Source organism: Thioalkalivibrio sp. ALE31 (assembly GCF_000377405.1).
Classification (GTDB): domain Bacteria; phylum Pseudomonadota; class Gammaproteobacteria; order Ectothiorhodospirales; family Ectothiorhodospiraceae; genus Thioalkalivibrio.
The window spans coordinates 55,533-743,179 of sequence record NZ_KB905020.1 but is presented as its reverse complement, the minus strand read 5'-3'; the positions used below and the strand labels follow the sequence as shown (position 1 = coordinate 743,179).

The 687,647-nt window shown below is 67.5% G+C and carries 612 protein-coding genes, 11 tRNA genes, 3 other RNA genes, 10 pseudogenes and 5 riboswitches; of the genes and pseudogenes, 356 read left to right on the top strand and 280 right to left on the bottom strand.

All coding sequences use genetic code 11. The features are described from left to right. The first annotated feature begins 56 nt into the window (after window positions 1-56). A non-coding RNA gene (locus D103_RS13720) (RtT sRNA) lies at window positions 57-202 on the top strand. 463 nt (window positions 203-665) lie between these two features. Here D103_RS13720 and D103_RS14265 read toward each other — a convergent pair. The 3 genes from D103_RS14265 to D103_RS0103425 form a co-directional block, all read right to left on the bottom strand. Further along, the gene (locus tag D103_RS14265; protein ID WP_081618353.1) at window positions 666-872 is read right to left on the bottom strand and encodes a hypothetical protein; all 207 of its coding nucleotides are present in this window, start codon (window positions 870-872) and stop codon (window positions 666-668) included. Between the two features lie 467 nt (window positions 873-1,339). Continuing rightward, window positions 1,340-2,248 carry a carboxylating nicotinate-nucleotide diphosphorylase gene (nadC, locus tag D103_RS0103430; RefSeq protein ID WP_018875835.1) on the bottom strand — a complete coding sequence of 303 codons (909 nt, stop codon included), beginning with the start codon at window positions 2,246-2,248 and terminating at the stop codon, window positions 1,340-1,342. Beyond that, on the bottom strand, window positions 2,238-3,629 hold the full coding sequence (locus tag D103_RS0103425; protein WP_018875834.1) for a sodium:alanine symporter family protein: 1,392 nt from the start codon (window positions 3,627-3,629) through the stop codon (window positions 2,238-2,240). Before D103_RS0103425 ends, nadC begins: the two co-directional genes overlap by 11 nt. 181 nt (window positions 3,630-3,810) lie before the next feature. Here D103_RS0103425 and D103_RS0103420 point away from each other — a divergent pair, with 181 nt between their 5' ends. From D103_RS0103420 to D103_RS0103380, 9 genes are all read left to right on the top strand, one after another. Further along, window positions 3,811-4,731, top strand: a complete 921-nt coding sequence (locus D103_RS0103420) for a ZIP family metal transporter (protein WP_018875833.1) — start codon at window positions 3,811-3,813, stop codon at window positions 4,729-4,731. A 232-nt stretch (window positions 4,732-4,963) separates the two neighbouring features. Beyond that, window positions 4,964-5,065, top strand: a riboswitch (glycine riboswitch). Between the two features lies 1 nt (window position 5,066). Then, a riboswitch (glycine riboswitch) is annotated at window positions 5,067-5,178 on the top strand. 120 nt (window positions 5,179-5,298) lie between these two features. Continuing rightward, window positions 5,299-6,399 carry a glycine cleavage system aminomethyltransferase GcvT gene (gene gcvT / locus D103_RS0103415; protein WP_018875832.1) on the top strand — a complete coding sequence of 367 codons (1,101 nt, stop codon included), beginning with the start codon at window positions 5,299-5,301 and terminating at the stop codon, window positions 6,397-6,399. A 73-nt stretch (window positions 6,400-6,472) separates the two neighbouring features. Beyond that, window positions 6,473-6,865, top strand: coding sequence for a glycine cleavage system protein GcvH (gene gcvH / locus D103_RS0103410; protein WP_018867861.1), 393 nt, complete (start codon window positions 6,473-6,475; stop codon window positions 6,863-6,865). A gap of 84 nt (window positions 6,866-6,949) precedes the next feature. Further along, window positions 6,950-8,302 (top strand): aminomethyl-transferring glycine dehydrogenase subunit GcvPA, encoded by a 1,353-nt coding sequence (gene gcvPA / locus D103_RS0103405; protein WP_018867860.1) that lies wholly within the window; start codon window positions 6,950-6,952, stop codon window positions 8,300-8,302. Between the two features lie 59 nt (window positions 8,303-8,361). Further along, window positions 8,362-8,889: a thiol peroxidase gene (tpx, locus tag D103_RS0103400; protein WP_018867859.1), complete on the top strand. Its 528-nt coding sequence runs from the start codon at window positions 8,362-8,364 to the stop codon at window positions 8,887-8,889. A gap of 82 nt (window positions 8,890-8,971) precedes the next feature. After that, window positions 8,972-10,480, top strand: coding sequence for an aminomethyl-transferring glycine dehydrogenase subunit GcvPB (gcvPB, locus tag D103_RS0103395; protein WP_018875831.1), 1,509 nt, complete (start codon window positions 8,972-8,974; stop codon window positions 10,478-10,480). A gap of 244 nt (window positions 10,481-10,724) precedes the next feature. Beyond that, a complete protein-coding gene (locus D103_RS0103390; protein ID WP_018875830.1) occupies window positions 10,725-13,097 on the top strand; it encodes a PAS domain-containing protein in 2,373 nt (790 codons plus the stop codon). Further along, window positions 13,094-16,705, top strand: coding sequence for a PAS domain S-box protein (locus tag D103_RS0103385; protein WP_018875829.1), 3,612 nt, complete (start codon window positions 13,094-13,096; stop codon window positions 16,703-16,705). Before D103_RS0103390 ends, D103_RS0103385 begins: the two co-directional genes overlap by 4 nt. Continuing rightward, the gene (locus D103_RS0103380; RefSeq protein ID WP_028484892.1) at window positions 16,695-17,054 is read left to right on the top strand and encodes a diacylglycerol kinase; all 360 of its coding nucleotides are present in this window, start codon (window positions 16,695-16,697) and stop codon (window positions 17,052-17,054) included. Before D103_RS0103385 ends, D103_RS0103380 begins: the two co-directional genes overlap by 11 nt. A 151-nt stretch (window positions 17,055-17,205) precedes the next feature. Here the strand turns inward: D103_RS0103380 and znuA are convergent, their stop codons facing one another. After that, window positions 17,206-18,381 carry a zinc ABC transporter substrate-binding protein ZnuA gene (gene znuA / locus D103_RS0103375; protein WP_018875827.1) on the bottom strand — a complete coding sequence of 392 codons (1,176 nt, stop codon included), beginning with the start codon at window positions 18,379-18,381 and terminating at the stop codon, window positions 17,206-17,208. A gap of 98 nt (window positions 18,382-18,479) precedes the next feature. Between znuA and D103_RS0103370 the strand changes: the two genes are divergently transcribed. Together D103_RS0103370 and znuB are read left to right on the top strand one after the other, a co-directional pair. Continuing rightward, entirely contained in the window at window positions 18,480-19,262 is a 783-nt protein-coding gene (locus D103_RS0103370) for an ATP-binding cassette domain-containing protein (protein ID WP_018875826.1), read from the top strand. Beyond that, on the top strand, window positions 19,259-20,080 hold the full coding sequence (gene znuB, locus D103_RS0103365) for a zinc ABC transporter permease subunit ZnuB (protein ID WP_018875825.1): 822 nt from the start codon (window positions 19,259-19,261) through the stop codon (window positions 20,078-20,080). The genes D103_RS0103370 and znuB overlap by 4 nt, the downstream gene beginning before the upstream one ends. Window positions 20,081-20,338: 258 nt before the next feature. Here the strand turns inward: znuB and D103_RS0103360 are convergent, their stop codons facing one another. From D103_RS0103360 to lgt, 5 genes are read right to left on the bottom strand one after another with little or no spacing between them, the layout of a single operon-like run. Then, the gene (locus D103_RS0103360; RefSeq protein WP_018875824.1) at window positions 20,339-20,833 is read right to left on the bottom strand and encodes a dihydrofolate reductase; all 495 of its coding nucleotides are present in this window, start codon (window positions 20,831-20,833) and stop codon (window positions 20,339-20,341) included. Between the two features lie 26 nt (window positions 20,834-20,859). After that, complete coding sequence (locus D103_RS0103355; RefSeq protein ID WP_018867850.1) at window positions 20,860-21,075, bottom strand: type II toxin-antitoxin system HicB family antitoxin; 216 nt, start codon at window positions 21,073-21,075, stop codon at window positions 20,860-20,862. Next, window positions 21,075-21,281, bottom strand: a complete 207-nt coding sequence (locus D103_RS13705) for a type II toxin-antitoxin system HicA family toxin (RefSeq protein WP_018867849.1) — start codon at window positions 21,279-21,281, stop codon at window positions 21,075-21,077. The genes D103_RS0103355 and D103_RS13705 overlap by 1 nt, the downstream gene beginning before the upstream one ends. Before the next feature lie 40 nt (window positions 21,282-21,321). After that, window positions 21,322-22,140, bottom strand: coding sequence for a thymidylate synthase (locus D103_RS0103350; protein ID WP_018875823.1), 819 nt, complete (start codon window positions 22,138-22,140; stop codon window positions 21,322-21,324). Between the two features lies 1 nt (window position 22,141). After that, window positions 22,142-22,957, bottom strand: a complete 816-nt coding sequence (lgt, locus tag D103_RS0103345; protein WP_018867847.1) for a prolipoprotein diacylglyceryl transferase — start codon at window positions 22,955-22,957, stop codon at window positions 22,142-22,144. Between the two features lie 101 nt (window positions 22,958-23,058). Between lgt and D103_RS0103340 the strand changes: the two genes are divergently transcribed. The 6 genes from D103_RS0103340 to D103_RS0103315 all read left to right on the top strand — a co-directional run bounded on the left by D103_RS0103340 (window position 23,059) and on the right by D103_RS0103315 (window position 29,146). After that, window positions 23,059-25,092 carry a thioredoxin domain-containing protein gene (locus D103_RS0103340; protein WP_018875822.1) on the top strand — a complete coding sequence of 678 codons (2,034 nt, stop codon included), beginning with the start codon at window positions 23,059-23,061 and terminating at the stop codon, window positions 25,090-25,092. Between the two features lie 152 nt (window positions 25,093-25,244). After that, window positions 25,245-25,658 carry a rhodanese-like domain-containing protein gene (locus D103_RS0103335; RefSeq protein WP_018867845.1) on the top strand — a complete coding sequence of 138 codons (414 nt, stop codon included), beginning with the start codon at window positions 25,245-25,247 and terminating at the stop codon, window positions 25,656-25,658. Between the two features lie 157 nt (window positions 25,659-25,815). Further along, a complete protein-coding gene (locus D103_RS0103330) occupies window positions 25,816-26,631 on the top strand; it encodes a GNAT family N-acetyltransferase (protein ID WP_018875821.1) in 816 nt (271 codons plus the stop codon). Window positions 26,632-26,635: 4 nt separating this feature from the next. Continuing rightward, on the top strand, window positions 26,636-27,379 hold the full coding sequence (locus D103_RS0103325) for a 1-acyl-sn-glycerol-3-phosphate acyltransferase (protein WP_018875820.1): 744 nt from the start codon (window positions 26,636-26,638) through the stop codon (window positions 27,377-27,379). A gap of 26 nt (window positions 27,380-27,405) precedes the next feature. Beyond that, window positions 27,406-28,641, top strand: a complete 1,236-nt coding sequence (locus D103_RS0103320; RefSeq protein WP_018875819.1) for a glycosyltransferase family 1 protein — start codon at window positions 27,406-27,408, stop codon at window positions 28,639-28,641. After that, window positions 28,616-29,146: a phosphatase PAP2 family protein gene (locus D103_RS0103315; protein ID WP_026280251.1), complete on the top strand. Its 531-nt coding sequence runs from the start codon at window positions 28,616-28,618 to the stop codon at window positions 29,144-29,146. Before D103_RS0103320 ends, D103_RS0103315 begins: the two co-directional genes overlap by 26 nt. Window positions 29,147-29,293: 147 nt before the next feature. On the opposite strand, the gene D103_RS0103310 is transcribed toward D103_RS0103315, so the two are convergent. The 7 genes from D103_RS0103310 to D103_RS0103280 all read right to left on the bottom strand — a co-directional run bounded on the left by D103_RS0103310 (window position 29,294) and on the right by D103_RS0103280 (window position 37,730). Then, on the bottom strand, window positions 29,294-29,623 hold the full coding sequence (locus tag D103_RS0103310; RefSeq protein WP_018867840.1) for a hypothetical protein: 330 nt from the start codon (window positions 29,621-29,623) through the stop codon (window positions 29,294-29,296). Window positions 29,624-29,698: 75 nt separating this feature from the next. Continuing rightward, on the bottom strand, window positions 29,699-30,883 hold the full coding sequence (locus tag D103_RS0103305; RefSeq protein ID WP_026280250.1) for an alanine--glyoxylate aminotransferase family protein: 1,185 nt from the start codon (window positions 30,881-30,883) through the stop codon (window positions 29,699-29,701). A gap of 64 nt (window positions 30,884-30,947) precedes the next feature. After that, window positions 30,948-32,213 (bottom strand): glycolate oxidase subunit GlcF, encoded by a 1,266-nt coding sequence (gene glcF / locus D103_RS0103300; RefSeq protein ID WP_018875816.1) that lies wholly within the window; start codon window positions 32,211-32,213, stop codon window positions 30,948-30,950. A gap of 4 nt (window positions 32,214-32,217) precedes the next feature. After that, on the bottom strand, window positions 32,218-33,327 hold the full coding sequence (glcE, locus tag D103_RS0103295; protein WP_026280249.1) for a glycolate oxidase subunit GlcE: 1,110 nt from the start codon (window positions 33,325-33,327) through the stop codon (window positions 32,218-32,220). A 181-nt stretch (window positions 33,328-33,508) separates the two neighbouring features. Next, a complete protein-coding gene (locus D103_RS0103290) occupies window positions 33,509-33,913 on the bottom strand; it encodes a DUF302 domain-containing protein (RefSeq protein ID WP_018867836.1) in 405 nt (134 codons plus the stop codon). A 30-nt stretch (window positions 33,914-33,943) separates the two neighbouring features. After that, complete coding sequence (locus tag D103_RS0103285; protein WP_018875814.1) at window positions 33,944-36,727, bottom strand: TRAP transporter permease; 2,784 nt, start codon at window positions 36,725-36,727, stop codon at window positions 33,944-33,946. Then, entirely contained in the window at window positions 36,720-37,730 is a 1,011-nt protein-coding gene (locus tag D103_RS0103280) for a TAXI family TRAP transporter solute-binding subunit (protein ID WP_018875813.1), read from the bottom strand. Before D103_RS0103280 ends, D103_RS0103285 begins: the two co-directional genes overlap by 8 nt. Before the next feature lie 151 nt (window positions 37,731-37,881). Here D103_RS0103280 and D103_RS0103275 point away from each other — a divergent pair, with 151 nt between their 5' ends. The 11 genes from D103_RS0103275 to D103_RS0103220 all read left to right on the top strand — a co-directional run bounded on the left by D103_RS0103275 (window position 37,882) and on the right by D103_RS0103220 (window position 48,537). Continuing rightward, window positions 37,882-38,676 (top strand): transglutaminase family protein, encoded by a 795-nt coding sequence (locus tag D103_RS0103275; RefSeq protein WP_018875812.1) that lies wholly within the window; start codon window positions 37,882-37,884, stop codon window positions 38,674-38,676. A 272-nt stretch (window positions 38,677-38,948) separates the two neighbouring features. Beyond that, window positions 38,949-40,208 carry a serine hydroxymethyltransferase gene (gene glyA / locus D103_RS0103270; RefSeq protein ID WP_018867832.1) on the top strand — a complete coding sequence of 420 codons (1,260 nt, stop codon included), beginning with the start codon at window positions 38,949-38,951 and terminating at the stop codon, window positions 40,206-40,208. Window positions 40,209-40,238: 30 nt separating this feature from the next. Beyond that, on the top strand, window positions 40,239-40,820 hold the full coding sequence (gene nrdR, locus D103_RS0103265) for a transcriptional regulator NrdR (protein ID WP_018881512.1): 582 nt from the start codon (window positions 40,239-40,241) through the stop codon (window positions 40,818-40,820). After that, window positions 40,820-41,995, top strand: coding sequence for a bifunctional diaminohydroxyphosphoribosylaminopyrimidine deaminase/5-amino-6-(5-phosphoribosylamino)uracil reductase RibD (gene ribD, locus D103_RS0103260; RefSeq protein ID WP_018875810.1), 1,176 nt, complete (start codon window positions 40,820-40,822; stop codon window positions 41,993-41,995). Before nrdR ends, ribD begins: the two co-directional genes overlap by 1 nt. A 365-nt stretch (window positions 41,996-42,360) precedes the next feature. Beyond that, window positions 42,361-43,044, top strand: coding sequence for a riboflavin synthase (locus D103_RS0103255; RefSeq protein WP_018875809.1), 684 nt, complete (start codon window positions 42,361-42,363; stop codon window positions 43,042-43,044). 27 nt (window positions 43,045-43,071) lie between these two features. Then, window positions 43,072-44,178, top strand: a complete 1,107-nt coding sequence (ribBA, locus tag D103_RS0103250) for a bifunctional 3,4-dihydroxy-2-butanone-4-phosphate synthase/GTP cyclohydrolase II (protein WP_018875808.1) — start codon at window positions 43,072-43,074, stop codon at window positions 44,176-44,178. A gap of 1,046 nt (window positions 44,179-45,224) precedes the next feature. Continuing rightward, window positions 45,225-45,710 (top strand): 6,7-dimethyl-8-ribityllumazine synthase, encoded by a 486-nt coding sequence (gene ribE, locus D103_RS0103245; RefSeq protein ID WP_018875807.1) that lies wholly within the window; start codon window positions 45,225-45,227, stop codon window positions 45,708-45,710. A gap of 17 nt (window positions 45,711-45,727) precedes the next feature. Beyond that, on the top strand, window positions 45,728-46,255 hold the full coding sequence (gene nusB / locus D103_RS0103240; protein ID WP_018875806.1) for a transcription antitermination factor NusB: 528 nt from the start codon (window positions 45,728-45,730) through the stop codon (window positions 46,253-46,255). 25 nt (window positions 46,256-46,280) lie between these two features. Then, on the top strand, window positions 46,281-47,294 hold the full coding sequence (thiL, locus tag D103_RS0103235; RefSeq protein WP_018875805.1) for a thiamine-phosphate kinase: 1,014 nt from the start codon (window positions 46,281-46,283) through the stop codon (window positions 47,292-47,294). Window positions 47,295-47,570: 276 nt separating this feature from the next. Further along, window positions 47,571-48,092, top strand: coding sequence for a phosphatidylglycerophosphatase A (locus tag D103_RS0103225; RefSeq protein WP_018875804.1), 522 nt, complete (start codon window positions 47,571-47,573; stop codon window positions 48,090-48,092). Window positions 48,093-48,207: 115 nt separating this feature from the next. Then, window positions 48,208-48,537, top strand: a complete 330-nt coding sequence (locus D103_RS0103220; RefSeq protein ID WP_018875803.1) for a hypothetical protein — start codon at window positions 48,208-48,210, stop codon at window positions 48,535-48,537. A gap of 185 nt (window positions 48,538-48,722) precedes the next feature. Here the strand turns inward: D103_RS0103220 and D103_RS0103215 are convergent, their stop codons facing one another. Beyond that, complete coding sequence (locus tag D103_RS0103215) at window positions 48,723-49,301, bottom strand: NAD(P)H-dependent oxidoreductase (RefSeq protein ID WP_018875802.1); 579 nt, start codon at window positions 49,299-49,301, stop codon at window positions 48,723-48,725. 204 nt (window positions 49,302-49,505) lie between these two features. Between D103_RS0103215 and D103_RS0103210 the strand changes: the two genes are divergently transcribed. The 3 genes and pseudogenes from D103_RS0103210 (at window position 49,506) to D103_RS13350 (ending at window position 51,457) form a co-directional block, all read left to right on the top strand. Further along, the gene (locus D103_RS0103210; RefSeq protein ID WP_018866937.1) at window positions 49,506-50,453 is read left to right on the top strand and encodes a sodium-dependent bicarbonate transport family permease; all 948 of its coding nucleotides are present in this window, start codon (window positions 49,506-49,508) and stop codon (window positions 50,451-50,453) included. Window positions 50,454-50,457: 4 nt separating this feature from the next. After that, window positions 50,458-50,748 (top strand): hypothetical protein, encoded by a 291-nt coding sequence (locus D103_RS0103205; protein ID WP_018878581.1) that lies wholly within the window; start codon window positions 50,458-50,460, stop codon window positions 50,746-50,748. Window positions 50,749-50,894: 146 nt separating this feature from the next. Beyond that, window positions 50,895-51,457 (top strand): annotated as a pseudogene (locus D103_RS13350) (hypothetical protein). Between the two features lie 55 nt (window positions 51,458-51,512). On the opposite strand, the gene thpR reads toward D103_RS13350, so the two are convergent. The 6 genes from thpR to dksA all read right to left on the bottom strand — a co-directional run bounded on the left by thpR (window position 51,513) and on the right by dksA (window position 58,002). Beyond that, window positions 51,513-52,034 (bottom strand): RNA 2',3'-cyclic phosphodiesterase, encoded by a 522-nt coding sequence (gene thpR, locus D103_RS0103195; protein ID WP_018875800.1) that lies wholly within the window; start codon window positions 52,032-52,034, stop codon window positions 51,513-51,515. A 10-nt stretch (window positions 52,035-52,044) separates the two neighbouring features. Further along, the gene (locus D103_RS0103190) at window positions 52,045-53,409 is read right to left on the bottom strand and encodes a sigma-54 dependent transcriptional regulator (protein ID WP_018875799.1); all 1,365 of its coding nucleotides are present in this window, start codon (window positions 53,407-53,409) and stop codon (window positions 52,045-52,047) included. After that, window positions 53,406-56,333, bottom strand: coding sequence for a sensor histidine kinase (locus D103_RS0103185; protein ID WP_018875798.1), 2,928 nt, complete (start codon window positions 56,331-56,333; stop codon window positions 53,406-53,408). The genes D103_RS0103190 and D103_RS0103185 overlap by 4 nt, the downstream gene beginning before the upstream one ends. Beyond that, complete coding sequence (locus D103_RS14220) at window positions 56,323-56,496, bottom strand: hypothetical protein (protein WP_018866931.1); 174 nt, start codon at window positions 56,494-56,496, stop codon at window positions 56,323-56,325. Before D103_RS14220 ends, D103_RS0103185 begins: the two co-directional genes overlap by 11 nt. Before the next feature lie 92 nt (window positions 56,497-56,588). Then, on the bottom strand, window positions 56,589-57,536 hold the full coding sequence (gene gluQRS / locus D103_RS0103175) for a tRNA glutamyl-Q(34) synthetase GluQRS (RefSeq protein ID WP_018875797.1): 948 nt from the start codon (window positions 57,534-57,536) through the stop codon (window positions 56,589-56,591). Between the two features lie 13 nt (window positions 57,537-57,549). Beyond that, entirely contained in the window at window positions 57,550-58,002 is a 453-nt protein-coding gene (gene dksA, locus D103_RS0103170) for an RNA polymerase-binding protein DksA (protein WP_018866929.1), read from the bottom strand. Between the two features lie 168 nt (window positions 58,003-58,170). Between dksA and D103_RS0103165 the strand changes: the two genes are divergently transcribed. Continuing rightward, the gene (locus tag D103_RS0103165) at window positions 58,171-58,941 is read left to right on the top strand and encodes an HAD family hydrolase (protein ID WP_018875796.1); all 771 of its coding nucleotides are present in this window, start codon (window positions 58,171-58,173) and stop codon (window positions 58,939-58,941) included. Window positions 58,942-58,954: 13 nt separating this feature from the next. On the opposite strand, the gene D103_RS0103160 is transcribed toward D103_RS0103165, so the two are convergent. Next, on the bottom strand, window positions 58,955-59,662 hold the full coding sequence (locus D103_RS0103160; RefSeq protein ID WP_018875795.1) for a MarC family protein: 708 nt from the start codon (window positions 59,660-59,662) through the stop codon (window positions 58,955-58,957). Between the two features lie 219 nt (window positions 59,663-59,881). Here D103_RS0103160 and cysM point away from each other — a divergent pair, with 219 nt between their 5' ends. Genes cysM through kdsB form a run of 10 tightly spaced genes read left to right on the top strand, consistent with a single transcriptional unit; the run spans window position 59,882 to window position 68,928 of the window. Then, window positions 59,882-60,793, top strand: coding sequence for a cysteine synthase CysM (gene cysM / locus D103_RS0103155; RefSeq protein ID WP_018875794.1), 912 nt, complete (start codon window positions 59,882-59,884; stop codon window positions 60,791-60,793). Then, a complete protein-coding gene (locus D103_RS0103150; RefSeq protein ID WP_018875793.1) occupies window positions 60,790-61,596 on the top strand; it encodes a 3'-5' exonuclease in 807 nt (268 codons plus the stop codon). The genes cysM and D103_RS0103150 overlap by 4 nt, the downstream gene beginning before the upstream one ends. Beyond that, window positions 61,596-62,936: a 23S rRNA (uracil(1939)-C(5))-methyltransferase RlmD gene (gene rlmD, locus D103_RS0103145; protein WP_018875792.1), complete on the top strand. Its 1,341-nt coding sequence runs from the start codon at window positions 61,596-61,598 to the stop codon at window positions 62,934-62,936. Before D103_RS0103150 ends, rlmD begins: the two co-directional genes overlap by 1 nt. 35 nt (window positions 62,937-62,971) lie before the next feature. Beyond that, window positions 62,972-63,610, top strand: a complete 639-nt coding sequence (locus D103_RS0103140) for a MotA/TolQ/ExbB proton channel family protein (protein WP_018875791.1) — start codon at window positions 62,972-62,974, stop codon at window positions 63,608-63,610. After that, a complete protein-coding gene (locus D103_RS0103135) occupies window positions 63,607-64,035 on the top strand; it encodes a biopolymer transporter ExbD (protein ID WP_018875790.1) in 429 nt (142 codons plus the stop codon). The genes D103_RS0103140 and D103_RS0103135 overlap by 4 nt, the downstream gene beginning before the upstream one ends. Continuing rightward, a complete protein-coding gene (gene msbA / locus D103_RS0103130) occupies window positions 64,025-65,806 on the top strand; it encodes a lipid A export permease/ATP-binding protein MsbA (RefSeq protein ID WP_018875789.1) in 1,782 nt (593 codons plus the stop codon). Before D103_RS0103135 ends, msbA begins: the two co-directional genes overlap by 11 nt. Continuing rightward, window positions 65,796-66,929: a glycosyltransferase N-terminal domain-containing protein gene (locus tag D103_RS0103125; protein ID WP_018875788.1), complete on the top strand. Its 1,134-nt coding sequence runs from the start codon at window positions 65,796-65,798 to the stop codon at window positions 66,927-66,929. Before msbA ends, D103_RS0103125 begins: the two co-directional genes overlap by 11 nt. Before the next feature lie 2 nt (window positions 66,930-66,931). Next, a complete protein-coding gene (lpxK, locus tag D103_RS0103120; RefSeq protein ID WP_018875787.1) occupies window positions 66,932-67,954 on the top strand; it encodes a tetraacyldisaccharide 4'-kinase in 1,023 nt (340 codons plus the stop codon). A gap of 3 nt (window positions 67,955-67,957) precedes the next feature. Next, entirely contained in the window at window positions 67,958-68,152 is a 195-nt protein-coding gene (locus D103_RS0103115; RefSeq protein WP_018866918.1) for a Trm112 family protein, read from the top strand. An 8-nt stretch (window positions 68,153-68,160) separates the two neighbouring features. Beyond that, window positions 68,161-68,928 carry a 3-deoxy-manno-octulosonate cytidylyltransferase gene (gene kdsB, locus D103_RS0103110; protein WP_018875786.1) on the top strand — a complete coding sequence of 256 codons (768 nt, stop codon included), beginning with the start codon at window positions 68,161-68,163 and terminating at the stop codon, window positions 68,926-68,928. Between the two features lie 15 nt (window positions 68,929-68,943). Here kdsB and D103_RS0103105 read toward each other — a convergent pair whose 3' ends face one another. From D103_RS0103105 to D103_RS0103090, 4 genes are all read right to left on the bottom strand, one after another. Further along, window positions 68,944-72,396 (bottom strand): AAA family ATPase, encoded by a 3,453-nt coding sequence (locus tag D103_RS0103105; protein ID WP_018875785.1) that lies wholly within the window; start codon window positions 72,394-72,396, stop codon window positions 68,944-68,946. Continuing rightward, a complete protein-coding gene (locus D103_RS0103100) occupies window positions 72,393-73,673 on the bottom strand; it encodes a metallophosphoesterase (protein ID WP_018875784.1) in 1,281 nt (426 codons plus the stop codon). The genes D103_RS0103105 and D103_RS0103100 overlap by 4 nt, the downstream gene beginning before the upstream one ends. A gap of 209 nt (window positions 73,674-73,882) precedes the next feature. Further along, window positions 73,883-74,824, bottom strand: coding sequence for an IS110 family transposase (locus D103_RS0103095; RefSeq protein ID WP_018875783.1), 942 nt, complete (start codon window positions 74,822-74,824; stop codon window positions 73,883-73,885). Window positions 74,825-75,120: 296 nt separating this feature from the next. Continuing rightward, entirely contained in the window at window positions 75,121-75,867 is a 747-nt protein-coding gene (locus D103_RS0103090; protein ID WP_018875782.1) for an HAD family hydrolase, read from the bottom strand. Window positions 75,868-75,997: 130 nt separating this feature from the next. On the opposite strand from D103_RS0103090, the gene D103_RS0103085 reads away from it, so the two are divergent. Both D103_RS0103085 and D103_RS0103080 read left to right on the top strand, forming a co-directional pair. Next, window positions 75,998-76,582: a cytochrome b gene (locus tag D103_RS0103085; RefSeq protein WP_018875781.1), complete on the top strand. Its 585-nt coding sequence runs from the start codon at window positions 75,998-76,000 to the stop codon at window positions 76,580-76,582. A gap of 13 nt (window positions 76,583-76,595) precedes the next feature. Then, the gene (locus D103_RS0103080; RefSeq protein ID WP_018875780.1) at window positions 76,596-78,194 is read left to right on the top strand and encodes a hypothetical protein; all 1,599 of its coding nucleotides are present in this window, start codon (window positions 76,596-76,598) and stop codon (window positions 78,192-78,194) included. A 323-nt stretch (window positions 78,195-78,517) separates the two neighbouring features. Here the strand turns inward: D103_RS0103080 and D103_RS14365 are convergent. From D103_RS14365 to D103_RS0103070, 3 genes and pseudogenes are all read right to left on the bottom strand, one after another. Continuing rightward, a pseudogene (locus D103_RS14365) lies at window positions 78,518-78,711 on the bottom strand (hypothetical protein). A gap of 435 nt (window positions 78,712-79,146) precedes the next feature. Then, window positions 79,147-79,659 carry a 3-hydroxyacyl-[acyl-carrier-protein] dehydratase FabA gene (gene fabA, locus D103_RS0103075; protein WP_018866911.1) on the bottom strand — a complete coding sequence of 171 codons (513 nt, stop codon included), beginning with the start codon at window positions 79,657-79,659 and terminating at the stop codon, window positions 79,147-79,149. A gap of 161 nt (window positions 79,660-79,820) precedes the next feature. Beyond that, window positions 79,821-80,135, bottom strand: a complete 315-nt coding sequence (locus tag D103_RS0103070; RefSeq protein ID WP_018875779.1) for a hypothetical protein — start codon at window positions 80,133-80,135, stop codon at window positions 79,821-79,823. Window positions 80,136-80,339: 204 nt separating this feature from the next. On the opposite strand from D103_RS0103070, the gene D103_RS0103065 reads away from it, so the two are divergent. From D103_RS0103065 to mnhG, 9 genes are all read left to right on the top strand, one after another. After that, window positions 80,340-81,674 carry a hypothetical protein gene (locus tag D103_RS0103065; protein ID WP_018875778.1) on the top strand — a complete coding sequence of 445 codons (1,335 nt, stop codon included), beginning with the start codon at window positions 80,340-80,342 and terminating at the stop codon, window positions 81,672-81,674. Window positions 81,675-81,815: 141 nt separating this feature from the next. Further along, window positions 81,816-82,484, top strand: a complete 669-nt coding sequence (locus D103_RS0103060; protein WP_018875777.1) for a TIGR04211 family SH3 domain-containing protein — start codon at window positions 81,816-81,818, stop codon at window positions 82,482-82,484. Window positions 82,485-82,687: 203 nt separating this feature from the next. After that, window positions 82,688-84,988 (top strand): putative monovalent cation/H+ antiporter subunit A, encoded by a 2,301-nt coding sequence (locus D103_RS0103055; protein WP_018875776.1) that lies wholly within the window; start codon window positions 82,688-82,690, stop codon window positions 84,986-84,988. Continuing rightward, entirely contained in the window at window positions 84,985-85,410 is a 426-nt protein-coding gene (locus D103_RS0103050; RefSeq protein ID WP_017942333.1) for a Na+/H+ antiporter subunit B, read from the top strand. The genes D103_RS0103055 and D103_RS0103050 overlap by 4 nt, the downstream gene beginning before the upstream one ends. Then, a complete protein-coding gene (locus tag D103_RS0103045; protein WP_018866906.1) occupies window positions 85,410-85,757 on the top strand; it encodes a Na+/H+ antiporter subunit C in 348 nt (115 codons plus the stop codon). The genes D103_RS0103050 and D103_RS0103045 overlap by 1 nt, the downstream gene beginning before the upstream one ends. Beyond that, window positions 85,754-87,253, top strand: coding sequence for a Na+/H+ antiporter subunit D (locus tag D103_RS0103040; protein WP_018875775.1), 1,500 nt, complete (start codon window positions 85,754-85,756; stop codon window positions 87,251-87,253). Before D103_RS0103045 ends, D103_RS0103040 begins: the two co-directional genes overlap by 4 nt. Continuing rightward, window positions 87,250-87,723, top strand: coding sequence for a Na+/H+ antiporter subunit E (locus D103_RS0103035; protein WP_018875774.1), 474 nt, complete (start codon window positions 87,250-87,252; stop codon window positions 87,721-87,723). Before D103_RS0103040 ends, D103_RS0103035 begins: the two co-directional genes overlap by 4 nt. Window positions 87,724-87,738: 15 nt before the next feature. Continuing rightward, window positions 87,739-88,014, top strand: a complete 276-nt coding sequence (locus D103_RS0103030) for a monovalent cation/H+ antiporter complex subunit F (protein WP_026279247.1) — start codon at window positions 87,739-87,741, stop codon at window positions 88,012-88,014. Beyond that, on the top strand, window positions 88,007-88,402 hold the full coding sequence (gene mnhG / locus D103_RS0103025; protein ID WP_018866902.1) for a monovalent cation/H(+) antiporter subunit G: 396 nt from the start codon (window positions 88,007-88,009) through the stop codon (window positions 88,400-88,402). The genes D103_RS0103030 and mnhG overlap by 8 nt, the downstream gene beginning before the upstream one ends. Before the next feature lie 415 nt (window positions 88,403-88,817). Here mnhG and D103_RS0103020 read toward each other — a convergent pair whose 3' ends face one another. Beyond that, window positions 88,818-89,267 carry a hypothetical protein gene (locus D103_RS0103020; RefSeq protein ID WP_018866901.1) on the bottom strand — a complete coding sequence of 150 codons (450 nt, stop codon included), beginning with the start codon at window positions 89,265-89,267 and terminating at the stop codon, window positions 88,818-88,820. A gap of 217 nt (window positions 89,268-89,484) precedes the next feature. Here D103_RS0103020 and D103_RS0103015 point away from each other — a divergent pair, with 217 nt between their 5' ends. Genes D103_RS0103015 through D103_RS0103005 form a run of 3 tightly spaced genes read left to right on the top strand, consistent with a single transcriptional unit; the run spans window position 89,485 to window position 92,282 of the window. Then, entirely contained in the window at window positions 89,485-90,186 is a 702-nt protein-coding gene (locus D103_RS0103015; RefSeq protein ID WP_018875773.1) for a metalloregulator ArsR/SmtB family transcription factor, read from the top strand. A gap of 19 nt (window positions 90,187-90,205) precedes the next feature. Further along, on the top strand, window positions 90,206-90,940 hold the full coding sequence (locus D103_RS0103010) for an MBL fold metallo-hydrolase (RefSeq protein ID WP_018866899.1): 735 nt from the start codon (window positions 90,206-90,208) through the stop codon (window positions 90,938-90,940). A 22-nt stretch (window positions 90,941-90,962) separates the two neighbouring features. Next, window positions 90,963-92,282, top strand: coding sequence for an MFS transporter (locus D103_RS0103005; protein ID WP_018875772.1), 1,320 nt, complete (start codon window positions 90,963-90,965; stop codon window positions 92,280-92,282). Window positions 92,283-92,312: 30 nt separating this feature from the next. Here D103_RS0103005 and D103_RS0103000 read toward each other — a convergent pair whose 3' ends face one another. Continuing rightward, window positions 92,313-92,771: a DUF6231 family protein gene (locus D103_RS0103000; RefSeq protein ID WP_018866897.1), complete on the bottom strand. Its 459-nt coding sequence runs from the start codon at window positions 92,769-92,771 to the stop codon at window positions 92,313-92,315. 111 nt (window positions 92,772-92,882) lie between these two features. On the opposite strand from D103_RS0103000, the gene D103_RS0102995 reads away from it, so the two are divergent. From D103_RS0102995 to D103_RS0102975, 5 genes are all read left to right on the top strand, one after another. Beyond that, the gene (locus tag D103_RS0102995; protein ID WP_018866896.1) at window positions 92,883-93,365 is read left to right on the top strand and encodes a Crp/Fnr family transcriptional regulator; all 483 of its coding nucleotides are present in this window, start codon (window positions 92,883-92,885) and stop codon (window positions 93,363-93,365) included. A 24-nt stretch (window positions 93,366-93,389) separates the two neighbouring features. Next, window positions 93,390-94,181 (top strand): YdcF family protein, encoded by a 792-nt coding sequence (locus tag D103_RS0102990; protein ID WP_018875771.1) that lies wholly within the window; start codon window positions 93,390-93,392, stop codon window positions 94,179-94,181. Then, entirely contained in the window at window positions 94,181-96,256 is a 2,076-nt protein-coding gene (locus D103_RS0102985; protein WP_018875770.1) for a hypothetical protein, read from the top strand. The genes D103_RS0102990 and D103_RS0102985 overlap by 1 nt, the downstream gene beginning before the upstream one ends. Window positions 96,257-96,345: 89 nt before the next feature. Next, window positions 96,346-96,975, top strand: coding sequence for a YdbL family protein (locus D103_RS0102980; protein ID WP_018875769.1), 630 nt, complete (start codon window positions 96,346-96,348; stop codon window positions 96,973-96,975). Window positions 96,976-97,013: 38 nt separating this feature from the next. Further along, window positions 97,014-98,378 carry a YihY/virulence factor BrkB family protein gene (locus tag D103_RS0102975; protein WP_018875768.1) on the top strand — a complete coding sequence of 455 codons (1,365 nt, stop codon included), beginning with the start codon at window positions 97,014-97,016 and terminating at the stop codon, window positions 98,376-98,378. Window positions 98,379-98,408: 30 nt separating this feature from the next. Here the strand turns inward: D103_RS0102975 and D103_RS0102970 are convergent, their stop codons facing one another. Then, window positions 98,409-98,840: an SRPBCC family protein gene (locus tag D103_RS0102970; RefSeq protein ID WP_018875767.1), complete on the bottom strand. Its 432-nt coding sequence runs from the start codon at window positions 98,838-98,840 to the stop codon at window positions 98,409-98,411. Window positions 98,841-99,302: 462 nt separating this feature from the next. Here D103_RS0102970 and D103_RS0102965 point away from each other — a divergent pair, with 462 nt between their 5' ends. From D103_RS0102965 to D103_RS0102955, 3 genes are read left to right on the top strand one after another with little or no spacing between them, the layout of a single operon-like run. Next, window positions 99,303-99,761, top strand: a complete 459-nt coding sequence (locus D103_RS0102965; protein WP_026280247.1) for a hypothetical protein — start codon at window positions 99,303-99,305, stop codon at window positions 99,759-99,761. Window positions 99,762-99,791: 30 nt separating this feature from the next. Then, window positions 99,792-100,919, top strand: coding sequence for an efflux RND transporter periplasmic adaptor subunit (locus tag D103_RS0102960; protein WP_018875765.1), 1,128 nt, complete (start codon window positions 99,792-99,794; stop codon window positions 100,917-100,919). Continuing rightward, window positions 100,916-104,074, top strand: a complete 3,159-nt coding sequence (locus D103_RS0102955) for an efflux RND transporter permease subunit (RefSeq protein ID WP_018875764.1) — start codon at window positions 100,916-100,918, stop codon at window positions 104,072-104,074. The genes D103_RS0102960 and D103_RS0102955 overlap by 4 nt, the downstream gene beginning before the upstream one ends. On the opposite strand, the gene D103_RS0102950 is transcribed toward D103_RS0102955, so the two are convergent. The 12 genes from D103_RS0102950 to metG all read right to left on the bottom strand — a co-directional run bounded on the left by D103_RS0102950 (window position 104,052) and on the right by metG (window position 114,951). After that, complete coding sequence (locus D103_RS0102950) at window positions 104,052-104,477, bottom strand: DUF1841 family protein (protein ID WP_018866887.1); 426 nt, start codon at window positions 104,475-104,477, stop codon at window positions 104,052-104,054. The genes D103_RS0102955 and D103_RS0102950 overlap by 23 nt on opposite strands. Window positions 104,478-104,503: 26 nt before the next feature. Next, entirely contained in the window at window positions 104,504-105,151 is a 648-nt protein-coding gene (gene nth / locus D103_RS0102945) for an endonuclease III (RefSeq protein WP_018875763.1), read from the bottom strand. 66 nt (window positions 105,152-105,217) lie between these two features. Next, entirely contained in the window at window positions 105,218-105,655 is a 438-nt protein-coding gene (locus tag D103_RS0102940; RefSeq protein ID WP_018866885.1) for a hypothetical protein, read from the bottom strand. A 108-nt stretch (window positions 105,656-105,763) separates the two neighbouring features. Next, window positions 105,764-106,465: an electron transport complex subunit E gene (locus D103_RS0102935; RefSeq protein ID WP_018866884.1), complete on the bottom strand. Its 702-nt coding sequence runs from the start codon at window positions 106,463-106,465 to the stop codon at window positions 105,764-105,766. Next, window positions 106,462-107,157: an electron transport complex subunit RsxG gene (gene rsxG / locus D103_RS0102930; RefSeq protein ID WP_018866883.1), complete on the bottom strand. Its 696-nt coding sequence runs from the start codon at window positions 107,155-107,157 to the stop codon at window positions 106,462-106,464. The genes D103_RS0102935 and rsxG overlap by 4 nt, the downstream gene beginning before the upstream one ends. Continuing rightward, a complete protein-coding gene (rsxD, locus tag D103_RS0102925; RefSeq protein WP_018866882.1) occupies window positions 107,150-108,211 on the bottom strand; it encodes an electron transport complex subunit RsxD in 1,062 nt (353 codons plus the stop codon). Before rsxD ends, rsxG begins: the two co-directional genes overlap by 8 nt. After that, window positions 108,211-109,860, bottom strand: a complete 1,650-nt coding sequence (gene rsxC / locus D103_RS0102920) for an electron transport complex subunit RsxC (protein WP_018875762.1) — start codon at window positions 109,858-109,860, stop codon at window positions 108,211-108,213. The genes rsxD and rsxC overlap by 1 nt, the downstream gene beginning before the upstream one ends. 32 nt (window positions 109,861-109,892) lie before the next feature. Further along, the gene (rsxB, locus tag D103_RS0102915; protein WP_018875761.1) at window positions 109,893-110,489 is read right to left on the bottom strand and encodes an electron transport complex subunit RsxB; all 597 of its coding nucleotides are present in this window, start codon (window positions 110,487-110,489) and stop codon (window positions 109,893-109,895) included. Next, window positions 110,486-111,064 carry an electron transport complex subunit RsxA gene (rsxA, locus tag D103_RS0102910; protein WP_018866879.1) on the bottom strand — a complete coding sequence of 193 codons (579 nt, stop codon included), beginning with the start codon at window positions 111,062-111,064 and terminating at the stop codon, window positions 110,486-110,488. The genes rsxB and rsxA overlap by 4 nt, the downstream gene beginning before the upstream one ends. A gap of 412 nt (window positions 111,065-111,476) precedes the next feature. Then, window positions 111,477-112,184, bottom strand: coding sequence for a hypothetical protein (locus D103_RS0102905; protein WP_018875760.1), 708 nt, complete (start codon window positions 112,182-112,184; stop codon window positions 111,477-111,479). Further along, a complete protein-coding gene (mtnB, locus tag D103_RS0102900; RefSeq protein WP_018866877.1) occupies window positions 112,181-112,801 on the bottom strand; it encodes a methylthioribulose 1-phosphate dehydratase in 621 nt (206 codons plus the stop codon). Before mtnB ends, D103_RS0102905 begins: the two co-directional genes overlap by 4 nt. Before the next feature lie 101 nt (window positions 112,802-112,902). Beyond that, window positions 112,903-114,951 (bottom strand): methionine--tRNA ligase, encoded by a 2,049-nt coding sequence (gene metG, locus D103_RS0102895; RefSeq protein ID WP_018875759.1) that lies wholly within the window; start codon window positions 114,949-114,951, stop codon window positions 112,903-112,905. A gap of 459 nt (window positions 114,952-115,410) precedes the next feature. On the opposite strand from metG, the gene apbC reads away from it, so the two are divergent. The 4 genes from apbC to D103_RS0102875 all read left to right on the top strand — a co-directional run bounded on the left by apbC (window position 115,411) and on the right by D103_RS0102875 (window position 118,380). Further along, window positions 115,411-116,502, top strand: coding sequence for an iron-sulfur cluster carrier protein ApbC (apbC, locus tag D103_RS0102890; RefSeq protein WP_018875758.1), 1,092 nt, complete (start codon window positions 115,411-115,413; stop codon window positions 116,500-116,502). A 31-nt stretch (window positions 116,503-116,533) separates the two neighbouring features. Further along, complete coding sequence (gene dcd / locus D103_RS0102885) at window positions 116,534-117,100, top strand: dCTP deaminase (RefSeq protein ID WP_018866874.1); 567 nt, start codon at window positions 116,534-116,536, stop codon at window positions 117,098-117,100. A 28-nt stretch (window positions 117,101-117,128) separates the two neighbouring features. Then, window positions 117,129-118,034 carry a carbamate kinase gene (locus tag D103_RS0102880; protein ID WP_018875757.1) on the top strand — a complete coding sequence of 302 codons (906 nt, stop codon included), beginning with the start codon at window positions 117,129-117,131 and terminating at the stop codon, window positions 118,032-118,034. A gap of 124 nt (window positions 118,035-118,158) precedes the next feature. Then, window positions 118,159-118,380, top strand: a complete 222-nt coding sequence (locus D103_RS0102875) for a hypothetical protein (protein ID WP_018866872.1) — start codon at window positions 118,159-118,161, stop codon at window positions 118,378-118,380. A 40-nt stretch (window positions 118,381-118,420) separates the two neighbouring features. Here D103_RS0102875 and D103_RS0102870 read toward each other — a convergent pair whose 3' ends face one another. The 3 genes from D103_RS0102870 to fnr form a co-directional block, all read right to left on the bottom strand. Further along, complete coding sequence (locus D103_RS0102870) at window positions 118,421-118,990, bottom strand: DUF2058 domain-containing protein (RefSeq protein ID WP_018875756.1); 570 nt, start codon at window positions 118,988-118,990, stop codon at window positions 118,421-118,423. Between the two features lie 97 nt (window positions 118,991-119,087). Continuing rightward, window positions 119,088-119,579: a DUF2390 domain-containing protein gene (locus D103_RS0102865; protein ID WP_018875755.1), complete on the bottom strand. Its 492-nt coding sequence runs from the start codon at window positions 119,577-119,579 to the stop codon at window positions 119,088-119,090. After that, window positions 119,572-120,306, bottom strand: coding sequence for a fumarate/nitrate reduction transcriptional regulator Fnr (gene fnr / locus D103_RS0102860; RefSeq protein WP_018866869.1), 735 nt, complete (start codon window positions 120,304-120,306; stop codon window positions 119,572-119,574). Before fnr ends, D103_RS0102865 begins: the two co-directional genes overlap by 8 nt. Window positions 120,307-120,585: 279 nt before the next feature. On the opposite strand from fnr, the gene D103_RS0102855 reads away from it, so the two are divergent. From D103_RS0102855 to cobJ, 17 genes are all read left to right on the top strand, one after another. Next, on the top strand, window positions 120,586-121,824 hold the full coding sequence (locus D103_RS0102855) for a cyclopropane-fatty-acyl-phospholipid synthase family protein (protein ID WP_018866868.1): 1,239 nt from the start codon (window positions 120,586-120,588) through the stop codon (window positions 121,822-121,824). 131 nt (window positions 121,825-121,955) lie between these two features. Continuing rightward, window positions 121,956-123,854, top strand: a complete 1,899-nt coding sequence (locus D103_RS0102850) for a hypothetical protein (protein WP_018875754.1) — start codon at window positions 121,956-121,958, stop codon at window positions 123,852-123,854. An 87-nt stretch (window positions 123,855-123,941) separates the two neighbouring features. Beyond that, a riboswitch (cobalamin riboswitch) is annotated at window positions 123,942-124,189 on the top strand. A 141-nt stretch (window positions 124,190-124,330) separates the two neighbouring features. Continuing rightward, complete coding sequence (locus D103_RS0102845; protein ID WP_018875753.1) at window positions 124,331-126,139, top strand: TonB-dependent receptor domain-containing protein; 1,809 nt, start codon at window positions 124,331-124,333, stop codon at window positions 126,137-126,139. A gap of 3 nt (window positions 126,140-126,142) precedes the next feature. Further along, a complete protein-coding gene (locus tag D103_RS0102840; RefSeq protein WP_018866865.1) occupies window positions 126,143-126,697 on the top strand; it encodes a cob(I)yrinic acid a,c-diamide adenosyltransferase in 555 nt (184 codons plus the stop codon). A 111-nt stretch (window positions 126,698-126,808) separates the two neighbouring features. Beyond that, window positions 126,809-131,347 carry a cobaltochelatase subunit CobN gene (locus D103_RS0102835; RefSeq protein WP_018875752.1) on the top strand — a complete coding sequence of 1,513 codons (4,539 nt, stop codon included), beginning with the start codon at window positions 126,809-126,811 and terminating at the stop codon, window positions 131,345-131,347. Between the two features lie 137 nt (window positions 131,348-131,484). Then, window positions 131,485-131,928, top strand: a complete 444-nt coding sequence (locus tag D103_RS0102830; protein ID WP_018174775.1) for a MotA/TolQ/ExbB proton channel family protein — start codon at window positions 131,485-131,487, stop codon at window positions 131,926-131,928. Further along, window positions 131,925-132,215 carry a DUF2149 domain-containing protein gene (locus D103_RS0102825; protein WP_018138715.1) on the top strand — a complete coding sequence of 97 codons (291 nt, stop codon included), beginning with the start codon at window positions 131,925-131,927 and terminating at the stop codon, window positions 132,213-132,215. Before D103_RS0102830 ends, D103_RS0102825 begins: the two co-directional genes overlap by 4 nt. Window positions 132,216-132,267: 52 nt before the next feature. Further along, complete coding sequence (gene cobO, locus D103_RS0102820) at window positions 132,268-132,882, top strand: cob(I)yrinic acid a,c-diamide adenosyltransferase (RefSeq protein ID WP_018875751.1); 615 nt, start codon at window positions 132,268-132,270, stop codon at window positions 132,880-132,882. Beyond that, on the top strand, window positions 132,879-134,171 hold the full coding sequence (locus D103_RS0102815; RefSeq protein WP_018875750.1) for a cobyrinate a,c-diamide synthase: 1,293 nt from the start codon (window positions 132,879-132,881) through the stop codon (window positions 134,169-134,171). The genes cobO and D103_RS0102815 overlap by 4 nt, the downstream gene beginning before the upstream one ends. Further along, window positions 134,168-135,022 carry a uroporphyrinogen-III C-methyltransferase gene (gene cobA / locus D103_RS0102810; protein WP_026280246.1) on the top strand — a complete coding sequence of 285 codons (855 nt, stop codon included), beginning with the start codon at window positions 134,168-134,170 and terminating at the stop codon, window positions 135,020-135,022. The genes D103_RS0102815 and cobA overlap by 4 nt, the downstream gene beginning before the upstream one ends. Before the next feature lie 22 nt (window positions 135,023-135,044). Beyond that, window positions 135,045-136,154 (top strand): cobalt-precorrin-5B (C(1))-methyltransferase, encoded by a 1,110-nt coding sequence (locus D103_RS0102805; protein WP_018875748.1) that lies wholly within the window; start codon window positions 135,045-135,047, stop codon window positions 136,152-136,154. Then, entirely contained in the window at window positions 136,151-137,095 is a 945-nt protein-coding gene (locus D103_RS0102800; protein ID WP_026280245.1) for an ABC transporter ATP-binding protein, read from the top strand. The genes D103_RS0102805 and D103_RS0102800 overlap by 4 nt, the downstream gene beginning before the upstream one ends. Beyond that, window positions 137,092-137,865, top strand: coding sequence for an ABC transporter permease (locus D103_RS0102795; RefSeq protein ID WP_038028170.1), 774 nt, complete (start codon window positions 137,092-137,094; stop codon window positions 137,863-137,865). Before D103_RS0102800 ends, D103_RS0102795 begins: the two co-directional genes overlap by 4 nt. A gap of 71 nt (window positions 137,866-137,936) precedes the next feature. Next, entirely contained in the window at window positions 137,937-139,268 is a 1,332-nt protein-coding gene (gene cobG / locus D103_RS0102790) for a precorrin-3B synthase (RefSeq protein ID WP_018875745.1), read from the top strand. Then, a complete protein-coding gene (locus D103_RS0102785) occupies window positions 139,265-139,918 on the top strand; it encodes a precorrin-8X methylmutase (RefSeq protein WP_018875744.1) in 654 nt (217 codons plus the stop codon). The genes cobG and D103_RS0102785 overlap by 4 nt, the downstream gene beginning before the upstream one ends. After that, complete coding sequence (locus D103_RS0102780) at window positions 139,915-140,670, top strand: precorrin-2 C(20)-methyltransferase (protein ID WP_018866852.1); 756 nt, start codon at window positions 139,915-139,917, stop codon at window positions 140,668-140,670. Before D103_RS0102785 ends, D103_RS0102780 begins: the two co-directional genes overlap by 4 nt. Continuing rightward, window positions 140,667-141,452, top strand: coding sequence for a precorrin-3B C(17)-methyltransferase (gene cobJ / locus D103_RS0102775; protein ID WP_018875743.1), 786 nt, complete (start codon window positions 140,667-140,669; stop codon window positions 141,450-141,452). The genes D103_RS0102780 and cobJ overlap by 4 nt, the downstream gene beginning before the upstream one ends. Before the next feature lie 13 nt (window positions 141,453-141,465). Here the strand turns inward: cobJ and D103_RS0102770 are convergent, their stop codons facing one another. Next, complete coding sequence (locus D103_RS0102770) at window positions 141,466-142,266, bottom strand: cobalt-precorrin-6A reductase (RefSeq protein WP_018875742.1); 801 nt, start codon at window positions 142,264-142,266, stop codon at window positions 141,466-141,468. Window positions 142,267-142,270: 4 nt separating this feature from the next. Between D103_RS0102770 and D103_RS0102765 the strand changes: the two genes are divergently transcribed. Genes D103_RS0102765 through cobM form a run of 3 tightly spaced genes read left to right on the top strand, consistent with a single transcriptional unit; the run spans window position 142,271 to window position 144,707 of the window. Further along, window positions 142,271-143,506 carry a bifunctional cobalt-precorrin-7 (C(5))-methyltransferase/cobalt-precorrin-6B (C(15))-methyltransferase gene (locus tag D103_RS0102765; protein ID WP_026280244.1) on the top strand — a complete coding sequence of 412 codons (1,236 nt, stop codon included), beginning with the start codon at window positions 142,271-142,273 and terminating at the stop codon, window positions 143,504-143,506. Then, window positions 143,485-143,946: a cobalamin biosynthesis protein gene (locus tag D103_RS0102760; RefSeq protein ID WP_018866848.1), complete on the top strand. Its 462-nt coding sequence runs from the start codon at window positions 143,485-143,487 to the stop codon at window positions 143,944-143,946. The genes D103_RS0102765 and D103_RS0102760 overlap by 22 nt, the downstream gene beginning before the upstream one ends. Further along, window positions 143,943-144,707, top strand: coding sequence for a precorrin-4 C(11)-methyltransferase (gene cobM, locus D103_RS0102755; RefSeq protein ID WP_018875740.1), 765 nt, complete (start codon window positions 143,943-143,945; stop codon window positions 144,705-144,707). Before D103_RS0102760 ends, cobM begins: the two co-directional genes overlap by 4 nt. Before the next feature lie 194 nt (window positions 144,708-144,901). On the opposite strand, the gene D103_RS0102750 is transcribed toward cobM, so the two are convergent. Then, complete coding sequence (locus D103_RS0102750; protein WP_018875739.1) at window positions 144,902-145,459, bottom strand: cytochrome c; 558 nt, start codon at window positions 145,457-145,459, stop codon at window positions 144,902-144,904. A 20-nt stretch (window positions 145,460-145,479) separates the two neighbouring features. Beyond that, entirely contained in the window at window positions 145,480-146,610 is a 1,131-nt protein-coding gene (locus D103_RS0102745) for a porin (RefSeq protein WP_018880466.1), read from the bottom strand. A 110-nt stretch (window positions 146,611-146,720) separates the two neighbouring features. Then, window positions 146,721-146,943: riboswitch (cobalamin riboswitch) on the bottom strand. A gap of 192 nt (window positions 146,944-147,135) precedes the next feature. Here D103_RS0102745 and D103_RS0102740 point away from each other — a divergent pair. Continuing rightward, window positions 147,136-148,140, top strand: a complete 1,005-nt coding sequence (locus D103_RS0102740) for a cytochrome-c peroxidase (RefSeq protein WP_018866844.1) — start codon at window positions 147,136-147,138, stop codon at window positions 148,138-148,140. A gap of 75 nt (window positions 148,141-148,215) precedes the next feature. Here D103_RS0102740 and D103_RS0102735 read toward each other — a convergent pair whose 3' ends face one another. After that, window positions 148,216-148,659, bottom strand: a complete 444-nt coding sequence (locus D103_RS0102735) for a DUF4399 domain-containing protein (RefSeq protein ID WP_026280243.1) — start codon at window positions 148,657-148,659, stop codon at window positions 148,216-148,218. A 138-nt stretch (window positions 148,660-148,797) separates the two neighbouring features. On the opposite strand from D103_RS0102735, the gene gltX reads away from it, so the two are divergent. From gltX to D103_RS0102720, 4 genes are all read left to right on the top strand, one after another. After that, a complete protein-coding gene (gene gltX, locus D103_RS0102730) occupies window positions 148,798-150,204 on the top strand; it encodes a glutamate--tRNA ligase (protein ID WP_018875737.1) in 1,407 nt (468 codons plus the stop codon). 42 nt (window positions 150,205-150,246) lie between these two features. Further along, window positions 150,247-150,322 (top strand) — tRNA-Ala (locus D103_RS0102725). A gap of 24 nt (window positions 150,323-150,346) precedes the next feature. Further along, the gene (locus D103_RS13670) at window positions 150,347-150,571 is read left to right on the top strand and encodes a hypothetical protein (RefSeq protein WP_026279239.1); all 225 of its coding nucleotides are present in this window, start codon (window positions 150,347-150,349) and stop codon (window positions 150,569-150,571) included. A 20-nt stretch (window positions 150,572-150,591) separates the two neighbouring features. Beyond that, a tRNA-Glu gene (locus D103_RS0102720) sits at window positions 150,592-150,667 on the top strand. Between the two features lie 114 nt (window positions 150,668-150,781). Here D103_RS0102720 and D103_RS0102715 read toward each other — a convergent pair. The 6 genes from D103_RS0102715 to D103_RS0102690 form a co-directional block, all read right to left on the bottom strand. After that, on the bottom strand, window positions 150,782-154,597 hold the full coding sequence (locus D103_RS0102715; RefSeq protein WP_018875736.1) for an AAA family ATPase: 3,816 nt from the start codon (window positions 154,595-154,597) through the stop codon (window positions 150,782-150,784). Window positions 154,598-154,756: 159 nt separating this feature from the next. Then, on the bottom strand, window positions 154,757-155,248 hold the full coding sequence (locus D103_RS0102710; RefSeq protein ID WP_018875735.1) for a hypothetical protein: 492 nt from the start codon (window positions 155,246-155,248) through the stop codon (window positions 154,757-154,759). A 129-nt stretch (window positions 155,249-155,377) separates the two neighbouring features. After that, complete coding sequence (locus tag D103_RS0102705) at window positions 155,378-155,641, bottom strand: hypothetical protein (RefSeq protein WP_018875734.1); 264 nt, start codon at window positions 155,639-155,641, stop codon at window positions 155,378-155,380. 18 nt (window positions 155,642-155,659) lie between these two features. Next, entirely contained in the window at window positions 155,660-157,066 is a 1,407-nt protein-coding gene (locus tag D103_RS0102700; protein ID WP_018875733.1) for a deoxyribodipyrimidine photo-lyase, read from the bottom strand. Continuing rightward, the gene (locus tag D103_RS0102695) at window positions 157,066-158,628 is read right to left on the bottom strand and encodes a cryptochrome/photolyase family protein (protein ID WP_018875732.1); all 1,563 of its coding nucleotides are present in this window, start codon (window positions 158,626-158,628) and stop codon (window positions 157,066-157,068) included. Before D103_RS0102695 ends, D103_RS0102700 begins: the two co-directional genes overlap by 1 nt. Window positions 158,629-158,652: 24 nt before the next feature. Then, window positions 158,653-159,663, bottom strand: coding sequence for a MerR family transcriptional regulator (locus D103_RS0102690; protein WP_018875731.1), 1,011 nt, complete (start codon window positions 159,661-159,663; stop codon window positions 158,653-158,655). A gap of 113 nt (window positions 159,664-159,776) precedes the next feature. Between D103_RS0102690 and D103_RS0102685 the strand changes: the two genes are divergently transcribed. Continuing rightward, complete coding sequence (locus tag D103_RS0102685; protein ID WP_018875730.1) at window positions 159,777-161,687, top strand: thioredoxin domain-containing protein; 1,911 nt, start codon at window positions 159,777-159,779, stop codon at window positions 161,685-161,687. 293 nt (window positions 161,688-161,980) lie between these two features. Here the strand turns inward: D103_RS0102685 and D103_RS0102680 are convergent, their stop codons facing one another. Next, entirely contained in the window at window positions 161,981-162,793 is an 813-nt protein-coding gene (locus tag D103_RS0102680) for an inositol monophosphatase family protein (RefSeq protein WP_018875729.1), read from the bottom strand. A 148-nt stretch (window positions 162,794-162,941) separates the two neighbouring features. Between D103_RS0102680 and D103_RS0102675 the strand changes: the two genes are divergently transcribed. The 19 genes from D103_RS0102675 (at window position 162,942) to D103_RS0102585 (ending at window position 180,470) form a co-directional block, all read left to right on the top strand. Further along, entirely contained in the window at window positions 162,942-163,685 is a 744-nt protein-coding gene (locus D103_RS0102675) for an RNA methyltransferase (protein ID WP_018875728.1), read from the top strand. A gap of 56 nt (window positions 163,686-163,741) precedes the next feature. Continuing rightward, window positions 163,742-164,569, top strand: coding sequence for a serine O-acetyltransferase (cysE, locus tag D103_RS0102670; protein WP_196799349.1), 828 nt, complete (start codon window positions 163,742-163,744; stop codon window positions 164,567-164,569). Window positions 164,570-164,627: 58 nt separating this feature from the next. Further along, the gene (locus D103_RS0102665; RefSeq protein ID WP_018875727.1) at window positions 164,628-165,140 is read left to right on the top strand and encodes an Rrf2 family transcriptional regulator; all 513 of its coding nucleotides are present in this window, start codon (window positions 164,628-164,630) and stop codon (window positions 165,138-165,140) included. 6 nt (window positions 165,141-165,146) lie between these two features. After that, complete coding sequence (locus tag D103_RS0102660) at window positions 165,147-166,370, top strand: IscS subfamily cysteine desulfurase (RefSeq protein ID WP_018866827.1); 1,224 nt, start codon at window positions 165,147-165,149, stop codon at window positions 166,368-166,370. Window positions 166,371-166,424: 54 nt separating this feature from the next. Further along, the gene (gene iscU, locus D103_RS0102655; RefSeq protein WP_018866826.1) at window positions 166,425-166,835 is read left to right on the top strand and encodes a Fe-S cluster assembly scaffold IscU; all 411 of its coding nucleotides are present in this window, start codon (window positions 166,425-166,427) and stop codon (window positions 166,833-166,835) included. 7 nt (window positions 166,836-166,842) lie between these two features. Beyond that, window positions 166,843-167,166 carry an iron-sulfur cluster assembly protein IscA gene (gene iscA / locus D103_RS0102650; protein WP_018875726.1) on the top strand — a complete coding sequence of 108 codons (324 nt, stop codon included), beginning with the start codon at window positions 166,843-166,845 and terminating at the stop codon, window positions 167,164-167,166. A gap of 104 nt (window positions 167,167-167,270) precedes the next feature. Further along, window positions 167,271-167,798 (top strand): Fe-S protein assembly co-chaperone HscB, encoded by a 528-nt coding sequence (gene hscB, locus D103_RS0102645; RefSeq protein WP_018875725.1) that lies wholly within the window; start codon window positions 167,271-167,273, stop codon window positions 167,796-167,798. Window positions 167,799-167,834: 36 nt separating this feature from the next. Next, the gene (gene hscA, locus D103_RS0102640; RefSeq protein WP_019592974.1) at window positions 167,835-169,718 is read left to right on the top strand and encodes a Fe-S protein assembly chaperone HscA; all 1,884 of its coding nucleotides are present in this window, start codon (window positions 167,835-167,837) and stop codon (window positions 169,716-169,718) included. Window positions 169,719-169,722: 4 nt separating this feature from the next. Further along, the gene (fdx, locus tag D103_RS0102635; RefSeq protein ID WP_018866823.1) at window positions 169,723-170,061 is read left to right on the top strand and encodes an ISC system 2Fe-2S type ferredoxin; all 339 of its coding nucleotides are present in this window, start codon (window positions 169,723-169,725) and stop codon (window positions 170,059-170,061) included. A gap of 14 nt (window positions 170,062-170,075) precedes the next feature. Then, window positions 170,076-170,279 carry a Fe-S cluster assembly protein IscX gene (iscX, locus tag D103_RS0102630; RefSeq protein WP_018866822.1) on the top strand — a complete coding sequence of 68 codons (204 nt, stop codon included), beginning with the start codon at window positions 170,076-170,078 and terminating at the stop codon, window positions 170,277-170,279. A 434-nt stretch (window positions 170,280-170,713) separates the two neighbouring features. Further along, window positions 170,714-171,145 (top strand): nucleoside-diphosphate kinase, encoded by a 432-nt coding sequence (gene ndk / locus D103_RS0102625; protein ID WP_017942415.1) that lies wholly within the window; start codon window positions 170,714-170,716, stop codon window positions 171,143-171,145. A gap of 113 nt (window positions 171,146-171,258) precedes the next feature. Further along, window positions 171,259-172,392, top strand: a complete 1,134-nt coding sequence (locus D103_RS0102620) for a bifunctional tRNA (adenosine(37)-C2)-methyltransferase TrmG/ribosomal RNA large subunit methyltransferase RlmN (protein WP_018866821.1) — start codon at window positions 171,259-171,261, stop codon at window positions 172,390-172,392. Continuing rightward, window positions 172,389-173,159, top strand: a complete 771-nt coding sequence (gene pilW, locus D103_RS0102615) for a type IV pilus biogenesis/stability protein PilW (RefSeq protein ID WP_018875724.1) — start codon at window positions 172,389-172,391, stop codon at window positions 173,157-173,159. Before D103_RS0102620 ends, pilW begins: the two co-directional genes overlap by 4 nt. Then, entirely contained in the window at window positions 173,156-174,337 is a 1,182-nt protein-coding gene (locus D103_RS0102610) for a helix-turn-helix domain-containing protein (protein ID WP_018875723.1), read from the top strand. Before pilW ends, D103_RS0102610 begins: the two co-directional genes overlap by 4 nt. Before the next feature lie 44 nt (window positions 174,338-174,381). Continuing rightward, window positions 174,382-175,662 (top strand): histidine--tRNA ligase, encoded by a 1,281-nt coding sequence (hisS, locus tag D103_RS0102605; protein ID WP_018875722.1) that lies wholly within the window; start codon window positions 174,382-174,384, stop codon window positions 175,660-175,662. Window positions 175,663-175,699: 37 nt separating this feature from the next. Next, window positions 175,700-176,314: a tetratricopeptide repeat protein gene (locus D103_RS0102600; RefSeq protein ID WP_018866817.1), complete on the top strand. Its 615-nt coding sequence runs from the start codon at window positions 175,700-175,702 to the stop codon at window positions 176,312-176,314. 287 nt (window positions 176,315-176,601) lie between these two features. Next, a complete protein-coding gene (bamB, locus tag D103_RS0102595; protein WP_018875721.1) occupies window positions 176,602-177,762 on the top strand; it encodes an outer membrane protein assembly factor BamB in 1,161 nt (386 codons plus the stop codon). Window positions 177,763-177,811: 49 nt separating this feature from the next. Continuing rightward, entirely contained in the window at window positions 177,812-179,272 is a 1,461-nt protein-coding gene (gene der / locus D103_RS0102590) for a ribosome biogenesis GTPase Der (RefSeq protein ID WP_018875720.1), read from the top strand. Between the two features lie 7 nt (window positions 179,273-179,279). Beyond that, complete coding sequence (locus D103_RS0102585; RefSeq protein WP_018875719.1) at window positions 179,280-180,470, top strand: aminotransferase class I/II-fold pyridoxal phosphate-dependent enzyme; 1,191 nt, start codon at window positions 179,280-179,282, stop codon at window positions 180,468-180,470. A 16-nt stretch (window positions 180,471-180,486) separates the two neighbouring features. Here D103_RS0102585 and D103_RS0102580 read toward each other — a convergent pair whose 3' ends face one another. Both D103_RS0102580 and D103_RS0102575 read right to left on the bottom strand, forming a co-directional pair. Next, on the bottom strand, window positions 180,487-181,878 hold the full coding sequence (locus D103_RS0102580; protein WP_018875718.1) for a sodium-dependent transporter: 1,392 nt from the start codon (window positions 181,876-181,878) through the stop codon (window positions 180,487-180,489). A gap of 15 nt (window positions 181,879-181,893) precedes the next feature. Then, window positions 181,894-183,531, bottom strand: a complete 1,638-nt coding sequence (locus D103_RS0102575) for an alpha-D-glucose phosphate-specific phosphoglucomutase (RefSeq protein ID WP_018866812.1) — start codon at window positions 183,529-183,531, stop codon at window positions 181,894-181,896. A 114-nt stretch (window positions 183,532-183,645) separates the two neighbouring features. Here D103_RS0102575 and D103_RS0102570 point away from each other — a divergent pair, with 114 nt between their 5' ends. Next, complete coding sequence (locus tag D103_RS0102570; protein WP_018875717.1) at window positions 183,646-184,128, top strand: DUF1249 domain-containing protein; 483 nt, start codon at window positions 183,646-183,648, stop codon at window positions 184,126-184,128. A 26-nt stretch (window positions 184,129-184,154) separates the two neighbouring features. Here D103_RS0102570 and D103_RS0102565 read toward each other — a convergent pair whose 3' ends face one another. Together D103_RS0102565 and D103_RS0102560 are read right to left on the bottom strand one after the other, a co-directional pair. Continuing rightward, the gene (locus D103_RS0102565; RefSeq protein ID WP_018875716.1) at window positions 184,155-186,296 is read right to left on the bottom strand and encodes an EAL domain-containing protein; all 2,142 of its coding nucleotides are present in this window, start codon (window positions 186,294-186,296) and stop codon (window positions 184,155-184,157) included. Window positions 186,297-186,311: 15 nt separating this feature from the next. After that, window positions 186,312-188,444 (bottom strand): HDOD domain-containing protein, encoded by a 2,133-nt coding sequence (locus D103_RS0102560; protein WP_018866809.1) that lies wholly within the window; start codon window positions 188,442-188,444, stop codon window positions 186,312-186,314. Between the two features lie 231 nt (window positions 188,445-188,675). Here D103_RS0102560 and D103_RS0102555 point away from each other — a divergent pair, with 231 nt between their 5' ends. Then, window positions 188,676-190,124 (top strand): MinD/ParA family protein, encoded by a 1,449-nt coding sequence (locus D103_RS0102555; RefSeq protein ID WP_018875715.1) that lies wholly within the window; start codon window positions 188,676-188,678, stop codon window positions 190,122-190,124. Between the two features lie 16 nt (window positions 190,125-190,140). On the opposite strand, the pseudogene D103_RS13665 reads toward D103_RS0102555, so the two are convergent. Continuing rightward, a pseudogene (locus D103_RS13665) lies at window positions 190,141-190,260 on the bottom strand (PLDc N-terminal domain-containing protein); the annotation flags it as partial. 541 nt (window positions 190,261-190,801) lie between these two features. On the opposite strand from D103_RS13665, the gene D103_RS0102545 reads away from it, so the two are divergent. The 4 genes from D103_RS0102545 to D103_RS0102530 all read left to right on the top strand — a co-directional run bounded on the left by D103_RS0102545 (window position 190,802) and on the right by D103_RS0102530 (window position 194,599). Beyond that, on the top strand, window positions 190,802-191,251 hold the full coding sequence (locus tag D103_RS0102545) for a YaiI/YqxD family protein (protein ID WP_018866806.1): 450 nt from the start codon (window positions 190,802-190,804) through the stop codon (window positions 191,249-191,251). 391 nt (window positions 191,252-191,642) lie between these two features. After that, window positions 191,643-191,987 (top strand): hypothetical protein, encoded by a 345-nt coding sequence (locus D103_RS0102540; RefSeq protein WP_018875714.1) that lies wholly within the window; start codon window positions 191,643-191,645, stop codon window positions 191,985-191,987. Between the two features lie 44 nt (window positions 191,988-192,031). Further along, entirely contained in the window at window positions 192,032-192,358 is a 327-nt protein-coding gene (locus tag D103_RS0102535) for a non-heme iron oxygenase ferredoxin subunit (RefSeq protein ID WP_018875713.1), read from the top strand. A gap of 270 nt (window positions 192,359-192,628) precedes the next feature. Then, window positions 192,629-194,599, top strand: a complete 1,971-nt coding sequence (locus D103_RS0102530; protein WP_018875712.1) for a DUF1631 family protein — start codon at window positions 192,629-192,631, stop codon at window positions 194,597-194,599. Window positions 194,600-194,953: 354 nt separating this feature from the next. On the opposite strand, the gene cysZ is transcribed toward D103_RS0102530, so the two are convergent. The 4 genes from cysZ to queF form a co-directional block, all read right to left on the bottom strand. Next, the gene (gene cysZ, locus D103_RS0102520; protein ID WP_018875711.1) at window positions 194,954-195,694 is read right to left on the bottom strand and encodes a sulfate transporter CysZ; all 741 of its coding nucleotides are present in this window, start codon (window positions 195,692-195,694) and stop codon (window positions 194,954-194,956) included. Between the two features lie 7 nt (window positions 195,695-195,701). After that, on the bottom strand, window positions 195,702-195,911 hold the full coding sequence (locus D103_RS0102515; RefSeq protein WP_018875710.1) for a DUF3185 family protein: 210 nt from the start codon (window positions 195,909-195,911) through the stop codon (window positions 195,702-195,704). A gap of 175 nt (window positions 195,912-196,086) precedes the next feature. Then, on the bottom strand, window positions 196,087-197,382 hold the full coding sequence (locus tag D103_RS0102510; RefSeq protein WP_018875709.1) for an FGGY-family carbohydrate kinase: 1,296 nt from the start codon (window positions 197,380-197,382) through the stop codon (window positions 196,087-196,089). A gap of 11 nt (window positions 197,383-197,393) precedes the next feature. Then, complete coding sequence (gene queF, locus D103_RS0102505) at window positions 197,394-197,816, bottom strand: preQ(1) synthase (RefSeq protein ID WP_018866798.1); 423 nt, start codon at window positions 197,814-197,816, stop codon at window positions 197,394-197,396. Between the two features lie 173 nt (window positions 197,817-197,989). Between queF and smc the strand changes: the two genes are divergently transcribed. The 29 genes from smc (at window position 197,990) to D103_RS0102370 (ending at window position 230,944) form a co-directional block, all read left to right on the top strand. Then, entirely contained in the window at window positions 197,990-201,484 is a 3,495-nt protein-coding gene (gene smc, locus D103_RS0102500; RefSeq protein WP_018875708.1) for a chromosome segregation protein SMC, read from the top strand. Window positions 201,485-201,612: 128 nt separating this feature from the next. Beyond that, window positions 201,613-202,827, top strand: a complete 1,215-nt coding sequence (locus D103_RS0102495; RefSeq protein ID WP_018875707.1) for a cell division protein ZipA C-terminal FtsZ-binding domain-containing protein — start codon at window positions 201,613-201,615, stop codon at window positions 202,825-202,827. Continuing rightward, window positions 202,824-204,908, top strand: a complete 2,085-nt coding sequence (gene ligA, locus D103_RS0102490) for an NAD-dependent DNA ligase LigA (RefSeq protein ID WP_018875706.1) — start codon at window positions 202,824-202,826, stop codon at window positions 204,906-204,908. The genes D103_RS0102495 and ligA overlap by 4 nt, the downstream gene beginning before the upstream one ends. 270 nt (window positions 204,909-205,178) lie before the next feature. After that, window positions 205,179-205,565 (top strand): nucleotidyltransferase family protein, encoded by a 387-nt coding sequence (locus tag D103_RS0102485; protein WP_018875705.1) that lies wholly within the window; start codon window positions 205,179-205,181, stop codon window positions 205,563-205,565. Between the two features lie 108 nt (window positions 205,566-205,673). Then, window positions 205,674-205,823, top strand: coding sequence for a DUF86 domain-containing protein (locus D103_RS13650; protein WP_231366575.1), 150 nt, complete (start codon window positions 205,674-205,676; stop codon window positions 205,821-205,823). Between the two features lie 154 nt (window positions 205,824-205,977). Continuing rightward, window positions 205,978-206,433, top strand: a complete 456-nt coding sequence (locus D103_RS0102470) for a transposase (RefSeq protein WP_026280242.1) — start codon at window positions 205,978-205,980, stop codon at window positions 206,431-206,433. 323 nt (window positions 206,434-206,756) lie between these two features. Next, window positions 206,757-208,658, top strand: a complete 1,902-nt coding sequence (locus D103_RS0102465) for a nucleoside-diphosphate sugar epimerase/dehydratase (protein ID WP_018875701.1) — start codon at window positions 206,757-206,759, stop codon at window positions 208,656-208,658. Between the two features lie 233 nt (window positions 208,659-208,891). Continuing rightward, entirely contained in the window at window positions 208,892-210,058 is a 1,167-nt protein-coding gene (locus D103_RS0102460; RefSeq protein WP_018875700.1) for a nucleotide sugar dehydrogenase, read from the top strand. Window positions 210,059-210,276: 218 nt separating this feature from the next. Next, on the top strand, window positions 210,277-210,615 hold the full coding sequence (locus tag D103_RS0102455; protein ID WP_018875699.1) for a MarR family EPS-associated transcriptional regulator: 339 nt from the start codon (window positions 210,277-210,279) through the stop codon (window positions 210,613-210,615). A 381-nt stretch (window positions 210,616-210,996) separates the two neighbouring features. Then, a complete protein-coding gene (locus D103_RS13345; protein ID WP_018875698.1) occupies window positions 210,997-212,766 on the top strand; it encodes a hypothetical protein in 1,770 nt (589 codons plus the stop codon). A 445-nt stretch (window positions 212,767-213,211) separates the two neighbouring features. Further along, window positions 213,212-214,888 carry a hypothetical protein gene (locus D103_RS14155; RefSeq protein WP_196800198.1) on the top strand — a complete coding sequence of 559 codons (1,677 nt, stop codon included), beginning with the start codon at window positions 213,212-213,214 and terminating at the stop codon, window positions 214,886-214,888. Window positions 214,889-215,048: 160 nt separating this feature from the next. Then, window positions 215,049-216,047: a UDP-N-acetylglucosamine 4,6-dehydratase (inverting) gene (gene pseB / locus D103_RS0102445; protein ID WP_026280241.1), complete on the top strand. Its 999-nt coding sequence runs from the start codon at window positions 215,049-215,051 to the stop codon at window positions 216,045-216,047. Beyond that, the gene (pseC, locus tag D103_RS0102440) at window positions 216,047-217,201 is read left to right on the top strand and encodes a UDP-4-amino-4,6-dideoxy-N-acetyl-beta-L-altrosamine transaminase (protein ID WP_018875696.1); all 1,155 of its coding nucleotides are present in this window, start codon (window positions 216,047-216,049) and stop codon (window positions 217,199-217,201) included. Before pseB ends, pseC begins: the two co-directional genes overlap by 1 nt. Continuing rightward, a complete protein-coding gene (pseF, locus tag D103_RS13645; RefSeq protein ID WP_081618349.1) occupies window positions 217,198-217,887 on the top strand; it encodes a pseudaminic acid cytidylyltransferase in 690 nt (229 codons plus the stop codon). The genes pseC and pseF overlap by 4 nt, the downstream gene beginning before the upstream one ends. Further along, window positions 217,884-218,912, top strand: coding sequence for a UDP-2,4-diacetamido-2,4,6-trideoxy-beta-L-altropyranose hydrolase (gene pseG / locus D103_RS13640; RefSeq protein ID WP_081618348.1), 1,029 nt, complete (start codon window positions 217,884-217,886; stop codon window positions 218,910-218,912). Before pseF ends, pseG begins: the two co-directional genes overlap by 4 nt. A 5-nt stretch (window positions 218,913-218,917) precedes the next feature. Next, a complete protein-coding gene (locus D103_RS14360) occupies window positions 218,918-219,493 on the top strand; it encodes a GNAT family N-acetyltransferase (protein WP_081618347.1) in 576 nt (191 codons plus the stop codon). Further along, window positions 219,490-220,542: a pseudaminic acid synthase gene (gene pseI, locus D103_RS0102430; RefSeq protein WP_018875694.1), complete on the top strand. Its 1,053-nt coding sequence runs from the start codon at window positions 219,490-219,492 to the stop codon at window positions 220,540-220,542. Before D103_RS14360 ends, pseI begins: the two co-directional genes overlap by 4 nt. A gap of 88 nt (window positions 220,543-220,630) precedes the next feature. Continuing rightward, entirely contained in the window at window positions 220,631-221,323 is a 693-nt protein-coding gene (locus D103_RS0102425) for a transposase (RefSeq protein ID WP_026280240.1), read from the top strand. 47 nt (window positions 221,324-221,370) lie between these two features. Then, a complete protein-coding gene (locus D103_RS13340; protein WP_018875692.1) occupies window positions 221,371-221,742 on the top strand; it encodes an HAD family hydrolase in 372 nt (123 codons plus the stop codon). Between the two features lie 537 nt (window positions 221,743-222,279). Next, complete coding sequence (locus D103_RS0102415) at window positions 222,280-223,785, top strand: CDP-glycerol glycerophosphotransferase family protein (RefSeq protein WP_018875691.1); 1,506 nt, start codon at window positions 222,280-222,282, stop codon at window positions 223,783-223,785. Next, window positions 223,782-224,741, top strand: coding sequence for a glycerophosphodiester phosphodiesterase family protein (locus D103_RS13335; protein ID WP_081618346.1), 960 nt, complete (start codon window positions 223,782-223,784; stop codon window positions 224,739-224,741). Before D103_RS0102415 ends, D103_RS13335 begins: the two co-directional genes overlap by 4 nt. Window positions 224,742-224,787: 46 nt before the next feature. Further along, a complete protein-coding gene (tagD, locus tag D103_RS0102405) occupies window positions 224,788-225,249 on the top strand; it encodes a glycerol-3-phosphate cytidylyltransferase (RefSeq protein WP_026280239.1) in 462 nt (153 codons plus the stop codon). A 7-nt stretch (window positions 225,250-225,256) separates the two neighbouring features. Continuing rightward, window positions 225,257-226,492, top strand: a complete 1,236-nt coding sequence (locus D103_RS0102400) for a hypothetical protein (RefSeq protein WP_018875688.1) — start codon at window positions 225,257-225,259, stop codon at window positions 226,490-226,492. 140 nt (window positions 226,493-226,632) lie between these two features. Continuing rightward, window positions 226,633-227,583, top strand: coding sequence for an NAD-dependent epimerase/dehydratase family protein (locus tag D103_RS0102395; RefSeq protein ID WP_018875687.1), 951 nt, complete (start codon window positions 226,633-226,635; stop codon window positions 227,581-227,583). A 245-nt stretch (window positions 227,584-227,828) separates the two neighbouring features. Beyond that, window positions 227,829-228,077 (top strand): helix-turn-helix domain-containing protein, encoded by a 249-nt coding sequence (locus D103_RS0102390; RefSeq protein ID WP_018875686.1) that lies wholly within the window; start codon window positions 227,829-227,831, stop codon window positions 228,075-228,077. Continuing rightward, window positions 228,077-229,390 carry a type II toxin-antitoxin system HipA family toxin gene (locus D103_RS0102385; RefSeq protein ID WP_018875685.1) on the top strand — a complete coding sequence of 438 codons (1,314 nt, stop codon included), beginning with the start codon at window positions 228,077-228,079 and terminating at the stop codon, window positions 229,388-229,390. Before D103_RS0102390 ends, D103_RS0102385 begins: the two co-directional genes overlap by 1 nt. Window positions 229,391-229,518: 128 nt before the next feature. Further along, a complete protein-coding gene (locus D103_RS0102380; RefSeq protein ID WP_018875684.1) occupies window positions 229,519-230,070 on the top strand; it encodes a sugar transferase in 552 nt (183 codons plus the stop codon). Window positions 230,071-230,296: 226 nt separating this feature from the next. Continuing rightward, the gene (locus tag D103_RS0102375) at window positions 230,297-230,533 is read left to right on the top strand and encodes an AbrB/MazE/SpoVT family DNA-binding domain-containing protein (protein ID WP_018867111.1); all 237 of its coding nucleotides are present in this window, start codon (window positions 230,297-230,299) and stop codon (window positions 230,531-230,533) included. Between the two features lie 3 nt (window positions 230,534-230,536). Continuing rightward, entirely contained in the window at window positions 230,537-230,944 is a 408-nt protein-coding gene (locus tag D103_RS0102370; protein ID WP_018875683.1) for a type II toxin-antitoxin system VapC family toxin, read from the top strand. A 175-nt stretch (window positions 230,945-231,119) separates the two neighbouring features. Here D103_RS0102370 and nadS read toward each other — a convergent pair whose 3' ends face one another. After that, window positions 231,120-231,404 carry a NadS family protein gene (gene nadS / locus D103_RS0102365; protein WP_018867109.1) on the bottom strand — a complete coding sequence of 95 codons (285 nt, stop codon included), beginning with the start codon at window positions 231,402-231,404 and terminating at the stop codon, window positions 231,120-231,122. Beyond that, complete coding sequence (locus D103_RS0102360; RefSeq protein WP_018875682.1) at window positions 231,401-231,739, bottom strand: type II toxin-antitoxin system RelE/ParE family toxin; 339 nt, start codon at window positions 231,737-231,739, stop codon at window positions 231,401-231,403. Before D103_RS0102360 ends, nadS begins: the two co-directional genes overlap by 4 nt. 307 nt (window positions 231,740-232,046) lie before the next feature. Between D103_RS0102360 and D103_RS0102355 the strand changes: the two genes are divergently transcribed. Next, window positions 232,047-232,472 carry a restriction endonuclease gene (locus D103_RS0102355; RefSeq protein WP_026280238.1) on the top strand — a complete coding sequence of 142 codons (426 nt, stop codon included), beginning with the start codon at window positions 232,047-232,049 and terminating at the stop codon, window positions 232,470-232,472. A 1,047-nt stretch (window positions 232,473-233,519) separates the two neighbouring features. Here the strand turns inward: D103_RS0102355 and D103_RS0102350 are convergent. Further along, window positions 233,520-233,726, bottom strand: coding sequence for a hypothetical protein (locus D103_RS0102350; protein WP_018875680.1), 207 nt, complete (start codon window positions 233,724-233,726; stop codon window positions 233,520-233,522). 50 nt (window positions 233,727-233,776) lie between these two features. Next, window positions 233,777-234,001, bottom strand: coding sequence for a hypothetical protein (locus D103_RS0102345; protein WP_018875679.1), 225 nt, complete (start codon window positions 233,999-234,001; stop codon window positions 233,777-233,779). A 212-nt stretch (window positions 234,002-234,213) separates the two neighbouring features. On the opposite strand from D103_RS0102345, the gene D103_RS0102340 reads away from it, so the two are divergent. The 5 genes from D103_RS0102340 to recD all read left to right on the top strand — a co-directional run bounded on the left by D103_RS0102340 (window position 234,214) and on the right by recD (window position 248,074). After that, window positions 234,214-234,711 carry a DUF302 domain-containing protein gene (locus tag D103_RS0102340; RefSeq protein WP_018875678.1) on the top strand — a complete coding sequence of 166 codons (498 nt, stop codon included), beginning with the start codon at window positions 234,214-234,216 and terminating at the stop codon, window positions 234,709-234,711. Window positions 234,712-235,273: 562 nt separating this feature from the next. Further along, window positions 235,274-238,594, top strand: a complete 3,321-nt coding sequence (locus D103_RS0102335; protein WP_026280237.1) for a bifunctional diguanylate cyclase/phosphodiesterase — start codon at window positions 235,274-235,276, stop codon at window positions 238,592-238,594. Between the two features lie 182 nt (window positions 238,595-238,776). After that, the gene (gene recC, locus D103_RS0102330; RefSeq protein ID WP_018875676.1) at window positions 238,777-242,265 is read left to right on the top strand and encodes an exodeoxyribonuclease V subunit gamma; all 3,489 of its coding nucleotides are present in this window, start codon (window positions 238,777-238,779) and stop codon (window positions 242,263-242,265) included. After that, complete coding sequence (recB, locus tag D103_RS0102325) at window positions 242,262-245,966, top strand: exodeoxyribonuclease V subunit beta (RefSeq protein ID WP_018875675.1); 3,705 nt, start codon at window positions 242,262-242,264, stop codon at window positions 245,964-245,966. Before recC ends, recB begins: the two co-directional genes overlap by 4 nt. After that, on the top strand, window positions 245,963-248,074 hold the full coding sequence (gene recD / locus D103_RS0102320) for an exodeoxyribonuclease V subunit alpha (protein ID WP_018875674.1): 2,112 nt from the start codon (window positions 245,963-245,965) through the stop codon (window positions 248,072-248,074). Before recB ends, recD begins: the two co-directional genes overlap by 4 nt. A 273-nt stretch (window positions 248,075-248,347) precedes the next feature. Here recD and D103_RS0102315 read toward each other — a convergent pair whose 3' ends face one another. Then, on the bottom strand, window positions 248,348-248,995 hold the full coding sequence (locus tag D103_RS0102315; protein WP_018867096.1) for an ERCC4 domain-containing protein: 648 nt from the start codon (window positions 248,993-248,995) through the stop codon (window positions 248,348-248,350). Window positions 248,996-249,191: 196 nt separating this feature from the next. On the opposite strand from D103_RS0102315, the gene D103_RS0102310 reads away from it, so the two are divergent. Continuing rightward, complete coding sequence (locus D103_RS0102310) at window positions 249,192-249,563, top strand: hypothetical protein (protein ID WP_018875673.1); 372 nt, start codon at window positions 249,192-249,194, stop codon at window positions 249,561-249,563. A gap of 237 nt (window positions 249,564-249,800) precedes the next feature. On the opposite strand, the gene D103_RS0102305 is transcribed toward D103_RS0102310, so the two are convergent. The 3 genes from D103_RS0102305 to D103_RS0102295 form a co-directional block, all read right to left on the bottom strand. Then, window positions 249,801-252,209, bottom strand: coding sequence for an EAL domain-containing protein (locus D103_RS0102305; protein WP_026280236.1), 2,409 nt, complete (start codon window positions 252,207-252,209; stop codon window positions 249,801-249,803). 129 nt (window positions 252,210-252,338) lie between these two features. Further along, on the bottom strand, window positions 252,339-254,864 hold the full coding sequence (locus D103_RS0102300) for an EAL domain-containing protein (protein ID WP_018875671.1): 2,526 nt from the start codon (window positions 254,862-254,864) through the stop codon (window positions 252,339-252,341). A gap of 16 nt (window positions 254,865-254,880) precedes the next feature. Beyond that, on the bottom strand, window positions 254,881-256,464 hold the full coding sequence (locus tag D103_RS0102295; RefSeq protein WP_018875670.1) for a PAS domain-containing methyl-accepting chemotaxis protein: 1,584 nt from the start codon (window positions 256,462-256,464) through the stop codon (window positions 254,881-254,883). 312 nt (window positions 256,465-256,776) lie between these two features. Here D103_RS0102295 and D103_RS0102290 point away from each other — a divergent pair, with 312 nt between their 5' ends. Together D103_RS0102290 and D103_RS0102285 are read left to right on the top strand one after the other, a co-directional pair. After that, the gene (locus D103_RS0102290; RefSeq protein ID WP_018875669.1) at window positions 256,777-258,099 is read left to right on the top strand and encodes a DEAD/DEAH box helicase; all 1,323 of its coding nucleotides are present in this window, start codon (window positions 256,777-256,779) and stop codon (window positions 258,097-258,099) included. A gap of 460 nt (window positions 258,100-258,559) precedes the next feature. Continuing rightward, a complete protein-coding gene (locus D103_RS0102285) occupies window positions 258,560-259,789 on the top strand; it encodes a methyl-accepting chemotaxis protein (RefSeq protein WP_018875668.1) in 1,230 nt (409 codons plus the stop codon). A gap of 12 nt (window positions 259,790-259,801) precedes the next feature. Here the strand turns inward: D103_RS0102285 and D103_RS0102280 are convergent, their stop codons facing one another. Continuing rightward, entirely contained in the window at window positions 259,802-261,355 is a 1,554-nt protein-coding gene (locus D103_RS0102280) for a DUF255 domain-containing protein (protein ID WP_018875667.1), read from the bottom strand. A gap of 125 nt (window positions 261,356-261,480) precedes the next feature. Here D103_RS0102280 and D103_RS0102275 point away from each other — a divergent pair, with 125 nt between their 5' ends. The 5 genes from D103_RS0102275 (at window position 261,481) to D103_RS0102255 (ending at window position 266,812) form a co-directional block, all read left to right on the top strand. Then, entirely contained in the window at window positions 261,481-261,945 is a 465-nt protein-coding gene (locus tag D103_RS0102275) for a phosphate-starvation-inducible protein PsiE (protein ID WP_018875666.1), read from the top strand. Between the two features lie 167 nt (window positions 261,946-262,112). Next, on the top strand, window positions 262,113-262,889 hold the full coding sequence (locus D103_RS0102270) for a hypothetical protein (protein ID WP_026280234.1): 777 nt from the start codon (window positions 262,113-262,115) through the stop codon (window positions 262,887-262,889). A gap of 87 nt (window positions 262,890-262,976) precedes the next feature. Continuing rightward, window positions 262,977-264,075 (top strand): peptide chain release factor 2 gene (prfB, locus tag D103_RS0102265; RefSeq protein ID WP_155984731.1). Its coding sequence is split into 2 segments (ribosomal slippage): window positions 262,977-263,048 and window positions 263,050-264,075, totalling 1,098 coding nucleotides; the frame shifts between segments, so codons are not numbered across the junction. A gap of 24 nt (window positions 264,076-264,099) precedes the next feature. After that, a complete protein-coding gene (lysS, locus tag D103_RS0102260; protein WP_018875664.1) occupies window positions 264,100-265,590 on the top strand; it encodes a lysine--tRNA ligase in 1,491 nt (496 codons plus the stop codon). A 94-nt stretch (window positions 265,591-265,684) separates the two neighbouring features. Beyond that, window positions 265,685-266,812 (top strand): PQQ-dependent sugar dehydrogenase, encoded by a 1,128-nt coding sequence (locus D103_RS0102255; RefSeq protein WP_018875663.1) that lies wholly within the window; start codon window positions 265,685-265,687, stop codon window positions 266,810-266,812. A gap of 112 nt (window positions 266,813-266,924) precedes the next feature. On the opposite strand, the gene glgB is transcribed toward D103_RS0102255, so the two are convergent. Then, window positions 266,925-269,138 carry a 1,4-alpha-glucan branching protein GlgB gene (gene glgB, locus D103_RS0102250; RefSeq protein WP_081618344.1) on the bottom strand — a complete coding sequence of 738 codons (2,214 nt, stop codon included), beginning with the start codon at window positions 269,136-269,138 and terminating at the stop codon, window positions 266,925-266,927. Between the two features lie 229 nt (window positions 269,139-269,367). Here glgB and glgC point away from each other — a divergent pair, with 229 nt between their 5' ends. The 3 genes from glgC to malQ are packed head-to-tail and all read left to right on the top strand — an operon-like array spanning window position 269,368 to window position 273,900. Then, window positions 269,368-270,633 carry a glucose-1-phosphate adenylyltransferase gene (gene glgC / locus D103_RS0102245; protein ID WP_018875661.1) on the top strand — a complete coding sequence of 422 codons (1,266 nt, stop codon included), beginning with the start codon at window positions 269,368-269,370 and terminating at the stop codon, window positions 270,631-270,633. Then, the gene (locus tag D103_RS0102240) at window positions 270,623-272,371 is read left to right on the top strand and encodes a glycoside hydrolase family 57 protein (protein WP_018875660.1); all 1,749 of its coding nucleotides are present in this window, start codon (window positions 270,623-270,625) and stop codon (window positions 272,369-272,371) included. Before glgC ends, D103_RS0102240 begins: the two co-directional genes overlap by 11 nt. Before the next feature lie 53 nt (window positions 272,372-272,424). Continuing rightward, window positions 272,425-273,900 carry a 4-alpha-glucanotransferase gene (malQ, locus tag D103_RS0102235; RefSeq protein WP_018875659.1) on the top strand — a complete coding sequence of 492 codons (1,476 nt, stop codon included), beginning with the start codon at window positions 272,425-272,427 and terminating at the stop codon, window positions 273,898-273,900. 105 nt (window positions 273,901-274,005) lie between these two features. Here malQ and D103_RS0102230 read toward each other — a convergent pair whose 3' ends face one another. The 6 genes from D103_RS0102230 to D103_RS0102205 form a co-directional block, all read right to left on the bottom strand. Next, entirely contained in the window at window positions 274,006-274,596 is a 591-nt protein-coding gene (locus D103_RS0102230) for a hypothetical protein (protein WP_018875658.1), read from the bottom strand. Window positions 274,597-274,798: 202 nt separating this feature from the next. After that, on the bottom strand, window positions 274,799-275,443 hold the full coding sequence (locus D103_RS0102225; protein WP_018875657.1) for a class I SAM-dependent methyltransferase: 645 nt from the start codon (window positions 275,441-275,443) through the stop codon (window positions 274,799-274,801). A gap of 26 nt (window positions 275,444-275,469) precedes the next feature. Beyond that, complete coding sequence (locus D103_RS0102220; RefSeq protein ID WP_018875656.1) at window positions 275,470-276,156, bottom strand: zinc metallopeptidase; 687 nt, start codon at window positions 276,154-276,156, stop codon at window positions 275,470-275,472. A gap of 107 nt (window positions 276,157-276,263) precedes the next feature. Continuing rightward, window positions 276,264-278,576, bottom strand: a complete 2,313-nt coding sequence (locus D103_RS0102215; RefSeq protein WP_018875655.1) for a mechanosensitive ion channel domain-containing protein — start codon at window positions 278,574-278,576, stop codon at window positions 276,264-276,266. A gap of 271 nt (window positions 278,577-278,847) precedes the next feature. Continuing rightward, the gene (gene mtgA / locus D103_RS0102210) at window positions 278,848-279,570 is read right to left on the bottom strand and encodes a monofunctional biosynthetic peptidoglycan transglycosylase (RefSeq protein ID WP_018867078.1); all 723 of its coding nucleotides are present in this window, start codon (window positions 279,568-279,570) and stop codon (window positions 278,848-278,850) included. Next, a complete protein-coding gene (locus D103_RS0102205) occupies window positions 279,570-279,812 on the bottom strand; it encodes a hypothetical protein (RefSeq protein ID WP_018867077.1) in 243 nt (80 codons plus the stop codon). Before D103_RS0102205 ends, mtgA begins: the two co-directional genes overlap by 1 nt. Here D103_RS0102205 and D103_RS0102200 point away from each other — a divergent pair. From D103_RS0102200 to D103_RS0102190, 4 genes are read left to right on the top strand one after another with little or no spacing between them, the layout of a single operon-like run. After that, window positions 279,811-280,140 carry a hypothetical protein gene (locus tag D103_RS0102200; RefSeq protein WP_018867076.1) on the top strand — a complete coding sequence of 110 codons (330 nt, stop codon included), beginning with the start codon at window positions 279,811-279,813 and terminating at the stop codon, window positions 280,138-280,140. The genes D103_RS0102205 and D103_RS0102200 overlap by 2 nt on opposite strands. Continuing rightward, complete coding sequence (locus D103_RS0102195; protein WP_038028168.1) at window positions 280,133-280,546, top strand: thiol-disulfide oxidoreductase DCC family protein; 414 nt, start codon at window positions 280,133-280,135, stop codon at window positions 280,544-280,546. Before D103_RS0102200 ends, D103_RS0102195 begins: the two co-directional genes overlap by 8 nt. An 8-nt stretch (window positions 280,547-280,554) precedes the next feature. Further along, a complete protein-coding gene (locus tag D103_RS13625; RefSeq protein ID WP_081618343.1) occupies window positions 280,555-280,707 on the top strand; it encodes a DUF2256 domain-containing protein in 153 nt (50 codons plus the stop codon). Next, entirely contained in the window at window positions 280,704-281,282 is a 579-nt protein-coding gene (locus D103_RS0102190) for a histidine phosphatase family protein (protein WP_018875653.1), read from the top strand. Before D103_RS13625 ends, D103_RS0102190 begins: the two co-directional genes overlap by 4 nt. Window positions 281,283-281,324: 42 nt before the next feature. On the opposite strand, the gene D103_RS0102185 is transcribed toward D103_RS0102190, so the two are convergent. The 3 genes from D103_RS0102185 to D103_RS0102175 are packed head-to-tail and all read right to left on the bottom strand — an operon-like array spanning window position 281,325 to window position 287,195. Continuing rightward, entirely contained in the window at window positions 281,325-282,911 is a 1,587-nt protein-coding gene (locus D103_RS0102185) for a TolC family protein (RefSeq protein WP_018875652.1), read from the bottom strand. Then, window positions 282,904-285,978, bottom strand: a complete 3,075-nt coding sequence (locus D103_RS0102180) for an efflux RND transporter permease subunit (RefSeq protein ID WP_018875651.1) — start codon at window positions 285,976-285,978, stop codon at window positions 282,904-282,906. Before D103_RS0102180 ends, D103_RS0102185 begins: the two co-directional genes overlap by 8 nt. Then, window positions 285,975-287,195, bottom strand: a complete 1,221-nt coding sequence (locus tag D103_RS0102175) for an efflux RND transporter periplasmic adaptor subunit (RefSeq protein WP_018875650.1) — start codon at window positions 287,193-287,195, stop codon at window positions 285,975-285,977. The genes D103_RS0102180 and D103_RS0102175 overlap by 4 nt, the downstream gene beginning before the upstream one ends. A 136-nt stretch (window positions 287,196-287,331) precedes the next feature. On the opposite strand from D103_RS0102175, the gene D103_RS0102170 reads away from it, so the two are divergent. The 5 genes from D103_RS0102170 to D103_RS14355 all read left to right on the top strand — a co-directional run bounded on the left by D103_RS0102170 (window position 287,332) and on the right by D103_RS14355 (window position 291,242). Further along, window positions 287,332-287,847: a TspO/MBR family protein gene (locus tag D103_RS0102170; protein ID WP_018875649.1), complete on the top strand. Its 516-nt coding sequence runs from the start codon at window positions 287,332-287,334 to the stop codon at window positions 287,845-287,847. 351 nt (window positions 287,848-288,198) lie between these two features. Further along, window positions 288,199-289,212, top strand: coding sequence for an ArsJ-associated glyceraldehyde-3-phosphate dehydrogenase (locus tag D103_RS0102160; protein WP_018867069.1), 1,014 nt, complete (start codon window positions 288,199-288,201; stop codon window positions 289,210-289,212). A gap of 5 nt (window positions 289,213-289,217) precedes the next feature. Continuing rightward, window positions 289,218-290,447 carry an organoarsenical effux MFS transporter ArsJ gene (arsJ, locus tag D103_RS0102155; protein ID WP_018875647.1) on the top strand — a complete coding sequence of 410 codons (1,230 nt, stop codon included), beginning with the start codon at window positions 289,218-289,220 and terminating at the stop codon, window positions 290,445-290,447. A gap of 153 nt (window positions 290,448-290,600) precedes the next feature. Further along, a complete protein-coding gene (locus D103_RS0102150; RefSeq protein WP_018875646.1) occupies window positions 290,601-290,882 on the top strand; it encodes a type II toxin-antitoxin system ParD family antitoxin in 282 nt (93 codons plus the stop codon). A gap of 3 nt (window positions 290,883-290,885) precedes the next feature. Then, on the top strand, window positions 290,886-291,242 hold the full coding sequence (locus tag D103_RS14355; RefSeq protein ID WP_081618342.1) for a type II toxin-antitoxin system RelE/ParE family toxin: 357 nt from the start codon (window positions 290,886-290,888) through the stop codon (window positions 291,240-291,242). Here D103_RS14355 and D103_RS0102145 read toward each other — a convergent pair. Next, window positions 291,223-292,140: a LysR family transcriptional regulator gene (locus D103_RS0102145; RefSeq protein ID WP_018867066.1), complete on the bottom strand. Its 918-nt coding sequence runs from the start codon at window positions 292,138-292,140 to the stop codon at window positions 291,223-291,225. The two genes, D103_RS14355 and D103_RS0102145, sit on opposite strands and share 20 nt — an antisense overlap. A 280-nt stretch (window positions 292,141-292,420) precedes the next feature. Here D103_RS0102145 and leuC point away from each other — a divergent pair, with 280 nt between their 5' ends. The 17 genes and pseudogenes from leuC to iscR all read left to right on the top strand — a co-directional run bounded on the left by leuC (window position 292,421) and on the right by iscR (window position 310,738). Continuing rightward, entirely contained in the window at window positions 292,421-293,833 is a 1,413-nt protein-coding gene (gene leuC, locus D103_RS0102140; RefSeq protein WP_018875645.1) for a 3-isopropylmalate dehydratase large subunit, read from the top strand. A 3-nt stretch (window positions 293,834-293,836) separates the two neighbouring features. Next, window positions 293,837-294,487: a 3-isopropylmalate dehydratase small subunit gene (gene leuD / locus D103_RS0102135; RefSeq protein WP_018875644.1), complete on the top strand. Its 651-nt coding sequence runs from the start codon at window positions 293,837-293,839 to the stop codon at window positions 294,485-294,487. Window positions 294,488-294,613: 126 nt separating this feature from the next. Continuing rightward, on the top strand, window positions 294,614-295,687 hold the full coding sequence (gene leuB / locus D103_RS0102130; RefSeq protein ID WP_196800196.1) for a 3-isopropylmalate dehydrogenase: 1,074 nt from the start codon (window positions 294,614-294,616) through the stop codon (window positions 295,685-295,687). 99 nt (window positions 295,688-295,786) lie between these two features. Continuing rightward, complete coding sequence (locus D103_RS0102125; protein WP_018875642.1) at window positions 295,787-296,812, top strand: aspartate-semialdehyde dehydrogenase; 1,026 nt, start codon at window positions 295,787-295,789, stop codon at window positions 296,810-296,812. 108 nt (window positions 296,813-296,920) lie between these two features. Continuing rightward, window positions 296,921-299,415: pseudogene (locus D103_RS13330) on the top strand (FimV/HubP family polar landmark protein). A 176-nt stretch (window positions 299,416-299,591) separates the two neighbouring features. Further along, window positions 299,592-300,254 carry a hypothetical protein gene (locus D103_RS0102115; RefSeq protein ID WP_018875639.1) on the top strand — a complete coding sequence of 221 codons (663 nt, stop codon included), beginning with the start codon at window positions 299,592-299,594 and terminating at the stop codon, window positions 300,252-300,254. A gap of 55 nt (window positions 300,255-300,309) precedes the next feature. Then, window positions 300,310-301,119 (top strand): tRNA pseudouridine(38-40) synthase TruA, encoded by an 810-nt coding sequence (truA, locus tag D103_RS0102110; protein ID WP_018875638.1) that lies wholly within the window; start codon window positions 300,310-300,312, stop codon window positions 301,117-301,119. Between the two features lie 68 nt (window positions 301,120-301,187). Beyond that, window positions 301,188-301,829 carry a phosphoribosylanthranilate isomerase gene (locus D103_RS0102105; protein WP_018875637.1) on the top strand — a complete coding sequence of 214 codons (642 nt, stop codon included), beginning with the start codon at window positions 301,188-301,190 and terminating at the stop codon, window positions 301,827-301,829. After that, window positions 301,816-303,024, top strand: coding sequence for a tryptophan synthase subunit beta (gene trpB / locus D103_RS0102100; RefSeq protein ID WP_018875636.1), 1,209 nt, complete (start codon window positions 301,816-301,818; stop codon window positions 303,022-303,024). The genes D103_RS0102105 and trpB overlap by 14 nt, the downstream gene beginning before the upstream one ends. Next, window positions 303,021-303,854 (top strand): tryptophan synthase subunit alpha, encoded by an 834-nt coding sequence (trpA, locus tag D103_RS0102095; RefSeq protein ID WP_018875635.1) that lies wholly within the window; start codon window positions 303,021-303,023, stop codon window positions 303,852-303,854. The genes trpB and trpA overlap by 4 nt, the downstream gene beginning before the upstream one ends. Before the next feature lie 36 nt (window positions 303,855-303,890). Continuing rightward, window positions 303,891-304,850 (top strand): acetyl-CoA carboxylase, carboxyltransferase subunit beta, encoded by a 960-nt coding sequence (gene accD, locus D103_RS0102090; RefSeq protein WP_018875634.1) that lies wholly within the window; start codon window positions 303,891-303,893, stop codon window positions 304,848-304,850. A gap of 8 nt (window positions 304,851-304,858) precedes the next feature. Continuing rightward, window positions 304,859-306,196: a bifunctional tetrahydrofolate synthase/dihydrofolate synthase gene (gene folC, locus D103_RS0102085; RefSeq protein ID WP_018875633.1), complete on the top strand. Its 1,338-nt coding sequence runs from the start codon at window positions 304,859-304,861 to the stop codon at window positions 306,194-306,196. Window positions 306,197-306,313: 117 nt separating this feature from the next. After that, entirely contained in the window at window positions 306,314-306,895 is a 582-nt protein-coding gene (locus tag D103_RS0102080) for an SPOR domain-containing protein (protein ID WP_018867053.1), read from the top strand. Window positions 306,896-306,974: 79 nt separating this feature from the next. Continuing rightward, window positions 306,975-307,526, top strand: a complete 552-nt coding sequence (locus D103_RS0102075) for a CvpA family protein (RefSeq protein WP_018867052.1) — start codon at window positions 306,975-306,977, stop codon at window positions 307,524-307,526. 294 nt (window positions 307,527-307,820) lie between these two features. Further along, window positions 307,821-309,329 (top strand): amidophosphoribosyltransferase, encoded by a 1,509-nt coding sequence (purF, locus tag D103_RS0102070; protein ID WP_018867051.1) that lies wholly within the window; start codon window positions 307,821-307,823, stop codon window positions 309,327-309,329. A 13-nt stretch (window positions 309,330-309,342) separates the two neighbouring features. Beyond that, window positions 309,343-309,918 (top strand): L,D-transpeptidase, encoded by a 576-nt coding sequence (locus tag D103_RS0102065; protein WP_018875632.1) that lies wholly within the window; start codon window positions 309,343-309,345, stop codon window positions 309,916-309,918. Between the two features lie 340 nt (window positions 309,919-310,258). Next, a complete protein-coding gene (gene iscR, locus D103_RS0102060) occupies window positions 310,259-310,738 on the top strand; it encodes a Fe-S cluster assembly transcriptional regulator IscR (RefSeq protein WP_018145846.1) in 480 nt (159 codons plus the stop codon). A 117-nt stretch (window positions 310,739-310,855) separates the two neighbouring features. Here the strand turns inward: iscR and D103_RS0102055 are convergent, their stop codons facing one another. Genes D103_RS0102055 through D103_RS0102045 form a run of 3 tightly spaced genes read right to left on the bottom strand, consistent with a single transcriptional unit; the run spans window position 310,856 to window position 314,849 of the window. Beyond that, window positions 310,856-312,910 (bottom strand): DUF3488 and transglutaminase-like domain-containing protein, encoded by a 2,055-nt coding sequence (locus D103_RS0102055; RefSeq protein WP_018875631.1) that lies wholly within the window; start codon window positions 312,908-312,910, stop codon window positions 310,856-310,858. Continuing rightward, window positions 312,907-313,884 carry a DUF58 domain-containing protein gene (locus D103_RS0102050; protein ID WP_018875630.1) on the bottom strand — a complete coding sequence of 326 codons (978 nt, stop codon included), beginning with the start codon at window positions 313,882-313,884 and terminating at the stop codon, window positions 312,907-312,909. Before D103_RS0102050 ends, D103_RS0102055 begins: the two co-directional genes overlap by 4 nt. A 26-nt stretch (window positions 313,885-313,910) precedes the next feature. After that, complete coding sequence (locus tag D103_RS0102045; RefSeq protein WP_018875629.1) at window positions 313,911-314,849, bottom strand: MoxR family ATPase; 939 nt, start codon at window positions 314,847-314,849, stop codon at window positions 313,911-313,913. Window positions 314,850-314,962: 113 nt separating this feature from the next. Here D103_RS0102045 and D103_RS0102040 point away from each other — a divergent pair, with 113 nt between their 5' ends. The 6 genes from D103_RS0102040 to tadA are packed head-to-tail and all read left to right on the top strand — an operon-like array spanning window position 314,963 to window position 319,603. Further along, on the top strand, window positions 314,963-316,114 hold the full coding sequence (locus tag D103_RS0102040) for an MlaE family lipid ABC transporter permease subunit (RefSeq protein ID WP_018875628.1): 1,152 nt from the start codon (window positions 314,963-314,965) through the stop codon (window positions 316,112-316,114). An 18-nt stretch (window positions 316,115-316,132) separates the two neighbouring features. After that, on the top strand, window positions 316,133-316,921 hold the full coding sequence (locus tag D103_RS0102035; protein ID WP_018875627.1) for an ABC transporter ATP-binding protein: 789 nt from the start codon (window positions 316,133-316,135) through the stop codon (window positions 316,919-316,921). Next, entirely contained in the window at window positions 316,918-317,931 is a 1,014-nt protein-coding gene (locus D103_RS0102030) for an MlaD family protein (RefSeq protein WP_018875626.1), read from the top strand. Before D103_RS0102035 ends, D103_RS0102030 begins: the two co-directional genes overlap by 4 nt. Before the next feature lie 4 nt (window positions 317,932-317,935). Then, entirely contained in the window at window positions 317,936-318,607 is a 672-nt protein-coding gene (locus tag D103_RS0102025; RefSeq protein WP_018875625.1) for a membrane integrity-associated transporter subunit PqiC, read from the top strand. Beyond that, a complete protein-coding gene (locus tag D103_RS0102020) occupies window positions 318,604-319,113 on the top strand; it encodes a glutathione peroxidase (protein ID WP_018875624.1) in 510 nt (169 codons plus the stop codon). Before D103_RS0102025 ends, D103_RS0102020 begins: the two co-directional genes overlap by 4 nt. Continuing rightward, complete coding sequence (tadA, locus tag D103_RS0102015; protein ID WP_018875623.1) at window positions 319,103-319,603, top strand: tRNA adenosine(34) deaminase TadA; 501 nt, start codon at window positions 319,103-319,105, stop codon at window positions 319,601-319,603. The genes D103_RS0102020 and tadA overlap by 11 nt, the downstream gene beginning before the upstream one ends. A gap of 66 nt (window positions 319,604-319,669) precedes the next feature. Here tadA and D103_RS0102010 read toward each other — a convergent pair whose 3' ends face one another. The 4 genes from D103_RS0102010 to D103_RS0101995 all read right to left on the bottom strand — a co-directional run bounded on the left by D103_RS0102010 (window position 319,670) and on the right by D103_RS0101995 (window position 324,685). Next, on the bottom strand, window positions 319,670-320,974 hold the full coding sequence (locus tag D103_RS0102010; RefSeq protein WP_018867031.1) for a citrate synthase: 1,305 nt from the start codon (window positions 320,972-320,974) through the stop codon (window positions 319,670-319,672). 204 nt (window positions 320,975-321,178) lie between these two features. Continuing rightward, window positions 321,179-322,159 (bottom strand): sensor domain-containing diguanylate cyclase, encoded by a 981-nt coding sequence (locus D103_RS0102005; RefSeq protein WP_018875622.1) that lies wholly within the window; start codon window positions 322,157-322,159, stop codon window positions 321,179-321,181. Window positions 322,160-322,200: 41 nt separating this feature from the next. Then, complete coding sequence (locus tag D103_RS0102000; protein WP_018875621.1) at window positions 322,201-323,151, bottom strand: diguanylate cyclase domain-containing protein; 951 nt, start codon at window positions 323,149-323,151, stop codon at window positions 322,201-322,203. 37 nt (window positions 323,152-323,188) lie between these two features. Beyond that, window positions 323,189-324,685 (bottom strand): FAD-linked oxidase C-terminal domain-containing protein, encoded by a 1,497-nt coding sequence (locus D103_RS0101995; protein WP_018875620.1) that lies wholly within the window; start codon window positions 324,683-324,685, stop codon window positions 323,189-323,191. 247 nt (window positions 324,686-324,932) lie between these two features. Here D103_RS0101995 and serS point away from each other — a divergent pair, with 247 nt between their 5' ends. The 3 genes from serS (at window position 324,933) to D103_RS0101980 (ending at window position 327,777) form a co-directional block, all read left to right on the top strand. Continuing rightward, window positions 324,933-326,219 (top strand): serine--tRNA ligase, encoded by a 1,287-nt coding sequence (gene serS, locus D103_RS0101990; protein WP_018875619.1) that lies wholly within the window; start codon window positions 324,933-324,935, stop codon window positions 326,217-326,219. An 84-nt stretch (window positions 326,220-326,303) separates the two neighbouring features. Beyond that, window positions 326,304-327,314: a thioredoxin fold domain-containing protein gene (locus tag D103_RS0101985; protein WP_018875618.1), complete on the top strand. Its 1,011-nt coding sequence runs from the start codon at window positions 326,304-326,306 to the stop codon at window positions 327,312-327,314. 28 nt (window positions 327,315-327,342) lie between these two features. After that, window positions 327,343-327,777, top strand: a complete 435-nt coding sequence (locus D103_RS0101980; protein ID WP_018875617.1) for a hypothetical protein — start codon at window positions 327,343-327,345, stop codon at window positions 327,775-327,777. A 34-nt stretch (window positions 327,778-327,811) separates the two neighbouring features. Here the strand turns inward: D103_RS0101980 and cyaY are convergent, their stop codons facing one another. The 3 genes from cyaY to D103_RS0101965 all read right to left on the bottom strand — a co-directional run bounded on the left by cyaY (window position 327,812) and on the right by D103_RS0101965 (window position 329,194). Next, window positions 327,812-328,135: an iron donor protein CyaY gene (gene cyaY, locus D103_RS0101975; RefSeq protein ID WP_018867024.1), complete on the bottom strand. Its 324-nt coding sequence runs from the start codon at window positions 328,133-328,135 to the stop codon at window positions 327,812-327,814. A 337-nt stretch (window positions 328,136-328,472) separates the two neighbouring features. Then, window positions 328,473-328,859, bottom strand: coding sequence for a DUF423 domain-containing protein (locus D103_RS0101970; RefSeq protein WP_018875616.1), 387 nt, complete (start codon window positions 328,857-328,859; stop codon window positions 328,473-328,475). Beyond that, window positions 328,859-329,194, bottom strand: a complete 336-nt coding sequence (locus tag D103_RS0101965; RefSeq protein WP_018875615.1) for a hypothetical protein — start codon at window positions 329,192-329,194, stop codon at window positions 328,859-328,861. The genes D103_RS0101970 and D103_RS0101965 overlap by 1 nt, the downstream gene beginning before the upstream one ends. Window positions 329,195-329,267: 73 nt before the next feature. Between D103_RS0101965 and D103_RS0101960 the strand changes: the two genes are divergently transcribed. Then, a complete protein-coding gene (locus D103_RS0101960) occupies window positions 329,268-329,828 on the top strand; it encodes a hypothetical protein (RefSeq protein ID WP_018875614.1) in 561 nt (186 codons plus the stop codon). A gap of 18 nt (window positions 329,829-329,846) precedes the next feature. Here D103_RS0101960 and D103_RS0101955 read toward each other — a convergent pair whose 3' ends face one another. From D103_RS0101955 to D103_RS14150, 7 genes are all read right to left on the bottom strand, one after another. After that, a complete protein-coding gene (locus D103_RS0101955) occupies window positions 329,847-330,623 on the bottom strand; it encodes a class I SAM-dependent methyltransferase (RefSeq protein ID WP_018875613.1) in 777 nt (258 codons plus the stop codon). 4 nt (window positions 330,624-330,627) lie between these two features. Then, window positions 330,628-330,846, bottom strand: coding sequence for a SlyX family protein (locus tag D103_RS0101950; RefSeq protein WP_018875612.1), 219 nt, complete (start codon window positions 330,844-330,846; stop codon window positions 330,628-330,630). Between the two features lie 5 nt (window positions 330,847-330,851). Then, window positions 330,852-331,823, bottom strand: a complete 972-nt coding sequence (locus D103_RS0101945; protein WP_018875611.1) for a D-2-hydroxyacid dehydrogenase — start codon at window positions 331,821-331,823, stop codon at window positions 330,852-330,854. Between the two features lie 98 nt (window positions 331,824-331,921). Next, complete coding sequence (locus D103_RS0101940; protein ID WP_017941768.1) at window positions 331,922-332,611, bottom strand: Bax inhibitor-1/YccA family protein; 690 nt, start codon at window positions 332,609-332,611, stop codon at window positions 331,922-331,924. 122 nt (window positions 332,612-332,733) lie between these two features. Continuing rightward, window positions 332,734-334,806, bottom strand: a complete 2,073-nt coding sequence (locus D103_RS0101935; protein WP_018875610.1) for a SulP family inorganic anion transporter — start codon at window positions 334,804-334,806, stop codon at window positions 332,734-332,736. Window positions 334,807-335,080: 274 nt separating this feature from the next. After that, window positions 335,081-335,170, bottom strand: a tRNA-Ser gene (locus tag D103_RS0101930). A 69-nt stretch (window positions 335,171-335,239) separates the two neighbouring features. Continuing rightward, a tRNA-Ser gene (locus tag D103_RS14150) sits at window positions 335,240-335,399 on the bottom strand. Between the two features lie 236 nt (window positions 335,400-335,635). Here D103_RS14150 and D103_RS0101925 point away from each other — a divergent pair. After that, window positions 335,636-335,710 (top strand) — tRNA-Val (locus tag D103_RS0101925). A gap of 246 nt (window positions 335,711-335,956) precedes the next feature. On the opposite strand, the gene D103_RS13610 is transcribed toward D103_RS0101925, so the two are convergent. The 3 genes from D103_RS13610 to pdxH form a co-directional block, all read right to left on the bottom strand. After that, a non-coding RNA gene (locus D103_RS13610) (RtT sRNA) lies at window positions 335,957-336,087 on the bottom strand. A gap of 239 nt (window positions 336,088-336,326) precedes the next feature. Beyond that, a tRNA-Ser gene (locus D103_RS0101920) sits at window positions 336,327-336,416 on the bottom strand. A gap of 91 nt (window positions 336,417-336,507) precedes the next feature. Continuing rightward, on the bottom strand, window positions 336,508-337,152 hold the full coding sequence (pdxH, locus tag D103_RS0101915) for a pyridoxamine 5'-phosphate oxidase (RefSeq protein WP_018867016.1): 645 nt from the start codon (window positions 337,150-337,152) through the stop codon (window positions 336,508-336,510). Between the two features lie 117 nt (window positions 337,153-337,269). Here pdxH and D103_RS0101910 point away from each other — a divergent pair, with 117 nt between their 5' ends. The 3 genes from D103_RS0101910 to D103_RS0101900 all read left to right on the top strand — a co-directional run bounded on the left by D103_RS0101910 (window position 337,270) and on the right by D103_RS0101900 (window position 341,822). Then, window positions 337,270-338,844, top strand: a complete 1,575-nt coding sequence (locus D103_RS0101910; RefSeq protein ID WP_018875609.1) for a glutamate synthase-related protein — start codon at window positions 337,270-337,272, stop codon at window positions 338,842-338,844. 122 nt (window positions 338,845-338,966) lie between these two features. Beyond that, complete coding sequence (locus D103_RS0101905) at window positions 338,967-339,365, top strand: globin (protein WP_018875608.1); 399 nt, start codon at window positions 338,967-338,969, stop codon at window positions 339,363-339,365. A gap of 132 nt (window positions 339,366-339,497) precedes the next feature. Then, a complete protein-coding gene (locus D103_RS0101900; protein ID WP_018875607.1) occupies window positions 339,498-341,822 on the top strand; it encodes a YgiQ family radical SAM protein in 2,325 nt (774 codons plus the stop codon). Between the two features lie 12 nt (window positions 341,823-341,834). Here the strand turns inward: D103_RS0101900 and D103_RS0101895 are convergent, their stop codons facing one another. The 3 genes from D103_RS0101895 to hpnD are packed head-to-tail and all read right to left on the bottom strand — an operon-like array spanning window position 341,835 to window position 344,831. After that, on the bottom strand, window positions 341,835-342,623 hold the full coding sequence (locus tag D103_RS0101895) for an SDR family NAD(P)-dependent oxidoreductase (protein ID WP_018875606.1): 789 nt from the start codon (window positions 342,621-342,623) through the stop codon (window positions 341,835-341,837). Beyond that, window positions 342,620-343,966, bottom strand: coding sequence for a hydroxysqualene dehydroxylase HpnE (hpnE, locus tag D103_RS0101890; protein ID WP_018875605.1), 1,347 nt, complete (start codon window positions 343,964-343,966; stop codon window positions 342,620-342,622). The genes D103_RS0101895 and hpnE overlap by 4 nt, the downstream gene beginning before the upstream one ends. A 4-nt stretch (window positions 343,967-343,970) precedes the next feature. Beyond that, the gene (hpnD, locus tag D103_RS0101885; RefSeq protein ID WP_018875604.1) at window positions 343,971-344,831 is read right to left on the bottom strand and encodes a presqualene diphosphate synthase HpnD; all 861 of its coding nucleotides are present in this window, start codon (window positions 344,829-344,831) and stop codon (window positions 343,971-343,973) included. Between the two features lie 179 nt (window positions 344,832-345,010). Between hpnD and hemN the strand changes: the two genes are divergently transcribed. From hemN to D103_RS0101870, 3 genes are all read left to right on the top strand, one after another. After that, window positions 345,011-346,399: an oxygen-independent coproporphyrinogen III oxidase gene (gene hemN, locus D103_RS0101880; protein WP_018875603.1), complete on the top strand. Its 1,389-nt coding sequence runs from the start codon at window positions 345,011-345,013 to the stop codon at window positions 346,397-346,399. 120 nt (window positions 346,400-346,519) lie between these two features. After that, complete coding sequence (locus D103_RS0101875; RefSeq protein ID WP_018875602.1) at window positions 346,520-346,705, top strand: hypothetical protein; 186 nt, start codon at window positions 346,520-346,522, stop codon at window positions 346,703-346,705. Next, on the top strand, window positions 346,702-346,899 hold the full coding sequence (locus tag D103_RS0101870) for a DUF2283 domain-containing protein (protein WP_018875601.1): 198 nt from the start codon (window positions 346,702-346,704) through the stop codon (window positions 346,897-346,899). The genes D103_RS0101875 and D103_RS0101870 overlap by 4 nt, the downstream gene beginning before the upstream one ends. A 48-nt stretch (window positions 346,900-346,947) precedes the next feature. Here the strand turns inward: D103_RS0101870 and hpnC are convergent, their stop codons facing one another. The 6 genes from hpnC to rplU all read right to left on the bottom strand — a co-directional run bounded on the left by hpnC (window position 346,948) and on the right by rplU (window position 351,612). After that, window positions 346,948-347,811 (bottom strand): squalene synthase HpnC, encoded by an 864-nt coding sequence (hpnC, locus tag D103_RS0101865; protein ID WP_018875600.1) that lies wholly within the window; start codon window positions 347,809-347,811, stop codon window positions 346,948-346,950. Window positions 347,812-347,844: 33 nt separating this feature from the next. After that, complete coding sequence (locus D103_RS0101860) at window positions 347,845-348,534, bottom strand: HAD-IA family hydrolase (protein ID WP_018875599.1); 690 nt, start codon at window positions 348,532-348,534, stop codon at window positions 347,845-347,847. Beyond that, the gene (gene ubiG, locus D103_RS0101855; RefSeq protein ID WP_018875598.1) at window positions 348,531-349,274 is read right to left on the bottom strand and encodes a bifunctional 2-polyprenyl-6-hydroxyphenol methylase/3-demethylubiquinol 3-O-methyltransferase UbiG; all 744 of its coding nucleotides are present in this window, start codon (window positions 349,272-349,274) and stop codon (window positions 348,531-348,533) included. Before ubiG (D103_RS0101855) ends, D103_RS0101860 begins: the two co-directional genes overlap by 4 nt. 15 nt (window positions 349,275-349,289) lie before the next feature. Continuing rightward, a complete protein-coding gene (locus tag D103_RS0101850) occupies window positions 349,290-350,624 on the bottom strand; it encodes a TRZ/ATZ family hydrolase (protein WP_018875597.1) in 1,335 nt (444 codons plus the stop codon). 386 nt (window positions 350,625-351,010) lie between these two features. Next, window positions 351,011-351,271, bottom strand: a complete 261-nt coding sequence (gene rpmA / locus D103_RS0101845) for a 50S ribosomal protein L27 (protein WP_018867867.1) — start codon at window positions 351,269-351,271, stop codon at window positions 351,011-351,013. A gap of 29 nt (window positions 351,272-351,300) precedes the next feature. Continuing rightward, a complete protein-coding gene (gene rplU / locus D103_RS0101840; RefSeq protein WP_017941885.1) occupies window positions 351,301-351,612 on the bottom strand; it encodes a 50S ribosomal protein L21 in 312 nt (103 codons plus the stop codon). A 251-nt stretch (window positions 351,613-351,863) separates the two neighbouring features. On the opposite strand from rplU, the gene ispB reads away from it, so the two are divergent. The 7 genes from ispB to D103_RS0101805 all read left to right on the top strand — a co-directional run bounded on the left by ispB (window position 351,864) and on the right by D103_RS0101805 (window position 358,083). Beyond that, on the top strand, window positions 351,864-352,832 hold the full coding sequence (gene ispB, locus D103_RS0101835; RefSeq protein WP_018867868.1) for an octaprenyl diphosphate synthase: 969 nt from the start codon (window positions 351,864-351,866) through the stop codon (window positions 352,830-352,832). A gap of 79 nt (window positions 352,833-352,911) precedes the next feature. Continuing rightward, window positions 352,912-352,988, top strand: a tRNA-Pro gene (locus tag D103_RS0101830). A gap of 102 nt (window positions 352,989-353,090) precedes the next feature. Further along, window positions 353,091-353,741: a guanylate kinase gene (gene gmk / locus D103_RS0101825; RefSeq protein ID WP_018867869.1), complete on the top strand. Its 651-nt coding sequence runs from the start codon at window positions 353,091-353,093 to the stop codon at window positions 353,739-353,741. Between the two features lie 61 nt (window positions 353,742-353,802). Continuing rightward, complete coding sequence (gene rpoZ, locus D103_RS0101820; RefSeq protein ID WP_018867870.1) at window positions 353,803-354,078, top strand: DNA-directed RNA polymerase subunit omega; 276 nt, start codon at window positions 353,803-353,805, stop codon at window positions 354,076-354,078. A gap of 13 nt (window positions 354,079-354,091) precedes the next feature. Then, window positions 354,092-356,266 (top strand): bifunctional GTP diphosphokinase/guanosine-3',5'-bis pyrophosphate 3'-pyrophosphohydrolase, encoded by a 2,175-nt coding sequence (gene spoT, locus D103_RS0101815; RefSeq protein ID WP_026280229.1) that lies wholly within the window; start codon window positions 354,092-354,094, stop codon window positions 356,264-356,266. Window positions 356,267-356,344: 78 nt separating this feature from the next. Beyond that, window positions 356,345-357,421, top strand: coding sequence for an SO_0444 family Cu/Zn efflux transporter (locus D103_RS0101810; protein WP_018867872.1), 1,077 nt, complete (start codon window positions 356,345-356,347; stop codon window positions 357,419-357,421). Further along, window positions 357,421-358,083: a class I SAM-dependent methyltransferase gene (locus D103_RS0101805; RefSeq protein WP_018875595.1), complete on the top strand. Its 663-nt coding sequence runs from the start codon at window positions 357,421-357,423 to the stop codon at window positions 358,081-358,083. Before D103_RS0101810 ends, D103_RS0101805 begins: the two co-directional genes overlap by 1 nt. 319 nt (window positions 358,084-358,402) lie before the next feature. Here D103_RS0101805 and D103_RS14350 read toward each other — a convergent pair whose 3' ends face one another. Then, window positions 358,403-358,807 carry a hypothetical protein gene (locus tag D103_RS14350; protein WP_081618341.1) on the bottom strand — a complete coding sequence of 135 codons (405 nt, stop codon included), beginning with the start codon at window positions 358,805-358,807 and terminating at the stop codon, window positions 358,403-358,405. Window positions 358,808-358,955: 148 nt separating this feature from the next. On the opposite strand from D103_RS14350, the gene D103_RS0101790 reads away from it, so the two are divergent. From D103_RS0101790 to D103_RS0101780, 3 genes are all read left to right on the top strand, one after another. After that, window positions 358,956-359,537, top strand: a complete 582-nt coding sequence (locus D103_RS0101790) for a hypothetical protein (RefSeq protein WP_018875593.1) — start codon at window positions 358,956-358,958, stop codon at window positions 359,535-359,537. Further along, the gene (locus tag D103_RS0101785) at window positions 359,537-360,061 is read left to right on the top strand and encodes a cytochrome c (protein ID WP_018875592.1); all 525 of its coding nucleotides are present in this window, start codon (window positions 359,537-359,539) and stop codon (window positions 360,059-360,061) included. The genes D103_RS0101790 and D103_RS0101785 overlap by 1 nt, the downstream gene beginning before the upstream one ends. 192 nt (window positions 360,062-360,253) lie before the next feature. Beyond that, window positions 360,254-362,332 (top strand): bifunctional diguanylate cyclase/phosphodiesterase, encoded by a 2,079-nt coding sequence (locus D103_RS0101780; RefSeq protein WP_196800199.1) that lies wholly within the window; start codon window positions 360,254-360,256, stop codon window positions 362,330-362,332. A gap of 46 nt (window positions 362,333-362,378) precedes the next feature. On the opposite strand, the gene D103_RS0101775 is transcribed toward D103_RS0101780, so the two are convergent. Then, on the bottom strand, window positions 362,379-365,138 hold the full coding sequence (locus D103_RS0101775) for a cation-transporting P-type ATPase (protein WP_018875590.1): 2,760 nt from the start codon (window positions 365,136-365,138) through the stop codon (window positions 362,379-362,381). Window positions 365,139-365,226: 88 nt separating this feature from the next. Continuing rightward, window positions 365,227-365,769: an outer membrane beta-barrel protein gene (locus tag D103_RS0101770; protein ID WP_018875589.1), complete on the bottom strand. Its 543-nt coding sequence runs from the start codon at window positions 365,767-365,769 to the stop codon at window positions 365,227-365,229. Window positions 365,770-366,063: 294 nt separating this feature from the next. Here D103_RS0101770 and D103_RS0101765 point away from each other — a divergent pair, with 294 nt between their 5' ends. Next, the gene (locus D103_RS0101765; protein ID WP_018867881.1) at window positions 366,064-366,378 is read left to right on the top strand and encodes a high-potential iron-sulfur protein; all 315 of its coding nucleotides are present in this window, start codon (window positions 366,064-366,066) and stop codon (window positions 366,376-366,378) included. A gap of 235 nt (window positions 366,379-366,613) precedes the next feature. Beyond that, window positions 366,614-369,835, top strand: coding sequence for an EAL domain-containing protein (locus D103_RS0101760; protein ID WP_018875588.1), 3,222 nt, complete (start codon window positions 366,614-366,616; stop codon window positions 369,833-369,835). Window positions 369,836-369,864: 29 nt separating this feature from the next. Here the strand turns inward: D103_RS0101760 and D103_RS0101755 are convergent, their stop codons facing one another. Then, window positions 369,865-370,596 carry a hypothetical protein gene (locus D103_RS0101755; RefSeq protein WP_026280228.1) on the bottom strand — a complete coding sequence of 244 codons (732 nt, stop codon included), beginning with the start codon at window positions 370,594-370,596 and terminating at the stop codon, window positions 369,865-369,867. 66 nt (window positions 370,597-370,662) lie between these two features. Between D103_RS0101755 and D103_RS0101750 the strand changes: the two genes are divergently transcribed. From D103_RS0101750 to D103_RS0101740, 3 genes are all read left to right on the top strand, one after another. Further along, entirely contained in the window at window positions 370,663-371,304 is a 642-nt protein-coding gene (locus D103_RS0101750; RefSeq protein ID WP_018875586.1) for a TetR/AcrR family transcriptional regulator, read from the top strand. After that, complete coding sequence (locus tag D103_RS0101745; protein ID WP_018875585.1) at window positions 371,294-371,854, top strand: carboxymuconolactone decarboxylase family protein; 561 nt, start codon at window positions 371,294-371,296, stop codon at window positions 371,852-371,854. Before D103_RS0101750 ends, D103_RS0101745 begins: the two co-directional genes overlap by 11 nt. A gap of 88 nt (window positions 371,855-371,942) precedes the next feature. Further along, on the top strand, window positions 371,943-373,034 hold the full coding sequence (locus tag D103_RS0101740) for a DUF3524 domain-containing protein (RefSeq protein WP_018875584.1): 1,092 nt from the start codon (window positions 371,943-371,945) through the stop codon (window positions 373,032-373,034). Here D103_RS0101740 and mltF read toward each other — a convergent pair. Continuing rightward, window positions 373,021-374,487, bottom strand: coding sequence for a membrane-bound lytic murein transglycosylase MltF (mltF, locus tag D103_RS0101735; protein WP_018875583.1), 1,467 nt, complete (start codon window positions 374,485-374,487; stop codon window positions 373,021-373,023). The two genes, D103_RS0101740 and mltF, sit on opposite strands and share 14 nt — an antisense overlap. Before the next feature lie 270 nt (window positions 374,488-374,757). On the opposite strand from mltF, the gene D103_RS0101730 reads away from it, so the two are divergent. The 3 genes from D103_RS0101730 to D103_RS0101720 all read left to right on the top strand — a co-directional run bounded on the left by D103_RS0101730 (window position 374,758) and on the right by D103_RS0101720 (window position 376,631). Beyond that, entirely contained in the window at window positions 374,758-375,009 is a 252-nt protein-coding gene (locus tag D103_RS0101730) for a GlsB/YeaQ/YmgE family stress response membrane protein (RefSeq protein WP_018867888.1), read from the top strand. A gap of 3 nt (window positions 375,010-375,012) precedes the next feature. Next, a complete protein-coding gene (locus D103_RS0101725; RefSeq protein WP_018867889.1) occupies window positions 375,013-375,201 on the top strand; it encodes a DUF3185 family protein in 189 nt (62 codons plus the stop codon). Between the two features lie 131 nt (window positions 375,202-375,332). Continuing rightward, window positions 375,333-376,631, top strand: coding sequence for an OmpP1/FadL family transporter (locus D103_RS0101720; RefSeq protein WP_018875582.1), 1,299 nt, complete (start codon window positions 375,333-375,335; stop codon window positions 376,629-376,631). A 39-nt stretch (window positions 376,632-376,670) separates the two neighbouring features. Here the strand turns inward: D103_RS0101720 and D103_RS0101715 are convergent, their stop codons facing one another. Continuing rightward, window positions 376,671-377,627, bottom strand: coding sequence for a matrixin family metalloprotease (locus D103_RS0101715; RefSeq protein ID WP_038028166.1), 957 nt, complete (start codon window positions 377,625-377,627; stop codon window positions 376,671-376,673). Between the two features lie 147 nt (window positions 377,628-377,774). Between D103_RS0101715 and D103_RS0101710 the strand changes: the two genes are divergently transcribed. Continuing rightward, window positions 377,775-378,200, top strand: coding sequence for a DUF3617 domain-containing protein (locus D103_RS0101710; protein WP_018875580.1), 426 nt, complete (start codon window positions 377,775-377,777; stop codon window positions 378,198-378,200). A gap of 347 nt (window positions 378,201-378,547) precedes the next feature. Here the strand turns inward: D103_RS0101710 and D103_RS0101705 are convergent, their stop codons facing one another. Continuing rightward, window positions 378,548-379,147, bottom strand: a complete 600-nt coding sequence (locus tag D103_RS0101705) for a DUF938 domain-containing protein (protein WP_018875579.1) — start codon at window positions 379,145-379,147, stop codon at window positions 378,548-378,550. A gap of 96 nt (window positions 379,148-379,243) precedes the next feature. Between D103_RS0101705 and D103_RS0101700 the strand changes: the two genes are divergently transcribed. Next, entirely contained in the window at window positions 379,244-380,089 is an 846-nt protein-coding gene (locus D103_RS0101700) for a bifunctional nuclease domain-containing protein (RefSeq protein WP_018867894.1), read from the top strand. A 22-nt stretch (window positions 380,090-380,111) separates the two neighbouring features. On the opposite strand, the gene pgi is transcribed toward D103_RS0101700, so the two are convergent. Continuing rightward, on the bottom strand, window positions 380,112-381,755 hold the full coding sequence (gene pgi / locus D103_RS0101695; protein WP_018875578.1) for a glucose-6-phosphate isomerase: 1,644 nt from the start codon (window positions 381,753-381,755) through the stop codon (window positions 380,112-380,114). A 129-nt stretch (window positions 381,756-381,884) separates the two neighbouring features. Here pgi and glgA point away from each other — a divergent pair, with 129 nt between their 5' ends. From glgA to D103_RS0101670, 5 genes are all read left to right on the top strand, one after another. Beyond that, window positions 381,885-383,372, top strand: coding sequence for a glycogen synthase GlgA (gene glgA, locus D103_RS0101690; RefSeq protein WP_018875577.1), 1,488 nt, complete (start codon window positions 381,885-381,887; stop codon window positions 383,370-383,372). An 81-nt stretch (window positions 383,373-383,453) separates the two neighbouring features. Continuing rightward, window positions 383,454-386,294 carry a phosphoenolpyruvate carboxylase gene (gene ppc, locus D103_RS0101685; RefSeq protein ID WP_018875576.1) on the top strand — a complete coding sequence of 947 codons (2,841 nt, stop codon included), beginning with the start codon at window positions 383,454-383,456 and terminating at the stop codon, window positions 386,292-386,294. Between the two features lie 108 nt (window positions 386,295-386,402). Further along, a complete protein-coding gene (locus tag D103_RS0101680) occupies window positions 386,403-386,675 on the top strand; it encodes a PP0621 family protein (protein ID WP_018867898.1) in 273 nt (90 codons plus the stop codon). Window positions 386,676-386,686: 11 nt separating this feature from the next. Continuing rightward, window positions 386,687-388,324, top strand: a complete 1,638-nt coding sequence (locus tag D103_RS0101675) for a PAS domain-containing sensor histidine kinase (RefSeq protein WP_018867899.1) — start codon at window positions 386,687-386,689, stop codon at window positions 388,322-388,324. After that, complete coding sequence (locus D103_RS0101670) at window positions 388,321-389,730, top strand: sigma-54 dependent transcriptional regulator (RefSeq protein WP_018875575.1); 1,410 nt, start codon at window positions 388,321-388,323, stop codon at window positions 389,728-389,730. The genes D103_RS0101675 and D103_RS0101670 overlap by 4 nt, the downstream gene beginning before the upstream one ends. Before the next feature lie 22 nt (window positions 389,731-389,752). Here D103_RS0101670 and D103_RS0101665 read toward each other — a convergent pair whose 3' ends face one another. The 8 genes and pseudogenes from D103_RS0101665 to D103_RS0101635 all read right to left on the bottom strand — a co-directional run bounded on the left by D103_RS0101665 (window position 389,753) and on the right by D103_RS0101635 (window position 399,710). After that, entirely contained in the window at window positions 389,753-389,974 is a 222-nt protein-coding gene (locus tag D103_RS0101665; RefSeq protein ID WP_018867901.1) for a hypothetical protein, read from the bottom strand. Window positions 389,975-390,136: 162 nt separating this feature from the next. Continuing rightward, window positions 390,137-392,650, bottom strand: a complete 2,514-nt coding sequence (gene hrpB, locus D103_RS0101660) for an ATP-dependent helicase HrpB (RefSeq protein ID WP_018875574.1) — start codon at window positions 392,648-392,650, stop codon at window positions 390,137-390,139. Between the two features lie 9 nt (window positions 392,651-392,659). After that, on the bottom strand, window positions 392,660-393,853 hold the full coding sequence (locus D103_RS0101655) for an efflux RND transporter periplasmic adaptor subunit (RefSeq protein ID WP_018875573.1): 1,194 nt from the start codon (window positions 393,851-393,853) through the stop codon (window positions 392,660-392,662). A 316-nt stretch (window positions 393,854-394,169) separates the two neighbouring features. Next, window positions 394,170-394,375: pseudogene (locus tag D103_RS14345) on the bottom strand (hypothetical protein). Window positions 394,376-394,526: 151 nt separating this feature from the next. Further along, complete coding sequence (locus tag D103_RS0101650) at window positions 394,527-394,919, bottom strand: DoxX family protein (protein ID WP_018875572.1); 393 nt, start codon at window positions 394,917-394,919, stop codon at window positions 394,527-394,529. Window positions 394,920-395,043: 124 nt separating this feature from the next. Beyond that, the gene (wrbA, locus tag D103_RS0101645; RefSeq protein WP_018875571.1) at window positions 395,044-395,664 is read right to left on the bottom strand and encodes an NAD(P)H:quinone oxidoreductase; all 621 of its coding nucleotides are present in this window, start codon (window positions 395,662-395,664) and stop codon (window positions 395,044-395,046) included. Between the two features lie 109 nt (window positions 395,665-395,773). Next, on the bottom strand, window positions 395,774-398,566 hold the full coding sequence (locus D103_RS0101640) for an EAL domain-containing protein (protein WP_018875570.1): 2,793 nt from the start codon (window positions 398,564-398,566) through the stop codon (window positions 395,774-395,776). Between the two features lie 241 nt (window positions 398,567-398,807). After that, window positions 398,808-399,710, bottom strand: a complete 903-nt coding sequence (locus D103_RS0101635; RefSeq protein WP_231366572.1) for a PhnD/SsuA/transferrin family substrate-binding protein — start codon at window positions 399,708-399,710, stop codon at window positions 398,808-398,810. Window positions 399,711-400,078: 368 nt separating this feature from the next. On the opposite strand from D103_RS0101635, the gene D103_RS0101630 reads away from it, so the two are divergent. Beyond that, window positions 400,079-401,140 (top strand): hypothetical protein, encoded by a 1,062-nt coding sequence (locus D103_RS0101630; RefSeq protein ID WP_018875568.1) that lies wholly within the window; start codon window positions 400,079-400,081, stop codon window positions 401,138-401,140. Continuing rightward, entirely contained in the window at window positions 401,140-401,898 is a 759-nt protein-coding gene (locus D103_RS0101625; protein WP_018875567.1) for an OmpA family protein, read from the top strand. Before D103_RS0101630 ends, D103_RS0101625 begins: the two co-directional genes overlap by 1 nt. A gap of 37 nt (window positions 401,899-401,935) precedes the next feature. Here the strand turns inward: D103_RS0101625 and glnD are convergent, their stop codons facing one another. Together glnD and map are read right to left on the bottom strand one after the other, a co-directional pair. Continuing rightward, window positions 401,936-404,611, bottom strand: coding sequence for a [protein-PII] uridylyltransferase (glnD, locus tag D103_RS0101620; protein ID WP_018875566.1), 2,676 nt, complete (start codon window positions 404,609-404,611; stop codon window positions 401,936-401,938). Window positions 404,612-404,669: 58 nt separating this feature from the next. After that, window positions 404,670-405,455: a type I methionyl aminopeptidase gene (gene map, locus D103_RS0101615; protein ID WP_018866997.1), complete on the bottom strand. Its 786-nt coding sequence runs from the start codon at window positions 405,453-405,455 to the stop codon at window positions 404,670-404,672. A 246-nt stretch (window positions 405,456-405,701) separates the two neighbouring features. Between map and rpsB the strand changes: the two genes are divergently transcribed. The 13 genes from rpsB to lpxA all read left to right on the top strand — a co-directional run bounded on the left by rpsB (window position 405,702) and on the right by lpxA (window position 418,291). After that, window positions 405,702-406,475, top strand: a complete 774-nt coding sequence (gene rpsB, locus D103_RS0101610; RefSeq protein ID WP_018866996.1) for a 30S ribosomal protein S2 — start codon at window positions 405,702-405,704, stop codon at window positions 406,473-406,475. Between the two features lie 57 nt (window positions 406,476-406,532). Beyond that, window positions 406,533-407,402: a translation elongation factor Ts gene (gene tsf / locus D103_RS0101605; RefSeq protein WP_026280226.1), complete on the top strand. Its 870-nt coding sequence runs from the start codon at window positions 406,533-406,535 to the stop codon at window positions 407,400-407,402. Between the two features lie 102 nt (window positions 407,403-407,504). Then, window positions 407,505-408,242, top strand: a complete 738-nt coding sequence (pyrH, locus tag D103_RS0101595) for a UMP kinase (protein ID WP_018866994.1) — start codon at window positions 407,505-407,507, stop codon at window positions 408,240-408,242. Then, window positions 408,235-408,792 carry a ribosome recycling factor gene (gene frr, locus D103_RS0101590; RefSeq protein ID WP_018866993.1) on the top strand — a complete coding sequence of 186 codons (558 nt, stop codon included), beginning with the start codon at window positions 408,235-408,237 and terminating at the stop codon, window positions 408,790-408,792. The genes pyrH and frr overlap by 8 nt, the downstream gene beginning before the upstream one ends. 12 nt (window positions 408,793-408,804) lie before the next feature. After that, complete coding sequence (gene uppS, locus D103_RS0101585) at window positions 408,805-409,557, top strand: polyprenyl diphosphate synthase (protein ID WP_018875563.1); 753 nt, start codon at window positions 408,805-408,807, stop codon at window positions 409,555-409,557. Then, window positions 409,550-410,386: a phosphatidate cytidylyltransferase gene (locus D103_RS0101580; RefSeq protein ID WP_018875562.1), complete on the top strand. Its 837-nt coding sequence runs from the start codon at window positions 409,550-409,552 to the stop codon at window positions 410,384-410,386. Before uppS ends, D103_RS0101580 begins: the two co-directional genes overlap by 8 nt. A gap of 21 nt (window positions 410,387-410,407) precedes the next feature. After that, on the top strand, window positions 410,408-411,610 hold the full coding sequence (gene ispC, locus D103_RS0101575; protein WP_018875561.1) for a 1-deoxy-D-xylulose-5-phosphate reductoisomerase: 1,203 nt from the start codon (window positions 410,408-410,410) through the stop codon (window positions 411,608-411,610). Further along, window positions 411,607-412,968, top strand: coding sequence for an RIP metalloprotease RseP (rseP, locus tag D103_RS0101570; protein ID WP_018875560.1), 1,362 nt, complete (start codon window positions 411,607-411,609; stop codon window positions 412,966-412,968). The genes ispC and rseP overlap by 4 nt, the downstream gene beginning before the upstream one ends. Window positions 412,969-413,040: 72 nt before the next feature. Continuing rightward, a complete protein-coding gene (gene bamA / locus D103_RS0101565) occupies window positions 413,041-415,374 on the top strand; it encodes an outer membrane protein assembly factor BamA (RefSeq protein ID WP_369772229.1) in 2,334 nt (777 codons plus the stop codon). A 41-nt stretch (window positions 415,375-415,415) separates the two neighbouring features. Then, entirely contained in the window at window positions 415,416-415,931 is a 516-nt protein-coding gene (locus D103_RS0101560) for an OmpH family outer membrane protein (RefSeq protein WP_026142999.1), read from the top strand. After that, on the top strand, window positions 415,909-416,922 hold the full coding sequence (lpxD, locus tag D103_RS0101555) for a UDP-3-O-(3-hydroxymyristoyl)glucosamine N-acyltransferase (protein ID WP_018875558.1): 1,014 nt from the start codon (window positions 415,909-415,911) through the stop codon (window positions 416,920-416,922). Before D103_RS0101560 ends, lpxD begins: the two co-directional genes overlap by 23 nt. Window positions 416,923-417,017: 95 nt before the next feature. Continuing rightward, complete coding sequence (gene fabZ / locus D103_RS0101550; RefSeq protein ID WP_018866985.1) at window positions 417,018-417,512, top strand: 3-hydroxyacyl-ACP dehydratase FabZ; 495 nt, start codon at window positions 417,018-417,020, stop codon at window positions 417,510-417,512. Next, window positions 417,509-418,291: an acyl-ACP--UDP-N-acetylglucosamine O-acyltransferase gene (lpxA, locus tag D103_RS0101545; protein ID WP_018875557.1), complete on the top strand. Its 783-nt coding sequence runs from the start codon at window positions 417,509-417,511 to the stop codon at window positions 418,289-418,291. Before fabZ ends, lpxA begins: the two co-directional genes overlap by 4 nt. Window positions 418,292-418,711: 420 nt before the next feature. On the opposite strand, the gene lpxB is transcribed toward lpxA, so the two are convergent. Genes lpxB through D103_RS0101530 form a run of 3 tightly spaced genes read right to left on the bottom strand, consistent with a single transcriptional unit; the run spans window position 418,712 to window position 422,026 of the window. Continuing rightward, window positions 418,712-419,878, bottom strand: a complete 1,167-nt coding sequence (gene lpxB / locus D103_RS0101540) for a lipid-A-disaccharide synthase (RefSeq protein ID WP_018875556.1) — start codon at window positions 419,876-419,878, stop codon at window positions 418,712-418,714. 40 nt (window positions 419,879-419,918) lie between these two features. Then, window positions 419,919-421,016: a DegT/DnrJ/EryC1/StrS aminotransferase family protein gene (locus D103_RS0101535; protein ID WP_018875555.1), complete on the bottom strand. Its 1,098-nt coding sequence runs from the start codon at window positions 421,014-421,016 to the stop codon at window positions 419,919-419,921. Beyond that, the gene (locus D103_RS0101530; protein ID WP_018866981.1) at window positions 421,013-422,026 is read right to left on the bottom strand and encodes a Gfo/Idh/MocA family protein; all 1,014 of its coding nucleotides are present in this window, start codon (window positions 422,024-422,026) and stop codon (window positions 421,013-421,015) included. The genes D103_RS0101535 and D103_RS0101530 overlap by 4 nt, the downstream gene beginning before the upstream one ends. A gap of 119 nt (window positions 422,027-422,145) precedes the next feature. Here D103_RS0101530 and rnhB point away from each other — a divergent pair, with 119 nt between their 5' ends. The 17 genes from rnhB to glpK all read left to right on the top strand — a co-directional run bounded on the left by rnhB (window position 422,146) and on the right by glpK (window position 440,701). Beyond that, a complete protein-coding gene (gene rnhB / locus D103_RS0101525) occupies window positions 422,146-422,748 on the top strand; it encodes a ribonuclease HII (protein WP_018866980.1) in 603 nt (200 codons plus the stop codon). Further along, window positions 422,745-426,218, top strand: a complete 3,474-nt coding sequence (gene dnaE, locus D103_RS0101520; protein WP_018875554.1) for a DNA polymerase III subunit alpha — start codon at window positions 422,745-422,747, stop codon at window positions 426,216-426,218. Before rnhB ends, dnaE begins: the two co-directional genes overlap by 4 nt. A 94-nt stretch (window positions 426,219-426,312) precedes the next feature. After that, window positions 426,313-427,278 (top strand): acetyl-CoA carboxylase carboxyltransferase subunit alpha, encoded by a 966-nt coding sequence (locus D103_RS0101515; protein ID WP_018875553.1) that lies wholly within the window; start codon window positions 426,313-426,315, stop codon window positions 427,276-427,278. 76 nt (window positions 427,279-427,354) lie between these two features. After that, entirely contained in the window at window positions 427,355-428,560 is a 1,206-nt protein-coding gene (tilS, locus tag D103_RS0101510; protein ID WP_018875552.1) for a tRNA lysidine(34) synthetase TilS, read from the top strand. Between the two features lie 105 nt (window positions 428,561-428,665). Further along, the gene (locus tag D103_RS0101505) at window positions 428,666-429,385 is read left to right on the top strand and encodes an ABC transporter substrate-binding protein (protein WP_018875551.1); all 720 of its coding nucleotides are present in this window, start codon (window positions 428,666-428,668) and stop codon (window positions 429,383-429,385) included. Further along, window positions 429,378-429,968, top strand: a complete 591-nt coding sequence (locus D103_RS0101500; RefSeq protein WP_019583900.1) for a SiaB family protein kinase — start codon at window positions 429,378-429,380, stop codon at window positions 429,966-429,968. The genes D103_RS0101505 and D103_RS0101500 overlap by 8 nt, the downstream gene beginning before the upstream one ends. Then, window positions 429,968-430,360 (top strand): DUF1987 domain-containing protein, encoded by a 393-nt coding sequence (locus tag D103_RS0101495; protein ID WP_018875550.1) that lies wholly within the window; start codon window positions 429,968-429,970, stop codon window positions 430,358-430,360. The genes D103_RS0101500 and D103_RS0101495 overlap by 1 nt, the downstream gene beginning before the upstream one ends. A gap of 59 nt (window positions 430,361-430,419) precedes the next feature. Next, entirely contained in the window at window positions 430,420-431,229 is an 810-nt protein-coding gene (locus tag D103_RS0101490; RefSeq protein WP_018875549.1) for a GGDEF domain-containing protein, read from the top strand. Continuing rightward, window positions 431,229-432,905, top strand: a complete 1,677-nt coding sequence (locus tag D103_RS0101485) for a SpoIIE family protein phosphatase (protein WP_018875548.1) — start codon at window positions 431,229-431,231, stop codon at window positions 432,903-432,905. The genes D103_RS0101490 and D103_RS0101485 overlap by 1 nt, the downstream gene beginning before the upstream one ends. 105 nt (window positions 432,906-433,010) lie before the next feature. Then, window positions 433,011-434,678: a CTP synthase gene (locus D103_RS0101480; protein ID WP_018875547.1), complete on the top strand. Its 1,668-nt coding sequence runs from the start codon at window positions 433,011-433,013 to the stop codon at window positions 434,676-434,678. 64 nt (window positions 434,679-434,742) lie between these two features. Next, window positions 434,743-435,585, top strand: a complete 843-nt coding sequence (gene kdsA / locus D103_RS0101475) for a 3-deoxy-8-phosphooctulonate synthase (RefSeq protein WP_018875546.1) — start codon at window positions 434,743-434,745, stop codon at window positions 435,583-435,585. 66 nt (window positions 435,586-435,651) lie between these two features. Next, the gene (eno, locus tag D103_RS0101470) at window positions 435,652-436,929 is read left to right on the top strand and encodes a phosphopyruvate hydratase (RefSeq protein WP_018866969.1); all 1,278 of its coding nucleotides are present in this window, start codon (window positions 435,652-435,654) and stop codon (window positions 436,927-436,929) included. A 193-nt stretch (window positions 436,930-437,122) separates the two neighbouring features. Continuing rightward, window positions 437,123-437,530 (top strand): cell division protein FtsB, encoded by a 408-nt coding sequence (gene ftsB / locus D103_RS0101465; protein ID WP_018875545.1) that lies wholly within the window; start codon window positions 437,123-437,125, stop codon window positions 437,528-437,530. Then, entirely contained in the window at window positions 437,523-438,269 is a 747-nt protein-coding gene (gene ispD, locus D103_RS0101460; RefSeq protein ID WP_018875544.1) for a 2-C-methyl-D-erythritol 4-phosphate cytidylyltransferase, read from the top strand. Before ftsB ends, ispD begins: the two co-directional genes overlap by 8 nt. Beyond that, window positions 438,266-438,766, top strand: coding sequence for a 2-C-methyl-D-erythritol 2,4-cyclodiphosphate synthase (gene ispF, locus D103_RS0101455; RefSeq protein WP_018866966.1), 501 nt, complete (start codon window positions 438,266-438,268; stop codon window positions 438,764-438,766). The genes ispD and ispF overlap by 4 nt, the downstream gene beginning before the upstream one ends. Continuing rightward, on the top strand, window positions 438,763-439,158 hold the full coding sequence (locus D103_RS0101450; RefSeq protein ID WP_018875543.1) for a VOC family protein: 396 nt from the start codon (window positions 438,763-438,765) through the stop codon (window positions 439,156-439,158). The genes ispF and D103_RS0101450 overlap by 4 nt, the downstream gene beginning before the upstream one ends. A gap of 22 nt (window positions 439,159-439,180) precedes the next feature. Further along, entirely contained in the window at window positions 439,181-440,701 is a 1,521-nt protein-coding gene (gene glpK, locus D103_RS0101445; RefSeq protein WP_018875542.1) for a glycerol kinase GlpK, read from the top strand. Window positions 440,702-440,870: 169 nt separating this feature from the next. Here the strand turns inward: glpK and D103_RS0101440 are convergent, their stop codons facing one another. From D103_RS0101440 to D103_RS0101420, 5 genes are all read right to left on the bottom strand, one after another. Further along, window positions 440,871-441,719 (bottom strand): pirin family protein, encoded by an 849-nt coding sequence (locus D103_RS0101440; protein ID WP_018866963.1) that lies wholly within the window; start codon window positions 441,717-441,719, stop codon window positions 440,871-440,873. A gap of 85 nt (window positions 441,720-441,804) precedes the next feature. Beyond that, window positions 441,805-442,170: a hypothetical protein gene (locus D103_RS0101435; protein WP_018875541.1), complete on the bottom strand. Its 366-nt coding sequence runs from the start codon at window positions 442,168-442,170 to the stop codon at window positions 441,805-441,807. Between the two features lie 5 nt (window positions 442,171-442,175). Further along, complete coding sequence (locus D103_RS0101430) at window positions 442,176-443,042, bottom strand: ABC transporter ATP-binding protein (RefSeq protein WP_018875540.1); 867 nt, start codon at window positions 443,040-443,042, stop codon at window positions 442,176-442,178. Continuing rightward, on the bottom strand, window positions 443,042-444,013 hold the full coding sequence (locus D103_RS0101425) for an iron ABC transporter permease (protein WP_018866960.1): 972 nt from the start codon (window positions 444,011-444,013) through the stop codon (window positions 443,042-443,044). Before D103_RS0101425 ends, D103_RS0101430 begins: the two co-directional genes overlap by 1 nt. A gap of 6 nt (window positions 444,014-444,019) precedes the next feature. Continuing rightward, window positions 444,020-444,922, bottom strand: a complete 903-nt coding sequence (locus D103_RS0101420) for a cobalamin-binding protein (RefSeq protein ID WP_018875539.1) — start codon at window positions 444,920-444,922, stop codon at window positions 444,020-444,022. Window positions 444,923-445,069: 147 nt separating this feature from the next. Next, a riboswitch (cobalamin riboswitch) is annotated at window positions 445,070-445,278 on the top strand. Window positions 445,279-445,372: 94 nt separating this feature from the next. Here D103_RS0101420 and bluB point away from each other — a divergent pair. The 8 genes from bluB to cobS all read left to right on the top strand — a co-directional run bounded on the left by bluB (window position 445,373) and on the right by cobS (window position 452,934). Beyond that, window positions 445,373-446,125, top strand: coding sequence for a 5,6-dimethylbenzimidazole synthase (bluB, locus tag D103_RS0101415; protein WP_018875538.1), 753 nt, complete (start codon window positions 445,373-445,375; stop codon window positions 446,123-446,125). Beyond that, a complete protein-coding gene (gene cbiB, locus D103_RS0101410) occupies window positions 446,122-447,024 on the top strand; it encodes an adenosylcobinamide-phosphate synthase CbiB (protein ID WP_018875537.1) in 903 nt (300 codons plus the stop codon). Before bluB ends, cbiB begins: the two co-directional genes overlap by 4 nt. 16 nt (window positions 447,025-447,040) lie before the next feature. After that, window positions 447,041-448,042, top strand: coding sequence for a threonine-phosphate decarboxylase CobD (gene cobD / locus D103_RS0101405; protein WP_018875536.1), 1,002 nt, complete (start codon window positions 447,041-447,043; stop codon window positions 448,040-448,042). Then, window positions 448,039-449,526 (top strand): cobyric acid synthase, encoded by a 1,488-nt coding sequence (locus tag D103_RS0101400; RefSeq protein ID WP_018875535.1) that lies wholly within the window; start codon window positions 448,039-448,041, stop codon window positions 449,524-449,526. The genes cobD and D103_RS0101400 overlap by 4 nt, the downstream gene beginning before the upstream one ends. Further along, window positions 449,523-450,044: a bifunctional adenosylcobinamide kinase/adenosylcobinamide-phosphate guanylyltransferase gene (gene cobU / locus D103_RS0101395; RefSeq protein ID WP_018875534.1), complete on the top strand. Its 522-nt coding sequence runs from the start codon at window positions 449,523-449,525 to the stop codon at window positions 450,042-450,044. Before D103_RS0101400 ends, cobU begins: the two co-directional genes overlap by 4 nt. A gap of 145 nt (window positions 450,045-450,189) precedes the next feature. Beyond that, a complete protein-coding gene (gene cobT / locus D103_RS0101390; protein ID WP_018875533.1) occupies window positions 450,190-451,251 on the top strand; it encodes a nicotinate-nucleotide--dimethylbenzimidazole phosphoribosyltransferase in 1,062 nt (353 codons plus the stop codon). Further along, window positions 451,248-451,811, top strand: coding sequence for a histidine phosphatase family protein (locus tag D103_RS0101385; RefSeq protein WP_026280225.1), 564 nt, complete (start codon window positions 451,248-451,250; stop codon window positions 451,809-451,811). Before cobT ends, D103_RS0101385 begins: the two co-directional genes overlap by 4 nt. Before the next feature lie 349 nt (window positions 451,812-452,160). Further along, window positions 452,161-452,934 (top strand): adenosylcobinamide-GDP ribazoletransferase, encoded by a 774-nt coding sequence (gene cobS / locus D103_RS0101380; RefSeq protein ID WP_018875531.1) that lies wholly within the window; start codon window positions 452,161-452,163, stop codon window positions 452,932-452,934. Between the two features lie 35 nt (window positions 452,935-452,969). On the opposite strand, the gene D103_RS0101375 is transcribed toward cobS, so the two are convergent. Beyond that, window positions 452,970-453,179, bottom strand: a complete 210-nt coding sequence (locus D103_RS0101375; protein WP_018875530.1) for a hypothetical protein — start codon at window positions 453,177-453,179, stop codon at window positions 452,970-452,972. A 114-nt stretch (window positions 453,180-453,293) separates the two neighbouring features. Here D103_RS0101375 and D103_RS0101370 point away from each other — a divergent pair, with 114 nt between their 5' ends. From D103_RS0101370 to D103_RS0101345, 6 genes are all read left to right on the top strand, one after another. Continuing rightward, on the top strand, window positions 453,294-453,920 hold the full coding sequence (locus tag D103_RS0101370) for a YIP1 family protein (protein WP_026280224.1): 627 nt from the start codon (window positions 453,294-453,296) through the stop codon (window positions 453,918-453,920). 616 nt (window positions 453,921-454,536) lie between these two features. Further along, window positions 454,537-455,925 (top strand): flagellin, encoded by a 1,389-nt coding sequence (locus tag D103_RS0101365; RefSeq protein ID WP_018875528.1) that lies wholly within the window; start codon window positions 454,537-454,539, stop codon window positions 455,923-455,925. A 32-nt stretch (window positions 455,926-455,957) separates the two neighbouring features. Beyond that, window positions 455,958-456,425, top strand: a complete 468-nt coding sequence (locus D103_RS14315) for a flagellar protein FlaG (RefSeq protein WP_369771860.1) — start codon at window positions 455,958-455,960, stop codon at window positions 456,423-456,425. 474 nt (window positions 456,426-456,899) lie between these two features. After that, complete coding sequence (gene fliD / locus D103_RS0101355) at window positions 456,900-458,267, top strand: flagellar filament capping protein FliD (protein WP_018875527.1); 1,368 nt, start codon at window positions 456,900-456,902, stop codon at window positions 458,265-458,267. 38 nt (window positions 458,268-458,305) lie between these two features. Continuing rightward, entirely contained in the window at window positions 458,306-458,713 is a 408-nt protein-coding gene (gene fliS, locus D103_RS0101350; protein WP_018875526.1) for a flagellar export chaperone FliS, read from the top strand. A gap of 51 nt (window positions 458,714-458,764) precedes the next feature. After that, window positions 458,765-459,154: a flagellar protein FliT gene (locus D103_RS0101345; protein ID WP_018875525.1), complete on the top strand. Its 390-nt coding sequence runs from the start codon at window positions 458,765-458,767 to the stop codon at window positions 459,152-459,154. Window positions 459,155-459,276: 122 nt separating this feature from the next. Here the strand turns inward: D103_RS0101345 and D103_RS0101340 are convergent, their stop codons facing one another. Next, window positions 459,277-461,475 carry a bifunctional (p)ppGpp synthetase/guanosine-3',5'-bis(diphosphate) 3'-pyrophosphohydrolase gene (locus tag D103_RS0101340; protein WP_018875524.1) on the bottom strand — a complete coding sequence of 733 codons (2,199 nt, stop codon included), beginning with the start codon at window positions 461,473-461,475 and terminating at the stop codon, window positions 459,277-459,279. A 124-nt stretch (window positions 461,476-461,599) separates the two neighbouring features. Here D103_RS0101340 and D103_RS0101335 point away from each other — a divergent pair, with 124 nt between their 5' ends. From D103_RS0101335 to D103_RS0101310, 6 genes are all read left to right on the top strand, one after another. Then, entirely contained in the window at window positions 461,600-462,433 is an 834-nt protein-coding gene (locus D103_RS0101335; RefSeq protein WP_018875523.1) for an alpha/beta hydrolase, read from the top strand. 138 nt (window positions 462,434-462,571) lie between these two features. Further along, window positions 462,572-463,600 carry a hypothetical protein gene (locus tag D103_RS0101330; protein WP_018875522.1) on the top strand — a complete coding sequence of 343 codons (1,029 nt, stop codon included), beginning with the start codon at window positions 462,572-462,574 and terminating at the stop codon, window positions 463,598-463,600. Between the two features lie 71 nt (window positions 463,601-463,671). Then, the gene (locus D103_RS0101325; protein ID WP_018866371.1) at window positions 463,672-464,418 is read left to right on the top strand and encodes a class I SAM-dependent methyltransferase; all 747 of its coding nucleotides are present in this window, start codon (window positions 463,672-463,674) and stop codon (window positions 464,416-464,418) included. A gap of 26 nt (window positions 464,419-464,444) precedes the next feature. Further along, on the top strand, window positions 464,445-464,702 hold the full coding sequence (locus D103_RS0101320; RefSeq protein ID WP_018875521.1) for a DUF167 domain-containing protein: 258 nt from the start codon (window positions 464,445-464,447) through the stop codon (window positions 464,700-464,702). Window positions 464,703-464,758: 56 nt separating this feature from the next. Continuing rightward, on the top strand, window positions 464,759-465,793 hold the full coding sequence (pyrC, locus tag D103_RS0101315; RefSeq protein WP_018875520.1) for a dihydroorotase: 1,035 nt from the start codon (window positions 464,759-464,761) through the stop codon (window positions 465,791-465,793). 103 nt (window positions 465,794-465,896) lie between these two features. After that, on the top strand, window positions 465,897-466,376 hold the full coding sequence (locus D103_RS0101310; RefSeq protein WP_018866368.1) for a hypothetical protein: 480 nt from the start codon (window positions 465,897-465,899) through the stop codon (window positions 466,374-466,376). 10 nt (window positions 466,377-466,386) lie between these two features. Here the strand turns inward: D103_RS0101310 and D103_RS0101305 are convergent, their stop codons facing one another. After that, window positions 466,387-468,351 (bottom strand): bifunctional diguanylate cyclase/phosphodiesterase, encoded by a 1,965-nt coding sequence (locus tag D103_RS0101305; RefSeq protein ID WP_026280223.1) that lies wholly within the window; start codon window positions 468,349-468,351, stop codon window positions 466,387-466,389. 115 nt (window positions 468,352-468,466) lie between these two features. Here D103_RS0101305 and D103_RS0101300 point away from each other — a divergent pair, with 115 nt between their 5' ends. The 4 genes from D103_RS0101300 to D103_RS0101285 all read left to right on the top strand — a co-directional run bounded on the left by D103_RS0101300 (window position 468,467) and on the right by D103_RS0101285 (window position 471,728). Beyond that, window positions 468,467-468,841, top strand: a complete 375-nt coding sequence (locus tag D103_RS0101300) for a DUF1992 domain-containing protein (RefSeq protein WP_018875518.1) — start codon at window positions 468,467-468,469, stop codon at window positions 468,839-468,841. Beyond that, window positions 468,838-469,938: a PA0069 family radical SAM protein gene (locus tag D103_RS0101295; protein WP_018875517.1), complete on the top strand. Its 1,101-nt coding sequence runs from the start codon at window positions 468,838-468,840 to the stop codon at window positions 469,936-469,938. Before D103_RS0101300 ends, D103_RS0101295 begins: the two co-directional genes overlap by 4 nt. A gap of 77 nt (window positions 469,939-470,015) precedes the next feature. Continuing rightward, window positions 470,016-470,825, top strand: coding sequence for a hypothetical protein (locus tag D103_RS0101290; RefSeq protein ID WP_018875516.1), 810 nt, complete (start codon window positions 470,016-470,018; stop codon window positions 470,823-470,825). A 15-nt stretch (window positions 470,826-470,840) separates the two neighbouring features. Beyond that, the gene (locus D103_RS0101285; protein ID WP_018866363.1) at window positions 470,841-471,728 is read left to right on the top strand and encodes a mechanosensitive ion channel family protein; all 888 of its coding nucleotides are present in this window, start codon (window positions 470,841-470,843) and stop codon (window positions 471,726-471,728) included. Between the two features lie 17 nt (window positions 471,729-471,745). Here the strand turns inward: D103_RS0101285 and D103_RS0101280 are convergent, their stop codons facing one another. Together D103_RS0101280 and D103_RS0101275 are read right to left on the bottom strand one after the other, a co-directional pair. Next, window positions 471,746-473,455 carry an ExeM/NucH family extracellular endonuclease gene (locus tag D103_RS0101280; RefSeq protein WP_018875515.1) on the bottom strand — a complete coding sequence of 570 codons (1,710 nt, stop codon included), beginning with the start codon at window positions 473,453-473,455 and terminating at the stop codon, window positions 471,746-471,748. A 19-nt stretch (window positions 473,456-473,474) separates the two neighbouring features. Beyond that, entirely contained in the window at window positions 473,475-473,912 is a 438-nt protein-coding gene (locus D103_RS0101275) for an Rrf2 family transcriptional regulator (protein WP_018875514.1), read from the bottom strand. Between the two features lie 200 nt (window positions 473,913-474,112). On the opposite strand from D103_RS0101275, the gene D103_RS0101270 reads away from it, so the two are divergent. Together D103_RS0101270 and D103_RS0101265 are read left to right on the top strand one after the other, a co-directional pair. After that, on the top strand, window positions 474,113-475,420 hold the full coding sequence (locus tag D103_RS0101270) for a methyl-accepting chemotaxis protein (RefSeq protein ID WP_018875513.1): 1,308 nt from the start codon (window positions 474,113-474,115) through the stop codon (window positions 475,418-475,420). A 261-nt stretch (window positions 475,421-475,681) separates the two neighbouring features. After that, window positions 475,682-476,560, top strand: coding sequence for an undecaprenyl-diphosphate phosphatase (locus D103_RS0101265; protein WP_018875512.1), 879 nt, complete (start codon window positions 475,682-475,684; stop codon window positions 476,558-476,560). Between the two features lie 28 nt (window positions 476,561-476,588). On the opposite strand, the gene D103_RS0101260 is transcribed toward D103_RS0101265, so the two are convergent. Together D103_RS0101260 and D103_RS0101255 are read right to left on the bottom strand one after the other, a co-directional pair. Beyond that, a complete protein-coding gene (locus D103_RS0101260; protein WP_018875511.1) occupies window positions 476,589-479,123 on the bottom strand; it encodes an ABC transporter permease in 2,535 nt (844 codons plus the stop codon). Next, window positions 479,120-479,830, bottom strand: coding sequence for an ABC transporter ATP-binding protein (locus D103_RS0101255; protein WP_018875510.1), 711 nt, complete (start codon window positions 479,828-479,830; stop codon window positions 479,120-479,122). Before D103_RS0101255 ends, D103_RS0101260 begins: the two co-directional genes overlap by 4 nt. On the opposite strand from D103_RS0101255, the gene D103_RS0101250 reads away from it, so the two are divergent. Continuing rightward, window positions 479,829-480,521: an arylesterase gene (locus D103_RS0101250; RefSeq protein WP_018875509.1), complete on the top strand. Its 693-nt coding sequence runs from the start codon at window positions 479,829-479,831 to the stop codon at window positions 480,519-480,521. The genes D103_RS0101255 and D103_RS0101250 overlap by 2 nt on opposite strands. Window positions 480,522-480,536: 15 nt before the next feature. On the opposite strand, the gene D103_RS0101245 is transcribed toward D103_RS0101250, so the two are convergent. From D103_RS0101245 to D103_RS0101225, 5 genes are all read right to left on the bottom strand, one after another. Next, window positions 480,537-480,863 (bottom strand): hypothetical protein, encoded by a 327-nt coding sequence (locus D103_RS0101245; protein WP_018875508.1) that lies wholly within the window; start codon window positions 480,861-480,863, stop codon window positions 480,537-480,539. A gap of 64 nt (window positions 480,864-480,927) precedes the next feature. Then, window positions 480,928-481,004 (bottom strand) — tRNA-Arg (locus D103_RS0101240). Window positions 481,005-481,121: 117 nt separating this feature from the next. Next, window positions 481,122-482,039, bottom strand: coding sequence for an HPP family protein (locus tag D103_RS0101235; protein WP_018875507.1), 918 nt, complete (start codon window positions 482,037-482,039; stop codon window positions 481,122-481,124). A 101-nt stretch (window positions 482,040-482,140) separates the two neighbouring features. Continuing rightward, a complete protein-coding gene (locus D103_RS0101230; RefSeq protein ID WP_018875506.1) occupies window positions 482,141-482,953 on the bottom strand; it encodes an OmpA family protein in 813 nt (270 codons plus the stop codon). Between the two features lie 3 nt (window positions 482,954-482,956). Then, the gene (locus D103_RS0101225; RefSeq protein WP_018866352.1) at window positions 482,957-483,799 is read right to left on the bottom strand and encodes a motility protein A; all 843 of its coding nucleotides are present in this window, start codon (window positions 483,797-483,799) and stop codon (window positions 482,957-482,959) included. A 133-nt stretch (window positions 483,800-483,932) separates the two neighbouring features. Here D103_RS0101225 and D103_RS0101220 point away from each other — a divergent pair, with 133 nt between their 5' ends. The 4 genes from D103_RS0101220 to D103_RS0101205 all read left to right on the top strand — a co-directional run bounded on the left by D103_RS0101220 (window position 483,933) and on the right by D103_RS0101205 (window position 489,144). After that, a complete protein-coding gene (locus tag D103_RS0101220) occupies window positions 483,933-484,523 on the top strand; it encodes a LemA family protein (protein WP_018875505.1) in 591 nt (196 codons plus the stop codon). Between the two features lie 13 nt (window positions 484,524-484,536). Then, a complete protein-coding gene (locus tag D103_RS0101215; RefSeq protein ID WP_018875504.1) occupies window positions 484,537-486,504 on the top strand; it encodes a M48 family metallopeptidase in 1,968 nt (655 codons plus the stop codon). A 56-nt stretch (window positions 486,505-486,560) separates the two neighbouring features. Beyond that, a tRNA-Leu gene (locus tag D103_RS0101210) sits at window positions 486,561-486,647 on the top strand. Window positions 486,648-486,981: 334 nt separating this feature from the next. After that, window positions 486,982-489,144 carry a diguanylate cyclase gene (locus D103_RS0101205; RefSeq protein WP_018875503.1) on the top strand — a complete coding sequence of 721 codons (2,163 nt, stop codon included), beginning with the start codon at window positions 486,982-486,984 and terminating at the stop codon, window positions 489,142-489,144. Here D103_RS0101205 and mnmD read toward each other — a convergent pair. From mnmD to D103_RS0101185, 4 genes are all read right to left on the bottom strand, one after another. Then, complete coding sequence (mnmD, locus tag D103_RS0101200) at window positions 489,114-490,919, bottom strand: tRNA (5-methylaminomethyl-2-thiouridine)(34)-methyltransferase MnmD (RefSeq protein WP_018875502.1); 1,806 nt, start codon at window positions 490,917-490,919, stop codon at window positions 489,114-489,116. The two genes, D103_RS0101205 and mnmD, sit on opposite strands and share 31 nt — an antisense overlap. A gap of 124 nt (window positions 490,920-491,043) precedes the next feature. Beyond that, window positions 491,044-492,552 carry a peptidoglycan DD-metalloendopeptidase family protein gene (locus D103_RS0101195; RefSeq protein ID WP_018875501.1) on the bottom strand — a complete coding sequence of 503 codons (1,509 nt, stop codon included), beginning with the start codon at window positions 492,550-492,552 and terminating at the stop codon, window positions 491,044-491,046. Between the two features lie 99 nt (window positions 492,553-492,651). Next, the gene (locus D103_RS0101190; protein WP_018866346.1) at window positions 492,652-493,434 is read right to left on the bottom strand and encodes an ABC transporter permease; all 783 of its coding nucleotides are present in this window, start codon (window positions 493,432-493,434) and stop codon (window positions 492,652-492,654) included. Further along, window positions 493,431-494,408, bottom strand: coding sequence for an ABC transporter ATP-binding protein (locus D103_RS0101185; protein WP_018875500.1), 978 nt, complete (start codon window positions 494,406-494,408; stop codon window positions 493,431-493,433). The genes D103_RS0101190 and D103_RS0101185 overlap by 4 nt, the downstream gene beginning before the upstream one ends. A 118-nt stretch (window positions 494,409-494,526) precedes the next feature. Between D103_RS0101185 and D103_RS0101180 the strand changes: the two genes are divergently transcribed. After that, the gene (locus D103_RS0101180) at window positions 494,527-495,912 is read left to right on the top strand and encodes a M17 family metallopeptidase (protein WP_018875499.1); all 1,386 of its coding nucleotides are present in this window, start codon (window positions 494,527-494,529) and stop codon (window positions 495,910-495,912) included. Window positions 495,913-495,968: 56 nt separating this feature from the next. Here D103_RS0101180 and D103_RS0101175 read toward each other — a convergent pair whose 3' ends face one another. Beyond that, window positions 495,969-497,396 (bottom strand): Glu/Leu/Phe/Val dehydrogenase, encoded by a 1,428-nt coding sequence (locus tag D103_RS0101175; RefSeq protein ID WP_026280222.1) that lies wholly within the window; start codon window positions 497,394-497,396, stop codon window positions 495,969-495,971. A gap of 56 nt (window positions 497,397-497,452) precedes the next feature. Between D103_RS0101175 and dusA the strand changes: the two genes are divergently transcribed. Continuing rightward, window positions 497,453-498,442 carry a tRNA dihydrouridine(20/20a) synthase DusA gene (dusA, locus tag D103_RS0101170; protein ID WP_018875497.1) on the top strand — a complete coding sequence of 330 codons (990 nt, stop codon included), beginning with the start codon at window positions 497,453-497,455 and terminating at the stop codon, window positions 498,440-498,442. 21 nt (window positions 498,443-498,463) lie between these two features. On the opposite strand, the gene D103_RS0101165 is transcribed toward dusA, so the two are convergent. Both D103_RS0101165 and purB read right to left on the bottom strand, forming a co-directional pair. Then, the gene (locus D103_RS0101165; protein ID WP_018875496.1) at window positions 498,464-499,636 is read right to left on the bottom strand and encodes a cupin domain-containing protein; all 1,173 of its coding nucleotides are present in this window, start codon (window positions 499,634-499,636) and stop codon (window positions 498,464-498,466) included. An 11-nt stretch (window positions 499,637-499,647) separates the two neighbouring features. After that, entirely contained in the window at window positions 499,648-501,015 is a 1,368-nt protein-coding gene (gene purB / locus D103_RS0101160) for an adenylosuccinate lyase (RefSeq protein WP_018875495.1), read from the bottom strand. A gap of 118 nt (window positions 501,016-501,133) precedes the next feature. On the opposite strand from purB, the gene D103_RS0101155 reads away from it, so the two are divergent. Beyond that, window positions 501,134-502,513, top strand: a complete 1,380-nt coding sequence (locus D103_RS0101155) for a lyase family protein (RefSeq protein WP_026280221.1) — start codon at window positions 501,134-501,136, stop codon at window positions 502,511-502,513. A 30-nt stretch (window positions 502,514-502,543) separates the two neighbouring features. Here D103_RS0101155 and D103_RS0101150 read toward each other — a convergent pair whose 3' ends face one another. The 7 genes from D103_RS0101150 to D103_RS0101120 all read right to left on the bottom strand — a co-directional run bounded on the left by D103_RS0101150 (window position 502,544) and on the right by D103_RS0101120 (window position 510,821). Next, window positions 502,544-504,493 carry a bifunctional diguanylate cyclase/phosphodiesterase gene (locus tag D103_RS0101150; protein WP_018875493.1) on the bottom strand — a complete coding sequence of 650 codons (1,950 nt, stop codon included), beginning with the start codon at window positions 504,491-504,493 and terminating at the stop codon, window positions 502,544-502,546. A 29-nt stretch (window positions 504,494-504,522) separates the two neighbouring features. Then, on the bottom strand, window positions 504,523-505,362 hold the full coding sequence (locus D103_RS0101145; RefSeq protein ID WP_018875492.1) for an HDOD domain-containing protein: 840 nt from the start codon (window positions 505,360-505,362) through the stop codon (window positions 504,523-504,525). Further along, window positions 505,362-505,691, bottom strand: coding sequence for a hypothetical protein (locus D103_RS0101140; protein WP_018875491.1), 330 nt, complete (start codon window positions 505,689-505,691; stop codon window positions 505,362-505,364). Before D103_RS0101140 ends, D103_RS0101145 begins: the two co-directional genes overlap by 1 nt. Window positions 505,692-505,757: 66 nt before the next feature. Further along, on the bottom strand, window positions 505,758-508,511 hold the full coding sequence (gene acnA, locus D103_RS0101135; RefSeq protein ID WP_018875490.1) for an aconitate hydratase AcnA: 2,754 nt from the start codon (window positions 508,509-508,511) through the stop codon (window positions 505,758-505,760). Window positions 508,512-508,527: 16 nt separating this feature from the next. Next, window positions 508,528-509,157 carry a high frequency lysogenization protein HflD gene (hflD, locus tag D103_RS0101130; RefSeq protein ID WP_018866334.1) on the bottom strand — a complete coding sequence of 210 codons (630 nt, stop codon included), beginning with the start codon at window positions 509,155-509,157 and terminating at the stop codon, window positions 508,528-508,530. Window positions 509,158-509,235: 78 nt separating this feature from the next. Further along, the gene (mnmA, locus tag D103_RS0101125; protein WP_018875489.1) at window positions 509,236-510,363 is read right to left on the bottom strand and encodes a tRNA 2-thiouridine(34) synthase MnmA; all 1,128 of its coding nucleotides are present in this window, start codon (window positions 510,361-510,363) and stop codon (window positions 509,236-509,238) included. After that, window positions 510,360-510,821 carry an NUDIX domain-containing protein gene (locus D103_RS0101120; RefSeq protein WP_026280220.1) on the bottom strand — a complete coding sequence of 154 codons (462 nt, stop codon included), beginning with the start codon at window positions 510,819-510,821 and terminating at the stop codon, window positions 510,360-510,362. The genes mnmA and D103_RS0101120 overlap by 4 nt, the downstream gene beginning before the upstream one ends. A gap of 155 nt (window positions 510,822-510,976) precedes the next feature. Here D103_RS0101120 and icd point away from each other — a divergent pair, with 155 nt between their 5' ends. The 3 genes from icd (at window position 510,977) to clpA (ending at window position 514,947) form a co-directional block, all read left to right on the top strand. Next, entirely contained in the window at window positions 510,977-512,233 is a 1,257-nt protein-coding gene (gene icd, locus D103_RS0101115; protein ID WP_018875487.1) for an NADP-dependent isocitrate dehydrogenase, read from the top strand. 111 nt (window positions 512,234-512,344) lie between these two features. Next, on the top strand, window positions 512,345-512,671 hold the full coding sequence (clpS, locus tag D103_RS0101110; protein ID WP_026280219.1) for an ATP-dependent Clp protease adapter ClpS: 327 nt from the start codon (window positions 512,345-512,347) through the stop codon (window positions 512,669-512,671). Between the two features lie 5 nt (window positions 512,672-512,676). Then, window positions 512,677-514,947, top strand: a complete 2,271-nt coding sequence (gene clpA, locus D103_RS0101105; protein WP_018866329.1) for an ATP-dependent Clp protease ATP-binding subunit ClpA — start codon at window positions 512,677-512,679, stop codon at window positions 514,945-514,947. A 90-nt stretch (window positions 514,948-515,037) separates the two neighbouring features. Here clpA and infA read toward each other — a convergent pair whose 3' ends face one another. Further along, entirely contained in the window at window positions 515,038-515,256 is a 219-nt protein-coding gene (gene infA / locus D103_RS0101100; RefSeq protein WP_012982660.1) for a translation initiation factor IF-1, read from the bottom strand. Between the two features lie 210 nt (window positions 515,257-515,466). Between infA and fabD the strand changes: the two genes are divergently transcribed. From fabD to D103_RS0101050, 10 genes are all read left to right on the top strand, one after another. Then, on the top strand, window positions 515,467-516,417 hold the full coding sequence (gene fabD, locus D103_RS0101095; protein WP_018875486.1) for an ACP S-malonyltransferase: 951 nt from the start codon (window positions 515,467-515,469) through the stop codon (window positions 516,415-516,417). A 57-nt stretch (window positions 516,418-516,474) separates the two neighbouring features. Next, entirely contained in the window at window positions 516,475-517,212 is a 738-nt protein-coding gene (fabG, locus tag D103_RS0101090; RefSeq protein ID WP_018866327.1) for a 3-oxoacyl-ACP reductase FabG, read from the top strand. Between the two features lie 128 nt (window positions 517,213-517,340). After that, window positions 517,341-517,580: an acyl carrier protein gene (acpP, locus tag D103_RS0101085; protein WP_017941560.1), complete on the top strand. Its 240-nt coding sequence runs from the start codon at window positions 517,341-517,343 to the stop codon at window positions 517,578-517,580. 129 nt (window positions 517,581-517,709) lie between these two features. Continuing rightward, on the top strand, window positions 517,710-518,930 hold the full coding sequence (gene fabF / locus D103_RS0101080; RefSeq protein WP_018866326.1) for a beta-ketoacyl-ACP synthase II: 1,221 nt from the start codon (window positions 517,710-517,712) through the stop codon (window positions 518,928-518,930). Between the two features lie 15 nt (window positions 518,931-518,945). Next, complete coding sequence (locus tag D103_RS0101075; protein WP_018875485.1) at window positions 518,946-520,295, top strand: aminodeoxychorismate synthase component I; 1,350 nt, start codon at window positions 518,946-518,948, stop codon at window positions 520,293-520,295. Further along, on the top strand, window positions 520,292-521,104 hold the full coding sequence (gene pabC / locus D103_RS0101070) for an aminodeoxychorismate lyase (RefSeq protein ID WP_018875484.1): 813 nt from the start codon (window positions 520,292-520,294) through the stop codon (window positions 521,102-521,104). The genes D103_RS0101075 and pabC overlap by 4 nt, the downstream gene beginning before the upstream one ends. Next, window positions 521,091-522,125 (top strand): endolytic transglycosylase MltG, encoded by a 1,035-nt coding sequence (mltG, locus tag D103_RS0101065; RefSeq protein WP_018875483.1) that lies wholly within the window; start codon window positions 521,091-521,093, stop codon window positions 522,123-522,125. The genes pabC and mltG overlap by 14 nt, the downstream gene beginning before the upstream one ends. 15 nt (window positions 522,126-522,140) lie before the next feature. Next, on the top strand, window positions 522,141-522,797 hold the full coding sequence (gene tmk / locus D103_RS0101060; protein ID WP_018875482.1) for a dTMP kinase: 657 nt from the start codon (window positions 522,141-522,143) through the stop codon (window positions 522,795-522,797). Window positions 522,798-522,800: 3 nt separating this feature from the next. Further along, window positions 522,801-523,790: a hypothetical protein gene (locus tag D103_RS0101055; protein WP_018875481.1), complete on the top strand. Its 990-nt coding sequence runs from the start codon at window positions 522,801-522,803 to the stop codon at window positions 523,788-523,790. A 101-nt stretch (window positions 523,791-523,891) separates the two neighbouring features. Further along, window positions 523,892-524,230 (top strand): PilZ domain-containing protein, encoded by a 339-nt coding sequence (locus D103_RS0101050; RefSeq protein ID WP_017941553.1) that lies wholly within the window; start codon window positions 523,892-523,894, stop codon window positions 524,228-524,230. A 105-nt stretch (window positions 524,231-524,335) separates the two neighbouring features. Here D103_RS0101050 and D103_RS0101045 read toward each other — a convergent pair whose 3' ends face one another. Continuing rightward, window positions 524,336-525,469, bottom strand: a complete 1,134-nt coding sequence (locus D103_RS0101045; protein ID WP_018875480.1) for an aminotransferase class V-fold PLP-dependent enzyme — start codon at window positions 525,467-525,469, stop codon at window positions 524,336-524,338. A 289-nt stretch (window positions 525,470-525,758) separates the two neighbouring features. On the opposite strand from D103_RS0101045, the gene D103_RS0101040 reads away from it, so the two are divergent. Next, window positions 525,759-527,129, top strand: a complete 1,371-nt coding sequence (locus tag D103_RS0101040) for a KamA family radical SAM protein (protein WP_018875479.1) — start codon at window positions 525,759-525,761, stop codon at window positions 527,127-527,129. A 24-nt stretch (window positions 527,130-527,153) separates the two neighbouring features. Continuing rightward, complete coding sequence (locus D103_RS0101035; protein ID WP_018866318.1) at window positions 527,154-528,512, top strand: adenosylmethionine--8-amino-7-oxononanoate transaminase; 1,359 nt, start codon at window positions 527,154-527,156, stop codon at window positions 528,510-528,512. A 221-nt stretch (window positions 528,513-528,733) separates the two neighbouring features. Here D103_RS0101035 and D103_RS0101030 read toward each other — a convergent pair whose 3' ends face one another. The 5 genes from D103_RS0101030 to uvrB all read right to left on the bottom strand — a co-directional run bounded on the left by D103_RS0101030 (window position 528,734) and on the right by uvrB (window position 533,786). Next, window positions 528,734-529,486 (bottom strand): S-methyl-5'-thioinosine phosphorylase, encoded by a 753-nt coding sequence (locus tag D103_RS0101030; protein WP_018875478.1) that lies wholly within the window; start codon window positions 529,484-529,486, stop codon window positions 528,734-528,736. A 14-nt stretch (window positions 529,487-529,500) separates the two neighbouring features. Further along, entirely contained in the window at window positions 529,501-530,052 is a 552-nt protein-coding gene (locus D103_RS0101025) for a hypoxanthine-guanine phosphoribosyltransferase (protein ID WP_018866316.1), read from the bottom strand. Window positions 530,053-530,187: 135 nt separating this feature from the next. After that, window positions 530,188-530,556 carry a DsrE family protein gene (locus D103_RS0101020; RefSeq protein ID WP_018866315.1) on the bottom strand — a complete coding sequence of 123 codons (369 nt, stop codon included), beginning with the start codon at window positions 530,554-530,556 and terminating at the stop codon, window positions 530,188-530,190. A 114-nt stretch (window positions 530,557-530,670) separates the two neighbouring features. Beyond that, the gene (gene nagZ, locus D103_RS0101015) at window positions 530,671-531,714 is read right to left on the bottom strand and encodes a beta-N-acetylhexosaminidase (protein WP_018875477.1); all 1,044 of its coding nucleotides are present in this window, start codon (window positions 531,712-531,714) and stop codon (window positions 530,671-530,673) included. 41 nt (window positions 531,715-531,755) lie between these two features. After that, window positions 531,756-533,786, bottom strand: coding sequence for an excinuclease ABC subunit UvrB (gene uvrB, locus D103_RS0101010; RefSeq protein WP_026280217.1), 2,031 nt, complete (start codon window positions 533,784-533,786; stop codon window positions 531,756-531,758). An 84-nt stretch (window positions 533,787-533,870) separates the two neighbouring features. Here uvrB and D103_RS0101005 point away from each other — a divergent pair, with 84 nt between their 5' ends. Then, the gene (locus tag D103_RS0101005) at window positions 533,871-535,061 is read left to right on the top strand and encodes a pyridoxal phosphate-dependent aminotransferase (protein WP_018875475.1); all 1,191 of its coding nucleotides are present in this window, start codon (window positions 533,871-533,873) and stop codon (window positions 535,059-535,061) included. A gap of 83 nt (window positions 535,062-535,144) precedes the next feature. Beyond that, window positions 535,145-535,220 (top strand) — tRNA-Asn (locus D103_RS0101000). Window positions 535,221-535,286: 66 nt separating this feature from the next. Here D103_RS0101000 and D103_RS0100995 read toward each other — a convergent pair. After that, window positions 535,287-536,207: a cytochrome c gene (locus tag D103_RS0100995; protein WP_018875474.1), complete on the bottom strand. Its 921-nt coding sequence runs from the start codon at window positions 536,205-536,207 to the stop codon at window positions 535,287-535,289. A 9-nt stretch (window positions 536,208-536,216) separates the two neighbouring features. Next, the gene (locus D103_RS0100990) at window positions 536,217-536,684 is read right to left on the bottom strand and encodes a cytochrome c (RefSeq protein ID WP_018866310.1); all 468 of its coding nucleotides are present in this window, start codon (window positions 536,682-536,684) and stop codon (window positions 536,217-536,219) included. Between the two features lie 215 nt (window positions 536,685-536,899). Here D103_RS0100990 and D103_RS0100985 point away from each other — a divergent pair, with 215 nt between their 5' ends. Continuing rightward, window positions 536,900-537,574: a class II aldolase/adducin family protein gene (locus D103_RS0100985; protein ID WP_018875473.1), complete on the top strand. Its 675-nt coding sequence runs from the start codon at window positions 536,900-536,902 to the stop codon at window positions 537,572-537,574. Between the two features lie 13 nt (window positions 537,575-537,587). Here D103_RS0100985 and D103_RS0100980 read toward each other — a convergent pair whose 3' ends face one another. Then, on the bottom strand, window positions 537,588-538,148 hold the full coding sequence (locus D103_RS0100980; RefSeq protein ID WP_018875472.1) for an NUDIX domain-containing protein: 561 nt from the start codon (window positions 538,146-538,148) through the stop codon (window positions 537,588-537,590). A 123-nt stretch (window positions 538,149-538,271) separates the two neighbouring features. Between D103_RS0100980 and hspQ the strand changes: the two genes are divergently transcribed. Genes hspQ through D103_RS0100965 form a run of 3 tightly spaced genes read left to right on the top strand, consistent with a single transcriptional unit; the run spans window position 538,272 to window position 541,042 of the window. Further along, window positions 538,272-538,592 (top strand): heat shock protein HspQ, encoded by a 321-nt coding sequence (hspQ, locus tag D103_RS0100975; protein ID WP_018875471.1) that lies wholly within the window; start codon window positions 538,272-538,274, stop codon window positions 538,590-538,592. Window positions 538,593-538,648: 56 nt separating this feature from the next. Then, complete coding sequence (ilvD, locus tag D103_RS0100970) at window positions 538,649-540,340, top strand: dihydroxy-acid dehydratase (protein ID WP_018875470.1); 1,692 nt, start codon at window positions 538,649-538,651, stop codon at window positions 540,338-540,340. A gap of 15 nt (window positions 540,341-540,355) precedes the next feature. After that, window positions 540,356-541,042, top strand: a complete 687-nt coding sequence (locus D103_RS0100965) for a rhomboid family intramembrane serine protease (protein ID WP_018875469.1) — start codon at window positions 540,356-540,358, stop codon at window positions 541,040-541,042. A gap of 24 nt (window positions 541,043-541,066) precedes the next feature. Here D103_RS0100965 and galU read toward each other — a convergent pair whose 3' ends face one another. From galU to D103_RS0100880, 17 genes are all read right to left on the bottom strand, one after another. Beyond that, on the bottom strand, window positions 541,067-541,954 hold the full coding sequence (galU, locus tag D103_RS0100960; protein WP_018866304.1) for a UTP--glucose-1-phosphate uridylyltransferase GalU: 888 nt from the start codon (window positions 541,952-541,954) through the stop codon (window positions 541,067-541,069). A 105-nt stretch (window positions 541,955-542,059) separates the two neighbouring features. After that, window positions 542,060-542,341, bottom strand: coding sequence for a ComEA family DNA-binding protein (locus D103_RS0100955; RefSeq protein ID WP_018875468.1), 282 nt, complete (start codon window positions 542,339-542,341; stop codon window positions 542,060-542,062). 126 nt (window positions 542,342-542,467) lie between these two features. Beyond that, window positions 542,468-543,211 carry an orotidine-5'-phosphate decarboxylase gene (pyrF, locus tag D103_RS0100950; RefSeq protein ID WP_155984730.1) on the bottom strand — a complete coding sequence of 248 codons (744 nt, stop codon included), beginning with the start codon at window positions 543,209-543,211 and terminating at the stop codon, window positions 542,468-542,470. Further along, window positions 543,208-544,440, bottom strand: coding sequence for a tetratricopeptide repeat protein (locus D103_RS0100945; protein WP_018875466.1), 1,233 nt, complete (start codon window positions 544,438-544,440; stop codon window positions 543,208-543,210). The genes pyrF and D103_RS0100945 overlap by 4 nt, the downstream gene beginning before the upstream one ends. A gap of 66 nt (window positions 544,441-544,506) precedes the next feature. Continuing rightward, on the bottom strand, window positions 544,507-544,824 hold the full coding sequence (locus tag D103_RS0100940) for a lipopolysaccharide assembly protein LapA domain-containing protein (RefSeq protein WP_018875465.1): 318 nt from the start codon (window positions 544,822-544,824) through the stop codon (window positions 544,507-544,509). Between the two features lie 7 nt (window positions 544,825-544,831). Next, a complete protein-coding gene (locus tag D103_RS0100935; protein WP_018866299.1) occupies window positions 544,832-545,128 on the bottom strand; it encodes an integration host factor subunit beta in 297 nt (98 codons plus the stop codon). Window positions 545,129-545,221: 93 nt separating this feature from the next. After that, a complete protein-coding gene (gene rpsA / locus D103_RS0100930; RefSeq protein WP_255349376.1) occupies window positions 545,222-546,928 on the bottom strand; it encodes a 30S ribosomal protein S1 in 1,707 nt (568 codons plus the stop codon). Window positions 546,929-546,977: 49 nt separating this feature from the next. Then, entirely contained in the window at window positions 546,978-547,685 is a 708-nt protein-coding gene (gene cmk, locus D103_RS0100925; RefSeq protein ID WP_018875463.1) for a (d)CMP kinase, read from the bottom strand. After that, on the bottom strand, window positions 547,682-548,986 hold the full coding sequence (gene aroA, locus D103_RS0100920; protein ID WP_018875462.1) for a 3-phosphoshikimate 1-carboxyvinyltransferase: 1,305 nt from the start codon (window positions 548,984-548,986) through the stop codon (window positions 547,682-547,684). The genes cmk and aroA overlap by 4 nt, the downstream gene beginning before the upstream one ends. Before the next feature lie 6 nt (window positions 548,987-548,992). Beyond that, window positions 548,993-549,874, bottom strand: coding sequence for a prephenate dehydrogenase/arogenate dehydrogenase family protein (locus D103_RS0100915; RefSeq protein WP_018875461.1), 882 nt, complete (start codon window positions 549,872-549,874; stop codon window positions 548,993-548,995). After that, window positions 549,871-551,028, bottom strand: a complete 1,158-nt coding sequence (gene hisC / locus D103_RS0100910; protein ID WP_018875460.1) for a histidinol-phosphate transaminase — start codon at window positions 551,026-551,028, stop codon at window positions 549,871-549,873. Before hisC ends, D103_RS0100915 begins: the two co-directional genes overlap by 4 nt. A 32-nt stretch (window positions 551,029-551,060) precedes the next feature. Continuing rightward, window positions 551,061-552,176, bottom strand: a complete 1,116-nt coding sequence (gene pheA, locus D103_RS0100905) for a prephenate dehydratase (RefSeq protein WP_018875459.1) — start codon at window positions 552,174-552,176, stop codon at window positions 551,061-551,063. 3 nt (window positions 552,177-552,179) lie between these two features. After that, window positions 552,180-553,343, bottom strand: a complete 1,164-nt coding sequence (locus tag D103_RS0100900; protein ID WP_018875458.1) for a phosphoglycerate dehydrogenase — start codon at window positions 553,341-553,343, stop codon at window positions 552,180-552,182. Between the two features lie 49 nt (window positions 553,344-553,392). Next, on the bottom strand, window positions 553,393-554,475 hold the full coding sequence (serC, locus tag D103_RS0100895) for a 3-phosphoserine/phosphohydroxythreonine transaminase (RefSeq protein ID WP_018875457.1): 1,083 nt from the start codon (window positions 554,473-554,475) through the stop codon (window positions 553,393-553,395). Beyond that, window positions 554,472-557,090 (bottom strand): DNA gyrase subunit A, encoded by a 2,619-nt coding sequence (gene gyrA, locus D103_RS0100890; RefSeq protein ID WP_018875456.1) that lies wholly within the window; start codon window positions 557,088-557,090, stop codon window positions 554,472-554,474. The genes serC and gyrA overlap by 4 nt, the downstream gene beginning before the upstream one ends. A 142-nt stretch (window positions 557,091-557,232) precedes the next feature. After that, a complete protein-coding gene (gene mtnA / locus D103_RS0100885) occupies window positions 557,233-558,309 on the bottom strand; it encodes an S-methyl-5-thioribose-1-phosphate isomerase (protein ID WP_018875455.1) in 1,077 nt (358 codons plus the stop codon). 4 nt (window positions 558,310-558,313) lie between these two features. Continuing rightward, complete coding sequence (locus D103_RS0100880; RefSeq protein ID WP_038028182.1) at window positions 558,314-560,626, bottom strand: DNA internalization-related competence protein ComEC/Rec2; 2,313 nt, start codon at window positions 560,624-560,626, stop codon at window positions 558,314-558,316. 215 nt (window positions 560,627-560,841) lie between these two features. On the opposite strand from D103_RS0100880, the gene D103_RS0100875 reads away from it, so the two are divergent. Next, window positions 560,842-561,429: a DUF2062 domain-containing protein gene (locus D103_RS0100875; RefSeq protein ID WP_018875453.1), complete on the top strand. Its 588-nt coding sequence runs from the start codon at window positions 560,842-560,844 to the stop codon at window positions 561,427-561,429. 19 nt (window positions 561,430-561,448) lie between these two features. On the opposite strand, the gene D103_RS0100870 is transcribed toward D103_RS0100875, so the two are convergent. Both D103_RS0100870 and D103_RS0100865 read right to left on the bottom strand, forming a co-directional pair. Beyond that, the gene (locus D103_RS0100870; RefSeq protein ID WP_018875452.1) at window positions 561,449-562,168 is read right to left on the bottom strand and encodes an ABC transporter ATP-binding protein; all 720 of its coding nucleotides are present in this window, start codon (window positions 562,166-562,168) and stop codon (window positions 561,449-561,451) included. Continuing rightward, window positions 562,161-563,411, bottom strand: coding sequence for a lipoprotein-releasing ABC transporter permease subunit (locus D103_RS0100865; protein ID WP_018866285.1), 1,251 nt, complete (start codon window positions 563,409-563,411; stop codon window positions 562,161-562,163). Before D103_RS0100865 ends, D103_RS0100870 begins: the two co-directional genes overlap by 8 nt. 123 nt (window positions 563,412-563,534) lie before the next feature. Between D103_RS0100865 and D103_RS0100860 the strand changes: the two genes are divergently transcribed. The 5 genes from D103_RS0100860 to D103_RS0100840 all read left to right on the top strand — a co-directional run bounded on the left by D103_RS0100860 (window position 563,535) and on the right by D103_RS0100840 (window position 570,267). Further along, entirely contained in the window at window positions 563,535-563,882 is a 348-nt protein-coding gene (locus D103_RS0100860; protein WP_051074646.1) for a hypothetical protein, read from the top strand. Beyond that, window positions 563,879-564,952: an agmatine/peptidylarginine deiminase gene (locus tag D103_RS0100855; RefSeq protein ID WP_018875451.1), complete on the top strand. Its 1,074-nt coding sequence runs from the start codon at window positions 563,879-563,881 to the stop codon at window positions 564,950-564,952. The genes D103_RS0100860 and D103_RS0100855 overlap by 4 nt, the downstream gene beginning before the upstream one ends. A 20-nt stretch (window positions 564,953-564,972) precedes the next feature. Then, window positions 564,973-565,869: a carbon-nitrogen hydrolase gene (locus tag D103_RS0100850; protein WP_018875450.1), complete on the top strand. Its 897-nt coding sequence runs from the start codon at window positions 564,973-564,975 to the stop codon at window positions 565,867-565,869. A gap of 249 nt (window positions 565,870-566,118) precedes the next feature. Then, window positions 566,119-569,589: a transcription-repair coupling factor gene (mfd, locus tag D103_RS0100845; protein WP_018875449.1), complete on the top strand. Its 3,471-nt coding sequence runs from the start codon at window positions 566,119-566,121 to the stop codon at window positions 569,587-569,589. After that, the gene (locus D103_RS0100840) at window positions 569,590-570,267 is read left to right on the top strand and encodes a CsiV family protein (protein WP_018875448.1); all 678 of its coding nucleotides are present in this window, start codon (window positions 569,590-569,592) and stop codon (window positions 570,265-570,267) included. It begins immediately after the preceding gene. A 15-nt stretch (window positions 570,268-570,282) separates the two neighbouring features. On the opposite strand, the gene D103_RS0100835 is transcribed toward D103_RS0100840, so the two are convergent. Genes D103_RS0100835 through D103_RS0100825 form a run of 3 tightly spaced genes read right to left on the bottom strand, consistent with a single transcriptional unit; the run spans window position 570,283 to window position 572,937 of the window. Beyond that, complete coding sequence (locus tag D103_RS0100835) at window positions 570,283-571,248, bottom strand: S49 family peptidase (protein WP_018866279.1); 966 nt, start codon at window positions 571,246-571,248, stop codon at window positions 570,283-570,285. A gap of 13 nt (window positions 571,249-571,261) precedes the next feature. Beyond that, entirely contained in the window at window positions 571,262-571,957 is a 696-nt protein-coding gene (locus D103_RS0100830) for an HAD family hydrolase (RefSeq protein WP_018875447.1), read from the bottom strand. After that, window positions 571,954-572,937: an RluA family pseudouridine synthase gene (locus D103_RS0100825; protein ID WP_018875446.1), complete on the bottom strand. Its 984-nt coding sequence runs from the start codon at window positions 572,935-572,937 to the stop codon at window positions 571,954-571,956. The genes D103_RS0100830 and D103_RS0100825 overlap by 4 nt, the downstream gene beginning before the upstream one ends. Before the next feature lie 435 nt (window positions 572,938-573,372). Between D103_RS0100825 and D103_RS0100820 the strand changes: the two genes are divergently transcribed. Further along, window positions 573,373-576,339, top strand: a complete 2,967-nt coding sequence (locus D103_RS0100820) for an Rne/Rng family ribonuclease (RefSeq protein WP_018875445.1) — start codon at window positions 573,373-573,375, stop codon at window positions 576,337-576,339. A gap of 127 nt (window positions 576,340-576,466) precedes the next feature. Here the strand turns inward: D103_RS0100820 and D103_RS0100815 are convergent, their stop codons facing one another. Further along, window positions 576,467-576,958, bottom strand: a complete 492-nt coding sequence (locus tag D103_RS0100815) for a low molecular weight protein-tyrosine-phosphatase (protein WP_026280216.1) — start codon at window positions 576,956-576,958, stop codon at window positions 576,467-576,469. A gap of 360 nt (window positions 576,959-577,318) precedes the next feature. Between D103_RS0100815 and D103_RS0100810 the strand changes: the two genes are divergently transcribed. Further along, entirely contained in the window at window positions 577,319-578,380 is a 1,062-nt protein-coding gene (locus tag D103_RS0100810) for a flagellar hook-length control protein FliK (protein ID WP_018875443.1), read from the top strand. Between the two features lie 3 nt (window positions 578,381-578,383). Next, on the top strand, window positions 578,384-578,755 hold the full coding sequence (locus D103_RS0100805; protein WP_018866273.1) for an EscU/YscU/HrcU family type III secretion system export apparatus switch protein: 372 nt from the start codon (window positions 578,384-578,386) through the stop codon (window positions 578,753-578,755). Here D103_RS0100805 and D103_RS0100800 read toward each other — a convergent pair. From D103_RS0100800 to purL, 34 genes and pseudogenes are all read right to left on the bottom strand, one after another. Next, window positions 578,750-579,175 carry a DUF2802 domain-containing protein gene (locus D103_RS0100800; protein ID WP_018875442.1) on the bottom strand — a complete coding sequence of 142 codons (426 nt, stop codon included), beginning with the start codon at window positions 579,173-579,175 and terminating at the stop codon, window positions 578,750-578,752. The two genes, D103_RS0100805 and D103_RS0100800, sit on opposite strands and share 6 nt — an antisense overlap. A 148-nt stretch (window positions 579,176-579,323) precedes the next feature. Then, window positions 579,324-579,509 (bottom strand): hypothetical protein, encoded by a 186-nt coding sequence (locus tag D103_RS0100795; RefSeq protein WP_018866271.1) that lies wholly within the window; start codon window positions 579,507-579,509, stop codon window positions 579,324-579,326. Window positions 579,510-579,572: 63 nt separating this feature from the next. Beyond that, on the bottom strand, window positions 579,573-580,031 hold the full coding sequence (locus D103_RS0100790) for a chemotaxis protein CheW (RefSeq protein WP_018866270.1): 459 nt from the start codon (window positions 580,029-580,031) through the stop codon (window positions 579,573-579,575). A gap of 128 nt (window positions 580,032-580,159) precedes the next feature. Next, a complete protein-coding gene (locus tag D103_RS0100785) occupies window positions 580,160-580,861 on the bottom strand; it encodes a chemotaxis protein CheW (RefSeq protein WP_018875441.1) in 702 nt (233 codons plus the stop codon). Further along, a complete protein-coding gene (locus tag D103_RS0100780; protein ID WP_018866268.1) occupies window positions 580,858-581,658 on the bottom strand; it encodes a ParA family protein in 801 nt (266 codons plus the stop codon). Before D103_RS0100780 ends, D103_RS0100785 begins: the two co-directional genes overlap by 4 nt. After that, window positions 581,655-582,557, bottom strand: coding sequence for a flagellar motor protein MotD (gene motD, locus D103_RS0100775; protein ID WP_018875440.1), 903 nt, complete (start codon window positions 582,555-582,557; stop codon window positions 581,655-581,657). The genes D103_RS0100780 and motD overlap by 4 nt, the downstream gene beginning before the upstream one ends. Before the next feature lie 7 nt (window positions 582,558-582,564). Next, entirely contained in the window at window positions 582,565-583,308 is a 744-nt protein-coding gene (locus D103_RS0100770; protein WP_018866266.1) for a flagellar motor protein, read from the bottom strand. Window position 583,309: 1 nt separating this feature from the next. Further along, a complete protein-coding gene (locus D103_RS0100765) occupies window positions 583,310-584,422 on the bottom strand; it encodes a chemotaxis response regulator protein-glutamate methylesterase (RefSeq protein WP_018866265.1) in 1,113 nt (370 codons plus the stop codon). Between the two features lie 2 nt (window positions 584,423-584,424). After that, entirely contained in the window at window positions 584,425-586,530 is a 2,106-nt protein-coding gene (locus D103_RS0100760; protein ID WP_018875439.1) for a chemotaxis protein CheA, read from the bottom strand. Between the two features lie 45 nt (window positions 586,531-586,575). Continuing rightward, window positions 586,576-587,352, bottom strand: coding sequence for a protein phosphatase CheZ (locus D103_RS0100755; RefSeq protein ID WP_018866263.1), 777 nt, complete (start codon window positions 587,350-587,352; stop codon window positions 586,576-586,578). Between the two features lie 95 nt (window positions 587,353-587,447). After that, entirely contained in the window at window positions 587,448-587,828 is a 381-nt protein-coding gene (gene cheY / locus D103_RS0100750) for a chemotaxis response regulator CheY (RefSeq protein ID WP_017942246.1), read from the bottom strand. Window positions 587,829-587,869: 41 nt separating this feature from the next. Beyond that, complete coding sequence (locus D103_RS0100745) at window positions 587,870-588,637, bottom strand: RNA polymerase sigma factor FliA (RefSeq protein ID WP_018875438.1); 768 nt, start codon at window positions 588,635-588,637, stop codon at window positions 587,870-587,872. Further along, window positions 588,634-589,458 carry a MinD/ParA family protein gene (locus tag D103_RS0100740; protein ID WP_038028158.1) on the bottom strand — a complete coding sequence of 275 codons (825 nt, stop codon included), beginning with the start codon at window positions 589,456-589,458 and terminating at the stop codon, window positions 588,634-588,636. The genes D103_RS0100745 and D103_RS0100740 overlap by 4 nt, the downstream gene beginning before the upstream one ends. Before the next feature lie 168 nt (window positions 589,459-589,626). After that, window positions 589,627-590,734, bottom strand: a pseudogene (flhF, locus tag D103_RS0100735) (flagellar biosynthesis protein FlhF); the annotation flags it as partial. Between the two features lie 48 nt (window positions 590,735-590,782). Further along, window positions 590,783-592,885: a flagellar biosynthesis protein FlhA gene (gene flhA, locus D103_RS0100730; protein ID WP_018866259.1), complete on the bottom strand. Its 2,103-nt coding sequence runs from the start codon at window positions 592,883-592,885 to the stop codon at window positions 590,783-590,785. Further along, the gene (flhB, locus tag D103_RS0100725; protein WP_018875435.1) at window positions 592,885-594,036 is read right to left on the bottom strand and encodes a flagellar biosynthesis protein FlhB; all 1,152 of its coding nucleotides are present in this window, start codon (window positions 594,034-594,036) and stop codon (window positions 592,885-592,887) included. Before flhB ends, flhA begins: the two co-directional genes overlap by 1 nt. A 1-nt stretch (window position 594,037) precedes the next feature. After that, window positions 594,038-594,811: a flagellar biosynthetic protein FliR gene (gene fliR, locus D103_RS0100720; protein ID WP_018866257.1), complete on the bottom strand. Its 774-nt coding sequence runs from the start codon at window positions 594,809-594,811 to the stop codon at window positions 594,038-594,040. Window positions 594,812-594,815: 4 nt separating this feature from the next. Further along, complete coding sequence (gene fliQ, locus D103_RS0100715) at window positions 594,816-595,085, bottom strand: flagellar biosynthesis protein FliQ (RefSeq protein ID WP_018866256.1); 270 nt, start codon at window positions 595,083-595,085, stop codon at window positions 594,816-594,818. A gap of 9 nt (window positions 595,086-595,094) precedes the next feature. Next, entirely contained in the window at window positions 595,095-595,847 is a 753-nt protein-coding gene (gene fliP / locus D103_RS0100710; RefSeq protein WP_018866255.1) for a flagellar type III secretion system pore protein FliP, read from the bottom strand. After that, on the bottom strand, window positions 595,847-596,290 hold the full coding sequence (fliO, locus tag D103_RS0100705) for a flagellar biosynthetic protein FliO (protein WP_018875434.1): 444 nt from the start codon (window positions 596,288-596,290) through the stop codon (window positions 595,847-595,849). The genes fliP and fliO overlap by 1 nt, the downstream gene beginning before the upstream one ends. Before the next feature lie 2 nt (window positions 596,291-596,292). Further along, complete coding sequence (fliN, locus tag D103_RS0100700) at window positions 596,293-596,877, bottom strand: flagellar motor switch protein FliN (protein WP_018875433.1); 585 nt, start codon at window positions 596,875-596,877, stop codon at window positions 596,293-596,295. An 11-nt stretch (window positions 596,878-596,888) separates the two neighbouring features. Further along, window positions 596,889-597,863 carry a flagellar motor switch protein FliM gene (gene fliM, locus D103_RS0100695; RefSeq protein WP_018866252.1) on the bottom strand — a complete coding sequence of 325 codons (975 nt, stop codon included), beginning with the start codon at window positions 597,861-597,863 and terminating at the stop codon, window positions 596,889-596,891. A gap of 10 nt (window positions 597,864-597,873) precedes the next feature. Continuing rightward, a complete protein-coding gene (gene fliL / locus D103_RS0100690; RefSeq protein ID WP_018875432.1) occupies window positions 597,874-598,371 on the bottom strand; it encodes a flagellar basal body-associated protein FliL in 498 nt (165 codons plus the stop codon). A gap of 291 nt (window positions 598,372-598,662) precedes the next feature. Continuing rightward, complete coding sequence (locus tag D103_RS0100685; protein WP_018875431.1) at window positions 598,663-599,757, bottom strand: flagellar hook-length control protein FliK; 1,095 nt, start codon at window positions 599,755-599,757, stop codon at window positions 598,663-598,665. Window positions 599,758-599,822: 65 nt separating this feature from the next. Next, complete coding sequence (fliJ, locus tag D103_RS0100680) at window positions 599,823-600,269, bottom strand: flagellar export protein FliJ (protein WP_018866249.1); 447 nt, start codon at window positions 600,267-600,269, stop codon at window positions 599,823-599,825. Then, window positions 600,266-601,648, bottom strand: coding sequence for a FliI/YscN family ATPase (locus tag D103_RS0100675; protein WP_018875430.1), 1,383 nt, complete (start codon window positions 601,646-601,648; stop codon window positions 600,266-600,268). Before D103_RS0100675 ends, fliJ begins: the two co-directional genes overlap by 4 nt. Next, the gene (locus tag D103_RS0100670; protein ID WP_018875429.1) at window positions 601,645-602,364 is read right to left on the bottom strand and encodes a FliH/SctL family protein; all 720 of its coding nucleotides are present in this window, start codon (window positions 602,362-602,364) and stop codon (window positions 601,645-601,647) included. Before D103_RS0100670 ends, D103_RS0100675 begins: the two co-directional genes overlap by 4 nt. Next, window positions 602,361-603,371 (bottom strand): flagellar motor switch protein FliG, encoded by a 1,011-nt coding sequence (gene fliG / locus D103_RS0100665; protein ID WP_018866246.1) that lies wholly within the window; start codon window positions 603,369-603,371, stop codon window positions 602,361-602,363. The genes D103_RS0100670 and fliG overlap by 4 nt, the downstream gene beginning before the upstream one ends. Further along, window positions 603,361-605,025: a flagellar basal-body MS-ring/collar protein FliF gene (fliF, locus tag D103_RS0100660; protein ID WP_018866245.1), complete on the bottom strand. Its 1,665-nt coding sequence runs from the start codon at window positions 605,023-605,025 to the stop codon at window positions 603,361-603,363. Before fliF ends, fliG begins: the two co-directional genes overlap by 11 nt. A 32-nt stretch (window positions 605,026-605,057) precedes the next feature. Beyond that, the gene (gene fliE / locus D103_RS0100655; RefSeq protein ID WP_018875428.1) at window positions 605,058-605,396 is read right to left on the bottom strand and encodes a flagellar hook-basal body complex protein FliE; all 339 of its coding nucleotides are present in this window, start codon (window positions 605,394-605,396) and stop codon (window positions 605,058-605,060) included. Between the two features lie 128 nt (window positions 605,397-605,524). Continuing rightward, complete coding sequence (locus D103_RS0100650) at window positions 605,525-606,895, bottom strand: sigma-54-dependent Fis family transcriptional regulator (RefSeq protein WP_018875427.1); 1,371 nt, start codon at window positions 606,893-606,895, stop codon at window positions 605,525-605,527. Between the two features lie 208 nt (window positions 606,896-607,103). After that, window positions 607,104-608,476 (bottom strand): annotated as a pseudogene (locus tag D103_RS13325) (sigma-54 interaction domain-containing protein). Between the two features lie 90 nt (window positions 608,477-608,566). Next, on the bottom strand, window positions 608,567-609,103 hold the full coding sequence (locus D103_RS0100640) for a PilZ domain-containing protein (protein ID WP_018866242.1): 537 nt from the start codon (window positions 609,101-609,103) through the stop codon (window positions 608,567-608,569). A 66-nt stretch (window positions 609,104-609,169) separates the two neighbouring features. Then, entirely contained in the window at window positions 609,170-613,045 is a 3,876-nt protein-coding gene (gene purL / locus D103_RS0100635; RefSeq protein WP_018875425.1) for a phosphoribosylformylglycinamidine synthase, read from the bottom strand. A 402-nt stretch (window positions 613,046-613,447) separates the two neighbouring features. Between purL and ssrA the strand changes: the two genes are divergently transcribed. Then, window positions 613,448-613,808: a transfer-messenger RNA gene (gene ssrA / locus D103_RS13590) on the top strand. 60 nt (window positions 613,809-613,868) lie between these two features. Further along, window positions 613,869-614,288, top strand: coding sequence for a secondary thiamine-phosphate synthase enzyme YjbQ (locus D103_RS0100630; RefSeq protein WP_018866240.1), 420 nt, complete (start codon window positions 613,869-613,871; stop codon window positions 614,286-614,288). An 8-nt stretch (window positions 614,289-614,296) separates the two neighbouring features. Here the strand turns inward: D103_RS0100630 and rlmM are convergent, their stop codons facing one another. The 7 genes from rlmM to D103_RS0100590 form a co-directional block, all read right to left on the bottom strand. Beyond that, window positions 614,297-615,373, bottom strand: coding sequence for a 23S rRNA (cytidine(2498)-2'-O)-methyltransferase RlmM (gene rlmM / locus D103_RS0100625; RefSeq protein ID WP_018875424.1), 1,077 nt, complete (start codon window positions 615,371-615,373; stop codon window positions 614,297-614,299). Between the two features lie 97 nt (window positions 615,374-615,470). Continuing rightward, window positions 615,471-617,204 (bottom strand): thiosulfohydrolase SoxB, encoded by a 1,734-nt coding sequence (gene soxB, locus D103_RS0100620; RefSeq protein ID WP_018866238.1) that lies wholly within the window; start codon window positions 617,202-617,204, stop codon window positions 615,471-615,473. Window positions 617,205-617,678: 474 nt separating this feature from the next. Further along, window positions 617,679-618,683, bottom strand: a complete 1,005-nt coding sequence (locus D103_RS0100610; protein WP_018866236.1) for a class I fructose-bisphosphate aldolase — start codon at window positions 618,681-618,683, stop codon at window positions 617,679-617,681. 151 nt (window positions 618,684-618,834) lie between these two features. After that, window positions 618,835-620,007, bottom strand: coding sequence for an NAD(P)/FAD-dependent oxidoreductase (locus D103_RS0100605; RefSeq protein WP_018875422.1), 1,173 nt, complete (start codon window positions 620,005-620,007; stop codon window positions 618,835-618,837). Between the two features lie 73 nt (window positions 620,008-620,080). Then, window positions 620,081-620,629 carry an RDD family protein gene (locus D103_RS0100600; RefSeq protein WP_018875421.1) on the bottom strand — a complete coding sequence of 183 codons (549 nt, stop codon included), beginning with the start codon at window positions 620,627-620,629 and terminating at the stop codon, window positions 620,081-620,083. A 47-nt stretch (window positions 620,630-620,676) separates the two neighbouring features. Next, window positions 620,677-622,239, bottom strand: a complete 1,563-nt coding sequence (locus tag D103_RS0100595) for a phospholipase D family protein (protein WP_018875420.1) — start codon at window positions 622,237-622,239, stop codon at window positions 620,677-620,679. A gap of 153 nt (window positions 622,240-622,392) precedes the next feature. Beyond that, window positions 622,393-622,469: transfer RNA gene (locus tag D103_RS0100590), tRNA-Val, on the bottom strand. Between the two features lie 172 nt (window positions 622,470-622,641). Here D103_RS0100590 and D103_RS0100585 point away from each other — a divergent pair. From D103_RS0100585 to D103_RS0100575, 4 genes are all read left to right on the top strand, one after another. Beyond that, a complete protein-coding gene (locus D103_RS0100585) occupies window positions 622,642-623,544 on the top strand; it encodes a complex I NDUFA9 subunit family protein (RefSeq protein ID WP_018875419.1) in 903 nt (300 codons plus the stop codon). Window positions 623,545-623,874: 330 nt separating this feature from the next. Then, window positions 623,875-627,360, top strand: a complete 3,486-nt coding sequence (locus tag D103_RS0100580) for a DNA methyltransferase (RefSeq protein WP_018875418.1) — start codon at window positions 623,875-623,877, stop codon at window positions 627,358-627,360. Window positions 627,361-627,415: 55 nt separating this feature from the next. Continuing rightward, a complete protein-coding gene (locus D103_RS14145) occupies window positions 627,416-627,934 on the top strand; it encodes a hypothetical protein (protein ID WP_155984729.1) in 519 nt (172 codons plus the stop codon). A 1,119-nt stretch (window positions 627,935-629,053) separates the two neighbouring features. Then, on the top strand, window positions 629,054-629,713 hold the full coding sequence (locus D103_RS0100575; protein WP_018867972.1) for a carbonic anhydrase: 660 nt from the start codon (window positions 629,054-629,056) through the stop codon (window positions 629,711-629,713). A 288-nt stretch (window positions 629,714-630,001) separates the two neighbouring features. Here the strand turns inward: D103_RS0100575 and D103_RS0100570 are convergent, their stop codons facing one another. Continuing rightward, entirely contained in the window at window positions 630,002-630,319 is a 318-nt protein-coding gene (locus tag D103_RS0100570; RefSeq protein WP_018875417.1) for a type II toxin-antitoxin system RelE/ParE family toxin, read from the bottom strand. A 4-nt stretch (window positions 630,320-630,323) separates the two neighbouring features. Next, window positions 630,324-630,608 carry a type II toxin-antitoxin system Phd/YefM family antitoxin gene (locus tag D103_RS0100565; RefSeq protein WP_018875416.1) on the bottom strand — a complete coding sequence of 95 codons (285 nt, stop codon included), beginning with the start codon at window positions 630,606-630,608 and terminating at the stop codon, window positions 630,324-630,326. A gap of 352 nt (window positions 630,609-630,960) precedes the next feature. On the opposite strand from D103_RS0100565, the gene D103_RS0100560 reads away from it, so the two are divergent. Both D103_RS0100560 and D103_RS0100555 read left to right on the top strand, forming a co-directional pair. Next, complete coding sequence (locus tag D103_RS0100560) at window positions 630,961-631,203, top strand: type II toxin-antitoxin system Phd/YefM family antitoxin (RefSeq protein ID WP_018139194.1); 243 nt, start codon at window positions 630,961-630,963, stop codon at window positions 631,201-631,203. Beyond that, window positions 631,200-631,463: a Txe/YoeB family addiction module toxin gene (locus D103_RS0100555; RefSeq protein WP_018875414.1), complete on the top strand. Its 264-nt coding sequence runs from the start codon at window positions 631,200-631,202 to the stop codon at window positions 631,461-631,463. The genes D103_RS0100560 and D103_RS0100555 overlap by 4 nt, the downstream gene beginning before the upstream one ends. A 459-nt stretch (window positions 631,464-631,922) precedes the next feature. On the opposite strand, the pseudogene D103_RS13320 reads toward D103_RS0100555, so the two are convergent. Next, window positions 631,923-632,571 (bottom strand): annotated as a pseudogene (locus D103_RS13320) (SOS response-associated peptidase). A gap of 133 nt (window positions 632,572-632,704) precedes the next feature. Next, complete coding sequence (locus D103_RS0100545; RefSeq protein WP_017942547.1) at window positions 632,705-633,067, bottom strand: DUF1622 domain-containing protein; 363 nt, start codon at window positions 633,065-633,067, stop codon at window positions 632,705-632,707. Window positions 633,068-633,210: 143 nt separating this feature from the next. Here D103_RS0100545 and D103_RS0100540 point away from each other — a divergent pair, with 143 nt between their 5' ends. Beyond that, window positions 633,211-634,020, top strand: coding sequence for a Mut7-C RNAse domain-containing protein (locus tag D103_RS0100540; RefSeq protein ID WP_018875413.1), 810 nt, complete (start codon window positions 633,211-633,213; stop codon window positions 634,018-634,020). Window positions 634,021-634,153: 133 nt separating this feature from the next. On the opposite strand, the pseudogene D103_RS14340 reads toward D103_RS0100540, so the two are convergent. The 7 genes and pseudogenes from D103_RS14340 to D103_RS0100500 form a co-directional block, all read right to left on the bottom strand. Further along, a pseudogene (locus tag D103_RS14340) lies at window positions 634,154-634,354 on the bottom strand (transposase); the annotation flags it as partial. A 52-nt stretch (window positions 634,355-634,406) separates the two neighbouring features. Further along, on the bottom strand, window positions 634,407-635,546 hold the full coding sequence (gene dinB, locus D103_RS0100530; protein WP_231366571.1) for a DNA polymerase IV: 1,140 nt from the start codon (window positions 635,544-635,546) through the stop codon (window positions 634,407-634,409). 387 nt (window positions 635,547-635,933) lie between these two features. Continuing rightward, window positions 635,934-637,064: a DUF5610 domain-containing protein gene (locus D103_RS0100525; RefSeq protein WP_018875410.1), complete on the bottom strand. Its 1,131-nt coding sequence runs from the start codon at window positions 637,062-637,064 to the stop codon at window positions 635,934-635,936. 481 nt (window positions 637,065-637,545) lie between these two features. Further along, window positions 637,546-637,890, bottom strand: a complete 345-nt coding sequence (locus tag D103_RS13315; protein ID WP_038028152.1) for a PilZ domain-containing protein — start codon at window positions 637,888-637,890, stop codon at window positions 637,546-637,548. A 128-nt stretch (window positions 637,891-638,018) separates the two neighbouring features. Beyond that, window positions 638,019-638,685: pseudogene (locus D103_RS13585) on the bottom strand (SOS response-associated peptidase). Between the two features lie 11 nt (window positions 638,686-638,696). Beyond that, window positions 638,697-639,947: a ribonuclease H-like domain-containing protein gene (locus tag D103_RS0100505; protein WP_018875407.1), complete on the bottom strand. Its 1,251-nt coding sequence runs from the start codon at window positions 639,945-639,947 to the stop codon at window positions 638,697-638,699. After that, a complete protein-coding gene (locus D103_RS0100500) occupies window positions 639,934-642,369 on the bottom strand; it encodes a DEAD/DEAH box helicase (protein WP_018875406.1) in 2,436 nt (811 codons plus the stop codon). The genes D103_RS0100505 and D103_RS0100500 overlap by 14 nt, the downstream gene beginning before the upstream one ends. A gap of 105 nt (window positions 642,370-642,474) precedes the next feature. On the opposite strand from D103_RS0100500, the gene lexA reads away from it, so the two are divergent. Beyond that, on the top strand, window positions 642,475-643,125 hold the full coding sequence (lexA, locus tag D103_RS0100495; RefSeq protein ID WP_018875405.1) for a transcriptional repressor LexA: 651 nt from the start codon (window positions 642,475-642,477) through the stop codon (window positions 643,123-643,125). A gap of 146 nt (window positions 643,126-643,271) precedes the next feature. Here the strand turns inward: lexA and D103_RS0100490 are convergent, their stop codons facing one another. Continuing rightward, window positions 643,272-644,036: an SDR family NAD(P)-dependent oxidoreductase gene (locus D103_RS0100490; RefSeq protein WP_026280214.1), complete on the bottom strand. Its 765-nt coding sequence runs from the start codon at window positions 644,034-644,036 to the stop codon at window positions 643,272-643,274. A gap of 532 nt (window positions 644,037-644,568) precedes the next feature. On the opposite strand from D103_RS0100490, the gene D103_RS14335 reads away from it, so the two are divergent. The 4 genes from D103_RS14335 (at window position 644,569) to D103_RS0100470 (ending at window position 648,689) form a co-directional block, all read left to right on the top strand. After that, the gene (locus D103_RS14335; RefSeq protein WP_018875403.1) at window positions 644,569-644,943 is read left to right on the top strand and encodes a hypothetical protein; all 375 of its coding nucleotides are present in this window, start codon (window positions 644,569-644,571) and stop codon (window positions 644,941-644,943) included. A 429-nt stretch (window positions 644,944-645,372) separates the two neighbouring features. After that, window positions 645,373-646,131: a bifunctional 2-polyprenyl-6-hydroxyphenol methylase/3-demethylubiquinol 3-O-methyltransferase UbiG gene (gene ubiG, locus D103_RS0100480; RefSeq protein WP_026280213.1), complete on the top strand. Its 759-nt coding sequence runs from the start codon at window positions 645,373-645,375 to the stop codon at window positions 646,129-646,131. A 16-nt stretch (window positions 646,132-646,147) separates the two neighbouring features. Then, the gene (locus D103_RS0100475) at window positions 646,148-647,047 is read left to right on the top strand and encodes a histone deacetylase (protein ID WP_018875401.1); all 900 of its coding nucleotides are present in this window, start codon (window positions 646,148-646,150) and stop codon (window positions 647,045-647,047) included. Between the two features lie 691 nt (window positions 647,048-647,738). Then, window positions 647,739-648,689 carry a PDC sensor domain-containing protein gene (locus tag D103_RS0100470; protein ID WP_018875400.1) on the top strand — a complete coding sequence of 317 codons (951 nt, stop codon included), beginning with the start codon at window positions 647,739-647,741 and terminating at the stop codon, window positions 648,687-648,689. Between the two features lie 278 nt (window positions 648,690-648,967). On the opposite strand, the gene D103_RS0100465 is transcribed toward D103_RS0100470, so the two are convergent. Further along, complete coding sequence (locus D103_RS0100465) at window positions 648,968-649,615, bottom strand: bifunctional 2-polyprenyl-6-hydroxyphenol methylase/3-demethylubiquinol 3-O-methyltransferase UbiG (protein WP_018875399.1); 648 nt, start codon at window positions 649,613-649,615, stop codon at window positions 648,968-648,970. A gap of 141 nt (window positions 649,616-649,756) precedes the next feature. Continuing rightward, window positions 649,757-651,328: a deoxyribodipyrimidine photo-lyase gene (locus D103_RS0100460; protein ID WP_018875398.1), complete on the bottom strand. Its 1,572-nt coding sequence runs from the start codon at window positions 651,326-651,328 to the stop codon at window positions 649,757-649,759. Between the two features lie 216 nt (window positions 651,329-651,544). Between D103_RS0100460 and D103_RS0100455 the strand changes: the two genes are divergently transcribed. The 3 genes from D103_RS0100455 to D103_RS0100445 are packed head-to-tail and all read left to right on the top strand — an operon-like array spanning window position 651,545 to window position 654,537. Next, a complete protein-coding gene (locus tag D103_RS0100455; protein WP_018875397.1) occupies window positions 651,545-652,318 on the top strand; it encodes an SDR family NAD(P)-dependent oxidoreductase in 774 nt (257 codons plus the stop codon). Between the two features lie 6 nt (window positions 652,319-652,324). Further along, a complete protein-coding gene (locus D103_RS0100450; RefSeq protein WP_018875396.1) occupies window positions 652,325-653,284 on the top strand; it encodes an NAD(P)/FAD-dependent oxidoreductase in 960 nt (319 codons plus the stop codon). Beyond that, the gene (locus tag D103_RS0100445) at window positions 653,281-654,537 is read left to right on the top strand and encodes an FAD-binding domain-containing protein (protein WP_018875395.1); all 1,257 of its coding nucleotides are present in this window, start codon (window positions 653,281-653,283) and stop codon (window positions 654,535-654,537) included. The genes D103_RS0100450 and D103_RS0100445 overlap by 4 nt, the downstream gene beginning before the upstream one ends. Before the next feature lie 15 nt (window positions 654,538-654,552). On the opposite strand, the gene D103_RS0100440 is transcribed toward D103_RS0100445, so the two are convergent. Then, window positions 654,553-655,095: a cyclin-dependent kinase inhibitor 3 family protein gene (locus D103_RS0100440; protein WP_026280212.1), complete on the bottom strand. Its 543-nt coding sequence runs from the start codon at window positions 655,093-655,095 to the stop codon at window positions 654,553-654,555. 129 nt (window positions 655,096-655,224) lie between these two features. Between D103_RS0100440 and D103_RS0100435 the strand changes: the two genes are divergently transcribed. Further along, window positions 655,225-658,368, top strand: coding sequence for an error-prone DNA polymerase (locus D103_RS0100435; protein ID WP_026280211.1), 3,144 nt, complete (start codon window positions 655,225-655,227; stop codon window positions 658,366-658,368). Window positions 658,369-658,567: 199 nt separating this feature from the next. On the opposite strand, the gene D103_RS0100430 is transcribed toward D103_RS0100435, so the two are convergent. The 5 genes from D103_RS0100430 to D103_RS0100410 all read right to left on the bottom strand — a co-directional run bounded on the left by D103_RS0100430 (window position 658,568) and on the right by D103_RS0100410 (window position 664,526). Beyond that, entirely contained in the window at window positions 658,568-659,620 is a 1,053-nt protein-coding gene (locus D103_RS0100430) for a glycosyltransferase family 10 domain-containing protein (RefSeq protein WP_018875392.1), read from the bottom strand. Then, window positions 659,617-660,582: a GDP-L-fucose synthase gene (locus tag D103_RS0100425; RefSeq protein WP_018875391.1), complete on the bottom strand. Its 966-nt coding sequence runs from the start codon at window positions 660,580-660,582 to the stop codon at window positions 659,617-659,619. The genes D103_RS0100430 and D103_RS0100425 overlap by 4 nt, the downstream gene beginning before the upstream one ends. Then, on the bottom strand, window positions 660,575-661,660 hold the full coding sequence (gmd, locus tag D103_RS0100420) for a GDP-mannose 4,6-dehydratase (protein ID WP_018875390.1): 1,086 nt from the start codon (window positions 661,658-661,660) through the stop codon (window positions 660,575-660,577). Before gmd ends, D103_RS0100425 begins: the two co-directional genes overlap by 8 nt. Window positions 661,661-661,746: 86 nt before the next feature. Continuing rightward, entirely contained in the window at window positions 661,747-663,177 is a 1,431-nt protein-coding gene (locus D103_RS0100415; protein ID WP_018875389.1) for a mannose-1-phosphate guanylyltransferase/mannose-6-phosphate isomerase, read from the bottom strand. A 5-nt stretch (window positions 663,178-663,182) separates the two neighbouring features. Then, window positions 663,183-664,526, bottom strand: coding sequence for a phosphomannomutase/phosphoglucomutase (locus D103_RS0100410; protein WP_018875388.1), 1,344 nt, complete (start codon window positions 664,524-664,526; stop codon window positions 663,183-663,185). A 181-nt stretch (window positions 664,527-664,707) separates the two neighbouring features. Here D103_RS0100410 and D103_RS0100405 point away from each other — a divergent pair, with 181 nt between their 5' ends. Continuing rightward, the gene (locus D103_RS0100405; RefSeq protein WP_018867422.1) at window positions 664,708-665,469 is read left to right on the top strand and encodes a class I SAM-dependent methyltransferase; all 762 of its coding nucleotides are present in this window, start codon (window positions 664,708-664,710) and stop codon (window positions 665,467-665,469) included. A gap of 135 nt (window positions 665,470-665,604) precedes the next feature. Here D103_RS0100405 and D103_RS0100400 read toward each other — a convergent pair whose 3' ends face one another. From D103_RS0100400 to D103_RS0100385, 4 genes are all read right to left on the bottom strand, one after another. Continuing rightward, entirely contained in the window at window positions 665,605-666,879 is a 1,275-nt protein-coding gene (locus tag D103_RS0100400; protein ID WP_018875387.1) for a diguanylate cyclase, read from the bottom strand. 88 nt (window positions 666,880-666,967) lie between these two features. Beyond that, the gene (locus D103_RS0100395) at window positions 666,968-667,360 is read right to left on the bottom strand and encodes a CBS domain-containing protein (RefSeq protein WP_018145798.1); all 393 of its coding nucleotides are present in this window, start codon (window positions 667,358-667,360) and stop codon (window positions 666,968-666,970) included. A gap of 11 nt (window positions 667,361-667,371) precedes the next feature. After that, a complete protein-coding gene (locus D103_RS0100390; RefSeq protein WP_018875386.1) occupies window positions 667,372-667,719 on the bottom strand; it encodes a hypothetical protein in 348 nt (115 codons plus the stop codon). 4 nt (window positions 667,720-667,723) lie between these two features. Continuing rightward, window positions 667,724-669,226, bottom strand: coding sequence for a DUF1538 domain-containing protein (locus D103_RS0100385; protein ID WP_018875385.1), 1,503 nt, complete (start codon window positions 669,224-669,226; stop codon window positions 667,724-667,726). A 60-nt stretch (window positions 669,227-669,286) separates the two neighbouring features. Between D103_RS0100385 and D103_RS0100380 the strand changes: the two genes are divergently transcribed. Together D103_RS0100380 and D103_RS0100375 are read left to right on the top strand one after the other, a co-directional pair. Next, window positions 669,287-669,991 (top strand): SDR family NAD(P)-dependent oxidoreductase, encoded by a 705-nt coding sequence (locus tag D103_RS0100380; protein ID WP_018875384.1) that lies wholly within the window; start codon window positions 669,287-669,289, stop codon window positions 669,989-669,991. Between the two features lie 91 nt (window positions 669,992-670,082). Beyond that, window positions 670,083-670,748, top strand: coding sequence for an OmpW family protein (locus tag D103_RS0100375; protein WP_018875383.1), 666 nt, complete (start codon window positions 670,083-670,085; stop codon window positions 670,746-670,748). A 26-nt stretch (window positions 670,749-670,774) separates the two neighbouring features. Here the strand turns inward: D103_RS0100375 and D103_RS0100370 are convergent, their stop codons facing one another. The 3 genes from D103_RS0100370 to D103_RS0100360 are packed head-to-tail and all read right to left on the bottom strand — an operon-like array spanning window position 670,775 to window position 674,315. Next, on the bottom strand, window positions 670,775-671,197 hold the full coding sequence (locus D103_RS0100370; protein ID WP_018875382.1) for an HIT domain-containing protein: 423 nt from the start codon (window positions 671,195-671,197) through the stop codon (window positions 670,775-670,777). Further along, window positions 671,187-673,154, bottom strand: coding sequence for a M1 family metallopeptidase (locus D103_RS0100365; RefSeq protein ID WP_018875381.1), 1,968 nt, complete (start codon window positions 673,152-673,154; stop codon window positions 671,187-671,189). The genes D103_RS0100370 and D103_RS0100365 overlap by 11 nt, the downstream gene beginning before the upstream one ends. Window positions 673,155-673,157: 3 nt before the next feature. Continuing rightward, window positions 673,158-674,315 (bottom strand): ChaN family lipoprotein, encoded by a 1,158-nt coding sequence (locus D103_RS0100360; protein WP_026280210.1) that lies wholly within the window; start codon window positions 674,313-674,315, stop codon window positions 673,158-673,160. 126 nt (window positions 674,316-674,441) lie between these two features. On the opposite strand from D103_RS0100360, the gene D103_RS0100355 reads away from it, so the two are divergent. Continuing rightward, on the top strand, window positions 674,442-675,221 hold the full coding sequence (locus D103_RS0100355; RefSeq protein ID WP_038028151.1) for an FkbM family methyltransferase: 780 nt from the start codon (window positions 674,442-674,444) through the stop codon (window positions 675,219-675,221). Window positions 675,222-675,252: 31 nt separating this feature from the next. Continuing rightward, window positions 675,253-676,056 carry a creatininase family protein gene (locus D103_RS0100350; protein ID WP_018875378.1) on the top strand — a complete coding sequence of 268 codons (804 nt, stop codon included), beginning with the start codon at window positions 675,253-675,255 and terminating at the stop codon, window positions 676,054-676,056. Window positions 676,057-676,064: 8 nt separating this feature from the next. On the opposite strand, the gene ribA is transcribed toward D103_RS0100350, so the two are convergent. Continuing rightward, complete coding sequence (gene ribA, locus D103_RS0100345) at window positions 676,065-677,210, bottom strand: GTP cyclohydrolase II RibA (protein WP_026279290.1); 1,146 nt, start codon at window positions 677,208-677,210, stop codon at window positions 676,065-676,067. Between the two features lie 194 nt (window positions 677,211-677,404). Here ribA and D103_RS0100340 point away from each other — a divergent pair, with 194 nt between their 5' ends. Beyond that, on the top strand, window positions 677,405-678,190 hold the full coding sequence (locus D103_RS0100340; RefSeq protein ID WP_018867410.1) for a RibD family protein: 786 nt from the start codon (window positions 677,405-677,407) through the stop codon (window positions 678,188-678,190). A 22-nt stretch (window positions 678,191-678,212) separates the two neighbouring features. Here D103_RS0100340 and thrC read toward each other — a convergent pair whose 3' ends face one another. The 3 genes from thrC to alaC form a co-directional block, all read right to left on the bottom strand. Further along, window positions 678,213-679,355 (bottom strand): threonine synthase, encoded by a 1,143-nt coding sequence (thrC, locus tag D103_RS0100335; RefSeq protein WP_018875377.1) that lies wholly within the window; start codon window positions 679,353-679,355, stop codon window positions 678,213-678,215. 40 nt (window positions 679,356-679,395) lie between these two features. Further along, window positions 679,396-680,709 (bottom strand): homoserine dehydrogenase, encoded by a 1,314-nt coding sequence (locus D103_RS0100330; RefSeq protein ID WP_018867408.1) that lies wholly within the window; start codon window positions 680,707-680,709, stop codon window positions 679,396-679,398. 73 nt (window positions 680,710-680,782) lie between these two features. Continuing rightward, window positions 680,783-682,006, bottom strand: a complete 1,224-nt coding sequence (gene alaC / locus D103_RS0100325; RefSeq protein WP_018875376.1) for an alanine transaminase — start codon at window positions 682,004-682,006, stop codon at window positions 680,783-680,785. 189 nt (window positions 682,007-682,195) lie between these two features. Here alaC and D103_RS0100320 point away from each other — a divergent pair, with 189 nt between their 5' ends. Then, complete coding sequence (locus D103_RS0100320; protein WP_018875375.1) at window positions 682,196-682,570, top strand: Mth938-like domain-containing protein; 375 nt, start codon at window positions 682,196-682,198, stop codon at window positions 682,568-682,570. 26 nt (window positions 682,571-682,596) lie between these two features. On the opposite strand, the gene rpoS is transcribed toward D103_RS0100320, so the two are convergent. Genes rpoS through surE form a run of 5 tightly spaced genes read right to left on the bottom strand, consistent with a single transcriptional unit; the run spans window position 682,597 to window position 686,564 of the window. Continuing rightward, the gene (rpoS, locus tag D103_RS0100315; protein ID WP_018867405.1) at window positions 682,597-683,685 is read right to left on the bottom strand and encodes an RNA polymerase sigma factor RpoS; all 1,089 of its coding nucleotides are present in this window, start codon (window positions 683,683-683,685) and stop codon (window positions 682,597-682,599) included. A gap of 23 nt (window positions 683,686-683,708) precedes the next feature. Beyond that, the gene (locus D103_RS0100310) at window positions 683,709-684,494 is read right to left on the bottom strand and encodes a peptidoglycan DD-metalloendopeptidase family protein (RefSeq protein WP_026279289.1); all 786 of its coding nucleotides are present in this window, start codon (window positions 684,492-684,494) and stop codon (window positions 683,709-683,711) included. 3 nt (window positions 684,495-684,497) lie between these two features. After that, window positions 684,498-685,082, bottom strand: a complete 585-nt coding sequence (locus tag D103_RS0100305) for a YqaA family protein (protein ID WP_018867402.1) — start codon at window positions 685,080-685,082, stop codon at window positions 684,498-684,500. A 56-nt stretch (window positions 685,083-685,138) separates the two neighbouring features. Further along, the gene (locus tag D103_RS0100300; RefSeq protein ID WP_018867401.1) at window positions 685,139-685,804 is read right to left on the bottom strand and encodes a protein-L-isoaspartate(D-aspartate) O-methyltransferase; all 666 of its coding nucleotides are present in this window, start codon (window positions 685,802-685,804) and stop codon (window positions 685,139-685,141) included. Continuing rightward, the gene (gene surE, locus D103_RS0100295) at window positions 685,794-686,564 is read right to left on the bottom strand and encodes a 5'/3'-nucleotidase SurE (RefSeq protein WP_018875374.1); all 771 of its coding nucleotides are present in this window, start codon (window positions 686,562-686,564) and stop codon (window positions 685,794-685,796) included. The genes D103_RS0100300 and surE overlap by 11 nt, the downstream gene beginning before the upstream one ends. 109 nt (window positions 686,565-686,673) lie before the next feature. On the opposite strand from surE, the gene D103_RS0100290 reads away from it, so the two are divergent. Next, complete coding sequence (locus D103_RS0100290; protein WP_018875373.1) at window positions 686,674-687,231, top strand: Smr/MutS family protein; 558 nt, start codon at window positions 686,674-686,676, stop codon at window positions 687,229-687,231. Window positions 687,232-687,647: the final 416 nt, after the last annotated feature.

Sequence of the window (687,647 nt, the reverse complement as noted above, 5' to 3'; positions counted from 1 at the left end):
AATCCCTCCCTCTCCGCCAGATTCGAGCAAAGGGGCCTGCGTGGCCCCTTTTGCATGTTTGGCCCCGGAGGTGCCGGGATTCGAACCCGAGGAACAAGAACGCTGGTTCGACGGGTGACGCGGAGCGGCACCCGAGCGTCGCCGCAGGCGACGACCCGGAGGGCGAGGCACAACGTGCCGAGTAATCCCTCCCTCTCCGCCAGATTCGAGCAAAGGGGCCTGCGTGGCCCCTTTTGCATGTTTGGCCCCGGAGGTGCCGGGATTCGAACCTGAGGAACAAGAACGCTGGTTCGACGGGTGACGCGGAGCGGCACCCGAGCGTCGCCGCAGGCGACGACCCGGAGGCGAGGCACAACGTGCCGAGTAATCCCTCCCTCTCCGCCAGATTCAAGTAAAGGGGCCCCAGTGGCCCCTTTTGCATGTCTGGCATCAGCGCTCGGCATTCGGCTAATGAATGCGGTGGTTCGGCTGGTCCTGGTTCGTCCTCCGGTGTTTACGTGCCTTCGGCCGGCCGCCTGCCATGCGCTGACTCGCCAGCGCGCCCCGAGGTCCTTTCTTGCTTGCCCAAGAAAGGACCCAAAGAAGGGCACCCGGATTCCGCCCGGGAACCTCGCTCCGGACGCGCTGGGCCGGCGGCGCTGAACTCGCTGCGCCTTCGGCTTCGCTCAGACATCCAGCGCCTTCTCCCGGCCCATCACGCCCTCCGCGAGGGGCTCCATACGGGAGGGGAAGGTCAAGACAGAAGGTATTCCAGCCCCACGACACAACAACGGCCTTGCCGTCCGACAGCCCCCCCGGCGCCCGCTTGCGGGCGCGGCACGCAACGGCCGAAGGCCGAGCGTGCCCAAGATGCTCGAAGACCTAGCCTTCATCCACTGGCAAGACCGTCGGGATGGCCGTTGTCTTGACCTTGATCCCCCCGTTGTCGTCGCGCCGAGCGGAGAGGGTTTTCGCGGGACGATTCAAAATAGAAACGGGGGCGCTGGATGTCTGAGCGGAGCCGCAGGCGCAGCGAGTTCAGCGCCGCCCGCGAAAAGCCTCGGAGCGAGGGAAGCCCCGGCCCGCGCAGCGGGCCGGGGTCGCGGCAGTCGGGCGTGTTTCTTGGGTACTTCTTTGCACGAGCAAAGAAGTACCTCGCGGCGCGCTGGCGAGTCAGCGCCTGGCAGGCGGCGGACCGGAGGCACCGTAAACACAGGATGCCGAACCAGGCCCAGCCAACAATCGGCAGTATGCGGACCGAAGGCGCTGTAAACCCCAGAGGCCGAGCCAGGACCAGCCTCAACAAGGCAGGCGGCCGACCGAAGCCTTCCCGAACGAAGGCCGGTTGCGGGTCGAGCGGTTAATCGAGGCGCAGGGAGTAGTCGATCGCGTGGAGGTGCTTGGTCAGCGCACCCACGGAGATGTAGTCCACGCCGGTCGCCGCGATGGCCGCCAGGCTGTCGGCGGTGACTCCGCCGGAGGCCTCGGAGATCGCGCGGCCACGAATGAGCAGCACCGCAGTGGCCAGGTCGTCCAGCGACAACTCGTCGAGCATGATGACGTCGGCACCGGCGGCCAGGGCCTGGTCCACCTCGTCGAGGGTCTCGGTCTCCACCTCGACCCAGCGTCCGGCACCCAGGGTGCGGGCGCGCTCGACCGCGGCGGCGATGGAGCCGCATGCGGCGATGTGGTTTTCCTTGATCAGCACCGCATCCCACAGCGCCAGCCGGTGGTTGTAGCCGCCGCCGCAGCGCACCGCGTACTTCTGCCCATGCCGCAGCCCCGGAAGGGTCTTGCGGGTGTCCAGGACGCGGCTCTCGGTGCCTTCCAGGCGCGCGACCCAGCGCGCGGTCTCGCTGGCGGTTCCGGAGAGGGTCTGCAGCAGGTTCAGGGCCGCGCGTTCGGCGGCCAGGACGGCCCGGGCCGGCCCCTCGAGCGTCGCGATCACCCGGGGTTGGCCGTCCACGGCCACCCGGGCGCCCTCGGGTACCTGCCAGTCGATGCGGGTCTCCGGCGCGAGGCTGGTGAATACGCGCTCGAACCACGCCTGTCCGCAGACGATCGCGGGCTCCTTGAGCAGCAGCGTGGCGCGCGCGACGCGTTCGGCCGGGACCAGGGCGGCGGTCAGGTCGCCGTCCAGGCCGTTGGGGCCGAGGTCTTCCGAGAGGGCGGCCTCGACCTCGCGCACGAGCATGGCGGCATCGGGCCGCGCCGGACCCTGGGCGAACGGGTCGCTGGGGCCGCCGGCGACCGGGGCCTTATCCGTCATGACGATCCGGGATCGGGCGGTGGGCCACGTAGTCGTCGCGCAGCTTCTTCACCAGGCCGGCCAGGAGGATGAGCGCGATCAGGTTAGGTGCGGCCATGGCGATGTTGGCGATATCGGAGAAGTTCCAGACCACGCCCAGCGGGATGGTGGCCCCGATCACGATCAGGATGACGAACACGATGCGGTAGGGCATGACCGCGCGCTCGCCGAACAGGAAGTAGGCCGAGCGATCGCCGTAGTAGGACCAGGCGATCATGGTGGAGAAGGCAAACAGCATCAGACTGATACCCACCACCATGGCGCCGAACGGGCCCAGGGTGGAGCTGAAGGCGGTGGCGGTCAGGGAGGCACCCACGACGTCGTCGGCGCGGTCAATGTAGGCCCCGGTAACCACGATGGCCAGACCGGTCAGGGTGCAGACCACGATGGTATCGATAAACGGCTCGAGCATGGCCACCGAGCCCTCGCGTGGCGGATCGCCGTTCTTGGCCGCGGCATGCGCCATGGCCGAGGACCCCAGGCCCGCCTCGTTGGAGAACATGCCGCGCGCGACGCCGTACTGGATGGCGAGACCAATGGCCCCGCCACCGGCCGCCCAGGGGTTGAGCGCAAGGTTCAGGATGGTGGCGACCGCGGCCGGGACGGCATCGATGTTGGCGACGATCACCACGAAGGCACCCAGCATGTAGATCACGGCCATGAACGGGACGATGGTCGAGGCGATCATGGCGATGCGCTTGACGCCGCCGATGATGACCAGCGCCACGAGCACGGCCATGGTCAGGCCGATGATCAGGGCCATCCAGCCCATGATGTCGTCGTCCGCGCGCAGGTCCGGCACGATGAAGGTCAGGCCGTCGACCACGGAGTTGGCCTGCACCATGTTGCCGATACCGAACGAGGCGATCAGGGTGAAGGCGGCGAACAGGATCGCCAGCTTCTTCATCTTCAGGCCGTTGAGGAGCGTGAACATCGGGCCGCCGGCGATGCTGCCGTCCGGGGCGATCTCGCGGTAGCGCACCGCCAGGGTGGTCTCCGCGAACTTGGTCGCCATGCCGAAGAAGGCGGTGACCCACATCCAGAACAACGCCCCCGGGCCGCCCAGCGCGATGGCCGTGGCTACGCCGGCGATGTTCCCGGTCCCGATGGTGCCGGACAGCGCGGTGGAAAGCGCCTGGAACGGCGAGATCTGTCCGGTGCCGCCGGCCCGACCGTCCGACCCGCGCAGGGCACGCCAGCCCTCGCGGAAGGCCACGACCTGAACCAGACCCAGGCGGATGGTGAGATAGAGCCCCGTGCCCAGCAGGAGGATCAGGGTAATCGGGTTGCCCCAGAGAAGGCCGGCGGTGTCGCCGAGGAACTGGTCGATGGTGTCGAGCATCGGTGGGTCCTTGTAATCCGGGTGGGACGGCCGAAGTGCTGGCCGAAAACTCTACCGCGCACGGCCGTCGTTTACGATAGGTTGAGCGCACCGCGGCCATAGCCTGTGCCTGTGAAACCCGCAGGCGGCCCGGGAATCCATGGTAGAAACACCACGCCGTCAGGACGTTCAAGGATCGAGCATGAGCGAATCAAACGAGCCCGTTGTCGAATACGATCACGGCAATCCCGTCCCCCGGGTCTTCCTGATCGGGTCGCTGATCGCGCTGGCGGCCTTCATCTGGCTGGTCAGTCTGGTCTGGCCTTCGCTGGAAGAGCGGCTCGTCGGCCTGAGTACGCTGCAGATCGGCCTGCTGGCGAGCTTCGTGGCCGGGCTGATGACAGCCGTGGGCGCGCTTCCGATCTTCTTCCTGCGCCGGATCAGCCAGTCGGTGGAGGACGCGATGATGGGCTTCGGCGCCGGAGTGATGCTCTCCGCCACGGCCTTCGAGCTGGTTCTGCCGTCGGTGGAACAGGCCGAGCTGCAGTATGGCGGCGTGGGTATGGCGATTGTCGTTCTGGCGGTGGGCATGGCGCTCGGGGGCGGCGCGCTGCTCGCCCTGCACAAGTGCGTGCCGCATGAACACTTCCACATCGGCCCGCAAAGCGGGGCAGACCCCGCCAAGATCCGCCGTGTCTGGTTGTTTATCTTTGCCATCGCCCTGCACAACCTGCCCGAGGGGCTGGCCGTCGGCGTGGGTTTCGGGGGCGATGACGTCCGTGACGGGATCGCGCTGGCCATCGCGATCGGTCTGCAGAACATGCCGGAGGGGCTGGTGGTGGCGATCGCCTTGCTGTCGCTGGGCTACAGCAAGTGGGCCGCATTCGGGGTGACCCTGCTGACCGGGCTGGTGCAGCCGGTCGGTGGTCTGATCGGGGCCGGCGCCATCACGCTGATGGAGTTCCTGTTGCCCTGGGGGCTCGCCTTCGCGGCCGGGGCGATGCTGTTCGTCATCAGTCACGAGATCATCCCCGAGTCGCATCGCAAGGGGCACGAGGCGCAGGCGACGGTCGGCGTGCTGGTCGGTTTCGTCGTCCTGCTGGCGATCGACCTGGCGTTGTAGGGCATAGTCGCCACTGGCACCGTCATTGCGAGGCGCCGAAGGCGACGCGGCAACCTCCGGAAGCTGGCAGAGCGTCAGCATCCGCTGGTTTCGTAAGGAGGTTGCTTCGTCGCTGCGCTCCTCGCAATGACGGGTGCTCCACCCGGAAAGTCGCCGCCGGGCGTCCGGGCTTTCGCGCCGGAGATATTTTGGTCTACAATTAGTTTCGTCTGCGGGTGCCCGACAATGCCCGCACACCGTTCTGGAAGAGATCTGCGATCGCGAGTCGATTGGCAGACGCCGAAGGCGCAACATCCGCCCGGAATCGCTCAGGCTACAGGACCGGAACGGTGCAGGAGACACACTCTGGAGAGCGGCCGGAAACGGCCCACCGAAGGGGGCGGTCACGCAGTCCGGAAACGGATTGACGCGACGCAAACTCTCAGGTTTCAGGACAGAGGGGCGGCTGGCAGATAATCCCTGCTGGCCGCCCCTTTTTTTATGCCCGGCGCACGGCGACCGGGCCTCGCGGTTCCACCGGCGGCTGCCGGCGAATCGACCACGAAACGGACGCAAGGCGAGAATCAGATGACGACGTTGAAGACAACTCCGCTCCATGCCGCGCATCAGCGCGCGGGGGCCAAGCTGGTCGATTTCGCCGGCTGGGAGATGCCGCTGCACTACGGCTCCCAGATGGAGGAGCACAAGCGAGTGCGCGAATCCGCCGGGATGTTCGACGTGTCGCACATGCAGGTCGTGGATATCGATGGCCCGCAGGCGCAGGCCTTTCTGCGCTACCTGCTGGCGAACGACGTGGCCAAGCTGAAGACCGAGGGCCGCGCGCTGTACAGCTGCATGCTGAACGAGGCCGGCGGGGTGATCGATGACCTGATCATCTACTGGACCGGGGGCGCCAGTTACCGCGCGGTGGTCAATGCCGCCACTGCCGAGGGCGATATCGCCCACATGCAGAAGGTCGCGAAGGATTTCGATGTGAACGTCGAGCCGCGCCCGGAGTTCGCGCTGATCGCGATCCAGGGCCCGCAGGCGGTGGAGAAGACCCTGCCGCTGCTGCCGGATGACCTGCGTAGTGCCGGGGATCTCAAGCCGTTCTCCGCGGTCTGGAATGACACTTGGTTCGTCGCCCGCACCGGCTACACCGGCGAGGACGGTTTCGAGGTGATGCTGCCGGCCGAGGCCGCCGACGGTTTCTGGGAGAAGCTGAAGGCCGCCGGCGTTCACCCCATCGGTCTCGGCGCGCGCGACACCCTGCGCCTGGAGGCCGGCATGAATCTCTACGGCACGGATATGGATGACCAGACCAATCCGCTGACCGCGAACCTTGGCTGGACCATCGCGCTTAAGGATGCCGAACGCGATTTCATCGGCCGTGCGCCGATCGAGCGGTCGAAGGCCGAGGGCGTGCCGGAACGCATGGTCGGGTTGGTACTGGACGGGCGCGGGGTGCTGCGCGGCGGCACCCGCATCGAGACCGAGGCCGGCGACGGCGTGGTCACCTCCGGCAGCTTCTCGCCCAGCCTCGGGGTGTCGGTCGCCTTCGCGCGGATCCCGGCCGGGGTCGAGGCCGAGGAGCTGCACGCGGACATCCGCGGCCGCAAGCTGCCGGTGCGCGTGGTGAAGCCGGTGTTCGTCCGCAATGGCGAGCCGCAGATCGAACTGAATCGCTAACGAATTATTGCCTCATGCCGCGTGTGCCGGACTACACTGCGCAGGCGGGATCCAAACGAAAAAGGAAGACGTCATGAGCGAAGCACCGAAGGACCTGAAGTACACCAAGAGCCACGAGTGGGTGCGCAGCGAGGCCGATGGCAGCGTGACCGTGGGCATCACCGATCACGCGCAGGAACTGCTGGGTGATCTGGTGTTCGTCGAGGCCCCGGAAGCGGGCAGCAGCATCGAGGCGGGTTCGGCCTGTGCCACCGTGGAATCGGTCAAGGCCGCCTCGGATATCTATGCGCCGATCTCCGGCGAGGTGACCGAGGTGAACGAGGACCTGGCGGACAGCCCCGAGAAGGTCAACGAGTCCCCCTTCGAGGACGGCTGGCTGTTCAAGGTGAAGCCCTCCGATGCCGGTGAGCTGGACGCCCTGATGGACGCGGACGCCTATGCCGCGCACGTCGAGGCCGAATCCTGAGCGTAGCTGTGCATCATCGGTCCCGGCCGCGTCCGGCCGGGACCCAACCGAAGTTCGCCGCAATCGGCGAAAGCGAGACCTGACATGCCGTTTATCCCGCATACCGAAGAAGACATCCGCGCCATGCTCGACCGCATCGGTGCCGAATCCGTCGAGGACCTGTTCGACGAGATCCCCGCCGATCTGCGTTCGCCGCCGCTCACGGGGATCCCCGAGGGCGAGAACGAGATGGGGATCACCCGCCTGATGCAGGAGCGGGCGGCGAAGGACGGCATGCCATCGAATTTCATCGGGGCCGGTGCCTACGAGCACCATATCCCGGCCGCCGTGTGGCAGATCGCCACCCGTGGCGAGTTCTACAGCGCCTACACGCCGTACCAGGCGGAGGCCAGCCAGGGCACGCTGCAGCTGATCTACGAATACCAGACCATGATCAGCCGCCTGACCGGTATGGAGGTCTCCAACGCCTCCCTCTATGACGGCGCCTCCGCCCTGGCCGAGGCCGTGCTGATGGCGGTGCGCGTGAACCGCCGCTCCAAGGCCAAGCGCGTGCTGCTGCCGGGCGCGCTGCACCCGGACTACCGCAAGGTGGTCAGGACGCTGATCGGCAACCAGGGCATCGAGCTGGTGGAGCTGCCGTTCGACGAGACCACCGGCCAGACCCCGGTGGACGCCCTGGCGCCGTATGCCGACGAGGACGTCACCGCCATGGTGATCAGCCAGCCGAATTTCTTCGGCATCCTCGAGGATGTGGACGCCCTGACCGGCTGGGCCGAGGAGCGCGGCATCCCGGTGATCGCCGTGGTGAACCCGGTCTCGCTGGCGCTGCTGAAGCCGCCGGGCGAGTGGGGCACCAACGGCGTCGACATCGTGGTCGGCGAGGGTCAGCCACTGGGGGCGCCGCTGTCCTCCGGCGGGCCGTACTTCGGCTTCATGACCACCCTGAAGAAGCACATCCGGCAGATGCCGGGGCGGATCGTCGGCCGCGCCGAGGATGCCGACGGCAAGCCCGGCTTCGTGCTGACCCTGCAGGCGCGCGAGCAGCATATCCGCCGCTCCAAGGCGACCTCGAACATCTGCACCAACCAGGGCCTGGTGGTGACGGCCGCGACCATCCACATGTCCATGCTGGGTGACGAGGGTCTGACCCGCGTGGCCGAGGCCTGCTATGCCAATACCCACGCACTGGTGGAAAAGCTGGCGGCCAAGGGCATCAAGCCGCGCTTTACCGGCGAATACTTCCACGAAGTCGCGCTGGACTTCGGCGGCAATGCCGCCAGCCGCGTGCAGACCATGGCCGACGCCGGCGTGCTCGCGGGCTTCGAGCTGGGCCGCGACTACGCGCAGCTGGATGGCTGCGTGCTGGCCTGCGCCACCGAGACCAAGACCGAATCCGACCTCGAGCAGTACGTGACCACGTGGGAGCAGGCCGCCTGAGGCGGTTCGATTCCCCGTAACGACACCACGCGCCATACACACAACGCCGGGAGGCAACCATGGCCGAAATCAAGCTGCAAGGTAACCCGATCAACACCAACGGCGACCTGCCGCATGTGGGCTCGCCGGCCCCGGACTTCAAGCTGACCAACAAGGATCTGCAGGATGTCTCGCTGGCGGACTTCGGCGACAAGCGCAAGCTGATCTCCATCGTGCCCAGCCTGGACACGCCGGTCTGCGCCGATTCCACCAAGAAGTTCAACGAGATGGTGGCCAGCCGTCCGGATCTCGAGATCCTGATCGTCTCCGCCGATCTGCCGTTCGCGATGAGCCGCTTCTGCGCCGCCGAGAACCTCGAGCGGGTGACCGTGCTGTCGATGATGCGCGATCGCAACTTCGCCAAGGACTACGGCGTGCTGATCCAGGACGGCCCGCTGGCCGGGATCACCGCCCGCGGCGTGGTCGTGCTGGATACCGACAATCTGGTGATGCACGCCGAGCTGGTCTCCGAGATCGGCGACGAGCCGGACTACGACGCCGCGTTCGCGGCCCTGGATGACCGGGCCAACCTGAGCCCGACCCAGTAACCGGCGCGGAGAGCCACCGCGCCGCCGGTGGCCGGGCCCGTGCCCGGTCGCCGTCACCCGAATATGCAAGCGAGAAACCGCTATGAGCACCACAGACGCCTATCTGATCTTCGAACGTTCCCGCGCCGGTCGCTCGGCCGTCGCCCAGGCGCCGCGCGAGCATGCCGCGACCCGTATCCCCGCGAACCTGCAGCGCAAGTCCGCGCCGGGTCTGCCGGCTGCCTCGGAACTGGACGTGGTGCGGCATTACACGCGGTTGTCGCAGAAGAACTTCTCCATCGACACCGAGTTCTACCCGCTGGGCTCGTGCACGATGAAGTACAACCCGCGCGCCTGTAACAGCCTGGCGATGCTGCCCGGATTCCTGAACCGGCATCCGCACGCCCCGGCCAGCCACAGCCAGGGCTTCCTGCAGACCATGTTCGAGCTGCAGGAGATGCTGAAGGAAGTGACCGGCATGAAGGACGTGTCGCTGGCGCCGATGGCGGGTGCCCAGGGCGAGTACACCGGCGTGGCCATGATCCGCGCCTACCACGACGCCCGCGGCGATACCGAACGCCGCGAGATCATCGTCCCGGACGCCGCGCACGGCACCAACCCGGCGACTGCGATCATGTGCGGCTACGAGGTGCGCGAGATCCCCACCGACGAGACCGGCGACGTGGATATCGAGGCCCTGAAGGCCGCGGTGGGCCCGCAGACGGCCGGGATCATGCTGACCAATCCGTCCACCGTGGGCGTGTTCGAGCGGCGGATCTCCGAGATCGCGAAGATCGTCCATGACGCCGGCGGCCTGCTGTACTACGACGGCGCGAACCTGAACGCGATCCTTGGCAAGGTGCGCCCGGGGGACATGGGCTTCGACGTGATCCACATGAACCTGCACAAGACCTTCTCCACGCCGCATGGCGGGGGTGGTCCGGGTTCCGGTGCCGTGGGCGTCTCCGAGCGCCTGCTGCCGTTCATGCCGATCCCGCACGTGATCGAAGCGGAGCAGGGCGGTTACCGTTTTGCCGAGGAGTCCGACCGCCCGCAGAGCATCGGCCGCCTGTCCGCGTTTGCCGGTAATGCCGGCGTGCTGCTGCGCGCCTATGTGTACATGCGCATGCTGGGCCGCGAGGGCATGGTGCGGGTCTCCGAGTTTTCTACCCTGAACGCCAACTACCTGGCCCGGGAACTGGCCGCGGCCGGTTTCGATCTGGCCTATCCCAAGCGCCGCGCCACCCACGAGTTCATCGTCACGCTGAAGAAGCAGGCGAAGGAACGCGGCCTGACCGCGGGCGACGTCGCCAAGCGGCTTCTGGACCACGGTTACCACGCGCCGACGACCTACTTCCCGCTGCTGGTGCCGGAGTGCCTGCTGGTCGAGCCGACCGAGACCGAGTCGAAGGAGACGCTGGACGGCTTTGTCGAGGCGATGGCCTGCATCCTGGCCGAGTCGGAAAACGACATGGAAACGATCAAGAGCGCCCCGCACACGCTGCCCAATCGACGTTTCAACGAGGTGGCCGCGGCCAAGGCGCTGGATGTGGTATTCCAGCCCGCCGACGAGGGAGACGACAGCGCGCCCCGGACCGGGACCCACGGCTAGGGTCGGATCCACCCAGGGCGCTTCAGCGCCCCGCTCGAGACGCCCCCGCTCGCCGGGGGCGTTCTCGTTTTGCACGGCAGTAATCGCGATTTTGTAGGGTCAAGCAGAAACCAGACTCGGCATCTGGTAGTTTCTGGATTCAGTCTACTCAAGCACTGTCAGGCCCGAGGGCAGCCGGCACCGCGAGCGTGTGTCGATCAAGTCTCCGCCAAGAGAGACCAAGACGGGCAAGGAATGCAATCCAATGAGCGAGATTTGTGCCATCCACGGCTATGCGGCGCTGTTCGAACATGCGCCGGTGGGGCTGGCCGAGATGGATACCGAGGGGCGCATCCTGCGCGCCAATCCGCGGCTGGGCGCGCTGCTGGCCTGCGACCCGGCCGAACTGGCGGATGCACCCCTGCGGGCGCGCGTATTGCCGGACGACCGTGAACGGTGCGATGCCCACCGCCAGGCCCTGCTCGAAGGCGAGTGTGACAACTGCTGCTTCGAGGTGCGTCTGCTGGATGCCGCGGGCGGTGTGCGCTGGGTGGAGATGACGACCAGCCGTATCCCCGCCACGGAGGACTGCCCCGAGGCCCTGCTCGTGGTGGTCGCCGACATCGGCACGCGCAAGGCGGCCGAGCAGCGCACCGAGACCCTGCTGCGGGCCAGCCCGGCGGTGATCTATACCATGGACCCGTCGGACCTGGGCACCATGACCTGGCTCAGCCGCAACGTACAGACGGTGACCGGCTGGAGCCCGGAGCAGATCACGCGCGAGCCGGACTGGCTCGTCACCCATCTCGCCCCCGAGGATTACCGGCGCTGCGCAAGCCAGGTCAAGCGCTGGCTGGCGGAAGGCGCCCGCGGTTTCTGTCGCCTGAACTATCGCCAGCGCATGCCCGGCGGACACTGGCAGTGGCTGGAGGACCAGGTCACCGCGATCCGGGACGACCAGGGGGCGGTGATCGAGCTGATCGGCGCCTACCAGGACGTGGGCGCACGGGTGGAAACCGAGCGTCACCTCGAGAAGATCGCGCAGAACCTGCCAGGGGTGATCTATCAGTACCGCCAGTTCCCGGACGGGCATGCGGCGTTCCCGTATGCCAGCGAGGGGATCGTGGATATCTACGGGGTCACGCCCGAGGCGGTGATGCGCGACGCCCGCTGTGTCTTCGAGGTGATCCATCCCGAGGACGTGGATCGGGTGCGGGCGAGCATCGAGGCGTCCATGCGCTGCCTGGCGCCCTGGCGCCAGCGCTACCGGGTGTGTCATCCCGAGCGTGGCGAGATCTGGCTGGAAGGGCATTCCAGCCCCGAGGCCCTGGACGACGGCAGTGTGCTGTGGCACGGCGTGATCCTGGATATCTCCGAGCGAGTGCACGCCGAGGAGGCGCTCCATCTGCGCGAGCGCGAACTGGCCGAGGCCCAGCGGATTGCCCACATCGGCAACTGGGTGTCGGACTTCGTGCGCAACGAGATTCGCTGGTCCGACGAGGTCTTCCGGATCTTCGGCCTGCGTCGCGGCCAGTGGGGCGGGACGCACGAGGCCTTCATGCAGTCCGTCCATCCCGACGATCGCGACCGTATCCAGGCCGAGGTGGATGCGGCGATGGCCGGGGAAGGAACGTTCGATACCATCCATCGCGTGTTGCGCCCCGGCGGCGAGGAACGCGTGGTGCACGAGCGCGGCTACGTCGAATTCGCCGAGGACGGCCGGGCCTTGCGCATGATCGGGACGGTGCAGGACATCACCGAGCGTCACCAGCTGGAGCGCGAGCAGCGCCTGCTGGCGGCGACCTTCGACAGCAGTCAGGCGATCTTCATCACCGACGTCGAGGGGACGATCCAGCGTGTCAACGCCACCTTCACCGAGCTGACCGGCTTCACCGAGGCCGATGCGCTGGGCCGGAACCCCCGGATCATGAACTCCGGCCGCCAGGACCGCAGCTTCTACGAGGAGATGTTTCGGGCCGTGCGCGAGCAGGGGCACTGGTCGGGCGAGGTATGGAACCGGCGCAAGGACGGCCGCGTCTTCCCGCTGCACGAGATCGTGACCGCGATCCGGGATGCCAACGGGGCGATCGAGTACTACGTCGCCATGTTTCACGATATCTCGCGGCAGAAGGAGCTGGAGGCGGCGCTGGAACACCAGGCCTTCTACGATCCGCTGACCGATGCGGCCAATCGCGGCCACTTCGAGGCCCTGCTGGAACAGGAGGCCCGGCGCGCCGATCGCTATGCAGATCCCTGCTCGCTGGTGATGCTGGACCTGGACCATTTCAAGCGGATCAACGACACCCATGGCCATGATGTCGGGGACGAGGTGCTCCGGCGCGTGGTCGCCACCACGAGCGATCGGCTGCGCCAGGCCGATGTGCTGGGTCGCTGGGGCGGGGAGGAGTTCATGGTCCTGCTCCCGAGCACGAAGGCCGAGGCGGCCTGTCGCCTGGCGGAGGACCTGCGGCGCCAGGTGGCCGCGCTGGAGTTGCCCCATGTGGGGTCGGTGACCATCAGTCTGGGGGTGGCCCAATGTCGCCCGGGCGAGGCGATCAAGGACTGGATCAAGCGCGCGGACGACGCGATGTACCGGGCCAAGCACTCCGGGCGGAATCAGGTGGTGCGACGCGATTGAACGACCATGGACGCCGAGCCGGAGCGGGGGACGCGCCGGCAGAATCCGGGCGTGACGGTCTGTTCGATCGCGCGGCCGTGGGGTTGCTGTATCTGGACGCGAACGGTCGCGTGCGGGCCGCCAACGCGCGCCTGGCGGACTGGCTGGGCTGTGCCCCGGAGGATCTCGAGGGACAGTCGCTGGCCGAGTGTGTCCCCGAGGACGCGCGCAAGGCCCTGCGCGATGCGCTGGCCCGCGCCGGAGCGGGCGAAGTCACCCTGGACCTGGAGCTTGCGGCCCCGGGTGATCGAGGTGTAGCGCCGATGGCCTGCACGGTCGTGCTGGCGCCCGATCCGGACGGGTGGCTGGCCACGGTGCAGCGCCGGGAGCCGGGCGACTCCGCGGCCCGGGTCTACGAGCAGACCTTTACCGCCAATACCGCGCCGAAGCTGCTGATCGATCCCGAGGACGGTGCCATCGTGGATGCCAACCCCGCCGCGGAGGCCTTTTATGGCTATTCGGTCGCGCGGCTCAAGGCGATGCATATCCACGAGATCAATACGCTGTCGGCGGCCGAGGTACGCGCCGAGATGGCCCGGGCGGCGCGCGAGGAGCGCCGGTTCTTCCGCTTCCGGCACCGCGTCTGCGGTGGCGACGTGCGCGATGTCGAGGTGTATTCGGGTCCGGTGGTGCTGGACGGCCGGCGCTACCTCTACTCGATCATCCACGATGTCTCGGAGACCCGCCGCTACGAACGCGAGCTGGAGTTCTACGGGGTGGCGTTCGGCCGGCTGCCGGTGGGCGTCTACCGCAATACACCGGGGCCGGAGGGCCGCTTCGTGCGGCTCAACCCGGCGATGGTGGAGCTGTTCGAGGCCGCGACCGAGACCGAGCTGCGATCGACGCCGGTCCGCGAGCTCTACCGGGACCCTGCCGAGCGGACGGCGCTCAGTCGCGATCTGGCGGCGTACGGGCGGGTGGTCGGACGCGAGGTGGATCTGAAGACGCTGCGGGGGCGCCCCTTCCGCGCCCGAATTAGCGCCTACCGGACCGAGGATGCGGACGGTCAGTGTGTGTTCGACGGGGTGATCGAGGACATCACCGAGCTGCGCGCGGCCGAGGCGTTCCAGACGCGCCTGCTGGCAAGCCTTGCCGAAGGCGTATTCGGGCTGGATCGCTATGGCCGTTACACCTTCCTGAATCCGGCGGCCTGCCGTCTGCTGGGTTTCGAACGGGAGCTGGATGCCCTGGGGCAGGAATCGCATTCGACCAACCATCACGTGCTGGCAGATGGGACGCCCTACCCGCCAGAGGCCTGTCCCATCTACCGCGTCCTCGAGACGGGCAGGCCACTGGAGGCCTGGGATGATCACTTCGTGCGCACCGACGGGAGCCTGTTCCCGGTCAGTGTGTTTGCCGCACCCACATTCGACGTGTCCGGTCGGGTGGACGGCGCCGTGGTCTCGTTCCAGGACCAGACGGCCCGGCGCGAGCGCGAGGCCCACCTGCTGAAGGCGACCGGTCATCTGCCGGGTGCGATCTACCAGTACCGGCTGTATCCGGACGGTCGTCATGAATTCCCGTTTGTCAGCGAGGGTGCGCAGCGGGTGTACGGGGTTTCTCCCGATCTCATCCAGGAGGACGCGGATGCCGCCTTTGCCCGGGTCGATCCAGACGACCTTCCGCGTATCCAGGCGAGCATCGAGGAGTCGGCGCGCACCATGGGCCCCTGGCAGGTCCGTTATCGCGTACGTCATCCACTGCGCGGGACGCTCTGGGTCGAGGGTCGCGCGACCCCGGAGGCACCGCGCCCGGATGGCAGCATCGTCTGGCACGGGGTGATGATCGACATCTCCGAGCAGGTAGCTATGGAGGACGCCCTGCGCGCGCGGGGCGAGGAGCTTGCCGCGGCACAGCGCATCGCGCACATGGGGAGCTGGGTCTGGGACATCGCGGCCGATCGCACACACTGGTCGGACGAGGTCTACCGTCTCTTCAGTCTGCGCAAGGAAGATCAGGAGGCGAACTACGCGGGATTCCTGCAGGCCGTGCACCCGGACGACCGCGATCGCGTGGCCGCGACGGTCGAGGCCTCGCTGGAGAGTGGTGAGTACGACATCCATTTCCGGATCGTGCGCCCCGACGGGCGCGAGCGCGTAGTCCATGCACGCGGATCGACGCAACACGATGCAGGGGGCAAACCCTGTCGCATGATGGGGACCGTGCAGGACGTGACGGAACGCCACGCGTTGGAGGAGAACCTGCGCCGGCTGGTCGGCATCCTGGAGTCCACTCCGGACGTGGTCGCGATGCACGGCCCGGCCGGCAACATGCTGTTCCTGAATGGTGCCGGGCGGCGTCTGTTCGGCCTGCCCCTGTCCTCCGGGGAGCCCTGGGATCCCGAAGGCGGCTGGAACAGCCGCGATCTGCCGGCCGAAACGGGCTCTCTGGAGACCGCGATTCGGCGGTTCCACCCGCCCTGGGCGGCCGACCAGATCCTCCAGGAGGCCGCACCCGTCGCGATGCGGGACGGGGTCTGGGAAGGGGAGACCGCGATACTCGACGCCCAGGGTCGGGAGGTGCCAGTGTCGCAGGTGATTGTCGTACGCCGCGATGGCCACGGGGATGTGCGACAGATCTCCACCATCCTGCGCGACATCTCGCAGCGCAAGGCGGTCGAAGAGGCCCTGCGCGAGAGTGAGCAGCGATTCCGCCAGCTGGCCGGCTCGGTCAACGAGGTCTTCTGGCTCCAGGACGCGGACTCCATCCTGTACGTGAACCCGGCCTACGAGCGGGTCTGGGGCTACAGTCGTGAACATCTGTTGCGCGATCCGGCGGCGATGCTGGAGGCGGTACACCCGGAGGACCGGGTACGGGTGGAATCCGTTTTTCTGGCGCAGCCACTGTGGAATGCCCGGACCGACGAGACTTTCCGGATCCGGCGGCCGGATGGGGAGCAACGCTGGGTGCGCGTCCACCGCTATCCGGTGACGGATCCGGAGGGTCACGTTACCCGAGTCGCGGGCACCGCCGTCGATATCACCGAACTCAAGACCACGCAGATGGAGCTGGAGCGCAATCAGGCTGAATTGGAGCGTCAGGCGTTTTACGACCGTCTGACCGGTGTCGCCAACCGGCGGTACTTCGAAAGCCTGCTGGACCGCGAACTCCGGCGTGCCGAACGCTATGGACAGGCCTTTTCCCTAGTGATGTTCGATCTTGATCATTTCAAGGCCGTCAACGATACCTATGGCCATGCCACCGGGGATGTCGTGTTGCAGGACGTCACCCGGGTGGCGGGCGAGCGCCTGCGCGCTTCGGATGTGCTGGGGCGCTGGGGCGGCGAGGAATTCATGGTCCTGCTGCCGGGGGACGACGCGGAGGCGGGTGCACGGGTCGCCGAATCGATCCGCGCACGCGTGGCCGAATATGCCTTCCCCGAGGTGGGCCGCGTGACCATCAGCCTCGGGGTGGCGGCCTTCACCTTTGGCGAACCGCGCAGTGACCTGTTGCGCCGGGTCGACGAGGCGCTTTACCGGGCAAAGCGCGAGGGTCGCAACCGGGTGGCGATCGCGGACCCGCCGGCAGGTTCGGTCGTCCGGACCGGGGACGAACCCGATGGCGCATAGCGGGCGTCGCGGCTTGAGTCGGGTGTGGCACGCCTTCGGGTATTCCTGGCGCGGGCTGCGCGAGGCATTCCGTCACGAGGCCGCCTTTCGCCAGGAGCTGGCGCTGGCGGTCGTGCTCCTGCCCCTGGCGATGGTGCTGGGGCAGGATGGCGTCGAACGCGCATTGCTGGCGGGCAGCGTGCTGCTGATCCTGGTGGTGGAACTGCTGAACTCGGCGGTGGAGGCGGCGATCGACCGCTTCGGCGACGGGCATCACCCGTTGTCGGCGCGGGCCAAGGATATTGCTTCGGCCGCCGTGCTGGTCAGCTTCCTGCTGGCGGCACTGGTCTGGGGCCTGGTCCTGCTCTGATCGTCGGGGCATCCGCGCCGCTGGCCTGGCTCATCCCGGCCGTAGCGAAGTGTAGAGCCGGGATCTCTGGCGCAGGAGGTACTACGAGGCGCGAGGCTCCGGGGTCACCGCTGCGCGGTGCCCGGGATGGCGGACGCGGGGCGTGTGGCGATCAGCGAGCGTCCGCCGCCATGCAGTCGGTGAAGCCGTCGGCCAGGCCCTGCATCAGGTCGAACCAGGCATCCGGGCCCGGCTCCAGTTCCGCCCCGATGGGGTCGAGCATGCCGAGGTGGGTGTCCGTACCCTCGACCACGGTCTCGGCGAGGGCCGGGCGGAACTGGGGTTCAGTGAACAGGCAGGTGACATCGCCCTCGGCCAGGCGCGTGCGCAGTTCGGACAGTCGGCGCGCCCCGGGCATGCGCGACGGGTCGACGCTGATGGAGCCGGCCGCGTTCAGGCCGTAGTGCCGCTCGAAGTACTGGTAGGCGTCGTGGAACACCATGAAGCGCTGGTCGCGCACCGGCGCCAGTTGTTCGGCGATCCCGGCATCCAGGTCTTTGATGCGCTGGAGCGAGCGATCCCGGTTGTCGCGGATGGTGGCGGCCTGGTCCGGGTCGTGTTCCGCGAGGCGGTCGGCCAGTTGTTCGACGACGGCCGTCGCCACAGCCGGCGACAGCCACAGGTGGCTGTCGACACCGCCGTGCGCGTGCCCGTGCCCGTGCCCGTGGTCGTGGTCATGCTCGCCGTGCCCGTGCCCGTGCCCGTGCCCGTGCCCGTGGTCGTCCGACCCGTGTGCATCGGGGGCATGCTCGTCATGGGTGTGTCCGTGGTCCCCGTGCTCGTGGTCCCCGTGTTCGTGGTCCCCGTGTTCGTGGTCAGCGTGGTCGTGTTCATGCCTGTCGAGCGCTTCGTGGTGATCGCCGCGCGCGTCATGTCCGTGGTCGCCATGGTCGTGATGACCTTCCCATACGCCGCCGCTACGGCCTTCCAGCAGGTCCAGGTCGAGGTCGTGCATCAGGCTGATCACGGTAGCGCGGTCGGAGATCCCGCGCAGCGGCCGCTCGAGGAAGCCTTCCAGCTCCGGGCCGACCCAGATGACCACGTCGGCCTGTTGCAGGCGGCGCGCCTCGGAAGGCCGCATCGCGTAGCCGTGGGGCGATGCGCTGGCCGGGACGAGCAGTTCGACCTCGTGGGTATCGCCGGCCAGTGCGGTAACCAGACTGTGGATGGGTAGAATCGAAGTGACGATGCGCGGCGCGTCCGCCTGAGCGGGAACGGTCAGCCCCGGCAGCAACGCCAGGGCCAGCAGCAGGGCGGGGAAGATCGGACGGCGAAAGGCGGAACGCATGGGCGGATTCTCCATCGGGGCTATCAACGTTATACTATACCAACATGATCCGAAAAAGCCCTTCCCAGCCCGCTGCAGCGGAAATCGACGCATCGCCCTTGCTGGCGGCCCGTGACGTATCGCTGGAGCGTGCGGGTCGGGTGATCCTGGATCAGGTCTCCGTCCAGGTGCGACCGGCCGAGGTGACGGTGGTGATCGGCCCCAACGGAGCTGGCAAGACCTCTCTGCTGCGCGTCCTGCTGGGGCTGTGGAAACCGGGGCGGGGTCGGGTGCAGCGCCGACGCGGCCTGCGCATCGGCTACATGCCCCAGCGCCTGCAGATCGAGCCGGTGTTGCCGCTGTCGGTGCAGCGCTTTCTGACATTGCGCCAGCGGGCCCCGGAGGCGGTGCTGCGGGAACGGCTCGAACGGGTGGGGGTGCCGCACCTGCTGCACAAGCCCGTGCAGTCGCTCTCCGGGGGAGAGATGCAGCGGGTACTGCTCGCCCGCGCGCTGCTCAATCGACCGAACCTGCTCGTGCTGGACGAACCGGCTCAGGGGGTGGATATCGCCGGCCAGGGCGAGGTGTTCAAGCTGATCGACGATATCCGCCACGAGACGGGTTGCGGGGTGCTGATGGTCTCGCACGACCTGCACCTGGTGATGGCGGGGGCGGATGCGGTGATCTGCCTGAACCAGCATGTGTGCTGTACCGGGCGGCCGGAAGAAGTATCGCGGCACCCGGAATACCAGCGCCTGTTCCCGGAGTCGGACATGCAGGGCATCGGGGTCTACCGGCACGATCACGACCACGTGCATGACGTGGCCGGGGAGGTGCATGAGCATCACGCCGGCTGTGCCCATGGTCGGCCGTCAGGCCCCGGCGGAGGCGGGTCCCGATGATGGAAGGGCTGCTCGACGACTTCCTGGTGCGCGCGCTGCTGGCGGGCCTGATGGTAGCGGCTGTGGCCGGGCCGCTGGGGGCCTTCGTGGTCTGGCGGCGCATGGCCTATTTTGGCGATACCGTGTCGCATTCGGCCCTGCTCGGCGTGGCCCTCGGGGTGTTGCTGGGGCTGAACCTGAACCTGATGGTCACGCTGGTATGCGTGGCCATCGCGATCCTGCTGGTGCTGCTGCAGCGCCGCCAGGAACTGGCTGCGGACACGCTGCTCGGGATCCTCGCGCACAGCGCGCTGTCGCTGGGGATCGTCGCGATCACCTTTATCGAGGGGCTGCGGGTGGACCTGATGGCCTACCTGTTCGGCGACATCCTCGCGGTCGGGACCGGGGACCTGCTGTCGATCGCCATTGGCGGTGCCGTGGCCCTGCTGCTGCTGATCGTCCTGTGGCGCCCGCTGCTGGCGCTGACGGTGCACGAGGAGCTGGCGCAGGTGGAGGGGGTACCGGTGCTGCTGGTACGGCTGGGCCTGATGCTGCTGATCGCGCTGGTGATCGCGGCGGCGATGCAGGTCGTCGGGGTGTTGCTGATCACCGCGCTGATGATCATCCCGGCCGCCAGTGCAAGGCGCTTCGCCACAACCCCCGAGCAGATGGCGATCCTTGCCGGCATCATCGGCATGCTGGCAGTGGGGGCCGGGCTGTGGGGTTCGTTCCAGTACGACACGCCGACTGGCCCGACCATCGTGGTTGCCGCGATGCTCGGCTTCATCCTGGTGCATCTGCTGCCGGGCCGCCTGATCCCCCATTTCGGCGGCCGCTGAACCCCTTTGTATTCACCACGAAGCACACGAAGGCACGAAGAAAGGCCAGGTCAAAAGCAAAAAGCTTGAACAGGAAGAAAGGAAGTCAGGAAGGATTCTGAAATGGGTCTGTCCCTGCGGTGCGGGCCTGCGCACGCTGGTTAGCCCTGATTCATATCATCCTTCAAATCTTCTCATCTTCCTGTTAACGCCCTTGACCTAGCTTTTCTTCGTGCCTTCGTGTGCTTCGTGGTGAACAAAAAGGGCGCCAGGGAGCGGTCAGCGGCGGCGTTCGAGGCGTTCGAAGGTGAAGGGGCAGGCGTGGCGGTCGTCGGCCTCGTGGTGTTCGGACCAGACGACGTCCCAGTCCGTGGGGTCGATCGCGGGGAAGTACGTATCCCCGGCGTGGCGCTCGTGCACGCGGGTCAGGTGCAGCACGTCGGCGCGCGGCAGGGCCTCCTCGAACAGACCCGCGCCGCCGATCACGAAGGCCGGGCCCGCCTCGATGCTGGCCAGGGCCGCGTCCAGATCCGGGTAGACCTCGACGCCGTCGGCGCGCCAGTCCGACTGGCGGGTCAGGACCAGATTGCGCCGCTTCGGTAGCGGTCGTCCGATGGACTCGAAGGTGCGCCGCCCCATGATCATTGGGTGGCCGTTGGTCACGCGCTTGAAGTGCTGCAGGTCCTTCGGCAAATGCCAGGGAAGGTCGTTGTCGCGCCCGATCACGTGATCCGGATCGAGCGCGACCATCAGGTGGATCTCGGGTTGGCGCATGTAGAGATAGTCCGATCGCGGATGGGTCAGGCGGCGTCGACCTGAATGATTTCGCTCTGGCAGTGCGGCTCGGGAATGGGCTCCCCTTGCTCCCGGAGGCCTTCGAGATGGAACTTGATGGCCTCCCGGATTAGGGTTACGACCTCTTCGCGGCTGGCCGCCGAGGCCATACAGCCGGGCAGATCGGGCGCATATGCACCCCAACCATCCTCGCTTTCCTCGATGATCACGGTGTAGTTCATCATCGCCTCCTCGGGTTTTTGTCCTTGAGACCCGCCTGTTTCAGCGCATTGTTCAGTGTTCCGGGGGGAATATCCAGATCAGGTTTTCCCGCCACGGTTACAAGTCCCGGCTTCGTTGGATGCTTGAATTGGCGGTGGCTGCCTCTTTGTCGAACCTGAACCCATCCATCGCGTTCCAGGCATCTGATCAGTTCCTTGATCTTCATTCGGCTTCCTTGCCGGTATCCATTTGCGAGGGTAGCGGAGTCAGATGGCGATGGGGGCCTTGATCGGGGGGTGGGACTGGTAGTCGCGGACCTCGATGTCGTCGAAGGTGAAGGCGAACAGGTCGGTGACGTCGGGGTTCAGGTGCAGGGTCGGCAGCGGCAGCGGCTCGCGCCCGAGCAGTTCTTCGACCTGGTCCTGGTGGTTGCGGTAGAGATGGGCGTCGCCGAAGGTGTGCACGAATTCGCCCGGCTTCAGGCCGACCACCTGCGCGAGCATGTGGGTCAGCAGCGCGTAACTGGCGATGTTGAACGGCACCCCGAGGAAGACATCGGCGCTGCGCTGATAGAGCTGGCAGGACAGGCGGTCGTCGGCCACGTAGAACTGGAACAGGGTGTGGCAGGGCGCCAGCGCCATGCGCCCGGCCGCCGCGTTGGCCTGCGGCGAGACGGACTCGTCGGGCAGATCGGCCACGTTCCAGGCGCTGATGATGTGGCGCCGGGAATGCGGCCGGTTCTGCAGGTTGTCGACCAGTTCGGCCAACTGGTCGTGGCCGGCCCAGTTGCGCCACTGGGCGCCGTAGATCGGGCCCAGGTCGCCGTCCTCGGTTGCCCATTCGTCCCAGATGCGGACCTTGTTGTCGCGCAGGTAGCGGATATTGGTGTCGCCGGCGATGAACCACAGCAACTCGTGGATCACCGAGCGCAGGTGAGTGCGCTTGGTGGTTACCAGCGGGAAGCCGTCAGCCAGATCGAACCGCATCTGGTAGCCGAACACCGAGCGCGTGCCGGTACCGGTGCGGTCCGGACGATCCGTGCCATGGTCGCGGATGTGCCGCACCAGATCGAGGTATTGCTGCATCTCAGGAGGCCTCCGGGGCCGGGCGGGCTGCGGGCAGCGGGTTGCGCCGCGACCAGACGATCAGGGCCACGCCGAACAGGATAACCGGCAGGCTCAGGACCTGGCCCATGGTCAGCCAGTCGAAGGCAAGGTAACCGATGTGGGCGTCGGGCACGCGGACGAACTCGATCGCAAAGCGGAAGCCGCCGTAGAGCGTCAGGAACAGCCCGGAGATCAGGCCCGTGCGGCGCGGCTGGCGCGAGACGATCCACAGCACCACGAACAGCACCAGCCCCTCGAGAAAGGCCTGGTACAACTGCGACGGGTGGCGCGGGATGTAGTCCGCGGCCGGGAAGACCATGGCCCAGGGCAGGTCGGTGGGCTTGCCCCACAGTTCGCCGTTGATCCAGTTGCCGATGCGGCCGGCGCCGAGGCCGATCGGGATCAGCGGGGCGATGAAGTCGGTCAGGCGGAAAAACGGCTGGCCGATCTTGCGGGCATACAGCCAGCAGGTGACCAGCACCCCGGCGAGTCCGCCGTGGAAGGCCATGCCACCTTCCCAGATGCGGAACAGGCTCACCGGGTCGGCCAGTGTGGCGTCCAGGTTGTAGAACAGGGCATAGCCGAGCCGTCCGCCGACCACGACCCCGACCACGCCCCAGAACAGCAGGTCGCCGACCTGCCAGGGGTGCAGGGGGTCCCAGTCGCGGGTGCGCGTGCGCCAGACGCCGAGTGCCCAGAAGGCGATGAAGCCGACCAGGTACATCAGGCCATACCAGTACAGGGTCAGCGGGCCGATGGACAGCGCGACCGGGTCGATAAACGGGTGTGTGGGCATGGGCGCTTGCGGATGAAAAACCGGCTGCACATGCTACCCGGCTGGGCGCCGGCATGCACCTGCATGCGGGTCGTCGGATCCACTTTCCAGGAGGTCGCGCGATGAATCGACTGGCCGGGGCCAGCAGCCCTTATCTGTTGCAGCACGCCGACAACCCCGTGGACTGGTACCCTTGGGGCGAGGAGGCGCTGGAACGCGCCCGCCGCGAGGGCAAGCCGATCCTGCTGTCGATCGGCTACTCCGCCTGCCACTGGTGCCATGTGATGGCGCACGAGTCCTTCGAGGACCCGGACACCGCCGCGGTGATGAACGAGCGGTTCGTCAATATCAAGGTGGACCGCGAGGAGCGCCCGGATCTCGACCGCATCTACCAGAACGCGCATATGCTGCTGTCGCAGCGTCCCGGGGGCTGGCCGTTGACCGTCTTCCTGACGCCCGACCAGGTGCCGTTCTTTGCCGGGACCTACTTCCCGAGCACCCCGCGCCACGGCCTGCCATCGTTCGTGGATCTGATGACGCGGGTTGCCGACTTCCTCGCCGAGCACCCCGACGAGATCCAGCGCCAGAACGAATCGCTGCAGCAGGCGCTGGGTCGGATCTACCGCCCCGCCGGAGGCGCGATCCCGGCGCTCAGTGTCATCGACAAGGGGCGCGCGGAACTGGCGAAGACCTTCGACGAGCAGTTTGGCGGCTTCGGGGATGCCCCCAAGTTTCCGCACCCGGCCTCGCTCGAGTGGCTGGCCTGGCATGCGGCGCGCCATGGCGATGCCGAGGCCGACCGCATGCTGGGGCGCACCCTGGACGCGATGGCCGCGGGTGGCATCTTTGATCAGGCGGGGGGTGGCTTCTGTCGTTACTCGGTAGACGCCCGCTGGATGATCCCGCACTTCGAGAAGATGCTCTACGACAACGGCCCGCTGCTGGGGCTCTACGCCGAGCGTGCGGCCGGCGGCGATATCCGCGCCCGGCGGGTGGTGGAACAGACGGTCGCCTGGCTGAAACGCGAGATGCGGGATGGGTCCGGTGCGTTCTACTCGAGTCTGGACGCGGACTCCGAGGGCGAGGAGGGACGCTTCTACGTCTGGGATCCGGACACCGTGGAGGCGTTGTTGCCGGAGGTCGAATGGGCCGTTGCCAGCCGCGTCTGGGGGCTGAACGGCCCGGCCAATTTCGAGGGACGCTGGCATCTGCACGAGGTCGCGCCGCCGGCGACCGTCGCGGAGGCGCTGGGGATCGACGAGGCGGAGGTGAACCGGCGGCTGGATCAGGCCCGGGAACGTCTGCTGACGGCCCGCGCGGAGCGGGTGCGACCGCACCGGGACGAGAAGATCCTCGGCGCCTGGAATGCCCTGATGATCACCGGGCTGGCGCGGGCCGCGCGCGCCCTGGGGCGTCCGGAATGGCTGCACCTGGCACGTGATGCGATGACCGCCGTGCGTGAGCGCCTGTGGCGCGACGGACGGCTGTACGCCAGCGTGCGCGAGGGGGCCACCGGTGCGATGCCGCGCGCCTATCTCGACGATCACGCCCTGTTGCTGGAGGCCACGCTGGCGTTGCTGGAGACTGAATGGGACAGCGAGCTGCTGGGCTGGGCCGTCACCCTGGCCGATACCCTGCTGGCGGAATTCGAGGACCGCGAGCACGGCGGTTTCTTCTTTACCGCCGGCGATCACGAGGCGCTGATCCAGCGCCCGAAAGTGTATTCCGACGATGCCATGGCCAATGGCAACGGTGTCGCGGCGCAGGCCTTGCAGAAGCTCGGGTTCATGCTGGCCGAGCCACGGTATATCGAGGCGGCCGAGCGCACCCTCGCCAACGCCGGACCGATGATCGAACAGGCCCCGGTGGGACACATGAGCCTGCTGATGGCGCTGGATATCCACTATCAGCCGCCGGCCCTGGTCGTGCTGCGCGGGGCGGCGGACGAACTTCCCGCGTGGCAGCAGCGCCTGCGGGCGCAGGCTGCTCCGGTATGGGCCCTCGCGATCCCGGCCGATGCCGGCGACCTGCCCGCTGCGCTGGCGGAGAAGGCCGCGCCGGAGACGGGTGTGCGTGCCTATCTCTGCCGCGGCCTGCAGTGCGAGGCGCCGGTGACTGACCCTGCGGCGCTGGAAAGCGCGCTCTCACAGGGTTGAAACGCCGGGTCGCGTACCCACGGTAGAATGCGTCCGGTGGTAGGAGCCTGCTTGCAGGCGAAGCCCCTGCCAAACTCCGACATGGGCAGGGGCTTCGCCTGCAAGCAGGCTCCTACAAAGACATCCAGATCATTGCAAAAGGGAAGATTCGAATGAGCGAGAAGAAGCTGATGGATTTCGTCGCCGAGGCACGCAAGAACGTGAAGGAGATTGCCCCGGCGGATCTCGCCGAGAAGATGGAAGCGGGCGAGGACTGGCTGGTGGTCGACGTGCGCGAACCCTATGAGTTCGAAAAGATGCACGCGCCGAATTCCATCCTCGTCCCGCGCGGCCTGCTGGAGGGCGCGGCCGACCCCAACACCCCGCACCGCATCGACGCCTTGGTGGAGGCCCGCGAGAAACCGGTGGCCGTGATGTGCGCGACCGGCGGCCGCGCCGCGATGTCCGTGCAGCGGCTGCAGGAGATGGGCTTCACCAACGTGGTGAATATCGCCGGTGGCATCAAGGGCTGGGAAGGCGAGGACCTGCCGGTCGAATCCGGCGCCTACACCGGCAAGCTGCCGTAGCACGGCCTCGCGGGGCGGGGGCTGGTGCCTCCGCCCCCAATGCCACCCTCTGCGGGTGGGCATCCGACGGCGGGTTCACCCGACCGTCATCGTTTCTACACGGGATGGTCAAGCGCGCGGCGTAGTCTCCGGGGCAGTTCAACCGGAGGTCGCCACCATGACCGCACCGCCTCGCTCCCTGTCCGTGTCCTCCACGGATGCCGAAACTGCCTATCGCGTCCATCTGGCTTCCAGCCCCGCGGATCTGGAAGCCGCCCAGCGCCTGCGCCACGAGGTTTTCGCCGGCGAGATGGGCGTAGCGCTGCCGGACACCGCCTCGGGGCTGGATCGTGACCCGCTGGACGCCTTCTGTCATCACCTGCTGGTGCGTGACCGACGTTCGGGCGGTGTGGTGGCCTGCACGCGCATCCTGACCGAAGAGAGTGCGAGCACGGCCGGCGGTTTCTATTCGCTGTCCGAATTCGAACTGGGCCCGCTGATGAATCTGCCCGGGCGCACTCTGGAGGTCGGTCGTACCTGCGTGCGCGCGGACCATCGCCAGGGCGGCGCCATCAACGCACTGTGGACCGGGCTGGCGCGTTTCATGAATGCCCATCGCTACGACTACCTGATGGGCTGCGCCAGCCTGCCCCTGACCGAGCAGACACCGGCCCAGCTGGCCTGGCTGCGCATGTTCCATCGGGCCCCGTCGCGCCTGCGGGTCACCCCGCGCCGACCGCTTCCCAACGCCCTGACCATCTGCCACGGCACGCCCAGCCGCAGCGGTATGCCGCCGCTATTGAAGGCCTACCTGCGCCTGGGCGCGCGGGTCTGCGGCGAGGCCTGTTTCGATCCCGATTTCAATGTGGCCGACGTGCTCGTCTTGCTGGATGTGCGCGCCATGCCGGACCGTTACCATCGGCACTTCCTGGGCGCCGCGGCGCCTGCAAGCCGAGGAACGGAACATGACCGGAACACTGCGGGCACTGGCTAGGCTGATGCGTATCGTGCTGCACATGCTGGCGGGGGTCTGGCTGACCTGGCGGATGGCCCGCCGCGAGGCCGACTTCGAGGAGCGCAGTCGCATCCGCCGGGCCTGGTACGACCGTGCCCTGTGGATCGCGGGGGTGCGTTTCCGGATCCATGGCGAGCCGCCCCGGCGGCCGTCGCTGGTGGTCTCCAACCATGTCTCCTGGCTGGATATCCCGTTGATCGGGGCAGCGCTGGACCCGTGCTTCCTGTCCAAGGCGGAGATCGCGCGCTGGCCGGTCATCGGCTGGCTGGCCCGGCAGCACGACACCCGCTTCATCGAGCGCGGTGCGCACCAGGCCTCCGCCCATGTCGAGGCCATGCAGGCTGGCCTGGACGAGGGCCGCCACTTCGTGGTGTTTCCGGAGGGGACCACCAGCCGGGGCGAGTTCGTGCGCCGTTTCCACCCGCGCCTGTTCGCGGCCGTCACCGGCACTCGGCATCCGGTGCAGCCGGTGGCGCTGGCCTACGAGCGGGCGCCCGACGGCGCGGTTCCGGTATCGTATTCCGGCGGGGATCGCCTGATCCCCAACGTATGGCGCTTGCTGTGCCGCCGCGAGACGCGTGTGGACCTGCATTTTCTGGCGCCGCTGGAAGTCGCGGACCAGGACCGGCGCAGCCTGGCGGACGGTGCCCGTGAGGCCATCGTCCGCGTGCTGGACCTGCCACTGGAACCGCCAGCCGGTCGCCAAAGCGATCGCTCGCCTGCATAGCGCCGGCCGCGGCACGGGGATTCATCATGTGGTCGCAACCGCACATCGAGTCCCCGGGCCCCTGCCGCACACGCCTGCATCTGGCGCTGGTCACCGAGACCTGGCCGCCGGAGGTTAACGGCGTGGCGCATACCCTCGCGCGGCTGGTCGAGGGGATGCGCGAGCGTGGCCACCGGGTGCAGGTCGCCCGCCCGCGCCAGCCGGGCGAGGTGGCGCGCCCCTGCGGGGCGGGCGACGAATCAGTGGCGTGTGACCACCTGCTCGCGGGCCTGCCGCTGCCTGGCTACAGCGGCCTGCGCATGGGTCTCCCGGCGCGCCGCCGGCTGCAGGCCCTGTGGTCGGAGGACCGCCCGGATGCCGTGTATATCGCCACCGAGGGTCCGCTGGGGCATGCGGCCCTGCGCGCGGCGCGGCGCCTCGGGATTCCGGTCGCCTCGGGTTTTCATACCCATTTCGACGGCTATGCCCGCTACTACGGTGTCGGCTGGCTGACCCCGCTGGTGCGCGCTGTCCTGCGCCGTTTCCACAACCGCTGTGACGTGACTCTGGCCCCGACCGGGGCACTGGCGCACACGCTGGCGGCGCAGGGATTCCAGCGCGTGCGGGTGATGGCGCGGGGCGTGGATACCCGGCGTTTCACCCCGGCGCGGCGGTCATCGCGCCTGCGCCAGCAATGGGGTGCGGCGACCGCCACATCGGTCGTGCTGTACGTCGGACGCCTGGCACCGGAGAAGAATCTGGCCCTGGTGGTGGATGCCTTTCGCGCCATCCAGGCGGCGCGCCCCGACGCGCGCCTGGTGGTGGTCGGCGATGGCCCCTCGCGAACGGAGCTGGAGCGGGCCAATCCGGACGCGATCTTCACCGGCCAGCAGGTGGGCCAGGCCCTGGCACAGCACTACGCCAGCGCCGATCTGTTCCTGTTTCCGTCGACTTCCGAGACCTTCGGCAATGTGGTGATCGAGGCCATGGCGAGCGGGCTCCCGGTGCTGGCCTTCGATTCGGCCGCGGCTCACGAGCATGTGACCAGCGGCGTGAGTGGCGCCCGGGTGCCGCTGACGGGAACGGCGTCCGAGGATGCCGCCGCCTTCGTCGGCGCGGCGGGCGCTCTCGCGCAGGATCCGGAGGCCTGGCGCGAGATGGGCCGTCAGGCGCGAGCGCATGCCCGCGGGCTCGACTGGGTCGAGGTGGTGGCCGAGTTCGAGTCCCAGTGTCTGGGAATCCTCAAGGAGGGGCGCGATGCGAGTCCTGCAATGGATGGATGAGCTGGAGCTGGCGGTCTGCCGGCAGTTCAACCACTACAACCGGCGCCGTGTCGTCAGCGGATTCTTTGGCGGGGTGAGCCGGCTGGGCGACGGGGTGGCCTGGTATGCGCTGATGCTGGTGCTGCCGTTGCTGCACGGGCCGCAGGCGGCTTGGGTCAGCCTGCAGATGGCGGTGGTGGGTCTGGCGTCGCTGCCGGTGTACAAGTGGCTGAAGCGACGCACCAGCCGGCGGCGGCCCTGCCACCGTGATCGCCCGTTCACGCGGACGGTGGACCCGCTGGACGAGTTCAGCTTCCCCTCCGGCCATACCATGCACGCGGTGGGATTCACCGTGGTCCTGGTGGCGTGGTTCCCGGTCTGGGCCTGGCTGGTGGTGCCGTTCGCGGCGCTGGTGGCCGCCTCGCGGCTGGTACTGGCGCTGCACTATCCAAGCGACGTCGCCATTGGCGCGCTGATCGGGGCCTCGATGGCCGGCGCGGTGCTCTGGCTCGCCGGGCTGTTCTAGGGGAACACCTCTCGTCATCCCGGCCGAAGCGCAGCGAAGCGCCGGGATCCCCGCGTCGCGGATGCCCCATCGCCCTGATCTGCCCTGGCGTCGGAGATCCCGGATAACCGCTGCGCGGTTTCCGGGATGACACCTTAGCGGGCGGGATCAGCCGCGGGAGGCGAGCGCCTCTTCGTTGTAGGCGGCGTCGATGGTGACGATGGTCTTCTCCACCAGGCGGAAGCCCTCTACGGGTGCATCATCGCCCATGTACTTCAGGCGGGTCGGGCCGATGGCCTTGACCGCCTCGGCGCGCTCCAGGGTGGTGTCCGGGCTGTCGGCGCCGGCCCCGTCCATCAGCGCGACCAGGACCTCGGCCGCGATGGGGTTGCGGTGTTCGCCGCTACGCGCCTTTTCCAGCGACGCGGCAGGGTCGCCGTCCAGGAACACGCCGTCCATGTGTTCATCCAGGTACTGCAGCAGTTCGCTTAGCGTCATGGTGCGCCTCCCGTTGGGTCTCGCGGGGCCGCCAGCGCGCAGGGGCGCGGCGGCGGCCGGTGATAGGTGGGTTCTTCAGCCCTGCTGCGCGTAGGCGGCCCGGGCGGCGGGCATCGCGCGGCCGGGGGTGACGGCCCCCATGTCGGCCAGCACGGCCTCCAGCGCGGACAGGCATAGCAGGACGTTCTTCTCGTTGGCGCCGTAGCCCATAAGGCCGATGCGCCAGACCTTGCCGGCATAGGGTCCCAGCCCGGCGCCGATCTCCAGGCCGTAGCGGTTCAGTAGTTCGCTGCGCACCGCGGCCTCGTCCACGCCCTCGGGCACGTGCACCGCATTGAGCTGCGGCAGGCGGTGCTCGGCATCCACCAGGAAGCTCAGGCCCATGGCCTCAAGGCCGGCGCGCAGGGCGTCGTGGTGGCGGCAGTGACGCGACCAGCTGTTCTCCAGGCCTTCCTCGGCAAGGATTACCAGCGATTCGTGCAGGGCGTACAGGGCGTTGATCGGGGCGGTGTGGTGGTAGGCGCGCTTGCCGCCGCCGCCCCAGTACCCCATGACCAGGTTCAGGTCGAGGAACCAGCTCTGGACCTTGTGGCTGCGCGCCTGGATGCGTTCCACCGCGCGCTCGCTGAAGCTGACCGGCGACAGGCCCGGGGTGCAGGACAGGCACTTCTGCGAGCCGGAGTAGATCGCGTCCACGCCCCAGTCATCCACGTACAGCGGGCTGCCGGCGAGGCCGGTGACCGAGTCGACGATGGTCAGGCAGTCGTGTTCGCGCGCCAGCCGGCACAGGGTCTCGACATCCGAGCGCGCGCCGGTGGAGGTCTCGGCGTGCACGAAGGCCAGGATCTTCGCATCCGGGTTGCCCTTCAGCGCGTCCTCGACCTTCTGCGGGGAGACCGGGGCGCCCCAGTCGTCCTCCACCACCACGGCAGTGGCGCCACAGCGCTCGACGTTTTCCTTCATGCGCGTGCCGAACACGCCGTTGATGCAGACGATCACCTTGTCGCCCGGCTCGACCAGGTTCACGAAGCAGGTCTCCATGCCGGCGGAGCCGGGGGCGGAGACCGGCAGGGTCAGCGCGTTGTTGGTCTGAAAGGCGTACTGCAGCAGGCCTTTCATCTCCTCCATCATGCCGACGAAGACCGGGTCCAGGTGGCCGATGATCGGGCGGCTCATCGCGCTCAGAACACGCGGGTTCACATCGGAGGGGCCGGGGCCCATCAGGGTGCGCTGCGGGGGGAGAAAGGATTTTGCCTGCATGGATGCGTCTACCGGATTGGAAAAGGGGGAATCTAGATCGCCGTCCGGGCGCGGGCAAGCGCCCCTACGCACCGGCGGGAGTTGCCGGACAGTGGCGCTCGAGCAGCGTGAGCCAGTGCTCGACCGGGGTGTCCGTGCCACTTTGCAGATGGGTCTGGCAGCCGATGTTGGCGGTGACGATGCGCGCGGGGCCCGCGGCCTCGAGGTTGTCCAGCTTGCGCTGGCGAAGCCGACCTGCCATCTCCGGCTGCAGGATCGAGTAGGTGCCGGCAGAGCCGCAGCACAGGTGCGGCTCGATGACCGGAACCAGATTGAAACCGGCGGCCTGCAGGAGCGGTTCCACGCGCCCGGGCAGGGCCTGGCCGTGTTGCAGGGTACAGGGGGCGTGCCAGGCCACTGGTGGGTGATCGGCCGGTGCGCGGATTCCGAGCTCGCGGATGCTTTCGGCGTCGAACAGTTCCACCGGGTCGCGAACCCGTGCCGCCAGCCGGGCCGCGCGCTCGGCGTACGTCGGGTCGTCGGCCAGGATGTGCCCGTAGTCGCGTAGCAGCACGCCGCAGCCACTTGCGGTGCTTACGACCGCGTCGACGCCGCGCTCCAGGACCGGTTCCCAGGCGTCGAGGTTGGCGCGGACCCGGGCGCGGGTCCGTTCCTCGAAGGCCAGGTGGTGTTCCACCGCTCCACAGCAGCGGGCCGCCCCGGTCTCCACTACCTCGACGCCGCGGCGGGCCAGCAGGTGGCGCAGGGCCGCGTTGATGCGGGCGTCGATGGCGTCATGCACGCAGCCGCCCAGCAGCAGCACGCGCCCATGCTGGAAGCCGGGTCCCGCAGCACCGTTGGCGGGCCGGGGTACGGTCTCGGTGGCCTGGCGCGGCGGCACGCGCCGCTTCAGTCGCGCGGGCAGGGCCGGGCGGGCGAGACGCCCCAGCCCGAGGGCCAGACGGAACGGCCAGCGCGCCGGCAGGGCGCGCGCCAGCAGGCCGCGCAGCAGCCGCTCGCGCCAGGGGCGGTCGAGGTCGCGCTCGACGACCTCGCGGCCCACCGCCACCAGGTGGTTGTAGTCCACGCCGGAGGGGCAGGTGGTCATGCAGTTGAGGCAGGTCAGGCAGCGGTCCAGATGGGTGCGCGTCGTGGCATTGGCCTCGCCGCTCTCCAGGACCTCCTTGATCTGGTAGATCCGGCCGCGCGGGCCGTCCAGCTCGTCGCCCTGTTCCTGATAGGTCGGGCAGGTCGCGTTGCAGAAGCCGCAGTGCACACAGGCGCGCAGCGCGTCCTCGGCGATGCGCGCCGCCGGGTCGTTCTCGAAGCGGGGGTGCAGGCGGGTTTCCATAGTCTCAGCTCGCCCGGGCGGGGCGTGGATGGGGGGCAATCAGTGGGGCGAAAAATACCCCGTCCGGGTCCATCGCCGCGCGGACTTCCCCTTCCAGGCGCGCGTGCGGCGCGGGGCGCGGGTGCAGCCAAGTGCCGCCGGCGGGATTGCCCAGCCACAGCCGGGCATGCCCGCCCGCGTCTGCGACCGTCGTGCGGACCGTTTCCGGGGCCGCGCTGGAGCGCAGCCAGCGCTCGCCGCCGCCCCAGTTCATCAGCCACTCGCCCGGCAGGTCGAGGGGCGGGGTCGCCGGCGGCAGGCTCAGACGCCACAGGCGTTCGTCGCCGGTCACCGAACCGGTCAGGAACGGCAGGTGACGATCGCGCAGCCGGGTCCAGAAGGGCGGACCCTCCAGATCGGCATCCGCGCCCAGGCGCTCGGCGGCCTCCTGCACGGCCTCCTGCCCACCGCCCAGGCGGATCCGGGTGATCCCGTCGGCCCAGGCCAGGCCGGAGAAGGGCAGGGCGGTGCGTCCCCAGTCCCGGGCCTGCTGGATGAATTCGGCCGCGGAGGCCTCGCGGCGCAGCCAGGCCTGGTAGGCGGGGGCGGGGAGCAGCTTGAAGCTGGCTTCCAGCAGCAGGCCCAGACTGCCCATGCTGCCCGCCATCAGGCGCGAGACGTCGAAGCCGGCGACGTTCTTCATGACCTCGCCACCGAAGCGCAGGATCTCGCCGCGGCCGTTCACGATGCGTGTACCCAGCAGCGCGTCGCGCAGACTGGCGGTCCAGGGGCGGCGCGCGCCGGACAGCCCCAGGGCGACCATGCCACCTACGGTGCTGGACGGGGTGGGCATGGCCGGCTCGAAGGGCAGCATCATGCCGACCTCTTCCAGCGCGGCCTGCAATTCCATCACCGGTGTGCCGGCACGCACCGTCACCACCAGCTCGCTGGGGGCCAGATTGACGATGCCGTGGTGGCGGCCTGCCTCCAGCAGCTGCACATCCGCCGGATATCCTTCGGGGAACGCGAGGGCACGCTGACTGCCACTGCCGGTGATGGCCAGGCGGTGGCCGGCTGCACTGGCCGAACGGATGCGCTCGGCCAGTAGCAAGGACTGGTCGGTTCCGGGTTCCATCAGATACGGGCGCGGCCGGGGCTAGCGGGCCACGCGGAAAGTTCGGTAACGGATCGCTTCGCCAGAAGCGCCGGCGCTGCGTTGGGCAAGTTTGAAATAGCGTGGCTATTCCGGCACTTGCCCGCCTTGCTCCGGCACTTCTGGCTGTGCTCCATCGTCACCGAACTTCCCGCATGGCCCACTAGCCCGTCTCCAGTGTCAGGCGTACCCGTTCCAGGCGATGCCGCACATCTTGAGCAAGGTCCTCGACACCGGGCTTGTTGACCAGACCCATCACCGCGACCGGGTCCATGAAGCCGACCGTGCAGGTCCCGTTCTCGTTGTCCTGTACCAGGACGTTGCAGGGCAGCAGCAGCCCGATGTTCGGATCCGCCTCGATCGCCTGGCGGGCCAGGTTCGGGTTGCAGGCGCCGAGGATGCGGTAGGCCCGATGATCCAGGTCCAGTTTCTTCTTGAAGGCCGCGGCCACGTCGATCTCGCTGAGAATGCCGAAGCCTTCCTCGCCCAGGGCGGCCGTGGTGCGCTCGATCACCTGATCGATCGCGCCCGGCACGATCACGTTGAAGCCGTATTGAGGTTGTTCCATCGCGGGTCCTCCGTTCGTGGTGAGGTCGGGTTACGCCGACAGCGCCGGGGCGTCGGCGGATGGCCCGCCTCCCGGTGGTGTCGTGCGCCGGCGCTGGTTCCAGGCGACCAGGAGCCCCAGGGCCAGCGCGGGGAGGTAGAACCAGTAGGGACTCGGACGGTCGGTGGGCACCAGCACGCCGGTGATGGCCCAGCCACCCTCCAAGCCTACCCGGCCGGCCGGGCTGCCGAAAGCAACCGTTTGTATCTGCGCCTTCTGCGCGTCGGGATCGAAGCGCACGTCCAGGCCGGCATCGGCCAGGCGTTCGCGCGGAGCCAGATCCGGGCTGCCCAGTGGGAACATCACCGTGCGGGTGATCTCGCGGCCCTCCAGGTCGATGCCGGTGGCCTCCACGCGCAGCGAGTCACGATCCGGGATCGTTTCGACGACCTCCAGCAGGGTCTCCGGCGGCTGGTGCGCAAAGGGCGGCGCGATGCGGTCCATCAGTACCGTGGGCACCAGCAGCACGAAGGCCACCACCAGCAGGGCGCCGGATTCCCAGTAGCGGCTGCGGGTCAGGAACCAGCCCTGGGTGGCTGCGGTAAACGCGAGGATGCCCGCCAGCGAGCCGAGGAATACCAGCGTCAGCTGGAACACGTTGTCCACGCCGATCAGCAGCAACTGGCTGTTAAAGATGAAGAAGAACGGCAATGCGATGGTGCGCAGGCTGTAGGCAAAGGCCTGGATCCCGGTGCGGATCGGGTCGGCCTTCGCGATCGCCGCGCCGGCAAACGAGGCCAGACCCACCGGCGGCGTCACGTCGGCCATGATGCCGAAATAGAACACGAACAGGTGGGCCGCGATCAGCGGGATCAGGATGTCGTGCTGGGCGCCCAGGTCGACGATGATCGGGGCCATCAGGGTCGCCACGATGATGTAGTTCGCGGTGGTCGGCAGGCCCAGCCCCAGGATCAGGCTGATCAGGGCCGTCAGCACCAGCACCAGCAGCAGGTTGCCGCCGGACAGGGTGTCCACCAGGTCGGTCAGCACCAGCCCGACGCCGGTCATTGCCACGGTGCCGACGATGATCCCGGCCGCGGCGGTGGCCAGGCCGATACCGATCATGTTGCGCGCGCCGGTCTCGAAGCCCTGGAACAGCTCCCATACCCCGACCCAGGTCGCCTGCAGCAGCCGGCCCTGGCGCCGGAACAGCGCGACCAGCGGGCGCTGGGTCAGGACGATGAAGATCATGAAGGCCACCGCCCAGAACGCCGCCAGCCCCGGCGACAGGCGTTCCACCACCAGAGCCCAGACCAGCACCACCAGCGGCAGCACATAGTGCAGACCGCCCAGTACCGTGGGTAGCACGCGCGGCAGGGGTTGCTCGGTGTCCAGGGGTTCCGGCTCGGGTTCGCGGGCGACGATCCACAGCAGGATCAGGTAGGCCGCGAACAGCAGGCCGGCGATGATCCAGGCGGCGGCGTCGCCGGCCACGTCCTTGATCCAGCCCAGCCCCCAGTACACCGCGGCGGCCAGGATGATCAGGCTGGAGACGGTGATCCCGAAGCTGATCAGGCGCCCGCGCCAGGTGGTCACGGTGGCGCGCTGGAGCCCCTCCATGCCGTTCTTGCAGGCCTCCAGGTGGACGATATAGATCAGCGCGATATAGGCGATCAGCGCCGGCAGAATCGCGTGTTTGAGCACCTCCACGTAGGGGATGCCGACGTACTCGACCATCAGGAAGGCGGCGGCCCCCATCACCGGCGGCATCAACTGGCCGTTGACCGAGCTGGCCACCTCCACCGCGCCGGCCTTGTGCGGGGCGAAACCGACCCGGCGCATCAGCGGCACGGTGAAGGTGCCGGTGGTGACCACATTGGCGATGGATGAACCGGAGACCACGCCGGTCATCCCCGAGGCCATCACCGCGGCCTTGGCCGGGCCCCCGCGCAGGTGCCCGAGCAAGGAGAAGGCCACGCGGATGAAGTAGTCGCCGGCGCCGGCGCGTTCCAGCAGCGCGCCGAACAGCACGAACAGGAACACGAAGCTGGTGGAGACCCCCAGCGCGATCCCGAACACCCCCTCGTTGGACAGCCACTGCTGCGCCATCGCGCGCGGGTAGCTGGCGCCGCGATGGGCGATCAGGTCTGGCATCAGCGGCCCGGCGAAGGTGTAGAACAGGAAGATCGCCGCGATGATGGTCAGCGCCGGGCCGAGCACGCGGCGTGTCGCCTCCAGCAGCAGGATCAGACCGATCCCGGCCATGACCAGGTCCAGCTCGGTGGGGGCGCCTGGGCGCGCCGCCAGCGCCTCGTGGAACAGGTAGAGGTAGAGCGCACTGAAGGCCGCGACCGCGGCGAATACCCAGTCGCCCAGGGGCACACGATGCACGGGGTCGTTCCCGCGCAGCAGGGGCCAGGCCACTACGACCAGGGCGATCCCCAGAGCCAGATAGACCTCGCCGAGGCGTTCAAGGCCCAGCAGCTGCCATAGCCCTAGTGCGATCAGGGCCAGGCCGCCGAGGGCATAGAGGATGCCGATCGCGTGCTGCCAGCCCTTGCCGCGGGCGGTGGGACGTACCGCGGGGAAGAGCAGGTAGCCGAGGAAGATCGCGAAGGCCAGATGGATGGAGCGGGCCTCGGTCTCGGAGACCACGAAGACATCCACCCAGTCGGCCATCGGCGCGGCGATCCAGATCTGGAACAGCGACCACGCGACGGCCGTGATCCAGATGAGACTGCGGGTCGCGCGGCCGGGGTGGCGGCCGCCGGTCTCCAGCTCGGCGACCTGGCGGTCTTCCGGGCTGGCGACATCCTGGGCTCGGGTATCAGTCATCGATCAGTCCTGCCTCGCGAAAGTAGCGTCGGGCGCCGGGGTGCATGGGCGCGGACAGGCCCTCGTCCACCATGCCCTCGCGTTCGAGACCGCTGAAGGCCGGGTGCAGGCCACGGAAGGTCTCGAAGTTCTCGAACACGGCGCGGGTCAGTTCAAAGGCGGCGGTGTTCGACGTGCGGTCCGAGGTGACCAGGGTGGCGCCCACGCCGTAGGTGCGGATGTCCTGGTCCTGCCCTGGGTAGGTATCGGCGGGAATCACGGCGGTGAGGTAGTAGGGGGTCGAGCGGATCAGTTCCTCGATGGCCGGCCCCTCGATGGAGACCAGGCGTGCATCACAGGTGGCGATGGGCTCCTGGATCGCCGCCGAAGGGTGGCCGACGGAGAACACGAAGGCGTCGATGCGATTGTCGCACAGGGCCTGGGCCTGCTCGCGCGAGGGCAGCTCGCTGACTCGGCGGAAGGTATCGTGATCCCAGCCGAGCTTCTCCATCAGCTCTTCCATCAGGGTGCGCTGGCCGGATCCGGGGTTGCCGATGTTCACGCGCTTGTCCGGCAGATCATCCAGTCCGGCAATCTCCGCGTCGGGACGCACCACCAGGGTCAGGGGCTCCGGGTGCAGGCTGAACATGGCCCGCAGGTGCGTGGCTGGCCCGAAGGCCTCGAAGCGGCCGCTGCCGTGGTAGGCGTGGTACTGCAGATCCGACTGGGCCACGCCGAAATCCATGTCGCCGGAGCGCACCATGTTCAGATTGAACACCGAGCCCCCGGTGCTTTCCGCGGTGCAGCGCATCCCGTGTTCGTCGCGGCGAGTGTTGAACAGGCGGCACAGGTGCTGGCCGGCCGGGTAGTAGACCCCGGTGACGCCGCCGGTACCGATGTTGATGAAGCGCTGCTCGGCCGCCGCCAGGGGCGCGAGCAGCAACAAAGCCAGGCTCAGGCCCAGGGCCGGCAGCCCGCGGGTCAGGCGACGTGTCGGGATGCGGTGCACGGCGGATCCTCGCATGTGTTCTCCCGGGAACAGGCGGTATCGCGAGTGTAGGGAATCGGGCCGTAATGTACACGCCCGCCGGTCCGGGTAACGCGGCAAGGTTTTTCTGGCTCTGCGGTCAAGCGGCGCGTAGGGTGAGGCCTCCATCCGACGCAGGCATTGCCCCATGTGGCTTGAAACCCGCTGTGACTTCGAATTCGAGATCCCCGTCCCGACACCGTTCGTGCTGATGCTGCGCCCGCGCAGCGGCCCGCTGCAGTGGATCGCGCGCGAGGAGTATCGCCTGGTGCCGAACGCCCCGGTGACCGAGTTCGTGGATGTCTACGGCAATCTCTGCCAGCGTCTGGTCGCGCCGCCGGGGCCATTCTCGATCCACACGGCGGCCGAGGTGCAGACGGCCGATGCCCTGGATCGCGCCCCCGGCGCCCCGTTTGTCGAGGTACAGGCCCTGCCGGACGCGACCCTTGGCTACCTCCTGCCCAGCCGCTTCTGCGAATCGGACCGTTTCAATCGCATGGCGACCGAGATCACCGCCGGGCAGTGGCTGGGCTACGACCAGGTGGCCGCCATCGAGCAATGGCTGCGTGACCGCATCGAGTATCTTCCCGGCACCAGCGACATCCCGATCTCGGCGGTGGAGGTGAACCAGCGCGGGAGTGGGGTGTGCCGCGACCTGGCGCATCTGGGCATCGCCCTTTGCCGCAGTCTCAGTATCCCGGCGCGCATGGTGGTCGGGTATCTGCACGGCCTGCAGCCGATGGACATGCACGCCTGGTTCGAGGCCTTCGTCGGCGGTCGCTGGTACAGCTTCGATGCGACCCAGACGGAATTGCGGGGCGGCTACGTGGTGGTGGGCTACGGCCGCGACGCGGCGGACGTGGCGATCTACAACCAGTTCGGGCTCCCGGTCTACCCGATCCGCCACGAGGTGGGTGTCGAGCGGATCGACGGACCCGCCTGACGCGCGCCGGGCGCGGTATTCCACGGTCGCTGGAAGGGGCTTGAGCCGGCCCCGTCCGCGCCGAAGGGACCGGCATCAAAGTACTTGATCGGGCTTGCGAAACCCGCAATTTCGGGGCGTTCGCGAGGCGTCGTGGTGGGCGCCCCGGGAGCCGCCCGGTCTGAAAAGAGGGGCCGGATGACGTATGATAAGCGGCCTTTTTGACGGCAGTGCCGCCTTCCGGCGGGCGCGCCGCAATCCACCGAATCCGAAGCCTTGAACGGGAGAACCGAATGTTTTCGATCGACATGAGTATCCACGGTTACGACGACGAACTCTGGGGCGCCATCAGCAAGGAGGCGCAGCGCCAGGAAGAGCACATCGAGCTGATCGCCTCCGAGAACTACACCAGCCCGCGCGTGATGGAGGCCCAGGGCTCCGTGCTGACCAACAAGTACGCCGAGGGCTACCCGGGCAAGCGCTACTACGGTGGCTGCGAGTACGTGGATATCGTCGAACAGCTCGCGATCGACCGTCTCAAGGAACTCTACGGCGCCGACTACGCCAACGTGCAGCCGCATTCCGGCTCGCAGGCCAACGCGGCCGTGTACATGGCCCTGCTGCAGCCGCATGACACCGTGCTCGGCATGAGCCTGGACGCCGGCGGCCACCTGACCCACGGCGCCAAGCCGAACTTCTCCGGCAAGATCTACAACGCGGTGCAGTACGGCATCACCGACGAGGGCCTGATCGACTACGACGAGGTCCAGCGTCTGGCCACCGAGCACCAGCCGAAGATGATCGTCGCCGGCTTCTCCGCCTACTCGCGTGTGGTCGACTGGAAGCGCTTCCGCGAGATCGCCGATTCCGTGGGCGCCTACCTGATGGTGGACATGGCCCACGTCTCCGGCCTGATCGCGGCTGGTGAATACCCGAATCCGATCGACCACGCCCACGTGGTCACCTCCACCACGCACAAGTCCCTGCGCGGGCCGCGTGGCGGCTTCATCATCACCAAGGGTCAGCCGGAGCTGAACAAGAAGTTCCAGTCGCTGATCTTCCCGGGTACCCAGGGTGGCCCGCTGATGCACGTGATCGCCGGCAAGGCGGTGGCGTTCAAGGAGGCCCTGGAACCGGAATTCAAGACCTACCAGAAGCAGGTGATCGCCAACGCCCGCGCGATGGCCGAGGTCCTGGTCGAACGCGGCTACGACATCGTCTCCGGAGGCACCGACAACCACCTGTTCCTGCTGAGCCTGGTGTCCAAGGGCATGACCGGAAAGGCCGCGGATGCCGCGCTGGGTCGCGCCAACATCACCGTCAACAAGAACGCGGTGCCGAACGACCCGCAGTCCCCGTTCGTAACCTCCGGCATCCGCATCGGCACCGCCGCGCTGACCACGCGTGGCTTTACCGAGGCCGAGTCGCGCGAGCTGGCCGGCTGGATCGCCGACGTGCTGGACGACCACGAGAACGAGCAGGTGATCGACGCGACCCGCGACAAGGTCGTCGAGATCTGCCGCCGCTTCCCGGTCTACGGCGCGCCCGAATAATCACGGCGAGTCACGGGTCGCGGGCGCGGGATGCGCTGTCCGTCCTGTCATGATCAGGATACCCGCGTGGTCGATTCGCGGGTGGCCGGCCCGGAGCAGGAACAGATCCGGCGCCGGCGCCAGTGCCGCGCCTGCGGGGCGCGCTTTACCACCTTCGAACGGGCGGAGTTCAGCCTGCCGCGGGTGGTCAAGCGCTCCGGCGAACGCGTCGCCTTCGACGAGGAGAAGCTGCGCAGCGGTCTGCGTCGGGCCCTGCACAAGCGCCCGGTGAAGACCGACGATGTCGAGCGGGTCATCGACGACATCAAGCGTCAGCTGTCCGCGCTCACCGCCCCGGAAGTGAAATCCGACCGTATCGGCGAAATGGTCCTGGCCGCCTTGCACGGCCTCGACCATGTGGCCTATATCCGGTTTGCCTCCATTTATCTCAGCTTCGCCAGTGTGCAGTCCTTCCGCGAGGCCATCGAACGGCTGGAGGAAGACCTCAGCCCGGAGATGCGCCGCTCGCAGCTGCGTCTGATCGACGAGGAGGCGCCCGGTCCTGCCCCGGAACCGGCGGCGGGCGGCCCGCAGGTGCCACCGGGGAGTGGTGACTCGTCCAGGGGGGAGTGATGGAAGCACCCACGACCGAGCAGGCGATCACGGACCGCCGTTACATGGCGCGGGCCCTGGAGCTGGCCGACTACGGCCGCTTCACCGCGGACCCGAACCCGCGGGTCGGGTGCGTGATCGTGCGCGACGGACGCGAAGTCGGCGCGGGACTGCACTGGAAGGCCGGCGAGGCCCATGCCGAGGTGAACGCACTGCGGGCGGCGGGCGAGGCCGCGCGTGGCGCAACCGCCTACGTCACCCTGGAACCCTGCAGCCATCACGGCCGGACCCCGCCCTGCACCGATGCCCTGATCGGCGCTGGGGTAGCCCGGGTCGTGATCGCCATGCAGGACCCCAACCCGCAGGTCTGTGGCGGCGGGATCGAGGCCCTGCGGGCAGCAGGTATCCCGGTCGACAGCGGCGTGCTGGAGGCCGAGGCGCGTGCCCTGAACCCCGGATTCGTGCGGCGCATGGAGCAGGGACGCCCCTGGGTGCGGGTCAAGCTTGCCGCGAGCCTCGACGGGCGTACCGCCATGGCCTCCGGCGAGTCGCAATGGATCACCGGCGAGGCGGCGCGCCGCGACGTCCAGCAGTGGCGGGCCCGCGCGGGCGCGATCCTGACCGGCAGCGGCACCGTGGTCGCCGACGACCCGCGCCTGAACGTGCGCATGAAGCCGTTCGACCTGGCCGCCCATGCCGGATTTCCGGACGACCCCCGCTATTACGACCTGCCGGGACGCCAGCCCCTGCGGGTGATCCTGGACGCCCGCCTGCGGACGCCGCCGGGCGCGCAGATCCTGCGCGAGGGACCGGTCTGGATCCTCACGGGGCCCGATGCCGCGGACTCGCCGGCCGCGGACACCCTGCGCGGCCGAGGGGCGGAGGTCCGGCCCGTGCCGCTGGCGGAGGAATCCGCCGATGGCGGGCTGGATCTGGGCGCGGTGCTGGCGGAGCTGGGCCGCGCCGAGGTCAACGAGCTGCATGTGGAATCCGGACCGGGTCTGGCCGGGGCGCTTGCGCGCGGTGGCTGGGTGGACGAATGGCTGATCTACCAGGCCCCCCTGCTGATGGGCTCCAATGCTCGCCCCCTGGTCGAGTGGCCGCTGGCCCGCATGTCCGAGCGCGCCGAACTCGAGATCGTCGATTCCCGCTGGGTCGGCGAAACCCTGCGCCTGCGCGCCCACCCGCGTTCCTGAAGGCCGATTTCACCACGAAGCACACGAAGGCACGAAGAAGGGAAAGGTCAAGGGCGGTCTACAGGAAGACGGAAAGAGTGGAAGGATGACTGGGTTTGAAACGGGGTGCGCAACCGCATCGCATGGGCAGACCATGACCATCCGCTATTGTGCTTTACCGAAAAACCCTTCCAATCTTCCCATCTTCCTGTGAACCGCCTTTGACCTTCTTCGTGTCTTCGTGTGCTTCGTGGTGAACAAGGGTTTTCCGTCCAGGAACCGGGCAAACGTCCGGGGCGTGGTGCGAATTCATTAGGGTTTCCCTATGATGGGCGGCGAGCAGCCCGGCGCGGTTCGTGCGGGCACCCCGGAACGAGCGGACGTCCATGTTTACCGGAATCATCGAGACCCTAGGCAGCCTGGAGCGCCTGACCCCCAGTGGTGGCGACGTGCGGCTGCACGTGAACGCGACCGGGATGGACCTGTCGGACACCCGGCTGGGGGACTCCATCGCGGTGAACGGGGTCTGCCTGACGGTGACCGATCTGGCGGGCAGTGGCTTTGCCGCCGATGTCTCGCGCGAGTCGCTGGAGGTGACCACGCTGGGCCACCTCGGACCGGGGGACCGGGTGAACCTCGAACGGGCGCTGGCTTTGGGCGACCGTCTGGGCGGGCACATGGTGTCCGGGCACGTCGACGGCGTCGGCGAGGTGGTGGCGATGGAGCCCGATGCGCGCTCGACCCGCGTGCGCTTTCGCGCGCCACCGGCACTGGCCCGCTACATCGCGGCCAAGGGCTCGATCACCATTGATGGCACCAGCCTGACCGTGAACCGCGTGGACGGCGCCGAGTTCGAGGTCAACATCATCCCGCACACCTGGTCCCTGACCCGCTTCGCCGTCTATACGGTGGGCACCCCGGTCAACCTCGAGGTCGACCTGATCGCCCGCTACCTGGAGCGTCTGATGCTGGGCGAGCGGGCGGCCGAGCCCGGCGCGCAGGCGGGCGACCTGTCGGAGGCCTGGCTGGCTGAACAGGGCTTTCCCAATCAATCCGGGCCGCGCGACTGAGCGCACGGCCCCCGACCGAAGGCACGCATGGAATTTTCCAGTACCGAAACGATCCTCGAGGAACTGCAGGCCGGACGCATGGTGGTCATCGTCGACGACGAGGACCGCGAGAACGAGGGCGACCTCTTGATGCTGGCCTCGCACGCGCGGCCCGAGGACATCAACTTCATGGCCAAGTACGGCCGGGGGCTAATCTGCCTGACGCTGACCCGCGAGCGCTGCAAGCAGCTCGCGCTGCCGCTGATGGTGACCGACACCAATGACGTGCATGGCACCAACTTTACGCTGTCGATCGAGGCCGCCGAGGGCGTGACCACCGGCATCTCGGCCTACGATCGCGCACACACCATCCGGACCGCGGTCGCGCCCAACGCGAAGCCCGAGGATATCGTCCAGCCGGGGCACGTGTTTCCGCTGATGGCACAGCCCGGCGGGGTCATCGTGCGCGCCGGCCATACCGAGGCCGGGTGCGATCTGGCGCGCCTGGCTGGGGCCGAACCGGCGGCGGTGATTGTCGAGATCCTGAACGAGGACGGCAGCATGGCGCGGCGTTCGGATCTCGAACGCTTCTGCGCCGAGCACGATCTCAAGATGGGCACCATCGAGGACCTGATCCGCTACCGGATCGAGAACGAGAAGACGGTGCAGCGGGTTTCCGAACGCCCCTTCCCGACCGAGTACGGCGAGTTCCGCTTGCTGGCGTTCGAGGACGAGGTGGATCACGAGCTGCATTTCGCGCTGGTGCGCGGGGAGCCGAAGCCGGACCAGGAGACCCTGGTGCGTGTCCACCTGGAAAGCACGCTGTACGACACGCTGGGTTACGCCGGTCCGGATCGTGGCTGGCCGCTGGACGATGCCCTGCGCCGGATCGACGCGGCCGGCGAGGGTGTGGTGGTGGTGCTGCGCAAGCACGAGAGCCCGGAGGCCCTGGCCCAGCGTCTGGAGCATATCGGCCAGCCGGCGCCGGAAGAGCGCAGTGGGCGGGAGAACTCCGCCGAGTGGCGCATGTATGGCATTGGTGCCCAGATCCTGGCTGACTGCGGGGTGGGGCGCATGAAGCTGATGTCGGCGCCCAAGCGCTTTCATGGCCTCGGTGGCTTCGGCCTGGAGGTCGTGGACTACGTCCACGAGTAGCCCCCGGCCGCCTGCCTCGTGGTGGCTGGCCATGGTTCGTCGCTCGGTGTTTACGGTGCCTTCGGTCCGCAACCTGCCAGGCGCTGATTCGCCAGCGCGCCGCGAGGTCCTTTCTTGCTTGCCCAAGAAAGGACCCAAAGAAGGGCACCCGGATTTCGCCCGGGAACCTCGCTCCGGACGCGCTGGGCCGGCGGCGCTGAACTCGCTGCGCCTTCGGCTCCGCTCAGACATCCAGCGCCCCGAATTTATGGAAAACGGGCCGGCCCATCACGCCCTCCGCGAGGGGCTCCATACGGGAGGCGAAGGTCAAAACCTACCGTATCCCCACCCTTACTCCTAACCATAGGCACCGCCACCCGAAAGCCCCCGGCGCCCGCCACGCGGGCGCGGCACGCAACGGCCAAAGACCGAGCGTGCCCAGGATGTCCGAAGACCCAGCCAACATCCACTAGCTATATCGCTGGACTAGCCGTTGTTTGGACCTGCCTCCCCGTTGTCGTCGCGCCGAGCGGAGAGGGTTTTCGCGGGATTAGAGGCGCTGGATGTCTGAGCGGAGCCGCAGGCGCAGCGAGTTCAGCGCCGCCCGCGAAAAGCCTCGGAGCGAGGGAAGCCCCGGCCCGCTCAGCGGGCCGGGGTCGCGGCAGTCGGGCGTGTTTCTTGGGTACTTCTTTGCACGAGCAAAGAAGTACCTCGGGGCGCGCTGGCGAGTCAGCGCCTGGCAGGTTGCGGACCGAAGGCACCGTAAACACCGGATGCCGAACCAGGACCTGCCACCACGAGGCAGGTGGCCAGACGAAAGCACGGTAAACACCGAACGATGAACGAAGGGTAGACATGACCGGGCAGGACCCCGGGCCGAGGCCACTGAAAATACTGGCGCCAAATGCAGGGCCAGTCAGCGGTATGGCAGGCGGCCCGTCGCCCGATTCGTGCGGGCGCGCTCTACCGCGCGGGTTCGCGGTGCTACACTAGGCGGCCTTTGCAACTCGGCCCCGCGGGTCGGCCCCGAACGGCCGCCTCGTCTCCGTCTCAATCGGAATGAAACCATGCACGACATCAAGACCCTGGAAGGCGTATTCACCGACGCCGCCGACCATCGCTATGGCCTGCTGCTGGCGCGCTTTAACAGCCTGATCGTCGAACGCCTGCTGGAAGGCGCGGTGGATACCCTGAAGCGCCATGGCGTGCAGGAAAAGAATCTGACCATCGCCCGCGTGCCGGGGGCCTATGAACTGCCGCTGGCGGCCCAGGCGATGGCGCGTTCCGGGCAGTATGACGGGGTCATTGCCCTGGGCTGCGTGATCCGCGGCTCCACCCCGCATTTCGACTACGTCGCCGGCGAGGCGGCCAAGGGCCTGGCCCAGGTGCAGATGGCCGAGGACCTGCCGATCAGCTTCGGTGTTCTGACGACGGACTCCATTGAGCAGGCGATTGAACGCGCCGGCACCAAGGCCGGCAACAAGGGCGCGGATGCCGCGATGGGCGCGATCGAGATGGTCAGCCTGATGCGGCAGCTGCGCGGCGGCGCCTGAGCGAGCACGAAACCGACGTGACCGAACCTGGCAATCCCTCCCAACCCGACCGTCCCGCCGCCAAGGGCGCGGGCGGCGCACGCGGCAAGCGCCCGCGCAGCACGCCCGAACAGCGGGCGCGCCACGCGCGCTCGTTCGCGCGGCGTCGCGCCATGCAGGCGCTCTACTCCTGGCAGATGACCGGCGCCCACCCCAAGGACATCCTGGCCGAGTTCCGTGACGACGAGGAACACGCGAAGGCGGATGCCGAGTATTTCCGCGAGCTGCTGATCGGTGTGACCCGCGATCGCGAGGCCCTGGATGCCCGCATGGAGCCGTACCTCGGCCGCCCGCTGGACCAGCTCGACCCGGTGGAGCATGCCCTGCTGTGGCTGGGTCAGTGGGAGCTGGCCGAGCGGATCGAGGTGCCCTATCGCGTGGTGATCAACGAGGCCGTGGACCTGGCCAAACGCTACGGTGCGGAGCAGTCGCATCGCTACATCAACGGTGTGCTGGACCGGCTCTCGGCCGAGCTGCGCGGTCCCGAGCGCGCCACGCCGCGCTGACCCCGCGCAACGCCGCAGCACGGCAATGGCCGGCCCCGACTCCGAGTTCGACCTGATTCAGCGTTATTTCGGCGCGCCGTTGGCGGACGTGAACGCCGACGGCGTGCGGCTTGGCATCGGGGACGATGCCGCCCTGTTGGCTGTGGCGAGCGGCCACGAGCTGGCCGTCACTGTCGACACCCTGGTTGAGGGTACCCATTTTTTCCCCGATCACCCGCCGGCGAGCGTCGGGCACAAGGCCCTGGCTTCCAACCTCAGTGACCTGGCCGCGATGGGGGCCGAGCCGCTGGGCGCGCTGCTGTCGCTGACCCTGCCCCGGGTCGATCATGACTGGCTGGCGGGTTTCAGCGAGGGCTTCCTGGCGCTGGCCGAAGAGGTTGGTATCCCGCTGGTAGGCGGGGATACCAACCGGGGCCCTCTGGCAATCAGCGTGACCGTGCTGGGTGCCGTGCCTGCGGGCCAGGCCCTGCGCCGGTCCGGGGCCCGGCCCGGCGACCGACTGGTGGTATCCGGTGCGTTGGGCGGGGCGGCCTTCGGGCTGGCCCACGAGAGCGCCCGGCGGGCGCGGGGCGCCGCGGGCGCGGCTCTGCCCGCCGATGCCCGGGAGCCGGCCTGCGACCGGCTGTTCTGGCCCCGCGCGCGGCTGGCCCTGGGGCGCGGCCTGCGCAACCGTGCCCGGGCGGCTATCGATATTTCCGACGGCCTGCTGGCGGATCTCGGGCACCTGTGTGCCGCTTCGGGCTGTGGCGCGCGGGTCGACTGGCCCGCCGTCCCCCGCGATCCGTTGCTGGCACAGATCCCGGACGATCAGGCCCGCGAGTATGCGCTCGGCGGAGGCGAGGACTACGAACTGCTGTTCGCACTGCCGGCCGGGGAATCGCTGGATCTGCTGGCCTTCAGCGTGGATGTGCCGCTGACCGTGATCGGGGAATGCACGGAGGGTGAAGCGGTGGTCGTCGAGGACGCGGACGGGCGGCGACTGGACGTGACGCGGGCGGGGCACGATCATTTCGCGGACAACATGGGAAACACTGATTAATGTACACACTCGCGTTGGTACCCCAGGTTTTCCGAGACAAGGCGCGGTGCGCAGCCGGTAGTGGTTCTACCGGCAAGGGCCGCAACGCAGGATCGGGGAACCTGGGGTACCAACCCCGAAGGGGCTCGGCCGCTTTTGCGCGCGCACGGCGTTGCGGCTCCCTTGTGCAGAATGCTGCACGGCCGTCGCCGCGCCTTGTTCGCACGCAAAAGCGACTCGAGCGCGAGCGTGTACATTGATCAGTGTTTCCCAAGGAACACTAGGGACAGGGTAGCCATGACGGAGCAGAAGAGCCGCAAGCCGCAGATGCCATCGGCGAAGACCGTATTCGGCGATCCGATCCACCTGCTGGCCTTCGGCTTCGGCAGCGGCCTGTCGCGCTGGGCGCCGGGCACCACCGGCTCGCTGGGTGCGCTGGTGCTGTACTTCGCGATCATGAATTTCCCGGAATGGGCCTACATCGCCGTGACCGTGATCGTGGTCATGGCCGGCTTCTACATCTGTGGCGAGAGTGCCCGCAAGCTCGGTGTGCACGATCACCCCGGCATCGTCTGGGACGAATGGGCGGGCATGCTGATTACCCTGGCTTTTGCCCCCGCGGGGCTGATGTGGGTGGTGGTCGGCTTTCTGCTGTTCCGGATTTTCGACATCCTCAAGCCCTGGCCGGCGAACTATTTCGACCACAAGTGGCAGGACGGCCACGGGATCATGATGGACGATGTGGTCGCCGGCCTGTACGCAGGCTTCGCCCTGGTGATCCTGGGCGGGTTGTTCCAGCAACTGGTGGTCGAGGCGTAGGACAGCACTCGGGTGGGCCCGGGTGTGAACGGGTCGGCAGAGTCGCGCGATGGCGAGAACTCGTGCGGATACGGCAACGCCTCAGGGTCAGGTATCCACCAAAGGAGTGTGTGGCATGAAGATCTCCATGCGTCATTGGCTTCAAGTCTCGTTCGTGAGTGCCCTCCTGGCGTCTGGCGGCGTTCAGGCGCAGCCGGCGGGCGGGCCGCCTTCGGGCGCCCCGGGCGCCAGTGGCGACACGCCGGCCGCCGGCGACCTGCCACCCGGCCACGGCGGTACTCCGCCCGGGCAGCGCCGCGGCGACCCGCGCCCCGATCGGGGGCCCGACCTTCCGCGGGCGCCGGATCCGTCCTCGCCGCCGTCGCCGGACGACGCGCCGCTGCCGGACCCGTCCGATCTCCCCGAGCCGCCCACCCCGCCGAGCCCGGATCTCCCGGGGCTCTGACCGAGCGCGGCGGATCCGCCCTGCGCACGTGTTCGCGGGGTGGGACGGTCTCCGTTTGACCGTGTAGTGGTCAAGTCATTTCGGACGTCCCGATCGGTGCTCCCGTCCTTCGCTCAGTGGGAGGTTGTTGGGGTTCACACAGACCGGCTGGATCGGAATGGGCCCCAAGTGCACCGACTGGTCCGTTACTTCGCCTGGTGGCCGAGCGTGCGCAGCTGCTGCAGCCAGCGCTCGCGCGCGGCCGCGTTGCCGCCGTTCTGGCCGATCAGGGTGTGGCGGACGGGGCCGAAGCCACAGAAGCGCAGGATGTTCCGCTCCAGGCTCTTCAGGCTGTGGGCGCCGAACCACCAGCGGTAGGCGAGGGCCGGCATGCCCATGGTGACCACGATGCGTACGGAACGGCCCTTCAGCCGCGTGTGGCGCAGGCGGTTCATGTCGCCATCGGCGACAAAGGCTGGCCTGAGGGTCTGTTCCAGGAAGGCCTTCACCCCGGCCGGCATGTCGCCCAGCCACAGCGGGTAGATCAGCACAATGTGGTGGGCGGCCTCGATCAGGGCCTGGGCCTCGAGGATCGCGGGCGGGACGCTTGCGTCGAGGAACTCGGCCTGGCTCCTGAGCAGCGGGACATCACGATGGGCGATGGTGTAGGTGTCCACCGCGAAGCCGCCCTGTTCGGCCCCCTCGCGGTAGGCGTCGGCGAGCGCGTGGTCGAGATGGCCGCCGGCCGGGTCCGGGTGCCCCTGGAGGATCAGGATTCGCGTCATGCGTTGGCCCTCGTGATGGCTGAGCCCGTTTCCCAAGCGTAGCCCAGCCGGCGGACGCGGTGGTTCCGGTACGGGCCGTGGTGTGAGGGGGCGGTTGGTTGGCCGCCAAAAACGCCTCCGGAAACCGGTTCCCTGGCACGAGGGTCTTGCCTACCATAACGGGGTGCGCTGCGGTGGCTTGTAGCGTCGGGACGCGGAGGCGAAATGGCATTCGATCCGGTTGTGCTGTTCTTCCTGCTGGGGGCGATCGCGGGTCTGGCGAAGTCGGACCTCAAGATCCCGATGGCGATCTACGAGGCGCTGTCGATCTACCTGCTGCTGGCCATCGGCCTGATGGGCGGGGTCAAGCTGGCGGAAAGCGAGTTGCTTCCGTTGCTGCTGCCGGGCCTGGCGGTGCTCGCCGTGGGTTCGCTGATCCCGCTGATCGCGTTTCCGGTGCTGTACCTTCTCGGGCGGATGCCGCGGGCGGATTCGGCTTCCATTGCGGCCCACTACGGTTCGGTGTCGGTCGTGACCTTCTCGGTCGCGGTCGCGTTTCTGGCGTCCCGGGGTCTGGACTACGAGGGGCACATGGTGGTGTTCCTCGTACTCCTGGAGATGCCGGCGCTGGTCATCGGGATCCTGCTGGCGCGCATGGGCAGCCGGGGCCCCACTCGCTGGGGCAAGACCCTGCACGAGGTCATCTTTGGCAAGAGCATCTTCCTGCTGGCCGGTGGGCTGGTGATCGGGTTCATTGCCGGCCCGGATCACATCGAGCCGCTGGAGCCGATGTTCTTTGATCTGTTCAAGGGGGTGCTGGCGTTGTTCCTGCTGGAGATGGGGCTGGTGGCCTCCAGCCGCATCGCGGATGTCCGCCAGTACGGGCTGTTCCTCATCGTCTTTGCGATCGTCATGCCGATCGTCTCCGCGATCCTCGGGATCCTGCTCGGATGGGGCCTGGGCATGAGCCTGGGGGGCACGCTGCTGCTGGCCACCTTGTATGCCAGTGCGTCGTACATCGCGGCGCCGGCCGCGATGCGCATTGCCGTGCCCAAGGCCAACCCCGCGTTGTCGATCGGGGCCTCGCTGGGTGTGACGTTCCCGTTCAATATCTTCCTGGGCGTTCCGCTGTATTTCTGGATGGCCCAGACCCTTTATTCGCTCGGAGGCTAGCTCGATGCAAGGCGATGACATGTACCTGCTGACGGTGGTGGCCGAGGCGATCCTGGAGGAGATGCTGATCGACGAGGTACGCGCCATGGGGGCGGCCGGCTACACGGTGACCGACGCACGCGGCTGGGGCCGGCACGGCAAGCGCCGGGGCAACTGGCGGGCCGGCGGCAACATCAAGCTGGAGGTCGTGGCCTCGTCGGAGCTGTGCGAGCGGATCGCGGCCCGGTTCAAGGAACAGTACGAGTCGGACTACGGATTGCTGATGTTTACTGTGCCCGTCGCCTTGAAGAATTGATCCGGCGGGGCGGTCAGGCAGCCTCCATGCAGTGAAGTGCTTCACGAAATGCCCGGGAACTCGCCCCTGCGCCTTGGGGGGCGCGGGGCTCGGCTGCTATCACCGGGGGCCTGAACCAATGGCTTCACCGCCGCAAGGAGTTTCCCATGACCCGGTTTCGCAGTACCGCATTGATCATTGCCCTTGGCTCGCTCTTCGCCGTGGGAACGGCCCATGCCCAGGCGCCGCAAGGCGGCCAGCAGGGGGCATGGGCCAGGGTACACCCCCCGCCGAGCGGGGTGCCCCTCCGGCGGGCGGGCAGGACACCCCGGGGCACGGCGGCATGCCGCGCGGCCAGGGCCAGGAGCGTGGTCAGGGCATGCCCCCGGGGCAGCCACAGCAGGCACCCGGCCAGCCGCCGGGCCAGGGACAGCAGGCCCCGAGCCAGATGGAGCGCGGTGGTCAGCCGGCCCCCGGTCAGGGCGGCGCGCCGACCGCGCCTCAGGGGCAGGGCCAGCCGCCCGGTGGCCAGGGGCAGCCGCAAGGACAGGGGCAGCCCCAGGACGCGCCGCCGCTGGGCCAGCAGCGTCAGCCCCGCGGCGCGGATGCGCCTCCGCTGGGGGGCCAGACCCCGACGCGGCCGGACACCGGTAACCGCCCGGCCGAACCCGCCGATCCGGCAGAGCCGGCGGACCCGGCAGAAACGGGCAATCTCCCGCCGGTGGACTGATCGCGGCGGCCCGGGACATCGCGCTTCGTCCGGGAGGGCCCGAAGCGGGCCCGCCTTACGTCCGGGCGAGGATGCGGTAGGGCCCGGGATGCCCGTCGCGGCCGGACTCGATCAGGACAATCGTGTCCGTCGCCCAGTGCAGCGGCGTTTCGATCCGCTCGCGAGCGGGCGGCGCGGCGTGGCGGCGCAGCGAAACGTGAGGCCGGAACGGGCGGGGCGGGCCGGTGTCGATGCCGCACTCCCGGCAGAGGGCATGGGCCCGATCCGCGAGGTCCAGGAGGGCCGCTGGCGGATCGCTTGGGCCTACCCAGGTAATGCGCGGACGGGCGAAGTGCCCCAGCCGGTCCAGGGTTAGTTCCAGCGGCTCGGAGGCCAGGGCCCCGAGGTGACCGGCCAGGCACTCGGCCTGCCCGGCGGGAACCGTGCCGGCGAAGGCCAGCGTCAGATGCAGATGTTCGGGCGGGATCGGACGGCCGGGACCATCCAGGTTGCGTCCCAGCCGATCCAGTCGTTCGCGTGTGGCCGTGTCGGGCCACAGGGCGAGGAAGACTCGTCGGAACTCGGGTACCTCGGCCACGCCGGCGGGTTCAGGTGCGTGGTCGCGGCAGATTTTCGCGCTGACGGCGTTCCCACAGGGTCTTGCGGCTGATGCCCAGCGCCCGCGCGAGCTCCGTTTCGGTCATGCGGTCCTGGTTCTCCTGCACGAACTGGCGGAAGTACTCGTTCAGGCTCGAGCCCCGGGGCTTGCGGCGCGTCGGGAAGGCCGGGTTGGGGTGTTCCCCGGCCGCGCCGGTGTCCGGGGCCTCCAGGCCCATGTGCTCCGGCGCGATGTGTCCATCGGGGCAGAGGACCCATCCGCGCTCCAGGGCATTGGCCAGTTCGCGCACGTTGCCCGGCCAGTCCTGGGCCTCCAGGGCATCCCGCGCCGCTTGCGTCAGGCGGGGGACCGTTCCCGATCCGGCCAGCCCCTCGAGGAAATGCTGCGCCAGCGGCAGGATGTCCTCGCGCCGCTCGCGCAGGGGCGGGATCGCCAGCTCCAGTACCCGCAGGCGGTAGTAGAGGTCGGCCCGAAAGGCCTGATCCTCGATCATGCCCTCCAGATCGCGATGGGTCGCGGCCAGCAGGCGCACGTCGACTTTCTGATTCTCGTTGGCGCCCACCGGACGGATCTCGCCGTCCTGCAGTACGCGCAGCAGGCGCGCCTGGGCCGCCGGCGCGAGTTCGCCGATCTCGTCCAGGAACAGGGTGCCGCCATGGGCGCTCTGGATCAGGCCGGTGCGGGCCTTGACCGCCCCGGTGTAGGCGCCCTGGGCGTGCCCGAACAGCTCGGCCTCCACCAGGCCCTCCGGGATGGTGGCGCAGTTGACGGCCACGAAGGGCCCCCCGGCGCGCGGGCTCAGTTCATGCAGGGCGCGTGCGGCGAGCTCCTTGCCGGTGCCGGATTCCCCCCGCAGCAGCACGGTGGAGTGCGTGGCCGCCACGCGCCGGATCTGGTCGCGCAGCCGCTGCATCGCGGGGCTGTCGCCGATCAGGCCCAGGCCCGGGTGACTGAGGGTTTCGGTCCCGGCGTCGGGCGGCTCGGGCGGGAGGCGGTCGCGCGCCTCGCGTTCGCGCAGGGCGGCGCGCAGGGTCAGCAACAGTGCGTCGTGGTCGAAGGGCTTGGCGATGTAGTCGGCCGCGCCCTCTTTCATCGCGTTCACCGCCGAGGGGACCGATGCGTAGCTGGTCATGATGACCGTGGGCGAGCGGGTGAACTCGGGCAGCAGCTCGATGCCCTCGCCGTCCGGCAGGCGCAGATCCACCAGCTGGAGGTCGTAGGGGTCGGCCGCGGCCAGGGCGCGCGCCTCGGCCAGGTTCTCGGCCACGCCGACCTCGAAGCCGTGATGCTCCAGGAACCGGCGCACGGCGCGGCGGATCGGGGCTTCGTCGTCTACGAGCAGGATGCGGGTCATCGGTCTTGGTGCGGCAGCATGAGCAGGAATCGGGCCCCACCCTCGGGGCGGTTGGCGGCCATCAGGGTACCACCGTGGTCGCGCACGATGCTGTAGGCCACCGGCAGGCCCAGGCCGGTGCCCTGACCGGCCGGCTTGGTGGTGAAGAAGGGCTCGAACAGGCGTTCCAGGCTGGATTCGTCGATCCCGGGGCCGGCATCGTCGATGGTGATCTGGATGTGGCGGCCATGGACGCGCGCGGCGATCACGACCGTGGAGCCCTCGGGCGAGGCCTGCTCGGCGTTGGTCAGCAGGTTGATGAAGACCTGCAGCAGCGTGGCATGCGACCCGCGGACATGCAGCCCCTCCAGGCCCATGGTGGAGAACTGCAGGTCCTTGCGCCCGGCCAGGCGCGTCAGGCGAATGGCCTCGGCCAGGAGCTCGTCCAGCGCGATGGTCTCGAAGTGCCCCGCGGACGGCCCCTCGTCGGCGTGGGCGAAGGTGATCAGGGACTGCACGATCGCATTGATGCGCCGGGTCTGCGCGAGGATGTCGTCGGCGATGCCGCGGATCTCGTCGGGATCATCCTCCAGCGGCAGGGTCTGGGCCAGCGAGGCGATCCCGGTCAGCGGATTGCCGATCTCGTGGGCGACCCCGGCGGCAAAGCGGCCGATGGAGGCCAGGCGGTCGCCGTGGGCGATCTCGGACTCGAGCTGGGCGCGCTCGGTTACGTCCTCGATCAGGACCACGCGCCCCTCCACCTGGCCATGGGCATCCTGCAGCTCGGAACGGTGCAGGTTCAGGCGGCGATTGCCGGCGGGCAGATCCACGTTCAGCTTGTACCACTGCCGGTCCGGGCTCTCGAGGAAGGCCGTCAGCAGGCCGCTCCAGGGGCTGTCGAGCCGGCCGATGTTCTGGCCCACGGCGTCCTCGGTGGCCACACCGGTGAGTTGCGCCAGCGCCTGGTTCCAGCCGGTAATCTCGCCGCTATTGGTCAGGCTGGCCACCCCCAGCGGCAGCTCGTGCAGGATCTGGCGATGAAAGCGGCGCAGGGCATCCAGTTCGGCGGCCAGACCGGACAGTGGCAGGGAACGGGTTTCCAGCTGCTCCTCGATGCGCCGCAGACTTTCGCTGAGCGTCTGGCGGCCGGCGGCATCCAGGCGCAGGTGCTGGTCGACGATCATGCGCGCGAGGACCGGCCCGAGCAGACCGGACAGGTTGCGCTCGATACGTTCGCGCAGGTGGCGCAGGTCGCTGCGCGAGCGCGTGTGCCGCGGCAGGCCGAGGTCGTCAAGCGCGCGCTGGACCTCGTGATGCGCGGCACCCGGCCCCAGGGTGGCCGCCAGGGCGGTTTCCATCTCGGTCACGTCGCCAGCCAGGGGCAGGCCGGCCCCGGCCCCGGTGGACTCGTTGGGGCAGCAGGCTCGGCCGGCCTCGATCTCCTCGCGGTTGGGGCGGGTCAGCAGCGACCCGATCACGAACAGCAGGGCGTTGATGCCCAGGCTCAGCATCAGGGCGAAGGTCCATGGGTCCAGCATCCCGGCCAGCAGCCACTGTTGCGGGTCCGGCAGTCCGGTGGCGATGCCGGCATCCGACAATAGCGGCATTACCAGGGTGAAGGCCCAGCCGGCGATGCCCGCGGCCAGTCCGAGCAGGAAGCCGACCCGAGTCGCCTGTTTCCACAGCATCAGACCGATCAGGCCCGGCAGGAGCTGGGCCACCGCGGCGAACGAGATCAGCCCCAGCTGCGCCAGCCCCTCGACCACCTGCAACAGGCCGTAAAAGGCATAGCCCAGTCCGATGATGAACACGATCCAGATGCGCCGCCCCCAGAGCAGGCGGGTATAGATGTTGGCGCTGCGTTCTTCTTCGTTCAGCCGGGTCAGCGGCGAGAGGTAGTTGGTCCCCATGTGGGCCAGCGCAAGGGTGGTCACGATCATCATGGCGCTGGCGGCGGACAGCCCGCCGATAAAGACCAGCAGCGCCAGGCTGGGCGACTCCAGCAGTCCGGCGATCCCGATGGCGTAGTAGTTCGGCGAGATGCCGAGGCCGGCCGCCTCGCCGGCCCAGTAGAGGATCGGCATCGGCAGGTTCAGTAGCAGCAGGAACGCCGGGAAGGCCCAGGCAGCGGTGGTCAGGGCCTGCGGGTTGATGTTCTCGGTAAACAGCATGTGGAACTGGCGCGGCAGCAGGAAGGCCGCGGCAAAGGCGAGAATCATCATCGCGAACCAGCCACCCTCGCGCACCGGGGCGTACAGCGCATCGACCGCCTCGGGGTGCGCGGCCAGCCAGTCGTCGAGGCCGGCGAAACCGCCGAACACCGCGTACAGGGCCACCGCCGCGATGCCGAGGATGGCGATCAGCTTGACGATGGATTCGAAGGCGATGGCCAGCACCAGGCCGGCGTGCTTCTCGCGCGGGGCAATGTGGCGGGCCCCGAACAGGATCGCGAACAGCGCGATGGTGGCGCTGAAGGTCAGGGCGAGCAGGTGGGGCGGGGTTTCCGCGGTCAGGACCGCGGCGGACTCGGCCACCGCTTTGATCTGCAGGGCAATGTACGGAAGCACGCCGGCCAGCATGAACAGGGCCACCACCGGGCCGGTGAAGCGGCTGCGGTAGCGAAAGGCGAACAGGTCGGCCAGCGAGGTCAGTTGCTGTTCGCGGGTCACGCGCAGGATGGGGCGCAGCAGCCAGGGCGTGGCGGCGAAGGCCAGGGTCACGCCCAGGTAGATTGTCAGGTACAGATAGCCCTGTTCGGCCAGGAAGCCGAGGTTGCCGTAGAACGTCCAGGAGGTCGCGTAGACCCCCAGCGACAGGCTGAAGACCCAGCTGTTCGCCGCCAGCCGGCCGACTCGGGGGACGCGGTCGGCCAGGAAGGCGATGCCGAACAGCAGGGCCAGGTAGGCCACGCCCACCGCATAGAGCAGGCCGAGGCTAAGGGTCACGACGACCGCCCCGGCTCAGGGCCGCGATGGCCAGGATGAAGACTGCCCAGGCGGCGAACGGCCACCACCAGGCGGGGCTCAGATGGGCGACCCAGATCACCAGGGGGCTCAGGAACAGCAGGGCCCCGAGGAGGGCGATCAGGATGGCGCGCGGGGCGTCCATGGTCAGATGTTCCCCCGTGCCGGGCCGCTGCGGGGCACGGGTTCCTGCGGGGCCTTCCGGGTTGGCGCGCGGCGGGACAGCATGCGGCGAGTCTACACCGCGGCGGTCGCTCCGGGCAGCGTGGCGCGCAGCGGCAGGTATGCGGCGAGCGGCCGGCGCTGTAGCTGTTCCAGGGCCTCGGCCAGCTGGGCACCGGGTGCGTCCGGGGCCTGCTGGTCGGAAGGCGCCAGTCCGATCCGCCTCAGGGTGTCGGCGAGGTGGCGCCGCGCCGCATCCGCTCGAACCCCCGTGGCACCCGTGGCCTTGGCGAGTTTGTCGCCGCCGGGCGCGACCAGCACCGGATGGTGGGCATAGGCCGGCGGGGGGTGTCCCAGCGCCCGGTAAAGCTGCATCTGGCGCGGTGTAGAGCCCAGCAGGTCGATCCCGCGGACTACATGCGTGACGCCCAGGTCGAGGTCATCGACCACGGTGGCGAGCTGGTAGGCCACGATGCCGTCCGCGCGGCGGATGACGAAGTCACTCCCCAGGGCCTCCAGATCGAAGGCGACCGCACCGAGAAAACGGTCCTCGATGGCCCAGTAGCGGGTCGTTGCGCGGGCGCGCAGGGCGCGGGGCTCGCGTCCGGGCGGCAGGCCGTGGCGGCAGGTGCCCGGATAGACGGGGCCTTCCCAGCCAGGGCGGCCGTGGGTAGCCAGGTCCTTGCGGGTGCACCCGCAGGGAAAGGCCCGGTCGGTGTCCATCAGGGTATCCAGGGCCCGCTGGTAGGCGGGGCCGCGCTGGCCTTGCCAGACAATCGGTCCGTCCCAGCCGAGGTCGAAGGCCTCGAGGGTGCGCAGAATGGCATCGGCCGCCCCCGGGCGAACCCGGGGGGCGTCGATGTCGTCGATACGCAGGTGCCACTCGCCATCGGCACTCCGGGCGTCCAGCCAGGAGATGACGGCGGCCAGCAGGGAGCCCGCGTGCAGCGGGCCGGAAGGGGTCGGGGCAAACCGGCCGACGTAGCCGTCGACCGGGGACTGCGGTTCGGGCGTGGGGGTCACGGCCCGGCCGGGATCAGGCGCGCTGCTTTTCCTTGATCTCGTCGAGCTGCTTGCAGTCGATGCACATGGTGGCCGTCGGGCGGGCCTCCAGGCGACGAATGCCGATCTCCACGCCGCAGGTCTCGCAGTAGCCGTAGTCGTGGGTCTCGATCTTGCGCAGGGCCTCGTCGATCTTCTTCGACAGCTTGCGCTCGCGGTCGCGGGCCCGCAGTTCCAGGCCGAACTCTTCTTCCTGGGTGGCGCGGTCGGCCGGATCGGCGAAGTTGGCCGCGTCCTGGCGCATGTGCCCCACGGTGCGATCGACTTCCTCCGCCAGTTCCTGGCGCCATGCCCGCAGCAGGCTGCGGAAATGGTCCAGCTGATCCGGATTCATGTACTCTTCGTCCGGCTTCGGCTCGTAGGGCGCAATGCCCCCGGCGACCATGTGCTGGGTGGAGGGCTTGTCGGTCTTTTCGTCTGCAGCCATGCGGGCTTTCTCCGGCTGGAAAAATGAGGCGCACTTAGTACCAGAGTCGGACGGGGCGGGCAAGTCCCGTGCCATGACGGTTTGCGCCCGGTCGCCTCCGGACCTGCATGGGCTGCGAGCGGCGGGGCACTGTTTTCAGCGAGATACGGGAAGGGACCGGGAATCACGATGGCGGAATTGCAGGCACTGATCTTTGACGTCGACGGCACGCTGGCGGACACCGAGCGGGACGGGCATCGGGTGGCGTTCAACAAGGCGTTCGCGGACGCGGGCCTGGACTGGGACTGGAGTGTGGCGCGCTACGGCGAACTGCTGCGGGTCACCGGCGGCAAGGAACGCATTCGTCAGTACCTGTCGGAAGATCATCCCGAGGCCCTCGAAGAGCCGGGGATCGATGCCCGCATCCGCGAGCTGCATGCGGCCAAGACGCGTCACTACGTGGCCATGCTGGAGTCCGGCGCGATCCCGTTGCGCCCGGGCGTTCGCCGCCTGCTGGACGAGGCGGAGGCCGAAGGATTGCGTCTGGCCATTGCGACCACCACCACCCCCGAGAACGTGACCGCGTTGCTGGAGGCCACGCTGGGGAGCGCGGGGCCGTACCGCTTCGAGGTGATCTCCGCCGGGGACGTGGTGCCGGCCAAGAAACCCGCGCCGGATATCTTCACCCATGCGCTGGAGGCGATGAACCTGCCCGCCAGCGCCTGTCTGGCCCTGGAGGATTCCGACAACGGCGTCCGGTCCGCGCGCGCCGCCGGGCTGGAGGTGGTGGTCACCACCAACGACTACACCCGGGAACAGGACTTCGATGGCGCGCTGGCGGTGCTGGACGGGTTCGGCGAGCCGGACGCACCGGCGAGGGTTCTGGCCGGTCCTGCGCTGTCGGGCCCGGCGGTGGACGTGGCCACGCTGCGGGCCTGGCTCGCCAGCGCCCAGTCGTAGCGGGGGAGGCAGGTCAGTCGTGGTCGCGCGGCGGGATGCGCGGGTCCTCGATCTCGGTCTCGTCCAGCATCTGCGTATCCAGCATGAAGCCGATCGCGGCGTCGCTGATGCCGTTGATCACGAACTGCACGGCCAGCACCGCGAGGATCAGGCCGAAGACCTTGGTCAGGATGTCCTTCCCGGTATCGCCCAGGTACTGGACGATATAACGCGAGTAGACCATCGCGTAGTAGCAGGCGACCATGCAGGCCAGCACGCCGAGGAACACGAGCCCCGTGTGGTAGACCGTCGGGGCCTCGCTGGTCAGGATCATCACCGTGGCGATCGCGCCTGGGCCGCTCATGAACGGGATCGCCAGCGGGATCACCGAGATGTCCTCGGTCACGTGCCCCTTGTCGGCCTTCACCTCTTCGGCGGTCTCCTTCTCGGTCGCCCCCTTCTGCCGGATCATGCCGATCGCGATACCGAACAGGATGATCCCGCCAGCGATACGAAACGCCGCCAGGGTGATCCCGAACAGCTGGAAGATCACCCCGCCCAGCAGGGCGAAGGCGAACAGCAGGGAGGTGGCCACCTTGACCGAGCGCAGCGCGATCGCCCGGCGCTTCTCCTCCGATGCGCGCGGCAGCATCGCCGTGAAGATGAACGCCGTGGTCAGCGGGTTCACGATCACGAACACCGCCAGGAAGGTAACGACCAGGTATTCGAGTAACACAAGCATGTGTTCGAGCTTAGGCCGGAACCCGCAAGGTTGCGAGGCAGGCTCGCGCAGGTGGTCGGGTCATACCGCTCGCCACGACGCTGCGCGCCTCGCGATGACGGTGCCCCCTTCGCGTCATTGCGAGGAACAACGCGACGAAGCAATCTCCATGGGAAGCCCCGACGCCGGATCGTCGCGAGCGTGGGCAGGGACGGGGCCCGGTCGTTATACTCTGCGCGCATGAAGAAACGCCTGCACCCTGAATCCTTCCCGACCCTCGAGCACTTTGTCGGCAACACGCCGCTGGTGCGCCTGCAGCGCATGGCGGCCGACCTGCCGTCCACCGTGCTGGTGAAGCTCGAGGGCAACAATCCCGCCGGTTCGGTCAAGGACCGGCCCGCGCTGAACATGATCCAGGCGGCCGAGCGCCGCGGCGACATCCAGCCCGGCGATACCCTGATCGAGGCGACCAGCGGCAATACCGGCATCGCGCTGGCGATGGTCGCGGCGATGAAGGGCTATCGCATGATCCTGGTGATGCCGGACAACATGTCCGCCGAGCGCCGCGCCTCGATGAAGGCCTTTGGCGCCGAACTGGTGCTGGTCTCGCGCGAGGAGAGTATGGAGGGCGCGCGCGACCTGGCCGACCACATGGAGGCCGAGGGCAAGGGCCGGGTGCTGAACCAGTTCGGCAACCCGGACAACCCCGAGGCCCACTACATCGGCACCGGCCCGGAGATCTGGCGCGACACCGAGGGTACGGTGACCCACTTCGTCTCGGCGATGGGGACCACCGGCACCATCATGGGCGTGTCGCGCTATCTGAAGGAGCGCGACCCGGAGGTGCAGATCGTCGGCGTGCAGCCCACCGAGGGATCGTCCATCCCCGGTATCCGGCGCTGGCCGGAGGCGTACCTGCCCACCATCTTCGAGGCCTCGCGGGTGGACCAGACCGTGGACGTGACCCAGGAGGAGGCCGAGGACACCATGCGCCGGCTGGCCGCCGAGGAGGGTATCTTCGCCGGGGTCTCGTCCGGGGGTTCCGTGGCCGCAGCCCTGAAGCTTGCGGCCGCGACCGAGGGCGGGACCTTCGTCGCGATCATCTGTGACCGCGGCGACCGCTACATCTCCACCGGCGTGTTCCCGTCATGAGTGCCCCGGTCCTGATCTTCGATCTCGAGACCGTCCCCGACATCGACGGCGCCCGGCGCCTGCACGACTTCGACGGCCTCGACGATCACGAGGTGGCGGAGGCGCTGTTCGCCCTGCGCCGCGCGCAGGCCGGCACGGAGTTCCTGAAGCACCCGCTGCACCGCATCGTCTCCATCGGCGTGCTCTACCAGGGCGGCGACGCGCTGAAGCTCTCCGCCTTCGGGCGCGAGGGCGAGGATGGCCAGGCGCCGACCGAGGCCGAGCTGCTGCGCCAGTTCTTCGATGTAATCGACAAGCGCACGCCGCAGCTGGTCAGCTGGAACGGCGGCGGCTTCGACCTGCCGGTGCTGCACTACCGCGCGCTGGTCAATGGCGTGCAGGCCCCGCGCTACTGGGAGCAGGGCGACGACGACCGCGAGTTTCGCTACAACAACTACCTGTCGCGTTTCCACTGGCGCCATGTGGACCTGATGGACGTGCTGGCCGGGTTCCAGGGCCGTGCGGTCGCGAGCCTCGACATGATGGCGAGCCTGCTCGGCTTCCCCGGCAAGCTGGGCATGGACGGCTCCAAGGTCTGGCCGGCCTGGCGCGACGGCCGCGCCCGCGAGATCCACGACTACGTGGAGCACGACGTGCTGAACACCTATCTGGTCTGGCTGCGCTTCGAGTACATGCGCGGCAATCTGACCGACGCGGCCCTGGCCAGCCGGCAGCAGCAGCTGGCCGAGTATTTGGAGGCCAGCGGTGCCGCACACCACTGCGAATTCCTCGACGCCTGGCAGCCGGCCGGACGCGCGGACTGATGGCACGCATTGACAAGACCCCCTTCGAGGCCACCATCGAGGAGGTCACGCTGGATGGCCAGGGCGTGATCCGCCGCGAGGGCAAGGCCTGCTTCATCCACGGGGCGCTGAAGGGCGAGCGCGTGATGGCCCGGCAGACCGGGCGCAAGCGCCGTTTCGATTCCGCCGAGGTGGTCGAGGTGCTGGATCCGGCCCCGGGTCGGGTCGAACCGCCCTGCGAGTTTTTCGGCCTGTGCGGCGGCTGCAAGCTGCAGCATGCATCGATCGAGACCCAGCGTGCGATCAAGGAGCAGGCCCTGTTCGATGCCCTGGAGCGCATCGGCCACGTGACCCCCGAGGCCCGTTTCGAGCCGCTGACCGACACCACCCTCGGCTACCGCCGCACCGCGCGGCTGGGGGCGAAGTACGTGCCGAAGAAGGGCGGGGTGCTGGTTGGCTTTCGCGAGCGCGGCAGCCCGTATCTGGCCGAGATGACCCATTGCGAGGTGCTGCACCCGGCCGTGGGGCAGCGCATCCTGGCCCTGCGCGAGCTGATCGGTGGCCTCGAGGCGCGCGACCGCCTGCCGCAGATCGAGGTGGCGGTGGATGACGACGAGCGCGTGGCGCTGATCTTCCGCAACCTCGATCTGCTGTCGGAGGCGGACAGCGCGCGCCTGTCCGCCTGGGCGGAGGGCGAGGGCATTCAGGTGTATCTGCAGCCCGGCGGCCCGGAGACGGTGGAACCGCTGGCCGGGCCGATCGAGCCACTGGTCTATCGCCACCCGGACTACGGCGTGTCGGTCCCGTTCATGCCCACGGACTTCATCCAGGTGCATGCCGGCATCAACCGCAAGATGGTCCCGCAGGCGCTGGCCGCGCTGGACCTGCAGCCGGGCCAGCGGGTGCTGGATCTGTTCTGCGGGCTGGGCAACTTCACCCTGCCGCTGGCGCGCAGCGTGACGAACGGCGAGGTGGTCGGCGAAGTAGTTGGCGTCGAGGTGGACGACGCGATGCTGGCACGGGCGCGCGCCAATGCCCGCGACCAGGGCATCGCCAACACCCGCTACGAACGCGCCGATCTGGATGACGTCGAGGCCCTGAAGAACGCCGCATGGCTGGCCGAACGCTTTGAACGCGTACTGCTGGACCCGCCGCGTACCGGCGCGGCTGCGGTAATCGAGGCCCTGGCGCCGCAGCGGATCGAGCGCATGGTGTATGTGTCCTGCAACCCGGCCACGCTCGCCCGTGACGCCGAGCGCCTGGTGCATCATCATGGCTATCGCCTGGAGCGGGCCGGGATCATGGACATGTTCCCGCATACCGCCCATGTGGAATCCATGGCCGTGTTCCGGCGCGACTGACGCGCCGGCCCGACGAGCCAAGAGGGAGAGACCGAATGCTGGAGATCGTACAGGCGGGCGGCTGGCTGATGCTGCCGATCCTGCTGTGTTCCGTACTGGCCGTCGCCATCGTGCTGGAGCGGCTGTGGACGCTGCGCCGCTCGCGCGTGGTCCCGCCGCGCCTGCTGACCTCGGTGTGGGAGCAGATGCGCACCCAGGGGCTCAAGCTCGACGATATCCAGCGCCTCCGGGCCGGCTCGCCCCTGGGCGCGATCCTGGCGGCGGGGCTTGCGACCCATGACCGGGCCCGACAGATCACGCAGGAGAGCATCGAGGAGGCCGGCCGGCGCGTTGCGCATGAGCTCGAGCGCTACATGAACACGCTGGGCACCATCGCGATGATCACTCCGCTGCTGGGCCTGCTCGGCACCGTGGTCGGGATGATCGAGGTGTTCACCGTGATCACCGAGATCGGCGTGGGCAGCCCGCGCGATCTGGCTGGGGGGATCTCCCAGGCCCTGATCACCACCGCCGCCGGTATCGGCGTGGCGATCCCGGCGCTGGCCTTCCATCGCTACTTCCGCGGGCATATCGACGAGCTGGTGCTGGAGATGGAGCAGGAGGCCACCAAGCTGGTCGAGGTGATCCACGGCGAGCGCGCGGCCGGCGCGGCCGAGGGCGGGGCGCAGGCGTGAACTTCCGCGCGCCACGCCGCCAGGAGGAACCGGGTGTCAACCTGACGCCGTTGATCGACGTCGTCTTCCTGCTGCTGATCTTCTTCATGGTCTCCACGACCTTTGACCAGCACGCGGACATCGAGCTGACCCTGCCCTCGGCCGACCGCGAGGCCGAAGCGGTGGAGCGCGCCTGGATCGATATCGTGGTGGATGCCAACGGCAACTACTTCATCAATGGCCAGGAGCTGATCAATCGCCGCGCCGAGACCCTGGAGCGTGTGCTGTCCGAGGCGCGCGAGGGTCGCGAGGATGACCCGGTGCTGATCCGCGCCGACGCCAACGCCAGCCATCAGTCGGTCGTGCGCGCCCTGGACGTGGTGGGCCGCCTGGGCATTACGTCCGTGTCGATCGCCACGCTGGGCGAGGCTGCCGATGACGACTGACGAGCAGCACCCGCAGCACTTCGATTCCGGCTGGACGGTCTACCGTCGCCTGCTGAGCTATGCCTTCGTCTACTGGCCATTGCTGGCGATTGCCACGGTCGCGATGCTGGGCATGGCGGCGACCGAGGCGGGCTTCGCCGCGCTGATGAAGCCGCTGATGGACGAGTCCTTCGCCGAGGGCGAGGGCCATCCCCTGGTGGCGTGGATTCCGCTGGCCCTGATCGGCCTGTTTCTGGTCCGCGGCGTGGCCGAGTTCGGGTCCGTCTATGCGATGCGCTATGTCGGGCGGCAGGTGGTCAAGCGCCTGCGCGAGGAGCTGTTCGAGCGGCTGCTGCACATGCCGGTGCAGCGCTTTCAGGAGCAGAGCAGCGGCGAGCTGATCTCGCGCGTGACCTACAACGTGGAGCAGGTGGCGACGGCCGCGACCGACGGCTTCAGTACCCTGGTACGCGACACCCTGACGATCATCGCCCTGCTGGCCTGGATGTTCTGGCTGACGCCGACCCTGACCCTGACCATCCTGATCATCGCCCCGGTGCTGGCCGTGCTGGTGCGCGTCGTCACCAAGCACTTTCGCCGCATCTCGCACCGCCTGCAGTACAACATGGGCGATGTCACCCACGTGACCCAGGAGGTGATCGAGGGCCACCGGGTGGTGCGCATCTTCGGCGGCGAGACCTACGAGCGCGGGCGCTTCGAGGACATCAACGAGCGCAACCGCCGGCTGCATATGCGCATGGAGGGCATCAAGGCCGCCTATACCCCGACCATCCAGTTCCTGGTCGCGGCGGTACTGGCCTTCGTGATCTGGGTCGCGACCTCGGATTTCGGCGACGACACGGTCACGGCCGGCACGTTCGTCTCCTTCCTGACCGCCATGCTGCTGCTTTTGAGCCCGATCCGCCGGCTGTCGATGATCAACGCGACCCTGCAGCGCGGTATCGCGGCCGGGCAGAACATCTTCGCGGTGCTGGACGAGACGCCGGAGCGCGACACCGGCCACGTGCCGCTGGACCGCGCCGAGGGCCAGCTGGCATTCGAGGACGTGGCGTTTCGCTACAGCGCGGACGGCCCGGATGTGCTGAAGGCCATCTCCTTCGCGGTGGAGCCAGGCGAGAACGTGGCCCTGGTCGGGCGCTCGGGCAGCGGCAAGACCACGCTGGTCAATCTGCTGCCGCGTTTCTATCACCCGACCGAGGGGCGCATCCTGCTGGACGGCCACGACCTCGAGACCATCCGCCTGCGCGACCTGCGTCGGCAGATTGCCTATGTCGGCCAGAACGTCACCCTGTTCGCGGACACCGTCGCCGCCAATATCGCCTATGGGCGCCCCGAGGCGACCGAGGCGGAGATCCGCGAGGCGGCGCGCGCCGCGCATGCACTGGAATTCATCGAGCGCCTGCCCGACGGGATGCAGACCCTGGTGGGGGAAAACGGTACCCGTCTCTCCGGGGGGCAGCGCCAGCGTCTGGCGATCGCCCGCGCCCTGCTGCGGGACGCCCCGATCCTGATCCTGGACGAGGCCACCTCCGCCCTGGACAACGAATCCGAGCGCCAGGTGCAGGCCGCGCTGGATGCGCTGGTGAGCACGCGCACCACGCTGGTCATCGCCCACCGCCTTTCCACGGTTGAGGGCGCCGACCGCATCCTGGTGATGGACAACGGCCGCATCGTGGAGAGCGGGCGGCACGAGGAGCTGATCGCCCGAGGCGGGGTCTACACCCACCTGCACCGCCTGCAGTTCCGCGAGGAGGCGGGGGATGGGGGCTGATGCCGGGGGCTACGGGGATCGTCCGCTCCCGGTCTGGCGCGCGACCTGGCGGGATTACCGCCGCGGCGATGGCAGCCGGGCACGCGCCCGGCGGGGTTTCCTCACCCCGCCCGTGGATCGCGGTCGGCTGATCTGGATCAAGGCCGGCGGCAGCCCCGAGGACGTGCGCCTGGGGATCGAGCTGCTGGGTGCGGTGCGCGACAAGCGCCAGGACGTGCGCATCGTCCTGACCTTCGAACAGGATTACCCGGAGCTCTTCGAGCGCCACATGCAGCCGTTTCGCAAGGTCGGGGTGGGCTATGGTCCCTGTGACCGGCCGCGGGTGGTGCGCCGGGTGCTGCGGCGCTTTCAGCCCCACGGCATCCTGCTGGCCGGTGGCCGGGCGCCGGTCCATCTGTTGCAGGCGACCGAGGCGCCGGTGATCGCGGTGAACACCGCGCCGGCTACCGGGGCCATGTCCCCGGTGGCCTGCCACTGGCCCGTCGATCCTGTCGCCGCCGATGGCTGGCCGGCCGCCCGCGTTCGGGCGCTGGACCCGGCCGACCCCCAGGCCCGGTTCGTCGAGGCGCAGGCCGATGTGGTGCTGCGCTCGCTGGTTGGGGGCGGGGTGGAACGCCTGTGGTGGTGGCATGGCACGCCGGCGCAGTGGCCGGCCTGGCGGGCGGCCTGGGAGGCCTCCGGCTGGGGTCAGACCGACATCCTGCTGGCCAGCCTGCGCGGGGAGACGGACGCCGCCCCGTTGCCGGGTGCCGATCAGGTGGTCTCGGGCTGGGACCGGTCGGCGTTGCCGCCGGGGACCATCCTGCACCTGGATGATCGGCGCTGGTTCGCGGCCGCGGCCAGTGCCGCCCATGCAGTACATCTGGCCGCGCCGGATCGCCAGGCCCTGTGGCAGGGCCTGGCTGGCGGGGCGGCCGTGAGCCTGGGCGAGGCGCCGGCCGCGGAGGTGCCCTGCCCGGTGCTGGGCGAGCCGGCCGCGGTGCTGGCGGCCTGGCAGGCACTGCGGGACGACCCGGCTGCGCGGCGCCAGCAGGGTGATGCGGCCCGCCGACGCTTCTGGGAGGAGCGACGCCAGGTGGATGCAAATTTCGACGCCGTACTGCAGCAGGTCTGGGACTGGTAGCCATGGGCTCGCTGCAGGCATGGTTTGGTGCCCGGCTGTGGGATCAGTGGAGCCAGCGCGGGCCGTTCGCGGCGGCGATGTTTCCGCTGTCGCTGGTGTATGCCGGGCTGGCCGAGTGGAACCGTCAGCGCCAGGAACAATTGCGGCGCGACATCACCATCCCGGCCAAGGCAGTGATCGTGGTGGGGAATCTCACGCTGGGTGGCAGTGGCAAGACGCCGATGACCGTCTGGCTGGCCAAGCGTCTGCGTGCCGCCGGGTATCGGCCGGGTATTGTCAGCCGTGGCTACGGCGGGCGCGGGGACGTCGCCGGGATTGCGGTGACCCCCGATTCCGATCCGGTGGTGGTGGGGGATGAACCCCTGCTGATCGCGCGCCGCACCGGGGTGCCGGTGCAGGTGGACCGCGACCGGGTTCGCGGCGCGCGGGCCCTGACCGAGCAGGGGGTGGACGTGGTCATCGCCGATGACGGCATGCAGCATCACCGCCTGCCGCGCGACATCACCATCCTGATGGTCGACGGCAAGCGCCGCTTCGGTAACGGGCTGTGCCTGCCGGCGGGGCCGCTGCGCGAGCCCAGGCGGGCGCGCGAGCGGGCGGATTTCGTGATCGTGACCGGGGGCGAAGCCGGCCCCGGCGAGATTCCGATGGAACTGGTCCCGGCCAGCCGGCTGCTGCGGGTGGATGGGGCCGACGAGTCACGCAAGCCCCACCGGTTTGCCCGGCGCGATGCCCACGCCATCGCCGGTATTGCCGATCCGGAGCGCTTCTTCCGTACCCTGGAGGCGGCGAAGATCGGTATCATTCGACATCCGTTTCCCGACCATCATCGCTTCCTGCCGCACCAGATCCGCTTCGATGACGAGTTGCCGGTTCTGATGACCGAGAAGGATGCCGTAAAATGCCGGTCGTTTGCGCAGGACAATCACTGGTACTGGCCGATCGCGGCCCGGTTGCCAACCACTTTCGAGCCGGCGCTGCTCGCGCGTCTGGAGACCGTCAGTCGGCTCAAACACCTGGGGTAATGCATGGACAAGCGTCTGCTCGATATTCTGGTCTGCCCGGTCACCAAGGGTCCGCTGAAATATGACCGCGAGAACCAGGAGCTGATCTCGGTCTCCGCCGGTCTCGCCTATCCGATCCGCGACGACATCCCGGTCATGCTGGAGGACGAGGCCCGCGTGCTCTCCGAGGACGAGAAGGAACGCTGGCGCGAGGCCTGAGTCGCCGCATGACGGGCTTCGTCGTGGTGATCCCGGCCCGCATGGCCTCCAGCCGGCTGCCGGACAAGCCGCTCGCGGCGGTCGCCGGGCGCCCGCTGATCGCGCATGTGATCAGCCGGGCGCAGGAGAGTGCCGCGGGCCGCGTGATCGTGGCCGGGGATGACGACCGCATCCTCGCGGTCGCGCGCCAGTGCGGGGCCGAGGCCTTCCTGACCGATCCCGCGCTGCCCTCGGGCACCGACCGCATCGCCGCGGTCGCGGCCGCCGAGGGCTGGGGGGACGAGTCCATCGTGGTCAACCTGCAGGGCGATGAGCCGCTGACTCCGGGACCATTGCTGGATGACCTGGCGGCCCTGCTGGCGCAGACCCCGCAGGCGGATATGGCCACCCTCGGCGTGCCGATCCGCTGTGCCCAGGATTTGGCGGACCCCAATCAGGTCAAGCTGGTGACCGACCGCAGCGGTCGGGCGCTGTACTTCTCCCGTGCCCCGATCCCCATGGATCGCGAGGCCCACCGCGCCGGGCAGGTGCCGGCCGTAGAGCAGGCCACCCGCCACCTGGGCCTGTATGCCTACCGCGCCGGGTTCCTGCGGCGTATGAGCGCCGAGCCGCCGGCCCCGCTGGAAGAACTGGAGCAGCTGGAGCAGCTGCGCGCCCTCGACATGGGCGCGTGGATCCAGGTCGGCCGCCGTGCCGAGGCCCATCCGCCCGGCGTCGATACCCCGGAAGACCTGGACCGCGTCGACGCCTTCCTGTCCGGGCGCGCCCGCGCCTGATCCCCGCCCGCGGACTCAGTTCGAGCGCAGGCCCGCCTGCATGCTGCGCGCCAGGGCCTGGCCGTCGCGGGTCGCGGCGTCCGGGGATGGGCTGAAGGGTTGCAGTGTGGCGATCACCCGGTGCTCGAGGGTGGTGTCGCTGTTGGTCGGTTCCGGGTCGATGTAGCCGTGCTCGCCGAGCCATGCCTCCAGGCGCTCGCGCGTCGCGCTCTGGAAGCGCTTGACCGCGCCCTGTTCCAGTTCCCGGACCAGGGCCTCGGCGTCTCCGTCCACCTGCGTGGCCAGTTCACTGACTGCTTCGATAAAGGTATCGCTGATCACGCCGGAGCCCTCCAGCGCGGCACGGTCCACGGGGCGCCCGCGGCCCTGGCGCCAGGCGCGCAGCCAGGCGCGCGCGCCCTCGACCCGGGCCGCAAGCTGCTCGCGCTGCGCCGGGTCCCCCAGGAGTTCGGCATCGGGCCCGCGCAGGACGGTCTCCAGCGTGCCGATGCTGTCCACCCCCAGGGTGAGCAGCCGGTGCAGGGCGTCAAGGTCGTCGCGCAGCAGATGGAACGGGTGGATCCGCGCCGCATCCTGCCACGGGTCGATCGCGGGCACGCCGAGCGTGGTGGCGTAGTCCTCGGGGCGGGCGTCGCCCGGGCTCGGGATCGCCAGGCGTTCGGGCAGGGCCAGGTCACCGGCATCGGTGATGGCGTGCTGGGCGCCGCGCACGGCCGGCAGGTCGATGATCCGCACCGTGGCGTCCCGGGCGGACCAGTAGCGCGCATCCTCGGGCTGGGCCGTAAGATAGAAGACCTGCCGATCATCCTCCTGTGCCAGTAGCTGGAGGCTTTCGGCGACCGCGCGGAAGCGCTCGGGGTCGGCGTTGCCCAGGGCCTCGTCCAGGAACAGTGGCAGGGGCGTGCGCCCGCGTTCGGCCTCCAGCGCGAAGGCGATGCGCACGGCCAGCACGAGCTGCATGCGGGTGCCGCTGGAGAGTTCCGACAGGCCGCGGGTGTCGCCACTGGCGGTCTCGCGCGCGCCAAATGGCGTGGCCGTCTCGCCGGGGCTGAACAGCAGCTCGTATTGATGGCGCGTAAAACGCTGAAACCAGTCACGTGCCCGGCGCAGGGCAGCGGGCTGCGCGGTCTCTTCGTGTTCGATAGTGACCTGGTCCAGCAGAAACTGGCCCGCGGTGGCGAACAGGGCCTCGTCCAGACGCGTGTCCAGGGCGTCGCGGGCCTGGGCCCACCGGGCGCGCGCGGTCTCCAGTGCGCGATCCCGTCCGGCGCGGTCGATCTCGGTCTCGATGCGGGTGATTTCGCGGGTGAGCTCGTCGCGCTGCTGCGCCTGGTGTTCGCATTCGGCCAGCGCTTCGCGCAGCGCCGCCTCGGCGTCCTGATCGACCAGCGCCAGCAGGTCCGGTTGTGCCTCAAGGTGACGGCTGCGATCGCCTTCGCGGGCGCGGACGTCGCGCAGCTCATCCTGCAGGCGCTGCCATTCCGGCCGCAGCCGCAGGTGTTCGCGCAGTCCCGCTTCGTCATCCTCTTCCAGCCCGGCCCGGGCGTACAGTTCGGTGACGCGCGCGCGCGTGGTGTCGGCCTCGACCTCCAGGCGCTCGAGCTCGCGCTGCGCCTCGTGCTGTTCGCGACGTGCCTCGTCCCGATCCTGCAGGCGGCGGGCCAGCCGTTCCAGACGCTGCGCCAGGGCGTCGGCCGTGGGCTGCGCGTCCTCCGGGGCGGCCGCGTACGCGTCCAGGAACCGCACCAGGGCCGTGCGCAGTTCGTCCATACGGGCCGTCAGTTGCTCCTGCTCGCCCCGGGCCGTGGCCTCGTCGCGACGGGCGCGGTCCAGTTCCGCGCTCAGGTGGATCCAGCGCTGCAACGAGGCATCCAGACACTCGGGGTCGAAGCCGACCGCCGTGGCCGTCTGGCGCAGTTGTTCCCGAGCAGCTGCCAGCGCGTCGTGCTTCTCCTCCAGTTCACGCTCCAGCCGGGTGCGGCGTTCGGCCGCGTGGCGGTCGGCCTCGGCTGCGCGCAGTTCCCGTTCCACGGCCTCCAGGCGTTCACGCACCGCCTCCGGCGTCCAGGCCGAGGGTGGCTCGATGCCGGTATCGCGGTAACGCGCCTCGGCCGCCTGGCGCGGGACGGCGTCGTGGTTCGGTCGTGCCAGTATCCAGCCCGACCAGGCCACGGGGAGCGCCAGGACGAGGAAGCCCCAGTGGACCCACAGGGCCGCACTCCCGATGGCCGCCGCAGCTGCGGCCAGGGCCGTGATCCGCGCCGCTCGGTGCAGGACGGAGTTCGCCGGCGGGCGCGGGGCGCCGAGCCAGTGCAGCAGTTCGTCCCGTGCGCGGCGCAGCGCCTCCGGGTCGGGCCGGTCGGGGTCGGCCGCGGGCAGGCCGGCCAGTTCGTCCTCGCGGCGGCGGATCGCGGCCTGCAGCTGGCGCTGGGTTTCGAGGGCCTGTTCCGTCGTGTGGACCGCGGTCGGGTCCAGCGTCGGGACGGCAGCCGGGTCGGCGCCCAGAGCGTCAGCTGCCGAGGCGACGGCCGAACGGGCGGACTGCAGCTCGCGTGCGGCCTGGTCGGCGCGGCTCTCCAGTCCCTGCAGTTCGCGTACGCGGGCGCGCGGGTCGTCGAACGCGGCGGCTTCCAGGGGGCTTTCGGACAGTCCACTGGTATCCAGCTGGTCGCGGGCCGCATCGAGCCGGGCCTGGGCCTGCTGGCGCTCGTGGTCGAGGCGGCGCAGCGTCTTGCGCAGCTGTTCCAGGCTGTCCAGTTCGTCGCCGCGCAGCCGGGCCAGGCCGTCCGGGAAGGCCGCCAGCCGGGTCTCCAGGGACTGGCGTTCGCGGCGGGCCTCCAGCAGCTCCAGGGCGCGTTCGTACTGGGCCGCCGCGTCGCTGGCCCGCTGCGCGTCCTGGCGCTGCGTCTCCAGTTCGGCGAGGCGTTGTTCGTCCTCCTGCAGGGCGCGCTGTTCGCGCGTGCGCTGGCGCAGCTCCTGCTCGGCGGTGGCCAGGGCCTGTGCTTCGCTGCGGGCATGAGTGGTCTTCAGGGCCAGGGCGGGGTCCGCGCGCAGGGCGGGGAGGTCGTAGCCGCCGGCCAGTTCGCGCGCCAGCCAGTCGCCGATCGCCCGTTCGGTCGCGTGGTCCGCGGCCAGCAGGTCCTCGATGTGCAGGGTGTAGCAGTCGATGAAACGATGATCCGGCAGCGGCGGCGGATCGCCGCGCTGCCCGTCGCGCAGCCAGTACAGGTCGGTGCCGACGCGCTGCGCCTCGAGGCTGCCCTGTGCGTCGTTGAAACGGGCCGCGACCTGCACGCCCCTGTTGCGCTGTTCCTGTGGATAGAGGGCGGCGCGCAGGCCGCGCAGCAGGCTGGACTTGCCCGAGGCGTTGGGGCCGACCACGACGTTCACGCCCGGTCCCAGGGCCTCCAGCCGGAAGCCCGGATGGATGCCGGGGAGGCGCTGGATGTCCAGGGATTCCAGCTTCACTGGTCGCCCTCGCGCTGCAGCAGCAGGCGGTCCAGTGCGTGCAGGGCCGCGGCCTCCAGGGTCGCCGCGAGCGCGGTGTCATCCGGAGCCTCGCGCCCCAGCGCGCGGTAGTGCGGGGCGCGGGTTATCTCGGCGAGGGGCTCGCGCGCGGCGTCCAGCAGGGCGCGGCGCGCCTCGCTGTCCGCCCCCTGCAGCAGCAGAAGCTTGCGCGCGAGCAGGGCGGCCGGGTCACTCCCCGCGGCCAGCGCCTCGAGGTCCACGGCCGGCTGGGCCTCCAGGCGCCAGTCGTGGACGAAGTACAGGCGATCCCCCAGGGTCTGCACCGTGGCACGCGGATCGTCCGCATTCAGGACGCGCTCCAGTGCCGCGCGCTGGTCGCTGCGGCCGGTGAATCGCAGCCGGCAGCCGACCGCCCGTGGCCGCTGCGGCCATTGCTCGATTTCGGTGTGCAGGCGTTCCAGGGCCTCGGTTACGCGGTGATGGATGTCCGCGGCGACGTCCAGGCCGTCGACCGGGATCTCCAGGGTGTCCCAGTACAGCGGTGCCAGCGGAACCTGCTGGATGGCGAGCGTGCCGTTCGCGGCCAGTTCCAGCTGCCAGGGGCCGTGGCGCCCGGGCTCGCCCGGGTCCATGCCGGTCAGGGAGCCGAGGTAGCCCATCGGGCGCGGCGCGGCGAGGGCGTCGGGGCGGTGGATATGGCCGAGCAGCCAGGCCTCCGCCGGGGCCGCCTCCAGCGCGCTGCTGCGCACCGGTGCATGCGGGCTGCGCGCCTGGTCACGATCGCAGTGCAGCAGACCGAGGGTGGGGCAGTCGACGGGCTTGGGAAAGCCGGCCTCCAGCGGGCTTTCGCTGACGCGCGCCTGCGGGAATGACCAGCCCGCGATACGCGCGCGGCCGCCCTCGCGGCCCTGAAGCTCGCGGGTCTCCCACTGACCACCGGCGCCCAGCAGCTCGAACGCCGGCAGGGCCTTTGCGAGGCGCGGGAGCACCTGGACATCATGGTTGCCGGCGACCCCGAGGACGCGGATGCCGGCAGTGGTCAGGCGCTGAACGCCTTCGCGCAGGTCGCGGTAGGCCTCGAAGAAGTCGTCCTCCTGTTCCACCACGTCGCCGGCCAGCAGGACGGCGTCGACCGGCTGTTCCAGTGCGTAGTCGACGCTGCGCCGCCAGGCCGCCGCGGGGCCGAGCGCCGCAATGCCGACCGCGTCATCGACCGCTGGCGGGATGCGCGAGGGCTGGCGGCCCAGGTGGATGTCGCCCACGCACAGGAGCTTCATGGGCGCAGGGAGGCAGTCGGGATCATGGCGGCAGTTTGGAAGAATCGCGGGGCAAAGCCAATCCCGGATCGCAGGATTGGCTCCTTCATCGGTTCTGCCCCGTGGGAGCCTGCTTGCAGGCGAAGCCCCTGCCAGAGTCGGGCGCGGGCAGGGGCTTCGCCTGCAAGCAGGCTCCCACGGGTGTGGTGGTGTCCCCCCTGTAGGAGATTCTATGTCTCTCCACAAGGGGTCTTAGGTTGGTAATCGGTCTGATTGTTCATCAGGGCGAAGGCGACGCGGGCCAGCTTGCGAGCCAAGGTATTCAGCGCCTGGGTCGTCGCCAGGCCACGGTCCAGGCAGCGCTGGTAGTAGTCGCTCCAGGCGGGTGTGGACTTGGCCTGCATCGCGGCCAGGTAGAGCAGCCGTCGCAACTCTGGATCGCCCTGTTTGGTGAGTTTGCGCTGCCCCCGTTTTGTGCCGGAGTCGCGGATGCGGACATCCAGCCCCAGGAAGGCGACGAACGCATCACTGTTGCGGAAGGCCCCCCGCTGGAACGCCATGGTCAGGCCTGCCGCGGTGAGCGGACCGACGCCCTCGATCTGCTGGCAGCGCCGGGCGTGATCCGACCAGCCGGCGCGACCGACCGTCTCGCGCAGCACACGCTGGAGGACGGCATCCAGCCGGCCGATCTCCCGGAGCAGATCCTTCAGGTTGGACTGCAGTTCGGGTACGCCTCGCAGGCTCTGCTCCAGCATGACCCGTGCCCGCACCAGCGTGGCACGCCGGCGCAACAGCTTTTGCAGGGTCCGGTAACCCTCGGGCGGCGGTGTCCAGGGGCGCAGTTCGTCCTGCTCGCGTTGCAGATAACGCACCAGCAGCCGGGCATCCCCGGCATCGGTCTTGGCCCGGCCACCGATGCTCTCGCGGTAGCGATTGAGGCGATAGCCATTGACCAGATACACCCGGTGGCCCTGATGATGAGCCTCCAGCGCCAGGGCCAGGTGATAGTCGTTGGTGGCTTCCAGGGCGAAGTCGGCCGGACCCTCCAGGCTACGGACCCAGCGACGGATCGCCGGGAGCTCGTTGGGACACGGCTGTGCGGTTTCACCGTCAATACTGATCCACAACTCGGCCTTGCCGACATCGACCCCGATCCGATGCGTTGCCATCATCACACCTCCCGAGCTAGCTTGGAGTGGTCTGTCGGGGCCTCACCGAACGCTGGCTTGCCATCTATCGTCGGTCCCGAGCCGATCGATTCCTTATCGGCGTTTAAGGTGAGGGGTGGGACGAACTCTCCTACCGTCTGTGCCACAGGCCAGATGCCAGCCTCGTCCCTCCACCCCGACAGACCCTTTCTAGGCCTGCCACGGGTAAACATACAAGGCCAGCCCCCTGGCCGATGGGGCGCTGATGAACACCGAATCGGCCAGGGGGCTGGCCTCCTACAGGGTGGGGCGGTGCAGGGTCAGGTGGGGATGCCGAGTTGCCGGGGTAGCTGGCCGAGACGCCCGAGGGTCAGGCAGGGGCGCGGCTGGCCGTGCTCCCAGGGCAGGGACGCCGGGTTGAACCAGGCGGCGCGAAAGCCGGCCTGCAGGGCACCGAGGACATCCGCGGTGCTGTCGTCGCCAACGTGCAGGATGGCGTCGGGTTCGACTCCGGCCTGCTCGCGGGCCTGGTGGAAGATGCGCGGGTCGGGCTTCGCCGCACCCGCTTCGCCTGCGGCGATGGCGAAGTCGAATTGCCGCCCGAGGGGGGTGCGGAATACGTCGGCATTGCCGTTGCTGATTGCGCCCAGACGGAAGTGGCGGGCCAGGGTAGTCAGCACGCCCGCGGCCTCGGGGTAGGGCGTGACCTCGTTGCGCGCCTCCCAGAACACCTGGAAGCCTTCACCCGACAGACGCTCCGGGCAGCAGCCACAGGTCTCGGCCAGTTCGCGCAGCCAGCGCTTGCGCAGGCGGGTCAGGTCGTGGCGCTCGTGGTCGGGGGCCGCGCGCATGAAGGCCGTGCGGGACTGGATCAGGGCGTCTGGATCAAAGCGTTCGCAGACCGCGGGGGCCTGTTCCCGCAGCCAGGCGTAGAAGCGCGCCTCGGCGTGGTGGATGACCGGCATCACCGGCCACAGGGTGTCGTCGAGGTCGAACGTCAGGCAGCGGATGCGGGTCGGGTCGAGTGGATGTGACCGGGACGGTCCGCTGATGGGGGAACGGTTCATCCACGCAAGGGTAGCGCGGGCACCGCACGCAGCGGTTATATGGCCGATGTCGTTGGGGATACTTCGGGCGTGGCGGACTGATAGGGTGTTTCCTTCGGACAGCAAAGCCGACTCGAGGAGGTGGTTCGGGATGCGACAGCAAGGGGATGCGGCCGTCTGGCCGCGCTACAGCCTCGCGCAGCGGGTGTTGCACTGGCTGGTGGCTGTGCTGGTGCTGGGGGCGCTGGGGCTGGGCGGGACCATTGGCTGGTTCGGCTTCGAGGGTCTGCAGGCGCGCTTTGGCGAGGCGGCGACCAACACGCTCTATACCTGGCACAAGAGTTTCGGGGTGCTGATTCTGGTCTTGATGCTGGTGCGGATCGGACTGCGCCTGCGGCGCGGCAAGCCGGGGTATGCGGTCGCGCTGGCTCGCTGGCAGCGGATGGGTTCCGAGGCCGTGCACGGGCTGTTGTACGTCCTGCTGATCCTGATGCCGGTGATCGGGTGGTGGGCGACCGCGGCCGGTGGCTACCCGGTGCAACTGGGGCCGCTGATCCTGCCGGGCCTGTTCCCGGAGAACGAGGCATTGTCGGAGACGCTGTTCGCCTGGCATCAGGCCCTGGGTCGGGTGACCCTGATCCTGGTGGCGGGACATGTGGTTGCCGCGCTCTACCACTGGCGTATTCGCCGCGACGGGGTGATGCAGCGCATGACCTTTGGGCGAGGCCGATCCTGATCCCGGCATACCGATGACGCGGTGGCTGCTGACCCTGGTGGCGCTGAACGCGGTCCTTCTGGGGCTGGAGATTCCGCGTCATGCGGGGCTCGCGCCGTACGGGCTGGCCTGGGAGGCCTTCGTGCTGGTCGGCCTGTTCGCACTGTTGCCGGCGGGCCGGCTTGCGCGGGGGCTGGCCTGGCTCGTTGCTTCGGTGCTCCTGATCCTGGTGGTGCTGGCGTTGTTCGATGCCCTGACCCGCGCGAGCCTGTCCCGACCGTTGAACGTGGTGCAGGACTGGGTGCTGCTGGACGCCGTCTACCGCCTGGTGACCGGCAACTTGGGCGCGCTGGCGACCGGGCTGCTGGGGGTTTTCCTGGTGACCCTGCTGGTGGCGGTCATCTGGGGAGCCGGGCGGGGGCTCGGTGCCCTCGCGGCGCCTGCGGGGGGCGGTCGTCGTGTTCCGCTGGCCATCGCCATCGGGGCGTTTGGCGTCGGTCTGGGGGGCGTGCTGGCCGCCGAGCGCGGAGCAGCACCCCCGGGAACGGCTGCGCCGGGTATGGCGATGATCCAGCAGCAGGTCGCGGCGGGGCGGTCGGCCCTTGCCGAGAACCAGCGCTTTCGTGCCCGTCTGGAGGCGACCCGCGAAGAGGCCTCTGCGGCAGCCCTTCCGGGGCTCGCGGAGGTCGACGTGATCCTCGGGCTGGTGGAGTCTTATGGCGTCTCCGCCGTTTTCGACGCGCGCTACGCGCCGGTCATCGTTCCCGCGCTCGACCGGCTGGAAGGGGACCTGGAGGCCGCGGACCTGCACGTGGTGAGCGGCGTACTGGAGGCGCCGATCGCCGGCGGCCAGTCCTGGCTGGCCCATGCCTCCCTGCTCTCCGGCCTGCAGGTGCGCTACGCCGGGCATTACGAGGCGCTGCAGGACACGTCGCGCGACACCCTGGTGCAGGACTTCCAGGCGACCGGCCACCACACGGCGATGCTGTCCCCGGCCATCCAGCTCGACTGGCCCGAGGGACGCTGGTTCGGCTGGGATCGGATCGTAGACAAGCATGGCTTTGACTACGCCGGCCCGCCGTTCTTCTGGGTGACCATGCCGGACCAGTACACCTGGTCGTTCTTCGAACAGCAGGTTCGGTCGCCTTCCGATGCACCGGTGTTCGCGATGCTCGCGCTGGTCAGTTCGCATGCGCCGTGGACCCCCATCCTGCCGGTCCTGGAGGACTGGGAGGGCATCGGGGATGGTGAACGGTTCCACGAGTGGGCGGGGAAGGGGCCGGAGCCGGAGGTGCTCTGGCGCGACTTCGACCGGGTGCGCGATTTCTACGCGGAGTCGGTGCGCTATTCGCTGGAGGTGACTGGGGACTATGCGGCACGCTATGCGGACGAGGACACGCTGTTTTTCCTGCTGGGGGATCATCAGCCGGCGGCGTTGATCACCGGGCAGGACGCCAGTTGGGCGGTGCCGGTGCATGTGATCTCGGGCGATCCAGAGTTGCTGGAGCCGTTCCGCGCGCGCGGCTTTGTGTCGGGGATGCAGCCGCCGTCCGAGTCTGCCGAAGAAGGGTTTGATGCCCTGCGAGGCTGGCTGCGCGACGCGTTCGGTGCGTCATCCAAAGTGGACGGGTGACGCGGCTTGTCCGCCGTTGGCCGAGCGCCTCGGTTGCCCGGCCCCATCAAGACCTCGGTTCGGCATCGGGTGTATACGGGGACTTCGTTCAGCCGCATGCCTTTCTGTGGCTGGTCCTGGTTCGTCCTCCGGTGTTTACGGTGGCTCCGGTCCACATACTGCCTTGCGCTGACTCGCCAGCGCGCCCCGCCCGTTTTTGATCAACAACTGGCTTTCTTGCTTGCCCAAGAAAGCACCCAAAGAAGGGCACCCGGATTTCGCCCGGGAACCTTGCTCCAGGGTCCTCGGGCCGGCGGCGCTGAACTCGCTATGCTGCGCTTCGCTCAGACACCCAGCGCCTTCTCCCGGCCCGAGAACCCTTCCGCAAGGGGCTCCATACGGGAAGCGAAGGTCAAAACCGAACATATCCCCACGTTTGCGCCTAACCATAGGCATCGCCGTCCGAAAGCCCCCGGCGCCCGCTCGCGGGCGCGGCACGCAACGGCCAAAGGCCGAGCGTGCCCAGATGTCGGAACAGCGAGCCCCCAACCAATAACGCGCACGTAGGGACCGCTGTTGTCTTGACCTTGACCCCCCCCCCCGTTGTCGTCGCGCCGAGCGGAGAGGGTTTTCGCGGGATTAGAGGCGCTGGATGTCTGAGCGGAGCCGCAGGCGCAGCGAGTTCAGCGCCGCCCGCGAAAAGCCTCGGAGCGAGGGAAACCCCGGCCCGCACAGCGGGCCGGGGTCGCGGCAGTCGGGCGTGTTTCTTGGGTACTTCTTTGCACGAGCAAAGAAGTACCTCGGGGCGCGCTGGCGAGTCAGCGCCGGGCAGTATGTGGACCGAAGGCACCGTAAACACCGGATGCCGAACCAGGACCAGCCACCACGAGGCAGGCGGCGGGTAGAAAGCAAGGAAAGGTAGGAACCCGAAGAAAACCGGCTCCCGCGCTAGCGATGGCGGAAGCCGGTGGGCCTAGAAGTTTTCGGTGGAGGTGAACAGGCCGACGCGGAGGTCGTGGGCCTCGTAGATCGGCCGGCCGTCGACCTTGACGATGCCGTCGCCGATGCCGAGGACCAGCTTGCGCGAGATCACGCGCTTCATGTCGATATGGTAGGTGACCTTCTTGGCCGTCGGCAGGACCTGCCCGGTGAACTTGACCTCGCCCACCCCCAGGGCGCGCCCGCGTCCCGGATTGCCGAGCCATGCGAGGTAGAAGCCGACCAGCTGCCACATGGCGTCGAGGCCGAGGCAGCCGGGCATCACCGGGTCGCCGGGGAAGTGGCAGGCGAAGAACCAGAGGTCGGGATTGATATCCAGCTCGGCGATCATCTCGCCCTTGCCGTACTGGCCGCCGTCGCTGTTGATCTCCAGGACCCGGTCCATCATCAGCATGTTGGGGACCGGCAACTGGGCGTTGCCCGGGCCGAACATGTTGCCGTAGCCACAGGCCAGGAGTTCGTCGCGATCGTACTGGTTCTTCTGCATGGGAGCGCCGCTCGGGGAAAAGGCCGGTATTGGACCGAAACCCGCGCCCAAAAGCAATTGCGACGGGATTCGGCGGTGTGCCGATGGTCCCGGGGTGGGGCTGATTAGGTTGTCCTCGGAACGTCCTGGGACAACCTGTCGAGAGCTCTGCGTGCCCCGGATCAGGCGTCGGAGGGATACCGTAGCAGTTCCGCGAGGGTGAAGAAGCGGTCGCCGCGCAGGTAGCCGGCCTGGATGTCGGCGATCAGGGCGCCGGGGCGGCCCTGATCGTCGTGCTCGGCCACCCACGCGGTCGGGACCGTATCCAGGATGTGGGCACAGGCCAGGCGCCCGTCTTCCAGGTGGCTGGCGCGAACCTCGCCGGTGCGGCGGTTGCGGAAGGCCGGGAGCCAGCCGGCGGTGAAGCCGGCGTCGAGCCAGGCGGGGTTCTCGGTGCGGGCCGGTTCGGGTGCCGGCATGAGGTCGAGGCTGAGCATCGCGAGGTCTCCGGGGATTTAATCCGGGTATCGGCGCGGGCGCGGCAAACTTGAGCGTGATTGGCCCGGCGTGGAGACGGGAACCGGAACGATTCGACATAATCAGGCAACCGGTTGGTGGGGCCCGGAGTTGCGCCCGAGGTGGCGGGCGCGGACCATGCCTGAAAGAACAACAAGCGAGGGGGAGTCGTGGCCGTCACTGTAATGCTGTGGGTGCTGGGGATCGTGGTCGCAATCGTGGTGCTGGACCTGGCACGGCGGCCCTTGCGCCGCCTGCTGGTGGGGCTGACCGGCGGCGTGACGCGCCTGACGTGTGCCCTGCGGCGGCAGGTGCTGCATCTGCGCGACGCGACCCAGCGCTGGCACCACGCCCACCTGGCCCGGCTGGAGGCCGAACGCGTTCATGTGGCGGTCCATGCCCTGGAGCGGCGTTACGCTCGCCTGGTGGGCCACGATCTGGCCGAGATCCCCGATCTGCGCCAGCAGGTTCACGAGACCCTGCGAGAGTTGGAAGATGCCTATGTCCGCGACGAGGGGCGCCTGTCCGCCGAGCCGGGCTGGGTCAGCCGGCTGGAGGCGCTGGTCAGTACGCCGGTAAGTGAAAGCCCGCAGGGGCAGCGCCTGGCGCAGGACATTCAGGAAACGGTGTTGCGGATTGCACGGCTCGGCATGGAGGAGCACCGACAGATGGCGCGTGGCCTGCTGTCGGCGCGGCGACGCCTGGAAGCCCCGTTGCACGAATTGACCGGGCGCCTGGAGCAGGTACAACGGCGCCTGGCCGACCTGCAACGCCAGGGCGAGCGCCTGGATAACGGTCTGGCGAACTGCGAGAACCGGGACCATCCGGCGCAGCGGCACCTGCCCGCGTATGCCCAGGCCGGCAGTCAGTGGCTGCTGGGCGCGGCCGGGCTGGTGCTGACCGCGGTGGCCGTGGTGGTGTACCAGCGGCTGTTCGATCCGGCCCTGGGGACGCAGTTTCCGGCCTCGCTGGAGGCCGGCGGGGTGGCCTTCCCGGATCTGGTGGTGGCGACCCTGCTGGGGGCCGCGGCGGTCTCCGGCTGGCTGCTGGCCGAGGCCCGCGGCGTGTCCCGTCTGCTGCCGCAGGCGATGATGGATGGTAGTGAGGGCGTGCGCCGGGCGCTGGTGGTGGTGGCAGGCGTTGCGCTGGCCGTGCTCGCGCTGATCTCCGCGCTGGGCGGCTTTCATCTGGAGTGGGTGGCGTATCGTCAGGAGTTGATGGATACCCTGCTGGCCGGGGGCGACGCGTTGCCGCCGACCCTGAACCTGTTCGAGCAGTCGGTGGGCGCGGTTCTGGGCCTTCTGGTACCCCTGATCGTTGCGCTGGCGCCGATCTGGCTGGTGGGGGTGCTACAGGCGACCCGGGTTATTCTGGGCGGCCTGCTGACGCTCGTGCTGGCGGTGCTAGCGGGTATCCTGTACCTGCTGGCGGTCGCGGCGGCGCAAGTGCGGCGTCTGCTTCCGGTGGCATTTGATCTGATCACGTTCCCCTCGCGGGCCGTGCGCGAGCGGTTCGTGTAAGTGTCAGGAAGCCGGAATGTGAACTCGATCAACCCCCGGTACGGCTTTGCGTGCGCTGCTTTCTGCCCCCTGTAGAATGCGGCGCCGGAGATCCCGGCGAATCAAGAGATGGCAGCGGAAATGACGATGAAACGGTGGTCGATGCGCGTGATGGCGCTGGTTCTGGGGAGCGTGATGCTGGTGGCCTGGAGCGGGGCGGCCGCGCAGCAGACGCGCTATGTCAGTGAGGAACTCGAGGTCGGCGTGCGCGGCGGCCCCTCGAACCAGAACCGCATTGTCAGTGCGGTGCGCGCCGGGCAGCCGGTCACGGTGATGGAACAGTCCGGTGACGGCTGGAGCCGGGTGCGGCTGCCCAGTGGCAACGAGGCGTGGATCCTGACCCGCTATTTGCAGGACGAGCCGCACTCCCGCGAGCGCCTGGCCGAGGTCGAGGCCGAGCTGGCCGAGATCCGTTCCGGTGCGGATGATCAGGAGGGCCGGATCGCGGAGTTGCTGGACCGGCGCAACGAACTGACGACCGAGCGAGATGAACTCCAGGCCCGGATCGCGGATATGGAGTCGGAACTGGAAGAGCTGCGGGATATCGCGGAGCGGCCGCAGGAGATTCAACGCGAGAACCGCCGGCTGGAGCAGGAACTGATCGAGTCCCGCGATTCGGCCGACGAGTATCGGCGTCAGGTCGAGGTGATGCAGGCCGACAGCCAGCGCAAGTGGTTCATGACCGGGGCCCTGGTCACCGTGGGTTCGGTGATCCTGGGCATTATCCTGACGCGCATCCCCACGCGCAGGCGGCGCAGCGACTGGGTCTGACCGGCAGCGCGTTTCCCGGAACGGTCCGCGCGAGGAACATCACGTTTCTTGCGCGGTCCCACCCAAGTCAGTAGGCTTCCGCGACCGTTCGAGACGGGCATGCGCCGGTCGGTGCCGGCCTGTCTCGGTTGCGACGGAACGATTTGTACGCGTGGCCGCGGGCCGCGTCCTTGGCCCGGAACCAAAAGGACTGAGCTGGCCGGATGCTCTACGCAATTCTCTCAACGTTCCTGCTGGCGGCAGCCGCCCCCGCGGTGCACCGCCTGACCGGCCGTGCCAGTGGCTGGGTGCTGGGTCTGTTGCCGGCCGCGTTGTTCGTCTATTTCCTGAGCTTTCTGCCGGCGGTCTCCAGTGGCGAGTCCATCGTGCTGGCCTGGCCCTGGCTGCCGGGGCTGGATATCCAGCTCTCGTTCCTGGTGGACGGGCTGTCGCTGCTGTTCGCGCTGCTGATCTCGGGCATCGGCTTCTTCATCGTCACCTACGCCGGGCGCTACCTCGAGGGGGACCGTGACCTCGGGCGCTTCTATGTGATCATCCTGGCCTTCATGGGCTCCATGCTGGGGCTGGTGCTGGCGGACAACCTGGTCGCGATGTTCGTGTTCTGGGAGCTGACCAGCATCACGTCCTATCTGCTGATCGGTTACAACCACGAGAACGCGGACGCCCGGAAGTACGCCCTGCAGGGCCTGTTCGTCACCGTGGGCGGCGGTCTGGCGCTGCTGGCCGGGATCATCATGCTGGCGATGGCCGGTGGTTCCTGGGAGCTGTCCGAGATCCTCAACAACGGCGACGTGGTGCGCGAGCATGCGCTGTACCTGCCGTTGTTGCTGCTGATCCTGATCGGCGCCTTCACCAAATCGGCGCAGGTCCCGTTCCATTTCTGGCTGCCGCGCGCGATGGCCGCGCCGACGCCGGTCTCGGCCTATCTGCATTCCGCGACCATGGTGAAGGCCGGCGTTTACCTGCTGGCGCGCTTGAACCCGTCGCTGGGCGGCACCGACATCTGGTTCACCACGCTGGCCCTGTTCGGCGCGGTCACCATGTTTACCGGTGTGTTCCTGGCGTTCCGCTCCACGGGCGTGAAGAAGGTGCTGGCGTACTCCACGGTGATGGCCCTGGGTACGCTGACCATGCTGATCGGGATCGGCACCGAGACCGCGCTGCTGGCGGCGATGGCCTTCCTGCTGGCGCACTCGCTGTACAAGGGCGCGCTGTTCATGGTCGCCGGTATCCTCGATCACGAGGCCGGTGCCAAGGATTTCCTGCAGACCGGGGGGCTGCGCAGCGCGCTGCCGGTCACGGCCGCGTTCGCGATTCTCGCGGCGCTGTCGTTGGGGGGTGTGATCCCGCTGTTCGGGTTCGTCGCCAAGGAGTTGATGCTGGAGGCCGTGCTCGATGCCCCGAGCCTGGGCGGCATCCTCGCGCTGCTGGCGGTGCTGACCGCGATCCTGGGGGTCGCGGTGGCCGCGATCGTCGGTATTCGCCCGTGGTTCGGGCCCAAGGTGGATACACCGAAGACGCCGCACCATGACGCTCCAGTGGCCATGCTCGCCGGCCCGGCGGTGCTTGCGAGTCTGGGGCTGATCTTCGGTCTCGGCCCGGGACTGGCGGACGAAGGCCTGATCAATGCCGCGGCGGCCAGCGTGCAGGGCGCGCCGGTGGATGGCTACCTGGCGCTGTGGCACGGGATCAACTGGCCGCTGGCGATCTCCGCGTTCAGCCTGGTGGCCGGTGGGGTGCTGTACTGGCGTTGGGAGCAGGCGCGCCGCGCGCTGGCGTGGGTGGATCGCGCGGCCGAATACGGCCCGGAGAAGGGCTACTTCAAGATGATGGACGGCCTGGTGGCACTGTCGGAGTGGCAGACCCGCGTGCTGCAGAACGGCTATCTGCGCTATTACGTGATCGTGATCGTCGCGATGACCGCGGGCCTGGTCGGGGTGACGGCGCAGCTGTTCGACGTCGGCGTGGGCGGCCTCGACTGGGCCGCGCTGAAGATCCACGAGGTCGCGATCCTGGCGATCCTGGTGGCCTCGATGCTGTTCGCGGTGCTGACGCGCTCGCGTCTGGGGGCGGTGGCGGCGCTGGGGTCGCTGGGCTTTACCGTGGCCCTGGTCTACGTGCTTTACAGCGCGGCGGATGTCGGTATTACCCAGGTGCTCGTCGAGACCCTGACCGTGATCCTGCTGGTGCTGGTGCTGTTCCGCCTGCCGGGTTTCTTGAACCTGTCGTCCACCGCGCTGCGGGTGCGCGATGCCGGGATCGCGCTGGTGATGGGCGGCATGATCACGCTGTTGATCCTGAGCACCCTGGATGCGCGCCTGTTCCCGTCGATCTCGCAGTACTTCATTGACGAGTCGGTGCCCTCCGGCTATGGCCGCAATATCGTCAACGTGGTCCTGGTGGACTTCCGTGCGCTGGATACGCTGGGCGAGATCTTCGTGCTGGCGCTGGCGGCGATCGGGGTGTACGCGATGCTGCGTTTCCGCGCGGAGGACCGCCGATGAACATGCATTCCCTGATCCTGCGCACCGCGGGGCATTTCCTGCTGCCGCTGCTGCTGCTGTTCTCCGTGTTCCTGCTGCTGCGCGGTCATGACGAACCGGGAGGCGGCTTCATCGGCGGCCTGGTCGCGGCCGCGGCGATCGTGCTGTATCTGTTCTCGATGGATATCCAGTCGGCGCGCAAGGTGCTGCGCGTGGACCCGCGCGACGTGCTGGGCGTTGGCATGGTGCTGGCCGTGATCAGCGCGATCCCCGGGGTGTTCCGCGGGGAGGCCTTCTTCACCGCCCAGTGGTGGGAGTTCACCGCGCCGCTGTTCGGCGAGATGAAGCTCTCCACCGTGCTGATCTTCGATATCGGGGTGTACCTGGTGGTAATCGGGTCCGTGCTGACCATCATGCTGAACCTCGCGGAGGCGGAAGACTGATGGAAGTCGTCATGGCCTTTGTGGTGGGCGGCCTGTATGCCGCGGCCATCTACATGATGCTGCGCCGCTCGATCGTGAAGCTGGTGATCGGGCTGGTACTGCTGTCGAATGCCGCCAACCTGCTGATCTTCACCGTGGCCGGCATGACCTCCGGTGCGCCGCCGCTGATCGCGCCGGGCGACACGGTGCCCGAGGGCGTATCCGCCGATCCGCTGGCCCAGGCCGTGGTGCTGACCGCGATCGTGATCGGGTTCGGGGTGCTGGCATTCGCCGTGGTGCTGATTCACCGCGCCTACGAGGTGGTGCAGGCCGATGACATGGATCAGATGAAGGACACCGATCGATGATGATGTCGGTAGCCCTTCCGGTCGTGCTGCCGCTGCTGTTCGGCGCATTGTCCGTAATGTTCTGGCGCTCGCACTTCGCGCAGCGCTCGCTTGGCGTGCTCGGCACCGGCGCAATGCTGGCAGTCTCCGTCTGGCTGCTGGCGGATACCTGGGAGCACGGCCATGTGGTGATGGAGATGGGCTCCTGGCCCGCTCCGTTCGGGATCGTGCTGGTGTCCGACATGCTGGCCGCGATCATGGTGGTGCTGACCGGGATCATCGGCTTCGCCACCGCGCTGTATTCGCTCTCCGGCATCGGCAAGATGTCGGAGAAGTTCGGCTACTACCCGCTGCTGCACCTGCTGCTGGCGGGGGTAAACGGCGCCTTCCTGACTGGCGACATCTTCAACCTCTACGTGTGGTTCGAGGTGATGCTGGTCGCGTCCTTCGCCCTGCTGATCCTGGGCGGGGAACGCGCGCAGATGGAGGGGGCGATCAAGTACGTCACCCTGAACCTGCTGTCGTCGATGATCTTCCTGACCGCGATCGGCCTGACCTATGGTCTGACCGGCACGCTGAACATGGCCGACATCGCGGACAAGCTGGCCACGGTGGAGGACACCGGGCTGATCACCGTGATCGCGATGCTGTACCTGGTCGCCTTCGGGGTGAAGGCGGCGGCGTTCCCGTTCTTCTTCTGGCTGCCGGCCTCCTATCACACGCCCAAGGTCGCGGTATCCGCGCTGTTCGCGGGTCTGCTGACCAAGGTCGGGGTATATGCGCTGTTCCGCGTGTTCACGCTGATCTTCAATCAGGACGTGGACTACACCCACGAGATCCTGCTGTGGGTCGCGGCCGCGACCATGCTGACCGGCGTGCTCGGGGCGGCGGCGCATTACGAGTTCCGGCGCATCCTGTCGTTCCACATCATCAGCCAGATCGGCTACATGATCATGGGGCTGGCGCTGTTTACGCCGCTGGCGCTGGTCGGCGGGGTGTTCTACATCATGCACCACATCATCGTGAAGGCGAATCTGTTCCTGATCAGCGGGATCACCTTCGTGATGAAGGGCACCCACGAGCTGAAGCAGATGGGCGGGATCTACCGCACGAATCCGATGCTGGGTGTGCTGTTCCTGATCCCGGCGTTGTCGCTGGCAGGGCTGCCGCCGCTGTCCGGGTTCTTCGCGAAGTTCATCATCATCCGCGCGGGCATCGAGGCCGAGGCCTACTGGGTGGTGGCGGTCGCGCTGGTGGTGGGGCTGCTGACGCTCTACTCGATGATCAAGATCTGGGCCGAGGTATTCTGGAAGGCGCAGCCGGAAGGCGTGGAGACCGATGACGTGACCTCCGGTCCGATGATCTGGATGTGGCTCCCGGTGATCATGCTGGCGCTGATGACCGTGGCCATTGGCCTGTACGGCGAGCCGATCTACCAGATGGCCCTGATGTCGGCCGAACAGCTGCTGGATCCGTCGCAGTATATTGAAGCGGTCCTCGGGGAGAGCCGCCCATGATCGCGCTGACCTGGAATATCGCGCTGGCCCTGATCTGGGTCTTTTTGACCGGGACGTTTACGACCGGGAACCTGCTGGTAGGCTTCTTCCTCGGCTACGTGCTGCTGGCGTTTGCGCTGCGCGACAAGCCCGGGTTTTCGAGTTACGCGCGGCGGGTGCCGAAGTTCATCGCCTTTATTGGCTACTTCCTCTGGGAGCTGTTCCTGTCCAATCTGAAGGTGGCGTATGACGTGATGACGCCGACCCACCACATGGTGCCGGGCGTGATCGCCTTCCCCCTGGATGCCAGGACCGATGGCGAGATCACCATCGTCGCCAACCTGATCTCGCTGACCCCGGGAACGCTGAGCCTCGACGTGTCCACCGACAAGAAGGTGCTGTACATCCACGTGATGTACATCGAGGATCGGGACGAGGTGATCCGCTCCATCAAGTACCTGGAACACCGCGCGCTGGAGGTCCTGCGCTAGGCGCAGGGGATGCAGATGTTCGATATCGCCATCATCGCTTCCAATGTGCTGCTGAGTATCGCCCTGCTGCTGGGGTTCTGGCGGCTGTATCTGGGGCCGACCCTGCCCGATCGCGTGGTCGCGCTGGAACTGATCGCATCGCTGACGATCGGCTTTATCGCGGTGTATGTAATCTCCAGCGGCCGCACCCCGTTCATCGACGTGGCGATGGTGCTGGCGCTGACCGCGTTCCTCGCGGCGGTCGGCTTTGCCCGTTACCTGGAGAAAGGGGGGCATCGCGACGATGACTGAGTTCTTCACGGGGCTGTTTCTGGTGGTGGGTGCGGCGTTCATGGTCGTGGCGGCGCTGGGCCTGGTGCGCATGCCCGACCTGCCGATGCGCCTGCACGCGACCACCAAGGCGGGCGTGCTGGGGGCTGGCCTGATGATGGTCGGGGTCGCGGTGTACTTCGGTGACGGCGGCGTGACCACGCGCGCGGTGGCGGTGATCGGCTTCCTGCTGCTGACCGCGCCGGTGGCCGCCCATGCGATCGGGCGCGCGGGTTATTTCGTCGGTGTCCCGCTGTGGGAACACAGCAAGACCGACGAGCTGAAGGGACGCTACGACGAGAAGACTCACACCCTGTCTTCGCCGCCGGAGATGCACGAGCCCGAGGATCGGGACGACGCATCGCGCTGAGACCGATGCTTTTCGGTATACCCAGCGAGCCCCGTGGCCATGCCGCGGGGTTCGTTCGTTTGGGGCCGGCGCGGCCGGCGCGAGAGGACACCCATCTGCGTTCGGAGGCCATGCGGTCACCCGGCCGGGGTGAAGCGCAGAGCCGGGATCTCCGGCGTCAGCAAGAGCCCGGATGCTTGAGATGACCCCCGGTTCAGCACACCCCGAAAATCGCAGGAGCCTGCTCGCAGGCGAAGCCCCTGCCAAAGTCAGACGTGGTCAGGGGAATTCGCCTGCAAGCAGGCTCCTGCAGGGCGTTATGGAGGCGCGACCAGGGCGGCCGACAAAAAAGCCGGGGCGTTAGGCCCCGGCAATGGGTACAGTCGTTGGAGAGACGACAGTTCCTTGTTCCGGGATCGCTCCCGGCATGCAGCTGTCAGGCCGCGTGGGTTTCCTTGGCCTGGCGGGCGGCCTTGGCCTGTTCCGGGTCGTAGGCCGCGCCGGACCAGAGCATCTCGTAGGCGATCTCCTCGTTCCCGTTCTCGCAAAGTTCCAGGACCTGCTGGAACAGGGGCTGGAAGGTCTCGCTCTGATGCGACGCCTCGTGTTCCTCGAAGCTGTTCCAGAAGGTAATGATCAGCGCTTCCTTGTCCTTCATCGGGCTCTCGACCGCCTGGCCGATCGTCGAGCCCTCGTTGGAGACCGCGCCGGAGTTCAGGGCGACAAAGCCGCCGACAAAGCCGGTATCCGAGTGGTAGGTCTTCACGTTCTCGCAGAGGACCGCGACACGCTCCTGCAGGTCGTCGATGGTGTACTCCGGCTTCAGGATCACGCGGTTGATGGTGACCACGCCGTCGGCCGGGAAGTTGTTGATCAGCTGGCTCATGACGTCCTCCTTTTGCAGGGGAAGGGTGCCCGTGGGCACGGGATAGTCATTCAGTTAGTAAGCAACTTCTAATTGAAGTTCCCGAGTACCGTACTCAGGAATTACTGCGTTCGCCAGAATGCCCCAAAAACCGGAGGGTCCGGTCCCGCGCGGGTGCGCAAGCAGGGCTTGCGTTGGCGGCGCGCGTTGGTTAGCTTATATTCCAACGAATATTGGAATGTGTGCGGTGTCCGGACGCGAACTCAAAGACCTCCTGTACGAACAGGTGGCCCGCATTGCCCGCGCGGCCGCCAGTCCCAAGCGGTTGGAGCTGATCGAGATCCTCGTGCAGGGGGAGAAGAGCGTCGAACAACTGGCGTCGGACGCGGAGATCAGTGTGAAGCTGGCCAGTGCCCACCTGAAGGAGCTGCGCCTTGCGCGGCTGGTGGAGGCCCGGCGCGAAGGCCGGTACATGTTCTACCGCCTGGTCGATCGGCATGTCGCCGATTTCTGGGTGATGCTGCGAACACTGGCCGAAGAACGGCTGCTGGAGCTGCAGGCCGCCACTCGAGAGATCGCCGAGGGTGCGGGCGATCTGGCCCCCATGGCGGGCGAACAGCTACTCGAGCGGGCGCGGCGCGGCGAGGTGATCGTGCTCGACGTACGTCCGGGCATGGAATACGCCAGGGCCCATCTCCCCTATGCCCGATCCATCCCCGTCAGCGAATTGCGCGACCGGCTGGGCGAATTGCCGACTGACCGCCCGGTGGTGGCGTACTGCCGAGGACCGTACTGCCTGATGGCCAGCGAGGCCGTCCAGATCCTGGGCCGGCACGGCATCCGGGCCAGCCGGCTCGAGGACGGCATCGCGGAGTGGCGCTACCACGGCCTGCCCGTGAGCGCCGATGAGGACAACCGACAAAAAGAACGCGACCGGTGAACGGTCCAGGAGGAGTGTCATGTTTTTTCATCAATTGCCCACCCGGGAGTCGTCGCTGTCCTACCTGTTCGGCTGTGGATCGCTGGGCAAGGCCATCGCGGTGGATGTCGTGGACGGGGACCAGGAATGGTTCCTGGAGCGGGCCGCCGAGGCGGGTGTTGCCATCACGCATGTGATCGACACGCATGTGCATGCCGATCACTATTCCGGTGGCCGTGACCTGGCCCGACGTGCCGGGGCGGAGTATTGCCTGCATGCGTCGGATCGTTCGGTGGTGGAGTTCGACTTCCATGCGCTGGAGGATGGCGATCGGCTCGAGGTCGGCAACGTCGAGGTCGAGGTGATCCATACCCCCGGTCACACGGAGGACAGCCTGTGTCTTCTGGTGACCGACAAACGCCGCGGGGACCAGCCCTGGTTCGTTCTTACGGGCGATACGCTGTTCATCGGCAGTGTTGGACGCCCCGATCTGGCCGGGCGGGAGCGCGAGATGGCGGGACGGTTGTTCGACAGCCTTCACGAGCGCCTCCTGGGCCTTCCGGACGAACTGGAGATCTATCCCGGTCACTATGCCGGCAGTGCCTGCGGCGCGGGGCTGTCCGGGAAGCCGTCGTCGACGCTCGGGTTCGAGAAGCGCTTCAACCCGGGGCTTGCGATCGGTGAGCGGGAGGCGTTCGTCGATTTTCTGACCCAGAACATCCCCCCGCGCCCGGTGGGAATGGATGCCTACGTCGCGGCGAATATCGCCTCCTGATCCGAGAGCAGAGGGACTCTTCATGACGGACCATCACAAGGCCGCGGAGGCCTACGCCCATCTGACGCACGGGATTCGGGAGAACCTCGGGCAGTTCGGTCAGCAGTTGATCCAGGTCTTCTTCGTTGGTCTGACCATCGGGATGATGCGCACGGTCGTGCCGGCGCTGGCGGAGAGCGAGTTCGGTGTGGCCGAGGGCTCGTTCATGCTGCTGACCGCGTTCGTGGTCGCCTTCGGGGTCGTGAAGGGGGCGCTCAACTTCGTTGCCGGGCGCCTGTCCGAGCGGCTGGGGCGCAAGACGGTCCTGATGCTGGGCTGGGTGGCGGCCATCCCGATCCCCTTCATGATCCTTTACGCACCGTCCTGGAGCTGGATCGTCGCGGCGACCGTCCTGCTGGGCGTGAACCAGGGGCTGGCGTGGTCGATGACGCAGACCGCCAAGATGGATATCACCCGCGCCGACGAGCGCGGTTTCACCATGGGCATGAACGAGTTCTCCGGGTATGTCGGGGTTGCCGTGGCGGGGATCGTGACCGGCTATATGGCGGCCGCGTTCGGGCCACGCTGGGGCCTGCTGATCTTCGGCCTGGTGGTGATCGCCCTGGCGATCGTGATGACCGCCGTGTTCGTGCGCGAGACCCTCGACTGGGCAAAGGCCGAGGGTGCCCGGCATGCGGCCGGTCAGTCCACCGGCCCGGTGCCGCGTTACCCGACGAATATCCCCGACACGCCGACGACCTGGCAGGTGTTCACCCTGATGTCCTGGCGTGACCGGCGCATGGCGGCGTTCAGCCAGGCCGGGCTGGTGGAGAAGTTCGTGGATGCGCTGGTCTGGGTGTTCTACCCGGTGTTCCTGTATCAGCAGGGGCTCAGTCTGGCGGCGATCGGCTGGGTCGTCGGGATCTACGGCTTCGTCTGGGGCGGTTCGCAGTTCCTTACCGGGCGTCTGTCCGATCACGTGGGGCGACGCCAGCCGATCATCTGGGGGATGTGGATCTGTGGCGGCGGGGTCGCCCTGACCCTGCTCGGCGAGGGCGTACTGTGGTGGTCCTTCGCGGCGGCGGTGACCGGGTTCGGCATGGCGCTGCTGTACCCGAACCTCAGTGCGGCGGTGGCGGACATTGCGCACCCGAACTGGCGCGGCTCGGCCATCGGTACCTACCGCTTCTGGCGCGATCTCGGCTACGGCGTTGGGGCCCTGGGCCTGGGCATCGTGGCCCACCTGGGCGGCTCGGTGATCTGGGGCTTCTGGTTCGTGGTGATCGCGATGTTTGCATCCGGTGCGCTGGTCTGGTGGTGGGGTGACGAGACGCATCCGCGCCTGAACCCCCGCGACGAGTAGTCCCCGCGTCGCGATTCGCCCGGCACAGCGTTACCAGCGGGCCTTGTCCCACATCTCGGGGTTGGCCCAGAACCGGGCGTTCAGCCAGTCGGGAGTGAGCTTGTAGTCGTACAGGCTGGTGCGATAGACCGCGTGATCCGGCGCGGCGGTCTCGGCTTCGGGGTCGCGCCGGAATCCGAGCGCCAGGAAGTCGTTCAGGTCCCAGCGTTGGTCGTCCAGCCGATGCAGAATCAGCACCTCGTCGGCCCAGCGGTCGCGCAGGCCGCCCAGCAGTTGTTGTCCGGTGGTCACATCCAGCGCGCTGAGGGTGTCCGGGAGCAGGACCAGCGGCACTCGTGGCTCGGGCGGATGCTCGAGAAACGCTGCCACCGTTTCCTGCTCCACATCCGGTGGACTGTCCGTGGTCTCAGGGGCGGCGACCAGCAGGAGGGTGCGCCCCTCGCGCAGGCGTCGCGGCAGGTTACGGCGCAGGACGTCGATGTCGATCAAGGGCTACCTCCCCGGCGTTCCGTGGCGTGTCGGCCCCGTCCCGGGGCCGTGTTCGTTATACTCTAAAGCACTCTCACTTCTACCGCGGACCCGTCAGAAGGAACCCTCTCCATGTCCAAGGAACTGCTGACCGAATTCCTCTCCAAGCACCCGATCTCGGCGTCCCTGACGCCGGCCGAGGTCGAAGTCCTGCTCGAGTACCTGGAAGTGGTGGAGACCCATCACAAGCAGGTGATCGCGGACATCGGCGAGGTCGGGGAGTCGCTGTTCTTCGTGGTCAGCGGGACCGCCGCGCTGTACCACGATGACGGCAGCCAGGAGATCGAGGTCGGTCGCATGCAGACCGGCGAACTGGCCGGGTCCATGTCGTTCTTCGACCGCGTGCCGCGCGGCGTGCGCATGCGTGCCCTGAGCGACAATACCCGCCTGTTGCGCCTGTCGCGCTCCATGTATGATCGCCTGCGCGTCGAGCAGCCGTACATCGCGGTGAACCTGCTCGAGTTTGCCATCATCAGCCTGGATCACCTGATCCGCCGGGTCTCCGAGGACGTGGCCACCTACGCCCACTATCTCTACTCCCCGGGCAAGAAGTAACCCCGGTCGCGGGCGGAGACTCTCGTGCTCGCCACCCTGCAGACGATCGCCGAGCACCTGCTGCTGCCGCCCGGTCTGGGCATCACGCTGACCCTTGTGGGCGTGGCCTTGTGGTGGGCCGACTGGCGGGGCGGGCGGGCGTTGCTCGCCCTGGGCCTGCTGGCGCTGGTGCTGCCGAGCCTGAACATCGTGGCCCAGCCGCTGGCCCACAGCATCGAGCGTGACCTGCGCGACGGCGTGATCGCGGTGGGCCGGGCCGATGCCATCGTGGTGCTGGGGGGTGGCCGCTGGCCCGGGCGCGCCGAGGACGGCGGGCGTGACGCCCTGAACCCGCGGACCCACGAGCGCCTGCGACATGCGGCGCGGCTGCACCGCGATACCGGGTTGCCGATCCTGGTCTCCGGCGGGCGTCCGGGTGCCTTGCCGGGCCGGCGCTCCGAGGCCGAGCTGATGGCGGCGAGCCTGCAGGGCGATCTGGGGGTGCCGGTGCGCTGGCTGGAGAACACCTCGCGCAACACCTGCGAGAACGCCTCCCACACCCGCCAGCGACTCCAGAACAGTGATGTGCAGCGGGTACTGGTGGTGACCCAGGCGCTGCATCTGCCGCGTGCACTGGCCTGCTTCGAGCGCGCGGGACTGGCCGCCGACCCGGCCCCGGCCGGCTTTCGCGGCCCGACCGGCGACCCGATGCGGGTCGAGGACTTCCTGCCGCGACTGGACGCCCTGGAGACCTCCCGCTTCGCCCTGCGCGAGTGGGTGGCGCGTCTGGCGCGCCCGCTGCGCGATCGCCTGCCGGAGCGGGGCGACCCGGCCTGATGCACGCGCGGCGCGGTGCACCGGGCGGGATTGCCGCGGCGGCCGGGCTGGTGTTTTTCCTGCTGGCGGGGTCGGTGATGGCCTCCGAGGCCGCATCGGCTGGCGGCGGTATCCAGCTCGACCTGCAGATCGAATCCCTGCTGCGCGAGGATCTCGATGCCCGTGGGCTGAGCACGCGGGTGCAATGGACGCGCGAAGGCCTGTCGCTGGAAATCCGCGCGGAACGCGTCGAGCTTCCCGCCCCGATCGGGACCCTGCGACGACTGCGGGTGGAATGTGGCGACCTGCGGCTCGGCCGTACCGAGGTCCGCTGCGAGGCCGCCCGACTCTGGGGGGATGCCGGGGATCTGGACCTGCGCGGCGCGCGGGTGCGCCTGGTCTGGGGCCGCGAGAGCGGTCAGCTGACCCTGGCGGGCGCCTGGCCGGGCTGGTTCGGGGCCAGCGGGGATGTTCGTGTGCACCGCGACCCGGCGCGCGGCTGGGATGTGCGGGCCGATCTCGACGGCATTGATCTGGCGGCGCTGGCCGCCTCCCCGCGCCTGCCGATGGAGCTGCCCGTGCACCTTGGCCAGGGCCGGGCGGATGTCGCGCTGCGCTGGCGTGAACGCGGCCGTTCGGAAGGCACCCTGCGGGTCCATGACCTCGCCTTCAGCGATGACCTTGGGCTCCAGGCGGGCGAGGAGCTGGATGCGCGACTGTGGGTCGCGGGGGACGCGAACGGCTGGGATGTGGAGGCGGCCGTGACGGCAGGCGTGGTGTTCGTGGATCCCTGGTTCGTGGATCTCGACGCCGAGGGGCCGGTCGTGCTGGAGGCCCGTGGCCTGGTGGCGGACGCCGACAACGGCTCGGCGCGCACGGATTTGCTCTCGCTGGACTATGGGGCGGCGGCGGCCCTGCAGGGGCAGGACCTGGCGTTCGCGCCCGGGCGCGGGCTGGAGGGCCGGGTCCAGGCGGAGATCGCGGCGCTGGGGGTGATCTACGACACCCTGCTGTCGCCCTGGCTGGTGGGGACCCCGCTGGGCGAGCTGGATGTCGCGGGTCACCTGGCGGGCGAGATCGAACTGCAGGATTCCATGCCGCGTTACATGCGTGCGGAGTGGTCCGGGGTGGAGGCGCAGGATCGCCGGGGACGCTTCGGTCTCAGTGGGGCGCGGGGTGGTCTCGACTGGTCGGACACGGTGCCGGGCGGTCCGGGGCGCATCGAAGTGGATGCCGCCCATCTCTACGGGCTCCCGTTCGATGCCTTCAGCGCGCAGGTGCGGGCGCGGCCACAGGGACTGGAGTTACTGGAGGCGACCGAGATCCCGATCCTCGATGGTGGGCTGCGGGTCGGGGCCTTCAGTCTGCAGCAGACGGAGACCGGGCCGGATGTGCAGTTTCAGGGCGGCATCCGGGCCATCAGCCTGGAGCCGTTGACCGAGGTGCTGGGATGGCCCCGGTTCTCCGGGCAGGTGGCGGGAATGATCCCGCGCGTCCGCCTGGAGGATGGCGACCTGAACGTGGACGGGCGGTTGCTGGTGCAGGTGTTTGACGGCGAGGTGGTGTTGCGCGATGTCTACATCCACGATCTGTTCGGCTACGCCCCGGAGCTGGGGCTGTCGACGCAGATTCAGCGCCTGGATCTGGAACTGGTCACCCGTGCCTTCGATTTCGGGCGTATCCAGGGCCGTCTGTCGGGCCACGTGAACGACCTGGTGATGGTGGACTGGTCGCCGGTGCATATGGATCTGGAGCTGATGACGCCGATGGACGCGCCGGGGCGGCGGCGCATCAGCCAGCGCGCGGTGGAAAACATCACCGAGCTGGGCGGCGGGATCCAGGCGGCGGCGTCGTCGATCTTTCTGCGCTTCTTCGAGAACTTCAGCTATCGCCGCCTGGGTTTCCGTTGCGAGCTGCGCGGGGACGTATGCACCGCCTCCGGCGTCGCGGATCGCCCCGATGACGGGTTCGTACTGGTCCAGGGTGGCGGGCTGCCGCAGATCCAGGTGATCGGGTACAACCGGCGGGTCGACTGGCCGGAGCTGATCAACCGCCTGGCCACGATCCAGGCGGGCGAGGGCCCGGTGGTGCAGTAACCACGCATTCAGCGTTTGGTTGCCATTCAGGATGATGGTGTAGATTGGGCACATGCGGGACGGACCCGCTCGAACAAGGGATGACAGGCATGAAGGCTTTGTGGAGTGTTCCGGGACTGGCGCTGGTGTTTGCCCTGCTGGCCGGCTGCGTGACCATCAATATCTACTTCCCCACCGCCGCGGCGGAGGAGGCGGCGCGCGCCATCGTGCGCGACGCGCTGCAGGTGCCGGACAGCGAGGCCGCGCCGCAGTCCGAGTCCGGCGCGCAGCTTCCGGCCCAGCCGCGTCATGCCGGGGCCGCGACGGGCAGCACGCCGGTGCTGGCCTGGGTGCTGGAGCGTCTGGTCAGCCCGGCCGCGGCGCAGAGCCCGGACCTGCAGATCGAGACCCCGGCGATCAATCGCATCCGGGCCTCGATGCGCGAGCGGGCGCCGCAGCTGGCGCCGCATTTCCGCAGCGGGGCGATCGGGTTCGGCAACAACGGCGACGTGGTGATCCGCGACCTCTCCGAGGTGCCGCTGCGGGACCGCAGCACCGTACAGCGCCTGGTCAGCGAGGAGAACTCCGACCGCGATTCGCTCTACCGCGAGATCGCGCGCGCCAATGATCGCCCGGACTGGGAACGCCAGATCCGCGAGACCTTTGCCCGTGTCTGGGTGGAAGAGGCCCCGGCGGGCTACTGGTACCAGGACCGTAACGGCCAGTGGCGGCAGAAGTAGGGCCTGGTGACGGGGCCACATACCCAGGGGAGTGATGCGTGGCGGGCGTAGCCTGGGCCGAACGCCTGGATGCCCGCCGGCGCCAGCTGATCGAGCTGGTCCAGGACACAGACCTGTCGGCGCTGCCCTGGTGGAAGGCGGTCCCGCTGGGTGTCGTGCGGGGCCTGTTCGGCCTGGTCCGCGAGGTATCCGAGGGCCAGCTGACGCTGCGGGCGATGAGTCTGGTCTACACCACGCTGCTGTCGATGGTGCCGCTGCTGGCGCTGTCGTTCTCGGTGCTCAAGGCCTTTGGTGCCCACAATGCGGTGGAGCCGTTCCTGCTGGGCGTGCTCGAGCCGCTGGGCGAGCAGGGGGTGGAGATCGCCCACAACGTGCTCGACTTTGTCGACAATATGCGCGTGGGCGTGCTCGGCTTCGTGGGCCTGCTGTTCCTCGTGTACACCGTGATCGCACTGGTGCAGAAGATCGAGCTGGCCTTCAACACCATCTGGCGGGTAGAGAACAGCCGCAGCCTGGCCCAGCGCTTTTCCAACTACCTGTCGGTGATCCTGATTGGTCCGGTGCTGGTGGTCTCGGCGCTGGGGCTGACCGCCACGGTGATGTCATCGGCCGCGATGCAGGCGATTGCCGGGGTCGAACCCTTCGGCATGCTGATTACCGAGATCTCGCGGCTGGTGCCGTACATCCTGATCATCTCCGCGTTCGCGTTCATCTACGTGTTCGTGCCGAACACCCGGGTCAAGATCCTCCCGGCGCTGATCGGCGCGGTGGTGGCCGGTTTCCTGTGGCAGAGCGTGGGCTGGGTATTCGCCAACATGGTGGCGGGTTCAACGCGCTATGCGGCGATCTATTCCAGCTTCGCCATCATGATCATGCTGCTGATCTGGATCTACCTCGCCTGGCTGATCCTGCTGATCGGGGCCAATGTCGCCTTCTTCGTCCAGCACCCGGAGTACATGAACGTGCGCGGCATCCGCCTGCGCCTGTCCGGGGCGGCACGCGAACGCATGGGGCTGCACCTGATGCAGCAGGTTGGCCAGCGCTTCCACGACGGGCGCCCGGCACCGACCCTGGACGAGGTGGCGGCGACCCTGGCGGTGCCGGGCAATGCCCTGGGTGATGCGGCGCGCCGGCTGGAAGAAGCCGGTCTGCTGTTGAAGGCGGGAAGCGAGGGCCAGCATCTGGTACCGGCCCGCGACCTGGACGCGATCCGCGTGGACGAAATCCTGGATGCGCTGCGCGAGGACAGCGATGATCACGCCATTCGTCGTCTGCGCGGCAGCCTGAGTGTGGAGACGACGCTGAAAGAGGTGGATCAGGCGCGCGAGGAGCGCCTGAACGGGCGCACCCTGCGCGACCTGCTGGCGCGCCCCGATGCCAGCGCCGCGGCGGAGACCGCCTGACACCCGGCCACGCTGGGGCCAGGTTTGGGGTCAGGAACGGGCCGCCTCGGCGTCCAGCCGCTGCTGGGCCCGTTCCATCAGCTGGCCCGACACCCGGTCGACCAGCGACTGGGCCGCGCGCCGCACGGCCGCGTCGAGCAGCGGGTTCAGCTTGTACTCCAGTTCGAACTCCACGCGCGTGCGGTCCTCGCCCTCGGGGCTCAGGCGGTAGCTGCCCCGGTTCTGCACCCCGCGGATGGAGCGCCAGGCAAAGTGCTCCGGCGCGATCGCGGTGCAGACCTCGACATCGAAATCCATGCGCATCCCGGCGGCCCGAATGGTCCAGCGATAGCAGTCGTCACCCAGGCACTCGATATGCTCGACGTGGTCGCACAGGTCGACAAAGTTGGGCACGTGACTCAGCAACTCGAAGACCCGTTCCGGCTCGGCGCGCAGGGAAGTGGCGTGGGAGATGGTTCGCATGGCGCAGTCTTCTTGGCTAAAGGCTTTCCGTTTAAGAGCCTGGCCCCGGTCGGGGGTTCCCTGCAAGCCATGCGGGAACTACACGAGCGTGTACATTCACCGCTGTTTCCCGAGGGAAACACTGATTAATGTGCACGCTCGCGCTCGAGTCGCTTTTGCGTGCGAACAAGGCGCGGTGACTGCCGTGCAGTCATTCTGCACAAGGGAGCCGCAACGCCGTTCCCGCGCCCGTTTTTGTCAACAACGGGCGGCCGAGCCCCTTCGTTCAATAGGTTGTGGGGTTGGCACCCCAGGTTCCCCGATCCTGCGTTGCGCCCCGAATCCATCGAAAACGGGCGGGTAGAACCACTACCCGCCGCACGACGCGCCTGGTCTCGAAGAACCTGGGGTGCCAACGCGAGTGTGTACATTGATCAGTGTTTCCCTAGGATAAGGGTCTTTTCCGGATAAACGGATCTCCGTATGAATCCAGCGTCCCAAGGGCCCGTGCCCGACTTCCTGCAACGTTTCGAGGCCGGTTCCACCGGCATCCTGTACTGGGAGCAGCTGGAGCGGCTGTGGACGCTGCTGCGCGACCGCGCCGATGGCGGCTGGTACGTCTACGCGGTAGGGGATACCGTGCCCGTGGAACCGGTCTCCGCAGAGGATTTCCGGCGTTTCATCGACGAGGTCGACACCCTGTTGCGGCAGGATCACGACGAGGACTACTGCGGGATCGTCTACGTCGATGACCGCGAGGCGCCGGAATTCGTGAAGATCTTCGACCCCAACAACCTCGGCTCCAGCTGCGGCTCCTCGGGGCTGCGGGTGCTGCCGGGCTGGGTGCTGTCGCGCGTGCCGCCGGTGGACCTGGAGGCGGCGATGCCGCCGACCGGGAGCCGCCGGCGCTGGTGGCAGCGTCTGTTCGGCGGGGCGAAATGAGTACCACCGGTACCCAGCGGAGGCGCGGCGATGGCTGATTCCTGGTGGCAGCGCCTGCGCGGGCAGGCGCGCGTGCTGATCGCGCTGGGCATCCTGCTGCTGGTGATCCTCTGGATCGCCTCGGGGATGTTCGGGCGCGAGGCCGACGAGGCGCCGCGGGCGGCCGAGCCGCAGCCGATGGCCGTGGCCGTGACCGCGCTGGAGGCGGAGCCGGTGGAGCGCCTGCTGGTGCTGCAGGGGCGGGTGGAGCCGGATCTGCGCGTGCTGGTGCGCGCCGAGACCGCCGGCCAGGTGGCCGAGTGGGAGGTGGCCCGCGGGGCACGCGTGGCGGCCGACGCGCCGCTGGCGCGGCTGCGCATGGATGACCGCGAGGCGCGCCGGCGCCAGGCCATTGCCCGGCTGCGCGGCGCCGAGAGCGAATTCGAGGCCGCCCAGCGGCTGCACGATCAGGGCCATGTGTCGCGCACCCAGCTGGAGGCCCGCGAGGCCGAGCGCGAGGCCGCCCGCGCGGAGCTGGAGGCAATCGAGCTGGATATCCGCAACACGCGCATCATCGCGCCGGTGGCCGGGGTGGTGAATCAGCGTCTGGCGGAACGGGGCGACTTCGTGGCCCGTGGAGACCCGGTAGCGGAGATCGTGGACAACGACCCGCTGCTGGCGGTGGTGCATGTGCCGCAGCACCAGATCGGGCGGGTGGAGTCGGGCCAGGCGGCGCGTATTCGCTTCCTCGACGGGCGTCGCGCCGAGGGCGAGGTGCGGTTCGTCTCGCGGGTCGCCGAGTCCGGCACCCAGACCTTCCGCGTGGAGGTGGAGGTCCCGAATGCCGACGAGGCGCTGCCCTCCGGGATCAGCGCCGGGGTCGAGATCCCGACCGAGACGGTCGCGGCGCACAAGCTGTCGCCGGCCTGGATGGGGCTGGACGACAGCGGCCGGGTCGGGGTGAAGACGGTGGATGACGACGACCGGGTGGTCTTCCACGCGGTCGAGGTGATCCGTGCCGCCACCGACGGCGTCTGGGTTACCGGGCTGCCGGAGCGCGCGCGGGTGATCACCATCGGCCACGGCTTCGTGACCCCGGGCGAGACCGTGCAGCCCCGGCCCATGGAGGCATCGACGGGCGCGGCCGGGCCGGAACCGGTGGGCGAGGCCCTGCGGTGAAAGCCCTGATCGCCTGGGCGGTGGAGCACGCCCGGACGGTGCTGCTGTTCCTGCTACTGATCCTGGTGCTGGGCGCGACCGCCTACCAGGTGGTGCCCAAGGAGGCGGCCCCCGAGATCGACATCCCCATCTTCTTCGTGTCCGTGCCCTATCCGGGGGTCAGTCCGGAGGATGCCGAGCGCCTGATGCTGCGCCCGCTGGAGCGCGAATTGCAGACCCTGCCCGGGGTGGACGAGATGCAGTCCTGGGCCGGCGAGGGCTTTGCCCTGGTGCGGCTGGACTTCGAGCCCGGCTGGGACAACCGCCGGGCCCTGTCGGACCTGCGCGAGGAGGTCGACCAGGTGCGCCCGGAACTGCCCGCCGGGGCCGAGGACCCGAGCGTCTCCGAGGTCGACCTGTCGCTGTTCCCGGTGCTCACGCTGAACCTGTCCGGGCCGCTGGACGAGCGCACGCTGGTGCGTCTGGCGCGCGACCTGCGCGACCGCGTGGAGGCGATCCCCGGGGTGCTGGAGGCGGATGTCGGCGGCGATCGCGAGGAGCAGATGGAGGTGCTGGTCGATCCGTTGGTGCTGGAGACCTTCGAGCTGTCGTTCGACGAGCTGACCCGGGCGATCGAACGCAACAACCGTCTGGTTGCGGCCGGGGCGCTGGATACCGGCGCCGGGCGCATCCCGTTGCGGGTGCCGGGCACCATCGATGACGTCGACGACGTGCTGGATACCGCGATCCGGGTGGAGGGCGACGCGGTGGTGCGAGTGCGCGATGTCGCCGAGGTCCGCCAGAGCTATCTGGACCCGGAAGGCTTCACCCGCATCGACGGCCAGCCCTCGGTGTCGCTGGAGATCCGCAAGGCCTCGGAGGCCAACATCCTGGAGGTGGTGGCGGCCGCGCGCGCGACCATCGAGGTGGCGCGGGCCGACTGGCCGGAGACGGTCGAGGTCACCTACCTGCAGGACATGGCGCGCGATGTCGACGACCTGCTGGGCGATCTCGAGAACAGCGTGATCGCTGCGGTGCTGATCGTGGCGCTGGTGATTCTGGCAATGATGGGCGCGCGCGCGGCCCTGCTGGTGGGGGTGGCCATCCCCGGGGCCTTCCTCGGCGGCATCCTGGCGATCTATCTGATGGGCTTCACGCTCAATGTGGTGGTGCTGTTCGGGCTGATTCTGGTGGTCGGCATGCTGGTGGATGGCGCGGTCGTGGTGGTGGAGCTGGCTGACCGCTATGTGGCCGAGGGCATGCCGCGGCGGGAGGCCTTCCGCGCCGCGGCGCAGCGCATGTCCTGGCCGATCACCACCGCGATCGGGACCACGCTGGCGGTGTTCGCGCCGATGCTGCTGTGGCCCGGCATGGTCGGTGAGTTCATCGTCTACCTGCCGGCCACGGTGATTGTGACCCTGATCGCCTCGCTGGCGATGGCGTTGGTATTTATTCCGGCGCTGGGGTCGGTGATCGGCCAGAGCCACCCGATCAACGCGGCCCAGACGCGCTACGTGCGCGCGGCCGAGGATGGTCGCTATGACGAACTGCAGGGCCTGACCCGCGCCTACATCCGCCTGCTGCAGCCGCTGGTGCGTCGCCCCGGCTGGACGCTCGCGGGCACGCTGGCGCTGGTCGCCGCCGCCTATGCGCTGTATGCCCAGCAGGGGCGCGGGGTGGAGTTCTTCCCGCAGGTGGAGCCCGACTTCGTGCAGGTGCAGGTACAGGCGCGCGGCGACCTGTCGGTGTGGGAGGCGGACGCCCTGGTGAGACAGGTGGAGGGGCGCCTGCAGGGGGTGCCGCAGATCCAGCATGTCTATGCGCGGACCATCGGTACCCAGCTCGGGCGGCTGCAGGGCGACTACCCGGAAGACCTGGTCGGCCTGATCCAGCTGGAACTGATCTCCTGGCGCGAGCGCCCGCCGGCGGCCGCGATCATCGAGGACCTGCGCGAGCGTACCGCCGACCTGCCGGGCATCCGCCTGCAGTTTCGCGCCCAGGAACGCGGGCCGCGCGAGGGCCGGCCGATCGTGGTCGAGGCCTCCAGCCGCCAGGCTGACCGCATCGCGCCGGTGATCCGCGAGATCCGCAGTGCGATGGACGAGCTGGGCGGCTTCGAGGACGTGACCGACGACCTGCCACTGCCCGGGGTGGAGCTGGAGGTGCGCTTCGATCGTGAGCAGGCGGCGCGCTTCGGCGTGGACGTGCCGCTGTTGGGCGAGGGGGTGCAGCTGCTGACCCGCGGCATCCAGCTCGGCAGCTACCGCCCGGACTACAGCGACGAGGAGGTGGATATCCGCCTGCGCCTGCCGGCGGAGCAGCGCCACCTGCAGCAACTGGCCACCCTGAACCTGCCCGGCGCGACCGGGCTGGTGCCGCTGGCGCATTTCGCGGAACTGGTGCCGGTACCGGCCACCGGTCTGATCAAGCGCCGCGACGGCGATCGCGCCTACAGCCTCGAGGCGGATGCGGCCAGTGGCTACCTGGTGGACGAGCGCCAGCGCGCGCTGGAGGCGCGCATCGCCGGCATGGACCTGGACCCGGAGGTGCAGCTGCGGTTTCGCGGCCAGGCCGAGGAGCAGGCCGAGGCGGCGCGCTTCCTGCTCGCGGCCTTTGCGCTGTCGCTGTTCCTGATGCTCGCGATGATGGTTACCCAGTTCAACCGGTTCTCGCAGGCGCTGCTGGTGATGTCGGCGATCGTGTTCTCCTCCGCCGGGGTGCTACTGGCCCTGCTGCTGCGCGGGGAGCCATTCGGCATCGTGATGAGCGGGATCGGGGTGCTGGCGCTGGCCGGGATCGTGGTGAACAACAACATCGTGCTGATCGACACCTACAACGAGCAGCGTCGACGCGGGCTGGATGCCCTGGAGGCGGCCCTGCGCGCGGCGGCCCAGCGCATGCGGCCGGTGCTGCTGACCGCGATCACCACCATCCTCGGCCTGATGCCGATGGTGCTGGCCTGGACCGTGGACTTCGCCGGAAGGGATTTCTACGTCGGGGCGCCGGTGACCGGCTTCTGGGTGCAGCTCGCGACCGCGATCGCCGGGGGGCTGTTCATTGCCACGCCGCTGACGTTGCTGTTCACCCCCGCGATGCTGGTGCTGCTGGATCGGCTGGGACTGGACCGGCAGCCGGCGCCGGCCGAACAGTCGGCTACCGGCTCGCCAGGCGCTTGAGGCACTCGAGGTAGGCGTTCTCGTCCGGTGCGCTGTTGCTGCGCTGGGCCTCCCACAGGGTCTGGCCGAGGCATTCCATCATGCGGTGCTCGGCGTCCATCACGCCAAACCGGGCGCACAGGCCCTGGTGCAGTTCGCGGATGCCCGCGGGCCGGTCGGTCCGCGCCTGGTCGCGCAGGCTCAGGTGCATCGCCATGTGCAGGAACGGATTGGAGGTGCCCAGCTCGGGCGGGAACTCGCCGGTCAGCGCGGTCTCGCGGTCCTTCAGGTATTCGTGGTACTCGGGGTGTTCCGAGATCACGTCCACCAGTTGCTGCTCCAGGTCGGTGACTGGCTCGCCGGCCTGCGCCTTCTGCCAGGCGTCGACGAACTGGGTACGGATCTGGTCGCGGTTGCCGTACATGCGGGTTGTCCTCGGAGTTGGGGGTGTCAGGCGCCCGCGGGCGGCGGGGTCTTGGCCTTGTATTCGCACAGGTCGGCGATCGGGCAGCGCCAGCACTCCGGCTTGCGCGCCTTGCAGACGTAGCGGCCGTGCAGGATCAGCCAGTGATGGGCGTCCTGCAAGTAGGCCTTCGGGGTCAGGCGCATCAGGCGCTTCTCCACCTCGAGCACGGTCTTGCCCCTGGCCAGCCCGGTACGGTTGGCGACCCGGAAGATATGGGTATCCACCGCGATGGTGGGGACGCCGAAGGCGGTGTTGAGGATGACGTTGGCGGTCTTGCGGCCCACACCCGGCAGGGCCTCCAGCGACTTGCGGTCGCGTGGAACCTCGCCGCCGTGCTGGTCGACCAGGATGCGGCAGGTCTTGATCACGTTCTCGGCCTTGGCGTTGTACAGGCCGATGGTCTTGATGTGTTCCTTCAGCCCGTCCAGGCCCAGTTCGAGGATGCCCTCGGGGGTGTTGGCGACGGGGTAGAGGCGGCGGGTGGCCTTGTTGACGCCGACATCCGTGGCCTGGGCCGACAGAATGACCGCGATCAGGAGTTCGAAGGGGGTGTCGTACTCGAGCTCGGTGGTCGGCTCGGGATTCGCCGCCTTCAGGTGCTCGAAGATGGCTTCTCGCTTTGCGGCGTTCATGGATGCGGAGGCTCCAAACAAACCGGCCCCGCTTCGCGGGGCCGGCAACTCGCGTAGTGGCGTTGCTCAGACGTGGCGGAACATGCCGACATCCGGCGCGGCGTCGCGCGGGTTGGATTCGGCTTCCTTCTCCAGATCCTTGATCAGCTTGGCGTGCTTCTCTTCCAGATCATGCATCGCCTTCTCGTCCAGCTTCGGGAAGATGACGTCGCGGATGAACGAACCCAGTTCGTCCAGGCAGCTCGGCCAGTACTTGTCGTTCAGGTGGAACGAGTGGTGGGCGTGGGTGCCCATCGGGTAGCTGTCGAACTTGCGGATCATGGTGTAGGACAGGTCGCTGTCCTTCTCGACGAAGTCCTTGGCCCAGTCGTACCACCACTTGTAGTACTTCTCCTGCAGGTCGTCGTTGAACCCGTGGTTCTCGAAAAAGGCGGCGATCGTGCCGCGCGGGGCGAGGCCGTAGCGCGTGCCGCGCTTGCCAGCAAACGGGAAATGTCCAGCCATGCCAATCTCCTGGGACGTTTGAGTGTCCGGGGCGCGCGGCCCCGGTAGAACGGATTCGTGGCGCCGGAAGTTTACCGGCTGACGGCCAGGAATCAAGGCCGGTTCGGTTCAGGCGTTGTCGGGGGCGGCTTCGGATTCGGTGGCGCTCTCGTCGCGGCTGGCGGTCGGCTCCGGCTCGAACTGGCTGTCGATCCAGTTCTTCGCGGCGATCAGCAGGCCCATGGCCATAAAGGCGCCCGGGGGCAGCAGGGCCAGCAGGAAGCCGTGCTCGGAGGGATAGAGCTGCAGGGTCATCCCGTGCCCCCACTCGCCGAACAGCAGGTGGGCATTGGCCATCAGCGTGCCCTGGCCAAGGACCTCGCGCAGCGCACCCAGGGCGATCAGCACGCCGGTGAAGCCCAGTCCCATCATCAGGCCGTCCAGGGCGGCGCGCGGCACCGAGTTGCGCGAGGCGAAGGCCTCGGCGCGACCGATGATGGCGCAGTTGGTGACGATCAGCGGGATAAAGATCCCGAGGATCAGGTACAGCCCGTGGAACCAGGCATTCATCGCCAGCTCGATCGCGGTGACGATGGAGGCAATGATCAGCACGTACACCGGGATGCGGATCTCCGGGCGCGCGTGGTTGCGGATCAGCGAGACCAGCACATTGGACAGCAGCAGGGTCAGGGTGGTCGCGATGCCGAGGCCGATCGCGTTGACCATGGTGCCGGAGATCGCCAGCAGGGGGCACAGCCCCAGCAGCTGCACCAGCCCGGGGTTGTTGTGCCACAGGCCGTCGCGAATGATGTCGGTCAGGGTCGGGTTCATCGGCTTGCCTCGTCGTCCCCGTGGTCCTCGGGCTGCGGGAGCGGTTCCGCCATGGAGCGGGCGTCGTCGGGCCGGGTCGCCAGCAGCTCCTCGCGGTGTTCGTCGAAGTATTGCAGCGTGCGATAAACGGCGCGAACCACCGCACGCGGGGTGATGGTGGCGCCGGTGAACTGGTCGAACACGCCGCCGTCCTTGCGCACGTGCCAGTCCTCGGCCGGGGGGTTCCCCAGCGAGCGGCCGTCGAAGTCGTGGATCCAGTCGGAGCGCTCGGCCTCGATGGCGTCTCCCAGACCCGGGGTCTCGCGATGCGCGGAGACGCGCACCCCCTGGAGCTCGCCGTCGCGATCTACGCCGATCAGCAGGTGGATGTCGCCACTGTAGCCATCGCGCGCGATCGCGGAAAACACGATGCCGACCACTTCGTCATCGGCATCGCGGGCGAACCAGGCCGGCAGGTGGTCACCGCCCAGGAGGTCATGGCCGAGATCGATGGTGTCGTGCACGGGGTCGTTCCGGTAATCCAGGTCGCCGGTCAGCTCCGCGATGCGGTTGCGGTTGACCGCCATGCGGTTCTCCTCGATGCGGGCCTCGGTCGTGCCCTGGACGAGGGCGACGATCCCCGCCCCGGCGGCCGCAAAGCCGGCGAGCAGGGCGGTGGCCAGCAGGATGTCGCGGGGCTTCAGGTCAAGCATGCCCGTCCCCCGGCGGCGGTCCGCGGCGCGAGCGCCCGAAGATGCGCGGCCGCGTCAGGTGGTCCAGGGTCGGGGCGACCATATTCATCAGCAGCACGGCGAAGGCGACCGCATCCGGGTAGCCGCCCCAGGTGCGGATAATGAAGATCAGCACGCCGATGCCGGCGCCGTAGAGGATGCGACCCAGCGGCGTGGTGGAGGCGGAGACCGGATCGGTGGCGATGAAGAAGGCGCCGATGATGACCGCGCCACTGAAGACGTGGAACGCCGGCGAGGCAAAGGAGTCCGGGTCCAGCATCCAGAAGAAGCCGGCCGGGATGGCCACGCCCAGGATCACCGCCAGCGGGATATGCCAGTGGATGATGCGCCGGAACAGCAGGTACAGGCCGCCGAGGAGGAAGAAGTTGCCGATCCACTCCCAGCTGGTCTCGCTGAAGCTGCCGAACAGCGGGCTCGCGGTGACCTCGCTGACGGTCCGCCCGGCCCCCAGGCCCTCGCGCATGGCGTCCAGGGGCGTGGCGCGGGTGATCGTGTCCCACTCGAGTGCGGCCGGGAGGCTGCCAGTGAGCACGGTCTGCAGCGTCTGGCCCAGGCCCAGCGACAGGTCGGAGAGGGTGTCCGGCGCGGGCCACAGGGCCATCTCCCGCGGGAACGAGACCAGCACGACCACGTAGCCGACCATCGCGGGGTTGAACGGGTTGTAGCCGAGCCCGCCATACAGGTGCTTGGCCACCACGATCGCGAAGGCGATACCGATCAGGGTGACCCAGATCGGCGTCAGCGGCGGTACGGCAAGGGCGAACAGCCAGCCGGTCACGATGGCCGAGTTGTCGCTCAGGGTGGCCATGACCGGGCGCTTGCGGGCCGCCACGATCGCAGCCTCGAAGGCCACGGCGAACAGCACCGCCAGGACCACGTTGACCAGGACGCCCCAGCCGAAGAACCAGGCCATGGCCAGGGTGCCGGGTACCAGGGCCATCTGGACCTGCTGCATGACCCCGCCCACCGAGTGGGCCGGGATCATGTGCGGCGAGGATTCGGTGCGAAAGCGCATCAGCGGCCGCCCGAGTCCGTGGAATCGCGTGGGCCGGATTCGCTGGATGCGCCGGCCTCCGCGGTGCCCGCGTTGTCCTGTCCGTCCCCGGTGGTCTCGGCAGTTTGTCCGGCCTTGGCGGCCTTGCGCGCGCGGGCGCGTTCCAGCGCGGCCTGGATGGCGGCCTGCTTGTCGTCGTCGGCGCCTTCCTCGCCCTCTTTCTTCTTTACCGCCGCCTTCTTCCTGGCCATGCGCTCGGCCTTCTCGCGTTCCTCGCGCTCGATGCGCTCCTGGCGGAACTCATAGCGTTCGCGGGCGATGTCGGACTTCTGCCGTTCCTTCTCGCGCGCCCAGATCTCGTTCTTGGCGTAGCGGTAGTACTGCACCAGCGGGATATTGCTGGGGCAGACATGCGCGCAGCAGCCGCACTCGATGCAGTCGAACAGGCCGTAGCCCTGGATCGCGTCGAAGTCCTTGGCCTTGGCCTGCCAGTAGAGCTGCTGCGGCAGCAACTGGGCGGGGCAGGCGGCCGCACACTCGCCGCAGCGGATGCAGGGCATCACCGGCCCCGGGGGCGGGGTGTCCTGGGGGCGAGTGGCGAGCAGGCAGTTGGTGCCCTTGATCACGGGTATGGCGTCGTCGTGGACCGCGAAACCCATCATCGGGCCGCCCATCACCAGGCGATCCACCCCATCGGCGTAACCGCCGGTCGCGGCGATGACGTCGGCGAACGGGGTCCCCAGCAGGGCCTCGACATTGCGCGGGTGCCGCACGCCCGGCCCGGTAACGGTGACGATGCGCGACAGCAGGGGGCGCCCCTGGATGATCGCGTCGCAGACCGCCTTGAAGGTGCCGGGATTGTTGCAGACCATCCCGATATCGGCCGGAAGACCGCCGCTGGGGACCTCCTGGCCGGTCAGCACCTTGATCAGCTGGCGTTCGCCGCCGGTGGGGTAGAGGGAGGGGACCGAGACCAGCTGGATCAGCTCGCGCAGTTCGCCCGGCAGGTTTTCGGTGAGGGCCCGCATCGCCTCGGGCATGTTGTCTTCCACCGCGAACAGCACCCGTTCGACGTCCAGCAGGTGGGCGACGATGCGAATGCCCTCGAACACCGCCTCCGGGGCGGTGCGCAGCAGCATGTCATCGGCGCTGATGTAGGGCTCGCACTCGGCCCCGTTCACGATCAATGTATGGATGCGCTGACCGGCGCGCGGGTTGAGCTTGACCGCGGTGGGAAAGGCGGCCCCGCCCAGCCCGACGATGCCGGCGTCGCGGATGCGCTGGCGCAGCTTGCGCGGCTCGCGGGTATCCCAGTCCAGCCAGGGTTCCATGCGGGTGTCGCCCCAGGCGTCGCGCCCGTCGGTCTGGATGACCACACAGGGGGCGTCCAGACCGGAGGGATGGGGCACCGCGTGCGGGGCGATCTCGATCACCTCCCCGGAACTGGGGGCGTGCACGTGGGCGGCGATATATCCCTTGGACTGGCCGATGCGCTGACCCTTGGTCACGTAGTCGCCGACCGCCACGCAGGGCTCCGCGGCCTCGCCGATGTGCTGGCCCAGCGGGACGATCAGCTGCGGAGGCACGCCCATCACCAGCACCGGATCGCGGGTGCTGGCTTCGGTCTCGTCGGCCAGTTTCAGGCCCCCGTGGAAGCGATGCAGCTGCATAAGCGTATTCTAACGGTTTGCGGACATCCGACTCAGTCGGAAGCCCCCGAACCGTCCGCGATGGCGTGGATGGGCCGCTTGATGGGCTGCTCGATGGGCGAGGGTTCCGGTTCCGACCAGCGCCATTCGGTGATGTCGGTGCCGACCGGAACCATGGTGATGCAGTCGACCGGACAGGGCTCGATGCACAGCTCGCATCCGGTGCATTCCTCCTCGATCACGGTATGCATCTGCTTGGCGGCGCCGAGGATGGCATCCACCGGGCAGGCCTGAATGCACAGGGTGCAGCCGATGCAGATGTTCTCGTCGATGATCGCGACGGCCTTCTCCTGCTCTTCTTCCTCCAGCGGGGTGGGCTCGCGGTCGAGCAGGTCGGCCAGGGCCTGGACCGTGGCCTGACCGCCGGGCGGGCAGCGGTTGATGTCCGCCTCGCCGGCGGCGATGGCCTCGGCATACGGCCGGCAGCCGGGGTAGGAGCACTGGCCGCACTGGGTCTGCGGCAGCAGGGCGTCGATCTGGTCCACCACCGGGTCGGCCTCGACCCGGAAGCGCTGCGCGGCGAACCCCAGGATCAGCCCGAATGCAGCGGCCAGGCCGCCGATCGCGAGGATGGCGTAGAGCACGCTCACAGCCGCACCAGCCCGGAAAAGCCCATGAACGCCAGCGACATCAGCCCGGCGGTGACCATGGCGATGGCGCTGCCGCGGAACATCACCGGCACATCGGCCACGGCGATGCGCTCGCGGATCGCGGAGAACAGGATCAGCACCAGCGAAAAACCGACTGCGGCACCGAAACCGTACAGGGCCGACTCGACAAAATTGTGTGCCTCCTGGACGTTGAGCAGGGCGACGCCCAGCACCGCGCAGTTGGTGGTGATCAGCGGCAGGAAGATCCCCAGCACGTTGTAGAGCAGGGGCGAGGTTTTGCGCACCACCAGCTCGGTGAACTGCACCACCGCCGCGATTACCAGGATGAAGGCGATGGTGCGCAGGTATTCCAGCCCGAGCGGGGTCAGCAGGTATTCATTGATCACGTAGGAACTGACGGCGGACAACGTCAGGACGAAGGTCGTGGCCAGGCCCATGCCGGTGGCCGTCTCGACCTTGCGCGAGACCCCCATGAACGGGCACAGGCCCAGAAACTTCACCAGTACGAAGTTGTTCACGAGGATCGTACTGATGAGGATCAGGACGTATTCCACGAAAAATCCGAGTCGTCAGGTCAACAACACAGTATCGGCGACGGGCGGTGCCCGCTCAACCCTTCCCGCGGCGGGGCGATTGCCCTTTCCGGGCGCGAAACCTAGGGAGACGCTGATTGAATCGCACGTCCGCGCTCGAGTCGCTTTTGCGTGCGAACAAGGCGCGGTGACTGCCGTGCAGTCATTCTGCACAAGGGAGCCGCAACGCCGTGCGCGCGCAAAAGCGGCCGAGCCCCTTCGGGGTTGGTACCCCCTGTTTCCCGATCCTGCGTTGCGCCGCTTGCGGGTAGAACCACTACCCGCTACACGACGCGCCTTGTCTCGGAAAACAGGGGGCACCAACGCGGACGTGCGATTCAATCAGCGTCTCCCTAGTCCGGCGCGTGGCCGAGGCCGGGAATGTCGAGTCAGATTAGTGCCCGTCGGCGGTGTCGGAGATGAGCGAGGTCAAGGGCCGCACCGGATGGTCGTCCTCGGCCTGGGGGTCCGCGGCCGGGCGAGCGGTCAGCAGCCAGGCCTGGTGGGCGGCGTCCAGCTCGTCACGGCGGGTGGACAGCACCAGCACGGTCTCCGGCGTCAGGCCGATCTCCTCCGCGAGACGACGGTAGCTGCCGGCATCGCGGCGGCCACCGATGCGGGTGTCGAACAGTCCGGTCAGGTGTTGTTCGACCTCCGGGTGCGGGCCGTGGCGCAGCCAGTCGCGCTGTACCGGTGCCGGGGTCGCGCCGAAGCTGTACAGGGCCACTCCGCTGCGGTGCAGCCGGTCCAGCGTCGCGGCGGTTTCCCGGGAGAGTTGTGGCTGCAGGGCCCCGGCCTCCAGCGCATCGGCCCAGACCAACCCCTGGAGCTGGCGCACCGGCGTGATGTCCTGCCCGCCACGGATCCACGCGCGGATCTGGGACAGCAGCCCGTCCACGTCCAGCTCGCGCCCGGAGTAGGCGAGGATGTCCGTCAGCGTCCGCTGGACCGCGGTGGACTCGGCGTGACGCTCGAGGAAGTCCGGCAGCGCCTCGAGGGCGTGCGGTTCCAGCGTATCGCGCAGCACGCCGGACGGGGCGAGGACCCCCTCGAAGGCCAGGATGACGGCCTGGGGGGCGGGGTGAGCGGAGGTCGGGGTCATAGGGGTAGCTGGCGGGCCAGCGTTTCGCATTCGAACATGAACTCGAAGGCCTCGGTGCGCTGCATGGCCCGTTCCACCGTCTCGCCCCAGGTGTAGAGCCCGTGACCACCGATCAGGTAACCGGCAAGTGCCGGGTCGCGGTCCATGGCGGCGTCGACCCGGGCGGCCAGCTGCTGCATGTCCGGCTCGTTGGCGAACACCGGGATGCGGATGCCGCGCGCGGGGTGTTCGCAGCCGGGGAGTTCGCGCAGGGCCTCGTAGTCGCGCAGCAGCAGTGAGCCCGTGACCTGCCGCGACAGCACGGTACCCTGCACGCTGTGCGTATGCAGGACGGCGCCGAGCTGCGCGTCGCGGCGGTACATGATGATGTGCAGGAAGGTCTCGGGGCCGGGTTCGCCGCTGCCGGTGACCCGATGCCCTTCGAGATCCACCACCATGAAGTCGTGGGCGTCCAGCAGGTCCTTGCTGCGCCCCGGGGCGGTAATCACGATATGCCGGTCGTCCAGACGCGCGGAGAAGTGCCCGGTGCGCGCGGGGAGCCAGCCGCGGTCCGCGAGTTCGCGTCCGGCTTCGGCCAGCAGGCGAACCTGCGCTTTGAATTCGGGGCTTTGTTCCATGCGTCCGGGTGTCGACAAAAGAGCGGCAGCTTACGCGAGGCTCGGGTGCAAATCCATGGGCCGCGCGCGTTCCATGCCGTTCTCGTCGGTTGCGGTGGGCATCACTTGACGCGCATGCCGGGGCGGGCCCCGTCATCCGGGTTCAGGATGTAGAGCTCCGACCCACCCGGGCCGGCGGCCAGCACCATGCCCTCGGAGACGCCGAAGCGCATCTTGCGCGGGGCCAGGTTGGCGACCATCACGGTATACCGGCCGATCAGGTCCTCCGGGGCGTAGGCGGACTTGATGCCGGCGAATACCTGGCGCGTCTCGGAACCGATATCCAGGGTGAGTTTCAGGAGTTTGTCGGCGCCGTCCACGTGCTCGGCATTGGCGATGCGGGCGATACGCAGATCGACCCGGGCAAAGGTATCGAAGTCGATGGTCTCGGCAATCGGGTCCACGTTCGCCTCCGTGGCCTGTTCAGGGGCCGCGTTGTCGGGGCTGGCGGTCTCGCGGGCGGCCAGAGTGGCCTTCGAGGCCTCCAGCAGCTTTTCGATGGTCTCCGGCTCGATGCGCGTCATCAGCGGCTTGAACTTCTGGATGGAACGTCCGATCAGGGGTTCGCGGTTCGCCCAGCGGGTGTCGTCCAGGTTCAGGAACGCGGCGGCGTCGGCCGCCAGCTTCGGCAGCACCGGGGCGAGATAGACAATCAGGATGCGGAACAGGTCCAGCCCCTGGGTGTTGATGGCCTGCACCTCGGCCTCGCGACCTTCCTGCTTGGCCAGCACCCAGGGCTGGGCCTCGTCGATGTACTGGTTGGCCTGATCCGCCAGCGCCATGATGCGGCGCATCGCCTGGGCGAACTCGCGCCGCTCGAATGCCGCCGCGATCGCCTCGCCCTCGGCGACGAAGGCGTCGTGCAGGTCCGGGCGCGGGAGTTCCGCGGCCAGCTGGCCGTCGAAGCGCTTGTGGATGAAGCCGGCGCAGCGGCTGGCGATGTTGACCACCTTGCCGACCAGGTCCGAGTTCACGCGCTGCACGAAGTCGTCCAGGTTCAGATCCAGGTCGTCGACCCCGTCCCCCAGTTTGGCGGCCAGGTAGTAGCGCAGCGATTCGGGGTTCAGGTGGTCCAGGTAGTCGCGGGCGCGGATGAAGGTCCCGCGCGACTTGGACATCTTCTGGCCGTTGACCGTCAGAAAGCCGTGGCAGAAGACCGCCGACGGGGTGCGAAAGCCCGCGCCATGCAGCATGGCCGGCCAGAACAGGGTGTGGAAGTAGGCGATGTCCTTGCCGATGAAGTGGTACAGCTCGGCGTCGGAGTCCGCGCCCCACCAGGCGTTGAAGTCCAGGCCCTGCTGCTCGGCGAAGGCGCGAAAGCTCGCCATGTAGCCGATCGGGGCGTCCAGCCACACGTAGAAGTACTTGCCCGGGGCGTCGGGGATCTCGAAGCCGAAGTAGGGCTTGTCACGGGAGATGTCCCAGTCGCTCAGGCCGGTCTCGAACCATTCGTCCAGCTTGTTGCGGATCGCGTCCTGCAGACGGCCGGAGCGGGTCCAGTCGCGCAGGAAGGCCTCGAAGTCGCCCAGCTTGAAGAAGTAGTGCTCCGAGGCGCGTGACTCCGGGCGCGCGCCGCTGATGGCCGATACCGCGTCTTTCAGGTCCATCGGGCTATAGGTCGCGCCGCAGGCCTCGCAGGAGTCGCCGTACTGCTCCTGCGCGCCGCATTTGGGGCAGGTGCCCTTGATGAAGCGATCCGGCAGGAACATCCCGGCTTCGGGGTCATAGGCCTGGTCGATGGTGCGGATCTCGATGTGCCCGGCGTCGCGCAGGGCCTTGTAGATATGGCCGGCCAGCTCGCGGTTCTCGTCGGAGTGCGTCGAGTGGTAGTGATCAAAGCCGATCAGGAATTCGCTGAAGTCGGCCTCGTGTTCCTGGCGCACCCGCGCGATCAGTTCCTCGGGTTCGATGCCCTCGGCACGGGCCTTGAGCATGATCGGCGTGCCGTGGGCGTCGTCCGCGCAGACATAGATCACCTCGTGGCCCCGCGCACGCTGGAACCGCACCCAGATGTCGGTCTGGATGTATTCCACCAGGTGTCCGAGATGGATCGGGCCGTTGGCGTAGGGCAGGGCGCTGGTGACGAGGATCTTGCGCGGGGTGTCGGTCATTGCTTGGCTCGTGATGGGCGGCGCCGGGCCGCGGGTGCAGGGGCGCTATTGTCGGGTGTGTCCGGCGGCTTGTCGAGGCGCAGCGCGGGCTGGGCCCGCTTGTCCACAGAAGCTGTGGATAAGTCTGTGGGAAACCCGGTGGAATCGGTCGCTACCCCTTGCCACACAAGGGTGCATGACAAATTGGTTAAAAATCGACCAACCCAAAAGAAATCCAATAAAACAGCAAGTTGGAAAACTATTGTGCAGCGGTTTGGACGTTTGTGCGGCTATCTAGGCCTGTCTTCCCCGTATGCGCCATGTTTGTGCATAAAACCGATGCGAAAGGCTTGACACCCGGCCGGATGAGCATGTTTGGGCCCCGGGAAAGGACTGGCACTGCGTGGTGCCATTGGCGTGCCGTACCGGTGCCAGTAGAATCGCGCGGTCACCCTTCAATTGCTGGATGGAACGAACACCATGGCCGAACTCTCGCGCGAGCAGATCGAAAACGCCCTGAAGACTGTTCAGGACAAGTACCTGGAGCAGGATTTGGTGGCCGCCGGCGCGGTCAAGGACATTCAGGTGGACGGCGCGCGCGCCTCCATCGCCATCGAGATGGGTTACTCCTCGAACGGCTATCACGACGAGCTCCGCGCAGCCATCCAGGGGGCGCTGGCCGGTGTCGCCGGGCTGGAATCCTCGGAAGTGACCATCAACACCAAGGTCACGACGCACGCGGTGCAAAAGAGTCTCAAGCCGATGGCGGGGATCAAGAACATCATCGCCGTGGCCTCCGGCAAGGGCGGGGTGGGCAAATCCACCACCGCAGTGAATCTGGCGCTTGGCCTGGCGGCCGAGGGCGCGCAGGTCGGCATCCTGGATGCGGACATCTACGGCCCCAGCCAGCCGCGCATGCTGGGCATCAAGGGCAACCCGGAGTCCAAGGACGGCAAGAGCATGGAGCCGCTGGAGCGCCACGGCGTACAGGCGATGTCCATCGGCTTCCTGATCGAGGAGGACACGCCGATGATCTGGCGTGGCCCGATGGTGACCCAGGCGCTGGAGCAGCTCCTGAACGAGACTAACTGGAAGGATCTGGACTACCTGATCATCGACCTGCCGCCGGGCACCGGCGACATCCAGCTGACGCTGTCGCAGAAGATTCCGGTGTCCGGCGCGGTGATCGTGACCACGCCGCAGGACATCGCGCTGCTGGACGCCCGCAAGGGCCTGCGCATGTTCGAGAAGGTCGAGGTGCCAGTGCTGGGCATCATCGAGAATATGAGCATCCACATCTGCTCGAAGTGCGGCAACGAAGAGTACATCTTCGGCCAGGGCGGGGCGGAGAACATGGCCGAGGAGTACGGCGTGGATATGCTGGGCGCCCTGCCGCTGGACATCCGCATCCGCGAACAGGCCGATGGCGGCGAGCCCACCGTGATCGCCGACCCGGATGGCCGCATTACCGAGATCTATCGCGAAATCGCGCGGCGCACCGGCGCCAAGCTGGCGGAGCAGTCCAAGGACTACAGCAGCAAGTTCCCCAATATCGTGATTCAGAACAACTGATCCGGCGAACCGCCGACCAGGGACAGGGCCAATGAGCATCAAGTCGGACCGCTGGATCCGGGAGATGGCCGAGACGCAGGGCATGATCGAGCCCTTCGAGCCCGGCCAGATCCGCTACCGCGACGAGGAGCGGATCGTGTCCTACGGCACCTCCAGCTACGGCTACGACGTGCGCTGTTCGGATCATTTCAAGATATTCACCAACATCAATTCCAGCATCGTCGATCCCAAGGGCTTCGACGAGGGCAGCTTCGTGGATGTGCAGTCGGATGTCTGCATCATCCCGCCCAACTCCTTTGCCCTGGCGCACACGGTGGAGTACTTCCGTATCCCGCGCGACGTGCTGACCATCTGCCTGGGCAAGTCCACCTATGCCCGCTGCGGCATCATCGTGAACGTGACCCCGCTGGAGCCCGAGTGGGAGGGCCACGTGACGCTGGAGTTCTCCAACACCACGCCGTTGCCGGCCAAGATCTACGCCAACGAGGGTGTGGCGCAGATGCTGTTTCTGCAGTCCGACGAGGTCTGCGAGACGTCCTACAAGGATCGCGGCGGCAAGTACCAGGGGCAGCGCGGCGTCACCCTGCCGCGGACCTGACACCCACCAAATCCCCCGGAGGACCGCCATGCGCATCGTGATCGCGCTGGGCGGCAACGCCCTGTTGCAACGCGGCGAGACGCCCTCGGCCGAGGCCCAGCAGCGCAACGCGCAACAGGCCGCCGAGGCGATTGCCGCCGTGGCGCGCGAGCACGAGGTGGTCGTCACCCACGGGAACGGGCCGCAGGTTGGCTTGCTGGCCAATCAGGCGGAGTGCGATCGCATCGCCTGGCCGCTGGACGTTGTCGGCGCCGAGAGCCACGGCATGATCGGCTACATCCTGGCGCGCGAGCTGCACAACGCACTGGGGCATGACCGGGTGGCGAGCCTGCTGACGCAGACCGAGGTCGACCCCAACGATCCGGCCTTTGGCCATCCGGAGAAATTCATCGGCCCCACCTGGGATGAGGCCCGTGCTCGTGCGCTGGCCGACGAGCGCGGTTGGGATATCGCGCCCGACGGCGAGGGTTGGCGGCGCGTGGTAGCCTCGCCCGAGCCGCAGCGCCTGTTGGGCATGGAGGCAGTACGCTCCCTGGTGGATAGTGGCGCTGTCGCGATCTGCGCCGGTGGCGGGGGTGTGCCAGTCGTGCGCGACGCGGCCGGGCGCCTGCAGGGCATCGAGGCTGTGGTCGACAAGGACCTGACGGCCGCCCGTCTGGCCGCGCATGTCGAGGCCGACTGGCTGCTGATGCTGACCGATGTCGACGGCGTCTATATGGACTGGGGCACGCCGGACGCTCGGCGCTTGAAGGCCCTGCTGGTCACGGCCGTGGAGCCGGCGGCCTACCCCGCGGGTTCCATGGGCCCGAAGATGGAGGCGGCGCGGCGCGCGGCGCAAGGCGGCATCCGGGTCGGGATCGGTGCGCTGGGGCATGCCGCTGATATCCTGGACGGCCAGGCCGGGACCCGCATCCTGCCGGTCGGGACCGTCTGACAGCGAATCCGCAGCCAGGTGGGTCTCAAGGGCGTGTGCCAAGCCCGTGATCTTCACGCCGGCGCTTGCGCGACGGGCCGTGGGCTTGCACGCTTTGACCTGAAAACACCCGAGAGCGATAGCGATGCGAGAGATTCAGCGAGCGACCCCCCTGGTGATCGGACTGACCGCCGTGGGCCTGCTGGCCCTGGGCTGTGGCAACGGCGCGCCGGAGGAGGAGTCGGTGGGTGCACCCCAGAGTCTGGGGGAGGGGGGGCTAACCCCTCAGGATATGTCCAGTGACGAGGCCCGGCGTCCGCAGCAGTCCGGCATGCCGGCCGCGGACGTGAAGCGCACCACGGACTGACGGACCCGCGGGGCCGCCGGTCCGTGCGTGCCCCTTGCCCTCACCACATCAGGTCATCGGGGACGACGTAATCCTTGTAGGGGTCGTCCGGGTCGGGCTCGGACGACGCATCATCCTCGGCGGGAATCACCAGTGGCCATTCCGGATCGCGCTCGCGGATGCGGTTCGCTGTCTCCCGCGGGATGACCCGGAAGCCCTTCTCCGGCCGGATATCCAGCCCCGCAATCGCGGCGCGCCCGTCGGCGAGGCGCTTTTGCAGATCCGCTGTCACCGGTAGGTGGCGGATCTGTCCCCCCTGCTGAAAGTGATAGTCCAGCGCCGCATCGCCCGTGGGGATCGGCGCCAGGTGGGTGCTGACCAGCTCGCGGATCTGCGCGTGGCGGGCGCGGCGTTCGGCACGCTCCTGCTGTTCGCGGTTCTTCTGCCGCGAGCGTTCGGCCTGCTCGGCCTTGCGCGCCTCGGCCACGCCGGGCTCGGGGCCGGTCTTGCGGTCCTTCTTCTTTTTCGCGTTGCCCTTTTGCGCCTGATGCTTTTGCGCCTTGGCCTTGCGAACCTGTTTTTCGTCCACCAGCCCCGTCTTCAGGAGCTGGGTGCGCAGATCGTCGGACATGAATCCTGCCGTGTAGGGTCTGTATGCCGGGGAGGATAGCCGGAACCGCCAGCGCATGCAGCCGGCATGCCGCTACGTACGTCCCTGCGTGGACACGCTATTGAGAACACCGATCCGGAGTGTGTGGCGCGTCGCGGATCTCGGCCTCCGGCAATGCGGGGAACAGCGTGTGCAGTCGGCGCCGGTGGTTCACGGCGTGGGACCGGCTATCCGGCGTCGAGAGCTGGCGGGCCTGCGCGAGCAGTTGCAGGCCCGCCAGGCGCTCGCTCTGGAGTTCGAGCGCGAGTACCGCGCGGTAGAGCGTGTCGCGCTCGGGGGTGTGCAACTGGCGGCGCAGGGCGCGGATGCGTCCGGTGGCTGAGGTCTGCCAGCGGCGGGCGGTTTGCGCGAGCCGTTGCCACTGAGAGGTCGTCAGCGGTCGGGGGTACCACAGGGCAAACAGCGCCAGCATCACATCCACCCCGAATTCCTCCTGCCAGCGCATCAGACGCGCGCGTGCATCGGGGGCGGCCCAGAGGGTTCCGGCGAAGCTCCAGAAGGCCTCGAAGCCCGTCGACGGCTCCTCCGGGGTGCCTCCGGATTCAGGCACTGCTCGCGGCGGAGGAGGTGAACGTCACCCCGGCGGTGTTCCGCAGACTCTCGGGCTCCAGGATCTCGAGGTCGCGGGTGTGCAGGCTGATTACGCCCTGGTTGCGCAGCTGGGTGAACAGTCGGCTGATGGTCTCCTGGGTCAGGCCCAGGTGGTTGGCGATGTCGGCGCGCGACATCGGCAGGTAGAACCGCTCGGGGGACAGGCCGCGAGTGCGCTGGCGTTCCGACAGCCCCACGAGGAATGTCGCCAGGCGCTGCTCGGCCGTGCGCTGGGCAAGCAGCGCATGCAGGCTTTCGTCCTGCGCGAGCTCCTGGCTCATCACGCTCATCATGTGCTGGCGGAACGTGGGCAGGCGCCCGGCGAGGTCGTCGACATGCCCGTAGGGCACGGCACAGACGCTGGTGGATTCCAGGGCCACGGCACTCACCGGGTGCTTGCCCGAATGGATCGCGTCCAGTCCCAGGAGGTCGCCGGCCAGGGCAAAGCCCGTGATCTGTTCAGTGCCGTCATCGGAGATCAGCACCGTCTTCAGCGCCCCCGTGCGGACCGCATACAGCGCGTCGAACTTGGCCCCCATGGTGAACAGGGCCGCGCCCTTGGCGATCGGCCGGCGCTGCTGGACGATCTCGTCGAGCTGCCAGAGCTCGTCCTGCGGCAGGCCGACCGGCAGGCAGAGCTGGCGCAGGGTGCAGTGCTGACAGGCTTGGGTGGGTCGTAGCGTCATGAGTGCAGGGTAGCCGTTTTTTCGGAATTGGGGAAAGGGATTTTCGGGGTCTGCCATCACGCTCGGGAATGCGCTACTGTCCCTGTGGAATGCAGGTGATTCGGGTCGGGGTTATTACGGGTCTCGAAGCGGCGCCGGCCGCCCACTTCACCGCGCGCGGCATCAGGCATGGACAACGCGAGATAACAATATTTAGACTCAGTTTACATTGGGTGGCGCGGCAACGGCCTGGAACCCACGCGTTGCGCACGGGCCGCCGAGACAAGGACAGGGGTCAAGATGATCGAGCGGTTACTCGAGCAATACATGCGCTACGGGACCTTTGTGCTGCGGCACCCGGATGGCCGCGAGCAGCGTTTCGGTAGCGGTACGCCGGAGATCACGATGCAGCTGCATGACCGGGCGGCGCTGCGCAAGATCGGTCGCGATCCGGGGTTCCAGCTGGGCGAGACCTACATGAACGGCATGTGGTCGCCTGGCCCCGAGGGCCTGCAGGTGTTCCTGGATGTGGCTATGCGCAACTTCGCGCCGATGTTCCAGCAGCGTGTCAATCCGGCGGTGCGTATGCTCCGGGCGCTGATCGAGCAGGGCAACAAGGTGGCGCGCTGCTATCAGAACATCGCCCATCATTATGATGTCGACGAGTGGCTTTATCGCCAGTTCCTGGACGAGGGCATGTTCTACAGTTGTGCCTACTTCGAGCGGCCCGATATGACGCTGGAGGAAGCGCAGCAGGCCAAGTGCGCGATGCTGCGCAGGAAGCTGCGCCTGGAACCCGGCATGCGGGTCCTTGATATCGGTTGCGGCTGGGGCGGCCTGGCCTTCCATCTGGCCGAGCACGCGGACGTGCAGGTCGACGGCGTGACGCTGTCCCGGGAGCAGCTGCGGGTGGCCCGGGAGGAGGCCGGGCGACGCGGGCTGGAGGATCGGGTGCGGTTTCTCTACCAGGACTACCGCGAGCACGAGGACCAGTACGACCGGATTGTCAGCGTCGGCATGTTCGAGCATGTCGGCACACCCAACTACGGTACGTTCTTCCAGCGGGTACACGACCTCCTGACGCCCGACGGCATCGCCGTGCTGCATACCATCGGGCGGCAGGAGCCGCCGGGCACCTCCAACCCGTGGCTCAGCAAATACATCTTTCCGGGCGGGTACACCCCGGCGCTGTCCGAGGTGATGAGTGCGCTGGAACCCACCCCGCTGTACACCACGGACATCGAGTTCTGGCGGCTGCACTATGCCGAGACACTGGCTGAGTGGTACCGCCGCTTCCAGAAGGTCCGAGCCGAGGCCGTGACGCGCTTTGACGAGCGCTTCTGCCGCATGTGGGAGTTCTATCTGGCCAGTTGCGAGGGGACCTTCCGCTGGTGGGGACAGGTGGTCTTCCACGTGCAGATGGCCAAGCAGCAGGACGCGGTGCCGTTGACGCGCGACTACCTCTATCGCGACGATGCCTCCGAGGTGGTCTCGATCCCGCCCGGCGAGGCCCAGGCACGGCGCAGCAACGCGGCCTGAGGGGTGGCCGAATGCGCCGGGAACGGCGCGAAAACGGGGCCCGGAGCGCGCGAACCGAACGTACTTTCCCTACACTAATGGGGACGTTGCGGCCATGCCGGCGGTGACCATCCATTCCGGAGCAGGGGCGCGTGTTCGGTCGCTTTCGTAAACGCAGGGAGGCACCGGGTCAGGAAGACCCGCAGGCCGTCGGGCCGTCGCAGGAGAACGTCCTGATCGAGGCGGCCGGCCGCAGCCGCATCACCGAGGTGGCGGCCACCGCGCGGCGCGTCCCCTGGTCGCTCAATTTCCTCCAGCTGCTGTGGGCGGCGGGACCGGTCACGTTCCTGGCCATGCAGGGCGGGTATTTTCTCGGTTTCGGGCATGCCGCCCCGGCACAGAACTTCATCTTCTTCGCCGTCTACACCCTGCTGTTCGGGGTGATCGGCCTGGTGGCGCGCTTTGTCGCCGATGCCACCCGCGGCAAACGCCAGGAACAGTCGCGCGACCAGCTGCGCAACACGATCGACCTGCTGCCGGACCTGCTGTTCGTGACCCGCGATCTGGCCATGAGCGAGCTCGCACCGGACATGCGCCGGCGCAAGGCGGCCGAGGTGCTGCTCCACGAGGTGGATATCTCGCCCGAGGGGGTGGCCGTCGCGGTGCGCGAGATGACCGGCGATACCAGCCTGGCGGCTGCCGCGGAGCAGATCGAGATCTATCGCCGCCTGGGCCTGCGCTCGCGCGTGGGCGATCTGGTGGGCGCGACCGAGGATTCGCGGCTCGCGGCCCTGGAGAAGCTGCACCACGAGGCCCCGGAGGTCGCCGACCTGCTGCGCGATCGGTTGCGCGGCGTGGCGCCGACCCAGGAGGATGGCGTGCGCCGCGTGGACCAGTTCCTGGACCGCCTGTTTTCCGCCGCCGATGCCGACGACCTGGCCCGGTGCACCCTCGACGATGTGCAGGCGATCTTCGTGCTCGCGTTCGAGCTCGTGAACGGGCGCCAGATCAAGCGCCTGAGCTTCGAATGGTCCGGTGGCTGGCAGCTCGGGGCCGCCCTGGATCGACTGGAATCCCAGGGCAACCGCTTTCGCGTGGCGCAGGCCGGGGTGGTCAGCCGCCTGCGCTCGCTCGGTATTCTGCTGTCCCAGAGCGATGCCTCGGGGCTGGATCCGCAGGTCCTGCGCGAGCCCGTAACCGACTTGGGGCGCCAGGTCCTGGAGGCCCTGCGCACCCTGGAGGATCGGGAACCGGGGGAACATTCGCCGGAAGGCCAGCTCCTGGGGCTGGCACTGCGGCGGGTCGAGGACCTGCGCGAGGCGCGCGACCAGCTGATGCAGGCGCAGAGCCGTTACGCCAATGCGGTGGAGCGCTGGGAGGCCCTGCGCCGCGCCCAGGTGGAGAAGCGGGGCGAGAAGCGCTGGTTCAAGCGCAGTGTGCGCGGTATCCGGGTCAGCGAGGAGCTGATCGAGCTGACCGATGACCAGAAGCTGAAGCTGGCCAACGACTTCTGCAACTTCCTCAGGGAGCTGAAGATCCAGCGTGAGGGCGATCTGTTCTACTTCGGAGGGGCAGCGCTGGACGCCGAGACGGCCAAGCGCATCGGCATCCAGCTGGCCCTGATCCTGGAGCCGCTGGTGGACCTCACCAACCCGAGCATCCAGCGCGCGATCTACGCCAACCCGGCCGCGTATCTCGGGGGGCTGTATGTGGGCATGAGCGCGGATGCCAAGGCGGGTCTGGGCTCGGCCATGGTGCGCAAGGTCCGCCAGGATCTCGGGCGCATGGCCGAATGGCTGGCGATGCGCCTCACGCGTATCTATCACCTGCCTTTGAGCGATTCGATGCGCGATTTCCTGGTCGAGCAGTACGGCGCCAACCGCGAGCGCCTGGACATGCTGGCAACGCATGCCGGCGACGAGTCGCATCCCGTGGCACTGCGCGCCGAGCGGTCGCCCGAGTTTGACGCCATGCTGCAGGACAAGACCTGGGGCCTGCTGCTGAAGCGCGGGACCCGTTATCTCCACGCCGAGGAGCGGCGCCGCCGCTGATGATCCGTCGCGACGGGCCTGGTTCGACGGTTCCGGTTGCGCGAGATCGAGTCGCCCCCGGCTGGTAATTTTGCGCCCAATTGTGTAGTGTTCGCCGCGTTCCCCGGTGCCCGGCCAGGCTCGACCTGGCGGGTTAAACGGGAAGTTCGGTGAGTCCAGACGGGTCCTCGGGAGCCGTGGGCGAAACCGACGCTGCCCCCGCAACGGTGATCGAGCGAGGGACCGCCAGACGGTCCCTGATGGTCGCGGCCAGTGCCACTGAACCTGAGGTTCGGGAAGGCGCCGCGCCAGAACGCTCGTCAGCCCGGAGACCGGCCAGGGAATGATCGCGCGGCATGCGGCGGGCATGCGAGGCGGATGATCGTGCCGGGCCGTTCGCCGGTCGTGGCCGATCCCCCTCGTGTCTGTCTCCCCCTGTCTGCGCGATCCCGACGAATCAACGGCGTGCGGGCGGCTCGCCGGGAGACACGGACGACATGAAACGCACAGCACTTTCCACGGCCATCCTGCTGGCCACCAGTCCCGCTCTGGCGGATACGCCGGATACCAACGACGCGCAGACCCTGGAGACCGTCCAGGTCACCGCCTCTCGCATCGCGCAGACCGTCGACGAGACGCTCGCTTCGGTGACCATCATCGACCGCGAAGAGATCGAGCGCCTGCAGCCCCAGCAGTTCACCGATCTGCTGGAGGGCCGCGCGGGGGTCGAAACTTCCCAGAACAGCGCTTTCGGCAAGTCCACTTCCGTCTTCACGCGGGGGTCGAGCTCTGGGCACACCCTGTTGCTGGTCGATGGAGTTCGAATGGGTTCGGCGACGGGTGGCGGGGCAAGCTGGCAATTCCTGCCTCCGGAAGAGATCGAGCGGGTGGAGATCGTGCGCGGCCCGCGCACCAGCATCTATGGTTCGGACGCGATCGGCGGGGTCGTGCAAGTCTTTACCCGTGAGGGCCGCAAGGGCCCACCGAAGGTCAATGCCTTCGTCGGCGGTGGGAGCTTCAATACCTGGGAGACCGGGGTCGGTGTCGCCGGGGGTACCGATAATACGAACTACAGCTTTTCGGTCAGCCACTTTGATACCGACGGTATCAACGTCCAGGACGGTGTGGGCGATGAAGACCGCGATGGCTATGACAACACCTCACTTGCCACCAAGGTCTCGCACCGGCTCGATAATGGGGTCGAGGTTTTCGGTAGTGTGCTGTATTCCGAGGGTAGAACCGAGTTCGACGGCACCGAAGATGAAACCGATTTTCGGCATGCTGCCCTTCGTGCTGGCTTGCGAGTGCCTGTAACACCGCTTTGGGATACCGAAGTCAGTGTTAGCCACAGCCGCGATGAGAACGATAATTTTAGCGAAGGCGTCTTTTCTTCTCGCTTCGATACTAAACGCATCGGTGTGGATTGGCGAAACGACCTCGAGATAACCGATCGTGTTTATTTGATTGCCGGAATCGATGCGTATGAAGACCGAGTGGATAGCACCACCGATTACGTTGAAGAGTCGCGGTACAACGTTGGTGCATACTCGGTGGTGCAGGTTGGCCTGGGCCGCCATGATCTCGAGGGAAGTTTGCGTTACGACGACAATGAGCAGTTCGGCGACAAGGTGACGGGGCAGGTAGCCTGGGGCATGCAGGCCACCAACATCCTACGGCTGCGCGCGTCTTATGGCACGGCCTTCAATGCGCCTACGTTTAACCAACTGTATTGGCCGGGTTCGGGTGATCCAGAACTTCAAGCAGAAGAGTCTGAAACGGCTGAAATAGGCCTTCGCGCTAGCTTTGATAAAGGGTATCTGGATGCCTCTATTTTTCAATCGAGAGTGGAAAAAATGATTCCAGTTTGGCCGCCTGAAAACGTTGACGAAGCGAGGATCTCCGGGCTTGAGTTGGAGGGTGGATATGAACGTTATGATTGGATTTCGCGCGCTTCGTTGACCCTTCTGAATGCAGAGGATCGTGAAACAGGCAATGAACTTCCTCGCCGGTCCCCGGTAACTGCCCGCTTCGATCTGGATCGGCAGTTCCAAAGTTTCGCGGTAGGGGGGTCTGTGATCGCGAAGAGTCGCTCGTACAACGATGCCAGCAACGAGGAACGGCTGTCTGGCTATGGCCTACTGAACCTTCGGGCTAGTTACCGGCTGTCCTCTGAATGGCGTCTGGAGGCCTCTGTCCAGAATGTGTTTGACCGCGATTACGTAGTCGCTAGGAATTCGTGGGACGGCGTTGACTACAACCAGCCGGGCCGGGCCGCGTTCTTGAAGCTGCGCTATCAGCAGAGGTGATTCATGGGTAATCGACTGTCGAAGATCGCAACGCGTACCGGCGACGAAGGCCGGACCGGGCTGGGCGATGGCTCGCGGGTGGACAAGGACAGCCACCGCGTCGAGGCCTTTGGCGACGTGGACGAGCTGAACAGTGTCGTGGGCCGGGTCCTGGTCCACGACCTGCCCGAAGAGGTTCGTCGCTCGCTGGCTCTGGTGCAGCACGAGTTGTTTGATCTCGGAGCGGAACTGGCAGTGCCGGGGCATCAGGCCCTCCCGGAGGCTTCCGTGGAGCGGCTGGACGTGGAGCTGGAGTCCTTCAACGCCGATCTGCCCGCCCTGAAGGAGTTCATCCTTCCGGGTGGGGGTCCCGCTACAGCCGACTGTCACATTGCGCGCACCGTCTGCCGGCGTGCGGAACGGCGTCTGGTGGCGCTCAATCACCACGAGGCATTGCGTCCGGCGTCGCTGGCCTATGTCAACCGGTTGTCGGATCTCCTGTTCGTGCTCTGCCGTGTGCTGGCTCGTCACGAAAACGGTACCGAGGTCCTCTGGCAACCGGCGAACCAGCGCGGCTGACGGGTCTTCGTGGGGGCGCCGCGGTGGCGGCGTCCCATTCCCATTGCAACGGTCGAGGCGTGTCGAGTACACGCCTCGCGCCCTATTGCACCTGTTTATCGGGAAGTTTCCATGCGTTTTCGTTGCACGATCCTGAGCATCTTCGCGCTTTTTCTTTTCGGAATGGTACCGGCCCATGCGGGTCCGCTCGTGGTGGGTGTGGTCTCCGATCGCTCGGCGGCGGAGGTGGCCGCTGGCGCGCATCGCTTCCTGGAGGCTCATCCGCAGGCGGAGGTGATCCTGCGGACACCGGAGCAACTCGCGGACAAGTCGGACGAGGCGGTATCGGCGCTGTGGCGGGAGGCCGACGCCATACTCGTTGCGGCTGTTTTCGGGGACCAGGCCGCGCGCCTCGACCGTCTGTTGCGGGAGGCCCCGCCGCCCGAGGGGGCCCCGATTCTGGCCATTAACAGCGTGCGTCACCTGACGGCGCTGTCCCGGATCGGCGGCGAGGCCGTACTCGTGGGTCTCGATGACGAGAAGCGAACCGAACTGGCGGCCAACCCCGACCCGGGCGAAGACCCGCGCGTGCACCTGGCCCAACAGCGGGAGCGTTTCCCCGAACAGGCGGACTGGCTGACCGGGCGCGCGTTCTATCAGGGGCGTACACCGGAGAATATGGAGGGGCTGATGCGCTGGCTGGCCGCGCGCGGCGGGCACGAGAACGAAGTTCCGGAGCCGGACCCGCGCGAGACCATCCGCTATTACCGGCATGGGAACTCCACTCCCGACCCGGACGATCTCGAGCTGGACGACGGGCCCGCCGTGGCGTTGCTGGACCTGGATACCGGTGACCGGCCGGGAGACCGCGCGCTGCTGGACGCAGCCTGCGAAGCCCTGGAGGCGCGAGACATCCAGTGCTTTGCGGTGCTGGCGCGCTGGGGCGGGGCCAGCCGCGAGGCGGTCGAGACGCTGGCCGAGGCGGCCGGGCCGGCGGATCTGGCGGGTATCGTCAGCCTGCAGGACTTCGTGGTCGGCGGGGGCGGCAACCGCGAGGCGGTGGCCGAGGCCTTCGGCGAGCTGGATGTCCCGGTGATCAAGGGCATCCGTCTGGCAGATGTGAGCGCGACCCAGTGGCGGCTGTCGCACGAGGGCATCCCCTGGGACAAGGTCCACTACCACGTGGCCATGCCGGAGTTGCAGGGCATGAGCCAGCCGATGGTGCTCGCGACCGCGGGCGCGCCGGAACAGGACGAACGCACCGGCGTGCGCCTGACCCTGACCGAGCCGGTCGACGAGCGGGTCGAGGCCCTGGCCGATCGGGTGGCGAGCTGGCAGCGGCTGCGCCGCCTGGACAACGCGGACAAGCGCGTGGCGGTGGTCTACTACAACCATCCGCCGGGTCGCCAGAACATCGGTGCGGACAAGCTGGATGTCCCCGAGTCGCTGCTGGAGATCCTGCAGCGCCTCGAGGCTGCCGGGTACGACCTGGGCGACGCGGTGCCGGAGGACGCCGAGACCCTGCTGGAGATGATCCAGGATCGGGCCGTGAACCTGCCGGAACAGGCGGACGCGCTGGACGCGATCGCCGGCCGGGTCGCCTCGCTGGATCGCGACCAGTATCAGGCGTATTTCGATAGCCTGCCGGAGCCCGTCCGGGCCGAACTGGTCGACGGCCCGATCGGCTATCTGCAGGCACGCCTGGAGGCCGCCAGGGCCGCCGACAAGGTCGAGATCGCGCAAGCTGCGCTGGAGAGCGGCGTTGGTGATCTGCGCCACATGCTCGAGAGTTATCCGCACGCGGCGCAGGAGCGGGCACTGGACCTGCTGGCCCAGTACGAGGAGGCCTGGGAGGCCACGCTGGCGGGAGAAGATGCCCACGCGACCACTGAGCAGTTGCGCAAGGCGTTGGTGCGCACGGGCATCCCCGGCCTGACCGGCTGGGGCGAGCCGCCGGGCGAGGCGATGACCCGCGATGGCGAGATGCTGTTCCCGGGGATCGAGTTCGGCAATGTGTTCATCGGCCCGCAGCCGCCGCGCGGCTGGGAGGTCAGCGAGCGCCTGCTGCACGCGAATACCACGTTCCCGCCGACCCACCAGTATGTCGGCTTCTATCACTGGATCCGCGATCACTTCGAGGCCGATGCACTGGTCTATGTCGGCCGCCACTCGACCCGCGAATTCCTGCCGCGCCGGCGCGCGGGGCTGGCACCGGATGACTATCCCGAGATCCTCGGGGGCGCCCTGCCGATCATCTATCCCTACATCGTCGATGGTGTGGGCGAGGGTATCCAGGCCAAGCGCCGCGCCATGGGCGTGATGATCAGCCACCTGACCCCGCCGCTGGCGGCCACCGAGCTCTACGACAGCCTGCTGGAACTGCGCCAGCTGGTGGAGACCTACGAGGCCGCCGCGCAGCCGGATGCCGCGACGCGCTCGCGGGCCGTCCAGACCCTGCGCGAACGTATCGAGGACCTTGGCCTGACCGAGACCATCGAGCGTGAACTGGCGCGGGGTCACCATCACGATCACGGGCATCACCATGATGATCACGGTGATCATCACGAGGGGCATCACGACGAGGACCACGCGGGACATGGCGAAGGCCACGGAGACGAACACGGCGACGAACATCGCGACGCGGACCATCACCGGGAACACGGGGATGAAGAGCACGAACACGCCCATGAGCATGACCACGCGGACGAGGGCCATGGTGAACATGCAACGACCGTGCTGGCGGAGATGGACGAGGAGTTGCTGGTCCACGAGATCGGGCATTACCTGACCGACATGCAGGAAGACCAGATGCCGCTGGGGCTGCATGTGTTCGGACGCGACTGGAGCGACGAGGCTGTGGACACGATGCTCGAGTCGATGGCGGGTGACGACGCGGTCGGCGACGACTGGGACGCCAAGCTGCGTGGGTCCCCGGCGAGCGAGCGCGCGCATCTGCTGGCGGCGCTGGAAGGCCGTTTCGTGCCGCCAGGGCAGGGCAACGACCCGATCCGTACGCCGGAGGTATTGCCGACCGGGCGCAACTTCCACGCGCTGGCGGCGGACCTGGTCCCCACGCGTATCGCCTGGGGTATCGGTCAGGAGCTGGCCGCGGATGCCCGCGAGCACGGTGATCCCGAGGCGGATGGCAGCGAGGCGATCATCCTCTGGGCGTCGGATACTGTGCGTGACGAGGGCGTGATGATCGCCTTTGGCATGGACATGCTGGGCATTCGTCCGGCCTGGAACAGTCGCGGGATCGTCCAGGGGCTGGAGCGCATGGACCTTGATGAAGCCGGGCGCGATCGACGTCGCGATGCCCTGTTTACCACCTCCGGTCTGTTCCGCGACCTCTACGAGGACCAGCTGGTGTGGCTGGACCGGGCCGCGCGCCTCGCGCTGGACGGATCGTCCGAGACCATTCTTGCCGAGTACCCCGAGCTGGAAGAGGCACTGGAAGCGGCGTTGGCCCCGCTGGGGCAAGACCTGCGCGATCCGGGCACCGAGCCCCTGGCGCGCAACGATGTGGCCGCCCAATGGGTGGAGGACACCCAGGCCCTGCGCGCCGCAGGCCTCAATGGCCTCGAGGCGGGTCAGCAGGCCGCGCTGCGGGTGTTCGGTACCGCCCCCGGGGCCTATGGGGCCGGGGTCAATCGTCTCGCGGACCGTTCCGGGGCCTGGGAGGACCGAGCCGAACTGGGCGCGGCCTATCTGCGCCGGATGGGCCACGCCTACGGGGCGGACGAATCCGGTGGCTCCGCGCACGAGGCCTTCGAGGCCCGGCTGGGCCAGGTCGGGCGCACCTATCTCGGGCGCGCCTCGCACCTCTACGGCCTGCTGGACAACGACGACGGTTTTGACTTCCAGGGCGGGCTCTCGACCGCGGTCGAAAGTATTCGCGGCGCTGTGCCGGACAACCGCGTGCTGCAGCACGCCGATCCGGACGACCCGCGGGTGGAGACGCTGGGCCGCGCGCTGATGCGCGAGCTGCAGGGGCAGAACCTGAACCCGCAGTGGATCGAGCCGCTGATGGACCACGGCTATGCCGGGGCGCGGACCATGGCCCGCGACTTCGTCGACAACCTGTGGGGCTGGCAGGCCACCAATCCCGAGATCATCCGCTCCTGGGTCTGGGACGAGGTGCATGACGTGTATCTGCAGGACCGCCACGGCCTGGGCGTGGACGAATTCCTCGCCGACGGCCACAACGTGCATGTGAAGACCCACCTGCAGGCCGTGCATCTGGTGGCCGCCAGTCGTGGGTTCTGGGAGGCCGATCCGGAGGTACTGGAGGCCCTGTCCGAACGCTTTGCCGAACTGGTGGCGGAACACGGCCTGCCGGGCAGCGGGCACACGCGCCCCGACCACCCGATGCTGGACGAGGTGGCCGAGCGCCTGGAGGAGCCCGAACTGCGCGAGGCCTTCGAGGCCGTGCGCGCGTCCGCGCAGATCGATCGCGCACAGGCGGAGGCCGACCCCAGCCGTGTCACCGAGATCCAGCCGCTGGAAGACCCGGCGGCGCAAGAGATGCCGGAGATCCCCGAACCGGCCGAGGCCGACGGCGGGCAGGAGGCTGGCGACGAGGCGGGGGGCATGCCCTGGCTCCCGTGGCTGGTCGCCGGCGTGCTGTTCCTGCTTCTGATCGGTGGTGTCGCCGCCGGCCGACGGCGATAACCGCCGCTGGAAATGTCTCCTGTAGGAGGCCAGCCCTCTGGCCGATGGGGTATGTCCGGCGGCTCATCGGCCAGAGGGCTGGCCTCCTACATAAGAACGTGGGAAGCGCTGAACAAAGGTTAATGAGGTAAACGCGAATGCCGTTCTCGATCACGATGGAACTGATGGACACCGTGGTGCGCTGGCTGCTGGAGCCGGTGATCGTCGGTCTGCTGGTGCTGGTCGCGGTCGCCGTGTGGGAGCTTGGGCTGGCACTGGGTGAACGTTCCGGCGGAGTGCGCCGGCTGGAGGCCACCGGTGACGCCGAGCGACTGGCCTACCGCGCACGACGCCGCATCGACCGCGCGGATCTGCTGGCACGCATCGGCCCGATGCTCGGGCTGATGGGGACGTTGATTCCGCTGGGTCCCGGGCTGGCCGCGATGGGCCGGGGCGAACTGGAAATCCTGGCCCAGGCCGTTACGGTGGCGTTCAACACCACGGTGCTGGGGCTGCTGGTCGGCATCCTCGGCTTCCTGCTTGGACGCCTCCGTCGGCGCTGGTATGACGCCGCGATGGAGCGCCTGGAGGCGGCGGCATGAGGGTCCCGCACTACCGCGCCAGCCGCTTCGATGCCCCTGACGAAGAGCCGATGGGCCCACTGGCCAATCTGGCCGACATCATGCTCGTGTTCGCTGTCGGCCTGATGGTGGTGATGGCCGCCTCGGGCAGCGGACTGGAACCGGCCAGCGGCGGTGCCGAGATCGAACCCGGGCGCGAGATCCCGGACCCGCCCGAGGGCGCCGGCGAGGCCGGCTCCGGCTTCGAGTCGATGGGCCAGGTCTACCGTGACCCGGAGACCGGACGAATGATCCTGATCGGCGAGTAGGCCCGCCCCCTGCGCACCCCGAACAAGCAATGAACTCAAGGAGTACATCAACATGACCAACGATACCGACGCGGCCAAGGCCGAACGCCACGCGCAGCGTATGGCGCGCAAGAAGGAAGTGGTGGACCGCAAGATCGCCGAGGCCCAGGAAGAAAAGGGCGTGTTCCTGATCCTGACCGGAAACGGCAAGGGCAAGAGCTCCTCCGGCTTCGGCATGGTTGCGCGCGCCCTGGGGCACGGCATGCACGTCGGCATCGTGCAGTTCATCAAGGGCCAGTTCGCCACCGGCGAGGAGGCCTTCTTCCGTGGCCAGGACAAGGTGCAGTACCACGTGATGGGCGAGGGCTACACCTGGGAGACCCAAGACCGCGACAAGGATGTGGCCGCGGCCCGCGAGGCCTGGGCACATGCCCGCGACATGCTGCACGACCCGAACGTCGACCTGGTGCTGCTCGACGAGCTGCACATCGCGCTGAAATATCAGTACCTGGATGTGGACGAGGTGCTGGAGGATCTCGCCAATCGCCCGCCGATGCAGCACGTGATTACCACCGGCCGCGCCGCGCCGAAGGCACTGATCGAGGCGGCCGACACCGTGAGCGAGATCGGCGTGGTCAAGCATGCCTTTCAGGCCGGCATCAAGGCGCAGAAGGGGATCGAGCTGTGAGTGTGAGCTGCCCCGCGGCGTTCGTGGCGGCCCCGGCCTCGGGGCAGGGCAAGACCACGATCACCGCCGCCATCGCCCGTTACCACCGCAACCAGGGTTTGCGCGTGCGCGTGTTCAAGACCGGCCCCGACTTCCTCGACCCGATGATCCTGGAACAGGCATCCGGGCATCCGGTCGACGCCCTGCATCTGTGGATGGTCGGGGAAGAAGCCTGTCGAGCGATGCTGTACGAGGCCGCACAGGATGCCGATCTGATCCTGGTCGAGGGCTCGATGGGGCTGTTCGATGGCGATCCCTCCGGGGCGGATCTGGCGCAGGCCTTCGGTTTGCCGATCCTGGCCATGGTGGACGCCAGCGGCATGGGCCAGACATTCGGGGCGCTGGTGCATGGCCTGTCGACCTACCGCCCGGGTCTGTCCTTCGCGGGCGTGATTGCCAACCGGGTGGGCAGTCCGGGCCATGCGCGGATGCTGGAGGATTGCACCCCGGAGGCGATCCGCTTCTTTGGTGCCGTGCAGCGTAACGAAACGCTGAGTGTCCCGGATCGTCACCTGGGGCTGGTGCAGGCCGGCGAGATCGCCGATCTGGATGCGCGGCTGGAGGCGGCAGCGGCCGCGATTGAAGAGGCTGGGGTGACAGGGCTCCCGGAGCCGGTGCGCTTTGATCCGGAAACAATTGCGCCGATCGAGGCGGCGCTGTCCGGCGTGCGCATTGCGATCGCGCGGGATGCGGCTTTTGCTTTCATGTATCCGGCCAACCTGCGCCTGCTGGAGAAGATGGGCGCCGAACTGCGGTTCTTTTCCCCGCTTGCGGGGGACGGGTTACCAGAGGCCGATGCCGTCTGGCTGCCGGGTGGCTACCCCGAGTTGTATCTGGATCAGCTGTCCGCCAATGCTGTCCTGAAGTCGGACCTTGAGGCCCATCATGCGGCGGGTCGCCCCATCCTGGCGGAGTGCGGGGGCTTTCTCTACCTGCTGGATGAACTGGCCAATCGCGAGGGTCATGCCGCGGCCATGGCCGGGCTGGTGCCGGGCAAGGCCCAGCTGGCAGACCGCCTGCAGGGTCTGGGGCTCCAGGCGGCCCCGCTGCCGGAGGGCGAGCTGCGCGGGCACACCTTCCATCACACCCATTCCGAGGTCGGGCTCGAGCCCTATGGTCATTGCTGGCGTGCGCGCGGGACGGGGTCGCAGGGCGAGGCGATCTATCGTGACGGGCGCCTGACCGCGACCTATCTGCATGCCTGGTTCCCCTCCAACCCGCAGGCCACGGCGCGACTGTTCCAGGCATGAGCGGTACAGGGCAGCACAAGGTGGCCAGGATCGGATCCGGTGCGCGCCCTGGGGTGACCCTCCCGTTTCGCGGCGAGCGGCGGGCCGGGTGCGTGGATCTGGTGGGCGCGGGGCCGGGCGATCCAGGCCTGCTGACACTGGACGCGCTCAGCGCGATGCAGCACGCGGAGATCCTGCTGCACGACCGCCTGATCCCGCAGGCGATCCTGGATCTGGCAAACCCCAAGGCGCAGCGTCTGTACGTGGGCAAGGCGCGCTCGCGGCACAGTTGTGATCAGGGCGATCTGAACGATCGCATGGTCGCGCTGGCCCGGGAGGGGCACTACGTGGTGCGCCTGAAGGGGGGTGACCCGTTTGTCTACGGGCGGGGCGGCGAGGAGGCCGCCGCGATTGCCGCCGCCGGGGTGCCAGTGCGCATCGTGCCGGGGATTACCGCAGCCGGTGGCTGTGCAGCCTATGCAGGGATCCCGCTGACCCATCGCGATCACGCCTATCGCTGCCAGTTCGTGACCGCCCACCGGCGTGCCGGCGAGACCAATCTGGACTGGGCCTCGCTGGTGCATCCGCAGCAGACCCTGGTCGTCTACATGGGGCTGCATACCCTGGCCGAGGTCTGTGGCGAGATGATGGCGGCGGGTGCGGACGGCGCGATGCCGGCCGCGCTGGTCGAACAGGGGACGCGCCCGGGCCAGCGTGTCATCGAAGGCGTTCTGGCCGACCTCCCCGCGCGGGTGGCGGATCTGGATATCCAGTCGCCGGCGCTGCTGATCGCGGGCGAGGTCGTGCGCCTGCGCGAGACGATCGCCACGCAGGGTGCCGAGTCCGTCCCGGGAACGCATGAAACCGGCTGAGCAGAACAGCTCGGCGGGCGGAATGCGCCCGGAGACGCCCGAGACGAGCGGGCGTCTGCGCACGGGGCTGACCACCGGTGTGTGTGCGACCGCCGGTGCCGTTGCCGGCGCACGCTGGCTGCTGGAGGGGCGGCGGCTCGAGATGGTGGAAGTCATCCTGCCGAAGGGACAGGTCGTGAGCCTGACACTGAACGACCTCGAACCCACTCCGGGCGGCGCGGTTGCCGGGGTCATCAAGGATGCCGGCGACGACCCGGATGCCACCCACGGGGCCCGGGTCTGGGTGGAGGTGAATCTGTGCGGTGCGCCCGGTGTCGAGTTCGTGGCGGGTGCCGGGGTCGGGACGGTCACGCGCCCGGGCCTGGTGCTGGAGCCGGGCGAGCCCGCCATCAATCCGGTCCCCCGACGCATGATCCAGGGGCATCTGGAGACACTGGCTGCAGCCGCTGGGTACAGCGGGGGCTTCAGGGTCACGGTCGGCGTGGACGGTGGCGAACGCATTGCCGGGCGGACCATGAACGCCCGCCTGGGGATCCTCGGGGGGCTCTCGATCCTGGGCACCACCGGCATCGTCCGGCCGTTTTCCTGCGCCGCCTATATCGCATCCATTCATCAGGCCATAGACGTGGCCCGCGCCAACGGCTGTCCGCGTGTGGCCTGCTGCACCGGGGGTACCAGCGAGGCGGCGATGCGCGAACAGTACGGCCTGGACGACATGGCGCTGATCGAGATGGGGGATCTGTTCGGGGCGGCACTGAAGTACCTGGGGCGTCATCCTCTGCCTGCGGTGGTGCTGGCCGCGGGGTTCGGCAAGCTCAGCAAATTCGCGGCCGGACACCTGGATGCCCACAGCCGCAAGTCGCGCATCGATCTCGACGCGCTGGCGGAGGAGGCGGCGGATCTGGGAGGCAGCCAGGAACTAGTCGCGCGCATCCGCGCGGCGAATACCAGCGCCCAGGCGCTTGCGGATTGCCTGGAGCAGGGTGTGGCGCTGGCCGACCGTATCAGTGCGCGCGCCTGGAAGCGGGCGCGCGGGATGCTGCCGGAGACCACGGCGCTGGAGGTCTGCGCGGTGGATCGGGCCGGACGCATCGTCGGGTTGGCCAGGGACACCGGGGGGCTGGCGCCATGATGGCCCCGGCAATCGCCCTGAAGTCGGTGGCCAAGCGCTATGCCGGTGGCCGGGTCGGGCTGGCGGACGTGGACCTGGAAGTCCCGGCGGGCCGCTTTTTCGGCCTGCTGGGGCCGAATGGGGCCGGCAAGACGACCCTGGTGGGACTGCTGACCACGCTGGTGCGGGCCGATCGCGGGTCGATCCGGGTCTGCGGCTTCGACGTGGCGACACAGGCGGTTGCGGCGAAGGCCTGCATGGGCGTGGTGCCGCAGGAGATCAACTTCAACAGCTTCGAGCCGGTGGGCGAGATTGTTGAAGCCCAGGCGGCCTATTACGGATTGTCCCCGCGGCGGGCGCGCGAGCGTACTGGCCAGGTACTGGAACAGGTGGGCCTGGCGGACCGGCGGCGGCAGTCCGCCTGGGGGCTGTCGGGCGGAATGAAGCGCCGGCTGATGATTGCCCGGGCGCTGGTGCACCGCCCGCGCGTGCTGCTGCTGGACGAGCCGACCGCGGGGGTTGACCTCGAGGGACGCCATACAACCTGGGAACTGCTGCGTGCGCTGAATGCGGATGGTGTGACCATCCTCCTGACGACGCACTACCTCGAGGAGGCGGAAGCGCTGTGCGATTCGCTGGCGATTCTGGGTCAGGGCGAGATCGTTGCGCGCGGCGAGACCGGCGAACTGCTGCACGGGCTGAACGTGCAGACCCTGGTGCTCGAGTTGAGCGCCCCCCTTGATGCGTGCCCCGAGCTGGAAGGGTTGGCGATCCGGCGGGTGGATCGCTGGACCCTGGAGATTGACCTGCCGCAGGGTATGGAGGTGAACGCGCTTTTTGAGCGTCTCGGTGTGTACGGTGTCCGGGTGGCGGGCCTGCGCAACAAGCGCAACCGGCTCGAGTCGCTGTTCCTGCAGCGCATCGCGGAACGTGCCAGTGCATCGCAGGGGGCCGGGACATGAGGCTCGCGGCTTACGGATTTGCCTACCGCGGGATGGTGATCAAGCAGGTGCGCCGCTTCCTGCGTGCCTGGGTGCAGAACCTGCTGCCATCGGTGGTGACGACCGTTCTGTTTCTGGTGATCTTTGGCCACCTGGTCGGGCGCGAGCTGGGCACCATGCGTGGCGTCGACTACGCCGATTTCATCCTGCCGGGCCTGATCATCCTGGCCGTGTCCACCAACGCCTACAGCAATGTGACGCTGGCGTTCTATGGCGCGCGCCTGCAGCGGCACATCGAGGAATTGCTGGTTGCGCCACTCCCCGCCTGGCTGATCGTGGCGGGCTTTGCAACCGGCGGGGTGATCCGCGGTCTGCTGGCCGGGGCGCTAGTGGCGCTGGTTGCGATCCCGTTTACCAACCTGCAACTGCACCACCTGGCGGCGACTCTGGGGATCGCGCTGGTCAGTGCCACGCTGTTCGCCCTGGCCGGCCTGCTGAATGGCCTGTACGCGCGCAGTTTCGACCACACCTCCGTGGTGGCGACGTTTGTGCTGACCCCCCTGATCTATCTGGGAGGGCTGTTCTATCCGGTGGAACGGATGCCCGAGCCCTGGCAGTCGCTGGCAGCGCTGAACCCGCTGTACTACATGGTCGAGGGCTTTCGCTACGGCCTGTTGGGGACCGGGTCCTTCGCCTGGGCCACAACCTTCTGGGTGCTCGTGGGGACCACCCTGGTTGTCGGCGGGGTGGCCTGGACCCTGGTCGCTCGCGGCGTGCGGATCCGGTCATGAGCAGGGGTCCGAAGCCGTTGGGTGCCGAGCATCCGCGTGTGCGCCGGGCGTGTCCCGGAGTCGCTGCGCCCATGACGACCGGAGACGGGCTTCTGATGCGGGTACGTCACCCGATCGGAGGGCTTGACGCGGCGCAGGCGCGCATCCTCGCCGAGGTGGCGCTGCGTTTCGGTTCCGGTGACCTGGAGCTGACCAGTCGCGGCAATCTGCAATTGCGCGGTCTGGACACGCCGGGCCTGGAGACGGCACGGGCCGAACTGGAGGCGGCGGGTCTGGCGGATCGCGATCCCGAGGCGGAGGCGGTGCGCAATGTGCTGGTGGCACCAGCGACGGATATCGACCCGGAGGCCGCCATGGATGTACAGCCCATCGCGCGGCAACTTGCGCGGGCACTGGGCGCAACCCCGCGCCTGCGCGCACTGCCGCCGAAGGTCGGGGTGCTGGTGGAGGCGGGTGGCGGGTTGCCGCTGGGTAGAGTGCCGGCGGACCTTCGACTGGAGGCCTGTACGGGACCGGGTGGCGTGTGGATTCGCGTGGCCGTCGGGGCGTCGGCTCACGCCGCGACGGTGCTTGGGTGGGCACGCCCGGAGAAGGCCGTGGACGCTGCCCTGCAAGTCCTCGAGCAATTCGTGGCGCTGCGCCAGGGGGATCCGGATCCGCCGGGCCGTTTGCCCGGCGCACTGGCTCGGTTCGGCGCGAAGGCCCTGACGCCTCCCGGGCTGGAGCGGGTGCTTCCGGGTGGGGATCCGGTTGCGGCACGGAGCAGCGAAAACGCCGACTCCGGGATTGGTGCGTGCCTGAATGGCGATGCCTTCGGGGTCGCGTTCCCGTTCGGATCCCTGCGCGCCGAGGCCCTGCGGGGGCTGGCCGAGCAGATCCGCGGCCAAGAAGGGCGCCTGCGGCTGACTCCCTGGCGCAGCGTGCTGCTGGTCGGGGCGCGGCCGATCACCCTGGACCGGCTGGCTGAATGGGGCGGAGTAACGGATCCACGAGATCCTCGCCTAGTGGTGAGCGCCTGTGTCGGTCAGGGGGGATGCTCGGCGGGTACGACATTCACTCGGGCGGACGCCGCGATGCTCGGGACAGCCGCCCGCGGGCTGCTGGCGGATGACGAATATCTGCATGTCAGTGGCTGCGAGAAGCACTGCGGGAGGCCCGCGAATGCCCGGGTGGTCCTTGCGGCGCGGGCGGGGCATTACGACCTGTCGCTGCAATCTGCCCCGGCGCACTGGGAGGCCCTTCTTGAGGGTCTTTCACCGGATCAGCTGCGAGCGGCCCTGTCGGCGCTTGAACAGATTACGCACGCAGAGCGCGTCGGGATGTTCGCGGCCCTGCGCAGGCTGGGCCCGACCGACCTGCGTCGGCGCCTCAACGCGATGATGAATAACGGAGAAGAAACATGACGCAGAGCGATACCGCGGGGGTCGTACCGGATTACGAGCGCGACGGCGCAGCCATCTACCGGGAATCCTTCGCGATTATTCGATCCGAGGCGGCGCTGGATCGTTTTCCGGAGGATCTGGTGTCTGCGGTGGTACGCATGATCCATGCCTGCGGTATGACCGACCTGCCGCAGGACGTCGGGTTTTCGGCTGGCGTGGCCCGGGCGGCTCGCGCGGCGCTGGCTGCTGGCGCGCCGATCCTCTGCGACAGCAACATGGTGGCGCATGGGGTCACGCGCGCCCGGCTGCCGGCGGATAACCCGGTGATCTGCAGCCTGCGCGAGGACGGAGTGGTGGCTGCTGCCGAGCGTATGGGCACAACGCGTTCGGCGGCGGCGCTGGAATGGTGGCGACCGCATATGGAGGGTGCGGTGGTGGCGATCGGGAATGCGCCCACGGCCCTGTTTCACCTGCTGGAGATGCTGCACCAGGGCGCGCCGCGTCCGGCCGCGGTACTCGGTATCCCGGTGGGCTTTGTCGGTGCGGTGGAGAGCAAGGAGGCGCTGGCCGCCAGCCCGCTGGACCTCGAGTACCTGACCATCTTCGGACGCCGCGGTGGCAGCGCCATGGCCGCGGCGGCCATCAACGCCTTTGCGAGTGACCGGATATGACGACATCCCCCAAGCTGCATGAACCCGCGGCCGCGGGTTGTCTGTACGGCGTGGGCACCGGGCCGGGTGATCCCGAGTTGCTGACGCTGAAGGCCGCGCGCCTGATTGCAGAGAGCCCGGTAGTGGCCTATTTCTGTCGCCGGGGTGGCCGTGGCCAGGCGCGCGCCATCGTGGACGCCCACCTGGGCACGGGGCAGCAGGAGATGCCGCTGGAGTATCCGGTGACCAACGAGATCCCGCACGGCTCTGACGAGTATCGCCGCCGCATCGAGCAGTTCTTCGACGCCGCCGCCGAGCAACTGGCTGCCGAACTGGCAGCCGGGCGTTCGGTGGTGGTGTTGAACGAGGGCGATCCGTTCTTCTACGGATCGTTCATGCACGTCTACCTGCGGCTGAAGGATCGGTTTCCCACCCACGTGGTCCCTGGCGTGACCTCGATGATGGCCTCGGCTGCGCAATTGTCGACGCCGCTGACCATGCGCGATGACCTGCTGACGGTGATCCCCGGCACGATGCCGATCGACGATCTGCGCCAGGCCCTGCAGGGGACCGATGCGGCGGTCATCATGAAGGTCGGAACCCATCGCGATGCGGTGGTGGGTGTCCTTCAGGAGCTGGGGCTGGACGAGCGCGCCTGGTACGTGGAACGCGCCAGCACCGCCGAGGAGCGGGTCCTGCCAGTGTCCGAGATCCCGGAGCGGGTGCCCTATTTCTCGATGATCGTGATCCCCGGGCGCGGGGTTCGGCGATGAGCGGGGATGGTGGTCCGGTGGTCGGTCGGTTGAGTGTGGTCGGGGTGGGTCCGGCGGGGCCGGAATGGATCACGCCGGAGGTCGCTGCCCGTCTCGAAGCGGCGACCGACCTGGTGGGATACGGGCCGTACCTGGAACGGATTGCGGCCGCCCACCACCGTGTGCACGCCTCGGACAACCGCGAGGAACTGGCGCGCGCAACCCACGCCCTGGATTTGGCCGCCGAGGGGCGGGACGTAGCGGTGGTTTCGGGCGGCGACCCGGGTGTGTTCGCGATGGCGGCCGCGGTCTTCGAGGCCCTGGAAGGCTCGGAGCCGGGTCGCTGGGACGCGGTGACGGTGGAGGTGCTGCCCGGGGTGTCGGCGATGCAGGCCGCCGCGGCGCGGCTGGGTGCACCGCTGGGAAACGATTTCTGCGTGATCTCGCTGTCGGACAACCTCAAGCCCTGGTCGCTGATCCAGCGTCGGGTACGGCTGGCGGCCGAGGCCGACTTCGCCATGGCCTTCTACAACCCGATCTCGCGCGCACGTCCCTGGCAGCTGGGCGAGGCACTGGGCATCGTGCGCGAGGTGCAGGGGCCGGACACCCTGGTCGTGCTGGCCACCGCGGTGGGCCGCGGCGAACGCGAAGACGTGCAGATCTCCACCCTCGGCGAGGTGGACCCGACGACGGCGAACATGAGCACGCTGGTGATCGTGGGCGCCGCCTCCACTCGGGTGCTGGAGCGTCCTTCGGGCCGGCGGCACGTGTACACCCCGCGTTATGTCGAGTCCGCGGAATGAGGCGGGAGCCGCGTTAGCCGTGCGCGTCCGGGAGATCCTCCAGCCAGTCGAGTACCGCCTGCGGGGCGTGGAATCGCGGCACCCCGGGGGCATCCGGCGGGCGCTCCACCATCACAACCGGCATACCCCGTTCGCGGGCCGCCTGCAGCTTGGCGGCCGTGGCATCGCCGCCGCTGTCCTTGGTCACCAGCACGTCAATCGTGTGTTCCCGCAAAAGGCGCGCCTCGTCTTCGGCCGTGAACGGGCCCCGGGCGTGGATCCAGGTAACCCGCGGCAGCGCCGGCGGTGGTTCGGGCGGGTCGATGGTGCGGATGACGTAGTCCAGTTCGGGCGCGGCCTCGAAGGCCTCCAGGTGCTGGCGGCCGGTGGTCAGCAGCACGCGCCGGCCGAGTTCCGGAAGGGCGCGGGCGGCGGCCGCGAGGTCGGGCACGCGGATCCAGCGGTCCTCCGGTCCGGCCTCCCACGACGGTCGGGTCAGGCGGGCCAGCGGGATGCCGGTCTGGCGCGCAGCCGAGACGGCGTTGGCCGAGATCTGCCGTGCGAACGGGTGGGTCGCGTCCACCAGGGCGTCGATGGCGTGTTCGTGCAGCCAGGCGGCGAGGCCGTCGACGCCGCCGAACCCGCCGGTGCGCCGAGGCAGCCGCGCCGGCCCCGGTTTTCGGGTGCGCCCGGCCAGCGAGACGGTGGCCTGCAGCCGCGGGTGCACATCCAGCAGTGGTTCCAGCGCCGCGGCCTCGGTCGTGCCGCCCAGCAGCAGGATCTGCCGCGGGCGAGCCGCCCGGGGGCTGGAGTCAGGAGATGAACGGGAGCTCATGAGGATGACCAGTCTAGCGACGAACAGTGAACCAACGCCATGGCTGAATATCGTCGGCGTAGGCGCGGAGGGGCTTGCCGGGCTGGCACCCGGGGCCCGCATGGCGCTGGACACGGCGGCGACGGTGATCGGCGGCGCCCGGCATCTGGAGATGCTGTCGGAGCGGCCGGGGCAGGAGCGCCTGGTGTGGCCGTCGCCGCTGGAGACCGCGCTGGACTGGATCGAGGCACGCGCCGGGCAGCCGCTGTGCGTGCTCGCCAGCGGCGACCCCTTCTGGTTCGGGGTGGGGGCGACCCTGATGCGACGTTTCCCGGTCGCTCAGACCTGTGTTTGGCCCGCGCCCTCGGCGTTCAGCCTGGCGGCTGCGCGGATGGGCTGGCCGCTGCAGCAGACCCGCTGCCTGTCGGTGCACGGCCGGCCCATGGAGGCGCTGCGGCCCTGGCTGCACAACGGCGCGCGGTTGCTGATCCTGAGCCGCGACGGAGACACGCCGGCGGAGCTGGCACGCTGGTTGACCGGGCTCGGCTTCGGTGATTCCACCCTGACCGTACTGCAGTCCCTGGGCGCGGCCAACGAGACGGCCGTCAGCGCGCGTGCCGATGCCTGGCCGGAGGTCGGGATCGAGGCACTGAACACCGTGGCGCTGGAGTGCCGGGCCGATCCGGCAGCAACGGTGCTTGCGGCGAGCGCCGGTCGGCCGGAGGCGGAGTTCGAGCAGGATGGTCAGATTACCAAGCGCGAGGTGCGTGCGGTGGCACTGGCCCTGCTGGCACCTGGTCGTGGCGAACGGCTCTGGGACGTGGGTGCCGGTTCCGGTTCCATCGGCATCGAGTGGATGCTGGCGGACCCGGCCAATGAAGCGGTGGCCATCGAGCCGCGTGCGGAGCGTCTGGAACGCATCGCGCGCAACGCGAGCGCGCTGGGGGTGCCGGCACTGCGCCGCATCCACGGGCGCGCGCCGGAGGCGCTGGATGACCTGTCTGCCCCCGACGCGATCTTCATCGGTGGTGGGCTGACGACGCCCGGGCTGGTGGAACACTGCGTGGAGCGTCTGTGCCCGGGGGGGCGCCTGGTCGCCAGCAGCGTGACGGTGGAGGGCGATGCGGTGTTGGCGGCGGCTCGCGAGCGCCATGGTGGCGAGCTGACACGCATCAATGTGAGTCGCTCGGAACCGCTGGGCGCGATGTCCGGCTGGAAACCGCTGCGGCCGGTGACCCTGTGGGCCCTGCGCCGGATCTGAACCAGGAGGGGGGCTTGGTCGTGCCGGGCGTCGGCTTCGCCTCCGCCTGTACGGCCCGGGAGCTGGAGGGTCTGATGCGCGAGGTACTGGCCGAGGCTCGCGCCGTGCTGGGAGTGGAGCGTGCCGGAGTGCTCGGGGCCCGGCAGCTGGCGGCACCGGTGCATAAGAGTGACAGTCGCATGCTGGCGACGGTCGCGCGGGAGCTGGAACTGGAACTCGTATTCCCGTCCATGGCCGCCCTTGCGGACTGCCAGGGGGGAGTGCTGACGGAGTCGCCACGGGTGCGTGCAACGGCCGGGGTCGGTTCCGTGGCCGAGGCAGCGGCGCTGGCAGCGGCCGGCGAGGGCGCGCGTCTGCTGTTGCCGCGGCGTCTGTCACCGCAGGCCAGCTGCGCGGTGGCCTGGGTCGACCGCCAACATCTTTTCGAGGAGTCATCATGACGGTTCATTTTGTCGGTGCAGGCCCGGGTGCCGCGGATCTGCTGACCCTGCGCGGCCGGGATCGTATTGCGGCCTGTCCGGTGTGCCTGTACGCGGGTTCACTGGTGCCGGAGGCCGTGCTGGAACATGCCCCGGAGGGGGCGCGCGTGGTCAACACCGCGCCGCTGACGCTGGACGCGATCATGGAGGAGATCGAACGCGCCCACGCGGCGGGCCAGGACGTGGCGCGCCTGCACTCCGGCGACCTGTCGGTCTACAGCGCGCTGGGCGAGCAGATCCGTCGGCTGGAGGCGGCCGGGATCGAGTACAGCATCACGCCCGGCGTGCCGGCATTCTCCGCCGCCGCCGCGACCCTGGGGCGGGAACTGACGGTGCCGGAGGTGGCGCAGTCGGTGGTGCTGACGCGCACGCCGGGACGGGCGTCCTCCATGCCGGAGCGCGAACGGCTGGCGAGCTTTGCCGCCACCGGGGCGACCCTGGCGATCCATCTTTCGCTGCACAATATCGAGACCGTGGTCGAGGACCTGCGGCCGCACTACGGCTGCGACTGCCCGGTGGCCATCGTCTTCCGTGCCAGCTGGCCGGACGAGACCGTGGTGCGCGGTTCGCTGGGGAATATCGCGGAACGGGCGCAGGCCCTGACCACGCGGCGCTCGGCGCTGATCCTGGTGGGCCCGGCGCTGGACCCGGGCGATTTCCGCGACAGTGCGCTGTACGACCCGGCGCATGTGCGCCGTTACCGCGGCATGGACGGGGACTAAGCGGCGGCGGCCCCGATCTTCCGCAGGCAGGGGTGACTCCGGTGGGTGTTGTGGGGCACTGGGCTTTTCGCCTGCAAGCAGGTTCCCACATCGCCAGGAACCTGTAGGAGTCTGCTTGCAGGCGAAGGCGGTTTCTTCTCGATCAGGACCACGGAAAGGGCCGCCGTGAGGCGGCCCCTTGGTTCCCGCCCGGTTTAGCGGCGGCGGTAGTGGTCGTGGCAGGCCAAGCAATGGTGGCGCACGCCGTTCAGGGCCTCGGTGGCGCGAAGCTGGAAGTCTTCGTTCTCCAGGTCCTCGGCCGCCTCGACCTTGCGCTGCAGTCGTTCGGCGGCCTCGCGGTAGGCTGCCTTGTACTCGGAGAACTCCGGGTCCTCCCAGGCCGCGGGCAGGGCGCCGGGTTCGCCGCCCCGCGCCGGGGTCTCGCGAGCGAACCAGGTTTCGATGTCGGCGGCTCGGCGCGCCAGTTCCTCGGCGAGGTCGGGCAGGCGCTCGGCGAACGGTGCGTCGTAGCGCAGGATCTGCTCGATGCTGCGGTAGGTGGCTGAGGTGCCCTGCATGCTTTGCTGGCGGAAGCGCTGGAAGGCCTCGGTGGCGTCCACTGTGGCCGGGTTGTCCATCGTCTCGCTGTAGTCTTTGCCCCAGGGGCCGGGCATGGGGAGCGTCACCTCGTCGCCATGGGCGCCGGTGGCGGCAAGCAGGAACAGGACAAGGCCGGCGATCCGGAGGGCCGGTGTAAAGGGGGGTCGAGTCATGTCGGATCTCCTTTCCAGTGTCAGAAGCGGAATTGGTGCTGCAAGTGCAGCTCCCAGTCCGAAGTGCCGGCGTCGCGGTCCAGCCACATCAATTGGGTTTTTTGTCGCTGGCCGCGGTGGTACCAGTTGAGGCCGGCGCCCCGCTCGCGCTGCCAGCGCTCGTCGGTGCCGAGGTCGTTGCCGGCGTCGTGGCGCAGCACAGCGTGGCGCGCGGCAACCTCGAGCCCCTCCCAGGGCAGTGCCTGAGCCAGCTCGAGTTCGGCGCCCAAGTCGTGGTAGGAGGGGCCGTGATCGGGCGATACGTCGCGGCGGAAGGCGGCGAATGAAATGGCGGTGCGGGCAAACTTGACGACGCTGTCGGCCGTTGCGGTGACCCAGTCGGCGCGTTGCTGATTTACCTGGTTCTCCCGCCCGCGAGTCCAGTCGCGCAGGTGATTGCGGTTCGCCGCCTGCAGGCCGACGCCGTGGGCCACTGTATGCTCGACCGGCTTGCCGACGGTCGTGTTGTCGCGTGGAAGGGTGCCTACCGGTGCCCAGGCCCCCCGAGCGCTGAACAGGTGGCCGGAGGTGGACGGTCGGTCATCCCGCTGGTCAAGGCGGCCGCGACCATCAAACACGCCGATGGCCCAGGCCCGGTCGTCGCTGTCGCCCCCCAGTAGGGTGACGCCGGTATCGCGTCCAGCCGGGACCTCGAACTGATTCCCCGCGATGCTCAATTCGGTGAACAGCCGGTTGGGGCCACCGATGTCCCGCGGCAGGCCGAAGGGTACGGTGAACTGGCCGGCGCGCAGGTCGAGGGACTCGGTCAGTGCGTATTGGAGCCAGACATCGCGCATCGAGAGCTCGCCGCTGCTGAAGTCGGGCTGCAGGCGAAAACTAAGATCGGGGTGGAAGAGGGTGCCCGTCGTATCCAGCCAGGCGCGGCGAAAGTCGAATTCGGTGGTGGTTCCCTCGTCGCCCCGCTCGATGGCGTAGCGGCCCTGGATGAGCGGGTCCAGGGTGATGGCGAAGCCGTCGGCTTCGCTGCCGAACTCGAACTGTGCCTGGAGGGGGGAAGCCCCGCCACTGGCGATCAACAGGCCGAGAAGGGTCGGGGCCGGAGCCAGGAGTGGCGGCCGGCCGGGTCGTCGGGTCGGTTTGTTCAAGGTCATTCTCCCTGGGACGCACACCCCGTGCGCCGTGGATGGAACGACGCTGGGTGGGCCAGGGGAGGTCGGGGACTATAGACACAGCAAGCCCGACCCGACCGCTTGCCCGCCGCAGCGTCAGGTTTCCTCCTGGCCGGTCTCCGGACTCGTGAAGCGGGCGGGGGTGCCCGGGCGGATCGCCTTCCCACACCGAATTGCGGCGCAGTGGTTGTTGATCCGTTGTCTTCACCTACCGTTGCGGGGGCAGTGCCGGCATTGCGAACGGCAGTTCGCGCACCGGCTTCCCGATTATCCCCGGCGATGGAACGCCAGGGCACCTGGAGGCGGGGCGAAGGGTACTGGGGTGCAAACAGGCTGGCAAGAAGAGCGTCTGATGAGCGACCAACCGCAGTGATTGATCTGGATCAACGGGAGCGCTGATTTCGCTGGTCGATCGAATACCGGGTCGATAGGGTGGGATTCAGGTGATTTGGACCGAGTCTATATCGGTCTTCGCCGACACCGATCCAATCTCAGGGAGACTTTGCCATGATCCGAGGTTCTTATCTTCGCAGCGCCATCTTTTCGGCCTGCACCGCCCTGGCGCTGGGCGTGGCCGCGCCCGCCGTGGCGGATACTGATTACTCGCAGTATCGCGATGTGTTCGAGCCGCTGCCGGCGCTGCCGCCGATCCCGGCGGACAACTCGATGACCAAGGAGAAGATCGAGCTGGGCAAGATGCTGTTCTTCGAGCCGCGCATCTCCAGCTCCGGCGTGATCTCCTGCGCGACCTGCCACAACCCGGCGCTGGGCTGGGCGGACCGCATCCCGCGCGCGGTAGGCCATGACGGCCAGGTTGGCGAGCGCAATACCCCGACCGTGCTGAATTCCGGCTTCTTCACCGCGCAGTTCTGGGATGGCCGAGAGGACGACCTGGAGGGGCAGGCCCTGGGCCCGATCCAGGACGCGATCGAGATGGCGATGCCGCTGGAGGATGCGATCGCCCGCCTGGAGGAGTTCAATGAGTACCAGGAGAAATTCGAGGCCGCCTATCCCGACTATGACGGCGACAACGTGATCAATACCGACCACGTGGCCAAGGCGCTGGCGACGTTCCAGCGTACGCTGAACACCCCGAACTCGCCGCTGGATCGCTGGCTGGCCGGGGATGAGGGCGCGATGAGCGAGCAGCAGATGCGCGGGATGAAGCTGTTCGCCGACAACGGCTGCGTGGCCTGTCACCGTGGGCCGGCGCTGACCGACAGCAACTTCCACCGCATCCAGGTGCCGGGTTCGGAGGACGAGGGCCGCTACCTGGTCACGGGTGAGGAGAGCGACCGGTTTGCGTTCAAGACCCCGACCCTGCGCAACGTGGCCCTGACCTACCCCTACATGAACAACGGGGAGACCGCCACGCTGGAAGAGGCGATCCGCATCATGGGCGAGGAAATGCTGGGGCAGGACTTCAGTGATGACGAGGTCGCGGATATCGAGGCCTTCATGCACGCGCTGACCGGCGAAATGCCGCAGTTCGAGATTCCTGCGCTGCCGTAACCGGCCGCATCGGAATCGAATGCGCCAGCCCCCCTCCGGAAACGGAGGGGGGCTTTTTGATGGGGTGGTACAGATCTATTCCACCGTAATCGTGATCTTCTCGGAGACAACGGGCGGGTCGAAGCTGATGTGACGGTAGTCCATGAACAGCAGTTGCAGGGTGTATTCGCCGGGTTCCAGTTCCAGCTCGCCCTCGGTCTGCCCGCCGCCGAAATGGCGCTTGTGGTCGGAGAAGGGCAGCGAGGCGTCCAGGTCCACCTCGTCGAGCGGCTTGTTCACCAGCAGGTGGTGGTGGCCGGTGTTGTCCATCTCCACACCGGCCGGGGCGACACCCATGCCGCGCAGGCCCATCTGGACCCGCACCGGGCTTTCGAGCGTTTCGCCATCCTGCGGGCTGATGAAATAGACCTTCGCGCCATCCGGCGGCGCGATGCGGTCGCTGCCCATGGCACTTCCGGCCAGCGCGAGGCCTCCCGTCAGCACGAGCAGCGTGGAGAGCCGAGTAAGAGCGGTATTCATGGGTACTCCTTGGGCCCGGGTTCGGCCGGTCTGTGTACTCATTTCGAGTATAGTCGGCGGTCCGCGCGGCAGTGCAGTGGCGTTCTGCTACCCTATGCGCCTTCGTTTTCCACCTCCCGATCGAGACGAGTAGCCCGCATGAGTTTTCGCACCCGTTTTGCCCCCAGTCCGACCGGCTATCTGCATATTGGCGGTGCCCGCACCGCGCTGTTCTCCTGGCTGTACGCCCGCCACCACGGTGGCGAGTTCGTACTGCGGATCGAGGACACCGATCTGGAGCGCAGCACCGCGGAGTCGGTGAATGCGATCCTCGAGGGCATGAACTGGCTGGGGCTGACCTACGATCACGGGCCGTTCTACCAGACGGAACGCTTCGACCGGTACAAGGAAGTGATCGACGAGTTGATGGCCGCAGGCCAGGCCTATCGCTGCTACTGCACCAAGGAAGAGCTGGACGCGATGCGCGAGGAGCAGAAGGCGCGCAAGGAAAAGCCACGCTATGACGGTCGTTGCCGTGCGCGCACCGAGCCGCGCGAGGGCGTGGAGCCGGTCATCCGCTTTCGCACGCCGGACGAGGGCGTGACCGTCGTCGATGACATGGTGCGCGGCAAGGTCGCGTTCCAGAACAGCGAGCTGGACGACCTGATCATCGCCCGCTCCGACGGCTCGCCGACCTACAACCTGACGGTGGTGGTCGACGACATGGACATGGGGATCACCCATGTGGTCCGTGGCGATGACCACCTGAACAATACCCCGCGCCAGATCAACATCCTGAAAGCGCTGGGCGTGGAACCGCCGCGCTACGGCCACCTGCCGATGATCATGGGCCCGGACGGTGCCAAGCTGTCCAAGCGCCACGGCGCGGTCTCGGTGATGCAGTACCGTGACGAGGGCTACCTGCCGGAGGCGCTGCTGAACTACCTGGTGCGCCTGGGCTGGGCCCACGGCGACCAGGAGATCTTCTCGGTGGACGAACTGGTGCGGCTGTTCGATATCGAGGACGTCAACCAGTCCGCCTCGGCGATCAACCCCGACAAGCTCCTGTGGCTGAACCAGCACTACATCAAGACGCTGGACCCGGATCATGTGGCGCTGGAGTTCGGCTGGCACCTGGGCCAGCTGGGCATCGATCCGGCCAATGGTCCGGCGATGCGCGATGTGGTGATCGCGCAGCGCGAACGCGCGCGCACGCTGCGCGAGATGGCCGAGAACAGCGTGTACTTCTATCGCGAGTTCGAGGACTACGACGAGAAGGCCGCACGCAAGCAGCTGACCGCCGAGGCAAAGCCCGTGCTGCAGACCCTGCACGACGGGTTCAGCGCACTGGGCGCCTGGGAAAAGGAGCCGCTGCACGAGGTGGTGGTGCATACCGGCGAGCGCCTGGAGTTGAAGCTCGGCAAGGTCGCACAGCCGCTGCGCGTGGCCCTCACCGGGGGTACGGTCTCCCCGCCTATCGATGATACGCTGGTGCTCATCGGGCGCGAGCGCGCCCTGGCCCGCATCGACCGCGCGCTGGCGAAAATTTCCGCCGAAGCGGGTTGACACATTTCGGGGTGCTGGCTACAGTACGCGCTCGCCTGACACGGGGCCATAGCTCAGCTGGGAGAGCGCCTGCATGGCATGCAGGAGGTCGGCGGTTCGATCCCGCCTGGCTCCACCACTCAGGTGATTTGCGAGTTCATCAATGCATCGTTTCGGGGTCATATCACTCTACGTTGGATTGGTGCTGGCAGTAGTCGGATTGATCGGCGGATTCGGGCTGATGCTCACCGGGGAACAGACCTGGTCCAAGCCCCTCATCGCGCTGGTACCGATCGGGTTTTTGCTGGTATTCAACGGTCTGGTGACGACGCTTCTGCATCGGCCACCGGGTAGCGAAGAAGACCGGCCCAAAGGCCCACCGGAATAGCAACAAGACGTTGCCTCTACGTCCCCATCGTCTAGAGGCCTAGGACACCGCCCTTTCACGGCGGCGACCGGGGTTCGAATCCCCGTGGGGACGCCATATCCCGAGAAGGCCCGAACCGGAAGGTTCGGGCCTTTTCTTTTTTGGGTGGTGGCAGCACCACCGCCGCGGCCCCGGTTGCGGTCTGCCCCGTTCGCTGGATCGTGTCCGGCCTCAGGCGAGGCGGGGGTCGCGCTGGCGGGGTTCGTCGGGGTGCGGGCGGGGGATGATGCAGTGGTTGATGCGCAGGAGTTCGCGCTCGGCCCAGGACTGCACCTGGGGGTCCGTGGCGTAGCGCGCATGGTCCAGTAGGGCCTGGCGCTCGATATTGGGGTTGCCCTGTTCGTGGGCGATACGGCGGGCGCGCTCGAGTTCGTGCCAGCCTTCTTCGTCGCGTCCCTGGCTCTGGTCGAGCAGGGCCACGGCGCGCAGGCGCCGGACCGGCGCTTCGAACGCGAGGTCGCCCCGCTTGCGGCAGCCGGCCAGGGCGTCGTCGGCGACGCTCAGGCGTTGGTCCGCCGCGGCGCCGCTGGCCTGCAGGGCGTCCAGCAGGATGTACTGGAAGATGGTGTTGACCCCGTCCATGATGTGACGCATGGCCTCCACCTGCTGCTTTATGGCCTGGCAGGCGTCGCCCTGTCCCTGGCGGGCGAGGGCCCAGCTCTCGAGGGTGATGCCGGCGGCGCGCCACAGCGGGTAGTCGTAATCGTGCGCGATGGCGAGCGTTCGGCGTGCCGCCGGCAGGGTGGAGTCCGGATCCCCGCTGTAGAAGCCGAGCACGGCGCGGAAGGCCTGCACGAAGGCCTCGGTGGGCCGATGGCCGAGTGCGACCGCCTGCTCGCAGGCGGTGTCCATCTCGGCCCAGGCGCGCGCGTGGTTCCCCAGGTGGAGCAGCGTCCAGGCCATGAAGCCGCGCGCGCTGATGGCCGGGTTCTCGGTGTGCCGGGCTACCAGGGCGGCGTGGTCTTCCTCGCGATAGAGCTCCACCGCCCGGGTCTGATGTTCCAGGGCCTCGGCGAAGCGACCGGTCCAGAAGTGGGTGTTGCCCTGTACGTAATGGGCGGCGATCCGCAGCAGGCGGTCGCCGGATCGCTCGGCGAGCTGTTCCATCTCCCCGGCGAGACGGTGGGCCTCGGTGAAGCCATGCCAGGAGCCGGCGCCGTGCCACAAACCCCACAGCACGCGGAAGTACTGCACCGGATCCTGCTCCGGCGCGGTCAGGTGCATGGCCCGTTCGAAGATGTCATTGACCGTGCGTGAGCCATAGCCCAGCAGGGCCAGATTGGACGCGCCGAGCCCGCCGAGGGCGCGCAGCGTGTTGTGTTCCAAATCCGTCGGCTCATGTTCCTTGTGAGCCTCCGGATGGCGCTCCAGGCAGGCCAGGGCATCCTCGAAGTAGTGCGAGGCCTCGGGCAGGAGGCCGCGCGCGAACGCCGCCTCGCCGGCATGCAGCCAGGCGCTGACCGCCTCGGGGTAGCGAGCGGCATGGTAGAGGTGGCTGGCGATGCGGCCCCAGTCCGCGGTCTGCATGCCGTTCTCGCCGTCTTCCTGCATCAGGTCGGCCAGCTGGCCGTGCAGGCGCGTGCGTTCACTCAGCAGCATCGACTCGTAGGCCGCCTGACGGAACAGGGCGTGGCGGAAGCGATAGCGCACGCCGTCCACCATGCCGGCGGGTTCGATGAATCCCTTTCCGGTCAGCCGGGTCAGCTGCCGCCGGATGGTGTCGGCGGGTTGACCACGCAGTCGGCTGAGGATGCGGGTATCGAAGTCGCGGCCGATGACTGCGGCCGAGTGGGCCAGTTCCCGGGCGCTGCCCAGCTGTTCCAGGCGTGCGACCAGCAGGTTGGAGAGACCGGGTGGCAGGGTGTCCGGGAGCTGACCGCTGCGGGCAGCCTCCAGGGCATACCGCGTGAGTTCCTCGAGGAACAGCGGCACGCCTTCGCCGCGTTCGACCAGCTGGTCGCGCAGGCCGCTGGCCAGGCGGCCGTGGGGGTCCAGGCGATCGACCAGGTCGCGGGCGGCGGCATCGTCCAGGCCGTGCAGGCGGATGTGCTGCAGCGAGAGATCGCGCCAGGAGGAGCGGAAGCTCATGCGCGCGGTCAGGATGGCCATCAGGGGCTGGTGCTGCAGGCGCTGGTACAGCCGGCGCAGGAACTCCGCCGTGCCCGAGTCCATCCAGTGGAGATCGTCGCAGATCAGGAGGGTCGGACCGTGGGCGGCGCGCCGCTGCACCAGTTCGACCAGGGTGTCGATGATGCGGTCGCGGTCCAGCCCTTCGTGGGCGAGGCTTTCGGGACCGTCGGCGTCCGGATGGGTGAGCCAGTGGGCCAGGCGTGGCGCAAGCTCCGGGGCGACCCCGGCATGCTTGAGGGCGCCGGCGAGTCGGCGCTTCCGGGCATCGCGCAGGGTGTCGTGTCCCATCCAGGTGGCGAAGGCCTGGCGTACCGGGGCCAGGAGCTGGCGGGCGCGGTCTTCACGGCACTTGAGCAGGTAGCGTGAGCGGGCCTGGCCGCGGACCTGGAGATCGAGCCCGCGGGCCAGGCGGCTCTTGCCCAGACCGGCCTCGCCCTGAACCAGCACGAAGCGGACCTCGTCGCGGTCGAGCACCTGATCCCAGTGGCTACGCAGTGCCTGCAGTTCCGGGCTGCGGCCGGTCAGCGGCGTCAGGCCACGCAGGGTCTGGGCATCCACGCGGTCCAGCGGACCGGGATCGCCGGTGACGCGGTAGGCGCCCGTGCCGTCCTCCGCCTCGCGGAAGCTGAAGTAGCCGGACACGCGGGCATGGGTGGGTGCGCTGACGCGCAGGGTGCCGGGGTCGGCGCGCTGGGCGCACTCGTGTACGCGGGCGGTGAGCTGGCCGGCGGGGTCGGGCAGATCCGGGTCGGCGCCGGTGACGATCAGGTCGGTATCCACGGCGAGGCGCAGCTGGCAGTCACCGGGGGCGCTCTCCAGCGCCTGCCAGGCGGCATGCACGGCGTCGACCGTCGCCTCTTCGCGTCCGGCGGGATAGCCGAAATAGGCGAGCAGGCCATGGCCGGGCGAGGGCACGACATGGCCGTGGTGGCTCAACAGGACGAAGTCGACATGCTCCAGCGTGCGGTTGACCTGTTGCTGCTGGATCTCGATGTCGGCGTCGGCATCGGGCTGTACATGGCAGGCCACGACCGTGACCCGACGGCGCTCGGGGCGCAGGGTGGCGGGCTCGGCATCCTCGGGGCTGGCGTGCTGATGGCTGGCCTCGGCGCGTTCGGCGCCCAGGATTTCCTCGCGCGTGCGCGCCAGCAGTTCGCCCGGGGGCTTGCCGGCCTCGGCCTCCAGGTGGGCATAGTGCTCGAGCGCGCGCTTGGGGTGGCCGCTGGCCGCCAGGGCCTTCATCAGGAGGTGGTGCAGGGTCTCGTCGTGGGGCTCCATGGCCAGCAGGCGGTGGAGCTCGGCCAGCAGGGGTTCGCCCTCGTTGGGCTTGGCGAGTTCGGGGAGATTGTGGCCGATGAAGACCAGAAGATTCTGCCAGTGATGGTCGCGCTGGGACTGGGCCCAGGCGGATAGTTCCGGCAGGTCCTGCAGGGCGCGCAGGCCCTCGAGGAAGTGTCCGCGGTACTCGCACACAATGGCCAGGTCCGGCGGGGGTGCCGTGGTCTCCCGCCCCTCGGTCGTGCGGCGCTCGGAGCGCGCACGCTGCAGGGTGAGGAAGTCGATGCGCGAGTCCGCTTGCGGCTGGAAGCGCACATAGCGGGGCGTCGTGTCGAGCAGGGGCGGGTCGCCGGCGGGTAGCTGGCGACGCAGCTGGAACAGGCCCTGGCGCAGGTTGACCCGGGCGCTGTCGGCGTCCAAGTCGGGCCAGAACAGGCGCGCCAGTTCCTCGCGCGGGATACGCCGCGGGCTCTCGGCCGCCACATAGGTGAGGAGCAGGCCGAGTTTCGTCCCGGAGAGAGCGGGTATGTCACGGTCCTCCACGCGCACGCCGACGGTGCCGAAGGTCGTGATTTCCATATGCGCCAAGCAGGTCTCCCGTCTTCTTCGTCAGCGGCCGTTTGTGGCCTTCCGCGATCCGGTCAGGGCGTTCGTGTACCGGGCCGCCGCCGCATTTGCGGTGCAGGGGCGGGCCCCATCTCCGTCCGGGTTGATTGTACCGGCATTCCGCGGCCGGGGTCAGTCAATGCGGATGGTTGCATAGCCCTGGTTTTCGTAGCCCATGATCGAGAGGAACGTGTTGCCGACCAGGTGAATCCCGGGCAGCAGGTCGTCCTGTTCGAGGTCGAAGCGCCGCGTGGCAATGCTGCAGGCCTCCATGTGGATGCCGTCCAGTTCCAGCAGGCCCTCCAGCCGTTCGTGGATATGGCGCACGGTGGAGACGTCCTCGATATCGAGGTGGTCGGTGGAGCGGGCGATCAGCCCCGCCGCGCCGCCCCGGAAGGCAAACACCATCTCCGGCTCCAGGCCCTGGCGCTGCATGTCGTCGTAGGTCTCGCGGATCACGCTCAGGCGGGCGATCAGCCGGTCGGGTTCGCCGATGGTGATGTCCCAGAGGATGCGCCCGGTGTCCATGCCGGCAATGGCACGCTGATCGCCGGGTTTGTCGGCGAGTGCCAGGCCGGGGAGCAGCAGGGCACCAAGCAGGAAAGATGCAAGTAAGCGGTGCATGGCAGTCGTCCCTTTTGGCGGAGATCCTGTTACGAGAGTAGCAGTCCCGCGCGCGCTGCGTGCAGCGATGTCGGGTCGACGCCGGGGGAACGGCCGCGCCCGGAGTCGGGCGCGGCCGTCGGCAGTGGCTTAGTGCCCGTGGTGGCCGTTGTGCAGATATTCCACCGCTTCGAGGGTCTGGACCTGGATCTCGCGCACCGGGATGAAGCGCGAGGCGCCCGGCCTGACGACCTCCTCGGTGATGCGGATACGGTAGGGAGCCTCGTGGTTCAGCAGCTGGCCGATGAAGCGCTTGCCCTCGTGGGTGACGCGTACCGGGGTGGTGTCGTCGTAGCGGCTGAAGTTGTAGCTCACGTCCTTGGGGTACTGCAGGTTCTGTTCGGAGAAGCTCATGGTAGGGGCCTGTTTCGATCAGTGGTCTTTGATGGCCTGGAAGGCCTCGAGTGCGGCCTGGCGGCTGGCTTTCAGGTCCACGATGGGGGCCGGATAGCCGCGTGCGCCGCTGGCGCCGGGCGCGTGAATATACCGCGTTTCGACGTCCTTGAGTACGGGGACGAAGCGGCGCACGAAGGCGCCGTCGGGGTCGTGGCGTTCGCCCTGGGTTTGCGGGTTGAACACGCGAAAGTAGGGCGCGGCATCGGCGCCGCAGCCTCCGGCCCACTGCCAGCCCAGGGTGTTGGCGGCGAGGTCGGCATCCACGAGGGTGTCCCAGAACCAGTGCGCGCCGTGCTGCCAGTGCAGGCGCAGGTTCTTGGTCAGGAAGGAGCCGACCACCATGCGCAGGCGGTTGTGCATCCAGCCGGTCTCCCACAACTGGTGCATGGCGGCATCGACGATCGGGAGCCCAGTGCGGCCCTGCTGCCAGGCGCGCAGGTCCGCCGCGTCCTCGCGCCAGGGGAAGGCCTCGAAGCGCGGGTTCAGCGGTCGTTCCGGGGTGTGCGGGAAGTGATAGAGCACGTGATGGGCGAAGTCGCGCCAGCCGAGCTCGCGCACGAAGGCCTCGGGTCCTCCGTGGTCCGGATGCAGGCCGGTTTGGCGCAGGGCGCGCAGGATCTGGCGCGGGGAGAGCTCGCCGAAGTGCAGATGCGGTGACAGGCGCGAGGTACCGTCATGGTCCGGGCGGTCGCGTTCGCTGGCGTAGGCGTGCAGCGCGCCGTCGAGGAATTGCGTCAGCCGCTGGTGGGCCGCGTCCTCCCCGGGCGTCCAGGCGGCGCGCAGGCCCCCGGCCCAGTCGATCTCGGGCAGGAGTCCGAGGTCTTCCGGGCGCAGGCTGGCGGGCCAGGCATCGGGGGGCGGCAGGTCGTTGGGCGCGGGCAGCGGGTCGCGATCAATGCCGCGGTGCAGGCAGGCCTTCCAGAATGGGGTGAAGACCTTGTAGGGCCGGCCCTGGCCGGTTTCGACCTCCCAGGGCTCGACCAGCAGGTGGGCATTGAAGCTGTGGACTTCGAGGCCATCGGCGCGCAGGCCGGCCTTGATCTCCGGGTCGCGCAGGACCCGGGCGGGCTCGTACAGGCGGTTCCAGTAGACGGCAGTGGCACCGGTCTCGCGTACCAGGGTCCGCAGGGTGTCAAGGGCGGGGCCGGCGCGCAGGATCAGGCGCGAACCGTTCTTGCTAAGGTCCTGGTCCAGCGCCTGCAGGCTGTGATGCAGCCACCAGCGGGATGCGGCCCCCGGTTGCCAGGGCGCCTCGTCCTCCGGGGCATGGATGAACACCGGGATGACCGGCCCGCCGCGCTCGCTGGCGGCGTGCAGGGCAGGCTGGTCGGCCAGGCGCAGGTCGCGGCGCAGCCAGACGAGGGTGGGGCCGGGGCGCGGCATCAAATACGGTCTCCCTGCGCGAGTGTGTTGCGGATGTGGTGGGCCTGGGCGCGGATGGCCTCCAGGCGTTCGGGGTCCATCTTCTCGAGGTGCTTCCACTGCAGCGCGGTGCGCGGGTGGCGGGCGAAGCGCTCGCGGTGACGGTCGAGGAAGTCCCAGTAGAGCGTGGTGAACGGACAGGCCTTCGCACCGAGGGCCTCGGCCGGGTCGAACGGGCAGTGCCGGCAGTAGTTGCTCATGCGCTGAATGTAGCGGCCGGTGGCGACGTACGGCTTGGAGGCCATGCGGCCGCCGTCGGCATACTGCGACATGCCGACCACGTTGGGGAGTTCCACCCACTCCACGGCATCGACGTAGATACCCAGATACCAGGCATGGATCTCGGCCGGGCGCACGCCCAGGAGCTGGGCGAACAGCCCGGTGACCATTAGTCGCTGGATATGGTGCGCATAACCGCGTTTCAGGGTCTGGCCCACGGCCTGGTGCAGGCACTGCATGGAGGTGTCGGCGTCCCAGTAGAGGGCCGGCAGCGGCTGCTCCGCCTCCAGGGCGTTCCATTCGTGCCAGGCCTCGCCAAAGTGGAAGTACAGCCCGCGCACGTATTCGCGCCAGCCGAGGATCTGCCGGATGAACCCCTCGACCGCGGGGAGCGGCGCATGGCCGTCGCGCCAGGCCTGTTCCGCCGCGTCGATCACCGAGCGCGGATGGATCAGGTGCAGGTTGAGCGCGGCGGACAGGCGGGCGTGATAGAGCCACGGCTGGTCGGTCCACATCGCGTCCTGATAGGTGCCGAACAGGGGCAGGCGGTGCTGGATGAAGTCGGCCAGGGCCTGTTGTGCCTGTTCCGGGGTGACCGGCCAGTCGAACGCATCCGTCTGGCCCGCCAGTTCCGGCAGATACCGGGCGACGGCATCCCGGCATTCGCGCGTGATCTTGTCGGGTTCGAAGGCGACGGGGGGCGGCAGCAGGCCGGGCCCGTCCCGGCCGAAATGTCCGCGGTTGTCGGCGTCAAAGTTCCACTGTCCGCCGGCGGGTTCGTCGCCATTCATCAGGATGCCCAGGGCGGCTCGCTGCTGGCGGTAGAAGTACTCCATGCGCAGCTGCTTGCGCGTCCCGGCCCATTGCTCGAAGGTCGTCTGCGACACCAGGAAGCAGGGATCCTCGCGGACCTCCAGTGGCACGCCCCGGGTGCGGCAGGTGGCCTCAAGCTGACGGCATACACGATGTTCCCCCGGCTGGAGGACGATCACCCGGGTCGGCTGGAGCCGTTCCAGGTCGGTGTCCAGGGCCTCGCCCAGGGTTGGCTCGGGGTGCTCCCCGAGATGGCGATAGTGAACGCTCAGGCCTGCCTTGCGGAGCTGCCGGGCGAAGTGGCGCATCGCCGACAGAAACAGGGTGGTGCGGGCCGCATGCGAGAGGACGTGGCGGGATTCGTGGGCCACCTCGGCCATCCACACGGCATCCCGGTCGGGGTCCAGCTCCTGCAGAACCGGGTGGTCGGGGGCGAGCTGGTCGCCGAGCACAACCAGGAGGGTGCGCACGGATGCGGCGGAGGTGGCCACTGAGCCGGGAGGCGCGCGCGGCGGCTACTGGGGCAGGTGCCGGGAGAGTCGTGCGGCGGCCTCCAGCGGCGGTCCGGGCAGAACCTCCACCGTGCGGCCGTGCTTGACCTTGGAAAGCTCCAGCGCGGCCGAGCCGGCAAGGTAGCAGGGCGGTCCGGCTTGGTTGAGGATGGCCTCCACCCGGGGCAGTTCGGGGCTGCGCATCAACTGCGAGGAACCATGGATGATCAGCGCCGGGGCACGCAGACGGCGCATCAGCGTCTCCAGGCCCTCGGGGCTGGTGGCGTCGAACAGGGGCAGGGTCTTCAGGCCGCGGCGGGCGCAGGCAAGCTGCAGCAGCAGTCCGCCGACTTGCTGGTGGCCGCCGCCGAGCACCAGGCAGGGGTAGGACGGGTCGTCGCAGGCGCGCGTGGCCGAGCGCAGCTGGTCCGCGAATGCCGCCGTGGCCCAGGCGGCGAACACCGCCAGGCGGACCTCGCCCTCGGCATTGTGTCGGGATTCCTCGCGCAGGCGGCGGTACACCTCGAGGAAGGCGCTTTCGTGCACGCCATTCCAGCCGTGGCGCATGACCAGCCGGGCGTAGACGCGATCCAGCTCCCCTGCATCCAGATCCGTGACCGAGTCGTACAGTGCCTCGGCAACCGGGTCCATGGTGTGGGGTGCGATCCCGGGGCCGGGGCTGTCGCGATGACGGGGCGTTGTGGTGGTGTCCGGGGCGTCTTCGGTCGCGTCCGGATCCGGACGGGGAGTGGCGGCTGCGGGTTCGTCGTCCAGAACCCGGTGGACCTGGGAGACCGGGATGCCCTGGTCCAGCAGTTCCATGATCCGCTTGATGCGGGCGATATCGCCGGGGCTGTAGAGCCGGTGGCCCTTGGGCGTGCGCATGGGACGAATGAGCCCGTAGCGACGCTCCCAGGCGCGCAGCGTCACGTCGTTAATGCCCGTCTCCGCGCACACGTGCCGGATCGGGTACAGGCCTTCTTCGTCTTGAAGTTCGATGTGCGTTGCGCTCGCCATGGAGAAATTGTACGACATTTATACAGCGCATGTACAAGTGCCGGATCCCGGATGCGATCCGCGGAGACCATTGGGCTGCAGGGATGAACCTTCCCGGTCTTCGCGTCCCAAAGGGTAGCAACCTTTTCTAGATGCTGCTGGAGGGTCACATGTTTGCAACGCCGGAAAATCGCCGGGCCGGTCTGGTCGTTTCGCTGCTGGTCGCAGCCCTCGCGATGCCCGGCGCGGCGCAGGCCAACCCCGAGATGGCCGACAGCATCTCGCCCTACCTCCGGCTGCACACGGACGACCCCGTCCAGTGGCGGGCCTGGGATCCGGCCCTGCTGGAACAGGCCAGGGAGGAGCGGCGGCCGCTGTTGATCTCCAGCGGTTACTACTCCTGCTTCTACTGCCATGTCATGCAGGAAGAGAGCTTCCAGGACGAGGGCATTGCCGAGCGGCTGAACGAGAATTTCATCCCGGTGAAGGTCGATCGCGAGGTCGACGGGGCGCTGGACAGCTACCTGCTGGAGTTTCAGCGCGCCACCGCCGGGAGCGCGGGCTGGCCGCTCAACGTGGTGGTTACGCCCCAGGGGCATGCACTGACCGGCGTGGTCTATGCCCCGCGCGATCAGTTCGCCGAGTTCCTCGACGGCATTACCGAACGCCTGGAGGCGGACTACGACCGGCTGGTCGATCTGGCGCGGCGCGGCAGTGACGAGCTGACCCAGCAACTGCGTGCGGGCGAGGAGCCCCTGTCGGAAAGCCGTGCCGGCCGCCTGCCGCAGGTGTTGTGGAGTCGCCTGGAGCGCGAGGCCGACGACCTGCAGGGCGGGTTCGGCAGCTCCACCAAGTTCCCGCATTCGCCGTATCTGCACGCGATGCTGGAGGCCGTGCAGGCGGGCACCGCGCCTGGCTGGGTCGGCGAGTTCCTGGAAATCACGCTCGACGAGATGGCCCACTCCGGTCTGCGCGACGTGCTGGGGGGAGGTTTCTTCCGCTATTCCGAGTCGCCGGACTGGAACGAGCCCCACTTCGAGGTGATGCTGGAGGATCAGGCCCAGCTCGCGCTTTTGTATCTACGGGCCGGTGAGCATTTCGGTCGCGAAGACTGGATCGAGCTGGGGCTGGAGAACCTCGACTTCGTCAAGCGCGACATGGCCCTGCGCGAGGACGAGACCGGCGAGCAGGCGGATACCGCCGAGGGTGGTTTCCGCGGGTTCGCCTCCAGCCTGTCGGCGGTCGACGAGGAAGGGCGTGAGGGGGGTGCCTACCTGTGGCCCGAGGCGGATCTGGAGTCCGCGCTGGCGGACCATGACTACCCGGACCTGGTGCGCGCGTGGTTCGGCATGGAGGGGAGTTCCGTGTTCGATCTCGGCTACCTGCCCCGGCGCGGCGCGGGGGTCGAGGCCCTGGCGGAGCGCTTTGACCTGGACGAGGCGGAGGTTCGCGAGCAGGTGAACGCCGGGCGCGAGATGCTGATCCGGGCGCGCGAGGCGCGCGGCCTGCCGCGGGACGAAAAGGTCCTGACCGGGGCGCATGGCCTGCTGCTCTCCGCCCTCGCGGAGGGGGCGCAGCATGACGAGCGCTTCCGAGAGGCGGGTGCGGCGGTGCACGGCTGGCTGCTGGAGGTCGCTTCCGATCCCGACCAATTGCCCACGCTTATGGGGCTGCCCGCGGATCAGGCCGGGACGGCCACGCTGAATGATTACGCCTTTGTCGCGCGCGGCCTGCGGGACTGGAAGCCCGCCACGGGCGAGGGCGAGCAGGGGCCGGCGCTGGCACTGCTGGAGGCGGCCTGGGAACGCTTCCGCGATGACGACGGCTTCCGCTCGGAGCCGGAGCCGCCGCTGCCGGGGATGATCTCGCAGCGCTTCCATCCGGCGGTCCATCGGCCGTCGCCGACGACCCTGATCTTCCGGCTCAGCGCGGAGTGGCGTGATGCCAGCGAAGCGGTGGATGCGGCGTTCGCGGAATACGACCTGCGCCCGGGGCGCGCCATCGAATCCGACCCGCACCACCACGCCCGCCTGATCCTCTGGCTGCAGCAGCGCGATCGCTGAAGGGCTTGTTGGGTCACCACGAAGCGCACGAAGGCACGAAGAAGGTCAAGGTCAAAGGCGGGTTGACCACAGAGGACACGGAGTTCACGGAGAAAACTTGGAAGGCTTTCAGGTCGGCGGATGGCTTTGGCGGCGTTTAGCGGCTTCGGCGGACCGCGAGGGTTTTACCCCGATGCGACGGACGTTCTTGACCCGAACTCGGCCTTTATCCGTGTCCTCTGTGCTCTCTGTGGTGCAACCGCCCTTGACCTTCTTCGTGCCTTCGTGTGCTTCGTGGTGACCCAACAGGCCCTTCAGGTGTCGGAGCGGGCGGAGGCTTCCTTTTCGGCCTTGTGCAGGCGCTGGAGCATCGCCTTGAGGACCTTGGGGTTGCCGGCGACGACGTCGCCGCGGCGCATCACGTCCGGGTTGCCCTGCCAGTCGCTGACCACGCCGCCGGCTTCCTGCACCAGCAGCAGGCCCGCGGCCATGTCCCAGGGCTGCAGGCCCATCTCCCAGAAGCCGTCGAAGCGCCCGCAGGCGACCCAGGCCAGATCCAGCGCGGCCGAGCCCGGGCGGCGCACGCCGGCCGTGCCCGGGATCAGGTGGCGCAGGCTGCTGAGGTAGCGTTCCAGGTCCTGGCCCTCGCGAAACGGGATGCCGGTACCCAGAAGCGCGCCGTTGAGGTCCTTGCGCTCGGAGACCCGGATGCGGCGGCTGTTGAGGAAGGCACCGGCACCTCGGGTGGCGGTGAAGAGCTCTTCCTTCAGCGGGTCGTAGACCACCGCCTGTTCCAGCCGTCCCTTGTGCTTCAGCGCGATGGAGATGCCGTACTGCGGGATCTCGCGCAGGTAGTTGGTGGTGCCGTCCAGCGGGTCGATGATCCAGACGAAATCGGCGTCGGCACCGCTTTGCTCGCCGCCTTCCTCGGCCATGATCGCGTGATCGGGGTAGGCGCGGCGCAGGGTCTGCACGATCGCCTGTTCCGCCGAGAGGTCGACGTCCGAAACCCAGTCGTTGCGGGCCTTCTCGCGGGTATTCATGCGATCCGGCCGGCCCCAGGCGCGGGTGGTGATGCGTCCGGCCTCGCGGGCCGCCGATACCGCCGTGTTCAGCATGGGGTGCATGGGGGTCTCCTGGTGTTCTGCGGGGTGTCCGGCGGGCGCCTGTGGCGCGCCGCGGGAAGGCCGCGAACAATACACAAGCGGCTCTTTCTTGGGAAGTCGTGACCGTGCGCGTGTACAATCCCGCACCGTTCAATACAGGGCCCCGGGAATGGAAGAACGCCTCGGTCGGGTGCGGGTCGTGCTGGTGGGCACGACGCACCCCGGCAACATCGGTTCCGCCGCACGTGCGATGAAGGCCATGGGGGTGACCGACCTCGTGCTGGTGGCGCCGGAGCGGTTCCCGCATGCCGATGCAACGGCGCTGGCTTCGGGCGCGGACGATCTGCTGGCGGGTGCGCGCGTGGTCGAGGATCTCGCCGCCGCGATCCGCGACTGTGTCTGGGTGGTGGGGACCAGCGCCCGTCTGCGGACCCACTCGGTACCGGTTCTGGGGCCCGCTGACGCGGCCGGGCAGGCGCTGGCGAACGCCGCCGAGGGGCCGGTGGCCCTGGTCTTTGGCCGCGAGCACAGCGGTCTGACCAACGCCGAACTCGATCATTGCAATGCCTTTGTGCAGATACCCACCGTCCCCGATTTCAGCTCCCTGAATCTGGCCGGCAGCGTTCAGGTGATGACCTACGCGCTGCGCATGGCGGCGCTGAATGGCGAAGCACCCGCCGTGTCCGGAGCCGAGCCGACCGGGGTGGAGCGGGACCCGCCCGCGACCCAGGCGGAGATGGAGGGGCTGTTCCGGCATTTCGAGCAGGCCCTGACCACCATCGACGTGCTCGATCCGGACAACCCGCGCCACCTGATGCGGCGCCTGCGCCACCTGTATCTGCGGGCCGGCCTGAGCGCCAGCGAGGTGCGCATGCTGCGCGGTATATTGACGCACACGGAAAGGGGCCGCTGAGGGCGCGTGCGGGGCACGTGATACCTTAGTGCGATACTCAGGAATGAGGCCGGCCGATGTTTGACAGGATGCGCGAGGACATTCGCTGCGTGTTTGACCGCGACCCGGCGGCACGCAACGCCTTCGAGGTGCTGACCGCGTACCCCGGGCTGCATGCCCTGTGGTATCACCGCCTCGCGCACTGGCTGTGGACGCATCGCCTGCGCTGGCTGGGCCGGGTGGTCGGCAACTTCAGCCGCTGGCTCACCGGCATCGAGATCCATCCCGGTGCGACCATTGGCAGGCGCTTCTTCATCGACCACGGCATGGGCGTGGTGATCGGCGAGACCGCCGAGGTGGGCGACGACTGCACGATCTATCACCAGGTCACCCTGGGCGGCACGACCTGGGAGGGGGGCAAGCGCCACCCGACGCTCGGCAACGAGGTGGTCATCGGGGCGGGTGCCAAGCTGTTGGGCCCGATCCACGTTGGCGACCATGCGCGCATCGGCTCCAACGCGGTGGTACTGAAGGACGTGCCGGCCGATGCGACCGCGGTCGGCATCCCGGCCCGGGTCATCGGGCCACGGCCCGAGCCCGATCCGCGATTCCAGCAGATGGCCGACCGCATGGGCTTCGATGCCTACGGCCTGTCGCGCGACATGCCCGACCCGGTGGCCAACGCGATCCACCGTATCGTTCAGCGTGTGCACGACCTGGACGAACGCATGGAGCGGGCCTGCCAGGCGCTCAAGCGCGCCGGGATCGATCCGGGCGAGGCCCTGGGCGAAGACGATTCCGGCCCGCTGGAGGCCTGCGATCTGGAGGGCCTGGAGCCGGACGAATGCGAGGTCCCGGGAGCCGCCACGAGCGAACAAGAACGTAAACAGCAGGGGAATACTTGATCGTTTTTGTCAGGTATTGCTAAGCTTGCCGGCAAATGACCGACAAGTGCACTCAACCATGAAACTGACGACCAAAGGCCGCTACGCCGTGACCGCCATGCTGGATGTGGCGATGCACACCCGCAACGGGCCGGTATCCCTGGCCGAGGTGGCGCGCCGGCAGAAGCTTTCATTGTCCTATCTGGAGCAGCTCTTTTCCAGGCTGCGCCGCAAGGGGCTGGTGAACAGCAGCCGCGGGCCGGGCGGAGGCTATGCCCTGAGCCGGGATCCGGAGGGCATCAGCGTCGCCGATATCGTGGTGGCGGTGGACGAGCCGGTGGACGTGACCCGCTGCGGTGGCAAGGCCAACTGCAATTCCGATTCGCGCTGCCTGACGCACGACCTGTGGACCGATCTGAGCCAGCAGGTCTACGACTTTCTCAGTACCCGCTCGCTGGCGGATGTGCTGCAGCGCCACCGCGAACAAATGGAAAAAGACGGTGTGCAGGAGGTCGTGATGCACGGCGCCTCCCTGCAGGCCTCGTCCGACAAAAGCCATGCGGCCGCCGAGACGGCCGCGGAGAGGAGCTAACGCCCCATGAGTGACCTGAAACTGCCGATCTATCTCGACTATTCCTCCACCACGCCGGTCGATGAGCGCGTGGCGGAAAAGATGGCGGGCTGCCTGACCAAGGACGGGCTGTTCGGGAACCCGGCCTCGCGCAGCCACAGTTTTGGCTGGAACGCGGAGAAGGCGGTCGAGAACGCCCGGGGCCAGGTGGCCCAGCTGGTGGGCGCCGATCCGAAGGAGATCATCTGGACCTCCGGCGCGACCGAGGCCGACAACCTGGCGATCAAGGGTGCTGCGCACTTCTACCAGCGCAAGGGCAAGCACATCATCACGGTGAAGACCGAGCACAAGGCCGTGCTGGACACCACGCGCCAGCTTGAGCGCGAAGGCTTCGAGGTCACCTACCTGGGCGTGAAGGAAAACGGCCTGGTCGACATGCAGGAGCTGGAAGACGCGATGCGTGACGACACCATCGTGGTCTCGGTGATGCACGTGAACAACGAGATCGGTGTCATCCAGGACATCGAGGCGATCGGCAACCTGTGCCGCGAGCGCGGGATCGTGTTCCATGTGGACGCCGCGCAGTCCACCGGCAAGGTCGCGATCGATCTGTCGAAGCTGCCGGTAGACCTGATGAGCTTCTCCGCGCACAAGACCTACGGTCCGAAGGGCATCGGCGCGCTGTTCGTGCGGCGCAAGCCGCGGGTGCGTATCGAGGCCCAGATGCACGGCGGTGGCCACGAGCGCGGCATGCGCTCCGGCACGCTGGCGCCGCACCAGATCGTCGGCATGGGCGAGGCATTCGCGATCGCCGGTGCCGAGATGGGTCCCGAGCTGGAGCGCGTGCGCATGCTGCGCGACCGCCTCTGGGCCGGTCTCGACGGCATGGAAGAGGTCTACCTGAACGGTGACCAGGAACAGCGTGTCGCGCACAACCTGAACGTGTCGTTCAACTTCGTCGAGGGCGAGAGCCTGATCATGGCGCTGCGCGACATCGCGGTGTCCTCCGGCTCGGCCTGCACCTCGGCCAGCCTGGAGCCGTCCTACGTGCTGCGCGCACTGGGCCGCGACGACGAGCTGGCACACAGCTCGATCCGCTTCTCCATCGGTCGCTACACCACCGTGGAGGAGATCGACCATACGGTCGAGATCGTGCGCGCCGCGGTCGCCAAGCTGCGCGAGCTCTCCCCGCTGTGGGAGATGTACCAGGACGGCATCGATCTGAGCACCGTCGAGTGGGCGGCCCACTAGGGGCCCGCTCGACACCACTAACGCAACGCGTACACACGCAACAGGAGAACGGTCATGGCGTACAGTGACAAGGTTCTGGACCACTATGAAAATCCGCGCAACGTCGGCAGCTTCGACAAGAACGACGACACGGTCGGCACCGGCATGGTCGGCGCCCCGGCCTGCGGCGACGTGATGAAGCTGCAGATCAAGGTCAACGACGAGGGCATCATCGAGGACGCCAAGTTCAAGACCTACGGCTGCGGCTCGGCGATCGCCTCCAGCTCGCTGCTCACCGAATGGGTGCGTGGCAAGACCCTGGAAGAGGCGAGCCAGATCAAGAACACCCAGATCGCCGAAGAGCTGGCCCTGCCGCCGGTGAAGATCCACTGCTCCGTGCTGGCCGAGGACGCCATCAAGGCGGCGGTGTCGAACTACCAGGAGCGCCACGGCCAGGCCGCGGAAGCCGAGAAGAAATCTGCCTGAGGGCTCTATGGCGATTACAGTGACCGAACCCGCGGCCGAACGCATCCACAACTTCCTCGAGAAGCGGGGCAAGGGTGTGGGCGTTCGGCTGGGCGTCAGGACGACCGGCTGCTCCGGCATGGCCTACGTGGTGGAGTTCGCCGACGATATCGAGGACACCGATACGGTGTTCGAGGATCGCGGCGTGAAGCTGGTCGTGAACCCGAAGTCCCTTGTGTACCTGGATGGCACCGAGCTGGACTTCGGCAAGGAAGGCCTGAACGAGGGGTTCAAGTTCAACAACCCGAACGAGAAGGCCCGGTGCGGCTGCGGTGAAAGCTTCAGCATCTGACTGAGCCTCGCACGCGGGGTGGTGCATGGCGGTTGCCCGGGGATACGTCCCCGGTGGCTGTCGTACCACCCCTTTTCTTTTGCAAGCCCGTCGCAAGGGACGCAATGAACGACTCATTCGAGCAGTTTGACCTGCCGGTGGCCTTCGAGGTCGACCGGCAACAGCTGGACGAGCGCTTTCGTCGCCTGCAGGCGGAACTGCACCCGGACCGCTTCGTGCGCCAGGGTGACCAGGCGCGCCGCATGGCGGCGGCGGTGGCGGCCGACGTGAACGAGGCCTACGCGATCCTGGGTGACGACTACCGCCGGGCGGTGCACCTGCTGGAACGGACCGGGGTGGCCTTTGACCCCGAACGCGATACCAGTCAGGACATCGAGTTCATCGAGGCGCAGATCGAATGGCGTGAACGCCTGGAGGAGACCGCGGCGAGCGGGGATGCGGCCGGACTGGAAGCGGTCGCGACCGAGCTGGCGCAGGCCCGCGCCGAGGCACGGGCGAAGGTGGCGGATGCCCTGAAGGAGCCGGGGACCCCGGCGCCGGATGCCAAGGACCGGGTGCTGGAGCTGCGCTTCTTCGATCGCCTGCTGGAAGAAACGAAACGAACCCGACAGAACCTGGCGCGCGGCAAGTAGCACCCGCCGCGCCCGTGTGAAGGAGCCGAATACCCGATGGCGTTATTGCAGATCACCGAACCCGGAGCCGAGTCCGCGCCGCACCAGCGCCATCTCGCGGCCGGGATCGACCTCGGCACGACCCACTCGCTGGTCGCGACCGTGCGCAGCGGCGAGGCGGACACGCTGCCCGACGAACAGGGTCGGCATATCCTGCCGTCGGTGGTGCACTATGCCGCGGATGCGGTGAGCGTGGGGCATGCGGCTGCCGAGCACGCCGCGGATGACCCGCACAACACCATCGCCTCGGTCAAAAGGCTCATCGGGCGCGGCGCGGCGGACGTCGCCACGCTGTCCGGCGAGCTGCCGTTCCGGCTGAAGACCGGCGAGTCCAGCGTGCCGCGCATCGAGACCGCCGCGGGCGACAAGACGGCGGTGGAGGTGTCCGCGGAGATCCTGCATACCCTGCGCCAGCGGGCCGAGGAGACCTTGGGCGACGAACTCGAAGGCGTGGTGATCACCGTGCCCGCGTACTTCGACGATGCCCAGCGCCAGGCCACGCGGGACGCCGCACAGCTGGCCGGCCTGAATGTCTTCCGCCTGATCAGCGAGCCGACCGCGGCGGCGGTCGCCTACGGACTGGACCAGGGCGAAGAGAACACCATTGCCGTCTATGACCTGGGCGGCGGTACGTTCGATATCTCTATCCTGCAGCTGCGCCGCGGGGTGTTCGAGGTGCTGGCGACCGGCGGTGATTCCGCCCTGGGCGGCGACGACATCGACCGCGCCATCGCCGACTGGCTGCTGAACCAGGCCGGCATGGCCGGAGAGACCGATCCGCAGCGCCTGCGCCGCGTGCTGCTGGCCGCCCGCCAGGCCAAGGAGGCCCTGACCGATGCCGCGCGTACCCCGGTCGAGGTCAGGCGCGCCGACGGCTCCACCTGGTCCGGCGAGCTGGATCGCGACACCCTGGTGGAGCTGGCGCGGCCGTTGCTGGAGCGCACCATGGCCGCCTGCCGGCAGGTGCTGGAGGATGCCGGGCTGGAGCCCGGCGCCATCGACGAGGTGGTGCTGGTGGGTGGTTCCACCCGCATGCCGGCGGTGCGCGAGGCGGTGGAGGGCTTCTTCGGCCGCACCCCGCACGCCGGCATCGACCCGGACCGCGTGGTCGCGATCGGGGCCGCGCAACAGGCGGACATCCTCGCCGGCAACAAGCCGGATACCGAACTGGTGCTGCTGGACGTGATCCCGCTGTCGCTGGGGCTGGAGACGATGGGCGGTCTGGTCGAGTTCATCGTCCCGCGCAACACCACCATCCCGGTCACGCGGGCGCAGGAGTTCACCACCTTCAAGGACGGCCAGACCGCGATGTCGCTGCACGTGGTGCAGGGCGAACGCGATGTGGTCGATGCCAACCGCTCGCTCGCCCGGTTCACATTGTCGGGCATCCCGCCGATGGTCGCGGGTGCTGCGCGCATTCGCGTGACCTTCCAGGTGGACGCCGACGGCCTGCTGAACGTAACGGCACGCGAGCAGACCCAGGGTGTGGAGGCGCATATCGAGGTCAAGCCGAGCTACGGCCTGACCGATTCCGAGATCGAGCAGATGTTGCGCGATTCCGCCTCCTCCGCGCGCGAGGACATGGAGGCGCGGCGCTTGCGCGAGGAACAGGTCGAGGCCGACCGCGTGCTCGAGGCGCTGGACGCCGCGCTGGAGACGGACGGTGACCGCTACCTCGAGGCCGCGGAACGCCAGACCATCGAGCAGGCGCGCGACGCCCTGCGCGCCGAACGCGAGAAGGGGGCCGACCCCGACGCCATCGAGGCGGCGCGCAAGCGCGTGGAGCAGGCCTCCGAGGCCTTTGTCGCGCGGCGCATGAATGACAGCATCCGGCGCGCGCTCGCCGGACACAACGTTAGCGAATACGACGCAGGGAACTGACACCATGCCCCAGGTAATCTTTCTGCCCCACGAGGAAATCTGCCCGGAGGGGGCCTCCATCGAGGCCGAGCCGGGCATCAGCATCTGCGATCTCGCCCTGAAAAACGGGATCGAGATCGAACACGCCTGCGAGAAGTCCTGTGCCTGCACGACCTGCCACGTCTACGTGCGCGAGGGGCTGGACAGTCTGGAGGAGGCCACCGAGGACGAAGAGGACATGCTCGACAAGGCCTGGGGCCTGGAGCCGGACTCGCGGCTGTCCTGTCAGGCGATCGTCGCGGACACGGACCTCGTGGTGGAACTGCCGAAGTACACTATCAATCAGGTCTCCGAGAACCACTGAGCGAGGGAAAGGCGATGAAGTGGACCGATACCCAGGAAATCGCGATGCAGCTGGCCGACGAACACCCGGACGTCGACCCGCGCAACATCAACTTCGTGGACCTGCGCCAGTGGGTGATGAACCTGCCGGACTTCGACGATGACCCCAACCGCTCCGGCGAGCGCATCCTCGAGGCGATCCAGGCCGCCTGGATGGACGAGGCCGACGTCGACGACTGACCGGGCGCTTCGGCGTTCAAGGGCGTTTATTCACCACGAAGCTCACGAAGGCACGAAGAAATTCAAGGGCGAAACCCTTTTCCACCACTGAGAACACAGAGGACACAGAGAAGGGAAGTGCGTTGAAGCACCATCCGCTTTCGGGTTTGGTTGACGCCCCAGCCCAGTACTTTGGTGTTTTTCATCCATTGGCTCCGTGTCCTCCGAGAACTCCGTGGTTCAACCGACCTTGACCTTCTTCGTGCCTTCGTGTGCTTCGTGGTGAAATCGGGGTTTGCGGCGGTGGATTGCCGTGGGCGTGGGAGGTCGCTAGACTACGCGCCGCACGTTGTGTCCGCGTCGTTTTGCGTTGGGAACCCGCCGTACGGCGGGTTCTCGCGTTTACAGACGGGCCCGGCGAATGACATCCATCCAAGTAGCAGGAGAGCCGCCCCATGGCCGTTGAACGCACCCTTTCCATCATCAAGCCCGACGCCGTTGCCAAGAACGCGATCGGCGACATCATCGGCCGCTTCGAGAAGGCCGGCCTGAAGGTCGTTGGCGCGCGCATGATGCACCTGAGCCGCGAACAGGCCGAAGGCTTCTACGACGTGCACAAGGAGCGCCCGTTCTTCAACGATCTGGTTGAGTTCATGATCTCCGGCCCGGTGCTGGTTCAGGTCCTCGAAGGCGAAGACGCCATCGCCAAGAACCGCGACATCATGGGCGCGACCAACCCGAAGGAAGCGGCCCCGGGCACCATCCGCGCCGATTTCGCCGTATCCATCGACGAGAACGCCGTGCACGGCTCCGATGCCCCGGAGACCGCCGAGCGCGAGATCGCCTTCTTCTTCGGTGACGACGGCGTCTGCCCGCGCACCCGCTAAGACGGTCCGCACCGCATGTGCTGCGGGGCCCGGTTGCACCGCGCGCCGGGCCCCGTAGGCAGGCATCCCTTCGGCACAGTACACTAGGGGACTTGAGCCAACCGGTCCCTGATATGGCAAGCGCATCCTCCACCCCCCTGAATCTGCTGGGCTACAGCCACCAACAGCTTGTCGAGCTGCTGGCGCAGTGGGGTGAACCGCGTTTTCGTGCCACCCAGCTCGTCAAGTGGATCCATCAGCGCGGGGTCACCGACTTCGAGCAGATGACCGACGTCTCGCGCAAGCTGCGCGAGCGCCTGGCGCGCGAGACCGAGATCCGCGTCCCCGAGATCGGGCTGGAAAAGGCCTCCGCCGACGGCACCGTCAAGTGGGTGCTGCGGCTCCCCGACGGCAATGCCATCGAGACCGTCTTCATCCCCGAGGGCGGGCGCGGCACGCTGTGCATCTCCTCCCAGGTCGGCTGCGCGCTCGACTGCACCTTCTGTTCCACCGCTCAGCAGGGTTTCAACCGCAACCTGACCAGCGCCGAGATCATCGGCCAGGTGTGGCTGGCCATGCAGCGCCTGCCGGCGCCGGAAGGGCGCAAGCGGGCGGTGAGCAACGTGGTGCTGATGGGGATGGGCGAGCCGCTGGCCAACTTCGACGCGGTCGTGCCGGCCTGCCAGCTCATGACCGACGACAACGCCTACGGCCTGAGCCGGCGGCGCGTGACCCTGTCCACTTCCGGTCTGGTGCCGGCGCTGGATCGTCTGAGCGAACACACGGATGTCGCGCTGGCCGTCAGTCTGCACGCGCCGAATGATGCGCTGCGCGACCGTCTAGTGCCGATCAACCGCAAGTACCCGATCGCCGAGCTGCTGGACAGCTGTCGCCGCTATGTGGAGGCGACCGATGCCCACAGCGGCGTGACCTTCGAATACGTGCTGCTGGCCGGGGTCAACGACCAGCCGGAACATGCCAACGAGCTCGCCGGACTGTTGCGCGGTATTCCCGGCAAGATCAACCTGATCCCGTTCAATCCGTTCCCGGGGGCCCCGTTCGACCGCCCGCGGGAGGCCGATGTGCTGGCCTTTGAACGACGGCTGCAAAAGGCCGGCTACGTCACCACCGTGCGGCGTACCCGCGGGGATGACATCGATGCCGCCTGCGGCCAGCTGGTGGGCCAGGTCGAGGACCGTACCAATCGCGGGATGCGCATGTTCCGCCTGCACGCCGAATTGCCACAGACGGATCGGAGGGCTTCATGACGGGACGCGCGGGTTGGCGCCTCGCCGCGGCGTTGGCGCTGGCGCTGGTGCTGGGGGGCTGTGCCGCCACGGCCGACCGGCCGGTATCCGGCGAGCGCGAGGAGGCCGCCGAGGTGCACGCCGAGCTCGGGATCGGGTATCTGCGCGAGGGCGAGTTCGAACAGGCCGAACGCAACCTGCGTCGGGCGCTGGACTATGACCCCGGCGATGCCCTGGCCAATATCGGCATGGCCGCGGTCCTCGAGCGCAAGGGCCAGCTGGATCGCGCCGAGGAACATTACCGCCGGGCCCTGCGCCGTGACGAGGGCAACCCCTTCGCCCAGACCAACCTGGGGGCGTTGTTGTGCAGCCGCGAGGAATTCGACGAGGCGCAGGCCCTGTTCGCGCGCGCCATCGACAATCCGGATTATGACCGCCGCGACATCGCCTACATGAACTCCGGCGTCTGCCACGCCGATGCGGGCGATACCGAGCAGGCGGAGCGCCAGCTCCGTCAGGCGCTGGAGATCAATCCCGGCTATCCCCGCGCGCTGCTGGAGATGGCCCGGCTGACCTACCAGGACGGCCGGCCGATGCAGACCCGCGCCTTCCTGCAGCGGCTGGACAGCCAGGGCATCGAGAGCGCCGAGACCCTTCTGTTGTGCTACCAGGCCGAAACCGCGCTGGGGAACAGCCGCGCGGCCAATGCTTGTGCCGAGCGCCTGAGCCGTCAGCATCCGGACAGCGACGAGATGACCGAGTTGCGGCGTCTGGAGCGTGAAGGATGAGTGATCCGCGCGACAAGGAACCGGACCTGGGGCGGGTCGAGGACGTTGACGATTCGACCACCAACGTCGCCCCCCTGCGTACCGAGGGGAGCGACCCGGACCCCGAGCCGTCGTTCTCGGCCGCGCACGGCCTGACCACGCGCGACCGGCCCGCCGAGGCCGAGGCAGAGACGCCCGGGGGCGAGAACGAGCCCGGTGCGAGTCTGCGCCGTGCCCGCGAGGCCGCGGGCCTCGATACCGCGACCCTGGCCAGTCGGATCCACCTCGGGCGCGGCACACTGGAAGATCTCGAGGCCAATCGCTTTCATCACATGCCGCCGGCCTACGTACGCGGGTACCTGCGCTCCTGTGCCCGCGAGCTGGGGGTGGACGCGGGACCCTGGATCCAGTCGTTCGAACAGCACGGGCTGGTGGATCCCGAGCTGCAGGCGGTCGCGACTCCCTCGGCGCGGGCACGCCGGCGCCGCCGCAGCCGCGGGATCTACTGGCTGGCACTGTTGCTGCTTGTGGCCCTGCTGGGGCTCGGGGGCTATGCCTGGAACGAGCGCACGGGCGCGCTCGGCCTGCCGTCCATCAACCTTGGGGATGCCCGGGAAGCTGTACAGGGGCTTGCGGATCCGGCGCTGACGGACGAAGAACCGGCCGGGGTGCCGGATGGTGAAGCCGCGCCCCCGGAAGCGCTCCCGACCGAGGGCGGAGCGGAGGATAGCGCGGCGGCCGAGGCCGCCGAAGCCGAGCCCATCGAGTCGGGCGAGGGTACCCCTGACACTGGCATCGAGGATGGCCAGACCCTCGCGATCACGCCCGAGTCCCTGACCGAGCGTGTGGCCGTGCCGGAGGAACCGGTCACGCCCGAGGTCGCGTCCGAGATGGCCTCGCTGCCGGAGGCCGAAGCCCCGGCCGAGACGTCGCCGGCCCCGGCGGACACCGCAGGGGGCGCCGAGCTGGTGCTGGAGTTCTCCGAAACCTCCTGGGTGGAGATCCGCGACGCCGCTGACGAGGTCGTCCTGACCGGCGTTCTCAGTTCGGGGGATCGCGAGACGCTGCGCCTGGAATTGCCAGGCCGTGTGATCCTCGGCAACGCCGAGGGGGTCTCGCTGACACTGGATGGCACGCCCGTCGATCTCGAGCCGCATATTCGGAGCGACCGCACCGCGCGCTTCGACCTGGAAGGCTGACGCGGGATCTGCCCGCGCGGCCATCACGTACAAGAAAAGACATCATGAAAGCGATCAAGTCGATCCGCGGGATGCACGACATCCTGCCCGAGTCCGTTCACGTCTGGCAGCACCTGGAAGACACGCTGCGCGAGGTCCTGGAGGGCTACGGCTACCATGAAATCCGCATGCCGATCGTCGAGGCGACCGAGCTGTTCAAGCGTTCCATCGGGGATGTCACGGACATCGTCGAGAAGGAGATGTACACCTTCGATGACCGCAACGGCGACAGCCTGAGCCTGCGCCCCGAGGGCACGGCCAGTTGCGTGCGCGCGGGGATCCAGCACGGGCTGCTGCACAACCAGGTGCAGCGGCTGTGGTATCTGGGGCCGATGTTCCGCCACGAGCGGCCGCAGAAGGGGCGCTACCGCCAGTTCCACCAGGTCGGGGTCGAGGTCTTCGGTCTGCCGGGGCCGGATGTGGACGCCGAGATGCTGGCGATGACCGCGCGCCTGTGGCGCATGCTGGGGCTGGCCAACGTGCGCCTGGAGCTGAACACCCTGGGGACGCCGGAAAGCCGCCGCCGGTACCGCGACCATCTGATCGCCTATTTCGAACAGCACCGGGAGGCCCTGGACGAGGAGGCGCAGCGTCGGCTCTACGACAACCCGATGCGCATCCTCGACAGCAAGCACCCAGAGACCCGTGCGATCGTCGCCAACGCCCCCAGCCTGATGGACGACCTCGACGAGGCCTCCCGTGCCCATTTCGATGCCCTGTGCGCGCACCTCGATGCGCTGGGCATCCCCTACGAGCACAATCCGCGACTGGTGCGCGGGCTCGATTACTATACGCACACCGTGTTCGAGTGGATCACCGACGATCTCGGTGCCCAGGGCACGGTCTGCGCCGGGGGCCGGTACGATGGCCTGGTCGAGCAGCTGGGGGGGCGCGGGACCCCGGCCATCGGCATGGCCATGGGCCTGGAGCGCCTGGTGGCGTTGCTGGAGGCCCGCGAGGAGGCCCCCGCCGCGCCCGGACCCGATGCCTACCTGATCGTCGGGGGCGACGAACTGGTGGGGCCGGCGCTGCAACTGGCCGAGGCGCTGCGTGGCGAGCTGCCCGGCTTGCGCCTGGTCCAGCACTGTGGCGGCGGCAGCTTCAAGTCGCAGATGAAGCGGGCCGATCGCCTCGGCGCCCACTACGCCCTGGTCCTCGGGAGTGACGAGCACGCCGCGGGCACCGTGACGGTGAAGCCGTTAAGATCGCAGGGCGGCGAGCAGGTAGCCGTGGAGCGTGCCGCACTGGCCGATCATCTCCGTACAGCGCTGGCGCAGCGGTCGTAACCGCGCCAGCGCGGATCCAGCAAGAACAAGGAACAGCATGAGCGATCTCACCGACGAAGAAAAAGCCGAACGCATCAAACAGTGGTGGGCGGACAACGGCCTTGCGATCGTGGCCGGCCTGGTCCTCGGGGTCGCCGGCCTGTTCGGCTGGAACTGGTGGAGCGACCGCGAGGAAACCCGTGCCCAGGCGGCCTCGGAGATGTATCAGGCCCTGCAGGTGGCCGGCCAGACCGGGCAGACCGACCGCGCCCAGGAACTGGCCGATGCGATCATCGAGCAGGGCCGGGGCACGCCATACCGCGCGCTGGCCTGGGTCTACCGCGCGGATGTCGCCATCGCCCAGGACGATCACGACACGGCGATCAGCGCCCTGCAGGCCGCGCGCGACGCGGCCCCCGATCGGGGCTACCGCGAGGTGCTGACCCTGCGTCTCGCGCGCCAGATGATCCTGGCCGAGCGTCTGGACGACGCCGAGACCACCCTCGCGGATGTGCGCAGTGAGGCCTTCAACGGCCTGAAGCGCGAGCTGCAGGGCGATCTCGCCCGTGCTCGCGGCGATCGCGAGGGCGCCCGGGAACATTACGAGGCGGCCCTGGACGCGGGCCACAGCCCCGAATACCTGCGCCTGAAATACGAAGAGCTTTCCGTTTGAATGAGGGGGGCGGAGTCTGTCGGACTTGGAACTGATCGGCTGCGCGCGTGGGAGAACGGCCCCTTTTCCGCTCTCTCTCGTTACATTGTGCCCATCATGCGCCCGAGAGGCCGAAAAAATGGACTCGCTCTCCCGCCACGCTCGCGACGATCGCCCGAATCCGACAGACTCCTGGGCCGCCCGTCGTTCGCGCGCACCCGCGACACGAACGCGAGTGCGTACATAAACTTTTGTTTCCCTAGAGGATCTGTCGCCCGATGTCAGTGCCTTACCTTGCAAGTCCGGCCATGCGTCTGCTGATTGCCGGCGCCCTGATCCTGTCCCTCAGCGCCTGCGGGCTGTGGCAGCGTGATACCACCGAGCCCCCGGCCGAACTGCCGGAGTTCGAGGCGGAAGGACAGCCGGAACGGCTGTGGTCGCGCTCGGTGGGCAGCGGCGGCGAGCGTTTCCTGTGGCAGGTCTACCCGGGGATCACCGACGACCTTGTGGTGATGACCGACGCCGGCGGACGTGTCTCCGGGCTGAATCCGGAGAGTGGCAGCCAGCGCTGGCAGGTGCGCCTGGACGACGCCCGAGTCTCGGCCGGTGTCGGGGTTGGCGCAGACCTCGCGGTGGTTGGGACCCTGGACGGCTACGCGATCGGCTTGGACCTGGAAGGGGGCGGGGAACGCTGGCGCGCCGTGCTGTCCAGCGAGGTGCTGGCAGTCTCGGACGTCGCTGGCGGGCTGGTGGTCGTGCGCACCAATGACGGCCGTCTGCATGCGCTGGACGCCGCCTCGGGCGCGACCCAGTGGACCGCGCTGCGGACCACGCCCTCGCTGAGCCTGCGCGGCGCCCAGCGCCCGCAGATCACCTCCGGGCGTGTGCTGGCCGGTTTCGACAACGGGCGCCTGCTGATGCTGGGGCTTAATCGCGGCAATGTCCTGTGGGAGACCACGCTGGGCATCCCCAGTGGTCGCACCGAGGTCGAGCGCATGGTGGACGTGGACGGCCATATCCCGCTGTATCGCGGTGCGGCCATTGCCGCGAGCTATCAGGGCCGGCTGGCCGCGCTGGATCTGAATTCCGGCGAGCTCTTCTGGACCCGCGATTTCTCGTCCTACCAGGGCGCGGACGTGGACACCGACTCCGACGTGCTGGTGGTGACCGATGCCGAGAGCCACGTGTGGGGCCTGCAGCCGCGCAGTGGCGGCGACCTGTGGCAGATGGACGGGCTGCGCCTGCGCGGGGTCACGGCGCCGGTCGTGGTGGGACCGCATGCGATCGTCGGCGATTACGAGGGCTACCTGCACTGGATCGATCTCGAGGACGGCCGCATCGTCGCGCGGCTGCGCGCGAGCTCGGGTTCCGTGGTGACTCGCCCGACGCTGGTCAACGGGACGCTGTACGTGGTGACCGACAACGGGCAACTGACCGCGGTGAACCCCGCGATCCGGGGCGCCGAGTGAGCCCGCTTAGGCCAGCCGGCTCTGGGTACCGCGGGGGTCGGGAACGCCGATGATCCCGGTGATCGCGCTGGTCGGGCGGCCGAATGTCGGCAAGTCCACCCTGTTCAATCAGCTCACGCGCTCGCGTGATGCCCTGGTGGCCGATGTCGCGGGGCTCACGCGGGATCGCCAGTACGGCATTGGCAAGGTGGGCGACTTCCCCTACCTGGTGGTGGACACCGGTGGCCTGTCGGGCGAGGGCGCGGAGATGGACCGCGCGATGGCCGAGCAGACTCGGCGCGCGGTGGCCGAGGCCGATCACGTGCTGTTCCTGGTGGACGCCCGCGATGGCCTGACGCCGCAGGACCAGGCCATCGCCGACCAGCTGCGGGCGGCCGGCGTGAAGGCCCGGGTGGTGGTGAACAAGACCGACGGCCTGGATGCCGACTCGGTCAGTGCCGAGTTCTACGCGCTGGGCCTGGGTTCGATCACCGCCATCGCGGCCGCCCACGGCCGCGGTGTGCAGGGCCTGATGCAGGGCGTGCGCAAGGACGTGGCGGCGGCGCGCCGCGCGGCGCTGGACGCCGGTGGCGATGAGGCCGGCGAAGAGGTGTCCAGCGACGGGCTCGACGAGGCCTCGCAGCAGGCGGCCCTGGACGACTGGCCGGGCATCCGCGTGGCGATTGTCGGGCGCCCCAACGTCGGCAAGTCGACCCTGGTCAATCGTATTCTCGGTGACGAGCGCGTGGTGGCCACCGATGTCGCCGGGACCACCCGCGACAGCATCTTCGTACCCTTCGAGCGTGACGGCACCGACTACACCCTGATCGATACCGCCGGTGTGCGGCGCCGGGCGCGGGTGCACGAGGTGATCGAGAAATTCAGCGTGATCAAGACGCTGCAGGCCATCGAGGCCGCGCACGTGGTGATCCTGGTGGTCGATGCCCAGTCCGGGCTGTCGGACCAGGATTCGCACCTGCTGGGCATGGTGATCGAGGCAGGGCGCGCGCTGGTGCTGGCGGTCAACAAGTGGGACGGCATGGAGGACCATGCGCGCGAGCGCATCCGGGACGAGCTGGACCGCCGCCTGGGCTTTGTCGACTTCGCCCGCATGCGCCTGATCTCCGCACTGCACGGCACCAATGTCGGGCACCTGCTGGACGATGTGCGCGAGGCGCATGCCAGCGCCTTTCGCAAGGTCTCCACGCCGGAACTTACGCGCCTGCTCGAGGCCGCGGTGGCGGAGCATGCGCCGCCCATGGTCAGCGGCCGCCGGATCAAGCTGCGCTACGCCCATCAGGGCGGGCAGAATCCGCCGGTGATCGTGGTCCACGGCAACCAGACCGATTCCCTGCCGGGCAGCTACAAGCGCTACCTGGAAAACTTCTTCCGCAAGCACCTCAAGCTGGTCGGGACGCCCCTGCGCCTGGAGTTCCGGTCCGGTCGCAATCCGTATGCCGGCCGGCGCAACAAGCTGACTCCGCGGCAGCAGCAAAAGCGCAAGCGCCTGATGCGGCACGTGCGCCGCTGAGTCCAGGATGACCTCGGCGCCTCTCGCCAGCCCGGCCCATGACCCGGACCTGTCGGCATTCGCCAGGGTGGTCGAGCCGTTCCGCGTGATGGACATCCTCGCCTGGGCCCAGGAGGCCGAGCGCAACGGGCGCGATATCATCCATCTGGAGGTCGGGGAGCCGGACTTCCCGACGCCGCCTCCGGTGATTGCCGCCGGTCGTGCGGCGCTGGCCGCCGGGGATACGCGCTACACCCCCGCCCACGGGACCCGCGCGCTGCGCGAGGCACTGGCCGCCGACTACCATCGGCGCCACGGTGCCGATGTGGATCCCGAGCGGATCGTGATCACGGCGGGCGCGTCGGCGGCGATCCTGCTGGCCCTGGCCGCCGGGGTGAACCCGGGCGAGGAGGTCCTGCTGCCAGACCCGGGCTACGCCTGCAACCGGCAGTTCGTCGCCGCGCGTGGCGCGATGCCCGTGGGCCTGCCGGTGCACGCCGAGGATGCCTTCCAGCCGACGCCCGAGGCCATCGCCGGGGCATGGCACGCGAACACCCGGGCGGTGCTGCTGGGTTCCCCGGCGAACCCGACCGGGACCTGCCTGTCGCGCGAACGCCTGACCGCGATCGTCGAGGTCGTGCGCGAACGCGGCGGGCTGGTGATCATGGACGAGATCTACGCCCAGATCGTCTTTGACCGCCCCGAGCCCAGTGCCGCGGCTGGCTTCCCGGACGTGGTGGTGATCAATTCCTTCTCCAAGTACTTCGCGATGACCGGCTGGCGCCTGGGCTGGATGGTGGTGCCGGAGACCTGGGTGGACCCGGTGCGTCGCCTGGCGCAGAACCTGTTCGTGGCCCCGGCCACGATGGCCCAGACGGCGGCACTGGAGGCCTTCACGCCGGCGACCGAGGCGCTGCTGCAGACGCAGGTGCGCGAGCTGGAACAGCGGCGCGATGTGCTCCTGGACGCGCTGCCGGGGCTCGGGCTCGAGGTCCAGGCGCGTCCGGAAGGGGCGTTCTACATCTATGCCGACTGTACCGCCCACGGAGCGGACTCCGAGGCGCTTTGCGCACGCATTCTCGACCAGGCCGGCGTGGCCCTGACGCCAGGTACGGATTTCAGTCCGACCCGGGGGCGAGATTACCTGCGGATCGCCTATACCCAGTCCGAGAGCCGACTGCGCGAGGCCGTGGAGAGACTGCAGACCCTGCTGGGTTAGTTACCCCAGTATTTCCCTAAAGGCGGGGCAGGTGGCTGCCGAAGGACGAGAGCTGCCAGAACAGCAGCAGGAGTGCGGCGGGGGCCACGAAACGCAGGGTCCAGCGCCAGGTGGCCAGGACAAGCGGCCGGTGCGGCAGCTCCTGCGCCGCGATGTGCGCCGGGACCACCCAGCCTGCGAACACCGCGATCATCAGCCCGGAAAGGGGCAGCAGGATATTGATCGAGGTGTGTTCCAGCAGGTGGTAAAGCGTTGGCAGTTCGCGCCCAAGTAGCGTGATATCGATCTGCGCCCATTCCGCCCCGCTGAAGGAAAAAATGGTGATCAGACTGCAGGCCCCGATGCTCAGCGTGGCCGTAAGGGACGCCCACCAGTGTCCAAGCCCGAAACGTTCGTGGAGCAGGTGCACGAAGACCTGAACGCCGGTGATCATCGTGCCGAAGGCGGCAAGGCCCAGCATGACGAAGAACAGCACGGTCAGGAGCGCGCCGGCCGGGATCGCGCTGAGCGCCAGGGGCAGGGCTTCGAACATCAGGGCGGGGCCGGCCGTGGGATCGAGATCGAAGGCGAATACAACGGGAAAGATCGCGAGCCCCGCGGTCAGGGCAATCAGGGTGTCCGCGATTGCGATGCCGGCGGCGGTGCCGCCGATCGAGATCTCCTGTGGCAGGTAGGCCCCGAACATCATCAGCACGCCGGCCGCGAGGGTCATGGTAAAGAAGGCATGGCCGACGGCGATCAGCAGGCTGCGCGGCTCCAGTGCCGCGAAATCGGGCCAAAACATGAAGGCGGCCGCGCTGCGGACGTCGCCGATCCACAGGCCGCTGGCCATTGCCAGCAACAACAGCGCGAACAGCAGGGGCATCAGGACGCTGACGCTGCGTTCCAGGCCGCCGCGCAGCCCCAGGCCGAGGATCAGAAAGGTGGCACCGATCCCGAAGGCCGTCCACGACAGCATTCCGCTGGCCGAGGTGGTGGTGGCCACGAAGACCGCCCGTACCTGTTCGCCATCGGCCTGGGAAAAGGCCCCGGCCGCCGCCTGCGGGATGTAGGAAAACACCCACCCCGCCACCACCACATAAAAGCCCATGATCACGAATGACGCTAGGATCCCGATCCAGCCCACCATCTGCCAGCCATCGTGCGCCCGGCTCTCGCGGGCTACGGCCAGCGCCGCATAGCCCGGTGACCGGCGCCCGCGCCGGCCGATCATGACCTCGGCCATCATGACCGGGATACCGATTACGGCAATCGCCGCGAGGTAGACCAGCAGGAACGCACCCCCGCCGTTCTCGCCCAGGATATAGGGGAACTTCCAGATGTTGCCCAGGCCGACGGCCGAGGCAGTGGCGGCCAGCACGAAGGCATAGGCGTGCCGCCAGCGGATGCGGGTGGCGGTGATATCCATGCCGCGCGGGCCCGGTCAGGTGATGACGTCGGGTTTCTCGCGGCGGGTCAGGCCGGGGATGTCGCCGAGCCGGGAGGCGGCCTCGATCAGCGGACGCAGCAGTTCCTGCGGGTCGGCATCGAGGTGTTCCGGATGGGTCTCGTGCTGCTCGATGTACAGGCGCAGCGTGGCGCCCTCGGTGCCGGTGCCGGACAGCCGGAAGACGATGCGGGCACCGCTCTCGAACAGCACGCGCAGGCCCTGGTGCTCGGTCAGGCTGTTGTCCACCGGGTCGCGGTAGGCGAAGTCGTCCGCGCGCGCCACGCGCATGCCGGCCAGGGATTGCCCCGGCAGCACCGAGAGCTGTTCGCGGATGCGTGCCATCACCTGTTCGGCGCGGTCGCTCTCCACGGCCTCGTAGTCGTGCCGGGTGTAGTAATGGCGTCCGTACTGGCGCCAGTGATCGCGCACGATCTCCTCCACCGACTGGCGCCGGGCCGCCAGCAGGTTGAGCCAGAACAGCACGGCCCACAGGCCGTCCTTTTCGCGCACGTGGTCGGAACTGGTGCCGAAACTTTCCTCGCCGCACAGCCGGATGCGTCCGTCGTCCAGCAGGTTGCCGAAGAATTTCCAGCCGGTCGGGGTCTCGAAGCAGGGGAGGTCCAGCTTTGTGGCGACCACGTCTACGGCCTGACTGGTAGGCATGCTGCGCGCCACGCCCTTCAGGCCGTCGGCAAATGCCGGGATGTGGTGGGCGTTGGCCGCCATGATCGCGAGGCTGTCCGAAGGCGTGACGAAGAAATGCCGGCCGAGGATCATATTGCGGTCGCCGTCACCGTCCGAGGCGGCGCCAAAATCCGGGGCATCGCGGCCGTACAGGGCCTCGCGCAGCTCCCGCGCGTGCGACAGGTTCGGGTCCGGGTGGCGGCCCCCAAAGTCGGCCAGCGGCTCGGCGCGCAGGATGGTCTCGGCCGGGGCCCCCAGGCGGTTGACCAGGATCTCCTCGGCATACGGGCCGGTCACGGCATGCATGGCATCGAAGCGCATGCGGAAGTGATCGGAGCGCAGGAGTTCGCCGATGCGCTCGAAGTCGAACAGGGTGGCCATGTAATCGGCATAGGTCCCGACCGGATCGACCACCTCGACGGCCATGTCGCCCAGCTGTCCAGCGTGCAGGTGATCGATGTCCACGTGCTCGGTGCCATTGGCGATGCGGTAGTGCTGGATGCGGGTGCTCTGCTCGAAGATGGCGTCGGTCACCGAGGGCGGAGCGGGGCCGCCGTTGGCGGTGTTGAGCTTGACCCCGAAATCGCCCTCCGGGCCTCCCGGGTTGTGCGAGGCAGACAGGATCAGGGCGCCCGTCGCCCCGCGCGAGCGGATGAGGTGCGATGCGGCCGGGGTCGACAGGAGGCCGGCGTGCCCCACGGCGACCTTCTTCACACCGTTGGCCAGGGCCATGCGCAGGATCAGCTGGATCGCCTCGCGGTTGTGGAAGCGCCCGTCGCCACCCAGGAGCAGTTCGCCGTCCTTCAGGTCGGGACAGGCGTCGAAGATGCTCTGGATGTAGTTCTCGAGGTAGTGCGGCTGGCGGAACTGGCGGACGCGCTTCCGCAGGCCGGAGGTGCCGGGCTTCTGGTCGGAAAAGGGCCGGGTGGTGACGACGCTTATGTCCATGGGGTCGCGGATCCTTGTTGGTCGATTCGAAGGTACCAAAAACCCCGGGGGGTGTCCCGCCTGGCACTACTGGCGCTCGCGGCGAAGCCGCCCTGGCCTGTTAGACTGCGCGACATGTTGCTGGAGCGTCAGACCCCGTCCCACCTGGAACCCAGGCCCGAGAGCTTCGCGGCACTGATGGAGATGTACGAGGAGAACTACCTCGCGCTGCGCCGTCTGTGTCCCGAACTCGAGCGGCAGCCGGTGCGTTCGGTCTCGCGGGTGGCGGGCGCGCTGGATCTGTACCTGGAGGTGCTGGAGCGCACCCGCTATACCACCACGCTGCACCTCACCTACCGGTTCGATCATCAGGGTGAACGCCGCGAGCAGCCAGACATGCGCGTGCGCCTGTTCCATGACGCGCGCCAGGCCGAGGTGCTGGAGCTGCACTGCCGGAGCATCGGGGACGGTGCCGTCCCGGAGATGCTGAGCGGCCACCCGGGCCTGGTCTGTCGCTGGCGGCACAACCGGTTCCTGTACAAGTGGCTGCGCTACTGCCTGCGCCAGGGGCACCGCTTCCTGGCGGATACCGAGTCGCAGGTGGCCGCGGTCGAGTAGGTCGAGCAGGCGGTCGTGGTCGCGGCCTACTGACAGGCTACGGGCCGGGGCGCGATCGCGTCGTTCTCCAGCAGGCGGTGCAGCGGGGCGGGCTGACCGAACAGGAAGCCCTGCATCATCGGACACTCCAGCTTGCGCAGGTAATCGCGGTGGGCGTCGGTCTCCACCCCCTCGGCCACGATATTCATGTTCAGGCCGCGCGCCATGGAGATGATCGCGTTGACGATGCAGGCCTCGTCCTCGCGGCAGATGGTCTGCGTGAAGCTGCGATCGATCTTGAGGGTATGGATCGGCAGCTTCTGAAGGTAGCTGAGGGACGAGTAGCCGGTGCCGAAGTCGTCCACCGCGATCTGCACGCCGGCGGCCCCCAGCCGGTTCAGTTTGTGCACCGTGTCCGGGGTGTCGCTCATCAGCAGGTTCTCGGTGATCTCCACCTCCAGCAGATCGGGCGGGAAGCCGGCCTCGCCCAGGATGCCCAGGAAGTCCTCGACGAAATCGTCGCGCTCCACCAGTACGGGGGAGAGGTTCACGGCCAAATGTAGTTCCGGATAGCCCGCCTGCATGTGCTGCTGCACCTCGCGAATGGCGGTGCGCAGGGTCAGGCGGTCGAGATCCACGATCAGGCGGGTGTCCTCGGCGACCGGGATGAACTCGGCCGGGCCCAGCAGCCCCAGTTGCGGGTGGTCCCAGCGAATCAGCGCCTCGACGCCGACCATTTGCCCGGTTTCCGTGTCGACCTGAGGCTGATAGAGGATATGGAACTCGTCGCGCTCCAGGGCGCGGCGCATGTCCTGTTCCAGCTGCAGCCGGCGCGGGGGGTGGCCGCCCATGTCCGGGCTGTACACGCGCACCCCGGTCTTGCCGGTACTTTTTTCGCGGTACATCGCGATGTCCGCGTTCTTGATCAGGGCCTCGAGGTTGTCGCCGGCATCCGGGTAGATTGCGATGCCGATGCTGGCGCCGACGAACAGTTCGTGGTCGCCGATCTGGAACGGGGCCTGCAGGCTCTCCAGGATCTTCTCGGCCACCTGGATGGCGGACTCGCTGCTGGCCAGACCCGGTATCAGCAGGGTGAACTCGTCGCCGCCGAAGCGCGACAGCGTGTCCCCCTTGCGGATGCAGCCCTGCAGGCGCTGCGCCACGCCCTGCAGCAGGCGGTCGCCGACCGTGTGCCCGAGCGAGTCGTTGATCACCTTGAAGCGGTTCAGGTCGATAAACAGCACGGCTAGTTGCGTGCCGGAGCGATGGGCGTGGGAAATAGCCACATCCACGCGGTCGCGGAACAGGGCGCGGTTGGGCAGGCGAGTGAGCAGGTCGTGGTAGGCCTGGAAGTTGATGAAGGCCTCGGATTCCTTGCGCTCGGTGATGTCGCGGGCGGTGCCGTAGGTCAGCGCCTCATGCCGGCCCTCGGCGTTTTCGTCCCCGGCCCCGTTGGGCCACACCGCGACCTCGAAGAAGTGCCGGGTGTGGGACGGGCGCGCCGGTTTCAGGGCGAGTTCGACGGAGCGGATATGGGCCTGGCGGCGGGTGGCCTGTTCGAAAAAATACGCGGCCTTGTCGCGGTCCTCGGGTTCGACCAGGTCCAGGATGGAGGACTCGAGCAGGTCCTGACGGGCATAGCCCAGCAGTTCGTGGACGCGGGAGTTCACGAAACGGAAGCGGTGTTCCGCATCCAGCACGAACACGATGTCGGGCGAATTGTTCACGATCATGCGGTGCAGGCGTTCGGATTTCTCCAGACGCGCGCGCATGGCGCGGTTGGCGTCTTCCAGCGCCTTGTGCTGCAGCGCGTTGCGTACGGTCGCCAGAAGTTCGGCCGGTTCGTAGGGTTTTTTCAGATAGTCGTGCGCGCCCTCGCGCAGGGCCCCGGCGACGTCCTCCACGGTGCTGTTGCCGCTCACCACCACGGTCAGGGTTTCCAGGCCGGCGGCCTGCATGAAGCGCAGGACATCGAGACCGTCGAGTTCCGGCATGGCGAGATCGAGCAGCAGCAGGTCATAGTGCTTTTCGCGCAGGGCCTCGATGGCGGCGCCGCCACCCGGGGCGGTGCGTACGGGATAGCCTTCCAGACTCAGCAGGCCCCGCAGGCTTTCGAGCAGGCCGGGATCGTCATCGGCGATCAGGATGCGGACGGACTGCGGGTCGATCGGCGTGTCGCGGTCGGTCATCAAGGCCTCAGGGCGTCATGATTGCGTCATCCCTGATGCGTCCGCTGTCCCCTGTGTGACCAAGGGCAGGGTGATTTCGAAGCGCGTCCCGGCGCTTGTGCTGGTGAAGGTGAAGCCCGCACCGATCTCCTCGGTCAGGCGCTTGACGATGCTGAGCCCGAGGCCGGCATGGCCCGGCCCCTTGCTGGACGCCACCGGCGCAAACGCGGCGGCCTGGACCGCCGGTGGCAGGCCGGGTCCCTTGTCGGTGACCGACAAGGGCACTACGCGGCGGCCGTTGACCGTGGTCGGGGCGCGGGTGGCGATACTGATCTCGCCACCGTTCTCCTGCGCCTCCGCGGCGTTCTTCAGCAGGTTGGTCAGGATCTGGCGCAGGTGATCCGCCGACACGGACAGCGGCGGGTCCGACGGGCTGAGGTCCAGGTGGAGCTGGATGCCCCGGGTCCGGCACAGGGATCCGTCGACGATGTCCGCGACCTGGCGCACCAGTGCGTTCAGCGAGCCCGGTCCGGTCTCTCCGGTCGCGGCGGCCTCCGGATCGCGCAGGCGCAGCAGGATGCGCCCGACCCGGTCGATCTCGTCCTTGATGAGGCCCAGCTCGTGGCGGGCCTCGTGCTCCGCGCCCAGCTTGTGGTGCAGCACGCCCAGGTAGTTCTGGATGATGCTGAGCGGGTTGCCGGCCTCGTGCACGGTCTCGCGGATGCGCTGTTCGGTAGCGTCCGTGTCTCGGGGCTCGGGGCGGGGCTGCGTCAGGGCGCGTGCGATCTCGCGGGTCAGGGAGCGGATGAAGTCGCTGCGGGGTTCCAGGCCCTCCGCCTGGCCGTGCGTCAGCCCGAGGATCAGCACGCCGGCGGGCTGCTGACCCTCGGCCAGCAGCGGAAAGCTCCACAGGCGTTCCGCCTCGCACAGGCGGAACAGCTGCTGGTCGATCACCGGGAGGCCGGCGGCGTTTTCCTCCTCGTGACGCAGGATTTCGCGGTCCAGCAGGGTGTCGGTGACCAGGCTGCGCCCGGGCAGCAGCGGCAGGGTGAAATCGGGTGTCTCGTCATCCTCTACCCAGGCGGAGACCGACTGCTGGTCGTCGTCGACCAGAAACAGCAGGCTCTGGCTCACGCCCAGGGTCAAAAACAGGGTGCGCCGCGCGGCCAGGCAGCGGTCCTGCAGGCGGGTCGCGCGGGCCATCTCCGCGTTGATCCGTTCCAGTTCGGTGAGGTCCCGTACCCGTGCCCCAAGGGCGCGTTCGGCTGCCCGGTCGTTCGATTCCGGCCCGTCCTGCGTCTCTGGACCCGGCGCGGGGGCGTCGAGATCGATCTCCAGCGAGCCGGCGATGCGCCGGACATCTTCGGCCACCCGTTCGCGCAGGGCCCGTGCCAGACCCTCGTTCAGGCCGAACAGCGTGTCGGCGGCGGCCAGCGCCGTTTCGTTGCAGGTGGCCTCGGTGCTGGCCGCGAGGGTGGCCGGAAGGCACGCCATGGCATGTGCCAGGTTCACCAGCTTCACCAGGTGGTGGGCATCGCGCACGCGTTCGGCCGGCTCCAGGTGGTAGCGCACGGCATCGGCCACGAAAGGGCCGAGGCCCCAGGTCTCCAGGCAATCACCGCCCAGCTCGCCGTAGTGGCACCCGAAGCTGTCGCGTTCCAGGGCCACCAGGTGCGGGTCATCCTCCGCCGCCTGCAGCAGGGGCCAGTAGTGGCCCTCGTCTCCGGCAAGCCGGATCAGGCGGCCGATGTCGATCAGCAACCCGGCCAGGTAGGCCTCTTCCGGGCGGGGGTAGCGGGTCAGGGTCGCGAGGACCTGGGCGAGGCTGGCGGTGGTCAGGGCGCGGCGCCAGATCACACGCAGGTAGCTGCGATGCCGGGGTGCGAACTCGCCGAACAGCTGCTGGATCGCCGCGGTGAGGGCCAGGCTGCGCACCGTGTCCAGGCCCAGGCTGAACAGGGCGCGGTCGATGGTGCGGCAGGGCGAGCCGCGGTAGTAGAAGGGGGAGTTGGCGGCCTGCAGCAGGCGGCCGGACATCCCGGCGTCCTGCAGGATGGCGCGGGCGAGGGACTGGAAATCGGCTTCATCTGCCTGGGTGGCATCGAGAACGGGGATCAGCGCCTGGGGCAGGCTGGGTAATGCGTCCGTTGCCGTGTTGACCCTCGCCATGCTGTTCCCCGGAGACGCTGTAGCCGACCCGCCGTCTCAGTTGCCCGAACCGCGAACCCGGTGTTGGCACCGTGTGGCGCCTGCGCGCCGTGCCGCTCATGATAACCGACTATACTGTGCGGTATTCGGACACGCTACCGGACGGGGTAGACCGGCCGTGAGTTCGCCGTCATCCTTTACCGATCAGGGTTTCCTTAATCCATGCCGATGAGTGCCATGCAGGGAGCCGCAATGTCCGATCGCAGTGCCTCGGCGGATTCCCGATCCGCAGCGGTGGCGCGGCCACGGGTCCTGGCCGTGGCCAGCGGCAAGGGTGGCGTGGGCAAGTCCAGCCTCGCGGTTAACCTCGGGATTACCCTGGCGCGCCGGGGGCGGCGGGTGTGCATCCTCGACGGCGACACCGGGCTGGCCAACGTCAACATCCTGCTGGGGCTGCGTCCGCAACGGGGGCTGCCCGAGGTGCTGGCCGGGGAATGCGGCATCGAGGAGATCCTCCTGGAAGGGCCCCATGGCCTGCGGATCATCCCGGGCGCCAGTGGCATCCGCGAGTACGCCGAGCTCTCCGAGGCCCACCAGCAGCGCCTGGTCACGGAGCTGGCGCGCATCGAATCGGATTTCGACGACCTGTTGCTGGACACCGCCGCCGGCATCGGCGACACCACGCTGGACTTCCTCGCGGCCAGCCATCAGGTCCTGCTGGTGCTCACCCCGGAGCCGACCTCCCTGACGGACGCCTTCTCCCTGCTGAAACTCGCCTTGCGCCGGCAGGCGCTGGATGTACGGGTGGTCGTCAACATGGTCGCGGACGTTGCCGAGGCGCGCAGCGTGTTCCAGCGCTTCGGCAACGCGGTGGAAAAATACCTGCATACGCGGGTCGATTTCCTGGGTTTCGTCCAGCGCGACGAGAGTCTGCGTACGGCGGTCACCCTGCAGCACCCGGTCGCGCTGTTTGCCGAGGGCGATCCGTCGTTCCGCCCGTTTCAGCGCCTGGCCAACGCGCTGGACGACGACCCGCCGCAGGGGCCCGACGCGGCCTTCAGCCGCTTCTGGCGCGGGCGGCTCGAGGAGTCTCCACCCGCTCCCCGATCCGCTGTCGGTTCCGCCGAGGATCACGGATTCGAAGCCACGGCCCAGCCGGCAACGGCGGTCCAGGAAGCTGTGGATTCCCCGGCCGGCGAGACGCCCCCGCCGGAGGTGGATGCCGACGAGGGCCTGGACCCGTTGCGCCGGGCCTTCGAGACCGCGCTGGAGGTGGCGGACCCGGAAGCCCTGGCCGAGGTCCTGAACACCCTCCACGAGCAGTACCGGGCGCGCACGGGGCGACCGGCCATCAAGGGGGTTGAGCCTTCGGTCGATGCGCCGTCGGAAGAGGCGGCCAGCCCCGAGGTTGCGGAGGATGTCGCGTTGGGTGAGGCGCTGGGCCCCGCCGATCCGCCGAGCCCGCGCGCCCCTGCGGAGCGGGATGCCGTTCCGGCTGCCGATACGCGGACGTCCGACCCGCCACCGGACTTCGGCTGGCGTGCTGCGGACCCGGACCCGGGTATCCCGGGGCGGCAGCGGACATCCCGTGCCCCGGGCTTTGATCACGAGCGGTTCGGATCCCAGGATGCGCTGCTTGCGCGGCTCCGCGAACTGGAGGGCCGGGACGTAGACCTGGCGGAGTTTCTGCTCCGCCTGTGAAGGGCGCGACGGGCGCCTATCGTGGGCCCAGCAGCAGCCAGGCGATCAGCCCCAGAAGCGGCAGGAACAGCAGGATCAGGATCCACAGCAACTTGACGACCGGGCCGGCGGGGCTTTGCGCGGTGCGCACGATGGCTTAGGGAAACACTGATCAATGCACACACTCGCGTTGGCACCCCAGGTTTTCCGAGACAAGGCGCGGTGCGCAGCGGGTAGTGGTTCTACCCGCAAGTGGCGCAACGCAGGATCGGGGAACCCGGGGTGCCAACCCCACAAGCCATTGACAGCAGGGGCTCGGCCGCTTTTGCGCGCGAACGGCATTGCGGTTCCCTTGTGCAGAATGACTGCACGGCAGTCACCGCGCCTTGTTCCCACGCAAAAGCGACTCGAGCGCGAGTGTGTGCATTGATCAGTGTTTCCCTAAATTACGATCAGCAGCCAGATCAAACCCAGAATGCCGGTAACTATCGATGCCCATGGGATGCTCCTTGCGGGTTGGATGCGTGGCTCGACCGGAACGCACGCCCTGTTTGAAGGCAGGAGCAGGTATCTCCTGTTCAGGTCCCTGATAGCACGGGGCTTGTGCGGGTGCCAATCCGGGCGGCGAAAAATGTGCCAGGCGCCGCGAACCGATACCCTGTGCCGCAACCGTCATTGAACGCCCCGGAAGGAGGCCCATGAAGATCTGGGTGGATGCGGACGCCTGTCCCGCTGTGATCAAGGAAATCCTGTTCCGCGCGGCGAAGCGGACCGGGACGCCGATGACCCTGGTGGCCAACCAGCCGATGCGCACGCCGCCGTCCAAGCTGATCGATTCCATCCAGGTGGGTGCCGGGTTCGACGTGGCCGACAACGAGATTGTCCGGCGCCTCGCGGCGGGCGACCTGGTCATCACGGCCGATATCCCGCTGGCCGCGGAGGTGATCGAGAAGGGCGGCCAGGCGCTCAATCCACGCGGCGAGCTCTATACCCGCGACAACATCCGCGAGCGCCTCAGCATGCGCGATTTCATGGACACCCTGCGCGGGAGCGGCGTGGATACCGGCGGTCCCGCGGCCCTGGGCCCTCGCGACCGCCAGGCCTTCGGCAACGCCCTGGACCGCTGGCTTGCCCAGCACGCCCGCTAACGCACGGCGCGCCGCAGTACCTAAACCCGCAGTTGCCGGATCAGCCTGAGGGTCTCCTCCGCCAGTTCCACCCAGTCTTCCCTTGGAGCGAGGTGTCGCCGTTCGTTCGGGTCCAGTGCCCCCGTGGCCTTCGGGCCGGCGCTCGACCGAGGCCGGGTCATTCGCGAGGGCGAGCGGGAGCGGTTCTGATGTGCCGAATTCATACGAGCGAGCGTCCCTGTCGGGTGCGTGTTCGGGTCGTCATTCCCGGGTAACGGCAGCGAACCGTCTCGCTTGAGCCTGTGATTCGCGGGTGAATCGGCACGACGAATGCCCCTTTCGTTAGGCTGTATGGAGAAGGATGCGGCATGCGCTGTGAGCGGAACCGGGAGAAACGATCGTGTGGAAGGGGATGAAGGCCCTGATTCTGGGGTTGGTAGCGTCAGCCTTGTTGGTAGCCTGCGGTGGCGAGCGCGTGGCGCCGGTAACGCTGGAGCAACTGGCGGCGTCGGCGCCGGCGTTTGACGGCGAGCTGGTGGAAACCGCGGGAGTGGTAAACCGCTTCGACGATCCCGAGCATTACTGGCTCGAGGACGACGCCATCAACCGGGTGGCGGTTACCCCCGGTTCGGCGGTCCGCGACCACCTGGGCGAGAACCTGCGCGTAGTCGGGCGCTTTTCCTATCACACGGAAGAAGGGCGGCGGATCGAGATCGACCCGGCCGCCACTGCGGCCCTGCGTGCATCCGCCCGTTGAACGAATCTGCTGCCTGAACCCCGGGTTTTGCCAAGGGAGACGCAATGACACATTGGATTGATGTAGCCCCGGTCGGGACGATCGAGGATGGAGACCATCGCCTGGTGGAGACGGCGGATACCGAGGTCGCCATCTTCAACCTCGGCGGCGAGTATTTCGCGGTGGAGAACCTCTGTACCCACGAGGATGTACCCATCGCCGACGGCGAGATCGACCCCGACGACTGCATTACCTGTCCGATGCACGATGCCCAGTTCTGTCTGCGCACCGGCGAGGTCATGGAGCCGCCGGCGGAAGAGCCGCTGACCCGGTTTCCCGTGCGCATCGAAGGCGACATGGTCCAGGTGGGCGCGCAGCCACTGGACGACTGAATCGGGCTAGGGAGAAGCTGATTTAATCGCGCGCAAAAGCGACTCGATCGCGAGCGTGTACCTTGATCAGTGTTTCCGTAGGATCGAGCCGGAAGCTGCCCCGGATGCTCTGCTTTTGCCGCGCCTGTACACTATTGGGTGCCTCACGTTGAACTTACGGGGGCAATCGCGCGGCTAGACGAGGGCACCCAAGCAATGGCAGGCACGGAGCAGAAAGGCCGGGAAGGCCCGGGGGCCGATCCAGCGAAGCTTTGGTCGGGACTGGCTGGATTGTCGGATGCGCAGCGCCAGCAACTGGCGCGTGGCATCGTTCCACGAGTGGCGGACCACCTCGACCGCTGCCTGGAGGCGATCGCCCGGGACTGGACCGCCGGCGGCAAGGATTCCGAAAGCAGCGAGTGGGCCAACCAGCTTCAGGGCTATCAGTTCGTGCTGCGCCGCCAGTTCGAGGAGGCCCTGGAACGGGACTTCCTGGCCACGACCTATCCCCCGAAGTACGAATTCTCCGGTTCCAGCTACGCGGGCGACAACTCCGGGTTGCAGATCCTGGACGATTACCAGTCCACCCGCCGCTCCCTGCGGCACAAGCTGGAAGGGCTTGTCCGCGAGCACAATCGCTATTCCTGGTTCGTCTTCCTGCAGGCGGCGCGCGAGGAGGATCGCTTCGAGCACCCCGGCTGGGCGCCGTGGTCGCCGCTGAACTGGTACGAGCGCCTGATCGAGACCGCCGAGGCCCAGTTCGGCCGTACCGACATGACCCTCGATCTGATGCGCGGGTATGTGCGCTGCCTGGGCAGCACCGCCGCGCCGACCCTGGCCTTCGTGGTCGAGACGGTGGAGTCCTGTGGGCTGGTCCGCGAGCCGGTTTCCGAGGAACCGGATGGCGATCTGGACCGGCCGGCGGCTCGCGCGAGCTGGGGCGCCGCCAGCGCCGAACCGGCCCCCGACGGCGCGGCGGCGCCCGCGACCGAGGCGGACGAGGCGGCCACTTCGGAAGCCGGCGCTGGCGTGGGCGTGGCGGCCCGCGCGCCGATGCCCGCGGCGGATGCGGCCCCGGAGGCCTGGCAGCAATGGGCGGCGTCCTCCGGCTGGCTGCTGGCCGCCGGCGGGGCGGGTATGGGCCCGGCGGCGGGCGCCGGTGGCTCGGCGGTCGAGGCCCCCCTGGAGGACGTCATCACGGGTGTGCTGGCGGGCGTGTTCGCCGAGGTGTCGCGCCAGCTCGAGTGCCATCCCGAGTTCCGCGCGATCATGCTGAAGCTGCAACCGCTGCTCGCGCGCGTGGTCAGCCGCGATCTCGAATTCTTCCACGACTCCGCCCACCCGCTGCGTGAATGGGTGGGCAGCCTGATCAACACCGGTGTGCGCATCAGCCCCGACAACGGCGCGGAGGATGCCGCGCTGGTCAAAGGCTATCTCGACGCGATGCGCCAGAGCGTCGAACGCCTGGAAAAGGAGGTCGATGTCCTCGATCGCGCCGGCGCACAGGCCCTGCGCGAGGAATGGGATACGGCCCTGGCGGAGCAGGACGCGCACTGGCAGGCGCAGGCGGACGCACTTGCCGAGCCGATGTGCCAGAAGGAGCGTGCCGCCCGGGCCCGACGCACCCTGACCGTATGCGTGCTGGAAACCGGTGCCGAGCTGCCGGAGCGCGCCGCCGAGCAGATCGCCGAGGCCTGGGAAGACCTGCTGGCCGTGGACGAGGCGGCCGTGCAGGTCCTGGACGCCGAGGTTCAGGAGGTGGTGCGGGCAATCTGCAACGGGGTCACCCCGCAGGAAGTCAATCCGCTGGTGCAGAAGATCGTCGCCACCGCCCGCGAGCATGGCGCCGACGAGGCGCGCATCAAGGCGGTGGTGCAGCACCTCGGGCAGGCGCACCTGCAGCGTATCCGTGCCGCGGCCGACGAGCCGCGCTTCGACCCGCAGGCACGCATCCAGGCGCGTCGCGCCACGCGCCTGGAGGACGACGACCCGGATCTGCTGACCGATCTCGACGACCCCTGGGTCTTCGATGCCAGCCGGATGCGCACCGGCGAGTGGTTCGAACTGGTGGACAAGGCCAGCGGGCAGCTGCACCGCATGGGCCTCGTGTGGCGCGGCGAGGCCACGCGCGGCTACCTCTTCCTGTCGCTCGACCAGGGCGCCAGCCGCCGCCATTCCCTGCAGGGCGTCGCGCAGGAGCTGCGCGAGGGCCGCATGCGCCCGCTGCCGACCGACAACCCGCTGGATGCGCTACTGGGCTGATTCGGATCCCGCCTCTCACGAGGTCAAGGGCGTTTGGCACCACGAAGCGCACGAAGGCACGAAGGCGGTCAACGGCGGAAGGGCCTTTTCACCACAGAGCACACAGAGGCCACGGAGAAATTCAAGAGCGATTTACAGGAAGGTTTGAAGGTTGGAAGGGATGATGGGCTGGAGGGCCTGGGGCTCGCAGGGTTTCGGTGAGTCGCTTTGCCCCGGAAGGTCTGCATCCGAGATCGATGATTCCGGAGGAATGGACCCGGCCATCGTTATTCATTCCAGCGTCCTTCCCTACTTCCTGTAACCCGGCTTTTGCAGTTCTCTGTGCCCTCCGCGCTCTCTGTGGTGAAAAATGCCTTAGGCGTTGCCCCGGGGGTCGGGCAGGCGCACGCGCAGGTGGGTTGCGCCGATTACGGCGGCCGGGACCAGCAGCAGGTTCACCACCGGCACCATCGCCAGCAGCGTGGTGCCGGCCCCGAAGCTGAGCGTCTCCAGCCGGTGGGCGCGCAGGGTCTGGCGGACCGCCGCAAACTCCAGGCCGTCGTTCGCCAGCGGGGCTTCCATGAATTCGACGGCCAGGACCCAGCTGCCGAACAGGAACCACGCCAGTCCGGCCAGCAGGTTCAGCCCGGGGATCACCGTGATCACCAGGACCGGGATGAACAGCAGGGCGTAGTACCCGGTCTTGCGCAGCGCGGTGATACTCGCGTGACCCATCTCGCCGAGAAACGAGCGCGCCGGCTGGCGCGGTTCGTGGCCCAGGCCGCGGGCGGTACGGTAGGCCAGCGGGCCGGAGAACGGGCTGGCGATGATCGCGGCCAGGGCTACTGCCGATACCGCAAAGGCCACCAGCAGCGCCAGGGCGAACAACGGCCATAGCAGCCAGGCCAGCCAGTCCCAGCCACTCGGGAGCCACGCGGCCAGCAGCGCCTCGAAGCCAAGTGCGGCCGCCGCCGCAAGCCCGATCACCACCACGATGTTGATGATCAGGGGCCCGATCACCAGGCCCCGCAGGCCCGGCTCGAATACGCGCGAAAGCCCGCGAAAGGGTGCCAGGAACGCGAACAGCGGGGTCAGGCGGAGCGAACGGGCCGGCACGGTGGACTCAGCGGCGCACCCCGAAGATCGCCAGCACCAGCCCAACGACGGACATCACGCCGCCCGCGATCAGGTACCAGCGCGTCTCGTCCGTGTAGCGCCCCATGAATTCTTGGTGCAGCTCCTCGCCCAGGCTTTCGGTCGCGTTATAGCCCATCACCAGCAGGATGATGCCGCCCACCAGCAGGGCAATCCCGAGAACTCGCGTCCAGTGCATGTCGTATCCCTTTGTTGTGGTGTTCCCTTCGGAATGTAGCATCGATCACCACCATTAGGCCCTGCCCCCGGATTTCCTGTAGGAGGCCAGCCCTCTGGCCGATGGGATGCTGGTGATGCCCCCCATCGGCCAGAGGGCTGGCCTCCTACATGGGTCTTGTCGGCACAGGAGACGGTCAGTCCGTGAAGCCGGGCTCCAGACCCACGCCGATGCGCGCGAGGCGGGCGGCTCCGCGCGCCGCGTCGTCATCCGTGGCCGGGGTGACCGGGCATTCGAGGATGCGGCTGCGGATGCGGGTCCATACGGGGTTCCGGGCGCCGCCGCCGAGGGAGACCACGCGTTCCACGCGCGGGGCGCCCAGTTCGGTCAGACGGCGGTAGCCGTCGCGCTCGATGCGGGCGATCCCCTCGAACAGTCCCTGCAAGAAGCGCGCGTCGTCATCGGGGCGGGGGGCGAGACGCGGCTCCAGATCGGGATCGTTGACCGGGAAGCGCTCGCCGGGTCGGGGCAGGGGCCGGTAGTCCAGCCCGCTGTCGTTCTCCGGGTCGATGGTGTCGCTAAGTCGCTCCAGCGCCGCGTCGTCGAAGTACTGGCGCAGTACGGCGCCGCCGCTGTTGGAGGCGCCGCCGACCAGCCAGCGTCCCAGCAAGCGGTGGCTGTAGATGCCCAGTTCCGGGGCGTAGATCGGCTCCGGCGCCAACTGCTTGAGCACCAGCGTAGAGCCCAGGCTGGTGACCCCGGTGGTGTCATCGGCGACACCGGAGGCGAGAAATCCGGCGATGCTGTCGGTGGTGCCGGCCACCACCCGGCAGGCCGGGTTCAGGTGCAGTGCCTCCGCCATCTGTGGGTCCAGGGGGCCCAGCACGGTGCCGGCGGGGACCACCTCCGGCAGCAGGGCGGCGTCGGTCCCGAGGGTCTCCTGCAGCCAGTTCGGCCATCCCCCCCACAGGGCGTCGTAGCCCAGTTTCAGGGCGTTGTTTTCGTCCATGTGGTCGAAGCGCCCGCGCAGGCGCCCGGCGATCCAGTCGGCCTGATGCAGGACGCGGCGCACGCCCGAGAGCCCCTCGTGGCGACGCAACCACAGCAGCTTCGCGGCCGAGGAACTGGGGCTGTGCACGGCGGAAGCGGCCGGGGCCACCCCGGCCAGCACGGGCAGCATGTCGGTGGCCCGGGCATCGTTGTACATCAATGCCGGGTGGGTCGGGCGTCCATCGGCGTCCAGGCGCAGCAGGGTGGCCGAGGTCCCGTCCACCGCGATTGCCGCCGGCTCGCCGTCCAGATGCGTAGCGGCCTCGCGCAGGAGCTCGCGTACATGGGACCACCAAAGGGCCGGGTTCTGCTCCGCGCGCTGCTCATCGCCACCGACCGAGGCCGGCAGCGCCCGCTGCGCGGCATGGATGCGCTCGCCCGCCGGGTCCAGCAGCACGAGCCGGATCCCGGAGGTGCCGAGGTCGATGCCGATGGCGTGCATCGCGCGCGAGCTCAGCCGTTCATGTCGAGCGGGCTGCGCGTGGGCGAGGGCAGTTGCACCGGCTCCGGCGGGGTCCAGCCGGGCTTGCGGTGTTCCGCCACCACGGTGGTATAGACGCCACCGCGCACGTTGAAGTACGAGGTCAGGCGCATGTAGCGCGGGTCGGTCGCCGCCACCAGATCGGCCAGGATGCGGTTGGTCACGGCCTCGTGGAAGGCCCCCTCATCCCGGTAGGACCACATGTAGTTCTTCAGCGACTTCAGCTCCACACATTTCTTGTCCGCCACATACTGGATGTGCAGCTCGGCGAAGTCCGGTTGTCCGGTCGCGGGGCACAGGCAGGTGAATTCCGGTACGCGGATATAGATCGCGAAGTCGTTCTCCGGCGCCGGATTGTCGAAGGTCTCCAGGGTCTTGCTCGGCTGGCTGGGCATCTACGTCTCTCGTCGTTGAATGGGTGGCCCCTGCGTGTGACAGCCCCCTGTGGGAGCCTGCTAGCAGGCTCCTACAGCGGGACAGGTGCCAGGTGCTCGGGGGCGGGTCACTCTGAGGGTGTAAGCGTGTACCATTCTAACCCCGAGTTCCCTGACCGCGGATAGCGCCGAACGTGCGACTCGCCCGAATCAAGCTGGCCGGCTTCAAGTCGTTCGTGGACCCGACCACCCTCGTCCTGCCCGGTAATCGGGTGGGCGTGGTCGGGCCGAACGGCTGTGGCAAGTCCAACACCATCGACGCCGTGCGCTGGGTGATGGGCGAGTCCTCGGCCAAGCACCTGCGCGGGGACTCCAGCGAGGACGTGATCTTCAACGGCTCCTCCAGCCGCAAGCCGGTGGGGCAGGCCTCCATCGAGCTCGTCTTCGACAACTCCGACGGCCGCCTGGGCGGCGAGTACAGCGGCTATGGCGAGATCGCCGTCAAACGCGCGCTGACCCGCGACGGCCAGTCCAAGTACTTCCTCAACGGCCAGCGTGCGCGCAAGCGCGACGTGGTAGACCTGTTCCTCGGCACGGGCCTGGGGCCGCGCAGCTACGCCATCATCGAGCAGGGCATGATCGCGCGCCTGATCGAGGCGCGGCCGGAGGAGCTGCGCGTGTACCTGGAGGAGGCGGCCGGCATCTCCAAATACAAGGAGCGCCGGCGCGAGACCGAGAACCGCGTACGCCACACCCGCGAGAACCTCGAGCGCCTGGACGACGTGCGCGACGAGGTGGCCAAGCAGGCCGAGCGCCTGAATCGCCAGGCCGCCACCGCCGAGCGCTACCAGGCCCTGGCGGCCGAACGCCGGCAAAAGCGCGCCGAGGCCATCCTCCTGCGCCTGCAGGCGCAGGAACGCGAGATGGAGGCCAGCCGCACCCGGCTCAACGATGCCGAGACCGCACTGGCCCAGGCCCAGGCCGAGGCTCAGAAGGCGCAGACCGGCACCGAACAGGCGCGCCAGGAGCGCCTCGAGCTGGAGGCCGCCACCACCCAGGCGCAGAGTGCCTACTACGATCGCGCCGCCGAGGTCTCGCGGCTGGAGCAGTCCATTCGCCATGCCGAGGACGAACTAGCGCGCGAACAGGCCGAGCTGCGCCAGCTGGACAGCCGCATCGAGGCCGCCGCCGGCGAGCATCAGGCGGTGGAGGCGCGCATCGCGCAGGCCGAGCAGGAGAGCGCGCAACGCCAGGCGGCTACCGCCAGCGCCGAGGCCGAGCGCGAGCGTCTGGAGGCGGCCGCGGAAGAGGCCGAGACCGAATACCAGGCCGCGCGCGAGGCCCTCACCGAATGGGAACGCTCGCTGGCGGAGCCGCGCCAGAACGCGCAGCTCGCGCGTTCGCGCATGGACAACGCCGAGCACCTGCTCAAGCGCGTCGCCCAGCGCGGCGAGCGCCTCGAGGCGGAGCGTTCGGCCCTGCCGCAGACCCACCCGGGTACCGAGGCGGACCGCCTGGATACGGAACTGGCCGGCCTGCGCGAGCGGCTGCAGGCCCTGCAGGGCGATCGCGAACAGCAGCAGAACGCGCTGGCCGAACTGGAACAGGCTCAGCGCGAGGAGCAGGACCGCCTGCACGCCACCGAACGCGAGGCGCGCGAGGTCGCCGGGCGTCTGGCAGGCCTCGAGCACTTCGCCGGCGAGGACGACCCGCAGGAGACCCGCGCCCGGCGCGACGCCTGGGCGCGCGAACACGGGCTGGATCTGTCGCGGCCGCTGGTGCGGCAGCTGGAGGTCGCCGAGGGCTGGGACACCGCCGTGGAGATGGTCCTGGGGGCCTGGCTGGAGGCCGCCGTGACCGACACGGCCGAGGCCGCGCCGGATCTGCCCGACGCCATGCTGCGCCTGGTCGATAGCGACGTGCCGCAGGGCGCGCAGGCGCCGGCCGGCAGCCTGGCCGCTCGCGTGCAGGGCTCGCCGGTAGTCACCGCCTGGCTCGCCACGGTGCAGTGCGCGGACGATCTCGCAACCGCCCGCGCCCGGGTGGCGACGCTGGGTCCGGGCGAGAGCGTGATCACCCCGGATGGCACCTGGCTGGGCCCGGGCTGGGTCGCGCATCGCACGCTGGAGGGCGGGGCCAGCGGCGCGGTCGCGCGGGTGCGTCTGGCGCGCGAGCTGCAGGAGCGTCAGGAGGAGCTCGCGACAGATATGAACCGCCTGCAGGCCGCGCTGGAAGAGCGCAACGAGACCCTCGCGGCCACCCGCGCCCGGCGCGAGGCGCTGGACGGCCAGATCCGCGAGCAGCAGGCCCAGATCGACGACCGCGAGCGCCGCGTCCAGCGCCTGCGTGACCAGGCTCGGCAGCTCGAGCAGCAGCAGGAACGCATCGACCGCGAGGCCGGCGAGCTGGACGAGGAGGCCGCGCGTGCCCGCGAGCAGTTCGCGACCGCGGAAGCCGAGCGCAACGAGGCGCTGGCGCGCATCGAGACCCTGGAGGCCGACCGCGCGGCGCTGGAGGCACGCGTCGAGGCGGCCCGTGCCGCACAGGCCGAGGCCCGGGATGCGCTGCGCGCGGCGCGCGACGCGTCGAACCAGGCGCGCATGGCCGAACAGGAGGCGCGCCACCGCCTGGAGCGCGAACACAACGAGCGCGAACGCCTGGAGCGCCAGCGCGAAGACGATGCCCAGCGCCGCGAGCGCCTCGCACAGGGGCTGCACGAGCGCCAGGATCCGCTGGAGCAGTGGCGCGCGGATCTGCAGACCGCCGCGGAGCAGCGCCAGGAGGCCGAGGCACGCCTGACCCGGGCGCGCGCCGACCTGGAGGCCTGCGACGCGCGGCTGCGCGAACTGGCCGGTGCCAGCACCGAGCTCGGCAATCGCGTGGAGGCGCAGCGCTCGACCTGCGAGGAGCTGCGCCTGGACCTGCGCGAGCGCTCGGTGCAGATCGAACAACTGAAGACCCAGTTTCAGGAATCCGGCTTTGCCGCCGAGGCCCTTGCGCCCGAGCTACCGGAGGACGCCACTGTCCCGGCCTGGGAGCAGGCGATTGGCGAACTGGACCGCAAGATCGAAAAGCTGGGGCCAATCAACCTCGCGGCCATCGACGAGGCGCGCAGCCTGGAGGAGCGCTCGCGCTACCTGGAAGAACAGCACGCCGACCTGATCGAGGCACTGGAGACCCTGGAGGCGGCGATGCACCGCATCGACCGCGAGACGCGCGCGCTGTTCAAGCAGACCTTCGACCAGGTGAATGCCGGGCTGGGGCACAAGTTCCAGCGCCTGTTCGGGGGTGGCGAGGCGCGCCTGGAGATGACCGGGGACGACTTGCTGGATACCGGCGTCACCATCATGGCGCGCCCGCCCGGCAAGCGGCTGTCCACCATCCATCTGATGTCCGGAGGTGAGAAGGCGCTCACGGCTTCGGCATTGGTGTTCGCGATTTTCGAGCTGAATCCGGCGCCATTCTGCATGCTGGACGAGGTGGACGCCCCGCTGGACGAGGCCAACGTCGGTCGGTTCTGTGATCTGCTGCGCGAGATGTCGGAGCAGATCCAGTTCATCTTCATCACGCACAACAAGGCGACCATGGCCATGGCCGAGCAGCTGATTGGCGTTACCATGCACGAGCCGGGCGTGTCGCGGCTGGTCAGCGTGGATATCGACGAGGCCGTGGAGCTGGCGGAGGCCTGAGCCAAGCCCCCCGTCATTGCGAGGCTCCAAATCTCCAGGGGATGGCACAACGGGTTCCATCGGACCCCCGGCGCCCGGAAAAACCGCGGCAAAATCACTGCAATCAAACGAGGTACTGCGTGGATTGGATGCGCATCAGTCTGGTCATACTGGGGATTGTCCTGATCGCGGGGATCTGGCTTGGCCATCGCCTGCGCACGCGCGCGGCAGCGCGCGACGAGGAGGACGATGCCGCGGACTGGGGCGACGAGGCCGTGCATATCCGCGCCAGTGAGCAGCCGGGGCAGAAGCGCTGGTTCGAGCCGGCCGAGCCTGGCAGCGTTTCCGAGCCGGAGGCGGGCTGGGGGGATCCGCTGGATACCGGCAGCGTTCGCACCGGCGGGGCGCGCGAGCCCGCATTCGAGGAGCCGCACCTCCCCGGTGCGAATCGCGAGCAGCGCCACGAGCCTCATCTGGGCGTAACCGCCAACGACGACGAACCGGACCTGGAGCCCGACTACGGACGCCGGGGCGACCGCGCCCAGGATATCTACGGGGTGCTGGACAGCGACGAGGAGCCCACGCCGCCCCCGCCGCACGGTGCCTTCGAGCCGTCGCCGGAGGACCGCCCGTTGCACACCCGGCGCAAGGGCCGCGCGAGCGCGCCGGTGGAGCGTGTGCGGGCGGCGCTCGGCGGCATGGGCGCCCGCCTGCGCGCCGGCATGGAGCGTGTGCGGCCGGAACGGCTCAAGCCCGCACGCGCCGACGACACCCTGGGCGAGCACCTGCACCCGGACCACGAGGTGGACCCGGACCTGATCGAGAAGCCGGCACCGGATATGGAGACCCTGGGCGAGTATGTCTCCGAGCCGCGCGTGGTCGGGCGCAATCCGAAGGCCGAGCGCCGCGCGACCGACGAGAAGATCCTGCTGCTGCACGTGGTGGCCCCGCGCAACAAGCCGTTCACCGGCGTGGCCCTGGGCGCGGCCATGCAGCGCGCCGGCATGACCCCCGGCGAGATGGACATCTACCACTTCCAGGAACCGGAGACGGACAACCGTGTGCCGCTGTTCTCCGCCGCCAATATGGTGCCGCCGGGCACCCTGCGCGAGGAGGACCTGGCGGACATGATGACACCCGGCGTCACGCTGTTCACCCAGGTGCATCGCAGTGCCGAGCCGCAGCGGGCCTTCGAGGCGCTGCTGGAGCATGCCCACGTGCTGGCGCGCGACCTGGGCGGCAGCATCCTGGACGCGCAGCAGTCCACCGCGACGAACCAGACCCTGGCCTACATGCGCGAGGACCTGAACGACTGGTTGCGCCGCCATCGCCCGGACGTGCTGCGCCGGCGCAGCACGCGATGAGCCCGTCGGGTACGCCGGCCGGGCAGAATTCGGCGGCTGCCGCGGCGCGCGTGGACGCGCTGCGCCGGCAGATCGAGCACCACAACTACCGCTACTACGTACTCGACGATCCCGAAGTCTCGGACGCCGAGTTCGACACGCTGATGCGCGAACTCGAGCAGCTCGAGGCGGAGCACCCCGATCTCGTCACCCCCGACTCGCCTACCCAGCGCGTCGGGGCCGCGCCGGCCGAGGGCTTCGCCACGGTGCGGCACCGTCTGCCGATGCTGTCGCTGGCCAATGGCTTCGAGGCGGAAGAGATCCGCGACTTCGACCGCCGCGTGCGCGAACGCCTGGCGAAGCAGACCGGCGATCCGGCACGCAGCGAGGCCGCCGTCACCTATATGGCCGAGCCCAAGCTGGACGGGCTCGCCATCAGCCTGATCTACGAGAATGGGCGTCTGGTCCAGGCCGCCACCCGCGGAGACGGCGAGACCGGCGAGGACGTGACCGCCAACGTGCGCACCGTGCGTCCGATCCCGCTGCACCTGGGCGACCGCTTCACCGACGACGCCCCGCAGGTGCTGGAGGTGCGCGGCGAGGTGTTCATGCGCCGCGCCGACTTCGAACGCCTGAACGCCGGCCTGGAGGCCGACGGCCAGCGCGGATTCATGAACCCGCGCAACGCCGCCGCCGGCAGCCTGCGCCAGCTGGACCCGCAGGTGACCGCGCGCCGGCCGCTCAGCTTTTTCGCCTACTCCGTGGGATTCGTCGAGGGCGGGACCCTGCCGGACACCCAGTCCAGCACGCTGGACTGGCTGCGGGAGCTCGGCTTCCCGGCCTGCCCGGAGCGGGAGGTGCTGGAGGGTGTGGAGGCCTGTCTCGACTACTACGAACGGCTCGCCGCTCGGCGCGCGGGGCTGGACTACGAGATTGACGGCATCGTGTACAAGGTGGATGCCCTGGCCGACCAGCAGGCGCTGGGCTTCGTCTCGCGCGCGCCGCGCTGGGCCATCGCCCACAAGTTCCCGGCGGAGGAACGCACCACCACGCTGCGCAATGTCGAGTTCCGCGTGGGTCGCACCGGCGCGCTGACGCCGGTGGCGCGCCTGGAGCCGGTGCTGGTGGGCGGCGTGATGGTCAGTAACGCCACCCTGCACAACATGGACGAGATCGCGCGCAAGGATGTGCGTATCGGCGACCGCGTGATCGTGCGCCGCGCCGGCGACGTGATCCCCGAGGTGGTCGGCCGCGCCGGCGGCGAACGGCCGGCGGACACACGCGCGATCGAGATGCCGGCAACCTGCCCGGAGTGCGACTCGCACATCGAACGCCCGGAGGGCGAGGCCGTGGCCCGCTGCACCGGCGGGCTGGTCTGCCCCGCACAGCGGCGCGAGGCGCTGAAGCACTTCGTCTCGCGCCGGGCGATGGACATCGAGGGCTTCGGCGAAAAGATCATCGAGCAACTTGCCGACGGCGGCATCGTGCAAAGCCCGGCGGATCTGTTCGCGCTGGATGCCGAGCGCTTGGAGGCGCTGGAGCGGGTAGGGCCCAAGCTCGCGGCCAACCTCGTCAACGCCCTGGAACAGGCGCGCGAGACGACGCTTGCGCGGTTCATCTTCGCCCTCGGCATCCGCGAGGTGGGCGAGGTCACCGCCCGCAACCTGGCCACGTACTACGGCAATCTCGACGCACTGATGCAGGCCGATGCCGAGGCCCTGCAGGAGGTCCCGGACGTCGGCCCCATCGTCGCCGAGCACATCGCCAACTTCTTCGCCGAGCCGCACAACCGCGACGTGATCCAGGCCCTGCGCGACGCCGGCGTCCACTGGCCCGATCCGCCCCGGCCACAAACGGTAGAGTCGGGCGACTCGGCCCCGCTGGCCGGCAACACCTACGTCCTCACCGGCAGCTTCGACACCATGACCCGCGACGAAGCCAAGGCCGCCCTCGAGGCCCGCGGCGCCAAGGTCACCGGCTCCGTCTCCAAAAAGACCACCGCCGTCATCGCCGGCGCCGACCCCGGCTCCAAGGTCACCAAGGCCGAATCCCTCGACATCCCCATCCTCGGCCCCGCCGACCTCGCCCAGCTCCTCGCTTGATGAGCCCACCTGTAGGATTGGGCTGGAGGAAGTAGTCTGGTCGGAGTGGATTTGTGGGGGTTGTTTTGTGGGAGCGGCCTTGGCCGCGAAGCCCCTGCCAAAGTCGGACCCGGGCAGGAGCTTCGCGGCCAAGGCCGCTCCCACGGGATAGATGCCACAGATCTGGTCTGAAAAAACTGCCCCCACAAGGCTCATCACGGCAACGCCGAGGATAAGCGACCGCGCCTTTGCTACTCTGACGATACGACTTAGCCTCGAATCGTGATTCCCATGCTTCAGCCGGAACGGATCAGCCGCATCAATGAACTCGCCGCCCGGCACCACTGGCGACTGGTGATCCTGTTCGGGTCCGTAGCCCGGGAAGGGCACGGGCGGGATGTGGATCTGGCCGTCGAACCGCAGGCGATGCCGGACCTGATGACGCAGGGACGGTGGCAACGGGAACTGGAAGAAATCTTCGAGACCGACCCGGTCGATCTTCTGCTCCTTTCGGATCGTGTGTCGCCCGTCACCCGCTTCGAGGTGTTCCGCGATGGCGAATGTCTGTTCGAGGAGCGTGAAGGGCGATTCCATGCGGAGCAGGACCGTGCGTTTTTCCTGCACGCGGATTCCGTCCTGTTCCAGCGCCACATGACAGAGGATTCGGATGCCGCCTGATACTTCCGAGGTGATGCAGCGCAAGTTGTCGATGTTGCGCCGCGATGGCTATCGCCTCGCCGCGACGTTTTCGAGACGCTTCGCGATCATCTTGATCTCGAGGAGACACTGGCCGAGCAGTTGATGGACGCCTGCGCGATGCGCAACGTCCTTACACACCCGTACGACACGATCGATCTGGAGCGGGTCATCGGCGCTGTCACGCCAGCCCTTCAGGTGTACACCCAGTTCGCTCATTGGGCTGAACAACGCACCTAGCTCGAACTCTGGCGAGACGGTTTGTTTGGTGGGTGTGCACCGTGGGAGCGGCCTTGGCCGCGAAGCCCCTGCCAAAGTCGGACCCGGGCAGGGGCTTCGCGGGCAAGCCCGCTCCCACAGAACTATGGAGTGGTAACAATCTCGGGAGGCTCGGATGCCACGGAAGGCACGATCCCACCGGTTGCGGCGTGGGCGGGTCAGCGAGCACGGAAGGATTTACCTGGTCACGGCGGTATGTGCCGATCGGCATGCCTGGTTTCGCGCGCTCGATCACGGTCGCTGCGTGGTTCAGGCGTTGCGTGAGGTGGAAGGGACGGCGACTACACTCTGCTTCGTGGTCATGCCCGACCATGTCCATTGGCTGATGCAACTTGACGATGGGGAATTGTCCCGCACCGTACAGAAGGTGAAGAGTTCCACGACTCGTCGAATCGGGCAGTTGAGTGGACGACCTTGCCGGGTTTGGCAGCCGGGTTTCCACGATCGCGCCTTGCGGCGGGAAGAGGACCTGCAGGCCGTCGCGCGTTACGTGGTGGCCAATCCTCTACGGGCTGGGCTGGTGAGTAATCTGGGCCAATATCCGCTGTGGGATGCGATCTGGTTGGAGTGAGGGGCTGAATCGACTTCGGCAGGGGCTTCGCGGCCAAGGCCGCTCCCACAGCGGGGCCCTGGGTTCTGTCAACTGTGGGAGCGGCCTTGGCCGCGAAGCTCCTGCCCGAGGTAGGTTTCCCAGCGTGGGCGAGGGCATTCGCCTGCGAGCAGGCTCCTGCAGGGGTGTCTGGGGATGGGTGTATTTTTATCAGGGGCTGCTTATGCTTCGCGGGCCGTGACGGATCGCGGTGGCCCTCGGGTTGTGCGCTTGATGTACTGTATCCGGGTGGTTTTGGTGGACATCGGAGTCGGGCGGCCAATGCGTAAAGGGTGTTGCAGCTCATGCTGAGCCGGAGCCTGGAAAGGCTGCTCAATCTGCCGCGCTCGCGGAAGCGCTGGCTCATGGTGCTGGCGGATGTCGTGATGCTGCCGCTGGCGCTGTGGTCCGGCTTCGCCATCCGCCTGGCGGAGCCGTTCCCGCCGATCATGCTGGAGACCTGGTGGCTGTTCCCGCTGGTGGTGCTGGTGGGCATCCCGGTATTCGCAAAATTGGGCCTTTACCGGGCCGTGATCCGCTTTATGGGGTCGCGGACGATCTGGGCGGTGGGAGCCGGCGTTGCCGTGCTCGCGCTCGTGCTGTGGGCTGCGGCGGCGATCGGTCGTATAGACAGCTTCCCGCGCTCGGTGCCGATCAACTTCGCGATCGTGGCCTTCCTATACGTCGGGGGCAGCCGGTTCCTGGTGCGCACCTGGTATCGCTCCATCGTCGAGGCGTCGGCGGGTGCCGAGCCGGTGATCGTGTTCGGGGCCGGCGAGGCCGGTGTGCAGTTGCTGTCCGGGCTCAAGGCCGGAGGCCGCTTCCGAGTGGTCGCGTTCGTGGACGAGGACCGCAGCCTGCAGGGCAGCTCGATCGACGGAATTCCGGTTCACAAGCCGGCCCAGCTCGCGCGTCTGATCGATCGCTTTCGGGTTGGGCGCGTGCTGCTGGCCATCCCCTCCGCGACGCGCCAGGAGCGCCGCCGCATCCTCGAGCAGCTGGAACCGCTGCCGGTGTACGTGCAGACCGTGCCGTCGATGGAGGCAGTGGTCTCCGGACACGCGAGCCTCGAGCAGCTGGAGGACGTCGACATCGGCGATCTGCTGGGCCGGGATCCGGTTCCGCCGGACCCGGAGCTGCTCACCCGCAGTGTGCGCGGCCGGGTGGTGATGGTGACCGGGGCGGGTGGCTCCATCGGGTCGGAGCTTTGCCGGCGCATTATCCGCCTCGAGCCGGCCGCGCTGATCCTGTTCGAGCGCAACGAGTTCGCGCTCTACAGCATCGAGCGCGAGATGCAGGAGGTTGCGGCACAGCAGGAGCAGTACCCGGCGATCCACGCCGTCCTGGGATCAGTCGCCAATGCGCGGCGCGTGGCCGCGGTGCTGGAAGAACACGGCGTGCAGACGCTCTATCACGCGGCGGCCTACAAGCACGTGCCGATCGTCGAGTCCAACCTGATCGAGGGCGTGCGCAACAACGTCTTTGGCACCGCCGTTCTGGCGGAAGCCGCGCTGAACGCGGGTGTGGAACGCTTCATCCTGATCTCCACCGACAAGGCCGTGCGTCCCACCAACGTGATGGGAGCCACCAAGCGTCTGGCCGAGATGGTCCTGCAGGATCGGGCCCGCGAGCGGCGCGGCACGATCTTCAGCATGGTGCGTTTCGGCAACGTGCTCGGGTCCTCCGGCTCCGTGGTGCCGCTGTTCCACCAGCAGATCCGTGACGGCGGGCCGGTCACGGTGACCCACCCGGAGATCACGCGCTACTTCATGTCCATCCCCGAGGCGGCCGAGCTGGTCATCCAGGCCGGTGCCATGGCGGAAGGTGGCGAGGTCTATGTGCTGGACATGGGCGAGCCGGTCAGGATCATCGACCTCGCCCGGCGCATGATCCGCCTGCACGGACGCCAGGTGAAGGAAGACGGCATGCCCGAGGACGGGGTCGAGATCGTCTTCACCGGCCTGCGCCCGGGCGAGAAGCTCTACGAGGAGTTGCTGATCGGCGACAACGTCGAGCCCACCGCGCATGCCCGGATCATGCGCGCCCGCGAGGACTGCGTCGCGCCACAGGATCTGCAGGCGGCCCTGAGCCAGCTGGACCAGGCCGAGCGCGAGATGGATACCGAGCGCGCCTGCCACACGATCCGCGCAGTGGTGCACGAATACGCCCCAGCCGACCACCCGCCGCAAGAACGGTTCGCGGGGTAAGCAGATCGTTAGCCTTTCGTGCCTCCGATCGCATCATTGTTCATCGCGCCTCAGTATCCTCGGGCCCTGAATAATCGCGTGCGGTGGTTCAGCCCCCCTGTAGGAGCCTGATCGCAGGCGAAGCCCCTGCCAAAGCCGGACCCTGGCAGGGGCTTCGCCGCCAAGGCGGCTCCTACGGGTTCGAGGCAACCGCAAACGCAGACACAAAGATCCAGACTGAAAGGAAGCAAGGGATGAAAATCGCAGTTGCCGGAACCGGCTATGTCGGGCTTTCCAACGCCGTCCTGCTCGCGCAGCACCACGAGGTGGTCGCGCTGGATGTGGTGCCGGAGAAGGTCGAGCAGATCAACCGCCGGCAGTCCCCGATCATCGATGCCGAGATCCAGGATTTCCTCGAGAACCGCGCGCTGAACCTCAAGGCGACGCTGGACAAGCAGGCGGCCTACGAGGGCGCGGACTTCATCATCATCGCCACGCCCACGGACTACGACCCGCAGACCAACTACTTCAACACCTCCACGGTGGAGTCGGTCATCCGCGACGTGCTGACCATCAACCCGCACGCCACGATGGTCATCAAATCCACCGTGCCGGTCGGCTACACGCGCGAGATCCGCGCGCAGATGGAAACCGACAACATCCTGTTCTCGCCGGAATTCCTGCGCGAGGGCCGGGCACTGTACGACAATCTGCACCCCTCCCGCATCATCGTCGGCGAGCGGTCCGACCGGGCCCAGGCATTCGCCAACCTGCTGGCGGAAGGCGCGGTCGACGACGATATCCCCATGGTCTTCACCGACTCCACCGAGGCCGAGGCGATCAAGCTGTTCGCCAACACCTATCTGGCCATGCGCGTGGCGTACTTCAACGAGCTGGACAGCTACGCCGAGGCCAATGGTCTGGACACCCGCCAGATCATCGATGGCGTTTGTCTGGACCCGCGCATAGGAAGCCACTACAACAACCCGTCGTTCGGGTTCGGGGGGTACTGCCTGCCGAAAGATACCAAGCAGCTCCTGGCGAACTACGACGATGTGCCCAACAACATCATCAAGGCCATTGTGGATGCCAACCGGACGCGCAAGGACTTCATCGCGGATGCGGTCATCAAGCGCCAGCCCCGGGTGGTCGGGATCTACCGGCTGGTGATGAAGAGCGGCTCCGACAACTTCCGCGCCTCCGCCATCCAGGGCGTGATGAAACGCATCAAGGCCAAGGGCATCGAGGTCGTCGTCTACGAGCCTGAACTGCCCGAAGACGACTTCTACCGCTCCCGCGTCATCCGCGACCTCGACGAGTTCAAGCGCATCAGCGACGTCATCGTCGCCAACCGCATCACCGACGACATCCGCGACCAGCCCGACAAGATCTACACCCGCGACCTCTTCAACAGCGACTAACCAGACCCCAGTCAACAACCTGTGGGAGCGAGCTTGCTCGCGAAGCCCCCGCCAAAGCCATCCCTTGGCACGAAGCCCAGCCAGCCCCAACGTGGCCAGGAACGTTTGCCTGCAAGCAGGCTTCTACAGGGGTTGGCTTGCGGCGGGGTATGGTGCGTGGTCCAATGCGCGCTCAATGCGTGAACGCAGTCGCCGCTGCGCGGCTTTGGACCGGCAGGTTGATCAACGACGATACCCAGTACCAGGTACTTCGCCTGCTGGAGGCGGACCCCGAGATGAGCCAGCGCCAGATCGCGCGGGCGCTGGGGCTGTCCGTTGGCAAGACTCACTACGCGCTGAAGGCGCTGCTCGATCGCGGCTGGGTAAAGGCGCAGAACTTTCGCCGCTCCGACAATCGCTCCGCCTACCTGTACAAGCTGACCCCGGGCGGTCTGCAGGAGAAGGCACGCCTGGCGTATCACCTGCTCAAACGCAAACGCGCCGAGCACGAGGCGCTGATGACCGAGATCGAGCAACTGCGCGCGGATCTCAAGGACCATGGCGAATCCGCCCTGTAGGAACCGCCTTGGCGGCGAAGCCCCTGCCAGAGTCGGGCGCGGGCAGGGGCTTCGCCTGCGAGCAGGCTCCCACGGGATTTGTATGGATCGAGTAGTGGATTATCGAATGGAATTGATCACGCCGTATGGCGGCACGCTCTGCGAACGGTATGTGGACGAAACCATGGCCCGTGCGTTGACCGTACCGGAGTGGAACCTGCTCTTGCTGGACCCGCGCGGCCGCACGGCCGCGGTAGCCAATGTAGGAGGCCAGCCCCTGGCCGATCGGACCCATCCAGCGCCCCATCGCCGAGAGGGCTCGGCTCCTACAGGTCTAGAAGCCACCGCCGCCCAAATCATTCGCCGGGTACCAACAACGTCATCCAATCAGGCGGCAACCCCTTGATCCGCGCCATCCTCGACAGCCTGAAATGGAGCAGCCGCCTGGGCGCCAAGTTCTTCTGGTCGGTACCGGGCGCTACTACGGCTGTGGTGGTTGCCACGCTTGTCTCGCAAATTGGGATGTTGCTAGCCTTCTTCCTGCCCCTCAAGGTCATCATCCTGTTGGGCTCGGAAGGCATTCCTCGCTACTTGCCGCCCGTTTTCGAACAGTACGATCGGGACTCGCTGATCATCTGGCTGAGCATCGCCACCATCGCGTTCTATCTGCTGCACCTGGGAGCTGAACGGGTCATCCAGTTTGGAGCAGGCCGGGGGGCCCAGAAGCTCCTGCAACGCCATCGCAAGCTCGTTTTGTTTGACAATCAGAATGCGATCGCATCCAACGCGTATCAGAGCTACACCGGGGCCCTTTCCGGTGCGGTGTTTGTTGGGTTGTCAATCGTCGTGCTTTCCGTGTTGTACCCGGCCGTCGCCGGGCTGCTACTGGGCTACGTCGCGGTTGCCGCTTCTGGCGTCCTGGGCGCGATGAGGTTGAGCGGAGCATTCCGTGATCGGCTGGATCGATCCTTGCCCCAGATTCTGCAGCCCATCGCGGGTGCTGGTTTCCTTCTGGCGTTTGCCTGGCTGGTGGTCGATTTCCTTTTTCGGAGCCCCCCGGGCTTGATCCCGGCGATGATCGCTCTGCTGCTCTCGCGGCAGATGCTTAACAAGCTGGCCAGCTCATCGGTCAAATTGCGCAAACTGTATAGCCAGCGCCACAGACTCGATGCCCTTTTCTTTCACGGCATCGCATACAGCCCCGTCGCCACAACTCGACCCAAACCCAGTCCCTTCGAGGACTTGATTCAGCCAGAACGCCGTTCCGAGTGGATAGCTGAGGTCCTTGCCCGAGTCGGGATTGACGAAGCTCCGATCAACGCAGAGGGTGATTGGTGGCCCGCCTCCACCCGGGATATCGCCTGCTTGAAGGCTGAGCTAGCGGGCGGAAGGCAGCTCCTGATTAAGTTATTCGCCCTTCGAGCCACCAGCCGAGCCGAGCACGAAGCAAGCCTCCTGAGCGACGCCCCGGCGGGGCTGCCGGCGCCCGCTTGGGTGGGCGCGACAGAAATAGACACGCATCGGTGTCACGTGTACGAGCTTTCCCCTGGGCTACAGCCACCAGGCAAAGGCGTGACACGGCGCCATATACTCGACGCCCGCTGTACTCTCCTTACCCTTGCACCTGGCGCACAAATGCGCCGGCGATACATCCGTTCTCATGTTCTATTGCCACAACGACTGAATCCTGGGTGGCTGCGCCAACTCCGCCCCGCCGCTGATGCTGTCGAGCGCGGGAAGCTGCATACGTTAGGCCGGCATATCGAGGAGTGGAGGGAGCGGCTCAGCCATCTACCAGTCGTTTACACCCTTCTCCGTGTTCGTCCCCAACAGGTCTGCATTGGTCTGGACGGAGCGTCCATCTGTGTATTGGACTGGACCCACTGGACGATGGAGCCACAGGGAGCCGGCTGGCCTATTGCGCGTGATCAGTGGCGAGAACTCCGAACGATGGGGGCGGTTCCCGCGAAACTCCAACATGCGGCCACACTGGCAGCATTTACCGCTCAAATGGAAAACGAACTTCGCGCACAAAGGCTAGGTAATGCACTCTCTCGCGTTTCCCCGATATTGGCGTTACTAAACGGCCAGCAACCAGAGTCACCAATGGCTGAGACAGAGGATCTACTCGATAATGCAGAGGGCGATGACCAACTGCGACACGAAGATTGAGAATTGGACGTCCAGCGGCCGTTTTCTCGACGCTTGACGAATAATGCTTGGAATCGCTTCAGCGCTACTCGGTAACGTGTCAAAGCGCTATGGAAAAGGGAGAAAGAAGGGCGACACGTGCGATTCCACTGGCTACCGCTTAATTGATAGCAGAGGGTAGGACGTATGTCCACTATCGTCTGGCACTTGGGTGCTCACAACACTGCAACAACCTACATTCAGAAAGTTTTACGGCGGACCGCTACTCTCTTTGATGCGGGTGATGTCGCCTGGTTACGAAATGAGAGATGGATGAATTTAAAAGCCTCGTACGCTGGCACTGGTCGCTTGAGCATGGAACCGGATGCAAGGCCATTGGTCAGCCTTTCCTTAATGTTCGACGGGTGCTCGCCTCGCTCCGATGTCTAAGGTCACCAACGTCCCCAGAAATCACAGAAATGGGTACGTGTATATTATGGCGCTAAAGAACAAGATCCTCGACTATGTTCGTCGGCTAGGTGGAAATAATTTGCACAGGCAAATACGGTCTCGTTATCGACGCATCCTTGGTGCGCCTGACAAGACGCGCATCGCCTATATAGATGTCTGCCGGGGATCGTTGCTGCACGTTCTGCGTCAGGCTGGAAAGATGAACACTCAGCCAGTGGTGTATCTTGGCTACGGTGATTGCGCCGCATTTGCGAAGGCTAGGAAGCAGCTATCAAAATCGGACTGTTTGTTACTGGACTATTGGACTCTCAACGCTGCGGGTAGCCTTTTAAATGCGGCCCCGGTAAGGGCGTTTCCAAATGGCAAAGTCCTTAAGTCTCCTGCTTATGTAGAGCTTAGAGATAAGACCCTCAAGATGATGGACCGGCAGGACATCAACGGGTTGTTCCGCCGGCAGGAGAGAGAGGTTTTTTTTTGGTCCCTCTTTCTCTACTTCTGGGACCTATTTGACCGGTATCCAGTTGACGTGGTGGTGAGTGCGCATAGTCCGCACCTTCCGGCTACAATGGTTTTCTATGGCGTTTGTGAGTTAAGGGGGGCGCGATGTTTTCATGTTCGTGAAATGGCGCAAGCGCCAGTAAGCTATATTCAGGAGGGCTTTGATGGTTTAGTCTTGTCGTCGGTGATGAATGAAGAGCATGTTAAAAATGCAGGCCATATGCTCACTAAGTACTTTTCTGATCACAAGAACAATCATGCCGGCAGTGCGGTTAAGCCGGAATACATGATTAGGCAAGAACTCGAAGCAAAAAATGGGATTTACGTTGCGGGAGTGCTGGAAGAGCGAATGCGTTCGTTGGATTTCGGTTTTAGAAGGAAGATGCTTGAGCGAGCGATGGATGGAGATATTGGCGGAGGTAAGCCGGAATACATGATGCCGGGTCCAGGTATGGGGCTAGAGAAATCGGACGAGTTGTTCTGGAAGGAAGGGGCGGCTCAGGAATTTCAAGAACGTGTTCGTGGGTTGCAACTTAAACATCATGAAGATAATGTTCACCCTCTAGATTTGGAGGAGGTTGGGGAATTCGTTTATTTTCCGCTTCACTACGAACCTGAGAAAACATCTAATCCAGATGGTGGCAGGTTTTACGACTCGATCGAGGCTTTGTTGGAGTTGAGACGGTTTGTTCCCAAAGGCGTTGCCATTCTGGTTAAAGAGCATCCGTCAATGTTTTTTTCACAGATGTGGGGGTACGTGGGGCGGTCGCCTTGGTTCTATGATCTGATCGCTCGAATGGACGGGGTGTATCTGGTAGATTCTTCGTTTTCGTCGGGTCGCCTGGTTCGGTCGAGTTCGCTGACTGCATCTTTGACCGGCACAGCGTGTTTAGAAGCGGCGGCGTTGGGTAGAAAGGCACTGATCTTTGGATCGGTATGGTTTGATGGGCTTCCGAATATTTGGAAGTGGCACCCACTGATTGAATATGAGTCTATTGTCTCGGCGCGGAGTGCTTCGGGGGAAGAGGTTCAATCAGCAGCGATTGAATGGGTTGGGCGCTTTGGTGTTTTTGGAGGTATTACAGGCTCGTTTATTCGGATGTATCAGCGCGCGTTACCAGGAGGGTATGTTCATGATTCCAAGGCTGTAGGATGTGCGGTCTGTGCGACTCTCCGAAGGAACGGGGTTATATGAGGATAGTTGCTTCGAATCTTAAGGGGGTTTAACGAGCAAGGCAGTTGAATCGAGTTTGGGGGCGAAATGCAAGTTAAACGGGTCAAGAGATCCTTAGTAGCTCGGTCGGTTAGCTGATTAAAGGGGTATAGTATGAAGGCGATAAGTTGCGGTATTTGTTATGTTTGCTGATGGATCTGTGTTGATAACAGGAGGTACTGGTTCCTTTGGGCATACCTTCGTTCCAATGTTGTTGGAGAGATTCAACCTTCGGCGAGTAATTATTTTTTCCCGCGACGAGATGAAGCAGTGGGAAATGGCCAAGAAGTTCGACGGCGATCCGCGCGTGCGCTTCTTTATCGGTGACGTGCGTGATCGCGAACGTGTCTACCGCGCGCTGGACGGTGTTGACTTCGTGATCCACGCAGCCGCCTCCAAGATCGTCCCGACCGCCGAGTACAACCCCTTTGAGTGCGTGAAGACCAACGTCACCGGCGCCATGAACGTCATCGACGCCTGTATCGACAAGGGCGTGAAGAAGGTCGTGGCGCTGTCCACCGACAAGGCCAGCAGTCCGGTCAATCTCTATGGCGCCACCAAGCTGACCTCCGACAAGCTGTTCGTGGCCGGCAACCACTACGCGGGTCATCGCGACACGCGCTTCTCCGTAGTGCGCTATGGCAACGTCATGGGATCCCGCGGTTCGGTGATTCCATTCTTCATGTCCATCCGCGACCAGGGCGTACTCCCGATCACCCATGAGCGGATGACGCGTTTCATGATTTCGTTGGAGCAGGGGGTGGAACTGGTCTGGCACGCATTCGAGGACATGGAAGGGGGGGAGGTGTATGTCAAGAAAATCCCGTCCATGAAGGTAACCGACCTGGCCCGAGTAGTTGCGCCGGAGGCGCGGCAGCAGATTGTCGGCATTCGTCCGGGTGAAAAGCTGCATGAAGAAATGATCGGCGCCGACGACGCCTATTACACCTACGAATATCCCGATCACTTCAAAATCCTCCCGGCAATCAACAGCTGGGATAAAGATGCCAATCGCATCAAGGACGGCACGCGTGTCGCGGAAGGCTTCGTCTATGCCAGTGACACCAACACCGAGTGGATGAGCGAAGACCAACTCAGCGCATGGATCGACGCCAACTGGGAAAAGATCGGAGCCATCTGATGATCCCCTACGGTCGCCAGCAGATCACCGAAGACGACATTCAGGCCGTCGTCGACGTCCTGCGCTCCGACTTCCTCACTCAGGGGCCGGTGGTGCCGCATTTCGAACAGGCGGTGGCGGAGAAGGTGGGCGCCGGGCACGGGGTTGCCACCAACAGCGCCACTTCCGCCCTGCACATCGCCTGTCTGGTGCTGGACCTCGGCCCCGGCGACTGGCTCTGGACCAGCCCCATCACTTTCGTTGCCTCGGCCAACTGCGGGCTGTACTGCGGTGCGCGGGTCGACTTTGTCGACATCGATCCGCACACCTATAACATGAGCTCCGAAGCGCTGGCCGAGAAGCTGGCCGTGGCCGAACGGGAAGGGCGTCTGCCCAGAGTGGTGGTGCCCGTCCACTTCGCCGGTCAGTCGTGCGACATGGCGGCCATCCACGCCCTCAGCGAGCGCTACGGCTTCCACATCATCGAGGACGCCTCCCACGCCATCGGCGGGCGCTATCAGGGCGAGCCGGTGGGCTGCGGCCGCTACAGCGATATCACGGTGTTCAGCTTCCACCCGGTGAAGATCATCACCACCGGCGAGGGCGGCATGGCGGTAACCAACGATCCCGAACTGGCCGAGCGCATGACGCGCCTGCGCTCCCACGGCATCACCCGAGACCCGGAGCAGATGACCCATGCGCCGGACGGCCCGTGGTACTACCAGCAGATCGAACTGGGCTTCAACTACCGGATGACGGAGATGCAGGCAGCGCTGGGCATCAGTCAGCTGGCGCGGCTGGATACTTACGTTGCCCGCCGCAACGAACTGGCGGAGGAATACAATCAGATGTTGGCAGAACTACCAGTGATTACGCCTTGGCAGGGTCCCGATTCATTGTCCGCTCGTCATCTCTATCCGGTGCGGATCCCGCCGGAGGCGCGCTGGTCGCGGCGCGAGGTGTTCGAGGGATTGCGGGAGCAGGCCATTGGGGTGAACGTCCACTACATCCCGGTCTACCAGCAGCCGGCTTACCAGCGACTGGGCGATCCGTTGGCCGCGTGCCCCACCGCCGAGGGCTACTACAGTGAGGCGGTGAGCTTGCCCCTGTTTCCGACACTGACCACGGAACAGCAGGAGAAAGTGGTAACCACCCTGCGGGAGCTTGTCCAATGAACGTCGCCATAATACCGGCCCGGGGCGGCAGCAAGCGAATCCCGCGCAAGAACATCAAGCCGTTCTGCGGTAAGCCGATGATTGCGTGGCCCATCGAGGCAGCACGACAGAGTGGATTGTTCGATCACGTTGTGGTCTCGACAGACGACGACGAAATTGCCGAAGTTGCAACCGCCTTCGGTGCAGAAGCCCCGTTTCGTCGGCCCGCCAAGCTGGCCGATGATTATACTGCGACACGTCCCGTAGTGAATCATGCCATTGAAGAGATCGAGTGGGTCCACGGCCGGATACAATATGCCTGTACTATCTATGCGACATCTCCTTTCCTCTTGGTGGACGATCTGAAGAAAGGTTTTGATGCTCTGCAAGAGGAAAGCCGAGACTTCGCTTTTTCAGTAGCAAGCTATCCCTACCCCATTCAGCGCGCACTCAAGGTGACCGATGGAGGTGGGGTGGAAATGTTCCATCCTGAACATCGATGGACTCGGTCCCAGGATCTTGAACCCGCCTATCATGATGCTGGACAGTTTTATTGGGGTCGCAGGGATGCCTTTCTGGAGAACAAGCCAACCTTCTCTTCTGAATCCTATCCAGTGATATTGCCGAGCTGGCGTGTGGTCGATATCGACACGCCGGAAGACTGGACACGGGCGGAACACCTGTTCAAGAGCTTGATGTCTGCATGATCATCTTCCGCTGTGACGCAGGGCCAGATATTGGGTTTGGCCACTTGATGCGCTGCCGTACGTTGGCTGAAGCGCTGCATGATCGGGGGGAATCATGCATTATGGTCGGACCAGATGCGGTATATGCCAAGCCTGAAGACAAAAAGATATTCAAAGAATGGATTCCTGTTCCCGAATGGCAATCCAGCTCAGCTGATTCTGGTCGACTTGTGAGCTTGTCCCAAAAGTATCGGGCTCAGTGGTTAGTGCTAGATGATTACCGTGTGGACGAAGCTTACCAACTTGAATTGCGAGCGGCCGGCCTGAAGTGGCTGCAGTTTGATGGTTGGGCCGATAAGCCTCTGTGGGCAGATATAATCCTTAATGCAAATCCGGCTGCTGCCTCTGAAGACTATGAGCGGGTGCTGCATAATAAGGACGCAAAAATTTTGCTCGGCCCCAGTTACGGCATACTGCGCAAGGAATTCGCTCAAATTGAACCGCGAGACCCATCGCGTCCCGTCAGGCAGATCTTGGTTACGTTCGGCGGTGGAGACGATAGAGGCGCAAACGAATTTGTGCTGTCGACCTTGCTGCCGGTCGTTTCGCCGGATGTGAATTTTCTGGTCATTTCGGGAGCCACCAACCCGAATAACCCTAGCCTCGGGCGCTGGATTGAGGAACATGGAAAAGGTCGGGTTAGCCTGCACATTGACCCTATAAAGGTTGCCCCCTTGTTTGCATCCTGCGACTTGGCAGTTATGGCGGGAGGTACGTCAACTTATGAGGCAGCAGCCTGCGGGATTCCAATGATCCTAATCGCGATAGCGGCGAACCAGGTCCCTCAGTCCATGGCTTGGTCGAGGTTTGGAGCTGCCAACTATTTGGGGTCGATAACGAACCTTTGTGCGTCTAAACTGAGTGATGAGGTTTGCTCTCTTAGTGACAACCTCGCGGAACTCGAGATGATGAGTGAATCAGGGAAAAGTGCAGTTCAAGGGGGTGGAGCGTCTGCAGTAGCTGCTGCTATGTCGGAGGAAGGTTAGCAGATATGGAATCATCAAAGAGGTGCTCAACGCTCTGGCTTGAGACAGAGCGGCTTGTTCTACGGCCGATGTCTGAGGAAGATGCTGATTTGGTCGTTAAATGGAGAAATTCTCGACGCATTTCTTCAGAGACGCTTCAAGCGTCGGATGTTTTGTTGACAGTGGAAGATCATTTGTCTTGGTTTCGTAGGACGAGATCAAGCCGACTCGACTACATCATGGTTACGAAGGATGGCGAGGTACCAATTGGATGCCTTAGCTTTCGATTTGTCGAATTGAAAGGGTTTGGTTTGTGCGGAGAAAGCGGTAGATACATTGGGGAGGAGACTTACCTGGGAAATGGGTACGCTAGCGAGGCTGCCGCCCGATGGCTTAAATTTGGCTTTTATGATTTAAGCTTGGATTGTGTAGTAGGCAGGACTCGTTGTAGTAATGTGGCCAATATACGTATGAATAAAAGGCTTGGTTACAGGTTTCATGCATGGCCAGATGAGTTCGGAAGCGTGAGCGAAGAGTGGTGTTTTATGTATCTAACCAGAGAAGAGTGGTTTAGGGTCGATAAAAGTGATGCTGGGGGATGATAGGCGTGGAAGTTGATAGAAGAGTGTTTGGATTGGAGTCGCGCCCTTATATTATAGCGGAAATGTCTGGGAACCATAACCGATCTCTCGACCGCGCTCTGTCGATAGTCGATGCCGCCGCCGATTGTGGGGTGCATGCGATCAAGCTCCAGACTTATACCGCCGAGACGATGACCCTGGAGATTGAAGAAGGCGAATTCATCAATCGTGATTCAAACTCGTTATGGATAGGCCGGTCGATGTATTCTCTCTACCAGCAGGCTTATACGCCCTGGGAGTGGCACGCCCCCATCATGGAGAGGGCGCGTGAGCGCGGGATCACCTGCTTCAGTTCACCCTTCGACGAAAGCGCGGTCGATTTCCTGGAAACCCTCGATGTCCCCGCCTACAAGATCGCATCGTTTGAGTGCATTGACCTGCCGTTGGTTCGCAAGGTCGCCTCGACCGGGAAGCCGCTGATCATATCCACTGGCATGGCCACGATTGCGGAAATCGGTGAAGCCGTGGAGACGGCCCGCGAGGCCGGGTGTGGGGATCTGGTCCTGCTCAAGTGCACCAGCACCTACCCGGCCTCACCCGAGAACACCAACCTGCGGACCATCGCCCACATGCGGGAGCTGTTCGACTGTGAGGTCGGCTTGTCGGACCATACCATGGGGGTCGGCGCCGCGGTGGCCGCTGTTGCCTTCGGCGCGACCGTCATCGAGAAGCACTTCACCCTGTCTCGCGCCGATGGCGGGGTCGACGCCGCTTTCTCGCTGGAGCCGGACGAATTGAAGTTGTTGGTGACCGAAACAGAACGGGCCTGGCAAGCGCTCGGTGAGGTACGTTACGGCCCCACCGAAGCCGAAGAGAAGGCGCGCCTGCGACGGCGTTCGCTGTACATCGCCGAAGATCTGGAGCCCGGGGACGTGCTGACACCGCAGAATCTTCGTCGCATCCGGCCCGGACATGGATTGCCCCCCAAATACTACGACATCTTGCTTGGAAAGCGCGTTACACGCGCAGTGTCCAAGGGGACGCCGGTGTCCTGGGATCTGTTTGGTTAGTCCAGCGTGATGACAACCGGACCGCGGAAAACGGGGACAGATTTATTTTCGCCGCAGGGGGCGGGCCGGATGATTCGGGAGGGAAGGCATGCCAAGGATGGCGCGAGTGGTGTTGCCGCATATGCCGCACCATGTGGTGCAGCGTGGGTACAATCGGCAGGTGGTGTTTGCCGGGGAGGGTGATTACGAGCGGTACCTGGAGGACCTGCGCGAGCTGAGCAGCGCGCTGGACATTCGAGTGTATGCGTACTGCCTGATGACCAACCACGTGCACCTGTTGTTGGGGCCGAGTGAGGAAGTAGCCGCCATGGGCCGGTTGATGAAGGCGCTGGCGGCGCGCGCTACGAGGTATCGTAATCGGATAGAGGGACGGTCCGGTAGGCTGTGGGAAGGCCGCTACAAGTCCAGCCCGGTGCAGACGGAGACGTATCTGCTGGCCTGCACGCGGTACATCGAGCTGAACCCAGTGCGGGCGAGGATGGTGCCAGCGGCTGGTGACTATGCCTGGTCCAGCTTTCGTCAGCGTATGGGCGAGGAAGAACAATGGATCGATCTGGATCCGGCCTACCTGAACCTGGCGCACCGTGAAACTGACCGGCGCGCGCGATACGCCCGCTTCGTGGAGCAGCGCGTTCCGGAGCCGGAGCTGACACTGGTGCGCGAGGCCTTGCAGCGCGGGCAGCTCACGGGCAACCAGCGGTTCGTGGACGAGGTGGAACGGATCATCGGCTGCCGCATCGAGCGGCGGCGTCCGGGCCGCCCACCGTCTCGACGCGCGTGAGAAAATAAATCTGTCCCCGTTTTTCGAAAATCGTATGGGAGCGGTTGATGAAGTGCCCCGAGGTCCCAGGAGTGCGGGCGTTCCTCGAAGCCCATGAACATTTGCCGAAGTACGTGGTTTCGGCGGCACCGCACGAGGAACTTCAGGAACTCGCACGTGACCGGGACTTGATACGCTATTTCCGGGGCGTCCTCGGCGCCCCTCCGGGAAAGGCGGAGCTTCTCGGATGGATTCTTGAGCAGGAAGGGGTTACACCCAGCGCCACCACCATGTTCGGCGACAAACTAGCCGATCTCCGCGCCGCCGAGGAGGTTGGTGTGCATTTTGTGGGGCGGCGGACGTCCTTCAGCGCTGGAGAATTTCCCAGCGGCGTTTCAGTGATCAACTCCTTCACCGATCCGACGGGAACACAGCTTTAGTCGGTTGCCGCTCCAGCACCGCGGGCGGGTTTCGAGGATGGCGTCCCGTTTTTTGCCCAAGCTGATGGCCGACGTCGAAACGCGAGGTTTCCGCTAACGACTACTCCGCCAAACGCCATCAGACGTGGCGCGACTGGTTTGTGGAGGCAATGGACGCGCCCATGCCCGGGAGGGCACTGATCGACGCGATTGAGCCGCGTTACCCGGCAGCCCGCCGATCGGACTAGAGCCGCTCCTTCGGGCGTATGCGGCGCAGCAGGGCTTCAGCGTCTCGGATAGGGCGATGAGGATGGGTTGTACGGCAGCCAGGCAACTCGACCCATTTCGGGATTGACCCTGGTGGAGACGATGCCTCTGGCGCTACTAATCTGATGGGGTCCCCCGTGTGCTGGATGCGCACGAGCTCACCAAGGCACTTTTGTTGTAGTTCAGCGCCAACCTGCAGGAGCGTGGCCGGGGGGGTGCCTTACCCCGTCGGATGCACGCGCTGCACTTGTTCTGTGAATTCAGGCGTCAATTAACTATTGAAGGTATTCCATGAGTAAGGTATTCCATCACAAATATTGGTTTCTCGCACTCACAGCGATGGTGTTTTTGGTCACGGTTTCGATCGTGGGTGAGTTCGGCCCGGCGGTGCTGTCGATCTTTTTTCTTGCACTCTTGGTGCAGTTGATTCTAATAAAATACAATCAGCTTTACAGCCTAGCCGTTCCGATGGAACGGTTGTATCTGAAGGCGGCGGATTATGATTCGCGCTCTACAATGTGGTTGCAGTACGGGTTAGTGATGACGCCGTTGATGGCCGCAGTCAATGTATGGCTTGGCTTTTCCTGGGTGGTGGCAGTCTTGGCGGTGAGAGGGAAGGCTCTGTTTGCGTTGATCCATAGACTTTTCTCGCATCAGCGTTTACGTGAGGCCAGCCGGTGTGATGTAGAGGGGGGGCGTCCGGAGGTGGTGGCGTATATTTCCGGTTTGAAAGATGTCGCCTACCAGATTAACCAGTGGTTGCCGGTACTTGAGCGGCTCGAGCAGAAGGCAGTGGTGTTGGTGCGCGAGCGGTCCGTGTTCGACGGTATGGCGGATACTCCGTTGCCGGTGTACTCGGCCCGTACTCAGGTTGACGTGGAGGCGGTGTTGGGGGTTGAGAGCGTACGGACGGTACTCTACCCAGCGAATACAATGAAAAACGTTCAGGCTTTTCGGCACTATCGGTTGAATCATTTCTTTATTAACCATGGTGAGAGTGATAAAGCAGTCAATCAGAGTAAGCTGCTTATGGCTTACGACAAGCTATTGGTGGGTGGCCCGTTGGCCGAGCGACGGTTGCGTGCTTCGGGATTGCCCCTTCGGCCCGAGCAGGTTGAGCACGTAGGGAGGCCGCAAACCGAACTGTTTCTGGAAGCGATCGAAGCCCCACGCTCGGTCGAGACCGTCCTGTATGCGCCGACGTGGGAGGGTTTTGTAGAAGATGTGAATTACAGTTCGGTGCAGGCATTTGGGCTGGCGATGGTTGAGCAGTTGTTATCGGATAGCCGCTACACGGTACTCTTTAAGCCCCATCCCTACATTGGGGTGCGCAGTGCGCTGAATGCACGCTATCGCAAGCAGCTCGAGAGGCTCTGTGATGGGGATCGGCTTCAGCTCGTCGAGGCGGGGGCGTCCATCCACGACGCGATGAATCGCAGTGATCTGATGATCACGGACATTTCCAGCGTGCTGAACGAGTATCTCGCGACCAATAAGCCGATCATCGTCTGCAATGTTAAAGGGCAGAGTGGAAAGGCATTGGAAGAGGAGTTCCCGTCTACGAGGGCGGCCTATCGCCTGGATTCGGGCCAGGGGGTTAGTGATGTGATGGCCCGGGTCGAGGCTGGGGATGATCTATGGGAGCGTCGGAAGGAAGTTCGGCGGGATTCCCTGGGAGAGTTTCCCGAAGGCTCGTTGGCGCGGTTCCAGGAAGTGATTCGTGAGAGTGTGCAAAGCGCGCCGCGTTCAACGAACGTGCGCGAGCATGCGGGAAGCGATTTGGATGAAATGACATGATTCGGCTCAGAGGGAAGCGGCCCAAGCGAAAAACGAAGGTTCTGGCGCATCGCGGAGCCAGCGGCTATTTGCCGGAACTCTCGCTTGCATCGGTGGCGTTGGCGCACGCGATGGGGGCGGATTATCTGGAGATCGACGTCGTGATGTCTGCGGATGGCGTGCCTGTTGCGTTCCATGACCACACGCTGGAGGCGACCACGGATGCCGAGGCCCTTTTCCCTGACAGGGCACGGAAGGATGGTGCGCGCTATGTTGTGGACTTTGAATTTGAAGAGCTGCGGCGGCTGACACGGCGGGAACGCTTCGCAGATCGATATCCTCGGGAGGCGACGGGCTTTGGTATTGCGACTTTCGAAGAGGTGCTGCAGCTCGTGCGTGCGCTGAACGAGCGTGGCGGGTGCTCCGTTGGCGTGATGGTGGAGCTGAAAGGTCCGGGGTGGTATCGGGAGCAGGGCCTTCCCGTCGAGGAACGGGTAGCTGCGCTGTTGCAGCGGTTTGGATTCGTGGGTGACGTGGCTTACGTGCTCTCGTTTGACGTGAAATCCTTGAAGCGCATGCGTTCTCTGACAGGGCCTGAGGGCCGCGTGGTGCAGTTGGTTGGTGCTGGTTCGGAGAATGATCCCATGGTGACGGACGAGGGGCTCGATGCGATTGCGGTATATGCGGACGCCATCGGGCCGAGCAAGCGGCGTATTGAGTCGCGCAGCGGGATGCCGGTGAATGACGGGAGAGTGGTCGGGATGGCCCAGTCGCGTGGACTCGAGGTATTCCCGTACACTCTGCGCGCCGATCGGTTGCCCCGGGGGCACGAGAGCTTTGAATCCGAAGTGTTGGCCTATGCTGACCGATACGGTGTGGATGGGATCTTTACCGACCATCCGGATCAGGCGCTTTCGATCCTGGGGCGCAGTCGACCGGGATTTGCGCGGCTGGATGGGCGGTGTGTAGAGGCGTGACGCCAGTCCGCTCGGTGTAGGGAAGTAGGGAGAAGGCGTGGGTGGTATGGATAAGACGGTAATTACTTACGGAACATTTGACATGTTCCACATCGGGCATCTGAACCTGCTTCGACGGTTGAAGGCGATGGGGGACCGCGTGATCGTGGCCGTATCCACGGACGAGTTCAACCAGCGCAAGGGCAAGAAGACCCTGATCCCGTATGACCAGCGGGCGGCGATTGTAGGCGCGATTGATTGCGTGGATCTGGTGATTCCGGAGGAGTCCTGGGAGCAGAAGCTGCGGGATGTGAAGGAGCATGACGTTGACGTGTTCGCCATTGGCAATGACTGGCAGGGTAAGTTCGACTTTCTGGAAGACCTGTGCGAGGTGGTGTATCTGCCGCGAACCAAGGACATCTCCACCACGGACTTGAAGCGCTCGCTGAAGCGGTTCCTGTCGATTCCCCAGGAAGACCTGAGCAAGGCCTTCGAGGTGCTGGAGTTACTGCGGCGGGACCTGGAGTAGTTACCTCGTGGAGCGGTCCTATGCCCTGCTGAGGGTGCTTAACAAGGATTATCCGGAGTGGCTGCGTCGCGTTGCCGACAAAGTGGGCCGCTTGTGGTGCCGTATGTGCACCGGTGATCCCGTGGTGGCTGGTTGGGCCGGTTCCTGGTTTGCCGCAGGGGACTTCAAACAGGGGGCGCGGGTTTCGGGTTGGTGCGGGCGTGTCTGGCGGCCCCGGTGGCGGATCTGGAGCGATCCGTTTTTTGATTTTACCGAGGGTGCCGATGACGAAGTTCTGCGTCACTTCGAGGCCATCCTGCAGGATAAGCGGGCTCGATTGGCGGAGGGCGTCGCGCTAGGGGACGAGCTCTATGTGGAGGCTCGGCGGGGGCATCTCTTGCTCGAGCAACAAACCCTGGACTTGGCTAGGTTCAATGGCTGGTACTCAACTTTCGAGGCGCGAGCGAACCGGTTGCTGGATGCCGTGGTTGAGCCCGAGCTCGGTGCGACTGACGCAGAAACCACCAACCGAGCGGAGCGGCATGGTGATTTCAAGACGGAGCATGCTGTGCAGGCCCTGCAGGCATTCGAACAGGTGCTGCCCCTTCGGGAATGGCGATGGTATGTGGTCTCCGGGACGTTTCTCGGGCTTATCCGAGAGGGCGGGTTTCTGGCGCACGACTACGATATCGACCTGGGCATAGACGGTGATGGGGTCGATGTGGCGGAGATTCGCGAGCGCTTCATGCGATCGTCAGTCTTTGTGGTCAAGAAGGTCGATGCCCACGTAGAAGTATCCTTTGATCCCGATGGGGTTCCACATGTTTCTATGCGACCCAGTCTGGTTAAGCTGGTCCACCGTACAGGCATTAATGTGGACTTGTTTCTGCACTACCGAGAACGCGACGTGGTCTGGCACGGCTCGGTGATCCACCGATGGAATAATTCTCCATTTGGACTCCAGGAATATGATCTGGAAGGTCTTCGGGTGCTGGGCCCAGACGCGGCCGACCGGTATTTGACTGAGAACTATGGCGAATGGAAAACGCCGGTGAAGGAATTCGACTGCACTACGGGTACGCCGAATTTGGTTGTTTCCCGGAATTTCCTGTCTATAGGCCTGTTTCTCAAGCGCCTGGAGCATTTTTCTCGGCATGATGCTGAGCAATATCGGAAGCTTAAGGCGACACTGCTGCGCAATCGGATTGTCACCGAAGAGGGAGGGAAGCTCCGCCTTTCCGACCTGAAAAAGGTCTGGAGTTAATAGGCCGGATGAAGAGGAGGGTAGTGAGGGTAACTTCCCGGGGTTAAAGGCTTGCGAGATTATTGGCGAAGAGTTGATCTGGACCCTAGAGGGAGATTGCTACAGTTCAATATGGCTCTCGCGATGACGGTTGGTGAGGGATGACGGGGCGCGTGCTTGTCACCGGTGCGAGCGGTTTTGTCGGATCGGCGCTGGTGGATCGCCTGGAGCGGGACGATCGGTGGGATGTGCGTGCCGGATCGCGACGGGGTGGGGCGTTGTCGCGTGGCGCGGAATGGATCGTTACGCCTTCGCTGAAGGAGGGCGCGGATTGGGGCGAGGCGCTGCACGGGGTGAGTGCGGTGGTCCACGCGGCGGCCCGGGCGCATGTACTGGATGAGGCGGCCGATGATCCTTTAACCGAGTTTCGCAGGTGCAATGTCGACGGGACGCTGGAGTTGGCGAGGCAGGCAGCGCAGGCCGGTGTGCGGCGGTTTGTTTTTCTGAGTTCGATTGGTGTGTTGGGGCGCTCGAGTGAGCGCCCTTTTCGTTTTGATGATCCGCCGGCTCCGGAGGATGACTATGCCGTATCCAAGTGGGAGGCGGAGCAGGGGTTTGTGGAGTTGAGCCGAGAGACGGGGATGGAGGTGGTGGTTGTTCGGCCGCCGCTCGTCTACGGGCCGAATGCGCCGGGCAACTTTGGCAAGTTGATGGAATGGGTGGCGCGGGGCGTGCCGCTGCCGCTGGGGGCGGTTACGCGGAATCGGCGCTCGCTGGTGGGGCTGGATAACCTGGTGGATCTGCTGGTGACGTGCCTGGAGCATCCGGCGGCGGCGAATCGGGTGTTCCTGGCGGGGGATGGGGAGGATCTTTCCACTACCGATCTGTTGCGGCGGGTGGCGGCGGCGATGGATCGGCGGGCGCGGTTGGTGCCGGTGCCGGCGGGGCTGTTGCGGGCCGGGGCGCGCGCGGTGGGGCGCGGCGAGATGGCGCGGCGGTTGCTGGATTCGTTGCAGGTGGATATTTCGCATACCCGCGAGACGTTGGGGTGGGAGCCGCCGGTGAGTGTGGATGAGGGGTTGCGGCGCGCGGTTGTGCCGTTGGTTGGGTAGGTTTGGTGGTTTTTCGGGGTTTGGCGGGGGCTTCGCGGGCGAGCCCGCTCCCACAGGGGGTGCAGTCGGTGTAGGAGACCAGCCCTCTGGCCGATGGGGGCTGTTTAACATCCAATCGGCCAGGGGGCTGGCCTCCTACAGGGGGTGTTTTGCGTGGGTGATTGGCCTGGGGGCGGTGGGGTTGTCGGTTTATGGGTTGGTTCCGATATTGATTGGTTATCGGGTTGGGCGCATAATCGGGCGTTATGACATTGCTTGCGCGAACACCTAAGCAGATTGGGACGATTGTGCGCCGGGTCCGGCGAAAGCAGGGCCTGACGCAGGCCGCGCTTGGCGAGAAGTCGGGCTTGCGCCAGGAGACCATTTCCCTGATCGAGAACGGGAACCCGGCCACCCGGTTGGAGACGTTGCTTGCGGTTCTGGCGGCGCTGGATCTGGAGTTTCATATTGCTCCCCGTGCGCGGTCGACTGCGTCCATTGAAGAAATCTTCTGATGCCGCGCACGCGCCGCCATCCGCCGCTGCGTGTCTTGCTGAATGGTCGCCTGGTGGGGTTTTTGGAGAAGTCGGCGGCCGGGGCGATCCGGTTTCGGTATGACGCCAGCTGGCTAGGCTGGGAGCATGCGCTGCCGGTCTCGCTATCGCTTCCGTTGCGGGAAGATGCCTACCACGGCGAGGCCGTGGCCGCGGTGTTCGAGAACTTGTTGCCGGATGCGGACGTCCTGCGGCGGCGTGTGGCGCAACGTGTGGGCGCCGCTGGGACGGATGCCTACAGCCTGCTGGCGGCGATCGGGCATGATTGTGTGGGGGCTTTGCAGTTTTCGCTGTCGGATGCGCAGGAGTCCGGGCCCGCTGGAGGGATTCAGGGGGAGCCGGTCGATGAAAGGGGCATCGAAGAGCTGCTGGGCGGTTTGGCCCAGGCGCCGCTGGGTCTGGGTAGCGACGAGGCTTTCCGCATTTCGATTGCCGGTGCCCAGGAGAAGACGGCACTGCTGTGGCATGAGGGTCGCTGGCTCAAGCCGCATGGCTCGACGCCGACGACGCATATCCTGAAGCCCGCTATTGGGCAGTTACCCAACGGGCTGGATTTGTCGGACAGCGTGGAGAACGAGTTTTACTGCCTGCGATTGCTGGCGGCGTTTGGTTTGCCGGTGGCGCGTGCGGAGATCGGGCGCTTTGGGGGCGCCCGGGCGCTGGTAGTGGAGCGGTTTGATCGACACTGGGCGCGCGATGGGCGGCTGCTGCGCTTGCCGCAGGAGGACTGCTGCCAGGCACTGGGCGTGCCGCCGAGCCGCAAGTATCAGAGCGAAGGTGGCCCCGGGCTGGTGGATGTGCTGGGGCTGTTGCGGGGCAGTGATACGCCGGGGGCGGACCAGGCGACAGTGTTGAAGGCGCAGACCCTGTTCTGGCTGATCGGCGCCACGGATGGGCACGCCAAGAATTTCAGCGTGTTCCTGCAACCGGGCGGCGGGTTCCGGCTCACGCCGCTGTATGACGTGTTGACGATTTTACCCAGCGTGGCCAGCCGACAGGTCGAGCGCAAGCAGGTTCGGCTGGCGCTCGCTGTGGGGCGGCGCAACCACTATCGGGTGGATGGCATCCAGGGTCGCCATTTTCTGGAGACGGGCGCTTCGGCCCGTCTGCCTGCGGCGATGGTGCACGAGGTCCTGGCATCCGTGGTGCTGCAGGCCCCATCCGCACTGGATCAGGTGGAACATGAATTGCCGGCGGGGTTCCCGGCTGGCATCCATGACGCCGTTCGGCGTTCGGTGGAAGCGGGTATTCAGTCGCTGGAGCGGGTTCTTTGAGGCCAGGCCCGCAGGGGCGGCGCTCGGTGTAGGAGGCCAGCCTCTGGCCGATGGGGCCTGTCCAACGTCCAATCGGCCAGGGGGCCGGCCTCCTACGGGGCGTTGTTGGTTGGGATTTAGGAGGCGTTTTGATTCGGATTCTGGATGTGGTGCTGGCGTTGGTGGGGCTGGTGGTGGCGGCGCCGGTGATGGCGGTGTTGTGGGTGCTGGGCTGGATGGAGTCGCGTTCGCCGCTGTTCCGGCAGGAGCGGGTGGGGCGGTATCAGCGGCCGTTTGTGCTGGTGAAGTTTCGGACGATGCGGCCGGATACGGCGTCGGTGGCGACGCATCTGGCGGAGTCTTCGTCGGTGACGCGGCTGGGGGGCTTTCTGCGCAAGACGAAGCTGGATGAGCTGCCGCAGCTTTGGAACGTGCTGAAGGGGGAGATGAGCCTGGTGGGGCCGAGGCCCTGTCTGGTGAGTCAGGTGGAGTTGATCGCGGCGCGCGAGGCTCGAGGGGTGTTTGCGGTGCGCCCGGGCATTACCGGGCTGGCGCAGGTGAACGGGATCGATATGTCGGACCCCGAGAGGCTGGCCGAGGTGGATGCGAAGATGATTGGGTCGCTGACGCTGGCGGGCTATTTCCGGTATTTGGTTTTGACGGTTACGGGGAAGGGTTCCGGGGATCGGGTTCGGGGTTAGGTTCCGCGCTTTGGTGGTTTTCGGGCTTTGGCGGGGGCTTCGCGGCCGAGGCCGCTCCCACAGGGGGGTAGCATTGGTTGTAGGAGGCCAGCCTCCTGGGCGATGGGGCCTGTCCAACATACAATCGGCCAGGTGGCTGGCCTCCTACAGGGGTGGCAGCGGGGCCTTGGAATGGGAGCGGGCGGAGGATGTGCTTTAGGCATATGCAAAGGATGTGGGGTTGGCGATGAAGCGGCGCACGGCGAGTTTGTTCCGGAATGGACGCAGCCAGGCAGTTCGGCTGCCCAAGGGTTTTGCGTTCGATGCGGATGAAGTGGTTATCGAGAAGCGTGGCGATGCGTTGATCCTGCGGGCTAAGCCGAGATCCTGGGATGATTACTTCCAGGGGTCTGGAGAGACCCTTCCGGATGACTTTCCCGATTCGATCGAGGATCGCGTGGCGCAGGATCGCGAGGCGTTGTGAGCCATGCGCTACATGCTGGATACGAATATCTGCATCTACATCATGAAACGCCGACCACCCGAGGTGCACGCACGCCTGAGTGGTGTGCCAGTGGGGGAGGTGGGCCTTTCTGCTGTCGTTCTGGCGGAATTGCGGTATGGGGTTCGCCGGTCGAATCAGAAGGAACGCAGCGGGGCCGCACTGGAGCGCTTTCTGGCTTTCGCGAGGGTGTGCGACTGGCCGGAAGAAGCAGCTGAACATTACGGTGACATTCGTGCCGAGCTAGAGGGCGTAGGGACTCCGATTGGTGCAAACGACCTTTTGATCGCTGCACATGCTCGGGCCATTGGGGCCGTGCTGGTCGCGAATAACGGACGTGAATTCGAGCGCGTATCCGGGCTGCAGGTAGAGAACTGGGTGGCGGCGCATTGATCAGGTGTGTGTAGTAGCGCGTTGGGGGCTTTGTGGGCGAGTCGCTCCCACCGGGGGCGGTATTCGATGTAGGAGGCCAGCCCTCTGGCCGATCACCCACGCCAGCCCGACGCCCCATCGGCCAGAGGGCTGGCCTCCTACGGGGGATACGAAGATTCTTTGCGTTTCGCTCGGGTCAGTGCGCGGCGATTTCGCTGTAAAAGCTGGGATTGTCCTGGATGGTGGCGAGGACCTTTGCGGCAAGTCCGGTGGGGTTGCGGCGTTTGGCTTCCCAGCTCTTGATGGTGTCGACGCTCGTTCCCATGGCCTTGGCAAATTCGGCTTGCGAAACGTGCAAGTGGGCGCGAATGGCCTTCACGTCCGCCACTTCGTGGCGTGTGACGCGGCTGGGTGCTTTCTTGCCCTGCTTGATGGCGACGGCTTCCTGTAGTGAGCTCTGGAGTTCGTCGTAGATGCTCATTGGGGAGTTTCCTCTTTTAGCCGTGAAGTCAGTGCTTTCAGGGCCACTTTTTCGGTGGCGGTGAGGTTGTCTTTCACGTTCTTCGGATAGGCCAGAATCAGATAGATGATCTGCGCACTCGCCAGAAAGTAGATGACGCGTCCGCCACCACGCTTTCCCTGGTGGCCCAACCCGATGCGGACTTTCCGTAGGCCGCCTGTTCCCTGGATCAGGTCGCCTTTGTCGGGTTGGGCGATCAGCGTGTTCTGGAGTTCTTTCAGGTCATCATCTGTAGCGATCGCCTGGAATTGCCGAGTGAACGTTGGGGTTTCAATGAATTCAATGGCATGGAGCACGTGGAGACATGTCCTTATGTCTGTACCACCCAAGCGTACAGTGTACACCATTCCGTGTTCTGGGGCGAGTCTTGCCGGGATACGGTCGAGGTTCTGCCGATCGGCGCAGGAGGCGGGTGCTGTGCCGGGTGATGGGGCTTCGGGGCATAGAAGAGGTGGGGTTGGTGGTTATCGAACGTTGGCGGGGGCTTCGCGGCCGAGGCCGCTCCTACAGGGGGATGGTTCAGTGTTTGGCGCGTGATGGGCGGGGGTCTGGCTTCTGTGGGGACTTTCCCTTAGCGTCGAGGGGTGGATGCGGGAGATGGTGATGGATGACTGGGCTGAGCGGATGGAGCAACTGGCGGCATCGGAGCGGATGCGGCTGGTGCAGGGGCTGTTGCGCGGAATGGGGTATGTGGTGGTCGAGGCGTCGGAGGACGAAGACCGGCCGTGGCTGGAGCGGGTGACGGTTCCGGCCGGTGGCGGGGGTGACGATGTGTCGCGGCTGGTGGTGGGTGTGGCAAATGATTCAACGGTCGAAACGGGGCTGGTCGAGCTGGAGCGCTTTGCCACCGGACGCGGCGCCGGTGACCGGGGAATGTACGTGAACCTGGGCGGGTTCTCGTCCGCGGCGCGGGAGCGTGCAGCGGACTTGCCGATGCCGGTGATGCTGCTGGAGGCGGAGGACCTGGCCGAGCGGTTGCGCCAGCACTGGAGTGCGCTGGACGCGGAGACACAGGCATTGCTGGGCTGATTTGTGTGCATCGATGGTTATCTCGGGAACCGCGTTGTGGTTATCCGGGGTTTCGCCGGAATGGCTCCGGCGTCGGGTGCGGTCCGGCGTGAGAGATCTGGGTTCTTACGGCATCTTCGCTGGGCCGGGCTGGAGAGGCGTAAGGGTTGTGGTTTGGTGTTTGCCCTGACCGGGTGGTTTTCGGGCTTTGGCGGGGGCTTCGCGGCCGAGGCCGCTCCTACAGGGGGCTTGTCGGGGGCGTTGTCGCGGAAACGGCGTTGCGGTTATTCGGGATCTGGGGGAGCCGGGAGTAGCGGGCTGTAGCATGGTGCCGGGATGCTGGATATGCGACGGTGTCGTGTAATGCTCGAGTTTGGTCCGATGGTGGGGTATGGCGCTACCGCTGAGGGGGCGAAAACGACCGTTGGGCATTTTTTTTGCGGATGGGGTGGAATCCTCTACTTTGTGTGCTAGTTTTTGTCGCGGGGACAGGGATGCCCCCTGAAAGAGCCGCCCGGGCACGGATGCTGGGGTGGCTCTTTCTCTTTTTGGGGCATGGGTCTGGTTGCACCTTGCTGGCGGTGCGCGGGTGGAGATATCCGTGCGCCGTCGAGGTTCCGGCTTTGGCGGGGGCTTCGCCTGCGAGCAGGCTCCCACGGGGGGAGTGGGCTGGGCTGGCCTCTGTAGGAGCCGCCTTGGCGGCGAAGCTCCGGCCGGGGTGAGGGGCTGGCTTTGGAGGGGACTTCGCGGCCGAGGCCGCTCCTACAGGGGGTCTCGACGTTGTCTTCCCGGTTCTCCGCTCCGCTGCGGCCGGGAAGACGGAGGTGTGTGGGCAGATGCGGCCGGGAATACCGATGCCCTGGCCCGTCCCCGGCAGGAGTCTGCTTGTAGGCGAATGCTCCTGCCCGTGCCCGACTCTGGCGGGGCTTCGCCTGCGAGCAGGTTCCCACGGGGGAATCGTGGGCTGGGCTGGCACCTGTAGGAGCCCGCCTGCAGGCCAAGCCCCGCAAAAGCCGGCCCCGGCAGGGGCTTCGCCGCCAAGGCGGCTCCTACAGGGCAGGCGCCGGGTTAGTGGTCGGCGGGAGGCATGTATTCGTGGCGGATGTGGTCGGGTTGTTCGGGGAGCTGGATGCCGGCGTTTTCCAGGGCCTCGGTGAGGTCCTCGCATTCGTCGAGTTCGTCGGCGCGCTTCTTCAGCGTGGCCAGGGCGTCGGCGGCTTCGGCCTCGGGCATGGTGATGACGAGTTCGCCGTTTTCGGCTTTTTCCAGGTGCATGTCGTGCTCCTTGTATTCTTGTTTGGCTTGTTGCGGCCGCGGCGGGCGCGTCAGTCCTCGATGGAGGGCTGTTTGGGGGCGTGCTCGTCGAAGGCGTGCGGGGGCTGGCGGAATTCGTTTTCCAGTTCGTAGACGCCTTCCTGCAGTACGGAGCCGAGGGCCCGCGCGCCGTTGCTGATTTCGCCGCCGAGTTCGGTGATGTTTTCGGCGATGTCCTTGGCGGCCTTCTTGTCGATCTTCAGGGTGACCGTTCCGTTTTTCAGTGTGGCTTCCATGTCGATCTCCTTGCGTTTGCGGCGACGCTGCGCCGGTGGGACCCGTCTGGAACGGGTCTGATTCGTGTCTGGTTGACCTGCATCAATACGGGTGCAGGCGATTGTCGCTAGCCTAATTCCCCTGGGTGCTGCCTCCAACGTAACGAAGAGGCGGACCATCACGACGATTCCCGCTTGTAGGGAAAGGAGAAATCAAGATGCAATCTAATGTGATGACCACGCGCCATGGTGCGCGGTTCCTCGCGCTTCTGGCGATGCTGGTTGCGCTGGCCTTTGCCGGTGCGGTGCAGGCCGGCAGTCATGGGGGCGAGCAGCCGGACATGGTGAAGGTGACGCCGAGCCCGCATTCCTTCCCGGCCACGCTTGCCGCGTTTGAACAGGAGGCGTCCGAGGCGGGGTGGAGCATCCTGGGCCGCAACAACATGGCCGGTACGCTGTCGGAGCGCGGTTTCACGATTGATCCGGTGGTGATCCTGGATGTGTGCAGCGGGCGCTACAGCGCGCAGATCCTGGAGGAGGATGCCTTCCGTCCGGTGTCCGCGTTCATGCCCTGCCGCGTGAGTATCTATCAGGACAGCCAGGGCGATGTGTTCATCTCGCGGATGAACGTGCCGGGCTTTCTGCCGATGATGCCGGAAGGTGTGGCCGAGGTGATGGAGAAGTCCTCGGAGGAGATCGAGGCGATCATCGAGCGGACCGTCGCCGAGTAACGCAATCCGGTACAGTCCGGTACTGTAACCCGGTTCTCGGGCGAGAACCGGTACGAGGGAGACGCTGATTTAATCGCACGTCCGCGTTGGTGCCCCCTGTTTTCCGAGACAAGGCGCGTCGTGTAGCGGGTAGTGGTTCTACCCGCAAGCGGCGCAACGCAGGATCGGGGAACAGGGGGCACCAACCCCACAAGCGATTGAAAGCAGGGGCTCGGCCGCTTTCGCGCGGGAACGGCGTTGCGGCTCCTTTGTGCAGAATGACTGCACCGCAGTCACCGCGCCTTGTTCGCACGCAAAAGCGACTCGAGCGCGAACGTGCGATTAAGTCAGCGTCTCCCTAGGGGCCCGCTTCGGCGGGTCCCATGCTGTTCGGGCCGGGTAGTACATCGGTATGCCGGTGACAACGGATTTGGACGGAGACCTCTTTGCGGGTGCGAATGCCTTTGGCAGTGTCGACTGACGACGTGACAACCATTGAACCCGGCCTTTGGGGCGCCGTGCGGACCGGAAACGGGGCACGGCGCCTTTTTGCGTCTGCCGTTTGGGCGTGCGCGGGCGGTCGATGACGGACGCCCGCCACAGGACCCGTCGTTTCGCGGCCGGCTGGATCGCCGGGGGCTATGTCGTGGTGGGGGTGTTGTGGATTGCGCTGTCCGATGTGGCGCTGGCGTGGTGGGCCGGCGCGGACGTGCCTGACGCATTGACCCGCGCGAACCTGGGCAAGGGGATCGGGTTTGTGCTGGTCTCTGGCGTATTGCTGTACGCGGCGATGCGCTGGCTGCCGGCCTCGAACCCGGAGGCACCGGTGGTGGGGTCCCGTCAGGCACTCGGGCGCTTCGGCTACTGGCCCTGGTTGGCCCTGGCGGCCGCGGTGATCGGGTCGACCGCGGCGGTGGGGCTGGGCGCCTGGCAGTGGCAGGTGGCGGCCGCCGAGACGCAGGCCCGCGAGGACCTGCAACGTGCGGCATTCCTGAAGGGGGGCGTGATCGACCGGTGGCTGGCGGAGCGTACCGGGGATGCCGTGGTGCTGGCCGAGGCGCGCGGATTCAATCTGTTCGCGGTGACGGCGCTGGAACGGCGCTCGGTGCTGGCGCTGGAGCAGGTGCGTGATCGCCTGGAGCTGATGCGCCGGGCCTATGACTACGACGGTGTTGCCCTGCTGGATGCCGACCGGCAGCCGGTGATCGAACTGGGGCGCAGCGCGCTGGATGAATCGCAGATGGATGCCGTATTGCGCGAAGTGCGGCGCAGCGCGGAGACCAGCGAACCCATCCTGCATGCCGACCCGGACGGCCGCCCGCGGATCAGCTGGGCGGTGCCGGTGCGGGATCGCGCGCGACCGCACGATCCGGTGGTGGGGTTGGTGTTGCTGTCGTCCACGGTCGAGAGCCTGCATCCGCTGTTGACGCTGACGGAGAGCCGGAACGGGCTGGATGCGCAGGCGCATATCGTCGTGCGGGGCGGCGACCAGCGGGCCACGATTGCCCGGATCAGCGCAGCCGGCGGGGTGATCATCCCGGCTCCGGCTGCGTTCCCGCGGCTACGCGAGCGGATCCTGGACCATCCGCGCGACGCGGTGGTGATCGAGCGTTTCGACAACGCGGACAGCCGCTTCTTCGCGGGTGTGCAGGGCCTGGCGCCGGCCGGCTGGGACCTGGTGCTGAAGCGGGATCTCGATGGCGTGCAGGTGGCCCCCCGCCAGCAGGCGGTCTGGGCGGCCGGGGCCACGCTGCTGGTCTGGCTGGTCGTGCTGGCGGCCGGGGGGCTGCTGTGGCGCCAGCAATGGCTGCGGCGCAACCTGGCGCTGGTGCGGGCCCATGCCGACCAGGACCGGATGCTGGGGATCTTCTTCGACATGCCGTTCGTTGGTATGGCGATTTCCGGGCCGGGTGGCGCGGGCTGGGAGCGCGTGAACACCTGCCTGGCGGACATGCTGGGCTATGCCCCGGACGAACTGACGGCGATGGACTGGAACCGGCTGGCGACCCCCGAGGATCGTGGCTGCGAGGCGGAACTGGACGCCGAGATGCGGCGCGGCGAACGCAGCGGCTACAGTGTCGTGAAACGCCTGCTGCGGCGCGATGGCCGGGTGATGGTCGCGGATATCGACGTCAAGTGCAGCCGCACGCCCGAGGGTGCGCTGGACCGCGTCGTCGCGACGGTCGAGGACATCACCGAACGGCGCGAACAGGAGGAGCGTCAGCGCCTGGCGTCGGTGGTGTTCGAAAACACCCGCGAGGGGGTGGTGATCACCGATGCCACCGCGCACATCCTGTCGGTGAACCGCGCCTTCACGCAGTTGATGGGATATACCCAGGACGAAGTGGTCGGCCGCACGCCGAAGATGTTCCAGTCCGGGCGCCACGATCAGGCGTTCTACGCGAACCTGTTCCGCGAGCTGCAGGTGAACGGCCACTGGCAGGGGGAGATCTGGAACCGGCGCAAGAACGGCGAGATCTTCCCCGAACTGCAGAGCATCACCGCGGTGCATGACAGCCAGGGTCGGCTGACGCACTACGTGTCGGTGTTCGCGGATATCTCGCGGATCAAGGCCTCCGAGGCGGAGCTCGACTTCCTCGCCCACCATGACCCGCTGACCGAGCTGCCCAACCGCCGGCTACTCCGCGCCCGCCTGACGCACGGCATCTCGCTGATGCGGCGGCGTCAGGGGCATCTGGCGCTGTTGTTCGTGGACATCGACCGCTTCAAGGACATCAACGACAGTCAGGGCCATGCGGCCGGGGATCGCCTGCTGCGCCTGGTCGCCGAGCGGCTGCAGGTGGGGCGCCGCGGGACCGACACCGTGGCGCGCCTGGCCAGCGACGAGTTCGCGGTGCTGGTGGAGAACCTGGGCCACGTGGACGACGCCGCGCTGGTCGCGGAGAACATCATCCGCGAGGTGAGCTACCCCTGTGATCTCGGGAACGGGATGGAGATGGAGGTCACCGCCACGGTGGGCATCGCGGTGTTCCCGGAGCATGCGGCGGATGCCGATACCCTCCTGCAGCAGGCCAGCACCGCGCTGTCACAGGCCAAGATGGACGGGCGCGGCAGCTATCGCTACTACTCGGACGAGTTCACCCGCGCGGCGCGCGAGCGCATCGACCTGTCCGCGCGGCTGCGCCGGGCGATCGAGCAGGATGCGCTGGAGGTGCACTACCAGCCGCAGTACCACGTCGCGGATGGCCGTCTGCTGGGGGCCGAGGCGCTGCTGCGCTGGACCGACCCCGAGCTGGGCCCGATCTCGCCGGGGCGCTTCATCCCGCTGGCGGAGCAGACCGGGCTGATCGTCGAACTGGGCGGCTGGGTACTGCGCCGGGTGATCGAGCAGGGACACCAGTGGCGCGCCGCCGGGCACCCGCCTCTGCGGCTGGCGGTGAATGTCTCGGCGCTGCAGTTCCAGCGCGTGCCCATCGACCAGCAGGTGGGGCAGTTGCTGGAGGACTTCGACTTTCCGGCGGATCAGCTGGAGCTGGAAATTACCGAGTCGGCGCTGATGGCGGATCCGAGCCGTGCCCGCCGCATCCTGCAGCGCCTGCGCGAGCGCGGGGTCCACTTCGCGATCGACGACTTCGGCACCGGCTATTCCTCCATGGCGCAGCTCAAGCGCTTCCCGGTGGATACGCTGAAGATCGACAAGAGCTTCGTCGATGGCCTGGCCGAAGAAGAGGGCGCGGGCAATGCCGACGACCGCTCGATCGCCCGGTCCATCGTCGGGCTGGGGCATGGCCTTGGACTGAGCGTGCTGGCGGAGGGCGTGGAGACCGCCGAGCAACTGGCCGTTCTGCGCGAACTGGGCTGCGACCACTACCAGGGCTACTACGCCAGCCGCCCCGCGCCGGCGGCCGAGTTCGAGAGCTTGCTGGCGGCGCCGCGCGCGTAAAGCGGGCCCAACCGCCCGGCCTCCGTTGATGCACATTGGGGTGATTGGCGCGACGGAGAGGGTCGCCCGGGAGTGGTAGGGTAGGCGCATCTGGATTGCCCCCCGGCTAACAGGCCTCGCGGGGAGTTCGGGAACCGATCAAGGAGCCGCTGTTGGGGGAGTCGCGCGAGTTACAGCCAGGGATGGTGGTACTGCACGGCAACCACCTGGAGTCGCTGCGTACGCTGGCGGTGGAGTGGATGCGGCGGGCGCCGCTGGCGCCGCTGGAGAACGAGACCATTCTGGTGCAGAGCAATGGCATGGCGCAGTGGCTGCGGCATGCCCTGGCGGCGCCGCCGGATGCCGATCCGCCGGGCTGCGGGATCGCGGCCGCGCTGGACATGCAGCTGCCGTCGCGCTTCGTGTGGTCGGCCTACCGCGCGGTGCTTGGGGCCGATGCCGTACCGTTGGAGTCTCCCTATGCCAAGCGCCCGCTGACCTGGCGGCTGATGCGCCTGCTGCCGACGTGCCTGGAGCAGGAGGCCTTCGCCCCGCTCGGACAGTTCCTGCAGGACGACGACCCGGGCCAGGGCGGGGACCTGCGCAAGCGTTTCCAGCTCGCCGAGCGCCTGGCGGACCTGTTCGATCAGTACCAGGTGTATCGCGCGGACTGGCTGACCGACTGGGCGGCCGGGCGCGACGTGCTGCGCGACGCCCGCGGGCAGGCGCGCGACCTGGCGCCGGGGCAGCGCTGGCAGGCGGAGCTGTGGCGGCTGCTGCAGGCGGATATCGGCGTCGCGCAGGAGGGTGTGAGCCGCTCCGCGGTGCACGCGCGCTACCTGGATACGGTGCGTACGCTGGAGCGCCGCCCCGAGAGTCTGCCCCGGCGGGTCATTGTATTCGGGATTTCCTCGCTGCCGGGGCAGATCCTGGAGGCGCTGGAGGGGCTGGCGCGCTTCTGCCAGGTGCTGGTCTGCGTGCACAACCCCTGTGAGTACTACTGGGCCGACATCGTGGCCGACAAGGACCTGCTGCGCGCCACCCGGCGGCGCCAGGCGCGCAAGGCCGGGATGCCGGAGGCCCTGGACGAGGCCCAGTTGCACAACCACGCGCATCCGCTGCTGGCCGCCTGGGGCAAGCAGGGGCGCGACTACATCGGGCTGCTGGACGAGCACGATGACCCCGAACACTACGGCCGGGTGCTGCGCACACTGGACTGGGAGCGGGTGGATGTCTTCGAGCCGCACGGCACGCGCGGGCCGGAGGACTGCCTGCTGCACCAGTTGCAGGAGGACATTCGCGCGCTGCGGCCACTGGCCGAGACGCGGGACACCTGGCCCGCGGTTGCAGTGTCGGACCGCTCCATCCAGTTCCATGTGGCGCACAGCCCGCTGCGCGAGGTGGAGCTGCTGCACGACCGGCTGCTGGACCACTTCGAGCGCGATCCGGCGCTGCGCCCGCGCGACGTGATCGTGATGGTGCCGGACATTGACCAGTACGCGCCGCATATCGAGGCGGTGTTCGGCCAGCGCGAGACCGATGATCCGCGCTTCATCCCGTACACGCTGTCGGACCAGGGCCCGCGTGGGCGCGATCCGGTACTGGTCGCGCTGGAGCAGTTGCTATCCCTGCCGGAGAGCCGGATGGGCGTCAGCGAGCTGCTGGATCTGCTGGACGTGTCGGCGGTGCGCCGGCGCTTCGGGATCGCCGAGGAGGACCTGGGTCAGCTGCACCACTGGGCCGAAGGGTCGGGCGTGCGCTGGGGACTGGATGCGGCGCAGCGCGCCGGGCTGGGCCTGCCCGAGGGGCTGGAGCAGAACACCTGGCGCTTCGGCCTACGACGGATGCTGCTGGGGTATGCGCTGGGCGACCAGGGACCGTGGCAGGGGGTGGAACCCTACGACGAGATCGGTGGGCTGAGCGCCGCCTTGCTGGGCCCGCTGGAGGCCCTGATCTCCGCGCTGGAAGAGGCCTGGGACTGGCTGCGCCGGGCGCATGCCCCGGGGGACTGGGCGGCGCGGCTTGCCGCCTTGCTGGAACAGTTCTTCGCGCCGGAGACGGACGCCGAACTGTTCACCCTGGAGCGTCTGGGCGAGGCCCTGGAGCAGTGGCGCGAGGACTGTGCGGCCGCTGGGCTGGAGGAGGCGCTGCCGCTGGCCGTGGTGCGCGAACAGTGGCTGGCCAGTCAGGACGATTCGGGCGTGGGGCAGCGCTTTCTGGCGGGTTCGGTGAACTTCTGCACCCTGATGCCGATGCGGGCGATCCCGTTCCAGGTCGTCTGTCTGCTGGGCATGAACGACGGCGACTACCCGCGCAGCCCGACGCCGGTGGACTTCGATCTGATGGCACAGGACTACCGCCCGGGCGATCGCTCGCGGCGCGAGGACGACCGCTATCTGTTCCTGGAGGCGCTGCTCTCCGCCCGGCGCCAGTTGCATGTGAGCTGGGTGGGGCGGCATGTGCGCGACAACGAGCCGCGCCCGCCCTCGGTGCTGGTCGGGCAGTTGCGCGATCACCTGGCCGCCGGCTGGGGACTGGCCGGGGTTGACGGGCCCGAGGCGGGACCGGCCCTGGTGGAACACCTGACCACCTGGCACCCGCTCCAGCCCTTCTCGCCGCTGAACTTCCCGGCGGACGATGACGAGCGGCACTTCACCTATGCCCGGGAATGGGAGGCCGTGCACGCCGCGGATGTGGCCCCGGCCGAGGGCGCCTGCGAGCCGATCCCGCTGCTGGAGGCCGAGCGCGAGCCGCGCGCGGTGGCGCCGGAGGCCCTTGCGCGCTTTCTGCGCTTCCCGGTGGAGGCGTTCTTTCGTTATCGCCTGGGGGTGTTCTTCGACGAAGAAGAGGCCCCCGGTGACGACCTGGAGCCGTTCGGGCTGGACGGGCTGGAGCAGTGGCAGGTGCGCCAGAATCTGGTCGCGACCGCGCTGGAAACCGCCGCGGATGCGGCCGCCTGGCCGGAGATCCTGGAGGCCGAATCCGCACGCCTGCAGCGCGCCGGCTGGCTGCCTCTGGGGGCGGCCGGCGAGCTGGAACGCGGGGCGATGGTGGACGAGGCCGCGCGGCTCCTGGAGCGGATCGGCGAGCGCCTTGCGCTGTATCCCGAACGGCTGGAGGCGGGGCGTCCGCTGCGCCTGGAACACGCGCACTGGGGCCTGGAGGCGGTGCCGCCCGCGCTGCGCGGCGACGGCGAGGGTCGGGTTCGGGTCTGCCTGGACTACACGGCGAGCCGTATTGCCAACGGCAAGAAGTGGCGCTACGACAAGCTGATGGCGCCGTGGGTGATGCATCTGCTCGCCAACGCCGGCGCGGGGGATGTGGGTTCCGAACTGGTCGCGCTGGACACACGCCTGACCCTCCCTGGGCTGGAGTCGGGTCTGGCGGAGGAACTGCTGGGCACGCTGCTGGAGGCCTGGGCGGCCGGACAGGAGCGCCCGCTGCCGCTGGCCTGCGCCGCCGCCTTTGCCTGGCTGGAGGCGGAGGATGGGCAAAAGGACCCGTATGACGAGGCGTTGAAGACCCTGCGGGGGAACGACTACAGCCCTGGCGAGTGGTCGCGCAGTCCCGCGCTGGCACGGGCCTGGCCGGATCCCGAGACCCTGCTGGCCGATCCCGATTTCGGCTTCTGGCGGGACCGCGTGTACCGACCGGTGTTTGTGGTCGTGAACCAGTCGGAGGTCGCGGAATGACGGCCACCGCGCACAAGCTGGACCTGCTGACGTTGCCGTTGCACGGCAGCCGCCTGATCGAGGCCAGCGCCGGCACCGGCAAGACCTACACCATCGCCGCGCTGTATCTGCGCCTGGTGCTGGGCCACGGCGAGCTGCCCGAGGGCACCAGCGCCCTGACGCCGCCACAGATCCTGGTGATGACCTTTACCGATGCCGCGACCCAGGAGCTGCGCAGCCGCATCCGCGACACCCTGGCAATCGCGGCGCGGGTGTTCCGCGCGGAGGATCCGGATGCGGTGCCGGGCGTGCAGGACATCCACAGGGAGCTGCGCGGCGAATACAGCGAGGCGGAGCGGCCGGGCGCGGCACGCCGGCTGGAACTGGCGGCGGAGTGGATGGACGAGGCCGCGGTGTCGACCATCCACGGCTGGTGCTACCGCATGCTGCGCGAGCACGCCTTCGACAGCGGGAGCCTGTTTACCCAGGACCTGGCGAGTGATCAGCAGGAGTTGCTGGCCGAGGCGGCGCGTGATTACTGGCGCCGCTTCGTCTACCCGCAGCCGCCCGCGCCGCTGGCCCTGCTGCGCAACGCCTTCGGGCCCGATCCGGAGACCCTGTTGCAGAAGATCCGGCCACTGGTCGGGCATCTGCCCGCGGATGCGGCGGATGCGGAGCTGGAGACCCCGGAGGGCCTGGAGGCCGCGCTGGACGGTAAGCTGGCGCGGCTGGAGGCGATGAAGCGCCCTTGGCGCGAGGATTTGGAGGCGATCAAGGAGCAGTTTGACGCGCTGCGCGGCCCGGTCCTGCAGCCGGGCAAGTACAGCAATCCGGACAAGCTGCTGGGTGCGATGCGCGAATGGGCCGAGGATCCGGGCGCGCTGCGGCCCGGTGGCGTCTCCGGCGACTCCCCGCTGCTGCGTTTCAGTGCGGCCGGCATGCAGGATCGGCTGAAAGGCGGTCAGACACTGCCGGAGGATCTGCACCCGGCCTTTGCGGGGCTGGACGATCACGCCGAGGTCTGCGTGGATGACCGCGAACGGTTGCTGAAGGCGGCGGCGCGCCAGGTGGATGCGCGCTTTCGTCAGGTTCAGCGCCAGCGCGCGCAGATGGGCTTCCACGACTTGCTGACCCGGTTGCGCGATGCCCTGGACGGCCCGGGGGGCGAGCACCTGGCCGCGACCCTGCGTACGCAGTTCCCGGTGGCTCTGGTCGACGAGTTCCAGGACACCGATCCGGTGCAGTACCGGATCTTCCAGCGCGTCTATCGCATCGACGAGAACCCGCGCGACCTCGGCGTGCTGCTGATCGGCGATCCCAAGCAGTCGATCTACGGCTTTCGCGGGGCGGATATCCATACCTACCTGGCGGCGCGTACGGCCACCGCCGGTCGTCACTACACCCTGGAGCGCAACTTCCGCTCCACCGAGGCCCTGGTGGATGGCGTGAACCGGTTGTTCGGGCATGCCGAGGGCTGGGCGGACGGGGCGTTTCTGTTCCGTACCGGCGCGGAGAACCCGCTGCCGTTCGTGCCGGTTACGGCCAATGGCCGTGCGGAGGTCTTCGAGCAGCACGGGGAGGCGGCCCCGGCGGTCACGCTGTGGTGCCATGACCCCGGCGAGCCGGTGCCCAAGGGCGCCTACCGCGAGCGCATGGCGCAGGCCTGCGCCAGCCATATGGTGGAGCTGCTGAACGGGGGTGTCGCCGGGACCTGCGGCTTTCGCAAGGGCGCGGACCTGACCAGGGTGCGGCCGCGCGACATGGCGGTGCTGGTGCGCGGACGCGCGGAGGCCGACGCGATCCGCGCCGAGCTGCGTCGACGCGGCGTGCGCAGCGTATACCTGTCGGATCGCGAGTCGGTATATGCCAGCGACGAGGCGGGGGACCTGCTGCGCTGGCTGCGCGCCTGTGCCGAGCCCACCAGCGAGCGGTTGCTGCGCGCGGCGCTGGCCACCGCGACGCTGGGGCAGTCGCTGGCCGAGCTGCACCGGCTGACGGTGGACGAGCTGGCCTGGGAGGCGCGGGTCGAGCAGTTCCGCGACTACCGGCGCCTGTGGCAGACGCGCGGGGTGTTGCCGATGCTGCGCCGGCTGCTGCACGACTTCGAGGTCCCCCGGCGGTTGCGCGCCACGGCGGGGGGTGAGCGCGCGCTGACCAACCTGCTGCATCTGAGCGAGTTGCTGCAGCAGGCGGCCGCGGAGCTGGATGGCGAGCAGGCCCTGATCCGGCATGTGATGGAGCACCGGAACGGCGACGGCGAAACCGGCGAGGAGCAGATCCTGCGCCTGGAGAGCGACGAGGACCTGGTCAAGGTGGTGACGCTGCACAAGTCCAAGGGGCTGGAGTATCCGCTGGTGTTCCTGCCGTTCGCCTGCAATTTCCGGCCCACGGACGCGAAGAAGGACGTGCCCTGGCGCGACCATCCGCCGCAGGGCGGGGCGCGCTGGGTGTTCCACATGGATGACGCGGTGTACCGGCGGGCGGAGCGCGAACGCCTGGCCGAGGACCTGCGCCTGTTGTACGTGGGCATGACCCGGGCGCGCCATGCCTGCTGGCTGGGGATTGCTCCGATTGTCTCGGGGAGGAGCAAGACCAACCATTTCGACCGGACCGCAGCCGGGTATCTGCTGGCCGGCCCCGAGGGCGTGGCGGACGGCGGGCTGGAGGCGGCACTGCGTACCGCCGCGGGCGACGAGCCGGCGATCCGGGTGGGCCCGCTGCCGGAAGTGCGCGACGCTGCGGTGCAGACCGGCGCCAACGCCCCGACCACCGGACCGGCCCGACAACCGCCGGTGCGGCGCTTCGAGCGCTGGTGGGTGGCCAGCTACAGCGCGATTGCGGCGCACGACGAGGGGGCGGCACCGGTCGCGCCCGACTCGGCGCGCGAGGATGTACTGCGCGAGGGCGTGGCGGATGCGGGTCGCGAGGCCGTGGAGTTCCCCGAACTCGAGCCCGAGGCCGGGCCACGCGCGGCCAGCGGGCTGCACGCCTTCCCTCGCGGGCCGGGACCGGGCACCTTCCTGCACGGGCTGCTGGAGTGGGCGGCGGAGCAGGGCCTCGCCGCGCAGGTGGCGCAGCCCGAACGCCTGGCGCGGGAGGTCGAAACGCGCTGCGAGCGCCGGGGCTGGGGTGACTGGTCCACGGTGGTCACGGACTGGATGCAGCAGTTGCTGACGGCCGGCTTCCCGCTGGAGGAGGGCGGGACGTTCTCGCTGGGGGGCTTGGCCACGTATCAGCCGGAGCTGGAGTTTCTGTACCCGGCGCGCCGCCTCAGGGCCGGGGATCTGGATCAGGCGGTGCGGGCGCAGATCCTGCCGGGCGAGCGGCGCCCGCCGGTAGGGGACGTGACGCTGAACGGGATGCTGAAGGGCTTCGTCGACCTGGTTTTCGAGCAGGACGGGCGCTATTACGTGGCGGACTACAAGTCCAACTGGCTGGGGACTTCGGCGCAGGCCTATACCCCGGAGCGCCTGCAGGCGGCGGTGCTGGAACACCGCTATGACCTGCAGTTGGTGCTCTACACCCTGGCGTTGCATCGCCAGCTGGCCGCGCGGCTGCCGGGCTATGACTACGACCGGCACATGGGGGGCGGGGTGTACCTGTTCCTGCGCGGCGTGGATGCGCCCGGGCACGGGGTGTTCCATCACTGCCCGCCGCGCGCGTTGATCGAGCAGCTGGATCGCTTGATGAAGCACGGCGTCGACCGGGAGGGCGTGGCATGAGCGTGGTCACACATACCCGGGCGTTGGGGTCGGTGGAGGCCCTGGTGGGTCTCCTGGGCGAGTGGGAGGCCGCTGGCTGGCTGCGGGGCGTGGACCGGGCGCTGGTGCGCTTTCTGCACGAGCAGGCCCCGGAGGCATCGCCGCTGGCCCTGCTGCTGGCGGCGCTGGCCAGCCATCAGGTCGGGCGCGGCCATGTGTGTCTGGAGCTGGAGGCCTTGCTGGAGACGCCCGATGCCACGCTGGCTTTGCCGCCGGAGGGGGATCCGGGTTCGCAGCCACCGCCGCGGCCCTCGGCGGTCCTGCAGGGTGTGTCGGGCGCGCAGGTGGCGCAGGCCCTGGACGGGAGTGCCCTGGCCGGACCGGGCGAGGCGGGCACGACGCCGCTGGTGTTCACTGGAGGGCAGGTCTATCTGCGCCGCTACTGGGAGGCCGAGCGCCGCATCGGACAGGCGGTCCGCGCGCGGCTTGAAGACCGGGGCGCCTGGCAGGACGCGCTGGATGTGGACGCGGCGCATGGCTGGCTGGATCGCCTGTTCGGCATTTCGGCCGATGCGACCGCCGACCCGGACTGGCAGCGCCTGGCCTGTGCCCTGGCCGCCGGTTCCGGCTTCAGCGTGATTACCGGCGGGCCGGGCACGGGCAAGACCACCACGGTGCTGCGGTTGCTCGCGCTGCTGCAGGGTTTGCAGGGGCCCGAAGACCCGCTGCGGATTCGCCTGGCCGCGCCCACCGGCAAGGCGGCGGCCCGTCTGAACGCCTCGGTCAGCGGGGCGCTGGACCGCCTGGGGCTGGAGACGCTGCCGGACGGCGATGCGCTGCGGCGAAACCTGCCGGCGGAGGTGGTGACGGTACACCGGCTGCTGGGCGCGCGGCCGGATACCCGGCACTTCCGCCACGGGGCCCGCAATCCCCTGGCGGTGGACGTGCTGGTGGTGGACGAGGCCTCGATGATCGACCTGGAGTTGATGGCCAGTCTGGTCGCCGCGGTGCCGCGCACGGCGCGCCTGATTCTGCTGGGGGATCGCGACCAGTTGGCATCAGTGGAGGCCGGCGCGGTGCTGGGCGAGCTGTGTCACCGCGCCGGCGGTGGGCACTACACGCCGGAGACCGCGCAGTGGCTGGAAGCGGTGACCGGGATGGCCATGCCCGCGGCGATGCAGGATGCGCACGGGCAGGCGCTGGACCAGCACATCGTGATGCTGCGCGAGAGTCATCGCTTCGGCGCGGACAGCGGGATCGGGCGGCTGGCGGCCGCCGTGAACGCGGGCGAGTCGTCGAGCGAAGCGGGCGGGGACGATGCCGTCCTGCAGCGCGTGCTCGCCGGTCCGGAGGACCCGGCACTGGTGAGTCTCGCGGTGGACGGGCGCACGGATACGCCCGTGAACGAGGCAGTGGGCTATTCCGGGTATCTGCAGGGCCTGCGTGCGGCCCGCCCGGCCCCGGCCGCGCCGCGGGCGGCCTGGGAGGACTGGGCGCGGGACGTGCTCGCGGCCCACGGGCGCTTCCAGCTGCTGTGCGCGGTGCGGCGTGGCCCGTGGGGGCTGGAGACGCTCAACCGGCGTATCGCCGGGGCGCTGCAGGCGCGCGGGCTGCTGGAGGTGGATGCCGGCCGTGGCGGCGGGTCAGAGGGGCATGCGCCATGGTTCGAGGGGCGACCGGTGATCGTGACCCGCAACGACTATGCGCTGGGGCTGATCAATGGCGATATCGGCATTGCCCTGGCCGTTCCGGCCTGGCTGGCGCGGGGCGAGCCCGAGGCGACCGGGGATCATGGGGGTCCGGAGGCGGCGGCGCCGGTGCTGCGCGTCGCCTTTCTCGCGGCGGGGGATCGCGTGCGCTGGGTTTTGCCCAACCGGCTGGAGGCCGTCGAGACCGCCTTTGCGCTGACTGTGCACAAGGCCCAGGGCTCGGAGTTCGAGCATGTCGCGCTGGTACTGCCGGAGGCCGACAGCCCCATCCTGACCCGCGAGCTGGTCTACACCGCGATCACCCGCGCCAGCCGCTGGTTCAGCCTGCTGGAGCCACGAGCGGGCACCTTGGCCGCGGCCAGTCAGCGCCAGATCCGCCGCAGCGGCGGCCTGCGCCGCTGGCTGGACGATGCGCCGTAGGGAGGTGCGGGGGGCGGTGGCGTCATCCCGGAAACCGCGTAGCGGTTATCCGGGATCTCGAGCGTTGGGGTGGCCCTGGGCCTGGGGTACATCCGGCGGGGGGATCCCGGCGCTTCGCTGCGCTGCGGCCGGGATGTCCGGGGGTTGGGTGGTGCTGCGGTTGGGGTGACGGTGCCGGGGCCGGGTGATGGCCGGGGTGTTCCGGCTTTGGCGGGGGCTTCGCCTGCGAGCAGGCTCCCACAGGGGGTGGTGTGGTTGGCGGCTTGGGGGCGTTCAGGTGGTGCGGCTGCCGTAGGTGACGACGGATTCGATGCGTTCGGCGCGTTCGGCGTCGAGGCCGTCGGTCTGGGCGAGGGTGGCGGCGTCGGCGTTGATGATGTCGCGTACGCTGCCGAGGTCGCGCAGCAGGTCGCGTGCCGTGTCGGCCTCGACGCCGGGCAGGCCGCTGACGATGAACTCGGCGGCCTTGCGCCGGGTGTCCGGCTTGGTGGGGCGATCGGCCGGGTCCGGCTCCATCTGGGCGTTCAGGCCCAGCAGGTAGATGAGCATGCCGCTGTTGTCGGCATCCGGGCTGGGCAGCACGCTAATGCCGAGGGCGATGGTCAGGTGCGCGAGGGCACGGTGGATATCCAGCGCCTGCTGGTGGAAGCGCGGTTCGTACAGGTCCCCCTCGACGATATAGACCACCTGGCTGTGGTTGGCCTTCAGCTTGGCGGCGTTTTCCCACAGGGTCTTGTCGACCACGCTCAGCACCATGTCGGTGGCGGACTTGCGCTCGACCACGACGCCGTTGGGCAGCAGGTAGTCGCCCACATCGAGGTCGGTGAATTCCAGTTCCACCCCTTCCAGGCGTTCGATGCGCTGAATGATCTTGCCCTGTTCGCGGCGGTCGACGCGGATTGGCAGGTGCACGTTGTCCATGGGGGCTCCATTCGTTGACGGGTTGCGGGCACTGTAGGGCGTGGGGCCATACGCGCCAAATGGCCGGATGCGGGGCGGGGCGAGGGATGCCGTGCAGGCGCGGTGCGGATCGCCTACAGTCAGGGGACACGTTTCGCGGGTGGCGCCTGCGGTGCGTGTGTGGAGACAACAACAAGACCAACAGGATGGAGTGTTTATGTCGATTCACATTGCAGTCGTGGGGCTTGGCCGGGTGGGCGGCCGTTTCCTGGAGATGTTGCTCGAGTCCGGCCTGCCGGGGATGACGCTTTGCGCGGTCTCGGAGAAAGCCGAGACGGAGGGCCGCCGGCTGGCCGAGGAGAAGGGTATCCCGCTGGAGTCGGTCGCGGATATCGTGGCGCGTGGCGACCAGGTGGACGTGATCTTTGACCTGAGCGGCCAGCCGCAGGTGCGCCAGGAGCTGCGCGAGGGCATGCAGAACACCGGCAACCGCCATACGGTGGTGGCGCCGGAGGTGATGGCCCACCTGACCTGGGCAATGCTGACCCGCGAGGCGCCGCCGGACGTACACGGCAGCACCGGCTACTGATGGCCACCCGCGCCGTCGGGATGGGCGGCGTGGTGATCGACCCGTGGTTGAAAGGCCGCCTTCGGGCGGCCTTTCTTCTTTCTGGTTCCGGAAGGTGCTGGGACGTTGGCGTTCGTGTCGGCGACCCAGCCGCTGCGAGGGGCGGTTGGAACCGAACCCGGGGCCCGAAGGTCCCTGGGATTGGGCCCGCGCATGAGCGGGCTGGAGCCCCTGAGACGCGCCTCCGGAGCGACCCGATCAGGCGTAGCGAGTGTCGGTGGTGGAGGCTTGGCTCGGAACCGGGCACGGTTCCAGGGGTTCCGGCAGGTGCAGCCCGAAGCCCTGGGCGTAGTCGATGCCGATCGCGCGCAGGGGTGGCAGCAGGTCTTCGTGGGAGACACATTCGGCGACCGTCTTGATGCCCATGACCTGGCCGATGTGGTGGATGCTCTCGACCATGGCATGGCTGATCGGGTCGTCGCTCATGTCGCGCACGAAGCTGCCGTCGATCTTCAGGTAATCCACGCGCAGGGTCTTGAGGTAGCCGAAGGACGCCATCCCGGTGCCGAAGTCGTCCAGCGAGAAGCAGCAGCCCATGGCGCGCAGGGTGTTCACGAAGCGACTGGCCTGGTTGAGATTGGCGATCGCGGCGGTTTCAGTGATCTCGAAGCACAGGCGGCCAGGCGCCACGCCGCTGGTCTGGATGCGTTCGACGATGTAGTCCAGCATGCCGCGCTCGCACAGCGACTGGCCCGACAGGTTGATGGCGAAATGGCCGTCCGTGGGCGCGGTGTGGCGGGCGACCTGCAATACCCGGTCGATGACCCAGCGGTCGATGGCCGCCATCAGGCCGTAGCGTTCGGCGGCCGGGATGAAGGTACTGGGCGGTGTGATCGCGCCCTCGTCGTTGATCATCCGCAGCAGCACCTCGATGTGGCGGGGACCGCCACTGGTGATTGGCTCGATGTGCTGGCCGTACAGCCAGAACTGGTCGTTCTCCAGGGCGTGATTGATGCGCTGCAGGCAGTTCATCTCGCCCTGGTGCCGGCAAAGGGCCGCGTCGTCGGGGCGCGAGACATGGATACGGTTGCGCCCGCGTTCCTTGGCCAGGTAACAGGCGGCGTCGGCTTCGCTCATGAACTGGGCCGCGTCTCCGTGCTCGCCACGGACCGGGACGACCCCGATGCTGATGCCGATCCGGAACATGCGGCCGTCCCAGTCGAAGCGGAATTGTTCCATTGCGCGCCGCAGTTTCTCCGCGATCTCTTCGGCGCGTTGTAACGGGCAGCTTTCCAGGAGGACGCCGAACTCGTCGCCGCCGAGGCGGGCGAGGGTGTCGCTTTCGCGCAGTTGAGCCTGCATGTGCGAGGTCAGCTGGCACAGCAGGTCGTCGCCGGCACCGTGCCCGCAGGTATCGTTGACCAGCTTGAACTGGTCCAGGTCCATGTACAGCAGGGCGTGTTCGCGCCCGTCGTGATGGGCACTGGTGACGAGCTGACGCAGGCGGCGTTCGAACTCCAGCCGATTGGCCAGCGATGTCAGGCAGTCGTGGGTGGCGGCCCAGGACAGGTCGCGCGCCATTTCGCGCGCCCGGGAGACGTCCCGGAATACCAGGGCGGCCCCGATGACGGCGCCCGTGCGATCACGGATGGGCGCGGAGACCTCCTCGATGGCGTATTCGTGGCCGTCACGGGAGACCAGGATCGTGTCCTGGTTGAGGCTGCAGGTCGTGCCGTCGGGGACCATGTCCACCAGGGGGTGGGGGAGTAGCTGGCCGTCGTCCTCGCGGATGGTGCGGAACACCCGGTCCAGTTGTTCGTCGCGGGCCTCGGCATCGCTCCAGCCGGTCAGGTGTTCGGCCACCGGGTTGAGGTAGTCGATGCGCCCGTCCGTGTCGATGGTAATGACCGCGTCGCCGATGGCGTGCAAGGTGACCTGGGCGCGTTCCTTCTCGCGGAACAGCTCCGCCTCGATATCACGGCTGCGGCGCAGGACGGCCACCGCTACGACGATGCCGATCAGCAGGGCGGCGGTCCCCAGCAGGGACATGAACTGCACCGCGTTCCGGTATTGCTCGGCCGTGTCCCGCGCCGCGGCTTCGGAGGCCTCCTGCTGCAGTTCCAGGAGGGTGCCGAGATTCGCCAGGACCTCGTTCTGCATCGGGATGGCCTGTTCGAGTAGCCAGCTTGTGGCAGCCTCCAGGTCGTCATCCAGGATCTTGTTGAGTACGCGTTCCTGGACCTCGACCGCGCTCGATGTCAGTTCGCGGCCTTCGGTTAGAAGGGCCTGCTCGCGTTCCGTGAGGGGCATGGCCTCGAGCTGGTTGCGGTTGACCATGAAGTCCGACGCGTGCGAGCGGAACTCCATGATCCCCGCGTCGAGATCGAAGGGGTCATCGGTGATCGACAGGCGCAGCAGGGTGACCGAGCGTTCGCGCGCGGCCGTGCGCATGTTGTTGAGGAGTTCGGTCTTGACGTTGTGCTCGTGGACGATCACGTCCAGGCGATCGTGTACCTGACCGATGCGCTCGAGGCCGATCATGACCATCACCATCATCAACAGCAGGACGACCGCAAATCCCGCTGCGATCGCTACGGCCGAGCGATAATCGTGCGCATTACTGGACCCCACGGTTGCTGTGGAGTCGCTGGCTTCCTGGCTGTCCATCCTGCCCCCTGGCCTTCGCCCGGGCGGTCTTGTGCCGCCTTCTGTGAGCGCATCCCTTCAGAACCTAGACGCAATCCGCATGGAATGTAATCCCCTGGCCAATTGCAGGGAGTGGTGGCGGGGCGTGCGTCACACCGTTTCGTGTTGCAGGCGTTCCTTGAGGGCCCCTGCGGCCATCGCATGCGAATGCAGCCAGCCCTGGTACAGGTCACAGCCGATTTCCCGCAGGAAGGTTCGTTGTGCGTCCGTTTCCACGCCTTCGGCGACGAGCGTCAGGCCGAGGCTGTGGCCGAGGTGCACGATGGAGCGCAGGATCATCTCCGATTCCGGGTCCTCGCCGATGTCGGCGATGAAGGAGCGGTCGATCTTGAGCTTGTCGATGGGCAGGGACTTCAGGTAGGCGAGCGAGGAATAGCCGGTGCCGAAGTCGTCCAGGGCCACCCGGATGCCCAGGGCCTTCAGGCCGCGGAGCTGATCGTGGGTCAGGGCCACATCCGCCATGGCGACGGTCTCGGTTACCTCGATCTCGAGTCGCTCGGGCGGGGCGCCGGTCGCCTCGAGGGCCGCGCGCAGGCGTTCCACCAGGTCATGCTGGCGGAACTGCATCGCGGAGATATTGATGGCGACGCGGAGCCCGACGCCGGCCCGTGACCATTGGGCGAGCTGTTCGCAGGCCTCGCGGATGACCCAGTCGCCCAGGGGCAGGATCAGGCCGTTGGCCTCCGCGCTGGCGACAAAGCGGGCCGGTGCCACCGGCCCGAGCTCGGCATCGGTCCAGCGAGCCAGGGCCTCGACGCCGATCACGCGGTTCGACGCGACCTCCAGCAGTGGCTGGTAGTGCAGCTCGAGGTCGGCATTCTCCAGCGCCTGTTGCAGGCGCTGTTGCAGGCGCTGTTCCTCGTGCACCTGGGCATCCAGGTGCTGCGAAAAGAAGGCCCAGGTGTTGCGGCCGGAGTGCTTGGCCTCGTACATGGCCATGTCGGCATAGCGCACCAGGCTGCGATCGTCCTGGGCGTCGCGCGGGAACATGGCGATCCCGAGGCTGCCGCTGGAGACGAGGTTGCGCGCGTGTTCGGTCTGGAAGGGTGTGTCGAAGATACCCAGGATGCGCTGGGCGACCCGGGCGATCGCCTGTTCGTCCGCCACGTGGGTCAGGAGGATCATGAACTCGTCGCCACCGAAGCGGCCGATGGTGGCTTCCTGGTCCAGGGCGCCCTGGAGTCGGGCGGCCACGGCCTTCAGCAGCTGGTCGCCCTCGTCATGGCCAAAGGTGTCGTTGACCATCTTGAAGTTGTCGAGATCCAGCAGCATTACCGCGATCGGGTGGTCGTTGTGCTCGGCCTGGGCGATGCCCTGCGTCAGGCGGTCGTGCAGTAGCCAGCGGTTGGGGAGTTCGGTCAGACTGTCATGGGTGGCCTGATGCTGGATGCGCGCCTCGCGGCGCTGGCGGTCGGTGATGTCGCGGATGAAGGCGGTAATGCGGCGGCCTTCGGTGTCTTCGAAGGCGTTGAGGCTGATGTCCACCGGGAACTCGGTGCCGTCGATACGTTGGCCGCGCAGATGGGGTACCTGCCCCATGGTGCGGCGGTTGATGCTCCGGCCTTGGGTCTCGCGATGGGTTCGGTGGCGCTCGCGCAGGCGGTCCGGGACCAGACACTCCACCGGCTGGCCGATCAGTTGCTGGCGGGGGTAGCCGAACAGGCGTTCGATATTTCGGTTGGCCATCACGATGCGGCCCTCCGTATCGGTGACCAGGACGCCGTCGGGGGCCGTCTCCACCAGTTGCTGGTAGCGCCGCTCGCGCATCTCGATGTCGCGGTGGGCCTGGTGCAGACGCTCCAGGGGCGAGCGCACGCTTTCCAGAAACAGACCCTGGTAGATCAGCAGGTAGGCCGCTAGCTTGTACAGGTGGCCCAGTACGAAGGGGGTGTCGGTCAGGTCTTCGTAGAACATGAAGAACATCCCGCTACCCATGCTGATGACCAGCGCCGCGGCCACTAGTGGCATGCCGGGACGTTGCAGGAGTTCGCGGCGCAGGATCAGCAGGGCCAGCGTGACCAGATGCAGGGCGATCACCAGGGCCTCGAGCCCCATCTTGAAGGGTGTGAGGCCGCTGATCGGGTCGAACAGGGGCGGGATGATCCCGGCATGCCACAGACCGATCCATGCGAGCAGGGCGACCAGCAACAGGCTCCCGATCAGGTAGATATGGCGAGGCGGCCCGTCGCTGTGGGCGACCATCGGCAGGGCCACGTAGGCCAGCAACGCGGCCGCACCGACGAGGCGCGCGGCCAGCCAGAAGAACAGGGTCTGTTGCGTCGAGTTGGGGGTGATGAAGTCCGGCATCGCCGGATAGGTCATCAGGTGCAGGAAATCGAGCAGCGCGACCGCCAGGAAGGCGCAGGCGAGCAGGACCGAAGCGGCGACCCGACGCCGGTCGATGACGTGGTAGCCGACCGCGAACACCAGTACCGCGACGACCACCGCGAACAGCTCCGCCGCCGTATGGAACGCCGTCAGGTGCTCGCGGGGCAGGATCCGGGGCAGGTCCAGGCCGAGTAACCAGATCACCAGTGGGAACAGCAACAGGGCCAGCAGTACGCCGGAGGCGAGGCCCATATGCTGGCGCAGGTACCGATCGGATCGGGAAGTCATCCGGATGCTTTTCCTTTCAGCGATGTCTTGCCCAGAATTGCCGGGCAAGGCCCTGCAATCCTGTGGCGAGCTGTGCGACCTCACGGGCAGCGGCCTCGCTTTGGTCGGCGCGGTTCGCTGTGGTGTCGGCTGCGTTGCGGATGGAGTCGACCCCGCGGCGGATCTCTTCGCCGGCGGTCCCCTGTTGTTCCACGGCGGCCGCGATCCGGGTGCTCATGTCGCGGATCTGTCCGACGCCCGTGGTGATATTGTCCAGTGCCGCCGCGGCCTGTTGGGCCTGTTCGACGCTGGTTTCGGCCTGAGCCCGGCTTCGCTCCATGGTGGATACTGCCGCCCGTGCGCGATCCTGAAGACGCTCGATCATCTGCTGGATTTCGGCGGTGGAGTCCTGCGTTCGGCTGGCCAGTGTGCGCACCTCGTCCGCCACTACGGCGAAGCCACGGCCCTGTTCGCCGGCGCGCGCGGCCTCGATCGCCGCGTTGAGGGCGAGCAGGTTGGTCTGCTCGGCGATGCCGCGGATGACGTCGAGTACGCTGGTGATGTCCTGGCTGTGCTGGTCCAGTTCGGCCATTACACCGGAGCCATCGCGGATCCGCTTGCCCAAGTTCTCGATCGCCTGAGTGCTCTCGCCCACCACGGCACTTCCGGCACCGGCTTCGCGGTCGGTCCGATCCGCTGCATCGGCGGCACCCTGGGCGCTGCGCGCGACTTCCTGCACGCTGTTCACCATCTGCTGGGTGGCACTCGCCACCTGTTCGGTCTCGGTTTGTTGATGGTTGCAGGCTTGCCGGCTGTCACCGACCGCGGTCACCAGGGCGTCGGCTGTCCGGGTAAGGCGTTCGGCCGCATTCCCCATGCGCCCGACGACCGCGCCGCCCTCCGCCTCCAGCATCTCCAGGGCGAACAGGAGCTCGCCGGCCTCGTCGGTACGACCGGAGTAGATGTACTGGCTGACCGGGTTGTTGGCGATGCGGCGGGCGTGGGCCACCGCGCGGCATAGGGGCGACAGGCTGATCCATACCAGGGCGCCGCCCACCACTAGCGCGGTCAGCGCGAAGATCAGGGCGCTCGACCAGGACAGGCCGGTCAATACGCTGCTGGCGATCAGCCCCGCCAGGACGCCGCCGGCGAGGGCCGCTACGGTCCTGACCTTGATGCCGATGGGGGGCAGGCGCAGGGCCAGGGGCCTGCGACCCTGGAGGAGTTCCGCGTAGACGGATTCAGCCTTGGCTACCTGTTCGCGCCGCGGCTTGGTGCGAACGGACTGATACTCGACGGTTTGCCCGTCTTCCGTTACGGGCGTCACATAGGCGTTGACCCAGTAGTGATCGCCATTCTTGCAGCGGTTCTTGACCAGGCCCATCCAGGAGCGGCCGCCCTGGATGGTGTTCCACAGGTCCTCGAACGCCGCCGGCGGCATATCGGGATGGCGGACCACGTTGTGGTTCTTGCCGAGCAATTCGTCCGGTTCGAACCCGCTGATGTCGATGAAATCCGGGTTGACGTAGGTGATGGCCCCCTTGAGGTTGGTGGTGGAAAGGATGTTGGCACTCTCCGGGTAATCCACCTCGTTCCCGGTCACGGGCAGGTTGCGTTTCATGTTGTTCCCCTGATGGCCGAATCGTTGTTATTGGTGTCGCGTCGGCCGGACCGGTGCTGCCTGGGCGCCGGGTTATTCTTGTTGAATGGAAGCTAGTCCATATTCCCTCACAAAACAAATATATATCCAGGCGGTAATGGGTGGAGTGTCTTTTCATTGACGAAAGGCGTATAGTGCGTCCATCGAACGCCCCGCCCGTCAGCGTCCGTTCATCTGATCCAGAGCCATTCCGGTTCACAGTGATCCCCCTGATTTCGTTTCCCCCGATGGGTGCTCTTGTTGAACGAGTGGCGGGTAGCGTTGGAGCATTCCATGACTGATACGACCTTTGCCGACCTCGGGTTGGCCGATACCCTTTTGCGCGCGCTGGAAACCTCCGGGTACCAGCACCCGACCCCGATCCAGGCCCGGGCGATCCCGGAAGTCCTGAAGGGGGGCGACCTGCTGGCCGCCGCCCAGACCGGCACCGGCAAGACCGCCGGCTTTACCCTGCCGATCCTGCAGCGCCTGTCCACCAGCGATGCGCCCAAGCCCGGTGCGGGCCGCCCGCGCTGCCTGGTGCTGACCCCGACTCGGGAACTGGCCGCCCAGGTGCACGACTCCGTGAAGACCTACGGGCGCAACCTCAAGATGCGCTCGATGACGATCTTTGGCGGCGTGAACATGAACCCGCAGATCAAGGCCCTGCGCGACCGCATGGACATCGTGGTGGCGACCCCGGGGCGTCTGCTGGATCACGCCAACCAGAAGACCATCGACCTGTCCGGCGTGGAGATCCTGGTCCTCGACGAGGCCGATCGCATGCTGGACATGGGGTTCATCCGCGACATCAAGAAGCTGATCGCGATGATGCCGAAAAACCGTCAGAACCTGATGTTCTCGGCGACCTTCTCCGACGAGATCCGCAAGCTGGCCAACGGCCTGCTGACCCGCCCGGCGGAGATCGACATCGCCCCGCGCAACACGGCCGCCGAGAGTGTGCAGCAGAGCGTGCATCTGGTCGAGACGAGCCAGAAGCGCGAGCTGCTGAGTCACCTGATCCGTACCAACAACTGGGAACAGGTGCTGGTGTTCACCCGCACCAAGCATGGCGCCAACCGCCTGGCCGAGAAGCTGTCGAAAGACGGCGTGCGCTCGGAGGCGATCCACGGCAACAAGAGCCAGGCGGCGCGCACCAAGGCGCTGAAGCAGTTCAAGTCCGGCCAGGTGCCGGTGCTGGTGGCCACCGATATCGCCGCGCGCGGACTGGATATCGATCAGCTGCCGCAGGTGGTCAACTTCGAGCTGCCGAACGTGCCGGAGGACTACGTGCACCGCATCGGCCGCACCGGGCGTGCCGGTTCCGCCGGTGCCGCGCTGTCGCTGGTGGACGGCGAGGAGATCAAGCTGCTGAAGGGCATCGAGCGCCTGATCCAGCGCCCGATCGACCGCATCGAGACCGAAGGCTTTGCCGCGCCGAAGCCGGCTGCCAATGACGGCAATGGCAATAACCGCCGCGGCGGTCGTGGCGGCAAGCCGGGCGGCGGGGCACGCAATGGCGCCCCGCGCAACGCCCGCGGTGGCAAGCCCGGCGGCGGTCGCGGCGGCAACGGCCGCCCGTCCTCCAACGGCAACCGGGCGGCGCGCAGCCGCTAGTCCGACGCGCCAGCGCCATACCGCGAACCCGCGGCCCCGAACTCCGGGCCCGCGGGTTTTTTCGTTCCGGGCCTGGCGGGGAGGGCTTTATTCACCACGAAGCACACGAAGGCACGAAGAAGGGCCAGGTCAAGGGCGAAAAGCGATAACAGGAAGGCTGGAAGACAGGAAGGGGCTGGTGTTGTGCGCCAGGTGATTGGCCCCAGTACAAGGCTAATCACAGCGTGTTGTGATTGCCGAGGGCCCGTAAACACTTCCAAATTTCGCGTCGTCCTGTGAAATGCTTTTGCCCTTGCCCTTCTTCGTGCCTTCGTGTGCTTCGTGGTGAATACGGTTTTCGCGTTGCGGCGAGGCGTTGGAGTTGAGCTGGATCAGGGCGGCGGGGGATGGGCCGGGCGATACTCTGGCGGGCTCAAGGCCGGGCGCGGGTGGTCGTTAACGAAGCCAAAGGAGGGTGTCGATGAAGATTGGGAATCTGGGTGGGCTGCGGCTGAAGCTGATTATTCTGGTGATCGTGGTGAGTACGGTGCCGCTGTCGATCATGGGCGGGGTGACCTTCCACACCATGAAGGGCGATCTTGCCACCGGGGTCGACGATGCCCTGGTGACCCAGCTGTGGTGGTTGCTGTGGGCGCTGTGGGTGGTCGCGTTCGTGGTGGCGCTGGGGATTGGGTGGTTCTATGCCAATGTGCTGACGCGGCCCCTGGAGCGCCTGGCCGAGGGGCTGGAGGCGATCGGCGAGGGGCGCGCGGATCTCGGGCACCGCGTGGAGGTGACTACGGACGACGAAATCGGCCGCACCGGTGCAGCCTTCAACACGGTGATGGGCCGGCTCTCCGGGCTGATCCGGCAGGTCGCGGATGCGGCCGACGGCATCGCCGCCTCCGCGCGGCAACTGGAGGGTCGCAGCAACGAACTGACCCGGGCGACCCACGAGCAGCGCGGCGACGTGGAGCAGGTGGTCACCGCGATGAATCAGATGTCCGCCACTGTGCAGGAGGTGGCCAACAACACCCAGAGCACGGCCGAGAGTGCCGGTCAGGCGACCCGGGCGGCGGAAGGCGGACGCACCGTGGTGCAGGCCACGCAGGGCGCGATCAACACCCTGGCCGGCGAGATCCGCCAGGCGAGCCACGTGATCAGTGAGCTGAAGGGCGACAGCGACAACATCGGCACCATCCTGCAGGTGATCGAGGAGATCGCCGAGAAGACCAACCTGCTGGCCCTGAACGCCGCGATCGAGGCGGCGCGGGCCGGCGAGGCCGGGCGGGGATTCGCAGTGGTGGCCGACGAGGTGCGTCATCTGGCACAACGCACGAACGACTCGACCGGCGAGATCCGCGAGATCATCCAGCGTCTGCAGGGTGGGGCGACCCGCGCGGTACAGGCGATGGAGGTGAGCCAGCAGCACGCCGAGACCTCGGTGGAGAAGGCCGGCGAGGCGGGCGAGACCCTGGAGTACATCCACGACTCGGTGACCACCATCGACGACATGACCCGCCAGGTGGCCAGCGCGACCGAGGAGCAAAGCCAGGTGGCGGAGGAAATCAACCGCAACATCCACCACATCAATGACATCGCGGTGCGCAACGCCGACGGGGCCAACGAGATGCAGCAGGCGGTAGAGGCCCTCGAAGGGCTGGCGCAGCAGCTACAGAACGAGGTTGCGGGTTTTCGTCAGCAGGGCTGATCCGGCCTGGCGTCAGAAGCCCCGGCGCAGGGCGTCGAAGCCCAGGGCGACGTCGTCGGGATCCGCGCCGGGCTCGATGCGCAGGCGGTCACGCACGGTGTCGCGGTCAATATGGGACGCCTCGATCGCGTCGTCGGGCAGGCGATACAGCCACCAGGCGAGCGCGGCCTGGGTGCGGGTCTCCGACCAGGGCTCCAGGTCCGTCCCGATCCGCTCGGCATGCGTGCCCAGCTCCGCGTCGAAGAAGGGCTCCAGTCGATCCAGCGCGGCGACCGGGTCGGGCAGGTCCGGACGTTCGCCATCCAGTGCCTCCACGGCGCGCGCCAGTTCCTGGCGGGCGATCTCTGGCCAGATCTGTGAGGGCAGGTAGCCCTCCATCGCCGGCCGTCCGCCGGCGGTGATGCCGTGCAGGTAGCCGCTGCGGGTGAGCAGATAGCGGTCGAGCGCCTCCAGCGCCTCGCGGGCCCACTCAAGGGTGTCGCGGTCTTCCAGTACCCGCGCCAGGTTGGCGAGCGCGGCGATGGCCTGGCCCGAGGTGTCGGCATAGGTGTTGCGGTCGACCCGGGGTGGATCGGCCTGCGTGCGGGTCTCCGGGTCCAGCTGATAGTAGTCGCGGTCGGCGTACTGGCTGTTGCCGAAGCGCATCTGACGGGCGTCCCACAGGTGGTCGCGCAGATAGTCGCGAATGCCGCGCGCGATCTCCGCGTAGTGTTCGTCGCCGATGTGCTCGTAGGCCTCGGAGAACAGCCACAGGAACGCGGCGTTCTGATCCAGGCGCTTGGAGGTCTCCAGGGCCAGGACCGGGTCGCGCTGGTCGGGATCGTGGAAGAAGAAGAAGCCGCCCTCGACCTCGTCGTAGAGATCCTCCGCGATCTGGTCCAGCAGGCCGGGCATGCGTTCCTCCCAGTCGTCACTGGCCAGCAGGTAGCGGTAGGTCCAGGGTTGCGGGCGCTTGCTGAGCGTGCCGAATGTGGCGCTGCCGCTCAGGCGGTCGGCGCGCTCGTCATAGACCTCGTCGAGCATCTCCATGAAGGCCTCGAGGCCGTCGATCGCCGCGTCGTCCGGTGTGATCTCGCGGCCGGTGACCGAGAACATGTCGCGCTGCGCCTGGAGGATGCTCTCGAGGTCACGGGCATTCACGTGGCCGGTGAAGCGGGTCAGCATCTCGTCTTCGTGATTCACGATGACCACGAAGGGCAGGCCGCGCCCGCCATAACGGCGGAACAGGTCGGCGCGTTCGTCCAGGTCGACGAGGACGGGGATGTAGTGCTCGTCGATGACATCCACCACCGACGGGTTCTCCAGGGATTCGTCCTGGAAGTCGCGGCACCAGGTGCACCACTGGCCGTGGAAATAGAAGAAGATCGGGCGTTCGCGCGCCTCGGACTCGGCGAACAGCCCGCTGTCCCAGCTTTGCCAGTCGATGCTGGAGTCGGCCGGATAGTCCTCCGCGGCCGCGGGCAGGGCCAGTGCCAGCAGAGCCAGGCCGGCGAGTACGGCGCCCACCGATCCCGCGCGTCGGCGGAGGGGCGAAAAGCTGCCGATAATGGGAAAGCGGTGGCGCATGGCAAGGGCCAGACTCTCTGTATCTAGTGTTATAGACCAGATGGACAAGCGCACGTTCAGGCCCGGAGCGGGTGATACGATGGCACGAGTCCTGGATTCGCGAATCCTCGCAACAAGGGAGAGTCATGAACATCGAACACACCGGGCGCCGCGCCCTGCATCATGTCGAGGTGGCGGTGCTGGTCGTCATTGCCGTGGCCACCGTGATCGCGATCCTGCAGGAGATCGCCACCATGATCTCGGCGATGTGGGTGGGGCTGGCCGATCTGCTGTTGCTGTTTATCTTTCTCGAAGTGCTGGCCATGGTCGGGATCTACCTGCGATCCCGGCGCCTGCCGGTGCGCCTGCCGATCTATATCGCGATCGTCGCGCTGGCACGCTACGTGATCATCGACATGAAGGAAATGTCGGAGTGGGAGTTGATCGCGGTGACGGCAGGCATCCTGATCCTGGCCGGTGCGGTGCTGGTCCTGCGCTATGGCCACATCCGGTTCCCCTATGACGACGAGGGACGGGTGGCCCCGGGGATCGAGAACGATCCAGCCGGGGAGCGGGACGTGCCCAAGGGGCGTTACGGGTCCGATCAATGACTGGAGGCGGTGCGGAACGCCGGGTCCGGTACCTGCTCCCGGGGCTATGGGCCTCGCCCGGGGCGACTCGGGACGATGCGTCGCGACCCGTGCGGCGTCTGGCCCGCTGGCTGGGACGCGCCCGGCCCGTGGGTGCGGGGCCGGGCGCGGAAGGCTGGGAGGCCGCGCTGGCCGAGTGCCTGGGGTATCAGCCGCGGGGGCGTGGGGCGCGGACCTGGCTGGCCCAGCCGGTGCACTTGACGCCCGGGATGAAGGAGCTCGTGGCCTCGGCGGTAGAGCCCGTGGCGGACGCCGAGCGCGAGGCGTTGTGGGCGGCCGCGCAGCCGGAACTGGAGGCGGCCGGCGCCACCCTGGGCCTGGGCGAAGACGGCCTGTGGGAGCTGCAGCTGGACGCCGAGGGCGAGGCCTCCGGCCCGCCGCCGTCTGTCGGGCTCGGTCGATCCATGGTGGCCCCCTCGCTGCAGGGCGATGTCGCGCGGCGTCTCCAGGTCCTGGCGACCGGCTTGCAGATGGCGTGGTTCCAGCACCCCGTCAACCTGGAACGCGAGCGTGAGGGACGTGGTGCGGTGCATGGGCTGTGGCTATGGACGCCGGGCTTTGCCGGCGGAGCCAGCGACGTGAGGCGCGTCTGTGGCGGCGGGGCGATCGGCCGCTGGCTGGCACGGGGCGCCGGTATCGACTGGTGCCCGGATCCGGCCTGCACGCCGGCGGAATCCGGCGACACGGTGGTCGTGGTCGACGCGCTGGGGGCCCCGCCGTCCCCCGAACGACGCCTGGAGCTGCTGGAATCGGTCGCCGATGACGTGGTCGCGCCCGGGGTGTGCGGCGTGTTCCGCGGGGAACTGCGTGCGCTGGAGTTCGTGGACCCGCAGTCCAGCCACCCCGTACTGCGGCTCGACCGCCGCCAGGCGCTGGCCTTCTGGCGCCGCCCAAGGCGGCCCTGAAGCCGCGTGCCGGTGTTATACTGCGCGGCTTTTCTCGCCACCTGATGGAACGTGCCGTGCGCGCCACGACACCCGACGGAAACTGCCATGGAACTGAACGCGCTGTACTCCCGGATCGATGACCTGAAGGGCCGCCTGGACGCCCTTAGGGGGTATCTTTGACTACCCGGCCAAGGAAGAACGGCTGGAAGAAGTCCAGCGGGAGCTGGAGCAAAACCCCGACATCTGGAATGACCCGGAGCAGGCCCAGGCCCTGAACAAGGAGCGGGCCCAGCTCGAGGGTGTGGTCATCAACATCCGCGAGATCGGCACTCAGCTGGACGAGAGCCGGGACCTGCTGGAGATGGCCGAGGCGGATGACGACGAGGAGACGGCGGCGTCGGTCGAGACCGATGTCGACGCCCTGACCGCGCGCGTGGAGGGGCTCGAATTCCGCCGCATGTTCTCCGGGGACATGGACGAGGCCAACGCCTACCTCGACATACAGGCCGGCTCCGGCGGCACCGAGGCCCAGGACTGGGCGAATATGCTGCTGCGTATGTACCTGCGCTGGGCCGAGCACAAGGGCTTCAAGGCCGAGGTCACCGAGCTCTCCGAAGGCGAGACGGCCGGGATCAAGAGTGCCACCGTGCACATCCAGGGCGAGTACGCCTTCGGCTGGCTGCGCACCGAGACCGGTGTGCACCGTCTGGTGCGCAAGTCGCCGTTCGATTCCGGCAACCGCCGGCATACCTCGTTCGCCTCCGTGTTCGCCTCGCCGGAGATCGACGAGAACTTCGAGATCGAGATCAACCCGGCCGACCTGCGGGTGGATACCTATCGGTCCTCCGGCGCCGGCGGGCAGCACGTGAACACGACCGATTCCGCGGTCCGCATCACGCACGTCCCGACCGGGGTGGTCACCGCCTGTCAGGCGGGACGTTCGCAGCACAAGAACCGCGAGATGGCGATGAATCAGTTGCGCGCCAAGCTGTACGAACGCGAGTTGCAGGAGCGCAATGCCGAGAAGCAGGCGGTGGAGGACACCAAGTCCGACATCGGCTGGGGCAGCCAGATCCGCTCCTACGTGCTCGACCAGTCGCGGATCAAGGATCTGCGCACCGGCGTGGAGGTCGGCAACACCCAGGCCGTGCTCGACGGCGACCTGGACCAGTTCATTGAAGCCAGCCTGAAGAGCGGGCTGTAACGCTTTCTTTTACCGGGATTCCCGATGACCGAGATTACCGACGAGAACAAGCTGATCGCCCAGCGGCGCGCCAAGCTGAACGAGCTGCGCGAGGCCGGCCCGGCCTTCCCCAACGACTTCCGCCGCGATGCCCTGGCGGCCGATCTGCACGCCGCGCATGACGACACCGAAGGCGAGGCGCTGGAGGGGCAGGGGGTCCGCGTGACGGTCGCCGGGCGCATGATCGGCAAGCGCGTGATGGGCAAGGCGAGCTTTGTCCGCCTGCGCGACCAGTCCGGGGACATCCAGCTGTTCGCCCAGCGCGACAGCCTGCCGGAGGGCGTCTACGCGGCCTTCAAGCACTGGGATCTGGGCGATATCGTCGGCGGGCAGGGTACGCTGTTCAAGACGAAGACCGGCGAGCTGACGGTGCAGCTGGACGAGCTGCGTCTGCTGACCAAGAGCCTGCGCCCGCTGCCGGAGAAGTTCCACGGCCTGACCGACCAGGAACAGCGCTACCGCCAGCGCTACGTGGATCTGATCACCAGCCCGGACAGCCGCGAGCTGTTCCGCACCCGCACCCGAATCGTGCGCTACATCCGCGAGTACTTCGAGCGCGAGGACTTCATCGAGGTGGAGACCCCGATGATGCAGGTGATCCCGGGCGGCGCGACCGCGCGGCCGTTCGCCACCCACCACAATGCGCTGGACATGCCGCTGTACCTGCGCATCGCGCCGGAGCTGTATCTGAAGCGCCTGGTCGTCGGCGGCTTCGAGAAGGTCTTCGAGATCAACCGCAATTTCCGCAACGAGGGGCTGTCCACCCGGCACAACCCCGAGTTCACCATGCTCGAGTTCTACGAGGCGTTCGTGGATTACCATGCGCTGATGGACCGCACCGAGACGCTGCTGCGCGGGCTGTGCGAGGACGTGCTGGGCACGACCACCATCGAGTATCAGGGCGAGACCTACGATTTCGGCCAGCCGTTCACCCGCATGACGGTGCGCGAGGCGATCCTCGAGCACAACCGGGAGATCAGCAGCGAAGACCTGGGCGATATCGACAGGGTGCGCGCCCACTGCGAGCGGCTGGAGATCCCGATCAAGGCGAGCTTTGGACTGGGCAAGCTGTGGACCGAGATCTTCGAGTACACCGCCGAAAACAAGCTGCGCCACCCGACCTTCATCACCGCCTATCCGACCGAGGTCTCGCCACTGGCGCGGCGCAACGACGACGACCCGTTCGTGACCGACCGCTTCGAGCTGTTCGTCGGCGGGCGCGAGATCGCCAACGGCTTCTCCGAGCTCAACGACCCCGAGGACCAGGCCGAGCGCTTCCAGGCCCAGGTCGCGGAGAAGGACGCCGGCGACGACGAGGCGATGCACTACGACGCTGACTACATCCGCGCCCTGGAGTATGGCCTGCCGCCCACGGCGGGCGAGGGCATCGGCATCGACCGCCTGGTGATGCTGCTGACGAACAGCCCGTCGATCCGTGACGTGCTGCTGTTCCCGCACCTGCGCCCGGAGGCCTGATTCGGCACACCACGCCGTCGCGTGAACAATCCCCCGGTCGTCGTGTCCCATTTCTGCAATGGCAGATAACGGGAGGTACGGCATGCGAGAGGCAATGACACGAGGCTACGCCATCCGCACCGGTGCGCTGGTCGCGGGGCTGGCGCTGGTGGGCTCGGCCCTGGCCGGCGAAGTGGTCGAGGAAGGCATCTCCAGCGAGTACGAACGTTTCGATCTTGTGCGGGTAGCCGGTGATCTGGAGCACCCCTGGTCGGTGGCCTTCCTGCCGGACGGTGGCTATCTGGTGACCGAACGGACGGGTGCGCTGAAACAGGTGCGCGATGGCGAGGTGAGCTCGGTCGAGGGTGTGCCGGATGTCGTGGCGCGCGGCCAGGGCGGCTTGCTGGATGTCGTGCTGCACACGGACTTCGCGGCGAACCACCGGGTGTATTTCACCTATGTCACCGGGGATTCCGACCAGTCCTACACCGCGCTGGGGCGCGGGCGTCTGGAGGACGGGGCCCTGCACGAGGTGGAGGAGCTGTTCCGTCAGGACCGGGGCGGGAGCAATCCGGGCCACTTCGGTTCGCGGCTGGCCTGGCAGGCCGATGGCACCCTGCTGATGACGATCGGCGATCGTCGGCAGGAAGACCCGTCCCAGGACCTTTCCGCGCACACCGGGTCGCTGCTGCGCCTGACCGAGGATGGCGAGGCCCCGGCGGACAACCCGTTTGTCGACCGCGATGATGCCCAGCCACACATCTTTGCCTATGGCCTGCGCAATTCGCAGGGTCTGGTGGTGGATCCGGCGGACGGCACGATCTGGCTGACGGACCACGGGCCCCGGGGTGGGGATGAACTGAACCGTATGGAAGCCGGGGGCAACTATGGCTGGCCGGTGGTGTCGCGGGGGCGCGACTATCGGTCCGAGGAACCCTTTGGCGAGGCGCGTCACGACGCGGACATGATCGACCCGGTCTACGAGTTCCTGCCGACGCTGGCGCCGTCCGGGCTGGCGATGGTGACCGCGGATCGCTTCGAGTCCTGGCAAGGCAATCTGCTGGCGGGTGGCCTGCGTGCCGAACGGATCCTGCGCATCGTGATCGAGGACGACGAAGTCGTGCACATGGAAGAGCTGCTGCACGGCAAGATCGGGCGCATTCGTGATGTCCGCGAGGGACCGGAGGGGCACATCTATGTGCTGACGGACCATTCGGATGGCGGGCTTTATCGCCTGGAATGAGCCCGATCCCGATCCCGAGCCCATGGCCGGCATTGGGGCCGCGAGTTCCGGGCCCGCACGGGCCTGCAAACAGGAGCCGGTCTTAGCGGCTTCGGCCCGAGGCGCCCCGACGTCAGTCGCCGGCTGGCTCCAGTAACAGGGCCGCCAGTGGCGGCAGATGCAGGTAGAGTGTCGCGGGGTGCCCGTGGCGTTCCACCGGCTCGGCATAGGCCTCCGCCGGGCCGCGCGAGCCCCCACCGTAGACCTCGGCGTCACTGTTCAGGGTGACCCGCCAGCGCCCGGCGTGGGGCGCGGGTACGGGGTAGGCCGGGCGCTCCACCGGCGTCAGGTTCAGCACCACCACGACCTGGCGGCCCTGGTGGTCGCGGCGCACGAAGCTCAGGGTGGAGTGCGCGGCATCGTCGCAGTCCAGCCAGTCGAAGCCGTCCGGTTCGAATTCCCGGGCGTGCAGGGCGGGGTCGGCGCGGTAGGCGCGGTTCAGATCCCGCACCAGGTTCTGCAGGCCCTGGTGCAGCGGGTACTGCAGTACGTACCAGTCCAGTTCGCGATCCTCCGACCATTCCGGGCCCTGGCCGAATTCCTGGCCCATGAACAGGAGTTTCTTGCCGGGGTAGAGCCACTGCCAGCTGTAGAGCAGGCGCAGGTTGGCGTGCTGTTCCCACTCGTTGCCCGGCATGCGTCCGCGCAGGCTGCGCTTCCCGTGTACCACCTCGTCGTGCGAGAACGGCAGGACGAAGTTCTCGCTATAGGCGTAGAGCTGGCCGAACGTGAGCTGGCCGTGGTGGTGCATGCGGTAGATCGGGTCCATCCCGAAGTAGGTCAGGGTGTCGTGCATCCACCCCATGTTCCACTTCATGGTGAAGCCCAGCCCGCCCATGGACGGCGGGCGGCTGACCCCCGGCCAGGCGGTAGATTCCTCGGCGATCATGGCGACGCCCGGATGACTGGTCTGGACCGTCTCGTTCAGGTGGCGCAGGAAGTCGATGGCCTCCAGGTTTTCGTTGCCGCCGTGGATGTTGGGCAGCCAGTCCTCGCCTTCGCGGTCGTAGTCGCGATAGAGCATGGAGGCGACGGCATCCACGCGCAGGCCGTCGAGGTGGAAGTCCTCGACCCAGCACAGGGCGCTGGAGAGCAGGAAGTTGCGGACCTCGGGGCGCGAGTAGTTGAAGATCAGGGTGCCCCAGCCGCGGTGCTCGCCGATGCGCGGGTCGGCGTGTTCGTACAGCGCGGTGCCATCGAATCGGGCCAGCGCGAACTCGTCGCGCGGGAAGTGGCCGGGGACCCAGTCGAGGATCACGCCAAGACCGGCCTGATGGGCCTGGTCGACGAAATGGCGAAAGTCGTCCGGCTGACCAAAGCGCGAGGTGGGTGCGAAGAAGCCGGTGCTCTGGTAGCCCCAGGATCCGTCGAACGGGTGCTCGGTGACCGGCAGCAATTCGAGATGGGTAAAGCCCATGTCGCGGGCGTAGGGCACCAGGCGCTCGGCCAGCTCGCGGTAGCTGGGCCAGTGGCCCTCGGGACTGCGCTGCCAGGAGCCCAGATGCACCTCGTAGATGCTCATTGGCCGATGCTTCCAGGCCTCCGGATCGCGGTTGCGCATCCAGTGCTCGTCATTCCAGGCATAGGTGCTGGCCTCCTGGATGCGGGCGGCGGTCTCGGGGCGAACCTGGTAGGCGCGGGCGTACGGGTCGGTCTTCAGGTGCAGGCTGCCGTGCTCGCGATTGCGGATCTCGAACTTGTACAGCGTTTCCGCGGTCATCCCCGGTATGAACAGCTCCCAGATGCCGCTGCCCGCGTGGACGGTCATTGGATGGCAGCGCCCGTCCCAGCGGTTGAAGTCGCCCACCACCGACACGCGTTCGGCGTTGGGCGCCCACACGGCGAAGCGCACGCCGTGGATGCCGTCGCGGGCCATCGGATGGGCGCCCAGCATGCGATGGGCATGCCAGTGGCGGCCCTCGGCGAACAGGTGGCGATCGAATTCGGGGATGTCCGGGGCAAAGCTCCAGGGGTCAATTGACTGCAACGTGGATGTGCCACCCTCGGGCATCCAGTCCAGCTGCGGGTGCGCGGGGAGGGTGTCCACCGGCCCACGCCACAGGAACAGCCCGGGGAATCCCGAGGCGGCGTCCATGGGTATGTGGCGCCCGTCGCAAAGTGTGATGGAGGCCTCCGTTGCATGCGGTAGCCAGGCCCGATAACAGGTGGTTTGTTGATCCAGCGCATGGCGCCCCAGGACGCTGTGCGGATCATGGAGCCGGGCCTCGGCCAGGCGCGCTAACGGATCGGCGACGGAACGGGTGCATTTGTCGGGGGCTGTTGCCATACTCGGATCAAGCTCGCGTTTGGGTCGTGGAATAGTGCGGTTCAGGCCGGGTCGGCAGAACACGTGAGTACAACATACTAGGGAAACACTGATTAATGTACGCGCGCTTGTCGGATACCGCGGTTCCACGAGGCGGGTCAGGGCACACACCGAGCTTTGTCCGCGGGTGGGAGCGAGGACCCAGCGAGCGGGTACATGCGGACGTGTTTGCCTCGACAAGGATGGGTGCATGAGTCCACAACCGCAACGTTACGTCAGCCGCCTGACCCGGGAGACCCTTGCCCTGATCCTGGCCGGCGGACGCGGCTCGCGACTGAAACAACTGACGCTGTGGCGCGCCAAGCCGGCCGTGCCCTTCGGCGGCAAGTTCCGCATCATCGACTTCCCCCTGTCCAACTGCATCAACTCGGGTATCCGTCAGGTCGCCGTGGTGACGCAGTACAAGGCGCACTCGCTGATCCAGCACATGCAGCGGGGCTGGAGCTTCCTGCGCGGGGAATTCGGCGAGTTCATCGAGCTGCTGCCGGCGCAGCAGCGCATCGAGACCTCCTGGTACGCGGGGACGGCCGACGCGGTCTACCAGAACATCGACATCATCCGGCAGCACAATCCGCGCTATGTGCTGATCCTGGCCGGGGACCACATCTACAAGATGGACTATGGCCAGATGATCGCCTTCCACGTGGAGAGCGGCGCGGACATGACGGTGGGCTGCCTGGAGGTGGAACAGGAGCGGGCCAAGGCCTTCGGCGTGATGGGGGTGGATGCGTCCAGCCGCATTACCTCGTTTGCGGAAAAGCCGGAGGACCCGGCGCTGATCCCCGGCAGCAAGACCCACTCGCTGGCCTCAATGGGGATCTATGTGATCAACACCGAGTTCCTGTTCGACCAGCTGATCAAGGATGCGGACGACACCTTCTCCAGCCACGATTTCGGCAAGGACATCATCCCCGGCATCATCGAGCGAAACCAGGTGATGGCCTATCCGTTCCGTGACGAGCAGGGCGTGCGCCAGGGCTACTGGCGCGATGTAGGGACCATCGACTCCTACTGGCAGGCGAATCTGGAGCTGATCGGGGTGACGCCGGGGCTGAACCTGTACGACTCGGAGTGGCCGATCTGGACCTATCAGGAGCAGTTGCCGCCGGCCAAGTTCGTGTTCGACGACGAGGACCGCCGTGGCATGGCGATCGACTCGATGGTCTCCGGGGGCTGCATCATCTCCGGGAGCACCGTGCGCCACTCCCTGCTGTTTTCCAATGTGCAGGTCAACGCCTGTGCCACCGTGGAAGACTCGGTGATCCTGCCCAGTGTGACAGTCGGCGAGAACTGCGTGATCCGCAATGCGGTGATCGACAAGGGCTGCAAGATCCCGGACGGGACCGAGATCGGGGTGGACGACGAGGCCGATGCCCGCGACTACTTCGTCTCCCCGGGCGGGGTGCGCGTGGTGACGCCGGAGATGCTCGGACAGGCGACCCACCATGTCCGCTGAATCCGGCAGTACCACCGCGCTCGCCACCCAGCCGCCGCAGCTCGACGTGGTGCTGTGCTGGCATATGCACCAGCCGCAGTACTACGACTCCGGGGCTGGCGAGTATGTTCTGCCATGGACCTACCTGCACGCGCTGAAGGACTACACCGACATGGCCGCGCACCTGGAGGCCTGTCCCCAGGCGCGCGCGGTGGTGAATTTCGCGCCGATCCTGCTGGAGCAGATCGCGGACTACGGCGAGCGGCTGGAGGCCGGGATCGGCAATCGCTCGAGCTTCGGCGACCCGGTGCTGGACCTGCTCCAGCTGGATATCGTCCCGGTGGATCCGGTGCAGCGGCGCGAGATCCTGCGCGTCTGCCTGCGCGCGCATGCCCCGCGCATGATCGAGCCGTTCCCGCTGTTCGAGCGCCTGGCGACCCTGGCCCGCCAGGCGCTGGAAGACGCCGTGCTGCTGGCGCATCTGGACAACCGCTTCTTCCAGGATCTGGCGACCTGCTATCACCTGGCCTGGCTGGGGGAGACCGTGCGCCGCGCCTATCCCGAGGTGCAGGGCTGGCTGAAGGCGGATCAGGGCTTCAACCGCGACGTGCGGGGCCGCCTGCTGAAGCTGATCCGCGACGAGGTCAAGGCGATCCTGCCGCGCTACCGCGAGCTGGCCGAGCAGGGGCGCGTGGAGCTCTCGTTCACCCCGTATGCCCATCCAATCATGCCGCTGCTGCTGGATCTGCAGTCGGCGCGCGAGGCGATGCCGGATGTCGAATTGCCGCAGGCGCCGGCGTACCCGGACGGAGAGGCCCGGGTGCGCTGGCATATCGAACGCGGCCTGGCGGTGTTCGAGCAGTACTTCGGCTTCCGGCCACGCGGCTGCTGGCCTTCGGAGGGCAGTCTCAGCGAGGCGACCGTGCGCCTGCTGGATGACTACGACATCTGCTGGACCGCCAGTGGCCAGACCGTACTCGGCAACAGCCTGGCGGCGGCCGGGGAGACCGCCGAGTCGCATACCGGTTCGGCGGAGCAGGAGGGCTGGCTGCATCGTCCGTATTGCCTGAAGGGGGCCCGGACGGAGCTGTTCTTCCGCGACGACGGGCTTTCCGATGCGATCGGGTTTCGCTACGCCGACTGGCACGCCGACGACGCGGTCGGGGACTTCGTGCATCACCTTGAGAACATTGCCGCCGTCTCGCCCGACGGGGGCGTGGTGGCGGTCATCCTGGATGGCGAGAACGCCTGGGAGTACTACCCGGAGAACGGCTTCTACTTCCTGCGGGCGTTGTACGAGCGGGTAGCGGAGAATCCGCGGCTGAACCTGTGCACCTTCTCGGACGTCTGCCAGCGCACGGGTCCGCGGACGGATCGCGGCGAACTCACGGGCATGGTGGCGGGCTCCTGGGTCTACGGGACCTTTTCCACCTGGATTGGCGACCCGGACAAGAACCTTGGCTGGGACCGCCTGATCGAGGCCTGGACCGCCGTGGACCAGGCCATCGCGCGGCATCCGGAACTGGATACGCCGGAGCTGCGCAAGCAGCTCGCGGTATGCGAGGGCTCCGACTGGTGCTGGTGGTTCGGGGAATACAACCCCGCGGGTTCCGTCAGCGACTTCGAACAGCTCTATCGTCGGCATCTAGCCCGCCTGTACCAGCTGGCGGATCTCGATGTGCCCGACTCGCTGGGCGAGGTCCTCTCGGTCGGGGGCGGTGATCCCGCGGCGGGCGGTACCATGCGCAAGGGCCAGTAACTGTGTGCCAAGTAACCATGTGCCCGGTAACCATGTACGAGGGGCCGTAGCGGATGGAGGCGGGCGAAGAACACTGCAACCCCCTGATGCAGCGCCGCCGCGCGGGGGTCCTCCTGCACCCCGTGTCATTGCCGGGCCTGGGTCCGGTCGGGACGCTGGGGGACGAGGCCTTTCGTTTCCTCGACTGGGCGCGGGATGCTGGCTTCAGCCTGTGGCAGATCCTGCCGTTGCACCCGCCGCAGGAGGACGGTTCGCCGTATGCCAGTATCTCCGCCTTCGCTGGCGATGTGCGCCTGATCGACCCGCAGCGCCTGGCGGCGCGCGCGGGCCTTGCGGACCCGACGCTGCCCGTCGACACACTGCTGGAACAGGCGCGGGAGCGGCTGGAGCAGGCCGGCGATGGCTGGGCGCAGGCCTACCAGGCTTTTCGGGATTCCCAGGGCCCGGTGTGGCTGGAGGACTTTGCCCGGTTCGTGGTGATCCGGGCCCGTGAAGGCGGCCGTCCCTGGTGGGAATGGCCGGCCGCCTTGCGCGACCGCGATCCGGATGCCCTGGCGGCTGTGGAGGTCGATGCGGCCCGGGAGCTGGAGGCGGTACGCTTCGCCCAGTTTGTGCTGTTCGATCAATGGCAGGACGTTCGCGAGCATGCCCGCGCACGGGACATCCTGATCCTGGGCGACATGCCGATCTTCGTGGCGCACGACTCGGCCGAGGTCTGGGCCCACCGTGACCTGTTCGATCTGGACGACACGGGGCACCCGCTGACCGTGGCCGGCGTGCCACCGGACTACTTCTCCGAGACCGGGCAGCGCTGGGGCAACCCGCACTACCGCTGGGACCGCCTTGCCGAACGCGGCTACGACTGGTGGGTGGAGCGGCTGCGCTGGACCCTGGAGACGGTAGACGCCGTGCGCATTGATCACTTCCGCGGCTTCGAGGCCAGCTGGGCGGTGCCGGCGAGCGAGCCGGATGCCACGCAGGGGCACTGGGTGCCGGGGCCGGGCGCGGACTTCTTCGAACAGCTTCAGACCCGTCTCGGCGTGCTGCCGTTGCTGGCCGAGGACCTCGGCGTGATCACGCCGGAGGTGACCGCTCTGCGCCTGCGCTTCGATCTGCCGGGCATGCGCATCCTGCAGTTCGCCTTCGAGGGCGGGCCGGACAACCCGTACCTGCCGGCGAACCACGACGATCTGAGCGCGGTGTATACCGGCACCCACGACAACGACACCACGCTGGGCTGGTTTCGCTCCCTGGAGCCGTCCCTGCAGCAGCACGTGATCGCAACGCTGGACGAGGGCGGGGCCGAGGAGATGCCCTGGCCGCTGATCCGTGCGGCCTGCCGTTCTCCGGCACAGCTCGCGATTCTGCCGATGCAGGATGCCCTGCAACTGGGTTCGGAGGCGCGCACGAACATTCCCGGTACGGTGGACGAACGCAACTGGACCTGGCGCTTTGACTGGAGTCAGCTGCCCGAGGGACAGACCGAGGCGCTGCGCGCGCTGGCGCAGGAGACCGGCCGCCTGGAATGAGGGACCGTTCGGCCCGCGCGCCTCAATGCAGGCATGGGCCCGACACAAGAAAGCCCGGCCCCTTGACGGGGACCGGGCTTTTTCATCGGGTCTACGGTGACGCGATTAGCGCATCATGCCGCCGCCCTGGCCACCCTGTTGCTGCTGCATCTGCTGCTGCAGGCTCTGCATGCGCTGGATGACGTCGTCGATATCGGCGTTTTCCTGGCGCATGGCGGCCATCAGGTCTTCCCGCAAGGCTTCCTGGGCCTCCCGGATCTCTTCATCCTGAGCGACCGCCTGCTGGGCCTCCTGCAGGTTCATCTGCGCCTGCTGCACGTCTTCGGACTGGATGACTTCCTGGCGCTGTTCGGCGCTGAGGTCCGGATCGCGCAGGCGTTCCTCGGCGGACTCGAGGGTTTCCAGGTCCCGACGCGGCTGATAGCCGGCGGACTCCATCTTGTCCAGGACCAGATTTTCCAGCTCTTCGCCCTTCTGTTCCAGCTGCGGATTGTTCTGGATGGCCTGCTGCTGGGTCTCGGCGAGCGTCTGCTGGAGCTGCTGCATCTCCATCTGCGGGTTGCCGCCCTGACCGCCCTGCATGCCCATGCCGCCCTGACCCTGCTGGCCCATGCCCTGCGCCATGGCGAGCGGGCTGGCCAGCGCAAGGGCGGCCGCGGCGATCAGTCCGGCGACGGACCGGGAACGAATCTTCATAGAGTCTCTCCTGCTTAAGTAGTAACGGTAGCCTAGACAAGCGCACTTAACCCCAGCTTAACAAGCGTGGCGCTTTCATGCCCGACAAGGGGGCGTCCAACCTGGCGAGTGGCACCTGGCGAAGACGATCCGCGGATGGAGGAGTTCCCCGGGGCCCCGTGGCGGGCGTATCCGTGTGATGCCCGTCGCGGTTTCGGGTTGATCAGGGCGGATCGCTGCGCGTGAACAGCGCTATGTCGCGCGCGGGCAGCGCGAGGGCGCAACCCAGCCGGTCGGCGATCCAGTGCAGGGTGTCGGGCCCGTAGAACGCGACGTGGGTGGGGTCGCGGCGATAGTGCCAGCGGCGGAAGCGGTCCGCCGCGGGCGGCCATTCGGTCATTACGCCAAGAACGCCGCCCGGGCGCAGGTGGGTGCGCAGCGTTTGCAGCGTGTCCAGGGGGTTGTGCAGGTGTTCCAGAACCTCGGTGCAGGTGATGATATCCCAGCCGGAGTCGGGTGCGTCGGGCCAGGTGGGTGCGAAGGCGGGGTCCCAGGTATCCATGGTGTAGCCGCGTGTCCGCAGCAGGGCCGCGAGAACGGGTTGGGGGCCGCAGCCCCAGTCGAGGCCGCGGGCAGGTGGCGGCAGGGCCTCGAGCAGCGGTTCGATCAGCCGCTGCAGATGCGCCTGGTAACCAGGGTCATCGGGCCGATTCTCGTGGGTGCGGTAGTACGCACGTTCCGTCTCGCGGTCGGGCCAGACCCCGGGGTCGAGGTGGATCAGGCGGCAGTGGTGGCAGCGGCGATAGTCACCGGGTGAGGGGTCGCCGAGCCCGCGGTGATGGAACGGCCGGGTCGGCAGGCCGCACAACGGGCAGGCTGGCCGAGCGGAGGCGCTCAGCGGCGCAGGTAGCGGAACCACGAGGCGATGTTCAGCAGGCTCATCAGGGATTGCGAGAGGTAGGTATAGGCGGCGGCCTTCAGGATGCGCTCCGCATGCGGGTAGTCGGGTGGGTGCAGGTAACGCCCGTCACGCAACATCGGCATGGCCCGGCGGAAGCTGGCGTCGAACTCCGTGGGGAGAGTGACCAGGTGGGCCAGCGTGGCGAGCCCCATGGAGAGGACTCCGGCCAGCAGGAACAGGAACGCGGGCGCCGGATGCCGGGCGAGCAGGGTGACAAAGGGGATGGCGACCAGCAGCCAGGCGCCGATCTGCTGTCCGTATCCCGCGACGCAGACCAGGTAACTGCGCATGCGCAGCGGGGCGTAGCCCTCGGCATGCTGGATGGCGTGTCCGACCTCGTGGGCGGCCACGGTGACCGCCGTGAGGGAGTGGCCCTCGTGGTTCTCGGGCGACAGCCGCACGGTGCGGGCGTCGGGGTCGTAGTGATCCCCGTGCGTGGTGCTCTCCACCCGGACCTTGTGCAGCCCGTGACGGTCCAGCAGATCGCGGGCCAGTTCCGCGCCTGTGCCGTCGTAGCGGTCCCCCGGCTGGTGGTACTTCTTCATGACGTGACGGACCCAGAGGCCCGGGGCCCAGGCGAGGAACAACAGCAACGGCGCGAGCAGGATCAACAGTCGCATGCGGCTATATTGACCCAAATCCCGCCCTGGCGGAAAGGGTAAGCCCGTTCGGGATGACCGCGCGTGGCGGCAGGCCACTCAGCCGGCCGTTCGCCCCGCTGGTTGCGTCAGTCCTCGGACTCGTCGTAGTCGCCCTTGTGCTTCGGGTTCGGGCGGGCGCGCCGGTCGCGTGAATAGTCCCGGTCGTCGGCGTCGCCCTCCGGCGCGGCCTCGATCATGCGCAGGTTGGCCGCGGGGGCCGACCCGTCCTTCTCCTGACCGAAGTAGATGGTCTGGTGCGGGAACGGGATCTCGATGCCGGCGGCGTCGAAGTGCTTCTTGACCAGGCGGTTGAACGCGCGGCCCAGGCCGAACTGGGTGCCCGGCAGGGTCTTGATGCGGACACGCACGTTGACCGAGCTGTCGGCCAGGGCGGTGACGCCGTGCACCTCCATTTCGTCGAGGATGTTCGGACCCTGGTCGGGGTCTTCCTTGAGTTCCTCGAAGGCCTCGCGCAGGCGCACGATGACCTCGTCGATGTCCTCGCGGTAGGCGACGCCGTACTCGCCCACGTGGTAGGCGAATTCACGCATGTAGTTGGACACCGCATCGACCGAGGAGAACGGGATCAGGTGGTAGGTCCCGGACAGGTCGCGCAGACCCAGCGAGCGGATGGTCAGGCGTTCGACCACGCCAGTCGTTCCGGCGACGGTGACTACGTCACCGACGTTGATGGCGTTCTCGAGCTGGATGAAGACCCCGGTGATCACGTCCTGGACCAGTTTCTGGGCACCGAAGCCGACGGCCAGGCCGAGGACGCCCGCGCCGGCCAGCAGCGGCCCGATGTTCACGCCGATCTCGGCCAGCACGATCATGGTGGTCATCACGATCAGCACGATGGCGACCGCATTGCGGAAGATGGTCAGCAGCGTGGCCTCGCGGGCCGTCGGACCGCCGTCGCCGGTGTTGGGGTTCATGCGGTGTTCGATCCAGCTGGCGAATACCAGCCAGATGGCGAGCACGCCCAGCAGGATCAGGGCGACCGAGATCGCGGTGCCCAGTACCGCCATGCCGGTGTCGGAGGCGAGCCAGGTGGTCAGGCTGAAGGCGCCCCAGGCATCCGCGATCACCGCCAGCACGATCAGCAGGATCACCAGGCGCATGACCTTCAGCGCCTTCGGGATGTACGAGTTCAGGCGCAGTTCCAGCGACGGGAACTTCTCCCGGGTCTCGTCGGGCACGCGGATCTGCCGGCCGATCAGCTGCGTCAGCAGGTTGGCGACGAACACGCCCGCGAAGGCCGCGAGCAAGGTCTGACCGGTGGCCTTGGCCATGAAGGGCAGGGCGTCTTCCGGGCGCGTGACGCTGACCACGGCCAGCGCCAGGAAATAGAGCAGTGCGATCCAGTGCCAGAAATTCGCCAGCAGCGAGATCACGATCCGGGTGAAGGCGAACTCGGCCCGGTTGGCCATCGCGATCAGGCGGTCATGCACCCGGCTGCGGTTCTGCAGGATGATCACGGCGGCGTACAGGAACGCCGTCAGCATCACGATCAGCCCCAGCGAGCGCCCCGCCTCGGAGGAGATCTGGTTGTTGGCGATTGGCACCAGCAGCAGGAGGCCGTAGCCAATGTAGCCCACGATGCGCGCCAGCCAGGCGTTCCAGTAGGCGGCCTCGTCCCCGGCCATCGGCAGCAGGCGCAGACCGTGGTAGCGGGTGGCGAAGATCAGGCGCAGCGCCGCCTTGGTCACCTCGATCAGCAGGAAGGCGTTCAGGAACAGCGAGTGGCGCGTGTTCATCTCGCCCGACTCGCCCAGTACGAACAGCGCGAGGGCATAGCCGGCCAGCCAGGCGAGGATGACGATCAGGAAGTCGATCGCGGCGGCGAGGACGACGGCGGGCAGTGCCCGCATCAGGCGCATGTGCTCCGCGGCATTCAGGGCCCAGCGGTCGATGCCGGTAAACAACGGGGCACCCAGGCGGCGCAGGATCAGGAACACCACCACGGTGAATACAATGATGATCGCCAGATCGAGCACGGCCATCCCGAAAACCTTCGGTTCGATTGCACGGACCTGTTCGGCGATGTCCGCGGCGATGTCGTTGAGGGCCCGGATCTCGGCCACGGTGCCCTCGGCCAGCGACTGGGTCAGCTGGGCAATCTGGCGCGCCACCGATTCGCTCTCGCCGGTGTCCACCGGGACGGCATCTTCGGCCGTCTCGCTCTCGCTGGCGCCGCTGTCGGCGCGCAAGGCTTCCAGCAGGCGTTCGCGTGCCTCCTCGTTTTCCAGCGCGTCGATCAGCGTCTGCCGCAGGTCATTGCCGGAATCCGTCGCGCCGGCATCCTGGGCAGAGACGGCCCCCAGCGGCACGGAGAACAGCAGGGCGGCGAGGACGAGCAGGCGGGAGAAGAAGCGAAACGGCGAGCGCTGGTGGGTCACGGCAAACCTCAATGTTCGGGGGGCATCCATGGGAGCCGCGCTCATGGCGTCCATGTCGATGGACCTATTGAACGGCGGTTCGCCCGTGCGGTTAGTGCGAGCAGTCTAAAGGCTCGAAGTTCCCCGCCACAATGCGGGCCGGGGGTGCGTCCGGGGATGGCCGCCGCCCCTGGCGGAGCCTTGCCATGATGGGGGAAAGCACGCTCATCGCGAGCGCCAAAGGCGCGGGGCGATCTCCGTGCCCGACCTCGGCGTCGGTCGGGCACGAGGCTTACTCCAGCAGCATCGGGTCCAGCCAGGCGATCCCGAGCTGGGCCATCTGCTGCTCCACCCAGGCGATACGGCGGTCCAGTTGCGGGCCCGGCTGGACCGGGTTCATGCGCCCGGGGCTGGGGAGGATGGCGGCCAGGCGCGCGGACTGGTGACGGTCCAGTTCGGTGGCGGAGACACCGAAGTAATGCTGGGCGGCGTTCTCGATGCCGTAGATGCCGGGGCCCCATTCCGCCAGGTTCAGGTAGATCTCGAGGATGCGTCGTTTCGGCCACAGGGTCTCCATCCCCAGCGTGAACCCGGCCTCCAGCGACTTGCGCACCCAGGACCGGCCGTGCCACAGGAACAGATTCTTGGCGGTCTGCTGGCTGATGGTGCTGGCACCGCGCAGTCGCCCGCCGCGCACATGATCGCCCAGCGCCTGGCGCACCGAGCCCCAGTCAAAGCCGCGATGGTTGGGAAAATGCTGGTCCTCCGCGGCGATCACCGCCAGCATGAGGTGGCGGGGCAGGTCATCCAGACGCTGCCAGTCCGGGCGCCGGTTGGAGGCGGTCTGCCAGTCGGTGGCCACCACCATGGCCATGCCGTAGGGCGGGTCGACGCGAGCGAACAGCACCACCAGCGCGAACATAACCCCGATGCCCAGCGCCAGCAGGAATGCGGTCAGCCCGGCCACCCAGAGGAGCAGGCGGCGCAGCGGGCGGCGCTTGCGGCGGGCCGCCATTACCGTACCCCTGCCGCGCGCGGCGCACCGGCGAAGTCGATGTTGCGGATGCGGGTCTCCATGAGGCGCAAGGATAACGCTTGCGCGTGCCGGCCGGGGCGGTTTTCGCGATGCGATCCGGTCGTGTCGGCCCGCTGCCGGTCGAACTGTTTGCCCGTTTCGTGGCCCAATGGCGGAGGGGCTGCCCGACCGACCCCGAAATCCGCCTCGACAACCCGACCGTTCGCGAAGGAGAGAGCCATGGACGTATTGCCCTATCGCTATGTGACCCCGAGCGGCGAGGCCGTGTCCTTCGAGTTTCGTCTGCACCCCGAGACGGGTTCGGCGGTGCGGGTGCAGCAGTTGCTGGACCGGTTGACCGATACCCTGGATAACGAGATCGGGGTGCTGGGGGACACCTGCAACGGGGATGTGCTGCAGGCCCTGGCGATGGCCCTGGCGGTGCGTACCGAGATGATCCCGGCCGACCCCGAGATGACCCAGGGACTCGCGCGCGATGTGGTGGAGCGCGCGTTGAAATCGCTGGGCGAGGCGCAGCACCAGCAGACCGGGCCGGTGGGACATGCCTGACCCGGCCGCGAACCGACCGCCAAAGGCCCCCGGACGCCCGATCGTGTTCTTCGATGGCGGCTGCCCGCTGTGCCGTCGCGAGATCGGCCACTACCAGCGCCTGGATACCGCTGCCGCGGTCGACTGGCGCGACATCCACGCCGATGCGGCGCCGCTCGCCGCCTGGGGCATCACCTGGGACCAGGCCATGCAGCGCATGCATGCCGTCAGTCCCGAGGGCCGCATTCGCAGTGGCGCGTGGGCCTTCGTGCTGGTCTGGCGGCATCTGCCGTATTACCGCTGGCTCGGCGGCGTGCTGCATCGCCTTCCGCCGGTCGTCTGGCTGATGGACCGCGTCTACAACGTGATCGCCCGCTATCGCTGGCGGTCCCGCTGCGACGACGGGGTCTGCCGCCCGGGGAGGTAACGACCGCCGTGGCGCATGCCAAGCCGCATCTGCCGCAAAAGACCTGCGCCGTGTGCGGTCGGCCGTTTGTCTGGCGCAGAAAGTGGGCGCGCTGCTGGGACGAGGTGCGCTACTGTTCCGACGCCTGCCGGCGTCGTCGTACGAGGAAAACGGCGTCATGAAACGCTCTGCATTCCCGGGGATCTGGGCCGTGATCGTGCTGGCACTCGCTGTGCCGCTGGCGGCGGACGATCTGGCCGAAGAACGCGTGATCGTGGCGCAGTTGCAGGAGCCGCAGCGCATCCTGCTGATGCGTCATGCCCTGGCGCCGGGGATTGGCGACCCATCGGGCTTTGATGTCGACGACTGCGCCACGCAGCGCAATCTCTCCGAGGAGGGCCGCGCGCAGGCCCGCGAGACCGGCGAACGCCTGCGGGCCGCTGGGCTGGATGCGATCCGGGTATTCGCGGGTCCCTGGTGTCGCAATTTCGATACCGCGGAGCTGCTGGGCTATGGCGAACCGGTGGTCCTGGAGGCCCTGGGATCGGTGTTTCGCACCAACGCCCCGCACCGTGAGCGGCGCATGCGGGCGTGGCGCGAACACCTGGCGGAGGAATACCGGCAGGCGCAGGGACCTGCGGTCTACGTGACCCACCGGGCCAACATCATGGAGCTCAGCGGGCGCAGCATCGGGGCCGGGGCGATGCTCGTCGTCGAGATCGACGCCGATGGCAGTGCCCGTCCGGTGGGACAATAGGCGGGCGTCCTGAGCGGGGCGCCGGTCCTTCCAGCATTCGGATTACAGGCGAATCTCCACGCGTTCGGCACCCGGGGCGTCGATGCCGCGGTGCAGCAGCAGGGTGCCGCTGGCATTGAGCAGTTCGGTGCTCAGCTGGCGAAAGCGCACCACCGTCTCGGTCAGGTTCAGGCGGCTCTCCAGCAGGTCGCGCTGGGCCTGGGCCACGGCCAGGGCGGTCCCGGCCCCGACCCGAAAGCGGGTCTGTTCCACGCGCAGCAGTTCTTCCTGTAGTTCCACCGTCTCCTTCTGGGCCTGGATCTGTTCGCGCACACGGGCGGCGTCGAACCAGGTGGCGCGCACGTCCTCGATGGCCAGCTGTTCCAGGTTGGCCAGGGTCTCCTGGATCTGCTGGCGGGTCAGGCGCGCGCGGGTGTGCTCGGCCTCGGCCGCGCGATTGCCGATGGGCATCTCGAAGCGCAGGCCGGCGGCCAGGTCGTAGCCGTCGCCCTGGCGGTCGCGCCAGGTGCGGCTGAAGCTGTCGGCGTAGCCGGACTGGCCCAGGGTCACGAAGAAGTCCAGGCGCGGCAGCAGGCCGTTGCGGGTGCGCACGACTTCCAGCTGGTTGCGCTGCACGCGCAGGCGGGTCTCGTTGAGGTCGGCGCGGTGGTCGCGGGCCAGCGCCACGTAGGCATCCAGGGGCTCCAGGGCGTAGCGCTCCAGCTCCGGCTCCGAACGGGCCTCTAGCCGGGTATCCCAGAGCCCGCCGTTGTCGGCCTGCAGCAGGCGGGCCAGCGCGTCCTGGGCGCGGGCACGGTCGGCCCGCGCGTCGATCAGGCCCTGGCGGCGCAGCGCCACCTCGGCGCGCGCGGATACGGCCTCGGTCTCCGGGCGGTCGCCGGCCCGGATGCGGCGTTCGGTCTGGTCCAGCTGGGCGCGGGCGACCGCCAGGGCCTCCTCGAAGATGGCGATCTGTGCGTCGGCCAGTACCAGGTCCCAGTAGCGGCCCTCCACATCCGTGATCAGCTGCTCCACGAAGCCGCGTACCTCGTATTCCGAGGCCTCCACGTCCAGGCTGGCCTGGCGCAGGCGCACCAGGTTGGATTCGATACGGCCGCCCCGGAGCAGGGCCTGGGTCAGGCTGAGCCCCGCGCGGGTGGTGAACTGCGGGGTGTCCACGCGCGAACTGGAGGCGCGGGAACTGCGCAGCGAGACCGTCAGGTCGGTGCCGGTGGGAAGCGCCTGGGTGATCCCGGCCTCCCCGAAACGGCGGGTGGTTGTCACCGTGTCGGTCTCGCCGATCTGTTCCAGCTGGCGCACGCTCTGGTCGCGGCTGATCTCCAGCTCGGCGAACAGCTCGGGGTCGAACACGGCGCGCTCCTGGGCCTCGAAGGTGCCCTGGATGGCCGTTTGCAGGCGCTCGGCCCGCAGGCCGCGGTTGTTCTCCAGCGCGCGGGCGACGGCCTCCTCCAGCGACAGCGTCTCCTCCGCCACCGCCTCGCGCTCGAACGGGCGGGTGTCCAGCAGGGCCTCGGCGGGCAGCGACAGGCGCAGGCCCTCGGGGGTGTCCTGGGCGTCCGGGGCGTCGGCGCCCTGGGCCGGGAGAGTCAGGGCGAGCGCGACGAGGCAGGTCAGCGTTTTTCTAGGCATGTTCCGTTGCGACTCGATAGACCGGTTGTGGATGTTCGCCCCGGCGGTGGAACAGCAGGTACAGCGTCGGGATCAGCACCAGGGTGATCAGGGTAGAAGACAGCAGGCCGCCGATCACCACCCGCGCCATCGGGGCCTGGGCCTCGCCGCCGTCGCCCATGCCGATCGCCAGCGGCGACAGCGCGAGGATGGTGGTCAGCGTGGTCATCAGGATCGGGCGCAGGCGCTCGCCGGCCGCGGCCACGATCGCCGCGGTCAGTTCCATGCCGTCGTCGCGGTGGCGCCGGGCCATGCGGTCCACCAGCAGGATCGCGTTGTTCACTACGATCCCGACCAGCAGCAGGATGCCGATCAGCGACTGCACGTTGAGCGTGGTGTCAGTGATCAGCAGCGCCGCGGTGACGCCGATCAGGGCCAGCGGGATGGAGAACATCACGATCAGCGGGTCGCGCAGGGATTCGTACAGGCTGGCCATGACCATGTACACCAGCAGCGTGGCCAGCAGGGTGCCCAGCAGCAGCTCGGAGAAGGCCGCCTCCTGTTCCTCGATATCGCCGGTGACCGAGAAGTCGATCTCCTCCGGCAGCGGGATATCCGCCAGGGCGGCACGCACGTCCGCCGCGACCTCGCCCAATGAACGGTCGCCGATATTCACGAACAGGGTGCTGATGCGCGCCTGCTCGCGGCGCTGGATGCTGTCGGGGCCCATCGCGGTTTCAAAGGAAACAAGGCTGCGCAGGGCGACGCGCTCGCCGTCCTCGCTGCGCACCGTCAGGTTCAGCAGGTCGTCCAGCGAGCTCTGGTCGGCGTCGCGCAGCTGGACCCAGATGCGGGTCTCGTCGCCCCCGGCGCGCAGCTGCCCGGCGCTGGAGCCGCCCAGCGCGGTCTCCAGGGTCTGGGCGATGGTGCGCACGTCCACGCCCAGGTCGGCGGCGCGGGCGCGGTCGATGCGGGTGGCGAACTCGGGCTGACCGCCGTCGGAGCCGACGCGGGTATCGGTCACGCCGGGGATGTCGGACAGCGCGGCCTCGAACCGCTCGACCACCGCGTTCATCGTCGGCAGTTCGAAGCCACGGACCTCGATGGACAGGCTCTCCTCGTCCGCGCCACGGCCGAAGCCACGGAAGAAGATCCCGCTGGAGGCGCGTACGCGGATCTCGACCCCGGGCGGGCTGCCCAGCGCCTCGCGCAGCGCGGCGGCGATGGCATCGGAGGAGCGGCTGCGGCTTGCGCGAGAACCGACCATTACGCGCATGTTGCCGGAGGCCGGCGAGGAGGCCCGGAACGCCGAGGCGCCCGAGCTGGAGACCAGGTTTTCCAGTTCCGGGACCTCGTCGCGGATGATCGCCTCCAGCCCGGCCATGGTGGCGTACAGCTCTTCCAGCGGGGTGCCGGGTTCCATGGATACATGCACGCGCAGCTCGCCCTCGTCGGTGGCGGGCAGGAACTCGGTGCCCACGCCGCGCAGGCCGGCGAGGGCGATCATCATCAGCAGCAGGCTGATGCCGATGACCATCCACGGCTGGGTCAGGGTGCGCTGCAGCAGGCCCTGGTAGCGATGTTCCATGCGCGCGAGGGCGCTGGTGTCGCGCCTGGGCATCGGAGCGCGGGCCATCAGCATCGGCACCAGGGTGAGGGCAACGATCAGCGAGCCGGCCAGGGCAAAGGCGACCACGGCCGCCAGGGGCTTGAACAGCTGGCCGGCGAGTTCCTCGGCGAAGAACAGCGGCAGGAAGATCGCGACCGTGGTCAGGGTGCTGGCGATGATGGCGGGCGCGACCCGTCCGGTGCCGCTGATCGCGGCCTCGGCGGCGGTCTGCTCGGCGTGTTCTTCACGTCGGCGGGCGATGCTCTCGATGACCACGATGGCGTTGTCCACCATCAGCCCCACCCCCAGCGCGATCCCGCCAAGTGTCATCAGGTTCAGCGAGTAGCCGCCGAAGTACACCAGACCAAAGGTCGCGATCACGGCCAGCGGGATCGCGGTGGCCGCCACCAGGGTGTAACGGATATTGCGCAGGAACACGAGCAGCACCAGTACCGCCAGCGCGCTGCCGTAGAGGATGGCCTGGCCGACATTGGTGATGGAGTTGCGGATGAACCCCGCCTCGTCGGTGACCGCGCGGATGTCGATCTGAGGGAAGTCGCGGTTCAGGCGTACCAGTTCGGCGTGCACCGCCTCGGAGACCTCGACCGTGTTGGCGTCGGCCAGCTTGCGCACCGCGAGCTGGACGCCTTCTTCCTCGTTGACCCGGAAGCGGCGGGTGACGCGCTGATGGGTATCGCGTACCTCCGCGACCTGGTGCAGGTGGGTCACGCCATCCTCGCTGCGCTGCACGATGGTGTCGCGGACCTCGTCCACCGAGCGGAACTCGGCCGGGGTGCGCAGGCGGTACTCCCGCCGGCCGTCCATGATCGGCCCGCCGGGGGTGATCACGTTGGCGTCGCGGATGCGGTTGCGCAGGTCGTCTAGGCCCAGGTCGATGGCCTCGAGACGCTCCGGGTCCACCTCCACGCGGACCTCGCGCTCCAGCCCGCCGAAGGTGTCGACCGCGGCCACACCGGGGATGCGCTCCAGGCGCGGGGCGATGCGGTTGTCGATCAGGGTGCGCAGGTGGATGGCGTCCAGCTGCGAGCCCACCCCCAGGCGCATGATGGGCGAGTCCTGGGTGTCGAACTGGCGCACCAGCGGGCGGTCGGCATCATCCGGCAGGCGGTCCTCGATGCGTGCCAGACGATCGCGCAGGTCGTCCACGGCCTGGCGGATGTCCGTGCCCCAGGCGAAGTTGATGCGGACGTTGCTGTTGCCCTCGGCCGAGGTGGAACGGATCTCCTGGGCACCCGTGATCGCGGCCGCTGCCTGTTCCACCGGCCGTGTGACCAGTTGTTCGACCTCCTCGGCCCCGGCATTGGGGTAGGAGGTCATCACGGTGACCACGGGGTAGGTGATGTCGGGCAGCAGGTCCACCGGCAGGCGCGTCAGCGCGGTCAGCCCGAGGATGACCACGATCAGGGCCACCATACTGGTCAGCACGGGGCGGTGGACGGTCAGGCGCGCGGGATTCACGGGGTCTGTGCCTCGCGCGCGTCATCGCGGTCGGGGATGCGGCCCGGTTCGCTCAGCCGCAGCGGGGTACCGTCCGCAAGCAGGTGCTGGCCGAGGATCACGACCTCGGTGCCCGGCGGCAGATCGGGTTCCAGCAGTTCGACCCAGTTCCCGTCACGGACACCGGTGACGGCCTGATGGCGCCGGGCCGTTGGGCGCTCGCCACTGCGTTCCACGCTGAATACGGTGGGCCCGGCCTCACGCTGGATGATCGCGTCGCGTGGGATGGCCCGCGCGCCGTCGCGCTGGCCCAGGGTGATCGCGGCCTCGACGAACATGCCCGGGCGCAGGCGGACGTCGTCGTTGGGCAGTTCCACCTCGATCCGCGCCTGGCGCGAGCCGGGGCGGAACTCCGGTGCGATCCGCGCGATGGTCCCCGCGAATGCGGTGTCGGGGTAGGCGCCGGTGCGTACCTCAGTGGCCTTACCGGGAGACAGCCGACCGTAGTCGGACTCCGTCACGGCCAGGATCGCCCGGACCGGCTGGAGCCGGACCAGCGCCAGCGCCGGCTCGCTGGCGCTGATGACCGTGCCGGGATCCACATGCCGTTCTGCCACCCAGCGCGTGCTGCTGGATGCATCCGCCTCGATGCGGGTATAGCCGAGCTGGATCTCGCGGGTGCGCAGTGCGGAGCGTCGCTGCCGGATCTGCGATTCGGCGAGGGCCACTCGGGTCTGCGCCAGGGCCAGTTCGGTCTCGGCGGCCTCCAGCTCGGAACGCGAGGCGATCCCCTGATCGCGCAGTTCACGGGTGCGCTGCAGTTCGCGCCGGGACGCGTCGCGGCTGGCGATGGCCTCCGCCAGGCTGGCCTCGGCCACTTCCAGTTCCGCCGCGGCCTGGGCGACGTCCTGCTCGAACTCTTCGGTGTCCAGTTGCAGCAAGGGGTCGCCCGGTTCCACGCGGTCCCCCAGATTGACGAAGATCTCGGCGACCCGGCCGCCGACACGGGGCGTGATCTCGATGCGGTCCGCACCCTCGATGCTCCCGGTGAAGCGCCGGCGCTCGACCAGGTCACGGGTCTCGATGGCGGCCACCGCCACGGCCACCGGTCGCGTCTCGCCACCGCCGGGGCGACTGCTGGGCGCTGCATCGTCATCCGGAGCGAGCAGCATCCAGCCCAGCAGGCCGGCGGCCAGGAGGAAGAGAACCGCGGTGATCAGGGTGGCGGGGCGGGGCATTGCAGCTCGCTTTTGTTCGGGGTGGTCAGGGGGAGTGTGGCGTGGTTCACTGAATCCTGAATGAATTCGGTTCGGAATCCGGGCCTTGTTCGGGACATCCTGCCATGCGACCGCGAATCTCGAGGAGAATTCTGTAATGACACGCGATACGGCCCGTGCGCCGCGTCCGCGGCGACGCTCTTTCGGTGGGGACATGCTCGGGCTGCTGGCCTGGATGGTACTGGTGTTTGCCGTGGCGGGGCTGGGGGGCTGGGCCACCAGTCTTTCGGTGGGCGACTGGTACCCGACCCTGGCCCGGCCGCCGTTGAACCCGCCGGATGCGGTGTTCGGCCCGGTCTGGAGCGTGCTGTTCGGGCTGATGGGGCTGGCGGCGTGGCATGTGTGGCGCCGCGTGGGCCTGACCGGGGCGCCGGTCGCGCTGGGTCTGTTCCTGGCGCAACTCGCCCTGAACCTGGGCTGGTCGGTGCTCTTCTTCGGCCTGCAGCGCCCGGATCTGGCGCTCGCCGAGATCCTGATCCTGTGGCCGCTGATCCTGGCGACATTAATCGCCTTCTGGCGCATCGACCGCATCGCCGGCGCGCTGCTGGTGCCCTACCTGCTGTGGGTCGGCTTCGCCATCTACCTCAACGCCGGCATCGTCTGGCTCAACTGATGGCTTGCGGCTGAAACCTGGTTCGACCACGAAGCCCACGAAGGCACGAAGGAGGGCAAGGGCTTGTTACCACAGAGTGTGCACAGAGGACACAGAGAAACCGAAGCGGCTACGGCGTTTCGGGTGACGAAAGAGGACAGAACCAGCGACCGCGTTTATCAGGCCTTCCCGCTTTTCAGCCTTAGCCCTTCTTCGTGTCCTCCGTGCTCTCCGTGGTGAAATCGCCCTTGACCTCGCCCTTCTTCGTGCCTTCGTGAGCTTCGTGGTGGAACCGGGCTTTGCAGCGGCCGGGTGTCATGCGTTGGTCATGTGGGCGGAGTATCCTGACGCGATTTTTCGCGGGAGGGCGTCATGGCCGTACGAGTTGGCATCAATGGCATGGGGCGGATTGGCCGCCTGGCGCTGCGCGCGGCCTGGGATCGGGACGATCTCGAGATCGTGCACCTGAACGAGGTCGCGGCGGACGGTACGGTTACCGGACACCTGCTGGAGTTCGATTCGGTGCATGGGCGCTGGGATCACGGCATCCAGGCCGAGCCGGACGCCCTGCAGATCGATGGCCGCAGCCTGCGCCACACGCAGCTGGGCGAGCCGGGGCAGGTGCCCTGGGCCGAGTCCGGTGTGGATATCGTGATCGATGCCAGCGGCGCCTTCCGCACCATGGAGACCCTGCAGCCGCACTTCGACCGTGGGGCCCGGCGTGTGGTCGTCGCGGCTCCGGTGAAGGACGAGCGGGCGCTGAACGTGGTGATGGGCGTCAACGATGCGGCCTACGATCCGGCGCGGCACCATGTGGTCACCGCTGCCTCCTGCACCACCAACTGCCTGGCGCCCCTGGTCAAGGTGCTGCACCCGGCCCTGGAGATCCGCCACGGGACGATCCTGACGGTACACGACATGACCGCCACGCAGTCGCCTGTGGATCTGCCGCGCGACAATCTGCGCCGGGCCCGTGCGGCCGGGCTGAACCTGATCCCGACCACTACCGGCTCGGCGAAGGCGATCGGTGACATCTTCCCCGAACTGAACGGACGGCTGAACGGCCATGCGGTGCGCGTGCCGCTGATGAATGCCTCGCTGACAGACTTCACCTTCGAGGCGGCGCGCGAGACCTCCGCGGAGGAGGTGAACGAACTGCTGCGCTCGGCGGCCGCGGGCGAACTCGCCGGCATCCTGGGCTTTGAGGAACGCCCGCTGGTCTCCAGCGACTTCCGCACCGACCCGCGCTCGTCCATTGTCGATGCGCAGTCGACGATGGTGGTGGATGGGACGCAGGTGAAGGTGCTGGCCTGGTACGACAACGAATGGGGCTATGCCAACCGGCTGGTCGAACTGGTCGCGCGCGTGGCCGAGCAGGGCGTGTAGGACGGATGAGCAGCCCGGCCGAAACGCCGAACGCACCGCCCTTCCTGGGGCTGGGCGCCTACGCGCGCATCACCGCGAACTACTGGGCGTTTACCGTCACCGACGGCGCGATCCGCATGCTGGTCGTGTTGTTCTTCCACCAGCTGGGCTACAGCCCGCTGGAGATCGCGTTCCTGTTCCTGTTCTACGAGCTGTTCGGGGTGCTCACCAACCTGACCGGCGGCTGGCTGGCCGCGCGGCTGGGGGTGAACACGACGATGATTGCCGGGACGCTGCTGCAGGTCGCCGCGCTGCTGATGCTCACGGTGCCCGAGGCCTGGCTGGGCGTGGCCTACGTGATGTTCGCGCAGGCCCTGTCCGGGATCGCCAAGGACCTCAACAAGATGAGTGCGAAGTCCGGCGTGAAGCTGGTGGCCGGCGACGGGGAAGGGCGGCTGTTTCGCTGGGTCGCGGTGCTCACCGGCTCGAAGAACGCGCTGAAGGGGGTGGGCTTCTTCGTCGGCGGCGCGCTGCTGTACTCGGTCGGATTCCAGATGGCGCTGGTGATCCTGGCCGGGATGCTGGCGGTGGTGATGCTGTTCTCCATCGTCGGCCTGCCGCGCGGGCTGGGGAAGGTCGGGGGCAAGCCGAAATTCACCCAGATGTTCTCCAACTCCGCCGCGATCAACGTGCTCTCGGCCGCGCGGTTCTTCCTGTTCGGCGCACGTGATGTCTGGTTCGTGGTCGCCTTGCCGGTATTCCTCAGCGCGACACTTGACTGGAACCACATGCAGGTGGGGGCGTTTCTGGCGCTGTGGGTGATCGGTTACGGGATCGTGCAGGCCTCGGTGCCGCGCCTGCTGGGCCGCGGCGGGCTGCATCCGACCGGGCTGACCGCGCGGTTGTGGGCCTTCATCCTGATGCTGCTGCCCATCGGCATCGTAATCGGCCTGGAGACGGGGCTGGACCCGGCCTGGGTGCTGATGGTCGGGCTGGGCGTGTTTGGCGTGGTGTTTGCGATCAACTCCGCCGTGCACTCGTTCCTGATCCTCGACTACGCCGATGCCGACCGGGTCGCGATGAAGGTCGGCTTCTACTACATGGCCAACGCCGGTGGGCGTCTGGTCGGCACCGTCGCCTCCGGCGCCATCTTCATGGTCTGGGGCCTGGAGGGCGCGCTGATCGCCTCCACCTTGTTCATCTTCGCCACCTGGATGATCTCCTCCCTGCTGCCCCGCGAGGCCGCCCGCGCCTGATGCCGGCAAGGCTCGGTTGCCGTTGTCGAGAATCGTGCAGCGCTCGTTTTGTTGTGTGCACAGCCCGCAGAGAAGGGGCGTGCGGAGGGGCGGCGCCTGGATCGCACGTGGCTCTTGGCATAAAATGCCAATAGTGGTGGACGGAGGTTAACCATGCCTACACGAAACATTGTCCTGACGCCGGAGCAAAGCGGGTTTGTGGAGCAGCTGGTTCGATCCGGTCGCTACCAGAACGCCAGCGAGGTTCTGCGTGACGGGCTCCGCCTCGTAGAGGCTCGTGAGCGGGAGCAGGAGGCGCGTCTGGAAGCCCTGCGGCGGGCGACTGCGGAAGGTATTGCGGACGTCGAGGCAGGCCGCTACACCGAACTCGATACGGAGCGCGTCCTCGAGGCGCATTTGCAGGCACTGACCGAACAGGCCATCGCGAAGAGATAAGCCGTGAACGAATCATCCGGACAATGGACTGTCCGTCTCGCGGCGTATGCCGAGCAGGATCTTCGGGATATCGTTTCGTGGACGGCGGAGCACTTTGGCGAGCAGCAGGCCCGTACCTATGCCGGTACCCTTTCCGCGGCGATCCGGGCATTGCAGGGCGGGCCCGCCATCCCGACTGTGCGCAGCCGCGAGGATATCGGTCCGGGTATCTGCACGCTCCATGTCGCACGCGGAGGGCGGAGAGGCCGACACGTGCTCGTTTTCCGGCCCGCGTCCGACAAACCCCGTTGTGTAGAGCTATTGCGTGTGCTCCATGATGCAATGGACCTGCCCGGCAGGCTCACACCTGGAGATCGGTAAGGTCCGGGGGCTCCTGATCCTCCCCGTTATGTAATCCCTCGATCACGGCCGCAAGGGTCCGGGAGCGGTAGCGGTCCGCGTGGCGGACCCAGCCGAGCTGGCGGGCGATGGGTGGGGCGGGCCATTCGAGGATGGCCAGCTCGGCGGTGGCCATGGTGCGGGGGAGGAAGCCGATCCCGAGGCCGGTGGCGATCATCATGCGGATGACCTCCAGGTACGGGCTTTCCTGTGCCGCGGCGGGGTGCAGGCCCTGTGCGGCCAGGGCCTGGTCGATCTGGCGGCGGGTGGTGGAGCCCACCGGCGGAAGGATCGCCGGCCAGTCATGCAGCCGTTGCAGTGTCTCCAGCGGGGCATCCTGGGCGCGGCCGCGGGCGATCATCGGGACCAGGTCATCGGTCCAGACGGCTTGGGCCTCCGAGCCCTTCGGCAGGTCGTCCGGCAGGGTGGCCAGGGCCAGGTCGGCGTCGCCGTGCATCACCGCCTCGATGCCGGCCTCGGAATCCATGAACGCGAGTTCCAGCTCCAGCTCGGGGTAGCGGGTGCGCAGGGCGGCCAGCGGGGCGGGCAGGCGGTGCAGGGCAATGTGGTGGGAGGTAGCCATGCGGATGCGGCCACGCACGACCTGGTCGAGGTCGGCCACCTGCTGCTCGATCGCGTGCAGGCGGGCCAGTATTTCGCGTGCCTCGGGCAGCAGGCGTTCGGCGACCTCGGTGGGCCGCACGCGGCGCCCCTGACGCTCGAACAGGGGCCGTTGCAGGGTCGCCTCCAGCGACTGGATGCGCTTGCTGATCGCCGGCTGGGTCAGGTGCAGCCGGTCGGCCGCGGCGGAGAAGGCGCCGGTATCGACCACCGCCACGAAGGCCTGCAGGGACTCGATGCTTAGCTGTTCCGGGCGCATCTATCGCCTCCGTGGGATAATGACCGGCTGACTGATGCGACTCCGCATCGCCAATCCATAACCATATGGAATGATAAAGATAATAAATCGGATTTGAAAGAATGTAAGGGCGGCCGCAGACTGGCAATGCGGTGGTGCCGCTCGTCTGTAGGAGGCCAGCCCTCTGGCCGATCCGACGTCGGGGCCCATCGGCCAGTGGGCTGGCCTCCTACAGGGGGCTTTGGCGGCCGCGCATCGAAAACATGGCTGGAACATCGCGGCGCGGCCGCGGGAGCAGGTAATGGCAGGCAAGACACTGTACGACAAGCTGTGGGAGGCGCATGTGGTGCGCGAGGAGCCGGATGGCTCGACGCTGCTCTACATCGACCGGCACCTGGTGCACGAGGTGACCAGCCCGCAGGCCTTCGAGGGTCTGCGTCTGGCCGGGCGCACGCCCTGGCGCGGGGATTCCGTGCTGGCGGTGCCGGATCACAATGTGCCCACCGCTGATCGGGACAAGGGCATCGCGGATCCGGTCTCGCGCACCCAGGTGGAGACGCTGGAAACCAACGTCACGAGCCTGGGGCTGAAGTTCTTCCCGATGGCCGATGTGCGCCAGGGCATCGTGCATGTGATCGGCCCCGAGCAGGGGGCCACTCTGCCGGGCATGACGGTCGTCTGCGGCGATTCGCATACCTCCACCCACGGTGCGCTGGGCGCGCTGGCCTTCGGCATCGGCACCTCCGAGGTCGAACACGTGCTGGCCACGCAGTGCCTGTGGCAGAAAAAGACCAAGGCCATGCAGATCCGCGTGGAGGGCGAGCTGCGCCCGGGCGTGACCGCCAAGGATGTGGTGCTGGCGATCATCGGCCGCATCGGTACCGCTGGCGGCACCGGCTATGCGATCGAGTTCGCCGGCTCGGCGATCCGCAGCCTGTCGATCGAGGGCCGCATGAGTATCTGCAACATGTCCATCGAGGCCGGGGCCCGCGCGGGCATGGTCGCGGTGGACGAGAAGACCATCGAGTATGTACGCAACAAGCCACAGGCGCCGAGCGGCGAGTTGTTCGAACAGGCGGCGGAGTACTGGCGCACGCTGGTCTCCGACCCGGATGCCGAGTTCGATGCGGTGGTGGAGATGGATGCCGCCGAGATCGCCCCGCAGGTGAGCTGGGGCACCTCGCCAGAGATGGTCGCGCCGATCACCGGTCGCGTGCCGGACCCGGCGGCCGAGTCCGATCCGGTGCGCGCCGAGGGCATGAAGCGGGCGCTGGAGTACATGGATCTGCAGCCGAACACGCCGATGACCGAGATCCGTCCGGACAAGGTGTTCATCGGCTCCTGCACGAACTCGCGGATCGAGGACCTGCGTGCGGCCGCCGAGGTGGTCAAGGGCCGCAAGAAGGCCGACAACATCAAGCTGGCGATGGTGGTGCCGGGCTCCGGGCTGGTGAAGCAGCAGGCGGAGCAGGAAGGGCTGGACCGGATCTTTCTGGATGCCGGCTTCGAGTGGCGCGAGCCGGGGTGTTCCATGTGCCTGGCGATGAACGCGGACCGGCTGGAGCCGGGCGAGCGCTGCGCCTCGACCTCGAACCGAAACTTCGAGGGCCGTCAGGGGCAGGGCGGGCGTACCCATCTGGTCAGCCCGGCGCTGGCCGCCGCGGCCGCCGTGGCCGGGCACTTCGTCGAACCGTCGGCACTGAAGGAGGCGTAAGCGATGCAGGCCTTTACCGTACACCGTGGGATTGTCGCGCCGCTGGATCGCTCCAATGTCGACACCGACGCGATCATCCCGAAGCAGTACCTGAAGTCGGTCAAGCGCACGGGCTTTGGCCCGAACGCCTTTGACGACTGGCGCTACCTGGACCCGGGCGAGCCCGGCATGGACAGCTCCCAGCGCCGTATCAACCCGGATTTCGTGCTCAACCAGGCGCCGTTCGACCAGGCGAGCATCCTGCTGGCGCGCAAGAACTTCGGCTGCGGCTCCTCGCGCGAGCACGCGGTGTGGGCGCTGACCGACTTCGGTTTTCGCGCGGTGATCGCGCCGTCGTTCGCGGATATCTTCTTCTCCAACAGCTGCAAGAACGGCCTGCTGCCGGTGGTGCTGGCGGAAGACGAGGTGCAGACGCTGTTCGAGCAGGTCGAGGCGAACCCGGGCGCACAGGTCGAAATGAACCTGGAAGAGATGACCGTAACGGCGCCGGACGGTACGGTGTTTCGTTTCACGCTCGACGAGGACCGGCGCCACCGCTTGCTGAACGGCCTGGATGATATCGCCCTGACGCTGCAGTACGCCGATGACATCCGCGCCTTTGAGGAGCGCCAGCGCCGCGAGTGGCCGTGGATGGCGGAGCACTCGCAGGGCTGAATGGCACCCCTTGTAGGAGGCCAGCCCTCTGGCCGATTGGGCCTGTCCTGGCGCCCCATCGGCCAGGGGGCTGGCCTCCTACAGGTAGAGAAGAAATTCGATTGATCTGATGGTTAGGAGAGGTTTGTGAGCCGAATTCTGGTATTGCCCGGGGACGGGATCGGGCCCGAGATCGTGGCCGAGGCGCTGAAGGTGCTGGAGCGTGTGGGCGAGATCGGCGGGCTGGATCTGGAGATCGAGCAGGGCCTGATCGGGGGCGCGGCGCATGATGCGGCCGGGCATCCCTATCCGGAGGCCACCCGCGAGGCGGCGCGCCGCGCCGACGCGATCCTGCTGGGCGCGGTCGGCGGCCCGCAGTACGAATCGCTGGAACGTGATCTCCGCCCCGAGCGTGGCCTGCTGGGTATCCGTTCTGACCTGGGCCTGTTCGCAAACCTGCGCCCGGCGATCCTGTATCCGCAGCTGGCCTCGGCCTCCACGCTGAAGCCGGAGGTGGTCAGCGGGCTGGATATCCTGATCGTGCGCGAGCTGACCGGCGGGATCTACTTCGGCCAGCCGCGTGGGATCGAGGAGCGTAACGGCGAGCGCTACGGCTTCAATACGGCCGCCTACAGCGAATCGGAGATCGAACGCATCGCGCGGGTCGGGTTCGAGGCCGCGATGAAGCGCGGCAAGCGTCTGTGCTCGGTGGACAAGGCCAACGTGCTGGAGGTCTCCGAGCTGTGGAGGGAGGTGGTCGAGCGTGTAGGGAAGGAATTCCCCGAGGTCGAGCTGTCTCACATGTATGTGGACAATGCAGCGATGCAGCTGGTGCGCGATCCCAAGCAGTTCGACGTGATGGTCACCGGCAACATGTTTGGCGACATTTTGTCCGATGCCGCGGCCATGCTGACCGGCTCCATCGGCATGCTGCCCTCGGCCTCGCTGAACAGCGAGGGGGTCGGTCTGTACGAGCCGATCCACGGCTCCGCGCCGGATATCGCCGGGCAGGGCAAGGCCAATCCGATGGCGACCGTGCTGTCCGTCGCGATGCTGCTGCGCCACAGCCTGAACCGCAATGACCTGGCCGAGCGTCTCGAGCAGGCCGTGGGCCGGGTGCTGGATCAGGGCCTGCGCACGCCGGACATCTTCGGCGAAGGCATGACGCTGGTGGGCACCCAGGGGATGGGTGATGCCCTGGTGGCCGCGCTGGAGAGCTAGGCGTTGTAGCCAATGATGCGTTTCGCTGCGCTCAACGCATCCTACGAGTATTACGAATAATCAATATCTTGAAGATAGAACTTAAACCGGGAATGAACGATGAGTGACCGCAAGTTTGACGTGGCCGTGGTGGGCGCAACCGGCGCCGTCGGCGAGACCCTGCTCTCCATCCTGGCAGAGCGCGACCTGCCGCTGGGGCGGGTGCATGCGCTGGCCAGTTCGCGCTCGGTCGGCAAGACGGTCGCCTTCGGCCGCCGCGAGCTGGAGGTGGAGGATCTGGCCACCTTCGATTTCTCCACCGTGCAGATCGGGCTGTTCTCGCCGGGGGCCTCGGTGTCCGCGGAATACGCGCCGAAGGCGGCCGCGGCCGGCTGCGTGGTGATCGACAACACCTCGCAGTTTCGCTACGACCCGGAGATCCCGCTGGTGGTGCCGGAGGTCAACCCTGAGGCCGTCTCCGGATACAAGAAGCACGGGATCATCGCGAACCCGAACTGCTCCACCATCCAGATGCTGGTGGCGCTGAAGCCGCTGCACGACGCGGTCGGCGTCGAGCGCATCAACGTCGCGACCTACCAGGCCGTCTCCGGCACCGGCAAGGATGCGATCGAGGAACTGGCGCACCAGACGGCGGCACTGCTGAACGGCCGCCCGGTCGAGTGCAACGTGTATCCCAAGCAGATCGCGTTCAACGCGCTGCCGCACATCGACGTCTTCCAGGACAACGGCTACACCAAGGAAGAGATGAAGATGGTCTGGGAGACCCGCAAGATCATGGGTGACGAGTCCATCCTGGTGAACCCGACCGCCGTGCGCATCCCGGTGTTCTACGGCCATTCCGAGGCCCTGCACATCGAGACCCGCGAGAAGATCAGCGCGGAGAAGGCGCGCGAGATCCTGTCCGCCGCGCCGGGGATCACGGTGCTCGACAAGCACGAGGACGGGGGCTATCCGACCGCCGTGACTGAGGGTTCTGGCAAGGACGCCGTGTTCGTCGGGCGTATCCGCGAGGACATCTCGCACCCGCGCGGGCTGGACCTGTGGGTGGTGTCGGACAACGTGCGCAAGGGGGCCGCGCTGAACACAATCCAGATCGCGGAGGTTTTGATCCGCGATTACCTGTGATTTAATCCGGGAAAACGCCGGGCATCGGCCCGGCACATTCGTGGCCAGGGGGTCGCCAGCCGTACCGGCAGGGGCGTTTAGGCCACGCGGCACTTTCAGGGGGAATTCGTGCGCAAGTTTCTGGTTGGGTTTTTGTTCTTGCTGCTGGTGGCCCCGGCGTCGTCTAGCTCCGTGGGCTTTGGTGAAGTCAACCTGCAATCCTTCCTGAACCAGCCCTTGCGGGCGGAGATTCCCTTGCGCGGCGCCTCGGGGGTCGCGGACTCCCTCCGCATTCGCCAGGCGTCCGAGGATGCGTACCGCCGTGCCGGTCTCAACCGCGGGAGTGTTCCGGGTGACCTGAACTCCAGCTGGATGGCGATCGCGTGATCCTGACCACCCGCCGGCCGGTGCGCGAACCGTACGTCGGGATTCTGCTGGAGGCGCGCTGGGATGGCGGGCGTGCCATGCGAGAGGTCTCCCTGCTGCTGGACCCGCCCGGGACCATGCCGTCCGGGGCCTCGGCACCTTCTGTGAGCCAGGCCGACGCCGCGGCACCGCGCACGCCCCGCGCCGGTGAAACCCTCCAGGTTCGCAGTGGCGATACGCTCTACGCGATCGTGCGCCGCAGCGGGATCTCCGGTTACAGCGACGAGCAGGCCATGCTCGCGTTCCTGGATGCCAATCCCCAGGCCTTTATCGGGAACAATATCAACGCACTCCGGGCGGACGCCGAGCTGCGCACGCCGTCGCGCGAGCAACTGGAGGCCCGCAGCGCCGCCGCGGCGCGCGCCGAGGTGGCCGACCAGACCCGCTCGTGGCAGGAGTCTACGCGTGCCGCGCAGGAAGAGCCCGAGCCGGCACCGGCCGATGACGCCGTGGCCGCCGCCGAAGAGGACGCGGCGGTGGAGGACGACGCGGCCGCCGTCGAGGACGAAGAGACGGTCGCGGCCGAAGAGTCCGAGCCAGCGGCGGAGGATGACGCCGCTGCAGTCGCTGACACCGATCCGGCGGTGGCCGAGGATGATCCCGCGGTTGCCGAGGAGTCCGTCGCCGACGAAGGGGTGGAAGACCGCCTGGAGATCGTGGCCGATCTGCTGCCGGAAGACGCTGAAGCCGGTGTGGCGCAGGGGGGTTCCGAGGAGCTGCTCCAGGAGGCCCTGTTGTCCCAGCGCGCCGAGATGGAGGGGATGCGCGAGGAGCTCTCCGAACTGCGCGAAGAACTCGGGGAACGCGGTCGCCTGGCCGAGATCTCCAGCGAGAACATGGCCGAACTCGAGGAGCAGCTGAGCCAGCTGCGCGCCGAGCGCGAACAGCTGCGTACCCGCCTGGATCGCGCCGATGCGGAGCGGAACGCACCGCTGCACGAGCGCATTATGAATGACCCGCTGTTGCTGATGATGGCGATCGCACTGGTGGTCCTGCTGCTGCTGGTGCTGCTGGCCTTTGCACGCGGCGGCCGCCGCGAGGTGATGGTGGACGAACGGGGTGCCGGCTTGAAGCCGCGCGCCGACAACAGCAAGGTTCAGGCGTCCGGCGTCGAATCGGCCGGCTATGAGGCGAAGGAAGTCGACCACACCGAAGGTTCGCATTCGGCGATGGCCGGTGCGGCGACCGGCGCCGCGGCCGGGACCATCATGGGGGCTGCCGCGGCCCGATCCGACGACGAGACCGAAACCACGCAGGAGGAATCCGCGCATCCGCCGGCCGAACCGGAGGAAGAGGTCGGGGAAGTCGTGGTTGCCAGCACCAGCGAGGGTGCGGCAGGCATGGACGACGTCCTGGCCGAGGTGGATGTATGCCTGGCCTACGGCATGAATGATCAGGCCGTCGAGACGCTGAACGCGGCGCTCGAAACCAGTCCGGACAACAAGCAGTACCGGCTGAAGCTGGTCGAGGCACATGTCGCGCTGGAAGACGAGGCGGGTGCGCGCGAGGCCGCGAATGCCCTGCGCGAGCGTCTGGGGCCGGACGACGACGAGATGCGCGATCGTCTTTCGGAGCTGGAATCCCGTCTCGGGAGTTCCGCGGGTTCGGCGGGAGATGCTGCGGCCGATTCGCTGGACGACGCGGTTGCGGGCGACGACTCGGGCTCCGCCGATGCCGACGCGGACAGCAACGAGATCGACTTTTCAGGCCTGGACCTCCCGGACGTCGAGACGTCGGACACTTCGGAGGCTACCGAAGGCACCCCGGCGGGCGACGATGAGGGCCTGTCGTTCGACATTGACGAGAACCTTGAGGACGACCTGGCCTCGGCGGCAGAGGCCGATCGCGATGAAGCCGCGTCCGGAGACGACCTGAATAATCTGTCGTTCGACCTGGACGACAGTGAACTGCCGGATCTGGATGCGCCGGCCAGCGGCGGGGACAGCGGCGAAACCGAGGACAGCGGTTTGTCGATGGACGAGGATCTGCAGGTTCCGGGTGAACCGTCGGCGGCGGCCGGGGATGAGGCAGGGACCGGAGACGACGAAAACGTGACCCGCCTGAGCCTGGCGCAGGCCTATGCCGATATGGGCGATGCGGAAGGGGCGCAGGAGCTGATCGACGAGGTCCTCGCCTCCGGCACGGACGAGCAGAAGCAGGAGGCCGAGGCGATCCGGAGCCAGATCCAGGGCTCCTGATCCTCGGGGTAGAGCCGGCCCTCCAGCAACGGATTGCATCTACCGGCTTGCAGTGTACGGCCCCGCTCGGAGGCGCTCCGGGCGGGGCCTTTTGGTTTCGAGGAGGCTGGCGTGTGACCCCTGCCGAACGATCCAACATCGTGCGATCTGCTTCCCGGGAGGTTTCAGCCGCCGGTTTGGCGATCCTGGGTGTTGTGGCCGCCTCGGCCGCTCTGGTGCCGGCGGATCCGCTGGTGGTCGTCCTGGTGGCCGGCCTGTGCGCCGGGCTGGGGCTGACGGGTGGCGTGGAGTGGCGGCGCGCGGGTCGACTGATGCTGCGGCTGAAGTGGTTTTATCTGTCGCTTGCCGTGTTTTACGGGCTTTGGCCGGCACAAGCGGGAGACGCGTTCCAGGGGCTGCAGGAGGCGGGCTGGCGGATTGTCGCGCTGATGCTCGTGGTCGTGCTGGTCGTGTGGTTGACGGGGCGGTTCTCGCGATCGGCGCTGGTGGGCGCGCTTGGTGCGCTCCTGGGCGGGCCGCGCCAGGTACTGGGGGGCTGGGGCGAGCGTTTCGCTCGGCGGCTGTTCCTGGCACTGGCCTTGTTCGAGGACGAGAAGGCCGCCGTCGAGCAGCGTCGCGCAGGCCTGCGTGGATCCCGCGGCGCGCGGCTGCTGGCGGTCCGGGAGTGGCTGGTTGAGCGGCTGGACCAGGCGCTGGCGGGGGGGGCGGAGCTGCAACCGGAGGCCTGGAAGGCAGACGCGGGAAATGCGGAGGGAGGCGTGCCCTGGTGGGGCCTGGCCTGGCTCTGGGGGGGCGTGATGTTGGTCTGGGCGGCTTTGTTGGGGGGCTGGATTGAATAGCGAGCGAGAACGCGTGCATGGCGGAGTCGCGACGCCCGGGGCCGATGCGGACGCGATGGCACCCCAGCGCTGGGCGCTTGGCGTGGAATACGACGGACGCGGGCTGCTGGGCTGGCAGCGCCAGAAGGATGGCCCCAGTGTCCAGGGGCATCTGGAGGCGGCGCTGGGGTTCGTGGCGAATCATTCGGTGGAACTGGTCTGTGCCGGGCGGACGGATGCGGGGGTGCATGCCACGGCACAGGTGGTGCATTTCGATACGCCGGCCCGGCGCGAGCCCCACGCGTGGATTCTCGGAGCCAACAGCCGCCTCCCGGACGCGATTGCGGTGACCTGGGCGCAGGCGGTGCCCGCGACCTTCCATGCGCGGTTCAGCGCGTTCGGGCGGCGCTATCGCTATGTGATCGCGAACCGCGAGATTCGACCGGCGCTGGAAGCGGGGCGGGTGTCCTGGTGGCGCCGACCACTGGACGCCGAACGGATGCATCAGGCCGGCCAGGCCTTCGTTGGCGAGCAGGACTTCAGCAGTCTTCGGGCGGCGGCGTGCCAGGCGAAATCGCCGGTGCGCTGTGTGCATTCGCTGTCGGTACGCCGCCAGGGGCATTACGTGGTCCTCGATGTTCATGCGAATGCCTTTCTGCACCATATGGTGCGGAACATCGCGGGTGTGCTGCTGGCGGTCGGGGACGGCCGGGCCGATCCGGACTGGCCCCTGGAGGTGCTGGCGGCGCGGGATCGCCGGGCTTCTGGTATCACGGCCCCGGCGGGCGGGCTTTATTTCGTGCATGTCGACTACCCCTCGGAGTTTGCGCTGCCGCTGGCCGCCGGACCGGTCGTCGATGGCGTTCCGGGGAATGGGGCGGGGTGATTACGGGAAAGCCGGGCCTGCGCCCGGGTTCTGGTAGGCTTGCGACTGCGTTTTTCGGGATGGCGGGCATGCGCTACAGGGTCAAGATCTGCGGAATCACCACGGTGGAGCAGGCGCTTGCCGCGGCTCGGGCCGGGGCGGATGCGATCGGGCTGGTGTTTCACGCCCCGAGCCGGCGGGCCGTGGAGCCGGCGCAGGCGGCGGCGATTGCGGCCGCGCTGCCGCCGTTCGTGACTACGGTGGGGTTGTTCGTGGACCCCGAGCCTGCGCGTGTGGAACAGGTCCTGCGGACGGCAGGACTGGACTGCCTGCAGTTTCACGGGCACGAGAGCGCGACGGCCTGCGCGCGTTTCGGGCGGCCCTACCTGAAGGCGATCGCGATGGGGGACGGGGACGATCCGCGCTCGGCAATGGACGCGCATCCCGATGCCCAGGGGTTTCTCCTGGACAGCCACGGTGGCGGGCGCAGCGGCGGCTCGGGGCATCGCTTCGACTGGCAGCGTGTGCCCGATGCCCTGGAACGGCCGTGGCTGCTGGCCGGGGGACTGGATGCAGACTCGGTGCGGGAGGCGCTGGAACACCTGCGCCCGTACGGGGTCGATGTGAGTTCCGGGGTGGAATCCGCGCCCGGGGTCAAGGATGCACGGCGCATGCGGGCCTTCGTGCGGGCCGTGCGCCAATGCGAGGTGGAGACTGATGAACAAGATTGACTGGGCGGCATTCCCGGATGCCCGCGGGCATTTCGGTCCGTATGGCGGGCGCTTCGTGTCCGAGACACTGATGGGCGCGCTCGATGAACTGCAGCAGGTGTATGAGCGCTACATCGGGGATCCCGAGTTCATGGCGGAACTGGACCACGACCTGAAGCAGTTCGTCGGACGGCCGAACCCGCTGTATCACGCCGAGCGCCTGTCGCGGGAGCTCGGCGGCGCGCAGATCTACCTGAAGCGCGAGGACCTGAACCACACCGGTGCGCACAAGGTGAACAACACCATCGGGCAGGCGCTGCTGGCGAAGAAGCTGGGCAAGAAGCGGATCATTGCCGAGACCGGCGCCGGTCAGCACGGAGTGGCGACCGCGACCGTGGCCGCGCGTCTGGGGCTGGAATGCGTGATCTACATGGGCGAGGAGGATACCCGGCGGCAGTCCCAGAACGTCTATCGCATGCGCCTGCTGGGCGCCGAGGTGGTGGGGGTCAAATCCGGCACGCGCACGCTGAAGGATGCCCTGAACGAGGCGATGCGTGACTGGGTGACCAACGTCGACGACACCTTCTACATCATCGGCACGGTGGCGGGCCCGCACCCCTACCCGGCGATGGTGCGCGACTTTCAGGCGGTGATCGGCCGCGAGGCGCGCGAGCAGCACCTGGCAATGACCGGCAAGCTGCCGGATACCCTGGTGGCCTGCGTGGGCGGGGGATCCAATGCGATCGGGCTGTTCCATCCGTTCCTGGGCGATGAGTCGGTGGCGATGATCGGGGTTGAGGCCGGCGGGGACGGGGTCGAGACGGGCCGGCATTCCGCGCCATTGTGCGCGGGCCAGCCGGGCGTGCTGCATGGCAACCGGACCTATCTGATGGAGGACGAGAACGGCCAGATCATCGGCACGCATTCGGTCTCGGCGGGGCTCGACTACCCGGGCGTGGGGCCGGAGCATGCGTGGCTCAAGGACATCGGCCGGGTCGATTACGTGTCGGTGACCGATGATCAGGCCCTGGCCGGGTTCCACCGCCTGACCCGCACCGAGGGGATCATCCCGGCGCTGGAGACCAGTCACGCGATTGCCCATGTGCTGGACCTGGCCCCCGAGATGCGCCCGGACCAGAGCATCATCATCAATCTGTCCGGGCGCGGCGACAAGGACCTGAACACCGTGGCCGAACGCGAGGGGATTACGCTATGAGCCGAATCGAGCAGCGCTTTGCTGAACTGCGCGAACAGAATCGCGCCGCGTTGATTCCCTATGTGACGGCCGGCGACCCGGAGCCGGGCGCGACCGTGCCCCTGATGCACGCGCTGGTGGAGGCCGGGGCCGACCTGATCGAGCTGGGGGTGCCGTTCTCGGATCCGATGGCCGATGGCCCGGTGATCCAGAAGGCCTGCGAACGCGCGCTGCGCTTCGGCACCGGCTTGCGCGACGTGCTGGCGATGGTGGCCGAGTTTCGCAAGTCCGACACCACCACGCCCGTGGTGCTGATGGGCTATCTGAACCCGGTGGAACGCATGGGTTACGACGCCTTTGCCGAGACCGCACAGGCGGCCGGGCTCGATGGGCTGCTGACGGTGGACCTTCCGCCGGAGGAAAGCGAGGACGTGGTCGGGTTGCTGGAACAGTCCGGGATCGATCCGATCTTCCTGATCGCGCCGACCACCTCGGAGACGCGTATCGACCATGTGGCGCGGGCCGCCCGCGGCTTCGTGTACTACGTGTCCCTGAAGGGCGTGACCGGCTCGCAGAGCCTGGATGTCTCGGCCCTGTCCGCGCGTCTGGACGGTCTGCGACGGCACACCGGGCTGCCGCTGGGGGTGGGCTTCGGCATCCGCGATGCCGAGACCGCCGCACAGGTGGCGCGGGTCGCCGATGCCGTGGTGGTGGGCAGCGCGATCGTGCGCCTGGCCGAGGAGCACGACGGGGACGGCGACGGTTTCGCCCGGGCCGCGGCGGCCGTGGTCCGGGAGATGCGCAGTGCCATGGATGCAGCGCGCTCCCCGGGCGCGCCGGCCACGGTGTAGAATGCGCGGCGCCGATTCGGACGACGGGGAGACGGCATGAGCTGGTTCGAGAAGTTGATGCCTTCGCGCATCCGCACCGACAACGCGACCAAGCGCGGGGTCCCGGAGGGCCTGTGGGTCCGCTGCGAGGGCTGTGACGCGACGCTGTACCGCCCCGAGGTGGAGCGCAATCTCGACGTCTGCCCGAAGTGCGGCCATCACCGCCGGATGAGCGCCCGTCGGCGGCTCGAGACCTTCCTGGATACCGAGGGCCGCGAGGAGATCGCGGCCGATATCGAATCCTCGGATGTGCTGAAATTCCGCGATTCCAAGAAGTACAAGGATCGCCTGGTGGCCGCCCAGAAGGCCACCGGCGAGCGTGACGCCCTGGTGGTCATGCAGGGGCAGTTGCTGGGCCGCCCGCTGGTGGCCTCCGCCTTCGATTTCCGCTTCATGGGGGGCTCCATGGGCTCCGCGGTGGGCGAGCGCTTCGTGCGCGGGGCCAATCGCTCCCTGGAGCAGGGCATCCCGCTGGTGTGCTTCAGCGCCTCTGGCGGGGCGCGTATGCAGGAGGCGCTGTTCTCGTTGCTGCAGATGGCCAAGACCAGTGCGGTGCTGGCGCGCCTGCAGGAAGAGCGCATCCCGTTCATCTCGGTGATGACGGATCCGACCATGGGCGGCGTCTCGGCCAGCCTGGCGATGCTGGGCGATCTCAACGTGGCCGAGCCGAACGCGCTGATCGGCTTTGCCGGACCGCGCGTGATCCAGCAGACCGTGCGCGAGACCCTGCCGGAAGGTTTTCAGCGATCGGAGTTCCTGTTGGAGCACGGTGCGATCGACATGATCGTGGACCGCCGCGACATGCGCAGCCGTCTGGCGACGGTGCTGGGCATGCTGACTCATGCCCCGGTGCCCGGGTCCGATGCGGGTGAGGAGGATGCCGAGGGGGCCGTCGAGGTGATCAGCCCCGAGAACGGGGCGGATGTCGAACGCGTCGACCCGCCGCGTTCCTCCTGAGGCGGCCGATGCGTTTCGCGACCCTGGCGGAGTGGCTCTCCTTCCAGGAACAGCTCCACCCCGTGGGTATGGACCTGACACTCGAGCGCATTGCGCTGGTGGCTGACCGCCTCGGCCTGCGGGATACCGATGGGCCGCGCACGGTGATCGTGGCCGGCACCAATGGCAAGGGCACGGTCGCCACGCGTACCGCGGCCCTGCTGCAGGCCCAGGGCCTGAAGGTCGGCCTGTTCACCTCTCCGCACCTGCTGCGCTACAACGAACGCATCCGCATCGACGGTTACCCCCTCTCCGACAGCGCCCTGTGCCGGGCGTTCGAGGCCGTCGACCAGGCCCGTGGCGATGATTCCCTGACCTATTTCGAGTTTGGCGCGCTGGCGGCGGCCTGGCTGTTCCGTGATGCCGGGGTCGCCGTGCAGGTACTGGAGGTCGGACTGGGCGGGCGCCTGGATGCGGTCAATATCTGGGATGCCGATGTCGCCGCGATCACTGCGGTGGACCTGGATCATCAGACCTGGCTGGGTGACAGCCGCGAGGCGATCGGGCGCGAGAAGGCCGGCGTGATGCGCGCCGGACGGCCGGTGGTGCTGGGCGAACCGGAGCCGCCCGCCAGCGTGCTGGCGCATGCCGACCACCTGGGGGCGCGGGCCGTTCGCAGCGGGCGTGACTTCACCCTGACGCGGTCCGGGGCGGCGCTGCAGTGGGTCTGGCAGGGGCAGTCTCGCGAATGGCGGCTCGCGGGCGTGGGCGCCCGGATCGACGGGGCGGCATTGCTGAACACGGCCACCGCGCTGGCGGTGGTCGAGAGCCTGGGACGGGGCGCGGGCCTGACCGAAGCCGTGGTCCGCCAGGCGCTGGAGATCTCGGCGCCGGGCCGCCTGCAACGGCTACGGGGCACGCCGGAATGGCTGCTGGACGTGGCCCATAACCTCCATGCGGTTGGGGAACTGGCGCGCTGGCTGGAGGCACACCCGGTCGATGGCCCGGTGGTCGCGCTCGTGGCGGTGATGGCGGACAAGGAGCGGACGGCCATGTGGCCCCTGCTGGAAGGCCTTGTCGATGCCTGGGTCCCGGTGCCGCTGGATCTGCCGCGGGCGTTGCCGGCTGGCTTGCTCGCCGACGAGCTGGAAGCGGCCGGGCAGGGGCCGGTATGTCGCGTGAGCGGCGTCGATGGTGCGCTCAGCGAGGCCGCGCGCCGCGCCGGGCCACGGGGCAGGGTGGTGGTGTTCGGATCCTTCCACACCGTGGCGGCCGTCCTGGAACACGCGCCGGCGCTGGCCCCGGCGGCGTTGTCCGGTCGGGTGGAGCCTGACTGGCCGGATGGCGAGGCCGTGCATGCGGTCTGAAGGCCATGTCGCCATCTGGCATCGGCTTGCGACGGCAGCGCCAGCGGGCGTACTGTCATTGGTTCGTGATGTTCCCCGGATTCCCGTATTTTCCAGCCCCCGCCGTCGGATGAGCGCATGACCCGCGACAACCCCATTCGTTTTCGCCTGGTGGGCGCGGTCATCCTGATCGTGCTGGCGGTGATCTTTCTGCCCTGGCTTTTCGACGGGGCCGGTTACGAATACATGAGCGGGATCGAGGACCCGGTGCCGCCGGCACCGACGTTTGCCGAACCGGACATCGCCCTGCCGTCGGAGCGGCCGACGCCGCGTCGGGACGTGGCCCCGGCCGCCCCGACGGGGGAACGCGAGGGACCGGTGGCGGAACTGCACAGCCTGGAGAACGGCGGAGAAGCCCGCGAGGATGCTGCGGAGCCACAATCGTCAGACGCGCGCCGCCTGGCGGAAGCGGACGAGCCGGTGCAGGCGGGCTGGGCGGTCCAGGTCGGGAGTTTCCGCGACGAGGACAACGCACGCGAACAGTCCGCCCGCCTGCGCGAGGCCGGCTGGCCGGCGTTTATCGATGACTCCACCGCGGATGGGCGTCCGATTTACCGCGTGAAAGTTGGGCCGCTGGCGCAGCGCGAGGATGCGGTCACCCTGGGGGAACGCCTGCAGGACGAGCTGGAGCTCTCCGGCATCGTGGTGGCCCACCCCTGATGTCTATTCCAGGGCGTCCCTGCGAGGAACGGATGGCTGCGGTAAACTACGCGCCCTTTGAGCACGTGACGCCGGCCCCGTGAACTGGATCGACCTCGTCATCATCGCCCTGATCGTCGTATCCGGGCTGATCAGCCTTTTTCGCGGCTTCGTGCGCGAGTCGTTCTCGCTTGCCACGTGGATCATCGGGGTGTGGCTGGGCATCCGCTATGCGGCGGAGGTCGCGGAGCAATTGCCGCAGGCGGTCTCCGACGCGACGCTGCGCCTGGGCATTGGTTTCGCACTGATCTTTATTGCCGTCCTGATCGTGGGCGGCATCCTCGGTGTGCTGGCGAATCGGCTGGTCAAGGGAAGCGGCCTGACCGGTACCGACCGCTCGCTGGGCGTGATCTTTGGCCTGCTGCGCGGGGTGCTGCTGGTGGCGGTCCTCGTCTTCCTGGCCTCGTTGACGCTGATGCCGGACGAACCCTGGTGGGAGAACAGCCGCCTGATCCCCGAGTTCGAACGCGTGGTGGACTGGCTGATCGCCCAGTTGCCGGAAGGCTGGCAGGAGCAGATCCATGACCTGCTGGCGAGCGACGAACCGGTCGAAGAAGTGATCCCCGACGGTAAACAGGGAAACACTGAGTAATGGACACGCTCGCGTTGGCACCCCAGGTTTTCCGAGACAAGGCGCGGTGCGCAGCCGGTAGTGGTTCTACCGGCAAGTGCCGCAACGCAGGATCGGGGAACCTGGGGTGCCAACCCCACAAATCATTCAATGCAGGGGCTCGGCCGCTTTTGTGCGCGCACAGCGTTGCGGCTCCCTTGTGCAGAATGACTGCACGGCAGTCACCGCGCCTTGTTCGCACGCAAAAGCGACTCGAGCGCGAGCGTGTCCATTACTCAGTGTTTCCCTAGCCGTAGACCTGGAGCCAGTAGCCGTATGTGTGGAGTTGTCGGAATCGTCGGGCGCAGCCCGGTGAACCAGCCCCTTTATGATGCCCTTCTGGTGCTGCAGCACCGCGGGCAGGACGCCGCAGGCATCGTGACCTGTGATGATGACGGCCGCCTGCACCTGCGCAAGGACAACGGGCTGGTCCGCGACGTCTTCAACAACCAGCACATGCAGAGCCTGACCGGGAACATGGGCATCGGGCATGTGCGGTATCCGACCGCGGGCTCGTCCAGTTCGGCCGAGGCGCAGCCGTTTTATGTGAACTCGCCGTTCGGGATCACGCTGGGGCACAACGGCAACCTGACCAACGCGCGCGAGCTGAAGCAGGCACTGTTCGCGACCGATCGTCGGCACATCAATACCGATTCGGACTCCGAGATCCTGCTGAATGTCTTTGCCCAGGAACTGCTGCGCTTCCTCGACAACGGGCTGACCCCGGATGCGGTGTTTGATGCGGTGGAGCGGGTGCACCAGCGCGCGGAGGGGGCCTATGCGGTGGTCGCGATGATCGCCGGGCGTGGCCTGCTGGCGTTTCGCGATCCGCACGGCATCCGGCCCATTGTCTACGGCTCGCGCGAGTCCGAGGAGGGCGGACGCGAATGGATGGTCGCCTCGGAAAGCGCGGCACTGGAGTCCCAGGGCTTCGATCTGGAGCGCGACCTGGCGCCGGGCGAGGCTGTGTTCATCACGCCGGAGGGCGAGGTCAGCACGCGGGTATGCGCCGCCGAGACCCGTCTGAATCCCTGCATCTTCGAGCATGTGTACTTCGCCCGCCCGGACTCGGTGATCGACAATGTGTTCGTGCACCGCGCGCGCATGCGCATGGGCACCGCTCTCGGCGAGAAGATCCGGCGCATCTGGCCGGACCATGACATTGACGTGATCGTGCCGATTCCGGACACGGGCCGCACTGTTGCGCTGGAGATGGCGCACGAGCTGAACATCAAGTACCGCGAGGGCTTCATCAAGAATCGCTATATCGGACGCACGTTCATCATGCCGGGCCAGACCAAGCGGCGGAAATCCGTGCGCCAGAAGCTGAACGCGATCTCGCTGGAGTTCCGGGGCAAGAACGTGATGCTGGTGGACGACTCGATCGTGCGTGGCACCACGTCGCGCGAGATCGTGATGATGGCCCGCGAGGCGGGTGCGAAGAAGGTCTATTTCGCCTCGGCCGCGCCACCGGTGCGCTATCCCAATGTGTACGGGATCGACATGCCGGCGGCCGAGGAACTGATCGCCCACGGCCGCGACGAAGAGCAGGTGTGCGAGGCGATCGCGGCCGACCGCCTGATCTACCAGGACCTGGAGGATCTGCAAAAGGCCGTGCGCCGGGGAAACCGGAATATCGAGGCGTTCGATTGCTCGGTGTTTACCGGGGAGTACGTGACCGGGTTGCCCCCGGACTATCTGGAGCACCTGGCGGCCCTGCGCGGCGACGGACTGGTGAACACGCCGGTGGCGGGCGAGGTGCTGGATCTCGCCAACAAGAAGTAGACGCGAGGTGCTTGTGCCGAGTCTCCGCTGGATCGAACCCGTGGTACGGGATGCCCGGGAACGGGCCCCGGATGCCGGCAATGTGCCCGTCGTGGTGGTGCGGGTGGACCAGCAACGCCTCTACGTCTGGGACGGCGACCGGGTCACCGACATCTTCGACGTGTCCACGTCCGCGCGCGGGGTCGGTTTCGAGGAGGGAACCTACACCACACCGCTGGGGCTGCATCGGATCGCCGAGCGCTTCGGCGAGGGCGCACCGCGCGGGACGATCTTCCGGGCCCGGGGCAACACCGGCCAGATCGCCGATATCCTGACCGAGCCGGGTGCCCGCAGCCCGCGCGACAACATCACTTCGCGCATCCTGTGGCTGGAGGGCCTGGAGCCGGGGATCAACCGGGGCGGCAACGTCGATTCGCTGCGCCGATACATCTACATCCATGGCACCGACGAGGAGGGGCGCATTGGCGAGCCGGCCTCGGAAGGCTGTGTGCGCATGCGCAACGACGAAGTGATCGAATTGTTCCCTCGTCTGCCCACGGGGACGCTGGTCATGATCCTGGACGGCCCCGAGGTTCCTCGCCTCGGGTAGAACCTTAGCGGCGCGCCGGTGCGTCCCCGTGCAGGTCTGTCCTGTACTGGCCTGCGGCACCCCTCTGCGCAACCCCGCCGCGTCGGGTTAACCCGTGTATGTTCGTCCCCGGCATCCTCCCCGGGAACTCCCGCGCCCCGGGGGGTTCTGAATACCTACGTTAGCATTCCGTGATCTTTGTTCATTCGCCTGCTAGAATAAGGGAATTATTCCCGACTGTTGCTGTCAGGTAAGACGGGAATTATTCTTGACGAACACGGTCAGGAATTAAGAACGGATGCAAGCCTGCGAACGGATGTCGAGCAGGACACATACTCAAGGTTATTCGGAGGCAGAAATCATGAAACTCTCAACCAAGGGCCGCTACGCGGTGACGGCCATGATGGATCTGGCGATTCACGACCGGATCGGGCCCGTGACGCTTGCCGACATCTCGCAGTGCCAGGGCATTTCGCTGTCCTATCTGGAACAGCTGTTCGCCAAGCTGCGCAAGGCCGACCTGGTGGAAGGTGTGCGTGGCCCGGGCGGTGGGTATCGCCTGGCCAAGCGTGCCGACCAGATCAGCATCGCGAATATCATTACCGCGGTGGACGAATCAGTGGATGTCACCCGCTGCAAGGGTCACAAGGACTGCCAGGACGGCGACCGCTGCCTGACCCACGAGCTGTGGGATGATCTGAGCCAGCAACTGTACGATTTCCTGGACGGGATTACCCTGGCGCAGTTCGCCAATCGTCCGGAGGTGCAGAAGGTGGCACGTCGCCAGGACGAGCGCCGCGGTGCCCGGCACCACTTCATCTTCCGCAACGACGCGGCATAACGCGCCACGCGGAGCGACCCGGTGAAACGGGTCGCGAACGGCCAACGGGGCTGACCGGTCCAACTGCACCGGTCGGCCCCGTTTTTTTGGCGCCCCCCTTGGGAGTGAGCGCGACGGTTATGCGTGCTCCCGGGCTGGCGGCGCGGCGGGCTTTCCGCGTGAAACCTGTCGCAGCAGGTCACGCAGGTGATCAAGTTGGTCCTTGCGCTGCTCCGGGGTCAGCGGCGCGAAGCGCTGGCGGTTGTAGACGCGGGCGAAGGTTGTCAGCGGTTGCGCGAGGTCCGGACGCGCCCGGCCGACGCGCCGGGTCCACGCATCCACCGGTTCGTGAGCCTGGCGCGCCAGGCTGCGGTCATGCCGTGCGATACGGTCGGATAGCCTTTGCAGCAGGCGATCGGCTGGGGAGCGCCGCTGGCGCGGTCGGCGCAGCCAGATCCAGACAAAGGCGATCAGCGCCAGGCTGCCGAATCCGACGCCCAGTGCGATCAGGACCGAGCGCCAGTCCCGCGGATCCAGTCCGAGGCGGGCGAAGAGCTCGCGCTGGCGCTCTGGGTCGAACGCCAGCACCCAGCTCTCCCAGCGAAAGCGCACGAAATCGCCCCAGTCCTCGAGACCGAAGCGCGCCCGCTGCAGCCACGACAGTCCCTCTCCGCGCAGGAGAAAGCCCGGTATTTCCTCCCCGGTGTCGCGGGCGAGGCCGGTCAGCCCCTGCTCGATCCGCTCGGGCGCGATGGCGGCGGTGGGGTCCACGCGTACCCAGCCTTCGCCATCCAGCCACACCTCGTTCCAGGCATGCGCGTCGGCATTGCGCAGGCGCAGGTATTCCCCGCGCGTTTGCCAGGCACCCCCCTGATACCCCGTGACGACGCGGGTGGGGATGCCGGCCGCCCGCATCAGCACGGCGAATGCGGAGGCGTAGTGCTCGCAGTAGCCGGCCTGGGTCTCGAACAGGAACTGGTCGGTGGTGTCGTCCTGCAGGCGTGGGGGCTGGAGGGTGTAGCGATAGGGTTCGCCGGCGAAGCGGCGTAGCGCCTCCTGGATGATCGCGCGGTCGTCGTCGCCGTGGGTCGCGCGCCACAGCGCGACCTCGGCACGCGAGCGGGGCGCGGCCGAGGGGGGCAGATGCAGGGCGCGGGCGCGTTCCTGCGGATCCAGTGAAGTCTCGCCGGCACCGGGCGGGGTGACCAGATCGGCCCCGGCGCTGTACTGGATGCGGCTGGTGATACGGCGATCGCGCAGGACCTGGTGGTTCGCGCGCAGTTCGGCGTCCTCCGGCAGGGCGACGGGGTAGTCCAGCACCGGGAGATAGCGGGCGCGGGTCGGCTCGAGGGTGGCGGTATAGCGGGTGACACGGTCGTCGTCATCCGGTGCGGGGGCCTCGATCACGGACCGGTTTTCGTCGGCGGACCAGCGCCGACCGTCGAAATCCGTCATCACCAGGGCGCGCCAGTACTGCGCGCGCGGAGGGGGCACCGCGTCGGTGAATTCGACCCGCAGGGCGGTGGAGTCGTCCTGCAGCAGACTGGCGATGTCACCGGGATTGAGCTCGCCGGACAACCCGGTGCGGGCGCTCTCCTCGCGCTGCGGGTCTCCCCAGAGCGGACCTTCCACGCGCGGGAAGACGAAGAACAGGATCAGCATGAAGGGCAGGGCATGCAGCAGCATGGTCCCGGCCTGTCGCGCCAGTTGCCGGCGCGGGAGCGGACGCCCGGCGTGGACCTGGATCAGCGCGGCGGTGAGCAGGGCGGTCGCCAGGAGCGAGTAGCCGGCGATCAGGATGGACTGATCGAAGAAATAGGTGGTGACGACCACAAAATAGCCGAGGAACAGGGCGATCACGATGTCGCGTCGGTTGCGGGTCTCCAGCAGCTTGAAGGCGATCATGACGAGCAGCAGGGCGGTGCCGGCCTCCTGGCCGAACACGGTGCCGAACTGGGCAAAGGTCAGTCCGCCGGCGATCAGGGCCAGCAGGCTCATGGCGGCCAGCGAGGGGGCAGCGCGTCCGGTGGCCAGCAGCCACGCCCGGGTGGCGATCGCGAGCACCACCAGCGCGGTGATCCACAGGGGCTGATGCCAGACGTGCGGCAGGGCGGCCACCGGCAACGCGACCAGGGCCAGGTCCAGGCCGCGCAGCTCGGCCCGCGGGTCCGCCGGGGTGGGCGCGGGTGTCATGAGCGGGGCTCCGGGTCGAGTTCGATGGGCTCGGTCCGAAACCCGGCAAGCGCCCGGAGGCAGGAATCCCGGTGGCTGACACCCTGGCCCGGTTCCAGGGTCTGGTCGGGGAGACGCAGGCCGAAGAAACGACCCTCGGCATGGGCCGCCAGCACCTGATGGCACAGCATGGACAGGCGTGTCTCGGTATCCGGGGCGGGCATCGCGTCCCACTCCAGCCACAGGCGATCGCCCTGGCCACTGGCGGCCTCGCGCACGTGGAGTTTGCCGCTGCGGGCAAAGGCCTTCCAGATGATGCGTCCGGTAGGGTCCCCGGGTCGGTAGGGGCGAATCTGGTCCGGGGCATCCCCCGCGTGGCCGGTGGAGGCGGGCGCCTCGTCTTCTCCGGTCCCGCCGAGTGTGGCGCCCGGGTCGATGGGGTCCGGATAGACCACGATCTCCGGGGTCAGCGTCAGCCAGGTCCAGGCCTCGAGGATGCCCAGCGGGTAGCGGGTGTCGAGCCGCTGGCGCGGCAGACGGTAGAGCCCTCGCGGCTGACCGGACAGTTCCAGGCGGGCGGTTTCGGCGCCCCGGCCCGGTACCGGAAACGGGCCCGTCGCCCGGTTGCCGACACGCAGCACCAGAGCCTCGCGGGCGCGCCCGTCTGTCTCGCTCAGGCGCAGCGGGATACCGAGTGGCTGGCCGGCAAAGACCGGCGGCACGGGCAGGGTGGCCACCTGCAGGCCGAGCAGGTTGCGGTGGGTGTACCACATGGCGTTGTGGCCGATGCCGACCAGCAGGAAGGTCAGCAGGAACGCCATGTTGTTGGAGTAGTTGATCGAACCCAGGAGCATCACCAGGAGGATCCCGAGCAGGGTGTAGCCGGCCCGCGTGGGCAGGATGTAGATGCGGTCTCGGCCCAGGCGGGCCGCCTGGCCGTCGTGCGCGTGGCGGCGGGTGATCCAGCGGATCGCGTCGTCCCGCACTCGCGCCATGCGGCCTCGCGCGCGGGGAGAACGGGTCATGGAGTCGGGACGCATTCCATCAGGCGTGCGACCGTGCGTTCGGGGCTCTGCGGCTCGCGCGGCCGCAGGCGGTGGCCGGCGACCGAGGGCAGTACACGGACGACGTCGTCGGGCGTGGTGTAGTCGCGGCCGTCGAGAAAGGCATGGGCCCGGGCCGCGCGCAGGAGTCCCAGCCCGGCGCGGGGCGACAGCCCGTGGGCGAAGCGGGCCCGATCGCGGCTTGCACTCAACAGGCCCTGCAGGTAATCGAGGACTGCGGCATCCGCGTGGACGCCGGCCACCTGGTCCTGCCATTCGCGCAGCTGATGCGGGGCCGCCAGGCTGGGGGGTGTCGGGTGGGTCTCGGCGACCGGCGCGGCCGTCGGGGCCGGGCCGCTGCGCTCGAGCAGGGCGCGTTCGGCTCCGGCATCCGGGTAGCCCAGCTGGATGCGCATCAGGAAGCGGTCGAGCTGGGACTCCGGCAGCGGGTGCGTGCCGACCTGCTCCTCCGGGTTCTGGGTGGCGATCACGAAGAACGGCACCGGCAAGGCGCGGGTCGCGCCCTCGACACTGGCCTGGCGCTCCTCCATGGCCTCCAGCAATGCGCTTTGCGTCTTGGGAGGCGCACGGTTGATCTCGTCCGCCAGGAGCACCTGGGTGAAGACGGGGCCGGGATGGAAGCGAAACTCGCCGCTCCCCTGTTCGAAGATGGAGACGCCCAGGACGTCGCCGGGCAACAGGTCGCTGGTGAACTGTACCCGCTGGTAGTCGAGGGCCATCGCCCGGGCAAGGGCGTGGGCCAGAGTGGTCTTGCCGACACCGGGCTGATCCTCGATCAGCAGGTGCCCGTTGGCCAGCAGACAGGCCAGGGCCAGTCGCACCGGCTCGGGTTTGCCGAGGAGCACTTCGTTGAGTGCGTGTTCAATCTGTTGCAGGGCTTCCTGAGCCGATGGCATGCGAGCCTCGTGATTGGTGATGGCGGACAGGCCTTGGAATGTTCCGGGTGGGCGAATGGTTCCCGGGGCCGTGTTGCGGCTACCATGGCCGCACGTTCTACGCGAGTTGCGCGATGGATTCCACGGCCGCCGGTGGGCGACAGTCGTTTGAATATGATGCCACAGCCGACCCGGCGCCCCGCCTGCGCCTGACCGGGCGGCTGGATGTGCATGCGGTGGAACGTCACTGGGGCACACTGCGGCGGCGTGTGCGCGATCTGGCGCAGCAGGCGGGGGCGCAGGATGTGGTCGTCGATATGGAGGGCGTCGAGTACTGCGATGGCGCGGGGGCCGCACTGCTGCATGCGCTGGAGCTGGACCTCGGGAGGGCAGGGGCCGAGGTCCGGTTCGAAGGGATGGGGTCGATGGTCCGGGACCAGCTGGCGCCATACCGCGAGCTGGAGACGGTCGAGCCGGCGCGGGCCGCCCGGGGCCGTGGCTGGTGGCCGGCGTTGCTGGACGGGGTCGACCGCGTGGGGCGCGCCGCCCACTCGCAGTTCACCTTCGTGGGCGAGCTGGCCCGGGCCATCGGCAGCTCTCTGCGGCGCCCGCGCCAGGTGCGCTGGGGCGACACCCTGCGCGTGGCGGAGGCCGCGGGCTTTCAGGCATTGCCCATTGTCTCGCTGATTGCATTCCTGCTGGGGGTGATCCTGGCGTTTCAGTCGGCGATCGCCATGCGCCAGTTCGGCGGCGAGATCTTTGTGGCGAACCTGGTGGCGGTTTCGCTGTTCCGCGAACTGGGGCCGTTGATGATGGCCATCCTGCTCGCCGGCCGTTCCGGGGCGGCATTCGCGGCCGAGATCGGGACCATGAAGGTGAACGAGGAGGTCAATGCCCTGAAGACGATGGGGCTGGATCCGGTGCACTTTCTCGTTTTGCCGAAGGTGCTGGCCGGTTTGCTGGTGGCGCCACTGCTGGCGCTGTACGCCAACATGATCGGGCTGATTGGTGGCGCGGTGGTGATGCAGGGCTTCGGCATCCCCTGGGTGGCGTACTTCAACCAGGTGACATCCGCATTGAGCCCGTCGGATCTGTTTTCCGGGCTGGTCAAGGCCGTGGTATTCGGCCTAGTGGTGGCCGGCGTGGGGTGCCTGCGCGGGCTGCAGACCGGGAGCGGGGCGGCCTCGGTGGGGCTGTCCACCACCAGCGCGGTGGTGACGTCGATCATCCTGATCGTGGTGCTGGACGGCGTGTTTGCCGTGCTGTTCTACCATCTCGGGGTCTGACGCATGAACCAGACGCACATGCACATGGCGGATCCTGAAGATCGCGACGTGGTGATCCGCGTCCGTGGTCTGACCATGGGCTTTGACGATCTGGTACTGATGCGTGATCTCAATTTCGACGTGCGTCGGGGCGAGATTTTCGTGATCCTGGGCGGCTCCGGAAGTGGCAAGAGCACGCTGCTCAAGCACATGATCGGGCTCTACCAGCCGCTGGCCGGGCATATCTGGGTGGCCGGCGCGGATATCGCCGAGGCCGACGAGGCGCAGCGGGAGGCGATCCTGCGGCGCGTGGGGGTGATGTACCAGATGGGCGCGCTGTTCGGCTCGATGACCTTGCTGGAGAATGTGCGCCTGCCGCTGGAGGTCCATACCGATCTGCCGCGCGAGGCGATGGACGCGATCGCGCGGGCGCGTCTGCAATTGGTGGGGCTGGGGGCGTTTGCCGATTTCATGCCCTCCGAGATCAGCGGGGGGATGCAGAAGCGGGCAGCGATCGCGCGGGCCATGGTGCTGGACCCGGAAGTGCTGTTTCTGGACGAGCCCTCGGCCGGGCTCGATCCGATTACCTCGGCCGATCTGGACCGGCTGATCCAGCGTCTGGCCCGCACCCTGGACATGACGATCGTGATCGTCAGTCACGAACTGGCCAGCATTTTTGCGATCGCCGACCGGGTGATTATGCTCGACAAGGAGAGTCAGGGGATTGCGGCCGAGGGCGACCCGGCCACCCTGCGCGATACATCGAACCACCCGTGGGTACAGCGTTTCCTGCGGCGGACGGATTCCGACGAGGAGAGGCCCGCATGAGTGCCCGACATCATTTCCGGCTGGGGCTGTTCATCCTCGGGGGGCTGGCCGCGCTGGTCGCGGCGCTGCTGATCCTGACGGCGGGCAATCTCCTGCGCCCGTCGATCCAGATCGAGACGTACATGGACGCGTCGATCCAGGGCCTGGAGGTGGGGGCGCCCGTGAAGTTCCGCGGGGTGACCATTGGCGAGGTGACCGACATGACGTTTACCTCGGTGGTGTACGAGGCGGATATCCCGCCGCGCGATCGCAAACGCTACGTGATGGTGCGGGCGCGGCTGTACCCGGATCGTTTTGCGGCCAGTGCGCAGGAGGGCGAGTTCCGCGTGGAGGTCTTCGAAAACCTGATCGATGCCGGGCTTCGGGTCCGCATGGCCGCTCAGGGAATCACTGGTATGAACTATCTCGAGGCGGACTTCTCGGACCCCGAGGCCCATCCGCCACTGGCACATGACTGGGACCCGGAGGGTATCTACATCCCGTCCGCACCAAGTACCGCCATGCAGTTTCTGGAGTATGCCGAGAACCTCCTCAAGCGTATCGACGAGCTGGACATCGAGGGTGTGGTGGACAACCTGACGAGCCTGCTGGTCACGGTGGAGACCACGATCCGGGACCTGGATACCGCCCGCCTGGCGGACCAGGCGGATCAAATGATCGAGGAGCTGCAGACAACAACCCGCACGGCCACCCGGGTGATGGAGTCGGTCGAGCGCCTGATCGAGCACCCGGATACCCAGGCATTGCCCAGCGAGACGCGGGCCGCGCTGCGGGAACTGCGCGAGACGGCCGAAGCGGCGGATGTCGGACGGCTGGTCGACCGGATGGATTCGATGGTCGAACGCCTCGATCGGGGCATGGATGTGAGCGAGGCCAAGCTGCTGGAAACCCTGGACGAATTGCAGGCCGCGATCGCCGGACTGCGCAGCCTGTCCGATGACGTACGCCGCAACCCGGGGGGCGCGCTGTTCGGTGCCCCGCCGCCCCGCAGCACCATGGACAAGGAGTAGATGGATGACCCGATGGAGCGTTGCCGCACTGCTGCTGATCGCCTGGACACTGGGCGGCTGCACGCTGATCCCCGAACGCGAGGCCGTTGACCGCTCGTGGTTCCTGCTGGAGTTGCCCGCCGAGCCGGCGCCGCGCATGGCCGGAGACGCCGAGCCCCTGGCGGTCGAACTGGGATCGGTGCGCGTGGCGCCGGCCTATTCTGGCAAGGGACTGGTCTACCGCCTGGGGGACCATCGCTACGAGTCGGACTACTACAACGAGTGGTTCCTGCGGCCGGCCGAGCAGTTCGAGCAGCTGCTGCGCGAACGCTGGACCCGCAACGGTACCGCCATCGAGCTGGTGGATAACGCGGCGGACGCCTGGGCCGAAGGGCGACCGGCGGTGCAGTTGCACATCCTCGTTACGGCGTTGTACGGCGATCTGGATGCCGCCAATCTGGAGGCACTGAGCGCTGTGGACACCGGTGAGGCCGTACAGGGCACGGGTCGCGTCGGACTGCGGGCCCAACTCCGCACGGACACGCAGGCGCGCCTGGTACACCTGGAGGCGGCCCACACGCTCGACCGGCGATCGGCCTCACGCCTGGTGGCCGCACTGTCGCAAGCCGCCGCCGACGTGCTGGCGGAACTGGAAGACGAAGCGCTGCGCGAGACCGGGCACGGGATGGACGAATGACCGATGTGTTCGATTTTTCCGCCCCGCTGCTCGACGGCGACGAGCAGCCGCTGGCCGCCTGGCGTGGGGATATCCTGCTGATCGTGAACGTGGCCAGCGAGTGCGGTTTCACGCCGCAGTACGAGGGTCTGCAGGCCCTGGCCGAACGCTATGGCGAACGGGGGTTCCGCGTGCTGGGCTTTCCGTGCAACCAGTTCGGAGGTCAGGAGCCGGGGGATGCCGGGCAGATCCGCGCCTGCGGCACGCGATTCGGGGTGTCGTTCCCGGTGTTCGCCAAGGTCGAGGTGAACGGTACCGAGGCCCATCCGCTGTTTCGACACCTCAAGGAACAGGCACCGGGGGCCCTGGGTACGCAGGGCATCAAGTGGAACTTCACCAAGTTCCTGGTCGGTCGCGACGGCCGGGTGATCCGGCGGTTTGCCCCGCAGAAGAAGCCGTCGGAGCTGGTCCAGGCGATCGAGGCGGCGCTGGACGAGCCGCCCCCGAGGCCCCCCAGTGCCGCGTAGCGTGGCGCCGGGCGAGACCGGCCCGGCGCCCGACGCGCCGGGAGCGGCGGACTACTGGATGGAGCGCGCCCTGTCCCTGGCGGATCGGGCGGCCGCAGTCGGCGAGGTCCCGGTCGGCGCGGTCCTGGTGGACGCCGATGGCACCTGTCTGGCCGCCTGCCACAATGCACCGATCGCGCTCCACGACCCGACGGCGCATGCCGAGATCCGGGCGCTGCGCGAAGCCGGCGAGCGCTTGCAGAACTATCGGCTGCCCGGCACCACCCTCTACGTGACCCTGGAGCCATGCAGCATGTGTGCCGGTGCCATGATCCACGCCCGGGTAGCCCACCTGGTATACGGCGCGCCCGATCCGCGAACCGGCGCCGCAGGGAGTGCGCTGGATCTGATCGAGCATCCGGCGCACAACCATCGGCTCGAGGTGACCGGCGGGATTCTCGGGGAGGAAGCCGCCGAGCAGCTGCGCCGCTTCTTTCGCGCCCGACGCTAGGAGCCTGTCGGCTGGTCTTTGGTCGGTACGGCCGTGCGGGCCGGGCCAGCCTTTTTGCTGTCCCGGTCAGCGCTGCTCGATGGCGACGTATTCGCGGGAGGGGTAGCCGGTGTAGAGCTGGCGCGGACGGCCGATGCGGGATTCGGGGTCCATCATCATCTCGTTCCAGTGCGAGATCCAGCCGACCGTGCGCGCCAGCGCAAAGATCACGGTGAACATGTTCAGCGGGATGCCCATCGCGCGCAGGATGATGCCGGAGTAGAAGTCGACATTCGGGTAGAGCTTGCGCTCGATGAAGTAGTCGTCCTCCATCGCGATGCGTTCGAGCTCCATGGCCACGTCGAACAGTGGCTGGTTATCGGCGCCCATGTCGCCCATCTCTTCCAGTAGCTCGTGGCACATCTTGCGGATGATCTTGGCGCGCGGGTCGTAGTTCTTGTAGACCCGGTGACCGAAGCCCATCAGGCGGAAGGGATCGTTCTTGTCCTTGGCCCGGGCGACGAAGTCCTCGACGCTCTTGTCGGAGTTCACGATCTCCTCGAGCATGCGGATGACCTTCTCGTTCGCGCCGCCGTGGAGCGGGCCCCACAGCGAGGCGATGCCGGCGGAGATGGCCGCGAACGGGTTGGCCTCCGAGGAGCCGGACAGGCGCACGGTGGAGGTCGAGGCGTTCTGCTCGTGGTCGGCGTGCAGGATCAGGATCAGGTCCAGGGCGCGCACGAACACCGGGTTCGGCTGGTAGGGCTCGCTGGGGACCCCGAACATCATCGACAGGAAGTTGGCCGTGTAGGACAGGTTGTTATCCGGGTACATGAACGGCTGGCCGTGGGCGTATTTGTACGACCAGGCGGCGATGGTCGGCATCTTGGAGATCAGCCGGTGCGCGGCGATGCGGCGGTGCTCCGGGTTATGCACGTCGACGTTGTCGTGATAGAAGGCCGACAGGGCGCCGACTACGCCGACCATGATCGCCATCGGGTGCGCATCGTGGCGGAAGCCGTCGAAGAAGCGGCGCACCGCCTCGTGCAGCATCGAGTGTTCCTTGATGATGCGCGAGAAGTCGTGGAGATCGTCGGAGGAGGGAAGTTCGCCGTTCAGCAGCAGGTAGCAGACCTCGAGGTAGGTGCTCTCGGAGGCGAGTTGCTCGATGGGGTAGCCGCGATAGAGCAGGGTGCCTTCGTCGCCGTCGATGAAGGTGACGTCCGAACGACAGCTGGCCGTGGACATGAAGCCCGGGTCGTAGGTGAAGTAGCCAAGCTCCTTGTACAGGGCGCGGATATCGAGGCAGTTGGGGCCGTGCGAGCCCTCCTGGATCGGCAGCTCGATGCTCTTGCCCGTGGTGTTGTCGGTCAGCGTGACGGTTTTGCTCATGAAACGGCCTCGTAGAATTGGGGTCGCCCGGATGCGAAGGCCTCAATGGTAAACCAAAGGCGGGCCTGCGGCAGCGGGTTTCGGGCGGGGCGGAGCGAGACGGGCCGCCGGTTCTGGATACCCGCCGCTCGGCACCTGCGCGACTTCGGGGCGCAGGCGGGCCGCAACGCGCGTAACCATGAGTCAGTGCTTCCCTGGCGGCGATCAGTGGGCCGACGGGCCGCGGCGCTGGCGCTTGTCGGCGTACATGGCGGCGTCGGCGTTGCTCTGGGCGGCGGCCAGCGAGCCGCTGAAGGTGCGGCAGGCGTAGCCAATGGAGGCCTCGACACCTGCCGCCAGGAGCGCCGCGCGCAGCCGGTCGGCGATCTCGGGCAGGTAGTCCGCCGGGGTCTCCGGCAGGAGCACGCCGAACTCGTCGCCGCCCAGGCGCGCGACCACATCGTTCTCGCGGCTGGCACTCCGCAGCGCCTGGCCCGCCGCCTGGATCATCCGGTCACCGGCGTCGTGGCCCTCATGGTCGTTGACCGCCTTCAGGTGGTCGAGATCCAGGGCGATGATGCCCGCCGGAAGGCTGTGATCCTCGCAGCGCTGTTCCTCGGCATCGAGCGCGATCTGCCAGCCGCGGCGGTTGCGGGTACCGGTCAGGCTGTCGTTATAGGCCTCCAGGATCAGCGCTTCGCGTTCGCGTTCGAGTTCGTCGATGTGGCGGCGTTGTCGCAGCAGTGCCTCGATCACCTGAACCGCGGACTCGATCTCCCCCGCGCGCGATTCGATCGCCTGGGAGACGGGCTCGGGATGCATTGCACACAGCACGCCGTACATGCCGTACATGCCGTACTCGCGGTCGTGTACCGGAAAGCCGATGTAGCTGCCAATGGCGGGTGGATCCGTCTGCGCGGCGAGTGCTTCCTGGTAGGCGGGCACCTGTGTCACGTCCGGAGCGATTCGCGGGCCGCGCTCGGCCAGCATGCGGATGCAGAAGGAGTTGCCCCAGTCAAAGGCGGTGCCCGGTTCAATCCCGTAGCCGTGATCGTCGGCGCGCACCACGATCTGCTCGTTGTCCTCGATGCGGGTCAGCATCCAGACATCCAGCGGCGCGAGGCGGTGGAGCAGCTTCAGGGTGTGATCGACCCCGAGATTGAACGGGGTGTGCGAAGGGTCGGCTGGGTCGAAGGTCCGGGCCATGGTGTGTCCTGTCGAGCGAGCGCTGGGGCGGGACGGGTGGTTCAGGGAGACGTGGGTTGTGGCGCGTTGCGTTTCCCGCGTGCGGCGTTTTGCAGGGCGCTTGCGAGGCTGCCGGTGCCCGGTTCGCGTGCTGCGTACCCGACACTGGCCGGGATGCGCTGATCCGCCAGATATTGTTGCAGTGATCGGGCGCGTTCCGCGAGCGACGGGTTCTTCATCTCGCTCGCGAGCAGGGCGAAGCGGCCGCCACCCAGGCGTCCGATCCGGTCGGTGGGGTGTGCCCGCTCCTGCAGGGCGAGGATCGCCCGCACCAGTTCGGTGTCGTCGTGGCCTTCGGCCCCGTCGGAGGACAAGCCCTCCGGAAAGAAATCCAGCGCGATGATCCCGGCGGGTTGTCCGAGCCGCTGGCATCGGGTCTCTTCGGCCTCCAGCGCGAGCTCCCATCCGTGCCGATTGAGGACCCCGGTCAGCGGGTCGCTGTGCACGGACAGGGCTGTGTGCTGGCGCAGGCGGTCCAGGACCTCGGCGCGCTGGCTCAGGCGCAGCACGTGGCTCAGGGATTCGGCCAGGGCGCGGATGACCGGTTCGTGGCGTTCGATGGCGGGATCCACGGGCTCGGGGTGCAGACCGCACAGGGTGCCGAACAGCTGGCCTTCGGCGTCGTGCAGGGGGAATCCCACGTAGCAGCCGATGGCCGCGATGTCATTGATGGGGGCACTGGCGTAGGCGGGCACGCTGCGCGCATCGGCGGCCACGTTCGGCCCCTCGCCGGCGTGCATGTGGACACAGTAGGAGTGCTGCCAGCTGAACGCGGCACCCGGACGGAAGCGTGGGGCCCGCCCGCGTGTGTGCAGGACGATCCAGTCGTCGGCCTCGACTCGCGTCAGCATCCAGATGTCCAGTGGGACCAGGGCCTGCAGCGCGTTCAGGGTGGCATCGACGGCACCGGAGAACTCGTCGGCCAGCGGGGTGGCCAGCGTCGTGTCGGACATGGTAGCGGTCGCGTGCGGTGGGTTCGGGGCTGGCATCCTACAGACGCGGCAGATCGGGATGCGACACCTGGCCGCCGTGTACATGCTGGCGCCCGAACTCGGCACAGCGTGCCAGGGTGGGGACGGCCTTGCCGGGATTGAGCAGGCCCAGCGGGTCGAACGCACGGCGCAGGTGGTGAAACTGTTCGAGCTCCGGGGCGGCGAACTGCACGCACATCCCGTCCAGCTTTTCCACACCGACGCCGTGTTCCCCGGTGACGGTGCCGCCGACCTCCACGCACAGCTCGAGGATCTGCTGACCGAAGGTCTCCGCGGTCTCCAGTTGTCCGGGCTGATTGGCGTCGTACAGGATCAGCGGGTGCAGGTTGCCGTCGCCGGCGTGGAACACGTTGCACACCCCCAGGCCGTGCTCTTGTGACAGCCCGTTGATGCGTTCCAGCACGGTACCGAGCTGGTGGCGCGGGATGGTGCCGTCCATGCAGTAGTAGTCCGGCGAGATGCGGCCGGCGGCGGGGAACGCCGCCTTGCGCCCGGCCCAGAAGCGCGCACGCTCGGCATCGTCGCGGGCGGTGCGCACCTCGGTGGCGCCCAGGTCCAGCAGTTTCTTGCGCACGACCATGATGTCCTCCGAGACCTCGGCATTGGTCCCGTCGAGTTCGCACAGCAGGATGGCCGCCGCGTCGGTCGGATAGTCGGCATGGACGAAGTCCTCCGCCGCGCGGATGGCGGCGTTGTCCATCATCTCGAGCCCGGCCGGGACCAGCCCGGCAGCAATGATCCCGGCCACGGCACGCCCGGCCGATTCCACGTCGGCAAAGCTGGCGAGCAGGACCTGGGTGCGTTCCGGGCGTGGCAGCAGGCGGACGGTGACCTCGGTGACAACGCCCAGCATGCCCTCGGAACCGACCATGAAGGCGAGGAGGTCCAGGCCGGCGGTATCCAGGGTCTTGCCGCCTAGCCGGATGGTCTCGCCGTCGAGGGTGACGATCTCCAGCCCGATGACGTTGTGCACGGTCAGCCCGTACTTGAGGCAATGCACGCCCCCCGCGTTCTCGGCTACGTTGCCGCCGATGGAGCAGGCGATCTGCGAGGAGGGGTCGGGGGCGTAGTAGAGCCCTTGCGGCGCCGCGGCTTCGGAGATCGCCAGGTTGCGCACCCCCGGCTGCACCACTGCACAGCGATTGTCCGCGTCGATCTCGAGAATGCGGTTGAAGCGTGCCATGGACAGCAGCAGCCCGGTCTCGCTCGGCAGTGCGCCGCCGGACAGCCCCGTGCCGGCGCCGCGCGGGATGATCGGCACCCCGTGTTCGCGGCAGACCTGCAGGCAGGTCAGGAGTTCTTCCCGCGTGCGCGGGAGGGCGACCGCCCCTGGGATCTGGCGGTAGGCAGAGAGGCCGTCGCACTCGTAGGCGCGGCGTTCCGCGGTCTCGGTCACCAGGGCATCGGCGGGCAGCGCGGTCGCCAGGGTGTTGATGACCGTGGCCAGTGCCTGCGTGGCGGTCTCGGTCGGGTCGATGGACGGATGTGCGCTCATGGCTTCGATGATAGGGGCCTGCTGGGTGCACGCGATGTGATCGCATAAACTGTAGGTCTTTTCCGCGAACTGCGCATGGGATGGGGATGGGGCGGGGTTCCGGTGTGGCCGCGGCCGCCGGGCTGTGCGGGGTGTGCGTCCCCGGGGGCGATGGCTTCGTGAGCGACCGGGTGGTGCCCGTGGACGCCACGGGGCCGCGACCGTAGACTTCCCCGTCGTTCCCGCAACCCCGTACTGGAAAGCCGTCATGCTTGATATCCGCAGCCTGCGTCAGGATCTGGATGCGACCGCCACCGCGCTCGAGCGTCGTGGGTACACCCTGGACCGCGAACGTTTCGAGGCCCTGGAGGCGCGGCGCAAGGCCTTGCAGGTGCGCACCCAGGAGCTGCAGGCCGAGCGCAATACCCGCTCCAAGGGCATTGGCCAGGCCAAGGCCCGGGGCGAGGACATCGAACCGCTGAAGGCCGAGGTCGGGCGCCTGGGCGACGAGCTCAAGCAGTGCGAGACCGACCTGCACGGGGTGCAGGAGGAACTGGACGCGCTGTTGATGGGGATCCCCAACCTGCCACAGGCGGATGTGCCGGACGGCCTGGACGAGAAGTCCAACGTGGAAATCCGGCGCGAGGGTACGCCGGCGGATTTCGACTTCACGCCGCGGGATCACGTGGATCTGGGTCTGCCGGGCGGCTGGCTGGATTTCGAGGCGGCCGTTCGTGTTGCCGGGTCGCGGTTTGTGGTCATGCGCGGGGAGATGGCCCGGCTGCACCGGGCGCTGACCCAGTTCATGCTGGACCTGCACACCGGTACGCACGGCTACCAGGAGACCTATGTGCCCTACCTGGCGAATCCCGAGTCGCTGGAGGGCACCGGCCAGTTGCCGAAATTCGATGCGGATCTGTTCTCGGTGGACTGTGATCAGCGCTACCGCCTGATCCCCACGGCCGAGGTCACGCTGACCAACCTGGTGCGGGACCAGATCCTGGAGGCCGACGAGCTGCCGTTGCGGATGGTGGCCCATACCCCGTGCTTCCGCTCCGAGGCGGGCAGCTACGGCCGGGACGTACGCGGCCTGATCCGGCAGCACCAGTTCGAGAAGGTGGAGCTGGTGCAGATTGTTCGGCCCGAAGACTCCGATGTGGCGCTCGAGAGCCTGCTGGGGCACGCCGAGGCCGTGCTGCAGGCACTGGAACTGCCCTATCGCGTCATGCTCCTGAGCGCTGGTGACATGGGCTTCGCCGCGGCGCGCACCTATGACCTCGAGGTCTGGTTGCCGGCGCAGGATGCGTACCGCGAGATCTCGTCGTGCTCGAACTTCGAGGCCTTCCAGGCCCGGCGTATGCAGGCGCGCTTCCGGCCGAAGGCCGGCGAGCGGCCCGAGCTGGTTCACACCATCAATGGCTCGGGGGTGGCGGTGGGGCGCGCACTGGTCGCGTTGCTGGAGAATCATCAGCAGGCGGATGGCTCCATCCGGATCCCGGAAAAGCTGCGTCCGTATCTCGGGGGAACCTCGGTGCTGGAGCCGCCGTCCGAGTAGCAGGCCCTTTCGGAAACCGCCCACGTGAAACGCCCGTATTGCCGAACTCGTCGTCCCGGCCTGCTCGCCATTCTCGCGCTCGTGATGCTGGCGTTGGCGCTTGTGGCGTCGCCCGTGTCGGCGGACGACGGGGCCGGGGCGGACGAAGGACTGGTCTTCGACGACACGCCGCGGCCGATCGGGTTGCATACGCCGGACTGGTTCGAACTGAGTTTCCTGGACCTGCGCGAGGACCTGGACGATGCGGTCGAGCAGGGCAAGATGGGGCTGGCGGTCTACTTCGGCATGGACGACTGTCCCTACTGCGAGGCGCTGTTCGACAAGAATTTCGCGCAGGACGACATCCGGGAATATCTGTCGGCCCATTTCAATGTCGTCGCGATTGATGCCCTGGGGACGCGGGAAGTTATCGATCTCGATGGCGAGACCTGGATCGAGCGGCGCTACGCGGCCGAACAGCGGCTCAACTTTACCCCTTCGATTGCCTTCTACGACGAGGAGGGCGAGCGCATCCACCAGATGCGTGGCTACTACCCGCCGTATCGTTTTCGCGCGCTGCTGGAGTACGTGATTGACCGCCACGACCGGGAGGGGAGCTTCCGCGACTACCTGGACCGGGCCGACCCGCCGCCGAAATTTGACCTGGACGACATCAACCAGCGCGACTTTTTCGCGAACCCGCCGTATGCGCTGGATCGCAGCCGGATCCCTGCGGATCGGCCGCTGGTGGTGTTCTTCGAGCGCGAGGCCTGCCATGCCTGCGATATCCTGCATTCCGAGCCGCTGCAACAGGACGAGGTGCTGGAACGCATCGCGCTGATGGATGCGGTGCAGCTGGATGCCGACGATGCCGATACCCCGGTGCTGACGCCCGGCGGGGAACGCACGAACCCGAAGGAGTGGGCGGCGGCGCTGGATATACACTGGGCGCCGACCCTGATCTTCTTCGACGAGCAGGGTGAAGAGATCATCCGCATCGACTCCGTGGTGCACCTGAATCGACTGCGCAACGTGATGGACTACGTTTTGACGCGGGGCTACGAGGAATACCCGACCTTCGAGCGCTGGCGGGCGCAGCAGCCGGCGCGTCCCTGACGACACCCCGAACCGAGGAAACTGCCCCTTGCATTTCGAACGTGATTTCGTGATCCGCAACCGCGAGGTGCTGGAAGGCATCGTGGCCCGTTCCCACCGTGTTGCGCTGGGGATCTTCGTGCTGACCTTCGGGGGCTACGGTGTAGCAGTGTGGCTCTGGTTCCAGGACAACATGTGGGGTGCCCTGGTAGTGGCGACCGTCAGCTATCTGGTATTCCGCCAGTTCCGGATGCTGGCGCTGGGGGTGGCACGCATGCCGCTGCGGGGCGACCCGCAGGCGGTGGAGGCGCTGCGGGCGATCGACGTGGCGCTGGAACAGGACAAGCCGCACCCGGTGCTGGCCGAGGTCGAGGCGCACCTGCGCGCGCTGGAAGACGAGCCGCCCGCCGCCGCTGATCGGCCCACGGATCGGGCCACAGCCGGGCAGGACGATACGGACAAGGGGTCGGGCAAGGGCGACTAGGAGCTGTCGAGTTCGGGCGCCCGGCGGCGGCGCCTCAGAGTTCGACCGGCACGCCCAGCTTCTGCTCGATCACGCGCACCAGGGTCGCGTGCAGGTCTTCGCCGTTGCGGTCATCGATCCAGGCACCTTCCTCCTCGGAATAGCCGAAGTGGGCCGGACCCTCGGGGGAGGACAGCCAGATCTGCTCGGCGGCCTCTTGGCGGTTCAGGATGAGCTGGGCGCCGTCGTCGAATTCGATGGTCATCACGCCGTCGATCAGGTCGATATCCAGGTCGTCCAGCGCGCTCTGGTCGCTCAGGCGGGTCTGGATGTCGTCCAGGGCTTTCTCGGCGAATACGGCGAAGGAGGTCTGGCTCATGGGGCGCTCGGTCCGGTGGTGAAGGTTGGGGTCAGGCAGGGCGCGATTATAGGGAGACGCTGATTGAATCGCACGTCCGCGCTCGAGTCGCTTTTGCGTGCGAACAAGGCGCGGTGACTGCCGTGCAGTCACTCTGCACAAGGGAACCGCAACGCCGTTCCCACGCAAAAGCGGCCGAGCCCCTGCTTTCAATAGCTTGTGGGGTTGGAGCCCCCTGTTCCCCGATCCTGCGTTGCGCCGCTTGCGGGTAGAACCACTACCCGCTGCACGACGCACCTTGTCTCGGAAAACAGGGGGCACCAACGCGGACGTGCGATTCAATCAGCGTCTCCCTAGGTCAGCCGCGCCAGGCGGCAATGGCCAACCCCGCCCAGCCGAGGATAAAGGCCGTCCCGCCCAGTGGCGCGATCGCCCCGAGGATGCGGGGTGCCCCGAGCGCGAGGGCGTACAGGCTGCCCGAGAACAGGAGGATGCCGATCACGAAGGCCACCGCGCTGGCGGCGGCCCAGCCGTTGGCCAGATGCGCCCACAGGGCGGCGACCAGCAGCAGGGCCAGGGCATGGATGAAGTGGTACTGAACGCCGGTGTGCCAGGTCGTCAGGGCGTGTTCCGAAAGGCGTTCCTGGAGGGCGTGGGCGCCGAAGGCACCGAGCACGACCGCGATCCCACCCAGCAGACTGGCGATGACGATCAGGGGGCGAATCAGGGGCTCGCCGGCGACCATCAGGCGTCGTCGCCCATCTCGCTGTCGATGTCCTGTCCGGCGACCCAGCCGTGTTCCCGGGCGCGCTCGATCGCTTCCTGATGGATGCGTTCATGACGTTCACGAAGTTCTGGCGGGAGATTGCTGATACGCAGGTCGTACTTGTCCCATTCGGCATTGACCTGGTCGTGCAGCATCTGGATGCGCGAGACATCCCAGCCGTCGCAGGTTTCGGTCTCCGGGAGGATGCCGAATACCCAGGCATCACGGATGAAATTGCCGATGGGGGTCATGCCGCCGTACATGTCGTTGTACAGGCCGACGTAGGTGCGGTTGGAACGGTTGGGTCCTTTCATGCCGCATAGTGTAGGGGCGACTAGGGCTCAGGCAAAGCGTTTTCGCCGGTGGGCGAGAAAAACGGAGATCAGGGTGCAAACCGGGAACGATTCACTGACGCGGGTGCGGATCCGCGGGCTCATGAAGCTGATGGTGCTGGGGGCCGCCTTGCTGCTGGTGGGGGTTATGCTGCGGTATGCATTTTCCGGATCGGTGGACACCCGTGGCGACACCCTTCGGGTGGACCTTGCGGAGATCGCGCCGGGCGAGGCGGGACGCTTTGTCCACGGGAACCGGCATGTCCTGGTGGTCCACCGGGATGCGGCCTGGCAGGGCGCGCTGGCGAGCGACGAGGAACTGGTCGATCCCGCTGCGCGCCGCGGTCAGCAGCCGGACGGGCTGGACCTGCCGCTGCGCAGCTTTCGCCCCGAATGGCTGGTGGTGATCGGTGAGGGGACGGACCTGGGCTGCGAGCTGGACCTGGTGCACCCGGACGAAGCCGATGGCTGGAGTGGCGGGTTCGTCGATCGTTGCCGGGGCGGACGCTATGACGGGGCGGGGCGGGTCTACGCGGATCAGAACGCCCGCCGTAACCTGCCCATCCCGGACTACCGGTTCGCGGGGGAGGACCGGCTGATCCTGGGCAGCCCCTGAAACGGGCGAGGAGCGATATCAGCCGGACGCCGCGGTCGCTTCGGCGGGCCCCGTGGCCGAATAGAGGTCGAAGCGCACGCTCTTGCCCTTGACGCTGGCCTGCGGGGCGTCCGGTCCGAGAGCCGGGGCGTGCAGCGGGCGTTTTACGATCACCCGGCGTTCCACGTGGCCGCGCAGGGCGGCCAGGGTCTGTTCGCCGTCGGGGTCGGCCGTATCCGCCATCAGCGCCTGGATCAGTTGCATGTCCTTCTTGACCGCGGCGCGTTTGGCGCGCTCCGGGAACATGGGGTCGAAGACCGCGGCCATCGCGGGCGGGCTCACGGCCGTGGGCTCGGCGACGCCCTCGAGCAGGGTGATGCGCTGGATGACGGGGGCCAGTTCCGGGTGGGTTGCAGCGCGCGCCAGGGCATCGGCCAGCAGGCGATACACCACGGGGTGACGTTCCCAGGCGGTCACGCGAAAGCCGTGCGCGGCCAGCAGCAGGGTGTCGCGCCCGAGACCGGCGGAGGCATCCAGTACGTGGCCGTCGCGCGGGAGTTTGCCGAAGGCGCGGATCAGCCCTTCGCGCTGATGGCCGGCATGGGCCAGTCGATAGCCCTGGCGTCCGGCCGGGAAGTCGAGGTGCAGTCGCAGCGCCGGGTGGACGTCCTCGCGGATGAGCTGCAGGCCGTGATCGCCCGTTTCCAGGACCAGCCGAGCCGCGCCGCCGTGCCGGTAGCCGCGCGCCTCGAGGGCCTTGCGCAGTGCGTCGGCAGCGCTGTCGTAGCCCGGAGCCGCGCGTACGGTCAGCGCCATGGGGTCAGTAGTGCGGCGGGGGTGGTTCGGCGTCTTCGCGCCCGCCCCCGCGTTCCTCAAGCTCACGCAGGCGGTCGCGCAGCCACTGGACCTGCTGGCGCAGGTCGGCATTGGCCTGCTGCAGTTCCATCTGGATGCGGGCCTGCTCCTCCTGGGTGTATTCCTGGTGGGCCAGGCGGATCTCCAGGTCCTCGATTCGCTGATGCAGGGGGTCGGTGTCCATGTGCGTCATTCCACCACGTTGCGCGGTGAACCGCATGCGAAGCTGCGGATGTTGTGCGTGACTTCGTCGATCACCCCCTGACGGGCGCTGCGCGCCGCCCAGGCGGTATGCGGGGTCAGCACGAGGCGCGGGATGTCGTCTGCCAGCAGCGGATGACCCGGTGGCGGGGGTTCCGGTTCCAGGACGTCGATGCCCGCGCCGCCGAGATGACCGCTGCGCAGGTGACGCGCCAGGGCCTCAGGGTCAACGAGACCGCCGCGGGCCGTGTTCAGCAGAATGCTTCCCGGCCGCATTCGGCGCAGTGCGTCGTCGTCGATGAGGTGGCGCGTTGCGGGCGTGAGCGGGCAATGCAGGCTGATCACATCGCACTCCGCGAGCAGGCGCTCCAGCGGCAGGCGATCCGCGTGCGTCTGCTGCGCGGGATCGTGACTCTGCGCAACCCGTACCTCCATGCCGAAGGCCTCGGCAAGACGGGCGGTGGCCCGGCCCAGCACCCCCCACCCGATGATCCCGATGCGCATCCCGGCCAGGGTGCCGATCGGGTGGTCGAGGAGGCAGAACTGATCCGAGGCGCTCCAGCGTCCGGCGCGGATGTCGGCTCGGTAGTCATCCAGCCGCGTGACCAGCGTCAGGAGCAGGGCGAAGACATGCTGCACCACGGAGTCTGTGGCGTAGTCGCGCGCGTTGCTGACGACGATGCCTTGTCGGCGGGCGGCGGCCACGTCGATATTGTTGAAGCCGGTCGCGGCGGCGCAGATCAGTCGCAGGCGGGGCGCGGCGGCCAGCAGATCGGCATCCAGTTCGACCTTGTTCGTGATCACGACATCGGCGTCCGCGATCCGTTCGGCGCACTGGTTGGGTCGCGTGCGGTCGTGGAAGGTCCACTCGGGCAGGCAGGCGCGTAGCCCGGTGAGGTCGAGGTCGTCCCGGTCAACCGTGTTCAGGTCGAGAAAGACGCCGCGCTGGAGCTGGGTCATGGGCCGAAGTCCCCGGGAGTCTGCGTAAGCGGTGTCCAACGAAAAGGGCCCCGCGCGGCGGGGCCCTTGAACGAGTTCCTGCGGTTGGCGCTGGACCCTTAGTTGTCACCCATAAAGGCGTGGAACAGGTTCAGCAGGTGCAGGAACATCACGTAGAGGTTCGCGTACAGCGAGACGGTCATCACGATGTAGTTGGCCTCGGGGTCGTGAATCATCCGACTGGTGTCGAACAGGATGGCCGCGGACAGCAGCAGGACGACCGCGGCCGAGATGGCCAGCGAGAGCGCCGGGATCGCCAGGAACAGATTGGCGACGATGGCCAGCAGGGCCACGATCAGGCCGACGACGAGGAAGCCGCCGAGGAAGCTGAAGTCCTTCTTGGTGGCGAGGGCGTAGCCGGAGAGCGTGACAAACGCGATGGCCGTGGCGGCGAAGGCGTTGCCGACGATCTGCGGGCCGTTGGGCAGGCCCAGATACATGCTCAGGATCGGGCCGAGGAAGAAGCCCAGCACGCCGGTGAAGGCGAAGGTCAGGACGATGCCCAGTGCCGAATTGCGCGCGGCGTGGATGGCGAACGGGCCGCCGATCAGCACGCCCAGCATGATGATCCAGTGTACCGGCGGCGCATTGACCGCCATGGCGATGAACGCGGTAACCGCGCTGAACGCCAGGGTGAGCGACAGCAGCATGTAGGTCTGCCGGATCACCTTGTTGGTGGAGATGGTCTCGCTGATGGAGCCAGTGCTGGACGGGTTGCGACTCGAGCGGACGATCTGGTCTCGGGACACGGGTCAACTCCTCAATGCATTCGAATGAGCCACAGTGTAGCGATAAGCGCGCCCGGTTGCAGTGTTTCCACAGCCGGTCCGGGAGATCCGGCCGGCCGTGGGGCAACGGGCGCTGGCGTCCCCTACTTGATGGGTTCGCCGACCTTTTCGGAGATCGTCTTCACGGCGTGATCGGTGGACTTGAAGATGTTGTCCTCGCCGATGATCTCGTCCAGCCCGGTGCGCTGCATCACCTCCATGACCTGCGCCTTCACCCCGGCGAACACCAGCGTGATCCCGCGCGCCTTGAGGCGATGCACCAGCTGATGGATGACCTCTTCGCCGGAGGCATCGATCTCGTTGATGCCCTTGCCGACCACGATCAGGTACTTGGCCTGCGGGTGTCGTGCCACCAGGTCGAGCACTGCGTCTTCGAAATACGGCACGTTGGCAAAGTAGAGCGAGCCGTCGAAGCGCATCATGCCGACCTTCTCATTGGTCTCCAGACCATAGCGCTGGGCCTCACGCAGGGTGCCGTCCTCGTAGCGGGCCAGCTCCGATACACGCGGCTGCATGGTGCGGTACAGGTAGAGCACGATGGCAAGGCCGGCACCGGTCAGGATGCCGTAGTCCAGGTTCGGGGCCATGGCTAGCGTGGCGATGAAGGTCACGATCGCGGCGGCGCCGTCGTGCTTGTTGGCCACCCACGCGTGCTTGATCGCCTTGAAGTTCACCAGGCCGGCCACTGCCATCATGATGATGGCCGCGAGGACCGCCTGCGGCAGGTGATAGATCAACGGAGTCAGGAACAGCAGCGCCAGGCCGATGATCACGGCGGTGAAGACCGACGAGAGTCCGGTCTTCGCGCCAGAATTAAGGTTCACGGCCGAGCGGGAGAACGAGCCGCTGACCGGGTACCCCTGGGTGAAGCCACCCGCGATATTCGCCAGGCCCTGGCCCATCAGTTCCTTGCTGGGGTCCAGCCGCTGGCCGGTCCGGGCCGCCATGGCCTTGGCAATCGCGATGGCCTCGGTAAAGCCCACCAGGGCAATGACGAAGGCGGTGGTCAGGAGTGTCGTGAACGTGCCGAAGCTGATCTCCGGAATCGAGAAGCCGGGAAGGCCCTGAGGCACATTCCCGACCACGGCTCCGCCCCCGTTCAGGTGCACGGTGTCGTCGCCCACGCGCTCGATGCGCCAGGCAGCCCGGTCGGCGCGCTCGCGCTCAGCGTCGGTCAGGTGTTCGTCGGCAATGAAGCGGGCGGGTTCGTCATCGGTGCCGGGCACCCGTCGCAGGGTGAGGTCGCGGATCTCGTCGCGCATGGTCGCCAGTTCTGGGCGCAGTTCCTCGCGCTCCAGGCGCAGCTGGTCGGCCTCGTGGCGCAGGCGGACGGCCTCGGCGCCTTCCTGTTGTTGCAGTTCGGCCTCCAGGCGTCGGATCTGGTCGTCGAGTTCGGCCAGGCGGGCGCTTTCGCGCTCGATGTTCTGGGCAAGGGTCAGTACCTCGGCCGGGGCGATCTGCTCGATGGAGGTCTCGGCCTTTTGTTCGTAGTCGATCGCCCAGCTGGCGACGATCGCCACGACCACCGCGACCAGCACGCCGGGGATCTTGGGCGTGAAACGCTTCATCGCGACCATCAGGGCGATCGCGCCAATCCCGAACGCAAGGGTTGGCCAGTGCACGCTGCCCAGTTCCATGAGCACGCCCCAGAGACCGAGCATGAAATGGCCGCTGGTATCGATCGGCACGCCCAGAATCTTGTTTACCTGGGACAGGGCGATGATGATCGCGGCCGCATTCGTGAATCCGACGATCACCGGGTGCGAGATGAAGCTGACCAGCGCCCCCAGCTTGAACAGCCCCAGCATCAACTGGATCACGCCAACGATGAATGCGAGGGCGATGGCGAGCATGATGAATTCGGAAGAGCCTTCGGCTGCCAGGGGTATCAGTGCCGAGGCTGTCAGCAGGGAAACTACCGCCACCGGGCCGGTCGCCAGCTGATTCGAAGAGCCCCACAGGGCCGCCACCATGACAGGAAGCAGAGAAGCGTACAGCCCGTAGACCGGCGGGAGCCCCGCCAGTTGGGCATAGGCCATGGATTGCGGGATCAGGACCAGGGCGACCGAGATCCCGGCGATGAGATCCGCGTTGAGGGTTTGCTTGGTCGGGCGCCAGCCGAGAAAGGGAAACACTCGCAGCAGGATCGGATTCATCGGGTCACTCGCTTGGCCAGTTCGTGAGAAACGACGACGGCCGAAACCAGGGCTGGGGCGCCGGAAGGCATTCCGGGCCAGGGCGTGCCAGGGCCGTCGTCACAGAACTGGCAGCCGGAGCTGGGCCCGCTGGAGGTTCGCGGGCGCAAGCGGGAAAACGGCGCCGATTATAGTGCCTTTAGTCATTTTCTTCTATCTAACTTGTTCTATGTGAAACATGTTAGATGGGCTATGTGTGGGGTGCGGGGAGGGTGCGGCGAGTGGGGTGGGGGAATGGCGGAGAGGGAGGGATTCGAACCCTCGAGGGGCTTTCACCCCTGCCGGTTTTCAAGACCGGTGCAATCAACCGCTCTGCCACCTCTCCGAGGTCGGGCATTGTCTGGTACAGGGGCGAGGCTGGCAACCGGTGGGCGGGCTGCGTGGCCTGGCGGCCACGAGAGGGAGGGATGGATTCGGCCCTGCGGGCCTCACCCTTCGGGCGTTGCCTGGCGGCAACGTCCTGCGGCGGCTGCGCCGCCTTGTCGAACCCTCGAGGGGCTTTCACCCCTGCCGGTTTTCAAGACCGGTGCAATCAACCGCTCTGCCACCTCTCCGAGGTCGGGCATTGTCTGGTACGGGGCTCGGGCTGACAACCGGTGGGCGCGCTGCGTGGCCTGGCGGCCACGAGAGGGAGGGATGGATTCGGCCCTGTGGGCCTCACCCTTCGGGCGTTGCCTGACGGCAACGTCCTGCGGCGGCTGCGCCGCTCGATGGAGCCGAGGATCACGGGGAAATGCGGCACACAATGCTTGACGTTCGCTCGAGCGAACCCTAATCTTGTCCGCGCTCCGGGCGGTTAGCTCAGCGGTAGAGCACTGCCTTCACACGGCAGGGGTCACTAGTTCGAACCTAGTACCGCCCACCAGATTCGGATCAAAGGAAAGCGGCCTCGGGAAACCGGGCCGCTTTTTTTGTGCGCGTGGAGGGCCCGAGGCCGGATCGTCCGGGGCTGGCACAGGCGCCTGCCGTGACTCCGGTGCGCCGTGTCTCCCCGGGGCGACGTTCCGGCATTTCCGTGGCCTGCCAGTCGGATGGTCGGTTTCGATTCTCGCCGTAATTGGGGGTATTCAGACGCGCGAAAGGGGCCACTTGGGGCCCCCTTGCTTGAATCTGGCGGAGAGGGAGGGATTACTCGGCGCGGTGCGCCTCGCCCTTCGGGTCGTCACCTGCGGTGACGTTCTGGCATCGCTTCGCGCTGCCAGTCGAACCATCGTTTTCGATTCCTCGGGTTCGAATCCTGAAACCTCAGGGGCCAGACATGCGAAAGGGGCCACTTGGGCCCCTTTGCTTTGATCTGGCGGAGAGGGAGGGATTACGGCGACGTGGTCGCCGCCCTCCGGGCCGCCTTCGCTGCGCTGCGGCGTTCCGGTGTCGCTGCGCGCCACCGGTCGAACCATCTTCTCTAATTCCTCGGGTTCGAATCCCAGAACGTTGGGGCTATACATGCAAAAGGGGCCACTCGGGCCCCCTGTGCTTGAATCTGGCGGAGAGGGAGGGATTCGAACCCTCGGTACTCGCGAGAGTACAACGGTTTTCGAGACCGCCCCGTTCGACCGCTCCGGCACCTCTCCGTATTTGCTGAACCGGGCGGGGTCGAGCCGCCACGGCGGAGCGAATCCTAGCAGATTCGGCCGGGCGAGCGGTAGCGGCCGCCGGGGATGCCTATGGCATCAGGCGGGTGATTTCCCAGTCGCTCCCGACGCGGTGGTACTGGAACCGGTCGTGCAGGCGGTTGGCGCGCCCCTGCCAGAACTCGAACAGCTCCGGTTGCAGGCGATAGCCGATCCAGGCGGGGTCGCGCGGGATGTCGCCATCCGGATACTGCTGTTCCAGCGCGCGTACGCGCTGCTCCAGTTCGTCGCGGTTCGCGACCGGGTGGCTCTGGGTGGAGGCGGCGGCGGCGAGCTGGCTGCCGCGTGGACGCTGATGAAAATACTCGTCGGCGAGATCGGCGGGCAGGGCGGCGACGGGTCCCTCGATGCGGATCTGGCGCTCCGTTTCCGGCCAGTAGAACAGGAGCGCGGCGCGCGGGTTCTCGTTGAGGTCCTGGCCCTTGCGACTGCGCGAGTCGGTGTACCACGCAAGTCCGTCGGCATCCACATGCTTCAGAAGGACCGTGCGCGCGGATGGCTGGCCATCGGCATCGGCGGTGGCGAGGATCATGGCGGTCGGGTCGGGGTTGCCGGCCTCGCGCGCGGCCTCCAGCCAGTCGTTGAGCAGGCCGAGCGGGTTGGCCTGAAGGTCGCTGCGACGCAGTTCCGCGCGGGTGTAGTCGCGGCGGGTGTGGCGGTGGTCGGCGGTCGTCATGAGGGGCCTCGTGCTTGAGCGAGAGGCGCCCATCATACGGCGGCGCGCCGGATTCGGAAATTTGTCGCGGTTTCGCTGTCACACTGGGGGACGATCACAGAACGCAAGGAGCATCCGATGGCCGAGCCGATTATCGCCGCAGTGGAACCCCGGGGTGTGGAGCTGAAAAAGGGCGAGGAGTACGCCTTCTGCCGCTGCGGGCGTTCGCAGGATCAGCCGTTCTGCGACGGTTCGCACCAGGGGACGGGCATCGAGCCTCTGGTATTCACCGCACAAGAGGATGGCGAGGCCTACCTGTGTCAGTGCAAGCAGTCCGGGAACCTGCCGTACTGTGACGGGACCCATGCGCAGTTCGAGGCCGATGCAGTCGGCGGGCCGGCGAGTGCCGCGGATGCTGACACCAAGGGCGAAGCAGGTGACGCCGAGCCCGGGGAGCGGGCACCGAGCCCGCGCAACAGTGAGACGGAGCCCCATGTCGAGTGGATCCATGCGCTGGCGCGGGATGGACTGGAGGGTGTGGGACGACACGGGACCACGGTCGCCATGGGGGTCCCGCGGGACCGGCTGCCGAGCTGGGACGGGATGCAGTTGCTGGCGGCACAACTGGCCACGCGGCCGCTGGACGAGGGGGCCGAGGTCGGGACGTCGCTGGTGATCGGGCCCGAGGCGAAACGGCCGCTGGTGCTGAAGATCCCATTGCTGGTCTCGGACATGAGCTTCGGCGCGTTGTCGCGGGAGGCGAAGATCGCCCTGGCGCGCGGGGCCGAGCGTGCAGGGACGGGCATCTGCTCTGGCGAGGGCGGCATGCTGGATGCGGAGCAAGAGGAGAACTCCCGCTATCTGTTCGAGCTGGGTCCCGCCGGGTTTGGCTATTCCGAGGCGGTACTGGAAAAGGTCCAGGCGTTCCACTTCAAGGCCGGCCAAGCGGCGAAGACCGGTGTTGGGGGTGTCCTGCCGGGGAGCAAGGTGAGCGACGAGATCGCGCGGGTACGCGGGATCGAGGCCGGCCAGGATGCCCATTCACCCGCGGCGAGCGCGGACCTGCAGACGCCGGCCGATTTCCGACGGTTTGCCGATGCCGTGCGCGAGCAGACCGGGGGCGTGCCGGTGGGCTTCAAGCTCTCGGCCAACCATATCGAGGCGGACCTGACGTTTGCCCTTGAGGCCGGGGCCGATTACCTGATCCTCGACGGCCGCGGTGGTGGCACGGGCGCGGCACCGGCCTTACTGCGCGACCACATCAGCGTGCCGACCATTCCGGCGCTGGCCCGCGCGCGTCGATTCCTGGACGCGAACGGGGTCTCCGGTCGCGTGACGCTGCTGGTGACGGGCGGCTTGCGCACGCCGGCGGACTTCGTGAAGGCCCTCGCGCTGGGGGCCGACGGTATTGCCCTGGCCAATTCGGCGATTCAGGCGGTGGGCTGCGTGGGCGCGCGGATGTGCCACACCAATCAGTGCCCCAGCGGCGTGGCCACGCAGGATCCCGCCCTGCGCGCCCGGCTGGATCCGCAGGAAGGGGCGGAACGCCTGGGTCGGTTCCTGGAGGGCTCCACGGAGCTGATGAAGGTACTGGCGCGGGCCTGCGGGCATGCCAGCCTGGAGGACTTCGGGCCCAATGACCTGACCACGTTCGATCGCGACCTGGCGCGGCTGGCCGGTATCCAGTACGCGGGTGTGCTAGGGAGACGCTGATTTATCAGCGTCTCCCTAGAAGGCAGTTGACAGCCGATGGTACGGGTCGGGGCTTGATCTGGATCAGCACCCGGCGGGGCAATCCCGTTACACTCGCGCGTTTTCGGGACTGGGGGATCTGGATGAGCTACTCCGATGTGCACCAGAGCTACGGGCGTTGCCGGCGGGCCGGCAACTTCGTGGACCGCTTCTATGAACGCTTTCTCGCGGCGGACGAGCGGGTGGCGCAGGCCTTTACGACCACGAACTGGTCGCAGCAGAAGCGGGCCCTGGGGCAGGCGGTCTCCACCGCGATCAGCTACGCGGAGGGCGAGAGCTTCGTGGCACCGACCATGGAAAAGATGGCCGAGGTGCACAGCCGCCATGGCCGGGTGCCGGTCGCGCCGGAGCTGTACGGGGTGTGGCTGGACTGCATGGTGGAGACGGCCCGCGAGGTGGACCCGCGCTGGGACGAATCCCTCGCGCAGCGCTGGCGCGGGGCGCTGAGCCCGGCCATTGACCTGTTCATTGAACGCTACTGACGCCAGGCGCGTACCCGGCGGGGACTGAAGGACGAAGCCCCGCCCGTGGGCATGCCCTGTTGATCTCGGTGCCTCCCGGGCGTGTAATGCGGGGTTTTCCCGTTGCCGGCGCCCGCCGGAAGAAGCCTGGTGATGTCCGCAGCCCCCGAGACCCTGTTTGCCCGCAAGCCCTACTGGGCCAAGCGCTTTGGCACGGCACCGTTCTTGCCGACCACGCGCGAGGAGATGGACGCGCTCGGTTGGGACAGCTGTGACATCGTGCTGGTCACCGGCGACGCCTATGTCGATCACCCGAGCTTCGGTATGGCGATCATCGGGCGGCTGCTGGAGGCGCAGGGGTTCCGGGTCGGCATTCTCGCGCAGCCGGACTGGACGTCGGCCGAGCCCTTCCGCGCCCTGGGGCGGCCCAACCTGTTCTTTGGCGTGACCGCCGGGAACATGGACTCGATGGTCAATCACTATACCGCGGAGCGGAAGGTCCGCTCCAATGACGCCTACACCCCGGGGGACGTGCACGGCAAGCGCCCCGACCGGGCGGTGATCGTCTACGCCCAGCGGGTCCGCGAGGCGTACAAGGATGTGCCGGTGGTGGCCGGCGGTATCGAGGCCAGCCTGCGCCGGATCGCGCATTACGACTACTGGCAGGACAAGGTGCGCCGCTCCGTGCTGCTGGGTTCGCGCGCGGACATCCTGCTGTTCGGCAATGCCGAACGGGCCCTGGTGGAGCTGGCGCATCGCGTGGCCGCGGGCGAGCACCCGCGCGAGATCACGGATCTGCGGGGCACGGCCTTCCTGCGGGATGCGGTCCCCGCCGGCTTTGTCGAACTGGACTCCAGCGAGGTCGATACGCCGGGGCCGGTGGATGCCAACCCCGACCCCTACGCGATGGTCTCGACGGCAACCTGTGCCGATGCCGAAGGGCAGGACAGCTCGGCGGTACAGGGCGAGCCGGGCACAAAGGTCGTGCGCTTTCAGCGGCAGATCCCGCGGGGCACGCCGCGCGACCAGACGGTGATCCGCATCCCTGCGTTTGAGCAGGTGAAGGGGGATGCGGTGCTGTATGCCCATGCCTCGCGGGTACTGCATCTGGAGACTAATCCGGGCAACGCGCGGGCGATCGTGCAGCGCCATGGCGACAAGGAGGTCTGGCTCAACCCGCCGCCGATCCCGCTTTCCACCCCCGAGATGGACGCGGTGTTCGACCTGCCCTATGCCCGCGCCCCGCACCCGGCATACGGTGATGCCCGCATCCCGGCCTGGGAGATGATCCGCTTCTCGGTGAACATCATGCGCGGGTGCTTTGGTGGCTGTACCTTCTGTTCGATCACCGAACACGAGGGGCGGATCATCCAGAGCCGCTCGGAGGACAGCGTGCTGCGCGAGATCGAGGAGATCCGCGACAAGGTGGACGGGTTCACGGGTGTGATCTCGGACCTGGGCGGGCCGACGGCCAACATGTACCGCCTGGCCTGCAAGGACCCGAAGATCGAGCAGAGCTGCCGGCGGCTGTCCTGTGTGTACCCGGGGATCTGCAGTAACCTGGATACCGATCACGCCCCGCTCATCCGTCTCTACCGCAAGGCGCGCGCGCTACCGGGGATCAAGAAGATCCTGATCGCCTCGGGGCTGCGCTATGACCTGGCGATCGAGTCCCCGGAGTACGTGAAGGAGCTGGTCACCCACCATGTGGGTGGTTACCTGAAGATTGCGCCAGAACATACGGAAAAGGGCCCATTATCCCGGATGATGAAGCCGGGCATGGGCACCTATGACCGGTTCAAGGCCATGTTCGAGAAATACTCGAAAGCGGCAGGGAAGGAGCAGTACCTGATCCCGTATTTCATTGCCGCGCACCCGGGGACCACCGATCAGGACATGCTGCAACTGGCGCTCTGGCTCAAGCGCAATGATTTTCGCGCCGACCAGGTGCAGGCGTTCCTGCCCAGCCCGATGGCGCTCGCCACGGCCATGTGGCACTCGGGCCGGGATCCGTTGCGTGGCATCCGCCGCAAGGCGAGCGAACGGGTGCCGGTCGCCCGGGGCTTCCGCGCCCGCCGCCTGCACAAGGCCTTTCTGCGCTACCACGACCCGAACAACTGGCCGCTGCTGCGCGATGCCCTGCAGCGCATGGGGCGGGCCGATCTGATCGGGAACGGGAAGCACCATCTGGTGCCGACCTGGCAGCCGGCCGGGACGGGGCAGGGCGCGGCGCGCCCATCCACGGGCGGGCGGATGACCCGCGGCGGGAAGGCTCTGAAAAAGCGCGGCCAGACCTTCCAGACCCAGCACAACGGGGTGGAGGCCGCGGCCCGTCCGGGGGCGAAACCAAAGGCCGAGGCCGCGTCGGCGGGCAAGGCGGGCGGCCGTTCGCCGGCGCCCCACGGTGGCAAGCCGCGGGCTGGTGCCGGGAAGCTCCGCAAGAAGGGGCGCCCGGCCGGCAAGCGGCCGCGCGCCTGACGGCGCAGTGGCTCAGGCCGACGCGTCGGGCGTCGGTACCTGGCCTTCCAGGCTGAGATTCAGGCCGGTGGTGGTGCGGTCGCCGGGGTCCAGGAAGTACAGGTAGGGGCCCACCACCGCCTCGGGTTCGGGCAGCAGTTCCGCGTTCTCACCCGGATAGTGGCCGGCCCGGAAACGGGTGCGCACGGGACCGGTGTCCACGCCATTGACGTGGATGAAGCGCGGCTCGTTGCGATGCTCGTGGGACAGGATGTCGATCAGGGCGTCCTGCGCTGCCTTGGCCATCCCGAAGGCCCCCCAGAAGGCCTTGCGCGCGTTCTGGGTGGAGACCACCAGGCTGCCGGTGGGGCTGGCCTCCAGCAGGGGCAGCACCGCCTGGGTCAGGAAGAACGGGCCGTGCAGGTTGCTGTTGATGACCTTGAACCACAGCTCCGGGTCGTAGTTCTTCATCGGCATCAGGGCGCCGGCCCAGCCCGCGTTCAACACCAGGCCGTCGAGGCGACCCAGCGAGTCACGGATGTTCTCCGCCAAGTCGCCGTAATCCTTGACCGTAGCCCCCTCGAGATTCAGCGGGTAGATCGCGGGCTGCGGGTGGCCGGCCTGTTCGATCCGGTCGTAGACCGCCTCCAGGCCCTTCAGGTCCTTGTCCAGCAGGACCACCGTGGCGCCGGCGGCGGCGCAGGCCTCGGCGACTGCCCGGCCGATGCCGTCGGCGGCGCCGGTGACGAGGATCACGCGCTGGTCAAAGGCGCCCGGTTCGGGACGGTAGGCGAGGAGGCGAGGGATATCGAGGTCGGTCAAGGATGGTCCTCCAGGAACAGGTGCGCCGATTCTAGTCCAGATTGTACGGCGGCTTCGAGCGTCGACGGCAGTGCGTGGGTCAGGTAATCCCCTGACAGGTAGCAGTCGGGCCAGGGCGTGCGGGGCGGTGGACGGTGCCGATCCAGATCGACCCGGGCGTCCACCGTCGCGCGGCGCTCGCAGATGCAGTGACCGGCTGCGGGCTCCCCCAGCTCGGGAAAGGTCCGTGCCAGCGAGCGGGCGACGGTGCGCCATCGGGCATCCGCCGTCAACGGTTCGAGGTCGTCGGCGGCCGAGATCACGACAGCCAGCCAGTGCGGGGCGCCCGCGACGTGCCGGGGGATCAGCCACTGGCCATGCTGGCCGAGCAGCCCCTGGAGAGGGGGCCGGTCCGTCAACGGCCGCGGGTAGCGCAGGTAGACGGTGCAGATGCTGCGCGCGCCCATGGCCTTGAGCCCCTGATGCGTGGCGCCCCATCGAGCGTCCGCTGGCAACAGGCTGGCGGTGGCGGTGGGCGTGGTGGCCAGGATCAGCGCGCGGGCGTTGCTGGTGTCGCCCTGGCGATCGTGCAGTCGATAAGGGGCATCCGGGCGTGTCGCGTCGCGCTGGATCGTCGTGATGCGGCGGCCAAGGTCCACGCGCGCACCCCGGGCCCGCAGCTCGCGGATGGCGGCGTCGGGGAACACCTCGCCCAGGGGACGCGCAGGGATCAGCAGGCGGGCGGCCTCCGGCCCGTGATTCAGGGCTCGTCGCAGCACGTTCTGGAAGATCCGCGCGGAGGCCAGGCGGGTCGGAGTGTTCATCACCGCCAGGCACAGGGGGTCCCACAGCCGCTCGATCAGGGTTTCCGGCTGGTGGCGGCGCCGCAGCCAGTCGAGCACCGGGAGGTCGTGTCGCAGGGGACGGTGCAGCAGGGCCGCCGCGCCGAGCAGGGCGCGCAGCCGGATACCAGTGGCGTGGCCGGGGAGGGAACGATAGAGGGCCGTGGCCAGAGCCGGCAGCCGGGGCGAGCGGGGTTCGAGCGCGAAGGCCGGGGATGCTGGCCGGCGGTCGGGGTCGAACATCCGCAGCCCGAACGGGACGGCGTGAAAGGCCGAGTCGGGGTCGATACCGACCGCGCGGATCTGTTCCAGGGTCTGCTGGCAGGCCCCCACGAGGATGTGCTGGCCGTTGTCCAGTGGGGTGTGGTCCAGCTCCAGGCTGCGGGCGCGCCCGCCGGGGATCCTGCCGGCCTCGATCAGGTGTACGGGCTGTCCGGCGCGCGCCAGGGCGAGGGCTGCGGTCAGGCCGGCCCAGCCCGCGCCGACCACGGCGACAGGGTGCGCGGGAGGGCTGGAGGCCATGGCGTCAGGCCGCGCGGCGGCGATGCTCGCGCTTCAGGCGTCGGGCGGTGCGCCAGGCGATCCACAGCTTGCGGATCGGGGTCAGGCGTACGCGGTGTTCCAGCACGCGGAAGCCGTCGTCCTCGATCTCGTCGAGCAGGGTGCGGTAGATCGCCGCCATGATCAGGCCCGGGCGCTGGGGGTAGCGGTCGGCAGCGGGGAGGTGTTCCTCGGCGCTGTCGTAGTAGCGCCGCGCCCGTTCGGCCTGTTCCGCGAACAGGGCGCGATGACGGTCATCGGTGATGTTGACCTGGAACTCCTCGGGTTTGACCTCGTGCTTGCGCAGCTCGTCGAGCGGGATATAGACGCGGCCGCGCATGGCGTCCTCGTGGACGTCGCGCAGGATGTTGGTGAGCTGCAGGGCCATGCCGAGGTCGTGGGCGTACTTCAGCGTGCGCCGGTCGCTGTAGCCGAAGATGTGGGCGGAGAGGATGCCGACCACGCTGGCGACGCGATAGCAGTACAGCGACAGGGTGGTGAAATCCGGGTAGCTGTCGTAGTCGAGATCCATCTGCATGCCGTCGATGATCTCGTCGAAATATTCGCGGCCCAGGTCGAAGGCGGCGATGTGGGGCTGCAGTGCCTGGGAGATAGGATGACGGGGTTCGCCCGCGAACAGGCGTTCGATCTCCTGGCGCCACCAGTCCAGCTTGGTCCGGGCGACGCTCTCCTCGCGGACCTCGTCGACGATGTCGTCCACTTCCCGGCAGAAGGCGTACAGCGCTGTGATGGCGCGGCGCCGGTCGGGCTCCAGAAAACGAAAGGCGTAGTAGAAGCTGGAGCCGCTCTGTGCGGCCTTCTCCTCGCAATACTCGTCGGGGGACATGCGCTCTCGCGTGGCGGGTGTCGAACAGGGACGGGAAGGCTAGCACAGGCAGTGCGCGAGGCGGGAGATTGCCCCCGAAGGCGGATTGTTGACCTGTATCAAGCCCGCTACCGGGCCGTGGTCGTAGCCTGTGATGATCCGATGCCTAAAATGGGCGGTACACGCTCGAGGGGGACCCGATGGAGCAGCGCCTGGTATTTGATCCGGAGATCCTGCGTCGCTATGACGTGAGCGGACCTCGCTACACGTCGTATCCCACGGCACCCCAGTTCCACGAGGGTTTCAACGACCGCGCGTATGCCGAGGCGGCGCAGGCCACCAATGGGGCGGACCCGGCGCGTCCGCTGTCGCTTTACGTGCATGTCCCGTTCTGCGACACGGTCTGTTTCTATTGCGCCTGCAACAAGGTCATTACCGGCAACTACCAGCGGGCGCAGCGCTATCTCGCGTATCTGGAACGCGAGGCCGCGCTGCAGGGCGAGCTGTTTGACGCGGAGCGCACGGTGGGGCAGTTGCACTTCGGCGGGGGAACGCCGACCTATCTCGGGGACGAGGACCTGCGATCGGTGATGGCGTTGCTCGGGCGCCACTTCCGTCTCGATGCCAGTGCCGCGCGCGAATTCTCCATTGAGATCGACCCGCGCGCGGTGCGACCCGGGACGATACCGCTGCTGGGCGAACTGGGGTTCAACCGCATCAGCCTCGGGGTGCAGGACTTCGATCCGGATGTGCAGCGGGCGGTCAACCGCATCCAGCCCTTCGAGGTCACCGCGCGCGCCGTCGAGCAGGCCCGGGCCCATGGGTTCGAGTCCACCAACTTCGACCTGATCTACGGGCTTCCGCTGCAGACGGTGGAGACCTACACCCGCACCCTGGAGCGTGCCCTCGAACTGCGCCCGGAACGCCTGGCGATCTATAACTACGCCCACCTGCCGCAGATGTTCAAGACGCAGCGCCAGATTCGCGAGGCGGACCTGCCCGATGCGGCCGAGAAGCTCGCGATCTTAAAGACGACCATCGAGCGGCTGACCGCGGCGGGCTACGTCTACATCGGGATGGATCACTTTGCCTTGCCGGACGACGAGCTGGCCGAGGCACAGCGAGCCGGGACGCTGCAGCGCAACTTCCAGGGCTATTCCACCCGTGCGGAGTACGACCTCGTGGCGCTGGGTCCCACGGCCATCGGGAAGGTCGGCGCGACCTACAGCCAGAACCTGCGCGAGCTGGATGCCTACTACGCCCGCCTGGATGCGGGCCGCCTCCCGGTCTTTCGGGGGCTGGAGCTGAGTGCCGACGACCGCCTGCGGCGCGACGTGATCAGCGAGCTGATGTGCCACTCGCGGATCGACTTTGCCGCGATCGAGGCGCGCCACGGGATCGTCTTCGCCGAGGTGTTCGGAGACGCGCTGCAACGGCTCCAGGGCATGCAGGCCGACGGCCTGGTGCGGATCGAGCAGGGCCGGCTGGATGTGCTGCCGCGCGGCCGCCTGCTTCTGCGCAATGTGGCCATGGCTTTCGACGCCTATCTGGCCACCGAAGGCCAGCCACGCTACAGCAAAGTGGTGTGACGGACTTGACGGCGATGCGGGGTCGCCGAAAGACTTGAGGGAGCACAACCGCCAACAAGGATGTTGCGGTGAAGACGACACGCTATTTCGAAGCCGTAAGGGCGACGACCCGATCGGCGTATGATCCGGGACGAATGGATCGTTCAGGCGATCGACGAGCCGCTGTACGAAGAAGTGCAGGGCGATGGACGGATCCGCCGATGGGCTTTGATAGACGAGGCAGAAGGACGCTACCTGCGTGTCGTGCTGTTGGCGGACGGGGAAACCGTTCACAACGCCTTTTTTGATCGAGGGTTCAGACGATGAAGCTGCAGTATTTCGGGGATACGGACACGCTTTACATCGAGTTTCGAGGCGATCGCGTGGCGGAAACGCGTTCCCTCGATGAAAACACGACCCTGGATGTCGACGCGGAAGGAGAGGTGTGCGCCATCACCTTTGAACACGCGAGCGAACGGACGGACCCGCAGCATCTCACGGTCGAGGGTATCGCTGCCTGACGCGAAGGACACTACACGGAGGCGTATGGGGGGTTAGAAGACCGCTCGTCACCGGCTCCGCCGACGCGGGCGCAGGCTGTGGCTCAGGATGATCCAGGCGTCGCGGGTGCGCAGGCGCGGGCGGGCGAAGACGTCGTCCTGCTGGCGCAGGCGCCAGAGGATGCGGGCGCCGCCATTGATGATGGCGCGGATTTCCAGCCCCAGGCGCCCGCGCAGCATCCCGCCCAGGGGCGCGCCGGCCCGCAGCAGGCGATCGGCGCGGGCGTACTGGAACTGCATCAGATTGCGTAGCTGGAAGGTGGTCTTTCCGGCCGCGAGCATGGCCTCGGTAACGCCGTACTGATCCATCTCTTCCTGCGGGAGGTAGATGCGGTTGTTCTCCTCCAGGTCCTGCTGCAGGTCCTGGTAGAAGTTGATCAGTTGCAGGGCCGAGCAGATAGCGTCGGAATGGCCCAGCATTTCCTCGGTCGGGTTCCCGTTCAGATGCAGCAGCAGCCGCCCGACCGGGTTGGCCGAACGCCGGCAGTAGTCCATCACCTCGCCAAAGGTCGCGTAGCGCGTCTGGTCGAGGTCCTGCAGGAAGGCATCGATCAGGTCGGAGAACGGGGCCGCCGGCAGGTTGAAACGGGCGCGGGCATCCGCCAGGGCGATCCATTCGGGATCGCGTTCCGCGGCCGGGTCCTCCAGGATCTGCACGCGTTCCTGCATGGCCAGCAGTGCCTGGCGGCGCTCTTCCACCGGGCGCGGGTCCTCGTCGGCCAGGTCGTCGGCGTCGCGGGCAAAGCAGTAGATCGCCGCCACCGGGTCGCGCAGGCGGCCGGGCAGCAACCAGGAGGCCACAGGGAAGTTCTCGTAGTGCGCCGTGGCACGCTGACGGCAGTGGCGATAGGCCTGGCGGATCCGGGGTTCCATCAACCATCAGCCCCCGCGGGGTGGCGGGCGTGATCAGCCGGCAAGGCTGCGCTCCGGGGCGGGGGCGCCGTTGTACCAGGCCCAGAAATCGTCGGGTTGCTCCAGGGCGCCGTCGGCGCCCCATTGATCCGGCTGCTGGTCCGCGTCGATGTAGCCCCAGTTGGCGATCAGGGTGGGCATGCCGGCGGCGCGTCCGGCCGCGATGTCGCGCTCGGCATCGCCCCAGTAGCAGTGGCGCTCCGGGGGCAGGCCGGTTTGCCGCGCCGCCAGCCACATGGGTTCGGGGTCAGGCTTGCGCTGAGGCAGGGTATCGCCGCTGACAACGGCCGCCATGCGTGCCCGCAGGCCGAGCGCCTCCAGCAGTGGATCGGTGAGCCAGCCCGGCTTGTTGGTGACCACGCCGACGGACCAGCCCCGGGCCTCGCAGCGGTCCAGGAGCTCGGCGAGCCCGGGGAACAGGGCGGTGGCCTGGCACAAGTCGTGGGCGTAGATCTCCAGGTAGCGCTTCTTCAGGTGCTCCGTGAAGTCGACATCGGCGTCGGGGAAGGCGAGTGCGACGAGGGCCTGCGAGCCGTGGGAGACATGGTTGCGCACCGCGTGGAAAGGGAGCGGCGCACGGTCGTACTCGGCCATCAGGGTGACCAGTGCCGCGTGCATGTCCGGCGCGGTATCCAGCAGCGTCCCGTCGAGATCGAACAGGAGCGAACCCAGATGGCGCGTCATGCGGGGGTGTCGTCGCCCCGGCGGGCGGCCATGAGGTAGTTCACGTCGGTGCGCCCCACCAGGCGGTAGCGACCGCTGAGAGGCGAATAGGTCAGCCCGGTCATCGCGGTGACCTCGAACCCATGGCGGCGCAGCGCGGCGCCCAGTTCCGAGGGCCGGATGAAGCGGCCGTACTCGTGGGTGCCGGCGGGCAGCATGTTCAGCAGGTATTCGGCCCCGACGATCGCCTCGGCGAAGGCCCGCGGCGTGCGGTTGATCGTGGACAGGAACAGCCAGCCGCCGGGACGCACGAGCTTCACGAGCGCATCGATGACCGCTTCGGGGTCGGGCACGTGTTCCAGCATCTCCAGGCAGGTGACCACGTCGTAGTCGCCGGCGTGGTGTTCGGCATGGGCCTCGGCGGTGGTATGCAGGTAGTGGATCTCCAGCCCGGCCTCGTGGGCGTGCTCGCGGGCAACTTCCAGGTGTTCGGCACCGGCGTCCAGGGCGGTGACGTGCGCGCCGCGCACCGCCATCGCCTCGGACAGGATGCCGGCACCGCAGCCGACGTCCAGCACCTTCTTGCCGGTCAGGTCGGCCTGGGCGTCGATCCACTCCAGGCGCAGCGGATTGATCGCATGCAGCGTGGCGAAGGGGCCGTTGGGGTCCCACCATTCGCGGGCCCGGTGCGTGAACTTGTGGATCTCGGCGCTATCGACGTTGGCGTGCGTCTGCGAACGGGATTGAGTCTGCGGGCTCATGGGATCGGTTTCCCCTCAGGCAATGGGCTGCTGGGTTTCCAGCACCCGGATGCGCCAGTCATCGGCTTCGGCGCGGAGGTCCTGCACGTTCAGCGTAAGCAGTTCCCGGTCGCGCAGCAACGGGCGTCCGGCCACGTAGACGTCGCGTACGGCATCCCGCGTGGCGGCATACACGATTTGCGCGCTGGGGTCGTGCGCCGGCTGCAGCTCCAGGGCCTGCAGGTCCACCGCGACCACGTCCGCCTCCTTGCCGGGCTCCAGCGAACCGATGCGGTCGTCCAGCCCCAGGGCGCGGGCGCTGCCGAGAGTGGCCATCTCCAGGGCCGAGGCGGCGGGCAGCGCCGCGGCGTCGCCGCTGACGGCCTTGGCCAGCAGGGCGGCGGTGCGCATCTCGCCGATCATGTCCAGATCGTTGTTGGAGGCGGTGCCATCGGTGCCCAGGCCGACCGTGATCCCGGCTTCCTGCAGACGCGCGACGGGGCAGAACCCGGACGCCAGCTTCAGGTTGGATTCCGGGCAGTGGGCGACGGACACCGGCCGGTCGCGCAGCTGGTCGAGGTCGGATTCGTCCACCTGGGTCATGTGCACGGCGATGAAGGGCTGGTCCAGCATGCCGAGTCGGGCGAGGCGCGCCAAGGGCCGTTCGCCGTGGTCACGGACGGCGTCGGCGACCTCGCTGGCCGTCTCGTGGACATGCATGTGAATCGGGGCGTCGAGTTCGCGCGCGCGATCGGCCACGCGCTCCAGGCTCGCATCGCCAACGGTGTAGGGCGCGTGCGGGGCCACATTGAAGGCGATCCGTTCGTGTCGGCCCCAGGCGGTCACCACGTCGGCGCCGCGCTGGAAGTACTCGTCGGCCGTGCTCGCCCAGGGGGTGGGGAAATCGAACACGGTCAGGCCCAGGGAAGCGCGGATACCGGTCTCGTCGACCACTCGTGCCGCGTCCTCCACGAATAGGTACATGTCGCTGAAACAGGTGGTGCCGCCACGCAGCATCTCCGCGACCGAGAGCCGGGTGCCGGCGCGCACGAACTCGGGCGAGAGCAGCTTGCCTTCGGCCGGCCAGATGTAGCGCTTGAGCCAGTCCATCAGGGTGTGGTCGCTGCCGATGCCCCGCAGCAGGCTCATGCCCGAGTGGGTATGGGCATTGACCAGGCCGGGAATCAGGGCGTGCCCGGGATGGTCGCGGTACTCCGCATCGGGGTATCGGGCGCGTGCGGTCTCCGTGGGCTCGATCGCCTGGATGACGCCGTCGCGGATGATCAGGGCGTGATCCCGCAAGATGGTGTCGCGGGGGATGACCGGGAGAATCTGGGGGGCGCCGAGGATCAGCGTCTGGGTCTGGTTCATGGGACACGGTCTGCGCGGGATACAGGGTCGCGCATGGTACCCGAAAGGGGCGGCGTTGCGCCGCCCCGGGGCGTTAAGGAGACGCTGATTGAATCGCGCGTCCGCGCTCGAGTCGCTTTTGCGTGCGAACAAGGCGCGGTGACCGCCGTGCAGTCATTCTGCACAAGGGAGCCGCAACGCCGTGTGCGCGCCCGTTTTCGATCAACAACGGGCGGCCGAGCCCGCTCTTTCAATCACTTGTCGGGTTGGTGCCCCCTGTTCCCCGAGCCTGCGTTGCGCCACTTGCGGGTAGAACCACTACCCGCTGCACGACGCGCCTTGTCTCGGAAAACAGGGGGCACCAACGCGGACGTGCGATTCAATCAGCGTCTCCCTAGCCGGCCGGCTTACTGCTGCGGCTGGACGCTCACGAAACGACGGTTGTGCGGACCGCCCACCTTGAAGACGACCTGGCCGTCGACCTTGGCGAACAGCGTATGGTCCTTGCCGCAACCCACGCCCTCGCCGGGATGATACTGCGTCCCGCGCTGACGAACGAGGATGTTGCCGGCGCGCACGACCTGACCGCCAAAGCGCTTCACGCCAAGGCGTTTGCTCTCGGAATCGCGCCCGTTGCGGGTACTCCCGCCTGCCTTCTTATGTGCCATGGTTCAGTTCTCCTGAATGCCTGCGCCGATCAGCCGGCGATGCCGGTGATGCGCACGGTGGTGTAGTGCTGGCGGTGCCCCATCTGCTTCTGGGAATGCTTGCGCCGCCGGAATTTCATGATGTGGACCTTCTTGGCGCGGCCATGGTCTTCGACCTTGGCGGTGACCTTGCCACCGTCCACCAGCGGGGCCCCGACGCGGACATCGTCACCCGCACCGACCATCAGCACCTGGTCGAATTCGACCTCGGAACCGGCCTCGGCCTCGAGCTTTTCGATGCGAATCACGTCGCCTTCGGCGACGCGGTACTGTTTACCACCTGTTGCGATGATCGCGTACATTTCCCTGGGACTCCGTTGCGATACCTTGTGTGGACCAGCCGACGGGACTGGTCTCGCGAAAGGGCGGAAATGCTAGCAGCGCTTCGCTTGCGGGTCAATGCCGGGACCAGCCTGCCCCCGGCGCGCGCGAACGACAGGGACGCCGGGGGACGAGCCGCGCCCGCACCCGCGCGAGCTTGTACATTCGGTGGCGTTTCCCTAGCATGCCTGCGCCCCTCCCGACCACTCTCAGAGCCCGCTTGCCTACCCCCATGTCCATTGACGCGATCCGAGAACTGGCGGCCGACGACATGCAGGCCGTCGATCAGTGCATCCGCGAGCGCCTGAGCTCGCCGGTGGTGCTGATCAACCAGCTCGGGCATTACATCATCCACTCGGGCGGCAAGCGCCTGCGGCCGCTGCTGGCCACGCTGTCCGCGCGCGCCTGCCATGTGCAGGGCCAGGACCCCGTCACGCTGGCGGCGGTGGTGGAGTTCATCCATACCGCGACCCTGCTGCACGACGACGTGGTCGACGCCTCCGAGATGCGCCGCGGCAACGAGACCGCCAACCATATCTTCGGCAACGAGGCCGCGGTGCTGGTGGGCGACTTTCTCTACTCGCGCGCGTTCGAGATGATGGTCGAGGTCGGCTCCATGCGGGTGATGGAGATCCTCTCCCACGCGACCAACGTGATCGCCGAGGGCGAGGTCATGCAGCTGATGAACTGCCACGACGCCGACGTCGACGAGCAGCGCTACATGCACGTGATCCAGTCGAAGACCGCCAAGCTGTTCGAGGCCGCCTGCCAGCTGGGCGCAATCCTGGGCGAACGCCCGCAGGCCGACGAACAGGCGCTGGCGCGCTACGGCATGCATCTGGGCACCGCCTTCCAGCTGATCGACGATGTCCTCGACTACTCCTCGGATGACGAGGTCACCGGCAAGCGCATGGGGGACGACCTCGCCGAGGGCAAGCCCACCCTGCCGCTGATCCACGCCCTGCGCGTCGGCACACCGGAGCAGCAGGCGATCGTGCGCCAGGCCATCGAGGACGGCGGGCGCGACCGGGTCGACACGGTGCTGCAAGTGGTGCACGGGACGGACGGCCTGGCCTATACCCGGTCCCGCGCGGAGGCGGAAACCGACGCCGCGATCGAGGCCATCTCCACCCTGCCCGACTCACCGCACCGCCAGGCGCTGATCGACCTCGCCCGCTTCGCCGTCGGGCGCAACCACTGACGACCGCGCCCGACCCGATTTTCATCCTGCGGGGGCATGGACACGCCCGGAGAGGCTCGGCATAATAGCGGGCTCGGTTCGGAGTGTAGCTCAGCTTGGTAGAGCACTGCCTTCGGGAGGCAGGGGTCGAAGGTTCGAATCCTTTCACTCCGACCAACCTTCTTCTTTGACCCTGGCTACCCGCCTGTGGCTCGCCGCAAACGGCCCGCCCGGGAGACCGCCAGGTCCCGATCACGTTCAGGTTCCGCGGACACGTCCATGACCGCCAGCACCCCGGCCGCTCGCGGCACCCTCTATATCGTTTCCGCCCCGTCCGGCGCCGGCAAGACCAGCCTGGTCGCGGCGCTCCTGGAGACGGTGGAGGCCGTGGAGGTCTCGGTCTCGCACACCACGCGCAAGCCGCGCGCCAGCGAGGTGGACGGGCAGCACTACCACTTCGTCTCCGCCGAGACCTTCCTCGGCATGATCGAGGACGGGCAGCTACTGGAACACGCCAAGGTCTTCGACAACTTCTACGGCACCGCGCGTGCCAGCGTCGACGAGCGCCTGGACGCTGGCGTCGACGTGATCCTGGAGATCGACTGGCAGGGCGCGCGCCAGGTGCGCGCGGCGGTACCGGACGCCCACTCCATCTTCATCCTGCCCCCCTCGCGCGACGAGCTGGAGCGCCGCCTGCGCGGCCGTGGCCAGGACGAGGAGGACGTGATCCAGCGCCGCCTGCGCGACGCCGAATCCGACTGCACGCATTTCCGCGAGTACGACTACACCGTGGTCAATGCCGATTTCGACGAGGCCGTGCGCGACCTGGCCTGTATCTTCCGCGCCAATCGTCTGCGCACCGTGGAACAGGAGACCCGAGCCGCACCCACGATCGGGAATCTGTTGGCGGCGGCGCCGGGGTCGGCGTAACATGCTAGTGAACTGCGGCTGTGCCGCATGGATTTCAAGAATTTACTGACCGGAGTATCCGATGGCACGCGTTACCGTCGAGGACTGCCTCGAAAATGTCGAAAACCGCTTTCAGCTGGTGCTGATGGCCGCCCGCCGGGCCCGCCACATCGCCCACGGCAAGGAAGCGCGTGTACCCGAGGACAACGACAAGCCCACGGTGATCGCCCTGCGCGAGATCGCCGCCGGCGTAGTCGGTCCGGAGGTGTTCGACGAACACGACGAACGGCCCCAGAACCAGATGCTGGACTTCAGCACCATCCGTCATCTGGAACAGCTGGAAGCCGACGAACGCTAGGCGAGGGTTTTCAATGGCCGCTGGGCAGCCAGCCGCGCCCGGGGCCGTTTCGGCGGCAACGGGTGATTCGACCCGATTCCTGATCAGCGATTTGTGTTCCGAGCTCGAGGCCTATCTCGAGCCGGAAGAGGTCGAGGAGGTCTATCGCGCCTATCTCCTGGGCGCGGAATCCCACGAAGGCCAGACCCGCAAGACCGGCGAACCCTACATCTATCACCCCCTGGCCGTGGCCCGCACCATGGCCGAGATGCGGATGGACCACCAGGCGATCTGCGCCGCCATCCTGCATGACGTGATGGAGGACACCGCTACCAGCAAGGACCGCATCCACGCCGAGTTCGGCGAAGAGGTCGCGGAGCTGGTGGACGGCGTCTCCAAGCTCACCCACCTGCAGTTCCAGTCCAAGGCCGAGGCGCAGGCGGAGAACTTCCGCAAGATGATGCTGGCGATCACCCGCGATATTCGGGTGATCCTGATCAAGCTGGCCGACCGCCTGCACAACATGCGCACCCTGGGCGTGATGCGCCCGGACAAGCGCCGGCGCATCGCCAAGGAAACCCTGGAGATCTACGCCCCCATCGCGCAGCGCCTGGGCATGAACGCCATGCGCCGCGAGCTGGAGGCCCTCGGCTTTTCCGCCAAACACCCGTGGCGCGCGGCCGTACTGGAACGCGCGGTGCACCGTGCCGGCGGCAACCGCCGCGAGCCCATGCGCAATATCGAGCAGGCGATCTGCTCGCGCATGGAGGCCGCCGGCATCGTCGGGCGCATCTCCGGACGCGAGAAGGGGCTGTACAGCATCTACCGCAAGATGCGCGACAAGCACCACTCGTTCGAGGAGGTGTTCGACGTCTTCGCCATCCGCATCATCGTCGACGACGTCGATACGTGCTACCGCTCCCTGGGCGTGGTGCACAACCTCTACAAGCCGGTACCGGGGCGCTTCAAGGACTACATCGCGATCCCCAAATCCAACGGCTACCAGTCGCTGCATACCATCCTGTTCGGCCCGCAGGGCGTGCCCATCGAGATCCAGATCCGTTCCACCGAGATGGATCGCGTGGCCGAGAGTGGTATCGCCGCGCACTGGCAGTACAAGGCCGGGGGCGAATCCACCCGGACCGCCCAGAGCCGCGCGCGCGAATGGCTGAAGGATGTCCTCGAGATCCAGAACAGCGTGGGCAACTCGATCGAGTTCCTGGAGAACGTGAAGGTCGACCTGTTCCCCGACGAGGTCTACACCTTTACCCCCGGTGGCGACATCATGGTCCTGCCGCGCGACGCGACCCCGATCGACTTCGCCTACGCGGTGCACTCCGACGTCGGCAACCGCTGTGTGGCGGCCAAGATCGACCGTCAGCTGGCGCCGCTGTCGGTGCGCCTGCAAAGCGGCCAGACGGTGGAGATCGTCACCTCCCCCGGCGCGCGCCCCAACCCGGCCTGGTTGTCCTTCGTGGTCACCGGCAAGGCCCGTACCGGCATCCGGCACTGCCTGAAGTCGATGCAGTCCGAGGAGGCCCGCACCCTGGGCGAACGCCTGCTGGAGAAGGCGCTGGAGTCGCTGGACACCAGCCTGCCGCGGATCTCGCCGGCACGCCTGGACCAGATGCTGGACGCGATGCAGCTGAAGGACCTGGACGCACTGCTGGTCGACATCGGCCTGGGCAACCGCATGGCCTCGCTGGTCGCCCGCCAGATGGCCGGCAGGGACGCCCCCGAGCCCGCGGCCGACGAGGCACCCACCACCCTCGCGGTCAGCGGTACCGAGGGCCTGGTGCTGAACTACGCCCGGTGCTGCCACCCGATCCCGGGTGACCCGATCATCGGCCAGCTGAGCGCCGGCCGCGGCCTGGTGGTCCACCGGGAAAACTGCCGCAACGTCCTGCACGAAAGCCGCGACCGCAGCGACCGCACCATCACGCTGGAGTGGTCGCACGAGCCCTCCCTGCAGTTCACCGCCGCGGTGCGCACCCGCACCGCCAACCGCCGCGGGGCCCTGGCCGACATGGCCGCGGTCATCGCCGACCATGGCTCCAACATCGAACACATCTCCTTCAACGAGCAGGATGGCCACTCCACCGCGATGACCTTCCTGCTGACCGTGCGCGACCGCCAGCACCTGGCCCAGATCATGCGCGGTCTGCGCCGCCTGCCCGACGTCCTGCGCATCTCGCGCCAGCGCGGCTGACGCCCGAGACCTCGGCCGCACCGCCCGCCGGAGCGCGGGCTTCTTGCAGTTGCCCCCGCCGCGACGGAACATCGGGCCATGATCCTCGACATCCTCAGGCAGACGCTGAGTGTCGCGTTGACGGCGGCGCCCTGGCTGCTGCTGGGCCTGCTCGCGGCCGGCGGCGTCAAGGCACTGATTCCGGAGGCTGCCCTGCAGCGCTGGCTGGGCGGCTCGGGCATTCCCGCCACCGCGCGGGCCGCCGTGGTCGGCGCCCCCCTGCCCCTTTGTTCCTGCGGGGCCATCCCGACCGCGCTGGCCCTGCACCGCGGCGGGGCCGGGCGGGGCCCCACCACCGCCTTCCTGATCGGCACGCCGGGCGTCGGCGTCGACTCGCTCGCCATCAGCTATGCCCTGCTGGGCCCCATGATGGCCGTGGCCCGGGCCCTGGGCGCCATTGTCACGGCCATCACCACAGGCCTGCTGGTGGGCCGCACCCGCGCCGCGACCGAGCGTCCGGACCCACCGCGGGGCGAACCGGACAGCTGCGGCGGATGCTGCGGGACCGCCGACGGCTGCGCCACACCCGAGGCCCCGGAGCGTTTGTCCGCACGGCTGCGCGCGGGCCTCGCCTATGCCTTTGGCGGCGTGCTCGACGATATCCGCCTGTGGCTGGTGATCGGCCTGCTGGTCGCCGGCGCCCTGCTCGCCCTGGTCCCGCCGGCCACGCTGGCCGCCTGGGGATCGGGCCTGCCGGCCATGCTCGTAATGGCCGTCATCGGCATCCCCATGTACCTCTGCGCGACCGCCGCAACACCGATCGCCGTGGGCCTGATCGCGGCCGGGGTCTCCCCCGGCACCGTGCTGGTGTTCCTGCTGGCCGCACCGATCACCAGCCTGGCGACCCTGGGCGTGTTTCGCCGCGAACTTGGCACGCCGGCGCTATTGCTCTACCTGACCGGTATCGCGGTCACCACCATCGCGCTGGGGCTCGCCCTGGACGCCGGACTCGCCCACACCGGGGTCGACGTCGCCACGCAGATGGGCACCGCCGGCGAGATGCTGCCCGCCTGGCTCGAGTGGAGCACCCTGGTCATCCTGATCGTCCTGGCCACACCGGTCCTGCGCCGATGGCTGGACCGTCTGATCCCTCACCCACAACCCCGGAGCGCGTGATGTCCAATCGTTCCATCGGACTCGATGGCCCCCTGTATGACTACCTCCTGGAGCACTCGCTGCGCGAGCAGGAGATACTCGCCGAGCTGCGTGCCGAGACCGCGAACCTGCCCGAGGCCAACATGCAGATCGCCCCGGAGCAGGGCCAGTTCATGGCGCTACTGGCGCGGCTCATGGGGGCGCGGCGCTATCTGGAGATCGGGACCTTCACCGGCTACAGCGCGCTGGCCATCGCGCTGGCCCTGCCGGAGGACGGCGCGGTCGTTACCCTGGACAAGAGCGCGCAGTGGACCACCACGGCCCGGCGCTACTGGGAACGCGCCGGGGTCAGCGGTCGCATCCGGCTCGAGCTGGGCGAGGCCGGCAACACGCTGCAGGCACTGGAGGCCGAAGGCGAGACCAGCCGCTTCGACCTGGCCTTCATCGACGCGGACAAGACCGGCTACCCCGACTACTTCGAGCACTGCCTGCGCCTGGTCCGTGCCGGCGGCCTGATCCTGGTCGACAACACCTTGTGGCATGGCAGCGTCGCCGACCCGGACGACACGCGCGAAGACACCCGCGCGATCCGCGCCTTCAACGATGCCCTGCACCACGACGAACGCATCGACCTCTCGCTGGCCCCCATCGGCGACGGCCTGACCCTCGCCCGCCGCCGCTAGACCCGCCGCAAATTTCGATTCACCACAGAGCGCACGGAGTACACAGAGGGGGGCTTCGAGGCTCAGAAATCAAGGGCCTGTTCATTCACCACGAAGCGCACGAAGGCACGAAGAAAATCCTTTTGTTGTAAGCGTTCCTGGTGGCGAACGGCTTTGTTCCAGCCCGCGGGTCATCCTGAACAATTATCCCGCCCCCCTTGTCCTTCTCCGTGATCTCTGTGCCCTCTGTGGTCGAACCGCTGTTGCCCTCGCCCTTCTTCGTGCCTTCGTGCACTTCGTGGTGAATATTCTTTTCCCTGCGCATATCCTCCACGAAGCGTTACAGGCAGAGGCCGCTGTCGGCGAGGCCGCGGCGGCAGATGGCGCGGCGCTCCACCGCGCGCACCACCCAGCCGGCCTCCGCCTGCTCCAGCTCCAGGCGGAATTCGTAGGCCTCGACGGCATCATCACGCAGCCCGGTCAGGCGGACCTCCGCGCGTTCCGGGCGCGGCTGGTCGATCTCCAGCCCCGCGTAGTCGACGGCCAGGCCGGATTTCCAGCCACTGGCCGCGAACCACTCCATCACCGCGGAACCCGGCATCACCCTCGGCTCAAGCGATGGCACCGCCTGGGCCTCGAAGGCCGTCGGCGCGGGTTCCCATCCTTCGGGCAACCCCGAGGACGTGCCGTCATCGCCCGGATCCGGGGTCGACGTGGCGCAACCCGCCAGAAGCAGCGCCAGCACACCCCCTGCAACCTGCCTTCTCCAGTACATCACGTGGACTGCCTCGCAAATCATCCGCTCCCTGGAAACATACCGGAGCGCGAAACGTCCTACCATGAGAGATCAACATCATTGGTCAGCCGCCCCGCGGCACCCCGGAGGACCCGACATGAACCTGCTCGAACTGCGCCCCATCCTGCTCGCCGGGCTGTGCGGTCTGATGCTGGCCGCAAGCCCCCTGTATGCCGCCGATCACGACACCCACGCAGGGGACGAACCCACGGCCAGCGACGAATCGGATGCCGCCATGGAGGACGATGCCACCGCCAGCGAGATGGAGGAACTGCGCGAGTCCTGGGCCGAGACCCGCGAGGAACTCCAGGAGGAAGGCGAGGAGGCCGGCGAGGCCACCCGCTCCCGTACCCGCGAGACCCTGGACGCGATGGACCGCGAACTGAGCCGCCTGGGCAACAACATCCGCGAGGGCTGGGACGACCTGAGCGACGCCACCCGCGAGCGCCGCGAACGGGCCTATGACGGCCTGATCGAGGAACGGGACCGCCTGGCCGAATGGTCGGGCGAGATGCGCGAGCGCTCCTCCGGCGCCTGGGGCGGGGTGCGCGATGGCGCCCGCGACGCCTGGGGCGGCATCCGTGACGGCTCGCGCAAGGCCTGGGGCTCGGTACGCGACGCCTTCCGCGGGGACGACGCGCCGGCCGACGGCACCGGCGAGCCGGACGTTCAGGACTGATGCCGGACCCGCGTACCCTCCGCGCCGGTTTCGCCGGTGCGGTGCTGCTCCTGTCCGCTGCCACGCTGGCGGGCTGCGACGGCTTCGGCGGGGCCTCCGGCACCCCCGACCACCTCGAACGCACCACCGACCCGGAGATCCTGCAGCGCGGGGAACGGCTCTATCAGGAGCACTGCATCGCCTGCCACGGGGCCCAGCGCGAGGGCGCCGAGAACTGGCGCCAGCGCAACCCGGACGGCACCTTGCCACCGCCCCCGCTGGATGGCAGCGCCCACACCTGGCACCACCCCTATTGGCAGCTGAAGGACATGATCCGTTATGGCGCCGAGGCGCGCGGCGGCGCCATGCCCAGCTTCGAGGACACCCTGTCGGAGGCGGACGTCGAGGCGATCATCGCCTGGCTGCAGTCACACTGGCCGGACGAGATCTTCGAGGCCTGGAAACGCTACGACCGCAACCATCCCACCCAGGCGGACTGGGAGGAGGCCATGGGCGAACCCTGGGTCACCCATCCCGACGAATGATGCGGCGCGCATGCCGGGGCCCTACAATGCGCACGGAATGGCTCGGGCCACGGAGGCGTCTTTCCGATGAGACGCCACCGCGCATACCGGCTGGCAAGGGACGCAGCGCAATCATGACGGCCGGGAGTGGCCCATGCAGTACACCCAGACGCGCAGGCCTCGGACGCGCACAATTTGCCTCGCCCACGGGGGGTGCGCGTGAACCGACGCGCGCGCGACTTCGCGACGGATAGCGAACGGGATCGCCTGCAGACCCTGGTCGAGCAGGAACGCGCGGCTCGCCGCCGCGCCGAGACGCTGGCCGAGACCCGGCTGCAGGACGTCTATGCCAAGCAGCAGCAGATCGAGCTGCTCAACACCATTGCCTCCACCGCGAACCAGTCCGACTCCATCGCGCATGTACTGCGCGCGGCGCTGGCCGCGATCGGACGCTATCTGGACTGGCCGGTGGGGCACGCCTACCTGGCTCGACCGAACCAACACAGTGGCCACAATCAGCTAGACCCCACCGGCATCTGGCATCTCGCCTCTGCTGAGCCCTTCACCGCCTTTCGCGACAGCACCGAGAACACGAGCTTCGGCCCCGGCGAGGGGCTGCCCGGCCGTGTGCTGGACCACGGCGAGCCCGCGTGGATCGAGGATCTCGCGGCGGACGACAACTTCCCGCGCGCGCCTCAGGCAACGGCCAGCGGCCTGCACTCCGGCTTCGCCTTCCCGGTCATGGTCGGCCACGAGGTGGCCTGTGTCCTCGAATTTTTCGCCACCGAGCCCACCACCACCGACCCCGACCTGCTCTGGCTGATGTGGCAGATCGGCGTGCAGCTCGGCCGCGTGATCGAGCGCAACCGCCACGAGGAACGCCTGCTCCACAACGCCTCCCACGACCAGCTGACCGGCCTCCCCAACCGGCGCTTGTTCCACGACCGGCTGGCGCACGCGATCGCCCGTGCCACGCGAGAGCCCTTCAACCTGTTCGCGGTGCTGTTCGTGGACATCGACCGCTTCAAGGTCGTCAACGACAGCCTGGGCCATCCGGCCGGCGACGAGCTGCTGGTACGCGTGGGCCAGCGCCTGCTGACCGCGCTGCGCCAGAACGACACCGTCTCGCGCCCCAAGGGGGACGAGACCAATCGCCCGGACGATACCCTTGCGCGGCTGGGTGGCGACGAGTTCACCATCCTGCTGGAGGGCCTGCACGAGCCGGTGGATGCCCTGCGCGTGGCCGAGCGCCTGCAGGCCGTGCTGCACGAGCCGTTCTCCCTCGCCGGGCAGGACGTCTACGTCACCGTCAGCATCGGCATCGCGACCCGGCCCTACGGCCAGAGCTGCCCGGTCCAGGGGCCCGGCGAACCCGACGACCCGGCCCGTCCGGCCACCCCGGATGACCTGATGCGCGAGGCGGACATGGCGATGTACCGCGCGAAGTCACTTGGCAAGGCCCGGTGCGAGTTCTGCGACCCGGGCATGCAGACGCAGGCCCTGCAAAGCCTGGCGCTGGAGACCGACCTGCGCCTGGCGGTGGAACGCGGCGACTTCCGCGTCCACTTCCAGCCCATCATGTCGCTCGGCGAGGAGCGGATCACCGGCTTCGAGGCCCTGGTACGCTGGGAGCGCAACGGGGAACTGGTGCCGCCCGATCATTTCATCCCGATCGCGGAGGACACCGGGCAGGTGCACCTGATCGACATGCAGGTCCTCTACACTGCCTGCCGCCAGCTGGTGGAGTGGAACGCGGACGGGGCGAGAACGCCCCTGACCATCAGCACCAACCTCTCCGCCCGTCAGCTCACCCGCCCGGAACTCGTGGGGGACGTGCAGACCATCCTGGAAGGCACCGGCGCCCCGGCCGCACAGGTGCGCCTGGAGATTACCGAGACGGCCACCCTCGGCAACCTGGACGAACTGATCGAGACCCTGCTCCGGCTGAAGGCCCTGGGCATCAGCCTGGCGATGGACGACTTCGGCACCGGCTACTCCTCGCTCAGCTACCTGCACCGCCTGCCACTGGATATCCTCAAGATCGACCGCAGCTTCGTAGCCGGCCTGGATCGCGACGAATACAGCCAGCGCCTGGTGCAGACCGTGATCCACATGGCCCGCAATCTCGGGCTCGAGGCCGTGGCCGAGGGCGTGGAAAGCCACACCCACGCCGCCACGCTGCGCGCCCTCGGCTGCTCGCTGGCGCAGGGCTATTACTACTCGCCCCCGGTGGACGCGACACAGGCAACCGCCCTGCTCGGCGGGAAACTGCCGGCCCGGCCCGCCCACTGAGCCGGGGCTCCGGGAAACGCGCTCTGCCCGACCCGCGCGCGTTCGGTCAGACGGCGCGCGGCAACACCCCGCGCCGGCGTGCCAGCACCTGGCGCACCACCAGCTTTTCCAGTTCCACGATCACGAACACCGCCAGGCCAAAGGCCAGGATGCGCGCCCAGTCGTCCGCGCCGATGGCGGTGGTCCCGAACAGGGTGTGCATTACGGGCACGTAGGTGAACGCCAGCTGCAGCAGCACCAGGACCCCGATCGCCAGCCACATCGCGCGCGAGCGGAACAGCTCGCCGCCCGGCAGCACCGGTTGATGGATCAGACGCAGATTCAGCAGGTAAAAGGCCTGCCCGGACACCAGGGTATTGATCGCCACGGTACGCGCGACCTCGTCGGCCACCCCGGCCAGGGTCTCCATGTAGACGAAATGCCCGAAGGTCCCGGCCCACAGCAGCAACGCCACGAACGGGATGCGCCAGAGCAGGAACCCGGACAACAGGGGCGTGTCCGGCGCCCGTGGCGGGCGCTGCATAACACCCGGCTCGGCCTTCTCGAAGGCCAGCGCCATGGCCAGGGTCACCGAGGTCACCATGTTGACCCACAGCACCTGCACCGGGGTGAGCGGCAACGCCAGCCCCATCAGGATCGCCATCATGATGGTCAGCGACTGCCCGGCATTGGTCGGCAGCATATGCAGGATGGCCTTGCGGATGTTGTCGTAGACCGTCCGGCCCTCCTCCACCGCATGCGCGATGGAGGCGAAATTGTCGTCCGCCAGGACCATCTCGGAGGCCTCCTTGGCCGCCTCGGTCCCCTTGCCCCCCATGGCCACGCCGACATCCGCCCGCTTCAGCGCCGGGGCATCATTCACCCCGTCGCCGGTCATCGCCACGATACGCCCGCCCTGCTGCAGGGCACGCACCAGCCGCAGCTTGTGTTCCGGCGAGGTCCGCGCAAAGACGTCCGTACGCTCCGCGGTTTCGGCCAGCGCCGCCTCGTCCAGGGCATCCAGCTCGTGACCGGCCCGCGCCTCGGCATCGCGGCCCAGGCCCAGCTGCTCGCCGATCGCCCGGGCGGTCGCCAGGTGGTCGCCGGTGATCATCTTGACGTCGATTCCGGCCGCGCGGCACTCGGCCACCGCGCGGATCGCCTCGTCGCGTGGCGGGTCGATGATCCCCAGCAGGGCAAGCAGGGTAAAACCACCGGCCTCGACATCATCGAAACGCAGCTCGCCGTGATCGGGTTCGGTGTCGCGCACGGCCACGGCCAGCAGGCGCTGACCGCGGGCCGCCACGGCCTCCATGACGGCGTGCCAGCGCTCGCCATCCAGCGCCTCGCGGCTCTCGCCATCGACCTGCTGCTCGCTGCAAAGCTCCAGCACGCGCTCGGGCGCCCCCTTCAGGTAGATGCGGGCGTGACCGTCGTGGTCGTGGTGCAGGGTCGCCATGTAGCGATGATCCGACTCGAACGGGATCACGTCGGTGCGCGGCAGGCGTTCGCCTTCCAGGCGCGGGTCCAGCCCGGCCTTTTGCGCCAGGGTAATCAGGGCGCCCTCGGTCGGGTCGCCCTCCATCACCCAGTCGCCATCCTTCTGATAGAGCCGGGCGTCATTACACAGCAGCCCCGCCCGCAGCACCTCGCGCAACAGCGGGTCCTCGTCCGGGTCCATATCCCGCTCGTCCTCGGAGAACTGCCCCTGCGGCGCGTAGCCCACGCCGCTGACGAGGATCTCGCGGCTGGCCGTGCGCAGGGTCTGCGCCGTCATCTCGTTGCGGGTGAGCGTGCCGGTCTTGTCGGAGCAGATGGCCGAGACCGACCCCAGGGTCTCCACCGCCGGCAGGCGCCGGATGATCGCATTGCGCCGCGCCATCTTCTGCACCCCGATGGCCAGCGCGATGGTCATGATGGCGGGCAGGCCCTCGGGGATGGTGGACACCGCCAGGCTCGCCGCCGCGAGGAACATCTCGTCCAGCGGATAGCTCCGCACCCAGTAGCCGAAGGCGAAGGTTGCCGCCGCGATCACCACGATCACCGCGGCCAGCCAGCGGCCGAACTGTTCCATCTGCCGGACCAGCGGCGTCTCCAGCCCCTCGACCTCGCCGAGCATGGTGGAGATGCGCCCGATCTCGGTATGCTCGCCCGTGGCCACGACAACGCCCGCACCGCGGCCAAAGGCCACCAGCGTCCCGGAGAAGGCCATGCCGCGCCGGTCCCCAAGGTCGGCCTCCCGTTCCACCGTGGCGGTATCCTTCTCGACCGCCACCGACTCGCCGGTCAGGACCGCCTCTTCCAGGCGCAGGTTCTTGGTCTCGAACAGCCGCAGGTCGGCGGGCACCCGGTCACCGGCCTGCAGGTGCACGATATCGCCGGGCACCAGCTCCTCGGCCGGGATCTCACGACGCTCGCCAGCGCGCGTTACCACCGCGCGCGGGGACAGCATGCGACGGATGGCATCCAGGGCCTTCTCCGCCTTGCCCTCCTGGACGAACCCGATCAGCGTATTGATCAGGACCACGGCCAGGATCACGCCGGTATCCACCCAGTGCCCCAGCAGCGCCGTCCCCAGCGCCGCGACCAGCAGGATGTAGATCAGTACGTTGTGAAAATGGCGCAGGAAGCGCCGGACTACGCCCGCCCGCTCCGGCGGACGCAACTGATTGGGGCCAAAGTGCGCCAGACGTTCCTCGGCCACAACCGCCGACAGCCCCTCGCGGGCGGAGCCCCAGTGCTCCAGCGCATCATCCGCGGACCGGCTGTGCCAGGCGGGGGTCTCCCGGTTGTCACCCGGATCGGTAGGGTCGGGGGTATCGGTCATGGGCAACGCCCTGCTGTGTCAACGTCGCCCTATCGTCGCCCGGCGCCCGGGGGCCGGCAAGGCCCCGGACGCCGGGCAACCCGCCGGATCAGAACTGCATGCCCACCTTGCCCATCACGCGCATGTTGTCGGCATCGGCGCGACGGCCGTCGAAGCGGTCACTCTCGGTGAACTGGTAACGCGCCTCCAGCCCCAGAAACCACTGCCGGTCCAGCTGGTACTTCAGGCTGCCACCCAGCTGGGCCGCCCACAGGCCATTGCGGTCGTCATCCAGCTTGGCCCGCACGTAGCCGATGCCGGGACCAAAGCCCAGCGACAGCCGTTCGTTCGGCTCGAACATCCAGTGGCTGTTCACCTCGGCGCTGGTCATCTTGAGCGGGTCGTCGCTGTAACGGCTCACGCTCAGATGATGGCGCAGCACGCCGGTGGCCGGCTGGAACAACTGACAGTTGGCGCCGATCTCGACCCCGTAGGCACCATCGCTGCTGGCATCCGACAGGTCCGGCGAGACCACACCGCCCAGCAGTGCCACGCTGGGCTCCATGCCGCGATCCACCGCGCTGGCCTGGGCCACCGGCATGGCCGCCAGCGCCCCCAGGGCGAACATCACCATCGTCTTACGGTACTGCATCGGGCACCTCCTGATTCGAATGAATAAGAAAACTCTAATGGTAGACCAGCCTGACGCGATCTTCATCACATCAGGCAGGACCCGGCGCTCGACATGGAATTTTTCCCGGCCCCGGTGCATCCCCTCTGCCGAACCACGATCGCCGGAAGGCTTCGGGGATCCCCGCAAAAATCGAGGGAACCCTCAAGGGCCCGAGGGCTCGAAGGGGTTGAGCCCGCACGTATCCAGCGTGCGTCGTTCGCTCCAACTGGCAACAAGAAGAACCATCCATTCAGAAAGCAAACGGAGGACCTCATGTCCGATCAACCGAATGCGAACCGTCGTAAGTTCCTGCGCCAGGCATCCGCTGCCGTGGCGGCCATCCCGGTCGTCAGCATGGTGGGCATCTCCTCGGCCAAGGCCGATACGAAAGCCGAAGACGGCCACGCCCACAACTACGTGAACGATGCGGCCGACGCCGACCACGCGGACTACTCCGAAGGCGAGAAGTGCAAGAACTGCGCCTTCTGGGGCGGAGGTGATGACCAGTGGGGTCAGTGCTTCCACGCCGACTTCCAGGGCGTTCAAGTGAACGCCGACGGCTGGTGCGACGAATACGTCGGAGCCTGATCCCGGCCCGCATATCCGGTCCGCGCCCGCGGGCCGGATACTCCCTCTCATGTCCCTCCCCGGCCATGGCTTGCATCCCCGCCACACAACCCCGCAAGCTAGACACCTGATTTCGTAGACCGGCTCCGGCGGGCTCCGCCCTATGGCCGAAAGGAAACTGCGTGTCCGACCCATTGACCCGGCTGACCCGCATCCCCGCCGGTAAGGCACCCTCCAATGCGAGCGGCTGCCACTGATGGATCTCTCGCTCGCCGGATTCACCGTCCTATACCTGGTCTATGGCCTGGCCTTCTTCTCGCTTGGCGTAGTCGCTCTCGTCCTGCCCCGCGGGGACGGAACCCTGCCGTTCGCCCGGCATTTCTGGCTGCTGGGTCTGTTCGGCCTGATCCACGGCGCCTACGAATTCCTCCAGGCCGCGGGCTTGCACTATCCGGCGGCGCGCGACCCATGGCTCAATGCCACCTGGCAACTGTTGTCCTACCTGCCGCTTCTGGAGTTCGGGCGCCGCGCCCTGCTCGCGAGTTCATCGCGCCTGCGCCTCGACGCCCTGTGGCTTTATCCGCTGATCGCGGTCGCGGTGCTCCTGCTCGTCGGTATGGCCGAGGACCCGGCGCGCGGGCTGGCCAACGGCGGGCGCTACCTGGTCGGCCTTCCGGGGGCTGTACTGTCCGGCCTGGCGTTCTTGCTTCTGCTGCGGGGGCCCCTCCTGCGCACCCCCGACGCCGACGATCATGCCAGCCAGTACCCGGCCCTGGCCGTCCTCGCCCTGGCCTTCCTCGGCTACGCGCTGATCACGCCGTTTCCGGGCACTGTCGACCCGGCTCTGCCCGAGTGGCTGCCGACCCATGCCGACTTCCTGGAGGCAAGCGGACTACCGGTGCAACTGCTGCGCACGTTCGCCGCCCTCCTCGCCGTCATCGGGATGATGACCCTGACCCGCTCGCTGGGCACCCAGCAGGGCGACGACCTGCTGCGGGTACTCGACACCATCGACGGCTTCGTCTATCGCTGCCGCAACAACCCGAACTGGGACGTGATCAACGCCGAGGGCGCCCTGGAGGAGCTCACCGGCTACTCGCGCGAAAGGTTCTTCGCCGAACGCCTCAGCTTCAACGATCTGGTGCACCCTGAAGACCGCGACCGGGTCTGGCGCGAGGTATCCGAGGGATTGCAGCGGACCGGCCAGTACCAGATTCAGTGGCGCCTGATCGGACGCAATGGCGGGGAGCGCTGGGTGTTCGAGCGCGGCGCCGGGATCTTCGACGATCGCGGGCGCCTTAAGTACTTGCAGGGGCATGTCATCGATGCCGACGAACTGGTCACCACCGGCGAGACCCTGCGGGCCCGGACCGACGAACTGGAATCCTTTCGCTCGACCCTGGACCTGACTCTGGACGCGGTCTTCCTGTTCGACGTCGAGACCCTGCGCTTTATCTATGTCAATCAGGGCGCGGTGGACCAGACCGGCATCCCGCGCGAGGAACTGCTCGAACTCCACCCCTATGACATCAAGCCGGACTACCCCGAGCCGCGCTTTCGTCAGCTGATCGAGCCGCTGCGCCGCGGCGAGCGTGACCAGTTCCGCTTCGAGACCAGCCATCGCCATCGCGACGGCTTCGAGGTACCGGTCGAGATCTCCCTGCAACTGGTCGCCCCGCGCGGCGAGACCGCACGCTACGTGGCGATCTCGCACGACATCACCCAGCGCAAGCGCAACGAGGAGGCCCTGCTCCAGGCCCTGTCCGAACTGGAAGCCTCGCGCGACGAGCAAACGCGCCTGCTGGAACTGACCCGGCGGGAGCAGGGGCGCATGGCCGCGCTGCTCTCGGCGATGAGCATCGGCATCCTGTTCGAGGACCGCGAGGGCCGGGTGGAATACGTAAACCCGGCCTTCCGGCGCATGTGGGCCATCGGCAGCGAGGTGGAACTGGTGGGTCGTCCCTCGCGCGAGGTACTGGAACATTCCACCCACCGCTTCGCGCGGCCGGATCACGCCTCGCGCCACGTGCTGCACGTGCTGGATACCCACGAGATCAGCGAACGCTTCGAGGTCGACCTGTACGACGGGCGCATCCTCACCCAGGTCTCCTACCCCGTCCACGACACCGACGAGCGTTCCATCGGTCGACTGTGGCTGTACGAGGACGTGACCCACGAGCGCCAGACCGCCCAGCAACTGGTCTACCTCGCAGAACACGACGCGCTGACCGGCCTGTACAACCGCCATCACTTCCAGAAACGCCTGGAACACGTGATCCACAGCGAGCGGCGGCGCAACGGGCGCTTCGCCCTGCTGTACTTCGATCTCGACGAGTTCAAGACCATCAACGACACCTTCGGCCACCGGGCCGGGGATACCGTGCTGGTGCGCGCCGCCGGCGAGATCGCCGCGCTGGTGCGCAGTCAGGATATCTTTGCCCGCCTGGGCGGCGACGAGTTCGCGATCCTGGTGGATCGCGAGTCGGAGCAGGAGCCGATCGAACTGGCCGAACGCGTGGGCCGCGCGATCTCGGCGATCCCGTTCCGCTTCCGCGGCCAGAACTACCGGCTCACCGCCAGCATCGGCATCGCCCACTTTCCGGAGCATGGCGACAACGTCGAGGACCTGGTGGCCCACGCCGACACCGCGATGTACCAGGCGAAGGACCTGGGCAAGAACACCTGGGCGGTATTCGACCGCAGCCGCAATACCGCCGAGCACATGCTGGAGCGGATGTCCTGGAGCCAGCGCATCGGCACCGCGCTGGAGCAGGGACACTTCGAGCTGCATTACCAGGGGATCTACGCGGTCGGCGATGGCCACCTGCACCACATGGAGGCCCTGGTGCGCATGCGCGACCCGGCGTCCCCGGAGGAAATCGCCATGCCCGGCCAGTTCATCCCGATTGCCGAGAAGACCGGGCAGATCCTCGACATCGATCGCTGGGTGATCCGCGAGAGCATCCGCCGACTGGCCGGGGACCCGGCCATCCCCGGGATCGCGATCAACATCTCCGGGCGCAGCTTCGACGAACCGGGACTGCCGCAATACATCGCCCAGCAGCTGGAACAGCAGGGGGTCGAACCGCGACGGCTGATCATCGAACTGACCGAGACCGCGGCGGTCTCCGAGATGCAGGATGCCCAGCGCTTCATCGAGGCGCTGCAGCACACGGGCTGCACGGTCTGCCTGGACGACTTCGGCTCCGGCTTCTCCACCTTCGCCTACCTGAAATACCTCGGCGTGCAGATCCTCAAGATCGACGGCATGTTCGTGCGCGACCTGCCGAACAACCGCGACAACCAGGCCTTCATCCGCGCGATGGTCGATGTCGCCCGGGGCCTGGAAAAACAAACCGTCGCCGAGTGTGTGGAAGACGGAGCCACCCTCGAGATGCTGGCCGAACTGGGCGTGGACATGGCCCAGGGCTACCACCTGCACCGCCCGTCACTGGAGCTCCCCGCCGCCGATAGATGAACGCGCCCCGAAGGGGTGCGCACAACCCCTCAGTCATCCGTGACGGGAAGATACTCGCCGCGGCCCGCCGCAGGCTCCTCGAAGCAAAAACCCACCCCCGCAGGGGCGACCCGGAACACGCCCCGCGCGCGGCTCCAGCCCTGATCCAGCACCGTGGCATCCACCCGTTCGAACAGCCGCTGCAATGCCCGCGCGGTCGCGGCGCGGCGGGCGTAGTCCAGCCCGTGGCGTTCCCAGGCCTCGCGCGCTCTCGCCGCGAGCCCCCAGCCCGTCTCCACGAACCCGGCAATCCATAGTGCCCGCAGCACCCCGTCGCCCCATAGCTCGCGCAGCCGCGCCATGCCCGAACGCGCGTCCGGGGCCGCCTCCACCTCCGCAACCAGCGAATCGGGCAACAACTCGCGCCAGTCGTCACTCTCGAACAGCCCGGGCAACAGGTCCTCGTCGATGATCTGCACGAAATCCGCCACCGGATCGGACCCGGTGCGTTCCGCCAGCTGGATCAGGGCTCCCGCCTCGTCGACATAGCCGGACAGCGCGAAGCCGCACAGGTGGTGATCCACGATGTCGTGCACGAACACCGAGGTCGGAATGCGCTCGCCGGTATACGGCGTAGCCGCAATCACATCGGCGCCACGCCCCGGCAGGTCCAGCTTCCAGCCGCGAACGCCAAAACCGTCCTCCCAGGATTCGGCATATTGTGCCGGGATAGTGACACCGGCCCCATCGCTCACTTCATACGCTTCGGGGATTCGAGACATGGGCTCACACCTTCTGTAACGGCCTTGCCTTGCACTTTACCGACCGGTCAACTAGTGTGCAAAGACATGGAGACAACCACCCCCCATCACACCCGACACGACAGCCGCGAAGACCTGCTCAAGGCCGCCCGCGAACTGATCGTCGGACGCAGCTACACCAGCGTTGGGATTGCCGAGATCTGCGCCCGCGCCGGTGTACGCAAGGGCAGCCTGTACCACTTCTTCCCCGGCAAGGAGGCGCTCACCCTGGCGATGCTGGACGCCCTCTACGCCGACTTCGAGCGCGAGGTGCTGATCCCGGGGCTCGCCGGCGCCAACGGCCTGCACGCCCGGATCGAGGCGTTCGTCCATGCGATCCACGCCTTCGAGACCCGCATGCAGGCGGAATCCGGCCAGCTCCCCGGCTGCCCCTTCGGCAACCTGGCCGTGGAGATGGGGACCCACAACCCGACCCTGCGCCGGGCGATACGGGGGCACCTGGACGCCGTCACCGCCCATTTCCGTTCCGTATTGGACGAGGCCGTTCAGGACGGCGAACTACCCGGCGATACCAACACCGAGGCGCTGGCCGAGCAGTGGCTGGCCCTGATGGAAGGAATCCTGGTGATGGCCAAGGCCGACCAGGACCCGGCGACGGTCCTGCGCCTGGGCCCGGCGCTGGTCACACTCCTGACCCACTCGCCCCCGGAGGTACCCCATGAACGATGAACGCTTCCCCCTGCACGACGCCGCCAGCGCCCCGGAGGCGCAAGCCGTATTTGACCGGGCCGAACAGACCTTCGGCATGGTCCCCAACCTGATCCGCAAGATGGCCAGCGCCCCGGCCCTGGCCGAGGCCTACCTGGCGCTCCACGACCTGCTGCAGAAGACGTCGCTGAGCCCCACCGAACAGGGCGTCCTGCTGCTGACCGTCAGCCGCTACCACGAATGCGACTACTGCATGGCCGCGCACAGCATGACGGGTCGCATGACCGGCGTACCCGACGACGTGATCGCCGCGCTGCGCGAGGACCGCGTGATCGGGGACCCCAAACTGGAGGCCCTGCGCCAGTTCACCCGCACCATGCTCGAACAGCGCGGCTGGGTTGACGAGCCCACCCAGCAGGCCTTTCTGGACGCCGGCCACACTCCCGCGCAGATGCTGGAGGTCATCCTGGCGATCGGCCTGAAGACCCTGTCCAACTACACCAACCACATCGCCGGCACCCCGGTCGACACGCCCATGGCCAGCCAACGCTGGAGCGCAACCGCGCGTTGACCGCGCATGCCGTAGCCGATGATGCGATTGCGGCATGCACCGCGCAGCGGCAAGGTAGGGCCTCGCTCCCGACCGCCAGCCCGCCTGCATGCCGCCACGCTCGCGCATCCTCCTGCTCTCCGCCTACCGGGCCGACAGTCACGCCGCCTGGGTCGACTGGCTGACCACGACCTTCGGTCAATTCGACTGGGAGGTGCAGGAACTGCCCGGGCGGCACTTCCGCTGGCGCATCCGCGGCAACCCGGTCTCCTGGCTGGACCGGCTCGCGGGCGTGGAGGCCGATGCGGTCATCGCCACCTCGATGGTGGACCTGGCCACCTTGCGCGGCCTGCATCCGTCACTCGCCCGGCCACCCACGCTGTACTACGTGCACGAAAACCAGTTCGCCTACCCGGTCGGCCGCGACCAGGTGGATTCCGTGGAGCCCCAGATGGTGCAGATCTACGCGGCACTGGCGGCGGACCGCGTGGCCTTCAACTCCGCCTTCAACCGCGCCTCGTTCCTGGATGGCATGGACGCCCTGCTCTCGCGGATGCCGGATCATGTCCCTGAAGGCCTGCGCACCCGGCTGCAGGCACGCAGCGAGGTCCTGCCCGTCCCGGTCGCGCCACCCACCGCGGCGGACAACCCGCGCGATCCGCGCCTGATCCTGTGGAATCACCGCTGGGAGTACGACAAGGCGCCGGAGGTGTTCGTCGAGGCGCTGCTAAAGCTGCGGGAGGCCGGCGTGGACTTCCGGCTCGCCCTGCTGGGGGCGCGGCCCGCGCAACCCCCCGAGGCCCTGCAGCGACTGCGCGCCGCCCTCGGGGACCGCATCGTGGCGGATGACAAGCTGCCGCGCCGGGAATACGAAGACCTGCTGGGCCGCGCGGGCATCGTCGTCAGCACCGCCCTGCACGAGTTCCAGGGACTCGCGGTACTGGAGGCCACGGCCGCCGGGGCGACGCCACTGGTCCCGGATGCCCTGGCCTACCGCGAGCAATATCCAGACACTTGCCGCTATCCCGCCGGCGATGGCGCGGCCCTGACCGAGCGCCTGCGACATTGGCTGCAACAGGGAACGCCGCCGGCACCGGACGTGCGCGCCTGGCTGCCGGCTCGGCTGGAACCGCGCTGGCAGCAGGCGCTGGATGCACTGGTCTCGGGCAACGCCCGCCGGCCCGGGATCAGTCGCGCCTGACCACGATCCGGTCGGACGGGAGCTCGTCCTCGGCCACGAAGACCGGGCGGATCACGTCGCGGTAGTTGCGAATGCGCTGCACGTAGTACACCGGCTGGTAGCCGCGAGCGTAGCCGAAGCGCAGGTTCTGGTAGTAGCGCTCCTCGGTCAGCAGCGGCAGGGTCTCGCGCATGTCGGCCCAGCGATCCGGATCACGCCCCAGCTCGCGCGCCAGCCGGCGCGCATCCAGCAGGTGCCCGCGGCCGATGTTGTAGGCCGCCAGCGCCAGGTAGGTGCGGTCGGGCTCGTCAATGTCGTCGGGCAGCAGTTCGTGCTGGCGCTGCAGGTAGCGCGCCCCGCCGTCGATGCTCTGCACCGGGTCCAGGCGATCCACCCCCAGGGACTCGGCCGTGCGCTGCGTCAGCATCATCAGGCCGCGCACACCGGTGGGGCTGCGCGCCTCCGGATCCCAGTGCGACTCCTGGTAGGCCAGGGCCGCCAGCAGATCAGCCGGCAGATCGGTGCGTTCGGCCGCCTCCTCGAAATACGGCCGATACTGCGGCAGGCGGTCCTCGATGCGCCGGTTGAGCGCCCGCAGGTCGACAAAGTCGAACTGATCGATGTAGGCGTAGTAGCGCTCGTCCACGAGTTCGCGCAGTTCCCGGCCGCCATCACCTTGCATCCAGCCGCCCGCCAGTTCGGCCAGCGCCTCCTGGTCCGGCTGTACGTACCAGCCCAGGGTGCGCGGCTCGGACAGATCGAAGGCAATGTCGAGATGCGGGAAGGAGCGGCGGTTGTAGCGCACGATATGCGAGTCGGCCACGGTGCAGTCGATCTCCTGCCGGGCGACCTGCGCCATCAGCCGCTCGGTACCGATCTCGCGGACCTCGAACCCGGCCGCTTCCGGAAGCACTTGCTCCAGGGTCTCCACGTAGCTGCTGCCGGCCGAGACCACCAGATCCACCGAGCCCAGGTCGTCCGCCGATTCAGGCATGGCATCGAAGTCGCGATGGCAGACCACCTGCTCGGTGATCTCCATGTAATCGGGGCCGCGTCGGAAGCGCTCGTCCCGCGAGGCGAGATGGGTCAGCCCCGCCGCGGCCATGTGCGCCTCCCCGGAGGCCAGCGCCTCGAGCACACCGGAGACCGATTCGGCCATGACCCACTCCACCTGCCAGCCATGCGCCTGGGCAAAGCCCTCGACCAGATCATGCTCCGTGCCCGCCGCTTCCAGATGCTGGTCAAAGTACCAGGTGGTGGGGGCATTGCGGGTCACTACGCGCAGCGTGCCGGTCTCCTCCACCGGCGCCAGCCGCTCGCCGGCGCTGGCATTCGAGACCATCGAGTCGGATTGCCCGTCCTCGGCGCCACAACCCGCGAGCAGCGCCAGCAGTACGGCGGGCAGCAGCGCGCGGCCCTGTCCGCGGGATGACGGGCGCCAGCCCGCGGCGGCGCGATCATTCGGTTCATGCATTCCGGTTTCCTTCCCGTCGACAGGCCGCGCGGATTGGCTGACCCCGTCCATGACGGATCCATGAATGTCCGATACAGAGACTAGGGTTTTGCGGAATGGTTCTCAAAAATACCCACGACGAAGGGGTTGCCATCCCTTGCGGAGGTCACCGCTGGTGGGCGGCCCAGCCGCGTGCCCTGTACAGTCGAACCCTTCGCCACCGTGCTTTTCGGGGAACGCAGCGACCTCGGCACACTCCAACACTCCGTTACCCGCAAGGAGCGCGACATCATGGCCATCGAATCCCTTCTCCTCCTCCTGCTCATCGGCGGCATCGCTGGCTGGCTCGCCGGACTGCTGGTGCACGGCTCCGGGCAGGGCATCCTGCTCAATATCGTGGTCGGCGTGATCGGGGCCTTCCTCGGCGGCTGGCTGTTCACCCAGCTCGGGGTCCAAGCCGGCGGGCTGATCGGCAACCTCGCCGCCGCCACCGTCGGTGCCGTACTTCTGCTGGGCCTGCTCCGGCTGATTCACAAGGCCTGACCGATGACCCAGATCCTTGGAATCATCCTGCTGGTCGGGGGCCTGATCGCCGCTATTGTGGGCCTGCAGGATGCCTTCGGCATGCGCGAGCGCGCAGCGCGCCTGATCCTCGGCCGCTTTACCCGGCGCACCCTCGCGCTGCTGGTGGGCGGCGGCGTCGCCGCACTGATGGGCCTGATCCTGGTGACCTGACCGAAAAACGTGATGCGGTTGGCATCATCTCCCCGGAATCGGTAGTGTCCGCGGCGGGGGAGCTCGTGCCGGAAGCGCCATACCGCCCGCCGACGGTCCCCCCGAAAAAAGACCAATAAGGGGGAGACCGCATGACCTTGAAGCCTTCGCGCCGTCTGGCGCTTGCCGCCGCCGTCAGCACCGTCCTGTTCGCCACACCCACGACCCTGCTGGCCGCGGGCTTTTACCTGCAGGAGCAAGGGGTCTCCGGTCTCGGCCGCGCCTATGCCGGCGAGGCCGCCATCGCCTCCGATGCCAGCACCATCTACTTCAACCCGGCCGGCATGACCCGCCTGGAACGCAACGAGGTGCAGGCAGGCGTGTATCTGCTGGCCCCCGAGGCCAAGGTCAGGCGCAGCAGCTCCACCATCAATGGAGCCCCGTACGAGGGCCGCGACGGCAACAACCCCTACGACCCGACCCCGATCCCCAACCTGTACTGGGCAGAGCAGTACTCCGAACGCGTCTGGCTGGGCTTTGGCCTCAGCGCGCCCTTCGGCCTGAAGAACGAATACAACGATGACTTCTTCGCCCGCTACGACTCGCTGGAATCCGACCTGCAGGTGCTGAACCTGCAGCCCAGCATCGCCTTCGACCTGACCGACCGCATCTCCATCGGCGGCGGCCTCGACCTGCAGTACGCCGACGCGACCCTGCGCAGCGCCATCCCCGGCGGCTTCCCGCCCACGCCCGCCAGCGATGGCGAATTCAAGCTCGAGGGCGACAACTGGGATATCGGCTTCAACATCGGGATGCTGTTCGATCTGGGCGATGACACCCGCCTCGGCATCCATTACCGCGACGGCATCACCCACACCCTGAGCGGCACGGCGACCATCACCGAGCCCGCGGGCGGGCCTGTCTCCGTGCTGCCCGGGCAGGCCGACCTGAAGCTGCCTGATATCGCCTCCATCGGCATCCGCCACCGCTTCAATGACCGCTGGACCGGCCTGGCTCAGTACACCTGGTTCAACTGGTCGAACTTCGACGAGATCCGCATCCAGCTGCCGCAGGGCAACGAACAGGTGCTGGAACAGAACTACCGCAACAGCTACGCCCTGGCGGTCGGAGCCGAGTACGAAATGAACCCGCGCTGGACCCTGCGCGGCGGCATCCAGTATGACCAGACCCCGACCCAGACCGACGGCCGCAGCACACGCACTCCGGATGGCGACCGCACCTGGTTCTCCATCGGCGCCACCTTAACCAGTAGTGACCGCTTCACCTTCGACTTCGGCTACAGCTACATCCACATCGGCAGCGAGGACCTGGACGTCACCCGGGGCTTCGATTCCAGCGGGGATGGACAGGCGGATACCTTTGTGAACATGCAGGGCACCACCTCGGGTCACGTGCACGTACTGGCCGCCGCCATGCGCTACCACTTCTAGCACCGATACCGGGGCCGGGCATTCGCCCGACCCCGGCGATCACCGCGCAAGCTCCACGTCGCAGGCCGCCGCCAGCGCGCGGCGGTCGGCCTCGCTCAGGTCGCGCCGCCCGGCGTTGGCCTCCCCCAGCATCGCGTGCATTACGGCCGCCGGGTCGTCCACGTGATCGATCCCCAGGGCATGGCCCAGCTCGTGCGCCAGCGTCAGGCGCAGCTCGTCCGCGTCGCTCGCCTTGAACACGGTGATCGAGCGCCGCGCCCCGTGCTGCTCGTACACCGCCATGTCGAAGGCCCCGGTCGTACCGATCTCGCGGTTGAGCTCCGCGACCCGCTCGTTGAACCCATCGATCTCGCGCTCCAGTGCCCGGATGTCGCGGTTGAGCTCGTCACGGCGCTGTTCCAGCGTGCGCCGGCGCTGATCGAGGTCGTCACCCGCGCGGTCCAGCGCCCGGCGCTGCCGCTCCAGACGTTCGCGATTCCCCGCGCTGTGCGCCATGCGACCGGCATTCCAGGCGGCCACCGCCTGCTCGTATTCGCGCTGGCGCGCCTGGAAATCCTCGAGATGACGCTGATAGCCCGCGGCATCCGCCGCCAGCGCCGAGTGGCGATGATCCAGGCGCTCCTCGCGCTCGGCGATCCCCCGCTGGAGGCGGTCCAGTTCCGCGCGGGCACGGTCCCGGCTCTCGGCTCCTGCCTGGCGCTCGTCGAACACCAGCCGCACCGGCATACCCTCGCCTTCACGCTGGCGGAAGAGCACGTCCGGCGTCTCCCCGTCCCACATCCGGACGGCCGCATCCAGGGCCGTCTGCACCGCGTCGCGCTCCAGGCGGAAGCGCGGATCCACGCCCGCCAGGTGCAAGGTGACCGGCACCTCGCAGCGCGGCGCGGCCAGGTGCGCGTGCCCGCCGGACGAGCCCGGCAACTGCCCCTCCTGCCACAGCACCCCCCCCAGCGCGAGCGCGCCGACACCCCCGACCAGCCACAACGGCAATGCCATCGCGTTCCCTCCGAGTGAATCCTTGTAGAACCACTGATCAATGTTTCCTTAAGGTGCCAGTGCGCGGTCGCGGAGACCAGCGTTTGCCCCGTCATGGCGGGGCAGGCACCATTGAACGATCGCCTTACCCCGTTTCAGGAGACTGTCATGCTGCGCATCCTTTTCGCCGCCCTGCCCCTCGTGGCCCTGCCGCTGGCCGCCCAGGCCGACACCCCGAACATCCAGCCGGGCCTGTGGGAGAACCAGAACACCATGATCATGGAAGGCATGGCCGGGATGCCGGACCAGACCGAGACCACGACCGAGTGCGTCACCCAGGAAGAGATCGATCGCGGCGAGAACATCATCGAGGCGCCGGAGGGCTGCACGCTGGACCAGATGGACATGACCGCCGACCGCATGGACTACACCATGAGCTGCACCGACCCGCAGGGCGGCCAGATGCAGATGGAGGGCAGCATGCGCTTCATGGGCGATCGCGCCGAGGGCGAAATGACCAGCGAGATGGACACCCCGATGGGCCCGATGAACGTGCGCATGGAAATGCGCGGCCAACGCATCGGCGACTGCTGACCCCCCCTGTATTCACCACGAAGCACACGAAGACACGAAGAAGGGCCAGGTCAAGAGCCTGTCTACCACAGAGGTCACGGAGGACACAGAGAGATAAAGGGGGCATATAGGGCGGGCGGCTGACCCTGATCGCCGCTCGCCCTATTTCAGCTCAACGGGATGGCAGGCTGTTCCGGAGCAAGCGGGAAGCAGTTCCTGGTCCCGATCTGATCTCAACGGATCATTCCATTGCCCCTCCCCTTGAAGCCTTTCGGATTTCTCCGTGGTCTCTGTGCACTCCGTGGTCAATCCGACTTTGAATTTCTTCGTGCCTTCGTGTGCTTCGTGATAGCCACGCCCTGAAAGAGCTACGTCCTGCGCCAGAGGAGGATCTGGTTGTTGGCGGGGAGGTCAATGACCGCCTCGGGTGCGAGTCCGGCGGCGGTGGCGAGCGCGTCCAGGTCGGCGCGGTCGCGCACGCCCATGCCCGGGTCCTGCGCCCGCAGCATCTGGTCGAAGCGCGCGTTGGATTCGGCAGTGTGGGCGCCGTCGTGGGCGAACGGGCCATACAGGGCGAACAGCCCGTCCGGCGCCAGCACCCGAGCCACGCCGGCGAACAGCGCCTCGACCGCCGGCCAGTGCATGATGTGCACGGTGTTGGCGCTGTAGACGTATTCGAACGGCCTCTCCGGCCAGGGGTCCCGCAGCACGTCCAGTGGCCGTGCCGGCCGCAGGTTGGGCACGGCGGCATCGCGCCGCCAGGCCTCTACACCGGGCAGATTCTCGGCCACATCACTGGGATGCCAGTCCAGGTGGGGAAGCGCCGCGGCGAAGTGCACCGCGTGCTGCCCCGTTCCGGCGCCGATCTCCAGCACCCGACCGTGGGCAAGAAAGCGCTCGCGCAGCACCTCCAGGATCGGCGCGCGGTTCTGTTCCGCCGCCGGGGCATAGGGCTTGTCACTGGCCATCGTATCCATCCATCCGGAAAAGCAGGCCGGGTATTCTGGACGCCTCGCGAGCGCACTGCCATGATCGGGAGACACCTTTTCCCAGGCACCCTGCCGATGCCCCGCTCCCGGTTATCCCTGCCCCTCGTACTCGTCCTGCTGCTGGTTCTGGCCAGCGATGCCCTGGCGCGAGAGATGGCCACTGATCCGGATCGCCTGCTGCCGGTCGAGCTGGCCACCGTCGGGGTGGACGCCAACTCCGGCGCCCCCATCGCGTTGCTGCGCCACCCGGCCTCCGGCGAGGTGGTGCCCATCGTGATCGGCACCGATCAGGCCCGCGCGATCCTGCTCGCGATGCACGAGGTCCCGCTGTCGCGCCCGCAGACCCACGATCTGATGATCGACCTGCTGGAGCAACTGAACGCCCGCCTGGAGCGGGTGATCGTGGACGGCCTGGAAAACGGCACCTATCTCGGCTGGCTGGAGGTGCGTGTGGCCGGCGACGACGAGCCGCGGATGATCGACACCCGTCCCAGCGACGCGCTCGCCCTGGCCGTTCGCAGCGGGGCGGCGATCCACGTCGCCCCGGAGATCCTCGAGGCGGAGGTGCCCTTCGACTACACGCCGCCGGGCGAGGACGAGGTCGTCACCGCCCTGGGCATCACCGTAGTCGAGGCCCGCGACGACCTGCGCGAGGCCCTGCAACTGCCCGACGAACCCGGCGTTCTGGTCAGCCGCGCGACCGGGCGGGCCGCCACCGCGGGACTGAGCCACGGGGCCCTGATCCTGGAGGTGAACGGCCGCGTGCCCGCCACCCCGATGGACTTCCTCGAGGCGGTGTCGGCCACCGCCGATGGCGCGGAGGCCGAGATCCGCTTCTGGCTGGACGGCGACACCCGGACGATCACCCTGCCCACGGACGTCCCCGCTATCGAGGAGTCCGACGACGCCCTGACCGTCTGAGCCAAGCCGGAACGGACGTGGGTCAATCCCCGTGCGGTAACCGCGGGCGCAACCAGTCGAGCGTGGCGGTGGTCGCGGGATCATGTGCGGCGGGTGTCGCCCCCGGCTCCAGATCCGCGAGGATCTGGCCGGCCAACTGCTTGCCCAGCTCCACCCCCCACTGGTCGAAGGCGTTGATGCCCCACAGCGTGGCCAGCACGTAGATCTTGTGCTCGAACAGCGCGATCAGCGCGCCCAGCGTGGCCGGGTCCAGGCGTTCCAGCAGGATCAGCGTGCTCGGCCGGTTGCCGGGGAAGCTCCGGTGCGGCGCCAGGGCGTCGATCGCCTCCGGCGACTGTCCCGCCGCCGCCATCTCCGCGCGCACCGCGCCCTCGTCCTTGCCCGTCGCCAGCGCCTCCGCCTGCGCGACCAGGTTGGCCATCAGCAACGGATGCTGCGCCGGCAGGTCGTGCTCGGGGCGCGCCACGCCAATGAACTCGGCCGGGATGAAGCGCGTGCCCTGATGCAGCAGCTGGAAGAAGGCATGCTGGCCGTCGGTCCCCACCGCGCCCCAGACCACCGCACCGGTATCGTCCATCACCACCTGGCCGTCCAGCCCCACGCGCTTGCCCAGGCTCTCCATCTCCGCCTGCTGCAGGTACGGGGGCAGCAGCGACAGGCGTTCGTCGTAGGGCAGCACTGCGCGCGACTGCGCGCCCAGCAGATTCTGGTTCCACAGATCCACCAGCGCCATGCGTACCGCGGCGTTCTGCGCGATCGGCGCGCGCCGGACGTGCTCGTCCACGGCGTGCGCGCCGCCGAGGAAGGCACGAAAGCCGTCCATGCCCAGCAGCAGTGCCACCGGCAGCCCGATGGTGGACCACACGGAGTAGCGCCCACCGACCCAGTCCCAGAAACCGAACATGTTGTCCGGGTCGATGCCGAATTCGGTCACCCGCTCGCGCGCGGTGGACACCGCCACGAAGTGGCGCGCCACGGCCGAGTCGTCCGGTGCATGGCGCAGCAGCCAGGCGCGGGCCGCGCGGGCGTTGGTCAGGGTCTCCTGGGTGCCGAAGGTCTTGGAGGCGACGATGAACAGCGTGGTCTCCGGATCGGCCTCGCGCAGCACGGCGGAGAGGGCCGCGCCGTCCACGTTGGAGACGAACTGGACCGCCAGCGGCGGGCCTTCGGACGTCGCCCGCGCGTGCGGCGCCAGCGCCCGGCAGACCATGCGCGGCCCGAGGTCGGAACCGCCGATGCCAATGTTCACCACCCGCTGGATCGGACGTCCACTGTAGCCCCGGTGGGTACCGTCGTGGACCTGTTGCACGAAGGCCTCGACCCGGTCCAGCTGGGCATGCACCTGGGGCACGACATCGTGGCCATCCACCTCGCAGCGCGCCTCGCGCGGCAGACGCAGGGCGGTATGCAGCGCCGCCCGGCCCTCGGTGGTGTTGACCCGTTCGCCGGCGAACAGCGCGCGCAGCGCCTCCGGCACCTCGCAGGCCGCGGCCCGCTCGAAGAGCGCATCCCAGGCCGGGGCGTCCAGGCGCTGACGCGTCCAGTCCAGGCGCATGCCGGCGATTTCCTGCACATCCCGCTGCACCCGGTCGGGATCGCGCGCGAACAGATCGCGCAAGGTCTCGCCCTCCAGCCGGCGGGCCTCGACCCGCAGGGCACTCTCCATCCCCGTATCCCGTCCTGTCGTCATTCCATGCCCCCGCTTGTCCTGTTCCCCAGAGTGCCGCCCGGCCCCCTGCGTTACAATCCATAGAAACCATCCGGCGCCGCCGGTTCCGTTCCCGGGGAACTCTTCATGCGCATCCTGTTCGCCAGCAGCGAGGCCTACAGCCTGGTCAAGACCGGCGGGCTCGCCGATGTCAGTGCCAGCCTGCCCGCCGCCCTGCGCCGCCGACGCCAGGATGTGCGCCTGGTCCTGCCCGGTTATCCCGAGGCCTGCCGCAACCTGGTGGATGCCACCCCGCGCCCGGGTCCGGACAACGCCCCGTGGCAGCTCCTCGAGGGCCGCCTGCCCGGCACTCGCGTGCCGGTCTACCTGATCGACTGGCCGGAGTACTTCCAGCGCGCCGGCAATCCGTACAGCGCCAGCAACGGCATGGACTGGCCGGACAACGCCCAGCGCTTCGCCGGTTTCGCCCGCGCCATCGTCGCCCTCGCGCGCGACGAGGCCGGGCTGGACTGGACCCCGGAGCTGATCCACCTGAACGACTGGCAGACCGGCCTGGTGCCGCTGCTGCTGGACCCGGAGCGCACCGGCATCGAGCGCCCGCGGACCGTATTCACCATTCACAACCTGGCCTACCAGGGCCTGTTCCCGGCCAGCACCCTGCAGGAGCTGAACCTGCCCGCGGACCTGTGGCACCCGGAGGCGCTGGAGTTTCACGACCAGCTGTCGTTCATGAAGGCGGCCCTGGTCTTTGCCGACGCCATCACCACGGTCTCGCCGACCTATGCCCGCGAGATCCAGGAGCCAGCCTCCGGCATGGGCCTGGACGGCGTGCTGCGCGCCCGCGCCGCGGACCTGCACGGCATCCTCAACGGGGTCGACTACCGCGACTGGGACCCGGCGCGCGACCGCCATATCGCCGCGCGCTACAGCGCCGACGACCTCGCCGGCAAGGCCGCCAACAAGGCCGCGCTACAGACCCGCCTGGGCCTGGAACCGGACCCGGACATCCCGCTGCTGGGCCACGTGGGCCGCATGGTCGAGCAGAAGGGCGTGGACCTGCTGCATGCCGCCTGCACCCCGCTGCTGGAGGCCGGGCGCATCCAGCTGGCCCTGGTCGGCTCCGGCCAGAAGGACCTGGAACACGCCACCGGCGCCCTGGCGCGCGCCTATCCCGGCCGGGTCGGGGTGCACATCGGCTATGACGAGCCCCTGGCCCACCAGATCGAGGCCGGCGCCGACCTGTTCCTGATGCCCTCGCGCTTCGAGCCCTGCGGGCTCAACCAGCTCTACAGCCTGCGCTACGGCACCCCGCCGGTGGTCCACGCCACCGGGGGCCTGGCGGACACCGTGGTCGACGCCACACCCGATCATCTGGACGCCGGCACGGCCACGGGATTCAGCTTCTCGCCGGACAGCGTGGCCGCCCTCGGCGGCGCGCTGGAGCGCGCCCTGGGGCTGTACGCCGCCCGCGGCGACGGCCGCTGGGAACAACTGATGCGCACCGGCATGGCCCGCGACTTTGGCTGGAACGCGAGCGCCGACGCCTATCTCGCCCTGTACCGCGAACAGCTCCCGCGCCGCAGCCGGCGTGCGAAGGCCGCATCTGCGCTATAATCGCGTCCTTTTCGCGACCTCCCGACCCCAACCGGCAAGCCCAGGCAGCGGCGATCGTCGTCCTGCGCGCACAGGCCCGATATGACTCGAAGCGATCAACACGACCGATTCCTGCCCAAGGACAAGGAACTGCGCGCCCGCGTGCGGCTGTTCGGGGAACTCCTGGGCAACGTGATCCACAAGCTGGAAGGCCAGGCGGTATTCGACGCGGTCGAAAAGCTGCGCCGCGGCTTTGTCAGCCTGCGCAAGAACGAGGACCCGGACCTGCGCCGCCAGCTGATGGCGGACATCACCCACTTCGACGCCGCGCTCACCGAGCGCGTGATCCGCGCCTTCAGCATCTACTTCAGCCTGGTCAACATTGCGGAGGAAGACCTGTTCTACCGCTGGCGCCGGGCCCAGGTCTCCAGCGGCGAACCGCTGTGGACCGGCTCCTTCGACCAGACCCTGCGCCAGCTGCATGACGAGGGGGTCACCGCCGAGGAACTGGAACGGCTGCTCAGCGAACTGCACTACCAGCCGGTCTTCACCGCCCACCCCACCGAGGCCCGTCGCCGGACCACGATGGAGAACCAGCGCCGCGTGTTCGAGACCGCCGACCGGCTGAACCAGCCCGGTCTGGGCGAGGAGGAACGCCGCCTCATCACCGAGGAACTGGAAACCCAGATCCAGATCCTCTGGCGCACCAACGAGGTACGGGTAAAGAAGCCGCAGGTCCAGGACGAGATCAAGTACGGTCTGTTCTACTTCGAGGAGAGCCTGTTCGAGGCCATCCCGCAGTCCTACCGCTTCCTGGAAAAGGCCATCCGCCGCATTTACGGCGTCCACCCGGACGGCAGCCTGCCGGTGCGGATCCCGGCCTTCCTGCACTTCGGTTCCTGGATCGGCGGGGACCGCGACGGCAACCCGAACGTGACCCCCGAGGTCACCGAACTGTCCTGTCGCCTGGCGATGGAGCAGGTCCTGCGCGAATACATCAAGCGGGTCAACCACCTGCGCAACGTGCTGACCCACTCGTCGTTCATGTGTCAGCCGTCGCAGGCCTTCCTCGACAGCCTGGACTCCGACGCCAACATCGCGAACGCGGTGTTCCAGGGGGCCTCCGACCGCTTCGAGAGCGAGCCCTACCGGCGCAAGCTCTACATCATGCGGTATCGCCTGCGCGAAACCCTGGACACCGTGGTCCGGCGGGTACATGGCGAGGCCGCGGTGCTTCCGACCAACAGCGCCTATGCCGACGCCCAGGCCTTCCTGAGCGACCTGAAGCTGATCCGCGACTCGCTGATCAGCCACGGCGACCGCAATATCGCCAGCGGCGCGCTGACCGATCTGATCCGCCTGGTCGAGACCTTCGGCTTCCACCTGCACCACCTGGACGTGCGCCAGGAATCCACCGTGCATACCGACGCGATCGCCGAGATCCTCGGCCAGCTGGCCCCGGACACCGATTACGCCGCCCTGGACGAGACCGGCCGCCAGCAGGCCCTGAGCGACCTGATCGCCGCCGAACAGTTGCCGGAACTGGACCGCGACGCCCTGGGCGAAGGCACCCGCGAAACCCTGCGCGTGTTCGAGGTCATCCAGGGCATGCGCCGCGAGGTCGGCCCGGATGGCATCGGGACCTACGTGATCTCCATGACCCACGCGGCCTCGCATGTGCTGGAGGTCCTGCTGCTGGGGCGCCTCGCGGGGCTGGCCGGAGACAACGAAGACGGCAACCCCTTCTGCCACCTGCGCATCTCGCCGCTGTTCGAGACCATCGAGGACCTCCTGCATGTCGAGGACGTCCTCGAGGGCCTGCTGTCCAACCCGGTCTACGCCCGCCTGCTGGCCGCCTCCGGCAACATCCAGGACGTGATGCTCGGCTATTCGGATTCCTGCAAGGACGGCGGCATCCTCGCCTCCAGCTGGAACCTCTACGAGGCGCAGAAGAAGATCGTCGGCATCACCGACCGCTTTGGCGTGCGCTGCCAGCTGTTCCATGGCCGCGGCGGCACCGTCGGCCGTGGCGGCGGCCCGACCCATGAGTCCATCCTCGCCCAGCCCCCGGCCACCGTGCAGGGGCGCATCAAGTTCACCGAACAGGGCGAGGTGCTGTCGTACAAGTACTCCAACGTGGAGACCGCGGTCTATGAGCTGGGCATGGGCGCCACCGGTGTCATGCTCGCCTCGCGCAGCCTGATCCGGCCACCGCGCCAGGATCGCGACGACTACCGCGCCACCATGCAGGATCTCGCGCAATGCGGCGAGGATGCCTATCGCGAGCTGATCGACCGCACCGACGGCGTACTCGACTACTTCTACGAGATCACCCCGGTGCAGGAGATCGGCTTCCTGAACATCGGCTCGCGCCCCTCGCACCGGCGCAAGACCGATCGTTCCAAGAGCTCGATCCGGGCGATCCCCTGGGTCTTCGGCTGGGCCCAGGCGCGCCACACCCTGCCCGCCTGGTACGGCATCGGCACCGCGCTGGAGCGCTGGCGTGGCGACGATCCCGAGCGCCTGGCCCAGCTCCAGCGCATGTACCAGGAGTGGCCGTTCTTCCGCTCGCTGCTGTCCAACTGCCAGATGGCGCTGACCAAGGCCGACATGCGCACCGCGGCCGAGTACGCCCGCCTGTGCAGCGACCCGGACCTGGCCGAACGCATCTATGCCCGGGTCCGCGACGAGCACAGCCGCACCGTGACCGAGGTGTTGCGGGTCGCCCAGCTGGACGCCCTGATGGACGAGACCCCCCTGCTGGCGCGCTCGCTGCAACGGCGCAACCCGTATCTGGACCCGCTCAACAGCATCCAGATCCACCTGCTGCGCGAATCCCGCGAGTTCGACGCCGAGGCCGGAGACGACGCCGACAATCCCTGGCTGTCGCCCCTGCTGCGCTCGATCAACGCCATCGCCGCCGGCATGCGCAACACCGGCTGACCCTTACGGGAGCGCGAGCTGGCCGGTCCGATGGTCCGCGACCATCATCGCGTCAGGGAAACGCTGATCAATGTGCACATTGACCAGCGTTTCCCCTAGAATCCGGTCATGCGCCTGCTGCTCCTGATCGTTGCCATCGTCGCCGTGTTCCTCGCGGTGCGCACCCTGGTGCGCTCCAGCAGCAACCGCAAGCAGGTCTCCCGCGGGGAACGCCCCGAACGCCTCAAGGAAGGTGGCGCGGTGATCCGCTGCGCCTTCTGCGGCGTGCACGTGCCGGAGGCCGAGGCCTACCGCGACGGGGACCGCCTGTACTGCTCGCGCCAGCACGCCGAGGTCGACCGCAGCCGCTCGGACGCCGACACCCACAGCGAAGACGACTGATCCCCCCGCGCATGGACGGCCAGAACGGGGCGCACACGCCGATCGACGCCGACACCCGGCGTTCCGCCTGGCTGTTCGCGCTCTACCGGGTCTTTGTCGCAGCGGTTCTGCTGCTGCTGGGACTGTTCCCGGATACCCCGCTGGGACTGCATGCGGTCGCCCCCCAGTTCTACGCGGTGATCGCCACGGCCTACCTCGCCTTCGCACTGGCCGCGGCCGGCTTCGCCTGGCGTTGCACCCACAACCCGAACACCACCAGCCTCAGCCGCATCGCCCTGATCGGGGGCGCCGGGGACGGCATCGGCCTGATCGGGCTGCTGCTCGTCTCCGGTGGGGTCGGCACCGGGATCGGCCTCCTGCTGGTCCCCGCCCTGGTCGCCGCGGTACTGCTATCCAGCGCGCGCTTCGCGCTGAGTCTGGCGGCCATCGCCACCCTGGCGCTGCTGCTGGCCGAGACGGTCAGCGCCCTGCTCCTCCATCCTGGCGAGAGCGCCATCACCCAGGCTGGCCTGCTGGGCGCCACCCTGTTCGCGGCCGGCCTGCTGGCGCGCCACTTCGCCCGCCGGGCCGGCGAGACGCGCGCCCAGGTGGAACGCCAGGAGGCCGACCTGGCGAATCTGGCCGAGCTGAATGCCCAGATCATCGCGCGCATGAGCGCCGGGGTCATCGCGGTGGACCCGGAGGGCTACATCCGCTCCATCAACGAGGCCGCCCGCCGCCTGCTGCCGCCACGGCCGGGGCGCCACCTGTCGTCGCTGTCGCCCTCGGTGGCCCGCGTCATCCGCGAGTGGCAGCGCAGCGGCAGGCCCAACACCAGCCAGCAGTTGCCGGGCGATCGCGATCAGCCGGCCCTGCGCATCCGCCTGGCGCCGCTGGGCGATCGCGGCGACCAGGGCACGCTGCTGATCCTGGAGGACGCCGCCGAGCTTCAGCGCCAGGCCCAGGCCAGCAAGCTTCAGGCCCTGGGCCGGCTGACCGCCAGCATCGCCCACGAAATCCGCAACCCGCTCGGTGCGATCAGCCACAGCGCCCAGTTGCTCGGCGAGTCACCGGACCTCGCGCCTCACGACCAGCGCCTGCTCGACATCATCAACAACCAGAGCAAGCGGGTGAACGAACTGATCTCCAATGTCCTCAGCCTGTCACGCCGGGACGCCGGCGAGCGCGAACGCCTGAACCTGCAGGAGACCCTGGACCGCTTTGCCGAGGAGTTCTGCGGGGCCCTGCAACTGCCCCGCTCCACCCTGCATGCCCGGGTGGAACCGGGCGACTCCGAAATCCAGTTCGATCGCTCGCAGCTCAACCAGATCCTGTGGAACCTGTGCACCAACGCGCGCATCCACGGCGGTCACGACGAACCCGACAGTCCGCCCATCGTGTTGCGCGGGGGCGCCGGCCAGGTCGCCCGCGTGGTCAGCCTGGATGTCATCGATGCCGGTCCCGGGATCTCCACGGAACAGGAAAAGGACCTGTTTGAACCGTTCGTCTCCGGTCGCAGCGGCGGAACCGGGCTCGGCCTGTACATCTCGCGCATGCTGTGCGAAAACAACGGGGCCTCGCTGGAGTACATCCGGACGCCCACCGGCGGCTGCTTCCGGATCCTGTTCGCTCCCCTGGAAGACGAATCGCCAAAGGAACAAGGCGCATGAGTATCCGTCACGTGCTGGTCGTGGACGACGAGCCCGACATCTGCGAACTGCTCGAGATCACCCTGGCACGCATGGGCCTGGAAGCGACCACGGCCACCCGCCTGGAACCCGCCCGCGCCCTGCTCGCCGAACGCGACTTCGACCTCTGCCTGACCGACATGCGCCTGCCCGATGGCGACGGCCTCGAGCTGGTCCGCCACATCCAGTGCGAACGCCCGGAATTGCCGGTGGCCGTGATCACCGCCCACGGCAGCGTGGACACGGCGGTGCAGGCGCTGAAACTGGGGGCCTTCGACTTCGTCAGCAAACCGGTGGACCTGAAACAGCTACGCGAACTGATCGATGCCGCGCTGCGCCTGGAGACCCGTGGCCCCGGGCCGGAAGAAGGGCCCGATGACGCGACCACGCCGGACCGCCCCGACGACAGTCCCCTGCTGGGCCATTCCGAACCCATGCAGCGCCTGCGAGCCACCATCCACAAGCTGGCCCGCAGCCAGGCGCCGGTGTTCATCTCCGGCGAATCCGGCTCCGGAAAGGAACTGGTCGCGCGCGAGATCCATCGCCTCGGGCCGCGCGCCGAGCGGCCGTTCGTCCCGGTCAACTGCGGCGCCATCCCCGGCGAGCTGATGGAGAGCGAGTTCTTCGGCCACCGCAAGGGCGCCTTTACCGGGGCAACCCAGGACCACACCGGCCTGTTCCAGTCCGCCGACGGCGGCACGCTGTTCCTCGACGAGGTTGCCGACCTGCCACTGCCGATGCAGGTCAAGCTGCTGCGCGCCATCCAGGAGCGAGCGATCAAGCCGGTCGGCGGCACCCGCGAGATCCCGGTGGACGTGCGCATCCTCAGCGCCACCCATCACGACCTCGAGAAGGCCGTACGCGAGGGGCGCTTTCGCCAGGACCTCTACTACCGACTGAACGTGATCGAGCTGAAGGTCCCCCCACTGCGCAACCGCCGCGAGGACATCGAGCGCCTGGCCGCGCGTATCCTGCGGCGCATCAGCGAGCAGTGGGAGACCGGCGATCTGGAACTGGCCCCCGATGCCCTCGCGGCCCTGCAGGGGCACGGCTTCCCGGGCAACGTCCGCGAACTGGAGAACATCCTGGAGCGCGCCGCCACCCTGTGCGAGGGTCGGCTGATCCACGCCGACAACATCGACCTTCCCGCCACTGGCCTGGGCACCGAACCCGTCATGGACCGCGCCCCGGACAGCCCGCCTGACCCCGACCACAGCGCCCGCAACGAGGCCGACCGCGCACTGGACGACCAGCTCGCCGCGCAGGAGCGCCAGGCCATCGCCACCGCACTGCAACAGACCGGCGGCAACCGTACGGCCGCCGCGCGCCTGCTCGGCCTCAGCTTCCGCCAGCTGCGCTACCGCCTGAAGAAACTCGGTATCGAGTAACGGTCCCTCGACCAGTCCGCCGCTACAGCAGATCCGCCCACTCGGTCAGGGCAAACCAGATCACGTAGCCGCCGTAGAGGATCAGAAAGATGATGCTGAGCACCGTGATCGGCCGAAACCCCTTCACGTCCACCTGGTAGGACACATCCTCCCCCTGCGCGCGGCGGCGGCGCACATCCATCCAGCGCGACACCCGCCACCAGACAAACAGCAGGATCAGGATCACGGTCAGGAACTTCAGCATCGCGGTTCGCTTCCTCGTCGGACAGCACTGAACGCGACACTACCCGAGAACGCCACCCTCCGCATTCTCTGATGACGGCCGCGCCTTTGCCCCGCAACCCTGGCGGGCAGAACGCTTGAGGGAGCCTGCTTGCAGGCGAAGCCCCCGCCAATCCCGGGCCGGCTACCCACGCCGCTTCGTATGCCGCGTGGCCGGCGCATTCCACGGATCCTCCGGCCAGGGGTGCTTCGGATAGCGCCCCTTCAGCTCGCGGCGCACCTCCGGATAGCCGTTCTCCCAGAAGCTGGCGAGATCCTGGGTGACCTGCACCGGACGCCGCGCCGGCGACAGCAGGTGCAGCACCAGCGCCACGCGGCCGCCCGCCACCCGGGGCGTCTCGCCCAGGCCGAACAGCTCCTGCAGCTTGACCGCCAGCACTGGCGGGTCCTGCGTGTAGTCGACATGGTGGGCCGAGCCGGAGGGCACCTCGATCCGTGCCGGCGCCTCCCGCTCCAGTTGCTGCTGGCGCTCCCAGTCCAGCCGCGCGCGCAGGATCGCCGCCAGATCCAGCCGCTCCAGATCCCGGAGCCGCGTGATCCCGGCCAGATACGGCCCCAGCCACTCCTCGAGGGTCATCAGCAGCGCAGCGTCGCGCAGATCCGGAAAGCCAGACTCCGGCAGGGTCTCGTGCAGCAACTGGATGCGGGCGTGCAGCTGGGTTGCCGCATCATCCCAGGGCAGCAGCGCAAGGCCCTCGCGGCGCAGCCGTTCGCACCAGCGCGGGATGGTGGCGGCGGGATCGTCCAGCACGACCATCTGCCGCTCCACCACCAGCGTGCCGATCCGCCGAACCCGCGCGTTTTCCAGCCGCGAGCCATCCTCCACCCAGTCGCAGCGCATCTCGCGGTGGAAGAGCTCCGGGGCCTCCTGCTCCAGTGCCGCCAGGTCCAGCATCACCGCACAGCGGATGCGGGCCTCGCGGTCGGCATCCGTGCAATCCACCGCGACCAGGTAGTCGGCATGCGCCAGACGCTCGCGCTCCGGCAGCCACGCGCCGCGGCCGTTCCCCATCACGAAGCGCCCGGCCACCTCGCCGCGGCGACGCGCGATACGCTCCGGCCAGGCCAGCGCCGCCAGCACGCCCAGCGCCGTGCTTTCGTCCAGTGCCGCCTCCGTACCCGCGGGGCGCTCCCCGACTCGTGCCAGCGCCTGTTCCAGACGCCGCAGGCCGGATTGCCAGACCCGGCTACCCGAGCGCCGCGCGTGCTCCAGGCGCGCACCCAGCTCCAGCGGCGCCTCCGGCCCGGCCACACCCGGTTCTTCCACGGCCACCGCCAGTTCGCAGGCCAGGCGCGCAAGCCCCCGCTCCCGGCCCCGCAACAGCATGTGGGCCAGGCGCGGGTGCGTCGGCAGGCGCAGCAGGGCACGGCCGTGCCCGGTCATCCGCCCGTCGGCATCCACCGCACCCAGTTCCGCGAGTACGGCCTGCGCGGAGGCCAAGCCCTGCGCGGGCGGCGGCTCCAGCCAGTCGAGCTCGGCCACCGCCTCGCCCCAGCCGGCCAGCTCCAGGGCCAACGGCAGCAGGTCCACCTGCTGCATCCCCGGGGTCGCGTAGTCCGGGCGCGCGACCTCGTCGACCCGCGACCACAGGCGGATCGCTACGCCGGGCTCGGTGCGACCGGCACGCCCGGCCCGCTGTTCGGCGGCGGCCTTCGAGGCCGGGAGCGTCACCAGCCGCGAGAGCCCGGTCGCCGCATCGAAGCGCGGCTCGCGGGAGAGCCCCGCGTCGATCACCACGCGCACGCCCTCGATGGTCAGGCTGGTCTCGGCGATGTCGGTCGCCAGCACCACCTTGCGCTCGCCCGCGGGCGCCGGGCGCACGGCCCGGGCCTGCTCCTGCGCCGGCAGCCGGCCGAACAGCGGCGCGATCTGCGCCGGGCCGGCAGGGGTATCCATCTCCTCGCCCAGCCGCGTGGCCACCTCGCGGATCTCGCGCTCGCCGGGCAGGAAGACCAGGATCGAGCCCGTCTCCGCCGCCAGCGCGTCCCGCACCGCCTGCGCCACGCCGTCGGCCAGCGGCGCATCCTTCGCCGTCGGGACATAACGGACCTCCACCGGAAACTGCCGCCCGCGCGCGCGCAGCACCGGCACGGCATCCCCCTCCGGACCGGCCAGCAGCCGCGCCACGGCCTCGTCGTCGAGGGTCGCCGACATCACCACGATGCGCAGCTCCGGGCGCAGCAGCCGACGCACCTGCAAGGCAAAGGCCAGCGCCAGCTCGGCCTCGGGCCGGCGCAGGTGGAATTCGTCGAAGACCACGGTGCCGACACCTTCCAGCAGCGGGTCGCCCTGGATGCGCCGCAGGAACAGGCCATCGGTGACCAGCTCCACCCGGGTGCGATCCGAGACCTTCTGCTCGTCGCGCACGCGGTAGCCGACCGTCTGCCCGGCCGCTTCACCGAGCTGCCCGGCCATGTAGGTCGCCGCCATGCGGGCGGCCAGCCGGCGCGGCTGCAGCACGATCACGCGATCCTCGGGGCTGGAGGCGGCCAGATGCAGCGGGACGCGGGTGGTCTTGCCGGCACCGGGTTCGGCCACCAGCACGGCGGCACCGCGCGTCTGCAGCGCGGCATCCAGGGGGGTTAGCAGATCTTCCAGCGCCCGGGCCTGCGGCGCCTCATTCAACTCTGTGGCCATCTACAGCGGTCAGTTCTCGGTAACCCGCGTGCCGGCCCGCACCCGGTCCCCCGGGCGGGTGACGACACGCTCGCCCGCCTCCAGGCCCTCAAGGATCTGTGTGGCGAAACCCGAGCGACGCCCCACCTCGACCCGGCGCGGCTCGGCACGGCCGTCCTCGACCACGAACACCGACCACTCGCCGCGGTCCCGGAACAGCGCACTGGTCGGGACCTGCAGCACCTCATCCCCTTCCCACAGCAGGAACTCGGCCTCCACGCGGTAGCCCACTGCCAGCCCGGCCATGCGGGCCTCCACCGCGTCGAGGTCGACGATCACCGGCACGCGCTGCTCGTCCACGCCCAGCGCAGAGATCTTGGTAAAGCCGAACGGTTGTACCCGGCGTACGGTGCCCTCCAGTTCGGCATCGCGGCCCCAGTCGGTCAGGCGCACGCGCATGCCCGGCACCACGCGCACCGCGTCCATGGACAGCAGGTCCACCTGCACCTCGAGATCATCGAGATCGCCCACGACCAGCACCGGCTCGCCGGCCCCGATCGTGCCCTCGCAGCAGCGATGGCGCTCCAGCACCACACCCGTGGCTGGCGAGCGCACGGACAGGGTCTCGGCCTCGGATTCCGGCATCTGGCCGCTGGCGATCTCCAGCACGATCCGGGCCCCCTCGATCTCGCTGCGCGCGACCTCTACCGCGGACTCGCCGGCGCGCACCGCCGAGCGCGCGCGGTCACGCGCGGTCTCCATACGCTCCACCTCGGTGGCCGAGACCGCCCCGCGCTCGAACAGCTCCAGGTGCCGGCGGTACTCGGATTCGGCGAAGCGAGCCTCGGCCCGCAGATTCTCGAGATTCGCCTCGGCGCTTTGCAGGCGCGACCGCGCAGCGGCGAGGTTCTCGCGTGCCTGTTCGCGCGAGCGCACATCCAGTGCCGGGGTCGGCAGGGGCTCCATACGGAACAGCGTATCGCCGAGCTCGACTGCGTCGCCCTCTTCCAGCTCGACGCGATGCAGGAAGCCGGCGATCGGCGCCGACACGGTAAAGGTGTCGCGCAGCCGCGTGCGGCCTTCCTCGCGTACGGTCTCCTCGAACGGGCCGGCCTCGACCGTGGTCAGCGACACCGGAACCGGCTGCGGGCGCAGCGCCCACACCAGCGCGGCCACCCCCGCCAGCACGATCAGCCCAACCGTAATTCGCTTTTTCATCGCCATAGCGTCAGTCTCGCAAATCCCGCCATCCAGCGCTTCCCCATCACCCGGTGTGGCGCAGATCGCGCTGGACGCATATCGGTTATCACCTGACTTACCGTTCATCTCAACCGTTGTGAGGCTGGTCCTGGTTCGTCCTCCGGTGTTTACGGTGCCTTCGGTCCACATACTGCCCGGCGCTGACTCGCCAGCGCGCCCCGAGGTCCTTTCTTGCTTGCCCAAGAAAGGACCCAAAGAAGGGCACCCGGATTTCGCCCGGGAACCTCGCTCCGGACGCGCTGGGCCGGCGGCGCTGAACTCGCTGCGCCTCCGGCTCCGCTCAGACATCCAGCGCCTTCTCCCGGCCCATCACGCCCTCCGCGAGGGGCTCCATACGGGGGAGGAAGGTCAAAACAGGAGCTAGTCCAACATTCCTGTCTGACCCTATGCATTGCCGCCTGAAAGCCCCCGGCGCCCGCTGGCGGGCGCGGCACGCAACGGCCAAAGGCCGTGCGTGCCCAAGATGTCCGAAGACCCAGCCTTCACCTACTGGCAAGACCGTCGGGACCACCGTTGTCTTGACCTTGACCCCCCCGTTGTCGTCGCGCCGAGTGGAGAGGGTTTTCGCGGGATCAGAGGCGCTGGATGTCTGAGCGGAGGTCAAGACATCGCGATTCAATCAGCGTCTCCTTTAGGGTTATTGGCGGTTGATCGCGAAACGGCCGGGGCCGGTCAGGGCCAGCGCGATGGCCGTGAACAGGAACATGCCCTGCAGTTCCAGGGCCCAGCCGCCGTGGCCGGTGAGCTGGAAGACCTCGTGGGCATGCGCCAGAGCGATGGCAAAGACCATGTTGATCGCGATGAGTACGGCGCCGATGCGTGCATAGAGTCCGAGGATGACCAGGATCGGCGCCAGGATCTCGCCGATATACACCCCGTAGGCCAGGATGGTCGGGAGTCCGGCGTCGGCCAGCATGCCTTCGATGCCACTGATGCCACCGGTGATCTTCGCGATGCCGTGCAGCAGGATCATGATGCCGAGCGCCAGTCGCAGGATCAGCTTGCCGCTGTCGTCGAGGGTGTGGTCCATGTCGATACTCTCCTTGTAGCAGGGCGGGCAGTGGCCCGCGTTGGGGCCCGGGGCGATGCCGCCGGGCCCGATTCGGCTGGGCCCCCGCCAGAACGAGGGGGCCCTGGAAAATGGACCGGTTCGGTCAGCCGGCCTCGCGTCCAAGCCGCTGGGCGCGGGCGACCTCCGCAACGTGTCGGCCCTGGGAGGCGGCCATGCCCAGTTCGCTCTCGCTCGGCTGGCGCGAGCCGTCCCCGGCCGCCAGCGTGGTGGCACCGTAGGGCGTACCGCCGCAGACTTCGCTAACGTCGAGCATGCGCTTCTCGGTGTAGGGTAGACCAACCACGGTCATGCCGTAGTGCAGCAGGTTAACGATGGTGGAGACCAGGGTCGTCTCCTGGCCGCCATGCTGCGATGCCGTGGAGCTGAACACGCTGCCGACCTTGCCGACCAGCTTGTCGCCGAACCACAGGGCGCCGGTCTGGTCGAGGAAGTTGGCCATCTGGGCGGCCATGCGGCCGAAGCGGGTCGGGGTGCCGATGATGATGGCGTCGTAGTCCGCCAGTTCCTCCGGCTTCGCGATGGGTGCGGCCTGGTCGAGCTTGGCGCCGGCGTTGCGGGCTACCTCGTCCGGCATCAGTTCCGGGACGCGCTTGATCGTGACCTCGGTATCCGGGACTTCGCGGGCCCCCCGGGCCACGGCCTCCGCCATCTGCTCGATGTGGCCCCAGGTGGAGTAGTACAGGATCAGGATCTTGGTGCTCATGGTCGACGGGTCTCCGTTTGGCTGGAATTGAATACCCGCCAGCGTAGATCCGATTTATACGAAAGAAAATGCCGAAAAACGCCCCTTAAAATTCGATTTAATCGAATTGTTATCGGTGGGCGGCCGGGTGGCGGTTTCCCGCCTGGCGGAGGACCTGTGCCTCCAGGACGGCCAGGGTGTCGGGGTGACCGTACAGGTAGCCCTGGAAATGACGGCAGCCCAGGCCGAACAGGAAGGCGCGCTGATCGTCGTTCTCCACCCCTTCGGCGATCACGTCGAGGTCCAGGGTGTGGGCCAGATTGACCACCATCTGGGCAATCGCGGCATCGTTCGGGTCATCCAGCACATCGCGCACGAAGGATTGATCGATCTTTAGTTGGGCCAGCGGCAGGCGCTTGAGGTAGGCCAGCGACGAGTAACCGGTGCCGAAGTCGTCCAGGGAGAATTCGATCCCGAGCGTGCGCAGTTCCTCGATGTGGGCAATGACCGTTTCCACGTTCTCCAGCAACATGCTCTCGGTCAGTTCCAGTTTCAGGCGTTCCCCGGGGGCGCCGGTTTCGTCCAGGATCGCCGCCAGGTCGCGGACGAAGTGGCGGTGGCGGAACTGGCGGGCGCTGACGTTGACCGACAGCGTCAGGTCACGGAAGGCCGGCTGGTGCTGCCAGGCGGCCAGTTGCTCGCAGGCCGCGCGCATGACCTTGCGTCCGATCGGGACGATCAGGCCGGTCTGTTCGGCGACCGGAATGAACTCGGCGGGGGAGATCGCGCCACGGGTTTCGTGCATCCAGCGCAGCAGGATCTCGGCGCCCATGACCGCGCCGGAGGCATCCACCTGCGGCTGGTAGTGCACGCTGAAGTGGTCCTGATCGAGCGCATGGCGCAGCTCGCTCTCGAGTTCGAAGCGGGCCTCGACCGCGCGGTGCAGGTCGGGGTCATAGAAGCGGACGGTGTTGCGCCCGGCGTTCTTCGCCCGATACATCGCCAGGTCCGCCTGTTTCAGGATCTCTTCCACGCCCAGACTGCGGCCGCTGAACAGCGTGGCGCCGATGCTCGGGGTGACATGGCGTTTCTGTCCGGCGAGCTCGAAGGGGTCGCGCAGGAGGTCGATCAGTTTGCGTCCCACCGCTTCCGCCTGGGTCGCGGCCCGCGCCGGGTCGGGGTGGAGGTCGTTGAGGATGACCACGAACTCGTCGCCCCCAAGGCGCGCCAGGGTATCGGCCTCGCGGACCGAGTCCTGCATGCGCTCGGCGACCTGCCGCAGCAGGTCGTCGCCCACGGCATGCCCCAGGGTGTCGTTGATGTCCTTGAAGTTGTCGAGGTCGATGAACAGGAGCGCGCCGTGCAAATGGCTGCGCTCGGTGTTCCCGAGCGTCTGGCTCAGTCGATCGTGCAGCAGGGTACGGTTGGGCAGATGGGTCAGGCCGTCGAAGAAGGCGAGACGGCGGATCTCGTCCTCGGCCTGCTTGCGGTCGGAGATGTCGGTCATCGTGCCGAAGGTCGCCGTGACCTCGCCGCGCTCATTGAACCGGGCACTGGCATAGACGCTGACCCAGCGGATGTCGCCTTCGCGGGTGCGCAGGCGGATCTCCTCGGACTGGGCATGGGACCCGCCCTCCAGCAGGGTGGCGCAGAAGCTGCGGGCGTCCTCGGTGTCCTCCGGGGCCACGAAGTCGCACATCGGGCGGCCCAGGGTCTCCTCCACGCTGAAGCCGGTGAGGTGTTCCCAGGCGGGATTCAGGAGGGTCCAGCGACCGTCCGCATCGGTCCGGAAGATGACCTCGGAGATGTGGTCCACGACATCGCGGTAGCGATTCTCGCTTTCGGCCAGGGCATCGGTGGTGCGGCGATGGGCGGTGATATCCAGGGTCAGTCCGCGCAGGCTCTCGCGGCCGTCACTGTCCGTGGCCCAGGACAGGATGTCGCGCAGCCAGATCCACTGGCCGTCGCGGTGCGCGAAGCGGTAGTCCACGGTGCGTGACTGGTTGCGGCTCTCGCGGGCGGCGTTCTGGACCCGCGGCAGGTCGCTCGGATGGATGTGGCGGGCCCGCAGTTCGCCGCGGCCCAGATTGCGCGCGGGAAAGCCGAGCAGGTGGCGGGTGTCGCCGGCGACGAACTCCCATTCGTGAGTGGCGGGGTTGGCCTCCCACAGGATGGCATTGGCCCCGCCCAGCATGGATTCCAGGCGCGCGACCGAGCGGTTGAGTTGCTGGTTTTGCTGTTCCAGCGTGGTCTGGGTTGTACCGAGATGGGCGGCGACGTCGTTGAAGGTGCGCGCGAGGTCGCCGAATTCGTCGTTCGAGCGCATCGGGATGCGATGGTCCAGGCGGCCGACCTGCAGGGCCTTCGCGCCCTGATTCAAAAGGCGCAGCCGGCGGGTGATCACCAGACTGAACACAATCGCGGCCACCATCGACAGTACCAGAACGCCCATGGCCAGCAGGACGTTGCGCTGCAGGAGGTCGGCGGACAGGGCATCGATGGCGTCCGTCGAATACCCGACCGCGAGGGTGCCCAGGGGCTGTCCGGCCAGTTCGATGTCCCGGAGGATCTCGATCTGTCCAGGGGCAGTGCGAATGCGGTCGCCGGATTCGGGGATTGCCTCCGGCGAGATGCCCACGGAGGCCATGGGCTGGTCCTGGGCATCGAGCACCACGGCGTAGAGCACGTGGGAGTCGTCCGCGACCAGGTCCAGCAGGTCCTGCAGCATCGCCGGATCGGCGTAGGCCAGCCCCGGGGTCAGCGCGCTGGACAGGAGGCGCCCCTGCTGCTCGGCAAAGCGCTCCAGCATCTGCGACTGGTTCTGCTGGACCTGGGAGATGCCGCTGAACATCAGCACCGCCACCATCGCGACCTGGATCGCGACGGTCCCGATGATGATCTGCCAGGCGAAATTCAGACGCATGCGGATTGGGGCCCGCCTTTTTGGAGCGAGGCCATTAAGGCGGGGCCGAAGCCGGTTCGAGCCAGGCCGGACGAGGTCATGAGGAGTACCCGGGTCGCGTGTCCGCCCGTGTCGATGGCGGGACGAGAATGATGCAAACCCCGTCATTCTACGGGACTGGTCGAAGGATGCCCATCCGTGATGATGGTTCATCCGGAGGCCTTTCATGGCAGCCCGTAACCTGGTGGTTGCGAACGGTGCGTTATGGCGGGTTGGGTGTCTCCAGTTCGAGCTGCCTTTCCATCGACTCGAGTGCGCCGCGGAAGCTCGTGTATTCCCCGGCGTGTGTAGAGACGAAGCTGCGGTGACCGATCTGGCGTAGCAGTGTCGCTTCCGCCTCGTCGCGCGGCATGGAGGTCACGCGGGCGTCCAGGTCGGGTACTTGTTCGGCGAGCCGCTCGTGTATCAGGAGCGCCAGGCCGGGAAAGCGCTCGGACTGCGCCAGGATTCGCACCAGACTGCCGTCTGCCAGGGAGAGATGTCGTGGTCGGCGCGGGTTCGGAGGGGGCGGGGCGGGCAGCACGGTGCCCTCGATGATCATGACCAGGGCGTCGGTGAGCTCGCGCTGGAACGCGGCGATGGCCGCACTGTTGTGATGGTAGTACCGATAACGCGGGGGGCCGGGCGGGTCTGGCCAATCCTGCGCATCCGTGACGCCTCGCGCCAGGGTCGCGGCACGGCTTTCCTCGTATGGAGCGGCGATGGTTCGGCCGGCCAGGTCGGATATGGATGCGATCGAATCCCCGGGGCGAACCAAAAGCACCATCGCGAGCTGTTCCTCGGTGCGGGCGACAAGGTGATAGGGCGCGTGATCCAGCAGCAGGGGGACCACATGGGGCGCCACGAGCATGAGGTCGTAACGCTCGTCGCGCCCGCGGGCAACCAGTGTGGCAAGGTCGCGTGCGGACTCAAGCCTAGTGGGATGGCCCGTTTCGTTCGCCAGCCAGTCACGCAGGGGGGCGTAGCGCTGGAAAAGCGCCGGGGGGCTGGCGAATGGCTGGAGTCCGAACACAAGCGGCGGCGACTGCGTGGCCGACTGGGGCGGTGTCTCTTCCAGCGCACCGGCCTGCCCCCATGCACAAAGCCCCAGCAGCGTTAGCATCATGCTGACGCGTATCGGCGTGCGTCGGCGGAGCTGGACTTCGCCGGCGCGGCGAGGTGTGCGGGTGAACCAGGGGTTCATGGGTTAGTTCGATTTCTTGCAGGGATTCATTGAGTAGACGGGGTGGGGTGTTCATTCCGTCCCTTCGTGATGCGTCAATTAATGGACATGCGTTAGTCGAGGCAGGCGAGAATCCCGTGGCCTTGTGTGTCGAGAATTTGTCGTTCTGTGCTTCGGGATGGCCTTGCCGGGCGGATGGGGCGCTTGCTGACGCGGATTGGTGGGGCTGGCTCTATTCTTGCTAGGTATTGTTGCGAGAGGTTCGCAATACGGCGTGGGGCGTGAAGTGCCCGCGGCCTGGAGGAATGAAAATGAGCGGAATTCTGGATCGGGTGGCCGAAGCCCTCCTGGCCAGCCTGCAGGACTTGAGTCCGTTGACGGTGATTGGGCTGTTTGCGCTGTTGCTGTTCGGGTTGTTCCTGGCGGGCCTGGCGGCCACCGCCCTGCGCCGTGCGGAGGCCTTTCAGGGGGCAGCGCCCACCTTGCTGACGACCCTCGGGATCCTCGGGACCTTTCTGGGTGTTGCCATTGGCCTGCTGGATTTCGATGCCGGCCGCGTCGAGGCCAGCATCCCTGCACTGCTGGAGGGTCTCAAGCTGGCCTTCGTGACCAGTATCGTGGGCATCCTGCTGGCCGCCGTGCTGCGCATCGTGCAGGTGATCGCGCCGGCGCCGGCGCCGGTATCGGCCACCGAATCCTCGCCCACACGCGCCGCGAGCGGGCCATCCCGTGACGCAGAACTGGCGACGCAGCAGCGCGACGCCACGCTCGCCGTGGGCGAGGCGGTGCGCAAGCTGGATCAGCGCCTCGATGCGCGGCTGGAACAGCAGCACCGCGAACTGACCCGGACCCTGGACGGCATGGCCGAGCGCATCACGGAGATGAGCAGCGGGCATCTGGTGGAGGCCCTGGAGCGGGTGATTCACGACTTCAACAGCCGCCTGGGCGAGCAGTTCGGCGAGAACTTCCGGCGTCTGGATGACTCGGTGGCCCGGCTGGTGGAATGGCAGGAGCAGTACCGTCAGCAGATGGACGGCCTGCACCGCGCGTTCGACCAGGCGCGGGCCGGGGTGGAGCAAACCGAGCAGACCCTGGAGCGGATGACCGGCCAGGCCCTGCAGATCACCCGGCACGTGGAGGACCAGGAATCGACACTGTCCAGCCTGCGCCGGGAGACGGTGGAGCTGGAGGCGCTTCTGGGCAGTATCGCGGCGCTGCGCGACCGCGCCACCGAGGCCTTCCCGGCGATGGACGCTCGCCTGGAGGCGATGCTCGAGAGTATCGAGAATGCCGTGCAGGCGGGCCATGCGGCCGAGGGTCGCTGGGGTGCCGAGCGCGCCGCTCCGGCCGTATCCGCGGGCGGGCGTAGCTGATGCTGGCCTGGCTCGCGCGTCGCCGCCGAGGGCCGGGTGGCGGGAACGAGGCCGATCAGGGCTCGCACTGGCTGGCGGTGGCGGACCTCATGGCCGCACTGATGATGATCTTCCTGTTCCTGGCCCTGCTGCACATGGTGCAGGTGGAGCGCGAGAGCGCGGCCCACACCGAGGTCCGCAACGAGGCGGCCGCGCTGCGCGCGGCGATCTATTCGGTGCTGGAGGAGGAGTTCCGGGAGGATCTGCCGCGCTGGAACGCGGAGCTGGATCGCGACAGCCTGACGCTGCGTTTCCGTGAGCCGGAGGTCCTGTTCGAGCGCAGTTCATCCTCCATCCGGCCGCGATTCGAGGCCATTCTGGCGGATTTCATGCCGCGCTATGCCGAACAGCTGCGCCCGTTCGCCGAGGTGATCCGGGAGGTGCGGATCGAAGGCCACACGTCGAGTGAGTGGGCCGGGAGCGACGATCCCCTGGAGGCTTATTTCGGCAACATGGATCTTAGCCAGCGGCGCACGCGGGCGGTGCTGGAATATGCCTACCAGCTGGAACCCCTGCAGGAGGCAGACTGGTTTCGCTCGCGGGTCGCCGCCGTGGGCCTGTCATCTTCGCGGCGGGTGCTGGATGCACAGGGCGAGGAGGACCGCCGGGCCTCCCGACGGGTCGAATTCAGCGTGCTGACGGACTTTGAAACGCGCCTGCTGGGCGAGGCCTCGCCGGCGGCGCCGGAACCCTTGCCGCTGGAGGCGCGCGGGCGCTGATCGTAAGGGGAACACTTAATCAGTGTTTCCCTCGGCGTCAGAGGGCCTGAAGCAGGGCCTCGCGCAGTCGGGTCTGTGCCTCGGCGTCCAGCGGGGTGCGCCCGGGTCGGCTCAGCAGGAAGCTGTCTTCGACCTGTTCGCCGGCCGTGGCGATGCGGGCGGTGCGGACGTCGATACCCTGCTCGCCAAGGATATGCCCGATGGTGGACAGCAGGCCCGGTCGATCCAGGGCCCGCAGGCGCATGCGCGTGGCGTGGCCCCCGGGCGCCGGCTCGAATTCGATGCGGGTGTCCACGTCGAAGTGCTTGAGGCGTCGCGGTAGCTGACGCGTGGCGGGGTTGGGGGTGCGGCCCTGGCGGGCGAGTTCCTGCTCCAGAGCGTGGCGGATCTCGTCGGCGCGATAGCCGGCATCGACGGTCTGGCCGCCGCCGCTCTCCAGGACCAGGAAGGTATCCAGGGTGCGGCCACCCGCCGTGGTGATGATGCGGGCGTCTACGATGTCGAGCCCGAGCTGGGTCAATGCGCTGGTGATGCGGGCGAAGATCTGCGGGTGATCCTCGGCATAGACGAAGATCTCGGTGCTGCCGCGCGAGGTCTTGGGGCGTACCAGGATCAGCGGGAGCGCGTCCGGTTCCAGCGGGAGCAGGGCCTGGGCATGCCAGGCGATCTCGTCGGCGGAATGGCGGAGGAAATACTCGTCGTCGAGTTCATCCCACAGCCGACGCGCCTGTTCCGGATCGAAACCCTGTTGCTGCAGCCGCTCGAGCGCCTCGACGCGCGTCTGGCGGATCTGCTCGTCCATGTCCGGCGGGGTGTCCAGGCCACGATCGAGGACGTTGCGCGTGGCGTGGTAGAGGGTCTGGAGCAAGGCATCCTTCCAGCTGTTCCATAGCTCCGGGTTGGTGCCGCGGATATCGGCAATCGTGAGCAGATAGAGAAAGTCCAGGCGTTCGCCGGTGGCGACCTCCCGTGCGAAGCCGAGGACCACCTCGGGGTCCGAGATGTCCTTGCGCTGGGCCGTGAGGGACATCAGCAGGTGCGAGCGCACCAGCCAGGCGACCAGCCCGGCATCGGCGTCCGAGAGCCCGTGTTGCTGGCAGAAGTGCAGGGCGTCGTGGGCGCCCAGCTCGGAGTGGTCGCCGCCGCGACCCTTGGCGATGTCGTGAAACAGCGCGGCCAGGACCAGGCGTTCCGGCCGTTCCAGGCTCGCGTGGATGCGGTGCGCCAGGGGTTGTTCGTGGGCGAACTCGGGCAGGGCGAGCCGGCGCGCGTTGCGCACCACGTTCAGGGTGTGTTCGTCCACGGTGTAGGCGTGGAAGAGGTCATACTGCATGCGCCCGATGATGCGGCCGAAGGCCGGAAGATAGTTGCCCAGCACGCCATAGCGGTTCATCCGGCGGAGCTGGCTGGTGATGCCGCGCGGGGCCCGCAGGATGTCCATGAACAGCTCCCGGCAGACCGGGTTGCGCCGGAAATGACCGTCGATCAGGTGGCGATGCGCCCGGATCAGGCGGATGGTGGAGGCCCGTATGCCCTGGATCTCGGGGTGCTCCTGCAGCAGGCGGAAGACTTCCAGCAGCGCCGGGGGGTAGATCATGAAGACCTGGTCGTGGGCGGCCTCCAGGTAGCCGCCGCGAACCTGAAAGCGCTGATGGATGCGGACCGGGTCCTGCAGGTCTTCGGGATTGTCGAGGATGGCCTCGTTGAAGTGCTGCAGGAGCAGCTCGTTCAGGCGCTCGAGGTCGTTGATGGTGCGGAAGTAGCGCTGCATGAACTGCTCGACCGCCCGGTTGTGGTTCTGGTCGACGAAGCCGAAGGTGTTGGCCAGCTGGCGCTGCAGGTCGAACAGCAGGCGGTCCTCGCGGCGGCCGGCCAGCATGTGCAGGGCGAAGCGCACGCGCCAGAGGAAGTTCTGGCCCTCCATCATCTCGCGGAATTCGCCCTCGCGCAGGAAGCCCAGCGAGACCAGTTCCTCGATGCGCTCGGCGCCGTAGTGGCGCTTGGTGACCCATCCGATCATCTGGATGTCGCGCAGCCCGCCAGGGCCTTCCTTGACGTTTGGCTCCAGGCGGTAGGCGGTCTCGCCGAAGCGGCGATGCCGGGCCTGCTGTTCCGCCAGCTTGGCGGCGTAGAAACTGCGCGAGTCCCAGATGCGATCGGGTTCGATGGCCTGGCGGAAGTCGTTGAACAGACCCAGATGACCGGCCAGGTAGCGGGCCTCGATCAGGTTGGTCGCAACGGTGATGTCGTCGCGCGCCTCGCGGGTGCAGTCTTCGATGCTGCGCACGCTGTGTCCGACTTCGATGCCGATATCCCAGAGGAAGGTGACGAAATCGCTGATGCGGTCGAAGCGGGCACGGTCGTGCTCGCCCTCGAGGATGATCTGGATATCGATGTCGGAGGCGGGATGCAGTTCGCCGCGCCCGTAGCCCCCGACTGCGATCAGGCACAGCCGGTCGTCGTCGGCCAGGCCCTTCTGCGCCCAGATCAGCTTGAGCAGCTCGTCGATGCGCCGGGCATGGCCATGGATCAGTTCGGCGATGGGCATGCCGTCGCGAAAGCCCTGGTACTGCTGCTCCAGGATGGCGCGGCGGCGGTCCCGGAACAGGGCGATGTTCCCCGGGTTGCGGCTCAGGCGCTGGTAGTCCTCGCCCCAGTCGGCGGTGAAGGCCGGGGTATCGAGTTCGCCGGGGGTGCTGCCCGCAGGATTCATTGCAACTCCGTGGCGTTGTTGGTGCGAATCGGCGGGTAAGGGAGGCGAAAAGCCCGGATCAGGCCGCGATCTCCTGGGGCGGGGTTTCGTCCTTGCGCAGGGTCAGGATCTCGTAGCCATCCGCGGTCACCAGGATGGTGTGCTCCCACTGGGCCGAGGGGCTGTGATCCTTGGTCACGGCGGTCCAGCCGTCGGCGAGGATGCGCGTATGCCGGCGTCCGGCATTGATCATGGGTTCGATGGTGAAGCACATGCCTTCCTCCAGCGTCATGCCGGTGCCGGGCTTGCCGTAGTGCAGGACCTGTGGGTCCTCGTGAAAGCCGCGCCCGATCCCGTGACCGCAGAATTCCCGCACCACGGAGCAGCGCCGGGCCTCGGCGTATTCCTGGATGGCGTGTCCGATGTCGCCCAGCGTGGCCCCGGGGCGGACCTGCTGGATGCCGAGGTACATGCTGGTGCGCGCCACGTCGATCACCCGCTGGGCCTGGATGCCGGCCTTGCCGATCACGAACATGCGGCTGGTATCGCCGTGAAAGCCGTTCTTGATGACGGTGATGTCAATGTTGAGGATGTCGCCGTTCTTCAGCTTCCGGTCGCCCGGGATGCCGTGGCAGACCTGGTGGTTCACCGAGGTGCAGATCGACTTGGGAAAGCCCCGGTAGTTGAGCGGGGCCGGGATCGCGTCCTGGGTGTTCACGATGTAGTCGTGGCAGATCCGGTCCAGCTCCCCGGTGGTCACGCCGGCCTGCACATGGGGCTCGATCATCTCGAGGACTTCGGCGGCCAGGCGGCCGGCGACGCGCATGTGTTCGATCTCTTCGGGGGTCTTGATGGAAACGGACATGGGGGCTCCCGCCGCGGCGCCCGGAGGGGCTCGGCGTTTGGTTCGGGTAAGCGTCCTATGCTATAAAGCGCGCGCCTCGCTGGCAATTCGGCGGGGCCGGATGCCGCCCTTTGCGGGGCCGGTGTTCGAAACCTAAATCCACACACGTATCGGCACGGTCTGTCGGGTGCCCGCTCGCGAAAGAAGATTCGGTTCGGGTTTCAGATCGGGATACGTGGAGGCTCAACCCGTTACAGGAGAAACCTCATGTCCCTCGTGACTATGCGACAGATGCTGGAGGCCGGCGTGCACTTCGGCCACCAGACGCGTTACTGGCATCCCAAGATGGCCCCGTACATCTTCGGGGAACGCAACAAGATTCATATCATCAACCTCGAGAAGTCCCTGCCGATGTTCAACGACGCGTTGAACTTCCTCGGCAAGCTCGCCGCCGACGGCGGCCAGATCCTGTTTGTCGGCACCAAGCGCTCGGCGCGCGACGTGGTGGCGGAAGAGGCACGTCGCTGCGGCATGCCGCACGTGAGCCACCGCTGGCTGGGCGGGATGCTGACCAACTTCAACACGGTCAAGCAGTCGATCAAGCGCCTGAAGGATCTCGAGACGATGGACGCCGACGGCAGCTTCCAGGTCCTGAACAAGCGCGAGGCCCTGAGCCGTCGCCGCGAGAAGGAAAAGCTGGATCGCAGCCTGGGCGGTATCAAGGACATGAACCGCATGCCCGACGCCATGTTCGTGATCGACGTGGGCTACGAAAAGATTGCCGTGGCCGAGGCGAAGAAGCGCGGCATCCCGGTGGTGGCAGTGGTCGATTCCAACCATTCCCCGGAAGGCGTGGACTACGTGATCCCGGGCAATGATGACGCGATGCGTGCCATCCAGCTCTACGTGGCCGCGATCGCCGACACGATCATCGAGGCCAAGGGCGCCGTGAGCACCGGTGGCGTGAGCGAAGAAGAGTTCGCCGAGCCGGCCGCGGCCGAAGGTTCCGACGACACCGCGTCGCCCGCCAACCCCGCTTGATAACCGGGACCGGCCGCCCGAGGCGGCCGGTCCGAGCATGATTCAGGAGCACCAACGATGCAGATTACTGCTGCACAAGTGAAAGAACTGCGCGAGCGCACTGGCGCCGGCATGATGGAATGCAAGAAGGCCCTGACCGAGACCGGGGGAGACCTGGAAGCGGCCGTGGAAGCCATGCGCAAGTCCGGCATGGCCAAGGCCGACAAGAAGGCGGATCGGGTTGCGGCCGAGGGCCGGGTCGAGATCGCCTGCGAGGGTTCGCAGGCCGTGATCGTCGAGATCAACTGCGAAACCGACTTCGTTGGCAATGACGACAACTTCCGTGCCTTCACCGGCACCTGCGCCAAGGTGGCGCTGAACACCGCAGCCGATTCCGTCGAGGGTCTGATGGCCGAGACCGTGGATGGCCAGACCCTGGAAGAGCAGCGCACCCAGCTGATCGCCAAGGTGGGCGAGAACGTCCAGGTGCGTCGCTTCGAACGAATGAGCGCGGAAGGGGCCCTGGGCTTCTACCAGCATGGCGCCCGCATTGGCGTGCTGGTCGGCCTGAACGGCGGCGACGAGGCGCTGGCGAAGGACATCGCCATGCATATCGCGGCCAGCCACCCGGTGTGCGTGGACGAAAGCCAGGTGCCGACCGAGCTGCTCGACAAGGAACGCGCGATCTTCAAGGCGCAGGCCGAGGAGTCCGGCAAGCCCGAGAACATCATCGAGAAGATGATCGAGGGCCGGATCCGCAAGTACCTGGGCGAGATTACCCTGGTCGGCCAGCCGTTCGTGAAGGACCCCGATCAGACCGTCGGCCAGTTGCTGGAGAGCAAGGGTGCGTCGGTGTCCGGATTCATCCGCTATGAAGTGGGCGAGGGCATCGAGAAGAAGACCGAGAACTTCGCCGAAGAGGTCATGGCTCAGGCGCGCGGCGCCTGATCCAGCAGGATCCCGGGGCGGCCGCTTGAAGCGGCCGTTTCCGGATAAGAGGGCCAGAAAAAACTGGCAAGCGAGAATAACGAGCCCGAGATAAGGAACTCCATGAGTCAGGACAGCCAGCCCGCGTACCGGCGCATCCTTCTGAAGTTGAGCGGGGAGGCCCTGATGGGCCAGCAATCCTACGGGGTGGACCCGGATGTCCTGGCGCAGGTGGCCGAAGAGGTCTCGGAGCTCTCCCGCATGGGGGTAGAGGTCGGCATCGTGATCGGTGGCGGTAATATCTTCCGCGGTGCGGGTCTGGCGCAGGGCGGTATGGACCGGGTGACCGGTGATCACATGGGCATGCTGGCGACGGTGATCAACGCGCTGGCGCTGCAGGATGCGATCGAGCGGGCCGGGCGTTTCTCTCGAGTAATGTCGGCGATCCGGATCAACCAGGTCTGCGAGGACTACATCCGGCGCCGTGCGGTGCGCCATCTCGAGAAGGGGCGGATCGTGGTGTTCGCGGCCGGGACCGGTAATCCGTTCTTTACGACGGACTCCGCGGCCAGCCTGCGGGCGATCGAGATCAACGCCGATATCATGATCAAGGCGACCAAGGTCGACGGTGTCTACGATGCCGACCCGGTCAAGAGCAAGGATGCCCGACGCTTTGAACGCCTGACGTTCGATGATGCGCTGGAAAGGCGCCTGGGCGTGATGGATACCACGGCCCTGGTGATGTGCCGCGACAACGGCCTGCCGATTCGTGTAATGAACATGTTTGCCAGGGGCGACCTGCAGCGGCTCGTGATGGGCGAGGCGGTGGGTACCCTGGTCGAGGGATCCCGCAATGAGTGACGCCACCATCAAGGACGCGCGCGAGCGCATGGACAAGAGCCTGGAAGCGCTGCGCAACGAACTGTCGAAGATCCGCACGGGGCGGGCGCACCCCACGCTGCTCGAGCACGTGCACGTGGAGTACTACGGCATGGAAGTGCCGATCAACCAGGTCGCGAACATCACGGCCGAGGATGCGCGCACCCTGGCCGTGGTGCCGTACGAGAAGGACATGGTGGGTAAGGTCGAGAAGGCCATCATGACCTCCGATCTGGGGCTGAACCCGGCGAGCATGGGGACCGTGATCCGGGTGCCGCTGCCGGCGCTGACGGAAGAGCGCCGCCGCGAGCTGGTGAAGGTGGTGAAGGCGGAGGCCGAGCACGCACGGGTCGCCGTGCGCAATATCCGGCGTGACGCCAACAATGCCTTCAAGCAGCTGGTCAAGGACAAGGAGATGTCCGAGGACGACGAGCACAAGGCCCAGGAGCAGGTCCAGAAGCTGACCGACGACCACATCGCCAAGATCGACGCGATGCTGGCGGACAAGGAAGCCGAGTTGATGGAAGTCTGACCGGCGCGCACGATGCCGGTTATCCCCAAACCCCGCGATGGGCTTCCCGCGCATGTGGCCATCATCATGGATGGCAACGGCCGCTGGGCCGAGGCGCGCGGTCTGAGCCGATCCGAAGGCCACCGCGCCGGGCTGGAGGCGACGCGCAACGCCGTGCGCTTCTTTGCCGAACAGGGCGTTGGCACCCTCACCCTGTTTGCCTTTAGCAGCGAGAACTGGGGCCGCCCCCGGGAAGAGGTCGAGGCCCTGTTCGACCTGTTTGTTTCCGCCATCGAGGCGGAGCTTCCGGAGCTCGTCGAGCGGGGTATCGCGCTGCGCTTTATCGGGGATCGCGCGACGTTCCCGTCCGATCTTCAGGCACGCATGACCGAGGCCGAGCACGCCACCGCCGGCAATGATCGGATGTGCCTGGTGGTCGCACTGGGCTATGGCGGGCGCTGGGACATCCTGCAGGCGGCCCGCCGCTGGGTGGCCGACAGCGACCGCGGAGCGGACCCCGAGGCCGCCTTCTCCGGATATCTGAGTACGGCCGGCCTGCCGGACGTGGATCTGCTGATCCGCACCGGGGGTGAACACCGGGTCAGCAATTTCCTCTTGTGGCAGGCGGCCTACGCCGAACTGCTGTTCATCGAGACCTTCTGGCCGGATGTGACGAATACGGAGCTGGAGGAAGGGCTGACCTGGTACGCAAGCCGCCAGCGCCGCTTCGGGCGCGTGCCGGCCGCGGGCGACGCGGCCGCGCCGGGGGAGGCGACCGGTGCTTAGGCAACGGATCCTGACGGCGTCGGCCCTGGGCCTGCCGGCCCTGGCCCTGGTGGCCTGGGGCCCCAACTGGGCCGTGCTGCTCCTGGTGGTGCTGGTGCTCGGGCTGGCCACCTGGGAATGGGGCGGCCTGGCGGGACTGGTGGGCCACGGTGCCCGCGCCGCGCTGGTCGCGGCCGTGGGCGCCCCCGTGCTGGCGCTTGGAACTGCCCCCGCAGGGGCGCTGCACTACCTGATTCTGGGCCTGGCCCTGCTGTGGTGGCTGGTGATCCTGCTGGTGCTGCCGTTCTACCGGGAACACGAGGAGGGCGCGCGCGGCCGACATGGACCGCTGTTTGCGGTTGCGGCGATCCTCACCCTGGTGCCGGCCGGAATGGGCCTCGTCTGGTTGCACGCACTGGCCCCGTTGCTGGTGGTGTATCTGGTGGTGCTGGTGGGGCTCGCGGATACGGGCGCCTACTTCGCCGGCAAGGCCTTCGGCCGCAACCCGCTGGCGCCCCATATCAGCCCGGGAAAGACCCGCGAGGGGTTGTTCGGCGGCCTGCTCACGGTACTGGCCTTCGCGACCGTGGTGGCGATCGGGTGGGGGCTTGCCCCGATGGACGCGCTGGTCTTCCTTCTGCTGTCGGTACTGATCGGTCTGGTGTCGGTGGTCGGGGACCTGTTCGAGAGCATCCTGAAGCGCGAGGCCGGGGCCAAGGACAGTGGTTCCTTGCTGCCGGGTCACGGGGGTATTCTGGACCGGTTCGACAGTATGGTTGCAGCCGCCCCGGTGTTCCTGGCCGGGCTGTTGTGGCTGGCGCTGATACCGGCCTCGCCGGTGACGGGATAGCGCGCGCAGGCGCAGGTACTCATGAAGACGACGCAGCTCACCATTCTCGGATCGACCGGCAGTATCGGGCTGAGCACGCTGGACGTGGTGGCGCGTCAGCCGGAACGGTTCCGCGTCCATGCCCTGACGGCTCATCGCAATGTGGAACGTATGCGCGAGCAGTGCCTCCGGCACGCGCCGGACGTCGCGGTGATGGTCGATGCGGATGCCGCGGATGCCCTGCGCACGGCCCTGGCGGCGTCCGGTTCGCGCACGCAGGTGCGCGCGGGCGCGGAGGCCCTGGCCGAGGTGGCGCGCGCGCCGCAGGTGGACGCGGTGATGGCCGCGATCGTGGGGGGCGCCGGGCTGTTGCCCACGCTGGCCGCGGCGGAGGCAGGCAAGCGGGTGTTGCTGGCGAACAAGGAGGCGCTGGTGATGTCCGGCGCCTTGCTGATGGATGCCGTGCGGCGCTCCGGGGCGTGCCTGCTGCCCATCGATTCCGAGCACAACGCGATCTTCCAGTGCCTGCCGAACGGGTACGTCTGTGCGGAGCCGGTGACACGTCATGGTGCCCGCCGGATCTGGCTGACCGCGTCGGGCGGGCCGTTTCGCGATCGTCCGCTGGACAGCTTTGCCGGCATCACCCCGGACGAGGCCTGCGCTCATCCCAACTGGGAGATGGGGCGCAAGATCTCGGTGGACTCCGCAACGATGATGAACAAGGGCCTGGAGGTGATCGAGGCCTGCTGGCTGTTCGCAGTACCGCCGGCGACGATCCAGGTGGTGCTGCATCCGCAGAGTATCGTGCACTCGATGGTGGCCTATGACGACGGCTCTGTGCTCGCGCAACTCGGGAATCCCGATATGCGAACACCGATTGCCCATGCCCTGGCCTGGCCCGAGCGCATGCAATCCGGGGTCGAGCCCCTGGACCTTCTGACCATGGGCCGGCTGGAGTTCTCCGAACCGGAAGCGGCGCGCTTCCCTGCGCTGGGGCTGGCCTATCAGGCCCTGGAGCGCGGGGGGACGGCGACGGCGGTGCTGAACGCGGCGAATGAGGTGGCGGTGGAGGCGTTTCTCGCCGAACGCCTGGCGTTCAGCGAGATCCCCGTGGTGATCGCCGCCACTCTCGATGCCATCGAGGCCGAGCCGGTGGACTCGCTGGAGCGGGTGTTGAGCGCTGACCGGAAGGCACGCGCGATCGCCGGGGAGCAGGTGGCGAACGCACGGCAAGTGGTGTCATGACCTTTCTGACGAGCCTGCTGGCATTTGCGGTGGCGATCGGCGTGCTCGTGACCGTGCACGAGTATGGACATTACCTGGCCGCGCGCCTGATGGGTGTCAAGGTGCTGCGGTTTTCGGTCGGTTTCGGGCGCCCGTTGTACAAGCGCTACTTCGGACGGGATCGGACGGAGTTCGTGATCGCCGCGCTGCCCCTGGGCGGCTACGTGAAGATGCTGGATGAGCGCGAGGGGGCCGTCGCGCCGGAGGAGGTCCCGCGCGCCTTCAACCAGAAGGGTCTCGAGGCCCGTACCTTTGTGGTGTCGGCGGGACCCGCGGCGAATTTCCTCCTGGCCATCGTGGTGTACGCCGTGATGTTCATGGTGGGCGTGGGAGGGGTCAAGCCGATTCTGGGCGAGGTGGCGCCGGAGACGCCGGCCGCCGAGGCCGGGCTCGAGCGCGGGCAGGAGATCCTGCGGGTGGGGGATCGCGCGGTCGTGGACTGGGAGCAGGCCAACCTGCGGCTGCTGGATCATGCCGTGCGCGGCGAGGCCGTGACCCTGCTGGTGCGGGATGTGGAGGGTCGCGAGTTCGAGCGCGAGGTGGATCTGCGCGATCGCCAGGCGCTGCTGGGCGAGGGGCAGTTCCTCGACAAGCTGGGCTTGCGGCCGTATCGCCCCGCGCTGGAACCGCGTATCGGCGCGGTCGAGGCCGGGAGCCCCGCCGCGGCGGCGGGGCTGGAGCCGGGTGATCGCGTGCTGGCCGTGGATGGCGACGCGGTGACCGACTGGAACGACTGGGTCGAGCGCGTGCGTGCCCGTCCGGAGACGGACTTGCAGGTGACGGTCGAGCGGGATGGCCGAACCCTGGAGCTGCGCATGACGCCGGAGGCTGTGGATCATGAGGGCACGCGCATCGGCCGGATCGGTGCCGGGGTGGACCCGGATCAGCCGGCGGCGCGGGAGATGGCGGTCCTGGTGCGTCAGGGCCCGGTGTCGGCCTTTGTGTCCGGTGTCCAGCGCACGTGGGATGTCTCGGTCCTGACGCTCGGCATCCTGTGGCGAATGATCACCGGGGATGCGTCGGTTAAAAATATCAGCGGACCGGTTACCATAGCCGAGTTCGCGGGGGTCTCGGCGCTGATCGGGATCTCGGCTTTTCTGGGTTTCCTGGGGCTGGTCAGTGTGTCCCTCGGGATCATCAACCTGCTGCCGATCCCGATGCTGGATGGCGGACATCTGCTGTATTACGCCGCCGAGGCGGTCAAGGGCAGCCCGGTGTCGGAGCGTACCCAGATCATCGGACAGCAGGTGGGGCTCCTGGCGATCGCGGGCCTGATGACACTGGCCCTGTACAATGATTTGACACGACTGTTCGGCTAGGCGTGGCGACGGGCCCCTCCGGATCGAGGGTCTTCGACGGGTCTGCCGAGCGGCCTTTTTCTGGCGGAGAGCATGGCGCGAAACAGCTTGAGAGGAATGGCCCTGATCGGCTTGCTGGGCCTGGCGGGGACGGCCTGGGGGCAGGCCTACGAGATCGAGGACATCGAGATCGAGGGGCTCGAGCGGATCACCGCCGGCACCGCGCTCAGCTATCTGCCCGTGCAGGTGGGCGATACCTTCGACGACAGTCGCAGTCCGGAGGTGATCCGCGAGCTGTTCCAGACCGGTTTCTTTGACGACGTCGAGATCGCGCGACGCGGTGACGTGCTGGTGGTGATCGTCTCGGAGCGCCCCGCCATCAACGAGATCAACTTCTCCGGCAACCGCGACATCCCGGACGACGGGCTGCGCGAGGCCCTGAACTCCGCGGGCCTGCGCTCGGGGCGGGTGTTTAACCGGACTATGCTGGACCGTATCGAGAGCGAACTGCGCCAGCAATACTTCGCCCGTGGCCGCTACAACGTCCAGATCGACGTCGAGATCGTCGAGCTGCCGCGCAACCGCGTGGACGTGGAGATCGACATCGCGGAGGGGCCGGTGGCGAAGATCCGCCAGGTCAACGTGGTCGGCAACGAGAGCTACAGCACGCGCGAGCTGACCCGCGGTTTTGAATCCGGGGTGCCCCGCTGGTGGGCATTCTTCAGTCGCCGCGACAATTACTCCCGCGAAAAGCTCTCCGGAGACCTGGAGCAGTTGCGTTCGCATTACCTCGACCAGGGGTTCCTGGAGTTCGACATCGACTCCACGCAGGTCACCCTGACGCCCGATCGCAAGGACCTGTTCATCACCATCAACGTGGACGAGGGCGAGCGCTACACGGTGACTGGCGTGGATCTGGCCGGCGAATTCGTCATCCCGCGCGAGGAGCTGGAAGACCTGATCGAGGTGGATATCGACGCGCCGTTCTCGCGCAGCCAGATCACCGAGTCGGCGGAGCGCATCAGCGAGCGGCTGACACGCGAGGGCTATGCCTTCGCCAACGTGAACCCGGTCCCCGATGTGGACGAGGACAACCGTGAGGTCGCGATTACCTTCTTCGTTGACCCGGGGCCGCGCGTGTATGTGCGTAACATCCGCATTACCGGCAACCAGAACACCGAGGAGCGGGTCTATCGCCGCGAGCTGCGCCAGATGGAGAGCGCCTGGTACAACGGCGCGCTGATCGAGCGCTCGCGGGTGCGCATCCAGCGCTTGCCGTTCGTGCAGAGTGTGAACGTGGAGACCGAGCGGGTCGCCGGTACGGATGACGAGGTGGACCTGAACATCACCGTGACCGAGCAGCAGTCCGGGGCCCTGTCCCTGGGGGCCGGCTTCTCGCAGAACCAGGGCCTGTTGCTGACCGCCAGTCTGACCCAGGACAACTTTCTCGGGACCGGGAACCGCTTCTCGACCGAGGTCAGTACCAGCAAGGTCAACCAGCTGTTCCGGATGAGCGTGACCAATCCGCACTTCACGCCGTCCGGCGCGAGCCGCGGATTCTCTGTCTTTTACCGGAAGATCGATGCCGAGGAGGCGAACATCTCGCGGTACTCGTCGAATCGCTTTGGCTTCGACGTGACCTACGGCATCCCGCTGTCGGAATTCGACCGCATCCAGGTCCGGCCCGGTTTCGAGAACATCGAAATCGAGACGGTCGAGGCGTCTGCGACGCGCATCGGCACACCGGACGAGATCATTGACGAGCTGGACGAGTTCGGTGACTCGGCGAATCTCTACAAGCTGGAGACCAGCTACGTCCATGACACGCGGGACAGCACGACCTTCGCCTCGGAAGGTCGGCGGCACCGGGTCGGACTGGAAGTGGCGATTCCGGGCAGTGACCGCGAATTCTACAAGCTGACGTACTCGGGCCAGGAGATCTTCCGGCTGTCCGATCGCTATTCCTTCAGTCTGTCGGCCGGGCTGGCCTATGCGGATGGCTACGGGGGCGACGAGGTGCCGTTCTACGAACGGCTGTTCGCCGGCGGCATTCGCTCCGTGCGCGGGTATGAGGACAACCGCCTGGGCGACCTGCGCCCGCTGCGGGATGGCCAGCCCGCGACGCGTGATTCGAACGACGATCCCTACGGGGGTCGCTTCCGGACCACGCTGTCCGCGGAGCTGTTCTTCCCGATGCCGTTTGCCGCCGACAACGACGCGGTGCGCATGAGTACTTTCGTGGATGCCGGGAACGTGTTCGATCAGGTGTCGGATTTCGATAGTAGCGAGTTGCGCGCATCGGCCGGGGTCGCGGTCACCTGGTTCTCCCCGGTGGGGCCGTTGAGCTTCAGTGTGGCCGAGCCGTTCAACAACCAGCCGGGTGATGATCTGCAGCGCTTCCAGTTCCTGCTGGGGGCCAGTTTCTGAAGATGGTCGATGCAAGCGATGCCAGGGCATCGGGAGGCGGTATGAGATCCGGGCTAGCCTGGTGGGTGATCGTGATGATGGTCGTCAGCGGGTGGCTGGCGCTGCCGGCGGCGGCGGGCGCGCAGAACGTGGCCTTCGTCACCATGAACCGGATCCTCGAGGATTCGCCGCAGGCCGAGGAGGCGATGCGCGAACTGGAGCGCGAATTTTCCCCGCGTGACTCGGAACTCGTGGCGGAACGCGAGGAGCTGCAGCGCCTGCGGGACCGGCTGGAGCGCGACGGGGACCTGATGAATCCGTCGGAACGTGCCGACCTGGAACGCGAGTTTTCGCAGCGCTCGCGCGAGTTCCGGCGGGCCCAGGAGAGCTTCAGCGAGGACCTGAACGTGCGTCGCAACGAGGAGCTGGCCAAGCTCCAGCGGCGTATCAACGATGCCATCGTCGACCTCGCCCGCGAACGCGACATCGACCTGATCCTCACCGAGCGTAACGTGCTCTACGCCAGCGATCGCATCGATATTACGGACGACATCCTTGCCGCAATGCAGCGCGACTGACGGCGGGTATACCGCCCGCGAGCTGGCGGAAACCCTGGGCGGGCGGCTTGTCGGCGAGGGTGAGCGGCGGGTTGCGGGGCTGGCCCCGCTGGCCGCAGCCGGACCCGGGGATCTGACCTTCGTCACCGACCCCGACCGGCATGCCGAAGAAATCGAGAACTGTGCTGCGGGCGTGATCCTGGTGCCCGCAACCGCGGACCTGCCTGTGATTCCCGGGCGGCCCCTGATTGTGCTGCAGGATGTCTACCTGGGCTATGCACGTGCGAGTCAGTGCCTCGGCGCTCGCCGCCGCTTGCGGCCCGCGGGCGTACATCCGGGTGCGTTCGTCGATCCCGGTGCTTCGGTGGCGGCCGATGCAAGCGTCGCGGTTGGCGCCGTGATTGGTGCCGGGACGGTGATCGGCGCGGGGGCCGTGGTGTCCGCGCATTGTGTGGTCGGTGAGGGCGTCACCATCGGGGCCGGCACCTTCCTGTACCCGCGCGTGACGCTGCTCGATGGGGTGGAGGTCGGGGAACGGTGCATCCTGCACAGCGGCTGCGTGATCGGCGCCGACGGCTTCGGCTTCGCATCGGCCGGCGGCAACGGCTGGGAGAAGATCGAGCAGCTGGGCCGCGTCGTGATCGGCTCGAATGTGGAAATCGGGGCTAATACCACCATTGATCGCGGGGCGCTGCAGGCGACGCGCATCGGCACCGGTGTGAAGATCGACAACCTCGTTCATGTTGCCCATAACGTCGAGATTGGCGACCATACTGCCATTGCCGGCTGTGTGGGCATTGCGGGGAGTGCCCGTATCGGGGCCCATTGCGCGATCGGGGGCGGCGCCGGGATCCTGGGGCATCTTTCCATTGCGGATCACGTGACGATCCACGCGATGACGTTGGTTACGCGCTCCATCGACCGGGCGGGTCACTACGCGTCCGGGGTGCCGCATCAGGAGGCGCGGCTGTGGAATCGCATGCTGGCACGGCTGCGACGCCTGGCACGTTAGGGGGGACGATCCCGTCCCGGGAACAGCCGGTTCTGGCCCATGTACGGGCGAAGAACCGATCGAACGTCGTATCGCACGTCCGCGCAGCGGTCCGTATGCGGCATCTCAAGAATCAGAAAAAGGACACCGGCGTGGATGACTTTAACGTCCAGGAGATCATGCGCTACCTGCCGCATCGCTACCCGTTCCTCATGGTGGATCGGGTGCTGGAGTGGGAGGCGGGCAGCTATCTCACGGGGATCAAGAATGTCAGCATCAACGAGCCGTATTTTCAGGGCCATTTCCCGATCAAGCCGGTGATGCCGGGGGTCCTGATCCTCGAGGCCCTGGCCCAGGCGACCGGGCTCCTGGCATTCAAGACGGAAGAGGCGCGCAACGAGAATCAGGACAAGCAGCAGCTCTACCTGTTCGTCGGCATCGACGAGGCGCGTTTTCGGCGTCAGGTGGTGCCCGGCGATCAGCTTCACCTGCGGGTTGATCTCAAGCGTACGGTGCGCGGGATCTGGCGCTTCGATGCGGTAGCGAAGGTCGGCGAGGATGTCTGCGCCACCGCACAACTGATGTGTTCCGGCCAGGAAATTCCGGCGTGATTGATCCGCGGGCCGACGTCCATCCCAGTGCCGAGATCGACTCCTCGGTGGAGATCGGACCGTTCTCGGTGATCGGTGCCAACGTGAAGATCGGCGCCGGGACCCGGGTCGGGCCGCACGTGGTGATTAACGGGCCCACGGAGATCGGGCGCGACAACCGGATTTTCCAGTTCTCCTCGCTCGGGGAGGAGCCGCAGGACACCAGCTATCGCGGCGAGCCGACCCGGCTGGTGATCGGTGACCGCAACGTGATCCGCGAATCGGTGACGCTGCACCGGGGCACCGAGAAGGGGCTGGGCGAAACGGTGATCGGGCACGACAACCTGATCATGGCGTACGTGCACATCGCCCACGACTGCACCATTGGCAACAGCATCATCTTCTCCAACGCCACTTCGCTGGCCGGGCATGTGGAGATCCAGGATCACGCAACACTGGGGGGGTTCACCCTGGTGCATCAGTTCTGCCGGGTGGGGACCTATGCCTTTACCAGCATGGGGGCCGCCCTGAACCGCGACCTGCCGCCGTACTGCCTGGCGAGCGGAAACTACGCGCGTCTGATCGGGATCAACAAGGTGGGGCTCAAGCGCAATGGCTTTTCCAACGAGGCCATCCAGGCGCTCCATCGGGTATTCATTCAGGGCATGCGCGGCCGGGCCGGCCGCGAGAGCCACCTCGACACGATGTTCGAGGAGACCGATTTCCCCGAGGTGCGCAACCTGATCGGGTTCGTCCGTGGCAGCCGGCGCGGCATCCTGCGCGGCGGCCGCCCCCACTGACCTTTGCGCTCCAACTCCCTCGGTCATGGAACCACAGTGGACACGGAGTGCACGGAGAAGGGCAAAGGCGATTCACAGGAAGGTCGGAAGGGGCGAAGAAATTCCGATTCAGATGGTTTCAGTAAACGGGCCTTTCTGGCGGGCCGTTGCTGTAACCGCAAAGTGAATGGGCCATCACCGGTATGTGATCCGGGGGCGACCCATTCGTCATTTTGGGTCACAAAGCGACGTGGCGAACGTCGAGGGCGCCCCGTCTCACGGAACATAGTCGCGCTACGTTCGCAGCCACGCTCCCTCAGGAGCTCCCAGATGCCCCCGAGCCCACCGGCGCCTCACCCCTGTAACCCCTTCCTGCCTTCCCAGCTTCCTGTATACCGCCTTTGACCTTTCCCTTCTCCGTGCACTCCGTGTCCTCTGTGATTAAATCAGCGTCTCCCTAGTCAACAGATGGCCGTGCTGGAGGAGTTCCTGCGCCATTTCGGCGACGCGGCGGTCGGCCCCACCATCCCCCAGGCGTTCTCGCACGCGGGCCAGCCGTTCACGCATGGCCAACCGTTCCTCGGGGTGTGTGAGCAGGCTCATGGCATCCCGCGCGAGGCGCTCGGGGCTGGCATCTTCTTGCAGGTACTCGGGTACCAGGCGCTCGCCCCCGACGATATTGACCAGGGCGATGTTCTCGAGGCGAACGAGGCGCGAGAACACAGCATGGCTCACGGCCCCCATCCGGTAGAAGACCAGCATCGGGGCCTGGAGCAGTCCGGCCTCGAGCGTGGCTGTGCCGGAGGCAATCAGCAGGAGATCCGCCCCGGCCATCAGGGAATGGGTTTGCGCATCACCTCCCACGAACTGCAGGGGCAGGTCGTCCCAGGCCGCGAGCTCGGTCAAGCGATCGGTCGTTACCCCGGGTGCCATCGAAACCACGAACCGTACATCCGGATGCGCGGCATGGATGCGCCGGACCGTGTCTACGAGCATGGGCCAGTGGCGCTTCAGTTCGCCGCTCCGGCTGCCGGGCAACAGGCCAACCAGTCGCGTCTCGGGCAGCAGGTCCAGCGTTTCCCGAATCGGTGTTTGCGGCGGTTGCACCCGGTCCACCAACGGGTTGCCGACATAGCGCACCGGTACGCCGGCGGTCTCGTAGACCTCGGTCTCGAACGGGAACAGGACCGCCATGGCGTCGACGCAGCGGCGAATGCGCTTGATGCGCCCGGAGCGCCAGGCCCAAAGCTGCGGGCTGACGTAGAACAGCACACGAATCCCGAGGCGGCGGGCATGTGCCGCGAGGCGCAGGTTGAACTCCACGTAGTCGACCAGGACCAGCAGGTCCGGACGCTCGGTTTCGAGATGGCGGCTCATGCGCCGGAACAGCCGGCGCAGGCGCGGGTAGTTCACCAGCACATCGACCAGGCCGACCACCGCGAGCTCGGAGACGTCGATCAGCGTGTCGACGCCGGCGGCCCGCATCTGTGTCCCGCCCATGCCCGAGTAGCGCAGTCCGGGCTCGAGCGCGGAGAGCTCGTGGACCAGCCCCGCCCCGAGGGCGTCTCCCGAGCTTTCGCCGGCGCAGATCACCACATGCTGCGTCATTGCCGGAGCGGGGCTCCAGTCGGCGCGGGGCGGGGTGGCGTCATGCGAGGGCTTCGCGGATCTTCCCGCAGATCATGTCGATGGTCGCGTCCTCGAGTTCGGGGAACACGGGCAGCGACAGGCAGCGCGCGGCGATGTCTTCGGTGACGGGCAGCGATTCCGGGCGATTCTTCAGGTCGGCGAAGGCCTTCTGCTGGTGCAGGGGCACTGGGTAGTAGATCGCGCAGGCGACCTCGGCGGCCTTGAGGGCCTCCATGATGGTATCGCGGTGATCGGTCAGCAGCGTGTACTGATGGTAGACGTGGGTCCCGATACCGTCCTCGAAGGGCACCTCCACGGGCAGGCCGGCCAGGCCGTCGCGGTAGCGCGCGGCGACCCGGCGGCGCTCCGCGTTGTAGGTATCGATGTGCGGCAGCTTCACCCGAAGGATCGCGGCCTGCATCTCGTCCAGCCGGCTGTTGTAGCCGATCTCGTCGTGGTAGTAGCGCTCGCTGGAACCGTGATTGCGCAGACGGCGCAGGGCCTCGGCGGACGACGGGCAGCTGGTGGTGACCAGGCCGCCGTCGCCGAAGGCCCCGAGGTTCTTGCTGGGGAAGAACGAGAAGCAGCCGAAGGCATTGCCCGCACCGGTCTGCACGCCGTCGACCGTCGCGCCAAAGGACTGCGCACAGTCCTCCACGATCATCACCTTGTGCTTCTCGGCGATGGCCTGCAGGCGTGGCATGTCGGCTGGCTGGCCGAACAGGTGCACCGGCAGGATCGCCAGGGTGCGTTCGGTGATCGCAGCCTCTACCTGATCCGGATCGATGTTGAAGGTGCGCGGGTCGATGTCCACAAAGATCGGGTCGGCCCCGACGTAGCGGATGGCCTCGGCCGTGGCGATGAAGGTGAACGGGGTGGTGATGACCTCGTCACCCGGGCCGATCCCGGCCGCGGCCAGGGCCAGATGCAGGGCATCGGTGCCCGACGCGCAGGTGATCGCGTGCTCGACGCCGAGGTAGTCGGCCAGTTCCTGTTCCAGGGTCTGCACATTGGGGCCCAGGATGAAACGGGCGCCGGCCAGCACGTCCTGAAGGGCGGCATCGATTTCGGGGCGCAGGCTCTGGTACTGGCGCTGCAGGTCGACCATCGGGATCACGGCTTGACTCCTGTGGGGTTCGCATCGAGGTGGCTGTGCGGGCCGTCGGCCCGGCTCATGATGTTCAGGTTTTCATAGACCAGGTCGGTGATGCGGCTGGCCGTCTCCAGCGCGCGCTGGCCGTCGCGGCCGCTGACGACGACCGGACCCTGGCCGCGGACCGCGGCCACGAAAGCCTGGATCTCGGCGAGCAGGGCATCGGCCTCGTCGAACACACTCTCCTCGCGATGGATGGCCGGGGCGCCGGTCTCCGGATCGGGGTCACCGATATGGTTCAGCGACAGGATGCGATTCTGGAAGTCGACGGATGCGTAGGCATGCGACTGGAAGATGCGCATGCGGCGCTCGGACTTGGTGCTGATGCGGCTGGAGGTGACATTGGCGACGCAGCCGTTCGCGAACTCCAGGCGGGCGTTGGCGATGTCGATGTCGCCGGTCAGCACCCGGGCACCGGAGGCGCGGATCTCGGTCAGCGGCGCGTCCACCAGCGACAGGATGATGTCGATGTCGTGGATCATCAGGTCCAGGACGACCGAGACATCGGTGGCGCGAGGCTTGTAGGGCGCCAGGCGATGGGACTCGATGAATCGGGGATGCAGCGGGCTCTCGGTCAGTCGGCGCAGGGCGGCATTGAAGCGTTCCAGATGCCCGACCTGGAGTACCACGCCCTGCTTCTCGGCGATCCGGTTCAGGGCCTCGGCCTGCTCCAGGGTCGCGGTGATGGGCTTCTCCACGAGCACGTGGCAGCCGGCCTCGAGGAAATCGCGGGCGATGTCGTAGTGAAGGGTGGTGGGGGCGGCGATGGAGACCGCATCGACCTGCCCGATCAGGGCGCGATGATCGGTCTCCGCGCGGCAGTCGTTGTCGGCCGCCACGCGTTGGGCGGTTTCGGGGTCGGCGTCGACCACGGCCACCAGCTCGGTATCCGGCAGCGCAGCGTACTTGGCGGCATGCCATCTGCCGAGGTGGCCCACGCCGATGGCGGCGCAGCGTAACGGGGATTGGGACATGGGTAGGCTCGGATCCGGAGGGGGTGTGCTAGGATTTTCGGCGCTATTGTAACGGATCCCCGGCGCGGCGCATGGTCGTGTTCGGATGATTGCCCGCAGTTCACCGTGGTGGAGACTCCATGACAGAGGCAGCGCAGCGCCACGTCGCCGGCGTGGACGAGGTCGGGCGCGGGCCGCTGGCCGGGCCGGTGGTCGCGGCGGCCGTGATTCTGCCGCAGGACTACGCCTGTCCCGGCCTGACCGACTCCAAAAAGCTGAGTGCCCGGCGCCGGGAGGCGCTGGACGTACAGATCCGCGCGGATGCACTGGCGTGGTCGTTGGGGCGGGCCGAGGCCGCGGAGATCGACACACTGAATATCCACCGCGCCACTCTGTTGGCGATGCAGCGAGCCGTGGCCGGTCTGGCCCTGGCACCCGCGCACCTGCTGGTCGATGGGCGCTTTACCCCCGAGGGGCCCTGGACGGCCGAGGCCATCGTCGGCGGGGACGGTTCGGTGGCGGCCATCAGTGCAGCCTCGATCATCGCGAAGGTGGCCCGCGACGGCTGGTTGCGTGAACTCCACGGCGACTACCCCGAGTACGGTTTTGATCGGCACTCGGGCTATCCGACGGTGGCCCATCGCGAGGCCCTGGAGCGCCTGGGTCCGTGTCCCCAGCACCGGCGCAGCTTCGGGCCCGTCGCGCGTGCCATCGCCGCGCGGGAGCAGGAGGCCGGGGCATGAGCGAAGCCCATCCCGGCTTCGTGCACCTGCGGGTGCATTCGGAGTACTCCCTGGTCGACGGCCTGGTGCGGCTGAAGCCGCTGGTGAAGGCGGTCGTCGATGGCGGCATGCCGGCCGTCGCGGTCACCGATCATTGCAACCTGTTCGGGCTGGTGAAGTTCTACCGCGCCGCGATCGCACAGGGCGTGCAGCCGATTATCGGGGCGGACGTGCTGGTACGCGATGCGCGCGCCGACGGCAGTCTGGCACGGATGACGCTGCTGGCGCAGAACGATCCCGGCTACCGCAACCTGACGCGGCTGATCTCGCGGGCCTGGCAGGAAGGCCAGGAGAAGGGGATCCCGCGGGTGGACTGTGCCTGGCTGGACGCGGCGGCCGAGGGCCTGATCGCGCTGTCGGGGGGCATTGACGGGCTGTTCGTGAACGGTTCAGGGACCGCCCGCGCCCTGCTGGCCGAGGATCTGGAACCCTGGATGCGGCGCTTCCCGGGGCGCTTCTATCTCGAACTGGTGCGCTCGGACCGGCCGGGCGAGGAGGCCTGGATCGAGCAGGCCCTGGCCGCGGCCGAGGCCTTCGACCTGCCGGTGGTGGCGACCAACGATGTCCGCTTCCTGCGTCCGGAAGATTTCGAGGCCCACGAGGCCCGGGTCTGCATTCACGACGGCGTGACCCTCGATGATCCGCGGCGGCCGCGGCGCTATTCGGAGGCGCAGTACCTGCGTTCGCCGGAGGAGATGGCGGAGCGGTTCGCGGATATTCCCGAGGCCCTGGCCAACAGCGTCGCGATCGCGCGGCGCTGTTCGGTCAGTCTGACGCTGGGCGAATCGGTGCTGCCGGACTTCCCGGTGCCCGAGGGGTACACGGTGGAGGATCACCTGCGCGAGACCTCGGCGAAGGGTCTGGCCGCCCGCCTGGAGCGCTTCTGCTTCGCGCCGCAGGAGGACTACGAGGCGCGGCTGCAGCGGGAACTGGACGTGATCTGCCAGATGGGGTTCCCCGGGTACTTCCTGATCGTGGCGGATTTCATCCAGTGGGCCAAGGACAACGGCATCCCGGTGGGCCCGGGGCGTGGCTCGGGCGCCGGCTCGCTGGTGGCCTATGCGCTGGGTATTACCGACCTGGATCCATTGCGTTACGAGCTTCTCTTCGAGCGGTTTCTGAATCCCGAACGCGTCTCCATGCCCGACTTCGATGTCGATTTCTGCATGGAGAAGCGCGACGACGTGATCGACTACGTCGCCGAACGCTACGGTCGCGACAAGGTGTCGCAGATCATCACCCACGGGACCATGGCCGCGAAGGCCGTGGTGCGCGATGTCGGGCGCGTGCTGGGCCATGGCTATGGCTTCGTCGACCGGATCGCCAAGCTGATCCCGTTCGAACTGGGCATGACCCTGCAAAAGGCCCTGACCGAGAGCGAGGATCTGAAGGCGCTGTACGACGAGGACGAGGAGGTCCGCGCGATCATCGACCTCGCGCAGAAGCTCGAGGGCCTGACCCGCAACGCCGGCAAGCATGCGGGCGGGGTGGTGATCGCACCCTCCGCGCTCACCGATTTCTCGCCACTGTACTGCGAAGACGACGGCGGGTCGCTGGTGACCCACTTCGACAAGGACGATGTCGAGGCGGTCGGCCTGGTCAAGTTCGACTTCCTCGGCCTGCGCACGCTCACCATCATCGACTGGGCGGTCGAGAACGTCCGCAAGATGGATGCCGAGGAGCGGGTCGACCTGGACGCGATCCCGCTGGATGATCCGGACACCTTCCGCCTGTTGAAGGATTACCAGACCACCGCGGTGTTCCAGCTGGAATCCGGCGGGATGAAGGATCTGATCAAGCGTCTGCAGCCCGACAGCTTCGAGGAGATCATCGCGCTGGTGGCGCTCTACCGGCCGGGGCCGCTGCAGTCGGGCATGGTGGACGACTTCATCGACCGCAAGCACGGTCGTGCCCAGGTCGAGTACCCGCATCCGGATCTGGAACCGATCCTGAAGCCGACCTACGGCGTCATCCTGTACCAGGAGCAGGTGATGCAGATTGCCCAGGTGCTGGGCAACTACACCCTGGGTGGCGCGGACCTGCTGCGGCGCGCGATGGGCAAGAAAAAGCCCGAGGAGATGGCCAAGCAGCGCGAGATATTCCTCGAGGGCGCACTCGGACGCGGGGTCGACGAAGGGGTCGCGACCTATATCTTCGATCTGATGGAGAAGTTCGCGGGCTACGGCTTCAACAAGTCGCACTCGGCGGCGTATGCCCTGGTCGCCTACCAGACGGCGTGGCTCAAGGCGCATTATCCGGCGCCCTTCATGGCGGCGGTGCTGTCCGCGGACATGGACAACACCGACAAGGTCGTCGGGCTGATCGAGGAATGCCGCAACATGGGGCTGGAAGTCCTGCCGCCGGACGTGAACCAGTCCGATTACCGCTTTACCTGTCGCGACGCGCAGACCGTCGTCTACGGCCTGGGGGCGATCAAGGGTGTGGGCGAGTCCGCGATTGATACGCTGCTGAAGGCGCGCGGGCAGGGCGGCGACTTCCACGGGCTGGTGGACCTGTGCCAGCGGGTGGACCTGGGCAAGCTGAACAAACGCGTGCTGGAGACGCTGGTGCGCGCCGGGGCCATGGACGGTCTGGGCGCGAACCGCGCGACGCTGCTGAACGATATCCCCATGGCCGTGGCGGCCGCGGAGCAAACGGAGCGCAACGCCAGCCTGGGGGTAGTCGATCTGTTCGGCGACCCGGCCGCGGCTGTCATCCCGGAGAGCGCCACCCTCGAGGAGATGGACGATGACGAACGCCTGCGGGGCGAGAAGGACACCCTGGGGCTCTATCTGACCGGCCACCCGGTGGAGCGCTATCGGGCGGAGCTGCTGCGCCTGACCGGGACCACCCTGCAGGCCCTGGAGGCCAAACTGGAGGATCGCCCCGACGAGACGCAGGGCCAGAAATGGCGCGGTAAGCAGGAGACCGTGCGCATTGCGGGCCTGATTGTCGGCGTGCGCGTGCGCAACACGCAGAGCGGGCGCATGGGGATCGTTACCCTGGATGACCGCAGCGGGCGGGCCGAGGTGGTGCTGTTCAACGACGACTTCACCCAGTACAAGGATCGCCTGGAGCCGGACGCGCTGCTGGTGGCGGAGGGTACCGTCACGCTGGACGACTATGCCGGGGGTACCCGCATGCGGGCGCGGGCCGTCTACAGCCTGGACGAGGCGCGCGCGCAGTGGGCGCGGGCGCTGCACCTGTGCCTGGAGGGCGTGGTGCCGGAACAGGTCGCCCACCTGCGAGGGCTGATGGAGGCGCATCGCGAGGGGCCCTGCCGTGTGCACATGTGCTACCGCCGGGATGGGCTGGAGGCCGATATCAGCCTGCCGGAGGGCTGGACGATCCGGCCGGACGAACGCCTGTTGCGCGGCATCCAGCAGTCGCTGGGGCCGGACTGCGAGGCGCAGGTGCTGTACGGTCGATAGACCGCTGCGCATCGGCACGGGAGCGGCGCGCGCCGCGATTGGTTACAATTCGCGTCTTTCGCTGGCCTCTACCAACAAGCCTTCGGGACTCTGCATGAATCCGGACTTTCTCGACTTCGAACAGCCCATTGCCGAACTGGAGGCGAAGATCGGCGATTTGCGCTATGTCGGCGACGACGCCGAGGTCAACATCCAGGAAGAGATCCAGCGCCTGGAGGACAAGTGCCGGTCGCTGACCGAGAGCATCTTCGCCAAGCTCACGCCGTGGCAAGTCGCGCAGATGTCGCGGCATCCGCGGCGTCCCTACACGCTGGACTACATCCCCGATCTGTTCGAGGAGTTCGAGGAGCTGCACGGGGACCGCGCGTTTGGCGACGACCCGGCGATCGTGGGCGGGGTGGCGCGTCTGGATGGTCGCCCGGTGATGCTCATCGGACATCAGAAGGGGCGCCAGACGCGGGACAAGGTGTACCGCAACTTCGGCATGCCGCGGCCGGAGGGGTATCGCAAGGCCCTGCGTCTGATGGAGATGGCGGAGCGCTTCCGCATGCCGGTGCTGACCTTCATCGATACCCCCGGCGCCTATCCGGGCGTCGGTGCGGAAGAGCGCGGGCAGAGCGAGGCCATCGCGCGCAACCTGCGGGTGATGGCGCGCCTGGATACGCCCATCATCGCCACGGTGATCGGCGAGGGCGGATCCGGCGGGGCGCTGGCCATCGGCGTCGGGGACGCCACGCTGATGCTGCAGTATTCGACGTATTCGGTCATCTCGCCCGAGGGCTGTGCCTCCATCCTCTGGAAGAGCGCGGAGAAGGCCTCGGAAGCGGCCGAGGCGCTGGGAATCACCTCCGAGCGCCTGAAGGAGCTGGGGCTGGTGGACCGGATCGTGCCGGAACCTCTGGGCGGTGCCCATCGCGACCCGGAGGCGATGTCGACGCGCCTGCGTACCGCGCTCCTGGAGACCCTGGACGGCCTCGAGGGACTGGATCCGGGCAAGCGTCTCGAGCGGCGCTATCGCCGCCTGATGGACTACGGTGCCTTCCAGGAAGCCGCTTCCTGAGCGGGGCGCCCCGGCGCCCGATCCCGTAGCCACCGCGCTGCGGGCATTTCTCGAACCCCCTCCTGCCCGCCGGCGGGTGCGCATTGCCTTCAGTGGCGGCCTGGACTCCACCGTCCTGCTGCACGCGGCGGTGCGTCTGGGTATTCCCGGTCTCGAGGCCATGCACGTGGACCACGGTCTGCGGGCCGACTCCGGGCGCCAGGCCGAGCATTGCCGTGCGGTGGCCCGGGCGCTGAACTGCCCGTTCCGGACCTGCAGGCTGGAACCCCTTGATCCGCGCCCGTCGGGGCTGGAGGCCGCCGCGCGCGAGGCGCGCTACATAGCATTGCGCGACGGGCTGGAGGAGACGGATATCCTCCTCGCCGCGCAGCACGCGGACGATCAGGCCGAGACCTTCCTGTTGGCGGCCCTGCGCGGCAGTGGACCCGACGGGTTGCGGGGGATGCGCCCACTGCGACGGGAAGGGGCCACCTGGCTGGGCCGGCCACTGCTGGACCTTCCCCGGGCGGCGCTGGTCGAGTATGCCCGGCGCGAGGGTCTCGACTGGTACGACGATCCGAGCAATCGCGATGCGCGCTTTGATCGCAATTTCCTGCGCCAGTCGGTCCTGCCGCTGTTGCGCGAACGCTTCGGGAGTGTGACCGGCCTGGCGCGGGCCGCCGGCTGGCAGCGGGAGGTCGCCGGTCAGCTGCGGACGCATTTCGCCGATCACATGGAGGCGGCACGGGACCCGGAGTCCGGTGGGCTGGACCTTGCTCACGTGCGCAGGCTGGATAACGGGTCCGCCCGCGGGCTGGTGCGGCACTGGCTGCAGGCACAGGGGCTGCGGCCGCCGGGTCACGCACGCCTGGGGGAATTCCTGCGCCAGGTGGTGGCGGACAACCCCGACGCCAGCCCGCGGGTGGAATGGGAAGACGGCTGGATGCGCCGCTACCGCGATCAGCTATGGGCCGGGCCGCGGCAGGAGGGGCGCGAAGGGCAGAAGCCTCCGCCCGATCAGGAGTGGCCCGCGGACCAGCCGGAACTGCGGCTCGCGGACGGGCGGCGCCTGACGCGTTCGGGCCTGCGGGAGCTCGGCGTCGCGCCCGATGCCCCCCTGACCGTTAGCTATCGCCGTGGGGGCGAGCGGGTCGCGACGCCGGCCGGCCACCGCCCGCTGAAGAAGCTGATGCAGGAGCGCGGGATCCCGCCCTGGGCGCGTCAGCGGATTCCGTTGTTGCGTCAGGCGGATGGCGTAATTGTCGCAGTCCTCTGGCCGGACCGAGCTAACGCGCGGAGTTGACGGAGCCGTCCGAATCGGACAATTCTTGGGCCGTCTTCATGGGTTTCGGGTGAGCGGCACGTGACAGGTTTCGCGGCACAGTGCGGGCGACGTACGGGCACGGCCTTGCTGGCGGCCGCGGCGTTTCTGGCGGCGCCGCTGGCAGCCGACACGTTGACGCTGACCACCGAGAGCTATCCACCCTTCAATTTCGAGACCGAATCCGGGGAGCTGGACGGGATCTCCATCCGCGTGATGGATCAGCTACTGGAGGCCGCGGGAGTGGACGCGGAGATCCGGCTGCTGCCCTGGAGCCGCGCCTATGCCGAGGCCCAGTCGGTCCCCGGTACCTGCGTCTTTTCAACGACGCGCACGCAGGAGCGCGAGGATCTTTTTACCTGGGTCGGGCCTCTGGTCGAGAACCAGTGGCATGCATTCGTGCTGGAGGGATCGGACGTAAATGCCTCGTCTCTGGCCGAACTGGAGCGTTACCGCGTGGGCGGCTATCGCGACGATGCCGTGGCCCTGCATGTCGAACGTCAGGGGATTCCGGTGGATACCGCCCCCAATGATCGGCTGAACGCGCGCAAGCTGGCGGCCAACCGCATCGATGTCTGGGTGAGCGGTGAGCACCTCGCGCCCTGGTATGCGCGCCTGGAAGGGATCGGGGAACTCGAATCCCTGTTCGCGTTCAACGATACGGTGATGTCGCTCGCCTGCCACCCGGAGACCGAGCGCGGGCCGCTGGACCGCATGCAGGAAGAGCTGGATGCGATGCGTGCCGACGGACGCTACGCGGCGATCGTCGAGGCCGTACTGAACAGCAATGGAGAGCGAGATGAGTGAGGCAGCCGAGGCGCAGGCGGCGTCATCGACCCTGATTGCCGAAGAGGTGCTGGGGTTTCAGCGCAACATGACCCGGCGCGGCATCATCTTTTCGTTCACCGGTTACATCTCCGAGGGCATCCTGAAGGCCCTGGGCGATGCGCTGCGCCAGAAGATCCGGCTCGAATCCACCGACACGAAGACCGTGAACCGGGTCTTTTCGGTCTTTGTCGAGCAGGTGCAGAACATCATCCGGTATTCGGCCGAACGCATCGAGCACGATGACGAGCCCCCCGTTGAGCTGAGTTCCGGGATGATCACGGTCGGTTCGGAGAACGGCCGCTTCTTCGTCATCTGCGGCAATGTCATCGGGCGCAAGGACGCCGACACCCTGGCGGCGCGCCTGCGCGAACTGGCCGCGATGGACAGCGACGAGCTGCGCCGCTTCTACAAGGAAAAACTGCGCGAGCCGCCGGACGAGGGCAGCAAGGGCGGCAGTATCGGCCTGATCGAGATCGCACGGCGGGCGAGCGAACCGATCCAGTTCGATTTTCAGCATATTTCCGATGCCCAATCCTACTTTGTCCTGAAGGCCTACATCTGATGGCAGTCGTCGAGACCATTGAACACGAGGCAACCGACCGGACCCCCGCGGTGCAGTTCGATTTCGCGGCCGGGCAGTACCGACTGTCGGGGGAGTCGTATCCGGAAGATGCGGCGAACTTCTACGGCCCACTGACCCAGGGGCTGCGCCAGGCAATCGAGGACCGCGCCAGCGACGAGGTGGAATTCACGGTGGAAATGATCTATTTCAATTCGTCCACCGCGAAGGCCCTGATGAACATGTTCCAGATCCTGGAAGACGGGGCGGAGGCCGGGCTGAAGGTCCGTATCAACTGGTGCTATCACGAGGATGACGAAACCATGGAGGAGTTCGGCGAGGATTTCTCCGAGGACTTCGAGCACGCCGACTACCGCATGTGTCCGCTGACATGACCGCCCCCTCTCGTGACGACTCCATGAACCCCTCCAGCCGGCCCCGCGACGGGCAAGAGATGGACGAGGGCCTGGCCGACTTTTCCCTGTTCGAGCAGGAAAAGGCCATCATGGAGCGCTCCGAGCAGATGCTGGAGGCGCTGGACGCGGTGGCCGACGGGGTGAAGGTGCTCGCCAAGGCCTATTCCGAGAGCTACCGCGCGCAGCGGCGCATGATGCGTATGAGTGATCGCATGCAGGCGGATCTCCAGGATGCCAACCGGCAGCTGCGCGAACAGGCCGAACACCTGGCCCAGCTCAACAACGCCCTGTCTGACGAGGTCCGCGAACGCGAGCGCCTGACGGCCGAGCTGGAGCGCCTGGCGCTGGAGGACGCCCTGACCGGCCTGTTCTCGCGCCGCCGCGTGATCGACTGTGTCGAGGGCATGGCCGACAGCGTGGGTGACGCGTCGCACTCGCTCGCGGTGATGATGCTGGATCTCGACGACTTCAAGACCCTCAACGATACCCATGGCCATGCCGCCGGGGACTTCGCGCTGGAAAGCTTCGCCGAGATCCTGCGCGGCGAACTGGGGGCGGAACAATACGCGGGGCGCATGGGCGGGGAGGAATTCCTCGTCGTGGCCGCGGACCTGGACGTCGAGGCCGCCCTGGCCCTGGCCGAAAGGATCCGCTCGGCGGTGGAGAACGCCCGCCTGCACTGGAAGGACGAGCCGCTGTCCCTGGCGGTGTCGATCGGGCTGGTGGTGACCACGAACCCCTGGCCGGATGCCGGCGAACTGGTCGCGCTCGCTGACGACCTGCTTTATCGCGCCAAGAACGAGGGGCGCAACCGTGTCATCGTGCAGACGCACGGCGACCACGGATGATGCCGGAGACCCGGCGCCGCAACCGGAGCCTCGTTGCCAAGCTGGCGGTCGCCACGCTGCTTGCTGCGCTTGCGCTCAGCCTCCTCAGTAGTGCCTACGTCATTGCCTCCGACTGGAATGCCTTCCGGGCCGAAACCCAGGCCCAGGTGGATCGTCTGCAGCGTCTGGTCGAGCCGCCCGCGGCGGAGGCCGCCTTCCAACTGAGCGCCGGTCAGGCCGATTCGCTGGTCCAGGGCCTGCTCGTCTTCGACGAGATCCGGCGGGTGGAGATCCTCGACGATTTTGGCAATACGCTGGCCGAGGACGAACGGGCGGCGGAGGCCGCGTCCGGGGACTGGGCGCAGTGGCTTTTTGGCGACCTGCGGGCACACGAGCTTGAACTAACGCATCCGGGAACCCGGGGCAACGTTCAGGGCGTGGGGCAGCTGCGCATGGAGCTGGACCCCGGTGTCCTGGGGCGGATCTTCGTGGCGCGCCTGCAGACCGGGGTCGTGACCAGCGTGACCCAGGCCGTGATCGTCTCGCTGGTGGTCGTGGTGCTGTTCTACTTCCTCATGCTGCGTCCGATGCTGAAGATCTCCCGCGCCGTGGCGGATACCGACCCGGACCAGCCAGCCCATTGGCCCATGCCCCGCCTGGGACATCACGAGAATGACGAGCTGGGGGCCCTGGGGCGCTCGCTGGACCGCTTGCTGCGCGCCTTCCAGGAGGGGCTGGATGCGCGCGACGGGGCCCGCGGGGAGCTGAAGGCGCTGAACGCCGATCTGGAGCGCCGTGTGGAGGAGCGAACCCGACAGCTGGAAGACGAAAAGGCCGAGACCGAACGGGCGATGGCTCAGGTGGACGAGGCCAACCGGGAACTGGAACGCAGTAACCGCCTGGTGGTGGAGAGCATTCGCTATGCCCGGCGCATCCAGACCGCGATGCTGCCGGACAAGCACGCCCTGGACGGACATCTGGACGAGGTGCAGATCTACTGGGAGCCGCTGCACCTGGTCGGCGGGGACTATTTCTGGGTCGAGGCCATCGACGGCCACAGCATCCTGGTGGTGGCGGACTGCACCGGGCATGGCGTCCCGGGGGCGTTCATCACGCTGGTGGTGGCGTCGGCGCTGGACCGCATCCTGCACGAACACCGTCTGCTGGAACCCTCCGCGATCCTGCGCGAGATGGACCGGCTGGTGCGTTCGCGGCTGCGTCAGGACGGTCAGGACTCGGATTCGGATGACGGGCTGGAGGCCGCGGTATGCGTCTATCGGCCGGAAGACCGGATGCTGGCCTTCGCCGGGGTCGGGCTGCCCCTGATGATCGAACGCGGTGGCGAGATCGAGGAAATCCGCGGCGTGCGCGGGGGGCTCGGCTACCGCAGCCTGGAGCCCGCGCAGCCGGTCGACCACGAGGTGCCGGTGGAGCCGGGAACCGAATTCTTCCTGATCACCGACGGTGCGCATGATCATGTCGGTGGCGAGCCGCCACGCTTGTTCGGGCGCCGTCGGCTGCGCCAGGTCCTGGCCGAGAAGAGTGGCCGCGATTTGTCCGCCAAGATCGACGCTGTCGTGCGGGTGCTGGAGGATTATCGCGACGGAGAACCCCGGCGCGACGACATGACCCTGGTGGCCTTCCGCCCGCTGGCACGGGGTTCCCGAAACGAGGTGTTGCCCCCGCCTTCCGATTGAGCAGGGGCGGGTGCTCTGGTACTCTTTCAGGCGTTTTCCGCCCACCCCGCGTGCCAGGTTCGCGCCGGGACGGGGCGCTTGTCAGCTCCCAGCCAGGTTTCCCGCATGACGCGTTTTGTTTTCATCACCGGAGGCGTGGTCTCGTCTCTGGGCAAAGGTATTGCATCCGCCTCGCTGGGGGCGATCCTCGAGGCCCGCGGGCTCAAGGTGACCCTGCTCAAGCTGGATCCGTACATCAACGTCGATCCGGGCACCATGAGCCCGTTTCAGCACGGCGAGGTCTTCGTCACCGACGACGGCGCCGAGACCGACCTGGACCTGGGGCATTACGAGCGCTTCGTGCGCATCCGTACCTCGCGGCGCAACAACTTCACCACCGGCCAGATCTACGAGAACGTGATCCGCAAGGAACGCCGCGGGGACTACCTCGGCGGTACCGTGCAGGTGATCCCGCATATCACGGACGAGATCAAGCGCTCCATCCACGAAGGGGCGGGCGATGCCGACATCGCGCTGATCGAGATCGGCGGTACCGTGGGCGACATCGAGTCCCTGCCGTTTCTCGAGGCGATCCGCCAGATGGGCGTGGAACTCGGCCACGAGAACGCCCTGTTCATGCACCTGACGCTGGTCCCGTATATCGAGGCCGCGGGCGAGATCAAGACCAAGCCGACCCAGCACTCGGTCAAGGAACTGCGTTCCATCGGGATCCAGCCGGATATCCTGCTGTGCCGCTCGACCCAGGCAATCCCGGACGGCGAGCGGCGCAAGATCGCGCTGTTCACCAACGTCGAGGAGAAGGCGGTCATCTCGGCGGTGGACGTGGACAACATCTACAAGATCCCGCTCTGGCTGCATTCGCAGAAGCTCGACGAGATCGTGCTGCGCAAGCTGCATATCGAGGCGCCGCAGGCGGACCTCTCGGACTGGAAACACGTGGTCAATGCCATGGAGTTCCCGGAGTCGGAGATCACCGTCGGCATGATCGGCAAGTACGTGGACCTGACCGAATCCTACAAGTCCGTGAACGAGGCCCTGACCCACGCCGGGGTACAGGTCGGCACCCGGGTCCGGATCCGCTATCTCGACTCGGAGAAACTGGAAGGCGCCGAGAACGAGGCCGCACGGGAACTCGAGGGCCTGGATGCCATCCTGGTGCCGGGCGGCTTCGGCGAGCGCGGCGTGGAGGGCAAGATCGCCGCGGTGCGCTACGCACGCGAACACGACGTGCCCTATCTAGGGATCTGCCTCGGCATGCAGGTCGCGGTGATCGAGTTCGCGCGCGATGTCGCGGGCCTGGAAGGCGCGCACAGCACCGAATTCGCGCCCGATACCCCGCATCCGGTGATCGCGCTCATTACCGAGTGGCAGGATCAGGAAGGCCGTATCGAGCGGCGCGATGCCGACAGCGACCTGGGCGGCACCATGCGCCTGGGGGCCCAGAGTGCCCGGTTGTCGTCCGGTTCGCGCATTGCCGAGGCCTATGGTCGCGAAAAGGTGGAAGAACGCCACCGCCATCGCTTCGAGTTCAACAACGCCTACCGCGAACGGCTGGAGGCGGCCGGGCTGCGCATCTCGGGCGTGTCGGAATCCGGCGAACTGGTGGAGGCCGTGGAACTCCCGGGGCATCCGTGGTTTGTCGGCTGCCAGTTCCACCCGGAGTTCACCTCCACGCCGCGCGATGGCCACCCGCTGTTCACCGGTTTTGTGCGTGCCGCCCGGGACTACCAGGAAGCGCGCGAACCCGAAACCACCACGGCGCTGACGGAATAGGGCGCCGATACACGATTTTTCGCGGCCGTGCCCGGAGGGTGGCGGCCGCCGTACAGGACAGGACATGCAGCTTTGTGGTTTTGAAGTCGGCCTCGACCGGCCCTTTTTTCTGATTGCCGGACCCTGCGTCATCGAGTCCGAGGCCATGGCGCTGGAGACGGCCGGGGCCCTGAAGGCGATGGCGGATGACCTGGGCATCCCGTTCATCTACAAGTCGTCGTTCGACAAGGCCAACCGGTCGTCCACCCGGAGCTTCCGCGGCCTGGGCATGGCCGAGGGTCTGCGCATCCTCGACAAGGTGAAATCGGAGATCGGCGTGCCGGTACTGACTGACGTGCACGAGGACACGGCGCTGGACGAGGTCGCCAGCGTAGTGGATGTATTGCAGACGCCGGCGTTCCTCTGCCGTCAGACCAACTTCATCCAGAATGTGGCGCGCCAGGGGCGTCCGGTGAATATCAAGAAGGGCCAGTTCCTCGCACCCTGGGACATGGGCAATGTCGTCGACAAGGCGCGCGAGGCGGGCAATGACCAGATCATGGTCTGCGAGCGCGGGGTTTCGTTCGGCTACAACACCCTGATCTCCGACATGCGCGGCCTGGCCCAGATGCGCCAGACCGGCTGCCCGGTAGTCTTCGACGCGACCCATTCGGTGCAGCAGCCGGGTGGGCAGGGCGCGTCCTCCGGTGGCCAGCGCGAGTTCGTACCGGTGCTCGCGCGCTCCGCGGTGGCGGCCGGGGTCTCCGGGCTGTTCATGGAGACCCACCCGGATCCCGAGAGGGCCCTGTCGGATGGCCCCAATGCGTGGCCGCTGCCAAAGATGGCCGAGCTGCTGCAGACGCTGAAGGCGCTGGACGCCGCGACCAAGGCGCAGCCGTTCGCGGAGGCGGAATACGGCCTCGGCTGACCCCGGATTTTTCGATAATGCGTCCCGGGCGGCTCCGTCCGGGCGGGTACTTTTCAAGGAGAGAGCATGTCCCAGATTGCGGAGATTCACGCCCGCGAGATCATCGACTCCCGGGGCAACCCGACGGTCGAGGCCGATGTTGTCCTGGATTCCGGCGCCATGGGGCGCGCGGCGGTCCCGTCCGGTGCCTCCACGGGGGCCCGCGAGGCCCTGGAGCTGCGCGATGACGAGAAGCGCTACGGGGGCAAGGGCGTACTGAAGGCGGTGAGCCACGTGAACGGCGAGATCCGCGACGCGCTGCGCGGCATGGAGCTCGACCAGACCGCGGTGGATCGCCGCATGCTGGAACTGGACGGCACCGAGAACAAGTCGCGCCTGGGGGCGAACGCCCTGCTGGCCGTCTCCATGGCGACCTCGCATGCCCTCGCGGCCGATCGCGAGCAGCCGCTGTTCGAGACGCTGGGCGGGGAAGACGCCACGCTGCTGCCGGTGCCGATGATGAACATCATCAATGGCGGGGCCCACGCGGACAACAGCGTGGATATGCAGGAGTTCATGATCCTGCCGGTGGGCGCGGACTCGGTGCGCGAGGCGGTGCGCTACGGCGCCGAGGTCTTCCATGCGCTGAAGAAGGTCCTGGCCAAGCGCGGCCTGGCCACGGCGGTGGGCGACGAGGGTGGCTTCGCCCCCGATCTGCCGTCCAATTCCGCGGCGATCGAGGTGATCCTGGAGGCCATCCACAATGCCGGCTTCAAGGCGGGCGAGGACATCTGGATCGGCCTCGACTGCGCCAGCTCCGAGTTCTACCGCGACGGCCGCTACCACCTGGACTCCGAGGGCAAGGCCTTCTCGGCGGACGAATTCTCCGACTATCTCGCGCACTGGGTGGACCAGTACCCGATCCTGACCATCGAGGACGGGATGGCCGAGGATGACTGGGATGGCTGGAAGACCCTGACCGAGCGCCTGGGCAAGCGCGTGCAGCTGGTGGGCGACGACCTGTTCGTCACCAATACGCGCATCCTGCAGGAAGGCATCGACAAGGACATCGCGAACTCCATCCTGATCAAGCTCAACCAGATCGGCACCGTCACCGAGACGCTGGAAGCGATCGAACTGGCGCGCAAGGCCAACTACACAGCGGTGATCTCGCACCGCTCGGGCGAGACCGAGGACGTCACCATCGCGGATCTGGCGGTTGCCACTCGAGCCGGCCAGATCAAAACCGGTTCGCTGTCGCGTTCCGACCGGGTGGCCAAGTACAACCAGCTGATCCGGATCGAGGAACACCTGGGGAGCCGGGCCAGCTACCCGGGTATGTCGGCGTTCACCTTCGGGCGCTGAGGCGGTTGCGGGGCGGCCGTGTCGAGGATGCAGTCCGCAGCCTGCGGCGCGGTTCCTGTCCCGGGGCGTCCGGGCCTCGTAGAATGCCGGGCATGCCGGCCACTCGTAAAAGCCCTCGTTCCGTTGTACCCGCGCTCGGCGCGGTGCGCGGGCGAGGGCTTTTCTTTGGGTTCAAGTCGATGGAGTGCGGGTGATGCGCGGCCTGCTGATCGGGCTGGCGCTTGTGCTGCTGGCACTGCAATGGCCCCTGTGGCTGGGCGAGGGGAGCTGGCGCGACGTGCGCGACCTGCGCGAGCAGGTCGAGCGCCAGCGGGCCTCGAACGCCGAACTGGAGCAGCGCAATCAGGCCCTGGAGGCGGAGGTGCGAGACCTGCGCGGCGGAACCGAGGCGGTGGAAGAACGGGCCCGGCGCGACCTGGGGATGATCCGCGAGGACGAGGTCTTCTTCTTCGTGGTGGGCGAGGACGAACCCGTCACGCTGGACATCGAGCCGCTCCCCGGATCGGCCGGGCAGACCGAGCCCGGTCCCGACTCGCGGGTGCCCGAGGAGGCCGAGCCGGCCACCGACACCCTGCCACCGGAGGATCCCTTTGATGGCTGACACCGGGGGCGCAGCGGCGCGCGAACCGGCCTTCTGGGCACTGATCCCGGCGGCCGGCATTGGCCGGCGCATGGGGTCCGACCGTCCCAAGCAGTACCTGACGCTGGGTTCGCGGACGATCCTGTCGCATACCCTCTCGATCTTCCTCGAGCATCCGCGCATTCGCGGCGTGGTGCTGGTGCTGGGACCCGACGTGGATCCCGACGCCCTGGATCTGCCGCTGGCCGGTGGGCGGCTGTTCCGTGCCGCCGGCGGAGCGGAGCGGGTGGATTCCGTGCAGAACGGCCTGGATTTCCTGGCCGAACGGGCGCACGAGGACGACTGGGTGCTGGTCCATGATGCAGCCCGTCCCTGTCTGCCGCAGGCGGATGTGGACCGCCTGCTGCGTGAGTTGCGGGATGACGCGGTGGGCGGGTTGCTGGCCAGCCCCAGTACCGACACCATCAAGTGGAGCGATGGCGGCGGCCGCGTGGAGCGGACGCTGGACCGGGAGCGGGTCTGGCGCGCCCTGACCCCACAGATGTTCCGGCTGGGGATGCTGCGAGAAGCGAATGCGCGCGCACGCGATGCGGGTCATGCGGTGACTGACGAGGCCAGCGCGATCGAGTTTCTGGGGCAGGCCCCGCGGCTGATCGAGGGTTCGGCGATGAATATCAAGATCACGCGGGCGGAAGATCTGGAGCTGGCCCGTCTCTACCTGATGCAGCAGGGCCGGCTGGAAGGACGGTTCAGCGCATGAGCGGGTTGCGCATCGGCCAGGGCTTCGACGTGCACGCCTTCGGTGAAGGGGATCATCTGGTCCTCGGCGGCGTGCATATCCCGTTCGAGCGTGGCTTCGTCGCGCATTCGGACGGCGACGTGCTGCTGCATGCGGTCTGCGATGCCCTGCTCGGCGCCGCCGCCCTGGGTGACATTGGACGACACTTTCCGGATACCGATCCCGCATTTCGCGGCGCGGACAGCCGCGTCCTGCTGCGGGAGGTCCTCCAGCGTGTTGCGGCGGCCGGCTGGCGCCCGGTCAACATCGACTCCACCGTGATCGCGCAGGCGCCAAAGCTGGCGCCGCACGTCCCCGCCATGCGCGATCATATCGCCGCGGATACCGGCCTGGTGCCCGAGGCCGTCAGCGTGAAGGCCACGACGACCGAACATCTCGGGTTCACCGGGCGCAAGGAGGGCGTGGCGGCGCAGGCAATCGTGCTGCTGGAACCGGCCTCGGGGATGCTGCGGGTATGACCGGGGCCGGGCGCGGAACTGCGGGAGTCCTGGGCCTGCATCACGCCAGCCTGGTTATTGCGGACGTTCAGGCCGCGCGCGAGTTCTACGGGCACCACCTTGGGCTGGCGCCGCTGGAGCGGCCCGAACTCGGGTTTCCGGGGCTGTGGTACGACCTCGGCAACGGCCAGGCCCTGCACCTGCTGCGGGTGCCGAACCCGGACCCGACCGAGCGTGCGGTACGGTGTGGGCAGGACCGCCACCTGGCGCTGCGCGTGGATGAGCTGGAGACCTTCGCCGCGCGGCTGGAGGCCGCGGGGTTTGCGGTGGAACGCAGCCGCTCCGGCCGCCCCGCGGCATTCGTGCGGGATCCCGACGGCAACGCCATCGAGCTGATCGAGGACGGTGCCTGAATCGGCCAGAGAGAGTCCCCTCATGAGCGACGCGCGCTACATCCTCGCCCTGGACCAGGGCACCACCAGTTGCCGGGCCATCCTGTTCGATCGCGCGGGCGCGATCGTCGGCGTGGCGCAGAAGGATTTCGCCCAGATCTATCCGCAGCCCGGCTGGGTGGAACACGACCCGATGGAGATCTGGGGTACCCAGATCGGCGTGGCGCGCGAAGTACTGGAGACGCGCGGCATCAAGCCCTCCCGACTGGCGGCGATCGGCATCACCAATCAGCGCGAGACCACGGTGGTATGGGACCGCGCCACGGGGGAGCCGATCGCCAATGCGATCGTGTGGCAGGACCGGCGTACCGCCGCGTTCTGCGACGGACTGAAGGCGCAGGGCCTCGAGGGCCTGCTGCGCGAGCGTACCGGTCTGGTCGTGGATGCCTATTTCTCGGCCAGCAAGCTGCGCTGGCTCCTGGATCACGTGGATGGGGCGCGCGAGCGCGCGGAACGGGGCGAACTCGCCTTTGGCACCGTGGACAGCTGGCTGATCTGGAACCTCACCCGCGGGGAACGTCACGTGACCGATGTGACGAATGCCGCGCGCACCCAGCTGTTCAACATTCACACCCTGGAATGGGATTCCGATCTGCTGGAGCGGTTCGAGGTCCCTCCCGCGATGCTGCCCGAGGTGGTGGACTCCAGTGGCGTGCTGGGCGTGACCGGCGCCGAGATGTTCGGTGGTGCGGAGGTGCCGATCGCCGGCGTGGCGGGGGACCAGCATGCGGCCCTGTTCGGCCAGGGCTGTTTCGAGCCCGGCATGGCCAAGAACACCTACGGGACTGGCTGTTTTCTGCTGATGAACACGGGCGATACGCCGGTGGAGTCCCGATCCGGCTTGCTCACCACCCTCGCGTGGTCGCTGGACGGCCGGGTGGAATACGCGCTGGAGGGTTCGATCTTTATCGCCGGGGCCGCGATCCAGTGGCTGCGCGACGAGCTCCACCTGATCGACGCGGCCGAGGATTCCGAGTACTACGCGGGCAAGGTGGCGGACGCCGACGGGGTCTACGTGGTGCCCGCGTTCGCCGGGCTGGGTGCGCCGTACTGGGACATGTACGCGCGCGGCGCCATCTTCGGCCTGACCCGTGGAACGCGCAAGGAGCACATCACCCGCGCTACGCTGGATGCGCTGGCCTATCAGACACGCGATGTGATCGATGCCATGGCGCAGGACGCCGGGATCGGGCTGAAGGCCCTGCGGGTCGACGGCGGGGCCGTGGCCAACAACGTGATGATGCAGTTTCAGGCGGACATGCTCGGGGTGCGGGTGGAGCGCCCGGCGGTGACCGAATCGACCGCGCTGGGGGCCGCCTGGCTCGCGGGGCTGGGGGTCGGCTTCTGGACCCGTGACGAGTTGGTGCAGAAGGGTGGGCTGGACCGGGTGTTCGAGCCGCAGATGGACGCGGCCACGCGGGAACAGTACTACCGCGGCTGGAAGAAGGCCGTGAAGCGCACGATGGGCTGGGCGCGCGAGGACGACAGCGACTCGACGCCGTAGCGGGTGATGGTCTGGGGCCTTGCCGACGCGGGTTGGGGCTTCGCCGCCAAGGCGGCTCCCACAGGGGGCTGCAGGTAGAGTGATGCCTGCGACAGGCAGCCCGGCCCAGATCACTGTGGGAGCGGGCTTGCCCGCGAAGCCCCTGCCAGGCTCGAATTGGGCCCGGGGCTCAGTCCATGCTGGCCGGTTCGGCGGCGAGCTGGCCGGACTGGTAGTCGCTGATGGCCTGTTCGATCTCGTCGGAGGTGTTCATCACGAAGGGGCCGTAATGCGCGATCGGTTCGCCCAGCGGCCGCCCCTTGAACAGCAGCACGCGGGCATCCTGCTGGGCGATCAGGTGGATCTGGGTCTGGCCGCTCCACACACCCATCTGGCCGGTCTGCAGGCCGATGAGCTCGCCGTCGAACACATAGGCCAGCACGCGGTCCTCGAGCTGCACGGCGAGCGACAGGCGATAGCCGGCGGGCAGCGTCAGGTCGGCCATCGCGGCGCCTTCGCCAATCTGCGCCAGCGGGCCCTCGGTATCCCCGGCACTGGTCTGCCAGGATCCGGCAATGGCCTTGAAACGCAGCGGGTCGTCGTCTTCCGGCAGGTGGCGCATTGCGTCGGCGTGCACGTCGCGATAACGCGGCGGGTCCATCTTGCGCCGGGCGGGCAGGTTTACCCACAGCTGGAAGCCGTGCAGGCCCTCGCTGTCGAGCAGGGGCATCTCGGAGTGGATCACACCGCGGCCGGCGCTCATCCACTGGGCCTCGCCGGCCTCCACGCGGCCCTGGTTGCCCATGGAGTCCTCGTGCGTCAGGCCGCCATGGACCAGATAGGTCAGGGTCTCGAAGCCGCGATGCGGGTGGGCGGGAAAGCCGCCGATGTAGTCCTCGCGCGCGCTCGCTTTGAGCTCGTCCAGCATCAGGAAGGGGTCCAGCCCGCCACGAAAGTCATGGATGCGCCGAATCTTCACCCCGGCCCCGTCCTGGGTGGGATGGGAGGTCTTCACGCTGTCCGGCGGTGTCGGGTTCATGGCGTTCTCCTTCGCAACAGGTCTGCACCATACCGACCATGAAACGAAAAGAAAATTGCATCGTTTCCCGTCATGGGGCCTTTTGTCAGGCGGTGGACAGATCCCAGGAATCGGCAAACGCCTCCAGGCTCTCGATGAAATCGGGATCGTGTTCCTGACGGTTGATGGTCAGGTGCAGGACGACGGCCTGCGGGTCGGGCGGGTGCCCGGTGGTCAGCGTCCAGGCCAGGCCGTTGGGGCAGTCGGGCAGGGACAGGCGCACGCCACCGTTGATGACCTCGCGGTGCACCCGGAACTCGCCCCACAGGCAGTAGACCACGCCGGCATCGGGACCGTCGTCCTGGATCAGCGTGTCGATGGCATCACTGTGAGCGGGCAGGGCGGGGACGTTCAGCCGCCGCTGCAAGGTTTCGGCATCCAGGGTCGCGGGCAGATTGCGGAAGAATTCCATGGCGGTCACTCGTTGCGCGGCAGGAACACGGGCAGGCCGTCGACCTCGCCTACGCTCAGGCGCTGGTTGTAGAGGCGTTCCAGGGCACTGGGCACGAGCATGGTGGCGGTCGGGCCCCAGCATGCCTGGCCGTCGGGGAACAGCAGGAGCAGATGGTCGCAGTAGCGCGCGGCCAGGTTGACGTCGTGCAGGACCAGTACGGCGGCCCGGTGCGCCTGGGCAACGATGCCCTGCACGCGGTTCAGCACGGCGACCTGGTGATGCAGGTCCAGCTGACTGGTGGGCTCGTCCAGCAGGAGCAGGCTGGGGTCCTGGGTCAGCACGGTGGCGATGGCCAGACGCTGCCGCTCGCCCCCGGAGAGCGTGTCCACCATGCGGTGCTCCAGGTCGGAGAGGTCCATCTCCGCCAGGGCGGCCCGGGCGCGGGCGTAATCCTCGGAGGTCTCGATGTCCCAGGGGCGCAGGTAGGGGTGCCGACCGATCAGCGCGGTCTCCAGCACCGTCGCGGGGAAGCCGTCGTGGTGGGTCTGGAAGACCAGGCCGATGCGCCGCGCCAGTTCCGCGCGGGGCAGGCGGGTGATTGCCTGGCCACGGACCTCGATGGTGCCGGCGCGTGCGGTCCGCAGGCCGGCGAGCGTTTGCAGCAGCGTGCTCTTGCCCGCGCCGTTGGGCCCCAGGATGCCCCAGCACTGCCCGGGGTCGACGGTCAGTTCCAGCGGGGCGCCGGGTGCGCGCCCCGGGATGTCGATCACCAGGTCGCGGGTGGCAAGCAGCGTATCCGGGCCCGGCTTCTGGTGGACGCTGCGCGCGCCCAGGCCCGGGGCTTCATGCGGCCGGCTGTGGGCGGGTGCGGTGGGAGAGCTGGGTGCCATCAGCGGCTCCGGTACAGCAGGAACAGGAACACGGGGACCCCCAGCATCGCGGTGATTACGCCGACCGGCAACTGCTCCGGAGCGATCATGGTGCGGGCGAGGGTGTCGGCCAGCGTCAGCAGGATGCCGCCGCCCAGCGCGGAGGCCGGCAGGATCACGCGCTGGTCGTTGCCGAAGACCAGGCGCAGCATGTGCGGCACGATCAGCCCGACAAAGCCGACCGCGCCGACCTGCATGACCGCGGTCGCGGTGATCAGCGCGGCGGCGACATAGATGCTCCATTCCACCGGGCGCACCGCCACCCCGAGTGCAGCGGCCTGCATCGGGCCGCGCGCGAGCACGTTCAGCGTGCGGCCCAGCGGCAGGGCGAGGAACACGACCAGCACCAGCAGGATCCAGGCGGGATAGGGGTTGCGGGCATGGGACACATCGCCCATCAGCCAGTACAGCATGCCCGGAAGCTCGGCCGTCGGGCTGACTGCGAGCAGGAAACTGATCATGGCGCCCCAGCCCGCCGCGACCACCACGCCCGTCAGAAGCAGGCGCGTGGGGGTCCAGCTGCCGGTACCGTGCGCCAGGCCGAACACGATCACCGTGGACAGGAGGGCACCGGCGAACGCGGCCAGCGAGACGGAGAACATCGACAGGCCCGCGAGCATCGCCAGCAGGGCGCCGACGGAGGCGCCGCCAGAGAGGCCCAGCACGTAGGGATCGGCCAGCGGGTTGCGCAGCAGCACCTGCATCAGCGCGCCGGCCAGACCCAGCAACCCGCCTGCGGCGAAGGCCGCCAGGGCGCGCGGCAGGCGCAGCTCCAGCACCAGCGTGTCGTGCAGGCGGCTGCCCTCGCCGAGCATCACCGCCAGCAGGTCGCCGGGCGCGATCGCGACACTGCCGAAGGCCAGCGCGATCAGCACCGCCAGCAGCGACGCCGGCAGCAGGACTGCGGCGGCAAGGAGGAAGGCGCGGGTCACGAGGGGTCAGTCCGCCCGGCGCAGGCGCGCCCGCTCGAGCTCCTCGCACATCAGGCGGGTGCCCTCGGCGATGCGCGGGGTATGGCGCTGCAGCAGGGACGGCGGGATGAAGAACAGGTTGTCGCGCTGGACCGCGGTCATGTCCTCCCATTGCGTCCAGGCCAGGACCCAGTCGGGGCGATCCTCGCCCATGCCGCCGCCAATGATGACCTCCGGATCGGCCTCGATGACCGCCTCGCGATCCATGCGCGGGACCAGGCGATCCAGGTGGCCGAATACGTTTACCCCGCCGCACAGGCGGATCGCCTCGCTGATCAGGTGGTCGTCGTTCACCGTCATCAGGGGCTGTTCCCACACCTGATAGAACAGGCGTACCGGGTCGCGTTCGGCGTAGTCCTGGCGCAGGGTGTCGATCGCCTCCTCGAAGCTTCGCACCGCCTCGTCGCCCTGCGTCTCGGTGCCGGCGAGCTGGGCCATGCGGCGCATGCTGGCGGCCACGCCGTCGAAGCTGCGGGGCTCCGACACGTAGACGTGGAAGCCGAGCTCGCGCAGGTGTTCGATCTGGGATTGCGAGTTTCCGCTGCGCCAGGCAACGACCAGGTCCGGATCCAGTTGCACGACGCGCTCCATGTCGATGCGGCTGTAGCCGCCCACCCGGGGGAGCATCTCCGCCTCCGGCGGGAAGTCGCTGTGCTGAGTGGCGCCCACCAGCTTGTCGCCGGCGCCGACGGCGAACAGCACCTCGGTGATGTGCGGCGCGAGACTGACGATGCGCTCGGCGGGCTGTTCGAGCCGGACCTCGTGACCGTCATCGTCGGTTACCGAGACCGGTCCGGCCAGTGCCGGCGCCGTGCACAGGAACATCGCGAGGAACATCGCGGGGTTACGTCCGAAGGCCTTGAAGTCCATTGAATATCCGATGGTTGTGTCATGCTTTTGAGGTTGATTAGACGGTGGGTGCAATACCGCGCGCAAGCCGCAAAAGCGTTTCATCATAGCAGCATGGGCAAGATGGTTTGGTGCCCAAATTGGTCGGGGGCGCGCCGAACGCGTATCATACGGCGGCTTGAATCAGGTGCCTGCACTGCGCAGGTGAAACGGGAAGCCGGTGCAAATCCGGTGCTGCCCCCGCAACGGTAAGTGAGCGGCGAACCACACCGCAGGCTTGGCCACTGTGCCCCCACGGGTCACGGGAAGGCGTCTGTGGCATCGGCAGCCGCCGACGCTCGCAAGCCCGGAGACCGGCCTGGTGATGACGCATCCTGCGATCGTGCGGCGGGCAACGATCGAGGGCACGGGCACCATCTGCGGTGCCCGTTCCTTCGTGGTTTCGCCGTGCCGTCGCCCCGACGGAAACGCATGACGAACCCAGACCCCAAACCGACAGCAGAGCATCCGAACGCGTTCGCCTCGGCCGAGCGCGAGGCGGTTTATCGCGTGATCGGGGAACGCCGCGACATGCGCCATTTCCGTCCGGATCCGGTGGATGGCTCTACGCTGCGCCGGCTGCTGGAGGCCGCCCACCGCGCGCCCAGCGTCGGGTACATGCAGCCCTGGCGCTTCCTGCGGGTAACCGACCCGGCGCTGCGCGAGGCCCTGCATGCCCACGCCGCGGACGAGCAGGCCCGCACCGCCGAGGCCTGCGGGGAGCGCGCGGCGGAGGTGCACCGCCTGAAGCTGGAAGGGATCCGCGAGGCGGGGGAGTTGCTGGTGGTGGCCCTGACCGACGGCCGTGAACGCTATGTGCTGGGGCGCCGTACGCTACCCGAGATGGACCTGTGCTCGGCGGCCTGCGCGATTCAGAACCTGTGGCTGGCGGCCCGCGCGGAGGGGCTGGGCATGGGCTGGGTCTCGCTGTTCGATCCGGACTGGCTGGCGCGGCAGCTGGACATGCCGGAGGGCGGCTATCCGATCGCGGTGCTGTGCCTCGGCCATGTGGAGCGTTTCTACGACCGGCCAATGCTGGAGACCGCGGGCTGGGATCGCCGGCGGCCCCTGGAAGAACTGGTCTTTCAGGATCGCTGGGGCGTGCCCGGCGAGCTGGCGGCCGCCCCGGATGCGGCAGGCGCCGGAAACGGGGCGGACGAACGGACCGGATCCGACAGCGCATGAGCGCTTTCCTGATCCTGATAGGCGCCCTGATCCTCGATCGCTTGTTCGGCGATCCGCGGCGATTCCACCCGCTGGCCGGGTTCGGTCGGCTGGCGGCCTGGGCCGAGGCGCGCTGGCATGCGCCCAGTCGCCTGCGCGGGGCGTTGCTGCTCGCGGCGCTGGTCCTGCCATGGGTGGCGCTGGCCGCTCTGGGGGCGTCGCTGGCGTGGGGCTGGCTGCTGTCGCTGGCGATCCTGACCCTGGCGATCGGCTGGCGCAGCCTGGACGAACACGCCGAGGTGGTCGCGCGGGCCCTGGAGACGGATGATTTGCACGGTGCCCGCACGGGCGTGGGGATGCTGGTCAGTCGGGACACGGAGGCCCTGGACGTGCGCGGGGTGAGCGGGGCGACCATCGAGTCGGTCCTGGAGAACGGCAACGATGCGCTGTTTGCCACGATCTTCTGGTTCCTGGTCGCCGGGGCACCGGGCGTGGTGGCCTACCGGCTGGTCAATACCCTTGATGCGATGTGGGGGTACCGTAACGAGCGGTATGCCACGTTCGGCTGGGCGGCCGCGCGGCTGGATGACGCCATGAACCTGATCCCGGCGCGTCTGACGGCCCTGGCCTATGCCCTGGCGGGGCGCGGTCGGGACGCATTGCAGTGCTGGCGTGAACAGGCCGCCGGCTGGAAGAGCCCGAATGCCGGGCCGGTAATGGCCGCTGGGGCCGGTGCGCTGGGCGTGGTGCTGGGCGGCCCGGCGCCGTATGGCGGCCAGCGCGAGTGGCGCCCGCGCCTGGGCATGGGCCATCTGGCCGATGCCGCGGGCATTCGTCGGGCGGTGGCGCTGGTGGACCGGGCGCTGGCGATCTGGATGGCATTCATCGTGGTGGGGGTGATTGTCGTTGTCCTGTTCTGATCCGAAAACGGCTCCCATGCCCGAACCCCAGGCGCTCGTGCAGGTGCACGGGGGTGGCGTGCGCCAGGCGGCTGCGCGCTACGGCATTCCGGCAAGCGAGTGGCTGGATCTCTCCACCGGCATCAACCCGCATGGCTATCCCGTGGGCGAGGCCCCGCAGCGCGTCTGGGCGCGGCTGCCGGAACTGGACGACGGGCTTGAGGCCGCGGCCGCCGACTATTACGGCACCGCGGCCCTTTTGCCCGTCGCCGGCTCGCAGGCGGCGATCCAGTTGTTGCCGGCGCTGCGGCCGGATACGGCGCGCGTCGGCATCCTCGAGCCCAGCTACAACGAGCACGCCCGGGCCTGGCGCGAGGCCGGACACACGGTGCGCCCGCTGAGTGGCGAGGCGATCGCCGCGGCGCTGCCCGAGCTGGACGTGCTGGTGCTGGTCCACCCGAATAACCCGACGGGGCAGTGCTTCGAGCGTGCGGACCTGCTGGCCTGGCATGCGGAACTGGCCGCGCGTGGAGGCTGGCTGATCGTGGACGAGGCCTTCATGGATGTGACGCCGGGGGCCAGTCTCGCGCAGGAAGCGTCGCGCGAAGGCCTGGTGGTGCTGCGTTCCCTGGGCAAGTTCTTCGGGCTGGCGGGCGCGCGGGTCGGGTTTGTGATCGCCGACGACGCGATGCGCGCGCAGCTGGCCGCCCGTCTGGGTCCATGGGGTCTTGCCGGACCTTCGCGCTGGGTTGCTACTCGGGCGCTGACCGACCGCGCCTGGCAGGCCGAGACACGGAGCCTCCTGCAGGCGCGCGGCCAGCGCCTGGCGGAACGGCTGCGTGCGCACGGGCTGGCGCCCACCGGCGGCACCGCGCTGTTCCAGTGGTGCCGGGTGGATGATCCCGCGGGTTGGCAGGACCATCTGGGCCGGCGGGGCATCCTGGTGCGTCGATTCGATGCGCCTGGGAGTCTTCGCTTTGGCCTGCCGGGTGACGCGGCCGAGTGGCAGCGCCTGGAAGCGGGGCTGCAGCGGGCATGACGGGCACGACGCTGATGGTGCAGGGGACGACCTCGGATGCCGGCAAGAGCGTGCTGGTGGCGGGGCTCGCGCGCGTGCTGTATCGCCGTGGACTGTCGGTGGTGCCGTTCAAGCCGCAGAACATGGCGTTGAACAGCGCCGTGACCGCCGATGGCGGCGAGATTGGCCGGGCCCAGGCCCTGCAGGCCGCCGCCTGCGGCCTGGAACCGCATACGGACATGAATCCCGTACTGCTCAAGCCCAGCTCGGACGAGGGCGCGCAGGTGATCATCCACGGGCGGCCCGCGGCGGAACTGGATGCGCGGGCCTATCACGACTACAAGCCGGTGGCCCGCGAGGCGGTGCTGGCGTCGCACGGGCGCCTGACCGATCAGTACGACCACGTGCTGGTGGAAGGCGCGGGCTCGCCGGCGGAGATCAACCTGCGCGCGGGCGATATCGCCAACATGGGCTTCGCCGAGGCGGTGGACTGCCCGGTGATCCTGGTCGCGGATATCGACCGGGGCGGGGTGTTCGCGCATCTGGTGGGCACGCTGGCGCTTCTGAGCGAGACCGAGCGTGCGCGGGTTCAGGGCTTCGTCATTAACCGCTTTCGCGGCGATATCAGCCTGCTGCAGCCGGGGCTGGACTGGCTGGAACAGGAGACCGGCAAGCCGGTGCTCGGCGTGATTCCGTACCTGCACGGGTTGTATCTCGATGCCGAGGACGCCCTTCCGCGGGAGGCGGTGCCGGAAAAGGCTACGGATGCGCTGAAGGTGGTCGTGCCGGCCCTGCCGCGCATCTCCAACCACACCGATTTCGACCCGCTGCGCCTGCACCCGGCGGTGGATCTGCGGTTTGTCGGGCCCGGCGAGTCGTTGCAGCCGGCGGATCTGGTGATCCTGCCGGGCTCCAAGTCGGTGCGCGACGACCTCGCCTGGCTGCGCGATCAGGGCTGGGAGGCCGCGCTGCAACGGCATGTGCGCTACGGTGGCAAGGTGCTGGGCATTTGTGGGGGCTTCCAGATGCTGGGGCGCGCCGTGCACGACCCCGACGGTGTTGAGGGCCGGCCCGGCTCCACGCCGGGGCTTGGCTGGCTCGATATCGAGACCCGCCTGGCCCCCGAGAAGCGTCTGGAGCGTGTTCACGGGGATCGTGTGCTGGGCCGGGAGGCAGGCGTGGAAGGCTACGAGATTCATGCGGGCATCACGACCGGACCCGGACTGGAGCGGCCGCTTTTGTATCTGGCGCATGGGCCAGATGGCGCATGCAACGAGGACAGCACCGTGGCCGGTACCTACGTGCATGGCGTATTCGACCGTTCGGAGGCCGCCGATGCCCTGCTGCACTGGGCGGGTATGCGGGCCGGTTCGGGACAGGGAGAAGACCTGGCTGCGGCGCGCGAACGCGGTCTTGCACGCCTGGCGGATACCCTGGAGGAACACCTGGACATGAAGCGTGTACTGGCCCTGCTGGGGGCTGTATCCACGGAGCCGGTGGCATGAAGACCCTGGTCCTGGGCGGCGTGCGTTCCGGGAAGAGCCGACTGGCCGAACGCCTGGCGGCGGAATCCGGCCTGCCGGTCACCTATGTCGCCACGGCACGGGCCGACGATGCCGAGATGGCGCGCCGAATCGAACGCCACCGCGCCGACCGCCCCGGCGACTGGGGCCTGGTCGAGGCGGACACGGGGCTGGCCCGGGCACTGGAACAGGCCGCTGGCCCGGGCCAGTGCCTGCTGGTCGATTGCCTGACCCTTTGGCTGACCCAGCTCCTGTGCACCGAGGACGAGGCCCGGATCGAACGCGAGCGCGAGGCCCTGATCGAGACGATTCCGGGCCTGCCGGGCACGCTCGTCTTCGTCTCCAACGAGACGGGGATGGGCATTACCCCCATGGATGCGCTGTCCCGCCGCTTCGCCGACGAGGCCGGCTGGCTGCACCAGCGCCTGGCCCCCGAGATGGACCGCGTGGTCCTCACCGTCGCCGGTCTCCCGCATGTGCTCAAGGGTGACCTTCTGTGATCCGGGGCGGGCTTTGCTGTAGCCAGGGTGACAAGGGTTCGCGGGCAAGCCCGCTCCCACAAGGCTGCCGCACATGCCTTTGTGGGAGCGAGTTTGTTTGTGGGAGCGGGCTTGCCCGCGAAGACGGATCGAATAGGGAGAACATGTGACCGAAGACTGTGACTGGCTGCAGGTGCCGCCGGCGCCCCTGAGCGCCGAGGCGCGCCAGACAGCGGCCGAGCGGCAGGCCCAGCTGACCAAGCCGCCGGGTTCGCTCGGCCAGCTGGAGGCGATCGCCGAGCGCCTGGCCGCCATGCAGGGGGTGGGCCAGCCGACGCTGGAGCAGGTGCACATCGCCGTGTTCGCCGGTGACCACGGCGTTGTGGCCGAGGGTATCTCCCGTTTCCCGCAGGCCGTGACGGCGCAGATGGTCGCGAACTTCGCAAACGGCGGCGCGGCGATCTCGGTGCTGGCGCGGCACCTGGGCGCGTCCATCGAGGTGATCAACCTGGGTACCGTGGCTCAGCCACCTGCCGTCAGCGGCGTGCAGCAACTCAACCTGGGCGCCGGAACTGCGAATCTGGCCCGTGAGCCGGCGATGACGCCGGCGCAGCTGGAACGCGCGCTGAACGCCGGCCGTCAGTGTGCGGAGCGCGCCCGAAGAGGCGGGGCGCAACTGTTCATCGGTGGCGAGATGGGCATCGGCAATACCACGGCGGCCGCCGCACTTGCCTGTTCATTGCTGGACCTGCCGCCGGCCGATCTGGCCGGGCCCGGCACGGGTCTGGATGCCAATGGCGTGCGCCACAAGGCCGAGGTGATCGAACAGGCGTTGAGCACTCACGTCGACGTGCGCGGCGATGCACTGGGTAGCCTGCGTTGTCTGGGTGGCTTCGAGATCGCGGGCCTGGCCGGCGCCTATATCGCCGCGGCACAGATCGGGTTGCCGGTACTGGTGGACGGCTTCATCAGCACCTCGGCGGCGCTGGTGGCGGAACGCCTGTGCCCGGGCATCGCGGAGTGGTTCTTCTACGCCCACAGCTCGGCGGAGCCGGGCCACCAGCGACTGCTGCAGGCGCTGGCGGCCGAGCCACTGCTCGATCTCGGCATGCGCCTGGGCGAGGGGAGCGGGGCGGCCACCGCCGTGCCCCTGCTGCGCCTGGCCTGCGAGCTGCATTCGGGGATGGCGACTTTCGCCGAGGCGGGTGTGAGCGGAGAGGGTAGTTGAGCACGGACGCCACACGCATCGGCCTGCTGCGGCACGGCGAGACCACGGGGCAGGGGTTTTGTGGGCGTGGCAGCGATGTCCCGCTGACGGCAGCAGGCTGGCACGCAATGCGCGAGACACTCGCGCGTGACGCCGACTGGGATCGCGTCGTCTGCTCGCCGTTGATGCGATGCCTCGGGCCTGCCGAGGCGTTCGCCGGGCAGGCAGGCGTGCCACTCGCCGTGGACGAACGCCTGGCCGAACTCGACTTCGGCGACTGGGAAGGCCGTACGGCGGCAGCGCTGATGGAGACGCAGGCCAATGCCCTGGGCCGTTTCTGGGAAGACCCGCTGAATCATGCGCCGCCCCATGGCGAGTCGCTTCGAGCGTTCCGCGAGCGTGTGGTCGCCGGCTGGAATGACCTGGCCCCCAACGAAGGGGAGCAGGTCCTCGTGATCGCCCACGGCGGTGTCATCCGCCTGATCCGCGCCCTGCACGAGGGCTGGCCGCTGGAAAAACTCCTGAGTATCGACGTCCCGCTCGCGTCCCTGCATATTGTCGAGCCATGGCAGGCCTACTGATGATTACCCATCCCGCACTGCAACAGGACCCCGAGCCAACCCGCGCCCGGGCACTTGCGTGCGGTTCTGTGGGAGCGTGCTTGCACGCGAAGCCCCGGCCCGCGCCTGCCTCTGGCAGGGGCTTCGCTGCGCGCGCGATCGGGCAGGATCCCCGTAGGAGGCCAGCCCCCTGGCCGATCGGAACTATGCCAGCGCCCCATCGGCCAGGGGGCTGGCCTCCTACAGGTAGGGGTGATGGAGGGTGCCGTATGAACTCGGTATTGGCTCGCTTCTGGCCGATCGGGAAAATGCCAGCGCCCCATCGGCCAGAGGGCTGGCCTCCTACCGGCAGGAATGACGGAGGGGTCGCATGAACCCCGTGATGACGCCCCTCTGGCTGGCTATCCAGTTCCTCACACGCCTGCCGACCCCCGCGCTGGAGCCGCGCCCCGAGGATCTGGGGCGTTCGGTACTGACCTATCCGCTGGTCGGGCTCATCCTGGGGCTGATCGTGGTGATCGTCGGCATCGGGCTGTCCGCCATTCCCGGCGCGCCGACGCTCCTTGTCGCGGCATTGGTGCTGACGTTCTGGGTGGCCCTGACGGGCGCCCTGCACCTGGACGGGCTGGCAGATACGGTGGATGCCTGGGTCGGGGGGCAACGCCATCCGGAGCGCGCCCGCGGGATCATGAAGGACCCGGCCTGCGGTCCGATGGCCGTTGCGGCAATGATCCTGGTGCTGGCGCTGAAGGGCACGGCACTGGTGGCCGTGGTCGAAACCGGCGCGTGGATGGCCGTCCTGCTCGCCATCGTGCTGGCGCGTCTGGTGCCGCCGGTGCTGTTTCTGACCACTCCCTACGTGAACCCGGTGGGGTTGGGGGCCGAGATGGCGCAACACCTGCCGCGCGGGGCCGCGAAGGGCACGGTCGGTGTCGCGGCCCTGCTGGTACTGGTGCTGGGGCTGGTGTCGGGGCTGTGGGGCGTGATCCCGGCTCTGATCGCCGCCGGAGCGCTGCTGTGGGGTGCCACCCGCCTCCTGAAACACTGGCTGGGCGGCTTCACCGGCGACACCGCCGGTGCCACGCTGGAGCTGGTGGAGACCTCCGTGCTGGTCATCCTCGTGCTGGCGCTCGGACTCTATTAGCCCTGAAGGAAACACTGATCTGGATCAGTATTTCCTTAATGCGGCGTGGACTTTCCCAGTGCCTTGTCCAGCAGTTCTAAGCCTTCCTGCTCGCGGTCCTGACCGCGCTGCGCGCGAACCCGGAAACGAGTTTCCGCATCGTGTTCAGCAATCATCAACGTGGCCATCTCGTCCACGAGCCGATTGACGCTAGTGCCACGTTCGCGCGCCAGCACCTTCAGACGTTCGGACTTTTCGTCAGGCAAACAAATCGTCAAGCGAGCCAATGATGCGTCTCCCGGTTCAGGATCAGATGAGCTATCTCAGAAGTTAGCAAAACCTGTCATCGAATGGTCACGTAATTGCCACATAATTGGGTGATGACCGTTCCCGTTAGACTTCATCCGGCCCACATGACGCTGCGCGCGCTCGTGAACCCCCTGAGGGCCGTGCGCGATGCGCGTGGAATCGAGCCGGCCCCGCCATGGTGGCAAACGTTCCTGGGGCTTGCGTTGCCGGTGCTGCTGGCGAGCGTGATCGCCAGTCAGTGGCTTTACCAGGTGATCCCGACCGGCCTGCCGCCCGAGGCCATGCCGGGCACCTGGGGCTTTGGCGTCTACAGCGCGCTGGCGATGAGCATCGGGGTCCTGGGGATGGCCGGGTCCGCGCACTACCTGACCGAACTGTTCCAGGGCTACTCGCACCCGGACCGGGCGATGCTGGCCGTAACGGTCGGGTTGCTGCCCGGCTGGGTGGGCAAGGTCGTCGCCGCATTCCCCTGGCCCTGGGGCAACGGTATCGCGTTGCTGCTGATCCTGTATTCCCTCTGGCTGCTCTACTGGTCCCTGCGCGAGATCATCGGCCTGCGCCGCGGCAACCGCATCGGCCTGTTCGTCGCCACCGTCTTCTGCGGCGCCTTCATCACCCTCATCTTCGGCTGGCTCCTGATGGATCTGATCCCCGGCGCCACCCCCGAGCACCGCATCGGCACCACCTGGCTGATCTGAGACCCCTCGTTCGCGGGGTAACACTTGTAGGAGCCCAGCCCTCTGGGCGATCTTCCTTCATCAATGCCAGATGCCCGGCCCGATCGCCCAGAGGCTGGGCTCCTACAGTAGCGGGACCGGCGGTGGGCTATCGCGTTGCGTGGTTGGTCTGGAGCCAAGGCTGAATTCCGGGGCCTGTGTACAAAGCCTCTGAAACGCCGAGTGGTGGCCAGGCCCGATCGGCGTGAGGGCTCGCCTCCTACGCCACAGCATTATCATTCCGGAAACCGCGCAGCGGTTGTCCGGAATCTCCACGGTACGGGCTAGCCGTACGTTGGGGCTGGTCCGGCGTGGGGGAGATCCCGGCTCTTCGCTGCGCTTCGGCCGGGATGACGGTGAAGGGTGCGCTCTGCTGGGCATAACGGCGAGGCATGGGGTGCCGATGATGGCGTGGCTGTCGCGCGTTGGAGGGCGCATGCGCCGCGGGCGGCAAGGATTTGCCGCCCGCGGCGAAAAAAATTTCAACGAAGGGCTAAAGGTTCTGTGGGAAAGGTCGTTAAGGCATCTGAGAGCGGGGATCGGCCCGTTCACCAGAACCGCCCGAGGCGGTGACGAACGACTCTACAGGAGAGCGATCATGTCCCAAGTAATTAACACCAACGTTCTTTCCCTGAACGCCCAGCGCAACCTGAGCAACTCTCAGGGCGCGCTGGCCCAGAGCCTGGAACGTCTGTCCTCGGGCCTGCGTATCAACAGCGCCAAGGACGACGCGGCCGGTCTGGCCATTTCCGAGCGTTTCACCTCGCAGATTCGCGGCCTGAATCAGGCCGTACGCAATGCCAATGACGGCATCTCTTTCGCACAGAGCGCTGAGGGCGCCCTTGGTACAGTTGGCGATGCGATGCAGCGCATCCGCGAACTTGCGGTGCAGGCGGCCAACGATACCAACTCTGCCTCCGATCGCGAAGCGCTGAACAACGAAGTCAACCAACTCGTTGAAGAGATCAACCGCGTTGCCAATTCCACCGAGTTCAACGGTGAAAATATCCTCAACGGTGAGCTGGCGGATCTGGTGTTCCAGGTGGGCGCGAACCAAGGTCAGACCATCTCAGTCGATGGAGTGGATTCTCGCACGAGCCAGCTTGGCGAGTCTCTTCTGGGTGGTGAGACGGTTAATATCGCAACTTTGGAGGACACGGCGGCCTTCGACGAACTGAACAACGACCTGACCTTGAACGAGGTCGGGGTGAACCTGGCGGGCGTTGAATCGTTCGATGACATCGTTGCGGCAATCAACGCGGTTTCAGATGACAGTGGTGTGACAGCCTCACGCGCGGATTCCGTCGAGACGGATCCACTTTCCTTCACGGCGTCTACTGACGGCGATACTACCGTTGAAATCAATGGTGAATTGATCACCATCGGCGAAGGTGACGATGTAAACACCGCGGCGACGCTAATCAATGCGGAGTCCGATGTGACGGGCGTTACGGCTACGGTTAATGATAATGACGAGCTGATTTTGTCATCGGATGATGACTTCACCTTTGAAGTCACCGCGTACGGGACAGACTCCGATATCGGTGGTTTTGCTGCAACGGAAGAGCAGGAATTCGTTCGCGCCATCGATCTCGAAGCCGGGGTCTCGGACGGGATTGTCGTAGGGGGTGATGATGCGGCTTTGCTTGGTCTGGACGGCACCGTGGAAGATAATGCGATTGCCGATGTGAGCGTGCTCACCCGCGAGGACGCCACGCAGACGATTGGGACAATTGATGCCGCTCTGCAGCAGGTCTCCAACCTGCGTTCCGAGTTGGGTGCGGTCCAGATCCGTTTCGAGAGCACTATCTCGAACCTGGAGATCTCGTCGGAAAACCTGTCCGCCGCCCGTTCGCGGATCATGGATGCCGACTTCGCTTCCGAGACGGCCGAGCTGACCCGTGCCCAGGTGCTGCAGCAGGCGGGTACCTCGGTGCTCTCGCAGGCCAACGCGGTTCCGCAGAACGTGCTGGCCCTGCTGCAGTAAGCTCGATCACTCGGGCTTCTGGTTGAGGGAGGATGGCGAGGGCGCCATCCTCCCCTTCTGAAGAGGACAGCGATATGAGTGATGGAATTGGCAATATCACATCACCGCTGGTTGCAGTGAACCCGCGCGGGGGCGAGGGGGCCAAGGCTCCTGGTTCCGGCGCGGGTCTTGTTCGTGGCGAAGGGCGGCCGGAGGCCGTGGTTCGTGCGGACAGTAGTTCGGAAGCAACGGCTCGTGGTTCCACCGGACCGGCGATCGAGGCCATGGACATGGACGAGGTCAACCAGGTGGTCGAGTCGATCAATTCCTATCTGCAATCCACCAAGCGGGCGCTGGAGTTCAGCGTGGACGACAGCAGCGGCCGCACGGTGATTACGGTGATGGACGGAGAACGCGAAGAGGTGATCCGCCAGATTCCGCCGGAGGCCGTACTGGCCCTGGTGGAACAGTTCCAGACCGAGCAGGAGCTCGGTGGGACGGGGCTGGCGGACAAGGCCTGACGGCTTCGTAGACCTGCAAGCGTGATGTTGAGTTAAGCCGGGCCCGGCAGCGGGTCCGGCTTTTTTCGTTGGGTGGAGCACCGACTCTTCTACGTAACCCGCCCGGCCACCCCTTCCTCGTCATCCCGGCCGGAGCGAAGTGGGGAGACAGAGTCTCCCATGGATGTGGTTCCCCGGACGCTGTGCTGCCGCTGGGCAGTGGAGATCCCGGATAACCGCTGCGCGGTTTTCGGAATGACGGGGGGCTCCAGGATACTGCGGCACGTTCGAGTGGCGGGTGGGTGCCAGGTTCTGGAGATTGCTTCGCTTCGCTCGCAATGACGGGTATTTTTGGGGCATCGAGTCGGGGCGCGGCTTGGCGATTTTGAGGCGGTTTTCCTGCGGCGAGCTCAAGTTTTGGGCTAGGCTGTCGTAAATAGATATATCGCACGTGCAAAGGGTCCGAGACGTCGGACACCGAGGAGCATCAAGACCATGGCTATCAGTTCACTGGGTGTTGGGTCGGGACTGGATCTGAATCAGATCGTCGGTGATCTGATCAACGCTGAACGAGTCCCGAAGGAGCAGCGTTTCGATCGTCGCGAGGGCCGGATTGAGGCGCAGATTTCCGCGTTCGGCAAGCTTACCAACAGTGTGGAGCAAGTCGGTGGCAGCTTGAGCCAGCTGGCGGGCTTCGAGCTGTCCCAGTCCGCGGAAGTTTCCGACTCCAGCGTGGCCAGCGTGACCTCCGACGGCACCGCGGCGAATGGCAATTTCTCTTTGCAGGTGGATCAGCTGGCGCAGGCCCAGAGCGTAGCGACGGCGCCGGGCCAGTTCGCCGATGCGGATGCCGAGGTGGGTGCCGGTCAGCTGGAGATCAGCGTGGGCGGCGGGAACGCCATCACCATCGATGTCGAGGAGGGCGATACCCTCCGGGACGTGCGCAACGCGATCAACGAGGCCGGTGGTGGTGTGACGGCCTCGATCGTGAATGACGGCAGTGGTGCGCGGCTGGTGCTGAATGCAACCGAAACCGGTGCCGACAACACGATCTCGGTAGCGGTCAATGGTGACACCGGGGCCGCCAACGACGGTCTCGGGCGCCTGGCCAGCGACAACCTGGAAACCACGCAGGAAGCCCGGGACGCCGTGGCGGTGATCAATGGCCTGACCGTGACCAGCTCGAACAACACGCTGGACGATACGATCGAGGGCCTGAACATCGAGCTTCGCGGGGCATCCGAGTCCCCCGTGACGGTCTCCGTGAGCGAAGACCAGGACCAGTTGCGCGAGGCCCTGCAGGGGTTTGTGGAGTCTTACAACTCCCTGGTGGGGCAGACCCGTGAGTTGACCTCTTTCAACCCCGATTCCGAGGAAGGCTCGGTACTGACGGGCGACAGCACGGTGCGTGGTATTCGCAGCCGCCTGGGCAACGCGCTGATCCAGCCGGCCCAGGTGCCGGACGCGAACGCCCAGACGCTGGCGGAGCTGGGGATTGTGTCCAACCGCGACGGGACGCTTTCTTTTGACGGTGCACGCTTCGACCGTGCGATGGAGACAGACGGTTTTGACCGTGTCACCGAGATCGTGCGCGAGGTCGGCGGGCGCATGCAGGAAGTCACCGATGGCTTTATCGGGCCGGAGGGGTTGATCAATGCGCGCACTGACGGTCTGCGCAACGATCTGGAACGCATCGGCCAGCAGCGCGAGAATCTGGAAGTACGCTTGGAACGGATGGAAGAACGGCTGGTTGGCCAGTTCTCGCGGATGGACAGCGCCGTGGCGCAGATGCAGAGCACGGGCGATTTCCTGATGGGGCAGTTGGCGAATATGCCGCTGGCCCAGAACAATTCTCGTCGATAGTCGCGCCGCTGGGGCGAACGGATAACGGAGAGCAACGCATGTACGGACCGGGCATGAATCGAGCGGTGAACCAGTACCGGCAGTCGGGCGCGCTGGCCGAGGCCCAGGTAGCGGACCCGTACCGGCTGATCCAGATGCTCTTCGAGGGCGCGCTGGAGCGGATTGCCGTGGCCAAGGGTGCGATGCAACAGGGCAACGTGGGCCTGAAGGGCGAGAAGATCGGCAAGGCGATCGATATCGTCGAATCGCTGCGCGCCGTGCTGGACCACAAGCACAATGCCGAATTGGCCGGAAACCTGGATGCCCTGTACGAATACATGAGCCGGCGTCTGCTGGAGGCCAATGCGCAGAACGATCCGGCCGTATTGGACGAAGTCGCTAAACTGCTGCGCGAGATCAAGGCGGGCTGGGACGAGATCCCGGCTGACCAGCGCCGCGCTGGCTAGCGGAAGGCCTTGCATGGCACTTTGCGCGGTTTTTGGCTCCGGCCTTTGCCCATGAGCGATCCCGCCACTTCGAACAGCGGGGCCGGTTCGGGGGCGACGCTCGAGGATGCCGTCGAGGCGATCCGCGCCCATATGGCGCGCGCGGTGGCTGAAGAGGACTGGGAAGAGCTCCAGGAGCTGGATCGGCAGGCGCGCAGCCTGGTTGAACGGGCCTTCGGCCCGGAACCGGTGCCACTCCGCGATGACTCCGGGGCGGCACTGCGCGCCGCGCTCGAGGAGCTTGGCCGCTTCTACGAAAGCTCGGTGCAGGAGCTGGACCAGCGCCGCACCGAGGTCGCGCAGCAGATCCGCGAACTGAAATCCGGTCGCAAGGGCACCAGCGCCTACGAGACCACCCGCCGGCATTCTATGCGCACCGGTACGGGGCATCCCGAGGGTTAGGCCCCAGCCCGTGCCGCATCTCCTACACCCTCTGGTGGCCCTGGACCTGTAGGAGCCGAGCCCTCTCGGCGATGCGGCGCTGGACAGGCCCGCATCGCCGAGAGGGCTCGGCTCCTACAGGTCTACGTGGGGGCAGCGGGTGGGAGGCGGCGGACGGTCTGGATGCTGCCGAGGGCCTGGAGGCGGTCGAAGAGGTTGCTGAGTTCGCCGAGGTCGCTGTATTCGGCTTCCAGTTCCATGCGCACGCTGCGGTCCTCGCGGTTGGTCTGGGTGTTCACGCGCAGGAGGTTGATGCCGCATTCGGAGAAGGCGTTGCCGACCTCGCCGAGCAGGCCGGGGCGGTCATGGGCGTCCACCTCCAGGGTGATGGCCTCGCGCTCCGGTTCTTCGCCCCAGGAGACCGGGATCAGGCGGCCGCGCTTTTCCTCCGGCATGCGCAGGATGTTCACGCAGTCGCTGCGGTGGACGGAGACGCCGGCACCGCGGGTGATGAAGCCGATGATGGGGTCTCCGGGCTGCGGGTTGCAGCAGCGCGCCCGGGTGGTCAGCAGGCCGCCGACGCCGCGGATCTTGATGTCGTCCTCTTTTGCCTCGCCGTCATGGCGCCGCGGGCGCTGGGGCGCGGGCGGCGCGGCGGGCTTTTCCCGACCGCGCGTCTCGCGCATCTGCTGGGAGATGCGCCCGGCGATCTGGGCCGTGGTGATGTCGCCGGCACCCAGCGCGACCAGCAGCTCGTCGAAGGTCTGGTACTTCATGGCCTCGGCGAGCGCGCCGCGGTCGAGGTCCTGTCCGCAGCCGAGACGCTGGCATTCGCGATCGAACAGGTGCTTGCCGGTGGCCAGGTGTTCGTCCTGGTGCTGCTGGCGGAACCAGGTGCGGACCTTGGAGCGGGCGCGGGCGGTGTTCAGGTAGCCGAGATTGGGGTTCAGCCAGTCGCGGCTGGGGCCGCCCTCGCGAGTGGTCAGGACTTCAACGCGCTCGCCCGACTTCAGCTTGTAGGTGAGCGGCACGATGTGCCCGTCCACCTTGGCGCCACGGCAGCGGTGGCCGACCTCGGTATGGACGGCGTAGGCGAAGTCCAGCGGGGTTGCGCCCAGGGACAGGTCCAGTACCTCGCCCTGAGGGGTAAGCACGAACACGCGCTGGTGCAGGGGCTCGCTCTGGATCTCGTCGAGCAGGTTCTGATCGTTGTTGTCGGCGGCCTCCAGCAGCTGGCGCAGGCTGTTGATGGCGCGGTTGAGGGCCTGGTCCTCGCGCCCGCCTTCCTTGTAGCGCCAGTGGGCGGCGACCCCCAGCTCGGCGAAGTCGTCCATCTCGCGGGTACGGATCTGCACCTCCACGACCTTGCCCTCAGGTCCGACCACGGCCGTGTGCAGTGACTGGTAGCCGTTGTCCTTGGGGTTGGCGATGTAGTCGTCGAATTCGCTGGGCAGGTGGCGCCAGTCGTTGTGGACGATGCCAAGTACGGTGTAGCAGGTGGCCAGCTGGTCGACGATCACGCGGGTGGCGCGCAGATCGTACAACTCGGACAGCGAGGTCCGCTTGCGCTGCATCTTCCTCCAGATGCTGTAGATGTGCTTGGGCCGCCCGAAGACCCGTGCCTCGATGCCTTCGGCGCGCAAGCGGTCCTTAAGAGTCTGCGCAAATGCTTCTACATAGGTCTCTCTTTCCGTGCGGTTTTCTTCCAGGCCTCTGGCGATCTCGCGATAGGTCTCCGGTTCCAGGATGCGCAGGGCGAGGTCTTCCATCTCCCACTTGAGCTGGCCGACGCCCAGGCGGTTGGCCAGGGGCGCGATGACGTCCAGGGTCTCCTGCGCGAGGGCTCGGGCGCTGTCATCCGGCTCGCGTACCAGCAGGCGCAGGTGCTGCACGCGGAACGCCAGTTTGATCAGCACGGCACGCACGTCGTCGACCATCGCCATCAGCATGCGGCGCAGGCGCTCGGCCTGTTCCGGCCGGCCCGCCGGCGCCTCGAAACGGCGCCGCACCAGGGCCGCGACGTTGGTGGTGAGACGCGCGATAGCCGCACCAAAGTCCGTTTCGATCCGGGCCGGGGTGATCCGGGAGGCCAGATAGACGGGTACCAGAAGGGTTGCGATCAGCGTCTGGCGGTCCACGTTGAGGTGGCGCAGGATCTCGGCCACGTCCAGCGGGTGGGATTCGAGCCCGGCGGCCTCGACCGCCTCCAGCGCGAGGTCCAGTGCCTCGGCCAGTTGCTGGCCGGTGGAATCGTCCAGCGGCTGGCTGCCCGCGAAGTGGCGCAGCAGCGCGTCGCGGTCGAGGCCCTGCAGATCCGTATTGGTAAGCAGCGAATGGCGCATGGGGTAGGGTCGTTTCAGCCAGATCGTTCGCGGGCATTGTACCGGTCCGGGCGCACGGGCGAGAGCGCTTCACACACTCGGTGTTTGCCTTGCACAGGGGCGACTGGACGGTCAGGATCGGGATATGGCCAATCTGTTCAAGATCCTGGTGCTCGCAGGGCTCGGATACGCCCTGATGACCGGGTTGATCTTCGTGACCCAGGACCGTCTGGTCTACATGCCTTCCAGCAACCTGACCGGCACGCCGGAACGCATTGGACTGGACTACGAAGACGTCGAACTGGTGACTGCGGACGGGGTGCAGCTGCATGGCTGGTTTGTGCCGTCGCCGCAGGGCGAGGAGTCGCCGGTCTTGCTGTTTCTGCATGGCAATGCCGGCAATATCAGCCACCGACTGCACTCCCTGCAGCTCTTCCATGAACTGGGGCTTGCCGTCCTGATCATCGACTACCGCGGCTATGGCCGCAGCGCGGGCCGCCCGGACGAGGCGGGCACCTACGCGGATGCCCGCGCCGCCTGGGAGTACCTGACGGAAGGGCGCTCGATCGCCCCCGACTCGGTCGTGGTGTTCGGGCGCTCCCTGGGGGCGGCGGTGGCGGCGGATCTGGCCACCGGGGTGGAGCCGGGCGCGGTGATCCTGGAATCGGCCTTTACCTCGGCTGCGGATCTCGGAGCGCGCCACTATCCGTGGCTGCCGGTGCGGGCCCTGTTGCGCCACGAATACGACACCCTGAGCCGCATCGAGGCCATCACCGCGCCGCTGCTGCTGGCCCACAGCGTGGACGACGAGATCGTGCCGTTTGCCCACACCGAACGGCTGTACGCGGCCGCCGGGCAGGCTCGACTGCTGGAAATGGAAGGCGGCCATAACGAGGCCTTTCTGGCCACCGGGGATGCCTACCTCGAAGGCCTGCGGGCATTTCTGACCGAGGCGGGTATCGAGCTTGACGAGCCCTGACGGAAGCCCAGCGACATTCTGGCGGGCCCCGGCCCGCCAGGAGACCGTGTCTCCAGCGCGGGAGATTGGTAGACTGCGCCGCTGTTCTGGCCGGAATGGATGCCGATGGAGAGGCGATGCGCCTCCCGCTCCCACCGAATGATGGAATCCGCTGACAAAGCCCCGCTGACGGTCACCTACCGTCGAGCACAGGATCCGGACGGCGCCTCGGCGTCCGTGGTGATTCGTTTTGGTCGCACCAGTGGTGTCGAGCGCAAGCCCGGACGCCTGGAGATCCACGTGGGGCTGGAGCCGCTGGGCCGCGATACGGACTGGGTGGAGTGCTGGTCGCTGCGGGACGGCGTACGCGGGGAGACAGGGGCAGACGGCTCGTTGACCTACCTGCGCGGCCGCGACTGCCTGGTGGGTTGCTGGCACGCGCCGCTGGATGCCCGCGCGGACCCGGAACCGCTGACGGAACGCGCCTACCGCGAGATCCTGTCCGGTTGTCGGGCGCTGGGCTTTGACCACCTGGTGCGGGTCTGGAACTACCTCCCGGCCATCAATGATCCGGTCGACGGGCAGGAGCGCTATCGCGGGTTCTGCAGCGGGCGTGCGCAGGTCTTCGAGGCCTTGCCGGAGTACGAGCGCATCCTGCCGGCGGCCACGGCGATCGGCACGCACTCCGACGGCCTGCTGATCTACTTCATTGCGACGGGCGAGCCCGCGGCGCGCATCGAGAATCCGCGCCAGGTCAGTGCCTACCGCTACCCCCGGCAGTACGGGCCGCGCAGCCCCTCGTTTGCCCGCGCCAGCCTCTGGCAGCCGGGCCCGCAGGCCGCCGAGCTGTTCATTTCGGGCACGGCCAGCATCGTGGGCCATGAAAGCCGCCATGTAGGGGATCTCGAGGCGCAGATTGACGAGAGCCTGCGCAATATCGGGGCTTTGCTGGAGCAGGCCTCCACCCACCACCCGGTGCGAGCGGAAACGCCGCAGGCGCTCTCGCTGCTCAAGGTCTATCTGCGCCACGCCGAGGATGCGCCCGCCGTGGAGAACCACCTGCGGGCGCGCCTGGGTCACCACATCCCCTGGCTTCTGCTGCATGGCGACATCTGTCGCGAGGAATTGCTGGTGGAGATCGAGGGACAGTACTCGGAGCGCCTGTGCGAGGCGCTCGCAATGCCATGATGAACTGACGCCGGATCGGGTCGGCCGCAGTGTCTGGTCGGCCCCTGGTCCCCTGCCTGGGAGAATACGCAATGCAGCCAACGACCAAGAAGCCGCACCCGGTCCTGAAGGACTACTACGGGGACGAGGGCAGCCGCCGCGCCTACGTCGACGACCTGTTCGACCGGACGGCCCCGTACTATGACCGCATCCTGCGGGTCGGTTTTTTCGGGACGGGGCAGGCCTATCGCCGCTTCGTGCTGAAGAAGTCCGGCCTGAAGGCCGGGATGAACGTCCTGGATGTGGCGACCGGGACGGGGCCGGTCGCGCAGGAGATCCGGAAGGTGGTGGGCGACGACCATCTGACCTGCGTGGATCCGAGCCGGGGCATGATGGACATCGCCCGCACCAAGATGGACGCGACCTTCGTCCAGAGCCTCGGCGAGCAGATGCCGCTGCCGGACCGCCAGTTCGACCGCCTGTACATGGGTTACGGGCTGCGCCATGTGCGGGATCTGCATGAACTGTTCAGCGAGTATTTCCGCGTGCTCAAGCCGGGCGGTCGCTGCACCATCCTGGAGGTCTCGCGGCCACGGACCCGGCGCCAGTTCGCGCTGGCGCGTTTCTATTTCCGGGACTTCGTGCCGTTCGTCGGCAAGGTGTTGACCCGCGATCCCGACGGCCACCTGTTGATGCGCTATTTCTGGGACACCATCGACCAGTGCGTGCCGCCGGAAGAGATCCAGGACACCCTGCGCGCGGTCGGGTTCGAGGACGTGCAGCGGGATGTGCAGTTGGGCGTGTTCAGTGCCTACATGGCGACGCGGCCCGCCGAGTAGAGCGTATACATGGCTCAGTGTTTCGCATGGCGCGGCTGAAGGTGAAGGTCGCTCCGGGCAGCAAGCGCAACGCGGTGGCCGGCTGGATGGGGGAGACCCTCAAGCTGCAGGTCCAGGCGCCTCCGGAGAAGGGCCGCGCCAATGCGGCCGTGATCGAGCTGCTGGCAGCGAAACTGGCATGCCCGAAGTCGGCTGTGCGGGTGGTGGCAGGCGCGAACTCGCGTAACAAGACGTTACTGGTGGAGGGCTGGTCCGAGACCGACTTGCGCTCCGCGCTATCCTGATAACTGATGACTGTGACGGGCCCGTACCGTGCGGGCCCCTGCGAAGGGAACTACGGATGAACCGCCTGACCCTGACCCGACCGGACGACTGGCACCTGCACCTGCGGGATGGCGATGTGCTGGCGTCGGTGCTGCCGGATACCGCGCGCCGCTTCCGGCGCGCGATCATCATGCCCAACCTGAAGCCGCCGGTGACCACGCTGGAGGCCGCGGCGGAGTACCGCGACCGCATCCTGGCGGCGTTGCCGGAGGAGGCCGATTTCGAGCCCCTGATGACGCTCTATCTGACCGAGGGCACGACCCCGGGCATGATCGACGCGGCAAAGGCCTCCGGCTTTGTGCACGGGGTGAAGCTGTACCCGGCCGGGGCCACGACCAACGCGGCCAGCGGGGTGACGGATATCCGCCGCTGCTATCCGGTGTTCGAGGCCATGCAGCGGGTGGATCTGCCGCTGTTGATCCACGGCGAGGTGACGGATCCGGACGTGGACATCTTCGATCGCGAGGCGGTGTTCATCGAGCGCCACCTGGAGCCCTTGATCCGGGACTTTCCGGAGCTGCGGGTGGTGCTGGAGCACATCACGACCGAGTCGGCCGTGCAGTTCATCCAGGACGGGCCGGCCAATGTCGCGTCCACCATCACGCCCCAGCATCTGCTCTACAACCGCAATGCGCTGTTTGCCGGCGGGATGCGCCCGCATCACTTCTGCCTGCCGATCCTCAAGCGCGAGCGCCATCGCAAGGCACTGATGGAGGCCGCGACCAGCGGCCATCCGCGCTTTTTCCTGGGCACGGACAGCGCGCCGCATCCGCGCCACGCGAAGGAGTCGGCCTGTGGCTGCGCCGGAATCTATTCCGCGCATGCGGCCATCGAGCTGTATGCGGAGGCCTTTGCCGCCGCGGATGCGCTGGATCGTCTGGAGGGATTCGCCAGCCATTTCGGGCCCGATTTCTACAAACTGCCGCGCAACACCGACACCCTGACGCTGGAACGCTCACCCTGGACCGTGCCCGAGGCAGTACTCTTCGGGCATGACCCGGGTGTACCGCTGCGCGCGGGCGAGACCATTGCCTGGCAGCTGGCCCGGTAATCAGGGGCCGGGCTGTATCCAGGGTGCGATCGGACAACGCGAACCCTGAAGGACGCGCGCGGTCAGCAGGTCAGGCAGCCACCGACAGGACGAGGACCAGGATATGACGGAACCGAATGTGCAACGCGGAACCCTGTGGTTCTGGCTGGCCATCAGCCTGGGGGTGGCGCTGCTGATCATTGCGCTGGGGGTCGGGCTGGAACCGGCCGGGGCGGCCATCCTGCGGGCCCCGCTCAGTTCGCCCGCGGCGGGTGCGCTCGGCTTCGGCCTGCTGATGGTCTGGGCCGCGTACGCCTATGCCCTGTCTGCCGGACGGGCGGCGGGGAGCCAGGAGATGGGGGTCGTGATCCTGAATCTCGGGCTGCCGGTGGCGCTCATCCTGCTGTGGCGCGCGGAGCTCAACGCCCTGGCGTTCTTTGTCGCGATCGGGTGGACGCTGACGCTGGGCGGGATGGCCGTGCGCCTGTTTCGGCGCGAGGCGCTGGCCGGGGTGATGATGCTGCCGATCATCGGGGTAAGCCTGACGGCGATCCTGCTGTCGCTCACGCTCTGGGTGGTGCCGGCCGCGACCGGCGGCGCCTGATCCCGGGCCGCTACCCTCCGGTCGACGGCGCCACCGCACGGCTCGGTGCCGGGATTCCCTGGCAATAGTCGAGAAAGGCGCCGGCCTCCATGGGGCGGGCGAACAGGTAGCCCTGGAAGCGCAGGTTCCCGTGCGTGGCCAGCCACTGATGCTGGGCCTCGGTCTCGACCCCCTCCGCGACGACTTCCAGCTCGAACTGCCGGGCGATGTCGCAGATGGTCCGCACCATCGCCTGATCACCGGGGTCGTGGTCGACCTGGCGCACGAAGCTGCGATCGATCTTGAGTTCGTCGAAGGGCAGGCGCTTCAGGTAGCTCAGTGACGAGAACCCGGTGCCGAAGTCGTCCATCGAGAAGCGCAGGCCCATGTCGCGCAGGGCCTGCATGATGTACACGACGCGGTCGGTATCCTCGGCGACGACGTGTTCGGTAATCTCCAGTGTGATGCGATGCGCGTGTTCACGACCCAGGTGGCGCGCGATCAGCTCCTGCATGCGCTGCACGAAATTCAGGTGCACCAGCTGGCGCGGGCTGATGTTGATCGCGAGCTGTTCCAGGTGGAAGCCGGCGCGATCCCAGTCTCGCAGGGTCTGGAAGGCCCGAGCGATCACGGTGTCGCCCAGTTCGCTGATGAAGCCCGTCTGCTCGGCGATCGGGATGAATTCCGCGGGGGAAACCGGGCCCAGTTCGGCGCTGTTCCAGCGGATCAGGCTTTCGGCGCTGCGGATGCGGCCGTCGCGGTCGAGCTGCGGCTGGAAGAGCACCTCGATCCCCCGGTTCTGCAGCGCGAAATGCAGGCAGCGCTCGATCTGCAGGTGCCGTTCCACCGCTTGCGACAGTTCGTCGCTGAACACCACCACGCCGTCGCGCCCGCGGTCCTTCACCTCGTACATGGCGATGTCGGCCTCGCGGACCAGCTGGTGCGAGTCGATCCCCGGGTGCGGCTCGATCAGGCGGATGCCGATACTGGCACTGACATGCAGGTGATGATTGCGGATGATGTAGGGCGTCTTGACCACCCGCAGCAGCGAGTGCGCCAGGCGCCGGGCCGCCCGTTCGCAGGTATGCCGGTCTTCCTTTCCGGGGGCGACGATCACGAACTCGTCGCCGCCCAGACGGGCGAGATGGTGGCCCGGCGGCAGGGTGTTGGCGAAGTCGCGGGTGACGGCTTTCAGCAACTCGTCGCCGATGTCGTGGCCCAGAAGGTCGTTGACCGTCTTGAAATGATCCAGGTCGATCAGCAGCAGAAACGAATGCTGGCGATGATGCTGCAGCACCTCGAGGCTCTGCTCGAGGTGCTCGATGAAGGCGGCGCGGTTGTTGAGCCCGGTGAGGGCGTCGTGCGAGGCCTGATACAGGCTGTCGCGCAGAAGCCCGAAGCTGCTGCTGGCGGCGTAGTACAGCACCAGGGCCAGGGTCGCGGAGAAGGCGGCCAGCACGTAGCCATACCAGTCACCGATCAGCAGGAAGTAGCCGGCCAGCGGCACCATCATGGCCGGGATCAACGGGCGGAAGACCCACGGGGCTGGGTAGAGCAGGGCCGCGACGACCGTGGTGGCGCCGATCTGCGTGAAGATGGCGATGTAGTGCAGGTTCTGGGCGTCGAGGCGCACGAAGACCAGAAAGATCCAGGTCCACAGCGCCAGGTAGAGATAAAGAAAGAGCGTCAGCCGCAGGCGCCAGCGGCTGCGCTGCTCCGGTGACAGCGGCGATCGGTGGTACCGCCAGAAAAGCTGGACTCCCCAGAGCGAGGCGGCAAACATCACTGCGTACCAGGAGGCGGCCGCGACAAGCGCATCGTGCAGGGCGCCCAGCAGGATATACCCGAGCCCGGGCAGCAGCGATAATGCCACCAGCACCGGGATCTGCCGAGTCAGGTAGGTGTCGAACCGCGGGTCCGCGCGCAGGGCCTCGCGGGCCGGCGCGAGGGAACGCACGGCGGACGCCGACGGGTTGTCTCGCGAAGTGGCTGCCATCGGGGTCCGTGCGCTGGTCGTATTGTGCGGGTGCGGCGGACCTTACGGTAAACCCGTTCGGTCCTCAACAGGGCGGGTTCGGCCGGCATAACGGATGCGGTTGACGGGGCGAGCGATGCTGCTTAATGAGGCACAAATCGAGGCGAAACTGGCGGATGCGGCGCGTCGCGGGGCGTTCGACGACCTCCCGGGGGCTGGCCGGCCGCTGGAGCTGGACGATGACCGCGCGGTGCCGGAAGAGCTGCGCATGGCCTATCGCGTGCTGAAGAATGCCGGCTATGTGCCGGAGGCGGTGCGGATCCGGGGCGAGATCGCATCGGCGGAGGCCCTGCTGCAGGCGGCGGATGACGAGGCCTCCCGGCAGCACGCCGCGCGGCGCCTGCGGCTCCTGCTGGACCGGCTGAACCAGAGCGGCGAAGGCCGGGCGATGGTGTCGGAGTCCGGCTACTTTCGCCAGCTGTGCGAGCGCATGGACGGGTCGGCCCGATGACCGAGCGCTGCGGTCCCACGAGGGGGCTTGCACGGGGGCGCGGGGCGACCCACGACCCGTATGCCCGCTTCGAGCCCACCCGGAGCGAACCCTTCGATGATGGCTGGGAAGGCGATGGCGAGGCGCCGCCGCCCCTGCGTACGGAGGTGACCGTCGAGCATCCACGCCGCGTGCTGTCATGGAACCAGTCGCCGGATGTGCCCTTCGAGCTTTCGCTGAACCCGTATCGGGGCTGTGAACACGGCTGTGCCTACTGCTTCGCCCGCCCGGCGCATGCCTACGTCGGGTTGTCCCCGGGCCTCGACTTCGAGAGCCGGCTGTTTGCCAAGGTGGGCGCGGCCGAATGCCTGCGGCGCGAGCTGGCCCGCCCGTCCCACCGTGTGACGCCCCTTGCGCTGGGTATCAACACCGATGCCTATCAACCCGTGGAACGGGATTGGCGGATTACGCGGCAGCTGCTGGAGGTCCTGGCGGAGACCGGGCATCCGGTGTCGATCGTGACCAAGTCGGCCCTGGTGGAGCGCGATCTGGATCTGCTGGGCCCGATGGCCGAGCGCGGGCTGGTCCAGGTCGCCGTATCGGTGACGACGCTGGACCGCAACCTGTCGCGGCGCCTGGAGCCGCGCGCCGCGGCTCCGCAACGGCGTTTCCAGACCATCCAACGGCTGAGCGCGGCGGGCGTGCCCGTGAGCCTTCTGGTGGCGCCCCTGATCCCGGTGCTGACGGATGGCGAGGTGGAGTCTTTGCTGGAGGCGGGTGCGGCCGCCGGGGCGGTGGCTGCCGGCTATGTGCTGCTGCGTCTGCCACGCGAGGTGGCGCCGCTGTTCGAGGACTGGTTGCGCCATCACCACCCGCTCAAGGCAGACCATGTGCTGCAGCGCCTGCGTGAGGCCCATGGTGGCAAGCTGTATGACGCGACCTTCGGGCACCGCATGCGCGGGGCGGGGGCGTATGCTGAGCTGCTGCGCCAGCGCTTCCGGCTGGCCCGGCGGCGGGCGGGCCTGGGTGGCCGCCTGCTGGAGCTGGACTGCAGCCAGTTCGTGCCGCCGGCGCGCCCGCGGCAGAGACGCGAGGAGGGGCAGCTGGACCTTTTCTGACCGGAGAACGCGCGTCGCCGGCTCCCGGGCGTCCGTTTCTGGTTTACAGTGAGGCGGTGCATGGCAAGGACGGGATGATGGCGGAGACCTCGACAACGCGAACCGATCCCGCGACCTGGTGGGGGCGCCGGCCGCTGGACTCGGGCGCGCACGGTCGCTGGTCCATCGGTCCGCTGGACCTGTGGCTCCTGCACGGGGGGCAGGAATGGCAGATGGTGCTGGAGCGCCCGCGTGACGCGGCGGACGCGACCCTGGCGATCGACGTCCCCTGCAGTGAACCCTTTCCCGCTAGTGCCAAGGACCTGCTGCGGTTTGCGGGGGCCCCGCCCGATGCCGAGCCGGAGCTGCGCGTGGCCCTGGCCGATCGTCCGATGGTGAGCCGCCCGCAGAATCCGTTCTACGTGCCGGCCCACGGGCAGGTCACCCTGTACCTCAGTTCGCCGGCCTGGGTGCAGCTGTACCTGGGGGCGGCGCGGGTGCAGGAATTCCCAGTGTATACGCCTTCCGATACCTGGTTCGGCCCCAATACCGTGAATGGAGAGCTGTGCTACGCGACCCGAACCCAGGCGCGCCTGGACCTGGCCGATGTGCCGGAAAGGCCGCATCGCGTGGTGACGCCGCTGACCATCGCCAACAAGGCGGACGATGCCCTGTTCCTGGAGCGCGTGAACCTGCCGGTGCCGCGACTGCCGGTGTATGCCGATTGCCACCATCGGCTGTGGACCCCGGCTGTGCGCATGGAGCGCGAGGAGGACCGTGACATGGCGGCGATGAAGATCGACCCGGGGCCGCCCGGGGCCGCGACGGGGGCGCAGCGTATCGCCGAGCCCCGCGAGGCCGGCGGACGGCATTTGATGGTGCGGGCGTTCAGCGCCCTGTTTCAGTAGGGGGCGACGCACACGATGAACGAATGGCTACAGGCCGCGCAGGCCTTCGTCACCAGCGAGGCGTTCCTCGCGGCCGTCCGCGCGGCGGTTTATCTGCTGGTGGGTCTGCTGGTCGCGCGTCTGGTGTCGCGCGGGCTGGCGCGGGTGCTGGAAGACAAGCTCGATGCCCAGCAGGTGATGCTGACCCGGCGCATCAGCTTCTATGTAATCGTGCTCCTGGTGCTGGCCTCGGCCCTGCGCGAGCTGGGCTTCGACCTGACCGTGCTGCTGGGTGCGGCCGGGATCCTCACGGTGGCGCTGGGCTTTGCCTCGCAGACCTCCGCCTCCAACCTGATCTCCGGGCTGTTCCTGATCGGTGAGCGGCCGTTCTCTGTCGGGGATGTGATCAAGGTGGGGGATGCCACCGGCGAGGTGCTGTCCATCGATCCGCTCTCGGTGAAGCTGCGGACCTTCGACAACCTGATGGTCCGGGTGCCCAACGAGAGCCTGGTGAAGTCCCAGCTGACCAACCTCAGTCGGTTCCCGATCCGTCGGCTCGACATGCAGATCGGGGTCGCCTATCACACCGATCTCAAGCAGTTGCGCGATGTGCTGATGGGGGTCGCCGAGGGCAACCCGGTCTGTCTGGAGGAGCCCAAGCCGCTGTTCATCTTCCTCGAGTACGGCGACTCCGCGCTGAAGATCCAGCTCTCGGTCTGGGCGCGGCGGGAGAAATTCCTGGACCTGCGTAACTCCATGCACGAGGGGGTGAAGGCGGCACTGGACGAGGCCGGTATCGACATCCCGTTCCCGCAGAGGACCCTGGGCAGCCTGGGCGGGCCGTTGCCGGTACGGATTGTCGACAACGTGTCGGCGGCCGAGGCGGAGGCCGCCGTGCCTGCGGAACCGGACGCCCGCGACTGAGTGGCCGCAGTCACCGACTAGTCCAGGTACAGGTCGGCCCAGACCGGATCGTGATCCGAGGCGCGCCAGGGCCCGTCGGCTGGGGCGCGGCCATCAAATCCGAGGAATTCCGGTTCGTCGGCGTTGACCGCCCAGGTGGCGCCGTCCCGGACTCGTTCACGCAGCGTATCGGGCCCCAGCAGGTAGTCCAGCTGCCCGGCCTGGCCGCGAAAGACGTAGGTATGGGCGGTACTCGGGTCGTCGTGCACGAGATCGTGTTTTCCTGCGGCATGGAGGACGTGCAGGGGGTCCTCGGCGGCATAGGCGTTGAGATCGCCCAGGACCACGACGGGAGCATCCGCGAACTCGCCGGTTTGCTGTTCGCGTATCCAGGCGACGAGGCGTTCGGCCTGCGCGGTACGGCGCTGGTTCCAGCAGCCCTGGCCACGGTCGATATCGCCGCTGTCGGGGCAGCCGCTCTTGGCCTTGAAATGTACGACCACGGCACCGAGATGTTCGCCGGTAGCGCCCGCTTCGAACCAGCCCAGCAGCGGGGGGCGGTGGTGGACGGTATCGCGGTCGGCGGCCCTGTCGACCAAACGCAGCCGTTCCGGCCGGTAGAGCAGGCCGACCTTGATCGCGTCGTCCCCCGGTGCCGGGTGAACGATGGCCGCATATTCGCCACGCTCCCCGGGGCGGGCGTTCAGGCGCGCCACCAGGGTCTCGCGCGCAGCCGCGGCGTTTTCCAGTTCGACCGCGCCCAGCAGGTCCGCATCCAGGCCCTGCAGCAGGGCATCCAGCTTGGCGGTCTGGCGTTGGCGCTCGGCCGGGGTCTGCGCACCACGCTCGCCCAGCGTGACGAAGTCATTCTCCATGTTCGCGGTGGCAATGCGCAGGTCACCCGCATCCGCGGTTGGCACCGGGTCGGGACGCTGGCCGCCGGTCCAGTCTACGCGCTCGGTGGGGTGGATCCGGTACGCGCCGAAGGCGTGGGTGAGGATGCCGGTGAGGCCTTCCACCGAGCTTCCCGCGCGGCGGGTCCCCTGGTCGTCGAGGTACGGGATCGGGTCGGGGTTCGCGCGATAGCTCCCGTCGTCCAGTTCGATCCGCCGATCTATGTCCTGGCGCCCCGGGCTGTCCGCGGGGGCGGTCTGGCCCGGGTGCGCCAGGCGCCCGTCGGCGACCAGCGTCAAGCTTCCGTAGCGGCCGAGGTCCCGGTTGTCGGTGACCGTCAGGCGCTGCGGGAAACGGACAGGCTGGTCGATAAAGTCGCCCAGCCGGTCGGCTGCGTCGGGCAGGCGCAGGTCGACGGGGGCGGGCGGTTCGCCGTCGGCGCAGGTCACCACCGCGTCCAGTTGCGAGAGTTGGGGGCGGCCTCGATGGCGGGTGAAGGCGCCATGCACCTGCAGGCGCTGCCCGGCCGCGACCGGGTCCCTTCGTGGGGCGTAGACGAACAGGCCCGTGGCCCCGGTGGCCGAGCCCTGTTGCAGGTAGAAGCCCCCCAGCTGGTCCGTGTCCATGAAGACGCCGGTTACGGTGCCTTCCGCGACCACCTCCGTTCCTTCGGGGAGGGTCCCCGCGCGCAGTTCGGCGAGGGGGGTGGGTGTGGTCCCGGGATCGGGACAGGCCTGGCGTGCGTCGGCGCTCGCAAGCGCCAGCAGGCACGGAACGGCCACGGCCAGCCAGCGGGCGCCGGTGTGCGCGTGGAGGGCGGTTCGTTTTCGGGGTGCCGGGTCGGGCCGTTCCATGGCCGAAGGATACCGGGGTTCAGGCGCTCTTGCCGGGATGCAGGAGCTCGTAGAGGTAGTCGGGCGCCTGGGTCACATCGGCAATGGTGTAGCGGTCGAGCACGGCGAGGAAGGCGTCGCGTGCGTCGTTGAGAACACCGCGCAACTGGCAGGCGGGTAGGATCGGGCAGACGGGGTTCTCGCAGTCCACCACGTTCAGGTTCGGCTCCATGTCGCGGATTACGCTGCCGACGTTGATCTCCGCGGGTTCGCAGGCGAGCGAGATCCCGCCCCCCTTGCCGCGCCGGGTGATGATGTAGCCCTTCTGGCCGAGCTGGTGCACGATCTTGACCAGGTGGTTGCGGGGGATGGCGAACTGCTCGGAGATGTCGCTGACGGTTACGCGCTGCTCGCGCGGCTGCACGGTGAGGTACATCAGGACGCGAAGGGAAAAATCGGTATAGCGGGTGAGCTGCATAGGAGGGTTTCGTCGGTTCGCGGTGATCGAGGATATGCTTGAACGTATATTTCAGAGAACCTTAATCGGTCCGGACCTGCGTCACAAGCGCATGCGTTGCGGGCACGTGAAGCACAGGTGCGCCACGGCCTATAGTTTCGGGCCGGTGGGTCGTTACAGCGATAACAAAATCCGGAGTGTACCGGCATCAGGGGGCGGCAATGGAGCAGGAGAGTGGGTGGCTGAGTCGCCTTTCGCTGGCGGGACGTTTCTCGCTCGCATTGAGTGCGATTGTCGGGGTGTTCTTCCTGATCGCCGCCGCGGCGGTGTTCTGGCATACGGCCACGCTGAAGGGCGGGATGGAGGCCACCCTGGAGCAGGTCATGCAGGAGCACGCGACCACGCCGGCCCTGGAGGCCGAAGTGGCCGCTGCGGTGGACCGGCTGCTGGATGTCGCGGCCTGGCAGGTCAACGCGATGATGCTGGGCGTGGCGATTGGCGTGATCGTGGTGGTGTACTTCCTGTTCGTGTTCATGATCCGTCGCCGCCTGGCTGGACTGGCCGGGCGCTTCCGTGCGGTCTCGGAGGGTGAGGGGGACCTGCGCCAGCGCATCGAGGCCCCGCGCAACGACGGCATCGACCGCCTGGCTCGTCTGTTCAACGCCTTCATCGAGCGTCTGCAGCGCATGGTCTCCGAGATGGTGGAGCATGCACGGGAGCTGGGGGAGTCGGTTGGCACCCTGCACCGCGTGGCGGAGGAGACGAATCAGGAGGTGCAGCAGCAACAGGCGCGGCTGGGCCAGGTGGCGACGGCCATGAACCAGATGACGGCCTCGGCCGAGGAGATCGCCCGCAACGCGCGCACGGCCTCCGAGGCGGCCGACCAGGCCGAGACCGAGACCCGGACCGGCTCCGGCGTGGTCGACACAACCGTGCGCACCATGCGCGAGCTGGCGAGCGAGATCGGCACCGCCAACGAACAGGTGGCGCGTCTTCAGGCCGAGTCGGACCAGATCGGGTCGGTTCTCGATGTGATACGCGGGATCGCCGAGCAGACCAACCTGCTGGCACTGAATGCGGCCATCGAGGCGGCCCGCGCGGGCGAGCAGGGTCGGGGGTTTGCCGTGGTCGCCGACGAGGTCCGGACGCTCGCGACCCGGACGCAGGAGTCCACGACCGAGATCCAGGCCATGATCGAGCGGCTGCAGGCGGGTGCGCGCTCGGCGGCCGGTGCGATGGAGCGCAGTCGGGAGAAGGGCGAGACCGGCGTGGACGAGGCCGCCGGTGCCGGCGAGGCCCTGCAGTCGATCCGCTCGGCGGTCGAGCGGATCCGGCATCTCAACAACGAGATCTCCGGTGCCGTGTCACAGCAGGCGGAGGTCGCGCGCGAGGTCGATGGCACCCTCACGGAGGTCAGTCAGGGGGCCCAGGTGACAGCGGCCAATGCCGAGGCCACCGCCAGCGAGACCGATGCCCTGGTGGCGCGCATCGAGCAGTTGCGAGGTCTGACGACGCAGTTCCGAGTCTAGGAGCCAGTTGGATTTGGGACTGATCTGCTGCGCGCGCAGGAGAACGGCCCCTTTTTCCGCTCTCTCTCGTTACATAGTGCCCACTATGCGCCTCGAGAGACCGAAAAAATGGGCTCGCTCTCCCGCCACGCTCGCGACGATCACCCAAATCCGACTGGCTCCTGGCCGGGCTTTTGCCGGCGGTGCGACGCCGGTACCGACGCCGGGTAGGTGGTTTGCGTATACTGCGGCCCGCCTCGGGATCACGGAGCCGCACCTGTCATGACAGTCTGGGTCGCCACCCTGCTCGGGATCGTGCAGGGCATCTTCATGTTCTTGCCGGTCAGCTCGACCGCCCACCTGGTTCTGACCCAGCACTGGCTGATTCGTCAGGGCGAGCCACTGCCGCCCCCGGAAAGCCCTGAGATGATCCTGTTCGATCTGGTGGTGCACGTCGGCACGCTGTTATCGATTGTCTTTGTCTTCCGCAAGAGCCTGCTGCGGCTGAGTGGCGGGATCGCCCGCGAGAGCTGGCAGTGGGCCTCCGCCCGGGGCTCCGCGGGGCGCGAGATGCTGTTCCTGCGCCTGGCGCTGCTGTGCGGGTTGTCGGTGTTCGCGACCGCCGTCGTGGGTTTTACCCTGAAGGCCGGGTTCGAGCAGGTGTTTGCCCACCCGACGCTGATCGCCGGGACGCTCAGCCTCACCGGCGTGCTGCTGTGGTGGACGGACCGGTTGCAGCGGCGCCCGCTGGGCCTGCGCCAGTTGAGCCCGAAGATCGCGGCGATCATCGGCGTGGCGCAGGGTTTCGCGCTGATTCCCGGGCTCTCGCGCAGCGGAATGACGATCGTCTTCGCGCTGTTCACCGGGCTCAAGCGGCGCTGGGCGGCGGAGTACAGCTTTTTCCTCGCGATCCCCACGATCCTGGCGGCGACCGCCGTGCAGTCGCTGGACGTCCTGAACGGCAACGGCCTTGGGGACCTGAACTGGACGGCCCTGGCGGTGGGCTTTTTGGTATCCGCGCTGGTCGGGATCGTGTCGCTGAAGATGGTGTTGTTCTTCCTGTACCGGGCTAACCTGAAGGTCTTCTCCTTCTACCTCTGGGCGCTGGCGTTAATGGTCCTGTTCGGCTTCCTCGACGTGGACATCATGTACGGCCATTGATCCCGGTACGCGAGCGGTCCGGCCCGGCTTATTCCGGGCCGCGCAGCACCGCCAGCGGGGCCTGGTCCAGCACCCGGCGCGTCCCCAGCCAGCCGGCCAGGGCGATCCCCAGCGTGCCGCCCCCGATCCCGTAGACGAAGGTCAGGGGATTGACGCTGTAGTCGAACTCGAACACCTGCCAGGCGAGCAGGGCGCCCACTGCCGTGGCGATCACGGCCGCGAGCAGCCCGGCCAGCAGGCCCAGGGTCCCGAATTCCGCCAGCAAGCCGTTGCGAATGTGGTCGCGACGTGCCCCGAGGGTGCGCAGCAGGGCGGCCTCCCGTCGTCGGACGTCGCGGGTGGCCTGGACCGCGGCGTAGAGCACGGTCAACCCGGCGATCAGGGTGAACAGGAAGACGTATTCGACCGCCCGCGTGGCCTGGTCCATCACATCGCGGACCTGCGCGAGGATGGCGCTGACGTCGATGGCCGATACGGCGGGGAACTCCCGCAACCACTGGTTCTGGGCGCTGCGCTGGTCTTCGGGCACGTGCATGGCCGTGATGAAGGTCCGGGGCTGCTGGTCCAGCAGCGGAGGCGGGCCGATGACGAAGAAATTCACCTGGAAGCTGTCCCAGTCGACCTCGCGGACGCTGGTGATCGGACTGCGGATGGGCTGCCCCCCAACCCGGAACGTCAGGTAGTCGCCCAGTGCCAGGTCGAAGCGTTCCATGAGTCCGGCCTCCACCGACCAGCCCCGGTCGGGATCCTGCCCGGCCTCGCCGAACCAGTGTCCATCGACGATGCGATTGTGCGCCGGCGGGGTGTGCGCATACGACAGGTTGAATTCGCGATCCACCAGTCGTCGGTCGCGATCATCGTCAAAGTCCTCCGGATGAACGCGTTCGTCGTTGATCTCGATCAGACGGCCACGGATCATCGGGTCGAGTTGCGGGCGTTCGAGGCCGGCCGCCTCGACCCGGTCGGCGAAGGCCTGCTCCTGGCCCGGCTGGATGTTGATGAAGAACTGGTTGGGGGCGTCCTCCGGGATGCTGGCATCCCAGGCCTCCAGCAGGTCGACGCGCACGATCGCCAGCAGCAGCAGGGCCAGGATCCCGACACTGAAGGCCACCAGTTGCACCGCGCTGAGGCCGCCGCGCCGGGACAGGTTGGCCAGCCCGAAGCGCAGGGCCATGCCGCCGCGGTTGCGCAGAGGCCTCAGGGCGAGCACCAGCCCCATCCCGAGGACGGCCAGCAACGCGATGGCCACCGCGGTGCCGATCAGGACCCAGGCGGCGAGTTGCGGGTCGGCGGCCTGCCAGTAGAGTAGGCCGCCGAAGGCGAGCAGTGCGAGGGCGCCGGAGAGCCATACCGAGGTGGGCGGCAGGCCCAGATCGCGGCGCAGGACGCGCAGCGGCGAGACCTGGCCAATGCGCAACAGCGCGGGGAGGGCGAAGCCAACGGCGGTAATCAGTCCCACGCCCAGGCCGGCGACCAGTGGCCGCGCCCCCGGAGGAGGGAGATCCCCGTCAAGCCAGCCGCCGAGCAGGGACGCGAGGACGAACTGCGCGGCGAAGCCGATGGCGAGCCCGACAGCGCTGGCCAGCAGGGCGACCAGCACCACCCGGCCGAAGTAGGTCAGCAGGACCCGGCGGCCGCTGGCGCCCAGGGCGCGCATCACGGCCGCCGGATCGGCGCGGCGCTGGGCGAAGTGATGGGCCGCCACGGCAATCGCGGCCCCGGCCAGTAGCACCGCCATCAGCGAAGCGAGCCCGAGGAAGCGCTCGGCGCGCTCGATGGCCGTGCGCAGCTCCGGGTTCGCGTCGTCCAGGCCCAGGAGGCGTTCCCCGGCCTCCAGTTCGTCCCCCAGCCAGGCGCGGAAGGCTTCAATCTCCGAACTCGGCCCGGCGGCAAAGAACTCGTAGCGCACCCGGCTGCCGGGGCCGATCAGTCCACTGGCGTCCAGGTCGTCGAATGCGAGCATCAGACGCGGTGCGATGTTCAGCAGGTTGCTGCCACGGTCCGGTTCATGCGCGAGGATGCCGGTGACCTCCAGGTCCAGGTCGCCGACCTCTACCCGGTCGCCCACCTGAAGCCCCAAGGCCTCGAGCAGGGTGGATTCCAGCCAGGCGGTACCGGGTTGCGGCCCGCGTTCGCGCGGTTGCTCCTCCCCGTCCGGTCCCGAGCGGGTGCGGGCCTCGCCCTTCAACGGCCAGCTGGGCTCGACTGCGCGCAGGGCCGCCAGGCGCGACTGGTCGTCCTTGCCAAAGACCACGCTGGGCAGCGAGGCGGTGCGCGCCGTGTCCAGCCCGCGGTTCGCGGCTTCGTCGGGCCGGCCCGCCGGCAGCGGGTTGTCACTGACCACCGCAAGATCACCGCCGAGGAGGGCGGTGGCCTGCTGGGCCATCCCGCGATCCACGCGATCGGTAAAGAAGCCGACGGCGGCGACCGCGGCGACCGCGACGACCAGCGCCGCGGCCAGTACCCGCAGTTCGGCGGAGCGCCATTCCCGCCAGGTGCCGCGCAGCAGCGCGCGCAGGGGATTGCGGCCCTGACCCCGGGTATGGATGTGGCTTGCCGTCATGCCAGCACGCCATCCTGAATGGAGATGATGCGGTCGCACTGCGCCGCCAGTTCCGGATCATGGGTCACCAGCACCAGTGCGGTGGCGGGCCCGTCGCCGTCCGGATGCCGGGCCAGGCCGAACAGCAGCTCGATGATGCGCTGCCCGGTCTTGCCGTCGAGATTCCCAGTGGGCTCGTCGGCGAACAGGACCGCCGGGTGGTCGACAATGGCGCGGGCAATGGCCACCCGTTGCTGCTCGCCCCCCGAAAGCTGGTGCGGGTAATGCGCGGCGCGTTCGCCAAGGCCCACGCGCTCCAGGGCCTGGCTGGCCCAGCGGTTCAGGGTGGCCTGATCTTCGCCGGCATGGGCCGGGTTCAGCTCCAGTGGCAGCAGGGCGTTCTCCAGGGCCGTCAGCGCCGGGAGCAACTGGAAGGACTGGAACACGAACCCGACCCGGCCGGCGCGCAACGCGGCGCGGCCATCCTCGTCCAGTTCGCTGATGGTCCGGCCCAGCAGGCGAACTTCTCCCGCGCTCGGGGCGTCCAGACCTGCAAGGAGCCCGAGCAGGGTGGACTTGCCCGATCCGGAGGCGCCGAGGATCGCGACCGTCTCGCCAGCCTGGACCGCCAGCGATATGCCGCGCAGGATGTCCAGCGGCCCGCTGGGTCCGTTGATCCGCTGCTCGATGTCCCGGGCCTCCAGTACATATGACGAGGATGCATCCATGTTGCGTATTCCGTTGGTCGTGATGGGCTTGATCGCGTTGCTATGGAGTCCCGTTGCGCCCGGGAATTCCCCGGAAGACGAAAATCGCTCCGCCGAGCCGCTGCGAATCCTGGTGTTCGGGGATTCGTTGAGTGCGGCCTATGGCATGCCGGAGTCTGCCGGGTGGCCGGCCCTTCTGGAAGAGCGCCTGGCCGAGCGCGAGCGGGAATGGGTGGTGGAAAACGTCTCCATCAGCGGTGACACGACAGCCGGCGGCCGGGCGCGGCTGCCAGAGGTACTGGAGCGGATGGACCCGGCCCTGGTGATCCTGGCCCTCGGGGGCAATGACGGCCTGCGGGGCCTGGCACCATCGGCCATGCGCGAGAACCTGGAGGCGATGGTGGACGCGATCGACGCCGCCGGGGCCGAGACCCTGCTGCTGGGCATCCGCATCCCGCCCAACTACGGGCGGCGCTACACCGAACGTTTCGAGGCGGTCTTTACCGACCTGGCGGCTGCTCGGGATCTGGCCTTCGAGCCATTCTTTCTCGAGGACGTGCTGCTGGAGGACGGAATGCTGATGGATGACGGCATTCACCCCAGCGAGGCGGCGCAGCCGCACCTGCTGGATGCCGTGTGGCCACGCCTTAAACCCATGGTGGAGGACGCCGAGGCGCGCAAGCCGCCACGCGATGACCACGTGGCCGGGTAAAGCCCGGGGGTTCGCTCAGTCCGCCAGTAGCGCCCGCAACTCCGCCACAACGTTCTCCGGAAGCAGTTGCCGCAGGACGGGATGCAGGTCGCGCTCGACCTCGGACAGCAGGGAAAGGGTGCGGACCTCCGAGTGCCGGCAGAGCGGATTGCCGTACTGGTTGGCCTGGATGCTGCGCCGGGAGCCCATGCTCATCAGGGCCACGCCGGGCAGCCCGCGCGGGCCTTCGTCGAGGACCTCGACCAGTTCCACCATGCAGCCATCCACTTCGCCCTGGATCCCGATCAGCGGGGCGAGGCGATCGATCATGCGGCTGGACTGTTCGGTCGTCAGCATGGCCATTGGCCTACCTTACGACCGTTGCGGTCGCGGCGCTAGGGGGAATCCCGACGGCCTGCGAGAGAAATGGTGTCCCCGGCAGGATTCGAACCTGCGACCTGCCCCTTAGGAGGGGGCTGCTCTGTCCAGCTGAGCTACGGAGACCCGGGAATCTGCCGGATTTGGGCTTCGCGATCCCGCCACGCTTGCGACGATCACCGAAACCCGACAGAGGTCTGGCGCGAGAGTATAAGCGCCGGGTGCGGAGAGGCCCAAACGCGCTTACTCGTCCGGGCCGTATTCCGGCTCCAGCCGGTGATGGGCCCAGGCGAGGAAGTCGTCCAGTGTGGCGCGGTCTTCACCCGGGGCCTCGGGGCCCGCCAGGTGGCGGTAGATCACCTGCGCCCCGTCGCGCCGGAGCACGCGGCGAACCGCCCAGTCGGCGTCCGTTCCACCGTTGCTGAAGCAGGCCCCGGGCTGGATGGCCTCCGGGGTGATCGGGTCGGGGTGCTGGTGATGGCGGCGGGCCAGCAGGTACAGGCGTGCCAGATCGTCCTCGGTCAGATCCAGATACAGGTTCATCTCGCGCATGGCGTGCTCGAGATCCTCGCGGCCGTGACCGGCCCGCTCCAGGGCCGCCAGCGGGCTTTGTTCCGGGCTTTCGGGGGACGGGGTCAGGCTCGCGGGATAGCGGCGCCAGGGGAACGGGTAGTTGATGATGACGGCCACCATCAGCATGACCCCGACACTGGTCAGCACAGGGTGCAGCAGGAACCACGGCCCCAGGGCCGTGACCGAGTCGCCGCCCACGACCGCATAGAGCGCCGTGGCGCCGCCAGGGGGATGCAGGCAGCGCAGGTAGTGCATCAGCCAGATGGCGAGGCCCACGGCGACGGCGGCGGCCAGCAGGGGGTGGGGCAGCAGGTCGCGTATCAGTATCCCTACGATGGCGGCAACGCCATGACCACCGAGCACGTTCCAGGGTTGCGAGAGGGCGGCATGCGGCGCGGCGAACAGCAGGACGGCGGTGGCGCCGAGGGAGGCGAGGATCAGACCGTTGATGCCGTTGTCGGTTACCGAGGCGGCGACCTCCAGCGACAGGTAAAGGCCGATCATCCCGCCCATCAGGGCAATGAGCTTGTCCCAGTGATTGGTGGTGTCGAGGAAGTCGCCCAGCAGGGACCCGCGTCCGGTACGCACACCAGCCTCCTTAAAGTGCAAGTGTTGCGCATCTTCTATGGGGGTCGCGCGGGCGTCAAGTGGCCCTGCGGGCTCGCGGAATGCGGGTGGGGCGTCGGGTATCAGTTCGCTTCGGCCTCCAGGATCAGTGACACGCGACGATTCTCGGCGCGCCCACCCGGTGTCTCGTTGCCGGCTACCGGCAGCGTGTCGGCGCGCCCGACCGCGCGCAGCCGCGAGGGCTCCAGCCCCTGCGCGACCAGGTGCCGCACGACGCTGCTGGCGCGGGCCGCGGACAGTTCCCAGTTGGAGGGGAAGCGCTCGGTCGCGATGGGGACGTTGTCGGTGTGCCCCTCTACGGTGATGAGGCCCGTATGGTCCGCCAGGATGGTCAGCAGTCCTTCCAGGAGCGTTGCGCCGTCCGAACGCAGATCGGCCTGGGCGGTGGCGAACAGGATCTCGTCGCGGATGCGCAGTTCCAGACGGCCGGGTTGCTCGACGATATCGACCCCCTCCGGGGCCCGATCCCGCAGTTGATCGGCATCGGCGCCGGTTCGGGTTGTTTCGGCGGACGTTTCGGGAGTCGCCGGGTCCTCGGCGGTGCCGTCGTCGAGGTCGGCAAGACCGAGCAGCGTGGGGTGGACCAGGGGCTCCACCAGCGCGCTGCGGTCGGGATGCGCCAGCGCGACGGGGCTGGCGGACACCGCGCGGGGATCGTCGTCGCGCGGGTCCATGAAGGTCAGCAGGATCACGAAGACGACGATGACCAGGGTCAGCACGTCGAGGTAGGTGAGGATCCAGGCGTGTTCGTCGTCGCGCTGGCGTTCGCCGGGGTAGGAGGCGAGAAATGCCTGTTCCGGGCGGGTCGCCGCGTGGGCGTCCATTTCGGCCTGCAGCGCGGCGCGCTCCGAGGTGGAGTAGGCGGGGCCGGGCATGGTTCAGCGACGCTCGTTCGACGGGTCCGGGTCCCGTGGGTCCGCGGCGGGTTCTTCGTCCCCGTTGGTGGGGGCGGCCTGGCGGATCTCGTCGCTGTGGTTCTCCATGAACGAGCGCAGGGTCTCGCGGATGTATCCGGGCGAACGGCCCTTGCGCATGAGCATGATGCCTTCCAGCACCATGGTCATGAGGACCACGCGTTCCTCGGTCCGTCGCTCCAGCTTGATGGCGATGGGGCGAAACACCAGGTTGGCCAGGAGGATGCCGTAGAAGGTGGTGATCAGCGCGATGCCGAGGTTGACCGCGATCACGGTGAAGTCGTCGCTCTCGGTCGTCAGGAGCAGGTTGATCAGCCCGATCAGGGTGCCGAGCATGCCAAAGGCCGGGGCATAGGTGGCCATGGTCCGGAACATCTGGGCGTCGGCCTGTTCGCGGGCGCGCAGGCGGGCCATGCGCCAGTTCAGCAGGTCGGAGACGTCGTCCATCGGGGTGTCGTCGATGACCAGCTGGATGCCGGTGCGCAGGAACGGGTTGCGGATCTGGTCCAGGCGGTCCTGGATGCGCTGCAGGTTCTGGGAGAACCAGTAGCGCGAGACCTGCACGATTTCCTCGAGGTCCTGGCTGGCGTCGTAGCGTTCCTCGCGGATCGCGTTGGCCCCGGCGCGGAAGACGCGCATGACCTCGTGGAAGGGGTAGCTCATCAGGGTGGCCGCGATGGTGCCGCCCACCACGATCCCCAGTCCCGGCAGGTTCAGGAAGGCGTCGAGGTCCTGGGAGGAGAACGCGATGACACTGCCGAACACCAGCAGGCTGCCGAGGATGCCGAGCAGGGTGGAGAGATTCATGCGAGGTTCCGAGGATGGCCTGGCGCAAGGATAATGCACGGCGGCGGTTGCCGTCTGCGCCCGAGAATCCGCTCGCGGGGGACCCGTCCGCCGCGTACACTCGGCCGGGTAAACCGCAAAGGAGCTTTGCACGATGGATACGAAGTGGGTGGTGCTGGCGATTCTGGTCCTGCTGGTGGTCTGGGGGGTATGGACGTACAACCGGCTGGTCACATCGCGCAACCGGTACAAGAACGCGTTTGCCCAGATCGATGTGCAGCTGACCCGGCGCTACGACCTGATCCCCAATCTGGTGAAGGTCGCCGAGCGCTACATGAGCCACGAGCGGGATACCCTGGAGGCGGTCATCCAGGCCCGGAATCAGGCCCAGCAGAGCCTGCAGGAGGTGGCCGGCGACCCGACCAACGCGGAGGCCGTGCGCAAGCTGTCCAGTTCGGAGCAGGGGCTGTCCGGCGCCCTGGGGCGGCTGTTTGCGCTGTCGGAGGCCTATCCGGATCTGAAGGCCAACCAGAACATGATGCAGCTGTCGGAGGAGCTCACCAGTACCGAGAACAGAGTGGCCTATGCCCGTCAGGCCTTCAATGACGCGGTCATGCAGTACAACATCCTGCGCGAGATGTTCCCGAACAGCCTGATTGCCAACAATCTGGGCTTCCGTCCGGCGCAGCTTCTGGAGATCGAGGATCCGCAGAAGCGCGAGGCGGTGCAGGTGAACTTCTCCTGATGGCCCGGGCGATATGAACTTCTTCGAGCATCAGGACCGGGCCCAGCGACGCACCCGCTGGTTGCTGTTCCTGTTCGGACTGGCGGTGCTGGCGATTGTGCTGGTGATGAACGCCATTGTGCTCGTGCTTTTCGGGCAGGCCGAGCCGGTGGCGGCGGGGGAACCCTGGCTGACCCGGGAATTTCTGGCGCGCAACGTCGAGGTGATGGTCTGGACCAGCGTGCTGACGATCGGGCTGATCGGGGTCGGCAGCCTCTATCGCACCCTGGGGCTGCGCGATGGCGGCGGGGCCGTGGCCCGCGAGCTGGACGGCACCCGGGTGGACGGCGATACCCGCGACCCGTTGCGGCGGCGCCTGATGAATGTGGTCGAGGAGATCGCGATTGCCTCCGGCGTGCCCGTGCCGGAGGTCTATGTGCTGGAGCAGGAGGCCGGTATCAACGCGTTTGCCGCGGGGTATTCGCCGGACGACGCGGCCATTGCGGTGACGCGCGGGGCCCTGGAACAGCTGGATCGCGACGAGCTGCAGGGGGTCGTGGCGCACGAGTTCGGGCATGTCCTGAACGGCGATATGCGCCTGAATATCCGGCTGATGGGCATGCTGTTCGGGATTCTCGTGATGGCGCTCATCGGGCAGCGTGTGCTGCTCGCGATGCGCCTGTCGCGCAACAACCGCAACGCCGGGGGGATCGTCGCCGCCGGGCTCGCGCTGATGGTGGTGGGCTATATCGGGCTGTTCTTCGGGCGCTGGATCCGTGCCTCGGTCTCGCGCCAGCGCGAGTACCTGGCGGATGCCTCGGCGGTGCAGTTCACCCGTCAGCCGGCCGGCATTGCCGGGGCCCTGAAGAAGATCGGGGCCGGTCAGGCGGGAATGCGCGCGGATACCGAGGAGGTCGGACACATGCTGTTCGCCTCCGGGGCGCTGGGCCGGATGTTCGCGACCCATCCGCCGCTGGTGCAGCGTATCCAGGCCATCGAGCCTGGGTTCAAGTCGGAAGAGCTGGAGACGATTCGTGAACAGATGGAGCGGGATGCGCAGACCCGCCGCCGGGAACAGGAGGCGCAGGCCGAGGCGGAGGCGCGCGACCGGGAACAGCCGCGCGAGTCGGGCAGTATGCTGCTGAATCCGGAACGTCTGATGGAAAACATCGGTGATCCGGGCCTGGCACAGATCCTGGGCGCGGGACTGTTGGTCGCGGCGATGCCGGGACCACTGGAACGCGCCGCGCATTCGGATGCCTGGGCTGTGGAGGTGCTGCTCTATCTGCTGATCAGTGCCGACCCCGAGGTGCGGGATCAGCAGTTGTTGCGGATCGCCGCGAAGCGAGGCGGGGAGAGCGAGTCGCGTGTCCGTACCTTGCTGGACGCCGTGCCGGACCTGCGTCCGGACCTGCGCATCCCGCTGCTGGAGATGAGTTTCCCGGCCATGCGCCACCGTCCGCGGGAGGACCGCCAGGCGCTGGAGGCGCTGATCGACGAATTGATCCGGGCCGACGGCCGGGTGTCGGCCTTCGAATACGCCACCGGGCGGCTCCTGCGGCGCCAGCTGCGCGACCTCGATCAGCCAGCGCGCGCCCGCCCGGGCGGACGTGATCGCCTGGAACGCCACGAACACCGTGCGCGAAGCGTCCTGGCCGTGCTGGCTCATCACGGTCATCCGCAGGACCCGGAAGTGGCACGCGAGGCGCTGCGTGCGGGGCATATCGCCCTGGGGATCGGAGAGCCGGCGAGAGAGGCGATGGATCCGGCCCTGGAGGCCGCTGCCGACGCGGCGGCCTGGGCGGATGAGCTTGATCGCGCTCTGGAGGCGCTGGACGCGCTGCGTCCTGCCGACAAGCAAAGGCTGGTCACGGCGATGCTCGCCACCATCACCCATGGCGGGCAGACGGTGATCGCCGAGGTCGAGCTCCTCCGGGCGATCGCGGCGTCCCTGCACGTGCCGTTGCCAGTCGCGGAGATGCCGGCCGCGGAAGCGGAGTAGGCCCCGCCGGGCACGGGTGCGGCATCGCCACACGCACGGTATGATGCGGCGGCTCCGGGGGCGTGGCGGAACTGGTAGACGCATCGGACTTAAAATCCGCTGGCCGCAAGGCCGTGCCGGTTCGATTCCGGCCGTCCCCACCAATCCCAGATCGTTCCGCTCGGCGGGCCCCTTGGCCACGGTGCCGAGCGAGCAGTGGTCGCTGGACCGGCGGCCAACCCGCCCACGTACGGGCGAGCGCCCGGCCGCTTCATGCGGGGGCCGGGTTGGCCCGTGTGAGCGGGGCGTCAGCGGGGCATTTCCGGAGCCGTTTCGGTTTGCCCCCCGTTGGCGCATAGTAGAACCCTGTGCGCCCGCAAAAGACCCGGCATGAGCCCACCACCGGACACCACGGAAGCTTCCGACGCCCAAAACGCCGCCCGTGACAGCGCTCCGTCGTCGCGGGCCCGCACCACCGAACCGTATGTGCGGGGCCCGATGGTGGCGGCCCTGTTCGCGGCGCTGCTGTTCGCCCTGCTTTTTCTGGCCATCGATCAGGGCTGGAAGCAGCAGATGGCCGATCGTTATGAGCAGTCGCTCGCGACCGAGGCGAACAGCCTGCGCTCCCGCCTGGAGAGCGTGCTGAATGCGTCGGTGCACGCCACCATCGGGCTGGCGGCCTACGCCTACGTCCATCCGGAGTTGAACGAGGAGGAGTTCGCCCGCGCCGCGGAACGGCTTTACCGGGGGCAACCCGATCTGATCCGGTCGCTGACGCTGGCACGCGGCGAGGTGCTGGAGCTGGTCTACCCACGGGCCGGTAACGAGGGCGCGATTGGGCTCAACCTGGCCGAGCATCCCCAGCAGTCCGCGTCCTTCCATCGCGTGCTGGAGAGCCGCGAGACCGTGGTCGCCGGGCCCTGGCCGCTGGCCCAGGGCGGCCGCGGGCTGCTGGTGCGGGCGCCGGTCCTGACCGAAGCTGAGGACGAGGACGTGTCGGGTGCCGCCAACCCGTGGAGCCTGTCGAGCATCGCGCTCGATTTCGACACCCTGCTGCGACAGGCCGGGTTGGTACCCGGCTCGGAGCGCCTGAAGCTAGCCCTGCGCGGCCGCGACGGGGCCGGTGCCGAGGGCGAGGTGTTCTACAACCCGCAGGCGCTCGATGTCGAATCGGCGCCATTGCAGCTCGATGTGACGTTTGCCGGGGGGCAGTGGCGGCTGCTGGCAAAGCCGGTCCCCACCCCGTCCGCCACGGCCCGCCCCGCCGCCTGGTGGGTCCTGGGCGCAGTGGGCCTGATGGCGGTCAGCGGATATACCTTCCGCATTGGGCAGGGGATGCGGCAGCGCCGCGAGGCCCTGGGCCGCTACCAGGCCCTGGTCAACCGCCTGGAGGACGCGACGCTGGTCGTGGCCGGGCGGCGCGTTCTGTGGGCCAACCCGGCCTTCGCGCGCATGACCGGGGTGTCGCCGAACCCCGGGCAGGCCTTGGCCACACTGGATGTGATCCACCCGGCGGATCGTCCGCGTCTGCCCCCCGATCTCGATTTCACCCGCGCCGCGGTGCCGGAGGAGCCCCGGGGGCGCGAGATCCGGGTGAAGGCCGCGGACGGGGATCAGCGTTTTCATCTCTTGCGCTGGGTGCCGATCGACTGGGACGGGCAGCGGGCCTGTCTGCTCAGCTTCGTCGACGTGCACGAGAATCGCATGCTGTTCAATGCCCTGAGCGAGGCGCGGGACCTCCAGGACGCCCTGTTCGAGGCCGTGCCCGGCGATGCCCTGGTGATTGATGCGTCCGGGCTGGTGCGGCGGGTGTTCGGCGAGGCGCGCCATGGCCGCGACCCGCACACCACCGCCGTGGGGCATACCCTGGCCGAGTTGTTACCCCCCGAGGTGGCGGAGCGGTTCTCCGATGTCGTGCAAAGGGCCCTGCGCGAGGGGGCGATGCAGGAACTCGAGTACCGTCTGCAGGCCAGTGCGTTCCATGCGGCCGAGCCGGGGGTGGCAGCGGACGAGACGCGCTGGTACGAGGCGCGGGTCCGACCGATTCACACGCCGTTCGAGGGTTCCGCGGCCGTGGTCTGGCACGCCCTGGACGTGACCGAGCGCAAGCAGCTGGAGGAGCGCATGCAGGCGCTCGCGTGGGAGGACCCGCTGACTGGCACCGCGAACCGGGCCGCGCTGGACCGCGCGTTTCCCCGCCTGGCGGCCCGGGCCGACCGCAAGGAGGGTCAGCTGGCGCTGCTGTTCATCGACCTGGATCGCTTCAAGCCGGTGAACGATCAGTATGGCCACGCGGTGGGCGACGAGTTGCTGCGGCTGCTCGCCAGGCGTCTGGCCGGCAGCCTGCGCACGGATGACCTGCTGGTTCGCCTGGGCGGGGACGAGTTCATCGTATTGAGTGCCCCGCTGCACCACGCGGAGGAGGCAACGCGGCTGGTCGAGCGGCTGCAAGAGGCCTTCCGTGAGCCCTTTGAGCTGCACCCCGGGCATATGGATACGGTGGAGGTGAGCCTGTCATGCAGCATCGGCGTCGCCTTCTATCCGGGTGACGGACAGCGGCTCGCCGACCTGATGATGGCCGCGGATCACGCGATGTACCGGGTGAAGGCGGCGGGCCGCAACGATGTGGCCTACGCCTCGTCGGAGGCTCCCGGGGCCTGACCCGCGTGTCGGGCTGGGTCCAGCCGCGCGGCGGTAGTGGTCTCCAGGGGTTCGATGAGGCCCAGCCAATGGTCGGCCAGCCACTCGGCGGCCAGGGGTGCGTACAGCAGGCCGCGTGAGCCATGCGCGAGGTTGAGCTGGACGCGGCCGCGCGCGTCCATTCGGCTGGGCCCGACCAAGGGCAGGCGATCGCGGACCACCGCCCGTTCGCCGGCCCAGTGGTCCAGGACCTGGGTGGCGGGATCGTCCAGGCCGGGCACCCAGGCCAGGTGGCGAAGGTTCGCCGCGTCGTCCGTAGCCAGGAGCGTGTCGGCCTGACGGATGCCGGGGCCTTGCGTGCGCCGGTAGGTCGCGCCGATCCATGCTGTTTGGTCGGGGGACGGGATGCAGTAGCCCTGTCCGGTGGCAACGAACCCGCCCCAGTCGGGCAGGGTGGCCGCCACTCGGGTCATCTGGCCGGTGACCGTCGAGACCGCCCCGTGTTCGGGGCTCAGGGGCGCCCCCTGACCGGCGCCATTGGCCAGCACGACGGCATCGAATGACTCCCGGCCGTACTCCGTCTCCAGTTGCACTGCGTCTTGGCCGGGAGTCAGGTGGATGTGCGTGACAGCCTCTGCGCGGGGCGCCGGCAGGGTGCCGGCAAGGGCACGACAAAGAGCGGCCATATCCACCGCCAGGCCCTCGGGGTAGTACAGATGCGGGGCGTCGGTGCATCCCGGGCCCGCCGGATCAAAGAGCAGCCCGGTCGCTTCGCTGCCGGCCTTGAGCAGACGGGTCACCCGTTTCTTCCCGTGGGCGCTGATGCCGTGGAAGGCGACGCCGGAGGCCAGCCGCAATACTTCCCCCGTATGGGCCTCCAGTTCGTTGATCAGGGTCCGGGTCCTGCGCATCCCGGCCAGGGCCAGGCGGTTCAGGTCGGCATCGCGCGGGTGCAGGTTGGGCAGCAGTACGGCGGCCGGGTTGCCGGACGCACCACCGGCGACCCCGGCGGGGTCGAACAGGGTGGTGCGGATGCCGCGACGTTCCAGCGCGTGCGCGCTGGCCAGCCCGGCCAGTCCGGCGCCGACGACGGCCACGTGGCGGGGCGCCTGCGGTGCCGGCGTCGCCGGTTCGGCGGACGGCGCGTGAAAGGCCCCGGTCAGGCGCTCGCGCTTGCGTCCGTGGCCGTGGGCGCGCCGGACCGTGAATCCGACACCCTCCAGATCGCGCCGGACCTGGCCCGCGGCGGTGTAGGTGCCGAACGTGGCGCCGGGCGCGGACAGCCGGGCGATCTGGCGAAAAACGCCGGTGTTCCACAATGCGGGATTGCTGCGCGGCGCGAAGCCGTCCAGGAACCAGGCATTGATCCGGCCGCGCACGCCAGCGAGGACCGGTGCGGCGTCGCCCAGGCCCAGGGTCAGGGTGGCGCGCGCCCCGGGGAATTCGATCCGGTGCAGTCCAGGGACCGGGGGCGGGTACTGCGCGCGCAGGGCGCGGCTGTCGGCATCGTCGAGCCCGAGGTGTTGGTGCAGGGTGGCGAGGTCCTCCGGCGAAAGGGGGTGTGCCTCCAGGCTGAGCAGCGAGAGGAAGGCATCGGGCGGGGCGTGCCGGCGCCATTGCTCCAGCGCCAGCAGCAGGTTCAGCCCGGTGCCGAAGCCGGTTTCGCCGATCGCGAAGTGGCGGCAGCCGGAGAACCGCTCCGGCAGGCTGTTGGCCTCGAGGAAGACCTCTTGCGCCTCTGCGCGCGGCTGGCTCGATCCGAAATAGCCGTCGCCGTAGTCGACAGCAAAGGGCATGCCGTCGCGCCAGTCAAGACGCGCCCAGTCGAGCAGGGGAGACAACGGAGAGGAGGCCACCACGCAATCAGGACCCCGGCGATGAACGCGAGGCGCCCACCGACGGGACCCTCGGATCAATCCCTCAACGGGTCAGCTCTTCGAACGAGGTGAAGGCGACCTGCTGGTTGCGCACCCCGTTGTCCAGCTGGGCCAGCAGTGTCTGGCTGATGGACTTGAAGCGGTCGAGTTCGTCGCCTTCCAGGGCATCGCTCTCCGGGAGCTCCACGCGCATCGGGTTCTGCGGCCGGTTGTTCACGTGGATCTCGTAATGCAGGTGGGGCCCGGTGCTGCGGCCGGTGTTGCCGGACAGGGCGATACGGTCACCGCGCTCCACGGTCTGCCCGGGGCGTACCAGCTGTCGCTGCAGATGGAGGTAGCGCGTGGAGTATCCCTGGCCGTGCTCGATGACGATGAAGCGCCCGGCGTAGGGGTGATTCTCCACGCGGGTCACGCGGCCGTCGGCCGGCGCGAGGATGGGCGTGCCCACCGGCATGGCGAAGTCCGTACCGTGGTGGGGGGCCACACGGCCGGTGACCGGATGGCGGCGGCGGGGATTGAAACTGGAACTGATGCGGTAATTGCCCGCAAACGGGCGGCGGTCGAATGGCGGCAGCAGGCTCTCGCCCTCGGGCGTGTAGAACCGGCCGTTGACGTTGCGGGCGGCGCGGATCTCGATGCGTTCGCCTTCGTAGTCGAAGGCGAGCAGGCGGAGGTTGTGCGGGGTGTCGTCGCCGACCAGCGTCTCCTGTTCCACCAGCAGGGTGAACTGGTCACCGGTACGGGCATGGGTACGCACGGGCAGGTAGCGGTCGAGCAGTACGGCCAGGGCGTTGGCCGCCCCCGGGGAGATATCCGCGCGTTCGCTCAGCGCGGACGCGATGTTCCCGTCGATCTCGGCGCTGATGATCAGATGGCTGACCTCGCGGCCATTCTCGACCTCGCCGCGTTCGAAGTCCCAGCCCTCGGACTCGCGGATCCACTCGTGCCCGCTGGCGCGGGAGGTCCACAGGCGCATGCGGGTCAGATAGCCCTCGTCGTCGACCTGCCATTCGATCTCCTGGCCGGGACGCACACGGTTCAGGATGGAGGCGTTCTCGTCGTCATCCAGCAGGCGGTAGAGCGTCGCGAGGGGGAGATCCCATTCGCGTTCCCAGAGTCCGGTCAGGCGCTCGCCATCCTTCAGCGTATGGCTGTGCCATTCGTCCTCGGCCGCGTCCGCCTCGGCGGCGGTATCGCCCTCACCGTCGAGGTCGAAGGTTTCGTAGGAGGTGGGCGCCTCCGCGTCCGGGTCGATGGGGTCGTCGTGGTAGCCGGTGCTCGGGTCGTCCAGCATGTCGGTGGCAAACGCGACGGTCTGCGCGCCCGCATCGAACGACGCCGACGGTGCCGGGCTGATCGACGCGCCTCCGGCCGGGTGGTCCGGGCGTGCGAGGGACAGCTTGGCGACGGGGAGCGGGTTGCCGGCGCCGATCTGGAGCGGCTGGGAGGTCTCGGCGGGCTGGGAGGCGAGCAGGAGGCTGGTACCCACCAGGATGGCGAGTCCGGCGGTGCCCGCCAGAAAGAAATGCGATGTCTTTCTGTTGTAACCCATATGGCCCTTGCCCCGGAGAGTTTCCGCTTTATACCACGTTTTTTCGGGCAATAAACACCGTCGGAAGCCGCTTTCCGGCGGTTTCGCCGGGGCTGGGCGTCAGGATCGGATTCCGACGCCGCGATTGAGCAGGATCAGTGCCACGGAGTAAAGGACGGCGATGAAGCCCGCGATGATGGCGAAGGACATGGCCACGGGGAAGTCGCTGTGGCCGAGACTGCCGTAGCGGAAGGCGTCCACCATGTACAGGATGGGGTTGAGCATCGACACGCCCTGCCAGAACTCCGGCAGCAGGCTGATCGAGTAGAACACCCCGCCCAGGTACGTCAGCGGCGTGAGCACGAAGGTCGGGACGATCGCGATATCGTCGAAGGTACGGGCGAAGACACCATTGATCAGCCCGGCAAGGGCGAACAGGATCGACGTCATCAGCACGATGACCAGCATGACCGGGGCGTTGTGCACGCTGAGCGGACTGAAGAACAGCGACACCAGCAGGACGGCCACTCCCACCGCCAGGCCGCGGGCCACGCCGCCGAAGACGAAGCCGAGGATGATCACGCTGTTGGGGATCGGCGAGACCAGCAACTCCTCGATATGGCGCTGGAACTTGGAACCGAAGAAGGACGAAACCACATTGGAATAGCTGTTGGTGATCACGGCCAGCATGATCAGGCCGGGCACGATGAAGTCCATGTAGCGGTAGCCTTCCATCTCGCCGATTCGCTCGCCGATCAGGCCACCGAAGATGATGAAGTACAGGGCCGTGGTGATCACCGGCGGCAGCACCGTCTGCACCCAGATGCGGGCGAAGCGCAGCACCTCCTTGGTGACGATGGTGCGGAAGGCGGTCCAGTAGTGACGCAGGTGGGTGCTGCTCATGCCTGGTTCTCCGGCTGCTCGCTGGCGCCGCTGGCACCCGGCGTGAGGTGACTGGGGCTCTGGCCGTTGCGGGTCATGCGGATGAACAGTTCCTCCAGGCGGTTGGCCTTGTTGCGCATGCTCTGAACGCGGATTCCGGCCTGATCCAGGACCCGGAACAGATCGTTCAGGTGCTGGCCGCGGCGGATGTCGGCCTCCAGCGTGAGCTCGTCGACCTGGCGCAGGGCCACCGGCGCATCCTCGGGGAGGCCCGGCGGTGGTTCGCTGAGATCCAGGACCATGGTCTCCGTCTCGAGCTTGGCGAGGAGCTGCTTCATCGTGGTGTTCTCGATGATGCCGCCGTCATCGATGATCGCGATGTTGCGGCACAGCGTCTCCGCCTCCTCGAGATAGTGCGTGGTCAGGATGATGCTGCGTCCGTCGGTGTTGATACGGGTCAGGAAGTCCCACATGGAGCGGCGCAGTTCGATATCGACGCCGGCGGTGGGTTCGTCCAGGATCAGCAGCCGCGGTTCGTGCACGAGGGCGCGCGCAATCATCAGCCGGCGCTTCATGCCCCCGGACAGCGTACGCGCCATGTCCTTGCGCTTTTCCCACAGGCCCAGCTCGTTCAGGTAGTGCTCGCAGCGCTCCCAGGCCTCGCGCCGGGGGATGCCGTAGTAGCCCGCCTGGTTGACGACGATCTCGCCGATCGGCTCGAAGTTGTTGAAGTTGAACTCCTGCGGGACCAGCCCGATGGAGCGCTTGACCGCCTGCAGGTCGGTGTCCAGGTCGTGACCGAAGACCTTGACCGTGCCCGCGGTCTTGTTGATTAGCGAGGTGATGATCCCGATGGTGGTGGACTTGCCGGCCCCGTTGGGGCCCAGCAGGGCAAAGAAGCTGCCGGGCGCCACCTCGAGGTCGATCCCCTTGAGGGCCTCGAATCCGTTCTTGTAGGTCTTCTTGAGCCCGCGAATCTCCAGCGCTGGCGTCATCGTCACATCCTGTAGGGCCCCGGCACACGGAACCGTGCACCGGCTGAGTGGGTACGATCCCGGGGGATCGACAAGATGCGTATTATGGCCGTTTTGGATCAATTTCGAGGAAAGCCGCGTGGATTCTGTCTTTGTTGCGTCGTCCGAAACCGCTGTCCCGCTGATCCCGGTCAGCCGCGAGTCACTCCCGGTCCGCCTGGAGGCCGCGCCGGAGAGCTGGCGCAAGTGGGTCGAGGCCTCCGGCTTCGAGGCGGAGCCGGGCGCGATCCTGCGTATTCCCGACGCGGACGGCGGGCTGGCGGCAGTTCTGGCCGGGTTCGACGCCGAGACGCCGATCTGGATGCTGGCCGCGGCGGCGGAGACACTGGGCAGCGGCGACTATCGTCTGGAGACGGACTTTCTCAACGCCGACGTCCAGAACCTCGCCGCCATCGGCTGGGGCCTGGGGCGCTACCGCTTTGACCGCTACCGCGAACCGCAGGAACGCACGCCACGGCTGGTCTGGCCGGAAGACGCCGACCCGGCCCGGGTTCAGGCCTTTGTCGAATCGATCGGCCTGACCCGCGACCTGATCAACACCCCCGCCGCCGACATGATGCCGGCCAACCTGGCCCTGCAGGCCCGGGATCTGGCTGAGGCCTTCGGTTGCAGCCTGCATGTCGTGAGTGACAGCGACAAGCTGGAACAGGACTTCCCCTGCATCCACGCGGTGGGTGCGGCCAGTGACCACGGCGCGCGGGTGATCGAGCTGACCTGGGGGCCGCCGGATGCCCCGTCGCTGGTGCTGGTGGGCAAGGGCGTGTGCTTCGATTCGGGCGGGCTGAACCTGAAGCCCGGGAATTCCATGCGTCAGATGAAAAAGGACATGGGCGGGGCGGCCATCGCGCTGGGTCTGGCCCGCCTGATCATGGCGCAGGCGTTGCCTGTGCGCATGACCGTGCTGATCGGCGCGGTCGAGAATGCCATTGGTGCCGGGGCGTTCCGCCCGGGCGATGTCCTGACCGCGCGCAACGGCAAGCGCATCGAGATCGACAACACCGATGCCGAGGGGCGGCTGGTGCTGGCCGACCTGCTGGATCGGGCGGGATCGTTCCACCCCGACCTGCTGGTGGATTTCGCCACGCTGACCGGTGCCGCGCGCGTGGCCGTGGGGACCGAGATCAGCGCCTGTTTCACCGAGGACGAAGGCTGGGCCCGGGCGCTGGTCGAGCCGGCTCGGGAATGGGACGATCCGGTGTGCCAGTTGCCCCTGCATACCCCGTATCGCTACATGCTGGACAGCGACGTGGCCGACATCGTGAACAGTTCCAGCAGCGGTTACGCCGGTGCGATCACTGCGGGGCTCTTCCTGAAGGAATTCGTCCCCGAGGACACGACCTGGCTGCACTTCGACATCATGGCCTTCAACGATCGGGCTCGGCCGGGCCGGCCCAAGGGCGGCGAGGCGATGGGCCTGCGTGCCCTGTTCGCGGCGCTGGAGTCGCGGTACGGGCCGGCGGGTTAGGGGCATGGGCAGGGGAGGGAATTCCCCGGATCCCCTGCGTTCGCGGAGCGTGTGGGTCAGATGAGCTTGAGGTCGCTGCGGGCGCGGATGATCTTGCGCAGGGCGATCAGATAGGCGGCGGTGCGGTAGTCGAGTACCTCGCCGTTGCTTTCCACCTCGCGGACCTCGTGCATCTCGCGGAACGCCTCGCGCATGGTGTCCTCGAGGCCGGAACGAACCAGATCGATCTCCTCGGCACCGCGAACCACCGCGTCGCGAATCCATTCCGGGATGCTCTCGTTAGTCATCATCTCGATGGCCGTCACGATGTGCTGGCCCTGGGACTGGTCGTAGCGCCGCTCCAGGCGCCCGAAGCGCATGTGCGACAGGTTGCGCACCCATTCGAAGTAGGACACGACGACACCACCGGCATTGACGTAGACGTCCGGCAGGATCGTGATCCCGCGGGCCCGCAGTGCCTGGTCGGCCTCCCAGGTGCAGGGCCCGTTGGCGGCCTCGGCGATCAGCCGGGCCTGGATGCGGTCGGCGTTGCCGCGATGGATCGCGCCTTCCAGCGCCGCCGGGATCAGGATGTCGCATTCGCGTTCCAGGATGCGGTTGCCGTCGCGCTCGAACTCGACGCCGGCAAAGCCCTCCATGGTGCCGCTGCGGCGGACGTAGTCGTGCAGCGCCTCGACGTCGATACCGTCTTCGGAGTACACGCCGCCATCGCTCTTGATGACGCCGACGATCTTCGCGTGATCGTCCTGCTGCAGGAAGCGCGCGGCATAGTAGCCGACGTTGCCGAAGCCCTGAATGATGATTCGCTGTTCGCCCAGGCCACCTTCGAACCCGGCCTCGCGGGCGGCCGAGCCCTCGCGAAAGAACGCCTGTAGCGCGTACTGCACACCGCGTCCGGTGGCCTCGAGACGCCCGACGATGCCCCCCAGCTCCACGGGCTTTCCGGTCACCGAGGCGGCGTGATCGAGATCTTCCGGATGCCGTTCGCGGTAGGTCTCCATGATCCAGGCCATCTCGCGCTGGGAGGTCCCCACATCGGGGGCCGGCACGTTTTGCGCGGGGCTGATGTAGTCACGCTGGATCAGTTCGTGGGCGAAGCGTCGGGTGATGCGCTCCATCTCCCACTCGTCGTATTTCTGCGGATCGATCCGAAGCCCGCCCTTGGAGCCCCCGAAGGGGATGTCCACGATGGCGCATTTGTAGGTCATCAGGGCCGCCAGGGCCTCGGCGTGCTGCTGATCCATGGTCGGGGAGAAGCGCAGACCGCCCTTGGATGGCAGGCGATGCGCGGAGTGCACCGCGCGCCAGCCCTTGAATACTTCGATGCGGTCGCGAAAGCGGATCGGAAAGCTGACCTGAATCACCGAGTCGCAGGACTTCAGGGCCTCGCGCGCCCCCTCGGGGAGTTCGAGGTAGGCCATGGCCCGGTCGACCATGTGTGAGACACTATCAAGAAAGGTTTCAGGGACTTCGCTTTCCGACATGACGGCAATCCTTTATGGCTTTGCGAGGCGGCCTGCGCGGCACGGGGGCTTCGCGTATGGGTGACGCGGGCCACTTTCCCGACCCGCGGTTCTCGGTTGCACCGATGATGGACTGGACGGACACCTGGTGTCGCCGGTTCCATCGGCTGCTGACCCGGCGGGCATTGTTGTATACCGAGATGGTGCATGCCAACGCGGTGATCCATGGCGATCGCGACCGCCTGCTCGGCTTTGCCGCGGAGGAACACCCGATCGCGTTGCAGCTGGGCGGGTCGGACCCGGCCACGCTGGCGCAGGCGGCACGCATCGCGGCCGATCGCGGCTTCGACGAGATTAACCTGAATGTGGGTTGTCCCTCCGACCGCGTCCAGTCCGGCGCGTTCGGCGCCTGCCTGATGGCGGATCCGGGGCTGGTGGCCGACTGTGTGGCGGCGATGCGCGACGCGGTGGAGGTCCCGGTAACCGTCAAGCACCGCATCGGCATCGACGACCAGGACTCCGAGGCCGACCTGCATGCCTTCGTGGAACAGGTCGCCGCGGCCGGCTGCCGGGTGTTCGTGGTGCACGCGCGCAAGGCCTGGCTGCAGGGGTTGAGCCCCAAGGACAACCGCGATGTCCCGCCGCTGGACTATGCCCGCGTGTACCGCCTGAAGGCGGAGTTTCCCCAGCTGACCATCGTGCTGAACGGCGGGCTCGATGATGTATCGGGTGCCCGGGCCCATCTGCAGCAGGTGGATGGCGTGATGTTCGGACGCAAGGCCTACCACGAGCCCTGGAGCCTGTCCGTGGTGGACCGGCTGTATTTCGGTGCGGACCAGGATCCGACACGCGAGGGGGTGCTGGAGGGGCTCCTGGAGCTGGCCGAGGGGATGCGGCGAGGCGGCGTGCCGCTGGCACGCCTGACCCGGCACATTCTGGGGCTGTTCCACGGGGAGCCCGGGGCCCGGCAGTGGCGGCGTGTCCTGACCGAGGGGGCCCATCAACCCGGCGCCGGCCCGGAGCTGATCGAGCGCGCCGCCCGGGCTTGTCTGCCCCGGGCGGCCTGACGCCTCACACCGTACAGGCGGCTACTCGGCGGGCGTCTCCGGGGCGATCCAGCCCGCCTCGAGCCCGTCCGCCAGGATCTGGCGGATCGCGGGGATCGCCTCCTCCCATTCGGCGACGCTGAGCGTCTCCGCGCGGCAGAACGTCTCCAGGACCTCAGGCGCGACGTGCTGTGCGGGATAGTCATTGCCACCGACGCACAGGACCGGGCCGTCGGGGCCCTGGAACCACGCGCGGCGGATACCGGGGTGGAGGACAAAGCGTTCCGCAACCCCGGCACGGGCTGCGATCCCGGGGTCTTCCGGAGCGAGCTCGATGTTCCCGGCGGGGCGGGTCAGGAACCGGCCGAGATAGGCGTCCAGGTCCTGGTCCTCCGCGGCGAGCAGCGCGCGCAGGGCCTCGCGCAGTTCCCTGCGATCCGCGGCGGGGAGTTCGGCGGGGCAGGCAGCCGGGTGACGCCCCGGATCCTCGAAACGCGCCTGGTCGCCGATCACGTTGGCGCGCTCCTCGAGAAAGCCGGTCAGGACGTCGAGGATGGTCGGGGCGCGAAAACCGACCGACCAGGTCATGCACTGCGCATCCAGCGACAGGCCGTAATGCGGCAGACCGGGCGGCAGATAGAGCAGGTCGCCGGGGCCCAGCTCCCAGGTCTCGCTCGGGTGGAATTCGCGCAGGATGGCGAGCGGTAGGTCGTCGTGGCAATCCAGTGATCCCGGTGGGTCCTGGATCTGCCAGCGGCGGCGTCCCGCGGCCTGGAACAGGAACACGTCGTATTGATCCACATGCGGTCCGACGGAGCCCCCGGGCGGGGCATAGGAGATCATCAGGTCGTCCCGGCGCCAGCGCGGGATGAAGTCGAAACGGGCGAGGAAGTCCGACCCGCCGGGCCAGAAGCGTTCCACGTCGGTGATCAGCAGGGTCCAGTCGCGCGCGGGCAGCTGCCCCAGGTGCTCGGCGTCGAAGGGGCCGTACTCCACGTCCCAGTCCTGGCGGTCGACATGCCCGCGGACGATGCGGCTGGCGGCATCCGGATCGGTCGCCAGGCCGGCAAGATCGTCGGGCTCGATGGGATTCTCGAAACCCGGGACCGCATTGCGCACGAGCAGCGGGCGTTGCTGCCAGTAGTCGCGCAGAAACTCGGCGGTCGTGAGCCCGCCAAGCAGGACCAGCGGTTGGTTCGGATCCGGGGCCGCCATGCCGTGCGGGATCAGAGGTCGCGCGCGAGTTTCTCGGCGATGCCGGTATAGGTGCCCGGCGTCAGCTCGCGCAGGCGCGCACGGGCCTCTTCCGGGATCTCGAGACCGTCGATGAAGGCCGCCAGGGCTTCGGGCGTAATGCGCTGCCCGCGGGTCAGTTCCTTGAGCTTCTCGTAGGGCGACTCGATGCCGTAGCGGCGCATCACCGTCTGGACCGCCTCGCCCAGGACCTCCCAGTTCTGGTCCAGGTCTTCCGCCAGGCGGCCGGGCTCGATCTCCAGCTTCCCGAGGCCGCGATCGAAGGCCTTGTAGGCGATCAGCGACCAGGCGAACGCCAGGCCGATGTTGCGCAGCACGGTCGAGTCGGTCAGATCGCGCTGGAAGCGCGACACCGGAAGCTTGCCCGCGAGGTGATCGAACAGGGCATTGGCCAGGCCCAGGTTGCCCTCGGCGTTCTCGAAGTCGATCGGGTTGACCTTGTGCGGCATGGTCGAGGAGCCGACTTCGCCGGCCACGACCTTCTGCTTGAAGTAGCCCAGCGAGATATAGCCCCAGATGTCGCGCGCCGCATCCAGCAGGATGGTGTTCGCTCGCATGAAGGCATGGAACAGCTCGGCGAGGAAGTCATGCGGCTCGATCTGGGTGGTGTGGGTATTCGGTTCCAGCCCCAGGCCCTCGATCATTCGCCGCGACAGGGCCGGCCAGTCGACCTCCGGGTAGGCCACGCTGTGGGCATTGAAGTTGCCGACCGCGCCGTTGATCTTGCCGCGGCAGGCGACGGCGGCGATCTCGTCGCGCTGGCGCTCCAGACGCGCGACCACGTTGGCCAGTTCCTTGCCCATGGTGGTGGGGGAGGCCGGCTGGCCGTGGGTGCGCGCGAGCATCGGTTGTTCGGCGAAGCGTTCGGCAAGCGTGCGCAGGGGGGCGAGCACACTGTCCAGGGCCGGCAGCATCACCTGGTCGCGGGCCTCGCGAACCATCACGCCGTAGGCGAGGTTGTTGATGTCCTCGGAGGTGCAGGCGAAGTGCACGAACTCGATCTGGCTCTGCAGGTCGGTGCGGTCCGCCATCTGTTCCTTGATGTAGTACTCGATCGCCTTCACGTCGTGGTTGGTGGTCGCCTCGATCTCCTTCACCCGGGCGCCTGCGACCTCGTCGAAGCCGAAGGCGATCTCATCGAGGAAGGCACCCGCCGCGTCGGTCAAGGCCGGCACCTCGGGGATAGCCGGCTCGGCGGCCAGGGCCTTGAGCCAGGCGATCTCCACGCGCACGCGGGCCTGCATCAGGCCCTGTTCGGAGAAGTAGGGCGCCAGGTCGCGGGTATGGCGCGCGTAGCGGCCGTCGACAGGGCTGATCGCAGTCAGGGGGCTCGGGGACATGGGCATTCCGGGGTCGGGTTCGAGTCAGGCGGCGCAGTATACTAAGGCGTTCAGTTGCAATACAGCATCGCGCCGGGGAGACCCCGGTTACCGGCGCGGACCCAACCAGGAGAACGGCATGTCGAAGCCCGCAATGCGTCAGGAACAGGACAGTCTCGGACCGGTGGCGGTCCCGGAGCAGGCCCTGTGGGGCGCCCAGACCCAGCGTGCGGTAGACAACTTCCAGATCGCCGGACGCCCCCTCCCGGCGGCCTTCATTCGTGCCCTGGCGCAAACCAAGGCGGCCTGTGCCGAAGCCAATCAGGCGCTGGAGCAGCTGCCGGCGGAGGTGGCCGGGGTCATTGTCGCGGCCGCCGAGACCATCGCCAGTGGCGAACATGCGGATGCCTTCCCGGTGGATGTCTACCAGACCGGATCGGGCACCAGTACCAACATGAACATGAACGAGGTGATCGCGCGCCTGGCCTCCAGCGAGGCCCTGCCGATCCACCCCAATGACCACGTGAACCGTTCCCAGAGCTCGAACGACGTGATCCCGACCGCGTTGCACGTGGCGGCATCGACCCAGCTGGAACAGGAACTGATCCCGACGCTGCGTCACCTGATCGCCACCATCGCGCGGCGCGAGGGCGAACTGACCGCGATCGTGAAGACCGGGCGCACCCACCTGATGGACGCGATGCCGGTGCGCATGAGCCAGGAGTTGTCTGGCTGGCGCACGCAGCTGGAGCTGGATGTCGAACGCCTGCGCGCGACCCGCGACCGGGTAAACCGGCTGGCGATCGGTGGCACCGCGGTGGGTACGGGGATCAATGCCCCGGCTGCGTTCGGCGAGCGTGTGGCACAGCGCCTGGCGGAACGCACCGGCATTGCCTTCGAGCGCGAATCCAACGGGTTCGCGGGGCTCGCCAGCCAGGACACGGCGGTGGAACTGTCGGGGCAGCTGCGCACCACGGCCACCAGCCTGATCAAGATCGCCAACGACCTGCGCTGGATGAACTCCGGTCCGCTGGCGGGGCTGGGCGAGATCGCGCTGCCGGCCCTGCAACCGGGCAGCTCGATCATGCCGGGCAAGGTGAATCCGGTGATCCCGGAGGGCGTCATCATGGCCGCGCAGCAGGTGATCGGTCTGGATGCGGCGATCGCGGCCGCCGGGCAGGGCGGCAATTTCCAGTTGAACGTGGGATTGCCGATGATCGCCGACAATCTGCTGAATCAGACGGGCCTGCTGGCGCGTGCGGCCGGGCATCTGGCGGACCGCGCCATCGCGGGGTTCACCGTGAACGAGGCGGTCGTGCGCGCCGCCCTGGACCGCAACCCCATCCTGGTGACGGCGCTGAACGCGGAGATTGGCTACGAGGCCGGTGCGCGTATCGCCAAGGAGGCCTACGCGACCGGACGGCCGATCGTCGAGGTGGCGGCGGAACACACCGACATCCCGCGCGAGCGCCTGCAGGCCCTGCTGGACCCCGCGAACCTGACCGGCCCGTCAGAATAGAAGCGTCGCGGGGCGCAGGAGGACGAGGGGTCAGGCGGTCGCGAGCGGTAGCGCCACCTCTGGACGGAGCAGCTCGCGGAAGTCGGCAAACGGGACGGGGTGCGAGTAGAAGTAGCCCTGGGCCGTGTGGCAGTCGAGGTCCTGCAGGATCTGCGCCTGGCGCTCGGTCTCCACGCCTTCGGCGATCACGTCGAGCCCCAGGGTGCGGGCCATCAGCACGATCGCGCGCACGATCTGCGCATGCTCCTCGCCGTGGTCGAGATCCTTCACGAAGGAACGGTCGATCTTCAGGGTGTCGGCCGGCAACTGCTTGAGCTGCATCAGCGAGGCGTGGCCGGTGCCGAAGTCGTCGACGGCCAGGGACATGCCAACCTGGCGCAGGCGCTGGAAGACGCGCGCGGCACCCTTGGGGTCATCCATGATGCTGGTCTCGGTCAGCTCCAGCTCGATGCAGCGGGTGGGGATGCCGGCCTCGCGGATGATGCGATGGAAGCCGCCGGCCAGATCCGGCTGGCGCAGCTGGCGGGCGGAGACATTGATCGCCACCCGCGGGAGCTCGTCCTCCGCCGCGCGCAGGGATTGCAGGTCGCGGCAGACCTGGCGCAGCACCCATTCCCCGATCTCCTCGATCAGGGTCATGTCCTCGGCCAGTTCGATGAAGTGACCGGGCGGCAGCAGGCCCAGCTTCGGGTGCTGCCAGCGGATCAGGGCCTCGGCTCCGATGACGCGGCCGGTCGCGAGCTCCACCTTGGGCTGGTAGTGCAGCACCAGCTGCTCGTTGGCAATGGCCTGGCCCAGTTCGTTCTCCAGCTCGAAGTGACGGAAGGTGCGGGCGTTGAGGTCCTGGGTATAGAACCGGAACCCGTTGCGCCCACGCTGCTTGGCCTCGTACATCGCGGCATCCGCGTTGCCCAGCAGGGTGTCCGCGTCCTCGCCGTCGTAGGGGTACACCGCGATACCGCAGGACACGCTGCTGACCACCGGCTGATCGAAGATCTGGCGCTCGGTTGCCGTCTTGCGGACGACGTCGGTGACCAGGCGGACGATACCCTCCAGCCCCTGGCTGTCCTCGACGAGGATGCCGAACTCGTCGCCGCCCAGGCGCGACAGGGTGGTGCGCAGGTGGCGGCCGGAACGCTCGCGCGCATGGTCCAGCAGTTCGGAGAGGTCCTGCGCGACCTTGCGGATCAGCTCGTCGCCGGCGCGATGGCCGAGGGAGTCATTGGTGCGCTTGAAATTGTCGAGGTCCAGCAGGATCAATGCCACGTGACCGGCGGCGCCGGCATGGCGCTCCATGGCCTGTGACAGGCGGTCGCTGAACAGCATGCGATTGGGCAGGTTGGTCAGCGAGTCGTGCGACATGTGGTGCAGCAGTTCGCGCGACTGGCGCTCGGTGATCCGCTGCAGGGCCTTCTGGCGCCGATCCATCATCTGGAACAGGTCGGCGCTCTCGAGGGCATAGGCGGTATTGAAGAGCACCATGGTCAGGGTCGACAGGATCATCTCGTACCGCTGCAGCTCCGACTGGCGGAAGCGGGCGACGAACATCCCCCGAATCCGGGTGCGCGTGGAGATCACGTGGAGCATGACGCTCTCGCCGTCGACCGGCGAGGGGAGGCAGACCGGGTGATTCTGATGCAGCGCCCAGGAGAACTGCCCGTCGCGGATCAGCTGTTCCACGGTGTCCGCGAGGTCCGGCTCCAGCTCCTCCGGGCGCTCCTGGTAGGCGAGATTGAAGGAGCAGTCGTTGTCCAGCACGTAGACCGCCATGTCCTGTGCCGGCAGAAGCCGACGAATGGACTCGATGCTGTTCTGGATGATCAGCTCGGGGCTGCGGTTGCGGTCGGTGTCGCCAAAGATCGCCGTGGTCGAGGCGAGCACGTCCATCGCGTAGGCGTTGGCCTCCAGGGCCTCCTCGAGGAAACGGATGCGCTCATGGAGGGCATTCACCTCCTCGGGCGTGCGATACGATGGGCTCATGCAACAGCGTCCTTTGCCTGCATACGGGCTCAGTCGAGGAGGATCGCCTGCATCTGGTCCAGATGCTTGCGGGCGTGGCCGATGATGTCTTCGTAGACCGGCATCTCCAGGCCGATCCGGTCGAAGGTCTCGGGGCTCACCGGGGGCACGAAGCGCTCGCCGGACGATCCCAGGCGCAGCGAATTCGCGATGCTGTCGGCGACGTGCACGATCGCGGTTTCCACCGGGAAGGCGCGTGCCTCCTCCGGGGCATGGTGGTAGCGCGTGGCCTCCACCTGGGCCGGGGCCATGCCCCATTCCTCCAGCAGGGCGGAGCCGATGGCGGCATGATCGAAGCCGAGCAGCTCGCGTTCGGCCTCGAACAGCAGGCACTGCTCGCGTTCGCGGATGTTGATCAGCTCCTCGGTGCGGGTGCCCAGGCGCAGGAACAGCAGCAGCCGCCCCAGATCGTGCATGATGCCGTAGAGGTACAGCCGTTCGATGTTGGCCTCGCGGCGGAACCGTGCGATGGAGCGACTGAGCACGCCGACCGCGATGCTGTGGCGCCAGAACGACTCCATGTCGACGCCGATGACCGGCAATCCACGGAAATGCTCAATGACGATTGTCGACAGCACGATCTGGCGCATCTGCTGCAGGCCGATGATGGAGACCGCGCGGTGCAGGGTGTCGATGGGCTCGGGAAAGCCGTACAGCGAGGAGTTCGCCATGCGCAGCGTCTTCGCGGCGATGGTCGGGTCCAGCTCCACTGCCTCGGTGATCCCGGCGACGTTGGCCGTGGGATCGCTAAGACGGGTGAAGATCGTGTTGTAACTGCCGGAAAAGCTGCACAGCGAGTCGTCCTGCTCGAGGAACTCGGCGACGGTCATCATGCACCTCGGGACCGGTGCCCGCGGCGCATTAGCTCATCCAGCAACTGCTCGCGGGCGAGCTGGTGGAACCCGTCCATGGGGTGGGCGTTCACGTCACAGTGGCGGAAGCGCTCGGACAGGATGGTATCGGCCTGTTCCTCCATCTCCGGCGTGGGCCGGGTTTCGGGCGGGAGCTCCACAGGCTCGTCCTGCCCGTCATTGGCCGCTGCCTGCTCGTCCTCGACCACCTCGACCGTGCTGATGCCCCAGGACAGCAGCACGCGGATCTGCTTGTCCTGCAGCACCATGCCGGCGGGGATCAGGAGACGGCCGGAGCGGTCATGCACGGCGGTCGCCAGTGTCTGACCGGATTGGATTGCCTCCGTGGAGATCCGCCTTCCCATGCCGAAACCTTATGCGGAACCCGCGAGCTGGCGCAACACGTAGGGCAGGATGCCGCCGTGGCGGAAGTAGTCCACCTCCTGCGGGGTATCCAGGCGTACACGCACGGTGAAGGTGGTGCGCTGACCGTCGTCGTCCACCGCGGTCACCGTCGCCTCGCGGGCCTCGCCGTTCTCCACGCCGGTGATGCTGTAGGTCTCGCGCCCCGTCAGTCCGTGGCTGGCCGCGTTCTCGCCGGGCAGGAACTGCAGCGGGAGGACACCCATGCCCACCAGGTTGGAGCGGTGGATGCGCTCGAAGCTCTCGACGATCACCGCCTTGACCCCCAGCAGCAGGGTCCCCTTGGCGGCCCAGTCGCGCGAGGAGCCGGTCCCGTATTCCTGACCGGCGATCACGATCAGCGGGGTGTCCTCTTCCTGGTAGCGCATGGCGGCGTCGTAGATGGACATCTGCTCGCCATCCGGCAGGTGCTGTGTGACGCCGCCCTGGGTGCCCGGGGCCAGCAGGTTGCGCAAGCGCACGTTGGCGAAGGTGCCGCGCATCATCACCTCGTGGTTGCCGCGCCGCGAGCCATAGGAATTGAAGTCCGCGGGCTTTACGCCCTTGGATTCCAGGTACTTCCCGGCGGGGCTGTCCTTGGCGATCGATCCGGCCGGGGAGATGTGGTCGGTGGTGACCGAGTCGCCCAGCAGGGCCAGCACGCGCGCACCCTGGATGTCGTGCCAGGGCATCGGGGTCATGCCCATGCCCTTGAAGTAGGGCGGATTGCGGACGTAGGTGGAGTCCTCCTGCCACTCGAAACGCTCGCCCTTGGGGGCCTCCAGGTTGCGCCAGCGCTCCTCGCCGGAGTAGAGATCCCCGTAGGCACTGGTAAAGCTGCCGGCGCCGACGTGGCTGGCGACGGCCTCGCGCACCTCGTCGGTGGTCGGCCAGATGTCCTTCAGGTAGACCGGCGCGCCCTCGGCGTTCTCGCCGATGGGATCGTTGTACAGGTCGATATTGCTGCGCCCGGCCAGGGCGTAGGCGACCACCAGGGGCGGCGAGGCGAGGAAGTTCATCTGCACCTCGGAATGGATGCGCCCCTCGAAGTTGCGGTTGCCGGAGAGCACCGAGCTGACGATCAGGTCGTCCTTGATGATGGCCTCGGAGATCGGCTCGGGCAGCGGGCCCGAGTTGCCGATGCAGGTGGTGCAGCCATAGCCGACCACGTGAAAGCCAAGGGCCTCCAGATCGGTCAGCAGGCCGGACTTCTCCAGGTAGTCGGTGACCACGCGCGAGCCGGGGGCCAGCGAGGTCTTCACCCAGGGCTTGACCTGCAGCCCCGCCTCGCGCGCCTTGCGCGCGACCAGGCCGGCACCCAGCATCACCGACGGGTTGGAGGTGTTGGTGCAGGAGGTGATCGCCGCGATCACGATGTCGCCGTGATCCAGCGTGAAGGTCTCGCCGTCCATCTCGATGGCGGTGTGATGGGGTTCCTCCGCCTGGTGTTCCACGCCCACGGCGGTATGCCCGCCCTCGGCCGCGAAGCGCTCGGCCTCGGCCGGTTCGTCGGCGCCGCTCTCGCGCTCCTTCAGCATGGTGTCCAGATGGCGGCTGATGGTGGCGCCGGCCTGGCTCAGCGGGATGCGGTCCTGCGGGCGCTTGGGCCCGGCGAGGCTGGGTTCGACCGTGGACAGGTCCAGCTCCAGCATGTCGCTGTAGCGGGCGATCGGGGCGCTGTCGTCACGCCACAGCCCCTGGGCCTTGGCATAGGCCTCGATGAATTCGATATGGCCGGCGTCACGCCCGGTCAGGCGCAGGTAGTTCAGGGTCTCGTCGTCGATCGGGAAGATGCCGCAGGTGGCGCCGTATTCCGGTGCCATGTTGGCAATGGTCGCGCGGTCGGCGAGGGGCAGATCGGCGAGGCCGTCGCCAAAGAACTCGACGAACTTCCCGACCACGCCCTTCTTGCGCAGCATCTCGACGATCACCAGCACCAGGTCGGTCGCGGTGGCGCCCTCGGCCAGCTTGCCGGTCAGGCGGAAGCCCACCACCTGCGGGATCAGCATGGAGATCGGCTGGCCGAGCATCGCGGCCTCGGCCTCGATGCCGCCCACGCCCCAGCCGAGTACGCCGAGGCCGTTAATCATGGTGGTGTGGGAATCGGTACCGACCAGGGTATCCGGGTAGGCCATGCAGCCCCCCTCGGCCTGGTCGTCCACGAACACCGTACGGGCCAGGTATTCGAGGTTCACCTGGTGGACGATGCCGGTGTCCGGTGGCACCACCTTGAAGGTATCAAAGGCCTGCTGGCCCCACTTGAGGAAGCTGTAGCGCTCGCGGTTGCGGGAGTATTCCAGCTCCGCGTTCAGGTTCATCGCGTTGGCGTTGCCGTGGGCATCCACCTGGACCGAGTGGTCGATCACCAGCTCCGCCGGCTGCAGCGGGGTGATCTTCTTCGGGTCGCCGCCGAGGGTCTCCATCGCGTCGCGCATCGCGGCGAGATCGACCACCGCCGGCACGCCGGTGAAGTCCTGCAACAGCACGCGGGCCGGTCGGAAGGCGATCTCCTGGGCCGGCTCGGCCTTCGGGTCCCAGTCCAGCAGGGCCTCGATGTCGGCACGCCGGACGGTGCGCTCGTCCTCGAAGCGCAGCAGGTTTTCCAGCAGCACCTTGAGGGCAAAGGGGAGATCCTTCGCGCGGGCGTCGTCGGTGATCGGCACGTAACGGCAGTCGAGGCCGCCAGCGGACAGGGTCTGGGTGTTCTTCGGGTCGGCGTGGCTCATGATGCGTCTTCCGCGTTCAGGTATTGAGTCGATTGAGGATGTGGTTCGCTTCGCGAATCAGCCGCTTGCGGCCAAAAAGCAGTTTCCAGCGCGATCCGCCGGCCTGGCGCCAGAGGACCGCGGCCCGGATTCCGGCCAGCAGCAACGCACGAATGCGCGCGGCGGTCTCCGGGTTGGAGAGGTTGTTCTGTTCCCCCTGCACGATGATGCGCGGGCCGAGTTCGGAGATGGTCTCCTTGTAGATCTCGGCGAGCCGCGCGATCACGCTCTCGTGGGTGATGTGAAAGTAGTCGATCTGGCGTTGCGCGCCCTGCAGACCGTCGGTCAGCGTCTGCAGCATATCGTCGCGTTTTTGCAGCTTGCGCTCGAGGAAGATCAAGCCGATCGCGTAGCGGGTGATCTCCATGTCCGGCGGCTTGCTGCCGTTTTGCAGCTGGCTCTCGATGCGTTCCAGGCCGCTCTTCAGGCTGACGGCTTCGCGGTAGACCGCCTCCGGTGTCTCGGCATCGAAGGCAAACAGGCTGCCGATCAGGACCTCGAACTCGTATTCGTCGCAGCTGCCGCGCCAGGCCAGATCCTTGACCAGGCTGGCGCACTGGAAGAGGGCGGCAAGCGCCAGCGTGCGGTTGTGATCGGAGCGGTCCAAGCCAGTTCATTCCTTGGTGGGTCGGGGGCGGGGCGCCAGGCAGGGCTCACTATACCGGAAGTGACCCGGCGGACTCACTCAGGGAGACGCGGATTGAATGGCGCCTGCGTGGTGGTCCAGCGTGGTCCGGGTCGCGATCACCGCGCCGCCCAGGCAGACATCACCGCGGTAGAAGGCGATGGACTGCCCGGGGGTGGCGGCGCGCTGCGGGCTGTCGAACACCACTGTGGCGCCCGTCGGCGCAAGCGCCTCGATGCGGCAGTCCTGCAGGGGCTGGCGGTGGCGCAGTCGGGCCCGGAGCGGCTCGCCCGGGGCGGGCACGTCGTGGATCCAGTGGACCGGCTCGGTGACAAGCGTCGGGCTCATCAGTCGCGGATGCTGCGGCTCCTGGGCGACGACCAGGGCGTTGTGCTCGAGATCCTTGTCGACCACATACCACGGGGCCTCGGCGAAACCGTCGACCCCGCCAATGCCGAGACCCTGGCGCTGGCCGAGGGTGTAGAACATCAGGCCCTGGTGGCGGCCGACGACCTGACCCTCCGGGGTGCGCATCTCGCCCTCGGCGGCGTTCAGGTACTGCGCGAGAAAGTCGCGGAAGCGCCGCTCGCCAATAAAGCAGATCCCCGTGGAGTCCTTGCGGGCGTGGTTCGGCAGACCCAGTTCGCGGGCCCGCACCCGAACCTGGTCCTTCGGGATATCCCCGAGCGGGAACAGGGCCGGGCGCAACTGCTCCTGAGTCAGGGTATGCAGAAAGTAGGTCTGGTCCTTGTTGGCGTCGGCCGCCATGCACAGCTCGCTGAAGTCCGCATGATGGCGGACTCGCGCGTAGTGACCGGTGGCGATCCAGCGGGCGCCCAGCTCGCGCGCGTGGTCGAGGAAGGAACGGAACTTGATCTCGCGGTTGCAGAGGATGTCCGGGTTGGGGGTGCGCCCAGCCTCGTATTCGTGGAGGAACTGGGCGAACACCCGCTGGCGGTAGTCCTCGGCGAAGTTCGCCTTGTGCAGGGGGATCTCGAGACAATCCGCGACCTCGCGGGCCATCGCGTAGTCGGCCTCGGCGGCGCAGTATTCGGCGTCGTCGTCATCCTCCCAGTTCTTCATGAACAGGCCTTCGACGCGATAGCCGGCCTCCAGCAGGCGGCTGGCGGCGACGGCGGAGTCGACGCCCCCGGAGAGGCCGATGATGACGCGCTCGCCGCCGCTCATGGCGCGACCGCCCGAACCAGCCCGCCGACCGCCGCGAGCGGGAGGCGCGGGCCAGCCTGGTAGCGATGGATGCTGCGCATCACCAGGGGGCTGCGCAGGGGCCAGTCGCGTTCGGCCGCCTCGGGTGTCAGCCAGTGCAGGGCATGGATCGCCGGGTCTCGCGGGCCGGGCGAAGGCAGGGGCGTGGTCGAGCCACAGAAGCTGGTGCGCAGGATGACGGCGCCGCTGGCCAGTTCCAGGAGGTCGCAGCCGAGGGTGGCCTCGGGGGTGAACGCGAGGGAGGTCTCCTCGCGGACCTCGCGCACGACCGCCTCGATTAGGTCTTCGCGGGCATCCAGGTGCCCGGCCGGCTGGTTCAGGACCCGGCGCCCGCCGTCGGTCTCCTCGACAAACAGGAACCGGCCTTCGCGCTCGATCACGGCGGCCACGGTGATGTGACAGGGGAGGCGTTCGGTCATGCGGCGGATGATAACGCAGGCACAGGCGCACACGACCATGACGGAACGTCGATTTCACTCGCTCCGGGCCCCCGGAGATGGCGGTTGGGCATGTATAATCGAGGCATATCCGATTGACCGATCCATTGATCTCGATTTCCGTACAAGGAGTTGGCATGGCCTATCAGCACATTCAGGTCCCGGAGAAGGGCGAACGCATCACCGTCGACGAGCAGGGGAAGCTGCAGGTGCCGGATCATCCGGTGATCCCCTATATCGAGGGTGACGGCATCGGGGTCGATATCACCCCGGTGATGCGCCGGGTGACCGATGCGGCCGTGGAGAAGGCCTACGGCGGGAAGAAGGCGATCGAGTGGATGGAGGTCTATGCCGGCGAGAAGGCAACCAGGGTCTACGACGATGATTCGGGCCTTCCGGACGAGACCCTGGAGGCGGTGAAGGATTACCGCGTGTCCATCAAGGGCCCGCTGACCACGCCGGTCGGTGGCGGCTTCCGCTCCCTGAACGTGGCGCTGCGCCAGAAGCTGGATCTGTTTGTCTGCCTGCGTCCGGTGCGCTACTACGACGGCACCCCGAGCCCGCTGAAGGCGCCGGAGAAGACCGATATGGTGATCTTCCGGGAGAACTCGGAGGACATCTACGCCGGCATCGAATTCGAGTCCGGCACGCCGGAGGCGAAGAAGGTCATCGACTTCCTGCAGGGCGAGATGGGCGTGACCCAGATCCGCTTCCCTGATACCGCCGGCATCGGCGTGAAGCCGGTCTCCAGCGAAGGCACCAAGCGCCTGGTGCGCAAGGCCATCGAGTACGCGATCGACAACGACCGCCCGTCGGTGACGCTGGTGCACAAGGGCAACATCATGAAATTCACCGAGGGCTCCTTCAAGGCCTGGGGCTACGAGCTGGCGCGCGAGGAGTTCGGTGCGAAGGACCTGGACGGCGGCCCGTGGCAGACCTTCAAGAACCCGAAGACCGGCCGCGACATCGTGATCAAGGACGTGATCGCGGATGCCTTCCTGCAGCAGATCCTGCTGCGCCCGGAGGACTACTCGGTGATCGCCACGCTGAACCTGAACGGTGACTACATCTCGGATGCGCTGGCCGCGCAGGTGGGTGGCATCGGCATCGCCCCGGGTGCGAACCTGTCCGACACCACCGCGATGTTCGAGGCCACCCACGGCACGGCGCCGAAGTACGCCGGCCAGGACAAGGTGAACCCCGGCTCGCTGATTCTGTCTGCCGAAATGATGCTGCGGCATCTGGGCTGGCCCGAGGCGGCGGATCGGGTCGTGAAGGGCATGGGCGGCGCGATCAGCGCCGGCGAGGTGACCTACGACTTCGCCCGGCTGATGGAAAACGTCGAGCCGATCGCCTGCTCGGCCTTCGGTGAGGCGATGATCAAGCACATGTGACGGGACGGGTCGGTGGTCGGAGTGTCCGTAAGGGCACTTGGCCTCGGCCCGGAACCATTCGAGGATGGAGACGACCCAAACGAGTAACCGCTGAAGGCGCGAGTTCGACCGATGAGTGATGACAAGCCCCAAAACCCCGATCGAGACGACTCGGTAACGGTCGAAGAATCGAGGCCGGAGCTACAGCCGCCGCAACAGTACAAGGTGGTCCTGCTCAACGACGATTTCACGCCCATGGAGTTCGTGATCGAGGTACTGGAGACCTTCTTCAGCATGGATCGCGAAAAGGCCACCCGGGTGATGCTGCACGTGCATACGCGCGGCAAGGGAGTATGCGGCATCTTTACCCGGGATGTGGCCGAGACCAAGGTGGCGCAGGTGAACGATTACGCCCGCAGTCATCAGCACCCACTGCTTTGCTCGATGGAGGAGGCCTGACTCCCATGCTCGACAAGGAACTCGAATTCAGCCTGAACATGGTCTTCAAGGAGGCCCGCGAAAAACGTCACGAATTCGTGACCGTTGAGCATCTGCTGATGGCGCTGGCGCAGAATCCCAGCGCGGCCACAGTGCTGCGGGCTTGCGGGGGCGATCTCGATCGCATCCGCGACGAGCTTGAGGCCTACATTGACGAAAATACTCCGCGTATCCCGCCGAACGATTCGCGCGAGACGCAGCCGACGCTGGGCTTCCAGCGCGTGCTGCAGCGGGCCGTGTTCCACGTGCAGTCCAGCGGGCGCAAGGAAGTCTCCGGCGCCAACGTCCTGGTGGCCCTGTTCGGCGAACAGGACAGCCAGGCGCTGTACGTGCTGGGGCAGCAGAATATCTCGCGCCTGGATGTCGTCAACTTCATCTCGCACGGGATCTCCAAGGTGGGCGAGGACGAACTCGGGGCGCAGCCGAACCCGAACGAGTCCCAGGCCGAGCCGGTGGAGGGCGAGCGCGAGGAAAAGACCAACGCGCTGCAGCTCTACGCCACCAACCTCAACGACAAGGCGCGCAAGGACGAGATCGACCCGCTGATCGGGCGCGATCACGAGATCGAACGCACCATCCAGATCCTCTGCCGCCGGCGGAAGAACAACCCGCTGCTGGTCGGCGAGGCCGGGGTCGGCAAGACCGCCATTGCCGAGGGTCTGGCGCGCCGGATCGTCGACGAGCAGGTGCCCGAGGCGATCGAATCCGCGACCGTCTATGCCCTGGACCTGGGGGCGCTGGTCGCCGGGACCAAATACCGCGGCGACTTCGAGAAGCGCCTGAAGGGCGTTCTGGCCCAGCTCAAGAAGGAGCCGGGTGCGGTGCTGTTCATCGACGAGATCCACACCATCATCGGGGCCGGCGCGGCCTCCGGCGGGGTGATGGACGCCTCCAACCTGATCAAGCCGATGCTCGCCTCGGGCGAGCTGAAGTGCATCGGTTCCACGACCTACCAGGAATACCGTGGCATCTTCGAGAAGGATCGCGCCCTGGCGCGGCGTTTCCAGAAGATCGAGGTGCCCGAGCCGACGGTCGACGAGACCGAGCAGATCCTGCGCGGTCTGAAATCCCGTTTCGAGCTGCACCACAACGTACGGTTTACCAAGCCGGCGCTGCGGGCGGCGGCGGAGCTGGCCGACCGGTATATCACCGACCGCTTCTTGCCGGACAAGGCGATCGACCTGATCGACGAGGCCGGGGCCAGCCGGCAGCTCCAGCCGGCCAGCCAGCGCAAGAAGACCATCGGTGTGCAGGATATCGAGAGTATCGTGGCGAAGATCGCGCGCATCCCGCCGAAGTCGGTTTCCAGCTCCGACAAGGAGACCCTGCGCAACCTCGATCGCAACCTGAAGATGACCGTGTTTGGCCAGGACGAGGCGATCGGCACCCTGGCGACGGCGATCAAGATGGCACGCTCCGGTCTGGGCGATATGGACAAGCCGATCGGCTCGTTCCTGTTTGCCGGGCCGACGGGGGTCGGCAAGACCGAAGTCACCCGTCAGCTGGCGCAGCAGATGGGAATCCACCTGGCGCGGTTCGACATGTCCGAGTACATGGAGCGCCACACGGTCTCCCGCCTGATCGGGGCACCGCCCGGCTATGTGGGGTATGACGAGGGCGGGCTGCTCACTGACGCCATCCTGAAGCATCCGCATTCCGTGCTGTTGCTGGACGAGATCGAGAAGGCGCACCCGGACGTCTTCAATGTGCTGCTGCAGGTCATGGACCACGGCACGCTGACGGATGCCAATGGACGCGAGGTGGATTTCCGCAATGTGATCCTGGTGATGACCACCAACGCTGGTGCCGAGCAGGCCAGCCGCCCGTCGGTGGGCTTTACCCAGCAGGACCACTCCAGCGATGCGATGGAGGCGATCAAGCGGACCTTTACGCCGGAGTTCCGCAACCGGCTGGATGCGACCATCCAGTTCGGGCCGCTGGACGAGGCGACCATCCTCAATGTGGTCGACAAGTTCCTGACCCAGCTGCAGGCCCAGCTCGACGAGAAGAAGGTCCACCTGACGGTGGAGCCGGACGCCCGGGCCTGGCTGGCCGAGCATGGCTACGACGTCAAGATGGGTGCGCGACCGATGGCCCGCACCCTGCAGGAGCACATCAAGAAGCCGCTGGCCGACGAGCTGCTGTTCGGCCGTCTGGCGCACGGCGGCGAGGTGGTGGTCCGACTGGGCGAGTCCGGGCTGGAGCTGGATATCCAGGAGACGGCCGTGTCGTCCTGATGCGGCGTGCTGGCATAACCGGGCCCGCGCAAGGGCCCGCAAATGAAGAAGCCCCGGTCCTGCCGGGGCTTCTTCGTTGGAGAGGCGAACTTACTTGTTGCGGTAGACGATGCGACCCTTGGTCAGGTCATAGGGCGTCATCTGCACGATCACCTTGTCGCCGCGCAGGATCCGGATGTAATGCTTGCGCATCTTGCCGGAGATGTGCGCCGTGATCGTGTGCCCATTTTCGAGCTCCACCCGGAAGGTGGTGTTCGGGAGCGTCTCGACGACGGTACCCTCCAGCTCGATTTCGTCTTCCTTCGCCATACAGTTCCTCTCGTATTGAATCAAGGTGGCGACATTATCCGGATGCACCAGCGGAACACAAGTCATGGCGCGCCTCGCAGGGCCGGTCCACGGCGTGGATGGACGGGGCGACGACCTCGGTGTACGTGCGGAGCGAGTCGGCCGCCGCGTTTGCCGCCATTTCCCTGACCGCCTACACTACGCGCGCTTTCACGCGCGAGACCATTGCGAATGACAACTTCTTGGGCAGCCGTTTTTCCCGGCCAGGGGTCCCAGTCCACCGGCATTCTGGCCGATCTGGGCGACGACCATGCCATTGTCCGTGACACCTTTCAGGAGGCGTCGGACTGCCTCGACGCCGATCTCTGGAGCCTGTGCCAGCACGGCCCGGTCGAGCAGCTGAACCAGACCGAATGGACCCAGCCGGTGATGCTGGCCGCGGGGGTTGCCGCCTGGCGACTGCTGAGCGAGCAGACCACCGCGCGCCCGCAGGCGGTCGCCGGTCACAGTCTCGGCGAGTACAGCGCCCTGGTGGCCGCGGGCGTGCTGCGCTTCCCCGATGCGGTACGGCTGGTCGCGGAACGCGCCCGGGCGATGCAGGCGGCGGTCCCGGAAGGCGAGGGCGCGATGGCCGCGATCCTCGGGCTCGACGATGCCGCGGTGCAGGCCCTTTGCAGCGAGCATGCGGGTGGCGAGGTGCTGGAGGCGGTCAATCTGAACGCCCCGGGCCAGGTGGTCATCGCGGGTAATGCCGCGGCGGTGGACCGTGCGGTGGGGGCGGCGAAGGACGCCGGCGCCAAGCGCGCCCTGAAGCTTCCGGTCTCGGTTCCCTCGCACTGCGCCCTGATGCAGCCGGCGGCCGAGCGACTGCAGGCCGCGCTGGACAGCACCAGCTTCAGCTCGCCGAGTATCCCGGTCTGGCAGAATGTGACGGCCGCGCCGGCGGATTCGGCGGAGACCATCAAGGACAACCTGGCCGCGCAGCTGTACCGGCCCGTGCGCTGGGTCGAGACCATTCGCGGTCTGCGCGAGCAGGGCGTGGCGGTGCAGGTCGAGTGCGGGCCCGGGCGCGTGCTGACCGGACTGGCCAAGCGCATCGACCGCGATCTGGAATTGTTCGATGTCGCCGATCGCGACACGCTGAACGCCACCCTGGAACGCCTGGGGTCGGACGCATCCTGAGCGCGCTCGCGCCGCCGCGGTTCGCGACTCCCTCTCACATGAAGCAAAGGCACAACCATGTCTGACAGCAAACGTGTAGCCCTGGTAACCGGCGCCAGCCGCGGCATTGGCGCCGCCATCGCCCGGCGTCTGGCCGAGCAGGGCCTGCAGGTGGTAGGCACCGCCACCAGTGACGCCGGCGCCGAGCGGATCACCGAGGCCCTGAAGGAATGGGGCGGCCGCGGCATCGCCATGGACGTCACCGACGCTGATTCCGTCGCCGCCGGCCTGCAGGCGATCCAGGCGCAGGAAGGCCCGATCGAGGTGCTGGTGAACAACGCCGGCATTACCCGCGACAACCTTTTCATGCGCATGAAGGACGAGGAGTGGGATGCGATCATCGACACCAACCTCTCCGCCGCCGTGCGCCTGACCCAGCGCCTGCTGAAGGGGATGATGAAGCTGCGCCGCGGCCGTATCATCCTGATCGGGTCGGTGGTCGGCTCCACCGGCAACGCGGGACAGACCAACTATGCGGCGGCCAAGGCGGGCCTGGCCGGGTTTGCCCGGTCGCTGGCGCGCGAGGTCGGCAGCCGCAGTATCACGGTGAACACGGTCGCCCCTGGGTTCATCGATACCGATATGACCCGCGAGCTGGGCGATGACACGAAAGCGGCCCTGCTGGGCCAGATCCCGCTGGGGCGCCTCGGCGCGCCGGAGGAGATCGCCGCGGCGGTGGGTTTCCTCGCCTCCGAGGAGGCCGGTTACATCACCGGCGAGACCCTGCACGTGAACGGCGGGATGTTCATGCATTGATCACGGCGGGCAGGCCGTGTGCCGCCCGCATGGCTCGCTGCACGGATCGCTAGATCGCGGCGGGGCTTTTCTCTAGAATGGCGGACCTTTCAACGAAGCCGCCTCACACCGAAGGGGATTTCTGAACTATGAGTAGCATTGAAGAACGCGTCAAGAAGATCGTTGTCGAGCAACTGGGAGTCAAGGAAGAGGACGTGACCAACGCCGCCGCTTTCGTTGACGACCTGGGTGCGGACTCGCTGGACACGGTGGAACTGGTGATGGCGCTCGAAGAAGAATTCGAGACCGAGATCCCCGACGAGCAGGCGGAAAAGATCACCACCGTGCAGCAGGCGATCGACTATATCAACGAGCACATGAAGGACTGATCCGACGCCTCCGGGCGCCGGTCAGGACGACGCGAACGGGCCTTCCTGCGCGCAGGGCGGCCCTTCGTCGTTTCGCTGAACGCGTATTTCAGTCTTTCGAGGAGAACATCATTGGCTAAGCGACGTGTCGTGATTACCGGACTGGGGATCGTGTCCCCGGTCGGATCCACTATCGACAAGGCCTGGAGCAACATCAAGGCCGGCAAGAGCGGCATTTCCCCCATCGATGTCTTCGATGCCTCGGACATGCCGGTGAAGATCTCCGGCGCCGTTCGGGATTTCGAGGCCAATGATTACGTCCCGACGAAAGATCAGAAAAAGATGGACACCTTCGTCCTCTACGGGCTGGCCGCGGGGCTTCAGGCCCTGGACGACTCCGGACTGGAGGTGACCGAGGAGAACGCCGAACGGATCGGGGTCGCGATCGGCTCCGGAATCGGCGGTCTGCCGTATATCGAACGTTCCTACGGGGCATACCTGAAGGGCGGGGCGCGCAAGATCTCGCCGTTCTTCGTGCCCAGTGCGATCATCAATATGGTGGCCGGCAATCTGTCCATCATGCGCAACCTGCAGGGCCCGAACATCTCCATCGTCTCGGCCTGTGCCACCGGGACCCACAACATCGGCGACGCGGCGCGCATGATCGCCTACGGCGACGCCGATGCGATGGTGGCCGGCGGGGCCGAGATGGCGACCACGCCGCTGGGCATCGGCGGCTTTGCCGCGGCTCGCGCGCTGTCCACCCGCAACGACGATCCGGAACGCGCTTCCCGCCCCTGGGACCAGGATCGTGACGGCTTCGTGCTCAGCGATGGTGCTGGCGTGATGATGCTGGAAGAGTACGAGCATGCGAAGGCTCGCGGGGCGAACATCTACTGCGAGGTCGCGGGGTTCGCCTGGAACGCTGATGCCCACCACATGACGCAGCCCATCCAGGATGGCTCCGGCGCCGCCAAGTGCATGCACCGGGCGCTGAAGGATGCCGGCGTGAATCCGGAAGAGGTCGGGTATATCAACGCGCACGGGACCTCGACGCCGGCGGGCGACCTGGCGGAGACCCAGGGGCTGAAGAAGGCCTTCGGTGACCATGCCTACAAGCTTCTGGTGAACTCCACCAAGTCGATGACCGGCCACCTGCTGGGGGCCGCCGGCGGGATCGAGGGCGTTTTCACGGCGCTGGCCCTGCGCGATCAGGTTTCGCCGCCGACCATCAACCTGGAAAACCCGAGCGAAGGCTGCGATCTGGACTATGTGGCCAACGAAGCGCGCGAGATGAACACCAAGGTCGGCCTGTCCAACTCCTTCGGGTTCGGCGGCACCAACGGCACGCTGGTGTTCCGCAGCATCTGACGCTGCGGCGCCGCCATGGCGGTCCATCCACTGGCCGCCGGGGTCGATTTCGCGGCCCTGGCGCGGCGATTCCCCGAACGCTACCCGCACCTGCTGGAGTCGGCCCTCATCGGGCAGGCCCCGGCACGCTTCTCCATCCTGTTTGCCTTTCCCGGTCGAACCCTTTCGACCGCGGCGGGCGAGGATATCCTGCAGGCGCTGGACCAGGACCTGTCCGGGGTACCGGAGCTGGCCCCGGACGACACGCCCCATGCCCATCTCCCGTTCCTCGGAGGGTGGTTCCTCTACGCGGGATACGAGCTGTCCTGGGGCCTGGAGCCGGCGCTGGGCGAATGCCGGTCGGATCCCTGGCTGCCGGACGCGCTGCTGACCTATTTTCCGGTGGCCCTGATCCATGATCACCACGCGGGCCGTACATGGTTCGTGGACGAAACGGACGATGCCGAGCGCCGGGCGCAGATCGAGCGGGACCTGGAGGCAGTACAGGAGGATGCGGACGCGGCGTGCAACCCGTTGCCCGATCTTTCGTTGCAGGAGGAGGACCCGGCCCGGTACCGCGAGGCGGTACTTCGCGGGCTCGAGTACATTCGGGCCGGCGATACCTTCCAGGTCAATCTGTCGCGGGAATGGCAGGCCACGGCGTCCGCACCGCTGGATCCGGCGGTGCTGTATATGCGCCTGCGTCAGGCGAATGCGGCCCCGTTCGCCGCCTGGCTGCAGTTGCCGGGGGCCCACGTGATTAGCTCCTCGCCGGAACGCCTGGTGTCGGTAGAGCGGGGCGAAATCGAGACCCGGCCGATCGCGGGAACCCGCAGACGGGATGCGGACGCCGATAAGGATCGGCGTCTTTTCAGTGAGTTGAACTTTAATCTTAAAGAGCGGGCCGAACATGTGATGCTGGTGGACCTGGAACGCAACGATGTCGGGCGGGTGGCCGAGATTGGCAGCGTGCGGGTCGCGGAGCTGATGACCATCGAGAGCTATCGCCGGGTGCACCACATTGTCTCGAGCATCGTCGGGCGCCTGCGCCCCGGGACCACGGCCGCTGATGTCCTGCGGGCGGTCTTCCCCGGCGGCACCATCACCGGGTGCCCGAAGATTCGCAGCATGCAGATCATCCAGGAACTGGAGCAGTACGCGCCGCGGGGCGCCTACACCGGCGCCTGTGGCTACGTGAGCCGGCACGGGCGCATGGATACCAACATCCTGATCCGTACGCTCGTTGCGCACGGGAACGAGCTGCGCTTCCGCGCCGGTGCCGGCATCGTGGCTGACTCGGACCCGGAGCGCGAGCTGGAGGAGACCCGGCACAAGGCACGGGGTCTTCTGGAGGCGCTGGGCGTGCACAACGAGGTGCTTTCGTGATCCTGGTGAACGGGGAACCGGACGAGAACGTCTCGGCGGGTGATCGCGGGTTGCTGCTCGGGGATGGGCTGTTCGAGACCCTGCGCGTGCGTTCGAGCCAGCCGCAATTGTGGGCGTACCACCGGGCTCGGCTGTGGCGGGGTCTGCGCCAGCTGGGCTTCCCGGAGCCCGAGGAAGGGCAGATTCTCGAGGAAGTGGCACAGGTGGCGCACGGGCCCGAATGCCTGGTGCGGGTGACGATTACGCGTGGCGGAGGGCCCCGAGGGTACGCGCCACCCGCCCATCCGGCACCCACGCGGATCGTCAGTGCCGGGCCCGCGCTGGACGCCACGCCACCCGGCGACCGGAGGCCCCTGGTTCTGGGCTGGTCGGCCGTCCCGGTTGGGGTGAACCCGGCGCTCGCGGGGCTCAAGCACACCAGCCGCCTGGAACAGGTGATGGTACGCAGCCATTGGGAAACTGGCTGGGAGGAAGCGATCGTTTGCGATGCACTGGGGCGGGTGATCAGCGCCACCCAGGGTAATCTCTGGGTGCGTGAGGGGCAGCGCCTGCTGACGCCCCCGCTCGACGAGGCAGGAATTGCCGGGACCCGGCGGGCCTGGATCCTCGATCATGCGGCAAGGTTTGGATTCTCCGTGGTCGAAGAGTATCCGGAGACCGAACGGATCAGGCAAGCCGACGGTATCTACATAACCAATGCACGCCTCGGGATGACCCCGGCGGTGCTGGCTGAAGCGGACAATCCGGGGCGCGCGTGGCAGGATGATCCGCTCTACCGCATGGGAATCGCGTTGCATGAAGCGCATTAGTCTCGCCGTCCTGGCCCTGGTGGTCGTGCTTGCCCTGGGCACCGCCTGGTGGTTGGGCGAACACTACCGGGCACAACTGGACACGCCCCTGGCGCTGGACGCCTCGGAACGCTACCAGCTTGAATCCGGTCAGGGGCTGCGCTCGGTCAGCCGCTCCTTTGCCGAGCGCGACTGGATCGAGTCCGCCTGGGTGGCGGAGGTCTACGGGCGGCGCCAGGGGCTCGCGCCGCGGTTACAGGCCGGCGAGTACGCAGTGACCCCGGGGATGACGCCGCGCGATCTGCTGCACGCGATGGCCCGGGGCGAGGTTGTCCAGCATCGCCTGACCTTTCCCGAGGGCTGGACCATCCGGCAGGCACTGAGCGCCCTGCGTGAACATCCGGAGCTGGTCGGTCCGCCGGAGTCGGTCGGGGTTCACAACCTCCTCGAGACCCTGGGCTTGTCGGATCTGGATCATCCCGAGGGCTGGTTTCTTCCGGATACCTATTTCTTCGGCTCCGGCACCGAGGCCCTGACGGTGCTGGAGCGCGCCCATCAGGCCATGCGCCTGCACCTGGAGCGGGCCTGGGAAGGCCGTATCGAGGACCACCCGGTGGATTCCCCCTATGAGCTGCTGATCCTGGCCTCGATCATCGAGCGCGAGACTGGGCGCGGGGACGAGCGGGACCGGGTAGCGGGCGTATTCGTGAACCGGCTCAAGCGCGGCATGCGGTTGCAGACCGACCCGACCCTGCTGTACGTGCAGGAACCGGGCGTGCAGCGGCTGACGCGGGCCGAGCTGGATCGTGACCACCCCTACAACACCTACACGCGGGCCGGGTTGCCCCCGACGCCCATTGCGCTGCCGGGCCGGGCCGCCCTGGAGGCCGCCGCGCGGCCGGCGGATACCGACGACCTGTTCTTTGTCTCGCGCGGCGATGGCAGCCATCATTTCTCCCAGACCTATCGCGAACACCGCGAGGCCGTGATCCGTTACCAGCTGGGCGGGGACGGCAGCCGCTACGGCATCCGCAACCGCTAACGGGAGCCCCTGCGCATGGATCGCTCACCCCATCCTGGTCGTTTCCTGGTGCTTGAGGGCATCGAAGGCTCGGGCAAGACCACCCAGATCGAGCGGCTGGAGGCTCGATTGCGCGCCGCCGGCCACAGCCTGCGCGTCACGCGTGAGCCGGGCGGAACCGCGCTGGGCGAGCGTCTGCGCGGGTTGCTGCTGGACCCGGATCTGCCCGGGATGTGTCCGGAGGCGGAATTGTTGCTGATGTTCGCGGCACGGGCCCAGCACCTGGCCGAGATCATCCGGCCAGCCCTGGACGCGGGCGACTGGGTGCTCAGCGACCGCTTTACCGACGCCTCCTTCGCTTATCAGGGCGCGGGAAGGGGCCTGGGAGGCCAGCGAGTGGCCAGTCTGGAAGACTGGTTGCAGGGCGAGCTGCGGCCGGATCTGGTGATCCTGCTGGATATTGCCCCCGAGACCGGACTGGAACGGGCGGTGCAGCGGGGGCGCCGTGACCGGATCGAGCGAGAGGCGCTGGACTTCTTCGAGCGCGCGCGCGAGGCGTATCGCCAGCGCGCGGCAAAGGCCCCCGACCGGTACCTGGTGGTGGATGGAGCGGCGGATCCGGACACCGTGGCCGAGCGGATCCTGGCGGGCGTGCGGGAGCGCCTGCCGCTGCACGCGCTGGGGGGCGGCTGAAGGATGGAGGGAACCGACACCCGGGAGGCGCTGCCGCCCTGGCTGCAGGCGCCGTGGAGCGGACTGGTCCGGCGCGGACGTGACGGCCGCCTGCCCACCGGTCTGCTGATCCACGGCGCGACCGGGGTGGGCAAGGCCCTGCTGACCACCGCGCTGGTTCAGGCACTGTTGTGCCAGCGCGCCAGCGGCGAGGAAGCGGCCTGCGGCGAGTGTAACGCCTGCCGCAGCTTCAGTACCGGTGTGCACCCGGAGGTGATGGCCCTGGAACCGGAGGAGGCCGGGAAGGAGATCCTGATCGCCGCGGCCCGCGAGGCGATCGACTTCCTGTCGCTGTCCGGGTCGGGGGATCTGCGCTCCGTGATCATCCGCCCGGCCGACGCCCTGAACGCGAATGCCGCAAATGCCTTGCTCAAGACCCTGGAAGAACCGCCGACCGGGGCGATGCTGATCCTCGAGGCGGCGCAGCCCGCGCGTCTGCCGGCGACGATCCGCAGCCGCTGTCAGACCATCGAGATCGCCAATCCGGCCCCGGCGGACGCGACGGCCTGGCTGCGCGGGTTCTCGGATAATCCGGCAGCGGTGGACGAGGCCTATGCAGCCAGCCTCGGGCGACCACTGGCCGCCCGCGAGATCCTGACCGACCCCGAACGCATGGGTCGCTGGGAACAGGACCGCGAGGCCCTGACCGCGTTGTTGCGTGGCGCCAGCGTGCACGCGATGGCGGCTACCCTGCAGCGCAGCCTGCCGGAATCCCTGATTCCGCGGATCCAGGCCCTGCTGGTGTCGGCCCAGCGTATGGCGGTCAACGGCGAGCCGGATGCCTTTGGCCGGCAATTCCCGCGCGCTCTTCTGGAGGGCTTTGCCCGGCGTGCCGGCGCGCGACGCCTGGCCGAGCTGTCCGCGCGGGCGCTGGTCTGGCAACGCCAGGCGAGCCGTCAGCTGAACCCGCAGCTGCGCATGGAGGATATCGCCCTGAATTTCCAGGCGAAGTAGCGGCACAACTCACGCCGCGAGCGGCCACGGGGTGGCGCGCGATCGCATCGATGGGCGATACTCCTCGGCCCAGCACGTAATCAGGTCACACGGGAGGGTCTATGGCCGGGCAGGGCATGCTCACCTTGGCAATCAAGGAAAAACCCGCGCTGTATGCGGCGTACATGCCGTTCGTGACCAACGGCGGGCTGTTCATCCCGACCGACAAGGCCTACAAGCTCGGGGATCAAGTCTTCCTGCTGCTGTCACTGCTGGAGGATTCGGACCGCCTGCCGACGCCCTGCACGGTGGTCTGGATCACCCCGCCACGGGCGCAGGGCAACCGCCTGCGCGGCATCGGCGTGCAGTTCAACAAGTCCGACAAGGGCGTGACTCATCGCCGCATCGAGGAGCACCTGGGCGGTATGCTGAACTCGGACCGCAAGACCCACACGTTCTAGCCGCCGGGCAAAGGCCAGGGTGTTCGGGCGGGCTTGCCGTTCGAGCCCGTCACCCGCCGCAGCTCGCCGCGTCCGGGTCCCCTTGTCGACCCGCATCCGCCACCCTCAGCGCACGCCTGCAGCCGCCTTCTCGCGGATAGCCTCGGCCACGCACTCCAGCGCGCGGTCGATCTGTTCCCGCGTCAGATAGAAGTGGGGTGCAAAGCGGATCCCGCCGCCGCGCAGGGCACACAGCACCCCGTACCCCTGAAGCCGGGCGTACAGCGCATCCAGATCGTCCACCGGTGGCCGGAAGGTGAGGATGCCGGCGCGCCGGCCGCGCGGTGTCAGGATGCGGCATCCCTGGCTGCGCAACCCGTCCTCCAGGTGCAGCCAGTGCTCGCGGATTTCGTGGTCGATGGTCTCGAGCCCGGTCTCCAGCAGCAGCGACAGGCTGGCGTGCAGGGCGTGAACCCCCAGCATGTTCGGGCTGCCCGGCTCGAACCGCCGGGCGCTGGTGGCTGGTTCGATGCCGGGGTTGGAGAAGTCACCGGCATGCGCCAGCATGTTCCAGCCGTATTCCTGCAGCTTCAGCTGCTCGCGCGCCTCCGGGTTCACGTAGAACACCCCGATCCCCTCCGGTGCCAGCATCCACTTGTGCGCATCCGCCATCACGAAATCGGCATGACAGCCGGGCGCATCAAAGGGCAGGGCGCCCAGGTGCTGGATCGCGTCGACGCAGAACAGGATGCTGCGCGCGCGCAGTTCAGCGCCCAGCGCCTGGATGTCGATGCGCATCCCGGAGTCGTAGCGTACCGCGCTGGTGGCGACCAGGCGCGTGTGCCCGTCGCAGGCGGCCAGAAGATCGCGTTCCGGCTCCGGACCAACCGGCACCTCGCGGGCCTCGATGCCGAAGCGCTCGGCCGCGGCCAGCCAGACCACGCGGTTGGACGGAAACTCGTGGACCGGGAACACGACGTTGTCGCCCGGGCGCCAGTCGAGGCCGAAGGCCACCATCGAAAGCGCCTCCGAGGTGTTCTTGACGAAGGCGATATCCTCGGCCGACGGGGCACCGATCAGCGCGCGGGCGAGCGCCCGGGTTGCATCGACATGCCGCAGCCACTGGAGGTAGTCGCGCGAACCATGGACGACGTTCGTATGGGCGAACTGGCAGACCGCCTCCTCGGTGCGTCGCGGCCATGGGCCGACGGCGGCATGGTTGAGATGGATAATCCCTTCCTGCGGAAATTCCGGGTGCATGCGATCCTCCTGGGCCGGGCCCGAAGGGTAACCCAGTCGGGCGGCCGGTAGAACACCGTGCGCGCGCCAGAGCCGCCGTGACCGGTGCCGCGTGTCAGGCGCTTGTTGTGATTCCCCGGGCAAGTTGTTAATTTGCCGGCTCCCTGAATACCCCGGGTCTGCGCCTCAATCCATGTCATCGGGTTTGGTGAACGGGCCCTCGCAGCGGCCGCATGGCCTCGTCCACCGCGCCTTCCGGCCTCCCGCAGGCGCTGCGCCGTTTTGCACCTTGCCAGTACAGGAGGGACGGATGAATTCCGTTGTCCAGTTCTATCGGGACCCCGAGCTCGGGGCCGTCGAGTCGCGCGAATTCCGGGTCTTCAATGACCGTTCGCTCGATCGTATTCCGGCGGTCGCGGCGCTGCCGGAGGCCATGCGGTTCGAAATGCGCGTGGTCGCCAGCGTGCTGCCGTTCCGGGTCAACGACTACGTGATCGAGGAACTGATCGACTGGGATCGCGTCCCCGACGACCCGATGTTCCAGCTGACCTTCCCGCAGCGGGAGATGCTGGAACCGGGGGCCTTCGAGCGTATGGCCGATCTCCACCGCAAGGGTGCATCACGTGGCGAGATCCAGGCCCTGGCGCGTGAACTGCGCGAGGACCTGAACCCGCATCCCGCCGGCCAGCTGGAACTCAACCGGCCCAGCGAGGAAGCCGGCGAGGTGATCACCGGGCTGCAGCACAAGTACCGCGAGACGGTCCTGTTCTTCCCCGGACAGGGGCAGACCTGCCACAGCTATTGCACCTTCTGCTTTCGCTGGGCCCAGTTTGTCGGAGACAAGGAACTGCGGATCGCCAGTACCGATGCCGGATTGCTGCACGACTACCTGCGCAGCCACACGGAGATCAGCGACCTGCTGATGACGGGCGGCGACCCGCTGGTGATGAAAACCAAGCACCTGAAGGCCTACCTGGAGGGATTGCTGGAGCCGGATCTGGCCCATGTCCAGACCGTCCGTATCGGCACCAAGGCCCTGACGTTCTGGCCCTATCGCTTTGTCACGGACAGTGACGCGGACGAGCTCCTGCATCTCCTGGAGCGACTCGCGGAGGCGGGGAAACACGTGGCGCTGATGGCCCATTACAACCATCCCCACGAGCTGCGTACCCCGATCGCGCGCGAGGCGATCCGCCGCGTCCGGGATACCGGCGCCGAGATTCGTGCCCAGGGTCCGTTGCTGCGGCACATCAACGATGACCCGGGCGCATGGGCGGATCTGTGGCGAGAAGAGGTCCGCCTGGGGATCATCCCGTACTACATGTTCGTCGAGCGCGACACCGGCGCCCGACGCTATTTCGAGGTGCCACTGGCCCGGGCCTGGGAGATCTATCGCGAGGCCATGCAGCAGGTTTCCGGACTGGGTCGCACCGCCCGGGGCCCCTCGATGAGCGCGGAACCCGGCAAGGTCGAGATCCAGGGCGTGGCGGAGATCCAGGGCGAGAAGGTATTCGTGCTGCGGTTTATTCAGGCGCGCAATCCCGACTGGGTACAGCGGCCCTTCTTCGCGCGCTATGACGACCAGGCCACCTGGCTGGACCAGTTGCAACCGGCCTTCGGCGAAGAGCGCTTCTTCTTCGAGGATGAGCTGGCCGCGATCAAGGCCGCATCCGGCGAGTAACCGCCCCCTGACAGCAAGAGCCCCATGGACAACGACACCCTGAAGCAGCGTGACCTGCGCGCCCTCTGGCATCCCTGTACCCAGATGAAGGACTACGGCGAGGAGGGGACCCTCCCGCTGCTTCCGATCCAGCGCGGGGAGGGCGTCTGGTTGTACGACTTCGACGGCAACCGCTACCTGGACGCGATCAGTTCCTGGTGGGTCAATCTCTTCGGTCATGCCAATCCGCGAATCGGCGATGCGGTCAAGGACCAGCTGGACCGGCTGGAGCACGTGATCCTTGCGGGCTGCACCCACGAACCGGTGGTCGAACTCTGCGAGCGCCTGATCGACATCACCCCGGACGGCCTGGAGCGGGTCTTCCTCGCGGACAATGGCAGCGCTGGGGTCGAGGTCGCGCTGAAGATGAGCTTCCATTATTGGCGCAACGTCGGCCGCCCGCGGAAGACCCGATTCATCCGGCTCTCCAACAGCTATCACGGCGAGACACTGGGGGCGCTTTCGGTCAGTGACGTGCCGCTGTACAGCGCCACCTACGAACCGCTGATGCTGGACGTAATCACTGTCCCGGCGCCCGACTGCTTCGAGCGCGAGGCGGGCGAGAGCTGTGCCGACGTCGCCCGGCGGCAGTTCGCTCACATGGAGGAAGCCCTGGCGGCACATGGCGACGAGGTGGCCGCGGTCATCATCGAGCCGCTGGTGCAATGCGCCGGCCATATGCGCATGTACGATCCGGAGTATTTGCGCCTGTTGCGCGCGGCCTGCGACCGCCACGGCGTGCACCTGATCGCCGACGAGATTGCCGTGGGCTTTGGCCGCACCGGCACCCTGTTCGCCTGCGAACAGGGGCCGATCACGCCCGATTTCCTGTGCCTGTCGAAGGGGCTGACCGCCGGCTATCTGCCCATGGCCGCGGTGCTCACCACGGACTCGATCTACCAGGCGTTCTACGACGATTACGAAAAGCTCAACATGTTCCTTCACTCGCATTCCTACACCGGGAATCCGCTGGCGTGCAGGGCGGCACTGGCGACACTCGACATCTTCCAGGCCGATCCGGTTATCGAGCAAAACCGTCAACTTGCCAAACATATCGCGAAACGACTGGAACCTCTGACGGCGCATCCGCACGTCGCCGACGTGCGCCAGCACGGCATGATCGCGGCGGTGGAACTGGTGCAGGACAAGGCGACCCGTACGCCATACCCGTGGCAGGAACGCCGCGGCCTGCACATCTATCGCCACGGACTGACGCGCGGTGCCTTGCTGCGACCGCTGGGGAACGTGAGCTACCTGATGCCGCCGTATGTCATCACCGAAGACCAGATCGACTTTCTGGTGGAGGTGATGACCGAGGGGATCGAGAAGGCCGTGCACGCGTGATCCGACGACAACGCGGGCACTTCGCCAGGGATTGAGGGCGAGCCTCGTGCCGTACGGCTGTACCCATAACGACGCATAATACATATTATGTTAAAACGGAGGTGAGCGACGGTTGGCGGGTTTCAGGTCAGTCGCCGGTATCTCCCCCGGTCTTGCCCCTCTCTTGCCCCTCTCTTGCCCGTCCGGGCCCGAATCCGGCCTTGGCCGGGCTCCGGCGGTTCTCAGGAAAGACTGCTGATCACGTGGGTCAGGATCTGTTTGACCCGCGTCATGCCCACATCCAGATTGGCCGCGATGTCGTCCATGGTGATCTCGCCCTCGGCCCGGCCGGCGGCCCAGTTGGCGATCACGGCGCAGCAGGCGTAGTTGAGGCCCAGTTCGCGCGCCAGGGCCGCCTCGGGCATGCCGGTCATGCCGACCAGGTCGCAGCCGTCGCGTTCCAGTCGGTCGATCTCCGCGGCCGTCTCCAGGCGTGGCCCCTGAGTCGCGCCGTACGTCCCGTGCTCCACCGCCTCGATCCCGAGCTCGTCGATCGCCCGGATCAGGGTCTGGCGAACCGCCTCGTTGTACGGCCAGGTCATGTCGATATGGGTGACCTCTTCCAGGTCGCCGCCTTCGAAAAACGTGTTCGCGCGTGACCAGGTGTAGTCGATGATCTGGTCCGGGATCGCGACCACCCCCGGCTTCATCTCCTCGGTGATCCCACCGACCGCGGCGACGGCGACCACGTTGTCGATACCGGCGTTGTGCAGTGCCCAGATATTGGCCCGGTAGTTCACCTGGTGTGGCGGGATGGTGTGGCGCGCCCCGTGGCGCGGCAGGAACACGATCTCGATGTCGTTCAGCCGGCCAAAAACCAGCGGGCCGGAGGGCTCCCCATAGGGCGTGTGCATCACCTGGCGTCGGGTGATCTGCAGGTCTTTCAGTCGGGTCAGACCGGTGCCGCCGATGACGGCGATGCGGGGTGCGGACATTAATCAGTGCTTCCCTAGTGGTCGGCCACGGCGAAGATGCCGGGCGCGTTGCGCAGGTAGTCCTGGTAGTCCATACCGTACCCGAACAGGTAGCGGTTGGGCGCCTCCAGGGCCGCGTAGTCGACGGTGATCGCCGGATCCCGGTCGGGGTTGTGCTTGTCGACCAGGACGATGGAGATGACCTGCCGAGCGCCCTGCTCTTCGCAGAAGGTCTTGATGCCTTCCAGCGTAATGCCGCCGTCGAGGATGTCGTCGACGATCACGACGGTACGGTCCTGCAGGGCCGCCTGGGGACGCGCAAGCCAGTGCAGCTGGTCGCCGCCGCGGGTGCCGCCGCGATACCGCGTGGCATGCAGGTAGTCGACCTGCATCGGGAACGACCAGCGCGTCAGCAGCCCGCCCATCAGCACCACACCCCCGTTCATCACGCCCATCACCAGCGGATTGCGGTCCTTCAGCGCGACCGCCGTGCGTTCGGCCAGACGGTCGATCGCGGTCTCGACGGCGTCACGACTGAAGAGACAGTCGGCATCGCGCAGCGTGGCTCGCGCCTGTTCCGGGCTCATGGCATGTCCTGGGGGTGTCGGTGCGGGAAATCATGTCCGAGCATCCGGAGCGAGGCAAGCTCGCAAATTCCGGACCCCGGAAACGCAACCGGCCGGCACAAGGGCCGGCCGGCTGGCAGACGAAGGTCGAGGACCTTAGTAGGTGAAGGTCACCGTGTCGTCGTCCATCGCTTCGGAGATCACGTAGGCGCCGCCCACGGTTTCCTCGATTTCCGGGATCAGGTCGTTGCCCCACAGATCCAGGGTCGGGGTGCAGACCTTCATCACGACGCCGGCCTCGTGGGCATCCTTCATGAAGTCGTAGACGCTCTTGCTGGAGCCTTCCTGCACGAACAGGTTTTCGGCCACGCCCTTCTTGGCGAGTTCGCCGGCACGACCGGTCATCACGACTTCAACGTCGTATTCCATCGCGGCGGCGACAGTGGCCTGGAAGAACGGGGCACCCAGTTCGGAAGCGTTGCTCGGGTCGGTGTTGACCATGACGATCAGGAGCTTGTCGGCCATTTTGGATCTCCAACTTCAGTGGTGAGTGTGAATATTACTAGCTGCTCAATCGCAGACCGGTGGCGCATTATAGGCGCCTCGACGCGCGGGCGCCAATGCGCCGCCCGGCACGGTTCAGGCGGTGGCGAGCTGGCTTGCGCGGAGCCAGCGATCGAGCTGCGCGCGAAGCGCCGGGAGGCGGTTTGGATCGGCATCGACGGGCCGTGCGCGCAGGCGTTCCAGGCGGCGCGCCGACTCGGCGGACAGGGGCTGATCCTCCTGGGCCTCCAGGATCCGGTCGGCCTGTTCCGGCTCGTTGCAGATCAGCACCATGTCGCAGCCGGCGGCGCGTGCGGCGGCCGCCCGTTCCGCGGGGTCGCCGATCCCCTCGGCGCCGGCCATCGCCAGGTCATCGCTGAGGATGGCGCCGCGATAGCGCAGTTCGCGGCGGAGGATGTCCTGCAGCCAGACACGCGAGAATCCGGCGGGATAGCCGTCGACCTGAGGGTACAGGACGTGCGCCGGCATGATCCCCTCGAGATCTCCAAGCACGGGCCGGAAGGCCTCGAGATCCTGATTCTCGATTTCGGACAGGGGGCGATCATCCACCGGCAGCGCGACATGGGAATCCGCCTTCACGGCACCGTGCCCCGGGAAGTGCTTGCCGACCGCGGCCATGCCGGCGGCAGCCAGGCCCCGGATCAGTTCGCCGGCGAGGCGTGCGATCACGTCCGGGTCGTAATGAAACGCCCGGTCGCCGATGACGTCGCTGATCTCCAGATCGCGGTCGAGGACGGGCGTGAAACTGAAATCGATATCCAGTGCGCGCAGTTCCCGCGCGAGCAGCTCGCCGGTCGCATGCGCCAGTTCACAGGCCTTGTTGCGGTCGTAGTCGTAGACGTGGCCCAGCTGGCGCATGGGCGGGATCGCGGTGAAACCCTCGCGCAGGCGCTGCACGCGCCCGCCTTCCTGATCCACGGCGATCAGGATGCCGGGGCGCTCGGCGCGGATCGCGGCGACCAGCGCCTGGGCCTGCGCCGGCGTGCCGGCATTGCGGGCAAACAGGATCACCCCGCCGGTGGCGGGATGTCGCAGGCGTTCGCGATCTTCCGGGGTGAGTTCGATTCCGGTGACGTCGAGCATCACCGGACCCAGGGGCAAGGGGGCGTTCTGGGACATCACTCAAGGCTCGAATCGGCGCTCCCGCGGGAGCCATCTTTTCAGGATAGCGAGGCTTCGGGGAGAAAGGCGAGTGCCTTGAGCTTCTCGATGCGATCGCGGATGCGGGCCGCCTCCTCGAATTCGAGGTCGCGCGCCTTGGCGAACATCTCCTGTTCGAGGCGCTCGATCTCCTTCGCCGCGTTCTCCGGCGCCCCCAGATAATCAGCGCCCTCCTCCGCGACCTTCCGCCCGCGGCGGCCGCCGGAACCGGGCGTGGCGTTGCGCGCCTCGAGGATGTCCGCGATGTTCTTGCGGATGCCCTGGGGCGTGATGCCGTGGGCCTCGTTGTGCTCGATCTGCCTGGCCCGGCGGCGCTCGGTCTCGTCGATCGCACGTTGCATGGAGCCGGTGATCTTGTCGGCGTAAAGGATGGCCTTGCCGTTCACGTTGCGCGCGGCGCGCCCGATGGTCTGGATCAGCGAGCGGTCGGAGCGCAGGAAGCCCTCCTTGTCCGCGTCCAGGATCGCCACCAGGGAGACCTCGGGCATATCCAGCCCCTCGCGCAGCAGGTTGATCCCGACCAGGACGTCGAACTCCCCCAGTCGCAGGTCGCGGATGATCTCCATGCGTTCCACCGTGTCGATATCCGAGTGCAGATAGCGCACGCGCACGCCGTGTTCGGTGAGGTAATCCGTCAGGTCCTCGGCCATGCGCTTGGTCAGGGTGGTGATCAGCACCCGTTCGTCGCGTTCGACGCGATCGCGCACCTCCGAGAGGACGTCGTCCACCTGCGTACCGGCCGGACGGACCTCCAGTTCCGGGTCCAGCAGCCCGGTCGGGCGGACCACCTGGTCGACAATCGCCCCGGCATGTTCGCGCTCGTACGGACCCGGGGTGGCCGAGACGTAGATGGTCTGCGGCATCAGGTCCTCGAACTCCTCGAAGCGCAGCGGACGGTTGTCCAGGGCCGATGGCAGGCGGAAGCCGTATTCCACCAGGGTCTCCTTGCGCGAGCGGTCGCCCTTGTACATCCCGCCGACCTGGGGCACCGAGACATGGGATTCGTCGATGACCAGCAGCGCATCCTTCGGCAGGTAGTCGAAAAAGGTCGGCGGCGGCTCGCCCGGGGCGCGTCCGGAGAGGTAGCGCGAGTAGTTTTCGATCCCGTTGCAGTACCCGATCTCCAGGATCATCTCCAGGTCGAACAGCGTGCGCTGTTCCAGACGCTGAGCCTCGACCAGCCGATCCTCCTTGCGCAGGAAGTCCAGACGCTCCTTGAGTTCGTCGCGGATGTGGTCCACGGCCTCCAGCAGGGTCTCGCGCGGGGTCACGTAGTGCGTCTTGGGGTAGATCGTCAGACGCGGCACCGTGCGCAGCTGTTCGCCGGTCAGCGGGTCGAAGTACGACAGCCGCTCCACCTCGTCGTCGAACAGCTCGATACGCACCGCCTCGCTGTCGGATTCCGCCGGGTGGATGTCGATCACCTCGCCGCGTACGCGGTAGGTGGCGCGGCGCAGTTCGGTGTCGTTGCGGGTGTACTGCAGTTCCGCCAGGCGGCGCAGCAGGTCGCGCTGGTCGATCCGGTCGCCGCGCTCGACGTGCAGCACCATCGACAGATACTTGCGCGGGTCGCCCAGGCCGTAGATGGCCGACACCGAGGCCACGATGATTGCGTCGCGCCGCTCCAGCAGCGCACGGGTGGCGGACAGGCGCATCTGCTCGATGTGATCGTTGATCGAGGCGTCCTTCTCGATGTAGGTGTCCGACGACGGGACGTAGGCCTCCGGCTGGTAGTAGTCGTAGTAGGAAACGAAGTACTCCACCGTGTTGTGCGGGAAGAACTCCTTGAATTCCCCGTACAACTGCGCCGCAAGCGTCTTGTTGGGTGCCAGGATGATGGTGGGGCGCTGTACCTGCTCGATCACGTTGGCGATGGTGAAGGTCTTGCCCGATCCGGTTACGCCGAGCAGCACCTGGTGCGCGAGGCCGGCCTCCAGCCCTTCGGTCAGCGCGCGGATCGCCGTCGGCTGATCGCCCGCCGGCTGATACTCCGATACGACCTTGAATTGTTCGCCTTCGCCTGGCTGCACCTTATCCTCCGCGCCTGATTTCAGTATCATTTCGCCCCGACCGCTCGCGCGGCCCATCGACCCGATCACACAGAGGCCTACCCCTTGGATATCGAGCTTTCCGACCGCGTCCAGCGCATCCAGCCCTCCCCCACTCTCGCCGTCAGCGCGCTGGCCGCTCAGCTTCGCGCGGAGGGGCGGGACATCGTCGGGCTGGGGGCCGGAGAACCGGATTTCGATACCCCCGAGCATATCAAGCAGGCGGCGGTGGACGCGCTTGCCCGCGGAGAAACCAAGTACACTCCGGTGGACGGTACGGCCAGCCTCAAGGCGGCCATCATCCGCAAGTTCGATCGCGACAACGGCCTGACGTTCACCCCTGACCAGATTCTGGTGTCCTCCGGTGGCAAGCAGAGCATCTTCAATCTCTGCCAGGCCCTGCTGAATCCCGGGGACGAGGTCGTGATCCCGGCCCCCTACTGGGTGTCCTACCCGGATATCGCCCTGCTGGCCGGGGCGCGCCCGGTGATCGTCAGCGCCGAGCAGGACGCCGGCTTCCGCATCACCGGGGAACAGCTGGAGGCCGCGATCACCCCGAACACCCGCCTGGTGTTCCTGAACAGCCCGTCCAATCCCACGGGCGCGGCGTATTCGGCCGCCGAGTTGACCGAACTGGCCGAGGTGCTGCGGCGTCACCCCCGTGTGGTCATTGCCACGGATGACATGTACGAACATATCCGGTTTGGCTCGGCCCCGTTCGTGAACATCGTCAACGTCGCCCCGGATCTGCTCGAGCGCACCGTGGTGCTGAATGGCGTATCCAAGGCCTATGCGATGACCGGCTGGCGCATCGGCTACGCCGGTGGTCCGAAGAACCTGATCGCGGCGATGAAGAAGATCCAGTCGCAAAGCACCTCCAATCCGACCTCCATTGCCCAGGCCGGCGCCGAGGCCGCACTCAACGGCGACCAGGGCTGCGTGGTGGCCATGTGTTCGGCCTTCGCCGAGCGCGCTCGCCACGTCGTGGACGGCCTCAATGCCATCGACGGGATCGACTGCCTCATGCCGGACGGCACCTTCTACTGCTTCCCTCGCGTCACCGGCCTGATGGCGGCAGCCGATATCGACACCGACGTCGCCCTGACCAAGCAGCTGCTGGACGAGGTGGGCGTGGCCCTGGTTCCGGGGAGCGCCTTCGGCGCGCCGGGACATGTGCGTGTCTCGTTCGCCACCAGCGTGGACCAGCTCGACAAGGCCCTGGAGCGCCTGCGCGAGTTCGTGGCGCGCCACCACTGACGCCGGGTACGGCGGCGAAACGCGTCGGGCGGCCAGATTTTCCTTGACGCCCCCGCCCCGCCCGATTAGGATTTGCGCCCAATTCCCCGGTAGCTCAGTCGGTAGAGCGGGTGACTGTTAATCACTAGGTCGGCGGTTCGAGCCCGTCCCGGGGAGCCAGACAAAGAAAAAGCCAGGTCACCATGACCTGGCTTTTTTCGTTTGGGGGGTTACGGTCCCGTTACCCTACTCCGGCTCGTGCTCGAGGGGCTCCAGCGACTGCAGGTAGACGGCAATCGCGCGGCGGTCTTCGTCGGTCAGATGAGCGGTGCCGTGGTCGATCACGTCGGCCATGGCGCCGCCGGCAAAGTCGCCGTCGCGGGTCAAGCCCATCTCCAGGTAGCGGGCGATATGGCGTTCGCCCCAGCGTCCGATGCCGGTCTCGCGATCCGGGGTGATGTTCGAGGCGACATCCCCGTCCGGCAGGCGGGCCCCGGCGCCCAGACGCTCCAGGTCGAGACCGCCGGTCCGAGTGCGCGGGGTGTGGCACTCCATGCAGTGGCCGAGGGCCAGGGTCAGGTAGGCGCCGCGGTTCCACGGCTCCGATTCGTCCGGGTCGGGTTCGAAGGCCCCCGGCTCGAAATGCAGCCACTTCCAGCCCATCAGGGACGGCCGGAACCGCGCGTACCAGACCAGATCGTGCGGCGTGTTCTCCCGCGCCACAGGCTCGACCTCGGCCTGCAGGAAGGCCCACAAGGCCTCGATGTCCTCGTCCTTCATGCGGGTGTAGGAGGTAAACGGAAACGCGGGATAGTAATGCCGTCCGTCCGGCCCGCGGCCCTGCTGGAGCGCGCGCTTGAAGTCGTCCTCGGACCATCCGCCGATGCCGTGTTCCGGATCCGGCGTGATGTTGGGCCCGTAGAACACGCCAAAGGGGCTCTCGATGGGGCGCCCGCCGGCCAGGAATTCGCCGTCTTCCGCCGTGTGGCAGGTGACACAGCCCCCGGCCCGCAGGACGTACTCGCCATAGGCGATGCGATCCTCCGCGTCCGCCTCGGGCTCCAGCTCACCGATCGAGGTGTCCGCCTGTATGGGGGCGGACCCGATCAGGCCGGCAAGACAGAGGGCCGGCAGCCAGGCTGTCGGCCCTCGTTTGGTACCCGCCATTGCCACCGATCAGTCGCGGCGGAAGTCGTCGTGGCAGGCCTGACAGGACTGCCCGAGGTTGCGGAAGCGAATGGCGTATTCGTCTTCGTTGCCCGCCTCCACGGCGGCATGGAGCGCCTCGGCGGCCTCGCGGGTGTCGTTGGAGAGTTCCTCGAAGCGCTCCCAGTCATCCCAGATCTCTTCCTTGGCATCGGTATCCGGGAAGTCGCTGCCCTCGGGGAACAGGCTGGGGATATCCTGACTGAGCGCCACCAGCTGGCTGGTGTGCATCTCGAGGTTGTCCCCGAAATCGGCTCCATCCACGACCACGGCGGCGATGGCCCCGACGTTCCCGCCGATCGCGCGCATCACGCCCTGACGGTAGTCGATCGTCGCCTCGTGTTCGTCAAAGGCGTGGACGGTGCTGCCAGCGCTCAACCCGAGGGTCAGTGCGGCGGCCACGGCCGAAGCGGTGACAAGACGTGCGGCATTCTTCATGGTGCTTCCTCCCTGTAACGAAAAGAATCTCGCCCGTGGCGGGCGAGCCGAAGCCTGAACGCTACCCGAGAACTGTAGACGACCCGCCGGCCGCCTTGCCACGGGGCGAAGGGTCCCGCGAAAACTCGCCAGACCTGCCCCATTGACCCTGCTCCGCGCGCGGGGTTCCCGGAGGCCCGTTACAATCGCCCGGCACCCAGTCGTCTGGTACCCACATGCACGAATACACCCTCCCACCCGCCGACGCGACCGCCTTGCGCGAGGCCGTCATCCGCGCCGGCCTGGAGACCAACCGCCGCGGCCTCAATCAGGGCACGTCGGGCAACATCAGTGTGCGCCTGGGCGATGGCATGCTGATCACGCCATCCGGTGTGCCCTACGAGGCCCTGCGTCCGGAGGACCTGGTGTACGTGGATGCCGCCGGGCGCTGGAACCCGCAGCGCAAGCCCTCCAGCGAGTGGCACTTCCACCGCGCGATCCTGCAGGCCCGCCCGGAGCTGGGCGCGGTTGTCCACGTGCACTCCGTGTACGCCAGCGTGGTGGCCATCCAGGGACGCGACATCCCTGCCCTGCACTACATGATTGCGGCGGCGGGCGGGAACTCCATTCGCTGCGCGCCGTATGCGACCTTCGGTACGGAGGCGCTTTCGCGCCTGGCGGTTGAGGCCCTCGAGGACCGTACTGCCTGTCTACTCGCCAACCACGGCATGATCGCCACCGGACCGGACCTTGAGCGGGCCCTGTGGCTCACCGAGGAAGTCGAGCTGCTGGCGCGCCAGTATGTCCTGAGTCTGCAGATCGGCGGGCCCACGCTGCTGGATGACGCGGAGATGGACCGGGTGCTGGAGAAGTTCCGCCACTACGGGCCCCAGCGCGACGCGCCACAATAGTCGCCAGAATGGTTCAGAGCCCCGGCACCGCTTCGTCCGCCTCCGGCAACGGCGCCGAGCGCGGGGCGAAGTCGATCCGCTCGCGGGTTTCCAGGTAATGACGCAGCGCCCAGCTTACGGACGGGAACGCACGTTCCTCCAGCGGCGGCAAGGCGTCGAACGGGAACAGCTTCACCTCTTCGGACTCCGGGCCGGGGGCGATCGTGTCGCTCAGCAGGCGCGCCCGGTAGATCATCTGCACATGCCCGACGTGCGGCACGCTGTACACCCCCAGCAACTGATCGACTTCCAGCTCCGCGCGGGCCTCCTCCCAGGCCTCGCGGCGGGCGCCCTCACCCGGGCTCTCGCCCTTTTCCATGAAACCGGCCGGCAGGGTCCAGTAACCACGGCGGGGCTCGATCGCCCGGCGACATAGCAGGACGCGATCCTCCCATATGGCCACGCTCCCGACGATGATTCGCGGGTTCTCGTAGTCCACGAAGCCACAATGGTCACAGACGCGGCGCTCGCGATCATCGTCCTGCGGGACTTCGTTGTGGAAACGTGGACTCAGGCCGGTCGGGTTACGATTCATGGCGGTTCCGTGAGGGCGTGTCAGGAGCTGCAAACAGGTAAACCGGCGCGGCGTGCCCTGAACATGCAACGCCGGTGGCGGTCCACAATAGAAAAGGCGCACCGACGCAGTACAGAGGGGATCATGACCACACGCACACGCTTTACCGTCGGTGAACTGGTTCACCATACCAAGTTCGATTACCGCGGTGTGATCGTCGATGTGGACCCGGTATACGCCGGTTCCGATGAATGGTACGAGACGGTGGCCAGGAGTCGTCCGCCGAAGGATCAGCCGTGGTATCACGTACTGGTGGATGGCTATTCGCACAGCACCTACGTGGCCGAACGCCACCTGGAACCGGATCCGCGCGGGGAGCAGATCGAGCATCCGGCCCTCGGGCAGTTCTTTGACCGGTTCATGAATGGACGCTATTCGCGCCAAGGGGACCCCGGCGCCCATTGATCGCGGCCGCCGCCTCTTGGGGCCACCCCGTTCAACCCAATACGACAGGGACGCATATGGCACAGGACAACCGGCGCAGTCGCGTCGTCACCGAAGGCCCCCGCCGGACGCCGAATCGCGCGATGCTGCGCGCGGTCGGTTTCGGAGATGACGATTTCCGGCGCCCGATCGTGGGGATCGCCAACGCCCACAGCACCATCACCCCCTGCAATATGGGGATCGGCGCCCTCGCCGCCCGCGCCGAGCAGGCGGTGCGTCAGGCCGGGGGCATGCCCCAGACCTTCGGCACGATCACCATCTCCGACGGCATCTCGATGGGCACCCCCGGGATGAAGTACTCCCTGGTCTCGCGCGAGGTCATCGCGGACGCCATCGAGACCGTCGTCAATGGCCAGAGCCTGGACGGCATCCTGGCCACCGGTGGCTGCGACAAGAACATGCCCGGAGCGATGATCGCGCTGGCCCGGCTCAATGTGCCCGGGATCTTCGTCTACGGCGGCACGATCAAGCCGGGGCACTACAAGAACCAGGACCTGACCATTGTCAGCGCCTTCGAGGCCGTGGGACAGCATGGGGCTGGCAAGCTGTCCGACGAGGATCTGCTGGGCGTGGAGAAGAACGCCTGCCCCGGCGCCGGTTCCTGTGGCGGCATGTTTACCGCCAACACCATGTCCAGCGCCTTCGAGGCCATGGGGATGAGCCTGCCCGGGTCCTCCACCCAGGCGGCGGAGGACCCGGAAAAGGGCGATTCCGCGGCGCGTTCGGCGGAGGTCCTGCTGGACGCAATCCACGCCAACCGCCGGCCACGCGACATTCTGACCCGCGAGGCCTTCGAGAATGCCCTCGCCGTGGTCATGGCGCTGGGCGGTTCCACCAATGCCGTACTCCATCTGCTGGCGATCGCGCACGCGGCGGAGGTGCCGCTGGACATCGACGATGTCGAGCGGGTTCGACGCAAGGTCCCGGTCCTGTGCGACCTGAAGCCTTCCGGGCGCTATGTCACCACCCAGTTCCATGCAGTGGGCGGGACACCCCAGGTCATGAAGATGCTGCTGGATGCCGGGTGGTTGCACGGCGACTGCCTGACCATCACCGGCGCGACGCTGGCCGAGACCCTGCGCGATATCCCTCCGACTCCCCCGGAGGACCAGGACATCATTCGCCCCCTCGACCGGCCGCTGTATCCACACGGGCACCTGGCCATCCTCAAGGGGAATCTGGCCGCCGAGGGCGCCGTGGCCAAGATCACTGGTCTCAAGCGGACCGCGATCTCGGGCCCCGCGCGCTGCTTTGATTCCGAGGAAGAATGCCTGGACGCGATCCTGGCCGGACGGATCCAGGCGGGGGATATCCTGGTCATCCGCTACGAGGGCCCGCGCGGCGGGCCCGGCATGCGCGAGATGCTGGCCCCCACCGCAGCCATTATCGGGGCTGGTCTGGGCGATGCGGTCGGCCTGATTACCGATGGTCGCTTCTCCGGCGGCACCTACGGGATGGTGGTTGGCCATGTCGCGCCGGAGGCCGCCGTCGGCGGCACGATCGCGCTGGTCCAGGACGGCGACGTCATCGAGATTGATGCCAGCGAGAACCGCCTGGCCCTGCAGGTCGATGACACCGAGCTGGAGCGTCGGCGCGCCCGCTGGACGACCCCCGCCCCGCGCTTTGATCGCGGGGTGCTGGGCAAGTATGCCCGGCTGGTGGGTTCGGCGAGCCGAGGCGCCGTGACCGACGACTTCAGCGGCACCTGACGCCCGCCCGCGCCCATGACGCATCCGGATCCGCGGCACCCCGATTTCAGCATGCTGCCGCCGGTGATCGGCTTCCTGCTGATCACCAACGTCGCTCTGTTTCTCGCGATGCCCTGGCTGGGCGACTGGCTCGTCAACCATTTCGGGCTCTGGCCCGTCGGCACCCCGGCCACTATCCACCAGGACGGCACTTGGATGCGGGTTCCGGACTTCCAGTTATGGCAGCTGGTGACCTACGGCTTCCTGCACGGCGGCCCGATTCACCTGTTCGTGAACCTGTTTGCCGTGTGGATGCTGGGCGTGCAGATCGAGAATGCCTGGGGCTCGCGCACCTTCGCCGTGTATTTCCTGGTCTGCGTGATCGGGGCCGGGCTGGTGCAGCTGTTCGTGACCGCCTACGGCAACGGCGACATGATCTATCCGACCATCGGCGCGTCGGGGGGCGTATTCGGGGTTCTGCTGGCGTTCGGGATGATGTTCCCCAACCAGCGCCTGTTCCTGATCTTCCTGCCGATTCCGATCAAGGCGAAGTATTTCGTCATCGGCTACGGGGCGCTGGAACTGTACCTGGGAATCTCGGGCACCCTCGCCGGCATCGCCCACTTCGCCCACCTGGGCGGCATGGCCTTCGGCTTCTTGCTGATCCAGTACTGGCGCGGCCGCCTGCCCATCCGGCCGCGCCAGCGCCGTTTCTGGTGGTAGCGGCCCGGGTTGTGACGGACTCGATCAGCCCGCCGAGCGGGCCCGGAGGTATGCGGCGAAGTCGTCCTTCAGTTCCGGATGGTTGAGTGCAAACTCCACCGTCGCCTCCAGGTAACCCAGCTTCGACCCACAGTCGAAGCGACGCCCCTCGAAGTTGAAGGCCGTCACCCGTTCCAGTTCGAGCAGGCGTGCGATCGCGTCCGTCAGCTGGATCTCGCCGCCCGCCCCCGGCTTCTGGGTTGCCAGCATTTCGAAGATCTTCGGGGTCAGGACATAGCGCCCGACCACCGCGACACTGGATGGCGCATGGTCGGGGTCGGGCTTTTCCACGATGCCCTTGACGTCCCAGCTGCGCGGGCCGGTCTGCACCGGGTCGATGATGCCGTACTGGTGGGTGCGATCGGGCGGCACCTCCTCCACCCCCAGCACGCTGCAGCCGTGCTCGGCGTACTGCTCGACCATCTGCCGCGTCGCCCCGCCGTTGGCCGATTCGATCAGGTCATCGGCCAGGATTACCGCGAAGGGTTCGTTGCGGACGATCGGATGCGCGCAGGCCACCGCATGTCCGAGACCGAGTGCGTCGGACTGACGCACATAGACGCAGGTCACATTGGGGGGAACGATGTTCCGAACCTGCTCGAGCAGTTCGGTCTTGCCCCGCTCTTCCAGCTCGTGTTCGAGTTCGTAGGCCTTGTCGAAGTGATCCGGAATGGATCGCTTGTTTCGCCCGGTCACGAACACCAGGGTCTCGATGCCGGCGGCAACGGCCTCCTCCGCCGCGTACTGGATCAACGGCTTGTCCACGACCGGAAGCATCTCTTTCGGGTTTGCCTTGGTCGCCGGCAGAAAGCGCGTACCCATCCCGGCAACCGGGAACACGGCGGTACGAATCGGGGCGTGATTCTGGCTCATTCCTTCTCCTGGTGACTTCACAGCAAACCCCCGGCCAACGCATCCTTTCGGACCCGTCGACCGGGGGCCGGTAGTGAGTGGCGGCCCATGCCGCCACCCGTCTCGCTACTCGACGACGATGCGCTCGAGGTTCATCTCCACGGTGCGCTCGCCAATCCCGGACACCTCGGTCAGGGCCTGGACCGAGGCGAAGTCACCGTGTGCCTCGCGGTGCTCCACAATGGCTTGCGCCTTGACCGGTCCCACGTTCTCCAGTGCGGCCAGCTCGTCGGCCGATGCCCCGTTCAGGTTGACCGGCTGGCCACCCGATGCGGTCACCATGACCAGTGGCAGGACACAGAGGCCCGCCAGGGCCCAGCACTTCGCGCATTGGAACAGCTTGTTCATGAAAACGCTCCTTATCTTCGTTGAACGATCGGTGCATCCGTGCACCGCGTGGTAGACCCGGATTCCAACCTTCAACCCGAGACTACCCGGGCATCCTAGCGAGAACAGCCCCGCCGGAAAACCCCCTCATTCCACGGCGTCATTCGGCATGTTCAGGCTTGTGACGAAGGCCTCCATCGCCGCGGCCGGGTCGGGGGCGCGGGTGATCGGCCGGCCGACCACGATCGCGCTGGCGCCCGCCTCCAGGGCCCGCTCGGGGGTCATGACACGCTTCTGGTCATCGCCTCCCGTGTCTTCCAGCCGGATCCCCGGTGTTACCAGGAGTGGCCGCTCGCCCAGCCGGCGCCGCAGCATGGCGGCCTCCTGCGCCGAGCACACCAGGCCCTCCAGCCCCGCCTTGTGTATCGCCAGTTCCCCCAGCAAGCCCACCTGATCGGCCGGCTCGCGACTCACGCCGATCTCACGCAGGGTGCCGGCGTCGCTGGAGGTCAGCACCGTGACGGCCAGCAGCGCCGTGGTGTCGTTGGTTTCGCGTACCGCTTCGTGTGCGGCCCGCATCATCTCCAGGCCGCCGCTGGCATGTACGTTGATCAGCCACACGCCGGTACGCGCCGCGGCCCGGCAGGCAGCCGCCACGGTATTCGGGATGTCGTGAAACTTCAGGTCCAGAAACACCCGAAAGCCGAGGTCGTGGAGCCTTTGCAGCAGCGCCGGACCGGCGACCACGAACAGTTCGAAGCCGACCTTCAGGGCGCACTGCGCCGGGTCGAGTTGTCGGGCGAATGCCAGCGCCGCATCGGCCTCTGCAAAGTCGAGGGCGACGATCAGGCGCGTGGCGGGTTCCGGGGTCACTGTCGTGGGTCGGCTCATGGGTGGTGGCTCCCTTCGCGGATCAACGCCTCCTCGGCGGCTTCCGTCGTCTGGTCGATATCGAAATCAAGCCCGCGCAGGGTATCCCAGCGCCGGCAGCTCGGGCACTGCCATACATGCGCCCGTCCCTGGTAGCCGCAGTTCCCGCATTGGTACAAGTGTTGGCTGCCAAGCTGGTCGGCCAGGGCCTTCTCGAACGCCGAGAATTCCGTGCTGTATTGCTGCACCGCCGGCAGGATCTTCATCCAGCGAACCGCCTCCAGCAGGCCCGAGGTCGGGACCGGGCGTTGCGCCAGGATCTGCCCCAGTTCGGAAAGCGCGGCGTCCAGCCGTCCCGTGCGCCGGTACAGCCGCATCAGGGCAATCCGCGCCATGGTGATCCCGCGACTTCGGGCCAGGTCGTCCAGGAGTTCCTCCAGCTGCCCCAGACGGTTCTCGCCGGGCAGTTCCTGATGCAGGCGCTCGATCCGGGGCACCAGGAGAGGCGCCAGTTGCGGGGTGCGCGCCACGGCATCCCGCCCGAACCGGATCGCCTCGCGGATCTCGCCGGCGCGCGCCGCAATCTCCGACTGGATCAGCAGAGCCCGCGACAGACCGGGAACCAGTTCCTCGGCCTGTTTCGCGCGCGCCCTCGCCTCCTCGTGGTCGTCCTGGTCCAGCGCGATCCGCGCCAGTTCGCAGTGGTAGTGGGCGATCCGCAGCTGTTCATGGGCGACCCCATGCGCCTTCAGCCGGTCGCCCACCTCGATCGCCCGCTCCCATTCCCGCTGGGTTTCGTAGACCTGGCGCAGGCCCTCCAGGGCCGGCACGGCCTGGTGCGGCGAGTCCGCGAGTTCGCGAAAGACGGCCTCGGCCCGGTCCAGCACTCCCGCCAGCAGGAAGTCCTCGCCGAGCTCGCAAAGGGCCTGGGCCCGCTGGGCCGCCGGCAGCGTCGGGCGCGCCACCAGGTTCTGGTGGATGCGAATGGCGCGATCCACCTCGCCCCGGCGCCGGAACAGCCGCCCGAGGATTACATGCGTCTCGAAAGTCTCGTGATCGACCTCCACCATCTCGATGAAGGCCTGCAGCGCATCATCGGTGCGATCATCCAGCAGGTGGCGTACGCCCTCGAGGTAACGATCCAGTGACGGCTCGCGCTCTTCCTGGTCTTCCGGCACGCCATAGCGTGCCAGCCACCAACCACTTGCCGCGGCGAGCGGGAGCAGCAACCAGAACCAGTCATTGATCATCGGCGAGTACGCTCCCCGGGTACGGACAGCGAAACAAAAGGTATGGAAGACCGCATGGCGATGCGGCTAGTAGAAATCCCGCATGGGTGCGGTACGCAGCTGCTCGACCTCGACCTTGAGGGCATGGTTCTGCTCGCGCAGGTCGGCGATCTTCTGCCGCAGCCGGCGCAGGCGCAGCCAGAGCACCAGCGAGGCCAGGATCACTCCAAACAAGGCGGCCAACCCGAGGAACACCACCAGGGGGGCCTCGATCTCGAGACCCGGCAACACCAGTGTCACCAGGGCTTCGTTCAGAACAACAAGAATACCGACCGCGGACGAGATCAGGATCAGCGCGACAAACGCCACGGTGTTGCGAATCTTCTGTCGCCGCCGCTCGTCCATGGACGGTCTAGCCGTTTTCGGCTACAGAATCGTTTACCCGTTCGCGCAATTCCTTGCCGGGCTTGAAATGAGGGACATGCTTGCCGGGCAAGGCAACGCCTTCACCGGTCTTGGGGTTCCGGCCCAGTCGGGGTGGCCGGAAGTGCAGCGAAAAGCTGCCAAAGCCGCGAATCTCCACCCGTTGCCCGTTCGCCAGCGCGTGGCTCATGCGTTCGAGCAATGCCTTGACGGACATCTCCACGTCCCTGGCTGGCAGATGAGGTGACTTCCGGGCGAGGTTCTCGATCAATTCCGATTTGGTCATCTGGCACTCGTCACAGACAGGAAGGAAATCCGGTTTCCCGGTACAAAATGGCCCACGGCACCCCTTGGCACCGCGGGCCACGACGGAACGGACTTAGTCGTTCTTGTCCATCTGTTCCTTCAGCAGATCGCCCAGCGTGGTACCGCCGCCGGCATTACTGCCGTAGTCGGAGACCATCTCGGCTTCTTCCGCCCGGTCCTTGGCCTTGATCGACAGGCTGATGGCGCGGGTCTTCTTGTCGACGCCCATGAACTTGGCCTCGACCGTATCGCCCACCTTCAGCACGGTGCTGGCGTCTTCCACGCGGTCCTGGGAGATATCGGCCGCGCGCAGGATGCCGTCGATGCCGTCAGCCAGTTCGACCACGGCTGCCTTGGCATCCACTTCCTTGACCGTGCCGGAGACAATGCTGCCCTTGCTGTGCTCGGCCACGAAGTTGGCGAACGGATCGCGATCCAGCTGCTTCAGGCCCAGGGAGATACGCTCGCGCTCGGGATCCACGGACAGGACCACGGCCTCGACCTCGTCACCCTTCTTGAAGTTGCGAATGGCTTCTTCGCCCGCTTCGTGCCAGGACAGATCGGAAAGGTGGATCAGGCCGTCGATGCCACCTTCCAGGCCCACGAACACGCCGAAATCGGTGATCGACTTGATCTGGCCGCTGACCTTCTCGCCGCGGTTGTGGTTGGCCGCGAAGTCGTCCCACGGATTCGACTGGCACTGCTTCATGCCCAGCGAGATGCGGCGGCGTTCTTCGTCCAGGTCCAGGATCATCACCTCGACCTCGTCGCCGATCGCGACCATCTTGCCCGGGTTGACGTTCTTGTTGGTCCAGTCCATCTCGGACACGTGCACCAGGCCTTCCACGCCGTCTTCGATTTCCACGAAGCAGCCGTAGTCGGTGATGTTGGTGACCTTGCCGAAGATGCGGGTGCCGGTCGGGTAACGGCGGGTGATGTTCTCCCACGGATCCTCGCCCAGCTGCTTCAGGCCCAGCGACACACGCATGCGCTCGCGATCGAACTTCAGGACCTTGACCTCGACTTCCTGGCCGATCTCGACCACGTCGGACGGATGCTTGACGCGCTTCCAGGCCATGTCGGTGATGTGCAGCAGGCCGTCGATGCCGCCCAGATCCAGGAACGCACCGTAATCGGTGAGGTTCTTGACGATGCCCTTGACCTGCGCGCCTTCCTGCAGGTTCTTCAGCAGTTCCTCGCGCTCGGCGCTGTATTCCTGCTCGACCACGGCGCGGCGCGACACGACCACGTTGTTGCGGCGGCGATCCAGCTTGATGAGCTTGAATTCCAGCTCCTTGCCTTCCAGATACGCGGTATCGCGCACCGGACGGACATCCACGAGTGAACCGGGCAGGAACGCACGGATATCGCCCAGCTCGACGGTGTAACCGCCCTTGACCTTGCCGGAGATCTTGCCGGTGACGTACTGCTCTTCTTCCATCGCAGCTTCGAGACGGTCCCAGGCCTTGGCCCGCTTGGCCTTTTCGCGCGACATGCGCGTCTCGCCGAAACCGTCTTCCGGGGTCTCGAGGGCCACTTCGACGACATCGCCGACCTTGACCTCGAGCTCACCCTCGTCGTTCATGAACTGCTCGGTGGGGATGACCCCCTCGGACTTCAGGCCGGCGTTCACCACGACGACGTCCGGGGTGACCTCAATGACGGTGGCACTGAGGATGGCACCCGGCTGCATCTGGGTGTAGGCCATGCTCTCTTCGAGCAGTTGCGCGAAACTTTCACTCATGGATTTGTGAACCTGTGGTTTAACAAATGCTTGCAGAAACTTCCTGCAACCAGTTCTAGACGTTGATGATCCCGCTTCCGACGGCTTATTCCGCGGGGCGGGGGCTTTGTTCCGGGAGTACGTCCCGGAGGCGCTCCAGGATCATGTCCACCACGCCAACGATGTCGAGGTCCGTGGTATCCAGTTCCCAGGCATCTTCGGCGGGCTTGAGGGGGGCCACGCTGCGTTCGCGGTCGCGACGGTCGCGGGCCTCCATCTCGTCCTGAAGGGCGGAGAGATTAGCACTAAGTCCTTGTTCCTTCAACTGCATGTAACGCCGGCGCGCCCTTTCCTCGGCGGAGGCCGTGAGAAAGATCTTCAGGTCCGCCGCGGGGAAGACCACGGTCCCCATATCGCGCCCGTCCGCGACCAGCCCGGGGGGCTTGGCGAAGCCGCGCTGGCGCTCCAGCAGGGCATCGCGAACGGCCGGGATGGCGGCCACCCGGGAGGCATCGCTGCCCGCCTGTTCGGTGCGCAGCAGCTGATCGACCGGCGCCCCCTCCAGCAGGGTCGTCACCGCCGTGGCGTCTCGATTCACCTCGAAGTCGACGTCGAGACCGGCGGCCAGTCGAGCGAGCGCGGCCTCGTCGGTCAGCTCGACCCCGTGCTGGCGTGCCGCCAGCCCCAACAGACGGTACAGCGCTCCGCTGTCCAGCAGATGCCAGCCCATGGCGGCGGCCACGCGCATGCAGACCGTGCCCTTGCCGGCCCCGCCCGGGCCGTCGATGGTCAGTACCGGAATTTCCGAACTCATGCGGCCTCCAGCTGCAGACCGGCCTCGCGTGCAAGCGCCACAAAGCCGGGGAAGGATGTACCCACGTTCGCGCAATCGTGGATCCGGATGGGGGCGGTGGCCCGCAGACCCGCCATCGCGAATGACATGGCGATACGGTGGTCGCCATGACTGTTGATCTCGCCACCGGTGAAGCCGTCGCCACCCCGGATCCGGATACCATCCGGCTGCACCGCGCAGTCGACGCCGAGTGCGGCGAGGCCGTCCGCCATCACCTGGATACGGTCGCTCTCCTTGACCCGCAGCTCCTCGGCGCCGGTCAGTACGGTCTCGCCCTCGGCGCAGGCCGCGGCGACGAAGATCGCGGGGAATTCGTCGATCGCCAGCGGCACCAGGTGCTCCGGAATCTGGATCCCCTTGAGCGGGGCGGCCTCGACCTCCAGATCCGCCACCGGCTCGCCGCCTGCCTCGCGTTCGTTGAGGATGCGGATCTCGGCGCCCATCAGGCGCAGGATATCGATCACACCGGTGCGGGTCGGATTGATGCCGACATGCTCCAGACGCATGCGCGAACCGGCCGCGATCGAGGCCCCGACCAGGAAAAAGGCGGCCGAGGAGATATCCGCCGGCACATCGACCGGACTCGCGACCAGCCGGCCACCCCCCTCGACGCAGGCCCGAGGCCCGTCGCGTTCGACTGCGTAACCGAAGCCGGCCAGCATGCGTTCGGTGTGATCCCGCGTGGGTGCCGGCTCGGTGACGCAGGTCTTGCCATCTGCCCACAGGCCTGCCAGTAGCAGGGCGGATTTGACCTGGGCGCTGGCGACCTCGAGCACATGGTCGGTACCCCGCAGGGAGGCGCCGCCGTGCACCCGCAGGGGGGGCGTCCCGGCATCGCTGGTCTCGATCCTGGCCCCCATGCGGGCCAGCGGGTTGGTGACCCGGCGCATCGGACGCCCGGAGAGGGAGCGATCGCCGACCAGTTCACTGTCGAAGGCCTGCCCGGCGAGGACCCCGCACAGCAGCCGCATCGCGGTCCCCGAGTTGCCCATGTCCAGCGCAGTCGGCGGGGCCTGCAGCCCGCGAAGACCGGCGCCCTGGATGCGCACGCAGCCCGGTCCGGTGCGTTCGATGGCCACGCCCATCGCGCGGAAGGCCTCCAGCGTGGCGATGCAATCCGCCCCTTCGAGAAAGCCGGTCACATGGGTCTCGCCCTCGGCCAGCGCCCCGAGCATGATGGCGCGGTGGGAAATCGATTTGTCGCCCGGCACGCGGGCGTGGCCCGCAAGCTGGCCTCCGGGCTGTACGGTAAAGGTATTCATGGGGTTTCAGGTATCCAGTTGTGCATCCGCGGGGTCGCAGAGGCGATCGCGGGTTTCCTTGGCATGTTCAAAGCTTTGTTCGATGGTGGCGGCATCGCCGCGTTCGATCGCGCCGCGCAGCGTCTCGAGGTCGTTCTGGTATTGCCCGATGACCTCGAGGATGGCGTCGCGGTTGGCCAGGCAGATATCGCGCCAGACCACCGGGTCACTGGAGGCGATGCGCGTGAAGTCGCGAAACCCGCCGGCGGCGTAGTGAAAGATCTCGTCGCGTTCGCTCATGTTCGCCAGCGACGAGACCAGCGTGAACGCGAGCACATGCGGCAGGTGGCTGGTCGCGGCCAGGACCCGGTCATGATGCGCCGGGGTCATGTATTCGACCCGCGCGCCGGCGGCCTGCCACATGGCCGCCACGCGGTCCGTGGCCAGCGGGTTGGTGGCATCGGCCGGCGTCAGGATCACCAGGCGATCGCGGAACAGACTGGGGAAGGCGGCCCCTACCCCGCTTTTCTCGGTCCCGGCGATCGGGTGGCCGGGCACGAAGGCGCGCGGGACCGCACCGAAGCCGGCGCCCACCGCATCGATCACCGCCTGCTTGCTGCTGCCCACGTCGGTTAGCGGGCTGTCCTCGGGCCAGGCGGCCGCCAGGTCGCGGGCGAGCGGCTCCATCGCGCCCAATGGCACGGCGAGCACGCCCAGGTCGGCGCCCTCCGCGGCCGCGGCGACGTCCGTGGTCCAGCGGTCGATCACGCCCAGCCGCTTGGCTTCGCGCAGGTTGTCGGCATTGCGCGAGCAGCCGACGACCTCGCGGACCGCGCCGGCCTCGCGCAGGGCCAGCGCCAGCGAGCCGCCGATCAGGCCGACGCCAAAGATGACCAGCCGTTCGATCACGCCAGGACCTTGTCGAGTGCCGCGAGGAAGCGGTCGTTGTCTTCCCGGGTCGAGAGGGTGACCCGCAGGTGACCGGGCAGGCCGTAATTCTCCACCGGCCGCGTGATGACGCCCTCGCGCAGCAGGCCTTCGTATACCGGGGCCGGATCACGCCCGGTGTCAAAGGTCACGAAGTTCCCCACCGACGGAATCACACGCAGCCCCTTATCCCGCAGGGCCGCTGTCACCTGCCGCAACCCGTCGCGGTTGACGGCCACCGATCTCTCCACATGCGCGGTATCGTCCAGCGCCGCAAGGCCCGCGGCCTGGGCAATGGCGTTGACATTGAACGGCTGTCGGACCCGGTTGAGCAGGTCGGCGACCGCCGGGGAACTGACCGCGTACCCCAGGCGCAGTCCGGCCAGGCCCTGGATCTTGGAGAAGGTCCGGGTCACGATCAGGTTTGGGTAGCGATCCAGCCACTGCGTAGTGTCCGGATACCCGGCTGCCTCGACGTATTCGAAATAGGCCTCGTCCACGACCACCACGGTGGTCGCCGGCATCGCCGCCACGAAGGCCTCCAGCGCCGAACCCTCCAGCCAGGTCCCGGTGGGATTGTTCGGATTGGCCACGAACACCACGCGCACGTCGCCATCCACCCGTGCCCGCATGGCCTCGAGATCATGCCCGAAGGGCTGCTCCGGATGGTCGGCCCCCAGCGCGGGCGCGACCCGTGCCTCGGCATCGACCGCCTGGGTAACCAGCGGGTAAACCGCAAACGCATGCGCGGAAAACACGGCGGCTCGCCCCGGTGCCAGCCAGGTGCGCGCGACCAGCTCCAGCACCTCGTTGGAGCCGTTTCCGAGCGTGATCTGTTCCGGGGCGACGCCGTGGCGCTCGGCCAGTCGCGCCTTCAGCTCGAAGCCGTTCCCGTCGGGATAGACATGGGCCTCGGCCAGCGCCGCGCGGCCCGCCTCCACCGCAAGCGGCGACGGGCCCAGGGGGTTCTCGTTGGAGGCCAGCTTGATCGCCTGGCGAATACCCAGTTCGCGCTCCAGTGCGGCGACGGGCTTGCCGGGCTGATACGGGCTGAGGCCCTGGACCCCGGCGACCGCCAGGGCCTCGGGATCAAAGCCCGGGCCGGCCGCAGCGGATACGGAAGGGTTGGATGCCATGCGGGAAACCTCGGGGATAGCGGGTGGGCGTGTCAGGTGGCGGCCTGGGGATAGCTCCCCAGGACCTTGACGGTATCGGCACTGGCGCGCAGCTGCTCCAGGCAGTCGCGGATCAACGGGTCCTGCTGGTGCCCGACCAGATCGAGAAAGAACACGTAGTTCCACGGCGTGCAGCGCGAGGGGCGCGACTCGATCCGGGTCAGGCTGATGCCGGCCTCCGCGATCGGCTTGAGCAGCGAATACAGCGACCCCGGCCGGTTGGCGGTACTCAGCATCACCGATGTACGGTCCGCCCCGCTGGGTTGCGTGGTCCCAGAGCCGATGATCAGGAAACGGGTCGTGTTGTCGGCGCGATCCTCCACATGCGGGGCCCGCACCGGGACGTCGTAGTGTTCGGCCGCCGCCTGGCTGGCCAGCGCCGCCGCGGTCGAATCCTGTGCCGCGATCTCGGCCGCGCGGGCGTTGCTGGAGACCGCCTCGCGCTCGGCATGGGGCAGCTCGCTATCCAGCCACTGGCGGCATTGCGCCAGCGCCTGCGCATGCGCGAGGACCCGCCGTACCTGCCCGAGATCCTCGGCCCGGGACAGCAAGTGGTGGTGGATCGGGGTCACGACCTCGCCACAGATCTGGAGGGAGGAATCCATGAAGCAGTCCACGGTGTGGGTGACGACCCCCTCGGAGCTGTTCTCGATGGGAACCACGCCGAACTGCGCGCGCCCGGTCTCCACCGCGCCGAACACCGCATCGATCGAGGCCAGCGGCTGGGTCTCGACGGCATGGCCGAAGTGCTTGCGCGCCGCCAGGTGAGTGAAGGTCCCCACCGGTCCGAGATAGGCGACATGGAGCGGATGCTCGAGCGCCAGGCACTCGGACATGATCTCGCGGAACAGCCGCGTGATGGCCTCGTCGGACAGCGGGCCGGGATTCCGTTCGCGCACCCGCCGAAGGATCTCGGCCTCGCGCTCCGGACGGTAGAACACCGGGTCGCTCTCCTGGCTGCGCTTGACCCGCGCCACCGCCTCGGCGCAGCGGGCGCGCTCGCTCAGCCGCTCCAGGAGCTCGGCATCCAGCGCGTCGATACGCGCGCGCAGGGCCGCGAGGTCTTCGCGGTCCTCGGCGGATGGCGACGAATGCGGATCCCCGGCCATCGCCTATAGCACCCGGGCCCGCAGCACGCCGTCGATCCGGTGCAGGGCGTCCAGGGTCTCCGCGTCGGGGTGGCCGTCCACGTCCATCAGGGTGTAGGCCAGATCGCCACGGGAGTCATTCATCAGGTGCAGGATGTTGATATTCGATTCGCCCAGCGTGTGCGAGATGCGCCCGACCCGGTCCGGCAGGTTCCGGTTGATAATCGCGATGCGGGTATCTCCCTTGCGGTCCAGCACCAGGGTCGGCAGGTTCACGGAGTTCACCACGTTGCCGTTCTCCAGGTAGTCCCGGAGCTGGTCGGCGATCATGACCGCGCAGTTCTCCTCGGATTCGGTCGTCGAGGCGCCCAGATGCGGCAGGGTGATCACCCGCGGGTGCCCCACCATGCCCTGTACCGGAAAGTCCGTGATGTAGGCATGCAGTCGATCCGCATCCAGCCCTTCGCGCACCGCGGCGTCATCCACGATCCCCTCGCGGGCCAGGTTGAGCACCATCGCCCCGGGGTTCATGCCGGCCAGCGTCTTGGCGTTCACCAGGTTGGCGGTATTCTCGGTCAGCGGCACGTGTACGGTGACGGCGTCGGCCCCTTCCATGGCCGCCTCCACCGAGCGCGCCCGCTCGATGCCGGAATCCAGGCGCCAGGCGTTTTCCACCGTGACCTTGGGGTCGAAACCGACCACTTCCATGCCCAGCGCACGGGCGGCATTGGCCACGCCGACCCCGATCGCCCCCAAGCCCAGCACGGCCAGACGTCGGCCCGGCAGTTCGAAGCCGGTGAACTTCTTCTTGCCCTGCTCCACCGCGGACATGAAGTCTTCCTTCGAGGGGTCCAGTTCCTGCACGTAGCCAGCCGCCGGCAGCAGGTTGCGGGCACCCAGCAACAGCCCGGCGATGACCAGTTCCTTCACCGCATTGGCATTCGCGCCGGGGGCGTTGAACACGGCCACGCCGCGCTCGGACAGGGCCGCCACCGGGATATTGTTGACCCCGCTCCCGGCGCGCCCCACCGCCAGGACCGAATCCGGGATCTCCACCGAATGCAGATCGAAGGAACGCAGCATCAGCGCGTCCGGCTGATTGATATCCGAGGCGACCTCGTAATGGTCACGCGGGAAACGATCCAGCCCGCGCACGGCGATGTTGTTGTAGGTCTGAATCCGGTACATCACGACCTCCTCGTCCGGTAGCGTCCCCGGCAACAGCGATTCGACGGGATCAGGCGTGGCGGTTTTCGAAGTCCGCCATGAACTCGATCAGCGCATCCACGGCGCTCTCCGGAACGGCGTTGTAGATGCTGGCGCGCATGCCGCCCACCGACCGGTGGCCCTTCAGCGAGGACAGGCCGGCCGCATCGGCCTCGTTCAGGAAGGACCCGTCCAGGGCGTCGTCCGCGAGGATGAACGGCACGTTCATCCAGGAGCGGGACGCGGGCTCCACCGGGTTCCGGTAGAAGGCGGAATTGTCGATGTACTGGTAGAGCTTCGCGGCCTTGCGCTGGTTGATCTCGGCCATCGCCTCCAGACCGCCCTGCTCCAGGAGCCACTCGAACACCAGCCCGGCCAGGTACCAGCCAAAGGTCGGCGGGGTGTTGTACATCGAGTCATTCTTTGCCTGCAGGGCCCAGTCCAGCACCGCCGGCACGGGTGCCTGGCGCTCGCGTTCCAGCAGGTCGTTGCGCACGATCACCACGGTCAGGCCGGCCGGTCCAATATTCTTCTGCGCCCCGGCATAGATCACGCCAAACTTCGAGACATCGATCGGGCGCGACAGGATGGTCGAGGACATGTCCGCGACCAGCGGCACGTCACCCACATCCGGGATATCGGGAAACTCCACGCCGCCGATGGTCTCGTTCGGCGTGTAGTGCACGTAGGCGGCATTGGGGTCCAGGTTCCAGGAGGCACGATCCGGGATCGAGTCGTAGCCGCTTGCCTGCGAACTCGCCACGATGTTCACCGGCCCGTATTTCTGGGCCTCCTTGATCGCCTTGCCGGACCAGGCCCCGGTATCGATGTAGTCGGTGCTCTGGCCATTGGCCAGGTTCAGCGGGATGGCCGCGAACTGTCCGGTCGCCCCGCCCTGCAGGAACAGGACCGAATAGTTCTCGGGGATGTTCATCAGCTTGCGCAGGTCCTGCTCGGCCTTCTCGGCCACGGCCATGAACGGCTTGCCGCGGTGACTCATCTCCATCACCGACATCCCGGACCCGCGGAAGTCCAGCAGCTCGTCACGCGCCCGCTCGAGTACCGCCTGCGGCAGGGCCGCCGGCCCCGCGCTGAAGTTCATCACTCGCGTCATGCCTGTTCTCCATCGTCGCTGGATTCGGGACCCGTCTCCGGGTCCGCCCCGGTTTCCATCTCGTCGGATTCTTCGTCGCCGGCCTCGCCCTGCAGCTGGGCCACGCGGGCCAGCTCGACCAGGTTCTCGCCTTCGTCAAGCCGAATCAGCCGCACGCCCTGCGTATTGCGCCCGATCAGCGGAATCTGATCCACCGGCGTGCGCACCAGGGTCCCGCCGTTGGTGATCAGCATCACCTCGTCATCGTCCAGGACCCGCGAAGCCCCGACCAGCGGGCCGTTGCGCCCCTCGGTCTGGATCGCGATCACGCCCTGGCCGCCACGGCGGTGGACCGGGAACTCGTCGAAGCGGGTGCGTTTGCCGTAGCCATGCTCGGTCGCCAGCAGCGCCGATCCCTCGTCTACATTCAGCAGGGCAATCACCCGGTGATCGCCTTCCATGCGCACCCCGCGCACGCCACAGGCGGTGCGCCCCATGGCGCGCACGTCGCTCTCGTGGAAGCGCACGGCCTTGCCGGCCGTGGTCACCAGCATCACGTCCAGGGTGCCGTCGGTCAGGGACACGTCCACCAGGTGGTCGCCTTCGCGCAGATCCACCGCGATGATGCCGGAGGCCCGGCGGCGCGAGAAATCCGTCAGCGGTGTCTTCTTGACTGTCCCCTGCGCGGTGACCATGAACACATAGTGGTCCGGGTCGTATTCGCGCACCGGCAGGATCGCGTTGATCCGCTCGTCGGACTCCAGCGGCAGCAGGTTCACGATCGGCTTGCCGCGCGAGGCGCGCGAGCCCTGCGGCAGCTCGTAAACCTTCAGCCAGTACACCCGACCCCGGCTGGAGAAGCACAGGATCGTGTCGTGCGTGTTGGCCACCACCAGACGGTCGATGAAGTCCTCTTCCTTGAAGCTGGTCGCGGCCTTGCCACGCCCGCCCCGGCGCTGCGCGCGGTAGTCCGCCACTGGCTGGTACTTCACGTAGCCGGCGTGCGAGAGCGTGACGACCACGTCCTCCTCGCCGATCAGGTCTTCCAGGGTCAGGTTGGCCTGGCGTTCGCGGATCTCGCTGCGGCGCTCGTCGCCGAACTGTTCGGCCACGGCCAGCAGCTCGTTGCGGATCTCCAGTTGCAGGCGATCGCCGGAGCCGAGGATATCCAGCAGGTCGTCGATCAGCTCCAGCAGCTCGCGGTACTCGTCCAGGATCTTGTCCTGTTCCAGCCCGGTCAGGCGGTGCAGGCGCAGGTCGAGGATCGCCTGCGCCTGGGCCTCGGACAGGCGATAGCCGTCGTCCCCCACGCCGTATTCCGGCGCCAGGTCCTCCGGTCGCGAGGCGCTGGCCCCGGCGCGGTCCAGCATGTCGCTGACCACGCCCAGCGGCCAGCCGCGGGCCAGCAGGCCGGCCTTGGCCTCGGCCGGGTTGGGGGCCGCACGGATCAGCTCGATCACGGGATCGATGTTGGCCAGCGCGATCGCCAGGCCTTCCAGGATATGGGCGCGCTCCCGGGCCTTGCGCAGATCGAAGATCGTGCGCCGGGTGACCACCTCGCGGCGATGCCGCAGGAACGCCTCCAGCACCTGACGCAGATCCAGCACCTTCGGCTGTCCGTCGACCAGGGCGACGATGTTGATGCCGAAGACGTTCTGCATCTGGGTGTGCATGTACAGGTGGTTCAGGACCACCTCGGCCATCTCGCCACGCTTGAGCTCGATGACCAGACGCATGCCGTCCTTGTCCGACTCGTCGCGCAGCTCGGAGATGCCCTCGATGCGCTTCTCCTTCACCAGCTCCGCGATCTTCTCGGTCAGGCGTGCCTTGTTCACCTGGTAGGGCAGCTCGGTAACCACAATCGCCTCGCGCTGGCCACCCTCCAGCGGCTCGACATGCGAGCGTGCCCGGATCAGGACCCGGCCGCGACCGGTACGGTAGGCCTCGCGAACGCCCTCGATGCCGTTGATGATGCCGGCCGTCGGGAAGTCCGGGCCCGGCAGGTGTTCCATCAGACCATCGATGGAAATCTCGGGATCGTCGATCAGGGCCACACAGGCGTTGATCACCTCGCCCAGGTTGTGCGGCGGGATGTTGGTCGCCATCCCCACCGCGATCCCGGCGGAGCCGTTGACCAGCAGGTTGGGGAACTTGCTCGGCAGCACCGCCGGCTCGCTCTCGGAGCCGTCGTAGTTGTCGATGAAGTCGACGGTTTCCTTGTCGATGTCGGCCAGCAGTTCCGCCGCGATGCGCGCCATGCGCACCTCGGTGTACCGCATGGCCGCCGGGGAGTCGCCGTCGATGGAGCCGAAGTTGCCCTGCCCGTCGGCCAGCATGTAGCGCATCGAGAACGGCTGCGCCATGCGCACGATGGCGTCGTAAACGGCGGAATCGCCATGCGGGTGGTACTTACCGATCACGTCACCGACCACACGCGCCGACTTCTTGTAGGGCTTGTTGTAGTCGTTGCCCAGCTCGCGCATCGCGTAGAGCACGCGGCGATGGACCGGCTTGAGGCCGTCACGGACATCGGGGAGGGCCCGGCCCACGATTACGCTCATTGCGTAATCGAGGTAGGACTGCTGCATCTCGTCTTCGAGATTGACCGGGAAGATTTCCTTGGCAAATTCAGCCATCGAGGGTTACGCCGTCCGTCTGAACAAGCTCGCGATCATACCACAGGGGTAACCACTGGGGCTCGGCTTTTCGCGCCTCAAAACGGTTCTCCGGGCCTCTCAGGCCCGAAGACCGTCCACCGGGGGCGCGTTTGAGCGCTCGTCAGTGAGCGGATGCGAGCGTCTCCGGGGCCGTGGGCTCGCGCAGCGCCGCGAGCCGCTCCGCCGTCGGCGCCTCCACGACCCCGCGTTCGGTGACGATGGCATCGATCAGCTCCGCCGGGGTCACGTCGAAGGCCGGGTTGTAGCCTCGGGCGCCTTCGGCCGCCACGCGCTGACCCGCCAGTGCCAGCACCTCGTCCTCGCCGCGCTGCTCGATGGGGATACCGGTCCCGTCCGGCATCTCGAAGTCGATGGTCGCGACCGGCGCGGCCACCATGAACCGGACCCCGTGGGCACGCGCCAGGAGGGCCAGGCCGTAGGTCCCGATCTTGTTTGCGGTGTCGCCATTGGCGGCGATCCGGTCCGCCCCGACAATCACCCAGCCGACGCGGCCCGAGCGCAACAGGCTGGCCGCGGCGCCTTCGCACAGCACCTGTACGGGGATCCCGTCATGTACCAGCTCCCAGGCGGTCAGGCGGCTCCCTTGCAGCCAGGGCCGGGTCTCGTCGGCGAAGACCTCCTCGATCCGTCCGGCATCCCAGGCGGCGCGGATCACGCCGAGGGCCGTGCCGTAGCCCCCGGTGGCCAGCGAGCCCGTGTTGCAGTGGGTCAGCACCCCCTGCCCCGGCTCGATTAGCCTCGCGCCGAGCGCGCCCAGCCGCCGGTTGCCGGCGATGTCCGACTCGAGCATCCACTCCGCCTCGACCTGTGTCGCCGCGACCGCTGCCTCCGCGGACGGGCTCGCGTCCACCAGCGCCTGCATGCGATCCAGCGCCCAGAACAGGTTCACCGCCGTGGGACGCGCCGCGCGCAGGGTCTCGATATCCGCCGCAATGCTCGCACGCCAGTCGTCCCGCCCGGTCGCCCGCTGGCAGGCCAGTACCACCCCGAAGCCCGCGGTAATCCCGATCGCCGGCGCCCCGCGCACCACCATGTCGCGGATCGCGGCGGCCACGGCCGGCGCATCCCGGTAACGCTGCCAGAGGTTCTCGCCCGGCAGCCGACGCTGGTCGAGCAACTGAAGTTCGCTGTGGTGAAAGCGAATCGGGCGAATGGTGTCGGAGTGTTCACGGTTCATCCCGTCATTCTACCAGCCCGCCTGCGGTTTCGGGCCCGGGCGGACAGCCTGGCGGCAGGGGCGCTCCGGCGTCTGGCGCGGGCCGCCACAACCGCCGGGAACCCGCCCGGTGGCCGGGCCCGACCTTCAGTTCCGTATCCGCCTCAAGCCGCAGGGCCCCCTGGCGGCCGGTCTCCTGCAGCGGGACGCAGGCCCTGTCCAGGCGCTGGCGTGCCGCGCCGGCCAGCCCCCTGCCCTGCGCATCGGTGCTGGCCCAGGCCATGGCGGGGCGGGCGTCCTGCAGCCAGCCGCGGCTCAGGCTGTCGGCGCCGGCCCCGCGGGGCACGACCAGCAGGTCGCTGCTTCGCTGTTCCGCCCCTTCCTGCATCAGCACGGCCTCGCCCAGGCCGCCGAGCCCGCCGGTCAGTACCAGCCGCACACCGCCAGCCGTCTCCACCGCCAGCACGCAGGAGGCCGAGGCGCTCCCGTCCCAGCCGGCGGGTGGATGGAGAATCTCGAAATCGACGCCATCCCATTCCCAGACCTCGCCTGCCTCGCAGGGCCGTTCCCCGGGTCCTTGCGGGCGGCGCCGCAGGACCTCGCCCACAGGTAGCGTCGCGCGTACGGCGGCGGCCCCGCCGGAATGCGCGGCATGCTCGTGGCTCAGGATCATGCGGTCCAGGCGGCGTACCCCCTCCGCACGCAGGCTCGGAATCACGATCTGATCCCCCGCGCTGTAGCCCCCGGCGCGCCCGGGACCGGCATCCCATAACAACGCATGGTGGCGGGTCTGCAGCAAGAGCGACTGCCCGTTCCCTACATCCAGCAGAAGCGCCCGTACGCTGCCCGAATCGATCTGCGGACGCATGGGCAGGGCCAGGGCGATGCCGGCCAGCACCACCCACGGAGCGGCGAGGCGCAGGCGCGGCAGCAAGGCGACCAGCACCGCGACCCCGCCCAGGAGGCTGGCCGCCAGCGGCACCCGCCGCTCGTCCACCAGCACGGGCACGTGCGAAAGGCCGTCCAGTAGCCCGACCAGCAGCATCAGGATCCCGTCGCCGAGATGCAGGAACGGCTGGCCGAGCGGTGCCCACAATGCCGCCAGACCGGCCCCGACCAGCAACAAGGGCAGCACCAGCAGGCTGATCACCGGCACCGCCACCAGATTGGCGACGGGCGCCACCCAGGACCCCAGCTGGAACCAGGCCAGGCTGAGGGGAAGCATGGCCAGCGCGAGCATCACCTGAATGCTGCCGGCCGCGCGCCAGCCCGGACGGCCCGAACGGCCCTGCAACAGCAGAAGAATCACCGCCACGGCGCCGAAGGAAAACCAGAAGCCCGGAGCCAGCACACTGGTCGGCCGCCACAGCACCACGGCGATCGCCGCCAGCATCAGTCCGCGCCAGGCAAACGCCTCGCGCCGCCACAACAGCGCGGCCATAAAAGCCGCCAGCATGATCAGCGCGCGCTGGGTCGGAATGCTGAAGCCGGCCAGCGCGGCATAGAGCGCAGCCCCGGCGAGGCCCGCCAGCGCCATGAAGGCCGGCTTGCGTATCCGCGCCTGCACCGGGACGAGACCGGACCAGGCAAGCCCCGCGAGCAATCCGACAAACCCGGCGACGAGGCCGACATGCAGGCCCGAGATCGCCATCAGGTGGTTGGTCCCGGTCCGCAGGAAGGCCTGCCACTCCTCGTCGGTCATGCCCTGCCGGTCGCCGATGACGAGCGCCTGCACCAGCCCGGGGTGGCGCAGCCCCGGGGCCGCCTGTTCCAGGCGCTCGCGCAGCGCACCGCGCATGCGATGCAACCCGGCCCGCCAGCGGGCGTCCTGAATCCGGGGTGCCCGGGCGTCCTCTAACGCCTCGAAGTCGAGCAGTGTCGCGGATCCATGCAGGCCCTCGCGGTAGTACCAGCCGGCACGATCGAACCCACCCGGATTCGCCGGCCCCCGGGCCGGCCGCAGGCGCAGGGTCATGTAGCCATGCGATCCCGCCTCGAGCTCGGGGCGCGCGGGGTACGTCGAAACCAGCAGTTCGCGCGCCCGAAACGCTTCCGGTCCCCATCGGGTCGCGGCCACCCGTATCCGGAAACGGCTGCGACGTTCGCCATGTTCCGGCAGACTGATGATCGTGGCGAACACGGTGGCCTCCTCCCCGGCCAGGGCGGGAGGCAGCGCATGTTCCAGCCAGTTGTCCGCGTTCTGCTGGACCAGCCCCCAGGCGAGCAGCGCACCCAGCGCCAGCGTCCAGGGCCAGAGGCCCGGATAGCCGAGGCGCCGCAGGCCGAGGCTGACGCCCGCGGCGGCCAGAAACAGGGCCAGTATGGGTCCCGGCATCAGCGGAACCGGTTCGGGCAGTCGGTGAAGGCCCCACGCCGCCGCGATCAGCCCGAGGGCAAAGCCGGTCACAAAAGGCCCCGTTGACCAGGCGCCATGGCCGGACCGGATGTGGCTTGCCCCGCCGACCATGGTCCCGCACGTACAATAGCGGCGAGAATGCACGGCAGGTGCGCGGCGGCGCACCCACGCACGACGGACCATCGGCAGCCCGGTACATGGCAAGACACATCATCAAAAAGATGTTTCCCGGCATGGAACACATGCGCGGGCACAAGGCGCTCGCCCCGCTGGGGCCGCGCCTGGGTTCGCCGGATTTGTGGCATCTGAACCGCCGCTCCGTGGCTGGTGCGTTTGCCGTCGGGCTCTTCGTGGCCTTCCTGCCACTGCCCATGCAGATGCTGATCGCGGCCGCCGTGGCCGTGCTGGTCCGCGTCAATCTGCCGATCTCGGTGATCCTGGTCTGGATCTCCAACCCGGTCACCATGCCGCCCATGTTGTATCTGGCCTACACGATCGGGCGCAAGCTACTCGACGAACCGCGCCGCGACATCCATCTGGACTGGAGCTGGGAGTGGTTCTCCACGGAGCTGCTGACGATCTGGCAGCCCCTGCTCCTGGGCAGCGTCCTGCTCGGCGTGGCAGCCGGCCTCTCGGGCTACTTGCTGGTGCGTTTCCTGTGGCGGCTGAACGTCGTCCAGCGCGTGCGCAGCCGGCGTTACCTGCGACGGCTGCGCAAGGAAATGGCGGAACGCCAGGCAGCCGCGCGGCGGGGTGGCCGCCCGCCGGATGACCGGGGCGCCTGAAGCGAGAGAGACACGCGGTCTATTCGTGCGTGGCGAGCTGACCGTCGAACGGTTCCAGCTCCAGATGGCCCTTGACCAGTTGGACCGAGCGATCAAGCTCGCGCGCCAGAGTGATGTCGTGGGTCACCAGGGCCAGAGCGGTCCCGGTGGAACGGTTCATCGCGCGCAGCAACTCGAACACCTGCGCCGCCCGTTCCTGATCCAGGTTGCCGGTGGGTTCGTCCGCCAGGATGGCCGAGGGGCGCGTCACCAGCGCCCGGGCGATCGCGACCCGCTGGCGTTCGCCACCGGAGAGCTCCGCGGGTTTGTGTTCCAGGCGGGGTTCCAGGTCCACCTGGCCCAGCCAGTGGCGTGCCTCGGCCCGGGCCTTGCGGTTGGAGACCCCGCGGATGAGCAGCGGCAGGGCCACGTTCTCCACCGCGGTCAGCTCGGGCAGCAGATGGTGAAACTGGTAGACGAAGCCGAGGTGCTGGTTGCGCAGGTGGCCACGTCGGGCCTCGCTCATGCGGGTCCAGTCCATTCCCAGCAGGCGCACGGACCCCGCCGTCGGGCGGTCCAGCCCGCCCAGCAGGTGCAGCAAAGTGCTCTTGCCGCTCCCCGAGGCCCCGATGATCGCCGTCTGGTCGCCGGGCTGCAGGGCAAAGTCCACCCCGCTGAGAACGGCCACGTCCAGCTTGCCGTCGCGGAAACGGCGCTCCAGACCGACCGCCTCGAGGACCGGGGTGTCGTGATCAGTCATAGCGCAGCGCCTCCGCCGGCTGGGTGCGGGCGGCACGCCAGGCCGGGAACAGTGTGGCCACCACGGTCAGCAGGAAGCCGAGCACCCCGACCCGGAGCACATCCGCAAGCTTGAGCTCCGAGGGCAGGTCGCTGATGTAGTACACCTCGGCGGACAGGAACTCGATGCCGGAGACCCGCTCGATGAAGGGGACCACCACGTCGATGTTCGCGGCCAGCGACACCCCGGCGATGGTGCCCAGCAGGATCCCGATCGCCCCGATCACCACCCCCTGGACCATGAAGATCACCATGATCCCCGCCGGCGACAGCCCGAGCGTACGCAGAATGGCAATGTCTCCCTGCTTGTCGGTGACCAGCATGATCAGGGTCGAGACGATGTTGAAGGCCGCGACCGCGACGATCAGCGACAGGATGATGAACATCACCATCTTTTCCATCTGGATCGCGCGGAACAGGTTGGCGTGCTGGCGTGTCCAGTCGGACACCCGAAAAAGCCCGTCCAGCTGGGCCGCCACGTCGCGGGCTACCACACCCGCTTCCATCATGTCGGTCAGGCGCAGCCGCAGCCCGGTCACCTGTTCGCCCATCTGAAACACCGCCTGGGCGTCTTCCAGGTGGATGAACGCCGTCCCGCGGTCGTACTCGTACATCCCCACCTCGAACAGGCCGGATACCTCGAAGCGGCGCATGCGCGGCATCACGCCGGCCGGCGAGACCGAGGCCTGAGGCGCCATCAGGATGATCGAGTCGCCGACCCGGACGCGCAGTTCGGCCGCCAGTTCCCGCCCGAGCACCACCCGGTAGCGCCCCGCCTCCAGGCTGCCCAGCTCGCCCTGCAGCATGTGCTCGGCAATGCGCGCGACGCGCTCCTCTGCCTCGGGCTCCACGCCCCGGATCAGTGCCCCGGAGATATTCCCGCGCGCACTCAGCATGGCCTCGCCCTGGACATACGGCGCGGCCGCGACCACCCGCTCGTCGATCTCCGGGGCCTCGCGCTGCAGGCGTTCCCAGTCCCGCAGCCCGCCATTGGCCTCGCGGATCGTGGCATGCGAGGCCATGCCCAGGATGCGGTCGCGCAACTCGCGTTCGAACCCGTTCATCACCGACAGCACCGTGATCAACGCCATCACGCCCAGGGCCAGCCCGATGATGGACACCACCGAGATGAACGAGATGAAGTGATTGCGCCGCTTCGCGCGCGTGTAGCGCAGGCCGATGGCGAGGGTCAGGGGGCGAAACATCGCGAAATCATGCCAGAGATACCCGTTCGCGCCTATAGCCCGGCGGACCTGCGTTGAGGGAGGGGAGGCATGGCGTCACGCTAGACGCTACCATGGGCCTGTCCAGCAAACGGAGAGTCGGCCATGCCAGGGAAATGCAACGCCTCTAACCCCACCCCGAAGACCACTGTGCGCACCGTCGCCAGCGCCCTCGTCCTGGCATTGTTTGCCGGGGCCATGGCGACTGCATCGGCCGACATCCTGCGCAGTCCCGATGGTGGATTCACCGTGAAGGAACGCGAAGGGGTTCCCACCCGTGGCCAGACCCAGGCCGCGGTAATCCGCCAGCACGGCGAGCCCGAGCGACGCCATGCCACGGTGGGCGACCCGCCGATTACGCGCTGGGACTACGCCGACTTCTCCGTGGTCTTCGAGGGCGAATACGTCCTGCACAGTGCCGTGCGCAACGGATCCAGCGCCGATCGTCCATGAGCACCGGGGAAACCGGCCCGACAATGACGCAACGCCGGCTCCCGGCCGAATGGGAGCCCCAGGGCGCGATCCAGCTCACCTGGCCGCATGATGACACCGATTGGGCCCCGGCCCTGGAACAGGTGCATCCGGTGTTCGCGCTGATCGCTGCGAGCATCAGCCAGTTCGAGCCGGTCATCATCGTCGCGCGCGACCCCGAACACATCGAGGAGATCTCCGGCTTTCTTACCGAGACCGCGATCCGTCCGGATCGCCTGTGGTTCGCGCTGGCCCCCAGCAATGACACCTGGGCGCGCGATCATGGCGCGATCACCGTATTCGATGGCGACCAGCCGCGCCTGCTGGACTTCACCTTCAATGGCTGGGGGGGCAAGTATCCCGCGGACCTCGACGACGGCATCACCCGGGCCCTCGCGAGCCAGGGCGTCTTCGGGAGCTGCGTGCCGGAGCCGACCGGTCTGGTCCTGGAAGGAGGCTCCATCGAATCGGACGGCGCCGGCACCCTGCTGACCACCGCGCGCTGTCTGCTCTCCGCCACCCGGAACCCGCAGCTGGATCGCGCGGGCATCGAGCAAAGCCTGGCCCGATGGCTGGGGGCCCGGCGCGTGCTCTGGCTGGAACACGGCCAGCTGGAGGGCGACGACACCGACGCCCATATCGACACGCTGGCGCGCTTCTGTGCGCAGGACACCATCGCCTATGTCCAGTGCGACGACCCGCAGGATCCACACTACCCGGAACTGCAGGCAATGGAACAGGAGCTACGGGCCCTGCGCCAGCCGTCCGGCGAACCCTACCGGCTGATCCCCCTGCCCTGGCCCGCCCCGATCTTCGAGGATGGCCGGCGACTGGCCGCGACCTATGCGAATTTCCTGATCCTGAACGGAGCCGTCCTGCTGCCGGTGTATGACGATGCCGCGGATGCCGTCGCCCGGGACCGGCTCGCCGAGGCCTTTCCGGGACGCGAGATCGTGGAAATCGACTGCCGCCCCATCATTCGTCAGGGTGGCAGCCTTCACTGCCTGACCATGCAGTATCCCGCGGCCGCCCTCGGCATCCCGCAGGAATAACCGCCAGCCCGAGTCCCATCATGCCCCGTGACACCCTGTCCGTTGCCCTGATCCAGCACCAGGACGCCGGCAGCGTCGAGGCCAACCTCGACGCCACCGCTGCGGCCGTGGCTACGGCCGCGGCGAACGGCGCCCGCCTGGTGGTCCTGGCCGAACTGCATACCGGCCCCTATTTCTGCCAGACCGAGGATCTCGCCACCTTCGATGCGGCCGAACCGATCCCCGGTCCCAGCAGCGAACGCCTGGCGGCGATCGCGCGCGAGCACGGCGTGGTCCTCGTCGGCTCCCTGTTCGAGCGGCGCGCCCCGGGGCTCTACCACAACACCGCCGTCGTCTTCGAAACCGACGGCCGCCAGGTCGGCACCTACCGCAAGATGCACATCCCCGACGACCCCGGCTACTACGAGAAGTACTACTTCACGCCGGGCGACACCGGCTTTGTGCCCATCGATACCTCCGTCGGCCGGCTCGGTGTCCTGGTCTGCTGGGACCAGTGGTATCCCGAGGCCGCGCGCATCATGGCGCTGTCCGGTGCCGAGCTGCTGATCTACCCGACCGCGATCGGCTGGGACCCGCAGGACACACCGGAGGAACAGCGCCGCCAGCAGGAGGCCTGGATCACCGTGCAGCGCGGCCACGCGGTGGCCAACAACCTCCCGGTGCTCGCCTGCAACCGCACCGGCCACGAGACCGACCCCTCGGAGCATTCGCCCGGCGCAACCTTCTGGGGCACGAGCTTCGTCGCCGGGCCCCAGGGCGAATTCCTGGCCCGGGCCGGCGAGGACGCGCCGGAGATCCTCGCTGTCGAGCTGGATCGCACCCGCACCGAGGCCGTGCGCCGCCAATGGCCCTTCCTCCGCGACCGCCGCATCGACGCCTACGCCCCCATCCTCAAGCGCTACATCGACCCCGACTGATTCCCCTGAACGTAAACAAAAGCGTTTACAGGAAGAAGGGAAGATTGGAAGGGGGATGATTTGAGCGGCCGCAGGGGCACGACAGGCGCCGTGTCAGGCAACGGCGTCCTCATGATTTCTTCACCCTGAAACCCTTTTTGCCTTCCAGGCTTTCTGTGAATCGCCCTTGACCGACACAAGGACCTCGCGCACCCGTGCGGCGGAATCCGTATAATCGCGGCCCTTTCCGCAGCCCCGATCCGCAGGCCCATGTCCGAAAAACGGCGCAATCCGCTTCAGCCCGGCCGCCTACCCGGCTCCGGTTTCGAGATCTGGTCGGGACTCAACGCCACGGCGGCGACCCTCGCCCTCTCCCGCAATGCTGCGGCGTTCGATCGCCCGCTGCTGGTCATCACGGAATCCAACGAGGCCGCCGACCGCTGGCAGGAAGAATGGGAGTTCTTCGCCGGAGACCGCGACCTTCCGCTGCTGCGCCTGCCGGACTGGGAAACCCTGCCGTTCGATGTGTTCTCCCCGCACGAGGACATCATTTCGGAACGCCTGCGCACGCTGTACCACCTGCCCGGTCTGGAACGCGGCATTGTGCTGATGCCGGTCTCCACCCTGATGCAGCGTCTCCCGCCGCGCGACTGGCTGACCAGTCAGGGGCTCTCCCTGCAGACCGGCCAGCGGCTGGATCGCATGACGCTGCGCGAGAATCTCGCCGAGGCCGGTTACAACGCGGTGCAGCAAGTCATCAGCCATGGCGAGTTCGCGGCCCGCGGGGAGATCCTGGACCTCTTCCCGATGGGTGCCGACGAGCCCGTGCGTATCGAGTTCCTGGATGACGAGATCGACTCCCTGCGCCAGTTCGATCCGGAATCGCAGCGCTCCACCGAAAAGGTCGAGCGCCTGGAGATCCTTCCCAGCCACGAGTTCCCGCTGAACGATACGGCCATCCGCGAATTCCGGACACGCTACCGGGCTCAGTTCGCCGGCGACCCGACCCGGCACCCGATCTACCGCGACATCAGCGAGGGGCTGGTCCCGCCGGGTATCGAGGCCTACCTGCCACTGTTCTTCGAGGGCATGGACACGGTATTCGACTACTGCCCCGAGGCCCAGGTGGTGCAGCTCGGCAATATCGCCGGCGCCGCGGAGGAGTTTGCGCAGGAGATCCGCGATCGCTTCGAGCAGTTGAGCCACCAGTACGATCGCCCGCTGCTGCCGCCGGAGCGGCTTTATCTGGATATCGACCAGCTCGGGAACGCCCTGCGCGCGCACTCCGGCGTGGCCATGGGCCACCCGGCCGCACCACTTCCCGCGGACCGTGGCGCCGAGATCGCGTTCACCTGCGACCCGCTCCCGGAACTAGGGATGCAGCAGGGTCGCGAAGACCCGGCCCAGCGGCTGAAGGCGTTCATCGAGGGGCAGCAGCGAGTCCTGCTCACCGCGGAATCAGCCGGGCGGCGCGAGGCCCTGCTGACCCTGCTGCGGGAACAGGCCGTCCCGCACCATCCAGTGGAGAACTGGGACGCCTTCCTGGATGCCGGGACGGGCCTGCACGTGACCGTCGCCGCCCTCGGGGAGGGTTTCGTCCTGCCCGATGGCGTCGCGGTCGCCCCTGAGGCCGCGCTGCTCGGCGAACGGGCCCGGCAGACCCGCGGCCGCAACCGCAGCACCCGGGATGCGGATGCGGTTGTGCAGAACCTCAGCGACCTCACCATCGGCGCCCCGGTGGTACACGAGGAACAGGGCGTGGGCCGCTACCTCGGGCTGCAGACCCTCGACTTCAACGGCCAGCCTTCCGAGTTCCTGACCCTGGAATACGCCGACGGCGCCAAGCTCTATGTGCCGGTCTCCTCGCTGCATCTGATCAGCCGTTACACCGGCGCCGACGCCGAGCACGCCCCGCTGCATCGGCTCGGCAGCGAACAATGGGACAAGGCGCGCCGCAAGGCCGCGGAAAAGGCGCGCGACGTGGCCGCGGAACTGCTGGACATCCACGCCCGGCGCGCGGCGAAACAGGGCACCGTCTTCGCGACCGACACGGCCGAATATCACGCCTTTGCGGCCGGCTTTCCGTTCGAGGAGACCCTGGACCAGCAACAGGCGATCGACGCGGTCCTCGCGGACATGGCCGATACCCGGCCCATGGATCGCGTGATCTGTGGCGATGTCGGCTTCGGCAAGACCGAGGTGGCGATGCGCGCCGCGTTCGTCGCGGTGCAGAACAACAAGCAGGTGGTGGTGCTGGTCCCCACCACCCTGCTCGCCCAGCAGCATCATCAGAATTTCACCGACCGTTTCGCCGACTGGCCGGTCCGTATCGAGTCCCTGTCGCGCTTTCGCAGCGCCAAGCAGCAGGCGGCGGTGCTGGAAGGCCTGAAGGACGGCAAGGTCGACATCGTGATCGGCACCCACAAGCTGCTGCAGGCCAACCTCGACTTCTCCAACCTGGGACTGGTGATCGTTGACGAGGAACAGCGCTTCGGCGTGCGCCACAAGGAGGCGCTGAAGAAGCTGCGCGCCGAAGTGGACATGCTCACCCTGACCGCGACCCCGATCCCGCGCACCCTGAACATGGCCCTGGCCGGCCTGCGCGACCTGTCGGTGATCACCACCCCGCCGCGCGAGCGCCTGGCGATCAAGACCTTCGTCAACGAATGGAACGACGCCATTATCCAGGAGGCCTGCCTGCGCGAGATCCGTCGGGGCGGCCAGGTGTACTTCCTGCACAACGAGGTGAACACCATCGAGCGCACCGCCCAGCGCGTGCAGGAGCTGCTGCCCGGTGCGCGGGTAGGAATCGCGCACGGCCAGATGCGCGAACGCGAGCTGGAACAGGTGATGCTCGACTTCTATCACCGGCGCTACAACATTCTGGTCTGCACCACGATCATCGAAACCGGGATCGACGTCCCCACCGCCAATACCATCGTGATGAACCGTGCCGACAAGCTGGGCCTGGCGCAGATGCACCAGCTGCGCGGGCGCGTCGGCCGTTCGCACCACCGCGCCTATGCCTACCTGATCACGCCACCGGAAAAGGCCATGACCGCCGACGCGAAGAAGCGCCTGGAGGCCATTGCCTCGCTGGAAGACCTGGGCGTCGGTTTCACCCTGGCCAGCCACGACCTGGAGATCCGCGGCGCTGGCGAACTGCTGGGCGATGAACAGAGCGGGCAGATCCACGAGGTCGGCTTCTCGATGTACAACGACCTGCTCAACCGCGCGGTGAACGCCCTGCGCTCCGGCAAGATCCCGGAGCTGGAGGGGCCCGAGGCCACCGGCACCGAGGTCGAGCTGGGCCTGCCGGCCCTGCTCCCCGACGACTACGTACCCGACGTGCATACTCGGCTGATCCTCTACAAGCGGATCAGCAGCGCCGCCTCTGCCGACGCCCTGCGCGAGCTGGAGGTCGAACTGGTGGACCGCTTCGGCCTGCTCCCCGCCCCGGCCAAGGCCCTGATGGAGGCGGCCCGCCTGCGCCTGAAGCTCACGCCGCTCGGCATCCGCAAGCTGGAACTGGGACCGGCCGGGGGCCGTCTGGTCTTTGGGCCGAGTCCCAATCTGGACATCGCGGCCCTGATCCAGCTGGTGCAATCCGATCCGCAGGCGTACAAACTGGACGGCCAGAAGGCCTTCCGCTTCTTCGCACCAATGGAGACACTGGAGGCCCGGGCGCAGGCCGTTCTGCGTCTACTGGATACCATCAGCCCCGAACAGCAGGCCGCCTGAATGCCCAAGAACACCTTCCCCGTCCCGAATCCCCTGCGTCGCCGGATCCTGACCGGACTGGCCGCACTGCCCGTGGTCGGCCTGAGTGGCCCGGTAATCGCCCAGGCCGGGCGCCGGTACCGCATCGAACTGGTGATCTTCGAGCACCGCACAGAGGAGAGCCGGCGGCTGCAGATGGAGCTCGCAGCTCCGCGCGAACCGCTGTTCGGCGAATCGGAGCTGGGTGGGCGGAACTACCGGGATTCGCGCCGCGGCTTCGAACTGCAGCGGGTGGTACGGCGCGTGGAGGATTCCGGCGCCGGGCGTATCATCGCCCGCCTCGCCTGGGACCAGACCGGGCGCGACCATGCGTCGGCCCCCTGGCTGCGGGTCCAGCAGGGGCGGCGCCTGGGGGTGCACGATGCCCTCGGGGATGCGAGCGGCCTGTCACCCCGCCCGCTGGCCGAAGCCGTCGAGGAGCGCTTCGAGCTGGAGGGCCGCCTGCGCATCTGGGTGGGACGCTTCCTCCACCTGGAGACCGACCTCATCTACCACGTCGAGGAGCCGCTGGATGACCGCCCCCCACGCGCAATCACGGTGCGCGGCAGCCAGCGCATGAACTCCGGCGATGACCTGTTCTACCTGGATCACCCGGTGATCGGCATGATCGCCCGCGTCACCCGCATCGACGAGACCTGACGCGCCCGAGGCCGGTCAGCGCCACTGCGGCGTGGATTCCCAGGTCATCCACTGCTGGAAGGCGGCCATGCCGAGGTCCTCGAACAACAACTGCAGCGGGCTGCGGCGCGGCTTGAACACCACCAGCTTCTCCACGCCGATCACGTCCCGGGCCACGCTCCGGTCAGTGCCCAGCCCGTCGATCAGGCCCAGCTCCACCGACCGGTCCCCGGTCCAGATCAGGCCATTGAACAGGTCGTCCCGCTCCACGAGGCGATCGCCGCGCCCGGTGCGCACCACGTCCACGAACTGCTGGTGCACGCCCTGCAGTACGCCGTCAAGGTGGTTCACATGGCCCTCGTCCAGCGGCAGGAAGGGGTCCAGGAACCCCTTGTTCTCGCCCGCGGTGAACAGGCGGCGCTCCACCCCGATGTTGTCGATCAGGTCCACCAGTCCAAAGCTGTCCATGCGGACCCCGATGGAGCCGACCATACTGGCCTGGCTGGCATAGATCTCGTCCGCGGCCACGGCGATGTAATAGGCGGCCGAGGCCCCCACGTCCCCGATGACCGCATACACCGGGATATCCGGGTGCTTCTCCTTCAGCCGCAGGATCTCGTCGTGCACGTTCGCGGCCTGCACCGGGCTGCCGCCCCCGCTGTTGATGCGCAGCATCACCGCCTGGGTACCTTTGGCCTCGAACGCCTCGTTCAGGACCTTGGCGATATCCTCGGCGTTGGCCGCCGCGCTGGAGGCGATCAGACCCTCGACCTCCACCACCGCCACGTGTTCGGAGGGCTCGCGCTCGGTCTCGAACAGGCCGGCAAGGCCCATGTCGCCGCCGCGCACCAGGATCAGCAGTGCGACCAGGTAAAAGAAGAACAGCAGCTTGAAGAAGATGCCCCAGCGCCGGGCCCGACGCTGCTCGATCACCTGTGCCTGGACCAGCTTCTCCAGGGTCTCGCGTTCCCAGCCCGGTTTGTTCTCGTTCGCCCAGCCCATCGTGGTTCCTTGTTCAGGTTGTACGCTCGGCCTGCCGGAAGGCCTCCAGCAGCGCTGCCAGGTTCGGCAGCAGGGCCAGCGGCTCGGCGCCCTGCAGTCTCTGTGGCGGATGTACGCCGTGGGTTATCCCCACCGCGGGCACACCGGCATGGCGAGCCATTTCCAGATCATAAACGCTATCACCGACCATGCGCGTGCGCCCCGGTTCCACACCCGCCCGCTCCATCACGCAGCGGAGCATGGCCGGGTTCGGCTTGGACGGGTGTTCGTCGCCGGTGGCGGTCGCCACAAAGTAGCCCGCCAGACCGGTTGCCTCCAGCGCCTGGTCCAGGCCGCGGCGTGACTTGCTGGTGGCCACACCCAGCAGTACCTCGCGCGCATCCAGCCAGTTCAGGATCTCGGGCACGCCGGCGAACAGCGGGGTCTCCGGGGCATCTTCAGCCTCCAGATAACAGGCGCGGTAGGCGGCGGTGAACTGGTGAACGAACGCCTCGTCCGCGCCCGGGTACAGCTCCTGCACCGCCGCCTGCACCCCGAGCCCGATGATATTGCGCAGGCTGGCCTCGTCGCGCTCCGGGGCGCCGGTCGCGACCGCTGCCCGTTGCAGGCAGTGGACGATGCGGCGCGGCGAGTCCATCAGGGTCCCGTCCCAGTCGAATACGATCAGACGCAGGTCCGCGTCGCCGGGCGGCAGGAGCGGGATGCTCATGCGTCGTCCCCGGTGCCGGCATCCAGGTGCGCCAGCACCTCGCCCAGCTCGTCCGGTAGCGGTGCGGAGAACACATGCCGCTCGCCGTCCGCCGACTGATAGGCCAGCGCCTGGGCATGCAGGAACAGCCGTTTCAGGCCCTGCTTGCGGAGGTGGCGGTTGGCATCCGGCAGGCCGTAGTCGTGGTCGCCCGCCACCGGGTGGCCAATCGCCTGGCCGTGCACGCGAATCTGGTGCGTGCGCCCCGTCCCGATCCGCACCTCCGCCAGCTGGTACGCGCCATGCACCTCCAGCGGCTGAAAGACACTCTGGGCGGCACGAGCCCGTGGCCCGTCATCCCCGGCCTCCCCGCCGGCGCGCATCCGGCGCCGGCCGTCATCCTGGCGGCCGCTGGCGATCGGGGCATCACACTCGATGGGCTGGCCACCCGGGAACGGGCCCACCAGCAACGCCAGGTAGCGCTTCTCCACCCGGCCCTCGCGGAGTGCGGCGTGGAAGTCCTGCAGCGCGGGGCGGTTCTTTGCCAGCAACAAGCACCCGCTGGTCTCGCGGTCGAGGCGGTGGCCCAGCTCGAGCTCCGTATCCGGCCGCAACTGGCGCATCGCCTCGATAATGCCGAAGGCCAGCCCGCTGCCGCCGTGCACGGCGAGGCCCGAGGGCTTGTCCAGCACCAGCAGGTCGTCATCCTCGTGGATGATGGCCCGCCGCAGTCGATCCAGCACCTTCGGCGGGATCTCCGAGGCGGCCGCTTCCGGCCGATCGAGATCGGGCACGCGAACCTCGTTGCCCGCCGCCAGGCGTTTGTGGGCCTTGGCCCGGCGTCCGTCGACGCGCACGGCGCCCTGGCGTACCAGGCGATAGATCAGCCCCTTGGGCACGCCCTTGAGTTCGCGGAGCAGAAAGTTGTCGAGCCGCTGCCCGTCACCACGCTCGGTGACCCGGAAGCTGCGCGGGCCGGAGGGTTCACGCCTTGCATTCATGGCGCGGGATGCTACCGGAGCGGCGCTTCCCGGGCTACTGCACGCGGCGTTCCCGCGGCCGAAAAAACTTGCCCATACGGGGGGTTATGCCCTACATTGGCGCACGGTACGTTGCTGCGAGTTGCCGGCAACGCGCCTCGAATCACCCGCCACTTCGACCCACGAGCTTTCGACAGCTCCCGGTCGAAGGGCCATCGCCGCAAAGCGACACTGTGACGCTATTTCTTCTAACCCAGTCCTGTCTCCCCGGCTCCGCCTCCCGCAGGCGACTGATCCCGTGGTTGCTGGTGAACACCTGGCTGGCGCGCTGGCTTTCGCTACGCGCCGCCGCTGCGAGCACGCGTGCGCAAGCGTTGCCGTGCCGCCGCTCGATCGCCGCACCCGGGGTCCCGCGGTTCCCCGCCGGACGCCAGGACGCCCTACCGAGTCCATTGCATGAAACGCATCCTGATCAATGCCACGCAGCCGGAAGAGCTGCGTGTCGCCATGGTCGACGGCCAGCGGCTGTACGACCTGGATATCGAACTGCCCTCGCGAGAGCGCAAGAAGGCCAATATCTACAAGGCCAAGATCACCCGAGTCGAACCGAGCCTGGAGGCCGCGTTCGTCAACTTTGGGGCTGATCGCCACGGCTTCCTCCCGTTCAAGGAGATTGCCCATACCGCCGTTGGCGCCCCCGCCGACAGTGACAAGCCGATCCGCGAATTCCTGAAGGAAGGCACGGAACTGCTGGTCCAGGTCGAGAAGGAAGAGCGCGGCAACAAGGGCGCCGCCCTGACGACCTACATCAGCCTAGCGGGCCGCTACCTGGTCCTGATGCCCAACAATCCGAAGGCGGGGGGCGTCTCCCGCCGCATCGAAGGCGAGGATCGCGCCTCCCTGCGCGATGCCCTCTCCGGCCTCAACATGCCGGAAGGCATGGGCGTAATCGCCCGTACCGCCGGCGTCGGGCGCAGCACCGAGGAGCTGCAATGGGACCTCGACTACATGACCGCCCTGTGGGCCGCCGTGACCGAGGCCGCGGACAAGGCCAAGGCCCCGGCACTGATCCATCAGGAAAGCAACGTCATCATCCGCGCCCTGCGCGACCACATGCGCAACGACGTGGGCGAGGTCATCATCGATGACAACGGGGTCTACCAGCAGGCGGAAGACTTTGTCCGCCTGGTGATGCCGAACAGCCTGCGCAAGCTCAAGCGCTACGATGACCCGGTCCCGCTGTTCAACCGCTACCAGATCGAGAGCCAGATCGAGAGCGCGTTCGACCGCGAGGTCACCCTGCCCTCCGGCGGCGCCCTGGTGATCGATCACACCGAGGCCCTGATTTCCATCGACGTCAACTCCGCCCGTTCCACCAAGGGCGGCGACATCGAGGAGACCGCCTTCCACACCAATCTGGAGGCGGCCGAAGAGGTCGCGCGGCAGCTGCGCATCCGCGATCTGGGCGGCCTGATCGTGATCGATTTCATCGACATGAACGCCAACAAGCACCAGCGCGAGGTCGAGAACCGCCTGCGCGAGGCGCTGGAGATGGATCGCGCCCGGGTCCAGGTCGGGCGCATCAGCCGCTTCGGCCTGCTGGAGATGTCGCGCCAGCGGCTGCGCTCCTCCCTTGGGGAATCCAGCCAGAACACCTGCCCGCGCTGCGAGGGCCACGGCCAGATCCGCAGCGTGGAATCCCTGGCGCTGTCGATCCTGCGGCTGATCGAGGAAGAGGCCATGAAGGACCGGACCGGGCTCGTGATGGCCCAGGTCCCGGTCGACGTGGGCACCTTCCTGCTGAACGAGAAACGCGAGTCGATCACCGACATCGAGGGTCGCCACCAGGTCGACATCAGCATCATCCCCAACCCGCAGTACCTCACCCCGCGTTTCGAGGTCCGTCGCGTGCGCGGCGACGAGCGTGAGGAGACCATCAGCGACCGCGGCTCGCACGAACTCGTGGAGATCGTCGAGGACGACAGCGATCCGCATCAGGAACGCCGCAGCAAGGTCGAGAAGCCGCTGGTCCAGGGTGTCAAGATGACCGGGCCCGCCCCCGTCAGCGAAGCCGCACCCACGGCCCCCGAACCGTCGGAGCCGGTCACACAGCCGGGATTCTTTGCCCGTATCTGGTCCTCGCTGTTCCCCAATGCCGCGCCCGCATCCGACCAGGACCAGGAACAATCGGAGGGTCGTCGCAAGGAAGGCGGCCGCGACCGTGGCGGCAAGGGTGGCGGCGCGCGCGGCGGCTCCCGGAAAAAGGCCGACAGCGGCAGCCGCAAGTCCGGCGACAAGCGCGGCGACAGCACCAATGGTCGCAAGGGCGGCCCCGACAAGGCCGATGGCGCCAAGTCCGATAACGCCAGGGCCGACAAGGGTGATGGCGGCAAGGGTCGCTCGCGGCGCGGCGGCAAGAAGGACAGCGAGGCCGACAAGGGTCCGGGCCGCGATGCGACCAAACCCGCGGCCGAAAACCGGGGCGGCGAGGGCCAGACTGCTGACAAGACCGCCGGTGACAAGAAGGGCAACGGCAAGCCGGCGGAGAAGCCGCCTGCGCGAGATCAGGATCAACCCGCGACCGGCGACACCGGCGGTGCCCCCGCGGGCAAGGGTCCCGAGAAATCCGACGAGGACGACGGCAGCAAGGGACGTACGCGGTCCCGCCGCTCCCGCCGTGGAGGCCGTCGTCGCGGTGGCCGTAGCCGCTCCGGTGACAATGCCGGCGACACCGGGGGCGATGGCACCCAGAGCACGTCGGGGGATGCAGACGCCACCGAGTCCGGTCGGGACGCGTCCACGCCTGCCGATTCCGCCCCGGCCTCCGGGAAGCCCCAGGACGCCCCGTCAGGGGGCGGTCGGCAGCCGCAAACCGAATCGACCCCCGCCTCGCCGGACGCTGCACCGGAGCGAACACCGGCGAAAGCGGACAGCGATGAAAGTGTGGCGGATGCGCCGTCAGCCAAGGGTCGTACCCGCGGTGGACGCGGCCGCAAGCCTGGCGCCGATGCCGACCCGACCGGGGATGTGAGCCCGGCCTCCAGCGAAAGCCAGGGCGCAGCGAAACCGGAAAAGTCGGAAAACGCGCCCGCCCCCAGTGCCGAGGCGGCACCGAAACCGGAGGCCGACAGCCCGGCCCCGGCCAAGCGTCGGCCGCGTGGTGCCGCGAAGACGGGAGCCGGCGAAGCGACCCCGGACCCGGGCGAAGCTACGCCGAAGGAATCGACCGAGGCACCGGCCACGGCGAAGAGCGCGCGCTCGAAACCGACCCCGGAACGGTCCGGCGACGAAGCCGCCGCATCCTCTGCCCCTGCCCCGTCGAAGCCCGACGAGGCAAAGGCCGAACGCGCCTCGACGCCCAAGCCTGCCCCGGAACCGGCCGACACCACGGCCGGCGACACGGAGCGCAAAGGCAACGACTGAACGGAACCAGCCGGTTCCAATCGAAAAGGGCCCGCCTTTCGGCGGGCCCTTTCTTTGTGGGTCCGGCTCCGCTATCCCCGGACCCGTTCCTATCATCGCGATCAGGCGTTACGGTCCCGGGGTCGGCTCAGGAGGCCTTCAGCGTGTGACGCTCGCGGATGTGGGCCAGCAGCCCGTCGGCGGCCGCTTCCACCAGATCCATGACGTGCACGAAGCCCTCGTCTCCGCCGTAGTACGGATCCGGGACCTCGTGTTCATCGAACTGCGGGGCAAAGTCCAGAAACCGCAGCAACTTGGCCCGCGCCTCGGGCGGACGAATCGCCTCGGCGTTGCGGTAGTTCGCGTCGTCCATGGTCAGGATGTAGTCAAACTCGAGGAAGTCCTCCGGCTCCAGCTGGCGTGCGCGCAGATCATCCAGGTCGTAGCCGCGCGAACGCGCCTCCTGGCTTGCGCGGCGATCGGGCTTGGCACCCACGTGATAGCCCGCGGTCCCGGCCGAGTCCACCTCGATCGCGTGTTCCAGCCCGTGTTCGCGGATGCGCGCCGCGAACACCCCGTGCGCCATGGGCGAACGGCAGATGTTGCCCAGGCACACCATCAGTACACGTATCTTCGCCATCTCCATCGTCATCCCGATCATCAAAACACGCAGGATACCAAACCGGAATGCGCCGGCGGATTCGTTTCATGCCCGGCCCCGCGGTGTGCGATGCTGAGCCTTTAAACTCAGGAAGTGGTCATGGTCGACCTTGGCGGCCCGCGAATCCCCGGCTGGACATCCCCCGGCGCCCTGACCGGGGGTGCCGGGAGTCGTGAAGCCACGAGCCTCCAGGTTGGGGCCCGTATCGAGGTTCGGGTTCTGGATGTCCTCCCGGATCGCAGCGTGCGCCTGCGTCTGGGACCCAGTGCGAATACCGCCGGTGCGAATACCGCGGGGACAGCCGGAGCGGCAGCGCGACCTACGGCGAGCCCTGCGCTGATGACGGCACAACTGGCCGGCGCCCTGCCCGATGCACTGGTGAATCGCCCCGCGGGTGGCTCGGGCCCGCCGGTGATGCTCGCCGAGATCACCCGGACCGAGCCGCGCCTGGAGGTGCGTCTGCTACCCCTGCCGCTGGACCGCGCCGGCCCGCGACCCGCCGGGCTTGGTCCGTCGGCCAGTCCCGCTCAACAGTGGCTGGGACAGGAACTCCGCCAGCACCTCCCCGGGGCGCGCCCGTTGGGTCCTACCCTGCAAGCGCTGCTACCACCCGCCGGTGGAGCGCCACGCGGCGAAGCGCCAACGCAGGCCACCGGAGCGGTGGCGCCGCTACCGCCGGCGCTCCAGCGTCTTGTCGATCTCCTCCCGACGCCGGCACAGCTGTCACAGCCGGAAAGCCTGCGCCAGCAGGTTCAGCAATCCGGGCTCTGGATGGAGGCCATGCTGGGGCTCGCGGCCCGGGGCCAGGGCCCGGCCCATCCCCTGGCCGCCGATCTCAAGGCCCAGTTGCTGCGCGCGGCCGACCAGCTCCGCCAGGGAGGCGAAGCCCGCCCCGCGGCCCCGCCGGCCCCCGCGACGCCAGCGAACGCACCCGCCCTGCCAGCCCTGACGGGGCTGCTGGAAGGCTTGCTGAAGCGCGTCACCTCCCTGCAGCTCCAGTCGCTGCAATCCTTCGCCAGCGACGAACCCGGGAACAGCCGCTGGTTCTTCGAGCTGCCGCTACGCAGCGAGCAGGCCGTCCACGGCGTCTTCGGCGAGATCCAGCGCGAGTCGCCCACCGACGAGGAGCCGGATCCTCCCTGGTCGATCGTGCTGACCCTGGATATCGGGGACCTGGGACCGCTGCGCGTGGCAGCGGCCGCCCGCACAGCAGGCGTCAACGTGCACTTCACCGCAAGCGAGCCCGAGACGGTCGTGCGCCTGCGGCAGGAACTGCCCCGGCTGCGCGAACGTCTGGACGAGCGCGAATTGACGGTCACCGGGCTGTCGGTCCGCCAGGGCGAGGTGGAGCCCGAGCCGCGGCCGCCGGGCACCCACCGTATGCTCGACGAGCAGGCCTGAACGGTGGCACGCAGGGACACCGGAGAGCGGAAGGCCGGGCGCGACGGGGCGCCCGAGCGGGCGGTTGCGCTGGAATGGGATCGGCGCCGGGCGCCGAAGATCACGGCCAGTGGATCGGGAGCCACCGCCGAGGCCATCCTGCGGATCGCCGAGGAGCACGGCATCCCGCTGCATCAGGACCCGGCCCTCAGCGAGGCGCTGGCGCAGATCCCCGTCGGGAGCGAGATCCCGGAGGAACTGTACGTGGCGGTGGCGGAGATTCTCGCCTTCGTCTTTCTCCTGGCGGGCATTACCCCCGATGACCGCGCCGGTGGCTATCGGGATGCATCGCGCAGCCGGGGACGCTCGGGCGGCGGGCCCGAGCCGGAATCATGAACGCCCGCTAGAACCCGTTGGCGCCGCCGTGCCGGTCCCGTGCAGGTTGAAAAGCAGGTCGAGCTCGGTGGATGTGAGCCCGCAGCGCCGGCGCACCTCTTCGCGCCCCAGGCCCTGCCGGATCAGACGAATGGCCTGCTCGTAGGCACCGCTGTCCCCTTCGCGGGCCCGCAACTCGCTGTGCTGGTCATGCAGGCGTTCCAGGGCCCGCTGCACGGAGGCCTGGGCCTGGCCATGGGTGGCTACACCCTCGGACAGGGCCTTCATGGCCCCCTGCAACGCCATCACCGAGGTGGCTTGGCGCTGATAGTCCTGGCGCAGGGCGGCGAGCTGGCGCCGCAGCAGGATCACCAGCCCCACGGAAAATGCGGCCACGATGGTCGCCAGCAGCGCGATCAGCGCGACCAGCCAGATCACCATTCCCTCTCCCATTGCGCGCACTCTCCTGAATACCGGGCCCGGTAATTGTCGCGTGAATCGTGGGCGCCTGACCAGCGCAGCGCGATTGCCGGAGCGCGATCAGCCCGGGTTTGCGGATTTCTCGCAGCGGCGCGCGCGGACGGAGGTCTCAGGCGTAATCGTCGATCAGACCCCGCCGCTTGCCGCGTTCCTCCTTGCGTGGCGGGCGCTGCTGGGTCGGACGCACCGCGGGCCGAAAGACCGGGTCGCGGTCGTGATCGTCGCTCAGACGGCGACCGGGAACGGTGGTATGCACGGGCCGGACCGTGCGATCCGGCTGAAACTCGTCGACCATGGCTCACCTCCCGGCTTGCGCCCAATGGCCCGCTTGTTCAGGGAGTTGGACCCGACGCCCGCGCTACAGTTCGCGCAGTTGCGCCCACTCCTCGTCGGACAGCAGCTTGTTCAGGTCCACCAGGATGGTCAGCCCCTCCTCGGTGCTGGTGACCCCCTGGATGAAACGGCTGCTGTCATCGTTGCCGACCTCCGGCGCCGGTTCGACCGCGTCCGGGGCGATCCGCACGACCTCGGATACCGAGTCCACCAGGATCCCGACGTTCTGGTTGTCCACGTCGATGATCACGATCCGCGAGGCCTCGTCGGATTCGCGATCGTCCAGCCCCATGCGCCGCCGCGCGTCGATCACGGTCACGACATTGCCGCGCAGGTTGATGATCCCGAGGATGTAATCCGGAACGCCGGGGACCGGCGCGATCTCGGTGACCTTGAGGACCTCCTGAACCTGCAGGACATCGATCGCGTAGGTTTCCTCCGCAAGGCTGAAGGTCACATACGGAGCGGTGTCGGCCTTGGCCATGGCTTCTACGTCTTGTGCGCTGCTCATGTCGTCCTCGATGTTCCGTGCAGGCGGGTTTCGCCCTGTGGTGTCGTCCTGACCGGGTTATCGGCCGCTCGCCGCGAGGCTTGAATGCCGCGCGGGGTGCTTCAGTCCCAGCCGCCCTCGTCGAGGGTCTGGTCCAGGGCCTCGAGATCCAGCAGTGTCGCCATCTTCTCGCGCTCCACCCCGGCCAGCCAGGGCAGGCGCCGCCGGTGGCTGCGCCAGCGCAGCGAATCCGGCTGGATCACGCGGGTCCCGTGGATCGCCCGGCAGGCCAGGGCGAAGCGGGAGCCGGCCAGGAACACGACCTGGCGGGCGGTATCCGGCTCGTATTCGCGGTCCTCCGGCGTCACCACCGCGGCCAGGTCGATCAGCTGCACCCGGCCCTGTTTGGTATCGGCCAGCCCAAGGTACCAGACGGAGTGATTCGGGGTCGGTCGCACCTCCAGGCTATCCAGCGGGGCCACACCGCCCAGCGCGTGGAGCGGCGCCAGTAGCGTCAGGTTGCCGGCCTCGATCACCAGGGCGGAGAACGACTCCTCGGGGCGCGGGTAGTCCCGCTCCGCCGGATCGTCGGGCGGTGCGGGCGGTGCGGGCGGTGTCGCGGCAGGCGCTACCTCCGGCTCCCCAACCGACGTCGAAGTGTCGACCTCCGGAACGGCTTCCGCCACCGGCGCGGGCGGCTCCAGCAGATCCTGACGCAACAGCGTCCGAACCGGTTCCGGTTCGTCGAGCAGGCTGCCGAAATAGTCGTCCAGCGCGTCCGGTTCCGCCTTCAGGGCCAGGTTGTCGACTGTGGATCGCTTCATCCGCGCCGCCTCCGTTCATGGGGTTCGGACAGCTGTCCGCCGATCGCCTCCAGCAGATCCGAGTATGCGAGCACGCCGCGCGCATCGGGGATCATGAAGCAAAGCGGCTGACCCGCGCTGGAGGCATCGCGAAACTTCGTGTCCACCGGGATCACCCCGGGCCACACGTCGTCCCCGTACAGCCGGCGCAGCTCGGCCAGGGCCTCGTGCGCGGCGCGTGTCCGGCGATCGAAAAGCGTGGGGATGATCCGGTACTGCAGCTCGGCCTTGCGCGACTTCTGTACCATTTTCAGGGTATTGATCATCCGTTCAAGCCCCTTCAGGGCGAGGAATTCCGTCTGTACCGGCACCAGCAGCTCGTCACAGGCCGCCAGCGCATTCACCATCAGCACACCCAGCATCGGCGGGCAATCCAGCAGCACGTAGTCATACTGGTCGGAGACCTTCTCCAGCGCGTGCCTCAGCACCAGGCCCATGCCGCTGCGCGTCCCGAGCTGGCGGTCCAGAGTGGCCAGGGCGGTGCTCGCGGTCAGCAGATCCAGCCCCGGGAAGCGGGTCTCGCGGATCAACCCGTTAGGATCCGGGTCGGCCCCTTCGGCGCACTGGCTGAACAGCTCGTACACCCCGCGCGTGGCGGTTTCCGGATCGTGGCCGAAATAGGCCGTCAGCGAACCATGCGGATCCACATCCACCAGCAGCACACGCTGCTCCGGACCGGAGAGCAGGCCGCCCAGCGTTACGGTGGTCGTAGTCTTGCCCACCCCGCCCTTCTGGTTTGCCACCGCCCAGACCTTCATGGTGTGTCTCCATCCGTCGGGAGCGGCGCGGGCGGAAGATCCTCGCGCAGGCGCTCCGGTTCCTGCGCCCCCTCGGCGCGTGGCCGCGCCCCGGGCAAGACCACGATGGACACGCGCCGATTCTCGGCACGGCCCTCCGCCGTTTCGTTGCTGGCCACCGGTCGGTGTTCGCCATACCCCAGGGCCACCAGATTCTCCGGGTCCACCCCGGTCTCCTCGAACACGCTGACGACCGCCGCGGCGCGTCCAGACGAGAGCTCCCAGTTGGAAGGATAGACCGCCGTCTGGATGGGGACGTTGTCGGTGTGCCCCTCCACGTGGACGCGCGACACCCGCGGGGCCAGGATACCCCCCACTTCCTCCAACAACGCCGCGGCCTCCGGGTTCAGCGTCGCCGACCCGGAAGGGAACAGCAGGCGGCTGGTGATCTCGATCTCCAGCCAGTAGGCCTCCCGGGTCACGCGCAGGTCGCCCTGGTCGATCCACTGCGCCATGGCCTGTTCGATCTCGCGGGCGGTCTCCGCCAGTTCGTCGAGAAAGGCCTGCATGCCGGCGTCGTCGGGGCTGTCGTCCAGCATCCCGCTCAGCGCCATGTCGATGGGCTGCGGACCGTCCTCCACCAGCCCCGGCTGGACCTCGATCGGCACCAGTGCGCGGAGATCCTGCGGGGTGCGGTCGCGTGCCACGGTGGGATCCCCCACCTGAATCGGCTCCGCCTGCATGGGCGCCCGGAAGGCATCCACCAGGGACTCCGACAGCACGCGATATTTGCCATCATCCACCGACGAGATCGCGTACATCACGACGAAGAACGCAAGTAACAGAGTGACCAGGTCCCCGTAAGGAATGGCCCATGCTTCGTGATTCTGATGTTCCTCCGCCCGCTTGCGTCGCGCCATGGTGACCTCACTCGTGGATGAAGCCACTCAGCTTGCTTTCGATATTTCGCGGGTTCTCGCCCTCGGCGATCGCGATCAGACCTTCCATCAGCATTTGCTGGTGTTGCGAGCGGTTCTGAATAATCGACTTTAACTTGTTGGCCAGCGGAAGGAACAGCAGGTTGGCCGAGGCGATCCCGTAGATGGTCGCCACGAAGGCCGCTGCGATCCCCGCCCCCAGCTTGCTTGGATCCGCCAGGTTCTGCATCACCGCCATCAGGCCCATGACCGCCCCCACGATACCCAGGGTCGGCGCATAGATGCCCATGCTCTCGAACACCTTCGCACCCTGCATGTCGAAGTGCTCGCGGTTGTCGAGGTCGGCCTCGAGGATCTGGCGGATGGTCTGCGGCTCGCTGCCGTCGACCAGCAGTTGCAGCCCCTTGCGAGCGAAGCCGTCGCTCTCCTCGTCGGCGAGGGTCTCCAGCCCGAGCAGGCCTTCCTTGCGCGCCACATGCGACCATTCCACGATCTGCTCGACCATGGCCCGGTTGTCGATCTTCGGCGGCTTGAAGGCCCACGGCAGGATCCGCATCCCGTGCATGAACACCGTCAGGCGCGCCTGCACCAGGGTCGCCCCCAGCGTCCCCAGCACCACGATCACGAACGCCGCAGCATTCCACAGTGCGCCCAGGCCGCTGCCCTTGGCAATGCTGCCTCCAAGCACGGCCACCAGCCCCAGCGTCACCCCGATGAGGCTCAGGATATCCATGTCAGCAGAACCCCTTGACCAGCGCGGGACCGATCTCGGGCAGCGGATAGACGTGATCGGACAAACCGGCCTCTGCCACCGCCGCCGGCATCCCGTAGACCACGCAGGTCGCCGCGTCCTGCGACCAGACCTGCGCCCCGGCCCCTTTCAGCGCCCGCGCACCCTCGCGCCCGTCCGCACCCATCCCGGTCAGCACGACCGCGAGGACCTGTCCGCGCAGCGCATCCACGGCGGAGCTGAATGCGGCGTCCACGCTTGGCTTGTAGATCGTGCCCAGCGGGCTCTCCGCGATGCGCACATGGGTCTGGCTGCCCCGTTCCAGAGTCAGCTGCATGCCCCCGGGGGCCAGCAGGGCCACGCCCGGCTTCAGGGCATCGCCGTCCTTCGCCTGGCGCACCTCGATGTTGCACATTGCGTTCAGCCGGTCGGCAAAGGCCGGCGTGAAGCTGGCCGGCATGTGCTGGACCAGCACAATCGGCAACGGGAAACTGGCTGGTAGCGGTTTCAGCACCTCCTGCAGGGCGACCGGCCCCCCCGTGGAAGTCCCGATCAGGACCGCCCGCAGTTGCCGCAGGGGTGTTGGCGGCCGGGTGCGCGCGACCGGCGGCTGTTGCTTGGCAGCGTCTGCGGCCTGACGGTCGGCCTCTTCCCGCCGCGCGGTCGGCCGCGACTCGCGGGCCGGTGTGCTGGTGCCCGGCGCGCTGGCCGAGCGCGCGCGGCTGCGCGACAGCGAACGCACCCGGCGGCGCAGCAGCATGCGGGCGCTGTCCTCGTCGCCCGCCATGTCGCTGAACCGCTTGGGGAGGAAGTCCACCGCCCCGGCCTCCAGCGCATCCAGGGTGGCCTGGGCGCCTTCGGTAGTCAGGCTGGAGAACATCAGGATCGGCCGCGGACTCTCGGCCATGATCTTGCGTACCGCGGTGATGCCGTCCATGACTGGCATCTCGATATCCATGGTCACGACATCGGGGTCGAGCTCGCGCACCTTTGCGATCGCCTGCTCGCCGTTCTCGGCCGAGCCGACCACCTCGATGCCCGAGTCGGAATCCAGAATCTCCGCAATGCGTCGACGAAAGAACCCCGAGTCGTCGACGACCAGAACCCTGATCGGCATCCTCAGCCCTCGCTCGTGCGCGATGCGCGGCGGGGACGGCCGGACATCTGCAGTTGCCGCATCAGGATGGTCACCAGATCCGAGACATCCAGGATCAAGGCGATCCCGCCATCCCCGGTAATCGTGGCGCCCGCCAGGCCCTTCACGCCCTGCAGATTCTGCCCAAGGGGCTTGATGACCACCTCTTCCTGACCGACCAGGTCATCCACCACCAGACCTACCTTGCGATCGGCGGTATGCACCACGACCACATGGGCGTCCTTGCGCGGCTCGGGCTCGTGGCCCGGCTTCAGCCAGCGCTTGAGGTAGTGAATCGGCAGTGCCTGCTTGCGCACGATGATGACCTCCTGGTCATCCACGTAGTGCGTCTTCGTCAGGTCCAGATCCAGGATCTCGGATACCGACGCCAGCGGGATGGCGAAGCGCCGGCCATCCAGGATCACCATCAGCGCGGGCAGGATCGCCAGCGTCAGGGGCAGCTTGACCCGCAGCGTGGTGCCCACGCCCACCTCGGAGTCGATCTCGATGGTGCCGTTGAGCTGCGAGATCTTGGTCTTGACCACGTCCATCCCGACCCCGCGGCCGGAGACGTCGGAGATCTCGGTCTTGGTCGAGAAGCCGGCCATGAAGATCACGTTGAAGGCCTCGCGATCGGTCATGCGCTCGGCCATGGCCGGTTCCATCAGGCCTTTCTCCACGGCCTTGCGCCGCAGGGCCTGCGGGTCCATGCCGCCGCCGTCGTCCTTGATCAGCAGCGCGATGTGATCGCCTTCCTGAGCGGCCCCCAGCACTACGGTCCCCTTGCGCGGCTTGCCCGCCGCCTCGCGTACCTCGGGGGTCTCGATGCCGTGGTCCACGGCATTCCGGACCAGGTGCACCAGCGGATCCGACAGGGCCTCGACCAGATTCTTGTCGAGGTCGGTGTCCTCGCCGAAGATCTCCAGCTCGATCTCCTTGCCCAGATTGCGGGAGAGATCGCGGATCACGCGCGGGAAGCGGTTGAAGACCTTCTTCACCGGCTGCATGCGGGTCTTCATCACCGAGGTCTGCAGATCCGAGGTCACCAGGGCCAGGGAGCTGATCGCCTTGCCCAGCTCGTCATCGACATGCTGCGAGCGCAGCATGCTCAGCCGGTTGCGCACCAGTACCAGCTCGCCCACCAGGTTCATGATCTCGTCCAGGCGCTCGGTGTCGACGCGCACGGAAGTCTCGCCCTGCGGGGCCGCCCGACCGCCCCCCTCGGCACCCCCGCCGCCGGCACGCGCGCCGCCACCGCCCTGGCCTCCTGCAGGGGTATCGGCGGGCGCGGCGGCCTTCTCCGGTTCGGTGGGTTCGGGCTTCGCCGACGGGGCTTCCGCAGGTTCGTCGTCTGCGGGGCTGGGGACTGCCCCGGTAGCGGCCGGCCCGGCGCCCTTGGCCTGCAACTCGTCCAGCAGGTTCTCGAATTCGTCGTCGGTGATCAGGTCGCCGGAGCTACCCTCACCCTCCGCAGCCGGTTCTTCTCCGGCCGCATCGCCCGCGGTGGAGTCCGTCTCTACGGGCTTCGACGGCTGATCGCCGTGCAGGCTGTCGAGCAGGGCCTCGAATTCGTCGTCGGTGATCTCGTCACCCGCACCGACCATCGCTTCGCCATCCGCCGCCGGTTCCGCTTGCGGTTCGGGCTCTGGCTCCGGCTCGGGTTCCGGGGGCGGCGGCGCGGCGGGCTCCGCCGCCACGTCCTCGTTGTTCGCCATGCGCCGGAGGTTTTCCACCAGGTCGGCCTCGGCGGGCGTGGGATCCACGCCGGAGCGCAGGTCCCCGAACATCACGTTCAGGGTATCCAGCACCCGCAGCATGGTGTCCATCAGGTGACTGTCCGCCCGCCGCTCACCGTTACGCAGCAGGTTGAAGACGTCCTCCGCGTGATGGCACACGGTCACCAGGGGATCCAGGCTCAGGAAGCCGGCCCCGCCCTTGATGGTATGGAAGCTTCGAAAGACCGCATTCAGCAGATCCCGGTCATCGGGATTCTGTTCCAGGTCGATGAGTTGCTCGTTGAGCCCCTCCAGCAGTTCCCCGGCCTCGATCAGGAAGTCCTGAAGGATTTCGTCATTGGGGTCGATGGCCATTCAGTCTCTCCGGTCGCGTGGCGCCATTCGCATGAGGGGAACTGCCTAGAAGCCCAGGCTCGATAGCAGATCGTCCACCTCGTCCTGTCCTTGAACGACATCCGCGGCGGAATCTTGAGTCTTGGGCACGCTGGGACCGTGACCCTTGCGGTCCGCCTCGCGATCCTCCTCGCGTTGTTCAAGCGACGCCTCGGCCGCCTCGACCTGCTCCATGCGCCCACTGGAGAGCCGGATCAGGGACACCAGGTTCTCTTCCAGGTCGGTCACCAGCTGGATCACGCGGCGAATCACCTGGCCGGTAATGTCCTGATAGCTCTGTGCCATCAGCACCTCGGAGAGCAGCCGGCGCAGCTCCTCGGTGTCTTCCCCCGCCTGCGCGAAGAACGTGTCGAGCTCCCGGGCAAAGTCCCGGAACTCCTCCACCGAGAGCTGGCGGTTGCGAAAGCGCGTCCACTTCGCCGTCAGGTCGGCCGCCTGCTGGCTGAACGACTCCGCGATCGGCAGGCTCGACTCGATGGCATTCATGGTGTCGTGGGCCGCCTGTTCGGTCATCGTGACCACGTAATTCAGGCGTTCCTTTGCGTCCGGGATCTCCGCCTGGGTCAGTTCGACCAGACGCGAATCGCCGCGGAAGCTTTGCAGGGCCTCGTGAAGATCACGGGTCAGCTTGCCCAGCTCGTCGAAGAGTTCGCGGTCATAGGGGCGCGCCAGATCCTGCACCAGCGCCCGGGCGCCCGTGTCGTCGCCCGCCTCCAGCGTCTTGACTAACTGCCGCGCAAGCTCCAGCTGATCATCGCGTGGTGGGTGTTCCTGTTCAGTCATGAGAAGCCTCTTGCGGGTACGGCGCGGAAGGTTTCGGACAACGCCCGCGGCGGTCGGTGCCACGGGCGCCGGGCATATCGGTCACAGGCGCATGATTATCCCTGTGCTTCAATGCGTTCGAAGATCTTGTCGATCTTTTCCTTCAGCGTCTCGGCGGTGAACGGCTTGACCACGTAGCCGTTCACGCCCGCCTCGGCCGCCTCGACGATCTGGTCGCGCTTGGCCTCCGCCGTCACCATCAGCACCGGCATGGACTTGAGGTTCGGGTCGGCGCGCACGGCCTTCAGCAAGTCGATCCCCGGCATGTTGGGCATGTTCCAGTCGGTGATCAGAAAGTCGAAATCCCCGTTCTGCAGCATCGGCAGCGCGGTGCTGCCGTCGTCGGCTTCCTGGGTATTGTTGAAGCCAAGATCACGCAACAGGTTCTTGATAATGCGCCGCATCGTGGAAAAGTCGTCCACGATGAGAATCTTCATTCCCTTGTCCACACGTCACTCCGGGATTCGTAGGGTGGGTTTTAGAATAACTGCAAAGCCGTACCGTCTTCGAGCCACGAACCCAGGCGGGCGCGCAGTCGAATGGTGGCCTGACTTCGGATCTGGCTGACGCGCGACTCGGTCACGCCCAGCACGGCGCCGATCTCGCGCAGGTTGAGCTCTTCGATGTAGTAGAGCGACAGCACCAGCCGCTCGCGTTCGGGGAGGTCGCCGAGGGCTTCGGCCAGTTCCTGACGGAACTCACCGGCCTCGAGGGTGCGGGCCGGCGACACCTCCTGCCCTTCGATCACGCGATCGGCCCCGTCGTCACCCCCGCCGAGGTCGTCCAGGGCGAACAGGTGGGCTCCGGCGTGATCCTGCAGCATCTCGTAGTACTGGTCGATCGGCACGTCCAGCTCGGCGGCGACCTCGCTGCCACGCGCCGCCCGCCCCTCGCGCGCCTCGACGGTCTGGATCGCCGCGGCAATACGCCGACTGTTGCGGTGCACCGAACGCGGTGTCCAGTCACTGCGGCGCAGCTCGTCGATCATCGCGCCACGGATGCGGATCCCGGCGTAGGTGGCAAAGGTCGCGCCCTGGCCGCCCTCGAACTGGCGCGCCGCCTCGAGCAGCCCGATCATGCCCGCCTGAATCAGGTCATCCACCTGCACCGAGGCGGGGAGCCGCGCCATCAGGTGATGGGCGATGCGGTGGACCAGCTCGACGTGATCGGCAATCAGCTGCTCGTGCCCGCCGCTGGCCGCGGAGGTCGCCTGATAGCCGGAAAGTCGATTACGCGTCGTCATCATGCGCTCTGCAGCATCCGTTCCACGAAAAACCCGACGCCACCGTGGTCACCGCCGCCCACCGGCCAGCGGTCCACGGTCCGTGCCAGTTCGGCAAAGGCCTTCCCCGCCGGGCTCCCGGGGTACTGCTGTACCACTGGCGCGCGTTTCTGCACCGCCTTGCGCAGGTGATCATCCATCGGAATATAGCCGGCCAGGTCGAGCACCACCTCCGGCAGGTAGTTGCCGCAGACGGTATTGAGTTTCTGCATCAGTCGCTCGGCGCCTTCGCGGCCGTCGACCATGTTCGTCACCATGCGGAAGCGACGCAGGCCATGATCGCGGTGCAGGACCTTGATCAGGGCATAGGCGTCGGTAATCGAGGCGGGCTCGTCGCAGACCACCACCAGGGTCTCCTGGACCGCGCGGCAGAACGACGTCACGGATTCCTGCAGGCCGGCCGCGGTGTCCACGATCAGCACATCCAGGGGTTTGCGATAGGCGCTGAAGGCATGGATCAGACCGGCATGCTCGGCCGGCGTCAGGTTGGCCATCGCCGCGATCCCCGAAGCCGAAGGCACCACCTTTACCCCGTCAGGCCCCTGGACGAGCACATCCTCCAGGCTGTCCACATCACCGGTCACCAGGTCGTGCAGCGTGCGCTCGGGACGCATCCCCAGCAGCAGGTCCACGTTGGCCAGGCCCAGATCGGCGTCGAACAGCATGACCTCGCGCCCGAGCCGGGCCAGGCCCACCGACAGGTTCACCGATACGTTGGTCTTGCCCACCCCGCCCTTGCCCGAGGCAACCGCGATGACCTTCAACGGCTTGTTAGTGCGTGGCATAGCGCCCCTTCCCGACCGGTTGAATCAGTTCCAGCGTGGCGGGCTCCGCCGCCCGTGCCGGACGTGCCTGGGCGCGCGCGCGTCGCGGCGGTTCCATCTCCGCCAGGCGCTCGGCCGCCCAGGTCTCGCGGGCATTGGCCGCTGCCCCGGGTTCATCGGCGGCATCCTCCAGGGCCAGTCGGGTCAGATACCCGGTATCGACCCGGTGAAAGTCCTCGGCAATACGCTGGCCATCACTGACGAACCCCAGCCCCAGGTGCTGATCGAGCAGTACGGACAGGACCTCGCCCAGCTCCTCGGCCTCGTCCAGCTTGGTCAGCACCAGCGCCGAGGGCTCCGCCTTGCGAAATGCCTCCAGCACCCGCCGCAATGCGCTCCCCTGGGTCGTCGCCGACACCACCAGCCAGCTCTCGGCCCGGATGTCCGGCGGCAGGTGCGCGAACAGGGATTCGTCCTCCACTGCACGCGGGGCCTGTCCCGCCGTATCCACCAGGATCAGGTGCCCATCCTCCACGCGGCGCGCCAGTTCGCGCAACTCTCTCGCGTTCTGCAGCACCCGCACCGAGATCCCCGCCATCTGGGCGAAGGCCTGCAACTGGCGCGTGGCCCCGATGCGCTGGCTGTCCAGGGTGACCAGCGTAACCGAATCCGGGCCCATGCGGCGGATCTGGCGCAGCGCGATGCGGGCCAGCGTGGTGGTCTTGCCAACGCCGGTGGGCCCGACCAGCGCCAGCAGGCCGCCCTCGTCCAGGATGTCCGGCCGGTGGGTGGCAATCGCGCCCGACAACCGCGCCCGCAGGCGTTCCCAGGCCTGTTCCGGCGAGCTGTCATCGAGAATGCTTCCGGCCAGGCTGCGCGCCAGGGCCTCGCTGAACCCGCGGTCGATCAGGCGCGCCTTGCATTCCGCCGCCAGCGGGTGGCGGGCCGCCCAGCGCGCCTCTTCGCTCTCCGCATACTGGCGCGTCATCAGGCTGCGCAGGTCGCGCAGCTCCTGCCGCATGGCGGTCAGCTCCGGGTCGGCCGGCCACGACGCCGCGGCCTGACCGGCGCCGCGCTCGCGAGCCGGCCGGGCGGTTGTGCTCGCTTCGCGGCTCGTCGCGGGCGCGTCCTGCGCGGCTACCGGCTCCGACGCTGCGCCGTCCTCCAGCGCCGCGACCACCTCGAGCCAGCCGTCGACCCGGCGACTGGACAGGATGACCGCGTCCTCGCCCTGCTGCTCGCGCACCTGGCGCATCGCGTCACGCATGTCCCGGGCCCGATATCGTCTGACGTTCATGCTTTTTCTCCTGCGCCGCTCGCGCGGCGGAACCCTTCATCGTGTTGTTCAGGCGGACTGCTTCTGCGACTCTTCCTGGCCGACGGTGGCGACCACCCGGATCCGGCGATTGTCCGGAATCTCGGTGAAGGCCAGCACGGTCAGACTGCGGACCGCGCCGCGCAGCCACCCGGCGATCCAGGAGCGGATCTCCGGTGCCACCACCAGGACCGCCGGCTGTCCGGCCGTCTCCTGGCGGCGGGCCGCATCGGCCACCGAGCGCTGCAGCCGCTCCGCCAGCCCGGGCTCCAGTCCAACCGTGCCGCCCGAGCTCCCCTGCAGGGACTTATGCAAGAGCTGTTCCAACGACGGATCCAGCGCGATCAGGGGCAGCTCGTCCTCCGGCCCCACCAGGTCCTGCACGATCGAGCGCGCCAGGGCCACCCGCACCGCCGCGGTCAAAGTGCCGGGATCCTGACTCTTGACCCCCTCGTCTGCCAGGGTTTCGGCGATCGTGCGCAGGTCGCGGATCGAGACCTGCTCGGCCAGCAGGTTCTGCAGCACCTTCAGCACGATGGACAGGGACAGCGTCTTGGGCACCAGGTTTTCCACCAGCTTCGGCGAATGGCGCGCCAGCTGGTCGAGCAGGTGCTGCGCCTCCTCGTGGCCGATCAGGCGATGCGCGTTCTCGCGGAACACCTGTGACAGATGGGTCGCGATCACCGTGGCGCAGTCGACCACGGTATAGCCGGCACCCTGGGCCTGGTCGCGGTCCGCCGGGTCGATCCACAGCGCATCCAGATTGAACGTCGGGTCCTTGGTCGGCGTGCCCGGCACCGTCCCGAACACCTCGCCCGGATTGATCGCCAGTTCGCGCTCGGGGAAGACCTCGGCCTCGGCCACGGTCACGCCCAGCAGGCTGATGCGGTAGGCATTCGGGCTCAGTTCGAGGTTGTCGCGGATATGCACCGGCTGCAGCAGGAATCCCAGCTCCTGCGAGAGCTTGCGCCGCACGCCCTTGATCCGGCCCATCAGCTGGCCGTCCTGGGTGCGATCCACCAGCGGGATCAGGCGATAGCCCACCTCCAGCGACACCAGATCCACCGGCGGCACGTCTTCCCAGGTCAGGTCGCGATCCTCGGACCGGGCCCCGCCCTCGTCCTCCTGCGGGATGCGCTCCACCTCCACCTCGGCCTCGCGGGCCTGGCGCTTGAGCAGGTATGCCCCGCCGAAGATCAGCGCGGCCAGGCCCAGGAACACGGCATTGGGCATGCCCGGCACGATCCCCAGTGCGGCGATCACACCCCCGGCCACGTACAGCACGCGCGGGTTGGAGAACATCTGGCCGAAGACCTGCTGCCCCATGTCCTGGCTGCTGGTCACGCGGGTCACGATGATCGCGGTCGCGGAGGACAGCACCAGCGACGGGATCTGCGCGACCAGACCATCGCCGATGGTCAGCAGCACGTAATTGGTCGCGGCATCGCCGATCGTCATGCCGTGCTGGACGGCCCCGATGGTCAGGCCGCCGATGATGTTCACGAACAGGATCAGGATGCCGGCGATCGCGTCACCGCGAACAAACTTGGAGGCCCCGTCCATGGAGCCATAGAAGTCCGCCTCGCTGGCGATCTCCTCGCGGCGCTTGCGCGCCTCTTCCTGGGTCAGGATGCCGGCGTTCAGGTCGGCGTCGATCGCCATCTGCTTGCCGGGCATGGAATCCAGGGTGAAGCGGGCGCTGACCTCGGAGACGCGCCCCGCGCCCTTGGTGACCACCACGAAGTTGATGATGATCAGGATGGCGAACACCACCAGGCCGACGGTGTAGTTGCCGCCCACCACGAAGTCGCCGAAGGCCTGGATCACCTTGCCCGCCGCGTCAGTCCCGGTATGGCCTTCCAGCAGGATCACCCGCGTAGACGCGATGTTCAGCGCCAGGCGCAGCAGCGTCGCGACCAGCAACACGGTCGGGAACACGGCGAATTCCAGCGGCCGCGGCGTATACACCGCAACCATGATCACCACCAGCGAAAGCGCGATATTGAAGGTGAACAGCACGTCCAGCGCCAGCGGCGGGAGCGGCAGCACCATCATCGACAGCATGGCGATCAGCAGGATCGGCGCGCCGAGTCCCCACTTGCCGACGTTCCCGAGGCGGTCGAAGAAGGCCATCAGCGATCCCTCCGCTTGCCGCGCTGCTTGTCCGGATCGAGGTAATCCTCCGGCACTGGCAGGTCATCCGGCATCTGCGCGTCGGCGTCGGCCCGCTTGAGCTGGTAGACATAGGCCAGGATGCGTGCGACGGCGACGAACAGGCCGTTGGGGATCTCCTGGTTCAGGTCCGTGGTGAAATAGATCGCGCGGGCGACGCGCGGCGCCTCGACGCGGACGATCGCGTGTTCGTCGGCGACCGCACGGATCGAGGCCGCGACCTCGTCGGCGCCCTTGGCCACTACCTTGGGCGCCGCCATGCGCGAGGCCTCGTAGACGATGGCCACGGCGTAATGGGTCGGGTTGGTGATGATCACGTCGGCCTTCGGGACCTCCTCCATCATCCGCCGCTGCGCCATCTCCTGCTGCAGCTGGCGGACCTTCTGCTTGACCTCCGGCTTGCCGTCGGTCTCCTTGTATTCGTCCTTGACCTCCTGGCGGGTCATGCGCAGCTGCTTCTGGTGGTTCCACATCTGGAACGGCGCATCGATGGCGGCGACCACGATCAGCGCGGCCGATACCGCGATAAAGGTCCCCAGCACCAGCTGGGCGGTATGCGCGATACCCTGATGGATCGGCTCGTAGCCCAGCATCAGCAGGCGATCGGAAAAGGTGGCGAGCACCGCGACCGCGACGCTGGAGATCAGCACGAACTTGGCGAAGGTCTTGCCGAACTCCATCAGCCCCTGCCAGGAGAAGATGCGCTTGAGCCCCTTTCCGGGATTCAGCTTGGAGGCCTTCGGGGCCGCCGCCTTCCAGGAAAAGTTCGCGCCCCCGATCACGATCGGCGCCATCACGGCCGCAACGATCAACACCCCGAACAGCGGAAACAACGTGCGCAGGGTGCGGAAGATCTCCTGGGCGAGGTAGGGCAGCAGCAGCGAGGAGTCGTACGCCATTTCGGGATCGAAATCGAAACGACTGCTCATCTGTTCAGCGAGTTGCGCGCCCATGTTCGGGCCGTACATCAACATGAACGCCCCCGCGGTCATCAGCACCAGGAAGGTGCTGAGCTCGCGCGAGCGCGGGACCTGACCCTTCTCCTTCGCCTCGCGCAGGCGTTTCGGAGTGGGCTCTTCGGTTTTTTCCTGCCCGTTCTCGTTCTCGGCCATGTCAGAACCCCATCCGGGTCTGCATCAGGTGGAAGGCCTCGAGCATCAGCTCCCCGAAGCGTTCCGGCAGCCCCGGAAATGTGAACATGAGCAGCACGAAGCCGATCAGGATCATCATCGGGAAGCCCACTGCGAAGATGTTGAGCTGCGGCGAGGCGCGGGTGATCACGCCCATGGAGATATTCACCAGCAGCAGCGAGGCGACCGCCGGAAGCGCCACCAGCACCGCTCCAACGAACATCGTCGATCCGAACGCGACCAGCGCGTAGAAGGCCTCCGCGTTCAGGCCGGTCGGCGCGATCGGCATGGTCTCGAAGCTGGTCAGCATCAGTTCCAGCGCGATCAGATGGCCGTTCATCGCCAGGAACAGCAGGGTCGAGAAGATCACGAAGATGGTCGACACCACTGGCACCTGCACGCCCTGGGCCGGGTCCACGATGGACGCGAAACCCAGCCCCATGCCCAGCGCGATCACCTCGCCCGCCTGGGTCACGGCGGAGAAGACCATCTGCAGGATGAAGCCCATGAACACCCCGATCGCGATCTGGTGCAGCGTTACCACCACGCCTTCGAGGCTCAGGGGGTCGATATCCGGCAGCACCGGCCCCTGCATGGCGACGAAGATGGCCAGCAGCAGCGCCAGCCCCATGCGCACCCGAGCGTTGACCGTGTCGGCGCCGAAGATCGGCATGGCGACGAGCATGGCGCCAATGCGCGCGAACGGCCACAGGACCGCCCCCACCCACAGCACCAGCTGTTCCGCCGCCAGAGTCATCGGTCTACCCCACCATCCCCGGCGCGCCCTCGTAGAGGCGCTCGGTGTAGTCGATCAGCAGCGCCAGCATCCAGTGCCCACTGATCAGGAGGGCCGCGAACATGGCCAGCAGCTTGGGGATGAACGACAGGGTCATTTCCTGCACCTGGGTGGCGGCCTGAAGCATGCCGATCGCCAGGCCCACCGCCAGCGCGGTCAGCAGCGGCGGCGCGGCCAGAAGAACCACCACCGTGAGCGTCTCGCGCCCGATATCGACCACCAATTCAGGTGTCATCGGAACCTCCTAAACAAAAAAGCTGGTGGCAAGGGTGTTCATCATCAGCGCCCAGCCATCGACCAGAACGAACAGCATCACCTTGAACGGCAACGAGATGATCAGCGGCGAGAGCATCACCATCCCCATCGACATCAGGACCGAGGCCACCACCAGGTCGATGATCAGAAACGGGATCAGGATCAGGAAGCCGATCTGGAACGCGGTCTTGAGTTCGCTGGTGATAAACGCCGGCACCAGCAGGCTTAGCGGGATATCGTCGGCATCCTCGAAGCCGTCGATCCCGTTGATCTCGGCGAACATCGCCAGGTCACTCTCGCGGGTATGCGCCAGCATGAACTCGCGCAGGGGCTGCACCCCGGCCTGCAGCACCTCCTCGGTCCCCATCTCCTCGTTCACGTAGGGCACAAACGCGGTGTCGTAGATCTCCTCGAACACCGGGGCCATCACGAACAGGGTCAGGAAAAACGCCAGACCGATCAGGATCTGGTTGGACGGTGTCTGGGTCGTACCCAGGCCCTGGCGCAGGATGGCCAGCACCACCAGGATGCGCGTAAACGCGGTCATCATGATCAGGATCGACGGCAGCAGGGTCAGCAGCGTCATCAGCAGGATGATCTGCAGCGTCACCGAATAGGTCTCGCCACCATCCCCGTTGGTGGTCACCGTCAGGGCCTCGATGCCCTGCGCGACCTGCGCTCCGGCCAGGCCCGGCAGGGCCAGCAGAGCCAGCCCCAGCCCAATCCGCAGCAGCACCGACATCACGACTGCCCCCGCTCGCCGGTGACCGGCGCACGCCGCGTCACCGCGCGCTTCAACGCGCTCGAGAAGTCCGGGGTCTCGCCGGCCGGGGCCAGTACCGGTTCGTTCATGGTGTGCAGCGTGCGCATGCCGGCGGGCCCAACCCCGACCAGGACCTGTTCGTCCCCGACCTGGACCAGCACCAGGCGCTCGCGCGCGCCCACCGAGCGCGCCGCGACGATCTCGATCACCTGGGAGCCGCGATTGAGCCCGCCCTGTGTGCGCCGTAGGACCCAGCCCAGCACCACGATCGCGCCGATCACCAGGACCAGACCGCCGATCAGCTGGGCCAGATACCCGGCGGCGCCGCCGCTACCCCCCTCGGCGAGGGCGGTCAGTGGCCAGAGGCTCCCCGTAACGGCCGTCAGGACGAGGGCCGCGATGTGCGTATAGCGTTGATTCATGGCTATTTAAGCTTGCGGATCCGTTCGCTGGGGCTGATCACGTCGGTCAGCCGGATACCGAACTTTTCGTTGACCACCACCACCTCGCCATGCGCAATCAGCGTCCCGTTCACCAGCACGTCCAGCGGCTCGCCGGCCAGGCGGTCCAGCTCCACCACCGAGCCCTGATTCAGCTGGAGGAGGTTGCGGATCGGGATGCGCGTGCGACCGATCTCCATGGAGATGGTCACCGGTACATCCAGGACCATCTCCAGGTTCAGCTCCTCCCCGTCGCCCTGCACCACGCCGGAGAGCTGCTCCGGCTGCAGGGCCTCCGCGCCCGGGTCCGGCTTGTGCTTGCGTTCCCGCTTCTCGGCCTTCGGCGCTTCCTGCGCCGGGTCCTCGGACGCCCCGCCCTGTGCCTCGTTCAGCAGCGCGTCGGGGTCGGCGGCTGCCTCGCCATCCTCGTCCTTCTGCTCCGCCAGGGCGGCCGCCCACTCGTCGGCCAGGGCCTGGTCATCGGAACCGCCCTCCGTCTCCGGATTCTCGGCGGCGGCCTCCGCGTCGGGGCCGGGGGTGTCCTGTTTGGGATCGTCGGTGTCTGCCATGCTGCGGCCCTCTATCGTTTGATGATCCGTTCCGAAATCTGGATCGCATTCAGCCCATTGGATACGCCGAACTTCCCGCGGAACATCGGGATGTCTTCGACCTGCAGGGAAATCTTTTCGGGGAGATCAACCGGGATGATGTCGCCCGGCTGGATATCCAGCAGCTCGCGCACGGTCACCTCGGTCTCGGCCAGGATGGAGCTGATCTCGACCTCGGCGGTCTGGATCTCCTCCTGGAGTGCGTGCATCCAGCGCTGGTCCACGTCGGAGCGGTCCGACTGGATACCGGTATCCAGCTGCTCGCGGATCGGCTCGATCATCGAGTACGGCAGGGTCACGTGCAGGTTGCCGCCGCCCCCGTCGAGCTCGATGTGGAACTCGCTGATCACCACGATCTCGGTCGGCGAGACGATATTCGCGAACTGCGGGTTGACCTCGGAGTTCAGGAACTCGAACTCCAGCTCCATGACCGGCTGCCAGGCCTTCTGCATGTCCTCGAACGCGCCTTCCAGCACGCCGTGCACCACCTTCATCTCCATCGGGGTGAAGTCACGCCCCTCGATGCGGGTGTAGTAGCGCCCGTCGCCGCCGAAGAAGTTGTCCACCAGGATGAACACCAGCTTCGGGTCGAACACAAACAGCCCGGTACCGTGCAACGGATGCGCGCGCACCAGGTTCAGGCTGGTGGGCACGAACAGCGAATGCATGTACTCGGAGAACTTGGTGATGCGGGTGCCGACCACCGAGATCTCGGCGGAGCGACGCAGCACGTTGAACAGACGGACCCGCAGGTGGCGCGCGAAGCGCTCGTTGATCATCTCCAGCGTGGGCATGCGCCCACGCACGATCCGGTCCTGGGTGGCGAAGTTGAATTCGCGTGCCTGGCCATCACTCGGATACGGGTCTTCGGTCTCGACGTCGCCCTCGTCCACGCCGTGCAGGAGGGCATCGATCTCGTCCTGGCTGAGGATATCCGTCTGTGCCATGACGGGGCTCCTACTGCATCACCAGTTCGTTGAACAGCACGGCCTCGACCGCGTCCGGGGCATCGCGGGAACGCAGAATCCCGGCGATCGTCTCTTTCAGCTCTTCCGCCAGGGCCTCCTTGCCCGCGCGGGTATTGAGATCCTCGTAGCGCTGTTCCGCCAGGATGCCCAGGAGGTCGTTTCGGATTGCCGGCAGGTGTCGTTCGAAGGCCTCGGCGACCGCCGGGTCATGGGTCACCAGCGACAGTTCCGCGCGCAGGTAGCGGATGCGCCCCGGGGCCTCGATGTTCACCGTCATCGGCTCGAGGCTGGTGTACAGCCGCTCGGGCGGGCCGGCTTCGACCTGCTCGGTATCGTCACCGTCCGCCATCAGGAAGAACCAGGCGGCGGCCGCACCGCCGGCTACGAGAAACAGGACGACCAGGATCAGGACGATCAGCTTGCCCTTCCCGCCCTTCTTCGGGGCGCCGCCTTCGTCGTCGTCCAGATTGACTTCCTTCTCTGCCATATCGCACCCGCTGTCCGGTAAACCGAGGATTCGTTCTCGGTACAGACCATAGCAAGGCTGATGCCAGAAGTCGTTTTAGTCTTTGTAATCCGTCAGTTACGCTTGTTTACTGGCGGTTTTCCGGGGTAAACGCGGGCGCGGAAAACATGAAGAACGTCAAGAATCGGCCGCCCGGCCGCCGTGAAAGACGGAATCTTGGCGGCACACGGGAACATGGGGGAAGCCGGCATAAGCGCAGGAACGGGCCTGCAGCCACGGCCGCAGGCCGCGGCTGCACCCAAGCACGGCCGGTCAGGCAAACAGGTCCAGGCGCCGGTTCAGCATGGAGAGCGTGCTGCCATCGGCGGCCTCGCGGTCCTCGGCCTCGGCGGCCTCGTCATCCGCCGCGAGCGCCGTCTCGCCGGCCTCCTGCTCCGCCTGCTCCTCGGCCGCGTGGTCGGACACGGTCGCATCGTCCAGCATCAGGCCGCTCTCGGCCAGGCTGTCACGCAGGCGCGGCATGGCCGCCTCCAGCACCTCGCGGGTCACCGGATTGGCACTGATGAACTGGATACTGGTGCGATCACCCTCGACCAGCACACGCACATCCAGGCTGCCCAGTTGCGGCGGGTGCAGCTTGAGTTCGGTACGCCCGCCCTGCGCCTGGGCCAGCATGCGAACCTGGTCGGCCAGCTCCCGGGCCCCGTTGGGCTGCTGCAGGAGTCGTGTCAGATCGAGGCGCGGCAGCGCCCGCGCCCCGTCCGTCCCTTCGGCCTGCCCGAGCCCCTGGGCCGGCAGCACCCCGCTCAGGGGGTCGGAACGGCCGCGGCGCGCCTCGTCACCCCCCTGCCCCATCCACTGGGCGAGGATCTCCAGGACGTTGTCGCGGGCCATGCCTCCCTGCGCACCCACCACGTCGGGCTTCAGGGCAACCGCGCCATCCCGTCCGGCATTGGCCTGGGCCGCTTCGACGAACAGCCGCATGACCGCGGCCGGCAGCGGCTTCACCGGCAGGGCCCGCTCCTCGCCTCCTCCCCGGGCCGGGGTACCTTCGGCGCGGGGCACCTCGGCTCGTCCCGGTTCCTGGGTCGCAGCCATCAGCGCGGCGACCGGCAAGGTATTGCCACCCCCTTCGGGATCCGCGGCCAGGGGCTGCCCGTCCAGCAAGTCCTGGAGTCGCGCCAGCATCGCCTCCAGGTCCAGGCCTTCCAGTTCCTCGCCGGGAACGCCCAGGCTGGCCAGCAGCGACTCCATCTGGGGCTCCAGGATGGCCAGGAAGTCCTCGCCGTCCTGGCCCTTGAGGCGGCCTTGCAGGCCTTTCAGGTCGTCCAGGCCCTGCATCGAGCTGCCGCCCAGCAGTTGCAGCAGCGGCAGCATGCCCTGGCCCGTATTCTGTGTTGCGATCATTGCCGAATCCTCGGTCTGCCGGGGTCATCCCCGGGCCCATGCCTCAATCGATACTCAGGGTCCATTCAAGAACCCTGCCAACGCGCGTCTGCCTCGCGCGCATGGGCCTGGCGGGTGGCCCACATATCCTGTTCTGTCTGCTGGCGCCGCGCGTCATGCCGCGCGGTCTCGGCCCGCCGGCGCTCGAGCAGCTTCTCCAGCGATAGGCTGTTTCGATGGCGTTCCAGCCACTCCTGGCGCGCCGTCTCCACCTGGGACTCGGCCGCCTGGATGCGCAGATCCTGCTGCTCCAGCGCGGAGCGCAGCTGGTCGCGCATGCCGGCCAGCCACTTCAGCGCATTGGCATCGTCCGGCAGGGTTGCCTGCAGGTATTCCCGCTGATAGGTCTCCAGGCGCTCGCGCTGGCCGGCGATGGCATCCAGTTGCTGCAGCCGCTCGCCCAGCTGGCGCGTCGCCTCGCTTTCCTCGATCTTGCGCAGCCGCAGCAGGCGCTCCAGGCGCTTCGGGTTCATGCCGCGCCACCCCCGACCAGTGCCAGCAGATCATCCCGGGCGCGGTCGAAGCTGACGGCCTCGTCGCGGCCCTGCCCCAGATAGGCCTCCAGGCGTTCATGCATCGCCACCGCCTCGTCCAGATGCGGATCGGCGCCCTTGCGGTAGGCCCCCACCGCGATGAGGTCGCGATTGCGCATGTAGGTGGCGGCCAGATCACGAAAGCGGCGGGCCGCGCGTTCGTGTTCCGGAGTGATCAGTGACGACATCACACGCGAGACCGACGCCCCGACATTAATGGCCGGGTAGCGGCCCGTCTCCGCGATCTCCCGCGAGAGCACCACATGACCGTCGAGGATGGCCCGCGCTGCGTCCACGATCGGGTCGTTCTGGTCATCACCCTCGGCCAGCACGGTGTAGAAGGCCGTGATCGAGCCCCCGCCGACATCGCCATTGCCCGCTCGCTCCACCAGCTGTGGCAGGCGCGCGAACACCGACGCCGCATAGCCTTTGGAAGCCGGTGGCTCGCCAATGGCCATCGCGATCTCCCGCGCCCCCTGGGCAAACCGGGTCAGGGAGTCCATCAGCAGGAGCACGTGCAGCCCCTGGTCCCGGAAATGCTCGGCCACCGCCGTGGCCACCCAGGCACCATGCTGGCGCAGCAGCGGCGACTGATCCGCGGGAACCGCGACCACCACGGTACGGGTACGCGACTCCTCGTCCAGGATCTCGTGGATGAACTCATTCACCTCGCGACCACGCTCGCCGATCAGGCCGACCACGATTACGTCCGCTGTGGTGTTGCGCGTCATCATGCCCAGCAGAACGCTCTTGCCGACCCCCGAACCCGCGAACAGGCCCAGCCGCTGGCCGCGCCCCACCGACAGCAGGCCGTTGATCGCCCGGATCCCGACATCCAGCGGCTCGCGCACGGGCGCGCGCTGCAGAGGGTTGATCGGACGCCCGGCCAGTGGCCCAAAATCATGGGTACGGATCGGCCCCTGGCCATCCAGGGGCGCCCCGTTGGCGTCGATCACCCGTCCCAGCAGCCCCTCGCCCACCGGGATCTGGCGCTGGTTGTCCAGCGGTTCGATGCGCGCCCCGGGCGTCAGCCCCGTCGCCAGCTCCTCCGGCATCAGGAAGGTGCGCTCGTTCTGAAAACCGACCACCTCCGCCGGCACCGGCTCCCCGGTTTCGCCGTGGATCAGGGCGCGCCCGCCAATCGGCAGGCGCAGACCCTCGGCCTCCAGCGTCAGGCCGGTCAGGCGCGACAGATGCCCCTCCGCCTGGGGCGGGTTGACCCGCTCCACGCGACCCCGGGACTGCTGCAACCGGTCCAGAAGCCCCGTGCTCAGACGTTCGCGGCCCTTGCGGCGCAGTTCGTCGATCGGAGTGCTCATGACTCCTCCGCATCCGGGCGGTCGGATGCCTGATGGGCGCTGTCATCCCGGGGCTCGGTGTCAGCGGCCGGGGCATACTCGCCGTTCCACAGGGCCTCGACCGCATGCTGCAAGCGCCGCTCCAGGCTCGCGTCCACGCTCGCCGCGCCCGCCTCCACCCGGCACCCGCCGCGTGCCAGGCCCGGATCCGGGACCCAGGTGATGCGCGCGTCCGCGCGCTCGGCGTAGGTCTCGACCAGCCCCTGGTCCTCCGGGTTCAGATGCACCCGCACCTCCTGGTTGCGTCCCGGCAACTGAGCCAGCGCGCCCTCGAGAACCGCCCGGATCTGCTCCGGCCGGGACTCCAGCTCGCTTTGCACGACCTTGCGCGCCAGGACCGTCACCAGGGCCAAAAGCTCCGGCTCCAGGGCGTCGGCTGCATCGGCCAGCGGATCGGCGAGACTGCCGGCCACCGCCTCCAGTGCGGCCACCGTTTCGCGCAGTTTCTTGTCCTCGCGCGCCCGGGCGGCCTTTTCCGCCTCCTTCTGGCCCAGTTCGTGGCCCTCGGCATAGCCAGCCTCGAAGCCGTTCTTGCGCGCCTCTTCCTCGATCGCCTCGATCTCGGCGGCGGTGGGCAGACGGCGCGGGGGATGGACACCGTCGTCACCGATCTCCGGCGGCTCCCACAGCGACGCCGAGGCGTCGGTATACAGCCTGGCCGCCGAGCTGTCGCTCACAACATGGCCTCGCTACCGCCACCGCCAAGCACAATGTCGCCGTTCTCGGCCAGGCGCCGAGCCACCGACAGGATCTCCTTCTGCGCGGCCTCGACCTCGCTGACTCGGACCGGGCCCTTGGCCTCGAGGTCCTCGCGCAGCATCTCGCCGGCGCGCTTGGACATGTTGCGGAAGATCTTGTCCTTCAGGTCGTCGTCGGCGCCCTTCAGCGCAAGCACCAGGGATTCGGTCTGGATCTCGCGCATCAGCGTCTGGATGCCACGGTCGTCGATATCCACCAGGTTATCGAAGACAAACATCTCTTCCTCGATACGCGTGCCCAGATCGGAATCCGACTCCTTGATCGTCTCCATGATCTCGGCCTCCCGCGAACCCTCCATCAGGTTCATGATGTTGGCCGCCGAGCGCACGCCCCCCAGCATCGAGGTCTTGCTCGCCGCATTACCGGAGAGTTGCCGGTCGAGGATCTCGTCGAGTTCCTGCAGGGCCTGGGGCTGCACGCCATCCATGGTGGCGATGCGCATCACGATGTCGGACTGCACCCGCGCGGGCAGGTACTGCAGGGTGTCGGAGGCCTGGTCGGAATCGAGATGGGACAGCACGATGGCCACGATCTGCGGATGCTCATTGCGCAGCATGTCCGCGATGGCGCGCGGGTCCAGCCACTTGAGGGCCTCGATGCCCTTGGAATTGCGTCCCAGCAGGATGCGGTCGATCAGGCCCGAGGCCTTGTCGCCCAGCGCGCTCTCCATGACGCTGCGCACGTATTCGTCGGCGCCCACGCCCAGCGCGGTCTGTTCCTGCACATGGGTGGAGAACTCGTGCAGCGCGGCGTTCACATCGCTGCGCGAGATGCGGTCCATCGAGGCCATGGCGGTGCCGATCTTCTGCACCTCCTTGGGCCCCATGTGGCGCATGACCTCGGCGGCGGCATCCTCGCCCAGGCTCATCATGAACACGGCGGCGCGCTCGGCGCCTTCCAGCTTGGAGTTCTTGTCAGCGGCCATCGTCACCCAACCAGGTCTTCATTACCTGCGCCACGCGCTTGGGATCCTCGCGGACCATCTCGCGCACGGCCTCCAGATCCATCTCCTGCTGATCCGGACCCTTGGGACCCGTCAGCGCGGCCACGGCCGAACCCTCGCTCGGCCCCATGCCGGCCTCGCCGCCGGACTCGTCGGTCAGGGCCTCGCGGTCATCCTCGCGCCGCGGGGGCGGTGCCGGACGCTTCATCAGTTGCTTCATTGCCGGGCGCACCACCGTCAGCAGGATGATCAGGGCCAGCAACAGCGCCGCCACGATCTTCAGCACCTCGATAAACCAGGGCTGCTCCCAGAAGGCGATCTCCTCCGCCGGGATCTCGTCCGCGGGCGCCTCGAACGGCGCGGTCACCACATTGATCGTATCGCCTCGTTCGGCGTTGAATCCAACCGCCTCGCGCACCAATGCCTCGATGCGCTCCAGTTCCTCGGCGTCCCGCGCCACCTGCACCGTCTCGCCGTCCTCGTTGACCTCCTGACGGAAGTCCACGACCACCGCGGTGGAGACCCGGCGCACGCCGCCCGGCATCTCGCGGATGTGGTTGATGCGGCGATCGACCTCGTAGTTTCTGGTCACGTTGGTGCTGCGACTGCCCGGGAGCGGCGCCGGAGCAGCGGCACCTTCCTCGCCCTCTTCCCCGACCACGCCGCCCTCGGGGGGCTGATTGGTCAGCGCGCCCGGGACGCCCCCGGCACCGCCTTCGGGACCCGTGCGCTCTTCCTCCCGGCTTTGTTCGGACCGCAGCGCGATGGTCTCGGGATCGTACAGCTCCTCGGTTCGCTCCACGCGCGAGAAATCAATATCGGCATTGACCTGAACGCGCACCTTGTCGCGCCCGACGATCGGGATCAGGAGATCCCGAACGCGGTCGGTATAGCGGTTCTCCACATCCCGTGTGAAGTTCAGGCGATCGCCACTGCCGCCCATGCCCGCCTCGCCGCCGTCCTGGGTCAGCAGCGTGCCGCGCTGGTCGACCACGGTGACCCGCTCGGGATCCAGATCCGAGGTGCTGGAGGCCACCAGATGCACGATGGCCCCCACCTGCGTCTCGCTCAGGGATCGTCCGCCGCGCAGGTGCACCACCACGGAGGCGCTGGCCGGCCGGCGGTCGCGCACGAACACCGACTGTTCCCCCTCGGCAATGTGCACCCGCGCGCGATCCACCGCATCCAGGGAGGCGACCGTGCGCGCCAGCTCGCCTTCCATCGCCCGGTGATGACGCGCCCCCTCGATCATCCGACTGGTGCCAAGCCCGGTGTCCTCCTGCAACAGTTCGAAGCCGAGGTCGCCGGAGCGCGGCAGCCCTTCGCCGGCCAGCTGCAGCCGCGCGTCGGCGACATCGCCCTGCGGGACCTTCACCTGCCCGGTCGTGGAATCCACCTGGTACTGGATGCCGGCCTGGGACAGCACCTGCACGACCTCGGCCGCGTCCTCGGCGTCCATGCGCGGGAACAGCGGCACGTAGGTGGGGCGCATGGCCCAGTAGAGCAGCGCCACGATCACCACGATCGCGCCGGCCAGCATCCCGATCAGGGCAAGCTGGCGGCCCGCGGGCATCCCGTTGAACTCCTTGAATCCCCCGGTCACCACCGCGGGCAGGGACTGTGCATTGTCGGCCATCGTCCGTTCTCTCCCTCAGCCCGTCCGGCCGATCAGACCTGCATCCGCATGATTTCCTGGTACGCCGTCAGCAGCCGGTTGCGTACCTGGTTGGTCGCCTCGAAGGCGATACTGGACTTGCTCATTGCGGTCATCACCTGCGGCAGGCTGACGCTGTCGTCGCCCAGCTCGAAGCGCGTCTGCAGATCCGTAGCGGCCTGTTGGGTCTGGTTCACGCCGCGCAGCGACTCGGTCAGCACGTTCTGGAAATCCACCCCGCCCACCCGCTGCGGTTCGCGATTGGGCTGGGCCGGGTTGGTCCCCTCGATCCCGCTGGTCTGCGTCAGCTGACGCATCTGCTGCAGGACGTTCTGAATCTGCATCTCGCTCATCTTTCCTACCCTCGGGGGTTCTCGCTATGGCGACCCGGCGCTCTGCACGGAACCCTTGTGCTCCCATGTGCGCGGCTTACCGTTTTCTTCAAAACTCCAAGCAATCCATATGCCAGCCTCGCTGGGCGTCATCCCGACGCCGGAACCGCAAAGCCGTTCTCGCGCAGGCGCGCAATCTTGTAACGCAATGTTCTGGGGCTGATTCCCAGTCGGTCCGCGGCCTCCTTGCGCCGCCCGCCGGACTCGCGCAGGACATTCAGGATCACCCGGCTCTCCTGGGTCTGCAGGGTCTGCTCCAGCATCGGCGTCGGGTTTTCGTCGCTGGCCGACCACTCGGGCGTGTTCATCCGGATCGCCTGATTGCCGGAGTCGCCCGAGCTCCAGGGCGCCAGCATGTCCGCATCCAGCCAGACCGCCTCCAGCGTCACCCGGTCGTCATCGCCTTCGTGCAGCGTGATCGCGCGCTCCATCACATTGGCCAGCTCGCGGACATTGCCCGGCCAGTCGTGCTCCCGCAGTCGCCGCTGCGCCGCGGCGTCCAGTTCCCCCAGGCGCCCGCGGCTCAGCCGCCGCAGCAGGGCCTGTGCCAGTGGCACGATATCCTCCGGGCGCTCCCGCAGCGGCGGGATGCAAAGCGGGAAGACGTTCAGGCGGTAATACAGATCCTCGCGCAAGTGGCCTTCGGCCACCGCCTCGCGCAGATCGCGATTGGAGGTGGCGATCACCCGTACATCCACACGCTGCGCCTGGCGCCCGCCCAGCGGCTCTACCTCCCGCTCCTGCAGCGCCCGCAGCAGCTTGGCCTGCAGGTGCACGGGGATTTCGGTCACCTCGTCCAGCAGCAGGGTCCCGCCGTGGGCCCGCTGGAACTTGCCGGGCCGGGCCTCCAGCGCGCCGGTGAAGGCGCCCTTGGCATGCCCGAAGAGCATCGCCTCCAGCATGGCCTCCGGGAGCGCGGCGCAGTTGATCGCCTCGAACGGCCCGCGGCTGCGGGGGGAGCGCGCGTGCAGCTGCCGCGCCAGCACCTCCTTGCCCACCCCTGACTCGCCGGTCACGAAGACCGTGGCGGCGCTGCGCGCGATCCGAGATACAAAACGATCGATCCCCTGCATCGCCGCGCTGCGAGCCACCAGCGTCGGCGCCTCGAATTCCTGCGCCGAGACCAGCAGCGGCCGCAGCCACTCGGCCAGGGTGTCCGCCATCTCCGGCAGGGCAAAGTGCGCGTCCACCCCGGCTCGCATGGCCGACAGCTCGCGTTCGCGACTGGCCTCCAGACTGATCGCGGCGACGCAAGATCGCGGTTCGGGAAGGGCTTCTCCGCTCAGGGCGGGGTCACCGCCCAGCAGCACCGCTGCGGGACGGACCCCTTCCACGGTTTGCGGCAGGTCGGCCGCTTTGCAGGCCTGCAGTCGGACTCGAGGAATCGTAGCCAGGACCCGGACCACGGCCTCGCGCAGTGCCGGATCGGCATCCACCAACAGGATTGTGGCTCGCGACATGAACGTCTTCCCATAGAGATTCGGGGAAGGTTCAGCAAAAAACGCGCCATCGTTACAGGTTATTGATTAAGCGGGGTTTTATCCAAACCGGGAGGCCGATCCGTCAAGCATCCGTCGACCATCGCGCGGGAATTCAGGGCTTGTGGTGACGGGATCCCGACCTCCACTACGGTCCGGGCCCGTCTGGCCCGTCTGGCCCGAGGCCGGCTCAGGCTTTGCCGAGCCCGAACTTGCGCATGCGCTCGACAAGTGTGGTGCGGCGCATCCCGAGACGACGCGCCGCGCGCGCGACCACGTGTCCGGTCTCGTCCAGCGCACGGACGATCATGTCGCGTTCGAGATCGTTGAGGAAACTGCGCAGATCCACCCCCTCCGGCGGCAGTCCACCGGCCAGCAGGCTGGCGCCCGCCGACCCCGACTCGGTGCCGCCGGATGTGGGGGAGGTCACGGCCAGATCCTCGATCCCTTCCGGCCGGACCCGGGGGGGCAGTTGTGCGAGGTCCACCGGCAGGTCGGGATACATGATCGCCAGCTGTTCCAGCAGATTGGCCAGCTCGCGGATATTGCCGGGCCAGTTGAGCTGCCCCAGGTGCGCGACTACGGCCGGCGTCAGGTGGGCCGGGGTCATGCCCTGCTCGCGCAGCCGTTCTTCCAGCGCGCTGATCAGTTGCGGCATATCGCTGGTGCGTTCGCGCAGGGGCGGCAATTCGATGGGGAACACGCTGAGGCGGAAGAACAGATCCTGGCGGAAGCTGCCATCCGCCACCGCGTCATCCAGGTTGCGATGGGTGGCGGCAATGATCCGGGCCCGCGCCGGGAGCGACTTGTTGGAACCCACACGCTCGAAGACGCGCTCCTGCAATACGCGCAGCAGCTTCACCTGCATCGGCAACGGCATGTCGCCGATCTCGTCCAGGAACAGCGTGCCGTCCTCGGCCAGTTCGAAACGCCCCGCGCGGGCCGTGAAGGCGCCGGTGAAGGCGCCCTTCTCGTGCCCGAACAGCTCGCTCTCCAGCAAGTCTCCGGGGATCGCGCCGCAGTTCACCGCCACGAACGGCTTGTCCGCCCGGTCCGAGGCGTTGTGGATGGCGCGGGCCACCACCTCCTTGCCCGAGCCGGTCTCGCCCAGGATCAGCGCGGTGGCGTCGGTGCGGGCCACCTGGCCCACCAGGCGCTTGACCGCCTGCATGGTCGGATGCGACCCGACCAGCCCGGGCATGTCGTCGTATCCCGGCTCGCGGCCGAACCGAAGCCACTGCAGGACCTGCGAAACCCGCGCGATGGAAAGCGGGTGCTCCACCACGCAGTCCACCCCTTCGCCCTGGACCTCGCCCCGTCGGTAGGCTGCACGACCACCGCGGCGTCTTCCGTTCGTGCATCCTGCAGCCGGGCGGACAGCTCGGCGGCGGGTCCACAAAGCCAGATCGCGGCGGGGGCGACGTTCTCGAAGGTGCCAGTGGCCGGCTGATGCTCGGCCTCGCAGCCCAGGCAGTTCAGGATCGCCCGGGTGGCATCCGTCGTGCCCGAGTCACCGCTGAGTGCAATACGCATCGCCTGTTGCTGTTCGCCCGGATCCCGCATACCGCTGTGCCCCGATGTTCGCGACCGGATGTGGCAACGGGTGACGCCCGGCCCGCATCCGATGATGTGATCGAGTTCGCAGTATCCTGTCTAATTGCGATTGCCGTCAACTTTCTGGCGTTTCTCCGCCACCTCGCGGCGGTGCAGGCGGAAGATCCACCGCCCGAGCGCCTCTTCCAGAGGCCCCTCGACCCCCGTCCAGCGAGTCATTTGCTGGCCTCCGCGGGTTGTCGGAGTCTCGACACCCAGGACGCAGGGCTGCGGCAGCAAGCGGCTCAGATAGACCTCCACCCGCTCGCAATCCTCGGGCAGCGTGCCCGCGGGCAGCACCATGCCACGCCCGCTGAGTACCAGCTCGACCGGGTCCGGGCGTTCCGGGTGCAGCGACTCCGCCACCAGATGCAGCAGCAGGTCCAGCTTGTGTTCCAGGCGCTGCACCTCGGGGGCGCCCTCGTCCTCGTGGGGCATCGCTCCGCGCGGGTGTGCGTCGTCGAACAGGTCGAGGCTCTCGATCAGGCGCTGCGCCAGCACGGGGTCCGTAACCGGGCGTTGCGACGGGCCGATCATGAGGGTCGTCGTAACCCGCAGGTCCTCCCCGAGGAATTCGTCCTTGCTGGCGTCATCCATGTCCGTACCCGCCTCGTCTGTCCGCCGACCAAATGCCTTCGTTATAGACCATCGGCCCGGCGCGCTTCAGCCGACGAATGCGCGCGCATTGCGGAACAGCCGCAGCCACGGTCCGTCCTCGCCCCAGTCCGCCGGGTGCCAGCTGTGCTGCACGGTCCGGAACACGCGCTCCGGGTGTGGCATCATGATCAGCGCGCGACCGTCCTCGCTGGCAAAGCCCGTGGCGCCGCCCACGGAGCCATTGGGGTTGGCCGGGTACTGCGACGCCGGCGTGTCATCGGCCTCCACATAGCGCAGCGCGGCCTGGTCGTGGATCGGCACCCCGTCGGCATAGTGGGTACGCCCCTCCCCGTGCGACACCGCCACCGGCAGCACCGAGCCGGCCATGCCCTCCAGCAGGACCGCCGGGCCCGGTTCGATCCGCACCTGGGACAGGCGCGCCTCGAACTGCTCGGAACGGTTGCGCACGAAGCGCGGCCAGTGGCCCGCCCCCGGAATCAGCGGGGCCAGGTGGGACAGCATCTGGCAGCCATTACAAACCCCCAGGGTGAAGGTCTCGGGGCGTTCGAAGAACGCCTGGAAGGCATCCCGCAGCGCCGGGTGGTTGAGGATGGTCTGCGCCCAGCCACCCCCGGCACCCAGCACATCGCCGTAGGAGAACCCGCCGCAGGCGGCCACGCCCTGCATCGAACCCAGATCCTGGCGACCGTCCAGCAGGTCGGTCATGTGCACGTCCACCGGGGCAAACCCCGCGCGCTCGAAGGCCGCCGCCATCTCCAGCTGCCCGTTAACCCCCTGCTCGCGCAGGATCGCGATTCGGGGGCGTTCGCCGCGCGCGATCATCGGCGCGGCCACGTCCTCGGCGGGATCGAAGGTGACCCGCGGCTGCAGGCCGCCGTCGGCGTCCACCCGGGCGAGCTCCTCGTCGGCGCACTCCGGATCGTCCCGCAGCCGCTGCATCCAGGCCGAGGTCTCCTGCCAGTGGCGCTGCAACGCCGCGCGCGTGGCGGAGAAGGCCTCCTGGTCGCCATGGCGGATCACCACGCGCTCGTCGTCGGTCCGTCGGGCCACCGGAAGCAGATGCGCCTCCAGGCCAGCCTCCGCCATCGCGTCGCGCAGGGCCGATTCGGCACCGGGCGCGACCTGCACCACGGCGCCCAGCTCCTCGTTGAACAACCACGCCCCCGGCGCTTGACCCTCCGGGACCGCGATCTCCAGCCCGCAACGCCCGGCAAAGGCCATCTCCAGCAGGGTCGTGATCAGGCCGCCGTCGGAGCGATCGTGATAGGCGCGCAGCAGGCCGTTGCGACGCAGGGTCGTAATGGCCTCGAAGAAGGCGCGCAGGCGTGCGGCATCGACCACGTCCGGCGGGGTCGCGCCGACCTGCCCGTAGGCCTGGGCCAGGGCGGAGCCGCCCAAGCGGCCATGGCCCTCCCCCAGATCGATCAGCCAGAGCCGGTCATCGGCCTCCGGGTCGGGCTGCGGCGTCAGCGTCCGGCGCGCATCGGCCACCGGGGCAAACCCGGATACGATCAGCGATACCGGCGCGTGCATGTGCCGCGCCTGCCCGTCCGCGGTCTCCCAGACCGTCCGCATGGACAGCGAATCCTTGCCCACCGGGATCGAGATGCCCAGTGCCGGGCACAGGTCCTCCGCGATCGTGCGGACGGTGTCGAACAGGTTGGCGTCCTCCCCGGGCACGCCGGCCGCGGCCATCCAGTTGGCGGACAGACGGATCGCGTGCGTACCGTCGATATCCGCCGCCGCCAGATTGGTCACCACCTCCCCGATCGCCATACGCCCGGAGGCCGGGGCCGACAGGATCGCCAGCGGCGTGCGCTCGCCCATGGCCATCGCCTCGCCGGTATAGCCGTCGAAGTCGGTCAGCGTCACCGCGCAATCCGCCACGGGGACCTGCCACGGCCCCACCATCTGATCGCGTGCGACGAGGCCGCCCACGCTGCGGTCCCCGATGGTGATCAGGAAGTGCTTCGCGGCCACCGACGGCATGTGCAGCACCCGTTCCAGCGCCTCGGCGAGTGGCCAGGCCTCGGCATCGAACGCCGTTTCCGGCGGTAGCAGGCGCCGGTCCTCGCGCGTCATCCGCGGCGTCTTGCCCAGCAGCATGCCCATGGGCATGTCCACCGGCGGTTCGTGGAACAGGCTGTCCTCGACCTTCAGGTGGCCCTCGTCGGTCGCCCGGCCCACCACCGCGAACGGCGCGCGTTCGCGCGCGGCCAGGGTGCGGAAGGTCTCGAGATGCTCGGCGGCGATCGCCAGGACGTAGCGTTCCTGCGCCTCGTTGCACCACAGCTCCATCGGCGACAGGCCGGGCTCCGCGGTCGGCAGGTCCCGGAGCTGGATCACGCCCCCGCGCCCGGCGTCGTCGAGGATCTCCGGGATCGCGTTGGACAGCCCGCCGGCGCCCACGTCGTGGATCGACAGGATCGGGTTGCCCGCCCCCAGGGCCGTGCAGCGATCGATCACCTCCTGGCAGCGGCGCTCCATCTCCGGATTGCCGCGCTGTACCGACGCGAAATCCAGTTGCTCGGAGCTCGCGCCACTGGCCATGGACGAGGCCGCCCCGCCGCCCAGGCCGATCAGCATGGCCGGACCGCCCAGCACCACGATCGGGGTCCCCGCCGGCACATCCTGCTTGTGCACGTGCTCGCCACGAATCGACCCGACCCCGCCGGCCAGCATGATCGGCTTGTGGTAACCGTACAGCGTCTCGCCACCCGCCGGATTCGGCAGCGCCATCTCCAGCGTACGGAAGTATCCGGCCAGCGCCGGACGGCCGAACTCGTTATTGAAGGCCGCCGCGCCAATCGGGCCATCCAGCATGATCTGGCGCGCGCTCTCGATGCGCCCGGGCCGGCCGAAGTCGCGCTCCCAGGGCTGCTCGCGGCCCGGGATCCGCAGGTTCGATACGGAGAAGCCAGTAAGCCCTGCCTTCGGCTTGGAGCCTTGCCCGGTGGCGCCCTCGTCGCGGATCTCGCCCCCGGAACCCGTCGCGGCGCCGGGGAACGGCGAGATCGCGGTCGGGTGGTTGTGGGTCTCCACCTTCATCAGGATCGGCAGATCCAGCGTTTCACGTCGGTATTCACCGGTGATCGCATCCGGCATCAGGCGCACGCCCGTGTGACCGGCGATCACCGAGGCGTTGTCGCTGTAGGCCGACAACACCCCCTCGGGATGGCGCGCATGGGTCTGGCGGATCATCCCGAACAGCGTGCGTTCGTCGGCCTCGCCATCCAGCACCCAGGCGGCATTGAAGATCTTGTGCCGGCAGTGCTCCGAGTTCGCCTGCGCGAACATCATCAGCTCGGCGTCGGTCGGAGCACGCCCCAGCGCGGAGTATCCGTCCGCCAGGTAGTCGATCTCGTCCGGGGACAGCGCCAGTCCCAGCTCCCCGTTCGCGCGCTCCAGGGCGGCGCGGGCGTCCTCGCCCAGCTCCACGCGCGCCAGCGAGCGCGGCGTCTCGCTGTGAAAGAGCTGTGCCGCGGCCGCGGGATCCTCGATCACCGCCTCGGTCATGCGGTCGTGCAGCAGCGCGGCCAGCGACTCCAGGTCCGCGCCGGCCGCCGCGTCGCCCCCGATCTGCCAGTGAATGCCGCGCTCGATCCGTTCGACCGCGTCCTCCAGCCCGGCGTGATGGGCAATCTCGGTGGCCTTTGACGACCACGGGCTGATCGTGCCGAAGCGCGGGATCACCACCAGCTCCCGCTGCACGGCGAACTCGGGCGCCACCCAGATCTCGCCCTCGCGCAGCAGGCGCGTCAGCACTGCCTCCTCGTCCGGCGTCAACCGCCGCCGGGTCTCCACGAAATAGACAAACCGCGCGGCCAGCGGGCCCGCGCCCGGTACGCTTGCCCGCAGCCCTGCCTCCAGAGCCCGCAGCCGAAACGGCGAGACCGCCGCGCCCCCTTCCACAACCCGCATTGCGCTTCCTCGAACCGGACGTGCCAAAAGCAGCGCATTGTACCGGACCCGCCCCCCGCGCGGGACCTGCCAACCCGGCGCATCTGCCCCATTCGAAGCCGAAGTACGGCATTTTCACCACGAAGCACACGAAGGCACGAAGAAGTTCAAGGGCGACCCGCGGGAAGCCAGGAAGCTAGCGCAGGTCATCTCATAGATGCCCCGGCCCCGCGGACCGGTCCATTCCAGAGCAAATTATCCAAACCCTTCCCAAGCGCCCCGTCTTCCTGTAGACCGCTCTTGACCTGGCCCTCCTTCGTGCCTTCGTGAGCTTCGTGGTGAACCCGCCCTTGACCTTCTACCCACCGATGAATCACATGGCCGGGGAACTTCGGATGCGCTACCATGTCCATGACAGTACTTGGGGGCGACTTGGCTTCGACGCGGGTCGCGAAACCTGAGGTGCATGCCGAGGCTGTAGTGGACCTCGTAAAAACCGCTGCAAAAAAATAGTTGCCAACGACGACAACTACGCACTCGCCGCTTAAAAACCGGTAGATGCCGTCCGACTGGAGCCGTGCTTATGCGTCCAGTATCGGGCGTCGACTCTCATAAGCTCGTGGTGAAGCGCGCCCGGCGTGGATCCATTAAAACTCAACCGGGATCGCCAGCTGCATTCCCTGCCTGTCGGGTAGTAGCTGGTTAAACTCAAAGACAGAATAAGCATGTAGAGCCGAAGGCGGAGGTCCTGCGGACGCGGGTTCGATTCCCGCCGCCTCCACCAAATTAGACCGACCAATCAAGCGCCTGCGGGCGCTTTTTTGTTTGCATTCGAGGTAGATGCATGGCCGTGTACCAGGACACCCTGACCCAGCAGACCCGCGGCCGCGGCACGCTGAACATCACCCAGGCCGTGGAGCACATCGTCCGCGCCTCCGGCATCACCACCGGCACCTGCCACGTCTTCCAGCACCACACCAGCGCCTCGCTGCTGGTCACGGAGAACGCCGATCCCGACGTCCGCCACGACCTGGAAACCCTGATCGCCCGCATGGCCCCGGACGGCGACCCCGCCTACCGCCACGACATGGAAGGCGACGACGACATGGCGGCCCACGCCCGGGCCATGCTCACACACAACGACCTGACGCTCCCGGTCGGCCAGGGGCGGCTGATCCTCGGCACCTGGCAGGGCGTCTTCCTGTGGGAACACCGCTATGCCGCCCACACGCGCCGGCTGACCATTACCGTGCAGGGCGAATAACGCCCGACTCAGTCGCGCTGCACGTGGACCGTGATCTCCTCGCGGTCGTGGTAAAGCTGTCGCGCCTGCATCCGGTGGGCGATCCGGGCGTCCAGCAGGCGCTCCTCGATATGGTCCAGGCACTGGTCCACCGTCTGCCAGCGCCGTTTCATCGGCAGCTTCAGGTTGAAGATCGCCTCGCGACACCAGCCCGCCTCCAGCCAGTCCGCCATGCGCGCCGCCACGCGCCCCGGCTTGTCGACGATGTCGCAGACCAGCCAGGTCACCGGATTCGGGGGTTCCCACGAAAACGCATCCTCGCGGTGATGCTCCACCTGGGTGGTCGCCATCAAGCGGTCATCCATCGGCCCGTTGTCCACCGCGTGCACGTACATCCCGCGGCGTACCAGTTGCCAGGTCCAGCCACCGGGCGCCGCCCCGAGATCCACGGCCTGCATGCCTTGCGCCAGGCGCGTGTCCCAGTCCTCCCGGGGGATGAAGGTATGCCACCCCTCTTCCAGCTTCAGGGTCGAGCGGCTGGGGGCCTCGCGCGGCGAGCGCAGGTGCAGGATGCCGCCCGGCCACTCGCTGCGCTCCCCCGGCCGGCTCACACCGAGCTGCACGCAATCGCCCGCATGCCAGAAGACATGCAACCGCTGCCCGTCCGCCTGTGCCCGCAGCACCCCGCGCTTGCGCAGTACTGCGGCCAGCGGCCGCTCGACGGCCTTGACCAGGCGGCGCAGCCCTTTCCCTTCGTTGGTATCCGGCATCTCGTGCCAGACGGAATCCACTGCCAGACCGGAGGCCTCCGCCTGCTCGATGATCGGCGTCAGCCGGTCCGCGCGATCCAGCCCCTCGAGGACCGGAAACGCCGGGAACACCTGCCGCGCGAAGATCAGCGCGGAGAACGGAAGCGCCCCCGCGAGCGCCTCGACGGAGCCATCTGCCGGCTCGAAGTGAACCGAGCCGCTGCCGGCGCGCACGCGCGCGAAGCCACCCAATCCCGCCCGCGCCGCGCGGTCGGTCAGCTCCGCCGTCAGATCCGCCTCGAACCCTGGCCGGCAGTACAGCAACAGGCCCGAGAAGCCCGGTCCGTTTGTCTCCATCTCCGGATCGCTCCCACAAAAAAGCCGCCGTGCAGGCAGTGCACGGCGGCTGCGAGACTAACCGGCCCGCTCGCGCGGGCCAAGCCAGAGGGGTCGATCAGCGATCCAGACCGGGATCGCCCTCGACGTTCTTCAGTCGCGGCAGGTAGGGCTTGCCGGGGCTGATGGTGTCGTGCTCGCGCAGGTAGTTGGCGACTACGTCCCAGACCGGGTCCGTATCCAGCGGCTCGTGGACATTCGCCCAGCCGGCGACCACGTACTTCCTGTCCGGATCCAGCGGCTCGCCGTTGATGTGCATATCACTGATGCGGCTGCCCATGGATTCATGCGGATCGATGGTGTACTCGATCCCCGAGGTCCGGACCATGTCGCCCCCCCGGTGGTGATAGGGGTTGGAGTTGAAGATCGAGTTGGCCACGTCCTCCAGCGCGTTCTTCAACTGCTCGCCGGTCATCTCGTTGCGCTGGGTCTCCGAGTAGGTGGTCGCGGTCTGCGTCATCAGCTCCTCGAAGGTGATGGGCGAGCCCGGCAGCACACTCACGCCCCAGCGGAAGCCCGGCGAGAGGGCCACCTCGGCATCCATCTCCTTGATCATCGCGTCCATGATCACTTCGTCGAAGGTGCCGTTGAAGTTGCCGCGGCGATACAGCACGCCGTCGGTAACCGCCAACTCTTCGCTCAGCTTGTCCTCGTAGGGCTCGCGAACCTTGCGGATATGCTCTTCCATCTCCGCGTCCGCCTCGATCAGGTTGGAGAACACCGGCAGCAGCGTGAACTTGTAGTCGCGGATGCCGCTGTCGGTCACATCCAGGTCCATCACGCCCACGAACTTGCCGTTGGAACCGGCGTTGGTCACCAGGGTCCGCTCGCCGCCGGCATTCTCGATCTCCATCGCCCCGGGCACGGCATCGTGGGTGTGGCCACCCAGGATCACGTCCACGTCGCGCAGGCGGCGGGCCATCTCCATGTCCGTGACCATGCCGTTGTGCGACAGGATCGCGACCACCTTGGCGCCCTTCTCGCGGCACTCGTCGATCATGCGCTGCATGTTGTCGTCGCGGATGCCGAAGCTCCAGTCCGGGAACATGTAGTCGGGGTTGGCCACCGAGGTATACGGAAAGGCCTGGCCGATCACCGCCACCGGGACCCCGTTCATCTCGCGGATGGTGTAGGGCTCGAAGACCGGGTCGCCCCAGTCGCGATCCTCGATGTTCTGCGCCAGGAACTCGATGTTGTTGGGCTTGAAGTCGTTCTCGATGACCTCCATCACCCGTTCGTCGCCAAAGGTGAACTCCCAGTGGCCGACCATGATGTCCACGCCCAGCAGCTTCTGCGCATCCACCATGTCCTGGCCGTTGGTCCACAGCGACGTGGCCGAGCCCTGCCAGGTGTCGCCGCCGTCCAGCAACAGGGAGTTCGGGCGTTCCGCCCGGAGCTTCTGGATCAGCGTGGACAGGTGGGAGAACCCGCCCAGGCGTCCGTACTTCTCGGCCGCATATTTGAAATCCATGTGCGTCACGGCATGCGCAAGTGGCGTACCGGGCTTGATGTCGAAGTATTCCAGCAGTTCCTTCCCTGCCATCACCGGCGGCTTGCCCTGCATGTCGCCAACCCCGATGTTCACGTCCGGCTCGCGGAAGTACACCGGCTTCAGCTGCGCGTGGCAGTCCGTGTAGTGCAGCAGCGAGACATTGCCGAACTTCGGCAGGTCATACATATCCGCATCGGCCGGTCGCCAGGATCCCTTCTCGCCAGCCCAGGCATTCATCGAGAAGCCGGCGGCGCTTGCGGCCACCATGGCCTCCAGGAACTCTCGGCGTGTCAGACTCATGTCGCTCTCCTTGGTGATCTTCTGGATTTCTCGTCAAACGACGGGGCATTACCGCGGCCCCACGCAGTTCCCGACGCGCAAAACCCATTAATGTTCCGCCAGAGCCGGCCAAGCGAGCCTGCGATAACCACATTTTCCCGGACATGGGCAGGAGAAGCGCCCACCTTCGCCACCCCTTCCCGCGAGATCGCGAAACTTTGAATTCCTGAGGAATGCGTCACAGTTCGGCAGGCAATCGACACAAAAAAGCCTGCTATCCGGAGATAGCAGGCCAAGACGCGACATACACCGTCGGAAGCATCCGGCCGCCTGCACGCTGGGGGATCGTGCGCTCCTTGGCGGCCGTTGTTCGGATCCGACGGTTTCAGGCTAGTCAGCCATCCGCCGGTCTTTCTTGATCCAGATCAATAGATCCCCCAATCCGTGGACCCGGCCGTGGATCCGGCCCTGGATCCAGGCCATGCGGCATTAGCTTCAGGCCGCGTACTTGCCCTGGGCCGCCAGCCCGTTGTCGCGGGCGCGCTCGTACACCGTCTGCTGGGCCTTCTCGAAATTGGCGCCCATGTCCTTGCCCCACAGCTCCATCGCCGCCTGCTGCATGCCGCGACCATAGGAGAAGGACAGCGGCCACGGGGCCCCGCCGATGCGGTTCATCGCATCCAGGTGATTGGTGGCGTCGGCATCGCTCTGCCCACCGGAGAGGAACACGATCCCGGGCAGGATCGCCGGCACCGCGGACTCCAGGCAACGCAGCGTCGCATGCGCGACATCCTCCACGCTGGCCTGCTCGGGGCAGTCCTTGCCCGGCAGCACCATGCTGGCCTTCAGGATGGTGCCCTCCAGCAGGACATGATGCTCGTAGAGCGCCTTGAACACCGCGCGCTGGGTCGCCTCGGTCACGCCGTAGCAGGTCTCGATGTCGTGACTGCCGTCCATCAGGACCTCCGGCTCCACGATCGGGACGATGCCCTGCTCCTGGCACAGCGCGGCATACCGCGCCAGCGCGTGCGCATTCGACTCGATGCAGGTGTCGGTGGGCATGGTGTCGCCAATCGTGATCACCGCGCGCCACTTGGCGAACCGCGCGCCCATTTTGGCGTATTCCTCCAGGCGTTCGCGCAGGCCATCCAGGCCCTCGGTCACCTTCTCGCCGGGGAACCCGGCCAGGTCCTTCGCGCCGGTATCCACCTTGATGCCCGGCAGGATGCCGGACTCGTTCATTACGTCGACGAACGGCTTGCCGTCGCGGGTCGACTGGCGGATGGTCTCGTCATACAGGATCGCGCCCGAGATGTACTCGTTGAGCTGCGGCGTGGTCAGCAGCAGTTCGCGATAGGTCCGCCGGTTCTCCTCGGTGTTCTCGACACCGACCGCGCCCAGGCGCTTGCCGATCGTCCCGGTGGATTCATCGATGGCGATGATGCCCTTTCCAGGGGCCACCATCGCTTCGGCCGTCTCTACCAACTGATCGATCTTCATGCCAGCTCCTTGCGTTGCTGCTTGGGAATTTGAAGAGTAGTCACCCACCCCGGGTTCTTCCAACACGGGTCCTTCCAACCCGACAGGCGAAACCCCAGCACAGTTTCCCGAACAGCACGAAAGGCCGTGTTCGCGGCGCACAAAAACCCGCTCAGACGTACATGCCCGCCGCGTACCCGGAGGCCCAGGCCCACTGGAAGTTGTGCCCGCCCAGATGCCCGGTCACATCCACGACCTCGCCAATAAAATAGAGCCCCGGGATCGAGCGGCACTCCATCGTCTTCGAGGACAGGGCGGCGGTATCCACCCCGCCCAGCGTCACCTCCGCGGTGCGGTAGCCCTCGGTCCCCGACGGCCAGACCGTCCAGGGCTGACAAACCCCCGTCACCTGCTCGATATCGGCATTGCTCAGGCGCTCCAGCGGCCGGTTCTCCACCCACAGCTCGCACCAGCGCTGGGCCACCCGCCGCGTCAACTGCTCGCCCAGCACGCTCTTCAGCTCCAGCTTCGGGCGCTGCTCCCGCAGCTCGCGCAGATGAGCGGCCAGATCCATGCCCGGGAACAGATCGATCGCCACCGGCTCGCCCTCCTCCCAGTACGTCGAGGCCTGGAGCACCGCCGGCCCGCTGAGCCCGCGATGCGTGAACAGCAGGTTTTCCCGAAACCCCATGCCCCCGGCGGTCGTCACCGTGTCCAGCGACACACCCGACAGCCCCTCCAGGTCCTCCAGGGGCCGCCCGCTCAGGGTGAACGGGACCAGGGCCGGCCGGGTGGGCTGGACCGCCAGGCCCAGCGAACGCGCCAGGTCCAGCCCGAAGCCGGTCGCCCCCATGCGCGGGATCGAATAGCCGCCCGTGGCGATCACCAGCGACTCGCAGGCAATGGCATCCCCGCCGGCCTGCAGCCGATGCGGCGCCCCCGTGGCCACATCCGTCACCGGTGTATCCGTGCGCACGGTCACGCCGGCCGCCGCGCACTCGTCCAGCAGCATCCGCACGATGTCCTTCGACGACCGGTCACAGAACAGCTGCCCCAGCTTCTTCTCGTGGTACGGGATGCCGTGCTTCTCCACCAGGGCGATAAAGTCCCACTGGGTGTAGCGGCTAAGCGCGGACTTCACGAAATGCGGATTCGCGGAGATGAAATTCTCCGGCTCGCAGTACATGTTGGTGAAGTTGCAGCGCCCGCCACCGGACATCAGGATCTTCTTGCCCACCCGGTTGGCGTGGTCCAGCACCAGCACCCGCCGCCCGCGCCCGCCTGCCGTCAGCGCACACATCAGCCCGGCCGCGCCGCCGCCGATTACGACCACGTCGAAGTCCACTGTTGCCGGCCCCGGTTCCGTCACCAAACGTTCCCCGAGGCCAGCGGGATGTGACGCAGCCGCCCGCCCACGCTCAGCGCACCCACTCCTTGCGCACCACCAGGGTCTGCGCAATCAAGTCGTGCAGCGCCTGCCGGCGCCGGGTGAAGGCCACCATGATGTAGCCGATCATCAGGATCATCCCGGACAGAATGGTCGCGAAGTGCCGCCCGGTCGCGCGCAGGAACGAGATCCGCTCGCCGTTGAAATCCACCACCCGCAGCCCGAACACCATCTTGCCCAGCGTGGCCTGATACCGGGAGCTGTGCATGCCCGCCCAGTACAGCCAGGCCACCAGCATATTCACCAGAAACCAGGCCACCTCCGCCGGCGGCACCGGCTCATCCGGCCCGCGCACCGCCATCGTCTCCGGGCTGATCACGGCCTGCGCCACGATCTGCGGCACCCCGATGATCACGCCATCCACCAGATAGGCCCCGACGCGGACCCAGAACCCGCCATAGGCCGCGCGGTCCTCGGGCGGGCCGTCGTGCCCACCGGCTCCGGCCGCCATCGCTGCCCCGCACTGGATGCAGAACCGCGCGTCCGGCGGGTTCTGCTTGCCACACTGTCCACATTCCATGATCGCTCGCTCTCCTTTCCTTGAGTGTCTGGGTTAGTGTCCGGCCCCTACAATAACGGCTCGACCGGAAGAATCCGGGTCACGCCGGAGACGAACCGCCGCCACAGCCCCGCCTTGGGCTCGTAACGGTGGGCATTGCCGGAGCCGTCCCGCCACACCAGGCCGCCGGTCGCATCCCGCCCCACCCGGTAGGCCACCTGCGGCCGAATCCCTTGTTGATGCAGCGCCGCGAGCCGCTCCACCAGAACCGGCTCGCGCAGGAACACGCCCGACTCGCTGTTGGTATGCGCCGAGCGCGGATCCAGATTGAACGAGCCCACAAAGGCCTCGCGGCCGTCGAACACCAGCAGCTTGGTGTGCAGGCTGGCCTGCGAGGCATCGATCCCGCGGTCGCGCTCCAGGCGCGCCCAGCGCGGCGGCCCGGTGGGGCGCAGCTCGAACAGCTCCACGCCGGCATCCAGCAAGGCGTGGCGCCGGCTCGCATAGCCCGCATGGGTAAAGGCCACATCATTGGCGGCCAGCGAATTCGTCAGCACCTGAATCCGGACCCCCGCCTCGCTCATGCGCGCCAACTGGGCCGCCCCGTCGCGCCCCGGCACAAAATACGGCGACACGATCAGCAGTTCCTCTTCCACGCCCAGCAGCCGCTCGCCCAGCGCATCCGCAACCCGCGAACCCTCGCCGCGCCCGCGCGCCTTGGCCTCGTCATCCACCACGAACTCGGCCTGCGTAGTCCACACATAGGCCGCCGCATCCGCCACCGGCTGCGGCACGGGCAATCCGTTCAGGGGCTCCATCTGCATCAGGGGGTGGGTGTGGTTCTGTGCCAGCCAGGCGCGCAAGGCCCCCTGCTGCATCGCCAGCCGCTCCGGTGAGGCGTTCTCCCGCGCCAGACGCTCGACCCCGATCGCCCCCGGACTGTTCCAGAACTCCACAAACGAAAGATCGATCTCCCGGACCAGCGGCCCCACCACCACCAGGTCCAGGTCCGCAAAGTTGTAGTCCGGGCTGGCCTCGAAATACTCGTCCCCCACATTGCGCCCGCCCGTGATCGCCAAATGCCCATCCACGATCCAGGCCTTGTTGTGCATCCGGTGGTTCAGGTCGCTGCCGCGGAAGAAGAACTCCGCACTCGCGCGCAACAAGCCCTCGCGGCTGCGAAACGGGTTGAAGACCCGCACCTCGATATTCGGGTGCTGATCGATCGCGGCCAGGGTGGCGTCACGCCCGCGCGCATCGATGTCATCCAGCAGCAGCGACACCCGCACCCCGCGATCCGCCGCCCCCAGCAGCTCGCCCATCAGCACCCGGCCCGCCGCATCGTCGCGCCAGATGTAAGACTGAACCTGAATGCGCTCGCGTGCCATGCGCACGCTCATCACGCGCCAGCGAAACGCTTCCGCCCCCTCGTCCAGCAACCGGAAGCCCGTCTTGCCCTCGTCCCGGGCCGGCGGATGCCCCTGCAGCCACGTCGCCAGCGGCCCCTCGCTCGACGGCGGCTCCAGCCCCTGCCAGGCACGCTCCGGCGCCGGCTGCAGCGGGGCACAGCCGGCCACCAGCGCCAGCAACAGCACCGCCACAAGCCAGGAAAACCAAACCGGATAACGCATCACCAAGCCATCGCCGGACGCGAAGCCCCCCTTTCAAACCCCACGCGAGCGCTCAGCCTGCCGCCTCTACTCGGCCCTGTCGACGCGCCCGCCCGAACCCCGGACACAAAAAAAGCGAGCCGGGCGGACCCTGACTCGCTTTTTTCTACAAACTGGTAGGCGCGATTGGACTCGAACCAACGACCCCTACCATGTCAAGGTAGTGCTCTAACCAGCTGAGCTACGCGCCTGTCGTCTTCGAGCCGCGTATTGTACCGACTCCCCGCCCCCTGTCAAAGCCCATCGCAACGCATCGCCTTCCGGCTTTCCCAGGGGCAACACGGCGCCGCTGACCCGGCCGGTCTGCGCGACAAGCCGTCGCTCAGTCATACCGCCCGGCGAACTTGAACCAAGGGGCTCACCATGCACCCGAAGCGCATCACGGTATTCGGCGGCACCGGCTTTCTCGGCCGCGCCACGGTGCACGAACTGCTCGACGCCGGGCACACCGTGCGCATCGCCTCGCGCCGCCCGGTACTGCCGGATTCTCTGCAAAATCACCCCCGAGTGGAGCACTGCCGCGCCGACATCCGGGACGATGCCGATGTCGCCCGCGCCGTGGAAGATGCCAGGGGCGTTATCAACGCCGTCAGCCTGTACGTGGAGCAACGCAACCTGCGCTTCACCACCATCCACGTCGAAGGCGCCGCGCGCCTCGCCCGCGCCGCCCAGAACGCGGGCCTGGAGCGCGTCGTGCAGATCTCGGGCATCGGCGCCGACAGCCGCTCGCCATCGTCGTACATCCGTGCCCGAGCGCAAGGCGAAGCCGCCGTCCTGCACGAATTCCCCAACGCCATCATCGTGCGCCCCAGCGTCCTCTTCGGCCCGGGCGACGCCTTCCTGCGCAACCTGGCCGGCCTCGCGCCCCTGCCGGTGATTCCCCTGTTCGGCCGCGGCACCACCCGCCTGCAACCGGTACACGTCAGCGACATCGCCCGCGCCCTCACGAGCCTGTGCGCAGACGAGCCGCCCACACACCCCATCTACGAACTCGGCGGCCCGGACATCCTCACCTACCGCCAGATCGTGGCCTTGGTCCTCACGCACCTGGGCCGCAAACGCCCCATGCTGCCCATGCCATTTACCGTCTGGCACGTCCTGGCCGCCCTCGGCTCACTGCTCCCCAACCCGCCCCTGACCCGCGACCAGCTCTACCTGATGCAACAGGACAACATCGCCAACCCCACCCTCGGCACCTTCGCCGACCTCGGCATCACCCCCCACTCGCTCGAACAATCCCTACCCGACTGCCTCCCAACCCATTAACCCCACCCGAAGAAATTACCCGACCAGCCCGCCTCCCCTTGTGGGAGCCTGCTTGCAGGCGAAGCCCCTGCCAAAGCCAGACACAGTCAAAGGCTTCGCGTGCAAGCACGCTCCCACAGCACACTCCCACAATTTGTGCCCCACCACACACCGTCATCCCGCCCGCAGCACCCGCTCGTCATCCCGCCCGCAGCGAAGCGAAGAGCCGGGATCTCCCACGCACGAACCCACCACGGCACTACACACCTCACCCCAAGAGCCGCACCCCACAGGACAACCGCCAACAGAATCGGTAAGGTCAGGCCCAACACGTAAACGGACATGCGTCACATGGATGGACTCGCGGCCCGCCCGGCCCACGCCGAAGAATCCGGCCCCGCCCCCATTGCCCCGCCGGACCAGGTCGAGGCCTTCCTCGACCGCTGGCGCGACACGGGCGGCAGCGAGCGCGCCAACTACCAGCTCTTCCTCACCGAGCTGTGCGCGCTGCTGGATCTGCCGCAGCCCGACCCGGCCAGCGACGACACCCGCGACAACGCCTACGTGTTCGAACGCCGCGTCACCATCCGCAACCCGGACGGCACCGAAAACCGCGGCTACATCGACCTCTACCGCCGCGGCTGCTTCGTGCTGGAGGCCAAGCAGACCGGCAAGGGCCTGCACACCCAGGGGTGGGACAAGGCCATGCTCGCCGCGCAGAACCAGGCCGACCAGTACGTGCGCGCCCTGCCGGAAGACGAAGGCCGCCCGCCGTTCATCGTCGTCACCGATGTCGGCCGCAGCCTGGAGCTCTACGCCGAGTTCTCCCGCTCCGGCGGCACCTACGTCCCCTACCCGGACCCGAGCCGCCACCGCATCCGCCTGGAAGAACTGCGCGACCCCGAGATCCAGCAGCGCCTGCGCCACCTGTGGCTGGCGCCCGACCAGCTCGACGCCAGCAAACACGCCGCCCGCGTCACCCGCGAGGTCAGCGCACGCCTGGCCGAACTGGCCAAGTCCCTGGAACAGCACGGCTTTGATGTCGAACGCGTCGCCCACTTCCTCAAGCGCTGCCTGTTCACCATGTTCAGCGAGGACGTCGAACTCCTGCCCAAGGGCAGCTTCACCGCCCTGCTGGAACGCCTGCAGCAGAACCCCGAACACTTCCCCGACGCCATGCGCTCGCTGTGGGAGACGATGAACACCGGCGGCTATGAAGGCCAGCTGATGCACAAGCTGCAGCGCTTCAACGGCGGCCTGTTCCAGAACATCGACCCCATCCCGCTCAACGCCGACCAGATCGGCCTGCTCATCCAGGCCGGCAAGGCCGACTGGCGCTTCGTCGAACCCGCCATCTTCGGCACCCTGCTGGAACGCGCGCTGGACCCGCGCGAACGCCACAAGCTCGGCGCCCACTACACCCCGCGCGCCTACGTGGAACGCCTGGTCATGCCCACGCTCATCGAGCCCCTGCGCGCCGAATGGAACACCGTGCAGGTCGCCGCCGAGGCCTGGCTGCAGCAGAACAAACCCGACAAGGCCCTGGACGAGCTGCACCGCTTCCACCAGCGCCTGCGCGAAGTCCGCGTGCTCGACCCCGCCTGCGGCTCCGGCAACTTCCTCTACGTCGCGCTGGAACACCTCAAGCGCCTCGAAGGCGAAGTGCTCAACCTCATCCGCGACCTGAGCGCCGGCCAGGCCACCTTCGACACCGAAGGCCTCACCGTCGACCCGCACCAGTTTCTCGGGCTGGAGATCAACCCGCGCGCCGCCGCCATCGCCGAGATCGTGCTGTGGATCGGCTACCTGCAATGGCACTACCGCCTGCACGGCCGCCTCAGCCTGCCCGAACCCATCCTCCGCGACTTCCACAACATCGAATGCCGCGACGCGCTGATCGACTTTGATGCCCGCGAACCCATGACCGACGAGCACGGCGAACCCGTCACCATCTGGGACGGCATCAGCTACAAGAAAAGCCCCGTCACCGGCGAACTCATCCCCGACGAAACCGGCCGCACCCCCGTCTACCACTACAGCAACCCCCGCCGCTCCGAATGGCCCGAAGCCGACTTCATCGTTGGCAACCCGCCGTTTATCGGAACAAAACGAATGCGCGCAGCACTAGGCGATGGCTATGTGGACGCCATGCGCGAGGTTTTCAGGAGCATCGTCCCGGACTCCGCGGACTTCGTGATGTATTGGTGGTGCATCGCTGCACAGAAAGTCAGCAAGGGCGCAGCGCGGCGCTTCGGCTTCATCACTACCAACAGTATCGGGCAATCATTTAACCGAAAGGTGGTCGAATCGGCGCTCTCCGGCAAGAACCCGGTATCAATCGCCTTTGCAGTTCCTGACCATCCCTGGGTGGACACCGCCAATGGCGCTGCCGTCCGTATCAGCATGACGGTCACAGACAGTGGAGCGCAGCAGGGAATTTTATCTTCGGTCGTTTCTGAGCGCTCGGGAAACGACGACTATCGCAATGTGTCCCTTACTTCTCGAACGGGGACAATTTTTTCAGATCTCAGTATTGGTGCCAATGTAAGCTCAGCGATCCCGCTGAAAGCTCCTCTTGGGCTTAGCGGAATGGGGTCGGCACTGCATGGACCGGGGTTTATCCTAGACTCAGGTTCAGCTACGGAGATGATGCAGTCAAACGCATCATGTATTCGCCCCTACCTCGGTGGGCGCGACATTCTTCAGAAGCCTCGCGAGCGCTATGTCATCGACTTCTCCGGAATGTCGGAAGAAGAATCCCGAAAGGCCAATCCAGCCGCATTCCAGCATGTGCTCAACCACGTAAAACCAGAGCGAGACCAGAACAGGCGAAAATCCATCCGAGAACTATGGTGGCGATTTGGATGGGAGCGACCCAAGATAAGAGCTGCCTTGGCGGGTCTGCCACGGTTCGTCGGGACCACAGAAACGTCGAAACACCGCGTCTTCGTGTTTATCGACCGCACTTACGTAACCGACCATAAGGTGTTCACGATCGCGTTGGAGAGCGGGTTTCACCTTGGGGTTCTCCAATCGCGGCTCCACATTATTTGGAGCCTCGCGACAGGCAGCCGATTGGGCGTTGGCAATGATCCGATCTACAATAAGATTCGCTGCTTTGACACTTTTCCCTTCCCGGAACTCGACGACCAGCAAGCCGCCACCATCGGCGACCTCGGCGAACGCATCGACGCCCACCGCAAGGCCCGCCAGGCCGAGCACCCGGACCTCACCCTCACCGGCATGTACAACGTGCTGGAAAAACTGCGCGCCGAAGAACCGCTGACCGAAAAGGAACGCGCCGTCCACGAACAGGGCCTCGTCTCCCTGCTGCGCGAACTGCACGACGCCCTCGACCGCGCCGTCTTCGACGCCTACGCCTGGAACGACCTCGCCGACCGCCTCGTCGGCCGCCCCGGCGCCACCACCCCGCTGCCGGACAAACCCGCCGACCAGGCCGAAGCCGAAGAAGAACTCCTCAGCCGCCTCGTCGCGCTCAACGCCGAACGCGCCGCCGAAGAAGCCCAGGGCCACATCCGCTGGCTCCGCCCCGACTACCAGGCCCCCGAAGCCACCCAGACCACCGCCACCCTGGAAGCCAAACCCGAGGCCGCAGCCGACACCCCGACCGAACCGACCAAAAAGCCCACCTGGCCCAAATCCATGCCCGACCAGGTCGAAGCCGTCCGCCGCCTCCTCGCCATCGGCCCCCAGACCCCCGAAGCCCTGGCCAGCCACTTCAAGCGCAAACCAACGAGGTCGATCACCCAAGTGTTGGCCGCCCTCCAAATCCTCGGCCAGGCACAACAGGCGGGAGAGGTGTGGCGACTAGTTTGAGCCGGCTAGGGCTGAAAACGTCACTGCGGCGTCGGCTGAGTCAAATGGAGAATAAATGAACCTTCTTCCACTCATCATCGCATTTTTGGGCGCAGCATTCGGCGCATATTTTGCTGTATTGAAATCTAGGGCAGAGAGGCTTTGGCTTGAACGCTATGAGACGCTGAGCTCGATTACCCTGTCCGCCAACACGCTCGTCCACTTTCATGAGGCCAATCAGACGGAGACCATGGGCGTTACTGTGGCAACAGCAACCGAGATGCAACAACTCCGAGGTGCCGTAACCAAGACCGCCCCAGAGCTCCGCGACTCCATCGCACGCCTGCAACTACTATTTCCAGCCCACGATGCACAACGAGTTGTTCAGGCCTACCAAGATCTAAATAGCGCAATGGTTGACTTGTACAACAGGACCGAGGAAGACTACATCACTGAACATTTTTCAGACATTGCAAAACAGTCAAAGGCTCTTCTGGAATCCACGATCAATCTGGGCCAAAAACGACTATTCCTTGCAGGATTTCGGTTTTTCGGCATGCGGAGAAACGATCCGCCGCCCCCAACGCCTTTATGAACGTCACGAACGGACCAAGCCTCAGAACCCTTGAAAATCCGAGAGGGATATTAAGCCTTGCCTTTTTGCCCCCCGCATCAAGGGAGAGGCAGAAGGCAAGGTGTGACCCCATGATTCCAGCTCGCCGCCCTCCAAATCCTCGGCCAGGCGAAGCAAAGAGGAAAGGATTGGCAAGTCACCTAAAAACAGCCCCTCGCACCAAGGATTCCCGCTCGCCCCAAGCCCTTCACTTATCTCGACTAGGGAACTCGGGGGTCAGACCTTGCCTTTTGACCCCCCATCAAGGGAGAGGCAAAAGGCAAGGTCCAAAAGGCAAGGTCTGACCCCATGCAAGAACATGATTTTCCAGGCCAGGGACTGAAAGAAAGAGGACACCCACCTTCTTCCGGTTCTCTCGCAGTCATCCCAGCCGAGCGTAGCGAAGAGCCGGGATCGCAATAACGAGGTTCTACCCCGGCGCCGGAGATCCCGGATAAGCGCTACGCGGGTTCGGGGATGACGACCGGCGCGGGATACGAACGAGCCCCGGTGGATACCGTCTTGCCCTATGTGGTGCAAGGGGGCGCGTGACGGGGTAGAGCTCGCCGCAGGAGAATATACTCCCGGACCCGTGGGAGCTCAGCCCCCTGAGCGATCCGGCGCTCGACCCGACACCATCGGCCAGAGGGCTGGCCTCCCACAGCCCAGGACACCCCCGGTAGGTGGCTGCTTGCAGGCGAAGGCTCCTGCCCGGGCCCGGCTTTGGCGGGGGCTTCGCTTGCGAGCAAGCTCCTACCGGGGGACCGTGAGGGCCCGGGGCCCGACCTTGCCTTTTGCCCATGCTTCGACACCCCCGTACGTACCCAGATCTTGTTGGAGGACTCTCCGCGATGAGCCAGGAAGATCCGCGAGGGATGTTCCGATCTTGCGGATTGGCTTCCAGCCTCGCAGGGGCAAAAGGCACGATCTGAGGCCGTGCCGCGTGCTGCCCTGCCCCGTTGACTGCGTTACCGAAACGCCTTGTATGCGCCTTTCATTGTCCGGGACGAGTGGCTATAAGAAGAGTTATCCGAACGCACAGAAACCCGCCAACGCGGAACGACGCATGGGCATGCGTCAGACAGGATTGGAGGCGTCGCCATGGCCACTTCGAGCACCGATGAACTGCTTCGCAATAATGAGCAATACGCCAGTGGCCAGCCGGTCCACGAACCCAGCCACCCCGGCGAGCAGCCCATCCAGCCGTCGCGGCGCGTGGCGGTCGTGGCCTGTATGGACGCGCGCCTGGATGTAGAGGACCTGCTGGGTTTGCAGACCGGCGAGGCACACATCATCCGCAACGCAGGCGGCGTCGTGACCGAGGATGCGATCCGCTGCCTGATCATTTCGCATCACTTGCTGAATACCAATGAGATCATCCTCATCCACCACACGCGTTGCGGAATGCTCGCCTTTACCGACGACCTTCTCAAAGCCGGTCTCGAGGGTGATGCGGCAGCGGAGCAGCTGCTCGGTCAGGCGACCGGTCGCACCTTCGTCAGTACTGGGCAGGCCTCAAGTAGTCCGGCCGCTTTCCACGCTTTTCGCGGTCCGCTCGAACCACTGGATTCGCCGCGCGACGACAACAACATGGAGCGCCTGGCGTGGGACGTCCGGCGGGGTATGTCGGTGATCAAGAATCATCCCTGGCTGCCCAGCAGTGGGCCCGACGCGGTAACGGTGCGCGGTTTCATCTACGACGTCGACACCGGCAAGCTCGAGGAGGTCAGCTACCCCGGGCCGATGGGATCGATCGGCTGACCAGCGCGTTTGGGCATAGGCGTTCGGACCTACGGGGCCAGATCTTGCCTCTTGCCCGAAGCCGACCGGACAGGTGAAACCACAAAATCCAACCCCGCGCCGACCGAGAAAAACAGGGACAGATTTATTTTTCCGCGGCCAAAACGTCATCCCGGCCGGAGCGAGGCGGAGAATCGAGATCGCTGACGCTAACGCCTGCACCGCCGGCCGAGATTGCGGATAACCGGTTTGCGGTTTCCGGGATGGCGTTCAAACGCCACAAACCGTGAGCGGAGGTCTGGTGGCGGCCTAGTTCTTCTTCGACGCTCCACCAGGGAGGTGCAGCAGGCGTTCGCTTCGCCAGACCCGGACAACCCTTACCCGGTCGGGATCACGCCGGTACACGATGCGGAACGGTGGATGGACGAGCTCTCGCAGAAACGGCTGGTCAAATTCAGGCACTACCCTGCCGATGTCGGGGTGGTCGTTCAGGGCCTGAACTCGTTGGAAAATCTCTTGTAACAGTCTCTGTCCGACCTCCGGCACACCTTGCTCCGAGTACCACTCCTGCATCTGCTTGAGATCGCGCAGGGCGGATTCGGCAAACGTGATCGTAATGTCGGGCATATTGCTAGTTGAGACCGAGCTGCGCCCTGGCCTCGTCCATCGAGACTTCCCGACCGGCCTCCAGGTCCGCCAGACCCGCGACGACGGCCCGCATGAACTCCCGCTCTTCCTCGGCCTTTTCGTAATCCGCCACCGACTGAACCACGGCAACACCCCTGCCCCGACTCGTCAGCAGCACGGGCCGGTGAACCTCGGCCACGTGTTTCATAACCCGTCCTGGATTCGTCTTCAGGTCGGTCAGGGGGACCAGGTCTTCGGAAAATTTGATCATCGCAATCCGCTCCATCATAAGCCGCCGTTAGGGCGGACTATAGCACCTGTTAAAAGGGCTATGGAGAGCACCCTGCGGAGCAAGAGAACACCCACCTTCTTCGAAATACCACACTGTCATCCCGGCCGGAGCGAAGCGCAGAGCCGGGATCTCTGACGTCCGCTCCTGCCTTGGCGCCCGAGATCCTGGATAACCGCTTTGCGGTTTTCGGGATGACGTTGCAGGCTGGACGAAAGGACAATTCCTGGAACGATCCGGCCGGTTGCCGCAGTTTGTGCGGTGTCTGGCAGTGGCGGAATACCCGTACGGTTTACGGGACGTACGCGAAGGCGTACTCTTGGTCGAAGCCCACACACTTGCGAGGTGCGCCATGACGGGAATTACGGCTACAGAGGCGCGCAGCAACCTCTACCGGCTGATCGACGAAACGGCGGAATCCCATGAGCCGATTGTGATCACCGGCAAGCGGAACAACGCAGTCCTGCTATCCGAGTCGGACTGGTCGGCCATTCAGGAGACCCTGTACCTGCTATCGGTGCCGGGTATGCGCGAGTCGATCCGCGAGGGCATGGATACTCCGGCGGATGAATGCCACGAGGAGCTGGATTGGTGACATGGAAGTTGGTCTACACCCGACAGGCTCAAAAGGATGCGAAGAAGCTGGCTGCCAGCGGCCTTAAGCCAAAGGCACAGGAACTGCTGTCGCTGATCGCGGAAGATCCGTATCGAACGCCCCCACCTTGCGAGAAGTTGGTGGGTGATCTCTCCGGCGCGTACTCGCGGCGCATCAATATTCAGCACCGGCTTGTGTACCAGGTGCTTGAAGACGAAAGAGTGGTCAAAGTGATTCGTTTATGGAGCCACTACGAGTAACCCGGCTACACGATTCCCCGGAAACTGGGACAGATTGATGTTCTCATGCGAGACGTGACGGCGGACGGCCTGGACGCCGCCCCTCAATGCGACAGCCGATGACCCACTCCACCTCATCCACAAAACGCTGGTTGCCGGTGAGTTGGCCGCGCTGCTGCGCCTCGCGCATCAGCGACAATCGTTACCGGAAGAGGACATCCATCTTGTTTACATGCCGCAGCAGCCCCTCCTCCCGCAGGAGCCCAGGCCTTCGGGCGACGAGGTGCTGGATACGCCCGATCGGCGAGAGGGCTCGCCTCCTACAGTTATAGGGCCCCAGCCTCGAGAAAGAGGACACCCATCTTCTCCCTGGCGGCAGACCGCGTGGTCTCCGGGGCCAGACCTTGCTTTTTTCCCTTGGTCAGCTAAGGAGGCAAGAAGCAAGGTCTGACCCTCTACCACCTCTCTACCACCTTCCGATCAGCGCTTCGGCTCGACCAGGCCCGGGTCGTCCTCGACCGGTCGGTTCACTCGGCTCGAGACGGCGTAATAGCGCAACATCTCCGGCTGAATGCGGCGAGTCTTTGCCCGGATGTCGTCACGCTCGGACAGTCCTGGATCGAGCCAGTCCCACCGACACTGTGCGTCAAGTATCAGCGGTTGGCGGTCATGGATATGTGCGAGTTGATCGTTGGCGGGTTCAGTGATGATCGCGCAGCAGGCGCCGCCGTCGCTTGTTCTCCCAGATGCCCGCCATCATCAGGATGTCCTGCGGTGCGCCCTCGGTCAGGGTGATGTAGTGCGGCTGCTTGCCCTGTTCGGTCTTGCGCCATTCGTACCAACCATCGGCCAGCACGATGCAGCGCCGGTGCGCAAACGCTGATCGAAAATACCGACTGGTGGCGACCGTCTCGGCCCGAGCGTTGATCGGTCGGGGCCCGTCCTCGACGCGCATCGGCCGAAAGCCCCAGAACATCGGCTGGAAGGCCGCTGGCGCATCCTCGCCGGCCCGGAACGCTTCCAGATGGGTGCCGGGGGCAACGTTGTACCTGGGTACGTCGAACCCCTCGTCGACGGGGACCTGGAAGTACCGCATGGCGAGTTCGCTGGTCGCGCTATAGCGCGTCATCCGTCCGCACATGGCTTCTCTCCCTCCTGGGGTCGTGGGGGTAGCAGCATTCTCGTGTGGCCGACCTCGCGATCGCCTCCCAGTGCGGCTCCAGCATCATCACACCGGAAAATGGCCCACCGCTGCGAGTGGGTCAGGTCTTGCTATCGTCCTCCGACTGGTTCCACGGGAGACGGCCCTCGATCTCCAGGTGCAGGGCAAAGACCAGCAGTGTGCGTATGAGAATAATCAGGGCCAGCATGAGTACGTTTTCCATGGAGTACTCGATCGCTACGGTCATGATGATGTCGGCCGCGACCAGGAACTCCAGTCCGAGAATCAGCCCGCGCACGCTGCGACGGCGATAATCGACGTAGGCCTCGTGTGTGCTCATGCGGCGCATGTTCACCAGCCAAACCACTGTTGCCAGCACGAATCCACCGATGATCACGGCGATGCCGACTGCTTCGAGCCCTAGTACCAGTGCGTTGGCGATCTGAAGAAAGACATCGTTCATGTCTGCATCCTTTTCGGGTCAGCGACTTGCGGCAAGTCTACTGCCGGCGGTTGGTCGCCGCCCAATGTTGAACCGCCAGGAGTCTGTCGGGCCCGGGGGAAGAACGGGGCTGAAGCGCGCCTCTTCCGTGGGGTGGTTTCGGTATGCTCGAAGGCATGTGCCCGCTCAAGGACCGCGAATCCGCACCCCTCGGCCGCGCGACCGCGACCTTCCGGTTGTATGCCGAGCTGAACGACTTCCTCGCGCCCGAACGGCGATACCAGAGCTTTGAACACGCGTTCGACGGAACCCCTTCGGTCAAGGACCGCATCGAGTCGCTGGGCGTGCCGCACACGGAGGTTGACCTGGTACTGGTCGACGGGCGGGCAGTGGATTTCGGCCACCGGCTGCGCGGCGGTGAGCGGGTGGCGGTCTACCCGGTGTTCGAGGCCTTCGATGTAGGCGACGTCTCCCGCCTGCGACCCCAGCCGCTGCGCGAACCACGCTTCATCCTCGATGTGCATCTGGGCCGGCTGGTCGGTTACCTGCGTGCACTGGGCTTCGACTGCCTGTATGCCAACGATTTCTCCGATGAGTACATCATCCGCACCGCGCAGGACGAGCACCGCATTATCCTCACGCGTGACACTGGCCTGCTGAAGGACGGCCGGGTGACTCACGGGCGGTACGTGCACGCTACGGACCCATTGCAACAGCTTCGCGAGGTGGTCGACCGCTTTCAGCTCGCCGGGCTGTTCGAGCCGTTCTCGCGTTGCATGCGGTGTAACGGCGAGCTCCGGTCGATTGATGGCGCTGCACTCGCCGACTCGGTCGAGCCGAGCGAGGTGCCGCCCGGGGTGCTCGAGCGCTTCGGCGCATTCGTGCGCTGCAGCGGCTGCGGCCGGGTCTACTGGCGCGGCAGCCACTACGATCGACTGCGTCAGCGCTTTCGGTCGGTCGGCATCGACATCTGACCCTGTGCGGCCTGGCATGATCTCCGAGGTCACCAAGCCCCTGAAAACGGTGATCTGCAGGATGTTCAGAAGCCAATGCGCAGGCCCCGGATGGGGCGCGTTACACCCGGGAAACGGGGACAGATTGATTCTCTCATGCCTGACGTGACGGCGGACGGCCTGGACGCCGCCACTCAATGCGACAGCCCATGACCTGCTCCACCCCATCCACAAAACGCCGGTTGACGGTGAGTTGGCCGCGCTGCAGCGCCTCGCGCATCAGCGACAGCTTCTGTTCCGGGACGCCCTGCTCCACGAACCGCGCATACCGGACACGTCGTTCATCGTCATCATCCCCTCAACGTGCTCGCGCGCCGCGTGGCAGCAGCAATGCGCTCCGCGAGCATCTACAGGGGCAGCGTCGTTTGTCGGCTGGCTTCCAGCTGGGTGTTCCGTGACGCCGAGGCCAGCTTGGTGACGCGCACGCCCAGCAGTCGCAGCGGTTGACCCAGGTCGATCCGGCGCAAGCAGCCACGGGACGCGGCCAGAATCGCCTGAGGGTCGTCCGTCCACGTGTCCAGCGTAAGGTCGCGAGTAACCGTGCGGAAATCGCTATAGCGCAACTTGATCCCGATCGTCCGGCCCAAGTAGCCCTTGCTACGGAGATCCCCGGCAACCCGTTCGCATAGGGCCACCAGGATGCGAGTCAGCTCGTCCCGATCCGCCCGTGGATGCAGGTCCCGCTCGAAGGTGGACTCTCGGCTGATGGATTTAGGCTCCCGCTCGGTGACTACGGGGCTGTCGTCCCGGCCATGGGCCGCCTCGTGCAGCCACCAGGCATAGGTCTCGCCAAAATGCTGGCGCAACCGATACAGATCGGCCTTCGCCAAATCGCCAATCGAAACGATCCCCAGCGCTTTAAGGCGCTCGGTCGCCTTTGGCCCTATACCGTTCACCTTCCCCACCCCCAGCGCCCAGATGCGCGCCTCGAGGTCGCCTTCGCCCAGCACCGTCATCCCCGCCGGCTTCTCCAGATCCGAGGCGATCTTGGCCAGCAGCTTGTTCGCGGCCAGGCCGATGGAACAAGACAGCCCCGTCTCGGCCTGCACCGCATCGCGAATCCCTCGCGCCGTCACCACCGGATCGCCCTTCACGTCGGTCAGATCGATGAACAGCTCGTCGATGCCGCGATCCTCGACCTTATCGGCCCGCGCCCGGACCGCCTGCTTGAACTGGTGCGAATAGGCCCGATAGGCATCGAAATCCGCCGGCAACAAAACCGCATCCGGCGCCAGCTGCCCCGCCTTCATCAGCCCCATCCCGGAATGCACCCCGAACGCCCGCGCCTCGTAGGTCGCCGTCGTCACCACGCCGCGCCCTCGATAATCGCCGAGCCGTTCGAACCGATACCGCCCATCTGCCCCTCGCTCCGGCACGGAGAGACGTCGCCCGCCGATCACCGCGGGCCGCCCCCGTAGCTCCGGATAGCGCAGCAGATCCACGGATGCATAAAACGCATCCATATCGAGATGAGCGATGGTTCTCACGGAATGCCAATCAGACCCGGACTCGGCTTTAAGGCACGCAGCACGCTGCGCGCCCTGAAGGGGCAGTCTAACAGCCAGCATCCCGACCACACCGATGAATTACCGCCCCATCCCACCCTACTGTGGGAGGCCAGCCTCTGGCCGAGGGGCATGGCTGGCGCTGGATCGACCAGAGGGCTGGCCTCCCACAACAGAGAAAGAGGACACCCATCTTCTTCCTGGACGAGGCATTTCGCACCCGAAATGGGGCGATGACGCGCTCTGGCTCAGCGCGCGGGGACGCGCACGGGTCCCAGCCTAGACGAGCCCTTCGGCAACCGCTCGGGATCGCATTCCAGCGACGCAGGGGCGGTTGCGCGGCTCGCCACGCTCGCGCGGGCCGGACGACTAACCCAGCGCGTCGAGCAGCCGTGTCAGGTTGTCCCGGAACTGCTGCTGGCGCTCGGCCTCGGCCTCGCGGAACCGCGCATCCTGCTCGACCAGGGTGTTCAGGATCTGCCCGCCCGTGTCGACGGGATTGTCCAGGAACTGGAGCGCTGGCTGGCTGAAGCGTTCCTGGAGGGCCTCCACCAGTTGCTCGAGGCGCTGGGCCGCGCGGGAGTGTTCCGGCGCGTCCAGTTGCTGCGTCTGTTCGTAGCCCTGGGTCATTCGGTAGGTCTCGGTGCGCGTCATGTTCAGCTCCATCGACTGGAGCCGGTCGGTATCGAAACGCAGGTCCGGCAGCATCTCGAACGCCCGCTGAACATCGCCATGGAAGAATTCGTCCGCGAGCGAGCCGATATCGCGCACCAGCTCCTCGACGGCACGCAGTTCGTCCGGGTCCAGGTCACCCTGCACGGAGAACTGGTAGCCGCTCGCCGCGTACCGGCTGACATCCAGCCAGCCATCGGCTGCCCCGTCCTGCACCTGGACCTGGGTCTGCAGCCGCGCGTCCTGGACGCTCTGAAACCGGATCTGAACCTCCGCACCCGACTGGGTGGTGATGTTCAGTTCCAGGCTCTCGGCGCGCGAGAAGCGCTCGCTCATGGACAGGCGCGTGGTGCCAGCCAGGGTGCGCTCGGAGGGAGGCAGCCGAAAGTCTTCCAGGGCCGCGAAGGTCAGGCGTTCGGTCTCGTCCACGTCATCGGCGATGCGGCCTTCCAACAGGTTGAGACCCGACAGGATCTCCCGCGCCTCCCGAAAGCCCTGTTCCACGCCCTGAGTCGCCTGCTCCCTCAGCGCCTCCAGCTCGGCGCCCGACGCGCCGCGGGCCCGGGCATTCGCCAGACCCATCTCCACGAAGGTCGCGATCCGGTCGGCCACCTTTTCCGGGGTGAAGTCGCTGGCATCCAGACGCTTGAGGCTGCCAAGGCTTTCGCCGGGGATGGCCCGCGCCAGGTTCTGCAGGATCTGATTCTGCAGGGCGTTCAGGCTGCGGCCGGAGCCGCCGTCGGCCTGCGCAAGGCCCTGGCGCGCAAAGCCAGACCGCCCTGCGGGGCCCTTTAGGGAGATTGGGTGGAAACTGGTATCGACAGGCATGGCGGCGCACTCACACACGGGGACGGGTACGGCGTTAACGGCCGCCGGTGGAGATTCTTTAGCCTACCTTCGGGGCAAGGGAGCACCCAGCGTAAGACGGTGCCCCCTCTGCTCCGGGCGCCACTGCGGTATCCCGGCTGGGCGAATCGAGGAGCCGGGAGCTCTGCAGTTGGCCCCTGCCCCGGTGCACCAGATCCCGGATAACCACTGGGCGTTACTGGAATGACCGCCTAGTCGGAAACAGAACGGCCTGTAGGAGGCTGCTTGCAGGCGAAGCCCCTGCCCGCGTCTGGCTTTGGCAGGGGCTTCGCCTGCAAGCAGGCTCCTACGGGGCCCCGGGTCTCTCAGGGCCATCGGGGTTGGTCAGGGGGCGCGGGTGCGAGCGAAATCAGTATTGTGCGCGGGTCAAAGGGCCAGGCCTGGCCTTTTTCTCTTGGCCAATCGCTGGGCCAAGCAGCAGGATTCGCTCTTGGGGTTCGGATTATCGCGAATCGGGTGGGAGTCCGATGGACTCGCGCATCAGATCGAGCAGGCCCTCGACACTCGACGGATCCTCGGTATCGAACATGACGCCCGCGCCATGCTCATCCACCCGCATCACGATGCACTGCCAAACATAGGTCCGGCCGTCGGCGCCCTCTTCCGGGCTCACCGTCACTTTCAGTCTTGAATGCTCGGAGATACCTGAAACGGGCATCTCTACGTAAAGGCCGCTAAGGCTGACATCGCGGACCCACCCATTTGCCCGGAATGCGGGGGCACCCTGCAACGGCTGTACTTCCGCGGTCATGCGAACGCCCCTGCGTCGCCCTTCCCGAAGTTCCATCGACCACCCCCCTGCCGCGAAGCCGCAATCTCCGACATTTCCATGTGCCTCGTCCCTAACTGTCAGGGTACCGAAATGCGCACCCGCGGTCAGACGGGCCGGGTCCCGATCGTTGCGTCTCGGGACAGCTAGCTGGTATGGCCCAGGACGGACGGGGCGTCGTTTTGCGGCCGGTTCACTCGGGTCGAAACGGGGTATGCCTGCAAGGCGCTGGGCGGCAGGCGCCGGGTCATGTGACGAACCTGCTCGCGGCCCGTGATGGCGGGGTCCAGCCAATCCCAGCGGCATGTGGCGTCCAGCGCGAGGGGCTGTCGGGCGTGAATGAACGCCAGCTGCTCGAACGAGGGCTCGGTAATGATCGCGCAGCAGGCCCCACCCTCCGCGGTCGGCCCCCCCAGATGCCGGCGAGGAACAGCACGTCCTGCAGCGCGTGGTCGGTCAGGGTGATGGAATGCGGCTGCCTGCCCCGTCCGGTCAGTTGCCATTCGAACCAGCCGTCCGCCGGGATGATGCAGCGCCGATGCGCGAAGGCGCTCCGAAAGTACGGGCTGCTGGCCATCTTTTCGGCACGCGCATGGACTGGCTGCGGCCCTTCGGTGACGCCTTTCGGCCGGGCAAGCCTCAGTGCATGGTGTGAAACGTGGCCCTGGCTTGCTCGTCCGCCCGGAACGCCTCGATGTCCGTGCCTGGTGCCACGTTGTACCGCGGGGCATCAAGGTCCTGGTCAATCGGTGTCTCGAAATAGCGCCAGGCCAGTTCGCTGGTGGCCGAGTAGCGCGCAAATCGTCCACACATGTCGCCTCGCCTTACCGGGCCGTTGCCTCGATCCGCCCCTGCAGTCTTGCGATCCGTGCTTTGGCCCGGGGCCCGGATGCCAGTTGCCCGGCATACTGCAGCGCGCGTTTCCAGTCCCGGCGCTGGTGCTCGTGGTATTTGGCCAGCGCCTCCAGTGCCTCCTGGACGCCCTGCTCCGCCAGCGCCTCCCAGACGGGCACGGCCTGGTCATATCGCCCCTCGCGACGCCATTCGCGCGCAAGCCACAACCGGCCGGCTGGCGACAGCTGGTGCTGGTGGGATTCGAGCAGCCGCCGGGCAGTGTCCGCGCCCTGCAGGCGTTCCTGTAGGCGCGCGGCGCCCTCCACCGATGCCCCATGGGCCGCGGGCTGTAACAGCACGGACGCCAGCACCGGACCCAGCAGGGTCAGGGACAGGATGTCGTCGGTGTTGTGCCGGACGACGCGTTCCAGTTCCTCGCTGCGCCCGGAGGCAAGATAGTCCTTCCAGGCCCACGGGGCCTCGGCCCCGGGCAGATCGTCCTGACGATCGAGTCCCAGCAGGCGCTCCTCGACCGTTCGCAGGCGACAGTCCGGCCAGGCGTGGCTAAACAGGCTGCGCACCGGGTGCAGGAAATCGGTGTGCGCGGCCTCCTGCGCATCCGGGCGTCGCTGCATACGACGACGATCTCGGAGCAGCGGCAGATCGAAGGTCTTGCCGTTGTAGCTGACGAGGTGGTCGCACTCGCTCAGCGCGGCGTCGACCGCTTCCAGCAGGGCCCCCTCGCCCGCGAACGCCGTCGTCAACCACTGACGCAGGCGGACCCGGCCATCCCGAAGGGTCGCCAGCCCGACCAGAAACGCGACCGTCCCGGCACCCCCGGCGAGGCCCGTGGTCTCGGTATCGATAAAACCCAGGCGCTGATCGGTGTTCCAAAACGGCATTGCCGGTTCGCGCGCCCGTGCCAGGGTATGTCGGCCATGGGCGTGGCAATCTGGCATCGCGCGGTCGAGCTGGATCACCTGTGGCGTCAGGAGTTCGCCATCCAAGCGCCTGGCCAGCTCTTCGGGCGGGGTGGCGGATTCGGCGGCTGTACGGTTCGGCCGTGTTCGACCGGTGCCCGCCCCACCCATACGGTCGAGCCGGGCCCGGATCTCGTCCAGCACGTTGCCCTTGCCCGATGCGGCCCCGGCACTGTGAGGATCCGCCGAGGTCCGGCCAGGGGCCGGCGGTTCGCTACCGGACTGGCGGCGCAGGGTGTTCAGGCGGTCATGCAGACCCATGGGATTCCAGGCCCTCCAGGACCGTGATCGCAGCCTGTTTCGGCGAGAACCCGCGCACCTCGTCACTGGCCAGGATGGGTCCGATGCAGCCCGGACAGCCGTGGGCACAGTCGCACTGCCGGATGAGGGTCAATGCGTCGCCGATGACCCGTTGGCGCGCATCGAACAGGGGCGCGGACAGGCCGACGCCGCCCGGATAGTGGTCGTACAGAAACACGGCCGGGCGAAAGCGGCCCTCCTGTTCCGGATCGCACTCGCCGCCATCCAGCGTGCGCAACTGGCCGCGGCCGTTCGCGCCCACGGTGGCAAACCAGCGGGCATCACCATCGCCCACCGCCCGGCCCAGATCCTGCGGCTCGGACATCACCACCAGTGCGGCCACGTGGTGCATGGCGTAGGCGGCACCGAGAAAGCCATCCAGGGCCTCGTGGCGAGAGGCGAAGCGCTGTTCCAGCGCCTCGGGTGCCATCTGCCACCAGACGGCCGTGGTGTGCATCTCCTGGTCCGGCAGGTGGATGTTGCCGTAGCCGATGTTCTCGTGGGTGTAGTAGCGGATCTTCTTGTAGCCGGGAATGCGCCGGACGATGTGGACCTCGCCGCGTGCGGCCTCGCCCTGCCCCGCCGGGCTGCGTTCGAAGCCGTCGAGGATCTTCAGGCGGGTGTAGTCGATGGCGTCGGTGTAGTAGTCCGCGCGGGTGCGCGTGACGAAGGCCTTGCGCCCGGTCCAGTCCAGCCGCTCAACTTGGTAGGGCACGGCCTGGACCAGATAGATCGCCCCTTCGTACAGCGTCTCGGCCGCGCTGGAGAAATCCACCTCGGCGATGATCTGTTGCTGGCCGTCGGTCGTGTCCACGACCACGAAGTTGCCCTCGGCGACGGAGCGCAGGCTGACGCTCTGGGCGGGGTAGCTGTCCTCGGTCCAGTGCCAGGTATCCGACTCGCGGTGCAGGACGCCCTGCTCCTCCAGGTAGGCCAGCAGAGACTCCAGATCCTCGCCACCAAAGGTCTCGCCCTTGCGGAAGGGCAGCTCGAAGGCCGCGCAGCGCACGTGATCCAGCAGGATCAGAAGCTGATCCGGCGCGATGCGCGCCTGTTCCGGGGACTGACCGAGGAAGAACTCCGGGTTCCGGATGATGTACTGGTCCAGCGGATCGGAACTGGCGACCAGCACGCCCAGCGACGGGCGGTTACGCCGGCCGGCCCGGCCCAGACGCTGCCAAGTGCTGGCAATGGTCCCGGGGTACCCGGTCAGCAGGCAGACATCGAGGCTGCCGATATCCACCCCCAGCTCCAGCGCGGAGGTGGCGATGACGCAATCGACGTTGCCGCTGCGCAGCGCCTTCTCGGTCTGGCGGCGCTCGTTCGGGAGGTAACCACCCCGGTACGCCGCGACGCGCGAGGCCTTGCGCGGGTCGTTGTCGAACACGTCTTTCATGTAGCGGGTGATCACTTCGACCATCAGTCGGGTGCGCGCAAAGATGATGGTGGTGAGCTTGCCGCGCAGGGCCATGCGTGCGATTCGCGTGACCTGGGAACGGGCCGAGGCGCGGATGCCGAGATCCGCGTTGACCACCGGCGGGTTCCACAGCAGCAGATGGCGTTCCCCGGCCGGTGCCCCGCTCTCGGTGATCGCCGTCACCGGCTCGCCGACCAGACCCGAGGCCAGTTCTTCCGGGTTGGCGATGGTCGCCGAGCTCATGATGAAAACCGGGTCCGCCCCATAGAACCGGCAGATACGGCGTAGCCGCCGCATCACGTTCGCCACGTGGGAACCGAACACGCCGCGATAGGTGTGCGTCTCGTCGATCACCACGTACTGCAGGCTCTCGAAGAACTGGGCCCACTTGGTGTGGTGCGGCAGGACGCCCTGGTGAAGCATGTCCGGGTTGGTCACGACGATGTCGCCCCGGGTGCGCACCGCCTTGCGGGCATCCCCCGGGGTATCGCCGTCGAAGGTATAGGCGCGCACGCCGAGGTCCCCGGCCTCATTGAGCTCCATGAGCTCCGCGACCTGGTCCTGCGATAGCGCCTTGGTCGGGAACAGGTACAACGCCTTGGCCTTGTTCTCGCGGGCTGCCTGCAGGACCGGCAGGTTGTAGCAAAGCGTCTTGCCCGAGGCGGTCGGCGTGACCACCACGGTGTGGCGGCCGGCGCGGATCTGATCCCAGGCCTCACGCTGGTGGCTGTAAAGCTGCTCCACGCCCCGGGACCGGAGGGCGCCGGCAATGGCCGGGTCCAGATCCACTGGGAGATCCGCATACTGCGCGGGCCGCGCCGGCAGGACCAGTTCACCGGTAATGCGCTTGGCGTAGCGCTCCTTGATGCGCTCGACCAGGCGTCGTGCACCCGCCTCGCCACCCTGGGGTTCGGCGCTCAGCTCGGGGACAGAATCTTCGGGGAGGACGCGCGCCGGTTCGGTCATGGCAATCTTCTCGCGGGAGCCGTACAGTGGCGATCATAGCCCGGAGAACAAACGGAGAACAATGTTCCCGGTCCAGCACGATCCAACACCAGGAGAGCGGATGCCATGGAGGCACTGACCCCGCACCAGCGTAGCGTGCTCGAGGCCCTGCAGCGCTTCGCGGCGGAGGGGCACGCCCCGAGCCTGGAAGAGCTGGCACAGGCGCTGGGGTTGCGCTCGCGCGGCTCGCTGCACAAGCACATCCGGGCGCTGGAAGCCGCGGGCTACGTCCAGCCTGCCCGGGGCCGTCATCGCGGCATCCGGCTGGCCAATGAACTGCCGGCGCTCACGGATACCCAATACCCCGCAACGGATGGGGACACGTGGACCCCGCACACCCTGCCCCTGCTGGGCCGGATCGCGGCGGGCCAGCCCATCGATGCCCTGGCGCATCCCGAGCCCGTGGAGGTACCCGCCCACCTGCGCGGGCGCGGCGAGTGCTACGTGCTCAAGGTGAAGGGCGACTCGATGCAGGATGTCGGCATCCTGGACGGAGACTGGGTGGTCATCGAGTCGCGCAGCGAAGCCCGCAACGGCGAGATCGTGGTCGCCCTGATCGATAACGGAGTCGCCACGCTGAAGCGGATCGAACAGAAGCCGGGTGGCGTCCTGCTGCATGCGGAGAACCCGGCCTACACACCCCTTTTCGTCACCCCGGACCAGCTGCGCATCCAGGGGGTGCTCGTCGGCCAGATGCGCCGTTACCGCCCGGTCTAGGTGGGATCTATCGATAGGTTGTAGGGGTGGCACCCCAGATTCCCCAATCCTGCGTTGCGCCGCTTGCGGGTAGAACCACTACCCGCTGGACGACGACACTTTACGTTCGCGCCAACGAAGACCGAGGACCGCCGGTTCCTTCGGCGTTACTGCGAGCAGAGGCCGCCGTCAACAACATACGTGTTGCCAGTGCAGCCCGAAGCAGCGTCAGACAGCAGGAAAACCGCCATACCGGCACACTCCTCGTTGCTGACGTAGCGGCCCAGCGGAATGCGTGCCTCGAAGGCCTGGTGCACCTCGTCGGCGTGACCGGGCTTCGCTTGCTCCTCTATGGACTGCATCATGCGATTCGCGACCGGCCCCGGGTTGAGTGTATTCACGCGGATGTTCTCCGGCCCCAGCTCAGCGGCCAGGCACTTCATCATGCCGACCACCGCATGCTTGCTGGACACGTACGGCGACAAGCCCACGGCGCCGCGCAGCCCGGCCACGCTGGAGGTGATCACAATACTCCCGCCGCTGCCACGTCGCAGCGCCGGCAAAGCGGCCTCCGCGCCCAGGCGCACGCCCTGCACGTTGACGGCGAAGACCTTCTCCCAGGCTGCATCGGAGCGGCTTTCGAATGGGCCGACCTCGCCCTCGATCCCGGCGTTGAGGAACACCCCGTCGAGACGGCCGAAGCGTTCCAGCGCGGCCGCCACCATGCGCTCGTTATCCTCACGCTGAGTGACGTCCACCGCCATCCCGATCGCCCGCTCACCCAGGGACCGGGCGATGGCTTCGACCGGTCCGGTCTCGCGGTCGGTAATCACCAGGCTGGCACCCTGCTCGTACGCCATGCGCGCAGTGCACTCGCCGATACCTCCGGCGCCACCGGTAATTGCGATCACCTTTCCTTCCAGACCCCTCATGCTGCTTCTCCTGATCACAAACGCTCCGAGAACAATCCCATTATTCGCTCGGTCCGGTCCAACACCAACCAAGAGGCCACCCACCCCTGGTCAGATCCAGCATCGCAACTGTGCCCGGCAAGCTCTCCAGCCAGTCCGGAACACCGCAAGTCTCCTGCAGAAGCCTGCTTGCAGGCGAATACCCGGCCCGCTCGGCTTTGGCCGGGGCTTGGCCTGCAGGCAGGCGCCCACCGCGCCCAGAATCCCTCAGGGCTATGGGAGAGGCATCTGGGGTACACGATCCTGCGGTGCGCCCGCCGCCGCGATCAAAACCGGCGTCGTGAGGTCCGTTAGGGAAACGCTGATCGATGTACCCACTCGCGTGGGTGCCACAGGTTTTCCGAGACCAGGCGCGACGCGCAGCGGGTAGCGGTTCTACCCGCGCGTCTTTGATGCATTCGGGGCGCAACACAGGATCGGGGAGCCGGGCAAACCAATCCCGTGGCCGAGATGGCGTGAGTCAGGTCCCCGATGCCACGACCTTGAGGGGCCCGTGGTCGTCGCAGTGGTCACCATGGGGGTGATGCAGGTGGCCATCTACCAGGTAATCGACGTGGTCCCCGTGCGGAACGGGCTCGTGGCCGCAGCCGGGACCGTGCACGTGATTCGGGTCATGACCTTGGCACTGGTGGTCCGGGGTGCAGTGATCCGGGTTCGTTTCGCTCACCTCGATGACATGCTCGTCAACATGGTCGCCATGCGGATGGTGGAGATGGCCATCATGCAGGTAATCGACGTGTCCGTTGTGCTCCACCGCGGTGTGTCCGCAGCCGGGTCCGTGTTCATGCTCGTGATTCGGATGTTCCTGGCAACTCATGACGCTCCCTCCTGCTGGACTAGGCAATTGCACCCTTTAGGGAAACACTGATCCATGTTTTAGGTGTCCGTGGCGATTTCCTCAACTCGTTGGTTGATACGACGTCACAGCAAGTTCCGTACGTTGTGCTGATCAATGACAAGGTTGGCTGCCGGTAACCGGCCGATACGGCCGCGAAGAGCCGGACTCTCTGACGTCACCCCGCCTGTCCCCAAGGGCCGTTAACCGCTGCGCGGATTCCGATCGGCCCGGGACACCAAACGCCTCCTGCAGGGGCCTGCTTGCAGGCGAATCCCCTGCCCGCGCCCGACTTTTGACGGGTCTTCGTCTGCAGGCAGGCGCCCACTGGGCCCAGAATCTCTCAGGGCTATGGGGCGTGATCAGGGGTACACGGGAATGCGGATCGTCCGCAGCTGCGATCAAAACCGGCGACGTGTGGTCGGAAAGAGACCTTTGTGCCGATGGCGAGCGACCCAGCCCATGACTTCTCCGAATGTGGAACGTGACCAAACCGTAGACCCGGACGAGGTGGAGCGCTACCGCGCCCTGGCCGAGATGTGGTGGCAACCGGATGGAAGACTCTGGCCCCTGCACGTGCTGAACGGCCTGCGCAGCGACTACATCCGGGACCAACTCTGTCGCTCGCTCGAGCGGAACGCGGAGGCCGAGCGCCCCCTGGCCGGCCTGCGCATGCTCGATATCGGGTGTGGCGGCGGGTTGCTGAGCGAGGCCATGGCCCGCCTGGGCGCGGATGTACTGGGCGTGGACGTCGTTGACCGCAACATTGCCGCTGCGCGGCTTCATGCCGCGGAGCAGGGCCTGGATATCGGGTACGAAGTGAACACCGCGGAGGCCCTCGCCGCGCGTGGCGAGACCTTCGATGTGATCCTGAACATGGAGGTGGTCGAACATGTGGCGGACCTGCCCGCGTTCATGGGGAGCGTCAACCGCATGCTGCGTCCCGGCGGGCACACCTTCGTGGCCACCATCAATCGCAATCCGGTCTCGTTCGTGGTGGCGATTGTCGGGGCGGAGTATCTGTTCCGCATCCTGCCCCGGGGCACTCATCAGTGGAAGCGCTTTGTGACGCCGCGGGAAACGCGGGACCTGCTGGCGCGGGACGGCCTGGAGCCTGTGGCGCAGACGGGAGTCAAGGTGAATCCGCTTTCCCGCCGGATGTGGCTGTCGAGATCGATGAGTGTCAATTACATGATCCTGGCACAGAAGTCCGAAGCCTGAAGGACAAGTCCGCGGTATGCCGCTTCCGCTGATCCATCATCCGCGCTACACGATCGAACTGCCGGATGGGCATCCATTCCCCATGGCAAAGTTCCAGGCCCTGCGGGACCGGCTGGAAACCGAGCTGGGCGACACGACAATCGACTGGCTGCAACCGGAGATCGCCCCTCGGGGGGCTCTGGCCCGCGTGCATACACCGGCCTACCTGGATGCCTTCCTGTCCGGCCAGACCAGCAAGGCCGCCCAGAGGCGCAGCGGGTTCCAGTGGTCGGAAGCGCTGGTGGAGCGCGTGCGACTGGAGACGGGCGGCACCCTGCTGACCGTGGAGGCTGCACTGAGCGACGGCCTGGCTCTGAATACCGCCGGCGGCACCCACCATGCCCACGCGGGGTTCGCGAGCGGGTACTGCCTGATCAACGATATTGCCGTCGCAGCGGCCCATGCGCGCGCTATGGGATGGGTCCAGCGTGTCCTGATCATCGACCTCGACGTCCACCAGGGCGATGGGACGGCCGCCATCTTCGCGGATACCCCCGAGGTGGTGACCTTCTCCATGCACGCGGGCAGCAATTTCCCGGCGCGCAAGACGCCCGGCGACCACGACATCGAACTCGCCCGCGGCACCGGCGATGATGCGTATCTGGCCACCCTGCGAGATGCCCTTGCGACCCTGATCGACGCCGTGCGCCCGGACCTGGTGGTGTACGACGCCGGCGTCGATGTACATCAAGCGGATCGGCTGGGGCATCTGGAGCTGACCGATGCGGGCCTCGAGGCGCGTGACCGGCACGTGCTGCAGGTCTGTCGCGAGAGGGCCGCGCCCGTGGCAGCGGTGATCGGCGGGGGTTACGACCGCGACATCACGGCGCTTGCCGATCGCCATGCGATTCTCCATCGGACCGCCGCGTCCCTGTGACCGAGAAAGAGGACCGAGCAAGAGGGCACCCATCTTCCTCCCGGTGCCCACGGTCATCCCGGCCGGAGCGAAGCGGAGAGGGGGATCTCTGACGTCCGCTCCTGCCTCGGCGGCCGAGATCCCGGATAACCGCTGCGCGGTTTCCGGGATGACCACGGAAGAGGACACCCATCTTGTTCACATGCCGCCACAGCCCCCTTCTCCGGTAGGAGCCCAGCCCTCTGGGCGATGGGGCGCCGGACATGCCCGATCGGCGAGAGGGCTCGCCTCCTACAGTAGGGAGGCTTCAGCCTCGGTGACGAACAGGCGCAAGCGCTTTGGGGCGGTATCGTCGTTTCGGTGATGGCTGGCTTCTCGCGCAGCTCGCTGACGGAACCTGTGGTGATCAGGTGCTTACCTTTGGATTTCGCGGGCCGGCGCTTGTCTTTTGCCGCTGCCTCGGCCAGAGGGCCGACCTGAGCTGTTGAGCGCGCGCCGCGCTGTGGTAGCTGTCTCTACGAATAGTCCCATCAAGGGGCCACTTATAGCCCGTAATGGTGACACGCCCAACGCCGTGGCCTATCCGACGTCAGGATGCGTCAAGTCGGTTGTTGCGCCACCGCCGGTCCTGCGGCACCCTCGCGAGACGGTCGCCCCTGGCGGGCGCGTTCCCATCGTTATCCTCCGAGCGAAGGCCATGAGTGAAGCGACAATGACGGCGGTGGCCCGGCAGCGACTGCTGCTTCAGGGGCAACTGTCGACCGCCCTGGCGCGGCTGGTGGGCCCCTGCGCCGAGAGGTGGGGCGAGCGTGAGGCCCTCGAGCAGCGACTCGCCGTGGCCCTGGGCGCGCTGCCGTCCTGCAAGTACCTCTATGTGCTCGATCCGCGCGCTCACCAGGTGACCGCCAACGTATCCCCGGAAGGCCCCTTGCCGGACCAGGCCGGAAGGGATCGCAGCACCCGGCCCTACATGGCCGATGCCCTGGCGGGTGCCGAATTCTCGATGTCGTCGGCCTACATCAGCCGCAATCGGCGCCGCCCTACCCTGACGGCCGTGCAACGGCTGACCCAAAGCGACGGCACACTGCTGGGGTTTCTGGGGGCGGACTTCGACCTGCGGGAGCTGCCCCTGACCCGCGACCTCTATCAGCAGCCGGACCAATGGATGCAGCTGAAGGGGGATCCAGCGATCCGCGGGGGCCTGTTCAACCAGCATCGGGTGGACAGCCCGCTCGACACCCGGATCGACGAGGTACTGGATCTCCTGACCGAGCTGGTGGCCGCCCACGGCGTATTCCACGGCAAGCTGCATTTCTCCAGTTCCCGGGCCACCTTGTGGCTGCGCGGCGACCCGTTCCGCTACCGCTTGCTGGACTACGAGGACCTCACGGATCCCGGGATCTGTCTCGCCTATCCCCAGCGGACCTACCCCGAGGAGGCAGTACTCTCCACGGAGCAGGTCGCAGCCGTGTTCCGTACCTTCCGCGAGCTGCGCTTCATGGACGACACGATCTACCTGCGCTCCGGCTCCCTCAATATCTTCAACGGCATGGTTGGCCTCAACTTCTCCTGTGATGGGTCCCACTACATGAGCGGGCAGGAGTTTCTCGCCAAACGCCTGGACTTCTGGCTGGGCTCCGGAGAAGAGCACGAACGCCCGTAACCCCTCGGTGCCTGGATGTCTGCCTTCGGATTGACCCCACATCGCCCCGAGCGGAGAGACGCCGAAGCGTGAGGAAGTGGGCGCCCATCTCCTTCCACGCGCCACACCGTCATCCCGGCCGAAGCAAAGCGCAGAGCCGGGATCTCTGGCGTCCGCCCCGGCCCCGGAGCCCGAGTTCCCGAATAACCGCTGTGCGTTTCCGGAATGACCGCCTGTTCGGAACTTCGCCTGCAAGCAGGCTCCTACGGGGGTTGGTGGTCTGGATCGATGAGTGGCCGCTATATGCTGCTGGCGCGCTGGCTGGCATCCTGACCGGCGGTCGTACTGGCAGGTCTCGCCACCACCAGACAGGAGGCGCGAGCCCCGTGGGTGGCGAGTACGGTCCATTCCTCGACCACAAGCCCGGCCGCCGCCAGCTGGGCACGGAGATCCGCCTCGTAGGTCACCTGCCCGAAATCGATGGTAGTGAGCCGTCGCAGCAGCGGCTTGAACCACTCCATCCAGCGAGAGGGCCGACGCTGGATGGTCTGCGTGAACAGGAAGCGACCGTCCGGTCGTAGCTGGCCAGTGGCATGGCGCAGGGCCTGTTCTGGATCGGGCAGCAGCATGAAGCTCGCCGAGAAATACACCACGTCGTAGGGGCCGCCCGCGTGGTCGTACACGGATTCCTGACGCGCCTCGACGCAGTCGGCCAACGGTGACTCCGCCAACCGCCGCTGGGCCCGACGGACGTAGTCGCCGTCGATGTCGATCCCCGTGACACGCAATTCCTTGCGTCTGACACCCGGTGCGTTGGCCAGTAATGCCCCGGCCGTGCCGATCCCCACGTCCAGAACCCGTGCCCCGTCGGGAATCCGTTCCAGCGCCGCCGCGTACCAGTGAGCCGTCAGCCGCAGGATCAGGAAATCATAGATCGCGCTTCGCATGGCATGCCTCGACCGGTACCGGTGACGATTGACGGAGCGAGCCCGCCCTACCGAGCCGGCCGTAACGCCCTACTCTACCGCGTACACATGCAGGACAGCCGCGCTGTTCGACGAGCACCGAAGCCGTACCCCGGAAGCCGCTCACGGATCCGGGTCCGGGAACAGGTCCATCTGATCCCGCGTACGCGCCTGCCTCGTCCGGCCCGGGGTACGCGCAGAAGGGCGGCGCCGGCTGCCATGGCGCTGGTGGATACCGGCCGTCTCCTGACGGGAAGCCCCGGTCCCGCGCACCGACTTGAAGCGTTCACGTGCCCGCCGCGCCGCGTGCTCGTGATCCACCACCGGCAGCGGATAGTCGTGGCCAATGCGGCAACCGGATTCACGCTGCAGGCCCTCTGTCATCTTCCAGGGCTGGTGAATCCAGTCGCCCGGTACTCGCGCCAGTTCCGGTACCCATTGCCGAATAAATACGCCGTCCGGATCCTGATCCAGCGATTGCTTCACCGGGTTGTAGATGCGCAGGGCGTTGATACCCGTCGTTCCCGACTGCATCTGCATCTGGCTATAGTGGATGCCGGGCTCGTAGTCCGTGAACATGCGTGCCAGATGCTGCGCGGGCCGGCGCCAGTGGAGCCAGAGGTGATATGAGGCGAACGCGACGACCATCGCGCGCATACGGAAGTTGATCCAGCCGTGATCGCGCAAGGCGCGCATGCACGCATCGACCAGGGGGTATCCCGTGAGGCCGTCTTGCCAGGCACGAAAACGGTGCTCATCAAAGGCGTCTTCACGCAGTCCATCGCAAGCACGATGCAGGTTCTGGAACTCGATGTCCGGGGCATCTTCCAGCTTCTGCATGAAGTGGCAGTGCCAGTGCAACCGCTCCTCGAACTGGCGCAGCGACCTCTTCCATGCTGCCTGCCGGCGATCCAGGCCGCGCGGCGCGCCCACCTCCCTCTGACGTTCGCGCGAGGCCTGCAGCACGCGGCGCAACGAAACCGTGCCGTAAGCCAGATGCGGGCTCAGCCGCGAACTGGCGGTCCAGGCCCGCGCGGGGCTGCTGATACCACCGGCATAGTGCTCTGCGCGCTCGCGCAGGAAATCGCGCACAACGCGGCGCCCGGCTTGCAATCCCGGGGACTGCAGATCGATCGCGGCGTCGGCCGCAACACCCGCCGGAGCCTGCGGCAGGCGGTCGACCCCGCCGGCCACCGCGGGTCCAGCAGCCAAAGCCCCAGGTGCGCCAAAGGGGCGTTCACGCATCAAATCCTCCCACTGGGACGCCCAGCCATCGCGGTTGCGCAGCCCGCGCACGACCCCATGCTGACGATACTCGCGCCACGGGACACCGCGATCGCGCAGCAGGCGTGCGACCGCACGATCACGGTCATAGGTCCAGCGATTCCCGGTTTCCTGATGGCTGTACACGGCTGCAACCGGGATCTCGTCGAGTAGCTGCTGGAGCACCTCCACCGCAGAGCCCTCGCGCACGACGAGGGACCGACCAAGATCGGACAAGGCCTGGTCCAGTTCCAGGAGGCTGGCCCGGATGAAATCCCAATGGCGCCGGCTCGTATCCGGCAGCTCCCAGTAGCCGGGCTCCACAATGTACAGCGGCAGTATGGGTCCCGCCTGTGCGGCGTGATGAAGCGGGCCGTGATCATCGACGCGCAGATCGCGCTTGAACCATACGAGGTGGACGGGCTTGGGCATCTGTCACGGACTCCGCAAGGTGGGGCTGGGCGGGCCTGCATGGAAGCCGCCGCCCGGTCTTCCCAGTGCAGACACCCGGCGGCGCTCGGGGTTCGTGCGGGGCAAAGCGACAACCCGCTCAGGGGCGGCTCGAAGGTCCCTGTTGAACTTGCCCTCCGGAGACAGGACGAACGCTTTGTCTTGCCCCATGTAAGTAGCCCGAAGGAGCCACGCGCGATGACGAAACGGACAGTCCTGGTGACCGGCGCAACCGGCGGGGTGGCAAGCGCGCTGTTGCGATCCCTCGATCCCGCATATGACCGGGTCGCTCTTGTCTCGCGCAACGCCGAGGGGCTGGAAGCCCTTCGCGGGCAGCTTCCGAATGACCTCGAGGCCTGTACGATCGCCGCGGATGTCAGTACCGCTGAAGGCGCGGATGCGGCCGTGGTCCGGGCCTCCGAACATTTCGGCGAGCCCCCCACGCGACTCGCTCACTGTGCCGGCAGCGCGCTGCTGGCCCCGTTGCACCGAACCACAGAGGCGCAGTATCGCGACTGCATGGCGGCCAACCAGGACAGCGCCTTTTACACTTTGCGCGCCTGGGTGAAGGCCCGACTCCAGACGGACGAACCCCGCGGCAGCGCCGTTCTGTTCAGCTCGGTCGTTGCTCAGATCGGCGTGTCCAATCACGAGGCGATTGCGATGGCCAAGGGTGCGATCGCCAGCCTGGTCCCGGCCGCTGCCGCGACCTACGCCGGCCACGGCATCCGGGTTAACGGGATTGCACCCGGGCTGACACGGACGGGCGCCACCGAACGGTTGTTTGCCTCCCCGCGTGCCGAGGCACAGATCGTGGCGCAGTATCCGCTGCAGCGTTACGGGCAGGCGGAAGACCTCGCGCGGGCTGTCACATGGTTGTTGTCCGACGAGGCCGGATGGGTCACCGGCCAGGTCCTGTCGGTGGACGGCGGGTTCTCCCGCGTGCGCCCAATGGTCCCGACAGGCGGCTGAAGGGTTGTGGCACGCATCGCGATCATTGGTGCCGGGATCTCCGGGCTCGCAGCCGCCCGGCGGCTGCACGATGCCGGTCATGACTGTCTCGTGCTGGAGAAGAGCCGGGGCCTCGGCGGACGCATGGCGACGCGGCGCACGGATGGCCTGAGCTTCGATCACGGGGCCCAGTATTTCACTGCTCGTGGGGCAGGCTTTCGCCGTCAGGTACAGGCCTGGCAAGCGCAGGGTGTGGTGGCGGAATGGGGAGCCGACAGGCTTGTGGGCCACCCCGACATGACGGCCCCGGCCGGTGCCCTGGCTGCACCCCTGGAGGTGCGGCGCAGCTCCCGAGTCGACGGCCTTCGACGTTCAGACGGGGTTTGGTATCTACAGATCGAGTCGGTGCCTGAACATGCCGGCCTTGAGGGCCCGTTCGACGCAGTCCTGCTCGCCCTGCCCGCACCGCAGGCCGCAGAGCTGGCGGCCACCGCCGAGACGGGGTTTGCGGAGCTCGCAGGCGTTCGCTATGCCCCCTGCATTGCGTTGATGGCCGCCGTCGAAGGCCGGACCGACCTGCACGAAACGTCGCGCGAATTGTCCGGGCAACCACTGGCATGGGTTGCCCGGAACGGCACCAAACCTGGCCGAGATGCGGAATCCGAGGCCCTCGTGGCCCACGCTGGCCCCGACTGGTCCCGCGAGCACATCCAGGAAGACCCGGATCAACTGGCCCATCCGCTACTGAGCGCCCTGCGGCCCCTGCTCGGCTCCGGCCGCCTGCTCCAGCATCAGGTCCACCGGTGGCTGTACGCGCGAGTCGAGCAGGCCGCCGGCCGCCCCTGCCTCTGGGACGCCGGGCAGCGCCTGGGCGCCTGCGGGGACTGGGCCCTGGGACCGCGCGTCGAGTCGGCATTCGACAGCGGCCAGGCCCTAGCGGACGCGGTCCTCGAGAACCTTCCCGCCCCGCACAGGGGCACCCCATGACCGGCCTCGTCGACACCGACGGCGACACACCAGACGAACGCGCCGCCCTTTTCCCGCCGTCACGGGCGGCCGCCCTGGAGCGGCTGTCGGATTTTGTCCCCCGCGCGGGGCGTCACTATGCGGCCCAGCGCAACCGCGACCCCGGGCCCGGTGGCCGCGACAACGTATCGCTGCTTTCGCCTTACATCCGCCATCGAGCCATTAGCGAACACGAGGTGATCGCACGGGTCCTGGCCCGGCATTCACCCGAGGCGGCCGAGAAGTTTGTCCAGGAAGTCTTCTGGCGTACCTACTGGAAGGGGTGGCTGCAGATGCGCCCCCGCGTCTGGCGGGCCTTCCTGGAAGAACGCGACAGCGATCGGGCACGCCTCGCCGAAGACGATGGCCTGCGCGAGGCCGTCGCCGCGGCCGAGGCCGGGCGCAGCGGAGTCGACGGATTCGACCAATGGGCCCGCGAACTGGTCGCAACCGGGTATCTGCACAACCATGCGCGCATGTGGTTTGCGTCGATCTGGATCTTCACTCTGAGGCTGCCGTGGACGTTGGGGGCGGACTTCTTCCTGCGCCATCTGCTCGATGCCGACCCTGCCTCCAACACCCTGGGCTGGCGCTGGGTCGCGGGCATCCAGACGCCGGGCAAGATCTACCTCGCAACGACCGACAATATTGCCCGGTTTACCGACAATCGGTTCGGTCCGCACGGTCTGGCGTCCGAAGCGCCCGCTATCCGCGACGAGAGTCCGCCTGCTGCTGGGGCCCTCCCGGGCCCGCGACCCCTGCCGCGCGGCCGGCGTGTGCTCCTCCTGCTGCATGGCGACGACTTCAGCGGTCAGGAAGTATTGCCGAAGGAGACCGACGTGGCGGCAATCGCCGTCGCCCGGCGCGGCCACCCTGACATGCCCTGGCCATTTGGGGCCGCGACTGGCCACTGGGTAGACACGCTAGCCGAGGATGCGGCGCGGCGCGCGGGCGAGAGCCTACAGCAACCCGCAACCGTTCTCCCGCAACTCAATGCGGAGACCCTCCGGTCGCAGTGTGCCACCGCCGGCGTGACCACCATCGCCACACCGGAGGCGCCTGTCGGGCCCCTGGCCGACGCCCTGGATGTCATTGCTCACGAGCTGGGGGAAGACGGAATCGAGGTCATTCCGCTGCGCCGGATGTGGGACGACCTCGCCTGGCCCCATGCCACCCACGGATTCTTCCGGTTCAAGCGCCAGATCCCGGAACTGCTCGCCCGGAACGGCCTGTAACGCCAGGCAGTCCGATCAAGTGGGGAGCGGTCGATTCAGCAGGTAGCGCTCCTGGTCGGGGCTCTCGATCGCACCGGGGCGGGCCTTGCGCACCGTCTGAATGGCCTCGTCCGGCGTGTATCCGCGTTCGATGAGCGTAAGGGCCGCGATGGTCCCCGCGCGACCCTGCCCGCCACCACAATGAAAGGCCACGCGCTCCCCCGCCCGCAGCCACTGATGGATGCGGGGCCCGACGTCTCCCCAGCCTGTTTCCCAGGGACGGTCCGGGGCGGCCATGTCCCCGATCGGCAGGTGCACCCAGCGCATGCCGGCTGCCTGGACGCTTGCGCCCAGGTCCGGCACCCCGAGCCCCGTCAGCTCGCGGTTCTGGTTCAGGGTCACGACGGTTCCCGCGCCCCAGTCCCGCAGGGCCGCAAGATCCGCCTGAACATCCCGCGGCGCGCAGACCGCTTCATTCGGACGTTTTCCGGGGCAGCGGGTCATGCCAATGGCCCCGCCCTCGGGAAGCGGAACACTGCCGATATCGAGAACGGGCGAATCGGTGCTTGGCGGGTTCACAAGGCGCTCCAGCGCGTCAGGAATGGCGCCTCAGTGTAGCGCCCCTGCAGGCGGTGAGGTGCATTCCGGGACCCTCCGCGCGGGCCCGGTTTCTTGCGTGCGCCGCTGTACTGTTTTTATATACAGTATATGGAAGACACCCCGCCCCCTCAGCCCGCAAGCCCGGCGTATGCCGAGTTGACGAGCGTCAGCAACTTCTCGTTCCTGCGCGGGGCCTCGCACCCGGAGGAGCTGGTCGAGCGGGCCCAGGCGCTGGGCTATCGCGCGCTGGCGCTGACCGATACCGCCTCGCTGGCCGGCGTGGTCCGCGCCCACGCGGCGGCGAAGGACTGCGGGTTGCACCTGATCCTGGGGGCGACCTTCCGGCTGACACACGGCCCCGCCCTGACCCTGCTGGTGCGTAATGCGGCGGGCTATGCCGCGCTGTGCCGTCTGATCACCCGGGCGCGCGGGGCGGCGGACAAGGGGCACTACCACCTGACGCAAGCGGACCTCGACGCCCTGCCCGCCGAGGCCCGTACCGGCTGGCACGTCCTGCTGCGCATCGAGCCCGAGATCGCGGAGCCGACGCTCGCCGAAACGGCCCGCTGGCTGGCCGGGTGGGCCGTGCCGGACCAGGCCCATCTGGCAGTCAGCCAGTTGCGCACGCCGGAGGATGCCCCGCTCGCGACCCGCGCACGGCAGCTCGCCGACACGACGGGGCTCCCGATCGTCGCCTGCGGCGATGTGCACATGCACGCTCGCGGCCGGCGTGCCCTGCAGGACGTGCTGACCGCGCTGCGCCTGCGCACCACGGTTGCCGAGGCGGCCCCGGCGCGCTTCCCCAACGGCGAGCGCTGCCTGCGCCCGCGCGACGACCTGGCCACGCTGTATCCCGCCGCCTGGCTCGCAGCCAGTGTGCGGATCGCACAGGACTGCGACTTCTCGCTGGATGCGGTCACCTACCGCTACCCGACCGATCCCCTGCCCCGGGACACGAGCCCGGCCGCCTACCTGCGCGAGGAGACCCTGAAGGGCGCGCGCGGGCGCTGGCCCGACGGCATCCCGCCGAAGGTGTCCGAGCAGATCGAGCGCGAGCTCGGGATCATTGCGCAGCTTGGCTACGAGCCCTACTTCCTGACGGTCTACGACATCGTGCGCTTTGCCCGCGGCCGCGGGATCCTGTGCCAGGGGCGCGGCTCGGCGGCGAATTCCGCCGTTTGTTATGCCCTCGGGATCACGGCGGTGGATCCCTCGCGCTCCAGCATGCTGTTCGAGCGCTTCATCTCCGCCGAGCGTGGCGAGCCGCCGGATATCGACGTCGACTTCGAGCACGAGCGCCGCGAGGAGGTGATCCAGTACATCTACCAGCGCTACGGCCGCGAGCGCGCGGCGCTGGCCTGTACGGTAATCCGCTACCGCCGGCGCAGCGCCCTGCGCGACGTCGGCCGCGCCCTGGGCATCTCGCGCGCGCGGCTGGATGCGCTGACCGCCAACCTCGCCTGGTGGGACGACGGCATCCCCGCCGAGCGCCTGCGCGAGGTCGGGCTGGACCCGGATGGCGCCCTGGCCCGGCAGTGGCAGACGCTGACCGCCGAACTGCTGGGCTTCCCCCGCCACCTGTCGCAGCACACCGGCGGTTTCGTGATCGCAGAGGGCCGGCTGGACGAGCTGGTGCCCATCGAGAACGCGGCGATGCCGGAGCGCTCGGTGATCCAGTGGGACAAGGACGACCTCGACGCGGTGGGGCTGTTGAAGATCGACGTGCTGGCGCTGGGGATGCTCTCCTGCGTGCGCCGCGCGCTGGAGCTGATGGCGCAGCACCGCGGCCGCGACTGGGGCCTGGCCGACATCCCCGCCGAGGACCCGGCGGTCTATCGCATGCTGCAGAAGGCCGACACCCTGGGCGTGTTCCAGATCGAGTCGCGCGCGCAGATGAGCATGCTGCCGCGCCTGAAGCCCGCGAACTTCTACGACCTGGTGATCGAGATCGCCATCGTGCGCCCCGGTCCCATCCAGGGCGAGATGGTGCACCCGTACCTGAAGCGCCGCGCCCACCCGGAGCGGGTGCGCTATCCGAACGAAGAAGTGAAACGTGTGCTCGGGCGCACGCTGGGTGTACCGATCTTCCAGGAGCAGGTGATCGAGCTGGCGATGGTCGCGGCCGGCTTCTCCACCGGCGAGGCGGACGGGCTGCGCCGTGCGATCGGGGCCTGGCGCCGCACCGGCCAGCTCGCGCGCTACCGCGAGCGCCTGATGAAGGGCATGCGTGAACGCGGCTATCCGGAGAAATTCGCCGAACAGCTCTACAAGCAGATCCTCGGCTTCGGCGAATACGGCTTCCCCGAGTCGCACTCGGCCAGCTTTGCGCTGATCACCTGGGTCTCGTCCTGGCTCAAGTGCCACGAACCGGCGATCTTTGCCTGCGCGCTGCTGAACAGCCAGCCGATGGGCTTCTACGCCCCGGCACAGATCGTCGCCGACGCGCGCCGCCACGGCGTGGAGGTACGCCCGGTGGATGTACGCTGCAGTGTCTGGGACTGCACGGTGGAACCGGTCGCCGGAAGCAACGCGCTGGCCCTGCGCCTGGGCCTGAACCGGGTCGGCGGGCTCGCGCAGGCCGTAGCCGAACGGGTCGTCGCCGCGCGCGCCGAACGCGCGTTCGCGGACGTGCCGGATCTGGTCGCCCGCGCCGCCCTGACCCGCGCCCAGGCCAACCGCCTGGCCCGCGCCGATGCCCTGAAGGGTCTGGCCGGCAACCGCCACCAGGCGCGCTGGGTGACCGAGGCGGTGGAGGAGCCCCTGCCCCTGTTCGCCAACGCCCCGACGGAGACGGTGCGCGAGGCCGACGTGACCCCGCTGCTGCCGCGACCGGATGCGGTGGATGATCTGGTACAGGACTACGCCACCCAGGGCCTGAGCCTGGGCCCGCACCCGCTGGCGCTGATGCGCCCGTTCCTGGAGCAGCGCCGACTGGTCACCGCCGCCCGGCTACTGGCGCATCCCGGTCACAGCAGGGCGCGCTATGCCGGGCTGGTGATCACCCGCCAGCGGCCCGGCTCGGCCAACGGCACGGTGTTCCTGACCCTGGAGGACGAGAGCGGCACACTGAACCTGATCGTCTGGCCGGACCGGGTGGAGCGCTTTCGCGCCGAGGTCCTGCACGGCCGCCTGCTGGAGGCCCACGGGGAATGGCAGTACAGCGAGGGGGTCGGCCACCTGATCGTGCAGCGCCTGATCGACCGCAGCGCCTGGCTGGGCGAGCTGACCACCCGCTCCCGCGACTTCGGCTGATCGGCATTCGTCATCCGCATAGCGACTAAAAGACCGGGGCCTTATTCACCACGAAGCTCACGAAGGCACGAAGGAAAACCACAGAGCAGACGGAGTTCACCGAGAATTCCCGGCATGCATCGCTGAATCGATCACGCGAAACGGCCCTGGTTGGACAGGCGTGATCTCTCGGCCTGTTGTCCCTGGCCCGCGAAATACCTCAGCCAGCGCGGCCGGAGAGGTGGCCGATGCGCTGGGTGAGTTTTTCCCAGGCGCCCTCCAGGGCGGCCAGCGGATCGCGGCGGCGCAGGGCCCGGCGCGAGTGGATCCACTGGCCGGTCGGCCCGGCCGGTTCGGTATCGTGCGCGGCCTCGATGATGCGCGCGACGACGGCGAACTGGTTGTACTCCTCCAGCACGCGGCGCCGGGCCTCGAGGATGTGCGGCAGCCGCTGTTCGTACTCGTTGTCGCGGATCGCGCGGCGAATGCGCTCGGCCGTCCCATCGACATCGTCGATGTCGATGGGAATGAAGCTCTCCGGCGGGAAGTAGTCCGCGGCATTCGGCGCGCCGTAGTAGAACGGCAGCGTGGCCCCGAGGAAGGCATCGGCCAGCTTCTCGGTCCAGTGATGCGGCCCCACGTAGTTCTCCACCGCGACGTGATAGCGGTAGGCATCCAGGCACTCGGCCTTGTCGTCCAGCGGCTGTACGCCCTTGCCGAAGATCTCCAGCTCGGGCAGTTGGGCCTTCAGCGCCCAGGTGAAGTCGTAGCGTCGCCGATGCAGGGTGTGGCGCTGGCGCTTGGCCGAGCACATGGTGGCGATGTCGCGGGTCTTTTCCAGCGGCGGGTGTGCCCGCATCTCGTTGTACGGCCGTTCACCCTGGCTGCCGAAGCCGTAGTACCAGATCATCCCCTGCTGGGAATGGATGCGCCGCCGGTGTTTGAGCGCCCATTCCGGGTGCGACGTCAGTACCCGACCGAACTGGCGCGTAAAGCGCCGGCCGTAGGACTTGATCGAGGGCGGCTCCATGGTCACCAGCAGGGTGCGCTCGGCGCCACAGGGGAGGCGTTCGCTGTAATGCCGGTTGCGCCCGGTGTTGGACGGGAATTCGTCGTACACCACCAGCCAGTCGTACTCGGTGGCCTGCGGGTCGAAGGTGAACTCGCAACGCCCCCAGCGCGCCTCGCCGTCCGGCAACTGGTGACGCCAGATCGCCTCGCGCATCGTCGACAGGAACTTGACCCGGATCCGGTCCGTCGGCGAATCGCTCACCGGTTGGCTCCGCCGTGTTCCAGGAACTCGGCATAGGCCCCGGCCAGCCCTTCGTCGAGCCCGATACGGGCCTTCCAGCCCAGCGCCGCGAGGCGCGACACATCCAGCTGCTTGCGCGGGGTGCCATCCGGCTTCGAGCGGTCAAAGCGCAGCTCGCCCCGGAAGCCGACCACGCCGGCCACCCGCTGCGCCAGTTCGGCAATGGTCAGATCCTCGCCCGTGCCCACGTTGATGTGGCTCAGCATCGGCTCGGTGTGCTCCGCGTACGTGGTCTGGTCGAGGTTCATCACGTGCACGCAGGCCCCCGCCATGTCATCCACATGCAGGAACTCGCGGCGCGGGGTCCCGCTGCCCCAGACGGTCACGTAATCGGCGCCGGCCTGTTTCGCCTCGTGAAAGCGCCGGATCAGCCCGGGGATCACGTGGCTGTTCTCCGGGTGGTAGTTGTCGCCCGGGCCGTAGAGGTTGGTCGGCATGACCGAGCGATAGTCCGTGCCGTACTGCCGGTTGTAGCTCTCGCAAAGCTTGATGCCGGCGATCTTGGCGATGGCGTAGGGCTCGTTGGTCGGCTCCAGCGGCCCGGTCAGCAGGGAGGCCTCCGCGATCGGCTGCGGGGCCTCGCGCGGGTAGATGCAGCTGGAGCCGAGAAACAGCAGCCGCCGCACGCCGGCGCCGTGGGCGGCGTGAATTACGTTGGTCTGGATCGCCAGGTTGTCGCGGATGAACTCGGCCGGATAAGTGTTGTTGGCGTGAATCCCGCCCACCTTCGCCGCCGCCAGGTACACCTGGTCCGGGCGTTCCACGCGCATGAAGGCCTGCACCGCGGCCTGATCGGTCAGGTCGAGCTCGGCGTGGGTGCGGGTCAGCAGCTCCACGCCCGGCCAGTCCTCGAGCTGGCGGCAGATGGCGCTGCCCACCATCCCCCGATGCCCGGCGACGAAGACGCGCTGCGGCTTACTCATGGCGGCTCAGGGTGCGGTAGCCGTGGTCGCGCACCAGCTCGTCGCGCTCGGCGCTTCTGAGGTCTTCGCGCACCATCTCGGCCACCAGTTCCTCGAAGCGGATGCGCGGTTCCCAGCCCAGCTCGCGCTTGGCCTTGCTGGCATCCCCCAGCAGGGTCTCGACCTCGGTGGGCCGGAAATAGCGCGGGTCCACCGACACGATGCAGCGGCCCTTATCGTCAAAGCCCTGCTCGTCCACGCCCTCGCCGCGCCACTCGATGCGCATGCCCAGCTCGTGGGCCGCGGCGTCCACAAAGTCGCGTACGCTGTGCTGCTCGCCGGTGGCGATCACGTAGTCGTCCGGGGCGTCCTGCTGCAGCATCAGCCACTGCATCTCGATGTAGTCGCGGGCATGGCCCCAGTCGCGTTTCGCGTCCAGGTTGCCGAGGTACAGCCGCTCCTGCAGCCCGAGTTTGATGCGTGCGAGGGCGCGGGTGATCTTGCGGGTGACGAAGGTCTCGCCGCGCACCGGGGATTCGTGGTTGAACAGGATGCCGTTGCAGGCGTACATGCCGTAGGCCTCGCGGTAGTTGACCACAATCCAGTAGGCATACAGCTTGGCCACCGCATAGGGGCTGCGCGGGTAAAACGGGGTGGTTTCGTCCTGCGGCGTGGCCTGCACCTTGCCGTAGAGCTCCGAGGTGCTCGCCTGGTAGAAGCGCGTGGTCTGCTCCATGCCGAGGATGCGGATCGCCTCCAGCAGGCGCAGGGTGCCCAGGGCATCCGAGTTGGCGGTGTATTCCGGCTCCTCGAAGGAGACCGCCACGTGCGACTGCGCGGCCAGGTTGTAGATCTCGTCCGGCTGCACCTGCTGGATGATGCGGATCAGGCAGGTGGAGTCGGTCAGATCGCCGTGGTGCAGGATGAAGCGGCGATCGCTCTCGTGCGGGTCCTGATACAGGTGGTCGATGCGATCGGTATTGAACAGCGAGGAACGACGCTTGATGCCGTGTACCTCGTAGCCCTTGTCCAGCAGGAACTCGGCCAGGTAGGCCCCGTCCTGTCCGGTGATCCCGGTGATCAATGCCACTTTGGCCATATCGACTCCCGCTGCCGGGCGGCGTGCGCGCCACGCCCCGCCCAAAACGCGGGATCATACCATTCCCGCCCCCGGCGGCACGTGCTTCAGGCGCGCCCGTAGACGTCCTCCAGGCGCACGATGTCGTCCTCGCCCAGATAGCTGCCGGACTGCACCTCGATCAGTTCCAGCGGCAGCGCACCGGGGTTCTCCAGGCAGTGCACCTGCCCGATCGGGATGAAGGTCGACTCGTTCTCGGTGACCAGGTAGTTCTGTTCGCCGTTGGTGACGCGCGCGGTACCGCTGACGACCACCCAGTGTTCCGCCCGGTGGTGATGCATCTGCAGCGACAGGCGCGCGCCGGGATTCACGGTGATGCGCTTGACCTGGTAGCGCGACCCGGTATCGATGGATTCATAGCAGCCCCAGGGCCGGTACACCACGGTGTGGTCCACGTGCTCGCTACGATCGGCCGCCTGCAGGCGTTCGACGATGCGCTTGACGTCCTGCACCCGGTCGCGGTCGGCCACCAGCACGGCGTCGCGGGTGGCCACTACCGCCAGATTGCGCAGCCCGATGCCCGCGACCAGCAGACCATCGGCATCCACCACGCAGCCCTCGCTGTCTTCCAGCAGGCAGTCCCCGCGCAGGGTGTTGCCCTGCTCGTCCACGCCCCGCACCCCCGCCAGGGCCGACCACGAGCCGATATCACTCCAGCCAGCCGCCAGCGGCGTGACGGCGGCGTGCTCGGTCCGCTCCATCACGGCGTAGTCGACCGAGATATGGGGGGCCGCCGCAAACGCGTCGGGGTCCACCCGGAGGAAGTCGAGGTCTTCCCGCGCGTTCTCCAGGGCGCTCCGGCAAGCAGACACGATGACGGGTTCGAAACGTTCCAGTTCTTCCAGATACTGCGACGCCCGAAACACGAACATCCCGCTGTTCCAGAGGTAATCGCCGCGCTCGATGTACTCGCGGGCGGTGGCCGCGTCCGGCTTTTCCACGAAGCGGGCGACGCGCGCGCCATCCGCGCCCAGTGCATCGCCCTGCTGGATATAGCCATAGCCGGTCTCCGGCGCCGTGGGCACGATCCCGAAGGTCACGAGATGCCCCGCCTCGGCCAGCGCCATCGCCCGCACCACCGCGTCCCGTAAGGCCTCGGGATCGCCGATGTGGTGATCCGCCGCCAACACCAGGAGCAGCGGATCGCGCCCCTCGGACCGCGCCTGCAATGCCGCCAGCGCGATCGCCGGGGCGGTATTGCGGCCCTTGGGCTCCAGCAGGATGCGTGCCTGCTGTACGCCCGCCGCGCGCAGTTGTTCGGCCGCCAGGAAACGGTGCTCGACATTGGCCAGCACCAGCGGCGGGGCCGCGCCCAGACCGTCCAGTCGCTGGGCGGTCTGCTGCAGCAGGGTCTGTTCCCCGGTCAGGGGCAGGAACTGTTTCGGATAATGGCTGCGGGATACCGGCCACAGGCGGGTGCCCGAGCCGCCGGCCAGGATCACCGGTTGCAGTTCGATCCGGCTTTGCGTCTGTTCCATCGTCCTTAACCCCGTATCAGGCGGGAAATCTCGTCCACGCGGCGCTCCAGCAGGGCCGGGTCCGCGCGGGTCTCCACGTTCAGGCGCAGCAGCGGTTCGGTATTCGAGCTGCGCAGGTTGAACCGCCAGTCGGCGAATTCCAGGCTGACGCCATCCGTGTGATCCTCCTCCCCGCCCTGCCCGGCGTAGGCCTGCAGCACGCGCTCGCTGGCCGCTGCGGCGTCCTCCACCTCGAAGTTCAACTCGCCGCTGCAGGGGTAGCGGGCCATGCGCTCGGCGACCATCTCGCCCAGGGACTGTTCGCGCCGCCCCATCAGTTCGGCCACTCGCAGCCACGGCAGCATGCCGGTATCGCAGTAGTAGAAATCGCGGAAATAGTGGTGCGCGCTCATCTCGCCACCGTAGATGGCGTCCTCGAGGCGCAGCCGCTCTTTCATGAAGGCATGCCCGGTCTTCGACTGGATCGGCTCGCCGCCCGCGGCGCGCACCATCTCGATGGTGTTCCAGGTCAGGCGCGGATCATGGACGATACGCTCGCCGGCATGGCCGTCCAGGCAGGCCTCCGCGAGCAGGCCGACGATGTAGTACCCCTCGATGAAGTTCCCCTGGGCGTCGAACAGGAAACAGCGGTCGAAGTCCCCGTCCCAGGCCACGCCCAGATCCGCGCCATGAGTCCGCACCGCATTGGCGGTGGCGGCGCGGTTCTCCGGCAGTAGCGGGTTGGGGATGCCATTGGGAAAACGACCGTCCGGCTCGAAATTGACCCGGATCAGCTCGAACGGCAGATGCGGCTCCAGCGCCTCCAGCACCGGGCCCGCGCCGCCGTTGCCCGGATTGACCACGATCTTCAGGGGCGGCAGGGCCTCGCGCTGGATCGAGGCCAGCAGCCGCGCCACGTAGTCGCCCCGGTGGTCCAGATGCCGGATCTGCCCATTGGGCATGGGTCGGAAATCCCCCCGCTCGGCCCGGAGACGAATCGCCTGCAGGCCCGAGTCGCCACTGATCGGGCGCGCCTCGCTGCGCACCAGTTTCAGGCCGTTGTAGTCCAGCGGGTTGTGGCTCGCCGTGACCATGATTCCACCACCGGCGCCGTAGTGCGCCGTTGCGAAGTAGACCTCCTCCGTGCCGCACAGACCGATGTCCGCCACGTCGCTACCGCCCGCGGTCAGGCCCTCGATCAGCGCCCGCGCCAGTTCCGGGCTGGACAGGCGAATATCGTGGCCGACCACGGTTCGACCCGGCCGAATCTCCTCGGCAAACGCACGCCCGATGGCCCTTACCACCTCCGGGTTGAGCTGATCCGGCACCCGCCCGCGTACGTCATAGGCCTTGAAACAGTCGATCTTCATTCACGTCCCTTTTCCGCATTCTTCGCGACAACGGCGCGCAAGCCTTCCCGCGTATTCCTTCATGATACATAGCCGGAACGCCGCGCGAGGCCCTGCCAGCATCACCGGCGTCAGTAGCGTTACTTGACGTTCCGCGCGCATGCCCCCGAACATGGTGGGTTTATCAAACGAGGAAAAGCCGATGAGTGAGCCGCAAGTGAAGACCGAGGAGAAGAAACAGCATTTCGACGACATCTACGTCGCCGAGACGCCGGTACCGTTCAAGGAGCGCATCATCGACGCGCTCGACTACATCTCCGACGACTTCAACCGGCAAACCTTCGACCGGCTGATCCTCCCCTGGGCCGAGAAGCAGGCGGCCGCCGGCAAGACCCTGAACTACGTGGACCTGTGCTGCTGCTTCGGCAACACCACCATGGCCGCCATCCACAACATGGATGTCGAGGCGATCCGCGCCAACTGGGCCGACGAACAGGCCTGCAAGACCGTCGCCGCGCCGCGCCGCCTGCCGATGAAGACCACCGGGATCGATATCTCCGGCAATGCCCTGGCCTACGGCAAGAGCGCCGGGCTGTTCGACGAGACCTTCGAGGCCGATCTGAACCAGCCGGCGCCGGAGACCCAGGCCGCGATCGAAAAGGCCATGGCCGACGCCGATATCGTGATCTCCACCGCGTCGCTGGTCTACCTCGACCCGCCGGCCATCGAGAAGCTGGTGCGCTCCTTCGCCGAGACCCCGCGCGAGGGCTATATGCTCGTCAACTTCCTGAACCCCTTCGCGCTGGAAAAGGCCGACGCCACCAAGCGCCTGCTGCTGGAACACCTGGAGTTCGTGGGCAGCACCGCCAGCCGGCACCGCCGGCTGTCGCCGCTGGAACAGGAGAACTACCCGGGCGAAGACTGGGCGCTGCTGGAGATCTGGGTCCTGCGCCGCCGCGCGTAGGCCGCGGGCGCGGCTGGGGCGCGACGCCGCGCCCCGCATATCGTCCCTGAAATTGCCCGCTGAAAGCGAAAGGGCCGGCCCATTCGGGTCGGCCCTTTTTGCTGGCTCGGGGTGTGTCGGGTTTGAGTGCTCGGCTCAGAGCAGCACGACGCGGTTCCGACCCGACTCCTTGGCCTGGTACATCGCCTCGTCCACCCGACGGGCCAGCGTCTTCGGCGTATCGCCCGGGCGCATCTCGCTGACACCGAAACTGGCCGTCACCGAGATCGGGCAGGGTGTTTCCATTGCGGCCACCGCCTTGCGCAGTTTTTCCGCCATCGCCGCGGCCCCGGCGCCGGGCGTCTCGGGCACCACCACCATGAACTCCTCCCCGCCCCAGCGACCGAGGGAATCCGCCTCGCGCAGGGCGCCGCGGACGGTTTCCGCGAGGCGCTTGAGCACCTCGTCCCCGGTCTCGTGGCCGTAGTCGTCGTTGAAGTCCTTGAAGCGGTCGATATCGAACATGATCAGGGACAACGGACGCCCGTAGCGTCGGCTGCGCTCCATCTCCGCCTCGAGGGTATCGCCGAGACTCAGACGATTGGCCAGACCCGTCAGCCAGTCGGTGTGCGCCAGCCGCCGGATCTCGTCTTCCATGCGCACGCGATCGGTCACGTCCTTGCCGATCGACACGTAGTGGGTTACTTCGCCCCCGGCATTGGTGACCGGGCTGATGCTCTGCTCCATGTGCATCAGGGAGCCATCCCGGCGCCGATTCACGAACTCGCCGCGAAAGGCATCCCCCCGCTTCAGCGTGTCCCACATCTCGCGATAGAAATCGGCATCCTGCTGGCCGGATTTCAGGATGCGCGGAGTCTGCCCCAGGGCCTCGTTGCGGCTGTAGCCGGTCTGTTCCTCGAAGGCCGCATTCACGTAGGTGATGGTGCCCTCGGGGTCGGTAATCAGGACCGGGTCCGCGGATACCTCCAGCGCGGTGGACAGCAGCCGGATCTCGTCATCGCGGCGCCGTTCGTCGGTGATGTCCTGCTGCACCGACACGAAGTGGGTCACCCGGCGGTCGTCATCCTCCGCATACACCGGCGAGATGTGCCAGCGAACCCGGTACCAGGAACCGTCCTTGCGGTAGTTGATGGCCTCGCCATCGAAACACTCCCCGCTGGCCAGGGCACCCCGCATCCGGTCCAGCACCGCGCGCGAGGTGGCCGGGCCCTGCAGCATGCGCGGGGTCTGGCCCAGGGCCTCGTCGCGATCGTAGCCGGTCATGTGCTCGAAACCGGCATTCACATAGACGATCCGCGGGCCTGCATCCAGATCGGCATCGGTGATGACCACCGAGTTGTGCGACTGTTCGATGGCCGCATCCAGAAGGCGGAGTTTCTCGAACCCCTCGATGAACGACATGGGCGGCATGGCACGGCCTTCCGGAAACGAATGGGCGCGGGGACGGGCCCCGCGAAGTATACGGCCGAGGAATCGGACTCGTCCGCGAAAGCGGGGTTCAGTCCATATCGGCCATCTCGAGGATCGAGCCGACGATGTCGCTGGTGGTCACGATGCCCTCAAGCTCGTTGCCCTTGAGCACGACCAGCCGCCGGATCCCCTGGCTCACCATCAACCGCGCCACATATTTCACGTCCATCTCGGCGGGCACCGTGATCACCGGCTTGGTGCAGACATCATAGACGTTCGAGAGGTCAATATCGCCCTCCTCCGCCACGATCGTCTTCAGGATCGTGGTGTAGGTGATGATGCCGTAGGCATCGTGGGCGTGCTGCTTCTCCACCACCAGGGACTTCACGCCATGCTTGCGCATCAACTGCATGGCCTCGCGCAACGGCGCCAGGGGGGACACGGTCACCACGTTGGGTCTGAGAATCTCGCTTACCAGCATAATCGTCTCCGTCAGAGTTCTTCCTTGACCTGTTCCTGGAACTGCTCGATCTGGTTGCGCCCGATACCGGCCAGGTGGGCAAGATCCACCGTAAAGGCAATCCCGCGCGGATCGTTCGCCAGATCGAGTTCCCTGGAGATGCATTTGAGCACGCCCAGGGCCACCTTCTTTTCCAGTACCCACAACAGGACCGACTGACTCCCCTCGTAGGTCATGCCGAGGAAGGTCTTGCGCGCCTCGGCCCCGATGCCGCGCGCGTCCATGATGGTTACCCCACCCGCGCCGGCCTCCTTGGCCGTGGCGATTGCCTGTTCCTCCAGGTCATCCGAGAGGACGGCCACCAGTGCGGAAAATCTCATTGCGCTACTCCTCCTGGTTACGCGTAAACCAGCGTTCGTACAGATCCACGGCGATCGCGTAGAGCATCACCGTGACGATGGGAAAGATGGACGCAAACGCGATCAGGCCAAAGCCGTCGATCAGGACGTTGCGGTCCTCCAGGTGCGTCGCGAGACCAATCCCCAGTGCCGTCACCAGCGGCACCGTCACCTCCGAGGTGGTCACGCCGCCCAGGTCGAAGGCCAGCGCCACGATCTGCTTCGGCGCGAGGATGGTCAGCACGATCACCAGCAGGTAGCCGCCCATGATGTAGTGGTGGATGGAATCGCCCGCCAGGATCCGGTGCACCCCGATAGTGATACCGATGGCCACGCCCAGCGCCACCAGGATGCGGATCACATCGCCGCGCAGGGAGCCGCGCGCCGCCTCCTCCGCCTTCTGGCCGATCGCGATCAGGGCCGGTTCCGCCATCGTGGTGGCAAAACCGATGGAGAACGCGAACAGATAAACCCACAGGAACAGCTCGTTGGTGATCAGCTGCTCGGCCATGCTCTCGCCGATCGGGAACAGTCCCAGCTTGAGCCCGACCACGAAGGCGTACAGGCCCAGCACCACCAGCACGAAACCGAAGATCACCCGCGGCAGATACGGGATGCGCTTGCGCAGCACGAAATACTGGAACACCACGATCACCGCGATGATCGGCGCCACGTCGCGCAGCATCAGCAGCAGGTCCATGCCCATCGTGGCCAGCCAGTGACCCTCGGCCCCCGGCAGATCCGTGTCCGGATCCATCGCGGCGGTCTCGGCGTTGGTCGGCGCCCCGATATCGGCGCCGGTGAACACGATGATGCCGTAGAGCTGCACGGTGATCATCGGCACCATCACGGCCAGCGCCACCAGCCCGAACCCGTCACGCAGCGGATTCCGCCCGCTGATCGAGGCGGCCAGCCCCAAACCCAAAGCCGCCACCAGGGGCACGGTCACGATGTTCGTGGTCACCCCGCCGGAGTCGTAGGCCAGACCGACAATCTCTTCCGGGGCAAAGAAGGTGACCAGCACCACGAGCACGTAGCCGGTCAGGATGTACCAGTGCAGCGGGTGGCCCAGCACCGTGCGCAGGATCCCCAGCGCCACCACGGCCCCGACCGACAATGCGACGATCAGGCGCAGCACGATTCCCTCGATCCGCCCCTCGCTGATCAGCTCCGCCTGCTCCGCGACCGCGATCAGGGCCGGCTCCGCAATCACCGTGGCAAAGCCGAGGGTGAAGCCGAACGCCATCAGCAGCAGCAACGAACCCCGCCGGGCCAGCGCGTTGGAAAGGTTCTTGCCGATGGGGAAGATCCCCATCTCCAGCCCCTGCAGGAACAGCGCCACGCCAAAGACCACGATGGCCAGCCCGACCACCATGGACAGCAGGCCATCCGGCACCGTACGCAGCACCAGCGCCTGGAACACCGCCACCACGATCACGATGGGCGCGAGATTGCGCGCCGCGTGACCCAGGGTGTGGAGAAAGTTCATGCGCTCCCTTCCCGGGATATGACCCCGGAATCAATTCCCCGCCTGGCGGTCGCAGGGTGTATGGAATCCCTGCAGATACCCTATCGCGCCGTGGTGGTCGGCGCCACGGGCGGCCTCGGTGCCGCGTTCGTGCAACACCTGGAACAGGACCCGAACTGCACGCAGGTCATCGCACTCGGTCGCCACAGCGACCCGCCCGTGGATCTCGTCGACGAGGCCAGTATCGAACATGCCGCCGCCTGGCTGCGCGAGCAGGCCGCCGAGTGGGACCTGATCCTGGATGCCACCGGTATCCTGACCATCGACGGCCAGGGCCCGGAGAAGCGCCTGCGCGACCTCGATCCGGCCGTCATGGCCCGAGCCTTCGCCATCAACGCCATCGGCCCGGCGCTGTTGTTCAAGCATCTGGCACCGCTGCTCCCGCGCAACCGCAAGGGGGTCCTGGCCACCCTGTCCGCCCGGGTCGGCTCCATCGAGGACAACCACCTCGGCGGCTGGGTCAGCTATCGCGCCTCCAAGGCGGCCCTCAACCAGATCGTGCGGACCACGGCCCTGGAACTGCGGTTCAGCCACCGTCAGGCCGTCGTGGTCGGCCTGCAGCCCGGCACCTGCGCCACCCGCCTGTCGGAGCCGTATCGCTCGCGCGCGCCGGAGGTGCTGAGCCCCGAGTACGCAACCGGTCGCCTGCTGGATGTTCTGGACCGGCTGGACGCCGAGCAGTCCGGGAGTTTCCACGACTTCGAGGGCCAGCGACTGCCGTTCTGAAAACCATCAGCGGAGATGATCTGCATCAACGAATACTGATACGCGCGGCGCGATAGTACCTCCGACCAACACGCCTTCGGAGGAATCGAACATGCGACACACCCTGACCTTCCGCTCCCTGGCGCTGGCCGGCCTTCTGGCCCCTGCCGCCCTGATCCCGGCCCACGCCACCGCCGCCAACGCCGACGTCTCCGCCGGCGACTGGCTGATCCGCGGCGGCCTGACCCACGTGGCCCCCAAGTCCGACAACGGCAACCTGAATGCCAGCGGCTTGGGGCTGAGCGCAACAGCTCCGGCTGACGTCGGGTCGAACACCCGTCCGTCCGGCAACATCACCTACATGATGACGGACAACCTGGGTCTGGAACTCCTGGTCGCCATCCCGTTCAAGCATGATCTGAACGTGGGCGGGGTCGACATCGGCAGCACGCGCCACCTGCCGCCGACGCTGAGCCTGCAGTACCACTTCAACACCGGTACCGCGGTCCGCCCCTACGTGGGTGCCGGTATCAACTACACCTACTTCTTCGACGAAGATACGGCGTCAGTCACGCTGGGGCAGGATGTCGACCTGGACGACTCCTGGGGCGCCGCGGTGCAGGCCGGGATCGACTTCGCGGTGGACGACAACTGGTTCGTGAATGCCGAAGTGCGCTGGATCGACATCGACACCGACGTGTCGCTGGGTGGCGCCCATCTCGGTACCGTCAACATCGACCCCTGGACCTTCGGGATGAACGTCGGCTACCGCTTCTGACGCATACCCTGAAGCAAGACGCCGGCCTAACCGCCGACGTCTTCCACGAGGCCGAGGACCCGCGCGATGCGGTCCTCGGCCTCTTGTGTTTCCAGGCCCCGCGATTTCGGCGCACCCCAGACGGGGCCGGGCCACGCCGGGTCCCCCTCGAAGCGCGCCACGTGGTGCAGATGCAACTGCTCCACGATGTTGCCCAGCTTGGCCACGTTCAGCGCTCGCGGGACGAAGGCCTGCTCCATCGCCCGGGCCAGGGCGCGCGATTCGCGCGCCAGCTGGGTGGCATCCTCCACCGCGAGTGCATGCAGTTCCCGCAGGTCGGGGCGCCGCGGGACCAGGATGAACCAGGGGTAGTCCCAGTGATCCATCAATCGGACGCTGGACAGCGGCCACTCCGCCACGGCCCAGGTATCCGCGACGAGCCGCGGATCGAGTCGAAACTCAGTCGTCATTGGTCAGCTCCTGCCAGATGCCGGGTTGCGACCAGAGGCCCGTCTCCCAGTCCCCGCCTGCGGTCCTTAGCAGATAGCTATAGTGCGACCGATGGCGCAAGGCGGCCGCGGCACTACGCCGGGCCTCCGCATCCGGGCCGCTGATCACCACCAGTTGCGTGCCGGGGACCGTCCAGGCCCGGGCGCTGGTTCCCGTTTCCAGGCCCGGTTCCACGGCCGCAGGCTCCGGTGCGAGCCCGCGCGCGTCCAGCCATTCCGCCACGGCGGCATGCGTGCCCAGCAGGATCCGCGTGCCCCCCATGCCCACCGCGACCTCGGGCACACGCCCCAGCCAGGGCGCAACCTCCGCGGCCCCGGCATCCCCGAGCGGGAACACCCGCACATCCGGATCCAGAGCGCCCTGGCGCAGGATGTCCGGCGACTCGCCATCGGCCAGATGCCGGAACAGCCGCCAGTCCGGATCGACGGCGATCGCCCGCGGCCGCCTTTCGGTCTTGATCGAAACTGGCCGGGACACGCTCTCCAGCTCGATCCAGTGCGTTTCGCGCCCCTCCACGGTCTTCAGCACCAGCGGCACACGCAGGTGCCACGGGTCGTCGTCATCCGCTTGACGCAGTTGCCCCGTCACCTGCCACCCGTTCCCGCGCGGCTCCAGCCGCAGCGCGGCCAGTTCCGGCGTCGGCGCCCCCGTACGTTCGATCCATTGCTCGAAGAACGGGCGCAGGTCCTCCTCCGTCTCCCGGTCGAAGGCCTCGATCACGGCGGCCCAGTCGGCCTCGCGAAAAAGCCACTCGGCATACAGCTCGCGCACGCCGGCGCGCAGGGCCTGCTCCCCAATCCGGTCCTCCAGCATCCGCCACAGCATCGCTCCGCGGTGATACCCGGCAATCCGCGCGGCGCCGGAATTCCCGCCCCGGAAGCTACCATGTGGCCGGTCCTGCCCACTGGGCAGGGCCGCGTAGTCACGCAGCCACTGCCCGCGCTCCTCACGCCCCTCACCACGATCACGCTTGAATTGGTAATCGGCCATGAAGGTGGTCAGCCCTTCCGACCAGTTGCCGCCCGAGGCGTCCACGTACACCCCCGTCCCCCACCAGGCGTGGAGCACTTCGTGTCCGAGGGAGGTATGGGGGATGAACGGCAACGGAATCACGCGCTCGCCCATCAGCGTAAAACCCGGGAAGGCCAGCCCCACCGGCCGCGGACTCGCGGCGATGGTGAAAGTGTCGTAGGGATATGGCCCGATCGCCTCGCTGAAGCGCTCGATATAGCCTGCCGCCTGCTCGCGATAGGTCGCGCCGAATTCGGCCTCCAGGTGAGCCGGAAACAGCGTGCGCACCGTGACCGTTCCAACCTCCTGCTCGACCGCGTCCCAGGGTCCGGTGGCCACGGCCAGCGCGCGTGCCGCCGGGTGTTCGAAGGTTGTGCGGTACCGGTCTCCTTCGCGCTCCTCCGCCACCTGCGAACCGGATGCGACCGCCCGATGGCCGCCGAGGCTGGTCACTTCGATGCGCACGGCATGCGGCTCCTGCTCCGGTCTTCGCGGATACCAGTCCGCCCCCGCCGGCAGATATCCGCCCTCCGGGGCCAGGAACCCGCTTCCGGGTCGCGCATCGTCCAGTGCGGGCAGACGTGCGCCGTAGCGAATCACCAGGGCGCCGGCATCGGCCTCCGGCGCGCGCGCCAGCTCCAGCCAGCCATCTCCGCTACGCTCGAACTCGACGGGGTGCCCGCCCAGCGAGACGGCGTCCACGGCAATCCCCGGATCGAGCCGGAAGCGCCGCAGAGTGGCCGGATCCACCTGCGCCGGATCCGCCTCGAACCGGCCCTCCAGCCGCGACTGGCCGGGATCCAGTTCCACCTGCACCACCACCCCGGCAACAGAGGCCGCGCCGGGGAGCGGCGCCAGAAGCAGTCCTACGGCGATGATGACGCCCGCAAGCAAGCCGGTTCGCATGGTTCAGTCCCCGCGCGGGAAACGCGCTACCCGCTCGAGCTGCTCGCCCTCGCGCTCGATCTCCAGGGGCAGCCAGGTACCGGGCGCGACGGCCCGCACCACGCGCTGCAGGTCGCTCGCCGCGCGGATGGATCGGTCCCCGGCCCGCAGGACGCGGTCCCCCGCTTGCAAGCCGGCGGCCTCGCCCACCGAGTCCGGCTGGACCCGCAGGATGCGAATACCCGGCTGGTCATCGGCCTCCAGGTGTACCCCAAGCAGGGCCCCCGAAAGTTCGAATCGATCGTCGCGCGGGACCCCGAATACGGCATCCGCCAGGTCCGGGTCGGTTTCCGCGCATTCCCCGGGCTCGCGCGGCAAAAGCACCGCCGTGTCGGTCACGCCCAGATCGGCGAGCTGGTGGGGTACCCCGTAGCCGTATTCCAGATGCCCCGAGCCGATGATCGCCGCCACCAGCGGAGGACGCTCGCCGCCCGCCTCGAGATGCGCGGAGATGGCGCCCGCCATCATGCGGTCCCAGGCCACCTGGGTCGCGACAAAGCGCTCCGCATCCGGCCCCATCCCGGCCGGGTGGCGTTCCAATACGGATTCCAGATACGCGCGGTACCCGTCGCTGGGCGCGGCCGGGGCGGACACGCCGTCGCGTGCCTCCTCGTCCAACGCGTCCCAGCCTTCATGGCCCAGCCGCCGGATCGACTCCCGCTCCAGGTTCAGCGCCAGCAGGGGCACGTCATGCAAACGGGCGAAGTGCAGGATGGGCCAGTACAGGTCGGGATCGAAGCCCCAGTGGGTATACCAGCCACTCGCTTCCAGGAAGGCCTCCGGGTCCAGTTCGCCCGCGACCCAGGCATCCAGGACCGGCTGTTTGGAACGCGGAAGCATCTCGAGGCCGATCACCAGGTCCGGGCGATACCCATGCAGTGCCGCCAGGGTCGCCAATTGCCAGCGATGATGATCCATTCGGTCATGGCGCTCGCCCAGCAAGACCGCATCACGCCTTGCCAGGTCGGCATACAACTCGGCCGTATCCAGCCGCTCGCCGCCCGGCGCCGACCAGACGCCAGCGGCGGCACAGTCATCACCGGCCTGGGCAACGCTCACCAGCGAAACGGCCAGCAGACCCGAAGAAACCAGCCGTTTCAGCATCCGAAAACCTGCATTCATGCATCGCTCCTCGTCCCGCCCGTTCTACCCGGCCGCTCGTGCCAGGCACGTACCTGCCAACCCTTCTGAAGACTCTGCTAGACCGCCGGCGTTCCCCCGTGGCCCCGGCTCGGTTAGCCTGCCGGGATGAATGCATCCCCGCAAAGCCCTTCCCGCATGGCCTGGCTGGACCAGGCGATAGGTGTCCTGCGCTCGCTGATCATCTACCGCCGTCCCGGCCGGCAGCGAGGCCTGCAGCGCATGTATGCCTCGTTCGTCCAGCCCGGCGACCTGGTGTTCGACATCGGGGCCCACGTCGGCGACCGCACCCTGGCCTTTGCCGCCCTGGGCGCCCGGGTCGTGGCACTGGAACCCCAGCCCCAGCTCCTGCCCTGGTTGCGGCGCGCCGTGCGCGGCCGGCCGGGTATCGCGATCCGCCGCGAGGTCGCCGGGCCGCGCCCCGGCTCCGCGCAGTTGCAGATCAGCCGGCGCCACCCCACGGTCTCCTCGGCTTCGCGCCCCTGGGTCCGATCGCTGCGCAACCACAACCGGAGCTTCCAGCACGTGCACTGGGACGACGAGATCACGGTCCCCATGGTCACCCTCGACCAGTTGATCGAGGAATACGGCACCCCCGCCTTCTGCAAGATCGATGTCGAAGGCCTGGAGGCCGAGGTCCTGCGCGGGCTCACCCACGCGGTCCCGGCCCTCTCGTTCGAATTCGTCGCCGGTGCGCTGGACGTCACCCGCGACTGCCTCCAGCAACTGGACGCGCTCGATACCTACGAGTACAACCTGATCCCCGGCGAACAACGCCGGTACCGCTTTGCCCAATGGCAGTCCGGGGCCGAAATCCTGAACTGGCTGGAGGCACACGGCGACCGCCTGGGTTCGGGCGATCTCTACGCCCGCCGCCCTGTCGCTTGACGCCATGCCCCCAGGGGGCAAGGCTGGACGCATGAGTGCCCGAGACCTCCCCTGGTGGCAGGACCGTACAAGCGCCGGGATCGCCGAACTCGCCGCGCGCGACGCCGTTGCGCTCCTGCCCCTGTCGGCGATCGAGCAACACGGCCCGCACCTCCCGCTGGACACCGACTACCGCATCGGCCTCGGTCTCCTGCAGGCGGCCTGCAAGACCCTTCCGGCAGATCTGCCGCGGGTCGTCCTTCCGCCCGTGGCCGTCGCTACCAGTCATGAACACACTGACTTCTCTGGCACGCTGACCCTGCGCCCCGAGACCGCGCTGGCCCTGCTGCGTGATCTTGGCGAGAGCGTGGCACGCAGCGGTCTTCGCCGACTGCTGATCGTGAACAGCCACGGCGGCAACACCGCGATCTGCGACCTGGCCGCGCTGGAGCTGCGCCGGGACCACAGTATGCTGGTGGTCAAGCATCACTACTTCACCCAGCCCCCGCCGTCCGAATTCGGCATCCCGGCCGAGGAACTCCGCCACGGCCTGCACGGAGGGCTGATCGAGACTGCGATGATGCGCTTCCTCGCGCCGGAGACCGTCCACATGGACGCGGCCGCGGACGCGCCGTCGCTGGGGGCCACGCTGGCCGAGACAATGGAGGTGCTGGAACCCGAGGGCCGCGCGTCCTTCGCCTGGATGGCGCAGGACCTCAACCCTTCGGGGGTGGTGGGCGATGCCCGCGCGGCGACCGAGGACCTCGGCGAACGCCTGGTGGCGCACTATGCCGGAATCCTGGCCGCCGCCATCCGCGACACGGCCCGCTTCGATCTGGCGCAACTGCGCGCCTGACCGGTCCCTCAGCCGCGCTCGGCCTCCGAGGCCAACAGCTCCTGCAGCCAGTGACCGCCGCGGTCGGCCTTGGTGCTGAGGTAGCGCAGGTTGTGCGGATTCAGCTTGCCGTGCACCGGCTCGCGCGCCACCACGTCGATGCCGCCGGCCCGCAGCGCCTCGATCTTGCCGGGGTTGTTGGTCAACAGACGGACGGTATCGATACCCAGGAATTCCAGCATCTCCACGGCCGCATCGTAGCGCCGCCCGTCCGCCTCGAAGCCCAGCTGGCAGTCGGAGTCGATGGTGTCCAGACCGGCCGTCTGCATGGTGTAGGCGCGCAGCTTGTTGGCCAGCCCGATGCCGCGGCCTTCCTGCGCCAGGTACAGCAGTACGCCCCCACCCGACTCGTTGATGGTCTTCACGCCCAGCCGCAACTGGTCGCCGCAGTCGCAGCGCAGGCTGCCGAACAGATCGCCGGTCAGGCAGGCCGAATGCAGTCGCACCGGGACCGCCTCGGGCCAGTCCCGGGGCTCGCCGATCAAAACGGCGACATGCTCCAGAATCCCGTTCCCCTCCCGGAACAGCATGAAGCGCGTGACCGGAGCATCCGCGAGCGGCACGGGGGCCTCGCTGACGTAGGCCAGTTCCAGCCGCGGATGCTGGGCCACGGCCCGGGCCTCCTGCTCGTCTACATCCAGGAACATGCCATCGGCAAGCGCCGACTGAATCGCCTCGGGCACCGGTTCGGGCACCGGGGCGGCCACCACCGCCGGCAGCAGGCGACCCGCCCGCACCAGTTCCAGGGCGGCGACTTCCGCCGGCAATGCCCGCGTCACCGTCGGCTGGCCGAGGGCGGCATCGGGGTGTCCGGCCTCGTTCGAGGCCTCGGGGGCACTGGCCAGGGTAAACAGCGCCTCGGGATCGGTGTCCGGGGCGAACTCGAGGGCCACGCCCTCCCAGCCTTCCTGCAGCGGCTGGGCCCAGCCCATTGCAGAGGCCCGGTGCGCAGTTAGAATCAGTCGAGGCGACGCCCCGGTCATGTGGGTCAAACGATCCAGCAGAACGGGGGTCAGACCCTCGACGGCCGCAACGAGTACACTCGACTGCGAACCACTTACCAGGACCGGATGGCCCCGGCGCAGATCAAAGATCCCGCGATCGGCGTTGTGCATCGGGTACGTCCATAGGGAGTTTTGTTTATGACCCGCCCGCAACCCGCGAATTCCCCGAAGGCGAGCCCCGGATACTCCAGACGTGTCATCAGGAACCTGCCGGATTCGGGACTGATCGGATACGCGTGCGGGAGATCGGCCCCTAGCCTACCCCAACTGGCCGGTCGCGGTCCCGTAACCCCGGAATTTGCGGCATGACGGCATATCCGGTCACCGAGGAGCAAGCCTGGCGCTGGCTGCTGGCCCAGCGGGCCGAGCCCGGCTGCTGCCCCCTGCCCGGGCCCCTGGCGCCGGGCGCCCACGAATTGCTGGATCTCTACGGCCCGATCGTCGAGGCGCCCAGCATCACCGTGGCCCAGCTCGGGCAAAGCCTGGACGGACGCATCGCCACTGCCAGCGGCCATTCGCACTACGTCACCGGCCCCGAGGATATCGAGCGCCTGCACCGCCTGCGGGCCCTGGTGGATGCCGTCATCGTCGGCGCCGGAACCGTGGTCGCGGACGACCCCCGTCTGACCGTGCGCAAGACCGAGGGCCCGAATCCGGTGCGCGTGATCCTGGACCCCGACGGCCGCATCCCCGCCGATGCCCATGTCTTCCGCCATGCCGAGGTCCGCACGCTCGTCCTCCACGCGGCCGGCTACGGCCCCTGCGGGCTTCCCGAACACGTGGAATGCCTGGAGATGCCCACCGGGGACGACGGGCGCTTCGACCCGGCACAGATCCGCGGGCGGCTGGCGGAGATGGGCCTGCACCGCCTGCTGGTCGAGGGTGGCGGGCAAACGGTTTCGCGCTTCCTGCAGGCCGACACCCTGGACCGTCTGCACCTCACCATCGCACCGATGCTGATCGGGTCCGGGCGCCCCGGCGTCACGCTGCCGGAGATCGACTCGCTGGATCAGGCCCTGCGCCCGCCCTGCCGGATCTTCCGACTGGGGGGTGACACCCTGTTCGACCTGGACCTGCGCAGCAAGCCCTGAGGCCGGCCGGCACGGCGTGGCCTCAGCTCAGGTTGTCGCGAATGGCGCGGGAGACCGCGTCCAGCTCGGCCGGCACCTTGGTCGGCTGCACCACGCTCTGCGCGATCGCGGTGTCCGGGTCCTTCAGTCCGTTGCCCGTGAGCGTGCACACGACCGTCGAGCCTTCCGGGATCTTGCCTTCGCGGATGTCGCGCAGCGCCCCGGCCAGAGATGCGGCGGAGGCCGGCTCGCAGAACACGCCTTCCTTCTCGGCCAGCAGCTTCTGCGCGGCCAGGATCTCGTCGTCCTGGCATTCGTCGAACCAGCCACCCGACTCTTCGCGCACCTTCCACGCCATGTCCCAGGACTGCGGATGGCCAATGCGGATGGCGGTGGCCACGGTATCCGGGTTGTCGACCATCGCGCCGCGCATGAACGGCGCGGAGCCCGAGGCCTGGTAGCCCACCATATGCGGGCGGTTACCCACCATGCCGCCTCCGGCATACTTGCAGTGGCCCTTGCAATAGGCGCAGGCATCGGTCACGTCGTCGCTGCTCTTGGCCGCCATCTCGCTGTAGCCGATCCAGTGCGCGGTGATGTTACCCGCGTTGCCCACCGGCAGGCAGTGATAGTCCGGGGCCCGACCCAGCTCCTCGACGATTTCGAAAGCGGCAGTCTTCTGGCCCTGCAGGCGATACGGATTGACCGAGTTCACCAGGGTCACCGGGGTGTTGGAGGCCACTTCCTTGACCAGGCGCATGCCGTCGTCGAAGTTGCCCTCGATCTGAATCACCGTCGCGCCATGCATCATCGCCTGCGCCAGCTTGCCCATCGCGATCTTGCCATCCGGGATCACCACGAACGCGGTGATCCCGGCGCGGGCGGCATAGGCAGCCGCCGCCGCGGAGGTGTTGCCGGTGGAGGCGCAGACGATCGCCCGCGAGCCCTCTTCCACCGCCTTGGTCACGGCCATGGTCATGCCGCGGTCCTTGAACGAACCGGTGGGGTTGAGCCCCTCGAACTTCACGTAGATCTCGACCTCCCGCGCCAGATCACGCGGGATGTTGTTCAGCCGGATCAGCGGCGTGTTGCCCTCGCCCAGCGAGATGATGCGGGTGTCGTCATGCACCGGCAGGCGGTCGCGGTAGCGTTCGATCAGTCCGGTATAGCGGTGTCCAAAGGCCATGATGTTCTCTGTCGTTGCGGTTGCAGTCCGGGCGCCGGGATCAGCGCGCCAGCCCTTCCATGCGGATACGGGTAATCGGGGTCAGCAGGTGATCCAGCGCTTCCAGCGCCGCGATCGCCTCGTTCATCGCACCCTCGCGGACCTTGTGCGTCAGCATGATGATCGTCGCCTCGCCGCGCTCCGGATCCGGTTCACGCTGCAGGATCGCCTCGATGCTGATGCCATGCTCGCCGAGGATGCGGGTGATGTCGGCCAGCACGCCCGGACGGTCCTGCGTGCGCAGACGCAGGTAGAAAGACGTCTCGACGTCCGCGAGATCCAGCACCGGCTTGTCCGACAAGGCATCCGGCTGGAAGGCCAGATGCGGCACGCGATTCTCGGGATCGGTGGTCAGGGCACGCACCACGTCGACCAGATCGGCCACCACGGCCGAGGCGGTGGCCTCCGCGCCCGCACCCGCACCGTAGTACAGCGTCGGGCCCACGGCGTCGGCGTTGACCAGCACCGCGTTCATCACGCCGTCCACGTTGGCGATCAACCGGCGTTCCGGGATCAGCGTGGGGTGTACCCGCAGCTCGTAGCCCTTGGGCGTGCGCCGGGCGATACCCAGGTGCTTGATGCGGTAGCCCAGCTCGGCGGCGAAACCGACATCCTCGCGGGTGATGTTGCTGATGCCTTCCACCGCGACCCGGTCGAACTGCAGCGGAATGCCAAAGGCAATGGAGGCCAGGATCGCGAGCTTGTGGGCCGCGTCGATGCCTTCCACGTCAAAGGTCGGGTCGGCCTCGGCATAGCCCAGTGCCTGGGCCTCGGCCAGCACGTCCTCGAAATCGCGACCCTTGTCGCGCATCTCGGTCAGGATGAAGTTGCCGGTGCCGTTGATGATGCCGGCCAGCCATTCGATCTGGTTGCCGGCCAGGCCCTCGCGAATCGCCTTGATAATCGGGATGCCACCGGCCACCGCGGCCTCGAAGGCGACCATCACGCCCTTTTGCTGGGCGCGCTCGAAGATCGTGTTGCCGTGCAAAGCGATCAGGGCCTTGTTCGCGGTGACCACGTGCTTGCCGGCGTCGATCGCGGCCAGCACCAGGTTCAGGGCCGGGTCGGTCCCGCCCATCAGTTCGACGACGACCTCGACCTCGGGGTCATTCACGACCGCCGCCGGATCGGTGGTCAGCCGAATCTGCGAACAGTCACATTCCCGCTCGCGGTTGACATCGCGCGCGGCGGCCGCCACGACCTGGATATCGCGACCCGCGCGGCGGGCGATCTCGGTGCCGTTGCGCGCGAGCACGTTCACCGTGCCGCAGCCCACCGTACCCAGTCCAAGAATTCCGATCTTTACCGGCGTCATAGCCTTGCTGTCCTTGACGTCAGGCGCCGTCCGGCGCCCGGTGTTGATTGCATTCGAACGCGGCCCGCGCGCCTCAGGCGTTCGAACCCGAGCTTTCCTCGGCCGCGTCGGCGAGGATCGAGTCGGCCCGGAACATCGCCTTGATCCCGCGCAGCGCCTGGCGGGTGCGCTGTTCGTTCTCGATCAGGCTGAAGCGCACGTGGTCATCGCCATAGTTGCCGAACCCGATGCCCGGCGAGACGGCCACCTTGGCGTCACGCAGCATCTTCTTCGCGAACTCCAGCGATCCCATCTCGCGGTACGGTTCCGGGATCGGGGCCCAGACGAACATGGTCGCCTTCGGCTTTTCCACCTGCCAGCCGAGCTTGTTGAGGCCGTCGCAGAGTACATCCCGGCGCACGCGGTACAACTCGCGGATCTCCTCGACACAGTCCTGCGGACCTTCCAGCGCCGCGATCGCGGCCACCTGGATCGGGGTAAAGGTCCCGTAATCGAGGTAGGACTTGATGCGCGCGAGGGCGGCCACCAGCGTCGGATTGCCGCACATGAAGCCCACGCGCCAGCCGGGCATGTTGTAGGTTTTGGACAGGGTGTAGAACTCCACCGCAATGTCCTTGGCACCCGGCACCTCGAAGATCGACGGCGCCTTGTAGCCATCGAAGCTGATCTCCGCATAGGCCAGGTCGTGCACGATCCAGATGCCGTGTTCCTTGCAGATCGCCACCACCCGCTCGAAGAACTCGAGATCCACGCATTGCGTGGTCGGGTTCGCCGGAAAGTTCAGGATCAGCATCTTCGGCTTCGGCCAGGAGTCCTGGATCGCCCGCTCCAGCTCGGCGAAGAAGTCGACATCCGGCGTCAGCGGCACATGGCGCACGTCGGCGCCGGCGATCACGCAGCCATACGGATGAATGGGATACGCCGGGTTCGGCACCAGGACGGCATCCCCCGGCCCCAGGGTCGCCAGTGCCAGGTGCGCCAGGCCCTCCTTGGAACCGATGGTCACGATGGCCTCGGTCTCCGGGTCCAGATCCACGTCGAACTGGGTCTTGTACCAGCGTGTGATCGCACGACGCAGGCGCGGGATGCCCTTGGACACGGAGTAGCGATGGGTATCGCCGCGCTGGGCCGCCTCGCACAGCTTGTCCACGATGTGCTGCGGCGTCGGCTGGTCGGGGTTGCCCATCCCGAAGTCGATAATGTCCTCGCCACGGGCGCGGGCCTCGGCCTTCAACTGGTTCACGATGTTGAAGACGTAGGGCGGGAGGCGCTCGATACGGGGGAAGACGTCGGTCACGGGTCTGGGTCCTGGTTGGGGCCTTGGCGGTTGTTTTCCGGGACCCTGAAGGCCCCTCCGGATGCCGCACCGGAAAGCGCGCCAAAGTATAACCCGGGCCCGGACCTGTCAACGAATCGGGGCGCCGCCGCCCTTTGGTGAGGGCGCGCATTCTTGAGTCATTCACGGCGCCGGAGTAGCGTACGCAGCATGCTGTTCTCCGAAGTCACCAGCGAAGAGTCCTACATCGTGACCGGCTACGAGACCGGTCGCGTCGGGATCAATCAGGTGGCCCACAGCCGCAGCCTGATTGTCCGCCCGCACCAGCTGCAAACCGACTGGCCGGTGCAGGCGGCGGACGAGCTGCGGGTGGATCACCTGCAAGCCGTACTGGACACCCCGCCCGAGGTGCTGCTGATCGGCACCGGCGAGCTGCAGCGGTTTCCGGACCGTGCGGTCTGGCGACACCTTCGCGCTCAGGGGCTGGGCGTGGAGATCATGGATACCGCGGCGGCCTGCCGCACCTACAACCTGATCATGGCGGAGGGCCGCGACGTCGCCGCAGCTCTGATCATCGAGGGGTAGTCGGACCACCGCCCGGGGAACCCGGGTCAGGAGTTCGGCAGGACCTCGTCGCCCTTCATCCCGCGCGATTCGAGCAGCTTGCGCAGCCGCTTGAGGGCATCCATCTGAATTTGCCGCACGCGTTCGCGGGTCACGCCGATCTCCGACCCCACCTGCTCCAGCGTCGAGCGTTCGAAACCGTGCAGCCCGAACCGACGCACCAGCACCTCGCGCTGCTTGTGATCGAGTTCCGCCAGCCAGGCCTCCACCAGATGGTGGAGGTCCTGATCCTCCAGCAGTGTAGAGGGCTCCGGGGCATTCGCATCGGCCAGGATATCGGTCAGCGAGCGGTCCCCGTCCGGGCCCGACGGCAGGTCCATCGAGGTCGAGGGCTCGGACATCGCGCGCAGCTTCTGGATCTCGGCCACCGGCTTGCCGAGGCGCTGCGCCAGCTCCTCCTCGCTCGGGTCGCGGCCGAGTTCCTGGGTCAGGTTGCGCGCGATCCGCGCATGCATGCGCAGTTCCTTGCTGACATGCACGGGAATGCGGATCGTCCGCCCCTGATTCATCAGGGCCCGCTCGATGGTCTGGCGGATCCACCAGGTCGCATAGGTGGAAAACCGGAACCCCCGCTCCGGGTCGAACTTCTCGACCGCGTGCATCAGACCGAGGTTGCCTTCCTCGATCAGATCCAGCAGTGGCAGCCCCCGGTTGAGGTAACGCCTGGCAATCTTTACCACCAGCCGCAGGTTGCACTCGATCATGCGGCGCCGACCGGCGTCATCGCCCTGACGTGCCAGCCGGGCGTACTTGCGTTCTTCATCGGGGGTCAGCAGCGGGCGGTACTCGATATCGCGCAGGTAGATCTGGATGGCATCCAGCTCGGCCGGCCGGGCATCACGCAGGGTCTTCGGCCGCACGGGGGCCTCGGTTTCCGGCTCAAGGCCAACCGTGACCTCGGGGGCCACCTGCGCCGCGTCGTCCTCGGCATCTTCAGGATCTTCGGGGGCTTGCATGGACTCGACCGGCCGAGCCAGATCTTCGGGCAGCGCCTCCCCGTCTTCGTCCTCGGCCGGGCCTTCGGTCAGGCGTTCGTCATCCAGTTCCGGGTCCACCGGCTGCCGGGTCTTGGCCATGTAGTGTCCTGCTCTTGATCGTTTCAGCGATCCGGGAGATAGCGCGTCGGGTCTACCGGCGTCCCATCCACCCGGATCTCGAAATGCAGCATCGGGCGCTCGGCCCCCGACGAGCCCAGACGCGCGATCGTGTCACCCGCCTGCACCCGGTCACCCTCCGAAACCAGCAGTTCATCGTTGTGCCCGTAGGCGCTGAGGAACCGCGCATCGTGTTTGAGGATGACCAATCGACCATACCCCACGAGACCGCCGCCTGCATAGACCACTTCGCCGGCCCGCGTCGCGCGGACGTTATCTCCACGTTCGCCGCCGATCGCCAGGCCTCGCCGCGTGCCGCTACTGGAGAAGCCGCGCAATACCTGGCCGTCCGCGGGCCATTGCCAGCCCCCCGGATCGGCAGGCGCCGAACTCGGACTGGAACTCGAACTGCTGGAGGTCGAGCTGGACGCCCCACTGCTGGAGCTGCTGCCACTCCCGGAACTGCCGGACGAGGACGATCGCGAACTCGGCGCGGACGATGCCTGAGGCGCGCTGGGCGGGGACGAGCGGGCGGCGCCCCGCAGCCGCAGGCGCTGCCCCGGGTGGATCAAATAGGGGGCATCGATCGCGTTGCGCCGCGCGAGGTCACGCCATTCGAGCCCATAGCGCTGGGCAATTCGATAAAGCGTCTCGTTGCGCTGCACGACGTGCGTATCCGGCATCGAGGCCCCGCTCCCGCTGGGGGCCCGCGCCGCGCAACCGGCCAGCGTGCCCACGATCAGGGCCAGCAGTACGATCGTCAGCACCCCCTGAACCGCGTGCAGGCGCATCGGTCAGTCCATGACCAGGTAAACCGCCATGACCGCGACCAGCAGGATCACTGCGGCCCAGCCCAGGCGTTCCATGTACGGGCGCAGGTGCTGCTCCGCGCGCGGACCGGCCCAGGCCATGAACAGCGCCACCAGAAAGAAGCGCAGCCCGCGCCCGACCAGCGAGGCGATGAAGAACGGCAGCAAGGCCATCGACAAGGCCCCGGCGGTGACGGTGAACAGCTTGTAGGGGATCGGCGAGAAACCGGCAATCAGCACCACCCATACCCCCCAGGTCGCGAACCAGGCCTCGGCCTGGCGCAACTCCTCGCCATACCCCACCTGCTGCAACCAGGGGCCGATCCACTCGAACGCCAGCCAGCCAATCAGGTAACCCAGCAGACCGCCGAGGGCAGAAAACAGTGTCGTCAGCGCGGCCAGACGCCAGGCCGAGCGCGGGCGAGCGGCCGCCATGGGCGCGAGCATCACGTCCGGCGGGACCGGAAAGAACGAGGATTCGGCGAACGAAAGCCCGGCCAGATAGCGCGGCGCATGGGGGTGACGGGACCATCCCATCACCCGGTCGTATAGGGGCTCGAAGAGCTTCATCGGCACCACACCACCATCGGCTCAGTCACACCCACCCGGAAGGGGCGCCACCCGCGTCACTGCTCGGCCCCCGGCAGCATGGGCACGAACATCACGGCATCCAGGATGTCGCGCACGTAGGCCTCCTCCGTCCGGGTGTAGCGCACCAGTTGCTGGCGCCCGTCCGGACCCTCCACCGGCGCGACCAGTCGGCCGCCCAGCGCCAGCTGGGTAAGCAGCGCCTCCGGCACCTCCCGGGGCGCCGCGGTCAGGATGATGCCGTCGAACGGCCCCTTCTCCGGCCACCCTTCCCCACCGTCGCTATGGCGCAGGTTCACGTTGTTGATCCCCAGACGACTGAGAAGCTCGCGCGCGTTGCGGCTCAGCGCCTGGATGCGTTCCACCGAAAACACCCGATCCACGATCTGGGCCAGCACGGCGGCCTGATAGCCCGAGCCCGTCCCGATCTCCAGGACCGTGCGCGGGCGATCACCTTCCAGCAGGGCCTCGGTCATCCGCGCAACGATAAAGGGCTGGGAAATGGTCTGGCGATGACCGATCGGCAAGGCCGTGTTCTCGTAGGCACGGTGCCCCAGAGCCTCTTCCACGAACAGGTGGCGCGGGATGCTGCGCACGGCCTCCAGGACCCGTGGATCGCGAATCCCCTGCCCCTCCAGGATCCGGACCAGGCGATCGCGCGCCCGCTGCGAGGTCAGGCCCGCGCCGGCGGCATCAGGAACCATGCCCAGCCTCCGGCAGGGAATCGTCCAGCCAGCGCCCTACCGTATCGATCGCGTCAAAGCGGGTCAGGTCCACCTGGATCGGCGTGACCGAGACATACCCCTCGCGCACCGCATGGAAATCCGTACCGGGCCCGGCATCCTGTTCCGAACCGGCCGGCCCGACCCAGTAGATCGGACGCCCGCGGGGGTCCTCGTCCGCGATCATCGGCTCGGCCCGGTGGCGATGCCCCAGGCGCGTGGCCTGGACCCCGCGGATCTCGGCGCGCGGCAGGTCGGGGACATTCACGTTCAGGATCGTGGCCGCCGGCAGCGGAACGCGATTGATGCGGTCCAGCAGCTCGACCACCACGCTCGCGGCGGCGTCGTAATGGCGCAGGTCCGGCCCCACCAGCGAGACCGCGATCGCCGGGAGTCCCAGGAAGCGCCCCTCCATCGCGGCGGCGACCGTGCCCGAATAAAGCACGTCATCCCCCATGTTGGCACCGGCATTGATGCCGGAGATCACCACGTCCGGTTCCTGCTGCAAAAGGCCGGTGATCGCCAGGTGGACACAGTCGGTCGGCGTCCCGTCCACCTGCACGTCGCCCCCCTGAAGGTGACGCGTGCGCAGCGGCCGCACCAGGGTCAGACTGTTGCTGGCGCCACTGCGATCGCGGTCGGGCGCCACCACATGGACCTCGGCAATCCGGCGCAGATGCGTCGCCAGGCACTGAATGCCCGGGGCGTGAATTCCATCGTCGTTGCTAACCAGAATGCGCATGCAGGAAAGGGGCCGTTGAGAGGGCTCTTAATATACTGGAAACCGTCCGGGCCGGGCCCGTCGATCGACACGATCGCGCCCGCCCCCCGAAAAGTGCGAGTATCCTGCCATGAACTCCGGGGATGATCCCAACGATTTCGACGAATTCCTGCAGGCGGTTGGCAACGTTCGTCGACTCCACAGCGATCAGGCCGACGTGCGGCCGCCGCGACCCGCCGCCCGGGCCCGCCAGCGCGACGCCGACGAGGCCCAGGCCCACGCCGACTGGCTCAGCGATCCACTCAACGCCGCTGACCTGCAGCCCGGCGATGAACTCCGCTTCACGCGCCCGGGGATCAGCCAGCGGGTATTCCGCAAGCTGCGCGGCGGGCATTACCGCATCCAGGACGAGATCGACCTGCATGGCCTGTTCGCCGACGAGGCGCGCCGCGCCATCGGCCTGTTCCTCGACGATGCCCGCCGGGAAGGAGCCCTGTGCGTTCGCATCGTGCATGGCAAGGGACTGCGCTCGCGCCAGCAAGGCCCGGTCCTCAAGGGTCTCACCGACCACTGGCTGCGCCAGCGCGACGATGTACTCGCCTTTTGTTCCGCACGTCCGGCCGACGGTGGAACCGGGGCGGTCTACGTCCTGCTCAAACGTCCGCGCAACCCGGATTCCGCTCGCTGAGGGAGACGCTGATTTAATCGCACGTCCGCGTTGGTGCCCCCTGTTTTCCGAGACAAGGCGCGTCGTGCAGCGGCTAGTGGTTCTACCCGCCCGTTTCTGATGGATTCGGGGCGCAACGCAGGATCGGGCCATATTCATTCAGAATCGGGGGGCACCAACCCCACAAGCCATTGAAAGCAGGGGCTCGGCCGCTTTTGCGCGGGAACGGCGTTGCGGTTCCCTTGTGCAGAATAACTGCACGGCAGTCACCGCGCCTTGTTCGCACGCAAAAGCGACTCGAGCGCGGACGTACGATTAAATCAGCGTCTCCCTGAGACCCCATGCGCACGGGCCGTGACCGCCCCAACCAACGGCACACTCACATACGGCCCTTGCCATATTCGCAATTCGCGATATTCACGCTTAGACTGAGTCGA

What these genes read in the sequence shown, in the direction of transcription:
- D103_RS0101495 (WP_018875550.1), top strand. Translation starts at nt 429,968, where the DNA reads ATGGCAGTCGTCGAGACCATTGAACACGAGGCAACCGACCGGACCCCC.
- D103_RS0103380 (WP_028484892.1), top strand. Translation starts at nt 16,695, where the DNA reads ATGGCGCATAGCGGGCGTCGCGGCTTGAGTCGGGTGTGGCACGCCTTC.
- D103_RS0103060 (WP_018875777.1), top strand. Translation starts at nt 81,816, where the DNA reads ATGCGCGTGATGGCGCTGGTTCTGGGGAGCGTGATGCTGGTGGCCTGG.
- D103_RS0103350 (WP_018875823.1), bottom strand. Translation starts at nt 22,140, where the DNA reads ATGCAGCAATACCTCGATCTGGTGCGGCACATCCGCGACCATGGCACG.
- ribD (WP_018875810.1), top strand. Translation starts at nt 40,820, where the DNA reads ATGGAAGCACCCACGACCGAGCAGGCGATCACGGACCGCCGTTACATG.
- D103_RS0101970 (WP_018875616.1), bottom strand. Translation starts at nt 328,859, where the DNA reads ATGGTCGCCGGCGAGCCCCTGATTCGCCCCCTGATCGTCATCGCCAGT.
- flhB (WP_018875435.1), bottom strand. Translation starts at nt 594,036, where the DNA reads ATGGCCGAGAACGAGAACGGGCAGGAAAAAACCGAAGAGCCCACTCCG.
- D103_RS0102145 (WP_018867066.1), bottom strand. Translation starts at nt 292,140, where the DNA reads ATGCGCCCGGAACAGCTAAGCATCGAGTCCCTGCAGGCCTTCGTGGCG.
- D103_RS0100525 (WP_018875410.1), bottom strand. Translation starts at nt 637,064, where the DNA reads ATGCCTGTCGATACCAGTTTCCACCCAATCTCCCTAAAGGGCCCCGCA.
- D103_RS0100860 (WP_051074646.1), top strand. Translation starts at nt 563,535, where the DNA reads ATGCCAGGGAAATGCAACGCCTCTAACCCCACCCCGAAGACCACTGTG.
- D103_RS0101190 (WP_018866346.1), bottom strand. Translation starts at nt 493,434, where the DNA reads ATGAGCAGCACCCACCTGCGTCACTACTGGACCGCCTTCCGCACCATC.
- D103_RS0101770 (WP_018875589.1), bottom strand. Translation starts at nt 365,769, where the DNA reads ATGCAGTACCGTAAGACGATGGTGATGTTCGCCCTGGGGGCGCTGGCG.
- D103_RS0100995 (WP_018875474.1), bottom strand. Translation starts at nt 536,207, where the DNA reads ATGGCGGGTACCAAACGAGGGCCGACAGCCTGGCTGCCGGCCCTCTGT.
- D103_RS0100500 (WP_018875406.1), bottom strand. Translation starts at nt 642,369, where the DNA reads ATGACCGAACCGGCGCGCGTCCTCCCCGAAGATTCTGTCCCCGAGCTG.
- D103_RS0102200 (WP_018867076.1), top strand. Translation starts at nt 279,811, where the DNA reads ATGGACGTATTGCCCTATCGCTATGTGACCCCGAGCGGCGAGGCCGTG.
- D103_RS0101030 (WP_018875478.1), bottom strand. Translation starts at nt 529,486, where the DNA reads ATGTCCGCACCCCGCATCGCCGTCATCGGCGGCACCGGTCTGACCCGA.
- D103_RS0102745 (WP_018880466.1), bottom strand. Translation starts at nt 146,610, where the DNA reads ATGACCTTGAACAAACCGACCCGACGACCCGGCCGGCCGCCACTCCTG.
- D103_RS0101675 (WP_018867899.1), top strand. Translation starts at nt 386,687, where the DNA reads ATGGACGGCCAGAACGGGGCGCACACGCCGATCGACGCCGACACCCGG.
- D103_RS0102740 (WP_018866844.1), top strand. Translation starts at nt 147,136, where the DNA reads ATGATCCGAGGTTCTTATCTTCGCAGCGCCATCTTTTCGGCCTGCACC.
- D103_RS0101295 (WP_018875517.1), top strand. Translation starts at nt 468,838, where the DNA reads ATGACCGAGCGCTGCGGTCCCACGAGGGGGCTTGCACGGGGGCGCGGG.
- D103_RS0100780 (WP_018866268.1), bottom strand. Translation starts at nt 581,658, where the DNA reads ATGAAGGTCTGGGCGGTGGCAAACCAGAAGGGCGGGGTGGGCAAGACT.
- D103_RS0101310 (WP_018866368.1), top strand. Translation starts at nt 465,897, where the DNA reads ATGACGGAACCGAATGTGCAACGCGGAACCCTGTGGTTCTGGCTGGCC.
- D103_RS0102305 (WP_026280236.1), bottom strand. Translation starts at nt 252,209, where the DNA reads ATGGACAGCCAGGAAGCCAGCGACTCCACAGCAACCGTGGGGTCCAGT.
- glpK (WP_018875542.1), top strand. Translation starts at nt 439,181, where the DNA reads ATGAGCGACGCGCGCTACATCCTCGCCCTGGACCAGGGCACCACCAGT.
- D103_RS0102205 (WP_018867077.1), bottom strand. Translation starts at nt 279,812, where the DNA reads ATGGCTCTCTCCTTCGCGAACGGTCGGGTTGTCGAGGCGGATTTCGGG.
- D103_RS0100415 (WP_018875389.1), bottom strand. Translation starts at nt 663,177, where the DNA reads ATGGAACAGACGCAAAGCCGGATCGAACTGCAACCGGTGATCCTGGCC.
- serS (WP_018875619.1), top strand. Translation starts at nt 324,933, where the DNA reads ATGCTTGATATCCGCAGCCTGCGTCAGGATCTGGATGCGACCGCCACC.
- D103_RS13335 (WP_081618346.1), top strand. Translation starts at nt 223,782, where the DNA reads ATGATTCGGCTCAGAGGGAAGCGGCCCAAGCGAAAAACGAAGGTTCTG.
- D103_RS0102355 (WP_026280238.1), top strand. Translation starts at nt 232,047, where the DNA reads ATGGATGACTGGGCTGAGCGGATGGAGCAACTGGCGGCATCGGAGCGG.
- D103_RS0102660 (WP_018866827.1), top strand. Translation starts at nt 165,147, where the DNA reads ATGAGTGACCTGAAACTGCCGATCTATCTCGACTATTCCTCCACCACG.
- D103_RS0100505 (WP_018875407.1), bottom strand. Translation starts at nt 639,947, where the DNA reads ATGGGTCTGCATGACCGCCTGAACACCCTGCGCCGCCAGTCCGGTAGC.
- leuC (WP_018875645.1), top strand. Translation starts at nt 292,421, where the DNA reads ATGGCAGGCAAGACACTGTACGACAAGCTGTGGGAGGCGCATGTGGTG.
- D103_RS0101420 (WP_018875539.1), bottom strand. Translation starts at nt 444,922, where the DNA reads ATGGACTTCAAGGCCTTCGGACGTAACCCCGCGATGTTCCTCGCGATG.
- D103_RS0100790 (WP_018866270.1), bottom strand. Translation starts at nt 580,031, where the DNA reads ATGGCCAAGGCCGACACCGCTCCGTATGTGACCTTCAGCCTTGCGGAG.
- fdx (WP_018866823.1), top strand. Translation starts at nt 169,723, where the DNA reads ATGCCCCAGGTAATCTTTCTGCCCCACGAGGAAATCTGCCCGGAGGGG.
- D103_RS0101225 (WP_018866352.1), bottom strand. Translation starts at nt 483,799, where the DNA reads ATGAATCTCTCCACCCTGCTCGGCATCCTCGGCAGCCTGCTGGTGTTC.
- D103_RS0100810 (WP_018875443.1), top strand. Translation starts at nt 577,319, where the DNA reads ATGACGGCACAACTGGCCGGCGCCCTGCCCGATGCACTGGTGAATCGC.
- D103_RS0102150 (WP_018875646.1), top strand. Translation starts at nt 290,601, where the DNA reads ATGCCTACACGAAACATTGTCCTGACGCCGGAGCAAAGCGGGTTTGTG.
- iscR (WP_018145846.1), top strand. Translation starts at nt 310,259, where the DNA reads ATGAAACTCTCAACCAAGGGCCGCTACGCGGTGACGGCCATGATGGAT.
- pseB (WP_026280241.1), top strand. Translation starts at nt 215,049, where the DNA reads ATGTTTGCTGATGGATCTGTGTTGATAACAGGAGGTACTGGTTCCTTT.
- D103_RS0102870 (WP_018875756.1), bottom strand. Translation starts at nt 118,990, where the DNA reads ATGTCCGACGATCTGCGCACCCAGCTCCTGAAGACGGGGCTGGTGGAC.
- eno (WP_018866969.1), top strand. Translation starts at nt 435,652, where the DNA reads ATGTCCCAGATTGCGGAGATTCACGCCCGCGAGATCATCGACTCCCGG.
- ribE (WP_018875807.1), top strand. Translation starts at nt 45,225, where the DNA reads ATGCACGACATCAAGACCCTGGAAGGCGTATTCACCGACGCCGCCGAC.
- cmk (WP_018875463.1), bottom strand. Translation starts at nt 547,685, where the DNA reads ATGAGTTCGGAAATTCCGGTACTGACCATCGACGGCCCGGGCGGGGCC.
- D103_RS0101320 (WP_018875521.1), top strand. Translation starts at nt 464,445, where the DNA reads ATGGCGCGGCTGAAGGTGAAGGTCGCTCCGGGCAGCAAGCGCAACGCG.
- D103_RS0100985 (WP_018875473.1), top strand. Translation starts at nt 536,900, where the DNA reads ATGCACGAATACACCCTCCCACCCGCCGACGCGACCGCCTTGCGCGAG.
- cheY (WP_017942246.1), bottom strand. Translation starts at nt 587,828, where the DNA reads ATGAAGATTCTCATCGTGGACGACTTTTCCACGATGCGGCGCATTATC.
- D103_RS0100835 (WP_018866279.1), bottom strand. Translation starts at nt 571,248, where the DNA reads ATGGGCTGGGCGAACGAGAACAAACCGGGCTGGGAACGCGAGACCCTG.
- D103_RS13705 (WP_018867849.1), bottom strand. Translation starts at nt 21,281, where the DNA reads ATGAAGATCAAGGAACTGATCAGATGCCTGGAACGCGATGGATGGGTT.
- znuB (WP_018875825.1), top strand. Translation starts at nt 19,259, where the DNA reads ATGATGGAAGGGCTGCTCGACGACTTCCTGGTGCGCGCGCTGCTGGCG.
- D103_RS0100945 (WP_018875466.1), bottom strand. Translation starts at nt 544,440, where the DNA reads ATGATCAATGACTGGTTCTGGTTGCTGCTCCCGCTCGCCGCGGCAAGT.
- fabZ (WP_018866985.1), top strand. Translation starts at nt 417,018, where the DNA reads ATGCGGCATCTCAAGAATCAGAAAAAGGACACCGGCGTGGATGACTTT.
- D103_RS0103055 (WP_018875776.1), top strand. Translation starts at nt 82,688, where the DNA reads ATGCTCTACGCAATTCTCTCAACGTTCCTGCTGGCGGCAGCCGCCCCC.
- D103_RS0101530 (WP_018866981.1), bottom strand. Translation starts at nt 422,026, where the DNA reads ATGTCCCAATCCCCGTTACGCTGCGCCGCCATCGGCGTGGGCCACCTC.
- D103_RS0100630 (WP_018866240.1), top strand. Translation starts at nt 613,869, where the DNA reads ATGGCCGTGTACCAGGACACCCTGACCCAGCAGACCCGCGGCCGCGGC.
- D103_RS0103355 (WP_018867850.1), bottom strand. Translation starts at nt 21,075, where the DNA reads ATGAACTACACCGTGATCATCGAGGAAAGCGAGGATGGTTGGGGTGCA.
- D103_RS0101625 (WP_018875567.1), top strand. Translation starts at nt 401,140, where the DNA reads ATGCTGGCCTGGCTCGCGCGTCGCCGCCGAGGGCCGGGTGGCGGGAAC.
- D103_RS0100575 (WP_018867972.1), top strand. Translation starts at nt 629,054, where the DNA reads ATGGCCACTTCGAGCACCGATGAACTGCTTCGCAATAATGAGCAATAC.
- icd (WP_018875487.1), top strand. Translation starts at nt 510,977, where the DNA reads ATGGCCTATCAGCACATTCAGGTCCCGGAGAAGGGCGAACGCATCACC.
- fliN (WP_018875433.1), bottom strand. Translation starts at nt 596,877, where the DNA reads ATGGCAGACACCGACGATCCCAAACAGGACACCCCCGGCCCCGACGCG.
- lgt (WP_018867847.1), bottom strand. Translation starts at nt 22,957, where the DNA reads ATGCCCACACACCCGTTTATCGACCCGGTCGCGCTGTCCATCGGCCCG.
- D103_RS0103425 (WP_018875834.1), bottom strand. Translation starts at nt 3,629, where the DNA reads ATGCTCGACACCATCGACCAGTTCCTCGGCGACACCGCCGGCCTTCTC.
- arsJ (WP_018875647.1), top strand. Translation starts at nt 289,218, where the DNA reads ATGAGCAGCCCGGCCGAAACGCCGAACGCACCGCCCTTCCTGGGGCTG.
- D103_RS0102515 (WP_018875710.1), bottom strand. Translation starts at nt 195,911, where the DNA reads ATGCACTGGACGCGAGTTCTCGGGATTGCCCTGCTGGTGGGCGGCATC.
- D103_RS0101325 (WP_018866371.1), top strand. Translation starts at nt 463,672, where the DNA reads ATGCAGCCAACGACCAAGAAGCCGCACCCGGTCCTGAAGGACTACTAC.
- motD (WP_018875440.1), bottom strand. Translation starts at nt 582,557, where the DNA reads ATGGCGCGACGCAAGCGGGCGGAGGAACATCAGAATCACGAAGCATGG.
- D103_RS0101260 (WP_018875511.1), bottom strand. Translation starts at nt 479,123, where the DNA reads ATGACGGCAAGCCACATCCATACCCGGGGTCAGGGCCGCAATCCCCTG.
- pyrC (WP_018875520.1), top strand. Translation starts at nt 464,759, where the DNA reads ATGAACCGCCTGACCCTGACCCGACCGGACGACTGGCACCTGCACCTG.
- D103_RS0101035 (WP_018866318.1), top strand. Translation starts at nt 527,154, where the DNA reads ATGGACAACGACACCCTGAAGCAGCGTGACCTGCGCGCCCTCTGGCAT.
- mtgA (WP_018867078.1), bottom strand. Translation starts at nt 279,570, where the DNA reads ATGGCGGCCCGCCGCAAGCGCCGCCCGCTGCGCCGCCTGCTCCTCTGG.
- D103_RS0101155 (WP_026280221.1), top strand. Translation starts at nt 501,134, where the DNA reads ATGTCGAAGCCCGCAATGCGTCAGGAACAGGACAGTCTCGGACCGGTG.
- D103_RS0101120 (WP_026280220.1), bottom strand. Translation starts at nt 510,821, where the DNA reads ATGACCGAACGCCTCCCCTGTCACATCACCGTGGCCGCCGTGATCGAG.
- D103_RS0101370 (WP_026280224.1), top strand. Translation starts at nt 453,294, where the DNA reads ATGACCGTTCCCGTTAGACTTCATCCGGCCCACATGACGCTGCGCGCG.
- D103_RS0100740 (WP_038028158.1), bottom strand. Translation starts at nt 589,458, where the DNA reads ATGCCACGCACTAACAAGCCGTTGAAGGTCATCGCGGTTGCCTCGGGC.
- D103_RS0101775 (WP_018875590.1), bottom strand. Translation starts at nt 365,138, where the DNA reads ATGACCGATACCCCCGACCCTACCGATCCGGGTGACAACCGGGAGACC.
- lexA (WP_018875405.1), top strand. Translation starts at nt 642,475, where the DNA reads ATGGAGGCACTGACCCCGCACCAGCGTAGCGTGCTCGAGGCCCTGCAG.
- lysS (WP_018875664.1), top strand. Translation starts at nt 264,100, where the DNA reads ATGACCGAGATTACCGACGAGAACAAGCTGATCGCCCAGCGGCGCGCC.
- D103_RS0100815 (WP_026280216.1), bottom strand. Translation starts at nt 576,958, where the DNA reads ATGGCGAAGATACGTGTACTGATGGTGTGCCTGGGCAACATCTGCCGT.
- D103_RS0102575 (WP_018866812.1), bottom strand. Translation starts at nt 183,531, where the DNA reads ATGGACATAAGCGTCGTCACCACCCGGCCCTTTTCCGACCAGAAGCCC.
- D103_RS0102340 (WP_018875678.1), top strand. Translation starts at nt 234,214, where the DNA reads ATGACCACGCGCCATGGTGCGCGGTTCCTCGCGCTTCTGGCGATGCTG.
- spoT (WP_026280229.1), top strand. Translation starts at nt 354,092, where the DNA reads ATGGCCGCTGGGCAGCCAGCCGCGCCCGGGGCCGTTTCGGCGGCAACG.
- D103_RS0102785 (WP_018875744.1), top strand. Translation starts at nt 139,265, where the DNA reads ATGACGCAGAGCGATACCGCGGGGGTCGTACCGGATTACGAGCGCGAC.
- D103_RS0101045 (WP_018875480.1), bottom strand. Translation starts at nt 525,469, where the DNA reads ATGCACCCGGAATTTCCGCAGGAAGGGATTATCCATCTCAACCATGCC.
- D103_RS0102540 (WP_018875714.1), top strand. Translation starts at nt 191,643, where the DNA reads ATGAAGGCCCTGATTCTGGGGTTGGTAGCGTCAGCCTTGTTGGTAGCC.
- D103_RS0100400 (WP_018875387.1), bottom strand. Translation starts at nt 666,879, where the DNA reads ATGCCGCCCATGTCGTTCATCGAGGGGTTCGAGAAACTCCGCCTTCTG.
- D103_RS0100825 (WP_018875446.1), bottom strand. Translation starts at nt 572,937, where the DNA reads ATGAATGCAAGGCGTGAACCCTCCGGCCCGCGCAGCTTCCGGGTCACC.
- D103_RS0102240 (WP_018875660.1), top strand. Translation starts at nt 270,623, where the DNA reads ATGTCCGCTGAATCCGGCAGTACCACCGCGCTCGCCACCCAGCCGCCG.
- D103_RS0102750 (WP_018875739.1), bottom strand. Translation starts at nt 145,459, where the DNA reads ATGACTCGACCCCCCTTTACACCGGCCCTCCGGATCGCCGGCCTTGTC.
- hscA (WP_019592974.1), top strand. Translation starts at nt 167,835, where the DNA reads ATGGCGTTATTGCAGATCACCGAACCCGGAGCCGAGTCCGCGCCGCAC.
- D103_RS14360 (WP_081618347.1), top strand. Translation starts at nt 218,918, where the DNA reads ATGGAATCATCAAAGAGGTGCTCAACGCTCTGGCTTGAGACAGAGCGG.
- fliS (WP_018875526.1), top strand. Translation starts at nt 458,306, where the DNA reads ATGTACGGACCGGGCATGAATCGAGCGGTGAACCAGTACCGGCAGTCG.
- D103_RS0102690 (WP_018875731.1), bottom strand. Translation starts at nt 159,663, where the DNA reads ATGTCGTACAATTTCTCCATGGCGAGCGCAACGCACATCGAACTTCAA.
- ftsB (WP_018875545.1), top strand. Translation starts at nt 437,123, where the DNA reads ATGCGCGGCCTGCTGATCGGGCTGGCGCTTGTGCTGCTGGCACTGCAA.
- D103_RS0101790 (WP_018875593.1), top strand. Translation starts at nt 358,956, where the DNA reads ATGAACCTGCTCGAACTGCGCCCCATCCTGCTCGCCGGGCTGTGCGGT.
- D103_RS0103080 (WP_018875780.1), top strand. Translation starts at nt 76,596, where the DNA reads ATGACGCGGTGGCTGCTGACCCTGGTGGCGCTGAACGCGGTCCTTCTG.
- D103_RS0102665 (WP_018875727.1), top strand. Translation starts at nt 164,628, where the DNA reads ATGAAACTGACGACCAAAGGCCGCTACGCCGTGACCGCCATGCTGGAT.
- D103_RS0103190 (WP_018875799.1), bottom strand. Translation starts at nt 53,409, where the DNA reads ATGACCCGCATCCTGCTCGTAGACGACGAAGCCCCGATCCGCCGCGCC.
- D103_RS0100410 (WP_018875388.1), bottom strand. Translation starts at nt 664,526, where the DNA reads ATGAAGATCGACTGTTTCAAGGCCTATGACGTACGCGGGCGGGTGCCG.
- D103_RS0100580 (WP_018875418.1), top strand. Translation starts at nt 623,875, where the DNA reads ATGGATGGACTCGCGGCCCGCCCGGCCCACGCCGAAGAATCCGGCCCC.
- D103_RS0102025 (WP_018875625.1), top strand. Translation starts at nt 317,936, where the DNA reads ATGACCCGATGGAGCGTTGCCGCACTGCTGCTGATCGCCTGGACACTG.
- D103_RS0102005 (WP_018875622.1), bottom strand. Translation starts at nt 322,159, where the DNA reads ATGGCCCGGACCTTCGACCCAGCCGACCCTTCGCACACCCCGTTCAAT.
- D103_RS0100765 (WP_018866265.1), bottom strand. Translation starts at nt 584,422, where the DNA reads ATGCCGATCAGGGTTCTGGTCGTCGACGACTCGGGGTTCTTTCGTCGA.
- D103_RS0100455 (WP_018875397.1), top strand. Translation starts at nt 651,545, where the DNA reads ATGACGAAACGGACAGTCCTGGTGACCGGCGCAACCGGCGGGGTGGCA.
- D103_RS0101055 (WP_018875481.1), top strand. Translation starts at nt 522,801, where the DNA reads ATGGAGGGAACCGACACCCGGGAGGCGCTGCCGCCCTGGCTGCAGGCG.
- rnhB (WP_018866980.1), top strand. Translation starts at nt 422,146, where the DNA reads ATGACAGAGGCAGCGCAGCGCCACGTCGCCGGCGTGGACGAGGTCGGG.
- D103_RS0100760 (WP_018875439.1), bottom strand. Translation starts at nt 586,530, where the DNA reads ATGGCCATCGACCCCAATGACGAAATCCTTCAGGACTTCCTGATCGAG.
- D103_RS0101265 (WP_018875512.1), top strand. Translation starts at nt 475,682, where the DNA reads ATGACAGTCTGGGTCGCCACCCTGCTCGGGATCGTGCAGGGCATCTTC.
- hspQ (WP_018875471.1), top strand. Translation starts at nt 538,272, where the DNA reads ATGACCACACGCACACGCTTTACCGTCGGTGAACTGGTTCACCATACC.
- D103_RS14220 (WP_018866931.1), bottom strand. Translation starts at nt 56,496, where the DNA reads ATGGACGCCCCGCGCGCCATCCTGATCGCCCTCCTCGGGGCCCTGCTG.
- glgC (WP_018875661.1), top strand. Translation starts at nt 269,368, where the DNA reads ATGAGTCCACAACCGCAACGTTACGTCAGCCGCCTGACCCGGGAGACC.
- D103_RS0102425 (WP_026280240.1), top strand. Translation starts at nt 220,631, where the DNA reads ATGCCAAGGATGGCGCGAGTGGTGTTGCCGCATATGCCGCACCATGTG.
- rplU (WP_017941885.1), bottom strand. Translation starts at nt 351,612, where the DNA reads ATGTACGCGATCATCGCAACAGGTGGTAAACAGTACCGCGTCGCCGAA.
- D103_RS0101910 (WP_018875609.1), top strand. Translation starts at nt 337,270, where the DNA reads ATGGCCGAGCCGATTATCGCCGCAGTGGAACCCCGGGGTGTGGAGCTG.
- D103_RS0102570 (WP_018875717.1), top strand. Translation starts at nt 183,646, where the DNA reads ATGTTGCTGGAGCGTCAGACCCCGTCCCACCTGGAACCCAGGCCCGAG.
- acpP (WP_017941560.1), top strand. Translation starts at nt 517,341, where the DNA reads ATGAGTAGCATTGAAGAACGCGTCAAGAAGATCGTTGTCGAGCAACTG.
- D103_RS0102195 (WP_038028168.1), top strand. Translation starts at nt 280,133, where the DNA reads ATGCCTGACCCGGCCGCGAACCGACCGCCAAAGGCCCCCGGACGCCCG.
- D103_RS0101630 (WP_018875568.1), top strand. Translation starts at nt 400,079, where the DNA reads ATGAGCGGAATTCTGGATCGGGTGGCCGAAGCCCTCCTGGCCAGCCTG.
- D103_RS0101785 (WP_018875592.1), top strand. Translation starts at nt 359,537, where the DNA reads ATGCCGGACCCGCGTACCCTCCGCGCCGGTTTCGCCGGTGCGGTGCTG.
- D103_RS0100350 (WP_018875378.1), top strand. Translation starts at nt 675,253, where the DNA reads ATGAGTGCCCGAGACCTCCCCTGGTGGCAGGACCGTACAAGCGCCGGG.
- D103_RS0103220 (WP_018875803.1), top strand. Translation starts at nt 48,208, where the DNA reads ATGAAGATCTCCATGCGTCATTGGCTTCAAGTCTCGTTCGTGAGTGCC.
- glyA (WP_018867832.1), top strand. Translation starts at nt 38,949, where the DNA reads ATGTTTTCGATCGACATGAGTATCCACGGTTACGACGACGAACTCTGG.
- D103_RS0102825 (WP_018138715.1), top strand. Translation starts at nt 131,925, where the DNA reads ATGAGGGTCCCGCACTACCGCGCCAGCCGCTTCGATGCCCCTGACGAA.
- fliF (WP_018866245.1), bottom strand. Translation starts at nt 605,025, where the DNA reads ATGGCCGACAATGCACAGTCCCTGCCCGCGGTGGTGACCGGGGGATTC.
- D103_RS0100545 (WP_017942547.1), bottom strand. Translation starts at nt 633,067, where the DNA reads ATGAACGATGTCTTTCTTCAGATCGCCAACGCACTGGTACTAGGGCTC.
- D103_RS0101270 (WP_018875513.1), top strand. Translation starts at nt 474,113, where the DNA reads ATGGAGCAGGAGAGTGGGTGGCTGAGTCGCCTTTCGCTGGCGGGACGT.
- D103_RS0101745 (WP_018875585.1), top strand. Translation starts at nt 371,294, where the DNA reads ATGAACGATGAACGCTTCCCCCTGCACGACGCCGCCAGCGCCCCGGAG.
- D103_RS0101195 (WP_018875501.1), bottom strand. Translation starts at nt 492,552, where the DNA reads ATGGGTTACAACAGAAAGACATCGCATTTCTTTCTGGCGGGCACCGCC.
- hrpB (WP_018875574.1), bottom strand. Translation starts at nt 392,650, where the DNA reads ATGGCCACAGAGTTGAATGAGGCGCCGCAGGCCCGGGCGCTGGAAGAT.
- D103_RS0100610 (WP_018866236.1), bottom strand. Translation starts at nt 618,683, where the DNA reads ATGAAGATCGATCAGTTGGTAGAGACGGCCGAAGCGATGGTGGCCCCT.
- D103_RS13315 (WP_038028152.1), bottom strand. Translation starts at nt 637,890, where the DNA reads ATGGAACTTCGGGAAGGGCGACGCAGGGGCGTTCGCATGACCGCGGAA.
- D103_RS0100745 (WP_018875438.1), bottom strand. Translation starts at nt 588,637, where the DNA reads ATGATGACGACGCGTAATCGACTTTCCGGCTATCAGGCGACCTCCGCG.
- D103_RS0100365 (WP_018875381.1), bottom strand. Translation starts at nt 673,154, where the DNA reads ATGCGAACCGGCTTGCTTGCGGGCGTCATCATCGCCGTAGGACTGCTT.
- D103_RS0100770 (WP_018866266.1), bottom strand. Translation starts at nt 583,308, where the DNA reads ATGGATATCCTGAGCCTCATCGGGGTGACGCTGGGGCTGGTGGCCGTG.
- D103_RS0102880 (WP_018875757.1), top strand. Translation starts at nt 117,129, where the DNA reads ATGCGCATCGTGATCGCGCTGGGCGGCAACGCCCTGTTGCAACGCGGC.
- D103_RS0101050 (WP_017941553.1), top strand. Translation starts at nt 523,892, where the DNA reads ATGGCCGGGCAGGGCATGCTCACCTTGGCAATCAAGGAAAAACCCGCG.
- dnaE (WP_018875554.1), top strand. Translation starts at nt 422,745, where the DNA reads ATGAGCGAAGCCCATCCCGGCTTCGTGCACCTGCGGGTGCATTCGGAG.
- D103_RS0103330 (WP_018875821.1), top strand. Translation starts at nt 25,816, where the DNA reads ATGACCGCACCGCCTCGCTCCCTGTCCGTGTCCTCCACGGATGCCGAA.
- D103_RS0103390 (WP_018875830.1), top strand. Translation starts at nt 10,725, where the DNA reads ATGAGCGAGATTTGTGCCATCCACGGCTATGCGGCGCTGTTCGAACAT.
- fliG (WP_018866246.1), bottom strand. Translation starts at nt 603,371, where the DNA reads ATGGCCGCTGACAAGAACTCCAAGCTGGAAGGCGCCGAGCGCGCCGCC.
- wrbA (WP_018875571.1), bottom strand. Translation starts at nt 395,664, where the DNA reads ATGAGCACCAAGATCCTGATCCTGTACTACTCCACCTGGGGCCACATC.
- D103_RS0100935 (WP_018866299.1), bottom strand. Translation starts at nt 545,128, where the DNA reads ATGACCAAATCGGAATTGATCGAGAACCTCGCCCGGAAGTCACCTCAT.
- D103_RS0102010 (WP_018867031.1), bottom strand. Translation starts at nt 320,974, where the DNA reads ATGAGCAAAACCGTCACGCTGACCGACAACACCACGGGCAAGAGCATC.
- cobJ (WP_018875743.1), top strand. Translation starts at nt 140,667, where the DNA reads ATGAGCGGGGATGGTGGTCCGGTGGTCGGTCGGTTGAGTGTGGTCGGG.
- D103_RS0100380 (WP_018875384.1), top strand. Translation starts at nt 669,287, where the DNA reads ATGGAATCCCTGCAGATACCCTATCGCGCCGTGGTGGTCGGCGCCACG.
- fliD (WP_018875527.1), top strand. Translation starts at nt 456,900, where the DNA reads ATGGCTATCAGTTCACTGGGTGTTGGGTCGGGACTGGATCTGAATCAG.
- mnmD (WP_018875502.1), bottom strand. Translation starts at nt 490,919, where the DNA reads ATGCCCTTTGCTGTCGACTACGGCGACGGCTATTTCGGATCGAGCCAG.
- D103_RS0100595 (WP_018875420.1), bottom strand. Translation starts at nt 622,239, where the DNA reads ATGCGTTATCCGGTTTGGTTTTCCTGGCTTGTGGCGGTGCTGTTGCTG.
- D103_RS0100320 (WP_018875375.1), top strand. Translation starts at nt 682,196, where the DNA reads ATGCTGTTCTCCGAAGTCACCAGCGAAGAGTCCTACATCGTGACCGGC.
- iscA (WP_018875726.1), top strand. Translation starts at nt 166,843, where the DNA reads ATGGCGATTACAGTGACCGAACCCGCGGCCGAACGCATCCACAACTTC.
- D103_RS0101485 (WP_018875548.1), top strand. Translation starts at nt 431,229, where the DNA reads ATGCCGGAGACCCGGCGCCGCAACCGGAGCCTCGTTGCCAAGCTGGCG.
- rsxG (WP_018866883.1), bottom strand. Translation starts at nt 107,157, where the DNA reads ATGCTTGACCTGAAGCCCCGCGACATCCTGCTGGCCACCGCCCTGCTC.
- D103_RS0102795 (WP_038028170.1), top strand. Translation starts at nt 137,092, where the DNA reads ATGAGGCTCGCGGCTTACGGATTTGCCTACCGCGGGATGGTGATCAAG.
- D103_RS0101900 (WP_018875607.1), top strand. Translation starts at nt 339,498, where the DNA reads ATGTCCGCAGCCCCCGAGACCCTGTTTGCCCGCAAGCCCTACTGGGCC.
- D103_RS0100340 (WP_018867410.1), top strand. Translation starts at nt 677,405, where the DNA reads ATGACGGCATATCCGGTCACCGAGGAGCAAGCCTGGCGCTGGCTGCTG.
- ispF (WP_018866966.1), top strand. Translation starts at nt 438,266, where the DNA reads ATGAGCGGGTTGCGCATCGGCCAGGGCTTCGACGTGCACGCCTTCGGT.
- D103_RS0101185 (WP_018875500.1), bottom strand. Translation starts at nt 494,408, where the DNA reads ATGACGCCAGCGCTGGAGATTCGCGGGCTCAAGAAGACCTACAAGAAC.
- D103_RS0101560 (WP_026142999.1), top strand. Translation starts at nt 415,416, where the DNA reads ATGAGATCCGGGCTAGCCTGGTGGGTGATCGTGATGATGGTCGTCAGC.
- purB (WP_018875495.1), bottom strand. Translation starts at nt 501,015, where the DNA reads ATGTCCCCGAGCCCCCTGACTGCGATCAGCCCTGTCGACGGCCGCTAC.
- soxB (WP_018866238.1), bottom strand. Translation starts at nt 617,204, where the DNA reads ATGAGTCTGACACGCCGAGAGTTCCTGGAGGCCATGGTGGCCGCAAGC.
- D103_RS0101635 (WP_231366572.1), bottom strand. Translation starts at nt 399,710, where the DNA reads ATGATGCTAACGCTGCTGGGGCTTTGTGCATGGGGGCAGGCCGGTGCG.
- D103_RS0102495 (WP_018875707.1), top strand. Translation starts at nt 201,613, where the DNA reads ATGCGCATCAGTCTGGTCATACTGGGGATTGTCCTGATCGCGGGGATC.
- tpx (WP_018867859.1), top strand. Translation starts at nt 8,362, where the DNA reads ATGGCCGAAATCAAGCTGCAAGGTAACCCGATCAACACCAACGGCGAC.
- D103_RS0101720 (WP_018875582.1), top strand. Translation starts at nt 375,333, where the DNA reads ATGACCTTGAAGCCTTCGCGCCGTCTGGCGCTTGCCGCCGCCGTCAGC.
- D103_RS0101850 (WP_018875597.1), bottom strand. Translation starts at nt 350,624, where the DNA reads ATGAACCAGACCCAGACGCTGATCCTCGGCGCCCCCCAGATTCTCCCG.
- mtnB (WP_018866877.1), bottom strand. Translation starts at nt 112,801, where the DNA reads ATGGAACAAAGCCCCGAATTCAAAGCGCAGGTTCGCCTGCTGGCCGAA.
- D103_RS0102685 (WP_018875730.1), top strand. Translation starts at nt 159,777, where the DNA reads ATGCTGCTGGAGGGTCACATGTTTGCAACGCCGGAAAATCGCCGGGCC.
- D103_RS0100675 (WP_018875430.1), bottom strand. Translation starts at nt 601,648, where the DNA reads ATGAGCACTCCGATCGACGAACTGCGCCGCAAGGGCCGCGAACGTCTG.
- metG (WP_018875759.1), bottom strand. Translation starts at nt 114,951, where the DNA reads ATGACCGACACCCCGCGCAAGATCCTCGTCACCAGCGCCCTGCCCTAC.
- hisS (WP_018875722.1), top strand. Translation starts at nt 174,382, where the DNA reads ATGAAAGCGATCAAGTCGATCCGCGGGATGCACGACATCCTGCCCGAG.
- D103_RS0100370 (WP_018875382.1), bottom strand. Translation starts at nt 671,197, where the DNA reads ATGACGACTGAGTTTCGACTCGATCCGCGGCTCGTCGCGGATACCTGG.
- D103_RS0101255 (WP_018875510.1), bottom strand. Translation starts at nt 479,830, where the DNA reads ATGGATGCATCCTCGTCATATGTACTGGAGGCCCGGGACATCGAGCAG.
- D103_RS0102835 (WP_018875752.1), top strand. Translation starts at nt 126,809, where the DNA reads ATGCGTTTTCGTTGCACGATCCTGAGCATCTTCGCGCTTTTTCTTTTC.
- D103_RS0102565 (WP_018875716.1), bottom strand. Translation starts at nt 186,296, where the DNA reads ATGACCGACCGCGACACGCCGATCGACCCGCAGTCCGTCCGCATCCTG.
- fliM (WP_018866252.1), bottom strand. Translation starts at nt 597,863, where the DNA reads ATGGCACAGACGGATATCCTCAGCCAGGACGAGATCGATGCCCTCCTG.
- D103_RS0101150 (WP_018875493.1), bottom strand. Translation starts at nt 504,493, where the DNA reads ATGAGCCCATCGTATCGCACGCCCGAGGAGGTGAATGCCCTCCATGAG.
- znuA (WP_018875827.1), bottom strand. Translation starts at nt 18,381, where the DNA reads ATGCGTTCCGCCTTTCGCCGTCCGATCTTCCCCGCCCTGCTGCTGGCC.
- recD (WP_018875674.1), top strand. Translation starts at nt 245,963, where the DNA reads ATGAGCGTGGTCACACATACCCGGGCGTTGGGGTCGGTGGAGGCCCTG.
- hscB (WP_018875725.1), top strand. Translation starts at nt 167,271, where the DNA reads ATGAACGACTCATTCGAGCAGTTTGACCTGCCGGTGGCCTTCGAGGTC.
- bamB (WP_018875721.1), top strand. Translation starts at nt 176,602, where the DNA reads ATGCGTCTGCTGATTGCCGGCGCCCTGATCCTGTCCCTCAGCGCCTGC.
- D103_RS0100785 (WP_018875441.1), bottom strand. Translation starts at nt 580,861, where the DNA reads ATGAAGCGATCCACAGTCGACAACCTGGCCCTGAAGGCGGAACCGGAC.
- D103_RS0102620 (WP_018866821.1), top strand. Translation starts at nt 171,259, where the DNA reads ATGGCAAGCGCATCCTCCACCCCCCTGAATCTGCTGGGCTACAGCCAC.
- D103_RS0101435 (WP_018875541.1), bottom strand. Translation starts at nt 442,170, where the DNA reads ATGGAATTCTTCCGCAATCTGCCCGCGACCCTGGATGCCGAAACCTTG.
- D103_RS0100435 (WP_026280211.1), top strand. Translation starts at nt 655,225, where the DNA reads ATGGAAGACACCCCGCCCCCTCAGCCCGCAAGCCCGGCGTATGCCGAG.
- ispD (WP_018875544.1), top strand. Translation starts at nt 437,523, where the DNA reads ATGGCTGACACCGGGGGCGCAGCGGCGCGCGAACCGGCCTTCTGGGCA.
- dksA (WP_018866929.1), bottom strand. Translation starts at nt 58,002, where the DNA reads ATGGCTGCAGACGAAAAGACCGACAAGCCCTCCACCCAGCACATGGTC.
- D103_RS0101905 (WP_018875608.1), top strand. Translation starts at nt 338,967, where the DNA reads ATGAGCTACTCCGATGTGCACCAGAGCTACGGGCGTTGCCGGCGGGCC.
- fliL (WP_018875432.1), bottom strand. Translation starts at nt 598,371, where the DNA reads ATGGCAGAGAAGGAAGTCAATCTGGACGACGACGAAGGCGGCGCCCCG.
- recB (WP_018875675.1), top strand. Translation starts at nt 242,262, where the DNA reads ATGACGGCCACCGCGCACAAGCTGGACCTGCTGACGTTGCCGTTGCAC.
- D103_RS0100685 (WP_018875431.1), bottom strand. Translation starts at nt 599,757, where the DNA reads ATGATCGCAACACAGAATACGGGCCAGGGCATGCTGCCGCTGCTGCAA.
- flhA (WP_018866259.1), bottom strand. Translation starts at nt 592,885, where the DNA reads ATGGCCTTCTTCGACCGCCTCGGGAACGTCGGCAAGTGGGGACTCGGC.
- ligA (WP_018875706.1), top strand. Translation starts at nt 202,824, where the DNA reads ATGAGCCCGTCGGGTACGCCGGCCGGGCAGAATTCGGCGGCTGCCGCG.
- ndk (WP_017942415.1), top strand. Translation starts at nt 170,714, where the DNA reads ATGGCCGTTGAACGCACCCTTTCCATCATCAAGCCCGACGCCGTTGCC.
- cbiB (WP_018875537.1), top strand. Translation starts at nt 446,122, where the DNA reads ATGAGCGCTTTCCTGATCCTGATAGGCGCCCTGATCCTCGATCGCTTG.
- D103_RS0102510 (WP_018875709.1), bottom strand. Translation starts at nt 197,382, where the DNA reads ATGCACGCCATCGGCATCGACCTCGGCACCTCCGGGATCCGGCTCGTG.
- frr (WP_018866993.1), top strand. Translation starts at nt 408,235, where the DNA reads ATGAGTGACGCCACCATCAAGGACGCGCGCGAGCGCATGGACAAGAGC.
- D103_RS0101215 (WP_018875504.1), top strand. Translation starts at nt 484,537, where the DNA reads ATGAACTTCTTCGAGCATCAGGACCGGGCCCAGCGACGCACCCGCTGG.
- D103_RS0102040 (WP_018875628.1), top strand. Translation starts at nt 314,963, where the DNA reads ATGGATTCCACGGCCGCCGGTGGGCGACAGTCGTTTGAATATGATGCC.
- D103_RS0103340 (WP_018875822.1), top strand. Translation starts at nt 23,059, where the DNA reads ATGAATCGACTGGCCGGGGCCAGCAGCCCTTATCTGTTGCAGCACGCC.
- mtnA (WP_018875455.1), bottom strand. Translation starts at nt 558,309, where the DNA reads ATGAACCGTGAACACTCCGACACCATTCGCCCGATTCGCTTTCACCAC.
- D103_RS0101860 (WP_018875599.1), bottom strand. Translation starts at nt 348,534, where the DNA reads ATGACGCGCCATCTGGGTTCGCTCCTGTTCGATCTCGACGGGACGCTG.
- cysE (WP_196799349.1), top strand. Translation starts at nt 163,742, where the DNA reads ATGTTTGACAGGATGCGCGAGGACATTCGCTGCGTGTTTGACCGCGAC.
- D103_RS0102875 (WP_018866872.1), top strand. Translation starts at nt 118,159, where the DNA reads ATGCGAGAGATTCAGCGAGCGACCCCCCTGGTGATCGGACTGACCGCC.
- pgi (WP_018875578.1), bottom strand. Translation starts at nt 381,755, where the DNA reads ATGGAGAGTGCCCTGCGGGTCGAGGCCCGCCGGCTGGAGGGCGAGACC.
- D103_RS0103275 (WP_018875812.1), top strand. Translation starts at nt 37,882, where the DNA reads ATGTGGCTTGAAACCCGCTGTGACTTCGAATTCGAGATCCCCGTCCCG.
- cobS (WP_018875531.1), top strand. Translation starts at nt 452,161, where the DNA reads ATGAACCCCGTGATGACGCCCCTCTGGCTGGCTATCCAGTTCCTCACA.
- cobM (WP_018875740.1), top strand. Translation starts at nt 143,943, where the DNA reads ATGACGGTTCATTTTGTCGGTGCAGGCCCGGGTGCCGCGGATCTGCTG.
- D103_RS0103015 (WP_018875773.1), top strand. Translation starts at nt 89,485, where the DNA reads ATGTGTGCGGTGTCCGGACGCGAACTCAAAGACCTCCTGTACGAACAG.
- D103_RS0102580 (WP_018875718.1), bottom strand. Translation starts at nt 181,878, where the DNA reads ATGGATATCACCGCCACCCGCATCCGCTGGCGGCACGCCTATGCCTTC.
- cobO (WP_018875751.1), top strand. Translation starts at nt 132,268, where the DNA reads ATGACCAACGATACCGACGCGGCCAAGGCCGAACGCCACGCGCAGCGT.
- D103_RS0102845 (WP_018875753.1), top strand. Translation starts at nt 124,331, where the DNA reads ATGAAACGCACAGCACTTTCCACGGCCATCCTGCTGGCCACCAGTCCC.
- D103_RS0100940 (WP_018875465.1), bottom strand. Translation starts at nt 544,824, where the DNA reads ATGGACGAGCGGCGGCGACAGAAGATTCGCAACACCGTGGCGTTTGTC.
- D103_RS0101275 (WP_018875514.1), bottom strand. Translation starts at nt 473,912, where the DNA reads ATGCAGCTCACCCGCTATACCGATTTTTCCCTTCGCGTCCTGATGTAC.
- nth (WP_018875763.1), bottom strand. Translation starts at nt 105,151, where the DNA reads ATGAACGCCGCAAAGCGAGAAGCCATCTTCGAGCACCTGAAGGCGGCG.
- D103_RS0101810 (WP_018867872.1), top strand. Translation starts at nt 356,345, where the DNA reads ATGATCCTCGACATCCTCAGGCAGACGCTGAGTGTCGCGTTGACGGCG.
- D103_RS0103310 (WP_018867840.1), bottom strand. Translation starts at nt 29,623, where the DNA reads ATGACGCTAAGCGAACTGCTGCAGTACCTGGATGAACACATGGACGGC.
- cobG (WP_018875745.1), top strand. Translation starts at nt 137,937, where the DNA reads ATGACGACCGGAGACGGGCTTCTGATGCGGGTACGTCACCCGATCGGA.
- D103_RS0100900 (WP_018875458.1), bottom strand. Translation starts at nt 553,343, where the DNA reads ATGTACCGGATTCAGACCTACAACAACATCGCCGTGCGCGGGCTGGAT.
- D103_RS0101965 (WP_018875615.1), bottom strand. Translation starts at nt 329,194, where the DNA reads ATGAAAGGACCCAACCGTTCCAACCGCACCTACGTCGGCCTGTACAAC.
- D103_RS0101945 (WP_018875611.1), bottom strand. Translation starts at nt 331,823, where the DNA reads ATGACCCAGCTCCAGCGCGGCGTCTTTCTCGACCTGAACACGGTTGAC.
- D103_RS0100375 (WP_018875383.1), top strand. Translation starts at nt 670,083, where the DNA reads ATGCGACACACCCTGACCTTCCGCTCCCTGGCGCTGGCCGGCCTTCTG.
- D103_RS0101175 (WP_026280222.1), bottom strand. Translation starts at nt 497,396, where the DNA reads ATGTCGGAAAGCGAAGTCCCTGAAACCTTTCTTGATAGTGTCTCACAC.
- D103_RS0102350 (WP_018875680.1), bottom strand. Translation starts at nt 233,726, where the DNA reads ATGCACCTGGAAAAAGCCGAAAACGGCGAACTCGTCATCACCATGCCC.
- thiL (WP_018875805.1), top strand. Translation starts at nt 46,281, where the DNA reads ATGGCCGGCCCCGACTCCGAGTTCGACCTGATTCAGCGTTATTTCGGC.
- D103_RS0102125 (WP_018875642.1), top strand. Translation starts at nt 295,787, where the DNA reads ATGAGTGACCGCAAGTTTGACGTGGCCGTGGTGGGCGCAACCGGCGCC.
- D103_RS0103320 (WP_018875819.1), top strand. Translation starts at nt 27,406, where the DNA reads ATGTGGTCGCAACCGCACATCGAGTCCCCGGGCCCCTGCCGCACACGC.
- D103_RS0100445 (WP_018875395.1), top strand. Translation starts at nt 653,281, where the DNA reads ATGACCGGCCTCGTCGACACCGACGGCGACACACCAGACGAACGCGCC.
- ilvD (WP_018875470.1), top strand. Translation starts at nt 538,649, where the DNA reads ATGGCACAGGACAACCGGCGCAGTCGCGTCGTCACCGAAGGCCCCCGC.
- purL (WP_018875425.1), bottom strand. Translation starts at nt 613,045, where the DNA reads ATGCGGGTTGTGGAAGGGGGCGCGGCGGTCTCGCCGTTTCGGCTGCGG.
- glnD (WP_018875566.1), bottom strand. Translation starts at nt 404,611, where the DNA reads ATGAATCCTGCGGGCAGCACCCCCGGCGAACTCGATACCCCGGCCTTC.
- D103_RS0101680 (WP_018867898.1), top strand. Translation starts at nt 386,403, where the DNA reads ATGCGCCTGCTGCTCCTGATCGTTGCCATCGTCGCCGTGTTCCTCGCG.
- malQ (WP_018875659.1), top strand. Translation starts at nt 272,425, where the DNA reads ATGGAGGCGGGCGAAGAACACTGCAACCCCCTGATGCAGCGCCGCCGC.
- D103_RS13340 (WP_018875692.1), top strand. Translation starts at nt 221,371, where the DNA reads ATGAAGTGCCCCGAGGTCCCAGGAGTGCGGGCGTTCCTCGAAGCCCAT.
- tsf (WP_026280226.1), top strand. Translation starts at nt 406,533, where the DNA reads ATGCAGATTACTGCTGCACAAGTGAAAGAACTGCGCGAGCGCACTGGC.
- D103_RS0100560 (WP_018139194.1), top strand. Translation starts at nt 630,961, where the DNA reads ATGACGGGAATTACGGCTACAGAGGCGCGCAGCAACCTCTACCGGCTG.
- pyrH (WP_018866994.1), top strand. Translation starts at nt 407,505, where the DNA reads ATGAGTCAGGACAGCCAGCCCGCGTACCGGCGCATCCTTCTGAAGTTG.
- D103_RS0102805 (WP_018875748.1), top strand. Translation starts at nt 135,045, where the DNA reads ATGCGCCCGGAGACGCCCGAGACGAGCGGGCGTCTGCGCACGGGGCTG.
- D103_RS0102585 (WP_018875719.1), top strand. Translation starts at nt 179,280, where the DNA reads ATGACCTCGGCGCCTCTCGCCAGCCCGGCCCATGACCCGGACCTGTCG.
- fabG (WP_018866327.1), top strand. Translation starts at nt 516,475, where the DNA reads ATGTCTGACAGCAAACGTGTAGCCCTGGTAACCGGCGCCAGCCGCGGC.
- D103_RS0103160 (WP_018875795.1), bottom strand. Translation starts at nt 59,662, where the DNA reads ATGCTTGTGTTACTCGAATACCTGGTCGTTACCTTCCTGGCGGTGTTC.
- D103_RS0103420 (WP_018875833.1), top strand. Translation starts at nt 3,811, where the DNA reads ATGAGCGAATCAAACGAGCCCGTTGTCGAATACGATCACGGCAATCCC.
- nadC (WP_018875835.1), bottom strand. Translation starts at nt 2,248, where the DNA reads ATGACGGATAAGGCCCCGGTCGCCGGCGGCCCCAGCGACCCGTTCGCC.
- D103_RS0102710 (WP_018875735.1), bottom strand. Translation starts at nt 155,248, where the DNA reads ATGCACCGCTTACTTGCATCTTTCCTGCTTGGTGCCCTGCTGCTCCCC.
- D103_RS0101025 (WP_018866316.1), bottom strand. Translation starts at nt 530,052, where the DNA reads ATGAGCCCGGAACAGGCGCGAGCCACGCTGCGCGATGCCGACTGTCTC.
- D103_RS0102830 (WP_018174775.1), top strand. Translation starts at nt 131,485, where the DNA reads ATGCCGTTCTCGATCACGATGGAACTGATGGACACCGTGGTGCGCTGG.
- D103_RS0101870 (WP_018875601.1), top strand. Translation starts at nt 346,702, where the DNA reads ATGAAGCTGCAGTATTTCGGGGATACGGACACGCTTTACATCGAGTTT.
- D103_RS0101280 (WP_018875515.1), bottom strand. Translation starts at nt 473,455, where the DNA reads ATGGAACGGCCCGACCCGGCACCCCGAAAACGAACCGCCCTCCACGCG.
- D103_RS0101250 (WP_018875509.1), top strand. Translation starts at nt 479,829, where the DNA reads ATGTTGCGTATTCCGTTGGTCGTGATGGGCTTGATCGCGTTGCTATGG.
- D103_RS0101985 (WP_018875618.1), top strand. Translation starts at nt 326,304, where the DNA reads ATGCTGGCGTTGGCGCTTGTGGCGTCGCCCGTGTCGGCGGACGACGGG.
- D103_RS0103045 (WP_018866906.1), top strand. Translation starts at nt 85,410, where the DNA reads ATGGAAGTCGTCATGGCCTTTGTGGTGGGCGGCCTGTATGCCGCGGCC.
- iscX (WP_018866822.1), top strand. Translation starts at nt 170,076, where the DNA reads ATGAAGTGGACCGATACCCAGGAAATCGCGATGCAGCTGGCCGACGAA.
- rpmA (WP_018867867.1), bottom strand. Translation starts at nt 351,271, where the DNA reads ATGGCACATAAGAAGGCAGGCGGGAGTACCCGCAACGGGCGCGATTCC.
- D103_RS0100650 (WP_018875427.1), bottom strand. Translation starts at nt 606,895, where the DNA reads ATGTCGCGAGCCACAATCCTGTTGGTGGATGCCGATCCGGCACTGCGC.
- infA (WP_012982660.1), bottom strand. Translation starts at nt 515,256, where the DNA reads ATGGCGAAGGAAGACGAAATCGAGCTGGAGGGTACCGTCGTCGAGACG.
- D103_RS0100460 (WP_018875398.1), bottom strand. Translation starts at nt 651,328, where the DNA reads ATGCCCAAGCCCGTCCACCTCGTATGGTTCAAGCGCGATCTGCGCGTC.
- D103_RS0102315 (WP_018867096.1), bottom strand. Translation starts at nt 248,995, where the DNA reads ATGGACAACGTGCACCTGCCAATCCGCGTCGACCGCCGCGAACAGGGC.
- D103_RS0100540 (WP_018875413.1), top strand. Translation starts at nt 633,211, where the DNA reads ATGCTCGAAGGCATGTGCCCGCTCAAGGACCGCGAATCCGCACCCCTC.
- D103_RS0100840 (WP_018875448.1), top strand. Translation starts at nt 569,590, where the DNA reads ATGCCCAAGAACACCTTCCCCGTCCCGAATCCCCTGCGTCGCCGGATC.
- D103_RS0103065 (WP_018875778.1), top strand. Translation starts at nt 80,340, where the DNA reads ATGCTGTGGGTGCTGGGGATCGTGGTCGCAATCGTGGTGCTGGACCTG.
- D103_RS0100870 (WP_018875452.1), bottom strand. Translation starts at nt 562,168, where the DNA reads ATGACTGATCACGACACCCCGGTCCTCGAGGCGGTCGGTCTGGAGCGC.
- D103_RS0101285 (WP_018866363.1), top strand. Translation starts at nt 470,841, where the DNA reads ATGAACGAATGGCTACAGGCCGCGCAGGCCTTCGTCACCAGCGAGGCG.
- fabD (WP_018875486.1), top strand. Translation starts at nt 515,467, where the DNA reads ATGACAACTTCTTGGGCAGCCGTTTTTCCCGGCCAGGGGTCCCAGTCC.
- gyrA (WP_018875456.1), bottom strand. Translation starts at nt 557,090, where the DNA reads ATGGCTGAATTTGCCAAGGAAATCTTCCCGGTCAATCTCGAAGACGAG.
- D103_RS0102800 (WP_026280245.1), top strand. Translation starts at nt 136,151, where the DNA reads ATGATGGCCCCGGCAATCGCCCTGAAGTCGGTGGCCAAGCGCTATGCC.
- D103_RS0101430 (WP_018875540.1), bottom strand. Translation starts at nt 443,042, where the DNA reads ATGGCACCCAGCTCTCCCACCGCACCCGCCCACAGCCGGCCGCATGAA.
- D103_RS0100330 (WP_018867408.1), bottom strand. Translation starts at nt 680,709, where the DNA reads ATGACGCCGGTAAAGATCGGAATTCTTGGACTGGGTACGGTGGGCTGC.
- D103_RS0102415 (WP_018875691.1), top strand. Translation starts at nt 222,280, where the DNA reads ATGAGTAAGGTATTCCATCACAAATATTGGTTTCTCGCACTCACAGCG.
- D103_RS0101230 (WP_018875506.1), bottom strand. Translation starts at nt 482,953, where the DNA reads ATGCCCGGCCCCGCCTACTCCACCTCGGAGCGCGCCGCGCTGCAGGCC.
- D103_RS0101040 (WP_018875479.1), top strand. Translation starts at nt 525,759, where the DNA reads ATGAATTCCGTTGTCCAGTTCTATCGGGACCCCGAGCTCGGGGCCGTC.
- gltX (WP_018875737.1), top strand. Translation starts at nt 148,798, where the DNA reads ATGAGTTTTCGCACCCGTTTTGCCCCCAGTCCGACCGGCTATCTGCAT.
- D103_RS0100470 (WP_018875400.1), top strand. Translation starts at nt 647,739, where the DNA reads ATGACGGCGGTGGCCCGGCAGCGACTGCTGCTTCAGGGGCAACTGTCG.
- D103_RS0102560 (WP_018866809.1), bottom strand. Translation starts at nt 188,444, where the DNA reads ATGGCGAGGGTCAACACGGCAACGGACGCATTACCCAGCCTGCCCCAG.
- D103_RS0100385 (WP_018875385.1), bottom strand. Translation starts at nt 669,226, where the DNA reads ATGAACTTTCTCCACACCCTGGGTCACGCGGCGCGCAATCTCGCGCCC.
- D103_RS0101765 (WP_018867881.1), top strand. Translation starts at nt 366,064, where the DNA reads ATGTCCGATCAACCGAATGCGAACCGTCGTAAGTTCCTGCGCCAGGCA.
- D103_RS0100565 (WP_018875416.1), bottom strand. Translation starts at nt 630,608, where the DNA reads ATGATGGAGCGGATTGCGATGATCAAATTTTCCGAAGACCTGGTCCCC.
- D103_RS0102715 (WP_018875736.1), bottom strand. Translation starts at nt 154,597, where the DNA reads ATGGAAATCACGACCTTCGGCACCGTCGGCGTGCGCGTGGAGGACCGT.
- D103_RS0100850 (WP_018875450.1), top strand. Translation starts at nt 564,973, where the DNA reads ATGCCCCGTGACACCCTGTCCGTTGCCCTGATCCAGCACCAGGACGCC.
- D103_RS0101500 (WP_019583900.1), top strand. Translation starts at nt 429,378, where the DNA reads ATGAGTGAGGCAGCCGAGGCGCAGGCGGCGTCATCGACCCTGATTGCC.
- D103_RS0103205 (WP_018878581.1), top strand. Translation starts at nt 50,458, where the DNA reads ATGCAAGGCGATGACATGTACCTGCTGACGGTGGTGGCCGAGGCGATC.
- pyrF (WP_155984730.1), bottom strand. Translation starts at nt 543,211, where the DNA reads ATGAGCCGACCCACGACAGTGACCCCGGAACCCGCCACGCGCCTGATC.
- galU (WP_018866304.1), bottom strand. Translation starts at nt 541,954, where the DNA reads ATGAGCCAGAATCACGCCCCGATTCGTACCGCCGTGTTCCCGGTTGCC.
- D103_RS0100570 (WP_018875417.1), bottom strand. Translation starts at nt 630,319, where the DNA reads ATGCCCGACATTACGATCACGTTTGCCGAATCCGCCCTGCGCGATCTC.
- D103_RS0101705 (WP_018875579.1), bottom strand. Translation starts at nt 379,147, where the DNA reads ATGGCCAGTGACAAGCCCTATGCCCCGGCGGCGGAACAGAACCGCGCG.
- D103_RS0101075 (WP_018875485.1), top strand. Translation starts at nt 518,946, where the DNA reads ATGGCGGTCCATCCACTGGCCGCCGGGGTCGATTTCGCGGCCCTGGCG.
- D103_RS0101290 (WP_018875516.1), top strand. Translation starts at nt 470,016, where the DNA reads ATGGCGGAGACCTCGACAACGCGAACCGATCCCGCGACCTGGTGGGGG.
- iscU (WP_018866826.1), top strand. Translation starts at nt 166,425, where the DNA reads ATGGCGTACAGTGACAAGGTTCTGGACCACTATGAAAATCCGCGCAAC.
- rlmM (WP_018875424.1), bottom strand. Translation starts at nt 615,373, where the DNA reads ATGGAGACAAACGGACCGGGCTTCTCGGGCCTGTTGCTGTACTGCCGG.
- D103_RS0103225 (WP_018875804.1), top strand. Translation starts at nt 47,571, where the DNA reads ATGACGGAGCAGAAGAGCCGCAAGCCGCAGATGCCATCGGCGAAGACC.
- D103_RS0102050 (WP_018875630.1), bottom strand. Translation starts at nt 313,884, where the DNA reads ATGGCGCGAGTGCGGGACGACGCGATCCGCTGGATCACCCGCCGCCAC.
- D103_RS0102275 (WP_018875666.1), top strand. Translation starts at nt 261,481, where the DNA reads ATGAACATCGAACACACCGGGCGCCGCGCCCTGCATCATGTCGAGGTG.
- D103_RS0102610 (WP_018875723.1), top strand. Translation starts at nt 173,156, where the DNA reads ATGAGTGATCCGCGCGACAAGGAACCGGACCTGGGGCGGGTCGAGGAC.
- rpoZ (WP_018867870.1), top strand. Translation starts at nt 353,803, where the DNA reads ATGGCACGCGTTACCGTCGAGGACTGCCTCGAAAATGTCGAAAACCGC.
- clpA (WP_018866329.1), top strand. Translation starts at nt 512,677, where the DNA reads ATGCTCGACAAGGAACTCGAATTCAGCCTGAACATGGTCTTCAAGGAG.
- D103_RS0100305 (WP_018867402.1), bottom strand. Translation starts at nt 685,082, where the DNA reads ATGAAGCTCTTCGAGCCCCTATACGACCGGGTGATGGGATGGTCCCGT.
- D103_RS0101335 (WP_018875523.1), top strand. Translation starts at nt 461,600, where the DNA reads ATGGCCAATCTGTTCAAGATCCTGGTGCTCGCAGGGCTCGGATACGCC.
- D103_RS0101400 (WP_018875535.1), top strand. Translation starts at nt 448,039, where the DNA reads ATGACGGGCACGACGCTGATGGTGCAGGGGACGACCTCGGATGCCGGC.
- D103_RS0100355 (WP_038028151.1), top strand. Translation starts at nt 674,442, where the DNA reads ATGAATGCATCCCCGCAAAGCCCTTCCCGCATGGCCTGGCTGGACCAG.
- D103_RS0101480 (WP_018875547.1), top strand. Translation starts at nt 433,011, where the DNA reads ATGACGCGTTTTGTTTTCATCACCGGAGGCGTGGTCTCGTCTCTGGGC.
- D103_RS0101220 (WP_018875505.1), top strand. Translation starts at nt 483,933, where the DNA reads ATGGATACGAAGTGGGTGGTGCTGGCGATTCTGGTCCTGCTGGTGGTC.
- rlmD (WP_018875792.1), top strand. Translation starts at nt 61,596, where the DNA reads ATGGCACGCATTGACAAGACCCCCTTCGAGGCCACCATCGAGGAGGTC.
- D103_RS0101345 (WP_018875525.1), top strand. Translation starts at nt 458,765, where the DNA reads ATGAGCGATCCCGCCACTTCGAACAGCGGGGCCGGTTCGGGGGCGACG.
- D103_RS0102020 (WP_018875624.1), top strand. Translation starts at nt 318,604, where the DNA reads ATGACCGATGTGTTCGATTTTTCCGCCCCGCTGCTCGACGGCGACGAG.
- D103_RS0102680 (WP_018875729.1), bottom strand. Translation starts at nt 162,793, where the DNA reads ATGCACCCCATGCTGAACACGGCGGTATCGGCGGCCCGCGAGGCCGGA.
- leuD (WP_018875644.1), top strand. Translation starts at nt 293,837, where the DNA reads ATGCAGGCCTTTACCGTACACCGTGGGATTGTCGCGCCGCTGGATCGC.
- D103_RS0102735 (WP_026280243.1), bottom strand. Translation starts at nt 148,659, where the DNA reads ATGAATACCGCTCTTACTCGGCTCTCCACGCTGCTCGTGCTGACGGGA.
- lpxK (WP_018875787.1), top strand. Translation starts at nt 66,932, where the DNA reads ATGGGCTCGCTGCAGGCATGGTTTGGTGCCCGGCTGTGGGATCAGTGG.
- dusA (WP_018875497.1), top strand. Translation starts at nt 497,453, where the DNA reads ATGGGTGACGCGGGCCACTTTCCCGACCCGCGGTTCTCGGTTGCACCG.
- D103_RS0101205 (WP_018875503.1), top strand. Translation starts at nt 486,982, where the DNA reads ATGGTGGCGGCCCTGTTCGCGGCGCTGCTGTTCGCCCTGCTTTTTCTG.
- bluB (WP_018875538.1), top strand. Translation starts at nt 445,373, where the DNA reads ATGACGAACCCAGACCCCAAACCGACAGCAGAGCATCCGAACGCGTTC.
- D103_RS0101710 (WP_018875580.1), top strand. Translation starts at nt 377,775, where the DNA reads ATGCTGCGCATCCTTTTCGCCGCCCTGCCCCTCGTGGCCCTGCCGCTG.
- uppS (WP_018875563.1), top strand. Translation starts at nt 408,805, where the DNA reads ATGCCGGTTATCCCCAAACCCCGCGATGGGCTTCCCGCGCATGTGGCC.
- D103_RS13670 (WP_026279239.1), top strand. Translation starts at nt 150,347, where the DNA reads ATGCATCGTTTCGGGGTCATATCACTCTACGTTGGATTGGTGCTGGCA.
- D103_RS0100795 (WP_018866271.1), bottom strand. Translation starts at nt 579,509, where the DNA reads ATGGTCGACGAGTTTCAGCCGGATCGCACGGTCCGGCCCGTGCATACC.
- D103_RS0102000 (WP_018875621.1), bottom strand. Translation starts at nt 323,151, where the DNA reads ATGTCCGACACGACGCTGGCCACCCCGCTGGCCGACGAGTTCTCCGGT.
- D103_RS0101715 (WP_038028166.1), bottom strand. Translation starts at nt 377,627, where the DNA reads ATGGCATTGCCGTTGTGGCTGGTCGGGGGTGTCGGCGCGCTCGCGCTG.
- gcvH (WP_018867861.1), top strand. Translation starts at nt 6,473, where the DNA reads ATGAGCGAAGCACCGAAGGACCTGAAGTACACCAAGAGCCACGAGTGG.
- D103_RS0101145 (WP_018875492.1), bottom strand. Translation starts at nt 505,362, where the DNA reads ATGACCGTCGCCGAGTTCCTCGAGCAGGACGACTCGCTGTGCAGCTTT.
- glcE (WP_026280249.1), bottom strand. Translation starts at nt 33,327, where the DNA reads ATGGAACCCGGAACCGACCAGTCCTTGCTACTGGCCGAGCGCATCCGT.
- fabA (WP_018866911.1), bottom strand. Translation starts at nt 79,659, where the DNA reads ATGCAGAAGAACCAGTACGATCGCGACGAACTCCTGGCCTGTGGCTAC.
- map (WP_018866997.1), bottom strand. Translation starts at nt 405,455, where the DNA reads ATGTCCGTTTCCATCAAGACCCCCGAAGAGATCGAACACATGCGCGTC.
- D103_RS0103115 (WP_018866918.1), top strand. Translation starts at nt 67,958, where the DNA reads ATGGACAAGCGTCTGCTCGATATTCTGGTCTGCCCGGTCACCAAGGGT.
- rpoS (WP_018867405.1), bottom strand. Translation starts at nt 683,685, where the DNA reads ATGGCCAAGACCCGGCAGCCGGTGGACCCGGAACTGGATGACGAACGC.
- D103_RS0102555 (WP_018875715.1), top strand. Translation starts at nt 188,676, where the DNA reads ATGTCCGATCGCAGTGCCTCGGCGGATTCCCGATCCGCAGCGGTGGCG.
- pdxH (WP_018867016.1), bottom strand. Translation starts at nt 337,152, where the DNA reads ATGACGACCGCCGACCACCGCCACACCCGCCGCGACTACACCCGCGCG.
- D103_RS0100955 (WP_018875468.1), bottom strand. Translation starts at nt 542,341, where the DNA reads ATGAACAAGCTGTTCCAATGCGCGAAGTGCTGGGCCCTGGCGGGCCTC.
- D103_RS0103325 (WP_018875820.1), top strand. Translation starts at nt 26,636, where the DNA reads ATGCGTATCGTGCTGCACATGCTGGCGGGGGTCTGGCTGACCTGGCGG.
- queF (WP_018866798.1), bottom strand. Translation starts at nt 197,816, where the DNA reads ATGCCCAGCCAGCCGAGCAAGACCCTGGAGACCTTCGACAATCCGGCG.
- D103_RS0103360 (WP_018875824.1), bottom strand. Translation starts at nt 20,833, where the DNA reads ATGCGCCAACCCGAGATCCACCTGATGGTCGCGCTCGATCCGGATCAC.
- D103_RS0101450 (WP_018875543.1), top strand. Translation starts at nt 438,763, where the DNA reads ATGACCGGGGCCGGGCGCGGAACTGCGGGAGTCCTGGGCCTGCATCAC.
- D103_RS0100875 (WP_018875453.1), top strand. Translation starts at nt 560,842, where the DNA reads ATGGCAAGACACATCATCAAAAAGATGTTTCCCGGCATGGAACACATG.
- D103_RS0102770 (WP_018875742.1), bottom strand. Translation starts at nt 142,266, where the DNA reads ATGAGCTCCCGTTCATCTCCTGACTCCAGCCCCCGGGCGGCTCGCCCG.
- D103_RS0103040 (WP_018875775.1), top strand. Translation starts at nt 85,754, where the DNA reads ATGATGATGTCGGTAGCCCTTCCGGTCGTGCTGCCGCTGCTGTTCGGC.
- hemN (WP_018875603.1), top strand. Translation starts at nt 345,011, where the DNA reads ATGGAGCAGCGCCTGGTATTTGATCCGGAGATCCTGCGTCGCTATGAC.
- D103_RS0102285 (WP_018875668.1), top strand. Translation starts at nt 258,560, where the DNA reads ATGAAGATTGGGAATCTGGGTGGGCTGCGGCTGAAGCTGATTATTCTG.
- D103_RS0101330 (WP_018875522.1), top strand. Translation starts at nt 462,572, where the DNA reads ATGATGGAATCCGCTGACAAAGCCCCGCTGACGGTCACCTACCGTCGA.
- D103_RS0102310 (WP_018875673.1), top strand. Translation starts at nt 249,192, where the DNA reads ATGTCGATTCACATTGCAGTCGTGGGGCTTGGCCGGGTGGGCGGCCGT.
- D103_RS0103150 (WP_018875793.1), top strand. Translation starts at nt 60,790, where the DNA reads ATGAGTGCCCCGGTCCTGATCTTCGATCTCGAGACCGTCCCCGACATC.
- hpnC (WP_018875600.1), bottom strand. Translation starts at nt 347,811, where the DNA reads ATGGAACCCCGGATCCGCCAGGCCTATCGCCACTGCCGTCAGCGTGCC.
- fliJ (WP_018866249.1), bottom strand. Translation starts at nt 600,269, where the DNA reads ATGAACCCGAAGCGCCTGGAGCGCCTGCTGCGGCTGCGCAAGATCGAG.
- pilW (WP_018875724.1), top strand. Translation starts at nt 172,389, where the DNA reads ATGACGGGACGCGCGGGTTGGCGCCTCGCCGCGGCGTTGGCGCTGGCG.
- D103_RS0103070 (WP_018875779.1), bottom strand. Translation starts at nt 80,135, where the DNA reads ATGCTCAGCCTCGACCTCATGCCGGCACCCGAACCGGCCCGCACCGAG.
- D103_RS0102335 (WP_026280237.1), top strand. Translation starts at nt 235,274, where the DNA reads ATGACGGACGCCCGCCACAGGACCCGTCGTTTCGCGGCCGGCTGGATC.
- D103_RS0100600 (WP_018875421.1), bottom strand. Translation starts at nt 620,629, where the DNA reads ATGGAATGTGGACAGTGTGGCAAGCAGAACCCGCCGGACGCGCGGTTC.
- D103_RS0102970 (WP_018875767.1), bottom strand. Translation starts at nt 98,840, where the DNA reads ATGCGAACCATCTCCCACGCCACTTCCCTGCGCGCCGAGCCGGAACGG.
- D103_RS0102705 (WP_018875734.1), bottom strand. Translation starts at nt 155,641, where the DNA reads ATGAGCTTCTCCGAACAGAACCTGCAGTACCCCAAGGACGTGAGCTAC.
- D103_RS0100980 (WP_018875472.1), bottom strand. Translation starts at nt 538,148, where the DNA reads ATGAATCGTAACCCGACCGGCCTGAGTCCACGTTTCCACAACGAAGTC.
- D103_RS0102960 (WP_018875765.1), top strand. Translation starts at nt 99,792, where the DNA reads ATGGCTGATTCCTGGTGGCAGCGCCTGCGCGGGCAGGCGCGCGTGCTG.
- D103_RS0102460 (WP_018875700.1), top strand. Translation starts at nt 208,892, where the DNA reads ATGAAAATCGCAGTTGCCGGAACCGGCTATGTCGGGCTTTCCAACGCC.
- D103_RS0102780 (WP_018866852.1), top strand. Translation starts at nt 139,915, where the DNA reads ATGACGACATCCCCCAAGCTGCATGAACCCGCGGCCGCGGGTTGTCTG.
- kdsA (WP_018875546.1), top strand. Translation starts at nt 434,743, where the DNA reads ATGCAGCTTTGTGGTTTTGAAGTCGGCCTCGACCGGCCCTTTTTTCTG.
- nrdR (WP_018881512.1), top strand. Translation starts at nt 40,239, where the DNA reads ATGCGCTGTCCGTCCTGTCATGATCAGGATACCCGCGTGGTCGATTCG.
- D103_RS0101730 (WP_018867888.1), top strand. Translation starts at nt 374,758, where the DNA reads ATGGCCATCGAATCCCTTCTCCTCCTCCTGCTCATCGGCGGCATCGCT.
- D103_RS0100405 (WP_018867422.1), top strand. Translation starts at nt 664,708, where the DNA reads ATGAGTGAGCCGCAAGTGAAGACCGAGGAGAAGAAACAGCATTTCGAC.
- D103_RS0102675 (WP_018875728.1), top strand. Translation starts at nt 162,942, where the DNA reads ATGGAAGAACGCCTCGGTCGGGTGCGGGTCGTGCTGGTGGGCACGACG.
- D103_RS0101950 (WP_018875612.1), bottom strand. Translation starts at nt 330,846, where the DNA reads ATGGACACCGACCCCCTGCATCAGCGAATCGAGGACCTGGAGATCCGC.
- D103_RS0103125 (WP_018875788.1), top strand. Translation starts at nt 65,796, where the DNA reads ATGGGGGCTGATGCCGGGGGCTACGGGGATCGTCCGCTCCCGGTCTGG.
- surE (WP_018875374.1), bottom strand. Translation starts at nt 686,564, where the DNA reads ATGCGCATTCTGGTTAGCAACGACGATGGAATTCACGCCCCGGGCATT.
- ispC (WP_018875561.1), top strand. Translation starts at nt 410,408, where the DNA reads ATGAAGACGACGCAGCTCACCATTCTCGGATCGACCGGCAGTATCGGG.
- D103_RS0102390 (WP_018875686.1), top strand. Translation starts at nt 227,829, where the DNA reads ATGACATTGCTTGCGCGAACACCTAAGCAGATTGGGACGATTGTGCGC.
- D103_RS0103140 (WP_018875791.1), top strand. Translation starts at nt 62,972, where the DNA reads ATGCTGGAGATCGTACAGGCGGGCGGCTGGCTGATGCTGCCGATCCTG.
- D103_RS0101245 (WP_018875508.1), bottom strand. Translation starts at nt 480,863, where the DNA reads ATGGCCATGCTGACGACCGAACAGTCCAGCCGCATGATCGATCGCCTC.
- apbC (WP_018875758.1), top strand. Translation starts at nt 115,411, where the DNA reads ATGGCCGAACTCTCGCGCGAGCAGATCGAAAACGCCCTGAAGACTGTT.
- D103_RS0102935 (WP_018866884.1), bottom strand. Translation starts at nt 106,465, where the DNA reads ATGAACCCGACCCTGACCGACATCATTCGCGACGGCCTGTGGCACAAC.
- D103_RS0101750 (WP_018875586.1), top strand. Translation starts at nt 370,663, where the DNA reads ATGGAGACAACCACCCCCCATCACACCCGACACGACAGCCGCGAAGAC.
- D103_RS0101655 (WP_018875573.1), bottom strand. Translation starts at nt 393,853, where the DNA reads ATGGCGATGAAAAAGCGAATTACGGTTGGGCTGATCGTGCTGGCGGGG.
- D103_RS0100585 (WP_018875419.1), top strand. Translation starts at nt 622,642, where the DNA reads ATGCACCCGAAGCGCATCACGGTATTCGGCGGCACCGGCTTTCTCGGC.
- cysM (WP_018875794.1), top strand. Translation starts at nt 59,882, where the DNA reads ATGAAGAAACGCCTGCACCCTGAATCCTTCCCGACCCTCGAGCACTTT.
- D103_RS0100820 (WP_018875445.1), top strand. Translation starts at nt 573,373, where the DNA reads ATGAAACGCATCCTGATCAATGCCACGCAGCCGGAAGAGCTGCGTGTC.
- D103_RS0103290 (WP_018867836.1), bottom strand. Translation starts at nt 33,913, where the DNA reads ATGGAACAACCTCAATACGGCTTCAACGTGATCGTGCCGGGCGCGATC.
- ppc (WP_018875576.1), top strand. Translation starts at nt 383,454, where the DNA reads ATGACTCGAAGCGATCAACACGACCGATTCCTGCCCAAGGACAAGGAA.
- mfd (WP_018875449.1), top strand. Translation starts at nt 566,119, where the DNA reads ATGTCCGAAAAACGGCGCAATCCGCTTCAGCCCGGCCGCCTACCCGGC.
- D103_RS14265 (WP_081618353.1), bottom strand. Translation starts at nt 872, where the DNA reads ATGAAGGCTAGGTCTTCGAGCATCTTGGGCACGCTCGGCCTTCGGCCG.
- tmk (WP_018875482.1), top strand. Translation starts at nt 522,141, where the DNA reads ATGGATCGCTCACCCCATCCTGGTCGTTTCCTGGTGCTTGAGGGCATC.
- D103_RS0101640 (WP_018875570.1), bottom strand. Translation starts at nt 398,566, where the DNA reads ATGCGTCTGAATTTCGCCTGGCAGATCATCATCGGGACCGTCGCGATC.
- D103_RS0102300 (WP_018875671.1), bottom strand. Translation starts at nt 254,864, where the DNA reads ATGACTTCCCGATCCGATCGGTACCTGCGCCAGCATATGGGCCTCGCC.
- nadS (WP_018867109.1), bottom strand. Translation starts at nt 231,404, where the DNA reads ATGAGCATCTACGACGAACTCCAGAGCTCACTACAGGAAGCCGTCGCC.
- D103_RS0102230 (WP_018875658.1), bottom strand. Translation starts at nt 274,596, where the DNA reads ATGAAGATTCGTTCCCGGTCCGTCGCCGGACTGATCGCCGCGGCCGCC.
- D103_RS14145 (WP_155984729.1), top strand. Translation starts at nt 627,416, where the DNA reads ATGAACCTTCTTCCACTCATCATCGCATTTTTGGGCGCAGCATTCGGC.
- fliP (WP_018866255.1), bottom strand. Translation starts at nt 595,847, where the DNA reads ATGTCGGTGCTGCTGCGGATTGGGCTGGGGCTGGCTCTGCTGGCCCTG.
- cobU (WP_018875534.1), top strand. Translation starts at nt 449,523, where the DNA reads ATGAAGACCCTGGTCCTGGGCGGCGTGCGTTCCGGGAAGAGCCGACTG.
- D103_RS0102375 (WP_018867111.1), top strand. Translation starts at nt 230,297, where the DNA reads ATGAAGCGGCGCACGGCGAGTTTGTTCCGGAATGGACGCAGCCAGGCA.
- msbA (WP_018875789.1), top strand. Translation starts at nt 64,025, where the DNA reads ATGACGACTGACGAGCAGCACCCGCAGCACTTCGATTCCGGCTGGACG.
- D103_RS0102055 (WP_018875631.1), bottom strand. Translation starts at nt 312,910, where the DNA reads ATGACACCCGCGCCCACCCCGGCGGACCCGCGGGCCGAGCTGCGCGGC.
- D103_RS0101665 (WP_018867901.1), bottom strand. Translation starts at nt 389,974, where the DNA reads ATGCTGAAGTTCCTGACCGTGATCCTGATCCTGCTGTTTGTCTGGTGG.
- fliO (WP_018875434.1), bottom strand. Translation starts at nt 596,290, where the DNA reads ATGAATCAACGCTATACGCACATCGCGGCCCTCGTCCTGACGGCCGTT.
- serC (WP_018875457.1), bottom strand. Translation starts at nt 554,475, where the DNA reads ATGACGCGAGTGATGAACTTCAGCGCGGGGCCGGCGGCCCTGCCGCAG.
- nagZ (WP_018875477.1), bottom strand. Translation starts at nt 531,714, where the DNA reads ATGTCCCAGAACGCCCCCTTGCCCCTGGGTCCGGTGATGCTCGACGTC.
- D103_RS0102940 (WP_018866885.1), bottom strand. Translation starts at nt 105,655, where the DNA reads ATGGCTGGACATTTCCCGTTTGCTGGCAAGCGCGGCACGCGCTACGGC.
- D103_RS0101995 (WP_018875620.1), bottom strand. Translation starts at nt 324,685, where the DNA reads ATGAGCGCACATCCGTCCATCGACCCGACCGAGACCGCCACGCAGGCA.
- D103_RS0103255 (WP_018875809.1), top strand. Translation starts at nt 42,361, where the DNA reads ATGTTTACCGGAATCATCGAGACCCTAGGCAGCCTGGAGCGCCTGACC.
- ubiG (WP_018875598.1), bottom strand. Translation starts at nt 349,274, where the DNA reads ATGAGCCCGCAGACTCAATCCCGTTCGCAGACGCACGCCAACGTCGAT.
- D103_RS0103335 (WP_018867845.1), top strand. Translation starts at nt 25,245, where the DNA reads ATGAGCGAGAAGAAGCTGATGGATTTCGTCGCCGAGGCACGCAAGAAC.
- ribA (WP_026279290.1), bottom strand. Translation starts at nt 677,210, where the DNA reads ATGCACAACGCCGATCGCGGGATCTTTGATCTGCGCCGGGGCCATCCG.
- accD (WP_018875634.1), top strand. Translation starts at nt 303,891, where the DNA reads ATGAGCTGGTTCGAGAAGTTGATGCCTTCGCGCATCCGCACCGACAAC.
- D103_RS0100800 (WP_018875442.1), bottom strand. Translation starts at nt 579,175, where the DNA reads ATGGTGATCTGGCTGGTCGCGCTGATCGCGCTGCTGGCGACCATCGTG.
- fliE (WP_018875428.1), bottom strand. Translation starts at nt 605,396, where the DNA reads ATGAGCGAGATGCAGATTCAGAACGTCCTGCAGCAGATGCGTCAGCTG.
- D103_RS0103010 (WP_018866899.1), top strand. Translation starts at nt 90,206, where the DNA reads ATGTTTTTTCATCAATTGCCCACCCGGGAGTCGTCGCTGTCCTACCTG.
- thrC (WP_018875377.1), bottom strand. Translation starts at nt 679,355, where the DNA reads ATGGCCTTTGGACACCGCTATACCGGACTGATCGAACGCTACCGCGAC.
- D103_RS0103050 (WP_017942333.1), top strand. Translation starts at nt 84,985, where the DNA reads ATGAACATGCATTCCCTGATCCTGCGCACCGCGGGGCATTTCCTGCTG.
- D103_RS0100490 (WP_026280214.1), bottom strand. Translation starts at nt 644,036, where the DNA reads ATGAGGGGTCTGGAAGGAAAGGTGATCGCAATTACCGGTGGCGCCGGA.
- D103_RS0103305 (WP_026280250.1), bottom strand. Translation starts at nt 30,883, where the DNA reads ATGCAGGCAAAATCCTTTCTCCCCCCGCAGCGCACCCTGATGGGCCCC.
- D103_RS0102395 (WP_018875687.1), top strand. Translation starts at nt 226,633, where the DNA reads ATGACGGGGCGCGTGCTTGTCACCGGTGCGAGCGGTTTTGTCGGATCG.
- D103_RS0102080 (WP_018867053.1), top strand. Translation starts at nt 306,314, where the DNA reads ATGACCCGCGACAACCCCATTCGTTTTCGCCTGGTGGGCGCGGTCATC.
- D103_RS0102545 (WP_018866806.1), top strand. Translation starts at nt 190,802, where the DNA reads ATGAAGATCTGGGTGGATGCGGACGCCTGTCCCGCTGTGATCAAGGAA.
- D103_RS0102855 (WP_018866868.1), top strand. Translation starts at nt 120,586, where the DNA reads ATGATCGAGCGGTTACTCGAGCAATACATGCGCTACGGGACCTTTGTG.
- D103_RS0103095 (WP_018875783.1), bottom strand. Translation starts at nt 74,824, where the DNA reads ATGATGGCAACGCATCGGATCGGGGTCGATGTCGGCAAGGCCGAGTTG.
- gcvT (WP_018875832.1), top strand. Translation starts at nt 5,299, where the DNA reads ATGACGACGTTGAAGACAACTCCGCTCCATGCCGCGCATCAGCGCGCG.
- D103_RS0102700 (WP_018875733.1), bottom strand. Translation starts at nt 157,066, where the DNA reads ATGCCGCGCCCCGGCCCCACCCTCGTCTGGCTGCGCCGCGACCTGCGC.
- D103_RS0101650 (WP_018875572.1), bottom strand. Translation starts at nt 394,919, where the DNA reads ATGGACCACACCCTCGACGACAGCGGCAAGCTGATCCTGCGACTGGCG.
- D103_RS0102470 (WP_026280242.1), top strand. Translation starts at nt 205,978, where the DNA reads ATGCCACGGAAGGCACGATCCCACCGGTTGCGGCGTGGGCGGGTCAGC.
- gmk (WP_018867869.1), top strand. Translation starts at nt 353,091, where the DNA reads ATGACCGCCAGCACCCCGGCCGCTCGCGGCACCCTCTATATCGTTTCC.
- pseF (WP_081618349.1), top strand. Translation starts at nt 217,198, where the DNA reads ATGAACGTCGCCATAATACCGGCCCGGGGCGGCAGCAAGCGAATCCCG.
- D103_RS0100475 (WP_018875401.1), top strand. Translation starts at nt 646,148, where the DNA reads ATGCCGCTTCCGCTGATCCATCATCCGCGCTACACGATCGAACTGCCG.
- D103_RS0102600 (WP_018866817.1), top strand. Translation starts at nt 175,700, where the DNA reads ATGAGCGATCTCACCGACGAAGAAAAAGCCGAACGCATCAAACAGTGG.
- D103_RS0101340 (WP_018875524.1), bottom strand. Translation starts at nt 461,475, where the DNA reads ATGCGCCATTCGCTGCTTACCAATACGGATCTGCAGGGCCTCGACCGC.
- rsxD (WP_018866882.1), bottom strand. Translation starts at nt 108,211, where the DNA reads ATGCGCTTTCGCACCGAATCCTCGCCGCACATGATCCCGGCCCACTCG.
- trpA (WP_018875635.1), top strand. Translation starts at nt 303,021, where the DNA reads ATGAGCCGAATCGAGCAGCGCTTTGCTGAACTGCGCGAACAGAATCGC.
- fnr (WP_018866869.1), bottom strand. Translation starts at nt 120,306, where the DNA reads ATGACGCTACGACCCACCCAAGCCTGTCAGCACTGCACCCTGCGCCAG.
- D103_RS0101440 (WP_018866963.1), bottom strand. Translation starts at nt 441,719, where the DNA reads ATGAACCCGACACCGCCGGACAGCGTGAAGACCTCCCATCCCACCCAG.
- D103_RS0102290 (WP_018875669.1), top strand. Translation starts at nt 256,777, where the DNA reads ATGACTGATACGACCTTTGCCGACCTCGGGTTGGCCGATACCCTTTTG.
- D103_RS0102170 (WP_018875649.1), top strand. Translation starts at nt 287,332, where the DNA reads ATGACACGCGATACGGCCCGTGCGCCGCGTCCGCGGCGACGCTCTTTC.
- D103_RS0101515 (WP_018875553.1), top strand. Translation starts at nt 426,313, where the DNA reads ATGAATCCGGACTTTCTCGACTTCGAACAGCCCATTGCCGAACTGGAG.
- trpB (WP_018875636.1), top strand. Translation starts at nt 301,816, where the DNA reads ATGAACAAGATTGACTGGGCGGCATTCCCGGATGCCCGCGGGCATTTC.
- D103_RS0100865 (WP_018866285.1), bottom strand. Translation starts at nt 563,411, where the DNA reads ATGTTTCGCCCCCTGACCCTCGCCATCGGCCTGCGCTACACGCGCGCG.
- D103_RS0103165 (WP_018875796.1), top strand. Translation starts at nt 58,171, where the DNA reads ATGGCGGAATTGCAGGCACTGATCTTTGACGTCGACGGCACGCTGGCG.
- D103_RS0103215 (WP_018875802.1), bottom strand. Translation starts at nt 49,301, where the DNA reads ATGACGCGAATCCTGATCCTCCAGGGGCACCCGGACCCGGCCGGCGGC.
- gmd (WP_018875390.1), bottom strand. Translation starts at nt 661,660, where the DNA reads ATGGCCAAAGTGGCATTGATCACCGGGATCACCGGACAGGACGGGGCC.
- D103_RS0102950 (WP_018866887.1), bottom strand. Translation starts at nt 104,477, where the DNA reads ATGTACGGCAACCGCGACCAGATCCGTACCCAGTTCGTCGACGCCTGG.
- D103_RS0100310 (WP_026279289.1), bottom strand. Translation starts at nt 684,494, where the DNA reads ATGCGCCTGCACGCGGTTCAGGGGGTGCTGACGATCGTACTGCTGGCC.
- truA (WP_018875638.1), top strand. Translation starts at nt 300,310, where the DNA reads ATGGCACCCCAGCGCTGGGCGCTTGGCGTGGAATACGACGGACGCGGG.
- tagD (WP_026280239.1), top strand. Translation starts at nt 224,788, where the DNA reads ATGGATAAGACGGTAATTACTTACGGAACATTTGACATGTTCCACATC.
- D103_RS0103100 (WP_018875784.1), bottom strand. Translation starts at nt 73,673, where the DNA reads ATGAAGCTCCTGTGCGTGGGCGACATCCACCTGGGCCGCCAGCCCTCG.
- D103_RS0103285 (WP_018875814.1), bottom strand. Translation starts at nt 36,727, where the DNA reads ATGACTGATACCCGAGCCCAGGATGTCGCCAGCCCGGAAGACCGCCAG.
- D103_RS0102385 (WP_018875685.1), top strand. Translation starts at nt 228,077, where the DNA reads ATGCCGCGCACGCGCCGCCATCCGCCGCTGCGTGTCTTGCTGAATGGT.
- pseC (WP_018875696.1), top strand. Translation starts at nt 216,047, where the DNA reads ATGATCCCCTACGGTCGCCAGCAGATCACCGAAGACGACATTCAGGCC.
- D103_RS0102905 (WP_018875760.1), bottom strand. Translation starts at nt 112,184, where the DNA reads ATGACCCCGACCTCCGCTCACCCCGCCCCCCAGGCCGTCATCCTGGCC.
- D103_RS0103020 (WP_018866901.1), bottom strand. Translation starts at nt 89,267, where the DNA reads ATGAGCCAGCTGATCAACAACTTCCCGGCCGACGGCGTGGTCACCATC.
- D103_RS0102280 (WP_018875667.1), bottom strand. Translation starts at nt 261,355, where the DNA reads ATGCGCCACCGCTTTCCCATTATCGGCAGCTTTTCGCCCCTCCGCCGA.
- rseP (WP_018875560.1), top strand. Translation starts at nt 411,607, where the DNA reads ATGACCTTTCTGACGAGCCTGCTGGCATTTGCGGTGGCGATCGGCGTG.
- cobD (WP_018875536.1), top strand. Translation starts at nt 447,041, where the DNA reads ATGCCCGAACCCCAGGCGCTCGTGCAGGTGCACGGGGGTGGCGTGCGC.
- D103_RS0102840 (WP_018866865.1), top strand. Translation starts at nt 126,143, where the DNA reads ATGGGTAATCGACTGTCGAAGATCGCAACGCGTACCGGCGACGAAGGC.
- ribBA (WP_018875808.1), top strand. Translation starts at nt 43,072, where the DNA reads ATGGAATTTTCCAGTACCGAAACGATCCTCGAGGAACTGCAGGCCGGA.
- aroA (WP_018875462.1), bottom strand. Translation starts at nt 548,986, where the DNA reads ATGAATACCTTTACCGTACAGCCCGGAGGCCAGCTTGCGGGCCACGCC.
- D103_RS0100360 (WP_026280210.1), bottom strand. Translation starts at nt 674,315, where the DNA reads ATGAATGCAGGTTTTCGGATGCTGAAACGGCTGGTTTCTTCGGGTCTG.
- D103_RS0103030 (WP_026279247.1), top strand. Translation starts at nt 87,739, where the DNA reads ATGTTCGATATCGCCATCATCGCTTCCAATGTGCTGCTGAGTATCGCC.
- D103_RS0102765 (WP_026280244.1), top strand. Translation starts at nt 142,271, where the DNA reads ATGACCAGTCTAGCGACGAACAGTGAACCAACGCCATGGCTGAATATC.
- D103_RS0100290 (WP_018875373.1), top strand. Translation starts at nt 686,674, where the DNA reads ATGAACTCCGGGGATGATCCCAACGATTTCGACGAATTCCTGCAGGCG.
- D103_RS0102035 (WP_018875627.1), top strand. Translation starts at nt 316,133, where the DNA reads ATGCACATGGCGGATCCTGAAGATCGCGACGTGGTGATCCGCGTCCGT.
- D103_RS0101490 (WP_018875549.1), top strand. Translation starts at nt 430,420, where the DNA reads ATGGACGAGGGCCTGGCCGACTTTTCCCTGTTCGAGCAGGAAAAGGCC.
- D103_RS0102965 (WP_026280247.1), top strand. Translation starts at nt 99,303, where the DNA reads ATGAATCCAGCGTCCCAAGGGCCCGTGCCCGACTTCCTGCAACGTTTC.
- gcvPB (WP_018875831.1), top strand. Translation starts at nt 8,972, where the DNA reads ATGAGCACCACAGACGCCTATCTGATCTTCGAACGTTCCCGCGCCGGT.
- D103_RS0101725 (WP_018867889.1), top strand. Translation starts at nt 375,013, where the DNA reads ATGACCCAGATCCTTGGAATCATCCTGCTGGTCGGGGGCCTGATCGCC.
- D103_RS0100300 (WP_018867401.1), bottom strand. Translation starts at nt 685,804, where the DNA reads ATGGTTCCTGATGCCGCCGGCGCGGGCCTGACCTCGCAGCGGGCGCGC.
- D103_RS0102985 (WP_018875770.1), top strand. Translation starts at nt 94,181, where the DNA reads ATGCACGCGCGGCGCGGTGCACCGGGCGGGATTGCCGCGGCGGCCGGG.
- D103_RS0102295 (WP_018875670.1), bottom strand. Translation starts at nt 256,464, where the DNA reads ATGAAACGCAACCTGCCCGTGACCGGGAACGAGGTGGATTACCCGGAG.
- D103_RS0101955 (WP_018875613.1), bottom strand. Translation starts at nt 330,623, where the DNA reads ATGGCGCTGACCGTACGCGCGGCTCCGGGCTACGACAGCGCTGCCGAC.
- recC (WP_018875676.1), top strand. Translation starts at nt 238,777, where the DNA reads ATGGTGGTACTGCACGGCAACCACCTGGAGTCGCTGCGTACGCTGGCG.
- D103_RS0101305 (WP_026280223.1), bottom strand. Translation starts at nt 468,351, where the DNA reads ATGGCAGCCACTTCGCGAGACAACCCGTCGGCGTCCGCCGTGCGTTCC.
- bamA (WP_369772229.1), top strand. Translation starts at nt 413,041, where the DNA reads ATGGCGCGAAACAGCTTGAGAGGAATGGCCCTGATCGGCTTGCTGGGC.
- fliR (WP_018866257.1), bottom strand. Translation starts at nt 594,811, where the DNA reads ATGACTCTGGCGGCGGAACAGCTGGTGCTGTGGGTGGGGGCGGTCCTG.
- gcvPA (WP_018867860.1), top strand. Translation starts at nt 6,950, where the DNA reads ATGCCGTTTATCCCGCATACCGAAGAAGACATCCGCGCCATGCTCGAC.
- D103_RS0102045 (WP_018875629.1), bottom strand. Translation starts at nt 314,849, where the DNA reads ATGCCATCGGCTCAGGAAGCCCTGCAACAGATTGAACACGCACTCAAC.
- kdsB (WP_018875786.1), top strand. Translation starts at nt 68,161, where the DNA reads ATGACGGGCTTCGTCGTGGTGATCCCGGCCCGCATGGCCTCCAGCCGG.
- D103_RS0101700 (WP_018867894.1), top strand. Translation starts at nt 379,244, where the DNA reads ATGCCCCGCTCCCGGTTATCCCTGCCCCTCGTACTCGTCCTGCTGCTG.
- hpnE (WP_018875605.1), bottom strand. Translation starts at nt 343,966, where the DNA reads ATGGCCTCCAGCCCTCCCGCGCACCCTGTCGCCGTGGTCGGCGCGGGC.
- D103_RS0101300 (WP_018875518.1), top strand. Translation starts at nt 468,467, where the DNA reads ATGCTGCTTAATGAGGCACAAATCGAGGCGAAACTGGCGGATGCGGCG.
- D103_RS0102370 (WP_018875683.1), top strand. Translation starts at nt 230,537, where the DNA reads ATGCGCTACATGCTGGATACGAATATCTGCATCTACATCATGAAACGC.
- D103_RS0101740 (WP_018875584.1), top strand. Translation starts at nt 371,943, where the DNA reads ATGCCGCCACGCTCGCGCATCCTCCTGCTCTCCGCCTACCGGGCCGAC.
- der (WP_018875720.1), top strand. Translation starts at nt 177,812, where the DNA reads ATGATCCCGGTGATCGCGCTGGTCGGGCGGCCGAATGTCGGCAAGTCC.
- D103_RS0102220 (WP_018875656.1), bottom strand. Translation starts at nt 276,156, where the DNA reads ATGCGACTGTTGATCCTGCTCGCGCCGTTGCTGTTGTTCCTCGCCTGG.
- hisC (WP_018875460.1), bottom strand. Translation starts at nt 551,028, where the DNA reads ATGGCATCCAACCCTTCCGTATCCGCTGCGGCCGGCCCGGGCTTTGAT.
- D103_RS0103280 (WP_018875813.1), bottom strand. Translation starts at nt 37,730, where the DNA reads ATGCGAGGATCCGCCGTGCACCGCATCCCGACACGTCGCCTGACCCGC.
- D103_RS0102190 (WP_018875653.1), top strand. Translation starts at nt 280,704, where the DNA reads ATGAAACGCTCTGCATTCCCGGGGATCTGGGCCGTGATCGTGCTGGCA.
- D103_RS0102030 (WP_018875626.1), top strand. Translation starts at nt 316,918, where the DNA reads ATGAGTGCCCGACATCATTTCCGGCTGGGGCTGTTCATCCTCGGGGGG.
- pseG (WP_081618348.1), top strand. Translation starts at nt 217,884, where the DNA reads ATGATCATCTTCCGCTGTGACGCAGGGCCAGATATTGGGTTTGGCCAC.
- folC (WP_018875633.1), top strand. Translation starts at nt 304,859, where the DNA reads ATGCGTTTCGCGACCCTGGCGGAGTGGCTCTCCTTCCAGGAACAGCTC.
- D103_RS0101875 (WP_018875602.1), top strand. Translation starts at nt 346,520, where the DNA reads ATGATCCGGGACGAATGGATCGTTCAGGCGATCGACGAGCCGCTGTAC.
- D103_RS0102980 (WP_018875769.1), top strand. Translation starts at nt 96,346, where the DNA reads ATGAAGGCTTTGTGGAGTGTTCCGGGACTGGCGCTGGTGTTTGCCCTG.
- rsxC (WP_018875762.1), bottom strand. Translation starts at nt 109,860, where the DNA reads ATGCAGCTGCATCGCTTCCACGGGGGCCTGAAACTGGCCGACGAGACC.
- D103_RS0102175 (WP_018875650.1), bottom strand. Translation starts at nt 287,195, where the DNA reads ATGCCCCGCCCCGCCACCCTGATCACCGCGGTTCTCTTCCTCCTGGCC.
- D103_RS0100465 (WP_018875399.1), bottom strand. Translation starts at nt 649,615, where the DNA reads ATGCGAAGCGCGATCTATGATTTCCTGATCCTGCGGCTGACGGCTCAC.
- D103_RS0101755 (WP_026280228.1), bottom strand. Translation starts at nt 370,596, where the DNA reads ATGTCTCGAATCCCCGAAGCGTATGAAGTGAGCGATGGGGCCGGTGTC.
- D103_RS0100755 (WP_018866263.1), bottom strand. Translation starts at nt 587,352, where the DNA reads ATGACTGAACAGGAACACCCACCACGCGATGATCAGCTGGAGCTTGCG.
- D103_RS0101805 (WP_018875595.1), top strand. Translation starts at nt 357,421, where the DNA reads ATGTCCAATCGTTCCATCGGACTCGATGGCCCCCTGTATGACTACCTC.
- D103_RS14315 (WP_369771860.1), top strand. Translation starts at nt 455,958, where the DNA reads ATGGCGAGGGCGCCATCCTCCCCTTCTGAAGAGGACAGCGATATGAGT.
- D103_RS0103090 (WP_018875782.1), bottom strand. Translation starts at nt 75,867, where the DNA reads ATGAACCGTTCCCCCATCAGCGGACCGTCCCGGTCACATCCACTCGAC.
- hpnD (WP_018875604.1), bottom strand. Translation starts at nt 344,831, where the DNA reads ATGTCCCCCGACGAGTATTGCGAGGAGAAGGCCGCACAGAGCGGCTCC.
- D103_RS0100395 (WP_018145798.1), bottom strand. Translation starts at nt 667,360, where the DNA reads ATGCTGGTAAGCGAGATTCTCAGACCCAACGTGGTGACCGTGTCCCCC.
- D103_RS0100990 (WP_018866310.1), bottom strand. Translation starts at nt 536,684, where the DNA reads ATGAAGAATGCCGCACGTCTTGTCACCGCTTCGGCCGTGGCCGCCGCA.
- D103_RS0101670 (WP_018875575.1), top strand. Translation starts at nt 388,321, where the DNA reads ATGAGTATCCGTCACGTGCTGGTCGTGGACGACGAGCCCGACATCTGC.
- pheA (WP_018875459.1), bottom strand. Translation starts at nt 552,176, where the DNA reads ATGGCCGGGGATCCGCATTCGTCGCCATCCGCCGAGGACCGCGAAGAC.
- D103_RS0100855 (WP_018875451.1), top strand. Translation starts at nt 563,879, where the DNA reads ATGAGCACCGGGGAAACCGGCCCGACAATGACGCAACGCCGGCTCCCG.
- D103_RS0103005 (WP_018875772.1), top strand. Translation starts at nt 90,963, where the DNA reads ATGACGGACCATCACAAGGCCGCGGAGGCCTACGCCCATCTGACGCAC.
- D103_RS0101020 (WP_018866315.1), bottom strand. Translation starts at nt 530,556, where the DNA reads ATGGCCGACAAGCTCCTGATCGTCATGGTCAACACCGACCCGAGCAAC.
- D103_RS0102485 (WP_018875705.1), top strand. Translation starts at nt 205,179, where the DNA reads ATGCTTCAGCCGGAACGGATCAGCCGCATCAATGAACTCGCCGCCCGG.
- D103_RS0100425 (WP_018875391.1), bottom strand. Translation starts at nt 660,582, where the DNA reads ATGAGTAAGCCGCAGCGCGTCTTCGTCGCCGGGCATCGGGGGATGGTG.
- D103_RS0103210 (WP_018866937.1), top strand. Translation starts at nt 49,506, where the DNA reads ATGGCATTCGATCCGGTTGTGCTGTTCTTCCTGCTGGGGGCGATCGCG.
- D103_RS0100830 (WP_018875447.1), bottom strand. Translation starts at nt 571,957, where the DNA reads ATGAGCATCCCGCTCCTGCCGCCCGGCGACGCGGACCTGCGTCTGATC.
- D103_RS0100640 (WP_018866242.1), bottom strand. Translation starts at nt 609,103, where the DNA reads ATGGATGACGCCAGCAAGGACGAATTCCTCGGGGAGGACCTGCGGGTT.
- D103_RS0100390 (WP_018875386.1), bottom strand. Translation starts at nt 667,719, where the DNA reads ATGAGATTTTCCGCACTGGTGGCCGTCCTCTCGGATGACCTGGAGGAA.
- dcd (WP_018866874.1), top strand. Translation starts at nt 116,534, where the DNA reads ATGAGCATCAAGTCGGACCGCTGGATCCGGGAGATGGCCGAGACGCAG.
- D103_RS0102160 (WP_018867069.1), top strand. Translation starts at nt 288,199, where the DNA reads ATGGCCGTACGAGTTGGCATCAATGGCATGGGGCGGATTGGCCGCCTG.
- cobA (WP_026280246.1), top strand. Translation starts at nt 134,168, where the DNA reads ATGAGCGGTACAGGGCAGCACAAGGTGGCCAGGATCGGATCCGGTGCG.
- cyaY (WP_018867024.1), bottom strand. Translation starts at nt 328,135, where the DNA reads ATGAGCCAGACCTCCTTCGCCGTATTCGCCGAGAAAGCCCTGGACGAC.
- lpxB (WP_018875556.1), bottom strand. Translation starts at nt 419,878, where the DNA reads ATGACGCAGCATGTGGTGATCTGCGCCGGCGAAAGCTCGGGAGACGCC.
- purF (WP_018867051.1), top strand. Translation starts at nt 307,821, where the DNA reads ATGTGTGGAGTTGTCGGAATCGTCGGGCGCAGCCCGGTGAACCAGCCC.
- mltF (WP_018875583.1), bottom strand. Translation starts at nt 374,487, where the DNA reads ATGCATGAACCGAATGATCGCGCCGCCGCGGGCTGGCGCCCGTCATCC.
- D103_RS0102465 (WP_018875701.1), top strand. Translation starts at nt 206,757, where the DNA reads ATGCTGAGCCGGAGCCTGGAAAGGCTGCTCAATCTGCCGCGCTCGCGG.
- mnmA (WP_018875489.1), bottom strand. Translation starts at nt 510,363, where the DNA reads ATGAGCGGCGGCGAGCGCGTCATCATCGGCCTCTCCGGGGGCGTCGAC.
- D103_RS0101165 (WP_018875496.1), bottom strand. Translation starts at nt 499,636, where the DNA reads ATGGCGGCCCCGGATCCGAACCAACCGCTGGTCCTGCTTGGCGGGCTC.
- rpsB (WP_018866996.1), top strand. Translation starts at nt 405,702, where the DNA reads ATGTCCCTCGTGACTATGCGACAGATGCTGGAGGCCGGCGTGCACTTC.
- D103_RS0102345 (WP_018875679.1), bottom strand. Translation starts at nt 234,001, where the DNA reads ATGGAAGCCACACTGAAAAACGGAACGGTCACCCTGAAGATCGACAAG.
- clpS (WP_026280219.1), top strand. Translation starts at nt 512,345, where the DNA reads ATGAGTGATGACAAGCCCCAAAACCCCGATCGAGACGACTCGGTAACG.
- D103_RS0102995 (WP_018866896.1), top strand. Translation starts at nt 92,883, where the DNA reads ATGTCCAAGGAACTGCTGACCGAATTCCTCTCCAAGCACCCGATCTCG.
- D103_RS0103035 (WP_018875774.1), top strand. Translation starts at nt 87,250, where the DNA reads ATGATCGCGCTGACCTGGAATATCGCGCTGGCCCTGATCTGGGTCTTT.
- D103_RS0102185 (WP_018875652.1), bottom strand. Translation starts at nt 282,911, where the DNA reads ATGCCTAGAAAAACGCTGACCTGCCTCGTCGCGCTCGCCCTGACTCTC.
- D103_RS0101935 (WP_018875610.1), bottom strand. Translation starts at nt 334,806, where the DNA reads ATGAATCCGATCCTGCTGCGAGTGTTTCCCTTTCTCGGCTGGCGCCCG.
- mnhG (WP_018866902.1), top strand. Translation starts at nt 88,007, where the DNA reads ATGACTGAGTTCTTCACGGGGCTGTTTCTGGTGGTGGGTGCGGCGTTC.
- D103_RS0102255 (WP_018875663.1), top strand. Translation starts at nt 265,685, where the DNA reads ATGACACGAGGCTACGCCATCCGCACCGGTGCGCTGGTCGCGGGGCTG.
- acnA (WP_018875490.1), bottom strand. Translation starts at nt 508,511, where the DNA reads ATGAGCCACGCCGACCCGAAGAACACCCAGACCCTGTCCGCTGGCGGC.
- fliQ (WP_018866256.1), bottom strand. Translation starts at nt 595,085, where the DNA reads ATGACACCTGAATTGGTGGTCGATATCGGGCGCGAGACGCTCACGGTG.
- D103_RS0100965 (WP_018875469.1), top strand. Translation starts at nt 540,356, where the DNA reads ATGACGCATCCGGATCCGCGGCACCCCGATTTCAGCATGCTGCCGCCG.
- D103_RS0102535 (WP_018875713.1), top strand. Translation starts at nt 192,032, where the DNA reads ATGACACATTGGATTGATGTAGCCCCGGTCGGGACGATCGAGGATGGA.
- ubiG (WP_026280213.1), top strand. Translation starts at nt 645,373, where the DNA reads ATGACTTCTCCGAATGTGGAACGTGACCAAACCGTAGACCCGGACGAG.
- D103_RS0103315 (WP_026280251.1), top strand. Translation starts at nt 28,616, where the DNA reads ATGCGAGTCCTGCAATGGATGGATGAGCTGGAGCTGGCGGTCTGCCGG.
- ispB (WP_018867868.1), top strand. Translation starts at nt 351,864, where the DNA reads ATGTCCATTGACGCGATCCGAGAACTGGCGGCCGACGACATGCAGGCC.
- D103_RS0101760 (WP_018875588.1), top strand. Translation starts at nt 366,614, where the DNA reads ATGGATCTCTCGCTCGCCGGATTCACCGTCCTATACCTGGTCTATGGC.
- glcF (WP_018875816.1), bottom strand. Translation starts at nt 32,213, where the DNA reads ATGGAAACCCGCCTGCACCCCCGCTTCGAGAACGACCCGGCGGCGCGC.
- glgB (WP_081618344.1), bottom strand. Translation starts at nt 269,138, where the DNA reads ATGGCAACAGCCCCCGACAAATGCACCCGTTCCGTCGCCGATCCGTTA.
- pseI (WP_018875694.1), top strand. Translation starts at nt 219,490, where the DNA reads ATGATAGGCGTGGAAGTTGATAGAAGAGTGTTTGGATTGGAGTCGCGC.
- glgA (WP_018875577.1), top strand. Translation starts at nt 381,885, where the DNA reads ATGCGCATCCTGTTCGCCAGCAGCGAGGCCTACAGCCTGGTCAAGACC.
- D103_RS0102105 (WP_018875637.1), top strand. Translation starts at nt 301,188, where the DNA reads ATGCGCTACAGGGTCAAGATCTGCGGAATCACCACGGTGGAGCAGGCG.
- mltG (WP_018875483.1), top strand. Translation starts at nt 521,091, where the DNA reads ATGAAGCGCATTAGTCTCGCCGTCCTGGCCCTGGTGGTCGTGCTTGCC.
- D103_RS0103085 (WP_018875781.1), top strand. Translation starts at nt 75,998, where the DNA reads ATGCGACAGCAAGGGGATGCGGCCGTCTGGCCGCGCTACAGCCTCGCG.
- D103_RS0101365 (WP_018875528.1), top strand. Translation starts at nt 454,537, where the DNA reads ATGTCCCAAGTAATTAACACCAACGTTCTTTCCCTGAACGCCCAGCGC.